The sequence below is a fragment of the Rothia mucilaginosa genome (assembly GCF_019334805.1).
GTDB classification, from domain to species: Bacteria; Actinomycetota; Actinomycetes; order Actinomycetales; family Micrococcaceae; genus Rothia; species Rothia mucilaginosa_C.
This window is the reverse complement of record NZ_CP079822.1, coordinates 461,371-1,384,116: the sequence shown is the minus strand read 5'-3', so window position 1 is coordinate 1,384,116 and position 922,746 is coordinate 461,371. Positions and strand designations below refer to the sequence as shown.

At 59.2% G+C, this 922,746-nt stretch carries 707 protein-coding genes, 20 tRNA genes, 10 rRNA genes, 1 other RNA gene, 3 pseudogenes and 7 riboswitches (2 of these 748 cut by a window edge); of the genes and pseudogenes, 422 read left to right on the top strand and 319 right to left on the bottom strand.

The window, feature by feature from the left end; genetic code table 11:
- On the bottom strand, positions 1–280 hold the 5' portion of the coding sequence (locus LPB405_RS05460) for a DUF4190 domain-containing protein (RefSeq protein ID WP_219100518.1). The gene continues 221 nt to the left of window position 1, outside the view; 280 of the gene's 501 nt are visible here — the first part of the coding sequence; it begins with the start codon at positions 278–280; its stop codon lies beyond the left edge, outside the window.
- Between the two features lie 208 nt (positions 281–488).
- A complete protein-coding gene (locus LPB405_RS05455; protein WP_219100516.1) occupies positions 489–836 on the bottom strand; it encodes a DUF4190 domain-containing protein in 348 nt (115 codons plus the stop codon).
- Between the two features lie 254 nt (positions 837–1,090).
- Here LPB405_RS05455 and LPB405_RS05450 point away from each other — a divergent pair.
- Positions 1,091–1,182: transfer RNA gene (locus tag LPB405_RS05450), tRNA-Ser, on the top strand.
- A 63-nt stretch (positions 1,183–1,245) separates the two neighbouring features.
- On the opposite strand, the gene LPB405_RS05445 is transcribed toward LPB405_RS05450, so the two are convergent.
- The 9 genes from LPB405_RS05445 to LPB405_RS05405 form a co-directional block, all read right to left on the bottom strand.
- The gene (locus tag LPB405_RS05445; protein WP_219100514.1) at positions 1,246–1,791 is read right to left on the bottom strand and encodes a SixA phosphatase family protein; all 546 of its coding nucleotides are present in this window, start codon (positions 1,789–1,791) and stop codon (positions 1,246–1,248) included.
- 150 nt (positions 1,792–1,941) lie between these two features.
- Complete coding sequence (locus LPB405_RS05440) at positions 1,942–2,694, bottom strand: winged helix-turn-helix domain-containing protein (RefSeq protein WP_219100512.1); 753 nt, start codon at positions 2,692–2,694, stop codon at positions 1,942–1,944.
- Positions 2,695–3,271: 577 nt separating this feature from the next.
- Positions 3,272–3,910, bottom strand: coding sequence for a uracil phosphoribosyltransferase (gene upp, locus LPB405_RS05435; protein WP_005507583.1), 639 nt, complete (start codon positions 3,908–3,910; stop codon positions 3,272–3,274).
- 185 nt (positions 3,911–4,095) lie between these two features.
- A tRNA-Ser gene (locus tag LPB405_RS05430) sits at positions 4,096–4,182 on the bottom strand.
- 155 nt (positions 4,183–4,337) lie between these two features.
- Complete coding sequence (locus tag LPB405_RS05425) at positions 4,338–4,958, bottom strand: TetR/AcrR family transcriptional regulator (RefSeq protein ID WP_219100510.1); 621 nt, start codon at positions 4,956–4,958, stop codon at positions 4,338–4,340.
- 80 nt (positions 4,959–5,038) lie between these two features.
- Positions 5,039–7,645: a YhgE/Pip domain-containing protein gene (locus tag LPB405_RS05420; protein WP_219100508.1), complete on the bottom strand. Its 2,607-nt coding sequence runs from the start codon at positions 7,643–7,645 to the stop codon at positions 5,039–5,041.
- Between the two features lie 2 nt (positions 7,646–7,647).
- Positions 7,648–8,367, bottom strand: a complete 720-nt coding sequence (locus LPB405_RS05415; protein ID WP_219100506.1) for a multidrug ABC transporter ATPase — start codon at positions 8,365–8,367, stop codon at positions 7,648–7,650.
- A 301-nt stretch (positions 8,368–8,668) separates the two neighbouring features.
- Entirely contained in the window at positions 8,669–9,196 is a 528-nt protein-coding gene (locus LPB405_RS05410; RefSeq protein WP_219100504.1) for a nucleoside deaminase, read from the bottom strand.
- Positions 9,197–9,237: 41 nt separating this feature from the next.
- Positions 9,238–11,424 carry a RecQ family ATP-dependent DNA helicase gene (locus tag LPB405_RS05405; RefSeq protein ID WP_219100502.1) on the bottom strand — a complete coding sequence of 729 codons (2,187 nt, stop codon included), beginning with the start codon at positions 11,422–11,424 and terminating at the stop codon, positions 9,238–9,240.
- Positions 11,425–11,761: 337 nt separating this feature from the next.
- Here LPB405_RS05405 and LPB405_RS05400 point away from each other — a divergent pair, with 337 nt between their 5' ends.
- Entirely contained in the window at positions 11,762–12,418 is a 657-nt protein-coding gene (locus LPB405_RS05400) for a DedA family protein (RefSeq protein ID WP_219100500.1), read from the top strand.
- 132 nt (positions 12,419–12,550) lie between these two features.
- Here LPB405_RS05400 and LPB405_RS05395 read toward each other — a convergent pair whose 3' ends face one another.
- From LPB405_RS05395 to LPB405_RS05350, 10 genes are all read right to left on the bottom strand, one after another.
- A complete protein-coding gene (locus LPB405_RS05395; RefSeq protein WP_219100498.1) occupies positions 12,551–13,162 on the bottom strand; it encodes a hypothetical protein in 612 nt (203 codons plus the stop codon).
- Positions 13,163–13,301: 139 nt separating this feature from the next.
- Complete coding sequence (locus LPB405_RS05390; RefSeq protein WP_049349912.1) at positions 13,302–13,961, bottom strand: hypothetical protein; 660 nt, start codon at positions 13,959–13,961, stop codon at positions 13,302–13,304.
- Between the two features lie 325 nt (positions 13,962–14,286).
- A complete protein-coding gene (locus tag LPB405_RS05385) occupies positions 14,287–15,090 on the bottom strand; it encodes a hypothetical protein (RefSeq protein WP_257604860.1) in 804 nt (267 codons plus the stop codon).
- 201 nt (positions 15,091–15,291) lie between these two features.
- Complete coding sequence (locus LPB405_RS05380) at positions 15,292–16,149, bottom strand: multidrug ABC transporter permease (RefSeq protein ID WP_257604859.1); 858 nt, start codon at positions 16,147–16,149, stop codon at positions 15,292–15,294.
- A gap of 88 nt (positions 16,150–16,237) precedes the next feature.
- Positions 16,238–17,917 carry an ABC transporter permease gene (locus LPB405_RS05375; protein ID WP_219100494.1) on the bottom strand — a complete coding sequence of 560 codons (1,680 nt, stop codon included), beginning with the start codon at positions 17,915–17,917 and terminating at the stop codon, positions 16,238–16,240.
- Between the two features lie 79 nt (positions 17,918–17,996).
- Entirely contained in the window at positions 17,997–18,590 is a 594-nt protein-coding gene (locus LPB405_RS05370; RefSeq protein ID WP_049349909.1) for a multidrug DMT transporter permease, read from the bottom strand.
- Positions 18,591–18,700: 110 nt separating this feature from the next.
- Positions 18,701–19,438 carry an organic solvent tolerance protein OstA gene (locus LPB405_RS05365; RefSeq protein ID WP_231917927.1) on the bottom strand — a complete coding sequence of 246 codons (738 nt, stop codon included), beginning with the start codon at positions 19,436–19,438 and terminating at the stop codon, positions 18,701–18,703.
- Positions 19,439–19,764: 326 nt separating this feature from the next.
- Positions 19,765–20,367, bottom strand: a complete 603-nt coding sequence (locus LPB405_RS05360) for an amino acid transporter (protein WP_257604857.1) — start codon at positions 20,365–20,367, stop codon at positions 19,765–19,767.
- A 1-nt stretch (position 20,368) separates the two neighbouring features.
- Positions 20,369–20,878 carry an asparaginase domain-containing protein gene (locus LPB405_RS05355; RefSeq protein ID WP_070832225.1) on the bottom strand — a complete coding sequence of 170 codons (510 nt, stop codon included), beginning with the start codon at positions 20,876–20,878 and terminating at the stop codon, positions 20,369–20,371.
- Positions 20,879–21,046: 168 nt separating this feature from the next.
- Positions 21,047–21,119, bottom strand: a tRNA-Lys gene (locus LPB405_RS05350).
- An 87-nt stretch (positions 21,120–21,206) separates the two neighbouring features.
- Here LPB405_RS05350 and LPB405_RS05345 point away from each other — a divergent pair.
- The 6 genes from LPB405_RS05345 to LPB405_RS05320 all read left to right on the top strand — a co-directional run bounded on the left by LPB405_RS05345 (position 21,207) and on the right by LPB405_RS05320 (position 28,541).
- Positions 21,207–21,995, top strand: a complete 789-nt coding sequence (locus LPB405_RS05345) for a histone acetyltransferase (RefSeq protein WP_257604856.1) — start codon at positions 21,207–21,209, stop codon at positions 21,993–21,995.
- A gap of 417 nt (positions 21,996–22,412) precedes the next feature.
- A complete protein-coding gene (locus LPB405_RS05340; RefSeq protein ID WP_005504391.1) occupies positions 22,413–23,030 on the top strand; it encodes a hypothetical protein in 618 nt (205 codons plus the stop codon).
- Positions 23,030–24,064 (top strand): inorganic phosphate transporter, encoded by a 1,035-nt coding sequence (locus LPB405_RS05335; RefSeq protein WP_219100490.1) that lies wholly within the window; start codon positions 23,030–23,032, stop codon positions 24,062–24,064. The genes LPB405_RS05340 and LPB405_RS05335 overlap by 1 nt, the downstream gene beginning before the upstream one ends.
- Positions 24,065–24,206: 142 nt before the next feature.
- Positions 24,207–25,295 (top strand): glycosyltransferase family 2 protein, encoded by a 1,089-nt coding sequence (locus LPB405_RS05330; protein WP_219100488.1) that lies wholly within the window; start codon positions 24,207–24,209, stop codon positions 25,293–25,295.
- Positions 25,296–25,298: 3 nt separating this feature from the next.
- The gene (locus tag LPB405_RS05325; RefSeq protein ID WP_219100486.1) at positions 25,299–27,074 is read left to right on the top strand and encodes a polysaccharide pyruvyl transferase family protein; all 1,776 of its coding nucleotides are present in this window, start codon (positions 25,299–25,301) and stop codon (positions 27,072–27,074) included.
- Positions 27,075–27,215: 141 nt separating this feature from the next.
- Positions 27,216–28,541 (top strand): FUSC family protein, encoded by a 1,326-nt coding sequence (locus LPB405_RS05320; RefSeq protein WP_219102052.1) that lies wholly within the window; start codon positions 27,216–27,218, stop codon positions 28,539–28,541.
- A gap of 91 nt (positions 28,542–28,632) precedes the next feature.
- Here the strand turns inward: LPB405_RS05320 and radA are convergent, their stop codons facing one another.
- Positions 28,633–30,081, bottom strand: a complete 1,449-nt coding sequence (radA, locus tag LPB405_RS05315; RefSeq protein ID WP_219100484.1) for a DNA repair protein RadA — start codon at positions 30,079–30,081, stop codon at positions 28,633–28,635.
- Positions 30,082–30,289: 208 nt separating this feature from the next.
- On the opposite strand from radA, the gene disA reads away from it, so the two are divergent.
- From disA to LPB405_RS05295, 4 genes are all read left to right on the top strand, one after another.
- On the top strand, positions 30,290–31,366 hold the full coding sequence (gene disA / locus LPB405_RS05310; protein WP_219100482.1) for a DNA integrity scanning diadenylate cyclase DisA: 1,077 nt from the start codon (positions 30,290–30,292) through the stop codon (positions 31,364–31,366).
- Between the two features lie 108 nt (positions 31,367–31,474).
- Positions 31,475–31,714: a hypothetical protein gene (locus LPB405_RS05305; protein ID WP_012902784.1), complete on the top strand. Its 240-nt coding sequence runs from the start codon at positions 31,475–31,477 to the stop codon at positions 31,712–31,714.
- A 163-nt stretch (positions 31,715–31,877) separates the two neighbouring features.
- Positions 31,878–32,333 (top strand): helix-turn-helix domain-containing protein, encoded by a 456-nt coding sequence (locus tag LPB405_RS05300; RefSeq protein ID WP_257604854.1) that lies wholly within the window; start codon positions 31,878–31,880, stop codon positions 32,331–32,333.
- Positions 32,333–33,193 carry an IS3 family transposase gene (locus tag LPB405_RS05295; protein WP_219100477.1) on the top strand — a complete coding sequence of 287 codons (861 nt, stop codon included), beginning with the start codon at positions 32,333–32,335 and terminating at the stop codon, positions 33,191–33,193. Before LPB405_RS05300 ends, LPB405_RS05295 begins: the two co-directional genes overlap by 1 nt.
- Positions 33,194–33,289: 96 nt before the next feature.
- Here the strand turns inward: LPB405_RS05295 and LPB405_RS05290 are convergent, their stop codons facing one another.
- Positions 33,290–34,087, bottom strand: a complete 798-nt coding sequence (locus LPB405_RS05290) for a hypothetical protein (RefSeq protein WP_219100475.1) — start codon at positions 34,085–34,087, stop codon at positions 33,290–33,292.
- 93 nt (positions 34,088–34,180) lie between these two features.
- On the opposite strand from LPB405_RS05290, the gene LPB405_RS05285 reads away from it, so the two are divergent.
- Positions 34,181–35,248, top strand: a complete 1,068-nt coding sequence (locus LPB405_RS05285; protein ID WP_065423848.1) for an A/G-specific adenine glycosylase — start codon at positions 34,181–34,183, stop codon at positions 35,246–35,248.
- A 134-nt stretch (positions 35,249–35,382) separates the two neighbouring features.
- On the opposite strand, the gene LPB405_RS05280 is transcribed toward LPB405_RS05285, so the two are convergent.
- The 11 genes from LPB405_RS05280 to folP form a co-directional block, all read right to left on the bottom strand.
- Positions 35,383–37,965, bottom strand: a complete 2,583-nt coding sequence (locus tag LPB405_RS05280) for an ATP-dependent Clp protease ATP-binding subunit (RefSeq protein ID WP_219100472.1) — start codon at positions 37,963–37,965, stop codon at positions 35,383–35,385.
- Positions 37,966–39,002: 1,037 nt separating this feature from the next.
- On the bottom strand, positions 39,003–39,356 hold the full coding sequence (locus LPB405_RS05275; RefSeq protein ID WP_012902780.1) for a histone-like nucleoid-structuring protein Lsr2: 354 nt from the start codon (positions 39,354–39,356) through the stop codon (positions 39,003–39,005).
- A gap of 678 nt (positions 39,357–40,034) precedes the next feature.
- On the bottom strand, positions 40,035–41,618 hold the full coding sequence (gene lysS, locus LPB405_RS05270; RefSeq protein WP_219100469.1) for a lysine--tRNA ligase: 1,584 nt from the start codon (positions 41,616–41,618) through the stop codon (positions 40,035–40,037).
- Positions 41,619–41,670: 52 nt separating this feature from the next.
- The gene (gene panC / locus LPB405_RS05265; protein ID WP_219100465.1) at positions 41,671–42,618 is read right to left on the bottom strand and encodes a pantoate--beta-alanine ligase; all 948 of its coding nucleotides are present in this window, start codon (positions 42,616–42,618) and stop codon (positions 41,671–41,673) included.
- Positions 42,615–43,577 carry a Rossmann-like and DUF2520 domain-containing protein gene (locus LPB405_RS05260; RefSeq protein WP_012902776.1) on the bottom strand — a complete coding sequence of 321 codons (963 nt, stop codon included), beginning with the start codon at positions 43,575–43,577 and terminating at the stop codon, positions 42,615–42,617. Before LPB405_RS05260 ends, panC begins: the two co-directional genes overlap by 4 nt.
- Positions 43,578–43,688: 111 nt before the next feature.
- Positions 43,689–45,557 (bottom strand): PH domain-containing protein, encoded by a 1,869-nt coding sequence (locus tag LPB405_RS05255; RefSeq protein WP_219100462.1) that lies wholly within the window; start codon positions 45,555–45,557, stop codon positions 43,689–43,691.
- Complete coding sequence (locus LPB405_RS05250; RefSeq protein WP_219100459.1) at positions 45,557–46,396, bottom strand: PH domain-containing protein; 840 nt, start codon at positions 46,394–46,396, stop codon at positions 45,557–45,559. Before LPB405_RS05250 ends, LPB405_RS05255 begins: the two co-directional genes overlap by 1 nt.
- Positions 46,383–46,901, bottom strand: a complete 519-nt coding sequence (locus LPB405_RS05245) for a DUF3180 domain-containing protein (RefSeq protein WP_219100456.1) — start codon at positions 46,899–46,901, stop codon at positions 46,383–46,385. The genes LPB405_RS05250 and LPB405_RS05245 overlap by 14 nt, the downstream gene beginning before the upstream one ends.
- A gap of 45 nt (positions 46,902–46,946) precedes the next feature.
- Positions 46,947–47,543 (bottom strand): 2-amino-4-hydroxy-6-hydroxymethyldihydropteridine diphosphokinase, encoded by a 597-nt coding sequence (gene folK, locus LPB405_RS05240; protein WP_219100453.1) that lies wholly within the window; start codon positions 47,541–47,543, stop codon positions 46,947–46,949.
- Positions 47,543–47,944 carry a dihydroneopterin aldolase gene (gene folB, locus LPB405_RS05235; protein ID WP_219100450.1) on the bottom strand — a complete coding sequence of 134 codons (402 nt, stop codon included), beginning with the start codon at positions 47,942–47,944 and terminating at the stop codon, positions 47,543–47,545. The genes folK and folB overlap by 1 nt, the downstream gene beginning before the upstream one ends.
- 54 nt (positions 47,945–47,998) lie before the next feature.
- Positions 47,999–48,958, bottom strand: a complete 960-nt coding sequence (gene folP / locus LPB405_RS05230; RefSeq protein ID WP_219100447.1) for a dihydropteroate synthase — start codon at positions 48,956–48,958, stop codon at positions 47,999–48,001.
- Between the two features lie 230 nt (positions 48,959–49,188).
- On the opposite strand from folP, the gene LPB405_RS05225 reads away from it, so the two are divergent.
- Entirely contained in the window at positions 49,189–49,395 is a 207-nt protein-coding gene (locus LPB405_RS05225) for a hypothetical protein (protein WP_070616019.1), read from the top strand.
- Between the two features lie 161 nt (positions 49,396–49,556).
- Here the strand turns inward: LPB405_RS05225 and LPB405_RS05220 are convergent, their stop codons facing one another.
- The 7 genes from LPB405_RS05220 to ppa all read right to left on the bottom strand — a co-directional run bounded on the left by LPB405_RS05220 (position 49,557) and on the right by ppa (position 56,958).
- Complete coding sequence (locus LPB405_RS05220; protein ID WP_219100444.1) at positions 49,557–50,522, bottom strand: Abi family protein; 966 nt, start codon at positions 50,520–50,522, stop codon at positions 49,557–49,559.
- A 453-nt stretch (positions 50,523–50,975) separates the two neighbouring features.
- Positions 50,976–51,560: a GTP cyclohydrolase I FolE gene (folE, locus tag LPB405_RS05215; RefSeq protein ID WP_005507626.1), complete on the bottom strand. Its 585-nt coding sequence runs from the start codon at positions 51,558–51,560 to the stop codon at positions 50,976–50,978.
- Positions 51,547–53,772, bottom strand: a complete 2,226-nt coding sequence (gene ftsH / locus LPB405_RS05210) for an ATP-dependent zinc metalloprotease FtsH (RefSeq protein ID WP_219100441.1) — start codon at positions 53,770–53,772, stop codon at positions 51,547–51,549. Before ftsH ends, folE begins: the two co-directional genes overlap by 14 nt.
- Before the next feature lie 294 nt (positions 53,773–54,066).
- A complete protein-coding gene (hpt, locus tag LPB405_RS05205) occupies positions 54,067–54,618 on the bottom strand; it encodes a hypoxanthine phosphoribosyltransferase (protein ID WP_005504342.1) in 552 nt (183 codons plus the stop codon).
- Positions 54,619–54,814: 196 nt separating this feature from the next.
- Complete coding sequence (gene tilS / locus LPB405_RS05200) at positions 54,815–55,948, bottom strand: tRNA lysidine(34) synthetase TilS (protein WP_219100439.1); 1,134 nt, start codon at positions 55,946–55,948, stop codon at positions 54,815–54,817.
- Positions 55,949–55,980: 32 nt separating this feature from the next.
- On the bottom strand, positions 55,981–56,205 hold the full coding sequence (locus LPB405_RS05195; protein WP_049344278.1) for a helix-turn-helix domain-containing protein: 225 nt from the start codon (positions 56,203–56,205) through the stop codon (positions 55,981–55,983).
- Between the two features lie 267 nt (positions 56,206–56,472).
- Positions 56,473–56,958, bottom strand: a complete 486-nt coding sequence (ppa, locus tag LPB405_RS05190) for an inorganic diphosphatase (RefSeq protein WP_005504328.1) — start codon at positions 56,956–56,958, stop codon at positions 56,473–56,475.
- Positions 56,959–57,287: 329 nt separating this feature from the next.
- Between ppa and dacB the strand changes: the two genes are divergently transcribed.
- From dacB to LPB405_RS05165, 5 genes are all read left to right on the top strand, one after another.
- On the top strand, positions 57,288–58,928 hold the full coding sequence (gene dacB, locus LPB405_RS05185) for a D-alanyl-D-alanine carboxypeptidase/D-alanyl-D-alanine endopeptidase (protein ID WP_219100437.1): 1,641 nt from the start codon (positions 57,288–57,290) through the stop codon (positions 58,926–58,928).
- A gap of 209 nt (positions 58,929–59,137) precedes the next feature.
- Positions 59,138–62,257, top strand: coding sequence for a DEAD/DEAH box helicase (locus tag LPB405_RS05180; RefSeq protein ID WP_219100435.1), 3,120 nt, complete (start codon positions 59,138–59,140; stop codon positions 62,255–62,257).
- A gap of 494 nt (positions 62,258–62,751) precedes the next feature.
- Positions 62,752–63,993 (top strand): MFS transporter, encoded by a 1,242-nt coding sequence (locus LPB405_RS05175; RefSeq protein WP_219100433.1) that lies wholly within the window; start codon positions 62,752–62,754, stop codon positions 63,991–63,993.
- 241 nt (positions 63,994–64,234) lie between these two features.
- Positions 64,235–64,855, top strand: a complete 621-nt coding sequence (locus LPB405_RS05170) for a recombinase RecJ (RefSeq protein ID WP_257604853.1) — start codon at positions 64,235–64,237, stop codon at positions 64,853–64,855.
- Between the two features lie 206 nt (positions 64,856–65,061).
- Positions 65,062–65,793 carry a metal-dependent transcriptional regulator gene (locus LPB405_RS05165; RefSeq protein WP_219100428.1) on the top strand — a complete coding sequence of 244 codons (732 nt, stop codon included), beginning with the start codon at positions 65,062–65,064 and terminating at the stop codon, positions 65,791–65,793.
- A 177-nt stretch (positions 65,794–65,970) separates the two neighbouring features.
- On the opposite strand, the gene LPB405_RS05160 is transcribed toward LPB405_RS05165, so the two are convergent.
- The 16 genes from LPB405_RS05160 to LPB405_RS05085 all read right to left on the bottom strand — a co-directional run bounded on the left by LPB405_RS05160 (position 65,971) and on the right by LPB405_RS05085 (position 88,942).
- On the bottom strand, positions 65,971–66,849 hold the full coding sequence (locus LPB405_RS05160; protein WP_219100426.1) for a metal ABC transporter permease: 879 nt from the start codon (positions 66,847–66,849) through the stop codon (positions 65,971–65,973).
- Positions 66,850–67,680: a metal ABC transporter ATP-binding protein gene (locus tag LPB405_RS05155; RefSeq protein WP_219100423.1), complete on the bottom strand. Its 831-nt coding sequence runs from the start codon at positions 67,678–67,680 to the stop codon at positions 66,850–66,852.
- Between the two features lie 186 nt (positions 67,681–67,866).
- Positions 67,867–68,829: a metal ABC transporter substrate-binding protein gene (locus LPB405_RS05150; RefSeq protein WP_219100421.1), complete on the bottom strand. Its 963-nt coding sequence runs from the start codon at positions 68,827–68,829 to the stop codon at positions 67,867–67,869.
- A 329-nt stretch (positions 68,830–69,158) separates the two neighbouring features.
- A complete protein-coding gene (locus tag LPB405_RS05145; RefSeq protein ID WP_219100419.1) occupies positions 69,159–69,959 on the bottom strand; it encodes an exodeoxyribonuclease III in 801 nt (266 codons plus the stop codon).
- 231 nt (positions 69,960–70,190) lie between these two features.
- Positions 70,191–70,994 carry an S-layer homology domain-containing protein gene (locus LPB405_RS05140; RefSeq protein WP_219100417.1) on the bottom strand — a complete coding sequence of 268 codons (804 nt, stop codon included), beginning with the start codon at positions 70,992–70,994 and terminating at the stop codon, positions 70,191–70,193.
- Between the two features lie 496 nt (positions 70,995–71,490).
- On the bottom strand, positions 71,491–72,819 hold the full coding sequence (locus LPB405_RS05135; RefSeq protein ID WP_219100416.1) for a glycoside hydrolase family 55 protein: 1,329 nt from the start codon (positions 72,817–72,819) through the stop codon (positions 71,491–71,493).
- Positions 72,820–73,247: 428 nt separating this feature from the next.
- The gene (locus LPB405_RS05130; RefSeq protein ID WP_070599353.1) at positions 73,248–74,594 is read right to left on the bottom strand and encodes a glycosyl hydrolase family 28-related protein; all 1,347 of its coding nucleotides are present in this window, start codon (positions 74,592–74,594) and stop codon (positions 73,248–73,250) included.
- Positions 74,595–75,183: 589 nt separating this feature from the next.
- Complete coding sequence (locus LPB405_RS05125) at positions 75,184–76,182, bottom strand: bile acid:sodium symporter family protein (RefSeq protein ID WP_219100414.1); 999 nt, start codon at positions 76,180–76,182, stop codon at positions 75,184–75,186.
- A 161-nt stretch (positions 76,183–76,343) separates the two neighbouring features.
- A complete protein-coding gene (locus LPB405_RS05120; RefSeq protein ID WP_219100412.1) occupies positions 76,344–77,936 on the bottom strand; it encodes a M48 family metallopeptidase in 1,593 nt (530 codons plus the stop codon).
- A 261-nt stretch (positions 77,937–78,197) separates the two neighbouring features.
- Positions 78,198–79,334, bottom strand: a complete 1,137-nt coding sequence (locus tag LPB405_RS05115) for an acetate/propionate family kinase (protein ID WP_219100410.1) — start codon at positions 79,332–79,334, stop codon at positions 78,198–78,200.
- A 274-nt stretch (positions 79,335–79,608) separates the two neighbouring features.
- Positions 79,609–82,461, bottom strand: a complete 2,853-nt coding sequence (locus LPB405_RS05110; protein ID WP_257604852.1) for a hypothetical protein — start codon at positions 82,459–82,461, stop codon at positions 79,609–79,611.
- Positions 82,462–82,854: 393 nt separating this feature from the next.
- Positions 82,855–84,135, bottom strand: a complete 1,281-nt coding sequence (locus LPB405_RS05105) for a Fic family protein (RefSeq protein ID WP_219100408.1) — start codon at positions 84,133–84,135, stop codon at positions 82,855–82,857.
- A 159-nt stretch (positions 84,136–84,294) separates the two neighbouring features.
- Positions 84,295–85,383 (bottom strand): diacylglycerol/lipid kinase family protein, encoded by a 1,089-nt coding sequence (locus tag LPB405_RS05100; protein ID WP_219100406.1) that lies wholly within the window; start codon positions 85,381–85,383, stop codon positions 84,295–84,297.
- Between the two features lie 77 nt (positions 85,384–85,460).
- On the bottom strand, positions 85,461–86,771 hold the full coding sequence (serS, locus tag LPB405_RS05095; protein ID WP_219100404.1) for a serine--tRNA ligase: 1,311 nt from the start codon (positions 86,769–86,771) through the stop codon (positions 85,461–85,463).
- A 124-nt stretch (positions 86,772–86,895) separates the two neighbouring features.
- Positions 86,896–87,843 carry a prephenate dehydratase gene (pheA, locus tag LPB405_RS05090; RefSeq protein WP_219100402.1) on the bottom strand — a complete coding sequence of 316 codons (948 nt, stop codon included), beginning with the start codon at positions 87,841–87,843 and terminating at the stop codon, positions 86,896–86,898.
- A gap of 211 nt (positions 87,844–88,054) precedes the next feature.
- Positions 88,055–88,942, bottom strand: coding sequence for a spermidine synthase (locus LPB405_RS05085; protein ID WP_257604851.1), 888 nt, complete (start codon positions 88,940–88,942; stop codon positions 88,055–88,057).
- A 168-nt stretch (positions 88,943–89,110) separates the two neighbouring features.
- Between LPB405_RS05085 and LPB405_RS05080 the strand changes: the two genes are divergently transcribed.
- Positions 89,111–89,734: a GNAT family N-acetyltransferase gene (locus LPB405_RS05080; protein ID WP_219100400.1), complete on the top strand. Its 624-nt coding sequence runs from the start codon at positions 89,111–89,113 to the stop codon at positions 89,732–89,734.
- A 240-nt stretch (positions 89,735–89,974) separates the two neighbouring features.
- Entirely contained in the window at positions 89,975–92,065 is a 2,091-nt protein-coding gene (gene pta / locus LPB405_RS05075; RefSeq protein ID WP_219100398.1) for a phosphate acetyltransferase, read from the top strand.
- A 206-nt stretch (positions 92,066–92,271) separates the two neighbouring features.
- Here pta and LPB405_RS05070 read toward each other — a convergent pair whose 3' ends face one another.
- Positions 92,272–92,709 (bottom strand): hypothetical protein, encoded by a 438-nt coding sequence (locus LPB405_RS05070; protein ID WP_219100396.1) that lies wholly within the window; start codon positions 92,707–92,709, stop codon positions 92,272–92,274.
- 419 nt (positions 92,710–93,128) lie between these two features.
- On the opposite strand from LPB405_RS05070, the gene LPB405_RS05065 reads away from it, so the two are divergent.
- Positions 93,129–94,118: an HNH endonuclease gene (locus LPB405_RS05065; RefSeq protein WP_246823621.1), complete on the top strand. Its 990-nt coding sequence runs from the start codon at positions 93,129–93,131 to the stop codon at positions 94,116–94,118.
- Positions 94,119–94,209: 91 nt separating this feature from the next.
- Here LPB405_RS05065 and dcm read toward each other — a convergent pair whose 3' ends face one another.
- On the bottom strand, positions 94,210–95,529 hold the full coding sequence (dcm, locus tag LPB405_RS05060) for a DNA (cytosine-5-)-methyltransferase (protein WP_049326782.1): 1,320 nt from the start codon (positions 95,527–95,529) through the stop codon (positions 94,210–94,212).
- A 193-nt stretch (positions 95,530–95,722) separates the two neighbouring features.
- Between dcm and LPB405_RS05055 the strand changes: the two genes are divergently transcribed.
- From LPB405_RS05055 to LPB405_RS05025, 7 genes are all read left to right on the top strand, one after another.
- A complete protein-coding gene (locus tag LPB405_RS05055) occupies positions 95,723–97,222 on the top strand; it encodes a Sau3AI family type II restriction endonuclease (protein WP_219100394.1) in 1,500 nt (499 codons plus the stop codon).
- 561 nt (positions 97,223–97,783) lie between these two features.
- Positions 97,784–98,494: a DUF6318 family protein gene (locus tag LPB405_RS05050; protein WP_219100392.1), complete on the top strand. Its 711-nt coding sequence runs from the start codon at positions 97,784–97,786 to the stop codon at positions 98,492–98,494.
- 272 nt (positions 98,495–98,766) lie between these two features.
- On the top strand, positions 98,767–99,663 hold the full coding sequence (locus LPB405_RS05045) for a peptide ABC transporter ATPase (protein WP_257604850.1): 897 nt from the start codon (positions 98,767–98,769) through the stop codon (positions 99,661–99,663).
- Between the two features lie 537 nt (positions 99,664–100,200).
- A complete protein-coding gene (locus LPB405_RS09150; protein WP_219100388.1) occupies positions 100,201–100,626 on the top strand; it encodes a metal-sensitive transcriptional regulator in 426 nt (141 codons plus the stop codon).
- 63 nt (positions 100,627–100,689) lie between these two features.
- Positions 100,690–100,905 (top strand): heavy-metal-associated domain-containing protein, encoded by a 216-nt coding sequence (locus LPB405_RS05035; RefSeq protein WP_044150011.1) that lies wholly within the window; start codon positions 100,690–100,692, stop codon positions 100,903–100,905.
- A gap of 29 nt (positions 100,906–100,934) precedes the next feature.
- Positions 100,935–101,321, top strand: a complete 387-nt coding sequence (locus LPB405_RS05030; protein WP_219100386.1) for a chorismate mutase — start codon at positions 100,935–100,937, stop codon at positions 101,319–101,321.
- Positions 101,322–101,486: 165 nt separating this feature from the next.
- Positions 101,487–103,997, top strand: coding sequence for a heavy metal translocating P-type ATPase (locus LPB405_RS05025; protein ID WP_219102049.1), 2,511 nt, complete (start codon positions 101,487–101,489; stop codon positions 103,995–103,997).
- Between the two features lie 296 nt (positions 103,998–104,293).
- Here LPB405_RS05025 and LPB405_RS05020 read toward each other — a convergent pair whose 3' ends face one another.
- The 3 genes from LPB405_RS05020 to LPB405_RS05010 form a co-directional block, all read right to left on the bottom strand.
- Positions 104,294–104,950 (bottom strand): NAD(P)H-dependent oxidoreductase, encoded by a 657-nt coding sequence (locus LPB405_RS05020; protein ID WP_060824179.1) that lies wholly within the window; start codon positions 104,948–104,950, stop codon positions 104,294–104,296.
- A gap of 125 nt (positions 104,951–105,075) precedes the next feature.
- Entirely contained in the window at positions 105,076–106,515 is a 1,440-nt protein-coding gene (locus LPB405_RS05015) for an MATE family efflux transporter (RefSeq protein WP_219100384.1), read from the bottom strand.
- An 86-nt stretch (positions 106,516–106,601) separates the two neighbouring features.
- Complete coding sequence (locus tag LPB405_RS05010; protein WP_005507918.1) at positions 106,602–106,994, bottom strand: RNA-binding S4 domain-containing protein; 393 nt, start codon at positions 106,992–106,994, stop codon at positions 106,602–106,604.
- A 356-nt stretch (positions 106,995–107,350) separates the two neighbouring features.
- Between LPB405_RS05010 and LPB405_RS05005 the strand changes: the two genes are divergently transcribed.
- On the top strand, positions 107,351–108,178 hold the full coding sequence (locus LPB405_RS05005) for a UDP pyrophosphate synthase (RefSeq protein WP_070593234.1): 828 nt from the start codon (positions 107,351–107,353) through the stop codon (positions 108,176–108,178).
- Positions 108,179–108,311: 133 nt separating this feature from the next.
- Here LPB405_RS05005 and LPB405_RS05000 read toward each other — a convergent pair whose 3' ends face one another.
- On the bottom strand, positions 108,312–109,493 hold the full coding sequence (locus LPB405_RS05000; RefSeq protein WP_219100382.1) for an ABC transporter permease: 1,182 nt from the start codon (positions 109,491–109,493) through the stop codon (positions 108,312–108,314).
- Between the two features lie 156 nt (positions 109,494–109,649).
- Between LPB405_RS05000 and LPB405_RS04995 the strand changes: the two genes are divergently transcribed.
- Together LPB405_RS04995 and LPB405_RS04990 are read left to right on the top strand one after the other, a co-directional pair.
- Positions 109,650–110,273 carry a TetR/AcrR family transcriptional regulator gene (locus LPB405_RS04995; protein ID WP_219100380.1) on the top strand — a complete coding sequence of 208 codons (624 nt, stop codon included), beginning with the start codon at positions 109,650–109,652 and terminating at the stop codon, positions 110,271–110,273.
- A 112-nt stretch (positions 110,274–110,385) separates the two neighbouring features.
- Entirely contained in the window at positions 110,386–111,495 is a 1,110-nt protein-coding gene (locus LPB405_RS04990) for a sucrase ferredoxin (protein WP_219100378.1), read from the top strand.
- Positions 111,496–111,677: 182 nt separating this feature from the next.
- Here the strand turns inward: LPB405_RS04990 and LPB405_RS04985 are convergent, their stop codons facing one another.
- The 3 genes from LPB405_RS04985 to LPB405_RS04975 all read right to left on the bottom strand — a co-directional run bounded on the left by LPB405_RS04985 (position 111,678) and on the right by LPB405_RS04975 (position 116,190).
- Positions 111,678–113,339 (bottom strand): NAD-dependent succinate-semialdehyde dehydrogenase, encoded by a 1,662-nt coding sequence (locus LPB405_RS04985; protein WP_219100376.1) that lies wholly within the window; start codon positions 113,337–113,339, stop codon positions 111,678–111,680.
- A 343-nt stretch (positions 113,340–113,682) separates the two neighbouring features.
- Positions 113,683–115,287, bottom strand: a complete 1,605-nt coding sequence (locus tag LPB405_RS04980) for a glycerophosphodiester phosphodiesterase (protein WP_044150004.1) — start codon at positions 115,285–115,287, stop codon at positions 113,683–113,685.
- Positions 115,288–115,677: 390 nt separating this feature from the next.
- Positions 115,678–116,190 carry a PTS sugar transporter subunit IIA gene (locus LPB405_RS04975; RefSeq protein ID WP_044150002.1) on the bottom strand — a complete coding sequence of 171 codons (513 nt, stop codon included), beginning with the start codon at positions 116,188–116,190 and terminating at the stop codon, positions 115,678–115,680.
- A gap of 339 nt (positions 116,191–116,529) precedes the next feature.
- On the opposite strand from LPB405_RS04975, the gene LPB405_RS04970 reads away from it, so the two are divergent.
- Positions 116,530–117,111 (top strand): arsenic metallochaperone ArsD family protein, encoded by a 582-nt coding sequence (locus tag LPB405_RS04970; protein ID WP_219100374.1) that lies wholly within the window; start codon positions 116,530–116,532, stop codon positions 117,109–117,111.
- 183 nt (positions 117,112–117,294) lie between these two features.
- Here the strand turns inward: LPB405_RS04970 and fbaA are convergent, their stop codons facing one another.
- Entirely contained in the window at positions 117,295–118,320 is a 1,026-nt protein-coding gene (gene fbaA, locus LPB405_RS04965; RefSeq protein ID WP_012902702.1) for a class II fructose-bisphosphate aldolase, read from the bottom strand.
- 263 nt (positions 118,321–118,583) lie between these two features.
- Here fbaA and LPB405_RS04960 point away from each other — a divergent pair, with 263 nt between their 5' ends.
- The 3 genes from LPB405_RS04960 (at position 118,584) to LPB405_RS04950 (ending at position 122,212) form a co-directional block, all read left to right on the top strand.
- Entirely contained in the window at positions 118,584–118,970 is a 387-nt protein-coding gene (locus tag LPB405_RS04960) for a hypothetical protein (protein WP_012902700.1), read from the top strand.
- 306 nt (positions 118,971–119,276) lie between these two features.
- Positions 119,277–120,878 (top strand): amino acid permease, encoded by a 1,602-nt coding sequence (locus LPB405_RS04955; protein WP_219100372.1) that lies wholly within the window; start codon positions 119,277–119,279, stop codon positions 120,876–120,878.
- A gap of 281 nt (positions 120,879–121,159) precedes the next feature.
- Positions 121,160–122,212: an ornithine cyclodeaminase gene (locus LPB405_RS04950; RefSeq protein ID WP_049326800.1), complete on the top strand. Its 1,053-nt coding sequence runs from the start codon at positions 121,160–121,162 to the stop codon at positions 122,210–122,212.
- Positions 122,213–122,401: 189 nt separating this feature from the next.
- On the opposite strand, the gene LPB405_RS04945 is transcribed toward LPB405_RS04950, so the two are convergent.
- The 5 genes from LPB405_RS04945 to LPB405_RS04925 all read right to left on the bottom strand — a co-directional run bounded on the left by LPB405_RS04945 (position 122,402) and on the right by LPB405_RS04925 (position 126,943).
- A complete protein-coding gene (locus LPB405_RS04945) occupies positions 122,402–123,217 on the bottom strand; it encodes a hypothetical protein (RefSeq protein ID WP_070819227.1) in 816 nt (271 codons plus the stop codon).
- A 265-nt stretch (positions 123,218–123,482) separates the two neighbouring features.
- Complete coding sequence (locus LPB405_RS04940) at positions 123,483–124,244, bottom strand: TrmH family RNA methyltransferase (protein ID WP_257604848.1); 762 nt, start codon at positions 124,242–124,244, stop codon at positions 123,483–123,485.
- 123 nt (positions 124,245–124,367) lie between these two features.
- Positions 124,368–124,949 carry an orotate phosphoribosyltransferase gene (pyrE, locus tag LPB405_RS04935; RefSeq protein WP_219100370.1) on the bottom strand — a complete coding sequence of 194 codons (582 nt, stop codon included), beginning with the start codon at positions 124,947–124,949 and terminating at the stop codon, positions 124,368–124,370.
- Between the two features lie 65 nt (positions 124,950–125,014).
- Positions 125,015–126,583, bottom strand: coding sequence for an anthranilate synthase component I family protein (locus tag LPB405_RS04930; protein WP_219100368.1), 1,569 nt, complete (start codon positions 126,581–126,583; stop codon positions 125,015–125,017).
- 27 nt (positions 126,584–126,610) lie between these two features.
- Entirely contained in the window at positions 126,611–126,943 is a 333-nt protein-coding gene (locus LPB405_RS04925) for a rhodanese-like domain-containing protein (RefSeq protein WP_049326803.1), read from the bottom strand.
- A gap of 308 nt (positions 126,944–127,251) precedes the next feature.
- Between LPB405_RS04925 and LPB405_RS04920 the strand changes: the two genes are divergently transcribed.
- The 5 genes from LPB405_RS04920 (at position 127,252) to LPB405_RS04900 (ending at position 133,714) form a co-directional block, all read left to right on the top strand.
- A complete protein-coding gene (locus tag LPB405_RS04920) occupies positions 127,252–128,712 on the top strand; it encodes a peptide MFS transporter (protein WP_219100366.1) in 1,461 nt (486 codons plus the stop codon).
- A 332-nt stretch (positions 128,713–129,044) separates the two neighbouring features.
- Positions 129,045–130,235: a Fic family protein gene (locus tag LPB405_RS04915; RefSeq protein ID WP_219100364.1), complete on the top strand. Its 1,191-nt coding sequence runs from the start codon at positions 129,045–129,047 to the stop codon at positions 130,233–130,235.
- A 247-nt stretch (positions 130,236–130,482) separates the two neighbouring features.
- A complete protein-coding gene (locus LPB405_RS04910; RefSeq protein ID WP_012902691.1) occupies positions 130,483–131,007 on the top strand; it encodes a DUF4242 domain-containing protein in 525 nt (174 codons plus the stop codon).
- 30 nt (positions 131,008–131,037) lie between these two features.
- On the top strand, positions 131,038–132,123 hold the full coding sequence (locus tag LPB405_RS04905) for an acyl-CoA dehydrogenase family protein (RefSeq protein WP_219100362.1): 1,086 nt from the start codon (positions 131,038–131,040) through the stop codon (positions 132,121–132,123).
- Between the two features lie 256 nt (positions 132,124–132,379).
- Positions 132,380–133,714: a uracil-xanthine permease family protein gene (locus LPB405_RS04900; RefSeq protein ID WP_219100358.1), complete on the top strand. Its 1,335-nt coding sequence runs from the start codon at positions 132,380–132,382 to the stop codon at positions 133,712–133,714.
- Between the two features lie 111 nt (positions 133,715–133,825).
- Here the strand turns inward: LPB405_RS04900 and LPB405_RS04895 are convergent, their stop codons facing one another.
- The 4 genes from LPB405_RS04895 to LPB405_RS04880 all read right to left on the bottom strand — a co-directional run bounded on the left by LPB405_RS04895 (position 133,826) and on the right by LPB405_RS04880 (position 138,018).
- Entirely contained in the window at positions 133,826–135,343 is a 1,518-nt protein-coding gene (locus LPB405_RS04895; protein WP_219100356.1) for an ATP-binding protein, read from the bottom strand.
- Positions 135,344–135,538: 195 nt separating this feature from the next.
- Positions 135,539–136,351 (bottom strand): HAD-IIB family hydrolase, encoded by an 813-nt coding sequence (locus LPB405_RS04890; RefSeq protein WP_219100354.1) that lies wholly within the window; start codon positions 136,349–136,351, stop codon positions 135,539–135,541.
- Between the two features lie 102 nt (positions 136,352–136,453).
- Positions 136,454–136,999 (bottom strand): YbhB/YbcL family Raf kinase inhibitor-like protein, encoded by a 546-nt coding sequence (locus LPB405_RS04885; protein WP_219100352.1) that lies wholly within the window; start codon positions 136,997–136,999, stop codon positions 136,454–136,456.
- An 83-nt stretch (positions 137,000–137,082) separates the two neighbouring features.
- Positions 137,083–138,018, bottom strand: a complete 936-nt coding sequence (locus LPB405_RS04880) for a carbohydrate kinase family protein (RefSeq protein WP_219100350.1) — start codon at positions 138,016–138,018, stop codon at positions 137,083–137,085.
- Between the two features lie 289 nt (positions 138,019–138,307).
- On the opposite strand from LPB405_RS04880, the gene LPB405_RS04875 reads away from it, so the two are divergent.
- A complete protein-coding gene (locus LPB405_RS04875) occupies positions 138,308–139,744 on the top strand; it encodes a glyceraldehyde-3-phosphate dehydrogenase (protein ID WP_049340110.1) in 1,437 nt (478 codons plus the stop codon).
- A gap of 147 nt (positions 139,745–139,891) precedes the next feature.
- On the opposite strand, the gene LPB405_RS04870 is transcribed toward LPB405_RS04875, so the two are convergent.
- The 4 genes from LPB405_RS04870 to LPB405_RS04855 all read right to left on the bottom strand — a co-directional run bounded on the left by LPB405_RS04870 (position 139,892) and on the right by LPB405_RS04855 (position 149,479).
- The gene (locus LPB405_RS04870) at positions 139,892–141,088 is read right to left on the bottom strand and encodes a putative glycoside hydrolase family 15 protein (protein WP_219100348.1); all 1,197 of its coding nucleotides are present in this window, start codon (positions 141,086–141,088) and stop codon (positions 139,892–139,894) included.
- Positions 141,078–142,793 (bottom strand): GT4 family glycosyltransferase PelF, encoded by a 1,716-nt coding sequence (gene pelF / locus LPB405_RS04865; RefSeq protein WP_219100346.1) that lies wholly within the window; start codon positions 142,791–142,793, stop codon positions 141,078–141,080. The genes LPB405_RS04870 and pelF overlap by 11 nt, the downstream gene beginning before the upstream one ends.
- Positions 142,794–142,826: 33 nt before the next feature.
- Entirely contained in the window at positions 142,827–144,182 is a 1,356-nt protein-coding gene (locus LPB405_RS04860) for a hypothetical protein (protein ID WP_219100344.1), read from the bottom strand.
- 407 nt (positions 144,183–144,589) lie between these two features.
- The gene (locus LPB405_RS04855) at positions 144,590–149,479 is read right to left on the bottom strand and encodes an NAD-glutamate dehydrogenase (RefSeq protein WP_219100342.1); all 4,890 of its coding nucleotides are present in this window, start codon (positions 149,477–149,479) and stop codon (positions 144,590–144,592) included.
- A gap of 240 nt (positions 149,480–149,719) precedes the next feature.
- Between LPB405_RS04855 and LPB405_RS04850 the strand changes: the two genes are divergently transcribed.
- Positions 149,720–150,634, top strand: coding sequence for a shikimate dehydrogenase (locus tag LPB405_RS04850; protein WP_219100340.1), 915 nt, complete (start codon positions 149,720–149,722; stop codon positions 150,632–150,634).
- An 82-nt stretch (positions 150,635–150,716) separates the two neighbouring features.
- Here the strand turns inward: LPB405_RS04850 and LPB405_RS04845 are convergent, their stop codons facing one another.
- The 6 genes from LPB405_RS04845 to LPB405_RS04820 all read right to left on the bottom strand — a co-directional run bounded on the left by LPB405_RS04845 (position 150,717) and on the right by LPB405_RS04820 (position 157,869).
- Positions 150,717–152,009, bottom strand: coding sequence for an MFS transporter (locus tag LPB405_RS04845; RefSeq protein ID WP_219100338.1), 1,293 nt, complete (start codon positions 152,007–152,009; stop codon positions 150,717–150,719).
- A 248-nt stretch (positions 152,010–152,257) separates the two neighbouring features.
- Positions 152,258–153,460 (bottom strand): hypothetical protein, encoded by a 1,203-nt coding sequence (locus tag LPB405_RS04840; RefSeq protein ID WP_257604846.1) that lies wholly within the window; start codon positions 153,458–153,460, stop codon positions 152,258–152,260.
- 152 nt (positions 153,461–153,612) lie between these two features.
- Positions 153,613–154,488, bottom strand: a complete 876-nt coding sequence (locus LPB405_RS04835) for a glycosyltransferase family 2 protein (protein WP_049352287.1) — start codon at positions 154,486–154,488, stop codon at positions 153,613–153,615.
- Between the two features lie 54 nt (positions 154,489–154,542).
- Positions 154,543–154,926, bottom strand: a complete 384-nt coding sequence (locus tag LPB405_RS04830; RefSeq protein WP_049345954.1) for a DUF2304 domain-containing protein — start codon at positions 154,924–154,926, stop codon at positions 154,543–154,545.
- A gap of 2 nt (positions 154,927–154,928) precedes the next feature.
- On the bottom strand, positions 154,929–155,672 hold the full coding sequence (locus LPB405_RS04825; protein WP_049345957.1) for a glycosyltransferase family 2 protein: 744 nt from the start codon (positions 155,670–155,672) through the stop codon (positions 154,929–154,931).
- A 196-nt stretch (positions 155,673–155,868) separates the two neighbouring features.
- The gene (locus tag LPB405_RS04820; protein ID WP_049345958.1) at positions 155,869–157,869 is read right to left on the bottom strand and encodes a DUF6541 family protein; all 2,001 of its coding nucleotides are present in this window, start codon (positions 157,867–157,869) and stop codon (positions 155,869–155,871) included.
- Positions 157,870–158,251: 382 nt separating this feature from the next.
- Between LPB405_RS04820 and LPB405_RS04815 the strand changes: the two genes are divergently transcribed.
- From LPB405_RS04815 to LPB405_RS04805, 3 genes are all read left to right on the top strand, one after another.
- Positions 158,252–158,794, top strand: coding sequence for a flavin reductase family protein (locus LPB405_RS04815; protein ID WP_049340082.1), 543 nt, complete (start codon positions 158,252–158,254; stop codon positions 158,792–158,794).
- A 131-nt stretch (positions 158,795–158,925) separates the two neighbouring features.
- Positions 158,926–160,155: an acetylornithine deacetylase gene (gene argE, locus LPB405_RS04810; protein WP_070643748.1), complete on the top strand. Its 1,230-nt coding sequence runs from the start codon at positions 158,926–158,928 to the stop codon at positions 160,153–160,155.
- Between the two features lie 482 nt (positions 160,156–160,637).
- The gene (locus tag LPB405_RS04805) at positions 160,638–161,645 is read left to right on the top strand and encodes an MIP/aquaporin family protein (RefSeq protein WP_070643752.1); all 1,008 of its coding nucleotides are present in this window, start codon (positions 160,638–160,640) and stop codon (positions 161,643–161,645) included.
- A 162-nt stretch (positions 161,646–161,807) separates the two neighbouring features.
- Here the strand turns inward: LPB405_RS04805 and LPB405_RS04800 are convergent, their stop codons facing one another.
- The 9 genes from LPB405_RS04800 to LPB405_RS04760 form a co-directional block, all read right to left on the bottom strand.
- On the bottom strand, positions 161,808–162,302 hold the full coding sequence (locus LPB405_RS04800; RefSeq protein ID WP_005504176.1) for a HEPN domain-containing protein: 495 nt from the start codon (positions 162,300–162,302) through the stop codon (positions 161,808–161,810).
- Positions 162,283–162,828: an ArsR family transcriptional regulator gene (locus LPB405_RS04795; RefSeq protein ID WP_049352282.1), complete on the bottom strand. Its 546-nt coding sequence runs from the start codon at positions 162,826–162,828 to the stop codon at positions 162,283–162,285. Before LPB405_RS04795 ends, LPB405_RS04800 begins: the two co-directional genes overlap by 20 nt.
- A gap of 113 nt (positions 162,829–162,941) precedes the next feature.
- Positions 162,942–163,583 (bottom strand): VanZ family protein, encoded by a 642-nt coding sequence (locus LPB405_RS04790; RefSeq protein WP_070643755.1) that lies wholly within the window; start codon positions 163,581–163,583, stop codon positions 162,942–162,944.
- 214 nt (positions 163,584–163,797) lie between these two features.
- Positions 163,798–164,250 (bottom strand): fluoride efflux transporter FluC, encoded by a 453-nt coding sequence (locus tag LPB405_RS04785; protein ID WP_005504159.1) that lies wholly within the window; start codon positions 164,248–164,250, stop codon positions 163,798–163,800.
- Complete coding sequence (locus LPB405_RS04780; RefSeq protein ID WP_239662311.1) at positions 164,250–164,654, bottom strand: fluoride efflux transporter FluC; 405 nt, start codon at positions 164,652–164,654, stop codon at positions 164,250–164,252. Before LPB405_RS04780 ends, LPB405_RS04785 begins: the two co-directional genes overlap by 1 nt.
- A 124-nt stretch (positions 164,655–164,778) precedes the next feature.
- The gene (locus LPB405_RS04775; protein WP_219100334.1) at positions 164,779–167,580 is read right to left on the bottom strand and encodes an MMPL family transporter; all 2,802 of its coding nucleotides are present in this window, start codon (positions 167,578–167,580) and stop codon (positions 164,779–164,781) included.
- A gap of 197 nt (positions 167,581–167,777) precedes the next feature.
- Positions 167,778–168,479, bottom strand: a complete 702-nt coding sequence (locus LPB405_RS04770) for a TetR/AcrR family transcriptional regulator (RefSeq protein ID WP_219100332.1) — start codon at positions 168,477–168,479, stop codon at positions 167,778–167,780.
- 301 nt (positions 168,480–168,780) lie between these two features.
- Positions 168,781–170,436, bottom strand: coding sequence for a sensor histidine kinase (locus tag LPB405_RS04765; RefSeq protein WP_257604845.1), 1,656 nt, complete (start codon positions 170,434–170,436; stop codon positions 168,781–168,783).
- Between the two features lie 93 nt (positions 170,437–170,529).
- Positions 170,530–171,273, bottom strand: coding sequence for a response regulator transcription factor (locus tag LPB405_RS04760; RefSeq protein ID WP_219100328.1), 744 nt, complete (start codon positions 171,271–171,273; stop codon positions 170,530–170,532).
- 253 nt (positions 171,274–171,526) lie between these two features.
- Between LPB405_RS04760 and LPB405_RS04755 the strand changes: the two genes are divergently transcribed.
- The 7 genes from LPB405_RS04755 to LPB405_RS04725 all read left to right on the top strand — a co-directional run bounded on the left by LPB405_RS04755 (position 171,527) and on the right by LPB405_RS04725 (position 177,474).
- On the top strand, positions 171,527–172,396 hold the full coding sequence (locus LPB405_RS04755) for a PRD domain-containing protein (RefSeq protein WP_219100326.1): 870 nt from the start codon (positions 171,527–171,529) through the stop codon (positions 172,394–172,396).
- 269 nt (positions 172,397–172,665) lie between these two features.
- On the top strand, positions 172,666–172,959 hold the full coding sequence (locus tag LPB405_RS04750) for a hypothetical protein (RefSeq protein ID WP_219100324.1): 294 nt from the start codon (positions 172,666–172,668) through the stop codon (positions 172,957–172,959).
- A gap of 178 nt (positions 172,960–173,137) precedes the next feature.
- On the top strand, positions 173,138–174,118 hold the full coding sequence (locus LPB405_RS04745) for a mannose/fructose/sorbose PTS transporter subunit IIA (RefSeq protein ID WP_219100322.1): 981 nt from the start codon (positions 173,138–173,140) through the stop codon (positions 174,116–174,118).
- The gene (locus LPB405_RS04740; RefSeq protein WP_049360185.1) at positions 174,115–174,984 is read left to right on the top strand and encodes a PTS mannose/fructose/sorbose transporter subunit IIC; all 870 of its coding nucleotides are present in this window, start codon (positions 174,115–174,117) and stop codon (positions 174,982–174,984) included. Before LPB405_RS04745 ends, LPB405_RS04740 begins: the two co-directional genes overlap by 4 nt.
- 11 nt (positions 174,985–174,995) lie before the next feature.
- Positions 174,996–175,850, top strand: coding sequence for a PTS system mannose/fructose/sorbose family transporter subunit IID (locus LPB405_RS04735; RefSeq protein ID WP_049352264.1), 855 nt, complete (start codon positions 174,996–174,998; stop codon positions 175,848–175,850).
- A 172-nt stretch (positions 175,851–176,022) separates the two neighbouring features.
- Positions 176,023–176,796 carry an HAD-IIB family hydrolase gene (locus LPB405_RS04730; RefSeq protein ID WP_044149982.1) on the top strand — a complete coding sequence of 258 codons (774 nt, stop codon included), beginning with the start codon at positions 176,023–176,025 and terminating at the stop codon, positions 176,794–176,796.
- A gap of 159 nt (positions 176,797–176,955) precedes the next feature.
- Positions 176,956–177,474, top strand: a complete 519-nt coding sequence (locus LPB405_RS04725) for a hypothetical protein (protein WP_193389915.1) — start codon at positions 176,956–176,958, stop codon at positions 177,472–177,474.
- Positions 177,475–177,648: 174 nt separating this feature from the next.
- On the opposite strand, the gene LPB405_RS04720 is transcribed toward LPB405_RS04725, so the two are convergent.
- The 4 genes from LPB405_RS04720 to LPB405_RS04705 form a co-directional block, all read right to left on the bottom strand.
- Positions 177,649–177,996: a hypothetical protein gene (locus LPB405_RS04720; RefSeq protein WP_049338642.1), complete on the bottom strand. Its 348-nt coding sequence runs from the start codon at positions 177,994–177,996 to the stop codon at positions 177,649–177,651.
- A gap of 11 nt (positions 177,997–178,007) precedes the next feature.
- On the bottom strand, positions 178,008–178,520 hold the full coding sequence (locus tag LPB405_RS04715) for a hypothetical protein (protein ID WP_049352259.1): 513 nt from the start codon (positions 178,518–178,520) through the stop codon (positions 178,008–178,010).
- 198 nt (positions 178,521–178,718) lie between these two features.
- Positions 178,719–180,461, bottom strand: coding sequence for a cation:proton antiporter (locus LPB405_RS04710; RefSeq protein ID WP_219100320.1), 1,743 nt, complete (start codon positions 180,459–180,461; stop codon positions 178,719–178,721).
- A gap of 249 nt (positions 180,462–180,710) precedes the next feature.
- On the bottom strand, positions 180,711–181,703 hold the full coding sequence (locus LPB405_RS04705) for a biotin synthase (protein WP_219100318.1): 993 nt from the start codon (positions 181,701–181,703) through the stop codon (positions 180,711–180,713).
- A 292-nt stretch (positions 181,704–181,995) separates the two neighbouring features.
- Here LPB405_RS04705 and LPB405_RS04700 point away from each other — a divergent pair, with 292 nt between their 5' ends.
- The 5 genes from LPB405_RS04700 to LPB405_RS04680 all read left to right on the top strand — a co-directional run bounded on the left by LPB405_RS04700 (position 181,996) and on the right by LPB405_RS04680 (position 186,492).
- Entirely contained in the window at positions 181,996–182,598 is a 603-nt protein-coding gene (locus LPB405_RS04700; protein ID WP_049338650.1) for a TetR/AcrR family transcriptional regulator, read from the top strand.
- A 265-nt stretch (positions 182,599–182,863) separates the two neighbouring features.
- The gene (locus LPB405_RS04695) at positions 182,864–184,261 is read left to right on the top strand and encodes a galactokinase (RefSeq protein WP_219100316.1); all 1,398 of its coding nucleotides are present in this window, start codon (positions 182,864–182,866) and stop codon (positions 184,259–184,261) included.
- 434 nt (positions 184,262–184,695) lie between these two features.
- Entirely contained in the window at positions 184,696–184,860 is a 165-nt protein-coding gene (locus tag LPB405_RS04690; RefSeq protein ID WP_005504128.1) for a hypothetical protein, read from the top strand.
- Between the two features lie 491 nt (positions 184,861–185,351).
- A complete protein-coding gene (locus LPB405_RS04685) occupies positions 185,352–185,672 on the top strand; it encodes a glutaredoxin domain-containing protein (RefSeq protein ID WP_049338656.1) in 321 nt (106 codons plus the stop codon).
- A 1-nt stretch (position 185,673) separates the two neighbouring features.
- Positions 185,674–186,492: a shikimate 5-dehydrogenase gene (locus LPB405_RS04680; RefSeq protein ID WP_049352252.1), complete on the top strand. Its 819-nt coding sequence runs from the start codon at positions 185,674–185,676 to the stop codon at positions 186,490–186,492.
- Positions 186,493–186,834: 342 nt separating this feature from the next.
- On the opposite strand, the gene LPB405_RS04675 is transcribed toward LPB405_RS04680, so the two are convergent.
- The 3 genes from LPB405_RS04675 to LPB405_RS04665 form a co-directional block, all read right to left on the bottom strand.
- A complete protein-coding gene (locus tag LPB405_RS04675) occupies positions 186,835–187,656 on the bottom strand; it encodes a rhomboid family intramembrane serine protease (protein ID WP_049338658.1) in 822 nt (273 codons plus the stop codon).
- A gap of 57 nt (positions 187,657–187,713) precedes the next feature.
- Positions 187,714–188,538 (bottom strand): rhomboid family intramembrane serine protease, encoded by an 825-nt coding sequence (locus LPB405_RS04670; RefSeq protein ID WP_219100314.1) that lies wholly within the window; start codon positions 188,536–188,538, stop codon positions 187,714–187,716.
- A gap of 158 nt (positions 188,539–188,696) precedes the next feature.
- Positions 188,697–189,224: a peptidylprolyl isomerase gene (locus LPB405_RS04665; RefSeq protein WP_219100311.1), complete on the bottom strand. Its 528-nt coding sequence runs from the start codon at positions 189,222–189,224 to the stop codon at positions 188,697–188,699.
- Between the two features lie 173 nt (positions 189,225–189,397).
- On the opposite strand from LPB405_RS04665, the gene LPB405_RS04660 reads away from it, so the two are divergent.
- Positions 189,398–189,733, top strand: coding sequence for a hypothetical protein (locus LPB405_RS04660; RefSeq protein ID WP_049345994.1), 336 nt, complete (start codon positions 189,398–189,400; stop codon positions 189,731–189,733).
- A 280-nt stretch (positions 189,734–190,013) separates the two neighbouring features.
- On the opposite strand, the gene rrf (LPB405_RS04655) is transcribed toward LPB405_RS04660, so the two are convergent.
- The 16 genes from rrf (LPB405_RS04655) to dnaA all read right to left on the bottom strand — a co-directional run bounded on the left by rrf (LPB405_RS04655) (position 190,014) and on the right by dnaA (position 206,407).
- A 5S ribosomal RNA gene (gene rrf, locus LPB405_RS04655) occupies positions 190,014–190,130 on the bottom strand.
- Between the two features lie 3 nt (positions 190,131–190,133).
- Positions 190,134–190,206: transfer RNA gene (locus LPB405_RS04650), tRNA-Ala, on the bottom strand.
- A gap of 102 nt (positions 190,207–190,308) precedes the next feature.
- Positions 190,309–191,538, bottom strand: a complete 1,230-nt coding sequence (locus LPB405_RS04645) for an acetamidase (RefSeq protein ID WP_257604843.1) — start codon at positions 191,536–191,538, stop codon at positions 190,309–190,311.
- A gap of 208 nt (positions 191,539–191,746) precedes the next feature.
- Positions 191,747–192,199 carry a DUF3349 domain-containing protein gene (locus LPB405_RS04640; protein WP_012902638.1) on the bottom strand — a complete coding sequence of 151 codons (453 nt, stop codon included), beginning with the start codon at positions 192,197–192,199 and terminating at the stop codon, positions 191,747–191,749.
- Positions 192,200–192,249: 50 nt separating this feature from the next.
- Complete coding sequence (locus LPB405_RS04635) at positions 192,250–192,543, bottom strand: hypothetical protein (RefSeq protein WP_044149971.1); 294 nt, start codon at positions 192,541–192,543, stop codon at positions 192,250–192,252.
- Positions 192,544–192,557: 14 nt separating this feature from the next.
- Positions 192,558–193,787, bottom strand: coding sequence for an inorganic phosphate transporter (locus LPB405_RS04630; protein ID WP_219100307.1), 1,230 nt, complete (start codon positions 193,785–193,787; stop codon positions 192,558–192,560).
- Positions 193,788–194,377: 590 nt separating this feature from the next.
- Positions 194,378–194,494 (bottom strand): 5S ribosomal RNA (gene rrf, locus LPB405_RS04625).
- A gap of 3 nt (positions 194,495–194,497) precedes the next feature.
- Positions 194,498–194,570 (bottom strand) — tRNA-Ala (locus tag LPB405_RS04620).
- A gap of 144 nt (positions 194,571–194,714) precedes the next feature.
- Positions 194,715–194,788, bottom strand: a tRNA-Ile gene (locus tag LPB405_RS04615).
- Positions 194,789–194,986: 198 nt separating this feature from the next.
- Entirely contained in the window at positions 194,987–195,583 is a 597-nt protein-coding gene (locus LPB405_RS04610; RefSeq protein WP_012902635.1) for a DUF3566 domain-containing protein, read from the bottom strand.
- The gene (gyrA, locus tag LPB405_RS04605) at positions 195,583–198,213 is read right to left on the bottom strand and encodes a DNA gyrase subunit A (protein WP_219100305.1); all 2,631 of its coding nucleotides are present in this window, start codon (positions 198,211–198,213) and stop codon (positions 195,583–195,585) included. Before gyrA ends, LPB405_RS04610 begins: the two co-directional genes overlap by 1 nt.
- 79 nt (positions 198,214–198,292) lie before the next feature.
- A complete protein-coding gene (gene gyrB / locus LPB405_RS04600; RefSeq protein WP_219100303.1) occupies positions 198,293–200,323 on the bottom strand; it encodes a DNA topoisomerase (ATP-hydrolyzing) subunit B in 2,031 nt (676 codons plus the stop codon).
- A 414-nt stretch (positions 200,324–200,737) separates the two neighbouring features.
- Complete coding sequence (locus LPB405_RS04595; protein WP_005504102.1) at positions 200,738–201,433, bottom strand: DUF721 domain-containing protein; 696 nt, start codon at positions 201,431–201,433, stop codon at positions 200,738–200,740.
- Positions 201,426–202,667 (bottom strand): DNA replication/repair protein RecF, encoded by a 1,242-nt coding sequence (gene recF, locus LPB405_RS04590; RefSeq protein WP_219100301.1) that lies wholly within the window; start codon positions 202,665–202,667, stop codon positions 201,426–201,428. The genes LPB405_RS04595 and recF overlap by 8 nt, the downstream gene beginning before the upstream one ends.
- 116 nt (positions 202,668–202,783) lie before the next feature.
- Positions 202,784–203,908 (bottom strand): DNA polymerase III subunit beta, encoded by a 1,125-nt coding sequence (dnaN, locus tag LPB405_RS04585; protein ID WP_049327445.1) that lies wholly within the window; start codon positions 203,906–203,908, stop codon positions 202,784–202,786.
- An 801-nt stretch (positions 203,909–204,709) separates the two neighbouring features.
- Positions 204,710–206,407 carry a chromosomal replication initiator protein DnaA gene (gene dnaA, locus LPB405_RS04580; protein WP_219100299.1) on the bottom strand — a complete coding sequence of 566 codons (1,698 nt, stop codon included), beginning with the start codon at positions 206,405–206,407 and terminating at the stop codon, positions 204,710–204,712.
- 569 nt (positions 206,408–206,976) lie between these two features.
- Between dnaA and rpmH the strand changes: the two genes are divergently transcribed.
- The 8 genes from rpmH to LPB405_RS04540 all read left to right on the top strand — a co-directional run bounded on the left by rpmH (position 206,977) and on the right by LPB405_RS04540 (position 213,273).
- Positions 206,977–207,114, top strand: coding sequence for a 50S ribosomal protein L34 (gene rpmH / locus LPB405_RS04575; protein ID WP_005504094.1), 138 nt, complete (start codon positions 206,977–206,979; stop codon positions 207,112–207,114).
- Positions 207,115–207,240: 126 nt separating this feature from the next.
- Entirely contained in the window at positions 207,241–207,606 is a 366-nt protein-coding gene (rnpA, locus tag LPB405_RS04570; RefSeq protein ID WP_049357545.1) for a ribonuclease P protein component, read from the top strand.
- The gene (gene yidD, locus LPB405_RS04565; RefSeq protein ID WP_070593514.1) at positions 207,603–208,076 is read left to right on the top strand and encodes a membrane protein insertion efficiency factor YidD; all 474 of its coding nucleotides are present in this window, start codon (positions 207,603–207,605) and stop codon (positions 208,074–208,076) included. The genes rnpA and yidD overlap by 4 nt, the downstream gene beginning before the upstream one ends.
- Positions 208,077–208,127: 51 nt before the next feature.
- Positions 208,128–209,117 (top strand): membrane protein insertase YidC, encoded by a 990-nt coding sequence (yidC, locus tag LPB405_RS04560; RefSeq protein WP_012904383.1) that lies wholly within the window; start codon positions 208,128–208,130, stop codon positions 209,115–209,117.
- 111 nt (positions 209,118–209,228) lie between these two features.
- Positions 209,229–209,795 (top strand): Jag family protein, encoded by a 567-nt coding sequence (locus LPB405_RS04555; protein WP_012904382.1) that lies wholly within the window; start codon positions 209,229–209,231, stop codon positions 209,793–209,795.
- A 1-nt stretch (position 209,796) separates the two neighbouring features.
- Complete coding sequence (rsmG, locus tag LPB405_RS04550; protein ID WP_012904381.1) at positions 209,797–210,438, top strand: 16S rRNA (guanine(527)-N(7))-methyltransferase RsmG; 642 nt, start codon at positions 209,797–209,799, stop codon at positions 210,436–210,438.
- A 457-nt stretch (positions 210,439–210,895) separates the two neighbouring features.
- The gene (locus LPB405_RS04545; protein ID WP_005504078.1) at positions 210,896–211,738 is read left to right on the top strand and encodes a ParA family protein; all 843 of its coding nucleotides are present in this window, start codon (positions 210,896–210,898) and stop codon (positions 211,736–211,738) included.
- Between the two features lie 236 nt (positions 211,739–211,974).
- Positions 211,975–213,273 carry a ParB/RepB/Spo0J family partition protein gene (locus tag LPB405_RS04540; protein ID WP_219100296.1) on the top strand — a complete coding sequence of 433 codons (1,299 nt, stop codon included), beginning with the start codon at positions 211,975–211,977 and terminating at the stop codon, positions 213,271–213,273.
- A gap of 112 nt (positions 213,274–213,385) precedes the next feature.
- Here LPB405_RS04540 and trxA read toward each other — a convergent pair whose 3' ends face one another.
- From trxA to LPB405_RS04515, 5 genes are all read right to left on the bottom strand, one after another.
- The gene (gene trxA / locus LPB405_RS04535) at positions 213,386–213,712 is read right to left on the bottom strand and encodes a thioredoxin (protein WP_005504074.1); all 327 of its coding nucleotides are present in this window, start codon (positions 213,710–213,712) and stop codon (positions 213,386–213,388) included.
- Positions 213,713–213,765: 53 nt separating this feature from the next.
- A complete protein-coding gene (trxB, locus tag LPB405_RS04530; protein WP_049341938.1) occupies positions 213,766–214,800 on the bottom strand; it encodes a thioredoxin-disulfide reductase in 1,035 nt (344 codons plus the stop codon).
- 246 nt (positions 214,801–215,046) lie between these two features.
- The gene (locus tag LPB405_RS04525; RefSeq protein WP_246822855.1) at positions 215,047–216,237 is read right to left on the bottom strand and encodes a serine/threonine protein kinase; all 1,191 of its coding nucleotides are present in this window, start codon (positions 216,235–216,237) and stop codon (positions 215,047–215,049) included.
- Between the two features lie 196 nt (positions 216,238–216,433).
- Positions 216,434–218,098, bottom strand: a complete 1,665-nt coding sequence (murJ, locus tag LPB405_RS04520; protein WP_219100294.1) for a murein biosynthesis integral membrane protein MurJ — start codon at positions 218,096–218,098, stop codon at positions 216,434–216,436.
- 65 nt (positions 218,099–218,163) lie between these two features.
- A complete protein-coding gene (locus tag LPB405_RS04515; RefSeq protein ID WP_005504058.1) occupies positions 218,164–218,667 on the bottom strand; it encodes an NUDIX hydrolase in 504 nt (167 codons plus the stop codon).
- Positions 218,668–218,793: 126 nt separating this feature from the next.
- On the opposite strand from LPB405_RS04515, the gene LPB405_RS04510 reads away from it, so the two are divergent.
- The 13 genes from LPB405_RS04510 to LPB405_RS04450 all read left to right on the top strand — a co-directional run bounded on the left by LPB405_RS04510 (position 218,794) and on the right by LPB405_RS04450 (position 235,039).
- Positions 218,794–220,218 carry a CCA tRNA nucleotidyltransferase gene (locus tag LPB405_RS04510; protein WP_219100292.1) on the top strand — a complete coding sequence of 475 codons (1,425 nt, stop codon included), beginning with the start codon at positions 218,794–218,796 and terminating at the stop codon, positions 220,216–220,218.
- 190 nt (positions 220,219–220,408) lie between these two features.
- Positions 220,409–220,714, top strand: coding sequence for a 30S ribosomal protein S6 (gene rpsF, locus LPB405_RS04505; protein WP_070687853.1), 306 nt, complete (start codon positions 220,409–220,411; stop codon positions 220,712–220,714).
- Between the two features lie 95 nt (positions 220,715–220,809).
- Positions 220,810–221,442 carry a single-stranded DNA-binding protein gene (locus LPB405_RS04500; RefSeq protein ID WP_005504055.1) on the top strand — a complete coding sequence of 211 codons (633 nt, stop codon included), beginning with the start codon at positions 220,810–220,812 and terminating at the stop codon, positions 221,440–221,442.
- A gap of 83 nt (positions 221,443–221,525) precedes the next feature.
- The gene (rpsR, locus tag LPB405_RS04495) at positions 221,526–221,762 is read left to right on the top strand and encodes a 30S ribosomal protein S18 (protein WP_004005948.1); all 237 of its coding nucleotides are present in this window, start codon (positions 221,526–221,528) and stop codon (positions 221,760–221,762) included.
- Positions 221,763–221,782: 20 nt separating this feature from the next.
- Entirely contained in the window at positions 221,783–222,235 is a 453-nt protein-coding gene (gene rplI, locus LPB405_RS04490) for a 50S ribosomal protein L9 (RefSeq protein ID WP_049341934.1), read from the top strand.
- 240 nt (positions 222,236–222,475) lie between these two features.
- Positions 222,476–222,781: a hypothetical protein gene (locus tag LPB405_RS04485; RefSeq protein ID WP_065423876.1), complete on the top strand. Its 306-nt coding sequence runs from the start codon at positions 222,476–222,478 to the stop codon at positions 222,779–222,781.
- 643 nt (positions 222,782–223,424) lie between these two features.
- The gene (locus tag LPB405_RS04480; protein WP_219100290.1) at positions 223,425–224,231 is read left to right on the top strand and encodes a class I SAM-dependent methyltransferase; all 807 of its coding nucleotides are present in this window, start codon (positions 223,425–223,427) and stop codon (positions 224,229–224,231) included.
- Positions 224,232–224,546: 315 nt separating this feature from the next.
- Positions 224,547–225,590, top strand: a complete 1,044-nt coding sequence (locus LPB405_RS04475) for a glycosyltransferase (RefSeq protein ID WP_257604842.1) — start codon at positions 224,547–224,549, stop codon at positions 225,588–225,590.
- Positions 225,591–225,695: 105 nt separating this feature from the next.
- Positions 225,696–227,054 carry a replicative DNA helicase gene (dnaB, locus tag LPB405_RS04470; RefSeq protein ID WP_219100286.1) on the top strand — a complete coding sequence of 453 codons (1,359 nt, stop codon included), beginning with the start codon at positions 225,696–225,698 and terminating at the stop codon, positions 227,052–227,054.
- Between the two features lie 804 nt (positions 227,055–227,858).
- Positions 227,859–229,386 (top strand): 16S ribosomal RNA (locus tag LPB405_RS04465).
- A 306-nt stretch (positions 229,387–229,692) separates the two neighbouring features.
- Positions 229,693–232,784: ribosomal RNA gene (locus LPB405_RS04460) — 23S ribosomal RNA — on the top strand.
- A 237-nt stretch (positions 232,785–233,021) separates the two neighbouring features.
- Positions 233,022–233,558 carry a GTPase gene (locus LPB405_RS04455; protein ID WP_231840270.1) on the top strand — a complete coding sequence of 179 codons (537 nt, stop codon included), beginning with the start codon at positions 233,022–233,024 and terminating at the stop codon, positions 233,556–233,558.
- 47 nt (positions 233,559–233,605) lie between these two features.
- On the top strand, positions 233,606–235,039 hold the full coding sequence (locus LPB405_RS04450) for a D-mannonate dehydratase (protein WP_219100284.1): 1,434 nt from the start codon (positions 233,606–233,608) through the stop codon (positions 235,037–235,039).
- A 22-nt stretch (positions 235,040–235,061) separates the two neighbouring features.
- On the opposite strand, the gene LPB405_RS04445 is transcribed toward LPB405_RS04450, so the two are convergent.
- Positions 235,062–235,694, bottom strand: coding sequence for a LysE/ArgO family amino acid transporter (locus LPB405_RS04445; RefSeq protein ID WP_219100282.1), 633 nt, complete (start codon positions 235,692–235,694; stop codon positions 235,062–235,064).
- Between the two features lie 208 nt (positions 235,695–235,902).
- On the opposite strand from LPB405_RS04445, the gene LPB405_RS04440 reads away from it, so the two are divergent.
- Positions 235,903–236,820, top strand: coding sequence for a LysR family transcriptional regulator ArgP (locus tag LPB405_RS04440; protein WP_219100280.1), 918 nt, complete (start codon positions 235,903–235,905; stop codon positions 236,818–236,820).
- A 199-nt stretch (positions 236,821–237,019) separates the two neighbouring features.
- Here LPB405_RS04440 and LPB405_RS04435 read toward each other — a convergent pair whose 3' ends face one another.
- Entirely contained in the window at positions 237,020–237,334 is a 315-nt protein-coding gene (locus LPB405_RS04435) for a cell division protein CrgA (RefSeq protein WP_005507388.1), read from the bottom strand.
- 158 nt (positions 237,335–237,492) lie between these two features.
- Between LPB405_RS04435 and LPB405_RS04430 the strand changes: the two genes are divergently transcribed.
- Genes LPB405_RS04430 through LPB405_RS04420 form a run of 3 tightly spaced genes read left to right on the top strand, consistent with a single transcriptional unit; the run spans position 237,493 to position 239,070 of the window.
- A complete protein-coding gene (locus tag LPB405_RS04430) occupies positions 237,493–238,242 on the top strand; it encodes a class E sortase (RefSeq protein WP_219100278.1) in 750 nt (249 codons plus the stop codon).
- A gap of 18 nt (positions 238,243–238,260) precedes the next feature.
- Positions 238,261–238,422 (top strand): hypothetical protein, encoded by a 162-nt coding sequence (locus tag LPB405_RS04425; protein ID WP_005507386.1) that lies wholly within the window; start codon positions 238,261–238,263, stop codon positions 238,420–238,422.
- A gap of 15 nt (positions 238,423–238,437) precedes the next feature.
- Positions 238,438–239,070 (top strand): aminodeoxychorismate/anthranilate synthase component II, encoded by a 633-nt coding sequence (locus LPB405_RS04420; RefSeq protein ID WP_219100276.1) that lies wholly within the window; start codon positions 238,438–238,440, stop codon positions 239,068–239,070.
- A 226-nt stretch (positions 239,071–239,296) separates the two neighbouring features.
- On the opposite strand, the gene pknB is transcribed toward LPB405_RS04420, so the two are convergent.
- The 14 genes from pknB to LPB405_RS04350 all read right to left on the bottom strand — a co-directional run bounded on the left by pknB (position 239,297) and on the right by LPB405_RS04350 (position 258,686).
- Positions 239,297–241,447, bottom strand: a complete 2,151-nt coding sequence (gene pknB / locus LPB405_RS04415) for a Stk1 family PASTA domain-containing Ser/Thr kinase (protein WP_219100274.1) — start codon at positions 241,445–241,447, stop codon at positions 239,297–239,299.
- Between the two features lie 47 nt (positions 241,448–241,494).
- Positions 241,495–243,252, bottom strand: coding sequence for a protein kinase domain-containing protein (locus LPB405_RS04410; RefSeq protein WP_049350264.1), 1,758 nt, complete (start codon positions 243,250–243,252; stop codon positions 241,495–241,497).
- Complete coding sequence (locus tag LPB405_RS04405) at positions 243,249–244,688, bottom strand: peptidoglycan D,D-transpeptidase FtsI family protein (RefSeq protein ID WP_219102021.1); 1,440 nt, start codon at positions 244,686–244,688, stop codon at positions 243,249–243,251. Before LPB405_RS04405 ends, LPB405_RS04410 begins: the two co-directional genes overlap by 4 nt.
- Positions 244,681–246,141, bottom strand: coding sequence for an FtsW/RodA/SpoVE family cell cycle protein (locus LPB405_RS04400; protein ID WP_005507381.1), 1,461 nt, complete (start codon positions 246,139–246,141; stop codon positions 244,681–244,683). The genes LPB405_RS04405 and LPB405_RS04400 overlap by 8 nt, the downstream gene beginning before the upstream one ends.
- Positions 246,134–247,897, bottom strand: a complete 1,764-nt coding sequence (locus tag LPB405_RS04395; protein ID WP_219102020.1) for a PP2C family protein-serine/threonine phosphatase — start codon at positions 247,895–247,897, stop codon at positions 246,134–246,136. The genes LPB405_RS04400 and LPB405_RS04395 overlap by 8 nt, the downstream gene beginning before the upstream one ends.
- A gap of 3 nt (positions 247,898–247,900) precedes the next feature.
- Positions 247,901–248,365 carry an FHA domain-containing protein FhaB/FipA gene (locus LPB405_RS04390; protein ID WP_005507379.1) on the bottom strand — a complete coding sequence of 155 codons (465 nt, stop codon included), beginning with the start codon at positions 248,363–248,365 and terminating at the stop codon, positions 247,901–247,903.
- Positions 248,365–249,231: an FhaA domain-containing protein gene (locus LPB405_RS04385; RefSeq protein ID WP_219102019.1), complete on the bottom strand. Its 867-nt coding sequence runs from the start codon at positions 249,229–249,231 to the stop codon at positions 248,365–248,367. Before LPB405_RS04385 ends, LPB405_RS04390 begins: the two co-directional genes overlap by 1 nt.
- Before the next feature lie 228 nt (positions 249,232–249,459).
- A tRNA-Leu gene (locus tag LPB405_RS04380) sits at positions 249,460–249,546 on the bottom strand.
- A gap of 155 nt (positions 249,547–249,701) precedes the next feature.
- Positions 249,702–250,028, bottom strand: coding sequence for a PLDc N-terminal domain-containing protein (locus LPB405_RS04375; RefSeq protein WP_257604983.1), 327 nt, complete (start codon positions 250,026–250,028; stop codon positions 249,702–249,704).
- A gap of 152 nt (positions 250,029–250,180) precedes the next feature.
- Positions 250,181–251,743, bottom strand: a complete 1,563-nt coding sequence (locus LPB405_RS04370; protein ID WP_219102018.1) for an alanine/glycine:cation symporter family protein — start codon at positions 251,741–251,743, stop codon at positions 250,181–250,183.
- A 356-nt stretch (positions 251,744–252,099) separates the two neighbouring features.
- Entirely contained in the window at positions 252,100–255,450 is a 3,351-nt protein-coding gene (lysX, locus tag LPB405_RS04365) for a bifunctional lysylphosphatidylglycerol synthetase/lysine--tRNA ligase LysX (RefSeq protein ID WP_219102017.1), read from the bottom strand.
- A gap of 51 nt (positions 255,451–255,501) precedes the next feature.
- The gene (gene nhaA / locus LPB405_RS04360; RefSeq protein WP_219102016.1) at positions 255,502–256,854 is read right to left on the bottom strand and encodes a Na+/H+ antiporter NhaA; all 1,353 of its coding nucleotides are present in this window, start codon (positions 256,852–256,854) and stop codon (positions 255,502–255,504) included.
- A 232-nt stretch (positions 256,855–257,086) separates the two neighbouring features.
- On the bottom strand, positions 257,087–257,611 hold the full coding sequence (locus tag LPB405_RS04355; protein WP_070686876.1) for a ferritin: 525 nt from the start codon (positions 257,609–257,611) through the stop codon (positions 257,087–257,089).
- Positions 257,612–258,134: 523 nt separating this feature from the next.
- Positions 258,135–258,686 (bottom strand): MarR family winged helix-turn-helix transcriptional regulator, encoded by a 552-nt coding sequence (locus LPB405_RS04350; RefSeq protein ID WP_219102015.1) that lies wholly within the window; start codon positions 258,684–258,686, stop codon positions 258,135–258,137.
- 1,529 nt (positions 258,687–260,215) lie between these two features.
- On the opposite strand from LPB405_RS04350, the gene LPB405_RS04345 reads away from it, so the two are divergent.
- Positions 260,216–260,839, top strand: a complete 624-nt coding sequence (locus LPB405_RS04345; RefSeq protein ID WP_044150883.1) for a superoxide dismutase — start codon at positions 260,216–260,218, stop codon at positions 260,837–260,839.
- A gap of 136 nt (positions 260,840–260,975) precedes the next feature.
- On the opposite strand, the gene LPB405_RS04340 is transcribed toward LPB405_RS04345, so the two are convergent.
- The 5 genes from LPB405_RS04340 to LPB405_RS04320 form a co-directional block, all read right to left on the bottom strand.
- On the bottom strand, positions 260,976–262,451 hold the full coding sequence (locus LPB405_RS04340) for an RNA-binding domain-containing protein (RefSeq protein ID WP_257604981.1): 1,476 nt from the start codon (positions 262,449–262,451) through the stop codon (positions 260,976–260,978).
- 251 nt (positions 262,452–262,702) lie between these two features.
- On the bottom strand, positions 262,703–264,433 hold the full coding sequence (locus tag LPB405_RS04335) for an ATP-binding cassette domain-containing protein (protein ID WP_219102014.1): 1,731 nt from the start codon (positions 264,431–264,433) through the stop codon (positions 262,703–262,705).
- Positions 264,434–264,981: 548 nt separating this feature from the next.
- Positions 264,982–265,794, bottom strand: coding sequence for an NUDIX hydrolase (locus tag LPB405_RS04330; RefSeq protein ID WP_219102013.1), 813 nt, complete (start codon positions 265,792–265,794; stop codon positions 264,982–264,984).
- 246 nt (positions 265,795–266,040) lie between these two features.
- Positions 266,041–266,361: a putative quinol monooxygenase gene (locus LPB405_RS04325; RefSeq protein WP_049333773.1), complete on the bottom strand. Its 321-nt coding sequence runs from the start codon at positions 266,359–266,361 to the stop codon at positions 266,041–266,043.
- A 137-nt stretch (positions 266,362–266,498) separates the two neighbouring features.
- The gene (locus LPB405_RS04320; RefSeq protein WP_219102012.1) at positions 266,499–267,077 is read right to left on the bottom strand and encodes a TetR/AcrR family transcriptional regulator; all 579 of its coding nucleotides are present in this window, start codon (positions 267,075–267,077) and stop codon (positions 266,499–266,501) included.
- Positions 267,078–267,287: 210 nt separating this feature from the next.
- On the opposite strand from LPB405_RS04320, the gene LPB405_RS04315 reads away from it, so the two are divergent.
- Positions 267,288–268,853, top strand: coding sequence for an MFS transporter (locus tag LPB405_RS04315; protein ID WP_049341972.1), 1,566 nt, complete (start codon positions 267,288–267,290; stop codon positions 268,851–268,853).
- 236 nt (positions 268,854–269,089) lie between these two features.
- Positions 269,090–270,412 carry a CoA-disulfide reductase gene (locus LPB405_RS04310; RefSeq protein ID WP_219102011.1) on the top strand — a complete coding sequence of 441 codons (1,323 nt, stop codon included), beginning with the start codon at positions 269,090–269,092 and terminating at the stop codon, positions 270,410–270,412.
- A 505-nt stretch (positions 270,413–270,917) separates the two neighbouring features.
- On the opposite strand, the gene LPB405_RS04305 is transcribed toward LPB405_RS04310, so the two are convergent.
- The 6 genes from LPB405_RS04305 to LPB405_RS04280 form a co-directional block, all read right to left on the bottom strand.
- A complete protein-coding gene (locus tag LPB405_RS04305) occupies positions 270,918–271,988 on the bottom strand; it encodes an alcohol dehydrogenase catalytic domain-containing protein (RefSeq protein ID WP_219102010.1) in 1,071 nt (356 codons plus the stop codon).
- Positions 271,989–272,302: 314 nt separating this feature from the next.
- Entirely contained in the window at positions 272,303–273,157 is an 855-nt protein-coding gene (locus LPB405_RS04300; protein ID WP_070677719.1) for an anchored repeat-type ABC transporter permease subunit, read from the bottom strand.
- On the bottom strand, positions 273,154–274,029 hold the full coding sequence (locus tag LPB405_RS04295) for a metal ABC transporter ATP-binding protein (RefSeq protein WP_219102009.1): 876 nt from the start codon (positions 274,027–274,029) through the stop codon (positions 273,154–273,156). Before LPB405_RS04295 ends, LPB405_RS04300 begins: the two co-directional genes overlap by 4 nt.
- Entirely contained in the window at positions 274,026–275,123 is a 1,098-nt protein-coding gene (locus LPB405_RS04290; RefSeq protein ID WP_219102008.1) for a TIGR03773 family transporter-associated surface protein, read from the bottom strand. The genes LPB405_RS04295 and LPB405_RS04290 overlap by 4 nt, the downstream gene beginning before the upstream one ends.
- 94 nt (positions 275,124–275,217) lie before the next feature.
- The gene (locus LPB405_RS04285; RefSeq protein WP_219102007.1) at positions 275,218–276,969 is read right to left on the bottom strand and encodes an anchored repeat ABC transporter, substrate-binding protein; all 1,752 of its coding nucleotides are present in this window, start codon (positions 276,967–276,969) and stop codon (positions 275,218–275,220) included.
- On the bottom strand, positions 276,956–279,307 hold the full coding sequence (locus tag LPB405_RS04280) for a TIGR03773 family transporter-associated surface protein (protein ID WP_219102006.1): 2,352 nt from the start codon (positions 279,305–279,307) through the stop codon (positions 276,956–276,958). The genes LPB405_RS04285 and LPB405_RS04280 overlap by 14 nt, the downstream gene beginning before the upstream one ends.
- A gap of 286 nt (positions 279,308–279,593) precedes the next feature.
- Between LPB405_RS04280 and LPB405_RS04275 the strand changes: the two genes are divergently transcribed.
- Complete coding sequence (locus LPB405_RS04275) at positions 279,594–282,602, top strand: choice-of-anchor M domain-containing protein (protein ID WP_219102005.1); 3,009 nt, start codon at positions 279,594–279,596, stop codon at positions 282,600–282,602.
- 96 nt (positions 282,603–282,698) lie between these two features.
- Here the strand turns inward: LPB405_RS04275 and LPB405_RS04270 are convergent, their stop codons facing one another.
- The 15 genes from LPB405_RS04270 to LPB405_RS04200 form a co-directional block, all read right to left on the bottom strand.
- Entirely contained in the window at positions 282,699–282,947 is a 249-nt protein-coding gene (locus tag LPB405_RS04270; protein WP_141744415.1) for a hypothetical protein, read from the bottom strand.
- A 337-nt stretch (positions 282,948–283,284) separates the two neighbouring features.
- Complete coding sequence (locus LPB405_RS04265) at positions 283,285–283,995, bottom strand: hypothetical protein (RefSeq protein WP_070505461.1); 711 nt, start codon at positions 283,993–283,995, stop codon at positions 283,285–283,287.
- A gap of 178 nt (positions 283,996–284,173) precedes the next feature.
- Positions 284,174–284,611, bottom strand: coding sequence for a hypothetical protein (locus tag LPB405_RS04260; RefSeq protein WP_141746594.1), 438 nt, complete (start codon positions 284,609–284,611; stop codon positions 284,174–284,176).
- Between the two features lie 261 nt (positions 284,612–284,872).
- Entirely contained in the window at positions 284,873–285,532 is a 660-nt protein-coding gene (locus LPB405_RS04255; RefSeq protein ID WP_070633892.1) for a hypothetical protein, read from the bottom strand.
- Between the two features lie 74 nt (positions 285,533–285,606).
- Entirely contained in the window at positions 285,607–286,296 is a 690-nt protein-coding gene (locus LPB405_RS04250; RefSeq protein WP_049347381.1) for a hypothetical protein, read from the bottom strand.
- Positions 286,297–286,386: 90 nt separating this feature from the next.
- Complete coding sequence (locus LPB405_RS04245) at positions 286,387–287,049, bottom strand: hypothetical protein (RefSeq protein ID WP_219102004.1); 663 nt, start codon at positions 287,047–287,049, stop codon at positions 286,387–286,389.
- Positions 287,050–287,218: 169 nt separating this feature from the next.
- Positions 287,219–287,878, bottom strand: a complete 660-nt coding sequence (locus LPB405_RS04240) for a hypothetical protein (protein WP_053089032.1) — start codon at positions 287,876–287,878, stop codon at positions 287,219–287,221.
- Positions 287,879–288,092: 214 nt separating this feature from the next.
- Complete coding sequence (locus tag LPB405_RS04235; protein ID WP_049347383.1) at positions 288,093–288,563, bottom strand: DUF4190 domain-containing protein; 471 nt, start codon at positions 288,561–288,563, stop codon at positions 288,093–288,095.
- Between the two features lie 312 nt (positions 288,564–288,875).
- Complete coding sequence (locus LPB405_RS04230; RefSeq protein WP_049345060.1) at positions 288,876–289,535, bottom strand: hypothetical protein; 660 nt, start codon at positions 289,533–289,535, stop codon at positions 288,876–288,878.
- Positions 289,536–289,612: 77 nt separating this feature from the next.
- Positions 289,613–290,272 carry a hypothetical protein gene (locus LPB405_RS04225; protein WP_049356143.1) on the bottom strand — a complete coding sequence of 220 codons (660 nt, stop codon included), beginning with the start codon at positions 290,270–290,272 and terminating at the stop codon, positions 289,613–289,615.
- 149 nt (positions 290,273–290,421) lie between these two features.
- A complete protein-coding gene (locus tag LPB405_RS04220; protein WP_257604980.1) occupies positions 290,422–291,198 on the bottom strand; it encodes a hypothetical protein in 777 nt (258 codons plus the stop codon).
- Positions 291,199–291,351: 153 nt separating this feature from the next.
- On the bottom strand, positions 291,352–291,882 hold the full coding sequence (locus LPB405_RS04215; RefSeq protein WP_219102002.1) for a hypothetical protein: 531 nt from the start codon (positions 291,880–291,882) through the stop codon (positions 291,352–291,354).
- 402 nt (positions 291,883–292,284) lie between these two features.
- On the bottom strand, positions 292,285–292,626 hold the full coding sequence (locus tag LPB405_RS04210; protein ID WP_219102001.1) for a hypothetical protein: 342 nt from the start codon (positions 292,624–292,626) through the stop codon (positions 292,285–292,287).
- A gap of 156 nt (positions 292,627–292,782) precedes the next feature.
- Positions 292,783–293,127, bottom strand: coding sequence for a hypothetical protein (locus tag LPB405_RS04205; RefSeq protein ID WP_219102000.1), 345 nt, complete (start codon positions 293,125–293,127; stop codon positions 292,783–292,785).
- A 44-nt stretch (positions 293,128–293,171) separates the two neighbouring features.
- A complete protein-coding gene (locus LPB405_RS04200; protein ID WP_257604979.1) occupies positions 293,172–293,930 on the bottom strand; it encodes an ECF transporter S component in 759 nt (252 codons plus the stop codon).
- Positions 293,931–294,212: 282 nt separating this feature from the next.
- Here LPB405_RS04200 and LPB405_RS04195 point away from each other — a divergent pair, with 282 nt between their 5' ends.
- The 4 genes from LPB405_RS04195 (at position 294,213) to LPB405_RS04180 (ending at position 297,028) form a co-directional block, all read left to right on the top strand.
- Complete coding sequence (locus tag LPB405_RS04195; protein ID WP_257604978.1) at positions 294,213–294,857, top strand: hypothetical protein; 645 nt, start codon at positions 294,213–294,215, stop codon at positions 294,855–294,857.
- A gap of 236 nt (positions 294,858–295,093) precedes the next feature.
- Positions 295,094–295,333 (top strand): transcriptional initiation protein Tat, encoded by a 240-nt coding sequence (locus tag LPB405_RS04190; protein ID WP_219101998.1) that lies wholly within the window; start codon positions 295,094–295,096, stop codon positions 295,331–295,333.
- A 127-nt stretch (positions 295,334–295,460) separates the two neighbouring features.
- Positions 295,461–296,183, top strand: a complete 723-nt coding sequence (locus LPB405_RS04185) for a DUF6318 family protein (protein ID WP_219101997.1) — start codon at positions 295,461–295,463, stop codon at positions 296,181–296,183.
- Between the two features lie 104 nt (positions 296,184–296,287).
- Complete coding sequence (locus tag LPB405_RS04180; protein ID WP_012904319.1) at positions 296,288–297,028, top strand: DUF6318 family protein; 741 nt, start codon at positions 296,288–296,290, stop codon at positions 297,026–297,028.
- 119 nt (positions 297,029–297,147) lie between these two features.
- On the opposite strand, the gene LPB405_RS04175 is transcribed toward LPB405_RS04180, so the two are convergent.
- The 3 genes from LPB405_RS04175 to LPB405_RS04165 all read right to left on the bottom strand — a co-directional run bounded on the left by LPB405_RS04175 (position 297,148) and on the right by LPB405_RS04165 (position 302,855).
- On the bottom strand, positions 297,148–299,130 hold the full coding sequence (locus tag LPB405_RS04175; protein WP_219101996.1) for a M13 family metallopeptidase: 1,983 nt from the start codon (positions 299,128–299,130) through the stop codon (positions 297,148–297,150).
- 343 nt (positions 299,131–299,473) lie between these two features.
- Complete coding sequence (gene metE / locus LPB405_RS04170; protein WP_219101995.1) at positions 299,474–301,801, bottom strand: 5-methyltetrahydropteroyltriglutamate--homocysteine S-methyltransferase; 2,328 nt, start codon at positions 301,799–301,801, stop codon at positions 299,474–299,476.
- A gap of 148 nt (positions 301,802–301,949) precedes the next feature.
- Positions 301,950–302,855, bottom strand: a complete 906-nt coding sequence (locus tag LPB405_RS04165; RefSeq protein WP_219101994.1) for a methylenetetrahydrofolate reductase — start codon at positions 302,853–302,855, stop codon at positions 301,950–301,952.
- Positions 302,856–302,972: 117 nt separating this feature from the next.
- Positions 302,973–303,089, bottom strand: a riboswitch (SAM riboswitch).
- 353 nt (positions 303,090–303,442) lie between these two features.
- Between LPB405_RS04165 and LPB405_RS04160 the strand changes: the two genes are divergently transcribed.
- The 4 genes from LPB405_RS04160 to LPB405_RS04145 all read left to right on the top strand — a co-directional run bounded on the left by LPB405_RS04160 (position 303,443) and on the right by LPB405_RS04145 (position 309,705).
- Positions 303,443–305,245, top strand: coding sequence for an ABC transporter ATP-binding protein (locus LPB405_RS04160; protein WP_219101993.1), 1,803 nt, complete (start codon positions 303,443–303,445; stop codon positions 305,243–305,245).
- Positions 305,238–306,992, top strand: coding sequence for an ABC transporter ATP-binding protein (locus tag LPB405_RS04155; protein ID WP_219101992.1), 1,755 nt, complete (start codon positions 305,238–305,240; stop codon positions 306,990–306,992). The genes LPB405_RS04160 and LPB405_RS04155 overlap by 8 nt, the downstream gene beginning before the upstream one ends.
- A gap of 36 nt (positions 306,993–307,028) precedes the next feature.
- Positions 307,029–308,030 (top strand): aldo/keto reductase, encoded by a 1,002-nt coding sequence (locus LPB405_RS04150; protein ID WP_012904313.1) that lies wholly within the window; start codon positions 307,029–307,031, stop codon positions 308,028–308,030.
- 232 nt (positions 308,031–308,262) lie between these two features.
- Positions 308,263–309,705, top strand: coding sequence for a sugar porter family MFS transporter (locus LPB405_RS04145; protein WP_219101991.1), 1,443 nt, complete (start codon positions 308,263–308,265; stop codon positions 309,703–309,705).
- An 84-nt stretch (positions 309,706–309,789) separates the two neighbouring features.
- Here the strand turns inward: LPB405_RS04145 and LPB405_RS04140 are convergent, their stop codons facing one another.
- The gene (locus tag LPB405_RS04140; RefSeq protein WP_005509047.1) at positions 309,790–310,071 is read right to left on the bottom strand and encodes a type II toxin-antitoxin system prevent-host-death family antitoxin; all 282 of its coding nucleotides are present in this window, start codon (positions 310,069–310,071) and stop codon (positions 309,790–309,792) included.
- On the opposite strand from LPB405_RS04140, the gene LPB405_RS09170 reads away from it, so the two are divergent.
- A complete protein-coding gene (locus LPB405_RS09170) occupies positions 310,054–310,269 on the top strand; it encodes a type II toxin-antitoxin system RelE family toxin (RefSeq protein WP_374021075.1) in 216 nt (71 codons plus the stop codon). The two genes, LPB405_RS04140 and LPB405_RS09170, sit on opposite strands and share 18 nt — an antisense overlap.
- Positions 310,270–310,488: 219 nt before the next feature.
- Positions 310,489–311,700, top strand: a complete 1,212-nt coding sequence (locus LPB405_RS04130; protein WP_219101990.1) for a cytochrome P450 — start codon at positions 310,489–310,491, stop codon at positions 311,698–311,700.
- Between the two features lie 188 nt (positions 311,701–311,888).
- Here the strand turns inward: LPB405_RS04130 and LPB405_RS09145 are convergent, their stop codons facing one another.
- Positions 311,889–312,785: a lytic transglycosylase domain-containing protein gene (locus LPB405_RS09145; protein ID WP_219101989.1), complete on the bottom strand. Its 897-nt coding sequence runs from the start codon at positions 312,783–312,785 to the stop codon at positions 311,889–311,891.
- 289 nt (positions 312,786–313,074) lie between these two features.
- The gene (locus LPB405_RS04120; RefSeq protein ID WP_219101988.1) at positions 313,075–315,975 is read right to left on the bottom strand and encodes a multicopper oxidase domain-containing protein; all 2,901 of its coding nucleotides are present in this window, start codon (positions 315,973–315,975) and stop codon (positions 313,075–313,077) included.
- A 339-nt stretch (positions 315,976–316,314) separates the two neighbouring features.
- Between LPB405_RS04120 and LPB405_RS04115 the strand changes: the two genes are divergently transcribed.
- Both LPB405_RS04115 and LPB405_RS04110 read left to right on the top strand, forming a co-directional pair.
- On the top strand, positions 316,315–317,703 hold the full coding sequence (locus tag LPB405_RS04115) for a glycosyltransferase 87 family protein (protein ID WP_219101987.1): 1,389 nt from the start codon (positions 316,315–316,317) through the stop codon (positions 317,701–317,703).
- Positions 317,700–319,181: a glycosyltransferase 87 family protein gene (locus LPB405_RS04110; protein ID WP_219101986.1), complete on the top strand. Its 1,482-nt coding sequence runs from the start codon at positions 317,700–317,702 to the stop codon at positions 319,179–319,181. The genes LPB405_RS04115 and LPB405_RS04110 overlap by 4 nt, the downstream gene beginning before the upstream one ends.
- A gap of 165 nt (positions 319,182–319,346) precedes the next feature.
- Here LPB405_RS04110 and LPB405_RS04105 read toward each other — a convergent pair whose 3' ends face one another.
- Positions 319,347–321,515 (bottom strand): hypothetical protein, encoded by a 2,169-nt coding sequence (locus LPB405_RS04105; protein WP_219101985.1) that lies wholly within the window; start codon positions 321,513–321,515, stop codon positions 319,347–319,349.
- 242 nt (positions 321,516–321,757) lie between these two features.
- Between LPB405_RS04105 and LPB405_RS04100 the strand changes: the two genes are divergently transcribed.
- The 3 genes from LPB405_RS04100 to LPB405_RS04090 all read left to right on the top strand — a co-directional run bounded on the left by LPB405_RS04100 (position 321,758) and on the right by LPB405_RS04090 (position 324,809).
- On the top strand, positions 321,758–322,738 hold the full coding sequence (locus LPB405_RS04100) for a CPBP family intramembrane glutamic endopeptidase (protein WP_219101984.1): 981 nt from the start codon (positions 321,758–321,760) through the stop codon (positions 322,736–322,738).
- Positions 322,739–322,882: 144 nt separating this feature from the next.
- A complete protein-coding gene (locus LPB405_RS04095; RefSeq protein ID WP_219101983.1) occupies positions 322,883–324,190 on the top strand; it encodes a M18 family aminopeptidase in 1,308 nt (435 codons plus the stop codon).
- A gap of 271 nt (positions 324,191–324,461) precedes the next feature.
- Complete coding sequence (locus tag LPB405_RS04090) at positions 324,462–324,809, top strand: hypothetical protein (RefSeq protein ID WP_219101982.1); 348 nt, start codon at positions 324,462–324,464, stop codon at positions 324,807–324,809.
- A gap of 79 nt (positions 324,810–324,888) precedes the next feature.
- Here the strand turns inward: LPB405_RS04090 and LPB405_RS04085 are convergent, their stop codons facing one another.
- Complete coding sequence (locus LPB405_RS04085) at positions 324,889–325,650, bottom strand: hypothetical protein (protein ID WP_219101981.1); 762 nt, start codon at positions 325,648–325,650, stop codon at positions 324,889–324,891.
- Positions 325,651–326,857: 1,207 nt separating this feature from the next.
- On the opposite strand from LPB405_RS04085, the gene LPB405_RS04080 reads away from it, so the two are divergent.
- Positions 326,858–327,523: a hypothetical protein gene (locus LPB405_RS04080; RefSeq protein ID WP_219101980.1), complete on the top strand. Its 666-nt coding sequence runs from the start codon at positions 326,858–326,860 to the stop codon at positions 327,521–327,523.
- Positions 327,524–327,627: 104 nt separating this feature from the next.
- Here the strand turns inward: LPB405_RS04080 and pdxT are convergent, their stop codons facing one another.
- On the bottom strand, positions 327,628–328,266 hold the full coding sequence (gene pdxT, locus LPB405_RS04075; RefSeq protein WP_049356106.1) for a pyridoxal 5'-phosphate synthase glutaminase subunit PdxT: 639 nt from the start codon (positions 328,264–328,266) through the stop codon (positions 327,628–327,630).
- A 115-nt stretch (positions 328,267–328,381) separates the two neighbouring features.
- On the bottom strand, positions 328,382–329,287 hold the full coding sequence (gene pdxS, locus LPB405_RS04070; RefSeq protein ID WP_049333865.1) for a pyridoxal 5'-phosphate synthase lyase subunit PdxS: 906 nt from the start codon (positions 329,285–329,287) through the stop codon (positions 328,382–328,384).
- 435 nt (positions 329,288–329,722) lie between these two features.
- Here pdxS and LPB405_RS04065 point away from each other — a divergent pair, with 435 nt between their 5' ends.
- Positions 329,723–331,363 (top strand): Na+/H+ antiporter, encoded by a 1,641-nt coding sequence (locus tag LPB405_RS04065; RefSeq protein WP_049356104.1) that lies wholly within the window; start codon positions 329,723–329,725, stop codon positions 331,361–331,363.
- Positions 331,364–331,574: 211 nt separating this feature from the next.
- Entirely contained in the window at positions 331,575–333,134 is a 1,560-nt protein-coding gene (locus tag LPB405_RS04060) for an MATE family efflux transporter (protein WP_219101979.1), read from the top strand.
- An 89-nt stretch (positions 333,135–333,223) separates the two neighbouring features.
- Here LPB405_RS04060 and nadE read toward each other — a convergent pair whose 3' ends face one another.
- A complete protein-coding gene (nadE, locus tag LPB405_RS04055) occupies positions 333,224–334,057 on the bottom strand; it encodes an ammonia-dependent NAD(+) synthetase (RefSeq protein ID WP_219101978.1) in 834 nt (277 codons plus the stop codon).
- Positions 334,058–334,345: 288 nt separating this feature from the next.
- On the opposite strand from nadE, the gene LPB405_RS04050 reads away from it, so the two are divergent.
- Entirely contained in the window at positions 334,346–334,648 is a 303-nt protein-coding gene (locus LPB405_RS04050) for a hypothetical protein (protein WP_060824030.1), read from the top strand.
- Positions 334,649–334,744: 96 nt separating this feature from the next.
- Here LPB405_RS04050 and LPB405_RS04045 read toward each other — a convergent pair whose 3' ends face one another.
- The 3 genes from LPB405_RS04045 to LPB405_RS04035 form a co-directional block, all read right to left on the bottom strand.
- Positions 334,745–338,785, bottom strand: coding sequence for a S8 family serine peptidase (locus LPB405_RS04045; protein ID WP_219101977.1), 4,041 nt, complete (start codon positions 338,783–338,785; stop codon positions 334,745–334,747).
- 415 nt (positions 338,786–339,200) lie between these two features.
- A complete protein-coding gene (locus LPB405_RS04040) occupies positions 339,201–343,187 on the bottom strand; it encodes a S8 family serine peptidase (RefSeq protein WP_219101976.1) in 3,987 nt (1,328 codons plus the stop codon).
- Positions 343,188–343,448: 261 nt separating this feature from the next.
- The gene (locus LPB405_RS04035; RefSeq protein ID WP_219102046.1) at positions 343,449–347,396 is read right to left on the bottom strand and encodes a S8 family serine peptidase; all 3,948 of its coding nucleotides are present in this window, start codon (positions 347,394–347,396) and stop codon (positions 343,449–343,451) included.
- Between the two features lie 401 nt (positions 347,397–347,797).
- On the opposite strand from LPB405_RS04035, the gene LPB405_RS04030 reads away from it, so the two are divergent.
- The 4 genes from LPB405_RS04030 (at position 347,798) to LPB405_RS04015 (ending at position 352,448) form a co-directional block, all read left to right on the top strand.
- Positions 347,798–348,964, top strand: coding sequence for a pyruvate ferredoxin oxidoreductase (locus LPB405_RS04030; RefSeq protein ID WP_219101975.1), 1,167 nt, complete (start codon positions 347,798–347,800; stop codon positions 348,962–348,964).
- 276 nt (positions 348,965–349,240) lie between these two features.
- Entirely contained in the window at positions 349,241–349,711 is a 471-nt protein-coding gene (locus tag LPB405_RS04025; protein WP_070634515.1) for a DUF4870 domain-containing protein, read from the top strand.
- Positions 349,712–349,946: 235 nt separating this feature from the next.
- Positions 349,947–351,239, top strand: coding sequence for an adenylosuccinate synthase (locus tag LPB405_RS04020; RefSeq protein ID WP_012904286.1), 1,293 nt, complete (start codon positions 349,947–349,949; stop codon positions 351,237–351,239).
- Between the two features lie 171 nt (positions 351,240–351,410).
- Positions 351,411–352,448: a magnesium and cobalt transport protein CorA gene (locus tag LPB405_RS04015; protein WP_219101974.1), complete on the top strand. Its 1,038-nt coding sequence runs from the start codon at positions 351,411–351,413 to the stop codon at positions 352,446–352,448.
- A 37-nt stretch (positions 352,449–352,485) separates the two neighbouring features.
- On the opposite strand, the gene LPB405_RS04010 is transcribed toward LPB405_RS04015, so the two are convergent.
- From LPB405_RS04010 to LPB405_RS04000, 3 genes are all read right to left on the bottom strand, one after another.
- The gene (locus LPB405_RS04010) at positions 352,486–353,169 is read right to left on the bottom strand and encodes an integrase (RefSeq protein ID WP_219101973.1); all 684 of its coding nucleotides are present in this window, start codon (positions 353,167–353,169) and stop codon (positions 352,486–352,488) included.
- Positions 353,170–353,425: 256 nt separating this feature from the next.
- Positions 353,426–354,478: a FecCD family ABC transporter permease gene (locus tag LPB405_RS04005; protein ID WP_219101972.1), complete on the bottom strand. Its 1,053-nt coding sequence runs from the start codon at positions 354,476–354,478 to the stop codon at positions 353,426–353,428.
- 25 nt (positions 354,479–354,503) lie between these two features.
- Positions 354,504–355,793 (bottom strand): FecCD family ABC transporter permease, encoded by a 1,290-nt coding sequence (locus tag LPB405_RS04000; RefSeq protein WP_219101971.1) that lies wholly within the window; start codon positions 355,791–355,793, stop codon positions 354,504–354,506.
- 123 nt (positions 355,794–355,916) lie between these two features.
- Here LPB405_RS04000 and LPB405_RS03995 point away from each other — a divergent pair, with 123 nt between their 5' ends.
- The gene (locus LPB405_RS03995) at positions 355,917–356,939 is read left to right on the top strand and encodes an ABC transporter substrate-binding protein (RefSeq protein WP_065423936.1); all 1,023 of its coding nucleotides are present in this window, start codon (positions 355,917–355,919) and stop codon (positions 356,937–356,939) included.
- Between the two features lie 266 nt (positions 356,940–357,205).
- Positions 357,206–358,105: a YwqG family protein gene (locus LPB405_RS03990; RefSeq protein WP_219101970.1), complete on the top strand. Its 900-nt coding sequence runs from the start codon at positions 357,206–357,208 to the stop codon at positions 358,103–358,105.
- A 94-nt stretch (positions 358,106–358,199) separates the two neighbouring features.
- Here the strand turns inward: LPB405_RS03990 and LPB405_RS03985 are convergent, their stop codons facing one another.
- Positions 358,200–359,801: an ATP-binding protein gene (locus tag LPB405_RS03985; RefSeq protein WP_219101969.1), complete on the bottom strand. Its 1,602-nt coding sequence runs from the start codon at positions 359,799–359,801 to the stop codon at positions 358,200–358,202.
- Between the two features lie 388 nt (positions 359,802–360,189).
- Here LPB405_RS03985 and LPB405_RS03980 point away from each other — a divergent pair, with 388 nt between their 5' ends.
- From LPB405_RS03980 to LPB405_RS03945, 8 genes are all read left to right on the top strand, one after another.
- Positions 360,190–361,650, top strand: coding sequence for an O-acetylhomoserine aminocarboxypropyltransferase/cysteine synthase family protein (locus LPB405_RS03980; protein ID WP_219101968.1), 1,461 nt, complete (start codon positions 360,190–360,192; stop codon positions 361,648–361,650).
- The gene (locus LPB405_RS03975; protein ID WP_012904274.1) at positions 361,650–362,156 is read left to right on the top strand and encodes a CoA-binding protein; all 507 of its coding nucleotides are present in this window, start codon (positions 361,650–361,652) and stop codon (positions 362,154–362,156) included. The genes LPB405_RS03980 and LPB405_RS03975 overlap by 1 nt, the downstream gene beginning before the upstream one ends.
- Positions 362,157–362,681: 525 nt before the next feature.
- Positions 362,682–363,833 (top strand): trans-sulfuration enzyme family protein, encoded by a 1,152-nt coding sequence (locus LPB405_RS03970; protein WP_049333904.1) that lies wholly within the window; start codon positions 362,682–362,684, stop codon positions 363,831–363,833.
- Between the two features lie 308 nt (positions 363,834–364,141).
- Positions 364,142–365,302 (top strand): trans-sulfuration enzyme family protein, encoded by a 1,161-nt coding sequence (locus LPB405_RS03965; protein ID WP_219101967.1) that lies wholly within the window; start codon positions 364,142–364,144, stop codon positions 365,300–365,302.
- 72 nt (positions 365,303–365,374) lie between these two features.
- Positions 365,375–366,220, top strand: a complete 846-nt coding sequence (locus tag LPB405_RS03960) for a transporter substrate-binding domain-containing protein (protein WP_219101966.1) — start codon at positions 365,375–365,377, stop codon at positions 366,218–366,220.
- 271 nt (positions 366,221–366,491) lie between these two features.
- Positions 366,492–367,310 carry a transporter substrate-binding domain-containing protein gene (locus LPB405_RS03955; RefSeq protein WP_219101965.1) on the top strand — a complete coding sequence of 273 codons (819 nt, stop codon included), beginning with the start codon at positions 366,492–366,494 and terminating at the stop codon, positions 367,308–367,310.
- 29 nt (positions 367,311–367,339) lie between these two features.
- On the top strand, positions 367,340–368,014 hold the full coding sequence (locus LPB405_RS03950) for an amino acid ABC transporter permease (RefSeq protein ID WP_012904266.1): 675 nt from the start codon (positions 367,340–367,342) through the stop codon (positions 368,012–368,014).
- A complete protein-coding gene (locus LPB405_RS03945) occupies positions 368,007–368,756 on the top strand; it encodes an amino acid ABC transporter ATP-binding protein (RefSeq protein ID WP_105361079.1) in 750 nt (249 codons plus the stop codon). Before LPB405_RS03950 ends, LPB405_RS03945 begins: the two co-directional genes overlap by 8 nt.
- Positions 368,757–368,856: 100 nt before the next feature.
- Here the strand turns inward: LPB405_RS03945 and LPB405_RS03940 are convergent, their stop codons facing one another.
- Positions 368,857–369,648: a trimeric intracellular cation channel family protein gene (locus tag LPB405_RS03940; protein WP_049340196.1), complete on the bottom strand. Its 792-nt coding sequence runs from the start codon at positions 369,646–369,648 to the stop codon at positions 368,857–368,859.
- A gap of 416 nt (positions 369,649–370,064) precedes the next feature.
- Here LPB405_RS03940 and LPB405_RS03935 point away from each other — a divergent pair, with 416 nt between their 5' ends.
- On the top strand, positions 370,065–370,709 hold the full coding sequence (locus tag LPB405_RS03935) for an L-alanine-DL-glutamate epimerase (protein WP_219101964.1): 645 nt from the start codon (positions 370,065–370,067) through the stop codon (positions 370,707–370,709).
- A gap of 150 nt (positions 370,710–370,859) precedes the next feature.
- On the opposite strand, the gene LPB405_RS03930 is transcribed toward LPB405_RS03935, so the two are convergent.
- The 3 genes from LPB405_RS03930 to LPB405_RS03920 form a co-directional block, all read right to left on the bottom strand.
- Positions 370,860–371,285 (bottom strand): GNAT family N-acetyltransferase, encoded by a 426-nt coding sequence (locus LPB405_RS03930; protein WP_257604975.1) that lies wholly within the window; start codon positions 371,283–371,285, stop codon positions 370,860–370,862.
- A 162-nt stretch (positions 371,286–371,447) separates the two neighbouring features.
- Entirely contained in the window at positions 371,448–371,978 is a 531-nt protein-coding gene (locus LPB405_RS03925; protein WP_049340203.1) for a carboxymuconolactone decarboxylase family protein, read from the bottom strand.
- Between the two features lie 3 nt (positions 371,979–371,981).
- The gene (locus LPB405_RS03920; RefSeq protein WP_049347064.1) at positions 371,982–372,563 is read right to left on the bottom strand and encodes a peroxiredoxin; all 582 of its coding nucleotides are present in this window, start codon (positions 372,561–372,563) and stop codon (positions 371,982–371,984) included.
- A gap of 226 nt (positions 372,564–372,789) precedes the next feature.
- Between LPB405_RS03920 and LPB405_RS03915 the strand changes: the two genes are divergently transcribed.
- Positions 372,790–373,422, top strand: a complete 633-nt coding sequence (locus LPB405_RS03915) for a GNAT family N-acetyltransferase (protein ID WP_219101962.1) — start codon at positions 372,790–372,792, stop codon at positions 373,420–373,422.
- Positions 373,423–373,458: 36 nt separating this feature from the next.
- Here the strand turns inward: LPB405_RS03915 and LPB405_RS03910 are convergent, their stop codons facing one another.
- Positions 373,459–373,776: an acylphosphatase gene (locus LPB405_RS03910; protein ID WP_049334014.1), complete on the bottom strand. Its 318-nt coding sequence runs from the start codon at positions 373,774–373,776 to the stop codon at positions 373,459–373,461.
- Positions 373,777–374,057: 281 nt separating this feature from the next.
- On the opposite strand from LPB405_RS03910, the gene LPB405_RS03905 reads away from it, so the two are divergent.
- Both LPB405_RS03905 and LPB405_RS03900 read left to right on the top strand, forming a co-directional pair.
- Positions 374,058–375,641, top strand: a complete 1,584-nt coding sequence (locus LPB405_RS03905; RefSeq protein ID WP_219101961.1) for a DHA2 family efflux MFS transporter permease subunit — start codon at positions 374,058–374,060, stop codon at positions 375,639–375,641.
- Between the two features lie 155 nt (positions 375,642–375,796).
- Positions 375,797–375,934, top strand: a pseudogene (locus LPB405_RS03900) (C4-dicarboxylate ABC transporter substrate-binding protein); the annotation flags it as partial.
- Positions 375,935–376,109: 175 nt separating this feature from the next.
- Here LPB405_RS03900 and LPB405_RS03895 read toward each other — a convergent pair.
- The 3 genes from LPB405_RS03895 to LPB405_RS03885 form a co-directional block, all read right to left on the bottom strand.
- The gene (locus tag LPB405_RS03895) at positions 376,110–376,718 is read right to left on the bottom strand and encodes a DUF1269 domain-containing protein (protein ID WP_219101960.1); all 609 of its coding nucleotides are present in this window, start codon (positions 376,716–376,718) and stop codon (positions 376,110–376,112) included.
- Positions 376,719–377,168: 450 nt separating this feature from the next.
- Entirely contained in the window at positions 377,169–377,861 is a 693-nt protein-coding gene (locus tag LPB405_RS03890; protein WP_044151027.1) for an SDR family oxidoreductase, read from the bottom strand.
- 397 nt (positions 377,862–378,258) lie between these two features.
- Entirely contained in the window at positions 378,259–379,110 is an 852-nt protein-coding gene (locus tag LPB405_RS03885; RefSeq protein ID WP_219101959.1) for a transcriptional initiation protein Tat, read from the bottom strand.
- A 232-nt stretch (positions 379,111–379,342) separates the two neighbouring features.
- Between LPB405_RS03885 and LPB405_RS03880 the strand changes: the two genes are divergently transcribed.
- Positions 379,343–380,431, top strand: a complete 1,089-nt coding sequence (locus tag LPB405_RS03880; RefSeq protein ID WP_219101958.1) for a C4-dicarboxylate ABC transporter substrate-binding protein — start codon at positions 379,343–379,345, stop codon at positions 380,429–380,431.
- Between the two features lie 144 nt (positions 380,432–380,575).
- Here the strand turns inward: LPB405_RS03880 and LPB405_RS03875 are convergent, their stop codons facing one another.
- The 4 genes from LPB405_RS03875 to LPB405_RS03860 all read right to left on the bottom strand — a co-directional run bounded on the left by LPB405_RS03875 (position 380,576) and on the right by LPB405_RS03860 (position 385,922).
- The gene (locus LPB405_RS03875) at positions 380,576–382,699 is read right to left on the bottom strand and encodes an AMP-binding protein (RefSeq protein WP_219101957.1); all 2,124 of its coding nucleotides are present in this window, start codon (positions 382,697–382,699) and stop codon (positions 380,576–380,578) included.
- A gap of 4 nt (positions 382,700–382,703) precedes the next feature.
- Positions 382,704–382,838: riboswitch (SAM riboswitch) on the bottom strand.
- A 276-nt stretch (positions 382,839–383,114) separates the two neighbouring features.
- A complete protein-coding gene (locus LPB405_RS03870; RefSeq protein ID WP_219101956.1) occupies positions 383,115–383,957 on the bottom strand; it encodes an ABC transporter permease in 843 nt (280 codons plus the stop codon).
- Complete coding sequence (locus LPB405_RS03865; protein ID WP_219101955.1) at positions 383,957–385,021, bottom strand: aliphatic sulfonate ABC transporter substrate-binding protein; 1,065 nt, start codon at positions 385,019–385,021, stop codon at positions 383,957–383,959. The genes LPB405_RS03870 and LPB405_RS03865 overlap by 1 nt, the downstream gene beginning before the upstream one ends.
- 64 nt (positions 385,022–385,085) lie before the next feature.
- The gene (locus LPB405_RS03860; RefSeq protein ID WP_219101954.1) at positions 385,086–385,922 is read right to left on the bottom strand and encodes an ABC transporter ATP-binding protein; all 837 of its coding nucleotides are present in this window, start codon (positions 385,920–385,922) and stop codon (positions 385,086–385,088) included.
- 4 nt (positions 385,923–385,926) lie between these two features.
- Positions 385,927–386,024: riboswitch (SAM riboswitch) on the bottom strand.
- 175 nt (positions 386,025–386,199) lie between these two features.
- Positions 386,200–386,308, top strand: a riboswitch (SAM riboswitch).
- A gap of 113 nt (positions 386,309–386,421) precedes the next feature.
- On the opposite strand from LPB405_RS03860, the gene LPB405_RS03855 reads away from it, so the two are divergent.
- Positions 386,422–387,849 (top strand): LLM class flavin-dependent oxidoreductase, encoded by a 1,428-nt coding sequence (locus tag LPB405_RS03855; protein WP_219101953.1) that lies wholly within the window; start codon positions 386,422–386,424, stop codon positions 387,847–387,849.
- A gap of 166 nt (positions 387,850–388,015) precedes the next feature.
- Positions 388,016–388,459, top strand: coding sequence for a YchJ family protein (locus tag LPB405_RS03850; RefSeq protein WP_219101952.1), 444 nt, complete (start codon positions 388,016–388,018; stop codon positions 388,457–388,459).
- 216 nt (positions 388,460–388,675) lie between these two features.
- Here the strand turns inward: LPB405_RS03850 and LPB405_RS03845 are convergent, their stop codons facing one another.
- From LPB405_RS03845 to LPB405_RS03835, 3 genes are all read right to left on the bottom strand, one after another.
- On the bottom strand, positions 388,676–389,359 hold the full coding sequence (locus tag LPB405_RS03845; protein WP_257604974.1) for a hypothetical protein: 684 nt from the start codon (positions 389,357–389,359) through the stop codon (positions 388,676–388,678).
- A 143-nt stretch (positions 389,360–389,502) separates the two neighbouring features.
- The gene (locus LPB405_RS03840; RefSeq protein ID WP_219101951.1) at positions 389,503–390,951 is read right to left on the bottom strand and encodes an NCS2 family permease; all 1,449 of its coding nucleotides are present in this window, start codon (positions 390,949–390,951) and stop codon (positions 389,503–389,505) included.
- A 346-nt stretch (positions 390,952–391,297) separates the two neighbouring features.
- On the bottom strand, positions 391,298–392,764 hold the full coding sequence (locus LPB405_RS03835) for an NCS2 family permease (RefSeq protein ID WP_219101950.1): 1,467 nt from the start codon (positions 392,762–392,764) through the stop codon (positions 391,298–391,300).
- 359 nt (positions 392,765–393,123) lie between these two features.
- Here LPB405_RS03835 and LPB405_RS09165 point away from each other — a divergent pair, with 359 nt between their 5' ends.
- The 6 genes from LPB405_RS09165 to LPB405_RS03805 all read left to right on the top strand — a co-directional run bounded on the left by LPB405_RS09165 (position 393,124) and on the right by LPB405_RS03805 (position 398,923).
- Positions 393,124–393,438 (top strand): lactococcin 972 family bacteriocin, encoded by a 315-nt coding sequence (locus tag LPB405_RS09165; RefSeq protein ID WP_080974196.1) that lies wholly within the window; start codon positions 393,124–393,126, stop codon positions 393,436–393,438.
- An 89-nt stretch (positions 393,439–393,527) separates the two neighbouring features.
- Complete coding sequence (locus tag LPB405_RS03825) at positions 393,528–395,498, top strand: hypothetical protein (protein WP_049327385.1); 1,971 nt, start codon at positions 393,528–393,530, stop codon at positions 395,496–395,498.
- Between the two features lie 6 nt (positions 395,499–395,504).
- Complete coding sequence (locus tag LPB405_RS03820; RefSeq protein ID WP_049327384.1) at positions 395,505–396,254, top strand: ABC transporter ATP-binding protein; 750 nt, start codon at positions 395,505–395,507, stop codon at positions 396,252–396,254.
- Between the two features lie 239 nt (positions 396,255–396,493).
- Positions 396,494–396,700 carry a hypothetical protein gene (locus LPB405_RS09055; RefSeq protein WP_257604973.1) on the top strand — a complete coding sequence of 69 codons (207 nt, stop codon included), beginning with the start codon at positions 396,494–396,496 and terminating at the stop codon, positions 396,698–396,700.
- Positions 396,701–396,878: 178 nt separating this feature from the next.
- Complete coding sequence (locus tag LPB405_RS03810) at positions 396,879–397,244, top strand: DUF2218 domain-containing protein (protein ID WP_049354443.1); 366 nt, start codon at positions 396,879–396,881, stop codon at positions 397,242–397,244.
- A gap of 275 nt (positions 397,245–397,519) precedes the next feature.
- Positions 397,520–398,923 carry an FAD-dependent oxidoreductase gene (locus LPB405_RS03805; RefSeq protein ID WP_219101948.1) on the top strand — a complete coding sequence of 468 codons (1,404 nt, stop codon included), beginning with the start codon at positions 397,520–397,522 and terminating at the stop codon, positions 398,921–398,923.
- Positions 398,924–399,284: 361 nt separating this feature from the next.
- On the opposite strand, the gene LPB405_RS03800 is transcribed toward LPB405_RS03805, so the two are convergent.
- Entirely contained in the window at positions 399,285–399,866 is a 582-nt protein-coding gene (locus LPB405_RS03800) for a hypothetical protein (RefSeq protein WP_219101947.1), read from the bottom strand.
- 917 nt (positions 399,867–400,783) lie between these two features.
- Here LPB405_RS03800 and LPB405_RS03795 point away from each other — a divergent pair.
- From LPB405_RS03795 to LPB405_RS03765, 7 genes are all read left to right on the top strand, one after another.
- Positions 400,784–400,856 (top strand) — tRNA-Glu (locus LPB405_RS03795).
- A gap of 68 nt (positions 400,857–400,924) precedes the next feature.
- Positions 400,925–400,998 (top strand) — tRNA-Asp (locus LPB405_RS03790).
- A gap of 73 nt (positions 400,999–401,071) precedes the next feature.
- Positions 401,072–401,144: transfer RNA gene (locus tag LPB405_RS03785), tRNA-Phe, on the top strand.
- Positions 401,145–401,327: 183 nt separating this feature from the next.
- Positions 401,328–402,272, top strand: coding sequence for an ABC transporter ATP-binding protein (locus LPB405_RS03780; RefSeq protein ID WP_219101946.1), 945 nt, complete (start codon positions 401,328–401,330; stop codon positions 402,270–402,272).
- Positions 402,269–403,048, top strand: coding sequence for an ABC transporter permease (locus LPB405_RS03775; protein WP_070675417.1), 780 nt, complete (start codon positions 402,269–402,271; stop codon positions 403,046–403,048). Before LPB405_RS03780 ends, LPB405_RS03775 begins: the two co-directional genes overlap by 4 nt.
- Before the next feature lie 3 nt (positions 403,049–403,051).
- The gene (locus tag LPB405_RS03770; protein ID WP_070675419.1) at positions 403,052–403,750 is read left to right on the top strand and encodes an ABC transporter permease; all 699 of its coding nucleotides are present in this window, start codon (positions 403,052–403,054) and stop codon (positions 403,748–403,750) included.
- A 5-nt stretch (positions 403,751–403,755) separates the two neighbouring features.
- On the top strand, positions 403,756–404,721 hold the full coding sequence (locus tag LPB405_RS03765) for an ABC transporter substrate-binding protein (protein ID WP_219102044.1): 966 nt from the start codon (positions 403,756–403,758) through the stop codon (positions 404,719–404,721).
- Between the two features lie 156 nt (positions 404,722–404,877).
- On the opposite strand, the gene LPB405_RS03760 is transcribed toward LPB405_RS03765, so the two are convergent.
- Complete coding sequence (locus tag LPB405_RS03760; protein ID WP_219101945.1) at positions 404,878–406,710, bottom strand: alpha,alpha-phosphotrehalase; 1,833 nt, start codon at positions 406,708–406,710, stop codon at positions 404,878–404,880.
- Between the two features lie 415 nt (positions 406,711–407,125).
- Between LPB405_RS03760 and ilvD the strand changes: the two genes are divergently transcribed.
- Both ilvD and LPB405_RS03750 read left to right on the top strand, forming a co-directional pair.
- Positions 407,126–408,970 carry a dihydroxy-acid dehydratase gene (ilvD, locus tag LPB405_RS03755; protein ID WP_219101944.1) on the top strand — a complete coding sequence of 615 codons (1,845 nt, stop codon included), beginning with the start codon at positions 407,126–407,128 and terminating at the stop codon, positions 408,968–408,970.
- 263 nt (positions 408,971–409,233) lie between these two features.
- On the top strand, positions 409,234–410,268 hold the full coding sequence (locus LPB405_RS03750) for a 2-oxoglutarate dehydrogenase (protein ID WP_219101943.1): 1,035 nt from the start codon (positions 409,234–409,236) through the stop codon (positions 410,266–410,268).
- A gap of 135 nt (positions 410,269–410,403) precedes the next feature.
- Here the strand turns inward: LPB405_RS03750 and LPB405_RS03745 are convergent, their stop codons facing one another.
- Positions 410,404–410,682: a putative quinol monooxygenase gene (locus LPB405_RS03745; RefSeq protein ID WP_049338252.1), complete on the bottom strand. Its 279-nt coding sequence runs from the start codon at positions 410,680–410,682 to the stop codon at positions 410,404–410,406.
- Between the two features lie 292 nt (positions 410,683–410,974).
- Between LPB405_RS03745 and LPB405_RS03740 the strand changes: the two genes are divergently transcribed.
- Positions 410,975–412,171: an RNase H family protein gene (locus LPB405_RS03740; RefSeq protein ID WP_219101942.1), complete on the top strand. Its 1,197-nt coding sequence runs from the start codon at positions 410,975–410,977 to the stop codon at positions 412,169–412,171.
- A 231-nt stretch (positions 412,172–412,402) separates the two neighbouring features.
- Positions 412,403–413,503, top strand: coding sequence for a YdcF family protein (locus tag LPB405_RS03735; protein ID WP_239661596.1), 1,101 nt, complete (start codon positions 412,403–412,405; stop codon positions 413,501–413,503).
- 181 nt (positions 413,504–413,684) lie between these two features.
- Here the strand turns inward: LPB405_RS03735 and cls are convergent, their stop codons facing one another.
- Positions 413,685–415,163, bottom strand: coding sequence for a cardiolipin synthase (gene cls / locus LPB405_RS03730; RefSeq protein ID WP_219101941.1), 1,479 nt, complete (start codon positions 415,161–415,163; stop codon positions 413,685–413,687).
- A 113-nt stretch (positions 415,164–415,276) separates the two neighbouring features.
- On the opposite strand from cls, the gene LPB405_RS03725 reads away from it, so the two are divergent.
- The 13 genes from LPB405_RS03725 (at position 415,277) to LPB405_RS03665 (ending at position 436,387) form a co-directional block, all read left to right on the top strand.
- The gene (locus LPB405_RS03725) at positions 415,277–415,948 is read left to right on the top strand and encodes a TetR/AcrR family transcriptional regulator (protein ID WP_236146160.1); all 672 of its coding nucleotides are present in this window, start codon (positions 415,277–415,279) and stop codon (positions 415,946–415,948) included.
- A gap of 131 nt (positions 415,949–416,079) precedes the next feature.
- Positions 416,080–417,822, top strand: coding sequence for an MDR family MFS transporter (locus LPB405_RS03720; RefSeq protein WP_219101940.1), 1,743 nt, complete (start codon positions 416,080–416,082; stop codon positions 417,820–417,822).
- Positions 417,823–418,010: 188 nt separating this feature from the next.
- Positions 418,011–418,466, top strand: a complete 456-nt coding sequence (locus tag LPB405_RS03715) for a helix-turn-helix domain-containing protein (protein ID WP_257604854.1) — start codon at positions 418,011–418,013, stop codon at positions 418,464–418,466.
- Complete coding sequence (locus LPB405_RS03710) at positions 418,466–419,326, top strand: IS3 family transposase (protein ID WP_219100477.1); 861 nt, start codon at positions 418,466–418,468, stop codon at positions 419,324–419,326. Before LPB405_RS03715 ends, LPB405_RS03710 begins: the two co-directional genes overlap by 1 nt.
- A 498-nt stretch (positions 419,327–419,824) precedes the next feature.
- Positions 419,825–420,820: an ABC transporter permease gene (locus LPB405_RS03705; RefSeq protein ID WP_005507218.1), complete on the top strand. Its 996-nt coding sequence runs from the start codon at positions 419,825–419,827 to the stop codon at positions 420,818–420,820.
- On the top strand, positions 420,817–421,809 hold the full coding sequence (locus tag LPB405_RS03700; protein ID WP_219101939.1) for an ABC transporter permease: 993 nt from the start codon (positions 420,817–420,819) through the stop codon (positions 421,807–421,809). The genes LPB405_RS03705 and LPB405_RS03700 overlap by 4 nt, the downstream gene beginning before the upstream one ends.
- Positions 421,809–423,902, top strand: coding sequence for an ABC transporter ATP-binding protein (locus tag LPB405_RS03695; RefSeq protein WP_049354458.1), 2,094 nt, complete (start codon positions 421,809–421,811; stop codon positions 423,900–423,902). The genes LPB405_RS03700 and LPB405_RS03695 overlap by 1 nt, the downstream gene beginning before the upstream one ends.
- A 429-nt stretch (positions 423,903–424,331) precedes the next feature.
- Positions 424,332–426,032, top strand: a complete 1,701-nt coding sequence (locus LPB405_RS03690) for an ABC transporter family substrate-binding protein (protein WP_219101938.1) — start codon at positions 424,332–424,334, stop codon at positions 426,030–426,032.
- 366 nt (positions 426,033–426,398) lie between these two features.
- Positions 426,399–428,132, top strand: a complete 1,734-nt coding sequence (locus tag LPB405_RS03685; protein WP_219101937.1) for an ABC transporter family substrate-binding protein — start codon at positions 426,399–426,401, stop codon at positions 428,130–428,132.
- A 409-nt stretch (positions 428,133–428,541) separates the two neighbouring features.
- A complete protein-coding gene (locus tag LPB405_RS03680) occupies positions 428,542–430,242 on the top strand; it encodes an ABC transporter family substrate-binding protein (RefSeq protein WP_219101936.1) in 1,701 nt (566 codons plus the stop codon).
- Positions 430,243–430,685: 443 nt separating this feature from the next.
- Positions 430,686–432,395, top strand: a complete 1,710-nt coding sequence (locus LPB405_RS03675; RefSeq protein ID WP_219101935.1) for an ABC transporter family substrate-binding protein — start codon at positions 430,686–430,688, stop codon at positions 432,393–432,395.
- Positions 432,396–432,727: 332 nt separating this feature from the next.
- A complete protein-coding gene (locus LPB405_RS03670) occupies positions 432,728–434,434 on the top strand; it encodes an ABC transporter family substrate-binding protein (protein ID WP_070691815.1) in 1,707 nt (568 codons plus the stop codon).
- A 249-nt stretch (positions 434,435–434,683) separates the two neighbouring features.
- The gene (locus tag LPB405_RS03665) at positions 434,684–436,387 is read left to right on the top strand and encodes an ABC transporter family substrate-binding protein (RefSeq protein WP_049361838.1); all 1,704 of its coding nucleotides are present in this window, start codon (positions 434,684–434,686) and stop codon (positions 436,385–436,387) included.
- Between the two features lie 168 nt (positions 436,388–436,555).
- Here the strand turns inward: LPB405_RS03665 and LPB405_RS03660 are convergent, their stop codons facing one another.
- The 7 genes from LPB405_RS03660 to LPB405_RS03630 form a co-directional block, all read right to left on the bottom strand.
- Entirely contained in the window at positions 436,556–437,584 is a 1,029-nt protein-coding gene (locus LPB405_RS03660; RefSeq protein WP_257604971.1) for a dihydrodipicolinate synthase, read from the bottom strand.
- A 212-nt stretch (positions 437,585–437,796) separates the two neighbouring features.
- Complete coding sequence (locus tag LPB405_RS03655) at positions 437,797–439,872, bottom strand: glucose PTS transporter subunit IIA (RefSeq protein WP_219101934.1); 2,076 nt, start codon at positions 439,870–439,872, stop codon at positions 437,797–437,799.
- Between the two features lie 579 nt (positions 439,873–440,451).
- On the bottom strand, positions 440,452–443,013 hold the full coding sequence (locus LPB405_RS03650) for an HAD-IC family P-type ATPase (protein ID WP_219101933.1): 2,562 nt from the start codon (positions 443,011–443,013) through the stop codon (positions 440,452–440,454).
- Between the two features lie 274 nt (positions 443,014–443,287).
- On the bottom strand, positions 443,288–444,058 hold the full coding sequence (locus LPB405_RS03645; protein WP_219101932.1) for a heme ABC transporter ATP-binding protein: 771 nt from the start codon (positions 444,056–444,058) through the stop codon (positions 443,288–443,290).
- Entirely contained in the window at positions 444,055–445,134 is a 1,080-nt protein-coding gene (locus LPB405_RS03640) for a FecCD family ABC transporter permease (protein WP_219101931.1), read from the bottom strand. The genes LPB405_RS03645 and LPB405_RS03640 overlap by 4 nt, the downstream gene beginning before the upstream one ends.
- Positions 445,134–446,297 carry a heme/hemin ABC transporter substrate-binding protein gene (locus LPB405_RS03635; protein ID WP_219101930.1) on the bottom strand — a complete coding sequence of 388 codons (1,164 nt, stop codon included), beginning with the start codon at positions 446,295–446,297 and terminating at the stop codon, positions 445,134–445,136. Before LPB405_RS03635 ends, LPB405_RS03640 begins: the two co-directional genes overlap by 1 nt.
- Positions 446,298–446,481: 184 nt before the next feature.
- Complete coding sequence (locus LPB405_RS03630) at positions 446,482–448,842, bottom strand: HtaA domain-containing protein (RefSeq protein ID WP_219101929.1); 2,361 nt, start codon at positions 448,840–448,842, stop codon at positions 446,482–446,484.
- Between the two features lie 235 nt (positions 448,843–449,077).
- Here LPB405_RS03630 and LPB405_RS03625 point away from each other — a divergent pair, with 235 nt between their 5' ends.
- Positions 449,078–449,740 (top strand): biliverdin-producing heme oxygenase, encoded by a 663-nt coding sequence (locus tag LPB405_RS03625; RefSeq protein ID WP_219101928.1) that lies wholly within the window; start codon positions 449,078–449,080, stop codon positions 449,738–449,740.
- Positions 449,741–449,863: 123 nt separating this feature from the next.
- Here the strand turns inward: LPB405_RS03625 and purL are convergent, their stop codons facing one another.
- From purL to LPB405_RS03590, 7 genes are all read right to left on the bottom strand, one after another.
- Positions 449,864–452,182, bottom strand: a complete 2,319-nt coding sequence (purL, locus tag LPB405_RS03620) for a phosphoribosylformylglycinamidine synthase subunit PurL (RefSeq protein WP_219101927.1) — start codon at positions 452,180–452,182, stop codon at positions 449,864–449,866.
- Between the two features lie 25 nt (positions 452,183–452,207).
- Positions 452,208–453,020 carry a phosphoribosylformylglycinamidine synthase subunit PurQ gene (gene purQ, locus LPB405_RS03615; RefSeq protein WP_005507195.1) on the bottom strand — a complete coding sequence of 271 codons (813 nt, stop codon included), beginning with the start codon at positions 453,018–453,020 and terminating at the stop codon, positions 452,208–452,210.
- A 5-nt stretch (positions 453,021–453,025) separates the two neighbouring features.
- Positions 453,026–453,277 carry a phosphoribosylformylglycinamidine synthase subunit PurS gene (gene purS / locus LPB405_RS03610; protein WP_005507194.1) on the bottom strand — a complete coding sequence of 84 codons (252 nt, stop codon included), beginning with the start codon at positions 453,275–453,277 and terminating at the stop codon, positions 453,026–453,028.
- 122 nt (positions 453,278–453,399) lie between these two features.
- Positions 453,400–454,350: a 3-methyladenine DNA glycosylase gene (locus tag LPB405_RS03605; protein WP_219101926.1), complete on the bottom strand. Its 951-nt coding sequence runs from the start codon at positions 454,348–454,350 to the stop codon at positions 453,400–453,402.
- A gap of 120 nt (positions 454,351–454,470) precedes the next feature.
- Positions 454,471–455,766: an aspartate kinase gene (locus LPB405_RS03600; protein ID WP_219101925.1), complete on the bottom strand. Its 1,296-nt coding sequence runs from the start codon at positions 455,764–455,766 to the stop codon at positions 454,471–454,473.
- A gap of 201 nt (positions 455,767–455,967) precedes the next feature.
- Complete coding sequence (gene recR, locus LPB405_RS03595; RefSeq protein ID WP_219101924.1) at positions 455,968–457,107, bottom strand: recombination mediator RecR; 1,140 nt, start codon at positions 457,105–457,107, stop codon at positions 455,968–455,970.
- 179 nt (positions 457,108–457,286) lie between these two features.
- On the bottom strand, positions 457,287–460,112 hold the full coding sequence (locus LPB405_RS03590) for a DNA polymerase III subunit gamma and tau (protein WP_219101923.1): 2,826 nt from the start codon (positions 460,110–460,112) through the stop codon (positions 457,287–457,289).
- Positions 460,113–460,341: 229 nt separating this feature from the next.
- Here LPB405_RS03590 and ffs point away from each other — a divergent pair.
- The 5 genes and pseudogenes from ffs to LPB405_RS03570 all read left to right on the top strand — a co-directional run bounded on the left by ffs (position 460,342) and on the right by LPB405_RS03570 (position 461,615).
- An RNA gene (gene ffs / locus LPB405_RS03585) (signal recognition particle sRNA small type) lies at positions 460,342–460,438 on the top strand.
- A 199-nt stretch (positions 460,439–460,637) separates the two neighbouring features.
- Positions 460,638–460,726 (top strand) — tRNA-Ser (locus LPB405_RS03580).
- Between the two features lie 118 nt (positions 460,727–460,844).
- Positions 460,845–460,964, top strand: a pseudogene (locus LPB405_RS09050) (type II toxin-antitoxin system VapB family antitoxin); the annotation flags it as partial.
- Positions 460,965–461,084: 120 nt separating this feature from the next.
- Positions 461,085–461,172, top strand: a tRNA-Ser gene (locus tag LPB405_RS03575).
- Between the two features lie 119 nt (positions 461,173–461,291).
- Positions 461,292–461,615, top strand: a complete 324-nt coding sequence (locus tag LPB405_RS03570) for a type II toxin-antitoxin system VapB family antitoxin (protein ID WP_219101922.1) — start codon at positions 461,292–461,294, stop codon at positions 461,613–461,615.
- Between the two features lie 143 nt (positions 461,616–461,758).
- Here LPB405_RS03570 and LPB405_RS03565 read toward each other — a convergent pair whose 3' ends face one another.
- Both LPB405_RS03565 and LPB405_RS03560 read right to left on the bottom strand, forming a co-directional pair.
- Positions 461,759–462,454 (bottom strand): TetR/AcrR family transcriptional regulator, encoded by a 696-nt coding sequence (locus tag LPB405_RS03565; RefSeq protein WP_005509262.1) that lies wholly within the window; start codon positions 462,452–462,454, stop codon positions 461,759–461,761.
- A gap of 109 nt (positions 462,455–462,563) precedes the next feature.
- Entirely contained in the window at positions 462,564–463,616 is a 1,053-nt protein-coding gene (locus tag LPB405_RS03560) for a hypothetical protein (protein WP_219101921.1), read from the bottom strand.
- 233 nt (positions 463,617–463,849) lie between these two features.
- Between LPB405_RS03560 and LPB405_RS03555 the strand changes: the two genes are divergently transcribed.
- The 6 genes from LPB405_RS03555 to LPB405_RS03530 all read left to right on the top strand — a co-directional run bounded on the left by LPB405_RS03555 (position 463,850) and on the right by LPB405_RS03530 (position 470,876).
- Positions 463,850–464,578, top strand: coding sequence for a queuosine precursor transporter (locus LPB405_RS03555; RefSeq protein ID WP_219101920.1), 729 nt, complete (start codon positions 463,850–463,852; stop codon positions 464,576–464,578).
- A gap of 107 nt (positions 464,579–464,685) precedes the next feature.
- Complete coding sequence (locus LPB405_RS03550) at positions 464,686–466,140, top strand: amino acid permease (protein ID WP_219101919.1); 1,455 nt, start codon at positions 464,686–464,688, stop codon at positions 466,138–466,140.
- 231 nt (positions 466,141–466,371) lie between these two features.
- Positions 466,372–467,877 carry an amino acid permease gene (locus tag LPB405_RS03545; protein ID WP_219101918.1) on the top strand — a complete coding sequence of 502 codons (1,506 nt, stop codon included), beginning with the start codon at positions 466,372–466,374 and terminating at the stop codon, positions 467,875–467,877.
- A gap of 362 nt (positions 467,878–468,239) precedes the next feature.
- Positions 468,240–468,752 carry an acyl-CoA thioesterase gene (locus LPB405_RS03540; protein ID WP_219101917.1) on the top strand — a complete coding sequence of 171 codons (513 nt, stop codon included), beginning with the start codon at positions 468,240–468,242 and terminating at the stop codon, positions 468,750–468,752.
- A 111-nt stretch (positions 468,753–468,863) separates the two neighbouring features.
- Positions 468,864–469,979 carry a phosphoglycerol transferase gene (locus LPB405_RS03535; RefSeq protein WP_219101916.1) on the top strand — a complete coding sequence of 372 codons (1,116 nt, stop codon included), beginning with the start codon at positions 468,864–468,866 and terminating at the stop codon, positions 469,977–469,979.
- Between the two features lie 189 nt (positions 469,980–470,168).
- Positions 470,169–470,876: a hypothetical protein gene (locus LPB405_RS03530; protein ID WP_219101915.1), complete on the top strand. Its 708-nt coding sequence runs from the start codon at positions 470,169–470,171 to the stop codon at positions 470,874–470,876.
- A gap of 120 nt (positions 470,877–470,996) precedes the next feature.
- On the opposite strand, the gene LPB405_RS03525 is transcribed toward LPB405_RS03530, so the two are convergent.
- From LPB405_RS03525 to LPB405_RS03505, 5 genes are all read right to left on the bottom strand, one after another.
- The gene (locus tag LPB405_RS03525; protein WP_005507177.1) at positions 470,997–471,506 is read right to left on the bottom strand and encodes an SRPBCC family protein; all 510 of its coding nucleotides are present in this window, start codon (positions 471,504–471,506) and stop codon (positions 470,997–470,999) included.
- Between the two features lie 32 nt (positions 471,507–471,538).
- Complete coding sequence (tgt, locus tag LPB405_RS03520; protein WP_044150805.1) at positions 471,539–472,849, bottom strand: tRNA guanosine(34) transglycosylase Tgt; 1,311 nt, start codon at positions 472,847–472,849, stop codon at positions 471,539–471,541.
- 184 nt (positions 472,850–473,033) lie between these two features.
- On the bottom strand, positions 473,034–473,972 hold the full coding sequence (locus LPB405_RS03515) for a Dyp-type peroxidase (protein WP_219101914.1): 939 nt from the start codon (positions 473,970–473,972) through the stop codon (positions 473,034–473,036).
- Positions 473,973–474,122: 150 nt separating this feature from the next.
- Complete coding sequence (locus LPB405_RS03510) at positions 474,123–475,385, bottom strand: glycoside hydrolase family 76 protein (protein ID WP_219101913.1); 1,263 nt, start codon at positions 475,383–475,385, stop codon at positions 474,123–474,125.
- Positions 475,386–475,548: 163 nt separating this feature from the next.
- On the bottom strand, positions 475,549–476,712 hold the full coding sequence (locus tag LPB405_RS03505) for a pseudouridine synthase (protein ID WP_219101912.1): 1,164 nt from the start codon (positions 476,710–476,712) through the stop codon (positions 475,549–475,551).
- A gap of 57 nt (positions 476,713–476,769) precedes the next feature.
- Here LPB405_RS03505 and LPB405_RS03500 point away from each other — a divergent pair, with 57 nt between their 5' ends.
- Positions 476,770–476,931: a hypothetical protein gene (locus LPB405_RS03500; RefSeq protein ID WP_219101911.1), complete on the top strand. Its 162-nt coding sequence runs from the start codon at positions 476,770–476,772 to the stop codon at positions 476,929–476,931.
- Between the two features lie 351 nt (positions 476,932–477,282).
- The gene (locus tag LPB405_RS03495) at positions 477,283–477,867 is read left to right on the top strand and encodes a TetR/AcrR family transcriptional regulator (protein ID WP_070691839.1); all 585 of its coding nucleotides are present in this window, start codon (positions 477,283–477,285) and stop codon (positions 477,865–477,867) included.
- Positions 477,868–478,151: 284 nt separating this feature from the next.
- On the opposite strand, the gene LPB405_RS03490 is transcribed toward LPB405_RS03495, so the two are convergent.
- Positions 478,152–483,647, bottom strand: a complete 5,496-nt coding sequence (locus LPB405_RS03490; RefSeq protein ID WP_219101910.1) for a DEAD/DEAH box helicase — start codon at positions 483,645–483,647, stop codon at positions 478,152–478,154.
- 148 nt (positions 483,648–483,795) lie between these two features.
- On the opposite strand from LPB405_RS03490, the gene LPB405_RS03485 reads away from it, so the two are divergent.
- Positions 483,796–484,383 (top strand): malonic semialdehyde reductase, encoded by a 588-nt coding sequence (locus LPB405_RS03485; protein WP_219101909.1) that lies wholly within the window; start codon positions 483,796–483,798, stop codon positions 484,381–484,383.
- Between the two features lie 151 nt (positions 484,384–484,534).
- Here LPB405_RS03485 and LPB405_RS03480 read toward each other — a convergent pair whose 3' ends face one another.
- From LPB405_RS03480 to LPB405_RS03460, 5 genes are all read right to left on the bottom strand, one after another.
- Positions 484,535–485,485 carry a DUF4232 domain-containing protein gene (locus tag LPB405_RS03480; RefSeq protein WP_012904175.1) on the bottom strand — a complete coding sequence of 317 codons (951 nt, stop codon included), beginning with the start codon at positions 485,483–485,485 and terminating at the stop codon, positions 484,535–484,537.
- Between the two features lie 2 nt (positions 485,486–485,487).
- Positions 485,488–485,808, bottom strand: a complete 321-nt coding sequence (locus LPB405_RS03475) for a 2Fe-2S iron-sulfur cluster-binding protein (RefSeq protein ID WP_005507166.1) — start codon at positions 485,806–485,808, stop codon at positions 485,488–485,490.
- Positions 485,809–486,101: 293 nt separating this feature from the next.
- Positions 486,102–487,367 (bottom strand): cell wall biosynthesis glycosyltransferase, encoded by a 1,266-nt coding sequence (locus LPB405_RS03470; RefSeq protein ID WP_219101908.1) that lies wholly within the window; start codon positions 487,365–487,367, stop codon positions 486,102–486,104.
- Positions 487,367–488,965, bottom strand: coding sequence for a DNA repair protein (locus LPB405_RS03465; RefSeq protein WP_219101907.1), 1,599 nt, complete (start codon positions 488,963–488,965; stop codon positions 487,367–487,369). The genes LPB405_RS03470 and LPB405_RS03465 overlap by 1 nt, the downstream gene beginning before the upstream one ends.
- Positions 488,966–489,341: 376 nt before the next feature.
- A tRNA-Arg gene (locus tag LPB405_RS03460) sits at positions 489,342–489,417 on the bottom strand.
- Positions 489,418–489,916: 499 nt separating this feature from the next.
- Between LPB405_RS03460 and LPB405_RS03455 the strand changes: the two genes are divergently transcribed.
- From LPB405_RS03455 to LPB405_RS03445, 3 genes are all read left to right on the top strand, one after another.
- Positions 489,917–491,767 carry a phosphoenolpyruvate carboxykinase (GTP) gene (locus LPB405_RS03455; RefSeq protein WP_219101906.1) on the top strand — a complete coding sequence of 617 codons (1,851 nt, stop codon included), beginning with the start codon at positions 489,917–489,919 and terminating at the stop codon, positions 491,765–491,767.
- A gap of 360 nt (positions 491,768–492,127) precedes the next feature.
- On the top strand, positions 492,128–492,598 hold the full coding sequence (locus tag LPB405_RS03450) for an RrF2 family transcriptional regulator (RefSeq protein ID WP_219101905.1): 471 nt from the start codon (positions 492,128–492,130) through the stop codon (positions 492,596–492,598).
- A gap of 644 nt (positions 492,599–493,242) precedes the next feature.
- A complete protein-coding gene (locus LPB405_RS03445) occupies positions 493,243–494,424 on the top strand; it encodes an FAD-binding oxidoreductase (RefSeq protein ID WP_219101904.1) in 1,182 nt (393 codons plus the stop codon).
- 155 nt (positions 494,425–494,579) lie between these two features.
- Here the strand turns inward: LPB405_RS03445 and LPB405_RS03440 are convergent, their stop codons facing one another.
- Positions 494,580–495,986 (bottom strand): phosphomannomutase/phosphoglucomutase, encoded by a 1,407-nt coding sequence (locus LPB405_RS03440; RefSeq protein ID WP_049340335.1) that lies wholly within the window; start codon positions 495,984–495,986, stop codon positions 494,580–494,582.
- A gap of 137 nt (positions 495,987–496,123) precedes the next feature.
- On the opposite strand from LPB405_RS03440, the gene manA reads away from it, so the two are divergent.
- The 3 genes from manA to LPB405_RS03425 all read left to right on the top strand — a co-directional run bounded on the left by manA (position 496,124) and on the right by LPB405_RS03425 (position 499,246).
- The gene (manA, locus tag LPB405_RS03435) at positions 496,124–497,311 is read left to right on the top strand and encodes a mannose-6-phosphate isomerase, class I (protein WP_219101903.1); all 1,188 of its coding nucleotides are present in this window, start codon (positions 496,124–496,126) and stop codon (positions 497,309–497,311) included.
- A gap of 299 nt (positions 497,312–497,610) precedes the next feature.
- Positions 497,611–497,880, top strand: a complete 270-nt coding sequence (locus LPB405_RS03430) for an ACT domain-containing protein (RefSeq protein ID WP_049340339.1) — start codon at positions 497,611–497,613, stop codon at positions 497,878–497,880.
- Positions 497,881–497,890: 10 nt separating this feature from the next.
- Positions 497,891–499,246 carry a PFL family protein gene (locus tag LPB405_RS03425; RefSeq protein ID WP_219101902.1) on the top strand — a complete coding sequence of 452 codons (1,356 nt, stop codon included), beginning with the start codon at positions 497,891–497,893 and terminating at the stop codon, positions 499,244–499,246.
- A gap of 126 nt (positions 499,247–499,372) precedes the next feature.
- On the opposite strand, the gene LPB405_RS03420 is transcribed toward LPB405_RS03425, so the two are convergent.
- Together LPB405_RS03420 and tmk are read right to left on the bottom strand one after the other, a co-directional pair.
- Positions 499,373–500,515, bottom strand: coding sequence for a DNA polymerase III subunit delta' (locus LPB405_RS03420; RefSeq protein ID WP_219101901.1), 1,143 nt, complete (start codon positions 500,513–500,515; stop codon positions 499,373–499,375).
- Positions 500,512–501,228: a dTMP kinase gene (tmk, locus tag LPB405_RS03415; protein ID WP_083313453.1), complete on the bottom strand. Its 717-nt coding sequence runs from the start codon at positions 501,226–501,228 to the stop codon at positions 500,512–500,514. The genes LPB405_RS03420 and tmk overlap by 4 nt, the downstream gene beginning before the upstream one ends.
- 159 nt (positions 501,229–501,387) lie before the next feature.
- Here tmk and LPB405_RS03410 point away from each other — a divergent pair, with 159 nt between their 5' ends.
- From LPB405_RS03410 to LPB405_RS03285, 26 genes are all read left to right on the top strand, one after another.
- Complete coding sequence (locus LPB405_RS03410; protein ID WP_219101900.1) at positions 501,388–502,590, top strand: trans-sulfuration enzyme family protein; 1,203 nt, start codon at positions 501,388–501,390, stop codon at positions 502,588–502,590.
- Positions 502,591–502,638: 48 nt separating this feature from the next.
- On the top strand, positions 502,639–502,956 hold the full coding sequence (locus LPB405_RS03405) for a DUF2516 family protein (protein WP_219101899.1): 318 nt from the start codon (positions 502,639–502,641) through the stop codon (positions 502,954–502,956).
- Between the two features lie 220 nt (positions 502,957–503,176).
- Positions 503,177–503,914: a phosphoglyceromutase gene (locus LPB405_RS03400; RefSeq protein WP_005507152.1), complete on the top strand. Its 738-nt coding sequence runs from the start codon at positions 503,177–503,179 to the stop codon at positions 503,912–503,914.
- A 167-nt stretch (positions 503,915–504,081) separates the two neighbouring features.
- Positions 504,082–505,224 carry a sensor histidine kinase gene (locus tag LPB405_RS03395; protein WP_257604970.1) on the top strand — a complete coding sequence of 381 codons (1,143 nt, stop codon included), beginning with the start codon at positions 504,082–504,084 and terminating at the stop codon, positions 505,222–505,224.
- 41 nt (positions 505,225–505,265) lie between these two features.
- A complete protein-coding gene (locus LPB405_RS03390; protein WP_005507150.1) occupies positions 505,266–505,949 on the top strand; it encodes a response regulator transcription factor in 684 nt (227 codons plus the stop codon).
- 15 nt (positions 505,950–505,964) lie between these two features.
- Entirely contained in the window at positions 505,965–506,708 is a 744-nt protein-coding gene (gene ispD / locus LPB405_RS03385; RefSeq protein WP_219101898.1) for a 2-C-methyl-D-erythritol 4-phosphate cytidylyltransferase, read from the top strand.
- An 89-nt stretch (positions 506,709–506,797) separates the two neighbouring features.
- Entirely contained in the window at positions 506,798–507,280 is a 483-nt protein-coding gene (gene ispF / locus LPB405_RS03380) for a 2-C-methyl-D-erythritol 2,4-cyclodiphosphate synthase (RefSeq protein WP_005509302.1), read from the top strand.
- 92 nt (positions 507,281–507,372) lie between these two features.
- A complete protein-coding gene (gene cysS / locus LPB405_RS03375; protein ID WP_044146129.1) occupies positions 507,373–508,791 on the top strand; it encodes a cysteine--tRNA ligase in 1,419 nt (472 codons plus the stop codon).
- Between the two features lie 95 nt (positions 508,792–508,886).
- Positions 508,887–509,873: a 23S rRNA (guanosine(2251)-2'-O)-methyltransferase RlmB gene (rlmB, locus tag LPB405_RS03370; RefSeq protein ID WP_005507146.1), complete on the top strand. Its 987-nt coding sequence runs from the start codon at positions 508,887–508,889 to the stop codon at positions 509,871–509,873.
- Positions 509,874–510,861: 988 nt separating this feature from the next.
- Positions 510,862–512,389 (top strand): 16S ribosomal RNA (locus LPB405_RS03365).
- A 306-nt stretch (positions 512,390–512,695) separates the two neighbouring features.
- Positions 512,696–515,786 (top strand): 23S ribosomal RNA (locus tag LPB405_RS03360).
- A 118-nt stretch (positions 515,787–515,904) separates the two neighbouring features.
- Positions 515,905–516,021, top strand: a 5S ribosomal RNA gene (gene rrf, locus LPB405_RS03355).
- 321 nt (positions 516,022–516,342) lie between these two features.
- A complete protein-coding gene (locus LPB405_RS03350; RefSeq protein ID WP_049360032.1) occupies positions 516,343–517,086 on the top strand; it encodes a DUF6891 domain-containing protein in 744 nt (247 codons plus the stop codon).
- Positions 517,087–517,511: 425 nt separating this feature from the next.
- Complete coding sequence (locus LPB405_RS03345; protein ID WP_049361984.1) at positions 517,512–518,390, top strand: DsbA family protein; 879 nt, start codon at positions 517,512–517,514, stop codon at positions 518,388–518,390.
- Positions 518,391–518,621: 231 nt separating this feature from the next.
- A tRNA-Thr gene (locus LPB405_RS03340) sits at positions 518,622–518,695 on the top strand.
- A 125-nt stretch (positions 518,696–518,820) separates the two neighbouring features.
- Complete coding sequence (locus LPB405_RS03335; protein ID WP_219101897.1) at positions 518,821–521,019, top strand: acyltransferase family protein; 2,199 nt, start codon at positions 518,821–518,823, stop codon at positions 521,017–521,019.
- A gap of 139 nt (positions 521,020–521,158) precedes the next feature.
- Positions 521,159–521,989 (top strand): ABC transporter ATP-binding protein, encoded by an 831-nt coding sequence (locus tag LPB405_RS03330; RefSeq protein ID WP_070634619.1) that lies wholly within the window; start codon positions 521,159–521,161, stop codon positions 521,987–521,989.
- Between the two features lie 158 nt (positions 521,990–522,147).
- Positions 522,148–522,960, top strand: a complete 813-nt coding sequence (locus LPB405_RS03325) for an SGNH/GDSL hydrolase family protein (RefSeq protein WP_219101896.1) — start codon at positions 522,148–522,150, stop codon at positions 522,958–522,960.
- Positions 522,961–523,785: 825 nt separating this feature from the next.
- Positions 523,786–524,022, top strand: a complete 237-nt coding sequence (gene rpmB, locus LPB405_RS03320; RefSeq protein ID WP_004005966.1) for a 50S ribosomal protein L28 — start codon at positions 523,786–523,788, stop codon at positions 524,020–524,022.
- Between the two features lie 3 nt (positions 524,023–524,025).
- Positions 524,026–524,196 (top strand): 50S ribosomal protein L33, encoded by a 171-nt coding sequence (gene rpmG, locus LPB405_RS03315; protein ID WP_004005967.1) that lies wholly within the window; start codon positions 524,026–524,028, stop codon positions 524,194–524,196.
- Between the two features lie 2 nt (positions 524,197–524,198).
- The gene (gene rpsN / locus LPB405_RS03310) at positions 524,199–524,504 is read left to right on the top strand and encodes a 30S ribosomal protein S14 (RefSeq protein ID WP_005506731.1); all 306 of its coding nucleotides are present in this window, start codon (positions 524,199–524,201) and stop codon (positions 524,502–524,504) included.
- Positions 524,505–524,596: 92 nt separating this feature from the next.
- Complete coding sequence (locus tag LPB405_RS03305) at positions 524,597–524,884, top strand: HU family DNA-binding protein (RefSeq protein ID WP_005506733.1); 288 nt, start codon at positions 524,597–524,599, stop codon at positions 524,882–524,884.
- A gap of 528 nt (positions 524,885–525,412) precedes the next feature.
- Entirely contained in the window at positions 525,413–526,210 is a 798-nt protein-coding gene (locus tag LPB405_RS03300; RefSeq protein WP_219101895.1) for a hypothetical protein, read from the top strand.
- A 215-nt stretch (positions 526,211–526,425) separates the two neighbouring features.
- On the top strand, positions 526,426–527,139 hold the full coding sequence (locus LPB405_RS03295; RefSeq protein WP_219101894.1) for a hypothetical protein: 714 nt from the start codon (positions 526,426–526,428) through the stop codon (positions 527,137–527,139).
- Positions 527,140–527,415: 276 nt separating this feature from the next.
- Positions 527,416–528,126, top strand: coding sequence for a transcriptional regulator (locus LPB405_RS03290; RefSeq protein WP_219101893.1), 711 nt, complete (start codon positions 527,416–527,418; stop codon positions 528,124–528,126).
- 241 nt (positions 528,127–528,367) lie between these two features.
- A complete protein-coding gene (locus LPB405_RS03285; protein WP_219101892.1) occupies positions 528,368–530,338 on the top strand; it encodes an NHL domain-containing thioredoxin family protein in 1,971 nt (656 codons plus the stop codon).
- A 279-nt stretch (positions 530,339–530,617) separates the two neighbouring features.
- Here LPB405_RS03285 and LPB405_RS03280 read toward each other — a convergent pair whose 3' ends face one another.
- Positions 530,618–531,595 carry a hypothetical protein gene (locus LPB405_RS03280; RefSeq protein ID WP_219101891.1) on the bottom strand — a complete coding sequence of 326 codons (978 nt, stop codon included), beginning with the start codon at positions 531,593–531,595 and terminating at the stop codon, positions 530,618–530,620.
- A 63-nt stretch (positions 531,596–531,658) separates the two neighbouring features.
- On the opposite strand from LPB405_RS03280, the gene LPB405_RS03275 reads away from it, so the two are divergent.
- Positions 531,659–532,360 carry a hypothetical protein gene (locus tag LPB405_RS03275; protein WP_219101890.1) on the top strand — a complete coding sequence of 234 codons (702 nt, stop codon included), beginning with the start codon at positions 531,659–531,661 and terminating at the stop codon, positions 532,358–532,360.
- Positions 532,361–532,488: 128 nt separating this feature from the next.
- On the opposite strand, the gene LPB405_RS03270 is transcribed toward LPB405_RS03275, so the two are convergent.
- From LPB405_RS03270 to LPB405_RS03235, 8 genes are all read right to left on the bottom strand, one after another.
- Positions 532,489–533,154, bottom strand: coding sequence for a class I SAM-dependent methyltransferase (locus LPB405_RS03270; RefSeq protein ID WP_219101889.1), 666 nt, complete (start codon positions 533,152–533,154; stop codon positions 532,489–532,491).
- A gap of 187 nt (positions 533,155–533,341) precedes the next feature.
- Complete coding sequence (locus LPB405_RS03265; protein WP_219101888.1) at positions 533,342–534,454, bottom strand: MauE/DoxX family redox-associated membrane protein; 1,113 nt, start codon at positions 534,452–534,454, stop codon at positions 533,342–533,344.
- Positions 534,455–534,721: 267 nt separating this feature from the next.
- Positions 534,722–535,777 (bottom strand): ThiF family adenylyltransferase, encoded by a 1,056-nt coding sequence (locus LPB405_RS03260; RefSeq protein ID WP_219101887.1) that lies wholly within the window; start codon positions 535,775–535,777, stop codon positions 534,722–534,724.
- On the bottom strand, positions 535,768–536,538 hold the full coding sequence (locus LPB405_RS03255) for a thiazole synthase (RefSeq protein WP_070593955.1): 771 nt from the start codon (positions 536,536–536,538) through the stop codon (positions 535,768–535,770). The genes LPB405_RS03260 and LPB405_RS03255 overlap by 10 nt, the downstream gene beginning before the upstream one ends.
- Positions 536,539–536,695: 157 nt before the next feature.
- On the bottom strand, positions 536,696–536,893 hold the full coding sequence (gene thiS / locus LPB405_RS03250) for a sulfur carrier protein ThiS (RefSeq protein WP_049328087.1): 198 nt from the start codon (positions 536,891–536,893) through the stop codon (positions 536,696–536,698).
- Positions 536,894–536,941: 48 nt separating this feature from the next.
- Positions 536,942–538,024: a glycine oxidase ThiO gene (gene thiO, locus LPB405_RS03245; protein WP_219101886.1), complete on the bottom strand. Its 1,083-nt coding sequence runs from the start codon at positions 538,022–538,024 to the stop codon at positions 536,942–536,944.
- Between the two features lie 2 nt (positions 538,025–538,026).
- Positions 538,027–538,647, bottom strand: coding sequence for a thiamine phosphate synthase (locus LPB405_RS03240; RefSeq protein WP_070644279.1), 621 nt, complete (start codon positions 538,645–538,647; stop codon positions 538,027–538,029).
- Between the two features lie 687 nt (positions 538,648–539,334).
- A tRNA-Gly gene (locus LPB405_RS03235) sits at positions 539,335–539,408 on the bottom strand.
- Positions 539,409–539,561: 153 nt separating this feature from the next.
- Between LPB405_RS03235 and dcd the strand changes: the two genes are divergently transcribed.
- Entirely contained in the window at positions 539,562–540,161 is a 600-nt protein-coding gene (dcd, locus tag LPB405_RS03230; RefSeq protein ID WP_219101885.1) for a dCTP deaminase, read from the top strand.
- A gap of 131 nt (positions 540,162–540,292) precedes the next feature.
- On the top strand, positions 540,293–541,624 hold the full coding sequence (locus LPB405_RS03225) for a septin family protein (protein ID WP_219101884.1): 1,332 nt from the start codon (positions 540,293–540,295) through the stop codon (positions 541,622–541,624).
- Between the two features lie 189 nt (positions 541,625–541,813).
- Here the strand turns inward: LPB405_RS03225 and LPB405_RS03220 are convergent, their stop codons facing one another.
- Positions 541,814–543,250: an MFS transporter gene (locus LPB405_RS03220; RefSeq protein ID WP_219101883.1), complete on the bottom strand. Its 1,437-nt coding sequence runs from the start codon at positions 543,248–543,250 to the stop codon at positions 541,814–541,816.
- Positions 543,251–543,410: 160 nt separating this feature from the next.
- Positions 543,411–543,644 (bottom strand): DUF4235 domain-containing protein, encoded by a 234-nt coding sequence (locus LPB405_RS03215; RefSeq protein ID WP_005506756.1) that lies wholly within the window; start codon positions 543,642–543,644, stop codon positions 543,411–543,413.
- Positions 543,645–543,910: 266 nt separating this feature from the next.
- Positions 543,911–544,011: riboswitch (TPP riboswitch) on the top strand.
- Positions 544,012–544,069: 58 nt separating this feature from the next.
- On the opposite strand from LPB405_RS03215, the gene LPB405_RS03210 reads away from it, so the two are divergent.
- From LPB405_RS03210 to LPB405_RS03200, 3 genes are all read left to right on the top strand, one after another.
- The gene (locus LPB405_RS03210; protein ID WP_219101882.1) at positions 544,070–544,699 is read left to right on the top strand and encodes an ECF transporter S component; all 630 of its coding nucleotides are present in this window, start codon (positions 544,070–544,072) and stop codon (positions 544,697–544,699) included.
- Positions 544,700–544,787: 88 nt separating this feature from the next.
- Positions 544,788–546,431, top strand: coding sequence for an ABC transporter ATP-binding protein (locus tag LPB405_RS03205; RefSeq protein ID WP_219101881.1), 1,644 nt, complete (start codon positions 544,788–544,790; stop codon positions 546,429–546,431).
- On the top strand, positions 546,428–547,225 hold the full coding sequence (locus tag LPB405_RS03200; RefSeq protein ID WP_219101880.1) for an energy-coupling factor transporter transmembrane component T family protein: 798 nt from the start codon (positions 546,428–546,430) through the stop codon (positions 547,223–547,225). The genes LPB405_RS03205 and LPB405_RS03200 overlap by 4 nt, the downstream gene beginning before the upstream one ends.
- 279 nt (positions 547,226–547,504) lie before the next feature.
- Here the strand turns inward: LPB405_RS03200 and LPB405_RS03195 are convergent, their stop codons facing one another.
- The 8 genes from LPB405_RS03195 to LPB405_RS03160 all read right to left on the bottom strand — a co-directional run bounded on the left by LPB405_RS03195 (position 547,505) and on the right by LPB405_RS03160 (position 559,350).
- Positions 547,505–548,407 (bottom strand): aminotransferase class IV, encoded by a 903-nt coding sequence (locus LPB405_RS03195; RefSeq protein ID WP_219101879.1) that lies wholly within the window; start codon positions 548,405–548,407, stop codon positions 547,505–547,507.
- Positions 548,408–548,580: 173 nt separating this feature from the next.
- The gene (locus tag LPB405_RS03190; RefSeq protein WP_374021076.1) at positions 548,581–549,939 is read right to left on the bottom strand and encodes a multidrug effflux MFS transporter; all 1,359 of its coding nucleotides are present in this window, start codon (positions 549,937–549,939) and stop codon (positions 548,581–548,583) included.
- 734 nt (positions 549,940–550,673) lie between these two features.
- Positions 550,674–551,342, bottom strand: coding sequence for a hypothetical protein (locus tag LPB405_RS03185; protein WP_219101877.1), 669 nt, complete (start codon positions 551,340–551,342; stop codon positions 550,674–550,676).
- Positions 551,339–551,818 (bottom strand): low molecular weight protein-tyrosine-phosphatase, encoded by a 480-nt coding sequence (locus LPB405_RS03180; RefSeq protein WP_257604968.1) that lies wholly within the window; start codon positions 551,816–551,818, stop codon positions 551,339–551,341. Before LPB405_RS03180 ends, LPB405_RS03185 begins: the two co-directional genes overlap by 4 nt.
- 92 nt (positions 551,819–551,910) lie before the next feature.
- Positions 551,911–553,599: a pentapeptide repeat-containing protein gene (locus LPB405_RS03175; RefSeq protein WP_219101875.1), complete on the bottom strand. Its 1,689-nt coding sequence runs from the start codon at positions 553,597–553,599 to the stop codon at positions 551,911–551,913.
- A 106-nt stretch (positions 553,600–553,705) separates the two neighbouring features.
- Complete coding sequence (locus LPB405_RS03170; protein ID WP_219101874.1) at positions 553,706–555,649, bottom strand: pentapeptide repeat-containing protein; 1,944 nt, start codon at positions 555,647–555,649, stop codon at positions 553,706–553,708.
- Between the two features lie 128 nt (positions 555,650–555,777).
- A complete protein-coding gene (locus tag LPB405_RS03165) occupies positions 555,778–557,376 on the bottom strand; it encodes a pentapeptide repeat-containing protein (RefSeq protein WP_219101873.1) in 1,599 nt (532 codons plus the stop codon).
- Positions 557,377–557,508: 132 nt separating this feature from the next.
- Positions 557,509–559,350, bottom strand: coding sequence for a pentapeptide repeat-containing protein (locus LPB405_RS03160; protein WP_257604967.1), 1,842 nt, complete (start codon positions 559,348–559,350; stop codon positions 557,509–557,511).
- A 30-nt stretch (positions 559,351–559,380) separates the two neighbouring features.
- On the opposite strand from LPB405_RS03160, the gene LPB405_RS03155 reads away from it, so the two are divergent.
- Together LPB405_RS03155 and LPB405_RS03150 are read left to right on the top strand one after the other, a co-directional pair.
- The gene (locus LPB405_RS03155; RefSeq protein WP_257604854.1) at positions 559,381–559,836 is read left to right on the top strand and encodes a helix-turn-helix domain-containing protein; all 456 of its coding nucleotides are present in this window, start codon (positions 559,381–559,383) and stop codon (positions 559,834–559,836) included.
- A complete protein-coding gene (locus LPB405_RS03150; RefSeq protein WP_219100477.1) occupies positions 559,836–560,696 on the top strand; it encodes an IS3 family transposase in 861 nt (286 codons plus the stop codon). The genes LPB405_RS03155 and LPB405_RS03150 overlap by 1 nt, the downstream gene beginning before the upstream one ends.
- A 72-nt stretch (positions 560,697–560,768) precedes the next feature.
- Here the strand turns inward: LPB405_RS03150 and LPB405_RS03145 are convergent, their stop codons facing one another.
- Positions 560,769–562,139 carry a hypothetical protein gene (locus tag LPB405_RS03145; protein ID WP_219101872.1) on the bottom strand — a complete coding sequence of 457 codons (1,371 nt, stop codon included), beginning with the start codon at positions 562,137–562,139 and terminating at the stop codon, positions 560,769–560,771.
- Positions 562,140–562,290: 151 nt separating this feature from the next.
- Between LPB405_RS03145 and LPB405_RS03140 the strand changes: the two genes are divergently transcribed.
- The 5 genes from LPB405_RS03140 (at position 562,291) to LPB405_RS03120 (ending at position 567,570) form a co-directional block, all read left to right on the top strand.
- Complete coding sequence (locus LPB405_RS03140; protein ID WP_219101871.1) at positions 562,291–562,647, top strand: hypothetical protein; 357 nt, start codon at positions 562,291–562,293, stop codon at positions 562,645–562,647.
- A gap of 707 nt (positions 562,648–563,354) precedes the next feature.
- Positions 563,355–565,187 (top strand): molecular chaperone DnaK, encoded by a 1,833-nt coding sequence (gene dnaK, locus LPB405_RS03135; protein WP_219101870.1) that lies wholly within the window; start codon positions 563,355–563,357, stop codon positions 565,185–565,187.
- Positions 565,188–565,189: 2 nt separating this feature from the next.
- Positions 565,190–565,768: a nucleotide exchange factor GrpE gene (locus tag LPB405_RS03130; RefSeq protein ID WP_219101869.1), complete on the top strand. Its 579-nt coding sequence runs from the start codon at positions 565,190–565,192 to the stop codon at positions 565,766–565,768.
- 299 nt (positions 565,769–566,067) lie between these two features.
- A complete protein-coding gene (locus LPB405_RS03125; RefSeq protein ID WP_049362015.1) occupies positions 566,068–567,060 on the top strand; it encodes a DnaJ domain-containing protein in 993 nt (330 codons plus the stop codon).
- A 3-nt stretch (positions 567,061–567,063) separates the two neighbouring features.
- Complete coding sequence (locus tag LPB405_RS03120) at positions 567,064–567,570, top strand: heat shock protein transcriptional repressor HspR (protein ID WP_049355825.1); 507 nt, start codon at positions 567,064–567,066, stop codon at positions 567,568–567,570.
- 224 nt (positions 567,571–567,794) lie between these two features.
- Here LPB405_RS03120 and trmB read toward each other — a convergent pair whose 3' ends face one another.
- Positions 567,795–568,601 (bottom strand): tRNA (guanosine(46)-N7)-methyltransferase TrmB, encoded by an 807-nt coding sequence (trmB, locus tag LPB405_RS03115; protein WP_005508988.1) that lies wholly within the window; start codon positions 568,599–568,601, stop codon positions 567,795–567,797.
- 496 nt (positions 568,602–569,097) lie between these two features.
- Between trmB and LPB405_RS03110 the strand changes: the two genes are divergently transcribed.
- Together LPB405_RS03110 and LPB405_RS03105 are read left to right on the top strand one after the other, a co-directional pair.
- Complete coding sequence (locus LPB405_RS03110; protein WP_049362017.1) at positions 569,098–570,576, top strand: amino acid permease; 1,479 nt, start codon at positions 569,098–569,100, stop codon at positions 570,574–570,576.
- Between the two features lie 460 nt (positions 570,577–571,036).
- On the top strand, positions 571,037–572,512 hold the full coding sequence (locus tag LPB405_RS03105; protein ID WP_049350024.1) for an amino acid permease: 1,476 nt from the start codon (positions 571,037–571,039) through the stop codon (positions 572,510–572,512).
- Between the two features lie 173 nt (positions 572,513–572,685).
- Here LPB405_RS03105 and LPB405_RS03100 read toward each other — a convergent pair whose 3' ends face one another.
- The gene (locus tag LPB405_RS03100; protein ID WP_219101868.1) at positions 572,686–574,278 is read right to left on the bottom strand and encodes a dehydrogenase; all 1,593 of its coding nucleotides are present in this window, start codon (positions 574,276–574,278) and stop codon (positions 572,686–572,688) included.
- 413 nt (positions 574,279–574,691) lie between these two features.
- Here LPB405_RS03100 and LPB405_RS03095 point away from each other — a divergent pair, with 413 nt between their 5' ends.
- Positions 574,692–577,187, top strand: coding sequence for a helix-hairpin-helix domain-containing protein (locus LPB405_RS03095; RefSeq protein WP_257604966.1), 2,496 nt, complete (start codon positions 574,692–574,694; stop codon positions 577,185–577,187).
- A 215-nt stretch (positions 577,188–577,402) separates the two neighbouring features.
- Here the strand turns inward: LPB405_RS03095 and LPB405_RS03090 are convergent, their stop codons facing one another.
- Together LPB405_RS03090 and LPB405_RS03085 are read right to left on the bottom strand one after the other, a co-directional pair.
- On the bottom strand, positions 577,403–578,239 hold the full coding sequence (locus LPB405_RS03090) for an aldo/keto reductase (RefSeq protein ID WP_219101866.1): 837 nt from the start codon (positions 578,237–578,239) through the stop codon (positions 577,403–577,405).
- A gap of 218 nt (positions 578,240–578,457) precedes the next feature.
- The gene (locus tag LPB405_RS03085) at positions 578,458–582,672 is read right to left on the bottom strand and encodes a DEAD/DEAH box helicase (RefSeq protein WP_219101865.1); all 4,215 of its coding nucleotides are present in this window, start codon (positions 582,670–582,672) and stop codon (positions 578,458–578,460) included.
- Between the two features lie 242 nt (positions 582,673–582,914).
- Positions 582,915–583,049: riboswitch (SAM riboswitch) on the top strand.
- A 35-nt stretch (positions 583,050–583,084) separates the two neighbouring features.
- Between LPB405_RS03085 and LPB405_RS03080 the strand changes: the two genes are divergently transcribed.
- The 3 genes from LPB405_RS03080 (at position 583,085) to LPB405_RS03070 (ending at position 586,367) form a co-directional block, all read left to right on the top strand.
- The gene (locus LPB405_RS03080; RefSeq protein WP_070634187.1) at positions 583,085–583,312 is read left to right on the top strand and encodes a nuclease PIN; all 228 of its coding nucleotides are present in this window, start codon (positions 583,085–583,087) and stop codon (positions 583,310–583,312) included.
- A gap of 10 nt (positions 583,313–583,322) precedes the next feature.
- Positions 583,323–583,757 (top strand): plasmid stabilization protein, encoded by a 435-nt coding sequence (locus tag LPB405_RS03075; RefSeq protein ID WP_049341485.1) that lies wholly within the window; start codon positions 583,323–583,325, stop codon positions 583,755–583,757.
- Positions 583,758–583,886: 129 nt separating this feature from the next.
- Entirely contained in the window at positions 583,887–586,367 is a 2,481-nt protein-coding gene (locus tag LPB405_RS03070; RefSeq protein WP_219101864.1) for a cell division protein PerM, read from the top strand.
- Here LPB405_RS03070 and LPB405_RS03065 read toward each other — a convergent pair.
- Positions 586,364–586,954, bottom strand: a complete 591-nt coding sequence (locus LPB405_RS03065; RefSeq protein ID WP_219101863.1) for a 4-hydroxyphenylpyruvate dioxygenase — start codon at positions 586,952–586,954, stop codon at positions 586,364–586,366. The two genes, LPB405_RS03070 and LPB405_RS03065, sit on opposite strands and share 4 nt — an antisense overlap.
- Positions 586,955–587,181: 227 nt before the next feature.
- On the opposite strand from LPB405_RS03065, the gene purN reads away from it, so the two are divergent.
- The 5 genes from purN (at position 587,182) to LPB405_RS03040 (ending at position 593,039) form a co-directional block, all read left to right on the top strand.
- Positions 587,182–587,763, top strand: coding sequence for a phosphoribosylglycinamide formyltransferase (gene purN / locus LPB405_RS03060; RefSeq protein ID WP_219102040.1), 582 nt, complete (start codon positions 587,182–587,184; stop codon positions 587,761–587,763).
- 211 nt (positions 587,764–587,974) lie between these two features.
- Positions 587,975–589,585, top strand: coding sequence for a bifunctional phosphoribosylaminoimidazolecarboxamide formyltransferase/IMP cyclohydrolase (gene purH / locus LPB405_RS03055; protein WP_012904095.1), 1,611 nt, complete (start codon positions 587,975–587,977; stop codon positions 589,583–589,585).
- Between the two features lie 268 nt (positions 589,586–589,853).
- Complete coding sequence (locus LPB405_RS03050; protein ID WP_070686202.1) at positions 589,854–590,435, top strand: TetR/AcrR family transcriptional regulator; 582 nt, start codon at positions 589,854–589,856, stop codon at positions 590,433–590,435.
- Between the two features lie 244 nt (positions 590,436–590,679).
- Positions 590,680–591,954 (top strand): serine hydroxymethyltransferase, encoded by a 1,275-nt coding sequence (gene glyA, locus LPB405_RS03045; RefSeq protein ID WP_219101862.1) that lies wholly within the window; start codon positions 590,680–590,682, stop codon positions 591,952–591,954.
- A 206-nt stretch (positions 591,955–592,160) separates the two neighbouring features.
- Positions 592,161–593,039, top strand: a complete 879-nt coding sequence (locus LPB405_RS03040) for a bifunctional methylenetetrahydrofolate dehydrogenase/methenyltetrahydrofolate cyclohydrolase (protein ID WP_005508973.1) — start codon at positions 592,161–592,163, stop codon at positions 593,037–593,039.
- A 122-nt stretch (positions 593,040–593,161) separates the two neighbouring features.
- Here the strand turns inward: LPB405_RS03040 and LPB405_RS03035 are convergent, their stop codons facing one another.
- The gene (locus tag LPB405_RS03035) at positions 593,162–593,995 is read right to left on the bottom strand and encodes a GntR family transcriptional regulator (protein ID WP_049327895.1); all 834 of its coding nucleotides are present in this window, start codon (positions 593,993–593,995) and stop codon (positions 593,162–593,164) included.
- An 80-nt stretch (positions 593,996–594,075) separates the two neighbouring features.
- Between LPB405_RS03035 and LPB405_RS03030 the strand changes: the two genes are divergently transcribed.
- The 3 genes from LPB405_RS03030 (at position 594,076) to LPB405_RS03020 (ending at position 596,732) form a co-directional block, all read left to right on the top strand.
- Positions 594,076–594,951, top strand: a complete 876-nt coding sequence (locus tag LPB405_RS03030; RefSeq protein ID WP_219101861.1) for an exodeoxyribonuclease III — start codon at positions 594,076–594,078, stop codon at positions 594,949–594,951.
- An 86-nt stretch (positions 594,952–595,037) separates the two neighbouring features.
- The gene (gene trpS / locus LPB405_RS03025) at positions 595,038–596,102 is read left to right on the top strand and encodes a tryptophan--tRNA ligase (RefSeq protein WP_044150743.1); all 1,065 of its coding nucleotides are present in this window, start codon (positions 595,038–595,040) and stop codon (positions 596,100–596,102) included.
- 51 nt (positions 596,103–596,153) lie between these two features.
- Positions 596,154–596,732 (top strand): 2'-5' RNA ligase family protein, encoded by a 579-nt coding sequence (locus LPB405_RS03020; protein ID WP_219101860.1) that lies wholly within the window; start codon positions 596,154–596,156, stop codon positions 596,730–596,732.
- 104 nt (positions 596,733–596,836) lie between these two features.
- On the opposite strand, the gene LPB405_RS03015 is transcribed toward LPB405_RS03020, so the two are convergent.
- A complete protein-coding gene (locus LPB405_RS03015) occupies positions 596,837–598,240 on the bottom strand; it encodes a hypothetical protein (RefSeq protein WP_257604965.1) in 1,404 nt (467 codons plus the stop codon).
- Between the two features lie 351 nt (positions 598,241–598,591).
- The gene (locus LPB405_RS03010; RefSeq protein WP_012904083.1) at positions 598,592–599,701 is read right to left on the bottom strand and encodes a mannose-1-phosphate guanylyltransferase; all 1,110 of its coding nucleotides are present in this window, start codon (positions 599,699–599,701) and stop codon (positions 598,592–598,594) included.
- 348 nt (positions 599,702–600,049) lie between these two features.
- On the opposite strand from LPB405_RS03010, the gene sdhC reads away from it, so the two are divergent.
- The 18 genes from sdhC (at position 600,050) to ilvA (ending at position 623,528) form a co-directional block, all read left to right on the top strand.
- A complete protein-coding gene (gene sdhC / locus LPB405_RS03005) occupies positions 600,050–600,508 on the top strand; it encodes a succinate dehydrogenase, cytochrome b556 subunit (RefSeq protein ID WP_005506819.1) in 459 nt (152 codons plus the stop codon).
- Between the two features lie 3 nt (positions 600,509–600,511).
- The gene (locus LPB405_RS03000) at positions 600,512–600,997 is read left to right on the top strand and encodes a succinate dehydrogenase hydrophobic membrane anchor subunit (protein ID WP_049327899.1); all 486 of its coding nucleotides are present in this window, start codon (positions 600,512–600,514) and stop codon (positions 600,995–600,997) included.
- Between the two features lie 51 nt (positions 600,998–601,048).
- Entirely contained in the window at positions 601,049–602,812 is a 1,764-nt protein-coding gene (sdhA, locus tag LPB405_RS02995) for a succinate dehydrogenase flavoprotein subunit (protein ID WP_070542594.1), read from the top strand.
- A gap of 1 nt (position 602,813) precedes the next feature.
- Positions 602,814–603,602, top strand: coding sequence for a succinate dehydrogenase iron-sulfur subunit (locus tag LPB405_RS02990; RefSeq protein WP_005506828.1), 789 nt, complete (start codon positions 602,814–602,816; stop codon positions 603,600–603,602).
- 242 nt (positions 603,603–603,844) lie between these two features.
- A complete protein-coding gene (locus LPB405_RS02985; RefSeq protein WP_219101858.1) occupies positions 603,845–605,095 on the top strand; it encodes an amidohydrolase in 1,251 nt (416 codons plus the stop codon).
- 248 nt (positions 605,096–605,343) lie between these two features.
- Positions 605,344–609,213: an ornithinee aminotransferase gene (locus LPB405_RS02980; protein WP_219101857.1), complete on the top strand. Its 3,870-nt coding sequence runs from the start codon at positions 605,344–605,346 to the stop codon at positions 609,211–609,213.
- 88 nt (positions 609,214–609,301) lie between these two features.
- Positions 609,302–610,048 (top strand): MazG family protein, encoded by a 747-nt coding sequence (locus LPB405_RS02975; RefSeq protein ID WP_005508957.1) that lies wholly within the window; start codon positions 609,302–609,304, stop codon positions 610,046–610,048.
- Between the two features lie 371 nt (positions 610,049–610,419).
- Complete coding sequence (gene eno, locus LPB405_RS02970; protein WP_049341512.1) at positions 610,420–611,700, top strand: phosphopyruvate hydratase; 1,281 nt, start codon at positions 610,420–610,422, stop codon at positions 611,698–611,700.
- Positions 611,701–611,923: 223 nt separating this feature from the next.
- Positions 611,924–612,568: a septum formation initiator family protein gene (locus LPB405_RS02965; protein WP_219101856.1), complete on the top strand. Its 645-nt coding sequence runs from the start codon at positions 611,924–611,926 to the stop codon at positions 612,566–612,568.
- 95 nt (positions 612,569–612,663) lie between these two features.
- Positions 612,664–613,263 carry a DUF501 domain-containing protein gene (locus LPB405_RS02960; protein ID WP_049341514.1) on the top strand — a complete coding sequence of 200 codons (600 nt, stop codon included), beginning with the start codon at positions 612,664–612,666 and terminating at the stop codon, positions 613,261–613,263.
- Between the two features lie 153 nt (positions 613,264–613,416).
- Positions 613,417–614,370: a Ppx/GppA phosphatase family protein gene (locus LPB405_RS02955; protein WP_219101855.1), complete on the top strand. Its 954-nt coding sequence runs from the start codon at positions 613,417–613,419 to the stop codon at positions 614,368–614,370.
- Positions 614,371–614,433: 63 nt separating this feature from the next.
- Positions 614,434–616,044 (top strand): S8 family peptidase, encoded by a 1,611-nt coding sequence (locus tag LPB405_RS02950; protein ID WP_219101854.1) that lies wholly within the window; start codon positions 614,434–614,436, stop codon positions 616,042–616,044.
- Positions 616,045–616,481: 437 nt separating this feature from the next.
- Complete coding sequence (locus tag LPB405_RS02945) at positions 616,482–617,867, top strand: NAD(P)/FAD-dependent oxidoreductase (protein WP_070594006.1); 1,386 nt, start codon at positions 616,482–616,484, stop codon at positions 617,865–617,867.
- 261 nt (positions 617,868–618,128) lie between these two features.
- A tRNA-Leu gene (locus tag LPB405_RS02940) sits at positions 618,129–618,202 on the top strand.
- A gap of 337 nt (positions 618,203–618,539) precedes the next feature.
- Positions 618,540–619,424, top strand: coding sequence for a Cof-type HAD-IIB family hydrolase (locus tag LPB405_RS02935; protein ID WP_219101853.1), 885 nt, complete (start codon positions 618,540–618,542; stop codon positions 619,422–619,424).
- A 197-nt stretch (positions 619,425–619,621) separates the two neighbouring features.
- On the top strand, positions 619,622–620,593 hold the full coding sequence (locus LPB405_RS02930) for a Bax inhibitor-1/YccA family protein (RefSeq protein ID WP_219102039.1): 972 nt from the start codon (positions 619,622–619,624) through the stop codon (positions 620,591–620,593).
- 170 nt (positions 620,594–620,763) lie between these two features.
- On the top strand, positions 620,764–622,041 hold the full coding sequence (locus LPB405_RS02925) for an AI-2E family transporter (RefSeq protein ID WP_219101852.1): 1,278 nt from the start codon (positions 620,764–620,766) through the stop codon (positions 622,039–622,041).
- Between the two features lie 233 nt (positions 622,042–622,274).
- Complete coding sequence (gene ilvA, locus LPB405_RS02920; RefSeq protein WP_060823853.1) at positions 622,275–623,528, top strand: threonine ammonia-lyase; 1,254 nt, start codon at positions 622,275–622,277, stop codon at positions 623,526–623,528.
- Positions 623,529–623,670: 142 nt separating this feature from the next.
- Here ilvA and greA read toward each other — a convergent pair whose 3' ends face one another.
- Positions 623,671–624,168, bottom strand: a complete 498-nt coding sequence (greA, locus tag LPB405_RS02915) for a transcription elongation factor GreA (protein WP_219101851.1) — start codon at positions 624,166–624,168, stop codon at positions 623,671–623,673.
- A 421-nt stretch (positions 624,169–624,589) separates the two neighbouring features.
- Here greA and mca point away from each other — a divergent pair, with 421 nt between their 5' ends.
- The 4 genes from mca to LPB405_RS02895 all read left to right on the top strand — a co-directional run bounded on the left by mca (position 624,590) and on the right by LPB405_RS02895 (position 627,932).
- Positions 624,590–625,561, top strand: a complete 972-nt coding sequence (mca, locus tag LPB405_RS02910; protein WP_219101850.1) for a mycothiol conjugate amidase Mca — start codon at positions 624,590–624,592, stop codon at positions 625,559–625,561.
- Positions 625,562–625,858: 297 nt separating this feature from the next.
- Entirely contained in the window at positions 625,859–626,668 is an 810-nt protein-coding gene (gene uppS, locus LPB405_RS02905) for a polyprenyl diphosphate synthase (protein ID WP_219101849.1), read from the top strand.
- Between the two features lie 89 nt (positions 626,669–626,757).
- Positions 626,758–627,285 (top strand): prepilin peptidase, encoded by a 528-nt coding sequence (locus LPB405_RS02900; RefSeq protein ID WP_219101848.1) that lies wholly within the window; start codon positions 626,758–626,760, stop codon positions 627,283–627,285.
- Between the two features lie 140 nt (positions 627,286–627,425).
- Positions 627,426–627,932, top strand: coding sequence for an NUDIX hydrolase (locus LPB405_RS02895; protein WP_005506863.1), 507 nt, complete (start codon positions 627,426–627,428; stop codon positions 627,930–627,932).
- A gap of 136 nt (positions 627,933–628,068) precedes the next feature.
- Here the strand turns inward: LPB405_RS02895 and LPB405_RS02890 are convergent, their stop codons facing one another.
- Positions 628,069–629,475: a class II fumarate hydratase gene (locus tag LPB405_RS02890; protein ID WP_049355884.1), complete on the bottom strand. Its 1,407-nt coding sequence runs from the start codon at positions 629,473–629,475 to the stop codon at positions 628,069–628,071.
- Positions 629,476–629,699: 224 nt separating this feature from the next.
- Positions 629,700–630,419 (bottom strand): carbonic anhydrase, encoded by a 720-nt coding sequence (locus LPB405_RS02885; protein ID WP_219101847.1) that lies wholly within the window; start codon positions 630,417–630,419, stop codon positions 629,700–629,702.
- 419 nt (positions 630,420–630,838) lie between these two features.
- Between LPB405_RS02885 and glpX the strand changes: the two genes are divergently transcribed.
- Entirely contained in the window at positions 630,839–631,846 is a 1,008-nt protein-coding gene (glpX, locus tag LPB405_RS02880; RefSeq protein ID WP_049327916.1) for a class II fructose-bisphosphatase, read from the top strand.
- A gap of 198 nt (positions 631,847–632,044) precedes the next feature.
- Here glpX and LPB405_RS02875 read toward each other — a convergent pair whose 3' ends face one another.
- From LPB405_RS02875 to LPB405_RS02865, 3 genes are all read right to left on the bottom strand, one after another.
- Complete coding sequence (locus tag LPB405_RS02875) at positions 632,045–633,046, bottom strand: lipid II:glycine glycyltransferase FemX (protein WP_049362316.1); 1,002 nt, start codon at positions 633,044–633,046, stop codon at positions 632,045–632,047.
- A gap of 19 nt (positions 633,047–633,065) precedes the next feature.
- Positions 633,066–633,704: a 5-(carboxyamino)imidazole ribonucleotide mutase gene (gene purE, locus LPB405_RS02870; RefSeq protein WP_005506874.1), complete on the bottom strand. Its 639-nt coding sequence runs from the start codon at positions 633,702–633,704 to the stop codon at positions 633,066–633,068.
- Between the two features lie 99 nt (positions 633,705–633,803).
- Positions 633,804–634,994, bottom strand: a complete 1,191-nt coding sequence (locus tag LPB405_RS02865) for a 5-(carboxyamino)imidazole ribonucleotide synthase (protein WP_219101846.1) — start codon at positions 634,992–634,994, stop codon at positions 633,804–633,806.
- Positions 634,995–635,357: 363 nt separating this feature from the next.
- Here LPB405_RS02865 and LPB405_RS02860 point away from each other — a divergent pair, with 363 nt between their 5' ends.
- Positions 635,358–635,975: a GtrA family protein gene (locus tag LPB405_RS02860; RefSeq protein ID WP_219101845.1), complete on the top strand. Its 618-nt coding sequence runs from the start codon at positions 635,358–635,360 to the stop codon at positions 635,973–635,975.
- 218 nt (positions 635,976–636,193) lie between these two features.
- On the opposite strand, the gene LPB405_RS02855 is transcribed toward LPB405_RS02860, so the two are convergent.
- Entirely contained in the window at positions 636,194–636,994 is an 801-nt protein-coding gene (locus LPB405_RS02855; RefSeq protein WP_219101844.1) for a TIGR03089 family protein, read from the bottom strand.
- Between the two features lie 669 nt (positions 636,995–637,663).
- Between LPB405_RS02855 and LPB405_RS02850 the strand changes: the two genes are divergently transcribed.
- From LPB405_RS02850 to LPB405_RS02840, 3 genes are all read left to right on the top strand, one after another.
- Positions 637,664–638,080 carry a WhiB family transcriptional regulator gene (locus LPB405_RS02850; protein ID WP_219101843.1) on the top strand — a complete coding sequence of 139 codons (417 nt, stop codon included), beginning with the start codon at positions 637,664–637,666 and terminating at the stop codon, positions 638,078–638,080.
- A gap of 20 nt (positions 638,081–638,100) precedes the next feature.
- Positions 638,101–638,322: a DUF3499 family protein gene (locus LPB405_RS02845; protein WP_049362309.1), complete on the top strand. Its 222-nt coding sequence runs from the start codon at positions 638,101–638,103 to the stop codon at positions 638,320–638,322.
- Positions 638,323–638,468: 146 nt separating this feature from the next.
- A complete protein-coding gene (locus LPB405_RS02840) occupies positions 638,469–639,803 on the top strand; it encodes a DUF1461 domain-containing protein (protein ID WP_219101842.1) in 1,335 nt (444 codons plus the stop codon).
- Between the two features lie 203 nt (positions 639,804–640,006).
- On the opposite strand, the gene LPB405_RS02835 is transcribed toward LPB405_RS02840, so the two are convergent.
- Complete coding sequence (locus tag LPB405_RS02835) at positions 640,007–641,653, bottom strand: dolichyl-phosphate-mannose--protein mannosyltransferase (protein WP_219101841.1); 1,647 nt, start codon at positions 641,651–641,653, stop codon at positions 640,007–640,009.
- Between the two features lie 197 nt (positions 641,654–641,850).
- On the opposite strand from LPB405_RS02835, the gene rsmI reads away from it, so the two are divergent.
- The 6 genes from rsmI (at position 641,851) to LPB405_RS02800 (ending at position 648,452) form a co-directional block, all read left to right on the top strand.
- A complete protein-coding gene (gene rsmI, locus LPB405_RS02830) occupies positions 641,851–642,816 on the top strand; it encodes a 16S rRNA (cytidine(1402)-2'-O)-methyltransferase (RefSeq protein ID WP_219101840.1) in 966 nt (321 codons plus the stop codon).
- Positions 642,817–642,882: 66 nt separating this feature from the next.
- A complete protein-coding gene (locus tag LPB405_RS02825; RefSeq protein ID WP_049350059.1) occupies positions 642,883–643,956 on the top strand; it encodes a TatD family hydrolase in 1,074 nt (357 codons plus the stop codon).
- A 476-nt stretch (positions 643,957–644,432) separates the two neighbouring features.
- Complete coding sequence (locus tag LPB405_RS02815; protein ID WP_219101839.1) at positions 644,433–645,254, top strand: glycosyltransferase family 25 protein; 822 nt, start codon at positions 644,433–644,435, stop codon at positions 645,252–645,254.
- A 385-nt stretch (positions 645,255–645,639) separates the two neighbouring features.
- Positions 645,640–646,461 carry a glycosyltransferase family 25 protein gene (locus LPB405_RS02810; protein WP_049346770.1) on the top strand — a complete coding sequence of 274 codons (822 nt, stop codon included), beginning with the start codon at positions 645,640–645,642 and terminating at the stop codon, positions 646,459–646,461.
- Positions 646,462–646,506: 45 nt separating this feature from the next.
- The gene (gene rsmA, locus LPB405_RS02805) at positions 646,507–647,379 is read left to right on the top strand and encodes a 16S rRNA (adenine(1518)-N(6)/adenine(1519)-N(6))-dimethyltransferase RsmA (protein ID WP_049355014.1); all 873 of its coding nucleotides are present in this window, start codon (positions 646,507–646,509) and stop codon (positions 647,377–647,379) included.
- A gap of 68 nt (positions 647,380–647,447) precedes the next feature.
- On the top strand, positions 647,448–648,452 hold the full coding sequence (locus tag LPB405_RS02800; RefSeq protein WP_219101838.1) for a GHMP family kinase ATP-binding protein: 1,005 nt from the start codon (positions 647,448–647,450) through the stop codon (positions 648,450–648,452).
- Positions 648,453–648,538: 86 nt separating this feature from the next.
- On the opposite strand, the gene LPB405_RS02795 is transcribed toward LPB405_RS02800, so the two are convergent.
- Complete coding sequence (locus LPB405_RS02795; protein ID WP_219101837.1) at positions 648,539–650,368, bottom strand: ABC-F family ATP-binding cassette domain-containing protein; 1,830 nt, start codon at positions 650,366–650,368, stop codon at positions 648,539–648,541.
- 235 nt (positions 650,369–650,603) lie between these two features.
- Between LPB405_RS02795 and LPB405_RS02790 the strand changes: the two genes are divergently transcribed.
- The 3 genes from LPB405_RS02790 (at position 650,604) to LPB405_RS02780 (ending at position 653,217) form a co-directional block, all read left to right on the top strand.
- Positions 650,604–650,674, top strand: a tRNA-Gln gene (locus LPB405_RS02790).
- 87 nt (positions 650,675–650,761) lie between these two features.
- On the top strand, positions 650,762–652,216 hold the full coding sequence (gene glmU, locus LPB405_RS02785; RefSeq protein WP_070667122.1) for a bifunctional UDP-N-acetylglucosamine diphosphorylase/glucosamine-1-phosphate N-acetyltransferase GlmU: 1,455 nt from the start codon (positions 650,762–650,764) through the stop codon (positions 652,214–652,216).
- 20 nt (positions 652,217–652,236) lie between these two features.
- The gene (locus LPB405_RS02780) at positions 652,237–653,217 is read left to right on the top strand and encodes a ribose-phosphate diphosphokinase (RefSeq protein ID WP_219101836.1); all 981 of its coding nucleotides are present in this window, start codon (positions 652,237–652,239) and stop codon (positions 653,215–653,217) included.
- 107 nt (positions 653,218–653,324) lie between these two features.
- On the opposite strand, the gene LPB405_RS02775 is transcribed toward LPB405_RS02780, so the two are convergent.
- A complete protein-coding gene (locus LPB405_RS02775; RefSeq protein ID WP_219101835.1) occupies positions 653,325–654,491 on the bottom strand; it encodes an arsenate reductase/protein-tyrosine-phosphatase family protein in 1,167 nt (388 codons plus the stop codon).
- Between the two features lie 322 nt (positions 654,492–654,813).
- On the opposite strand from LPB405_RS02775, the gene LPB405_RS02770 reads away from it, so the two are divergent.
- The 12 genes from LPB405_RS02770 to LPB405_RS02715 all read left to right on the top strand — a co-directional run bounded on the left by LPB405_RS02770 (position 654,814) and on the right by LPB405_RS02715 (position 669,552).
- Positions 654,814–656,631, top strand: a complete 1,818-nt coding sequence (locus LPB405_RS02770; RefSeq protein WP_219101834.1) for an ABC transporter ATP-binding protein — start codon at positions 654,814–654,816, stop codon at positions 656,629–656,631.
- A 104-nt stretch (positions 656,632–656,735) separates the two neighbouring features.
- Positions 656,736–657,656 (top strand): glycosyltransferase family 2 protein, encoded by a 921-nt coding sequence (locus tag LPB405_RS02765; protein WP_219101833.1) that lies wholly within the window; start codon positions 656,736–656,738, stop codon positions 657,654–657,656.
- A 224-nt stretch (positions 657,657–657,880) separates the two neighbouring features.
- Positions 657,881–658,879: a CgeB family protein gene (locus tag LPB405_RS02760; RefSeq protein ID WP_219101832.1), complete on the top strand. Its 999-nt coding sequence runs from the start codon at positions 657,881–657,883 to the stop codon at positions 658,877–658,879.
- Positions 658,870–659,436 carry an acyltransferase gene (locus LPB405_RS02755; RefSeq protein ID WP_012904026.1) on the top strand — a complete coding sequence of 189 codons (567 nt, stop codon included), beginning with the start codon at positions 658,870–658,872 and terminating at the stop codon, positions 659,434–659,436. The genes LPB405_RS02760 and LPB405_RS02755 overlap by 10 nt, the downstream gene beginning before the upstream one ends.
- A complete protein-coding gene (locus LPB405_RS02750) occupies positions 659,429–660,523 on the top strand; it encodes an RNA-binding protein (RefSeq protein WP_219101831.1) in 1,095 nt (364 codons plus the stop codon). Before LPB405_RS02755 ends, LPB405_RS02750 begins: the two co-directional genes overlap by 8 nt.
- On the top strand, positions 660,523–661,251 hold the full coding sequence (locus LPB405_RS02745) for an acylneuraminate cytidylyltransferase family protein (protein ID WP_219101830.1): 729 nt from the start codon (positions 660,523–660,525) through the stop codon (positions 661,249–661,251). Before LPB405_RS02750 ends, LPB405_RS02745 begins: the two co-directional genes overlap by 1 nt.
- An 89-nt stretch (positions 661,252–661,340) precedes the next feature.
- Positions 661,341–663,584 carry an N-acetylneuraminate synthase family protein gene (locus LPB405_RS02740; protein WP_219101829.1) on the top strand — a complete coding sequence of 748 codons (2,244 nt, stop codon included), beginning with the start codon at positions 661,341–661,343 and terminating at the stop codon, positions 663,582–663,584.
- Between the two features lie 17 nt (positions 663,585–663,601).
- Positions 663,602–664,729 (top strand): glycosyltransferase family 4 protein, encoded by a 1,128-nt coding sequence (locus LPB405_RS02735; protein WP_219101828.1) that lies wholly within the window; start codon positions 663,602–663,604, stop codon positions 664,727–664,729.
- Positions 664,726–666,054 carry an O-antigen ligase family protein gene (locus tag LPB405_RS02730; protein ID WP_219101827.1) on the top strand — a complete coding sequence of 443 codons (1,329 nt, stop codon included), beginning with the start codon at positions 664,726–664,728 and terminating at the stop codon, positions 666,052–666,054. The genes LPB405_RS02735 and LPB405_RS02730 overlap by 4 nt, the downstream gene beginning before the upstream one ends.
- Before the next feature lie 175 nt (positions 666,055–666,229).
- Positions 666,230–667,279, top strand: a complete 1,050-nt coding sequence (locus tag LPB405_RS02725) for a glycosyltransferase family 4 protein (RefSeq protein ID WP_219101826.1) — start codon at positions 666,230–666,232, stop codon at positions 667,277–667,279.
- Between the two features lie 65 nt (positions 667,280–667,344).
- Complete coding sequence (locus tag LPB405_RS02720) at positions 667,345–668,292, top strand: glycosyltransferase family 2 protein (RefSeq protein ID WP_219101825.1); 948 nt, start codon at positions 667,345–667,347, stop codon at positions 668,290–668,292.
- A gap of 12 nt (positions 668,293–668,304) precedes the next feature.
- Positions 668,305–669,552 carry a glycosyltransferase gene (locus tag LPB405_RS02715; RefSeq protein ID WP_219101824.1) on the top strand — a complete coding sequence of 416 codons (1,248 nt, stop codon included), beginning with the start codon at positions 668,305–668,307 and terminating at the stop codon, positions 669,550–669,552.
- Positions 669,553–669,637: 85 nt separating this feature from the next.
- Here the strand turns inward: LPB405_RS02715 and LPB405_RS02710 are convergent, their stop codons facing one another.
- The 4 genes from LPB405_RS02710 to rfbA all read right to left on the bottom strand — a co-directional run bounded on the left by LPB405_RS02710 (position 669,638) and on the right by rfbA (position 673,362).
- On the bottom strand, positions 669,638–669,946 hold the full coding sequence (locus tag LPB405_RS02710; RefSeq protein WP_005506945.1) for a PqqD family protein: 309 nt from the start codon (positions 669,944–669,946) through the stop codon (positions 669,638–669,640).
- Positions 669,943–670,818, bottom strand: a complete 876-nt coding sequence (locus LPB405_RS02705) for a nucleotidyltransferase family protein (protein WP_257604964.1) — start codon at positions 670,816–670,818, stop codon at positions 669,943–669,945. The genes LPB405_RS02710 and LPB405_RS02705 overlap by 4 nt, the downstream gene beginning before the upstream one ends.
- A 90-nt stretch (positions 670,819–670,908) precedes the next feature.
- Positions 670,909–672,393: a polysaccharide biosynthesis tyrosine autokinase gene (locus tag LPB405_RS02700; protein ID WP_219101823.1), complete on the bottom strand. Its 1,485-nt coding sequence runs from the start codon at positions 672,391–672,393 to the stop codon at positions 670,909–670,911.
- A gap of 108 nt (positions 672,394–672,501) precedes the next feature.
- Positions 672,502–673,362 carry a glucose-1-phosphate thymidylyltransferase RfbA gene (gene rfbA, locus LPB405_RS02695; protein WP_219101822.1) on the bottom strand — a complete coding sequence of 287 codons (861 nt, stop codon included), beginning with the start codon at positions 673,360–673,362 and terminating at the stop codon, positions 672,502–672,504.
- A 74-nt stretch (positions 673,363–673,436) separates the two neighbouring features.
- Between rfbA and rfbB the strand changes: the two genes are divergently transcribed.
- From rfbB to LPB405_RS02660, 7 genes are all read left to right on the top strand, one after another.
- Positions 673,437–674,435 (top strand): dTDP-glucose 4,6-dehydratase, encoded by a 999-nt coding sequence (rfbB, locus tag LPB405_RS02690; protein WP_044142793.1) that lies wholly within the window; start codon positions 673,437–673,439, stop codon positions 674,433–674,435.
- The gene (locus LPB405_RS02685; RefSeq protein ID WP_049350006.1) at positions 674,435–675,859 is read left to right on the top strand and encodes a sugar nucleotide-binding protein; all 1,425 of its coding nucleotides are present in this window, start codon (positions 674,435–674,437) and stop codon (positions 675,857–675,859) included. Before rfbB ends, LPB405_RS02685 begins: the two co-directional genes overlap by 1 nt.
- 244 nt (positions 675,860–676,103) lie before the next feature.
- Positions 676,104–676,763, top strand: coding sequence for a 50S ribosomal protein L25/general stress protein Ctc (locus LPB405_RS02680; RefSeq protein WP_012904012.1), 660 nt, complete (start codon positions 676,104–676,106; stop codon positions 676,761–676,763).
- 146 nt (positions 676,764–676,909) lie between these two features.
- On the top strand, positions 676,910–677,497 hold the full coding sequence (gene pth / locus LPB405_RS02675) for an aminoacyl-tRNA hydrolase (RefSeq protein WP_012904011.1): 588 nt from the start codon (positions 676,910–676,912) through the stop codon (positions 677,495–677,497).
- 204 nt (positions 677,498–677,701) lie between these two features.
- Complete coding sequence (locus tag LPB405_RS02670) at positions 677,702–679,000, top strand: cysteine desulfurase (RefSeq protein ID WP_219101821.1); 1,299 nt, start codon at positions 677,702–677,704, stop codon at positions 678,998–679,000.
- Positions 679,001–679,066: 66 nt separating this feature from the next.
- Positions 679,067–679,537, top strand: a complete 471-nt coding sequence (sufU, locus tag LPB405_RS02665) for a Fe-S cluster assembly sulfur transfer protein SufU (RefSeq protein WP_005506960.1) — start codon at positions 679,067–679,069, stop codon at positions 679,535–679,537.
- A gap of 526 nt (positions 679,538–680,063) precedes the next feature.
- On the top strand, positions 680,064–680,561 hold the full coding sequence (locus tag LPB405_RS02660; RefSeq protein ID WP_012904009.1) for an adenylyltransferase/cytidyltransferase family protein: 498 nt from the start codon (positions 680,064–680,066) through the stop codon (positions 680,559–680,561).
- Between the two features lie 145 nt (positions 680,562–680,706).
- On the opposite strand, the gene LPB405_RS02655 is transcribed toward LPB405_RS02660, so the two are convergent.
- From LPB405_RS02655 to LPB405_RS02600, 12 genes are all read right to left on the bottom strand, one after another.
- On the bottom strand, positions 680,707–681,204 hold the full coding sequence (locus LPB405_RS02655) for a DUF2505 domain-containing protein (RefSeq protein ID WP_012904008.1): 498 nt from the start codon (positions 681,202–681,204) through the stop codon (positions 680,707–680,709).
- Between the two features lie 249 nt (positions 681,205–681,453).
- On the bottom strand, positions 681,454–682,164 hold the full coding sequence (locus LPB405_RS02650) for a glycosyltransferase (protein WP_012904007.1): 711 nt from the start codon (positions 682,162–682,164) through the stop codon (positions 681,454–681,456).
- A gap of 277 nt (positions 682,165–682,441) precedes the next feature.
- Entirely contained in the window at positions 682,442–682,924 is a 483-nt protein-coding gene (pssD, locus tag LPB405_RS02645) for a PssD/Cps14F family polysaccharide biosynthesis glycosyltransferase (protein ID WP_012904005.1), read from the bottom strand.
- Positions 682,925–683,110: 186 nt separating this feature from the next.
- Complete coding sequence (locus LPB405_RS02640) at positions 683,111–684,343, bottom strand: Wzz/FepE/Etk N-terminal domain-containing protein (RefSeq protein ID WP_049341605.1); 1,233 nt, start codon at positions 684,341–684,343, stop codon at positions 683,111–683,113.
- Positions 684,344–684,410: 67 nt separating this feature from the next.
- Entirely contained in the window at positions 684,411–686,417 is a 2,007-nt protein-coding gene (locus tag LPB405_RS02635) for a lipopolysaccharide biosynthesis protein (RefSeq protein WP_070542643.1), read from the bottom strand.
- Entirely contained in the window at positions 686,414–687,703 is a 1,290-nt protein-coding gene (locus LPB405_RS02630; RefSeq protein ID WP_257604963.1) for an O-antigen ligase family protein, read from the bottom strand. Before LPB405_RS02630 ends, LPB405_RS02635 begins: the two co-directional genes overlap by 4 nt.
- Before the next feature lie 83 nt (positions 687,704–687,786).
- Entirely contained in the window at positions 687,787–688,737 is a 951-nt protein-coding gene (locus LPB405_RS02625) for a glycosyltransferase family 2 protein (RefSeq protein WP_012904001.1), read from the bottom strand.
- A gap of 11 nt (positions 688,738–688,748) precedes the next feature.
- Complete coding sequence (locus LPB405_RS02620) at positions 688,749–689,537, bottom strand: CDP-alcohol phosphatidyltransferase family protein (protein ID WP_219101819.1); 789 nt, start codon at positions 689,535–689,537, stop codon at positions 688,749–688,751.
- Positions 689,538–690,014: 477 nt separating this feature from the next.
- Positions 690,015–693,437 carry a fibrinogen-like YCDxxxxGGGW domain-containing protein gene (locus LPB405_RS02615; RefSeq protein ID WP_257604962.1) on the bottom strand — a complete coding sequence of 1,141 codons (3,423 nt, stop codon included), beginning with the start codon at positions 693,435–693,437 and terminating at the stop codon, positions 690,015–690,017.
- A 213-nt stretch (positions 693,438–693,650) separates the two neighbouring features.
- Complete coding sequence (locus LPB405_RS02610) at positions 693,651–694,523, bottom strand: hypothetical protein (RefSeq protein ID WP_219101817.1); 873 nt, start codon at positions 694,521–694,523, stop codon at positions 693,651–693,653.
- Positions 694,524–694,867: 344 nt separating this feature from the next.
- The gene (locus LPB405_RS02605; RefSeq protein WP_219101816.1) at positions 694,868–697,336 is read right to left on the bottom strand and encodes a fibrinogen-like YCDxxxxGGGW domain-containing protein; all 2,469 of its coding nucleotides are present in this window, start codon (positions 697,334–697,336) and stop codon (positions 694,868–694,870) included.
- 528 nt (positions 697,337–697,864) lie between these two features.
- Entirely contained in the window at positions 697,865–700,231 is a 2,367-nt protein-coding gene (locus LPB405_RS02600; protein ID WP_219101815.1) for a fibrinogen-like YCDxxxxGGGW domain-containing protein, read from the bottom strand.
- Between the two features lie 556 nt (positions 700,232–700,787).
- Between LPB405_RS02600 and mfd the strand changes: the two genes are divergently transcribed.
- Entirely contained in the window at positions 700,788–704,534 is a 3,747-nt protein-coding gene (gene mfd, locus LPB405_RS02595; protein WP_219101814.1) for a transcription-repair coupling factor, read from the top strand.
- A gap of 123 nt (positions 704,535–704,657) precedes the next feature.
- A complete protein-coding gene (locus LPB405_RS02590; protein WP_219101813.1) occupies positions 704,658–706,076 on the top strand; it encodes an NAD(P)H-quinone dehydrogenase in 1,419 nt (472 codons plus the stop codon).
- 159 nt (positions 706,077–706,235) lie between these two features.
- Here the strand turns inward: LPB405_RS02590 and LPB405_RS02585 are convergent.
- The 4 genes and pseudogenes from LPB405_RS02585 to LPB405_RS02570 form a co-directional block, all read right to left on the bottom strand.
- A pseudogene (locus LPB405_RS02585) lies at positions 706,236–707,637 on the bottom strand (MFS transporter).
- 388 nt (positions 707,638–708,025) lie between these two features.
- Positions 708,026–709,846 (bottom strand): acetyl/propionyl/methylcrotonyl-CoA carboxylase subunit alpha, encoded by a 1,821-nt coding sequence (locus tag LPB405_RS02580; protein WP_219101812.1) that lies wholly within the window; start codon positions 709,844–709,846, stop codon positions 708,026–708,028.
- 164 nt (positions 709,847–710,010) lie between these two features.
- Complete coding sequence (locus tag LPB405_RS02575; protein ID WP_219101811.1) at positions 710,011–710,706, bottom strand: Maf family protein; 696 nt, start codon at positions 710,704–710,706, stop codon at positions 710,011–710,013.
- A gap of 409 nt (positions 710,707–711,115) precedes the next feature.
- Entirely contained in the window at positions 711,116–712,525 is a 1,410-nt protein-coding gene (locus LPB405_RS02570; protein WP_044150697.1) for a dicarboxylate/amino acid:cation symporter, read from the bottom strand.
- Positions 712,526–712,966: 441 nt separating this feature from the next.
- Here LPB405_RS02570 and LPB405_RS02565 point away from each other — a divergent pair, with 441 nt between their 5' ends.
- Together LPB405_RS02565 and LPB405_RS02560 are read left to right on the top strand one after the other, a co-directional pair.
- Entirely contained in the window at positions 712,967–713,908 is a 942-nt protein-coding gene (locus LPB405_RS02565; protein WP_219101810.1) for a hypothetical protein, read from the top strand.
- A 134-nt stretch (positions 713,909–714,042) separates the two neighbouring features.
- The gene (locus LPB405_RS02560) at positions 714,043–715,335 is read left to right on the top strand and encodes a glutathionylspermidine synthase family protein (RefSeq protein WP_219101809.1); all 1,293 of its coding nucleotides are present in this window, start codon (positions 714,043–714,045) and stop codon (positions 715,333–715,335) included.
- Positions 715,336–715,491: 156 nt separating this feature from the next.
- Here LPB405_RS02560 and LPB405_RS02555 read toward each other — a convergent pair whose 3' ends face one another.
- From LPB405_RS02555 to LPB405_RS02530, 6 genes are all read right to left on the bottom strand, one after another.
- Positions 715,492–717,252 carry a DUF885 domain-containing protein gene (locus tag LPB405_RS02555; protein WP_219101808.1) on the bottom strand — a complete coding sequence of 587 codons (1,761 nt, stop codon included), beginning with the start codon at positions 717,250–717,252 and terminating at the stop codon, positions 715,492–715,494.
- 232 nt (positions 717,253–717,484) lie between these two features.
- Positions 717,485–719,956 carry a restriction endonuclease gene (locus tag LPB405_RS02550; protein ID WP_219101807.1) on the bottom strand — a complete coding sequence of 824 codons (2,472 nt, stop codon included), beginning with the start codon at positions 719,954–719,956 and terminating at the stop codon, positions 717,485–717,487.
- 477 nt (positions 719,957–720,433) lie between these two features.
- The gene (locus LPB405_RS02545) at positions 720,434–721,522 is read right to left on the bottom strand and encodes a restriction endonuclease (RefSeq protein ID WP_257604961.1); all 1,089 of its coding nucleotides are present in this window, start codon (positions 721,520–721,522) and stop codon (positions 720,434–720,436) included.
- Between the two features lie 298 nt (positions 721,523–721,820).
- On the bottom strand, positions 721,821–722,219 hold the full coding sequence (locus LPB405_RS02540) for an acyl-CoA carboxylase subunit epsilon (RefSeq protein WP_257604960.1): 399 nt from the start codon (positions 722,217–722,219) through the stop codon (positions 721,821–721,823).
- 66 nt (positions 722,220–722,285) lie between these two features.
- A complete protein-coding gene (locus LPB405_RS02535) occupies positions 722,286–723,887 on the bottom strand; it encodes an acyl-CoA carboxylase subunit beta (RefSeq protein WP_219101805.1) in 1,602 nt (533 codons plus the stop codon).
- Between the two features lie 316 nt (positions 723,888–724,203).
- Positions 724,204–724,485, bottom strand: coding sequence for a YciI family protein (locus LPB405_RS02530; protein ID WP_005508857.1), 282 nt, complete (start codon positions 724,483–724,485; stop codon positions 724,204–724,206).
- Positions 724,486–724,715: 230 nt separating this feature from the next.
- On the opposite strand from LPB405_RS02530, the gene LPB405_RS02525 reads away from it, so the two are divergent.
- From LPB405_RS02525 to gatB, 9 genes are all read left to right on the top strand, one after another.
- Positions 724,716–725,672: a biotin--[acetyl-CoA-carboxylase] ligase gene (locus tag LPB405_RS02525; protein WP_219101804.1), complete on the top strand. Its 957-nt coding sequence runs from the start codon at positions 724,716–724,718 to the stop codon at positions 725,670–725,672.
- A gap of 124 nt (positions 725,673–725,796) precedes the next feature.
- The gene (locus LPB405_RS02520) at positions 725,797–726,285 is read left to right on the top strand and encodes a hypothetical protein (protein WP_049349988.1); all 489 of its coding nucleotides are present in this window, start codon (positions 725,797–725,799) and stop codon (positions 726,283–726,285) included.
- Between the two features lie 292 nt (positions 726,286–726,577).
- Positions 726,578–727,729 carry an adenylate/guanylate cyclase domain-containing protein gene (locus tag LPB405_RS02515; protein WP_049355976.1) on the top strand — a complete coding sequence of 384 codons (1,152 nt, stop codon included), beginning with the start codon at positions 726,578–726,580 and terminating at the stop codon, positions 727,727–727,729.
- The gene (locus tag LPB405_RS02510) at positions 727,726–728,619 is read left to right on the top strand and encodes a PP2C family protein-serine/threonine phosphatase (protein ID WP_012903977.1); all 894 of its coding nucleotides are present in this window, start codon (positions 727,726–727,728) and stop codon (positions 728,617–728,619) included. The genes LPB405_RS02515 and LPB405_RS02510 overlap by 4 nt, the downstream gene beginning before the upstream one ends.
- A 223-nt stretch (positions 728,620–728,842) precedes the next feature.
- Positions 728,843–731,110: an NAD-dependent DNA ligase LigA gene (gene ligA / locus LPB405_RS02505; RefSeq protein WP_219101803.1), complete on the top strand. Its 2,268-nt coding sequence runs from the start codon at positions 728,843–728,845 to the stop codon at positions 731,108–731,110.
- 724 nt (positions 731,111–731,834) lie between these two features.
- Positions 731,835–732,593, top strand: coding sequence for a transglycosylase family protein (locus tag LPB405_RS02500; protein WP_219101802.1), 759 nt, complete (start codon positions 731,835–731,837; stop codon positions 732,591–732,593).
- 242 nt (positions 732,594–732,835) lie between these two features.
- On the top strand, positions 732,836–733,132 hold the full coding sequence (gatC, locus tag LPB405_RS02495; RefSeq protein WP_049332870.1) for an Asp-tRNA(Asn)/Glu-tRNA(Gln) amidotransferase subunit GatC: 297 nt from the start codon (positions 732,836–732,838) through the stop codon (positions 733,130–733,132).
- A 15-nt stretch (positions 733,133–733,147) separates the two neighbouring features.
- On the top strand, positions 733,148–734,752 hold the full coding sequence (gene gatA / locus LPB405_RS02490; RefSeq protein ID WP_219101801.1) for an Asp-tRNA(Asn)/Glu-tRNA(Gln) amidotransferase subunit GatA: 1,605 nt from the start codon (positions 733,148–733,150) through the stop codon (positions 734,750–734,752).
- Complete coding sequence (gene gatB, locus LPB405_RS02485) at positions 734,752–736,257, top strand: Asp-tRNA(Asn)/Glu-tRNA(Gln) amidotransferase subunit GatB (protein WP_219101800.1); 1,506 nt, start codon at positions 734,752–734,754, stop codon at positions 736,255–736,257. The genes gatA and gatB overlap by 1 nt, the downstream gene beginning before the upstream one ends.
- A 568-nt stretch (positions 736,258–736,825) precedes the next feature.
- Here the strand turns inward: gatB and LPB405_RS02480 are convergent.
- The 5 genes from LPB405_RS02480 to LPB405_RS02460 all read right to left on the bottom strand — a co-directional run bounded on the left by LPB405_RS02480 (position 736,826) and on the right by LPB405_RS02460 (position 743,238).
- Positions 736,826–739,003 carry a S9 family peptidase gene (locus tag LPB405_RS02480; RefSeq protein ID WP_219101799.1) on the bottom strand — a complete coding sequence of 726 codons (2,178 nt, stop codon included), beginning with the start codon at positions 739,001–739,003 and terminating at the stop codon, positions 736,826–736,828.
- Between the two features lie 228 nt (positions 739,004–739,231).
- Positions 739,232–740,452, bottom strand: a complete 1,221-nt coding sequence (rsgA, locus tag LPB405_RS02475; protein WP_219101798.1) for a ribosome small subunit-dependent GTPase A — start codon at positions 740,450–740,452, stop codon at positions 739,232–739,234.
- Positions 740,453–740,562: 110 nt separating this feature from the next.
- Positions 740,563–741,393, bottom strand: a complete 831-nt coding sequence (locus tag LPB405_RS02470; RefSeq protein ID WP_219101797.1) for an ABC transporter — start codon at positions 741,391–741,393, stop codon at positions 740,563–740,565.
- A 1-nt stretch (position 741,394) separates the two neighbouring features.
- Positions 741,395–742,255, bottom strand: a complete 861-nt coding sequence (locus LPB405_RS02465; protein WP_219101796.1) for an ABC transporter permease — start codon at positions 742,253–742,255, stop codon at positions 741,395–741,397.
- Positions 742,252–743,238 carry an ABC transporter ATP-binding protein gene (locus LPB405_RS02460; protein WP_219101795.1) on the bottom strand — a complete coding sequence of 329 codons (987 nt, stop codon included), beginning with the start codon at positions 743,236–743,238 and terminating at the stop codon, positions 742,252–742,254. Before LPB405_RS02460 ends, LPB405_RS02465 begins: the two co-directional genes overlap by 4 nt.
- A gap of 358 nt (positions 743,239–743,596) precedes the next feature.
- Positions 743,597–743,709: riboswitch (SAM riboswitch) on the top strand.
- A gap of 105 nt (positions 743,710–743,814) precedes the next feature.
- Here LPB405_RS02460 and LPB405_RS02455 point away from each other — a divergent pair.
- The 3 genes from LPB405_RS02455 to LPB405_RS02445 all read left to right on the top strand — a co-directional run bounded on the left by LPB405_RS02455 (position 743,815) and on the right by LPB405_RS02445 (position 747,385).
- The gene (locus LPB405_RS02455) at positions 743,815–745,161 is read left to right on the top strand and encodes a bifunctional o-acetylhomoserine/o-acetylserine sulfhydrylase (RefSeq protein ID WP_219101794.1); all 1,347 of its coding nucleotides are present in this window, start codon (positions 743,815–743,817) and stop codon (positions 745,159–745,161) included.
- Positions 745,162–745,351: 190 nt separating this feature from the next.
- Positions 745,352–746,680, top strand: a complete 1,329-nt coding sequence (gene metX, locus LPB405_RS02450; protein WP_219101793.1) for a homoserine O-acetyltransferase MetX — start codon at positions 745,352–745,354, stop codon at positions 746,678–746,680.
- Between the two features lie 354 nt (positions 746,681–747,034).
- Positions 747,035–747,385 carry a MerR family transcriptional regulator gene (locus LPB405_RS02445; protein WP_219101792.1) on the top strand — a complete coding sequence of 117 codons (351 nt, stop codon included), beginning with the start codon at positions 747,035–747,037 and terminating at the stop codon, positions 747,383–747,385.
- 138 nt (positions 747,386–747,523) lie between these two features.
- Here the strand turns inward: LPB405_RS02445 and LPB405_RS02440 are convergent, their stop codons facing one another.
- Entirely contained in the window at positions 747,524–748,339 is an 816-nt protein-coding gene (locus tag LPB405_RS02440; RefSeq protein ID WP_219101791.1) for a MerR family transcriptional regulator, read from the bottom strand.
- 94 nt (positions 748,340–748,433) lie between these two features.
- Between LPB405_RS02440 and LPB405_RS02435 the strand changes: the two genes are divergently transcribed.
- Positions 748,434–749,186, top strand: coding sequence for an alpha/beta hydrolase (locus tag LPB405_RS02435; protein ID WP_219101790.1), 753 nt, complete (start codon positions 748,434–748,436; stop codon positions 749,184–749,186).
- 369 nt (positions 749,187–749,555) lie between these two features.
- Here the strand turns inward: LPB405_RS02435 and LPB405_RS02430 are convergent, their stop codons facing one another.
- Positions 749,556–749,771 (bottom strand): RNA-binding S4 domain-containing protein, encoded by a 216-nt coding sequence (locus LPB405_RS02430; RefSeq protein ID WP_005508828.1) that lies wholly within the window; start codon positions 749,769–749,771, stop codon positions 749,556–749,558.
- A 231-nt stretch (positions 749,772–750,002) separates the two neighbouring features.
- Between LPB405_RS02430 and LPB405_RS02425 the strand changes: the two genes are divergently transcribed.
- From LPB405_RS02425 to LPB405_RS02380, 10 genes are all read left to right on the top strand, one after another.
- Positions 750,003–751,382: a glycine--tRNA ligase gene (locus LPB405_RS02425; RefSeq protein WP_005507052.1), complete on the top strand. Its 1,380-nt coding sequence runs from the start codon at positions 750,003–750,005 to the stop codon at positions 751,380–751,382.
- Positions 751,383–751,510: 128 nt separating this feature from the next.
- Complete coding sequence (locus LPB405_RS02420) at positions 751,511–752,488, top strand: GNAT family N-acetyltransferase (RefSeq protein WP_219101789.1); 978 nt, start codon at positions 751,511–751,513, stop codon at positions 752,486–752,488.
- 215 nt (positions 752,489–752,703) lie between these two features.
- A complete protein-coding gene (dusB, locus tag LPB405_RS02415) occupies positions 752,704–753,870 on the top strand; it encodes a tRNA dihydrouridine synthase DusB (protein WP_219101788.1) in 1,167 nt (388 codons plus the stop codon).
- A 137-nt stretch (positions 753,871–754,007) separates the two neighbouring features.
- Positions 754,008–756,071 (top strand): DNA primase, encoded by a 2,064-nt coding sequence (gene dnaG / locus LPB405_RS02410; RefSeq protein WP_219101787.1) that lies wholly within the window; start codon positions 754,008–754,010, stop codon positions 756,069–756,071.
- Positions 756,072–756,291: 220 nt separating this feature from the next.
- Positions 756,292–756,364 (top strand) — tRNA-Asn (locus LPB405_RS02405).
- A gap of 550 nt (positions 756,365–756,914) precedes the next feature.
- Positions 756,915–757,787: a phage holin family protein gene (locus tag LPB405_RS02400; RefSeq protein WP_219101786.1), complete on the top strand. Its 873-nt coding sequence runs from the start codon at positions 756,915–756,917 to the stop codon at positions 757,785–757,787.
- Between the two features lie 310 nt (positions 757,788–758,097).
- Complete coding sequence (locus tag LPB405_RS02395) at positions 758,098–759,303, top strand: glycosyltransferase (RefSeq protein ID WP_219101785.1); 1,206 nt, start codon at positions 758,098–758,100, stop codon at positions 759,301–759,303.
- 118 nt (positions 759,304–759,421) lie between these two features.
- Positions 759,422–759,495, top strand: a tRNA-Ile gene (locus LPB405_RS02390).
- A gap of 271 nt (positions 759,496–759,766) precedes the next feature.
- Positions 759,767–760,816, top strand: coding sequence for a hypothetical protein (locus LPB405_RS02385; RefSeq protein ID WP_219101784.1), 1,050 nt, complete (start codon positions 759,767–759,769; stop codon positions 760,814–760,816).
- A 10-nt stretch (positions 760,817–760,826) separates the two neighbouring features.
- Positions 760,827–762,968, top strand: a complete 2,142-nt coding sequence (locus LPB405_RS02380; protein ID WP_257604957.1) for a flagellar motor protein — start codon at positions 760,827–760,829, stop codon at positions 762,966–762,968.
- A 151-nt stretch (positions 762,969–763,119) separates the two neighbouring features.
- On the opposite strand, the gene LPB405_RS09040 is transcribed toward LPB405_RS02380, so the two are convergent.
- Positions 763,120–763,821 carry a M23 family metallopeptidase gene (locus LPB405_RS09040; RefSeq protein WP_257604956.1) on the bottom strand — a complete coding sequence of 234 codons (702 nt, stop codon included), beginning with the start codon at positions 763,819–763,821 and terminating at the stop codon, positions 763,120–763,122.
- A gap of 446 nt (positions 763,822–764,267) precedes the next feature.
- Here LPB405_RS09040 and rpsB point away from each other — a divergent pair, with 446 nt between their 5' ends.
- The 30 genes from rpsB to LPB405_RS02225 all read left to right on the top strand — a co-directional run bounded on the left by rpsB (position 764,268) and on the right by LPB405_RS02225 (position 800,677).
- Positions 764,268–765,065: a 30S ribosomal protein S2 gene (gene rpsB / locus LPB405_RS02370; RefSeq protein ID WP_005508818.1), complete on the top strand. Its 798-nt coding sequence runs from the start codon at positions 764,268–764,270 to the stop codon at positions 765,063–765,065.
- A 153-nt stretch (positions 765,066–765,218) separates the two neighbouring features.
- The gene (gene tsf, locus LPB405_RS02365) at positions 765,219–766,049 is read left to right on the top strand and encodes a translation elongation factor Ts (RefSeq protein WP_219101782.1); all 831 of its coding nucleotides are present in this window, start codon (positions 765,219–765,221) and stop codon (positions 766,047–766,049) included.
- A gap of 195 nt (positions 766,050–766,244) precedes the next feature.
- Positions 766,245–766,988 (top strand): UMP kinase, encoded by a 744-nt coding sequence (pyrH, locus tag LPB405_RS02360; protein ID WP_049345691.1) that lies wholly within the window; start codon positions 766,245–766,247, stop codon positions 766,986–766,988.
- 295 nt (positions 766,989–767,283) lie between these two features.
- The gene (gene frr, locus LPB405_RS02355) at positions 767,284–767,841 is read left to right on the top strand and encodes a ribosome recycling factor (protein ID WP_044150664.1); all 558 of its coding nucleotides are present in this window, start codon (positions 767,284–767,286) and stop codon (positions 767,839–767,841) included.
- A gap of 87 nt (positions 767,842–767,928) precedes the next feature.
- On the top strand, positions 767,929–768,756 hold the full coding sequence (locus LPB405_RS02350) for a phosphatidate cytidylyltransferase (RefSeq protein WP_246824075.1): 828 nt from the start codon (positions 767,929–767,931) through the stop codon (positions 768,754–768,756).
- Positions 768,757–768,946: 190 nt separating this feature from the next.
- A complete protein-coding gene (locus LPB405_RS02345; protein ID WP_012903944.1) occupies positions 768,947–769,534 on the top strand; it encodes a cell division protein DivIVA in 588 nt (195 codons plus the stop codon).
- Positions 769,535–769,658: 124 nt separating this feature from the next.
- Positions 769,659–770,984: a 1-deoxy-D-xylulose-5-phosphate reductoisomerase gene (gene dxr / locus LPB405_RS02340; RefSeq protein ID WP_219101781.1), complete on the top strand. Its 1,326-nt coding sequence runs from the start codon at positions 769,659–769,661 to the stop codon at positions 770,982–770,984.
- 551 nt (positions 770,985–771,535) lie between these two features.
- Positions 771,536–771,922, top strand: a complete 387-nt coding sequence (locus tag LPB405_RS02335) for a peptidase inhibitor family I36 protein (protein ID WP_219101780.1) — start codon at positions 771,536–771,538, stop codon at positions 771,920–771,922.
- A 1-nt stretch (position 771,923) separates the two neighbouring features.
- A complete protein-coding gene (locus LPB405_RS02330) occupies positions 771,924–772,760 on the top strand; it encodes a chromosome partitioning protein ParA (protein ID WP_219101779.1) in 837 nt (278 codons plus the stop codon).
- Between the two features lie 195 nt (positions 772,761–772,955).
- Positions 772,956–774,152 carry a secretion protein HlyD gene (locus LPB405_RS02325; RefSeq protein ID WP_219101778.1) on the top strand — a complete coding sequence of 399 codons (1,197 nt, stop codon included), beginning with the start codon at positions 772,956–772,958 and terminating at the stop codon, positions 774,150–774,152.
- A 9-nt stretch (positions 774,153–774,161) separates the two neighbouring features.
- Positions 774,162–776,210 (top strand): ABC transporter ATP-binding protein/permease, encoded by a 2,049-nt coding sequence (locus tag LPB405_RS02320; RefSeq protein ID WP_219101777.1) that lies wholly within the window; start codon positions 774,162–774,164, stop codon positions 776,208–776,210.
- A 407-nt stretch (positions 776,211–776,617) separates the two neighbouring features.
- Entirely contained in the window at positions 776,618–777,973 is a 1,356-nt protein-coding gene (locus LPB405_RS02315; protein ID WP_219101776.1) for a M50 family metallopeptidase, read from the top strand.
- Between the two features lie 139 nt (positions 777,974–778,112).
- Positions 778,113–779,255: a flavodoxin-dependent (E)-4-hydroxy-3-methylbut-2-enyl-diphosphate synthase gene (gene ispG / locus LPB405_RS02310; protein WP_044142245.1), complete on the top strand. Its 1,143-nt coding sequence runs from the start codon at positions 778,113–778,115 to the stop codon at positions 779,253–779,255.
- Between the two features lie 182 nt (positions 779,256–779,437).
- Complete coding sequence (locus tag LPB405_RS02305; RefSeq protein ID WP_257604955.1) at positions 779,438–780,691, top strand: GNAT family N-acetyltransferase; 1,254 nt, start codon at positions 779,438–779,440, stop codon at positions 780,689–780,691.
- A 111-nt stretch (positions 780,692–780,802) separates the two neighbouring features.
- Positions 780,803–782,635 (top strand): proline--tRNA ligase, encoded by a 1,833-nt coding sequence (locus LPB405_RS02300; protein WP_219101775.1) that lies wholly within the window; start codon positions 780,803–780,805, stop codon positions 782,633–782,635.
- A 100-nt stretch (positions 782,636–782,735) separates the two neighbouring features.
- The gene (gene rimP / locus LPB405_RS02295; RefSeq protein WP_219101774.1) at positions 782,736–783,407 is read left to right on the top strand and encodes a ribosome maturation factor RimP; all 672 of its coding nucleotides are present in this window, start codon (positions 782,736–782,738) and stop codon (positions 783,405–783,407) included.
- 109 nt (positions 783,408–783,516) lie between these two features.
- Positions 783,517–784,614, top strand: a complete 1,098-nt coding sequence (gene nusA, locus LPB405_RS02290; RefSeq protein WP_219101773.1) for a transcription termination factor NusA — start codon at positions 783,517–783,519, stop codon at positions 784,612–784,614.
- Positions 784,615–784,865: 251 nt separating this feature from the next.
- Entirely contained in the window at positions 784,866–785,207 is a 342-nt protein-coding gene (locus LPB405_RS02285; protein ID WP_005507088.1) for a YlxR family protein, read from the top strand.
- A gap of 219 nt (positions 785,208–785,426) precedes the next feature.
- Complete coding sequence (gene infB / locus LPB405_RS02280; protein WP_219101772.1) at positions 785,427–788,297, top strand: translation initiation factor IF-2; 2,871 nt, start codon at positions 785,427–785,429, stop codon at positions 788,295–788,297.
- A 172-nt stretch (positions 788,298–788,469) separates the two neighbouring features.
- Positions 788,470–788,910, top strand: coding sequence for a 30S ribosome-binding factor RbfA (gene rbfA, locus LPB405_RS02275; RefSeq protein WP_219101771.1), 441 nt, complete (start codon positions 788,470–788,472; stop codon positions 788,908–788,910).
- Positions 788,911–790,005, top strand: coding sequence for a tRNA pseudouridine(55) synthase TruB (gene truB, locus LPB405_RS02270; protein ID WP_219101770.1), 1,095 nt, complete (start codon positions 788,911–788,913; stop codon positions 790,003–790,005).
- Between the two features lie 209 nt (positions 790,006–790,214).
- Positions 790,215–790,967: a DUF4345 domain-containing protein gene (locus LPB405_RS02265; RefSeq protein ID WP_219101769.1), complete on the top strand. Its 753-nt coding sequence runs from the start codon at positions 790,215–790,217 to the stop codon at positions 790,965–790,967.
- 262 nt (positions 790,968–791,229) lie between these two features.
- On the top strand, positions 791,230–792,246 hold the full coding sequence (locus LPB405_RS02260) for a bifunctional riboflavin kinase/FAD synthetase (protein WP_219101768.1): 1,017 nt from the start codon (positions 791,230–791,232) through the stop codon (positions 792,244–792,246).
- A 263-nt stretch (positions 792,247–792,509) separates the two neighbouring features.
- Complete coding sequence (locus LPB405_RS02255; RefSeq protein ID WP_005507094.1) at positions 792,510–792,968, top strand: S-ribosylhomocysteine lyase; 459 nt, start codon at positions 792,510–792,512, stop codon at positions 792,966–792,968.
- Positions 792,968–793,861, top strand: a complete 894-nt coding sequence (mtnN, locus tag LPB405_RS02250; RefSeq protein ID WP_049341700.1) for a 5'-methylthioadenosine/S-adenosylhomocysteine nucleosidase — start codon at positions 792,968–792,970, stop codon at positions 793,859–793,861. Before LPB405_RS02255 ends, mtnN begins: the two co-directional genes overlap by 1 nt.
- A 159-nt stretch (positions 793,862–794,020) precedes the next feature.
- Entirely contained in the window at positions 794,021–794,359 is a 339-nt protein-coding gene (locus LPB405_RS02245; protein WP_219101767.1) for a hypothetical protein, read from the top strand.
- A gap of 252 nt (positions 794,360–794,611) precedes the next feature.
- Positions 794,612–796,018 (top strand): amino acid permease, encoded by a 1,407-nt coding sequence (locus LPB405_RS02240; protein ID WP_219101766.1) that lies wholly within the window; start codon positions 794,612–794,614, stop codon positions 796,016–796,018.
- A gap of 256 nt (positions 796,019–796,274) precedes the next feature.
- Positions 796,275–796,544 (top strand): 30S ribosomal protein S15, encoded by a 270-nt coding sequence (rpsO, locus tag LPB405_RS02235; protein WP_005507098.1) that lies wholly within the window; start codon positions 796,275–796,277, stop codon positions 796,542–796,544.
- A gap of 383 nt (positions 796,545–796,927) precedes the next feature.
- Entirely contained in the window at positions 796,928–799,147 is a 2,220-nt protein-coding gene (locus LPB405_RS02230; RefSeq protein WP_219101765.1) for a polyribonucleotide nucleotidyltransferase, read from the top strand.
- A 198-nt stretch (positions 799,148–799,345) separates the two neighbouring features.
- Positions 799,346–800,677, top strand: a complete 1,332-nt coding sequence (locus tag LPB405_RS02225) for a M16 family metallopeptidase (RefSeq protein ID WP_005507100.1) — start codon at positions 799,346–799,348, stop codon at positions 800,675–800,677.
- Between the two features lie 206 nt (positions 800,678–800,883).
- Here the strand turns inward: LPB405_RS02225 and LPB405_RS02220 are convergent, their stop codons facing one another.
- Positions 800,884–802,842: an acyltransferase family protein gene (locus LPB405_RS02220; RefSeq protein ID WP_049359402.1), complete on the bottom strand. Its 1,959-nt coding sequence runs from the start codon at positions 802,840–802,842 to the stop codon at positions 800,884–800,886.
- A gap of 253 nt (positions 802,843–803,095) precedes the next feature.
- Between LPB405_RS02220 and dapB the strand changes: the two genes are divergently transcribed.
- From dapB to LPB405_RS02165, 11 genes are all read left to right on the top strand, one after another.
- Positions 803,096–803,866: a 4-hydroxy-tetrahydrodipicolinate reductase gene (gene dapB / locus LPB405_RS02215; protein WP_219101764.1), complete on the top strand. Its 771-nt coding sequence runs from the start codon at positions 803,096–803,098 to the stop codon at positions 803,864–803,866.
- A gap of 9 nt (positions 803,867–803,875) precedes the next feature.
- A complete protein-coding gene (locus tag LPB405_RS02210) occupies positions 803,876–804,538 on the top strand; it encodes a tetratricopeptide repeat protein (RefSeq protein ID WP_219101763.1) in 663 nt (220 codons plus the stop codon).
- Between the two features lie 197 nt (positions 804,539–804,735).
- A complete protein-coding gene (gene dapA / locus LPB405_RS02205; protein WP_219101762.1) occupies positions 804,736–805,671 on the top strand; it encodes a 4-hydroxy-tetrahydrodipicolinate synthase in 936 nt (311 codons plus the stop codon).
- Between the two features lie 390 nt (positions 805,672–806,061).
- A complete protein-coding gene (locus tag LPB405_RS02200; protein WP_219101761.1) occupies positions 806,062–807,786 on the top strand; it encodes a ribonuclease J in 1,725 nt (574 codons plus the stop codon).
- A 256-nt stretch (positions 807,787–808,042) separates the two neighbouring features.
- The gene (locus LPB405_RS02195) at positions 808,043–811,240 is read left to right on the top strand and encodes an FtsK/SpoIIIE family DNA translocase (protein ID WP_219101760.1); all 3,198 of its coding nucleotides are present in this window, start codon (positions 808,043–808,045) and stop codon (positions 811,238–811,240) included.
- A gap of 212 nt (positions 811,241–811,452) precedes the next feature.
- Entirely contained in the window at positions 811,453–812,100 is a 648-nt protein-coding gene (gene pgsA / locus LPB405_RS02190) for a CDP-diacylglycerol--glycerol-3-phosphate 3-phosphatidyltransferase (RefSeq protein WP_049341715.1), read from the top strand.
- Positions 812,101–812,200: 100 nt separating this feature from the next.
- Positions 812,201–812,791 (top strand): CinA family protein, encoded by a 591-nt coding sequence (locus LPB405_RS02185; RefSeq protein ID WP_219101759.1) that lies wholly within the window; start codon positions 812,201–812,203, stop codon positions 812,789–812,791.
- A gap of 325 nt (positions 812,792–813,116) precedes the next feature.
- On the top strand, positions 813,117–813,524 hold the full coding sequence (locus tag LPB405_RS02180; protein ID WP_219101758.1) for a helix-turn-helix domain-containing protein: 408 nt from the start codon (positions 813,117–813,119) through the stop codon (positions 813,522–813,524).
- Between the two features lie 165 nt (positions 813,525–813,689).
- Complete coding sequence (locus tag LPB405_RS02175) at positions 813,690–813,911, top strand: DUF3046 domain-containing protein (RefSeq protein ID WP_005507110.1); 222 nt, start codon at positions 813,690–813,692, stop codon at positions 813,909–813,911.
- A 404-nt stretch (positions 813,912–814,315) separates the two neighbouring features.
- Positions 814,316–815,419 (top strand): recombinase RecA, encoded by a 1,104-nt coding sequence (recA, locus tag LPB405_RS02170; RefSeq protein WP_012903908.1) that lies wholly within the window; start codon positions 814,316–814,318, stop codon positions 815,417–815,419.
- Between the two features lie 245 nt (positions 815,420–815,664).
- Complete coding sequence (locus tag LPB405_RS02165) at positions 815,665–817,584, top strand: RecX family transcriptional regulator (protein WP_219101757.1); 1,920 nt, start codon at positions 815,665–815,667, stop codon at positions 817,582–817,584.
- A gap of 175 nt (positions 817,585–817,759) precedes the next feature.
- On the opposite strand, the gene LPB405_RS02160 is transcribed toward LPB405_RS02165, so the two are convergent.
- A complete protein-coding gene (locus LPB405_RS02160; protein ID WP_219101756.1) occupies positions 817,760–819,142 on the bottom strand; it encodes a hemin ABC transporter substrate-binding protein in 1,383 nt (460 codons plus the stop codon).
- Between the two features lie 35 nt (positions 819,143–819,177).
- Between LPB405_RS02160 and miaB the strand changes: the two genes are divergently transcribed.
- The 4 genes from miaB (at position 819,178) to dapF (ending at position 824,009) form a co-directional block, all read left to right on the top strand.
- Positions 819,178–820,692, top strand: a complete 1,515-nt coding sequence (gene miaB / locus LPB405_RS02155; RefSeq protein ID WP_219101755.1) for a tRNA (N6-isopentenyl adenosine(37)-C2)-methylthiotransferase MiaB — start codon at positions 819,178–819,180, stop codon at positions 820,690–820,692.
- An 84-nt stretch (positions 820,693–820,776) separates the two neighbouring features.
- Entirely contained in the window at positions 820,777–821,691 is a 915-nt protein-coding gene (gene miaA, locus LPB405_RS02150; RefSeq protein ID WP_374021074.1) for a tRNA (adenosine(37)-N6)-dimethylallyltransferase MiaA, read from the top strand.
- Between the two features lie 72 nt (positions 821,692–821,763).
- On the top strand, positions 821,764–822,912 hold the full coding sequence (locus LPB405_RS02145; RefSeq protein ID WP_219101753.1) for an acyltransferase family protein: 1,149 nt from the start codon (positions 821,764–821,766) through the stop codon (positions 822,910–822,912).
- A 161-nt stretch (positions 822,913–823,073) separates the two neighbouring features.
- Entirely contained in the window at positions 823,074–824,009 is a 936-nt protein-coding gene (dapF, locus tag LPB405_RS02140; RefSeq protein ID WP_005507117.1) for a diaminopimelate epimerase, read from the top strand.
- A 166-nt stretch (positions 824,010–824,175) separates the two neighbouring features.
- Here dapF and LPB405_RS02135 read toward each other — a convergent pair whose 3' ends face one another.
- Positions 824,176–824,799 carry a class I SAM-dependent methyltransferase gene (locus LPB405_RS02135; protein WP_219101752.1) on the bottom strand — a complete coding sequence of 208 codons (624 nt, stop codon included), beginning with the start codon at positions 824,797–824,799 and terminating at the stop codon, positions 824,176–824,178.
- 143 nt (positions 824,800–824,942) lie between these two features.
- Between LPB405_RS02135 and hflX the strand changes: the two genes are divergently transcribed.
- Positions 824,943–826,655 (top strand): GTPase HflX, encoded by a 1,713-nt coding sequence (gene hflX, locus LPB405_RS02130; protein WP_219101751.1) that lies wholly within the window; start codon positions 824,943–824,945, stop codon positions 826,653–826,655.
- Between the two features lie 6 nt (positions 826,656–826,661).
- Positions 826,662–828,734, top strand: coding sequence for an ATP-dependent DNA helicase (locus tag LPB405_RS02125; protein ID WP_257604954.1), 2,073 nt, complete (start codon positions 826,662–826,664; stop codon positions 828,732–828,734).
- 151 nt (positions 828,735–828,885) lie between these two features.
- Here LPB405_RS02125 and lexA read toward each other — a convergent pair whose 3' ends face one another.
- Positions 828,886–829,560: a transcriptional repressor LexA gene (gene lexA, locus LPB405_RS02120; RefSeq protein ID WP_070737306.1), complete on the bottom strand. Its 675-nt coding sequence runs from the start codon at positions 829,558–829,560 to the stop codon at positions 828,886–828,888.
- 799 nt (positions 829,561–830,359) lie between these two features.
- On the opposite strand from lexA, the gene LPB405_RS02115 reads away from it, so the two are divergent.
- The 3 genes from LPB405_RS02115 to LPB405_RS02105 all read left to right on the top strand — a co-directional run bounded on the left by LPB405_RS02115 (position 830,360) and on the right by LPB405_RS02105 (position 832,667).
- Positions 830,360–830,998 (top strand): LysM peptidoglycan-binding domain-containing protein, encoded by a 639-nt coding sequence (locus LPB405_RS02115; RefSeq protein ID WP_219101750.1) that lies wholly within the window; start codon positions 830,360–830,362, stop codon positions 830,996–830,998.
- A gap of 119 nt (positions 830,999–831,117) precedes the next feature.
- Entirely contained in the window at positions 831,118–831,885 is a 768-nt protein-coding gene (locus tag LPB405_RS02110; RefSeq protein ID WP_219101749.1) for an imidazole glycerol phosphate synthase, read from the top strand.
- A complete protein-coding gene (locus LPB405_RS02105; RefSeq protein ID WP_219101748.1) occupies positions 831,885–832,667 on the top strand; it encodes a HisA/HisF-related TIM barrel protein in 783 nt (260 codons plus the stop codon). Before LPB405_RS02110 ends, LPB405_RS02105 begins: the two co-directional genes overlap by 1 nt.
- A gap of 134 nt (positions 832,668–832,801) precedes the next feature.
- Here LPB405_RS02105 and LPB405_RS02100 read toward each other — a convergent pair whose 3' ends face one another.
- Positions 832,802–833,224, bottom strand: a complete 423-nt coding sequence (locus tag LPB405_RS02100; protein ID WP_070594146.1) for a DUF1844 domain-containing protein — start codon at positions 833,222–833,224, stop codon at positions 832,802–832,804.
- A 293-nt stretch (positions 833,225–833,517) separates the two neighbouring features.
- Here LPB405_RS02100 and infC point away from each other — a divergent pair, with 293 nt between their 5' ends.
- The 39 genes from infC to LPB405_RS01905 all read left to right on the top strand — a co-directional run bounded on the left by infC (position 833,518) and on the right by LPB405_RS01905 (position 881,958).
- Positions 833,518–834,219: a translation initiation factor IF-3 gene (gene infC, locus LPB405_RS02095; protein WP_005507875.1), complete on the top strand. Its 702-nt coding sequence runs from the start codon at positions 833,518–833,520 to the stop codon at positions 834,217–834,219.
- A gap of 197 nt (positions 834,220–834,416) precedes the next feature.
- Positions 834,417–834,611: a 50S ribosomal protein L35 gene (gene rpmI, locus LPB405_RS02090; protein WP_004006287.1), complete on the top strand. Its 195-nt coding sequence runs from the start codon at positions 834,417–834,419 to the stop codon at positions 834,609–834,611.
- A 114-nt stretch (positions 834,612–834,725) separates the two neighbouring features.
- Positions 834,726–835,106, top strand: a complete 381-nt coding sequence (gene rplT / locus LPB405_RS02085; RefSeq protein WP_005507127.1) for a 50S ribosomal protein L20 — start codon at positions 834,726–834,728, stop codon at positions 835,104–835,106.
- A gap of 117 nt (positions 835,107–835,223) precedes the next feature.
- The gene (locus tag LPB405_RS02080; RefSeq protein WP_219101747.1) at positions 835,224–836,225 is read left to right on the top strand and encodes a TrmH family RNA methyltransferase; all 1,002 of its coding nucleotides are present in this window, start codon (positions 835,224–835,226) and stop codon (positions 836,223–836,225) included.
- Positions 836,226–836,316: 91 nt separating this feature from the next.
- Positions 836,317–837,237 (top strand): cation diffusion facilitator family transporter, encoded by a 921-nt coding sequence (locus LPB405_RS02075; RefSeq protein ID WP_219101746.1) that lies wholly within the window; start codon positions 836,317–836,319, stop codon positions 837,235–837,237.
- Positions 837,238–837,255: 18 nt separating this feature from the next.
- Positions 837,256–838,071 (top strand): DUF421 domain-containing protein, encoded by an 816-nt coding sequence (locus LPB405_RS02070; RefSeq protein ID WP_219101745.1) that lies wholly within the window; start codon positions 837,256–837,258, stop codon positions 838,069–838,071.
- A gap of 16 nt (positions 838,072–838,087) precedes the next feature.
- Complete coding sequence (locus LPB405_RS02065) at positions 838,088–838,570, top strand: (deoxy)nucleoside triphosphate pyrophosphohydrolase (RefSeq protein ID WP_219101744.1); 483 nt, start codon at positions 838,088–838,090, stop codon at positions 838,568–838,570.
- 313 nt (positions 838,571–838,883) lie between these two features.
- Positions 838,884–839,405: an ABC transporter ATPase gene (locus tag LPB405_RS02060; RefSeq protein WP_219101743.1), complete on the top strand. Its 522-nt coding sequence runs from the start codon at positions 838,884–838,886 to the stop codon at positions 839,403–839,405.
- 236 nt (positions 839,406–839,641) lie between these two features.
- Positions 839,642–840,769, top strand: coding sequence for a phenylalanine--tRNA ligase subunit alpha (gene pheS / locus LPB405_RS02055; protein WP_219101742.1), 1,128 nt, complete (start codon positions 839,642–839,644; stop codon positions 840,767–840,769).
- Between the two features lie 3 nt (positions 840,770–840,772).
- Positions 840,773–843,343, top strand: coding sequence for a phenylalanine--tRNA ligase subunit beta (pheT, locus tag LPB405_RS02050; RefSeq protein WP_219101741.1), 2,571 nt, complete (start codon positions 840,773–840,775; stop codon positions 843,341–843,343).
- A gap of 192 nt (positions 843,344–843,535) precedes the next feature.
- The gene (locus LPB405_RS02045; RefSeq protein ID WP_219101740.1) at positions 843,536–844,333 is read left to right on the top strand and encodes a hypothetical protein; all 798 of its coding nucleotides are present in this window, start codon (positions 843,536–843,538) and stop codon (positions 844,331–844,333) included.
- A gap of 406 nt (positions 844,334–844,739) precedes the next feature.
- Positions 844,740–845,225, top strand: coding sequence for an arginine repressor (locus LPB405_RS02040; protein ID WP_049345349.1), 486 nt, complete (start codon positions 844,740–844,742; stop codon positions 845,223–845,225).
- Between the two features lie 153 nt (positions 845,226–845,378).
- Positions 845,379–846,983: an AMP-binding protein gene (locus LPB405_RS02035; RefSeq protein ID WP_219101739.1), complete on the top strand. Its 1,605-nt coding sequence runs from the start codon at positions 845,379–845,381 to the stop codon at positions 846,981–846,983.
- Positions 846,984–847,117: 134 nt separating this feature from the next.
- Positions 847,118–847,693 (top strand): adenine phosphoribosyltransferase, encoded by a 576-nt coding sequence (locus LPB405_RS02030; RefSeq protein ID WP_044150631.1) that lies wholly within the window; start codon positions 847,118–847,120, stop codon positions 847,691–847,693.
- A gap of 203 nt (positions 847,694–847,896) precedes the next feature.
- The gene (locus LPB405_RS02025; protein WP_219101738.1) at positions 847,897–850,191 is read left to right on the top strand and encodes a HelD family protein; all 2,295 of its coding nucleotides are present in this window, start codon (positions 847,897–847,899) and stop codon (positions 850,189–850,191) included.
- A 167-nt stretch (positions 850,192–850,358) separates the two neighbouring features.
- Entirely contained in the window at positions 850,359–851,663 is a 1,305-nt protein-coding gene (gene tyrS / locus LPB405_RS02020) for a tyrosine--tRNA ligase (RefSeq protein ID WP_219101737.1), read from the top strand.
- Positions 851,664–852,599: 936 nt separating this feature from the next.
- Positions 852,600–854,127 (top strand): 16S ribosomal RNA (locus LPB405_RS02015).
- Between the two features lie 306 nt (positions 854,128–854,433).
- A 23S ribosomal RNA gene (locus tag LPB405_RS02010) occupies positions 854,434–857,525 on the top strand.
- Positions 857,526–857,583: 58 nt separating this feature from the next.
- Positions 857,584–857,700, top strand: a 5S ribosomal RNA gene (gene rrf / locus LPB405_RS02005).
- A 256-nt stretch (positions 857,701–857,956) separates the two neighbouring features.
- Complete coding sequence (locus LPB405_RS02000; RefSeq protein WP_219101736.1) at positions 857,957–859,078, top strand: hypothetical protein; 1,122 nt, start codon at positions 857,957–857,959, stop codon at positions 859,076–859,078.
- Between the two features lie 188 nt (positions 859,079–859,266).
- Positions 859,267–860,304: an HAD-IIA family hydrolase gene (locus LPB405_RS01995; RefSeq protein ID WP_219101735.1), complete on the top strand. Its 1,038-nt coding sequence runs from the start codon at positions 859,267–859,269 to the stop codon at positions 860,302–860,304.
- Positions 860,297–860,464, top strand: a complete 168-nt coding sequence (locus LPB405_RS01990) for a GTPase (RefSeq protein ID WP_219101734.1) — start codon at positions 860,297–860,299, stop codon at positions 860,462–860,464. The genes LPB405_RS01995 and LPB405_RS01990 overlap by 8 nt, the downstream gene beginning before the upstream one ends.
- An 87-nt stretch (positions 860,465–860,551) precedes the next feature.
- Complete coding sequence (locus LPB405_RS01985) at positions 860,552–861,280, top strand: TlyA family RNA methyltransferase (protein WP_219101733.1); 729 nt, start codon at positions 860,552–860,554, stop codon at positions 861,278–861,280.
- Between the two features lie 289 nt (positions 861,281–861,569).
- Positions 861,570–862,607, top strand: a complete 1,038-nt coding sequence (locus LPB405_RS01980) for an NAD kinase (RefSeq protein ID WP_219101732.1) — start codon at positions 861,570–861,572, stop codon at positions 862,605–862,607.
- A gap of 19 nt (positions 862,608–862,626) precedes the next feature.
- Entirely contained in the window at positions 862,627–864,345 is a 1,719-nt protein-coding gene (gene recN, locus LPB405_RS01975; protein ID WP_219101731.1) for a DNA repair protein RecN, read from the top strand.
- A gap of 339 nt (positions 864,346–864,684) precedes the next feature.
- Positions 864,685–866,379: a CTP synthase gene (locus tag LPB405_RS01970; RefSeq protein WP_257604951.1), complete on the top strand. Its 1,695-nt coding sequence runs from the start codon at positions 864,685–864,687 to the stop codon at positions 866,377–866,379.
- Between the two features lie 144 nt (positions 866,380–866,523).
- A complete protein-coding gene (locus LPB405_RS01965) occupies positions 866,524–867,198 on the top strand; it encodes an NUDIX domain-containing protein (RefSeq protein WP_219101730.1) in 675 nt (224 codons plus the stop codon).
- 93 nt (positions 867,199–867,291) lie between these two features.
- Positions 867,292–868,638, top strand: a complete 1,347-nt coding sequence (locus LPB405_RS01960) for a tyrosine recombinase (protein ID WP_219101729.1) — start codon at positions 867,292–867,294, stop codon at positions 868,636–868,638.
- Between the two features lie 93 nt (positions 868,639–868,731).
- The gene (locus LPB405_RS01955; protein WP_005506637.1) at positions 868,732–869,592 is read left to right on the top strand and encodes a ParA family protein; all 861 of its coding nucleotides are present in this window, start codon (positions 868,732–868,734) and stop codon (positions 869,590–869,592) included.
- 206 nt (positions 869,593–869,798) lie between these two features.
- Positions 869,799–870,788, top strand: coding sequence for a segregation and condensation protein A (locus tag LPB405_RS01950; protein WP_219101728.1), 990 nt, complete (start codon positions 869,799–869,801; stop codon positions 870,786–870,788).
- Positions 870,781–871,794: an SMC-Scp complex subunit ScpB gene (gene scpB, locus LPB405_RS01945; RefSeq protein WP_219101727.1), complete on the top strand. Its 1,014-nt coding sequence runs from the start codon at positions 870,781–870,783 to the stop codon at positions 871,792–871,794. The genes LPB405_RS01950 and scpB overlap by 8 nt, the downstream gene beginning before the upstream one ends.
- Before the next feature lie 87 nt (positions 871,795–871,881).
- A complete protein-coding gene (locus tag LPB405_RS01940) occupies positions 871,882–873,042 on the top strand; it encodes a pseudouridine synthase (protein WP_219101726.1) in 1,161 nt (386 codons plus the stop codon).
- A gap of 18 nt (positions 873,043–873,060) precedes the next feature.
- A complete protein-coding gene (locus LPB405_RS01935) occupies positions 873,061–874,230 on the top strand; it encodes a prephenate dehydrogenase (RefSeq protein WP_219101725.1) in 1,170 nt (389 codons plus the stop codon).
- A 54-nt stretch (positions 874,231–874,284) separates the two neighbouring features.
- The gene (cmk, locus tag LPB405_RS01930) at positions 874,285–874,977 is read left to right on the top strand and encodes a (d)CMP kinase (RefSeq protein ID WP_070634468.1); all 693 of its coding nucleotides are present in this window, start codon (positions 874,285–874,287) and stop codon (positions 874,975–874,977) included.
- A gap of 112 nt (positions 874,978–875,089) precedes the next feature.
- Positions 875,090–876,670: a ribosome biogenesis GTPase Der gene (gene der, locus LPB405_RS01925; RefSeq protein WP_219101724.1), complete on the top strand. Its 1,581-nt coding sequence runs from the start codon at positions 875,090–875,092 to the stop codon at positions 876,668–876,670.
- A gap of 227 nt (positions 876,671–876,897) precedes the next feature.
- A tRNA-Pro gene (locus LPB405_RS01920) sits at positions 876,898–876,971 on the top strand.
- Positions 876,972–877,552: 581 nt separating this feature from the next.
- On the top strand, positions 877,553–879,190 hold the full coding sequence (locus tag LPB405_RS01915) for an L-lactate permease (RefSeq protein WP_219101723.1): 1,638 nt from the start codon (positions 877,553–877,555) through the stop codon (positions 879,188–879,190).
- A gap of 509 nt (positions 879,191–879,699) precedes the next feature.
- Positions 879,700–881,322: an L-lactate permease gene (locus LPB405_RS01910; RefSeq protein WP_219101722.1), complete on the top strand. Its 1,623-nt coding sequence runs from the start codon at positions 879,700–879,702 to the stop codon at positions 881,320–881,322.
- Positions 881,323–881,568: 246 nt separating this feature from the next.
- Positions 881,569–881,958: a DUF1304 domain-containing protein gene (locus tag LPB405_RS01905; RefSeq protein ID WP_219101721.1), complete on the top strand. Its 390-nt coding sequence runs from the start codon at positions 881,569–881,571 to the stop codon at positions 881,956–881,958.
- 136 nt (positions 881,959–882,094) lie between these two features.
- Here LPB405_RS01905 and LPB405_RS01900 read toward each other — a convergent pair whose 3' ends face one another.
- A complete protein-coding gene (locus LPB405_RS01900) occupies positions 882,095–882,883 on the bottom strand; it encodes a DNA-3-methyladenine glycosylase I (RefSeq protein ID WP_219101720.1) in 789 nt (262 codons plus the stop codon).
- A gap of 213 nt (positions 882,884–883,096) precedes the next feature.
- Positions 883,097–883,708, bottom strand: coding sequence for a methylated-DNA--[protein]-cysteine S-methyltransferase (locus LPB405_RS01895; protein WP_219101719.1), 612 nt, complete (start codon positions 883,706–883,708; stop codon positions 883,097–883,099).
- 313 nt (positions 883,709–884,021) lie between these two features.
- Between LPB405_RS01895 and LPB405_RS01890 the strand changes: the two genes are divergently transcribed.
- Positions 884,022–884,627, top strand: coding sequence for a hypothetical protein (locus LPB405_RS01890; RefSeq protein ID WP_219101718.1), 606 nt, complete (start codon positions 884,022–884,024; stop codon positions 884,625–884,627).
- A gap of 107 nt (positions 884,628–884,734) precedes the next feature.
- On the opposite strand, the gene LPB405_RS01885 is transcribed toward LPB405_RS01890, so the two are convergent.
- Entirely contained in the window at positions 884,735–885,049 is a 315-nt protein-coding gene (locus LPB405_RS01885) for an N-acyl-D-glutamate deacylase (RefSeq protein ID WP_257604950.1), read from the bottom strand.
- 350 nt (positions 885,050–885,399) lie between these two features.
- On the opposite strand from LPB405_RS01885, the gene LPB405_RS01880 reads away from it, so the two are divergent.
- The 7 genes from LPB405_RS01880 to grpE all read left to right on the top strand — a co-directional run bounded on the left by LPB405_RS01880 (position 885,400) and on the right by grpE (position 895,279).
- A complete protein-coding gene (locus tag LPB405_RS01880; RefSeq protein ID WP_219101716.1) occupies positions 885,400–887,580 on the top strand; it encodes a hypothetical protein in 2,181 nt (726 codons plus the stop codon).
- 97 nt (positions 887,581–887,677) lie between these two features.
- Entirely contained in the window at positions 887,678–888,301 is a 624-nt protein-coding gene (locus LPB405_RS01875; protein ID WP_219101715.1) for a hypothetical protein, read from the top strand.
- An 84-nt stretch (positions 888,302–888,385) separates the two neighbouring features.
- The gene (locus LPB405_RS01870; protein ID WP_219101714.1) at positions 888,386–889,948 is read left to right on the top strand and encodes an Hsp70 family protein; all 1,563 of its coding nucleotides are present in this window, start codon (positions 888,386–888,388) and stop codon (positions 889,946–889,948) included.
- A gap of 144 nt (positions 889,949–890,092) precedes the next feature.
- Positions 890,093–891,427 (top strand): J domain-containing protein, encoded by a 1,335-nt coding sequence (locus LPB405_RS01865; RefSeq protein WP_219101713.1) that lies wholly within the window; start codon positions 890,093–890,095, stop codon positions 891,425–891,427.
- 128 nt (positions 891,428–891,555) lie between these two features.
- On the top strand, positions 891,556–893,106 hold the full coding sequence (locus LPB405_RS01860) for an Hsp70 family protein (protein ID WP_049362819.1): 1,551 nt from the start codon (positions 891,556–891,558) through the stop codon (positions 893,104–893,106).
- Between the two features lie 54 nt (positions 893,107–893,160).
- Positions 893,161–894,411: a tetratricopeptide repeat protein gene (locus LPB405_RS01855; RefSeq protein WP_219101712.1), complete on the top strand. Its 1,251-nt coding sequence runs from the start codon at positions 893,161–893,163 to the stop codon at positions 894,409–894,411.
- A gap of 118 nt (positions 894,412–894,529) precedes the next feature.
- Positions 894,530–895,279 carry a nucleotide exchange factor GrpE gene (gene grpE / locus LPB405_RS01850; protein ID WP_219101711.1) on the top strand — a complete coding sequence of 250 codons (750 nt, stop codon included), beginning with the start codon at positions 894,530–894,532 and terminating at the stop codon, positions 895,277–895,279.
- Positions 895,280–895,705: 426 nt separating this feature from the next.
- On the opposite strand, the gene glpK is transcribed toward grpE, so the two are convergent.
- From glpK to LPB405_RS01835, 3 genes are all read right to left on the bottom strand, one after another.
- Positions 895,706–897,262, bottom strand: coding sequence for a glycerol kinase GlpK (gene glpK, locus LPB405_RS01845; RefSeq protein WP_219101710.1), 1,557 nt, complete (start codon positions 897,260–897,262; stop codon positions 895,706–895,708).
- Between the two features lie 44 nt (positions 897,263–897,306).
- Positions 897,307–898,104 (bottom strand): MIP/aquaporin family protein, encoded by a 798-nt coding sequence (locus LPB405_RS01840; RefSeq protein WP_219101709.1) that lies wholly within the window; start codon positions 898,102–898,104, stop codon positions 897,307–897,309.
- Between the two features lie 343 nt (positions 898,105–898,447).
- Entirely contained in the window at positions 898,448–900,193 is a 1,746-nt protein-coding gene (locus LPB405_RS01835) for a glycerol-3-phosphate dehydrogenase/oxidase (protein ID WP_219101708.1), read from the bottom strand.
- A 123-nt stretch (positions 900,194–900,316) separates the two neighbouring features.
- Here LPB405_RS01835 and LPB405_RS01830 point away from each other — a divergent pair, with 123 nt between their 5' ends.
- The 3 genes from LPB405_RS01830 to LPB405_RS01820 all read left to right on the top strand — a co-directional run bounded on the left by LPB405_RS01830 (position 900,317) and on the right by LPB405_RS01820 (position 903,742).
- Positions 900,317–901,264: a sugar-binding transcriptional regulator gene (locus tag LPB405_RS01830; RefSeq protein WP_219101707.1), complete on the top strand. Its 948-nt coding sequence runs from the start codon at positions 900,317–900,319 to the stop codon at positions 901,262–901,264.
- 307 nt (positions 901,265–901,571) lie between these two features.
- Positions 901,572–902,948 carry a 6-pyruvoyl tetrahydrobiopterin synthase gene (locus LPB405_RS01825; protein WP_219101706.1) on the top strand — a complete coding sequence of 459 codons (1,377 nt, stop codon included), beginning with the start codon at positions 901,572–901,574 and terminating at the stop codon, positions 902,946–902,948.
- 11 nt (positions 902,949–902,959) lie between these two features.
- A complete protein-coding gene (locus LPB405_RS01820; protein ID WP_219101705.1) occupies positions 902,960–903,742 on the top strand; it encodes a transcriptional initiation protein Tat in 783 nt (260 codons plus the stop codon).
- 182 nt (positions 903,743–903,924) lie between these two features.
- On the opposite strand, the gene LPB405_RS01815 is transcribed toward LPB405_RS01820, so the two are convergent.
- Positions 903,925–904,851: a LysR family transcriptional regulator gene (locus tag LPB405_RS01815; RefSeq protein ID WP_044150600.1), complete on the bottom strand. Its 927-nt coding sequence runs from the start codon at positions 904,849–904,851 to the stop codon at positions 903,925–903,927.
- 512 nt (positions 904,852–905,363) lie between these two features.
- On the opposite strand from LPB405_RS01815, the gene LPB405_RS01810 reads away from it, so the two are divergent.
- The 6 genes from LPB405_RS01810 (at position 905,364) to LPB405_RS01785 (ending at position 915,096) form a co-directional block, all read left to right on the top strand.
- Positions 905,364–908,855 carry a bifunctional proline dehydrogenase/L-glutamate gamma-semialdehyde dehydrogenase gene (locus LPB405_RS01810; protein WP_219101704.1) on the top strand — a complete coding sequence of 1,164 codons (3,492 nt, stop codon included), beginning with the start codon at positions 905,364–905,366 and terminating at the stop codon, positions 908,853–908,855.
- A 364-nt stretch (positions 908,856–909,219) separates the two neighbouring features.
- Complete coding sequence (gene gcvH / locus LPB405_RS01805) at positions 909,220–909,612, top strand: glycine cleavage system protein GcvH (RefSeq protein WP_219101703.1); 393 nt, start codon at positions 909,220–909,222, stop codon at positions 909,610–909,612.
- A 593-nt stretch (positions 909,613–910,205) separates the two neighbouring features.
- Complete coding sequence (ftsR, locus tag LPB405_RS01800; RefSeq protein ID WP_200963203.1) at positions 910,206–910,979, top strand: transcriptional regulator FtsR; 774 nt, start codon at positions 910,206–910,208, stop codon at positions 910,977–910,979.
- Between the two features lie 717 nt (positions 910,980–911,696).
- On the top strand, positions 911,697–912,344 hold the full coding sequence (locus LPB405_RS01795) for a MerR family transcriptional regulator (protein WP_219101702.1): 648 nt from the start codon (positions 911,697–911,699) through the stop codon (positions 912,342–912,344).
- Between the two features lie 191 nt (positions 912,345–912,535).
- Positions 912,536–913,348 carry a ParA family protein gene (locus tag LPB405_RS01790; protein WP_049345252.1) on the top strand — a complete coding sequence of 271 codons (813 nt, stop codon included), beginning with the start codon at positions 912,536–912,538 and terminating at the stop codon, positions 913,346–913,348.
- Between the two features lie 275 nt (positions 913,349–913,623).
- Positions 913,624–915,096, top strand: a complete 1,473-nt coding sequence (locus LPB405_RS01785) for a mycothione reductase (protein ID WP_049362847.1) — start codon at positions 913,624–913,626, stop codon at positions 915,094–915,096.
- 128 nt (positions 915,097–915,224) lie between these two features.
- Here LPB405_RS01785 and LPB405_RS01780 read toward each other — a convergent pair whose 3' ends face one another.
- Both LPB405_RS01780 and LPB405_RS01775 read right to left on the bottom strand, forming a co-directional pair.
- On the bottom strand, positions 915,225–917,387 hold the full coding sequence (locus LPB405_RS01780; protein WP_219101701.1) for an AMP-dependent synthetase/ligase: 2,163 nt from the start codon (positions 917,385–917,387) through the stop codon (positions 915,225–915,227).
- A gap of 150 nt (positions 917,388–917,537) precedes the next feature.
- Complete coding sequence (locus tag LPB405_RS01775) at positions 917,538–918,404, bottom strand: alpha/beta hydrolase (RefSeq protein ID WP_219101700.1); 867 nt, start codon at positions 918,402–918,404, stop codon at positions 917,538–917,540.
- Between the two features lie 214 nt (positions 918,405–918,618).
- On the opposite strand from LPB405_RS01775, the gene LPB405_RS01770 reads away from it, so the two are divergent.
- On the top strand, positions 918,619–919,368 hold the full coding sequence (locus LPB405_RS01770) for a lysophospholipid acyltransferase family protein (RefSeq protein ID WP_219101699.1): 750 nt from the start codon (positions 918,619–918,621) through the stop codon (positions 919,366–919,368).
- Positions 919,369–919,691: 323 nt separating this feature from the next.
- Complete coding sequence (locus LPB405_RS01765) at positions 919,692–921,056, top strand: class II 3-deoxy-7-phosphoheptulonate synthase (protein WP_060823683.1); 1,365 nt, start codon at positions 919,692–919,694, stop codon at positions 921,054–921,056.
- 166 nt (positions 921,057–921,222) lie between these two features.
- On the opposite strand, the gene LPB405_RS01760 is transcribed toward LPB405_RS01765, so the two are convergent.
- Positions 921,223–922,746, bottom strand: partial view of a serine/threonine protein kinase gene (locus LPB405_RS01760; RefSeq protein WP_257604949.1) — the 3' portion only. It continues 159 nt past the right edge of the window; only the last 1,524 of its 1,683 coding nucleotides appear in the window; the start codon falls outside the window, past its right edge; its stop codon occupies positions 921,223–921,225.

The following is a 922,746-nucleotide window of genomic DNA, read 5'->3' as shown; positions in this document are numbered from 1 at the left end:
TCAGCGAGGGCAGACCGAACAGCCACCAGCTAACAAAGAAGTTGCAGATCAGACCAATAATGCCGAGCACCATGGAGGTCTGACCAGCCTTCTCGCCAGCAAGCTGCTCGGGGGTCTTCTGAACAATGCCGACAGGCACCATCATAGGCTGACCGTACTGACCAGGCTGCTGGTACTGCTGCTGGTACTGCTGCTGACCGTTCTGAGCGTTCTGCTCGTTCAGGTTGCCGTATTCCGGGTTGTAGTCGTAGGAGTTAGAGTCCTGCGGGTTCTGAGACATGTGGTCCCTCTTTCGTGTGAATGGTGTGTATTGAACCTTACTCACCCTAACCTATCGCTGAGGTGGGCACAAACGAATTCGTCATTCGGGTACTTACGATGCATCTTGACGCAGAGGAAAGCCACTGAACGGGCATGCAAAAGCCCGCGTGCGCACGAGCGCTCGCGGGCTTCCTCAAATCATGAGGCTACTGCAGGTAGCTTCAATCTTACTGCTTTACAAAAATCTTCAATGCGACCAGCAAAATAATACTGACGACACCCAGAACAGTACCGGCAATAGCCATACCGCGGTTCTTCAACTCGGGATTATTCATAGCCAGGCGGCCGGTCGCAATAGCTACAGCACCAAGGATGAAACCGAGGACAAAGAAGCTCACAATACCGCTCACCAGAGAGACAATCGACAGGGTCTTTGCCTTCTTCGCCTGAACCTGCTGCTCAGGGGTCTGAACGGGCACACCGTAAGGAGCCTGCTGATTGAACTGGGGTGCCTGCTGGCTAAACTGGGGGTCCTGGTTGAACTGGGGCTGGGGGTTGTTGGGGTTTTCAGACATGATTTCTCATTTCGTTGAGTAAATAAGACAACTCTGGCAACGTTGCATGAAAAGATCACACGCCAGAGACGCCCTCTATTTATCGGTCGGACAGTAGCAGTCTATCGAAAATGTGTATGAGCCTCAAAGCCTACAACCCATAGTCCGCCCTATAGAGCAACACGAACTCAGAGATATCCCCCAAAGCATGGGCCGAATTGACCAAGCGCAAAACAGCCTATATTCTTATAGGGATGCGCTCACGAGCGCACCGTGGAGACGTGCCAGAGCGGCCGAATGGACTTCACTGCTAATGAAGGGTCGGGGTTAAACTCGACCGGGGGTTCAAATCCCCCCGTCTCCGCCACAAAAAGCCCCGTACCAGCTGGTACGGGGCTTTTACTTTACCTTTTTCATTCAGGCGCGAAGTCTAGAAGCTCTTGAAATCCACGAGGCGCGCATCCGCCCCATCAAGCAGAGCCCACTCCCCCGGCACCTCAAACACCGCAATAGAAGAGGGCGGGAAGCCGTAATACACATCCATCGACGCATTCGGGTCAGAATCAGGGCTCATCAAACGCTGCACAGCATCCTGCACACCGGGCAAATGCGACACCACCATCAGAGAATGAACATTCTCCGAAACGCTGTTAATGCGCGCAATAATGCGGGACGCAGACACCTCATACAGCCCCTCGTCCAGATGAGCAGTAGGCGCCTTCGCCCCCAAACCATCCGAAACCCAAGTCGTCGTCTGGCGAGTACGCAAAGCCGATGACGACATAATCTGCTCCGGAATATAACCGCGAGAAGCCAGCCAGGCGCCAGCGGCGGCAGCCTGCTCATGACCGCGCTTCGTCAGCGGGCGATCAAAATCATTCAGACCCCAATCAGCCTCCGCATGGCGCATAATAATCAGACGCTTGACCCCGCTGCGGTGCGAGCCAGATGCAGTGTTGGAAGAATTTTCAGCCATACCCCCATTCTATCTAGAGGGCGCCGGAACGTCCCGCACGCCGCCACCACACGCACACTAACGCCTATAGGCGGCACAAGTAAACCCCGGCGCACCGGCATCACGCCAGCACACCGGGGTGCACTCTGCAGAAACTAAATTCTGTACACGCTAGATCGAGTATTCCGGAGCAGCCCAGACAACAACCTCGGGGTGCTCAAAGAAGCGGTAACCCTGACCGCGCACCGTACGCACGGTACCCGACAAGCGGCCCAGCTTCGAACGCAGACGACGAATATGCACGTCAATCGTACGCTCATGCGGATGCTCGTCGCCCGAGCTCCACAGAGCCTTCAGCAGTTCCTCACGACCCACAGTGCGGGATGCGTTCTCCACCAGGTGCGCCAGCAGCTCGAACTCCTTGAAAGTCAGCATGAGCGGCTCACCATCCAGGAACACCTCGCGGCGAGCCAAGTCAATCAGCACACCCGAGGAGTGGCTATTCGTGTTCTCTGCCTCACGGACGGCATGCGCCTCCGGGTGCATGTACATTGCGGTCGGATCACCGAGCGCATTACGCACCACCTCAAGGTCGCTACCCTCAGCATTCACAGGAGCCAACGCCACAGCGGCGTACGACTCCGACTCGGGAGCCAGATGGTGTGCATAAGTACGCAAATCCTGAACGATACGCACCAGGGAGGTGCCGTTCGCCGCAGCAAGTTCCTCGTTCAAACCCACATAGAGCACGAAGCCGCGTGCCTCATTTTCCTGAGCCTGCTTATGGACAGAGTCACCGGCTGAGAAAGTCATCGGACGCAACGTGGCAGCCGGCGCAGCGGGACGCTGAGGCTGCACGACCTGACGCTTAGCAGCGCGGCCGCGCTGGGAGATGTGTACATATCCAGGTACAGCGCCTGACATGGTTCAACCTTCTCTCAAAGTCTGTGTACGGGATCCCAGTCGTACGTGGTGTGGGGTGCGCCGGAAGTGACGCCGAGTCAAACAGTCCCCAATACCTGTTCGAGCTTCAATCCTCTTACTTAATATTTCTCCTATTTGACGGATAAATCAAGCGGATTCAGCATAGTGGATTCATCTTTATGGGCGAGAGGAGTACAATGCCCCCTCTCATGTTTTAGGGTTTCAGGGACTGCCTGAAGCTTTCAGTATTTTTCCCTTATAAATATTCATAGCTTCTTTTATTTACTGGTTTCACCCTGTATTTTCATGTGAAGCTGTGAATATGCTCAATATATTTTAAGCCCCTCAAAGCACTATAGTGTTCCTCATCACATATTATCAAGGGTGTTTCATAAACCCACACAAGCGCCCAACAACACCATAAACGCCCAAGACAGCAGACCGTTAGACACACATCCCCCAACACCACACCATATGACCTGCACACGGCCTCCAGCAGACACAACAAAGCGCCCCCGCACATGCTTAAACATATGCAGAGGCGCCCCACTCACATCACGTGAATTACGCTGAAAAACTACTCAGCCAGACCGTACAGGCGGTCCCCAGCATCGCCCAGACCCGGAATAATGTACGCCTTCTCGTTCAGACGCTCATCACGAGCAGCCAGGAACAGGTCAACATTCTCCATACCCTCAATGCCCTTCTCCAGAGCAGCAATGCCCTCAGGAGCAGCAATCAGGCACACGCACGTCACAGACTCAGCGCCACGCTCACGCAGGAACTTAATGGCCTCAATCAGAGTGCCACCGGTAGCCAGCATCGGATCCAGCAGGTACACCTGACGACCAGTCAGGTCCTCCGGCAGACGCTCAGCATACGTCACAATATCCAGGGTCTCCTCATTACGAGCCATACCCAGGAAGCCCACCTCAGCGGTCGGAACCAGACGAGTCATACCCTCTAGCATGCCCAGACCAGCACGCAGAATCGGAACAACCAGCGGCTTAGGATCAGCAATACGAACACCGGTAGTAGTCGCCACCGGAGTCACAACCTCAACCTCTTCCACGCGGATCTCGCGAGTCGCCTCATAGGCAAGAAGGGTCACCAGCTCATCAACCAGCTGACGGAAAATCGGGGACGGAGTGTTCTTATCACGCAGAACACTAATCTTGTGAGAGACCAGCGGGTGGTCAAGAATCTTAATACGCATAATACGATTTTACCCACCCCCGAATCAGCAAACACCGGTAAAGCCCAGGAAGTGGCACACAACCTATAAAACGAGGCGAAGTACCCCCGCACAAACACCCACTAACGCACCCGCCAGCACCACCCCAGAACAATCCGGGCATGCAAAAACCCGCCGAGACGAATCTCGACGGGTTTTCGTTGGTGCGGTGGTGGAGGGATTTGAACCCCCGTTGGCTTTTACACCAAACATCATTTCGAGTGATGCACCTTCGGCCGCTCGGACACACCACCAACAGTGGAATACTATAGCACACCCCCAACAGGAGAGCAAGAAAAACCACGTGCGGCAGCCGGGTGTCGCCCTCTTCACGGCCCCTTTTCACCGTGCCCTTTTCGACACCCGACACCGAAGTCCCGGCTACGTCTACAGACCCCAACAGGCCCGCCTAATGACGGATATACCCATCTACAACCAGCATGACAGCACGCGTTGCATCCTCAGCATTGCGCTCCGCCTGATGCACTTCACGATCCATAGCAAACATGTAAATCGCGCCGAACATAGAGATCGCAATCGCACGAGGATTCTGAGCGGTATCAACCGTATAGCGGCGAGCCACAGCCTCCGTCATCTCCTCCAAAAAATCCAGAAGATTCAAACGGTTATCGCTCATCGCCTCGGTCCAACCATCCGCGCCCTTCCACGCCTCCGAAAGCCACAGCCGAGTAAAACCCGGACGGTCCTCAAGATACTGGAACGCGGCGCGAATAGCACTCCGCAACGCCTCACGCGGATCAGAATGAACCGACGCCGCGCGACGCGCATCGCTCAGCAGCAACTGCGTGCCGTACTGAACCAGCTGATCCACCATGGTCTTCTTAGAACCGAAGTTGTAATACACGGTTCCCTTAGAAACACCCGCCCGGGCAGCCACCTCTTCAACAGTGGCGTACTCAAGCCCCTTTTCGGTCATGATTTCCATAGCAGCGTTGAACAACTTCAACTGAGTTCTACCTGTACGGCCGGGACGACGACTTGAAGCTTCAGCGACTGGGCGCTGCAACATCAGCAGTCCTCCCTCCCTTTTTGCAGATATATCTCTATTTTATTAGACAGTTTTCCCCCGGTGCGACTAAACAGGGTTTGTTACACCGTAATCTCCGGAGCCAGCTTCTTCAGCGACCACGTACGATCACGACGCGTGCCAATGTAACCCAACATCAGACCAGCCAGACCCCACAGAGTCAAAACCAGCATGATGCCCCACAGGCTCGACTCATTAATGCCATACGCCAAACGACGCGTACCAGCCACCGCATAACCCATCGGGAAGAAATCATGCATCCAACGAATCGACTCAGGCAAAGTCTCATACGGCATCGTGCCGCCCGCAGTAATCAGCTGCAGAATCAGAATGACCAAAGCAACAAGCTTACCCGGCGCACCCAAAATCACCGTCAAACCATGAATGAAACCGGTAAAGACCAGAGCCACATAGCAGAGGAACAGCCACACCAGCCACGGATGAGCCATCTCAAAGCCCAAACCAAACTTAATCGCCGCGAACATCAGAGTCGCCTGAGCAATACCTACCAGTCCGAACGGCATCCAGCTACCGAGCATCACACGAATCGACGGAGCATGCGAAGCCAACGCACGGTTATTCATCACGCGCAGCGTCTGAACCAGCATCAGGCCACCAATCCACAGCGCCAAGCACATGAAGAACGGGCCCATGCCCTCACCATAGTTACGAGCCGACGCCAGCGACTCATGCGACAAAGTCACAGGGTTCGACATCGTATCCGCAACCTTCGCCTGTTCAGTCGGCGCAAGGCTCGGAACCTGCTTAGCGCCAGAAGCCAGACCGCTCTCCAACGACGAAGTGCCATCCTTCAACTCGGAAGCACCATCATTCAGCTGCGAAGAACCATCAGACAGCTTCGCCGTACCGTCAGAAAGCTGCGACGCACCATCCTTCAGCTTATCCGCGCCATCAGCCAGCTTCTGCTGACCCTCAACCGCAGACTGCTCCTTCTCCGCCAAAGTGCCGCTACCATCCTTCAGCTCGGCGGTACCGCTCTTCAAAGAACCAGTACCCTCCTTCAGCTCAGAAGCACCACCCGACAGAGTCGCAGAACCACTCGCAAGGCTCGAAGCACCCGAAGCGATCTTGGAATTACCATCAGCCAGGGTCGCCGAACCCGACGCCAACGAGGACGCGCCAGCATCCACACGAGCGGCACCATCAGCCACCGACGAAGCGCCCTTGGCAAGCGAAGACGCACCGGAATCCAGCGAATCCACGCCAGTCACCAAAGTCTGAATCTTCACCGCAGTCGACGACGAACCATCAGAAACACAATGGCTCGACTTCAACGCGCTCAGCTTCGACAGAGCATCAGCAGCGGCAGCATCACGAGTAGCCAGATGCGACTGCAGAGCCTTCTGATTCAGCTCAGCAACCTCATTCTTCGTCTCCTCAGAATCAACAGCAGCGACCAGCTGATCAGCCTGCTCCTGAGTCAACGTACCCGCCTCAACCAGCGGAGCCAACTGAGCGCGCATCTTCTGCGCAGTCGCAGACACCACAGTATTCGACAAGTCACGACCAAAATCGCCGCTACCAGCAGAAGTATCCGTCTCATGCAGGCGCATGCACATCGCGTTCAACTCGGCCGGCAACTCACGAATACCCGCCTGATCCATACCTTCACGCAACTGATGGATACCAGACGCCAAATCATTAGCACCCTTCGCCACCGAAGCCGAACCACTCTTCAAGCTCGCAGTACCCTCAGCCAGAGTCGCCGAACCATCCTTCAACTTCGACGCACCATCAGAAGCAGACGCCGCAGCCGAAGCCAAAGTCGACGAACCATCCTTCAAACTCGAAGCACCATCGGCAAGCTTCGCGGCACCAGAATCCAGCTTCGCCGCACCAGAATCCAAAGTCGACACACCATCAGCAAGCTTCGCGGCCCCCTCAGCCAACTGCTTCTGACCATCCAACAACTGCGACTGACCATCAGCCAGAGAGGAGGTACCATCCTTCAGCTTCACGGCACCATCATTCACCGTGGCGGTACCGTCCTTCAGCTGAGTGATAGCGTCCGCCAGCTTCACCGTACCGTTATTCACCTTCAACGCACCATCAGCAGCCTCATCCATCTTCGAATGAATCGTCGTGAAGCTAGCCAACAGCGAATTCGCCGTAGAATTACCGACCTTCTCAGCCACCGAATCACGCACCGCAGTGCCCGCCTTCGTGACAATATTCGTCAGCACATAGTTATTGGCATCATTCGTAATGACCTCAATACCCGCCGCACGCGGATCAATAGTGCCCGTCTTGCCGTCAGCATCAGGCTTAAACGAACCGGCACTCTGCAAATTACGCGAGAAATCCTTCGGAATCACCATCGCAAAGTCATAGGTGCCGTTCTCCACGCCTTCAACAGCCTCAGCGCGGGTCTGCACCTGACGCCAATCAAACGTGCCAGCGTCTAGGAGGTTCTTCTTCACGTCCGCACCGGTATTCACCTGCTGACCTTCAGAATCCGTCGCGCCCTCATCCTCAACCACGAGAGCACCCACAATGCCATTCACATTGCCGTAAGCATCCCAGTTACCGTACAGGTACAGGGCGCCGTACAGCAGCGGGATGCAAGACATAGCAAGAAGCACCAGAACCGGCAAAACACCGCTGGTCAGGCGCTTAAGCTCAACAAGAGCCACACGCAGAACAGTCATTCTTACTCCTTCTCAGCGTTTTCGCCATGTTCGGGGGATTTATTGGAGGGTTCAATCTCGCCCTCAACAAGAGCCGGTACGTTTTCCTCAGGGGCACGACCGACCACCGCACGCGCACCATGCCAGGACTCAGAAATATGCGGAACAACAGCCACCACAGTGCGCGGGTGGTCCTCATCCGCGGCAAGCTCCTCCAGATGAGGAAGCCACATATACGTGTGGTTCAGGTGACGGGAAGGAGTATCAAAAACCAGCAGGTCAGAGGGGCTATGCTTCGCCAAAGCGGCCATCAGCTCAATGTTCATCTCGCCGCTAATCTCATCCATCCACAAGCCGTCCAGCTCCTCCAGGCCGCGTTCAGCCAGCCAGCGGCTCGCGCGAGGACGACCAAAAATCGGCAGGTTATAGGACAGCATCTCCGAAACATAATCGTGCACGCGCATATGCTGCTCAGGAGCAGTCACATCGGGAGAGTCCACCACGCTGCTGAGAGCACGCAGACGCTTCATCGAAATAGGGCGAGGCTCATCATCGCCCTTACTCCAGCTAATCGTGCCGCCGGACAGGGGAAGGCGGCCAGTCAGCGCCAACGCAAGAGAGGTACGCTCCAGCTGGCTATCCGCCTGAACAATAATGACTTCGCCCTCGCCCACTGAGAAGGTGGTGCGGTCAAAAAGCGGAGTGTGGCGCCCTTTTGCCCAAATATTGTCAACGCTTAACACGGTTAAATCCCCTCAGAGAATGGACGGTTCGGGTGAGTTTCTGGGAGTCCTCCGCGGGCACCGCGCGGGGTGTTAAACGACAGGCGCGGGCAGGCGGAGGCTCCAATACCTATATATGGTAGACCCGATTGTGTGTGATGTAGTGGGCTTTTCTTGAAAAACAGGGGCCATTTTTGAAATTCTTGAAGTATTTTTCAAAGAAATGGGGTTTTTCGTACAAATAACGCGAAAAGCCACGCAGCCTCTGCGCGGCTTTCCACGTTATACAAAACAGTTCCTGAAGCGCCACCACGGGTGACGGTTAGGGGCGGCGTTCCTTAAAGAAGTCCATCATCAACTGCGCGCACTCATCGGCGCGCACCCCTGCATACACCTCGGGAGCCGGAGCAACCCTGCCGTCACGCAGCACATCGTAACGGCTGCCAGCAGCTCCCGTCTTCTCCTCCCAGGCGCCAAAAACCACCGTCGAAACGCGCGACGCCAGAATCGTGCCGGCACACATCAGGCACGGTTCAACCGTCACCACGAGCGTGCATCCATCCAGGCGCCACCGACCACGATGCGCCGCCGCCTGACGAATCGCGTTCACCTCCGCATGGGCGCTGGGGTCATGCTCCCGCTCGCGGGTATTGCCCGCCGAACCAATAATCACGCCCTGCTCGTCCACCACCACGGCACCAATAGGGATCTCGCCACGCTCACCTGCGGCGGCACCCTCGGCGAGGGCGCGCACCATCCACTCGCTGTGTTCGGGGCGAGCGGGAATATCGCTGAGCACAGCGGAAGAGCCGTCTGTGACCGTCAATTTTGAATATTCCGAATATGACATACAACCTCGTCAGGGGAATAAATAAACGTTAATGGGCGCGGCTAGTGGGTGGCAGCCAAAGAGAAAGGATACACCGCAGAAGCACCCGCCAGCCGTAGCTCACGCGCCACAGCCGTAAACGCCCACCGCGAATCCACCACATCAGACACCAGCAGAACAGGGCACCGATGCTCCCGCACATAGTCCAAAACTTCTGCAGGTACCCGGTACGAGCGCAGCACATCCGCACAACGGAACGCGCTATTGCCGCCAAAGAAACGCGGCTCCCCCACCAGAGACACCTGGCCTAAATCCACCAGGCGCCCCACCGACGCAAGACCCCTACCCAGAGACTGAGCCAAACGGGGACGCACCGGCGAAGGCAGAGTCAACACCGCCACCGGACGACCTGCCTCAGACCACTGCCAAGCGGCAAGCACCTTCACACAAGCGCGACCCAGCTCGGCAGGGACCTCAGAATCAACCGGCTCACCCAGCTCATTCGTCGCCAGAAGCTCACGCAGGCGAGTGCCGTACCCCATGTCGCTCAGACGCGCCAAAGCGTAACCGGGCTCGGCCTGCTCCTCCGGGCGGATACGACCGCGCGGTGCATCCGCGCCCATCAGCTGATCCAACCCGCTCGGCCACATACGGCGCGGTTGCAGGGGCACGCCCACCGTATTGAAGCTGCTCTGCGCCGCCTGCTGCACCTCAGCGGGAACTTCAACCGGGTACCAGGGACCCGCACACACATCGCAACGACCGCAAGCAGTCGCGGAAGCGTCATCAAGCTGCTGAGCCAGGAAAAGCATACGGCACTGGCTAGTGCGTTCATACTCGAGCATGGCGTTCTGCTCCACCACACGCGCCTGCGCCACCGCCGCGTAACGGGCACTATCGTACTGCCACGGCGAAGAGGTACGACGCCAATAGTTACCTTCCTTCACGGCGGCACCCTCAACGTCCAGCACCTTCAGCAGAAGCTCCAGGGTGGAGCGGCGCAACTGAACGCGCGCCTCCAACGCGGTAATGCTCAACCCCTCCGGGGACTGGGCGAGGGCATCCAGCACCGCCAGCGCCTGCTCCTCATTAGGCATGGAGGCGGTCGCAAAATACTCCCAAATGGCGCGGTCTTCACGACCGGGCAGGAGCAGAACATCAGCGTTGACGGCGCCTCGTCCGGCGCGACCAATCTGCTGGTAGTAGCTCACCGCAGACGACGGCGCGCCCAGGTGCACAACAAAACCCAAATCAGGCTTATCAAAACCCATACCGAGGGCACTCGTCGCCACAAGAGCCTTGACACGGTTTTCCTTGAGCGCCTGCTCCGCAACCAGGCGCTCATCGGGGTCGGTTTTACCCGTGTAGGCGAGCACCTCGTAGCCGCTGGCACGCAGAGCGTTTGCGGTATCTTCTGCAGCAGAGACAGTCAGCGTGTAGATAATGCCGGATCCGGGCAGGTCGTTCAGGTGCGTGAGTAGCCAGCCGATGCGTTGCGCCTCATTAGGCAGAGTGAGCACACCCAGGCGCAGGGACTCGCGGGAAAGCGGGCCGCGGATTACGTGCACGGGGGCGGTGTCAGTGCTGAGCTGTTCGGCGATATCGCGGCTCACACGGTCATTCGCGGTCGCGGTTGTCGCCAGCACCGGAACCCCTGCAGGCAGAGACTTAATGAGCAAGCCAATGCGTCGGTAATCGGGGCGGAAATCATGGCCCCAGTCAGAAATACAGTGCGCCTCATCAATAACAAGCAGGCCCAGGCGCGGCAGCAGGTACGGCAGCCACTGCTCGCGGAACGCCGGGTTATTCAGGCGTTCGGGGCCCACCAGCAGCACATCAAGCTCGTCAGCTTCGAGGCGGGTGCGGATCTCATCCCATTCGGTCACGTTCGCGGAGTTCACCATTGCAGCGCGCACTCCCGCGCGGGATGCCGCTTCAACCTGATCACGCATCAGGGAGAGCAGTGGGGAGACAATAAGCGCCGGACCCATACCGCGGGCACGCAACAGCAGGGAAGAAATGAAGTAGACCGCGGACTTACCCCAGCCGGTACGCTGCACCACCACAGTGCGGGCTCGGTCGGCGACGAGGGCGCGAATCGCCTCGTACTGGCCATCGTGGAACTCAGCATCAGCGACACCGGTGAGGCGGCGCAACACTTCGCGGGCTTCAGCGTGCAGAGGGTCAGCCTGCAGGGAATCGGTGCGCAGGGAGTCCGCGGGGCTGGAAGCTGACTGCTGGGGGTTCATGGTTCTCTCCAACGGTGGGTGGTTGGGGTCATCGCTACGCCGCGACGCGCCGTGCTCTCTTCCCATCATGTCACACCCCGTATCGCACGGCTCTGCTGTTGGTCATTTCTTGGGGAGGCGTGCGAGCGCCGCGTCACCTCGCATAGTTTCGCTGTGCGAGTGGGGAGATTTACGCCTCGCTCACCCGTGCATCCAGCGTAAATGCCGGTAGAATTGTGCCAGTAATACACAGCCTCCGCATAGTTTTGCACAACGTTCACCATAGGTATGCTTTCTATGCTGGTGTTACTCCGGCGCCGATCCGTGCGTGCGGTCCACTCACAGTTCAGGATTTTTCATGACTTTTCTTGCCACCGCTTTGGCGCATCTTCCGGTTGCGCTCTTGGGTCTCGACCTTGAGCAGTTCCTGCTCGATACCGGCCCCTGGGTTCTGGTTGTTTCGGCAATTATCGTATTTATTGAGTCCGGTGTTCTTTTCCCTGTTCTTCCGGGTGACTCCCTGATTTTTGCTCTGGGTATGCTGCATGAGCAGATGGGCCTGTCCCTGTGGGTTGCGTTCCCGGTCCTGGTGCTGGTTGCTATTGCTGGCGCTGAGGTTGGCTACCAGATTGGTGCCCGTTACGGCCGTAAGATCTTCAAGGATGACGCGAAGATTCTGAGCACCAAGAACCTGCACACTACCGAGGAGTTCTTCCAGAAGCGCGGTAGCTTGGCTCTGGTTCTGGGTCGTTTCGTGCCGATTGTCCGTACTTTTGTGTCTGTTGCGGCGGGTATTTCTTCGTACGACCGTAAGAAGTTCCACCTGTGGAATGTTGTTGGCGCGGTTGCGTGGATTGGTTCGATTGGTCTGGCGGGTGTGCTGCTGGGCGGTATCCCGTTCGTGCACAACAACATTGAGTACATTGCTGTGATTATTGTGGCGGTTTCTGTGGTGCCGGTCTTTATCGAGTACCTGCGTGGCCGTTCGAAGGCGAAGCAGGAATCTGCTGAGTAATATGTGAGCCCTTCTCGGCTGCTGAGCCGGGGAAGCGAAAGGGTGGGGATACCGTCTGGTATCCCCACCCTTTTGTGTTCTCTCAAGCCCGGTAGAGGTGACGTCCCGGAAGCCGGCGGCACCTCCGCGAGGTTACTTTATGCCCATGCGTCGAAGGTCCTCGTGAGCTTTGAAGTACTGCAAGACCTGCGGCTGAGCCAGAAGAACAATGATGGCAATATGCAAGACAACATCAAGTGCGGTCCTGCCTAGAGCCAGCACAAAGAAGACATTAGGATTTCCATAGTGGTATGCGCCTGCTAGCCCAATCACTTCTAGGACGGGTACACCAATCTGACTCAAAAGAGGAAGCAACAGCAAGCCCAATAGGTTAAGGACAAGGTATAGCGCACAGTCAACGATGACCAGTATGTGCGCCCAGCGGGCTCCTTGCCAGAGCTGCCAGATGACGAGCCCACCGATAGCGGTAAAGCCAATCCATGAAAGACCAGCGAATTCCACACCACGCCAGGCCATCACGTACAGGGATGATAGGGCGCCCAATACCATCACAGCAATTGCGCAGCCCATCGCCGCACGCAGAGCGACAGGCTGCGAAGGGACGTAAACGACTCCGTAGGAGCCCGGCATGCCGTACGAAGGAGCGGGTGCGCCCGGAACTGGAAAGTTCGGTGCTGCGGCATTAGGCTGAGGTGCCTGGGGTGCCAGCGTGCCCGCTGAGGTGCCGGAAGTATTGTTCAACATCGTTGTTCTTTCTTGTATGTGCCCCACGCTGATGCGTGAGCCGGTGATTGTTCAGGTGATTGTTCATCCCCCGGCAAGCTCGTATGAAACCTGTCGTAGAGAGGAGGAGCAGACGGGGTTGTACCCCAATCGGTTATGTTTAGCGCACACCCATGCGTCGCAGGTCTCCACGCATTTGGATATATCGCCCCACCTGCGGCTGGCAGAGAAGAACAATAAAGAAGATACGGATGATGAAATCAAAGGCGAGCTTCACATACATACCCTCAAGGGTCATAAACGGACCAAAAAACATAAACCTGAACGCTTGCGAATCATAGTCATTGCTCAGGAAGAATCGGGAAGAGCCAGCTACAACCAAAATATCCAGAAGCATACGCAGTGCGCCCTCGATAATAATCACCACTCGCGCCCACTCATAACCCTCATTGAGGTACCAGGCAGAGACTACTCCAAGGACAATGGGGAGAATCATCGTAAGCCCCATAGTTGCGCCTGCCAGTACATACGCAAACATAAACTCTAGACCCACAAGAGGCTGTAGGGGGTACGTAGCCAGAAGCAAGACCACGCAAATGCTTACCATCCAGATGGCAATGGGGCGCGACGGAAGATTGATAGCGCGCTGAGTACCCGGTGCCCCGTGCAAGGAGCGGGCATCTGCAGGAACCGGAAGCTGAGATGCCACCGCTACAGGTGCTGCGAAGTTTGGCGCAGGAAAGTTCGGTGCTGCGGCATTAGGCTGAACTGCCTGGGGTGCCAGCGTGCCCGCTGAGGTGCCGGAAGCGTTGTTAAACATCGTTGTTCTTTCTCTCGTATGCTCGCACTATGGTGCGCAAATCGGTGGTTGTTCCACTTTTTAGGTAGATTTACGCGAAACCTACCTAAAAGAGTTATTTGATGTAGTTAGCTGAGAGAATAATACTTTTTCAGTATAGGGTAAGCCCTTAGAGGGAAATAGGGCTTTTTATAGAAAGACTGGAACCTTTTAGGCAACTCAAAGGGTTTTACCAGCTAGAAGATTTCGATATTTAACGCAAAAGGGTGGGGATACCGTTTGGTATCCCCACCCTTTTCATGCTCTAAACCTTTTGGTGATAGTGGTGCCGTCTGGGGCAAACGCCCTAGTTGAGGCGGTTCCCACCCTCGTTGGAGTTAGCCTCATGTGCCGGCGGATTCTGACCAACCACCTGACTATGCGGCGTGCTGCCGGCAGTCGTGTACGCCCATACAGGGGGACGGGTCAGCAACACAATGTTCCGGATGTAGAGGATAGTAATAACAACACCAACCGCGGTACTCAAGAGAAGAGAAATCGCCAGGTCCATAGAGTCGTAGGACTGCAAATATTCCATCAACCAGGTGAGATAGCGGGAGTCCATCAAGAAATCTTGCGCAAACCAATACATACGGCTCAAGACCTCGTAGGCGCTACACACGAGGATAAGTATGTGCGCCCATCTGTGCCCTTCCCAGGTCTTCCAGAAGAGGAAAACCTGGATAAAAATGAAGATGAGAGGGAAGCCCAACGTGAAGAGAAGAGACAGCGCCCCCAAGCTGGAGGTTAGATTCTTAAGGAGTATGAACGTTTGAATATTCCTGAAAAGCAACAGAATAATGATGACGGTCATGCACCGCTTAGCGCTGCGCAGGGCCTTCGGGTGTGCCTGCCCCGCATACTCGGAGGCGACAGCGTAGCCGGCGGTCGCCTCCCGGTAGCCGGTGGTGGTTTGCTCGGAGGCGCTGGCGCCGGGTGCGCTGTCCCCCGCCGCATTACTCTCTGCAGTGCCGCTGGGGGCGGTGCTGGTGGGGGCGGCGTTACTCTCTGCCGTGCTGTTTTTAGCCTCGTCGGAGGGCAACAGCACACTGTACTCGGGAACCGTATACTCCGGGTCATTCAACGGTTGCTTCGGGGTACGTTCTGACATCGTCATTCCTTTCTCCCCAGGCACCCACCCCGCGCTACAGTGCACGGAGCGGGTGTTAAAGAGTCTTACCCCAAGGATATAAGGAGGCGCGCCACACCCCAGGAAGGCAGTACCCTTTCTCAGCGTATTCAGAGGTACCCGAGTCACCACGTACACCATTCCGAGAGCCAGCCTCGGAACTCCTGACGTTGTTGCGCCTTTCTACGTGCCCCATCCCGCACTACGGTGTGGCGGGCGAGGGTTGTTTTCCTTTGATGAGGTACGTTCTCCATCCTCGTCATCAGCGAAAAGCTCTCGAAGTTCCGCCGGCACCTGACCGGCAGCCTGTCTCGTCTCAGACATCATCTGCTGGTGTTCTAGTGCACGTGCCCCGCTAACGATTTGGGTGTACGTCCTAATAGGAGCACGAGTCAGTAGCACAATCATCAGGAGGTAAAGAACAAGGGTAAAAATGCCGCTCGCGACACGCCCCAGGCTGGACGCCGCAGCCGCTCTAGAGCTTAACTCCGAGAAATTATCCGCAAGAATAAGCACACCGCTAGCAGCCGCGAGAGCGCAGTAGATGATGGTAAGAATGCGCGCCCACTCGCGGCCATCCCAGATCTTCCAGAGAACAAAAATCGGGATGGCGGAGATGATGAGGGTAACCACCAAGGCAGAGAAGAGAACACTCACCACCATCTCAAAATCGATATACGACCAGCTTAGAATCGGCAGAAAGTTACTCAGGGGTCCCAGCACGATAATGGCGGCAGCGCACCACATGACGCTGCGCATAGCCTGCGGGCGCTTCGGAATTACCTGCTCGGAGGCGACAGGCGCGGTGTAGCCGGTAGTGGTTTGCTCGGGGATGCTGGCGTGCTCGGAGGCGCTGCCGCCGGGTGCGTTATCCTCCGCCGCGCTAGTGTCTGCGACATTACCGGAAATTACGTTGCTGGAGACGGCATCGCCCTCTGCCGTGCTATTTTCAGCCTCGTCGGAGGGTAGCAGCACGCTGTACTCGGGAACCGTGTACTCCGGATCGTTCAACGGCTGCTTTGGGGTACGTTCTGACATCATTGTTCCTTTCTTCTCTTCGCACCTGCCTCGCGCGCTGTAGCACGGGGCAGGTGGCAAAGAGTCTCCCCATGGGGAGGGGCTTCCCGCCCTAGTTGAGGCGGTAGCCTTCCTCGGTGTACACGGAAGTATCCTTGTAGCCGCGCTGTTCGTTGCGGGAGTTCTTCCGCGCATCCGTACGGCGGGCCCTCTTGTACTGCTGAGCGACCGCTTCTTCAGCCCGTCGGTTAGTTTCCTTTTCTTCCCTGCGGGTCTGTTCTTCTTCCAGATGAGTACGCGTTTCTGCATCCTGATGCGCAACAATCCAACCGTCACCGGCGTTCACCTGTTCGCGTGCTTCTATCCATGCCAACCTCGCGGTTGTCATAAACGACCTGGTGGGACGGCTAATGAGCAGCACAACTATCAGAAGGTAGAAAACCGTAAGAAAGGCTCCCATAATGTCACTGACCACAATGGAAACTACGTAGTCTCGGGGCCTTGAAGTCAACGATTCATCCGCCAGCCTGGAGAAATAATCAGCCGAGATGAAAGATTGCAAACTCATCACCCCGATAAAAACCACAAAAGCACTACCGAAGAGGGTGAGGAAGTACGCCCATCTACGGCCCTTCCACAGTCTGCGGAGAACAAAAATCGGTATGAGAGAGAAGATGAAGGTAGCAAATATGCCTGAAATGATGATGCCCGGCATATTTTCCATAACGCGGTCTGGGACCTCGTTATGGATAGATACATAGATACGTTGGATTGCGGACAGAATAATAATGGCTGTAGCGCACCACATGACGCCGCGCAGCGTCTTCGGGCGGGGCGGGAGCACCACCTGAGGGGCGGCAGGCGCGGTGGAGGCGGCGGTCGCCTCCGCACCCTCGTGCGCTTCCTGTTGGGGCTTAGCCGACCCGCCAGACGTGCCTCCGAAGTTAGGCTTTACACCCGTCTTCTGGGCGCGCTGAATCTGCTGTATCTCAGCCAGCAGGCGGTTCTTCTCCACCGGATCATTCGAGAGCGCATAATCGGCAGAAAGCTCACGCAACAGCTGCTCGGTAGAGTCCTTGACCGGGCCTTCTTCCTTCTCAAGCTGACGAAGAACATCCTCACGGGTCGGCTCTTCCTCATCATCCGCCATGCTGTCCTTGATGATCTGCATCTGCTCCCGAATCGCCGCGGGGCTCGGGACCACGCCCACAGCCGGGCGAGTCAGCAAAAACAGGAGAACGGCGCTACCCGCCGTAATCACCCCGACCAGAGCCTGCGACACCATAGACGAAGCAGCGGCAGGATGCGACACCGGATCCAGTGCGGTAAACGCAGGGAAAAGCACCTGAGCCAGACCAAAGACACCCGCAAAAGAGAGCACACCGCTCAAGGAACACAGCAGAAGGTACAGCATCAGCAGGCGGCGCGGATTAACGTACCCTGACTTGGTATAGTCCAGAACGAACCAGAGGAACGGCACCACCAAGACAGCGTCAGACAGAACCTTCGGCAGGGCATAGCTAAGGAACGAGCCGATGTTCACACTCTGGCCTGCGGTAACGATAATCTGGTACGCATCCAGGAGGAAATATACTAGAATGAGTATTATTGCGATGGAATACGCTTTACCGAGAATCGCCATTCCCCGGTCGAATTGCTGCTCCTTATCGCCGACTATGCCGAGGTTTCTTTTCGCCTCTTCAAACGCCGCCCGCTCATCATATGTGCGCTTAGCAGCGCCGGGGGTAGTCTGCGATGTGGATTCGTGCGCAGGTTCGGAAGTAGGGTGCACGAGTCATCCTAACTGTGGTTGGGTGAATAAAGTTATCGGTGAGCCGCAGGTCCGGGACCCGCAGCCAGAATCTGCAAGGCTAAATCAGGTAGTCCTCGCTGCGGCGCAGGCGCCAATCACGGCGCGCTTCCATGTACGAACGCGACTGACGCGACCACACCAACGCCAACGCGACCACACACACCAGCATGTACGGTGCAGCAATATATACCGGCGTGTACAGCGGGGAGGCGCTACTGAGCAGCAGCTCAACATCCTGGCTCGGCGCACCATTCAACGTACCCAGAAGAGCCGCGACTGCCAGCATAATCAGCAGGGATGCCAACACACCCAGCGCCAACGCCACCGACAGCACCAGCGCCGCCCAACGGTAACCACGCAGGTACGCCACAGTGCAGAAACCGTGCAACGTCACGTTACCGAAGGCGCTGACCAGCAAAAACATCACCGGATAGTACGCCTGCGCCTCCACCAGCGACTGGGCGCGCCAAGTCGAAAAATGCGACAGCTGCGTCGTCGCATACGTGACACCCGTGTACCCAATCAGCACCAGCCAACCCACGGCAATAGCGAGCAGAACCCAACCCGCCACAGACACGAGAGTGGGGGTGGCAGGCTTCGTAGGATGCGTGGTGTTCGGAGCGGATGGCGGAGAGGACTCGACGGCGGACATAGCTGAATCTTTCGAATGTCGGCTGATAGTGTGTGTGGAAGATGTATGAGCGAGTGTGTGGTGTGTGGGTGGCGGCGCGGCGTTCATCTACCGCGCCGCCTCAAAAAACTTTAGGCAGAAGTGGACGGGTCAACCGTCGCAGAAATACTTTCAGGTAGCAACGGAGAATCTGCCCGGTTCGCCATCGCAATTCGCAAGTTGTTGAAGCGGTAAATGGTCAGCAACGATAAACCGACCTCGCTCAACCAGACCAAGCCCAAGACAACAAGTATCAGCAGGGGGTCAAGCCCCATCGAAACCCCAGCCCAGTCGAGCATCAGCAGCAGGAACGTAATCGGTGAAAGCACCAGCCCCACCGCAACAAACCCAATCAGGGAGCAGATAGCCCAAACGCTATACACGGAGGCGTCCGCCGAATCACGCGGAGGGCGCATCAGCGGCCACATCTGAACCACCAGGTAAAGCGCCGCCACAAAACCAAAGCAAATCGCCAACGGCTGCGTGTACTGGGAGATAATGAGGCCTTCAACGATGCTCAAAATGCACAGAATAACGGCGCGGACCAGCAGGTTCTTCTTGAGCTTCTGTTTGCGTTCCTTCACCTCATCAGCGGTGTAGGTGCGCAGAAAAGCGGGCAGCTGCCCCTGCCCCGGGAACGGCGGTAGAGGACCCGTCGGGTGCGTACGCACCACAATCGGCGGGTTCGTACCATCCTGAATGATGACGGTAGAAGTAGCCGAAATAACCGGATGCGAGCCCGTCACCACAGGCGGCGCGTTCAGCGGAACGGACACCTCCGGCGTGGCAGGAGTCACGTGACGGATAGGCGCCTGAAAGCGGGTCTGCATACTGATATCTTCATCCGGGTGTTCTGCGGATGAAGCGGCATCTGTGTTCAGGTGTGTAGCGCCCATGAGTGGCCTCCTGGCAGGTGCGGGTCGTGTTTCTGTCTCTACCGTATCACGCGTACTTTAAGGGAATCTGAGCAGTGGCTGGGCATCGTTGAGAGCGTGTCACACCGCCACTTATCACCCCATCAACACCCCTCAGGCATCACCCGGCAGAGGCGCGGATGCGCGGGGATTCGCCCGCCCGTCGGTGTGCGTTAGCTCTGCTCCGCTACACGCGAAGCCTCCGCGTTCGGGTCCTCTGCATGCTGCTGTTCTGCGTTCCGCTATTCTTCCTCTTGCTTCTTCTGCGTCAGACGCAAGCTCCTACGAACCGCCAAACTATAGAACAGCGAGAACAGAACCTCCAACGCGAACGACGCCATGACCGTCAGCAGGCTCACCGTATAGAACACGCCCACACGGTCCAGCAGCGTCTGCGGGCCCTGCACCGTCACAAGCGCATAGGCAAAGAACGCCGTCATAATGGCCGCCGCGACCCCGGATGCCGCATTCGCCAGCAACACCAACTTCACCGAACGGTTCGCCCGGTAAATCATGGCAACCCACATGTGCATCACCAGGTAAACCAGCGGCACCGCACCAATCGGGAAAAGCGTGACGCGAATGAAGTAATAAACAGTAATCAGCGAGGGTACGACCAGCAGCAGCACACGCACCAGGTACAGATTCTTAGCCGGCAGCGGGTAATCACTGGTGACATTCCAGAACTCATCAGCCTGTTGCTCCAGCTCATCCATAGCCTGCAGCTGCATAAGCTGCGCCTGCGACATATGCTCCTGCGGCACAAGATCCGAGGAACCCGCCACCGGCGCAAGCTCAGCCGCAGAAACCGGTTCACCCCGCCGCATACGAGCGGAATCAGCCATCTTAGCCCTCAAAAATACCGCGAGAACGATCCTTACGCACGCTCTCAGCAGGGAAAATACGACCGCTCATGCTGATGTACACACCCGGCTCCAGCAGGTTCAGGGCGGCAATAGCGGCACCCAGGTTGAAACCGGCATCCGAACGAGCCATCACGGCGGGCTGCATCGCACCGGTCAGCACCACAACCTTATCGCCCAGGTCGGCGTGCTCCACCAGGTAGCGGGCAGTCTCCGGCATGGTGTCGGTACCGTGAGTGATGAGCACCTGGTCGTTGGTAACAGCGTTCAGCGCCTCGGTCAGCTCGGCACGATCCTCATCGGTCATGTCCAGGCTGTCCTTGCCAATCAGCGGGCGAATATCAAAACGGATATCGGTAATCACACGGTCCAGCAGATCCTTAGCGGCAGGCTCACCAATATCCATGGTGCCCGCCACCGAATAGAACTTATCGATCGTGCCGCCAGTGGCAAGAATCGTGATCTCTTCGGGGTTCTTAATGGTGACGCTCACGGGTTTCCTCATCTTTTCGGGTCAACGTACACAAATCAAAACTGCCAGGCGAACCCGGCAGGACACGCCCCACCACACGGGATAGGCACGAGGTAAGACCACGCGCATGAGGGTGAAGACGCAAAAACCCGCCGACCCCCGCAATGCGGGAGGCGACGGGTCGGCTAGTGCGCCCTGTGGGGCTCGAACCCACGACCTGCGGATTAAAAGTCCGTAGCTCTACCGACTGAGCTAAAGGCGCTCCTATCCACACAAAACTGAAAGTGTGCAGATAGAAATACTATACACTACCGGCTCCCAGCCAATGAACGGTACACTAGGAAATCCTATGTCTACACCCGCAATATCAACCGGCGCCTCCGGGCGCTCCCGACACCGCACCCACCACCGACCCGTCCTCTACTCCGCCGAGAAATTTGAACGCCACGAAGGCGGCATGGACCCCGCCGCACGCGAAGAGGCGGCGCACGCCTCCGCACGCATCCTGCTGATGCACGGACGCGGCACCGACGAGCAGATGACCGAACGGCTCGTCAGCTTCACCGACGACTACGGTATTGAGATGCTCGCCGAACTCTGGTCGCACGCGAGCGCCCACTCCCTACCGGGTGCGCTGTGGCGTATGTACTGGTTGAGGGATGTGGTGCATCGTTCACCCCGCGGGGTGAGCCGCGCTTTTGAGCTGGGCATGGCGGAGGACTACCGTTCGCACGTGGTGGCGGGTGTTCCCGACCCGCCGAGTGCCGACGAGGTGGTCCGCACGATTGATGAGATTCTGGCGGGCCTGTACACCGGCGATATGGATATTGCGATGGAACGTTGCGCGGCGTTTGCGCACGTGGTGGTGTTGGGTATTCGCACCGATTATGCGCGCTCTGCCGGGCAGGATGCTGCGGTTCCGGGTAGCCACGAGGTGAAGCGTGAGGCGGTGGAACGTCGTGCTCGTCTGCCGCGTCAGGCTCAGCAGATGGAGCAGATCGCGCACGATTTGGAGGCGGTCGCCGCCCAGCTGCGCGCCGTTGAGTCTGGTCAGCAGGCTAACGGGGCTTCGGAGGCTGATTCTGCGCAGGAAAAATCTGCACAGGAAAAAACACAGACCAACCTCGAAGCATTCTAGTCTTCTGCACCGTTTAGGCGCCTAAAAATGCGGGTTCGTGCCGCGAATTGGCACAGGTTCCACATTGGGCCGCAAAGGCGTGAAAAGCCTGTTTCCGATTGACTCTGCACCGGGTGCGGGTGGATAATAATTACAAGATGTCGGGTTGCTAATAGGTAGCCCCGGGCTCCAAATCTTTAGCCGCTTCGAGCGGCCTTCCGCCGAGAGGCGCTCCCAACCCGACATCCCTAAACGTTCCGGTGGGGGTCGAGAAATCGACCCCCACCGTTTTTTGTTTAAACCCCCATGCGTAACCGCGAACAGGGCGGCGCTATAACATTTACTGGTCGTTGCAGTGACGTTTGCAGGTCGGGCGCTCGTGAGATGCGCGCAGGCTATGCGCACCCGCAGCACCCAATACTGGTTAGACTGGGAACTATGCTGCACCGACTTTTCCCCCACGCCAACGAATCCCTCGCCTCCCTCGCTGAAATTTCAGCGCAGGTCGGTGAGGCGGCGGCATTGCTCTCTGAAATGGTCGGCTCCCCCGTCGCGGAGTACCCCGAACTCTTCGAACGCATGCTCACCCACGAGGCGGACTCCACGAACCTGCTGTTCCGCACCCTCACCGAGGTGCGCAGCTCCTTCTCCCCGCCGATTCCGCGTGAAGACCTGTACACGCTGGCACGCAAGCTCACCAACGCCGTTGAGAAGCTCACCAGCGCCGCACACGTGCTGTCCCTGCACAGCATTGACGGCTTCGCCACGCACATCACCTCGATTCTGGACATTATTCAGCGTCAGGCGGTGCTGACCGCCGCCGTCATCCCCAAACTTGCTGATATTCGCGGCCTCGACAACTACTGGATGGACATGCTGCGCATCTCCCGCCAGGCGCTGCGCACCGCCGAAGAATACGACGCGTACATTGCCGAACGCTACACCCCCGAACGGTACCGCCGCTACGCCACCTTCCTGGCGCAGCTGACCGCCGCCTCCAACGCTATGCGTGATGTGTCCGCCGAGATCGGCCGCATTATCGTTCAGGAATCCTAATGCTCCTGGGTCTTCTAGCCTGTTGTGCCTTCATTGCCGCGGTCTACGTGACCGGTGTGCACGACGCCTCAAACGCCGTCGCTGTTCCGGTGCGTACCCGCGCCCTCGGCGAGCGCTCCGCCCTGTACCTTGCCGCGCTCTTCAACGTGCTTGGTGTGGTCGGTGCGTTCCTGCTGCTCGGTGAGTATTCCGCCTCGTGGGTGAGTGCCCCGGAGGGTACCACCGGCCTGAACGGCATTGTTGCGGCACTACTGGTCTGCGCTATTTGGGGTGTGCTCACCTGGGTTTCGAGGATTCCGTCTTCCTCGACCCACGCGCTGGTGGGTGCCCTTGCCGGCGTGAGCTGGTGGACCCAAACAAGGATCGACAGCGCCGCTGAAGGCTTCGGTTCGCTCGCCTTCCTGCCGCATATTTTTGGGGCGACCCTGCTGCCGCTCTTCTACCTACCGCCGCTCATTTTTCTGCTGTCCTGGCTGATGGTGGTGCCGTTCTACCGGCTGGTGGTCGGCCACAACCCGCGCCTGGTGAATCAGCATGCCCGCGAGGTGCTGGCGGTGTCTGCCTCCGCGATTTCGCTGCTACACGGCCTGCAGACCGGCTACCTGTACCTGCTGCTGTGGGCGCTGCTGAGCGAACGCATCATAGACCCGGATTTGCTTCAATCCCTCACCCGAGGCGGGATGCTGCTGGGCACCATCATCATTGCCCTCAGCCTGGGCGCCGGTACGCTGACCGGTGGCCGCCGCATCGGCTACACCTTCGCCTACAAGATGGTGCGCCTGGACCCGTTCCGTGGTGCGGTCGCTCAGGGTACCACCGCTGTGGTGCAGGTAATCGGCTACTTCCTGCTGCAGGTGCCGTTCTCCTCCTCGCACCTGGCAACAGCATCGGCGCTCGGCGCGGGCGTAAACCAGCGTTTTAATGCGTTGAAGTCCAGGATTGTTCTGCAGATTCTTCTGGTGTGGCTGGTCACCATTCCGGCGTGCTTTGTGCTCGGTGTGCTGGCGATGGTGGCGCTACAGTCCATCAGCTAGTTTTTAGGGGCGGTGTATGCCTGTGTATGCATGCTGTTGCGGCGTGGACGGGCGGCGGGTTGAGTCTGAACAGTGCACACCCTCATAATGGGTTGAGTTCCTGGGCTGGCACGGGCCCATTCACCCTCGACTGATTGTGGTTATGTCTTCCCCTACCGTAGCTATTCTGGTCCGCACGAAGGGCCGCCCCCGCTTCTTGAGCCGCGCGCTGGAGAATATTGCGCAGCAGACCTTCACCGACTACACGGTCTGCGTGATTAACGACGGAGGCGACGAGCAGGCAACCCGCGCCGTCATTGAGGCTTCTTCGCTGGGTTCTAACGCGCAGGATTCCAGCCGTGTGCAGCTGCTGACCACCGCTGGCGGCAACATGGAGGCGGCGTCCAACGCCGGTTTGGCTGCGACCACCTCCGAGTACGTGGCGATTCACGATGACGACGACCTGTGGGCACCCAAGTTCCTGGAGCGCACCGTCGCGGCGCTGGAAGAGAGCGGCGCGCTCATGTGCACCACCCGCGTTGTGGAGCGGTACGAACGCGAGAACGCTGAGGGCGAGTTCGAGGTGTACGAGGAGCGTATTTTCCACGACGGCCTGCCCAGCATCGGTTTGCAATTCCTGTTCCGCACGAACCGTGCCGTGCCGATTGGTATTCTCTACCGCCGCAGCCTGCACGAGCTGGTCGGTTTCTACGACGAGTCCCTGCCGGTGGTCGGCGACTGGGAGTTCAACATGCGTGCCGCTTCCGTTGCGGATATTCTGCTGGTGGATGAGCCGCTGGCGTACTGGTCGCTGCGCCCCGACGCGGAGGGCGCCGAGGCGAATAGCGTGAAGCGTCAGGCTGAGCATGCCCGCTTCGATTCGATGGTGCGTGCCCGCGCTATCCGCGAGGATCTGCAGGCGGGTGCCCGACCGGGTGCGTACCTGTACCAGGCGCATTTGGCGGCTGACTTGGAGCGCCGCGTGATTGACGGGCACGATCTGACCCGTGAATCCCTGGACATTCTGCGCTCTATCGAGAGCCGCCTGGAGCGTATCGAGGCTCGTCAACAGGCTATTGAGTCCCGCCAGCAGAGCATTGAGGAGCGTCTGCGGGTTCTCAAGCACCTGCGCACTCCGGGCCGCGCGCTGCGTTCCTTGGCGAAGCGTTCCCTCAGCCAGCGTTCCCTGGTTCGTCGCGGTACTGAGGTTGAGTCGGCTGAGGCTGGTTCGGCAGATCAGAAGGGCACATAAGGCGTGACAGAGAACAATCATTCTTCTACAGCACTGCCCGTTACTGAAGCACCGCACTTTACTGAAGCACCGCGCGTGCTCGTCATTGGCGATATCGGCCAGCACACCTACCACGTGGGCGACGAAGCCATGACCATTGCGAGCGCGGAGGCGCTTTCCGAAGGCGGCGCGGCGGTCACCCTCATGACCCGCGATGTGGGCCATTCGGCGCGCTATATTGGCGCGGCGGTGAATCATGAGGCGGCACAGCATGAGGCAGGCGCGCCCTACGAGTACCTGCCGTTTTTCCTCTTCCCCTGGGCGCCGGCTGAGCGTGAGCTGACCCTCGCGGCGCTCGAGTGCATCCTGGCGCAGCTGCACGCCGACCGGGAACGCCCCTCCACCTCTGAGCTGGTAGCTCTGCCGCAGGTGCAGGCGCTGCCGGAGGTGTTACATCCCCTGGCGCAGACCGTTGAGCGCATGGTGGAATTCGCGGACGCTATCGCCGCCATGGACGCGGTCGTGGTCTCCGGCGGCGGCAACCTCAACTCCCGCTTCGGCTGGCTCCTCTACGAGCGTGCCTCGGTGGCTCTCGTCGCCGAGTACGCCGGTGTTCCCCTATTCGTGACCGGCCAGTCCTTGGGCCCGGTCCTCAACCCCGAGGATGCGCAGGTTCTGGAGCGCATGCTCCGCACCGCCCGTTCGGTGACGGTACGCGAAAGCTCCTCACTCGCCTGGTGCCGCGAACGGGATATTGACGCGCGCCTGAGCGTGGATGATGCCACCGACTACCCGGTGGCCTCCCCGGCACGCACCCTGCACTATGCGGAGGGTATTTCAGCAAGTCAGGCACTTAACGAGCTGCCGGAGCACTACGTCTGCGTGACCGTCAACGAATGTACCGACCAGCAGGCACAGCAGATTGCGCGTCTACTCGATGGCATGTGGCGCGAGCACGGCTACGCCCCCGTGTTCCTGAGCCATTTTGGCGACCCGCAGGACCCGACCAGCGGTGATATTCAGGCGCACCAGCGCATCGCCGAGCGGCTCAGTCCCTCCACCCCGGCGACCCTGCTACCGATTCTGCACGCCGACCAGAGCATCACCGTGCACCGGGCGGCGGCGTTCACCCTGACCAGCCGCTACCACCCGGCGGTATTCTCCGCCGCGGCGGGTATTCCCGTGCTCGCCCTCGTGCCGGACGCCTTCACGCAGATGCGCGTGGGCGGTGCCCTGCGTCAGTACGGGCTGGGCGAGTTCACCCTGCCGTTGGGTATGCTCGCCGGTGGTGTTCCCGAGCTGATGGTTGCCGCCGCCTTGCGGCACGCGGCGGTGGCATCGGATGCACGCCGTACCGAGCTGCTGGAGGCGCTACAAGCCGAGCGTGCCTACCTGCTGACGCAGATTCTTGCGCACGGTGAAGAAACTCGCGGCAATGCAGAAACTCTCGGCGGTTCAGAAGCCCCCGCGCCTTTCCCTGCCGCAGAGCAAACCTTGGCTCTCCCCGAGCCGCTTGGTGCAACCGTCCGCGCCGCACGCGATCTCTTTACCGAAACCTCCCTCACCGCGGGTTTCGAGTGGGCGATGTCTGACCGGGCACACTCCTGGGATGCTGAGCACCGCCGGCAGCTTGAATGTGCCCGCGCAATCGGCGGCGGGTACAGCGCGCGCGGTGTTCACGGGGCACACGGCGCCGAAGAAACGCATCCTGTCACCGTCGAGCCTGAGTCATCTTCTGAAGCGCCCGCCGAGACGAAGCCGGGCCTGCTGGCGAGGGTGGCGCGCCGCCTCCGCGGCTAGATTCGCGACTGAGCCCTTGAGCTAAAGTTTCCGCACGAAAAACCACCCAAGCCGAGGCGCTAAGCGGGGTACGGGGCGCGGGGTCTCTCACACTTCAACCCAACACTCCCCTACCCCCTTGTGCACCGCACCCGCGCCGGTATGATGGTGCCCATGGCACGATTCGCAGACATTCTACGCACTACTGAACAGAACACCCGACAGTTCGTCCGTGAGGGCGTTGAACGCGTCCGGGCTGACTTCTTTCAGTCTGTGCAGATTGTTGCGGCGTCTATGGGCGCTTGGCTTTTCGCTGAGCGCGTCCTGGGCCACCACGAGCCCATTTTCGCGCCGGTCGCTGCCCTCGTATCCCTGGGCTATGTGAGCGGCGCCAAGCATTCCCGCCGAATCCTTGAGGTCTCCTTCGGCGTGACCCTCGGCATTCTCATTGGCGACCTTCTGCTGATTCTGCTCGGTCACGGTACCTGGCAGGCGGCAGTGGTGCTTTTCTTGACCGTGATTATTGCCCGATTTATTGATAAGGGCATTATTTTTACGATTCAGCTCAGCTTCCAGGCCTGTTTCACGTTGCTGCTGCCCGTGCCTGATGACGCATTCACCCGCAGTTTCGACGGCATTGTCGGTGGCGCCTTTGCGTTCCTCGCCATGTACCTGATGCCGCGTGACCCGCGTAAGAACCCGCGTGAACGCGCCCAAGCTCTCATGGACGCGTTCGCGAAGGTTTTCCAGCTTTCCTCCGAGGCGATTCGCTACTACGACTACAACAAGGCGTACCAGAGCCTGCTCGATGCCCGCGCTCTGCAACCGCTGTATGATGCGTGCCGAGGCGACCTGATTACCGCGCAGGGTATGAGTGAGCTGTCCTGGAATAGCCGCAAGAGCAAGGGCGAGCTGGCGCGCATGTCGAAGACTCTTGCCGCGGTCGATTTGGCGATCCGTAACGACCGCGTGCTTAACCGCCGCATGGCGTCCACGATTCACCACGTGCAGCTACGCACTGCCGCGCAGATTTCACTCAGTGACGCGCTGACCGAGCTGTCGCTGGCGGCGCAGAGCCTCGGCCTGGGCATGTCTGCCCCGACCGAAAGCGAACGCGAACACTACATGATGGCAGCCCGCAAACGCATGGTTAAACTTGCAGGCACCCTCGAGCCGCGCACGATGGGTGTGGCAACCTTTGAGGGTGAGTCGCTGGTGCTGATGCTCCGCCTGATCGTGGTGGACTTTATGGAGGCAACCGGCATGTCTCACAAGGACGCCGTGGCGGTTCTGGTGCCCCTGGGCGAGGCGGTTACGCAGCATGCGCCGCGTACCTCGGCGATTCCGATTGTTGATACTGACATGGACGACTCGATGGTGGTTGACGATATGACCGATACCGCGGTCAACGCCCACCGCACGAATAAATTGAATACCCGTTCGATTAACATTATGTTGCACGAGAACGAGGAGGAAAGCCGCTCTTAGCGGTGTTTCTACAGAGGGGGCTCCCGGTGGTATTTACGCCAGCCGGGAGCCCCCCTCCTCCGCTATCTCTATGCTGTTGATGCGCGGGCGGCTACTTCTGCGGGAAGAGCAGCGCGAGCGCCTCACCCAGGGTGGTTACCTCACGCACGGTCACGCCCTCGGGCACGTCCCCCACGCCGGTCGGGGAGGCGGGCACCAGCACGTGCGTGAAGCCCAGGCGGCCCACCTCTGCAATGCGCTGGCGGATGCCCGGCACGGCGCGAACCTCACCCGCCAGGCCGACCTCGCCAAAGACCGCGAGCTTGCGCGGAAGCGGCTTATTCTGCGCCGCCGAGGCGAGCGCCATGACGCACGCCAGGTCGGCGGCGGGCTCAGCAATTTTCGCGCCGCCCACCGTGGAGACGTAGCAGTCGAGCTTGCCCACGTTCAGCCCGGCGCGGCGTTGCAGCACCGCCAATAGCATCTGAATACGCGCTGAATCCAGGCCCGAGACGGTGCGGCGCGGGGCGGGCGCCACCGCCTGGTCCAGCAGTGCCTGCACCTCCGCGAGCAGGGGGCGGCGCCCCTCCATCGTGACGGTCACGCAGGTGCCCGCCACCGGGTGCGGGGTACTCGAAACGAACATGCCGGAGGGGTCCAGCACCGGCGCGATACCGTCCTCGTGCATGTCGAAGCAGCCCACCTCATCGGTGGGTCCGAAGCGGTTCTTAATCGCGCGCAGCATGCGGATATTTGAGTGCTTATCGCCTTCAAACTGGCAGACCACGTCCACCAGGTGTTCGAGCAGGCGCGGGCCGGCGATGGTGCCTTCCTTGGTCACGTGGCCCACGAGCAGGGTGCACATATTGCGTTCCTTCGCGGCGGCAATCACGGAGGCGGCAACCTCACGCACCTGGGTCACGCCGCCGGCGCTACCCTCAACTTCCGCGGAGGCGAGGGTCTGCACGGAGTCAATGACCAGCAGGGAGGGGTTGATCTGCTCAATATGCGCCAGGGCGGTGCCGAGGTCGGTTTCGCTGGTCAGGTAGAGGGTGTCCGCGATGGCGCGGATGCGGTCGGCGCGGAGCTTGACCTGCGCGGCGGATTCCTCGCCGGTAATGTACAGGACCGGGCGCGGCGGCTGGGGTGCGCTATTCTGCGCCGGGTTATTCTGCACCCCCTTCTGCCTCGCAATTCCGGCGTTGCCGCGCGCGAAGGTGGCGGCAACATCCAGCAGCAGGGTGGACTTACCCACGCCGGGTTCGCCCGCCATGAGGATGACCGCGCCGGGTACGAGTCCGCCGCCGAGCACGCGGTCAAATTCGGGGTTTCCGGTGCTCATGTATGCGGCTACGCGCGAGTCGACTTCGGCGATGGGCTGGGCGGGTTTCTGTACGCTGGATGCGGCGCGGGTGCGCGCGCGGGTGCCCCCGGCGGCTTCTTCGACGGTGCCCCAGGTTTGGCATTCGCCGCAGCGGCCTACCCATTTGGCGGTGGTCCAGCCGCATTCGGTGCAGCGGTAGGCGGGGGCGGTTTTGGTGTTTTTCGTGCGCGCGGTCATGGGTCTATTTTAGGGTCTGGGGCAATATGGTGCGCGGTGTTTGGTCAGGGCGAAATGGGGTACCGCAGAACATATTTTTACTCTTAAATGCAGATAGTTTAGCCCTGCACACTCCCGTATAAATATCGAGAATATCCGTTCGTTTTTGAGGCACTTTAGCCCGCCGTTCCGCCCCTGACCTGGCTCAATAACCACCCTTGCGGGTACAATGTTTTTTGTGCAGATGAATTATAGTGACCTATTGCTTAAAACTATCGCCCGAATCGCCCCCGGCACCGAGCTCCGCGAGGGCCTGGAACGCATCATGCGTGGCCGTACGGGCGCACTCATCGTACTCGGATCCGACCGCACCGTATCCTCCCTGTCGTCGGGCGGTTTCAATATCGACACTGAGTTCTCGGCAACCCGCCTGCGCGAGCTGGCGAAGATGGACGGCGCTATCATCTGCGACCGCGACGCCACCCGCCTGTTGCACGCCGGCGTGCAGCTCATGCCAGACGCCTCCATTGAGACAAACGAGTCCGGCACCCGCCACCGCACCGCCGAACGCACCGCCATTCAGACCGGTTTCCCGGTGATTTCGGTGAGTGCCTCGATGTCCGTGATTTCGGTGTACGTTGACGGCACCCGCTACATGGTTGAGGACAGCCAGTATCTGATGGCTCGCGCAAACCAGGCGATTCAGACCCTTGAAAGCTATAAGAAGCGTCTGCGTTCGGTGCTCTCCAGCCTGTCTGCCCTGGAGATTGAGTCGAACGTTTCCCTGGCGGATGTGGCAATGACCCTTCAGCGTATGGAGATGGTGAACCGCATTATCCGCGAGGTCAGCCACTACGTGCTGGAGCTCGGCGTGCACGGCCGCCTCATTGCCCTGCAGCTGGAGGAGCTGCGCGCCCCCGAGATGACCGCTAGCGACCTGATTCTGCGCGACTACCTGCCCGAGGTGAACGACGAGCTGATTACCGCCGGCGTTGAGGCGCTTCAGAACCTGGATGATATGGACATCGTGGATCTGCGCGCGATTGCCCGCGCTGTTGGGTTTGGTGAGAACCCCGACCTGGAGCTTCCCCTGCAACCGCGCGGCTTCCGCCTGCTCGCCGGTATTCCAAGCATTCCGAACGCTATTTCTGAGCGTCTGGTGGAGCGCTTCGGCAGCCTGCAGGCTCTCATGGCGGCATCCCTTGAGGACCTGCGTGCCGTGGACGGTGTGGGTGAGGCTCGCGCCCGCACGGTGCGTGAGCAGCTCTCCCGCATGGCCGAGAGCAGCCTAGAAAAATACATCTAGAAGTACATCTACTCGGCGGCCTTTTCCTGCCTCACAAGAACCTTTTGCATTATGATGTAGTGACAGTGGAGGTTACCCTTCACACCTTGACACCCCAAGGAGGTCACAATGTCATACCCGCAAACCAAGTATCCGTCGGCTAAGCGCCCCGTCCCGTTCTTCGTATGGGCATCCCCCATTCTGTTCCTGATTTACCTGCCGCTACTGTGGTTCAAGGTCATCCCCAATTCCTTTGAGGTGACCGACCTGTCCACCCTGCTTTTGGCGGCACTACAGTGGACCGCATTCGGTAGCCTGCTCGGGTACCTGGGTGAGCGCCGCTTCGCCAAGCCTCGCGCCTCCAAATAGCGCCACGCAATAGACCTATACAAAAAGCCCCCGTGCCGGAGAATATCTGAACTGCCTCCCGTTTCTTGGACAACAAAAATGAAGTCCAGGAAATGGGAGGCTTTTCATGTCTATAAATCTGGGAATGAGGCATGATCGTTTGCTCCGGGAGCAAGCAGCGCAAATGTTCGAGAGAGGATTCGGCTATGGTCTGACCGCCAAGAAGCTTGGTATGTCTGCCGCGACTGTGAGAGAGTGGCAGAAAACGTACCGCGTCATCGGGAAGGACGGGCTTCTTGCCATGGGAGTAAAGCAGGCCAGATACGACTACGAGACCAAGGTCGCCGCAGCAAGGGCCGTGGTTGACGGTGGGATGAGTAAGCCTGAAGCAATGATGCGCTTCGGTATTGCAAGCGCTACACCGTTGAAGCAGTGGTGCAGGCTGTACCGTGAAGGCGGCGCGCAGGCGCTTAAGCCTAAGCCCAAGGGCAGGCCGAAGGGGTCGGTGCGGGCGGTGCCGCTAACGCGTGAGGAGGAACTTGCCGAGCGTGTGCGCAAGCTTGAGGCGCAGGTGGCGTACCTAAAAAAATCGATTGCCCTGAAGGCGCAGAGGCGCTCCCAAACCGGGACAAAGCCCTAGTGGTCGCTGAGCTTTCAGGGCACGGGCACAAGCTGTACGACCTCCTTGAGGTGGCTGGCCTTGCCAAATCGAGCTACTACTACGCGTTGGCTCATCCCCAGCAGCCAACCAGAGTGCAGCTACGTGCCAAGGTTGCCCAGATCTTTTCGCGTACCCCTAACGGGTGCGGTCACAGGCAGGTGGCCATGTGTCTGCGCGCTGAGGAAGGGGTGCGTATCGCCGATAAGACGGTTTTGAAGATGATGCGTCAGATGGGGTTGCGTTGCGGTATACGCCGCCAGAGGCCCTACCGCAGGTACAACTCTTACAAGGGGGACGTGGGGCAAAGTTTTGAGAACATCATCGGTCGCGACTTCACGGCGACCGGTCCTTGGCAGAAGTTGGGTACCGATGTTACCGAGTTTAAGCTTTCCTTCGGTAAGGCCTACCTGGCGCCGGTTTATGACTTTGCCAGCAAGGAGATTGTTGCTCACTCTATCTCGATGTGTCCCAATCTCGTCCAGCAACAAGAGATGCTTCAGGTACTCATGGAGGCCAAACCCGAGGGAGCTAAGCCGATTTTGCACTCGGATATGGGGTGGCAGTATCAGCACGAGACCTACATCAGTATGCTCGCTGAGAACGGTTTTATCCAGAGTATGTCGCGTAAAGGCAACTGCATTGATAATGGCGCCACCGAGCAAGTCTTTGGGCATCTTAAGGATGAGTTTTTCCGTGGGCAGGATTGGCTGACTTTTGAGAGTTTCAAAGCTGACCTTGACGCCTATATTACGCATTGGAACACAGCAAGGCGCCAGGTGAAGCTTAGGGGCCTGACCCCGGTGGAGTACCGGGATCAGGCCCTGTTGGAAGCTGTGTAAGGGTTACTATTTAATGCGTCCAAGTTTCGGGGCGCAGTTCAATCCAGCACGGGGGCTTTTGCGTGCCCATTCACGGGCGAAAACTATAGAAGTGAACTACTGAATCACAAAGTTCACCTGAGCCGAAGTCACACCATTCACCGTGGCAGTCGCCCAGTAAGATCCCTTCTGAGCGGTCGAAGCGGAGGAGCAACCCAGAACGTTGATCTTACGGTCCCACGCCAGGTCGGTTGCGCCCTCGGCACCTGCGGCTACCTCAGCCTTCTGAACGGCGGTCGCCGCGCACAGGCTACGGGTGTACACCTGAGCTGCACCGGAGGTAATGTTCAGGTCCACGCCGGTGTTCGCACCCTCGCCGCCCACAGCGCAGGGGGTCTTCGAGGAGTTCGTGTAGGTCACGTGGAAGGACACCTGCTCACCGGCTGCGAAGGTACGCTTCGCGGGGGTGACGGTCACCTTCAGGTCGTTCGCGGTGCACGCCGCAGCAACAGCCGCAGTGGTCACCGAGGGTGCCGGTGCGGGGGTAGTCGGGGTCGCCGCGGGGGTGGTTGCCGCAGGGGTTGCCGCGGCGGTGGTCACGCTTGCAGTGGGTGCCGCAGAAGCGGTCACCGAGGGGGTTGCCGAAGCAGTAGCCGACGCGGTTGCAGAGGCAGTCGCGCTAGCGGACGGGGTTGCCGAAGCAGTTTCGGAGGGGCGAGCGCTGAAGCTCTGGAAGGGCGCGCCGGAAGGCGTCGCGGTGGAGGCTACAGTGGCGTCCTTCTTGCCGTTAATCATGCCGACCATGGAGGTCACGCCAGCGACCAACAGCAGAATGACAGCGAGCAGAGCAATAACCGCCACGATGCGACGGCGGCGGTAGACTTCGGGAGGCAGAACGGGACCATTTTCAGACATACTCTTAAGGATACCGGGTTTAACCCTGAGAATCACAGTGAACTCTGTTCATGCAGTTTTGGGAATATATGCCCTGTGGCGTAGGCTTTTCGGATGACCTCAGAGCCCAACCGCACCGCACGCACACGCCCCGAACCGGCCCTGCCCGAAGGCACGAATACCGAGGCGCTCCACCGCCGAATCAACGGGTGGTTCCTCGACCAGGCACGCGATTTGCCGTGGCGTCGTGACGAGTGCACCCCCTGGGGCGTGATGGTCAGCGAGTTTATGCTGCAGCAGACCCCCGTCAAACGCGTTCTACCCGTGTGGGAGGAGTGGATGCGCCGCTGGCCCACCCCCGCCGACCTTGCCGCCGAGCCCGCCTCGGAGGCGGTGCGCGCCTGGGGCCGCCTGGGTTACCCGCGCCGCGCGCAGCGTCTGCACGGTGCCGCTGTGGCGATTGTGGAGCAGCACGGCGGTAAGGTTCCCGCCGACTACGAGGAGCTGCTGGCTCTGCCGGGCGTGGGTTCTTACACGGCGGCGGCGATTAGCGTGTTCGCGTTCGGTCTGCGCGCCACGGTCATTGATACGAATATCCGCCGCGTGCACGCCCGTGCGGTATCCGGTAAGGCGCTACCCTCGCGTTCGTTGACGGCGGCTGAGACTCGCCTGGCGGAGGCGCTCATGCCCGCCGATACCCCCACCTCCTGCCTGTGGAATGCGGCGACCATGGAGCTCGGTGCGCTGGTCTGCACGGCAAAGTCCCCGACCTGCGAACTGTGCCCGGTGGAGGATCTGTGCGCCTGGGTTGCGGCGGGCAAGCCGGAGGCGGACTACACCCCCAAGGGCCAGAGTTGGCACGGCACGGACCGCCAGGTGCGCGGTGCGGTCATGGCGGTGCTGCGTGCGGCACATGAGCCGGTGAATCGCGAGCTCATCCTGGGTGCGGGAGTAGGTGCGGGTGTAGCCTCGGCTGGCGATACGACCTCTTCACCCGTTGCAGCCTCTTCGCCAGACTTTACGTTCCCGGCTGATGCACCCGCCGCGGTGCATCGTCCACTGAAGGCGCTGTACGCCCTCTCCCCCGCCACCGAGCAGCTGCAGCGCTGCTACGCGGGGCTGCTGGCGGACTCTCTCGCCCGCGAAGTCACGCAGGGCGATAGTGTGCTCGTCTCGCTCTAGTACCCGCCGCAGAGGAGCTCCTGGAGCCTCCCAAAAGCATAGAAACGCCTGTGGGGCGGCACCGGATGATTCCGGTACCGCCCCACAGGCGTTTAGTGCGCTAAAGCCTAGCTACCTAGAGCTTATTCCAGAGCCTAGTCGTTGCCCTGACCCTCAGCGGCAGGTGCCTCAGCTGCGGGAGTCTCAGCGGGAGCCTCGGAAGACTCGCCCTCGTTCAGCTCCTGCACCGAATCCAGAGCCAGCTCCTTCATCGGCTGAGAAGAGAAGACGAACTTCGCGGAGTCGCCCTCACCCTCAACGTCCACGGTGATCTTCTCGCCGGGCTTGATGTCGCCGAAGAGGATCTTCTCAGACAGGGCGTCCTCAATGTTGCGCTGCATCTCGCGGCGCAGAGGACGAGCACCCATGGACGGGTCGTAACCCTTAGCCGCCATGAGAACCTTCGCAGCGTTGGTCAGCTCAATGGACATATCCTGCTCCGCCAGGCGCTTAGCCAGGCGGCCCACGAACAGGTCCACAATCTGCAGAATCTCAGACTCGGAGAGCTGCGGGAAGACAATGATGTCGTCCACACGGTTGAGGAACTCGGGGCGGAAGTGCTCCTTGAGGTTCTCCATCACGCGTGCCTGCATGCGCTCGTAGTCGGCTGCGGTGTCGTCCATCGCCTGGAAACCAACCGGGATGCGGCGGTTCACGTCACGCGAACCCAGGTTGGTGGTCATGATGATGACGGTGTTCTTGAAGTCCACCACGCGACCCTGCGAGTCGGTCAGTCGACCGTCTTCCAGGATCTGCAGCAGCGAGTTGAACAGGTCGGCATGAGCCTTCTCAACCTCGTCGAACAGGACCACGGAGAAGGGCTTGCGGCGGACCTTCTCGGTCAGCTGGCCGCCCTCATCGTAGCCAACGTAGCCGGGAGGCGCACCGAACAGACGGGAGACGGTGTGCTTCTCCTGGTACTCGGACATATCCAGGGTGATGAGCGAATCCTCATCGCCGAACAGGAACTCGGCAAGTGCCTTGGCAAGCTCGGTCTTACCCACACCGGTCGGGCCGGCGAAGATGAACGAACCACCGGGGCGGCGCGGGTCCTTCAGACCTGCGCGGGTACGGCGAATAGCGCGGGACAGCGCCGCAATAGCGTGATCCTGACCGATGACGCGCTTGTGGAGCTCCTGCTCCATGGTCAGCAGGCGGCTGGACTCTTCCTCGGTGATCTTGTAGACGGGAACACCGGTGGAAGCGGCCAGAACCTCAGAAATAACCTCGGGGGTCACGGTGCCGAATGCGTCGCCGCCTTCGCGCCATGCCTTCTCGGCTTCTTCCTTCTCAGCCAGGACCTTCTGCTCCTGATCACGCAGGCCTGCGGCCTTCTCGTAATCCTGGGAGTTGATGGCGTCTTCCTTCTGCTGGCGCAACTTGGCTGCCTTCTCGTCGAGCATCTTGATTTCCGGGGGTGCGGTCATGCGCTTGATGCGCAGACGTGCGCCCGCCTCGTCAATCAGGTCGACAGCCTTATCCGGCAGGAAGCGGTCAGAGATGTAGCGTGCCGCAAGGTTCACGGCAGTCTCAATGGCCTCGTCGGTAATGGTGACGCGGTGGTGCGCCTCGTACTTATCGCGCACACCCTTGAGGATTTGCACGGCAAGCTCCTGAGAGGGCTCCTCAACCTGAATCGGCTGGAAGCGGCGCTCCAGAGCGGCGTCCTTCTCAATGTGCTTGCGGTACTCGTCCAGGGTGGTTGCACCGATGGTCTGCAGTTCGCCTCGAGCCAGCATGGGCTTGAGGATGGAGGCAGCGTCAATCGCGCCCTCTGCGGCACCTGCACCAACGAGGGTGTGAATCTCGTCAATGAACAGGATGATGTCGCCGCGGGAGCGGATTTCCTTCAGGACCTTCTTCAGGCGCTCTTCGAAGTCACCGCGGTAGCGCGAACCTGCGACCAGGGAGCCCAGGTCCAGGGTGTACAGGTGCTTGTCCTTGAGGGTTTCGGGAACGTCACCGTGCACGATAGCCTGTGCCAGGCCCTCCACGACGGCGGTCTTACCGACGCCGGGCTCACCAATCAGCACGGGGTTGTTCTTAGTACGGCGGGAGAGGACCTGCATGACGCGTTCCATCTCCTTGTGGCGGCCGATGACCGGGTCCAGCTCGCCCTCACGCGCTGCTGCGGTGAGGTTGCGGCCGAACTGATCCAGGATGGTCGAACCCGCGGGAGTGCCTTCGCGAGAGTTACCTGCACCCACGCCGGCGGTTTCCTTATCGCCAGAGTTGTTACCGGGGTAGCCGGAAATCAGGTCCATAACAGCCTGGCGCACGGCAGCGGGCTCAGCGCCCAGCTTGACCAGCACCTGGTTTGCCACGCCCTCGTTTGCACGAACCATGCCCAGCAGGATGTGTTCGGTGCCGATGTAGCCGTGGTTCAGCTGAATAGCCTCGCGCATGGACAGTTCGAGAACCTTCTTCGCACGCGGGGTGAAGGGGATATGGCCGTTAGGCGCCTGGGGGCCGGGGCCGACGATGTCCTGAACCTGCTCACGTACTGCGTTCAGGGTAACGCCCAATGATTCCAGGGCGCGGGCACCGATGCCTTCGCCCTCGTGAATCAGACCGAGCAGAAGGTGTTCGGTACCGATATAGTTGTGGTTGAGCATGCGTGCCTCTTCCTGGGCAAGCACCACAACACGCCGAGCTCGATCGGTAAAGCGTTCAAACATTTACGCACTCCTTGCATTTTCCTATTGATACAAGAGTACGTTGAGCGCGGCTGAAAGGGCGGGCTGATGGGCGTCTGTTCGCCATCAAGAGAACAGATGAGCTGTTCGGGGCGTTTTAGGCGCGGTTTCGGGGCTTCTGGCGGGGTGCAGGGGTAGTTTTGAGGGGTCTAGCTCACGCAGGTGGGCCTACCCTACAGTCGGATGGGCGCTGCCGGTCGGTGCTGACTGCTTTTGCCGGGGCTGGCTGCTTTTGTCGGGGTTACCTGTGCAGAGTGTGCGCATATTGCCGTCGGATGCACCGCCGACAGGTGCTACGGGTGGGTTCTGAGGGACCGTGGTGCCGATACGAGGGTTTGCAGAAAAGGTGAACGCACAAGAATCCACATATACCAACACTCAAACCGCCTGTTTCCTGCACATGCATGAATATATTGCAGAAATTTTTAAAAATTTATATGTTTAAGTGAGAAATTTCAATAATTCGCAAAAAATATTTGCCGGACAACACGGTACTTATTTCCCGGATAATTCCCGCCTCATTTCGGTGCCCCATCAAGAGATAATCGTAAGTTCCGATAGCGCCACCGAAGATGCAGGGTCCCTAATTATTCGAAAATTTCAGTCAGTACATTCCAACCTCTTCAATAGAATACTCGACTCAACGACCGCATGAATATCACAGCGCATATCCCCCGCTTTGAAGAGATTAATGCACCATTACCTTTAGTGTTCCTGCCGATGCATGAAATCTAAATGGGGAGCCTGAACTCGACACCATATTGCGCATCCGATTCTCGGATCTTCCTCCTAATAATTCAGAAGTGGGCATTGGCAAAGGATCAATATGTTTTACATGTAAATAGTTAATTGGGGTAGGTGATATAAAAACACTCCACCCTCCGCAGATATGCAGCGCATATCAAGAAATACCGGAGCACAACTAAAGGCGGATGGTGAGAACACCATCCGCCTTTAGCGTCCGAAGAATTAGAGCCCTAAAGCACCAAACCCTCCGACAGCATGAATACTAAGAGCCTTTAACCCTGAGCCTTCATTGCTTCGTAGTATGCGTCCTGAACATCCTGGTGGATGCGGCCACGGTCAGAAACCTTGTGACCGTTAGCCTTAGCCCATTCGCGGATTGCTGCGGTCTCGGGGTTGCGCTTAACCGGAGCAGCGGTGCCACGGGGAGCACGGGTGCGCTGGGTAGCGGTGCCCTGCACGCGGCGGGACTTCGCTACGAAGGGGCGGATAGCGTCACGCAGGCGAGCTGCGTTTGCGGAGGACAGATCGATTTCGTAGTGAGCGCCGTCCAGGCCAAAACGGATAGTTTCGTCTGCGGGGCCGCCGTCGAGATCGTCTTCAAGGATGATGCGAACCTTCTGTGCCATTGAGGCACCTCCTCATCTGTTGCATATATCCTGTGGAGTAAACTCAAAAGCCTCTATCGGGATTGAGAAAATAATGTGCCGGATATATTTATGTACTAATTTTCTTTCATATAGTAACAGAACTGTATTAAAAATTCCGAAAATATTCTGAGCATTGAAACAATGCACCAATCACCCGCAGCGATATATCGCTTCTGTGCATCCCCGCTAAATCTGCACTCGCTACAAGAACATTAAAGTGAAGTTTAGAGTGCAAATACTTTGGATTCTTCCAGACAGCAGACACAGCCCCCAGAGACAAAGACACCTAATAATGCGCCCCGGCGTCCCCGACAATCTGAGCGCAATATAGCGCCCGCACGAGCCTGCACATTAGACCATTCACACCATACATTTCAGCCCTATTCAAAAGCGAAATTCTGCCACCTCTCAACCCCTCATTATTTTCTATGTAACGCGTTCATGCATAAGAGCAGAAACCCCCGCCAGAGTGAATAGAGCAGCATAAATCAGCACCAGAATAGAGTAAAAACGCCCCTGACCTGTGTAAATAAACAGAAACCCCACCCCAGAAGCTATACACCGTGCAAAAGAGTACACAGAAAACGGCGGGTACCGCAGATACAACCGTATCCGCGGCACCCGCCGCATTAACACCCTCACAGGTGAAGGGGAAGCTTAGGCCTCCGGCTTCATCAGGGGGAAGAGAATAGTCTCACGAATACCGGGCTGACGCACCACAGTACCCGGACGCTCCGGATCCTGATCGCCCGCCAGCAACATAATCAGACGGTCAATGCCCAGACCCAGGCCACCCATCGGGGGTGCACCGTGCTCCAGGGCGCGCAGGAAGTCCTCATCCAGCTCCATCGCCTCATCGTCACCGGCAGCAGCCAGCAGCGACTGGGCGGTCAGGCGCTCACGCTGAATGACCGGGTCAATCAGCTCGGAGAACGCGGTACCGCGCTCCATACCGCCAATAATCAGGTCCCACGCCTCAATCAGGGGCTCACCGGAACGGTGCGGACGAGCCAGCGGCTGAGCGCTCGGCGGGTAATCGTACACGAAGGTCGGGTTCACCAGGGTCGGCTCAACGATCTCACCGAAGAGCTCGGTCACCAGCTTCTCAGCGTCCCACTTCGGGTCGATGTCCACCTCGTGCTTCTCAGCAATTTCGCGCAGAACGGAAGCGTCAGTCTCGGGGGTGATCTCAACGCCCACAGCCTCGGACAGGCCCGGGTACACGCCAACCCACTTCCACTCACCAAACAGGTCAATGGTGCCGTTCTCAGTCTCAATACGCTCAGTGCCGACAGCCTTCGCGCAGCTCTGGATAATCTCCTTCATGCGCTCAGCCATCACGAACTGATCAGCATAGGTCTCGTAGCACTCCAGGGTGGTGAACTCGGGGCTGTGGGTCGAGTCCACGCCCTCGTTACGGAACACGCGACCAATCTCGTACACGCGGTCAATGCCACCAACCACTGCACGCTTGAGCGGCAGCTCAGTCGCAATACGCATGGTCATCGGCTGGTCAAAAGCGTTCAGGTGGGTACGGAACGGGCGAGCCGTCGCGCCACCGTGCACCAGCTGCAGAACGGGGGTCTCAACCTCAATGTAGCCGTGATCTTCCAGCACGCGGCGGACGGTGCGGGTAATCAGGGCGCGCTTCTTCACCAGCTCGCGAGCCTCCTCGCGAACCATCAGGTCCAGGTAGCGCTGGCGAACGCGGGTTTCCTCGTTCAGGTCCTTATGCAGAACCGGCATGGGGCGCAGCGCCTTCGACGCCATCTTCCAGTCGGTCACCATGATGGACAGCTCACCGCGGCGAGAAACAATCACGCGGCCGGTCACGAACACGTGGTCACCCAGGTCAACCAGGGACTTCCATTCAGCCAGGGACTCCTCGCCAACCTCAGCCAGCGACAGCATCGCCTGGATGCGCTTACCCTCGGTACCACCCTGCAGGGTCGCGAAGCACAGCTTACCGGTGTTACGGACGAACACCACGCGGCCGCCCACATGCACCACACGGTCAGTCTCGTCGCCAGCCTTCAGCTCCTCAGCAGCCAGCTTCGGATCGTACTCGGCGCGCAGATCCTCAATGTGGTTGGGCTCCACGCGGTTACCCTCAGAATCCAGCAGACCCACCGGGTATGCCTCGCGACCCGACTCAATCAGCTTCGCACGCTTCTCCAGGCGAATCTGCATCTGCTCGGACATATCAGCAATCGCCGGTGCGGCAGTGTGCTCAGTGCTCACAGTGATACCTATCTGTGTAGTGTGTTGGGGACTCTTCTAAACGAACGAACGCTTAGCGCAGGTCCATGTTGTCAATCAGGCGGGTCGGACCAACGAACGCAGCAACTAGTGCCAGGACTCGTTCCGACTCCTCAGTCGGCTCACCGAAAGTCATCGGGTCGACCAGTTCCAGGTAGTCAAGGCGTACACCCGGAGTGGAGTTGATACGCTCACGCGCACCGTCCAAATCAATCTCGTGGAAGCCACGGTTCAGCGAATTCTCACGCAGCATCGCCAGGGTGCGAGACAGCACCAGGGCAGACTCGCGCTCCTCATCCGACAGGTAGCTATTACGCGAAGACAGCGCCAGACCGTTATCGTCGCGAACGATCGACACAGGGCGCATGGTCACGTCGTGGTTGAAGTCGCGCACCATACGCTGGATCAGGATGTACTGCTGAGCGTCCTTCTGACCGAAGTACGCGTTCACCGGGTGGTTACCGGCTGCGGGGCGAATAATGTTGAAGAACTTATTGACCACGGTCAGCACGCCATCAAAGTGGCCCGGACGGGTCGCACCCTCAAACTTGGTGCCCAGCTCGCCGCTCGAAATGCGGATGAGCGGGTCGCCGTCGGGGTACATCTCTTCAACCTCGGGGGCAAAAATAATGTCAACACCGGCGGCACCGGCCAGGGCAGCGTCTGCCTCCAGGGTGCGCGGGTATGCTTCGTAATCCTCGCCGGGGCCAAACTGCAGCGGGTTCACGAAAATGGAGGCGACCACTACATCGTTCTGTTCAGCGGCGCGACGCAACAGGGTTGCGTGGCCGTCGTGCAGGGCGCCCATGGTGGGCACGTAGCCCAGGGATGCGTTCTTGTACTGAACTGCGGTGCCGTTCTGCTCCGCCTCCTGGCGGGCTGCTCGGTCCAGTTCCTCCTGCACTGCGGCAAGGGATTCGGTGATTGCCGTGCGGAAATCCGCAATGGTGGTCACGACTCGGGGCATCGAAGTCTCAGTCATGACGAGAACTCCTTGTTTTCGGGGGCTGAATCATCAATATCGCCGGGGTGGTTGCGGTCCGAAGACTCACCCAGCAGATTCTCAATTCGTCCCAGTTGTTCATCGTTTAACAAACCTCTATTATGCGCTCTTTTTGCGGTTGCGTGTGCCAGAGCGGCGTAAGAGTCTGTAATATCACCTGTTTTCTCATGCTCTGAGTACTCATTCAGAGCCTGAAGGTGAGCCTTCACGGTACCAGCATCTCCACGTGCCACGGGCCCGGTGAGAGCGCCCTCACCGCTGGCGAGCGCATTGTCCACGGCGGCTCGCACGAGCGGCCCCATGTAGCGTGCCGGGTCCTCAATACCGATGGAGGCGAGCATCTGCTGGGACTGACCCAGGATGGTCACGAGGTGGTTCGCGGCGTGCGCTAAAGCTGCGTGGTAGAGCGCCCGGTCAGCCTCGGCAACGTGCACGGGTTCGCCGCCCATTTCCACCACGAGTGCCTGAGCAATCGGGATGAACGGTGCGGGCCCGGTCACGGCGAAGCAGGTGCCGTTCAGGCGCTGCAGGTCCACGGACATGCCGGTAAAGGTCATGGCGGGGTGAATCGCCAAACCGATAGCGCCCAGCGCGGTCGCCGGTGCGAGAACCTCGGTGCCGTGACGGCCGGAGGTGTGCACCAGAATCTGACCGGCGGTAATACTTCCCGAAGACGCCAGGTAGGTGACAAGGCCCGGCAGCTCATCATCGGGAACCGCGAGAATCAGCAATTCGCTACGCTCAGCAATCTGCTCCACCGGCAGCAGCGGCACATCGGGAAGCAGCATCGCGGCGCGCTCCTGAGAAGCCTCAGAGACCGCGTGAACACCCACAATAGTGTGCTCGCAGGCGCGCAAAGCCGCACCGAGGACGGATCCGACCCTCCCGGCTGAAATAATTCCAATGCCCAAACGCGCAGGTTTTGAATGCTGTATCACGGCTTTAAGTATATTCTCCCTTTCACGCCGGCCCTGCCGCCGGTGTCACGAAGACGACCGACGGCAGGATGCGCTCTGCAGTTTATGTAGCTCACTCACGGACGAGCCGGCTTAGGGGCGCCCGCTCATCACCGGTACGCGGTAGTAGGGTTCAATACCCTCCAGGCGAACCGTCATCAACCACACCAAATCCTCGCAGACGCGCGGCGGCAGGTGCATCATGAGCGTGCGCACCGGGCCGGGCACCGTACCGAAATGCACGCTCGCGCATCCGAAGGCACGCTGCAGCGGGCCCTGACCTCGGCTCACGCTCAGCACACGGCTGACCGGAACAATCGACAGCGTGCGGATAAAGTAGCCGCCACGAATCAGTAGCAGGTCGCCCTGCGTATGCTCGCCGACGCTCGAACGTGCCGCATCAGAATCAATGCGGGTGCTCGCCTGCACCGAACCGGCAGTGTAACCGACCGTGGTCACGCCGTTACGCTTCCAGGTAAGCAGGTCCATCCAGCGCGCCGAAGAGGGCGTCACAATCATTGCCGGAACCTGCGGCTTCTGACTCTTCAGCGAACCGTTGGCGGTATCCAGCAGCACCTGCGCCTGCGCCTCATCCAGCGCGGGTAGGAGCAGACGCAACACCATCAGCGTCTCCTGTTTGTTGCCGACCGGCAGGGCAACGTTGCGGGTCACCAACTTCTGGTTGTCGTTCTTCTCAATACCAATACCGGCAATGGTCATCTTGACGCGGTACCAGCCGAACGCACGCCACAGGATGGACTGCTCCACGGCGAGCGCCTGAATACGCTCAACCATCACGTTCTGGGTGTGCGTGCCAGTGAAACCGTAGCGCAGGGTCACGCCGCCCTGACCGCTGGGGGTGATTTTGAAGTTCGCGGCACCGTCAAAACGTGTCCAGAGGGCAACCACATAACCGACCATGGGCGCGAACATACCGGGTAGCAACGCCATGAAAATCAGGAACGGGCTCTCGCCGTCCAGGATCGCGGCAATGACCGCGGCACCAACCATGAGAGCCACGGCGGGCACCAGCCACACCAGATGCTCCAGCATGATGGAGGCAATCAGACGCATATTCGAGATGCGGAAAATCGGCGGCTGCGAGGGGTCAGCCGCGACCGGCATCGGCATGCGAGCGCCGCGGCGGGATGCGCCGGGCTGCTGGATGCCCTGCTCGGGTGCAGGCTGCGAGTAGCCGCCCTGCTGAGGCGCCGCCTGCTGATGAGCGGGCTGGGCGCCGTCCTGCGCGGGCGCACCATAAGATGCCTCATAGGGCGCACCATAGGAGGCCTCGTACGGCTGATGCAACTGATCTGCATCCGGCATGCGCTCCGCCGAAATCTGCATGCTCTCGGGCAGCACGTCGACCGGGCGGCCCGCCGCCTCCGAACGCAACAGGTTGATGCTCGCCATCGCGGTACGGCGCAGAACCTCCGCCTTGCGGGCGGAAACGTACTTGATGTGCAGCGCCTCCGAAGAGCCGTCAGCCACCTCAAAACGAAGCTCCGACACACCCAGCAGGCGCGCCACCAGAGGACGCGAAATGTCCACGCTCTGCACGCTCTCCAGACGGATCGTGCGGTTCTTCTTGAACAGAAAACCGCTACGGCGGTGAATCGCCAAATCGTCCAGGCTATAGCGGGTAAACCACCAGTCAATCGAGCCAGCAACCAGAATCAGCACGAGCACGGCGAAGCCGATAAGCTGCGAGTACGTTGCGCTGAAGTAGCTACTGTTCTCATCGAATGCCTGCGTCAATCGCGCGCCCCACTCGTTCGGCGGGGTGGTCAGAATATTCAGGATAATGCTCTGGAAGAAACCAAACGCCAGCAGAATAATGAACCAGAGGTTCATGATGAACGTGCGGATATCGGCACGCCACCACTTCTGCTCCTGCGGCATCTGGGAGGCAGGAGGCTGCGGTGCCTGCGGCGCGGGGTTGACCGGATTCGGGGTACTCATTAGAGTGCCGCCATTCGCTCATCGGCGCGGCGCACCAGATCCGCGCGCAGCTCCTCCGCCGCATTCAGCGGAATACCAAACAGCACCATCGTGCCGGTGGTCGTACCCGCGGTGCGCACCGTCAGGCGGGCAACACCGCACATGCGCTCCAGCGGACCAGAATCCACATCAACATACTGGATGCGCCCGTACGGCATAGAGCTCATGGAACGGAACACGATACCGCGGCGAGCCATCAGGTGATTCGACTCCAGCGCGTAGCCGAGCGCACGAGTACGGCGCGGAGTGGTCAGAATCCACCACAGACCCCACAGACCAAACACCGCAATCACAGCCAGACCGACGATGCGTAGCGCCTCCGGACCGCCGAAGAACGCACCCGCACAATACAAGGCAACGCCCGCAAGAATCGGGAGCGCCAGGGCGGAAAGAGTGTGAACAAAACGAACCGTCAGGTAGCGGGAGGCGGCGGGTACCCACTGCGGCTCCGGCACGGGTTGCGCGGGAACCGGCTGGGAGCTTACCGGCTGAGAAGGTGCCGGCTGCGCGGGAACCGGCTGAGGCGCGTTCGGGTACGCGGCAGCGGGCGGAACCTGCTGACCGTACTGCGCTTGCTGTCCATACTGCGCCTGCTGGTCATACTGGCTCTGCTGTCCATACGGGGCACCAGGCTGACCGTAAGCCGCCTGCTGGTACTGCCCATACTGGTTCTGCCCGTACTGACCCTGCTGACCGGGCTGACCGGGCTGACTCTGCCCATACTGACCGTATTGGCCGTTCTGAGCGTCCTGCCCGTACCGACCATTTGGCGAATAACTATTCTGGTTAGGAGCCGACATAGGTTCCTCCCTCTCGCGGCTTTACAGCACCGGAAGAGGAGGCCGCATCCTCATCATCCTCCGGCGGAATACGACAACAATGCTGCGCCCACAGGCCAGCAATCAGCAGGGCAACACTGCCCACACAATTAACGAGAACCTCCCAAAAGACCACCGAAAAACCGCGCACAGACACCATCGCCAGGTGGTAGCCAAGAATCGCACCGCACCAGCCCGTCAACAGGGCACCGGTCATGATGGAGCCCTGCGCGTACGCTACCGCACGCGCCGCAAGAATCGGGCCCATATGCGGCGCCTTCTCACGCGTCTGAATACGACGATAACGAGCCACCTGCACACCCAGCCACACGGCTCCCGCCGCAACCAGCAGGCACACCGCGCCGAGCATCCACGAGAAATTCAGCTCACCAAAACCGGCGCCAATCATCACGGAATTCACCATAAGAGCGGCAGCGGCACCGCACACAGCCGCCACAATAATCGCCCGATAACTCAGGGGCTTCATGGTGTTTCCTTTCGGTAGGTTCTTCTACCTTCCAGAGTGCCACATTTAAGGCTGATCAGGTACCTGCATCTCACGCATATAGCTGATAGCGTCTTCATCCGCCTCAACCAGCGTGCGGGACAGTTCCGCAACGCTCACGACCTCGCGGCTCAGCGGCGCAGGAACCTCATCCGGCCGCTCCCCCGAAGGCTCCGCACGCCGGGTCACCGTCAGGTACGCCTGCGGGTCCATCTGCGCCCACGGCACCAGCACAAAAGCACGCTCCTGCGCCCGCGGATGCGGCAAAGTCAGCACCGGATCCTCAGAGATCACGCCGTCATAGTCAATCACGTCAATATCGAGGGTGCGCGGGCCCCAACGCACCAGGCGCTCACGGTGATGCGCCGCCTCCACCGCGTTACACAGCTTCAGCAGCTCGTAAGCGCCCAGGTCAGTGGTCACCTCAATGACCGCGTTCACGAAATCCGGCTGACCCGCCGGACCACCCACCGGGGCGGTACGGTACAGCCCGGAGGCGCGCACCAGCTGCACGCCACCGGCCACCAGGTCGGCGACGGCGCGCTCCAGGGTGTCTTCGCTTTCGCCCAGGTTCGAGCCCAACGCCAACACCGCGCGGTGCGCATACTTTGCCGTACCCGCCACTAGCGGCCACCCTCAGCGGCGCGTTCACGGAACACGCTCACCGCAACGTTACCGAACGGCAGCTCAATCGGCGCCTGCGGTTTCGACACGGTAATCTCCACCGCGTCCACCAGCTCAAACATGGCGAGGACACCCTCGGCAATGTTCACCGCAAGGGTCTCAATCAAATCCAGCGAACCGTTCGTAATGTGGCGGTGAATCAGGTCAACCACCAGCGCGTAGTTCGTGGTCTTCGTCAGGTCATCCGTAGCGGCTGCGGCGGAAAAATCGCTGTACAGGGTCGCGTCCACGACGAAGGGCTGGCCGTCGCGCTTCTCAAAATCGAGCACGCCGTGGTACCCCTTAGCGGTGATACCGGTGAGGGTGATGCGGTCGTGGCGTGCGTAGTCTGCCTGGGTCATTGGGGTCTCCTAGAAAGTATTTGGGGCGGGGGTTGGCGAGTAGCTAACGGGGCTCTAGCTGACAGAGCGCAACGCGGAGGCGACCGTCACCGCATCCACGCTGGCGGGTACGTCATGCACGCGCACAGCCCACACGCCGCGCGCCGCCACCAGTGCGGTTACCGCCGCTGAGGCTGCGGCACGGTGCTGAGCCGGGCGCGGCTCCGAGAGCGACTGCCACAGTTCGCGTTCCGCCTCACCCGCATCGGTTGCGGTGAAGCCGCTCGCGTTCAGGCGCTCAGCCAGTGCCATATCCGCCGCCGTGAGGGCGTTGGCGATAAAACGCTTGCGGGAACCGGCAATGAGCAGGCGGTGGCCCAGGCCCTGCAGCTCGTCAATGGCGGCGAGCAGCTCCCAGTCCTGCATGCCGCCCTTCGCGAAGCCCAGACCCGGATCAAGAATCAGGTTCTGCGGCAGCACACCGGCTGCAAGGAAACGCTCACGCAGATCGGTCAGCTCCTCCACGACCTCGGTGACCACGCCGCGCGGGTACTCCGCCAGGCTGTCCATGGTCTGGGAGGTGCCGCGCGCGTGCATGAGGATGTACGGCACCTGCAGCTCGGCGGCGGTTTCAATCATTTCATTGCTCACGTTCAGACCGGATATATCGTTGATGATGTGCGCACCGGCGGCGATGGCGGCGCGGGCGGTCTGCGGGTTCATGGTGTCAACGCTGATGGTGGTGCCCAGCTGCGCGACCGCCTCGATGACGGGCAGGATGCGGCGCTGCTCCTCCTCCACGCTGATGCGCACGGCACCGGGGCGGGTGGACTCGCCGCCAATGTCGATAATGGAGGCGCCCTCGGCAATCATGCGGGCGGCGTGGGCGATAGCGTCGGTGGCGGCGTAGTGCTGCCCGCCGTCGCTGAAGGAGTCGGGGGTGACGTTGAGGATGCCCATCACGAGGGTGCGTTCGGCGGCGAGCGCGTCGCAGGGCAGGAGGGCTACACGGGTGGTGTGTGTGGATTCAGTCATAAATTTATCGTACCGAATCTGCGGTGCGGTGGAGTTTGCCGCAGTGATTGACACAGTGATTGGGGTGGGGGTTGGGGTAGCTGTGGGGTCGATTCTGGGGACACGGCATGCAATACTTGCATTACAGATACTTATTTAAGGGTATGCTGGGAGGGCACGCATACCGTGCCGGGCGCGTTCCCGGTCGGCGGCGCGCACCCACACATACATACTCTAGGAAGTGACTCATTGTGAATATGAAGACTGGAGCTTGGATCCTCTCCCTGGTAGCTCTTGCCGCGCTGGTGACTATTGTGCTCGCTGAAGGTGTTCCTGCCGTGCGTTGGATTGCTTTCGGCACCGCGACCGGTTGCGGTTTCATTGCCGTGGGCTTGATCGTGACTCTTGCCCTGGGTTGGGATAATCCGAGCGAGGCGAAGGGTAGCTTGCAGCGTTAGCGGCGGGGCTCTTCTAGCTTCTGCGGTGCGGCATGATCGGCGCCGCCACGGCCGCAGAAGGTACCGGCTCAGAATACATTCTCGGAGCACTTTGGCGATGCGAAAAGGGGCGGAGGTTTTCACCTCCGCCCCTTTTAGTGTGTCTATAAGCTGTGAAGATTTTAGCTCCACAAACGGGTTTCTTCCCACCCTTGCGGTATACCCATAGCCCGCGATACATCAACCCCAGGAACGGAAATATCAGGACGTTCCTTCAGGATCTGCGTCAGAGATTCCGTATCCCCGATTCCGTCCTGGTCCATCAGATATTTGAGGAGGGTGAGCATGCCGAAGGTCTTACACATCTTATGGTTCTCTTCAGCCTGCGGCACACCAAATAGGTCAACAACCTCACGGATTTCAGGGCTCTCAACTCTTCCACCTCTCAACACACGCGGCAAGCGAGGCTCTGGGTGCAGCTTATTGTAGAACCTACTTTGATGCGCACAAATATTGCGCATTACCCGCAGCGAGTTAATCCAAGTTTCCAACTGAGGGTCAGTACACCCCAAGGCTTTCGCGATATCTCGTCGAATATTTGGCGGAGAGACCAAATACAGATTCTGTAGAGCCCCCAAATCTAGAACTTCCACCACTACCCACACAGGCAACTTCCCGCCGTATTGCTCACGGTGATGCTTCACGAATTCTTCCTCAGAAGTACGAATAAGTTGTTCGCTTTTTCTCGTGAATCTATTCCAAGCAGTGCGCCTTTTACTACCTTGAAGATCACACCGGGTTTCATCCTCGTATATGAGAGGGTCCACTTCCCCCAGTAAATTCCCTAGGCGGGACCGCAAATACACCTCAAACTGCGAGAAGTACGAAAACGCAATAGACCGAAGATTACGGTCATATTCATACAGGGCCACAATATCTTCAAAGACCGTTCCGGGCACGAAAGTATCCAAGCGCTGCCCGCTTCCCGACGACCGCCGAAACGAATAATAGTAACCACTCAGACGGTAGTAACTAACACGCTCAAGGACGTGAACGGCATGTTCCTGAGAACCTACGAGCATACCTCGCTGGCGCAAGATTCCAACCTGCTGTTCATATGTTTTAAATGGTTTTATGATTGAAGACATACACTATCCATCACTTGATATCGTTTCATCATCATAACTCTTTAATAATATCAATATAAGGATATTAAGGGTATAACTACACGGATGTAAGTCATCTCTGTCTTGTTAAGGTCATCGTTTAAAAACGATGACCGGCTCCAGACCCCTGATGGGCGGAACCGGCCGCGGTTATTTTCGCTCCTGATGAGGAGCGGAACAGTTATGCATTCATCAACAACGGTACGTGAAGAGCGCTGTACATAGCGTTAACAAAAAGAAGACCGGTCCTGTACTCCCGAAGGAGTGGTGCCGGTACTAGTGGTACTACTCTACAGCTGATGACGCCCTCTACGCAAGGGCTCTCGTCATACGACCCAACAAAAGCGGCTACACGACACAGGGGTATAGCGCAAGGGGGCAGGATTCCTTAGAATCCTGCCCCCTGGCGTATAGCTATATGCTCATTGCATGCGCTTAGCGCTGCGAGAAGATCAGGCTCATCGCCTCCGCACGGGTTGCGCCGTTCATCAGCGCACCGCGCACCGCGCTAGTCACGGTCTTCGCGCCCGGCTTACGCACACCGCGCATCGACATGCACATGTGCTCAGCCTCAATCACCACAATCGCACCGCGCGGGTTCAGGTGCTCCTCCAGAGCCTCCACCACCTGCGTGGTCAGACGCTCCTGCACCTGCGGGCGGCGAGCGTACAGATCCACCACGCGGGCGAGCTTGCTCAGGCCGGTCACCTTACCGTCCGGGCCCGGGATGTAACCCACATGCGCCACACCGTGGAACGGCACCAGGTGGTGCTCACAGGTCGAGTAGAACGGGATGTCCTTCACCAGCACCATCTCAGAGTGGGCGATGTCGAAGGTCGTACCCAGAATCTCGCCGGCATCCTGGTGCAGGCCCGAGAAGAACTCCGCGTAGGCGCGCGCCACACGCGCCGGGGTCTGCTGCAGACCGTCACGGTCCGGGTCCTCACCAATCGCGAGCAGAATCTCGCGGACGGCAGCCTCAATACGCGGCTGGTCGACGGCGTTCTTAGCCTCGCTCATTCTCTGCTCCATTCTGGTTCGGGGTGCCGTTCTCCGGGCGCTGCGCCGGAGGGGCGGGGTAGTTCGGGTACTGCTGGGTGGGCATTGCGACGGTCGGGTCGGCGTCCGGGTCGGTGAGGGGCACCTGAGGCGGCAACGGCTGCGTAGGTGCTACCGGAACCTGCTGCGCGGGTGCAGCCGGTGCTACAGGAGCGGTCGGCGCTACGGGAACAGTCGGTGCCTCGGCAGGTGCTTCCTCAGCCTTCTGCGCCTCCTGAGCCAGCTCGCTCGGTGCCTTCACCGGCGGAATGTCGGTGCGCTCGCGGGTCGGCTTGGAGTACCAGTACTCACGCTCGGGGCGCTTACGCACGTCCTTGAAGATTTCGGCAATCTCGTTCTCGAGCAGGGTTTCCTTCTCGAGCAGGGCGAACGCCAGGCGGTCCAGAATATCGCGGTTTTCCAGCAGAATCTGGAATGCCTCGTCGTGCGCCTGCTCCAGCAGGGCACGAATCTCAGCGTCGACCTTCGCCGCGGTTGCGTCGGAGTAGTTGCGTGCCGAAGCGCCGCCACCACCGAGGAACGGTTCGGTGTCTTCGCCGCCGAGCTTCACGGAACCAATCACGGCACTCATGCCGTAGTCGGTGACCATCTTGCGGGCGGTGTCGGTTGCCTTCTGAATGTCGTTAGACGCACCGGTGGACGGGTCGTGGAAGACGATCTCCTCAGCGGCACGGCCACCCATCGCGTACGCCATCTGGTCGAGCAGTTCGTGACGGGTCGTGGAGTACTTGTCGTCCTGCGGCATGACCATGGTGTAACCCAGGGCACGACCACGCGGAAGAATCGTAATCTTGGTGACCGGCGCGGAGTTACGCAGTGCCGCCGCGACCAGGGCGTGACCACCCTCGTGGTATGCGGTGACCTTACGCTCGTGCTCGTTCATGATGCGCGAGGAACGCTGCGGACCAGCCATGACGCGGTCAATCGCCTCGTCGATAGCGCGGTCATCAATCACGTTGCCGTTATCGCGGGCGGTCAGCAGAGCCGCCTCGTTCATGACGTTCGCCAGGTCAGCACCGGTGAAGCCGGGGGTACGCTTAGCGACCTGTGCCAGGTCAACGGTGTTAGCGATCGGCTTGCCTGCGGCGTGCACGCGCAGGATGTGTTCGCGGCCCTGCATGTCGGGGGCGTCCACACCAATCTGACGGTCAAAACGGCCGGGACGCAGCAGTGCCGGGTCCAGAACGTCGGGTCGGTTCGTTGCCGCAATGACGATGACGTTCGAGTTGCCGTCGAAGCCGTCCATCTCAACCAGCAGCTGGTTCAGGGTCTGCTCACGCTCGTCATTACCGCCGCCCATGCCGACGCCGCGGCGGCGGCCAACAGCGTCAATCTCGTCGACGAAGACGATGGCGGCGGGGTCGCTCTTCGCTTCCTTGAACAGGTCGCGCACGCGGGAGGCGCCCACACCCACGAACATTTCAACGAAGTCAGAGCCAGAAATCGAGTAGAACGGCACGCCAGCCTCGCCCGCCACAGCCTTGGCGAGCAGGGTCTTACCGGTGCCGGGAGGGCCGTACAGCAGAACACCCTTGGGGATCTTTGCACCCAGGCGGGTGAACTTTTCGGGTTCAGCCAGGAACTCGCGGACTTCTTCCAGTTCGGCGAGCGCCTCGTCCACGCCGGCGACGTCGCTGAAGCGAACCTCCGGCTTGTCCTTGGTGAACTTCTTCGCGCGGGACTTGGAGAAGCTCATGACGGAGGAGCCGCCTCCGACTCGTCCCATCAGGAACCAGAAGAGCACACCAAAGAGCAGAATCGGCAGCAGCAGGGACACCAGGGAGCCCAGGAAGCTGTGCTCAACGGGCTGGTCCGTGTAGCTTTCCAGCTCGGCGGATTCCATTGCCTTAGCAACTTCGTCGCCGCGGGGCTGCACGTAGTAGAAGCGCACCGACTTACCGTAGTTGTCGTTGCCCTTCTTGTAGTCGTCCTTAAGCTGCAGCTCGACGCGCTGGTCGCCGTCGTAGATCTTTGCGCTCTTGACCTGGTGGTCGTTGAGCAGCTGAAGACCCACGTTGGTGTCCACCTGACGCGAGGGCTGGGTGAAGAAGGAGGCCATGAGGAAAGCCAGCATGATTACGAGAGCTGCACCCGGCCAGAACCAGGGGCCGTTAATCAGCTTCTTCAGGAAGCCCTCCGAGCCTTTCTGCGGAGTATTGGGGTTTTGCGCCAATGCTTTGTCCTTACGTTGCGGCTGTGACCCGTTGGGGTGCGGCATGCCTGCCGGAACACCCAACGGTGCAACCTTAAATGTACCCTACCCCGGCGGGCGGCTAGGTACCGGGCTTCTCTATTTCACCTGCGGGCTAAAGGGTTGTAGCACTCGGCGGGGGTGAAAGTGCATCTTCTGCGGCGGGTACATCCGCCCCCGAGTACATCCACCGTCGGGTACAGCAACGCCCCGCTCCCCCACAAGCGTGAGGAGGCGGGGCGTCACCACCTACAGCATGGTTGCTGAGGTGAAGGCTTAGGAGTAAACGTGCGGGTGCAGGGTTGCGACGCAGTCCAGGTTGCGGTACTTCTCAGCGAAGTCCAGGCCGTAACCAACAACGAACTCGGGCTCGATGTCCCAGCCGACGTACTTGACCTCAACGTCAGCCTTGACAACCTTGGGCTTGCGCAACAGGGTGCAAATCTCAACGGAAGCTGCGCCGCGAGAAATCAGGTTCTGCTGCAGCCATGCCAGGGTCAGGCCGGAGTCAATGATGTCTTCAACGATCAGGACGTTGCGGCCCACCAGGTCGGTGTCCAGGTCCTTGAGGATACGCACAACGCCGGAGGACTTGGTGCCGGAACCGTACGAGGAAACAGCCATCCAGTCCATAGTGTAGTGGCCCTTGAGAGCGCGGGAAAGGTCAGCCATGATCATGATGGCGCCCTTGAGAACACCCACCAACAGCACGTCCTTACCGGCGTAGTCTTCGTCGATGCGCGCCGCCAGTTCGGCGACCTTCGCGTTAATCTCTTCCTTGCTGAAGAGAACGTTCTTAATATCGTCCTGCACGTCGATAGCCTGCACGATGTATTCCTTCGTATTCTTTTAGACGCTCTGCGCCTCCGCCGGGGGCCCCGGGTGAGGGGTTTCATGCCTTCCCACAGCGGACAATGTGGATGGTGTTCGCCTTAAGTATGGCTTAAAACGGCGCCGCGGCGCACCTCACCACGCAGATAGTGTGTGCTGAGGGGGCTCCGCGGGCACCTAGCTGGGCACCTAGTTAGGGTCGAGTTGGCACTAATACGAGCACGTCCAGGCGTTCACCGGTTGCTGGATGCACAATTTTGCGGCGGCGGTACGCGCTCACGTGACCGGGCATCTGAACGGGCCCAGCTACCGCGTATTCGGCGGTGAAAGAGTCCAGCGCCTGCAGTCGCTCGAAGCCGGGGTTCTCTCCTCCGGCGGCCTTGCAGGCGGTCGCAAGCACACGCAGACGAAGCGCCGGGTGCAGCGCCGCCACCTGCGCACGGTCCAGTAGCACGGCGTCTTCACATTCGATGCCGCGCACGGCGGTTCCGGCGGGTAGGAGCGCCTGCTTGTAGGCGGCATGTGCCTGCTCGTCGAGGTATTCGGCATCGGGGCCAGCTACGGAGGCGGTGCGCGCCAGGGAGCGGGCGACGTCCCCGCCGAGATGCTCCTCCAGGTAGGGCAGCACGCTGTGGCGGATGCGGGCACGCATGAGGGACTGGTCGGCGTTGGTCGGGTCAATCCAGGGGGTGAGGGTTTCGGCGTCGCAGATATTGAGCATGTCGGTGCGGCGCAGACCGAGGAAGGGGCGCAGGTAGGTGACGCCCTCTTCGACGCGCACCGGCGGCATACCGGCAAGGGAGCGTGTGCCGGAGCCGCGACTTAGGCCGAGCAGCACGGTTTCTGCCTGGTCGTCGAGGGTGTGGCCGAGCAGCACGGCGCGGGCGCCGGTGGCTTCAACAGCTTTCGTGAAGGCGGTGTAGCGGGCGGTGCGCGCCGCCATTTCGGGGCCCATGTTCCCGACGGGAACCTGCACTTTTTCGGTGATGACGGGGTGAAGCCCCAGGTCGGTGAGGGTCTGCGCGGTCTGCGCGGCGACCGCGGCGGAGTCTTCTTGTAGGTCGTGGTCGACGATGATGGCACCTACGCGCACGTCGCCGCGGCGGGCGAAGTGCGCGGCGATGGCCGCCAGCGCGAGGGAGTCGGGGCCGCCGCTGCAGGCGACCAAGAGCAGGGGCAGGTCGGCGGCGTCCGCGGTGGAGGCGGTGCGGGAGCGTCCGGTGGCTTTGATGCTTCCGGCGCCAAGGAGCTTTTCGAGGGCGGCGGCGAGGTGGCGGCGGGCAGTGCCGACGGCGGGGTGCAGGCGTCCTGCGCGTCCATTCTGCATGGTGGTTCCTTTATATAGGCGTGCGGGAGGGGTTAGGTGAGGGGGTTGGCAATAGTCAGCTCGATGCCGAGCTCTTGGGCGACCTTGAGGACCGCACCAATTGACGGGCCGGGTAGCCCACGCTCAATATCGCGGATTGTTTTATCGCTGAGCCCAACCATCCATGCCAACTCCATTTGGGTGATTTTTTCGTACTTGCGGACGGCGCGAACCTGGGCACCAAATTCCTGTGCGAACCCCGTTGCGTCGAATGCCATGGGGGTTTCCTCCTCACCGCTACAGAACCTCACGTTATACGAACTATTCTTCGTAATATGCCCATAATAGCACCTCGAGAAGCTCTCTGAGGCTATTTTCCGAAGAATAGTTCGGTTAAACACGCCTTTCCGGCACCCCCAAACACAGCCAAGGAGCACAACAAAAGGGGGCGTGCCCACCGCCTCCAGCACGCACGAAAACTCGCACGAACCAGACACGGGGAACACGCCCCCTACAAAACCGGGTGCACCTAACGGTGCGGCAGCTTAGTGACCCTCAGCTGCGAAACGGTCGATAGCCTCCTGGACCATCTTCTCAGCAGCAGCCAGGTCTTCCCAGCCCTCGCCCTTAACCCACTTGCCGGGCTCCAGGTCCTTGTAACGCTCGAAGAAGTGCTGAATCTCAGCCTTCAGCTGCTCGGGAACATCAGCCAGGGACTTGATGTGGTCGTAACGCTTGTCGGTGGGGACGCACAGAACCTTAGCGTCGCCGCCAGCCTCATCGGTCATGTTGAACACTGCGACCGGGCGGGATTCAACCAGCACGCCGGGAACAACGTCAACGTCCAGGATCAGCATTGCGTCCAGCGGGTCGCCGTCCTCACCCAGGGTGTTCTCGAAGTAGCCGTAAGCGGTGGGGTACTGCATGGAGGTGAACAGCACACGGTCCAGGCGCAGGCGGCCGGTCTCGTGGTCCACTTCGTACTTCACGCGGGAGCCGCGGGGAATTTCAATAGTGACGTCGAGTTCCATCGGAACCTTCTTTCTCGTGAGTTAGAGTCACTTTCGCGGCGACTTCGGCGCGCAAGGTGCGAAAGTTAGGTGTTGAACTCACCCATTGTAACCCGTTCACGCACACCGAAACCGTGTATTCGGCGCCAAAACCAGCGTAATTTACCACGCTCACACCACAGTTAACGTTCCGCCTAGTCCCGCGCCCGCCAGCACGCGCGCCAGCACACCCCGCCACCATGCCGGGCAGCCCAGATAGGGGTCGTGAGGGGCAGCAGAGCGCGGCATGAGCATCCCAGCACCGGCGCGTAAATTCGATAGGCACCCCATCCGCCCGCTATGCTCAAAAGATGCCTTCCAACAAGCACAACACCCAGACCACCACCCTCACCCGCCGCGCCGCCCTCACCCTCGGCGGCATGCTCCTCCTCACCGCCTGCGGATCCGCCGCAACCGAACAGAAACACCCCGAAGGTTCCGCAAGCCCCACCGGCAGTGCAACCGGCAGCCCCACCGGCACCGCCGAGGTGACCGCCTCCGCAACCCCGAGCGCCACCCCAACCCTCGCCCCCGCACTGCCCGAGGGCGAACAGGAGCAGCTGCGCAACGCCCTCACCGCGCTCTTCGCGGACGGCACCTACCCGCAGTACAGCCTGCTCGTCACCGGCATGGACGGCAACCTGCCCAGCATTAAGGCAACCACCGCGCCCGCCGACCTGTACGCCGCCAACGCCGACACCGCGCGCGTGCCCGCCTCCACTTTTAAGGTGCTGACCCTGTTCGCACTCAACCACTACGCGAACCTGCAGGCGCGCCTGCGCACCCGCGTCACCCGCGACTCCGCCGGACTGTACCTCATGGCAGGCGGCGACACCCTGCTCGGTGCGGGCGCTTCCAACCCGAAGCAGATTGTCGGACGCGCAGGCCTGACCACCCTCGCCGAGCTGACCGTGAAGGCGCTTCTTCAGGGCGAGAAGCCGACCGCGGCGCTGCCCGTCTACCTTGACGGCACCTTCTTCAGCGGCCCCGGCGTGAACCCCGGCTGGGATGCCGCCGATGTGGCGTCCGGCCAGATCACGCCCATTCACCCCATTGCGCTCGAATCGCACACGGTGCCGGGCAAGTCCACCGCAAGCAACCCGGTACGCCCGGATGATGCGGCGGTTGCCGCCCAGCAGGCGTTCGTGGATGCACTCAACACCGCCGGCAAGGAGTCCGGCATGAGCTTCACCCTCGCGGAGCGCCGCACCGCCCCCGCGGAAGCAGCCGAAATCGCCGCGGTCGAGTCGGCAACCCTGCTGGAGCAGGCACAGCACATGATGCTCGAATCCGACAACGCTCTCGCCGAGGTGCTCGGCCGTTGCGCCGCCGTTGCCGCAGGTAAGGAAGGCAGCGGCGAGGCGGCACAGCAGACCGTGCGCCAGGCGCTCGTGGATGCCGGCGTGAACATTGAAAACCTGGTGCAGGCGGACGTGTGCGGCATGTCCCTGACGGACCGCGTGACCGCCCGAACCCTCGTGCAGGTTGTGGCTCTGCTGAATGCTGATGAGCATGCGGAGCAGCTGATGAGCACGTTCCCGGTCGCGGGCGTGAGCGGCACCCTGTCCGGTCGTTTTGGTGCGGCGAACGCCGTGCACGCACGCACTTTTGTGCAGGCGAAGACCGGCACCTTGTACACGGTGTCTTCGCTGTGCGGTGTGGCGACCCGACCCGACGGCACCCGCCTGATTTTCGCGATTATTCTGAACGATCTGGGCGGTGCGGATGCGCTGCCCGCCGCGAAGGAACGCGTGGACGCGGCGGCGGCGGCGATTGCGAACCGTTCGACTGCGCCGAGTGCTTCTGCCAGCCCCTCTGCGGTAGCGCCGGCTGCTTCTGCACCCGCTTCGGATGGGGCAAGTGCCCCGGCTTCTGAGGCCGCCTCGGCACCCGCTTCGGAAGCGTCCGCGGCGGCAGTTTCTACTGCGGCTGCGGCGGATGCAGCCTCCTAACGTGTGCGCCCGGATAGCCCGAAAGCCCTCTAAATCATCCTGTACAGATTGATTTTCTGTAGTGTTTCACGTGAAACCTGAAAATCAACCTCTCGGGGCGAGGGGCTGCACGGGGTGCCAACAGGCTCCTCAACCGGGGCTCTCGCCCACTCCCAGCGGCGGGGTTTTATGCCCGCCTTGTTTCTCTCTCCTCCAGCAGAAAAGTCACCATGGACCTTACCTTCACCCTCGCTGATCTGACCGCCACCTCCGCATGCGAGCTGCGACTCTACACCGAGCTTCAGGAGCGTGCGCAGAAGCAGTCTGCCCACCCGACCCCCGAGAAGCTGGATCGCGCCCGCGAAGCGTACCGCGAGTGCCTGCGAGCGCTGACCGCCGGTGGAATGGTCGGCAGTGGAGTAGTCGGCAGTGAGCACGCGGGCGGCACAGCGCGCCCGGTGCCCCTGGTGGCGACCTCCGCGGCGGGGCTGACCTACACGGTGGAGCTCGACCGCCTCGACTGCCCGGCTGCGGACAGCACCGCCGAGAGCAATACCGCCCGGATCGTCTGCACCCCGCACCTGGGTGAGGCGGCGCATCGGGCACTGTTGCGCGGTGCCCTGGCGGCGCACCTGCTGACCGCTAGTGCAACCAAGAGCGCCACCGAAAGCGCCGAGAGCACCGAGAATGCCGCACGCCTCGACCTTCATCTGGAGCACGGCGCGAATGAGTACAGCGCGGGGTCCGAATCGGAACCCACTGAGTACGCTGAGCACCACTCCCCCGTTCCTCAACCTCACAGGGTTGATTCGGCGCGTATTCTTCCGCTGATTCGCCTGCAGGAGCAGCGCCTCCTCTCGCTCACCGAGGCACTGAACGAGGGCGTGGAACCGGCGGAACTTGCCGAGCGCATCCCGTATTTTCTGACCTGCGGCGAGTGCCCGGCGTGCCTGAACGCGGCGGCACCTCTTGCCCTCGCGACCGACGCCCCGGAGCTCGTCACCGAAGACGCCGTTGAAGACACTGCCGAAGATACCACCGAGAATCCTGAAACTGAGGAGCACCCGGTCATGTACAGGGTGCCCGCCGCGGTGGAGAACGACAGCGAACAGTACCGCCTGCAGTGCCTGCTGGATGCCCAGCTTGCCTCCCTGGAGGAGCACGCGGCGGAGCACGGCTGGGGTGCCGGTGAGCTTGAGGCGGCGATGCTGCTGTCCATGACGAATTATCACCGCCGCGAGCGTGCCCCGTTCTGGCGTGAGCACATTCGCCGCCTGGAGGACGGCCCGACGGCGTGGGTGGCGAGCCGCGATTACGCGTACCTTGATCGGGTGCAGGTGCTCTCGGTGGAGCATGCGCATGCTCTTCTGAACACCCCCGCAGACCTGGAGGCGCTTGCCGCCGCCATGAAGGAGCCCGCCGAGATTGAAGACGCCCCCGGCTGGTATCGTGTGCGCGGCGCGCAGGTGCGTCTGTTGCGTGCGCGAATTGAGGCTGACCCGAGCCTGGTGATTGCACCCTCTGACCGTGCGGTTTTTTGTACGTATGAGGCGGGGTTGAGCCCGCAGATTGCGCTGGACCGCATGGAGTCGCAGCTGAATTATTTCCGTGCGTCGAATCCGGGTGAGCGTGTGCCCGCCGAGTTGGCGGCGACCGGTTTCTTTGGCATGCGTGTGCTGGCTGTGGCGCAGGGTGGTTTCCGTGCCGGTTCCGAGGATTCTACGGACCCTGAAGAGACTGCCGCAGAGTCTACCGGCGAGTTCTTGGAGGTGCTTCTGCAGGAGCGCATCCGCGTGAAGGATGAGCCGCACCGCGCGCTGCCTTCGGGTATTGGTCCCGGTGATCCGGTGTCGACGGCGACGATTGAAGCGGCTCTGCAGTCTGATGTGCATGGGCTACTTTTCGGCGGTGCGCTAATGCCTAGCACCCTCATGCCTAGCGGCCCTATCACCGATGAAGATTCCGAGCCCTCTGATGCCCCCGCCTCCCCCAGCGCCCTACCGAGCGTGCTCGATGCGGCGGCTTCCCTGACGGGGGTGGAGAGCGCCTCCGCGGATTTGCTGTTCCGTCGCGCACCGCGCCTCAAGAAGAGCGCCTCGAACGCTAAAAATGCAGAAAATCTACCCCGTGAGGTTGATTTTCCCGCCTCTGACCTGCCTACGGTGGATGCCGTGCACGCGGCGGTTCGCGCTCTCGACCGCTCCTATGTGGCAGTTCAGGGCCCTCCCGGTGCGGGCAAGACCTTCCTCGCCTCGCATGTGATTGCGCGCCTGGTGGCGGAGGGCGCGAAAGTGGGCGTGGTGGCTCAGTCGCACGCGGTGATTGAGAATCTTATGTTGGCGTGCTGTGCCCGTGATGGTTTTGATGTTTCACGTGCGGTGCGTCTGCGCGGCAAGTCGGTGACCCCGGACGCCCCGTGGTCTGAGGTGTCTGATTCTGAGCTGGTGGAGCTGATTTCTGGTGCGGGCGGTCTGCTGTTTGGCGGCACGGTGTGGGATTACGTGAGTGAGCGTCGTGTGCCTGCCGGGTCGCTGGACGTGCTGGTGGTTGATGAGGCTGGCCAGTTCTCTCTGACGAATACGGTGGCGGCGGCTCGTGCGGCTCGTTCGGTGCTGCTGTTGGGCGATCCGCAGCAGTTGCCGCAGGTGTCGACGGGTGTGCACCCGTACCCGGTGGACGTTTCGGCGTTGGGTTGGTTGTCTGATGGTGCGGCGGCATTGGATCCTCGTTTTGGCTATTTCTTGGGTGAGTCGTGGCGTATGGATTCGGCGTTGTGTGAGCGGGTTTCGTGGCTGTCTTATGATGGCGCGTTGGCGAGCGCGGCGGCGACGGCTGGTCGTACTCTGCAGGGTATTGAGCCGGGTGTGGTGTCGTATCCGGTGGAGCATGCGGGCTGTTCGGTGCGTTCTGTGCAGGAGGCGCAGGCGGTGGTGGATTGCGTGCGTGAGTTGTTGGGTCGTGAGTGGGTTCCGGCGGCTGGCGCTGAGCCGCGCCCGTTGGCGGCTGAGGATTGCATTGTGGTGGCGGCGTATAACGCGCAGGTTGATTGTGTGCGTGAGGCGCTGATTGCCGCTGGACTGGCGGATTCTTCGGGTGCTGGCGTGCGCGTGGGCACGGTGGATAAGTTCCAGGGTCAGGAGGCTGCGGTGGTGTTGGTGTCGTTGGCGTCGTCGCGAGTTGATTCTGGGCGCGGTACCGGTTTTGTGCTCTCGCCGAATCGTTTGAATGTGGCGGTGTCGCGCGGTCAGTGGCGGGCGGTGTTGGTGCATTCGCCGTGGGTGGCGCGTTCGGTGCCGCAGGGTGTTAAGGAGGTGCTGGCTCTGTCGGGTTTCGCGGGCCTGGTGGAGTAGCGCCCCGCTGACTAGTACGTACTTGGGTAGCACCTGGAGCGCCTTTATTCTGCGCTCTTCTGCACTCCCCCGCCCGCTGCGTTGCGGGGGTCTTTGGCGTGCCCGGATTCGGGTTTAGCTGAGGTTTAGTCAGGGTTTAGCCGCTGAAGATTTAGCCAGGTGGAACCACCAAGAATGAATTGTAGTCATACTAACCCTAATGTCAATACTCAAAATGGGGAAAGTTTTTCAACTAGCCTTCACGCATATGATTCACGTCTCTTATAGAATCTAAAGTATCGCGCGACACACTTTTGTGCGGGGGGTGGCTCCCGATGAGCCGCTCCGTGCATCCTCAACCACCCATCATGACCGGCGTGCACAAGCAGAAACAGGCACATACAGGCAGACACAGCCGACTGTCAGGGTATTCACTCACACAATTGCGCACGACGAACTACAACACGGCGGATTGCACGCCGCGCGACACCCTAAACCCCATCGTGGAGGCCCCCATGAGTGTCAACACCGAGCTACTCAAGAATAAAGATTTTAGAAATACTCTTTTCGCCATTGGAGCCAACCAACTCTCAGACTCGATGAGCTATATCACCACGCCCATCATTATTTTGGCGCTGACCGGCTCCCCCGAAGCTGCGAGTATCACCCTCTTTGTCGCGGGTGTTCTCGCCACCTGCGCCGGAGCGGTATCTGGAACGTGGGTCGACAGAATCGGCCCCTCAAAGTGCCTGGCACTGTCCTGTATCGGCCAGTCACTGTCCTGGATAGCGATTCTTCTCTACCTCGTTTTCAACGTCACCAACATTTACGTTTTGGTGATCACGATTTCTCTCGCCGCCATCATTTCCACCTTCGACTATCCGAGTGAACAGTCCATCATCACCCGCGTAGTCCCCAAGGAACACCTGGGGTACGCCTCCGGTATGGGCGAGACGCGCGAGTCCACCGCCAACCTACTGGGCGGCCCGGTCGCCGGCATCATTATCGGCTTCTCGACCGTGCTCATGACCGCAGTTCACGCGGTCGTCAACCTGCTGGCATTCATCGTCGCGCCCAAGAGCTACGGCGCTAGTCGGCAGCCCGCAGAAGAGGAGGAGGGCGAGAAAACCAGCTTCTGGCAGGACTCAAAAGCCGGTTTCGAGTACATCCTGAAGAACAAGGTACTGGTGTCCATTGCGTTCGTTTCAACACTTGCGAACTTTGGAACGGTCGGTATTCCGCTCACCTTCATCTACTACTACACCCTGGAGGGCGCACACCCGCTCTTCATCGGTATTTTTGCGAGCGCCTTCGGTGTGGGCGTGTTGCTCGGCTCGTTCCTGGTCGGCCCGCTGACCGAGAAGTTTGCACTCGGCCCGCTCGGCATCACCTCCCTGGCTATCATGTCGGCCTGCTACCTGTTGCTACCGGTGGTTCATTCGATGCTGTGGGCGGTGTGCCTGCTGATTGTGCTGGCGGGTATTGTGCTTCCCTCCTTCAATTCGAGCATCATTGCGTACATCAACGCATCCACCCCGGAGCACATGATCGGTCGCGTGCACTCGGTGCAGGGCATCCCGAACATGGCGTTGACCCCGCTGGCTGTTCTGCTGGCAGGCTTCCTCATTGTTGATTGGGGTATTACGTACACGGCGCTGTTCTACGCGGTGTTCATTTTCCTGTCGCTGGTGGTGATGGTATTCCAGAAGCCGCTACGTCAGCTGCCGCATATCTCGCAGGTAACGAACGCACAGTAGTTCCGCGGTAGCCCCGTCTATCAACTCCACTCAACGCCCCCGAAAGCGAATAATTCAACGTGCACTTGCATGAAAATTATTTTCCTTTCGGGGGTGTTCTACGTCCTTTCAAGGATTTCTGCACACAGTGCATGCTCACGATAATTCCCCTTATCAATGCGCATTTTTAGGGGTTTAAATGTTGCCGGTATTACGGCGAACCTTACGCCGCTTGTTGAAGGTTTTACGGCATAATAGGAAGGTGTTCGTTCTAACCTTTATTCAACGTTCCGCACAGCACTCACTCACTGCACTGTCGGACGAACTCGCAAAGCTCAACCCGCGTGTTGCCTTCGCCCAGACATACCCTGACGAAATTCAGGGCGCCTTCGACCGCGCCAGCGACGCACTCCACGCGGCGCTCATTGCCGCGCGCGATAACGGCTTCTGGGTCGGCATCGGAATCGGCGAGCTCAACATCCCCCGATTCGCAGGCGCACTCGGCGCCGTCAGCACCACCGACTGCACCGGCGACGCCCTCGAATTCTCACGCCTCGCCGTCGAAGAAGCACAAGGAGGCGCACCCGTACGCTGCATCAGCGTCAGCGCCGACAACCGCCACCTCGCCGACCTCGCCGCAGGCTCCGCACGCCTGCTCTACCGCGTATGCGCCGACCGCACCGACGCCGAATGGCGCGTAGTAAACCTGCTCGTACCCGGCGTGCGCGGCCAACAGAAGGCCGCCGCAACCGCACTCGGCATCACCACCCAGGCGGTCAGCCGCACCCTCGTCCGCTCCCTCTGGCACGAGGAGCAGGCGGCACGCGGTGCGCTCATCGAACTGCTGACCCGTATTGACCGTTCGCGCCGCCGCACCACCTAACCGTCGCCGCGCATCCCTCATTCTTTCGCGTCTGCCAGCCTTTCGTACCTGCCAGCGCGGAACCGAACACCCCGATCCCGCCCGTGATGGTCGCCCCCTGCCAGGGGTGAACCGTCCGGGCGGGACGCTCTTTAAGCCTGGATTTTCACCGCTTCCGCAACCATCATCCCGGCGGGCAAAACCCGAGAAAAGGTAAACTTATCTTTATGCCCCTTTCAGAACTTTCCGTCAGCACCCAGAACTACCTCAAGGAAATCTGGAGCCTCGAAGAATGGACCAAAACCCCTGCCACCGCATCCGCCCTGGCAGAGCGCATGGGCCTGCGCATTTCTTCGGTATCTGACGGCCTCAAGCGCCTCGCCGCCGCCGACCTGATCGAGCATCAGCCCTACGGCGCTATTGAGCTCACTGAAACCGGCCGCTCCTACGCGCTGGCAATGATTCGCCGCCACCGCCTCATCGAGACGTTCCTCGTGGAGACTCTCGGCTACACATGGGACCGTGTGCACGACGAGGCGGAGGTTCTGGAGCACGCGGTATCCGACTTCATGGTGGACCGCATCGACACCCTGCTGGGGCACCCGCCCCGCGACCCGCACGGCGACCCGATCCCCGACTCTTCGGGGCACATTAGTTTTCCGCAGACCGTGCCGCTGAGCCAGTGCGAACCCGGCGAAACGGTCGTGCTCGAACGCATTAACGATGACGACCCGCGCCTGCTGCGCTACCTGCAGGGCCACGGTTTTGTGCCCGGTGTGCGCCTGCACATTGAGGAGGGAGCACCCTTCTCTGAGGCGGTGAACGTGAGCGTGGTTGGTGCCGGTTCCGGCAACCTGCACGAGACAGACGCGGCCGGTGCGGTGAAGCCCGGCGGCACGATTATTCCGTTGGGTGCGGAGGCGACCGCCTCCCTGTTCGTATCCCGCACGGTGCGTTAGGTACAGCGCGTTAGCGGCGGGCTTCTAGCCCGACAAGCCGGGCGAGCAGGCGCGACTAAACCTTCAGAAGATAGCAATAGGCGGAAAGCCCCACGGTGGGACTTTCCGCCTATTGCTGTATTCGGTGAGTGTATTCAGTGAGCTTACTTAGGAAGCTGACGGCTCAGCTACCGGGGTTCAGGCGCCGTCACGCTCTGTTGCCGTCACGCTGAGCCGGCGGGCACGCATCCTGCCCAGCAGACCGTAGCGCGGGGCGAACACGTACGCCAGGGCAAACAGTAGGCCCTGCGTGACGACCACGGCACCGCCGGGGGATACATCCGCGTGGTAGCTGGCGTACAGGCCGGTCAGCGTGCCCACCAGGGAGACTCCCACGCTCACCGCGAGCATCGGCACAAACCGGTCAGTGATCAGGCGTGCCGTGGAGCCGGGGATGACGAGCATCGCCACGACCAGCACCACGCCCACAATCTGCAGCGCCACCACCGAGGTCAGCGCCAGCATAATGAGCAGCAGCGCGCCGAGCAGACGCGGACGCAACCCCACCGCCTGCGCAAAGCCCGGGTCGAAGGCGTACAGCACGAAGTCGCGGCGTTTCACCAGCAGCACGGCGGCAACAATCACCGCGAGGATAGCGACCTGCCAGACGTCCGACCAGGACACACCCAGCACGTTACCGAAGAGAATATGGTTCAGGTCGGTATTCGACGGCGTGACCGAAATCAGCACCAGACCGAACGCGAACATGGTCGTAAACACGATGCCAATCGCGGCGTCCTCACGCACGCGGCCGCTGCGCCGCACCCCGCCGATGAGCGCCACTGCCAGGAGCGCGGCAATGACCGCACCCACCGCGAAGGGCGCACCGAAAATGTAGGCGAGCACCACGCCGGGTAGCACCGCGTGCGAGATCGCGTCGCCCATAAGCGACCAGCCGAGCAGCACGAGCCAGCAGGACAGCAGGGCGCAGACGGCGGCGGCAATGACGGTGACCACGAATGCGCGGAGCATGAAGGGCAGGGTCAGCGGCTCCACCAGAAAGTTGAGGATGTCCATTTAGTTCTTCCCTTCCGCAGAGCTGATCGTAGTAGTGCCGGAGGTAGCAGCGCCGGGGGCAGCGGTAGCGACCGACGCGCCGGCGTCCACTTCCATGCCGAAGGCACGCACCAGGTTCTCGGGGGCGAGCACCTTCTCCGGGGTGTCGTGCATCAGAATCTCGCCGCGCAGCAGTAGCGCCTCGTCGGCGAACTGGCGCAGGGTCGCCAAGTCGTGCGTGGAAACCAGCACGGTTGCGCCCTCGTCGCGCAGCTGTTTGATGACCTGCATGAGCATCGCCTCGCTGCGCTTGTCCACGCCGGCGAAGGGCTCATCCAGCAGCAGCAGCTGGGCACCCTGGGCGATAGCGCGTGCCACGAAGGCGCGCTTACGCTGACCGCCCGAGAGCGCCCCAATCTGACGGTCGGCAAGGTCGGTCAGTTCCACGCGGGCGAGCGCCTCATCCACGGCGGCACGGTCCGCGGCACGCAGGCGGCGGGTGATGCCGAGGTTGCGGTAGCGTCCCATGCTGACAACCTCACGCACGGAGATGGGGAAGGTCCAGTCGATTTCTTCGCTCTGCGGCACGTAGCTGACGAGTCCGGCGCGGTGATGCGCGTTCTTGCTGCGACCGCCACGGTGACCGCCGACGGGCTGCCCGTCGAGGGTGATGCTGCCGGCGTGCACGGGCACGACCCCCATGATGGCTTTGAAGAGGGTGGATTTGCCGGAGCCGTTCATGCCGATCAGGCCGCAGATACGCCCGGTGTCCAGGGTGAAGGATGCGCCGGTGAGGGCGCGGACTGGCCCGTAGTTCACGTGCACATTTTCGCAGCTGAGAAGAGTGCTCATTCCTTGTGTTCTTTCTGGTGGTCACCGTATGCGTGCGGCGGGTGTACTTGCTTGTGTGGTGGTGAGTGGGTGCTGTGTGAGCGAGTGTTAACGGCGTGGGAGGAGCGGAGCCGTGAAGGCGACCGCCCCTCCTATCCTATCGGGGGTTTGGGGTTTACCCGGGTTTATGCCGGGCTTATTCGGGGTTTAGGAGTTGCCCTTGAGGCCCGCCACGATGGTGCGTGCGTCGTAGCGGATCATGTCCAGGTAGGTGGGCACGGGGCCGTTCGCCTCGGAGAGCGAGTCCACGTAGAGCACGCCGCCGAATCGTGCGCCGGTGGCGTCGGCTACCTGGCGCATCGGGTTGTCAGAGACGGTGGATTCGCAGAACACGGCGGGCACCTGGTTCTGGCGCACGTAATCGATTGCGGAGGAAATCTGCGAGGGAGTCGCCTGCTGTTCGGAGTTGACCGCCCAAATGTACTTTTCCTTCAGGCCCGCGTCTGCCGCCAGGTAGGAGAAGGCGCCTTCGCAGGTGACGAGTGCGCGCTGGTTCTCGGGCAGAGTGGAGATTTCCTTGACGAGCTCGTCACGCACGTCCTGCAGCTGCTTCTTGTAGGCTTCGCCGCGGGACTTGTAGTCGGCGGCGTGGGCCGGGTCGAGGGCGCTAAATTCGCGAATCATCACGTCCACGTACTTCTGCACGTTGCTGGGGCTCATCCAGGCGTGGGGGTTGGGCTTACCCTCGTAGGCGTCCTCGGTAATGGAGATGGGCGTGACCCCCTCGGAGACGGTCACGTGCTTAGCGTGGGATTCTTCAACGAACTTCGCGAACCAGGATTCGAGGTTCAGGCCGTTGTCAAGCACCAGGTCGGCGGCGTGTGCCTTCTTCAGGTCGGAGGGGGTGGGCTCGTACTCGTGAATCTCTGCGCCGGGCTTGGTGAGGGATTCGACGTTCAGGTCGTCGCCTGCCACGTTGCGGGCGATGTCTGCGAGCACGGTGAAAGTGGTGAGCACGGTCTTCTTGCCACTACTGCTCTTAGCACCATCGGTGGTGCTAGCAGTGGTGCCGCAACCGGTGAGCACGAGTAGCAGGGTGAGTGCGAGGGCGGCGCAGAGCGCCTGGACGAGGCGGCGTGCGTTGCTGCCTGCGAGGGTGAAAGCGTTCATGAGGCATCCTTCATTGGAAGTCACGGGTTTGAGTATGTGGTTGATGTATGGGATTTGCCGCGCCGGGACGCTAGGGACACGGTTGTGTCTGCGCAGGCATCATAATGCGCTTTTGCCTGTCGTCCCGGGCGGAATTTAACAATAGTTCGTCTAGTCGAACTTTTCAACTAAGCTACACAGAAACCCCGAAATATCAACAGAAACACAGGGACAGACACACAAGGGCAGGCGCACAGGAACAGAAGCACCTGCAGATACAGCAAGGAGGCGAGGGACCCCTCCCCCGCCTCCTTGCTACACGCGGTTCTACGGCAAGCTATGCGCTCGGTCTAGTCGGCAATCTCAACCACGACCGGCGTGTGATCGCTTGCGCCTTCACCGGCGCGCTCGACCTTATCGATCCAGGCGCGTTCCACGCGTGCGGCGAGCGCGGGCGAGAACAGCTGGAAGTCAATACGCATGCCCTCGTCCTTGGTGAAGCGGCCCGCCTGGTAGTCCCAATAGGTGTACTCGCCCGGGGTGTGCGGGCGTACTACGTCCACCATGCCTTCTTCGAGCAGGGCGGCGAAGGCGCGGCGTTCAGGTTCGGACACGTGGGTCATTTCGTTGCGCAGGAAGAAGTCAATATCCCACACGTCGGTGTCTTCGGGGGCGACGTTCCAGTCACCGACCAGGGCGAGCTGCGCCTGCGGGTTGGCAGCCAGTTCGTTGTGCACGTTCTGGCGGAGCGCCTCCATCCAGCGGAGCTTGTAGTCCATGTGCGGGTCGGTCAGGCCGCGGCCATTGGGCACGTAGAGGCTCCAGATGCGCACGCCGCCGCAGGTCGCACCGATAGCGCGCGCCTCCAGCACCTCGGGTTCGCCGGGCTTGCCGAAGTGCGGCTGGTTATCGAAGCCGCGTTGCACATCTTCGAGGCCGACTCGGGAGGCGATTGCCACGCCATTCCACTGATTCAGGCCGAAGTGCGCAACCTCGTAGCCCATGAATTCGAAGAGGTCGAAGGGGAAGGTTTCGTCTTTGGTTTTGGTTTCTTGCAGGGCGAGCACGTCAACGTCGTGTTCGTCGAGCCAGTCTTCGACGCGGTTTTCGCGGGCGCGGATTGAGTTGATGTTCCAGGTGGCAATCTTCATGCCTTCTAGCTTAGCGGGTGCAGAGCAGGCGCCCTTCATTGCACGGAGGCGATGGCGCGGCGGGCACGGGCGCTCGCAACCTGCCAGAACAGCACAGCACCCGGAACAGAGCACCGCCCGCCTGCGCAACCCATTGGGTCGCACCGGCGGGCGGTGAATATATACGCTAGTCAGCGCTGAATCTAGTTAGAGCACTGAATATAGTCGATATTACTCCTAGTCAACGGCCTCCTAGTCAACGACGGGAGTGCCCACAACCTTCAGGCCCTTATCGCTGTACGCCTTGAGCATGTACAGGGCGTCAGAGAAGTACAGGGGGCTGGCGGGGTCCACCACGTCTACTGCGCCGTCACCGTCGCGATCGGCTTCGGGGTAGGCACCGAGCGTGCGGGCTGCCCAACGGTTTTCGGTCTTGAACTGCTCAACCTTCTTAGCTTCGGCACGTAGCGGGCGGCGAATCTGGCGCATGCGTGCGGCACCATCGGGGCTACCTGCGGCACGGTAGAGGAACGCGGCGAGGGTGTTGCGGGTGGCGTAGTCATCCGGGTGGAAGAGCCCATCATCCCAGCCGGAGGTGATGCCCGCGTCCGCCGCCCAAATGTACGCGGCGTAGTCGGGGTCGGTGGTTGCCACGTCCTTGTAGGGGGAGGTCTTGGGTAGGTTCTTGACGGTCGGGGATCCCGCCATGCGGTAGAGCATGCGTACGAGCTGGCCGCGGGTGACGGTTGCGGTGCTGTGGCGGCGGGTGACGGTGTATTCTTCGCTGTCGAGGTAGCCGTGGCAGACCGCCCACACGCCGGGGGTGGCGTTCATGGTGCCAACAAAGGTGGCGACGCATTCTAGGTATGCGGGGTCGTCCTTGGGCTGCTGTGCCTTGATGACGAGCTGCAGGTTCACTGCGGGTTCTGCGGCGGCAGGCTGTGCGCTCGCCGCGGAGGTGACGGGTACGGCACCGAGGGCAAGTGTGAGGGTGAGGGCAAGGGTGCGGCGTGCGCGGGGAGCGGGTGTGAGCGCTCGAGAAATAACCGGAAACATGGGTTGTCCTTATGTAATTGTGGTTGGGAACCGGCCGGAAGGAACCGATTTTTGGGTCGACCGTGGTGTCGCCAAATGGAGCGAATAGGAAAAGGGAGGAAAGCTTTCGTTGAGGAATAGTAAGAAGCGGCAATGAATAGGGGCTGACGTGCGACGATGCAGTTTTGGTGTGTGCCAATCGGTAATCGTCCCGCATGCTATTGCACGGCTATGGTGGTGCACAGTGAATGGACTGTTTTACACCGCCATAGAAAGTTTAAAGTACATATTGATATTTTATTCAATATTTAATTGAGACTTTTATCAACTAAAAATTAAACATTGTTCTAAACAACAAAGCAGCTACGAATGGTATGTATTCCATTCGCAGCTGCTTTGATTTTTAGCTGATATATCGCGGTATAACGCGCCCACTAGGGCACACGCCCCTGCATTACGATTCACAGGAAAGTCCCGAACCGGTTCGGGCGTGTCTAGTAGCGACCGTCAGCCTCTACTAGCCGCGCATCACGTTATAAGCTTCCTTGGTGAGCTGACCGGCGGGCGAGGTGGAGTGGCGCAGTTCCTCAACCTCAATAACCACATTCGCGCCGATTGCGCCGGTAACGTACACGCGGCGGCCGAGCATATTACCCTCACCGATGCGGTCGTCCTTGGCGGTGCCTTCGGTGATGCGCAGGTCGTAAATCTTGTTTTCAATGTAGAAGCCGTACAGGGAGGCGGGCTTCTCCGGGGGGTTGTAGGAGACAGGCGCGACCATGCGGGTACCGCGCGCATTGCGGCTGATGTACCAGTTGGCGGCCTCGTCAGCACCGGCGGCACCGCTGACGGTGCCAGCCCAGCTGGAGCCTTCCGCTTCGCATCCGATGAAGATGTTATGTGCCCATTCAACAAGCCAGCCGTGGCCCGCGTTGGAGCGTGCGGTGCAGCCGATGAACATGTTGCGTTCACCCTGCACGATCCAGCCTGCGCCGGCGTGGCGGGTGGCGGGCTCGTAGAGGGCGTTCTTGTTGCTGGTGCGGTGGTTGCTGTTGCTGGAGCAGTTTTCGAACTTCGCCTGCGCCGCGTACACCTCGACACCGGCGTAGGAGCCACCGCTGAGGTTCGCTTCGGCAACGTCTACGCCGCGCAGTTTGTTGTCTGCCGCGCCGGAGTTTTGGCCTTCGTTGGGGCGGCGGGGGTGACCGACGGGCTTGCCGAGCAGCAGGCCCTGGTTGAGGGTGCGGCGGATGGTCACATCATCAATTTTCATGCCCTGGTCGTCCAGGCCGAGCACGGCGACGCCGATGGCGGTGTCCCAGACTTCCACGCCTGCGATAACGGGCACGATGTCCGGCTCGTTGAGCATGTCGCCGGTCAGGTGGGTGTGGAAGATGACGCCGGCGACGTTGTTCAGCGGGGTGGTGTGCGCATCGAGCGGGTATCTGCTGATGGGGGTGTTTGCGGCGTTGGTGCGGATGTGCAGGTTGCGTACGCCCATGCGCATGGGCTTGTTGGCGTTGTAGTTGCCGTAGACGGGGGTGGTGTAGCTGCCGACGTGGAACACGCCGGTGTATTCGGTGTGGCCGTTGGCGGTGGTGGGGATGGCGCGGTCGGAGTGCGCGATGACGACGGTTGAGGAGCCGTAGCCGAAGATTTCGACGCGGTGCTTAATGTCGATGAAGGGGTAGGAGACGCGGTAGATGCCGCGGGGCAGTTCTACGGATCCGCCACCGCGTGCGGCGACGTCGTCGACTGCGCGCTGGATGGCTGCGGTGGAGTCTTTGGCACCGGTGGGGTCTGCGCCGTAGTTGATGGCGTTGATGCTCATGGGCGTATCGGGCATGAGGGGCTCAATTCTTTCGATGGGTACCGCGTTCGGTGCTGAAGGCGGCGCGGGTGAGTGAATTGAGTGAATACGGCTGTAAGTGAATACGGCAGCGGTGAATACGGTGCTGCGTGGGTGCAGTGTTGAGTTTGTGTGGTGCGGTGTGTTGGGCGCATTTCTGCGGATGTGTTGGCGTGTGCGGGCCTGTGCACCGGCAGACCTGCCTCCCTGCTCAAGGGTACCGCATTGGGCGTGTGGAGGCGATGACCGGGCACTGTGATGCCTGCTCCCCTACCCCGTTTTTCTACAGTTTTTCGGCTGTTTTTCTGCCATTTTATGGGCGGGTTAAACGCCGAGGGGCGGGGATTACTCCCCGCCCCTCGGACGTATGCGTTTTAAGATTTTGTGATCACGAGCCTCAGCTCGCAGAGCCTAACCCGTGAGGGTTAGCCCATGAACACGCCGTTGCCGCGCTTCTCCAGCTGCTTCGGCGCGAAAGTCGCGTGGCGAATATGATCCACCTCAATGAGCACGTTATCGCCCATAGCGCCGGTCACGTGAACACGGCGGCCGACCATGTTGTTCTCACCAATACGGTCATCCTTCGCGGACGCAGTCGTAATGTGCATATCGCGAATGTTGTTCTCAATGTAGAAACCGTACAGGGAAGCCTTCGCCCAGCTGTAAGGGTTGTGCGAACGAGGAGCCACGAAGCGGCTACCGCGTGCGTTACGGCCAATGTACCAGTTCGCCGCCTCGTCACCTCGAGCAGCGCCAGTAACAGCGTCCTGGAAGCTGGAAGACTCGCCCAGGCAACCAATGAACTGGTTGTTGCCCCACTCCACGAGCCAGCCGTGACCGGCGTTCTCCTGGGCGGTGCAGCCAATGAACATGTTACGGGTGCCCTGAATAAACCAGCCTGCACCCACGTGGCGGGTCTTCACCTCGTACAGGGCGTTCTTACCCTGGTTGCGCTTGTTGAACCAGCTGGTGGACGCCTCGAACTTGGACTGAGAAGTGTAAATCTCGATGCCCGCGTAGGTGCCGAAGCTCATGTTTGCGTCAGAAACGTCAATCATGGAGAACTTGTTATCTGCCGCACCGGGGGTGTCACCCTCACGGGGGCGCAGCGGGTGGCCGACGGGCTTACCGACCAGCAGGCCCTGGCGCAGGGTCTGGCGGATGCGGATCTTGTCAATCTTCATGCCCTGGTCGTCCAGGCCCAGGATCGCAACGCCAATGGCGGTGTCCCAGATTTCGATGTTGGACAGGGTGGGCACTGCGTCCGGCTCACCGGGGTTAGCGTCCGCAATGCGGGTGTGGAAGATGACGCCTGCAACGTTGTCGACGGGCTGGGTGTGCTTCTCCAGGAAAATCTGGTTGCTCTTAGAATCCAGCGGCAGGTTGTACTTGTTGGTGCGGATGAACAGGTCACGCACGCCCATACGCATGGGCTTGTTCTGGTTGGTGCCACCGCTCATGGGGGTGGTGTAGCTACCGGTGTGGAAAACGCCGGTGCATTCGTAGCTACCGTTCTTGGTGGAGGGAATACCCTTGTCGGTGAAAGCGACGATTCGGGTTGCCTGACCGTGGCCGAAGATCTCGACGCGGTGCTTCATTTCGATGAAGGGGTAGGAGACGCGGTACATGCCGCCGGGAATCTCCACGGAGCCGCCGCCCTGCGCAGCAACATCATCGATAGCCTTCTGGATAGCACTAGTGGAGTCTCGTACGCCGGTGGGGTCAGCGTTGTACTTGGAATCGCATACGTTCACGCTCATGATGGTAGCCATGGAGTGTCCTCTTTCTTGGCGGATACAGACAGCGATTAGCGCATAGATGGAATCTAAGCGCGTCATTAAGCTGAGTGTATCCAGTTGTGTTTGAGTGAATAAATGGTTTTGAGCTTCCTTCCGGTTGAGTGAGTGAGTCTCTTCCGGTGCGGGATGCGGGCGGGGAGTGAATCCGCTGCATCAATGCTCGTGGGCGGTGTGAGGGAGTGAATCTCAACCATTCCCACATGAGTCATAAATTCTTGCATACAGGATGCAAATCTGTCTAACCCATCGACAAAATATTCTAGGGCAAAATTGGGGCTTTTTCGCCGCTCAACACCCGATAGTGTTGATTGTCTCGCCGGTCACTTTGATGCAATAGAGTGCATATAACCCACAGAAAACCAACTGACCAGTACTAATACCACATTTTGCACACAAATGCACTAGTCAGAGAGTTTTTCGATGAATGCGCGCTATATCACTTCATAGACAGGTCATCCAGTCCCAAAGAACCCATTAAAACCCCTCATCAGAGGCTTATCTCACAGGCTCAGAGGCCCCCAATAGCACCCGCCGAGCACCCCGGCAGATAGGGTTCAAGCCCCTACTGAACTTCCTTCGCGGAGGCGGCACCCACCACATCCAGGCGCGCATAGCGGCCCGCAAGCCAGGTACAAATCATCAACTGAACCTGATGGAAAATCATGATCGGCAGCATCATCAGACCCAGCGAGCCCGCACCAAAAATAATGATTGCCATCGGCAGGCCAGCCGCCAGCGACTTCTTCGAACCGCAGAACTGAATCGTAATGCGGTCGGCACGGTTGAAGCCCAGGCGCTTAGCCAGCTGGTCGGTCAGCCACAGCATGAACACCACGATAATCGCCATGAGCACGACCAGCAGCACGATCTGCCACCACGCCACGCGCGTCCACACGCCCTGCACCACCGAGGCAGAGAACGCCGAATACACAATCATCATGACCGAGAACTTATCCAACCACTTGGTGGTCGGCTTCTTGGCGAACTCCCCCACCCAGCGGCGCGTCAGCTGGCCGAGCACGAACGGCAGAAACAGCTGAATGGCGATATCCAGGAAGACCGTTCCGGAGAACTCAATATGCCCCGTGTTCATCAGCAGCATGGCGAGCAGCGGGGTCGCCACCACACCCACAATCGAGGAGAGCGAGGCGCTCACAATCGCCGCCGCCACGTTACCGCCCGCAATCGAGGTGAACGCGATTGACGCCTGCACGGTCGAGGGCACAAAGGTTAAGAACAGAATGCCCATGTACAGCCCATCACCGAGCACAAGACGCAGCGGTGAGAGCGCCAAACCGACCAGGGGGAACAGCACGAACGTGCAGCTCAGAATCATCAGGTGCAGACGCCAGTGGGTCAGGCCGCGAATAGCCTCCGCGGTGGAGAGGCGAGCGCCGTACAGGTAGAACAGCAGGGCGACCGCGAACTTCGTTCCGGTGCTGAACCAGTCGGCGAAGTCGCCGCGCGCCGGCACAATAATTGCGAGGATAACCGCGCTAATGAGCATGGTCAGCAGCGGGTCGAGCTTGATGGAGCGAGGTGATGAAAGCATGGTTTCCATTCTATGACCGCGGCACGCGGCGGATGCAGTGACGGGCGCACCTTCTCACCTGAGGGTCGCGCACGAGGCAGTTAACGGCTGAACCCGCCGGGATGCATCGTGCATCCCGGCGGGTTCATCAAGGTTCTTGGGCCTAGGTTCTTGGGCCTACAGCTCAGGAACTACTTCTTATCATTATCGAAGCCGTAACCCTGACCGTACGAGCCGCCCTCAGAGGAGCTACCGTACTGGTTCGGGGTGGCAGAGTCAGTGCCGTACTGGCTACTGCCGTACTGGCCGTAACCGGGCTGAGTATTACCGGGCTGGGACTCGCCAAAGTTCGGCTGTGCGCCACCAAAATTAGGCTGAGGCGCACCCGGCTGACCGGGCGCCTGCGGGCCACCGGGAGCACCCGGTGCCGGCGCACCACCGGCGGCAGCGTACGCATCCCAACGCTGACCGTGGAAAGCACGAGCCTGCTCGGTGAGCCAGCCAGCGAACAGCGTAGAGTTAGCATCGAACGCGGGGCCGTTCTCAGGCTTGGGGTACACGTCCACGGTTTCCAGGGTGTAGTCAGCCCACGCGTCCTGGTGTTCACGCATGAACTCGGTGGACTGAATCGGGTCGGGCCACATGTGCACCGGCTCCGCCGCCGGGATCAGGACAGGAACGCGCGGTGCGGCGTCCTTGACCGGGTTCTCCGTCGGGCGCCAGAACAGGCGGCCGGGCTGGGTACGGTCACGCAGCGCGTGCGCACGCCAAGTGAGAACGGGGTGGCTCGCGATGAGGTTCACGTACCATACGGCAAGGCCTCGGTCAGTGACGGCACGGTCGGCAAGCTCATCGAAGTTAACCTGCTTGTTCAGGTACTTACCCGCCGCAAGCACCTTGACGGCGCCCTCAGCGCCCTCGGGGCAGAAGCGGTAGCCGAAGTTGTCGGCGGTGTACTCCTGCGAGCGGGACAACGCACTCGACAGCATCGGAATCTGGCCGAAGAGTGCCGTGAAAATTACACGGAAATAACCAACGTGACCTGCGGCGATGTGGCCTACCTCGTGACCGATAATGAAGCGCAACGCCTGCGGGTCGCGGGACTTACCACCGACTTCGAACAGATCAGAGTACAGACCGATGTAGCGACGGAAACCATGACCTGCCGCGAACGCGTTGATGGTGCCGTTACCGCTGATAACGTACGCATCCGGCACACGGCGCAGACCCGCAGCCTCAGCTGCTTCGGCAATCATCTGGTACGCCTCGGGGAACTGGGTCGGGGTGATGCGCACACCGTTCACACGCTGCTTAGCGTAGAAAATAGCACGCCCAATGAAGACAACAAGCGGACCCATAAGGAGGATGGCAACCACCTGGTAAATTGTCTCCTGCAGGCTTGCAGCGGTGCTACCCACATAAGGCGTGTGCATCGATTCTTCACCAGACCTGAAGAAGTAGCGCATCATCGAGCTGAACAGGTCAGCCATCGCCATGAACAGCACAATGTAGCCGACCGCAGTGACCGCGTAGGCGGCGACCAGCCACGGAATTTCGGAGGGGTGACGCAGTGCGTGCAGCACCTTCGGCGGCAGCATCGACTGGTAGGCGAAGAGCTTCGGCTGGGGCAGGGGGCTGACCGGCTTCTGGCGCTCGTCTTCGGGAAGCCAGCCGGCGGAGAGGTCCTGCGGGAGGGGGTCACCGGGGGCACGGAATGCCTGCTGGCCGGGCTGGGCGTTGAACTGCCCGCCGGGCTGCTGGTGGTTTTCAGGAGGTTGAGTCATGTCTCGTCCGCTTCGTATCGAGTGTTATCTGATTCCACTCTATCGTTTTTGGGCACTTACTAGTGAATGTGAATGCGCTTTTTCTCATAGAATGCCCATTCGCGACGCTACAGTGCGCCACTGTGCAGGGATTCGCAGTGCAGAGACTCAGAGGCGCACCGCCTTGCGGGCATAAGAAATCCGCCGCAGCACCCATACAGGACGGGGCGCTACGGCGGATAACTTTACGCTGAGCCGCCTACACGGCGGGGTGCGTGGGGCTTAGAGGCTCTTGACGAGTTCCTCGGTAGCCTCAGCGATAGCCTTCTCCTCGTTGGTGGGGATGACCAGCACCTTGATAGCGGAATCCTCGGTGGAAATCACGCGCGGCTCGGGGGAACGCTTAGCGTTCTCCTCCTCGTTGTACTTGATGCCCAGTGCGCCGAGGCGGTCCAGGACCAGCTTGCGGAAGTCGCCGGAGTTCTCACCGATACCTGCGGTGAAGATCAGTGCCTGCGCGCCGCCAACAACCAGGTTGTAGCCGCCAATGTACTTCATCAGGCGGTAGGAGGTCATGTCCAGTGCGAGCTGTGCACGCTCGTCACCGGACTGTGCAGCCTCAACGACCTTACGCATGTCGTTGGAGCCAGCCAGTGCGAGCAGGCCGGACTCCTTGTTCAGAATGGTGTCCAGGCGGGCACCGTCGATGCCCTCACGAACCAGAATAGTGGTCAGTGCCGAGGGGTCAATGTCGCCGGAGCGGGTACCCATAATCAGGCCAGCCAGCGGGGTGTAGCCCATGGAGGTGTCGACGGACTTGCCGCCCTTCACAGCGGTCACGGACGCACCGTTACCGAGGTGTGCGACGATACCGTTGAACTCGTCACGTGCAATGCCGAGCATGTCAGCTGCAACGTGGGAGACGTACTCGTGGCTGGTGCCGTGGAAGCCGTAGCGGCGGATGCTGTACTTGTCAGCCAGGTCGTAGGGGATTGCGTAGCGCCATGCTTCTTCGGGCATGGTGGAGTGGAACGCGGTGTCGAAGATAGCGACCTGCGGCAGGGAGGGCCACTTGTGCATTGCTGCGCGCATGCCCTGAACGTGTGCGGGGTTGTGCAGCGGTGCCAGCGGGGAGAGGTCGTCGATCTGCTGGACAACTTCCTCGGTCAGCAGGGTGGGGTGGGTGAACTTCTCTGCACCCTGCACCACGCGGTGGCCGACTGCCTGCAGCTCGCGGCCGTGCAGGACGGGCTCAAGCTTCTCGGACATGATGTCGAATGCGACTTCGTGGTTGGGCACGTCGGTGCCGATGTTTTCGACGAGGCCGGAGGTCAGCATCTGCTCTGCCTCGGGCAGGGAGGTGTCACGCACCTGGTACTTCAGGGAGGAAGAACCGGCGTTCACAACGAGAATAAGCATGAAAGTATCTTCTTTCGTAGTTTTCTTTTCTGCTCCATTCTCGCACTTTTCGAGCCTGCGTGCGAGACGGCCCCGACCGTGTTTTTAACGGGGGGTTTTTATCGCGGGCGGTATCAGGGCATTATCGGGGGCAGGAGGGGCGGGTGTGCACAGTGTGGCGCCGTACTCGTTCAGAAGTGCCACCGACGAATCGGTCCAGGCTATAGGTTTGGCCCTATAGATTCACATTTCGTCCTCGATAGTTCTTGGAGAAAAACGTAGTACTTGGGTCAGCTCACTCATCTAAATTCACCACTTCTTTGAAACGATCAAGGTTAGAGCGCGAGTGAAGGACAATCACAACCTGCTTGTCGCTGCCCTCGATAGCGCACGCCATCGATTCGAGCTCAGTGCGCTCCTCTGACGGAGTGAGACTCTTCAAGGTCTCATCAAGCAACACAAGCCGGGCAGCGCCGTCACGTAACACGGAACGCGCAAGCATGAGCCCGCTCGAATTCGATGCTTCAGATGCGAACGGATCGATATCTGGTACGATTACCACTTCGCCTTGGGGATACCGACGGTATAGAGCATCAAGCATGACGGACTTCCCCGCGCCAGTTGGTCCAATCAAGGCAACCATAGAACACCCAGAGTCAAGAACGCTCTCAAGCAGAGCCAGGTCAGCAGACCGCACGGGCGGATAAGAACGGTCGGCCCGGTACTCTTCAAGCATCCGAACACGCTCCGCAGTCAAGCTGACTACACCAACCTGTTGCAGCGTCTCCACCGTAGATTGGATGCCAGATGACAGAGTTACTGCAAAATATATTACGACCGCGGGAGCAACCACTGAGTTCGATCCTTCGACCATCAGTGCCAATACCACTGCAGAAACATTCAGTGACACCACAAGCGACTGAATCAGTCCCGTACGCAGTGCGTAGACGTTCGCCAACTGAATCGAGCTGCTGACGTATGCAGCCTCCGAATGAGCGTAGGCTTCTTCTCCAGCCCGACGCAGCCCTGCACTGACGGGCGCAGCGTGTAAGCCAGCCTGGGCACCAGCCACCCCGATGAAGTCACCTCGGCGATTGGCAGCCGTCGTCGAGGCAGGGAGAATCCACTTTGAACCCTGACGCATAGCAAGCATCGCTAGGGGTGCTACCGCCAACACAGCGATTATGAACAGCGGGGCGCCGGCCACTGCGCCTCCGATGAGCATAAAGGTCTGTAGAATGACCATAAATACCGAACCCAGGGCGCTAGGCACCGACATCTGAAGGTCGGAGAAGTCTTCACCCATCCGCCCCATGACCGCACCGCTTGTTCTAGGACTAGCGAATCGATCGAGCCTCCGTATAACCCGGTCGTGCAAATCGCTCAGCCTAGCGATGGGAGCCCAGTAGAGCGGACCAAAGAACATGACGGACCCAACAATTGCTGCCAGTGCGCAAGCAGCTGACACTCCAGCAACCTGAGCAGACAGCCCATCACTGTGAGCAATCGTCATTGCAAAAGCAACTTCGGATCCGCTCAAGAGTAGGGCGCCACACGTAATCCACACCAAATGCGGTCCAAACAACAACAGGGCCGATCGTCGGAATGTGGCACGCTTCGGCTCAGGGTCAGGAAGGTCCTGTCCCTCGCTCACATCCGTCGAACCAGCATCTGCCTCCTTAGCTGCCCCGGGGCTATGAGCCTGCAACTCAAGAGGGTCTACCCTCGCATCATTGCCGGGGGTGAAGGCACTCGGTACGTACTCCTCCGAGCTTGCCAGAAGTGTGCACGTTGGCACGCACTCTAAGATCCTCTCGGCAACCACTTCTCGTGCTACAGGATCAAGCGCTGCGAACGTATCGTCCAAAATTAGCCAGTCCGGTTTGTCTGCCAAAACGATAGCGACAGCAGCACGGTGTCTCTCTCCTGACGACAAGGTTGTTGCGTCTTGCCAGAACCGCCCGATCACATCCTCACTGAGCCCCATACCTAAAGCGAGGCTAGTGAACCGGGATACCTGATGTGGCGAAGCAGAAGCTCGCCACGCTGACAACACCGAATGGGACACTTCCGGGTTGCGTGGTACGAAAGCAGAATCGGGGGTGGTCACGGATGTGCGCAATGCTTCAGCGCGCTCAGACGTAGCGGCAAGCACCTCTCTAGAATTTGAAGGCTGCCCCACCCAGTCCTGCTGTTTAACCGTGCAATTTGGAGACGACTCGAGCTTGTCGAGCTCACGCATCATTGGCACAGCGAGCCGAATAACCCGATAGTTTACGATGTTGTTCTGCACCGCTGCGTACAGGTAGCGGGCTGCCAAAATAATTCCAACACCGAAATGAGCGGATGGCCAGAGCCACGCGCCGAGAACCGCAACCACAGCGAGCACCGCAGTTAGTGCTCCCCGTTCAAGGAATCCATTCAGGATCTGCAACGGGACTCGTCTGTGCAGAAGCTGCTCTTCGGTGTTTCGGATGCTAGCGACCTTGTCCAGGGCGGTACCCCAGCTGGGGATGCTTTGCCCTCGAGGCAGCGCGTTTGCTACACGCTGGATCCACTGCCGACGCTCTCCCTCTAGAGCGACGTACTGTTCCCATAGTCGGCCCACCAAGTTGATGAGACGGACGCTGACGAATACCAATCCAGTGATGAGCAACGCAGCGATGGCGCCGCTTGCACCATATAGCGCGAGCGAAGCCGCGAGAAAGGCAATAATCTGAACGGTTGAAACGGCGAAATCAACAACGAAGGCAAACTGGCTGATCTGTGCTGGGTATGTGAGAACATGTCCGTGAGCTTCCGGCGGATGGGATGACCTACCAAAGATGTCCCGGAAACGGCGGTATGTAAGCTGTCGAACCGCGATCGTGAGAATAAGCTCTTGGCGTTCCTTCACCCAGTACCCTAGGCTTTCAGCCAGGAAAGCGAAGATGAGTAACCAAATAGCACTGCCTGGGGTCCTCTCACCTGACGTTACCCGGCCGATACCTGCCGTAATCATCAGAGCCCCTGCAACATTCAGTAGGCCAGCGGTGAAGACGGTGAAGCTCGTGCTCGTTGGCGCGAATACCAAAGCAAGCCAGCGGATCCGTCTCGGCAGGTTCCGCGCTATCCTTTGATAGCGCACATACAAGTGCTCGATGGGCATGTCTCTCAGATGCAGGCTAGGAGCGCTCTGTGCTTCGCCCCGTCGCTTGTGATTGATTACTATTACGTTTCCAGTCATTCGGTATTCGAGTTCAGGTGTACGGCCTCGTTAAACCGCAAAATAGATATCCAGAATACTTTCTGGTGTTCTGAGTGGTGGAAGCACCCGGAAGCATTATGTCGCCTGACCCTAATGTAGCAGACATGGGATGAATCACACGGCGACTACAGGAGCCTTACACAATGGTGGCGTGAGCAGATGGATTACCACATACCGATACTTATGTCTGCAACCGGCCCGTTCCGCTACTGCAAAGATGGATTCCACGATTCTGCCAGTTATAGGCGGGATACATTCTGGTGCGGCCCCTCCCCTGTTTCTTATGCTCGTGGGCTATTCTTCGTCATCATCAACAGCAGGCAAGCCCAGCAGGGTGGTTCCCGCCTCGGTGAGCGACCAGCGCATCGTGCGGCCAGCCTTCACACCCTCAACAAACCCAAGCCCCTGCAGCAGCTTGAGCCTATCGCGCAGAGTCGGCGCCGTAACACCCAACACCTCCTGTAGCTCGCTTGAGGTGGGGGCGACTGGCGCACGGAAAATATTGGCTTGTCCCAACAGATGCAGAAGGTCAAGCAGGGAATCCACCTTCTTCTGATTTTTTGCTGTTTCGCCCCTCAGCCACTCATGGTTCTGATTCAACTCAGCAGTACGCTTATTCAGCGATACTAGCGCCTCGTAGCGGGTCGCCAACTCCTTTTCTAGGTATTCCTGTGCCTTCTCAATCAGTTCAAGGAAGGCATGCAGAAAAGTAGTTACTTCACCGTAGTTGAGGGGTTCTTCCGCCGTGCTAAACGCCTTGTAGTAGCGGCTCTTCTGAATGTTGAGCGTGCTCGGCAGGGTGAGGGTCGTCAGCCGGGTGAGTGTCTGCCCCAGGTGGGACACCAGTAGGTACCTGCCCAGGCGGCCGTTGCCGTCGTAGAAAGGATGCGTGTACTCCACCATGAAATGTGCGGCGATTGCGGAGAATAGCGCCGGAACGTTCGGGTTGAGGGCGTGGTTGAGTGCCGCCTGGACGTTGGCGGTGATGGTTGCTTCACTGTCGGGGGCGCGGTGAATTTCGCGGGTGTTGTCGTGGATAACCACGGGTTTGGTGCGGAATAGCGCCCCGTCTGGGCGGTCTTCTTCGGTGAGGTGCCCTTCGAGTAGCGTGTCGTAGAGGGTACGTACCTGCTCAACTGTGGAGGGTGGGCGGCCTGCCCCCAGGTCTTTGAGGAGGTTCACGAATTCGACGGCGCGCTTGGCGCGGGGGTCCTCACTGTCGCCGGAGGTAAGCGCCTCAGAGATGAGCTGGCGCGTGGTGTGCACACCTTCGATACGGTCGGACGCCACGATGCTGCGTACTGCCAGGTCGAGTAGGTAGCTTTGCATGGCGATGCTGGGCAGTTGGGAGCTCAGCTGTTCAATGTGCCGTTCACGGCGCATGATGCGTTCGAAGGATGCGAGCGCAGTGCGGTCTGCCAGGTAGAACAGGGGGTGCTCCCCTACCGTGAATTCGTTGAGGAGGTAGGTGGAGTGGCCGTTGCGGCGTGCCTGCAGTTCGGTTTGTGCGGCGGCTTTGCCGCGTTCATGGAAAATACTTTTAAGAGTTCGGTATCCGTGACCGGCAGCACTCATCCAGTCCTCCTATATAGTGAAAAAAACCGCGATTTTTTTCATTATCCTCCCGATTTTCAGGAAATAGTGAAAAAATCCGCGATTTCTTTCATAATTCAGGTCACAAACAGGTGATTAGGGTGCTAGACAGGATTCCGCCTTACACCTTCACTACGCCCGCTAAAGCACCTCGGGGTGGACCGCCACCTCCACGGCGGCAGGCAGCACGCGCGCACTAATACGGTACGCCGACGGTGCCGGGTCGCCATCCACCTCAACAGGCTGCGCACCATCCGGGAACTCCAACACCACCTCAGACCCCACCAGGTGGCGAATCACCGGCAGCTCAATACGCGGCGAACCCAGAATCGTGCGGCGCGTAACCTTAGCCATCAGCAGCCCCCACTCCACCAGGTCACGCGGCGACGCCACAATCACCTCAAGGTTGCCGTCATGCACATCCGTCATATCCGCCAGGCGAATACCACCCTGCAGGCGGCCACAATTCGCGATCAGCACCGACCGCATCGGCAGAGTACGGAACGGCGCACCATCCACACTAATACGCACCGGATGCGACCTGCCCAGCATATGCTTCATGCCGGACTGCACGTACGCAACCCACCCGAACTTCGCCTTAATGTCCTCGTTCGTGTCGTTCATGACGAGCGCGTCAAAGCCTGCACCACCCATCACAAAGAACGTGTGTTCGGTTTCTTCGCCGGGGGTGTTCGTCGTCGTCATCTCAATCGCATCAACAGCCTGACCCGCACCGTTCAGCGCAATATTCACGCACGCCGCCACGTCACTGACCGGAATATACAGGTTACGCGCCAGCAGGTTACCGGTACCCATCGGCAGAATACCCAGGCGCGGCTTATGCCCCTCATGATGCGCCAGCGCCGCCGCCACAGCACGCACCGTACCGTCACCACCGGCAGCAATGAGCAGGTCAACACCCTCAGCGATCAGCTCGCGGGCCGCCTCGGAGCCGGGCTCGTCCACGCGGGTGGTGCGCACCAGCGGCTGCGGGTGGCCGTTCGCCGCGAGGGTACGTTCCAGAATCTCGATAGCCGCCGCAGCGCCGGGCTTACTGGGGTTGTACACCACGCCCACGCGCTGCGCCTCACCGGTGGGCAGGGTCGGCAGAACACCGAAAGGCGCGCCCAGTTCGATAGCGCGTCGGCGCGCTTCACGGCGGGCACGAGTGACGGAGGCGGTCAGAGCCGCCGCCGCAGAAACACCAAGGAGTTTACGGTAAAGAGGCATAGTTCTTAGACTACCAGGATACGCAAAAACCCGCCCACCGTTTACGCGGTGAGCGGGTTTTTCAGCTGGTTGTGAGATTATTCAGCGGCTACTGCCGGGATAACCTCGGCACCACCCATGTACGGGCGGAGTGCTTCCGGAATACGTACAGAACCATCTGCCTGCTGGTGAGTCTCCAGGATGGCAACCACCCAGCGAGTCGTTGCCAGGGTGCCGTTCAGGGTCGCTACGGAGCGGGTGCGGCCCTTACGCACGTTGCCTGCCTCGTCCACGGTGTCCGGGGTGCGCTCGCGGATGTTCAGGCGGCGCGCCTGGTAGGTGGTGCAGTTCGAGGTGGAGGTCAGCTCGCGGTAGGTGCCCTGGGTGGGGACCCACGCCTCGCAGTCGAACTTGCGGGCTGCGGAAGTGCCCAGGTCGCCTGCGGCGGTGTCAATCACGCGGTATGCGAGGCCGCAGCGCTGCAGCATTTCCTCTTCAAGGGACAGCAGCTTCTCGTGCATCTCTTCTGCCTGCTCGACGGGGCAGTAGACGAACATTTCAGCCTTGTTGAACTGGTGCACGCGAATGATGCCGCGGGTGTCCTTACCTGCGGAGCCAGCCTCACGGCGGTAGCAGGAGGACCAGCCCAGGTACTTCTTCGCGCCCTTCTCGAAGTCGAGAATTTCGTCGGTGTGGTAGCCGGCGAGCGCCACCTCGGAGGTGCCGACCAGGTACAGGTCGTCGCGTTCGAGGCGGTAGATTTCGTCGTCGTGCTTGACGTTGAAGCCGGTGCCGTTCATGATTTCGGGGCGTACCAGGGTGGGGGTGGTCATCATGGTGAAGCCGTGCTCGGTTGCGAGGTCGAGCGCCATCCACATGAGTGCCTGCTCGAGGCGTGCTACCTGGCCCTTGAGGAAGTAGAAGCGTGCGCCGGAGACCTTTGCGCCGCGTGCCATGTCGATGCCGTCGACGAGTTCGCCGATTTCGAGGTGGTCGCGTGGTTCGAAGCCGTCAGCTGCGAAGTCGCGGGGGGTGCCGACTTCCTTGACGACTACGTAGTCGTCTTCGCCGCCGACGGGTACGCCGTCGATGATGAGGTTTTCGATGCTGCTGATCAGTTCCTCGTATTCGGCGGTTTTTGCTTCGGAGGCTGCCTTTGCTTCGTTGACGCGGGCTGCCAGTTCCTTGGCCTGTGCGACGAGGGCGGGCTTTTCTTCCTTGGGGGCCTTTGCGACGGTCTTGCCGAAGGCGTTCTGTTCGGCGCGCAGGGTCTCGTATTCGCCGATGAGTGCGCGGCGTGCGGTGTCGGCTTCGAGGATGCGGTCGACGTGGGTTTCGTCCTTGCCGCGTGCTCGCTGGGAGGCGCGGAAGACGTCGGGGTTTTCGCGGAGGAGGTTAATATCAATCACTGTTTTATCCTACCTAATCTTGCGGTGGGTTGTGGGCGGGGTTTGCGCTGGTGGGGCGCGGGTAGGTGCGGGGGTGGCTAGCGGCGGGCGGCTGGTGGTGCCGCCGGTGGTGCTAGTGGTGCCGCTAGTGGCGCTGCAGATGTGCGGGGCGGCCGTTGGGGAATAGCGACTCGACCCATTCGTGTGCGGCGTCGAAGGAGCCGTCGGAGTGGATGGCGTCGACTTCGGTGTTTTCGTGGTCGGCGCGCGGGTAGGAGCCGAGGAATTTCAGCGTCGGGGAGACGCGGTGCAGGCCGCGCAGGGCGTCGCGCATGCGTGCCTCGTAGATGTGGCCGTCGGCGTCGATGCTGAACGAGTAGGAGCCCATGCCTTCGCCGGTGGGGCGCGATTCGATGCGGGAGAGGTTCACGCCGCGTACCGCGAACTGTTCGAGCAGTTCGAGCAGGGCGCCGGCGCGGTTGGTGGGCAGCGGCACGGTCAGGGTGGTCTTGTCGGAACCGGTCGGTTCGGGGATGTCGGCGGTGCGGGAGAGTAGCACGAAGCGGGTCACGGCGTTCTTGTTGTCGCCGATGTTGTCCTGCAACACGTGCAGTTCCGGGTGATAGTTCAGCAGCGCCGGGGAGCAGATTGCCGCATCGTAGGTGCAGCCCTCTTCGAGCAGACCGACAGCCGCCGCCGCGGTGGAGGAGCCGGGCAGGTAGGCGGCGGTGGGCACGTTCTCCTGCGCCCAGCCGCGCACCTGCGCCCAGGCGTGCGAGTGGGTGGAGATGGTCTTAACGTCTTCGATGCTGATGGGCTTCGCGGCGACCAGCACGAAGCGGATCGGTACGAGCACCTCGCGGATAATGCGTACACCCTCGCTGGCTGCGATAGCGTCCAGGGTGGCGCTCACGCCGCCCTCCACAGAGTTTTCGATGGGCACCATGGCGGCGTCCACCTCGCCCGCGTTCAGGCGTGCGAGCGCGTCGGGCACGCTGGTGGCGGGGATGCGTTCGGCGTCGGATGCGCCGGGGACGCTCAGCAGGGCGGATTCGGTGAAGGTGCCGGAGGGGCCAAGGTAGGTGTATCGCATGCCACTATAGTAGCGTCTGCCGTGGAGGGGCCGCCGAATTCGGTGATAGGTTACGGTCTTTGGCGATAGTTAAAAGCCCCCACCAAAGTCACTAACCTATGGTCGAAAAACTTAAGTCATGGCTGAAGGACCTAAGTCATTACCGAAAAAACTTAGGTCATGACCAGAAAACCTGAGCCGCCCCCGAAAACCTATACCGCGGCTGAAACCGCTACCTCACGAACTGGCGAACCCGCGCGGTGTCCCAGTACTGGGCGGGCACGCCTCCACCCATGAGCTCACGGGCGATAGCGGCAGCCTGCATGGAACCAGCCTCCGGCAGGGGTGCGTGGGAGCCAGCAATAATGACGTTGCCGCGGCGGCGGCCCTTCAACATTGCCGAATCCGCCACAATGCACACGTACTCGAACACCTCAAGCAGGGCGGACGCCTCCGCGCGGGCACCGGTCAGCGCCGGCCCGTCGCCGCAGTTCAGGATGTACAGGCCACCGGGTGCCAGCGACTCGGCGACGGTGCGGGTGAACTCGACGGTGGTAAGCGCCTCGGGGGTGGTGTCCCCGGCAAACACGTCACGAATCAGCACGTCGCGGGATGCGGGCGCGAAGGTCGCGGTGACGGCACCCGCCTCGCCCACACGAATCTTCACGCGCGGCGCCTTGGGGATGTCGAACCAGGCGCGCACATACTCGGCGAGCTTGGCGTCCAGCTCAACGACCGTGTTGCGGCTCGTCGGGTACAGGTCGGCAAAATAGCGCGCCATGGAGCACGCGCCGCCGCCCAGGTGAGTGATGCGCAGCTTCGTAGCGTCCAGGTGCTCCTCCACGTGCGAGGAGACGACCGCCGCAATCCAGCGCATGTACTCAAAATCCAGCTGGCGGGGCTCACCCACAATCACGTGGGAAGACTGCACACCATTAATGAGTAGCAGCCAGCCGTCGGCGTGGTAGCCGTCGGGGACCAGCTCCGCCTCACCGGTAGAAATCGGGTACACGCCAGCGGCGGCACCCTGCACGGGGGTGTTCTCGGTATCGTCGATGCGGTTCTTCTGGGTTTTCTGCGCCTTCTGGGATTTCTTCGGTGCCCTGCTCTTTTTCGCCATACCCACTAGCCTAGCCGACGACCCGCCCCCCCCCGGTCAGCGCCGCACCTAATCGGGGGCGGGCCGCCCGACGGCGCTCGCATCCCGGGGTGCCGCTCCCGCACGCCCCTAGCGTACGCACCCGCGAAGGACCGCCTCCACAGGGGCTAGCTGAGTAGACTAGAACCCATGGGATTTGTATGTCAGGGCCGCTACGCGCTCGCACCGATTGAACCGACCGACGCCGAAAAATACGTCAACCTGCAGCTAGACTGCATGGAACAAACCTACGACCCGATCTACTTCGACACGCTCGGAGAAAGCTTCACCGCCCGCCACCGCGCCGAACGCAACGAATACCTCGAAGACTTCCACCGCCACCTCGCCTCCCCCACCGTGCGCGGCTTCTTCGCCTACGAGGTGCCCGGCTGGACCCCCGACGGTGGACTCTCCTGCGCCGTGGGCACCCAGATCGACTGGGAGAAGCCGGTCGGCATGGCACTCTCCCTGTGCGAGCCCTCCTCATGGGAACTCGAACGCGCCGACGACCTTCCCGAACTGCCCGCAGGCACCCGCAAACTCACGCATCTGTACACCCTCGACCACACGCACGGCACCGGGCTCGGGCAGGCGCTCTACGACTCCGTCATCTACCCGGACGAAAACTCCTACCTGTGGGTCATGGCAGAAAACGAACGAGCGGTCTCCTTCTACGAGCGCCTCGGCTACCGTAACGAAGGCGTGTACTTCCAAGCACGCGGCATCTGGGCCCCCGGACGCAGCGTCCGATACGCGCGCATCCTCAACCCCTAAGCTCACCCCCTAAACGGCACACCACACCAGGAGGCGACACGCAAAACATCCCCACCCCGCAACAGCCGCGCACCCGCCCACATGACGCAGCGCACCGCACACCCTGTTAGGCACCACCCCCACAACACCTTAAGATAGAAGATGACATATAAGCTCGACGCACCCGCGCACAGGAGCATATACACCCCTGCGCAACCGCGGGACCCAGCGCCGAACATCGCATAGAAGGACAGTAAAACAATGACCACTGGTCTTTACCTCTCCGCTATGTCCCAGAACTCGGGCAAGTCCCTCGTAGCCCTGGGCCTAGCAGACTCCCTCATCAAGCGCGCAGACCGCGTCGGCTTCTTCCGCCCCGTCTTCGACGGCGCAACCATCGCCGACGACCCCATGGCACGCCTCATCCGTGAACACTTCGGCCTGGCCGAAGAGCAGGTCGGCGGCGCAGTCTCCATGACCGACGCACTCGCACTCATCGCAGAAGGCGATACCGAAGAAATCTCCGCACGCGCAGTCTCCGCCTACGAAAAGGTCGCAGCAAACAGCGACGTCGTAATCGTCGACGGCGTCTACCTGCCCGCCAACGCGCTCTCAGTCGAATTCGACCTGAACGTCCAGATCGCACGTGACCTCGGCCTGCCCGTCGTCGCAATCGTCGGCGCACAAGAAGCAACCGTCGAAGAAGCAGTCACCGCAGTCGACGTGGCACGCACCGAACTGCTCGCATCCAAGGCAGACCTGCTCGCAATCATCGTCAGCCGTGCAGAACCCGAACTGCGCGACGAAATCGAGAACTCCGTCAAGCGCGGCGACGCAAACCTGCCCGTCTACGTGCTGCCCGAAATCCCCGAACTGAACGCACCCACCGTCGGTGAAGTTGCCGAAGCTCTCAAGCTCGACACCGAAGGCATCAAGGCAGAAGACCTCGGCCGCGACATCCACGGCATCAAGGTCGCAGCAATGAACGTCTCCAACTTCCTCAACCAGTTCGTCGACGGCGACTTCGTCATCGTCCCCGGCGACCGTGCAGACATCGTTGCAGCAACCCTCGCATCCGCACTGGCACCGACCTTCCCCGCGCCCTCCGGCGTGCTGCTCACCGGCGGCCTGGACGCACTGCCCGGCAAGAACACCGCAGTCGGCTCCCTCATCGACAACGCACCGTTCCCCGTGCTGTCCACCACCAAGGACACCTTCAAGTCTGCACGCGCAGTCTCCCGCGTGCGCGGCACCCTCGAAAGCGGCCACCAGCGCAAGCTCGCAGCCGCAATGGGCGGCTGGGACGAGTACGTCAACAAGGACGAACTGCTCGCACGCCTCGAAATTGAGCGCCCCGCATCCATGACCCCGCTGCGCTTCCTGCACAACCTCATCGAGACCGCACGCGCAAACCGCCGCTCCGTGGTCCTGCCCGAGGGTTACGACGTGCGTATCCTGCGTGCATCCGAAATCATTGCACGCCGCGACTTCTGCGACCTGATCCTGCTCGGCAACCCCGCCAAGATCGCAGAGATCTGCCGGGCCGAAGGTATCGAACTGCCCAGCACCATTCGTATCATCGACATCGAAAACAACGAGTACACCGAGGACTTCGCAGCAACCTACGCTGAGCTGCGTGCACACAAGGGCGTCACCATTGAGGCTGCTCGCGAGCGCATGACCGACCCCTCGTACTTCGGCACCATGCTCGTCTACAAGGGCATCGCCGACGGCATGGTTTCCGGTGCAGTGAACACCACCGCGAACACCATCCGCCCCTCGCTCGAGTTCATCAAGACCCGCCCCGGCACCAAGATCGTCTCCTCCGTCTTCCTGATGCTGATGGAAGACCGCGTTCTGGTCTACGGCGACTGCGCAGTGAACCCGAACCCCAACGCAGAGCAGCTCGCCGACATTGCGAAGGCATCCGCAGAGACTGCACGCCAGTTCGGCGTCACCCCCAAGGTTGCTATGCTGTCCTACTCGACCGGCACCTCCGGCGCTGGCGCAGACGTGGACGTTGTGCGTGAGGCAACCGAGCTCGTGCGCGCTTCGAACCCCGACTTCGCGGTCGAGGGCCCGATCCAGTACGACGCTGCTTCGAACATGTCCATTGCGTCGACCAAGCTGCCCGGTAGCGAGGTCGCTGGTCAGGCTACCGTGTTCGTCTTCCCCGACCTGAACACCGGTAACAACACCTACAAGGCTGTTCAGCAGTCTTCGGGTGCTGCCGCTGTGGGCCCGGTTCTGCAGGGTCTGCGTAAGCCCGTGAACGACCTGTCGCGCGGTACCACCGTTGAGGACATCATCAACACCGTTGCGATCACCGCAATTCAGGCACAGAGCCTGTAAGCCGGTTTTTGACCGCTGAATGAGGCCGCCCCGGCCACTGCACCCCCGTGTGGGTGCGGTGGACGGGGCGGTTTCTTGTGCTGTTTTTATTGCGCCGATTCTATGCGCCGAGAAGCCACATGTGTTTCGAAAAGCAACATATTACGTGGCTTCTCGAAACACATGTGGCTTCTCAAGGAGGGGTTTTGGTGCAGCTCCCCCCCCGGTTAGTCCTTGCGGGTGCGGTCAAGGCGCACATAGTTGATCACGCCAAGAACAGCCATACCCACGGCGACCAGCACCGGGTCGAGGGCGGGCGGGAAGAGCCAGGTGAGCCCCACCTCCACGGTGTAAGCGATGAGGCGGCAGACAAGGTAGGTGCACACCGCCACGAAGAGCGCGTAGGCGACGATGATGCCGACCGGGCGGGGCTCGTAGCCTTCTCGTCGGGCGCGTAGAGCGGCACCCAGGGCGTTACCCAGGTACAGGGCGAGGGCACCGACGACGACAGCCGCGGTGAGGGCACCGTCGAGGAGCGTACGCGGGGTCAGCGGTGCGGTGCCTACCTCCGAGAAGAGGTTGAGGATGCGCACCCCGGTGTAGGCGTAGCAGAAGATAGCTGCGGCGCGGATGGTGAGGGGTAGGTTGGTCCAGAAGGTTTTCATGCGGCCCCTTTCGAGGTGGAGGGCGGGCTTCTGTCTGAGTGTTACCCCAAGGATACCCAAGAATGCCGGAGTGTGATGCGAATCAATAGCATTGTGGCTGGTGAAAGTTGTGCATGCGGGTGCCGAACTTTGCACCGAATTTATGCGCCGAGAAGCCACATGTGTTTCGAAAAGCAACATGTTACGTGGCTTCTCGAAACACATGTGGCTTTTCGAGGAGAAGACGGGTAGAGAATTTTTGTAATTACAGGATTCCACCACCCCTACCCCGTGAGCCGGTGACCACCCAAGCAGCGGCAAACCGCCCGGGCTGCTAGGCTGCTGCTATGGACAACAACTCAACACCCTCACTGCCGGATCTCGTTCTCCCGTCCGTAGTGACGACCCTCAGCCTCCCCAGCAAGCATGCTTCAACTGACATGCGGCTCCCCCAGGCATGGCTCCTGCGCTCCGTTCCCGACGAAGAGAACCGCAGCGCCGCCAGCGGCAAAATCTACGATGACGCCCTGGAATTTCGTTACGTTTACGACTCGAGGGTGCCTAACGGACAAGACATCCGAGAGGGTGACTTCGTGCTGATTCGAGATAATTCGATTCTTCTTGGGAGCGCAGTTGTCCGCAAGATTGAGGTCACGGATGAGAATAAAATCCTGACTGTCTGCCCCCGATGCGGTAACAGCCGTATGATACTCAGGTCTGACGGAATGTGGCGATGCGACGGACGCTGCCTGCGTCCCGATGGTCTGAAACCCCTTCAACGGCTACACAAGAATCCACCCCAAGAAATAAAGAGGGTTCAGCGGTTCGTCGCCTACTACGGCGATACCTGGACTGAACTCATCGGTGCGTTGAACAAAGATTCTTTTGAAGGGCTTTGTGCACCAGGCAAATATAACCGGCAGAACAGCATTGTTGCCCTCGATACGGCTAAAGTCCTTGACTGGCTTGAAAGCCTGAATACTTCGGGCATTCACCTGCTTCCTCTGGGGGATGCTCACGGGGCACCCGTGAATCCTCGTGGCGGTTTTACGATGCGCACGGTCAGGGCTCGCAAAGGTCAGCCGCAGTTCCGCCAGCAGCTGTTGAACCGCTTCGGAAACATGTGTGCGTTTACGGGTGCTTGCCATACGGCGGCACTGGATGCGGCGCACCTGTACAGCTATGCACGCGAGGGTGAGCATCGCGTGGATGAGGGTCTGCTTCTACGCAAGGATCTGCATAGGCTTTTCGACAGCGAGCTGGTGGGTGTGAGTTCTTCGCGGACTCTTCTTCTGCACCCCGGTTTGGGAAATACGCAGTATCAGTCGTTGGCGGGTGCCCGCCTGAAGGTTGAGTTGCCTAACCGAGCTCTGGAGCTTCTGGATGAGCACCGCTCGGGTCTGAGCTGGCTTGATGAGGCGCTGGTTTAGCCCTGCTCTGGCTTAGGCTGCCGGGCGTGCAAAAGGAGGTGCGGTAGCTTTCGGGCTACTGCACCTCCTGTACGTTTTTACTGGCTGTGTCTTACTGGTTGTGTCGGCGGGCGATAGCCTTACCGATTTCGTGCGGGATACCCACCACGAGAGCGTTACCCATGCAGAAGGCACGGTTACCGTCACTCATGCCGGTGTCAGTCCAGCCGCGGGGGAAGCCCTGCAGCTGATCCAGCTCATCGGGCACAAGACGGCGGTACGCACCAGAATCGCCAATCACAACATGCTTGAAGCGGGAGGCTCCCGAGCCTCCTTCGCCGGTCAGGATGGTACGCGCCGGGCGGTCGAGCGGGTCAGGGAAAGACATTGAACCTTCGGTGTAGAAGTATTCAAAGCCGCTTGCCTTATTGATACGCTTTTCCTTCTTCGCACCCTTGAGGTACTCCCAAGAAGGCACCTTGTCAGGGGCAATAAAGAACTGTTCCGGCACCTCAGAGTCGGGAAGAACCACGTCACCGAGCGTCTTAAATTCGCCGCGGTAGTCGGGCTCTACCTTGCTGGTGAGCACGGTGCCGTTCTGCATGACACCGGCAATCTGGAAGGGCGAGGTCTTAGCGCCAATTCCGAAGTGTTCCGTCTCGTAGTAGGGGTCATCGGAGATGGTGAACTCATCGGCCTCATTGAGCTCTTCGAAGACGGAGAGAAGACCCTCAGATTCTGCAGTTTTGACCGGGAATGCTTCCGCCAAAACACCGGTGTGGGTGATTCGGCGCGACAAATCCCATTCGGGGGCGTTGTGTTCGGCGTAAATGTAGACGCGCTTACGCTTCTGCGGGTGGCCGTACTCTGCCGCGTTGATAACGCGCCATTCGACGCTGTAGCCGAGCGCGTAGAAGCAGGAGAGCATAATGGCGAAGTCGCGACCTCGCTGCTTAGCGGGCGACTTCAACAGGCGGTCAACGTTCTCCAGAACAACATATTTGGGGGTTTTAAGTTCGAGCGCGCGGTGAATATCCCACCAGAGCACGCCCTTCTTACCTTCAATGCCGTGCGACTGTGAAAGGGGCTTGGTGACCGAGTAATCCTGGCAGGGGAAGCCACCGCAGAGCAGGTCAGCGTCGGGAATTTCGTAGAGGCCCGCCTCCACGTCATCAAGTACGGCGTGGATGTCGCGGTTTTCGAGGTTTGCTTCTTCGCCGAAACGTTCCTGGTAGCAGCGTGCCGCAAACTGGCGGCCGACCGTTCCCGGGGGCTCCCACTGGTTCGCCCAGACAGTCGTGAAAGGGCCTGCGGAGGGCAAGGTCATGCCGTTGGCGTTATAGCCTTCAAATCCTAAGCGGAAGCCACCTACACCGGCGAAAAGCTCGATAACTCGGATAGGCTGGCTACTGCTGGTGGTTTTCTGATCCATGAGTCAGTAGTCCTTATAGTCCTCTGTAAATATATTCGAATACTAATACTATAACATAGAACAGCTATTCAGATCAAGTGGGTTACAGAAAATCCAGTGACGAGCCAAAGAGCGCAACTGCCGTATCTGACGTAGCATGAGAGCAAGAAACAGCACCGCCGCCACCCCTCTACTTCCGGAAGGAACACCGACCATGGGCCTTTTCGATTACGACAATACGAGCATTGATAGCATCCTCAAGTACACAGAGAAGCATCTCATCGGCCGCACACTCTATGACATCTTGGAAGAATTCCAGAACTCCGAGTACAAAACCTATGAAGATAAGAAAAAGGGCACTCCCTCAATGGTTGCCCGCAAGGAAATTAGTGAGTTCTCCAAGGGAATCTACGGCAACCTCACTGAAGAGGCTGGCTTCGGCATCAAACCTAATAGCTCCCCGGAACCAGACATTCCCGCCGCAAAGGTCGAAATCAAGACGACCCCTTACCGAGTGACCGCGAACGGCGCTATTTCCGCCAAAGAACGCCTAGTCCTCAGCATGTTTAATTTTCATGAGGAAAATCTAGACGATTTTTATCAGACGCACCTTTGGCATAAGTGCCAAAATATTTTGCTTCTGTTTTATAAATATCGAAAGAATCGCGATATTTTGAATAATATCACCGATAAATTTTTCCTTTTTGACTGGCCCGAAGAGGATATGCCGACCATTCTCGAGGACTATAAACGTATTACCCAGAAAGTCCTGGAGGGACGCGCGCACGAGCTTTCCGAATCTGACGGCATGTATCTTTCGACCTGCCGCAAGGGTGCCGGCAAAGACAAGGATCGCACTACCCAGCCCTATGGCCCTGAGCTGGCCAATAGGCGCGCCTGGTCACTCAAGAGTAGCTACATGACCACTCTCCTCCGCACCAAGGTTTTCAGCCAGGAGGAGCAGGAGAGTATCGCTCGCGCAGCACAAGACACTTCTAAGCCTTTTACTCAAATCATTGAAGAAAAGCTTCTGCAGTACCGGGGCCAGAGCGAGAAAGAACTCTGCAAGGAATTTGATGTTAACTTTAACGCCAAGGGCCGCAACAGCACTCTTGTAAGGAAAATTCTAGGCCTTTCCTCGGATATTGATAGTACTGCCGAATTTAAAAAGGCGAACATGAATATTCGCGCTATTCGTGTTGATAGAAACGGGCTCCCTAAAGAGGATTCTCCCTTTAAGAACTACCGTTTTATTGAACTAGCGAATGAAAAGGAATGGGAAGAGTCCCATATTTACACCGAGATTTTCTCAAGGAAATTCATGTTTGTTGTTTTCCGCGAGAATGAGACCGGTGATTTCTGCTTGGATCAGGTCAAATTCTGGGGTTTCCCTGATTCCCTCGAGCCTGAACTGGTGAGGGTATGGCAAGAGACGAAGGAAATCATTAATCAGGGCGTCAAACTGACGGTCAAGCCGAATGGCGAGGATGGTGTTAAGGTTTCCACTAACTTCCCGCAGAGTAAGGCGAACGAATACCTTTTTACGAAGGTTCACGCCTCCCAGACCTACTACGAAGTTAAGCCTGGCGAATTTGTCGGAAAAGGCAAGCTCAAGGACACCGACGAACTGCCCGACGGCAGCCGCATCACGAAGCACTCCTTCTGGCTACCCAAGAAATTCGTTCAGCAGATTCTGCGCGGTGAATGGGACTAATAACCGAATGTAATAACCGCAGCAGGCGGCCCCGGATACGGAAGTGTTCGGGGCCCCCTGCCTTTTAGACCGAGGTTTTCGATAGGTTAGTGCCTTCACCGTGGGTCTTTAACCCGCAGTGAAGACACTAACCTATCGACGAAAAAGCTAAGTCATAGCCCATAACCGGCTCTCACCTACCTGGCGCAGCCGAAGATTCGGTCATGGGTTACGGATTTGTGCCATAGGTTAGTGTCTTTGGTCGTAGTTAAAAACCATGGTCGAAGACACTAAACCATGGCACAAATTCTGCTGAGACGGCGCCTCCGCGGGCGCAGAGATATTTGATGCATAAAGCATTGAGAAGCCCGAATAATGACCAACGACCGTCATCATCCTCAAAAGAATGCAAACGACGGCAAACATGCGGTAGGGTGGTAACTGTAGCGTTCCACGGCGCATTGATGCGCTTGTTGGGCGCGCTACGGGGCTGTTTTTCTTCCGGCAGTCGACGCAACCTGTGAATAACGGCCCGACATGCACATATATCACACCGTCACCGACGATAGGAGCATACTTTCTATGGATTCGACCATCTTTAATCGCCGCACCCTGCTGGGTGGCGGCGCACTTGTGGGCCTGGGCGCCCTGCTTGCGGCGTGTGGTCAGCAGGCAAATAACGAGGCGGCAGCCACCGCATCTGCTGCCCCGACTGAAACGACCTCGGCTTCTGCTGCGGCGTCTGGGTCACCTTCGGCGAGCGCGACCCCGTCTACTGTCCGAGGCTACTCGGGTGGCTCAAAGGCACCCGATGGGGAGTACCGCCCTGCGGATAAGTACGGTCCGGCACAGAATGTACCGAAGCCTAACGTTCCGGAGGACGGCTACAACGAAAAGTCGTTGGAAGGCATGCGCAAGACGATGGATGCCTGGATTCAATGGGGAAACTACGGTATTCAGACAGGCGACTACACAAAGGCGCGAGAATTCACCTCACGTAATTTCACTTCCGAATTGGATGCCTACGAAAGTGTCGAAAACCTTTATAAGCGCGGCGGATGGGTCATCGACGGTATCGAGAAATTTACGGCAGATGGATCTCCTTGGTCTGAAGATGGGGAAACCTATTTCTGGAAAGCCTACCGTGGATGGAACCAGGAAATCCATGTTGAACCGAGTGGTAAATGGACTGCTTGGGATAACGATGATAAAACTAACGACACTTTCAAATTCGAGATGAAGCACAATGGGAAAAAATGGGAAATTATAAGCTGTGAAGAGGTTGATGATTAGTTATGCACAAAATAAATGAACGTATAGCTTATTGCGTCATTGGATTGCAATTTATATGTCTCTTGCCAGCACCTGCAGGTGCACATGTATCTACTAAAGAATGTTCATCTGGTAACGGCGCATCCGTATGCCAAGAATCTACAGTCGCGAAGAAAAGGACTGAAACCAATACAGGTAAAAGGGGCGGAGAAAGCATTCAGAATGACTCAGTTGTTCATCAGCCTGCGGAAGGAGCAGAACCTAGCACCTACGCCACTAAAGGCGCTAACGGCATGACCGTAATTCGTTCCAAGAGTGACTCTAACATCCTTGGCTGCGTAGGTAAGGGCGGAAAGATTGGAAACGTAAAACTCAACAATCTTATTGTTCGTGACGATGGGACCTACATTGATGGTGGCTTTGGCAAGTATAGCCGCACCTCAGAAACCTGTGTTCCCGAGGATACCCGCACCCTCACCAGTGCCGACAGCCCCGGCCCCACTGGCCCGACCTACGAAGAAGTCATGGAGGAAATCTTCCACGCAGCAGAATCCCTAGAGCCCGGTAAGCCGACCCTGCACCAGTCCTACAACAACCCCGCAGGCACTGGCAGGGCAGAAGATGACCCCAACGTCTACAAGGGCGACCAAATCAACTTCTATGTCGATGACGGCGGCCCCTACCGCCTGGAAGCAGACATGCTCGCCGGACACGTCGAAATTGAGCTCATGCCCTCCTCCTACGTCATCGAATACGGCAACGGAGATACCGCCACCAACTACACCGCGGGCAAACCGGTCACCACCTACCCTCGTGAACGTCCGCGTGAAACTGCAACGAGTTACGCCTACCAGCGGTCTGGTAACTTCCACGCGTACGCGACCGTGCACTACACGGCTCGTTTCCGCGTGGACGGCGGCCCGTGGCAGATGATGATGGTGACCCCGCAGGCGACCAGTGATCCTTTGCTGGTGCGTGTGTGGTGGGTTGATGTTGGACGCGTAGCCGGTGACTGCAGCTACGACGACACCAGGTGGGGTTGCAAGAACGACCCGACCATGGGTAAGCCGGACAACCCGAACCCCAGGTTGCGCAAGGCCGACATTCGTACCGGTCAGCGTTGGCACCTGAACGATAACGGCGACGGGGACACGGAGTATTCGCTGCACCGCGACTGGCCCGATATGTAAACCAGTTCTGACCCGACATATAAATAACCGCAGCAGGCGGCCCTGGATGCGTGTACATCCGGGACCGCCTGTTTTGGTATGCCGAAAAATCTGCTGAGGCGGCGCCTCCACGCGGGTGAAAATTCGCTCATGACTTAGCAATTTCAGCCATGACTTAGCGTCTTTGGCGATGGTTAAAACCCCAGCCCAAAGTCACTAACTCATTACCGAAAACACTAAACCATCACCGGGTCCCGCCCGCCTACCTGGCTCAGACGCAGATCCGGTGATGAGCTACGGATTTGTGCCATAGGTTAGTGTCTTTGGTCGTAGTTAAAAGCCATGGCAGAAGACACTAACCTATGGTCCAATTTCTGCGGGGAGGTACAGCTCCTTCATATCGAAAAGCCACATGTGTTTCGAGAAGCCACAATAATGGTGGCTTTTCGAAAGACATGTGGCTTCTCGGCGTAAAAAGCCTCGGTATGAAAAGCCGCACCGCGTAACAACCCGTAACACCCCCTTGCGGGATACCCCCCTAGGGTATATACTGGAGTCATGGAAACCACTAGCAACCAGTGCTGCCACAGCACATCCGACCAGGTCAGCACCGCATCCGACGCACCCGCCAAGGAACAGTCCGAGGCGCACACTGGCGCATGCTGCAGCGGCGAGGCGCCCGAAACCCAGTACGGTTACACCTCCAACAAAGAGGCGCACCTCAAGCGCCTGCGCCGCATCGAAGGGCAGGTTCGCGGCATCGCCCGCATGGTCGATGAAGACAAGTACTGCATCGACATCCTCACCCAGGTTGCCGCGGTCTCCAAGGCGCTCCACGCCGTCTCCCTGAACCTGCTCGAAGAGCACATCGGCCACTGCGTGACCGGCGCCGCCGTCGAATCCGAACGCACCGGCGACCCGACCATCGCAGAGGCCAAGGTCAAAGAGGCAACCGCCGCGATCTCGCGCCTCATGCGCAGCTAAACACGCTGCCCCTAAACACCGGGCGGACCCAAGTTTTCAACCCATTACCGAAAGGAAATCATCATGAGCACCACCACCGTTAAGGCAACCGGCCTGACCTGCAACCACTGCGCTATGAGCGTCAGCGAAGAGGTCAGCGAAGTTCCCGGCGTGACCGGCGTGACCGTGGACGTCGTCAAGGACGGCGTCTCCACCGTGACCATTGAGCACGAGGGCACCCTCAACACTCAGGCTGTCGCAGACGCCATCGTCGAGGCTGGCTTCACCCCCGCCGTCTAGCACGGCAGCCGGCTCGATTAGGAGTCATCATGGCTTACCCTCCGCAGTACATTGCGATGGTTGTTGGCGCGGTCCGCACCCTTGTCGGCGCCGAAAACATACACCTGCGCGACGCGATTGCCCGCGTTGCCAGGCAGATGAATCTGGATGCGGCGCTGGTCGATTCGTGGGTGAAGCAGAGCCCCGAATATACGGCGCGTGAAGATGCGTCCGGCGCCGCGCGACGTAGCGGCACGAGCGCGAATAAGCGTTCCGCCGAGCACGAGCAGGGCGTGAAGGCGCGCGAGAAGGCGAACGCTTCGCCGTTCCCGCGGGCTACCGTGAAACGTGCCTACGGTGTGTCTGATCGTGGCGCGAAGGTGACCGGTATTCGCCCGCATACGAGCAGGCCGGATGGGCTGCCCGGCGACCACTGAGCCGCCGTAGCTTTACTCTCGCCGCAGCTTTCACCCTCGCGCGCTCTCGACGCTGCACCCCTGATACTGCACCAAACACCGCCCGGGGCGGGGTCCTTCGGGGCCCCTCCCCCCGGCTTGGTGTGTACCTTTTTCTACCCTCCCGTTTTTGAGTTTTGAGGAAGTATTGTGTCTTCTACACAGCCTTCACTAACCACCCGTGAGCCCTCATTACAGAGTGAGCGCTCTCTTTTTAATCCTGCCGGAACGACCGCAAAATCAACGGAGTCAACCCGAATTATCCACGTGGACATTCAGGGCATGACCTGTGCATCCTGCGTGGGCCGCGTGGAGCGTAAGCTCCGCAAAATCCCCGGTGTTGACCCGGCGGTGAACCTGCCGCTGGAGTCCGCGCGCGTCATCGTACCCGAGGGCGTGAGCGACGAGCAGATTGTTGAGACCATCAACAACGCCGGCTACACGGCGCACCTTAAGAACGGGCCGCGTGCGGGCGCTGGAACGAACGCGAGCGCATCCGACGGCGGCGGTCAGCACACCACCCCGAGCATGAACGGCGGCTTCACTGACCGCATTATTTATGCGGCGATTTTGGGTGTGCCGATTTTCTTGATTTCGATGTTCCCGGCGTTCCAGTTCCCGAATTGGGGCTGGGTCGTGGCGATTCTGACCGCGCCGGTCGCGTTCTGGTGCGCCGCGCCGTTCCACCGCGCCGCGCTCATCAATGCCCGTCACGGCTCGTCCACGATGGATACGCTCGTGTCCCTCGGCGTGGTCGTGGCGTACTTCTACTCGCTGGCGCAGCTGCTCATGAACCCGGCACTGACGACGCACGTGCACCATGCGGGCGGCAGCTTCTGGTCGATGTTTACCGGCCACCACGCGCCGCTGTACTTCGATTCGGCGTCCATGGTGACGCTGTTCCTGCTGATTGGTCGCGCGATTGAGCACCGCACCCGCCACCGTTCCTCGGAGGCGCTGCGCACCCTGCTGAGCATGGGTGCAAAGGAGGCGACTCTGCTGCGCACCGATAAGCAGGGCGTGACCAAGCAGGTGCAGGTTCCGGTGGAGGATCTCATGCCGGACGACCTGTTCCTGGTGCGCCCGGGTGAGAAGATCGCCACGGACGGCGTGGTGGTCGAGGGTACCTCCGCGGTGGATGCGTCCCTGCTGACCGGCGAGTCTGTGCCGGTGGAGGTGCATCCGGGCGATACGGTCACGGGTGCCACGGTGAACACTTCGGGTTCGTTGACGGTGCGCGCCACCCGCGTGGGCGCCGAGACGACCCTGGCGAAGATGGGTGAGCTGGTGGCCAGCGCCCAGGAGACGAAGGCTCCTATTGCTCGCCTGGCGGACCGTGTTTCTGCGGTGTTTGTGCCGGTGATTTTGACGATTTCGGCGCTGACTCTGATCGGCTGGTGGCTGATTTCCGGTGACGGTGCGGCGGCGTTCAACGCGGCGGTGTCGGTGCTGGTGGTGGCGTGCCCGTGCGCCCTGGGCTTGGCGACTCCGACGGCTCTGCTGGCGGGTACGGGTCGCGGCTGGCAGTTGGGCATTTTGATTCGTAATGCGCAGGTGCTGGAGGCGACGAGCACGGTTGATCGTGTGGTTCTGGATAAGACCGGTACCGTGACGACTGGTGAGATGTCTGTGGCGTTCTACGGCACTTTTGACGACTATGAGTCGGCGGGTGACCTGGCCGGTATTTCGCCGGATTCCGCCGGTTCCAAGAACGAGCGTTCCCTGTCTGTTCTGCGTGATGCAGCCGCCGTGGAGGCGCTGAGCGAGCACCCGATTGCCCGCGCAATTGCCGGTTTTGCCCGCGAACAGGGCGTACTTGCTGAGGGTGCTTCGGCACCGAGCGTGAGCGACTTCGAGGGTGTTCCCGGAGGCGTGCGCGGCGTGCTGAGCGGCGCGGGTGAAGGTGCTGAGAGTGGCGCCTCCCAGCTGGTTGTGGTGGGTACTCCCGAGTACCTGCAGGCAGCCGGCGCGCAGCTGAGCGAGGCCCAGTTGGCCCTGCTGGATCAGGCTCGCCGGGCGGGTCTGACGACGGTGGTTGTCGCCCGCGGCGAGGCCCCGAATAACGAGGCCGCAGAAAACGCTCCCGCCCCGCAGCCGGTCGGCATGATTTCGGTTGCCGACACCCCCAAGCCGGAGGCTGCAGAGACCATGGCACAGCTGCGTGAGCTCGGCCTGGAGCCGATCCTGCTCACCGGTGACGCCCCGCAGGTTGCGCAGGCGGTCGCCTCGCAGGTCGGCATTTCGGCTGAGAACGTGTACGCCGGCGTGACCCCGGAGGGTAAGTCGCAGGTGGTTGAGAAGTTGCAGGCCGCCGGTCACCGCGTGGCGATGGTCGGCGACGGCGTGAATGACGCCCCGGCGCTGGCTCTTGCGGAGCTGGGCATTGCGATGGGTTCGGGCACGGACGTTGCCGCGGAGGCTGCCGATATTGTGCTGACCCGCTCGGATATTGCCTCGGTGGTCACGGCGCTACGCCTCTCCCGGGCTACGCTGCGCACCATCAAGTCGAACCTGTTCTGGGCGTTCGCCTACAATTCGGTGGCTGTTCCGATCGCCGTGGCGGGCCTGCTGAACCCGATGATTGCGGGTGCGGCAATGGCGTTTAGTTCGGTGTTTGTGGTGCTGAATTCTATGCGTCTGACGGCGTTTAGGAAGTAGCGCTCTGCCGTTGTACAGAATGAATTGCCGCGTGCGATTTCAAACCGCGCGATTTCAAACGAAAAATTCAAAAGCATATCTCGCCGTGCTTTTCGCACGGTAAAAGATATAAAGAAATGCACCGCCCGTGTAAAGGCGGTGCATTTCTTTATATTCAGTTTTCACGGGCGGCGGCTTGAGCGCCTAGCTTGAACACCAGGCGCGAACACCTGGCTCAAACGCCTCGCCCGAAAGCCCGAGCTCAACAGCACGAGCTCAGCAGCCCGGCAAAACCTCGCCGAGAACCGGGCAGAACCTTATGCCCAGGTCACCAGGTCCTCGATGGAGCGGCGGCTCTTCGGGGCAATCTCGCGGGCACGGTAACCGAAGGTCACAGCAACGGACACGCCGTACTCCTCCGGGTCGAACAGGCCGGCAGAGACGAGCAGCTCGTTCACTGCCTCGTAGTTCATACCCTCAATGGGGCAGGAGTCGATGCCGAGCATTGCGGCGCCGGTCATCATGTTGCCCAGGGCGATGTAGGTCTGCTTGGATGCCCAGTCGAAGAGCGCGCGGTCGCTTTCCAGGACCTTCATGTCGTTCTTCTGGAAGTTACCGTAGCGTTCGAGTGCGGCCTCCATCTGCTCCTCGGTGAGATTGCGGCTTTCGAGAGTGCGGCGCATCCACGGGGTGTCGTAGCGCAGACCCTTCTTCGCCAGCAGTACGACCAGGTGGCTTGCGTCGTCGAGGGCGCCCGCCATGCCCCAGGCGATCGGCTTGAGCTTTTCGCGCAGTTCGGGGTCCTGGATGACCAGGAACTTCCACGGTTCGGTACCGACGGAGCTGGGCGACAGGCGCGCAAATTCGAGGATTGCGGCGAAGTCTTCGTCGCTGATGCGGCGGTCGGGGTCGTAGGCGCGGGTTGCGCGGCGGCGGGCGAAAATTTCGAGAGCTTCTTCGCGGGTTACGGTCACGGTTTCATCCTTTACATGAGGGTTTCAATACCCTGTCATGCTACACCCGCGGAGGGTGCGGGCGGTCTAATTGTGAGCCATTACGCACAGAGCACGTATGTTCGAAGCAGTCAGGCTCGAAGGGTTTAGGCACCGGCTTTCATCCACACATCCGAGGAGGCGCGGCGACCAAAAATGACCGCACGGATTCCTTGGAAGTACAGAATATACGCCGCCCACAAGCCGCAATACCCGGCAAGCGCATCCATGGCACCGGCACCGACCGCCCAGTGCAGCCCAAGCATGACCGGCACGTACATGACGAGCATGATGAAGCAGCCGATTGCCAGGTATTTCACGTCCTGCGCGCCCATGAGGATGCCGTCCAGGGTGAACACGTAGGCGGCGATGGGCTGGCCGAGGGCAATGATGACGGTGGCGATGGTGAAGAGGAACGCCACCTGCGCGTCCTGAGTGAATAGCCAGGAGCCGAAGAAGCCGATGAGTGGGCAGATCAGGCCGGTGATCACGCCGTAGATGAGGCTCATGCGCAGCAGCCGGTTTTTCAGCTGGCGCACCTTCACGCGTTCGGATTCCACAGCCAGGTCACGTTCGCCGAGTTCCTTGCCGAGTAGCGCCTGGGCGGCGATGGCGAGGGAGTCCAGGGCGTAGAGGAAGAGGTTAAATACGCCCATGCCGAGCTGGTAGGCGGCGGTGTGTTCGGTGCCGAATCGTGCCACGACGAACACGGTCAGCAGGGAGGCAATGCGCATGGACAGGGTGCGCAGCATGAGCCAGGAGCCGAGGGACAGCACCGAACGCATGCCGGCAACGTCGGGTGCCCAGCGGACGGCGTGTTCGCGGGTGCCGCGCATCATGACCGTACCGAGCGCGGCAGCCATGCCCCACTGGGTGAGGGAGGTTCCGGTCGCCGAACCGGCGACGCCCCAGCCGACCGGGTAGATGAGCAGCCAGTTCAGCGCAATGTTCACGAGCGTGCCGACCGTGGCGACTTTGAGCGGGGTGACGGTGTCTTGCAGTCCGCGGAGCGTGCCGACCTGCGCGAGGATTATCATCATCGGCGGGATGCCCCAGAGCGAGTGGTGCAGGTAGTCGAGGGCGTAGCTCATGGTTTCGTCGGTCGCGCCGAGGCCGCGCAGCAGTGGGTCTGCGAAGGCGTATCCGGCGACCATGAGGAGCATGCCGAGGCCGAAGGCGACCCACACGCCGTCCACGCCGATCTGCCAGGCGCGGCGCAGGTTCTTCTCGCCGAAGGCGCGCGCCACGGCGGGCGTGACGGAGTAGGCGAGGAAGTTCATGAGGCCCACGACCGTGGTGACGAGCGTGGCGGCGATGCTCATGCCGGCGAGTTCCGCTTTGCCGAGTTGACCGATGAGGGCGGAATCGGTGAGCACGAAGATGGGTTCGGCGATGAGCGCGCCGAAGGCGGGTACGGCGAGCGCGAGGATGCGCCGGTTCAGCGAAGGCGCAGCGGTGTTCGCAGCGGTGTTGGCGCTGGCATTGGCACTGGGGCTCGCGGCGGTATTCTTCGCGGGCGCGTTGTTCGGGTGCTTCTGTGTGCTCATCCTTCTAGGCTACTCCCCGCCGCGGCGGCGGGTGCCTGCGCGCGGGGCGGGGTGCACTCTGCGAGATAGGCGCGCGAGATGCGCGGTTAGGCGCCTCGGCCGCGTAGTTCGTCGAGGGCGCGGCGTTCCTTCTTGGTGGGGCGGCCGCTGCCTCGTTCGCGTTTGGCGACCGGGGGCATGGAGAGGTAGGCGGGGCGCGGGCCGGAAAGGTCTTCGTAGCAGGTGACGGCGATGGGGGCGCCTACGCGTTTGACGAGGAGTTTTTCGACTTTGAAGACGCGTTCCCAGCCGGGGTAGCGCACGCGCACCACGTCGCCCTTCTTGAGTTTTTGGGAGGGTTTGGCGGGGGCGTCGTTGACGCGTACGTGGCCGCCTTTACATTCGTCGGCGGCGAGGGAGCGGGTTTTAAAGATGCGCACTGACCAGAGCCAGAGGTCGAGCCTGGCGCTGGTTAGTGCGTTGGTGTCTTCTGCGGTCATGTGTTCATTGTGGCGCGAGGCGGGCGGGGCACCAAATCAGGTGCGCCCGCCTGCGATTCCTACCCCTCCGCCGTTTTCACAGTGATTCCGCCGTATTTTTGCCGTGGTTTCGACAGGATTTCGGAGGGGTTCCATCATGGTTTCGTCGAGCCGCGCCGCAACCGGCACTGGACCCGCCCTGCGGCAGAAATTTTCTGCTGCACGCACCAGCCTATTGAACGCAAAACCGCATCTACTAGGGGTATTGTTAAGTCACCTTCTCAAGAAGTGTTCTCAAGGCCACATCGTTCGCGTGGTCTACGGGGGGGGTGTGGCCGCGACGCCACGGGCTCCCTGTAACAGATTGGATATACACCATGTCAGCTTTGAAAAAGCTCCTGGCGGCTACCCTCATCAGCACTATGCTGTCTTCTTGTTCCTTCGGTCCCACGCTGGAGAAGGATGAAAGCGCCCGCGCGATTTTCGACGTAGAAAATGATCGGGTGATCCTACCCCTGGACGCTTACAACACCGACGGCAAGGACGAATACTTCACCAAAGCCCTTGAGCTCGCCCGCAAAAAGTGCTTTGCCGAACACGGGCAGCACTACAAGATGTTTGTCCGCACCGAGGGATCCGGCAGGAACCTCGGCAGGACCTACGGAATCTGGAACGTTGAGCACGCCCAAAAATACGGCCTCCACGAGCGCGACGAATCGAATACGCTAGACCTGTCCTCCCCTGCACCCTCATCCGACCCTGGGAAAGATGTCAGCACCGAATGCTACCAGCGCGCCAGCGAAGAGATGGCAAAAATTGGAGAGATACCATTCGGCTCCGCCACGTATAGGCGTGTGGAGACCGACGTTCGAAACGCCGCTGGGGATAGACAGCTCAAAAAGTCCCTCGACGACGAATGGAAGCGATGCGTCAAGGATAAAGGCCTCACCCCCGATAGTGAGATGACCGTCAAGGAAGAAAAGAATATTCCTCAGAGCACCACCCCCTCAGAAGAGGAAATTCGAATCGCCGTCATCCAGGCGCAGTGCAATCAGGATGTAGGCCGTTCACAGAAGCTCTACGACCTGGAGGCGCAGTACCAGAAACCGCTCGTCGACAAGAACCAGGCAGCCCTGGAGAATGAGCTTAAAGAATTCAAGCGCCGGGACGAGCAGTTCAAGCAGTACGTCCTCGACAACCAATAACAGCGAATAACAGCCGGTTGGCCGACAGAAAAGGGTGTGTGCCGTGTTCAGTGAACACGGCACACACCCTTCTTACGTTGCACCGGCTATATTTTTACCGGCTACACTGCACCGGCGGTCTAACCCGCGGCGCTTATGCCTCCACCTTTGCGGGGCGGCGCTCCTTCAGCGCCCAGCCGATGACACCGGCGAGCAGACCGAAGGCAATCCAAGAGCCGAGCACCAGCCACTGGCCGCTCGTTGCAGCCTCCGGGAAGTACGCGATGGAACGCAGCAGGGTCGAGGAGGCACCCGGCACCATCATCTGACCGATAGCACCCCAGGCACCGGGCAGGAATACGCTCGGCATGCTTGCGCCGGAAATCGGGTTGCCAATGAACATGGTGACGACGGCACCCAGGCCCAGGCCTGCGGCGGGGACGAACAGGCTACCGAGGCCAATCATGAAGGATGCGGTGGCAAGGTAGGTGGCACCGAAAGCAGCCCACAGGGTTGCAAAGTCACCGGGGATGAAACCGAACCAGGTGCTCAGGATCAGGGTGGTGAGTGCGCCACCAATCACGGCGTAGAGGCTAGCGGTGGCGAAGCGACGCCAGGTGCCCTTGATGAGGGTCAGGGACAGTACACCGCCAAGGGTTCCGCCCATGACCAGGGGGAATGCGGCGATTGCGAGGCCGTTACCGGAGCTGTCGCTTTCGCTCAGGGGCACTACGGCGGTGGTCTTCACGGTCATGGCGGAGGCCTTTTCAGCTTCCGCCTTCATCTGCTCCAGCTGAGCGGCAGCCTGTGCGCCCTGCTCACCGCCGGCCTGCACCGCCTGGGTGAGGGCTTCGGTCTTAGCGGCGAGTGCCTGCTGCTGAATTTGTGCATTCAGCTGGGTGGCGACGCCGTTGAGCATCTGGGTTGCGGCGGCGTTGGCGGCGGGAGCGGTAAGAACTTCGGGGGCGGCGCCTTCGGTGAAGACGATAGCGCCGTAGGTTTCGCGCTGCTTGATTTGGTTTTCGGCGTCTTCGCGGGAGGTGGCCTGCTTCAGGTCGAAGGTTTCGATGCCGCGGTCTTTGAGGGATTGCTCAAATTGGCTGACGGTCACTTCAGGGCCGGTGATGGAGACGGGCAGGTTTTTCGCTTCCATGGTTTTGGTGGGCCATGTGAAGGCGAGGATAACAACCGCAACGATCAGGGATGCCAGCAGTGAGGTGCTGATGACCTTAATCCAGGAGGAGCGCTCGGGGGTTTCTGCCGGGGTCTTGGTGGTAGTGGGGTTGGTGGCGCTCACCGATTCTGCGGTGGGCGCGGTGGTGGGTTCGTTGCTCATGACAACCTCCAAACAAAATGTCTGTTTCGTTTACGGGATAGAACTCTACTCCCGTTTTTGACCGAGCGCAAACACAATAGCCATTTTGTTTACAAAGTCACAAAAAGAATTTCCATTGTGTTTGTAAGTTTTATGCCAACTCCCTAGACTGGAACCATGCCCCGACTAACAGAAGCCACCAAAGCCGCACGCCGAGCCCAAATCATCGAAGCAGCCATCGCCTGCTTTATCGAACGCGGCTACACCAACACCTCCATGAGCGACATCATCAAAGCCTCCGGGCTGTCCTCCGGATCCATCTACTCGCACTTCACCGGCAAAGAAGACATCCTCATCAGCGCCATCAACGAGCGACTCACCAGCATTAAGGCACTCTACGCCGCGCTCCCCGAAGGCGCCGGCCCCCAGGACATTCTCGAAACCATCTACACCAACCAGATGATTAACGAGAACTTCTCCGCCATGCTGCGCATCCGCCTTGAGTCGCTCCACGCACCCGAAATCGCCAGGGCAACCGCGGACACGATTCCTCTACTACAGAGCATCATCGCAAAGGCCCTCACCCCCTGGGCGGTCGAACAGCTGCGCGTTCTGCACGAAATCAACCCCGACCCGGCACAGCGCACCCCCAAGCAGGAGGCGCTCATCGCCGACTACGCCCGCGACCATGCAGACGCCTTCATGATGGTTTTCCAGGGGTACATGCTCCGCTCCTTCATCGGTAACACCGAAGAGAAGGACCGCCTCTACCGCGTCGCTTTGGCGCTTCTTCCTGAGTAGTTGACCGACCGATAGCCCCTAAAATCACCCTTAGGTGGTTGTTTTTTAGCATTTAGACCGCACAGGGGCAACATAAGGCATTCACATCCTGCAGGCGTAGAATCGAGGAACTATGACTGAATCCTGCACCCCCGCAACCCCCGAGCCGCGCGCCAGCGACCCCTCCGAGCTGAAGAATCTGCGTGCCGCACACGCGGACGAGCTCTCATCCCGCACGCGTGCCACGAGCATCCCGGCGGACTCCTGCTCCCTCTATGACGACGAGGCACTCGGCGGCACTGCCGGACGCGCCACCGCCTGGCTGGCGCTCGAACACGTGGGTCAGTGGGGCCGCGATGTACTGGATGGATCCGCCCTCGGTGAGGAACTCTCTGCCGCACTGGGCGAGGCAGTCTCGCAGGCGGGGCTGAAGTTCCTACTCATCCGCCAGGTGGGCAGGGAAGGGCGCGTACTGCACGGCGCGCCGGATGCATCCGGCAACCCGACTCACCGGGTACTCTACGCACTCTGCACCCCCGGTGAGGAGAAGCTCTACTCGTTCAGCGTGAGCAACCCCGAGCAGCTACTCAACCTGCCGCTAGACAACCCGCAGGAGTTGATTCAGGCGACCGGCGCGGAGCTCATGGACTCCCCCGCTATTCTCGTGTGCACCCACTCTAAGCGTGACCGTTGCTGCGCACTGCGCGGCCGACCCATTGCGGCGCACCTGGCGGATATCCTGCCGGGTAATGCGGTCTGGGAGTGCTCGCATACGGGCGGTCACCGCTTTGCCCCGGTCGGCATTGTGCTGCCCACCGGCTACACCTACGGTCGCCTCTCGGAGCCTTCGGCGCTGGCGGCGTACCTATCGCTGGCGGGCCGTGATATTCCGTCGCTGCACGGTCTGCGTGGTCGCAGCACGGATACCCCGGTGGAGCAGGCGGCGGAGGTTGCCGTGCGCCTTGAACTGGAGAAAAAGGGTGAAGAAGTAACCTCTGGAGGTTTGGTTTCACGTGAAACATCGGCAACGGAGGCACTGAGCGCACTCCGCGAGGCGGGCATTGAGCCCCCGGTAAATTTCTCCGAGCATCCCACCCTGGAGGCGACACTCACCACCCACACCGACGGACGCACCTGGGTCACCTTCTTCGAGCGGGTCACCCTTGAGCCGCGCCCCAACTCCTGCGGCAAGGGTCCCGCAGATGCTTTCAGCCGCGAGCTGCTCGCGCTGCGTCAGCTCTAGGTGGTGCCAGTTCTATGCGGCGCCAATTCTAGGTAGCGCCAGCTCTAGCACCCGCGCATGTGTAGACAGCACAAAGCCCCAGCGGGCACCTTCTCGGGTACCCGCCGGGGCTTCGCTGTATTCAGGGTTCACTGTATCCAGGGTTCAGCGTATTCAGGGTTCACCGTACCCGGCAAACAGGCTTACCCGGCGAACGGGTTCGGCGCGCCGATGTACTGCAGCTCGGTGTACTCCTCCAGACCCTCGGGGCCGCCCTCGCGACCCATGCCGGACTGCTTCACACCACCGAAGGGGGCTGCCGCATTCGAGATGACGCCGGAGTTGTAGCCGATCAGGCCGAACTCGAGTCCTGCCGCCATGCGCGTAAAGCGCGGGTGGTTGCTCGTGTACACGTACGCCGCCAGGCCGTACTCGGTGTCGTTGGCGAGCTTCAGGGCGGTGCGTTCACCCTCCTCACCGTAGCCGCCGAACGTGGCAATCGGGGCGACGGGGCCGAAAATTTCTTCACGCCACACGCGCATCGAATCGGTCACGCCGGTCAGCACGGTGGGGGTCACGAAGTTGCCCTTGTTCAGGTTCTTGGGCATGCCGCCGGTATCGCTCGGAACATTTTCTGCAAGCTCGGGAATGTACCCGCCGCAGGCGAGGAGCGCACCCTTACCCAGGGCATCTTCCACCATAAAAAGCATGGATTCAACCGCTGAAGGTTGAATTAGCGGTCCACAGTCGGTTCCATCAACGGTTCCGTCACCCACAACGGTCGCCTCCATGCGCTCCACGAAGGCGCGGGTGAACTCTTCGGCAATGTCCTCGTGCACAATGAATCGGTTAGCGGCGGTGCACGCCTCGCCCATGTTCCTCATCTTCGCCGCGTAGGCGCCCTCCACGGCGGCGGGGATGTCCGCGTCCTCAAAGACGATGAACGGTGCGTTGCCGCCCAGCTCCATGGAGGTGCGCAGAACGTTCTGCGAAGCCTGCGCGAGCAGGGTGCGGCCCACGGCGGTGGAGCCGGTGAACGAGACCTTCCGCAGGCGGTCATCAGCCATCAGCGCGGAGACAACCTCACCGGTGCGGGAGGTGGTCACCACGTTCAGCACGCCGTCCGGCAGGCCCGCCTCACGCATCAGGGACGCGAAGTACAGGGAGCTGAGCGGGGTCAGGGAGGCGGGCTTGAGTACCGCGGTGCAGCCCGCCGCGAGCGCCGGGGCGACCTTGCGTGCCGCCATGGCGAGCGGGAAGTTCCAGGGGGTGATGAGCAGGCAGGGGCCGACGGGGCGGCGTACGGTGGTGATCTGTAGCCCGGATTCGGGGGCGGTGGCGGTGCGGCCGAAGTTGCGGGCGGCTTCTTCGGCGTACCAGCGCAGGTAGTTCGCGGCGTAGGCAACCTCGCCGCGGGACTGGTCGAGGGGCTTGCCCATTTCGAGGGTCATGAGTCGGGCGATGACTTCGGTGCGCTGCGTCATGAGCGTGTAGGCGCGGTTGAGGATGTCGGCGCGTTCGCGGACGCTGGTTGCCACCCAGGAGGCGCGGGCGTCGCAGGCGGCGTCGAGTGCTTCGATACCCTGTTCGACGCTGGCGTCGGCGACGTGCGCGAGGATTTGGCCGCAGGAGGGGTTGTGCACGGGGAAGGAGCCGTTGTCGCCGGTGACCCAGGTGCCGCCGAGGAGCAGGTCGGTGGGCACGTAGAAGAAGGGGTAGGAGGGCCGCTCGTAGGGGTCGATGGGTTCGAGCTGCGGCATGTTGAAGCTGTGCATGTGCGGTTCGGTGCGGCCTCGCAGCTGGGCGGACTTCGCGGCGGGATTCTCTGCGGGCTTCTCGGTGGAGCTTTCGGGTGAGGTGGTCATGGCGTGCCTTTCGGGTTGGGGCGGCCGGTGCGGTCGACTCTGACGCTTTTAATTCTAGTCCCGAGTTGGTTCTCATTCCCGGGCACGCCGAAGGGGGCCGCATCCGCGTTGGATACGACCCCCTTCGGGTGGATTCCTCGGGTAGATTCTTCAGGTGGATTCTCACTCGGCGCGCGAGCGCCTAGCTAATAATCATGGGCCGAGAATTATGGAGCTAGGAATTATGGAAAGCGTTGCCCGGAAGGGATGCTCGGTGTTACATCCGCTCTGCCCGGTACCCGCGCCTTCACCGCTTAGCGGGCGGTGAGGCGGGCACCCAGGTGGACTAGGCCCACCGGTCCTCTCAAATCCAGGACTGACGTGCCTCGATTCGAGTCAGCTCCAGAGGACCGCCATCGTTGGTGCCGTGGAAGCGGCCGAAGTGTACGTACGGGCCGCGGTAGGCGCTGTGGTTGATGGGGCTGGAGTATTGGCCGTTGACCGTGTAGTAGAAGCTGTTCTTGTTCACCACAATCTTGCAGTTCAGTGCCTGGCCGGTGGTGACCTTCTGGCGCAGCTTCATGGTGTGCAGCACGCGCGGGCTGGTCTGCTTGGGTTCGAAGCAGAGAATCTGCGCTACGGAGTTGCCGCGGTAGTTGGGGCGGATGGCGAGCACGTAGGTGCCGTCTTCCTGGTTTGCGGCGAACTTCTTGCCGATGCCGAAGGGGCCGTCGTGTTCGCGACCGAAAGCGACGTAGCCGTAGTGGCCGTCCTGCTGCGGCAGTGCACCGGTCCACTTCATGGAGAAGTCGAGGGTGTACTTTTCGCGGGTGGTGTAGTTCGCCAGCGGGCCGAGCAGTACGGATTCGTCGTAGCGCTGGTTGTGCACGATGGCTACGCCGGTCAGGTCGGGCATGTCCGCTGCGACGGAGGGGTCGGCGGGCAGCATGCCGTGGGGACGCTTGCCGGTCTTGATCTTGACGCTGGAGTCGAAGGGGTCACCGATTACCCAGTAGGGGTCGGGGCACATGAAGCCCTTCACGCCCAGTGCCTTGTACTTTTCGTAGGCGGAGCGGCGGTGGATTTCCCAGACGATGACTGCCTTGCCGAGGCCGGTGAGGGCGCGTACGTTCTCTTCGCTCATGGAGCCCTGGGAAGCGCCGGTCGGCTTCTCGTAGTAGGGTACGCCGATGGCGTCCACGTTTTCGTGGCGTGCCATTGCGGAAATCTTATCGATGGGGTCGCCGCCGTCGAAGTAGCACCAGGTGGCACAGCCTGCGGAGTTGGCAAGCTTCAGGTAGCGGGAGGTGGGCTTGAAGCCGCCGCTGCCGTCACGGTACATCTTGATGACGGTGCGGCGCTGCAGGCCGCGTTCGGTGATGAACTTGACGAGGCCTGCCTGTGCGGGGCCGTCCTTCGCTTCGAGGAACAGTACGACCTTCTTGCCGCCGACGGAGGCATATTCGCCGCCTGCGGGTACGGCGTCAACGGCTGCGATGGCTTCTTCGAGGGTGGGGATGTTGTACAGGTCGGTCTTTTCGCCCAGGTTCTTGCGCATGTTGACCTTGTGCTGGCGCAGTTCGGCGAGGGTGTGGCCGCGCACGTCCATGGATGCGCCGGTGGTGCGCTTGATGTTGGTGTCGTGCATGCAGACGAACTGGCCGTCGCTGGTGGTGCGTACGGAAATTTCGACGGCGAGGGCGCCGCGGCGTACGGACTCTGCGTAGGCGTAGGCGGTGTGCTCGGGGCTGATGTTGCCGGCACCGCGGTGGGCGATGAAGAATTCATCGGTCTTGTAGAGCAGCTGATGTGCGGGGGAGCCGCTGTGTACTGCCGCGAGCTGTGCGCGGGTGTTGGCTGCGGCGTGGGCTTCGCCTGCCTGGAGCATGAGGGCGGCGGGCGCCAGAGTGGAGGCGCCAATGAAGCCGCGGCGGCTCAGATTCTTGGAGATCTTCGGGAATGCAGTCACCGTAGTGGTCCTTTTTTCGTTTATGAGTTGAGCGTAATGTGTGTGGTTGGTCATTGAAGTTTTGGTTTATAGCTGAGGGTCCGGATTCTCTCAACTCAAACTACAACTCTATGTAGGATAACGATTTTTTATCGGTGATTCACTGCGTTTACAGGAAAATAGGGTATTATGTGCGCCTCATTCTTACCCGCTGTGTAATGCGGGTGAATGTGTTCCTCCTTTTCCGCCGCTTTTAATAGCGGCATTTCATGCGGCGTTAAAAAATTTCTCGTGTAACGAAAAAAGCCGCGCCCACAGACCGATTGAGCCTGCAGGACGCGACCTTTTGCGTTAAGTATTTTCGCGGGTTTTCACCGCAGTTGAAGCTGAGCTATTTTTCGCTGGTTCAGCTTACTTCTTGGATGCCTGAGCGACGCGGTCACCGGCTGCGACGGGGCGACGAGACTCAGAGTCCTTGGAGATGTTGAACTTTGCGGTGTTGGTAATCATCACCATGGTTTCCTTGGAGGGGATGCGGCCCTCGATAGCTGCCCAGTCGACCTCGATAATGGGTGCGCCTGCCTCAACCTTGTCACCTACGTTAGCGAGCTTGGTGAAGCCGTCGCCGCCGAGCTCAACGGTGTCGATACCGATGTGGACCAGTACCTCACCGCCGTTTTCAGTGCGGAGCATGAATGCGTGCAGGGTGTCCTGAATCAGTGCAATGGTGCCTGCAACGGGTGCGACGATGGTGCCTGCGGTGGGGTTCACTGCGTAGCCGTCGCCCATAACGCCCTGAGAGAAAACGGGGTCGGAGACTTCGCTCAGCGGCAGGTACTCGCCGGTAGCAGGTGCGACGTAGACGTCTGCGGACGATGCTTCCTGTGCGGCAGCTTCCTTCTTCTTCTTGCCGAAACCGAACATGTATGCTCCTTCTGGTCGTGTTGCGCTATGAATAGCGTGTATTTGTAGCGCTGATGCGTCCGCGTCGGATGCGGGCGTCGTTGCCTTCTTGGTTTCACACCGGGCGGCGCCTGCCTGAATTGCAGGGTTCGCACACTCCGGTGCATATGCACTCAGAATACAACACCTAAACCCGTAGCTCACGAGCTGAGGGTCATTCGACTCGAATTCTGCAAATATTCCGCAAATCTGGAACTTCAACTCACACTTCTGCACTCTTGAGGTCGCGAGTACACTTAGTGAAGGACTGGCACCCCTCCCCCCGAGCCGGTGCCCATAAGAGAGAAAAGGCTGAAACTGATGACTGAAGCGGCTGAGACCGTTCTTGAAGTATTTATTCCGGGTCCCGGCGAGAACCCGGAGGATCCGCAGGATATGGAGCGTTCCATCTTCCTGGGTGCCGCGCAGGAGGCGCTGGATTCGGGCGTGGACATTGAGGTGTACTCCACCGACTCCTACCCTTCCGCATTTGAAGAGTGCGCACCCGTGGCGGAGCAGATTGAGATGAACGGCCGCGAGGTTCTGCCGCTCATGCTCGTCAACGGTGAGGTGAAGGTGTCCTTCTCCTACCCGACTGCCGAGCAGATTAAGCGATTCTCCCGCGCACACCTGGTCGCCCAGCCGAAGGCGAACGCGGCAGCGGCTGCGTGCGGCCCGTCCGGTTCCCCGGCGGCGTCGATGATCCCGAACCTGAGCGGCGAACCCGCCGGTTTCGCGGCAACCCTGGCGGGTAAGGCACCCCAGCCGGTCGGCGGCCCCGAAATCGGCAACCGCGTGAACCTCATGGGTGGCGACACTGGCGACGGTATCCCCACCTCCGGTTCGGTGGCTGTGAAGTCCGGCGGCTGCGGATGCGGTGGTTGCGGCTGCGGCGGCAAGTAAACCCGCCCCTGTCGGCAACGAGCGCCTGGCTCACCCGGTTCTAACTCGCCCGGTTCTAAAACTACATAAGCAAAGAGCGGTGCCCGCCTCCTCGTGATGAGGAAGCGGGCACCGCTTTCGCTTAACGAAGCTTAGGTTCACACCCGGCAGCACCTACGGGAGCTGCGGCGGGCGAACAGCACCTTACTTGATGGAGGTACCGACGGAACCGAGCTGCTGGCAAGCCTCGACCACGCGTGCGGCCATGCCTGCCTCTGCAGCTGCACCCCAAACGCGGGGGTCGTAGGTCTTCTTGTTGCCGACCTCGCCGTCAACCTTCAGCACACCGTCGTAGTTGCTGAACATGTGGCCAGCAACGGGGCGGGTGAATGCGTACTGGGTGTCGGTGTCGATGTTCATCTTGATAACACCGTAGGACACTGCGTCTGCAATCTCCTGCTCGGTGGAGCCGGAGCCACCGTGGAAGACCAGGTAGAAGGGCTTGTCGCCCTTGCCGTACTTAGCGCCGACCTCGGTCTGGATTTCCTTGAGCAGCTCGGGGCGCAGGTGAACGTTACCGGGCTTGTACACGCCGTGAACGTTACCGAAGGTCAGAGCAGCCATGTAGGTGCCCTTCTCGCCCAGGCCGATTGCCTCAACGGTCTTGATTGCGTCTGCAACGGTGGTGTACAGGGAGTCGTCGATAGCGCCTTCAACGCCGTCTTCCTCGCCACCAACGGCACCAATCTCAACCTCGAGAACGAGCTTTGCCTTGGAGGTACGCTCGATCAGCTCAGCAGCAATCTTCAGGTTCTCGTCCAGGTCGATTGCGGAGCCGTCCCACATGTGGGAGTTGAAGATGGGGTCTTCACCGCGAGCAACAGCCTTCTCGGACTCTGCCAGCAGGGGCAGGACGAAGCCTTCCAGCTTGTCCTTGGGGCAGTGGTCGGTGTGCAGTGCAATGTTCACGTCGTACTGCTTAGCAACTTCGCGTGCGTATGCTGCGAAGGCCAGGGAGCCAACGACCATGTCCTTCTTGGAAGCGCCGGACCAGTATGCTGCACCACCGGTGGATGCCTGGATGATGCCGTCCGAGCCAGCCTCTGCGAAGCCGCGGATTGCAGCATTCAGGGTCTGGGAGGAGGTCACGTTCACTGCGGGGTACGCGAAGCCCTTTTCCTTCGCGGTCTGCAGCATTTCTGCGTAAACTTCGGGGGTTGCAATAGCCATATGCTGACTCCTTGGATAGATGCGACCGGTTACCGATGCTGGGCCGGTTCACCATATTTTGTTGGCGCGCGAGACGCCTCCTACTCGCACTATTTTACCAAGATACGACTTATTTATCGTTAATTTTTTGTGGGTTTTTTTGGGTTTACTGCAGCGAAATTTCCGCGAATTACCGCGGTAAAGTAGAGGTGTTAATGACTTGATGTCTTCTGTGCGTGCAGGGCAGCGTACACATCACCCGGACGCGATGAAAGGAACCTCCCATGAGCAAGGCGAGCGCTAAAAATAATCCAAAACAGCTCGACGCGAAACGTGAGAAGCGTGCCCGCCAGGCGCAGCGTCGTGCTGAGCGTGAGCATCCGAATGCGGCGGCTATTGCCCCGGTGCGCGCCCAGTTGGATGAGATTCTGGAGCGTAAGAGTCGGCATGTTTTGGGGCATGGCGATATGGCGAAATCCCTTGAGTTGATGGAGAAAATGCGTGATGAGGGTGCGAGTGACCACGAGATTGATGTGGCGCTTGCGGAGGCGAAGCTCCCCTCGGTCGTGCAGGTGGGCCGTAAGTCGTTGATGCGTTGGCCGAGCTGGTGGTGGTTGAATCGTCGTGAGCGCGCGTTGCGGGCGAAGATTGACCGCCTGATGGAGGGCTAAGCCCCCGTTTTGAATAGGTTGTGAGAGCACCCCGTTGTGGGTGCTCTTGTGCTGTGCGGTGGTGGGGTAATTGATTTTTTGGACTCAGGGTTCAATTAATCTATTTCACAAAACAATGAAAACCACACAATACAACATGAACCAAATATATTCATAAGATATGCATTATATGTATATAAATTATTACGTGATGTGAGTTATATTTACCTAAATTACCGTGCTATAGTCGTTACAACCCGCAGACGTGTTCCCAACCACATTTCGTGTAGCACGTGCTTCAGACGTAACTATCCAAGGAGGCATAGCGTGAGCACCTCACCGAACAAGAACCCGCAGACTTCTGCAGCGGATCAATACACTAAGCCCCCCACAGACGACCCGTTCGCACACGAACAGGAAGGCTTCCACAAGGGGCTTGGCGCACGTCAGCTCCAGATGATCGCCATCGGTTCCGCTATCGGTACCGGCCTGTTCCTGGGCACCGGTAGCCGTCTGCAGGACGCGGGCCCCATGCTCGCCGTCATCTACGCCGTCATCGGCTTCTTCGGCTACCTGATCCTTCGAGCCCTCGGCGAGCTGATTCTTCACCGCCCCTCCTCGGGCTCCTTCGTCTCGTACACCCGCGAATTCTACGGCGAAAAGGCCGCATTCGTATCCGGATGGCTGTACTGGCTGAACTGGGCAATGACCGCCGTTGCAGACGCCACCGCTATCGCTATCTACATCAGCTGGTTCGGTCGATACAACCAGTTCTTCGCAGATATTCCCCAGTGGCTTAGCGCATTCATCGTCGTTATCGTCACCGTGGCTCTGAACCTCATCTCCGTGAAGATCTTCGGTGAGCTGGAATTCTGGTTCGCACTCATTAAGATCCTTGCCCTGCTGTCCTTCATGGCGGTAGGTATCTGGTACCTGGTCTTCGGTGAACCCATCAACGGCGTCACCCCCGGACTGAGCCTTATCGCAGCCAATGACGGCTTCTTCCCCAACGGCATTCTCCCCGCTCTGATTGTGGTTCAGGGCGTTGTGTTCGCCTACGCCGGTATTGAGCTGGTCGGCACCACCAGTGGTGAAACCAAGAACGTTGAGAAGGTTATCCCCCGCGCTATCAACACCGTGATCTGGCGTATTGCGATCTTCTACGTTGGTTCCGTGGTTCTGCTCTGCCTGCTCATGCCCTACACCGCATACAAGGACGCAGAGTCGCCGTTCGTGACCTTCTTCGACGCTATCGGCATTGATGGTACCGCACCGATTATGCAGCTGGTCGTTATTACCGCGGCTGCTTCCTCGCTGAACGCTGGCCTGTACTCCACCGGCCGTATCCTCCACTCGATGGGTGTTGCCGGTTCGGCACCGAAGTTCACCACCAAGGTGTCCCGCTCCGGTGTTCCGGTGGCAGGTATTCTGCTCACCGGTGTGATTGGCCTCTTCGGTGTTGTGCTGAACTTCTTCGTTCCCGAGCAGGCGTTCGAGGTCGTGCTGAACATCGCATCCGTGGGCACCATGGCTAGCTGGGCGGCTATCGCAATGTCGCACCAGAAGTACCTGAAGCTGGTCGGCGAGGGCAAGTACAAGCGCCCCAACTACCGTGCACCCGGCGGTCGTTTCAGCGACTGGGCTGTGATGGCCTTCCTGGCTATTGTGCTGGTGCTGATGGCTCTGGATTACCCGGTCGGCACCTACACCCTGGCATCGCTGCTGCTGGTTATCCCGCTGCTGATTATCGGCTGGTACACGGTTCGTGACCGCGTCAACGAGATTGCTCGCGTCCGTGAAGGCTACACCGGTTCCGTGCCTGTGATTGCTGCCCGCCCCGTGGTGAAGAAGCTCGTTTCGGAGCCTCGTACCCACATTGACCTGGATGATCTGGACATTGAGGACGAGGACAAGCCGAAGGGTAGCTAACCCGACCGGTTGCCTCCAATCCCGGTGATATCCCGGTGGCGGCGAATGAGGGGGTTCTAGACCCTAGCCGCTAGACCCTAGCCAATAGAGTCTGGAACCCCCTCCCTGCCCGTCTTTCCGTGTTCGCTTCCGTATTACATCCGTGTAATACATAAAGCAAAGTACATATTTACAGCATTTCTAATACGGTGTGTCCTGCAATATATTTTGAGATAATAGATATCCGCAGTGACCACCAGATGCACAAAGAAGTTTTGTGCAGATATTCAAAGGAGAAAATCATGACTGAACGTCCTAGCGCACACGCGGTGGAATTTGTTGACGTCGCCTCGATGGCGAAGTGGATTCAGAAGGACGGCGTAGGCAACATCATTGCCGGCATGGTCGACTTCCTCGAAGAAGACTTCAAGAAGTGGCAGAGCTTCGACAAAATCCCGCGCGTCGCCTCCCACACCCCCTTCGGTGTGATTGAGCTGATGCCCACCTCCGACAACATTACCTACTCCTTCAAGTACGTGAACGGCCACCCGTCGAACCCGGCGCGCGGCTTCCAGACCGTGACCGCGTTCGGTTTGCTCGCTGACGTGGATAACGGCTACCCCGTGTTCCTGGCTGAGATGACCCTGCTGACCGCGCTGCGTACCGCTGGCGTGTCCGCCATGGTTGCTAAGCACCTGGCACGCAAGGATTCGAAGAAGATGGCGATGATTGGTACCGGCTCTCAGTCTGAGTTCCAGGCGCTGGGTATGCGCGCGGTGCTCGGCATTGAGGACCTGTCCGTCTACGACATTGATCCGCACGCGATGGAGAAGTTCCGCCGCAACCTGGAGCCGCTGGGCTTCCGCATCCACCTGGCTAAGGACGTGGACGAGGCTGTTGAGGGTGCAGACATTATTACCACCTGCACCGCCGATAAGCAGCAGGCGAAGGTTCTGCTGGACCGCCAGGTAAAGCCCGGCGTGCACCTGAACGCTATTGGTGGCGACTGCCCCGGCAAGACTGAGCTGGAAAGCGAAATTCTGGACCGCTCCACCGTGTTCGTTGAGTTCCCGCCCCAGACCCGCATTGAGGGCGAAATTCAGCAGAAGGACCCGGACTTCCCCGTGGTGGAGTTCTGGAAGGTACTGACCGGCGAGGAGCCCGGCCGCGTCTCGGATGAGCAGATTACCCTGTTCGACTCGGTGGGCTTCGCAATTGCTGACTTCTCGGGTCTGCGTTATGCCCGTGCGGCTACGCAGGACACCGACCTGCAGCAGTTCATTGACCTGGTTGCTAGCCCGGATGATCCGAAGGATCTGTACTCGCTGGTGAACGTTAACGTTCCGGTGGGCTAAAGGGCTAAGTAACCTGACGCTGAGTGGCCTTGAGCTGGCGGGCCTGTAGGTGCGCCAGCATGGGCTGCGAGGTTGAGAGTGAATAAAGTGAGGGCCGGGGAGTGGTGACACTCCCCGGCTCCTTCTTGTGAAATTTGCTTGTGGGCATTCTGCGGCTGGTTCGCCCGTTCTGCCCTTCAGCGGGTGTGGCTACTGGTGGGTGGCGATAATTTCGCGCGCCTTCGCTATCTTCGCATCACGATCGGCCTTCAATTCATTCAGCAGCGCCTGATTCTTCTCAATCAAAGGTCCCTGATAGGACGCCTCAATATCACCCAGACGCTGAGCCAACCTCACCTTCTCACTACATTGAGCTTCAATGATTGCCAGGCGGATAACCTCCTCCAACACTTTGGGATCATCAGCATTCAGATTGGCCGTTTCTTTGCTCGTCCATTCACCGTCCCCGGTGCGAGGCGTCAACCCTTCCTGACGCTGGCAGTCCCACCAATCTGAGCGGGCTTTCTTCCATTCAGGGTCAGCCTGCGCACGCTGGTACGCTTCGCCACTGATACGACCGACGGGGCGGTACTTTTTCTCATCAGCCTCATCAAAATAGAGCATATCCAGTTCTTCCCGATGCTCTTCGCGGCAGCTGGCCCTGACGTCTTCAGGGATGCTCTCATAAATCCTTTCCTGCTCTTCTCTGACTTTGCTGGACGTAAAATGATTCGCCGCATGCTTCACGTTCCAGGAGCCGTACTGGGAGGCGTTGCCAGAAACCAAGCCGTTTTCTAGAATTTCAAAATCGTATCCCTTTTTCGCATAGCACTCTTTAAGAATCAACAAATACGCCCTATATGTTATATCTAGGGCCTGGTCACTCATGTCGTATTCATCGAGCGGAAGAGTAATGTAGTTATTTTCAAAATCCAGCTGGGCTTTGAGGCTAGTATCTTTAGGCGCAGCGGCGCAAGAACTTAAAGCTAAAGCAAAGCAGGCGAACAGAGCAGCAGATTTCTTCATTGTTACCGACTCCTTTCAGGGGAATGACGTCGCGGTCATTCATATGCACAACCCGCAACCATTGGCGAGCCGAAGCCAGGAAATCCATCGCATACCCTAAACCGAAATTGATAGTGCGATTCTCACATCTCCTGTGATTTGCGTTAACACTAACACGCCTAGATAATTTCATGCGTGGTTTAAGCCACCCAAACCACAACGAAAAAGGTTCCGACGCGCACACAACGCATCGGAACCTTTAAACACCTCATAAACAGCCACCGAACTACGACGGAATCTGGCCAAACACATGGCGGCGAACCCACGCATGCATCGCAATACCCGCAGCCGTCGCCGCATTCATCGAACGCGTTGACCCAAACTGCTCAATCGACAGAGTATCCCTAGCCGCCGCATGCAACTCCTCCGACAAACCCGGGCCCTCCTGACCAAAAACCAGCACACACCTCTTCGGCAGATCATACGTCTCCAGGGGCACCGAATCCGGAAAAATATCAATACCAATAATTTCCAGACCCTCAGCCTGCGCCCACGCCACAAAATCCTCAATCGTCGGATGATGACGCACATGCTGATAACGATCCGTCACCATCGCACCACGACGATTCCAACGGCGACGCCCAATAATATGGACCTCCTTCGCCAACATCGCATTCGCCGTGCGTACCACCGTGCCAATATTCAAATCATGCTGCCAATTCTCAATCGCCACATGAAAATCATGGCGGCGCGTATCCAGGTCAGCAATAATCGCGTCCATCGACCAGTAACGGTACTTATCCACCACGTTACGGCGGTCGCCCTCACGTAGCAGCTCCTCATCCCAATGGTCGCCCTCAGGCCACGGACCCTCCCACGGGCCCACACCCACCTCAAAACGGGCAGTACCCTGCTCAGTACCCTCAACAGCCTCAGCTACAGCCGCCTCCGCAGGCACAGCCTCAGCAGGTACAGCCTCAGCCGCATCACGATTCTCAACCATCACAACCACCTTCACGCCAACAACCAGCACCACTCCGGCGCCCACAGAGCCATCTTACAGACAAAAACCCGCACCACCAGCCACACACAGTAGCCAGCGGCACGGGTTCACCCGCCGCAACGGGAACGTCTTAAAAATTCACGAGGTCCTAGTCCAAGCCAGCAGAGACTAGTCCAGGCCCAGCTCATCCTTCGAGTACGCGTACAGGCACGGGACGCCCGCAACCTCTTCCACATGCTCCTTAGCGCCGGTCGCACGGTCAACAATCACAGCAACCGCCACAACCTCAGCGCCAGCCTTACGCAGTGCCTCAACAGCAGTCAGCGCCGAACCACCGGTCGTGGAGGTGTCCTCAACAGCAACCACGCGGCGACCCTCAACGCTCGGGCCCTCCACCTGACGGCCCATGCCGTAAGACTTCTGAGCCTTACGCACCACAAACGCGTCAATCGCACGGTCCTGATCACCAGCGGCACGCATAATCGCGGTACCCACCGGGTCAGCACCCATGGTCAGGCCGCCAGCAGCCTCAAACTCGATGCCGTTCTTATCCAGCAGGTCCAGCATGACCTGACCCACCAGGCGAGAAGCCTCGTGGTGCAGAGTGATGCGGCGCAGGTCAACGTAGTAGTCGGCTTCCTTGCCGGAGGCGAGGACCACGTGCCCGCGCACCACAGCCAGCTCAATAATTAGCTGGCGCAGGCGTTCACGGGCTTCTTCAATGGGGAGGTTTTCAGAAAGCTTAGTCATAGTTCCAGTGTAGCGGCTCACGTCCAGGCGGCGCAGGCTATTCCCTGTGCTATTCCAGCGCCAGGTTATTCCACCACGCGACCCACCGACGGCGGCAACGCGGCGCGCAGCTTCGTCAGCATCTCCTCATACTCGGCGGTCGGGTCGGAATCAGCCACGATAGCGCCACCGGCAGCAAGAGTCACCGTGCCATCATCGTGCGCCACGAGCGTGCGAATCACAATCGACAGGTTCGCCGAACCATCCGCCGACACAAAGCCCAAAGTACCCGAATACACGCCGCGAGCGCGACCCTCCAGACCCTCAATAATCTGCATGGTCGAGGGCTTCGGAGCACCAGTCATCGAACCGCCCGGGAAGCACGCCCGCGCGGCAGCCACCGCGGAAATTCCCTCGCGCAGGCGCGAGCTGACCGTAGACACCAGCTGATGCACCGTCGAATAGCTCTCCACGCCCATGAGCACCGGCACGCGCACGGACGCCGGGTCAGACACCGTGGACAGGTCATTACGCAGCAAATCCACAATCATAAGGTTCTCGGCGCGGGTCTTCTCATCGGTACGCAACCAGGCTGCGGCAGCCTCATCTTCTTCCGGGGTGGCACCGCGAGCAATCGTGCCCTTAATCGGTTTCGTCTGGGCATTACGCTGCTCATCCACACTCAAAAAACGCTCCGGCGAGGAAGAAAGCACCGAAAAATCACCGCACCGCAGATACGCCGCATACGGCGCCGCATTGTGGGCGCGCTGGCGGCGGTACAGCTCAAAGAAAAGCTCCGGGCTCGGATTCTGGATGCGCGCGTTCGTCTGCGCGGTCAGGCACACCTCGTAGCTGTTACCCTCGTAGATTTCGTGCTGACTAGCGCGAACGGCGTCCATGTAGGCTTCCGCGGCGGGTGCCGGGAAGAGCAGAGGCTCAGTAAGCTCGGGGGCATTGCCGGGATTATTTACGGGGGTATTTTTGGAGGCGCACTCCCCCGCCGCGCTCAGCAGCCGCTCCGCCGCCTCACACCACGGCTCATCCCCCACCAGCCAGCTACGCGCCGCACCACCAGGGCGGGCATGCTCATGCACCAGGTAACGGACCGTCGGCAACCACAGGGAATCCGGGGTCGGCGCCTCATACGCCGGCAGGTAACCCGGCACCGGGTGGCCGTGCTCCATGCCCATGGCGGCACGCGCCTCATAGCCGAAATAGCCCACGTAACCGCCACGCAAACCCGCGGGCAGACCGGTTGCCGCCGCGGTATCCGGGTGCACGCGCGGTGCGCAGGCGAGCGCCGCCTCCAACTGGGCGAAGGGATCTTCCCCGCCAGACTCAGCCGCCGCACGCGCCGAATCCACGCGCAGGGGCGACAGCTGCGCCGGGACCACACCCACATACGAGGCGACCGACATGGGCGACTCCTCGCGCGCCGAATCCAGCCAGAAGGAATACTCGGCACCACCGGCCAGCAGCGGGTACGCCTCCTCGCAGTTCACTGCGAAAGGAAGCGGGCGCACGACAAGCTCCCGCGTCTGCGCATCCCACGGGATGCTCTGCAGAATACTCGGCAGGGCATGCGGGGAGGCAGGAGCGGGAGCGTTCGGGGTAGAAAAAATACGGTCCGCGGAAGTTTCAGTCACGGACTCCATTGTATGGCGTGCAGGCGAACTGGCGGTTTAGTGAACGACTGCGGGTGCTTCGCCGTTCTCGCTGGTCATCGGCAGACCGGCAGCGAACCATGCGCTGGTGCCGCCCGCAATGTTGTGTGCGGCGTAGCCGTGCTCGCGCAGGAAGGTTGCCGCGCGGTTCGAACGGCCGCCGCCGTGGCAGATGACGTAGAAGTCTTCACCGGGTGCGGGCAGCTCAGCCAGACGCTCAGCGAGGGTGCCGAGGGTGATGTGCTTAGCGCCGGTCGCGTGGCCACCCTCCCACTCGTAGTCTTCACGCACGTCGATGATGGTTGCGCCTGCGGGAACGTCGCGGGGGTCAACCTGGGGTACAGCGGTCATGGGGTTCTCCTTTGAAATGATTAAAAATGAGCCGATCGGCACGACGGGGTGCCGGGTGGGCATAGTTGTGGTTCCACTCTATCGCGTTGGGGGTGTGGGGCGCATCTAGCCCGGTATTTGGGGGTTTGTGAGATTCGGAAGCGGTTCATACGAAAAAATCGAAATGGTTTTTCATGCACTACATATAAAGTAACCATCCGTAATACAAGCACATTCATGTATACATATGCACCCATAAGGGTATAGACTTAAATACATATTGCCCGGGTCACATAGAATTCCGGGCTCGACAGAAAAGATTTTCCACCATGTCTCACACCATCACAGGTGCCGAACCCAAGGAAACCAAGACCTTCTTCGGCCACCCGCGCATGCTCGCGAACCTGTTCACCGTAGAAATGTGGGAGCGCTTCTCCTTCTACGGCATGCAGGGCATCATGATCTACTACCTGTACTACACCGCCGACAAGGGCGGCCTGGGCCTCGACAAGGACCTCGCCACCGGCGTTATCGGCGCGTACGGTGCAGTCGTGTACCTCATGGCAATTCTTGGCGGCATCCTCGGTGACCGCCTCCTCGGCCCCGAGCGTACCCTCTTCTACTCCGCCATCGGCATCATGGCGGGTCACATCTCCCTCTCCCTCATCCCCGGCATTCCGGGTGTAGTGATTGGTCTGCTGCTGGTCGCTATCGGTTCCGGTGGTTTGAAGAGCAACGCCTCCGTGCTCGTCGGCTCCCTCTACGCAGATAACGACCACCGCCGCGACGCGGGCTTCACCATCTTCTACATCGGCGTGAACACCGGCGCACTGCTTGGCCCGATCCTGACCGGTTGGGGCTGGAGCACCGGCGGTTTCCACCTCGGATTTGGCCTGGCTGCTATCGGTATGGCTGCCGGCCTGATTCAGTACTCGCTGACCCGCAAGAACCTGCCCGCCTCCGTACACCACGTGGGCACCCCCTTCACCAGCGCTCAGAAGCGTAACTTCTTCCTGGCACTGGTCGGTATCGTGGTCGTTCTCGGTATCCTGCTGGCAACCGGCCTGATGACCGCAGACAACCTCAAGAACTGGGTCATGGGCTTCATCTTCATCGGCGCTATCGCCCTGTTCGCTCAGCTGCTGACCGCTAAGGACGTCACCGCGGATGAGCGTTCCCGCGTCACCGCATTCATTCCCCTGTGGATTGCAAACGCCGTGTTCTGGGCACTGTACCAGCAGCAGTTCACCGTCATGGCGGTGTACTCGGATGAGCGCCTCAACTGGAACATCCTGGGCATGGAACTGAGCCCGAACCTGGTCAACTCCATCAACCCAATCTTCATCATTATCTTCGGCATGATGTTCTCCGCCCTGTGGACCAAATGGGGTGAACGTCAGCCGGTGACCACCGTGAAGTTCTCCGCAGCGCTGATTATTATTGGCCTGGCGTTCTGGATCTTCCTCGCTCAGGCGGGCGTTCAGAGCGTGAACGTCGGCTGGATTGTGCTGATTCTATTCGTCTGCACCATCGCTGAACTGATTATTTCCCCGGTGGGCATTTCGCTGGCGACCAAGCTCGCACCGAAGGCGCACCGCGTGAACATGATGGCGCTGTACTTCACCTCCGTGGCAATGGGTACCGTGCTGTCGGGTTGGCTGGCTCAGTTCTACAGCATGGAAACTGAAGTTCCCTACTTCACCTGGATGGGTATTATCACCATCGCGACCGGTGTGCTGCTGTTCCTGGTGCACAAGCCGGTTCAGAAGATGATGCGCGGCGTGAAGTAGCCACAAAGTTGCTTATCTACACTGCCAACTCGCTGCTTCGGGCAGCGTGAGCGTGTAGATGTGAGGGCCCAGAATCCTTGAATTACCAAGGGTTCGGGGCCCTTACTATACGCCCTGGTACATGCTCCAGTGTATGCCCCGGTGTATGCTCCCGGCAGTCGGAGCCCCGGAATGTCGAGGGGGGTTCAGGAGGGGCGTTCGGAGCATGTTCCTTAATGAGACAATCCGCGCAGATTTTCTTATTAAGCGCCTTAATAAGAAAATTGAAGTGTATTGTCTTATTAAGACCCCTCAAGCACGACCAGCATTAACGACACCCAGGAGGAGGAACCATGCCCTCAGCCACCACCTGGCCCGCCCTCACATGGGAGCCGCAAACCCCCTTGGTTCACCGGGACGCCCTCGCCTCCCGACGCGCAACGCGCCGCAACTCCGGCACCTTCTCCAGCGCCGTACCCGCTTCCATTGCCGCACTCAACGTCGAACTCAGCCCCGCACTGCGAGCGCGCCTCCAGGAGAACGCCACCGCAATGACCCGCTTCGATGAGCGGCTCCACCACATCGGCGGCATCCCCTTCTCCGCGGTTCTTCTGCGTGGCGAATCCGCCTCCAGCTCGCAGATCGAAAACCTCACCGTTAGTGCCCGCAAGCTCTCACTGGCTGTCCTGGGTGCAAGCGGGTCGAAAGTTGGCGTTAACGCCGAGCTGGTGGCACGCAACGTTCACGCCATGCGTGCAGCCCTGAACACCGCAGAAAACATTAGCGTCGATAACATCCTCGCCATGCACCGTGAACTGACCCGCGGCCTGCAGCAAGACTCCGGTGTACTCCGCACCCAGTGGGTGTGGATTAAGGGCGATTCGCCGGTAACCGCCGACTATGTGGCGCCGCATCACGAGAGGGTTCCTGCCGCCCTCGAAGACCTTGTAGCCTTCATGAACCGCCGCGATATTGACCCCCTCGCGCAGGCGGCTATCGCGCACGCCCAATTTGAAACGATCCACCCCTTCACCGACGGCAACGGCCGAACCGGGCGCGCCCTCATCTCCGCGCTCCTGCTCGCCCGCGGGGTCACCCGCCACGTGATTCTGCCCGTCTCCTCCGGGCTGTTGCACGATACCGAAGGGTACATTCAGGCGCTCACCGACTACCGTGCAGGCGATGCCGAGCCCATCATCGAGCTCTTCATCAACGCCGCGCAGAAGGCAATCACCAACGCAGAAATCCTGGCGCAAGACATTGAAACCCTGCGTGATGAGGTGCTGTCCATTGCCCAGCGTAAAACCCCTCTCCTGCGTTCCCTCACCGACCTGTGCTGCACCGAGCCCGCCTTCACCGCACACATGGTGGAGGAGCACACGCAGGGGTCCCGAGCTAGTGTGTATCGCCTCCTCAACCGCATGGTGGAGTTGCAGATTCTGCGTGAAGAACGCGTCAAAATTCAGGGGCAAAAAGTGTGGACTGTCTCCGCCCTCAACCGCGCCCTCGATGACTTTGCGGCACGAGCAGGACGGCGCGGATAGATGCGCCATCGGGTTCGATAACCCGCGTAAAAATTCTGCGGCCGTAGGCGGGTTGCCGCGCGCGGAACTGTGACGATTTATGTCTCCGCGTGAACACACATGACGAAATACAGGGTCAAAAAGGACGCATTAAGCCACGAACAGAAATCTATTAGACAGTCTTCAACCACAGGTCTAAGGTGAATCCATAACGAGCCGGAAAACCCCTTCCGACACGACCCACCAACCCTTAGCCGAGGAGAAAAACATGGCACTTTATCTGGTAGAACTGACCCCCGCACAGCCGTCCAAGGACGAAGCAACCGCACTCATCGAGACCGTCAACTCGTCCCTGACCAACGGCGCCGAGCTCATCGAAACCCAGGTCTCCGCAGACCACAAGATCGTCTTCGTCATCGTCGAATCCGAGAACACCGCATTCGGCCCCGACCTCGCCGCAGCAATCGGTGAGCGCGCATCCGTCGCAGGCCCCGACGCAGTCCGCCTGGTCGGCGCAGAGCTCGAAGACATCAAGAAACTCAAGAAGGACGCAGACTACCTGGTTGAGTGGGACATCCCCGCAGAAATCACCATGGAACAGTACCTGACCCGCAAGAAGGCAAACGCCCCCAAGTACGCTGAAGTACCCGAGGTTTCCTTCCTGCGCACCTACGTTCGCGAAGACACCGCAAAGTGCCTCTGCTTCTACGACGCACCCGACGAAGAAGCTGTTGTGCGCGCCCGTAAGGCCGTCAGCACTCCCATCGACCGACTGTTCAAGCTGCACGCATAGACGCGATGCTCCCCGCTTAGGAGAAACCCCATGTCCGAGTTCACCCTCGAACCCCTCTACGACTACCCCCAGCGCGAGCAGGTGCTCGCACTCGCCCGAACCCACGCTAGCGCGGTTGACCGTGGCGAGCGTTCCCCCTTCGAGAACCTGCGCGAAATCGCTAAGGACGGCCTGATTACCCTGGGCCGTGACGGCGGCTCCCTGGTCCCCCAGGTTTCGGTAGCGTTCGACCTTGCCACCGAGGATGCCTCCACGGCGTTCTCCCTGTGGGCTCACCGCTCCACCATCGCGTTCTTTGACGCTGTGGGCCGCGAGCTGCCCGAGGGTCTGGCGGATGCAACCGTCAGCGGCACCACCGCGATGGCGGCAGCGTACAAGGAGGCTTCGGGCCTGGCACCGATCAAGGTGGAGGGCACTCTCGTTGAGGGCGGTCTGAAGCTGAACGGTTCCGTGTCGTGGGCGTCGAACCTGTACCCGGGCGGCGTGATTGTTCTTCCGGTGGCTGTGCAGAACGCCCCGGAGAGCCACCCGAACCGCTACATCGTGACGGTTCGCCAGAACGTTGAGGGTCTGAGCGTTGACTACCACCGCAACCTGTTGGCGCTGAACGGCACCGAGTCTGGCACTCTGAAGTTCGAGGACGTTTTCGTTCCGAGCGAGGACATTCTGAGCGACAATATTGAGGCGTTCCTGCACGATGTGACCGCGCCGTTCCTGCTGGTTCAGTCGTCGTTCTGCCTGGGTCTTGCCGCTGGCGCCCTGCAGGAGGCTGCTAAGCACCTGGACGTCTCTCAGGGCGTGTTCCGCCCGGAGTTCCCGCTGATTCTGACGGAGTACCAGAGCCTGCGTGAGGAACTGGTTCGCCTGGCGTCTGAGCCGGAGCGTGCTGAGCGTCGTGACCTGCTGAGCTTGCGTTTGGGTGTTTCGCACTTTGCAACCATTGCTACTCACTTTGAGCTGCAGGTTGTTGGAGGCGCCGGTTACGTGGCTACTTCCCCGACTGCTCGTCGCCTGCGTGAGGCGTCGTTCCTGCCGGTTCAGTCGCCGACCGAGGGTCACCTGCGTTATGAGCTGGCACGTTACGATCACTTGGATAACCTGCGTGACGCTCTCTAAGCTCATGAGCTGTGTGTAGCGAGTGTTTTTATTCGCTCTTTGCATCAATACCCCGTATATGCTTTAAACCGCATATACGGGGTATTGATGCATTTTGGGCTATATACGGGATACCGCGCCCACAATAAAAGAATATACGCCCCAATTAACGTATCCCTGCTCATATTTACAGCCGTTTAGCTGTGACCTACACCTGTATACGCGTAGAATTATGTGGAATTTTATACACCACCACATTCACCTCAGGAGCTCCCCTTTGAGCATCTCTAAACTTCTCGGCTTTGACTGGTCGGTTCACGGCGACGGCCGAAGCATTAAGCCCGGTTCCTTCGTCGCCCCGAACGAGCGCCTCGCCTGGCCAATTACTATCGGCATTGGCGCGCAGCACGTGGTTGCAATGTTCGGCGCAACCTTCCTCGTGCCGATTATTACCGGCTTCCCGCCGGCAACCACCCTGTTCTTCTCGGGTATCGGCACGGTCCTGTTCCTGCTGATTACCCGCGGTCGCGTCCCCTCCTACCTGGGTTCTTCGTTTGCGTTCATTGCGCCCCTGGCGGCTGCCATGAACTCGCACGGCCCCGCTGGTGCCCTCGGCGGTATCGTCATGGCGGGTATCGCGCTGTTCCTGGTCGGTCTGATTGTTCAGTTCGCTGGCACCGGCTGGCTGACCAAGCTCATGCCGCCGGTCGTCACCGGTTCGATTGTGGCGCTGATTGGTTTCAACCTGGCAAAGAGCGCTAAGGACAACTTCATGGTGGCACCGGTGACCGCACTGGTGACCCTGTGCTCCATCATCCTGATTTCGGTGCTCTTCAAGGGCATTATTGGTCGCCTGTCCATCCTGCTGGGTGTGGGCATCGGCTACATTACCGCTGTGATTCGCGGCGAGGTCGACTTCTCTAAGATTGATACGGCTGTGCAGACTCAGGGCATCATCGGTCTGCCGCACTTCCAGACCCCCGAGTTCCACTGGGAGCTCGCTGGCCTGTTCATCCCCGTGATTCTGGTGCTTGTGGCTGAAAACATTGGCCACGTGAAGTCTGTGGCTCAGATGAGCGGCGAAAACCTGGACGACTACTCCGGTCGCGCTCTCATGGCGGACGGCCTGGCAACCACCATCGCCGGTTTCGGTGGCGGTTCCGGTACTACCACCTACGCTGAGAACATCGGCGTGATGGCAGCGACCAAGGTGTACTCCACCGCAGCATACTGGGTGGCTGCTATCTTCGCGATTGCCCTGTCGCTCCTCCCGGGCTTCGGCGCGGCTATTGCGTCTGTTCCCGCGGGTGTTCTGGGTGGTGCCGCAACCGTTCTGTACGGCATGATCGGTATGCTCGGTGTGCGCATCTGGAGCGAGAGCCGCGTGAACTTCTCGAACCAGATCAACCTGACCACCGCCGCTGTGGCGCTGATTGTGGGTATTGCGGACTACACCTGGACCTTCGGCCAGATGACCTTCGCCGGTATTGCCCTGGGTACCGCTGCGACCCTGATTATCTTCCACCTGATGACCTTCATTGCGAAGTACACGAAGGCTGCTGGTGACCCGCTGGAGCCCTTCGACCCTGAGAAGAGCACTGAGGTGCACTAGGCGCCCGACCGCCCGCTGGAGTGATTCTCCTGAGGCGTAGGCTGTAAGAAAAGCGGCCCGGATGGATTGGTTTCCACCCGGGCCGCTTTTGCCTGTTAGCCCGATGTTCGATTAGGCCAACCGGTACACGGTGTTGCGGTTGCCTCGACCGCCTTCACGGGTAATAACTCCTTCTTGAAGGAGCTTCGTGAGGATGTACCGGACCTGGGGTTTCTGTAGCTCAGCAAAAGGCCCGGGAAGAGCAGCCATGATGTCCTCGATACCGGCGGGGTGGCGTAGCGAGCGCAGGGCGAGGAGCACCGCCTCCTGACGGCTACTGGGAACCGTAGGCACCGATTGGCGCGGGTCTACGTCCGACTTCTGCTGCGGTGAACCGACGTCGGCGGCATGAGCACCATCCAGAGGCTCCCTGCTGATAATCGCGGTAAAACGAATAACCCCGTCAATGAACTGGATGGGTTTCAGTCCTGCCTGACGCACCGCCTCCTGTGCCGTGTAGATGCCGCTACCCTCACCCTCGATGACTCGGTATCCGTCGTCGGGGGTTGTTACGTGCGTGCACACGTCATACAGGCGGTCGTTCACGCGGGAACGTTCCCCGTACTCTTGCAGGCGCTGGAGAGTGATTCCGTATAGACCGCCGGGGTTTTCTACAGAGATTCGGTCGGGGAAAATCCTGACGCGCACCTCCTCGGTATCCGCTTTAGGGTTGAGGCTGCGGTGCACGAGCGCATTCGACAGAATCTCGCGAAGGGCAATATCGGGCACTTCCTGCCCGTTGACGAGGTGCCCATTGGGCAGCTCGACGACCGGATGCGCCAGGTTCCGCTTGACCCATGCCAGGGTCTCTTCGAGCATGGCGGGGATGGGGCCGTCCGCCTCGAATTTGTCGAGGTTACGGGCTTTACCACTTGGGTCGATGACGACTCCGGTGACTTTGAGCGAGGGCCTGAACTCTTGAGGGTAGGCACCCAAGGCGTACAAGCCCGCAAGGGAAAGGTTGTCGGTTCCGAGGGCAATAATTCCCTTGCGGCGGAGCACTTCTTCATCGGAGCTTGTAGCAAGGCGGCGTGATTTAGCACGTATGTCTCGCAGATAGGCAGTTTTGAGGCCTTCATCTAGGTCAGCTAGGGAGGTGTATTCCACCGGCTCCTCATCGAATCCGGTGCGTGTCCGCTGAGCCACCATCAGGTCGGTTTCGTGGCGGCTCATTTCGTGGTCGCCATCGCCGGAACGCACGTACGCTATACCGCCAATGTAGGCGGGGCGTTCGTAGGGAGGCAGCGGAGGGATGGTGGCAACAAAGATTTTGGCGTCTTCGTAGAGGATGGTGCCGGATTCCATGGTGTTCGGCGGTTTAAGGCCCCTGCGGAGCTTGTTGCCGAGGGTTTTTTCTAGGTCTGCAGGGTCGTATACGCCTACAGGTGCAAAGTCATTATTCTCGTCGAGGCCGCAGATAATGATTCCGCCCGTGGAACTATTGGAGAAGCTACTCAGGGTTGCGTCTAGGCTTCCGGGGTAGCCTCCGTGGGCTTTTTTAACCTCAATAAACTGCGTATCACTGCCGTGAGTACGCAATAGTTTGATGGTTTCAGCAAGCCATTCGGGGGTCCATTCCACGTTGTTCATACAAAAAATTTTAGTCTAGACACAAATCAGACACAAAAATTTGAGTCTAGACATGAATTTTTATGTCTAGACTCAAATTTTTTATGTGTAGACATAAAAGTTTATGTCTAAGTTATGTCTGCGGAGGCTGACCCAGCCGCTAGCGCTGGATAGCTAGCACCGGAGGGCTCGTGCTGGATAGCTAGTGCTAGGCACCTAGGACCGTTCGGCGAGCATCGCCTCAATCGTCTGCGCCACACCGTCCTCGTGGAAGGACGGGCAGGTGCGCCCCACCTTCGCAATGAGTGCCGGCTGACCCGACGCCATGGCGAAGCCCTCCCCCGCCCAGCAAAGCATCTCAGCGTCATTCGGCATGTCACCAAACGCCATCACCTCGTGCGCCTCAATGCCGTGGCGTGCCGCGAACTTCTCCAAGATCCGCCCCTTATTCACAGTCTTAGAACCCATCTCAACGAGCGGTTCACCAACTACGCCGCGGGTCACCGACACCAGCGAACCCACCGCCTGATGCACGCGCGCCTGCAGAATATCCGGGTCCATGCCGGGCACACGGATCAGGTACTTAATGACCGGGGTTGAGCCAATTCGTTCCAGGGAATCAGCAATACTCGACTCAATAACGCGGGCGCCCTCAAGCACCTCACCGCCGTCGTGAGGCCCCTGAATATAGACGGTGTCTACGGTTTCCAGGGTGTAGGTGGCGTCGGGGAACATGGGCTCCAGCAGCTCGTGGGTGCGGGCAATCACCGCGGGATCTGCGCCGTTGATCTCTTCTACCTCGTTCGCGCCCAGGTGGTACACCACGGCACCGTTAGAGCAGATGGCGTAGGAGTCAAAGTCGGTCTGCTCGCGTAGGGGCGTGAGCCAGCGGCTCGGGCGGCCGGTAACGAAGACGATATCGATCCCGGCGGCGCGGGCAGCCTCAAGGGCGCGCAGGGTCCGCGGACGGAACCGGAAATCGTGCCCGATGAGGGTGCCATCCAGGTCGCTGGCGATGAGTTTAATCATGCAGTGTTTGCCTTCAGTGGTGGGGTGTATCGGTGCTGGGCAGGGTGCAGGGCTGGTTAGGGCGCGGGGCTCGTTAGACTGTGCCAGCGAGCCGGTGTGCCGCTATGCCGCCGGTTCCGCGTAGGTGACGGTCAGGAACGCGCGACCCAAACCGTGGCCGAGCAGGTTAAAGTTCACGACGGCGGGGCTGGCGTTCTCGTCAATGTCGAGCTTCTCCACGTCCACGGCGGTGACGCAGAAGATGTAGCGGTGCGGGCCGTGACCAGCCGGAGGGGCAGCCCCCAGGAAGCCCGCCACACCGGCGTCGTTGCGGTGCGTCAGGGCGCCGGCGGGTGCATCAGCGCCGGTGTCAATGCTGGTCACGTTGGCGGGAATATTGGAGACAGTCCAGTGCCAGAAGCCGCTGGGGACCGGCGCATCCGGGTCGAAGCAGGTCAGCACGAAGGACTTGGTGCCCTCGGGGAAGCCGTTCCAGGACAGCTGCGGGGAGCGGTCCTGACCGCCTGCCACGCCGAAGAGGGCGGAGCGCATCCATTCGGGTGCGGTGCCGCCGTCCTGAATGTCGGTGGAGGTCAGGGTGAATTCGGGCAGTTCGGGCAGGCCCGCGTAGGGTTCGCGGGGCAGGGGTGCGGTGCCGATGTTGGTCATGATGTTCCTCAATGGTGGGGTGCGGGTGGATATGGCGACGCCGGCGGACAGAGTGAGCTATCCGCCGGCGAGGCGTAGATTATTTAGCCGTTGAGTACGGCGTCGAGTTCTTCGCGGGTGGGCGGGTTAGCGCCCGCGCGGGAAACGGTGATGCCGGCTGCGGTTGCGGAGAAACGCAGCAGGTCGGCGATGTCTTCGGCGGTCAGTGCGGCGACCTTGGTGCGCGCCTCAGCGCCGGCGATACCGCGGTCGAGCAGACCCGCGATGAGTGCCGCCATGAGGGAGTCGCCGGCGCCGACGGTGTCCGCAACCTCAACGCGGTGTGCGGGCTGGCTGATGCCCTCGGGGTACTTCTTGCTGTAGGCGATGGGGCCGTCCTCGCCGCGGGTGATGACCATCAGCTCGGCGCCGAGGTCAAGCCATGCGCGTGCGGTGTCGTCGAGGGAGCGGTCGGGGTAGAGCCACTGCAGGTCCTCGTCAGATGCCTTGACGACGGTGGAGAGGGACACGAACTTTTCAGCCCAGGCGCGGCCCTCGTCGACGTTGTGGATGAGGGTGGGGCGGCAGTTCGGGTCGTAGCTGAGCAGGGCGCTGTCGCGGGCGGCTTCGAAGGCTGCGGCGACCACGTGCGCGCCGGGTTCGAGCATGGCGGCGATGGATCCGGTGTGGACTGCATCGGAGGTGCGTGCCAGTTCGGTGAGCTTCTCGGCGACGGATTCGAGGGACCAGGTGATGTCGAATTCGTACTCTGCCGCGCCGTCGGCACCGATGGTTGCCTGGGCGACGGAGGTGCGTTCAGCACTGTGTTCGAAGGGCAGGGTCACCTGGGATGCTTCCAGGTGTGCGTCAATGCTCTTGCCGTAGGCGTCGGGGCCGTAGTGGCCGACGAAGTTGGTGGGGTGGCCGAGGCGGCGTGCACCGACGGCTACGTTCATGGGCGATCCGCCGGGGTAGGCGCGGGTTTCTCCGTCGTGCTGGTGGACGACGTCTACGAGTGCTTCACCGATTACAGTCAACATGGTTTCAATTTTACCTATGTTTTCCCATGTCGTGGGGTGTGTTTTTGTGGGTATTTGAAGTGGTTTTACTTTTCCTTTTGAGGGCTTGTGTTGGCTTGCCGGGCGGGTGCAGGAACTGACTTTTACCTCTTCTGACTTTTAGCCTCAATATCGCTGATTTTGAGGCTCTAGAGGGGTTCGCACGGGTTAGACTTAAACCGACGCCGGGTCTTTAACGCCCGGCACGGTATTGACGCGACAGCACCGTCGCGCCTACCCTCCAACGACGAAGTTAGGAAGAAGGTCATACGTGACGACTGCAACCGCTACCTGGGTTAACCGTGAGGCTACCGCAGAGGAGCTGATCCCCCTCATCGGTAAGCTGCACCGCGAGAACGGTGTGGTGCTGAGCATTCACGGCCGTAGCCTGGTCAACAAGTCTGTCATTGAGCTGCTGAAGCTGCACGATTTCGTATCCCACATTGATGGTGCACCTCTGAACCCCGCACACACCCTGGAGCTGGTTCGCGCTCTGGCTGAGCTGAACCTGGGTGCATGCTCGATTAACATTGCTGCTCTGCACAAGGCTCACCGTGAGGCTGGCTCCCCCGAGCTGTCCATGTGGCTGCCCGAGCAGCTGGGTTCCTCCGTGAACCACCAGGGCGACCAGCCCAAGGAGCAGGACGTTGTGCTGTACGGCTTCGGTCGTATTGGTCGCCTGCTGGCTCGTATTCTGCTGGAGCGTTCCTCCTCGCCGCTGGGTTCTGGCCTGAACCTGCGCGCTGTTGTGGTGCGTAAGAATGGTGACAAGGACCTGGTCAAGCGTGCATCCCTGCTGGAGCGCGACTCGGTTCACGGCCCCTTCAAGGGCGTTATTGAGGTAGACGAAGAGAACAGCACCATCATCGCTAACGGTGTTCCGGTTCGCTTCATTTACTCCTCCGACCCGACCACCGTTGACTACACCGAGTACGGCATCAACGACGCTCTGCTGGTGGACAACACCGGCCGCTGGCGCGACGTTCCGGGCCTTGAGCAGCACCTGAACCGCCCCGGCATTTCTCGTGTTCTGCTGACCGCTCCCGGTAAGGGCGACATGAAGAACATCGTGTTCGGCGTGAACGACAACGTCATCACCGATGAGGACAAGATCCTCTCCGCAGCATCCTGCACCACCAACGCGATTACTCCGGCACTGAAGGTTCTGGATGACGCATACGGTGTTGAGCGCGGCCACGTTGAGACCGTTCACGCATTCACCAACGATCAGAACCTGATTGACAACTTCCACAAGGGTGACCGCCGCGGTCGCTCCGCTGTGCTGAACATGGTCATCACCGAGACCGGTGCTGCAAAGGCTGTTTCTAAGGCTCTGCCGCAGCTGGAAGGCAAGCTGACCGGTAACGCTATCCGCGTTCCCACCCCGGACGTCTCCATGGCAATCCTGAACGTGAAGCTGACCAAGCCCGCAGGTTCCGCTGAGGAGCTGAACGAGCTGTTCCGCCGCGAGTCCATCGACGGCGAGCTGCGCCGCCAGGTGGGCTACTCGGATTCCCCCGAGGCTGTTTCCACCGACTTCGTGGGTTCCCGCACCGCAGGTGTTGTGGACTCGCTGGCTACCGTGGTGACCGATGACTCCGCAATTGTCTACGTCTGGTACGACAACGAGTTCGGTTACTCCTGCCAGGTGATTCGCGTTCTGGAGCGTATGGGCGGCTACGACGTCCCCTCCTACCCTGCTAAGTAAGCTACCCCAGCTCATCTAGCACACATATAACAAACCCACCGGTACATATAGCCAATTGGTTATATTGCCGGTGGGTTTGTTTATGAGGTTATATACGCAAATAAGCGGTGCCGCACAGAGGCTCCGAAGAACTACGTGAGCGGTAAATTACGCCTTACGGCGGTACACCACACCCTGATGCGCCCGTAGCATGAAGCTCGAGGGCACCGGGCGGTTTGCCGCATCCACCAGATTAGAGGGAACCGTCACGGTCACATCCTTCGAGCCGGTGTTCAGAGCAGCCCAACCACGAGTAAAGGCACGAGTCTGAGCGGTCTTCTGAGCGATAATACCGCCGACCGGATCTCCCAGGTCGTAGGAGAGCTCCGGGGCGTGCGGGATCTCGTCGTAGGCGTCGTGGTGGGTTGCACTGATGCCGGTGAAGGCACCTCCACCGAACACCCAGAAGCCCGCCAAACCGTAGAGGAAATTCTCATCCGTGCCGGTAATCGGAGCCTTACGGTCGCTGAGCGGGGTGCGCAGAATCGTCACCTTCTTCTGCGAGGCGGCGCTACGGCCACCCAAACCCGCAAAAGTAGTACCCAGGTTCACGTCGCCCGCCGAGCCGTTCGCAATCTCGCGGCCCTGCATCACGGCGTAAGGCGAAGACAGGTAGTCGTTCGGACCCCAGCCGAGCCACACCTCCTCAAAGCCGCCACCGTAGGCGCTGTGACGCTCCCACTTGCCGTAACGCAGACGAGACTCAGCAATATTGGGCACCAGAATCTTGCCAATCTTATTCAGCTCAATACCGGCGTACGCAACCAGAAAATCCAGGTGCTCACGGATCTTCGTCATGGACTCCACGCCCTGGATGGGCAGGTCCAGACCGTAGTAATCGTTCTCCACATCGTTATCAGCCATGACCCCGTCAAAGGGTGAGTCGCGCATTTCGCGCACCACAGCGTCCACCCAGTGCCAACGATAGTCGGCGTTCCACACCTGCATCTGGAAGTGCTTGGGGTAGCCCTTCCACTCGATACGGTCACCGTTGAGGCGGTGGGCGAAGAAATCCTTACCGGAGTTCGCCATCGACTGCGCCAGCGGGTAAGAGACACCCGAAGAATAGATCGGGCCGGGCTCATAAGAGCGGGTGGAGGACAGGCACTTGTACGCCAGCACCACCATTTGAGGTGCACGCTTCTTCAGATAGCGTGCCGCGTCCAGTTCCCAGGGCTGCAGGATTGCGACAGAGTAGTTCTTGACCGCAAAATCGAGCTGCTGCTGGGTAATGGGCTTACCGCCGTAGCGGACCCAGGCACCAAATTTGCCGGGTCCGCCCAAGCGGGTGAGTTTATTCGCCATCGTACTCCGGGTCGAATTCGGGGGCGCGAGGGGGCAGCTTGCCCAGCTCGCGGTAGATCGTGTTGTAGCGGTCCATGACCAGTCGCAGCTGGAAGAAGCTGACGATACGGTCGTAGGCGTTCACACAGTAGCGTTCGTAGATGCTGGGCTCCTCCATGAGGGTGCGCAGCGCCGCCGCGAAGCCGTGAATATCGCCGGGGATGGTCAAGATACCGCAGTTACCGATTTCGTGGCCGTCGGGGGCGACCAGCACATCGTCGATGAGCTGGGACATACCGCCCACGTCGGTGCTGACCAGCGGGATGGACGCAGCCATCGCCTCGAGCGCCACAATCGGCTGACCCTCATTGTAGCTGGGCATAAGCAGCAGGTCGAAGCGGTCGAGCATCGCACGCACGTTCACGGTGCCGTGGAAGGTGATGTACTCGCCCATGTTGAGCTCTTCGATGGTGCGCAGGCACAGCTCGTAGTACTCGGGCAGGTGGTCCTTGGGACCGAGCACGTCCAGGTGGAAGTTCACCAGGCCCTGATCGCGCAGCACCGCGAGGGAGCGAATCAGGTCGGTCAGGCCCTTAATGGGCACCACGCGGGCGATGAACACGAAGCGCCACACGTGGCCGCGACCCTCAGCGAGGATGCGGGCACGCGCCGCCTGGCGGGCGTAGTAGGCTTCCGCCACGGACTCGATGAGCATACCGTTGGGCAGAATGATCGCGCGGTCCTTCTCGCCCTCGTTCATCTGGTCGATGGGCGTGCCAATACCGCGTGCCTCTTCCAGAGCCTTGGGGTACAGGTAGGTTGCCATGTCGGCGCTGGGGTAGCAGAAGCGTCCCATTTCGACGAACCAGACGGACCAGGCACGCTCGTCGAGGGTGACCGGGCCCAGGCCGGGGTGCTCACGCTCCTCGTTGAGGAAGGCGTAGTCGGTGGTGACGGGCTTCGCCATGTTGCGTTCGAGCTTGGTGTTCACGGTGTCGCGAATGTAGAGGTTGTGCTCGGTCAGCAAGAAGCTGGTGCCGTGGTCACGTGCGGCGGCGGCGGCGATGAGTGCCGCGTAGCCGGTGGTGTGGGCGTGGTAGACGCGGGCGTGCGGCATCCGCTCGTGCAGGATTGCAAAGAGGATGGAGACGAAGTCGCGCACCTTCCAGAAGAGCTCACCGAAGGGCACCTCGGAGAAGAAGCCCAGACCCGCAATCGCCTGCATGAACTCGCGGGTTCCGAAGAGGCCGAAGAGGTTGTAGCTGCGGGTTGCGGGGTTGATGCCCTCGTCGTAGAGCTTCCAGAGGGGGTTCACGTCGCCGGCGATGAGGGCGCTGAAGCCGTCCATGAGGCGGTTGGTGAGTGCCTGACGCTCCGCAAAGTTCATGCGCAGTGCGGAGGGATCGCAGGCTTCCGCGAAGGCCTCACGGTTGACTTCCAGGCTCAGGTACAGCACCTTGACCCACTTGACGTTCTCGGGCATGCCGTAGAGGTCTTCGTGGGGGGAGTTCTTATCCCAGGCGATGTGAATAATGCCGTAGGTCAGATCCGGGTTTTCGCAGACAATATCGTGCACCACCGCGGACACACCACCCTTGAGGTAGGGGTAGGTGGATTCCATGATGATGGCGACGTCAACGTCCGGGTATTCGGAGTCGCTGTAGTGGGGGCCGGGAGCCGGAAGCTGCAGCGGCGCGTAGTGGTTTCGGTACATCTGTTCAGTCATTGTCGTATGTATCTTTCGCGGACCGTGCGGTTCTTACCAGGCGAGGGCTCGACGCCAGAAGAGGGAGTACTCGGGGGCTGCCCACGCCTGACGGTAGACGCGGTAGCAGGCGAAGGCGAGCACAGCCTCGCCCACGATGATGGGCAGGTAGCCGGTCTCGTTGGGCAGAATCATGAAGGAGATGAAGAGCAGCACCAGGTGCGCCGCGGAGAGCAGCTGCACAGTGACGTACATGGTCATGTACTCAATCTGGTAGATCAGCAGTGCCACTGCAACGAAGAGGAACGCCACGACCAGGCCGGAGAGCGCCAGCGGGTAGGACTGCGGCAGGAAGATGAACATCAGGATGCCGGTAACGATAGCGCTGGCGATGTAAATCATCAGGGAGTTGCGGATAGCGTGGTTGGAGGTGCGCAGAGCCTTGGAGGACTCCTCCTGAACGCCTTTGTAGGGCAGGCGGTCGAAGATGGTCCACAGGTGCTGGATGCTTGCGTTGACGCGGTCTGCCTCCACCACGAAGAAGTAGTTGTAAGCGATAACGCAGGGAATCAGGCTCAGGTAGATTGCCACGACGTTGATCTCGCCGCCGGTAACCAGGAAGAGCATGTACTTATCAGCCCAGATGATGGAGCCGGTGAAGAAGCCGCGCAAGGCGTCGAGCGCAATGTCCTTAATCGGGATGCGTGCGAAGTGCAGCAGGTGCACCAGGTCCTTGCCGAGGCTCACCAGCAGGATGAGCGAACCAACCAGCGGCGGCAGGAACCAGATGACGGGGAAGAAGTACAGGGCAAGAGTGTAGCCAAGCCACGCGATAAACCAGATAATGCGGTTCTTCGCGAGGTTCGGGATGACCAGCAGCTGCGCGAACGCAATGTTGAGAACACCCAGGACAAAGAACGCACCAAATGCAGTCGGGCTCCAGTGAAGAACGAGGGCGACCGGAATTGCGAAGAGCAGCACCAGCGGCATGGTCATGAAGAAGAGATAGAGCCAGTTGCGGGTGAACGCGGTCAGGTCGGTAATGTCCTGGAACTGCGGCTCGGACATGCGTGCGCGTACGGCGCGTGCTTCGGCGCGCTTGAGCTGATGCTCAAGGGTTTCAGCGTGAATACGCAGGCCTTCGCGGGCGTCCGCAATCTTCTTGTGCTCCATCTGGATAGCACGGTACAGGGGCAGGCAGGCCGCCTGGCTGAGCCAAGGAACGGTAATGGATGCCGCAAGGATGACCTGAATCAGGGGTACACCATCGAGGTTGTACCGGTTAATGGTCGGGGTGACGATGGGGAAGACGGTGGTCAGCAGTGCGACCGGAGAGACGTAAAGCAGAAAGTTAATGAGGAGGCGCCATGCGCTGTTGCTTTTTTCCTCAGTACCGTGGTTGGTGGACAATCTTGCAGACTTTCAGTCAATAATCGTAAAGATTAGGGGCAGTGTGTTTTTGGTTGGTAGCACCGCCTCACGTGCCGCAGGGTGGGGATTCGTCATGACGATGGTGCCGGGTCCCTTTGGCATACAGTGAGCTTGCAGTGATGCCGCCGTGAATCAATATACGGCATACATCAACTAAAACCTTTGGTTTCCTTAACCCTCTACTTGATATTTGGCGGGATTTAGAACACATTTCCACACTACATTTAGTGTAAAAACGTATCGTTCCTTGTCAGAGGGGTTTTTCTGCATAGATTTTGCGGTATCCCTCCCCCTGTACAAACTCCCCCTGTGCAAAAGCATCCCGGCCCCTCCGATTGGAGAGAACCGGGATGCTTTATACAGCGACCCGTAAGGGTCTTAGCTGATTAGGATGCGCTCGAGAGAGTACGCAGTGCCACAGACACTACAGCCAGGCGCGGGTGACCGGATGCATCGGGAGCAGCTTCGCGGATCTCCTTCAGGACGCGGTCGATGTTGCCGACGCGGGTCGGGTGGCTCTCAATCCACTCAGCCAGTGCCTTCTGGGCGCCGTCAACAGTGGAGAAGTCGCCCTTGGCGCCCTCAGCCACGGACAGTGCCAGCTCTGCTGCGGTCTCGTAGAGGCTGCCGCGCAGTGCCTGACGTGCCAGGATCTCCCAGCGGTCGTTGCGGGGCAGGTCGGAGATGAGGCCGAGCAGCTCGTCCACGGTGAAGCGGTTGTAGGTTGCGAAGTAGACCGGTGCCAGCGAGGTTGCCTCGAAGTCGTGGTCGCGTGCCGCACGGATGACGTCCAGCAGGGCGTAGCCCTCGAAGCCGCGGATCCAGATGACGATGAGTTCCTCGGGCAGGCCCCATGCCTCGCCTGCGTCGCGCTTTGCACGAACACGGTCGCGGGAGGTGCCGGAGAGGTACTCGGGCAGGTTACGGCGCATCTCGACGACGGAGCCGAAGATCTCCAGCAGCTCAGAGATGCTGGTGCCAGCAACCACGCCACGCTCGGTGATGAACCAGCGGACAGCACGATCCAGAACGCGCTGGTTGTCGCGCAGAACGGTGAACCATGCATCCAGCGGGGTCTTCGGGGGCAGTTCGCGGTGCAGCTTAGCTGCGGTGCCCAGCTCGAAGAGCTCGCGAGCGACGATGAAGGCGCGTGCGACGGAATCGATACCGACGTTGAACTCCTCCATCACGCGGTATGCGAAGGTGATACCGCCGATGTTGACCAGCTCGTTAGCGACGCGGGTGCAGATGATTTCCTTACGCAGCGGGTGCGAGTCCAGGTGCTGACCGAAGCGCTCAACCAGTGCTGCCGGGAAGTAGCTGCGCAGAACGCCTTCCAGGTAGGGGTCGTCCGCGAAGTCGGTCTGCTCCAGTGCGTGGGTGAGGTAAATCTTCACGTACGCAGCCAGGACGGACAGCTCGGGGCGGGTCAGACGGTCGCCGGTGGTCTCCAGGCGTGCGTCCAGCTCCTCGTCGGTGGGCAGGAACTCGACGGCGCGGTTCAGACCGGCGTGTTCCTCCAGGTCGTGCATGAGGCGCTTGTACAGGTTGGTGCCCAGGAAGGAACCGTGGAACTCACCCTGCAGCAGAACGTTCTGCTCAACGTTGGTCTCGAGAACCTTGCCGCCCACCTCGTCCTGCAGGGACTCGATGAAGGAAGCACGCTCTTCAACGGGCAGTTCGCCGTGTGCCACGAGGCGGTCCACCAGGATCTTGATGTTGACCTCGCGGTCACTGGTTTCCACACCTGCGGAGTTGTCGATTGCGTCGGTGTTGAGGATGACACCGTTGCGTGCAGCCTCAATACGACCCAGCTGGGTGAAGCCGAGGTTACCGCCCTCGCCAACGATCTTGGCGCGCAGGTCCTTGCCGTCGACGCGCAGTGCGTCGTTAGCCTTGTCGCCCACCTGTGCGTGGGTCTCGGTGGAAGCCTTCACGTAGGTACCGATACCGCCGTTGTAAATCAGGTCGACCGGTGCCTTGAGGATGGCAGAAATCAGCTCGGTCGGTGCCAGCTCGGTGACGGACTCGTCCAGGCCCAGTACCTCGCGCACCTCGGGGGTGATCTCAATGGACTTCAGACCGCGAGAGTACACGCCACCACCGGCGGAAATCAGGTCGCGGTTGTAGTCCTGCCACGAGGAACGGGGCAGATCGTACAGGCGCTGACGCTCGTCGAAGGACACAGCCGCGTTGGGGTTCGGGTCCAGGAAGATGTCGCGGTGGTCGAATGCTGCGACCAGGCGGGTTGCCTTGGAACGGAGCAGACCGTTACCGAACACGTCACCGGACATGTCGCCAATGCCGACTGCGGTGAACTCCTCGGTCTGAGCGTCGTGACCGAGCTCAGCGAAGTGACGCTTGACGGACTCCCAAGCACCGCGTGCGGTGATGCCCATTGCCTTGTGGTCGTAACCGACGGAGCCGCCGGATGCGAAGGCGTCGCCCAGCCAGAAGCCGCGCTCCAGGCTGATTGCGTTTGCGGTGTCGGAGAATGCTGCAGTGCCCTTATCCGCTGCGACCACCAGGTAGTAGTCGTCAGCGTCGCGTGCTACAACACCCTCGGGGCGGACAACAGTCTCGGAGCCGTCAGCACCAACGGAGAGGTTGTCGGTGACGTCCAGCAGGGAGCCGATGAAGACCTTGTAGGACTCGCGGCCCTCGGTGATCCATGCGTCACGATCCACTGCGGGGTCGGGCAGCTGCTTGGGGTAGAAGCCACCCTTCGCGCCGGTGGGGATAATGACGGCGTTCTTCACCATCTGGGCCTTGACCAGGCCGAGCACCTCGGTGCGGAAGTCGTCACGGCGATCCGACCAGCGCAGGCCACCACGTGCAACGCTACCGAAGCGCAGGTGAACACCCTCAACGCGCGGGGAGTAGACGAAGATCTCGAACTTGGGGCGGGGCAGGGGTGCGAAGTCGATCTCCTGCGGCGCCACCTTGAATGCGAGTGCGGGGCGGTCAGCAAGGTATGCGTTGGTGCGCAGGATAGCGCGGATAACCTTGCCGAGGGAACGCAGGTAGCGGTCAGCGTCCAGGGTGGGGATCTGGTTCAGTTCCTCAACCAGGGCTGCTTCGATTTCGTCACGGCGTGCGTTACGCTGCTCATCGTTGAGACCGTTGTTCGGGTCGAAGCTGACCTCGAAGAACTCGACCAGGTGCTTGGTGATGGCCGGGTTAGCGAGCAGGGTGTTCGACATGAAGGACGGAGTGTAGCCCAGGCCCAGCTGAATCAGGTAGTGGTTCAGGGCACGGAACAGACGTACTTCCTGCCAGGTCAGGCCCTCAGCCAGGATCAGGCGGTCCAGGGTATCGGACTCGCGCTCACCGAGCAGGTAGGCGTTCAGGGCGTCCTCGTAAAGGGAAGCCACAGCGTTTGCATCCACGCCCTCGGGGAACTGAACCCCAAAGTCGTAGAGGTAGCCGTAGTCTTCGCCGTCCTCAGGCTTGAACTCGTAGGGCTTCTGATCAACAACGACCAGGCCCATATTCTGCATAACCGGCAGCAGCTCGGTGAGGGTGTGAGGTGCGGACAGGTAGGTCTTCAGTCGGGTGGTGTTGGCTTCGCCGGCTTCAACCTTGATTGCGGCGGGCTTCTGGCCCGAGAGAGATTCAAGAATCACGATATCCTCGATTGCTTGTTCTACTGTGTAATCGGCTCGGTAGGCTGCACTAGTCGCATCTGCCCAGGCTGATGCGAGTCGGCGGCCTGCCGCTCCGGGTTTCCATGCCTCAATAGCAGCTGCGGTTGCTTCCACCCAGGAGCGGGCGGCTTCTTGCAGTCGCTTTTCGAGAGCTTGATGATCCGTCTTCGGCACATCGTTGGGGTTGGTGAGTCGAATGCGGAAAAATAGACGCGCCAACGATGAGGAGGACAGGTACACCTCATGGTCGATGGCACTAAGATCAAATTCCTGTTGGAACACCCGCTGGATACGGGAGCACACGTTCGTGTTGTAGCGATCCCGAGGCAGGTACACCACGGCGGAAATAAACCGGTTGAACCGGTCGGCGCGCAGGAACAGGCGAGTCTTGCGGCGCTCCTCCAGGCCCATGATGCCGCCGAACGTATCAGTCAGATCATTAGCGGAAGCGTGCAGCAGCTCCAGGCGCGGGTAATCCTCCAAGGCACCCAGAAGCGCCTTGTCAGAGTAAGAACCGGGGTGGTAGCCGAGGCGGCGGCGTACCATCGCGATACGCTCACGCACCAGCGGAGTCTCAATAGCGGGCAGTGCGTACGACTGACGGGTGAACAGACCCAGAATGACGTACTCACCAATCACGCGGCCATTCAGGTCGAAGCGGCGCACACCAATGTAGTCCAGGTAGTCGTTCCGTGCGACGGTGGAGCGGGAATTCGCCTTCGTGATGTACAGGGGGCGCGGGAACAGGGCACGCTCCAGGGTCTCGCCCGAAAGGGGGATGCGGCTCTTACCCTCCGTAGTGCGCAGAATACCGAGCGCCGAACCGGGGCGGTCCACCAGGGAAATAGCGCCGGAGGTGCCATCCAGTACGCGCTCCTTAACGCCCATGAACACGAAGTTGCCGCGGGTCAGCCAGCGCAGGAAGTCCTGTGCCACCTCCACACGGGATGCAGGCTCCACACCGCGCGGGTTGGCGGCATAGGATTCCTCGCCATGACCCAGGGTTGCGCCGCGCAGGTCGTACATGGACTGCGCCAGGTCGAAAACGCGGGTGACCATGGCATCCAGGTCGGCGTGGCAGGCGCGAACGTCAGCGAGGACGCGTTCAACTTCCTTCTCGCAGCGGCGCTGCTCTTCCTCAGTGAGGTAGCGGGTCAGGCGAACCGCAATCCAGGATTCAATAGCGACAGTGGTACCCGCCGGGGCGTTCTCGCTGAGCTTCAGAGAGGGCACGCCAAGAGTGGCGGTATCGCCACTGGCAAGGTTGCCACGCATGCCGGTGCCGCGCAGGCTCAGAAGGGTACCGTCCGGGCCGCGTTCAGCGAGGAAGGTGGGGTGAAGAATGGTGACGAAACCACCAAAGTGCGTGGCAAGGCATGCGGTCAGGGAGCTGACGATGTGCGGCATGTCGTCGGTCGCGACGTACAGGGTGGTGTTGTACTCGTCGTTGCGTGCGGCAACGACAGGGGTCTTGGGCAGGCGGATTTGAGCTAGCGCACGGTGGGTGCGAGCCAAATCCTCTAACTCTGCCGGGGTGAACTCTTCACGCTCATCTTCGGGGCTGTTCAGGAAATACTGCTCGACCCATGCATCGGCGCCAGCGAAGTGTGCCATAGCCTTGTCAGTCATTGACAATCTATCCTCCGAATATCGGTATCACTTCACTGTGACGGTGTCTGTGTGGTCTCATGTGCGCGCCGTGGCGCGCGAGCACTTATACCAAGCTTATACCTTTGAGGTGTTTCTGTCAGACATATCGCTCTTGTGGGCGTAGAAATTATTTTTATCTTCTTCCCAACTCCAGCGCGCATTTGGTACGGGTTCAAGAAAGTAGGTGCATCTTGAGGGATGGACACGTACAGTGAAACTATGAGTTTGCGTACTGAATCTTTCCTGGTGGGTCTCATTGGTGACGGCATCACCTCCTCCCTGACCCCTCCCATGCATGAGGCGGAAGCGGACGCGCACGGGGTGCGCTACCTGTACCGCCCCGTCGACCTGGACGCCCTGAACCTGGATGGCGCCTCCGCCCCGGCGCTTCTGGATGCGGCGGCACTGCTCGGCTTTAACGCTTTCAACATCACGCACCCGTGCAAGCAGTCGGTCATGGAGCACCTGCACGAGCTTTCGGATGCGGCACGCGCCCTGGGTGCAGTCAATTGCGTAGTGATTGGTGAGGACGGCAGCTTCTACGGCGATAACACGGACTACTCCGGGTTCATTGCGGGGTTGAAGCGCGGCCTGCCGAAGGTGGCGGAGGATCCGGCGCGCCTGGAGCACGTGGTGCAGCTGGGTGCTGGCGGTGCCGGTAGCGCCACGGCGTACGCACTGTGCCGCCTGGGGGTGCGCCGCCTGAGTCTCTTTGAGCGTGACGCAGCGAAGGCGCAGGGGCTTGCGGAGCAGCTGGGTGGGCTCTTCCCCCAGACCCGAATCGAGGTACTAACCGAGGATGAGCGCCTCATTGAAGCTCTACTGGAAGCTCAGGGTTTGGTGAATGCGACCCCGGTGGGTATGCACGTGCATCCGGGTATGCCGTTGAGCGATTCGGCACTGGATGCCGGGGTGCTGCGCGAGGGCCTGTGGGTTGCGGATGTCATCTACCTGCCGCAACAGACGCAGCTGGTGCGCGCGGCGCGTGCCGCCGGGTGCGAGGTGCTGACGGGCGGCTATATGGCGGTGGGTCAAGCGGTGGATGCGTTCCGTCTCTTCACCGGGCTGGAACCGAATGCTGAGCGTATGGCGGCGCATTTTGAGGCGCTGATTGCGGCTCAGCAGGGAGATTAGAAAGTTAAACACAGGTGGGGTTGGATAGATATCTATCCAACCCCACCTGTATTTATTCTATATACAGAATATATTGTTCGGGTTATGCATCCAGCTCAGCCAGGGACTTCTTGTACCCTTCACGAGCCGTCAGCGCACCCAACGCCACGAGCACACACATGGCGACCGTGAACACGGCGGGCAGCACCGCGTTATGCAGGTCGGCACCGGCGAGGCTCGTCGCCACGGCGGGCGCCACGCCTCCAGAAATTGCGAAGCCAATCTGGGTACCCAGCGCCAGACCGGTCACGCGCACGCGGGTCGGGAACATCTCCGCGTAGAAGGCAGGCCACACGCCGTTCGCCATGGAGTACAGCGCACCGTGCATGAGCACGCCGTAGGCAAAGATACCCACCCAGTTACCCTCGGCAATCGCCCCGAGGTACGGGAACATCACCAGGGACGAAGCAACCGCACCGGTAATGAACACGGGCTTACGACCGATCCGGTCGGCAAGCATGGCGGCGAGCGGAATCGCAATCAGACCGAGGGTGTTGGAGGCGACCGGCACCAGCAGCATCGTGCTACGGTCAAGACCGTAACCCTTGGTGGCGAAAGACAGCGCGAAGGTCGTGAAGACCATGTTCACAGTGTTGACCATGGCGCACACGGCGATGGTGAGCACGGCGCGCTTGTGGTGCTTGAAGACCAGCATGAGCGGGGATCCGGTGAGCTTTTCGCGCTGCAGGTAGGCGGGCGGCTCGGAGAGGGTGCGGCGAATCAGCCAGGCGGTCACCACCACAAAGGCGGAGAGCCAGAAGGGTACGCGCCAGCCCCAGCTGAGCAGGTGCTCATCCGGCAGGGCGGCGAAGGGAATGAACACTGCGGTTGCCAGTAGCGAGCCGAACTGGGTGCCTTGCAGGGTCCAGCTGGTCGTGAAGGCGCGCTGATGCGCGTTGGCGTGCTCCAAGGAGATGGAGATGGAGCTTGCCTGCTCACCGGCGGCGGAGAGGCCCTGAATCATGCGGCAGATGACCAGCAGGGTGGGGGCGAGGATACCCGCCTCACTGTAGGTCGGCAGGCAACCGATTGCGAAGGTGGCAAAGCCCATCAGGAAGAGCGTGAGCATCAGGACGAATCGGCGGCCGTAGCGGTCACCGAGGGGTCCAACGATCATGGCGCCGAAGGGACGCACAACGTAGGCGACGCCCACAACCACCATGGACTTGAGGATGCCAATGGCGGCGGTGTCTTCAGGGAAGAAGATGCGGTTGAGCACGATTGCCGCGGCGGTGCCGTAGACGGCGAAGTCGTAGTATTCGAGGGCGGAGCCTATCCAGCTGGCGAGGGCGGCTCGTCGTGGTGATCGGGCGGGCGCGTCGGTGCGTCGGCTCATGGGTGGCTCCTTCGGTACTATACCCGTTGGGAGGGGCGGGGCCGCGGTGTGGGCGGCCCGTGCGGTTTGTCATTGTGTCCTTCCAGTGTAGGGAGCACCCCGCCTGTTTTCCATAGGGTTACCTAAGTTCCCAGGGTTTGAAGTAGTAATAGCGGGTGGACACCTCCAGCCCCCGTCAGTTCATGAGCAATAAAAAATGAGGGGTTGAGCATAACTACTCGTTTGCTCAACCCCTCATCATTTATTTATTAAATATTCTCCAGCTCAGCATTGCCGCTATTCGACACAGAACGCGCCTGCCACACCATCGCACCCAAATGTACTAGCAGGCCAAGAATCGGCCCCACATACAGGGCAAGAAGAGTGCGAGTCAGAAGAGGCAACGGCGACACAGCCACCACACAAGCAACTACAGCCGCCAGCACCCAACCAGCCACATACGACCGGTGCATATTCAACGCAATCACCAGCGACCCCGACAACACCAGAAGCGCCAGGAAAGCAGAAGCAAACACCAAAAGCGCAAGCACCGGAGAAGTCACCACATGGGCGTACGCTCCAACCTCTGAAGGCTTCGGCGGGTAAAGCAGACCAAACAGCCACGGGCCAAGCACATAAGCCGCCGCAGCGCCCACAAGACCCACGCCCAACAGCGCACCAGCAGGCTTCGCAAAAGCACGCAACGGATGGTTCTGTTGCTTCAAGAAAGCAGACACCGCCACGCCCTGAAAAGCCTGCAAAGGAATCATAATCGGCGAGCGCGTAATCGAAATCGCCAGAATCAGAACCGCCAAAATAACCTGCTGTAGCGGGTCGTTTGAATCGATGCTAACGTTCAGCAGAAGCGGCAAGCCCATCATAAGAACCGCGTTAGCAGTCGACGACCCCATCGACAGCGTGTAGTTATACAGCAGACGGCCCGAGGAAACATCCGCACGAGAGCTAAAAACTCGCCGAGCTTCTGGAAGCAGAAGCACCATCAGCAGCCACAGAAGTACCGGAGAAACCGTTGCGGCTTCAAGACCGATTAGATGTGCAGAGACCAGACCGACCGCGCAGATAGCTACGATACGCCAAATAGCGTCGAACCCCGACACACTCGCGAAGAGGTACCAGCTTTCCTGGCCAGCAGACGCACCGTAGAGAGTCATGTGCATGGCGTAGAGGGCCACACCAACACTCAGGAGCAGCACACCGCTAAACCCGCTCAAAGGAATCTGGGCAGGAGCCCACAGAGGGCTCGTCACTAAGGTCAACCCGCCCACAATAAGACCCACTAGAGCACCCACGGGTGCAATACGTGCACCAGTTTTACCGTCGCGGCGTGCAGTACCCACAGCGCGGGTAGCTTCCTGCTGGATACCTACCACCACACCGTAGAGGGCAAAAAGAAGCGACCAGAAGAGAAGGAACTCCGTCAGGCTTTCGCCCTCCAGAAACCGTTTCACCACAACGGTAATTCCTAGAGAAGATAGTGCAGCTAAACCGGACGATCCCAAAATTGCCATCGAATGACCACGAGTCATTTTCTTCGGCTGGGACTCTGCCGATGATTCCACGCTATCTCCGTTCTCTACTGGTCGCACCTATAGAATTGAAGTCTTTACTTTACGACGTGCTCGGCAAGGTTCTTAACACCCTGCCACTTCTTCGCCAGAGCCGCCTTCGGTAGCAGAGTCAGCGCGTGAGCACGCGAAGAGAAGCGAATACGAGCCACGCGGGCAGCCTTCGTCCAACCCAGGGCAGTCATCTCTTCAACCATGGTGTTGTAGTAGCGGCGCTCCTCCTCAAAGCGGGTACCCTCAAGGGCGCGCCAAGACGAGTCAGAACCACCGTGACGGCGGTACATGAACGCAATCTGCGGGTCGTAGTACAGGGAGCCGCCGCGCATCGTAATGTCGAGAATCAGCGCCATGTCCTGGATAACGTTCAGGCCCTCACGGAAGCCGGTGCCCACGATAGCGTCTTTACGCCAACCCAGGGACGGGAAGTAGAACCACGCGCCGCGCAGCAGGGAGGTAGCCAGCTCCTCACCCTGCAGAACAGCCTCACCCTTGGGACGGTAGAACGCCTTAGTCTGCTCCACCAGAGTGTTCGACAGGCCGTTGTTCTCATCAATCACGACCACGCCGGGCTGGAAAATGGACGCCTCGGGGTGCTTAGCCGCTGCATCCACGAGCCACTGCACGTAGTTGGGGAGCATGACGTCGTCAGCACCCATGACGGTGACCAGTTCGTTCTCCACGAAGGTCAGGCACTTGCGGTAGTTCGCGTTCGCACCCAGGTTGGTTTCATTACGCATGTAGGTGATGCGCTCGTCCTTCAGCGACTCGAACCAGCCAGGAATCGAGTCGTCCGGGTAGCCATCATCGACAACAATCAGGCGCCAGTCCGGGTTGGTCTGACCGACCACAGACAGTACAGCCTGCTTCATCATGGCGACGTCGCCGTAGTAGGGGAACAGAATATCAACGGTCATAAGGTATTACTCCAGGTCAAAGGGGTAAAAAATACTAAAAGAAAATTATGGTTCCTACTGCTCGCCCCGTGCAGAGGATTTACGGCCTAAGCCAGATGCACCCTCCGGCTGCTCCTGAAGCGCCTTCAAAATGGCGACTTCCTCAGCCAGGATACGGGTCTTCTCCGACAGGCGCGACAGCTCCAGGGTCAGGTGAATACTGACGCCCATGAGCAAAAGAATCGACAGCAGGAACAACAGGTTCACCGGCAGGGCAACACCCACAAAGTCCGCCACACCGTTTAGCAGACTCGGGAAAGCGCCCAGCACGATAATGACCGCGCCGATAATCAGCCACAGGGCGGCGTACCGCTCCTTCATGCGCTGGTGACGCACCTGCACAATCACAAAGGCACACACCAGTACGGACAGAATGAGGAAAAAAACACTCGCGCTCATGATTACTTCTCCTCGGGGCGGCGGCTCACCGAAATGCCGTAGGCAAACAGTGAACGAACCAGATAGACAGCAGACTTCAGCGGACCGGAGGAGGGGGTACCTCCCTGACGTTCACGCATATTCACCGGCACCTGACGCACCTTCAAGCCATTGTTAATAGCCATGGCGGTGATGTCGATTGTGTCGCCCAAATATTCGGCGGGCAGGTTGCGGCAGTAGAAGTCGATGCCGCGGCGGTTAGCAATCTTAAAGCCGCTGGTCACGTCCGTGAACGGGGTGCCCGCCGAGCGGGTGAACAGGAACGATAGCAGGCCCATCGCCCACTTGCGTGGACCTGACACCTCATAGTCGGCAGCCCCCTCCGCAAAGCGGGAACCAATTACAATATCGTAGTCCTTGATTGCCTCAATCAGCGTGGGGATACTTTCGGGGTGGTGCTGACCATCCGAATCCACCTGCATGGCGTAGTCGTAACCCATGCGCTGCGCGTACTTGTAGCCGGTGCGCATGGCGGCACCCACGCCCATGTTGTAGGGCAGGTCAATCACAAAAGCACCCGCCTCACGAGCCACAGCGGAGGTGTTGTCGGTGGAGCCGTCATTGACCACCACCAGGTCCACGAAGGGCACCGTCTCCTGCAGCTCAGTAATAGTGCCGGGCAGTGCTTCTTCCTCGTTCCAGGCGGGCATAATCACCAGCGTACGAGGATACGTGTGGGGGGTAAGAGGCGATGTGGGAGAACCCATAGGGCAGCTACCCCTCCTAACGAATGTGTCTTACCGTGCGTGTGAAAGCCGGCATGCCCTAGTAGACATACCGACTTTCATCATATCAGTGGTTCCGCAGTATCTCAGATTTAGCGCCAGAATGCAGACCACTGCACGAATTTCTGCAGATGCGTGCACCCCCGTAGGAGCGCTGAGGCACCGTTTAGTTATCGCATTAGTTATCGCACGCGCTAATACGGTACAGAGTCATCGGACCCGAGGAGTACACCGGAGTCAGAACATCCGTATCGATAGCAGCCACGAGGCCGTCGTAGTTTTTCTGGGCGTCCGGGCCGAAGTTCAGCTGGTTCTCCAGGTGAACGTACCAGTGGGCCTTGTACTCGTTCACTTCGCGGCACACCTCCGGGTTTGTACGAGCGTCCTTGAGGTTGTGCATAATCGCCGAGTACTTGGGTGAGGTCTCAAACTCGAAGTGGTATCCCGTCAGGTGACGATCCGCCAGCGCGTAAATATAGGCGCTACCGTCCCAGGGGTTATTCACGATCACATCGTCCTTCGGTACGATCTTCGGGATTTCATTAATGACGTTCATCTCGTCCTGATTCAACACCACCGAGGTCGGGGTCAGGCGGTATTCACGAGAGACCGCCTGGGTCGTCTCCTGCACCGAAGGAACACGCGAAGAAAGACCAGCAACTACCAGTACCAGGATCATCGCGACACCCATGCCGATGGTCGCAACCTTCAAGCGTGCCGGGCGTGGTGCTCGGCGCGCAACCCAGGTAAGCAGACCTTCTACGAAGCCACCCAAGCCGATACCAGCTAGGATCACTGAGGGGAATACCACCAGAGCCGCCAGGCGGAAGTGGTCGGTGTACCAGGGGCCCACCATCAGCAGGCGGAACTCACCGCGCGGCACCGAGGCGGATACAATCCACAGGTAACCAATCAGCCCCCAGCTGGCAATCAGCCACAGGTTACGGCGCTTGTACAGCAGGTACCCCACACCCCACAGAACCAGGAAACCCGCCAAGTAGGAGGGATTAAACTTATCACCCAGCTGATTACCATTCTCCAGGCCCAGGAAGAGGAACTGATAGAGGGCCTCACCCTCGGTCAGAATCGGCGACCAAGTATTACTTGCAAACTCAGCGGGACGTAATACACGCCAGGCCCCTACACAACCAGCCAGGAAAGCCAGTAGCAGGATGGAACCCACCCATTTCTGTCGAGCAATCAACTCATGCGAACGCAGGACCTGCGCCACACCAGCCAGTAGCAGGGGTACAGCAAAGGCTGCGGCAGAAACCACCGCATTCGGATGCACCAGCGCCAGACCCGCAAGACCCACCAGGGAGGCTAAACCCAGCGATAGGGATGCCGAATACTCGCGGCGTACCATCACCTGTACCAGGTACACCATGAGTGCCACAAATGAAGGTAGCAGGGCATAGCCCAGCAGGTTCGGGAAAAGCACACCCCAGCGCAGTAGCAGGCCCGGGAAAGCCGCAAAACCGCAAATCATCGCCGGAATAGCTAGGGCCTGCAGGCGGCGCAGCTTCGGGATGCTCAGGCTCAGCGCCACCAGCGAGCAGGGCCACAAAATGCCGGAAGCCAGTAGCACGGTCACAATGGTGGCGGTCGCAATACTCGTACCCGTGGTGCTATAAATCAGGGACACAAAATCGTGCCAACCCGCCGGGTAAAACGTCGGCTCCTGGTTCGCAGCAGCGACTGCTCCAAGGGTCAGGCTGGAGGCATCGCCGTGCTCCTGAATCCAGCGAATCGCATTCATATGGAAGGAATTATCCAGGCTCTGCGAGAACGCCTCCGGACCATACACCATGTCCTCGGTCATATGCGTCACCAGGAACCCGCCCAGCACCGCACCCATCACGGGCCAGGTCACCGGAACATCGTTACCCGGCCAAGCCGCAGAGGTCAGGGCAGGCCAGCGGCGGCCCACCAGCCACATGAGACCAGCAGCCACAGCCACCATCACGGCAGCGACCGGCACAAAAGAAATCAGGCTCCACGGAATGCCGGTCTTACCCAGCACAATCGCAGAGACAGCCACCAGGGCAAAAGTCAGCAGCGGCGCATAAAAAACACGCAGACGCACAGGAACACGCAACGCCCAGCCCATCGCATAGCCGGGACCAAAAGCCAACACGACCGCAAAAAGTAGCAGCGGAATAGTTGCCAACCAGCTCATTAACCCTCTTCTCCCCACAGTTCACGCACCGAAAAACCCCTCAAATACGGGGCGCGGTGCGCTTTCGCGTACCAAGCAAGGATACCCTAGAGCCCTCTTCACCCCCGCAAAACCCCCAGAAGAGAGAGGGATAGCACCTCAATCATGTGTTGCAGGGCGCTGGTTGGGCTGTCTGTGTGAAGCTCCCATATGACGAAGAATATGACGTAATATTTCACGCCCTACGTCATGAAAGGTGCACCTAAGAAACATAGGGCAATAAATAAGGTGTTCAGCACCCATTAGCTTTACTCTGAAACATATCTCCCCTTAACAAAGGGTCGCCCAACGCATACACATCTGGACGACCCCTCAAACGCAGCCGCAGAAGAAAGGGTCGATCATGACCGAAACCATTGCAGCACAGGCACCCATCGCCGACACCTCCGAGCAGTTCAAGCTCGCCTTCGGCCACCAGCCCGCCGGCGTTGCCATCATCACCGCCACCGACGAAAACGGCGAACCCGCAGGCTTCACCGCCTCCTCGCTGACCTCCGTCGCCGCAGAACCGCCCATCATCGCCTTCTCCCTCAAGGCAAACAGCGGCTCCGCAGCAAAGATCGCGGCTGCTTCCTCCTTCCTCGTGCACATGCTCGACGCTGAGAATGTCACCCTCGCGAAGAACTTCGCAACCCACGACTACCCCCGCTTTGAGGACCCCAGCACCTGGGAATTCGTCCACACCGGTGAGCCCCTCGTCCACGGCGTGCGCCGCGTACTGCGCGCAACCCCGCTCAGCCGCGTTGAGGCAGGCCCCGCACTCGTCTTCACCGCGCAGGTTGAAGAGTTCATCCGCAACGACTGCGAAGGCACCCCGCTGGTCTACCACTCGCGCAACTTCCACGCGCTGGGCGACCACTCCAACGTGAACAACTACAGCATCTAACCCCGCGCAGGGGTCACGGGGCGGTATTCGACGACCATGAGGCGACGAATGCCGCCCCGCGGCGTACCCTGAACATAACAGCGCACGCGGCACATGACAGCGCACAGCATTACATTGCAGAAGGAATAGTTATGACGGCTCAGACCACCCAGCCCGCTTCCCTCCCCTGGCTCGAAAAGCTCATCGCGATTCCCACCATCTCCGGCAGCTCCAACCTGGAACTCATTGAGCTCATCGAAGCCGAGTTCGCCCGCTACGGTTACAGCGGCGTGCGCACCTACAACGAGGACGGCACCCGCGCCAACCTGCTGGTCACCGTCCCCGCAGCGGACGGCACCACCCGCGGCGGTGTTATTCTCTCCGGCCACACGGACGTCGTGCCCGTCGCCGGTCAGGACTGGGACGCCGACCCGTTCACCCTGCGCGTGGAGGGTACCCGCGCCTACGGCCGCGGTGTCTGCGATATGAAGGGCTTCCTCGCAGTCGCCCTCTGGCTGCTGCCGCGCGTTGCCGAGGCGAAGCTGCGCACTCCCCTGCACTTCGCGTTCTCCTACGACGAGGAAATCGGCTGCGTCGGTGCACCCTCCCTCATCGAGGAGTTCGTGGCGCGCGACCTCGCCCCCGACTACGCGATTGTGGGTGAGCCCTCCAGCATGCGCATCATCGACGCGCACAAGGGCGCGCACCGCGGCCGCGTCACCTTCACCGGCGTGCCCAAGCACGGTTCCCTCGCCACCCACGGCGTGAACGCGGTTGCTGCCGCTGGCGAGTTCATCACCTTCTTCACCGATATGGCGGACCAGTGGGAAGAAGAAGGTCCCTACGACGAGTCGTTCATCATCCCCCACTCCACCGGTAGCGTGAACCTGGCAAACGGCGGCCTGCAGTACAACATCGTCGCCGAGCAGGCGGTCGTGGAGTACGATGTGCGCACCCTGCCGCAGGTGACTACCGAGTCCTTCGTGGAGCGCATTGACCGCGAGATTTCCGAGGTGATTCTGCCCGATCTGCAGGCACGCGCCGCACGCGCGGAGAAGCTGACCGGCGCGGAGCCCGGTAGCCTCACCTCCCGCGTGGGTGTGAAGCATGAACTGCTCGCCGCCGTGCCGGGTTTGGGTACCGAAGACGACGCACCCATCGTGCGCCTCGCCCACGAGTGGCTCGGCACCAACGACGCACCGCAGAAGGTCACCTACGGCACCGAAGCGGGCCAGTTCCAGCGCGCCGGCGTGCAGAGCATCATCTGCGGCCCCGGCGACATCGCGCAGGCGCACACGCCGAACGAGTGGATTGAGCTGGAACAGCTGAGCGAATGCGAGCGCTTCTTCGAGGCGATTCTCGGCTGGGCGAGCGCCAAGTAGCAGCCACATAGCAGCCGTGTAGCGGCGTAGAACCCAGACCACGGCGGTTCATAAGAGCCGCACGAAAATTACAGAAAATGCCCGGGTACCTCAAGAAGGTGCCCGGGCATTTTTGCGCTGATGGCGGGTGGTGTTGGCGGGGTTCAAGTGTTGGTTGAGCCATGGATTTAACGATCGGTTGAACTGTGGGTTTAAGTATGGGTTTATGGAATGAGTCCAAGGTGTGGACTATGCCTGTTTTTCCCCTCATCCACCACATTTATTTTTAAACGAAAAACCCGAAAAACCGCTTATGTCTAAGGGTGAAATAACACAAAAGTATTGTCTTCCAGGGGTATTCAAGGTTCCATAGATGCCAAAGGGTAAACACGCCACTCGGGCGGCATAACCCCACACAAAACCACACCTCCCTCACGCTCGGCACTGCACACCCGGTCGAACCCCGGTTCACCACCCGCAGTTCACTACCTGAAGGACACCCCGTGTACACCATCAGCCCCTACCTCGCCGAATTCCTCGGCACGCTCATCATGTGCACCATCGGCTGCGGCGTCATCGCCAACGTCGAACTCCGCCGCTCCAAAGGCCACGGCGACAACTTCTTCACCATCGCCTTCGGCTGGGGCTTCGCCGTCACCTTCGGCGTCTACGCCTCCCACGCCTACTCCGGCGGCCACCTAAACCCCGCCGTATCCATCGGACTGGCAGCCTACGGCGAATTCCCCTGGGAGAAGGTCCCCGGCTACATCATCGCCCAGGTCCTCGGCGCAATGGTCGGTGCCGGACTGGTCTACCTCAACTACCTGCCCCACTGGAAGGCAACCGCCGACAAGAAGATTAAGCTCGGCGTTTTCGGCACCGTCCCCGCTATTCACAACTACTTCACCAACGCCCTCTCCGAAATGATCGGCACGTTCATGCTGGTCTTCTCGGCACTGTACACCGGTGTGAACTTCAAGCCGTCCATCAGCGGCGGTGTGGAACTCTCTCTCAACCTCAACGACGTGCTCAAGCCCCTCGCCTTCGGCTTCATGGTCACCGTACTCGTGATCGGTCTGGGCGGTCAGACCGGCTACGCTCTGAACCCCGCCCGTGACTTCGGTCCGCGCCTCATGCACGCCCTGCTGCCCATCCACGATAAGGGCTCCTCGCGCTGGTTCTACGCGTGGGTTCCGATCTGCGGCCCGATTGCCGGCGGTTTCATGGGTGGCGCATTCTTCAAGCTCTACTACGAGGGTCAGGTCAGCCCGTGGCTGTTCGTCTCCAGCGCCCTGGCGATTGCGGTTCTGCTCTTCGCGTGGTGGGCTAATAGCCACCTGTACCGTGCACCCAGCTCCGAGGTTATCCCCGAGTTTGAGGATACCCACGCTACCGCGGCGGCACGCGCGGCAACCTACACGCCGACCGGCTCCATGCCGATTCTGCTCCCCGAAGAGGTGAAGGGCAACCGTAGCACCCGCGTCGTCAACCAGGTGATTGAGGACGACTAGTCTTCCCGCCCGAGAACTTCCCTGTCTAGGGTTTCATCTAAAAACGGCGAACCCCTCATTTTCATAACCTGCACAATATCGGTCAGGTTATGAAAATGAGGGGTTCGTTGCGTCTACCTCACGGAAGGAGGTTCATTCAGGGGTGCCGAAAAGAAATACAGTCTAGAAAGGTCCTAGCTTAGGAATAAAAAGAGTCATCTCCTGAACGATATACTCTGCATCTTCCAAAGCCTCTTCAGCTTCCTCCACAGCTATAGGCTCATAATCCAGACCAGGATACTCAACCTCGTGGCGAGTTCGACGCAAGCGAGAATACAGCTTACCCACCGCATCATGAGGGCCTCGCTGAGCACGCAAGGCATCACCCACCACGATATGACCTCCCCGAGTAGTTGGACGCAGACCCTGCACCGCCAAGGCGGCAGTCATGGCTAGTCTCGAAGCATCATAGAGGAGCGTATAGGCACCTTCCGAATCATCAACTACCAGACGATGCGCCGTCTTTAGATGCCGGCGAGCACGCAACAACAGGCCTTGAGCATGCTCACGATTTACAACGACCCGCTCCAGCTCGCCAGATTCAATCAGCTCAAGAATGCGTTCCCGGCCTACAGTCCAGGGACCCGGGGTTGGGGCATTAGGCTTCAGCGTGGACATCGTTTACCTCCAGCTGCCCAAAGAGAACCTCCATAGGACGCGACCGCACAGTCTGCACGAAGCCGTCCTGCGAGTTCCAAGCCTCAGGAGATAGCCGCTTCACGTTTACCTCATAGCCAAGCTTCTGCTCAGCATCATCGATAGCCTCATACAGCTTCTGCCGTGAAGGGGAGCCCACAACCAGCACATCAATATCATTCGGCACGTGCCCCGCCACCCCAGAACGACGGCTAGCCCACGAACCATAAATAGCAGCACCCTCAATATTGGAAACGCCCTGCAAAGTATCCCGGAGCACCGGAACGGGGCCATACGTTACCAGAATCAACTGACGCATCGCCTGGCCCACCGGATTATCAACCTTGGCTTGCACCATACGGGTCCTACCAACATTCTGGACAGCCACCAAACCGGACTGTTCCAGACGATTCACCTCTCGGGAAACAGTCGGCAACGATGCACGTGTCGCATCAGCAATCTGTGACACCGTGTATTGCTGCTCAGGGTGAGAGAACAGCAATGCCATCACTTCACCCTGCAGGTCACTACGCAAGATGGGAAGGAGGCTAGGAGCAGACGTTTTCATAACATGAATTATATCAATCATGTTATGAAAACATCTGCTAATTTGGAGGGGTACTAGGCCGCGGCGGTAGCCATTGCCAGCGCCCGGTCATGCTTAGCCGCGCGGCGCTTCTGAATCGCGCGCACCACCCAGATGCAGACCGCACCCAGGACCGCGCCAGCAGTATTATTCACAATGTCATCCACATCAAAGGTGCGGTAGGTGAAGCCCGCCAGACCCCAGTTGCCGGTCAGCTGGCTCAACTCAATGAAGCTCGACAGCGCGAAGCCACTCAGCGCCGTGGCGCGCAGACCCCAGCGCAGGCAGCCCGCAGTAAAGAAGCCCAAGGGGATGAACATGGCGACATTGAAGAAAAGCTGCGCATACACGGTCGTTGCGAAGCGGCGCAGACCCATACCGGCAGTCAAATCCCATGCCTGCTGCCAGCTCCAGCCCACATAGAAACGCGGGTAGTACAGCTCGGGGTTCGTGACGCTATTGGAAGAGCCAATCGGGGTCAGCGTCAGAGAAAGAATAGAAGCAAGGAACAGTGCAAAGGACGCAGTCAACAAGTACTGGCGGATGCTGTGCGCTCGACCGGTCTTCTTGGCACGCAGGCGCATACCAATAAATCCGATAATGGAGAGCGCGATAGTAAGCGCCGCAATCTCGATGGCGAAGGTGCCAATCATGTGTTTACTGAGCAGTTCCTGCATGCCGCGTGTTCCTTAGGTCGTGAGAGTGAGTTATATGAACCCCACCTATATATATGCCTGTTCTAACATATATTCCCGGTGGTATATAGCGGGTTACCGTTCATACCCGCCGCATATCGTTCACCACCAGTGTAAAAGACCGCTCTATGGCTCACCCTAGGCGAAACTGTGAAAAAGCTGTACATGCGCCCGCACACCACCACAGCCGGCGCCGTCAGTACAGAACATCCGGCGGGAACACCGGCGCAATATACCGACCAAACAGCAACACAAACAAGAGCGCACCCGCCAGAGCTGCCACCATCGCGCCCACAACCTGCACCAGCCACAGCATCAGGAACTTCACCATCTTGCCCTCAGAGCGGGCGGTCAGCGCCTCCACCATGGCGGTCGAAAACGTCGTAAACCCACCCAGCAGACCGGTCGTAATCACCGTGCACCAGAACGCCACCTGATCCGTGGCGTTATAGTGCACCCCCAGCGCGCGAGGATTAGACACCGGCATAATCAGCAGGCCGTACAGGAACGAGCCCACCAGGTTAATCACGAACACCGGGCTAATAATCGACGACTCCGTACGCAGGCGAGGCGACATCGCCTTATCCAAGAAGAAACGGGTCATCGCACCCAAACCGCCGCACAGGAAAACCATCAGAGCGAAAAACATTAGCGGCCCTCCTCAACATCACGGGCGGGCACCAAGCGGGACGCCACAAAACGACCCGTCAGCATGCCCGCCGCGGCGGCAACCAAACCACCCACCAGCAGCACCGCCACAGCCAGCATCATATATTGAGCATGCACCGTGTACGGCAGAAAAATCGTCTGCGCCAAAACCGCCGCAATCGACGAATACGTCGTATAGCCGCCCATCATGCCAGCACCAAAAAGCAGACGGAACGAATGAATCCGCTCCTCACCGTCACGGCGCGCGTAGGCGTTCCACACCATCGTCAGCAGGCCCAGCGTAAACGAACCCAGCAGGTTCGCCACCAGCACGCCGCCGGGAGTGTACACGCGGCACAGCGCACCCGTACCGCCTCCCAAAAAGACAAGAAAAGGGGCAGGCACACGGCTCAGAACGCCTCCTATCCATTGTCGGATACTCGCGCGGTTCCTCATCGCCGTACACCTGCCCTTTCGTCTCGTACTAGTCTTCAGAGTGCGCCGTAGCGCACAAACGCACACTAATACTTTACTCTGACCCGAGCTTGCTACCCGAGTCGGCAGCAGCAGACTCACGCTCGTGCTGAATATTCTCACTCAGTGCAGCACCCTCAACATCCATATTCGGAGTGAGGCGATCCAGCCACTTCGGCATCCACCACGCCTTATCGCCCAGCAGAGCCATAATCGCCGGGGTCAGCGTCATACGCACAATGAACGCATCCACAAGCACACCGAACGCCAAACCAAAGCCCATCGGGCGAATCATGGTCGAATCAGCAAAGATGAAGCCACCAAACACCGAAATCATGATGATCGCGGCAGCCACCACCACACGCACCGCATGGTTATAGCCGGTCACGATGGCGGTCGCCGCGTCCTTGCCGTGCACGTACGCTTCACGCATGCCAGTCACCAGGAACATCTGGTAATCCATAGCAAGACCAAAAAGAATACCGATGAGCAGGGTCGGCAAGAACGACAGCACCGGACCCGGGTGATCCACGCCGAAGAGGGAGCTCATGAAGCCCAGCTGGTAGATGGACACCACGGCACCGAAGCTCGCCAGCACCGAGAAGAGGAAGCCCACCGAGGCAACCAGCGGAACCAGAATCGAACGGAACACCAGAATCAGCACCAGGAAGGACAGGCCCATCACCACACCCAGGTACAGGGGCAGCTTCTGAGCGAGCACCTCGGAGACGTCAATATTGCCGCTGGTCTGACCCGCAATACCGAGAGACACCTCAGAGCCCTGAACCGGAACGGTCACGGCTCGCAGCTCGTGGACAAGCTCTTCAGTCTCCACGGAGCTTGCACTGTGGGCAGGAATCACCTGGAAAATCATGAGGGTACGATCATCAGTCATACCGCCGGGAACCACAGCCTGCACGTTCGCGCCGCCGCGTTCCTTGACTGCAGAGGCGATATCAATCTGCGCCTGCTGAGCCTGCTCCTCACTCATGTTCGCGGGGGTGTGCGCGACCGCGACCAGCGGGGCGCTCATACCCTCACCGAACTTGTCCTTGACCAGCGCGTACGACTTGTACGCGGCGCTATCGGAGGGGTAGTTCGAGGCGTCCGGCAGGCCCAGGCGCATCTGAGACATGGGGGCGGCAACCGCCAGCAGCGCCAGCGTACCGGCCACCAGAGTCAGTAGCGGACGCGCCAACACGAGGCGCAACCAACCGTTCGGCTTCTCGGTGCGTTCGGCATCCTGCACGCGGCGTTCCGCAATCTTCTGCGGGGTATCGATGGAAGCCCACAGCTTCTTAGACATAATCTTGGTACCCGCCAGGGACAGCACCGCCGGGGTGAGCGTCACCGCGATTAGGGCGGCAACAACCACGCAGAACGCGGCGGCATTACCCATCACGCCCAGGAAGGGAATACCGGTCACGTTCAGCGCCACGAGCGCAATAATCACGGTGCTCGCCGCAAAAATCACGGCGTTACCGCTCGTGCCGTTCGCCAGGGCAATCGCCTGGACCTTCGGCATGCCATCCAGCAGGTTCGTGCGGTAGCGGTTCAGAATGAACAGCGAGTAGTCGATACCGACCGCCAGGCCGAGCATCAGGCCCAGGGTGTAGGCGGTGGAGCTCATCTCCACGACGGAGGACAGGGAGAGCGTACCGAGCACACCCACCACCACGCCCACCAGAGACATCAGAATCGGCAGGCCGGCAGCCACGAGGGTGCCGAGCATGACCATGAGCACGATGAAGGCGATGACCATACCCGCAACCTCACCGGTGTGCGAGCCACCACCAATCGCGGATTCACTCAGGTTCGCGTCGAACTGTACGGTCGCCCCGTGCAAGTTCGCCGACTCAATGTCGGACATGACCTTCTGCAATTCGGCGGACGGCACCTCGTAAATCTTCTTCTTAAACGAGACAGTCGCAATCGCCGTGGACTGATCCTCAGAGACCATACGGTAGCCGGAGGTGAAGTCGTAGAGCTTCTGCTGACGCTCCAGCTGCTCACGCTGTGCCGGCAGGTCACTCTCGGTCTTCTGCAGCTGGTTGCGCTGCTCGTCCAGCTTCTTCTTGCCCTCAGCGAGCTCGTCCTTCTTCGAGGCAATTTCTGCGCGGCCCGCATCAACCTGCTTCTGGCTCTCAACGAGGGTATCGCCCTTCTGTTTGAGGGCATCCTGCTGCTCGGTCAGCTGCGCCTGCTGAGCGTCGAGCTGCTCAATCATGGCGGCGGGTGAGCCTGCCGCCTCCGCCTGGGCGTAGCCGTCCTTCAGCTGTTCCTGCGCGTCGTCCAGCTGCTTCTGTGCGGAGGTGAGCTGCTCCTGACCTGCACTAATCTGTGCCTGCGAGTCGTCGAGCTTCTTCTCGTTCTCGGCAATCTGCTTCATACCGTCCTCAAGCTGCGAGGTAGCGGCGTTCAGCTGCTTTTTGCCGTCTTCCATCTGGGAGGGGGCGGCGGTAATCTTTGCGTGCGCCTCGTCGAGCTGGGTTTTCGCCTCGGCAAGCTTGGAGGTGGTGGTGAACGGGTCGGTGACCGCATCCACGGAGGGCACCTCGCTGGGCAGTGCGCTCAGTGCGGAGGAGAATGCCTGCTTCTGCTCTTCGGTGAGGGCGGTGCCGTCACCGGTGGTGAGAATGATCTGGCCGGAGCCGCGGTTGGCGCTGGGGAAGCGTTGGGCGAGCTCGTCGGAGAGCTGCTGGGTCTGCGTTCCGGGCATGGTGAAGGTGTTACTGAGCTTGCCGTGGAACGCGGTGTAGGCACCCGCTACACCGGCAATGATGAGTGCCCAGATGAGGATGACAGTCCATGCGCGACGGGCGGCGGCTTCACCGATGCGGTAGAGCCATGTAGCCATGATTCAGTCCTTTGAAGTTGAGTGAGTGAAGAGTTTGGGTGTTGGGTGCGCGTGGTGTTTGCCCTGCCGTTTTACCCAATAGTTTTGCCCTACACTACGAACGCTACTGCCTGTTTTTGGGCAAAAAACACCCCGCCCCGGGCACCTGCAGATGAGGTGCCCGAAGCGAGAGTGTTTGAGCGTTAACGCTATGGGGCTTAGCTTGCGAATTCACCCTGGACCAGACGACCCAGGTAGTCGAGTGCTTCGAGTACGCACTGGCGCATTGCTTCAATGGCGAGTGCTTCGGGGTGGGTGCCTTCGGGGGCTTCCGCTGCGACCTTGACCGTCATTTCTTCGGCGCGGGTGAGGTAGTAGTAGACGCCTTCACCGATGGTTTCGGAGAGGTTGGAGGCGAAGACTGCCACGCGCAGGTAGGGCAGGTCGGGGTATGCCGCGAGGTACTGTTCGAGGAAGATGTCGTAGGTGCGCTCGAGGATGACGTGCGAGTATTCTTCGAACTTCGCGGGGCTGTCCATTTCGAGGGCGTAGAGCAGGTGTGCGAAGGGTGCGATGTACTCTTCGAGGGTGCTGCTCATGAAGACCTTGCGGGCGATGGAAAGCATTTCGGCTTCCATGCTTGCGTTTTCACCGGAGATGGTGAAGTCGCATTCTTCGAAGATGCGGTTGAAGTACTGGTTCATGCGGGTGACCAGTACGTCGTCTACGGAGGCGAAGTGGTTGAAGATGGTGCGGCGGGAGACGCCTGCGCGTTCTGCGAGCGCTTCCGCGTTGAGGGCGCCGTAGCCGCCCTCGAGGATGAGGGATTCTGCTGCCTCAACGATTGCGATGCGGTTCTCTGCCTTGCGGGCGGAACGCTTGTCCGTGATATTTGCGGGGGATTCAACAAGATTAGCCATGCTTTTTACAATACGCGTAATGTTTCACCGGGAGTAACTATTCGAGGGTTAGATTCACCACATATTTGCACTCAAGGCAATAAACTTGAAGTGCAGATTTAATGTTTACTCAACAAGCAATTAAGTGTTTTGGCACGTCAGGGCGCTATAACACCCCAAAAACGCGCACCAAGGGGCGGGGTATGCACAACACACCCCGCCCCCTCAAACACTTACCCAGGACACTCACCCAACTACCCGCCCAGTGAACCACCGGGCGAGCCGCCCAGCGAACCGCCCAGCAAGCCACCGAGTGAGCGCATTAGGCGCGCGCCGCCTCCAAAGGCAGACGCACCGTAAAGACCGTATGCCCAGGCTGACTCTGCACCTGAATCGAACCGCCGTGCGCCTGCACAATCGCCTGCACAATCGCCAGACCCAAACCGGTGGTTCCAACCGAACCGGAACGTGCCTTATCGGCGCGGGTAAAGCGGTCAAAAATCTTCGGCAAGAAGTCAGGGGCAATGCCCGGACCGTTATCGCTCACGGTCACTACAGCCTCGCGGCGCGCAGTATCCACGGCCAGACCCGCAGTCACGCGCGTACCTTCATCGGTGTGCTTGCGGGCATTCGAGAGCAGGTTCAAGATGACACGCTGAATCTGGGAGCGGTCGGCAACAACCTCAACCGGCTCGTCGGGCAGGTTCAGGTGCCATTCGTGGGTGCGCGCGGCAGCCTGCATGTCGGAGGTACATTCAAGCACCAGTTCGGTCAGATCGACGAGCTCAAATTTGGGTTCACGGCCTTCATCCAGGCGAGCGAGGGTCAGCAGGTCCTCCACGAGGCGTGACATGCGTTCGGTCTGCGAGTCGATACGCGCCAGGGAGGATTGACCGGATTCACTGAGCGGCTCGGTCCAGCGGAGCATGTCGGAATACCCCTTAATGGCGGCAAGGGGCGTGCGCAGCTCGTGGGAGGCGTCCGCAATAAAGGCGCGAATCTGGTGTTCGGTGCGTTCGCGCACCTCCAGGGCGGAGTTCACGTTATCGAGCAGCTGATTGAGGGCGTAGCCTACGGCACCGACTTCAGTGCGCGGGTCGGAATCTTTCGGATCCACGCGCACCGCCGAGGAGATGGTGTGCTCTTCCAGGTCCAGGTGCGCCACATCGGTTGCCACCGCGGAGACTCGCTCCAGGGGCTTCATGGTGCCGCGAATAATGTAGGAGCCCGCCACGCCGGCACCAACCATCACGGCGATGGAACCGAGGGCTACCACAATCACGAAGATGGTGAGGGTCTGCTGTACGTTGGCGAGCGGAATACCAACCACCTGGGCATCGGCGCTGCTATTAGCCTTCGGGGTGATTTTCACGAGGTACAGGCCGGATTCCAGCTTGACCTCTTGGACTTCTTCCCTAGTGGCATTCAGTGCCATGGTTCCGAGGGTTACCTGGTCGTTGGCGGAAAGGGTTTGTACGGTGCCCTCCTTGGTGAGCTTGCTGGCGATTTCTACGGCACCTTCGGATTCCACGCAGGTGATGATAGTTCCGGACGCCTGACCGGGCGCAAAGAGGGAGCTGCTCTTCTGCAGGTCGCTGCAGTCCACTTCTTCTCGCTTGCCGTCTCGGGAGGTCGGCTGCACTACGCGGTGGCTGGTTTCTTTGAGGTCGCTTTGTGCCTGCTGGTAGAGGGAGTTCTGCAGGGTCACGTAGGTGGACAGGCCAATGATGAGGCATGCAATGCCGAGGGCTGTCACGAGGATGGCGATAAGGCGCGAACGCAGATGGGGCACGTAGCCCAGTTCTTCGGGGGATGCTTCGGGGTTCCGCATGCTCTTCCAGGCGGCGCGTAGGCGCACGAAGAAGTTCCCCGGGGAGGGCGCGGCACCGTCTCGTGCGGGGGCACCCGCGCGCAGGGGGCGGGTTGCTTCGTTATCCGGGGAGGCGGGTTCACCGGGTGAGTAGGAGCCCACGAGCATCCTTTCTTTCTATATTCGAAATACAGAATATAACTGATATGGCGCGGTATAACCGGGTGTTATACCGCGCCATATGAAGAGCAGAGAATAAACTTAGACGGCGGGACGTAGCACGTAACCGGCACCGCGCACGGTGTGAATCATCGGTTCACGGCCCACGTCAATCTTCTTACGCAGGTACGAGATGTACAGCTCCACAATATTTGCCTGACCACCAAAATCGTAGTTCCAGACATTATCGAGAATCTGGCTCTTGGAGACCACGCGCTTCGCATTCTCCATGAGGTAGCGCAGCAGGTCGAACTGGGTTGCGGTGAGGTTAATCTGCTCGCCACCGCGGGTCACCTCGCGGGTGTCCTGATTCAGCACCAGATCACCGACGACCAGCTCAGCGTCGTCAATGGCGGCAACGCCGGAGCGCTGCACCAGGCGGTGCAGGCGAATCATGACTTCTTCCATGGAGAAGGGCTTGGTCACGTAGTCGTCCGCGCCGGCGGCAAGGCCCTCGATACGGTTATCGACCGAGTCCTTAGCGGTCAGGAAGAGGCAGGGAACTTCGGGGTAGAACTTACGGATACGGGAGAGCAACTCCAGGCCGTCGAAGCCGGGCATCATAATGTCCAGAACGAGCACGTCGGGGCGCCAATCGCGGGCAATCGCGAGCGCGGAGGGGCCGTCGCCTGCGGACTGCACCTCCCAGCCGATCATTTTCAGACCCATGCTGACGAGTTCTTTGAGCATTTCCTCGTCGTCAACGACAAGGGCGCGGATGGGGCTACCGTCCGGGTGCTCTAGCGTGGGAAGGTTCTTTGCGATTTCGGTTGCTTTGCTGCTCATGTGATTAAGAGTATCGCGATTTAGGGTTCACGGCGGGGCGGGAGCCGGTTTTCAGCCGCAAACTTATGGAATGCTTGCCCGCATCACAGCTGGAGCACAGCTTTACCCCGGATTTGCTCGTTAACCCTTCATGGCGGCTTCAAACTTTCGGTAGAATTTGTACTAGCTTAGGTAACGCTCAATCACCTTTGCGTATCTTTTGATTTTGCCGTTTCTGTTCCGGCGACCCAACACCCGTGAAGGAGGACGACGCATGCGCATTAGCCGTATTTATAACAATAATGTTGTCCTCACGGTAGATCATCACGGCAAGGAGTCCGTGATGATTGGTCGCGGCATTGCTTTTGGTAAGCGTAAGGGTCAGCTGGTTGACCCGTCTGCGGTGGAGCAGACCTTTGTGCCGGAGCAGGGCATGTCGGGTGAGCGTCTGAGTATGACCCTGTCTGAGATTCCGGCGGAGATTTTGTCGATTGCCACTCTTCTGGAGTCGAAGGTGCGCGCCGAGGGTGCGCTGGAGCTGTCGAACTCGTTTATTCTTCCGCTGGCTGATCACCTACACTATGCGGTGGTTCGTGCGCGTGATGGGGTGCGGGTGGAGTATCCGCTCGCCCCGGAGGTGACTGTTCTCTACCCGCGCGAGGTGGAGTACGGCCGTACGGTTTTGCAGATGGTTCGCGAGCGCCTGCAGGTTGAGCTGGATCCGAATGAGGCTATTCCTTTGGCGTTGCACCTGGTCAATGCGCAATTTGCGACGGCGGATATGTCTCAGGCATTCCGCATGACTGAGGTTTTCGCGCAGGTTTTTGAAATTATTGAGGCGAGCTACGAGCGGAAGATCGACCCGGATTCAATGAGTGCGGCACGTTTTGTGACGCATCTGCGGTACCTGTTTGTGCGGGCGAGCCGCGCCTCCGCGAATCGTGCGGAGGACGCTGATGAGGTGTCGCAGCCGAGTTTGTTGGCGGCTCTTCGTGCGGATGTACCGCGCGCCTACGCGTGTGCGCAGAAGGTTTTGCTGGTGCTGCAGATGCAGTTGAAGCATAGCCTCACTCGTGATGAGTTGACGTATTTGACGATTCATATTGCGCGTCTGGCGCGGGATATGTGGGGCATTAACGCGTAGCGCATGTTCGGCAGGAAGCGACCGGGAGGGTTCCCGGTCGCTTTTTCTATGCCGCGAAATCTGCGCCTCAGAATCCCGGTGAGGGGTTCGGATGGGGAATCGGGGAGTGAAGAATCTGGGAGTGAGGATTCTAGAGGGGTGATGCCGGGCGGAACGTAGCCCTTAAAGGTGAGTTGCTATTTATATATACAACCTGTCACTAAAATGCTGTTTTCCCGGGTTTTATTTCGCGCGTTAGCGCGTCGATTTAAATTTTTAAATGACGGTTCATGGCTGCACATTCCAGAAATACCATTCTGTGGACAGACCACAGACAAATGTGGGTTTTTTATAAATCCCACATTTTTAATCCGCACGCTCATTTTTCACCCAGTATTTTCTTTGTAAATCTTTTTCTCGCGCCTTCGCAATTCAAATATGCCGCATCAAGCGCCTCATCAACCCACCTGCACGATGCCAATACCCCCGATTTTTCACGAAAACTCGCAAAAATAACCCCTCACCCTACGCGCCGGCAAGCCTTTTTCGGTATTTTGTTTAAATTTTTTACGCCCCGGCAATAAATACGTGTTTTGACATCAAAAACCCATATTCCAACACTTGAAAAAATGTCACCAGCACCTAAAGTGTGCATGGCCAGAAAAAACCCACAAAACACACAATATACGTGTTACTATCTGAGAATTATGAGGCTCCTCACGGGGCCACTACACACTATGTCACGAACACGAGAGGACCACTATGGTCACTATCATTGTGGCGGCACACGGCGAGTCGGCTCCGGCTCTGCTGAATACCGCCGGCATGATCCTCGGTAACTTCGAAAACGTCCACCCGGTCACGTTCCTGCCGGGTCAGGGCCCCGAAGATCTCGTCGAAGAGTACACCCGCATCGTTGAGGCGTCCGAAGCAGAAGAAACCCTGCTGCTGGTCGACCTCTTCGGCGGTAGCCCCTACAACGCCGGTGCGCAGTTCGCAGCCACCCGCGAGGGCGTCGACGTCGTCTCCGGTGTCAACGTACCGATGCTTATTGAGGTCATCTCCGGCGCAGGCCGTAAGAACGCAACCCTCAAGTCCCTGGTCGCTAAGGCGCACAAGGCTGGCACTAAGGGTATTCGCTCCTTCCAGGAGGCGAACCAGCCCGCAGCCGCCAAGCCCGCCGAGGCGAAGCCCGCAGAGACCAAGGCGGTCGAGGTTCCGGCTGCTCAGCAGGTTCCCGGCGGCACCATGGACGCTATCTTCACCCGCATCGACTCCCGCCTGATTCACGGTCAGGTGGCAGGAACCTGGGTTCCGCATATCGCACCGCAGACCTTCATCGCGGCATCCGATAATGCGGCACACGATCAGCTGCGCAAGTCCCTGCTACTGCAGGTCGCGCCGACCAGTGTGAAGACCAACGTCCTGGACATCGCTAAGGCTGGTCGCGTGTACAACAACCCCAAGTACACCGGCATGAAGACCATGTTCGTCGTAGAATCCCCCGTTGACGTGGTGCGACTGCTCGACGAAGGCGTCAAGATCAACGAAGTGAACGTTGGTGGCGTCACCTTCAAGACCGGCATGGTTCAGCTCTCGGACGCAGTGTACGCCTCCGAGGAGCACCTGGAAGCCTACCGCGAACTCATTAAGCGCGGTGTGAAGCTGACGGTGCAGCAGCTGCCCAACCACTCCCCGGTTGATTTGGAAAAGATCCTCAAGCAGAAAGGCCTGGACGCATGAGCGCCCTGACGTTTATTCTCGTTGTTCTCGTGGCGTTCATTGCGGGCGTCGCATCCGTGGTGGACGAGCGTCAGTTCCACCGCCCCCTGGTCGCTTGTACCCTGATGGGTTTTGCGCTGGGTGACCCGACTACCGGCATTATGCTCGGTGGCGCACTGGAGCTCATCGCACTGGGCTGGATGAACGTCGGTGCGGCTATGGCTCCCGACTCGGCTCTGGCATCCACCATCTCCGCTGTTGTTGTGATTCAGGGTCACCAGGACATCACCACCGGTATTGCTATTGCTGTGCCGCTGGCTGCGGCAGGTCAGGTTCTGACCATTTTCGTTCGTACCATTACGGTGTTCTTCCAGCATCAGGCTGATAATTTCGCGAAGACCGCGAACTTCCGCGGTATTGAGTTGATGCACATTAGCGGTATGGCTCTGCAGGGTCTGCGCGTGGCTATCCCGACCGCTATTGTGGCGCTGATTAGCTCCGACGAGCTGACCCGCCTGCTGAACATGATTCCTGCCGAGGTGACCACCGGCCTGCGCATCGCCGGCGGCATGATCACCGTGGTCGGTTTCGCAATGGTCATCAACATGATGCGTTCGAAGGCCCTCATGCCCTTCTTCTTCCTCGGCTTCATCGCCGCCGCCGCTATCCCGGCAACCCAGTCGATTGTGCCGCTACCCGGCGGAAGCTCAAAGGACGTCCTCGTGGCACTGTCCACCCCGGCACAGTTCAACCTGGTTGCTATCGGCCTGGTCGGCGCCTGCCTGGGCCTGCTGTACACGCAGCTGAACCCGCTCTTCCATAAGAGCGAGGCACCCGCCGTAGCACCGGCAACCGCAGCAAACGACCTCGATAACGAGCTCGAGTAAGGAGCATCATCATGACTGAGAACAAGAACGTCGAGCTCGTTGAAGTTCCCGAGCTCACCCAGCGCGATAAGGTCGAAACCTACTTCCGTTCCACTTTCCTGCTCGGTTCGTTCAACTTTGAGCGTATGCAGTCCATCGGTTTCGCGGTTTCTATGATTCCGGCGATTAAGCGCTTCTACACCAAGAAAGAAGACCAGGCGGAGGCGCTGACCCGCCACCTGGAGTTCTTCAACACCCAGCCGTGGGTTGCATCCTCGATTATGGGCGTGACCGCTGCGATGGAGCGTGAGAAGGCAGCCGGTAAGGACATTGACGAAGCCGCCATCACCAACGTTAAGGTGGGCCTGATGGGCCCACTGGCCGGCGTGGGCGACCCGATTTTCTGGGGTACCGCACGTATCGTGCTGGCGGCTCTGGGCGCATCCCTGGCGGTGACCGGCAATATTCTGGGCCCGCTGCTGTTCTTCTTCGGCATGACCGCAATTCGTTGGGCAACCCGCTGGTACGGCTTCAAGTACGGCTACGAGAAGGGCACCCAGATTGTGACCGAGGCGGGCGGCAACACCCTGCAGAAGATTACTCAGGGCGCCTCCGTGATGGGCCTGTTCGTGATGGGTGCTCTGGTGTACCGCTGGACGAGCGTGAACATTCCGTTGCCACTGACTAGCTACACAAACCAGGCGGGCGAGACGGTAAATGTGACCGTCCAGTCCGTGCTGAACGATCTGCTGCCGGGCCTGGCCTCGCTGGGTCTGTGCTTCCTGTGCATGTGGCTTCTGAAGAAGAAGATTAACGCCATCTGGTTGATTTTCGCCCTCTTTGGCGTGGGCATCCTCGGTTCCTACCTGGGATTCCTGGCTCTCTAAAAATATGAGGAATGAGCCCTTTCACCCTTCAGTGAAGGCGTGAGATTCAGGGGCTATATCTCAAGTGGTGGGGGTGCGGTCGGTACACTTAAAAGTACCGGCGGCACCCCCGTTTTTTATGGGTTGCGGCGCACAATTCGCGGCAATGCAGCCCTCCCGCGAAGGAGTTTCTATGACCAAATTGATGGCTTTCGATCTTGACGGCACGATCCTGTTTAACCGTGCCGTGGAGCCTGCCACTGAGCAGGCGATTGCCCGCTGGCAGGCGGAGGGTAACCTGGCGGTCTCGTGCACGGGCAAGAGCATTTTTGCCACGCAACTGGCGTTGAACCCGACCGCCATCCGTTTTGATTACCACGTGCTGTACACGGGTGCGGTGATTACTGACCGGCAGTACCGGGTGATTTACCATCAGCCTCTTCCGGTGAGTGTTGTGCAGGCGTGCTACGAGCATTTCAGCACCGTGGACGGCGTGGCATTGTTCGCGACCACCCTGGATAACGATTACAGCCTCTGCGACCGGGTGGGTTCGTCGACGAATATTCTGCCGGAGTTCACTCCCCTGCCGGCTGATGACCTGCAGAACCATGAGTACGTGGGCGTACCCCTGTGGATTCCGGATGCGCAGGTCCGCGAGGCGGCGTACACCTGGATCCTGGAGCGTTTTGGTGATTCGGTGGACTGCCATAAGAACCAGGATTTCTTGGATATTGTGCCGCCCGCCTGCACGAAGGGCACCGGCCTGCAGCACCTGGTGGAGTACCTGCAGTCGGAGCATCCGGGTAGCTCCTATGAGGTGCATACGATTGGGGACTCGTGGAACGATATCGACATGCACCGCTACGCCGACCGTTCGGCGTCTTTCAGCTACTCCCCCGATGAGGTTAAGGCTGTCACCACCGATTGCGTGGATAAGGCGTACGAGTTTATTGAGGCTTCCCTGTAGAAGCTGCCGAGGCGGCGTTCAGGCGCGGCGAGCGCAGAGCGCCTGCCACCCGCTTCCGCGTACTCGCCGCTTCTCTCACGCGCACTCACCGCCTACTCCCCCGTTTCACGTGAAACGTCCGCTTTCCCGTTACTCCCCGTGTATCCCCGTGAGGTTTCTATGTGCCCCGCTCAACCCCCAAAGAACCAGCCCGGCAAGAATCAGTCCCAGAAGAACCAGTCCCAGAAGAACCAGCAGGCCGAGCCTGCTCAGTCCTACGACCCGTCCAGCTTCTCCGACACCTTCCGCGCTATGGCGCGTGAATCGCTCGTGAAGAACCAGAAGAGCCGCCCGGACTCCCCCATCGTCTCCATTTCCCCGGTGCTGATTGTTTTGGGCGCCATTGCGGCGGCGCTGTACGGGCTGTGGCAGAGCTGGGCGTGTCTCATCCCGCTGGTGCTGATTCTGGTGCTCATGTGGGTTCGCTACACGATGCAGCGTCAGGCGCTCAACGATTTTGCGGAGCTGGAGGCGGCACGCACCGCATGGAAAAAGACCCGCAACCGCCAGTACCTGGAGCTGATGGCGGCGCAGTCGACGCGCATCCTGGATGAGAATAAGGCGCTGACCAAGCAGGCTCGCGCGCACGTGCAAGAGTACGCGGATTTCGCGGCACAGAAGCTGGGCACTCAGCGCTAAAGACCCCGCTGCGCTCGCTCGCCCCTCCCAAAAAGTATTCGACGAGCGTTAGTCGAGGTGAGTGTTCAGGCACCCAAAAGACCGTAACCACTCCCCTGTACGGGGGGCGGTTACGGTCTTTTATTTACGTCAGATACCCTCTGCGGGGGTCTTTTACGTCTTAGGGGTTACACCCTAGTTGGTCTTCTGTGCGGGTGCTTCAGCAGGCTCTTCTGCGGCTTCCTCGACGGACTCCGCAGATCCTTCGTCTGCGCTGTCAGTAGCCGGAGCCTCGTCCAATCGCTGCACCACAGCGGGGCGGTCATCAAAGCCGCGGCGGGTGCCTCGGGCAGCCTTCGCCTCCATGGTGTACAGCTGCTCGCGATTCGTCAGCACCACCAGGGTCATGGCGTTCAGGCAGACACCCACAATGCACAGAATCCAGCCGATCAGCATGAACCGACCACCGGAAAGCACCGCGCCGGAAAGCATCAGGGCAACAGAAACCAGGTACGCCGGGGAAAGCAAAAACTTCGTATTCACTACCGACCTACCTAGCGTGCGTTGGAGCGGGGCTTGGGGGTACGACCCGAACGGGGACGCGAGGGCAGAACGCTCATACGGCCGGGGGCACGATCAACAATCGGCTGAGATTCGGTGGGCTCTTCCTCGCGGACCTCTGCAGTTTCAGCGGGCGCGGTCGCCTCAACGGTCTCAGCTGCCTCAGCGGGAGCTACTTCCTGATCAACCTGCGCCGCAGCATCGTGCTCAACTGCCTCATGCTCAGCGGCTTCTCGTTCTTCGCGGCGGTGCTCTGCGCGCTCGCGGATACGGTTCTCCACGGAGGATTCGAAACCGTCCAGGTTGGTCACCAGTGCGGGGGTCGGGTCACCCTTCGCCTTACCCACGGACAGCACAAAGGCGAGGACGTTCAGGCCCAACGCAAGGATGAGAAGGATCCAGCCGAGCCACAGGAGCCAGGGGTTGGAGGTTCCAATCAAGAGCGCGCCGCAAAAAATTACGCCGAGGGAGGTCAGGTACGCAGGCGAGAGAGTCTTGAAGTCCATGTCTACTTTCAATGTGTTCGTGAGTTTGAGAGAGCTAACGTACGTTCACTACGTTTCCTGTCTCATTTTAGGTGATAGTTGAGGCTTAATCTGCTTCTGCCCCTGTCTATCGCCTGTGAGCTAAAGACCAGATGGCTTATCTCGGTGGCGTAGGCAGGGGCAGAAACGTCACGTTCATGCGCGCAGTGCAGGTACCGGCTAGGACGTGGGGGTTACCTCGTTGGTGACCAGGGGCGAGGCGGGCGCGTTTTCCACCACGGGGATTGCGCGGGTGCTCAGGGTGCCCTGGTGCTTCTTCCAGAGGTTGTAGCGTTCCATGGCGACCGCGCCGGCGGTCATGGCAGGAAGAATGAACATGCCGGAGGAGCGGATGCTTTCTGCCTGCGCCAGGATGTCCAGCTTACGCACCACGCGGGTCACGTCGTGGGAGTCGTAGCGGTCCTGAGCAGAAATAACCTCGTTCTGCGCGGCGACGAGGGCGGCATCGCGCAGGCGCACGAAGTCGTTCCTCTTGTCCTTAAGCTTCTCCATGTGCTGCTTGTATTCTTCGGGCAGTGCCTCGCTGATTTCGTCTCGGCGGGTAATGGCGGAGCACATTTCCTTCACGCGAGCGTAGGTTTCCGGGTCGGTGGTTGCCTTCGCTTCAGCCTGCAGCGCCTCGAGGGCTGCGACCTGCGCAATCTTGAGCAGCTCGGGTACGGCGGTTTCTTCTTCATGGTTAGCCTGCACGCCAAGGACCTTCACGAGCAGGGGCAGGGTCAGGCCGGGCAGCACGAGGGTGAAGAAGAGTACGGAGAGCATCATGACGATGGCGTCCTGGCGTACCTGTTCGGTGCCGTTGACCACGGGGATGGACAGGGCAAGAATCAGGGTCACGAGGCCTCGCATGCCGGACCAGGTCATAACGATAACTTCAGCAAAGCTTTCGGGTGCACCCTCGTGGATGGGGTTCTTGCGTCCTGCCAGCCAGACGATGGTGAACCAGATGAGGCGCACCAGGATGGCGACCAGTGCGACCAGGGCACCGTCAGCGAAGAGGCTTGCGATACGGGAGGGGTCGGCGGTGGCGATGATACTACTTGCCTGCAGGCCGATGAGGCCGAAAGCGACACCGGTCATGAGCAGCTCAATAATCTGCCAGAAGGAGGTGGAGGAGAGGCGTTCTTCCGCTTCGAGTGCCGCCATGTATTTGGTGCTGGTGAACTGGATAGCGCCGATGACCACGGCAATAACGCCGGAGGCGTGCACGCTTTCAGCAGCGAGGTAGGCGCCGAAGGGGATCACGAGGGTCACGGCGTTGCTGGTGACCACGTCGTGGGCGCGCTGGCGAACGTAGCCGCCGAGCCATCCGAAGATATAACCAATAATGACCGCGAGGATCAAGCCGAGCACGAAGTCCTTGGCGACCGAGAGCGGCTCGATGTGGTGGCCGCTGGTCATGGAGTGGATTGCGGCGTGGAAGAGAACGATTGCGATAGCGTCGTTGAAGCTACCTTCGGTCTGCAGGGTGCCGATGAGGCGGCGGGGAATGCCGACGGGCTCAGCGACTGCTTCCACGGCGACGGGGTCGGGCGGGGAGACGGCGGCACCGACGGCAAGGGCGACGGCGATGGTCATGCCGGGGACCCACCACATGGCTGCGCTGGCAATTGCCAGGGCGGAGACGGTGGTGAGAAGGACCGAGTAGAGCAGTACGGATCTCCAGCGGCGGCGCAGGGTGCCCCAGGAGAATTTAACGCCGATGGCCCACAGTAGCGGCGGAAGGAAGATTGGCAGGATGATGTCACTGTCGATGGTGATGTCCGGTCGGTTGGGGATGAAGAGCGCGGCGGTGCCGAGCAGGGTCATCATGACCGGCCAGGGGAGGTTGAGTCGGTCACCGACGCTGACCATGAACACGGTCGCAATCAGGATGATGACAATAACGGAGAGGTAAAGCATTGGTCCGGTGTTGTTCCTTTCGCGCGGCTAGGGTTAGTCGGCTACGTCTTTCTACTCTACCGGAGGGTCTCATTCCGCTTTTTGGATATGGGGGTTCTGCACCGTTTATTGTGGTGTTGTTTACCTCTGAGCCTAATGCTTTATGTGGCATATAGAGTTTTCCCCTGAATATCCTTGCTTTTCAGCAGGTTATCCAGGGGAAAATTCTATATTTGGAATATATTGCTTGGGGTAGTTACCTCTAGCGGATTACTTAGAGCCGCATCCACCAGCACCGCAGCCGCAACCGCCAGCGGGAGCTTCCTCCACGACCGGTTCGGGCTCGTCGTGGCCGCCGCAGCAGCCACCCTTTTCTTCCGTCGGTTCGTCATGGCCACCACAGCAGCCACCCTTTTCTTCCTTCGGCTCGTCGTGGCCGCCGCAGCAACCGCCACCACCGTGGGAGTGGCCGTGAGCCTCAGCCGGAGCTTCAGCGGAGGAACCGCATCCGCCCGAGCCGCAACCGCAACCACCGGCGGAAGGTGCCGGCTCCTCGTGGCTACCGCAGCCACCCGAGCCACATCCGCAGCCGCCACCGTCAACCGAGCCGCAGGCGGAGCCGCGTGCATCGCGGTGACCCATGAGGTCCACACCGAGGTCGGAGAGGTAACGCAGGTAGCCTGCGAGGGCGTCGCGTCCACCGGTGCCGGAGATAACGATGCCACCGTGACGCAGTGCCTTGAGCACCTCGTTGACCATGGGCCACTGCTCAATGTCGTCGGTAATAGTGATGGCGCTGACCACGTGCATTGCGAGGGAGGTCAGCGAGCGCAGGGACTGTTCGTAGCCTTCGGGCAGGTGAATGACCTTGCCGGGTGCTGCCAGGCGCAGGATGGACAGCACGCGCATCAGCATCATGGGTACTGCATTTTCGGGTAGCAGTACGGTCACGCCGATTGCGGAGGACTCTGCAATACGTTCGATGGTTGCCGCGAGTTCTTCGGAGTCGATATCGCGGGAGATGTCCAGAACTTCGTAGGAGTCCACGGCGATGGAGCGGGTGCCCAGCGCATCGGCGAGCGCTTCATCTTCGGTGTGGATCGCAATCATGTTGCGGAATTCGTTGCGGCGCACAACGGAGGCTGCCTCGATAAGGGCGAAGTCCTGTCCTTCACCGTCCACGAGGAGGGTGTGGATTTCTTCGCGGTTGAGGCCTTCACCTGCGGTGGCGCGCTCGATTAGTTCAGAAAATGCATTGCTCATACCGAATATTAAACACCTGATTTCGGGGCGTGTGCCCGCGAGGTTTACCTGTCTTGGCGGTTTTGGGCGGTTTAAGACGTGATTTTATGCCGAGAGCGTGGGCGTCTGCCTTTTTCTGCGTGTACTGGAGGGTTTTCGGTGACAAAAGTGCTCGTGAAACGCGAAACGTTCGCTCTGAGTGAGTGAGAATCGACATTCATTTTTGAGGTTGTGCCGCGTATTTGCGCGATTTTTGTTTGCGGTGGGGTGCACCTTGCTCAATATGTAGAGTTGAACACCCTAAAATGAAAGGGTGGTACTTTCCCGTGAAAAGATTCTAGATACCGCCTACGAGGTCTTGGCGACCTACGGTTTGGCGGACCTTTCCATGCGCCGACTCGCTCAGGAGCTTCACGTGGCTCCCGGCGCCCTGTACTACCACGTGAAGAATAAGCAGCAGCTTCTCATTCTGTTGGCGGATTACATTCTGGCTCGTGCCCCGAAGTCGATGTCTGAGGAGGCTGAGCCGAATCCGGAGGCTATTCGTGCTTCGATGATTCGCCGCGGTGATCTTCTGTTCTCTCTGCTGTACCCGATTCGTGAGTGCCCTGAGGTGGTGCGTTTGAGTTTGGCTCTGCATCCTCGTGAGTTGAAGCCTGTGGTGGCGATGGCTCATGAGTTCCAGGCGCTTGGTTTGGGCCATGCGGAGGCGCTGCGTCGTGCTCGTTTGCTGACTCATATTGCGTTGAGCCTGGTGGAGGAGTATCAGACTCTGCCGCTGATTTCGCCGCAGGAGGCTGTGGCGAGCGGCGATGTTCCTCTAATTGAGAATGCGTTTAACCGTTACCGCCAGGATCTGCTTTCTGCCATTGACACGATGATGGTGGTGCAGGAGCCCTATACGCAGGATGCGTAATCGCTTGGCCCTTCTGTTGGTTTATTAGTTATGTATGTTGCCCCGTGCCCCCTTGTAGGGTGCGGGGCTTTTGCGTGCGTTGGCTTTTGGCTGCCCTGCCGCACGCTGATACCGGTGCGGTTTGGCGGCTGAGTCGATGTTCGCTGGTTTTCTGCTTTAGTCTAGAGGTGACACGTGCTTGCGCTGATGCCCGTTGGGTGTCGGGTGCAGGTGGGGTGTCGTTTACGTCCTAGCGCCCCTTTCGGGGCTTGATCAGAGGTGTTCCATGTCGATGACCGCTACCGCCCAGTGGGCGGCTCTTCCGGACCATAGCGCGGAGATTGCGCGTGTGCGTGAGGAGTTTATTACTGCGTATGGTTATGAGCCTGATGGTGTGTGGTCTGCGCCTGGGCGTCTGAATCTTTTGGGCGAGTACATTGATTTTTTGGGTGGCTCGTGTCTGCCGATGCCGTTGCCGTATCGCACGTATATTGCGGGTGCGTTGCGTCGTGATGGTGTGTTGCGTGCGGCTTCTTTGCAGATGCCCGGGGACGAGCGCACGGTTGTGATTCGCGATATTCAGCCGGGTCATTTGAAGGGCTGGTTCACCTATGTGGCAGGTGTTGCGTGGGCGATGAATCAGGAGGGCGGCAGGGATATTATGCTGCCCGATGAGTTTGGTGCTGATCTGCTAATTAATTCTCGTGTTCCGGTGGGTGGCGGTTTGTCGTCTTCGGCGGCTTTGGAGTGTTCGACGGCGTTGGCGTTGTTGGAGCTCTCGTGTCCGGTGCGTGATGAGTGCCCGCAGGCGGATGCTACCCCGGCTGATAGTGATGCGTTGCGTGCGCGTCTGGCTCAGGTGTGTATTACGGCTGAGAATAAGGTGGCTGGCGCGCAGACGGGTGGCCTGGATCAGACGGCGTCGTTGCGTTCGCATCCGGAGCAGGCTCTGGTGGTTGATTTCCGTGATTTTTCGATTGAGCCGGTTGCGGTGGATATTGCCCAGCATGGCTTGAGTTTTTTGGTGATTGATACGAACACTCCGCATGAGCTGACGGATGGCGGTTTTGCGGCTCGTCGTGCGGCGTCTGAGGCGTGCGCTGATGCTTTGGGTCTGCGTTTTTTGCGTGATGCCCTACCGGAGGATTTGTCGTGTGCGGGTATGGATGCGCGTGCGGCAAAGGCGTGGCGTGCTGATTTGGTGGATTCTTCGGTGAATCGTGCCTTGGATGCTCTGGAGGACGCGGGTCGTCCGTGTTCGTTCCCGCGTGGTTGGGTGCGTCATGCGTTCCACGATATGACTCTGGTGGGTCGTGCGAGCTATCTGTTGCAGCATGCTGATGAGTTGGGCTTTGCGGCGTTTGAGGAGGCGGGCCGTATTTTCACGGAGTCGTTTGTGTCGATGCGTGATGAGTTGCGTGTTTCTCGCCCTGAGATTGATGATGCGGTGCAGGTGTGCCTGGATCGGGGCGCGTTGGGTGCCCGTATTGTGGGTGGTGGTTTTGGTGGCGCGGTGATGGCGCTGATTCCGACCTCTCAGATGGAGGCTGCCGCGGATGCGGTGGCGACTGCGTATGCTGTGCGCGGCTATGCGGCGCCTCGTTTTTTGCCGATGGTTGCTGGTTTTGCGGCGTCTCATGATTGGGCAGCGGGCGCTACTCCTACGGATATTCCGGTGTTGTAGGGTTGGGCGATGAGGTCTGTCATAAATCGGCGGGGTGTCATAGGGGCGTTTTTTCGAGGTTTGAACAATATTCATAGCTGGAAGTTTCCTGCGAGTTTCTGCAAATTTCCTCCGCTCATCCCCTGTAATAACGCACTGATAAGCCATAATTTTTTGGTCGTTGGTCAAAAGTGGCGCCACGTTTTCTGAGGGTGGTTTTTCTTGCCTTCGCGGGTATGTACACTTATCGACGGACGCAATCCGTGAGCTGTAAAGTTTCGATGCGCATAGTCCGGCATATGGATAGCATCTGCACTTGGGTTCTACCGTCACATACAAACCCAGCTTGTAGGTTTCGTCCACCAAAGCATCACACTCCGATTTCGCCAGCACGGCGAATCACCCCTCACCACAAGTGAGGCTTTAGAGCGCGAAAGCGCAGAAAGGAGGCCCCCGTGGGCTTCGATATCAAGGGCACCGTTGAGCAGGGCCTCGACAAGGCTCAGGAAGTCATCAACGAAAAGGCTGGCAAGGAGGTCGTCACCGACGAGCACGTTGCCAAGGTTGAAGAGGTCGTGACCGAGAACGTCTCCAAGCTGACCGAGAAGTTCGGCAAGTAAGGCGATAGCCTCCTTAGGATTGGCGCCTTACCTCGCCTCCTCATGGGGTAGGGCGCCTTTCCCTGGGTTTGCATTACAGGCTTTCACTCAACGGCTTTCACTCAACATCTCTCTCAAATAATGGGGCGTTCTGCCCCGCCTGGGTTCTTTCATTCACCGACTCACTCGGCATATTGCTCAGCTTCGGTTACCGTCTGGTAGCCTGTTTTCACTCTTCTTTTACTCTTACTCAGCACAAGTGCTCGCGCTTTCTCGCGAACTGTATACGCCCCGCATCATTGGTCCGGCAACCTTGGTGTGGGGCGTATGCCGTTAAAGCGCCGCTGTAAAGACTTCTGGGCGAGTGCGCCGCGGACGTTCGCCCTATGAGGACCTCTCCCCTGCCCCTGTAACCTCAGGCTATGCTTGATATGTCAACTTATTGAGCTGCGCCCTCAGGTAGGTTTCAGTGCCTCCTGAAGACCGCGGAGCACCCCGTCTATGGAGGAACTATGTTTGAACGTCAGCAGTCCGATCAGCAGAAGGCACGCGAGGTCATGAAGGATGGTGGCGTCGTCATTTATTGGCGCCCCGGCTGCCCCTACTGCGAGGCTCTGGATTCTAAGCTGGGCGAGCTGGGCGACCACGCTACCTGGGTGAACATTTGGGAGGATCCGCAGGCTGAGGCGCATGTGAAGTCCCTCAACGACGGCAACGCGACCGTCCCCACCGTGGATACCGGCGACACCCACTTTGTGGTCGCTGACTTGGTGAGCCGCAACAAGGTGAAGAAGCTGATTGAGAACACCCTCAACTCTAGCGGCGAGGCTTAAGATGGCTCGCCCGGCACTGAACCGCGATACGACGGTCTGCATTTCCCTGTCTGGTCGCCCGTCGAATCACGGTATTAAGTTCCACAATTACCTGTACGAGAAGCACGGTCTGGATTACCTGTACAAGGCGATGACCACCACCGATATTGAGGGTGCTATCGCCGGCGTGCGTGCTCTAGGTATTCGTGGCTGCTCGGTGTCTATGCCGTTTAAGCAGGCTGTTATCCCGCTGATGGACGATATGGACCACTCGGCTGCGGTTATTGGTGCGGTGAACACGATTGTGAACACTGACGGCTTCTTGAAGGCGTACAACACGGATGTGATTGCGGTGGCTTCCCTGCTGCGTTCGCATAATGTGGATCCGTCTCTGCCGTTCCTGCTGCGCGGTTCGGGCGGTATGGCTGCGGCTGTGGCTGGCGCGTTCTTTGATGCGGGCTTCTCGCAGGGCATGATTATTGCCCGTAACGAGGAGACCGGTCGCGCGCTGGCTGAGCGTTACGAGTACGCCTGGGCGCCGGAGGTGGGCAACCTGCGAGCGCCGATTCTGGTGAACGTGACCCCGATTGGCATGGCTGGCGGTGAGGAGAGCGAGGAGCTGTCCTACTCGCAGGAGGCTATTGCTGAGGCGCAGGTGGTCTTTGACGTGGTGGCGATGCCCGTTGAGACTCCGCTGGTTCGTGCGGCTCGTGCGGCGGGTAAGGAAGTTATTCACGGTGGCGAGGTGATTGCTCTGCAGGCTGCTGAGCAGTTCCGCCTGTACACCGGTGTGGAGCTCACCCCCGAGGAGGTTGAGGAGGCGGAGGCTCAGGCGAACTAGGTTCGCGCCCGCTGCTTCTTCGCCCCGTGAGGGGCTCGATACGTGAAAGTGCCCGGAAGGTTGATCCTTCCGGGCACTTTTTGTTCTATCCGGCGCTTCGTGCCGAAATTTTTTGTAATTACACACATCCTGGTACTTAAGGTTTTCCACATCTGTGGAGAAATCTGGGGAAAACTCTTACACCCGTGTAATTCACTCTGTGTAATTCGGTCATTCTAGCCTGTATCCACAGGTTTTTAACATGTACTCACACTCGTGGAATTACACGAATGTAGTTATACACAATGTGGAAAACTGCTGTGGATAACCCGACTCCGAGGCGGATTTCCGCGGGTTTCAGGCTCAATAGCGGCCCTTGAACCGCCGCTGCAGGCCCTGTTGCGGCGGCTCCGAAGATTCAGATGACTCGGGCTTCTTCACGAACGGAATAATCAGCAGGGTCGCGAGCGCGCCACTGACAAGACCGCCAAAGTGTCCCGCGTGGGAAATATTCGGGTGGAAGAGGCTCTGCACAACATCAATACCCATGAGCAGAATAAAGAGGCGTGCGGTGTCCTTCTGCTTCCGAAGAAGCAGAAGGACGAAGAACGCGCCGTAGAGACCGTACACACCGCCTGACGCACCCACGGCACCCCGGTAGTAGGAGAAGAGGTACACGCTGCAGCCGGCACCCACGGTAGCCGCCATATATACGAAGAGGAACTTCCACCGCCCCATCATGCGCTCGAGGGACACACCGAAGATGAAGAGGTAAATCATGTTCCACACCAGGTGCATCGGATCAGTTTGCGAGTGCACAAACCCGTGCGTGATGAGGCGGTAGTACTCGCCGTGGTGAACACGGGGACCAGACATCATGCCGAGGTTGTGCACCCAACGGAATGGAATAATCTGTTGCAGACCGTACACCACGACGTTAATCAGAATGAGCGTGTACGTAATATGCCAGTGACGGGCGATGAAGGAACGCTTCGGGCTCGAGGCGCCTCCATTGAGGTCACGGTAGCAGTCGGGGCAGACCATGCCCACATCCAGCGCCACCTGGCATTCGCCGCAGACGGTGCGGTTGCAGCGCCCACACTGGGCGTAGCTAACGCGGTCGGGGTGGTTGACGCAGACCGTGGGGCTCTGCCCGTAGCCTGCGTAGTTGGGAAAGTTCTCCACTGACCCTCCAAGGGTTGTGTGCCGGATTTTCCGAAGATTTTTCACGTATTTTCAGGCTTAGTACCTGCCGTTTTGCCATTGCTGCGGGCTCTGCTGCTGAGGAGGCTCGGGCTTATCCACAAGCGGGACAAACAGCAGTGTCAACAGCACACCACCGACAAAACCACCCGCATGGCATGCGTGGGAGATATTCGACGGGGTCATAATGCTATAGATGATGTTCGGGGCAGTAATCATGACGAACACTCGTGCGGTGTCCTTCTGCTTCCTAATAATCAGTATGGCCAAGAACGAGCCCATGAGGCCGAATAGACCACCGGAGGCACCCACCACGCTCGTTCCAGGAGCCAGCACGTACACGCCGAAGGCTCCAAAGACGATAGAGCCCAGGTACACGAGGAGGAACTTCCAGCGCCCCATCATGCGTTCGAGGGACACACCGTAGATGAAGAGGTTAATCATGTTCCACACCAGGTGCATCGGGTCGTTCTGCATATGCAGAAAACCGTAGCTGATGATGCGGTAGTACTCGCCATGCTGGACGTAGGGCCACCAGATGTTGCCATGCCTAACCACCCATTCATTGGGAATGATCTGCTGCAGACCGTACATCGCGACGTTAATCAGAATGAGCGTGTACGTAATGTGCCAGTGGCGCGCCAGGAATGAGCCCTGTGCTTTCGAACCTTGCGCCTTCGAGCTGCCGCCCGTGAGGTCGCGGTAGCAGTCGGGGCAGACCATGCCCACATCCAGCGCTACCTGGCATTCGCCGCAGACGGTGCGGTTGCAGCGCTTGCACTGGGCGTAGCTAACGCGGTTGGGGTGGTTGACGCAGACGGTAGGGGTCTGCCCGTAGCCTGCGTAGTTGGGAAAGTTCTCCACTGAACCTCCAAGAGTTGTGTACCGGTTCGTCCGAAGGTGGTGTACGTGGGCATATAAGCGCAGGGGCCCACCGGAAGAATCCTGGCGGGCCCCTGAACTATACGTGTTTTCTCAACACCTTCAGCAGAATGCTCGTATGAGCCTTCTGATGGGGTTTATTAGAGCTTTTCGATGTCGATCGAGGAGATGACAACGTCCTTGACCGGGCGGTCCTGGAAGCCGGTCTCAACGCTCTCAATAGCGTCGACAACCTTCTTGGATGCCTCGTCGGTAACCTCACCGAAGATGGTGTGGCGGCCGTTCAGCCAGGGGGTCTCAACGGTGGTGATGAAGAACTGAGAACCGTTGGTGCCGGGGCCTGCGTTAGCCATTGCCAGCAGGTAGGGCTTGGAGAAGGAGAGCTCGGGGTGAATCTCGTCCTTGAACTGGTAGCCGGGGCCACCAACGCCCATACCCAGGGGGTCGCCACCCTGAATCATGAAGTCCTTGATGATTCGGTGGAACACGACGTCCTTGTACAGGGGGGTGTTCATGATTTCACCGGTGCGGGGGTGCTTCCACTGACGGGAGCCGTCAGCCAGGCCGATGAAGTTTTCAACAGTCAGCGGTGCGTGGTTGCCGAAGAGATCGACGACGATGTCACCGTAGTTAGTGTGGATAGTTGCCTTAGCAGTTGCATTAGTCATGGCTCTATTGTGGCACGGGGCGGCGCTCATTCGCCATCTAACATGTTTTTTCGCCCCGGGCGCACCGTTGGGCGGGCTTTTTGGGCGGGAATTGAATATCCTGAGAGGTGAACACTACGCGCGCGGCGGCGTTTTCTGGTCGCTGGCGCATTTCAACCGATGGAGGTCACCCCATGTTCTGCTGCAAGAAGCGCAAGGCACGCAAGGCTGCTAAGGCTCAGGCTGTTGTCTCTTCTCTGGCTGCTGTTGAGTCCGCGCTGGAAGGCAAGACCGCTGAGATGTTCGCTGAGAAGCTGACCGGCAACAAGAAGGCCCTGAAGAAGGCTCGTAAGGCTACCGCGAAGACCGTTCGCGCCGCTGAGAAGGAACTGGCTCGTATTGAGCGTAACGGCGGCAAGCGCCCCCGTAAGGGCCTGGCATTCCTGGGTCTGCTGGTTGCTCTGGGTGTTGCAGGCGCCGCAGCCTACAACGCAGCTCGTCCCGTGGAGGATCCCTGGAAGAACGCATAAGCGCTATTCCCCGCTTTTTCTTCTCTAAAGCGTTCTGAGATAGCTTTCTGAGGCGCCGCTAACGGCGTGAGAGAGCGCCCAATAAGAGACGATGAGAGAGATATAGCCGCCCGCTAGAGTTTTACTCTGGCAGGCGGCTATTTTTGTCTGATTTTGGGGATGGGGAGAGAGGAGGCACTGCAGATAGAGCGCTGAATCTCCCCGTGCATATACCCCTGGTATTTCCCGGACATACAAAGAACCCCATGTCTTTCGACATGGGGTTCTCGGTTCAAAAATAAACCGGCGATGACCTACTCTCCCACACCCACAAAAGTGCAGTACCATCGGCGCGAAGAGTCTTAGCTTCTGGGTTCGGAATGGAACCAGGCGTTTCCCTCTTGCTATAATCACCGGAAAGTGGAGGCGAGGGGACTCGAACCCCTAACCCTCTGCTTGCAAAGCAGATGCGCTACCAATTGCGCCACGCCCCCGCGGTGCTTTACTAGTCTATAACACCTTTTGCGGCTTTACCAAATCCTCAGGCGCATTTTTTGAGTTAGACCCGTCACACCATTGAGGGCTTTAGGGAGGTTTCAGGAAATAACCTCGCCCGGCACCGTCGCCTCACGCTTCGTCAGAGCCTGCAGGGGACCACTGACTTCCTGCAGATACTTACGAATCGCGGTGCGTTGCGCCTCCTTCGCGGATTCTTCCTTCGACTCAGGATCCGTGAAACCCAGCTTGAAGGCATCCCGCTGGCCTGCAGAAGGATATTCTTCACGAGCATTCCACACCAGCGAGAACGACGCCAAAGTATTCAGTTCCTTCTTCGTGGCAGCCTTCGAGAGCACATCAGCAACCGTTGCCACGCGCGAAGACTCGGCAACACTCACCGAAATCTTCGACTGCGCGCCCGAGGGCAGGCTCAGCGCCTTCTCCGGAGCCAACTGAATATTCAGGTGAATCTGCTGCACCCGCTCATTCTTCAAATCCAGCTCAGCCAGCGCACGGAAACGCTTCATCAGGGACTCATAGTTCTCATCAATCACCACGGCATTCAGGCGCAGCTCATCCGCCAGCAGCCCCACCTGCGCGTAGCTCACATGAGTTCCCAGCGCCGCGTTAGCGGTCAGCACCTTCAGCCACTGCTCTTCCTGCAGGGTTGCCGAGTCGTTCACGCGCAGCGGGCTCACCGGCGCATCCGTCACCGTATGAGCAATGTTCTGCGGGTCATTCGCCAAGTCCACACCACCGTAGGTGACGCTCAGCCGATGCAGCGAGCCGTAGACAGACAGGTTCGTCAGCGCTGTAGCAGCCGCCGCCAAATCGGCCTGCGCAGCCTCCGTGAGGGAGAAAGAACCCACCAGACGCAGATCCTGCTCACGACGCCCCTGACCCGCATAAACACGCCCCAGCGACTCAATCTTCAGGTAGCGGGTATCGATATTCTCGCGCACCAGACGCTCACGGCGCGCCAGCAACTTCTCGGTCGAAACCACCACCGCAGCGTCCTCACCCAGCACACCGGTTGCCGCAATCTGCGGCATCGCGGCAATCACCCCGGCGGCAGCAACCACGCCACCGGTCAGAAGCAGGGAACGGCGGGGCACCACGAGGCGGCGCATCTGCCCCACGATGGCCTCTTTAACGGCATCGACACGGGCAGAGGGGGTCTTAGCGGCAGAGTCCTCAGTGGCAGGGCCTTCAGCGATAGGACCCTCAGTGGCAACGGATGCCGCCCCAGAAGAGCCCTGAGAGGCTCCCCGGGTAGAAGTATCGGGAATGTGAGAGTTCTCGGGTTCCAAAGAAGGGGAAGAAGACACAGAATCTCCATGATGCAGGGCGAGCGCAAAGCCCACCAACGGTTTGAGGGGAGTGAAGTCCCTCTAGAATACCGCCCGCACCTATGCGCATGCCGGCAACCCGCGGCGCATCAATCGCAAAGGGCATAAAGAAAACCTATGGGGTGGACTCAGTCCACCCCATAGGTCACAAGCTTCATGAGAGCTCTCAACTCTCACCGCAGTCTATTTAGTCGTCCTGCGCAGCAGTAGCATTCGGAGCCGGGATATTAGCCGACTCAGCAGCCAATTCAGCAATACGAATCTCGCCGGTCGTCGGATCATCATAGGTCACGTACTCGGTACCGCCAGCCGTAGGCTCGGCGTCCTCATTCACGTGGTTCTCCGCAATCAGGAAGCCGTGCGCACCAAGAATCTTAGCGACGCGGTCAATATCCTGCGGAGTCGGAGTATGGTCCACCACTCGACGAATGTACTCGTTAATGCGCTGGTCACTCACGTACGCCTCACCACGGGCAGCACGAGACTGCATGAGCTGGCGAACAACTTCCTGCAGCTGCTCATCGGTCAGACGCATCTTCAAAATAGCCATCACTGCCGCGCGGTCCTGCACCGGAACATCCTTGGGATACCCGACGCTCAGCCAGTCGATTACTCGAGAGATCATGCTCTTATCAGGCATCGAGCCCCTCCTTCGAAGCAGTCATCATATGCAATTTAGTGTTCACGGGATTAGTGGCCTCCACCGGTTACGCCGAAGATATTCCAGCCGAAAGTGTGGTCGATAAAGTCCTTAGCGACCCAGAGAATACCGATGATTACGATTGCTACGATAATAGCAAAAATGCAGAACGCAGCAATCTTCGCCGCCGTTCCCGGAGGCTCAATTTCAACGAGCTTGCCGTCCGCGGTGTACTCGGTACGACCAGCCAGCATACGCAGACCCAGCGCATAGAGCGCCGGAAGGCCCGCGCCAAAGAACAAACCGGCAATCAGCACCGGAATAACCTTGTTCACAATGTCCATCAGATATTCCACGACTACGAACCTGCCTTCTCAGTAGCAAGGGTCTGGGCTTCTGCGGATGCCTCAGCGCTGGTGACTGCAGCGCCTTCCTTTTCATCCCAGTCGCCAGTCACGTTCGAAGCGTCAATGTTGTCCTTCTGGGAATGACGCCACATCAGGAAGCAGAAGATCACCAGCAGAGCGAACACGGTCATTTCGCCAACAAACTGGGTGCCGGTCAGAGCATTCAGGCCGTGACCAATCAACCAGGTCAGAGCACCCACAATCGCGGCAGCCGGCAGGGTAATCAGCCAAGCAACCACCATGCGGCCAGCAACAGACCAGCGAACCTCAGCACCCTTACGACCCAGGCCACTACCCAGAATCGAACCGGACGCCACGTGAGTGGTCGACAGAGCCATACCGAAGTGGGAGGAGGTCAGAATAATCGCAGCGGATGCACCGTCAGCAGCAACACCCTGCGGGGTGTCTACCTCAACGATGCCCTTACCGAGGGTGCGGATAATGCGCCAACCGCCCAGGTAAGTACCCAGAGCAATAGCAATAGCGCAGGAAGCCTTCACCCACAGGGGGATCGCGTCATCGTTGCTCAGAGTGCCCGAAGCAACCAGAGCCAGGAAGATCACGCCCATGGTCTTCTGCGCATCGTTGGTACCGTGCGCCAGAGACATCAGGGATGCGGTCGCAACCTGTCCCTTGTGGAAGCCGCCGTGCTTACGGTCGTCAGCCACCGGGGCAGCAATACGGTAGACCAGCCAAGTGCCGGTTGCCGCCACAATAGCCGCAATGACGGGGGAGAGGACCGCGGGAACAATAATCTTGGACAGAACGCCCATCCACTGCACGCCGTCAAAGCCGATCGCGACAATAGCCGAACCAATCAGGCCACCAAACAGAGCGTGCGATGAGGAGGAGGGAAGACCCAGAAGCCAGGTCAAAACATTCCAGAGGATGCCGCCAACCAGGCCGGTAAAGACGATAAGCATCAGCGCCGGGCCGTCTGTTGTTACATCGATACGATCCAGGTTCACGATGCCGCTACCAACCGAGCGTGCCACCTCAACAGAGAGGAACGCGCCGACGAGGTTCAGGGACGCAGACAGCGCCACGGCGGTCTTAGGCTTCAGCGCACCGGTGGCGATGGAGGTTGCCATCGCGTTGCCGGTGTCGTGGAAGCCATTCGTAAAGTCGAAGGCGAGCGCGGTCAGCACCACGATCACGAGAATAATGAGTTCTGTAGTCACAAGAAAATTATCTGTCGGTTTTCGCGAAATCTAAAGTATTCCGAATTAACACGAAATAACAGATAAACCCACGGCATTGAGCGGATTTTTATGAGGGTTTTACTATAGAGCCCATATTTCAGGGGAAACTCTCCCGATATTCCGCGGAAAAAAGGGTGCACCTATCGGAATGCTTAAGTTGGTTTATGTGGCTTATGCGAGAGTGCGGGGGAGAGGGGTGATTATATCCATCAAGAGGCTAAAGTGTGTTCACCAAGTGTTCACTTTCAGGAACCTCCCAGCTTTCTTTTTGTGACACACCTTTATTATTCAGACCTCATTTAGGTCACCGAGCTACCCACACGGGACACCCCTGTGGGTTTTACGGCGCGGGGCTTTCTGCGGAGCACATTCTCCACAGTAGGGGTTTCCTACAGCCGTGCACATTCGAATATCACGAAGAATTGAATCTATACCCGCGGCGCACGCAGCACATCAACTTCGCGAGGTATTCGCATCTATTCCCCCGCATCACATCAGCAGATACAACAACTTCGGCGAATACAACAAAAAACCCCGCATCTTTCGATACGGGGTCTTTCTCAAAAATAAACCGGCGATGACCTACTCTCCCACACCCACAAAAGTGCAGTACCATCGGCGCGAAGAGTCTTAGCTTCTGGGTTCGGAATGGAGCCAGGCGTTTCCCTCTTGCTATAATCACCGGAAAGTGGAGGCGAGGGGACTCGAACCCCTAACCCTCTGCTTGCAAAGCAGATGCGCTACCAATTGCGCCACGCCCCCGTCTCAGCGGAAACCACTGTTTAGTTATTTTTCCAAGCCTTCACGACCTCATTGCTCTGGTACTTTTTCAGAACCATCACAGTAACACACGAAAGAACAGCAAGAATCAATAATTTCTTCATTATTGCCTTTCATAGTGTGGAGTGGGCGTACCAAGAATCGAACTTGGGACCTCTTCGTTATCAGCGAAGCGCTCTAACCGTCTGAGCTATACGCCCTCCTTCTGCGGAATTTCTTCCGTAGAACGAGATATAACTATACAGGTGTTTGAAGGTAACACCAAATCGAAAAAGCATGTTCTGTATCACACTTTAATATTGGGGGTTCCCGAGCATACAGAGCGGGGCATGCAGAACGGGCGGCACCGCCTCCACCAGAGACAGAACCGCCCGCACACAAAGCTCAAAAGCTACAAACTAGGACTCATCACTCAGAGTCAAGGTCACGCCACCAACCAGCTTCGCAGCCAGGTTGTACAGAATCGCGCCAATCATACCCAGCAGAGTAAAGACCACAGTGTTGACCACAGCAAAAATAGTAGTCACCAAAGCAACCTGACCCAGCGAAATCATCTGCGAAATATCCACAGTGGTCGAACCGGTACCCAGCGAGCTAATCAGCTGGTTCACACCGGTAAACGCACCAGAAGCCTGCAGGAACAGCCAGAGAATCACCGAAGCCACGACGGTCACGATACCCAGGGCAATAGACAGCAGGAAGATCAGCTTAGCAACCGACCACGTATCAACCTTCTGAACCACCAGACGCGCACGACGAATCTTCGAACGCGGCGCCGGACGCACCAGCTGACGGCGCGAACCGGTCGGACGCTTAGCGTTTACAGGGCGCTTGCCGACAGGACGCTTAGCGGTACCGCCAGGACGAGCCTGGCCCGAACGCGCCTGAGCCGGGCGACGCGCGCCAGCCTTAGCCGCACCCGAAGACTTGGATGCGCCAGCCGACGCCGAACGCTGTGCCGACGCAGGAGAGGAGCTCGCGGGAGTGCTGCTCATTAGTTACCTCCAGTAGCGGTGAGATCGGCAGCTGCCGCTTCACCCTCGTTGTCCGTACCGGGCGCCTCAGAAGACTCCGAAGCCTCGGTGTTCTCAGTGGTTTCATCGTCGCTATCATCCAGCTGACGATCCTGGTTGCGCGCAACACCAATAATAGAATCGCCCTTACCGGGCTTTGCAAAGATAACACCCATAGTATCGCGTCCCTTCGCAGGAACCTCATTCACATTCGAGCGAACGACCTTACCGCTGGCCATAACCACCAGCACCTCGTCCTCTTCATCCACAATGAGGCCACCCACCAGGGCGCCACGATCCTCAACTAGCTTAGCAACCTTAATGCCGAAGCCGTTACGGCCCTGCACGCGGTACTCATCCACGCTCGTACGCTTCGCGTAACCACCCTCAGTGACCACGAAGACGAAGGAACCCTCAGTAACCACATTCGCAGAAATCAGCTCGTCGCCCTCACGGAACTTCATACCGGTCACACCGGAGGTCGAACGACCCATCGGGCGCAACGACGCATCATCAGCGTGGAAGCGTAGCGACATACCGTTACGCGACACCAGCAGAATATCGTCCTTATCCGAAACGGTGAACGCCGAAACAACCTCATCGCCCTCACGCAGGTTAATCGCAATCAGGCCGGCAGTACGGTTCGTATCGTAATCGCTCAGGCGGCTCTTCTTCACCATGCCGCCGCGAGTAGCAAGCACCAGGTACTCAGCATCCTCATAGCTCTTCAGCTCCATCACCTGAGCAATATGCTCACCGCCCTGGAACTCCAGCAGGTTCGCAATGTGCTGACCCTTCGCGTCACGACCGGCTTCCTGCAGCTCGTAACCCTTCGCACGGTACACGCGACCCAGGTTCGTGAAGAACAGAATCCAGCTGTGCGTAGTCGTCACAAAGAAGTGCTCCACCACGTCATCACCGCGCAGCGAGGCACCCTTAATGCCCTTACCGCCGCGGTGCTGGCTACGGTACTGATCACTGCGGGTGCGCTTAATGTAGCCGCCGCGAGTAATCGTAACCACGACCTCTTCCTCAGGGATGAGGTCTTCCATAGACATGTCGCCGTTGTAGCCGTACATAATCTGGGTGCGACGCTCATCGCCGTAGCGGTTCACAATCTCGCCCAGCTCCTCAGAGATAATCTCGCGCTGGCGAGTCTCCGACGCAATAATCGCGTTGTACTCGGCAATCATGCGCATCAGCTCATCGTGGCGATCCTGAATCTTCTGACGCTCCAGAGCAGCCAAACGACGCAGCTGCATGTTCAGAATTGCCTGCGCCTGAGCCTCATCAATCTGCAAGAACTCCATCAGGCCGCTACGCGCCTCATCAGCGGTGGGGGAGCGGCGAATCAGGGCAATAACCTCATCCAGAGCATCCAGAGCCTTCAGCAGGCCACGCAGGATGTGCGCCTCTTCCTCCGCCTGACGCAGACGGTAACGGGTACGACGAACGATAACGTCCATCTGGTGATCCACCCAGTGGCGCACAAACGCATCCAGGGACAGGGTACGCGGCACACCATCAACAATGGCGAGCATATTCGCGGAGAAATTCTCCTGCAGCTGGGTGTGCTTGTACAGGTTGTTCAGCACAACCTTCGGGGACGCATCACGCTTGAGCACAATCACCAGACGCTGACCGGTACGACCCGAAGTCTCATCGCGAAGATCCGCGATACCGGTAACCTTACCGTCCTTGATGAGCTCAGCAATCTTAATCGCCAGGTTATCCGGGTTCGCCTGGTACGGCAGCTCGGTGACCACCAAGCAGGTACGACCGTGGATTTCCTCCACGTTGACCACCGCGCGCATCGTGATAGAGCCGCGGCCGGTGCGGTACGCATCCTCAATGCCCTTGGTGCCCAGAATCTGCGCACCCGTCGGGAAGTCCGGGCCCTTAATGCGAGCCATCAGAGCGTTCAGCAGCTCCTCATTGGTGGCGTGCGGGTTCTTCAGGAACCATTCCACACCCTCAGCAACCTCACGCAGGTTGTGCGGCGGGATATTGGTCGCCATACCCACAGCAATACCCGAAGAACCGTTAACCAGCAGGTTCGGGATGCGCGCGGGTAGAACGGTCGGCTCCAGGGACTTGCCGTCGTAGTTGGGCTGGAAATCGACGGTGTCCTCATTGATGTCGCGCACCATCTCTAGGGCGATGGGAGCCATCTTGGTCTCGGTGTATCGAGGCGCTGCCGCACCGTCGTTACCGGGGGAGCCGAAGTTACCCTGGCCCAGCGCCAGCGGGTAACGCATGATCCAGCTCTGAATCAGACGCACCAGAGTGTCATAGATAGCGCTGTCGCCGTGGGGGTGGAACTGACCCATCACGTCGCCGACCACGCGGGCGCACTTATTGAAGGATCGGTCCGGGCGGTAGCCGCCATCGTACATTGCGTAGATCACGCGGCGGTGCACGGGCTTGAGGCCGTCACGCACATCCGGCAGGGCGCGGCCAATAATAACGGCCATTGCGTAGTCCAGGTAGGAACGCTGCATTTCAGTCTGCAGGTCCACCTGTTCAATGTGGCCGTGCTGGCCTACGCTTTCGGAACCACCATTGCTGACTACGTCAACTGCGGTGGTCTCATTCTGGTGTTCTTCGCTCATAACTTTCTCATTTGTTTATGCTTCATAGAGCTATATAGCCACTATGGTATATTCCCCACTAGGAATATATTCCTGCGAATTAGATATCAAGGAACCGAATGTCCTTTGCGTTCTGCTGGATAAACTCACGGCGAGCTTCAACGTCCTCGCCCATCAGAACAGAGAAGATCTGGTCAGCCGCCGCTGCGTCTTCCATCTTCACCTGTAGCAGGGTGCGGCGAGCCGGATCCATGGTGGTGTCCCACAGCTCGGTGTAGTCCATCTCGCCCAGCCCCTTGTAACGCTGAATACCGTTATCCTTGGGCAGGCGCAGGTTCTTCGTAGCACCACGAGCCAGAGCCTCATCACGCTCAGCGTCCGAGTACACATAATCGTGCGGAGCGTTCGACCACTTGATGCGGTACAACGGCGGCTGAGCCAGGTACACATAACCCGCCTCAATCAGCGGACGCATAAAGCGGAAGAGCAGAGTCAGTAGCAGAGTCGTAATATGCTGGCCATCGACGTCCGCATCCGCCATCAGAACGATCTTGTGGTAGCGTGCCTTCTCAATATCGAAGTCGTCACCAATGCCGGTACCGAAAGCGGTAATCATCGCCTGAATTTCAGCGTTGGACAGGGCACGGTCCAGGCGAGCGCGCTCAACGTTCAGGATCTTACCGCGCAGCGGCAGAATAGCCTGAGTGTTCGGGTCACGGCCCTGAACAGCCGAACCACCCGCGGAGTCACCCTCCACCAGGTAAATCTCAGAGATCGACGGATCCTTCGAGGAGCAGTCCTTGAGCTTACCGGGCATGGAGCTGGTCTCCAGCAGGCCCTTACGACGGGTCGTCTCGCGTGCCTTACGGGCTGCAATACGCGCCTGAGCGGCGGTGATAGCGCGGCGCACAATATCCTTCGCCACCGCGGGGTTACGACCGAACCAGTCACCGAGGTGATCGTTCACCTCACGCTGGGTGAAGGACTTAGCCTCCGAGTTACCCAGCTTGGTCTTGGTCTGACCCTCGAACTGCGGCTCAGAAATCTTAATCGAAATGACCGCGGTCAGGCCCTCACGCACGTCTTCACCGGTGAGGTTATCGTCCTTATCGCGCAACAGCTTGTTCTCACGCGCGTAACGGTTCACCAGCGAGGTCAGAGCGGCACGGAAACCCTCTTCGTGAGTACCGCCCTCGTGGGTGTTAATCGTGTTCGCGTACGAGTAGACGGACTCCTTGTAGGCGCCAGTCCACTGCATCGCCACTTCCAGGCTCATATTGCGCTCAGTGTCTTCGGCTTCAAAGGAGACAATCTCCTCGTTCACGATGGTCTTCGCGCCCGCGTTGAGGAAGTGTACGTAGTCGAACAGGCCGTTATCGTAACGGTAGGTGACAGTCGTGAAACCGTCAGCGTTCGCGCGCACGCGATTAAGGACGTTCTTCTCGCCCTCTTCGGTGACCTCGTCACCGACGAACTTCTCACGCTCATCGGTCAGGGTGATGGTCAGTCCCTTGTTCAGGAACGCCATCTGCTGGAAACGCGCACGCAGAGTCTCAAAGTCGAACTCGACGGTCTCGAAAATCTCCGGATCCGGGTAGAACGTCTGGATTGTACCGGTCTTATCGGAGGGCTCACCCTTGCGCAGGGGGCCATCCGGCACACCACCGTTAGAGAAGGAAATATGCCATGCGTAGCCCTGGCGGTGCACCTCGGTAATCACGCGGGTCGACAGCGCGTTCACCACGGAGATACCCACACCGTGCAGACCACCAGAAACAGAGTAGCCGCCGCCGCCAAACTTACCGCCAGCGTGCAACACGGTCATAACGACCTCAACGGTGGACTTATGCTCGGTGGGGTGCTCATCCACGGGAATACCGCGGCCGTCATCCTCTACGCGAACAGCACCATCAGCCTGGATGGTCACGTCAATCTTGGAGGCGTAGCCGGCGAGCGCTTCGTCGACCGAGTTATCTACGACCTCGTAGACCAGGTGGTGCAGACCGCGCTCAGTGGTCGAGCCAATGTACATGCCGGGGCGCTTGCGAACCGCTTCCAGACCTTCCAGCACGGTAATATCGGATGCACCGTATTCATGCTGCTGTTCAGATGCATTCTGTTCAGATGCCACGAGGCAGAACTCCTTGAGTAGATGATGCAACCGGCGAAGAAAAGTTACGGGTAGCCAAGAGCGGAGCCTAGAACGCCTCACAGAGGGCACAAGAACGTGCCTGTACAACCCGTGGTGCCGGTGGTGCCCATAGGTGGGCACACTTTACGCATTGTCTCTTTTATTTTACCGAGCAAGAGAGCTTAAAACCATCTACGGGCGTCATTTATTGAGCTTTTTGAAGGCTTATCACCCGCTCAAAAGCCCGCAAAGGCGGTTTAGCGTGGTTCAACCCCCTCATGAGGTAGGGGATACGGTTCACCGCTTCGTAGAGTTTGCCGGCGATTCTGAAGCTTTCATGAGGTGCAGAAAAGGGGCACGTTTTATACAACGCACCCCGAATCTTAGGTTTCTGCCGACCCTGACGCACCACACCTACCCGTAGGTGTCGCGCACGCCGCGCATACCGGTGGCACGCCGATAGCCTCGCTGGTTCCAGCGTCCGTTATTCGGGCCCAGTACGCGAACCTGAGCTACGACACCCTCACCCAGTTCGCGGCGGAAAAGCTCGATGAGGTGCCCGTGCATCAGGCGCAACTGAGTCGTCCAGGCGGTAGAGTCGCACTGGACTTCAACAATGGAGTTTTCGAAGCTGATCGGGCGGGTGTGTGCCGCAATTTCAGGACCCACTAGCTCGGCCCAGCGAGCCAGCACGCTAGAGACTGCCACGGGCTCTTTCCAGCCGCGAGAACGAATCAGAGCACTAACAATGCCGCCAAGGGGTTTGGGGTCACGAGAGCTCTCTCCGGGGCCGCTATAGCCACCCATGATGCGGGGGTCCCATCCCTGCGCTCGCCGTGATTTCTTTTTCGAGGCGACACCGGACATGACCGCACCAAAATCGCGCATGATTTTATTCGCAGAGAAGGCGTTCAGAGGTGCCTCGCCGCGTTCTTGAGCCGCCACTCGCATACGGGTCAGTAGGGCGGAGGGGGCGTCCACCTCATCACGGTAGAACTCACCCACGCCGTCAACCTCGCGCGGGTTTTGGGGCTCCGCAAACTGCGGTTCCGCGAATTCATCGAATGTTTCACGTGAAACATGGTTTTGAGGGTGAATGGGGTTACTCATCGCCGTCACCCTCCGCGAGCGCAGAAACGGTCGAATTCGGCTGCCCCGCAGAGTCAGTGACAGGACCAGCGGCAGGCTGCACATACTCGGCGCGCCCCGCCGTCACCGACACCAGGCGGTAGTCGCCCAGCTCCTCCGGAATATCGCTGAGCACCGCGCAGGTAATCAGCACCTGCTCCGCATCGGCAACCATCGCGCCCAGGCGGTGGCGGCGCGCAGAATCAAGCTCCGCAAACACATCATCAAGAATCAGAATCGGCGAAGACCCCACCGAGGAGTCATCCTCAACATGCACAAACCAGGAGGCCAACTTCAGCGCCAAAGCAAAAGACCAGCTCTCGCCGTGCGAGGCAAAATGCTTCACCGGCATGCCACCGAGCAGCAGGGTAATATCCTCACGATGCGGACCCACCAGGGTCACGCCACGCTCAATCTCATCGCGTCGACGCTCCGTAAAACCACGCATCAAAGCCTCCTTGAGGTCCTCAACGCGCATCAGCGCCGCATGCTCGATCGAGCGCTCGCCCATGCTCGAAAAAACAGTCGACTCATAGTTGAAACCGACCTCTTTAGAGCCGTCCGTCAGCCCCGCGTAGGCGCGGCGAAGCTGCGGCAAAAAACGCTGCAACAGACGAAAACGCGCAGAAAGCAGCTGAGCGCCCAGAGTCGACAGCTGCTCATCCCATACCGAGAGCGTGCTCAAAGCGTTCTCGTCCCGCGCGTTACGCTGCATGGATTTCAGCAGCGAATTACGCTGCCGCAAAATCCGCTCATACTCGCTACGGTACCCGGAAACCACCGGACGCAAAGAGCTTGCCAAATCGTCCACAAAACGACGACGACCCGCCGGGTCTCCCTTCACCAATTGAAGGTCCTCCGGGGAGAACAGCACCGTACGGGCAATACCCAGCGCCTCTTTGGCACGCACCGGCGCGGCACGATTAATGCGCACCCGATTGCTCTGCCCCGGAGCAATCTCAAACTCGGTCACCGTCTGCTGCGAACCGCGCACCGTACGGGTGCGAATATAGGCGCGCGAAGCACCCGCCCGAACCAGCGGCCCGTCATGGCTCACACGGTGCGAAGAGAGCGACGCCGCATAGTCAATCGCCTCAACAATATTGGTTTTCCCCACACCATTCGAGCCAAGAAACACCGTAACTCCCGCCGAAAGAGGCAGGCTCAGCAGAGCGTAGGTGCGGTAATCCAACAACGAAATATGGTCGATATACACCGGAAGCTCCTTTCGTGCAGTTCGGTTGGGGATGGGTACGGGAGGGCAGAAAGCACAGCCCCGCGGGCTTCCTTGGGCAGAACCTTGGGAGGCGCGCGGGGCGGCAAACACTGAAACTAGTTCGACGGCAGGCGAACCGGCATCAGCAGGTAACGGTAGTTGCGGTCATCCTCAGCCAGAGGCTCATCCTGACCGGAAATTACGGCAGGCTTCGGCGCATCGGTGAAGGAGAAACGAACGAACTCAGTACCGAAAACCTTCAAACCATCCGAGAGGTAGGCGGGGTTGTACGCAACGGTGATGTCATCACCGGACAGGTGAGCCTGCAGAGTCTCGGAAGCCTGAGCCTCATCACCGCGGCCGGCATCAATAGCAACCGAACCCTGAGTGAACTTCAGACGCAGGGGAGTGTTGCGCTCCGCCACGAGGGAGATACGGCGAGCAGCCTCGGCCAGGTCGGAGGTGCGAACCACCGCGTGAATCGGGGTCTGCTCGGGGAACAGCGCACGGATGTTGGGGTAGTCGCCGTCCATCAGAACGCTGGTGGTGCGGCGGGTACCCGCTGCGAAGCCGATCAGCTCGCCCGCTGCGGGCAGGGCGATAGACAAATCGCCGGAACCGGAGAGGGTGCTACCGACCTCAGAGACGGTCTTAGCCTTCAGTAGCACAGCCGCCTGAACGTCAGGGTTGGTCGGGTTCCACTTGATTTCGCGCATTGCCAGGCGGTAGCGGTCGGTGGCGAGCAGGGTCATGGTGTCGCCATTGATTTCTACGCGGATACCGGTCAGCAGCGGCAGGGTCTCATCCTTGGATACCGCAATCTGAACCTGCTTGACGGCTTCAGCGAATTCGGCGCCGTCCACGGTACCGGAAATTTCGGGAAGCTCGGGAAGCTCGGGGTAGTCCACGACCGGCATACCAGCCAGCTGGAAATTAGCGGAACGGCAGTGAATACGGATCACGGACTCATCTGCGGTGAACTCGACAGGTGCGTTCGGCAGGGAGCGGCAAATCTCTGCCAGGATCTTGCCGGGAACCAGGCAAACGCCTTCTGCTTCGACATCGGCTGCAATGACCTGACGGGCGCTGGTCTCGTGATCGAAGCTTGCGATGCTGACCTCACCTGCGGAGGCGGTAATCAGCAGACCGTTGAGTACGGGGGAAGTGGGACGCAGCGGAAGTGAGCGTGCCGTCCAGCCGACTGCTTCGGCAAGGACATCGCGTTCAACGGTGAATTTCATCGAGAAGGCGCCTTTCACGGAATTAGAGAGTAGTTTTTGGGCGCACGTAAAGCTTATGGGCGAAAGAGCCGGAAATACCGCGTGCTCTGATGCGCAGTGAATCTTCCGCGCGCGCGTCTATCCATCCTACCGGATTTTGTAATTACACAGAGACTCGAAAGTCGATCCCGCAGCGAAAAATCGGGTGAGATGAGGCATGCAGAGCCGCTGTATTTTTGTAATTACAAAGATAGGCGGAAGGTGTAGTAAATCCAGTCGAAAACAGGTTCGAATTAGGTAATGGTTCGATGTTGGTTTCTTCTTCAAACCCAACCTTCACATCCAACCTAAGAGATAGCGTGCAGCCATCGATCCAAATCCGCGAAAATCTACGTTTTCAGTAGGGGCGCACAGAAAAACCTGAAGCGGCTCGGTCGGTTGAGCAGAGCTACTTGTTATGGGGAGGATTTTTTCTTTAAGTACAGTAGTATTGTTAACGCTTGTGGAAACGGTGGAAAACCCCTTCCTTGCCTGCAATGACGCGGAAGTAGCCTGTGGACATTAAGTGGAAGAATCCACTCAGTGCTGAGGATGCATTGTGCATGGATATTTATACATTTCCTCAATTCCACACCTTTTGAATATTCATGCACTTAACGTCCACATGAACGCATGAGTTAAAGCACAGCTTATCCACACCCCGAAAATCCAGCGTTGAGAGTCGCTAAAGTCCTTGAATCCAGCGTGAAGCCCCCGCCCCAAAGCCTATAAAACACCTAGTCGAGGCATAAAATAAGCTACGGGACAGGAATAAAAGCGCATCTAGCCAGCGGCGCGCTGCTCCTGGCGTATCAAATTCGTCAGCTCAGTCACCTGATTGAAAATCGTCTGACGCTCCGCCATCTGCGCGCTCACCTTACGCACCGCGTGCATCACCGTCGTATGGTCGCGGCCGCCCAAATCGTTGCCAATACGCGGCAGGGACATCTCGGTCAGCTCACGCAGAAGATACATCGCCACCTGACGCGCATTCGTGAGCGTACGGGTGCGAGACTTCGACTGCATATCCTCAATGGACACATCAAAATACTTCGCCACCGTCGCCAAAACCAGCGCCGACGTAATCTCCGCACCACCGGTATCAGAGAGCAAATCCTTCAGATAGGTCTCAGCCTCAGCCAGGGTAATGGGCTCCGGCGGCTTCTTCATCGAGGCGGCAGCGCTCGCACGAATCAGAGCGCCCTCCAACTCGCGAATGTTAGCCGTGACATGGGAAGCAATGTACTCCATGACGTCATCGCGCACCGGCAAAATCTCGTTCTGAGCCTTCTTCCGCAGAATCGCGATACGAGTCTCCAGCTCCGGAGGTTGCACATCCACGTTCAGGCCCGAGCCGAAACGCGAACGCATACGCTCAGCGAAACCGGTCAGCTGCTTCGGCGGCAAATCAGAGGTAATCACGATCTGCTTCTGGTGGTTGTATAGGGCGTTGAACGTATGGAAGAACTCCTCCATCGTTGCTTCTTTACCCGCCAAAAACTGGATATCGTCAATCAGAAGAACGTCAACATTGCGGTAAATCTGCTTGAACGACGAACCCTCATCGTCACGAATCGAGTTAATGAAGTCATTCGTGAACTCTTCAGAATTCACGTAGCGCACCCGCAAATTCGGGTACAGATACTTGGTGTAGTGGCCGATCGCGTGCAGCAGGTGGGTCTTACCCAGACCCGAACCGCCGTAGATGAACAGCGGGTTGTAGACAATGCCGGGCTGCTCCGCCACCGCGAAAGCGCTCGCGTGCGCAAAGCGGTTGGACTGACCGATCACGAAGGTGTCGAAGGTGTAGTTCGGGTTCAATCGGGCAGAGCTATCCCAAGTCGGCGCGTTTTCCGGGTCTTCATGCGGATGCACCTGCTGGGCCTCCGGTACCGCCGGGGCGTCCGGAACGAAAGTGGGTGCCGGGTACTCGCGAGGCGCCGGCGCACCCGCAACAGGAGCCGCCGACTGCTGCGCGGAGGGGAATCCGGCACGTTCCGCCTCCAAAGCCTGCAGGGAGGGACGAGTGACCTGCTCATCGGCGGGCACTTCGTAATGGTCAGGGCCCGGATGCGGCTCGGTGTAGTACTCAAAAGCGCGCGAACCGGCGGGCGCCTCAGGATGTGCAGAAGCCATCGCTACCGAAGGAACGGGCTGGTGCTCGACAGGCACCTCACGCTCACTATGGAAAACGTCCTGACTTGCAGGTTCAACCGGAATCATCGACTCATTCACATCGAAAAGCGCGGTAGTCGACGGGCCAAATGCCTCGTGCAGAGCCGTACGGAACGAAGCGCTAATCTGCTCCTCAAAGACCGCACGGGTGAGCTTATTCGGCACCTCAATGATGAGGCGAGAAGAACCCATCAATCCCTGAGGCTGCGCAAGATTCACGAAACCGCGCTGACGTGCCGTCACCGCCGGATCGGCGGCAAGAATGGAGAGCAGATGCGCCCAGCGCGCCTGAAGGGAGTCGGTCATGGAATTCTTTACTTTCACTCGATGTGAAGCGGTGGTGCAGTAAAGAAATCATGCCGGAAACCACCGCGAGGTCATTAAGATTCTACCCGCTTAATACACAGGGGGAGAAAGTTATCCACAAGAGTTTTCCACACGGTGGAAAACTTGTAATTACAGGGGTGGATAAGCGGTGGATTTAAGTGTATAACAGGCCTTCTTCCCTGATATTTAGCGGAAAACTCCAAAAGCTCAAGGATGTGGATAACTCACCGATAGTAGGGGGTTTGGGTGGGATATGCACCGTAGTGGATACCGTACTGCTGTAAATATCCCCAGGCTTACACTCCAAGAGCACGTAGTGTCTCCACAGCCTGTATACCCGCCGCAATCACCGCCTCCACACCACAAACGAGCCCGGAATCACGCGGAAAAAAGCGTCAAGAACTTGATTTACGCCCTCCACTCTTCTAAAGTTGTGCTGTTGTGTGTGCACCGCCTACTGCGAATAGTCGCGGTACCTCCGTGCACCAAGAAGCGTACGGTTCCGATACCCGCGAGGGCACGAACCGCAAAAATCAAGGAGACAAAGTATGAGCAAGCGTACTTTCCAGCCGAACAACCGCCGTCGCGCTAAGAAGCACGGCTTCCGTCTGCGTATGCGTACCCGTGCAGGCCGCGCGATTCTGTCGAGCCGCCGCGGTAAGGGCCGCGCAAAGCTCTCGGCCTAATCACGGCATATAGTTCGCCCGCCGATGCACACGCATCGGCGGGCGAACTATCATTAAGCGTGAAATACACGCGGAGGTCAGCTCGCCACATGAGCCGAATCTCCCACACTACGTAAAGGGGAACACGTGCTGCCTCAACGGCACCGTATGCGCACCAGCGCTGAATTCTCCCACGCCTTCCGTTCCGGCATCCGTACAGGACGTCGGAACATCGTTGTATCTACGGCGAAAAATCCTGGAAAAACAACCCAGGTAGGTTTCATTGTGTCGAAGGCGGTGGGCAACGCAGTCACACGCAATCTGGTCAAGCGCCGGTTGCGTGAACTTGCCGCGCTCACCTGCGCCGCGCATCCGGAAGGCTACGCCATTGCTGTGCGAGCGCTTCCCGCCTCCGCGAGCGCCAGCTGGGATCAGTTGCGCCGCGACTACGAATCGGCACTCGAGACCGCGTTCGCTAAGTTCGACCTGCCTCAGAGCAAGGAGAAGCCGTGAGTCGTTCCCAGCGTGACCGCTGTGAAGAACGCTTCCACGCGCATCACAGCGGCACCTATAGCGCATCTGCCGAGACTCTGGGCCCCGACGAGCTGCTGGCACTAGCACCTAACGAATTCGTAAGGCCTGAAACTTTCCTGCAGGCTCTCTACGTTTTACCGCAGAACCTGCTGATCGTGTGCATGAAGGCCTACCGCAAGGTCGTCTCCCCCCTCTACGGGGATGTGTGCCGCTACTACCCGACCTGCTCAGCCTACGCTCTGGAGGCGCTAACCACCCACGGTGCGATGGGCGGGCTTTCCCTGACGGTGCGCCGTATTCTGCGGTGTGTTCCCTGGGCGACCGGAGGTATCGACCCAGTCCCGGAGGGGAAGCGTACTTTCGCTCCCGGAGCAGAACCGAAAATTATTCTGCTCAACCACCCCCATCTTTACACCCCTCACACCGGTGGTGACGCCCGCCCTGAGTAGGCGGCGCCTCCCACACAATGACTTAGCCGAGTCCTTAAGGAGTATTCCCGCGTGAATATTTTTGATTTGATTCTTTGGCCGTTTAAATGGATCGTCTCCGTGGTCCTGTGGCTGTTCCACACTCTTTTCACTTCGCTGGGTATGGACCCGGCGTCCGGCCTGACTTGGGTTCTGTGCATTATCTTCCTGACCCTGGTGATGCGTACCCTGACCATCCCGCTGTTCGTCAAGCAGATTAAGGCGATGCGCGGTATGACCGCAATGCAGGGCGATATGGCGAAGCTGCAGGAGAAGTACAAGGGTAAGAAGGACCAGCTCTCCCGCCAGGCCATGGCCCAGGAACAGATGGAAATGTACCGTAAGCACGGTACGAACCCCTTCGCCTCCTGCCTGCCGATTCTGGCTCAGATGCCGATCTTCTTCGGTCTGTACCAGGTGCTGATGAGCGTGCCCACCGCAGCGCAGAATAACCAGGGCGTGCTCATGCTGCCGGCTGAGCTAGTGCATCAGTTCAACGACTCCCAGATTTTCGGTGCTCAGCTCTTCGCGACCATGATGCACCCGGGGGCTGGCGACGCCACCGCGACCGTTGTTCAGGCGGTCATCATGATTGTTCTGATGAGCGCCACCCAGTTCTACATCCAGAAGCAGCTGAGCGTGAAGAACATGTCGGAGGCTGCTCTGAACTCCCCGATGTTCCGTCAGCAGCAGATGATTATGTACATCTTCCCGATCATCTTCGCTGTTTCCGGTATCAACTTCCCCCTTGGTGTGCTGTACTACTGGACCGTCTCGAACCTCTGGTCGCTGGGTCAGCAGTGGTGGGTTATCCGCAACAACCCGACCCCCGGTTCCCAGGCCGAGCGTGAGCTGAACGCCCGCCGTGCGGCGAAGGGCCTGCCCCCGGTGGGTAAGACCCGCGAGCAGCACGAGAAGGACCTGCAGGAGGCGCGTGAGCGTGCCGCAGCCGGTCAGCGCCAGCAGCCGGTGAGTAAGAAGCGCCAGAAGCAGCAGCGCAATAAGCAGAACGGAAAGAAGTAGTTTTCTTCCGTGATTCGGGCCGGGTTCTCGCCACGTGTGGCGCGGGCCCGGCGCCGTGTATGAGATACTTTTTACCCCTAGGACACCCCTCCGAACACCCCGAGGATTATTGTGACTGAAGCTATGGAATATGAGGACGAGCAGCTCGTTGAGGAGCAGCTGGTAGAGGAGCCCTTTGAGGGCGAAGAAGACGATTTTGAGGACATCGACGAGGAAGGCGATATCGCCGCTGACTACCTCGAAGAACTCCTCGATATTGTCGATATGGACGGCGACATTGATATTGAGGTGCGCAATAACCGCATCTACCTGTCGGTCGTTAATGACGATGACGACAATGAGGAACTGCGCCACCTGGTTGGCCGCCACGGTGAGGTTCTGGAGGCTCTGCAGGAGCTGGTGCGCCTCTCCGTCCTGGCTGGTAACGGCACCCGTTCCCGCCTGATTCTGGACATCGCTGGCTACCGTGCTGAGCGTCGTGAGCAGCTGGAGAAGATCGCTGCTGACGCGATTGAGAAGGTGCGCACTACCGGTCGCGATGAGCACATGAAGCCGCTGAGCCCGTACGAGCGTAAGGTCGTGCACGATGTGGTGGCTGCTGCTGGCTTGTACAGCGAATCTGAGGGTGAGGGCCCTCGCCGTCACGTGGTGATTTCTCTTCCCGAGGTAGGAGCCTAGTATGGAGACTTCGATGGTTGCTCTCAACGAGAGCGAGCGTGCCGCAGCGGAGGCTGTGTTCGGTGAGCGTCTGCCTCTGGCGGAGCGCTACGTGCAGCACCTGGCGACGACCGGTATTGAGCGTGGTCTGATTGGCCCGCGTGAGGTGCCGCGCCTGTGGGCTCGCCACGTGCTGAACTGTGCCGTTGTGCAGGAGTACATTGCGCCGAACGCGTCGGTGGCTGATGTTGGCTCTGGTGCCGGTCTGCCTGGTCTGTGCCTGGCGATTGCCCGCCCGGATTTGAAGCTGACCCTGATTGAGCCTCTGGAGCGCCGCGTCATTTGGCTGAATGAGGTTGTTGAGGATTTGGGCCTGGAGAACGTGACCGTGCTGCGCTCGCGTGCTGAGCAGGCTGTGGGTGCTGTTGAGGCTGATGTGGTGACTGCGCGTGCTGTGTCCGCTCTGGTGGGCCTACTGGACATCACTCTGCCGATTCTGCGCGGCACCGGTGAGCTGCTGGCTCTGAAGGGTCGTAGTGCCGCGGAGGAGATTACTAAGGCGAAGAAGAAGCTGAACCGTTACGGTGCGCGTGAGACCGAGATTCTCACCGCCGGCGGCGATCTGCTGGAAGAGCCGACGACGGTGGTTCGAGTTCGCCTCTAAAGGTTTCGTCCTGAATGGGCGGTACCGCCTGAGCTAGTGAATATGCATAGCTTACGCGGTACCGCCCATTTTTTGTACGCTGGCTTGCCGGGTGTGCGTGGCAATTGCATCCGTAGAGTACATAGAATGACCTCTCGCGTGGAGTATTAACCTGATGCCGGGTACCCTTAAGGAAGGATTGAAACCTTAGACTCTTCTACATCAAAGCCTGATGGTTCAGTAAGGGGTACCGAGCCCTTCAGGGCCATTCGGGCAGCACCAATGTTTCACGTGAAACATTGCAGACTTCATCACCTCGCGGAGTATGTTTCACGTGAAACATGTCGGGAATGAGTAGTGGCAGGGGAGTAGGGGAGTAGACCCGCCTCGCGCACAAATACCGCAGAGTATTGCCACGCGCGAGGCACCAGACGAAGCATCACCGTAGACACACCACCCGGAATATGGAAGGCACCCGATGACTCCTCAAGCTCAGAAATCTGTTGCAGATTTACTCCCCAAGCCTGTGCATACGCGTGTCTTCACCGTGTCGAACCAGAAGGGTGGCGTGGGTAAAACCAGTACCGCCGTGAACCTCGCAGCCGCGCTCGCGGAGGCTGGACTGAACGTCCTGGTTATCGATAACGACCCGCAGGGTAACGCCTCGACCGCACTGGGCATTGAGCACGGCGTGGATGTTCCCAGCGTCTACAACGTCCTGATTGAGGATAAGCCGCTTTCTGAAATTGTTCAGGAATGCCCCGATATGCCCGGCCTGTTCTGTGCCCCCGCCAATATCGACCTTGCAGGCGCGGAGATTGAACTGGTCTCCCTGGTGGCACGCGAGACTCGCCTCAAGAATGCCCTAATGGATTACACCGAATGGCGCGAGAAGCAGGGTATGGAGCGCCTAGACTATGTCTTCATCGACTGCCCGCCGAGCCTCGGCCTGCTGACTGTCAATGCCTTCGTTGCGGCAGAAGAGATTCTGATTCCGATCCAGTGCGAGTACTACGCTCTGGAAGGTCTGAGCCAGCTGCTGAAGAATATTCAGATGATTCAGAAGCACCTGAACTCCAAGCTGCGCATCAGTACAATCCTGCTGACCATGTACGATGCTCGTACCAACCTGGCATTCCAGGTGGCAGAGGAGGTGCGCGAGCACTTCCCGGAGGAGACTCTGGGGGTCAAGATTCCTCGTTCAGTTCGTATCTCTGAAGCTCCCAGCTATCAGCAGACCGTCATCACCTACGATTCTTCGTCGACTGGCGCTCGCGCCTACCGCGAGGCGGCACAGGAACTCTCGCGCCGATCCGCATAATCTAAATCTTTTGAAATGAGCCCTTTTGGATTGTCTATTGATGATTCAAAAGGGCTCATTTCATGCGGTATTTTCTGAGTGAAACCTAAGAAAACATCCTTAGTGAATTAATTATCAGGAATAATTCGGATGATGTGCCGTGCGGTTTTTACTCCTGCTTTCGAGTGCTTATTTCGTTTACACTAGATAAAGAAGAAAAAATGAGCGGGCTCGTCCGGGAGTCCTAAGGAGTAACGATGGCTGAAAAGCGACGCGGCTTGGGTCGTGGCCTGGGGGCACTGATCCCTCAGAGTACGAAGAATTCTGGTAATGCTGAGGCGAAGGCAGTCGAAAAGACTGCTGCAGTAAAGACTGCACCCAAGAAGGTGTCTACTCCGATTGAAGAGCCGATGACTGACGGTCTCTTTGAAATGGCTCACGAGGCTAAGCCGGAGAAGCAGCGCAAGAGCGCTAAAGCTGAGTCTGTAGAAGCTAAGCCTGCTGAAGCTGCACCCGCTCAGGAAAAGCCTGTTGAAGCTCAGAAGGTAGAGGAGAAGGTCGAAGCTTCCACCCCCTCGCAGGATGTTTCACGTGAAACATCGAAGAAGAAATCCCGCGTGGACATGGGTGCGGCACTGCGCAATACCACCCTGACTCGCCGCCCGGTGGACTTCTTCTTTGGTGAAGATGTCTCCACCCCGCAGTCCGCTTCCGAAGAGCAGGGTGGCCTGGTTCCGGTTCCCGGCGCCCAGTTTGCTGAGCTGAACGTTCGCGATATCCACCCGAACCGCAAGCAGCCCCGAACCGACTTTGATGAGCAGGACATGGAAGAGCTCATCCACTCGGTACGTGAGATTGGCGTTCTGCAGCCGATCGTCGTGCGTCCCTCGCGCGAAAACGGCGCCGAAAAGTATGAACTGGTCATGGGTGAGCGCCGCTGGCGTGCAACCCAGGCGGCTGGCCTGAGCACCATCCCGGCGATTATTCGTGAGACCGAAGATGGCGATCTTCTCCGTGATGCCCTGCTGGAGAACCTGCACCGCAGTCAGCTGAACCCCATTGAAGAGGCGGCGGCGTACCAGCAGCTCATGGAGGAGTTCGATACTACTCAGGAGCAGTTGGCTAAGCGCATTGGTCGTTCTCGCCCCCAGATTTCGAATACGATTCGTCTGCTGAAGTTGCCGGCTCTGGTGCAGCGTCGCGTTGCGGCGGGTATTCTCTCCGCTGGTCACGCTCGTGCCCTGCTGGCTCTGACGGACCAGGCTCAGATTGAGACTCTCGCACAGAAGATTGTGAATGAGGGCCTGTCGGTTCGTGCGACCGAGGAGTTGGTGAACCACGCATCCGGCGCTGCGGAGGTGAAGGAGCGCAAGACTCCTCAGCCTCAGAAGCACCGTGAGCGCCTGGATTATATTGCGGAGGCTTTTGCTGACAAGCTCGATACTTCGGTGAAGATTTCGCTGGGTGCTCGCAAGGGTAAGATGACCATCGAATTTGCGAATGTTGAGGATCTGAACCGTATCATCCGCGTTTTGGATTCTGATTTCTCGGGCTAAATTTTCGCGTAAAACAATATTTAGCAACTGAAATCAGTTGTATATACAAAAAACCCTCGGTGATGTTTCACGTGAAACATCACCGAGGGTTTTTCTTTAGCTTCTCGAAAGATTAGCCCAGGTGCTCGGAGAACTCAGCCAGCAGAGCGGGCTTCGTCTTAGCGCCTACGGTCTTCTTGACGACCTCGCCACCCTTGAAAAGGTAGATGGCGGGAATAGAGGTAATGCCGTACTTCATAGCGGTATCGCCATTCGCCTCAACATCCACCTTGACCACGTCGACCTGACCGGCGTACTCGCCAGCGATCTCGTCAATCACGGGGCCAACCATGCGGCAGGGGCCGCACCATTCAGCCCAGAAGTCCACGATAACGGGCTTGTCGTTCTTCAGAACCAGTTCGTCAAAAGTGGCATCAGTTGCCTGCTGTGCACTGCTCATGGAGTGCTCCTTTCTGACACGGGGTGGATTCCCCAGCGAGTAATACGAATAGTTTAGAGGTTTTCGAGGTAGTGCTGCGCGTCCAGAGCGGCAACAGCACCGGAACCGGCAGCAATAATTGCCTGGCGGTAGGTCGGGTCAATCACGTCACCGGCAGCAAAAACGCCGGGAACGGAAGTCTTCGAAGAACGACCCTGAACCGCGATGGTGTGGTTCTCGGTAATCTCCAGCTGGTCACGTACCAGTTCCACGCGAGGATCGGAGCCAATAGCGATGAACAGACCCTGAACAGCCAGCTGGCGCTCAGAACCGTCCTTGGTGTTGGTCAGGGTGATCGACTCGAGGTTGCTCTCGCCGTGAACGGCGGTGACAGCCGAGTCCCAGACAACCTCAATCTTCGGGTTGTTGAACACGCGGGTCTGCATGATTTCCGAAGCACGGAAAGAATCGCGGCGGTGCACCAGGTACACCTTGGATGCGAAGGTCGTCAGGAACAGTGCCTCCTCCAGCGCGGAGTCGCCACCGCCGACCACTGCGATTTCCTTGTCCTTGAAGAAGAAGCCATCGCAGGTTGCGCACCAGGAGACGCCGTAACCGGAGAGTCGGTCTTCGCCCTCGATGTTGAGCTTACGGACCTGAGAACCGGTGGTCATGATGACGGTCTTTGCCAGGTGAACGGCGCCGTCAGCGGTGTAGACCTTCTTCACGTCGCCGGTGAGTTCAACCTTCTCTACGTCCTGGTAGCGGATGTCAGTGCCGAAACGCTCAGCCTGCTGACCGATGTTCTCCATCAGCTCGGGGCCCTGGATGCCCTGAATGAATCCGGGGAAGTTCTCGACCTCGGTGGTGTTCATGAGGGAGCCGCCGGGCGCCAGGGAGCTGGCGAAGAGGACAGGCTTCAACTCGGCGCGTGCCGCGTAGATTGCCGCGGTGTAACCAGCGGGGCCGGAGCCCACAATAATGACGTTGTGGACGGTTGCGTCGGCCTCAACCTCGGCTGCCGGTGCCGCCTTGGTGGCGGGTGCGGAAGCGAGGTTCAGATTGCCCAGGGCGGAGCCTCCGAAGAGGCCTCCCAGATTCTCAGTCATCAGATATATCTTTCCGTTGTAGGTCTTTCGTTCTGCCCCTATAACAGGGCTTTATCCTCGATTATTCCATTTTTGGGGGACCCTTATCCAGATACTCCGCGCACTGTGAATCTTTGAGTAGCCACCCTGCCATAAAGAGTCATAAATAGACATCAAAAAGGGCGGGGCTTCCGAACTGTTGAGTTCAGAAGCCCCGCCCTTGTGTCTGGGGCGTGAGCGCACTGTCGGCGTCGCGTTATGGGTTGATTAGTCCACCTTGATTTCGTTGATGCGCAGACCGTAATTCCACGTTCCAATCGGCAGGGAGAGGCGGGGCAGCTCGTTGACCACGATGATCACGTAGGCACCCTTTTCCGCGCTCTGCTTGGAGGTGTCCAGGGTGACGACTGCATCCTTGCCTTCGAAGGTGCCCTTGCCGACCTCAACCGCACCGTCCAGGGATGCAGAGCTGTTGGTGTAGACGGTGAAGGAGCCGCCGGTGCCGGTGTTCTGCTGGATGGTCAGCTTGGAGACGACGGTGGGGGTCTGCAACTTCAGTGCCAGGCCGAATTCCTTGATGGTGCCGGCGTAGTTGGCGGTGCCGAAGCCGTAGCTGATCCATGCGGTGTTGGCGTTACCGTCGGTCAGGTTCGGGATGAGGGTGTCCATGTCGTTCATGAACGTGGGGTTCGAGGGCACGAAGCGAGCCACGGACGCGATCTTCGCCGGTGCGTTCGATGCCTTAGCGGTCGGGGATGCCGATGCGCTGGCGTTTGCCGCAGCCGATTCGGAGGCGGACATAGAGGACTTGGGGGTGTGCGGTGCGGCTGCCTGGTTGGAGCCGATTGCGCCCAGGGAGGTGAGGATACCGCCTGCGACGATGACGAGCAGCAGGACTGCTGCCAGGGCGACGGCCCAGGTGCCGCGGCTGCCGTCTTCTTCGTCTTCGTCATCCTCGTAGATGCTGGTGGGTTCGGAGTACGCGGTGACGGCTGCGCTGTCGGATGCGTTCCAGTTCTTGGCAGCGGTGATGCTCTCCTGGTTGGCGCTGGAAGCAGAGACCTTCTCGTAGGTGTTGGGGGAGCTGCCGCTTTCGGAGTCGCCGAAGATTTCGGTGCCCAGCGCGTCTTCTGCGTTGGAGAGTGCGTGGTTTTCGACCAGCAGGGTGTCCAGCAGGGTGTCGGGGCGGGTGTGGGAGGTGACGAGGTAGCGGCTACCTTCGGGGGTGATGCCCAGGTCGAGAATCTGGATGTTGCCGCGTGCGTTGGTTGCGAGCGCGCGGGAGTTTGCTTCCAGCAGTGCGCTGCGGCTGGGCGATGCGACGACGACCGAGACCTTACGGTTGAGAATCTGGTCGGTGCCTTCAAGCACCATGTCGGATTCTGCCGTAATGATGATGTGTGCGGTGATCTCGTAGCGGCCTCCGAGGACCGATCCGACCGGAATCTGTTGCGACAACGTGTTCTCCCGAGGTGGTTTCATAGTGCCTGCCGTGTGGCGGGCCCTGACTATTAGATTCTACCCGGCATTGAAGGATGCTGGGGCTGAGTGATAGTTTGTGGCGTCCGGGTGGTTGCCTGTGTCCTCTGCGGGCCCCGGCGTGGGGTGAGGTGGGTGCACGGGCAGCTACCCGGGTTGGGCGTTGTGTGCTGCTTTAGCGGCGGGCAAAACGCTCAAGTTTGGAGGTGAGGGGCGCCAGTAGTGCGTTGGCTTCCTTGACGCGGAAGATTTGTATACCGGCGAGGTATGCCAGGCCCATGACGGTGCCGCATACGGCGAGGGTGATGATTGCGGTGAGCTTGGAGGCCCAGGCGAATCCGTCGAGCTGGTAGCCGCCGAGCAGCCAGAGCGCGATGGCTGCGATTCCGCCGGCGAAGAGGGATGCGAGGGTGGTGCGGGCGTAGGTGCTGACGATGCCGCGCTGGCCGTAGTAGCCGAGGCGGCGGCGGACCATGTGGTGGCTGATGAACATGATTAGGATGTTGTGCACCGGGTAGATGAAGGCGAGCATGTACACGGTGTACTGTGCGTCGAGCAGGGATGCTGCGAAGCTCATGATGACCATGATGATGGCGGAGTACACCTGGATGCGGAAGGGGGTGCGTGCGTCTTCGCGGGCGTAGAGCACGCGGCTGTAGAGGTAGTTGATGGTGAGGGTGGGGGTGCCGAGCGCGGTGATGACGATGAGCTTGGCGATGATGGTTGCTGCGATGGGGTCGCCGCCGCTGAAGAGTACAGCGACGGGGCCTGCGAGTACCATGAGTGCGACCATGCAGAAGACGGTGGCTACGGCTGCGTTGCGCAGGCCGTGGGAGAGCGCGTAGATGACGCTGTCGCTGTCGTCGGCGATGGCGGAGGCGCTCATGCGGTTGAAGAGCACGGTGGCGATGGAGATGCCGATGACGCCGTGTGGGAGCATGTACAGCATGGAGGCGTAGTTGAGTGCCTGCAGGCCGGGGATTTGGATGCCGAGGGCGGCGTAGTGTTCGCGCTGACCGACGATGCCTGCGGCGACCTTGGTCATGTAGAGGAATGCGAGGTTGGAGATGATGCCGGAGGCGAGGGTCCAGGCGGCGAGCTTGGAAGCTGCGCGCAGGCCGATGCCTCGCCACGCGAAGTCGGGCTTGAGGCGCAGGCCGAGCTTGCGTAGGGGGATGAACAGGACGAGCGCCTGCATGATGACGCCGAAGGTGGAGGAGCCTGCGAGCACGAGGGTCTGTGCGTTGGTCCAGTTGTCTACGGTGTGAATCGGGTTGGGGTTGGGGGTTTGTGCGCCGAAGAGGAAGATGAACAGGATCAGCGACAGGATGGTGATGACGTTGTTGAGTACGGGCGACCACATGTAGGCGCCGAATGCGTCTTTGGCGTTGAGGACCTGTCCGATGACGGTGTAGAGGCCGTAGAAGAAGATTTGGGGTAGGCACCAGAGGGAGAAGATGAAGCCGAGCTGTCGTTGTTCGGGGCTCCATCCTGAGCCCATGATGCTGATGATGGGCCAGGCGCAGGCGACGGTTATGAGGGTGATGAGGCCGATTGCGGTGACGGTGAGGGTGACGAGTTTGGAGATGTATCGTGCGCCGCCGTCTTGTGCTTTGGCTGCCTTGATGATTTGCGGTACGAGGACTGCGTTGAATACGCCGCCTGCTACGAGGACGTAGATGAGGTTGGGTAGGGTATTGGCGGTTTCGAAGACGTCGCCGACGGTTGAGAGTGAGCCGATGGCTACGGTGAGCAGGATGGTCTTGACGAATCCGAGGATGCGCGAGACGAGGGTGCCTGCTGCCATGATTGCGCTTGAGCGGGCGTCGTTACGTGCCACGTAGGTCTTCTCCTGTGTCGGCGGGTGATTGCTTCTTTTAGTTTTGGGGGCTCTTTGGTGGGTGTTTAGAGCTGGGTGGTGATGTATTCGCGCGCGCTACGGGCTATGTGTTGCTCGTTGGCGAATGAGAGGCGGGTGGGGAGCTCTTCGAGGGGGACCCAGGCGACATCGATTGCTTCGTGGTCGGGGTCGTTGTCGATGCTGAGTTCGCCGCCGGTTGCTGCGAAGAGGTAGTGGTGCACAGTTTTGTGGATGCGCGTGCCGTTGGAGGTGAACCAGTAGGCGATGGTGCCGAGGGAGGCTACGGGGTAGCCGGTGATTCCGGTTTCTTCACTGATTTCGCGTTGTGCGGCTTCGACGGTGGTTTCGCCGTGTTCGATGTGGCCTTTGGGTAGGCACCATTCGCGTTGTCCGTTGCGGTTGATGCGGGCGATGATGGCTACGGGTAACTGTTCGGGTCGGTCGAAGTCGATGATGAGTCCGCCTGCGGAGACTTCTTCGGGGGCGGGTACCGCTCGCGCGGGCGCGGTGAAGCGCGTTTTGGGGGCGCGGGGTACGGGAATGCTCATGGTTCTACCTTAACCGATAGGCTGAGGTTTTTGTGCCTCGGTTTGGGGTGAGATAGCTGTCTTTGGTGGGGTGTTGTGGGTGTGGGGTGGGCGCATGGGTGGTTTTTCTGGCACGATTAAAGGATTATGTCGCTGATTATTGATGTTGTGTCGAAGTACCCGGATGCCGCCGAGCTGGGAGAACTGTACCGTGCGGCGGGTTTTGAGCTGTACTTGGTGGGCGGTATTGTCCGCGACAATCTGCTGGATGACGGCGGCCATTTCACCGATTTTGATTTGACGACGGATGCTACTCCGGAGCAGAGCGAGCAGATTCTGCGTGGGTGGGGTGAGCATACGTGGGATATCGGTAAGGAGTACGGCACGATTAGTGCGCGTAAGAATGGCGTGGTGTATGAGGTGACCACGTACCGTGCTGAGGTGTATGTTTCGGATTCGCGTAAGCCGACGGTTGAGTTCGGCACGGATTTGAGCGCCGATTTGGTGCGTCGTGATTTCACGATTAATGCGATGGCGGCGGCTTTGCCCAGTGGTGAGGTTGTCGACTTGTTTGGTGGCGTTGAGGATTTGCGTGCGGGTGTTTTGCGTACTCCGCGCTCGCCGGAGGAGTCTTTTTCTGAGGATCCGCTGCGTATGATGCGGGCGGCTCGTTTTGCTGCGCGTTTTAATCTTGAGGTTGCCCCGGAGGTTTTCGAGGCGATGCGTGAGATGGCTGGCCGTATTGAGATTATTTCGGCTGAGCGTGTGCGTGATGAGTTGGTGAAGCTGATTGAGGCTGATTATCCGCGGGTGGGTTTGAACCTGCTGGTGGATACGGGTCTGGCGGATTATGTATTGCCGGAGCTTCCTGCGTTGCGTATGGAGATGGATCCTGCGCATCACCATAAGGATGTGTATGCGCATTCGTTGAAGGTGATGGAGCAGGCGATGGAGAAGGAGACGGACGAGGACGGTCCGTGCCCGGCTCCTGATTTTATTCTGCGTTTTGCGGCGTTGATGCACGATATTGGTAAGCCGAAGACTCGTAAGTTTGAGAAGGACGGCTCTGTCTCGTTCCTGCACCATGAGGTGGTGGGCGCGAAGATGGTGAAGAAGCGTATGCGTGCGTTGCGTTTTGATAATGACACGATTAAGGCTGTGGCTCGTCTGGTGGAGCTGCATATGCGGTTCTATGGTTACCGCGAGTCGGGTTGGACTGATTCTGCGGTGCGCCGTTATGTGCGTGATGCGGGGGATCAGTTGGAGCGTCTGCATCGTGTGTCGCGTTCTGATGTGACGACTCGTAATCGTCGTCTGTCGCGCTCGCTGGCTGAGGCGTATGACGATTTGGAGCGTCGTATTGCTGAGTTGGCTGCGCAGGAGGAGCTGGATGCGATTCGTCCGGACCTGGATGGCGGTCAGATTATGCAGATTCTTGGTATTGCGCCGGGCCCGGTGGTGGGTGAGGCGTATAAGTTCTTGTTGAATTTGCGTCTGGATGAGGGTTCGCTTCCTGAGGAGGAGGCGAAGGCTCGTCTGCTGCAGTGGTGGGAGCAGCGTCAGCAGGCGTAGCTTCTGCGGTTTTTGGTACCGCATCGCATGGTTGAGGTCACGCGGTGCGGTACTGTTCTATCTGCTTTTTCTCGTGTATTGTTAAGAAATCTATGCGTGTTCCCCGCCCGGTGTGTTTCACGTGTAGGGCACAATGAATCTCCTGCTATGGAAATCCCATAGCCGTTTAGCCCAAAGGAGGGGTTTAATCATGCGTGCATATGAACTGATGGTTATCCTCAGCCCCGAGGTTGAGGACCGTGCGGTTGAGCCGTCGCTGTCCAAGTTCCTCGAGATCGTGACCAACGAGGGTGGTTCCATCGACAACGTCGATATCTGGGGCCGTCGTCGCCTGGCATACGAGATCCAGAAGAAGTCTGAGGGTATCTACGCAGTGGTGAACTTCACCTCTACCCCCGAGACCGCAGCTGAGCTCGATCGTGTTCTGAACCTGAACGAGTCCGTCATGCGTACCAAGATCATCCGCCCGGAGGATCAGAAGATCTCCAGCAAGTAGTTGTTTCTTTCCGGTCGGCTGACCCCCTAAAAATGTCAGGGGGTTGCGCTGTACTGGATTCAACATACTTGTAACTCTTATCGAGGAGGCATCAAATGGCAGGCGATACCGTTATTACCGTTATTGGTAATCTGACTGGCGATCCGGAGCTTCGTTACACCCCTGCGGGTGCGGCGGTTGCTAATTTCACGATCGCATCGACTCCGCGTACTTTTAACCGCCAGACGAACCAGTGGGAGGATGGGGAGACCCTGTTCCTGCGTGCGTCGGTGTGGCGTGGTTACGCTGAGAATGTTGCAGAGACCCTGAAGAAGGGTACTCAGGTTATCGCGCAGGGCCGTCTGAAGTCTCGCTCGTACGAGACCAAGGAAGGCGAGCGTCGTACTTCGTTCGAGCTTGAGGTCGAGGAGATCGGCCCGACTCTGCGTTTTGCTACTGCTCAGGTGACTCGCGCACAGCGTTCTGCCGGAGGTAATAACTTCGGTGGCGGTGCGCAGGGTGGCTTTGGCGGTGGCGCTGGGTACAACGCTGCTGCTCAGGGCGGTTTCTCCGCTCCTCAGCAGAACAATTTTGCTGCTGCTCAGGGTAATGGTTACTCTGGCCAGTCTGGCTACTCCGCTCCGGCTGCTCCGGCGGCCCCCGCAGCTCCTGCTGCTGATCCGTGGAGTTCTCAGTCTGGTGGTAACTATGACTGGGGTAGCGGCGCCGACGACGAACCTCCGTTCTAAGCCGGTTTCGTTTTCCGAATAGTAATTTATCAATCCATCCCGCGGTTATCCGCCGCGGGCTCCCAACTCTAAGGAGCACCACGATGGCTAAGGCTGAAATCCGTAAGCCCAAACCCAAGCAGAACCCCCTCAAGGCTGCTGACGTCACCGTTATCGACTACAAGGACGTCGCACTTCTGCGCAAGTTCATCTCCGACCGCGGCAAGATCCGCGCTCGCCGCGTGACTGGCGTGACCGTTCAGGAGCAGCGCAAGATCGCTCAGGCTATTAAGAACGCCCGCGAAGTTGCACTGCTGCCCTACTCCGGCGCTGGCCGCTAAAGAGAAGGAGAGACAGTAACATGGCTAAGATCATTCTGACTCAGGAAGTTTCCGGCCTCGGTGCAGCTGGCGATGTTGTCACCGTTAAGGACGGTTACGCACGTAACTACCTGCTGCCCCGCGGCTTCGCCGTGACTTGGACCCAGGGTGGCGAGAAGCAGGTTGAGTCCATCCGTGCCGCTCGTGCGGCTCGTGCTAAGGCTTCTCTGGAAGAGGCTCAGGCAATTGCTGCGGCCCTGGCTGCTAAGCCGGTTGTCGTTGCACACAAGGCTGGCGCTGACGGCCGCCTGTTCGGTACCGTCAAGGCTGAGGCTATTGCTGAGGCTATTGAGGCTGCTGGCATTGGCTCCGTTGACAAGCGCACCATCCACCTGGGTTCCGCTATCAAGCGCACCGGTGAGTACAAGGTGACTGTCCGCCTGCACCCTGACGTTGTTGCTAACGTTGTCCTGGACGTCGTTGCTGCTGCGTAAGTAGGTTTTTAGATATTTGACGCTGGTGCTTTGATGCTGCGGCGTTGAGTGTCGGACGGGGTGTCCCTCTTCGTGAGGGGCACCCCGTTTGTTGTACCCATAGCTGTGCCCGCTCCTGTACATGTTTCACGTGAAACATTATTTTTGGAGCCTGAGAATATGTGTTGTGCTACAGAAGGATTGGTGGTCAGAGCGGTTGCGACTGCGAAGTACACCAATTGACCCCGTAGACTGGTAGACATGGCTCGATCTTTTTCACGTTTATCTTCTAGTGCGCAGCTTCTGTCCACGGGTGTGGTGTTGGAGTGCGTCAATTTGCTGCTGTGCGCTCTAGCGGTTATCCCATTTGCGGACGCGAATGTTGCTACTGCTCTTCTGCTTCTTTTGCTGGTAGTTGGCGGCCTTGCATCCAGTGTTGCGCTGGTGTGCGCGCTGGTGGGTCTGGTGAAGTTCCGTCAGTACCGCGTGACCAATATTTGCTTGGCGGTTATTTCTGTAGTGGCTAACCCGTTGGTGCTGCTGGGTCTGTATATGGCGGCTTATTAGCCCGGTTTAGAGTCCGCAAACTGCACAATATCAAAGCTCTCAGGGTTCTGTTGGTTTTCTCCCAGCTTGTTTCCAGCGAAATTCAATCCTCCCATAAGGTTGGGGGTGTTTACTATAAGTGTTGGTTCGAGAGGACTGCGATGTGAATGTGTGTGTTTCGTGTAGCGGGGTCGCCCGCTAGCGAAAGAAGGATGGCAAGGCAAAAGCGCCTTGCCTTTCTTCTTTTAATGCGACGTGTAGTTTCCGCGTGAAATCCGGGGCGCTACCCCCGATTTTGAAGAAAAATCTATTCCCAGCTTTCTTACAGCTTTAACCTACAGGGAATAAAGGTTTACGCGTAATACTTTATATAGATGGTTCGAGAGGGCCATCAGAAAGTTGGACTTTCCTTGCGGAAGTGGCTCTGATTTTCGTATGTATGTGTGTGTGATGAGACTGGGGTTGGATCGAGAGGTCCAGCTCCAGTTTCTGTTTAATCTCTAGGGTGTGCAGCAAGGGTGGCTGTAGTGGTGTTGCGGCATGCTGTAATAAAGGGCAACCATACTTCTATATAACGTCATATTTCCTTTCTCGGGGTGGCGGGTCTAGAATTGGGAAAGATAAATTTTGCATATTAAATACAAGTATTGAGGAGTTGTCTTCCGTGTCTAAGACCCCTTCCGTTCCCGGTACCGACCGCCCCGCTGAAAAGGCGGCAGGTCACTGGCTTCTGGCTCAGCTGGGCAAGAAGGTTCTGCGCCCCGGCGGCCGCGAGACCACCAACTGGCTGTTGGCTCGCGCTCTGGGTGGCGACATTGACGTCGTGGAGTTTGCGCCGGGCCTGGGTATTACCGCCCTGGAGATTGTGAAGCATTCCCCCAAGAGCTACACCGGTGTGGATCTTGATCCCAAGGCTGCTGAAATCGTGACCGAGCGTATCGGTGCATCGACTAAGCCGAACTACCGTGTGGTGAACGCTAGCGCCCAGGAGACCGGTCTGCCCTCGGAAAGCTACGATGCCGTGGTGGGCGAGGCGATGCTGACCATGCAGACCGATAAGCACAAGCTGGAGATTATGCGTGAGGCGGCTCGTCTGCTGCGTCCGGGCGGCTACTACGCTATTCACGAGATGTCGCTGGTTCCCGATTATCTGCGCCCCGAGCTGAAGGAAGAGATCCAGAAGGATTTGGCGCGCACTATCCGTGTGAACGCCCGCCCGTTGACTGTTGCCGAGTGGACTGCTCTGGCGGAAGAGGCTGGCTTTGAGGTGCTGGATGTGTACCAGACCGATATGGCTCTGCTGGAGCCGAAGCGTCTGCTGGCTGATGAGGGTCCCGCTGGCGTTGCGAAGATTGCGTTCAATCTGGCGCGTAAGCCGCAGATTCGTGAGCGTGTGCTGGGTATGCGCGGTGTGTTCCGCCGCCACGCGGACCACATTGGCGCTATCGGTCTGATTCTGCGTAAGAAGTAAGACAGAGTCACACCGCAAAGCTTATACAGCGAAACGGAGCCCCAGTATTCCCCTCTATCCGAGGGAATACTGGGGCTCCGTTTTACACTGAGGTGTATGAGCCGCGGTGTATGAGCCGCAGAATCGGCTCAGTCACGTGTGCGCCTGCCGGAGAATGTTATGAGCCGTATTCTTTTCTCGCCTGAAAGCTTCAATATGGGTGAAACCACGCGCTGTATCGAGATAGCGCGTGCAGCTCAGGAGCGAGGCCATACGGTCTTATTCCACGTGTATTCCCCTAAATACCTGGGACTGCTGGAAAACGCGGGGTTGCCCGTGCATCTTCGCGAACCGATTATGAGCGATGCTGAGGCTGAGCAGATTATGGCGCTGGATCAGGGCAGGGGAGTGCGGCATCCTTTCACGACCGATATGGTGCGTCGGCGGGTCACCGCTGAGCTCGCGGCTATCCGTGACTTTAGCGCGGATGCTGTGGTGATTGGTTCTAACCTAACGATGCTACTGTCTGCGCGTATTGCGGGTGTCCCTATTTTCTATGCGCGCCCGTACGCTTATTCGTCGACGTATTTTTCGAAGAAGCCTGCAGCCAGCGAGCTCGCGGCGCCGGGATGGTTGCGGGCTGTGGCGCGGGTGTTTTCGTATAAGCCGGCTTCTTTTACGCGTGTGGCGCGTGAGCATGGGCTCACGCTTCCTCGCCGTACCGTCGATATGCTCAGCGCCGATGTGAACCTTATCTGCTCTCTGTTTACGCAGCTACGCGGGGACTCATTGGTAGAGCCCGACGTTAGTGTGGGTCCTATCTATTACCGCGCGCCCGGTGAGCTACCGCAGATTGTTCTCGAACCGAGAGAGCGGCCACTGGTCTACGTGGGAATGGGTTCCTCAGGGTCTGCAGATATTTTGGCGCAGGTGCTACGGCAGCTGTCAGCTGCTCCGGTGGATGTGCTGGTCGGCGGCGGGGTGCCGCTGCCGGACGCAGAAACCAGCCTACTGGGCGATAACATCCACTTTGCGGGGACCGTTCCGGCTCATCTGCTTGCCGGTCATATTGACGCCTCGATGACCCACGGCGGTGAGGGAACGGTGCAGACGGCGTGCCTGGCGGGTGTACCGTTTGCCGGTATTGCGATGCAGGCGGAGCAAAGCTGGAATATTGAGGAGTGCGTGCGCTACGGTAACGCCCTGCGTTTTACGAAGAATGATGTGCGCCGCGGCAATGTGCGCGATATTCTGGGCCGTCTGCTCAGAGATGAGGGCATGCGCGCTAGGGCGCGGCAGCTGGGTGAGGCAATGCGCACCATGGATGGGGCGGCGCTCGCCGTTGAGAAGATTGAGGATTATCTGCGCGCTGCCCATTAGGCGTGTATATGTTTCGCGTGTGCCTTCGTGAGAAACTAGCATAGGAGTTCTACAGAAATTGTTTCTGGAACGTCGTAGATATCGGATTGAAACGCGAGGATAAGCATGTCTGAAACTGCCATTGATTATGGTTCCCGCACTATGCCTCATGATGATGTGGCTGAGCAGTCGGTGCTCGGTGGCATGCTGCTGTCAAAGGACGCTATTGCGGATGTGGTTGAGAGCCTGCGTGCGTCTGATTTCTATAAGCCGGCGCACGAGACGATTTATGAGGCGATTCTTTCTCTTTACGGTCACGGTAGCCCTGCGGATGCGATTACGGTTGCTGATGAGCTGAAGAAGCGCGGCGAGCTGACTCGTGTGGGCGGCGCGGCCTATATTCATACGCTGATTGCGTCGGTTCCGACTGCTGCTAACGCTCAGTATTACGCTGAGATTGTTAAGGAGCACGCGATTATGCGCCGCCTGATTGAGGCGGGTACGAAGATCGCTCAGCTGGGTTACGCCAATGAGACTGAGGTCGATACTTTGGTGGATCAGGCGCAGGCTGAGATTTATGCGGTGACTGATGGTAACGCGAAGGAAGATTATGTGTCTTTCTCTGAGGCGTTGGAGGAGACCATCAATGAGATTGATGCGAACTCGAACCGCCCCGATGGCGTGTACGGTGTGCCGACTGACTTTATTGAGTTTGATGAGCTGACCGGTGGTCTGCACGGTGGCCAGATGATTGTTATTGCGGCTCGTCCGGGTGTGGGTAAGTCGACTTTGGCTCTTGATATTGCTCGTTCTGCGTCTATTCATCATCAGATGACGACTGTGTTTTTCTCGCTGGAGATGAGTCGTACTGAGTTGGCGATGCGTATTCTCTCTGCGGAGGGCAAGATTTCGATGGGTCGTCTGAAGAAGGGCGACCTGGATACTGAGGGTTGGACGAACTTGGCGACTCTGCAGGGTCGTATTGATTCTGCGCCTCTCTTTATTGATGATTCGCCGAATATGACTCTGATGGAGATTCGCGCGAAGTGCCGTCGCCTCAAGCAGCGTAATGATTTGAAGCTTGTGGTGCTGGACTACCTGCAGCTGATGAGTTCGGGTAAGAAGGTTGAGTCGCGTCAGCAGGAGGTTTCGGAGTTTTCTCGTAGCCTGAAGCTGTTGGCTAAGGAGCTGGATGTTCCGGTGATTGCGCTGTCGCAGTTGAACCGTGGTTCGGAGCAACGTACTGATAAGCGTCCGATGGTTTCGGATCTGCGTGAGTCGGGTTCTATTGAGCAGGATGCGGATATGGTGATTCTGCTGCATCGTGAGGATATGTATAACCCGGATAGTGAACGCGTGGGTGAGGCGGACATGATTATTGCTAAGCACCGTGGTGGTCCGACTCGTACTATCCCGTTGGCGTTTAGCGGTAAGTATTCGCGCTTCAACAATATGGCGAATGAGGCGCCTCCCCAGTATGTATAGATATGGGCGCCCAAATGTAGGGATAGGAATAGTGCAGGGTTCGGAATCAAGCACAGGGCATAGTAAATAGGGGCTGCTGAGGGAGCTCTAGAGGGCATTCTGCGAGGGTTTGAGTGGTTTCTTCTGTGGTTATGAGGTTTTTTGGAAGTTTTTTAAAGATTTTCTAGCGCCCATAAAACGCCCTGACTAGGCACTTTGGTGTTTGTGAGGGTGTTTGAGACCCTTTCAAGGCCCCACTTGTGGTCTACTTCACCCATTTTCGGGTTGCAGGGCTGTTTGGTGGTCTGTATAGTTGTATGAGTCGCCGCGGCGAGGAGGAAAAAACGAAGAACTTCTTCGGTGTTTCTCCTAGTCAGAAGCGGTTGAACGACTTTCAATTGTATAGTGTTTTGGTTTCTTGCTTAGAAGAATCTCAGGTTGCCTGTTGGTGATGGTGGAGGAGTTTAGGGAAGAAACATTGTGGTGTGAATCACGGAAAACGGATTTGCATGGCAAACAAGACGCTGGTATAGTTGATTGAGTTGCCGCGGGAACGCGGTAACAATGAAAATAACATGAATGACCGTTCAATGGTAAGACTTCTCGAAAGAGTAAGTTGAGGTGTTGAATCGGTGTGTTGCTTGAGAACTCAATAGTGTGCTTTGTTCAATAAAATCACCGAATATGGTGATGGAAACTGAAACTAATACCAAATATTTATTTATTTGATAATCATCAAATGGTTTCAAATTTAGTCAGCTTGAGTCACGCACCCCCGTGTGTGATTCGCTGTTTGAGATCAGATTATCAAGCTTTTCTATTTTTTCAACGGAGAGTTTGATTCTGGCTCAGGACGAACGCTGGCGGCGTGCTTAACACATGCAAGTCGAACGATGAAGCCTAGCTTGCTAGGTGGATTAGTGGCGAACGGGTGAGTAATACGTGAGTAACCTACCTTTAACTCTGGGATAAGCCCGGGAAACTGGGTCTAATACCGGATACGACCAATCTCCGCATGGGGTGTTGGTGGAAAGCGTTATGTAGTGGTTATAGATGGGCTCACGGCCTATCAGCTTGTTGGTGAGGTAACGGCTCACCAAGGCGACGACGGGTAGCCGGCCTGAGAGGGTGACCGGCCACACTGGGACTGAGACACGGCCCAGACTCCTACGGGAGGCAGCAGTGGGGAATATTGCACAATGGGCGCAAGCCTGATGCAGCGACGCCGCGTGAGGGATGACGGCCTTCGGGTTGTAAACCTCTGTTAGCAGGGAAGAAGAGAGATTGACGGTACCTGCAGAGAAAGCGCCGGCTAACTACGTGCCAGCAGCCGCGGTAATACGTAGGGCGCGAGCGTTGTCCGGAATTATTGGGCGTAAAGAGCTTGTAGGCGGTTTGTCGCGTCTGCTGTGAAAGGCCGGGGCTTAACTCCGTGTATTGCAGTGGGTACGGGCAGACTAGAGTGCAGTAGGGGAGACTGGAATTCCTGGTGTAGCGGTGGAATGCGCAGATATCAGGAGGAACACCGATGGCGAAGGCAGGTCTCTGGGCTGTAACTGACGCTGAGAAGCGAAAGCATGGGGAGCGAACAGGATTAGATACCCTGGTAGTCCATGCCGTAAACGTTGGGCACTAGGTGTGGGGGACATTCCACGTTTTCCGCGCCGTAGCTAACGCATTAAGTGCCCCGCCTGGGGAGTACGGCCGCAAGGCTAAAACTCAAAGAAATTGACGGGGGCCCGCACAAGCGGCGGAGCATGCGGATTAATTCGATGCAACGCGAAGAACCTTACCAAGGCTTGACATATACTGGACCGCATCAGAGATGGTGTTTCCCTTCGGGGCTGGTATACAGGTGGTGCATGGTTGTCGTCAGCTCGTGTCGTGAGATGTTGGGTTAAGTCCCGCAACGAGCGCAACCCTCGTTCTATGTTGCCAGCACGTTATGGTGGGGACTCATAGGAGACTGCCGGGGTCAACTCGGAGGAAGGTGGGGATGACGTCAAATCATCATGCCCCTTATGTCTTGGGCTTCACGCATGCTACAATGGCCGGTACAGAGGGTTGCGATACTGTGAGGTGGAGCTAATCCCTAAAAGCCGGTCTCAGTTCGGATTGGGGTCTGCAACTCGACCCCATGAAGTCGGAGTCGCTAGTAATCGCAGATCAGCAACGCTGCGGTGAATACGTTCCCGGGCCTTGTACACACCGCCCGTCAAGTCACGAAAGTTGGTAACACCCAAAGCCGGTGGCCTAACCTTTTTGGAGGGAGCCGTCTAAGGTGGGATTGGCGATTGGGACTAAGTCGTAACAAGGTAGCCGTACCGGAAGGTGCGGCTGGATCACCTCCTTTCTAAGGAGCACATTTAGTTGGCCATGCTACCCGCGAGTGTCGGGTGGGTGGTTTTGCTCATGGGTGGAATGTTGGTTTTGGGTTGGATGAGGCGCATTGTTGGGTTTTGGGGTAACACGTGTGTGTTGTTCCTTTGTTTGCCTGGCATGGTGATGATGCAAGTGTTTTTGTTTGTGTTGTTGTTGTGTTGTGGGTTGTTGTTTGAGAACTATATAGTGGACGCGAGCATCTTCTGGAATTTGCGTTGAATCAATGCTTTGGTGTTGGTTTGATTGTTGATTTTAGATTCTTATTTTTCTTGATTGTGTGTAAGTTATTAAGGGCACACGGTGGATGCCTTGGCATTAAGAGCCGATGAAGGACGTGTGAATCTGCGATAAGCCTCGGGGAGCCGATAACTGGGCTGTGATCCGAGGATTTCCGAATGGGGAAACCTGGCTCATCTTCATGGTGAGTTACCGCCAGCTGAATGTATAGGCTGGTTGGGGGGAACGCGGGGAAGTGAAACATCTCAGTACCCGCAGGAAGAGAAAATAAAGTAATGATTCTGTGAGTAGTGGCGAGCGAAAGCGGAAGAGACTAAACCTGTGGTGTGTGATAGCGGTTAGGCGTTGCATCATGGGGGTTGTGGGAGTCACAGTGGCAGTTCTAACTGGCTGCCGGCATGATGTTCAGGATGGTAGGTGAACGACTTGGAATGGTCGGCCGTAGAGGGTGAGAGTCCCGTAATCGAAATTGTTCTGTCCGTGGTGTGGCCACCCGAGTAGCACGGGGCTCGTGGAATCTCGTGTGAATCTGCCAGGACCACCTGGTAAGTCTAAATACTTCTTAGTGACCGATAGTGAATCAGTACCGTGAGGGAATGGTGAAAAGTACCCCGGGAGGGGAGTGAAATAGTACCTGAAACCGTGTGCTTACAAGCCGTTGGAGCCTTTTGGGGTGACAGCGTGCCTTTTGAAGAATGAGCCTGCGAGTTAGTGTTATGTCGCGAGGTTAACCCGTGTGGGGTATCCGTAGCGAAAGCGAGTCTGAATAGGGCGTTTGAGTGGCATGACCTAGACCCGAAGCGGAGTGATCTATCCATGGCCAGGTTGAAGCGACGGTAAGACGTCGTGGAGGACCGAACCCACTTCAGTTGAAAATGGAGGGGATGAGCTGTGGATAGGGGTGAAAGGCCAATCAAACTCTGTGATAGCTGGTTCTCCCCGAAATGCATTTAGGTGCAGCGTTACGTGTTTCTTGCCGGAGGTAGAGCTACTGGATGGCCGATGGGCCTTCACGGGTTACTGACGTCAGCTAAACTCCGAATGCCGGTAAGTGAGAGCGTAGCAGTGAGACAGTGGGGGATAAGCTTCATTGTCGAGAGGGAAACAGCCCAGACCACCAACTAAGGCCCCTAAGCGTGTGCTAAGTGGGAAAGGATGTGGAGTTGCTTAGACAACCAGGAGGTTGGCTTAGAAGCAGCCATCCTTGAAAGAGTGCGTAACAGCTCACTGGTCAAGTGATTCTGCGCCGATAATGTAGCGGGGCTCAAGTACACCGCCGAAGTTGTGGCAATGACCCTTTGGGGTTGTTGGGTAGGGGAGCGTCGTGTGGCCGGTGAAGCTGCGGTGTAAACCAGTGGTGGAGGCTATGCGAGTGAGAATGCAGGCATGAGTAGCGAAAGATGAGTGAGAAACTCATCCGCCGGATGATCAAGGGTTCCAGGGTCAAGTTAATCTGCCCTGGGTTAGTCGGGGCCTAAGGCGAGGCCGACAGGCGTAGTCGATGGATAACGGGTTGATATTCCCGTACCGGTGAAAAACCGCCCATACTGATATTGTGATGCTAACCATGCGAAGCATGATGTGCAGGCTTTTGTTTGTGTGTTGTGTGGGTTGTGGGACCCGATCTTTGGAGGTAAACGTGTTAACAGGTGTGACGCAGGAAGGTAGCCAAGCCACGCGATGGTTGTCGTGGTCTAAGCGTGTAGGGTTGTCGGTTGTTAAATGCGCCGGCTGTGTGCCTGAGACGTGATGGGACCCCGTTTTTGGGGGATTTGGTGATCCTATGCTGCCGAGAAAAGCATCGGCGTGAGGTTTTAGCCGCCCGTACCCTAAACCGACACAGGTGATCAGGTAGAGAATACTAAGGCGATCGAGAGAATCATGGTTAAGGAACTCGGCAAAATGCCCCCGTAACTTCGGGAGAAGGGGGACCTTGAGCGTGATGGGCATTTGCTGCCTGGAGCGTGTATGGGTCGCAGAGACCAGGGGGAAGCGACTGTTTATCAAAAACACAGGTCCGTGCGAAGTCGTAAGACGATGTATACGGACTGACTCCTGCCCGGTGCTGGAAGGTTAAGAGGATTGGTTAGCCTTTTTTGGGCGAAGCTGAGAATTTAAGCCCCAGTAAACGGCGGTGGTAACTATAACCATCCTAAGGTAGCGAAATTCCTTGTCGGGTAAGTTCCGACCTGCACGAATGGAGTAACGACTTCCCTACTGTCTCAACCATGAACTCGGCGAAATTGCAGTACGAGTAAAGATGCTCGTTTCGCGCAGCAGGACGGAAAGACCCCGTGACCTTTACTATAGTTTGGTATTGGTGTTTGGTTTGGCTTGTGTAGGATAGGTGGGAGACTGTGAAGCATGGACGCTAGTTTGTGTGGAGTCGTTGTTGAAATACCACTCTGGTCAATCTGGATGTCTAACTTCGGGCCATGATCTGGTTCAGGGACAGTGCCTGATGGGTAGTTTAACTGGGGCGGTTGCCTCCTAAAGTGTAACGGAGGCGCCCAAAGGTTCCCTCAGCCTGGTTGGCAATCAGGTGTTGAGTGTAAGTGCACAAGGGAGCTTGACTGTGAGACTGGCAGGTCGAGCAGGGACGAAAGTCGGGACTAGTGATCCGGCGGTACGTTGTGGAACGGCCGTCGCTCAACGGATAAAAGGTACCTCGGGGATAACAGGCTGATCTTGCCCAAGAGTCCATATCGACGGCATGGTTTGGCACCTCGATGTCGGCTCGTCGCATCCTGGGGCTGGAGTCGGTCCCAAGGGTTGGGCTGTTCGCCCATTAAAGCGGTACGCGAGCTGGGTTCAGAACGTCGTGAGACAGTTCGGTCCCTATCCGCTGCGCGCGTTGGAAATTTGAGAAAGGCTGTCCTTAGTACGAGAGGACCGGGACGGACGAACCTCTGGTATGTCAGTTGTACCGCCAGGTGCATGGCTGATTGGCTACGTTCGGGAGGGATAACCGCTGAAAGCATCTAAGCGGGAAGCCTGTTTCGAGATGAGATTTCCTGGCACTTTTGGTGTGTGAGGCTCCTTATAGATGATGAGGTTGATAGGCCGGGTATGGAAGCGGGGACTGAAGACTCGTGGAGTTGACTGGTACTAATAGGCCGAAGGCTTACTTTTTCGAGATGTTTGTTGTTTGCGTTCACTGTATGGTTTTTGGATAACAATCCAATAGGCAATAAAAAGAGCCCGCTTGCGCGGGCTCTTTTGCTTTAACAGCTAAAGTTAGAAAGGGGGCAGACCCGCATGGGTCTGCCCCCTTTTTTTGTACCCTCAGACCCTTGTCTATGGCTCTGACTACAAGGAAGAATGCTCTTCACAGACACACTGGGATAGAGTAGAACCATGCACTACCCCATGTTTTCCCACGCACCAGAGCCCGTCGATCAGCAGCACCAACACAACGGTGAAGAACGAACGGCAGCCCTCTACGTAGAGAGCACACTGGAGCCTCACGAAACCTGGGCGGCACTGACCGAATACATTCACCTCTGGTGGCCCAGGCAGCTCCTACAGAGCGAGGAAAGCCATATCGACCTCTCCACTGAGCTACTGCTCGAAGAGACCGCAGCCGGGGATATCATTCCTGTCGCACGCATTATCCAATGCGAGAACGAAGACGTCCTCACCATCGCACCCTACCCGGGTACACACTTGGGACGCCTCCTGGGAGTAGCTGAAGAATCAGAAGAAAGCCTGAGCTTCATCCTGGATGCCCTGGCACCGGAGACCGCAGAAGGACCGTTATCCCTGCTCGAAATCAGTAGCGGCACCTACACTGGTCGTGAAGACGAGGAACTGGGCATCTACGCTGAACAGGAAGCAGCAGCAGCCCTACTTATGGGTGCCTACAGTCGTTTCATTGGAACTGAACTCCAGCGAGAAGAGCTATAGGGGCCTTCGGATAAAAGAGGTTCTCAACCCCTGTAGAGTGGTATGTCATGAGCACACAGGACCAGAACACCCCGCAGCAGAAGGACGCACGCCCTCGCTGGGCGCGCCTTCACAAGAAGACCCCTGCATCGGGAGAAGAACCCCTGCACTATAGCAAGGCTGACATGCTAAAGCAGAGCAATATCTGGTTCCGTAAACAGGGCGTGCCCCTCATTATTCCTGCCCGTCAACGTGCTCTCGATGCGTTCCCACGCTCCGTGCCGTGGATCCTGTGGGCTGGCATCATGCATATCTGCTATATCTTCCTGCGCGACATTCTCCTCTTCGTCGTAGAGGACGTGAAGGGTTCCCTACCGAACTACATCAAAGCTCTCACAAGCGATAGCGCCCTCAGCAACGAAGTACTCCCAGTGCTCGTACTCGGCGGGATTTTCCTCGTTATGCCGATTATCTCCGGTGCGTTCATCGCTCTTGCTCACATGCTGATGGTCCGTACCCCGCAGTGGGTTCAAATCACCACGGGTATTCTTACCCTACTTTTTGCCGGAATGCTCTTCACCACCGGCGTCTTCGAAGCAAGCACCCTTGAAGGCATAGACTTCGTCTATGACGGCGGACAGGTCTTCCCCCTGATTGTTATCGGAATCTACCTCGCCATCTTCTTGGGCGTAGATACCGTACTCGGCTGGTCCCTCAAGCACGCCATCCACCAGCTCGCATCCCTGTCGCCCATGATCGCGAAAGTACTGCCCGTACTCATGGTGTCCGTACTCTTTATCTTCGTGAACGCAGACCTCTGGAAGCTCGCCAACGGACTCAGCTTCCCGCGGACCTGGGCGGTTCTGGGCCTCATGGGGCTACTCGCCGTGTTCGTGGTCGTCACGACCTCCCTAGAGCGCACAGCACGCCTTCTAGGACGCAACAGAGGCGACGACATCGCAAGGTTTAGCGAGAGCGACTACGAGCATGCCGCAGCCCTCGAAGGTGGAATATGGAACACCGCCCAAGACTGGGTCGAAGAGAAGAAAATCCTCGAACACCGACCCCTCAAAACCGCGCCCTGGGGCAACCTCATTATCATCCCCATGATTGGGCAGATTATTCAGGCGACCCTCTTCATGATGCTCGTCTTCGGATTCTTCATGGGCTTCTCGTCCATCGCCATTAGCGATACCACCATTGAATCGTGGATGACCGTCAAACCCGAACACCTCAAAATCCTCGGCGTAGACACCAACATCAACGCCGTGGTCATCAAGGTGTCCATGATCGTTGCCGTGTTCTCCGGACTCAGCTTTGTCGCAACCACCAGTAGCGACGAAAAATACGCCCGAAGCTTCCTCAAGCCCATGATTGCGCGAATTAAGCACATCCTGGTTATTCGCGATATCTACCTGGGCCTGCTTACCATGCCCAAGAACGAAGTACTCATACCCCTCAGCGAGGAGGAGAGAGTGCAAAAAGAGCCTGACAAGGCGTAAAGAGGTTAGGTAGGGGTAGAAGCTAGTGGGTCGACAGGTTCACTGTCAGCAGGTTGAATACCAGATACACCATGAGTAGGGCCACCGCCGCATCAAGTACACGCCAGGCCTCCGGGCGGGCAAAGAGCGGACGTAAAATTCGTGAGCCGTAGCCAATCATGAGGAACCACAGCACGCTACCGCAGCAGCATCCCAGGTAATACCACCAGCGGCCGGGATCGCCCTGCGTATTAGCCAGAGAACCGAGGAAAATCGTTGTGTCCAACCATGCCAGCGGGTTGAGGTAGGTGACCGCCGCCGTGGTCAGCAGGGCCGCCTTCAGCGACTGAGAATCACCATCCGCTTCATCAACCACGATGGAGTGCGGAGTAAACACGCGGCGGCCAGACTCAAAACCAAACCACGCCAAAAACGCCGCACCCACGTAGCGGAACACCTCAATAAACCACGGCGCCGCATCCAACAGGGCACCCAGACCCACAACGCCCAAACCAATCATCAGAGCATCCGACAGAATGCAGAAAATAATAATCGGGGTAATATGCCGACCCAAAATACCCTGACGCAGCACAAAAGTTCCCTGGGCGCCAATAGCCGCCACCAAAGAAATCGTGGTGGTAGCACCCAGAAACAGCAGGGAGAGGGATGCGGACATCGTGAAACTTTCTCTGTTGATCAAACGGGGTATGAACCCGCGTACGCAGTGGTGGGTAGCGGCTCTCTTACTACCAGCTTGCCAGGCAAAAGCTCGCGACGCAGGGATAAAGCCTGCGTTAGCTGAAGTGTGAAGTGCCAGAGACGAGAATACGGGAAAAAGGACCCTAAATCTATCTAAATATTTTCACACTGCGTAAGATATTCTTATGACACGTTTCAGTACCGACCAGCTCACCACCTTCGCCACCGTCATTGAATACGGCACCTTCGACGCGGCAGCAGATATCCTGCGAGTGAGCCCCTCCGCCATCTCCCAGCGCATCAAAGCCATGGAACAGATTGCCGGAAAAGTCCTGGTACGCCGAAGCAACCCCGTCACCCCCACCGACGCCGGACAAAGCGTACTGCGCATCGCCCGACAAAGCGAATTCCTGCAGCAAGAAATGGAACGCGAACTCATGGGCGCCGGCGGCTTCCAGAGCGTCTCCGTTGCCGTCAACGCCGACTCACTCGCTACCTGGTTCCTCGACGCCGTAGGAATCCTCAGCCGCGAAGACAGCATCTTCTGTGACCTGCGACGAGAAGGCGAATTCCACTCCTCCGCTATGCTCCGATCCGGAGAAGTCATGGCAGTCATCACCTCCAAACCCGAAAAAATCCCCGGCTGCTCCGTCGAAACCCTCGGTGTGGCACGCTACTGGTGCGTTGCCACCCCCGACTTCGTGCAGCGGTACCTGCCCGGCTGGCCCAAGACCATGAGTCGCGAAGAGCTCAATCGTGCCCCCGTTGTCGAATATGACCGTAAAGACTTTGTGCAGGATATAGCACGAGCCCTCATTGAAAAAGAGGTAGGTCTGGAGGCTGAAGAAACCTTCATCCAAAGCCCCACCATCTACATCCCCTCATCCCCGGACTATGCGCGTGCCGTCAGCTCCGGTATTGCCTGGGGCCTCATTCCTGAGGCGCAATGCGCCGAAGAACTCGAAAGTGGGCACCTCGTGAAGCTCGCCGCAACCCCCGTAGAATTCCCCCTCTACTGGCAGCGGTGGAACATCAACTCACCCGTTATGGAGACCGTAACCCGCCGCGTCCACGAAGCGGCACGAGGCGACCTGATCTACTAAAGGATCCCTTGGTTCATGAGGCTGAACTTAATCCAAAATAATAAAAATATAAGTCTGACTAGACTATATGTTTATATAAGAATATGAGAACCGGGTAATAAACTCTCTCAATACCCCACCACGCATACAGAGGCGGCCGCCCCACACGGGACGGCCGCCTCTCTATAAGCTCTAACGCCTAAGTCTTAACGTCTAAACTCTAACGCCAGCGAGTCATCATCAGCATGCTCACCATCATGGCGCCCACACCAACACTCACATTCCACATACCCAAATCAGGAATCGGGAACAGGCCCTGCGTAATGTAGAAAACAATAATCCACAGAATGCCCACCGCCAACAGCGAGAACATAATCACGCGGTACCACAACGGAGTCTGCTCCTTCAGCTGCGTGCCGCTCTCCATCTCACGAGCAATCTCACGCAGACGCAGCTCGCTCGCATCCTCCACCTCAGACTTAGCAGACTTCTGAGACTTCTTCTTGGACGATGCCTTAGCCGAGTTGGTCGACATACTTCCTCCGCTTATTGTTGTATGGGTAACCTAAAAATTATGTTCACACCTATCTTTGCAGACTTACGGGATGATTTCACCTTCTCTATGCGTTGAAAGATAAGGAACGCCACCCGGCGCCCAAGAACATACACAACCCAAAGGACAAAGGAGAACGCATGAGTCAAGGAACGGCACCCACCGCAGAGCGCCGGCCCCGCACCGTGCTGCACTGGATCATCCAGATTACAGGCGAACTCCTTATCACCATCGGCCTGCTGCTACTGCTCTTCGTCGCATGGCAGCTCTGGTGGACCAACATCGACGCCGACCGCACCCAATCCCAAGCCGTCAGCACCCTCGTCCAGGAATTCGACTCCAACCCCGCCGAACCCCTCCCCGACTGGGACCCCAACACCCCGCCCGCCGGTCTGAGCGAACCCGGCCACGGTGAAGTCTTCGGCGTCGTCTACATCCCCAAGTTCGGATCCGACTACCAGCGCCCCGCCACCCAGGGCACCAGCTCCGACGTGCTCGACTCCCTCGGACTCGGTCACTACGAAGGAAGCGCCATGCCCGGACAGGTCGGCAACTTCTCCCTCGCAGGCCACCGCCAAACCCGAGGTAAAGTCCTCAACGACATCGACCTGCTCACCGAAGGCGACCACATCTACGTGCGCACCAAAGACGGCTACTACACTTACACCGTCTACAGCCACGAAATCGTGCAACCCGACCAGGTAGAAGTCATCGAACCCGTCCCCGGACAGCCCGGCGTAGCACCCACCGAGCGCCTCCTGACGCTCACCACCTGCCACCCGCGCTACGGCGACACCGAACGATACATTGTCCACGCCCGCCTCGAATCCTGGCGGCCCGCAGCAGCCGGAGCGCCCGCAGAAATTGCCGCCTCCGTCGCAAAATCCTAAATCTGAGAGGAAAAGTAGATGTACGCATGGATTTTCCGTCACCTCCCCGGGCCCCTGTGGGTTCGCATCATCATCGCCATCGTGCTGATACTCGCCGTAGTCTACCTGCTCATGGAATTCGTCTTCCCCCACTTCGCAGAGTACGGCCCCTTCAACCTGAACGTCACCATCAACCATTAGCGCTAAGGACGTGCCATGACCCGCATCCTTGTCATCGACAACTACGACAGCTTCGTCTTCACCCTCGTCGGCTACATCCAGCAGCTCGGCGCTGAAACCACCGTCATCCGTAACGACGAATACGACCTCGACACCGTCATTAAGCTCGCCGAAGAACACGACGGCGTGCTCGTTTCCCCGGGCCCCGGCGCCCCCGCAGAAGCAGGCGTCATCATCGACACCATCCGCTGGGCAGCCGAAGCGAAGAAGCCTCTACTGGGCGTATGCCTCGGCCACCAGGCCATCGCGGAGGCATTCGGCGGCACCGTTACCCACGCCCCCGAACTCATGCACGGCAAGACCTCCCGCCTCGTGCACGAGAACGTCTCCGTCTTCAAGGACGTGCCCTGCCCCTTCACCGCGACCCGCTACCACTCCCTGGCAGTCGTACCCGAAACCATGCCCGAGGTCCTGGAAACCACCTCCACCACCGACAACGGCATCATTATGGGTCTGCGCCACCGCGAAGCCCCCATGCACGGCGTGCAGTTCCACCCCGAATCGGTCCTGACGGAAAGCGGATACCTCATGCTCGGCAACTGGCTCGAAGAAACCGGCCTGCAGGGAGCCGCAGAGCGCGCTAAGAGCCTCTCACCCCTCATGGCTTAGTAACCTTTAGCCTTAGACGCCCTCAACGGCTTATATCGCCTCCAGAAGCCCCGTAGCAGACACGCTATAGGGAAACTGGAGGCGATAACTCTACCCCCGCACACTTCCTAACCGGAACCCAGGTACACAAAACCTAGGTATACGAAACCTCAGGTACACAAAAAGGGGCGGCACCCCACACCATTTGGTGTGGAGCGCCGCCCCTTTTGCTAGCCGCTAGAACCCCTTAGCGGGCGTTAGCGTTATTAGCGTTGTTCGCATTGGCGTTCGCGTTAGTACCCTGAAGCGTACGGGTACCCGCAGTAGTGGACGCAGCCGGTGCCGGAGTAGCCGTAGCGGTAGAACGCTGCTGGTTATTCGCTGCCGCAGGCTGAGTAGCCGCAGTAGTCGGCTGGGTAGCGGTAGAACGCTGCTGGTTATTGGTCGCAGCAGAATTCTGATTACCAGTCGTTGCAGCAGAGTTCTGGTTACCGGTTGCTGCCGCAGGCTGAGTAGCCGCAGTAGTCGGCGCGGTCGTCTGAGTCGGAGTAGCAGCCACACGGATCGTCACAGTGCTGTTCTGAGCCACCAGAGTACCCGCTGCAGAGCTCTGCGAAAGCACAGTGCCCGCAGGACGCTCGTTAGTCTGAACGGTCTCAATGTTGGTGTTCAGCAGAACATCCTGAGCGGTCAGAGCAGCAATCGCCTGATCCTTGGTCAGACCCACCAGCGAGGGGACCTTCACCTTACCGGAGGACAGGACGATGTTCACGGTGCTACCAGCCTCAACGGTCTGAACGCCCTTATCATCGGTCGAGCCCTTCTCCGGGGAAAGCTCCACAACCATACCCGCAGGAACCGAAGCGCTCTCCACAGTGGAGACGCGGCCATCCACCAGACCAAGATCCTTCAGAGCGTTACGGACATACGCCTCACTCTGACCCTGCAGGTTATCCGGCAACTTGACCTTCTCCGGACCGCTAGAAACAGTCACGGTCACAGTCGAACCCTTATTAACCTTTGAACCGACACCCGGCTCGACGCTGATAACGTCACCCTTCTTGATGTTGTCCGAGTAGCCCTGACGGTACTCCACCACGAAGCCTCGGTTACGCAGCTGGTTATCGGCATCATCGCGGGAAACATTCACCACAGCCGGAACCTGAACCTGCGGAACCTCATTGAGCTTGTTCTGGTAGTACAGCACCGAGCCGACACTGAAAACCAGCAGAGCAGCAATCAGAGTACCCACGAGGAAACGAACCCACGCACGCTTACGCGGCGAAGACTCATCGTACTCCGCGTACTCCTCATCGTCGTACAGTTCCTCATCGTCTTCGTACTCGAAGAAGCCGTTGAGGCCGCCGTCCTCCACCGAAGCCTCAGTAATCGAGGTGGTGTACGGAGCGTAATCCTCACCCAAGGAAGCGGTAGTCGCCGAAGGTACAAACGCAGTAGTCATCGCTGCATCCTGAACTACGGTCTCTTCACCCGGGCGAACAACCGACACCAAAGCCTGAGCGAACTCAGCAGCACTCTGATAACGCTCATCCGGGTTCTTCGCCAGACCCTTCAGAATCACAGCATCCAGACCAGCAGGAACCTCAAGCGGGGTGAACTTGCTCGGAGGCTCAGGAGCGTCAGAGAGGTGCTTAGCCGCCAGGTCAACATTCGACTCAGCGTCAAACGGAGAACGACCAGCAATCATCTCGTAAATCACGCACGCAGCAGAGTACAGGTCACTACGGGCGTCAACATCCTTGCCGCTCACCTGCTCCGGGGACATGTAGCGTGCGCTACCCATCACCACGTTAGCCTTGGTCAGCGCCTCGCCAGCTTCCTCAATGGCACGGGAAATACCGAAATCCATGACCTTAATCTGGCCCGGCTGACCCTTAGCGATGTCCTCGCTGGTACGCTCCAGCACCATAATATTCGCCGGCTTAATGTCGCGGTGAATAATGCCCATCGAGTGGCTGTACTGCAAAGCGCCCAGAAGCTGCTCGGAGTAACCTAAAGCATCACGGACCGGCAGGTGGCCGCCACGAGACAGAATGGAACGCAGAGTATGACCCTCCACGTACTCCATCACAATATAAGGAATAGCGGTGCTATCTTCCGAAGAAGACTCCTCACCATCCTTCGAGGGGTTATATGAGCCGGTGTCATAGACAGCAACAATCGCAGGATTGTTCAGAGACGCAACAGCCTCCGCCTCACGCTTAAAGCGTGCGCGGAACGTAGCGTCCTGGGCCTGCTCCGGGCGCAGAATCTTAAGCGCAACCTTGCGGCCGAGGCGAGTATCCTCAGCAGCATAAACGGTTGCCATTGCACCGGTACCGATTACCTCGAGTACCTTGTAACGGTTATCAACCGTGTCGGGAACCGACAGGTCCATAAGTTCTCCTGGATTACTAAGACTAAAACTAAATCAAAATGTAGGGGCTAACGCGCCGACGCAGAAGCGGAAGCAGAAGCCGACGCAGACGGTGCAGCAGAAGCGCTCGCACTCGAACCCCTACCCGAACTGGAAGAGGCCACATACATGTCTACATTACTACCAACCGTGACCTTGGTGCCAGATGAGGGGGTAGTACGAAGCACCGTACCGGGGGCCGCAGTGTCCGAATTCTCATAATGCAGAGAAACATTCACACCCAGAGCGGCAACAGCCTTCGACGCCTCATCAACATTCTTACCCTCAAGGTTCGACGGCAAAGTCACCGACTTCGGACCGGTTGAATAGCGAACAGTCACGCTATTACCCTGCTCCAAAGTACCCGTCGGAGAAACCGAAATCACCGTGTTCTCCGGCTGAGTCGACTCAACACCCTCAGTCTTGGGGGACAGGCCAAGGTTCTTCAGCTCGTTCACCGCATCCTGCAGCTCGCGACCCTCGTAGTTAATCGCGTTGACGGTCACCTTCTGCTTAGCGGCACGGGCAGAAGCAGACTCAGTCGGCTCCACCGTAGAAACGGTACCCGTGTTCGTCGGAACAGCAGACGAAGAAGCGCTCGGAACCGGATCAGTCGAACCGCCACCATTATTGGAGGAAAGAACCGTCCAAATACCGCCAGCAATCAGCACGATTGCCAGAAGCAGAGCAACCCACATCCACACGTTCGGGCCACGCTTCGCTGCAGGAGCAGGAGTAGACTTCACGCGGCCCGAAGCCGGACGCATCGTCTGCGCACCCGTACGAGGAATAGGCGCCGTCGTCGGCTCCGGCGAGAAACGACCACCAGAACCAAAACGCGGAGTAGCAGAAGCACTAATCGGCTCAGCCGCAACATCCATAGCGGTCATCGCGACAGTACCGTCGTCAGCATTCTCCTCAGCCAAGAACTGCGCCAGCGGAGGAACAGCCTTCACCGCTGCCTTCAGATCGCGGCGACGAATCGCATCCACCGCAGAAGCCAGAGCGGTCGCATCCTTAGGACGCTGAGCCGGGTCCTTCGCCAACAAGCACATGATGAGCGCACGAGCAGGAGCCGGGATGGTCTCCGGAAGCGGCGGCGGCGGATCATTCACCTGAGCCAAAGCAATCGCAATCTGCGACTCACCCGTAAACGGACGACGACCCACCAAGCACTCATAACCAATAATGCCCAACGAGTACATATCCGAAGACGCGGTAGCCGCCTGACCGGTTGCCTGTTCCGGCGCCAAATACTGGGCAGTGCCCATCACCTGGCCGGTAGCCGTCAACGGCACCTGGTTAGCCAGACGAGCAATACCGAAATCGGTCACCTTCACACGGTCATCCGGAGTGATGATCAGGTTACCCGGCTTCACGTCACGATGCACCAGACCCTGCGAATGAGCCGCAGCCAACGCGCGAGCGGTCTGAGCAATGAAGTTCAGAATACGATCGGGCGGCAAGGTAGTCTCGTGCTCGATAATGCTCGAGAGCGGATTACCCGGCACCAGCTCCATGACCAGGTACGCGGAGTTGTCCTCCTCGCCGTAGTCGAAAACGTTCGCTACGCCGGGGTGGTTCAACAGCGCCGTATTACGGGCCTCAGCGCGGAAACGCTCCAAGAAGCCCGGGTCACCGGTGTACTCCTCCTTGAGGATCTTGACCGCAACGATGCGCCCAAGCACCTTGTCGCGAGCTTTCCACACCTCGCCCATACCGCCAATCGCGATACGTTCGGTTAGGGTGTAGCGCCCGCCCAAAGTGATATCAGCCGCAGGCCTCACTTGTTCAACACCGCCTCAAAGAGTTGCTTACTAGTACTGGTTGCCAACTGGGCACCGGTCGCCACGTCAATATCCTCATAAACCACAGCAATCGCAATCTGAGGATCATCAGCCGGCGCGAAACCGGTAAACCAAGAATTATTCAAACCTGCCGTGGTCTCCGCGGTACCGGTCTTACCCGCCACCTTCACACCGGAGACACCAGCATTACGTGCAATACCATTATCAACCGCATTCACCATCCACTGCTTCACCTGGTTAGCAATTTCAGGGCTAGTGGACGTACGCAGCTTCTCAGGAGAGAACTCCTGCAAAGTGCTCAGGTTGCTGGTCTTCACCGAACGAATCAGGTTCGGCTTCATCTGCACGCCGCCATTTGCAATCGCTGCAGAAGTCATCGCCACCTGCAGCGGAGTGGTCTTCACGTCGTACTGACCAATCGCCGACTGGGCCAGCTGGCTCTGCGTCAGATTCGACGGGAAAGACGACTTAGAAACCGTCAACGGAATCTTCAAATCCTGGCCGTAACCAAAATTCTCAGCGGTCTTCGCGATACGCTCCTGACCCAAATCCATCGCAATCTGCGCAAACGGCGTATTACAGGACTGAGCCAAAGCCCACTCAATCGTCACCTGAGTGCGGGTCGAACACTGACTGCCCGTATAGTTCGGCAGGCTGATGTTCGTGCCCGGCAGCGGCAACTGCGCGGGGTTCGCAATGACCGAAGATGCGTTGTACTTGCCGGACTCCAGCGCCGCCACCGCATCAATAATCTTGAAGGTCGAACCCGGCGAATAGGTGTTACCCGCAATCGCACGGTTAAACAGGGGGCTGTCCTCATCAGAAGTCAGAGCCTGGTAATTTGCCAACACCGAAGAGCTCGTATGAGACGACAGAAGATTCGGATCATAGGACGGCGAAGAAGCCATCGCCAGAATCTCACCAGTCTTCGGGTTCAACGCCACCACAGCACCCTTACGGCCCTGCAACGCGTTATAGGCAATATCCTGAAGCTTCGAATTAATCGTCAGCTCCACGCTAGCGCCCTGCGCAGAAGAACCACTGAACAGCTGCGCCACACGGTCGTAGAACTGGCTATCGCTCGTGCCGGCAAGCTCCTTATCCATAGCAGCTTCCAAACCGGTCGCGCCATAAATCGTGGAGAAATAACCGGTCAGAGCCGCATACTTAAGCGGGTGGTTATACACACGCTGGTAGTTGTACTCATCATCAGACTTCACCGACGAAGCAATCTCCGTACCATCAACCACAATCGAACCACGTGCCGAACCGTAATTGTCGTAGAGCGCTCGAGAATTCCACTGATTATTCATCAGCGTCTTCGAATCGAAGAACTGAATATAGCTGAGGGTACCCATCAGCAGGACAAACACGCACGCGGCAGACATCCACATGCGGCGAATAGCCCTATCCATTCTTCTCACCTCCAGAATCCTTAGCCGTAATACGCGCCAGAACGCTAGTAGCACCCTCCGGCTCGTAGCTAGTGTCCGCATGGTCAATACCCTGCGGAGCATCATAACCAGCCACCAGGTGAGGTGCGCGGGCACTATGAGAAATCGACAGCCACAGCGCCACAATAATCCAGTTAGCCACCAACGAGGAGCCACCGGCAGACATGAAAGGAGTCGTCAGACCAGTCAGCGGAATCAAGCGAGTCACGCCACCAATCACCACGAACAGCTGCAGAACCATGACCGTAGACAGGCCAGCAGCCAGCAGCTTACCGAAACCATCACGAGTACCCAACGCCGCACGGTAACCGCGCGAAACCAGGAGCATGAACATCATCAGGATCGCGCCCAGACCAACCAGGCCCAGCTCCTCACCCAACGAGGAAATAATCATGTCCGAGTTAGCGTACGGGACGAGGTTCGCGCGGCCCTGACCCCAACCGCGGCCAAAAAGACCGCCATAAGCCAGGCCGAAAACGCCCTGCAGAATCTGACCCGAACCGCCAGGAGACGCCTGGTAAATCTCCGGATCAAAAGCATGCACCCACGCATAAATACGGGCGTGCACGTGCGAGACATAGTGGTACGCGAAATAGCCACCCACAGCCATACCGATACCCGCAACCACCAGCCACGAAATACGACCGGTCGACAGGTACAGCATCGCCATGAACAGACCAAAGAACATGATTGCCGAACCAAGGTCCTTCTGGAACACCAGAACACCCAGGCTCACAATCCACGCCAAGAACACCGGCGCCAAATCACGCAGACGCGGCAGATTAATCGGACCAATACGGCGGCCAGCCACCAGAATCAGGTCACGGTGCGTCGCCAAATAGCCGGCGAAGAAAATCGCCAAAGTAATCTTCGCGACCTCACCCGGCTGGAACGTGCGGTTACCGATATGAATCCAAATACGAGCACCATTAAGCTCCATACCCAGACCCGGAACCAGCGGCATGATGAGCAGAATCATCGACAACACCAGCGAGGTGTACGTGACCTTACGTAGCAGACGGTAATCCCTGAGCACGAACACGATAATCGCGCACAGCACCATAGACACGCCGGTCCACATCAGCTGACCATCACCCACCGGCGCCGCAATCTGCGGGTCCAGACGATAAATCATGGTCAAACCAATACCGTTCAGCGCCACCACCAGCGGCAGAATAAACGGATCAGCATAACGTGCGCGGAACTGCATGACTAGGTGAATCAGAAGAGCACCGGCACCCAGCACCACCGTGCACGGCAACCACTGGCTCTTCGACGTATCAAAAGCATGCTCCGGATCAATCAGATACATGCCGAACGAGCTGATACCCACCGCCAAAACCAGCAGGAAAAGCTCCGTGAAACGGCGTGCACGAGGCGCATCCGACTCACGACGGAACGAGAACTTAGCCATTATTCTCACCGCCTACCGCAGCAGGAGCCTCCGAAGAAGCCTGCTCAGGAGCCGGGGATGCCGAATCAGAGCCCGGTGCTTCAGAGCTCGGAGCCTCACTGGGTGCCGCAGAGCTCGGGGAAGCGGAAGCGGAAGCCGAGGCAGACGCTGCAGCCTGCTCAGCCTTCTCACGCGTCTGATCCGCCTGAGTCTTCAAACGAGACACAATCTGATGCGCATCATCCAGGTCCTTCGCCGTAATCGCATTACGCAACAAAGAACGAGTATGATCGTTCAGCTCACTCGTAGAAATATCGGTATTCTCCACCACGTGAGAAAGACGAATCGGGCCCAAGGCATGCGGAATACCGTTGTACACCGCAACCGTGCCATCACTCTCACCCACGTAGTAGCTACGCTCCACATAGCGCAGACCGGTCCACGCACCCAGCGTCAAAACAGCCGCAACCAGCAGAGCAATGAACAGGCGAATCGACCAAGCCCGCGGACGCGAACGCTCCACAGTATCCTCAGCGATCAGCTCCTCCAACTCAGCCGGCAGAGCCGCCTCATCAGACTCAACCTTCAACGGCACACGCTGAGCCACCGTCGCGCGGTGCTCCAGGGTACGCGAAGTCACCGCCGGAATCATGCCGGTCTCAGTAGCCACCGAAGCGGCACCAACCAGCTGATGCGGGCGGGAACCCAACTCGCTACGCAAAATCGCAGCGTTCGTAAGAGCCGCATCCACGGCGTTATCGTACGTACCGATATGGTGACGCACCGCCCCAGAACCGCTATGCAACAGGGTTCCAGAGAAGTCACGAGCACGACGGAAACGGCGCAACGACCGACGACGAGACTCCTCAGAGTCCTCATCATGGTGCGCACCCAAAATAGCCTCAGCAGCCTCAGCCGTGGCAGCAACCTCGGGAAGCTTCTGAGTATTCGTGCTGACCTCCTGCTCCGCCACAATCGAATCAGGCAGAGCAGACTCAGGCAGGCTCGAAGGACCCACTGGCTCATCCACCGGCAGAACCTCACGGTCAATCACCTGCAGGGACACAACCGTCACGTTATCCGGAGCGCCACGCTCCAACGTCATCGCAATCAGAGTGTCAGCAATCTCAGACAGGTCATCGGTAGAACGCATCACCTGCTCAATCTCCGCCAGGGACACCACAGCATCCAAACCGTCCGAAGAGAGCACCCAGCGCTCGCCGGGAACAGCGTCCAGAGTCTTCAACTCCAGCTCGGGGGAGGCGTCAACATCACCCAGAACGCGCATAATCACGTTCTTATGCGGGTGGTTCTCCGCCTCCTGCGGGGTAATACGACCCTCATTGAGCAGACGCTGCACAAACGTATGGTCAGTAGAAATCTGCTCAAACTCACCATCAGCGCCCGGGCGCAGACGATACGCACGCGAGTCACCAATATGGGCGAACTCAATGCAATCACCATCAATCAGCAGGGCAGTACAGGTCGTACCCATACCCGCCAACTGCGGATCATTCGCCGCCAGCTCATTAATAATCAGATTCGCACTCTGAATCTCATCAGCCAGATAAACGCTACCGGTACCATCCTCAAAGTCAGGGTGGTCAAGCGGAGTCAGATTCAGAACCGTCGTAGCCGACGCGACATCGCCGCCCACGTGACCGCCCATGCCGTCAGCAACGACAGCAAGGAAACGACCACCGTAGCCGGAGTCATCATTTTTCGAGCGTTTCAGACCCGTATCAGAGCGGGCCTCAAAACGAAAAGCAATCTTCATACACTAGCCCCTCAACTGCATGGTGGTACCGCCAACGCGGAAATCATCACCGGGCTCAATCGGGGTCGCACGAGTCAGACGCTCGCCATTGACGAACGTACCATTAGTAGAATTCAAATCCTCCAGGAACCAACGGGAACCCTGAGGGAACAGACGCGCATGACGGCCCGAGGCGTAATCATCCTGCAGGGACACCTCAATGTCATTAGCGCGGCCAATAGTAATCGGGTGATCACCCAGCTGCATCATCGCGCCAGCCTGCGCACCCGCAGTAATCACAAGCTGCGAAGGGCGAGTCGGCGGAGGCGCAATATGGGTAGCCTCCGGAACAGCATCAACCGGCGCCGCACGATAGTTCTTACCCAAACCAAGGTCACGGCGAGCAGCCGAAACCACCAGGAAAACAAAGAACCAGATGAGCGCCAGAAAAGCGTAACGAAGGATAGTAACAGTCAGTTCGGACGCCATTAACGGGCACCTCCGGTCGAACTATGGAAAATGATGCGGGTATTACCCATGCGAAGCAGCGAACCGTTCGCCAGCACCACGGGCGCACGCAAAGGCACCCCATTAATCAGCGTGCCATTAGTAGAACCCATATCGGAGGCGACCACCGCACCACCCTGCATCGAAAGCTGCAGGTGACGGCGAGAAACGCCCTTATCATCCAGACGAAAATCAGCATCAGAACCGCGGCCCAACACAAACGGCAGACGATCCACCGGGTGCATGCGACCCTCAATCTCCAAGAAGAAACGGGGAGCACCCGCCGCAGGGGACGGTACCGGCATGTTCAGGCGAGGTGCCGGAGCCTGCTGAGGCGCAGGCTGAACGGGCGGAGCCGGCTGAGCTGCAGGCTTCGTAATGCGGGTCGGCAAAGAAGACTCACGCGGCGGACGCACCGGCGCATAGTTAGTAGCACCGCGCAGAGACGACGGGGACGCCGGAGCCTCCGGCACAGAGAACGGCTCGAAGGTCGCAACAACCTCAAACTCGCCCTCAGAGAGAGAATCAAGAACGTTGAACGTCACGCGAACCGCACCGATCAGGGTGTAACCCTGCGCGCGGGCGTGTGAAATCGCCAAATCGCACAGCTCAACAGCGAACGGGTTGCCCCACTCGCGCACGCGAGGGAAATCAACCGGTGCAAAACGGAGAGTATAGACATTAGGAGCCATAGTGCGGCCACTGCCGTCCACATAGGACTCGTCATCCATCATGATGCGGACGCGGTTAGCGACATCCGCCTTCGCAAAGGTGCCGAAGCCCTTGGAAAGGCCGACAGTGCGACCGATGCCTTGCTCCAGCTTGCCCAGCTTGTCGAAAAACTTCATGCCGCCTCCTTCTCAACGACCATTCCGAGCAACAGACCGCGCAAACGGTCTTTATCCGAAAGGCTCAGTTTAACGAGCGTGTCTGTGCGTTTGCTGTGTGCCCTGTGAATGAACACACCCGATTCTATTTTAGGTGATGCACTCGCCATCGCTCTGGAACCCCGTCATTTAGCGGGGAATTGGTTATGGATATGAAAAAATCCCCGGTTCTTTCGAACCGGGGATCGTTGGTGCGCGAGGGGGGAGTTGAACCCCCACGCCCTCACGGGCACACGGACCTGAACCGTGCGCGTCTGCCTATTCCGCCACTCGCGCATGTGTCTTACGGTGTATCACCGCAGGCAACACATAAAACTATACGGACTGCATGCGGTGCTGTCCAATTGAGAGAGTGTGACCTTCGTTACTTGCCTTGCTGTTTGCTTTGTTACTTGGAGGTGGTGGAGGGATCAGAAAGAGCCTCCGAGACACTATGAGGCGCTATCGGACACTCCACCGGAAGCCGCCGCACCGGATGCAGTCGCACTGGATGCAGTCGCACTGGAAGCAGTCGCGGAACCCCGCACCATACGCTCGTGTTCAGCACGTTCCCGGTCAATACGTTCCAAACGCGCACGCAACAACCACGTCACCGGACCCACATACGGTAGGCACAACACCAGCAGAAGCCACTTCAACTTCTGCACCTCAGAAAAATACGGATTCCGATGAATGGTCACCAAGCACAGTAGCGCCAGCGCAATACCAGCCAGAAAAACGACCGTGACCACCAGCTCCAGTACAGCATTCCAATTCATGAGCCCTCCTAATATCCTTCCTAAGCATACAGACCCCACAAGAACATACAGGCTGCAGGAACCCCCTCACAGACGCCCCCGGCACATAAAAGGGCCCGCCCCACACACAGCAGGACGGACCCCTCCACAAAAGCCTATACAAGGCTTAGAAACTAGCGGCTAACCTTCTTAGCTTTCTTTGCAGCACGACGCTCAGCAGCCTTCGCATCATACTCAGCCCAGAACTCACGGGTGGTCACCGCATCGGTACCATCCCACGCCGCAAGATTCTTCAACTCAGGCATATCCGAAGCCTTGAAAATCGGCTCCAAACCAGCCTTACGCTGAGCCTCATAGTTCTTCAACACCGCAACAACCTGCGGAGTCATCAACAGAACCGCCGTCAAGTTCACAATCACCATGCCGGCATTCAACATATCCGCGGTAGTCCACACCAGATCCAGCGAAGAAATCGCGCCGAAGAACACGAACACCAGAACCAGCGCACGGAAAATAGTCATCGGCAGCTTATGCTCAGTCACGAAACGCATATTCGACTCGCCGTAGTAGTAGTTACCAATCACAGTCGAGAACGCAAACATGAAAATAGCGATAGTCAGGAAGTGAACCGCCCAGTCACCCAGCTGCATAGCCAGCGCCGACTGAGTCAGCGACGCACCGCGCGAACGATCACCATAGGTCGGATTCGACAGCAGAACAATAAACGCGGTCACAGTACACGCCATCATCGTGTCAAAGTAAACACCCAGAGTCTGCACGTAACCCTGCTTAGCCGGGTGAGAAATAGTAGCGGTCGCACCAGCGTTCGGAGCAGTACCCATACCCGCCTCGTTAGTCAGCAGGCCACGCTTCATACCCCAAATCACGGCGCCCATCGCGCCACCGGTCACAAACTCCTTAATACCGAAAGCACCCTGGAAAATCATCAGCAGCATATTCGGAACCTCAGAGATGTTCAGCAGAACAACCAGCAGGCCCAGCAGCAGATACAGCACCGCCATAATCGGTACCAGCCACTCAGTCACCGAAGAAATCGCGCGAATACCACCGAAAATAATAGCCGCAGTCAGCGCCACCATAATCAGACCAATAGTGATGCGGAAGCCCATCGAGTTAGTACCCGAAACATCAATGTTGAACGAGTTCGCCGCAGCATCCACCACAGCATTCGTCTGAACCGCCACAAACACAAACGCATAAGTGACCACAATGAACGCCACGAAGATGTAACCCATCCACGGAGCATTCAGACCGCGCTTCATGTAGTACGCCGGACCACCAATGTAAGAATCCTTACCGCGCTCCTTGTACAGCTGACCCAGAAGGGACTCCGCGAAAGCAGAAGCTGCACCAACAGCAGCAATAACCCACATCCAGAACACAGCACCCGGGCCGCCCATAGCAATAGCCAAAGCAACACCCGCAACAGTACCGGTACCCACACGAGAAGCAGCCGAAACAGTAAACGCACGGAACGAAGAAATACTCTTCTTACCGTCAGCCTCACGAGCAACCGGGTCACCCAGGACGCGGATCATTTCCTTAATGGAACGCCACTGCACACCGCGAGTGCGGATCGTAATGTACAGACCAGCCGCAATCAGAGCGTAGTAGAGGAAATTACTCCACATCCAGTTCTGCACGGCATCCACGGAGGAAGTCAGTTCCGCAGTCTGCGTATTAATGTCCCCGATGATATTCAGAAGAAAATCCACTCGGCACTCCAATCTTGAAAGCAAAAAGCCCGCACGCTCAAATCCGAAAGACGGACAACGTGTGGGCTACATTGCTGGGTGGCGCGGACTCAAAGCCGCGTAACGGAGGGGTATATGCTCCGTATAATTAGTCACCCCATTGTGTCGGGAGCAACCCCCGCTAGGCAACTTAAAAAGGAGTGCAATCCAAAATGTAACGAATATTTAATATACGAGCAGAGTAAATATAGACTCCCGTACGGGGTCCACCAACACTAGCGGGGCGGGCGCGAAAAGCCCGGCGCAAGGCATAAAACCTCGCACCGGGCTTAGCAAATAAACGGGGGTTCGCAAATAAACGAGGGTTCTGGCCGGGGCTATGAACGCTCAGGCTTCACAAACGGGAACGACAAAACCCCACGAATCTGCGTCTGAGCCAACAGCATCACCAAACGGTCCACACCCAGACCCAAACCACCCGTCGGCGGCATACCCGTCTCCAAGGCGTACAGGAAATCCTCATCCACCTCCATCGCCTCCAGATCACCCGAAGCCGCCTTCAACGACTGCTCCGTCAGACGCTCACGCTGCACCAGCGGATCCGCCAACTCGGAATACGCACAGCCCATCTCCATGCCGTTAATCACCAAATCCCAACGCTCCGCCAAACCCGGAACACTACGATGCGGCGCCGCAAGCGGACTCGTCTCCGCAGAGAAATCCGTATAGAACGTCGGCTCCACCGTATGCGCCTCAACCAGCTCACCATACAGCTCCTCAACGATGGCGCCCGGACCCATACCCTCATGAACACGCACACCGTGCTGCTGCGCCAGAACCAGCAGCTCCTCAAAATCCGTCTGCACATCCACGCGGCGACCCAGCGCCTCCGACAGGGCATCACACACCGACACCACACGCCACGGACCCGACACATCAGATACCGTGCGCTCACTCGACGCCTTATGACCCAGCGGCAAAGACACCGAACCAAACACCGCCTGCGCAGCATCCTTAATCAGACGCTCCGTCAACTCTCGCATCTGCACATAATCCGCATACGGACGATACGCCTCAAGCACCGTAAACTCCGGATTATGGGTCGCATCAGCACCCTCATTACGGAAATCACGACCCAGCTCATACACCGGACCGCTACCACCCACCACCAGACGCTTCAGGTACAGCTCCGGCGCAATACGCAGCGTCAAATCCTCACCATAGGCGTTGATATACGTGCGGAACGGACGCGCGCTCGCGCCACCATGCACCGTATGCAGAATCGGGGTCTCCACCTCAAGGAAACCCTCCGCATCCAGTCGGGCACGCAACGCCTTAATCACCGCGGTGCGCAAACGCAGATTCCGCATCTGATCCGGATGCACCAACAGGTCCGTGGAACGGCGACGCAGACGCGCCTCCGGGTCGGTAAAGGAGTCGAAGGGGATGGGGTGCAGACTCTTCGACGCCATGGACCAGGTGGATGCAATCAGCGATGGGGTGCCATTGCGGCTCGCCCCGTAGCTACCCTGCACGGTGATGATATCGCCAGTATCCAGGTTGCGGGAGGCGAGGTTCAGCAGGCGTTCACCCACCAGGTTGCGCTCCATGACGACCTGCAGGGTTATGCCACCTTCAATAAGGGTCACAAAAAGGACCCCACCGTGGTTGCGAAGCGCGCGAATACGGCCCGAAACTATAAATTCCGAATCTGGAATATTTGCGGAAGAGAATATACGCAGAGCATCCTTGATACCCAGCACAGAGGCGCCATTACTGCCCTTCTCACCACCCAGCGGATACGGCTCCATACCCGCCGCACGCAGCGCCTCCAGATGGCGCAGACGATGCTGAGTCTGATCGCTACGCGACACCTCAGGAAGCTCATCCACGGCAGCAAGCTGCATCTGCTGAAGAGCCTCCAACTCATCAGCAGAAAGACGCTGCTCCTGATCCTGCAAACGGCGCGCCGACAGGTTCGGCAAGAAACCCTCCGCCATACCCGCAGCAAACACAACATTCGCCATCGCCAACGTCGGCTCCGTCGCCAAAAAACGAGGAACCCACAGTGGGGCAAACTTCAGATTGAAACGGTACAGACGGCGCAATTGCAGAAAACGATCCAGCACACCCAAAGAGCGGGAAGCAAAACGGTTCCACGCCGACGCACCCACCTGATCAGCAGCCTCAAAAATATGGCCGAACATCGCAAAATTCAGCGACACCCGACGCACACCCAAAGACGCCGCCTGCTCCATCAGCGACGCCACCATAAACTCCACCACACCATTAGGCGCATCGGGGGAGCGGCGCATAACATCCAACGACAGGCCGGTAGGACCCCACGGGACGAACGACAGCAGAGCCACCATCCGGCCTGACTCATCATGAGTCGAAACCAGCAGCGAGGAAGAATCCGCCGGATCATTCACACGATTCAGAGCCATCGAAAAACCGCGCTCCACACGCCCATGACGCCACGCAGAAATATTCTCCGCAACCTGCTGGCGCTGCTGCTCATCCAGCTCTGAAAAACGGCGCATCTGCACCGTGTACCCGCCGCGGCGCACACGCTGAACCGCCTGACGCACCGGCAGCATCGACGTGTCATTGAGCGTGAAACGGTCCGCCTCAAGAACCGCCTCCTCACCCATCTGAATAATCGACAAGCCCGCACGGTTATAGGCGCGAGCACCCGCCTCACTCACGCTCAGAGCCGCAGGAACCCAACCGTAACTACGCGCCTGCAGCATCCACTGCTCAATCGCGGCATCCCACGAATCAGGGTCACCCACCGGGTCGCTCGACGCCAAACACACCGAACCCACCGAGCGGTACGTAATCGCCGCCCTCTGATCGGGAGAGAAAATAACCTGCTTATCGCGGCGCGTCGCAAAATAGGAGAGCGAATCATTGGCACCGTACTGCTGCAGCAGGGCGCGAATCTTCAGCTCCTTCTCACCGGTCCACGCATCCGGGGCACGGTAACCGCGCGCCAACAGGTACAGCGCCGCAACCAGCGAGGCACCGTAACCAAACGAAGCCAAGAAAGCCACCACATCAGCAGCCCAAACACCAGGATGCGTACGCTCAATACCCATGCCGTGCATGAGTAGCTCCCACGGGGTGATGAAACGCAACGGCTCCCACACACCAATGTGGCAGAGGTACCAGAGCACCAGGGTAGTCAGCAGGATACCGCCAACAGCCGTCAATGCCGCACCCACCCACGAGAGGCGACCAATGCGTGCCGGGAACGCCGAACGAATCGAGAAAAGGAACGGCACCAGCACACACGCAAACACGATGGAGAGAGTATCGACCGTCGAGGAGAAAATACGGTCCTTCGGCATGATTCCCGCCGGGAACGCCAGCGTGAAAGCGCTATGGGTCGCGATCAGCGCGCCGAGCACCTGAAAAACAATCGCCGCAATGAGGGCAGCGCGCTTGCGCACAATCAGCCCGGACACCATCACAATCATCGTGATGGCGCTGGGCAGAGTATGCGTGGAGGGAATATTCAGCAGGTCCGCAATGACTTCCCACCAGGTGAAGCCACGGCCGTGCCGCAGAGGAGAGATAATCCACGCGAACGTGGTCAGAAGCGCGGCAAAAGAATACACCCCGATGACCACGCGTGCTGATGTCTCTGCATACCTAGAGGGAGGCGCAGACGCCTGCCCTGCTCGTGCTGTACGGCGACGTGAGGTAGTGCGGTGAGACATCATTATTAGCGAGGAATCGGGGTGTAGAGAAGGTATTGGACCTAAAGAATCTGGCTAGGCTTCAGCCTTTGGGTCACGGTAGGTGTCTTCGAAGACGTCGGGGATGCCGTTGTCGTCAGCATCCACGCTTTCCTTCTCAGCCAGCGCACGGTAGTGCTTGTTTCGGCGAGACAGGATAGACGCACCCACAATGGCAGCCAGAACAGAGCCGACGAGAATCGCAATCTTTGCGTCCTCGGTGTGCGCCGAGCCGTGCGGGAAGGACAGCTCAGCCACCAGCAGGGACACGGTGAAACCGATACCACTGGTTGCAGCCAGACCGACCACGTCAATCCAGGCGATATCCGGGTCGAGGTTAGCGTTCTTGAAGCGGGTGACGAGCCAGGTGGTACCAAAAATACCGATGGTCTTACCGGCAACCAGCCCAACCATAATGCCGACCGCCACGGAGTCGGTGAGGGCGCGTCCGAGGCCTTCAAAACCGCCCACAGCCACACCCGCGCTGAAGAACGCGAAAATCGGCACGCAGATGCCGGTAGAGAGGGGGCGGAAGCGGTGCTCCAGCACCTCCGCAAGACCGTGTTCAGCCTGCGCCGCCTCAGAGCGAGCGGACATCTTCACGGGCACTAGGAAGCCCAGAACCACACCAGAAATGGTGGCGTGAATACCGGACTCAAGGAAGAGCGCCCAGGTGATAATACCCAGGGGCAGAAGCAGCAACCAGGCAGCCAGCGGCTTCAGGTGCAGCATGGTCTCACCGCGGTAGGCGATGAACGCGAAAAGGGCGAGGGGGATGAGTGCAAAGAGCAGGTACTCGCCGTGGAAGTTATTGGTGTAGAAAATCGCGATAATGCAGATTGCAATCAGGTCGTCGACCACAGCCAGGGTCAGCAGGAAGACACGCATCGCCGAGGGGAGGAAAGTGCCCACTGCGGCGAGAACAGACACCGCAAACGCAATATCGGTTGCGGTGGGGATAGCCCAACCGCGCAGAGCGGTGGGGCTGGTGAAGTTCAGAGCCGTGTAGATAATTGCGGGCACCGCAACGCCGCCGAAAGCAGCCGCAATCGGCACAATAGCGGTGGACGGCGACTTGAGGTCACCGATCACGAATTCTTTCTTCAGCTCCAGACCGGTGAGGAAGAAGAAAACGACGAGCAGACCGTCTGCCGCCCAGGTACCGACGCTCATCTGTAGGTGGTTGAAGCCGGGGATAACCGGGCCGACCACGGTGTCTCGCAGACCAAAGTAGAGGGTGGAGGCGGGGGTGTTGGCGAGTACTACTGCCAGTACCGTTGCGATCAGAAGCACGGTACCGCCGACTGATTCTGCACGCAGAATATCGGCTACGCGGCGTGAGTTGCTATACGAGCCGCGGCTGAGGGTATCTGGGTTGGTGTGAGTCATTCTCTCCTCTTTCTGCCGCGGTATTCTGCGGCATCTAAGGCTTTTAAGTTTACTCCGCACTGTATGAGTATTCGAGTACCCGCTGGCGGCTTTTAACTCCTGGACGGTGCGTTGCAATGGTTTTTCGTGGTTTATATGCATAAACGTTCCGCCCTCGCCGCGTGGTGCGGTGAGGGCGGAACGTTTTAATATTCTGCGTGGTCGACTAGGTGCCTAGCCGGCAAGCGAAAGATTAGGAACCAGCGATTGCGGGTGCGCCGGATTCCTGACCGTGGTCGTGTGCCAGCTCGCGTGCAACGTAGTTCTCCAGGTCGAAGAGGTTGCCGTTTGCGCGCTTCACGATGGTCACCAGGGTCTCCATGGTGGCAACTTCCTCAACCTGCTCCTTCAGGAACCAGAGGATGAACTGCTCGCCCAGTGCGTAGTTCTCAGCGCGTGCTGCGGAGAACAGAGCCTCGATCTGACCGGTGACAACCTTCTCCTGAGCCAGGGACATGTCAACGATTTCCTGAACGTTCTCGAAGTCGTTCTTGACGGCGGGAACAGCGGGAATCTCGACCTTGTGGCCGCGGTCCAGCTTGTACTGAACCATCATGAGTGCGTGCTCGCGCTCTTCGAGGGACTGCTGGTAGAAGAACTTAGCCAGCTGGGGCAGGTCCTCACCGTCGAGCCAGATAGCCATGGACAGGTACTGGTGGGATGCAGCGAACTCGTGGCCAATCTGCTCGTTCAGAAGGTCGTAGAAAGACTTAGACATATGGTTTCTCCTTATATGGTGGTTGCTTTTGGGTGCCGGATGGCGCGGTGCAACCTGTTGATATTTATCGTAAGGGGTGGGGTGCGTCCTGTACAGAGAGAAAAGGCTAATCGGTGGGGTAGATGAGGTACCCCTGACATATTGTCACCACAACCCTTAGTGTGGATACCCTGAATACTTTCTTTGGATTGAGTGGTATTGCGTGTGTTCCCTTGAGATTTCGCGGTTGAGGGAGGCACTGGATACCTCAATCTCCCACACACTTACACGAGGTGGCTTGTGCTCGACTGCCGTTCATCCGGCGTTCCTGAGTGGTCCTCGAGCTGTAAAAATTTTTTTAAAATTCTTTGCATGTGGCGATGGCTGGGGGTACTTGAGGCAGTTTTGGGGTTCACGTATGCCGTAGCGCTCGCGGCCGCAAGAGGCTGTTTATAAGAAAGTCTATTAAAGAGATAAGGCACGTTTCCGGTGGGGAATGTGCCTTATCTCTGATTCTCTCAACTCTCACCAAGGGTGGAGGAGGTTATTGTGCGGGGTATTCTCCGCGCTGGAGTGCATCAATGGAGATGACGTTTGAGGGTGTGTTGCCCAGGACTGCCTCGCCGATTTCTGCGAGGTGCTCAACCTGCTCGGTCGTGAGGTGGTCGAAAATCTGGCGGCGTACTTCGTTCACGTGGCCGGGTGCGACCTCCTGAACCTTCTGCTCGCCTGCGGGGAGCAGGTGACAGATGCTGACTCGGCGGTCTTCGGCGCTGAGGGAACGGCGGACGTATCCATCCTTCTCCAAACGCGCTACGACTCGTGAGAGGCGTGCGGGAAGAGTGTTCGTAGTGATTGCCAGCTCGGTCATGGTCAGGGAATGATCCTTGGACTCGGAAAGCATTGCAAGCACCATGTATTCAACGAAGCTGATGCCAGCCTCGGTTTGTAGCTGATTCTCTAGCTTGCGGGTGAGGCTGAAGATGATGGAGCTGATAAAGAGCCAGCCTTCTCTCTCTTGCGGGGAGAGCCACTGGGTGGATTCGCTGTGCGAGGCATTCTCCGGCTGCTGCGCAGACGTGGTTGGTATGGACACGAGATTGGTTCCTCTTTTATCGGATATGGAGCTCTCTTAAATAAAGAGAGAAGTGGCGTGTTGGCACCCATTGTAGCGAAAGGTCTGACTAGGTGACTCAAAATTGGTACGGTCAAGTAATGGTTGACACTTTGGTGCTAATTTTTTGAGGGGTGCTAGGGGTATCTTTTTGCACGCGGTGACTGCAAATACCCAAGGTAAGCAAGTGATATACGGCATATTTAAAAAGATTTCTGGTACAAGTATAGACGAGACCATACCAAGAAGCACCTCCGTGCATAATGCCAACTTCCGCGGAATATCAAGGTTTTTTAGGTGGTGGAAGAAAATTCTCGGGCCGGCAAAGAGTGTTCCGAGGTCGAAAAATAACGAAACGGTAACAAAAATTTTAAAAAAATCTCGGTTTTGGCTTTGCAACCGTAATGAAACCGTGTACACTAATTACATAACGGGGTCGAAGGAAGCCTCCGAGGCGAGACCGGAAGCTCGCTTCGATAGGTTCGACTCTCTATTTATCGGTGATTGTCGTCGGTGTACGAGTAACTCGTATTTCTACCGACGGATGTGCGGTGCGGGTGCAGTTCGTGGTTGGGCTGCATTCCGTACCGTATCTTTTTAACTCAAATTTCTATCAACTCACTCTAAGAGCATCCAATGATCGGGTGCTCTTTTTCTTTGCTCTCGTATTGGTACCGGTAAGAGCGCCGTACGGGCCCGGGGGGGGGGCGGGGGAGTGAGGAGGTGCAAACACCTGCGCTGTGTGGTTGCATGGTGCAGCTACACAGTGCGGCTGCACGGTGAGGTTGCGCGGTGAGGTCGTGTTGCGTGGCTGCGCTGTGGGACTGCGGTATTGTTGCGCCGTATCGTGTCGGGAGTGTTATCCACAGGGGTTATCCACAGTGTGGAGAACTTACACGCATGTGATTTGGTGGAGCGGAGTCGAGGCTCGCCACGGATGCAATTTAAGGGCTCTGCAGAAAAATTCTTGTAATTACAGGCTTTCGCAGCCGTTAAAACCGAGGGTCAGTTCTTAAACAGAAGAGCTTTTCACCTTTAAATCCGCGGAACCTCAAAGTTTCCACACCTGTGGATAACCCTGTGCACTTAATCCACCGCCGCCGGCGTAAAGAGGCGTGTAAGACCGCTCGACACCCCTGTTGGCGTCCAAAATTTTGGCTAGTAGAAGGAAAAATGCCTCGAATGAGAGCGAAAATTCTGCAGTTTATCCCCCGCACATCCCCAAAATCGGCTGTTATCCACAGCAGTTATCCACAGTGTGGAGAACTTACAGCACTGTTATTCACATGAGTGCATACCCTGTTATTTCAAGGCAGAAGAGGGTACCGAGCCTGAAAAGCCTGTTGATACACAGGGTTATCCACAGATGTAGGGAAAAGCTCCCGCCTAAAATCCACAGGCTCGAGCGGGTTGGTGCGCACATGTGACGCTCCCCAATTCATGAAAGGTAAAGTAAACGCTACGCTGGTAATCTTTAATACGAGCCAAGTTTTCTAATGAAAGGCATCATCATGGCTGAAAAGTACACTCTCCCCGAGCTTCCCTACGACTACGCGGCGCTCGAGCCCCACATCTCCGCAAAGATCATGGAGCTGCACCACGACAAGCACCACGCAGCATACGTTGCAGGTGCTAACGCAGCTCTTGAGCAGCTCGAAGAGGCACGCGAGAACGGTGCGTACGGCAACGTCTCCAAGCTCTCCAAGGACCTGGCGTTCAACCTGGGTGGCCACACCAACCACTCGATTTTCTGGAACAACCTGTCCCCCGAGGGCGGCGACAAGCCCACCGGCGAGCTGGCAGCAGCAATTGACGAGTTCTTCGGCTCCTTCGACAAGTTCCGCGAGCACTTCACCAACGTTGCACTGACCATTCAGGGCTCCGGCTGGGCAATCCTCGCGTGGGACACCGTTGGCAAGCGCCTCATCATCGAGCAGCTTTACGATCAGCAGGGCAACATCTCCGTTGCACTGATCCCCGTTCTGCAGCTGGACATGTGGGAGCACGCATTCTACCTGGACTACCAGAACGTTAAGGGCGACTACGTCAAGGCATTCTGGAACATTGTGAACTGGGCTGACGTTCAGGCTCGCTTTGAGCGCGCAGTGTCCCAGACCAAGGGCCTGGTCCTCTAATCTAGGTTTTCGTCAGCGCGGTGAAGTGACCGCGGTGAGATAACTGAAACGGGTGCCCGGCGCCTCCATATTCGGAGGTGCCGGGCACCCGTTCGTTTATCCCTGAACTGCGCGGTGCGACAGAGAGAGTAAGACTCTAGGCTGCTACCATACGGTATACCGAGCCGCGGCGTCCCGAACGCGCTTTTTGCTCCACCAAACCTCGTTGGATTAGCTTGGGCAACGCGTACCGCACCTGCCGTGCAGTCAACTGGGTGCTTTCCACAATGTCAGCGACCGTAGCTGGTCCGCGGGTCAAAGCAACGTACACCTGGGATTCCGTGGGGGACAAATTTTCTGGTATCTCAGCATGCTGAGGAGCAGAGGATACCCCCATTGTGTTAGTAGGTTGCGTGTCATCGGCAGAGCGGTAGATGATGACGCGCACCTGTATACCCTCGTCGATAATATGTGCCTTACGCAGTCCAGCATCAACCAGGGCCTGTTGCGCAGCGAGGATACCGCCGCCTTCGCCTTCGATAAGTCGATGACCGTCACTGAGACGAACATTCTGGCAGATAGCGTATAACGCCTCGTTTACAGCCGCGGGACGATGTACAACACCTACCTGACTGGGCAAAATACCCCAAAAACCGCCGGGGCTGATGATTTCAATACGCCCGCGTTTGATAAAGATCTGTATAAATTTCCCTGAAGCATCTTGTTCGTAACTACGGTGGACGAGTGCGTTGGCTACAAATTCTCGGAGAGCTACCGGAGGGATTTCTGGCTGATCGATGAGCCCAGCACCATTAGGAGCAGTTACGGTGCGGTTCTTAATGTTGCGCATAAGCCATGCAAGGGTATCTTCAAGCATGGCGGGAATAGGACCTTCGCTTCGAAAACGGTCATCATTACGGGTTGTTCCGCTTGTAGACACTACGCCAATAACGCTCGCCCCGGAATAAAACTGCTGAGGGTAGTCACCTAGAGCGCACAACCCAGCCAAGGTTAAATGATTATCTGCCGCTAGTACATTGCGTTTATACAAAATTTCTTGGTCAGAGCTCTGACGCAAACGGGCCGAGGAGAGACGTACCTGGCGCAGGAAGTCCTGGGTGTAGGACTTGTCTAAATCATCAATGGACGTATGAGCGATGCTTTGCAGGTCATTGTGCGGTTTGTGACGTTGGGCGTACATCAGACTTAGGGCGTAACTGTCCATCGGATAATCACCATCCCCCAGCCGTTGATACGCTACATTGCCTTTGAAACAGGGACGTTCCTGAACCGGCAACCCTGGAACAGACACAATAAGTAGCTGATGGTCGTCCAGAACCATGTCACTGGTTTCTACTGCAATTTTTGGTTTGAGATTCTGCGCAGCATCAATAATTTTTGCTCGTAAGTCTTCGACGTCGTAGACACCTACTGGAGTGAAATCTTGGGATTCATCCACGCCGCATATGATGGTGCCTCCGTCTGGACGATTAGCAAAGCTACAGATAGTTTCAGCAATGGAGGAAGGGTAACCCATGTGGGCTGACTTAACTTCCACAGTCAGGCTGTCCCTGCCTAGAAGTCGTAGCTCATTGAGTGTTTGTGTTAGTTCTTCAGGCGTATACATGTACATATTGTAATTCCTGGAGTGACATTTTGGACCTAATCGTGGAATGTTAGTTACAAATAAGGGTGATTTTTGTGATAAAGATGTAACTATTGGCGATAATTTGTCATGTCAATAGGAGGCGGCCTGCGAACTTGGGTGAATTATGTGGCTGTTGCTATGGCGGGTGCCCGGCGCCTCCATATTCGGAGGTGCCGGGCACCCGTTCATTAAGCCCCGTGCAGTACCCGCGGGGTTCGGAGTGTTTGGCGGGAACCCTAGAGTGCCAGCGTGCGGTCAATGCGGATGCGGCGGCAGAAATCCTCATCATGGCTCACCACGATGAGCGCGCCAGTATAGGCTTCGAGCGCCTGCACCAACCAATCCACCGACGAAATATCGAGGTTATTCGTCGGCTCATCCAGCATGAGCAGCTGCGGCACCGGATCCGCCAAAAGAACCTGCGCCACCGCTGCACGGAAACGCTCACCACCGGAGAGCTCACCGGTCTTATGGTGCACGCTCTCACGACGGAAAAGTAGCCGCGCCAGCTGATCACGAAGATGCTGTTCGCTCACCCCGGGGTTAGCCCGCTGCACGCTCTGCAGAAGAGTCAGCTCCGGGTCGAGGGTAATGCGCTGCGGAATATACGCCCCCTCGATGCAATAGTCGACGCGGTAGGCGGGCTGCACGGGGGAGAGGTAGTCCGCATCGCCTGCGTGGGCGATAGCGTTCAAAAGGGTGGTCTTGCCGCTACCGTTTGCGCCGGTAATACGCAGGTGCTCGGGGCCGCTGAGAATCAGATGTTCGGGGTGCTCCGCCGGGGTTCCCTGCTGACTCTCGCTATTCGCCTCGGCGGGTGAAAAATGCAGAGAATCAACCTTGGTAGGTTGCTGAACAGTAAATGTTTCACGTGAAACCTGGCTGGAATCAACCCTGCTCAGCTCCAGCACCTTACGTCCCGCGGGTAGGGGCCGCTGGCTCAGCTCGGCATAGATTTTCTCCTGGATGCGCACCTGATCCTGAGCGTTCTGATACGCCTCTTGAGCCTCCTCCTGCTTGCCCACGCGCAGAACTCGAAGCTTCGCCGCCGCCTGCCGTGAGGCATCCTTGGCGAGGGCAAGAATCGTGTCAGGCTGATCATCCTTCCACACGCGGGACATGTTCTTCGAGATAATCTCCTGAGCCTGCACCCACTCACGCTGTGCCGAACGCACCTCATTCTTCGCCTCGGTCACGCGACGCTGAGCTGCCTGCTGTTCGGTCTCCAGCGCCTGCCGGTAGGTGCTGTAGTTGCTCTCGAAGATGCGTAGATGAGCCAGTCCCTGACGGTCCGCGTGAAGCTCCGCAATCACGTTCACACGCTCCAGCAGGTCGCGGTCGTGACTAATAATCAGCGCCGGGCAGGGCAGTGCCTCCAGCGCGGTGAAGAGCTGCGCCTTCGCCACGGAGTCCAGGTTATTTGTTGGCTCATCCAACAGAATGAACTCGGGGTCAGAAACCATGAGTGAGGCAAGTGCCGCAATGACCGCCTCGCCACCGGAGAAGCTGCGCATATCGCGAGTAAAGAGAGCTCGGATAGCCTCCGGATTATCACGATCAACCAGGGTTGCTGGGGTAAACCCGTAGGTTGCCAAAGTAGCTAGGGTACGCTCCTCAACGTCCCAATTATCCCCGATGACCTCGTAGAGTTCGGGGGAGTACTCACCGGATTCTACCGCCTGCAGCGCCCGCAGAGTCTCAGAGATACCGCAGAGCTCGGCGAGGGTCTGCTCCCGACCCAGGCCCAAATCCTGGGGTAGATACGCCATGCGCTCCGGGACCGCCAAAGAGCCAGAATCCGGGGTTAAATCACCCAAAATCAACCTCATGAGGGTTGTTTTTCCGCAACCGTTGTCGCCAATGAGTCCGGTCAGAGGCGCCGAAAATACTGCCGATAGATCCGCAAAAAGCGGAGGTTGGGTCGGATGCGCATACGAAATATGATCGAGTGTAATGTGACGTGACATGGGCCGAGTTCCTTCGAGTAGGTGCTCGGATTCCTGCCAGCGCACATGAAGGCGTGAAGGCATGAAAAAACCCGAGCGTAACGGTAGATGTACCTGTGCCCGGGTGCGTGCGCGCTGATGGAGACACGCAGAAAAATGGACGTGCGCAGGGGAATATGTCTGCGCAAATAGCTGCGTGAGCGCGCGAAAAAATTATGTGAGGTCCGGGCTTATGCTCGGTGGGTCATTTCTTTGATGCCTCCTAGATTCCGAAGAACACCCCGGTCGCGCCTTGGGTGGCTTCGGTTCAACAATGCGATCAGCTCTGTAGGTTATCCCCGCGGCGGGGCAACACGGATAGAGAGCTGATGAATCCAGCATAGAACTATGTGAGCGGCGGGTCAAGTACCCTCCTATAAAACCTTCTAATAAGCACTGATACTCCCTAGAGAGCACTAGAGGGCACTAGAGAACACAAAAAGAGAAGCGACACCATTCGGTGCCGCCCCTCCTTTTAAGCATTAAATCTGCGCGCGTAAAACGCGGCTCATGCCCGAAAATAAAAGCTATTACGCCTCGTGGCGCTCACGGTACATACCCAGCGGGCCCGCATCCGCGTACGCCTGAGCGTCGTTGTAACGGTACAGGCGCGGCGGGCGGTGACGGGTGCCCTCCACGCGGCGGCCGGTGTCAATAATTGACTTCGACGCCGCAATCTGGCGGCGGAAGTTCGCCGGATCCAGGGTACGACCCAGAATCGCCTCGTACACCTCACGCAGCTGCGCCAGGGTGAACTCCTCACCCAAGAAAGAGTGCGCAATACGCGAGTACTCGACCTTGTTCTGCAGACGGTAGAGCGCGTACTCAATGATTTCGTTGTGGTCGAATGCCAGCTCGGGCAGTTCATCCACCGGGAACCAGCGGATGTTCTCGTGCACGCGAGTGTTCGCAACCTCGGTGGCGGGAATCGATGCCCAGTACACCACGGACACCACGCGCTCGTGATCGGCGGCGGGGGTGGGAACCGGGGCGCCGCTCAGGCGGGCGGCGCGTGCCTCGGGGGCGCGCAGAACGTCGCCGAACGCGTAGAGCTGCTCCAGGTAGCCGGGCTCCAGGTTGGTGGCACGCTTCAGGGTCGAAGCGGCAGCCTCTTCCAGAGAAAGATTCGGGTTGAGCGGACCGCCAGGAAGCGCCCACTGGCCCTTATAGGGCTCGCGGAGGCGGCGAACCAGCGGCAGCCACAGGGTCGGGTGGGTCTCGTTCTCCTTGGGGCGCAGGGCCAGAATAACGGTTGAAACGGCGAGGGATACAGAGGTGTGGTCCACGTCGTTGTGCTCTTCAACGGCGACTGCGCCGGGAAGAGGCTCAGATGCGATGCTCATTCAGGCCTCCTGTGCGAATGGGTATCGATAGGTGTGCATACTCTACCCATTTTAAGGGGTTAATAGGGTAAAAATGCACGCAAGGCACCCGCCGACCCGAAAACCGGTACCCTCCGCGTCGTGTCAAGGGAAAAAAGTTCAGGTGTGGCGCACGCGAAAGTGTCCCTCCGCGCTGTCCATAAGAACAGCGCGGAGGGACACTCGAGGGTCTAATTATGCAGTTTAGATGCTGAGTTGGGGTGCAGACTAGTCGATCTGCAGCTCGCCCATTGCTTCCCAGTCGTCGCCGTCAATCAGACGAGAAATAATCTTCGGGGTTGCGGTCAGCAGCGGACGCATGTCCTTCATAGCCTGCTGGAAGTGGTCAGAGTTCACGTGCGGGCCAGCTGCGTCGTCGTTGAAAGCCTCGAGCAGAACGAACTCGTTCGGGTCCTCAACGCTGCGGGACCACTCGAAGAACTTGTTGCCTTCCTCGGCGCGGGTTGCCTCGGTGAAAGCGCGGGTCTTCTCGATCCACTGGTCAGCGTATTCGGGCTTGACAGGGAACTTTACGGCAATAAAAATCATGGGAACTCCTTGGTTGAAGAGCGGGTACGTACCCTCCCAGTTTAAGGTCTGGGGGCTTGCCGGTGCTGGAGAATACGGTGTGAGGCGGCGGTTTTAGCTTGTGGCTTTAACCGCTGTGTCGGGTGGCTTGTGCGGTTTTAATGAGCCGCCGCTTTGAGAACCTGCAGGGCGCGTTCCAGCGCCGCGCGGTCGGACTTGAGCATGTCTGCGGTCTGCGGGTTGGTGGCACCACCCCCGAAGGCCGCGTTGTAGTACATGCCGTCACCCAGAAGCAGTACGGCGCGGGCAATCTGCTCGTCACCAATCTCCGCGAGGACGAGCGCGTGCCAGCCGTCCTGCACGCGTGCCATGGTCTGTTGGGCAAGTTCGTTATTGCTCTGCGCCAGGCGACTCAGGGCGATCAGGGAACGGTCGAACGGCGAATTATCGGGCGTGGAGGAATTGATGTAGTAGGCGCTTGCCCCCTCGGGTGCCTGCTCCATTGCTGCGAAGTCCTCTTCAGCCAGGGCGAGGGTGCGTTCTGCGAGCGCCTCAAGCAGTGCCTTCTTGGAGGAGAAGTGGTAGAGCAGCCCGCCCTTGGAAACCTTGGCGGCGGTGGCGACGGCGTCGAGGGTCGCGGCGCGTTCTCCCGAGCGAATCAGCAGGTCGACGTAGGTGTCGAGGATGTGTTCGCGGGGGTTGGTGGCGCGTTGTTTTCGGTGGTTGGGGGTGGTCATGTGTACCAGTCTAACCGCTTGAAACTATACCGTCCAGTTGGTATAGTTAATCTTCGTTTGTGGACCCTCCCGGATCCCTTAAAACCTCCGGGCAAGCCCCAAAACCTCACCAAAAGACTTACTAAAAGACCTGGCCCAAAAGACAGGCCGAGCTGATGCCGCCGCGTCCGCCGCATCAGCCGACACCTTATAGACGCACGAAAACAACCCATGACGAATCACAATCCGCACACCACGGCTCTGCCCATTCACGCCCCCGACCAGAAGACCAAGCGCTGGGCGGCACTCGGTGTGCTCATGCTCCCGGTGCTCCTGGTCTCCATCGACAACACAGTGCTTGCCTTCGCGGTGCCCGCAATCGCTAAGGCGCTGAGCCCCTCCTCCGCGGAGCAGCTGTGGATCGTTGACTCCTACTCCCTGGTGCTCTCCGCCCTGCTCGTGCCCATGGGCGCTATCGGTGACCGCATCGGTCGCCGCAAGCTGCTGCTCATCGGTTCGACCGGCTTCGCGGCAATCTCTGCGCTCGCGGCATTCGCGCCCTCCGCGCTGATGCTCGTGGTTGCCCGCGCCCTGCTTGGCATTTTTGGCGCCATGCTCATGCCGGCAACCCTGTCGATTATTCGCAATATCTTTGTGGATGCGACCGAGCGCCGCATCGCTATTGCCGTGTGGGCTTCGGGCTTCTCGGCGGGTGCGGCGCTGGGCCCGATTGTGGGTGGTTTCCTGCTGGAGCACTTCGACTGGGGTTCGGTGTTCCTGCTCGCTGTGCCGATTCTGATTCCTCTGCTGATTCTCGCCCCGATTATGGTTCCCGAGTCGAAGGACCCGAACCCCAGCCCGGTGGATCCGCTGAGCATCCTGCTGATTATGACCGGCATGACCGGCATTACCTTCGGTCTGACTCACACCTCCGAAACCGGGTTCGATGCGGTGGCTATCAGCACCATCCTTGCCGGCCTGTGCTTCATTGTCCTGTTCGTGCTGCGTCAGCTCAACCGCGAGAAGAACGATATTCAGCCCATGCTGGATGTGCGCCTCTTCCGCAACACCGTGTTCACCGGCGCGATTACCGCAAACCTCATCTCCATGATGGTGGACGTTGGCTTCATCTACTTCGCCTCCCAGCACCTGCAGTTGGTCTCCGGTCTGCCGCCCATGTACGCCGGTATGCTGCTGATTCCCGGTACCCTGGCGATCATTATCGCCGGTCTGGTGATTGCGCGCGTGGCGGTGCACTTCCACCCGGCGCAGGTGGTGTCTTTCGGTCTGGCGCTCCACGCTGCCGCGTTCGCGGTGCTCGCCTTCCTGGGTGCGCACAACGACTTGGTGATTATCCTGATCTTCATTGTGCTCGGTACCGGCATCGGTATTGCGCAGACCATTTCGAACGACCTGATGCTCTCCAGCGTGCCGCCGCGTAAGGCTGGTGCGGCATCCGCGATCTCGGAGACCTCCTACGAGACAGGTACGGTGCTCGGCACCGTCATCATTGGTGGCATGCTCACCGCCGTCTACCGCGCAAATGTGGTTGTACCCGACGGCCTGGATGAGACTCTCGCCGACCACGCCCACGAAACCCTCGGCGGTGCCGTGACGGTCGCAAGCCAGGTGGGTGGCGAGCAGGCGAACCAGCTGCTCTCCTCCGCATTCGCTGCCTTCGACTCCGGCGTGGTGCTGAGCTCCGCATTCAGCGCCGTGCTCATGGGTGTTATGGCCGTCATTAGCTACTTCATGATCCGCAAGGCACCGCGCGAAATGAAGCCCGCAGAACACTAACCTGCCGCGCTAACCCAGCGCACTAATTCGGGTACGTAAGCCCCGCCTCCTGACGCTACCGTAGCATCGGGAGGCGGGGCTTATTCTTACGCACCCACCTGCGCGTATAAAGGTTCAGCACAGGTACCGGTGGTACGGTAAAAACAGCGGGCTCGCGCCCGAAAAGACGTCCTGAAAAGACGCGATGAAAAGACCGAGGAACCAGCGGCTCCACACACTCAAGGAGGAACGCCACCATGGGACTCAAAGACTGGATAGCACCCTTTATTACGCTACTCATCGGTGCCAGCACCATCTTCATCTCCTACAAAAACTACCAGGCGCAGGCGGCGGCAAAACCCTCCGAATTGGCGCGACTGGAACTGTGGAGCAAGCTCCTCACCGAAGCCGGCTTGGACATCAGTGCGCTACCCGACCCCGAAAAGCTCACCTCCGACCAGCGTGTCGTCCTCGAAAACTATCGGGTCTTCCTCAAGCGTGCGTCCCTCGAATCGAAGCTGCGTAAAGTTGGTATCGACAGCAACCGCATCTTCAGCCTGCTCATGAAGCGTGCGCACTCTTCCGTGAAGCCCACGCCCATCCCCATTGGCGACTCGGTGTTCTACTACCGCCTGATTCTGCGCGGCCTGCTGTACATTTGGGTGCCGCTCGCCGTGGTGTTCATCGGTGTGCCCATCGTCGTGGTCACCATCGCCTACCTGATTGGCCTGTTCCCGAACCACCGCGGCAATCTGCCTGACTTTGCGCTCTCCCCGCTTGCCGTGGTGCTCCTGATTGTTGGCGCGATTGCGGTGGGTTCCCTCGTGTACCTGCAGAACCGCATTATCTCCGCCATTATCGCGAACAACGTGTACTTTTACTTCTGGGATATTTACGGCTCTAAGAAGGGCGCCCGCGATTCCAAGGACGCCTACAGCGAGCGCCTGGCGGCTAAAACCTACGCCGACCAGCTGTTCCTCGGCCAGCAGGAGTTCGCCCAGCAATTCCGCGAGAACATGTACATGGCGGGTATTCAGGAGATTGACGAGTACCCACGCGTGCTCAGCGATAGCGTGATGCTGCCACACAACTACCGCGTGGTGAAGACTCGCGAGGCGGAGGACCCGGAGGACCGAATCGACCGCTTCGTGAACTGGGTGCGCTCCAAGATCGGGTTTGAGCGGCTGGAACCGCGCATCATCTACACGCTCGAACATAAGGACGCGCACAAGGATGCGAAGAAGGAAGCGCACGGTGAACCTGTAGCTACCGAGCAGCCTGTTTCTGGGCAGAGTGTTTCTGAGCAGCCTGCAGAGGCTCAGGATGCGCAGAAGGCCGCGGAAGTACCCGCCTCAGAAGAGCCCATCGTTGCGGAGGTGCCCGTTGAAGCACCTGCCGAGGATCCGGCTGATGCACCCACCGAACCCGTCACCGGAGGTGCTACCGACTCTTCTGCCGCAGCTGGGGCAGACGACCCCACGGAGGCGTTCACCCGCATCCCAGAAGATGCCGTCGACCATGAGAGCGCCGGTGAAAAGAACGCCGGTGAGAAACCCAGTACTGAGAAGCCTAAAAACTAAATAGCCCGCCCTGAGCACAGAAAATCTGGGCATGAGAAGAGGGTCGCAGCCTACGAATCGCCATTGAATCGTAAGCGTGCGACCCTTTTCCTTTCCCTTCAAGGAGGAGCAGAATCGGAGGTACCGCCCGACCAAGAAGAGCCAAATGATGCGCCCCTCCACCAGTAGAGGTTGCCTGGCAGAAGAACCCGCCGAAGCAGGTTGGCAGAGCGCCCGGCAGAGGGTGCATCACGCTTGAGGAACCGCCCCAGAGCCCACCGGAGAGGGGGCTGAGGGAACAGAAAACCCCGAGCTGGCGCATCTCTACATCTTCAGATTTCTTACATCATCAGAAAATAACTACATCTCGGGGTAGGGGAGGACGATTCGCGCTCCGGGTGGGACCTACCCTCTCCCACCCGGAGGCGAATCGTGGGGATGTTCGCAGTGTCATGAAGACATCCCACCGAAACCTCTAACGAATGTTCGGGGTTTCAGTATGAGCGGTATATGAGCCTACCGCAGTCTATGCCGCAACCTCGGGGTTGCGGGAGATAACAACCTTCACCACGTTGTGCTCAGCAGCGTGGGTGAACAGGTCGTAGGCTTCCTCGAACTGGTCGAAGGTGAAACGGTGGGTTGCCATAGCCTTAGCGTTCAGGCGACCCGAGCGGACCATGTTCAGCAGGTTACCGACGGTGTTGCAGTTGACCAGACCCATGTTGATGCGAACGTTAGAGATCCACATGGTGTTCAGGGGCAACTCAACGGGCTTGCCGTGCACGCCAGCGTTAGCGATATTGCCGTAGGGGCGAACAATCTTGGTGCAGGTCTCGAAGGTCTGCGGAACACCCACAGCCTCAATTGCCACGTCCACGCCCAGGCCGTCGGGGGAGAGAGCCTTAATCTTCTCGATGAAGTCCGGGTCGCCCGCGTTGACCTTATCGGTTGCGCCCAGCTCCAGCGCCTTGTTCATGCGGTTCTCGTCGAAGTCGATGGTGATGACGCGGCCGGCACCGCAGAGGTTAGCGGTCATAATCGCACCCAGACCCACGGGGCCCGCACCCACGACAGCGACGGTGTCGCCGGGCTTAGTGTTGCCGTTCAGAATACCGATCTCGAAGCCGGTGGGCAGTGCGTCGGTGAGGAAGAGGACGTCCTCATCGGTCAGGCCCTCCGGAACCAGGTGAACCGAGGTCTCTGCGTAGGGAACACGCACGTACTCTGCCTGGGTGCCGTCAATCATGTAACCGAAAATCCAGCCGACACCACCAACGGTCTGGCAGTGCGAAGGCTGGTTCGCCTTACAGTAGGAGCACTTACCGCAGCTGGTCACGGCGGGGATGATGATGCGGTCGCCGACCTTCAAGTCAGTCACCGCGGAGCCAACCTCGGTAATGGTACCGACAGCCTCGTGGCCGAGGATGCGTCCGTGGTCCACCTCGGGGCAGTCACCCTTCAGGATGTGCAGGTCAGTACCGCAAATGGTGGTGGTGTCGACACGGGCAATAACGTCCGTGGGCTCAAGAATGGTGGGGTTCGGGACTTCCTCCCAGGCGCCCTTCTGGTCGGGGCCGTGGTATACATATGCCTTCATGATGACTCCTTCTTTGAAGCTCTAATGAGGGTGCAGTGACTGCTTTATCACTACATGTATCAACCCATAAGAAATATTTGATAGGTTGTATTTTCATTAAACCCGACGTGTTGAATTATGCGCTTTTATTACGCGGAGTGTATCTTTTGGTTCTTTAAACATGAACATGATTCACTTTGGGTATTTAAGACCTGTAAAAAACGCACGAGGCGCACCCCCAAAACAGGGATGCGCCTCGTGCGTTTACTCGTGCGTTTAGCCGAGAAAAGTTGGGTTGAGTCGAGGTTGAGCTGGGCTTAGCTCTTCAACTGGATTTAGCTCTTCAGCTGGGCACGCGCTCGCGAACGAACCGCCGTCACCGCCCACACCAGCACAAAAGCCGCCACCATCGACAGCACAATCGTGCCACCAGTCGGTAGGTTAAACGCCCACGACAGGTACAGGCCAACAATCGAGCAGATACCGCCAAACACCGGCGAGAACACCATCATCGACCCCAGACGGCGGCACGCCAGGCGGGCTGCCGACGCCGGAATCACCAGAAGCGCCAGCACCAGCACATTACCGAGCGTCTGCAGACCCAGCACCACAGAAATGGTCACCAGAACGTACAGCACAATGTCCAGGGCAAGCACCGGCAGGCCCATCGCGCGGGCGCTCTCGCGGTCCAGGCTGACCGTCACAATCTGCCGGTGGAACAGCCACAGCACCAGCAGAATCACGGCGCCCATAATCGCGGCGTTGGTGATGTCCTCATTCGAAACACCCACAATCGAGCCGAACAAGAAATCCTGCACCGACCCCGAATAGCCCGGTGCCAAAGAAATAATCACAATACCCAACGCAAAAGAGGCGGCGAAGAAAATACCGATGACCGAATCCTCGCGCAACCGCTGATTCTGACTAAAAATAGCCACCAGAATAGCCGTCACCACGCCCGCGGTCAGGCCGCCCACCATCAGGTTGCCGCCCAGCACGAACGCCACCGCAAGGCCCGGGAACACCGAGTGCGCCACCGCATCGCCAATGAAGACCATGCCGCGCATCAGCACGTGGCAGCCCACCACGCCCGTCACCACCGACGCGAGTAGCACAGCCGCCAGGGCGCGCGGAAGGAAGGCCAGGGACGGGTTGAACAGGTCGGCAAGAAAATCGATAGGAGTAATCAACGGGCACCCCCGGTAGAAGCAACAGTATCAGCGGGGGCAGAATCAGAAGCGCAGGAATCCGGCAGTTCGTGGCCGTACTCATCCAACGCACCACCGGCACAGGTGAAGCCCGTGCGGGCGTGGCCCTGCGCCTCCTCAATATCGTGACCGTGCAACCACGTGTGCAGCTGCTCCAGGCTAAAGGAGTCCGCCGGACCATCCAGATGAATATTGCCGCGCACACCGCACAGACGCGAGCAGGACTCGCGCGCCGCCAACATGTCGTGCGTAGACATCAGAATCGTGATGCCCTCGTCCGCTAGCTCGCGGTACAGGCGGGTCAGAGTGGTCTGGGTGGGCGCATCCACGCCCGTGAACGGCTCGTCCAGCAGCAGCAGGGAGGGGCCGGCCGCCAGGGCGCGCGCAAGTAGCACTCGCTGGCGCTGACCGCCGGAGAGCTCTGCGATAGAGGCATCCTGCAGGTGCAGGACATCGGTGCGTTCCATCGCCGAAAAGACCTGCACCCAATCTTTCTTCGCCGGGCGGCGGAAGAACCCAATCTCGCGCACGCGACCGGTCATCACCGTATCCTTGACGGTCAGCGGAAAATCCCACTGGAATTGGTGCTTCTGCGGCACGTAACCGATGTGCGCACGCGCCGCGCGGGGCGATTCACCCAGCACCCGAACCTGCCCGGAGGCGGGGCGAATCAGACCCAAAATAGTGCGCAGCAGCGTGGTCTTACCGGCACCATTAGCACCAATCAGACCCGTAAACTCGCCGCGCTCCAGGGTCAGGGACAAATCTTTGAGGATGGAACGGCGCGCGTAGCCCGCGTACAGGTTCGAAATCTCTAGAACAGGTTCAGTACCCGCTGTTACCGACGCGCTCACGAACGGTCACCGCGCACTTCGTCCAGTGCCTCACGCTGAGCGGAGGAACGGCGGCGACGGGAGGCGATGAACGCGCCCACGCCCACCACGACCACGATGCCAGCGACAATAGGACTCCAGGAAATCGTGAACTCAGCACGGAAACCGCTCTGGTCACTCGCTGCGGCGGCAGAAGAAGAACCGGATGCCTGTGCACCAGACGCCTGGGTACCGGCAGCCTGAGAAGCAGAGGTAGACGAAGCATCGGAGGAAGCAGAAGAAGCCGAACCCGAGGAACCGCGGGCCTGCGCCTCCATCGCGTACAGGGTATCGGCGCTCGCAGAATCACCCACCGCAAACTTCAGGTAGCGGGTATCAGACACGGTCGAACCGTCAGACAGCTCAGCGCTCGCGGTAACCTTCAGCAGGTACTCGCCCGGGGCGGTGAACACCCAGTTCGCGTGGGTGTGAGTGTTCTTCTCCACCCACAGCTTCTGCGGCTCACTCTTGGTCGAGGACCACAGCACCTGCGGTGCCGAGAAGTTGCCGTTCTCCAGGTACAGGCTGAACGTGCCGGGGCCGCTCACCTGCTCCAGGGTCAGGTTCACGCCGCGGTTCAGCTTGGACACCAGCTGCGGATCCTGAGTGTTCCAACCCGGCCAGATTACGCCCTTAGTTTCGGTCTGCGGAATCACGTACACCTTAGAGCCGGCGGGCGCACCCACGAAGGAGTAGCGCGGGTCGTTCGGCACCTCCAGGATGGCCTTATCGCTGCCGCGGTAGATGACCTCGTCCAGGCTGCGCCAGACGGGGGTTTCGCCGTGGTCGTCGTGGAGCATGAGCTCAAACTTGCCGTTGTTGAAACGAGGACCCATATCCACGTGACCGGCAGAAATTTCGGTGCGGCCGGATGCGACCGGCTGCTCCGCCGACAGGGTCTGGGTGAGGGCGCGCTCGCCGCGGCTGAGGTTGCTGTCGCTCGGCTGAGCGGAGGCGCTCTCGGCAGTTGTCGGGGTGGTTTCCGCGTGTGCCACGCCCAGGGGTGCGAGCATGAGGCTAGCGCCCAGAGCCAGGGCGGACAGGCTACGAGAAGAGCGGGTGGTTGAGTTCATCATGAGGACTTCCTTGAATCATGACCTAGGTGGTGTGTGAAAGATTATCTATATGCTGGTACGGCTATATGAGCTTGTGGGTAGCTTAAAAACCAGGTTACGAGGAGTTGGCGTCCGAGCAACTAGCACCCGAAGAATCGCCGCCAGAGCCATTGCCAGAGCACAGTGCAATCGTGTGAGCATTCGCCAACATCATCTGCGCGTAGTGAGGAGCCTGCGCATCCAGGGTGTCCGAATAGAGCACCCCAGTACGCACCTGAGCCTCCCGAGCAAGCTCCGTGAGAACCGGTGAACGCATCGCCGTGGACTTGTCCAGATAAATCGCTGGAACCTTCAAATCCTCGACCGTGCGACGCAGGCGCTGACGCTGCTGAATACTCGGTTCGCCGCTGGCACTGGCGCTCACAAAACCGGCAATGTGCAACCCGTAGGTGCTCGCCAGGTAGCGGTAGCCGTCGTGCGTGGTGACCAGGTTGCGTGCCGACTCCGGCAGGCCTCCGTACACCTGACGCAGCTGAGCGTCCAGGGCATCAAGCTCCTTCATGACCTGCTCGGTGCGGGTCGCGTACTCGCTCGCACCCTCCGGGTCGGCGGAGGTGAGTGCGTCACGGATGACCTGCACGCTCGCCTTCGCGTTCGGCACCGAATGCCAAATGTGCGGGTCAATCTCGCCGTGCACGTGCTTGCCCAGAACGGCCTGCGCCAGCAGGTACACCTGACCGCGATGCTCCGAAGCACCCGAACGCAGGAAACGGTAGCTGCCGCCGGCGGGCACCTCCTGCAGGGTGCGGGAGGGGACCGCCACCACGGTGCGGTTCAGTTCGTACTCTACGGCGCCCTGGGAGGAATCCGCGCGAAGCACGAGCCTGCCGTCGCCGGTACGTGCCGTAATATCGGCGTGACCTGCAGAAAGAACCTTGATCTCGGCGGCAGAAATGTTCTGTTCCTTCGCCAGACGGTCCACCAGCTCCTGCGGGTCACGACCGACCGCGCAGTACAGGGTGCCGCGCGAAGAACGCACCGACTCCGGCGCATTGACCGCGGTGGCGCTCAGCTCGATGGCGTACTCGCCGGCATCACTAAACGCCCACGACAGGTGCGTATGCGCCTGCAACGGAAGCTCCAGCGAACCCATATCGCCGGTACGGATTGCGGTGTCCCCCTCACGGGTGAGGTTCACGCCGCGCGCATGCGAATCGCACAGCATCTCCACCGCGCCGAAGGTCTGCGTAATGAACGCCGCCAACTGTGCATTCGACGAATCGGTAGAGGTGCGCGCCCGCACGCTCTGCACCTCAAAGCGCATTCCCGCATCCGAAGAATCGGCGGGGGCGGACTCGTTTTGCCCGCCCTCTTCAACACGCAAACCCAGCCAGATGGAGTCCAGGGAGGCATCCTCAACAATGGCTTCGAGCTTGCCGCCGTACTGCTCAATCTTCTCCGCAACCGCCACGGACACAACGCCTGCGGGCAGGTTCGCCTCAACCATTTTGCTGAGCTTACGCTGCTCCAGCAGCAGACCGTTCGTCAGGGCGCAGCGGGCGTAGGCGACATCGCGGATATCGCGCAGGCTCGGCTCATACGAGTGCGGGTCAGCACCGGCAGGCACCAGGGAGTGCACGCTGGCGCGCTCTCCTGCAATCTGCTGCGCCAAGTCCGCCAGGATCGGGGTCGTGGCGACCACGCGCATCCGGTCGGAGGAAGCGTTCACGGTGCTGGCGCATCCGCTCAGTGCGAAGGCACCAGCCCCCACCCCCGCACCCACCGCAATGCGGGAGGCGAGGGTGAGGGCGGTACGCCGACTATATGCTTGCGCGCGGTTTTCGGTATGCCCGCTATGCGGTGCCACCGCTGCGGCCCTTTCGGCGTGCCGAACGCAGAATCATGGCACCGAGTGCCAGCGCCAGAATGGAGGTGCTGACCATGAACGGGTCGATGACCACACCGGTGTTCGGCAGCTTACCCGCCGCAGCTGCCTTCTGTGCGTTGGCGAGTTCCTGGCTGGTCAGGGCACAATCCTCACCGGAGGCGGTCTTACCGACGATGCGCACCTTGGATCCGTCGGGCTTGGTGACGATGCCGGTGGCTTCGTCGACGGTGCCGTTGACGGGGTTCTTTGCGGTGCTCTTCTCGCCGCCGTTGTTGGCGCCGTTAGCGCTGTTAGCGTTGCCGCCGTCCTGCTTGGTGCCTGCCGCGCCCTGCGCGTTATCGCTTGCCGGGGCGTTATCGGGGTTGCCGACGGTGAAGTGCAGAACCGATTCGCTGCTGACCTGCTGACCGTTCTTCAGGCGTGCAGTCCAGCCGATGGTCACGGTGTAGCGACCCTCAGCGGTGAACACCCAGTTGCTGTGCTGGTGGGTGTTTGCGGGCACCTGGAAGGAGCCGCCGCTACGCGAATCGAAGACCTTCTGACCTGCGGAACCGAAGTTACCGGAGAGGAAGGTGGACATGGTGCCGGGGCCCTCAAAACCGTTGAGGCTCATGGTGACGGGGCCGTCGAGCTGCTTGAGCAGTTCGGGGTCCTGGGTGCTCCAGCCGAGCCAGGGCACGCCCTGCTGCTGGGTTGCACCGATCATGTGCACGGGGGTGCCCGCCGGGGCGATGTTCTCCATGCCTGCGGGCAGGTTGATCTTCGCGGCGTCATTGAGTACGAACTCGAGGGCGCCGGGGGAGACGTGGCGGGCGGGGCTGGTGCGGTCGTCCTTCACGCTGCTGGTGAGGTTGCCGCCGTTGAGGATCGGGCCTACGTCAAAGTGGCCGTGGGTGACTTCTTCACGGCCGCTGTGCTCGGCAGTGTTGACAACAGCGAGGGTGGGGATGCTGGTCGGTGCCTGGGCTGCCTGGTTGCTCTGCTTGTTGTCCTTCTGAGCGTCCTTAGAGTCCTTAGAGCCCTTGGCATCTTCGGCGGGAACCTCGGTGGCGATGCACTGCTGGTTCAGGCTGCCGGGCAGACCGGAGGACAGCACACCGTTGCCGGTAATGCCGCCGCCGTTGCTGGGGGCGCTAATGTTCTGGGCGTTGGAGCCCTTCACACTGGATCCCTTCGCGCTGGTGGCGTTGCTGTCCTTGTTTTCACCCTTGTCAGAGCCGTTATTGGTGTTGTCGGTGCCGCTGATAGCGGTTACACCGGATCCGCCCTGGGATGCCTGCTCACCATTTGCCGCCGCCTTCGCGCCGTTCGGGTCGGTCACCTGCGCGGCGTTCTGACCGTTCACGGATCCATCCACGCGGCGAATACCGGTGGATGCGCTCGCCTCAGCAGATGCACTCGCCTCGGCACTTGCGGAGGTAGATGCACTGGGGCTGCTGGTGGCGCTCTCGGTAGCGGTGGAGGTCGCCTCGGGGGTTTCGGTCGCTTCCTTCGTTGCCTCGCTGGTTGCTTCCTTCGCGGCGTTCTGCGCGTTCAGGAGCTTGAAGCCGTCCTCGGCGTTGGTGCCCACGGCGATGGTGTAGGTCGCCTCGGAGCTGACCGGGGTGCCATCCGCAAGGGTTGCGGTGGCGCGGAAGGTCAGCTGGTAGATGCCCTTGCGGGTGAACGCCCAGCTGAGGTGCTCGTGGCCGCCCGCGGTGATGGTGTGCGGTGCGAGCTGGTCGTTGGTGCTGAAGACGCGCGGGTTGTCGCGACCGGATTCGGTGAAGACTTCGGCGCGGCCGCCTTCGGGTACGCTGCTGCGCACGAGTTCAAGGTTGATGGTGTTGTCCTTGAGCGCGCCGGGGCGGATTCCTTCCGCACCGAGGCCGGGGTAGAGCAGGCCGCGGGTGCGGGTGGAGGGAATGTAGAAGATGTCGGTGCCTTCGGGGGCAATGTAGTCGTAGCCTGCTACGACGTTGGTGTGTGCGTCCTCGACGTCGGGCAGGTGGAAGACGGTGCGGGCGGGGTTGAATCGTCCCTGCTGGCCGGGGCCGGTGTCTGCGAGGGTGCCGAGGGTGAACTGGTTGCCGTCGAGGAATGCGTTGAGCATTTCGGTGTGTACGCCCGCGATGACGTAGTCGCCTTCGTAGTTGACGTAGCTGCGCGACTCGGTACCTGCCTGGGCACCGGTCTGGTTTTCCTGCGCCTGATTTTCCTGTGCCTGTGCGGCGGTGAAGGTGCCGACCTGGGGGAGGGCGAGGGGTGCCCCGAGTGCGAGGGTGCATCCGAGGGTGGTTGCGCTGAGTAGGCTCAGGGGTTTGGTGCGTCCTTGCATGGTGGCTCCTTGGATGACTGCTCGTTGGCTGGCGCGTTGCCCGGTGCTTTCGGGGTTTGCCCGGTACTGGGTCCGGTGTTAGATCCGGCGACCTGTTGCCGGTTTCTCCCTTGCGTCCGGGGTGTGCTCTGCCGTGTTTTTCTCTTTGTGGATGTGTATGGTGTGCGTTTTTGGGCGCGCCTCTGCGCACACGTATTTCTGAGAATCACTATACTCACTTAGGTTCTAAATGACAATTATTTGCAAAAGAGCTACCCTAGGAAATAGAAAAATGAGAAAGGTTGTCATGAACTCTCAGAAGCAGACCCAACGACGGGTCACCACACACACACCCGCACTCTTCATCCCCGGCGGCAAGCCCGCCCTCCGCCGCGCAGCCGCATTCCTCTCCGCCGCAGCGTTGCTCGCGCTCGCCGGCGCTGCCCCCTCCCTGCCCGCCGCAGCAGGCCCCGACGACGGCAAAATCGTCACCACCAAGGGCCACGTTGACGCCCCCAAGGCATACTGGGACGAGCAGAACGGCACCTTCGTCCTCATGAACGAGGCGAACCCCTACAAGACCGGCGCAGACACCTACGAACTGGACAAGACCGTCAACTGGGTTGGCAAGGGCTACAGCACCAGGGACGGCAAGTCGCAGTACACCATGACTCTGGGCACCTCCCCCTCCCTGGCGTTCCTCGGCGAACCGGGTCAGACCCTCTACATGGCACCGCACCTGACCTACGGCAACCAGGACCCTATCTGGGCTGGTCTGGGCGCATCCACGAAGGTGCCCACCGAGCGTTTCCGTGACGGCGTGTTCGCTACCGACATTCTCTCCGTTGAGGGCCCCGGCCGTATGGAGCTCTTCCGCTACAACCCGGACGACGCCCCCGCCGACGTGTACCGCATGCTCTCCAGCAGCTCCACCGGCTGGCACTCCTGGCTGCTCGACAAGGGTAGCCACACCCACAACACCACGACCTTCACCCGCCCCGGCCGCTACGTGGTCACCTACCGCACCGTGGCACGCTCCACCGACGGCCGCATCATCAGCTCCAAGCCGTCGAAGCTGGTCTGGCAGGTTGGCGGCATGCAGCCCGTGCTCGGTGACGGCACCCCCACCGCCGTGCCCACCGTCGACCGCTACAACGCGGCACCCGTCGGTGACCTGGACGCCGCAAAGTACATGCTGTCCGTGGCACCGCACCGCCTGGACGCCGACCCGGCTAAGAACAAGGATGCCGACGACAAGCTCAGCGACATCACCTTCACCGCCGCGAACAAGAACCTCAAGGGCACCCTGACCCTGTACAACAACGGCTACTTCCTGACCGACCTGCCGGTCGTGAACGGTACCGCCACCTGGTCTGAAATGCTCGGTAGCGAGGGCTCCCAGCTGCAGGCGGTCTTCACCCCCGACACCTCCGACGAGAATAGCGCGGAGGCGTCCCGCTGGATCTCGCACAAGCTCACCTACGAACCCGGTAAGGCTGAGAGCGTGTACAGCGACGACGGTAACGGTTCCTGGCCCGAAGAAATCCCGGATCATGCGAACACCGTACTCAGCACCCAGCAGTACACGCCGACCAGCATGGACTACGACGTGACCGTCACCCCAAACGGCAACGGCTTCAGCACCGTTGAGGTCCGCTTCAAGGACCCGAAGGTGCGCGGCTTCATGCGTGGCGGCTTCTACGCCCAGGATGACCCGGTCTACCCGTACCTCGACCTGGAAGGCTCCGTCGAGGATGGTGTGGCGCGCTTTACCTTCCGTGACGAGTCGTTCTACAAGGGCACGGCTCTGCGCGTGAAGATGCTGACCCACCCGGATATGAACGCTTCCGCCTCCACCACTGAGGTTGCGGCGAACTACGAGCCGGGCACCAAGTACACCGCGCACGGTGCGCTGGCTCCCGATAGCGCACCCATTAGCGATGCGCCGAAGCCTGCTCCGGTGGATCCGTCGCCGAGCGCTGAGCCTACCGTCGCGCCCTCTGCCGAGCCTTCTGCTGAGCCGAGCGAGGCTCCCTCCGAGGCTCCGACCGCTGAGCCCAGCACCGTTCCGTCGGTGTCCCCCAGCGAGGTTCCGACCGTGCCTGCGGTGCCGACCGCCTCCGCAGAGCCGAGCGTACCTGCTCCGGCACCCTCCACTCCGGCACCGACGACTCCGGCGCCCGCGAACCCGACCCCGAGCGCACCTGCTCCGACTAGCCCGGCGCCGTCTGCGCAGCCGTCCACCCCCGGAACCCCCGGTAACCAGTGCGTGCCCGGCCAGATTGACGGTCGCACCAAGATCTCGCACGGCCACCTGGACATTCAGGCGACCCTGAAGGACCGCCAGCTGTCCGTGGGTCTGCGTGACGACAGCGGCATCATTGACGCTGATTCGACCGTGCGCCCGCTCGATTCGGTCGTGTGGACTGTCAGCGAGAACGCCCGCCGTGTTCGCACCGAACGTATGGCTGACGAGAAGCTGAACTTCATGGGCCCGGTCGGCACCGCCTTCTACGGCCTGCCGCAGACCCAGCAGAGCGGCCTGCCCTGGCCCGGCTACAACACGCAGGACATTGACTACTCGCAGCTGCGCGGCCCCGTGCGCCTGCACGTGGTGCCGAAGGTCATGCCTGAGGGTGCACGCTTCGGCATGTTCACTGAGTCGCTGAATGGTGCGGATGTGCTGCTGGACTCGACGACCGGCAAGACCACGATCGACATTGATTACGCGACGCACGCACACGCGAACTGGGTGTTCTCTGAGCCCGGCCAGTACATGTTTGACGTGCACTATTCCGCGACTCTGGCTGATGGTACTGAGGTGAACAGCCCGGTGCAGCAACTTGCGGTTGCTGTGGGTAAGAAGGCGTCGGATGCGTGCTCGTTTGAGACTGCCGTGCCGAAGGACCCGAACGCGGCTGCGGACGACTTTAGTGGCGTGCGCCGTGTGGATTCGGCAACCCCGGGCGGTACCGCTGGTGCTAACCAGCCCGGCTCCGCACAGTCTGGTACCGCACAGTCTGGTCAGTCCGGTCAGACTGGTGCTTCTGGTGCCGCTGGTGGCGTGAACGCTCAGGGCTCCTCTGACGGTTCGGCTGATGGTTCTGCTGGCGGCGTGTACCCGGGCGGTGTCTCCGGCGGTGGTACCGGTGGCGGCTCCCTGGGTCAGTCTGGTGTGTCTGCTTCGTCTGGTGGCGCTCAGCAGGGCGGCCTGGCGCGTACTGGTTTTGGTGCGGTGTCTGTGGCTGTGGGCGGCGCACTGGTGCTCGGTGCCGGCACTGTGATGGTGCTGCGTTCCCGCCGCCGCGCTTCTTAGCGCTCGCCGCGTGAGGACACGCTGATACGATAAAGCCCCCGCGGCTGAGAGAATGACTCTCGGCCGCGGGGGCTTTGTTTTTAATTTATGAGGTTGTTATTCTTTGATTTCTTCAAAGCGGGTCGTAGTAAAATCCCGCTCTTTATTAGTTGAACGATTCGACACATGGAATAGGTATTTTTTGCCAGGCTTGACGCTCTCAACATACTCGGGAATCTTGCGACCTTCCGGAGGAGTAATCATTGTGAGCGTGCCGCACTCTTCCGTCTCAAAAAGACCTTTGGGTCTAATATCATTCATGCCGCTTACTGTTCCTCCGCGCGGTACCGAATATGCCTTAGTCACGGTACAGGTTGCGGTAATGCCATCACTGTCATCACGTAAATGTTGAGGAACAACAAAAACATGTATACAGCAAGCATTATCAAAAGGGTCAACCCTATTATTTGGCGGCGAGCATAATTAATTTCCATCGGCTCCCCTATTTATAACTTAGTGGAAAAAGGTAATCTCATTAAATGTCCCACTTCTTTAAATCAATCTTATTAAAAATTCCCTGTGCTTCCTTTTTCTTATCTTGGCGTCGATTAATCTCGTACCTAATAATAATGTAGGGGATAGAAGCAATGGACAGCACCAAAATAATTCCCCAGAAGATACTAAAGATGGTATCTAGCATGTTTTACTCCGCCTCCTGAACAGCGGCATTGGAAGAGGAATCCTCGTCTTCCTCCTCGGGAATGGTGATACCCACGGTGATGTACTTCTTCACCGACCACCCATTCATCGCTACCGAGGCAGCAAAGAACAGCGCAGGCAGCAACTCCAGACGAACCAGCGAATAGCCCACATACCCGAGCGCAATACACCCAGCCAAACCAGCCACGCCAATACACACGGCACGCAGGGTACGGTACCCCTCAGATCCCTCCTCAAAGCGGGTGCCCTGCAGGTAGAAGAGGCCCTCACGCACAACACGCAGGAACCCAGGGGCCAGGAAAAGCGCAACCGCCAGAGCCACCGGATCATAGCCTGCAGTCATGAAACTGGTCAGAGGAACCACGAGGCACAGAACCGTGAAAATAGCCGCCGACACAACGCCCACACGGGTTGAGCGCCTATTCATCTGCTCCATGCGCAGCAGGTCAGGAATCTCATCATTAGGCTCGATGCGGTAGATGAGGAAGGCGACGATGATTAGCCCGCCAACCATGTACCAGGAAGCAAAGTTCGTCTCAGGGGTCCACGGAGCCGGGTCCCCCTGGAGTACACCGAAAGCCGTCAGAACCGTCAGAACAATCAAGCCCACCGCGTTGATGGAGTAAACGAAAATAAAGAAGCGGTGGAAGAGGCCTCCGGTCGCTTTATAGCCAATATTTTCAGCGTTAATCATATCTATGTAAGCAAGATTCAGAGGGCTTAAAACGAAGAACAGCGCACCCCAAGGCCATACCCCAATAACGGCCATCACTAGAGATGCAAGAGCTATGAAGCTAAAGCAGAACCACAGGAAGATTAGCCATAGGATTCTGAAGGTTTCAGAGATAGCGTTCATGCTATTTCCCTTTCAACTATTTGGACTCTGCCGCGGCGCGGTCGAGGATGCGCTGCAGGTGTTCCGGGATCTGTCGGTACTCCCCAGCCTCGGGGGAACCAATCTCATACGTGCGGGCATAACAGATGACCTTAATCAGAGCGTCCATGTCCTCGTAATCACCGAACTCTACGAAGAGCTCAGGGATGTACTTGGGTGGCCAAACGCCGTAGCGCTCGCGGAAGAGAATCATGTGGTAGATGTAGGTTGCGTCAAAGAAGACGGGGCTGAAACCCAGACGGTAGCGTCCCATCTGGCTACTGCTGATGAGTAGGTGTCCGCCTTTGCCGTTGACCTGCATGTGTATTTTGGTGATGCTGCTGTAGTCGAACTCGCGGGTTTTGAATCGCCAGTTCCGCCATTTCACGGAGGTTGCATTCTGCTGGATGTAGAAAGAGTGAACATGGATGGACATAAACCAGAAATGCATTCCAACTATGTTTGTAAATATGTAGGCTGGAATGTAGTCAACAAGGCTCTCTGCTCTGAAAAGTAGAGGACACAGAAGACAAACAACCACTGTACAAGCGTCCAAAATTAACACAGCCAGCAGCGGCTTTTTCTGCCGCTGTCCCAGAGGAATATAGCCTTTGGGGCGGTTGAGTCCTATGGAGCCGTTGGTGACGGTTTCGGCAAGGAATTTCCTGAGCATGGGGTGTCCTAGTGTGGTGGTTGGTTACATGTAGACGTCGGCGAGGCCGGTGACTTTCTCTTTTTCCCTGAAGTACGGGACTGTATCAGGGCCACTATCTAGAGCATCCACCCGAGCAATATCACTCGGATTATTCATATCAGGCCAGCGGTCATTATCAATCCTGAACCGCACAATCGCCATTAGACGATAATTCTTGTGAATAATCGGGCAGAAGGCGGCAATTAGTTTTCCGGATTTACTGTAGAAAGACACAAGATCCTGGTCGTCTGTAGAGGTTGCCTCATAGTATTCAATGCCGTCAATAGCGTTGAAGGGATAGACGGTCGTGCGTGCTGACCACATGCGCTGCTCAATACCTTCAGGGGAGATCTTCACATAGGCAACATGCACATACCAGGCATACATCATGAATCCGATTGACAGAAATATCCCAAGGAGTTCATAAAAGGCACCTGGAGACCCCTCGTCTATAAGATGAGCAAAGAGATAGAGGCACGGAAATCCAGGAGTAAATATTGTCAGGAGAGCCTCTGCCTGATTGACTCGCCGGATGTACGCGCCTTGGCGGCGGCGCTCCATATCCTTCCAGCGCTGAATCTCGTAATTGATGATGATGTAGAGCGTCCCGGTTACCGAGATGAAGGCCATAACGCCCCATATGATGATGAGGAAAATACGCATGGTTGGTTCTCGTTTCGTGTGGTTGGTGAATAGGGTTCGGCGTTTGGGTCTATCGTATCGGCTGCCGTGCGGCGCTACATCTTGATATCCGCTAGGCCGGTGATTTTGTTGCGTCTTCTGTACAGCTTCCTGAACAGGGGTCGGGTCCACTCGAGGTTATCCCATGTATCAACCCACGCCAGATCTTGCGGGTTCCGCATATCGGGCCAGCGGTCGAACTCGAGCCTGAACCGTACGATTGCCAGCAGCCGGTGGTTCCTTCCAACGGGGTCTAGCTTGGCGATTTGCTTGCCTTTCTTGGTGTAGAAGGTGGCGCTGTCGGTCGCTTCCCCATCCCAATCCTCCGCCTCCGTCTTACCCTGGAAGTAGAAAACCTGGTCGATAGCCCTAATCGGGTAGGGGGTCACGGTAGCGAACGGTGAGAGTTTCTGTTCCACAGTGTCGGGCGTGATTTTCGTGTACACCAGGTGAACGTGCAGAAGGTGGTAGAGGAAGACCAGCAGCAGGATGAACATCAGGAGGTTGAAGAGGATGCCGAGCTCTGCCTGCGTGTAGAGGTAGAACGCGAAGAAACCTGCCGGGAGTGTGGGCGTGAGGAGGCTTATGAGTGCTTCACGGCGGGGCACGCGCGTAATGTAGATGCCTTCGTCGCGTAGCTGCATGTCCTGGCGCAGGTGCCTATTATGCAGGATAACGACAATGATGGCGCCGATGATTGATGCGAGGGTGCAGGTGCCCCAGAGTAGAAGGAAAAAGGTGTGCATGATGCCGTTCTCCTCTTTCGCGGTGTTGGTGGTGTTCGTGCCGGTTGCGGCTCTTCGGATGCAGGGGGTAGCCGGCGCTTATTGGGAGGGTTACATGTAGACGTCGGCAAGGCCAGTAACCTTCCCCAAATTTTCAAAGTAGCGCATCGTCTTCCCGGCACAATCCAAACGGTCCACCTGCGCCACATCATCCGGGTTGTCCATGTCAGGCCAACGTTCGTTCTCAATCCTGAACCGTACAATCGCCAGAAGTCGGTAATTTTTATGAGGCATCGGGCTAAACAGGGCAATCTGGGTGCCTGACTTGGCGTAGAACCCCACCATGTCATCGTCTTCATAATTCGATGCCTTGTAGAACACGACGCGGTTGATCGCGTTGAAGGGGTAGCGGGTCGGGTTGGAGAACCAGATACGTTGCTCGATGCCCTCGGCGGAGGTCTTCACGTAGGCGACATGCACATAGCGCAAGTATGCGGCAAATGGTACTGATACTAACAAGGCCGTTATGTCAATCGTTATCCTTGCTGATTCAGGGTCAAAAAATATATGACCTGCAAACATAAGGCACGGAAAAACGGGGGTAAATATCGTCATGAGAGCTTTGAGCCGCGTAACCCGTCGGATATAAATACCCTCACGTAGCCGTTGCTTATCTTTCCAGCGCTGCACCTCGTAATTGATGATGACGTAAAACGTCGCAACTGTTGTGAACGTAGCAAAGATACCCCAGAAGATAATCAGGAAAGTGCGCATGGCGGGTTCTCGTTTCGTGTGGTTGGTGAATAGGAAGGGTATGCACCCCACCCAAATTAGGCGGCGGTGCCTACGTGCTGAGGATACCAGCGCATGAGCCCCGAAAGCCCCGGGGTAGCGCGGGGGTGAGCCGCGCATCCCCGGGAGCTTTCAGCCCGCAAACCGGGGGCTACATATCGACGTCAGCAAGACCCGAAATCTCTTGATTATTCATGAAATACGGAATGACTTCATAACGGTTATCCAGCTGGTTCACCTTATCCACGTCAGCCGGATTATCCAGGTCAGGCCAGCGACCATACTCAATCCTGAACCGAGTAATGACCAAGAGATAGTACTCATCATAATTCGGGTTCAACGGGTTAATACGTGCACGCGACTTAGTGAGAAACCACATCCGGCTTGGGGTATCTTCATCCTTGGACTCGCTATAAACAACGCTATCAATCGCGCCGATGGGGCAGATCCTCGACCCGCGAACGGGGGTGTGCATATTAATACCCTCAGAAGAAATCTTCATGTACGTGGCGTTGACGTGCCACAGGTAGAACAAGAGGAAAGCAGTCATGAAGATGTAAATACCCTCTGCATAGGGGTTAGTCTCGGGGCCATTGAGCGACAAAAAATAGCGGATAATCGGGAAGCCCGGGATAAAGACAATAACGTACACCAGTAGCGCTCGCAGACGACTAATGTAGATGCCTTCACGCTTCTTCTTCTCGTCGCGGCGTCGATTGATGATGTAAGCGGCAAGGGTGAGAATCGTGAAAATAGTTGTGATGATGGAGCATACGCCCCAAAAGGTAATAGCAGATTCTTGAGACATCATTTTAGCTATTCGCTCCTTCGGTCGGGTTGGAGTCGGTGGTGGTAGTGGAGTGCGCATCAAGGATGCGCTGCAGGTGTTCCGGGGCATACTCGCCGTCAGATGCTGAAGCACCCACGGGAGATACGGTTGAGGGGCACTCGCAGGCACGGCGACTGCCGCGTGAACGAACGCCCCTCCATCAGTGACGGCTAATCATGGAACCAAATAAGCCGGTTTACTTATCCATCTCGTAGACCCAGCCGCCAGCGTTGCAGTAACGCTTACCATCCTTCTCAATGATGTAGTAGCCGGGCTCGTGGTTCTCGCACTTCTGGATAACCTCACGGGCCTCTCGGTTAGACTTCTCAAGGTTCGCGGCACGAATCTGGAAGAAAGCAAACGTAGCGATGTACGCCACCAGAACCAGCGCAAGAGCGGTAATCGCCATGCCCTTACCCTTGCCGGTGCCATTCTTGACCATGATCAGAGCAATCACCGCGAAAATAATGGTCGGGATGGTCAGGAACGAACCGATCACAAAAATGCCGGTCAGGGCGGAAATAATGCCCAAGACCAGCGCGGTTACTGCCGCCCACTTCTTCTTCGGAGCCTCGACGGGTGCGCCGTATGCAGGCTGTACGGCGGGTGCTTGCTGGGTGAACTGCGGCTGCTGCGGTGCAGCCGGCTGCGGGGTGTTTTCAGACATGAAAGTCCTCATTTCGTATGTGGTTGGTGAATATCCGGAAGCGCACCACTTGCAGGTGGCGTACATTTCCCAAGGATACTCTATGTGCTTGAAAGCTCTGACAAGTGGAAATGTCGAGCACTTTGATGGTCTATGGGTTAGGTGGCTAAAAAGTTAACTCGGTGCAAGGCTTGGGTGAAGACTGGGCGACCATTCACCGGCGGGTGGGATTGGACCCGTATCCGCCCGAGTTTCTTGGCTGACCCTGGTGTACGCAGAAAGCCCCTCGGCTGAGAGGTAATCTCTCAGCCCAGGGGCTTTCTCTATGCGGTGCTACATGTCGACGTCGGCAAGACCGGAGACCTTCTCCAAATCCCTGAAATAAGAAATTGTCATACCCCTCTTATCAAGCGCGTCCACCTGCGCCACATCACCCGGATTATCCATATCAGGCCAACGCTCGTTCTCAATCCTAAACCGCACAATCGCCAAGATTCGATAGTTATTGTGGGTGGTCGGACCGAAGGCAGCAATCTGTTTACCTGACCGGGTATAGAAGCCCACCATATCCTGGTCTTCAACATCCACAGTCTCGTAATAGGTAACGCTATCAATCGCACCTATCGGGTAGACCGTTGGGTTAGCTGACCAGACACGCTGCTCGATACCTTCGGGAGAAAGCTTCACATAAGCGACATGCACATAACGCAAGAAAGAAATGAACATAGCCGATAGTAATAAGGCCGCTATTTCAGTCGCTATATCTAATGATTTAGGACCGTATATGTGACCTACAAACATAAGGCACGGAAAGGCGGGAGTAAATATCATCAAGAGAGCTTCAGCCTGATTAACTCGTCGAATATAAATACCCTCGCGCCGCCGCTTTTTATCTTTCCAACGTTGCACCTCGTAATTGATGATGACGTAAAACGTCGCAACTGTAGTGAATACAGCGAAGACACCCCAGAAGATAATCAGGAAAGTGCGCATGGTGGTGGTTTCTCGTTTCGTGTGGTTGGTGAATAGAGTTCGGTGTTTAGGGCTATCGTATCGGCTGTCGCGCGGTGCTACATATCAACGTCGGCGAGGCCGGTGACTTTCTCTTTTCCCCTGAAGTACGGGACTGTATCAGGGCCACTATCTAGAGCATCCACCCGAGCAATATCACTCGGATTATCCATATCAGGCCAACGCTCGTTCTCAATCCTGAACCGCACAATCGCCATTAGACGATAATTCTTGTGAATAATCGGGCAGAAGGCGGCAATGAGTTTTCCGGATTTACTGTAGAAAGACACAAGATCCTGGTCATCTGTAGAGGTTGCTTCGTAGTATTCAATGCCGTCAATAGCGTTGAAGGGATAGACGGTCGTGCGTGCTGACCACATACGCTGCTCAATACCTTCAGGGGAAATCTTCACGTAGGCAACGTGTACGTACCAGGCATACATCATGAGCCCAATTGACCCAAGTAATGCAATTGATTCATAGAAGATACCCGCAGAACCCTCGTCAACAAGATGAAGGTAAAGAAAAAGGCACGGGAACCCAGGGGTAAATATTGTTAGAAGAGCCTCGGCCTGATTAACCCGTCGGATATACGCGCCTTGGCGGCGGCGCTCCATATCCTTCCATCGCTGAATCTCATAGTTGATAATGATATAGAGCGTCCCGGTTACCGAGATGAAGGCCATAATGCCCCAGATAATAATCAGGAAAATGCGCATGACGGGTTCTCGTTTCGTGTGGTTGGTGAATATCCGGAAGCGCACCACCCGCAGGTGGCGTACCTTCCCCCAAGGATACCCCGGTGTGCGAATCGTCCTAGACCGTGCGCTTGGCGCACAAGGCTCCTCAACTCGCGGGGTTCCACGGTTTAGCTTGCTGTAGGTTCTGCCTCCGGGTCCTCCTCATCTTCCTTCTCGGGGATAGCAACACCCACGGTCAGGTACCTCTTCACCAGCAGGTACGAGGCGATCACCGGCACCACGTACACCAGCGACAACCCACTACCGGACTGCACAACATCCACGGCAAGACGGGCCGCCGCCAAACATCCGCCCAAACCCACCAGGGCTACGCAGAAGCCACGCAACACGCCATACCCGGCAGTGCCCTCCTCAAAGGTCGCCGCCCACAGCTTGAACAGGGTGCGGCGCACAAAAATCAGGAAAACCGGCACCAGGCACAGCACCACTGAAACACCCACAGGCTCATAACCGGCAGCAGCGAACGAAACCACCGGAATAACCAGGCAGAAGAGCACCATCAGGGCGCTCACACCCAGCACCACGGTGCGCACATACCGGTTGATGCGCTCCATACGGTGCAGGTTAGGGATCTCCTCGCTCGGCTGCGCGGCATTGTAGAAGAACAGCAGCAGAACCAGCGCGGACACCACCACATACCAGGGCGCGAAATTGATACCGTCCACCTGCGGGGTGGAGGCAACCGGCGGGACACCCGCCAGGGAGAGAGCAGCGAGCAGAACAATCGCGGCAACGCAGAACGTGCCCACCGTCAGCAGAAAGTAATGGTACGCGCCGCCGTTCTTTGCATCCTGCACACCGTGCTCACGCGTGCCGTCAATCATCACGACGGAAAACAGCATCGTGGAGATGGATAGGATGCTCCACGCGTACTCGCCCGTCATGACGGGGACAAACGATAGAAGAATGGATATAGAAAAAAGAATCCACAGGAATATTCGCCGCAGTGTTGGTGAGGACGCGATGGCCCCTTCAAAAAAGCCGATGATAAAGTCGCCGATATCTTCCATGGTGGATTCCTTTCTGCGGAGGTGGGGTTATTCTTTGATCTCTTCAAAGCGGAGGACGCTGAAGTCGTATTCATCGTTACGGGTATCGAAGGACTTGTACGCCCTGTATTTCTTGCCCGTCTCAAAGTTCTGGAGGTATTTGCGAATGGGTATACCATCAGGGGATTTGCTCGATGTGATGATTCCGCACTCTTCCGTTTCGAATTCACCGGAGGTCCAATAGGGGTCCTCGTGCTCAATGATTTCGACGGAGGTGACAGTGCAGATAGCGGATTCATTGCCCGGGTTGTAGTTGGTCATGAAATGTATGGACGCGAAGAACCCTAGCATGACTGCTATGGTTATGATGGCGCCGCGTGCATCCCATACATCTTTTGCTATGTCGCGAAGATATTCTTTGAAGTCGACTTTATTCTTCTTTTTCTTGGTGTATCTCTTTTTGTTGGTTTTCTTTATAGCCCCAGTTTCGGTAATGTAATTTGCCTCTGGGTAACTCTTTTTCTTCGAGATGTTCCTTTTCTTTGAAACGTTCTTTTTCCTCGGGGAGTTCTTTTTCACTACTCTTCACCTTCTTTCTGGGCTGCAGGTTGTTATTCTGTGATGTCTTCAAAGCGGGTCGTCTCAAAAACTGTGCTCATGGTGTGTACGTCCTTGTGTGGTGGTTGGTGAATCGTGCTCGCTACGGCGAGGTGGCGGGCACACCCTTAGCCTATCGCACGGTATCTGACCAGAAGGTTAACTGGGTGCAAGGCTAAGATGAAGACTCGGCAACCATTCATCAGAGGGCCAAGAACCGTGCGTAACCACCCGATTTTCTGAGCTGCTTTGGGGGAGCATGCCCCTGCATCGTTGAAGACGCGGACAAAGCGAAATAGGCCGCAGATGCCGTATAGAGAGCCTCGGGTGGTGCGAGTCTTCGACTCGCACCACCCGAGGCTCTATTTTTAGCTCATGAGCTGGTTATTCTTTGATTTCTTCAAAGCGGGTTGTCTCAAAATCCCGTTCCTTTTTTGTGGACGAATTTAATACATGGAATAGGTATTTTTTGCCAGGCTGAGCTGTTGCAACATACTCAGGAATCTTCCGACCTTCCGGAGAGGTAATCATCGTGAGAGTGCCGCATTCTTCTGTTTCGAAGACGCCCACCGGAGCATTATCATTCAACTCTCCAATCGTGCCGCCTCGAGGCCTGGTGTATGCCTTCGTTACGGTGCAAGTAGCAGTGATACCATCACTGTCATCTCGTAATTCATATGGAAAGCGTACGAGGACATAAATGATAATTGCTACGATGCTTGTCATGATTATGATACTGCTTGGGCGCCTATCACCGAAGAACTCCTCTAGGAATCCTTTTATAAAATCTTTTATGCAGTCTATGATAAACATATTGAAACACTCACCTTAGAAGTGGTCGCAGGCCAGATGAATCTATATTCAATCTGCCTCTTGGAATCATTATTCTTTGATTTCTTCAAAGCGGGTCATATCAAAATCTCTATCTTTCCTATTTGAACGATTAGACACATGGAACAGGTACTTTTTCCCGGGCTGCGCGGTCTTAACATATGCAGGAATCTTCCATCCCTCGGGTGCTTCGTACATCGTGAGCGTGCCACACTCCTCAGTCTCAAAGACCCCCTTCAAACCAATGTCAGTCATGCCGCCCAGGTCCGTTCCGCGACGCTCCTGCGTGTACGCCTTAGTTACGGTGCAGGTAGCGGTGAAACCGTCACTGTCATCACGTAGATTTATGGGAATAATAAAAAAGATATATCCAACGCACATCGTCAGAAAAAGCATTGTTATTCTTTCTGACCATTTGTTATGAGATTCCATCACTCACCTCATTTCTCATGAGAATTCGGGGCCTTCTTTGCCTCACGCGCCCGCTGACGCTCCAGCCTACGCGCCTCATTACGGGCAACCCTACGGCGGCGCTTCTGACGCTCACTCTTCGTCTGCCCAACAACGTACTTCGTCTCACACAAGTCATAGAACTGGGCATAAATGTCCTGCGAGGAGCCATACATCCCCACTACACTCATCACATCCATGCCGTCCTCCTCAGCCCAGCGCCCGTGATCGTCACGGTACAGCACCTGCGCCATAAGGATGGTTGCATCAAACTGGTACGGGTCGAAGCTGCAAGTACGCTTACCCATCTCAGTGCTACCAATGCGCAAGAAGCCGTTCTTGCTGTTGTTTTCCACATGGGCGAACGTAATCGAGGGGTAGGTGAAAGCGCGTTCCTTCCACCGCCAATTACGCCACCGCACACAATCCTCACGCAGCTCGAGGTAGAAGGCGTAGCAGTGGTTTAGAGGGATGGCCCCCAGCAGGCCTATACCTAAAACACCAATCAGAAGAGCGGCAATCGCTTCAGTACGCTGAGACGCATATTCGGGAGCGGTCAGAAGACTATAAGAAGCTATGAATGCTGGCCATGCAACAAACCCGAGGATAGTTACAAACCAGAAGAAGATATATGCCAGGATGGGCCTCTTCTGCCTCTTGTTTAGGGTGGGTTTGCCGAGCTTAATACGGTAGCCCGGTATCAGGGCGACAATAAGTCCCCAAAGGGTTCCGGTTTCAGCAGCGTTCATAGTATGTACGTCCTTGTGCGGTGGTTGGTGAATCGCGCCCGCCCCAGTGGTGGCGGGCACGTTCTTAGCCTATCGCACCCTATCTGGACGGGAGGTTAACTCGACGCAATGCTCGGGTGAAGACTCGGCAACCACTTCGCAGATAGCCCGAATCCGTGCCTAACCACCCGATTTCCTCGGCTACTCTGAGAACGAACCCGCACCCTCCGCGCTGTTGCCGGAAGGCTGCGGGTCACCGATAAACAGAAAGGTTAGTGAACGGCCATGATAATTACCTACACCATGACTGCCGTATGGGGCGTACTATGCCTTGGGCTGATGTACAAAATCTGCCGCTCCGTTATCGCCCATGAAATGAGCCGCCACCACGACAAGAAGCTACGCGCCGAAAACATATACATCATCCGAGGCAAGCTTCGCATCATCATTCTGGCCAGCTTTGTAGCTCTCATATTTCCTACCGGAATGTTCCTAATGCACCTACTCGGCGACATGGGATTCCACCTTTTCTACGACATCGCAGCGTTCTGCGCCATGTGCATCGCTATCTGCTTCTTCTACGGACCCGTTGAGGATTACACCGAAATCTCGCCGGAAGGAATCGAAAGGGGCGAATCATTTCTAGATACGGTCTTCTACCCGCTCAACGCAATCGACGCAGTCTCATACAGCCAGGCCTCTGATAGCGACGAGTCAGACAGCGTTACTTTTAAAACAAAATCAGGCAAGACAATTACGAATTTCAGCCCCGGCGATGACGGTTACTACCTCCTCGCAATGACCCGATTCAAGATGGAAAACGACCGCTGGCCAGACATGAACAACCCCGAAGAAGCCGCCCAGGTTAAGGCGTGGATGAACTGGAACTCCACCATCCCGCACATTAAGGACAAGGAAATCACCGGCCTCGCCGAAGTGGACATGTAGCCCGCGATTCAGCCCGTATTTAGCGCGCGCACGGCGTGCTTCTCAACCAATATTTCCGTAATTTTTCTGCCGGAAAAACGTGGACTAGCCCGCATGGTTTAAGCCTCAACTAGAAGGTGTACTCTGCACGTAAAAACATTAACGTTGAGGCTTACAATAAGAAATGGTCGATGCACAGCCGCACGCCGTGCACGCACCTGTCACTTCACAGAAACACCGACCCCGAAAGGCACATCATGGCCACCAAGAAGCCCGCACGCCTCACCCGCCGCGCAGCACTCGCCGCCGCAGGCGCAGGCGCAGCAACCGCCCTCGGCGCACTGCTCACCCCCGCACAGGCAACCACCTACCGCCCGACCGTGCGCCGCACCCTCCACAACGGCTACTACTCCAACCGTTACGGCCGCCGCGGCCGCGTTGTCATCAGCGACTACTACGGCAGCTCCTACAGCCACTACTACTATTACGGCGGCTAAAGAATCCCAAGCCACAAAACATATACTGGAAGACGGCGCTACATTCGTGTAGTGCCGTCTTCCCGTTAGATGCCCCAGGCATCACCCGCACCACGGTGCGGAACCACACCACAGATAGAGAGAAAAAATGAAGAACGTAACCCGCCGATCCGCACTCGGCCTGTTTGCCGCTGCCGGTGGCGCAACCCTCCTGGCTGCATGCGGTTCGCAGTCCCAGGCTTCCAGTGGCTCTGCATCTGCATCCGGTAGCGCATCTACCTCGAACGCCGAAGTTAACAACGCACGCGCCGATTACTCCGGCGTTGCAGTCCTGGACGGTTACACCTCCAAGCCTGCTGACTACCAGCTGGCAACCCGCACCGAGCCGTCCAAGAACGTGCCCGTGCCGACCAAGCCCGCCGTCGCTAATGAGAACAGCGTAGAGGGCCTGTACCAGTCCATCGCCTTCTTCGGTGCAGCCATGGAATACTACATGCGCACCGGCAAGACCGAGCCGCTGCGTGAAAGCGCTATGGACAAGAGCGAAATCAAGTCAATGCTCGAGCCGGAAGACGGCACTCTTGGCGAAAAGCTGGTCAAGGGCGAAGTTTGGATGCACGACCCGACTGTCACCATCACTATGCTTACCGCACAGCCCACCCGTGACGGTAAGGCATACACCTGGAATACCCGCTTCACCGTGACCCGTGGTGAATTCATGGCATCCAAGGATAAGGTTCTGGAGGTTCCTGAAAGCGGTCGTGAGAACGTCGTCGAGCGTACCCTGCGCGGTGTTTACGAGAACGGTGCATGGAAGCTGACTGGCATGAAGTCTGAATCTGAGGCTTCTGCATCGGCTTCTGCTTCCTAAAATTCAGCAGCCTAGAAGTGTATAGCTTCTACACCTAAAAGGCGCCCGCCCCGTGGCTTGAAAACCACGAGGCGGGCGCTACCACCGTAGATAGAGAGAACCCAATGAAGAACGTAACCCGCCGATCCGCACTCGGTATGGTTGTAGCCGCCGGTGGTGCAACCCTCCTCGCCGCATGTGGCGCGCAGCCCCAGGCAACCAGTGGCTCTGCTTCTGCATCCGGCAGCGCGTCTGCTTCTGCGTCGGCATCTAAGAGCGTACGTAGCGACTACTCCGGCGTGGCAGTCCTGGAGGGCTACACCTCCAAGCCCGCTGACTACCAGCCCGGAACCCGCACCGAGCCCTCTAAGAACGCTCCCGTGCCCGTGAAGCCCGCCGTTGCTAACGAGAACAGCGTCGAGGGTCTGTACCAGTCCATCGCGTTCTTCGGTGCAGCCATTGAGTACTACATGCGCACCGGCAAGACCGAGCCGCTGCGTGAATGTGCACTCGATAACTCTGAGCTGAAGAACTTCCTCGAACCTGACGCACGTTCCCTGGGCGCTGGTCTGCAGCAGGGCAAGATTTGGATGCAGGACCCGGCTGTCACCATCACCATGCTTACCCCGCAGCCTGAGCGTGATGGCGATACCTACAACTGGGATATTCGCCTGACCATGGACCCCGGCGAGTTCATTGCAAGCAAGGAACGCGTGCAGGAGGCCCCCTCTGAATCGGAACGTAAGGATGAGGTGAAGCGTACCCTGCACGGTGTGTACGAGAACGGCGCGTGGAAGCTGACCGGTATGCGTAATTCTTCTTCCTCTTCTTCTGCATTGGCTACCGCTTCGGCTTCTGCTTCCTAAAAGCTTCAGCCTAGAAGCGCATAGCTTCTACATCTAAAAGGCGCCCGCCCCGTGGAATAAACCCACGAGGCGGGCGCCTTTCTTATATACGCAATAAAGCATATACCCTTATCGGGATGCTACCAGATGCGCACGCGCTCCTCCGGAGCCAGGTACAGTGCATCGCCCTCAGAGACATCAAACGCCTCATAGAACTCATCAATATTGCGCACCACACCGTTCACACGGAACTCATCCGGCGAATGCGGATCCACAGAAATCATCACCTCAGCATGCTGCGGGCGGGACTTCGTGCACCAGCCGCGAGCATTCGAGAAGAAGAAACGCTGAATACCGGTCATGCCGTCAATCACCGGTGCGTCATCCAGCGACTCAATGCCCTGCTTCTTCAGCGCCAGGCGGTACGCCTTCAATGCAATCGACATGCCAGCCAGGTCGCCAATGTTCTCACCCAGAGTCAGCTCACCATTCACGTGGAACTTCGGGTCCAGACCCACCGGAACGTACGCGTTGTACTGCTCCACCAGCGCTGCGGTACGCTCCTTGAACTTCGCGTAATCCTCCTCGGTCCACCAGCTCTCCAGCTTGCCGTCGCCGTCATAGCGGGAACCCTGATCGTCAAAACCGTGACCAATCTCGTGGCCAATAATCATGCCGATATTGCCGTAGTTCGCCGCATCGTCAGCATCCGGGTTGAAGTACGGCGGCTGCAGAATCGCTGCCGGGAACACAATCTCATTCGCCGGCGGCATGTAGTACGCGTTCACGGTCTGCGGAGTCATCAGCCACTCCGACTTATCCACCGGCTGACCCTTACGGGCAATCAGCCAGTCAGCATCAAACGCACCAGTACGGCGCAGGTTCTCAAACAGGTCACCGGGCACCAGCTCCAGTGCGGAGAAGTCACGCCACTTATCGGGGTAACCGATCTTGGTGACGAACTTCGACAGCTTCTCCAGCGCCTTCTCGCGGGTTGCCTCAGTCATCCAGTCCAGCGACTCAATAGACTCGCGGTACGCCTCAAGGAGGTTGCCGACCAGAACCAGCATCTTCTCCTTGTGCGAAGGCGGGAAGTGCACAGCCACGTACTCCTGGCCAATCTCCTCACCCAGAGCCTTCTCGACAGCGCCCACGCCGCGCTTCCAGCGCTCACGAATCTGCTGGGTACCGGAGAGGGTCTTGCCGTAGAAGTTGAAGCTTTCCTGAACCAGTTCGTCGTACATGAACGGCGCACGTGAACGCAGAACAGTCCACACAGCCCACAGCTTCCAGCTCATCAGCGGGATGGAGGTGAACAGCTTAGCCGCACCCTCAAAGAAGGACGGCTGAGCCACAATAACCTGACCCAGGGTCTCCGGGTCGGCACCGAGCGCCAGCAGCCACTGGGAGAACGGGAAGCCGGGGAACTTCTCCTCCAGCTCGGTCGCCTGGTACGGGTTGTAGGTCGCCTCGGCGTCGCGGTTCTCCACAACGTTCCAGTGCAGGCGAGCCAGCTCAGACTCGTGAGTGAACACCAGCTGAGCCGCCTGCTCCGGGGTCAGGCCGAAGCCCTCAGCCAGACCGGTCAGCTCAAACATGCGGGCAATATGCTCAACGTACGCCGCGCATGCAGCCTCGTGCTTCTCTTCACGGTAGTAGGATTCATCCGGCAGACCCAGACCCGACTGGTACAGGAAGAACGTGTAGTTCTTCGGGTCCTTCGGGTCGTTGCTGGTGTACCAGGCGAACAGCTGCGGCAGACCCGCACGAGACAGCAGCGCCAGGGTCACAGCCAGGTGGGAGGGGGTTGCCGAGTTCAGAATCGGGGCGATTTCCTTCAGCAGCGGCTCCAGGCCGTCCGCCTCAATCTTCTCAACATCCATGAAGGAGTTGTAGAGTGCGCCAATACGGGACTCCGGCTGCTCCTTCGCAATCTTCTCCACCAGCTCACGCACGTGCTTCTCTGCGTTATCGCGGAGGGTGTACAGGCCGCCGTCCTTGGGGCGGTCCGCCGGGATTTCGTGGGTAGCAAGCCACTTACCGTTGACGTGGCGGAAGAAATCGTCGCCCGGCTTGACGGTTTCATCCACCCATTCTTTAGTGATTCCAGAGTTAGTAGTCATGGTTCCATTCTAGGTTCTTAACGTAAGAAGCCACACGATTACCGACAAGCCACCATATGGTGACTCACCGGTACCAGACGCTTCTCAGGGGCATTTTGCCGCTCCTCAGCGGGCTACGCGGGTGGCAGAGAAAGCGGTAGCCCCTCCAAGGATGCAGAAAACCCGCCCGCACGGTGCAGAAGAAAAACCGTACGGGCGGGCCTGTTATCTATCCCCAAAAGCTCGGCATACAGTCGGTACGCATACCGGCACGAAGCCGAACAGCCGCCACCTGCCGCAGGTTACCGCGAGCAAACCATCATCCGGTCAACCCGCAGCAGGCAGCGGAACCAATAGGCGCCTCCTAGAGGGACGCGCGGATCGCCTTGGTGGCATCCACCAGGTGACGCAGAGACTGCTTGGTCTCCTCGTAATCACGAGTCTTCAGGCCACAGTCGGGGTTCACCCACAGGTCAGCAATGGTGCCGTAACCAATCGCAGCCTTCAGCAGGGACTCAATCTCCTCCTGAGAAGGAACACGCGGGGAGTGGATGTCCCACACGCCCGGGCCCAGACCGGAAACGAAGCTCTCCGGAATGTCAGCCAGCAGCTCCATGTGCGAGCGGGCGGCCTCGATGCTGGTCACGTCAGCGTTCAGAGCGTTAATCGAGTCGATAATCTCGTTGAACTCCGAGTAGCACAGGTGGGTGTGAATCTGAGTGGAATCCTTCACGCCGCTGGTTGCCAGGCGGAAGGAGTTCACCGACCAGTCCAGGTACTGCGGCTGCTCATCGCGGCGCAGGGGCAGCAGCTCACGCAGAGCCGGCTCGTCCACCTGAATGATGCGGATGCCCGCCTGCTCCAGGTCAGCAATTTCGTCGGCAAGAGCCAGAGCCACCTGGTTAGCGGTCTCGCGGCGCGGCTGGTCGTCACGCACGAAGGACCACGCCAGAATCGTCACCGGGCCGGTGAGCATGCCCTTGACCGGCTTGTCGCTCAGCGACTGTGCGTGGGAGCTCCACGGAACGGTGAATGCCTCACCGCGCAGGCCCTCACCGTGACGCTTCACGTCACCGAACAGGATCGAGGGGCGGGTGCAACGCGAACCGTAGGACTGAACCCAGCCGTGGCGGGTGGTTGCGAAGCCGTCGAAGTTCTCAGCGAAGTACTGAACCATGTCGTTACGCTCAGCCTCACCGTGAACCAGCACGTCCAGGCCCAGCTCCTCCTGCAGCTTGATGACCGAGGCAATCTCGTCACGCAGGAAGCCGTTCAGCTCCTCAGCGGAAATCTTGCCCGCACGAGCCTCCGCACGGTGGCGGCGAATCTCAGCGGTCTGCGGGAAAGAACCAATGGTGGTGGTCGGCAGCTTCGGCAGGTTCAGGTCAGCCTGAGCCGCGCGGCGAACATCAATGGTCGGGCGGTCGAAGTCCTCGGGAGCCACAGCTGCGGCGCGGGCACGAATCTCTTCGTTGTGCTTGCGCGGGTCAGCGGCGAAGCGAGCCAGCGCCTCATCAGCAGCCTTCAGCTCCGGCTCAACAGCAGCCTCACCCTCAGCCAGGCCGCGAGCCAGCAGAGCAATCTCAGCGACCTTCTGGTCAGCGAATGCCAGGCCGTCCACGGGAACCTCGGCGGGGTCTTCCAGCTCCAGGTCGTGCGGCACGTGCTGCAGGGAGGTCGAAGAGGAAACCGACACGGCACCCTCGAATGCGCCGGGCAGCGCCTCCAGAGTCTTCAGTGCCGCGCGAACATCGGCACGCCACACGTTACGGCCGTTCACAACACCGGCAACCAGGTGCACGCCAGCGGCAGAAACAGACTCCAACTCAGCCTTCGAGTACACGCCGTGCACCAGGTCAAGGTGCAGAGCCTCAATGCCGGTACCCAGCAGTGCCGGCAGGTTCTCACGCAGGGAACCGTAGGGGCTGGTCACCAGAATCTGCGGGCGCTTCTCGCCGGCAGCCAGGGTGCGGTAGGTGCGCTCGGCAAGTTCAGCGACCTTCGCGTTGTCGGCACGGTCCACGGTCAGGCCCGGCTCATCCAGCTGAACCCACTCAACACCGCGCTCAGCCAGCTGCTCCAGCACCTGAGCGTATGCGGCAACGAACTCGTCCAGACGGTCGACGGGGGAGAAGTCCTCAGCGGAACCCTGCTCAGCCTTAGCGCCCAGCAGCAGGGTCAGCGGGCCAACAATCTGCGGGCGGACCTTCACGCCAGCCTGCTTTGCGACCTCGAGCTGCTCGTCAATAGCCTCAAGGTTCAGCTTAATCTCGGTGCCGGCACCGATCTCGGGCACCAGGTAGTGGTAGTTGGTGTCGAACCACTTAGTCATCTCCAGCGGAGGCAGGGTCTCGGTACCGCGCGCCAGTGCGAAGTAGCCGGGCAGATCCAGCAGGCCGCGGCCGTCCTTAGCCTCAGCCAGACGTTCGGGAACCAGGGTGAACAGGCGAACCACGTCGAGCACCTGGTCGTAGTAGGAGAAGGTTGCCGGAATCGAGTAGTTATCAGCCTTCAGGCCCGCAGCGGTCACGCGCTCGAAGTAGGTGCGCTGCACGTCAGCGGCGGTGTCCTGCAGCTCCTGCAGGGTTGCCTTGCCCTTCCAGAAAGCCTCCTGAGCCTTCTTCAGCTCGCGGAAGCGGCCCACGCGGGGGTAGCCAACAATGGTGGCGGCGGGGAATGCGGTGTTCGACATAATAATTTTTTCCTTTACTGGGGATAGAACTGGGAGAATCAGCGGGCCCTGCCGGCCCCGTCGATGGGGCCGAGATCCGCGGGATGCTCCCGGGGTACTTTGGGGGAAACTTAGGTGGCGCATCCGCGCCGGGTGGAGGGGGTCGCGTTTAGGCGAATTCCAGCTCGCTCAGGGGCTGGGAGAAACGGTTGCTGTATCGGGGCAGGTCCAGCTGGTCCAGAACGTCCAGAACCGCCGCATGCTCGTTGAAGGTGAAGAAGTGCAGACCCGGTGCGCCCGCATCCATCACGGCGCGGCACTGGTTCAACGCGTACTCAACACCGATGCGGTGCAGCTCAGCGTCACTGGTTGCTGTCTCTAGGGCGTAGGCGAGGTCCGTCGGGACTTCCATGCCCGCCATCTGGCAGAGGTTCTGCAGGCGCTTCAGCGAGGTCACCGGCATGATGCCCGGAATAATCGGAATGTCCACGCCCGCCAGGCGTGCCGAATCGACCAGGGCGCTGTAGCGCTCATCCTCAAAGAACACCTGAGTGATCGCGAAATCCGCGCCGGCACGCTGCTTGGACAGCAGAATCTCAATGTCCTGCAGCAGGGATGCGGACTCGGGGTGCTTCTGCGGGTACGCCGCCACACCAATCGACACCTTGCCAGCAGCCAGGTGAGCGAAATCTTCACGCTCCACGCGGCGAATGAGCTCTACCAGGTAGCGGGCGAAAGGAAGTTCAGAAACCTGACCCTCCTGAATGTCACCGCGAAGAGCCAGGAAGCCGCGCACGCCCAGACCCAGAATCAGGCGGACCGCACGCTCCAGCTCGTGCACCGAATGGCCCGCACAAATCAGGTGAGCCAGCGGGGTGAGGGAGGTTTCATGCACCAGGTGGTCGAGCAGCGCCAAGGTCTTCTGGCGGCGCTTCGCGTCACCGGCGTAGGTGACCGACACGTAGTCGGGGTTGGTGCCCTCAAGCTCCGCAATCGTGTGCAGTAGCGACTCGCAGCTCGCGTGTGAGCGCGGAGGGAACAGCTCAAAAGAAAGAGCCGGGTGAACTGTCGTCATAACCATCCTTCGTGTTCACCCGATAGATACGCACCGGCAGGGTGCGTGAATTCTTCTGCGGGATGCGCTGTACCGGTTTGCTGGTACGGCTCATCGTGGGGTGCCGAAGGGTATTCTTCTCTATCGGTTCTGGCGGGAGCACCTTGTCCGCACCCTGCACCGTGACGGTGGGGGATACTGGCGAGGTTGCTGCGACGTCGACGAGCCAGATCTCTCGGTCGCTCTTGATAGATAACGCCTTCACTCTACCCACCGCCTCCGAGGGTGTGCAAGATGTGCGGCGGTTGATGTCCTAATATTTCTGGACATGACATTGAGGCGAAATATGAACTTAATATGACTGACTATGACGAAGGGGGCTGGGGGTATTGCGGGTAGAGGCGTCGGCTGGCTCTTGGGTGCCCGGCACTATCGCAGATATACCTGCTTAATATTCGTAGACACGCGCGAATATGTGTGTTTTATCTTTCAGTGAGAGGTAGGGTAACTAATAACTAATGAGGTACCGGTAGTGTTTCGATGTCCGCTCATCGAGGAGTTTCAGGGCTCAAAGATGAGTTCAATACGACTTTGTGAGCGTGGTGAGAATGAAAAATCTATTTTCCTCTATACTCTGGTCCTTCCGCCTAGCCTGGAAAACCTGTCCCGCGACCCTGGTGAGCACCGCCCTATCGCTAGCCGTCATCGCCTGCATTCCTGTGAGCCAGTCCCTGCTGATCGGTAATACAGTATCAGCCTTGAGTGGTTCATATGGTGGCGCAGCATGGATTTATATTATTGCTCTTGCTCTTGTCGTCGGAATTAATATCATTGCTCAACGCTGGGTAAGAAGTAACATGCTTATCCTCAAATCAAAGATGAACTATCGGGTTCACTGCATGTTAAATACCAGGTTATCTACATTTCCGTTATCTGATATAGGTAGCACAAAATCACAGGAAGATATACGTGCTGCTAGAGAGGCAATATCGAAACAGGAATTGCAGGTTCACACCATGTCAGTTATGACACTGGTGAGTTCCTTTGCGATGGTTTTTCTCCTCTGTTTTAATATTGCGAACGTCAGCATTGTGGCAGCAATTTTTGCGGCGCTGTGTTCACTACCTCTATCTATTGCAATGGTAATCCTCGCTAAACGTGATTACGCAATATACACCCTAATGTACGAGGACTATCGGGTAGAGAACTACTATCTAGACAATCTGATGGCTCAAAGTCGCGCCCAAGAACTTCACCTCATGAGAGCCTCCCAATTTTTCTCGCAACGCGTAGCGTCCTGGCGACGCCGGGCAGCCGGTAGGGAATTGAGCCTTGAAAGTGTTAGAGGAATCATCTCCATAGTTGCAGGGCTACTCTGCTCTGTCTTACTTTTTGCGTCCCTGTACTTCCTTGTGGATTCAGGCGCCGATATATCGTATGTGGCCGGATCGCTGATTGGAATCATTGCCTGTGTTGCCGCGACCCAAGAGGTGGGATATTCATTTGGTCAGATTATTAATGGAGCATTATCTGTTCAGCAATTCCGAAGGGTGTGCGACTCTGATACTTACGAGCATGCTTCTGAGATAAAAACTTCTAACCCTAACCATGAAAATATTTCAAAAATTATATGCAAAGATGTATCCGTTCAGTATGAGGGCGCGTCGTCTTTTGCGCTTAAAGATATTAATCTTGAGCTGATGAATAATCAAATGATTGCAGTAGTTGGTGCCTCGGGCGCGGGAAAAACAACACTAATAAATGCAATTCTTGGAATTACACCAATTGCCCAGGGGAGCATAACGTATAAGGGTGCTTCTTCTGAGAGTAAATACAACATGTTGGCAAATGTTGGTTTGGTGAGTCAAGACTACGGCCGTTATGAACTGACTGTGCGTGAAAATCTTCTTCTGGGTTTGCCGCAGGAGGCGGTTGAGCGTCTTGATGATGCTGATTTGTGGTCGGCTTTGTCGGTGGCTTGTGCTGATGATTTTGTGCGTGGTCTTGAGGGTGGTTTGGATGCTCAGTTGGGTGAGTCGTTTGGTGGTGTTGGTCTTTCGGGTGGTCAGTGGCAGCGTTTGGCGTTGGCGCGTGTGGTTCTTCGGGATGCGCCGGTGTGGGTTTTGGATGAGCCGACCAGTGCTGTGGATGCTGAGACTGAGGAGGAGATTTTTGCTCGGTTGAAGGTGGCTGCTGTGGGGCGTTTGGTGGTGTTGGTGTCTCATCGTGCGTGGACGTTGCGTGGTGTTGATTCTGTGGTGGTGTTGGATGGTGGGTGTGTGGTGGAGCAAGGAACCTACCGGGAGCTACTGAAGGCAGAGGGAAAGTTTATGGAAATTTTCAAAAATCAGATCTCTGAAGATTCTGCAGGGCGCAAAACTTCTACTGAAAGGGGCTATAAAGATGCGTAAGATTATGGCTAATACTGTTTGGTCCGTGGTTTATGCTTTCAGAAATCACCCCGTATGGACCGTCTCCTATCTAGCGTCTGTTGTGTGCCTATCGCTATTCCCCGCTTTGCAGATGGAGGCTGTCACTAGGCTTGTTGAGCATTTGGGTCAGAGCCAGGATGAGGTGCTCCCACTAGCTCTGGGGGTTAGTTTTGTGCTGGCAGGATACATTGCCCTGGGACAAGCATCAGACTCTCTGCGTATGATTCTAAATTCTCGAATGTCAAGTACAGGTATTCAGAATGTATCTTCTCGTTTGGCGACTTGTTCTTCTCAGGAAATCGCGAGTGGTGATTATGCTCGCTCATCAAGGGCAGCTCATGATGCTGTGACAGGGGGGAGCCTGGGGTCTCAAGTTTCTACTATGGGTGCTCTGATATTCATTATTTTTTCAACGGGAGCCCTTAGTTATTCCGTAGGAAAGATCAATGTATATGCTTCACTCTGCATGCTTGCAGGCATGATTCCTGTTGCCTTGATGTCACATCTCTATTCGAGTAAAAATGCTGAGGCAATGGAAAAAATATATTCATATAGCTACAACGCATGGCATAGCACTAACCAGATTGCACAAATAACTACTGCTCGTGAGCTTGCAATTCTTAACGCTCGTTCATTCTTTGCGCATCGCGCTAATCAAGAACGGAAAAAATCTGGTGAGGAGGAAATTGGCCTAGCTCGTTACATCCTCAGAATACATACAATTGTTGGTTTTATAAGCGCTGCATTGCTAGCTTTAGCCCTTATTCTTCTAGCCACCTCGTCGCCGCCTCCCGGTGTTCTTGCTGGAGCTGTTATAGGTATTACCTCGGCTATAGTCTCGCTTGGCTCGATGGGAAGCGACCTTAGCTCGATGGCAGCGGGGTCAAACGCCATTGATATATATCGAAAGTTTATTTCTAGCGCACAGCCCGGGCAGAAAAATCCGATTGCCGATATCTACCCTGAAATCTCCAGCGTTTCCATCAGGAATCTTGCTATCCAGTATCCAAAAGCTGATTCTTTAGCTCTTAAAAACATCAATCTCACTTTTGGTCCCGGGCAGATGATTGGTATTGTCGGGCCCAGTGGATCAGGAAAGACAACCCTAGTAAATGCACTTATGGGTATGCTGAAGCCCTCCAGTGGAGACATTCTCATTGGAGGTAAGTCGGTACAGGACATATCGCCTGATGATTTATTGGCAAATGTGGGTGTGGTGAGTCAAGACTACGGCCGTTATGAACTGACTGTGCGTGAAAATCTTCTTCTGGGTTTGTCGCAGGAGGCGGTTGAGCGTCTTGGTGATGCTGATTTGTGGTCGGCTTTGTCGGTGGCTTGTGCTGATGATTTTGTGCGTGGTCTTGAGGGTGGTTTGGATGCTCAGTTGGGTGAGTCGTTTGGTGGTGTTGGTCTTTCGGGTGGTCAGTGGCAGCGTTTGGCGTTGGCGCGTGTGGTTCTTCGGGATGCGCCGGTGTGGGTTTTGGATGAGCCGACCAGTGCTGTGGATGCTGAGACTGAGGAGGAGATTTTTGCTCGGTTGAAGGTGGCTGCTGTGGGGCGTTTGGTGGTGTTGGTGTCTCATCGTGCGTGGACGTTGCGTGGTGTTGATTCTGTGGTGGTGTTGGATGGTGGGTGTGTTGTGGAGCAAGGAACCTACCAAGACCTAACGACCGACCCTACATCACGCTTCAGGAAGCTCTTCGCCTCCCAACTGGAAGGGAAATAACCTCGCAACATACCCACACAACGTAGAGTTAAAAGCATGGAACGTATTGAATCTCCCGTCTACCGCAGGCTCGGCAACTCCGGCCTCGTCGTACCCAGCGTCGGCATCGGCTGCAACAACCTCGGCCGCCCCGGCACCCCCACCCGCACCCAAGAAGGCACCAACGAAGTCATCGCCGCCGCAGTCGACGCCGGCATCAGCTTCTTCGACATCGCCGACCTCTACGGCGCCGAACCCGGCCTCTCAGAAACCATGTTCGGCACCGCCCTCACCCAGCTCGGCCTCGACCGCGACGAACTGACCATCGTCACCAAATTCGGTCTGCCCGTCGGTGACCTCAACGGCAACGACCGCAACGCCCGCGGATCCCGCCGCTACATCATGCGCGCCGTCGAAGGGTCCCTCCGCCGCCTCGGCACCGACTACATCGACCTGTACTTCTACCACAGCCCCGACCCGAACACCCCCATCGAAGAAACCCTCAGCGCCCTCGACCAGCTCGTACGCGACGGTAAGGTCCGCTACCTGGGCCACTCCAACTTCTCCGGCTGGCAGCTCGCCCACGCCGAACATTGCGCCCGCGAACTCGGCACCGAACGGTTCATCGTCGCTGAAAACCACTACAACCTGCTCGACCGCCGCGCAGAACTCGAAATCCTGCCCGCCGCACGACACTTCGGCATGGGTGTGCTGCCGTACTTCCCGCTCGCTAACGGCCTGCTGACCGGCAAGTACCGCCGCGACAACATTCCCGCCGGTTCGCGCCTGTCCCACTCCAAGAAGAACGTGCTCGACGCCGCCAACTGGGACCAGCTCGAAGCCTTCCACAGCTTCTGCACCGAGCGCGGCATCACCGAGGTGCAGGCGGCGTTCTCCTGGCTCGCGCAGCAGTCGCCGGTCACCTCCGTCATTGCCGGTGCGACCAGCGCCGGACAGGTACGCGCCAACGCGCAGGCAGCCTGCCTGCGCTTTGACGCTGAGGACCTCGCCGCCCTGGACGCTATCTTCCCGGCACCCGAGAAGATCGCGCTGTTCTAAACGTCTAAACGCGGGCTCCCTCTCAAAGGGGCGCTCAGACGGTCGCACCAGGCGGCCGTAAAATATGCTGAAAAATGTCCGCGGTGAGAAATAAATATCACCCGCCGAACGTTTTCGCTAGGATTAGGTGAGGTGCGTCTAACCTGACGCACCTCACCTACCCCACTGACAGGGCTGAAGAACCACCAATGTCGGTGTAATCTCACCTACCCCCTCGGCATCAAAGGACACCATGAGCGCACAGAGCACCGCCTCCACCCTGCCCCCGCTGGGCACCGGGAAGCACAGCCGATACCTCGGCATCATTGCACTCATCGCCACCTTCGGCGGTCTGCTCTTCGGCTACGACACCGGAGTGATTAACGGCGCGCTCGAACCCATGAGCCGCGAACTCGGCATGGACTCCACCGCCCAAGGCTGGGTCACCGGATCCCTCGCCTTCGCGGCGGCTATTGGCGCGCTCACCTGCGGTCGCATCTCCGACCGGTACGGCCGCCGAACCACCATCATTGGGCTGTCCACCATCTTCTTCTTCGGCGCCCTGACCTGCGTCTTCGCACCCAACGTCGCCGTGCTCATCACCGGACGAACCCTGCTCGGCCTGGCGGTCGGTGGCGCCTCCGCCGTGGTACCCGTATTCCTTGCAGAGCTCGCACCCTACGAAATTCGAGGCTCCCTCTCCGGCCGCAACGAACTCATGGTCGTGGGCGGTCAGCTTGCCGCGTTCATCGTGAACGCCCTCATCGGCAACCTGTGGGGCGAACACGACGGCGTGTGGCGCTGGATGTTCGCCATCTGCACCCTGCCCGCCATCGGCCTGTTCGTCGGCATGCTGCGTGTGCCCGAATCGCCGCGCTGGCTGCTGCGCGTCGGCAAGCGTGAGCAGGCGCTGGAGGTTATGAAGCGCATCCGCTCCACCGAGCGTGCCGAGGCTGAGATTGCCGACATTGAACGCACCCTGCAGGTGGAGGCGACCGCCCAGAACACCGCGGCGGCTAAGGACAGTGCGGGCGTGCGCGGCTGGTTCATGCGCATCCTGCTCGTCGGTATTCTGGTCGGCGCAGGTCAGCAGCTGACCGGCATCAACTCGATCATGTACTACGGCATTAAGGTGCTCAAGGAAGCCGGTTTCAGCGAATCCGCGGCGCTCATTGCGAACATTGCACCGGGCACGATTGCGGTGCTCGGCTCCATCCTGTCGCTGCGTCTGATGGAGCGTGTACCGCGCCGCGTCATGGTCATTACCGGCTATAGTTCGACCGCGTTTTTCCACGTGCTGATTGCGGGCGCATCCATGCTGCTGCCCGCCGATAACGCGGCGCGCCCCTGGATTCTGCTGGTGCTCATCGTCTGCTTTGTGGGCGCGATGCAGACCTGCCTGAACGTGTCGACGTGGGTGATTATGAGCGAGCTGTTCCCGCTGCGTGTGCGTGCGGCGGGTATGGGCATTTCGGCGTTTAGCGGCTGGATGATGAACGGTATGCTGTCGCTGGCGTTCCCCGTGATTCTGGGTGCGGTCGGTCTGACCGGCTCCTTCATCGGCTTTGCCGTGGTGAACGTGATTATTGCGCTGCTGATGTTCCGCAACCTGCCGGAGACTCGCGGCGTGAGCCTGGAACAGGTGGAGCGCGGCGTGATGGACGGTAGCATCTACCCCTCCGCACGCGGGCGCTAAACCCGGCGGTTTTTCAGGTACGCATGAGGCGGGCGGCACCTCCCCGGTGGAGGCGCCGCCTGCCTTGCTCTATGCGTTGAAAGACTAGTCTGCAGGGTTCTCTGCGAGGAACTCGTCGAGGCCGATGCGGTAGCCGTCATCTTCGGCGCGCGCCTTGCGCAGAGCCTCAATGTCGAGGAGCTCTTCGTACTCTTCCAGCAGCTTCAAATCTTCGTAGGAGATGAGCGCGGCAACAGTCTTACCGTTGCGGCTGATGAGGGGACGTTCGCCGGAGAACACGGCTTCGTTGACTTTGGTTCCGAGGTTGTCGCGGAGTTCTTTAAGAGTCGTGACATTGGAACGAGTCCGGTGAGTGGTGACAGTCATGACTGGTTCCTTTCTGGGGTTTGTCCGTTAGCTCCGAGGATAGTTCTTGTGCAGGTTCCATTCAAGAAGCTACAGGGTGAAGAAGGGTACAGGGCACGAGTAGGGAATTACCGCATTCTGTACACCATTGATAACGGGGCGGTTGTTGTTGAAGTTTTCCGAGTCGGTCATCGGCGAGAAGTCTATCGCGGCCTATAGAGTGAGTCAGCGTGATGGGTTGTAGTGCTGCCCCGACCGCGCTGTTCGTTGAATGAGAAGCAAGGAACCCCTACCCTGCGCCACCACCCCTTAAGTGATACGGTCGAAGAACAAGTAATGGATTCACGTGCTGAAATGCACGCCCGACCCTGCCCCACGCGCATCGCCCGGACGCCCGCATCCAGCACGCCACAACTCTATAACGAACACGGGTGAACAATGACTGAGAACGTACACAACGACTGGGACCTCCGAAGCGAAGAGGTCCAGAAGGACCAGGTAGCTGCCTACGACGCAATGCGCCGCCGTTGCCCCGTCGCCCACGACGAATTCATGGGCTACTCCGTCTTCAAAAACGCCGACGTACAGCACGTACTCGACCACCCCGAAATCTACTCCAACGTCGTCTCCACCCGCCACATCGCCGTCCCCAACGGTATGGACGCACCCGAACACACTACCTTCCGCGCCGTCAACGACAAGTACTTCACCCCCGAACGCCTCGAAAAGTTTGCACCCGTCATCCGTGACGCCGTGAAGACCCTCATCGCAGAACTGCCCCGTGGCGAAGAAGTAGACGTCATGCAGGGCTTCGGCCAGGCCTACGCAATGCGCGTACAGAACGCCTTCATGGGCTGGCCCGCATGCCTCGAGCAGCCCCTCACCGAATGGATCGAAAAGAACCGCGTCGCCACCCTGCGCCGTGACCGCGAAGAAATCGCGAAGGTCGCCCTCGAATTCGACGGCTACATCCGCCAGCTGCTCGACGAACGCCGCGAGGACGCCGCAGCAGGCAACCCCAAGGACATTACCGCCGAACTGCTTACCGACACCGTGCAGCTGCCCGGCGAAGAGCCCCGCACCATGACCGACGAAGAAATCGTCAGCCTCATCCGCAACTGGACCGTGGGCGAGCTGTCCACCGTCTCCGCAACCGTGGGCGTATTCGTCAACTTCCTGGCACGCAACCGCGCCGAGCAGGACCGCCTGCGCGCCTCCCTCGCCGACGGCAACGCACTCGACGACCGTAGCGAAATCGCCCTCGCCGTCGAAGAAATCATGCGACTCGAAGACACCCTCGTCACCAACCGCCGCATCACCACTCAGGACACCGAACTCGGCGGCCGCACCCTGCCCGCTGGCTCCCGCGTGACCATCAACTGGGCAAGCGCCAACCGCGACGAGGACGCCTTCGAAGACGCCCTCACCTACAACCCGCACCGCGACCAGTCCCGCAACCTCGTGTACGGCGACGGCATCCACGTCTGCCCCGGCGCGCCCCTGGCACGCCTGGAACTGCGCATCCTGCTCGAGGAGCTGCTGCGCGGCACCGAGTCCATCGAGATCGCGGACGAGAGCGAGAAGCCCGCAACCGTGAACGCCGTGTACCCGGTCTCCGGCTACTCGGTCGTGCGCGCCATCTTCAACTAGGCACGATCCAGCCATAAAAAGTGCGAGGCGCCGAACCCCGAGAATGGGGGTCGGCGCCTCGCGCTGTTAAGAGTAAATATAAGAGTGAATAGTAGGGTAGTGGTGGTCGGTATCAGCCGCTCACTATAGATAAAAAGGAATATTCCCAGGCGGCTATATAGCCTAGTGGGCTACCTAGAAAGCCGAATCTAGCGGCCGGAACTCGTCGCCGAAGGCTTCACCGAAGAACCCGCAGAACCGCTCGCAGATGCACGAGCCGAAGCACTCGCAGAAGCCGAAGCAGACGCCTCCGCCGCAGCCGATGCCGACTCCTCCGGGGACAGAGCTGTACCATCTGGATGAACACCAGCCATCGCCGGAGTCACACCATTCACGAAGCTCAACTTCGCCTGCTTGAACTGGTAATCGGGGGAGCAAGTCAGCTTGTACTTCGAATTCGCCAGCTCGCGAATTGTCTTCACATAATTCTGAGTCTCCTCGTACGGGGGAACACCGCCGTACTTCTCCACAGAACCCGGACCCGCGTTATAACCGGCAAGAACCACATCCTGCAGCTCATCCTCATTGGAGGCGTACTTCGCTAAACGAGTACGCAACTCAGCCAAGTAGCGCGCCTGCGCCGCAATCGCATCGTGCGGGTTCAGAACGTTACCGCCATTGCCGAAGCTGTAGTGGCCGCCGCTCCACGCATCATCAGTGAACTGTGCAATACCCTTAGCGCCCTGGTGAGACACAAGGCCCACACGCCAGTGGCTCTCAGTCTCAATCTGCGCCGCCAGCACGCCCGGACGGAAACCCGCCACCTTAGAGCCCTCCTCAAAATCGGAGCGGAGAGCCGCCGGAACATACGAAAGCTCCGTCATACCGCAATAGTCGTCATAGGTGGCTGCCAGGCCGGCAACACCGCCACCCAGAAGAACCGCAGAGGCAATAATCTGCCAATGCGCAAGTGCCCCGGCGAGAAAGCGAAGCGGGAAAGCTTTACGCTGCCGAGGAGAAGTCTGTGCGTCCGCCGAAGCGGGGGTGTGGTTGTTGGCGCCCGTAGCGCTGCGCTCGGAAGAGGCGCTCGAAGTGCTATCTGCCATTCCTATAGACTAGCGCACCATGCCCGCTCCTGGCTAAGAAAAGTTCGCCCATGAGGCTAAAAGCATAGTTCGCCGATGCGCGTGCAGGCTCCTGCCGGGGCGTGTGCAGGGGCTCTGGGCTGGCTCTGTATCGGCTCTGTAGGAGCCTGTGCGGGGCAGAAAGGCGGCACAGCAAGACAGCGCAGAAAGACCCCGCCCGGCGCATCCATTCACAGGATGCACCGGGCGGGGTCTACCTCTCACGGGGCGCTAGAAGCGCCTAGCGTGAGGGTTTAGCGGGTAGCCACTACTAGCGATCAGTGACCACGATCTTGCCGGCGGCGCCGCGCTCCATCTCCGCGAAGGAATGGTTCACGAACGTGTAAGTGCCAGACTCCAAGAACTGCATCTCCACGAAGCCGCCCTGAGCGGGCGCCAAATCGAGTGCCTGGCTGTGGCCGTCACGGCTGCCGAACGCATCCGCGCCGCGGCGCATCAGGTAGCCGCCCTCCTTGTAGACGGTGTCGAATTGCGAACCGACCACGTGGAAGCTCGTGCCGTGGTTCGGGCCCGCAGCCATCACCCAAACACGGATACGCTCGCCCTTCTTCACCTGCAGCGGCTTCGCCTTGTACTGGGTTGCGTGGCCGTTGAACATGGTCAGCGTGGGGGTGCCTGCCGCGATCAGATCCGGCGAGTTCTCCGCCAGCTTGTTACCGTCGGAGGCGGTCTTGCCGGTGTCGTGCAGGTACGCCTCGCCCTGAACCATCACGTACTCATGATCGACCGGGTCAAGGTCCGCCGGGTCAATGATGACCGCGCCGTACATGCCCTGGGTCATGTGCAGGCTCAGCGGGGCGGTGCCGCAGTGGTACAGCCAGATACCGGCACCCTTCGCCTCAAAACGGTAGACGAGACGCTCACCGGGGGCGATGGTCTTCATCGTGTTATCGGGGGACACCATGCCCGCGTGGAAGTCCAGCGAGTGGCCCATCGTGCCGTTATTGATGAGTGTAATTTCAAAAATATCGCCGACCTTGCCGCGCAGAATCGGTGCCATGTTCTGCCCGTTGAACGTCCACATGTGAACGGTCACGCCGGGCGCCACCTCGCGGTCGACTTCCTCAACTTCCAGGGTGACCTTGCGGACGGTCTTGCCGTTCACCTGCGTGGCGGTGTTCGGTGCCGGGATGTTCGGGTCGCGGTACTTGTAGCCGCTGCCGGGCGCTGCGGACATGTCAATCCTGCTGTTTGCAACGGTCATGAGGGTCGGGGTGCTACCCGACGCGGCGTGGTTGTGGCCGCCCGTAGAACCGTGGTTGTGGCCGCCCTGCGCCACCTGGTTTGCGGAGGCGCCGGTCGCCTTCACCTTGAACACCATGCCCAGGGAGCGGTGACCCGCCACGGAGCAGTAGCCTTCCTGGTCGGCGGTAATGACGCCGGCGTCAACGGTTTTCGTTTCGCCGGGGTTGATGGTGCCGGTGGTTGCGCCGTTGTCGAAGGTCAGGTCGTGGGTCATGCCCTCGTCGTCGTTGGTGACCTCGACGACCAGGCGGTTACCGGCGGGCACCTCCACCTCTGCGGGGGTAAAACGGTAGTTGCTGGTCGCCTTCACCTGCACGGTGGTGGTCTGACCGGTCGCTGCCACGGAACCTGCCGAGGAGAACGACGGCAGGTTCAACGCGGACGGGTTCACGGCGAAGCCCAGCAGGAACGCCATGGCAACCGCCAACGCCGCCTGGAAGCTCTGCTTGGCGTGCGGGACGGGCTCCGGGGTCAGCGCCTCCTGGTTGAAGGCGGGCTTCTCGCCGCGGGCGCGTGCCGCCATCATTTCCTTGCGGGTGTTCACGGACGCCTTCACGCCGCGCACCATGAGCGGAATGAACGCCATGAGCGCCAACGCACCCACGATAGCGACGGCAATCTTAATGGACTGGCCCACCATGGAGCTGGGCATCATGAAGATAAGCAGCGCCAGGTTCACGGCGGTTACGCGTGCCGCCGCGAAACGGCTGAACTCCTTGTTGGAGGCGCGAACCACCGCAGGGCCGCCACCCATGCGCTGCGGCAGCAGGTAGCTCATTGCGCCGAGCAACAGCTGCAGCAGGAAGCCGACCACGAAGACGGGGGTCACGGCGCGCATGTCCAGCTGTGCGAACGGGGTGGTTGCCACCATGTACGCGGTCGCTGCTACACCAACAATCAGCCAGAGGAAGCCCATACCCACGCTCATGGGCGGGTACTCGTTCGGGCGCTTGGTTTGCAGGGTACGCACCATCACCCAGGCGACAATCAGCAGGGCAACCAGGTAGACGACCAGACCCGCAGCAGCGAGCGGGCGCGTCCCCATAGCCGCGCCGATAACGGTCAACGCCAGGCCGCCGCACATGAGGTACAGGGCGCGCAGGCTGTGAGTGAGCGCCTTATCGACCATCTTCGTGCGCAGCATGGTCGGCCAGAACGTCACCAGCGTACCCACCGCGGTAATACCGACGAAGCCGAGCACGTTCACCGCCTCGTGCGCCAGCAGGAACTGCGAATGCAGGGTGCCGGAGAGGTTCGGGTAGGCAATCATGGCGCCAAACGCCGCGCCGAGGGGCAGCAACAGCGCCGCAACAATGTAGAAGCGAATGGTCACACCGAACCGCGACGGCAGAGCCTGACGCACCTGCTTCAGCAGGTAGATGCCGTGCCAGGCGACCATAGAACCGACAATGAGGGCGCCCACCACCGTGGCGGCGTAGAGGCCGGGCACGCTCAGCTGACCGACCATGCCGATCATGAGCACGAGAATACCGGCGTTCAGAATGAAGATTCGGCGCACCTGGGTTCCGCGGTGCTCGTCAGGAATCTTGATTTTCATGAGCGCTTCGGTGAAGTGCTGCGACCAAATCAGGATCGAGTTCGTAATCAGGCCGAGGGTGACAATGTGCACCATCAGCCAGCCGCTATTCGGGATAAACCTGTGCAGCAGAAGTACGCCGACAAGGGTAAACATCCAGTGGGAGACGGGCTTGGAGGCGCGACGATGCCACGTACCGCGACCGGATGCGCGGCGTGCAATCTCTTCGGGGGTGAGGTTCGCGCCGGGCACATCAGCCGGGCGCGCGCCAATGCTCAGGCCGGAGGAGCCGCCTCCGGAGACGTTTACGCCTGCGGGCTTGCCGCTCGTGTTCTCACCTTCGGGTGGGGTGCCGAGATGTTCACTCACGTGATCACTGCTTTCACTGCTGGTTGTTCGTGGACGTCGGTGTGCGGGGCACCGTCAGCCCCTGCGTTGGGGCGGGTGCCAATAAGCCCATTATATTGCCCGGTTAGTACCAATTTTGAAGACATGACGTGCATATGAAGGCGGCTTGTAGTGTGATAGTTCTGCTTGTGCACCCGATTGCGTACCCGAGCGAATCTGCCCCTGTGAATCTGCCCCTGGGATTCTTCTCCCCGATGCACCCTTCACAGGTGCGCGCGATAAACTATTAGGATTCCAAAATCAGATGCCCGCCCACCCCTCGCGCGCATCCGCCGGCACCAAGGTAAGGACAAGCACCTCGTGACAAGGACTGACTCCACCACCCCCATCTGGGGAAAAATCGCTATTGTGGCACTCATCCTCATTGTTGGCGGTGGATACGTCATCAAAATGCTCACCAACCCCTTCTCCGGTATGGACTTCTCCATCTACCGTCTGGGTGCGATGACCATTTTCGATAACGAGGGCTTTACCCAGGACCTGTACTCCCCGACCCTGAACGATCACGGCGTCATCAAGCCGCCGTTCACGTACCCGCCGTTCGCGGCGATGCTGTTCTTGCCGTTTGCTTTTATTCCGCTGGAAGTCGGCAAGGTCATTATGGTGGTCGGTTCGGCTGTGGTGGCGTGGTGGATTTCCACGATCATTTACAACTATGTGAATGCGCGCGGTCGCGAACTGCCCCTGCAGCAGTACTTTGGTCGTGCGGGCACGATTGCGGTGCTGACTATTCTGGTGGTTTCGGCGGGGCCGTGGCAGCGCACCCTGGACCTGATTCAGATTAACCCGTTCATTACGGCGCTGATTCTTGCCGATTTTGTGCGCCCGGCGACCCGCGTGCCGCGCGGCGTGCTGATTGGTATTGCGGGCGGCGTGAAGCTGACCCCGCTCGTGTTTGGTCTGATTCTGCTGGTCCGCCGCGACTGGAAGGGCATCGCGACCCTGGGTGCAACGTTCTTCGGCACCATTGCGCTGGGTTTCATTCTGATGCCTAAGGACGCGCCGGAGTTCTGGTTCTCTGCGCTGACGAACCCCTCCCGTGTGGGTGGACTGAACTTTGTGGATAACGTCTCGATTCAGGGTTGGCTGCTGCACTTTGGTCTCTCTGAGAGCGCCGCGAAGCCCGTCTACTACGCCCTGGCGCTGGTCACGATTGTGCTGACTGCCGCACTGCTGTACCAGCTGGAACGCCGCGGTGCCGCGCTGGCGCAGGTGGCGGTGACCGCCTCCCTGATGGTGGCGCTGTCGCCGATTAGCTGGTCGCACCACAACGTGCTGCTGCCCCTGCTGGCTGCCGTGTTCATCATGGATGCGTTCCCCACCTATTTTGCGGTTCAGCCGGCGTGGCTGCGGGTGACAGCGACCGTGTTCGCGGTGGTTGCGGTGTTGGGCCTGTACCTGTCGCCGATTAGGATTGCGTCCTGGTTCCACGGTAGCGCTGATGGTTTGGAGCAGCTGGCCCCGGGCGCGTTGGCGGTTTCGGCTATTCCCGCGTTCTGCCTGTGGGTGACGATGACGCTCTGGTCGGTTGCCGCCCTGAGCGCGCCGGTGCGTGGCGCGAAGGTTGAGCCCGTGCAGTACGGTTCCGTGCGTAGCGACGCGCCTCTGGGCTGGTGGGGCGCCCGTGCACTGGTGACCGAGAGCGCCGAGTCTGTGCGCGCCGCCGCTTCCCGTGAGGCAACCGCGTGAGCCACGACAAGAATCGTGAGAAGAACGCCGAGGCGGTAGCGCCTATAATCCCATGGGCTTCGGCTGGCTCTACTGCTGAACCTGCACCGGTTGCAGAACCGGCTGCTGAAAGCGCTGTAGAAAGCGCGGAGCCTGCCGCAGAGCCCACAAAACCTGCGCGTCCAGGTTTCTTTGACCGCATCCCCGGTATGCGCAGCGGTGCTCTCTGGGCGCACCTGCTGTTCATCCTGGTTGCCCTCTACGCCTTCGACTACGTGACGCACGCGGCGGCTGACGATATTTACGTGTACCGCCTGGGTGCTGTCTCCCTGGCGGATGGCCCGGACGGCTACCAGCTGTACACTTTCCGCACGCGCGGCCTGCCGTTCACCTACCCGCCGTTTGCGGCGCTGCTCTTCTACCCGCTCGCGTTCCTCACCGAGCCGCAGAGCATGCTGCTGATTACCGCCATTATTTGCGCGCTCTGCTACTGGTGCGCGTACCTGCTGTACTCCTACGCCCGTAGCCGCTCGTGGCGTCTGCCGTTGCAGAAGCACCTGGGCCATTGGGGTATGGTGTCGCTGATTGCGGCGCTGATTTGGATGTGCGGCCCGTGGCGTTTGACCACGCATTTTGGGCAGATTAACGCCATCATTCTGATGCTGATTCTCGCCGATTTTATGCGCCCGGCAACCCGCGTTCCGCGCGGTGTGCTGCTGGGTATTGCGGCGGGTATTAAGCTGACCCCGCTCGCGTTCGGTCTGCTGCTGCTCATGCGTAAGGACTGGAAGGGCATTGCGACCCTGGGCGCGAGCTTCGCCGCGACCGTGGGTATCGGCTTCCTGGTGATCCGGGAGGAGTCGCTGACGTTCTGGTTCCACGCGGTGCGTGACACTTCGCGTGTGGGCTGGTTCAGCTACTTCGATAACGTGTCGATTATGGGTACACTGACCCACGCGGGCCTGCAGCATCACCTGACGGCTACCGCCCTGTCGGTGGTGCAGGTGGCGTTGACCCTGCTGATTGTGCTGGTTACGGCGGTTCTGCTGGTTCCGCTGATTCGTGCCCGCGCGCTCATGGCGCAGCTGGCGCTGACCGCGTTCATGATGCTGCAGATTTCGCCGATTAGCTGGTCGCACCACAACACCTGGTACCCGCTGATGCTCGCCGCCGTGGTCATGGAAATCTTCCCGCTCATGTACCAGCGGGTCAGCTCCTTTGTTTTCACGCTGGCTGTTATCTTGGCGACTGCGGCGCTGGTGGGTATGTACATTTCACCGTTCTGGATTGTGTTGGCGTTCTCCCCGCACTTCAACGCGGATCAGATTCTGATGGTGCCCGAAGGCTCCCTGGGCCTGATGGCTGGCACCATGCCGTACCAGCTGATGTACCTGTTTATCCTGGTGACGTTCTTTGTGTACCTGGCGAATCGTCAGCTGGTGGAACGTACGGCACACGCCGCGGGCGCCGAACTGGCGGAGGCGAAGTACTCCCGCTAAAGAAACCGCCCGCTCATGGTTGCTGCCCGCTTGCGGCGGCGGGCGCCTCCAGCAGGGCGTAAACCCCGCCGGACATAACCGCTGAGCATAAAAGTATCCCCCGCACCCATCACGGGCGCGGGGGATACTTTTATACCCAGCCTGCTGACCTAGTTAGCCAAGCTACTAGTTAGTGCCGATGCTCCAGGTAATAGCGGAGTCGGTACGAACCTGCAGGTAGCTCTTGTTGCTCTGAACCCACTGTATGTTGCTCTTCACGGTCGGGATGGTCGAGGAGAAGAACGGGTCGTTCTTGGTCGCGTTCAGAACGGTGAAGCCGCGGGTGGTCGGGCCGCTGGTCTGGAACTCCATGGTTGCCTCGGTGCCTTCGTAGGTGAAAGCGTAGTAGTTCATGGTGCTCTGGAACTTCTCACCCTTCTTGTAGTGGGGTGCGGAGTCTGCATCGTAGACGCGGATGGTCCACTCGCCCTTACCGGTCAGATCCAGCTTGCGGGTGGGGGTGGAGTGGCTGCTCGCGTCAATCCACGCGGTGCCCTTGATCTCCTTGCCGTCGCGGCTGGAGTCGAGAACGCTCACACCCGAGGTGATGTTGCCCTTATCGTCACGGCTGGTGATGAAAGCGTTAACCACACCGTCTGCGGGCTTGAACTCGTAGTAGAGCAGGCCTGCGGACACATCGCCCTTGATCTTCTCAATGTCGATGGTGTCCTTGTTGTCGGCGACGGTCTTCTTGTATTCCTTGAACTCGCCCTCGGGCATCTTCGCTTCAGCAGCAGCGATGGGTGCTGCGGAAGAAGCGGAAGTACCGGCCGCCGCGCTCTCGGATGCGGGAGCTGCGGAAGAAGCCTCAGACGAAGCCGCCGCGGAGGATGCCTCAGCGGAAGTAGCCGCCGCGCTCGATGCCGCCGCAGAATTGGAGGTGGGGTTCGAGCTACCGCGCGGAATCAGCATGACAATCGCCAGGATGATGACAATCAGCAGAGCCAACGCACCACCGATAACACCCCACAGCTTGGTGCCGGAGAGCAGGCCCTTCTTCTCGGAGCCGTCCTCGCCATTGCCCTGGTTGCCGGGCTCGGTCATGTAAGGGTTGCTGAGCGCCACGGTTGCCTGGTCCTGATCAGACACCTGACCCTGGTAGGGCTGCTGAGCGTTGTACGGCTGACCCTGGTAGGGGTTGCCCTGGTACTGACCGCCCTGAGCGTTCTGACCCTGGAAACCCTGGTCCTGGTAGTTGCCACCCTGGAAGTTCTGGCCCTGGAAACCATCAGCCTGGTTCGGCTGGAAACCGTTCGGTGCCTGACCCGCCGGGATGAACTGTGCGTTCTGGCCGCCCTGCGCGTTCTGGCCGGGCTGCATGTTCTGACCGGGCTGTTCCGAGAGGTTCACGGTACGCTCGGACAGGTTGACGGTGCGCTCAGTCTCGGGGGTGTGGAACTCAACGAGCGGGGAGCTCTCAATAGTGTGGGGCGCCTCAGCAGCGGGTGCCTCAGCCGCGGGAGCCTCAACGATGGGCTCAGATACCGGTTCAGCTGCCGCCGGTGCCTCGGGGGCAACCTCGGCGACGGGCTCAACAACAACGGGCTCTGCAACAGGTTCGGAAACGACCGGCTCAGAAGCGGCGGGCTCGGAAACAGCGGGCTTGGATAGCGCGGGCTCAGCAACCGGAGCCTCAACAACGTGCGCCTCAACGGGCTGCTCGGAAGCAGCCTGCTCAGCAACAACAGGCTCGACAACCGGCGCTACGGGAGCCTCAGCAGCGGGCTCTGCATCTGCAGGCTCTTCAACTGCGGAAGACTGGGATGCGAGAACCTGCTCGGGCAGAGCGGTGCCGGTCAGCGGAACCTGAGTCAGGTGACGCATCGGCTTGGGCTCGGAGGACTCCTCAGCGGACTCAGCCTGGGACGCCTCAACGTGGGGCGCCTCTACCTGCTGTGCCTCAACGTGGGATGCCTCAGCCTGGGGTGCTGCCGCCTCCGGAACCTCGACGACCTGCTCACCTTCGAGCTCAGCGGCGAGCTGCTCCAGGTCAACGTCCTCAACGGTCAGCGGTGCTGCAGCTTCGGCGGGCTGCTCAGCCTCAACAGCGGGCTCAGCAACTACAGGCTCAGTAACCTGCTCAGCGGGAGCCGCCTCGGCAGCGGGCTCCTCGGGAATCAGCGGCTCAATAGTAGCCTCTTCAACCTGAATGGGTTCGGGCTCGGGCTCTTCGACCCACAGCTGCCAGCCTTCAGGAACGGGACCCCACGCGGGGTCGGGGCGCCACGTAGGAGTGGGGGCCCATCCAGCAGGAGGAGCGGGCCAGTTGGGCGGCGGATTGAAGACGAGTGCCATAAGAAAGCAGCCTTTCTGGTGCTGAAAAAACACCCCGGAAGAGCGGTCATCAGCGACTATGTATATGAGCGTATTATCGCTACAAATTATGGCATAGGTTCAGAAAATGAACCCCGTGAATGGTAGGTTTTTAGCCTTATTCACGGCTTTTTCAATGGTTTTGGAACATTCCGTATCAATCGGCACTTGAAGGTTTCCGTATGCCCGGTCACCATCGACCCCGCGGAGGCTAGGATTAAAGAATGAACACTACACCGCCTCCCGCACCCCCGCAGGTAGCCGCCGGAACCCCCGCTGCTCCTGCGCCTGTTGCAGGTCTTGCCTACCACCGTCTCTCTCACGCCGACCCGAAATCCCGCTGGTTCTCACCCCTGCTGGAAGGTCTGCTCGGTGTCGCCGTATTTATTGGCCTTAACCTGATCATTTCAGTTGCCCTGGCTGCGACGATTATGGGTTCGGGACTTTCCCTCCAGGATGTAGCTACGAACCGCGCCGTCATTATGGAACACCCGGCGCTGTTCGCGCTGACGTTCCTTTCCCTTATCGCGATTGTGCCTTCGCTCTTTCTGGCACGCCTGGTCGTGGGTCCGAAGCCCTGGGGTCTGATCCATTCGGTGGCGGGTCGTCTGCGCCGCTCGCTACTGCTTCCGTACCTGGGTTTGAGCTTCGCTGTCTACGGCATCTACTACGCCGTGATGCTGGCGTTGAGCGGTGAGAGCCTGCCCGAATACCGCTATTTTCAACCTCCACAGGTTGAATTTCGGGTTTATGTGGCGATGATGCTGCTCCTAGTGCCCGTGCAGTGCTACGCCGAAGAGCTCGCCTACCGCGGCTTCATGATGCAGATGCTGGGCCGCTGGCTCCGCACCCCCTGGCTGCCGATTGTGCTGCCCGCCGTGCTGTTCATGCTCTCCCACGCCTACGACCCCTGGGGTCAGAGCACGATTCTCGCGATGGGTATTTACGCGGGTTTCCTCTGCTGGTACACCGGCGGTCTGGAAGCCTCCATCAGCCTGCACGTGGCAAATAACGTGATTCTGATGCTGCTGTCCATGGTGGCTGGTCTGGATCCGTTCGCCTCCGAGGGCGTGACCCCCATGGATGCGCTGCAGGGCATCGCGCTGGAAGGTGTGTACGTGGTGCTCGCCTGCCTGATCTTCAACGCGCGCGCTCGCCGCGGTGAGGTTTCACGTGAAACACAACCGCTCAAGGTTGATAAATAGTCTATTTGGCGGGTTGCTCTACCCCAGCTACCCCAGCCCGCCCACCCCGCTCCATGCGAGCCTCACCAGGGCTATTACTCCACGCCGCGTGGACTACCAGCCCCGGTCACCCCGTCAACACCCAAGAAAAGGTAGGGTTAAACCATGACTGTTGATGCTGTAAAAAATATTGAAGACCTCGCCGCATTCGTGGTGGAGTCGCCGGTCTCTTACCTCGCCGCGCGCACGGTAGCGCGCCGCCTGCAAGCAGCAGGCTTCACCGAGCTTGTAGAGACCGAAGCATGGGACCCGCAGATCGCAACCGGCCGCCACTTCGTCGTCCGCGACGGTGCGATTATCGCCTGGGCTGGCGGCGCGAAGGCGCAGAAGGCAAGCGGCTACCGCGTGCTGGGTGCGCACACCGACTCGCCCTCCCTGAAGGTCAAGCCCTCCTCCTCCATCACCACGAAGGGCTGGCACCAGATTGCCGTGGAGAACTACGGTGGTGCACTGCTGAACTCCTTCCTGGACCGCGAGCTGTGCGTGGCGGGCCGCCTCACCGTCCTTGAGGGCGGGGAGTTGAAGGACCGCCTGGTGCGCACCGGCCCGATTGCGCGCATCCCGCAGCTGGCGCCGCACCTGGACCACAAGCGTAACGAACTGGTGCTGGACAAGCAGTTCAACATGTACCCCGTGTGGGGCGTGGATCCGGCGGAGAATGATGTGCTCGGCTACATGGCGAAGCACGTGATTGACGGCGAGCCGGTCGACCCGCAGAGCATTGTGGGTTACGACCTGCTGTTCGCTGATTCGCAGCCGCCGCGCCGTTTTGGTGCCGATCAGGAGCTGTTCGCTTCCGGTCGCCTGGATAATCTATCCTCGGTGCACGCTGGTTTGACCGCCCTGGAGCGTTACGTTGCCGATAACGCGGATGAGCACGCTACCGAGACTGTGATGCTTGCGGCGTTTGACCATGAGGAGCTTGGTTCGGAGTCGCGTAGTGGTGCGGCGGGCCCGTTCCTGGAGGATATTTTGGTGCGCCTGTCCGCTGCGCGCGGTGAGAGCACAGAGGAGTACCGCCGTTCGGTGGCGGCGTCGTTCTGCCTGTCGGCTGACGCCGGTCACCTGGTGCACCCGAACTATCAGGGTCACCACGACCCGACCGTGCAGCCGCTGCCCGGTGGTGGTCCGTTGCTGAAGATTAACGCGAACCAGCGTTACGCGACGGATTCGGTGGGTGCTGGCGTGTTTGCGGCGGCGTGTGCGAAGGCTGGTGTGCCGTATCAGGAGTTCGTGTCGAATAACAATATGCCGTGTGGTTCGACGATTGGCCCGATTACGGCGACCCGTCTGGGTATGCGCACCGTGGATGTGGGCATTGGTCTGCTGTCGATGCATTCGATGCGCGAGATGTGCCATGTGGACGATATGGCGTACATGACGCGCGCGGTGGAAGGCTTCTTCCGCCTCTAAATTGAACCCCGCTGATGTATGAGTAGCTGGGGTGTGGGCGCCGGGAACCTAAGGTTCCCGGCGCCCATATCTTTTAAAAAAATTTTTCAAAATTTTTCGGGGGGGGGAGTGTTTACCTCTTGAATAGGGTTCATGTTTGCCGTAAAGTAACCCACAATACGTTATACACGTGTTGCACACTACTTGTTTTTGAGAAGTTTTCACCAATGATGGTGCGCCATCAGCTCGTAACCGGCGTAGCGAGCGAACCCCAACGTGAAAGGCGGTTCCCATGTTCTTCTATATTTCTGTGTTCCTGCTAGTGGTTTTGGTCATTGTGGGTCAGCTGAAAAAAGCACCACCAAGGTTGCTAAACAACCCCAGCTATCAGAAGGAGAGGGAGCAGGTGCGAAAGCACCGGCGCATCCTGGATGTGCTCGGCGTGGGTTTTGCTCTTGCCCTGATGATTATTCAGTGGGGTGGCCCCCTGACGACGCTTGCCTTTCGGGCGTGCGTTATTTGGTTGATTCCCAGCCAGCTGTATAGGCTCTGGCAGAAGTTCAATGTGCCGCGTGGGGTACTCTTCGCGTGTGCTGTCGCGCTAATCATTATTGAGTTTGGGTTGGCGCTCCTACCCTAACCTGCACCCTATAACAGTTGTGGCGGTGACCGAACAACGGTCACCGCCACAACTATTTTTAAGATGAGACAGACTCAGATTAGACAGGGTTGTCGGGGCTGGGCAGGGTTACCACCTCAGACCAACGAGTATCCTTAGCGGCCGCACGGTTCGCGTCGCTCTTCTGCTTCACATCGGCTGGCGCCTGCTGCGCACACAACTCAAAAGCAACAATGTAGTTCTCAGGGTAGTTTGCCGCGAGCAGCTCCTGGCGGGTCGGGAAGTACTCCTTACCCTCTCGAATATCGACATAGTTGCTTGCCTTGTAGGGGTCGGCGCTCTGGATGTCAGCGCGCGGGCCGGAGGCTACCTTTCCGCTTGCCACGTTATTGTCATCGATAGCGCGCACCCACGCTGCGGCGTAGGCGTGATCAGCCTTGTTCTTCTCGTACAGCGCCAGGCACTCGGCTCCTGCTGATTCAGCTTCGGCGCGGGTGGGGAAGTTCGCCTGGTTGCGCACAACATGCCGCGCGGAGACGTAGGAGGGGAGTGCTGTTCCACGGTCGGCGCTGATGGCTTCCTGCTGCTTGAGGGTTTCAGCTTTCGTGGCTTCGTCAGGTTCAAGGCAGGGGGTGGAGGTCTTCTTCGCCGCGGAAGAGGAGGCGGACCCGGTGGCGCTTGAAGCTGACGGGGAGGAAGCCGCGGTCGTGCTCGAGGGCGCGGGAGTGTTTGATGCCGTGCTGGTGGAGCTACCGCAGGAGGCAAGAAGCAGGGGGAGAATCGCCAGTGCGGCACTGCGTCGTAGACCGCCGGAATGGAACGAAAGAGAACGGAACGAAAGAAAAACAGGGGTTTGGGTCATGGGACCACCTCACAGGAGGGATGGAACGATATATTGCGTCTAAACATACCCAAATATTTGATACATGGTCAATGGAAAATGTCACCTTATTTTAAAACCAACACTCTAGACGCAAGATGCGCAACCCAGTAGTCTTAAGGTTCTGACCTGCTTAAACATGAGGTAGACGGGGTAAGAGTGCGGAGGCTTTGCGGGTCGCCTACCTATCCCAGTATTGGCTTTGAGACTTAGTGGATAAGAAAAACAACATTGAGGCTATGTATTCAGTGTTGCGCTACTAGTGTTTTATGCTCTTGAAAGGAAATGACATCATGAATTCTACATATAAGATGTTCGCCGTAAATGAGAAAATAATTTTGTATATCTTGTTTCTCATTGTATTGCAATTTTTCTATATTTTCCCAACTAGCCTGTATACAGAGTTCAATGGATTTGTCTCGCCATGTGATGGGTGGCAAGGTAGCTATTTCGACTACATACCCTTCTTTGTGGTGGGAGTTGTATTAGCTAGCTTGTGGCAGATTTTTAGTATATGGCTGGGTGTAAAGCTTCGCATAGGCATTTTTTGGATCGCCTCACTGTACTTAGTTTTTAAAATGTATGGGACTTATGAAATTTTAAAAGGCAATATCTTAAGTTCATGTAAAGTCCCTACAGAATATATGCATGGAATATTGTGGCCATATGATCTACAGGCATTCATTCTCTGGGGTCCCGATATTATCTCATGCATTATTTTTATAGCAGTTTTTATTGCATGCTCTAAGCGTAGCTACTGGATACCAACCCTCGCAGCTATAGCCGCATTCGTTACGCAGTGCGTCCTCTCGGTGCTGCTCTGGGAATACGTTAGGGGACTTATCTACTATCTCCTGTAGAAGCTTTGAGTCGTCGAGATGCATGCCCTTACGAAGTTCGAGGTTGCATAAAGGGCGCCCTGACCGTGACCCTCCGGGTATGTTGGCTTCTGCTGATTATCTGGCAAATAACAATATCTGATGCAGGTGTTTCGGTGTCGTGTTTGCTCCAAGAGTCCGACAGGCTCCGTGTTTACGCAAGTCAAAACGCTGAACAAGCTTGTTTGCCGATTTTCTTTCGAGATGTTGGATTTTAAAAAATAAACATAATTTTCTCTTGACCATGTATCAAAACTGCCCGTATAGTGAGGGTCAATTCGGTATGTTCCAGCCCACAATGAGGTGACATCATGACCCTGAATTCTAGGACCCCCAACCCCCGCTATAACGCACTGCGATACGGTGCCGCTCTCTCAATTCTGCCCCTGTTCCTTGCCGCCTGCGGTGGTGTGAACACCGCGGCAAGCAGCACCTCCTCGCCCTCCACGGCGAGCGCCTCAGCAACGGCAAGCACCACGCCCACCGTCAGCTGCTCCTCATACTCCGCCGAAGCTGTCGCATCAGCAGAAGCCGCCAAGCCCGTCCCGCGCACCGATGAACAATACCCCGCGTACATCCAATACCGGAACATCCTCGCAGACGGCGCCCACATCATTGAGCCCAGCGAAATCGACAGCAACTGCCACGCCGCACTCAAAGCAGGGCGGAGCACCCTCCCCGAATACGTTCAAAGCATCGATGCCTACAACGCCCGCCCCAGCGTCGGAGTCACCGACCCCTTCGCCGGTAGCGAGTATCGAGACATCAAGAACCGCAACGAATTCATCCCCCACCGCGCCGACCTAGAAGAAGCCGCCTACCCCGAGATGATTATCCGTCTCTACGAAAAGTGGTACGAGGCAGCCCCCGCAGACATCAAGACGCTCAGCGACGGCAACCGTGCACGATTCCTCGCCACGAGCGCCTACCAGCAGTGGAAGACCCAGCCCCAAACCCCCAGCAGCGCCCGCCCATAAACCCACTCACGCATAAGCCCACGCAAAAAGAGTTGTGGCGGTGACCGAACAACGGTCACCGCCACAACTCTTTAACAGGTCTACAACGGGCCTCGGGGGAGGGGCTACTTGCCCTTCACCTCGCGTGCCAGAGCCAGCAGTTCCTCATGCACCGTCGTATCGCCCGTAACCTCCGGGTGGAAAGAAATACCAATCAGGTTGCCCGAACGCACACCCACAATCTTCCCCTCATGACGAGCCGTCACCTGCACACCCTCACCAGTGCCAGTTACAATCGGCGCACGAATAAACGCCGTATCAATAACCACCTCATCACCGGCAGGGGTCAGCCACGGCAGGCGCACCTCCGCAGAATCAACCTGCGAACCAAACGCGTTACGACCCACCGAAACATCCAAAACACCCAGCGACTGCTGACCCGGTGCCGGATCATCAATACGCTCCGACAACATAATCAGGCCAGCACACGTACCCAGAGTCGGCATGCCCGAAGAAATCGCCTCAATCAGCGGCTCACGCACACCAAAAATACGGGTCAAACGGTCAATCGTTGACGACTCACCGCCCGGCAAAACCAGCGCATCCAGACCCTCAAGCTGCTCACCGGTACGCACCCAACGCACCTGCGCACCCAGCGACTCCAGCATCTCCGCATGCTCACTCACGCCGCCCTGCAACGCCAAAACACCAACCGTCAAACCCTCACCCGGCAAAACACCGGTAGGCTGAACCTTCTCAACCATCACCGCTCCCTTCACAAAACAACAAACACAACAAACGCAAGGAGGGTGGGACCCGCCTCAGCGAACCCCACCCCCTCATCAAACACTCACCCCGAATACGGGGTGCGCGCACGAATTACCAGCCGCGCTCCGCCAGGCGGTGCGGTGCCGGAATGTCAGCAACGTTAATGCCGACCATAGCCTCACCCAGGCCGCGAGAAGCCTCAGCAACCTTCTCCGGGTCATTGTAGAAAGCAGTAGCCTTCACAATAGCCTTCGCACGAGCAACCGGGTCGCCCGACTTGAAGATACCGGAACCAACGAACACGCCGTCAGCGCCCAGCTGCATCATCATCGCGGCGTCAGCGGGGGTAGCCACGCCACCAGCAGTGAACATCACGACGGGCAGCTTACCGGTCTGAGCAACCTCAAGAACCAGCTCGTACGGTGCAGCCAGTTCCTTAGCCTTCACGTACAGCTCGTCGGGCATGGTGTTGTACAGGCCCTGCAGCTCAGCAATCTGACGCTTAATGGTGCGGATGTGCTTGGTCGCCTCAGAGACGTCACCGGTGCCAGCCTCGCCCTTCGAACGGATCATAGCGGCACCCTCGGTGATGCGGCGCAGAGCCTCACCCAGGTTGGTAGCACCACACACGAAAGGCACCTTGAACTGGTGCTTGTCAATGTGGTTCACGTAGTCAGCGGGGGAGAGAACCTCGGACTCGTCAATGTAGTCGACCTTCAGGGTCTCCAGGATCTGAGCCTCAACGAAGTGGCCGATGCGTGCCTTCGCCATGACCGGAATCGAAACAGCATCAATGATGCCCTCAATCATGTCCGGGTCAGACATACGAGCCACGCCGCCCTGCGCACGAATATCCGCGGGAACGCGCTCGAGAGCCATGACGGCAACAGCGCCAGCATCTTCAGCGATCTTAGCCTGTTCGGGGGTGACGACGTCCATGATGACGCCGCCCTTGAGCATGTCGGCCAGGCCGCGCTTAACAAGCGGGCTGCCGGTTACGGTGTTGTTATCAGTCATGACCTTATCTTCTCACGTTCTGAGTGTTCGCGCGCACTCACAGGGGCGGATTTTCTGTTCTCTGACACAGTACGACCCCAAGTTCACGTCAGAACGACACAAAACGTCATGAAAAGCGGTTAGAGTAGGGCGGTTCATGGGCTGAGCAGGCCCGGCTGAGCAGACCCGCCGGATGCACGCAGGTCGCCTCCCATAAACTCACATCCCGAGCGGCCATAAGGCAAGGTTTTGCTCAGGGTAAACATCCACCCACCCGCACTGAACAACGGTAAAATACAGAAGCTACGCCCGCACTCGTCCCCACGCGGAAGCCTCACGGCCCAGGGAACGAGCAAAACATTTTGGGCACCCTGGCACCCGCACACTCGCGGACATCAGCCGTCTATCAGACGCACACCATGAACCAGCCGCCACATCCAAAAGGAACACACCAAATTGCTTGAAGTCATCATTGCCCTATCGCTGGCAATTCTTCTGGGTAATATCCTCGCCCATAAAATACGGATAACCCCCGCCATTCTGCTCATTTTCCTGGGGCTTGTGCTGGCGCTCATCCCCGTTCACGCCATGCACGAGGTGCGCGAGGTCGGGCTGCCACCGCACGTGATTCTCGAAATCTTCCTGCCCGTGATGCTGTTCTGGGAGACCCGAAACACCTCCTGGCGTGAGGCGCGCGCTCGTCTGCGCGGCATTCTGCTCTCGGGCACGGTGCTCGTAATTTTCACGGCGTTCGTTATCGCCTGGGTGCTTCACACATTTATGGGCGTCTACCTGTGGCATGTGGCGCTGATTATCGGTGTGGCGCTCGCCCCCACCGATGCTGTGGCCGTGGCAACGCTCAACGGCAAACTCCCCAAATCTTCCATCACCACCCTTAAAGCGGAAGCACTCATTAACGACGGCACCACCCTAGTTCTTTTCGCACTCGCCCTGCAGCTTGCGGGTGGTCATGAACTTACCCTGGGGACTGCATCCGGAATGTTCTTCTTCTCGTTCCTGATTGGAACTCTCGTTGGCCTGGCCGTCGGATGGGGTGTAGATAAGCTGCGTGCGCACATCGGCAACCCCATGAACTTCAGCGTGTTCATGTTTACCGTGCCGTTTATTGCTTTCTTCCTGGCTGAAGAGATCGAGCCTTTTGAGGGCATGAAAGGTTCCGGAGTGGTGGCTGTGGTGGTCGCCGCTTTCTACCTGACCTATCGCGGACCGGATACCATCAAACCCCAAAACCGTTTCTACGGTCTGCCCATCTGGTCGTTTGTCTCCTATGTCATGAACGGTGCGCTCTTCGTGCTCGTGGGTGTTCAGCTGCCCAGCGCCACAGCGCCTGTGGATGATGTTCTTCGTGAATACAACTATGCGTGGGCTTTGACGTTCGCCGTGATTGTGGTGGCATGGCTTGTTTCCATTGCGGCGCGTTTTATTTTCCTGCACGTCTCGATCGGTATTATTCGTGCCCTTGACCGTTCAGAAAAGCAGAAGCAGCTGCGCACAACTTTCCGTGGCCGTGTAGTGAGTACCTTTGCGGGACTGCGCGGCGGTGTTTCCCTCGCGGTGGCTCTCTCCGTGCCGACTGATGTTCCCGCGCGTGACTTTATTATCTTTGTTGTTGCGGGCGTGGTTCTGCTGTCGATGGTGGTTCAGGGGATGCTCCTGCCGCTCGTTATTAGGTGGGCGAAAATTCCGGTTGATACCACCGAAGAAGATGAGATTAATGAAGCAATCCGCACGATCATTGCCGAGTCCTTCGACTCTGTGGCTGAGATCGGCCAGGAAATTGGTGCACCACAGTGGATTATCGACCGCATTGCCGACGAACAGATGTACAACGCGAGTATACACCGCAACCTGCACGCCGTTCGTAAAGACGGTGCGAATGCGCCGGAAGAAGCCCGCCGCATTATTGAAGCGGGCGACCTTGAGAAAGAGCTGCGCCTGCGGCATTTGGAGAAGCAACGCAGCGTGCTCAAGCGCCTGCGTAATGAGCGCATAATCGACACGAATGTGCTCCACGCGATTCAGGAAATCCTGGATATTGAGGAGGTTCGCGTGCTTGGTCCGGTTGAGCTCGAATAGCTCACACTCCTACATGCGATACGTATGAGGCGAGGCGTCCCACCCCGAAGAGCGGGGGAGGGGCGCCTCGTCACTTTTATGTCTAAACCTCTAGACCCACCACTACCTGGAGACGGTACAATACACTAGCCCGTTTTTCGCGCGGATCGTGCTTTTTGCCGCGTCATTCACCGCGCACCGGGCACAACACAGACCAGAACCACAGGAATCTATGACACCTCAGCAGACTGAAAACACCGCACCCGAAAACGGTGCCTCTGAAAACACCGCACCCAACAACGGTGCACCCGCCGCAGGACACGGCCCGCACGGCCCTCAGGGTCCCCACGGTCCGCATGGCGCAAGCGAAGACCCGCAGAACATCTACCTGCTCAAAGACGCCCCCATCCTCAAGGCGCTCCTCTCCCTCGGCGTGCCCATGGCACTGGGCCTCGCCATCACCAGCATCTACAACGTGGTGAACTCCTACTTCGTCGGCCACTACGGCAGCGTTGAAGAGCTCGCCGCCACCGGCTACGGCGTGCCCGTCTTCGGCGTCATCATGGCAATTGCGGGCCTGTTCGGTCTGGGCGCCTCCACCCTCGCCTCCCGCAAGCTCGGTGAGGGCCAGCCCGCCCACGAAATCCACCGCGTCACCTCCTTCGCGCTCTACTCGGCACTCGGTGTAGGCGTTATCGCCGCCATTATCGGCTTCATCCTTGCCGACCCGATTACCGGCATCATGGGCGCCTCCGGCGGCTCCTACGAGCCGACCCGCATCTACGTGCACCTCATGTTCCTCGGAGCGCCCCTCGCCATTGGCATGTTCACCCTCGAGCAGCTGGTCCGATCCGAAGGCTACGCCAAGCAGTCCATGTACGGCATTATTGTCGGCACCGTCGTCACCTGCATCTTCGACGTGCTGTTCATCGCCATCATGGGCATGGGTATTGCCGGTTCCGGCTGGGCGATGCTACTGGCCAACGGTGCGTCCATGCTGTACTACCTGCTGTTCCTGATGCGTCAGAGCGAGAACTTCTCCGCGAACATCCGCGACTTCTCCCTCGACCCCGCCATCATTAAGCCCGTGGTTGCAGTCGGTGCCGCTGAGCTCATTCAGAGCCTGAACCTGATCTTCGCCGCCCTGCTGCTGAACAACCTCGCCGCCTCCTACGGTGACGACACCGTGGCGGCGTTCGGCCTGGCAATGCGCCTGAACATGGTGCCCGAAATGCTGTGTATGGGCCTGTGCATGGGCGGTATCCCGCTGTACGCCTACGCGTACGGTGCCCGCAACGGCGCCCGCGTGAAGCAGGCGCTACGCACCGCAACGATCCTGTCGGTTATTACCTCCGCGGCCATCACCATTCCGGTGCTGATTTTCCGCCGCGAACTGCTCGCCGTGGTTGGCGATGAGCGTCTGGTCTCCACCGGTGAAGAGGTCATGGTCGCGCTGATGCTCGCCGCCGTGTTCAACGCGGTCAGCATCGTGTTTGTGTCCTGGTTCCAGGCGGCCGGTAAGGGCGGCCCGGCAATGCTGATGACCCTCGGCATTGCGCTGCTGTTCTTCCCCGCCGTGTACTTCGGCAACATGTGGTTCGGCTTTAAGGGCCTGACCTGGGCGTTCCCCTTCACCCAGGTGCTCGCCTGCGCGTTGGGCCTGGTGCTGTTCCTCGCCACGGGTGGCGCGAAGGTACCGCCCGCTGAAGCTGAGGTTGAGGCTGAAGGTTCTGAGGATTCGGACGTTCAGGCTGCCCAGGTTTCTGGCGCACAGCCCGAACAGAAGGCATAGTCCTCGGTCTGCAAAAGCATAGTAAAAGCCCCGAACTCCCACCAAGGGATTTCGGGGCTTTTACGTTAGTTCATTTGCCGGTTGAGGCGCTAGTTCTTCCACCACGAATCAAAAATCGTCACCGGGGTAGTGCGCTTGTGGCGGCTACGCAGGTAAATCTGCTCCAGCTTCTCCGCCGCAGCCTCGTCGATTTCCTTACCCTCCAGGTAGTCGTCAATCTGCGGGTACGTCAGACCCAGCTCATCCTCATCGGTACGGCCGGGCACGCCGTCCAGCAGGTCAGCAGTCGGCGGCTTAGCCCACAGACGCTCAGACGCACCCAAAACACGCAGCAACAGCTGGTTCTGGCGCTTATTCAGGCCGTACAGCGGCAGCAGGTCCGCGCCGCCATCACCGAACTTCGTGAAGAAGCCGGTAATGGACTCCGCCGCGTGGTCGGTGCCGACCACCAGGTAGCCGGGGTCGCCAGCAATCGCGTACTGGGCAATCATGCGGGCGCGCGCCTTCACATTACCCTTGTTGAAGTCGCTGATCTGCTCGCCGGTCGCGGCAGTGTAGGCGCTGTCGAAACCGTCCACGGCTTCGGCAATGTTGAAGGTCAGGGAGCGGGTGGGCTGGATGAAACGTAGCGCCTCCTGCGCGTCCTCTTCGTCGTGCTGCACACGGTAGGGCAGGCGCACCGCCACGAACTCGGTGGTGCGGCCACGCTCGTTGAGGCGGTCCACCGCCAGCTGGCAGAGGCGACCCGCCAGGGTGGAGTCGATGCCGCCGCTGATGCCCAGTACCAGGCCGCGGCTTCCGGTGGCTTCCAGGTAGTCGCAGATGAACTGGATGCGGCGCTCCACTTCTTCGCGTGCCTGCTCTTCGGTCATGTTGGGCTTGACGCCCATTTCACGGATGATCTGTGCCTGTAATTCACGCATGACTTAAGTGTACGCTCCACCTTATAGCCCGTGCGGTGAACCGCCGAGGGAGGCGAGGTAGTGTTCCACACGGTGCGTTCAGCGCGGCGTACGCGGTGGGTTCAGTATCGTTTCAGCCCTGAAAATACACAGCATACTCACCGGTAAAAACCCTGTGCGACAACCCGTGCGGCTGTTAGCATGAACATACGGTTCAAATACCGTTCAAAACAGCCGGTGATGAGGGAAAACACCCACACACCCGCTACGCCACAGAACACGTCAACCAAGGACGGTGAAGACAGCACCATGGCAAAAACAAAAACTGAACTCTACGACGAGCTCGTAGACATCGAAACCAGCCTCGAAAACCACCCGCTCACCTCGGGGAAAATAGCGGAGGCGAACATCATCGTCGAGCAGATGAAGGAGCAGGGCGCCACCCCGGAAGAAATCGATGAGGCGCTTACCGGGCAGGGGCTGCCCTCCCTCGTGGAGATAGGTAAGAGTACCTTGCTGCAGTCTTTTAGCCTCTGGAAGCTCAGTCACCGCAAGTCCAAGGTGGAAGCCGCCATTGAGAAAATCAACCGTAAAGAAGCCCGCCAGCGCTAACTAGCCCGCCTCGGGCAGGGTGAGGCAAGCAAATACCCCCGGCAGATGCGTACAGCATCCACCGGGGGTATTTAGCGCTCAAATATAACGCTCCGATTAGCGGTTATTCAGCACACGCACGTTATAGCGGTGCAAGAACGCCGCCATCGCGCCACGCTCAATCGGCTGAACCGGACGGAACGAACCATCAGCCCAACCCGTCGTAATACGCTGCTCAGCCAACCACGAAATCTCACGGTAGAACTGGCTACCGGCCGACACGTCACTAAACGGCGAAGCCACCGGAGCAGAATACGCCGGCGAACCCGCAAAACGGTAGAAGAACGCCGCCATAGCGTCACGGTTCACCGCAGCATTCGGGCGGAACGTACCATCCGACCAGCCAGTCGTAATACCGCGGGCACGCATCCACTCAATCTCCTTGTAGAACGGGTGATCACGCGGCACATCCTTAAAGCTCGGGGTGCTCGGCGCGGTGAACTGCGGCGAACCCGCCATACGGTAGAAGAACGCCGCCATCGCGCCGCGCTCCACCGAACCGTTCGGGCGGAACGTGCCGTCAGGGTAGCCGGTCGTAATACGACGCTGAGCCAGCCAGTTAATGTCATTCACGAACGGGTAATCCGCCGGAACATCCGTAAAGTGCGCGCTCGCGGCGGTAGCCTCAGAATTCGACGAGACACGCAGAACCTGCGCACGCTCACCCGCAGCACCGTTCGTACCGGACAGGTCACCGGTCGCATTGTGCATGTGCAGGAACAGCGCAGAAACGTTCTTCGCGTCGCCGTTACGGTGCGCCACCAGCTGAGTCTCCGGTGCGTCCACGAACAGGTTCGGCACGCCCGCCGAATCGCCACTGAACCACAGCTTCGGTGCCGCATAGTTGAACACCACCGAATCAGTCGTATCAACCACAGTCGTAGCGGAGAACGCGCTCGAAGTGGTCACCGAGTACGAAATCTCAGTGGACTCGGCGTCCGGGTCCAGACCCAGAACGCTCAGCGGAACAGTCATCACCAGAGTGTTCGAATCCATGATGTTGGTGTCCGTATCACCCCAGGTGCCGTTCAGCGGATACAGGGCGTTCTCAATGGCCTGCCACTTGCCGTTGCTGCGCTTAGAAACCTTCACCAGCGGGTAATCCAGGCCCTTCTCACGCACCGTCTGCAGGCGGTAGTCGCTCGTGCCGTCCTTGTCGGTGTCAACGAACACGTAGTAGGTGCCGCGCGGGGTCACCTCCTGCCAGTTACCCCAGGTGGAAATACCGAAGGACAGGCTCGCCTCGGAGGTGTCCGCACCGGCAGCCTTCAACGCCGCCACGTTCGAGGCGGCACCCACGTACTGCAGGTCCATGCGGGAATCCGAACCCACACCCAGCTTCGCGGTCGGGATGCGCGGGCTCGAAGCGCCCAGCTCAAAAGCACCCAGCAGGGAGCGGTAACCGCCCTGATCCACCGCGGTACCCTGCAGGGTCAGGGTCTGCTCGGTCGCGCCGGAACCCTCCGCATCGAAGGCGATATCGGAGCCAGCCACACGCATCGCGGAGACAGGCTTCGGTGCCACATGCAGCGGCATGCGCAGGGTCTTCACCGCAGCCGAGGAATCAGTATCGGTCAGGATCAGGCGGCCCGAAGCGCTCGCAATGTACTGGCGGGCACCCGAAATGGTCACCGCACCGGTCGAGTAGTTCACCGAATCCTGGTTCGGGTACATGGACGGGTCGCGGGTCTTCTCCAGCTTCGACGGGTCAATGCGCACCGTCACGGTGAACGTTGCCTTCTGACCGGCACCCACAGACACGGACTGCGGGTAGGAGAACTCCACACCCGGGATGCTCGTGCTGCCCTCATAGTTCAGGGTGTAGGTGTGTGCCACCGAGTCGGTGTTCTCAACGCTCACGCGGTGCTGCAGGGTCTGCACACCGGCGTTCGGGGTGTACTCGAGCACGCCGAACGTGTCCGAAACCTGTTCGGGGCGTGCCGCGTTGAACAGCATGACGCGGTCAGCCACCGCTGCACGCGTGTTGATGCGGCCGGTACCCACACGGTCCACCGCGTAGGGGTTGCCCCAGGCGTCCTGCATGTGGTGGTCGGCAGTGTTCATGATGACGGTCTTAAGCATGCGCGGACCGTACTCCGGGTGCGCCTGCATGATCAGCGCCGCAACACCGGCAACAAAGGGCGTGGACATGGACGTACCGGTCTTCACGCTCGAACCGGTACCGCTACCAACCTCGATGGAGGAAATGTTCGTGCCCGGTGCCGCAACATCTGGCTTGGTGATGCCGTGCGAACCGTGCAGACCACGCGCGGTGGAGGTGTTCGCCTGATCCAGCTTGCCGTTGGGCACGCGAATCGAGTCGCGCAGGTTCTCGCCGAGCTGCAGGGTCAGCTCACCCGAATCAATCTGCGCGGAAAGGCGCTCCACCTGGCTCTTTGCCAGGCGCACGCCCGGAATACCGGAGTTACCGCCGATAGCGGTGTCACCGACCTCAGTGTTCGAGGTGAGCACCACGCCGGTCGCACCCGCCGCCTGCAGGTTGTCGAAGCGCACCTTCGAACCGCAGGGGGATGCCCCGTCAGCGTCCGCCCAGTCGATGAGAGCCCACTTGCCCTTCAGTGCTGCAGCTTCCTCTTCGGTGAATGCCTCGCAGGCGTAGCGGTTGCGGGAGGCGGCACGCACCACGGTGCCGCGTAGCTGCTCCTCGGTCGCCTTCGAGTAGTCGAAGTTCACCGAGTAGTCGCCGTAGGTGTCCGCCTCGTTCGCGGGGGCGAGAATCTTCACGCGGTCCACCAGCTGGGTCGAGCCGATGGAGTTCGCCACGGTCAGGCCGTAGGCGCTGGTGCCGGGGCCGCCCGAGTTGGAGTAGGTGTCGCCCACGGCGTTGTAGTTGTTGGCGTTACCCGCCGCAACCACGGAGAGGATGCCCTCACGGTAGAGGGAGCCGACCGCGTAGTTCACGGTCTCATCGAACACGCCGAACTCGTTGCCGAGCGACAGGTTCGCGATGTCGGCGCGGTCGGAGAAGTCGCCGTCATCGTTGGGGTCGAGCACGCGGTCCAGGCCCTTGGGGACGAACGCGGTGGTGCCCTTACAACCGAAGATGCGCAGGCCAATCAGCTGGGCGTCCGGCGCGGAGCCGGGGCCGATCTTCATGTCCTTGAGCTGCTCTTCGGTGAGCTTGGAGTAGTCGCCGTGGAAGGTGCTGCCGTCCGCGTTCACGCCGTAACCTGCCGCTGTACCCGCCACGTGGCTACCGTGGCCGCCGCAGTCGAGCGGGTTGTTATCCGGGTGGGGCGTGGAGGTTTCCTTCTTACCGGAGTTGTAGTCGTCACCGACCAGGTCGTAGCCGCCAAGGAACTTCTTCGGATCGTAGGTGCCCTCGGGAATCGTGTCGGATGCCTTCGCCTTTTCGAAGGCTTCCTTGGTGCCGGGGCCGCCCAAATCGGCGTGGGTGTAGTCGATACCGGTGTCGAGCACGACAATCTTCACGCCCTTGCCGGTGTAGCCGGTGGAGGCGGGGTTCGCCGGGCTCTTCGCCCACACGGAGAGCGTGTCGGTATCGATGAGGGTGCCGCTGTTCTGCGGTGCCATGTCCTCAATGATGCTGATGCGTTCCACATCGTCGCGGTTTGCGAGCGCACGAATCTGCTCGACGTTACCGTAGAGCGCCACGCCGCGCATCGTGTTGTGGGTGGTGTACAGGACCTGCGCGCCGGATTCCTTCGCCGCGGAGGCGCCCTGCTGCTGCACGCTGGCGCGGATTGCCTGCACCTGTGCTTGCGCGTTGACGGGTGCCTGTGCGCGGGAGCGGACCGCGTCCGGCTGGGTCTGGGCGTACGCGCCCTGACCCTTAAAGCGGACGAACACGGCGCGTTCGCCGGTGGCGCCGTCCAGGCTGGGGGAGAGGACTTCGTTGTTGTTCTCGCCGGTGCCGGTGTCATGGCGGGGTGCGTCCCGGTCTGCGCCGCGTACTACGCCCGGTGCCGCGTAGGCGGCGGTACCGAACGGCAGAGCGGTCAGCCCGAGGGTGAGCCCCAGGGTGAGTGCGCCGCAGCTACGTGCCAGCTGCTTGAGGCGACCCGGCTGTGTGTGCCGGGCTGCTCGCGCGGGGGTAGCTTCAGGGAAGGTTGCCACTGAATGCTCCTTGATTCTTTTATTGATGGGTGTGTTTATTAGCGGTTTCTTCACTGTGGGTTCTGCGCGGAGGGTTCTGCGACGCGGGTTCCGCACCGAGAGTGCTACGGTGCGTCTGCGCTGCGTCTGCAGTATGTCTACAGTGTGTCTGCGGTGCGCCTCCGGCGTGTCCATATGGCGTGTCCATGCGGCGTGAACGTCAAGGTTCATGCCGCCTGGTGAAGAAACCTTCATTCATTGTCTCAACGATTCTTTATATAACCTAGTCAGACTCGTATTACGGAACATTACGCGTAAATAGAAAGCACCCGGCCACAAAAAAGGGAGCCGCACCGCCGCAGATAAACTGCAACGGTACGGCTCCCTCGATAGAACCTTGAGGTAAGCACCTACAGCGGTAGAACCTTACGAAACCTTAGATTTCAGGGCTTTCCTTCAGCACACCCGTGCTGTAGCGGTACACGAACGCCGCCATAGCGTCGCGGTGCACCGGCTCCACGGGGCGGAACGAACCATCGGGCCAACCGGTGGTCACGCCCTGCTCAGCCAGCCACGAAATCTCGCGGTAGAACTGCTTGTCGGTCGGAACGTCCGTGAAACGAGCCTGCGCGGGGGCAGTGTACTCGGGCGAACCTGCGTAACGGTAGAAGAACGCAGCCATCGCGTCACGGTTCACCGAACCCTCCGGACGGTAGGTGCCATCGGGCCAGCCGGTCGTGATGCCCTGAGCCTTCATCCACTCAATCTCCTTGTAGTAGGGGTGGTTGAGCGGAACATCCGAGAAGCTCGGGGTGGACGGTGCGGTGTACTGCGGCGAGCCGCTCATGCGGTAGAAGTACGCAGCCATGGTTGCGCGGTCCATGTTGTTCAGCGGGCGGAAGGTGCCGTCCTGGTAGCCGCGGTCAATCTGACGGGCAGCAATCCACGTGATTTCACGGTAGAACTGGTTATCCGCCGGAACGTCGGTGAAACGTGCATCGTGGATGGTACGAGCCACCTTCACGACCTGCGCACGGTCGCCAGCGGCAACACCGTTAGCGGTCTTACGGCCGCTCAGGTCACCGGTCGCGTTATGCATGTGCAGGAACAGAGCCTGACGCTCCTTGTTGTTGTTCTTGCGGTGAACGGTCAGCTGACCGCCGTCACGATCCACGAACAGGCCGGGTACGCCCGACTCCTCACCGGTGAACCAAACACCGGGCTTGAAGGGGGAGTACTCGATAGCCGAGGTGGTGTCCACGTAGGAGTTACCCTCGTTGTACCAGGTGTCGGTCTGCACCGTGTACTTGATGCTCTGAGCCTTCTCAGCGGTCAGGCCCAGGTCCTTCAGCGGTACACCCAGAATCATAGTGTTGGTGTCCATGATGTTGGTGTCGGTGTCGCCCCAGGCGCTGTTGAGCGGGTAGCGAGCCACCACGGTGGATGCGTTACCGGAGATGGACCAGACCTTCACCAGCGGGTAGTCCAGACCCTTCTCGCGGGTTACTTCCAGAACGTAATCTGCGGTGGAGTCGTTGTTCGTATCGATCTGCACCTGTACCTGACGGCCCCAGTGCATGCTGTCCCAGGTGCCCCAGGTCGAAATACCGAAGAACAGAGAACCATCGTTCGGGTTCTTACCGGCAGCCTTCAACGCCGGAGCGTCCGAGGCGGCACCCACATACTGCAGGTCAACAGACTGGTTCGACGGCAGCTTCAGCTGACCGGACGGAATGCGGTCACTGACCGCACCCAGCTCAAACGCACCCAGCAGCGAACGGTAACCGCCCTGGTTCAGGGTCGTACCGCGCAGAGTCACCGTGGACTCCTTATCTGCAGTGCCTTTGTAGTCAATACGGGACGCATCAACACGCATCGCCGAAACAGGCTTCGGCGCCACATGAATCGACTGGCGGATCGCTTCGCGGCCATTCTCAGAGAAAATCAGGCGACCAGAAGCGCTCGCAATGTACTGGCGCTTACCAGCAGCCAGAGTCTTACCGTTCGTCCAGTCCTGAGCAACCTGGTCGGCGCTCATCGCCGGGTCCATGGTCTTCTCCAGCTTGGACGGGTCAATACGCACGGTCACGGTCACGTTCTTACGCTCACCGGCACCCACGCTCACCTGCTGCGGGTAGGAGTACTCCACACCCGGGATGGTCGTGCTTGCCTCGTAGCTCAGAGTGTAGGTGTGAGCCTGCGAATCGGTGTTGTCCAGCACGATTTCACGCTGAACAGTCTGAATACCCGAATCGGGGGTGTACTCCAGCACACCAAACGCGGTTGAAACACGCTCGGGGGTCTTCGCATCGTACGCGATAACCTTCGCGTCCACGGCGGCGCGAGCATTCACCATGCCCGTACCCACACGATCCACCGCGTACTGCGCACCCTGCTCATTCTTGATCGGGGTGGACGCGCCGTTCATCAGCGCAGCCTTAATCATCTGCGGGTTGTAATCCTGATGCGCCTGCATCACCAGAGCGGCAATACCGGTCACATGCGGGGTCGCCATGGAGGTACCGGTGAAGGAAACACCCTTATTACCCATGCCCACAGCGGCAGAGACAATCTCAGTACCCGGCGCCGCAAGGTCAGGCTTAATGAAGCCATCAGAACCGTGCTGACCGCGAGCACTCGAAGAATTCAGGTCAAAAGCGTGCGAGTGGGAGCTACGACCTGAAGCCTTGTAGTCCAGGTTCATCTCAACGGTCACCGGACCGGCTGCCAGAGCCTTCTCCAGGTCCTTCGTCGAAGAAGCAGTCAGACGCAGACCCGGAATGGTCGCATTACCACCAATGCCGATGGTGTAGCGCTCAGCCTTACCGGCCATCACCACACCAACACCGCCGGCAGCCTGAACGTTATCGAAACGCACCTTCGAACCGCACGGGAACGTCAAATCGTCCTGATCCCACTCGAAGTAAACCCACTTACCCTTCAAAGCCTTCGCCTCTTCAGCGGTGAAAGCCTCGCAAGCGTAACGGTTACGCTTCGGTGCGGCAACAACCTCACCGCGCAGCTGATCAGCGGACGCCTTCGAATAATCGAAGTTCACCGAGTAATCACCCTGCAACCACTCCAAACCAGTCTTCGTGGTCGCGCGGACACGGTCAATCGGCTGAGTGGAGCCGTAGGCGTTCGCCACCGACAGCGCCGCAGCCGCATTCGCGGGGCTACCCGAATCGGAGTAGGTGTCACCCACACCGTTGTAGTTATTGGCGTTACCGGCAGCGGCCACAGTGAACACACCCTGGCGCGCCATCGTATTAATCATGTACGACTCAGGGTCGTCAGCCGGGGCAAACTCGCCACCGAGCGACAGGTTCACAATGTCGGCGCGGTCAGAGAAATCACCGTCACCATTCGGGTCCATCACGGTATCAAGCGCCTTCATCACAACACTCGAATTGCCGTAGCAACCGAACACGCGAATCGCCAAAATCTGAGCATCAGGAGCAGTACCGGGGCCAATAGACATGCCCTTCAGCTGCTCCTCCGTCAGGTTCTTGTAATCGCCACGGTAAGTCGTACCGTTCGCCGTCACACCGTAACCGGCGGCAGTACCCGCCACGTGCGTGCCGTGACCGCCAGAACCGAAACCATCCGGGCGGCAATCCAGCGGGTTATTATCCGGCTGCGGAGTCGACTTCTCAGCCACCGACGCATTGTAGTCATCACCGACCAGGTCAATGCCGCCAATGAACTTATTACGATCAATCAGACCCGAATCAGCGGACGGAAGCTCCGTCATCGCCTTAGCCTTCAGGTACGAATCCACCGTACCGGGGCCACCAAAATCAGCGTGCGTATAGTCAACACCGGAGTCAACGATCGCAATCTTCACGCCCTTACCCGTGTACCCCGTATTCTCACGAGTCCACGTGGCAAGAGTCTTCGTATCAATCTCGCTACCGGAGTTCATGCGCTCCTTCGCGATAATCGGCGAAATACGCTCCACATCCGGGCGCTCCGCCAACGCACGAATCTGCGCAGCATCACCAGTAATCGCCGCACCACGCATCGCATTATGCGTGGTGTACATCAGCTTAGAACCAGAAGCGGCCGCCACAGACTGAGCCTGCGACTGCACCTGAGCTGCAATAGCCTGCACCTGCGCCTGACGGTTCGCCGGCGCCTCCTTACGTGCCAGAACAGCCGCGGACTGGGTCTGCTCATACGCACCCTTGCCCTTGAACTGAACATACACGGTGATCTGGCCTTCAGCCTTCTGCAGACCCGGGCTGATACGCGAAGCAGCGTTACCGGACGCGCTCGCAGTGTTTCCTTCGACCTGCTGGGGGCTCTGAGCGTGAGCTACAGAGAAAGTGGCGGGAACGCCGAGAGTCAGGGCAAGAGCCGCACTCAAACCGGTCGCACCGACAGCCTTCATTCTGCGGCGTGGCGCATGAGGCGTTGTCATGGAATCCTCCTTCGGATTTTCTATTTTTCGATGGTGCTGTGTGCTCTGTGGTTGTATATCGGTGATGTGCGGAGGCGGCCCCACCGGAAGACGACGAGTGAGTGCATCCGCCGGTGAAACCGCCACCAAAACTTGAGAGGTCCCGGGACTTTAAGCCCCGGAGCCTGCCGGTTCCGGGTGCCCCTCCCACCCCCTACATGGGGTGGGAGGGGGCAGGAGGCGGGAGGGGACCCGAACTGTTCGCTAACGGTTCACTACCGTCTAGCGGCCGGTCTGGTTAGCAACCTTCTCGGTGTAGCGGTAGATGAACGCCGCCATTGCGTCGCGGGCAATGGGAGTCACCGGGCGGTAGGTTCCGTCCGGCCAGCCGGTGCTGATGCCCTTCGAAGCCAGCCACGTGATTTCACGGTAGAACTGGTTATCGGTGGAAACATCGCTGAAGTGGCTGGTTGCGGGCAGGTCCACGTGCGGGGAACCCGCTGCACGGTAGAAGAACGCAGCCATGGCGTCACGGTTCACCGGTGCGGAGGGGCGGAACGTGCCGTCCGAGTAGCCGGTGGTGATGCCCTGAGCCTTCATCCACTCAATCTCCTTGTAGAAGGGGTGCGTGGTGGGCACGTCCTTGAAGCTCGGAGTGGAGGGGGCAGTGAACTGCGGGGAACCCTGCATGCGGTAGAAGAACGCCGCCATTGCGCCACGTTCCACGGACTCCAGCGGGCGGTAGGTGCCGTCCGGGTAGCCGGTGGTGATGCGACGCTGAGCCAGCCAAGAAATTTCGGTGTAGAACTGGTCGCCGCTCTTCACATCGGTGAAGCGGGACGGAGTAATGTACTCGGTCTGCTGCTCCTTGATGCTCAGCACCTCGGCGCGGTTGCCCTTGGCGCCGTTGGTGCCGGAGAGGTCGCCGGTACCGTTGTGCAGGTGCAGCAGCAGCGCCTTGGCGGGTGCGCCGGATTCACCGAGCGCGGGGATCGCGTCAGCGGAGCGGTGCGCCATCAGGGTGGTGGTGGAGGCATCCGGGTGCAGGCCAGCCACGGCGGAGGAGTCGCCGCTGAACCACAGCTTGGGGCTGAAGGGGCGGTACTTGATCCAGCCGGTTTCGCTGACGTTACCCCACTCGTACTGGGTGGTTGCGCTAACTCGGTACTGGATGTCCGGGTTGTTTGCACTGGTCAGGCCCAGGTCCTTGAGGGGTGCACCCATGATGAGGGTGTTGGTGTCCATCATGTTGGTGTCCACATCACCCCAGGCGCCGTTGAGCGGGTAGTAGGCGAGCTCAACGAGGTTGCCGTTCTTGTAGCCGTAGAGGCGAACCAGCGGGTAGTCCAGGCCCTTAGCTCGGTCGGTGACCAGCTTGTAGTCGGCACGGTTGTTACCGTCGGTGTCGATTTCTACGGTGAAGGTGTTCTCGTAGGAGACAACATCCCAGTTCGCCCAGGTGGAGATACCGAAGCGCAGGGTGCCGTCATCGGCGTTGCCGCCGGCAGCCTTCAGCGTGGGCGCATCCGAGGAAGCACCAACGTACTGCAGGTTCGCCTTAACGTTGCTGTTCAGCGACAGCGAGGTGGGAGCCACACGGTCCACGCTCGCACCGTACTCGAAAGCACCGAGCAGGGAGCGGTAGCCGCCCTGGTTGACCTCGGTGCCGCGCAGCGAAATCTGGGACTTGGTCCAGCCGGTGTCTGCCTTCTGTGCCTCGTCGCTAGAGGGCTTCTGGGTGAAGGTGACGGTGTCTTCGGCAGCGTGCATGGTGCTCACGGGCTTGGGTGCCACGTGGATGGGCAGGCGCAGTGCCTTGGTGCCGTCTTCAGTGAGGACGAGTCGGCCGGATGCGCTCGCAATGTACTGACGGTACTGTGGGGGTACAGTTTCGTTGCCGGTGTAGTAGTCAGTTGCGTTCTGGGTTACGTCCATTGCCGGGTCACGGGTCTTCTCCAGCTTGGCCGGGTCGATGCGCACGCTCAGTTCGAACTTCTTGGTCTCACCGGGTGCGAGGGTGACCGAGGAGGGGAAGGAATATTCCACACCGGGAATATTAGTGCTTTCAGCGTAGGACAGAGCGTAGGTGTGCGCCACAGAGTCGGTGTTCTCAACCGTCACCTCGCGGGTGAGGGTCTGAACGCCAGCATCCGGTGCGTACTCAAGCACGCCGAAGCTCAGGGACACGGTACCGCTCTTGTCAGCGTTGTAGACGAGGGACTTCGACTGCACGGCAGCGAGGGTGTCGACTCGTCCAGCACCCACGCGATCCACCGCGTATGCGGCACCGGATTCGGTGCGCACATCGTGGGTGGCGGTGTTCATGAGGGCGGACTTGACCTGTGCGGGGGTGTAGGTCGGGTGGCTCTGCATGACCAGGGCGGCGGAGCCGGTCACGTAGGGTGCCGCCATGGAGGTGCCGCTGAAGGTCACGGAGTTGTTACCGGTCGCCACCGCCGCGGAGGTGATGTACGAGCCGGGTGCCGCAATGTCGGGCTTGGTGTAGCCGTAGCTGCCGTGGAAGCCGCGGGCACTCATGGGGTTCAGCTGATCCAGCTTGTCGGTGTCCACGCGCAGGGAGGACTTCAGGTCGTTGCCGAGGCGCACGGTCAGGGGCTTGCCTGCCGCTTCTGCTGCGGTGATCTGTGCGCGCAGGTCCTTAGCGGCGGATGCTGCCAGGCGGAAACCGGGCAGGGTGTCGTTACCGGCAATACCCAGGCCGGGCTCTTCGTCATGGCCTGCAAGCAGTACGCCCTTGGCGCCTGCCGCCTCCAGGTTGTCGAAGCGCACCTTGGAGCCGCAGGTGAGGTCACCGTTAGCTTCAGCCCAGTCGATGAGCACCCACTTGCCCTTTACAGCTGCCGCTTCAGTAGCGCTGAGGGCGTTGCAGGCGTAGCGGTTGTTCTCGGAGATTGCGGTGACTTCACCGGTGAATTCCTTGCTACCTGCCTGTGCCCAGGGGTAGGAGACGCTGTAGTCGCCGCGTACCTTGCGGGTGGTGCCGGTGGCGGGGTCGGTCAGCTCTGCCGCATCGACGGCGCGGGTGGAGCCGTAGGCGTTAGCTACGGTGATTGCGCTGGCTGCGGTGGCGGGGTGACCGGAGTTGGAGTAGGTGTCGCCGCGCAGGCTGTAGTCGTTGGCGTTACCCGCGGAGATGACGGAGAGCACGCCGGCGCGGGTGAGTGCGTCAACGGCGTAGGCTTCGGGGTCGTCCTGCGGGGAGAATTCGCCACCGAGGGACATGTTGACCACGTTCGCGCGGTCGGAGAAGTCGCCGTCACCGTTGGGGTCGAGGGTGCGGTCGAGTGCCTCAATGACGACGTTGGTGCTGCCGCTGCAGCCGAAGACGCGGAAGGCGTAGATTTCAGCGTCGGGGGCGACACCGGGGCCGATCTTCATGGTCTTGAGCTGCTCTGCGGTGAGCTTGCTGTAGTCGCCGGTGAAGGTCGAGCCGTCGGCGTTCACGCCGTAGCCTGCCGCGGTGCCTGCCACGTGGGTGCCGTGGCCGCCGGTGGTGCAGTCGAGCGGGTTGCCGTCGGGGGTTGCGGTGTTGGTGCCGTCGTAGGCGTCACCAACGAGGTCGTAGCCGCCAGCAACCTTGGTGCGGTTGATGAGGCCGGAGTCTGCGGAGGGCAACTCGGTGAGCTTGGATGCCTTCTCGTAGTCTTCGAGCTTGCCGCTACCACCGAAGTCGGTGTGGGTGTAGTCGATGCCGGAGTCGATGACGGCGATCTTCACGCCCTTGCCGGTGTATCCGCCCGCGCCGGCGGGGTTGGTGGTGCCGGTCCAGGTGGCGAGGGAGCCTGCGTCAATAGCGGCGCCCGCGTTCTGGCGGTACTTGGGCAGGATGGGCGAGATTTTCTCTACGTCGGAGCGGTTGGCGAGTGCCTTGATGGACTCTGCGTCACCGCGCACTGCCACGCCGCGTACTGCGTTGTGGGTGGTGTAGAGGACCTGCGCGCCGGACTGGCTGCTGACCTGCTGTGCCTGGCTCTGCACCTGGGAGGCGATTGCCTGCACCTGTGAGCTGGTGTTGACGGGTGCCTGCACGCCGGCGCGTACGCCTGCGGGCTGGGTCTGTTCAAAGGCGCCCTTACCCTTGAAGCGGACGAAGGCGGTGACGGTGCCGCTGGCGTTCTTCATGCTTTCGCTGAGTACCTGCTTGACGGCGTCGGGGTCTTCCGCGGCGTGGGCGGTGGTGCCCAGGGCTGCGAGGGGGCTCAGTGCCATGCTGAGGGTGAGTAGCCCGCTGCCGATTCGGCGTCGATGCGACCGGCCGCGGGGGTTTGGGGAGGCGGTGTGTTTCACGGTGCTCCTTTGCTTGGCTCCCACAGTGTTGGGGGAGGCTTGTGTTTTTCTTGTGGGTTCCAGCTGAACCTGAACACACTAGATGTGAACTAGGATACACCCCAAAGTGGCTTGTGAAGCGTTTATTACTCCTAAATGCATCAAATTGTGGACATATTCGTCAGCACTGTCTTTCATGTGGTTCATTTGCATCCGATTCTGCGGTGCCAGCTCTGTCGGGGGCTTTTTCTCAGCTTTTATCAGGTAGGTTTCAAGGGACTGCCCAGCGCACACTGATACGGTGGTGCCACTAGCAGTATGTCTGGTAAGCGAAGGAGACGACCATGGCAGACCGACTCACTGAAAAGAAGGAAGCTGCAAAGAAGGATGAGGCGTACCAGCCCCTCTGGGACACCGACCAGTCCATCCCGGAATACATGACGCTACTCATGGACCAGCAGCCGTCGACAACAGAAGACGCCACGCTACACCAAGAATCCGGCAGCGAAGATGAAGAGCTAGAGCACCCCGACCCTAATTATGAATACGTCTACCCGGGTGCCCCTAAGCGCTACGACTCTGCGCGGGAGGACTCCGACGGCGCCGACGAACTAGACAGTGACGAGCTGAGCGCCGACGAACCGGAAGAGACTTCCAAAGAAGCTCACGAATCCCGCAAGGACGACGAGGCGAACCACCCGGTAGCGCTCGCCTCCACTGAGCCCGCACCCTCTCCTGGTGCGCAAACTGAGGTAATAGGGGCTGCCCACGCCTACGGCGAGTATGTTCGGTTGGAGTCCCTCGGCCTGAGCCCGGGCGCTATTCTGCCGGTCATCCCCGACCCGCTCTTCGGCACCCCCGACTCAAAACTCATCGAAATGCGCCTGCTCGACCGCTCCCAGGATGAGTCCGCACCCATGCAGGCGTGCGCTGCCCACCTGAACCCGGTCAAGAATGAGGAGAACCCCACCTCGCGGGCGGCAATGATCCAGCCGGTAGGCTACGTTCCCATCAATAATCCGTTGGCTGGCACCAACATTGAAGAGATCGAGAGTCAGCGCACCTTCTGGAAGACCGTGCTTATTGTCCTACTGATACTGAACCCGTTTGTGCTGGTTCCTTTGGTGAGCATGTTCGATGCTAGTGCCGCCATGTCGATGCTGTTCTTCTTCATCATTATCGGTCTGGGCTCATTTTTAGTGGTGCCGATCCTGTGGATTGTGGGTATTGTTCAGGCGGTGAAGCATAAGAACCGGCTGAGGGAACTCATCCAGAAAACAAAGACGACACATGCCGAGTTCTGGTACTACCTGGTGTACAACCGCCTGCCGGACGGCTACACAGGCGTCAATGGCTTCACGAAGGAAGAAGAGGATTCTTTCTCGGTGTACGAGTTTCTGAAAAAGCAAGAACACGCAAAGCTACACGAGGCCGCCGCACAGCGCGAGGCTGCCGCACTACATAAGCCCGCCGCGCATCCTGCGCTCGCTGATGAAGAGAAACAGGACTAACCTCGGCCAGCCCACACCGTATAACGACCTGCCCCTCCACGCACGTACCACCGCGTGGAGGGGCAGAGGCGTCTTTTTTGTGTCATATTCGGGTTTCTTCGTCTGTTGTCCGGCGAGGGTTAATATTCCATTTACCTTGCCTTGATAGGGTGAAACCATCACGAGCGTTGCGACCGAGCAGAGCGAGGCGGGCACCCTCCGAGAACGGTGAGTTAGCCTGCCGCCGCACCTCAAGATTAGCTGTATCCACTCATCGATAGATTAAGGAAAAGAAAGATGTCCCAGAACCCGAACCCTGAACAGTACAACCAGTACTCCCAGCAGGCACCCTCCTACTCGCAGGCGCCGGGTCAGCAGCCCAACGGTTACGTAGTCTCCTCCAAGGACGACCAGAACATGGCGATGCTCGCGCACCTGGCTTCTGCAATTCTGTCTCTGCTGTCCTTCGCATCCGCAAGTATTCTCGCGCCGCTGGTCATGTGGTTCATCTACAAGGACAAGCCCGGTTACGGTTTCACTAAGGAAGCATCCCGCCGCGCGTTCAACTTCAACTTCTCCCTGTGGGTCATCAGCATGGCTTCCTGGCTGCTGATTATTCTGACCTTCGGCATCCTGGGCATCATCCTGTGGGTTGTCCCGATGGTCGTGGCTATCCTAATGGTTATCTTCCACAGCCTCGCTGCTATGGCCGCAAACCGCGGTGAGCAGTACACCTACCCGATGACCTTCATCGAGATCATCAAGTAGTCTTCATCAGCTCATACCGGTAGCGCCCCCGTCCGAATATCGGATGGGGGCGTCGCCGTGCCCGGTGAAGCTCACCGGCACCGTATCCGGCACGCCTATCGCCCCGTCACACGGGACTTAAAGGGGCGGGCACGGTATCATTAGAAGAGGTATGCCTACCCGGATCATGAGGCGGTAGGTCGCCGCCGCGCCGTGAAATCCGGTGCGTATCTTCAAGGCTTTCAAGGAGCACAAAATGTCAGCTGTCGTGATTGTGGGCGCCCAGTGGGGCGATGAGGGTAAGGGTAAGGCAACCGACCTGCTCGGCCCCCGCGTAGACTACGTGGTCAAGCCCAACGGCGGTAACAACGCCGGTCACACCGTGGTGGTGAACGGCCAGAAGTTTGAGCTGAAGCTGCTGCCCGCGGGTATTCTGAGCGATAACGCCGTCCCCGTGATTGGTAACGGCGTGGTTGTTAACCCCGAGGCTCTTTTCGCTGAGATTGACGGCCTTGAGGCCCGCGGCGCTGACACCTCCCGCCTGAAGATTTCCGCTAACGCACACCTGGTCGCACCCTACCACCAGACCATGGACAAGGTGACCGAGCGTTTCCTCGGCAAGCGCGCTATCGGCACCACCGGCCGCGGTATCGGCCCGACCTACATGGATAAGGTTGGCCGCCTCGGCATCCGTGTTCAGGACATCCTGGACGAGTCGATCCTGCGTCAGAAGGTTGAAGGCGCACTGCGCCAGAAGAACGAACTGCTGGTGAAGGTCTACAACCGCCGCCACGTTGAGGTTGACGAGATCGTCGAGTACTTCATGTCTTACGCTGAGCGTCTGAAGCCGATGATTGTGGACACCACCCAGCTGCTGAACAAGGCACTGGACGAGGGTAAGACCCTGCTGATGGAGGGCGGCCAGGCAACCTTCCTGGACGTTGACCACGGCACCTACCCGTTCGTGACCTCCTCCAACCCGACTTCCGGCGGTGCGTGCGTCGGTTCGGGTGTGGGCCCGACCCGCATCTCCCGCGTAATCGGTATTCAGAAGGCGTACACCACCCGCGTGGGTGCTGGCCCCTTCCCGACCGAGCTGTTCGATGAGATGGGCGAGTTCCTGCGCACCACCGGCGGCGAGTTCGGCGTGAACACCGGCCGCCCGCGTCGTTGCGGCTGGTACGACGCCGTGCTGGCGCGTCAGGCTGTGCGCATCAACGGCTTCACCGACCTGTTCATCACCAAGCTGGACGTTCTGACCGGCCTGGATAAGATCCCGGTCTGCGTGGCTTACGACGTTGACGGTGTGCGCCACGACGAGATGCCGATGACTCAGACTGAATTCCACCACGCTAAGCCGATTTTCGAGTACTACGACGGCTGGACCGAGAACATTTCGGATGCGAAGAGCCTGGACGAGCTGCCCGAAAACGCCCGCAAGTACGTGCTGAAGCTGGAAGAGATTTCTGGCTGCCGTATCTCCGCGATTGGTGTGGGCCCGGACCGTGACCAGACCATTGTGGTTCGCGACCTCATCAACGAAGACTAAGCGCAATAGCTCAACACGTGAAAGCCCCCGGAGGGTGCCTTACAGGTGCCTTCCGCGGGCTTTTCGTATGCCGGGTGCATGCGCGGTGCACATGACCGGGCGGGGCGCGTGCCGTATGCTGGAAAGAGCGCCTTGCACACGTGGCGCCAAAGCGTTCAGAGGAGTACAACGATGACCTACATTACCGGAGCCATCTACCCCAGCGGAGACCGCATCCGCGTAGGCACACCCGAAGAAGAAACCCTCAACGCCTACCAGCAGCCCAACACCGCCGTAGCCATCGGATACGCCAACACCGGCATCCACGAACTGCACAGGCTACAAGAAACCTTCAACCTGCACGAACTCGCCATCGAAGACGCCGGACGAGGCCACCAGCGCGCCAAACTAGAACGATACGGCGACTCCCTCTTCACCGTCATCCGCCCCGCCATCTACCTCGACAAAGAAGAAGAAGTGCGTCTGAGCGAACTGCACCTCTTCACCGGCCCCCGCTACACCCTCGCACTCGTCCGCGACGAACAACGCAGTGACCGCAACATCAACGACCAGTTCAACCTACTCTACGCCACCCCCGACGCATCCCCCGCCCGACTGCTGCACCGCATCCTCGACAGCACCGTCGACGGGTACGCACCCGTGCTCGACGGACTCGAAAACGACAACGACGAAATCGAAGACATCCTCTTCTCTCCCAGCGAGCGGCAAGAGGCCAACTCGCTCGCCCAGCGCATCTACGAACTGCTCAACCAGGTCATCGACTTCCAGCGTGCCTGCCGACCCCTCGAATCCATGATCGGCCGAATCATCGAAGGCATACGCACCGGCGCACTCGACCCCTCACCCTACCCGGGCGTATCCGAAGAAGAAAAGAACGAAGAAGCGGTCGAGCTCGCCCGGCAATTCCGCAACGTGCTTGACCACGTGGTGCACACAAAAGAACGCCTCGAGGACCTTCGCAGCTCCCTAGAAAACGCCCTGCGAGTGCACGACACCCTGCTCGGCCAGCAGCAGAACGACGACACCAAGAAAATCTCCGCCTACGCGGCGCTGCTCATGGTGCCCACCATCGTTGGCTCCGTGTACGGTATGAACTTTGAGGTCATGCCCGAACTCAAATGGGAGTTCGGCTACCCCGCCGCGCTGCTACTCATGGTGGGTTCCTGCCTGCTTCTCTACTGGTTCTTCAAGAAGAACAAATGGCTCTGATATGCGCGTATGCCGTATAAGGCATACACGATATACCTTATGCGGCGCGGTCGTACTGGGCACGCATTGCGCGGCGGCAATCACGACGCTCACGCTTGAACTTCTTACACACGGCCTCCGAATCGGCAAACATGTAGAAGTCCTCCGGCTCAGCCGACAGACCCAAAGTCGACAGCTCAACCAGCGACAGCATCGCGTAGAACATCTCGCGGCGCAGCTCAAAATTGCAGGCACCCGGAGCGGACTCCACCGCAAACACGCCGCCGGTGCACTCCAGCGCGCGCATCGCCCAGTGCTGAGTCCACAGGTCACCATTGACCGGGCTCACGCCCAGACGAGTCAACGCCAGGCCGGTGCCCTGCACACGCTCAAAGCGCAGGCACATCTCCAGGTCCTTCTCCAGGGGGAACACGAACAGCAGAGCGTTCTGCGCCGCCGCACGCAGCTCAGCCAGGTTCGCCTCGTAACCGGAAGCGCCCTGAGTCAGGTGACGCATCACGCGGCCCATAGTCGAGGACGCCGGCGCGGTGCGGAAGCACGAACCGTCAGCCACCAGCTGCTCCAGAACGCCGCGGAGCTCATCCACGTTGAAACGCTCCATACGAACGATGGTGCCCGCCTGCATCAGCAGGTTGAACTCTGCATCACGGCACAGCTGCTCATCGGCGGTGCAGGAAATCTCTGCGTTTGCGTACTGGCTCTCGTGAGTGGTGTTGTCCATGACCGTTCCTTCCGTAGATGCTGAATCTCAACCTAGCGGCAACACCGCAGGAGACGGCGTGCCCGGTCGGAAGGATCGTCCCTTCCAACACCTACACTCTATGAGCGACCCCTGACACGATAAGCAGTTTTTAATCTACCCCGGGGTAAAACTGGGAAAATTCTGAAAAATTCTGAAACCACCCGTGAAATACAGAAAACCGGGCGCCCCCACAGTGGGGAACACCCGGTCACTCATACGGAATAAGACGGCGCAACTAGCGCTGACGGTACAGCAACCACAGCATGTACACGCCACCCAACGCGCCCGTCACCAGACCCACCGGAATCTGGAACGGCGCCAACGCACGAGCCGACACAAAATCAGCCAGCACCAAAATCCCCGAACCCAACAGCGCCGAATGCCACATCGCCGTACCCGGAGTGTTCCACAGGCGGCGCGCGATCTGCGGGGCAACCAGCGCCAAGAAACCAATCGGACCCGCAACAGAAATCGCCACAGCCACCAGAAGCACGGCAGCCGCCACCAGCAGGTTCACGGTCTTCTTCACCGGCAGGCCCAAACCCGCCGCCAAGTCATCGCCGAGCTCCAGGGTGCGCAGTCGGCGCGTCAACAACAGAACCAGTGGAATAGCCACCAGCAGCAGTACCGCCTGAACCGACATCTGGTTCCACGACAGAGCATTCAGCGAACCGTGCTGCCAGGTCTTCGCCGCCTCCGCCTTCTCCAAATCACCGCGCGTAATCAGGTAATCATTCACGGAACTGAGCATCGCACTCACCGCAATACCAATCAGCACCATCTTCTGACCCATCGTCGCGCCACCGCGCGCACCCGCCAGAAGCATCACCACAGCCGCCGTCGCAAAACCGCCAATAATAGCGCCCAAGCCCATACCCACACCGGTAGAACTCAACGACCCAATCAGCACCACCGACAGGGCACCGGTCGCCGAACCCACCGTGAAACCGATAATATCCGGCGAACCCAAAGCATTACGCGAAACCGACTGAAAAATAGCGCCCGACAAGCCCAAAGCCGCACCCACCACCACGGCGGCAAGCATACGCGGCAGACGCTGATTCAACACCAGCTGACGCTCAATCTCCGTGCCCTCACCCTGAAAAATCAGGCGAAACACCTGATCAGGGCTCATCTGATAACTACCAAACACCAGGGAGGCGGCCGCCGCCGCCACAAGCACCGCCACCACCAGCAGGGTACGCGGAATAGGGGTGCGGTAACGCCCAGGGATACGCACAGACCCGGCAACAGCAGACCCGGCTACAGAACGAGACACAACGCTCACAATAAAACCTCTCAGAAACCGGGGCCTACAAACCAGATACGCCAGATGAGCTAGACGAACCAGTCGAACCAGACGAACCACCCACAACAGGGCGGTGAGCACGATGCGGACCGTGCTCCGACACGTTAGGCGGGCCCGCCTCGTCGTGCGCCTGCGCCTTCTCACCCATGCGGCCCTTCTTCGCACCGCGCGCACCCGTACTCAACCGCAGCACCAGAACCATCAGCACTGGGGCACCAATAAAGGCGGTCACAATACCCACCTCAAGCTCACTCGGCATCACCAGAACGCGACCCAGAATATCGGAGGCAAGTACCAACACCGGGCCGTACACCAGCGACAGCGGCAGCACGCGCGCAATGTCGGAACCCACCAGCAGACGCACCACATGCGGCACGACCAGGCCCACAAAACCAATCGGGCCCGCAATCGCAGTCGCCGCACCACACAGCGCCATGATCGCAATAATCGTCGCGCCACGCACCATTGTCACCGGTACACCCAGGCCAGCTGCCGCATCCTCGCCGAGTGCCAGGGCACGCAGAGGACCGATCAGCATGAAAGAGAGCACCAAACCCAATGCCACAAAGGGCAGCGCAGACAGCACCTGCTCAAAGGTGCGGTTCTCCAGCGAACCCACCACCCAGAAACGGTGCGAATCAAAAGCCTTCGAATTAAACATTGTGATAATGCCGGTAATCGTGCCCAGGCAGGCGTTCACCGCCACACCCGTCAGCACCAGACGCGCCGTCGAATCCAGGTTCGGTTTAGAATCCACCAGGCCCATGACGAACACCAGCGCCGCCGCCAGACCCGAACCCAGTAGAGCCAGCCACAGCTGAACGAACGGGGACGACACCCCAAAAACGCCCACACCGACCACCACGGAGGCGGCGGCACCCGAGTTCACACCCAGCAGACCCGGCTCAGCCAGCGGGTTACGGCTCAACGCCTGCATGAGCACACCCGACACCGCCAACGCGGCACCCACCAGCAACGCCGCGGCGGTACGCGGGGCACGCTTCGCCCAAATCAGCTTCGACTCGATGGTGTTCGCCTCCGGGTGGAGGAAACCGTCAATCGAGCGGTCCAGGGTGAACAGGCGCGAACCCACCGTAAACGACAGGGCGCAAAGCAGCACTAGCAGAACGCCGCCAATAATGAGCGCAACCGCCAGACGCGAGATAGACTTGCCACCCTGACCGCCAGAGGAGGCGCCAGATACGGCGTCCGAAGAAGCGGAGAGGGCACGAATTTTCGCCAGGGAGGCAGCGCTGACGGTGGGTCCGGAAGAGGGGGAGGTCTGTGGTGTCATAGGCTTTGGAGGTGGTGGGGGAGCGGTGTGCTCCCGTGCGGACGGAGGATGCTTAACGTATCAATAGATAAGTATTAAGTATCGCATATGCATATATGAGGTTATCCTAATAATATGGCAAATATGACGAACAAGATCACCCGCCGCTCCTTCGGCGCACTCGCACTCGGTTCCTTCAGTGCCCTCGCCCTGGCGGCTTGCGGCTCCTCCAACACTTCCGGCTCTTCCTCCTCCGCGTCTGCTTCTGCGACCGGTAAGAAGGTGGCACCCTCCGCCCTGCCCTCCGGCATGGGCACCACCACCGTTGACGGCGAATTCCCCCGCACCGTCAAGCACTTCCGCGGTGAAACCACCATCAAATCCGCACCCTCCAAGGTCGTGATTCTCTCCACCGGTCAGCTCGACGGCGTGCTCTCCCTGGGCGTCGTGCCGGTCGGCGCAGCAACCGCCGGTGACGCCGACCTGGTCCCCACCTACCTGAAGACTAAGTTCTCCGATAAGTCCGCAGAGCTCGACAAGATTGCTAAGGTCGGCAAGCGCACCGACCCCGACCTGGAAGCCATCGCAAACCTCAAACCCGACCTGATCCTCATCAACAACACCAACAAGAAGGATGAGGTGTACGAGTCCCTCGCCAAGATCGCCCCGACCGTGGTCACCGAGGGCACCGGCATCAACTGGAAGCAGGACTTCCTGCTGATTGCCGCTGCGCTGGGCACCACCGAGAAGGCTGAGAAGCTCATGGAGGAGTACAACACCAAGGCAAAGTCGGTCGGCCAGAAGGCCGGCACCGAGAAGACCTTCTCCTTCCTGTACGCTTCCGCTGACCGCACCCGCATCTTCGCGAAGTCCTCGTTCGTGGGCTCCATCTGCGTGGATGCATCCCTGGCACGCCCCGCGGCTGCGCAGGTTGAGAAGACCTCCGTGGACCTGAGCGCCGAGCAGCTCGACCAGGCTGACGCAGACTACCTGTTCTACGGCGTGCAGGGTGGCGACGAGTCCAAGCTGACCAAGGAAGCCCTGTGGAGCACCCTCAAGGCTGTCACCGAGAAGCACGCACACAGCGTGGATCCCGACATGTTCTTCCTGAACGCTGGCCCGGCTGCTGCGCTCGGTGTTCTGGAGACCATCGAGAAGGCGCTCTAAGCCTTTCTCGTCTCGTGTAGAGATTCGTTTTCGCTGGAAGCCCCGCATCTGTATCTTTCACGTCCTGCGCGTGAGGGTGAGGAGGCGGGGCTTTCTGCACGCTCTGCACCAGCGTTTCTGCCTGCCGGATGCACTCGTGACCGAAACCGGTGCGCGCCTGCCCGAAATAGGGTCTAATGGGGGTAGAAGGCGCCGCGGTACCGTTGCCTCGCGCCTTCACACCGAACCTTTCACACCGATTAATTCACCGACGAAACGAGCACATCATGCCGATGAATAACCCCTCCGAAGAGACCCTGGCGCAGGCACGCCGCGTCATCGACGCGCTCAACGAGCGTGGCGCGCGTAAGCAGGCGATTCGCCTGAAGGTCAGCAGCCCGGACGCGCCGCTGCCGCAGACCGCATCCAAGTTTGGCGGCCGCCCGTACCTGCCCGCGGGCGAGTCTGCACCGACTAATGAGAAGGGTGAGCCGCTGGGCATGATTGCGCAGATTAACTGCGCCGACCTGCCCGAAAACGACATCTACCCGGCGACCGGCATGCTGCAGTTCTGGATCGACCCGAACGACGAAGAGTGCATGTGGGGTTACGACTACGAGAACCCGCTCTCGCAGAAGAACCACCGCGTTATCTACTACGAGACGCTGGGCGAGCCGAACCCGGATGCGCCGTACCCGACCGTGAACTGGGATGACTACGGTTGGCCCTTCGGACGTGACGGTAAGGGCACCGCCGAGGAGGTTGTCGAGTACGCGCTCGCCTTCGAGACCTGGGAGCAGGGCTTCCTGGATGGCGGCTTCGAAATCTACGACCAGTTCGCTGACGCCTGGGACGAGATGTACCCGGACCAGAAGCTGCCCGAGGAACCGAACGCACGCGGTGACGCCTCCTACAACCTGCTGGAGCCCTTCGAATCGGAGGAGAGGGATTACTCGCATATCGGCGGCTACCCCTCGTTCGTGCAGGAGGACCCGCGCGATGAGTTCGAGGAGCTGCGCGGCCACACGGTGAACCTGCTGACCATTGAGTCGGAGTGGGGTGAGGACGCCGAGGAGGGCGTGTACGTGATGTGGGGTGACGCTGGTGCGGCGAACTGGCTCATTACCCCGGAGGCGCTTGCCGCCCGCGACTTCTCACAGGTCGTCTTTGAATGGGCCTGCGGCTAAACGTGGTTTTGGCTGAATAGTCGAAGGGGGAGGGAAATAGAGAATAACCGCTCTATTTCCCTCCCCTTTTTTGTGTACCTTTTATCGGGCACGTCTAAGCAGCGCGATACTTACGGTTCTTACTACGCGGCGGAGCCGTAGGAACAATCAGCTTCGCCTCCACAAGACGGCGCAGATCATTCGTAATGGAGGTACGTGAAGCACCCCGACCCCAATGCTCTTGGATATACGCCGTGGAAACAGCCTCGCCCTGTGCACGCAGGCCGCGCACAATACCAGCCTGGCGTTCGCTGAGGCCGTCAAGCGACGCATCGGCGCCTGCCGGTTCGACGGTGTCGGCTGAATGTTTGCCCGCGGCATGGGTTGCTTGCTGAGTCTTATCCTCATGCGCGGTCTTCTGTTCCGTAGAAGACGCATCCTGCGGGGGCTGTATCAGAGTGACCTGCACATAGAGTAGACGGTCAGCAAACTGGGGAGCGGGCAGACCCGCATCCTTCAGCGCGCGCAGAACCGTGGGAATACCGGAAGCCCTATTCTCTGCAATCAAACGCCCCGTACCCGGATCGGGCAGATCAGTCAGAATGCTTGCCAAGTAGCTGTTGCGGGTTGAAGAAACACCGGGCTGACCGAAATCTCGGATAGTCACAGCACCGTAGATACCGCCCGGGCTACGCACCACCAGGCGGTTGGTGTAGAGCTCAACCTGCACCTGCGAGCCGCGCGCACCCGGCGAGTAGTCGCGGTGCATGAGGGCGTTGACCAGGAGCTCGCGGATAGCCTCCAGCGGATACTCGTAGCGCTCAACCCGCCCGATACCGCTGCTGTTGAGGCCCTCCATCGTGGACGTTTTGCGCATATTGCGAACTAAAACGCCCATAGCTTCATCCAACATGGAGGGGATAGGGCCGGTACAGCTGTGATTGTCCAGGAAGCGTCGACCGTCCTCAGTAACCTCACCAAGCTCTTCACCGGGAAGAACAACAACGCTCATCATCAGCTGCGGGAAGAACGCCTGCGGGTATGAGCCCATGGCGAGAAGCGCTCCAAGAGTGGGTACTTCTCGGCCCTCAGAATCGATGCGTAGAATGCGTGCCTGCAGAAGAACCTCACGGTCAGAAAGCGCCGCAAAAACACGAGGCTGCTCCTCGCGCAGGCGAGCGACATAGGCACTCACAAGGGTGGGGGAGAGGTCTTTGAAGCTTGCCTCACTAATCAGCTCCTCGTCATAACGGGGCTGACTGCGGTTCTCTAGGAGACGGTCAATCTCGTACTTGGTGAGGCGAATATCGGCCTCGCCGACGCGCTGGTAGGAGCCGTTATACATGCCGTGTGCTTCGATGTAGTAGGGCTTCTGCGTCGGGTCGCCGGGGAGCACATCGATGCGCACGATACGGTGTTGCTCGTCTGCCGCCTCAATCTGAATATCTACCGGGGGTCGAGGCGTGATCTTGGAACGGATTGCCTCAACGGATGCGTCGTGGACTGCCTGTGCGTTGAAACCTTCAACTGGCTGTAGACCTTCTGCCGGGTCGGTGAGGCCAAGAAGAATGGTGCCACCGTCTCCATTGGCGAAGGCACTAACGGTTTCAAGAACGGACTTGGGGAACCCGCCAGCTGCAGCTTTGACTTCTACTCGCCCGTTTTCAGCCTGGCTACGGCGTAGGTTTTTGATGAGTTCGGCGGTGTTTGTTTCCATGCATGCTCCCGATGGCTACTTCTTGGTGAACGTCATAGCAACGTCATAACAACATCATAACAATTTCTGTCATGATGTTGTTATGATCCTGCGATGATGTTGTTATGATGCGATATTTTTGGTGTGCATTGAATTTTGAAAACCCCGGAATTACAGGATAAAACCGGGTATTTCTATCGGCACTGATTGGGCGCGCATCATAACAGTCGTCATAACAACTTCTGCTATGACGGTTGTTATGACGGCTGATATGATACCCCGTCATAATCCGCAATAAACGACATATAGGTACCCGCACTTGGTGCGCCCCGCCGCCGGTGGCACAGTATAAAGTCGAGCCACTATCGACTCCCCGCACACAGGCGGGCAGATACACAGGAGCAAACCAATGGCTGAACACACTTTCGGCTTCCGCACCCGCGCACTACACGCGGGCGGCACCCCCGACGCCGAGCACGGTGCCCGCGCGGTCCCTATCTACCAGACTTCCTCATTCGTCTTCAAAGACGCTGACGACGCCGCGAACCTCTTCTCCCTGCAGAAGTACGGCAACATCTACTCGCGCCTGTCCAACCCCACCGTCGCCGCGCTGGAGGAGCGCATCGCCTCCCTCGAAGGCGGCATCGGCGCGGTAGCGACCGCCTCCGGCATGGCTGCCGAGTTCATCACCTTCGCGGCTCTGTGCCAGCAGGGCGACCACATTGTTGCTTCTTCGCAGCTGTACGGCGGCACCGTCACCCAGCTGGACGTGTCCCTGCGCCGCTTCGGCATTGAAACCACCTTCGTGCCCGGCACCGACCCCGCCGACTACAAGGCGGCACTGACCGAGAACACCAAGGCAATCTACACCGAGATCGTGGCGAACCCCTCCGGTGAGGTTGCCGACCTGGAAGGCCTCGCAGAGGTCGCCCACGAGGCGGGCATCCCCCTGGTCGTGGACGCAACCCTGTCCACCCCCTACCTGATCCGCCCCATCGAGCACGGCGCGGACATCGTCATTCACTCGGTCACCAAGTTCCTGGGCGGTCACGGCACCACCCTCGGCGGTATCGTCGTCGAGTCCGGTCGTTTCAACTGGGGTAACGGCAACTTCCCGTCCATGACCGAGCCGGTTCCCTCCTACAATGGCGTGTCCTGGTGGGGTAACTTCGGTGAGTTCGGTTTCCTGACTAAGCTGCGTTCTGAGCAGCTGCGTGACTTCGGTCCGTCGCTGAGCCCGCAGTCCGCGTTCAACCTGCTGCAGGGTGTTGAGACCCTGCCGCAGCGTATGGATGCGCACCTGGCGAACGCTAAGCAGGTTGTAAATTGGCTGGTTGAGGATCAGCGTATCGCCTACGTGAACTACGCTGGCCTGCCCGACCACCCGCACCACGAGCGTGCGAAGAAGCTGCTGCCGCTGGGTGTCGGTTCCGTGTTCTCCTTCGGTGTGAAGGGCACCGAGAAGGCGTCCGGCCGCTTGGTCGGTGGCGAGTTCATCGGTGCCCTGCAGCTGGCAAGCCACCTGGCGAACATCGGTGACGCCCGCACCCTGGTGCTGCACCCGGGTTCGACCACGCACCAGCAGCTGACCGCTGAGCAGCTGGCCGCTGGCGGTGTTGGCGAGGACCTGATCCGCATTTCGGTGGGTCTGGAAGACGTTGAAGACATCATTTGGGACCTGGACCAGGCGCTGACCTACGCGACCGGTCTGAACCACGCCGGTGAGCGTGTGGGCGAGTCCAGCGCAGACAAGATTGTGGAGGCTGAGGAGGCGGTTGCCGCCGCTAAGGCCGCCGAGGACGCTGCCGCCGCTGAGGCTGCTGCTGGCGCATCCTGCTCCCTGCCTACTACCACTCAGGAGGAAAAGTAATGACTGAGAAGCGTACCTGGGTGGGTCCTTCCGCCCCTGAGCGTCTGAACATTCTGCGTAACACCCGCACGATCGCGATTGTGGGTATGAGCGATAAGATTTCGCGTGCTTCGTACTTCGTGGCGACGTACCTGCAGTCGGCTTCGCCGTACAAGCTGTACTTTGTGAACCCGATTCTGGCTGCGAAGGGCAAGCTTGTGCTGGGTCAGCCGGTGTACCCGTCGCTGCAGGACCTGCCGGAGGTCCCGGATCTGGTGGAGATTTTCCGCCGTAATGAGGACCTGCCGGGCGTGGTTCAGGAGGCTGTGGATCTGGGTGCGAAGACCGTGTGGATGCAGCTGGGCTCCTGGAATGAGGAGGCTGCCGCGATTGGTGAGGCTGCCGGCCTGAACGTGGTGATGGATAAGTGCGTGAAGATTGAGCACGCGCGTTTCCACGGTGGCCTGCACCTGGCTGGTTTCAACACGGGCGTGATTTCTTCGAAGCGTCAGGTGCTGTCGAAGTAAGCAGCCTGTGCTGTTGAGCCGCTGCGGCTTGTAATTACAAAAAATTAGGCGCTTGTGAGCGTTTGAACTTGTGAGTGTTTGAAAGAGGGGGGCGTACCCGGGGTGATTCCCGGGTGCGCCCCTCTTATGTGCCCGATGTGTCGGGGGAGGGAGGCTTCTCTGCAAGCGGTATCGCCCCTTGTGGGGGAGCGGTTCAGCTTGAAGGTAAACCTACCCTTACGCTTTCGCGCCGTAAGCCGGTATCCTAGATGGAAGCCCGGGGGCCGGTACTCAGCACACACGTGTACCGACCGCCGGGCCTTTTCACATCGAAAGCAGGTACCGCGCCGCGCCTCATTGAACGTCCCGCGGCGCGAGAATTATGACGAAATATATTGTCATGAATACGACATATAACGGCAAATTTCAGTCATAAAAAGTCACTCGGTCATATACCCGAATAAACTAGCCAGTATCCTCGGCGAAGCCTAAGCTGGCAGTGTATTTATCCCCCGCATTTTATGCCCAACCTTAGCCGAGGACAGCATGACCGGATTCACGACGAAGGCAATTCACACCACGGACCGCGACAACCCGTACGGCTCCATCCTGCCTCCGATCTACACGACCACCACCTACGCCCAGCCCTGTGACGGCACCGAAGGCCCCTACGACTACCAGCGCGGCGGCAACCCCACCCGCGCGGCCCTCGAAACCACGCTTGCAACCCTCGAAGGCGCCAAGCACGCCTTCGCCTACCCCTCCGGAATGGGCGCCACCGCAGCCGCCCTCGGAATCCTCAAGGAAGGTGAGACCCTGCTGCTGGGTATGCCCTCCTACGGCGGTACTTACCGCTTCGCGACCATCGAGTTGCCCGCCCGCGGTGTCAAGACCCGCTTCATCGGCGACTTCACGGCCCTCACCGACGAGGACTTCGCAGATAATGTGACCATGGTGTTCCTGGAGAGCCCCTCCAACCCGCTACTGCGCGTGAGCGACATCGCCGCCATCGCCGAAATCGCCCACCGCAACGGCGCAATCGTGGTCGTCGACAACACCTTCATGACCCCGCTGCTGCAGAAGCCCCTCGACCTGGGCGCGGACATCAGCGTGCAGTCCGCCACCAAGTACCTGGGCGGCCACGCCGACCTACTCGGAGGTGTCGCCGCAACCAACGATGACGCGCTCGCCGAGCGCCTCTGGCACCTGCAGATGATCACCGGCGCAATGCTTTCGCCCACCGACTCCTACCGCCTGCTGCAGGAGGTCAAGACCCTCAAGCTGCGCCTGACCCAGCAGCAGAAGAACACCATCGAGGTCATCAACTACCTGGAGGCGCACCCCGCCGTGAAGCGCGTGCTCTACGCGGGTTCGCACAGCGAGTACGAGGCGCAGGTGCACGCCCGCCAGGCGAACGGCCTGGGCGCGCTCATCTCCATGGAGCTGGTGGACGGCGCCGATCTGCCCGCCTTCCTCGAAGCCCTGAAGATTTTCAGCCACGCGGTGAGCCTGGGCGGCATCGAGTCGCTCGTGGTTCGCCCCGCGCTCATGGTGCAGGCCGCCTACACGCAGGCGCACCGCGACGAATACGGCGTGAGCGACAACCTCATCCGCCTGGCCATCGGCATCGAGGAGATTGAGGACATTATCGAGGATTTGGAGCGCGGCCTGACCGCAGCCCTGGCGCATCAGGCATAGTCCCTGAACATGAGGCACCGCACGACCGTATCGCGTGATTCGAGGTGCCCTAAATACGCGGTGTAATGTCACCCATAATAATTACTCAAAATACCCGGATTAATATATTTCTTTCACCGTAAAAGAATGTTTTAATGCGGGTATTTTGTGCGCCCCCAACGCATTTTTATATGACGTTGCGTGAACATATTAACCCCCGTGAAGTTTAGTTAGAACGGCATAAAAAATGCGGGTAGGGTAAATCCCGGATACACGACGAATACCAGCTACACCCGCGTTCGGGGTAGCCCGAACGGAAGAGAACCACCATGAGCCAGCAGAACCAGCTCGAACCGACCGGTTTCACGACCCGCACCATCCACGCCGTGCACGATGCCCGCTACGATGCGTCCGTGCCGCCGGTCTACCTGGCGAGCACCTTCGGTACCGCCGGCGAGGACACCACCTACATGTACCAGCGTGGCGCAAACCCCACCCGCGATAACCTGCAGGCGACCCTCGCCGCCCTCGAGGGTGCGGAGCACGCCTACGCGTACCCCTCCGGCATGGCGGCAACCGCGGCGGCTCTTGGCGTTCTGGAGGCGGGCGACACCCTGCTGCTGGGCATGCCGACCTACGGCGGCACCTACCGCTTCGCGACCACCGAGCTGACTAAACGCGCTGTGAAGACCCGCTTCATCAGCGACTTCACGACCCTGAGCGATGAGGACTTCACCCCGGACGTGAAGGTCGTCTTCCTTGAGACCCCCACGAACCCTACCTTGCAGGTCACCGACATTGCAGCCATTGCGGAGCTGGCGCACCGCCACGGGGTGTTGCTCATCGTAGATAACACCTTTATGACTCCGTACCTGCAGCGCCCCCTGGAGCTTGGCGCGGACATCACCGTGCAGTCGGCCACTAAGTTCCTTGCCGGTCATGCGGATCTACTCGCCGGCGTTGCGGCCACGAACGACCCCGACCTGGCCATTCTGCTGCACCGCGGTCAGCTCGTCAGCGGCGCGCTGTTGCCCCCGATTGACTCCTACCGCCTGCTGCAGGACGTGAAAACCCTGGCTCTGCGCCTGGAGCGCCAGCAGCAGAATGCCCGCGAGCTCATCGAGTTCCTCTCCGAGCGTCCCGAGGTCGAGAAGATTTTCTACGCCGGCAACTCCTCCGAGGAACAGGCGGAGGTGCAGTCCCGCCAGGCCCGCGGCATCGGCTCCGTCTTTTCGCTGCTGCTCAAGGACGGCGGCGACGCGCAGGCCTTTGCCCGCGCCCTGCCCATTTTCGTGAACGCCGTGAGCCTGGGCGGTATCGAATCGCTCGTGAGCCTGCCCGCGCACACCACGCACGGCGCCTACGCCCAGGAGCACCGCGACGAGTTCGGCGTGGATGACCGCCTCGTGCGCCTGGCAATCGGCATTGAGGATGTTCAGGACCTCATCGCGGCCCTGGAGATTGGCCTGAAGGCCGCCTTCGCCGGCTAGGTTCGTGCCGCCGGTCCATACCGCAGATTTCAACTTTTGCACCACACATCAACGTAGATTAAGGAACCAAGAATGACCGTTCTCAACACCTCCACCGTGCTGAACCGACGCTCCCTGCTGCTGGGCGCTGCCCTTGCCGGAACCACCGGCCTGCTCGCCGCCTGCTCCGGTGGAAACGGCTCCAGCGCAGGCTCCGCACAGAGCTCCTCCAACCTGCTGGAGTCCATCAAGTCCGCGGGCAAAATCCGCATCGGCGTGGAGGGTACCTACCGCCCCTACACCTACCACGACGCCTCCGGTAAGCTCGCCGGCTTCGAGTACGACATCGCCGAGACCCTCGCCAAGGACCTGGGCGTGACCGCCGAGTACATCGAAACCCCCTGGGACTCGCTTATCGCCGGCGTGGACGCGGGCCGCTACGACATCGTGCTCAACAACGTGGCACCCACCGAGGAGCGCAAGAAGAAGTACGACTTCTCCGTGCCCTACGCACACTCCCGTGCCCGCGTGGGTGTGAAGAAAGACTCGAGCCTGAAGAACGCCTCCGAGATTTCCGGCCACAGCGCCGCCCAGAGTGCCACCAGCAACTACCGCAAGCTCGTGGAAGAACGCGGCGCCACCATCATCGAGGTCACCGGCTTCGACGAGGCCATCGAGCAGGTGCTCACCGGCCGCGCCGAGCTGACCGCCAACGACTCCGTCTCGTTCGCCGAGTACTTCAAGGAGCACCCGGACGCCAACCTGCGCCTGCTGGAGGGTGAGGTCGGCCCCGGCACCAACGTCGCCGTTCTGCTGCCCAAGAACCAGACCGCACTGAAGGATGCGATTGACGCCTCCATCAAGAAGCACCTGGGCAACGGCGACTTCAAGGCCATCTTCGAGAAGCACGTGGGCGAGGACCTGAGCCCCGCCTCCTAAGCTTCTCGGAACAGCCTTCTTGGAGGCTCGGAAAAGCCTAGCTTTCCAGGACTTCCGACGCTGCGTCGTGGTTGATGTCTCAGCCGCTTTTCCCATATTGATGAGAGAATATGACGGAATATTATGTTGAATTCTCTCGGGTTGGGAATAGCTGTAGGATAGCCAGCGTTGCACCCGCAGAGAGAGGCACACCGCATGATGCCCCCGGGTTACCGCAGGGTGACAACCCGCAACTAGAAGAGCATCAACCACCACACGAAAGAAGAACAACATGTCCGCAATGATTAACCGCCGCACCGTCCTCGCAGGCACCGCCTTCACCGGCCTGGCTGCACTGCTCGCAGCGTGCGGTTCGTCCAGCAGCAGCACCGCACCCAGCACTAACAAGCTGGAGGCTATCAAGTCTGCTGGCAAGATTCGTGTGGGCCTGGAGGGTACCTACCGCCCCTTCTCCTTCCACGAGTCCAACGGCACCCTGGTCGGCTTCGAGAAGGAAATCGCCGACCTGATTGCCAAGGACCTGGGCGTGACCGCCGAGTTCGTCGAGACCCCCTGGGATTCGCTGATTGCCGGTGTGGACGCTGACCGCTACGACATTGTCATTAACAACGTCTCCGCAACCGATGAGCGTAAGCAGAAGTACGACTTCTCCGTACCCTACCTGTACTCCGAGCCGAAGGTTGCTGTGAAGAAGGATTCTTCCCTGCAGAACGTGAGCGAGATTTCCGGCCACTCCTCGGCGCAGTCTGAGACTTCGAACTTCCGCAAGATGGTGGAGGCGAAGGGCGCCTCGATCGTGGTTGTTTCCGGTTTCGATGAGGCTATCGAGCAGGTCCTCTCGGGCCGTGCAGAGATGACCGCGAACGACTCCGTGTCCTTCGCTGAGTACTTCAAGGAGCACCCGGACGCTAACCTGCGCCTGCTCTCCGGTGACCTGGGTACCGGCAGCAACTCCTCCATCCTGATGGCTAAGGGCCAGGACGCCCTGCGCAACGCTATCGACGAGTCGCTGAGGAAGCACCTGCAGAACGGTGACATCAAGGCGATTTACGAGAAGTACGTGGGCGAAGACCTCTCCCCGAAGAACTAATACTTTCTATAAGGAGCTGAGTTCCGTTCATGGAACGCTACCTGAATCTTTGGGCTGAGTCCCTGCCTCAGCTGCTGGGCTCGACCCTGGCAGTGACTATCCCGCTGTCGCTGATTTCGTTCGCGGTGGCGCTGCTGGTCGGCATTGTGTCTGCTGGCGCGCGTACGAGCCGTTTTGCGCCGGTGAACTGGCTGGCGTGGGTGTACATTTGGGTTTTCCGTGGCACCCCGCTGCTGGTTCAGCTGTTCATCGTCTTCTACGGCCTGCCAAAGGTCGGTATCGCACTGGACGTATGGAGTGCCGCGATCATCACGATGAGCCTGCACACCGGCGCGTACGTGGCGGAAACCTTCCGCTCCGCGGTGGCGGCTATTCCCCGTGGCCAGTTTGAGGCGGCGGCAACCCTGAACTTCACCCGCATGCAGACCCTGCGCCACGTGGTGATTCCGCAGGCGGTGCGCATCGCGCTGCCGAACCTGGGCAACAACTTTATTGACCTGATTAAGGGCACTTCGCTGGTGTCGGTTATTTCGATGGTTGACCTGTTCCAGACCGGTAAGCAGATCGCGTCGCGTACCTTCGAGCCGCTGGCAATGTACTCCGAAGTCGCCATTATTTACCTGGTGATTTTCACTCTGCTGACCGCCGCGCAGTCGGCGCTGGAGAAGTACAGCAACCGTTACGTGAGGAGCAACAATGCTTAGCGTTGATTCCCTGTCGAAGAGCTTCGGCGAGACGCAGGTGCTCAAGAACATCAGCCTGGACATCCCCGACGGTGAGACCACGGTGATTCTGGGCCCCTCCGGTAGCGGCAAGTCGACCCTGCTGCGCTGCCTGAACCTGCTGGAAACCCCGCAGTCCGGCACGCTCACCATTGATGACGCGCAGGTGGATTACAGTCAGAAGCTCACCGACGCGCAGGTGCGTGATATTCGCTCCCGCTCGGCGATGGTGTTCCAGCAGTTCAACCTGTTCCCGAACTACACGGCGCTGAAGAACGTGGCGCTCGCCCCGACCCTCAACGGCACCCTGGACGCCAAGCAGGCTGAGGAGCGCGCCCGCGAGCTGCTCGCCAAGGTGGGTCTAGCCGATAAGACCGGCTCCTACCCGGAGTCGCTCTCGGGCGGTCAGCAGCAGCGCGTGGCGATTGCCCGCGCCCTGGCGCTGGAACCCTCCTACCTGCTCTTTGATGAGCCGACGAGTGCGCTGGATCCCGAGCTGGAGGCGGAGGTTATTCGCGTGCTCATGCAGCTGGCGAAGGAGGGGCGCTCCCTGGTCATCGTGACGCACAATATGGCGTTCGCGAAGAAGGTTGCGGACCGTATCGTGTTCCTGGAGAACGGTACCCTGCGCTATAACGGCGAGCCGAATGGCTTCTTCGCCTCGGACGATGAGCGTATCCGCAAGTTCCTGACCGTGTACGACAGCACCGAGTACACGATTTAGCCGTACTGTACATAGTAAATATGGGCTGGTTTCTGCCCGTCAGATAAGCATCTGACTAGCGGAAACCAGCCCATATTCTATATTTAGCATATATTGGCTCTTACTCTGAAAGCCCCTTAGAGCGGCGGTACTCCTCCAGCTGCTCAGCGTTAATAACCTCAAGCTGCTCAGTGAGCGGCTCACCGGGCGACCAGCCCTCATTAGCGACGGTGCGGTCCTCCTGCTTACCAAAATTGAAGAGGCGCGGGCGAGGCACACGAAGCTCAGCCGGAGTGGTCGGCAGCTGCCAATTCTTCATATGGGAGAGCACACCCAGCACCAAACACAGCAGAATGGACAGACCCATCGCCAGGTTCGGGCGGTGGAATAGGCCGGTCACGAGGGCGGTCTCAGCGGCACCCACAAACGCCACAGTAGCGTACAGGGAGTTACCACCAAAGATTGCCGGAATACGGTTGACCATGATGTCACGGATAACGCCGCCACCGACCGCGGTGGTCACACCCAGTGCGATAGCGGGCAGCCAGTGCAGACCCAGGTTCAGGGACTTGATGGTGCCGGTTGCCGCCCACGCGCCCATACCGATGAAGTCAATGATGAGCATGGTTCGGGTCGCCCACCGGGCACTCAAATCGATGCTGTACGCCAGAATCGAGGAGCCGATAGCACCCACCCAGTAGCCGCCGTCGGTGAGCGCCACGGGCAGGCCCGAGTTTAGTAGCACGTCACGAATCATGCCGCCGCCCATACCGCAGGCGACCGCGAGTAGCAGGAAGCCCACGATATCGAATCGGAAGGCGCGCGCCACAGCACCGCCGAGCAGGCCGTTAGCGACAACGGCGGCAATGTCGACGATGCGGAATACCTGATCGGGGTCAAAGAACTCGTGCATGGGCGTTCTCCTGCGTACGTGATGCGTGTGCTGCGGGTGCCGGTAGGGGGAGGCGCGCGCAACGGGGGGGTCGGGTGACGACGTTATCACCGCATCCGGCTCTGTCTGCCTGTGCGCGTACCTGAATTGGCACCGATTTATTGTAGACCCGCCGCCGCTCCTGCTCCTAGTTGAAAAGTGCTCATGACGAGCTCTGAGATGGAATCAAGAAGCTTGTGGGCGCGCTAAAAGGTGGGCGTAGAATGAGTGAATCTCCCACCCCCAATGCTGTCAGGATTGTTTTTGCGCTTGGCGCCACATGGTGTGCCATTGCTGGCACGGCGCTGTCGGCGCTCATGGTGTGGTTGCCATCGCGTAGCCGGAACGCTCGCTAAGCTGGGACTAGACGAAATCTGCGTAAGGTGAAAGGAGCCGCTGTGGCGGTATCTCGCGGCGAAGTTTTCGGGGTCCTGCAGGGGATTGTACCCCGTCTGGAGGAGGCGCTTCCCGGCTGGTCGGTGCGCCCCAACATCACGGGTACCGGCGCGGTGGGGCTCTACCTGGACGGCCCCGCAATCTACCGGGACGGCGAGCCTCTGGCCGGCGTGAACGTCAAGGGTGAGCCGGTCATTCGGCACCTGTGCGGTACGATTCAGACCGCCGACCGCGGCCTGCCGCAGGAGCTCGGGCAGGTGCGCTACCAGTACATCCTGGGCGTGAGCGTGGCGGAGCACGAGAGCGAGTATCCCGAACTGGCCGACCTGGCGAGCGTGGGGGAGCCGAGCTGGGTTCCTGCGCTGAGGGCCCTGGAGGCGCTGGTGGAGTCCGATGGCCGCGAGGCGTTGTTCATCAGCCGCGGCGGGTACGTGCCGGGTCGCCGCGTCCTGGGTAAGCGCCGCGTGGCGCTACGCCGCGAGTTCTTCCCCGGTAAGCCCTGGCTGGGTTTGGGCACGATTGATTGGTGCGCGGGCGTGCGCTCGACCCCGGTGTACGCCGAGGATTTGGCGGCTCTGGTGGCCGCGGCGACGCGCCTGGCGAACGGCTGGGACGCCGCCCTGCGAGCGGACTCGTCGACCAGCTGAAACAAAAGCAGCTAAAACAAAGCGGCACATCCGACCCGTGATGGGGTGGATGCGCCGCTTCTGTGTGTGCTCTAACGCTGAGTGGGTTTAGCCCAGTGCCTCAGCCAGTTTGAACGAGTTGAGCCGTATCAAGCCGCATGCGATATTGCCTTATCGATAGCATGCAAGAGTGATGCATCCTGCGGCCTCTACGGGGGCGTAACCGTAGCGTTTGTAGAGCGCAATGGCGTGTTCACTAGCAGCGTCGGTAGTAATGAGTCGCTGTCGAATGTCTTCTCGGTCAAAGTCATCAATGGCACGCTTTAGAAGCGCAGAACCAATGCCCTGACGCTGGGCGTGCGGATGTACCAGAAGGTCCTGAATGTAGGCGATAGATTGACCGTCTCCGACGGCGCGTACTAGCCCGATGAGCCGTCCCGTTCCTTCAGGCGTTGTCTCTCGTGCGGTGTAGAGATAGCGTGAGCCTTCCAGCATCGGGATGAGGCGTTCGGGCGTTTTGGTATAGGCGCTCCACCCGACAGAGTCGTAGAGCTCGGTAAGTTCTTCCACGCTGGGAAGGGGGCTGGTGGAGTCCAAAATACAGTACCGCATACAGGCATTGTATAGCGCCAAATCGGGGGAGCTAGGAAGCTGCCGCCCAACACGTTGCAGGGCTTGATGTGCACATAAAAGCGGCGCATCCGACCCCGTGATGGGGTGGATGCGCCGCTTTTGTGTAAGCTCTAACGCTTAGTGGGTTTAGCCCAGTGCCTCAGCCAGCTGAATGCCCTGTGCCACGCCACCGAGGGTTGCAGCAATACGGATCAGGTCGTTGACCTGCTCCTTGGTTGCGCCCTCTTCACGCACGGTGTGCTCGTGAGCCTCAACGCAGTGGGAGCAGCCGTTGACTGCGGACACTGCCAGCGCGAACATTTCGAAGTCCATCTTCTCAATGCCGCCGTTCTTACCGATAATCTGCATGCGCAGGTTTGCACGCTGGTCATCGTATGCACCGTGCAGGAAGCCACGGGTGCGGTAGAAGATGTTGTTCATGCCCATGATGGTCGCAGCACCCAGAGCAGCCTCGTAAGCGGTGTCGCTCAGGTGCTCCTTAGCCTCTGCAGCAATCTCAACAACAACAGAGTCAACCTTGGTTGCTGCTGCGGTTGCGAGGATTGCGCCCCAGAGCTGCTGCTCGGTCAGGGAGGTGATGCGGGGCAGGGAGGACAGGTTGAGGTTCATGTCCTTCGCGTAGGAAGGCAGAGCCGAACGCAGGTTATCGATGCTCATGGATTACTTCATCTCCTTGAATGCGTCGATGGTCGCTGCACCCTTCTGCCAGTTGCATGCGCACAGCTCGTCGGACTGCAGTGCGTCCAGCTGGCGGAGCACCTCGTCGGTGTTACGGCCGACGGAATCAGCGGTAATGGAGACCGACTGGATGGTGTTGTGGGGGTCGATGATGAAGGTTGCACGGTCTGCAACGCCGTCCTTGTTCAGGACGCCCAGTGCGCTGACCAGCTCACGCTTGAGGTCGGATGCCATGACGATGGGCAGGTCCAGGAGCTCTTCGTGGGAGCGGCGCCATGCGTAGTGGGTGTACTCGTTGTCAACGGAAACACCGATTACCTGGGTGTCGCGCGCCTCGAACTCGTCAGCGAGCTTGCCGAATGCTGCAATCTCGGTGGGGCAAACGAAGGTGAAGTCCTTCGGCCAGAAGAAGACGACGCGCCAGGTGCCTTCGTCCAGACCCTCGGAGGAGACGGTGGTGAAGTAGTCTTCGGGCTTGGTTGCTTCGATGTCAGCCAGCTTACCGGGGACAACGCCGGTGAGCTCGTATGCGGGGAACTGGTCGCCGATGGTCAGAACTGCCATGGTGTTCTTCTTTCTATTTCGTGCCGCGCTGATTCGTTGCGCGGCGCTTGTTCTAAGTGGTGCCCAATGGGCGGGCTCGATGACTATTTTATTATGAATAATTCATAATAATCAAGTGATGACGGGTGAAAATGCGAGTATTAAGTCGTGATTTGCGTCACTGAATATTCTGGGATGTTCACAAAAGCTTTTCCGACGCACAAACCCGAGGGTTTAAGCTCGAACCATGACCCCCGAACACAGCGACTTTTCTGAGCACAGCGAACACGTAGAGCCCAACCAGCCCGAACTCATTACCGAACGCCTCACCCTGCGCCACCTGCGCGAGGCGGATATCCCCGACATCGTGGAATCCTGCCGCGACGAAGAAACCCTCCGCTACACCCGCATTCCCTTGAACTACACGCGCGCTGACGCCGAGGACTACCTGCTCACCACCATCCGACAGATTGCCGCCGGGCAGATTCAGCGTTGGGCGATTGACGCCTCCGGCGTGTTTGCCGGAACCATTGAATTGCGCTTGGCTGACGGTACCCCCGAAAGCCCCGGAACTCGCGCCGAACTGGGCTATTACGCAGCTCCGAAGGCGCGCGGAAAGGGCTATATGACCGAGGCGCTGCGAGCCGTCCTCGGCTACGCTTTCGACCCGCTTGGCTTGGGTCTTGAGAGTGTGCGCTGGACCGCCCTGGCGGGTAACGAGCCCTCGGAACGGGTGGCGGTTAAGGCGGGTTTCACCGGCATCTACGACGATATTGACCCGAGCTCCGGCCGCCCCGACGAGAACGGCCACCCGGTGCAGCATCGGGTGCGCCGCGCCGATATGACCCGCGCCCAGTTCGCGGCGCTCTGGTCTGACTAGCTCTGGGCTAGCTAAACCGCGCTACTTTAGTCCGCGCTACCTGATGCCGAAGCCGCGGAACGAGCCGGACGGCTCCTCCCACTCGACGAGCACCTCATCCACGCGGCCCGCGGTGTCGCCGCCGCGCAGAATATCTACCAGGCGAGCGCAGGAGACGGCGGTACCTTCCGCAACGACTTTCACGCGCCCGTCGTCGAGGTTTTCGGCGTAGCCGGTCAGCCCCATGGGCTTGGCGGTTCCGGCGCACCACCAGCGGAAGCCCACGCCCTGCACTTTGCCGCTGACGAAAGCGACGAGGCGGATTTCGGCGGGTTCTGCCGGGGTGCGGTCGGTGAAGAAATCAAAGAAACCCATGGGTCCTCCCGTGGTCGTCTCGTTGAGGGTGGTTTGATGGGGGTGAGCGCCGGTTGCGGCGCCCGGATTAGCTTTATAGCTTCAGTCTAGTGGGTTCAGAGTGCTTCGGGGTGGCATCAGGGCGCCTGTTGCCTGGTTGCCTCGCGCACGCGTCGTGAACAGCTGAATTAGGGTAGAGCAACCGGAGCCGTGCCCACAAGGGGAGTAAGATGGGGTGATATTTATTAGCGGCAACGCTGAACACGCAGACTGTACCCGCAACGCTCATCCACTGGAGGATCATGAGTTCCCGCCCCAAGAAAGCGCCTCTCGTCGGTAACCCGGCGAAGGCACCGTACAAGCCCTGGCCTGCTCTCTGGTCCCTGGTTGTTGGCTTCTTCATGATTCTGGTGGACGGCAATATTGTCACCATCGCCCTGCCACACATGCTGCAGGATTTGGATGCGTCGCTGTCGGCGGGCATGTGGGTGACGAGCGCCTACCTGCTGGCGTATGCGGTGCCGCTGCTCATTACCGGCCGTATGGGTGACCGCTTCGGTCAGAAGAACCTATACATGATCGGTATGGCTATTTTTACGCTTGCTTCCTTGTGGTGTGGTCTGGCACCGAACGTTGAATCGCTGATTACTGCCCGCGTGGTGCAGGGCCTGGGTGCGTCGCTGATGACCCCGCAGACCATGTCTCTGATTACGCTGATGTTCCCGCCGAATGCGCGCGGTGTTGCGATGAGTATTTGGGGTGCGACGGCGGGTGTCGCCTCGCTGGTTGGCCCGATTCTGGGCGGCGTGCTCGTGGATGCCCTGAATTGGAGCTGGATTTTCTTCGTGAACATTCCGGTGGGTTTGGTCGGTCTGTTCTTGGCGTGGCGTAACGTGCCGGTGTTTGAGCAGAAGAAGCACAGCTTCGACTGGCTGGGCGTGGTCCTGTCGGCGGTCGGCCTGTTCCTGCTGGTCTTCGGCATTCAGGAAGGCTCCACCTACGACTGGGGCACCATCACTGACTCGTTCATGGGCACCGGTGTTCCGGTGAGCGTGTGGGGCCTGATTATTGCCGGCATTCTGGTGCTGGGCCTGTTCATCGGGTGGCAAGCGATTAACCCGCGTGAGCCGCTGGTTCCGCTGAGCCTTTTCAGTGACCGTAACTTCTCCGTGTCGAATGTGGCTATTTCCGCTATGGGTGTGGTTGCTATCAGTATGGCGTTCCCGCTGACCCTGTACCTGCAGCAGGTGGAGGGCCTGGACCCGACCCAGGCTGCGCTGATGACCGCCCCAATGGCGTTGTTCTCGGGCGCGTTGGCGCCGGTGGTGGGTGCGCGTCTGAACCGTAACGACCCGAAGTGGATTGCGGTAATTGGCTTTACGCTGCTGGTTGTTGGTTTTGCCCTGCTCCGCCCGACGATGGTTGCGGAAGGCAACCTGTGGCTGATGGTTGGCCCGATGATTATTCTGGGCGCGGCGAACGCCTGCATTTGGGGTCCGCTGTCGGTGTCTGCGACCCGTAACCTGCCGCCGCAGCGTGCCGGTGCCGGTTCGGGCGTGTATAACGAGACTCGTCAGATGGCGTCGGTGCTCGGTTCGGCTGCGATTACGACGATTATGGCTTCTGCGATTACCTCGCACCTGTCCGCATTGGGCCCGGCTGCCGCAGCGGGCGGTAGCTCTCACGGCGGTGCTGCTGGAGGCGTGCTTCCGCAGGTCCTGCGTGAACCCTACGCGGCGGCAATGGCTGATTCCATGATGCTACCCCTGGTTGCCGCGGCGGTGGGCGCGGTCGTGTGCCTGTTCTACGCCTCCAAGAAGACCTCCGAGGCAAAAGCCGCCGCACAGAACGCTGAGGCAGAGCCTGAGTCAGAAAACACTAAATAGAAGGCTTATCAGAGCGCTTTTACGGCATAAGCGGTGCATAACCTGAGATATGGTGCTATACCGGAGAAAATCTATATGCACTCTGTGTATGATGAAGCGGGTTATTGTTGCCCTGAGGTGTTGAAACCTCGTGAGAGCGCAATAACCCGCTGTAGAAGGACATCTTCGTGGAGATGGATTACATGCCCGGTCTGCTCGCTAGCGAGGATGAGCTGGACCGTATCACCGAATCCTTCGCCCAGCTTCCCCTCCGCAACCCGAACGGCACCACCGGCATCAACATCCACCTGGAGAAAGAGAGATGGCTAAAATCCCCACCTTGAGTTTGGTATTTTTGCCATTGTCTTCCTTGATTTGTTCAAGATCTTGAGCCAAAATCCTCACTTCCTCTTTCTAAAATCTAGTTTTTAAAAAAATAGGCTATCTACCAGAAGTAGATAGCCTATTTTTTATGAGATGCTTGGGTGCTTACGCTTTCAATTTGTCAAACTTTGCTTTGACATTCGCCTTGAATTCTTCAAGCTTAGCCTTGCGTTCGGCTTTACGTTCAGCCTTCATCTGTGCACGCGCCTGGTTGTAGAGGTCTTCTTGGACTTGCAGAGCTGCTTCGATTTCGGCTACGACGGTTGCTACATCCCAACGCACGATTTGGGTGTCGTACTTGGTGAAGTAAGCATCGATGACTGCTTCGTTGTCTTCTTGCACCAAGGCAACAACGGCTGTTTCACCGTTAGTCAATTTTTGAGAAACAACGTCAATCAGGCCAGCTTCTGCCGTATCAACGGTAGCACCAGCAACCAAACCATTGAGGCTACCAATACCATAACCAAACAAGACGCCGATAGGACCACCCAAAAGCCCGATAACTGCACCGAGCAAGCCACCTTTTAGGGTTGCATTCGTCGTTGAATCTTCAAAATCATAGCGTTCTTTTTCAACGATATGACCGTTTTCATTTTTGACCAGGGCGATTTGAGCAACCTTGGTCGTCTGAGTTTGGCGGAAAGCCTTCAAATCTGCAAAGGACTGATAAGCTTCGCTTTCGGTGTTAAAGACTGAAATTACTAGGTTTTCCATAGTTGGTACCTCGTTCCTAAAGACTATATATACATTGTAATACAGTTCTCTTTTTTTGGGAACTACTTTTTGCGACAATTTACCTCGGCGGCAGCCGATAGGCTGAGCCCGAAAGCAAAGGGGCCCGGCATCCAATATGGATGCCGGGCCCCTGGTGTTTTAAATTCGCTGTCTTAGCGGCTCATGCCCCTTAGCGGGTAATGGTCGCCGAAGCAGTCAGACCAGAAATGTCCTGGTAAGCTACGCCTCGGCGGGCTCGTCCGGGGTTTTGTCGGCGAAGAGATCGAAGAATCCCACGGGAACCTCTTGCAGTTGCTCTAAAAATACATGGTACTTTAGGATACTGAGCGATGCGGCACCAACCTTGCGTGAGAGAAAAACACGCCCCAAACCCGTGAAGAGGCTCGGGACGCGTCCGCACTCAGCCGGGGCGGGTGCATCCGGCAAACCCTAGCGCAGCTTATTGCTGTTAGGCGCCGATGCGAGAGCCTGAGCTATCGGGGTGGGCCCGCCAATAAACGGGAGCGCCTTCCCAACCGTGGACGGGTCCTCAAGAACCGCCGCCAGCACCTGGGCAACGGTGGCCCGCGGAGTATTAGATTCGGCGCCGGGCGTGTGGGCGGGCTCAATCCCCAGAGTAATGCCGCCTGCCTCCTCAAGGGTGAGCGTCCCCGGCCCCAGAATCGTGTAATCCAGCCCCGAGCCGCGCAGGTGCTCATCGGCGATCGTCTTCGACTCGGCGTAGGCGTAAAAACTGTCATCAGGGTCGATGCCGTGCCCGGAACCCGCGCCCAGGTACGATACCATCACGTACCGTTTAATACCGGCCAGCCGCGCCGCATCCATCGACCGGATCGCAGCGTCACGGTCAATCGCATAGGTGCGTTCGGGGCCACCTACACCGCCCGCACCCGCGGACCACACCAGCACTTCTGTATGTAAATCCTTGAAGAGCTTCGCCATCTCCTCGGTGCTCAACGCGGTAATGTCAGCGACCACAGGGTTCGCCCCGCGCGTGACAATATCCTCTGACTGCTCCGGCCTGCGAATAAGCGCATTGACCGCATGCCCGCGCTCCACCAGCAGCGGCTCGGCCAGAAGAGCAACCTTGCCGTGCCCGCCAATGATCGTAACGTTAGCCATCGTATCCTCCTGTATGTTGAAAAATACTTGTATATCCAGAATAGGCTTGCTGTGCCGCAACGTCTATGGTTTTTCTTATGCTTCCCGAGAACGACAGATACCCGCATTCCCTGTGCTGATGCGCTCAAACAGCACCGCATGATGAGAATTCTCGTGCGGGGCTCAAGACGGCGTTATGATGAAGTGCTAGGTTTTTATTGCCCGGCGGCACCGATGACGTGAACGACAAGCCGAACTACCTGAGCGTCATGAACTATTGCTACCAGCTGAGGGTCTGGTTCCCGCGAAGGACTAGCCTCTAGCAGCTACCGGCGGTGCCCGATAGTCCAAGCCTTAAACACGGCGAGGGGCCCGGCATCCAGTATGGATGCCGGGCCCCTCTCTGCTTGCTGTGGCGTTAGCGGCTGATGGTTGCCGAAGCGCGCAAACCAGCCAGGTCCTGGAAGGTGTACTCGCCACCCTCGGTCAGCTGCATTGCGACGTTACCGCTGGTGATCTGAGCGGTGGTGGTCAGGGTGTAGCTGGAGGTCACCTCGGTGAAGTACACCGGAACCAGCGAAGCCAGCACCTGTGCGTAGCTCACGCCGTCCTTCGCGGTGGCTTCCAGGTAGTCGGAGGTGCGGATGTCCAGTACGCCGGTCCAGACGTTGTCCTCGATGGTCGGCTCGTAGAACTTCGCAGTGTATGCGATGCCGTTGAACGCCGCCACGGCGGGGTTGTTGGTCTTTGCGCCGCCCGCACTCTTGGCGAGTGCCGGGATCTCAACGTCGTTCTCGGTGTCCCACAGCAGCGGGTCGGTGACGTCCGCGGCGGTGGGGAAAGTGAACTCGAAGGTCACCTGCAGGTGCGCCTGAGGGTACAGCCAGGAGCTACCCTGGAACTCGCCCTTGGAGTTGATGGGCGCGGAAATCCACAGGCCCGCGCCACCGTACAGGCCGGCGCCGACGCTACCTCCGGGGGTGAAGGTGCCGCCGCCGCGGCTCTGCGGGGTGGTGGAGGTTGCGGTGATGTTGGGAACCTGCACGGTGTAGGAGTCCAGACCGTAGCGGGTATCAAAGTCGTTGGAGGGGTTCGAGTTGAACGCCTGGGTGAAGACACCGAACTTCAGGGTCGGGGTTTCCTGCGCGTCGGTGGATGCCGCGTAGGCGGGTACCGCTGCGGCGGTTGCGATAACGGGGGCGCTCCAGACGGCACCCTTGACGAGGGAGCGGCGGTTCAGGTTGCGCGCGGTATTAGGGGAAGAAGTCATGGGATCTCTCTTGTCATTAAGAATGTGGTGATGCGTGTGATTTGAATTACTGATACTCTAATGTAATTCAGCTCATCTTCAAAATTATCTCAACTATTACCTCAATGTATGAACATTACGGCACCCAGCTCACCTAGCGCGTGAAACGGGAGCATCATGGAAACCGTGGAGAACGTCCTCCCGGCAAGCTCCACCGAAACACCACCGGTCACCACACACTAAGGAACACAACATGGCATTTCTGAAGAGCGCACGCGTCACGCTTGCCTCCCTCGCAGTGCTCTGCCTGGGCACCATCGCAGCCCCCGCGGCAAACGCCTACAGCCCCGACATCGACGGCGATGGCATCCCCAACACCTGGGAACTGAAGGGCTACGACGCCGACGGCGACGGCAAGATCGACGTCGACTTCCCCGCACTGGGCGCCGACCCCAACCACAAGGACATCTTCGTCGAGATGGACTACATGGCGGGCCTGCTGCCCAGCGAAGACGAACTGGACCGCATCACCAAGATCTACGCCGACCTGCCCCTGCGCAACCCCGACGGCACCACCGGTGTGAACATTCACCTGGACGCAGGTAGCGCTCGCAGCGCCAAGTACAACCTCGGCGGCGGCAACGAAATCAGCTACCAGGCACTGGACAGCGAATTCAAGGCGCTCCACCGCATCAAGGCAACCGAAGGTAAGTTCAACCCCGCCCGCGAAGGCACCTTCCACTACATGATCTGGGGCGACTACTACGACAACAGCTACTCCTCCGGTATCGCTAACTTCGGCGGTCGTAACTTTATGGTCACCGTCGGCCCGCACTTCTGGGGCACGGCAAGCAGCGACATCCGCGTGGCAGTGTTCGTGCACGAGCTCGGCCACAACCTCGCACTGAGCCACGGCGGCTGGGACGAAATCAACTACAAGCCCAACTACTACAGCGTCATGAACTACCAGTACACCCTCACCGGCGTGCCCATGGCTGACGGTAGCCGCTACTTCGGCTACTCCACCGCCGAATACCGCATGCTCAACGAGGCGAAGCTGTACGAGGCGCGCGGCTTCGGTCCCCGCGCGGCTGGCTTCCTGTACAAGGGCAAGCCCGCCAACCAGCCGATTGACTTCAACGGCAACGGCAAGATCGACACCGAGCCGGTGTCCGTGGACCTCAACGGTGACGGCATGATCACGAACCTGGGCGCGGCAAACGATGTGAAGATGATCCGCTTCCAGGCGACCGAGCACCCCGAGAAGAACAAGGGCCCCGAGCACATTGAACCGAGCGGCATTACCGCCGAACACGCTCGTTCGCTGGGCCTGATTAAGTAGGCTGACTGGACGGCACACCGCCGATAAATACCCTTGTCTGCTCAATGAAACAGTAAGGTGCGGATACCGAATCATCATTCGGTATCCGCACCTTTACTCTATGCAGCTTTCAGCTCAGCACAGTGCTCAGCTCAGCAACAGAGCCTAGACAGCCTCGACCACGCGGCCGGTATCCACCAGCACCTGCGCGATGTGGCTCAGAGCCTCCTCATTCTGCAGCGAAGAAACATCGCCCAAAGAACGGCCCTGGTACAGCTCACCGAGCAGACGGCGAGTAATCTTACCCGAACGAGTCTTCGGGATATCGGCAACCGCCACAACATCCTTCGGCTTAGCAATCGGGCCAATGTGCTCACGCACGTGCGCGGTCAGCGCCGCCTTCAGCTCATCCTCAGTCAGGTCCTTGCCCTCATCGGTGAGCGTCACGTAGGCGACCGCCTGGTGACCGGTCAGGTCATCCTCCACGGGGCAGACACCAGCCTCAACCACAGCCGGGTGAGTCACCAGAGCCGACTCAATCTCAATCGTGGACAGGCGGTGACCCGAAATGTTAATCACGTCATCAATACGGCCGAGGATGTACACGTTACCCTCTTCGTCTTCCTTCGCGCCGTCGCCAGCGAGGAACCAACCGCGCTCGCCGTAGTGACGCCAATAGGAATCCAGGTAACGCTGCGGGTTCTGCCACACGGTACGAGCCATCGACGGGCCAATCTTGTCGACCACGATGAAGCCCTGCTTACCGGGTTCGACCGGGTCGCCGTGCTCGTCCACCACGCGGGTGGACACGCCGGGAACGGCGCGGGTAGCGCAACCGGGCAGGGGAGTGCAGTGCGGGGTGCCCTCCGGGTAGGTGCCCTCGGGCGCGAATGCGGGGTCGTGCGGGCGCGGGGAGCACACGGTCGAACCGGTTTCAGACTGCCACCAGGTGTCGATGAACGCCGCGGTGCCGCCGCCCACGTGCTGACGCAGCCAACGCCACGCCTCCGGGTTGATGGATTCGCCCACCGAACCGAGCAGACGCACGGTCGAGAAGTCGTACTTGCCGGGCTCCGGGCCGTTCGGGAACGCACCCATGAGCGAACGAATCAGGGTCGGCGCGGTGTAGTAGTTGGTCACGCCGTAGCGTTCGATGACCTCAAAGTGGCGGCCGTAGTGCGGGGTGTTCGGGGTACCCTCGTAAATCACCTCGGAGACACCGTTAACCAGCGGACCGTAAATTTCGTAGGTGTGAGCGGTCACCCAGGCGAGGTCGGCGGTGCACCAGTGAACGGTGGACTCCACCTTCTGCGGGTCGTTGACCGCGGACAGCTCGTCGGGGCGCAGCACGCCGTTCTCGTCCACGTAATCCGGCAGCAGATTGTACAGCAGCGCGTGAGTGTACGCGGTCTGCACCAGGTAACCTGCCATGGTGTGCACCAGGCCCTTGGGCTTACCGGTCGTGCCGGAGGTGTAAATAATGAACAGCGGATCCTCGGCGTCGTGCAGTTCGTAGGCGTGGGTGTCCGGCTGATCGTCGACCAGGTTGTGGTACCAGACGTCGCGGCCCTCAGTCCACGGCACAGCCGCGTGCGCAACCGGGTCGGAGGCGCTGGTGCGGTCCACCACGATCACGTGCTCAATGTTGTTCTCACCGGAGCATGCCTCATCGGCGTTCACCTTCACGGGAACAACCTTGCCGCGGCGGTTCTGGCCGTCGGTGGTGATGAGGACCTTCGCGCCGGTGTCTTCCACACGGAACTTCAGCGCCTCAGCGGAGAAGCCACCGAAGACGAGGGAGTGAATTGCGCCAATACGCGCGCAGGCGAGGGTGAAAATAATGGTTTCGGGGATGACGGGCAGGTAGATGACCACGCGGTCACCCTTGCGCACGCCCAGGGACAGCAGACCGTTCGCTGCCTTCGCGATGCGGCGCTGCAGCTCGGCGTAGGTGATAGCCTCACGGTCGCCGGGTTCACCCTCAAAGTAGAGAGCGACCTTATCGCCGCGGCCCGCCTCCACATGGCGGTCTACGCAGTTGTAGGCGACGTTGAGTTTACCGCCCTCGAACCACTTAATTTCGGGGATGCTGAACTGTTCGATGCCGTCCTCATCGAAGCCGAGGGACTTCGGCTTCTCGAAGCGGTGCGCGGTGTGCCAGGGCTCAGCCCAGGTGAGGCGCTGCGCCTGCTTCTCCCAGAACGCGACGCGTGCCTCGTCAGATTCGTGGGCGGGGTTCGGGGTGGGGTTCAGCGGGTCGGTGAACGAGTAGGGGGTGGGCAGTCCCATTATTCTCCCATCGGTTGCTGGCATTAGCACCCTTGCTCGCCGTGCCGCTGTCTGTGTGACCGTGGGGTCTGTGTGTGCGTTGGCGAGGGGGTTGCTGCGACGTCATTGAGCCAGGTCTCTCGGTCGCTCTGGATGGTTTGCCTTCTTAGTAAAGCGCGCTCCGGGCTCGGACGCAAAGGGGACCGTCATATTCGGCATGCTGCGTATCGGTTCGTAATATTCCGACATATTTAAAGACCCCGCCCCGCGCTCACTGCTGTGGGGCGCGGGGCGGGATTCATCATCATCATTCAGTAGGCGACAGGTTTCCCCGCCGACTTCTTTCTCCGACGCGTAGTGATGATTAGCTCACCTTCCGGGAGCAACCACGCGGCGGACATCTCTCCTAAAACTCAGCGCGTGCTGAGCGTTGTGTCTAGTTGCTGGGGTACTTCGCTTTCACCCAGCGTTCGAATACGCCCACCAGCGCGTCGGTAATCTTACCGAGCACCGCCAGCGCCACAATAGCCAGCAGCAGGCGGTCGGTACGGCCGTTGTTCTGCGAGTCGGTCAGCAGGTAACCCAGACCCATGGACGCACCCAGTAGCTCAGCGGCGACCAGGAACAGCCACGCCTGAGCCAGCGCCAGACGCAGACCTGAAACCACCGACGGCAGAACCGCAGGAAGCTGAACCGTGGTGAACAGGCGCAGACCCTTCAGACCGAAGGCGCGTGCCGCCTCCACGAGCTTCGGGTCGACGTGCGCCAGAGCCGCAGAAACCGTGGTGTACACCGGGAAGAACGCACCAATAGCAACCAGGGTCACCTTGGAATTCTCACCAATACCGATCCACAGCAGAAGCAGCGGAACCCACGCCAGGGACGGCACCGCGCGCAGTGCACCAATGGTCGGCGCGGCAATCAGACGCACCGGCGCAGACAAACCAATCAGCGCACCCAGCACCAGGCCGAGCACGGCACCAATACCGAAACCAATCAGCACACGCTGAGTAGAAATCGCCACGTGGCGGCCCAACTCACCGCGCTGCGCCAGCTCAACACCGGCGCTGACCACACGGTCGGGGGAGGGTAGCTGAACCTGGGTGAACACGCCGTTCGTGCTCAGGATGTACCAGAGGGCAATCAGCGCCAGGGGAAGAATCAGGCCCAGGTACTGCTTACCGGCGAACGGGTTCGACGGCAGCTTTACGGAAGAGGCACGCTTCTCGGCACGCTCAGCGCGAGCGCCGGAGGCGGCGGTAACCGTTGGGGCGGTCATTACTTCTCAACCACCTTTGCGATCTTCTCGACGGCTGCGCTGTTAGCCTTCTTCGCGAACTGGTCGTCCACAATGCTGTTCAGTGCCTTGTCCACGTCGGACTGGGAGGGAACGTCACCGGACTCGACCAGAATCGGGCCGACACCCTTCAGAACCTCAACCTGCTTAGCGCCCGGAACCGGGTCAATATCCAGGTGGGTGCGCTCCATGACGACCTGGGCGGTCTCGTGCTTAATGCCGGACTCCTCCTCGACGATCTTCACTGCCTCTTCGGGGTTCTTCTTAGCCCAGGCGCGAGCGTACTCGTACACGTCCACGACGGTCTGTGCGGCGGTCGGGTTGGACTGAATGAACTTCTCGGTTGCGTTCAGGAAGCCGTAGGTGTTGAAGTTCAGGTTACGGTAGAAGAGCACGTCGCCGCTTTCCACCTCGGCGGCAGCCATGATCGGGTCCAGGCCGCTCCACGCGTTGACCTGACCGTTATCCAGGGCGGTGCGGCCATCAGCGTGCTGCAGGTTCTGAATGGTCAGATCCGACGCAGAAATACCCTCCTGCTTGAGCGCCTGCAGCAGCAGGAAGTACGGGTCGGTACCCTTGGTCACGGCAACGGTCTTACCCTTCAGGTCCGCAACCTTGGTGATGCCCGAATCCTTGCGGGTCACCAGAGCCGACCACTCCGGCTGCGAGTACAGGCTAATGACCTTGATGGGGGAGCCATTAGCGCGTGCCAGCAGCGCCGCCGAACCGGCGGTCGAGCCAACATCAATATTGCCGCTACGCAGCGCCTCATTCGCCTTGTTCGAACCAGCCGACTTGACCCACTCAACCTTCTTACCCTCCGCGGCGAGGGCGGTCTCAAGCCAACCCTTCTTGCGGATAATCAGGGACAGCGGGTTGTAGGTCGCGTAGTCAATGGTCACGGTGTTCTGATTGCCACCACCGGCAGCACCGGAGGCGTTAGCGGAACCGGAACCTTCACCGGCGCAGGCGCTGAGCAGAGTAGCAAAAGTGGCGGCTGCGGCAAGGGACTTGAGGGCGGTACGACGAGACGGGGAATAAGTCATGATGAAATCTTTTCGCTTCTGAAGATGATGATGTGATGTGTAGAAAATGCGTTTCGTGACGGCTTTAGGCGTTATCTTCCACGCCGAGCTCAGCCAACAGTTCGCTACGCAGCGCCGTGATCTCTGCATCGGCGCGGTCACGCGGGTGAGAGCGGTCAACGGTCACAATGCGCTGGATGGTGGCGGGCGCCTCCGGGGTGTCCTTACCGAGGACAATAACCCGGTCAGAGAGGTACAGCGCCTCTTCCACATCGTGGGTGACCAGCAGAATCGTGGTCGGGTCTTGACGGTGCACGTCCAACAGCAAATCCTGCATGTTGATGCGGGTCAGCGCGTCCAGAGCACCGAAGGGCTCGTCGAGCAGCAGCACGCCGGGGTTGCGTGCGAGCGCTCGCGCCAGGGACACGCGCTGAGCCATACCGCCTGAAATTTCCTTGGGACGGTGGGTTGCGTATTCGCCCAGGCCGACCAGGTCGAGCAGGCGCGCTACGGATGCTGCGCCTTCAGATTTTTTGGTGCCCTGCGGCAGTCCGAGCGCCACGTTGTCGGCGACGGTGCGCCAGGGGAGCAGGCGCGGTTCCTGAAAGCCGATAGCTACGCGGGGGTCGAGGCCGGTCACTGCCTTCTCGCCGATACGCACGGTACCTGCGGTGATGCGGTTCAGTCCTGCTGCTGCACGCAGGAGGGTGGATTTACCGCATCCGGAGGAGCCGATGACGGAGATAATCTCGCCGGGGGCTGCGGTGAAGGAGACTCCGCGAAGAACTTCGTGGATTCCGCCGGGCACGGGGAAAGATTGCCCGACGTCTTCAAAGCTCAGGGGGACTGCGGCGGTGGATACGGCGTGTCGGCCGGTGTTTTCACTGGTGGGTACGTCAGTTACTGCGCTGTTGAGTGTCATGTCACTTCCATCGGTCCTGGCGTTAGCACCGGGAGGCGGAAGAATCCGTGCCGGTTGCTGCGACGTCGTGGAGCCAGGTCTCTCAGTCGCTCTGGATGGTTTGCTCCTTCAACCCTATGGGCTGTGCCACGCCTCAATCAACCCAGTGGGCGCGTGTGAATTTCTATGACTCTTTATTTCGCATTTGTCACGAAATATTTCGGTTCTACGTCACAAAAAGATTTTTTCGTCACAAACGTGACCTCCCTCCCGCGCGCCCCGTACACTCAAACAACGAGATCATGAGTCCCGGCGCTAAGCTCTGGCTAGCCGGGCGGCAACCCTCTCCCGTAGCGGGGTGCCCCAGATGATGATCTGGCCTCAACGGAATGAGGCAAGTACGGCGCGAACGCGCCACCTGCACGAAGGCCACCACCGAACGCAGAAGGCATCAGGAGGCGGCGCGCGGGGTGCAGGGTCCAAACCCGATCGTCCCCGATCATTCGCGAAAGGAAAATCGATGGCTGAGCAGAAGAAGCGCATCGTAGTTAACGCATTCGAGATGACCTGCATTGGTCACCAGAGCTTCGACCTCTGGCGTCACCCGAGTTCCCGTGCAACCGAGTACAACACCATCAAGTACTGGACTGACCTGGCTAAGACCCTTGAGCGAGGCCTGTTTGACGCCGTGTTCATCGCTGACGTGGTCGGCGTCTACGACGTGTACAAGAACTCTGCCGCTCCCGCCATTGAGGGTGCCGCTCAGGTTCCTGTGAATGACCCCGCAACCCAGATTTCTGCAATGGCTGCAGTGACCGAGCACCTCGGCTTCGGCGTGACTGCTGCCGCTACTTTCGAGCAGCCCTACACCCTGGCTCGCCGCTACGCCTCCCTCGACCACCTGACCGAGGGCCGCGTCGGCTTCAACGTTGTGACTTCTTACCTGCCGTCGGCTGCTGAGAACCAGGGTCTGCCCACCCAGATCCCGCACGACGAGCGCTACGACATCGCTGACGAGTTCCTGGACGTCTGCTACAAGCTGTGGGAAGGCTCCTGGGAAGACGGCGCAGTCATCAAGGACCGCGAGCGCGGCATCTACGCTGACCCCTCCAAGGTCCACCCGATTGGCCACAAGGGCAAGTACTTCTCCGTGCCCGGCATCTCCCTGACCGAGCCGAGCCCGCAGCGCACCCCCGTGATCTTCCAGGCTGGCGCATCCAGCCGTGGCCAGCAGTTCTCCGGTAAGCACGCTGAGGCTGTGTTCATCAGCGCCCTGCGCCCGGACCTGACCCGCGTTGTGACCGACCGTATTCGTGCCGCTGCAGAGGAGCAGGGCCGTAGCCGCGACGACGTGAAGATCCTTGCAATGCTTTCGATCATCGTGGATGAGACCGAGGAGAAGGCAAAGGCAAAGTACGAGGACTACAAGAAGTACATCAACCTCGACTCTGCACAGACCATTCTCGGCGGCTGGTCCGGCGTTGACCTGTCCCAGTTCGACGAGGACGAGGTCCTGAACTACGTGCAGACCGAGTCGATTCAGTCCTTCCTGACCCCCTTCACCCTGCAGGCGAAGGACAAGAAGTGGACCCGCAAGGCCATCGCTGAGCACGTCACCCTCGGCGGCATGGGCGAGGTCATTGTTGGTGACCCGGTTCAGGTTGCTGACGAGCTGGAGCGTTGGATCGACGAGGGCGGCCTGGACGGCATCAACCTGGCGTACCACGTCACCCCGGGTTCCTTCGAGGACTTCATCGAGTACGTTGTTCCCGAGCTGCAGAAGCGCGGCCGCTACCGCACCGAGTACGAGGGCAACACCCTGCGTGAGAACATCTTCGGTAAGGGCCACACCAAGGTTGCTGACAGCCACCCGGCTGCTAAGTACCGCGGCGCATACGTGGGCAAGCCTTCGGCTGCTGACACCCCGGCTCGCGCGATTGCCGAATAAGCGTTGCCGCTGATGCGTACCGTGTAGGTTCGCTCAAACTTAACGATTGAAAATAAGAACGCCCGTTCTACTGGAGGATTTGTATCCTCGGCGGAGCGGGCGTTTCTTTGCGCTGTGCTTTTGATGCAGGCTTTCTTGATGCGGCGCGTTCTTTATACTGGTTGGCATGACTGAACTGAACCAGGTTGAACTTAACCATGATGACCGATGCCCCTGCTCGAGCGGCGAGGTGTACGGCGCCTGCTGCGGCAGGTTCCTGGGCGAGTTTGCCGCCTCCGGCATGCTGACTGCTCCCGCGCCGGAGCAGCTGATGCGCTCGCGTTTTACCGCGTTTGCGACTGGGGATGCGGCGTACCTGCTGGCGAGCTGGCATCCGAGTACACGCCCGCCCGCTTTGGATCTGGAGGATGATATCCGCTGGTATCGTCTGGATATTCTGGCTTCTTCGGGTGGTCCGTTTGATGCGTCCGGTACGGTGGAGTTCGTTGCGTATTACCGTTCGGTGCCGGGCGTTCCTGCGGAGCAGCGGGTGAAGGGCAGCATGCATGAGCTGTCGCGCTTTGAGAAGGTGGGCGGCGCCTGGTTCTATGTGGATGGTGACGTCCGCTAAATCTCGTAACTTTCCCTGCCTCTCATACGTGCAGAGTGTGGGCATAGAAGAAATGGCAGAATCATTCCGAAACCGGAACGATTCTGCCATTTCTTGTTTTGGTTAGCTTCTGTCTTTTAGAAGATTTTCAAAGTCAATCTGAAATATCAGCCAGACCAAGCCATGAGGCGCGTTCTGCCCCAATAGCAGGAATCAAAATAGGTGATGCAGTCATGACTAAGACGCTTCCTTGAAAACAGAATCTTGAAGAATACGCTCTGCCTCAGCGGTGCTTCGCGAATCCCCCAAATCTAGAAGATCTACCGCCACGTGCAGGGGAAGAATATGGGGCGGCTCATCGCATTCACGCAAGATGACGTTCGCTGAATCCGCGGAAGCTGGAAGCAGATTGTAGAGAAAAATGATGTTCTCTAAATCCTGGCTTGAAACGTATGCATCCACCATTGAGCCGTACACCTGCGAAATATCGCTACTAATGCCGGTAAGGGAGAGTGCAGGGTCTTCCAAAATTGCCGGAATCTCAGCGGGAGGAGCCTGAAGATGATGTACCTTCAAGCCGCGGCGGGCTCGGTATCGCTCAACAGACCCTGGGCCCTGTTCCTGAATTGCTGAGGCGCGTTCTTTTGCCCTGCGGCGTTCCTCAGTAGATAAAACAGACGACTGCCCGTCACAGTAGCGAGCCAAAGCGTTGAATGCATCGAAGGAAATAGGGCGGCCAGCATTACTGCGGTGCGCTGCGGGGAGAGCGTCGACAACCCAGCGGCTTCCCAATTTACGCCCCTGGAGCATTCCGCGTTCTAAGCGGGCGCGCACGCTTCGCTCTGAAACCTGAGCTTCTTGGGCATACTCTTGAACGGACATCATGGCAGAATCATACCGGAAACGGAATGATTCTGCCATGAAATTGCGCCCGCATCCAGGCACGATAAGGAACGTACATGAGCGAACCAGATACACAAAAGGCAGGTCCTTCGGCAGCTTGAAAACTTACGTTCTCAGCCGCCTCAGGAACCTGCCCTCAGCAAATATGTAGACTGTTGGACTTAGCTAGTCCAGCCGTTAATGATGCCCATACCGAAGTAGATCACGAACACCGCGGACACCAGGTACATCAGCCAGTGCACGTCCTTGCCGCGGCCCTGCACCAGACGAATAAAGGTGTACGCCACGAAGCCGGCACCAATACCGTTCGCAATCGAGTACGACAGCGGCATGAAAATGATGGTCAAGAACGCCGGAATACCCAGACCCCAGTCGGTCCAGTCAATGTTCACGGCCTGGCGGATCATCAGGAAGCCGACCACGACCAGCGCCGGAGCAACCGCCTCAAAGGGAACGATGGTGACCAGCGGCGAGATGAAAATTGCCAGCAGGAACAGCACACCGGTCACAATGTTCGCAAAGCCGGTGCGTGCACCCGCACCGATACCGGTAGCGGACTCCACGAAAATCTGGTTCGCCGAACCGGACGCGCCACCACCGATAACGGAGCCGAAAGCGTCCACGAGCAGGACCTTGTCAATGTCCTCAACCTTGCCGTCCTTCATGGTGCCTGCCTCAGTGGCAAGACCCACTGAAACGCCCATCGCGTCGAAGAACACGGACAGCAGAATGGTGAACACCAGCAGCGAGGCAGCCAGCGGACCGATGTGGGCGAATGCGCCGAACAGGTCAGCGGAACCGATGAGGGAGAAGTTCGGGGTGGTTAACTCCATGTCCGCTAGGGAAGGCACGTTCAGGGACCAGCCGGTTGCCGCCTTCGTCACGGAACCGGAGGGGACAACCGCCTCCAGAATCAGGGACAGTGCGGTGGAGGCGAGCACGCCCCACAGAATCGCGCCCTTCACGTTACGGATAAACAGGGCGATGGTGAAGAACAGACCGAAGAGGAAGACGAGAGTGGGCCAGCCGAGCAGGTGACCGCCCGCGCCGAGGGTCACCGGAACGGTGGAGCCGGCAGCGTCAGGCATACGGCGGATAATGCCGGAGTCGACCAGACCGATAAAGGAAATGAAGAAGCCGATACCGACCACAATCGCGGTCTTGAGCGACTCGGGGACCGCCTCAAACACCGCGGTACGGAAGCCGGTGAGCACCAGAACGGTCATGATCAGACCGGCAAGAACGACCAGGCCCATGATGTCTGCCCAGGTCAGGTTCGGGGTGGTGGCAATGGTGGAGGCGAGCAGCGCATTCACGCCCAGGCCAGCCGCCATGGCGAAGGGCTGCCTGGCGATAACACCCATGAGGATGGTCATCACGCCAGCAACCAGCGCGGTCACAGCCGCGACAGGTGCGATACCGAGGGTACGTTCGGATGCGTCCTTGCCGAGGCCGATGATGAGGGGGTTCAGCACCACGATGTAGCTCATGGCGAAGAATGCGGCGAGGCCGCCGCGGAATTCTGCGGCGATGGAGGAGCCGCGTTCGGAAATCTTGAAGTAGCGGTCAAGTGCGCTGGTGGGCGCTGCCGCCTTCTGGGGTTCAGACATGTGAGGATCCGTTGATGTTGTTCGGTGTGTACTGTTGCGCCGCCGGTTTCGCGGGTAAAGCTCGCAGGTAAATTTCACGGGCTAGGCTCGCGGGTAAGTCTCGGGTTGGGCGCCACGATGGTTCAACCATTGTAGGCGCCGCCTCCTAGCTTGTGCCGTTGAAACGCGTTGTGTGCGGCGGTTCAGTCGGTGATGTGGTGTTTCCCCGACCCCTGCAACCCAGAATTGGGTAGTTGGGGTAGAGGGAAGAATAGCGCAGGGCGGGGTACCGGCACCCCGAAGGTGCCGATACCCCGCCCTGATGGCGCCCGCGCCTCCACGTGGGAGGGTGAGGCACCCGATGTATTTAGTGCATCCAGCCGGTAATCAGGCCGTTAGCGAAGAAGATGAGGAACACTGCGGAAACCACGTACATGAGCCAGTGCACGTCCTTGCTGCGGCCCTGCACCAGGCGGATGAAGACGTAGGACAGGAAGCCTGCGCCGATACCGTCCGCGATGGAGTAGGACAGGGGCATGAAGATGATGGTCATGAACGCGGGGATACCCAGACCCCAGTCGTTCCAGTCGATGTTCACTGCCTGGCGGATCATTAGGAAGCCAACGAACACCATTGCGGGTGCAACAGCTTCGAAGGGCACGATGGTGACCAGCGGGGTCAGGAAGATAGCGACGAGGAACAGCGCGCCGGTGACGATGTTTGCGAAGCCGGTGCGTGCGCCCGCGCCGATACCGGTTGCGGACTCCACGAAGATCTGGCTTGCGGAGGAGGAGGTGCCACCGCCGGCTACGGAGCCGAGGGCGTCCACGAGCAGGACCTTGTCGACGTTCTCGATCTGGCCGTCCTTGATGGTGCCTGCTTCGGTTGCGAGACCGACGGAGGTGCCCATTGCGTCGAAGAACGCGGAGATGAGGATGGTGAAGATCAGCAGAACTGCTGCCATGCCGCCGAGGGTGCCGAAGGCACCGAACAGGTCAGCGGAGCCGAACAGGGAGAAGTTGGGCAGCTTGCTGGTGTTGGAGTCCCAGACGGGGACGTTCAGGGACCAGCCGGTGGGGGACTTAACCGAGCTGCCGGAGGGCACGACCTTCTCCAGGATGATGGAGAGGGCGGTGGAGGCGAGCACACCGTAGAGGATTGCACCCTTCACGTTGCGAATGAACAGCGCAATGGTGAGGAACAGGCCGAAGAGGAAGACCAGGGTGGGCCAGCCGAGCAGGTGGCCGCTGACGCCGAAGGAGACGGGCACGGTGGTGCCGGCTGCGTCGGGCATGCGGCGGATGATACCTGCGTTGACGAGGCCGATGAAGGCAATGAAGAAGCCGATACCGACGACGATTGCGACCTTGAGCGATTCGGGAACCGCGTTGAACACTGCGGTGCGGAAGCCGGTCAGCACGAGGATGGTCATCAGCACACCAGCCCATACGACGAGGCCCATGATGGCGGGCCAGGTCAGTCCGGGGGTGGAGGCGATGGTGGTTGCCAGCAGTGCGTTCACGCCGAGGCCTGCCGCCATGGCGAAGGGCTGCTTGGCGACGACGCCCATGAGGATGGTCATGACGCCTGCGACCAGTGCGGTCATTGCTGCGACCTGCGGTACACCGAGGGCGTTGCCGGATGCGTCCTTGCCGAGGCCGATGATGAGGGGGTTCAGCACGACGATGTAGCTCATCGCGAAGAAGGTGGCGAGGCCGCCGCGGAATTCGGCGGCGATGGTGGAGCCTCGCTCAGTGATTTTGAAGTAACGGTCCAGTGCGCCCTTGGCTTCTGCCTTGGGGTTCTGGGGAGCCGCGGTGTTCTCAGAAGACATTCGTGAAAATCCGTAGATACTCATAGTCGGGGCGGGGTTCGGGGTTCCGATCCCGCATAAAAAAGTGCCACTTCCCGGTGTGTTGGGGAGGTGACACTGTTGTACCGAAATATTCTACGGTTAAAGTTTCTCTAAGCGTTAATCCAGGAAATTCCCAGCTTTCGTTCAGGAAGCCTGATTAAGGCAGGGTAAAAACTCTAAAATCCGCTGACTAGTAAAAAAATATATGTTTTAAATCTAAATATTCTGAAAAACTATATTATTTTCTTCACTGTAGTGCTAGTATTGTTACCACACACAGGACGGAAGAGCAAAATATATTTCCTGCAAAGGGGAAAGTTCTACCGAAAGGTAAGACTATGAAAGTCATGAAATCACTCGCTGTGCTCGCCATGTCGGGGGCACTCGCAACTGGTGTTGGGGCAGCCGCCCTGGCCGGTACTCAGAAGCCGCATGAGGGCGGCGATTGGAATTATGGGGTTGAGTGGGTCGGTAACCGTGCCTTCTCTGATTATCACCATAACGATCGTTGTCATGGTTCTACTGTTACTACTGTGGTCGGGACTGTCCGCTCCGTAGATACTCGTGCTGGTGAAACTTCTCGGGCATCGAAATGGACCTGGGGAAATTTGTTCTTGTACCATCACCCTTCCTATCACTACCGTGTCTGCTAAACCTGTAGGCACATAAACGGATACGTGGGCGGGCGCTGTAAAAGCGTCCGCCCACTGTACAAAATTACGTCAGTTACCGGAGTTCAACGATGAAAAATGCTCTGAGAGTGTGCGCAGTATTGTGCACGGTTCTGACCTTTCTGCTGGGTAGCGCCCTCATCTCTGTCCTGGAGACGCAGGCTCCTCTGGGTACCAATGCGCAGGCACAGCTTTCTCTCCGTGCTTCGCAACAGTCTAAGTCTGAGCTGATTCAGAACTTTGATACTCTGGTGGATCGCTACGCTGCCGATGGTGCCCAGCTACTCAAGGTGGTCGCCGACCCCGAAGATTTCTGGCACGGAAAATCCGTCTACGTGTTTGGGGCGAATTCACTGAGCTCTGACGGTGAAACTATTGATTGGTTCGACCCGGATAAGCACGGGAAAAAATATCCGTCACGAGCACTTGGGGATTCTTCGCTTGACGGCCAATACGCGCTAGCGGGTAGCCAAGAATTTGTGCGTGCTTTTGAAAACCTTGCCCGTGAACAAGGCATGGATGTTAAAGTTACCTCCGTTAACCCAGTGCGTGTTGTCTACGGGGCAGTTACTTCTTCGGGCTCTCTGACGAGCCTTATCTGCCTCGCTGTGCTCTTCTGTACCGCAATCATGGGGTGGTTGTCGGTCCGTTCGCGAACTCAGAATATTCTGCTTCTGAACGGATACTCCCCGCAGCGTCTGCAGCGAAGGGATGTACAAGACCTCCTGCTCCTGGCGTTACCTCCTGCAGTGGTAACAGCATTGTGCATGGGATGCGTAGAGGGGTTCGTGTACGGCGTGGCGCATCTTCCTCAACTGATGGGGGTTACGGCACTGATCTTTGCCGTGTTTACCGTTCTCATGCTGGTTGCTCTCCTGCTTATCAACCTCATGACTTGGCCGAGTATTACTGCTGTGGGACGTAGGGAACCGGCGTATCGACGTTTTACAGTTCCGAGTGCAATCGCTAAGTATGCTGTGGTGGTTTTAGTGGCGTGCACTATTCCGGGTCTGGTCTCAAGCGCTCAAGTGAGTTTGGGTAGGAGTGATTCGGCGGCTGGCTGGTCTCTTCTTTCTGACCAGTACACCTTACGGGTGAACGTGCCTGAAGCGACGATACGGGATGAACAGGCGCTCGCCTCCTACGACCAGGCTACAGTGCGTGCTTTAGGTTCTCTTGAATCACGGAACGGTGTCCTCTTGTCCTATGCGTTGGAAAACGTTAAGGGTTTGGAGGGTAGCGGATACGATGGTGCTCTTATGGTGAACCGCGCCTATGTGGACCTTCTTCAGCAACGTCTTGGCTTGTCGTTCAAGAACGTTGAGGATAGCAACTTCCCTGGATCTCAGTCTTTGCGTGCAGAGTATTCTTTCCACCAGAAAGACCGGGAGGATCGCGGATTTACTCTGCTCACTGTGGAGGATAAAACCAACTCGTCGGGGGTAAAGGTGCCTGCTTTGAGCTCTCAGGATTCACGGCTTCTGAACTATAAAAAGCCTGTTCTTGTGGTAACCGAATCGGCGACGCAGAATCTACAACCTTCCTTTATTTCTGCGGCCTTGACTACCGGTAACGTCATGGTCTCTCAGCCTGCGTCTGTACGGGCTGCCTACAACGCTGAGGAAATTGGGCAGACCCTACTTTCTGTGGACCGCGCGGGAGAGGAACACCTTTACATCGCGCAGCTGGAACGTAACCAGTATGTTGCGCATCTAGTGGGCCTAGCAATTCTCTGTGCGGCACTCATTATTGGCACAGCAATTAATACGTACATTACCCTTGCGGCTCGTGCTCGTAATGATTTTGTTTTACGTACTGCTGGTCTGCCTCTCAGAACAATTTTTAGTGGGTACCTTCTGAAGGAAGCCTGCATTGTGTGCCTTTGCTCTGCTGCTGGGTTGGTACTTCTTCTGGTGCAGGGAGCAGAGTACGCCTTTTCAGCGATGGCGGCACCGCTGTTGTACGGCACTATTCTGGCGTTGGTGCTGAGACTGAGTTTTAGCCGTATCTTCACCGCGACGGTTCACCGTCGTCACGTATAGGAGTGAATGATGAGGAATACTGTTTATCCCTCTGGCAATGTGGAACATCCTGAGGTAACTATCGCCTCCCGCGACATTGTGGTGTATGCGCAGGGGCAGCCCATTCTCCAGAGTCCTCACTTTGAGGCATATGCGGGGGAAGTGACTGGCATTGTGGGTCCGAGCGGATGCGGTAAAACGACGCTTTTGAATGTGTTGGGTCTGCTGATGCCGCCTCATGAGGGTGAGGTTGTTATTGGGGGTCGGCATATGGAACGTGCTCGTGAGAAGGAGCGTCTTGCGTTCTGGGCTGATGAAGCTTCCTTCGTTTTTCAGGATTACGGAATTATTGAGGAATGGAGCGTTATCGAGAATATTCTGCTTGATCGTAAGACCTTTGGTCGTGCTCGTATTACGGATGAGAGCCGCGAGCTTTTGAACGTCATTGGTCTTGAAGGGAAGGAACGTACTTCGGCTGCCCTGCTGAGTGGTGGTGAGAAGCAGAGGGTGGGTATCGCTCGGGCAATCCACAAGGGTGTGCGCTACATTTTTGCGGATGAGCCGACGGCAAGTCTTGATGCTGAGAACCGGGCATTGGTTGTGGAGCTGTTGAGCTCTGCTGCTCGGCGTGGAGCCACAGTTATCGTGGCGACTCATGATGCAGATATGATGACCGCCTGCGATAGGCTATGCCGTCTTGAAGCCCCTACCAGAATTCCCGATTCGGGATTAGTGGATGTAAATGTAAATTCTCATCGGAAGGAGAATAAATCATGACGACAAGGAGCCCCCTAGCTCGTGACGAGTATGATCGTGTGCCGGAAAATTCAGGAGGCGACACCCCTCGAAAAAACGGATTGCGGCACCTGCCGCGAAAAGTGGTGGGCGTTCTAGTATCTTGCGTGGTGTTTGTTGGCGCTCTTCTGGGCCTGTACTGGGGCGGGGCTTTTGAGCCATGGCTGAATGAGTATTCGACCACTACACCAGCTTGTGCAACAGCTTCTTCACCGGAGGATGTGCAGCAAGCTCTTGCGCGGACTGAAGAGCTTAATGCTATTCGTTCGGCTGCGAAGAATGTTGAGTTCTCCCAGACTCTTCTGTGTGATGGGCAGAAGGCTGTTTTGACGATTACGTACACTGACCGGTCGGATTTTAAGCGTTTGAATGATGCGGTGACTTCGGCACATTTGGGTGCTGCTGCTGAGATTAAGCTCAAGAGGTAGGTGCGTAAAGAACGGTTGTTTATCGCCCCTGCGCGAACAACGATGACATATTAGGTTAGCGAACCCTAAGTACCTGCTATATTCGAGGTGAAACAAAGTGTCGCCGGATGCCAGGTTCTGTGTGGTGAGCCTTTTTCGGCATAGATGAGAATTCGGCATAGATGAGAAGGAACCCACCGTGACTGAAACTCCCCAGGAAAACACCGCTGAGAATTACCCCGCCGCAGAATCCCTGCCGGTACGCCAGCGCGCCGTCGTAGCAACCGACCGCCCCGCCCGATACATTAAGCAGCTCGGCTCGCACATGGGTCGCAAGCTTGGCACCGCAGAACTGCCCGACGGTCTGCGCCTCACCTTCAACCGCGACGGCATTTTCCGCGGCTACGGTGACCTGCGCGAAGCCGACGGTGCACTCATCATGGAGGTACGCGCCGAAAGCGACGAGTTGGCTGCTGGTCTGGCGGATGTGCTGGATCGCCACCTGGTCCGCTTCGGTGAGCGTGACGAACTGGTCGTAACCTTCGAGGCGGTACCCGCCTCCTAGTCCCTGCTTTCTAGTCTTCGTTACCCTGCCTCGCCCTCCTGCACCTCGGAGGGTGGGGCAGTTCTATGCTCGCTGCGCGCGGAGGCACCCGGAGCGGGATGTGCCGCGCCGCCCGGATTAGGTGACAGAAAATTGTCCTATTTAGTGGGCGAAGACATATAAGCCCCCGAACACCCGTCAATCCCCGGTAAAATAGGCAGGAAGTGAACACTAAGCTCACCGCCTGTTCGCGCCGCACCGGGCGCCGGACGGTGAACTTCGAAAGGAAGATTTTCGTGTCTGAAGCAGCACGCCCCCTGCGCGTCGCCGTTATTGGTGCAGGTCCCGCCGGTATTTACACCGCCGACATCCTCACCAAGTCTGAAGAGGTCCGCACCGGCGCCGTTGAGGTCGCCATCGACATCTTCGACCGCTACCCCGCCCCCTTCGGCCTGATCCGCTACGGTGTGGCACCGGATCACCCCCGTATTAAGGGCATCATCACCGCACTGCACAAGGTCCTGGACCGCGGTGACATCCGTTTCTTCGGCAACGTCGAATACGGCAAGGACCTGACCCTCGCCGACCTGCGCGAACACTACGACGCCATCATCTTCGCAACCGGCGCGATTTTCGATGCACCCCTGAACATTAAGGGCATCGACCTGGACGGCTCCTACGGCGCAGCAGACTTCGTCTCCTGGTACGACGGCCACCCCGACTACCCCCGCACCTGGCCGCTCGAAGCTGAGCAGGTTGCAGTGCTCGGTAACGGCAACGTCGCCCTGGACGTCTCCCGCATCCTCTCCAAGCACGCTGACGACCTGCTCGTCACCGAAATCCCCGACAACGTCTACCAGGGCCTGAAGGCTTCCCCCGTGACCGACGTGCACGTCTTCGGTCGCCGCGGCCCCGCACAGATGAAGTTCACCCCGCTCGAGCTGCGCGAACTCGCACACTCCCGCGACGTGGACATCGTCCTGTACGAAGAGGACTTCCAGTTCGACGAGGCTTCCGAGGAAGCAATGGAGAAGAACGCCCAGACCAAGGTCATGATGAAGACCCTGCGCGGCTGGCTGGAAGACCAGAAGAACAACGAGCAGACCGCATCCCGCCGCCTGCACCTGCACTTCCTGCAGTCCCCGCACGAAATCCTCGGCGAAGACGGCAAGGTCGTGGGCCTGCGCATGGAACGCAACAAGCTCGACGGCAACGGCGGCATCATCGGCACCGGCGAGTACGTGGACTACCCCGTACAGGCCGTCTACCGTGCAATCGGCTACTTCGGTTCCGAACTGCCCGAAATCGGTTACGACGACAAGCGCGGCGTCATCACCAACGTTGAGGGTCGCGTCGTGGACGAGAACGGCGAGGTCGTTCCCGGCCTGTACGCATCCGGTTGGATTAAGCGCGGCCCCGTCGGCCTGATTGGCTCCACCAAGTCGGACGCACTCGAAACCATCACCCACCTGCTCGAGGACCGCGAGAACCTCTACACCGCAACCGAGCCGGACGCAGAGGCATTCAGCGCATACCTGGACTCCAAGGGTATCAAGTACACCACCTGGGAAGGCTGGCACCGCCTGGACGATCACGAGAAGGCACTGGGCGCAGCATCTAAGGATGCAGCCGGTGAGCCTCGCGCCCGCGTGAAGGTTGTGGATCGCGACGAGATGATTAACATCTCCCGCGGTGAGTAATCCTTACGTGTAGTACGTAGAGCATAGAAATCGACCCCGTACCGTGAGCCGGTGCGGGGTCGATTTTTGTCTATATATAAGGAAGCGGGGGAGGGGAGCGTCAGGGAGGAAGCCCGAGAAGCGCTCGTCCGGAGGAGCGGCCGAAAGAGCGGTTAAAGAAACCCACCCCGCACCATGAGGTTATGCGGGGTGGGTTGGGTAGGTGCCGAAGACACTCGAGGACATACCCTCCGGCTACCCGGACGCGCAGCGAGCCCATGCAGTGACTCTACGTGCGGCGCATCCCTTAACGGGGTCTAGAAAGCTAAAGAAACACCAAGATTAGCTCTCTAAACAAGCGCATAGCCGTACGGTGTGTAGACTATGCACACTTTTTGAGGACGTCCTCAATGCCCAAAATGGCCTTGAGTACGGTTTCAGTCTCAGTACCCAGCTTCTTGCGGACTTCACCAGAAATGACGGCCTTCACGATGTTCTTGAAGGTCTTCCACTGCTTGAAGGCGTTAACGAGTGCCTTAATAAGCTTGTAAATGGCGATGCCCAGCTGAATGACAAACTTTGCAATACTGACAACGCAGGCAATAACACCAACGGGGGAGAGCGCTGCGTGGGCGCGTCCATCAGACTTGCGGACAGCGGCCTTGGCGCTTGCAATCTGACGGCCTGCGTCAGTGCCCTGGACGGTGGTCAGGTTGCCCAGTGCGCTCTCAATGCCGCTATTAACGCGGTTGGAGGATCCAGGCTTCGCATACTTCAAACGGGCAGGCACCTGCTCGAGGCGGCGCAGAATCAGCTTGAGCTGCTGGTCGGCAGTCATTGCCTTCTGCGGGTGTGCCATCTGCTGTGCCTGCGCTGCGGGTGCAACTGCACAGCCGAGAGCGACGGTTGCGGTGCCTACGCCAAGCGCACGGAATGCCGTGCGACGGTTCATCGTTGCGGACACTGGATCCCCCTTCGGATCTCTATTCGGTTTATCGGTGCCGTAATGTGCGGTGACTTTACGTCTGGGGCTCCGGAAGTGGCCCCGTGCTGCAAGGTCCGGAAGTGACCTCACGCCCTCTATAGTACGGTGCTCAAAGAGGGGGCTTCAAGCCAGTTCAGGGGGTATTTTCAGCTGGCTTTCATCTCTCCTTGTCAATCGCTAGAGGTTTATCAAATCTTTATATTTCTGTGTTGTCATAATTCGATATTTACTTGCACAAAGAGAAAAATACGCATCTGACAAGCCGTTTTATTGTATTCCCGGGAGTGAATATTTTCATTTTGGTGCATCTTGACGGGTAGTTGCTTTGCACGGCACATTTTTTGGGCTCCCCCCCCCGGGGGGGGGTGAAGCTGGGCTGTGCCTGCTGGGTGGTGCTTGCTTGTGCACCTTATATAGGCGCTGTAGAAATTACTGAAAATTTTTGGAGATATTTTGCGCGCGTTTAGGCTGCCGTGAGGTGAGTGAGAGGGGGTGGCGGATTTTTGGAACTCTTGCGAAGGGCTGTTCAAGGACCTTCGGACTCTCTTCGGGCATCTTCGGAACAAAATTTTGGAAGATTCTGAAGAAAATCTGTGGAAATCAGAGTGGAAAATAGGGCTTCCTCGAAGCCTCTGCGGGCACCCAAAAGCTGCTCAAGCCCCTCCAAAAGCCCCTGATGTGGGGTGTTGTGAAGAAATTTTAAAATTTTTTGAAGTTTTTCTGAATCATCATTGACAAGCTTAAACGCATATGTGCCAGGCAATAAATGGTCGAAAATGGGGGTCAAAATCGGGCAAAATCGAACAAAACGGTTTGCGCGCCTCCGCAAACCTGTCATAGACTAGTGGAGGTTCGAACGACGGGATGAAGAAAACTGAACCTGTTCGATCGACTAGGCCCCCATCGTCTAGCGGCCTAGGACGCCGCCCTTTCACGGCGGTAGCACGGGTTCAAATCCCGTTGGGGGTACTTGCAAATTTCACGATTTGCAAAGCCAAGTTTGATGATATAGAATTTATTTCTGTTGATTCCAACAAGGCCCCGTAGCGCAGTTGGTTAGCGCGCCGCCCTGTCACGGCGGAGGTCGCGGGTTCAAGTCCCGTCGGGGTCGCTCTGGCCGCGTAAGTTCAGATGATTATTCATCCGAAGACGCGGTCATTGCGTATCTAAAAGTAAATACGCAAGGCTCTGTAGCTCAGTTGGTAGAGCGTACGACTGAAAATCGTAAGGTCACCGGATCGACGCCGGTCGGAGCCACGAAATCCGCCTCCAGGCTTCTACAGTGGGGCGGGTTTTGTTTTTAAAAAACTTTTAGGGCTGCAGGTACTGCAACCCGTCGAAAAGGCGGCATCTTGGGAATAAAACCCCGCGGTGCCGCCTTTTTGTATGTAGTATATGTAGGCACAATGCCACGCTCCCTCTAGAAAGCATCCCGTACCCATGACCGCTCAGAATCCCAGCGCACAGCCTCCCAATGCACAGCCTCCGGAGCGCTCACCCCAAATTCCTTGGGCAAAAAATACTGCTGCCAGCGCTCAGGCGGGCGGAATCCGCTTCGAGAACATCACCAAGAGCTACCCGAGCCGAACCGGTGAACCCACCACGGTGCTGCAGAACCTGAACCTGCACATTCCCGCCGGTCAGATTACCGTGTTTGTCGGCCCCTCCGGATGCGGTAAAACCACTAGTCTGCGCATGATTAATCGCATGGTGGAGCCCAATAGCGGCACCATCACCATTGACGGCGTGAACGTGTACGAGAAGAACCCCTACGAGCTGCGCCGCGGCATTGGCTACGTGATGCAGCAGGGCGGGCTCATGCCGCACCGCACCGTCGCGCAGAATATTGCCACCGTGCCGCGCCTGCTCGGTGCCTCCCGCATGCAGGCGCAGACGCGTGCCCTCGAACTGCTCGACGTGGTCGGTCTGGATTCTTCGTACGCCAAGCGGTACCCCTCCCAGCTTTCGGGCGGTCAGGTGCAGCGCGTTGGTGTGGCGCGTGCTCTCGCCGCCGATGCGCCCGTCCTGCTGATGGACGAGCCGTTCTCCGCGGTGGATCCGGTGGTGCGTACCGACCTGCAGAAAGAGCTGTTGCGCCTGCAGGGTCGACTCGCCAAGACGATTGTGTTCGTCACCCACGACATTGATGAGGCGCTTCTGCTCGGCGATACAATCGCCGTCTTCGCAGAGGGCGGTCGCCTCGCACAGTTCGGTACTCCCGAAGAGATTCTCTACAGCCCCGCCGATGATTTTGTGCGCTCCTTCGTGAGCCGCTCCGTTGCCGGTCTGCTGGATGAGCAGACGGTGCGCCAGGCGCGCGCACGCCGACTTGCCGCCTCCCGAAAAGCGCAGAACGGTGCGGTAGAAGGCGAGAAAAGCGAATGAGTCTTCTAGAAAATATTGTGCTCGCGGCACCACCTCTCGCCGCGCAGCCCCTAGTGGTATCACCCCTCGCCGCAAGCGACATGCACTGGGAATGGGTAGCCACCAATAGTCAGCGCATCCTAGAGCTGACCCTCAGCCACCTCTACCAGGGCGTCGTACCCGTCGCGATTGGCGCTCTCGTCGCGCTGCCGGTCGCCTACTACGCGAGCCGTCGCCGTGACCGCGGTTCCGAACGCCGCATCGGTGCACGAACCCTCATGCAGCTCTCCTCGCTGCTCTACACCATCCCCTCCATCGCACTGTTCGTGCTGATGCCGCTCATTCTGGGAACCTCCATTATTTCCCCGCTGAACGTGCTCGTCGCCCTGAGCGTCTACTCCTTCTCGCTCATGGTGCGCTCCGGTGTGGATGCCTTCGACTCCGTACCCGATAGCGTGCACGAATCTGCACGCGCCCTCGGATACACGCCCCGACAGGCGCTGATGGAGCTCTACCTGCCCCTTGCTACACCCGTCATTATGTCGGGAATCCGTGTGGCAACCGTGGCAAATATTGCGATGGTGTCCGTGGGTGCCCTCATCGGTGTGCCCTCGCTCGGTACGCTTTTCACCGATGGACTCGCGCGCAATATCCCTTCGGAGATCCTGGCTGGCGTAATCCTTAGCCTGCTGCTGGCACTGGTCCTCGACCTGCTCCTTATCCTTCTGACGAGGGCACTTACGCCCTGGCAGGCGGCTACGGTTACGAACCGCCACAGCCCCGAAAGGAAGGCATAACCCGTGAACGTCATAGAACGAACCTTCGCCTACCTCATGGACGGCTCCAATTGGCAGGGAAGCGGCGGAATCCTCGTGCGTCTGCTCGAACACCTGAGCGTCACCGCCCTCGCCACCGCCTGCGCGGCACTCATCGTCGTGCCCCTCGGCCTCTGGGCTGGGCACCACCGCCCGGGTTACGGCACCAACCGCGGCCGTAGCAACCTGCTCATGAGCGCCGTAGCCGCCACCCGCGCGCTACCCGCGCTCGGTCTGCTCACCATCCTGGCGCTCTGGCTGGGCGTCTCAACCCTGCCCGCCCTCATCGTGCTCATTATTATTGCGGCGGCACCCCTGCTCGCCGGAGTTCTTGAAGGCCTCGCCGCCGTGCCGGAAGACCTCGTGGACGCAGCCCGCGCCCAAGGCCTGACCGAATGGCAGATTCTGACCCGCCTCGAAATCCCGCTCGCCGCCAACATGATGCTCGGCGGGCTCCGCTCCGCACTCGTGCAGGTCATTGCAACCGCGACTATCGTCGCCTATCTGAGCGGCGGAACCCTCGGCAGGTACCTCTTCGACGGGCTCGCCGTGCGCGACTACCCGCGCATGCTCGTCGCAACCCTGCTCGTAGCGCTTCTCGCTTTCGCCGTGGATGCGCTCATGGGCCTTGTGCAGCGTGCGCTCACCCCCGCGGGGCTCACCATCAACCGGAAGAAGGCATGAACCCGATGAATCAGACGCATCAAACCTTCACGCGCCCTACCGTATCTCGTCGCACTGCCCTAACCGCCGCCGGAGCGCTCGGCATGGCGGGTATTCTCAGCGCCTGCGGGCTCAGCGGCGATAAAGTCTTCAGCGGTGAACACGAAGGAATCATCGTCGGCTCAGCGGCCTTCGCCGAATCCCAAATCCTTGCCGAAATCTACGCCGGAGCTCTCGCCCGGGCGGGATTCAACGCCCGAACCCAGCTGAGCATCGGTGCCCGCGAAGCGTACCTGGGGGCACTCGCCTCCGGTGCGGTGGACGTTATCCCGGACTACTCCGGAAACCTGCTGCTCTACCTGGACCCGAAGGCTACAGCTAGCACTGCACAGGAGATTTTGCAGGCGCTACCCGCCGCCCTCGGCACCCTCACGACCGGCACCTCCGGAACTGAAATTCGCGCCCTCAACGCCTCCGAGGCGGAGGATAAGGACTCGCTCGTCGTTACCGCGCAGACCGCCCAGAAATACGGTCTGCGAAGCCTTGAAGACCTCGCCTCCCACTGTACGAATCTGAAGCTCGGCGCCGCCCCGGAGTTTGCCGAGCGCGCCTACGGCATCCCGGGTCTGAAAGAGAAGTACGGATGCGTTCCCGCCGAGTTCGTACCCCTCTCGGACGGCGGTGGCGCGCTGACCGTCAAGGCCCTGCTCGATGACACCGTGCAGGTGGTTGACCTCTACTCGACCACGCCCGCAATTGAGCAGAATCAGCTGGTGGTGCTGGAGGATCCGAAGAATATGATTCTGGCTCAGCAGGTGTTGCCCATTATCAATACGTCGCGAGTTCCCGACTCTGCGGCGGAGGTTTTGAACCGTGTCTCGGCGAAGCTGACCACCGCCGATCTGCGTACCCTCAACGACCGTGTTTCGGGTACCTCTAAGCAGGAGCCCGCGCAGGCGGCGGCTACCTGGCTGAATGAGCACGGCTTCTAAGAGTCAGCCTGAAATTCCGTATAAATTCCTCTATAGGAATGTCTATAAACAAAACCGACCTGGGAATATTCTAGAAATAGAATATTGCCAGGTCGGTTTATATTGCCCATCTCCCACACGTCTCCCACAGGTTAGGGGAGGGGCATGTAGTAGCTTTTAGCCCTCAATCAGCAGCGCCAGAGCCTCGTAGGGGCGCAGGCTCAGCGTCACCGTCTCAGCCGAATCAGATACAGCAGAATCCGCCGCAGCAGAATCGACCGCAGAATTCTTGTAATTACACACCAGCACGCGACCGGAACGAACGAACTCAGCCGGAACCTCAACCTCGGTCGGCTCACCGTAGAAGTTCGTCAGCACCAGCAGGCACTGTGCCGGGCTACCGTCCTCAGAGCCAGCCTCAGCGGGCAGCTCACGCAGGTACGCAAACACTCGCTCGTGATCCAGTGCGTAGGGCGCGTACGAACCCACAGAGATGACCGGGTACTGCTTACGCAGGGCAATCAGGTTGCGGTAGTAGGGCAGAATCACGCCGTCGCGTTCCTCATCCTCCACCGAAATACCGGCACCGGTCGCCGCATCACGCACCGGGGCGGGAGTCAGCCACGGCGAGGTGGAACCGAACCCTGCGGTCGCCGGATCTGCGGTCCACTGCATCGGTACACGCGAATTATCGCGAGCCTTCGATGCCACAATCTCCAGAGCCTGCTGCTCGCTCAGACCGCGCTCACGCAGCATCGCGTAGGCGTTGTGCGCCTCCACATCCACGTACTGCTCGATCGAGGAGTAGACCGGGTCAATCATGCCGATTTCCTCGCCCTGGTACACGTACGGGGTGCCGCGCAGCAGGTGAATCACGGTCGCCAGCATGGTCGCTGACTCGGCACGGTAACGCTCAACGTCACCAAAACGGTTCAGTGCGCGCGGCTGATCGTGGTTATTCCAGAACAGTGCATTCCAGCCGCCGCCGGCCTGCATGCCCAGCGCCCAATCGTTCAGAATCTGCTTCAGCTCGGCAAAACGGAACGGCACCTTTGACCACTTCTCGCCGTTCTCGTAGTCCACCTTCAGGTGGTGGAAGCTGAACACCATATCCAGCTCGTGGTGTGCCGGGTTGGAGTAGCCCACGCAGTTTTCGATGCTGGTTGAGGACATTTCGCCCACGGTCACGGTGTCATCATGCTGACCGAAGGAGGCGCGGTTCAGCTGCTGAATGCGGGTGTGCACAATCGGGGTGTCGGTGTATTGTGCCTTGTCTACGGTGCCTTCGGGGGCGTCGAGTAGCTCTTCACCCTTACCGATGACGTTAATGACGTCGAAGCGGAAACCGCGCACGCCCTTCTCGTACCAGAAGTTCACTACCTTAAACAGTTCGTCGCGCACAGTCGGGTTGTACCAGTTCACGTCTGCCTGGGTGCGGTCGTACAGGTGCATATAGAACAGGGGAGTGCCGTGCTCATCCGTGTACTCGCCAAAGCGGGACCAGCAGGAACCGCCGAACTTTGACTCCCAGTTGGTCGGTTCGCGTAGCTGACCATCCTCGGTGTACTTGCCGGGGCGAATGTAGAAGTAGTCCCAGTACTCGCGCTCACCGGCGAGCGCACGCTGGAACCACTCGTGCTCGGTCGAAATATGGTTGAGGACCATGTCGAACATGACGCCCACACCGTGCTCGGCGAGGGCGGCAATCATCTCTTCGACGTCTTCCATGGTGCCCAGGTCGGGGTTGATGGCGTAGTAGTCGGAGATGTCGTAGCCGTTGTCGTTCTGCGGGGAGGCGAAGAACGGGTTGAACCACACCATGTCCACGCCCAGGGAGGCAATGTAGGGCACCTTCTCGATGACGCCGCGCAGGTCGCCGTAGGCGCCACCGGCCGAAGAGTAGAAGGACTTGGGATACACCTGGTAGATGACGGAGGACGCGAAATCCTTACCGCCTGCCGGGCTGGTTGCTGGCGTGAGGGTGAGCGATGCGGTGGGTGCCTGTGTCATAGAAACCTTCTGAAATGTAAGCAGGGTTCAGCGTGTATAAAAGCGTGTATAAATCAGTGTGTTGGAAATGAACCGCACCGGTGCTACGTGTGGTGCTACGTATGCGCAGCGAGGCCCGTACGCGGCAGGCACGGCAGCCCGCCGCCTCCCGGTGCGTTCGCCGACTGAATATCGACGCCCGCAACCTGGGCTCATTCCAGATTAGGGGGCATAATGGGGTGATGTCCCCCATCTACCCCAAAGGGGGCAATTCTGCCGCAGATCCGGCACAACCCCCGTGGCCTCAACCCTCCCACCGATAGGCGGTTGCAGGCTCGTGCGCGTTTCGATGCATGAAACCAAAGTGACCCTGAGCTGAAGAGCGTTGGACGCCGCGCGTAAAATCAGTACTTGCATCACTACGGAAGGTAAAACAATGCCAGAACTGCGTTCACGTACTTCAACTCACGGCCGTAACATGGCTGGTGCCCGCGCCCTGTGGCGTGCCACCGGCATGGGCGATGATGATTTCGGCAAGCCCATTATTGCTATCGCGAACTCTTTCACCCAGTTCGTGCCCGGCCACGTGCACCTGAAGGATATGGGTGAGCTGGTCGCCGGCGCGATTCGTGAGGCTGGCGGCGTCGCCAAGGAATTTAACACCATCGCTGTTGATGACGGTATCGCGATGGGTCACGACGGTATGCTCTACTCGCTGCCTTCCCGCGATTTGATTGCTGACTCGGTCGAGTACATGGTCAACGCGCACCGTGCCGACGCGCTGGTCTGCATTTCTAACTGTGACAAGATCACCCCCGGTATGCTTCTGGCGGCTATGCGCCTGAACATCCCCACTATCTTTGTGTCCGGTGGCCCCATGGAGTCCGGCGAGGGCATTGAGGGCATTGTTGAGCACCGCCTCGACCTGGTGGACGCCATGGTGATGGCTGTTGATGATAGCGTCAGCGACGCTGCGCTCGCCCAGATTGAGAAGAATGCGTGCCCGACCTGCGGTTCGTGCGCGGGTATGTTCACCGCGAACTCCATGAACTGCCTGAATGAGGCGATTGGTCTGGCGCTGCCCGGTAACGGCACCACCCTGGCTACTCAGGTTGCTCGTAAGGAGTTGTTCCTGGATGCTGGCCGCCGCATCGTTGAGCTGGCTAAGCGCTACTACGAGCAGGATGACGAGTCGGTTCTGCCCCGCTCCATTGCGACCAAGGAGGCGTTCGAGAACGCTATGGCGCTGGATGTGGCGATGGGCGGTTCGACCAACACCGTGCTGCACACCCTGGCGATTGCCCATGAGGCGGGCGCTGACTTCACCCTGCAGGATATTGACCGCATTTCGCGTCAGGTTCCCTGCCTGGCGAAGGTCGCCCCGAACTCCACCAAGTACCACATTGAGCACGTGCACCGTGCCGGTGGTATCCCCGCCCTGCTGGGTGAGCTGAACCGTGCCGGCCTGCTGCACAAGAACGTTCATTCTGTTCACGCTGACTCGCTGGACGAGTGGCTGGACGAGTGGGATATCCGCAGCGGCAAGGCGAGCGAGAAGGCGAAGGAACTGTTCCTCGCGGCTCCCGGCGGCGTGCGCACCACTCAGGCGTTCTCCACCGCGAACAAGTACGAGTCCCACGAGACTGACGCTGAGAACGGCTGCATCCGCTCCGTGGAGCACGCGTACACCAAGGACGGCGGTCTGGCGGTCCTGTACGGCAACATTGCTCAGAACGGCGCGATCATCAAGTCTGCTGGTATTGATGAGGAGCTGTTCCACTTCAAGGGTCGCGCCTTTGTGGTCGAGTCGCAGGACGAGGCTGTGCACGAGATCCTGTCGAAGAACGTGAAGGAAGGCGACATTGTCGTCATCCAGTACGAGGGTCCGAAGGGTGGCCCCGGCATGCAGGAAATGCTGTACCCGACCTCCTACCTGAAGGGTCTGGGCCTCGGCAAGAAGTGCGCGCTGATTACTGACGGTCGTTTCTCCGGTGGTACGTCCGGTATTTCGATTGGTCACGTTTCCCCGGAGGCGGCCGCTGGCGGTGCGATCGGCCTAGTGCAGACCGGTGACGAGATTGAGATTGACGTGAACAACCGCATCCTGCGTGTGAACGTTTCGGACGAGGAGCTGGCTGCTCGCCGCGAGGCGAAGGGCGCTGCACCGTGGCGTCCGACGAAGCCGCGTGAGCGTCAGGTGTCGAACGCCCTGAAGGTGTACGGTATGCTGGCTGCTTCGGCTGATAAGGGTGGCGTGCGCATCCTGCCCGAGGACGCATAAGCCCCTCACGTATCGTGTGAGAATTTAATATTTGCCCCGATGGGCTGGCGCCCCGTTCCGCGGTTTTTCTGCGGGCGGGGCGCTGTTCTTTGTCTGCGTCTTTGTCCGTGTCTTTGTCTGCCGTCGTGGGATACCCGGTGCGGCGTATTGCCTTGTCAGTTGCGGTGCAGTAGGGTGTAAGAAGGTATTTAGGTACCCGCTTCACCGACTCAGCACAACCACTCAAACACAACGCAATTCGCAACCCTCACGAGGACGCACTCATGATTACCCTGCCCGCACGCGCACAGCGTGCCTTTACTCGTCGTGCCCTGACGGCTCTTGCCTGCATTGGCGCGCTCGCTTTGAGCTCTTGCTCTGCTCAGCCGCATGCTGATGATTCTGAAACCGCCCCGATGAAGGTCGCGACTTCCTCGGCGGCCGTTGATGCGAAGACCCTGTTTAAATCGGCGGACGGCTCCTGGAAGCCGAATACTGTGCAGATTTCTGCCGGTCTGGATGCGCCGGCAACTTTTGATGCTGTAGCAACCCCGACCGATGAGCCGAGCACGGACGCTGAGTACGAGGCGGCATACGCTTCCGCGAGCGGCTCCGCGAACATTATTGATGCGGGTACCCGCTGCGGTGTGACGAGTCTGCTGGGTGGTTCTGCCGGTATTTACGTGTATGACGGTTCGGATTGTGCGAAGGCTCAGGAGGCGGTGCGTCTCTTCAACAGCCGCAAGAACCAGGATGGTTCGGCGAGTGTTGAGTGGTATCAGTGCGCCACGAAGGTGCAGGGCCGCGACTACATTACGGGTGCCTGCTTCACGCAGGGTGGTAGCGTTGAGAAGCCTCGCCTGGCGTTGATTCCGGCGCAGACCCGCATGCTGTCGGGTACGCTGACTTTCGCTGAAGCGTACGGCGGCGGTACTTTCGGTCAGGGCGATTCGGCGAAGACTGTTGAGGCGCTGCGTTTCACCAGCCCGGACTCTAAGGTCGCGTGCTCGGTGACCCCGTCGGGTGTGGATTGCCAGGCGCTGGTGGGTGTGACCCTGGAGGGTTGGGATGCCGCCTCCGGTAAGGCGCAGCAGCGCGTGCACATGGTGCAGGGTCAGGCTCCTGCGGTGAGCCTGGTCGGTCAGACCGCCACCCCGGAGCCGGTGAATACCGAGGGTATTACTGCGCTGCCTGCCGGTCAGGTGGTGACTGCGTACGGTTACACCTGCAAGTCGGTAAATAGCGGTAAGGTGCATTGCGTGAGCGCGACGAATGGTTTCACGCTTGATTCGGTGGAGGTTGGCGTAGAACGCCGATAAACCTGGCGAGCATGAAGGCGCGCCGCGAGTAGCCGCGCTCGCTTCCAAGGCTGGTATGCCTCCATGGCTGACATACGAAGGTGCCCGGCACCCCTCACATAGGGGGTGCCGGGCACTTTCGGTATTTAACGTCGTTTAGCGGAAGTTGACGATGCGAACGTCCAGCTCGGAGGAGAGCAGCGGCTCCCATGCGGCGACAGCCTTCTGGAAGTGCTCGGCGCCCATGTGCTTTTCGAGTAGTTCCTGGGATTCCCAACGCTCGATGAATGCGAAGTCGGTGTCGGAGACGGCACCGAAGTCGTAGCTGACGTTGCCTTCGTCCTGGCGGCTTGCGGTCACGAGCGGTTCGATGGTCTTGAGGAATTCTTCGACGTGCTCGGGCTTGACGGATACTCCGGCGTAAACACCAATCATGGGGCTCTCCTTATGGGGTGGGCGGCGTGAGGCCGCATCGTATATGACTCTTTAACCGTACACCTTCACCCCGCGGCGGGGAGGTGTGCGCGGGGGTTTCTCGCGCTGTGTTCTGTGCTGGGTTTTGTGTTGTGCCGGCGTGTGAGAGGAGTTGCGGTTATTCCATTCGCTCACCGTAAAAAAGGCGTTTTATATTTGCGTGCCCCTTTCTTTTCGACCTATAAAAGAATGAGGATGATACACCGCATGAATGGAAGGAGACGCGGTATGGCACGCATGGGGGGTGACACTCATGGGATTTTCACCGGCGCATATCAAACGATGCACCCTGACCTGGGAGGCGCCCGACTATAGCGCTTCGTACCCTGCCGGGTACACGGATCAGGGTGTTGCTGTGATTGCGGTGGCTCAGGAGCATCGTACGGCGCAGGGTTTTTGCTATTCAGCCTTGTCGACGGTGGTTTTTATTTCTAAGCAGGACGGCACCCGCACGGTGGTGAATGAGGAGCCGATGCTTTTCACTCACGTTCATTCCCTGATGGAGTGCTGCGATGAGGTGCATCCTTGCCTGCTGGGTCGTGCCGTGCTTTCGGCGTGGGATGTGGTTCCTGAGCAGTACCGTCAGAACCTGGTGACGATTGCTGCTGACCGTAAGAATTTGAAGCAGCTTTTCCGTGATTGCGACCAGTTGAAGGGGATTATGGAGTACCGCGCCTTTGAGAAGGTGCTGGACCCGTACGATAACCATTCTTTGGGTGAAGTGCATGTGAAGCTTGCTGGCACGCCCGCGTATGAGCGGATGCAGGCTGAGGTGTGTGCGGCACGTACCGCTGTGGATGAGATGGTGGAGGAGGCACTGACCCCTCGTCCGCTGGATCAGCTGCAGGACTATAGCGTTTTCACGGATTGTTCGTTCCGTTCGACTCACAATAAGAAGTATCAGCGTGGCGGCCGTATGGGTATCGCCGGCGTGAGTGAGGACGGCTTCTATTTTCATGCCCACTATGATGGCGTGAACATTATGACCGGTGAGCTGTCTGCAATGTTGGCGGCTTATACGGTGTTCCATAGCGGTTCGCGCCGCCTGATTATTCATACGGATTCTTTGGGTGCGTTGACGTTTGTGTTGCGTTTGGCGCATAGCCGTTGGGCTTTTGAAGCCTGGGTTTCTGAGGGCATTCAGGATGAGCGTGTTGTGGCTCAGATGCGTGCTTTGACGGAGGCTATCCGCGAGAAGCGTGTGCTGGTGAAGCATGTTCCGGGCCATACGGGCCACGGTTTGCAGGAGAGTAGCGACTCTGTGTCGAAGATGCATCGCCATTTTCCGGGGCAGATTGTGGATAAGCGTCATCAGAGCGAGTTTAATCAGCGTTGCGAGTCGATTATTACTGCTTTGTCGGGTTGTGCGAAGGCTGTTCGCCTGCTTGCGCCGGAGTGGTTGCAGATTAAACCTTCTTCAATCCACACGGGAAACCGTTTATGGCGCTAAACTAGTCCAGGGTAGAAATGAACGCGCGATGCATTCGCCGCATACGAAAGTATGCGATGTCGGAGGTGTCGCGTGTTTCTTTTTGCCCTTTTGCCTTTTCTGCATGCGCTTGTGTGCGGCGGGCCTGCAGCGATAGATGTACAGCGGTGGGGATAGAATTGTGTGAAGAATTTTTTTGATTCTCCCGATTTTTAGCGGGCGCACACTTTACTTATTTTTGGGATCCAATTTATGCAGTTTCTTCCTCCTCCCGGTTCTTCTCTATATATCCCGCTGGTGGTGCTGTATGCGCTGACGGCGCTTTCGCCGGTGCTTTTTATCTGCCTCTACCTGCGGGAACGCCGTAGCGTGTTTGTCGGCTGGCTACTGATTGTGACCGTGGGGTTGCTGGGTACGAGCCTGGGCGCAATGGCGGTTGTGTCAGAGAACCAGATTTTGCTGGTGCTGGCGCTCCTCATTGTTATCATTCCGGTGATTCTTTCGCTTTTTACGCCTCTGGGTTTGACCGGTCTGTTCCTTTATAGCGGTGTGCGCCTTATTGCTCGTGAGGGTTTTTCGCTCACTAATTCTTTGGCATTGGCTGCCGGTGTCGCTCTTATTGTGGGGCCGTTCTTTGTTCCCGGTTCGGTGGAGAATGTTCCGTTTGGCGGCGTGTGGGGCACTATTTATTTCTATTTTTCGCTGGTGCTGACCTATTTCACTATCTACGCGGTGGGCTTTACTGTGGCGGCAGCGTTGAACCTGGTAAATTTCCGCCAGCAGGCTGACTATGTGGTGGTGCTTGGTTCGGGTCTTATTGGTGACCAGGTGACTCCGCTGTTGGCGGGTCGTATCGATCGCGGCATTGAAATTTACCGTAAGAACCCCGGCTCGAAGCTGATTATGTCTGGCGGTCAGGGCGCGGATGAGGAGGTGCCCGAGGGCGTGGCGATGACTCGCTACGCTGTATCCCGTGGTATTCCCGAGGCGGACATTATTGTGGAGGACCGCGCGGTGAACACCCGCGAGAACCTGCTCTTCTCTTACGCCTTGATGCCGGAGGTTGCCGAGGGTAAAACCCCGAAAGTTGCTGTGGTAACAACCAGCTACCACCTGTTCCGTGCGTTGCTGTTGGCACGTTCGCTGGGTCTGGAATGCTGGGGTGCGGGGGCTCGTACGAAGCTGTATTTTGCGGTGAATGCTTTTATCCGTGAGTTTATTGGGTATTTGAGTATTACTCGCCGTCGCCACATCATCACTTTGAGCCTGTGCACGGTTCTCTACATTGCAGTGGCGCTCTTCGTGTGGTATTTGTACTCCGCCGATTTGAAGGGCCCGGGCGAACCGATGTAGCATCCAGCTGCGGCTCTAGCCGGTAGCCCCGTCCTAATGTATAGCGCTGCTCTAGCATGTGGCCCGGCGCATCCCAGCGATGGTGCATACAAAAGCTCCCCTGAGTATTGATTTAATCGAACTCAGGGGGAGCTTTTATCTCGTGCGCTTTAGCGGGTAAAGCTAGTGGGTCAAAAATGGTTTAGAGGAGCGATGACCACAGTCGGCAGAGGTTCTCCGTCATCTTGATGCGGCGCGGGCGCTCCGCCCACTGGGTGTACAGCAGCTCGGTGCAGACCTGCTCGTATTCGGCGCATACTTCATCCAGCATCGCCACCATTTTGCGGTCAATGACGAACGTTGACACTTCCATGTTCAGCGAGAAGGAACGCGGGTCCATATTGGACGAGCCAATGAACGCGATTTCGTCGTCGACCATCATGAACTTGGAGTGCAGCACGGTCGGGCTGGGGTACTGCAGAATACGCACACCCGCCTGCAACAGCTGCTCGTAGTAGGAACGCTGCGCCATGTTCGGCAGGAACTGGTCGCCCTTCTCGCACACAATCACGGTGGTTTCAATACCGGAGTATGCGGCGTTCGTGAGTGCCTGCAGTAGGGTCTCTTCGGGCACGAAGTAGGGTGAGCAGATGGTGATACGCCGCTCAGCATTGTAGATCAAGTAGTTGATGAGGCGCAGGTTGTTTTCGGTTTCAAAACCGGGGCCGGAGGGAACAACCTGGGCGCGCATCCCATCCTCGTGGTAGGGGATGGTGGTGTTAATTTCTGCCAGGATCAGCTGGTTCGTTTCGGAGTACCAGTCGGAGACAAAGACAGCGTTGAGCTCTTCAACAATCGGGCCGGTGCAGGAGAAGGTCAGATCCTTCCACTCCAGGCCCTTCTTGATGTTTTCGGGCATGTCGTAGGAGCGGTGAATAGCGTTCTGCGAGCCGGAGAACGCGACGCGGCCGTCCACGACGAGGACCTTGCGGTGGTTACGCAGGTCGGGGCGCTGCCACTTGAGCTTCCACGGCTTGAGGGGCAGCATGAGGCGCCACTGCATACCCGACTCGTTGAGCATTTTCACGAGCATCTTATAGGACGGGTATTTGCGGGAGCCGATATGGTCGATGAGTACGCGCACCTGCACACCGCGTTTGTGGGCGGCGAAGAGGGCGTCCCAGAGGACTGCGCTCGCCTCGTCGTAGGCGGTGATGTAGAACTCGAAGTGCACGTATTCGGTGGCGCGGTCGACTTCTTCCGCCATGGCGACCATTGCCTCGTGGTTGTCGGTGTGGAGGGTGAACTGGTTGCCGCCGACCAGGGGCAACGAGCCGAGGGTGTAGTTGAGCTGGCTGGCTGCCTTTGCGGGGTCGGAGAGGTCGTCGGTGCGGGTGAGGAAGGGCTTGTTCTCGCTGACTTCGCGGATTATGTCGTTCATGGCGTGTTGGCGTGCGCGGCGGTAGGCGGGCAGGCGCGAGGAGCCGAAGACGAGGAATGCGATGAACCCTACGAAGGGGATGAAGAAGATGGCCATGAGCCAGCCCAGTGCAACCACGGGTTTGCGGTTGTAGGGGAGCCAACAGAGGGCTGCGAGTCGGATGAGGATATCGGCGATGCCGAGTGCGAGGCGTAGCCAGTCTGGCAGGAAATCGAGATAGGCGGGGGCAAACAAGTTCATCCCTCTATTATGCCGATGTTTTGTGTGGGGCTGGAGCTTAGCTGGCTATGCTGTGGGCCTTAACGCCAAAAATGCACTTGAGCATTGTGTGCAGTGATGAAATAATTGCAGTTATGCAGAAAAAGGAACAGAGCCTTCGCGAACGCCGCCGCGAACAAACCTGGACGGCAATCCACGAAGCAGCCCTCAAACGCGTCCGCGAACACGGGATGCGCGGAACCACCGTTGAAGAAATCGCCCAGGAGGCGGGCGTCTCCCCGCGTACCTTCTTCAACTACTTCCCCTCTAAAGAGGATGCCGTCCTGGGTCTGCGCGAACCGGTGGTCAGCGAGGAAATCCTCGAGACAGACCGTGCCCACGAGGATGACAACACGATCATTCGTGTAACCCACCTTCTCTGGGAGGTCATTTTCCAGAGCTTCCACTACGCCAAGGGCAAGGACCCCCGAGCTCCCTATCAGGAGTTCCCCGAGTCCGCGAAACGAATGAAGATGCACTACATGAAGTGCGAACAGGTGCTCACCGAGTACCTGAACACCATCGACTGGGTGGCTTTTGATGCTGCTGGTCGCCGCGGCCCCTTCCCGCGCCGAAACCCGGCTGACCCGCTGACCGATCACTTCCGCGAGCGATCGCGCGCAAAGGTCCAGCTTGCCTCCGCGGTGCTTCGTCAGCTGGAGTTTGCCCGCAATCTGGAGGACAAAGAGGATATCGCCCGCGGTATTCGCCAGACGGTGAAGACCTTCCAGTTCCTGCTTTTTGAGCAGAGTCGACCTGCAATCTAGCGGCGGTTTACTACTGCAAACGGCAAAGCCCGCCGGAAACCGAATCGGAGGCCCCGAATCGAGGCAACCGAATCCAGAGCCCGGCGGACACTCACAACAGACATATATAGAACGTAACTAAGGATTAAACGATGAGTACAGAGGAAAAGAATCTACCTCAGCCGCCAGCCGGTGAGGCTAAGCAGGAAAGTAAAAACCGCATCCGCGCCATGTTCCTGGGCCTGGTCATTGTGATGCTCATGTCCTCGCTGAACCAGACGATTCTGGCGCCGTCGCTGCCCACGATTGTGGGTGAGCTTCACGGCGTGGAGCACATGAGCTGGGTGATTACTATTTTCATCCTGCTTTCGACGATTACGATGCCGGTCTACGGCAAGCTTTCTGACCAGTTTGGACGCAAGCCCTTCCTGATTTTTGCGATTGTCTCTTTCATGGCGGGTTCGATTGTTGGCGCGCTTGCGCAGAGCATGAACTGGCTGATTTTTGCTCGTGGCCTGCAGGGTCTGGGTGGCGGTGGCCTGATGATTCTTTCTCAGGCGGTGATTGCTGATGTGATTCCTCCGCGCGATCGAGGCCGCTACATGGGTATTATCGGTGGCGTTTTCGCGTTCTCGTCGGTGGCTGGTCCGCTGATTGGCGGCTGGATTACTGAGGGTCCGGGTTGGCGTTGGGCGTTCTGGCTGAACCTGCCGCTGGCTATTCTGTCGATTCTTGCGGTAATTTTCTTGCTGCCGCACCGCCCGTTCCGTGAGCGTGAGAAGCACAGCATCGACTACCTTGGTTCGCTGATTCTGATGGCGGGTACGAGTGCGCTCGTGCTTGCCACAATTTGGGGTGGCAACCAGTACGAATGGTCCTCGCCGCAGATTATTGGTCTGCTGATTTTCTCGGTGGTTGCTGCGCTGGTGTTTATCCCGGTGGAGAACCGTGCGGCTGAGCCGATTATGCCCATGTACCTGTTCAAGAACCGTAACTTCCTGCTGACTCTGGGTGCTTCGCTGGCGCTGGGTGTGGCAATGTTCGGTGCGGTGGAGTATATCCCGACTTATCTGCAGATGGCGCTGGGTGTGAGCGCTACGGTGGCTGGTCTGCTGATGATCCCGATGATGGGTGTCATGCTGGTGGTGTCGATTGTGACGGGTCGCGTGGTGTCGAAGACCGGTCGCTATAAGCGTTATGTGACGAGCGGTACCGCGATTGTGGCGCTGGGCCTGTTCCTGTTGTCGACCGTGACTATTGAGACTCCGACCTGGCTGTTCTGTATATACCTTGCGGTGATGGGTGCCGGTCTGGGTATGTCTATGCAGTTCTTGACTCTGATTGTTCAGAATGCGTTCCCGGTGAGCGTGGTTGGTACCGCGACGGCGTCGAATAACTTCTTCCGTCAGGTGGGTGCTACTGTGGGTGCCTCGCTGGTGGGTGGTCTGTTCACCTCGCGTCTGACCTCGCTGATTTCTGAGCGTATGCCGCAGCAGGCGCTGCAGTCTTCGGGTAGCCATGCGTCTTCGTCTCTGACTCCTGAGCTGGTGGCGTCTTTGCCGGAGCCGGTGCACGGCATCATTGTGAATGCGTATAACGATGCTCTGATTCCGCTGTTCCTGTACTTGGTGCCGCTGGGCCTGGTGTCTACGCTGCTTCTGTTCTTCATTCGTGAGGATGCGCTGGCGACGACCCTGGAGACTGAGCCGGCTGTTGATATTGCCCGTGCGGCGACCGGTGCGATTCCGGTGATTACTCCGGAGATGGCGGCTAAGGATGCTGAGGCTCTGAAGAGCATGCACGCCTCTGCTCGTGCTCGTATTGATGAGTCGTTGAGCTCGGAGGCTTCGCCTGAGGCGGGTTCTTCGGAGGATGGCGGCTCCTCGCGTTCTTAGAATGAGGGATAACGAAAAGGTGCGCGCCGGAGGCGTTGCCTTCCTATATAAGCGGCGCCCCGGTGCGAGTCGTGAACTGCCTCCCGTTTCTTGGACAACAAAAATGAAGTCCAGGAAATGGGAGGCTTTTCATGTCTATAAATCTGGGAATGAGGCATGATCGTTTGCTCCGGGAGCAAGCAGCGCAAATGTTCGAGAGAGGATTCGGCTATGGTCTGACCGCCAAGAAGCTTGGTATGTCTGCCGCGACTGTGAGAGAGTGGCAGAAAACGTACCGCGTCATCGGGAAGGACGGGCTTCTTGCCATGGGAGTAAAGCAGGCCAGATACGACTACGAGACCAAGGTCGCCGCAGCAAGGGCCGTGGTTGACGGTGGGATGAGTAAGCCTGAAGCAATGATGCGCTTCGGTATTGCAAGCGCTACACCGTTGAAGCAGTGGTGCAGGCTGTACCGTGAAGGCGGCGCGCAGGCGCTTAAGCCTAAGCCCAAGGGCAGGCCGAAGGGGTCGGTGCGGGCGGTGCCGCTAACGCGTGAGGAGGAACTTGCCGAGCGTGTGCGCAAGCTTGAGGCGCAGGTGGCGTACCTAAAAAAATCGATTGCCCTGAAGGCGCAGAGGCGCTCCCAAACCGGGACAAAGCCCTAGTGGTCGCTGAGCTTTCAGGGCACGGGCACAAGCTGTACGACCTCCTTGAGGTGGCTGGCCTTGCCAAATCGAGCTACTACTACGCGTTGGCTCATCCCCAGCAGCCAACCAGAGTGCAGCTACGTGCCAAGGTTGCCCAGATCTTTTCGCGTACCCCTAACGGGTGCGGTCACAGGCAGGTGGCCATGTGTCTGCGCGCTGAGGAAGGGGTGCGTATCGCCGATAAGACGGTTTTGAAGATGATGCGTCAGATGGGGTTGCGTTGCGGTATACGCCGCCAGAGGCCCTACCGCAGGTACAACTCTTACAAGGGGGACGTGGGGCAAAGTTTTGAGAACATCATCGGTCGCGACTTCACGGCGACCGGTCCTTGGCAGAAGTTGGGTACCGATGTTACCGAGTTTAAGCTTTCCTTCGGTAAGGCCTACCTGGCGCCGGTTTATGACTTTGCCAGCAAGGAGATTGTTGCTCACTCTATCTCGATGTGTCCCAATCTCGTCCAGCAACAAGAGATGCTTCAGGTACTCATGGAGGCCAAACCCGAGGGAGCTAAGCCGATTTTGCACTCGGATATGGGGTGGCAGTATCAGCACGAGACCTACATCAGTATGCTCGCTGAGAACGGTTTTATCCAGAGTATGTCGCGTAAAGGCAACTGCATTGATAATGGCGCCACCGAGCAAGTCTTTGGGCATCTTAAGGATGAGTTTTTCCGTGGGCAGGATTGGCTGACTTTTGAGAGTTTCAAAGCTGACCTTGACGCCTATATTACGCATTGGAACACAGCAAGGCGCCAGGTGAAGCTTAGGGGCCTGACCCCGGTGGAGTACCGGGATCAGGCCCTGTTGGAAGCTGTGTAAGGGTTACTATTTAATGCGTCCAAGTTTCGGGGCGCAGTTCATCGTGTGCTCGTGCCGGGGCGCCGTTTTTGGCTGAGTTGCCTTAAATAGCGCGCTTAAGAGGTGTGCCTTAGTGCTTGGTTTAGGGGTTGGAAGTGTTGGTTTAGTCCCTTAAATAGTGGGTTTACGTGGTGTTTTGCCCCATTAAAGCGCTTATCGAAAAGGTTATTACGTCCCTATGTCGAGAGAATTGTTTCCGATGTAAAATTTTCGTAAAAATTGTTAATCCGCCCCTTTTCCCCGGTATTCCGGGGCATTTTTTTACCCAGCTCCCTTTTAGCTTGCATACAGGCTGTTCTAAGGGGTGAAAGTGCCCAATGTGGGTTTGGTGGAAGTGTTACAGGCTATATAAGATAAAGTACATATGCTCCTAGTGACAGTCATCACGAAGCAGTGCGCTAGGACAGCATGACACACATGCCTTAACACCGACATCTACACAAGGAGGGGAACCGTCCCATGTTTAGGTACATCCTCCAGCGATCGCTGACGTACCTCGTCATGGTCTTTATTACGACCACGATGGGTTACTTTGCAGCGGTTACTGCCCTGAAGCCTGCCCTCTTGGAGCAGGAAAAGGTTCCGAAGCCTAGCCCCGAGCAGGTGAACCGTAACTTCGCATCCCTGGGTCTCGATCCCGAAATGAACCCCTGGGACCGCTACGTTCAGTGGCTGACCAATGTGGTCACCAAGTTCGATTGGGGCCGTAGCCCCAACGGCGCGTACATTAACCAGGAATTTGGCCAGCGCGTGTGGGTTTCTACCCGCCTGCTGCTGGTGGCTACCATTCTCTCGATTGTGATTGGTATTGCCCTGGGTGTGTACTCGGCAGCTCGCCAGTACAAGTTCTCTGACCGTGTTATCACCGGTTACTCCTACCTGGTCTACATCATCCCCGCTCCCGTTGCTTACTTCGTGGTGCAGCAGGGCGCGACCACTATCAACAACATCGCCGTTGCTAATGGTGGAGAGAAGATTTTCTATGTGACCGGTATTTCGACTCCGGGTCTGACCGGATTCTGGGAAATCACCATGGATATGGCGGCGCACTACGTCGTGCCGACCTTCTGTATGACCATCTTCGGTTGGGCTGGTTACCAGATTGCACAGCGTCAGTACCTGCTCGATAACGTGAACGCTGACTTCGTGCGTACCGCTCGTGCTAAGGGCTTGACCCGTAACCAGGCGATTACTCGCCACGCACTGCGCGTCTCCTTCATCCCCGTGGCACAGTCCATCGCGTACCAGATTCCGATGATTTTTGCGGGTGCATTCTTCGCCGAGACCGTCTTTGCATGGCCCGGTATCGGTAAGTGGTCGATTGACTCCATTTCCGCGCAGGACGTGAACGCTGCGACCGTGACCCTCGCGTACGGTTCTGCACTGTTCGCTGTCGGTGCGATCATCGCTGATATCGCTACCACCATCGTCGACCCCCGAGTGAGGATCTCATGAGTCAGGTAACTGCAACTTCCTCCGTACCGGTGGTACAGGAGAACGGTGACTTCAAGGTCATCAACAAGAGCGTTATTATTCTGCGCCGCTTCCTGCGTAACAAGGCTGCAGTCTTCGGTCTGTGCGTGTTCATCGGCATGGGTCTGTTCGGTAAGTACCTGACCAAGTACAAGCCCAACGACATTGACTACATGGCGCTGGGTGAAGGCCCCTCGGCCGAGCACTGGTTCGGTACCACCATCGCGGGTAATGACGTGTTCGCCATGATGTCTGAGGCCGTCTGGACCTCTCTCCAGATTGGTGTGGTCGTCGGTTTGGCCACTGTGTTCATCTCCGCAGTTTACGGTTGTGTGATGGCGTACTTCGGTGGCTGGATTGACAAGATTATGCTGTTCATCCTCGAGACCCTGATCATGGTTCCCTCGCTGCTGATTCTGGCAATTCTGATTAACGGTCAGGTTGGTAAGCAGATTCAGAAGAGCGTCCCCACCTGGGTTCTGCTCTCCGCTGTGCTGATTGCCTTCGGCTGGATGGGTAACGCCCGTGTTATTCGTGCAATGGCGCAGTCCCTCATCAACCGCGACTTCGTGAAGGCTGCACGCTACATGGGTGTGCACCCCTTCAAGATTGTGATGCGCCACCTGGTTCCGAACATTGGCTCCCTGCTGGTTCTGAGCTTCACCAGCGGCATCATGGGCGCTGTGCTCTCTGAGGTCGCTTACTCCTTCATCGGCATCGGTATTAAGTACCCCAACTACTCGCTGGGCTCGCTGATTTCGGATGCTTCGCAGCAGATTAACACCCTGCCGCACATGTTCTGGTTCCCGGTTCTGTTCTTCTTCCTGCTGGTTGGTCCGCTGGCCCTCATGAACGACGGTCTGCGTGACGCATTCGACCCGACTTCGATGTCGGTCGGTAAGATCAAGAAGTCCAAGAAGAACGAGAAGGCAGAGGCACCCGCTGCCGCTGCAAAGGAGGCGAAGAACTAATGAGTACCTCTCCCGTTCTGAGCGTTAAGGACCTCAACGTCCGCTTCAACACTGAGAATGGCGTCGTGCACGCTGTTCGCGGTGTGAACTTTGACCTGTACCCCGGTAAGACCCTGGGTATTGTGGGTGAGTCCGGTTCCGGTAAGTCCGTTGCTTCCATGGCGATCATGGGCCTGCACCCGACCACCGCTGACATCACCGGTTCGGTTAAGTACAACGGCACCGAGCTGCTGGGTCTGAGCGATAAGGAAATGTGCGCATACCGCGGCAAGGAAATCTCTATGATTTTCCAGGATCCGCTGTCCTCGCTGACCCCCGTGTACACCATTGGTGACCAGATTGCTGAGGTGCTCAAGGTCCACAACAAGGGCATGAGCAAGCAGGCTATCAAGGACCGTTCCATCGAACTGATGCGTATGGTGGGTATTCCTTCGCCGGCTGACCGCCTGCGTTCCTTCCCGCACGAGTTCTCCGGTGGTATGCGTCAGCGCATCATGATCGCTATGGCGATTGCGAATGACCCCCGCGTGCTCATCGCCGATGAGCCCACCACCGCACTGGATGTGACCATTCAGGCGCAGGTGTTGGAGGTTATGCAGAAGGCCCAGGAAGAGACCGGCGCAGCGACCATCATGATTACCCACGACCTCGGTGTTGTGGCTGGTATGGCTGACGACATTCTGGTGATGTACGCCGGTAAGCCGGTGGAGATTGCGAAGGCAGAAGACCTGTACAAGCATCCCTCCCACCCGTACACCATCGGTCTGCTGGGTGCGGTCCCGCGTGTGGACCGTTCCGAGAAGGTCTCCCTGGTTCCGATTGAGGGTACCCCTCCGAACCTGATTAACCCGGTGACCGCGTGCTCCTTCCGCCCGCGTTGCCCCATCGCTAAGAGCGGTGGCCAGTGCTGCCAGGACTCCAACGGCGAGCCCGATCTGCAGCTGCTGGAAGGCGTTGGCGAGGGCCACTACTCCTCCTGCACCATCTCTCAGGAGCTGGTCGGTAAGACCGCAGACGAGCTGTACCCGGTTCCGGAACCCCCGGTATCGAAGTACGACGGTATTCCGCGTGAGGAGCGTGCCCCCGTCCTGGAGGTCCGCAACGTCAAGAAGCACTTCCCGCTCATGAAGGGTGCGCTGATTAAGCGCCGCGTGGGCACTGTGAAGGCTGTGAACGGCCTGTCCTTCGATATTCGTGAGGGCGAGTGCTTCTCCATCGTGGGTGAGTCCGGTTGTGGTAAGACCACCACCCTGCTGGAAATCATGGAGTTCAACAAGAACACCGACGGTGAGATTCTGATTAACGGAACCTCCACCAAGGACGGCAAGTCCGCAGGTGAGATTCTTGAGCTGCGTAAGAACCAGCAGATGGTGTTCCAGGACCCCACCGGTGCTTTGGATCCGCGCTTCACCGTTTACGAGGTGCTTGCTGAGCCCCTGGAAAACCAGGGCATGAACAAGGCAGACATCAAGAAGCGCGTCATCGAGCTGATGCACATTGTGGGTCTGCAGCCTGACCACGTGAACCGCTTCCCGAACCAGTTCTCTGGTGGTCAGCGTCAGCGTATCGGTATTGCTCGTGCGCTTGCCGTGAACCCCAAGCTCGTGGTTCTGGATGAGCCGGTGTCCGCACTGGACGTGTCCGTCCAGGCTGGTGTGATCAACCTGCTGGAGGAGCTGCGTGCAAACCTGGGCCTGAGCTACCTGATGGTTGCTCACGACCTCGCGGTGATTCGCCACGCATCCGACCGCGTTGCAGTGATGTACCTGGGTCGTATTGTTGAGATTGGTGACGTCGACCAGGTGTTCGACAACCCGATTCACCCGTACACCCGTGCACTGCTCTCGGCGATTCCGGTTCCGGATCCCGAGGTTGAGGCAAAGCGCCACCGCATTATGCTTGAGGGCGACCTGCCCACTCCGGTGAACGCGCCTAAGGGTTGTGGCTTCTCGAGCCGTTGCCCGGTCTTCAAGCTGCTGCCTGAGGACAAGAAGCGTCGTTGCCTGGAGGAGATGCCGGAGCTGACCCCCGTTGAGGGTGAGGATCACGGTTATGCTTGCTACTACCCTGAGGCTGAGGCCGCTACGGTGTAGCTCTAGAGTCGGCTGAATAAGTCGCATGTGTGCCGAGGGGCGAATATTCGTTGAATATTCGCCCCTCGGGTTTTTTATGCCCGGTATCGGTGGGCTGTACGTTGTTCGAGATTGTCACCTAGTGAGACGGTGCGAGCCGCAGAATGTGGCGCTAGGCACTGAAACCACCAAGAAAACAGGAAAAACTGCACTGACTAGGCGTAACCTTTCTCACCATTCAAGATATGAATATTTATGGAAGAGCTTTCCTGCTGGCAGTAAGCCATAATTAAGCCTGTGGGTGCGCCGCTAGGGGCGTACCTCAAGGAACACATTCATAGACCGGCACTAATTCATCGCTCACCGCACCCTATTGCGGCGCATGAGCAGGGAATCCTTGACGCTTTCCTGCAGGATTATTGAGGGTCAAACGTATAAGAGGACACTCTCATGGAGAAGAATTTCATCCTGAACCGTCGTACCGTTCTCGGTGGCGCTGCAGCACTGGGTACCGTGGGCGTACTGGCTGCGTGCGGCTCGTCCAAGGACTCCAAGGCAACCACCAAGGGTGCAACCGTGGGCACCGATGCCAAGGAGCTTTATGACCTTGGTGAGGCAGCTGTATCTGAGCTGAAGGATGGCGGCACTCTGCGCCTGGCTATTCCCGGTATTGGTCCGGACTTCAACCTTTTCAGCGCGGACGGCAACTCCCTGTACACCCAGACTGCTATGAGCCCCGTGGCTTACGCAGGCCTGTGGCAGGGTGACCCCATGGGTAAGCGCACTCTGGCTCCCGATTTCGCGAAGAGCTTCGATGTTTCCGAAGAAAACGGTCTGCCCGTTGTCTCCATTGAGCTGAACCCCCAGGCTAAGTTCAACGACGGTACCCCCATCGACTACAAGGCTCTGCAGGCTACCTGGGAGGTCCTCAAGAGCACCGATGGCGGCTACAAGATTGGTACCAGCGGCATCTACAGCAGCATTGCTTCCGTGGAGCGCGACGGTGATGACTTCAAGGTGAAGGTAACTTTCTCCGCACCTTACTACCCGCTGGATACCCTCTTCGCTGGCATTATGCACCCGGCTCTGCTGGACAAGGAACTCTTCAACACTGGTTTCGTTGACAAGCCGCACCCCGAGTACTGGGTTGGCCCCTTCACCATTGCTGAAGGTGGCTGGAACTCCACCGAGAAGACCCTGACCCTGACCCGCAATGAGAAGTGGTGGGGCGAGAAGCCCGTTCTGGAGCGCATCGTCTTCCGTCAGATGGATACCGCTGCTGAGCGCGCGGCATTCAAGAACGATGAGCTTGACGCGATTGGCGCTACCACCGCTTCTGCATACAAGGAGCTCAAGGAAGTTGCTAACACCGAGATTCGTCGCGGTGCTCGCCTCTTCGCCGGCGGTCTGACCATGAACCCCGCCCGCATGCAGGATGTTGCTCTGCGTCGCGCTGTGGTTGTTGGTCTGAACCGTGAGGCTCTCGCTAAGGTTCGTTTCCAGGGTCTGGATTACGAAGAGAAGCTCCCCAACTCGGTTATTCATATGCCCTTCACCGAGTACTACCAGGACGACTACCCGACCCCGAACAACGATGCTACTGCAGCATCCAAGATTCTGGAAGAGGCAGGCTACACCAAGAACGGTGAGTTCTACGAGAAGGACGGCAAGCAGGCTGCCTTCAAGTTCTCCATCTTCGGTGAGGACCCCACTGCCAAGGCTGTCGGTCAGACCCTGGTTCAGCAGCTGAAGTCCGTAGGTATTAATGCTGAGCTCGACTCCCGTGCTGTTAGCGAGTTTAACAAGACCATGGCATCCAAGGATTACGACGCAACCTCCTCCGGTTTCGCTCCGACCTCCCCGGATGCTACCGAGGCTACCGAGCAGTTCTACATGCGCCGTAAGCCTGAGGAAGCTGGTTCCGATGAGATCAATGAGATGATCGCAAAGATGAAGCTCATTGCTGACGACAAGGAACGCAACCAGGCTTGCAATGAGATCGAGAAGAAGCACCTGGCTGAGTTCGCAGTGCTGATTCCGCTCATGAACGGCCCCGAGTACAAGTTCGTGAAGAAGGGTCTGCGCAACTACGGCGTGTCCCTCTTCCAGGGCACCGGCATTCACTGGGAGAAGGTTGGTTGGGCTAAGTAAGTCCTCATCCCTTCACCTCCTAGGTGAATAGCCTAGAGCTATTGAAAGTGTCCACCCGGATTATCCGGGTGGACACTTTTTGCATTTCTGGAGGGGGCTTTGGGTGCTTTTGTGTACCTATGTGGGGGAGTGATGGTATAGCTATCCGGCAAAATCCGAAAAATTCGCGCAAAAACAGGATATTCATAGTATGAATATCCAAAAGACACGATAAATATTAAGAAATATTGTAAAAATGCTTGGTTTTCGATCCTGGGGCGCGCTACAGTGGAGTCATACAAAGTTATGCAGTGCTCTGCATAAATAATCAACACTTCGGGGATACGGGATACACCCGCCCACGCAAGACAGAAGGAAACCACTCCCATGACCGCCCACACCGCATACACCGCGAGTAGCCACGAAGCGACCAAGAACAGCTTCAGCCGCCGCGCCCTCATTGGCGGCACCGCGGCTCTGGGAGCTGTAGGTCTGCTCAGCGCCTGCGGCAACGGCAGCGCAAGCTCTGAAAAGACCAAGGCCGCCGGCGCCGGTGCCAATATCGAAGACCTCTACAACATCAACGCCCAGGACGTGAACAGCCTGAAGAAGGGCGGCACCCTGCGCCTGCCCGCCGGATCCATCGGTCCGAACTTCAACTTCTACACCCAGAGCGGTAACACCAGCGATAACGTCAACGTTATGAGCACCATCAGCCAGGCTGGCATGTGGAACCTCGACTTTGATGGCACTTACAAGCTGAACACCGACTTTGCTGTCTCCTTCGAGCACAGCAAGAAGGGCGACAAGGTTCAGGTTGCCGTCAAGCTCAACCCCAAGGCTGTCTTCAACGATGGCACCCCCATCACCTACAAGGCGCTCCAGTCCACCTGGAACATCTTCAAGAGCCTGGATAATGGCTACAACATTGTCACCAGCGGCATCTACGAATTCGTTGAATCTGTAGAAAAGGGCGAAGATGACTACAGTGCAATCGTCACTTTCTCCAAGCCCTTCTATCCGCTGCAGAGCCTCTTCTCCGAGATTCTGCACCCCGCCCTGGAGGATGTCGAGCTCTTCAACAACGGCTTCGTGGATGCACCCCACCCCGAGTACTGGGCTGGCCCCTTTACCCTGGCGGATAAGGGCTGGGACTCCACCGCGAAGACCTTCAGTGTCGTGCCCAACGACAAGTGGTGGGGTGCCAAGCCCCTGCTGGACAAGATTATCTTTACCCAGATGGAGTCCAGCGCTGCACGTGCCGCGTTCAAGAATGACGAAATTGACGCTATCGGTGCAAGCACCTCCTCCACCTATGCCGAGGTGAAGAACATTGCGGGTACCGAACTGCGTAAGGGCACCCGCCTCTACGCCGGTGGCCTGGATATCAATCCCCGCCGCGTCAAGGATGCTGCCCTGCGTAAGGCAATCTTCGTTGGCACCAACCGTGAAGCACTCGCGAAGATTCAGTTCCAGGGTCTGCCCTACGAGGAAACCATCCCCGGTTCGATGATTCACATGCCCTTCTCGCCCTACTACCAGGATTCTTACCCGACCCCGAATAACAGTGTTTCGGAGGCGCAGAAGATTCTGGAGGCCGCCGGCTACACCAAGAACGGCGACTACTACGAGAAGTATGGCGTAAAGGCTGGCTGCGCCGTTGTGGTCTTCGGTGATGACCCGACCACCAAGGGTAAGGCTCAGACCTTCACTCAGCAGATGAAGGATATCGGTATCGAGATCCGGATTGATCAGCACGCCGATAGTGAGTTCGCCACCATTCTGGGCAACTGGGACTACGATATTTCCTTCAGCGGCTACTCGGTCTCTAGCCCGGATGCAACCGCGGGTACCAAGCAGTTCTACTACTCCGAGAACAATGATGGTATCGGTAGCAAGGAAATTGACGCCCTCATTGATGCCATGACTCTCATGGAAGACGACAAGGAACGTAACCTTGCCTGCAACGAGATTGAGAAGAAGCACATGGCTGAGTTCGCCTTCCTGGGTACCATTACGAATGGTCCTGACTTCGTGATGGTTAAGAAGACCCTGGCTAACTACGGCCCGAGTCTTTACAAGTCGACCGACTGGACTGCTGTGGGCTGGATGAACTCCTAAAAGACGCCTGTCTCGTGAGCGGGTCGAATGTGTATGTGCACATTCGGCCCGCTTTGCTGTGCCCGCTGGCTATTTCTGGAGGTGGGGGAGGGGGCACTGCGTGAAGGGTGGTGGGGTTGTGCCGACATGGATTTAGGTTCGGTGTCTTAGGGTCGGGCGTAATAATTAAGAAATATTTATCGTGTTGCACACTTGTAGTGATGTGTGTGGTGTACACTACTAAAAATATTAAATGTGGCTTAGAACATAGCTTTAGGTCACATTATTTTGCATGGCTTGACCTGCCCGCCCATCACCGCAGATGGCAGACGCTCCTATAGGCGGAAACCCCGCCTCCAGAGCATGCGAGCCACCCACTCTACACTGCAAACACTGCATCAACGCAGTCCACACCCACAAGGAGCCCGTCATGAGCCCCCACCCCATCCCCTCCCTCTCCGGATTCAACCCGATCATGAGCCGCCGCGTACTGTTCGGTGGCGCAACCGCCGTCGCTGCTGCCGGCGTACTGAGCGCTTGTGGCTCATCCTCCTCCAAGACCGAGCACAAGGCAAGCGAAACCCCGTTCTACGAAATCAACGAGCAGGATCCCTCGAAGCTCAAGCAGGGCGGTACCCTGAACCTGAACACCTACTCCCTGGGCCCGGACTTCAACCGCTTCTCCCAGAACGGCTCCAGCGTCTCCGTCTCCGAAACCATGGGCATTATCGCCGGTGCCGGCATCTGGCGCAGCACCTTCAAGGGTGAAGACGAGCTCGACCCCAACTACTGCCTCGGCTTCGAAGCTAAGGAGGTAGACGGCAAGATCACCGCCGAGGTTCGCCTGAACCCCAAGGCAGCCTTCAATGACGGCACCCCCATCGACATCGATGCACTCAAGGCAACCTGGCAGATCCAGCGTGACCCCGAGGGTGAATACAAGATTGCCGCAGCAGGTATCTACGAGTTCATCGAAAGCGTTGAAGCTATCGATGGCGACCGCTACCACGCACGCGTTGTCTTCAAGACCGCACACAACCCCGTCAAGGGTCTGCTCTTCACTGGAATCCTGCACCCGGCAATGCTTGACGTAAACCTCTTCAATGAAGGTTTCGTGGACAACCCCCACCCCGAGCTCGGTTGCGGCCCCTTCACCCTGGCACCCAACGGCTGGAACTCCTCCGAGAAGACCTTCACCGCTGTGCCCAACGACAAGTGGTGGGGTGACAAGCCCAAGCTGGACCGCATCGTCGTGCGTGAAATGGCAGACGCTGCAGCTCGCGCCGCCTATAAGAACGGCGAACTGGACGTCGTGGAATCACGTACCCTCAGCGCCTACAACGAGATGAAGGACGTCGCGAACTCCGAAATCCGCCGCGGTCGCCGCCTCTTCGCCGGCGGCATGAACCTGAACGCACAGCATATCACTGATGCTGCCGTGCGTAAGGCAATCTTCCTGGGTATCGACCGTGGTGCTCTGGCAAAGATCCGCTTCCAGGGTCTGCCCTACGAAGAAGAAGTTCCCGGCTCGATGCTTCTGCTGAGTTCCTCCCAGTACTACCGTGACAACTACCCGGCACGTAACCCGGAGGAAGCACGCAAGGTCCTGGAGAAGGCAGGCTACACCAAGTCTGGCGACTTCTACGCGAAGGACGGCAAGACCATCACCCTGAAGCTGACCACCTTCGGTGATGACGCCACCACCAAGGGCCAGGCACAGACCTTCATTCAGAGCATGAAGGAAATCGGCATTAACTTTGAGCTCGATTCGCGTGCGCAGTCCGAATTCTCGAAGGTTGTTGGTAACCGAGAGTACGACGTGAGCATTTCGGGCTTCGGCGTGACCTCCGAGCCGACCAGCGCTGCCGAGTACTTCTACCACTCCAAGAACTGGAACGGCGTCGGCACCCCCGAAATTGACGCTATGGTCGACGAGATGGTCACCATCCTCGACGATGCCAAGCGCGCCGAGAAGTGCAACGAGATTGAGAAGAAGCACATGAGCGAGGTTTGCCTCTTCATCCCGTTCCTCAATGGTCCGGACTTCAAGGCATGCCGCCCGAAGCTCGCTAACTACGGTGCGTTCCTCTTCAAGACCACCGATTGGTCTTCGGTCGGCTGGATGGCATAAGCCGCAGTTTTAAGCTCCCCGCCCCTATGCGTTTTCGCAGTGTCGTATGGGGGTGGGGAGCTTTTTCTTTTGGAAGGTGCAGGGCGCTTTGGCTACCCATCGATGTGCTTTTAACCTGTAACGATTCTCAGTCCATTGGCGGTGACGCGCTCGCACGCCAATGCGACATAATATTTTATTTTTTAGTTTTTATGCACAGGTTTCGCGAAATCATGCGGACTGAGGGTGCCATATATGCCATTTTTATACACTGTACGGTTCTTATAAGGAGTGGAGTGTGGCCTGCGCCGCTTCTTTTGGGGGTATACTGTGTTTCAATCACGAAAAATGTGGGGGCTCTCACAAGGGTTGTCGGCAGGGGCTTCGTTGCCACTGGATAAGTTGGTGCACAACACCGTGCGCCACGCGATACGCACCCGAGCCCTCCGGCATGAGGAGAACACATGACTCATCTACGTATTAACCGCCGTACCCTGCTGACCGGCACCGTTGCCCTGGGCACCGTCGGCCTGCTTGCTGCCTGCGGCGGCGGCTCGGACAAGAAGATTAACGGCAAGGCTGCTTCGAGCACCGAGGAAATCGTCAAGAACCTCCAAATCAATAAGCAGGACCGCTCCTCCCTCAAGCAGGGTGGTGAGTTCCGTGCTAGCGTCTCCGCAATCGGCCCGAACTTCAACATTCTGACCCAGAGCGGCTACACCACCGAGAACCTCACCGCGTTCGGTGGCCCCTGCAACATCCCCTCCGCTATCGGTTTCACCTCCCTGAGCCCCGCTGGCGAATACAGCCTCAATGATGACTACGTCTCTGATTACAAGGCTGAGACCGTCGACGGCGTGCAGACCATTACCTTCAAGCTCAACTCTAAGGCTGTCTTCAACGACGGCACCCCCGTTGACATTGAGGCAATCCGCGCCGCATGGACCGTCTACCGCAATCCTGAGGACGGCTACAACGTTACCCCCGCTCCCTTCTGGCAGCAGGTAGCATCCATCGACCCTGTGGACGGCGACAAGACCCGCGTCAAGATCGTCATGTCCAAGCCCCTGTACCCCGCCGAAACCCTCGGCCTGCTCGGTGTGCACCCCGCACTGACCGACAAGGAGCTCTTCAACAACGGCTTCGTGAACAAGCCCATGGATCAGTACTGGTCCGGCCCCTTCAAGATCGGCGAGTGGAACTCTTCGGCTAAGACCCTCACCCTCGTACCCAACGACAAGTGGTGGGGCGAGAAGCCGCTGCTGGACCGCATCATCTGGCGCGAAATGGGCGACGAGGCAGAGCGCGCAGCGTTCAAGAACGGCGAGCTGGACAGCATCGGCTTTGCTGGCCTGGCAACCTACAACGCTGTCAAGGGTCAGCCCGGTGTTCAGATTCGCTCCGGCCAGAGCGTTGGCGTGATTAACCTGCAGTTCAACCCGACCCGCGTGACCGACACCGCCCTGCGCCGTGCAGTCTTCGCCGCGGTTGACCGCTCCCAGCTGGCTAAGGTCAAGTTCGGCCAGATCAACTGGGAAGAGCCTCTGACCGGCTCCATGATCGCTATGCCCTTCCAGAAGGGCTACCAGGACGCTATGCCCACCAACCCCGGCCCCGAGGCTGCGGCAAAGATCCTGGAAGCAGCGGGCTACTCCAAGTCCGGCGACTACTACGCCAAGGACGGCAAGACCGCTGGCTTCTCCATCACCTACTTCGGTTCGGATGCAACCTCCCTGGCTCAGTTCCAGAACCTTGAGCAGCAGCTCAAGGCAGCAGGTATTAAGCTCGAGCAGGACAACCAGCCGCAGTCCCAGTTCAACTCCGTGATGGGCTCCAAGCAGTACGACTGCGCCTTCTCCGGTTGGGGTATTGGTGCTGACCCCGCAGACAGTGTTCAGTACTTCTACACCAGCGAAATCAACGAGGGTGTGGGCGATCCTGAACTGGATAAGTTCATCGCGTCCATCTACGAGAAGGAATCTCACGATGAGCAGCTGAAGATGGCTGCTGAGGCTGAGAAGCAGCACATGGAGAAGGTTGCTATTTACTTCCCCTACGGCAACGGCCCCAGCTATGCAGCTGTGAAGGAGAAGCTGGCTAACTACGGTCCTTCCCTCTTCGCAACCAGCTACTCCGACCCCAAGCGCTGGGTCAATGTGGGTTGGCAGAACTAAAACCACAGGTTAATTTTCTGGATTCTTATTCGGTAGTTTCTGAATTTTCGGAGGCGCCGGTATAGGGCCCCGGAAGGGTGAAGTCCCGCGGTATTCCGCCTCAGAGGCGGGGTACTGCGGGACTTTTCTGTGTTTTTGACGGGTGGTTCTGTAACGGGGTGGTTTCGGGAATTAAGTGAAATATTTTCCCTGAAACGGTGAACTGGGTCATAGTGCGTGGGAAATGTGTGTATACTATTGCCAATGCAAAATGTGTGTGCTGTCACAAAGGTGTGCGGGTTGTGTTCCCCCGCGTACAGCAAAGCAGCATCCCACCTAACTGAGGAAAACTAATGACCACTTTCACTCTCAACCGTCGTACCCTGCTCACCGGCACCGTCGCCCTGGGCACCGTCGGCCTGCTCGCAGCCTGCGGCGGCAACTCCTCCAAGAACGAAACCAGCGCTCTCTCCGCCGGCGACGACCTGTCCAAGGCAGTCTCCTACAACGAGAAGGACCGCTCCGCCCTCAAGGACGGCGGCGAGTTGCGACTGAGCGCAGACGGCATTGGCCCGAACTTCAACATCCTCAACACCAACGGCTACACCGCCGGTAACCTGAATATTCAGGCGGCAATCAACTCCGCCTTCACCGGCGGCTTCTACGCTGACTTCCGCGGCGAGTCGCACATGAACCAGGACTACGTCACCGAGTACAAGGCGCAGACCGTTGATGGCGTGCAGACCGTGACCTTCAAGATCAACCCCAAGGCAGCCTTCAACGACGGTACCCCCATCGACGTGAACGCCGTCAAGAGCTACCAGACCATCTACACCGCCGCGGCATCCGGTTCGGACTACCAGATCACCCCCTCGCCCATCTGGGAGCAGGTCGCAAGCGTCGAGGCTGTGGACGGCGATACCCGCCACGTGAAGGTCACCATGTCCAAGCCCTGGTACCCCATCGAAGGCAGCTTCACCTCCTTCCTGCACCCGGCATTCGTCGAACCCAAGTTCTTCAACGACGGCCTGAACGACAAGCCCCTCGACCAGTACTGGGCAGGCCCCTTCAAGGTCGGCGAGTGGAACTCCTCCTCCAAGGTGCTCACCGTCGTCCGCAACGAGAAGTGGTGGGGCACCAAGCCCGCTCTTGAGCGCATCACCTGGCGTGAAATGAGCTCCCAGGCAGAGCAGGCAGCTTACAAGAACGGCGAAATCGACTATGTGGACGCCAGCACCCTCAGCTCCTACAACGAGCTCTCCGGCGTGGCAAACACCGACATTCGCAAGGGTAGCGCTCTCAGCGTGGGCAACTACGAAATCAACCCCGAAAAGGTGCCCCTGCCCGTCCGCCGCGCATTCGTTGCAGCCCTGAACCGTGAGCAGCTGCAGAAGCTGCGCTACGAGAAGCTCGGCTGGAAGGAAACCCTGCCCGGCTCCATGTGCATGCTGCCCATGCAGGAAGGCTACCAGGACAACTACCCGACCAAGCTCGGCAAGGACGTCGCTACCAAGATCCTTGAGGACGCAGGCTACACCAAGTCCGGTGACTACTACACCAAGGACGGCGCTAAGGTCTCCTACCCGGTCATCACCTTCGGTAGCGACCCGGTTGTCAGCTCCACCGCGCAGTTCCTCGTTCAGCAGATGAAGGAAATCGGCGTTGAACTGACCATCGAGAACCACGGTGCCTCTGAAATGTCGAGCATCATCTCCTCGAAGAACTTCGCGATTAAGACCGGTGGCTACGGCATCACCACCTCCCCGGTGGATGCGGCGAACTACTTCTACATCTCCGAGACCAACAACGGTCACGGTAAGGATCTGGACTCGCTGGCAGCAACCATGATGTCCACCGAGGACCCGAAGGAACAGCTCAAGATCATGAACGAGCTGGAGAAGCGCCACCTGGACGAGGTCGCCATCTACGTGCCCACCCACAACGGCCCGAACTTCAAGGCGTGCCGTAAGGGCCTGGCGAACTACGGCCCCATGCTCTTCGGCCTGCCCTACTACAACCCGAACGTATGGATCAACGTCGGTTGGGAGAAGCAAAACTAAGCGTTGAGCACCGCTCACACACTCCATAAGGGGTAAAAGCGCTACAGCGGCGTGTTACAAAAGGATTAAAACCTTCTGTAGCACGCCGCTTTCCCGTTCCTAAGAGAGTCGCACGGATATACTTAAAACAAATGTGGGCATTCTGCCCGCAACCCCGGCAGAGACTGTCCTCCCGCCGGGTTGGAGTGTGGGTTACGCACCGTTCGCGTACCGCCTCCACAACACTGCGAATACTCTAGGAGAAATTCCATGAAGAGCATGTCTGTCTCTCGCCGTACCCTCCTGACCGGCACCGTTGCCCTCGGCACCGTTGGTCTACTGGCTGCCTGCGGCAGCTCGAAGGAAAAGGTTGGCGGTAGCGCCGCTAACAACGCTGAAGATATTCTGAAGAACCTTCAGGTCAACAAGCAGGACCGTTCCTCCCTCAAGCAGGGTGGCACCCTGACCCTCGCGGCTACCGCCCTGGGCCCCAACTTCAACCTGCAGACCCAGAGCGGCTACACCTCCAGCAACCTGGACGCTCTGGCACCCTGCAACATTCCCGCCGTGATGGGCTTCTACACCATGAGCCCCGAAGGCGAAGGTACCCTCAACCCCGAGTTCTGCACCGAGCACAAGACCGAGACCGTCAATGGCGTGCAGACCGCGACCTTCAAGATCAACCCCAAGGCTGCCTTCAACGACGGCACTCCCATGGACGTGAACGCTGTTCGCGCCATGTGGAAGGTCTACAGCGCAGTCACCGACAACCCCTACCACATCACCGATAACACCATGTGGCAGCAGGTTGAAAGCATCGAGGCTGTGGACGGCGACAACTTCCACGTCAAGGTCACCATGAAGGCTCCGTACTACCCCTCCGAGGGTCTGTGCGCCTTCGCAATCCACCCCGCACTGGAAGACGTCAACCTCTTCAACGAAGGCTTCGTTGACAAGCCCCTCGATCAGTACTGGGCAGGTCCCTTCAAGATTGGCGAGTGGAACTCCTCCCAGAAGGTGCTCACCCTGGTCAAGAACGACAAGTGGTGGGGCGAGAAGCCGGTGCTGGACCGCATCATCTGGCGTCAGATGGACTCCGAAGCAATCCGTGCAAGCTTCAAGAACGGCGAACTGGACGCCTTCACCTTCGTTGGCGCAACCAGCTACAACGCTGTGAAGGGCCAGGCAGGCACCGAGATTCGCCAGAGCCAGAACACCAACGTCAACATCATTCAGCTGAACCCCAAGCGCATCGAGGACCTGGCACTGCGCCGCGCAATCCTCGCTTCTGTGGACCGCGAGCAGATCGCTAAGGCATACTTCTCGCAGCTCGGCTGGACCGAGCCGCTGCCCGGCTCCATCATTGCGATGCCGTTCCAGAAGGGCTACCAGAACAACTACGCTGGTGACACCGGTGCACAGGCAGCTGGCAAGATTCTGGAGGCCGCAGGCTACTCCAAGTCCGGCGACTACTACGCTAAGAACGGCAAGGTTGCTGGCTTCGCCCTGACCTCCTTCGGTTCCGAGGCTGTCTACCAGGCGGTCTACCAGATTCTGGAGCAGCAGCTGAAGTCCGCAGGTATCCGCCTGAGCGCTGACAACCAGCCGCAGTCGAACTCCAACTCCGTGCTCGGCCAGAAGAGCTACGAAGCAATCTTCACCGGTTGGGGTGTTCTGCCCGACCTGGCTTCCTCGGCACCCTACTTCTTCACCACCGAGGTGTTCGGAGTCGGTGACCCCGAAGTTGATAAGCTCATCGAGAAGCTGCAGAACACCGAGAAGGAAGACGAGCGCATCAAGATCGCTAACGAGTCGGAGAAGCTCTACTACGAGAAGGTCGCAGTGTACCTGCCCTACGCAAACGGCCCGATGTACGCCGCTGTCAAGGCTAAGGTTGCGAACTACGGTCCGTCCCTGTTCAAGCAGAGCTACACCAGCGCTGACTACTGGGTCAACGTTGGCTGGCAGGAGTAGTACCGCTTACGGTAACGCTCTAGCCGTCCTGTAGGACTCGAAATCCCGGGTACTCTCACGAGAGAGTGCCCGGGATTTTTCTGTCCCGCTTGTTCTGCGTCCTTTAGCTGGATACATTAGCGGGATATGTAATTACAAAAACTAGGGGAGCGCCACTCTAACTGGCTGCTACCACTCGCCCAGGTACAGGGCGCGCTCCTGCAGATACCTCAACATCTTCGGGTTCTGCCTCAGGTAGAAGATGCGGTAAATGCCGCCTCCAGCGACGATGAAAGCCAGCGGGAAACCCAAAATCACGAGCACACGGCTCATATTGGCGGACAGATCAAAAGGATCACCGCTGGTTGCCACCAGCATAATCCAGAGAGAATAGCCCACGCAGGCGAACACGGTGCCCCACATGCCGCGCACGAGCCAACTCACCAGCGCCACCGCAATAACCCACGCCAGCGCCAACGTGAACTGGTGCCGCTCCGCCTGAGCCCATGGGAGCGCCCCCACGTAAATAATTGCGGGGATGCCCAGGTACCCGGGGATATTCAGCGAGGCAAGAATGTTCACACAAAAATAGCCCAAGAAAATAGCGCTCAACGACGAGGATAGGAACAGGTGCAGAGGAATCATGCCGTCGCCGCTATAGGCTGCGGTCGGGCCCGCGTACACGGTTTCAAACATGAGGGTCAGCGGAGTCATCATGTACTCGATCCAGACGACCAGCGCAAAAGCACCGAACATGCCCAGAGCCTGCATCAGAGCAATCAGCCGTGAACGGGCATCCCGAGGAATCGTGAAGCTCTGACCCTTAGCCTTGACCCCGCAGAGATGAACAACGGCCACCATTGCCGCGATGCACAGCACCCAGCGCACGAGGGCCCCCGGCAGCTCAGGAAGGCCGCCGTAAGCCCCCGTAGCGGGGTCACCCCAGGCTCCGGGGAGCAGAGTAACGGGGTGGGTGCCTTCGGGGAGGCTGGTGGAGGAAGCAAGCCGGTGCGGTTCGTAGATAACCCACCACAGAAGGCAGGCTGGAATCAGCGCGGAGAGCTTACGCAGCAGAACCGGGAACGGCGCAGACTCATAGACGAGCGCCTCAAGATTGAGCCGGCGCATCAGCCGCCGAACAGGAGAAAGAGCGCGTAGCTCTTTTTGCTGCTCTTCCCACACTCCGGTATCCCATGTCCTAGTATCAGAAGACATCATCGTACTCCCTATCACGTGAGAACTTCCTTGTTGAGCTTATTATCACATTAGCAGAAATACCCCCCCGGCCAGTGCCTAAGCCCAGCAAACCCCTGCCCAGCAAACCCGGCCCAAAGACTCAGCACATCAGGAAGCAGGGCATAAGGGAAAGGGAGTATAAGGAAAGGGACCCCGCCACGATGGCGGGGCCCCTTAGAGCCTCAGAAAGCGAACTACTTAGTGGTCACCTTCAGGACAGTGCTCAGGTTCTGGTGAGCAACGCCCGGCAGACCCTTAACCTCAGCGAACTTGCGGGTGTTGGTGACAATCACCGGGGTAATCAGCGGGTAACCCGCCTCCTTGATGACCTCAGGATCGAACTCAATCAGAGCGTCGCCAGCAGCAACAACATCGCCCTTAGCAACCTTCACGCTGAAGCCCTTACCGTCCAGGTTCACGGTATCCAGACCAACGTGAATCAGCAGCTCAATGCCGTTCTCCAGCTTCAGACCCACAGCGTGGCCCGAGGGGTAGGTTGCAGCAACCTTACCGGCTGCGGGAGCAACAACAGTGGTACCGGTCGGCTCAATCGCCACACCCTCGCCCAGCTTGCCTGCAGCGAAAATCGGGTCCGGAACATCAGACAGAGCAACAGCAGTACCCTCAATCGGAGCGTGCAGCTCAATGACCTCACCAGCGGAAGCAGCGGGTGCAGCAGCGGCGGTCGCAGTAGCGGCAGCAGCCGGAGCAGCCTTAGCGGCAACAGCCTCAGCCTTAGGAGCGGCCTCAGCATCCTCAGCCTTACGCTCCGCAGCGTGCCTTACAGCGTCAGCCTTCGACTCGTAACCGAAAATCAGAACACCGGTCATAGCGCCGAAGAACGCAATAGCCAGACCAATCACGTACAGGTGGGAAGGCTGCATAGCCGGAATCGACAGCAGCGAAGTGAACGCGAACGCGTGGGACTTAACACCCAGGAAGGAAATGGTAGCGCCACCAATAACAGCGGGAACCAGAATAAGCGGGAGTACACGGTTGAAACGAGGCAGCACCACACCGTACAGGGAAGGCTCAGAAATACCACCGAGCAGACCGGACATCGACGCACCAACAGCGGTCTGACGCAGCTCGCGGTCGTGCTTAGCCTTGATAGCAACACCGGTCACCAGACCGAACACGGCGAAGTTGTACGCACCCATCGGGGACTGAATGAAGTCGGTGCCCATGGTCTGCAGGTTGTTAATCATGACAGCGTTCAGCGGCCAGTGCAGACCCAGCGGAACCATGAACAGGTACAGGCCAGCAATCAGAGCACCAACCAGAGCCGGAGCCTGGTCGTTAACCATCTTCAGGAAGTCAGAAATCGACATAGCCACACCGATACCGATGGGGCCCACCAGGAACGCAGTCAGCGGAACCAGAATCATCACCGAAAGCATCGGCACGAACACCATCTGCAGCATCGAAGGAATAACCTTCTTCAGGAAGCGCTCCAGCGGAGCCAGCAGAGCAACAGCCAGCAGCGGCGGGAAGACCTGACCGGTGTAGCTGAACGCGTACAGCGGCAGATCCAGACCGAAGAACGGTACATTCAGAATCTTGGTGGCGGGGTCAGCCAGGTCAGTCAGAGCGGTGAAGGTACCGGTCATCAGTGCAGCGGGGATAGCCGCACCAACCCACATGTTCGCACCCAGACGCTTAGCGGCGGTAGCACCCAGCATGATGGGCATGAAGTTCAGAACCGACAGCGAAGCAGCCTTCAGGATGTACCAGAAAGCAAACTGCTGCATCCACTGGTTGTTCAGAGCGGTGGCGGCTTTCTCATCAGCCAGGCGAGCACCGTTAATGATGTCAATGTTCACGCTCTGACCGGTCAAGTCGGTGTACTGGCCGAAGAAGCCCAGCTGCTGCAGGAATACGATCAGGGTCAGAATCATTGAGGTACCCAGAAGCGCCCACAGCAGCGGACGGAAGGAGTCAGACAGAACGTCGAAGACGTTGTTGATCCAGTTGGTCTTCTTGCCCTCAGCCTCAACCTTGGTGTCGCCCTCAGCGTGGCCAGACATAGAAGGCAGAGCGTTGATTTCGTTGTACACAGCCTCAACGCGGTCACCCAGAACCACCTGAGTCTGGCCGGACTGCTCAATCACGGTGAGCACGCCGGGCAGGGACTTAATCTTCTCGTTCTGCACTGCATCATTCGACACAGGAGTAACACGAAGGCGGGTCGCACAGTGAGTAATGTGCGCGATGTTCTCGGGGCCACCCAGGCCGTCAAGAATCTTCTCGCCAAGTTCGCGGTTATTCACGATACTTCCTTAGATATGCGGTCAATGTCTATACGGTTGTTGCCGGAGGCTGTGCCTACCTGACGTTGCGGTAGCCGAAAAAGCCCCGGAAAACACGTCCAGAAAACACAAAAGACCCGAGTCTCTCGACCACCGGAAGCACTACACTCGTGCCCACTATGGAGCTTCGGTACAGCAAATAGAGGGGATTCTCGGCAGGTACATGCTGCCGTCCCATACGGTGTTGAGTAACTCAGGTCTTGCCTGCCAAACCAGTAACAACCCTGAAGAAGGTTTCCCTTCTCAAATAGTTCCCTGTAACTCTAAGGGTTTTCCCAGGTTAAGAGCAAGGTGGGAACAGGAGGCTATCAGAAGCTGTTAAAAGTTTCACTCAAGTGGTAGCTGAGACACGCTCTCGGCGCTGCTTGCGGGAGCTTCCCGGCAGGACTCCGGCAGGGCTCCTGCAGGTCCCAGTACACCCTCACACGCCCTGAAACACCCCGACACGCACCGGACGGGGCGCCTTCGACGACGCAAAAGGGCCCCGCATCTACAGGATACGGGGCCCACACGCTACCGAAGCAGCTACCCTCCGACTAACTACTTCTTAGCCGGGAAGAAATTCAGCGGAGCAACCTCCAGCTCAGGGTAATGACGCTTCTGCCAGCGGCGGTTACGATGCGCATTCACCTCAATCAGCGCGGCACCCAGAGCACCGGCACCCAGAGCCGTCCACAGCAGGTGCGGAAGCACCGTAACGAACTGGTGGTACTCCACCAGAACCGGCACGAACAGCGCCGCGAAGAACACCGCCAGCAACGCACCAAAGAGCAGAATGCGAGCACGGTTGAACGGACGAGCCACCGCAGCCAAGTTCCACAGACCCATCATCACCAGGGTAATGAACGAAGCCGTCTGAATCTGACGGATATCCTCAATACCCATACCACGAGCCGTGAACGTCACCGCCAACAGCATCGCAACCACGATAATCGAGTTCGGAACCGTGTAATTCAGCACGCGGCGCAAGAAGCCCGGCACGTAACGGCGCGAATTCGGCAACAGGGTCAACGCGAAGGACGACGCACCCACAATCAAGAAGTCAGCAGTCGAGTACTGACGCGGCAAGAACGGGAAGGTCAAACCAAAAAGACTGAACAGAACACCCAGAAGAATCGCGAAACCAGTCTTCGTCAAGAACAGGTTCGCCACCATCTCAATGTTCGTAATGACCTGACGGCCCTGCTCCAACGCAGCCGGCAGAGACGAGAACTTACCGTCCAGAAGAACCAGACGAGAAACAGCCTTCGTCGCCGGAGCAGCGTTACCCATCGCAATACCCAAGCTTGCATGCTTAAGCGCCAGAGCGTCATTAATGCCGTCACCGGTCATCGCCACCACATGGCCGCGCTCCTTCAGAGCAATCACCATGTTCTTCTTCTGCTCGGGCGACACACGACCGAAAATATTGTGAGTAGCCGCAGCCTCAGCAAGCTCCGGACCGTCCTCAGGCAGAGTCGAAGCATCAACCGCACCCGCAGACGTATCCATGCCCGCAGTCTTCGCAGCCGCAGCCACGGTGAACGGGTTATCACCCGAGAAGACCTTCAAAGTCACGCCCTGACGGTGGAAATACTCCACAATCTGAGGCGCATCCGCACGCACATTCTCACGGAAAATCACGAACAGAACCGGGGCAGCATCGGACGGGATCTTCTGAATCGGCTCATCCTTCTCATTGCGAACCACCGCAGAAGCATGCGCCAAAACCATCGTGCGCAGACCCAGCGCCGCCAGCTCAGCGGCACGCTCACGCTCGGCGGTACCCTTGGCGAGAAGCGCCTCCGGAGCGCCCAGAAGCCACGCACCCGAATCCTTAAACTCAATCGCGCTAAAACGCAGAGCCGAGGAGAACGGCACAATACCGCTCACCGACGCCGAGGAGTTATCCGGGAAACCACCGGTCAGAGCCGCAGCGGTCGGGTTCGCGTTCTCATCGTGACCAAACCACGCCAGCGCCTCATCCCAGCCGGCAGGCAGAGAAGCACGCCAAGAAGCGTGCTCGGCAGAGTCAGCATCCGGGCCCTCAGCCTCAGCAACGGTGTCCAGCGGGCGCACCGAATCAAAAATCACGCCACCCTCAGTCAGGGTGCCAGTCTTATCGAAGCAGACCACATCCACACGAGCCAGAACCTCAACCGCAGGCTGCTCCTGCACCAGGATGTTGTGCTTACGACCCAGCGCCACAGCCGCCGCCGCAAACGCCAGGGTAGTCATCAGCGCCAGACCCTGCGGAATCATCGAAGCAACCGAGGACACCACAGCAATAGAAACCTGCTCCCACAGGTGGTTCTGCTGCACGGTCTCCAAGCCGCCAGCCGCCTGAATCTGACCCCACGACACCACAGGAATAATGACCGCAAGGCCCACCGTAATCCAGCGGACCACACGGTTCAGCGCATCACGCAGCTCAGACTGAATACGCGAGAACTGGCGCGCCTCATCAGAAATCTTGCTTGCACGAGAATTCGCACCCACATGAGACAGCAGGACGCGGCCGGTACCACCCAGCACACTCGACGCCGACAGCACCATATCGCCGGGGCGCTTAGCAATCGGGTCGTTCTCACCGGTCAGCAGAGACTCATCCAGCTCCAAAGAATCGGAGGTGAGCACAATAGCGTCCGCAGGAACCTGATCGCCGCGCTTGAGGATGACAACGTCGCCCTCAACCAGCTGCTCCATCGGAACCTCAACGCTCTTACCGTCACGTACGGCAGTAGCGGGGGAGCGATCCAGCAGGGAGATGCGGTCCAGCTCAAGCTTCGCCTTGTACTCCTGCACAAAACCAATCACCACGTTAGCAATCACGGCTCCCAGGAAGAGCAAATCAGCCCAACGCTGGTACATAATCACCACAGCGCCACAGGCACCCAACACAAAGTTGAAGACCGTGAACAGGTGCGCACGCATAATGCTCCACAGCGTGCGAGAAGACTTATTGTTCTGGGTATTGACCCTACCCTCAGCAGTCAGGCGAGCAACATCATCGCTGCTCAAACCGTGCTGGGCAATATCGAAAGATCCGCTATGCGGTGTTTCAGAATATTCGGGAATGTAGCCGGCAACGGCAGACGTCGCCGTTTTCTGCTGAGGATCCATGCAGGGGTCTCTTTCTCGAATGGATGGAATGCTGAACTGAATAGAGTTCAGTATTGCGGACACTACCTTTCAGTGTATCCGTGTAGAAGGGGATAAAGATAATCTCCGCCCTGGAATGAGCTGATATTTCAGTCATTCCAGAACGGAGATTTAATATATGCGAATACTGGTATATTTTGAGGTAGAAAGTGTATGCGGGACAGTTCGCTAACGCCCCATAGAATCAGCGCGCTAGCAGAGTTAGCGCACCAGCAGAGTTAGCGTGCTGGCAGAATCAGCGCTCGGGCAGAATCAACAAACGATTCGTCACCGGATGCCTCAACACCTCAATCGGATGCTGATACACCTCAGACAACAACTCCGCCGAACACACCTGCTCAGGGGCTCCCGAAGCAACCACCTCGCCACCACGCAACAACACCATACGGTCAGAATACGCAGCCGCCACATCCAGATCATGAAGCACCGTCAACACCGCAGCACCCTCAGCAGCCAACTCACGGCTCACCCGCAACGTCTGTTCCTGATGCGTAATGTCCAGCGCCGCAGTCGGCTCATCCAAAAGAATCAGCGGAGTCTGCTGAGCAAACACACGCGCCAAATGCGCACGACCACTCTCACCACCGGACAGAGTCGTAATATCGCGATCCGACAAATGAGTCACCGACGTACGCTCCATCATCGAAGCAACCACGGCGTCATCCTCTTCAGCGCGCTCCGTACCCTTCCACGGGGTACGGCCCATCTGAACCACCTCGTGCACCGTATACGAAAACGCCACATTCAACTTCTGCAGCAGCATCGCACGCTGACGCGCCATCTGACGGGCATGAATCGAACCCAGAGGGGCGCCATCCAGCAGAATCTCGCCGCTACTGGGCGCAATATCACCAGCAATCACACCCAACAGAGTCGACTTACCGGCACCATTGGGGCCAATCAGCGAAACAACCTCGCCCGAAGAAACTGACAGGGACACATCATTCAAAATCTGACGCCCACCAGCGTTAAAACACACACCGGACAGGCTCAACAACTCACTCACGAAGCACCTCCGCCCTGACCCAGGGAACGACGCAACAACACGAAGAACGTCGGGCCGCCCACCAAAGCCGTAAAAATACCAATCGGCAAATCAGCAAAAGGTACCAGCGTACGCGCACCCAAATCAGACAGCGCAATCAACAGGGCGCCACCCAACGCCGAAGCCGGCAACAACACACGATTCGACGGACCCAAAATCATGCGTAACAGGTGAGGAATAATCAGACCAATAAACGCAATAATGCCCGCATACGCCACCGCAGCACCCGTCAACAAAGCCGTCGCCGCAATAGACACCGCACGCAGACGCTCCACGTTCACGCCCGAATGCTGCGCCGCACGCTCACCCAACGCCAGAACATCCAGCGAAGAAGCCATCACAAAACACGCCACCAAGCCGATCAGAATAACCGGCCACACGCTCGCCACAGCCTTCCATGTGGAACCGTTCAGCGAACCCATCTGCCAGAACACAATCTGATCGCGGCTCGTCGTATCAGCAATAAACATGAGGAACGCAATAATCGCATTCGCCACCGCGGTCACCGCAATACCCGTCAAAATCATCGACAGGACCTTCGCACGACCCGAAGAACGCGACAGGAAATACACCAGCGCAGTAGCCGCCAACGCACCCACAAACGCGAATGCAGGAGTCGTGAAAATACCGAAGAACTGCAGGTTCAACACAATCGACAAACACGCGCCAACCGCCGCACCCGAGGAAACACCAATCACGCCCGGCTCAGCCAACGGGTTACCAAACACCGACTGCATCACCGCACCGGAAGTACCCAAAGCGGCACCCACCAGCACGCCCAACAGCACACGCGGGAAACGGATATTCCACAGAGTGCTATCCGCCAGCTGCATCGCCGGGTTCTCCGGCGCAAGACCCAGGCGGCGGCCCACAGAAGCAATCACCTGATCAGTCGGGATATAGTACTGACCCAAACCCGCAGACAGCACCATCACAACGCACAGTGCCACCGCCAAAAACGTAAACGTCAGACCGGCACGACGCCGACGCGAAGCACGATAATCCCGCGCACCCGCCGCACTTTTCACGGCAGCCACTACTGGCCCCCCGCAGGAGTGGAGTACGCAGCCTTAGCCAGCGACAAAAGCACCGCCGGAGTATTCGGGCCATAGGACAGAATCTGGCCGTCACCCATATCGATAATGCGCTTATTCTTACCGGCAGTCGTCTCACCCACACCCGGGCGAGCCAAGAAACCATCCAAACCGCCGGTGGACTTAATGCCGCCGCTCATGGTCAGAATGACATCCGGGTTCAGCTTCACCAGCGCTTCACTGGTCGCCGGAATAATATTCGTCGCGTTCTGCTCAGACGCCACATCCTTGCCGCCAATAGCCTGAATCAAATCGTCAGCGCCCGAACCCTTGCCGAGCACGAAGAACACGCCAGCAGTACCGCGCACGTACAGGAACGCGAACGACACCTGCTGCTCACCCTTCGGGGCAACATCCTTGAGCACCTGCAGAGCGTAATCAAGGTCCTTCTGCACGCGGGCAGCAACCTGCTCGCCCGCCTCCGGAACACCAAGTGCCTGCGCAACAGCCTTGAGCTGCGGAATGATCTTATCCATACGACGCTCATGATCGAAGACCACCACGGTCACACCCGCAGCGCGCAACTGATCCACAATCTCAATCGGGCCGTTGCTCTTATCCCACAGCACCAGGTCCGGGGAAGTCGCCAGAATCGCCTCAGCGTTCAGATCGTGACCGTTCTGAGTCACCAGCGGCAGATGAGCCAGCGACTGCTCAGTCGAGGAGGTGACACGACCGACCAGGCGACCGCCCAGACCCAGCGCAATCATCTGCTGAGCCAGAGTGCCGTACAGGTCCAGTGCCAGCACACGGTCAGCGGACTTAACGGTCACCTCGGTGCCGTTGAAATCCTTGAAGGTCACCGGGAAAGCCGGAGTGGGGGTATCGACCATCGGCTGAATTTCGGGGGTATCCGCGGCGCTATTGGGGCCGCGCAGAGCCTTCTGATCAGGGGCAATAGAAGAACGCAACTGATCGGCAAGGTTCTCCAAAACGGTGCGGGTGCTCTGCTCATCCACCACAGCCTGCGAAGTGCTTGAAGAAGAGGCCGGGTTCTGAGTACCCACACCGCAAGAGCTCAGCAGAAACGCGGAAGTGATGGAGAACGCCGCATACTTCATTGCATCGCGGCGGTTCAGGGCAGAAGAAGGAAGGGAAGAAAACATCGTCGTCTCACAGAAAAAAGGGAGTTAAGAAAAACTGGGGTAGGCGTCGGGGTAAAACCTGGCACCTGAAGCGGGGGTGCAGTGAAAATCTGCACCCCCGCACGGACCGTGTCGGCTCACCGGTGAACCTCGTGATTGAGTCTCACAGGCGAGCCGACAGTGTGGGCATCCTCGTGAGGTGCCGTTATGCCTTCTTGCGGCGGCGAGTGTACACGACGGTACCCGCACCGGCTGCAACAGCGATGAAACCTGCAACCAGGGTGCCCTCAACACCGGACGCACCGGTGGAAGCCAAAGGCTTGCCGGTGACCGGGTCGCAACCCTCACCCTCGTAGACGGTCTCGGACACGGTCTTGGTGGTGGTCTTCGCGCCGTTAATCGTCGCGGAGAAGCTCAGCGGAGCCATGTCCTTACCGGCGTCGTAGAAGCCAGCGAACGCCTTCGCGCCCTCAGCGGTCAGGGTGGTTGCCGCACCGTTGACGCTCACAGCGTCAGCGGAGCTCTGCAGACCCGAAAGATCCACCTTCAGCAGTGCCACCTCACCATAGTTAGTTGCCTTGCCGGAGGGGTCATTGCTGTTCATGGTTGCGTAGAGAGTACCGGAATTGCCGTTAATCTCAAGGCGCGGGTTCGCAATGGTGGTGTCCAGAATGCCGTGGTGACCGGTGAAACGAACCGAACCGCTGAAGGAGATGGAACCCTTACCGCCCTTGAAGGTGCCGGTACCGTTAGACCAGTTGAACGCATCCGAAGAGTAGGAGGTGCCGTCCAGCTCCCAGCTACCGTTCGCGATGCCGCCGCGCACGTAGTTGCGGAAGGAATCACGCACGCCCCAGCCAAGGTTTGCGCTCTTAATGGTGCCGTCGGATGCGCCCTGCTCCTGCACCTCGCGGGTGCGGGTGACGGGTACGCAGACCGGCTGTGCCGGGTTGTTGCTGACAGAACCGTTCGAGGAGGAACCGCCGTTAGAAACGCTGCCGGAGGTGCCTGCCGAACCATTAGAACCGGAGCCGTTAGCGCCGGAGTTACCGGAGGAGTTCGAGGAGCTGTTATCGGAGGAGCCGTTCTCAGAACCCTTGTTATCGGAGGACTTGCTCTCAGAGACGCGGGGAACCTCAACGGTGTTCTCCGCGGTCTGCTCGCTGAGCTTTACGGAGAAGCTCAGCGGTGCCATGGCGTTGTCGGCACCGCGGTACTGGCCCGCGAAGAGCACCTCGGAGCCTTCAGCGGTGAGCGCGACTGCCGCGTTCTGCGCCGAGAAAACGCCGTCCTTCACGCTCGCGGAGGAGAGGTCCACCTCAGCAATAGCCAGACCGGTCTTAGAAACGGACTTGCCGTCGCGAGTCAGCGCGTCAACATCAGCGACCAGGGTGCCCTTGCCGTTGACGACGACCAGGCGCATGTTCTTGATGGTGCTCTTGAGCTGACCGTTGTGGCCGGTGAACTCTGCGGTACCCGCAAAGTTGATCTGACCGGTCTTGGTCTCGGGGTTGTACACGCCGGATGCCTGAGTGTACTTGAAGCCGCCAGCCGCGGTCTTCTCCATGCCCTCAACGTTCACGGAGCCGTGCGCGAAGCCGGTCAGGTACTTCAGGAAGGACTCGCGGATATTCCAGCTGAGGGTGCCGGACTCGACGACGTTGCCGGTGACTTTTTCTTCACGCTTGGGTTCGGTGGTTGCGGCGGGGGAGGAGGGTGCCGCGGAGGTGGGAGCTGCGCTCGGTGCTGCAGAAGTGGGCTCGGCGGGCTTGGGTGCCGCGGTGGTCGGCGCGGAGGAAGGCTCGGCGCTGGGCTCCGCGGTCGGCGCTGCAGTCGGCTCGGCGCTGGGTTCAGTGCTGGGCTCAGGGCTCGGCGCGGGTGCTTCCTTAGTCACGATGGTTGCGGAGAAGCCGAGCGCATCCAGCTCCTGACCAGCCTTGTAGAAGCCGGCGAAGGCGCCGGTCGCCTCTTCAGAGAGCTTGACGCGGGTGCCGTTTTCCTCGTCAACGCTGGGCAGAGTGATGGTGTTACCCTCAACCTTCAGACCGGAGGCGTTGAAAGTACCGATGGTCATGTTCTTGGTTTCGACCAGGTCGTTCGGGGTGGTGTTGCCGTTGTAGGGGCGCGACTGAACGTTGGCGCGCACGGTGCCCACGCCGTCCTTAATGGTGACGGAGAGGTCGGAAATGATGACTTCCAGCAGGCCGTGGTGTGCGGTGTAGTGGATCGAGGAGCCGGTGAAGGTGACGGAGTATTCGCCGTTGGCTACGGTGCCTTCGGCGGAGGTGAAGTGGTAGGAGCCGTCTTCATTGGTGGTGACGCCGGTCAGTTTCTGGGAGCCCTGGGAGAAGGGGCCGTTGATGTAGGAGCGGAAGGACTTCTTCAGGCCCCAGTTGACGGTGACGTCCTGCAGGCTCTGCTCTGAGGCTGCGGTTACCTCACCGGCGCTGATGTGGGAGTTGGTTTCAGCTGCGAAGGCTGCGGGTACGCCGGCGACGCCGCTGAGGCCGATGGTTGCCGAAGCCAAGAACGCCCAGGTGCGCTTGGTGAGAGAGGGGGTAGACATTCGGTGTCTCCTTGAATTAGTGATTGTGGTGTTCGTATCAAGTCTAGACCTATTAGCCTATGTTTGTGTAACTTAATGCCTAGGGTGACTTGTGCATGAGGTATACCTTAGCAAAAGTTTTTGAAAACTATTGCCAAAATCGGTTTTTGGTGACAATATGTCATTGTCAGGTTTTAGTGACATCGTGTCACTAAAACATTTATTGTTCACCCACAACCCACTTTAGGAACTCACAATGACCGTGACCGCCCCCGAAACCACCCAGGAACGCTTCTCCGCACGCCTGAAGGAAAGCACCAAGCACGTCCACGACAACGCCGAACACTCCACCTTCATGGAAGACCTCATGGGCGGAGCCCTCAACACCGAGGCATACCTGCGCCTCATCAACCAGTACGTGCACATCTACGAAGCACTCGAAGCGGTCTCCGCACACTACCGCGCAGAACCCAACCCCATCACCGACCCCTTCACCCACCCCGGCCTCGACCGCGCAGAATACATCCGCGCAGACATCCGCGCACTCGGTCAGGACGGCGACATCGACGCGCCCCTGCCCGCAACCGCAGAGTACGTAGAGCGCATCCGCGCCACCGTCAACTCCCCCGAACGCTACCTGGCCCACCACTACCTGCGCTACCTTGGCGACCTCTCCGGCGGCCAGGCAGTCGCAGCGCTCGTCACCCGCCACTACGGCATCCCCGCCGAAGCGCTGAGCATGTACCGCTTCACCGAACTGCCCAAGCCCAAGGTCTTCAAGGACGGCTACCGCGAACTGCTCGACAACGCACCCCTGACCGACGAACAGCGTGAAGCCCTCATCGAAGAATGCATCGAAGGCTTCCGCATCAACGCCTCCCTGTTCGCGCAGCTGGGCCGCAAGGTCGCCGAGGCATAAACACCGAACGCCTCAACGCTCAAGGCACAAGTTCGCGGGCACAAGCCTGCGGGCATAACAAAAGGGGCGGATGCTTTCACAAGCATCCGCCCCTTTCGGCGTTAGTTTCAAACTAGTCGAAGACTAGCCCTTCGCAACCTCACCGAAGTAAGAAGCGAGAGTACCCTCGTGAGCTGCACGCAGCTCATCCAGGTCAATGGAAACCTCATCCTGGAAGTCCAGAGCGTTCGACGCAGCATCCACCACACCAATACGTGCGAAGGGGAACTGGCGAGCGGTGCACATATCCTTGAAGCGCACCTCCTCAGAACGCGGAACCGAAACCACAACGCGGCCCAGGGACTCCGAGAACAGCAGGGTGAACAGGTCCACACCGTCACGCTCAGCAACCTCACCCAGACCAATGCGGGCACCGGTGTTGAAACGCAGGCAAGCCTCCGACAGAGCCGCAGCCAGACCACCAGCAGACACGTCGTGCGCGGCATCAATCATGCCGTCACGAGACATGTTCACCAGCATGTCACCCAGCTGACGCTCCAGAGCCAGATCAACCTTCGGCGGCTGACCGCCCAGGTGACCCTTGAAACGAGCCCATTCGGAGCCGTCCAGCTCATCACGGGTAGTACCCAGCAGGTAGATAGCCTGACCGTCATGCTCAGGAGCCCAACCCGAAGGGGTGCGGCGGGTGACGTCATCCATCACGCCCATCATCGCCACCACGGGGGTCGGGTTAATAGCCTTACCACCGGTCTGGTTGTACAGGGACACGTTACCGCCGGTCACCGGAACACCCAGCTCCATGCAGCCATCAGCCAGGCCGCGAACAGCCTCAGCAAACTGCCACATGACGTCCGGGTCCTCGGGAGAACCGAAGTTCAGGCAGTCAGACACAGCCACGGGGCGTGCACCGACGGTCGCAACGTTACGGTACGCTTCAGCCAAGGACGCGCGAGCACCCTCGTACGGATCCAAGTAGGTGAAACGCGGGGAGGCGTCGGTCGCCAGAGCAACACCGAGGTTGGTGTTCTCGTCCACGCGCACCACACCGCCGTCGTCCGGCATGGACAGGGCGGTGTTGCCCTGAACGTAGCGGTCGTACTGGTTGGTGATCCAGGACTTGGAGCACATGTTCGGGGACGCCATGAACGCCTTGATTGCCTCGCCCAGCTCCTTACCGCGCGGGCGGGAATCGTCGGCAGCCGAACCGGTGAAGTGGTTAGCCTGGACGTCATCCTGCCACTCGGGGCGTGCGTAAGGACGCTCGTAGGTCGGGCCGTCGTGCGCGACGGTGCGGGGGTCAACATCCACGATGACCTCGCCGTCCCACTCGATGACCAGGCGGCCAGAGTTGGTGACCTCACCGAGGAAGGAGTACTCCACGCCCCACTTGTTCATGATCGCTTCGAAGCGCTCCACGTTCTCGGGGGAGACAACAGCCATCATGCGTTCCTGAGACTCAGACATCAGAATCTCGCCCGGGGTCAGGGTGGGGTCACGCAGCAGAACCTTGGTCAGGTCGACGTGCATGCCGCCCTCACCGTTAGAAGCCAGCTCGCTGGTTGCGCAAGAAATACCCGCAGCACCCAGGTCCTGAATACCCTCAACCACGGAGCCCTTGAACAGCTCCAGGCAGCACTCAATCAGAACCTTCTCAGCGAAGGGGTCGCCCACCTGAACGGCAGGACGCTTCGAGGGCTTGGTGTCATCGAAAGACTCGGACGCCAGCACCGACGCACCGCCGATGCCGTCGCCACCGGTGCGTGCACCGAACAGAACAACCTTGTTGCCCACGCCCGATGCGTTCGCCAGGCGGATGTCCTCGTGACGCATAATGCCCACAGCCAGTGCGTTGACCAGCGGGTTTGCCTGGTAGCAGGAATCGAACTCAACCTCGCCGCCGATGTTCGGCAGGCCCAGGGAGTTACCGTAACCACCAATACCGGCAACCACGCCGCCAATAACGCGGGCGGTGTCCGGGTGATTAATCGCGCCGAAACGCAGCGGATCCATCACAGCAATCGGGCGTGCACCCATGGAAATAATGTCACGCACAATACCGCCCACACCGGTCGCAGCACCCTGGTAGGGCTCCACGTACGAGGGGTGGTTGTGGGACTCAATCTTGAAGGTAACAGCCCAGCCGTCACCAATATCGGTCACACCGGCGTTCTCACCGATACCGACCATCAGGTCCTTCTTCATCTCATCGGTGACCTTCGCACCGAACTGCTTCAGATGAACCTTAGAAGACTTGTAGGAGCAGTGCTCGGACCACATGACCGAGTACATTGCCAGCTCAGCCGCGGTAGGACGGCGACCAAGAATCTCCTTAATATCCTCGAACTCGTTCTCCTTCAGACCCAGTTCAGCCCAGGGGAGTTCGGTGTCCGGGGTTGCCGCCGCGTGCTCGACGGTGTCGAGGTTAAACTGCTTTTCGCTCATAACTTCTTAGAATCCTTGTCGTGCGTTAGCGGGCGTTAATCAGGTTGGCAAGAACGGAGGTGAACACGCCGAGACCATCGGCGCCACCGCGCAGAGAAACCTCACCAAAACCGGAAGAGGAAGGACCGAAGCCGGGCTCCACAGCGTGCTCCGGGTGCGGCATCAGACCGACCACGTTACCGCGCTCATTGCTGATACCAGCAATGTCATTACGGGAACCGTTCGGGTTGAAACCAACGTAGCGGAACACCACGCGACCCTCAGCCTCCAGCGCCTCCAGAGTCTTCGGGTCAGCAACATACTGACCGTCCTGGTTCTTAAGAGGGACAACAATCTCCTGGCCAGCAGCGTAATCGCTCGTCCAGGAGGTGGAGTTATTCTCAATGCGCAGAACCTGGTCACGGCAAATGAACTTGCGGTGATCGTTCTTAATCATCGAACCGGGCAGCAGGTGAGACTCAGTCAGAATCTGGAAACCATTGCAAATACCCAGAACAGGCAGGGGAGCGGAACCGGAGGTACCAGCAGCGTTAGCGGCATCAATCACCGAACGCATCACGGGAGCCTTCGCAGCAATAGCGCCAGCACGCAGGTAGTCACCGTAGGAGAAACCGCCAGGAATAATGACGGCATCAACGTTCTTCAAATCAGCGTCGTCGTGCCACAGCTCAACGACGGTACCGCCAGCCAGACGGACAGCACGCGCAGCGTCACGGTCATCCAGGGTGCCGGGGAAAGTCACCACGCCAACGCGTGCGTCAGCGAAAGCGGGGTTCGGGGAGTAGCTAGAGAAGTCGCCAACCAGGGGGACTTCAGTGGGTGCGAGGGACTCTGCCATAGGTATTAGTCCTCCAGAACCGAAACGTTCACAACGTCTTCGATGACGGGGTTCGAGAGCAACTCTTCAGCAGCCTTGCGGGCAGCTGCGAGGTGCTCCTCGGTTGCCTCACCCTCGACGGTCAGCTCGAAGCGCTTACCCTGGCGAACATCAACGAAGGAATCAACGCCGATACGGGGCAGCTCGTGAGAAATAGCCTTACCCTGCGGGTCAAGAATTTCGGGCTTGAGCATAACATCAACAACAATACGGGCCATGTGTGGGCACTCCTTGGGTGCGTGGGTTCTGTATGAGCCGTATCTCATCTTACCGTACTAACGACCGTAACGGGGGTATGCGTTCGGTTGGTGGATACCCTAAGAGGCTCGAATCACGTCTTTTACGCCTCGAGGGGCGGAAGATAGCGCTCGCACACCGCAAGCAGGCGCTCACGTAGCCCAATGGAACGCTCCGACAGCTCACGCTGAATGCGTACGTATTCAGCCTTGCCCTCGGTCGTCTCCACCGGAATCGGCTCGTACCCCCAGTCGCGAATATCGTAGGGGGCGGCGCGCATGTCCAGCTCGCGCGCATCCCACGCCAGGTCGAAACAATCCATGACCAGGGTTGAATCAACCAGAGGTAGCAGCTTGTACGCCCACTTGTACACGTCCATATTCGCGTGCAGGCACGCGGGCTGTTCCAGGACGCGCTGCGTCTCGCGGGTCGGCTGCAGCTCGTTCAACGGTGCCGCCTGCGGCATGAAGAAACGGAACGCATCAAAGTGCGAGCAGCGGATGCGGTGCTCCTCCACCACGCGGTCCGTGCCCTCCGCACCCAGGCGCAGCTGTAGGTAGTCGTGGCGAATATTGTTCTCCACCGACTTGTACGCCATCGCCCACTCGTGCATGCCGAAGCAACCGAACTGGCCCTTCTTTGCGGCCGTGTTACGCAGGATCTCGTGGGTGAAGGCGAGGGCGGTGGCGCGGCGCTCCACGAAGTCGGTGACGTCCACGGTGACGGCGGAGGCGGCATTCACCTGGGCGCGCGCCACCTGCAGGGAGCAACCAGCCTCAAGGAGTTCCTGCTCGGTTGCGGGCCGGTAAAAACGCCAGGAGGCGCGCTCGGGCGCATCCAGCAGGATGATGCCGGCTCCGGGGTGCCAGCGCTTAAACTGGCCGGGCTTGAGCGTGTAGTAGGTGAAGAGGAAGTCTTCCACAGGGTGCACTTCGTGGCGGGCGCGACGCTGCGCAAACGGATCGGCGTAGCGGCCGGCACGCGCCTCATGTGCTGCCTCTGCGGCACGCCATTGACGGGCATCCATCACCTGGGAAAAAACAACACTACTCATGCTTCTAGGGTAGAGCACCCGCACACCCACAAATACACCAACAGAAAAAGGGGAGGGGCGGCGCCGGATCAAACCAGCACCGCCCCTCCCGAAGCGTACAGCCCACAAACGAGCTAAACCCTAGCGGCCAGTACCACCGTAAACAGTAGCCTCACCCTCTGCATCCAGACCGAACGCAGTGTGCACCGCGCGAACAGCCTCATCCAGCTTGCTCAGCTCAGTAATCACCGAAATACGAATCTCAGAAGTCGAAATCATGTCAATGTTCACGCCAGCGTTAGACAGGGCCTCAAAGAAAGTGAACGAAACACCCGTGTTAGTCTTCATGCCCGCGCCAACCAGCGACAGCTTACCAACCGACTCGTTGTAAATAACCTCCTGGAAACCCAACTCAGCCTGCGCAGCCTCCAGCGCCTTCAGCGCGGTGGGGCCCTGATCCTGATCCAGGGTGAAGGAAATATCGGTCACGCCGGGGCGGTCAGTCGGCACGTTCTGAACAATCATGTCCAGGTTAACCTTCGCCTCATTAATCAGACCGAACACCTTAGCTGCCGAACCGGGAACATCCGGAACACCAACAACAGTAATCTTTGCGCGGGTGCGATCATGCGCGACACCAGAAATCAGGGGCTGCTCCAAGGGAATCTCCTTCAGATGGGTGGGGGTCAGTTCCGCGGACTCCTCCGGAACCACAATAGTGCCTTCAAGGTTAGAGAACGAAGAACGCACGTGAAGCTTCAAATTAAAACGACGAGCATACTCAACACTGCGCAGGTGCAGAATCTTCGCACCGTTCGCCGCCATCTCCAGCATCTCCTCGCTGGTGATGGTATCCAGCTTGTGCGCGGTCGGCACGATGCGCGGGTCGGCGGTGAACACGCCGTCCACATCCGAGTAAATCTCGCACACATCAGCGTTCAGAGCAGCAGCCAGAGCAACAGCAGTCGTATCAGAACCGCCGCGGCCCAGAGTCGTAATATCGCCACTCTGACGGTTCATACCCTGGAAACCGGCCACAATCGCGATATTTCCGGCCTCGACGGACTCACGGATACGCTCCGGGTTGACCTCCACCAGACGTGCAGAACCGTGCACGCCGTCGGTAATCATGCCAGCCTGAGAACCAGTGAAAGACTGGGCCTTAGCACCCAGGTCGTTAATAGCCATCGACAGGATGGCAGTTGAAATGCGTTCACCGGCGGTCAGCAGCATGTCCAGCTCACGGGAAGGAGTGACATTGCTGGTGACCTCTGCGGCAAGGTCGAGCAGCTCATCGGTGGTGTCACCCATAGCGGACACCACGACGACCACATCGTTACCTGCCTTCTGAGTGTCCACGACGCGGCGGGCAACGCGCTTTACGCCCTCCGCATCAGCTACGGAGGAACCGCCGAACTTTTGGACGATCAGGCTCATTGATATCTCCAGGTCAGTTACTTGTGTGCTACCGGCAGACGCCGGCTCCTCATTTATAGTAGACGGCGTTCAGTGCAAGCGGCTAACTGTGCACCCGTATGTATTGCCCCGTGAAATATTACGTAGTGTTACATGGTGGCGATGCAGGGTATGGAGGCGAAGGCGCAGAGGCGGGCACAGCAAGCCTGAGAGGGCCAGTTTTTAGGTCCACGGGTTCACATAAGTGACACCCGGCAGTGGCGGAACATCCGGCTTCGGGGTGCGCAACGGGGCGTTCTGAATCGAGCGGATCTTCTCCTCATAATCGGGGGTGCGGAACACTTCGGGAGCATCTTCCGACTGCTCGGACGCGGGCGCTTCAGCGGATGCTTCTGCGGGGTCGGAGGTGGCGCTCGCCGGAGCCTCCTCAGCGGAGTCTTCGCCCAGGTCAGGGGTGGATTCTGCGGCGGTTTCAGTGCCCGAAGATTCGGTTATAGAATCAGCACCAGCGTGAGATTCCTCGGCATCCTGTAGAACCTGCTCAATCAGCTGCTCATCCACCGTGCCCTGCACGCCCTCAGGCGCCTCCGGGCGGGAACCGGCAGAATCCTCAGAATCCAGGTCGTCGAACATGCTCGAATTCCAGCGGCGACGGGTCTGCTTCGCCTCCTGAGCCTGAACCTGAGCCGCCTGCTCACGCTCCTGTTCCTCCTCGCGGTTCACGCGCTCAAAATCCTCGGCGGCAGTATGCGCCGCCGCAGTGCCCTCGCTAATGACGCGGCGGCCCTCCAACGCGCGGCCCAGGGTAATCTCGTCCGCGTACTCCAGATCGCCACCGACCGGAAGACCCGACGCCAGACGCGATAGACGCACACCCAGCGGCACGAGCATACGCGAGAGGTAGGTTGCGGTCGCCTCACCCTCAAGGTTCGGGTCCATCGCCAGAATAATCTCTTGGATGCGCTCATCCGCCAGGCGGGACACCAGCTCACGAATACGTAGCTGTTCCGGGCCCACACCCGCCAGCGGGTTAATGGCGCCGCCGAGTACGTGGTAGCGCCCGGTAAAGGAACGGGTGCGCTCAATCGCCACCACGTCCTTCGACTCCTCGACCACACAAAGCACAGACGGGTCGCGGCGCTCATCACGACAGATCGTGCATAGCTTCGTCTCGGAGACGTTACCGCACTCCTCGCAGAAGCTGACGCTGGTCTTCACCGTGGAAATGGCGTTGGCTAGGCGCGCCATATCGGCAGCATCCGCATTCAGAATGTGAAAAGCGATGCGCTGAGCCGACTTGGGGCCCACACCCGGCAGGCGGCCGAGCTCGTCAATGAGGTTTTGAACTGCTCCCTCGTACATGGCTTCTCCTTCAGATGCGGTGCGTTGTGCTGGTGCGTTGGTGCGCTGTTCTTGGGCGACGTTATGAGTATGCACCTAACCCCTGACAGTTTAGGGGCGTTTCGCGTAGCGAGTATGCGGCTGGAATGAGTGCGCCCGCCATCGGTGCGATGGCGGGCGCGGCACCTAAGACCCCGTAATTAGGGCTGGTGCAGGGGGCGTTCGTCAATGACGGTGCCACCAATAATTTTTTCGATAGCGCGCAGACCGATGAAGGTGCTGTTTTCGACCTTCTCATCATCCTCAGAGACGTAGTCCTCATCGGACGCGGCGCGTGCCGGGTGAGCCGGTGCCGCCGGTGCGCTAGGAGTCGGCGCGTTAGGAATCGGTGTGGCAGGTGCGTTAGAAGTCTGCGCTGCGGGCTTCTCATCGCTTGCCGGAGCAGTATCAGCCGCAGCCGCCTGCGGTGCCTCTGCCAACGGGCCTGCCGCCGCGAGGGGCCCCGCGGGGGCAACCGGAGCAGCGAGCGGGCCAGCCGGTGCTACAGGCTCAGCGGGGATTGCGGCCGCAGCGGGTGCCTCAACCGGTTCAGCGTAGGCGGGCTCATCCTCAAAAGGGGGCTCCTCCTCATACGGAGGTTCCTCCGCGTGAGGAGGCTCCTGTGCGAACGGGGGCTCCTGTGCACGCTGGGGTTCAGCAGCGCTCTCCTGCTGCGGAACTCCACTACCGGAGGCCGCAAAGGAATCACACTCACCAAAACCACCCGCCGGAGCAGTCGGAACCTGCTGAGCTACCGGAGCAACCGGGGGCTCAGGCGCAAGCGGGCCAGCCGGGGCTTCCTGAACCGGTGCCTGCACTGCCGCCTGGGCAGCCTGCTGAGGTGCCTCCTCGGGGGCGCTCTGCGGAATCGGGGCAACCTCCCACGCACCCAGGGGCGCATCCACGCTCGTAGACTCGGGGGTGTTTGCGCCGGTCAGCGGCTGACCGTGGCGACGCCACGCATCCTCACCGCCGCGCGGACCATCAGCCAGAGGCGCCGGCTGAGCGGGCTGCGGGGGAGTCTGCTGAACGGGCTGCTGAGGCACCTGCGGGGCAACAGTCGCAGGAACTGCAGGCTGCGCTGTGGTCGCACTGGGCGCTGCGGGCTGAGCAGCAGGCTGAGCTGCGGGCTTGACCTGCTCACCGGGCTTCGCCACCTGAGCGTGAATGGTCACCTGACGGCGCAGAAACTCACTCACGCGGGCGGTCAGCTCGGGCACAAAGCCCTTGACCGCGCGCAAAGTCGCAATGTCGGCGCTCACGTACAGGGTTGCGCCGTCCATGCGGGCGGGGCGAACCTTCATCAGCTGCTCCGCCGCACCGGGAACGCTCATTCGGTTAAGAATGGCGCGCCAATTACCCTGAACCGCCGCCAGGGGATCGTTCGGGTCAAGCTTCAGAGGCGCGGAGGGGGCACCCGCCGCAGCGGCATCAGCTACAGAAGAAGCGGGGGTATCCGGTGTCGCCGGGGCGTTACCCGCTAGGGGAGCACCAGCCGCAGGTGCGGACTCCTGCGCGGTCGGTGCCAGAGGTGCAGCACTAAGGGGCGCACCTGCCAGCGGGGGAGCACCCGCGCTAGCCTGCTGAGAGCCGCCCCGCTGAGGGGCTACCTGCTGCGCGGGCTGAGCTGCCTCCTGAACCGGGGCGCTAGGAGCCTGTGCACTAGGTACCTGAGCTTCAGTAACCGGAGTCTTAGGTGCCTGGGTCTTAGGCATTAGACCAGCCGCCGCCATACCCGCCGCACGAGCCGCAGACATGCCGCCCTGCGCCGGGGCAGAACCAGCGGAACCCGAGGAACCAGCAGTACCAGAAGCCACGCGGCGCTCCAAAACCTGCAGGCGAGAAGCCAACGCCGCAACCTCAGCGCCACCGGCAGAACCCTCCGCCGCAGGCAGAAGCAGACGAGCACACAGCAACTCCAGCTGAAGCTGCGGATTCGCCGCACCCGTCATACCATTCAGAGTCTCATTGACCGTACCCGCAGCAACCGTCAGCTCACGCTCACCCAGAGCCTGAGCCTGCTGGCCCAGGCGCTCCAACTGATCCTGCGGAACACCCTGCAAAATCTGGCCGGCAGCCTGCGGAACAGCCTTCACCACAATCAAATCACGCAGACGCTCCAGCAGATCCTCCACAAAACGGCGAGGATCCTGACCGGTCGCCACCACACGCGACACCGCGCCAAAGAGAGTCGGCGCATCCTTCGCACCCAACGCCTCAATGACCTCATCCAGAAGCTGCGCGTGGGTATAACCCAGCAGCGCCACCGCACGGTCATACTCAATACCGCTCTGCGAAGACGCACCAGCCATCAGCTGATCAAGAATCGACAGCGAATCACGCACCGAACCGCCGCCAGCACGAATCACCAGCTGCAGCACACCCGGCTCCACAGCCACCTGCTCCTGATCGCACAGGCCCTGCAGGAACGGCAGAAGAACCTCCGGCGGAACCAGACGGAACGGGTAATGGTGAGTGCGCGAACGAATCGTACCCAGCACCTTATTCGGCTCAGTCGTCGCGAAGATAAACTTCACGTGCTCCGGCGGCTCCTCCACAATCTTCAGCAGCGCATTGAAACCCTCACGGGTCACCATATGCGCCTCATCAATAATGAAGATCTTGTAACGGTCACGCACCGGCGCCAAAGTAGCGCGCTCACGCAAATCACGGGCATGATCCACACCGCCGTGGCTCGCCGCGTCCATCTCAATCACGTCAAGGGAACCGCCACCATCACGCGAGAGCTCACGGCACGAATCGCACACACCACACGGAGTAGGAGTCGGACCCTGCGCACAGTTCAAACAACGCGCCAAAATACGCGCCGACGTGGTCTTACCGCAACCACGCGGACCCGAAAACAGGTACGCGTGATTCACACGGTTCTTCTCCAAAGCGACCATAAGAGGTTCGGTCACGTGCTCCTGCCCGATAACCTCAGCAAAGGTCTCGGGGCGATAACGACGATAAAGGGCAGTGCTCACGGCAACCTCTTCAACTCGGGGGTGCGGATAGGACAATCCCTACCATTTTAGACGCTTTACCCCTCAGCCCGAGTGGCCGACAGTCACCGGCGAACACGTCACCGCACCACCGCCACCGTGACACCTACTATGGACACTCACCCGGGCGCTCACCCGGGCGGCATGTACGCCCACAGAAATACCGCGAACACACCGAATTCCCAAGAACCCAAAAATCCGGTACACTGGTTCTTGCCTCTTACGTGGCGTTATCTTGGAAAACTCCCCCAGGACCGGAAGGTAGCAAGGGTATTCGAGCTATGGCGGGTGCGTAGGAGGTTTTTTCATGCCCAAAAACGGGTACCTGGATAGTTCACACCCGTCATATGCACTGCGTGCCCGCTCCGCTGGCGCTCCGCCCAAAAACAGGGGCACAAGCATCCATAAATGTGCTTTCTGTTACTTTTCCCATTCAGGGCTTGCGTGCTTAGCAAAAGCGTAGTAAGGTTTTATTTGTTGCCTACGCAATGCGTAGAAAACATAGCTGGAGGATTCGCCTAGCGGCCTATGGCGCACGCCTGGAACGCGTGTTGGGTTAACAGCCCTCGGGGGTTCAAATCCCCCATCCTCCGCCACCGATCCCCGGTCTTAGATTCTAAGACCGGGGATTTTTTATACCCCTTGGTACTATTTCTTCAGAACCCCACGGTTACACGTGCCGCCGAGGCGCCCCATACCTGAGAAAGCACCACCATGATTTTCAAAAAAGTAGGCGATAGTCGCCCCTACCCCCAGCACGGCATGACCCACGCCGACTGGGGAGGAATCCCGCCGCAGCGGGTACGCCTCGACACCCTTATCACCACCCAAAAACAGGGGCACAAGCATCCATAAATGTGCTTTCTGTTATTTTTATTGCTCAGGGCTTGCATGCTTAGCAAAAGCGTAGTAAGGTTTTATTTGTTGCCTACGCAATGCGTAGAAAACATAGCTGGAGGATTCGCCTAGCGGCCTATGGCGCACGCCTGGAACGCGTGTTGGGTTAACACCCTCGGAGGTTCAAATCCTCCATCCTCCGCCACCGATCCCCGGTCTTAGAATCTAAGACCGGGGATTTTTTATACCCCTTGGTACTATTTCTTCAGAACCCCACGGTTCCGGGCGCCATCGGAGCGCCCCATACCTGCAGAAAGCACCACCATGATCTTCAAAAAAGTAGGCGATAGTCGCCCCTACCCCCAGCACGGCATGACCCATGCCGACTGGGGAGGAATCCCGCCGCAGCGGGTACGCCTCGACACCCTCATCACCACCCAAAAAACCCTCAACCTCGAGACCCTACTCGCCGAAGACTCCACCTTCTACGGCGACCTCTTCCCTCACGTCGTCAAATGGGGAGGCGAACTCTACCTCGAAGACGGCGTGCACCGCGCACTGCGTAACGCCCTGCACCGCCGCGCCGTCATGTATGCGCGCGTACTGGACCTGGACTCCATCTCCCCGGCGCTGCTGCCCGGCGCGTAAAAACCTACTCGCGTAAAAACCTAACCGCGTAAACGCCTACCCGAATACAGAAAATGCCGCGGACCGATGCAAAGAAGCATCAGGTCCGCGGCATTTTTGTGACGTATAACTGAGCTACGTTCCGCTACGCAGAGATACCACGCTTAGGACGCAACCTTCAGGCCCGCCTCCTGCACCGGGGATTGCTCCGGCAGGGACTCCTCGGAATCCAGGCGAACCGGGTTGCCCTCGGCGTCAAAACGCGCGCCCAGGCCCATCTGAATAAAACGGATAGTATTCAGAATCTGGCGCTCACGGGTTTCCTCATCCGGTGCGTCCTCGGCGCGACCGGCGCTTGAGGAGAGGGAGCCGTGCACGAGCATCGCCAGTTCGCGAATGTCGTTCTTCGGAATGTAGTTCTCGGCAATGGCGGCAGAAAGAATATGCGCGAGCACCATCTGCAGCTCGTGAACGTGCTTGCCGAGCTTCGCGTAGGACTCGGGGGAGAGCATGGAGCGCATCGCAGGGCCCGGAGGCAGGTGGCGGCGCGCCAGGTCGTTGATTTGCAAGCGAATGTAGACCGCGAGCTGGTCAATCGGGTTTTCGATGCCCTCCAGGCCGACGCGCAGCTCGTTGAGGAAGCGTTCGGTCTCGTCCAGGGCGTAGGCGACCAGCAGTTCGCCCATGTCGGCGAAGTAGTTGTAGACCGCGGTGCGGCCGATTCCGGCGTTCTTGGCGACGTCGGTCATGGTCAGGCCGGAGAGGCCGCGGTTGTAGAGGATCTCGCCGAAGGAGTTGAGGATGGCGCGCTTGGTGTTTTCGCGCTGGGCGGCGTTGGTTGCTGCAGAAATACGAGGCATAGTGACACTCTACCCCAAATCGTCAGCAAATGACGAATTTATCGAATGTGTCACCAAGAAATTTGCCCAATCCATGCGAATTTTCACAAATATGACAGAACGACCGGCACTACAAGAAGCCCAAACGCGTAGCAGCCGCCAAATCAGCACCCACCAACGACGCAATCGGATACCCCGTATGGCCACGCCCCGGAGTCACCTGCAACAAAGTCCGCGCACCCAAACCCTCGTAGAACGCACTACCCTCCTGCACCGCAATCCGCGCCGACCAACTCCCCTCAGAACTCGTCGCCATACGCCGACGAGCCGACGGCGAACGACCATCCAGCACACCCACATGCCAGCTCATCAACAGATGCGCATGCGAAGAAGGATTCAGCGCAGCCCGCTCACGCACCCGAGCCGGCACGCCGTCAGTACCGCCGCCACCGATAAAGGTGGCGCCACCTCCACGAATCCACTCAATATCGTGTGACAGCAGCTCGTAGCTGAGGAACTCGGCGCCACCCGAATAGCCCGCAAGCCAGATACGGCTCGTATCCACCCCGTACGCCAGGGCAATTTCCTCAATGAGGGCGCGAACCATCCTGCCGTTCGAGCGGGCACGAACCCACCAGTTATAGGTCAGCGGAGGCGCATAAGAATCACCATCGGCCAGACGCGGCTCCCGCAGGCTACCCGGCGACAGCACCGGCACCGACAGCATATTGAACTCAGCTGCCACCTGCGCCAACTCGGCACGCAACGGGGAGTCTCGGCGCAACAGGCGGCTACCCACACGGGAGAGGTGGTCGCCATCAAAATAGAACAGCACACCGGGCGCAGACTCAGACTCGAACAGAAGGTTCAGGTTATCGACCCGATAGTAGATATTGCGCCCGCGATGCGTAAACGACCGGTAGCCGAGCAGCTCAGACGAAGCCAGAAACATCGGCTCCAGCAGGGAAAGACCGGTGCGCACAGCCTGCGCCGCATAGGCAAAAAGCGGATACAGACGCGGAATATGCGCGCTCAGCCGCCGCTGGTTACGGTGCCGCCGCCTCCGCACCTGCTGTGAAGAACCCCGTACCGACCGCCGAAGCGAGGCGCGTAGCGCACGCCCCGCCCCCAGCAGGGATACCACCTGCTCAGTGCGGTGAATTCCGTGGCCCAGATTCTTCATACATTTATTGTAAATGTGCGGTCAGGAAGGCTGGCGGGGTGGTCATGAGCGTCCACACTCTTGAACGAAGCCCACAAACCTGCCGCCGGCACGGCATATAGGTACTATTAGATAGGCTCGGGTGGCAGACGAGCCGGTGACCCCTGCCCTGCATTGCAGGTTCACCACCACGCGTGAGGGCTCGTACCTTGCGTGAAGAAACACATCGCATGAAGAAAGACTTGGGGAAAGTAATGGCTAAACCCGTTAGCGAATCTAAGGCTCAGACGAGCACCGTTACGGTGCCCTGGGCTGGTCGCCGCGGCTACTTTGATCTGCTGCTGGGCGCATCCTGCGTCATCCTGATCATTTCGAATATTGGTGCAACCAAGGGCGTGGAGTTCGGCCCGCTGCCCTTCGAGCTGCCCCTCATTGGTAACACCATCGTCACCGACGGTGGTTTCTTCCTCTTCCCGCTCGCCTACGTTATTGGCGACCTTCTTTCTGAGGTGTACGGCTTTAAGCGTGCCCGCCGCGCGATTGTGGCGTCCTTTGCCGCGGCTGCTTTTGCCGCCCTGTGCTTTCTGCTGATTGTGCACCTGCCCGCTGCGAGCTTCTACAAAGGCCAGGAATCGTTCGAGCAGGTTCTCGGCCCGGTCTGGCAGATTTTTACGGGCTCCCTGCTCGGTTACCTCTTCGGTCAGACCCTGAACGCCTGGGTCATGGTGGCAATGAAGAAGGCAAGCAAGGGCCGTTTCCTGTGGCTGCGTATGATCGTCTCCACCCTGGTCGGTGAGCTGCTCGATACCGTTATCTTCTGCTCCATTGCGGCACCGGTGCTCGGCATCGACACCGTGGAAGCATTCATCAACTACGTACTGATTGGCTATATCTATAAGTGCCTGGTCGAGGTGATCCTCATGCCGATCAGCTACCCGATTATTGGTTGGTTCAAGCGTCACGAACTCGAGTACGTGGCATAAGCTAACCTCCTGACAGCTGATGTGCAGAGCCGCCCGGCCTAACGACCGGGCGGCATTGCCATTTCAGCTTTATTCAATACACAGCATGTCTAAGAAAGAGATACGTTATGTCTAAACTGCAGGGGAACACCCCCGAGCAGTCGGAGAAGAACGACTCGTTGAATCGTTCCCTCTCCCACGGCCAGTTGACCATGATTGCGATGGGCTTGGCGCTGGGTACGGGCCTGTTCCTGGGCTCCTCCTCCGCCATTAAAATTGCGGGCCCCGGCGCAATCCTCTCTTACGCTATTGGTTCGATGATTGCGGCAACCATTGCTGCGTGCGCGGGCGAAATGTCCGTGCGTCACCCCGTCCAGGGCGGTTTCGGCACCATTGCGAGCCGATACCTGAACCCCTTTAGCGGCTACCTGACTCGCTGGGCGTATTGGGCGTGCACCGTGCCGCTGGCTGGCGCTGAGCTGGTGGCGGTTGGCCACTACATGGCGTACTGGTTCCCGGACGTTCCCCTGGCTGTGTTCGTCGCCCTCTTCGGCGCAATTATTCTGGTGCTGAACCTGGTGAGCGTGAAGTCCTTCGGCGCCCTGGAGTTCATGCTCTCTTCGATTAAGGTTTCTGCCGTCATCGTGTTCATGGTGATTGGTGTACTGCTGGTGTTCGTGGGCCTGCCCGGTCACGCCGCGGCGGGTACCGCAAACCTCGTGAACGACGGTGGCTTCCTGCCCAACGGCCCGGCATCCATCTGGATTTCGATGGCTGTTGTCATGTTCTCCTTCGGCGGTGTGGAAATGATTTCTCTCTCCGCAGCGGAGGCGAAAGACCCGGCACGCTCGGTGGCAACCAGCGTGAAGGCAATGATTTGGCGCCTGTCCACCTTCTACGTGGTGTCCATGGCAATTATTCTGTGCCTGGTGCCCTGGCAGACCGCCGCACAGAACTCGGAGCTGACCGAGTCGCCGTTCGTGCTCGTCTTCTCTGAACTGGGTATCCCCTTCGCGGCGGACATCATGAACTTCGTGGTGCTCGTTGCTGCGCTCTCTGGCGCTAACGCCTCCCTGTACGCGGCAACTCGCCTGCTGCACGCCCTGGGCTCTGACCGTATGGCTCCCGCAGTGGCTGCACGCACCTCCTCGCGCGGCGTGCCGGTCGTGGCTCTGCTCATCTCCTTCACCGGCGTTGTCGTGGCAACCGTGATGGCTGTTGCCAAGATTGGCGACATCTTTGCGCTGCTCATGGCGCTGGTGACCCTGTGCATCCTGGTTGTGTGGGTCATGATTCTGCTGACCTACCAGGCGTACAAGAAGGACCAGAAGGACGCCTCCTCCTTCACTGTTCTGGGTGGCCGCGTCACCGCAGGCCTGGCTCTGGCGGGTGTTCTGGCGACCCTGGCGGCAATGTTCATGCTGCCCGGCTCGGGTGTTCAGGAATCCATCATGGTCGGCATCGTCTTCTTCGTGCTGATTTCTATTGGCTACGCCATCTCCTCGAAGGCTCAGGGCGGTTATGAGCGCCCCGACCTGGACGCTATGCACGCCGACGAGGATACCAGCGCGGCACAGCACTAAATAGCGTGAAAGCCTCGCGAGGCTAAAACATAAAAGGCACCGGATGGGGGAGCACCCCCGTTCGTTGCCTTTCGCTTGTGTGCTCTAGACGGTGCCGTTCTGAGCGATGTGAGTGTGCCCGTAGAATAGTTAACTATTCGTACCCGTCAACGAGGCTAGAAGCCGCAGAAGCCGGGTGCGAGCACACATTGCACATCACGCCCCTAAGGCGTACTGACGGAAGGCACCTTCGTGTCCCACAACGACGATACCCGCAGCCACGCTGCAGCGGGGACCGCCGGATCGCGCACCCTGAAGCGTTCGCTGTCCCACGGACAGATGACCATGATTGTGATGGGTTCTGCGCTCGGTACGGGCCTCTTCTTGGGTTCGGGCACCGCCATTGCGATGGCTGGTCCTGCGGTCATTCTCACCTACGCTATTGGTTCTGCGCTCGCTTCGGTGATTGGCGCGGCAACCGGTGAAATGGCGGTTCGCTACCCTGTCCGTGGCGGTTTCGGTACTATTGCTACCCGCTACTTGGGCCCCTTCGCGGGCTTTTTGACTCGCATTGCCTACTGGACTGCGACTGTTCTGATTGCCGGTGTTGAGCTGGTATCGGTGGCAACCTACCTGAATTATTGGTGGCCGCAGTTGCCTCTGTGGGTTGGTATTGCTGTGTTTGGTGTGGCGCTGATTGTGCTGAACCTGACGAGCGTGAAGTCTTTCGGCATGCTGGAGTTCTTCCTGTCTTCGATTAAGGTCATTTCGATTGTTGCCTTCCTGCTGGTGGGCCTGTGCCTGGTTTTCTTCGGCCTGCCCGGTCACGCCGCGGTGGGTACCGCAAACCTCTTCAACGACGGCGGTTTCATGCCTAACGGCCCTCAGTCGGTGTGGCTGTCGCTGGCTGTTGTGATGTTCTCCTTCGGCGGTATTGAGATGATTTCGATCTCTGCTGCGGAGGCGAAGGACCCCTCCCGTTCGGTGCGTTCCTCGGCGAAGGCGATGATGATTCGCCTGGCGACCTTCTACGTGCTGGCAGTTCTGATTGTTGTGGCTATTATTCCGTGGCGTTCGGCGTCGGGCCTGGGCGATGCGGTGGAAGCTTCCCCGTTCGTTCTGGTCTTTGAGCAGCTGGGTGTGCACGGTGTGGCGCACTTCGTGAACTTTGTGGTGCTGATTGCGGCGCTGTCGAGCGCGAACGCGAACCTGTACGCGGGTGCGCGTCTGATGCACTCGCTGGCGGTTGACGGTATGGCGCCTATCCAGCTGGCTCAGGTGAACCGTGCCGGCGTTCCGGCGCGTGCGGTATGGCTATCAACCAGCGGTATGGTGATTGCTATTCTGCTGGCTCTGTACAGCCCGAAGGAAGCGTTCCTCTCCATGATTTTTGTGATTATGGTGTGCGCGCTGACCGTGTGGGTTCTGATTCTTTTCGCGTACATCGTGTACAAGCGTGTTGAGCCGGCGACCGATGGTTTCCGCCTGTGGGGTGGCCAGTTCACCGCAGCGGTGGGCGTTCTGCTGCTCTTCGCGGTGTGGGTTGCGCTCTTCATGGTGCGCGGTTCCATGGTTCCGGCAATTGTGGGCGTGGGCTACTTTGTGGTGCTGAGCCTGCTGTACTTCGCCCGTATTCGCCACACTCACATGATTGATGAGCAGACCTTCGTGGAGGCTCAGAAGGCAACCGGTGAGTATGACGCTATGCAGTACGACGCCGACCATGCTCTGGAGACCGCGGCGAAGCTGGGTCGTTAGGAACTGCGGTTCTGCGCTCTGGGAGCTTTGTTCCCTGAGGCCTTGATCAGGGTAGTCCGCGGCTAGCGCGAGTAATAAACGAAAAATACGGAAACTTTTCGGAATTCCTCGTAATAAACCCGTAAAAATACCGTGGACTCTCAGAGCGGGTCTATGATAGACAGTGAACCGTATGATCTTGTATGCGTTCAAATGTCTGTGTGTTGGATGAGGCTCGAAAGCATCGTAGCTTTCGAGCCTCATCGCTTTAACTGCCAAATATATTTCTAGCACCCGAATCATGATTAACTGATTCGTTTGTTCTATCTTGCGGATTCGTGCGAATAGCCCCCTCAAAGCGGCGGGGGAGTAGAGTTAAAACCATGCAAAGCCACGAAAACACCCCCGAAAAGAACTCCACCTCCGAGGCTGGCACCACCGACGAACTGCTGGTGCACGTACCCGCACGCTGGGGCGATATGGATGCCTACGGGCACGTCAACAACGTTGCCATCCTCTCGGTCATGGAAGAAGCCCGCGTGGCGCTCTTTGGCCCGCCGCCCTCCTCCGGGCAGAAGCCCACCGTGGCACCGCAGCCTCCGATTCCGCTTTTCGACCTGGTTGCCGAGGGCGTGCAGGCGCTCATTGCCGAGCACGGCATCCGCTACCTGGCTCAGCTGCCCTACACCGGTGAGCCCGTGCCGGTGCGCCTGAGCGTGGAGAAGGTCAGCGCCGCATCCGTGCGTATTGGCTACTCAATTCTCTCCCCGGTGGACGGCCGTGAATGCGTGCGTGCTTTTACCGTGCTGGCGTTCTGGGACTCCATTGCGGGGCGACTGACTCGACTGACCCCCGAGCAGCGTGAACTATTGAGCTCCTACCTGCCGCAGAAGTAGGGGTAGATACCGGCGCTCCGCTGTAATAAACCGGTCTTGAACGGGGTCAAGCGTATGCTTTAAATACCTTCTGCAAAGGGTGCAAAAGGTTCATTCCCGGGAGAGATAACAATGTCGTTCCACCACACTCAGGCAGACCCCGCCGGCTGGGGTCGCCGCACGATGCGCGCCACCGGATGCGCCGCCGCCCTGCTTCTTGCCCTGACCGGTTGCTTTGGCGGTTCTAAGAGCGAAAACTCTTCGTCGACCCCAAGCCCCTCCAGCACGGCTAACCACTCGCAGTACCCGCTTCCTTCCTCCACCGCGTCCCCGACGAAGAAGACCGAGCCGACCGTCACCGAGACTCAGGCACCCGCCCCCAGCGAGAGCGCCGAGGCGAAGGCGTCCGAGTCCTCCGCACCCGCTGAAGCGAAGGGAGCCCCCGTCGCGGCAGCGACCCCCACCGGTGACACTCCCCGCGCGCCCGAAAAGGTGGAGGCTGAGCGCGCCTCCGCCGGCGAGCGCTGCGGACACATCGGACGCAAGGGCTACCTGAAGACCGGCGCGGAAATCATGGTGCTGCGCGGTACCGTGGACTGCGCCCACGCCCTGGACGTGCTGACCGAGTACATCACCACCCCGCGTGCCGACGACAACCTGACCCAGCACCAGGTGGCGAAGGTTCAGGATGCCACCTGCTACTGGAACCCGCAGTACGCGATGGCTGAGAACCGTCGCGAGGATCGCGGCGCCCCCGAATGCACTATTGGCGATGATGTCGCCTTCGTGGCTCGCCTGCAGAATCCGGACGCTCCCGACATTCCGTTCCTCATGGATCCTGCCCGGTACGACTCCGGTGCCGGCTACTACCGTTTCAAGAGCTACGATGAGCGCACCCTCTGCGAGTTGAACCCCGCTGAGTCGACTCTGACCTGTGAGCGTCGTCTGGGCGGTCAGCTCACCGATGGTAACGGCGCGGTGGGTCGTACCTTCTCGGCACCGGTGCGCATCACCCGCATGAATTTTGCTACGGGTGCCTACGATGAGCACGTGGAGGATGTCGCCCCCGCGACCCTGCATGCCGAGAGCACGACTGCGAACACGCTCATGTTGCGCCCGAATAATGTGACGACATTCCCTGCAGCTTCCGGCAAGCAGATCACCTGCTACGGCGAGCCGGAGGATGGCATGATGACCTGCCAGGACGGCGGAACCTACTCGGTTCCGATTGGTGGCGGTCAGCTCTAAAACGGAGCGCGCGGGCATACTGGTTCGTCGATAGCTCAGGAGGGGCTCCCCGCAATACCGGGGAGCCCCTCCTGCTGTGTTCTTAGGGGGACTACCCTGCGGGCTCCTAAGATGCCGTATAGCTAGCTCACAGGTAGCGTCTTTAGAATACTGGTTAGGAACCCGAACCGATGACGCAGAAAGGTCACCATGCATCCGGCACAGAAGCACTCTACCCAGACTTCTTCTACTACGCTCCGCACCGCTAAGCGCTACAGCCCCGTAGCGCTCGGTGCCACGCTGCTGCTGGCGCTGTCGGCATGCTCCGGAGGCGCTACCACCGCCTCTCCGAGCGCTACCGTAGTCCCTAGCCCCAGCGCTACGAGCGCGAAAGCAACCGCCAGCCCCACCCGCACCGCAACGGTCACTGAAAGTACCCCGACTGCCGGTACCGTGTACGCCCCCACCGCGGCGGCTACCGTGAGCCCCGGAACCATCACCACCGCAAGCCCCACGGCGACCGCGCAGGCGAGCGCGGCGTCGAGCCCTTCCGCATCGGCTAAGGCGAATACTTCGGCGAGTGCAGTGGCGAAGGCGTCGAGCACCGCGAGCCTGTCCAGCTCGGATGTTCAGTCTGCGGGCGGTAGCTGCGGCAGCATGGATGCTACCGGCTACCTGAAGCATAATGCGACCGTGCAGGTAGCCTCTGGCGCGGTGGATTGCCTGTTTGCGCGTGAGCTGATCCGCCAGTTTGTGGTGCAGAACCCCGCCGAGGTGACCGATAAGGCGAATGGTGAGCGTACCGTTATGTCGGCGCGCTGCTACTGGAAGCCGGGTGACGGCGCGGATCGTGCGACCCCCGAGTGCGTGTCCCCGGATGGTGGTAGCACCGTCATTACCGTGAAGCTGACCAACTAGCCTGCGGCTCAACCTCGGCAAAGTTTTAGGCAGTAAACACAAGCGCCGCGTTGACGACTGATTCGTCAACGCGGCGCTTTCGTGTCTCGAAGCTATCTCAGGTAGCTGGCGCGGCGGGTTTTAGAGCTCCCCGCGTGCGCGGGCGGCGAGCACGTCATCCAGGCGGGCGAAGGTCGAACGCCAGGTGGTGCGCACCTCCTCGTGGACCGAGGCGGGCATGGGACCAATCTCAATGACGATGCGGGTACCGGAACCCACGCCGTCGGCGGTAATCACGGTTTCGGGGAAGAAACGGTGACGCTGGTACACCAGCACGCTACCGGGGTTGCCCAGATGGTCGGGCAGCTGCTCGGCGTATTCGAGCTCCTTGAACGGTTCAATGCTCAAAAAGCGGCTCTGCAGAATGCAGGACACCGAGGGGTCAACCTCGTTAATCATGGACAGGCGCTGCATGCCGCCGACGACGGGCTCCACGACAACGTCGGTGGGGCGCACGTGCCAGCCGGCGGGGCCGTACCAGCGGACCAGCAGTTCGGGGTCCAGATAGGCGCCGAAGACGTCCTCGACCGGGGCTGCGATCTCGTGGTCGAAGACGAGAAGCTCCTCATCGGGAACATGAGTGATGCTCATAGGGTTCTCCTTAAACGGGTTGAAGAGCGGGTTTAGGGCTTCTTGCCGGAGTAGTAGTTGCCGAGGAACTCGTCACGGTACTCAAAGTAGGTGCCGTCCTTGATGGCTTCGCGGGCGTCGTCCACCATGCGCACGATGAAACGCTCATTGTGGATGGAGGCGAGGGTCGCCGCCAGGCGCTCGTCCGCCTTGAAGAGGTGACGCAGGTAGGCGCGGGTGTAGTGGGTGCAGGTGTAGCAGTCGCAGCCCTCGTAGATGGGCGAGAAGTCCGCCTTGAAGCGCGCGTTGGTGATGTTGTAGCGGCCGGTGGGGGAGTAGACGGCGGCGTTGCGTGCCACGCGGGTGGGGGAGACGCAGTCGAAGGTGTCTACACCGTTTTCGATGCCGACGAAGATGTCGTCGGGTTCGGAGATGCCGAGCAGGTGGCGGGGCTTGGATTCGGGCAGCTCTTCGGCGCACCAGCGCACGATGGTGCCGAGGTTTTCCTTCTCAAGCGCGCCACCGATGCCGAAGCCGTCGAAGGGCATGGAGCCGAGGTCCTGGCATGCCTTGCGGCGCAGGTCCTCGTACTGTGCACCCTGAATGACGCCGAACAGCGCCTGGTAGGGCTTGCCCACGCGCTCTGCGGTCAGGCGCTGGTGCTCAGCGATGCAGCGCAGCGCCCACAGGCGGGTGCGTTCGAGCGCCTCCTCCTGGTAGCCGCGGGAGTTGTAGAGGGTGGTCAGCTCGTCGAAGGCGAACATGACGTCCGCACCAATCTGGTGCTGAACCTGCATGGACACCTCGGGGGTGAAGCGGTGGATCGAGCCGTCAATATGTGACTTGAAGTTCACGCCGTCGTCGTCAATGTGAGCGAGGCGTTCCTTGCCCTTCGCTACGTCGTCGTCACCGAGGGGGCGGCCGTCGGCGCCCTTAGCGTCCGCGACGGTACCCATGTCGATAACCTTCTTGAAGCCGGAGCCCAGGCTCATGACCTGGAAGCCGCCGGAGTCGGTGAAGGTCGGGCCGTCCCAGTTCATGAAGGCGCCCAGGCCGCCTGCCGCGTCGAGGATTTCGGGGCCGGGCTGCAGGTACAGGTGGTAGGCGTTGGAGAGCAGAGCCTGAGCGCCGAGCTCCTTCATGGATTCGGGCAGGACCGCCTTGACGGTTGCCTTGGTGCCCACGGGGGTGAAGGCGGGGGTCTGGATCTGTCCGTGCGGGGTGGTGATGACACCGGTGCGTCCGCGGAACTGTCCGCCGTTGGCTTCTACACGTTCAGCGCTGGGGGAGGCGGTGTCCGCCAGGCGGCTGGTGATGGTGAAGCCAAAGTCCTCGGTGGGGAAAGAGTTATCTAGAACGCTCATTCTTCTCTCGATTGTTTGCTTTCCGTCTGAATGTCTACACCCTAGCCTACCGGAAAACCCCGCCTCTCTTGCCGGAGGCGGGGTTTGCGCGGGTACCGTCAGGCTAGGGTACAGCCAGGCTGAGGTACAGGCAGACTAGGGTACAGGCAGGGTGGCTGGGTTTAGCTCGCCCTAGCCGGTGAAGTTAGCCGGCGAAGTCGCCGAGCATGTCCACAGTCGGCACGAAGAAGAGGGTGCCGGTCACCGCAGTGCTGAAATCCAGCAGACGGTCGTAGTTGGCGCCATCCACTCCCATGAACATGTTCATGAGCATCTTCTGAACGGTCGAGAAGGTGCTGGCGTAGCAGATGAAGTAGGTGCCCAGCTCGTTGTTGCCCACGGTGCCGAAGGGCATGTTGTCGCGAATAACCTTGAAGTCGTCACCGATATTGGCGATAGCGGAGTGCGAGTTGGCGGGCTTCTCGTCCTCGCTCATCTCGATGTCGTCGTGCTTGGAACGGCCAATGACCTTCTCCTGCTCGGAGACGGGCAGGGCGTTCCACGCGGTCATGTCGTGGATGTACTTCTGCACGAACTGGTAGCTGCCGCCCCTGTACATGGGATCGCTGTCACCGATGATACCGAAGTATTCACGTGCCGCGGGGGTCTGCGGGTTTTCGGTGCCGTCCACAAAACCGATGATGGAGCGGCCGTCCCAGTAGCGGAAGCCGTGCACCTCATCCAGTACCTCGGCAATATCGCGCAGAGCCGCGGTAATAGCGGACGCCATATCGTAGGCGACGGACGGCTGAGTCGCGCGGATGTGGAAGTGCAGATCGCCGGGAGTGGACACCGCGGTGTGCTTATGGCCCCTAATCTCCTCGAACTCCACGAGCTCCTGCGGCAGCGGCTTGGGCAGATCCAGGGTCAGCCACGCGCTGTGGCTGATACCCAGCACAATGCTGGCGTTCTCGGGCGAGTAGCGGTTCGCGGCGGTGTGGTTGAGGTTAATGACGAGCCCGCAGAGGTTCTGGAACCCCTCAATGAGCGCATCCTGGCTGAGGCCTTCCTTGAACTTCCACACCATGAAAATGGTGTTAGCGTTCGGGCTGGCAGTGACCTGTTGTGATTCTGAAGCAAGCATAAAATTCACCGTACGCCCGTGTGTACGCCCCCGCAATGAATCTAGCCCTAACCTTCTGCGCTACTGGGAGAATGCGCCGATGCGAGAACGCACCGCAGGGAGAAGATTAGGGCTGGGGATAAAGAACAGCAGGGTTTTAGAAACTGTGCCTTAGAAGCCGTGGGAGGCGAGGTGACGCGCATGTGCCAGACGCGCCGCCGTCTCAAAAATAGTCCACGCCTGCACCTGAGTGGACAGCTCCACCGGTGCACCGGGCTTCACAACCTTGCTCATCGGCTCGGTGAACCGCGGGGAGAACTGCACGAGCGCCTTACCGCGAATCTCATTCGGGTCAATGCCGTACTCGTTCATCGGCAGGTTGGGGTCGAACTCGCGGCGACCCTCCCACAGGGCGCGTGCGGTCGAGTACACCAGGTTCGAGGCGAGCGCTCGCGCCTCATCGCTGAGCAGCGGCGAGGATGCCGCCATGCCCAGGTAGCGCACGAGAATGCCGGTGAACAGGCCGCCGTCGCCGTCGCCGTGCGAGATGAGGATGCGGCGGCGCGCACCGGAGAGGAACTCCACCTCTTCGGTCATGTGCTTGACGATGCCGACGATGAGGCGCTCGGCGCGTTCTGCGGGGTCCACCTCGCAGGGCACGCCGGATGCAGCCAAACTCAGCAGGGCGCCCAGAGCGGTTCCCTGGTTGTAGGTGAATTCGCCGCGTTCGTATTCGTACTCGTTGCCGCGTACATTCACGCCGTCAATATAGAGCGAACGTTCTGCATCCCAGAGGGTTTCGTTCATCCAGTCCATGAGCGCGGCGGCAGTCTTCGGGTCGCCCGCCCGCACATACGCCAGAGCAGTCGGCGCGGTCGCCGCAGCATTCACAAAATCACGCTTGGACTTGCGCCAACTCATGCCACCCACCGGGGAGAAACCCTTCGCCAACTGCTCGAAAAGAGCCGCGCCAGCATCCTGGGCGGCGACATCATTCGCGCCGGTCAGCTCAATGCAGAAGGAGTTCATGCGGCCCACCGCGAGGGTCAGCCATGCCATATCGTCAAAGTAGTCGTTCGCGAAGCGGCCGTAATTACGCACGTTAATGCCGCGCAACAGCGCGCGGGCACGGTGCAGCTCCTCCTGGGCGGCAGTAATATCGCCCTCGCGCAGGTGACGCTGACCGGCATCAATCACACAGTCCAGCAGGTGCGCCTGCCACCAGTAGTGCCAAGCGTTCAGACGCTGGCTCAGCGGGCGCGGGTCGGGCACTTGCACCGAACCGATGAGGGCGCCGGGAACACCGAGGATGCGGTGCACGAAGGTGTCGGTGACGCTGTCGGCTGCGGTAGCGGCGTGCGAGGAGGTGCGCTGGGCGTACTCGCTAATCGACTCCAGAGACTGCTCGTTGTGGGAAGACGGCTGGGATTTCATGGACCCTCTGTAGTTGCGGTGAAGTATTACGTCTGAAATTATCCCACCTTTTACCCTCTGAGCGCCCGGATGCTGTGGGCGGGCTCTCGGGTGTGATCCCTTTTCGAGAGCCCGCCGAGAAGATGCACCGCGGGGAACGAGGTGAACGCCACTCAAAAACGGGTTAGGCGGCGGCAGCCAGCGAACGCCCGCTGTACAGGTCCACCTGTTCGCCGGTGATGGGGTGCTCAAAGTGCAGGCTGTACGCCAGCAGCTGCAGCGGGTACTCGGGACGGTCTGGGGCGTCGGGTAGCACCTGCGGGTAGAGCACATCGCCCAGAATGGGGGAGCCCAAAAGGTTCAGGTGCGCCCGTAGCTGGTGGGTCTTGCCGGTGTGAGGCGCCAAATCATAGAGCGTCCATTCTCGTTTTTCGTTCAGTGTAGGCTCGGCACGCCACCCCTCAACAGCCTGCGCACTCGGGGTGAAAGTCCGCAGAATCTTTACGGTCGTCAGCGTATTCGGTTCCACGCCCTGCGCCGCGCACTGCTCCTCCGAAAGTTGCTGAACCTGCAGCTGATCACGAATCTTCTGAATATGCGAACGCACCTGCAGGCCCTCCTCGCTCAACGCCTGCTCGGCGGCGGTAGCATCGGCGGGAACCGGCGCCACGGCGCGGTAGGTCTTCGACACCTGACGGTGCTGAAACATCATCTGGAAGGGGCGGCGCGCCTCCACGGTCTTAGCGAAGAGCAGCACGCCCGCGGTCGGGCGATCGAGGCGGTGAATCGGAATCAGCAGCGGGTTGTCCTCGCGCACCCGCAGCTTGGTCAGCGCGGTCTGCGCAATATAGGCACCGCGCGGGGTGGTCGGCAGAAAATGCGGCTTATCAATCGCCAGCACGTGTTCATCCTCGTAGAGCACCGGCATATCGGAGGGTAGCTGCGGCTCATCGGCAAGCTCACGGAAATACCAGATGCGCTCACCCGGCATATAGGGGCTATCGCCGGTCAGGATCGTGCCGTCGTCCAGACGCACCTCACCGGTATTAAAGCGGGCGTGAATAATCTGCGGGTCGTTCGGGTAGAAGCGCGCAATCAGGTAATCCGCAATGGTTGCCGGAGCCGTATTGTTCGGTGCGGTGTTGCTCGGGGTGAGATCGGCGGGGAGCTCCTCCATGAGCGGCAGGATCAACTGAATCGGGTCGATACCGTTCTTCTGAGCCAGCGGAGGGGTCAGCAGACGGTGATGCGTGCGGCGTGCAGGCTTTGCCTGATAGGCGAGCTGTATTCCCTGCTGTGTATCGGGGCGTGCGATAGGCTGCGGGCGTGCGGTGTTCTGTGCGGGCATGGCTCTACTCTACCGCCTGGGCGGGGTAGGTTCGGAGGCAAGCTGGAGGCGTACTGAGTGAGTTGGGCTGAGCTGCATGCAGGCGGAAATATTACCGTGGGTTTGGGTGTGGGGTTGTGGAAATCAGATTTGTCTGACACTCATGAATGTTTGTGTGAACGTGTGGTTGAGAAAACGAAAACTTCACAAATTTTTGAAATTATTGGATATTTAATTTAAAAAAACTGCATTAATTTTACAAAAAACAGCGTTTAAGTGCGGTATTTTCGAAAATGCTGTCAAATCATAAATCAATAACCCTCAATTTAGCCCCTTTGATTTTTCTAAGTATAAAAGATGTAAAGCAATTAAAGACATGCTAACCTGGGCACCCTACGTCATAAACGCCTTAATAAAGGCTGAAAGTAGCCTTAAAGCGGTACGATTAAGACACAGAAGTTCGATATTTCGAACGAAGGGGTCGAAATGGGACAGAAACAGCGCAAGGATGCAGAGGTTAAAGGAACACCCCCAAATACAGCGGTGCAATCGGACAATTCCAAAGCACCGGAAAATGCGATAGGAGAGGTTATGGAACATTCACAAAAGAATGCGGAGCCTCGCACCGGTGCCCTGCGCATGGAACCGCACGAACGCGAAGAGCAAATTCTGAAAATTGCTGCAGAACATTTCACTCGTCGCGGCGTGCTCGGTGCCTCCATGAGCGCTATCGCCCGCGATGCAGGCATTACCCGCGCCCTGCTCTACCACTACTTTCCCGGCAAGGACTCCCTGGCGGCAGCCGTCACCCGACGCGAAGCCAACGCAGTCCTTGAGGCTCTTGGCGAGCACCACGAAAACCCCGAAGAGGCGTTGCGCAATGCGCTACGCACGTACTTCCTCGTTGTAGCCGGCGTTCCCACCCCCGGTGGGGAGGACTTCCCGAACAACCCTACCGACTACCTCGAATGGATGCTTGAACGCACCGGCATGCCGATTAATGACCGCACCCGCGTCATCCTCGGAGGCTGGTTGCAGCTCGTCGACTACTTCGCCATGCACGTCGTGCAGCTCAACCCCCGCGATCAGCGCACCGTTCGCTCCCGCGGGCTCGGGCTCGAAGAAGCTATCGACCTGTGCCTGGGTGCCGTGGACACCCTCACCGGCGGCTACTAGCCGCCTCAAGAAGTGACAGGTCTACACAGGACTTCCCGCTCCGATGTTTGGTTATGTGCTCCACGGCAAAGATGACGTGGACATCCGGGCGGTTATTCCTCCGCTACGCCGCTTGCGACGTGGTGGACTCCGGGAACACCACCCGGTTCGTGAGTAGGGAAACATAATGCCCCGTACCCCCTTCAATGAGGGTGCGGGGCATTGTGATGCTCAAGTTGAGGTTGAAGAAAATAGTTTTATTCTGAGGCTAAGCTTGAGGCTCGGGCTAAATGGAACGGCGCAGTCTAAATGGAGCGGCGTAGCGATAAGCCGCGAACCGTCGCGTAGAACCCCTGCGCCTGCAGCGCCGTACGCAGCGCCTCCACCGGATGCTCTACAACCTCGCCGCCGGATGCGCCCAATGTGGATGTGCTCACCGTGTGGGTGCCCAAAAGCTCCACATCGTTGACCTTCTCCACCGAAATCTTCTCCGCGCCACCGGTGGACACCAGGCGCGCCAGGGCGGGGGCCGCCGCCTCCAGAAGTACCGGGTCGGTAGTGAAAGCCAACAGGGTCTTCGCGCCACGCTCCACATAGAGCACCGGTGCGCCGTCCACCAGCACCACGCAGGCACCCGCCTTGCGTGCCGGACGGTGCTTCACGGTGCCCTCGCCCTCGTGCGCAAAGGAGGGAATCGCGGGCCAGCTCAGCGCCGCACCGTACGGGTTCGCCGGGTCGGTCGCCGCCAACAGGGTCACCGTGAACGTGCCGTACACCCGCTCCGTATCGGTACGCTGCGGGGTGTAGGCACTCGCACCAAAACCCTGTGTCGCGCCAAAACCCTGTGGACCTGCGGGAACACTGAGGCTATCGGCGGTAGAACGCAGCAGGTCCACCGTCGCGGGGGCGGCAAACTGCGCCGCGCCCAAACCCTCAATAAAGTAGCCGCGACGCACCAGCGCACGATCCTCAGCCGCCGAATAAATCCGGTACAGCTGCGAGAATCCGCCGGTAGAATCCTCCACCTGCAGGCACCCGCGAGTCAGCACACCGTAGCGGTCCAGCAGCAGGTCGGCGCGTGCGAGTGCCGCAACCGTCGCCTCCACAGGCTCCTGCAGTAGCGTGTCCACGCGTGAGAAGCGGCCGCTATCCTGCGGGGCAACGGCGGGGGCGGTCGTATGGAACCCGCCGCGCAGGGAACGCAGACCACGCCCGGTGGCAGGCGCAGAGTAGCCGCTGGAACTATAGCTATCAGCGCCGTAACCGCCGGCCAAGCCGTTACCCATGGAGGCGCGCGCCGCCGCAATACGACCCGCACCGCGGCGACCCACTCGCGACAGGCGCGCAGGGGTTGCCGGAGTCGGATGCGCACTGCGCACGCCCGCAAGCATCGCCCGAACTGGCGCGAAACTATCGTTCGTCACCGCACCAGCCCACACCAGGCGCCACAGCGCCGCCGAAATCTCCGCCGTATCCGGGAAAGTCACCACCTGACCGGCTGGTGCCGCCGCGCTCATCAGCTGCGCCACCCGCTCACGTAGCGCCGGCACGAACAGGCCGCCGTGAGCCAGCGCCTCATAGATGGCGTGCTCCAGCGTGCCCGGAGCCTGCAGTGCCTCCCAAGGCTCCGGGTTCTCCGCGCGCAACAGCTGCTCCGGGTAGTCCTCACCCAGGGTCAGCGAGGAACTCTCGCTCAAGTGCAGGCGAATCCAGCCGTCAGACTTCTGCGCGCTACCGCCGCCGAGCTGCCCGGCGCCGGTGAAGAACACCCTGCCGCTTGCCATCAGCTCGTCCAGCATGTGCGGCTGGTAGCCGGGCACGCGTGCCGGAAGAATCAGCGTCTCCAGCGCGGAAGCCGGTACGCGCACACCCGCCAGCTGGTCGATGGTGGTGAGCAGATCCTCCGTGGCGGAGGCGGAATCTTGTCCCGTATGTTCTGCGCCGTGCTCAGCTAACGGGTTGGGTGCCGCTGTGCTGAGGGGTGCCACCCTCTCACCTACCACCGTGGCGGTGCGGCGGGAGGGCATGAACGCACCGTAGGCGCTCGCCTCCGGCAGGGTCTGAGCAACCCGCACAGATAAAGAACGAACGTTCTGCCACAAAGGTAGAAAAATGCCATAGACCTGCGCCGATACCGGCTCAATCTCCTCACGCAACGCCGCCAGAGAACGGGCACGAATCGTGCGCAAAACCTGCGCATCCACCCACTCAACACCAGCCGCCTCGGAGGCACGCAACACCTCGGGCAGGAACTCGCCGGAGCTCAGGCGGCGCTGCTGCTGAAGACGCTGCAACACCGGAGTCAGTACGCCCACACCCACCGGGGTCAGGCGCGAAAAATGCTCCGCCGCCTGCTGCGCCGTGAAGGGAATATGGGTGCGGGCAAAACGGGAGACCAGATCCTCGAGCGGTTCGGCCACCGGCTCCAGGAAGGCGAGCGGTAGCGCCGCGGCGGGCATAATGCCCAGGCCGTCGCGCAGGCGCGCGGCATCCTCAACCACCGCATAGTACAGCTGCGGCTCGGCGGAACCATCGGCAGCTCCCATGAACGAGAACGCGCGGCGCGAGCGCACCAGCTCCTCCGCCAGGGCACGCGCCTGATCCGTGCTGGCGTGCGCACTGTACTCCTCGCCGTAATCTTCGGAATCTTCATGCTCAATGCCGGGTGCCGCCGCCTGCAAGCTGTCAGCCCGCAAACGCAGGCTCAATTCCTGCGCGCTCAACGGACCCAGCTGACGCAAAAGATCCGCCACGCCCTCCACACCGCAGGCGCGGTAACGCTCACCCGTGCGCTGCAGACGCTGCTGAGTCTGCACCAGAACCGCCGGATCCAGCAGGTCGCGCAGACCGCTTGAACCCAGCAACTCCGCCAGCAGAGCCGGATCCAGCGACAGTGCGGCGGCGCGGCGCTCGGCGGCGGGCGCATCCGCGTCGTAGAGGTGCTCGGCCACGTACTCGAAGAGCAGGGTGCGGGCGAAGGGCGAGGGAGCCTCGGTCTCCACCTCCATCAGGGCAATACCGCGAGACTCCAGAGCGCGGTGCACCTGTAGCAGCGCCGGCAGATTGTACACGTCCTGCAGGCACTCGCGCGCCGTCTCCAAAAGCACCGGAAAATCAGGGTACTTACGCGCCACATCCAGCAGCTGCGCGGCGCGCTGACGCTGCTGCCACAGCGGGGTGCGCTTACCCGGATCACGGCGCGGCAACAGCAGGGCACGCGCCGCATTCTCACGGAACCGAGACGCAAAAAGCGCCGAATCGCCCACGCGTTCGGTGACGATGCCCTCCAGCTCTTCGGGATCGAAGAGGAAGAGGTCGGCCCCGGGCGGCACGTCCTCCATCGCGGGCAGACGCAGGATGATGCCGTCGTCAGCCGCCATGACCGAGGCGTCCACGCCGTAGCGCTCGATAATGCGGGTGCGCACCGCGAGGGCCCAGGGGGCGTGCACCGAGTAGCCCAGGGGCGAGTGGAGAATCAGCCGCCAATCGCCCAGCTCGTCGCGGTGACGTTCCACGATGAGGCGCCGGTCGGAGGGAACGGCACCCGTGGATTCGCGCTGCTCGCGCAGGTAGGCCAGCAGATTGTCCACGGCCCAACGGTCCAGGCCGAGCTGTTCGAGCTGCTGGCGGGCGGCGGCGCTATCGGTGGCATCCAGGCTGGAGAGGGCGCGCGTGAACGCACCCGTCTGCACGCCCAGTGCGTAGGGGCGGCCCATGCGGTCGCCGTGCCAGAAGGGCAGGCGCGCGGGCTGACCGGGTGCGGGGGAGACCCGCACCGCGTCGTGCGTAATTTCTTCAATGCGCCAGCTACTCGCCCCGAGGGTGATGACCTCGCCGGCGCGGGATTCGTACACCATTTCTTCGTCGAGCTCACCCACACGCTTGGGGCCGCGCTCCTCATCGCCACTGACCAGATAGACGGGGAAGAGCCCGCGGTCGGGAATCGTGCCGCCGCTGGTGACGGCGAGGCGCTGAGCCCCGGGGCGGCCCTCGATACTGCCGGAGGGCGCCTGCTCGGTGGGGGTTCGATCCCAGAGGATGCGCGGGCGCAGCTCGGCGAACTCGTCGGAGGGGTAGCGGCCGGCGAGCATTTCGAGCGTGGCGTCGAAGAGGGCGCGGGGCAGCTCGGAGTAGGGGGCGCTGCGGCGCAGGGCCTCGTACCAGGAGTCAACGCTGATGGGCCCGAGGGTGCAGGCGGCCACGGTCTGCTGGGCGAGTACGTCCAGGGGGTTGGTGGGGATGGCAAGCGGCTCGAGGGTTCCGCTGCGCATACCCGCGAGGGTCACGGTCGCCCCGAGGAGGTCGCCGCGGTGCTTGGGGTAGAAGACACCGCGCGAAATATCGCCCACGCGGTGGCCGGCGCGGCCCACGCGCTGCAGGGCGGAGGCGACGGAGGGAGGTGCGGCCACCTGGATTACGAGGTCCACGTGGCCCATGTCGATGCCCAGCTCCAGGGAGCTGGTGGCGACCACGCAGCGCAGGGTTCCGCCCTTGAGTGCCTCCTCGATGAGGGTGCGCTGTTCCTTGGATACGGAGCCGTGGTGCGCGCGGGCGAGCGGCGGCACCTCGGCGATGTCGCAGATGCCTGCCGCGTAGTCTTCGGGGCTGATGCCCTGCTTTGCGAGCACGCGGCGTAGGTGAATATCGTTGAGTGCCGCGGTGAGCTTTTCCGCTAGTCCACGCGAGTTAACGAAAACAATCGTAGAACGGTTGTTCTCAATATGGTCGACGATGCGCTCCTGCACACGCGGCCAGATGGAAGGCTCCGGGCGCTCGCTATCGGCGGTTTCACGGAGTGATTCTTCCGGGATGGTGAGCGTATTTTTGGGCGCGGTGTTACCGTCAGCCTGAGTCGGGTACGCTTGGTCGGCTTCCTGCCCGGGGAATACGCCAATGGCATCTTCCAGCGTGTAGGGCGCGCTTGCCGGGGTATTCGCTGCGCTGGGGGCAGGCTGTGCCGCGCCCTGCGCCGAGCCGGCAGAAGTTGAGCCCCCGCCGCCCGGCACCTCCGAGGGCGCATATTCTGATGGGGCGTAGAGCCCCTGCCCGTAGTCGTTGGCGCCTCCGAGCGCCGCCATATTGGGTACGGGCACGCTCAGACGCAGGTCCCATTCTTTGGCGACCGGGCGGCTCATGATGGTCACCGGCTGAATGCCGCCGAGGAACCGGGCGACCGCCTCCGGGTTTTCGACGGTTGCGGAGAGACCAATGCGCTGCGCGGGCTTTTCGAGGAGCGCGTCAAGGCGTTCAAGGGAGACCGCCAGGTGCGCGCCGCGTTTGGTGGCGGCGAGGTTGTGAATCTCGTCCACGATCACGGTGGTCACGCCCGCGAGGGTGTTGCGGGCGGCGCTGGTGAGCATGAGGTAGAGGGATTCGGGGGTGGTGATGAGAATGTCGGGCGGGTTGCTGATGAGCTGGCGGCGTTCGCGTGCGGGGGTGTCGCCGCTACGCACGCCCACGCTGATGCTCGGTTCACCCGTGTTGTTTCCGCTTAGGCGGGTGATTCCGATCAATGGTGCGCGCAGGTTGCGTTCGACGTCGGCGCCGAGCGCTTTGAGGGGCGAGATGTAGAGGATGCGCGTGCCGCCTGCGGTTCCGGCTTCGTGTTCGCGGTGCAGGGCGTCGAGTGCCCAGAGGAAGGCGGCGAGGGTTTTGCCGGAGCCGGTGGGGGCGATGATGAGGGTGTTGTTGCCGTTGCGGATGCTCTCCCAGGCGCCTTCTTGGGCGGCGGTGGGTGCGCTGAAGGTGGCACGGAACCAGTCGCGTACGGGGGTGGAGAAATGGGAGAGTGCGTCGGTCATGTATCTATTATGGGCGGGGTTTATGGTGTGCGCCTCTTGAATTGTTGGGAGCTGGGGGAGGAAGATGTGCTTGACAGGGTTTCTATAGAGCATGTAATATTTTCCCTGTAAAGTAATCGACTGGGAGAACACCCAAAGGAGCCTCACCATGACCCGCCTGAACGAAGAACAGCTCATCAACCTCTTCCACGAGCCGCGCACCGTCTCCTCCTTTACCGAGGAACCCGTTACTGACGAGCAGCTACGCCGCATCCAGGAGCTGACCTTCTACGGCCCCACCGCCTTCAACAGCCAGCCCCTGCGCATCACCTGGGTCAAGAGCCCCGAGGCACGCGAGCGCCTCGTCGCGCACCTGGCAGACGGCAACAAGGCAAAGACTCAGGCGGCACCGGTGACCGCAATCCTCTCCGCAGACGCGAACTGGGTAGAGCACGCTGACACCTTCAATCCCAACGCTGCCGGCTTCATCAAGGGCTACTACACCACCGAGGAGCTTGCCACCCCCGCCGCTGAGCTGAGCGCTCACCTGCAGGCAGGCTACTTCATCACCGCAATCCGTGCCCTCGGCCTGGACGCTGGCCCCATGACCGGCGCAGACTTCGCCGGCATCAAGAAGGAATTCTTCGCGGATAACGCAGAGATCCCCTTCCTCGTCGTCAACATCGGTCACGGCGAGGCTCCCGCATACCCGCGCGGTGCACGCTTCAGCCACGACGAGGTCGCTCGCTCCCTCTAAGAGCGTGCGGCTACCGCATAGCTCAAGCTAAACCCTAGGTTTATAGACAGTTCAAGGGCGGTTCCCCATCGAGGGGAACCGCCCTTGAACTATATGCGAACTATATGCGCACACAACGTGCCAGAGATGTTGTCACATCTGCAACGCCGCGTTAGCGGGCACCAAATTGACCCACCGACAGCTGCGGAACAGACGAGGAACATGCGGTCGTATCCAGCGGAACAATCACGCCACCGGAACCGGAGGGAAGACCCACCAGGAAGCCCTGAACCGGGCGGCTGCCGCAATCGTCACCGAAGCGTGCCGGGTACACCGAACGCAGCACCGCGGTGGTGCTATCGCCGGGGTTGAGGGTCACACCCGCAGGGTTCATGTACTCGTCGGAGGTGGAAGCCTCACGACCAACCCAGGTTCCCGAAGGACCCGCATGGACCACGCGCGGGTAGCCGCGCAGGGTGCAGGGGGAGTTCGAGGAGTTCTGGAAGTACAGGGTGTAGTTTCGGGCGCCGGGGGAGCCTTCTCCAATAGCAACCGAAACGTTCAGGTCATCCAAATCGCACTGGCCGGGACCCTCAACGTTGTTGTTGGAGGAGTTAGAGGACTTCTCCGAAGAGCTCGAGGAATTCGAGGAGTTGGAAGAATTCGACGAGTTCGAGGAACCGGAGGAGTTCGAAGAGTTGCCCGAAGAGCGAGAACCCGACTGCGAAGACGAGTCTGAACTCTTCTGGGAGTCCTGCTGAGAATCAGAGTCGTCCGACTTGTTCTGCTCGGAACCCTCGTGGGAGGACTCAGAGGAATGAGAGTCAGAGCTCTGCTTCGACTCGTGAGTCTCGGTGTGGGAGGAAGACTCGGAGTGCTCAGAGGAAGACTCGTGGTGTTCCGCGTCGGGGGAGTTCACCACGGTAATGGAGCCCGGGCTCACCGAAGGGGTAGCCCCGTCGGAGGCTACTCGAATCGTGCCGGGCTTGACCGAAGCCGAAGCGCTCGGCTGTGCCGAGGTGCCTTCAGCTTCCTGACCGGCCTGGGACGCGCCGCATCCACTGAGCGCTAGCACGCAACAGAGGAGGGTGGTTGATGCGAGTACCTGAGCCGATTTAAACATGATTACATCGCCGCCTGCATTTGGATTTCTGCTCCGTCCATACCGGGGGCGTACTCGACCTGGCAGCACAGGCGAGAGTACTCGTTGGCGACATCGTCGACCATGTCGAGCAGGTCCTGCTCAGCTTCGGTGCGCTCACCGGAAGCCTCGAAGTGCTCGGGGTCGATGAAGCCGTGGCAGGTAGCGCAGGATGCGTTACCACCGCAGGTTGCGAGGACCGGCACGCCGTTAGCCTGGAGGGCTTCCAGGAGGGTGTGGTGGTCTTCCCACTGAATGTCGTAGTTTACGCCTGCTTCGTCAGTGACCTTAATCGTTACGCCCATGCGTTCTCCTTCTTCTGTAGTGATGCGTTTCTATTGTAGAGGTAGGGGCTGTTATTCACCGTACTTTGTGGTGTATCCCCAACCCTACCGTCACGCATATCACGGGAACGCATATTAATTTTTATGCTGAATAGCATGTCTGTATTGCCCCCAGTCTACCCCGTATTGCCCTGACAACGCGGGATATAGGCGCATATAAATACTGCCCCCAGATGCAAAGACATGCTGGGGGCAGTATAAAGAACCGGCACGCGGGCGCGCTTCAACGGCTATGCTTCAACTGTGACGAAGAGCTACTCGGATTCCTTCTCCGCCGTCTTCTCCGCGCTCTTCTCGGCATCCTGCTTTTCAGCGTTGCGGTGATCGGCATTCTGGATGCTTCCTCCGGGGCCGCGCACAATACCGCGCACGCTATCGCGCGGATCGGCGTAGCGCAGGTCGATACCGAAGGTATTGCGGATCTGGCGTGCCGAGTTCAGGTGCCAACGCTGCGAATCCGAGGGGGTCACGGAGGTGACCGCCTTCTGACCCGGAGCCAGCTTCTCGTGGCGAATATCGTAGTGCTTACCGCCCATGGTGATGGTGAAGCCGTGCTCCTGCAACAGCTGCACGAACGCATCCACATCGTGCGGGATCTTGCGGCCGCGCTGCCTCTTCGTGCCGCTCATCCTCGGCTGCGACTCGAAGGGGTTACGGCTGGGCGCGGTGCCGCGACTAATACGAATGACCTGCTGGTCGGAGTGCGAGAACTCCACCTGGTAGCCGTTGAGTGAGTACACGGTGCGGCTACTGCCGGGAATCGGGCGGCGGTCCTCAGCTTCATCAAGGATGCGGGCAATGTACTCGCCGGTCAGTCCGAGCGACTTGAGCTGAGCCTGAGCCTCGGGGGAGAGCTGGTAGCCTCCGGCGAGAGCCTGCAGCGGGCGTAGCGCGAGCACTTCGGCGGTCAGGGGGTTGAGCACCACCTGGTAGCCTTCCTCTTCATGCGTGTAGAGGGTGACTTCGCGGCCGTAGCGGTTCTCTTGCGCGCTTTCTTGAACCACGGTGCTTGCGGGGGATTCGATAATGTCCAGTAGCAGCTCGTAGGTTAGCCCGTGGCGCATCATGTAATCCATCACGCCGGGGAGCACACCGTAGATGCGGCGGCGCGGCGGCACGTCGCCGTAGAATTCCTTCTCGATGCGCGCGGCAATACGCTGGTTCTCCAGCGGCACCTCGGTCAGCGGAATGAGGCGCTGGTTGGAGGGGCGAATCTTGGCGCGTGCGGCGGCGGGCTTGGGTGCCTGACGGTACGCGTCCACGAGTGCCTGCTGCTGCTGCACGAATTCCTGGGCAATGAGCGGCAGGAGGGTGAAGTAGAGCTCTGCCGCTTCGGGCTTGAGCGCGCCGTTCTCATCGAGCAGGGAGGCGCCGTCCTTGGAGAGCAAATCCCAGGGCTTATCGTATGCAGTGTTCTCTTCGGAGCCCTGCTCATCGCGGTAACTATAGGCGGCGAGGGAGGCAAGCTCCTGCAGGCGAACGTACACCTCAAGAGGAACGGTAATCTGCTTAGCGGACATTATTTCTCCTCCTCGGTGGTGTTTTCTGCCTGGGCTACTTGATGTTCTGCCTGCTTCGCCAGGGTATTACTGAGCTCTTCCAGCTGTGCCTTGCGCAGGGCTTCGGCGTGCAGAACGTGGAAGTCCGGGGTCTTCGCCAGGGCCAGAACGGTCCGCTCATCGGGCGAAATCGCAATTTCCAGACCCTGCGCCGCGTAGATGCGGGTCCAGCCTTCAGCCATGCGCACGCTCTCGGGGTTGCTCAGCGCCTGAAGCATCAGATCGAAGACGAAGGGCGGGTTCTTCTTCAAGAAGGTGCGGGCGCGCTCGCTGAATTCGAGTTCCAGGGCGTTGAGCGAGTTGTATTCGCCGTACGCCAAGGATACCTGTGCCGCTTCGTTGTATTCGGCGTCGTATTCGTCAATGACGGTAATGACTTCGGCGGAGGCGGTGTTGACGTCCACACGGTAGTCGTCGTGGGTGAAGCGAATCGTCCAGTCGTTGAGGCGTTCTGCCGCGCCTTCACGCAGGATGGTGCGCACGAGCTCTTCGCTGATATTTTCGCGTTCGAGGCGGGCACGCAGGCTCGGGCGCAGGCGGTAGCTGCGTTCGCGATCCTCTTCGCTGACACCGCGAGGGGCGGTCGGTTCGGCGGCTACCGGCTGAGTGGCGGGCTTCGGCGCACTCGGCTTCGGGGCACTCGTCTTTGGGGTAGTGGGCGCGCTCGGTAGGGACTGGCTGAGCGCGGGCAGCTCTTCAGCAGGTGCCTGCTCGCTAGCTACTGCCGTATGAGTAGCTTCCGCGGCTTCTTCGGCGGCCTGCTGCCGGGCACGCAGACCCTCCAGGTACTCATCGATGCGCGGCGGGCGGTAGGTCAGCGTGGACTTGCGGAACATACCGGGGGAGGGTGCACCGGGAGTCGGCACTGCAGGCTTGGGTGCTACAGATGTAGGAGCTGCGGGCTTCGGCGCCGCCGGCTTGGGTGCCGCGGGGGTAACCGTGGCGGGGGTCGGTACAGGAACCGTCTTTTCTGCAGTTGCCTCTGCGGGCGCTTCCACAGATGCTTCTTCCGGCGCGCTGGGAGCCGGGCTGGGAGTCGGGGCGGGTGCCTGTGCCGCGCGGGCGGCAAAGAGCGCGGGGGAAGGCGCGAGCTTCGGGGCTGCAGGCTTGGGAGTGGCGGCTGCGCTCACCGCGGCGTCCTCAGTAACTACACCCTCGTTGGCCTCTGCAACGGGAGCCTCAGCCGTGGAGTCTGCGGTAGCTTCGGTTGCCTGCAGGTCGTTCTGTTCCTCTTCAAGAGGCTTAGTGTCGCTGGGCTCCTCATCGCCGCGGCGTAGGGCGGCAACGAGTTCCTGGCGGGAAGTATAAGGAATGATTTCCTCGGGCGAGTCGATATATCGGGGGAAATTCTCGTAGAGAATCTTCGCCGCGGCCTCAAAGAGCTTCTCCGTGGTGGTGTTGGCGGCGGGTGCGCAGGGGCAGAGAAGCTCCTGGCGCTGCGCGTCATAGAGGGACCAGTGGGCGCATCGTTCGGTGGGCGGGAAGTAATCGAGTGTTCCCAGATCGGCTATATCGATGAGTGCACCTATCAGGGACTGCGGAATGGATAGCTGTGCCATAGTGCTCCTTCGCGTTGTCTGCTCTCCAACCTATGCGTGGAGGGTCTTCTTTCCATCCTATGCGTTTTTTGGCGGGTGTGCCCCGGGGCACGTCATCTGGGCGCGTAAATCTGTGGATTCACAGGTTGAAACGCACTTTTGCAACAGCTGTTGGGTGCGGATGAGGCGGTTGAAGCGTCTTTGCTACACCTCTATACAGGCGTCTCCTATATGGGCATCTCCATGCACTGTGGCTTCTGCGCGCCGCGCCGCCTGTCGTGAGCGCGGTGGTTTGCGTTGTATCCGGCGCTTGCGGCGAGGTACTTTCGGCGGGGCACTTTCCGGGCGTATTTCTGGAGACACAAAAAATCCCCGGTTCCGAAGAACCGGGGATCGGTGGTGCGCCCGAAGGGATTCGAACCCCCAACCTTCTGATCCGTAGTCAGATGCTCTATCCGTTGAGCTACAGGCGCATGTTCCTCGCTTCGGATTTCTTCAACCCGTCGCGGCAACAGGTACTACTATACGGATGTCCCCGAGGGGGCGCAAGCCGAAAAACTCGAAATTAGCCTAAAACCGCCTCCGAAAGACCCTTTAATGCCCCGTTTTGCCGCATAATTCCGGGGGTTTCGCGCTCGCAAAAATTTTTTAAAATATTTTTGTTCCACCCCAAAACCTACCTCGAGGACACCCAGAACACCCTCCTCGACCCTGCCGAATTACCTCAAAATCCTCCAAAAAATCTTTCCGCGCCAAAAGAATGTGATGCGCAGAACTTAAGAAATGGTGTCATAGAAAGCTCTGCAGACCATTAATGCGTTATTCTGTAAGCATCACGAGGAAGTGGAGACTGTCCAAGCGTGCATATTCACATTTGTTTGCACGCTTGTAGTGTTTAACTGCTTCTTTGTTACCGCAGACCTAACCGGATCAACGTAGTATCCGGGCCACCGAATGAAGGGGAAAACGTCAATGGCTGACACCTCAACTCGTACTCTCTCTGCCGAACTCGAAAAGGAGCTGCAGAGCGCACCCACCACCCACCAGGGTCTTCTGGAATGGGTTCGCGAGGTTGCGGCACTGACCCAGCCCGCACACATCTACTGGGTCGATGGCTCCCAGGAAGAATATGACCGCCTGGCACAGGAACTGGTTGACGCCGGTACCTTCGTTCGCCTCAGCGATCACGAATTCCCGAACTCTTACGCAGCTTTCTCCGATCCCGACGACGTTGCACGTGTCGAGGAGCGCACCTTCATCTGCTCCGAGACTGAAGAAGGCGCAGGCCCGACCAACAACTGGCGCGACCCCGTCGAAATGAAGCAGACCCTGACCGGTCTGTTCGAGGGCTCCATGCGCGGTCGTACCCTGTACGTCATTCCCTTCGTCATGGGCTCCCTGAAGGCTAAGAACCCCAAGATTGCTGTTGAGCTCAGCGACTCCGCATACGTTGTCTGCTCCATGCGCATCATGGCAACCATTGGTAAGGACGTTCTTGCCAAGCTGAACGAGACCAACGGCTTCTTCGTCAAGGCTCTGCACTCTGTTGGTGCACCCCTGGAGCCCGGTCAGGAAGATGTTCCCTGGCCTTGCAACCCCGAGAAGTACATCGTCCAGTTCCCCGAGACCCGCGAAATCTGGTCCTTCGGCTCCGGCTACGGCGGTAACGCACTGCTCGGTAAGAAGTGCTACGCACTGCGTATCGCATCCGTTATCGGTCGCGATGAGGGCTGGATGGCAGAGCACATGCTCATCCTGAAGGTCACCAACCCCGAGGGCAAGGTTCGCTACATCTCCGCAGCGTTCCCTTCCGCATGTGGCAAGACCAACTTCGCAATGATGGAACCCACCATTGACGGCTGGAAGGCTGAGATGGTCGGCGACGACATCGCATGGATCGAGTTCGATGAGAACCACCAGGCACGCGTGGTCAACCCCGAGGCTGGCCTGTTCGGCGTGGCACCGGGCACCGGTTACTCCACCAACCCGAACGCTATGAAGGCTATCGCCAAGGGCAACACCATCTTCACCAACGTTGCACTGACCGACGACGGCTCCGTCTGGTGGGAGGGTAAGACCGATGAGGCTCCCGAGCACCTGATTGACTGGACCGGTCAGGACTGGACCCCCGAGTCCGGCCGCCCGGCAGCTCACCCGAACTCCCGCTTCTGCACCCCCGCATCCCAGGTCGACATGCTCGCTCCCGAGTACTACGATCCCGAGGGTGTGCCGCTGAGCGCTATCGTTCTGGGCGGTCGCCGTAAGACCACCATCCCGCTGGTTTCCGAGTCCGAGAGCTGGGAGCAGGGCGTCTTCCGCGCAGTTACCCTCTCCTCCGAGACCACCGCGGCTGCTAAGGGCGCTGTCGGCGTGATTCGCCGCGACCCGATGGCAATGCTGCCCTTCATCGGCTACAACGCTGGTGACTACTTCAAGCACTGGCTGGATCTGGGCAAGAAGCACGGTACCGAGAACATGCCGAAGGTCTACTACGTCAACTGGTTCCGCCGCACCCCCGATGGCGGCTTCGCATGGCCCGGCTTCGGCGAGAACTCTCGCGTTGTGAAGTGGATCTTCGACCGCCTCGACGGCAAGGCTGGTGGCCAGGAGACCTTCCTGGGCACCGTTCCCACCAAGGAAGACCTGGATCTGACCGGTCTGGAAATCTCCGAGGAAGAACTGAAGGCTGCTCTGGCTGTCTCGAAGGAAGAATGGGCTGCTGAGCTGCCCGGCATCGACGAGTGGCTTGAGAAGTTCGGCGACAAGTTGCCTGTTGAGGTTCGCGAACAGCGCGACGCTCTGGCTAAGGCCCTGGAGGACTAAGACACTCCAGCTAATACCTAAGGTTTAGCGCCTTGAAGGGGCGGAATCTCGCCGTGAGGTTCCGCCCCTTCCTCCTGTTCGGGGAAAAATTGAATCCCCGTCAGCTGGGGGAATGATAAGTTTTCTCGCAAAGGTGTGAATGTAAGGCTATGCAGTCCACTTGCTCTTGAGAGATACTTTAAAATTCCTGCCGGGGTGGTTGGGGCACAGAAGTGGCTGATCATAATTTCTTGCCTCTCTTGCTACCCCTATACAATTCCAATGTAAGATTTTGAGCGCTCTGTGCCTTGGCTGGTTCGGAGCATTTGTTGCCGTCGATGTAGAAGCGGCGGTATCACGAGAAAGATAGAAGGAGTATCCATGCGTTTGACAGCATTCTCGGATGTCTCGCTCCGCGTTCTGATGCTCCTGTCTGCACTGGAGCCCGGTCAGAAGCTTTCTACCCAGAAGATTGCTGAGGGAGTGGATACCCCCTACAACCATGTGGCGAAGGCTGTGGCCTTCCTCGTGAACATGGGTTATTTGGATTCGACCCGCGGTCGTTCCGGCGGCGTTATGCTCTCGGATGCGGGCCGCTCTGCGACCGTCGGCACTGTTCTTCGTGCTACTGAGGGTGATATTCCCATGATTGAGTGCGAGGATGAGAATGGCCACTGTCCGTTGGATAAGTTCTGCCGCCTGCGCAATGTTTTGGCGAAGGCTCGTGAGGCGTTCTACGCATCGGTTGATTCGGTCGTCATTAGCGAGCTGACCGCTGGTGCGCGCCCTGTTGGTCCGGTATTTGTGGAGCTAGGCTTCGCGCCTCCGGAGAATGCGCTGACTGTGCGCTAAGCCTGCACGTTAAAGGAATACGTGGTACCTGTGGAGCTTTCCGGTGGGAGGCTCCATAGAGTTTTTAACACGAAGTTTAGGGCGTTTCTGCGGTTGATGCGGGGGCTGCTGGGCGGTTCACGCGGGGGTCTCTCGGCTTTCTTGTAGGGGTTTCTTGCAGGGTTTTCGAGGGGAGTGGGGAGTATTTTGTCGCTGCTTGCGTGACTGCTGGAACCTGCGTGAGTCCTAAATTTGTGCAGTAAATGCAGAATATTGCAAATTTGCTTTTCAAATGCAGAAAATGTGACCATATTCATTTTTGCACCACACTGCATACTTTCCTAGGTAAATATATTTTCACTTCGGTATTTTTATACATGTTTCCAGGCTGGTCACCCGCCGATTGTAGAAGTGCGGCTGAAAATATATAGTGTGACGCGCAACTCTATCTTTGAGTCAGGGTGAACCATAAGTCGCATCCACAGTGCCAAATAACCCTCAGAGCATGACCTGCACACAGCGCAAGCACCCCGCAAAATGCTACGGTAAGGGTGCTTTATAAACACTTCGTCACCAACTGAGCTGTCCGAGTGAACGCCCCAGCATCACACATATCAAGGGCATCATCACAACGACCAGGTGACCACACAGGAAGAAGGCAAGACATGCTCTCCGAGAAGTCCCGCCCCATTATTGAGGCAACGCTGCCCATCATTGCTGAGCGCATCAACGACATCACCCCCGACTTCTACCGTCGAATGTTCGCCGCTCGCCCCGACCTGATGGACGGCATGTTCTCCCGCTCCTCTCAGCTCGAAGGCACCCAGCCCCGCGCACTTGCAGGCTCCATCGCTGTGTTCGCTTCCTACATCGTTGAGCACCCGGACTCCTACCCCGACGAAGTCCTCTCCCGCGTTGCTCACAAGCACGCCTCCCTGGGCCTGAAGGAAGAAGAGTACCCCACCGTCTACAAGTACCTCTTCGAGGCAATCGCCGCTAACCTCGGCGATCTGGCAACCCCCGAAATCGTTGAGGCATGGACCGAGGTCTACTGGCTCATGGGCAACGCCCTCATCAAGCTGGAGAAGGGCCTGTACGCATCCCAGGCAAACGATGTCATGTTCGCACCCTTCAAGGTCGTTGACCGTAAGGAGACCGGCGAGAACGTCGTCGTGCTGACCTTCGAGCCCGCCGATGAGACCCCCATGACCGAGTCCAAGGGCGGCCAGTACATCTCCATCGTCGTTCCCGCACGTGACGGTCTGCGCCAGGCACGCCAGTACACCCTGCTGCCCAGCGAAAAGAACCAGCGCCGCATCGGTGTGAAGCTCGACCCCAACGGCGAGATGACCTCCATCCTGCACGAACTGAAGATCGGCGACGTCGTCGAGATCTCTAACCCCTACGGTGACCTGACTCTGGAAGGCTTTGGCGACCCTGAGGCGCCCCTGTACCTCTTCTCCGCAGGTATTGGCACCACCCCCATGCTCAGCTTCCTCTCCGAGCTGGTTGAGAAGGGCTCCGAGCGCCCCGTGACCGTGGTCCACGCAGACCGCCGCCTGGACACCTGGCCCCTGCGCGAAGAGCTCACCGAGCTCGTCGGCAAGCTGCCCAACGCACGCCTCGTCTCCTTCATCGAGGGCGAAGGCGGCGACTTCACCGGTCGCGTCGACGTCTCCAAGCTGGATGTTCCCGCCAACGCTAACGTCTACCTCTGTGGCCCGCTGCCCTTCATGCAGGGCGTACGCTCCGCACTGGTGGAGGCAGGCGTTCCCGGCAAGAACATCAACTACGAAATCTTCGGCCCGGACCAGTGGATGCTCCACGACCAGGCACGCGAGGCGTAAAAACCCCGTAAGCCGGCTCGTCCGCTAGGTTTCTTAAACCCGGCTAGGTTCTTCCTCTTAGACAGAAGAACCTAGCCGGGTTTTTAGAACTCAAGATAAAAATCCCGCCCCGCAGACGAATCTGCGAGGCGGGATTTTTAGTAGCTAGCTAGTGCTTAGCCCTGGCGAACCAGAGCCAGAACCTCGTCGCGGACGCGCTCCATAGTCGCAACATCCGGTGCCTCAAGGTTCAGGCGCAGGAAAGGCTCGGTGTTCGAAGGACGCAGGTTAACCCACCAACCCTCTTCGGTGTTGGTGAAGGTGGTGCCGTCGGAGTCCTCAACAACCACGGGAGCGTTAGCGTAGTGTGCACGAACGCGGTCCACAGCGGCAGCCTTGTCTTCGATCTCGGAGTTAATCTCGCCGGAGGCAACGTACGGGGAGTACTTTGCGCTAATCTCGGAGAGGGGCTGGTCGCCGCCACCCAGAGCAGCCAGCACGTGCATTGCAGCGAGCATACCGGTGTCTGCGTTGAAGAAGTCCTTGAAGTAGTAGTGAGCGGAGTGCTCGCCACCGAACACGCCGTTCTCCTTGGCCATAACAGCCTTGATGAAGGAGTGGCCCACGCGGGTCTTCACTGCGCGGCCGCCCAGCTTCTCAACCAGCTCGGGAACAGCCTTCGAGGTGATCAGGTTGTAGATGATGACGGGCTCTTCGTTACCCTCAGCCTTTGCACGAGCAATCTCGCGCTCAGCAACCAGAGCGGTCACAGCCGAAGGAGTGACGGGCTCACCCTTCTCATCGATGACGAAGCAGCGGTCAGCGTCGCCGTCGAATGCCAGACCAATGTCAGCACCGTGCTCAACAACAGCCTTCTGCAGGTCAACCAGGTTAGCCGGCTCCAGCGGGTTAGCCGGGTGGTTCGGGAAGGTACCGTCCAGCTCGAAGTACAGGGGAACGATTTCCAGGGGCAGACCCGGCAGGATGGTGTCGCCCAGAACAGCGGGAGTGGTCATACCACCCATGCCGTTACCAGCGTCAACAACAACCTTCAGGGGGCGGATGGAAGACAGGTCAACCAGCTTGCGCAGGTACTCTGCGTAGGGCTTGAGGATGTCCTTCTCAGAAACGGTGCCGACCTTCTCAACCGAAGGAATCTCGCCCGAATCCAGGTACTTCTGAGCCAGGTCACGGATGTCGAACAGACCGGACTCGGAAGACAGCGGAACAGCGCCAGCCTTAGCCATCTTCATGCCGTTGTACTCTGCGGGGTTGTGGCTAGCGGTGAAGGTAACACCGGCAGCGTTCTCAACGCCACATGCGAAGTACAGAACGTCAGTGGAGATCAGACCGATCTTCTCAACATTTGCACCGCGAGCGGTTGCACCCTGGGCGAATGCATCCATGAATTCGGGGGAGGAGGGGCGCATGTCGCCGCCGACCAGGATAGTCTGGCCCTCCAGGCCCAGAACGTCTACGAAAGCCGCGCCAGTAGCGCGAACAGTCTCTGCGGTAATGGTTTCGCCGACGATGCCACGCACGTCGTACGCTTTGAATGAGTCATGTAGATTAATAGTAGTCACGCCTTTTATTTTAGCGGTAAAGAAGTGCAAGTAGCCTCTATAATGGGCAGGTAAAACCTTATAAATTCCGCTGAATGTATGGGTTTTTTATCACGTCACTTACTCCAGACAACTCACGTCGAGAGGTATTTCCCCCCATGGGTGAGATTTTTTCCCTAAAAAACCAGATTCAGAATTATGCGTGGGGTTCCCGCGAAATTCTCGGACGCATGCGTGGCGTGCCCGTACCCACCGAGCAGCCCGAGGCTGAGGTGTGGGTTGGTGCGCATCCGGCTGCTCCCTCCCGCGCAACCGTTGACGGCACCGAGTCCCCGCTCAACGAACTGATTCAGGCTGAGCCCTCCCGTTTCCTGCGCCCGGACCGTACCTCCGACTGGTTCCCTTTCCTCTTTAAGATCCTTGCGATTGATGCACCCCTGTCGATTCAGGTGCACCCCACCCCCGAGCAGGCTATTGCTGGCTTCGAGGACGAGCAGGCACGCGGCATCGCGATTGACGCGCCGCACCGCAACTACAAGGACCGCTACTCCAAGCCCGAAACCGTCATTGCGCTGACCCCGATGCGTGTGCTCACCGGTGTGCGCACCTCCGCGCAGCTGGCAGAACTGGCGAGGGCATTCAAAGCTGACTGGCTGGCAGAGCGCGTGGAGCTTACCCCCAAGCAGCTGTTGACCGAGATTATTCGCATGCCCGAAGACGCTGCCGCAACCGCTGTTGAACAGCTCATCGAGGTGGCAGCACAGCTGACCGGCTCCGAAAACGCGCTCATTGCTGACGCCGCTGAGCTCGTACAGATTGTTGCCGGCAAGTACCCCGGCGACCGCGGCCTGCTCGTCGCATTCGTCATGAACCTGGTGCACCTGGCACCCGGCGAATCCGCATTCACCCCCGACGGCCAGGTGCACGCCTACGTCTCCGGTACCGCCATTGAGCTGATGAACCCCTCCGATAACGTGATGCGCGCGGGTCTGACCGCAAAGCACATCGACACCGAAGAGCTCATCAAGGTTCTCGGCGAAAGCCAGGACGCCCCCGTGATTCAGCAACCCACCCCCGATAACGCACCCGTGGGCACCTATGTCATGTGGGATGAGCGCATGAGCGTAACCCGCATCCGCGTTGAAGAGGGCAAGCCGCAGGAATACACCTTTGAGGGTATTAGTGCCGCACTGAGCGTATCCGGTGAAATCACCATTCACGCGGCAGACGGCAACGGCACCGAAGAGTTCGTGCTGGGCGCCACCGAGTCGGTACTGCACGTGGGTGAGCCCTCCGAGGCAACCTTGAGCGGTAATGGCGAGCTGTACATTGCTTCTTATGTTTAGGAAATAATCCTCGATAACTAAAACTTCTAGACAGTTATAATCTAGCCAGATATAAGGAGTGTCGAAAGATACATCAAGACTGGCACATAATAAAGAATCCACGTTCTTCCCTGTATTTATTCAGACCGGGAAGGCGTGGATTTTTTATGCCCCGAATATGGGATGCAGGGGATATTTTTGTGTCTACCCTGCACAGTGTGTTCTGAGTAACCTATAATTGGTCTTATAAATATGCGTATACCTGTGCCTTTATGCACCTCTTCCTCAGGTACGCAGCCCCAAACTGCTAGGAGAACACTGTGAAGATCATCCTCACCGTCACAGGCATCGACCACGAAGGCATCATCGCCGCCGTGACCGCAACCCTCGCCGAGCGTAAGGTCAACGTCCTCGACGTCTCCCAGACCATCATGGGCGAATACTTCACCATGATCATGCACTGCTCCTTCGACGAAGCGCAGCAGAACCTCATCGACCTGCAGGAAGCCATGATTGGTGTTGAGCACGAACAGAAGGTGCAGATTCGCATCCAGGCAGAATCCATCTTCAAGGCAATGCACGCCATCTAAGGCTCCACTTATGCGCAACACCAACATTCTAGAAACCATTCGAATGATCGAGGAGCAGAAGCTCGACATTCGCACCGTCACCATGGGCATCTCCCTGCTCGACTGCGCCGACTCCGACGGTGAAGTAGCCCGCCGCAAAATCTACGACAAGATCACCAGCCGCGCCGCAAACCTCGTCAGCGTCTGCGAAGGTATCGAAGCTGAGCTCGGCATCCCAATCGTCAACAAGCGCATCGCCGTCACCCCTATCGCGCTGGTGGCAGGCGCCTCCAACGATGAGGACTACGTAGAGTTCGCTCGCACCCTCGACGCGGCAGCTAAGGCAGTCGGCGTGAACTTCGTCGGCGGCTTCAGTGCCCTCGTCGACAAGGGCATGACCCCCGCCGACGAGAAGCTGATTCGCTCCATCCCGCGAGCGCTCGCAGAAACCGACGTGGTCTGCTCCTCCGTAGACATCGGATCCTCCCGAGCCGGCATTAACATGAGCGCAGTCAAGCTCATGGGCGAGACCATCCGCGCCACCGCAGACCTGACCGCGGATGCACACGGCTTCGGCTGCGCCAAGCTCGTCGTCTTCGCGAACGCCGTCAGCGACAACCCCTTCATGGCGGGCGCATTCCACGGTGTTCAGGAGGCAGACACCACCATCTCCGTGGGTGTCTCCGGCCCCGGCGTGGTACACCGCGCCCTGCAGAAGGTCCGCGGCGAATCCTTCGACACCTGCGCCGAAGAAATCAAGAAGGCAGCCTTCAAGATTACCCGCGTCGGTCAGCTGGTTGGTACCCTCGCCTCCGAGCGTCTGGGCGTACCCTTCAACATTATTGACCTCTCCCTGGCACCCACCGCAGAGATTGGCGACTCGGTCGCGCACATCCTCGAAGAAATGGGTCTGGAAACCGTCGGTACCCACGGCACCGTTGCGGCACTTGCGCTGCTCAACGATGCGGTGAAGAAGGGCGGCCTCATGGCGTGCTCGAATGTCGGTGGCCTCTCCGGCTCCTTCATTCCGATCTCTGAGGATATCGGCATGATTGAATCCGCAGCCGCCGGACACATCACCCTGGACAAGCTCGAAGCGATGACTGCCATCTGTTCCGTCGGTCTGGACATGGTCGCGGTTCCCGGCGACACCCCCGCCGCGACCCTCGCCGCAATGATTGCCGACGAGGCAGCAATCGGCGTGATGAACCACAAGACCACCGCGGTTCGCGTCATCCCGGCGGTCGGCCTGGGCGTAGGCGACATGGTCGAATTTGGTGGCCTGCTCGGTCGCGCACCCGTCATGCCCACCCACACCCCTAGCGCGGAGGCGTTCATCGCCCGTTGCGGTCGTATTCCGTCGCCGGTTCACGGTTTCCGCAACTAAGCTCGATTCCGCAACTAAGCTCTAGGGGCGCTGAGAATGAATAGAAAAGGGGAGGCGCCGAAGATTATCTCTTCGGTGCCTCCCCTTTGTGCTGTACCCCTTTGTGCTGTATAAGCTACCAAGAAGCTACTGATACACGAAACGGCTCATCAACGCCTCAAGCGCCAGACGCGCATTCGCGTTCGTCCGCAGGCGGCGCAGAGTCAGCTCGACCGCCTGCACATCCTCCAGCAGCTGCTGGGCGGAACGGCGGGTGCAGAACGCCTCCAGGAGCTCACGCAAATGCTCATTGACCAGCGGAGCCTGAGCCGACAGTGCCACCGTCAACGCATCACGCAGAACCGTCTGAACCTGCGCCACGGAACGCAGCAGCGTATCGGATGAAACGCGCTTAGCGCGGCGCTTCTGCTGCTCCTCCAAGCGGCGAACCTGCGCTCGTAGAGACGGCGAAACACGCTCACCCTCGCGAATACCCAGCAGTGCCAGAAGCTCCTGGCGTTCCTGCTCATCCTTGAGAGCGGCGACAGCCTGTGCGTCCTGGTCGGCAAGGTCGGTGAGCTTCTCGGCTGCGTTGAAAGCCGAAGAAATAGAACGAACATTCAGAATCAGGGAGGTAATCAGCTCCCGACGAGCCATCGCCTGCTCATCGGTCGCCAGACGGTACCCCTCCTGCGCATCACCCAGAGCCAGACGCGCCGCACGCTGCGCCAAAGGATCAGCCACACCGTGCGCCAGTAGGTACTCGTGCACCTGCGCATCGGTGGGAACCGGCAACTGCACCGGGCGGCACCGCGAACGAATCGTCACCAGCACATCGGTGGGGGAGGGCGCCGTCAACAACCAAATCGTATGCGGCGGCGGCTCCTCAATCGCCTTCAACAACACATTGGAGGTGCGCTCCGGCATGCGCTCGGTGTCCTCCACCAGAATCACGCGCCAGCGACCCACGGTCGGGCGGTCCTGAGCCTTCATGACCAGCTCGCGCGCCTCGTCAATGCTGATGTGCGTCGCCTCGGTACTAAAGTGCGTAAAATCTGCGTGCGAACCGTTCATGACGGTCACGCAGCCCTTGCACTGGCCACATCCGCGGTTCTGCGGGTCGGGCTGCTCGCACAGCAGCGCGGCAGCGAAAATTTTTGCCGCCTCACGGTGAGGTGCACCGGTCGCACCTGTGAAAAGCCAAGCGTGCGTGGGGCGGTCAGCGGCGGCATCCGTGCGCAGCTGCTGGAGCTTATCGGCAGGAATCAGCAGGGTATCCCAGAGGCTCATGAGTCCTCCTTGCCGGTGCGGACCAGCTCGCGGGCGGCGAGCAGAGGCTCAATCACCTCGAGCACACGCGCGTGCACCTGCTCAATCGTGCCCACACCATCAATGATGCGGTGCGAACCGTTAGCGTCCTCGCGGGCAATCTGCTCGAACGCACCGTGAATACGTGCCTTGAACGCGGCGCCTTCAGCCTCAATACGGTCGACGGTGCCGCGCTGGTCCATGCGCTCCTGCTCGGCGCTCAGCGGCACACTCAGCAATAGGGTCGCGTCAGGAACCAGGTCGGCGGTGGCCCAGCGGCTCAAATCGACGATGGTTTCAATACCCAGGTCACGGCCTACGCCCTGGTACGCGGCAGAAGAATCAATATAGCGGTCGCTCAGCACGATGGCGCCCTCAGCGAGCGCGGGGCGAATCAGTTGGGAGGCGTGAGCCGCGCGGGACGCCGCAAAAATCAGCGCCTCGGTGCGGTCATCAATGGTGCCCTGACCTGCTTCCAGGACGAGGGCGCGAAGCTTCTCACCAATCTCGGTGCCGCCGGGTTCGCGGGTGGTGATGACACGGTATCCGCGGGCGCTGAGCGCTTCATTCAGCAGGGCGAGCTGGGTGGTTTTGCCGGCGCCGTCGCCTCCTTCGACCACGATAAAAAGCCCGCGGCGACCGGTCGGGTCAGCGGGAAGATTCTGTGCATCGGGGGTGTAGCTGAGAGTATCCATCACCCTTAAGGGTACCGGGTCTCTTAGCAGCACCGGTGCGGTTTTGGTGATACCTCCGCGTGGGGTTGAGCGCGCATAAAGGTAAAAAACATGTAAATCCTGTGTGCTATCACTCGTACGGACGTGCGTTCTATGCCAGGGTGTGCCAGGCTTAAAGACATGAGTGCAGATAACCACGACATGAATTACTCCGCAGAGACCTTCGTCGTCTCTGGCGGCCGCCCGGCACACGAGCATGATGCGCCGGTGAACCCTCCGATCGTTCTTTCTTCCACCTACCGCGGTGTGGACGCCGTCAATATTGAGCAGGACCGCGTGTACGCCCGCTTCTCGAACCCCACCTGGGAGGGCATGGAAGAGGTTGTGGCAAAGCTGGAGAACGCTACCCAGCCCGGTCTGCTGTTCCCCTCCGGTATGGCTGCTGTCGCTGCTGTCATCGACTTGGTGCCGGTTGGTTCCATCGTTCTGATTCCTAAGCACGCATACATGGCGTCGGTGACCCTGTGCAAGGATTTGGAACGCCGCGGCATCATTGAGCTTGTTCGCGTGGACATTGAAGACACCGAGAGCGTTATCGCCGCTATGGAGGATGCCGCATCCCGCACCGGCGTGACCCCGGAGAACGTGAACTACTCGGAGCCGAAGGTCCTGGCGTGGCTGGAGAGCCCCACGAACCCGATGCTTGAGGTTGCTGACCTGCCTGCCCTGCTTTCTGCTGCTCGCCGCTTGGGCATTGTGACCGCGGTGGATAACACCTTCGCAACCCCGATTCTGCAGCGTCCCCTGGATCTGGGTGCAGACGTAGTGGTTCACTCCGCTACGAAGTTCCTTGCGGGCCACTCAGATGTGCTGCTGGGTATGGCTCTGACCTCGAACGAGGAGCTGTACAAGGCGATGCTGCACCACCGCATCACCAATGGTGCAATCCCCGGCCCGGTGGAGGCGTGGCTCGGCCTGCGCGGTCTGCGCACCCTGGCGCTGCGCGTGGAGCGTGCGGTGCAGAACGCACAGGTGCTTGCAGAGCGTCTGAGCGAGCACCCCTTCGTGGCTGAGGTGCGTTACCCGGGCCTGGAGAGCCATCGCGGTCATGAGATTGCGAAGAAGCAGATGGACGGTTTCGGTGCGATTCTGTGCGTCACTCTTGATACGGACGCCGCGGGTGCCCGTAACGTCGTGGAGGCACTGAAGCTGTGGACCCCGGCAACCTCCCTGGGCGGCGTGGAGTCTCTGGTGGAGCGTCGTCGTCGCCACGGTAACGAGCCGGATTCGATTCCGGAGTCTCTGCTGCGCCTGTCGGTGGGTATTGAGAACGTAGATGACCTTTACAATGACTTGGTTGAGGCCTTTAAGGTCGTCCGCTAAGCGCTTTGCTAGGGTTGTCTAGAGAAGCTGCTGATTCTAAGGAATACTATGTCTCCTATTCTGCTGGTCTGGTATGTGACCACTTTTGTTGATACGCTGCTGGCTATTGCCGGTGCTGCGGTTGGTGTGCTGGCTTTTGTGCGTGCGTGGATGTCTCCGGCGAACGCGTACGATTTTGCCGGTAAGCGCCCGAAGAACACGTGGCTGGCTTTGACCGGCGGTTCTGCTGCGGTGTCGTTGTTTAGCGTTTTTGCTGCGCTGACTGGCGGCGGTAATACTGTGCTGATTCTTCAGCTGGTGGCTGCTGTGATTAGCTGCGTGTTCCTGGCCGGTGTGTGGCCTTCGGTTGGTCGCCGCCGTTTCTAGCGTTAGCTTGTGCGCTCGCTTTGTGCGATAGATGGTGAAGCCTCGTGCGCTGCCTGACGGGTTTGTCCTGCTCGGGTGGTGTGCGGGGCTTTGCCCTTTTCTGGCGGGGTTTTTGAGCCTTTCGTTCTGGTAATAAAGACCCTTATAAATTTTTGGGAGAATGCATATTTTCTAGGCCTTGAGGCATGACAAACCGGCGGGTAAATGAAAAAATAGAGGTATGACTTACAAACTAGTACTCCTGCGCCACGGCCAGTCCGAGTGGAATGAAAAGAACCTGTTCACCGGTTGGGTGGACGTTAACCTGACCGATAAGGGCCGCGCTGAGGCTAAGCGCGGCGGCGAGCTGCTGGCAGAGCGCAACATCCTCCCCGATGTTGTTCACACCTCCCTGCAGCGTCGCGCAATCAACACCGCAAACCTTGCACTGGATGCAGCAGACCGCCTGTGGATTCCCGTCAAGCGCACCTGGCGCCTGAACGAGCGTCACTACGGTGCTCTGCAGGGTAAGAACAAGTCCGAGATTCGCGAGGAATACGGCGACGAGAAGTTCATGACTTGGCGTCGTTCCTACGACGTCCCGCCGCCCCCGCTGGATGACAACGACCCCTACTCGCAGGCACACGACCCCCGCTACGCGGATGTTGAGAACGCTCCTCGCACCGAGTGCCTGAAGGACGTTCTGGGTCGTATGCTTCCCTACTGGGAGTCGGATATCAAGCCCGACCTCGCTGCAGGCAAGACCGTTCTGGTTGCTGCACACGGTAACTCTCTGCGTTCGCTGGTCAAGCACCTCGAGGGTATTTCCGATGAGGACATTGCTGGCCTGAACATCCCCACCGGTATTCCGCTGTACTACGAGCTGGATGAGAACTTCCAGCCCGTCAAGCCCGGCGAGTACCTGGACCCCGAGGCTGCTAAGGACGCTATCGCTGCCGTAGCAAACCAGGGTAAGTAATACCTCCGGCAGGGTTTCGCCCCTGTCACTGTGATGAGCCGTCCACCGTTGAGGTGGGCGGCTCATTGCGTTCTCTGCAGGGTTTCTGCACGGGTGGCCTGCTTGAGAAGAGGGGCGTTCGCCTGAGTGCCGGGTATCGGCCACATTTATACTTATGGGGTACCCGAATGGAAGGGAAGTACATGGATGCCGGTCTGATCGCCTTTATTGCGGGCATGATAGGTCTGCTGGTGGGCGTCCTGAGCATGAACGCGGTGGCGCGTAGTGAGCGGGAGCAGGAGCGTAGCTTGGTGTCAGCGCCGGCGCTGCGTGATGGTGCTGCTCAGGTGCTTGCTGTGATTGGTCGCGCCTATCTGGTGATTGATGAGGTGGGCGGCGTGGTTCAGGCTTCTCCGGGTGCGTATGCGATGGGCCTGGTGCGCGGTCATACGGTGGCCTCTGATGAGTTGGCGGATATGATTCGCACGGTGCGTCATCGCGGTATTTTTGCGGAGCGTACTTTTGAGATTGACCGCGGTGAGGGTGAGGCGCTGGTCTTGGACGTGCGTGTTGCTTCGCTGGGGGATGAGTACATTCTGGTGCTCGCTGATGACCGCACTGAAATTTCTCGTGTGCAGCGTATGCGTAATGATTTTGTGGCGAATGTGTCGCATGAGTTGAAGACTCCGGTGGGTGCGGTGAGTCTGTTGGCTGAGGCTATTGAGCAGGCGAGTGATGACCCGGAGGCGATTGAGTATTTTGTGGGTCGTCTGCATAAGGAGACTCGCCGCCTGTCTGCGCTGGTGCGTGACATTATTGAGCTTTCGCGTCTGCAGTCGACTGATGTGATTGCGCGTGGTGGTCCGGTGTCGGTGCCTTCTTTGGTGGCTGATGCGGTGGACCGTTCGCATATTGTGGCGGAGGAGAAGGACATTCAGATTTCTACCCGCATCGAGGAGGTCCCCGAGGTGTACGGTGATGCCGAGCTGCTCGGTATTGCTGTGCAGAACGTGGTGGAGAACGCGGTGCGTTATTCGCCGGAGCATACGAAGGTGGATATTTGGGTGCACCGTGTAGCTGATCAGCTGCTGGTTGAGGTTGCTGATCAGGGCGTGGGTATTCCGGAGGACGAGCAGAAGCGTATTTTTGAGCGTTTTTACCGGGTTGATCCGGCTCGTTCGCGTCAGACGGGCGGCACTGGTTTGGGCTTGAGTATTGTGAAGCATGTGATGACTCAGCACGGTGGTAGCGTGACGGTTCGGTCGATGCCGCAGGAGGGTTCGACGTTTACGTTGGCGTTGCCGCTGAATGAGCCTCCGGTCGCAGTGTAGTGTTAGCGGTATAGGTTTTATGGAATCGAAGGAAGTTATTGATGTCTAAAATTCTGATTGTTGAGGACGAAGAGGCCCTCTCGGATCCCCTTGCGTTTTTGCTGGGTCGTGAGGGTTTCCAGACGATTGTTGTAGATAACGGTCTGGATGCTCTGCCGGTGTTTGACCGCGAGGGCGCGGATCTGGTGCTGCTGGATGTGATGCTTCCGGGCATGTCCGGTATGGAGGTGTGCCGTAAGCTGCGTGAGGTGTCTTCGGTCCCGATTATCATGTTGACCGCTAAGGACTCTGAGCTGGATAAGGTGCTGGGTCTGGAGCTGGGCGCTGATGACTATGTGACGAAGCCGTATTCTGCGCGTGAGCTGATTGCTCGTATCCGCGCGGTGTTGCGTCGTCGTTCGGCGGAGACTGATTCTGCTACTGAGTCGGTGCTGCAGGGCGGCCCGGTGCGTATGGATATTGACCGCCATGTGGTGACGGTTAATGGTGAAGAGATTTCTATGCCGCTGAAGGAGTTTGAGCTCCTGGAGATTCTGTTGCGCAATGTGGGTCGTGTGATGACTCGTGGCCAGCTGATTGAGCGCGTGTGGGGCGCCGACTATGTGGGTGATACGAAGACCCTGGACGTGCATATTAAGCGTCTGCGTTCGAAGATTGAGCCGGATTCTTCTGCCCCGCAGTATGTGGTGACGGTTCGCGGCTTGGGCTATAAGTTCGAGGCGTAGGCGGGCTTGAGATTGATGACTTCTGCTTCTGCGGCGAATACTGCTGTGATTGTTTTGGCGGCTGGTTCGGGTACTCGCCTGGGTGAGCCGATTCCGAAGGCCGCTGTGCGTGTGCACGGTCGTACTTTGCTGGATTATGCGTTGGAGGGTGCGCTCGCTTCGGGTGTTGCTGAGCATGTGGTGGTGACTGTTCCTGCTGATTGTTCGGCGAGTTGCCCGGAGCTTTTGGAGGATGCCCGCCGTGCCGGTGCGTTGATTACAGCCGGTGGTGATACTCGTACTGCTTCGGTGGTTGCGGCGTTGGATGCTCTGAAGGATGCGCAGGTTCCGGTGGATTATGTGCTGATTCATGATTGTGCTCGTGCTTTTACTCCGCCGCAGGTGTATCACCGTGTGCTTGAGGGGCTGGGTTCTGAGAGCCCGCAGGGTGTTGTGCGTGCGGTGATTCCTGTGTTGCCGGTGGTGGATACGGTGAAGACCGTGGATTCTGCTGGTTTGGTGACGGGTACTCCTTCGCGTGCGCAGATGCGTGCGGTGCAGACTCCTCAGGGTTTTGAGGTGGCTGCTCTGTTGGCGGCGCATGAGCGTAGCCGTTCCCTGCCTGCTGAGGAGGCTGAGCTGCTCACTGATGATGCGATGGCGATGGAGGCGGCGGGCGAGCCGGTGTTGACGGTTGCCGGTGATGCGGATGCGTTTAAGGTGACGACTCCGATGGATTTGCGGGTTGCTCGCGCGCTGTTTGGTGATTCTGCTGCCTAACCCTGCCGCCTAACGCCTCTTGTACCTGCCTCTGTAGTGGGGCGGGCACTGCTGCTGAGAAGATTTTCGATCGATTGAAGGGTCCTGTGATGACTGTTATTCCTCGTGTTGGTACCGGTGTTGATGTCCATGCTTTTGGTGAGGAGGGCACTCCTCTGTATATTGCTGGTCTGCATTGGCCGGGTGAGCGTGGTTTGAGCGGCCATTCTGATGGTGATGTGGTGGCTCATGCTGCCGCGGATGCTCTTTTTGCCGCCTCCGGCACGGGGGATTTGGGCTCTAATTTCGGTGTGGACCGCCCGGACATGAAGGGCGCTTCTGGCGTTCGTATTCTTTCTGAGGCTGCGGCGATTGTGCGTGCTGCTGGTTTTGAGATTGGTAATGTGAGCGTTCAGCTGGTGGGTAACCGCCCGAAGTTCTCTCCGCGCCGTGATGAGGCGAACCGTGTGCTGAGCGAGGCGGCGGGTGCCCCGGTGACGGTGATTGCGACGACTACTGATGGTTTGGGTTTGACGGGCCGCGGCGAGGGTGTGGCTGCTATTGCGACGGCGCTGGTGTATCCGCGTTCGTAGGTGTTTGGTTGCTTCGAGCCATTCTGTAACCTATCGCCGATTACCGCCCCGGTGTCCGAACCGACCCCGTAGAAACCCCGTAGAATGAGAGTGTGACTATGCGTTTTTATGATTCAGCTTCCGCGACTATTCGCGAGTTTGAGCCCGTCGTGCCCGGTGAGGCGCGTATCTATTATTGTGGTGCTACGGTGCAGGGTGAACCGCATCTGGGCCACATCCGTTCGGCGTTGGTTTTTGACCAGTTGAGCCGTTGGATGCGTTACCGCGGTTTGAAGGTGACGACGGTCCGCAATGTCACTGATATTGATGACAAGATTTTGGCGAAGTCTGCTGATTCTATGGAGCCCGGTTTTGAGGGTGAGTTCCCGAATGAGCAGTGGTGGGCGCTCGCGTACCGTTTTGAGAAGGTTTTTGCTCAGGCGTATGCGGCGCTGGGTATTGATCCGCCGACGTATGAGCCGCGCGCGACCGGTCATATTCCGGAGATGTTTGCTCTGATTCAGCGTCTGATTGATCGTGGCCACGCGTATCCTGCGCTGGATGATTCTGGTGACGTGTATTTTGATGTGCGTTCGTGGGATAAGTATGGTGCGCTGACGAATCAGAGCGTTGAGGATATGCAGGATTCTGCGGATGCTGATCCGCGCGGTAAGCGTGACCCTCGCGATTTTGCCCTGTGGAAGGGTTATAAGGAGGGCGAGCCGCTGACTGCTTCGTGGGAGTCTCCGTGGGGTCGTGGCCGTCCGGGCTGGCATCTGGAGTGCTCGGCGATGGCTGGTAAGTATTTGGGTTCGCGTTTTGATATTCACGGTGGCGGTTTGGATTTGCGTTTCCCGCACCATGAGAATGAGCTGGCGCAGTCGACTGCTGCCGGTGATGATTTCGCGAACTTCTGGATGCATAACGGCATGGTCACCTATGAGGGTGAGAAGATGTCGAAGTCTATCGGTAATACGATTTCGCCGGCGCAGATGCTGCAGATGGCTCGTCCGCTGGTGGTTCGCTATTACCTGGGTAGTGCGCATTACCGTTCGATTCTTGATTACCGTCCGTCGTCTCTGCAGGAGGCGGCAACCGCTATTGAGCGTGTTGAGGCGTTCCTTGCTGCAACTCAGGATGTGCTGAAGCCGGGTCGTGAGGTTCCGGAGGCTTTTGCTGAGGCTATGGATGATGACGTGAATATTCCACGTGCTTTGGCGGTTCTGCATGAGCAGACTCGTGCGGGTAATGCGGCGCTTGCTGCTGGTGAGGATGCTTCGGAGGCGGCTAACGCTGTGATGGCTATGGCTGAGGTTCTGGGCCTGGCGCAGCTGATGAGTTTTAATGCTGAGGGTACTTCAGGTGCTGAGCATGAGGCTCTGGATGCGCTGATTCAGGCTGTGTTGGCGGAGCGTGCTGATGCTCGTGCTCAGAAGGATTGGGCGAAGGCTGATGCGATGCGTGATCTGTTGGCGTCTGCTGGTGTGCAGGTGAAGGATGGCGCGAATGGTTCGAGCTGGAGCGTTGGCTAGAGGGTGATGTGCCCCGCGTTTGTGCGTAAGGCTTAGGTCGCGCGGGTTTCTCTCGCGTAGACTCGTATTCATTACTTTGACGAAGGAAGAGAAGAATGGCTAAGGCAGGTTCGCGCCCGGGCGCTACCAGCAAGAAGAAGGGTGCTACTAAGGGCACTGGTGGTCACGGTCGTAAGGCGCTTGAGGGTAAGGGCCCTACTCCGAAGGCTGAGGACCGCGTTTATCACAAGGCGTATAAGATGAAGCGCGCGGCGGAGCGTCGTGCTGCTACCGGTACGAACCGTAAGTTCCAGACTCGTCTGGGCGGTAAGCGTGCTAGCGATGAGCTGGTGACTGGTCGTAATGCGGTGCTTGAGGCTCTGCGTACTGAGATTCCCTCGAAGCACTTGTACATCATGAGCCGTGTTGAGGTTGATGACCGCGTTCGCGAGATCATGACTATTGCGAATAAGCGCAATATTCCGATGCTGGAGATTCCGCGTAGCGAGCTGGATCGTTTGACTGATGGTTCTGTGCATCAGGGTGTTGCGATGCAGATTCCTCCGTACAAGTACCCGGATGCGACTGACCTGGTGCTGGATACTATGGAGCGTTGGCACTCGGGTAAGCTGTCGACTCCGCCGCTGTTTGTTGCGCTGGACGGTATTACTGATCCGCGTAACCTGGGTGCGATTATTCGTAGCGTGTCCGCGTTTAGCGGTGATGGCGTGATTATTCCTGAGCGTCGTTCGGCTGCGGTGACCGCGGGTGCGTGGAAGACTAGTGCTGGTGCGGCTGCTCGTATTCCTGTTGCGATGGCGACTAATCTGACTCGCGTGATTCAGCAGGCTAAGGAGCAGGGTATTTTCGTGATTGGTCTGGATGGCGGTGGCGATATTGAGCTGCCGGCTCTGGAGCTTGCGAATGAGCCGCTGTGCGTGGTGGTTGGTTCTGAGGGTAAGGGTCTGTCCCGCCTGGTGACTGAGAACTGCGATCAGATTGTGTCGATTCCGATTGATTCTGCGATGGAGTCTTTGAACGCGGCGATGGCTGTGGGTATTACTCTGTACGATGTTTCTCGTCGTCGCGCTTCCGCGAACTAAAGTTTTGAAGCTAGCGAGCTACAGCCTGTAGCTCTGTAGTTTGAATAAGGAGGGCGCCCCCGTGAGGGGTGCCCTCCTTTTCTGTGCTCTTCTGCGCTCTCCCCATATGTAGGTGCTCATATATAGGGAGGTGCAGAACGGGGGAGTGCAGCGGTACAGAAATACGGCGGTATGAAATACAGAGATGGGGGAGGGGCGGAGCCCCTCTTCCCATCTTTTCTTCCCGTCTTCTCTTCCTATCTTCTTGATGCTGAGGGGCTCTTCTGCCCTTCTATATGGGCTCTATAGGGAGCTTCTGCAGGTTTTCGAGGTCTTTTGAAGGTTTTTAAACTTTTTTTGAAGAACTTTCGGGAGGCTTATCCTGCGTTGACTAGGGGTTTTGCTGTTCTGTTTAGGTCAGGATGAACCTAAACCCCCGTATTTGTGCTCTACTTCACCCATTTTCGGGTTGCAGGGCTGTTTGGTGGTCTGTATAGTTGTATGAGTCGCCGCGGCGAGGAGGAAAAAACGAAGAACTTCTTCGGTGTTTCTCCTAGTCAGAAGCGGTTGAACGACTTTCAATTGTATAGTGTTTTGGTTTCTTGCTTAGAAGAATCTCAGGTTGCCTGTTGGTGATGGTGGAGGAGTTTAGGGAAGAAACATTGTGGTGTGAATCACGGAAAACGGATTTGCATGGCAAACAAGACGCTGGTATAGTTGATTGAGTTGCCGCGGGAACGCGGTAACAATGAAAATAACATGAATGACCGTTCAATGGTAAGACTTCTCGAAAGAGTAAGTTGAGGTGTTGAATCGGTGTGTTGCTTGAGAACTCAATAGTGTGCTTTGTTCAATAAAATCACCGAATATGGTGATGGAAACTGAAACTAATACCAAATATTTATTTATTTGATAATCATCAAATGGTTTCAAATTTAGTCAGCTTGAGTCACGCACCCCCGTGTGTGATTCGCTGTTTGAGATCAGATTATCAAGCTTTTCTATTTTTTCAACGGAGAGTTTGATTCTGGCTCAGGACGAACGCTGGCGGCGTGCTTAACACATGCAAGTCGAACGATGAAGCCTAGCTTGCTAGGTGGATTAGTGGCGAACGGGTGAGTAATACGTGAGTAACCTACCTTTAACTCTGGGATAAGCCCGGGAAACTGGGTCTAATACCGGATACGACCAATCTCCGCATGGGGTGTTGGTGGAAAGCGTTATGTAGTGGTTATAGATGGGCTCACGGCCTATCAGCTTGTTGGTGAGGTAACGGCTCACCAAGGCGACGACGGGTAGCCGGCCTGAGAGGGTGACCGGCCACACTGGGACTGAGACACGGCCCAGACTCCTACGGGAGGCAGCAGTGGGGAATATTGCACAATGGGCGCAAGCCTGATGCAGCGACGCCGCGTGAGGGATGACGGCCTTCGGGTTGTAAACCTCTGTTAGCAGGGAAGAAGAGAGATTGACGGTACCTGCAGAGAAAGCGCCGGCTAACTACGTGCCAGCAGCCGCGGTAATACGTAGGGCGCGAGCGTTGTCCGGAATTATTGGGCGTAAAGAGCTTGTAGGCGGTTTGTCGCGTCTGCTGTGAAAGGCCGGGGCTTAACTCCGTGTATTGCAGTGGGTACGGGCAGACTAGAGTGCAGTAGGGGAGACTGGAATTCCTGGTGTAGCGGTGGAATGCGCAGATATCAGGAGGAACACCGATGGCGAAGGCAGGTCTCTGGGCTGTAACTGACGCTGAGAAGCGAAAGCATGGGGAGCGAACAGGATTAGATACCCTGGTAGTCCATGCCGTAAACGTTGGGCACTAGGTGTGGGGGACATTCCACGTTTTCCGCGCCGTAGCTAACGCATTAAGTGCCCCGCCTGGGGAGTACGGCCGCAAGGCTAAAACTCAAAGAAATTGACGGGGGCCCGCACAAGCGGCGGAGCATGCGGATTAATTCGATGCAACGCGAAGAACCTTACCAAGGCTTGACATATACTGGACCGCATCAGAGATGGTGTTTCCCTTCGGGGCTGGTATACAGGTGGTGCATGGTTGTCGTCAGCTCGTGTCGTGAGATGTTGGGTTAAGTCCCGCAACGAGCGCAACCCTCGTTCTATGTTGCCAGCACGTTATGGTGGGGACTCATAGGAGACTGCCGGGGTCAACTCGGAGGAAGGTGGGGATGACGTCAAATCATCATGCCCCTTATGTCTTGGGCTTCACGCATGCTACAATGGCCGGTACAGAGGGTTGCGATACTGTGAGGTGGAGCTAATCCCTAAAAGCCGGTCTCAGTTCGGATTGGGGTCTGCAACTCGACCCCATGAAGTCGGAGTCGCTAGTAATCGCAGATCAGCAACGCTGCGGTGAATACGTTCCCGGGCCTTGTACACACCGCCCGTCAAGTCACGAAAGTTGGTAACACCCAAAGCCGGTGGCCTAACCTTTTTGGAGGGAGCCGTCTAAGGTGGGATTGGCGATTGGGACTAAGTCGTAACAAGGTAGCCGTACCGGAAGGTGCGGCTGGATCACCTCCTTTCTAAGGAGCACATTTAGTTGGCCATGCTACCCGCGAGTGTCGGGTGGGTGGTTTTGCTCATGGGTGGAATGTTGGTTTTGGGTTGGATGAGGCGCATTGTTGGGTTTTGGGGTAACACGTGTGTGTTGTTCCTTTGTTTGCCTGGCATGGTGATGATGCAAGTGTTTTTGTTTGTGTTGTTGTTGTGTTGTGGGTTGTTGTTTGAGAACTATATAGTGGACGCGAGCATCTTCTGGAATTTGCGTTGAATCAATGCTTTGGTGTTGGTTTGATTGTTGATTTTAGATTCTTATTTTTCTTGATTGTGTGTAAGTTATTAAGGGCACACGGTGGATGCCTTGGCATTAAGAGCCGATGAAGGACGTGTGAATCTGCGATAAGCCTCGGGGAGCCGATAACTGGGCTGTGATCCGAGGATTTCCGAATGGGGAAACCTGGCTCATCTTCATGGTGAGTTACCGCCAGCTGAATGTATAGGCTGGTTGGGGGGAACGCGGGGAAGTGAAACATCTCAGTACCCGCAGGAAGAGAAAATAAAGTAATGATTCTGTGAGTAGTGGCGAGCGAAAGCGGAAGAGACTAAACCTGTGGTGTGTGATAGCGGTTAGGCGTTGCATCATGGGGGTTGTGGGAGTCACAGTGGCAGTTCTAACTGGCTGCCGGCATGATGTTCAGGATGGTAGGTGAACGACTTGGAATGGTCGGCCGTAGAGGGTGAGAGTCCCGTAATCGAAATTGTTCTGTCCGTGGTGTGGCCACCCGAGTAGCACGGGGCTCGTGGAATCTCGTGTGAATCTGCCAGGACCACCTGGTAAGTCTAAATACTTCTTAGTGACCGATAGTGAATCAGTACCGTGAGGGAATGGTGAAAAGTACCCCGGGAGGGGAGTGAAATAGTACCTGAAACCGTGTGCTTACAAGCCGTTGGAGCCTTTTGGGGTGACAGCGTGCCTTTTGAAGAATGAGCCTGCGAGTTAGTGTTATGTCGCGAGGTTAACCCGTGTGGGGTATCCGTAGCGAAAGCGAGTCTGAATAGGGCGTTTGAGTGGCATGACCTAGACCCGAAGCGGAGTGATCTATCCATGGCCAGGTTGAAGCGACGGTAAGACGTCGTGGAGGACCGAACCCACTTCAGTTGAAAATGGAGGGGATGAGCTGTGGATAGGGGTGAAAGGCCAATCAAACTCTGTGATAGCTGGTTCTCCCCGAAATGCATTTAGGTGCAGCGTTACGTGTTTCTTGCCGGAGGTAGAGCTACTGGATGGCCGATGGGCCTTCACGGGTTACTGACGTCAGCTAAACTCCGAATGCCGGTAAGTGAGAGCGTAGCAGTGAGACAGTGGGGGATAAGCTTCATTGTCGAGAGGGAAACAGCCCAGACCACCAACTAAGGCCCCTAAGCGTGTGCTAAGTGGGAAAGGATGTGGAGTTGCTTAGACAACCAGGAGGTTGGCTTAGAAGCAGCCATCCTTGAAAGAGTGCGTAACAGCTCACTGGTCAAGTGATTCTGCGCCGATAATGTAGCGGGGCTCAAGTACACCGCCGAAGTTGTGGCAATGACCCTTTGGGGTTGTTGGGTAGGGGAGCGTCGTGTGGCCGGTGAAGCTGCGGTGTAAACCAGTGGTGGAGGCTATGCGAGTGAGAATGCAGGCATGAGTAGCGAAAGATGAGTGAGAAACTCATCCGCCGGATGATCAAGGGTTCCAGGGTCAAGTTAATCTGCCCTGGGTTAGTCGGGGCCTAAGGCGAGGCCGACAGGCGTAGTCGATGGATAACGGGTTGATATTCCCGTACCGGTGAAAAACCGCCCATACTGATATTGTGATGCTAACCATGCGAAGCATGATGTGCAGGCTTTTGTTTGTGTGTTGTGTGGGTTGTGGGACCCGATCTTTGGAGGTAAACGTGTTAACAGGTGTGACGCAGGAAGGTAGCCAAGCCACGCGATGGTTGTCGTGGTCTAAGCGTGTAGGGTTGTCGGTTGTTAAATGCGCCGGCTGTGTGCCTGAGACGTGATGGGACCCCGTTTTTGGGGGATTTGGTGATCCTATGCTGCCGAGAAAAGCATCGGCGTGAGGTTTTAGCCGCCCGTACCCTAAACCGACACAGGTGATCAGGTAGAGAATACTAAGGCGATCGAGAGAATCATGGTTAAGGAACTCGGCAAAATGCCCCCGTAACTTCGGGAGAAGGGGGACCTTGAGCGTGATGGGCATTTGCTGCCTGGAGCGTGTATGGGTCGCAGAGACCAGGGGGAAGCGACTGTTTATCAAAAACACAGGTCCGTGCGAAGTCGTAAGACGATGTATACGGACTGACTCCTGCCCGGTGCTGGAAGGTTAAGAGGATTGGTTAGCCTTTTTTGGGCGAAGCTGAGAATTTAAGCCCCAGTAAACGGCGGTGGTAACTATAACCATCCTAAGGTAGCGAAATTCCTTGTCGGGTAAGTTCCGACCTGCACGAATGGAGTAACGACTTCCCTACTGTCTCAACCATGAACTCGGCGAAATTGCAGTACGAGTAAAGATGCTCGTTTCGCGCAGCAGGACGGAAAGACCCCGTGACCTTTACTATAGTTTGGTATTGGTGTTTGGTTTGGCTTGTGTAGGATAGGTGGGAGACTGTGAAGCATGGACGCTAGTTTGTGTGGAGTCGTTGTTGAAATACCACTCTGGTCAATCTGGATGTCTAACTTCGGGCCATGATCTGGTTCAGGGACAGTGCCTGATGGGTAGTTTAACTGGGGCGGTTGCCTCCTAAAGTGTAACGGAGGCGCCCAAAGGTTCCCTCAGCCTGGTTGGCAATCAGGTGTTGAGTGTAAGTGCACAAGGGAGCTTGACTGTGAGACTGGCAGGTCGAGCAGGGACGAAAGTCGGGACTAGTGATCCGGCGGTACGTTGTGGAACGGCCGTCGCTCAACGGATAAAAGGTACCTCGGGGATAACAGGCTGATCTTGCCCAAGAGTCCATATCGACGGCATGGTTTGGCACCTCGATGTCGGCTCGTCGCATCCTGGGGCTGGAGTCGGTCCCAAGGGTTGGGCTGTTCGCCCATTAAAGCGGTACGCGAGCTGGGTTCAGAACGTCGTGAGACAGTTCGGTCCCTATCCGCTGCGCGCGTTGGAAATTTGAGAAAGGCTGTCCTTAGTACGAGAGGACCGGGACGGACGAACCTCTGGTATGTCAGTTGTACCGCCAGGTGCATGGCTGATTGGCTACGTTCGGGAGGGATAACCGCTGAAAGCATCTAAGCGGGAAGCCTGTTTCGAGATGAGATTTCCTGGCACTTTGGTGTGTGAGGCTCCTTATAGATGATGAGGTTGATAGGCCGGGTATGGAAGCGGGGACTGAAGACTCGTGGAGTTGACTGGTACTAATAGGCCGAAGGCTTACTTTTTCGAGATGTTTGTTGTTTGCGTTCACTGTATGGTTTTTGGATAATAACCCTGGGCTTCCTTCGGGAAGTTGAGGCTTTTTATTCGGAAATTTTGAATAACGAAGTTATTCGCTAGATTTTCCGTGGTTATAGCAAGAGGGAAACGCCTGGTTCCATTCCGAACCCAGAAGCTAAGACTCTTTGCGCCGATGGTACTGCACTTTTGTGGGTGTGGGAGAGTAGGTCGCCGCGGGTTTTTTATTCAAGAGGGGAAGACCTTATAGGTCTTCCCCTCTTTTTGTGTACCCAAAAACTCTTAGAATGAAAACTCCTGGACGAAAGAAACCTAACTCATCAGAGATGCAGAGGTTTAGAGACTCAGCTGAGAAGCAGAGGAACAGGGGACGCAACCTAGACAGCCTGCCAGCCTTGATGCAGGGGCGACGAGATGGGGAGTTCACAGATCCGCCTGAATGACGAAGCAGAGGGCACGGTGGAGAAACTCTTGGTACCTTAACAACAAGAGCAATCCACATCTCTACCCGAGCGAATAGAGAACACGCAAAGGAGCATCATCATGGCTGATGAGAAGAGCATCTACGAACGCTGGAGCGAAGAACGCCTCGACCCGCCCTTCCCCAAAGAATGGGGGCTGGATGAAGAAGACGAAGCCGAGTTGCTCTGGCCCATCTGGCCCCTGCTGTTCATGGGTGAATCTGATACTGAGCAGTACGTAGAAACCATTACCGATTATGTGATGGACGTACTCGGTCTGGAATACGATGGGGAGAACGAAGACAGCAAGCTCTGGGAGAAGCGCGTAGAGGACTACGTGGAAGAGCTCATCAAGCGTCGTCGTGCCTTTGCTGCTGAGCTGGGCATTACCCCCGAAATGCAGAAGAACTCCAACCTCAACCGTGCCTTCGCAGCGCTGGAAGAAGAAGGAGTCATTGCACGACAGAACTTCACCTGCTGCGGTACCTGCGCATCCGCAGAAATCTGGGACGAAATGGATGATAGCCGTGATTGGAAGGGATACATCTACTTCCATGAGCAGGACACTGAAAGCCTCGCTGAGAGCGGCGGAACCTACATCGGTTTCGGTTCCTTCCTCGCTTACCCCAGGGACGAAGAAAAATGGAATACCCTGAGCGATGCGCAGAAGGAAGAGATTAGGGCCCTTCACGAGAAGCTCTCCGCACAGTTGCTGCGAGAGACGGTTATTCCCGTACTGGAGAAGCACGGCCTGAGCGTGAAGTGGAATGGTAACTACAACACCCGCCCCTTCATTGGGGGAGTGGAAGTCTACAACATTCCCTAACGGCTGGTGAGCTGAACCGGGTGGGTGCCTCGGCGTAGCTTGTGGCAGGGGAGGAACCTCCCAGAGCTACGAAAGTTTACGAGGAAAATAAGCTGAGAGCGTGAGAATAGACATCACAGTATCTCAGTCAGAGTATTAACTAGCCGATAAGGCACCCATTCGGTAGGCTAGACGGGTAGCGCGGTACATCCACACTAGAGAAAAGACAGAACCTATCCACATGATAGGAACTGCTCGACATACCTTTCAGTTGCTATACGTAGCAGGAAGCTGAGCTTTAGAACGCCCGGCAGAGATCAGAAGGCGCCGAGCTCAGACGAGCACTGGCACTCTGAACCTCTGCCCTGATGGGTGCGTACTCCATAAGGAGTAGGCTAGAAGAAGTGGACGAACCGCCACCCATATTCCCAACCAAAGGAGCAGGCATGTCGACCGACGCCCGCGAAAAAGCCCGCCAGATTGCGGCCCAGCAGGCCAAGAAGAGCCCCAGCCAGGCAAGCCGCCGCTGGCTCCAGTTCGGCGTACTCGCCGTGGTCCTCATCATCGTAGGTATCATCGGCTTCGTCGTAGTCAACGGCAACAAGAACACCAAGGTAGCAGAAAGCGGCCCGGTGCCCTCCAGCGCCAACGAATACGGTGGCATTGTGCTGACCAAGGACGGCATCGTCCAGAACTCCTCCACCCAGGAGAACCGCGACTTCAAGCAGCTCGCAACCTCGACCTCCTCCGTGACCCCCATGGTCAACGGAACCGCAGCAGCAGTCAACACCATGCCCCCGGGCGTGCAGACCGCTGAAGAGGCATCCAAGAACGGCCAGCCCGTACGCGTGACCATCTTCCAGGACTACAACTGCGTGCACTGTGCAGAGTTTGAGAAGAAGTACGGTGAGGAAATCCAGAAGCTCGTCGAAGACGGCACCATCACCCTGGAAATCCGTAACCTGACCTTCCTGGACCGTTCCTCGCCCACCGCATACTCCGCACGTAACGCGGCAGCAGCATACTCCGTGGCAAACCAGGTCAGCACCCACGACTTCCTGAACTACCAGCGTGAGATCTTCACCCACCAGGGCAGCGGCGACATGAACAACCAGCAGATCGCCGACATTGCTTCGAAGTACCACGCCTCCATCGGCTCCGATATGAACGATGGCAAGTGGCGCCCCTTCGTGGACGTGGTCAACGCTGAATCCGCAAAGAACGGTATTAAGGGTACCCCCACCGTCTTCGTTGATGGTGACCAGTACACCAGCAACGACTTCAGCACCTTCCTGAAGGAAAAGATCGAAGCTAAGAAGAAGTAACCGCTTCGATACAGGAAAACCCGGTAACCTCCACGCGAGGCTACCGGGTTTTTCCATACACGGTGATGAGTACGAGGGGTGGGTGAGCAGCATACAGAGGTGGTGCTCATAAGGGGTAAAACGAAGGAAACGAACATACTATCACCCCATAATTTAGAAGTATTCTCAACCAAACCCTAAAAGAACAACTAAGCAGACTCAACCAAGAGAATAAGGTACACTGGACAGGTTGCCTCCTTAGCTCAGTTGGCCAGAGCATCTGTCTTGTAAACAGAGGGTCACCGGTTCGAATCCGGTAGGGGGCTCAGAAAAATCCTGGTTCGCACCAGCCTCATAGCAGAGGTGCGGATCAGGATTTTATTGTACGAGTGTCCTGTAGTGTCTAAGGGACCCGCACTAGCACATCGACATCCATCCTGAGGAACCGAGAATGTCTGAAACCTCCGGAACCCCGCAGGCTCCCGCCTCGCAGGGAACCTACACCACCGCCCCGCGCAGCATCAAAGCACGCGAAGCCAGCGACTACCCCCTCGAAGAGTTCATCGAATCGCGAGGATTCCGCCCTGAAATTCAGGGCCTGCGAGCCTTCGCCGTGCTCCTCGTGGTGCTCTATCATGTCTGGGTCGGCAAAGTCTCCGGCGGCGTGGACGTCTTCCTCTTCATCTCCGCCTTCCTGCTCTCGCTCTCCTTCATGCGCAAGATCAACGAAGGCAAACCCCTCAATCTCTTCAGCTACTGGATGCACGTCTTCCAGCGACTGCTACCCGTAGCCACCGTGGTTATCGCGGGTACCACCATTGCGTCCTTCTTCGTGCTCGCGCCCAGTCGCTGGTCGCAAACCGTAACCGACGCAAGGAGCTCCCTGTTCTACTTCCAGAACTGGAACCTCGCGTTCAGCTCCGTAGACTACTACGCCCAAAACGCCTCCGTGAAGTCACCCTTCCAGCACTTCTGGTCGCTCTCCATCCAGGGACAGATCTTCATCATCTGGCCCCTGCTCTTCGCCGCAGTAGCCTACGTCGTGCACCGATTCCGCGGGAACCTCTTCACCACCGCGGTATTCATCTTCAACACGGTGTTCGTCGCATCCCTGACCTTCTCCATCGTCGAAACCGACACCAACCAGGGATTCGCCTACTTCGACACCCGCACCCGCCTGTGGGAATTTGCCATCGGCACCCTGCTGGCAATGCTCACCCTCAAGTGGAAGGCACCCGAAAAGGCTCGAGTGGTTATGGGCTGGGTCGGTATCATCGGTCTGGTCACCTGTGGCGCAATCCTGCCCGTTGAACGAGCATTCCCCGGCTACCTGGCGCTCTGGCCCGTGATCTCCGGTGCGCTCGTCATCATGGCAGGCCGCACCAACAGCCGCTGGGGCATCGATCGACTGCTGGTCTCCGCACCCCTGCAGAACCTCGGCAACATCTCCTACGCCCTGTACCTGGTGCACTGGCCCATCCTCATCCTCTACAGCAGCGCCGTCGGTACCTCCCGCGTGAACTTCATCGAAGGTGCTGTCATCATCCTTACCTCCATCGGCCTGGCATGGTTGCTCATCCGCTTCGTCGAGAAGCCGCTGCGCTACCGCAAGGACCCCTTCGTACCCTGGCTCATGATGAAGATGCGCTTCAAGACCATCTTCTCGGTCAAGACCTGGGCAGACCAGCTCGCCTTCATCCTCGCGATCTTCCTGGTCGCAGGTGTACCCCTGGTAGCCGCACAGGCATGGGTAGGCTACCGCAACACCCAGTCCGAGCAGAACGCCGAACTGCAGGTACAGACCGCCAGCGAAAACTACCCCGGCGCCCGCGCTATCGGCGGCGCCCAGCAGGGACTCATTGACAACCCCATCCCCTCCGGTGGTGACGTCAAAACCCAGTTCGACGGACTGAGCGACCCCTGCGTTGGCAGCTTCGCGCCCTCCGACCCGGCACTCGCCAAGTACTGCAGCCTGCAGAAGTACGGACCCGAGGACGCACCGCTGACCGTGGTCATCGGTAACTCCCACGCCGAACAGGCGCTGAGCATCTTCAAGCCCATCGCAGAACAGACCAAAACCAACCTGCAGACCTACCTGCTCGGTGGCTGCCAGTACCCGGTCCGCGCCGTCAACGCCAGCAACGAATGCTCGGAATTCAACACCAAGATGACCGAGGAAATTCTCAAGCGTAAGCCGCAGACCGTGGTGCTCATCGCCACCGTTGCCCAGGCACGCTCGAACGACGAACGAGTCGACCCGAGCCTCGATGAGACGGTCCGCCGCCTCACCGAAGCAGGAGTCCAGGTCATTGGCCTGCGCGATAACCCGCGCTTCGAGTACAACATCTACGAATGCGCTCAGAAGGCCGGCGCCGACAAGAGCTCCTGCGCACGACCCGCAAGCGACAAGTACGCCGCAGAAAACCCTGCAAAGGAAATCTTCGACAAGTACCGCAACCAGGGTGCCGTCATGGTGGACCTGAAGGACGTGTACTGCCCGGACGGCATGTGCAGCCCCGTGGTTGGAAACATCTACGTCTACATCGATGACAACCATGTCTCCAAGACCTACAGCCGCACCATGGCTCAGGAAGTCTTCCAGCGTGCAGCGGAAGGCGGCTGGCTCGTCAACGGAAAAGTGAACTTCTAAAGTTCGCCGATATAGCGGATCCCCCGTGCTGTTCTACAGAAGTGTGAACGGTTCGGGGGATTCGCTATATTCTGACCCGAAATTAGGATAGGCTAAGTTAGGAGGCTCCCGGGAAAAGCCTTAGAGAAGAAAGGACGCCATGAAAGAAATCACCGAACGCACCCTCAAAGTAGAGAACGTCAGCCTCGGCTACGGCGAAACCACCATCGTCAAAGACCTCTCCCTCGAATTCCCGAAGGGCAAAGTTACCGCCATCATCGGCCCCAACGGCTGCGGTAAATCCACCCTGCTACGCGGTGTCTCCCGACTACTCAAGCCGCTCAACGGCGACTTCACCCTCGACGGCAAACCCACCCACGAATACTCCATGAAGGGCTTCGCCCGCATGGTTGGGCTCATGCCCCAGCATCCCATCGCCCCCGAAGGAATTACCGTAGCCGACCTCGTCTCCCGAGGACGCTACCCCTACCAGGGACTCTTCAAACGCAATAGCGCCGAAGATGATGAGGCGGTCGCCTGGGCACTAGAAGCCACCGACACCATGTCCCTCGCCGAACGACAGGTCACCGAACTCTCTGGCGGCCAACGTCAGCGCGTCTGGATTGCCATGGCGCTCGCCCAAGAAACCGACATCCTACTGCTGGACGAGCCGACCACGTACCTCGACCTGGCACACCAGGTGGAGCTACTCGACCTACTCTCGGACCTCAACGAGCAACGCGGCACCACCATGATCATGGTGCTGCACGAACTGAACCTAGCTGCCCGAGTCGCCGATTACCTCGTCGCTATGAAGGACGGCTCCATCGTCGCTCAAGGCGAAGCACACGAAGTGCTCACTCGCGAGAACCTGCACACCATCTTTAGCCTGAAGGCCGAGGTCGCGGACCCGTTTAACGACGGCAGTGTAGTGGTGGTACCCCATCCCCGGAGTGTGTCCACCGTTGCCGGTTCAGCTGTCGCATCCTAAGAAACCCCTGCTCATATCTGATGAAGCGCCCATAACAGTGGGATACTGGAAGGCAGGACGCACCGAAAGCTAAGCGAAGAAGCCGGTACACCGCGCGGGTGTGCCGGCTTCTTCCACAGAAGGGTCATTCTCTATAGAGGCCCGGAAAGAAGAACACAATGACGACCCCGCTCCTAGACCCCAACGGCAAGCTCAACGGTGAATCAGTACGCTACGTGGCAATCGGCGACTCCTTCACCGAAGGCGTGGGCGACGTTGACCGCCGCCGCCCCAACAGCTTGCGCGGCTGGGCAGACCGCGTTGCCGAAGGCCTCGGTGCAGTAGACCCGCAGGCGCAGTACGCAAACCTCGCCATCCGCGGCCGCCTGCTCATTCCCATTCTCGAAGAGCAGCTGCCGGCAGCCCTGGAGCTGAAGCCCAACCTCGTCACCTTCTACGGCGGCGGCAACGACATCATGCGACCCAACGTGGATATTGACCAGCTCATGACCCACGTAGACGAAGCCTTCGCCACCCTGCGCGGCGAAGGAATCGAAGTGCTTACCGTAACCGGCCTGGATGTACAGGGCCAGGGCCCCTTCGCCCGTACCCGCGGCCGTACCGCCACCTACAACGAGCTACTGCGCGGTATCGCCGAAGACCACGGCGTGCACATTATCGACTACTGGCGCTGGAACGACTTCCTCGACTGGCGTCTGTGGGCTGACGATCGCCTGCACATGAACGACCTCGGCCACGAACGCTTCGCATCCCGAGTGCTGGCGCAGCTCGGCCTGCCCGGTGTGGTCACCGAATCGGTACTGCCCCCGGAGGTGCAGCTGACCGCCCGCGAGAAGATCGAGCAGGAGGCACGCTGGATCCGCGAGTTTGCCCTGCCGTGGATCGGTCGCCGCCTGAAGGGCACGAGCTCCGGGGACGGTGTGACCCCCAAGTACCCGGACTGGGTTCCTGCGGCAAGCCTTAAAAACTAACGCCCTTAAGAACTAATGCTCAGGGGGGCGCGTTACGGCGTAAAACTGTAGGCCGGGGGAGCGCCCTGTGCTGTATCTGTACCGTATTTGTGCCCGCATCTACGCCGTAACTGGAACGGTAAATCCGCCGTTACCCGTACCGTTGCAAACCCGTAAACCGCCCTTTAAAACCGGGGCGGAAGCGTTAAAACGAGAGTTAAAAGCTCTTTAAACGCGTATTTAAGCCCGTTTAACAGCCCTGCGCACACCGCAAGAATCGGTGGCGCGGGGCTGTTTAAGGCTTAAATCCGGCTTAAGCTGTTAATCTCACAACATGAATTTCACTAGTGTAATTTATCCCCGGTCACATAGAGAACATCCGTTCTTAAAAAGGCGTATTAACGCCTGACTAGGGGCGTTAAAGAATCCCTTAAAAACATCTGGACTTGCAAAAACACCCATTTTTGGTAGAATGGGTAGGTATGTTTGCCGCCCGGCGGCAGGCGTGCATCCGCGAATCGAGCGCCTCGCTTAAATGGGGCGCAATCAGCTCAGAACACCGAGATTCCGCGGATTTTTAAGGCAAAATCCGGCGTGCAGGCTTGCACGAACCCCCGTATTTACCTAGAATTTAACGCTGTTCGTAGTGGTGGAAACGCCTCTCGACACTAATAAGCTTCACCGTTTTTCCCGCGGCGGGGATCGATGCGTGGCCTCTCACCCACGTGACGATCTCAAACACTCTAGCCCGGCGAATAACCCGGTGCTTCTACATTGGTGGCGGGACGCTCACGAGTAACATCGACTGCGTACCGTCATAAAAGTCAATCAATAAAGGAGTGAAACATGGCAGCAGTCTGCCAGGTGACCGGAGCTGTTCCCGGCTTTGGACACAGCATTTCGCACTCGCATCGCCGCAACAAGCGTCGATTCGACCCGAACGTTCAGAAGAAGACCTACTGGGTTCCTTCGCTGCGTCGTAAGGTAACCCTGAACGTGTCCGCTAAGGGCATCAAGGTTATCGATGCTCGTGGCATCGATGCCGTTGTTGCAGAAATCATCGCACGCGGGGAGAAGATCTAGTAAATGGCATCCAAGGCTAAGGACCTCCGTCCTATCATCAAGCTCAAGTCCACTGCTGGCACCGGTTACACCTACGTGACCCGTAAGAACCGCCGCAACAACCCCGACCGTATGGTGCTGAAGAAGTACGACCCCGTCGTTCGCAAGCACGTTGACTTCCGAGAGGAGCGCTAAGAATGGCTAAGAAGTCCAAGATCGCTCGCAACGAGCAGCGCAAGGTCATCGTCGCTCGCTACAACGAGAAGCGTATCGCGCTGAAGAAGACCCTGATCGACGAGAACGCTACCCCCGAGGAGCGCGAAGCAGCACGCGTGGCACTGCAGAAGCTGCCCCGCAACGCTTCCCCCGTTCGCGTGCGTAACCGCGACCAGATCGACGGCCGCCCCCGCGGTACCTTCCAGAAGTTCGGTATCTCCCGCGTGCGCTTCCGCGAGATGGCACACCGCGGCGAGCTGCCCGGTATCACCAAGTCCAGCTGGTAAATCTGGTATTTTAGTTCCTAAACGGTTTTCCGTCGTCACCGACGGTCACTCGCTTTAGACTCAAACCTTAAGTCTCTGGAAGGGGCACCCTAATGGCTAAGAACCGTACCGAACTCGTTGCAGAGGTTGCAGAGAAGTCTGGCAAGAGCCAGGCAACCGTGAATGCAGTCCTCGACGCAGTGTTCCAGGTTTTCGAGTCTTCCGTCTCCAAGGGCGAGAAGATCACCATCCCCGGTTGGATGGCAATCGAGCGCACCGACCGTGCAGCTCGTACCGGCCGTAACCCGCAGACCGGCGAAACCATCCAGATTCCCGCCGGTCACGGCGTGAAGCTGACCGCAGGCTCCAAGCTGAAGGCAGCAGTCGCTAAGAAGAAGTAATTCTTGAGACTTTGAATCTGATAAAAGACCCTCACCTTTATGGTGGGGGTCTTTTATTATGTTCGAATGCTTATCCCCTTGGTCTATGGATGTACGTGGTGGGGAAGATGGCGAGGCGGGGGCTGGGGCGGTGCACGTAGTGAGGAGAGTGCGCGAGGTTGGTCTTCAGGACCTTAACCTTCAACTCGAGCTATAAAACACAGAAAGTAGCCCGGTTTCATAGGAGAAGCTATGATGTGCCACAGAAAAATAAAGAAAATTTATACATGTGAGTAGAAAGCTATGCATAAGCTGAGCGAAAAACCGCGAATATGAAACCCTGCTGGGAAAAATACTTATACATTGCCGCCCGAACACAGCTTAAACACAGCAAACTAAAGCTCAATCTTAGACTCACACCCTAAGCTGGAGTCACCGGCGAAGGAAAAGCCACACACTATACGCAACGGCTCCACCCTCCCAACCGGGAAAACAACCATACAAACCCCGGACGATTGACCTTCCGGGACTCACTAGGAGAACCACCTCATGGCACGCCATGCTCAGCGTACTTCCGCACCGCCCACCAACCACCGCCTCCGCACCGGCGCAGCCGCACTGTCCATCGCGGCAATCGCAGCACTGGGCCTGAGCGCCTGCGGTGCACAGAACACCTCCAACCCGGCACCCACCGCAACCGCAACCGCCAAGGCATCCTCCACCGCTGACGCAGCGGTCAACGCAGGCAACGGCAAGGTCACCGTCAAGGCAAGCGACGCAGCCTCCCCGAGCGCCACCGCAAGCAGCTCCCAGGGTACCGTCACCGTCACCGAAGACGGCGTGACCGTCAACGGCGCCGACGGTACCGGCGTCACCGCAGACGCTAGCGGCAACGCAACCGTCAACGGCGGCACCGCAGCTAACGGTTCGGCATCCAACAACTCCGGCTCCTCCGCAAAGGTCGACGAGAAGGCCGGCGAGACCACCGCCAAGAGCGGCTCGAATGGCTCCAGCACCGTGACCGTCGACAGCGGAACCGTCAGCGCAGCCAACGGCTACACCCTCATCGAAATCAAGACCGACGGCGGCTGGTCCTACCACACCCCCAACGGTGACATCGTTGATGTGGAAGCTGACGGCTCTTGGGAACGCGTCGGTCCCAGCGGCAACGTAGAGGTGAATGCAGACGGCTCCTGGGAGCTCGTCGGAACCTCCGGTGTTGTCGAAGTGAAGGCTGATGGCTCCTGGGATCGGACCGGTCATGGCGACTTCCAGGTACCTGCCGTACCCGTCAAGCCCGCCGGTGCTGGCGCTGACCCCGTCAAGCCCGTCACCCCCCGCCGCTAAGAAGCTGGCTGACGAGCCGAGCGAAAACATGGGGCTATCCCACTCGCTAGAATGCGGATAAACGCCCACGCGCCCGGATAATCACACCCAAACTCGATAGAATTAACGCGGTTGGTTACACCGATAATCGTTATGGAATCCCACAAGGATCCTGCGCACGACGCGAATACGTCGCCAACTAGCCGCACCATACTCAACAACCACAAGGAGAAACAATGGCAATCGCCCCCGCAATGAAGAAGACCACCGCTGTTCTGTCTATCGCTTTCGCAGGCGCACTGGGCCTGAGCGCATGCGGCTCCCAGTCCTCTTCCACCACCACTACCGCGACTGCATCCGCATCCGCTTCGGCAACTGCGTCCGCAAGCGCATCGGCTAAGGCATCCTCTGCGGCAACCACCTCGGCAGCTTCCGCTTCCGCTACTGCAGACGTGAAGGTTGACAAGGACGGCAACGTCACCGTCAAGGCTAACGACGGCGAAGGCAACTCCGCAGACGTGAAGGTCGGCGCAGACGGCAAGGCATCCGTAGACGCTAAGGACTCCGAGGGTAACTCCTCCAAGGTAGAGTCCGACGAAAAGGGCACCAAGGCTGAGTCCAAGGACTCCGAGGGTAACTCCTCCTCCACCGTTGAGGGCGACGTTATCGTTTCCGAGGACGGCGGCTGGTCCATTCAGGGTGACGAAGGTCAGGTAGCTGTACAGGCTGACGGCTCCTGGAGCCGCCAGGACGCAAACGGCCAGGTCGCAGTCAAGGCTGACGGCTCCTGGAGCATCCAGGCTAACAGCGGCCTGCAGGCAACCGTGGACGCATCCGGTGAAGTGACCTCCATCGTTGGCGGCGAGAAGGCAGACCTGAAGGCTCCGGCAGTTCCCGCAAAGCCCGCACAGGCTAAGGTCGCCCCCGTCAAGCCCGCACAGCCCAAGTAAGCTGTAAAGAGCTAACAGCGGCTTGTGGCGCTCGTAGAGCGTGACAGTCCGTGACTTATGAAGACGCCCCGTGCGCATCCGATAGTGATGCGTGCGGGGCCGTTTTGCGTCTTCAAGTTGCGCTGAACTCCTAGGGAAAATAGGAAGCTTCGCATAACTGTTGTTAGGATTAGGGAGGCGCTCAGAATCTAGCTCTCACTCAACTCTCACTCAACAAACAACCACACTATAGGTCTCCCCGGCATAGCACGGGGATCTACCAGAAAAGAGAACACAGTGAAGAAGTCTATGGCTGTTCTGTCCCTGAGCCTCGCCGCAACCTTCGGTCTTGCAGCCTGCGGCGGCAACTCCGGCACCAACTCTAACTCCTCCGCATCGGCAAGCGCATCTGCTTCTGCAACCGCAGGTAGCTCGAGCGCCTCCTCCAGCGCGTCTGCCTCGGCGAGCGCATCGGCTACCGCTTCCGCAACCGCAGGTAGCTCGAGCGCCTCCGCTAAGGAATCCGAAAGCCAGAAGAGTGGACTGTCGGGTGCTTCCGCCATGCCTACGGACCCCACCGATAGCAACTACGGTCCGCAGCTATACGCGCATTACAAGGAAGCCGTCGAAGAGGCTAAGAAAGACCGCTCCGCCAAGAAGACTACGAACACTGAAGGTAACGTGTACACTGCCTCTGACGGAAGCATCGCTGTTGTCGAAGCTAAGAACGGTAACTACATCAGCATTGAGAATGACGGTAGTTGGGTACGTGTGACCCCTGAAGGTGAGGTTGCCGCCGTGACTGATAAGGGCGGCTGGGTTGCCGTCAAGCCTAACGGTGAAGTAATTAGCGTTGATGAGAATGGTGCGGCTTCCATTATGAACGTTAAGACCTCGGAGGTTTCGGGCGACTACCAGTCCCTGGAGCTGCCCAAGCCCCCGGCTCCTGTGGGAGACCTGCCTGCCCCGAAGAATCCCGTTAAGCCGACCAGCATGGCTACGAGCTAAACGTATCCACCACTTAGCTGGCGACTAGCTAGACCTGTTTGCCCCGTGCGCTTCCGACCGTGATGCGTGCGGGGCGCTTTTATATACCCACACGCCACCCGCAATGTGACTTAATATGACAGGTCGTTAAGCCCCCAAGTCACAAAGCTCAACTCCCAGCGAACCACCCACCCCACGCTGGCATAATGGGGACAGCAAACCAACGCGCCCACACACGGCGCACCCAACAGGAGAGAAAACCATGAGCGAGAACACCACCCGCAGCGTACGCGTGCGCGCCAGCGAACTCGAAGGCCGAGCCTGGCTCAACACCGGCGACAAAAACCTCACCCTGCAGGATCTTCGCGGCAAAATCGTTATTCTCGACTTCTGGACCCTCTGCTGCATCAACTGCCTGCACGTCCTCGACGAACTACGCCCCCTCGAAGAAGAATTCTCCGACGTACTCGTCACCGTCGGCGTACACAGCCCCAAATTCGAGCACGAAGCCGACCCCGTAGCGCTCGCCGCAGCCGTCGACCGCTACCACATCACCCACCCCGTACTCGACGACCCCGAACTGACCACCTGGCAGGCATACACCGCCCGCGCATGGCCCACCCTCGTCGTCGTCGACCCCGAAGGCTACATCGTCGCCCACCTCTCCGGCGAAGGCCACGTACAGGGCCTCACCTCCCTCGTACGCGAACTCGTCGCAGAACACGAAGCGAAGGGCACCCTACACCGCGGCGACGGCCCCTACGTACCCCGCCCCAAGGCAGCCGGCACCTACGCCTTCCCCGGCAAAGCCATCGAACTGCCCGCCGAATTCGGCCCCGCAAACCTCTTCGGCAACCGCGAACGTACCTACCTCGTCGCAGACAGCGCACGCCACCGCATCCTGCAGGTAGCAGCCGACCTCAACACCGTCATCAACACCTACGGTGGCGGCGATGACCCCATCAACCACCCCGTCAAGGGCCACGTTGACGGCACCGGCACCGAAGCACGCTTCAACGAACCCGCCGGCCTCGCCCTCGTACCCGAAAACCTGCGCGAACAGCTCGGCTACGACGTGCTCGTCGCCGACACCGTCAACCACCGCCTGCGCTCCCTCAACCTGCGCACCGGCGAAGTGCGCACCCTCGCAGGCAACGGCGTGCAGCGCGTCATCGACGGCGACAACGCCATCACCGGCGACCCCAACCACATCCCCGCCGGCGTACCCGCCACCGACATTGCGCTCTCCTCGCCCTGGGACGCCGTCTACTCCCGCGAAGCCGGCCAGTTCATCATCGCCATGGCAGGTACCCACCAGCTCTTCGGCTACGAACCCGTCACCGGCGCCGTCAGCATCTTCGCAGGCTCCGGCGTTGAAGGCCTCGCCGACGGCCCCGCCGCCGACGCCTGGTTCGCCCAGCCCTCCGGCATCATCGAAGCACGCGACGGCAGCCTCTGGGTCGCATGCTCCGAAACCAGCGGCCTGCGCCACATCACCTTCACCGACAACGGCGTACAGGTCACCTCCGCCGTCGGCAAGGGCCTGTTCGACTTCGGCTTCGTCGACGGCGACTCCGACACCGCCCGCATGCAGCACCCCCTCGGCCTGACCGAGCTGCCCGACGGATCCATCGCAGTCGCCGACACCTACAACGGCGCCATCCGCCGCTGGGACCCCGCAACCGGCACCCTCGGCACCCTCGAACGCGGCCTCGACGAACCCTCCGACCTGCTCGTCGAAGAAGCACCCGGCGAAGAACCGCGCCTCATCATCGTCGAAACCAACGCCCACCAGCTCGTGCGCGCCTCCATCCCCGCCAAGGCACAGCACGTCGACGAAGGCGCCATCACCACCGCACGCCCCTCCACCAAGCTCACCGGCGGCACCCTCGAATTCACCTCACGATTCACCGTGCCCACCGGCCAGAAGCTCGACACCCGCTGGGGCGACCCCACCCAGCTGAAGATCTCATCCACCCCCGAGAACTTCATCCTGGAAGGCGCCGGCACCTCCACCGGACTGACCCGCACCCTCGTACTCAACCCCGAAATCACCGAGGCAGTCCTGCACATCACCGCTCGCGCCGCCGCCTGCGACGGCACCCCCGACGGTGACATCCCCGAGCACGCAGCATGCCACCTCTACCAGCAGGACTGGGGTATTCCCGTCGTCGTGACCGGTGACGAAGCAGACGAAAGCGAACTCGTCCTGGACCTTCGCGGTATCAACTAGGGATCTATAAAAGAATCAAGGGTCAGTATTATCCTCGCTCCTACAGGGGCACCCGTCCTCGCTTCGCTCGGACACCCTGATGTCGCTACGGATAATACTGACCCTTTTCTGCTGTGCCGCCCTGATACCGCTACGGATAGCGCCGGTTCCCTTTGTGCTTTTTAGGATTGTGGGACTCGAAAGGGCCGGGTCATCCTCGCTCCTACAGGGGAACCCGCCCTCGCTTCGCTCGGGCACCCTGATGTCGCTTCAGAGCATACTGGCTCTCGTCGTTCGTTCTTAGAAGGAGACTCGGACCGCCTTCGCATCCGCCTCCACCGACGCCTTCAACGTAAACGGAATCTCCTTCTGCACCTGCGAACGCGCACCCGTATACAAATCCAACTGGGTAAACGACACCTTCGCCGTACCCGACATCGGCTTCAACGACCACACACCCGCCGAACTCACACTCACCTGCGGATCCGCAACCTTCACCACAGACCACTTCACCTCAGAATCCACACGACCCGTAAACGCATACTCAAAAGGGCATCCACCAGGATAAAGAGTGCTCTGCTGCGTACACTTCTTCAAATGGTCCTGCACCTGCTCCTTCACCGATGACAACGCGTTATCACTCGGCTTCAACTCCATACGCACCGCATGATTCGCATCCTGCGCCGTCACCACCTCATTCACCTTCTGCGCCGTATACACCGTCGAATCATACGACACCGCATACACACCCGGATAAAACACCGGGAACGACGCCGCACCCTTATCCACCGCAACCTTACGGTTATTAATCGTCGCAGCCTCCACACCCTGAATATTCACCTTCACCGACGGCAAAGACGCCTCATCAATAGCCCACTTATCAAAAAAGCCCCAATGCGTGCCCGAACGGTGCAAACGAAAATCCGTATGCTGCTGCGAACCACCCAACGTATAAGAAGCACGCACCGTCGCATGCTCACCATCGGCGCTAGTCTCCACCACCTCATACGACACTTCGCCCAACGAAGACACCGAACGCCTCAAAGCATCCCCATCCAGCAAAGATGCGTCACCCTCAGGAATCTGCGCACCCAACAAACCACGCGCATACGAACCATTACCCGTACGCAACGCATGAAAATACTCCCGCACCTGACCCGTCGGGCCATACACCAGCTTATTCGTCATAACCAGCGCCGCAGCAGCCACAGAAACCGCCACCACAACACCGACCATCCACATTGCCAGGACCCGCTCCACGGGAGAAAAATTACGCATAGAACCAGAGTAACGCAGGTAGTCCGCTAGGTTTCACGCACCGCACACACTAAAGTTGTGTATATGGCAGAACGCGCTCACGAAGTCCCCGCCAAATACGGCGAAGTCAACGAACTATTCCACCCCCGCATGCGATCCTACGGCAGGCGCATCGAAGCGGCACTCCCCGGCACCATCGTGCTCCTCGCCGCGCTCGCCTTCATCCTCTACAAGCGACCCGCACTGCCGTACACCATCCTCGTACTGCTCATCGGCGCCATCGCCGGTGTCAACCTCTACTCAGTCCTCAAACCCACCATCATCGTCATCACCAAAACCCACGTGCTCCGCGCACGCACCTTCGGCTGGTTCGCCGTACCCCTCGAAAACATCGACCACACCATCTTCGTCGAAAAGCTCTACCCCAAAAAAGCCTACGGTCAGAAACTCAAAACCGTCGCCGGCCGCCTACGCTACCGCAGCTTCCCCGCCATGTGGGCCGTCGACAAAGACGGCAAACAGCTCATGCGCATCGACGGCCGCGTATGGGACGGCAAAACTATGCGAGAAGTCTCCTCCAAACTCTCCGCCCAGACCACCATCTACAAGCAGATCAACGTGGTCAACATGGACAAAGAACACAAGGGACTCATCACCTTCAACGAACTGCACCCCGGCTGGCGCTCCAGCCTCATGACCGCGCTCGCCGTCATCATCGTGGCAATCCTCTTCGCGGCCTCCTTCATGCCCGAAGAACTCGCCCGCACCATCTACCTCATCCACTAGAACACCCACTCTTCACCGGTGCTTCATCTGGATGCGCAAAGGCCCGGCACCCACCCCACACGGGGCAGGCGCCGGGCCTTTTGCACGCCTAGCTCAAGGCGCATTGCGGGCGAGCTTGAGAAGCGAACCTAGCTCGCCGGGCGCGACAGAACCGCCACCAAAAACTCCGAAGAACCCTCAACAAACGGGTGCAACTGCCACGAAGAGTACGTGTTATCCACATTCAGGCCAACCTCGCGGGCATCAGCGAGGAACTGGTCAAACGCATAATCGCGGCCCGGACCCGAACCATAACCAACCACCGCACGGCCACCAGGAGCCAACACGCGACGGAAATTCTCAACCACCGGCTTACGAGTCGAACGAGCCAAGAAACCCATCACATTACCCGCACACACCAGCAGCTCAAAACCATTCTCCGCCGTAGCGTCACCCTCAATGCCCAGCACCTCCGGCAAATCCACCAAATCAGCAGTAATCCACGTAGCCTCCGGGCAGACGCGGCGCGCCTCCTCAATCAGCTCAGGATCAATATCAACACCCGTCACACGGTGACCCAACGCGTGCAGCTGCTTACCCACACGACCAGGGCCAGAACCCGCATCAAGAATCTTCGCGCCACGAGACGCCAACGCATTCACTAGGCGAGACTCACCCGCCATATCATTACCCTCAGCCTCCATCGCCTTAAAACGGTCAATGTACCACTGTGAGTGATTCGGGTTGCTTTCCTTGCGGATCAGCCACAGGGACTTCTCACGCTCACCCGGAGCGTTGAAACTCATCATTGCCATAAAAACTCCTTTGATAGGGTTGAGGACGCGCCAGCCGCCACCCGGCGAGGTGACCGCGGCGTATAAGCGGTGTGTGCGCTACGTACTAGCATAGCCCCACCCGGCGTCTGCCGGTAAGGGCAGTAAGAGCCGGACGGGGCTACGGGAGGGGAACGGACGCTACAGAGGCTAAACGATAGGGACGCGTTTAGAGGTGATCGCCGTCAGTATTCGACGTACCCTCAGCAATCGCCTGACGCATCTGCTCCGCACGCTCCTCCTCAGCCAAACGAGCAGCCTCAGCGAACTGCGCCTCAATATCGGCAAGCAACGCCTCAACCTGCTCCTTACCAGCCACCGGGCCACCAGCAATCAGACCATCAGCACCCAAAACCACAGCCAACGGTACACCATTACCAAAATTCGCGCGCGCACCAGCATCACGGTCAATCAACGGAGTCAAACCCTCCGGCAACGTACCCGCATTACGCGAGGTCTGCAACGAATCCAGGCTCGAATACACCGGATGCAACGCCACCTGCGGCAGACGCTCCTGCCACGAAGACATCGTCTTCAAAAACTTCACACAACCAGCACACGTCGCCGACACAAACACCAGCATACGCGCCTGATTCTTAGCCAACGCACGCAAATTCGTGTGACGACCATTCTCCAGGTACAGCGCCGCATGAGGAATCGGCATACGAACATACAGCTCCTCGCCGTTCTCGTCATACACCGGCTCCGGCAAAATCACCTCAGCCTGCGGCTCCGGCTGCGCAAGAGCATCACCGCGGCGAACAGCCTCCAACGTCACAGCAATCAGCACAGTGCCAATAATCCAAGTCCAGCCGCTATTACCCAGACCCAGCAGAGTCGACACAACACCCGTGCCGCCCTTCAACGCGCTCGCATGCGCACCAGCCGCCGCCAACAGCAGCGCAATATTACGGACCAGCGTGTAACGGCTTACCGGCGCAGTTGACTCGGAACCGAAACAATTACAACTTCCGGTACGACCCGTCGCCAACGCGCGCGCAATCACCACCGTATAGAACAGCATCAGAATCAACGCCAAACCCGAAGCAATCACAACAGGCAAACGCACCGGCGACAACAACAGCACCGCCGCCAAAACAATCTCGAACCACGGCAGGATCAGCGACACCAGACGGGTCGGCGCAATCTTCTCCAAACCAAGATTCTGAATACCGGTCACGGTGCTCTGCGGGTCCTTCGCCTTAGCAATACCGCTAATCAACAAAGTCAACGCAACAAGTGCCGTACACAAAACAAGCGGCACAGTAGAGACGGTGAGCATAAAACTCCTAGAGTGAGTGTGTGAAAAGAGGATGCGGCAGCGGCAGTTTTTAGGCAGAACAAACCGCGCGACGTGCCGCCGTGTTATACACGATTTTACGCCCTGCACAGGGGGAAATGTCTCTACGGGTTAAGCTCTACGAGTTAAGCGGAAAGCGGTATGCGCCCTCGTTCCTGCAGGGAACCCGCCCTCGCTTCGCTTCGGGCACCCTGATGTCACTACGGACGATACTGCTTTCCTTACACCGGGTCATGGCACTTGGGCGCGCTAGATAGCCGTCAGGCGCACCCCGTACTCGCCCGCCAGCTCCGCGTACGCCTGTACAAAGCGCTGCGCTCGCGCACCCGAGGCGCAGAAAACGCCCACGCGCTGATCACGCACCGACTCAAACAGACTCAGCAGCTCCGCGGGCACGTCGGTTGCCGGCAACAACGACCCCTCAGCGTCACTCAGCTGCGATAGCGGCACATGCAACGAGCCCTCATGCTTCACCGACTCCTCACGCTCAGGCGCCTCACGCACATCCAGCAGAACCTGCGGGACCTCATGCGCCGACAAATCCACCGGCACCACACGCGCCGGATCCGGCACCGCCCCAAACGACGTACACGTACCCGATAGGGCATCATAGGTCAGCAGAGTGCCCGCCGCCGTCGGCAGACCACTCACATACTTGAGCACCTCCGTCGCCATCAGCGAGCCAACCACAGCCGTCGTCGCGCCCAACACTCCGGCAAGCGCACACGACTCCACCGTCTGCGGAATCGTCGGAAAAATATCACGCAAATGCGCGCCATCCGGCTCAAAAAGACTCACCGAACCGCCAAAACGCAAAACCGTGCCCCACACCAGCGGCAGACCCGCAACCTGCGCGGCATCCGCAATCAGATACTTCGACGCAAACGTATCTGTACAATCCACCACACAATCCGGTGCCGACGCGGCGAAAAGATCCAAAATCCAGGACGCATCCACATGCCGGATTGTCGTCTCAACCGTCAACGACGGGCACAACTCCAGAGCACGGCGCGCCGCTACCTCCGCCTTCGGCTCACCCACATCAGACACCCCAAAAAGCGGCTGACGCTGAATATTCGACAGCTCCACCGAATCAGAATCCACAATATGCAGATACCCTACGCCAGCCGCCGCCAACGCCTGCACCACCGGACAGCCCAAACCGCCAGCACCAATCACGAGCACACGCGCCGCCGCGACCGCGTCCTGATCAAAGCCGGGGAGGCGACGTTGACGGTCCGTGCGCTCGCGATCCAGACGCGCATGCTTCGGATTCACCGGGGTAGGGGAAAGGTTTACATCCACGAGACAAAACCCTCCGACGGCGACGATGCTTTCGCGTGCTCACGCACCGGAATACGGCCAGCCTCACGCGCCAACGCGCCCGCCTGCACCGCAAACTTCATCGCCTGAGCCATTGCTACCGGATCCTCAGCACGATTCACCGCCGACGCCAACAACACCGCATCACAGCCCAGCTCCATCGCCAGGGCGGCGTCCGAAGCGGTACCCACGCCGGCATCCAGAACCACCGGAACCTGCGCGCGGGACGCAATCAGCTCAATATTGTGCGGGTTCAAAATGCCCAGACCGGTACCAATCGGCGCACCCAACGGCATGACCGCGGCAACGCCCGCATCCTCCAGACGGGCGGCAGCCACCGGGTCGTCAGAGGTGTACGCGAGCACCGTGAAATCCTCAGCCACCAGCTGCTCGCAAGCGGTCAGCAGCTCCACGGTGTCCGGCAGCAGGGTGTCTTCGTCGTGGATAATCTCAACCTTCACCCAGGAAGTGCCCAGCGCCTCACGGGCGAGCATCGCGGTCATCACCGCATCAGCTGCGGTGCGGCACCCTGCGGTATTGGGCAGCGGCGCAATATTGAGCTTCTGCAGAAGCGGAAAAATGGGGGTGCCTGCGGCGTGACGGCGCATGGCAACGGTCGTCATTTCGGTGCCGGAGGCGATGAGCGCCTGCTCGAGCAGGTCCATGCTGGTTGCGCCTCCGGAGCCCATGATGAGGCGGGATGTGAAGGCGCGGTCGCCGATGGTGAGCGGTGTGAGGCTCATGGTGTTCTCCTCTGTGGGAACGTCTAGATAACGGGGTTTGCTGGTTGGTGCGGGGCGCTACGGTGCGCCCAGTTTAGGGAACAAAAACCGAGAATATCTGTTCTTTTTTGCCGGTGGGTATGAGCCGGCGGGAATCTCGCAGGTTCAGGCTGGAGGATTAGCCACCCTGAACGGCGGTGAGGGCATCCACCCTATCGCCCTCGTTCAGCGGCACATCCAGCCACGTGGAACGCGGCACGATACTGCGGTTGAGCGCCACAGCCACACCATTTTCGGTACCAAACTGGTCCATGACAAGGTCAAATACGGTGCGGGCATTCGTGGTTAGCGGCTCGCCGTTGTAGGTGATAATCATGCGAAATCCTTTCGTGAAGGTGCCGGGTGCACCCGGCGGGGAATGTGTTTAGTGGGTGAATCGTGCCGGGTCGCACGCCTGCATGATGGGCGGAATCTCAGCCCCGCAGGCAACCTCCGCACCGACCTTGCCGGCGAGCGCGGCAAGCAGAATACCGTGGCGGAAATAGCCCGTGGACACGAGCTGGCGGGTGCCGTCGGCACGGGTGCGGTGCCCAAAGATGGGCAGGTCGTCCGGGGTGCCGGGGCGGGCGCCGACGTTCGCCTCCAGAAGCTCGCACTCTTCAACGGCGGGCACCAGGCGGATTGCGTCACGTAGCAACTGGTGTACGCCGTCAATGGCGGGTAGTGTGCGCTGGTCTTCACGGCTGGTAGCACCGATGCACAGCTCCCCGTCGGGGCGGGGGATGAGGTAGACGGGGCGGGAGTTCACGTAGCCGCGCACCACATGCTTGAGGATGGGTCGCGGGGCGCGCAGACGCAGAATGTCTCCGTAGACGGGGCGTAGCGGGTAGTCCCCGTGCAGTGTTGCCCCTAGTCCAGTGCAGATAATGTCGCCCGCATCCGGGTCGGTGACCCGTTCGGTGCTGAAGGTGACGCCACGGCGGGTGAGCGCGTCTTTGAGGGCGCGCCTCATGAGCCGCGGGTGCAGCTGATGGTCGCTGGGGATGCTCACGGCGCCGGCAATACGCGGTGCCAGGAGCGGTTCGAGGGCGCGTGCCTGCGTGGGGGTGACGGGGTCTGCGGGGCGGTTCATATCCCGGTAGTAGGCGCGGGTGCGTTGCAGGTGCTCGGCGTCGGCACGGTCGGCTGCGATGATGAGCGTGCCGGTGGTGTCGTAGCCGGTGGGCAGGTCGGTGGCGCGGCTGAGCCTCTCCATGAGGGAGGGGTATGCGTCGGCGCTGGCGGTCATGAGCGGGAAGAGCGCGTCCTGCTGGAATTGCACTTCTGCGATGGGTGCGAGCATACCGCCGGCGTAGTGGCTGGCGGCGGGGTAGAGCGCCGTGCCGTCGTCGGCGGTGCCGTAGTCGCTGGTTTCGGCGTCGATGAGGTGCACGCTTTCGCCGCGTTCGGTGAGCTCAAAAGCGGTGGTGAGGCCAATGATTCCGCCGCCAATAATCGTGATGGTCATGGCTATGCCTGCAACGCGGGGTTGTCGACGAAGGCGCGGACCATGGCGATTCCGGCAACTCCGGTGGTGCGGATGGCGGGGCAGTCTTCGGGGGTGATGTCGCCGATAGCTACGGTGGGCACGGCGGACAGTTCGGCAAGTTCGCGGAGCCCATCAATGCCGAGGGGCGGGCGGTTGGACTGCTTGGTGGGGCTGGGACGGAACGGCCCGGTGCCAATGTAGTCGATTAGGTGCGCGATCTTGTTGGACTCTTCAACGAGCTGCCGGGTGCCGGTGGTCAGGCCGATGATCGCGTCGGCGCCGAGGAGGGCGCGGGCGTCGGCTACGGGCAGGTCGTCTTGACCGATGTGCACACCGTCAACGCGCACGCCGCGGGCACGCAACGCGAGGGCGACATCAACACGGTCGTCGATGAGGAGGGTCTGGTGCGGCTGGATGATGCCGGCGATAGCCTCGGTGAGCTGGTAGAGCTCGCGCGCGCTGATGGGTTTGGACCTGACTTGGATGCAGGTGGCGTGTTTGGCTGCCCGGACGGTTTCGAGGGGGTTGTCGCCTGTGACGAGGTAGAGGTTCAGGTCGAGGGGGCGTGCGGGGGTGGTGTAGGGGTGCGTTTCGCGGGTCATGCGGGTCTACGATTCGTCGTCGAGTAGATGTTTTGAGAAAATCTCTCATTGAATTTCTGTGGTTAGGTTAGCACAGCTGTGTAGTGAGTTGAACATTCGTCAAGATTTTGAGGCGTCTTGCGGGGTGCGTTCCTCGATTGTGCAGGGGATGGGCCGGCACGCTATACACTTCCTTCGCTCCTACAGGGGCACCCGCCCTCGCAGAGCTCGGGCACCCTGATGTCGCTTCAGGAAGGTATAGCTGTGCTGTGCGCGCGCATGGTTGTGCTGAAACCTTCTTGCCGCGAGCCCGCAGGTAGGCGCTCTGACCTCCCAAACTGAACCACCGCAATGCCTTGAACTCAACATTCATTCCCGGCGAGCTGTCTGCGGTACCTAACCCCAGTATTCCTTCCCCGCCTCCGCGCACACTCTTCCCAAACCGAGCGCCCGCGGTTCGTTCCCAGCCGCGCAGCCGCACCCACTACTCCACCTGCCCGGAGAAGGGGAGAGAGTTAGTAGGGGAGAGGCCGGTATGTTCCGTCGCGACATCAGGGTGTCCGACGCGGAGCGAGGACGGGTTCCCTGCAGGAGCAAGGAGCATACCGCCTCGACCCGTCCAACCCAAGCGGCATCCTAAACTCTTGGCCCAACCACCGCATCCAACCTAAAAAATAAAGCCCCAAACCGATAAAGGTCCGGGGCTTTTGGAGCGGCTGACGGGAATCGAACCCGCGTATCAGGCTTGGGAAGCGTGCGCTCTACCATTGAGCTACAGCCGCATCCTTTTCAGTGTATCGCGTCTGCTTGCCGGGCGTGAAATGTGTTGCGGCTGTTTGTGTGCGGGGTGGCGGGGTTGAAATGTGATGTAGGCCTGTGTGCTGGGGCTGGTGGATGCCTGCACGTGGGTGGTGTTTGCCAGGTATCCTTTAAGCGTGCTTATTTCAGATCGCGATATTCGTCAAGAGATTGCTGATGGGCGCATCGTTCTTGAACCGTTCGATGAGTCGATGATTCAGCCTGCAAGTGTGGACGTGAGGATTGATCGTTTCTTCCGTCTGTTCGATAACCATAAGTACCCGCATATTGATCCTTCTCAGCCGCAGGAGGATTTGACGCGCTTGGTGGAGGTGGCTCCTGATGAGCCGTTTATTCTGCATCCGGGTGAGTTTGTGTTGGGTTCTACGTATGAGAAGGTGACTCTTCCTGATGATGTGGCTGCCCGTTTGGAGGGTAAGTCGTCGTTGGGTCGTCTGGGTTTGTTGACTCACTCTACGGCTGGTTTTATTGATCCTGGTTTTTCTGGGCATGTGACGCTTGAGTTGTCGAATATGGCGACTTTGCCGATTATGTTGTGGCCGGGTTCTAAGGTTGGTCAGTTGTGTTTCTTCCGTTTGAGTAGCCCGACTGAGCATCCGTATGGTTCTGGTGCGTATGGTAACCGTTACCAGGGTCAGCGTGGCCCGACTGCTTCGCGTAGTTATTTGAATTTTCATCAGACGATGATTCCTGCGGATGGTTCTGTGGAGTCTTAGTCTTTCCCGCTTTGGGGTGCGGGCGTGCAGGCTGTGTGTTTGTGCGCCCGCGTTGGGCGGTTTTTTCGCCTGTTGTGCTCGTGCGTTCACTCGCGTGCGGGTTTTTATCTCTCACTCTCTAAGGATTTTTGATGAATCTGAAGCCTGTTGTTCTGCGTGTTGCTGGCGCGGAAGTTTCTTTGTATCTGATTGATATGTCGGACTCTTTTGTGGAGCGTTTTAAGAAGGCGTGGGAGCCTCTTGCTCCGGAGTTTTTTGATACTCCTGATGAGGCGTATGCTTCGTTGTCTCGTTTTGATCAGGTGATGCTGGTGCATGCGCCGACTGATGAGTCGGTGATGGATTTGGCGAATCCGCTGATGGGTTCGTTTGATAAGGTTTCGACGCTGCGTGTGGCTGATGACGATTCGGGTATGCAGGATCTGACGAGCCGTATTACGTTGGCGATGATTGAGCAGCTGGTTGGTCGCGGTGTGATGCTGCATGCGGCTGTTATTGGTGACCCTGAGTCGAAGCGCGCTGTTGCGCTGGTGGGTGTTTCTGGTAGCGGTAAGACGACTGCGTCGCGTTTCTTGGGTTCGAAGTTTGCGTACCTGACTGATGAGACTGCGATTATTTCGGATGAGGGTGTTGTGTCGCCGTATCCGAAGCCGTTGTCTGTGATTGTTGACCCGAATGCGCCGAAGGATCAGCAGAACCCGGTGGACCTGGGCCTGAACGTGGTTGATCGTGATGACCTCAGCTATGAGCTGTCGCGTATTGTGTTCATTTCTCGTGATGAGTCGGCTTCGGAGCCGTATTTTGAGCGTGTTCCGCTGCACGAGGCTCTGGTGTTCTTGAGTGAGCAGAGCTCGGGCCTGGCGCGTCACCCTGAGGGTGTTGTGTCGCTGGCTAAGCTGGTGGAGCGTTGCGGCGGCGTGTGGCGCCTGGTGTACTCGGAGATTGAGGATACCCTGCCGCTGGTTCAGGATCTGCTGAATGGTGGTGAGCTGCCGAATGCTGATGAGGTTGAGAAGCTGGAGAAGTACACGGCTGAGGATCACCTGCCGGGTGTGTTCTTGAACGGTACGATTGCGGTTTCTCGTATGCCGGGTACTTCTGGTGTGCGTGTGGGTGAGGACGGCCCGTTCTTGCTGCTGTGCGACACTGAGCTGAATGAGCTGTCTGATTTTGCGGCTGAGTGCTGGCTGCAGGCTGAGGGCGACATTTCGTACGATGACCTGTATGCGCGTTTGGCTGAGATCTTTGAGGGTCTGCCTGCGGAGGCGTATGACGAGAATCTGAGCGCTATGGCGGCTGGTTCGATGCTGTGGGTCCGTGTGATTGATGATCCGCTGATTGATGACGCGACTTGGGCGCAGATGACCAGCGATGAGGTTTTGGATGAGGAGGAGGAGCAGATTGCGCTGGATTCCTCTGAGGACGCTGTTTCTGATGATGAGGATGACGTGGTGGAGGACTAGCCACTGCGGCTCTCTGAGGCGGCTCTCAGGCACAGCTCGCTGAGCTTCGTTTGATAGGCACTGCTTAAGCACGAAGGAGGGGCGGGTAGAAGATAATCTTCTACCCGCCCCTCCCTGTATGTTTGCAAGGTCGTGTTTGCGGGGTTGCGGCGTTTGCGGGGTTTGCAGGACGCTTAGCCCCGTGACGCCTTACCGGGCAGCCTTGTCGCGGCGCTTCTGTTCACGCTTCTGCTCGCGGCGAGCCGCACGCACACGCAGCGGACCGGGCGCCTTCACCGGCAGCAGCAGGAGCAGACCCGCCACCACAACGATCAGAATACCGAGCACACCCCAAATCTGCGCGCCCATGATGCTCACGCACAGACCGAACAGCATCGGCGCCAGGAAGCTGGTGGCACGACCGGTGGTCGAGTACAGGCCGAACAGCTCACCCTCAGTGCCGGGGTCCGCCAGACGCGCCAGGAAGGTGCGGGACGCCGACTGTGCCGGGCCCACGAACAGGCACAACAGCAGGGCGCATACCCAGAACACGCCCGGTTCGGGGAAGAACATCAGCGGGGTAGCCGCCAAAATAATGCCGACCAGCGAGATAACAATAATCGCCTTCGGGCCCAGGTAGTCATCCAGGTAGCCGCCCAGGATCGCGCCAGCCGCGGCGACAGCGCTACCGGCAATACCGAACAGAATCACCTCGGAGGTGCTGAAACCGAACGTGCCCGCCGCGAGAATACCGCCGAACGTAAAAATACCGGACAGACCATCACGGAACACTGCCGAAGCGATCAGGAACCACAGGGTCTGCGGGGAGGTCATCTTCAGGCGACGAATCGTGCGCCACAGCGCCTTGTAGGAGGCGAGCAGACCGCCCTGACGAGCCGGGGAGAGACGCTCCATACCGAGCTCCAGGAAACGCAGCTCGCGGGTGGGCAGCACCTCCGGCAGGAAGCGCTCGCGGGTGCGCATACGCACCAGCAGCGGCACGCAGAAGATGAGGCACCATGCGGCGGCGAACAGCGCGACCGCACGGATATTCAGGGCGTTATCGGTGGTCAGGCCGAGCACCTCGGGGGTAAGCACAAAACCCCACAGCACCACAGCCAGCGCCAGGATGCCGCCAATGTAGCCGGCAGCCCATCCAGCGCCCGAAATCTTACCGATATTGTCCGGGTTAGAGATGCGCGGCAGCACGGCGTTATAGTTCACGTACGCGAACTCGCTGAACACGCTCGCTGCAGAAATCAGGGCGACACCCAGCCACAGGTACTGCGGGGTGGGAGCCACGAAGAAGCACGCCGCCATCGAAGCGACCAGCAGTAGCGTGTTCACGCCGAGCCAGAAGATGCCGCGGCCAGACTTGTCGTTACGCTGACCGGTCACCGGCGCCAGAATCGCAATGAGGAACCCTGCAATGGTCAGACCCAGAGACAGCGCCGAGGAGGTCTCTTCGGGAGTGCCGAAATAGCTACTGGTCAGGTACACGGTGAAGATGAAGGTCATCATAATCGAGTCGAAGCTCGACGAACCAACATCCCACATGACCCAGGACGCGACCGAACGGCGGCTGTTCGCGTGGTCAACGACCCTACGCGGAGCCTTCGTCTTAGGGCGAGGAGAAGAAATAGTCATAGTTGTGCTTTCGGATGCCGAGGTGGCGCTTCAGCGTAGCGGCGGCGTGAAACCTGCTGAAGTAGAGCGGGCGTGCTGAAGAGGGAACACCAGGCGGTACGTACCGAGTGGAGATACGTACCGCCTAGTTCATGAACTTTCGCGCGGAAGGCGCAAAGCCTTAGTTGAAGAAACGACGCTGCAGGCGAGCAATACCGAAGCTCACCACAGCACCCACGACGGAGGTCAGAACGGTCCAGAGGATGACCTGACGCAGGGTGTCTTCAGACTCGTGGGAAATGGCGGGAGGCTGGTTACCGGTAGCCTTGGTCCAGGCTGCGCCCAGGCCCTTACCAACCAGGGCAGCTGCGCCCATGTTGATACCCGCAATAGCAAGCTTAGCGACGGGGTTCATGTGTATCTCCTTAGCTGTATACGATGCGGCGTCCTGCCCGTGAACCCCTTCGGGGTTGGGTGAGAAAAGAGCGCCACTCCCTAGCGTATAGGGTTTAAGGCGTTCGTGCCGCCTTGGAACCTCTCCGTCCCAAAATTGTACACCGTGCAATTCTGTAATGTGGGCAGAAGAACGAAACAAAAAGCGGCAAATTGGCACGAACAGCCAGACACGCCTACAATCGAACCTGGGTTCCCACCCGCACCACAACGGTACGGACAAGGAACCCCAAACGACAGGGGAGCGCCACCGAGGCGCTGAGAGTGCTAAGCAGACCCTCGAACCTGATCCGGTTAGTACCGGCGTAGGGAGTCGATTTTCTTCTCAATGCCCTCGTCCGTTAAGAGGGCGAGGACATTCCCCTTCCAACGACGGAAGGACCACCAATGTCACAGAACGTAACCCCCGCCTCCCAAGCATCTACCCAGGCAGAGAAGAAGCCGAACCTGCGCTGGCGAGTCAATGAAATCGTCATCGCCGCAGTGATCGCTGTAGCTTGCGCCGTTATCTTCTGGATCTGGGATATCGCAGTTGGCCCCGCCACCAAAGCCGCACTCGTAGCAGCACCCGAATTCCGCCCCATCGTTGCCGGCGCATGGCTGCTCGGCGGCACCCTTGGCGGCCTGCTCATCCGCAAGCCCGGCGCGGCACTCTTCGGCGAAATCGTCGCAGCATTCATCTCCGTACTCTTCACCGGCGGCGCGTGGAGCGGCGAAATCCTGATCGCGGGCTTCTTCCAGGGCGTCGGCGCTGAAATCGCCTTCGCGATCTTCCGCTACCGCCGCTGGAACGCAACTATCGCTATCTTCGCCGGTGCGCTCAGCGGCCTGTTCATGGGCGTTAACGAAATCTTCATCTACTACCCCGACATGGAACCGGTCAAGGCAATCATCTACGTAGCATGCGCCGTCATCTCCGGTGCAGTCATCGCAGGCTTCCTGGCGTGGATTCTCGTGCAGAACCTCGCCAAGACCGGTGTGCTCTCCTCGCTGGCATCCGGCAAGACCCGCCGCTAACCACCAGCAACTAGCCACCAACTAGTCACTCACCACGAGTCACCACTCGGCACACTACAGCAGCCACACAAAAGGCTAAGGAAGCATCATGGAAGCAACACCGCGCGGGGCGCGCATCGAGCTCAACAACTTCAGCTGGCACCACCCCGGACGCCCAGAACCCGTCATCAGCGGACTCAACCTCACCATCAACCCCGGTGAAAAAGTCCTGCTACTGGGCACCTCCGGCGCCGGCAAATCGACGCTCCTGCACGCCATCGCCGGTGTGCTCCACGATGACGACGGCGAATCCGCCGGCGGCACCATCACCATCAACGGGCAAGCACCCGCCGAAGCACGCGGCACCGCCGGCATGATGCAGCAGGACCCTGAATCCTCCATCGTCATGGCAACCGTCGGCAACGACGTAGCCTTCGGCCCCGAAAACCTGCGCGTACCCCGCGAAGAAATCTGGGGCCGCGTCACCGAAGCCCTCACCGCAGTAGGGCTCAACAACCTACCCCTCGACCACCCCAGCAGCGCGCTGTCCGGCGGGCAGAAGCAGCGCCTCGGACTGGCGGGCATCCTCTCGATGCACCCCGGCGCCATGATCCTCGACGAACCCACCGCCAACCTCGACCCCTCCGGCGTGCGGGAAGTACGCGACAGCATCCTCTCCGCCGCGGAGGCGACCGGCGCGACCCTGCTCGTCGTAGAACACCGCGTGAGCATCTGGGCGCCGCACATGGACCGCATTATCGTGCTCGGTGAAGGCGGCACCATCACCCACGACGGTGCACCCGACACCGTACTCACCGAAGCCCGCCAAGAACTCATCGACGCGGGCGTGTGGGTACCCAACTACGTGCCGCGCGCACCGCAGAACGGTGATATTGCGGGCGGCGACGTTGCGGGCAATAGCGAGCACGGCGAAGCGCTACTGCGCGCCGAAAACCTCAGCATCACCCGCGCACAACCCACCCCCAAACAACGACGCGCCCGCCGCCGCACCATCAAACGCCTCGGCGACACCCCCGCACCCGCACCCATCGACCTGCCCGTACTGCGCGGCGGCATCAACCTCACCCTGCGCGCCGGCGAACACCTCAGCGTGCTCGGCCCCAACGGCGCCGGCAAATCAACCCTCGCGCTCACCCTCGCAGGGCTACTCACCGCCCCCGACGGCACCCTCGCCGCCACCGACGCGCTCCGTAATTACGACGGTGGCAACCACAGCGGCGGCAAGTCCGAAAACCGCGCCCACTGGGACGTGCCCACCTGGACCCCCGCCCAAATGCTCAGCCGCATTGGCTACGTCTTCCAAGAACCCGAATACCAATTCATCCGCGGAACCGTACGCGAAGAACTCGAACTCGGCCCCCGCCGACTCGCCGCACTCACCCGCGAACCCCTCAACGAGGCAGAACTCACCGAACGCACCAATACGCTCGCCCACCACCTACGCCTCAACCACCTACTCGACGCCAACCCCTTCACCCTCTCCGGCGGCGAAAAACGACGACTCTCCGTAGCCTCCGCACTCGCCACCGCACCCAAAATCCTCATCCTCGACGAACCCACCTTCGGCCAAGACGCACGAACCTGGGCAGAACTCGTCGACCTCATCCGCGAACTACTCGCAGGCGGCACCGCCGTCATCTCCATCACCCACGACGAAGACTACACCGCCGCACTCGGCGGTAACCACATCACCCTACCCGCCCTCACCACCCCCGGAAAGGAGAACGCATGAACACCGACTTCTTCGGCACCATCGACCGAACCAGCTACTTCAGCAACCTCAACGCCGGCGTAAAACTCATCGTCTCCTTCACCCTCATCATCGCCGCACTCATCGTGCGCGACCCCCTCACCTCCGGAATCCTCTTCGCCCTCGAACTGCTCGGATTCATCCTCGTCGGATTCCGACCCGTCAACGTCCTCGCCCGCTTCTGGCCCATCCTCATCGCCGTCATCACCACCGGCTGGTCCGTCGCGATGCTCAGCGCCAAAAGCGGCACCACCATCCTCGACCTCGGCTTCAACAGCATCACCACCGACTCCGCCGCCGTCGGCGCAGCCATGATGATCCGCTCCCTCGCCATGGTCCTACCCACCCTCGCGTTCGTGCTCACCACCGACCCGACCGACCTTGGCGACTCCCTCGCACAAACCTTCAAACTGCCCTCCCGGTTCGTGCTCGCAACCGTCGCCGCCCTACGCTTGGTCGGCATTCTCTTCGCTGAATGGAACGCTCTCGGCCAGGCACGACGCGCCCGCGGACTCGGCGCAGGACAATCCCTCATTGGGCGTGCACAAACCTTCGGCGGGCAAAGCTTCGCCCTGCTGGTACAGGCTATCCGCCGCGGCTCCCGCCTCGCCATCACCATGGAGGCGCGTGGCTTCGGTGCGGGTGAACGCACCTGGGCTCGTGTGCCCTCCTATTCGCCGCGTGATGTGCACGTGAGCATTGCTGCCGCCGTCATTATCGCTGTTGCGTACGGTGTATCTATTGCGGCGGGTACGATCCAGTTCCTCTGGGGCTAGTCCGTTCCGTTTCTGGTTCCGCTTGGGAGGCGGTATTCGCCCTCGTTCCTACAGGGAGGCGGGGTGCCGCATGTTTCCTCCGCGCCTAGCCCCACTTGGGACATGAGTAGGGAGGTGCCCGTACTCTTCCTTCGCTCCTACAGGGGCACCCGCCCTCGCAGAGCTCGGGCACCCTGATGTCGCTTCAGGAAGGTACAGGCACCTCCGCGCTCAGTCTGCAGACAGCACAAAGGGACGGCATCATCCTCGCTCGGATAATGCCGTCCCTTTTGTATGCGTTTAGCTCTGCTGCGCCAGGTAGTTCAACAGCGTTGCGGTCAGCTCCGGGTCATGCGCCAGCGCCGTACCGTTCAGGTGAGTCACCGGCGCAATCAGACGCACCGACGACGCCAACCACACGCCGTCCGACTCAAACAGGTCCTGCGGGTAGAGCGGTCCGAAGCCCAGTTCCCAGCCGGCCTGGCGTGCCGCCTCGAACACCGCGCTCTGCGTGGTGCCGGGCAGGATGCCGTGGCTCGGCTCAGGCGTGTACAGCATCTTCTTGCCGTCCTCAATCTTCGCAACCAGCACCGAAGAAGTGGCGCCCTCAAGCACGCGACGCTCGTCGGTGATGAAGATAGCGTCATCCGCGCCGCGCTCCTGAACGTACCGCAGGACCGCCATGTTCACCGCGTAGGAGAGGGTCTTCGCACCCGCCAGAAGCCACGGGTAGGCGCTGTTGTCCATCGGCTCGTGGCCGCGCGGCAGCAGCATCGCCTTCACGCCCTCGGTGCGGCGCTTCACGATCGAGGCGGGCACCGGCGACGCCATAATCAGCGTGTACGGGCCCGGCTGCATGGAAGTCACCGCCTGGGTGGGGCCGCGCGAAATAATGATCTTCACGATGTGCTCTTCGCCCAGCGCAGTCTCGGCACCGGCGGTCGCCTCACGCATGAGGCGCTCCACCGCCGAACGCAGAATCTCCGGTTCCGGGTCGGGTAGGTCCAGCATGCGCGCCGACGACTCGAGGCGGGACAGGTGCATGCCGAGCTTACGCACGCGACGGTTGACGGACAGCATGGTCTCGAAGACGCCGTCGCCGCGGGTGAAGCCCTGATCATCAACGCTGATGAGGGGCACGGACGGGTCAACGAAGATGCCCTGCGGGTTCTGCTCGTTCAGAAGAATTACGGTACTAGACATAGTTTTATTGTACGTTCGCATCCCTAACCGGCGAGGGAAGATACGCAGAAGGGACGGTGTTATCCACGCTCCTACAGGGGCACCCGTCCTCGCTTCGCTTCGGACACCCTGATGTCGCTTACGGATAACACCGCCCCTCCTGGGCATGCGTACAGATATGTACTTGTGAACGGCTAGTGGCCCGCCGCCGGGGCGCCCTGACCTTCACCAGCGCCGTGGCTCTCGCCGTCAGCCGAGTAGTCCGAATCCTTACGCGGCGTAGTCCACAGCACCAGCGCCGTCAGGACCGCGAAACCAAAAATGGAGAAGCCCATCGGCAGGTACTCATGCTCACCGGCAAACGAGACCAGCGGCGCCGCCAACGCACCCAGCAGAGCCTGAATCGTACCCATCACCGCCGAAGCACTACCCGCCATGTGGCGCGCCTCGTTCAACGCCAACGCCGAAGCATTACCAAAGATTAGGCCGCACGAGCTGGTCAGCAGGAATAGTAGAATCAGGGTCGGCACCAGCGAAATACCGACAAGGAAGCTAACCACCAGCAGCGAAGACACCACCAGCAGGCTCACCACGCCAACATTCACAATGCGGCGCTGCGCCACACGACCCACCAGCTTCGTCGCAATCGCACTGAACAGCACAATACCGATCGAGTTCACACCGAACACGATCGTGAACTCAGTCTCGGACAAGCCCAGAATCTTCTGCAACACAAACGTCGAACCGGAAATGTACGAGAACAGCGCACCAAACGCGAAGCACATCGTCAGCATGAAACCCAAGTAGCGGCGAATCTTGAAGACCTTCGGCAACTCCGAGTACACGCTCAGGGCGGTACCCTGGTAGCGTTCCTCCACCGGCAGGGTCTCCTTAATCACGAAGATCACGCCGAGCATCATGATCGCGGTAATCACGCCCAGCACATGGAAAATATCGCGCCAGCTACCCCACGACAGCACCCAGCCACCAAACAGCGGCGCAAGCACCGGCGCGAAGCCGTTAATCATCATCATGACGCCCATGAGCTTAGCGGTCGCCAGACCCTCAGTCGTATCAGCCACGATAGAACGCGCCAGCACCGCACCAATCGAACCGGTGAAGCCCATCATGAAACGCGCAAAAATCAGCAGCTCAATATTCGGCGCGAAACCACACGCCACCGTCGCAATAAAACAAACCACCGCACCGATCAGCAGCGGCTTGCGGCGGCCCGTCTTATCCGACAGGGGACCCACGACCAGCTGGCCGAGCGCCATACCCACCATGAACCCGCTCAACGTCAGGGATGCGTTCGTGCTGGTGGTGTTCAGGTTCTCAGCGACTGCGGGCAGCGCCGCCAGGTACATGTCCGTAGCCAGCGGCGCGATAGCGGTCAGCAGCGCCAGAACAACAATGAAAAGGGGCGATAGCCCGAATGAGGTCTTAGTCGACTTCGAAGACATCTGTCTGTGGTTTTTCTTTCTGTGTGATGCGCGTGCAACGGCGCCTGCGGCTCTACAAGACGTGGATGCGGTAGTACCGCCCCTGGGGATGAGCTTGCGCAGGCTGGAAGCACAACTTTTTCACGGTAGCAGAATCGGGGGTGGCTTCGTAAGTTAAATGTTTGATATTTTTTTGAGCTGGGTTGGGAGGGCTCCGCTTGGTTGGTCTGGAAAGCGGCGCTCGCCTTCGCTTCTACAGGGGAGGGCTTGGGGGAAGGTGCGTAGAAGGGACGGCGATCGCCTGCGCAGGCACAGCAAAGGGACGGTGTTATCCACGCTCCTACAGGGGCACCCGTCCTCGCTTCGCTTCGGACACCCTGATGTCGCTTACGGATAACACCGCCCCTTAGCGGCTTGGCTTAGCCTGCCGCTCAGTCCCCCAGCGCCGAAGAAATATTTGAGAAATATTCTTGAGAAGCATTGCTCGGGGCGACCGCATAACTTACGTTGGTCATACCACGCGATACGACCGGAGGGACAATCTCAGATGCGCAATCACTATTACAAATATTTGCTATGCATCCTGTTGCTTATAGCTTGTGTCTTGCTCGTAATCTTTGCTGTGCTTTCTAACAACAACCCGGGTAACGAAAAAGACGGTACGACCTCCACGCACGCGCCGAGCAATACCTCAACCTACTGGGATAAAGACCGCATGGAATCCGCTAGCCCGGCTCCTATGCCTGAATAAAACAGCGCCTCAATAAAACTGCCTCTGAATAGCCGTAGGGCCCAATGCTTCGAGATACACGAAGCATTGGGTCCTACTGTCTTGTAGGCGGCTACTACTGTGCCGCGCTGTCGTAGATGAAGTCCACGGTCGCGTAGTCCTCCGGGATTTCGGCGAGCAGCGCCTCCTCCTGCTCCGCCCAGCGTTCCCAGTGCGGGCGGAACGCGTCACCGTCACGAGCCAGGGCGCGCTCGCGGCGCACCTCGTCCGGGGCGGTGGCGAGAATACGCACCTCGCAGGCGCCCGCAATCGCGCCGACACCCTCACAGATGATGACCTGCGTAGCCGCCGGGTCGACGGTGCGCACCTCACCGGGGGCGCCCGCCTCCCAATCCCACGGGGTGTAGGTTCCGGCAATACCTTCGGTCAGCTGCACGGATAGCGCGTCCCACGCCTCCACGCCGTCGAAGAGGCCGTCCCAGCCGGGGTAGAAGTCGTCCAGGTGCAGCACGTGCACGCTGTGCCCGGCGGCGGTGAGCTCCTGCTCAAGCTGCGCGGCGAGGCTGGTTTTGCCGGTGCCGCTACGGCCGTCAATGCCGATAATCAGCGGAATCTGCGCGAAGTCGGCAAGGAACTGCGCACGGAATTCGGTGAATTCGGCGGTGTCCATGTCGAAATCATTGCCGATGCCGTGCTCCAGACGCAGCATGTCTTTGCAGAGCTCCAGAATTTCGGTGGTGCCGGTGACGCGGCGGTTCTGGTTCAGGGGGATACGCTGACTCACTGTGCGTCGCCTTCCTGCTTGAGGTGGTTGATGAGGCCGCGTGCGGCGGCGTCAATAAGGTCGGTAGTGTACACGAAGTCGCGTTCGCTACCGTACCAGGGGTCGTAGATGCCGAGCTGGTCCAGGTGGGTGGTGGTGACCTTCGGGTCGAAGCTACGCATCATGCGGATCTTGGCTTTGTCCTCGTCGTTGCGGGCGAGGGCTTTGAGGCGCAGGTAGTGGGGCGCGTCCATGGCGAGGATGAGGTCGTTGCGGTCGAAGTCCTCGACGGTGAAGACGCTGGCGCGGTGCGCGGACGGGTCGATACCGCGGGTGGCGAGTTGCGCGGCGGCGCGCGGGTCGATGCGGTTGCCTTCTTCTTCGTTGCTGATGCCGCTGGAGGTGACGGTGACGGGCACGCCAGCTTCTTGGGCGTGCTGGCGAATGAGGTATTCGCCGACGGGGGAGCGGCAGATGTTGCCGGTGCAGACAGTCATGATTCGGTACATGGTTCTAGTGTATCGGTGGGGTAGAGGGTGTGGCACAGCCCCGCTGCATCAGAGGATACAGGCGGGGCTGTGCTGGTGGGCTACTCCTGGCGATGGGAGGAGCGGTAAATTCTGCAGCATGTGATACTCATATGGCTGTACTCCTGGGTTTGTTCATCCCATGAACCTGGGTCAAAAACTACGGTCCCGAAGGGGATACTGACGGTTTTATCCCCGAGCGTTGCACTACCAAGTTCAATAGGTTTGCTTCCGGAACGAATAGAGAAGTTGCTCTCTGTCCAATTGACTTGGTCAGAGAATCGGGCAGCGCTGGAGTCATATACAAATATGGGCGCAGACTTTTCGAAATATGAGCCCCGGAGGGTCATTTCTCCGCTGAAGGTTGCATCCTGGAAGTATATGTATCTGCTGAAAGTTGTCCCCTCGAAGCGTGTACCTCCATTGAAGGTCGTGCCTATAAAGTATGCATCTCCGGTGAAGGTCGCGCGCGCAAAGTATACGTATGAGTCTCTGTTGAAGGTCGTGCGCGTAAAATATGCATTTCTGTCGAAGGTTGCGTTCCGGAAACGTGCCTCTCCGGTGAAGGTTGCCGTCCAGAAGTTCGCGTCTCCGCTGAAATCCGCGTCCAAGAAGTCTGCGAATCTGTTGAAGACCGCGTCTGAGAAATCTGCCGTTCTGCTGAAGGCTACGTCTACGAAGTATGCACGTTCGTTGAAGATCGTATATCTAAAATCTGTGTTTCCTGTAAAGATTGCGCCCGTGAAGTCTGCGTTTTCGGTGAATTTTGCGAATATGAAGTTCGTGTTTCTGTAGAATCGGGCAGAGCTGAATTGACCTTGTTCAATGGTGAGGTTGTTCAGGGGATAGAAAATGGGTGCTCGGCTAAAGTCGAACTTGAAGCCGCTCCATGCGCCGGATTTAACAGTTACCTTCTTGCTCTCATCTACACTGACAGTGCTGCTACGTTTGCTCATTTCCTCGAAAATGGCTCGGCGTACGTCCTGTTCTTCGTAGAACTTTACATAGTCTGTGGTGATGTCTTTAGGTTTTTCATATTCATCAGAATCTTCGAAACGCTTAAGTAGAACCTGGAGCAGTGAAGACTCTTCTTCACTGAGCTTCTCGGATTCTGATTTCTGGAGCTTTTCTAGTTCTTTGCGGGCTTCGTATTCTTCAATTTTTTCTGCAAGCGGGAAGGGAGAACGAATGTAGGAGCAGAGGTTATTGATAATAATCTGCCCCTCTTCCCTCTGCTTGTCTTTGGCGAGGCTATCGTCTGCAAGCCATTCATCAGCCAAACCCACAAGGGTATAGATACCGCCCAGGCGGACAGATGCTTTCTCATTAGCTAGTTGCTCGACAGCCTTGGTGTAGCGGCTACGTCGTTCCGCATACACCTGGCGGGTATGGTCGTTCTCGTTTTTCTCTTTTTCCTGGTTATTCTTTCGGTGAGTTTCACCAAGAGTAATGACACCTAGAAGACCACCGGTGGTGTAGAGAAGAGCCTGGCGAAGAGCTGAGCCATCATCATCTTTCGCAAAACCTGAGTTAACCGCGATAGGCAGGAAGAAAGCTGCGGCTCCGCCCAAGACCGCGATTGCTCCAAGCCAGCAGTAGAACAGGGGCACTTTCTGCTTGATCTTACTGAGATGCGCATAGAGCAAGAAACCGGCAACTATACCAGCGCATATAAGGAGTAACCGCCAGGCTTCGGCTGGATTGAGGAACATATGTTTAACTCTCCTATCTTCTCTGAGAGGAATGGTCACCTTTCAGCATAGTGCAAAGTGGCCTGCAATGAGTCACCCTTGAGCAGATGTGAAGACCCCGCCGATGCAGGGCCGGCGGGGCTAAATGTTTAAAAGATTGAGATAGCTATTTTATTTTCTTCAAAGTTTCAAAGGAATCATTAAATGTTGAAGCTGGTTCACTGATATCTTTATATCTCTTCTGTTCTTCATCCCAAGAATTTGGAGAGTCTGGGTTGAATATTCGAGCACCTAGAGGTAGATATCGAATTTCGCTCTTGACTTTTTTACTGGATTCATCTTTTGTCGTATAAAAAATTACACCCAAAGGATTCATCATTGGAGCAAATGGGAGATTTGAATCCCAGGTGTAATATATAGAATCTCGAAATAGTGCATTCGTAAAGTCTGTCTTGCGTGTTTTGGGGAATATCGTTTCCGCTAAATATATATTTTCTTTAAATATTGCTTTGGTGAATTTTGTAAAGTAGCCAAGTCTTGTATTTACAAGATCTAGATTACCTTCAAAAACTGCTGATTCGAAAGAGGAGGAAGAGTGAAATTTTGCCCCTCGAAATGTTGTGATTTCTCCCATGAACTCGACGCCATTAAATGATACGTCAGAATATGGGTATAGATAAAAATTCTCGCTGAATTTAGTACCCACAAAATAAGCATCCTTAAACGTTGACCCCGAAAACCACGCCCCTATTTTAAAATGGCATCTAGAAAATTCAATCTCCGATTCGGCATGCATGCCTCTAAAATTTGCAGTTGACTCGAAAATTGCCCCATTAAATCTAGATATTTCCTTAAATCTTACACCTTTGAAATTGAAGGTTTTCGAGAAATCTTGGTGCGTGAATCGGGCATTGGAGAAGTTTGTTTCTTGGTTAAATATTGAACCTGAAACATTAAATTTATTTGCAAACACTGTTTCTTTGAAAATTACAGGATGGGAAAAGAAGCTTCTTGAGAGGTCGAGTGGGTAGAAGAAAAAAGCCTTCGAAAAATCGTAGGTAAATTTTGACCAAGGGCCTTCTAGTGGAATTTCTTCATTCTCTTCATTTATAGTGTATCCGCTATTTAGTCTGAGTTTAATTTCATGCAGAATTGCTTGGCGGGTATCTTTCTCTTCATGAAATTCTAATTTATGCTTTGTGAAATTTTCTCTGCCGTATTCCTCTATTTCTTTTTCTGTAGGAGAATCCTTATCGAGGATATGATGTGAATCTGCAAGGCTAAAAGGCGCGCGAATGTATGAACAAAGGTTATTGATAATAATCTGCCCTTCCTTGCGTCGGTCGGTATCCTCTTTGATGCTCTTATCCGCGAGCCATTCATCGACGAGGCCTACAAGGGTATAGATACCGCCGAGACGAACGACCGCATTCTTGTTAGCTAGTTGTTCTACAGCCGTGGTGTAGCGACTACGACGCTCTGCGTGAATCTGCCGAGTGCGCTCTCGGTAGCTTCTGTAAGCTTCTTGCTTTATATTCTTTTTAAATTGTCTCTTTTGCTCTTGATACTTGTCCGTATCGAGCTTTAGAGCCGTCTCATCATTTTGGTTTTTTTGGTGAGTTTTAATTAGTGTAAACACTGCAATAATACCACCCGTTGAAGCAAGTAGAGCGGTAGTGATTTTGTCAGTGTCTCCGATGAACTTAAATATGTTAAGGATTAAAGGCAGGAAAAATGCAGTTGCTGCCCCGCAGGCGATTATTGAAACAAAGAGCTGAATGGGGTGGATTTTGAAGAAGAAAATAATTAATTCTTTAGATTTGTAAGCGCTTACTACTTTATAGGCAGCGAAAACCACTGAAATCAGCACAGTAATAAGCCTAGTCAAGTCAATTATTGGTTGTGCAACATTGAGAACAGTAAAAAAATAATGATTAATTAGGCATGAAATTAAAATTGCCGTTAGTGCCCAATCTCCCCAGGTCATCCTAAATACAATTCGCAGTAAGGCATCCACTGTATCGATTTTTGGATTTTTGTTTGAATCGAGGGGGAAGCCTGAGTCTGCTGAATGAGACTGAGGTCCTGGTGAACCATCGTTCGATGACATAGGAATCTCCTATCTTCTCTGAGAGGAATGGGCACCTTTTAGTTTAGTGTAAAACTGTCTGACCTGCGCTTCTACTGGACATAAACGAAGGCCCCACCACACATTCAATGTGGCGGGGCCTCTGTCTACTACTGCGCGGGCTCACTCAGGCGCGTGTATTCCTTCTGCCGTTCATCCCAAGAAGACGGATCGAAGAGCACCGTACCGACCGGGATACGGTACCCTACACCGTTCAGCCTGGCTGTACCCAGCGGAATAGGCAGGCTGTCCTCGTACACCGCGAAGTTATGCGCCTCCTGACCAGTAGACTCCGAACCGGCAGACAACGCAGCGAACCGAGTCCGGCGCATCTCGCCCGAGTCAGCATCCTCAACAGCGAAGACCGGCGGGCTCTTCACGAAAGACACATCGCAGAAATCAGCAGTCTGCGCAAAGGACGCGCCATAGAACTCCGCGCCTGCCTCAAAGGCTGCATCACGGAACCCAGCGAGCCCCTCAAATGTAGCCCGGCTAAAGTGCGCATCCCCGTAGAAGGTTGCCGCGTTAAACCCGGCATGCCCCTCAAAGACCGCCTCACGGAACTCCGCAACTCCCGCAAAATCCGTCCTGAAGAAGCTTGCATTACCGCCAAAAGACGACCTAAAGAACCCAGCGTTCCCTTCAAAGGAAGCACCGCTAAAGCCCGCATCCGCCGCAAACGTCGTGTCGCGGAAGTCAGCGTGCCCTCCAAAAGAAGCCTCGCGGAAGTCTGCATTAGCGTTGAATGCCACCCAGCGGAAGAATGCATCACCAGCAAAGCGCGCGTTACTAAAGTCCGCCGTTCCCAGGAAAGTTACGTCGCTAAAACGCGCATCCTGGTCAAAGACCGCCCGGGTAAAGTTCGCATCGCCCACAAAAGCTACCCCGCTGAAATCTGAACCGTTGCAGAACCTCGCCGCAGAGAAATTGGCGTTCTCAATCGTCAGACCGTCGAGAGGGTAGAAGACGACCGCCCGGCTGAAATCGAACTCAAAGCCGCTCCACGCGCCGGGAACAACAGCCACCTCGCCCTTCTCATTTTCAGCAAGGGTGCTGCTACGCTTACTCATCTCAACGAAGACGCTGCGGCGAACATCCTGCTCACCACGAAAAGCCGCCAGATCCGTAGCGAAATCACCCGCATAGTTAGCGGGCGGCGTATCGGATTCAAAAGCTTCTGCCTTGAACGCCCGCGAGAACGGCGAACGAACATAAGCGCAGAGGGCATTGACGATGACCTGCCCCTCCTTCTGCCGCGCCTCAACGCTGAGCTGCTCGTCAGCGAGCCACTCATCCACCAGACCCGCAAGAGTGCTGATGGCGCTCGCACGGACTGCCGGATTCGGATACGCCAGATGCTCAACTGCCTTGCTGTAACGGGTACGGCGCTCGGCATGCACCCGCTGGGGGTGTTTCAGCTTTTTCTGGGCGTTCATGCGGTGGAACTCCCCAAGAAAGAGAACACCCAGCAGGGTGCCGGTGATGAAGAAAATGAACGGCTGAACCTCAAAATGGGTGATGCCAGGATCAAAGATGAAAGGCATAAAACCCGCCGTGACAATGCCCAAGAGCGCGATAGCCCAAACCCAGGTGCGGAAGCTAGACAGCTTCCCCTTGAGATTGCCGAACTGCGCGGCAAGCGGGAAAAGCAGAATGACGACTGCGCAAGCTATCAGCCAAGCCCACGCGGTGCTGGGTGCCAGATGCATGTGGTTCTCCTGTCATCGTTGAAAGGGCCGGGTCATACTCAGCATAGTGTAAAAGTGGCTGGGCTTGGGCTGTCACTGGTCACAAGCAAAGACCCCGCCAGCGCCGGATGCACGGGCGGGGCCTTCCGGATATTACTGCGCAGGCTCACTGACGCGCGTGTACTCCTGCTGCTCTTCGTCCCAGGAATCCGGGTCGTACAGCACCGCACCGACAGGGAGAACGAACGTTCTATTAAGAAGCTCCGTCTCGCCGCAGCTGAAGCCGTGCGGGCTCTCCGGGCGCGCCTCAAACAGGTAATCCTGCGGATCCGCCTGCGCCGAGAACCGCGCCCTCTGTAGCCGCCTCTCCAAAGCCTCAAAGGACGGCTTAACATACATGAAGCTAGTCTGCCTGAAATCCGCACCATGACCGAACGTCGCATCCGCGAAGTAGGCGCCCTCAAAGTTCGCCCCGTTGAAGCTCACCGCCCGCGCGAACGTCGCCTTGTAGAAGCCGACATGCGCCGTGAACGTCGCCTTACTAAAGTCGGCATCCTGCGCGAAGGTCGCGTTACCGAAGTTCGCTCCCTGCGGGAAGTCCATCTCATAGCGCGTCCTCGGAAGCGCAATAAAAGACGCCCGGCTGAACGTGGCGTCGCCGTCGAACCGCGCCCCACCAAAATCCTCGTACTGCGTGAAGGACGCCCCGCTAAAGTCCGCCGCGCTCGCAAAGCGTACGTTGCTGAACATTGCGGACTGCTTGGTGACTACACCGGCAAAGCGCGCGACCCCGCCGAACAGCGACTTGGAGAACACCGCGGGACGGTTGAAGACCGACGCGGCGAAGTGCGCTTCATCGTGGAACGTGGAGGCGGTGAATACTGCCTTTCCGTCGAAGGTGACCGCCGCGAAGCTGGCTATGCCTGCGGTGTTCAAACGCGAAAAGTTGGCGTCGGACTCGAAAGCGGATACCGCGAAGTCAGCCGCAGCCGAGAAGACCGCGTCTGAGAAGTCGGCCTCGCCGGTGAAGGTTACGGTTGCGAAGCTTGCCGCGTCTGCAAAGCGCGCCCCGCTGAACCCTGCCGCGCCCGTGAAGTGTGCGGCGCTGAAACCTACCCAGTCGTTGAAGTTCGCGCCATGGAAGGATGCGTCGGCCGTGAACTGCGCCGCCGAGAAGCTGGTGTCACCGTGGAAGGTTGAACCAGAGAAATCCGCTTGTCCGTAGAAGGTTGCGGAAGCGAAATCGGCGTTCTGAAAGTACAGTTGCCGTAGCGGATAGAAGATGGGTGCGCCGCCAAAGTCGAAGCGCAGATCAGCCCACATGGGCGATATTGGCGGCACCGTGCGCTGGTCTTCCCCGTTGCCAGTCTTGTTGCTCTCGGCGACGGCGGCGAGGCGGCGGCTGAACTCCATGAAGACGGTGCGGCGTACCAGCTGCTCTTCGCGTAGTGCCTCCTGATCGCGCGTAAAGTCGCCTTCGTACCCTTCGGGGGCGTTGTCTGATTCTAGAACTTGCCGTTTCTGTGCGAGGGGGTAGGGCGTGCGGATGCACCCGGTCAGCGCGTCGATAATGGTCTGGGCTTCTTCGCGGCGCACCTGCTCGGGGAAGGATGTGTCGGTGAGCCATTCGTCTGCGAGGTTTGCGAGCGTGTACACCCCGCCGAGGCGTACGGCGGGCTGGTGCCCGTCGAGGAATTGTTCGAGAGCGTGCGTGTAGCGTTCGTGCCGCCCGGCCTGTAGGTTGTGTGCCGGGGTGTTTTTGCGGTGCCGTAGCGCGGTTAAGAGTTTGTTGAGGTTCATGGCGGTCTGCCCTTCCTGCTCCGGTGCTGGCTTATAACCAGCATAGGGGAGGACCCCACTCTTGTGGGCTTGCGCAGTGGGCAAAAGGAGAAGCCCCGCCTGCACGATATGAACTGCCTCCCGTTTCTTGGACAACAAAAATGAAGTCCAGGAAATGGGAGGCTTTTCATGTCTATAAATCTGGGAATGAGGCATGATCGTTTGCTCCGGGAGCAAGCAGCGCAAATGTTCGAGAGAGGATTCGGCTATGGTCTGACCGCCAAGAAGCTTGGTATGTCTGCCGCGACTGTGAGAGAGTGGCAGAAAACGTACCGCGTCATCGGGAAGGACGGGCTTCTTGCCATGGGAGTAAAGCAGGCCAGATACGACTACGAGACCAAGGTCGCCGCAGCAAGGGCCGTGGTTGACGGTGGGATGAGTAAGCCTGAAGCAATGATGCGCTTCGGTATTGCAAGCGCTACACCGTTGAAGCAGTGGTGCAGGCTGTACCGTGAAGGCGGCGCGCAGGCGCTTAAGCCTAAGCCCAAGGGCAGGCCGAAGGGGTCGGTGCGGGCGGTGCCGCTAACGCGTGAGGAGGAACTTGCCGAGCGTGTGCGCAAGCTTGAGGCGCAGGTGGCGTACCTAAAAAAATCGATTGCCCTGAAGGCGCAGAGGCGCTCCCAAACCGGGACAAAGCCCTAGTGGTCGCTGAGCTTTCAGGGCACGGGCACAAGCTGTACGACCTCCTTGAGGTGGCTGGCCTTGCCAAATCGAGCTACTACTACGCGTTGGCTCATCCCCAGCAGCCAACCAGAGTGCAGCTACGTGCCAAGGTTGCCCAGATCTTTTCGCGTACCCCTAACGGGTGCGGTCACAGGCAGGTGGCCATGTGTCTGCGCGCTGAGGAAGGGGTGCGTATCGCCGATAAGACGGTTTTGAAGATGATGCGTCAGATGGGGTTGCGTTGCGGTATACGCCGCCAGAGGCCCTACCGCAGGTACAACTCTTACAAGGGGGACGTGGGGCAAAGTTTTGAGAACATCATCGGTCGCGACTTCACGGCGACCGGTCCTTGGCAGAAGTTGGGTACCGATGTTACCGAGTTTAAGCTTTCCTTCGGTAAGGCCTACCTGGCGCCGGTTTATGACTTTGCCAGCAAGGAGATTGTTGCTCACTCTATCTCGATGTGTCCCAATCTCGTCCAGCAACAAGAGATGCTTCAGGTACTCATGGAGGCCAAACCCGAGGGAGCTAAGCCGATTTTGCACTCGGATATGGGGTGGCAGTATCAGCACGAGACCTACATCAGTATGCTCGCTGAGAACGGTTTTATCCAGAGTATGTCGCGTAAAGGCAACTGCATTGATAATGGCGCCACCGAGCAAGTCTTTGGGCATCTTAAGGATGAGTTTTTCCGTGGGCAGGATTGGCTGACTTTTGAGAGTTTCAAAGCTGACCTTGACGCCTATATTACGCATTGGAACACAGCAAGGCGCCAGGTGAAGCTTAGGGGCCTGACCCCGGTGGAGTACCGGGATCAGGCCCTGTTGGAAGCTGTGTAAGGGTTACTATTTAATGCGTCCAAGTTTCGGGGCGCAGTTCAGATACGTGCAGGCGGGGCTTACTCTATATCGTCATGGAATATTTCTGATAGTTAGCTTTGTCCTAGGCTGCATTGATTCATAAAAATCCAATGGAGCTAAGTACGTACATTTTCCAGTGGTGACATCATAATGATGTTTATCATTGTTGAATTTTTCAACATGGTACCCAGTAGGAATTTTAAGTTGAGATTCTGTAAGGTTATTTAATCGAATGTTTCCATTATCTAATTTTTTCCCATATGCGCGATACTGATAATCGTATGTGGGAGTGAATACATGGACTGAATCCGGCTTTGCCTCAGTGAGTATTCCAAAAGTAATGGAGCTCTTTTCCTTAATGTCATTCGAGAAAACGCATGAGTAATCTGTTTCTACTGACCCCAGAGTGTCTCCGGGGCTCGTTACCATATCGCTAAAACCTTTTGCTATATTTGGAATAAGCGTGGAACCAATCGATGATATTAAAAATGCAGAGAATAGAGCCAGTATTAAGGCGGTTATATTTTCTTTGAGGGTCCTTGAATGTATTTCTGCTGTGCGTTTGAGTGCATATTTCTTATTCAAGATATTTCTTAGAGAGACACAGCAGAGGGTGAATGAAATAAATAATGTGGTTAATAAAAATATAATTATTTCTTTGTGTGAAAGAATTTTTAATATTTGATAGTTTATGAGGGCGCAGAAAGAAGTGAGGGCTGATGAAACAGAGATTATCATAAAGTAGATACATTCCACTTCCCTTTTTATATTTTCTTTTCTACCTCTGAGGATTATTTTTTCAGCACCGTTGACACATTGGGGGAGAAGGAAATATGGGATGAATGATATGTATCCTATTAATAGCAGGGAGAAAGCCATTGTCAGCCAAATATATTTGCTTTCCGTAAATTGAATTGCTGTAATTTGAATTGCAGTACTTAGATTACCTTTTGTTACCTGTGTGTTATGGAGTAACCCAAATATAAATACTATAGATGCTGCTAAAGGTAGAAGTGGAAGTATTAGCTTGATGTGGGAGGCGATAGTTGACCGTGTGGATCTTTCTTTTGATGATAATATTGTTCTCTTGGCTTTTTTACGTCGTTTATTTTTGAAAATTTCTTCGATGATTGTGATGATTGAAGTTGCAGTACTGGCGTTGACTATAAAAGAAAAGACAAGGAAAATGGGTAGTACAATTTTGGCGTCAGGGTCGTTGAAAAATTCTTTGAGAAATGTTGGAGTTGTCCTGTAAGTGTGTCGATCGTATAGGGCAGTGGAAAGTGTGTCGACTCCGAGGACAAAGAGTGCTACCGCAAAGATGGCAAAGGTAGGAATAAGTGTAAACATTATATAGTGTAAGGACTTTTCTGCTCCAGTGTAGGTCTTACCTTTTCGGTCGCTGGCTACTTTGTGTAACATAATAGAAATTCTTTTGATGATTTTAAAAATCGTAGCAATCGCAATGCATAAAATAAAAATCATGGCAAATGCAATGTAAAAAATAAAAATCGTAGCAATCGCAGTGTAAAAAATAAAAATCGTAGCGACTGTAAGGAAAAGAATAAAAATTGTGGCGGTTGCAATTATAAAACTAGTAGTAGAAATATTTACAATGTATTTAAAATGCCATAATAGTATGGCGCTCAATATTATGATGATTAATGCAAATATTTTTGCAAGCGGTTTTTTTGTGTTATTTTTGAAAATTGTGCCAAGTGCTATTGGGTCATCTGAAAAGAAATTATATAAATTTGTCTTTTTTTCATTGAGTGGGGGCGTGCTGGTAGTAACTTCGGCGATTGTTGAAGCGGAGGTGGTATTCTCCGCTACCTGTGGGGTTTTGGGTTCTTTGCTGGAATCCAAGTTGATGTTCCCCCAGCATATGGACCAGCTGGAGGCGTTGGGCCGTTATTCGTCGGCATCGTAATTTCCTATCTACTTTGAGAGGATATGGTCGTAACCAGCATACGGCAGGCAGGTAGCCTCAAGCCACAGGTGAAGGTTGAAGAATTGCGGGTCGGACAAGCGGAGATACCTCTATAGAGTGAGCGATGGAGCTTGCGCGCAGGTTCTCTATATATAAGAGGGGTGAACCTCTGGTGTTCACTGCGCCTCTGGCAACGCTGCCAGAGGCCTAGCTTCCTGGTCCAAAAGTCGCACTGCACCTCCTATATAAGGAGTCTCGCGACCCTTCTCACACCCCAATTTTTGGGTTTTCCACTCCTTTTTTAAAAATTTTTAAAAATTTTTTCGCCCCGCGCGCCCGGCACCGTCTGCTGTGCGCTGAATCGCCGCGCCGCACCCTCGCACCGCCTAAAAACCCCGGAATTCCGCGGCAAAACCGCTCATTCACGCCTCGCCGCCGCCCCGATTTTCCCCGTAAAACACTGCCCCAGAACCCTAAAAAACCCGCCCCTCACACAGTCTCGCGAAAAAAAGTTGAGTAAAGTTCGCTCAAGTCTATTGACAGACCCTCCGAGAGGGTGCATACTTGAGTACATGAGGCTCAAGGGAGCCGCGCAGACCACTCCACACGGAGCGGCACGCGCAGCACCAACCGCCTCCAAAACTTTCAAACTAACCCGCCTCGCATTAGAAGAAGCGGGGCACTGATCACAAGGAGTGAATAAACATATGGCACGTGCAGTAGGTATTGACCTCGGTACCACCAACTCGGTCGTAGCAGCACTGGAAGGTGGCGACCCGGTCGTCATCGCTAACGCAGAGGGCACCCGCACCACCCCCTCCGTCGTCGCATTCTCCAAGGACGGCGAGGTTCTGGTCGGTAGCGTTGCAAAGCGTCAGGCAGTGACCAACGTTGACCGCACCATCTCCTCCGTCAAGCGCCACATGGGCACTGACTGGACCACCGAGATTGACGGCAAGAAGTACACCCCGCAGGAAATCTCCGCTCGTATCCTCATGAAGCTGAAGGGCGACGCAGAGGCATTCCTGAACGACACCGTCACCGACGCTGTCATCACCGTCCCGGCATACTTCAACGACGCTGAGCGTCAGGCAACCAAGGAAGCCGGCGAGATTGCAGGCTTGAACGTCCTGCGTATCGTCAACGAGCCCACCGCCGCAGCACTCGCATACGGCCTGGACAAGGGCAAGGAAGACGAACTCATCCTGGTCTTCGACCTCGGTGGCGGTACCTTCGACGTCTCCCTGCTGGAAGTCGGCAAGGACGACGACGGCTTCTCCACCATTCAGGTTCGCGCAACCAGCGGTGACAACCGCCTCGGTGGTGACGACTGGGACCAGCGCATCGTTGAGTGGCTGCTCGCACAGGTGAAGGCAAACACCGGCGCAGACCTGTCCAAGGACAAGATTGCTCTGCAGCGTCTGCAGGAGGCAGCTGAGCAGGCTAAGAAGGAGCTGTCCAGCGCTTCCAGCACCAACATCTCCCTGCAGTACCTGTCCGTGACCCCCGAGGGCCCCATCCACCTGGATGAGAAGCTGACCCGCGCAAAGTTCGAGGAACTGACCCGCGACCTGCTCGAGCGCACCAAGAAGCCCGTGCTCGACGTCATCAAGGAAGCTGGCGTGTCCATCTCCGAGATTTCTGAGGTCATCCTGGTCGGTGGCTCCACCCGTATGCCCGCTGTTGCTGAGCTCGTCAAGGAGCTCACCGGCCGCGAGCCCAACAAGGGTGTGAACCCCGACGAGGTTGTGGCAATGGGTGCAGCCCTGCAGGCAGGTGTGCTGAAGGGCGACCGTAAGGACGTTCTGCTGATCGACGTCACCCCCCTCTCCCTCGGTATCGAGACCAAGGGCGGCGTGATGACCAAGCTGATCGAGCGCAACACCGCAATCCCGACCAAGCGTTCCGAGACCTTCACCACCGCAGAGGACAACCAGCCCTCCGTGACCATTCAGGTCTTCCAGGGTGAGCGTGAGTTCACTCGCGACAACAAGAACCTGGGTACCTTCGAGCTGACCGGCATCGCCCCCGCACCCCGCGGCGTGCCCCAGATTGAGGTCACCTTCGACATCGACGCAAACGGCATCGTCCACGTCTCCGCAAAGGACAAGGGCACCGGTGTTGAGCAGTCCATGACCATCACCGGCGGTACCTCCCTCTCCAAGGACGACATCGACCGCATGGTCAAGGATGCAGAGGCACACGCAGAGCAGGACAAGGCACGCCGCGAGGCTGCTGACACCCGCAACGCAGCTGAGTCCGTCGCATACTCCGTCGAGAAGCTCCTGAAGGAGAACGGCGACAAGCTGCCCGAGGACGTCAAGACCGAGGTCCAGGGCGATGTTGACGAGCTGAAGAAGGCACTCGAGGGCGACGACGACGCAGCAGTGAAGTCCGCATTCGAGAAGCTGCAGGCTTCCCAGTCCAAGCTGGGTGAGGCACTCTACGCAGCAGCACAGGCTGAGGCATCCGAGTCCAAGCCCGCCGCTGATGAGGACGTTGTCGACGCCGAGGTTATCGACGAAGACGAGAAGAAGTAATCATGGCTGAGCAGGAAAACATCACCCCCGACCCGCTGGAGGAGGCATTCAACGCCCCCGCAGCGGAAGGCCACCCCGAAGCTGAATCGGTCGAAACTGCCGAAGACGCTGCGGAAGCCGTCGAGGCTGAGCTCCAGGACGCCGTAGAAGCAGAATCTGCGGATGCGGCACTCGCCGCAGAGCGCCTGGACTCCCTGCTTCGCCTGCAGGCAGAGTTCACCAACTACAAGAACCGCACCGCCCGCGAAAAGGAGCAGCTGCGAAACTTCGTAATCGGTGACCTGGTCGGCGCACTGCTGCCGGTGCTCGACGACATCGACGCCGCACGCAAGCACGGCGACCTGCAGGAAGGCCCCTTCGCCTCCATCGCTACCAAGCTCGAAGAGCTGCTCGGCAAGCAGGGCGTGGAGCGCTTCGGTGAAGTAGGCGACGCCTTCGACCCGAACATCCACGAAGCAGTGCTCCAGCAGCCCACCGACGAGGTGGCTGAGGATCATGTCTCCATGGTTCTGCGTTACGGCTACCGCGTCAACGACCGCGTGGTTCGTACCGCTCAGGTGGCTGTGGCTGTCGCACCGTAAGGTGACCGGCTAGGCATTGGCTGAATAACTAACGACGGGCGGGTGCTCTCCCTGGTGGGGGAGTGCCCGCCCTGTTGTTTGCCGGGGCTGCTTTACCCGGTGTGTTGGTGCGGGTTTTGGCTCGTAGAAGCGGCGGTCAAGAGGCTTGTAGGGGCGCAATTTTTTGGGCTCAGCCCTTTCAAAATTGAGTCAAGTAGACTAAACTTTTATATAGAGCATTAAGACAAGCACGCGGTGCCCCTGCAAGCCGTCCCGTAACCGAGGAGGGCGGCGCATCACCGCAGAAGGAGAATCACAACATGGCAAGTGAAAACTGGCTAACCGACGACTTTTATAAGGCACTGGGTGTCAGCGAAGACGCAAGCGAAAGCGACATCAAGAAGGCGTACCGCAAGCTCTCCCGCAAGTACCACCCGGACCTGAACCCCGGCGACGCCGCAGCAGAGAAGAAGTTCAAGGAAATCTCGGAAGCATACGACGTGCTCTCCGATAAGAAGCAGCGCGAAGAGTACGACCAGATTCGCCGCTACGGTGCCGCAGGCATGGGCGGATTCGGAGGCGGCGGCTTCGGCGGTGGCAGCTACACCGGCTACCCCGGCGCGGACGCATTCGGCGGCTTCAGCAACGGCGGCGCAGGCATCAACATTGACGACCTGCTCGGCGGCCTCTTCGGCGGTAGCGCAGGCGGCTCCCGACGCTCCGCAGGCTTCACCAGCGCCGACTTCGGCGGCATGGGCGGTGGCGGTTTCGGCGGCGCACAGCACGCAGCCCCCGAAGAGAGTACCACCAGCACCCGCATCAGCCTCGCCCAGGCATACACCGGCGCGACCGTGACCGTGTTCCTGCCGGACGGCTCCCACACCGAGGCACGCATCCCTGCAGGCATTAAGGACGGCCAGAAGGTGCGACTGCGCGGCAAGGGTCTGCATGGCGGCGATCTGAAGGTCACCGTGCGCGTCTCCGATGACTCCGTGTACTCGCGCGAGGGCAACAACCTGATTCTGCGCGCACCCGTCACCCTCGCCGAGGCCGTCGACGGCGCAGTGATTGAGGTGCCCCTGCCGGACGCATCCACCGTGAAGCTGCGCCTGGCGCCCGGCCAGGTCGGCCGCCGACTGCGCGCTAAGGGCCGCGGCTTCAAGGCTAAGGGCGGCGACGGCGACCTGCTGGTCATCCCGGAGATTGTACTGCCCACCGAGCTGAGCGCAGAGGCACAGGAAGCGTTCGATAAGTTCGTAAAACTGGCACCGCAGGAGAACCCGCGTAAGGATCTGTTGAAGAAGGCGAAGTAAACCATGGCATCTCGAGAATCATCATCTAAGTCCCGTAGCGGTAAGCCGTTGCACAGCGTGGACCTGCCGGTTTTCGTGATTTCTGTGGCGGCTGAGCTGGCGGGTATGCACCCGCAGACCCTGCGCCAGTACGACCGCATCGGCCTGGTCCAGCCTTCGCGTGCGCCCGGTAAGGCGCGCCGCTATTCGCAGCGTGACGTGAACCGTCTGCAGCAGATTCAGCAGCTCTCGCAGGAGGGCGTCTCCCTGGAGGGTATTCGCCGCATTATTGAGCTGGAGTCCCTCGTGGAGGAGCAGCAGGAGCAGATTGCGGCGCTCCAGCGTCAGGTTGAGGACGCGAAGGTGAAGCTGGGCTTGGCGGAGCGCGTGTTCGCCGCCGGTACCAGTGGCGACGTGGTGCATATTGCTCGCGGTACCCGCCCGGCGCCTCGTCAGCGTTCTTCGGCTGTGGTGCTGTACCGTCAGCGTCACCAGCCGGCTACAGCGGATGATACGAAGCCGCAGCGCTAAACCGGCTAAACACGCTACACTGGGAGAAACGGTTCGGCTGTTCTAGCTCATCTGCGCTAGTCAGCCGCCCATATAGGCTTGTGCGTCTTTGTGTATACGCCGCGAGGGAGGGTAGACCCCCGCCCCGCATGCACTTGGACCCACACACAAGGAGGTGAGGCTCCCCGAATGACCGGGGAGCCTCACCTGCTTAACGTATAAGTCGCGTACTAACGCAGTCCCGCTTACTTGCGGCGGTAGGTCAGATCGTGCGCGCGGCGGCCCGCCTCCTGAGCCTTACGCTCAAAGCTGGTAAGGGTACGACCCTCCCAACGCGGAGCCCAACCACCCAGCGGATCCTCCTCGGTCGCACCGGCGCCAGGATTCACGTTCTCAAAGTCGGGGTGCGCCTCCAGAACCTCACGCATGACCAGGGCGTACTCCTCCCAGTCAGTCGCCAGACGCCAAATGCCGCCGGGCTTAAGCACGCGCGCAACCTTATCAGCGAACGCCGGGGACACCAGGCGGCGCTTGTGGTGGCGGGACTTGTGCCAGGGGTCCGGGAAGAACACCCACAGCTCATCCACGGAGTTCTCCTCAAGCATGTTGTCGAGCAGTTCGGGTGCGTTCGCCTGAGCCACACGCACGTTCTCCACGCCGGCGTTGCCCATCTTCAGCAGCAGGTCCGCGATGCCGGGGGTGTACACCTCAACGGCGAGGAAGTTCGCCTCGGGCACCTCAGCTGCGCGGTGCACGATTGCCTCGCCCAGACCGGAACCGATCTCGACAACCTGGTACGCCTCGCGGCCGTAAATCTTGACCGGGTCGAAGGTCGCCTCGGGCGCGACGGAGGTGTCGGTGCGCAGGCGCGGAATGTCCAGCACGTGGGTGGGGGAGTAGGTGTCCCACGCCTTCTGGCGGCGCGCGGTGAGGCGGTCGCCGCGGCGGACGAAGGAGTAGGGCTGGCGGAAGAATTCCTCGGGAACCGGCTTCTTGGCCTTTTCTTCGGTGGATTCGGGTGCCTGGCTAGGCTGCGTGTTCTCAGTAGACATACCTAAAAGAATAGCGTAGCACCGCTGTACAGTGCGGTTTCGTGGCGTGCGGGGCTGGCGTGACGCTGAACTAGCCGGGAGCATGCCGGTCTGAGAAACACAGAAATTTAGCGTGCAGAGAAGGGGCGCGATCTAAGGGCGGTGCGGGGCGTGTTCCGGGTGGAGGCTGAGAGATGCTGCAAACTCGCCCCGTCTCAATCGTCCCGTCTCAAAAATCTGGTGATGTTGTATTCCTTGTACTTGTGTGGGTATGAGGGGGTAAAATTTGAAATTATGCATTCTCTGCATAACCCTTTATTGGCGATGCAAGAAATCGGAAGCCCCGCGAAATCGGAGCCCACAAGCCCAAGTCCACCGCGCAAGCTATGGACGCGGGAATTTCTCCTCCATACACGCCGCTAAGGATTATGCACGAATACCAACCACCCGGACTCGCCCCCGAGTGAAATTTAGGGCGAATCGACGCAGGAAAGAGAAATACGTGACACAGCAGCCAATGCAGCACAACTCCGTCACCGGCCTGGACTCCGAAGCTGAGCACTCTAAGCTTCAGCGCGGACTAAGCTACCGACACATCCAGCTGATCGCTATTGGCGGCGCCATCGGCACCGGCCTTTTCCTCGGCTCGGCAAAGACCATCGCCCTGACCGGCCCCTCTATCGTCTTTGTTTACGCCATTATCGGTAGCGTCATCTACTTTGTTCTGCGCGCCATGGGCGAGATTCTGCTCTCCAACCCCAAGTACAAGTCCTTCACTGACTTCATCACCGACATCCTCGGTCTGCGCGCCGGCTTCTTCGTCGGCTGGTCGTACTGGTTCTTCTGGGTCGTCACAGGTATCGCGGATGTCATCGCTATTACCGGCTACATCAAATACTGGTGGCCGGAAATCCCAGCCTTCATCCCGGCGCTGACCGTTATCGTGGCTCTGCTGCTGCTGAACCTGCCCTCGGTGAAGAACTTCGGTGAAATCGAATTCTGGTTCGCAGTCATTAAAATCGTCGCGATTGTCGCCCTCATTATTGTTGGTGCGCTCATGGTTGCCTTTAGCTTCACCGCGCCCGACGGTACCGTCGCCTCCGTGGCAAATCTCTGGGATCGCCCCGGCCCCTCCGGTAGCGGTATCTTTACCCAGGGCCTGACGGGCTTCCTGGGTGCCTTCCAGATTGCGCTCTTCGCCTTCGTGGGTGCTGAGCTGGTCGGTACCGCCGTGGCGGAAACCGAACACCCCGAACGCACTCTGCCCAAGGCAATTAATGCGGTACCCTTCCGCATTGGCCTCTTCTACGCCCTGCCGCTGCTGACCATCCTCGCTGTCACCCCCTGGGACAAGTTGGATAAGTCCATGAGCCCCTTCGTGGGTATGTTCTCCCTGGCGGGCATTGCTGTTGCCGCCTCGCTGGTGAACTTTGTGGTGCTGACCTCCGCGGCGTCCTCGGCGAACTCCGGTATTTTCTCGACCTCCCGCATGGTCTACGGTCTGGCACACGACGGTGCCGCACCCTCCGCACTGGGTAAGCTCACCAAGAATGGTGTGCCCGCCAACGCCCTGTACCTGACCACCGTGATGCTGCTGTTCAGCCTGGTCATGCTGTACGCCGGTAGCGGCATCATGGAGGCGTTCACCGTGGTGACCTCCGTGGCGTCGATGATGGGTATCTTCACCTGGAGCATGATCCTGATTGCGTACCTGGTCTACCGTAAGAAGTTCCCCGAACGCCACGAGGCATCCGCATACAAGATGCCCTGGGGTATTGGCATGAGCTGGTTTGGTCTGGTCTTCTTCGCCGTCATGGTCTACGCCCTGAGCCTGTACCCGGACACCGCAATCGGTCTGGCGCTGACCCCCATCTGGTTCATTGCTCTGGCTATTGGCTACGAGATTCTGACCCGCCGCCACGCGGCGAAGCGTGCTCGTGTGCTGGCTGCTGGCAATGTTGTTGACAAGGCTGCTGACAAGGCTGGTCAGAAGTAGTTTCTGTTCTTTCTGCGGCGTTTATGTAGTGTTTCTGCGGCGCTGTGTGTAAGCCCCGTTTCTGCATTCTTTTAGGATGCGGAGGCGGGGCTTTCGCGTGCCCTCGTGCTTGCCTGTTTACGTTCCGGGCGGCATTTTTTACACCGCTTGATATGACGTAAATAATAGAAACAGGTCACATTTTTGCCGTAAATCCTGTTTTCTTGCCCTTAACACCTGTAGAATAACTATCCAAGTAGCTGTGAGAGCTCTCAGAAAAACTCCGCGTCAATCGATAGCGTGACACTTTCGAGCACCGCGCGGTATCTGATAGAGCTCTAGCCTCGCCCCGAAATCCGGGGACGCCCCGCAAGCTAATGGCCGCATATTCATACAGTGACCGTGCCTGCTGCGATCTAGCGATTCTTATTCCAGTAACGGCACATGCGGTACGGGGTACAACCGCTGAAAAGAGGACGTCGTGACTGAACAGAACAACGTCAGCCTGAATCCTAAAGCTCCCGAGCAGGGAGAGCGACTACACCGCGGTCTAAGCAACCGCCACATCCAGCTCATCGCCATCGGCGGTGCCATCGGCACCGGCCTGTTCATGGGCTCCGGTCGCGCCATCTCCCTGGCGGGCCCCTCCGTGATTTTCGTGTATATGCTCATCGGCGCCGTCATCTTCCTGGTGCTGCGAGCTATGGGCGAGATTCTGCTCTCCAACCTGAGGTACAAGTCCTTCTCCGACTTCACCACCGACCTCGTCGGCCCCATGGCCGGGTTCTTCCTCGGCTGGTCCTACTGGTTCATGTGGGTGGTCACCGCCGTCGCGGACATCATCGCAATTGTTGGCTACCTGCGTCTGTGGTGGCCCGACCTGCAAGCCTGGATCCCGGCGCTCGTCGTCATCGGCGTTCTGCTGACCCTGAACCTGGTGTCCGTGAAGAACTTCGGCGAAATCGAATTCTGGTTCTCCATGATTAAGATTGTCGCCATCGTCGCCCTGATTATCGTTGGTGGCGGCATGGTCGCTATCGGCTTCACCTCACCCAGTGGCGCGCAGGCGTCCGTCGCCAACCTCTGGAACGACGGCGGTATGTTCCCCAACCACCTGATTGGCTTCCTCGGCGCGTTCCAGATTGCCGTCTTCGCGTTCATGGGCTCCGAGCTTGTCGGTACCACCGCCGCAGAAACCCAGGACCCCGAAAAGACCCTGCCCAGGGCAATCAACGCCGTGCCGGTACGTATTATGGTCTTCTACGTGGGTGCGCTCGTCACCATCCTGATGGTTACCCCCTGGCGCCTCGTCAGCCCCGATAAGAGCCCCTTCGTCGCCATGTTCACCCTGGCGGGCCTGGGCATCGCCGCGCACATCATCAACTTTGTGGTGATTACCAGCGCAACCTCCTCGGCGAACTCCGGTATCTTCTCCACCTCGCGCATGGCATTCGGCCTGGCGCGCGAGCGCAGCGCCCCGCAGTTCCTGGGCAAGATCTCTAAGAACGGTGTGCCGCGTAACGCGCTGTTCCTCTCCGCCGTGATGCTGCTGTCCTCCATCGTGCTGCTCTACGCGGGTGACTCAATCTCTAGCGCGTTCAACCTGGTCACCACCGTGGCTGCGGTACTCGTGATTTTTGCGTGGGCGATGATTATGGTCAGCTACCTGATGTACCGCAAGAAGTTCCCGTCACGTCACGAGAAGTCGAAGTTCCGTCTGCCCGGCGGCCGTTTCTCCGCGTGGCTGTCGCTGGTGTTCTTCGCCTTCACCATCGGTGTGCTGGCCATGGATGAAGAAACCCTCAGGGGTCTGCTCGCGATGCCCGTCTGGTTCGCGATTCTGGGTATTGGTTGGTTCTTCAAGCGCCGTGCGGATGCACGCCGCCACGAAGCAATCTCTACCCGCACCGCGCAGATTGCGATTGTGGAGGCATCCGAGATTTTCTCGGCACGCTAAACACCCACGCTAAGCAACCCACGCTAAGCCACATCGGCTATCGGTACCGGCTACTAGTACACCGGCTACCGGTGCATGCGTAAAGCCCGCGTCACCTGCTCCTCTCAGGGAGCGGGGGACGCGGGCTTTCGCTGTCTCTAAGGACGAACCCGAGAGGCGCGCGGAGTGTGCGCTTAGACGGACGCCGTCTCAGCCTCTTCAGCGAGCGGGTCGTTGTCATCATCGGTGCGGTAGAAATCCCAGCGTTCACAACCGCAACCGGAACGCATCGCCTCAATGACGGCGGCAGCAGCCTCCAGTGGGTCGAGCGCGTGCAGGTTCCACAGAGCATGCACCGGCACCGGGCGCCTCCAACCGTGTTCCTGCAGAAACTCCGGGTCGAAGGCGGGTAGCGCCTCCGCGGTAGGTTCGAGCTCGCAGAGGAAGCCTGTGGGGGAGCGGAAGACCGTCACCACGGGGGTCGGGTCGGCGTCCTCCAGGGATGCGCCGTCGAAGAAGTAGTAGGTACTCAGGCGGCGGTTCCAGGCAAGCTGCGCGAGGCGTTCGCCGAAGACTTCCACCGTCTGCTCCCACCGAGTGCGGTGGTACGCCGCGAGGTCGGTGTGGGCGGTCTGCACCACGCCGATGCCCTGCTCGGTGAGTTCGCGGGCGCTCAGACGCGCGGGCTCTGCGGGTTCCGCGGGCTCTGTCGGCTCCGCGGGAGCGTCCGCAGGGGAGTTGTCCGAAGTATCCAGCTCTGCTAGTTCTGCTTCGGTCAGCTCAGCGCTAGCCAGCTCAGCGTCGAGGCGCTCAAGCTCCTCCGCGGCACTTGCCTCAGCAGCGCTCGCCTTAGCGGCAGCCTCGTTTGCTTCGTCCCTGGTCCACAGGCGCAGCTCGCGGGCAATCTGCGTGCGTCCGCGATGCAGGGTCGCCTGCCAGGAGCCGAACTTGGCGCGTACCGCGCCCAGGGGCGGCACCTGCTCGATGAGCGTGGGAATGGTAGACCAGTAGCCGTAGTTCAGTGCCGTCGGTTCGCGGTCGTAGCGGGCACAATAGCTCAAAAAGAGGCTCAGGGTCTTCGGAGCAAAATCCTCGGGTACCGAGGCGGCGTCAATGTACCACTCGTTTTCGAGTGCCTCCGCCGGGTAGATGCCGGTGCGGAGCATGCCCAAGGACCAGTCGCCGTCGCCGAGGTAGTCGTTTACCGTCTGCGCCGGGGCAGGCCACGCGGATTCGCCCTCCATGCTGGCGGCGAGCAGGGTGTACAGGCTACCGCCCTCGGTGCCGATTTCTTCCAAGCCGCGCAGTCGGATGTCCTCGAGGGTCTGCGCGTAGGCTTCTTCCTCCAGCTGGGAGTAAGGGTGTGCGGCAAGGTACTTGAGCGTTGCGCCAATCTTCGCCAGGACGGTGGCGATATCTTCGTTGTTGAAGTGGCGCGCCTCCAGTGCGGGCGGCAGGTCGTGGATAATATCGCAATCAAGAATCAGCGCCGCGTACTCGGGCTCCGGAGGCAGATCGTAGGCTTCCGCGAAAACGTACCAGAGGCCGCAGGCGAGCACCGTGTAGCTCGGGGCCTCTGCCGTGACCGGACCAAACTGCCAGATACCGGAGCTCAGCGCATAGTTCAGGTACTTCTTGTTGATGTGCGGGTACAGAAAGTTGAGGCGGCGGAGAACCTGGGTAGGGGTGAACCCCAGCGCGGCGAGTTCGGCGATGAGTTCCGCGTACTCGTCGTGAAAATCTAAGTAGCCCTCCGGCGCGTTTGATAGCGCGGCTTGTTCGCGCATGGGTCCCTCTTTCATCTGCGGGATGTGGCGGCACCATGTCGTACCGTGCCGCCGAAACCCTGAACGTGTGCACGCAGACAAGGGCGTTTGCGTGGTGTGAGGCCACCCCTTATCTGCATGAATAAGCGATATTTTTTCAAAAAATATGCTCTTTTATCTAAATTTATCGCTGAAACTAAGCACTATTCAAATACGTGAACCCCTAACACGGTTTCTTACGAAAAGATGACAACGTTTAGCGCACCCGCAGGGCAAAATGTGCGTAAAGACTCGTAAATCTGCACCAGAAGATACGGTGGAAAAATACGCTTACCCGCACCCGCACAGGCGAGCAAAATACGCCCCGCGCTGACTCTTATCCCAGCATTACCGGTCAACCCATGAGCCGCGGCGAAATATGCGAAACTGGAAGGATGAGCGAACACCCCCTCCCGAGCAGTATCCGCCCGCGCGCGGATCGAGCTGCAGACCCCGCGCCCAGCAGCGCCGCACACCGCGAAAAACACGAAACCGGCGGCGCAGGTGAGCCGCCCGCCGAGCACCTCATCAACGCGCTCGCCGTAGAAACCGGCATTGCGCCGCACCGCATCCGCGCAGCCGTGGCGCTACTCGACGCCGACAACTCCGTGCCCTTCATCGCGCGTTACCGCAAAGAAGCGACGGGCGCGCTCATCGACACCCAGCTGCGCACCATCCAGTCGCGCCTGGGTCAGCTCCGCGCCCTCGAGGAGCGCCGCGCCCGCGTGCTCGAGGCGCTCACCGCGCGCGCCGACGAAGGACTCATCGACCCGCTCACCCTGCTGCAACTGCGTTCCTCGCTCATGAACGCCGCCACCGTCGCAGACGTGAACGCCCTCTACGCCCCCTACCGCAGCGAGCGCGTAACCCGCGCGCAGCTGGCCCGCGCTGCCGGGCTCGACTCCCTCGTCGAGGACCTGCTGGAGGTGCCCCTCGCCGACGCGCACGCCATCGCCGCCGCCTACATCACCACCGATGAGGAGATTGCGGAGGCCCGCGCGGAGGGGGATGAGACGCTGCCCATCCGCACGGCCGAGGAGGCCCTCGAGGGCGCCCGCGCAATCCTGATCGACCGCGCCCTCACCGACCCTGTGCTCGGCGAGAAACTCTTGACCCGCCTGCGCGAGCAGGGCGTCATCGAATCCCGCGTCATTGCCGGGCACGAAAGTGACGGCGCGAAGTTCTCGGACTATTTCGCCTTCTCGGACCGTATTCGCTCCATCCCGCCGCACCGCGTGCTGGCGCTGCACCGTGCTAAGGACGCCGGCGTGGTGCGCCTCAAGGTGGACGTGGCACCCGCCCCCGCGCCGCTCAGCCGCCTGCGCGGTGCCGCCCGCGTCGAGGCCGAGGCCGCAGCCGAAAACTACGAGAACGTACGTTCTGCATACGAGCGTGAGGTGGCTGCCGCGCTGCGCATCCCCGTGCAGGTGCTCAACACCGTCGACGACGAGGACCGCGTGCTCGGCTGGCTCGCCGCCACCGTGCGCACCGCCTGGCGCAGCCACCTGCGCCCGCGCCTGGCCGAGCGCATCCGCCACCGCCTGCTCGATACCGCCGCGCAGAACGCGACCGAGGTGTTTGCCTCCAACCTGCGCGATATTCTGCTCGCCGCACCCGCCGGTCACAAAACCACCCTCGGCCTGGATCCGGGTCTGCGCCACGGCGTGAAATACGCCGTGGTTGACGGCACCGGTGAGCCGCTGCGCGTGGGCACCGTCTACCCGCACGCCCCGCGCAACCAGTGGGCAGAAGCACTGCGCGAGCTTGCCGTCGCCTGCCGCGAGCACGGCGTGGAACTTATCGCCATCGGTAACGGCACCGCAAGCCGCGAAACCGACAAGCTCGCCAGCGAACTCATTCGCGCCCTGCGCGAGGAGGGCGTGGAAGCACCCCAGAAGGTGACCGTTTCGGAGGCGGGCGCCTCCGTCTACTCCGCCTCGGCCCTGGCCGCCGCTGAGCTGCCCGACTACGACGTAACCGTGCGCGGCGCCGTCTCCATCGCGCGCCGCCTGCAGGACCCGCTCGCCGAGCTCGTCAAAATCGACCCGCAGTCCATCGGCGTGGGCCAGTACCAGCACGACGTGCCGCCGGCCGCCCTGCGCCGGGCCCTCAACGACACCGTCGAAGACTGCGTGAACGCCGTGGGCGTGAACCTCAACAGCGCTTCCGTGCAGCTGCTCGCGCACGTGGCGGGCGTGGGCACCGCGACCGCCGAACGCATCGTCGCCTACCGCACCGAGCACGGCCCCTTTGCGAACCGCCGGCAGCTGCTAAACGTGCCGCGGCTGGGTGAGAAGACCTTCCGCCAGGCGGCGGGCTTCATTCGTATTCGTGGCGGCGAGGAGTCTCTGGATGCCTCCGCGGTGCACCCGGAGGCCTACCCGCTCGCGCGCCGCATTATTGCCGACGCGCAGGCCCGCAACGGCGCCCACTGGGTAGCTGGCGCTCTGGGTACCTCGGACGGCAGCGACCCGCTGGCCGGGCTGAACCCCGCCGACTACGTGCAGGAGGGCGGACAGGACGGCGCGGAGGAGGGAACCGCCGGCGTGTACACGGTGCAGGACATCTTCACCGAGCTGCGCCGCCCCGGCCTGGACCCGCGCGGTAGCTTCCGCACCGCACGCTTCTCCGAATCCGTCTCGCGTTTTGAGGATGTGCGCCCCGGCATGGTGCTCGAGGGCACCGTATCGAACGTGGCGGCATTCGGCGCGTTCGTGGATATCGGCGTGCATCAGGACGGCCTTGTGCACATCTCGCAGATGAGCCGCGGTTTCGTGGCGAACCCGCACGACATTGTGCGTAGCGGCGACATTGTGCGGGTGCGCGTGGTGGAGGTCGACCCGGCCCGCCGCCGCATCTCCCTCTCGCTGCTGGTGGAGGACGAGAGCTAGCCGGCGAAAACTGGCGGGCGGGAGTTAGTTACGAAGCGCCCGCCAGGATAGCTGATGGTTTGCCGAACAATCCAAGAACGAGCGTTCGTCAAAACCAGTCGTCGAAAGCCCGAAAAGCCGCGTAGCCAGGGCACGCAAAAGCCCCGACAAGCACTATCCGTGCCTGTCGGGGCTTTATGTAGGTGAGGTTCGAGCCGCTAGGCCCAGACGACATCCTAGAAGTCGATGTTCGCCGGGTCAGCGCCAATACGACCCTCGGGGGTGGAAAGCGCATCCACAGCCGCGATGTCCTCAGCGGTCAGCTTCACGTTCACCGACGCCAGGTTCTCCTCAATACGAGAGGGGGTCGCGGACTTCGGGATAGCCACGGTGCCCTTAGCCAGGTGCCACGCCAGCACGACCTGCGCGGGGGTTGCGCCGTGGTGCTCCGCAATCTCAGCCAGCACGGGGTTCTGCAGCAGATCGCTACCGTTGCCCAGCGGGCTCCATGCCTCGGTCACGATGCCGTACTCGGCGTGAACAGCGCGCAGCGCCTCCTGCGAGAAGTAAGGGTGCAGCTCAACCTGGTGGATGACCGGAACCACGCCGGTCTCCTCGATAATCTCGCGCAACTGCTCCTCGGGGAAGTTCGAAACACCAATCGAACGGACCTTACCCTGCTTCTGCAGCTCAATCAGCGCACGCCAAGAATCCAGGTACAGACCCTGCTGCGGCTTAGCCCAGTGAATCAGGTACAGGTCAACGTAGTCGGTACCCAGCTTCTCCAGGGAAGCCTCGAATGCCTCGAAAGCGCTCTCGTAACCCTGGTCAGAGTTCCACAGCTTGGTGGTGAGGAAGATATCTTCGCGAGGCACGTCAGAGTTAGCGATAGCGCGGCCCACGCCCGCCTCGTTGCCGTAGATAGCGGCGGTGTCGATGTGGCGGTAGCCGGTCTCCAGGGCGGTGCCCACAATCTTCTCGGCGACCTCGTCCTCAATCTGCCATACGCCGTAGCCCAGCTGCGGAATGGATCGGCCGTCGTTGAACTTTACATTGGGTACGTTGTAGCTCATGATGCTCCTTTTGAATCTGTGGGGAGGCGGCGCCTCCGTAAGTAGTCGTACCAGGTTACGCCTCAGAGCCCCCGTTGAGAAGGGCCACAGCAGAATCGGGCGTGAATCTAGCCCGAGGCGTAACCAAGTAACGAAAAATGACGGGCGTCAGGCATATCAGCAGACCCGAAGTCTACCGCTCAGTCTGGAAGGCGGCTACCGCTCAGATTGGAGGGCGGCTATCGCTCGATAGCCGGCGCAAAGAGCTCACGCACATCCTCAGCCGTCACCGCTGCGGAGGCGAACTCGCCCTCACCGACCACCGCATCGAAGAGCGCGGCCTTCGACTCCTTGAGCTGCATGACCTTCTCCTCAATGGTGCCCTCGGCGACCAGACGGTAGACGTGCACCTCCTTGTCCTGGCCGATGCGGTGAATACGGTCCACCGCCTGCTGCTCGGCGGCGGGGTTCCACCACGGATCCATGATGAACACGTGGTCCGCCTCGGTCAGGTTCAGGCCGAAACCGCCAGCCTTGAGCGAAATGAGGAACACCGGCTCCTGCCCGCTCGTGAACGCCTCGATGACCTCGGAACGGTTGCGGGTCGAACCGTCCAGGTACAGGTGCCCGATGCCCTCCTCCGCCAGGCGCGCCGAAATGCTCTTGAGGTAGCCGGTGAACTGGCTGAACACCAGCACGCGGTGGCCCTTCTTGAGCAGGTCGGGTAGTTGCTGCACCAGGTAGTCGCGCTTGACCGACGACACCCCGGCATAGGCTTCCGGGTCAATCAGCGCGGCATCAAGTGCCAGACGGCGCAGCAGGGTCAGCGACTGGAAGATCGTGAACCGGTTCTTGTCCATATCCTCCAGCAGACCCAGCACCTTCTGGCGTTCACGCTGCAGATGCGTGTCATAGATGCGGCGGTGACCGGGAGCCAGCGGCAGGTTCACGCGCGTATCGTTCTTCGCCGGAAGCTCCGCCGCCACCAGCTCCTTGGTGCGGCGCAGCATGAGCGGGCGGATGCGCCGGCGCAGACGAGCAGCCGTCGCCGCGGCGTGCGCCGGGTCCTCACCGGACTCCGCCGGGCGAGCGTACAGGTCACGGAACGCGCGGGCGGAAGGGAACAGACCATCCGCCACAATCGCCAGCAGCGCCCACAGCTCCATGAGGTTGTTCTCAATGGGTGTGCCGGTTATCGCGATCTTGGTGCGGGCGGGCATCGCGCGGGCGATGGACCAGGCGCGGGTGCCGGTGTTTTTGACGAATTGCGCCTCGTCCAGCAGGAGCGCACCCCAGCCTTCAGGGGTGGAGAGTTCACCCGTGGATTCGTCAACGGTGCGGCCCAGCGTGCGGGCGTAGCCGGTGTATGCATCCTCATCCATGCGCAGCAGCGTGTAGCTGGTCAGTACCAGGTGCGCTCCTGCGATGCGCTCAGCCAGCGGGGTCTTACCGGCGGTAGTTTCGGTAATGGTCACGACCTTCGCCTCGGGCAGGAAACGTGCCGCCTCCGCCGCCCAATTGGTGATGACGGAGGTCGGCGCAACCACGAGGAAAGGCGCGAACGGCTCGACGCTCTCACCGCGCCCGGTGGTACGTTCGGAGGCAGCACGATGCTCCTCAATCGCGTGGGCGAGCAGAGCGAGAGCCTGCACGGTCTTACCCAGACCCATATCGTCGGCGAGAATACCGCCCAGACGCTGCTCGTACAGGAACGACAACCATTGGAAACCCTCCACCTGGTAGGGGCGTAGGGTCGCCTGCAGACCGGCGGGTACCGGGCGCTGAGCAATCACCCGACGGGAAGCCTTCTGCGGCGCGGGGGAACCATGAGCACCCTTGTCAGAGGTCTTTTCAGTACCTTTTTCGGTGCTCTCTTCGGCATCCTCCAGGCCCTCAACCAGCTCCAGCAGCGAACGCACCTGAGCGTCCCACCGCGCGGTCGTATGCACGCTCGCCGCCAGCGACTCCAGCTCAGAGAACAGACCCGCCTGGTGACGGTTAATGCGCAGCTCACCACCCGCATCGTCGAGTTCGCGAGCCTCCGCGATGAGGGTGCGCAAGGTCTTAAACTCGGGTCGACGCAGCGAAAAATAGGTGCCGTTACCGAGCAGAATACGGTCCGCCCCGCGATCTAGCGCCTCAAAAATCTGCGCGAACGGCACGGTCCAATTATTGACCTTCACCGCAATACCCAGACCGAACCAGTCACGAGAATTGCCCTCGCTCACGGTGACTTCAATGAGCGCGTCGGTCGCCTTCACGAACTGCGGCGGAGTACCGTTAAAACGCATCTGAACAGCGGAAACACGGCGAAGCTTCGGCAGAATCGCGCTGAGCAACTCGCGGGTCTCCCAGCCTTCGATGCGGCGCTCCTCCAGCCCGGAAAGCGCCGGATGAGCGGCAAGAATCGCGCGCACCGAACGCAGTACGCGCGCCTCAAAACGCTCATCGCGAACCTCACCGCCCTCTTCGCCGGGGTAGCCGAAAACGGGCAGGGAGTACACATCGGAGCCGGTCGCAGGATTCTGGATGCGCGCCTCCTCTGCGCTCGCCTCATCAGTGCTGTCCTCCTCCACACTGTCCTCCGCGAAGGGGTTCAGCGGGTACTCCCAATGCCAGCTCAGCTGCGCGTCGTGGCGCACCTGCTCGTCAAAGCTGATGTCAAGTACCAGATGCGGCGGCTTCACGCGCGGCAGCGCCAGCGCCGGATCGGGGGTCAGCGAAGGAATGGAGCGGCTGAGCGCGGGCAGGTATTCCTTTTGGAACGTGGCGCGTTCCGCGGCGGGAATGTGCACGGTTCCGGCGCTAATGAGCGATTCGGAGGCGGCGTCGAGCGGCTCAACCAGGGGGATGAGCGCCAGCTCCACGCCCTCGGGCAGTTCGGGTACGGCGGGGGAGTAGCGCACCCGTTCACCCTGTCCTCGTTCGCCCTGCGCCGGGTTGAGGGTCGGGGCAGAGGGCTCGGCAGGTACCTCCCGTGCGTCCTTTGGGGCAGTCTTGTGCACGAAAGATTCGCGGCCCACTTCATCCAGCGCGCCGGGGCGCGCGGTCTTCCAGTGCACCGCCTTGGCCGCCTGTTCGTACTCCTGCTGAGCGAGCCCGCCCAGGGCAAAGAAGCCGGTGCGCGGGGTGCCGATGGGGTGGCAGTGCGCGGCGGGTAGCCAGAGCTGGCGCAGCAATTCGCCTTCGCGTCCTTCCCAGCTGAGCGCGGCTTGAAGTTGCAGCCCGGCGCCTTCCGCGTGTTTCTCTTCGCAGGCGGCGGCGTGCAGGCGCACCTGTGCGGGGCTCAGCACGGCGTAGTTCACCTCGCGACCGTTGACGAGCAGAGGCAGGCCAATATCCTCCGCGCGGGCGAGTACATCCCAGAGCAGAGTGGAGGCAGAAGCGCTAATCGAAATCCAGTCGCGGTGCGAGGAATACATGTTCTGCCAGGGGCGGGCAATCGAGTAGAGTTCGGCGAAAAATCGTTCGTGTTCGGGGTAGATTTCGTGCCGCCCGACGGGGCCGCCCACGCTGGAAGCGAAGGTTTCCCAGCTGAGTCCGCCCTTGATCCAGCGCCCGGTTTTGGACGCCATGAGCGGGCGGGCGAGCAGGTTAATGCTGGGGGTTGCCCCGGGCATATTGCGGCCGCGCGCGTAGGATCCGGAGACGCTTAGCGAGAAATCCAGGGCGCCGCTCACGCGCATCGAATCAATGCCCGCAAGGTCCTGACGTGCGGAAAGAACGGAGGAGAGGTCGCGCCGCCAGGCAGAAATTTTGGAGGCGGCACCATCGAGCGCTGTGGGGTCGAGCGCAGTGGGGGAAGAGCCTAGCTTGTTGAGCGCAAGGCTTCCCTGGGGGTTTTCGGGCTCGGCAGTCTCCGCATCGGGCGCGGGCAGTTTTGCCGCGGTGGTGAGTGCACCGGAGGCGCGTAGTGCCGCGAGCGGGTCGGCGGCTTTCTTCGCCTCCGCAATGTCCGCGCTCTTTGAATCTGCGGATCCCTTTGCAGCGGATCCTTTTGCGTCTGTCGCACCCTTCGCTGCGGTAGCCTTCGCTGCGGCACCGGGTACGCCGACCGGTCCGGGGTGTTCGCTGAGTGCCTTTTTCGCTACGGAGGCGCGGTCGAGCGCGGTGAGCATGAGCGCTACGGCGTGCTTGCAGTCGGTGAGCACAGGGCAGGTGCAGCGGGCGGTGAAGGTTGCGGAGCCGCTGACGGCGGGGAAGAAGCGAATGGTCACTTCGTAGGGGATGATGGTGCTTCCGTTGACGAGCCCGGTGAGGGTGCTATTGTCTTCGTCGTAGCTGTATCGGATGACTTCGCGGTTGCGCTGGTAGGCGACACCGCGCTGGTAGGTGCGGTGCCCGGCCTGGCGAATGATCTGCGGTACGGTGATGGGAATTTCGGGGAAGGGGTTGTTGGCGCTCACCAGCTCATTATCGCGTATCGTACCGGTTTGCGCCTTGTCGCCGGTCATGTGCTGGCGGCTGTCGGGCTGGTTGCCGAGCCGACTATTTGGCGGTGGCTTAGGGTGTATTTCGTATTTGTGGTGGGGGAGTTTTTAGTGCATAAAAACACCGGTATTCACATAAGATATTCCGCGCAGTATCAAAAATTGCCGCCGTCTAAAACACTCTCACAAGCCAAAACGCCAATAATCTAAATCTCTTTCAGAAAACGCTTTACTTAACTTGAGAAAATGCTGTAAGCTAAACCCAGCTTCAAGAGTTTCGACTGATAAGCTCCGACTATGGTCGAACGCCAACCCCATGTTCACGGGTGGCTCGGATGACGAAGCGGTTTGTATTCACCACCGGAATAACCGGTGGTAATTGGTACAGACAAGAGCAACGCGAAAGGATCGCGCCACTCACGGCGCAGGTTGTCACATGTACAACGGCTCTGCAACCAAAGCAGCAATCTCTCTGAACCCCTCCCGCTCCTACCAGGAAAGCCTGCGTGCCGCAGCTGTCCCCGCGCGAGGCGGATACACCGCAGTCAGCATTGACGATTACTCCCGCATTTCTTCTAAGCGCGACGAGTTCCTGAACTTCCTTCTTCTGCCCAACCCCGAGGGCATCCCCGCTATTGAGTACGCCGGTCTGCGCGTAGCGTAGCATTAGGGGTATGAATTTCTCCGGTATGCTCCTGGACTCCGACGTTCTTGCGGAGATCCGTAAGGCGGATCCTGACCCCGCCGTGGTCGCTTTTCTGCGCCGCCGCTCGTTCCGACACATGTACATTTCTGTGCTGAGTATTGGTGAGCTGAAGGGCCTGTACCCCTACCCGGAAACTGATCGTTGGATTACCGAACTTCTTGAGCGCTTTGGCGACCACGTTATTAATGTGGATGCGCGCGTGAGCCTCGAGTGGGCTGGCCGTCAGGCGCCGCGTGGCGTGCATGCCGTGGGTCGTGACGATGCCGGTCCGTTGCCTACCGCCGCCCTGGAGGGTCTGATGGCGGCGAGCGCGAGTGCCTATGATTTGGAGCTGATTTCTTCTAAGGCGCAGGTGTACCGTGCCTGGGGCGTTCAGGCTTCCAACCCGTGGACTGAGGATTAAAACTTTGCCGGATGCGCCTCCTCGCGTGCGTCCCTGTATGAATCCCTGTGTGAATAGTTGTGAGAACCCGCTTTCGAGTGTTAATCGGAGGCGGGTTTCGTCGTTAATTCGTGGCATGATTGAAGGACGATGAAAAGCACCTCACCTATCTCTCGTTATTCCATGCCCATGCCTCTGTGGCTTCAGGGTGTTGTTGAGCTAATTGTTACTGCCCTGTTCTCTGCTGTTGCAGTGTTTGCGGCGATGTCTGCCGTGTGGGCGACCAAGGGCTTTGGCGACATGGAGTTCTCCTCCGTGGCCGCCATGTCGGCGCATCTGTGGCTTCTGATTCACGGTGTTCCCCTGGATCTTGCGGCTGCTTTTGGTGCTTCTGCCGGCACGATGACGCTGGTGCCGCTGGGTTTGAGTATTCTGCCGCTGCTGCTCTGTTATCGTTCGGGTCGTCGCCTGGCGCGCGCCTCGTATGAGGGTGAGTTTTTGATTCCGGTGCTGTCCGGTTCGGTGACCTATGCGCTGATTAGTTCGGCGATGTACGGTTGGGCGAGCCCGCATCCGCAGCCTCTTCAGGCGTTGAATGCTGCCCTGGTGCCTTTGGGTATTGTGGTGGCTGGTCTGATGTGGGGTGGCTACCGTGAGGCGCGTTCGCTCTCGCGCATGGTGGGTGTTGATACTGCGGAGCAGATTTCGCAGATGAGTCAGTATTCGCGTTGGGCGGGCTCGTATGCCTGGGCGGTGGTGCGTGCTGCGGTGGTTGCTTTTGTGGCGCTGATTGGTCTGGGTGCGGTGCTTTTGGGTATCGGTATTTTGGCGGGTTGGTCGCAGATTGTTGCCACCTATCAGGAGCTGCACGCGGGCGCTGTGGGTGATACCGCGGTGACTCTGCTGCAGTTGGGTTTCTTGCCGAACCTGGTGATTTATGCGATTGCGTGGTCGACCGGCGCCGGTTTCTCCTTTGGCGCGGGTACCTCGGTTGGTTTGACCAGTAGCGATGTTGGTACTTTGCCGATGCTTCCGATTCTGGGTGCTGTGCCCGAGTCGATGGGCACGGCCGGTCTGTTGGGTCTGCTGGTGCCGCTGGGTGCCGGTGCGATTGCTGGCTGGTGGTTCTTGCGTGAGGGCGAGGATCACCTGGACGAGTGGGTTGCTCTGAAGGTTCCGTTCCGACCGCTGTCTGCGCTGATTTCTGCCGTGGTGCTGGGCGTGATGACCGGTATTCTGACGTCGTTTGGTGCCCTGTGGCTGGGCTGGATTTCGTATGGTTCTCTGGGTATTGGTCGTTTTACGGAGGTTGGGGCTGAGCCGCTGACTTTTGCGGCGCATACCGCATTGACGGTGGGTGCCGGCGTGACGTTTGGTATGTTGCTGAGCCGCGCCCTGGTGCCGGATAGCAGCCGTGAGCTGCCTCGTTTTGCGGATGAGCGCCCGAACCTGGGTGAGCGTCTGATGAGTTTTACTGCCTCGATCCGTGAGCGTTTTGCGCAGAGCCGCGAGCGTTTTGCACAGCGTCGTGAGGAGCGTGCCCAGGAACGGGCAGAGCGTGCGGAGCGTGAGGCTGAGGAAGCCGCAGCACGTGAAGCTCAGGAAGCTGCAGAGCGTGAGGCCGCTGAGCGTGAAGCTGAGGAAGCGGCACGCGCGCAGGATTCCGAGAACGTTGTTGAGGCCGAGCAGTCCGTGGCGTCTGAGCAGTCTGTTGTGTCTGAGGTGGCGACCGGTCATGTCCCGGTGCATCCGCAGGAGCCTGTGGTTGCTGTCCCCGTGGAGGCGACCGAGCAGCTGGCGCAGCGTGCGGCGGCGGACGCTTTCGCTGAGATTGTTGCAGAGCGCGAAGTGTCGGTTGAAGAGCCTGCAGTAGCGGAACCCGCTGTGGACGCTGCTCAGGAGCCGGCTTCCGAAGAGGCTGTTGCTGAAGAGAGCCCCGCTGAGCAGTACGAGCCGATTGAGGCCGTTCAGCAGGTCGATTACCTGCACTCCACCTCCGTACAGGTTGAGGTTGTTGCCGAGCCTGCCTCCAACGAGCGCGCTACGTACGAACACGCTGCGTATGAGCCCGCCCTGTACGCTCATGACCCCTCCGATGAGGAGACCCGCGAGCTGATTCAGGAGCCCGTCTACGAGGCTGCTGAACCTGTGGAGCGTGAGCGCGCTGTCGATGAGTCCGCAGAACAGGCACCGCGCTCGAAGGGCCGCGCGAGCCGCATCATGGCGTACTTCGGTTTTGGCCTTGAACAGCCTGCCGCAGTGCAGGGTGACTCAGGGCAGGGTGACGCAGTGCAGGATAGCTCAGCCGATGCCGCCCGCACTGAATCTGCCACGCAGGATTCCGCGCAGAGCCGTGCCAGCGACCGCGCGCATGAGCGTGAGCAGAAGCGCGAAGCGAAGCGGGCGGCTAAGGCGGCACGCAAGAAGCAGAAGAAGGATTCAGAGCGCGACTTTGTGGACCGCGAGCTGGATGTCCTCTCCGCTGATCAGGCGATGAAGCGCATCTTTGAGGTTCGTAGCCAGACCGGTGTGCTTCCGCTGGTGACCGATGAGGCCTCTACCGTGGAGCTGCCCCCGCTGGATGTCAGCTCCTCGAAGCCCCATGGTTCTAGCGCGCGCACGAAGAACTAACGCGCGGAAGAAGAGCTAGAGCTGGATGCGCCGGTGAGCTTGTCCATCGTGCCCTGGAACTTCTGGTCGCAGGTGTACATGTCGGTCTGAGTCAGCGCGGCGGCGCGGCACTCACGGTACTCCTGCGCGCCGGGCATGAAGGCAAGACCGATGCCGCCGAGCAGGGTCATGGCGCCGTAGATAATGCTGACGCCCGCGGCAATGTAGAAGAACCAGGGGCCGCGGTAGACTGCGGTGCGCACGATCGCAATAATGCTCAGGGTGATGCCGGCGAGCGCGAAGAGGAAGAGCGCCAGGAAAAGCGGCATCGTGGAGAGCACGAAGGAAGACGCTGCAAAAATGACCAGTGCGGCAACGATCAGCATGAGCGAGGTGCGAATATTCGCTTTCTGCTGTTCGATGGGGTCGATGGGCTTGCGCGGCTTCTTACTCTGAGGTCCTCGAGGCTGCGACATCATGTGCTGCGGTGCCTGCTGCGGCGCTCGCGGCGGAACCTGCTGGTTCTGCGGTGCACCGTTGTTCGGGGTGGGCTGCTGCGGCGTGTTATTCGGGTTGTTCTTCGGAGTGTTCTGCGGGGGAGTAGACATACCTATAAGGGTACCGCCCCGCCTGCCCGCGACCTATTGAGTATGCAACCTATTGAGCTCGCGACCTGTTGAGTTTGCGCCCGGCGAACCCCGGCTAACCCTGGCGAGGATTTCTCCCGCCGGGGTTTCTTTGTGCTCGCCTTTGGGCTTTGGGTCTGTTGTGAACCTCGTACCCCTTTGGATAAGGGTGTGAGACGGGTTATACTAGTCGGGTGCGAATTGTGGTTATGGTATCCGGCTCCGGAACGAATCTTCAGTCCATCCTCGACGCCGTAGCGGCGGGCGAGCTTCCCCTCGAAATTGCGGCAGTGGGCGCCGACAAGCCCTGTCTGGGTATTGAACGTGCCCAGGCGGCGGGTGTACCCACTTTCCTGGTGCAGCCCGGCGACTACGCCGACCGCCTCTCCTGGAACCGCGCGCTGGAAGAAAAGATTGCTTCCTACGACCCCGATTACATTGTGTTCGCTGGCTTCATGCGCATTGTTGACGCGCAGCTGGTCGAGCGTTTCAGCAACCGCATTATTAACACCCACCCGGCCCTGCTGCCCTCCTTCCCGGGTGCGCACGGCGTGCGTGACGCCCTGGCGCACGGTGTGAAGATTACCGGCCTGACCGTCCACTTTGTGGATGCGGGCGTTGACACCGGCCCCATCCTCGCCCAGGCGGCAGTGCCCGTTCTGGATGACGACACCGAAGAGACCCTGCACGAACGCATTAAGGTGCAGGAGCGCCGCCTGCTCGTGCAGACCATCGCATCCCTGGCTGAATCTCACGGCGCTGCATCTGACGGCGCTGCATCCGACAGCTAATTCCGCCCACTAGATTTTTGCGGCGGAATGAGCCGAGCTCACACCCCGCCGCCCACACACGTTCCGTTGTGGCACCCGAGTACCCCTGAGGGGAAGGTGCACAGCGGCGGGGAATACCCCCACACATGCCCTGTCTATCCGGGCAGGCTACGTCCATCCACCAGCTGTGCCGCCGAGAACCGGCGTGCACGTCTAAAGCATCGGAGTATTTGTGTCTCTCATTGAGCTCGATCGCGTGCCCCTGCGCCGCGCCCTCATTTCCGTCTACGACAAGACCGGTCTGGAGGAGTTCGCCCGCGGCCTGCACGAGGCTGGCGTCGCGCTGGTCTCCACCGGCTCCACCGCATCCACCATCGCGGCAGCAGGCGTACCCGTCACCGAGGTCACCGAAGTTACCGGTTTCCCCGAGTGCCTCGAAGGGCGCGTGAAGACCCTGCACCCGCGCATCCACGCCGGTATTCTGGCGGACCGCCGCAAGCAGGAGCACATCGACACCCTCGAAGAGCTGGATGTTGAGGCATTCGACCTGGTGGTTGTGAACCTGTACCCCTTCGTTGAGACCGTTGCTTCCGGTGCCGATCAGGACGCCATCATCGAGAAGATCGACATTGGTGGCCCCTCCATGGTTCGCGCTGCCGCGAAGAACCACGACGCCGTCGCTATTGTTGTGGACCCCGCCGACTACGCGCGCACCGTTGAGGCCGCTAAGAACGGTGGCTTCTCCCTGGATGAGCGCCGCCGCCTTGCTGCCGGCGCATTCGCCCACACCGCCGCGTACGATACCGCTGTGGCTACCTGGACCGCATCCCAGTTCCTGCAGGATGAGGACGCTAACTTCTGGCCCCCGTACGCTGGCCTGGGCTTCGAGCGCAGCGAGACCCTGCGTTACGGCGAGAACCCGCACCAGCGTGCCGCCCTGTACGTTGACCCCGCCGCTGCCCCCGGCATTGCTCAGGCGGAGCAGCTGCACGGTAAGGCGATGAGCTACAACAACTACGTTGATGCTGATGCCGCTCTGCGTGCCGCTTACGACTTCGACGAGCCGGCTGTTGCCGTTATCAAGCACAACAACCCCTGCGGTATTGCTGTGGCAACCCCCGGCGCGGCTGACCCGATTGCGGACGCTCACGCGAAGGCGCACGCTTGCGACCCGCTGTCCGCATACGGTGGCGTGATTGCCGCTAACCGCCCGGTGACCGCCGCTATGGCTCAGACCGTCAAGGGCATCTTCACCGAGGTGATCGTGGCTCCCGGCTTCGAGCCCGAGGCGCTGGAGATCCTGCGTGAGAAGAAGAACCTGCGCCTGCTGGTTCTGCCCGAGAACTTTGCCCGCGAGGCTATCGAGTACCGCCCCATTTCCGGTGGCGCACTCTTCCAGGAGGCTGACCGCCTACAGGCTGAGGGTGACGACCCGAAGAACTGGACCCTGGTTGCCGGTGAGCCGGCTGACGAGGCAACCCTGCGTGACCTCGAGTTCGCGTGGCGTGCACTGCGTTCGCCCAAGTCCAACGCTATTCTGCTTGCCGATAACGGTGCCGCCGTGGGCATCGGCATGGGCCAGGTGAACCGCGTGGATTCCTGCAAGCTTTCGGTGGAGCGCGCGAACACTCTCGGCGGTGAAGGTAACGAGCGTGCCCGCGGTGCGGTTGCCGCATCCGACGCGTTCTTCCCCTTCGCTGACGGCCTGCAGGTGCTGCTGGACGCCGGCGTGCGTGCCGTCGTGCACCCGGGCGGTTCGATCCGCGACGAGGAAGTTATCGAGGCGGCTAAGGCTGCTGGCGTGACCATGTACCTGACCGGTACCCGCCACTTCTTCCACTAAACATGTGTAGCGGGCTCAGCGCGCGCTGAGCTACCTGCTGTGAGCGGGGTATTTCCGGGTGAACCTTTTGGTGAGCCTGGGATGCCCCGCTTTTTCATGCTCTCCACCCGAGGCATCTGCGTTGGGGTATTCGCGGTGGGGCATCCGTATTGTGGGCAGTCGTATTTATAGAATTTTTGCTCTATTTTGCGCCGGATTTGCGCATGAGGGCGCGTCAACGGCAACCAGGATGCGCACGGATTGGCTAAAAATTCGCTAGGATTAGGTTGTGCCTAAAGTCAGCGAAGAATACAAAAAGAACAGGCGTTCTCAGATTGTAGAGACCGCCCGCGAATGCTTCATCAAGCACGGTTATCAGAAGGCTTCGATGAGCGAGATTATTGCGGCCACTGGCCTGTCTGCTGGAGCGATTTATAACCACTTCTCCTCCAAGGATGAGATTATCCTGGCGGCAGCCCGCATGGACATGGCGCCCTTCGACCGCATCCGCGCCGAACAGCCCTGGGACTACGTGTTCGGGTGCCTGAAGGTGCTGGACACCCCCAAGATTCGCCGTCACCTGCTCGTCACCTGGGGCGAGGCTGTGGCAATGCCGCAGCTGGCGACCGTGGTGTCTGAACAGCTGAGCTACCTGCGCGATCAGTCCCTGGAACGCTACCGCGCCTGGGGTGCCGCTGAGCTGGACTTCACCGAAGAAGAGCTTGAAGAGTGGCTGACCGTTATCGGTGCCGCGGTGCTGTCGGTGCTGACCGGTTACGTGGTGCAGACCCAGCTGGTGGCTGGCGGTAAGAAGGAGAGCGCTCGCGAGGCGTACCTGGAGTATGCTTCCGCTATCCTGCGTCAGGCGTAGGGTTTGTAGACCCGCGTAGCTACCGCCGATAAGCCTAAAGGCCGGTTTATATGCCCTGCGGTGGCGGTGTAAAACTTCATCGTGATGCTTTGTAAAGCATGTTTTCCTTCTCGAAGGAAAGCGGGCTTTACGGTATTATGAGGTGTAGCTCATATTTTTTCATTCAGGGTTTTCAGCCGCAGACACTGCCGCAGCCCCGATGATGAGCGACCGAAGATAATGCAAAAACACTCCCAGGAGCGTAATGTCCGAGCAGAAGATCCTCGAGATGCCCCTCGCCGACCTTGACCCCGAAGTTGCAGAAGCCATTGAGCTGGAGCGCAAGCGCCAGCAGAACACCCTCGAGATGATTGCATCCGAGAACTTCGTCCCCCGTGCCGTCCTCGAAAGCCAGGGCTCGGTGCTGACCAACAAGTACGCTGAGGGTTACCCCGGCCGCCGCTACTACGGCGGCTGCGAATTCGTTGACATCGTTGAGTCCCTCGCTATTTCCCGCGTGAAGGAACTCTTCGGTGCTGAGCACGCCAACGTTCAGCCTCACTCCGGTGCGCAGGCGAACAACGCCGTCATGCACGCACTGCTGAACCCCGGCGACACCATCATGGGTCTGTCCCTGGCACACGGTGGCCACCTGACCCACGGCATGAAGCTGAACGTCTCCGGCAAGCTGTACCACGTTGTGGCGTACGGCGTGGACGAGTCCGGCCGTGTTGACATGGAGCAGGTGCGTGAACTGGCTCTGGCTGAGCGTCCCAAGCTGATTATTGCCGGCTGGTCCGCGTACCCCCGTCAGCTGGACTTCGCCGCGTTCCGAGCGATTGCTGACGAAATCGGTGCGTACCTGTGGGTGGACATGGCTCACTTCGCGGGCCTGGTGGCTGCGGGTCTGCACCCGAACCCCGTCCCGCACGCACACGTGGTCTCCTCCACCGTGCACAAGACCCTGGGCGGCCCCCGCTCCGGCTTCATCCTCTGCACCGAGGAACTGAAGAAGAAGATTGACTCCGCAGTGTTCCCCGGCCAGCAGGGCGGCCCGCTCATGCACGTGATCGCTGCGAAGGCTACCGCGTTCAAGGTCGCCGCATCTGACGCGTTCAAGGACCGTCAGAAGCGCACCGTTGAGGGCGCACAGATCCTGGCGAACCGCCTGCTGCAGCAGGACATGAAGGACGCCGGCGTGTCGATCGCATCCGGCGGTACTGACGTTCACCTGGTGCTTGTTGACCTGCGCGACCACGCCCTCAACGGTAAGGAAGCAGAGGATCTGCTGCACGCCGCTGGCATTACCGTCAACCGTAACGCCGTGCCGAACGACCCGCGCCCGCCGATGGTGACCTCCGGTCTGCGTATCGGTACCCCCGCTCTGGCGACCCGCGGCTTCGATGCTGAGGGCTTCACCGAGGTAGCCGACATTATTGCTTCCGTACTGCTGCCGAACCCGGACATCGCTGCGCTGCGTGCCCGCGTTGAGGCACTGTGCGCCAAGTACCCCCTCTACCAGGGCAGCGAGAACTGGTAGACCCATGAATGACCCCGTTCGCTCAGCATCCCTTCGTGGGTGCTGAGCGGGCGGGGTTATTTCGCCCTCTTACTTTTTGCCGCTCTACCCACTACATCCGTTGAGGGACGTAGCGGGGGAGTGGCGCCTCTAGGCACACACCCTAGAACTCAACACACAGACCATTCGTTTCGGCGAACCCGCCGCAATCTATGGAAGGAAAAACAATGCCCCAGATTCTAGACGGTAACGCAACCGCCGCAGCCATCAAGGAAGAGCTGAAGGAACGCGTCGAGGCGCTCAAGGCTAAGGGTATTACCCCCGGCCTGGGTACCGTGCTGGTCGGTGACGACCCCGCATCCCGCTCGTACGTGGGCGCTAAGCACCGCGACTGCGCAGAGATCGGTATTAACTCCATCCGTGTGGACCTGCCCGGTGACATCACTCAGGAAGAGCTCGACGCAGAGATCGACAAGCTGAACAACGACCCGGCGTGCACCAGCTACATTGTGCAGTTGCCCCTGCCCAAGCACCTGGACACCAACCGCGTGCTGGAGCGCATCGCCCCCGAGAAGGACGCTGACGGCCTGCACCCGACCAACCTCGGCAAGCTCGTGCTGAACGTTTCTGAGCCGCTGGATTCCCCGCTGCCCTGCACCCCCAACGGTGTCATTGAGCTGGTGAAGCGCCACGGCATCGACTGGAACGGCAAGAACGTTGTGGTGCTCGGCCGCGGCATTACCGTGGGCCGCCCGCTGGGTCTGCTGCTGACCCGCCGCGAGGTGAACGCGACCGCAACCCTGGCGCACACCGGTACCGAGAACCTGGACGAGGTACTGCGCGAGGCTGACGTCATTGTTGCCGCTGTGGGTGTTCCGCACGTGCTGAAGGCTCACCAGGTCAAGGACGGCGCAATCCTGCTGGACGTTGGTGTTTCCCGTGCTGAGGACCCGGAGACCGGCAAGAAGAAGCTATTCGGCGACGTCTCCCCGGAGGCTGCGCAGAAGGCGTCCTGGGTTTCCCCGAACCCCGGCGGTGTGGGCCCGATGACCCGCGCGGAGCTGCTGGTGAACGTGGTTGAGACTGCGGAGCGTCAGGCGGCGTAAGGCCCGCAGCATTTTAGAGCTGAAATATTTCAGAGCTGATAACTCAAAAGGGCGGTGCCCCGGTAGAACAATCTACCGGGGCACCGCCCTTCACACTGTCATCACAAGAGAAAAGGCAGGTGCTAGAGAATCATCTCGTAGAAGTAGGCATCGGCAAGGTACAAGGTCTCTGCGTACTCTACGGGGCTACCTTCTTCGGTGTAGCCGGTCGCGCAGACCTTGAACGCCGCCTCGCCCACGGGAACCTGCTGGTTGAACGCCTCGGCGTCGGCGTCGGTGAAGAGCGCCGCGCTGGTGCGTACGCGGGCGTGCTTAATGGCGTTGGGGGTGTCGGCAAGCTGGTCTAGCGAGCTCATCGCACCGGACATCTCCGCCATCATGGCGTCCAGGATGCTACTTGCGGCGGCCTTGACAAAGTAGGAACGCTCAAAGCCGATGACTTCGTGGTCGGCAAGACGCAGGCGGCGCACGAACAGCACCTGCTCGCCCACCGGCACGGATAGGTGGGTGGAGATCTCTTCGGTGGCGTCCACCCAGCGGGTCGCAATCATGCGGGTGGAGCCCTCAAAACCGCGGCGGCGCATATCGTCAACGAAGGTGTCCACGCGCGGAATGTAGGTGGCGTCGCTACGCTCGGCAACGTAGGTGCCGGAGCCCTGCACGTTGTAGAGCAGGCCGCGTTCAATCAGAACCTTCAGGGCGCTACGAACCGTCTGGCGGCTCACCCCAAAGTTCTGCTGAATCATGCGTTCGGTGGGCAGCTTATCGCCGGGCTTGCCGGGAATAATGTAGCGCTGCTCAATGTAGTGGATGACCTGCTCGTACTTCGGGCCGGGAATCGGGGGTAGCTCGTAGCGGCTCTCAGCGTTGTGAGCGGTACTTTCGGATGCGGTGGTGCCCGCAGAATGTGAGGGGGCACCGTGGTCGGTGGTCTGTGAGGAGTGTGAATTCATCACCCAATAGTTTACCGTTCAGCCAGAGAAAAAACGCGCACGAGTGAAAATTTCTCTTCCTTCAAACTGGCATAATTAAGACTATGCATTTTTCTAACACCCCTGCACCGCGCCCGAGCGGTCTGCTTCGCGTGGCGAGCGTGAATGTGAACGGTATCCGAGCCGCCTACAAGAAGGATATGGCGGCGTGGTTGGCGAGCCGTGACATCGACATTCTCTGCCTGCAGGAGGTGCGCGCCCCCGACGCTATCGTGCGTGAGCTGCTGGACGAATCCCAGTGGCATATTCTGCACGCGGAGGCTGCCGCGAAGGGCCGCGCCGGTGTACTGGTGGCGACCCGCCACACCCCGAACTCGGCCGGTGAAGTCCTGGAGAATCAGCCGGTGGCGACCCGCTCGAATATTGGCGAAGAGTACTTTGACGATTCGGGCCGCTGGGTTGAGGCGGACTACGTTCTGCCCAACGGTAAGACCCTGACCGTGGTCAGCGCCTACGTTCACTCCGGTGAGGTCGGCACCCAGAAGCAGGACGATAAGTACCGCTTCCTGGAGCGCATGCTGGTGCGCATGCCTGAACTGGCAAAGCACTCGGACCACGTGCTCATCGTGGGCGATTTGAACGTGGGCCACACCGAGCTGGACATTAAGAACTGGAAGGCTAACCAGAAGCGTGCCGGCTTCCTGCCGGAGGAACGCGCCTACTTTGACCGCTTCTTCGGCGATATCGGCTACCGCGATGTGGCTCGTGAGCTGGCGGGTCAGGTGCCCGGCCCCTACACCTGGTGGTCTTACCGCGGTAAGGCGTTCGATAATGACGCAGGCTGGCGTATCGACTACCACATGGCGACCCCGGCGCTCGCCGAAAGCGCCGTGGAAGCGGTCGTGGACCGCGCGGCAAGCTACGATGAGCGTTTCAGCGATCACGCGCCGCTCGTGGTTGACTACCGCATCGGTGAGTAAGACGCGGACCCACCTACAGATAAGTTTTTGAAGATGTGCTGCACCGTCCGCAGCACCGCACAGGAAGAACTGCACAGGAAATAACTATGGCAGACGAAAAGAAGCAGGATAAGTCCCTCATCCCTAACGCCTCTCAGCAGAAGGCACGTATCTACTCGGGTGCGCAGCCGTCGGCTGATTCGATGCACCTGGGTAACTACATTGGTGCTGTGAACAACTGGGTGGCGTTGCAGGACGACCCGAATAACGAATGTCTGTTCTTTATCCCGGATATGCACGCCATCACCGTTCCTCAGAACCCCGAGGAGCTGCGTGAGCGTACCCGCCTGACCGCGGCACAGTACATCGCCTCCGGCATTGACCCGACCCGCACCCCGCTGTTCGTGCAGTCGCACGTGCCCGAGCACGCCCAGCTGGCGTGGGTTCTGAACTGCTTCACCGGCTTCGGTGAGGCCTCCCGTATGACCCAGTTCAAGGACAAGTCCCAGAAGCAGGGTGCCGAGAACGCCTCCGTAGGTCTGTTCACCTACCCGATTCTGATGGCTGCCGACATCCTGCTCTACCAGGTGGACGGCGTGCCCGTGGGCGAGGACCAGCGTCAGCACCTGGAGCTGACCCGTAACCTGGCTCAGCGTTTCAACTCCCGTTTCGGTGAGACCTTCGTGGTGCCCGAGCCGGTGATTCTGAAGGAAACCGCTAAGATTTACGACCTGCAGGACCCGACCTCGAAGATGTCCAAGTCTGCAGCCACCGACAAGGGCTTGATCAAGCTTCTGGACACCCCCAAGGCAACCCAGAAGAAGATTAAGTCCGCCGTGACCGATGACGGCTCCGTCATCGCCTACGACCGTGAGGCTAAGCCTGGCGTCTCCAACCTGCTCTCCATCTACTCGGCAATGACCGGCGAGAGCATCGACGAGATTGTGGCACGCTACGAAGGTAAGATGTATGGCCACCTGAAGGTTGACCTTGCCGATATCGTGGTGGAGCGCCTCACCCCGGTGCGTGAGCGTACCCTCGAGCTGATGGACGACCCCGCCGAGCTGGACCGCCTGCTGGCTGTGGGCGCATCCGCTGCGCGTGAGATCGCTACGGTCACCATTGAGAACGTGTACAAGAAGGTTGGCTTCCTGCCTGCCGCCGCAATCTAGCGCGCTGTTCAGCCTGCCCGGCTGAGGCGCCGCATTACCTGCACGATTGAGATGACAGCACAAGAGAACTCTTCGAGCCCCACGACGGCTCCTGTATCCCCGACCCTGAAACCCGGTCGCCGCTACCTGAGCGTTATTGCGCATGTGAGCGGTGAGAATGTTCAGCGCCTGGAAGAGTGGAAGCGCACGGTAGTTGGCGGTGCTGCGGCACCGATTAGCACGCACGTGACCGTGTACCTGACGGAGCTGACAGAATCGCTGCTGGCTGCGGTGCAGTCCCCGCAGTTCCGCGAGGCGCTGGACGCACCGCGTTTTGAGGCGCGCTGGGGTTCGGTGCATTCCTTCCGCCCGGTGACCGAGGTGGAGTACCTGAACCTGGAGGCGGGCAAGACCGAGTTTGAGCAGATTCACCAGAAGCTGGTTGAACTGTTCGGCGCCGGTGCGGCATCCTTCCCGTACGTGCCGCACGTGACCCTGGGCCACGGGCTCACGGAGGAGCAGGTGGCGAATGCCCATGAGGTGTTTGATGCTCTGCCCGCCGAGCAACGCACCTTCACCGTGGATCACCTGCATTACTACTCCTACGACGGGCAGAACTGGGAAGAGATTGGGGTTCTGCCGCTGCGTTAGTGGCTGGCGCATAAACCCTGCATACATAAAGAGAGATGCGACCGATAGGTTATCGGTCGCATCTCTCTTTATGCTTTCGCTCGGTTTATCTCAGCGCGAGAGCCCTAGTGGGAGTGGCCCTCATGAGCCTCGCCGGACTCGTGCGCGTCAGCCGAAGCCGAGGAGGAAGCAGTGCCGTGTGCCTCAGAGCCGTGAGCCTCAGCCTCAACCGGTGCAGCGTTCGAGGAGGAGACACCCAGAATCTCGTTCGGGGTCTTCGGAAGCTCCACGCTCATCAGCTCCTTCGGAGCTGCCGGGTTCGACAGGGACACCGCAATGAGCTTCTTGGTCGCCGGGTCGGTCACGTAGGCGGTCTTACCGTCCACCCACAGCGCCGGACGCTCATCCTGCCACGTCTCAGACTCGGTCCACGCCTCCATTAGCTGTACGGATCCCAGCTCGGCACCGGTCGCCGGATCGAAGATGCGCAGCTTACCGTCGGTGGTCAGTAGCAGCGCCTCACCCTGGGGGCCGCGAGCCAGCGAACGGAAGGTGTAGCTCACGCCAGAGGGCAGGGAGTAGACGGTGCGGGTTGCCGCGACAGTGTCGATGATGGAGAACTTCTCGGGGCGCTCCAGCTTAGCGTCCTTATCGGTCTTGTAGTCCGCCAGAACGTACTGGGAATCAGCCTTACCAGCCTGGTTACCGGAACGCGAGTACGGGTCCTCGGGGTTGGTAATCTTGGTGAACTTACCGTCCTTGTAGACCAGCGCGCCGTCGGTGCAACCGATGGAGAACGCGCCGTCCTTGGCGATAGCTTCACCGTGAACACCGGGGCATGCGGGGCTCTCGAGAACGGTCTTACCCTGCGCATCCACAACAGCGGCACCGGTGCGGGTCTTCGAATCGCCAACCGCTACCAGGTACTGGTCGTTGGGCAGCGGGATTGCGAAGCCGTGGTGCGGCTGCGGCAGGGTGACGGTGGTGGTCTCCAGGGAGGATGCGGTGCGCTTGTCGTGGGTCAGCTTCGCCGGGTCGTACACGGCGAAGGAGCCGGTGCCGTCAGCGAATGCCGCGACCTTGCCGTTGTCCTTGATGACGTGACCGGTGTGGTCAGCTGCAAGAGACAGCGAAGACAGAGACGGGGCGGTGGTGTAGTAGTGCGAGTGGTCGCCGTGCGCTACGGACCATACGCCGGTGTCCAGGAAGGTGTAGCTGTTACCGTCTGCAACGACGAGGTGGCGGTTATCGCCAGCGTCGGAGAGGCGCAGGAAGCCTTCCTTGGGGATGTTTGCGAGCAACTTCATGTCCTTGGCGTCGTAGACGAGCACGCCGCCGTCGTAGGTGATGGCGACGCGGCTTGCCGCGCCCTTGCCTTCGGTGATAGGGGCGGGGGTTGCGCTCGCGGAGGTGGAGGCGCTGGGGCTGGTCTGGGCGTTCTGGGTGGTCTGGGAGCCGCATGCGGTCAGGGCGAGTGCGGCTACTGCGCCGAGTGCGCCGGCACGGGTGAGGAAAAACTTACGGGTCATGTGCATGTACCAAGATTAACATGAGAATGGTTCTCTATAGAAGCTACTCCTTGGCTCGTATCAGAGTCTGGAAGTGCAGTCTGCGTCGGGCCTGCAAGGCGTCCTGCGCTCTTCTCATCTGAGTGGGAATCCCTCAACCGGCCCCACTAGGCAAAAGTCTTGAATCCACCCGCGAAATGACCCAATGACCCATCAGAGCATAATCATCGGGGCATAAGAAAACCGGCTCCCTTCTGAAAAGAAGAGAACCGGTTTCTAGAGGTATCTTGTGCTCGAGCAGGATTCAAGCACTCGCGCGGGGCTAACTACTCAGGGCTAACTGCGCGGGGCTACCTACTCAGAGCCAAAAATTTAGAGGAGGTTGTTCAGGCCTCGCGCCTTGACCTCACCCACTGCATCCTTGACAGCCTGTGCCTTGGAGCGCGGAGCGACCAACAGGGCGTCGGGGGTGTCCACCACAACGATATCGTCGAGGCCAAGGATAGAGATCTTGCGGTCGGTATTCGCGACAATAATGCCGGAACAACCGTGGTTGATAACGTTATCCTTCTCGCCGAGAATGGTCAGCTCTTCGCCGCTCTTCTCGGTGTTCAGGCGTGCCACAGCGTCGAAGTCTCCCACATCGTCCCAGCTGAAGGAACCGGGAACCATTGCAACGTCGCCCGCTGCCGCAGCGGGCTCAGCCACAGCGTAGTCGATAGCGGTCTTGGGCAGGGTCTCCCAGACGCGGTCCATAACAGCCTCACGCTCGGGGGTGTCCCAAGCGTTAGCAATTTCCATGATGCCCGCGTACAGCTCGGGCTCGTTCGCCTCGAGGTGCTTGAGCATCAGAGCCGCCGGTGCCACGAACATGCCTGCGTTCCAGGTGTACTCACCGGAGTCCAGGTACTTCTGTGCGGTAGCGGCATCGGGCTTCTCCACGAAGGTGTCCACAGCCTGAGCGTTGGGGGCGTCCTCAATACCCAGGGACTCGCTGGCGTGGATGTAGCCAAACGCGCTGGAGGGCTCGGTGGGGGTAATACCGATGGTGACAATCTTGCCGGTTGCCGCGGTGATGACAGCTTCGGTCACCACACGGTGGAATTCATCCACGGGGCTGATCACGTGGTCAGCTGCGAAGGAGCCAATGATGGCGTCCGGTTCGCGGCGGTGGATGATAGCGCAAGCCAGGCCGATAGCTGCAGCCGAATCCTTGGGGGAGGGCTCCAGTACCAGGTCAGCGGCACGCAGTTCAGGAATCTGCTGGGTGACCGCATTGGCGTGCGAAGTACCGGTAACCACCATGACGGAACCGTTGCTGAGATCGATGAGACGGTCGTAGGTGTCACGCAACAAGGAATTGCCCGACGAGGTGAGGTCGAGCAGGAACTTCGGGGCGTGCGCGCGGGATAGAGGCCACAAACGCGAGCCAACACCGCCGGCGGGAATAAGCGGGCGGAATCGAGTGAGTGCAGTATTCATCGCTTCAAGAATAGCGGGTCAATTTGTCATATATCGAATTCTTTTAGGTTTTAACCAAAAAGTGTCAGATGGCTCTCATTTAGGCGATGTTTGAGGTTAGGTTAAGGTAAGTCCCGCACAAACACAGGGAAGTAGGCGATATCGCAATAAAAACATGCTCTAATTCCCTTTTAGAACCTGTAAAAAAACCCTAAACAGGGTGTCAGTAAGCTGTGAATTTACCTGATATCTTGGAAGTAACAGACGAACAAAAAGCAGTCGGTGAGCACACAGCTGTGCCTGGAAGCTGGAGCCTAAAAATGCGGTACCAGAACCCAGACGCTCGCCGTCGCAGCAGGAGGTTATTCAGTGTTGAATGGTTCTAAAGGAACCCTCTACCGCGGCCGCTGGGGCATGTGGTCCTGGGTTGCTCATCGCATTACCGGTATCGCGATTTTCTTCTTCCTTCTTGTACACATCCTGGATACTGCCGTCGTGCGTATCTCCCCGGAGGCCTACAATGGCGTACTGAGCCTGTACAAGAACCCCATCATGGGTCTGGGTGAGACCGCGCTTGTCGCCGCCATCGTCTACCACGCGTTCAACGGTATTCGCATTATCCTCATTGACTTCTGGGGTAAGGCAACCAACTCGCACGTGGAGCACATTCAGGCGAAGAACAAGGACGGCAACGTCGAAATCAGCCAGAAGGCAACCTACACGCACATCAAGATTCTCTGGGTTGTGCTTTTCCTCTGGGCAATCACCGTTGCTGGCTTCGCCGCACGTCACCTGCCGATCGTTTTCTCGCACATGGGAGGTCACTAAACTATGGCTACTCCGCTTAAGCCCCGCACCTATGTACCCCGTCTGCGTGACAACCGCATCGACGGTGTGAAGTACAACCGCTCCTCCTCCAAGCGCAACAACTTTGAGATGTTCGCTTGGCTGGGTATGCGCCTGTCCGGCGTCGTACTCGTCGTGCTGATTTTCGGTCACCTGTTCTCCAACCTCATGGTCGGCGACGGCATCCACGCCATCGACTTCGGCTTCGTGGGCGGCAAGTGGGCGAACCCCTTCTGGCAGGTCTGGGATCTGCTGCTGCTCTGGCTGGCTATGCTGCACGGTGCTAACGGTATCCGCGTCATCATCGATGACTACGCAGAGAAGGACCGCCTGCGCGCTTGGTTGAAGATCATCCTCTTCGCAGCATGCGCATTCGTCCTGCTCATTGGTACCCTCACCATCTTCGCGTTCGACCCCTGCCCCTCCGGCGCAGCGGCTGAACTGCTCCCCAGCTTCTGCTCGGCACGCTAACGGCGACGTATCCGAGACAAACGAAAACATCTAAAACACAGAAAGAACATCATGCAGGTACATAAGTACGATGTAGTGATCGTCGGTGCCGGTGGCGCAGGTATGCGTGCCGCCATTGAGGCCGGCCAGCGAGTTCGCACCGCGGTACTGACCAAGCTATACCCCACCCGCTCCCACACCGGTGCGGCACAGGGTGGCATGTGCGCCGCTCTGGCTAACGTTGAAGAGGACAACTGGGAGTGGCACACCTTTGACACCGTCAAGGGTGGCGACTACCTGGTCGACCAGGACGCAGCAGAAATCATGGCTAAGGAAGCTATTGACGCTGTGCTCGACCTGGAAAAGATGGGTCTTCCCTTCAACCGAACCCCCGAAGGCCGCATTGACCAGCGCCGCTTCGGCGGTCACACCCGTGACCACGGTAAGGCTGCTGTGCGCCGCGCGTGCTACGCAGCTGACCGTACCGGCCACATGATTCTGCAGACCCTCTACCAGAACTGCGTTCGCCACAATGTGGAGTTCTACAACGAGTTCTACGTTCTCGACCTGATCCTGGTCAAGGACGAAGAGGGCAAGCCCCGCCCCGCAGGCGTCGTCTCCTACGACCTGGCAACCGGCGAGGTCCACGTCTTCCAGGCTAAGTCCGTGATTTTCGCATCCGGCGGTTGTGGCAAGATCTTCAAGACCACCTCCAACGCACACACCCTCACCGGTGACGGCATGGCTATCGCACTGCGTGCAGGCCTGCCCCTGGAGGACATGGAATTCGTTCAGTTCCACCCGACCGGCCTGGCTGGCCTGGGCATTCTCGTCACCGAGGGTGCTCGTGGTGAAGGCGGTATTCTCCGTAACGCTGACGGTGAGCGCTTCATGGAGCGCTACGCACCCACCATTAAGGACCTCGCACCCCGCGATATCGTGGCACGTGCAATGGCAAACGAGGTGCGCGAAGGCCGCGGCTGCGGTCCCCACAAGGACTACGTGCTGCTGGACCTGACCCACCTGGAGCCCTCGCACATCGACGAGAAGCTGCCGGACATCACCGAGTTCGCTCGTACCTACCTGGCAGTGGAACCGCACCACCAGCCCATCCCGGTGTTCCCCACCGCGCACTACGCAATGGGCGGTATCCCCACCAACAACGAGACCGAGGTCTACCACAACAGCGAAGAGACCATCCCCGGCCTCTACGCAGCTGGTGAGGTTGCTTGTGTGTCCGTCCACGGTGCAAACCGTCTGGGCACCAACTCCCTGCTGGACATCAACGTGTTCGGTAAGCGTGCAGGCCGCAAGGCAGCAGAGTACGCAGCATCCGCTGAGTTCGTACCGGTTCCGGACGACGCAGCAGATCGCGTTCTCAACATGCTCAACGGCATCCTCGAAGGCAAGGGCACCGAGAAGGTCGGCGCTATCCGCGCAGACCTGCAGAAGGCTATGGAAGCTGACATGCAGGTGTTCCGTACCGACGAGACCATCCGCGCAGCACTGGCAACCATCGCTGAATTGGAAGAGCGTTACAAGAACATCTCCATCCAGGACAAGGGCAAGCGCTTCAACCTCGACCTGCTTGAGGCTGTTGAGCTTGGCTTCCTGATTGAGCTGGCAAAGGTCATGTCCGTTGGCGCGCTGCACCGTAAGGAATCCCGTGGTGGTCACTACCGCGAGGACTTCCCCAAGCGTGACGATGTCAACTTCATGAAGCACTCGATGGTCTACCTCGACCCCGAATCCGAGTTTGAGGGTGTCAAGGGCCTGCGATTCGAAACCAAGCCCGTTGTCTACACCCGCTACGAGCCGAAGGAGCGTAAGTACTAAAATGGCTGAAAACGAACTCCCCGAACCGGAATCCGTCAAGCTGTTTGAGGGTATGACCGGCGGCGACTCCGACTCCATCCCCACGTACGATGTGGTCATCAAGATTCGTCGCTACAACCCGGAAGTTTCCTCCGAGGCGTACTGGGATGAATTCCCGCTGACCATGTACCGCACCGACCGCGTGCTGGATGCTCTGCACAAGATCAAGTGGGAAGTAGACGGCTCCGTCTCCTTCCGCCGCTCCTGCGCACACGGCATCTGTGGCTCGGACGCAATGCGCATCAACGGCCGTAACCGCCTGGCTTGCAAGACCCTGCTGAAGGACCTTGACCTGTCCAAGCCGATTACCGTTGAGCCCATCAAGGGTCTGCCCTGCGAAAAGGACCTCATCGTTGACATGGAGCCCTTCTTCCAGGCATACCGCGAAATCATGCCGTTCTTCATCAACGATTCGAACGAGCCTGAGCGTGAGCGCCTGCAGACCATTGAGGACCGTGCACGTTTCGATGACACCACCAAGTGCATCCTCTGTGCAGCATGTACCTCGTCCTGCCCGGTCTTCTGGACCGACGGTCAGTACTTCGGCCCCTCCGCTATCGTGAACGCACACCGCTTCATCTTCGACTCGCGCGATGATGCAGGCGACCTGCGTCTGGAGATCCTCAACGACAAGGAAGGCGTATGGCGTTGCCGTACCACCTTCAACTGCACCGAGGCTTGCCCCCGTGGCATCCAGATCACCAAGGCTATTGCCGAGGTGAAGCAGGCAATCCTGAGCCGCTCGCTCTAATCTGAACACGCGGTATCAGCTGATACAGCATTGACGATTCAAGCCGTCACCCGCACCGGGTGGCGGCTTGAATTGTTTGACAGAAAAGGGCTGAGGGAAATGATGGGGCAGAGCATTTTCGGGGGCTCGGGCGCGCACAAAAACTCTTCACAATCTGTCATAAAGTCATAGATATTCTCGAGGGCTGTCAGAAAGAGGGAACGGGTAGGTAAACCCCGGCGAGCGGCGTTATTCTACTGTGTATGGTTTTTGCTAATTCTCGCTACGATTTGTCCACCCCCGTCTTCGATGACTGGGTGGAGCGCATGATGGGTACCCTCGTGCAGTTCCGCCGCGAAGTGCACGCCAACCCGGAACTTTCCTTCCGCGAGATCGCAACCACTGAGCGTCTCATGAACCGACTGCGAGAAGCCGGCATGAACCCCGTCGCCTGCGAAGGCACCGGCTGCTACGTCGATATCGGAAGCGGTCCCTTCGCCGTGGCTCTGCGTGCCGATATTGATGCTCTGCCCATTGTTGAGCAGACAGACCTGCCCTACGCCTCCACCGTGCCCGGTGTGATGCACGCCTGCGGCCATGATATTCACCAGACCGTCATGCTCGGTGTAGCTCTGGCACTGCACGAGCTGAACGAGAAGACCCCGCTGGGCCGTAGCGTCCGCATTCTTTTCCAGCCCGCTGAGGAGCAGCTGCCCGGCGGTGCGGTGCAGATGATTTCGCAGGGTCTGCTCAAGGATATTCCGCGTGCTTTCGCTCTGCACTGTGACCCGAAGGTGGACCTGGGCCAGATCGGTACCCGCATCGGTGCGATTACCAGCGCCTCGGATACCGTGAAAATTCATCTGAGCGGTCACGGCGGCCACACTTCTCGCCCGCATCTGACTGAGGACCTCATCTATGCGATGAGCCAGATTGCTGTGCAGGTTCCCGCCGTGCTGACCCGCCGCACCGACGTGCGTTCGGGCGTGCTGGTCGCCTGGGGCCAGGTCAGTGCTGGTGTTGCTCCCAACGCTATTCCCGCCGAGGGCTACCTGGCGGGTACCATGCGTTGCCTGGATGTTGAGGTTTGGCGTCAGGCAGGCAACATGCTGGATGAAGTCATCGAGCAGGTTGCCGTACCCTTCGGCGTGACCGCGCGTGTGGAGCACATCCGCGGAGTGCCCCCGGTCGTGAACACCGACCTGGAAACCACCATGCTGGAGAACGCGGCTCGCGCCGAACTGGGCGAAGACTCCATTGTGCTGGTTGAGCAGTCCATGGGCGGCGAAGACTTCGCGTGGATGCTGCAGGAAGTTCCCGGCTCCATGTTCCGCCTGGGCACCCGTGCCCCCGGCGACCCCACCTACGATCTGCACCAGGGCGATTACGCCCCGAGCGAGCAGGCAATCGGCATTGGTGTGCGCGTCATGGCGGCAACTGCCCTGCGCGCCGTCCGTTTTGAGCTGGCGAAGGCTGCGAAGGCGGCGAACCCCATCCGCGATGAGGCACGCTAAAGAGCTTCTCGAAAGCTTATAAGTCAGGCTTGAAAGTACGACTATATAGCCGCATCAAGCCTTGAAAACTGTACAAGTTTCACCCCGTTACCTCTCACCGAGTAGCGGGGTGAAACTCTATGCACACGATAGAATTAAAAGGATTATGAGGACATCTGCGTCATGTTCCCGACTCCGTGCCCACACACCTGCGGGGGTTGAAGGAGATGGCGCACCATCACACGGCGCACGCCGGAGGAGGACACCCAATGAGCTTCTTTGGAATCGGCAAGAAGAAGTTGGATGAACAGTCGCGCGAAGAACAGAGCGCCGAAACCGCTAAGGCTCAGAAAGAACAGGCAAGCGAAGACGCTCCTAAGAGCGCGCGACTGAGCGAAAAGATTATGGAACAGCAGCAGTGGGAGGACTCCCTGCGCCGCTTCGTGAAGTCTGAAAGCGCACGCCACCAGAACCACGACGAAGAGCAGAATGAAGAGCACCGCGCTGTTGAGGATCTCAAGCGTGCCCTCCTGCACGGCGATGAGAAGGTTGAAGAATCTTCCGCTGCTGAGGAGCTGACCGAGGAACAGGCGGAGGAGCAGGAGCGTCGTAGCCTGCTGGCTGCGCTTGGTGCTTTCCCCCAGGGATCTGAGGAACCTGTTGAGGTTGAACAGGTAGCTGAGGACCAGGACGTTGAAGAAGATGAAGCCCCGGTTGCTGAGGCTGCTCAGCCCGCAACGCCTGCGTTCCTGCGCGATGACGAAGAGACTGAAGCTGAGGACGCATCTATCGAGGCGCAGGAGCCTAAGGACGTCGCAGCGGATGCACGTTCCCAGTTTGAAGAGCACCTGCGTGCTCTGCGTGCCCAGAATACCGAAGATACTGCCGCTGAGGATGCTGAGGTCGCTGAGGCTGTTGAGGAGACTGCAGACGAGGCAGAGGGTGGCGAAGAGCATGAGGCTGTCGACGCTGTTGTAGAAGCTACCGAGAACAACTCCGAGAACGCTCATTCTGTATCTGAGGCTGAATCCGCAGATGCTGAGGACTCCCTGACTGTGGAAGACATGAAGGCTGCCGGTACCGGCGCCGCTGTCACCGAGGCTCAGAACGCCGGTTTGGATGATTTGGCTGCCGCCTACGCTGCTCGACTGGGCATCACCCTCGACAGCGAAGAGGAGACTTTCGGCGAGATCGCTTCCGATGAGGTAATCGCTGAAGAAGCTACTGCTGATGAGGTAGCTGCTGAGGTAGCAGACTCCGCTGAAGCTACCGAAGATGCCGAGGCTACTGAGCCTACCGAGGTTTCCGATACCGAAGCACCCGAAATTTTTGAGGCCGCTGAAGCTGAAGAAACCGTTGACCTCACCGCTGTTGTAGCAGAAGCCGCTGAGCCTGCTGCCGCTGTTGAGGAAGAGCCGATTGAGGCTGTCGTTGAGGCGCCCGAGCTGCTGGCATCTGAACTTACTGAGGAAGAAAGCGCGGTCTCTGATGAGACCGAACTGCTCTCCGCTGTATCCGTTGAGGAGAAGCGCGAAGTGTCCGTCTCTGAGTCGCTCGAGGCTGAGGACTTCGACGCTGAAGAGGAGAACACCGCAGAGCTGATTTTCGATGCTTCCGCCGCGGAAGAGCCTGCTACGGAAGAAAATGCTGTCGAAGAAAGCGCTGAGGTCGAAGCCGAAGAGGAGACCCCCGCACCGGTAGCAACCGCTACCGAGGTTGAGGACTCTGAAGTTGAGAACCTCGTGGCTGAAGGCACTGCTTCTGAGGAAGACGAGCCCGCCAAGAGCGCCTCTGTAGCTCCTGCGCTTGCCGCTGTTGCTGCCCCCGTAGCTGCTGCAGCTGCCGTTGCCTCCGCCGCAAAGGCTGAAAAGGCTGAGGAGAAGACCGAAAAGGGCACCTCGCAGGGCATCGCGCTGACCGCAGAGGGCATCGATAAGAAGGAAGCAGAGAAGCACGAGTCTGCCGCTTGTGAAGAATCCGCTGAGGCACCCGTTGCTGAGCTGAAGGAAACTGCGCAGAAGCTCAGCGAAGACGAAGCTGAACTGGTTGCCGAATCCATCATCCTGAGCGAGCCCGTTGAGGGTGCGGCAACCCTGCCCGCTCTCCCCGAGCAGCGCGCTCTCCACGGCCTCACGGAGCTCATGCGAACCCGCGGTTCGGGCACCATGAGCCTGGAACTGCGCCAGGTTGATGAGGATATGCACTACCGTCTGCTGCACCGCGGCCGTGAGGTTGAAACCGGCATTGTCGTGCCCGGCGTTGACTGGTTCGCACCCGTTGCGGCACTGTACACCGAGGCTCAGCAGGCCGGCGCAACCTGGAACCGTGCGGCTGTCTCTTTGAAGCCGCGCCTGGGTGACGGTCTGGAGGTTCACGCATCCTACCTGGGAGCTGTGGACGGTCAGACTACCGGTGAGAGCTTCCTGCTGGGAGGCTCCGCTGTTGAGGCTAAGCCCGTTGCGACCGCTGAGGCCGCTGAGGCTACCTCGCAGGATGAGTCTCAGGAAGCCGCTGTTCAGAGCGTTGACTCGGTTGAGGCTGAACGTGAAGCTATTGAGCATGAGCTTGAGGCGGAACTCGCCGAGAAGCAGGCTGCGAACGAGGCTGCGGCTACTGCCGAAGCCGCTGAAGAGCCTGTAGTTGAGAGCGCTGAAGAGGGTACCTCTTCGGGTCTGCTGGCCGCTACGGGTCTTGCCGCTGCCGGTACCGCTGTGGCTGGTTCTGCTGCTGCCGCGCAGGAGAAGGAAGACGTCGAAGAGGCTGTTGAAGCTTCTGACGAGCCTGCTCAGAATGAGTTCGCGCCGGTTGAAGCTGAGTTCGAGCACGACTACGAGAATGACCCTGTCTTCGGTGTAGCTACCGTAGAGCCCGAAACTGAGCAGGCTGAAGAGCTCACCGCTGAAGCATCTGAGGCTTCCGAGACCCCTGCCCAGGCCTCTGATGAATCTGGCGAAGATATGGAAGCCGCCCTGGCTGCCATCGTTGCCAACGCTCAGAAGAAGCTGGACACTGAGGAAGCACCCGCTGAGGACGTTCCGGCCGTCGAGGACCAGAAGGCAACCGCCCCCGTGGTTGCAGAGTCCTTCACCCTGGATCGTACCCAGCCCGTTGAAGATGCTGCAGAAGAGCCGGCCGCAGAGCAGACCGAAGAGCCCGCCCTGCCCGCGTTCCTGGAGGATTCTGAACTGCTGCCCGAGCCCGAGGCCTCTGCTGCTTCCACTGAAGCGCACGCTGAGGAACCTGCCCTCGAAGACGTTGAGCCTGCCGCTGAGAGTGCATCTGTGGCTCCCGGCCTGGCTGGTGCTCTTGCCGCAGCTGCCGCAGTGGGCACCGCCGGCGCCGCTGCGAAGGCTACCGAGGCAAAGGCATCTGAGGCAAAGGCGTCCGCTGCGAAGGCTACCGGCGCTCAGGAAAAGCCCACTGAGAAGGCTGCTGAGCTCAAGACCGTTGAGGTGACCCCCGCAGCCAAGATTGCTGAGGCTCCCGCAGTAGAGACGGCACCCGCTGCGGCGACCACCCCGGTTGCCCTGCCGGAGAGCACCCCGGCAGGTATCTCCTCCAGCATCTCGGCATCCGCGCTGAGCGAGCTCAACCAGCTGCCCACCATCGTGGCTGAGCCGGACACCCCCTCCGCCGCGGTGCAGAGCCCGCTGGTTCCCTCGGAGACTCAGCTGGCAGCCGGTAACCTGGTTCTGACCGAGGCTCAGGTCGCTCAGCGTCTGGCGCCGGTCGTCGAGCACCTCTTCGGCGAGAACGGCACCGCAAAGGACGCCACTACCGTGCTGATTCGTGTACGCGCCCTCGGTTCCTACTACGACGCCCTGACCCACGTGCGCCGCAACGGCTTCTGGGAGCAGGTCCGTACCTTCGAGCTGATTCCCGAAACCCTGCTGGACATTCCGGCGCTGAAGACCGACTCGTACAGCGAGGGCGAGGGCTCGCCGCTGGCTATGAGCCTGACCTTCACCCCGGGCGTGCCGGTTCAGGCGGCATTCGATTATGCGAATGAGCAGGCGTTTGTCACCTACCCGCGTCCGTTGGATGCTGAGCGTTACGTTGAGGAGCTGCGTATGTTCCCGCGTTTGGGTTCGAAGATCCCGGCTCATATGACGAGCGCGCTTTCGCACTGGAACCTCTAAAACCTTGTAAGGTGTGCCGCGCCAGCTCCCCGTGTGGGGGTCGGCGCGGCGCGCTATGTTTGTCATTTTTTCGATGAGGAAGATTGTTATGACTGATACCCCTAATACTCCTGAGGCTTCTGCGGCGCAGAACGTTCAGGACACTGCCGCCCGCGCGGCTGAAGCCTTCGGCACCCTGGTGGAAACCATGGCGCTGCTGCGCGCACCGGGCGGTTGCCCGTGGGATGCTGAGCAGACTCACGCCTCCCTAATCCGCTACCTGGTGGAGGAAGCCTACGAGGTTGTCGAGGCGGTAGAAACCGGCGGCGAGCCGAATATGCCGCTGCTGCGTGAGGAGCTGGGCGACGTGCTGCTACAGGTGGTGTTCCACTCTGATATTGCTGCGGCAAACCCGCAGGGCTTCGACATCGTGCAGGTGGTTGAGGGCCTTGTGCAGAAGCTTCGTTCGCGCCACCCCGATGTGTTTGCGGCTGAGTCTGAGGGCTCTTCGGAGGCGCCCCGCACCGCGGCTGAGCAACAGGCGGCGTGGGATGCGTTGAAGAAGAAGGAGAAGAGCGACCGCGGCGCACTGGACGGTATTCCGCCGCATCTGCCGGCGCTCGCTATGGCTGAGAAGACTGCTGTGAAGGCACGTAAGGCGGGTATTATCTTGCCGCCGGAGCCTACGAGCATGGAGGACGACCTGCGCTATATGCACACTGAGGAGGAGTTCGGCGAGCTGCTCTTTGCATTGGTGAGCCGTGCACAGCGTAACGGCCTGGATGCTGAGCGCGCCCTGCGTTCGTACACTCGCCGCTATATTGCTCAGCACACGCATGATGAGCCGAGCTATTAGACACGCTGGTTGAGTTCTTCTGTGAGGCGCTTTGAAACCTAGTCTCTGAGGGAATAAGAGGTTTCAAAGCGCCTTCCGTTTGTTTGGGGTCGTGTTGGATGGCCGTGAGGATGCTCGTGGCGTATACCCCGGCGTTTGGGCTCATGTTGTGCTTTGGGCGGGTACCCACACCCTCACAATGTGGGGGAGTGTGGGTCTTGTTCCGCTTTGTAGCGCCTGACTAAGGGTTATTGAGACCTTCAATAAGGCGATAAAAAAGCGGTGGCAACTAGTGTGTTTGTGTGGGAGTTTTGCTAGAATTTAGGGGACGCGACTTGTCCACTACCGGGTGAGCCGTTCACATCCTTGACATCTCATAAGGAGAACAATTCATGGCTGTTATTACCGCAGTTCACGCACGCCAGATCCTGGATTCCCGTGGCAACCCGACCGTTGAGGTTGAGGTTCTGCTCGAAGACGGTGCTTTCGCACGCGCAGCTGTGCCCTCGGGCGCATCCACCGGTGAGTGGGAAGCTGTTGAGCGCCGCGACGGCGACAAGTCCGTATACCTGGGCAAGGGCGTTCTGGGTGCAGTGAAGTCTGTTATCGAAGAAATCGCTGAAGAGGTCATCGGCATTGAGGCTTCCGACCAGCGCGCTGTTGACGCAGCCATGATTGCTCTGGATGCAACCAACAACAAGGGCAAGCTGGGTGCAAACGCAATCCTGGGTGTCTCCCTGGCTGTTGCTAAGGCTGCTGCTGAGTCCGCTGACCTGCCCCTGTACAAGTACCTCGGCGGCCCGAACGCTCACGTTCTGCCCGTCCCCATGATGAACATCCTCAACGGTGGTTCTCACGCAGACTCCAACGTTGACATTCAGGAGTTCATGATTGCTCCCATCGGCTTCGACAACTACTCTGACGCTCTGCGCGCAGGTGTTGAGGTTTACCACTCCCTGAAGTCCGTGCTGCACGACCGCGGCCTGGCAACCGGCCTGGGCGACGAGGGTGGCTTCGCACCCAACCTGGAGTCCAACGCAGCTGCACTGGACCTGATCGTTGAGGCAATCGAGAAGGCTGGCTACAAGCCGGGCGAGCAGGTTGCACTGGCACTGGACGTTGCATCCTCCGAGTTCTACAACGACGGCGCATACGAGTTCGAGGGCCAGAAGAAGTCCGCAGCTGAGATGAGCGCATACTACGCTGACCTCGTTGCAAAGTACCCCCTGGTTTCCATCGAGGACCCGCTGGACGAGAACGACTGGGAGGGCTACAAGACCCTGACCGAGCAGATCGGTGACAAGGTCCAGATCGTTGGCGACGACCTGTTCGTGACCAACCCCGAGCGCCTGGCTCGCGGTATCGAAGAGGGCGCAGCTAACGCTCTGCTCGTGAAGGTGAACCAGATCGGTTCGCTGACCGAGACCCTCGACGCAATGGAGCTGGCACAGCGCCACGAGTACCGTTGCATGGTTTCTCACCGTTCCGGTGAGACCGAGGACGTCACCATCGCTGACCTGGCTGTTGCAACCAACGCTGGCCAGATCAAGACCGGTGCTCCCGCACGTTCCGAGCGCGTTGCTAAGTACAACCAGCTGCTGCGCATTGAGGAAGAGCTGGGCGATGCAGCTGTTTACGCTGGCAAGTCCGCATTCCCCCGCTTCAAGGCATAAGTTACTGAAGCATTCGACCGCGTGAGCGGTTAGACGTCAAGGAGGCGGTGCTACCCCGTAGGGGAGTGGCACCGCCTCCTTCTCTGTGCGCGATCTATCAGCTCAGGTATGCCGTGGCAGGGTAGAATGTATCGCTTGCAACATAGAGCTGGGGAAGCCCTCCGAACCCGGTAGAATATGAAGGAAGCGTTTAGCGGTACAGAACGGAACGAAGGATAGAGCAATGAGCCAGCGAGCAAACCAGCAGACCCGGTCGCACTCTAAGAGTTCCACCGAATCCGCTCAGGGCACTGCCTCTTCCAATGCGTCGCGTGGCGCCGCGAAGGAAGCTCGCACCTCCTTGTTGAAGAAGGCAAGTGCTCTTTTCTTTGGCGTGGGTTTGAGCGAGCGTCACCCTGAGCGTGAACGTCAGGCGCAGGCTCGCCGTGAGGAGCGTGCCCGCCGCCGCGCCGCAGCCCAGCAGGGCCGTGAAGAGGGCGGATACGACGCCCCCGTGGCGGCTCATATGTTCTCCGGCCGTAGCTTCCTGACCGCTGTTGTGGTGGGCGTGATTGCGCTCGGTACCGCATACCCGGTGGTCACCTACTTTGACCAGGACCGGGAAATCAAGCAGATTAACGCGCACATTTCTCAGCTGCAGCAGGAGAACGCCCAGCTGAAGGCGGAGCAGACCTGGTGGAACGACGACAACTACGTTCGTCAGCAGGCACGTAGCCGCCTCTACTATGTGAACCCCGGCGATACCCCCTACGTGGTCACCGGCATTACCGAGGACTCCACGAAGGCTGACGGTACTTCTGCGAATGCGAAGAACGCCCCCGAGGACGCCTGGACCACGAAAATCTGGGATTCTCTCGAAAAGAACTAGCCCCAGCCACCGGCAGGAACTCTGCCCTGGCAAGTACCCGGCAAGCACCCGGCATAAGCGGACGAGGCGACCCCTCGCTCCAGAAACTTAGGATTATGAGCACCGAAAATACCATTGAAGAGCTGAAGGCACGCACTCCCGGCGGCTTCGGCGTAACTGTTGAAACCCTGACCCCCACCGAGCAGGACATCCGTGTTCTCTCCGCGCAGCTGGGCCGTAAGGTCCGCGACGTGATCGAGATTCCGGCACGCTGCGTGTGCGGTAACCCGCTCGTGGCTGCTACCGCACCGCGCCTGAGCAACGGCACCCCTTTCCCGACCGTGTTCTACCTGGCGCATCCGGTGATTACCGCTGCGGCTTCCCGCCTGGAGGCGGGCGGCCTGATGTACGAGATGACCGACTCGCTCGCTGAGGACGCCGACCTGGCGGCACAGTACGCTGCCGCACACGAGAACTACCTGGCTGAGCGTGAGCGCATCCGCCTGATCAGCGGCACCGAAGAGGTCCCGGAGATTGACGGTATCTCTGCCGGCGGTATGCCGACCCGCGTGAAGTGCCTGCACGCTGTTATCGGCCACACTCTGTCGGTGGGTCGCGGCGTGAACCCGATGGGTGACCGCGGCCTGGACGCTATCGCCGAGTGGTGGACCCCCGAGGTCTGCTCCTGCGACCCCGCGTGGCGTGAAGAAGCCTAAATATTGATTCTGGTGCGCCCGCATCGTCTTGAAGGACGGTGCGGGCGCATAATAGATAGAAGAAAGAGCGCCGAAAAGCGAAAATTTTTCGCCTACGGCGCTCGCGTTGCCTTTTGGCACTGATTGGTATTGAAGACCTGAAAGGAACCCACCGTGCGCGTTGGAGCGATTGACTGCGGTACGAACTCTATTCGCCTGCTGATTGCCGATTCCACTACTGAGGTGGTGGACGGGGTCGAGAAGACCGTCCTGAAGGACGTGGTGCGTGAGATGCGCATTGTGCGTCTGGGTCAGGGCGTGGACGCGACCGGCTGGCTGGCGCAGGAGGCGCTGGACCGCACCTTCGCTGCGGCGCGTGAGTATGCGCAGCTGCTGAAGGAGCACGGCGCTGATTCGGTGCGTTTCGTGGCGACCAGTGCGACTCGCGATGCGGGTAACCGTCAGGTGTTTGTGGATGGTATCCGCGACATCCTGGGCATTGAGCCCGAGGTCATTAGCGGGGACGAGGAAGCCGCGCTGTCCTTCGCGGGTGCGGTGCGCGCTGTCGGTTACGGTGATGGCGATACCCTGGTGTTCGACCTGGGTGGCGGTTCGACTGAGTTCGTGCTCGGTGACGAGTCGGGTGTGAAGGCTTCCCGCAGCGTCAATATTGGTTGTGTGCGTCTGACTGAGCGTCACATGATGAGCGCCCCGGCGACCGAGTCGCAGATTGCTCGCGTTGAGGCTGATACTGACGAGGCTCTCGACGTGGCGCGTAAGACGGTGCCCCTGCAGGATGCACGCCGCGTGGTGGCTGTGGCTGGTACCGCGACCACTGTGGCTGCCGCTGCGCTGGGTCTGGACCGCTACGATTCTGAGGCTATTAACGCTCAGAGCTTCTCGGTGGAGACCGTTCAGAAGACTGCCCGCTGGTTGGCTTCGCTGAGCCGTGCCGAGCGTGAGGAGCTCGGCTACATGCACCCCGGCCGGGTGGATGTGATTGGTGCTGGCGCGACGATTTACGCCCGCATCCTGACCCGTCTGAATGAGATGACTGATGGTGCCGTGGATTCGGTGACCGTCAGCGAGCACGACATTCTGGACGGTATCGCTCTGTCCCAGCTGTAGGCTTGAGCGCTCGCGCCGTGAACCGATGGTGGTTCACGGCGCGGCTCAGCTTGAGGAGTTTTAATGGTTCGTTCTGAGCGTCGGCGAGGTATGCCCCTGACCGGCTGGTCTTTTGCGCCGTCTTTCGCCTGTGCGTCTCGTGTATTTGGTGTGCGCGCCTCGGTTGGTTCTGACCGAGGCGCTACTCGACGCATCCGTAAAGGTGCAGCTTTGGGTGCCAGTGCCGCGTTGACTCTTCTGCCGTTGTGGACTCCGCTGGCGCCTACCGCTTGGGCGACGGACCCGACCCCTTCTGCTTCCCCGAGCCCGAAGCGGGAGGTGACGGCGACTCCTTCGCCGTCGGCTACTGCGGTGCCGAAGACTTCTGCGACTCCGAGTAAGGGCACATCGACCACGAATGGTGATGATGTTCGTCAGCGTGAGTATTGGCTGAAGGAGTACGGTATTACGTCCTTGTGGTCGCAGGCTACGGGTAAGGGCGTGACGGTTGCTGTGATTGATACGGGCGTGGATGGTACTCACCCGGATCTTGAGGGTAATGTTCTGCGTGGTTATGACGCCTCGGGTGTGGGCAGCGAGGACGGCTGGAAGGGCCTGGGTGCTGAGCCGATGCACGGCACGGAGGTCGCTTCTCTGATTGCCGGTCACGGCCACGATACGCAGGGCTATTCTGCGATTGCGGGTCAGCCGGGTAAGCCGACCGGCGTGATTGGTGTGGCTCCCGAGGCGAAGATTCTGCCGATTTCGCTGAATATGGGTACGACCGGTGGTAAGAGTATTGATGAGCAGATCCCTGCGGCGGTGCGTTACGCGGTCGACCACGGGGCTCAGATTATTAACATGTCGATTGGCTCGAATAAGACGAGCTGGCCGCAGAGCTGGGATGAGGCGTTTGCCTATGCGGAGCAGAAGGGCGTGCTGATTGTTGCGGCTGCGGGTAACCGCGGTAGCGGCTTGACGCAGGTTGGTGCTCCGGCGACGATTCCTGGGGTGTTGACGGTTGGTGGTATTAACCGGAATAAGCAGGTTTCTGAGGGGTCGTCTACTCAGGGTATTTCGATTGCTGTGGTTGCTCCGAGTACGGATATGATTGCGGCTGCTCCGGGTAATGGTTACATGCTGTGGTCGGGTTCTTCGGCTGCTGCTCCGTTGGTGACGGGTGTTGCGGCGTTGTTGAAGCAGAAGTATCCGAAGGAGTCGGCGGCTCAGTTGGCTCAGCGTTTGATTGCTTCGGCTGATGATGCTGGTGCGACGGGCCGTGACCCTTTGTATGGCTACGGTATTTTCAATCCGCAGGATGCGATGGCTTTGGCGTCGCCTGCGGTGACGGCTAATCCGTTGGGTTCGATTTCTGAGTGGATTGCGGTGCACCGTAAGCAGCAGGTGAGTGAGCCGACTCCGAGTGATGCTGCGCCGGTTCATGAGGAGGGTGAGAGCATCGTGAAGGCGGCTGCGCCGGATGCGCGTCGCCCTCCGGAGGATCGTGGCTGGTTGCCGCCGGTGATTTTGGCGGCGCTGACGTTGTGGCTGACGATTATTACGGCTGGTTCGGTGCATCGTTTGCACAGGCTGCATGTGAGTGCGGGTGAGGCTGCGCGGATGGCTCGTGCGGCGGCGCATCATCCGGGTTCTCAGCGGGGTTCTCGCGGGGGAACTCGCCGGACCTCTCGTTAACGCTGTTTGATGACGTTTTTCTGTTCGCCCGGGGCTGACTTTTGAGTTAGTCCCGGGCTTTGTTGTTTGGGGCTGGCTCTCGACGGAGGAACGCCCCAATAAACGAAAATATCGAACATACCGCGCAAAAAACGGAAAGGGTAATTTTGACTGTAACCCGCGTCACGAGATGAACCCTGTTCATATCTTCAAAACTTTTAACTTAGGGTCAGCTCAAAGGGATCATAAGTGCGAAATTACCTAAACAAAGGCGTAAAATAAAAGACAACAGGTATGTGATAGACAGGCTCGTGCTGCTAGCCACTTCGCGTTGCGCAAGGACTTCCAGAGCGGGCCGCTTTGTTCGTCAGGGGAGCTTTCGGAACGAGCCGAAAGTTGCACATATCAACCTACCGGGGCTACCGAACCTCGGTACCTAAAGACTAGGAAGTAACAAAATGGCATTCACTAAGGTGGCACAGGACCGTCCTCGCGTCCTGATCGTCGGTGGCGGCTACGTCGGCTTCACCGTTGCTAAGAAGATTCAGAAGGCTATCAAGGAGACCGGTGGCGTCGTCACCATCGTTGAGCCGAACCCCTACATGACTTACCAGCCCTTCCTCCCCGAGGTTGCAGCAGGTTCCATGGAAGGCCGTAACGCAACTGTGCCGCTGCGCCAGCACCTGCGCGACACCGAGCTGATTCCCGGCCGCGTTGTCTCCATCGACCACGCAAACCGCACCGCTGTTGTTGAGCCCACCGACAACGGTGAGCCCTTCGAGCTGAAGTACGACGAGATTGTTCTCGGCGCAGGCGCTGTAACCCGTGCATTCCCGATTCCGGGCCTGGCAGAGGTTGCTATCGGTCTGAAGACCATTGAAGAGGCAGTCTCTGTTCGTAACTGGGTTCTGGACCGCATCGAGGTCGCATCCATGCTGTCCGATGCTGAAGCACGTCGTCGTGCCCTGACCTTCGTCGTTGTTGGTGGTGGCTTCGCTGGCGTTGAGACCATCTCCGAGCTCGAAGACATGGCACGCGTTGCTGTTGAGCGCAACGAGCGTCTTTCCGTTTCTGACCTGCACTTCGTCATGATTGAGGCTGCACCGCGCATCATGCCCGAGGTTCCCGCAGACCGTGCAGAGAAGGTCGTTGCAGAGCTGCGTGCGCGCGGCATCGAAATCCTGCTGAACACCTCCCTCTCCGACGCAACCGACGGCAACCTGCAGCTGATCAACATGGCTGACAAGTCCCCCGCAGGCGAGATCAAGACCGACACCCTGATCTGGACCGCAGGTGTGGCAGCATCCCCGATGCTGAAGAACACCGACTTCCCGATCGACGAGCGTGGCCGCGTTCGCGTGAGCGCAGACCTGCGCGTCACCGGCGATGACGGCGTGGTTGAGGGTGCATGGGCTGCAGGCGACAACGCAGCTGTTCCGGACCTCTCCGGCGGCGGCGTGGGTGGCTTCTGCGTTCCCAACGCTCAGCACGCTTCCCGCCAGGCTGTCGTTCTGGCTAAGAACCTGCTGGCTGCTCGCCGCGGCGAGCCCCTGACCGACTACTACCACGAGACCATCGGTGTTGTGGCAGGTCTGGGCCTGTGGAAGGGCGTTGCAAACTTCAAGGGCAAGACCATTGGCGGCCCGCTGGCATGGATCATGCACCGCGGCTACCACGGCTCTGCAATCCCCACCACCGAGCGTACCGTTCGCGTTATGACCACCTGGGCACTGAACCAGATCTTCGGCCGCGACACCTCCTCGATTCGCCACCAGCGCTCCCCGCGCCTGGCATTCCAGGAAGCAACCGGTACTGCACCGGCACGCCAGAAGGCAAAGCTCTAAAATAGCCTGACTTAGGGGTATGCTCCCTGAGATAGCGCACTTGAGATAAAGCAAAGGGCGGTGTGGAAGACTTCGGTCTTCTGCACCGCCCGTTTTTGTGTCCGGATGCTCGCCAGCTGCCCGGCTTAGTCGCCCACCTGTGCTTTTGCGTGGTGATTGCTGTGGCTGAGCGTGGGGAACCGTTTGAAATGTGTTTCTGCTTAGGTTCGGGTGCGTTTTCGTGGAATAATAGGTGTTTGTGCCCCGAACTATGCGGGGTGCGCCCCCATAGTCCAATTGGCAGAGACAGAGGACTTAAAATCCTTGTGTTCTGGGTTCGAGTCCCAGTGGGGGCACTGCGTTGAGAGGCAATATAGAGCCGATAGGCATATATAAGTGAGCGGCGGCTCTTCCCGTGGGGGAGGGGTCGCCGCTCGCGTGTTTGAAGGTTTACATGTCTGGGTTTTTTTGGGGGGGGGGTAAAAGACGATGCCCCCGACCAGTTCGGTTGCCATGGGGATGCCCACCTGCTCGAAGGAAGCGATGGTACCCGCGGGCTCCACGCTCAAAAACGCCCGCATACCGTCTTCCGGAGCTTAAAAACGTGAGACCCTATAGAGAGACACAGCCGCAGACGCACCCCGCCTGAATGGGGTAGCACTGAACGGGGTAGCAGAGTCAGAAAGGCACAGCATGCAGACTAAACCCTCCATCATTGCCGTCGATATGGATGGCACCTTCCTCACCGACTCCAAAACTTTCGACACCGAACGTTTCTCGCGCATCCTATCGCGCCTGCAGGCGCAGGGAATTCACTTTGTTGTGGCGAGCGGAAACACCTATGCCAAGCTGCAGGACTATATGCGCGGCTTTGAGGGGCGAGGTCTTACCTATATTGCTGAAAACGGTGCATACCTTGCTGATGAGAGCGGTCAGCTTGCCGTGCATCCCTTTGAGGAAGAGGACGTGCCGCGCATCATTGAAGTAGTCCAGGGGCTGGACCACATCGGTCTGCTGGTCTGCACCACCGAAGGTATCTACCTGCCCAAGGACCGCTGTGACCAGATTGTGCACATGATTCGCGACTATTTTGAAGACACCGGCCAGGAGCTTCCTGAAACCCTCACCCTGGAGGATTTTGCGGCGTTCTTCTTCCCCGGCTCGGTCATGGTTGACTCTATTGAAGATTTTGAGGGTGCGCCCATTAAGTTCCCGCTGCTGACTCCGCCGAGGCAGACGCGGCAGCTGAGCGTCTACCTGCGTGAGGCTCTTCCGCAGACCGTCACCCCGATGGTGAGTGGCTTCGGTGCCATCGACCTGGTGCGTACCGGTGTTAACAAGGCGACCGGTCTGAAAGACCTATGCGAGCATCTGGACGCTGATCCGGCGGGTATCCTTGCCTTCGGTGACGGTGAGAACGACATGGAGATGCTCCGCTACGCGGGCTGGGGTGTTGCCATGTCTAACGCCCCGGAGGTTGTGCGAAATGCTGCTGATGAGGTGATTGGCTCGAACGAGGAGCAGGCAGTACTGGAGTATCTGGAGCAACTCCTGGATCGTTTGGAAGCTTCGCAATAGAGGCTTCACAAAGAGGCGCGCAGAAGCGTTTGCGTGCGTGGCGGTGTGGGCCTGGGTGAACCTCAGGTAAACACCGCCCTGAAATATTCTGGCAAGGTTGATAGAAGCGTTTGCTGGTAACGAACAGCGCCCGTGAGCGCAGAATCTATCCGATAGAATTAACAGAATTAGTTTTGTCCCCGTTTAAGGAGAGCATGATGGCGGGAAACCCGCTTCTGAATTCAATGGCGAAGAATGTCACTCAGGGTGACTCTCGTTTCGGTCGCTTTGGTGCACAGCCTCAGCAGACCAACCAGCAGGCACAGTACGGCCAGCAGCAGACCTACGGTCAGTACGGTCAGCAATCGTACGGCCAGTACGGTCAGCAGCAGTATGACCAGCAGGGCTACGGTCAGAACACCTACGGCCAGCCCCAGTACGGTCAGCAGGCACAGTACGGCCAGCCGTACGGTGAGGCTGACTACGGCGTAGCAGCCCCCACCTACTCGGAGCCCATCCCCGCCGGTGAGCGTCTGACCATGAACGATGTCATGGTTAAGACCGGCATCAACCTGGGCCTGGTCGCTGTCGGTGCCGCTGTTGCATGGTACATGCCGGTGCTGCTGTTCCTGGGCATGGTGGGCGGTCTGGTCCTGGGTCTGGTGAACTCCTTCAAGAAGAAGGTTTCCCCGGTCCTGGTCATGACCTACGCGCTCATGGAAGGTATGCTGCTCGGTGGCCTGTCCGCTGTTGTGGACATGCGCTACCCCGGCGTGGCAATTCAGGCTGTTCTGGCAACCCTCGCGGTTGCAGGTACTACCCTGGCTCTGTTCGCGAACGGTAAGTTGCGTGCAACCCCCAAGCTCAACAAGATCTTCATGATCGGCGCTATTGGCTACCTGGCGTACGGTTTCATCTCGATCCTGGGTGCGGGTATCTTCGGTTCCTCGCTGAACAGCTTCTCGATCGGTGGTATCCCGCTGGGCCTGGTTGTTGGTCTGTTCGCTGTTGCGCTGGCAACCTACTCGCTGCTGCTGGACTTCACCACCACCTCCGAAGCTGTGGAGGCTGGCCTGCCCGAGCGTGAGTCCTGGCGCCTTGCATTCGGCCTGACCGCTTCTCTGGTCTGGCTGTACGTTGAGATCCTGCGTGTTCTCATGTACCTGGCAAGCATCTTTAGAAACGACTAAAGCTCATGATGAGGCGGCGGTACCGTGATGGTGCCGCCGCCTTTGCCGCTTTACTTCCCCGATGTATCGAGGCGCAGGGGAGGAGCATAACACCATCACCATGTACCGCCTCCGCTGGGGTAGCCGAGCTGCCCCGCGCGGGGCAACACCGATAACGATTTGGAGACACCGTGAAAATTACACCTGTTGCAGAAGAACATGTAGCCGAGGAGGAGCGCGGCTACCGGGTGCCTTTTGCTATGGAAGTTGCCGGTGCTTGGGCGTGGCGCATCATTATGATTGCCGGTGCCGGTTGGATCCTTTGGAAGGGTCTGGGGCACGTCTCCCTGCTGGTTATTTCTCTTCTGGTGGCTTTGCTGCTGGCGGCTCTGTTGAGCCCCGCCGTGATGCTTCTGCGTAAGAAGGGCGTTCGTGCCGGTGGGGCGGCGGCTATTGCCGAAATCGGTATGATTCTGGTGCTCGCCGGTATTATTTCGTTGACCGGTCAGCAGATTGTGCGTGGTTTTGTGTCCATGGCGGATAAGGCGATGCAGGGCTACCAGCAGCTGATTGGTTGGCTGAAGGACCTCGGCTACGAGTTCGGTGCCGACCAGCTGAACCAGCTGCTGGATCAGATGGAGAGTGCTGCAACCAATAACCCCAGCTCCGTGTTGCACGGTGTGTCTCAGGTGGGTTCTACTGCGGCTGAGGTTGCGACCGGTACCCTGCTGACCCTGTTTACCCTGGTCTTCTTCCTGATGGAGGGCGAGCGTATCTGGCTGTTCGTCACTCGCCTCTTCCCGAAGGACGCGCGTGCCACAGTCAACGGTGCGGGTCGCGCGGGTTGGAAGTCCCTGGGTGCGTACGTGCGCGTTCAGATTCTGGTGGCGGCTATTGACGCTATCGGCATCGGTATTGGTGCCGCAATCCTGGGTGTGCCCCTGGCGATTCCGCTGGGCGTGCTGGTGTTCCTGGGTTCCTTTATCCCGGTGATTGGTGCGCTGTTCTCCGGTGCTGTGGCTGTGCTGCTGGCGCTGGTTGCTCTGGGCCCGGTGCAGGCGCTGATTATGCTCGGTATTGTTCTGCTGGTTCAGCAGCTCGAATCCAACATTCTGCAGCCGCTCATTATGGGTAAGGCTGTCTCCCTGCACCCGCTGGCTGTTATTTTCTCGGTGGCTGGTGGCTCCATGATTTTTGGTGCGGTGGGTGCGCTGTTCGCTGTGCCGACTTTGGCTGTGGTCAACTCGGTGGTGCGTTACTTGGCTAATCGCGGTTGGGAACACGATCCCGGCTTGCGCGATGAGGAGTTCCTCTTCCCGCACGAGGTGGCTCGCCGCGAGCAGGCTGAGGAGAAGGCCCTGGAACGGCAGGAGAGCGTCAAGAAGCTGGCCTCCCGAGTGCCGCGCCATCAGAAGGCTGAGGAGCCTGAGAATCGGGATCCCGAGGTTTCGGACTCCTCCGAAGACTAGGGGCCCGCATCGAGCGGGAGGTTTTGGCGTAGGGCACCCCGCCATCCTCGATAACGCACCGCTAACTCGTCCCGGCGATACCGCCGGCCGCGATGCCGTCTACGGCGGTGTCTCGCTAGGGGGCTACTCGCGACCGAGTAGCCCCCTTCACTGTACCCATCCTCTAAAATGGGATGAGCAATACATCACCGCCCCGCGCCCGCGGGGCAACGCACCATCAGAATGGAAACCTCGTGAGCGTAAATCTCGACTCCCTGCCCGTGACCATCACCGACATTGAACGCGCCGCAGAGCTGCTCGAAGGCGTTATTGAACGCACCCCCGTCGCTCATTCGCGTGCGCTGAGCCAGCGCCTCGGGTCCGAGGTTTTCTTCAAGTGTGAGAACCTGCAGCGTGCCGGTTCTTTCAAGGTGCGCGGTGCGTACGTGCGTATGGCGAAGCTTTCCGAGGAGGAGAAGAAGCGCGGCGTCGTGGCGGCGAGCGCGGGTAACCACGCGCAGGGTGTGGCGCTGGCGGCTGACCGTCTGGGCATTAAGGCTCGTATTTACATGCCGCTGGGTGCGGCACTGCCGAAGATTACTGCAACCCGTGATCACGGTGCTGAGGTTGAACTGTACGGTGTGACCGTGGATGAGGCTCTGGCGGAGGCGAAGCGCTACGCCGAAGAGACCGGCGCGGTGTTCGTGCACCCCTTCGACAATGAAGATATTATTGCCGGTCAGGGCACTATCGGTCTGGAGATTCTGGAGCAGGTTCCGGACGTTGACACCGTGATTGTGGGTGTTGGCGGCGGCGGTCTGCTGGCCGGTCTGTCCGCTGCTATCCGCGCGAAGGAGCAGAAGCTCGGCAAGAAGATCAAGATTATCGGTGTTCAGGCGGAGCACGCGGCGGCGTACCCGCTGTCCCTTGCCGCGGATGCTCTGGTGCCGCTGAAGAAGGTTTCTACCATCGCTGACGGTATTGCGGTGGGCCGCCCCGGCCAGATGCCTTTCTCCATCATCAAGGAGCTGGTGGACGATGTGGCGACCGTGAGCGAAGACGATATCGCTCGCGCCCTGATCTTCCTGATGGAACGTAACAAGCTTGTGGTGGAGCCTGCCGGTTCGGTGCCCGTGGCGGCGCTGATGAACGGCAAGCTGAAGGAAGAGTACGGCGACCTGGGTACGGTCGTGTGCGTGCTCTCCGGCGGCAATATTGACCCGATGCTGATGCTGAAGGTGATTCAGCGCGGTCTGTCTGCGGCTGGCCGCTACATGACCGTGAAGATGATGCTTTCTGACCGTCCGGGTGAGCTGGCGACCATCTCCCGCATCATCTCCGAGAATGACGCGAACGTGACCGGTGTGGATCACACCCGCGTGGGTGGTTCGCTCTCTATGGGTGACGTGTCGATTACGATTGACATGGAGACCAAGGGCGTGGAGCATTGCCGCCAGGTGATTGCCGCCCTGGAGGATGCGGGTTTCAAGCCCATCATCGTCTACTAAGCCGATATATTTATGAGCCGACGAGCTGTATAGTTGCGCTTGAGCTTTATCGGCAGAACGTAATTCAATAGACAAAAACAGTGCGGGGTGCTGACCTTTTCGGTTCAGCACCCCGCACTGTTGCTATACGCTTGAGTCTCTCTTAGCCCTGGTAGGGGGTTACGGAGACAATCTTGGCGCTCAGTTCCTTACCGTTCGGAGCGGTGTAGGAAACCTCGTCACCCTGCTTAGCACCCATGATTGCTGCGCCGAGGGGGGACTTCTCCGAGAAGACCTTCAGGTCGCTACCTGCAGGCAGAGTGTCCTCAATCTCGCGGGAACCAAGCAGGAACTTCAGGTGGCGGCCCGCAACCTCGGCCTCAATGACCATGCCCAGGGCCACAACGCCGTCGTCGACGGGTGCCTCACCAATCTGCGCGGTTTCCAGCAGGTGCTTGAGCTGCTTGATGCGCGCCTCGTTCTTAGCCTGCTCGTCACGTGCAGCGTGGTAGCCGCCGTTCTCGCGGAGGTCACCCTCATCGCGTGCCTGCGCGATGCGGTCAACAATTTCCTGGCGGTACGGGCCGGAGAGGTACTCCAGCTCCTGGGTGAGGCGGTCGAAGGCGTCCTGAGTGAGCCATGCACCGGTGTTTTCAGCCATGCGTGTCCTTTGCTTATGCGCCGGCTTAGCCGGTGCGAAACGAATAAACCCGCTACCGCGTGCCGCGTTCAAAGCGCGACGGAGGCCGGTAACGGAATGAATCAACAGACCTATTCTAGAGCACCGGAGGATTTTCGGCTGTTATGCCGGTCGTATCTTCCCCTCTGAACGCATCTTCCTCGGTACGCACGCCGGTAGCTGAACACTCCGCCAGCATCAGCCTGCTTTATACCCGTGAATCTGCTGATATGACGGCATGTTTCACGATGTCACACGGCGTCATCTGCGCTAGTACACCGGCGCTATCCTTGGGTATCATACGAGAAGCTACAACCGTAAAATTTCTGCCGCGTAGCGCTCGCATTCGCGATTCACAGACACATCATCCGCACCCCTGGCGCATCACCTAAAGGAGACCACCGTGAGCGAAGCCATTGAACAGCTGAAGGCAAACCTGCCGACTCACCCTCCCGTGGACTCCCTCAAACCGCTGGATGAGGACTACACCGGCCTGCGCATCCTCGCGGTGCACGCACACCCGGACGACGAGTCCTCCAAGGGCGCCGGTACCGCTTCGGCGTATATTGCCCGTGGTGCCCGCTTCATGGTGGCGACGATGACCGGCGGCGAGCGCGGTGACATCCTGAATGAGGAGATTGCTAATAGTCCGCGTGCGCACCGTGACCTGCCCGGTCTGCGCCGCGCTGAGATGGCGGCTGCCCGCGAGATCATGGGTATTGAGCACCGATGGATTGGCTTCTTCGACTCCGGTCTGCCGGAGGGTGACCCCATGCCGCCTCTGCCCTTCGGTAGCTTCGGCACCATACCCCTGGACCGTGCCGCCGCGCCGCTCGTGCGTCTGGTGCGTGAGTACCGCCCGCACATCATCATCACCTATGACGAGATTGGCGGTTACCCGCACCCCGACCACATCATGACCCACAAGGTTGCCGTGGAGGCATTCGAGAAGGCGGGCGACCCCGAGGCGTACGTGGGTGAGGGCGAGCCCTGGACCCCGCTGAAGCTCTACTACGACCGCGCGTTCAACCCCGAACGCACCCTCGCCCTGCACGAGCACCTGCTTGATACGCACGGTGAGAGCCTGCTGAGCGGCTGGATTGAGAACATCGCGCACCGCGCAACGTCGGGGGAGGCGCCTCGCCACGAGACTACGACCCGCATCCTGGTTCACGAGCACTTTGAGCAGCGCGATCAGGCTCTGCTGGCACACGCCTCGCAGGTGGACCCGAACGGCGTGTTCTTCGCTGTTCCCAGCGAAAAGCTGAAGGATATTTGGCCCTGGGAGGATTACACGCTGGCTGCCTCTCACACGGAGGTTCAGCTGCCCGAATCTAGCCTGGATGAGGGCCTGAGCGACTACTACGTTATCTAGCCTCTACATTATCTAGAGTGGGGCGCCGCATCGCCCCGCGTTACAACGATGCCCTTCACCCGCGATACGAGTCGTGGGTGAAGGGCATCATCCATTCTTAGGCACGCGATGTGTGCAGCCCCTGTATGCAACCTCGCCTGCCGCTACCAGCCGCCACAAATTTTGAGCCGATTCTCAGCCCATCCGTGATGCCGATTGCCGCGAAGGTACGGCGCGGCGGCGTAGAATAAGAGCTCGGGCTCTTTCGTGATGAGCCCGCTGAATTATCTGCCACGACAGCCGAATGAGGTATGAGCTATGAGCGCCAACGCCCTGCCCGTGATTACTGTGCACGGCCACGCCAGCAACCCCGGCACTGTCACTGAGCCTACCGTCTATGAGCAGGCTCTGGCGCGCTCGCTGAGCCCCGAATCCCTGCCGGCACATATTGGAATGCTGGTGGACGGTAACCGCCGCTGGGCGGCTCAGCGCGGCTTGAGCACCCGTGAGGGCCACGCCGCCGGTGCGGAGCGAATTATTGATTTTCTGGCGTGGTGTACTGAGCTGTCGATTCCGCAGGTGAGCCTGTACATGCTCTCCACTGAGAACCTGAAGCGCCCCGAGAAGGAACTGACCGGTCTGATCGCTGTGATTGATGCGTTCCTGGTGCGTCTGGTGGATTCCGCCTGCGGTCCGGTGCGCGCTATCGGCAATATTGACCTGATTCCTCGCCAGCTGCACGAGCGCCTGGACTGGGCGATTGAGCAAACGGCGCACCTGCCCGGCGTTCGCGTGAACATTGCGGTCGGCTACGGCGGTCGCCAGGAGATTGTGGACGCGGTTCGTTCGGTTCTGCGTGAGGCCGCCGCTGAGGGTGCCTCCTTGGAGTCGCTTGCTGAACAGCTGAGCGTTGAGGATATTTCTTCGCACCTGTACACCGCAGATATGCCCGACCCGGACCTGCTGATTCGCACTTCGGGCGAGCAGCGCCTGTCCGGTTTCATGACCTGGCAGAGCGCGTATTCTGAGTTTTATTTTTGCCGTGCCCTGTGGCCGGATTTCACGCGCGTTGATTTTTTGCGTGCCCTGCGGGATTACGCGAACCGTTCCCGCCGCTTCGGTTCCTAGAAAATGATGCTCTAGCGCCTATGTAGTCTAGTGCCGCTGGCTAGTAGTTTCCGGTAGTACAGCCTCCAGCAATACAGAATGGACGTTCTATGCCCGCTGAGCTTTCCCGCCTCTACAACGCAGGCGGCGCCTCCGTTATTGCCGCTCTGGTTCTCGGCAGCTACCTGCTGTATTTTCTGTGGTGCGCCCTGCGGCTGTGGCGTATTGACGTGCGGGAGCACCGTCTGCCGCACCGCATCCTGATTCCTCTGGCTATTGCCACCTATACGGCTCTGCCGGTGTCTTTGCTTTTTGCCGGTCGCCCCGCCGATATTTGGCGTGTGATTGGTGCCGGTCTGGTGCTGTGGTTCTGCTACGGGCTTCTGCGTATTCTGTCGTTCGGGGCGCTGGGCCGCGGGGATGTGAAGCTTGCCGGTATTCTGGGCGGCGTGCTCGGGTACCTGTCCTGGGCGAACCTGGGGTGGGCGTCGCTGGTGACGTTCCTTGCCGGTGGTCTGGTGTCTTTGGCTCTGGTGCTGTTTACGAAGGCGCGCGGTAGCACCCGCATTGCCTTCGGCCCGTTTATGCTTCTGGGTGCGCTGGTGGCGTTGGCTGCCCCGGCGTATTCTCTGTGGTAGATTCCGAAGTGGGGTGACCGTCCGGCTACGTGGCGGGCTCGTTCTTCGTATGGTTCATTCTCCGTGCGGCTCGTGGCTGTTTGCTCTCTCTAGCACCTATTCCCCGGCAGAATTGCCGGGGCTTTTGAAAGGTTGATGTTATGCCTACTCCTCCCTATATCCGTAAGCTGCGTGAGCGGATTGGTTCGGATTACCTGTGGCTGTCCGGTGCGACGGCTGTGGTGTACCGTGAGCAGGATTCTAAGGTGCTGCTGGTGCGCCGTAGCGATAACGGGGCGTGGACCCCGATTACGGGCATTGTGGACCCGGGGGAGAGCCCCGCACTGACCTGCCTGCGTGAGGCGCAGGAGGAGGCGAACGTGCAGATTGAGGTGCTGGAGTTGGCGCAGGTGAAGGCTGACCCGCCGATGCAGTTCGGTAATGGTGACCGCTGCCAGTTCTTGGATCATACGTTCTTGTGTCGCTGGGTTTCTGGTGAGGCGAAGGTGAACGATGAGGAGTCTTCGCAGGTGCGTTGGGTGGATGTGTCTGACCCGGCGGAGCGTGCGTTGCTTTCGGAGCGGATGCTGGACCGTATTGATGCGGCGCTGAACTATGACGGTCACTGCCGTTTTGGTTTGGAGTCGGTGCCGCCGGAAGAGTACTAGACCGGCTGCTGGGACTGAGTAAAAGCCGCTGATTGAGGCGTGTAGATACAGAAGGAGGGGCGCCCGCCGTCATGGCGAGTCGCCCCTCCTTCTATGGTTAAGCCGCGAACCTCAGGCGAGGTTCAAGCGAGTGAGATTAGAAGTTGCCCAGCATCTTGGTGACGTCCAGAGCCGCATCCAGCTGCTCCTCAGTCACTTCGCCGCGCTCCACATAACCCAGAGCCACAACTGCCTCACGGACAGTCACCTTGTGAGCCACCGAGTACTTAGCAATCTTCGCAGCAGCTTCGTAACCAATCAGCTTGTTCAGCGGGGTCACGGTCGACGGCGAAGCCTCAGCCAGGAAGCGGCAACGGTCAACATTAGCGGTCAGACCGTCAATCATCTTCTCCGCCGAAACGCGAGAAACGTTAGCGAGCAGGCGAATCGACTGCAACAGGTTAGCAGCCATCACCGGGATACCCACGTTCAGCTCAAACGCGCCGTTAGTGGAAGACAGAGCAATGGTTGCGTCGTTACCGATAACCTGAGCGGCGACCATGATGGTAGCCTCACAAATCACGGGGTTGACCTTACCGGGCATAATCGAGGAGCCGGGCTGCAGATCGGGGATGTGCAGCTCGCCCAGGCCGGTGTTCGGGCCCGAACCCATCCAGCGGATGTCGTTGCTGATCTTCATCAGGCCGTATGCCAGGGTGCGCAGCTGACCGGAAACCTCAATCAGGCCGTCACGGTTAGCCTGAGCCTCGAAGTGGTTACGAGCCTCGGTCAGGGGCAGGCCGGTCTCCTCAGCGAGCAGCTCAATCACACGAGCGGAGAAGCCGTCCGGGGTGTTAATGCCGGTACCCACGGCAGTACCGCCCAGGGGAACCTCAGCCACGCGGGGCAGGGAAGCGTTCACACGCTCAATGCCGTAACGCACGGTTGCGGCGTAGCCGGAGAACTCCTGGCCCAGGGTGATGGGGGTTGCGTCCATCAGGTGGGTACGGCCCGACTTCACAACGTCCTTGAACTCTGCAGACTTGCGCTCCAGGGACTCAGCGAGCACCTCGAGAGCGGGAATCAGGTCCTTCACCAGAGCCTCGGTCACAGCAACGTGCACGGAGGTGGGGAAGACGTCGTTGGAGGACTGGGATGCGTTCACGTGGTCATTGGGGTGAACCTCAATACCCTTAGACTCCAGGGAACGGGATGCCAGGGTTGCCAGAACCTCGTTCGTGTTCATGTTCGAGGAGGTACCGGAACCGGTCTGGAAAACGTCAATGGGGAAGTGGGCGTCGTACTTACCGGTTGCTACCAGATCCGCTGCGTCGCGGATAGCCTGGGCGCGCTCAGCGTCGAGCACCTTGAGTTCCTCATTGGCGGTCGCGGCTGCCTTCTTCACGAGGGCAAGCGCACGAATATGGGCGGATTCGAGGGTCTGACCCGAAATCGGGAAGTTCTCGACTGCGCGCTGGGTCTGTGCACGGTAGAGTGCATCAGCCGGAACGCGAACTTCGCCCATGGTGTCATGTTCAATGCGGTATTCAATGTTTTCAGCCATATCTCTAGGATAGGCGTTCAAAGTGGCTTACGTCGCCTCGAAAAGGTGTCAAAAGAGGAAAAACGCTCATAAATTTTGAGGCGTGAGAAGGCACGTAAAAACCCCGCCCCGGTAGATGTGCGAACACGCTACCGTGGCGGGGGTATCCCATAGAAAAATCTGTTGTTAAGTGCGAGCATGTGGGTTCTCGCGCTAAGGCTCGTAATGAGCGGAGAAGAGGAAACCTAGTCCAGGTTCTCGGCAACCACAACGCGCGGGGGAGTCTTCACGACCACCGGAAGCGTCTGAGTCGGCGGGTTCTGCGCGTCGTTCTTCTCCTCCGGCAGGGTGAGGTCCTGCGAACTGAACACCAGCTCAGCCTTACCCTCCTTCAGGTGGTAGAAGACACCAATCACGGCGACCTTACCCTCAACCACCGCATCCGAAATGATGTGGGACTGCTCAATAATGCGGATAGCAGTCTGGCGGGTGTGCTCACGCACCATGTCGTTGACGACCGGGTTCTCCGGCAGTTTCGGGGACATTGCCGAAGGCAGGATGTGCTGCACCAGGTTACGGACGAAGCCGTGCGGCATCTCACCGGATTCCAGAGCATTGCTAGCGGCAGTCACAGCACCGCAGGAGTCGTGGCCGAGAACCATCACGATGGGGGTCTCAAACTCCTCGACTGCGTACTCCAGCGAACCGAGAGCCGCGTTCTCCAGCACGTGGCCGGCGGTACGCACCACGAACGCATCACCCAGACCCAGATCGAAAATAATCTCCGCCGCAAGGCGGGAGTCGCCGCAGCCAAAGATTGAAGCAAAGGGAAACTGGCCGGCGGCTAGGTCGGTACGGCGAATCGTGTCCTGGTTGGGGTGCTCGTTGCTGCCCTCAATAAAACGACGGTTGCCGTCTCGAAGGCGCTTCCACGCCTCAGCGGGAGTCGGTTGAATACCAGCCATGTGATGCTCCTTAGCGGACAGATACAGATAACGCGTGCCGCCAGAGGCAACGAATCTGCGAACGGGTATGCGGAAGCTTCAGGCGCTCGCGCTGAAGCTGAGTTTCTTGCCGGAAGCTTCCCGGTGAAAAGAACCTACCTCAAATATGCCTTAAAAATGCGAAAAATAGCTAGTATGGCGCGCCTTCACACCCCCAATCTTGATGCCCAATGACGCAAAAACAATGCAAAGGGAGACGCAGCCCTCACCAAGTTGCCGCATCTGCTCACCTTAAAGTCAACACGCACGCAAACTCGTTCAGAACAAGAAAAACGAAGCGCCCGCGCGCTATCCTGAAAGGAGCACTACTGCGTCGGCGACTTCGTGCTGGAAAGAACCAGCCAGCCGACGGTGTATTCAGAAATCTCGAAGGTGAGTCTATGACTACGAACAACAACCACGGCGATCGCAACCTCGCAATGGAACTGGTCCGCGCGACTGAGGCAGCAGCAATTGCTGCAGGCCCCTGGGTCGGCGCAGGCGAAAAGAATCTCGCAGATGGTGCAGCCGTAGACGCAATGCGCTACCGCCTCTCCACCGTCAACTTCAACGGCACCGTTGTCATCGGTGAAGGCGAGAAGGACAAGGCTCCCATGCTGTACAACGGCGAGAACGTCGGCGACGGCTCCGGTCCCTCCCTCGACGTGGCGGTTGACCCCATCGACGGTACCCGCTTGACCGCACTCGGCATGGACAATGCCCTCTCCGTGATTGCTGTGGCAGACGGCGGCACCATGTTCGACCCCTCCGCAGTGTTCTACATGGAGAAGCTGGTCACCGGCCCCGAAGCCGCAGAGTTCGTCGACCTGCGCCTGCCCGTCAAGCAGAACCTGCACCTGGTCGCTAAGGCTAAGGGCAAGAAGGTCAGCGAGCTGACCGTATGCGTGCTGGACCGCCCCCGCCACGCCAAGCTGATCCAGGAGATTCGCGAGGCCGGCGCCCGTACCCGCATCATCCTCGACGGTGACGTCGCCGGCGCTATCGCAGCCTGCCGCGAAAACACCGGCGTGGACCTCATGCTCGGCACCGGCGGCACCCCCGAAGGTGTTGTCGCAGCATGCGCTATCAAGGCAACCGGTGGCGTCATCCAGGGCCGCCTGGCACCGACCGACGAGGCAGAACGTGAAAAGGCACTGGAAGCCGGCCACGACCTCGACCGTGTGCTGACCACCAACGACCTGGTCACCAGCGACAACTGCTTCTTCGCCGCAACCGGTATCACCGACGGCAAGCTGCTGCGCGGCGTGCGCTACAGCAAGAACGTTGTGACCACCCAGTCGCTGGTTATGCGTTCCTCCTCGGGTACCGTGCGTACCGTCGAGGCAGAGCACCGCCTCTCCCGCCTGCGCGAGATTCTCTCGCACACCAAGAGCCCCGAAGAGCAGTAATCTTCGAAGCGCAGTAATCCTCGAAGGGCAGTAATCTTCGCCCCCGCAAGGGCTGAGGAGCCGCGCTAAGACTCCTCAAACATTGCACATACATACACAGGGAGCCGCCCCCACCGAAGAACTCGGTGAGGGCGGCTCCCTCATGTATTTAGCTTTTAGTTCTCAGGATACGCCCCAGTAAGGACGAGCCTGAACCCGTTAGCGAGAGCGGAAAGACTGAACCTTCGCCTTCGCCTTCGACACAGCATCACGAACTGCCGGACGAGCCTTGTACGCCAGCGTGTAGGCGCGGTAACCCAACGAGGTTACCGGAACATCCCAGGTACCCGGGTACTCCACCGACTCGCCGCCGAAGGACTTCTTGAACTTCGTGAAACCAGCCCACTCGTGATCCGGCTGATCCTCCGGCGCAATACCGAAGAGGTCAACGTACTTCAGACCCTTACGCTTAGCGTCCAGGATAAAGTTCGTCACCACCACAACACCTGCACTAAGGTTGCGGTGCTCAAAAGAAGCCGCAGCGTGCGCGTAGGTGCGGGTGTCATCCGAATCGTACACAAACGCCGCCGCGATCGGGGTGCTCTCACCGTTCTCATCGGTCAGCTTCGCAATGTACAGGGACGCCGCACCGGCGGGCATCAGCACGCGAGCAACCTGCATCAGGTACTCATCCTGCTGACGGTTAAAACCGTTACGGTCCGCGGTTTCCTCGAGGAAGCCGAAGAGAATCGTCATATCCGAGGGATTGGTCGAAACCTCAACGGTCACGCCCTTTTTGTGGAGATTACGATGACGATTACGGTAACTGGGGATCATTCCCTTGAGGATTTCGTCCTCAGAGCCCGAAAGATCAATAATCTGAGTGTGCGAAGGCTGCACCTGGCGAGGAGCCAGAACCGCGCCGCGACGAGCCAGGAAAGTAGCCGCATCCTGATCGCCCCAAATAGCGGATTCAGTGGGTTCAATGCGCACAAACAGGCAACGAAGCTTCGCAGCCTCTTCCTTCAATGACGCGAGAGCCTCATCAAAAGCCACAGCGCTGGAGGCGACCGGTCCGTACGGGCTGTACAGGTAGCGGCCGGTAGCGCCGCCCTCAACGGTTGCAAGGTACGACCAGCCGTTACCGCTCTTACGGATTACGGTGTGACCATTAGATTCCTGAAAACGTGCCCAAATATCGGACTGAAGAATATTGCTCATACTTCTAGTGTATCCGAGCTTAGGGAACGTAAGCCTGGGGCTCCGACGAGGCCTCGGGAGCAGAAGCGGGGCGGGGGGCGGAGGAGCTCTCCTCCGCCTCGCGCTCGGCCGCTGCCTTAGCCTTCGCCTCGGCAACTCGGGTGCGCAGAGCGGCTCCCTTGTCCATCGCGGTCTGGCGCAGATCCTGAGAGAACTGACGCAAATCAGCGTGAACCTGCTGAGCAAACGCATCGGTACCCGAACCCAGAATACGCAGAGCCAGCAGACCCGCATTGCGAGCACCGTTAATGGAGACGGTAGCTACCGGAACACCGGCGGGCATCTGAACAATCGACAGCAGCGAGTCCATGCCCTCGAGGTTCTTCAGACGCACCGGAACACCAATCACAGGCAGAGCGGTGACGGAAGCGAGCATACCGGGCAGGTGAGCGGCGCCGCCGGCGCCAGCAATAATCACGCGAATACCGCGGCTGTGAGCCTTCTTGCCGTACTCAATCATGTCCTCGGGCATGCGGTGTGCAGAAACAACATCAGCCTCGTAAGGGATGCCGAACTCGTCCAGAACCTCGGCTGCGGCCTCCATGACCGACCAGTCCGAATCCGAACCCATCACAATGCCAACAATGGGCTGGGAAGAATTATAGGGAGACTGAGACATAATCCTCATATCCTTTCAGGATGCGGTGGCGAACCACCATCAATAGGGTGCGTCGGATACGCAGGATACTCTCACCCCACGCACCGGCTAAAAATAGGGCTACAGGGGGCGGCCGTCACGCAAAATGGAGGCGGCATTCGCGGCGCTATGGCGCAACGCCTCAAGCTCAGCCACCGTGCCGGTAATGTTCACGTGACCAATCTTGCGGCCCGGGCGGGTTTCCTTGCCGTAGAAGTGAATCTTCGCGCGCGGTTCAGCTGAAAGCGCCAGCGGGTAGACGCCGAAAATGTCTTCGTTCTCGCCGCCCAGGTAGTTCTTCATCACGGCAACGCCCTCCAGCACGGAAGTGTCACCCAACGGCAAATCCAGTACAGCACGCAGGTGCTGCTCGAACTGGCTGGTCACCGAGCCGTCCTGAGTCCAGTGGCCGGTATTGTGCGGGCGCATTGCCAGCTCATTGATGTAGAAGCCGGCGGGAGAGCCCGGCACCTCGAAAAGCTCGGCAGCCATCACACCGGTGACACCCAGCTCGGAAGCAATAGTCACGGCGGCGGAGGCTGCAGCCTCAGCGATCTCGGGGTCCAGGTTCTGCGCGGGGGCAATAACCTCGTCGCAGATAGAGTTCACCTGGATGGTCTCAACGACCGGCCAGGGGCGCACTTCGCCGCTTTCACGGCGAGCCACCAGCGCGGAGAGTTCACGGGTGAAGGGCACCTTCTCCTCGGCAAGCAGGGCGGAGAAATCGGTGCGGGAAGGCAACTGCTCGAACCACGCAGCACTGCGCTCGCGAGCCTCCTCGGGGGAATCCAGAACGAGTACGCCCTTGCCGTCGTAGCCGCCGCGCGGGGTCTTCAGAACCACGGGCCAGCCAATCTCATCACCGAAAGCAAGCAGCTCATCCAGAGTAGAAACCTGAGCCCAGCGCGGGTTCGGCAGGCCGAGGCGCTCAATAGCGGCGCGCATCAGGAGCTTATCCTGGGCGTACTGCAGAGCCTCCGGGCGGGGTTGCACATTTACGCCCTCTGCCATGAGGGTGCGCAAAAATTCGGTGGGCACATGCTCATGGTCGAAAGTGATGACATCCTTGCCGCGAGCAAATTCGCGGAGGGTGTCCAAATCCTTGTAGTCCCCGACGGGGGCGGTACGTACCGCTGCCACGGCGCCGACGGTGGGCGCCTCCGCGAGAATCTGCAGGTTGAGGCCAAGGTTAGTTGCTGCGGGAGCCATCATGCGGGCCAGCTGGCCGCCGCCGATGACACCAATTACGGGTCCAGTCACAGGGTAAGTCACATCACCTAAGTGTACCGGGTTCGGAGTGCTTATGGGAGCAAGACCACATGAAGGTCGCAGAATGGGTTCAACTGGGCTTCAGAGCCCAATATTTGGGCGTGAATACCGGAAGAAATCGTAAAAACCTGCCTTCTGCGCGGTCAGGCAGAGACGAAACTATCAGCGCATGATGAAAAGAGTCACCCGGTAGCTGAGAGGTCTATGGAAAAACTCCCAAAGGGACAAACAACGTACCGGGACTGTACTAACATATAAGAGCTTGTAAAAGAGACCGAAGCGCCACGCAGTGACAACGTAACCAACGCTCACCGTCGCAGCATCGGCACCTTTTTCTCCGATAAAACCCCGCTAGATAGGCCCCGCATGAGCGCACAGACGAAACCGACCATTACCGAACGCCTGAAATCCCTCTGGGACAGCTACGGTATTGAGGTTCTCAAATTCGGTACCGTGGGCGGCGCCGCCTTCATCGTGAACTCTGTGACGGTGTGGGTGCTGATGATGACCATCATGTCGGAGTCCCACACCAAGGCGAAGGTCGTTGCAAGTATTGTTGCAACCATCTTCTCCTGGCTCATGAACCGCCTGTGGACCTTCCGCGACTCCCGCTCCGAGAACTGGAAGCGCGAAGCCATCGAGTTCGGTCTGGTGAACCTGCTGGGCATTCTCGTTGAGGCCGGCTGCGTGGCATTCAGCACCTACGTGCTGAACCTGCGCACCCCCGAGGCATCCTTCATCTCCGGTACGATCATTGGTACTATTCTGGGCACCATTCTTCGCTACTTCCTCTACCGCTTCTGGGTGTACGGTTCGCACCGCCAGAAGGTTGAAGACGGCGAAGGCACCGATCATGAAGAGCTCGGCCGCATGTTTGATGAAGCCGCCGCAATTCTCGACGGCGAAGAGCCTGCATTGCGTCAGGTAACCTCTGAGGCGGCTGCACCCGAGGCACAGTCGAAGCCCGGATCTCAGAACTCCTAAGCTCCTCAGGTTGTAGAAACAGCATAGTTAGAACGTGATATAACGATTCATCCCCCGATACGAACGGTATCGGGGGATGAATCATTTAAAGCCCTATATGTTTATTGGCGCTGCGCTTGTTGGCGCTTGTTTGTTGGTGTTCCGTGCGGTCGTTAGCCTTCCATACGATTTTTCGGGCAACAGGGGAGGGGCGCCACCGGAGCCGCAGGGCTGAGAAGCTATGCGCGGGGAATCTCCACCGCACGCTCAGAAGCCATCAAGGATGCCAGCTGCTCATCCTGCCAGTCCACGCTCGGGTCAGCCACAAACACCGCATGGCCCGAAGTCAAAATAGCTAGCACCTCCAGCAAGGTGCTCAGGGTCGCCTCCGAGGCGTCAAAACCGTAGTCGGGGCTCAACTCCAGCGCGAGTGCACGCTGCCCCGAAGGGAGCGTATAGCCCGCAGTGCGATAGGTCTGCGCCTGCGTAAGAACCTGCTCGTAGGCTTCCGCATAGCTGAAACCCTCAATGATTTCTGCCGAATCGTTCGGAAGCAGGCCCGAGTACTGGTCACCAAAGCTACGCACCAGAGCACAATAATCGAGCACCTCCTCGGCGTGGGGAGCCAGCGCCTGCAGATCGCCGGTATAGGAAAGCGCCAGTGGTGCACGCTCAACCGCCAGAAGGTACGCGGGGTCATTCGTGTAGCCCGCCTCCTGCTCCGTGCAGACCGCGGCAACCAGCGGCTCATCCTGCTGCAGGAGGGCACCCACGCGCAGCGCCGCCAGACCCAGAACAATGGTGCGCCAGTGCAGCGGAGCCTGCAAATCAAAACCTTCATTGGGCGCCAGCTCGCACTCTTCAACCAGCAGGTTTGCGCTCTTGTCTACCCAGTTCATGAGAACCCTGCCAGAGAGCTCAATGCGCTCGCCTGCCGCCGAATACCAGATCAGGGCGGGGGTCTGCTGAGTGCTGAGTTTCTCGAAGAAGCGGTTCAGAGTTGCGGGCATGGATGCGCCGGTGGGGGAGAGAGTAACCATGGGTTTCACTCTACCGTACCTTGCTCTACCGCACGTGGGAAGGGCGGTCAGGGAGACTGCGCTCGACGCTAAAAAATACAGAGGTAAAGTAAAAGCGCCTAAGAGTGTCTTAAAAAAACCTAATGACTCAAAATGTTTGATAGTCCTAATGCCTCATTTTGGAATATGGCATAAATATAAATTGGAAATGTAAATGCTTCGCAATGCCTCGAAAAAATATTCAGAAACCGCATGGGAAAAGATAAGTTTTTCTTATCTAATTATTGGGTTCTTTCCCCTGTGTCCGAGGTGGGGTGGGTGGGGTGGTCGTCATGAGCCCTTATTATTTGCGGTCAAGATGCGGAATTTGCAAGCGGTGGAAACCATGCCTTGAGTAGGGGAAATCTGAGGTTGCCCTTAGGTGTGAGCGAGGGTAAGTAGCGTGCGCAAAAATATATAAAGGTCAAATTTACATTAAATATGACGTCTCTAACACATACATCTAAATATTGTTTTAGTCTAGTTTGACGAAACGGCGTGTCGCACGTCTAATAGATATATAAGCGTGTTTGCTCTGGAAGGGACCGTAGAGGCCACAGCAAACCATGCCACACCATACACACTAAGATTCCGTCCACGACGGATCCGCAGACTCATTAAGCTCACAATGAGAACACGGAAGGAAAACCCATGGGCTCCTACATTGCATCGGACCGCTCCATCGCGTCCGCGCGCGCATCAGGCGCTCAGCACCGTAGCATGAATCCCACTCAATCCCTCGAAACAGCCGCCGACGCCTTTCTCGCAGACGCAGAACGAAACATGCCTGCTTGCACCGACGTATGGACCGCAGCGGCAGGGCTCTACGGAACCGAAGGCGAAGACGGAGAACTCGCCTGGCAAGCTGAAGCACTCTGCGCCCAGACCGACCCCGAAGCCTTCTTCCCCGAAAAGGGCGGCTCCACCCGAGACGCCAAAAGGGTGTGCGGTGTATGCCCCGTGCGTGAAGAGTGTCTACAATATGCAATGGACAATGACGAGCGCTTCGGAATCTGGGGCGGGCTGTCAGAACGTGAACGCCGCCGACTGCGCAAGCAGGCGAGCTAAGCCAGGAAGGTACCATCTACATGCAGACCGCACGACTGTGCTCCCGCCAGACCTGCCAGCGAGAGGCGACTGTTACTCTCCACTACTCCTACGCAGACTCCACGGCACTTATCGACGCACTCTCTGAATTTCGCGAACCCCACGCCTACGACCTCTGCGACCATCACGCTGCACGGCTGACGGCACCCCAGGGTTGGCGAGTGGTCTACAAGGTACCCGTTCAGGACACCACCGAATCCTAGAATTCAAAACCAAGATTTAAACACCCGAATGCAAAGAACCTTCCGCTAATTCATGCGGAAGGTTCTTTGCGTATGAGAAACTGGCAGATAGTACAGACACCCGCAACTCACTCAAACACCATTCACTCGAAAAGAACGCGAGATCCATGAGCAAAGAAACACACCGAGGAATGTGGGGCGCACTGCGCCCGGCCATCCGCCGCACCAGCACCGAAGAACTACTCCACGCCCGACGCACCGAAACTAAAACCAGCGAACCGGCACCGCACACCGGCGCATTTGGCCGCATCGCAGCAGACGTACCCACCGTCGCCGAAGAACCCGACCTGCCTACCGGCTCTGTACCCGTCGTCCCCGCACGCAGCAAACTCCGTGAACAGGGCGTCGGTACCCGTGTGCGCACCCGCACCAACGTCTCCACCGGCTTCGTGCCCCTCGTGCGCGACTCGCAGAGCACCCCCAAAAACCCGACGCTCAGCGACCTCAACCGCGAAACCATGCAGAGGGCAGCCGAAGCAGAAGCAGCTGCAGCAGCAGAAGCCGAAAATGCGGCTGAAGCAGAAACCGTCGCTACCGCGGAGGCGGCAAGCGCCTCCACCACCGGACGCAAGTACCGCACCGAAACCACTCGCACCGGTCACACCCACGCGGTCGCAGACCCCAACGCGCCGCTGTCTTCCCTGGCAGCCTCGCCCGAAGCTGCAGAACGCGCCGCAGCCCGCGAAGACGCCGTGGAAGACACCCCGCGATTCCTCAAGCTCCGCGCAACCCTCATCGCGCTCACCGTACCGCTGACCGTACTCATGATCGCGATCCGCGCTGTAGCCTCCGCGCCCTTCCTCTGGCTCGAATACCACCGCCCCGGATTCCCCGAAGACAGCTACGGCTACTACCTCGTCGAGAGGATGCGCCTGGGCTCCTACGGCGTGGACTACATCAACAACTTCGCGCCGCGCGAATACCTCGCCCGCGTCACCACCGGCGCAGACAATACCCTCGCCTTCACCGGAGCAGAAGTGAACCACATGCACGACGTGAAGTGGGTACTGCTCATCGCCACCGTAGCCGTTGCCGCGCTCTTCCTGCTGACGCTCTTTAGCAGCATCTCCCTGCGCGAGCGCGCCCCCGGAACCATCCGCCGCAGCCTCTTCTGTGGCGCATGGATTACCCTGGGACTCATTGCGGTGCTCGGCGTTGTGGGCGTCTTCGGTTGGGAATGGCTGTTTACCACCTTCCACCAGGTGTTCTTCCCGCAGGGCAACTGGGAGTTCTCCGTACGAAGCTCCCTAATCCGCCTCTACCCGCCGCAATTCTGGATCGACGCGGCAATCGCCGTAGCGGTCCTCGTAGCAGCGCAGATTACGCTCCTGCTCGTGACCACCTGGCCCACCAAATACCGCAAGCTCAAGGCAGAACGCCGCCGCCAGGAACGCCAGGAACTGCGCGTCAAGCTCGCCTCCGCACGCGTCAGCGACAACTAACACACGCGTCGGCGACAACTAAAATTATCAGCCACTTCACCGCGCGAACCAGCGCGGAAAGGGCACGCAAAGGGGGGCTGGGCTCTACCACACGGTAGACCCCAGCCCCCTTCGCTATACCCAAGCTCGCATCGCTCGCGCCTCAACCCAGATCTAAAACCAGGTCTAAACCCCAGCCTAGATCCCGATCCTAAAAACTGAGCCTAAATCCAGGACTTAAACCACATGTGCGAATACCACTGCTCATACGGAATCACCTGAGCAGTCCACAGCGGCATAAAGTACGCGCTCAACACCAGCACACCCACCAGGTAAATCGCCACCAGCGTCACGCCCAAACGGGCACGCAACACCGAACCGCGAGCACCCGACAGCGCCAGACCCAAAACACCCGCCAATAGCAGGATCAGGAACGGCTCAAAGGACAGAGCGTAGAAGTAGAACATCGTGCGATTCGGGTACATAAACCACGGGAAATAGCCCGCACCGAACACAACCAGCAGCGCACCAAAACGCCAATCACGCTTCAGCACCAAAACCAGAAGCGCCACAATAATCGCCGGAATAAAAGCCCACCAAATCGCCGGGTTGCCGATATTCAAAATAGCCTCGGAACAGGACTTCACGGTACAACCCGAAGAACCCAACTTCGGCGACTCATAGTAGTACGAGGTCGGGCGACCCAAAATCAGCCACTGCCACGCCTGCGAAGAATACGTATGCGGGCTACTCAAACCAGAATGGAACTTAAACGCCGAGACATGGTACTCCCACAAGGAACGCAAATCCTCAGGAAGCCACATGACACCCTTGCCCGGGTTCTCAACCGCCCAGCGGCGGAAATACGCATTCGACGACTGGAACCAGCCCGCCCAGGTGCTCAGATATACCAGCAGACCCACACCAATCATCTGGAAGAACGCGGGGATGCCGTCACGCACCAGCGCCGTCAAACCCCACTTGTTCAGACCCACAATACGGCGAGCATTAATATCCCAGAACACCGTCAGCAGACCCATAGCCGCAATGAAGAACAACGAATTCCACTTCACGCCCACCGCGGCACCGGCACACACACCGGCCGCGAAACGCCACAGGCGCAGACCCATGCTCGGGCCCCACGGCATCGGCGGAAGCACACCGCTATTCTGGCGTGCCGCCTCCGCAATATTGCGCGCCAACACGCGCCGCGCCTGAATACGGTCAAGCACCAGACACACAAAAGTCGCCAAAATCCAGAACATCTGGAAAATATCCAGCAGAGCCAGGCGAGACTCCACCAGCATCAGGCCATCCACCGCAGCCAGCAGAGCCGCAATAGTCGCCACCGTCATCGAACGGAACAGCAGCCAGCCAGCATACGCAATCAACGCCACCGACAGGGTGCCAATCACCGCAGCAGAAACACGCCAACCAAAGGGATTATTATCACCAAAAATCGCCATGCCCGCTGCGATCATCCACTTACCCAACGGCGGATGCACCACATACTCCGGCGAATCCGTCAACAGACCCGACGGGTGACCCGCCGCAAAGGACGCATTAGCGTCCTTCGACCAGCTCAACTCGTAGCCATAATGCACATACGAGTAGGCATCCTTGGCGTAGTAGGTCTCATCAAAAACAATGGCGTTCGGATGCGCCAAATTATAAAAACGCAGAATACCGGCAACCAGCACAATCAGTGCGGGCGCCAGCCAACCCCAACGCGGGGCACGAATATAGGCAACAGCGAGCGCATCCAGCAGCGAATCGAGGCTGTAACGACCACGTTCAGACGAAGAACGGGCCGAATCAGCCTGACCAGCTGGAGCGGCAGATGCGGGAGAAAGTAGCTTAGGTATCTTCACCCCATCAATCCTAAAGGGTCAGAACGCACGATGCACCATTTCAGCCCGTGAACAGCATATATGACGCGCTCGGAGCCCCACCCGCACTAGCTACTTCTATCGGCGGGCTCACCCGGCAATCCCACCCGACAGCGGACAGAGTGCGGGCGTTACACTTAGTGGGTACACGAAGACCAGACACAGACACGAGGCCTGCCATGACCGCACCCGCAGAATACACCGAAGAAACCGCCGACCCCTCAGAAATCACCGCCCCCTCAGAAACGGTCGAGGCACCCGAGATTGACACTGCTGACGCTGCTGACACCGCCGTTACCTCCGAAGAAGGCGGCGTGCTCATCCTCGGCGGCACCCCCATCGGCAACCTCGCCGACGCCTCCGACCGACTGCGCTCAGCCCTCGCCACCGCAGACCTCATCGCCGTCGAAGACACCCGCAAGCTACGAACCCTAGCCTCCGGGCTTGGTGTGCGCACCCGCGGCCGCATCATCGTCAACCACGACCACAACGAAGCTGAACGCAGCGAAACCATCGTACAAGCGGTACAGGACGGTCAGCGTGTGCTGCTGCTCTCGGATGCGGGCATGCCCACCATCTCCGACCCCGGCTACGTTGCTGCTGCAGCCGTCGCGGAAGCCGACCTGCCCGTCACCGTGGTGCCCGGCCCCTCCGCAGCGTTGACTGCGCTCGCGCTCTCCGGCCTGCCCACCGGACGATTCACCTTCGAAGGTTTCCTCGCCCGCAAGGGCTCCGAGCGCACCCGCCGCCTCGCATCGCTGGCGGGGGAGGAGCGCACCATGATCTTCTACGAATCCCCGCACCGCACCGCCGCAACCCTGGCAGACTTCGTGCAGACTTTCGGCGCCGACCGCCGCGGAACGGTCAGCCGTGAGCTAACTAAGCTTCACGAAGAGGTTCGACGCGGTACCCTGGCAGAGCTTGCCGAATGGGCTGAGTCTGAACGCGTCCGCGGCGAAATCGTCATTATTGTTGAAGGCGCACAAGCCCCCGAAACCCCCGAAGCGCAGGATGTCGTGCAGCTGGTCCTCGACCGTGTAGCGGGCGGCGAGCGCCTCAAGAGCGCCTGCGCCGCGGTTGCCGCTGAGACCGGCACCTCCAAGCGCGACCTGTATGAGGCGGCACTGGCTGCCCGCTCCGAATAGCCCAGAATCACCGCGCAATTTTACCCCCTAAGTTTTACCCCGCTGTTTTATCCCGAGGATTTATCAATGTGTCAGAGCTATCCCGGTCCTGAAATCACCCAGGAGTACCTGAACTCCCTCGCCGCCCTGGCGAACTACACCCTGCCCACCCCCGCGGCACTTCAGGCAACCGCCCTGCCTAACGGCTGGACGCCTGTCCCCGGTGAAGTCCCCGCACCCTATAAGGCGGAACTCTACACCGGCATCAGCGACGCCGAAGGGGGAGAAGGCACCCGCCGTCGCTCCACCACCGGCGAGAACGGCCGCAGCCGTAACCTGGTCTTCCCGCCCGCCCCCGAGCCGCTGCCGTACCCCATCGTGGATAACCACACCCACATGGACCTGCTCGACGGCGAAGTGGAAATCAGCGCCCGCGATGCACTCGACGCCGGCGAAAAGCTCGGCATCGCCGGCATTGTGCAGGTCGGATACGATATCCCCTCCTCCCTGTACGCGGTCGCCGCCGCGCAGGCTGATGAGCGTGTCCTCGCCGCCATTGCGATTCACCCCAATACCGCCCCCGAGCTGGCTACAGCCGGTCAGCTGGAGGCGGCGCTAGCCACCCTCGACGAGCTCGCCACCGCCGACCGTGTACGCGCTATTGGTGAGACCGGCCTGGACTATTTCCGCACCGGCGAGGAGGGTAAGGAAGCACAGCACTACAGCTTCCGCGAGCATATTCGCATTGCGAAGAAGCACAACCTGGCGTTGCAGATTCATGACCGTGACGCGCACGAGGATGTTGTGCGCATCCTGGATGAAGAGGGCGCACCGGAACGTACCGTGTTCCACTGTTACTCGGGCGGCCCGGAGCTTGCCGAAATCTGCAATGAGCGCGGCTGGTACATGAGCTTTGCCGGCACGGTGACTTTCAAGAATTCGAAGGGTATTCAGGAGTCGTTGGAGATGGCTCGTCCGGAGCTGATTCTGGCTGAGACGGATGCGCCGTTCTTGACTCCGCATCCGTTCCGTGGCCGCCCGAATGCGTCCTACATGACGAACTACACGGTGCGGTTCATGGCGGCTCACCGCGGCGAGGAGCTGGAGGCGCTCTGCCGCCGTATTCGTGAGAATTCGGAGCGCGTTTACGGTCAGTGGTAGGCGCGTACAGCCTGTAGCGGAGAGCTACTCTGGATCGCCTGCGTATTGCCTTGGCTCCAAAGATGCGTTTGGCGAATGCAAAGAACGCCCTGGACGCCACCATTGATGAGGTGAAGCAGCGTCTGGGCAAGGCGAAATAAGTAAGCCTCTTTGAGAAAGCCTTTCTTTGTCATATATGTATGGCGGGGAGAGGCTTTTTTGTAGCTATTTTCAGCTCTAGTGCGTGAGGTAGCATGTAACGTGCGAGACATAACAGGGGGCCGTACGCCAATTGTTGGGTACTATCATTCAATTGAATGATAGTGTATTTTTATACATACGATTCATCACTCACTGACTGGGCGACTTGTTATCGTGCGCGCATATTTTCTGCGCGCTTTGCGTTTGTCGTTGCCAAGTCAATACTCGGCACTCATGCGTGGCTTCTGTCGTTTCAGATAAAGACTGTATGGGCGTGCCACAGCAAAGGGAAAACCATGGCAAAAATCCTGAAATACGTTCTGGGACTGGACGACGCGAACCGTTTTGATTCTTTCTTCTCGGTGGGGGCACCCGCTCAAGATTTTCAGCGTTATTCTGCGGTGGATAACCGCGATGATCACGTCACTGATGCGCAATTCGATAGCAAGCAGTTCTTGGCTCGTTACGGTAAAGAGCCGAGGCCTGCCGAGAAGGGTTGCGCTTTGAGCCACTACCACATGTGGAAGGACTTCCTCGCTTCAGATGCCGACTGGGCTTTGTTTGCTGAGGACGATGTCCTCATTTCCCCTGACCTGCAACCTGTAGTGGAGAGGATTATTGAAAAGTATCCTCACGTGCAGATGGTTAACCTGGGCGATATCTACGCTTCTGAAGCTGGCAAGCTCACCCCGCAGGTTGATTATCCCCGTCTTTCGTTGCTTTCTCCTTTTGTGTACGGCAAGTACCGTATGGGTAATGCCTATGGTTCAAAGCCTCTGTATGGTGCTGCCCTGTATCTTCTTTCGCGTTCTGGGGCTGAACGACTCGTGGAATGTTATGGAGAGACGGTTCCTGGCGTTGTTGCCGATGATTATTCCCTCTATCGAGAATGGGGGGTAGACGTATATTTGGTGCAACCCGGTCTATGCGGTTGGGAAGGTACTAGCCTCATTCAAACTTCTGGCGTTCGTCACTTGGAAAGCCTCAAGAGCACGCAGCATGGCACTGGTTTTCTCGATCGGTTGCGCATCGCCCTGGCGCCGAAGAAGCGTATTGCGAACGCGAAGAATATTCTGGAAGCCACCATTGATGATGTGAAGCAGCGCCTGGGACGATAACCCAGAGACGGATTGGGCTACTGTCATCACATAAAAATCTAAATATGTGGGTCTTCTGCCTGTCCAGTATCCCCTCCCTATTGTGTATATCCGGTAGGGAGGGGATTTTTGCTGTGCACCAGTACGACGCGTGCCACATCGCGTTTTAACCTGAGGAGACCTGAGATTGGCGCATGGTGAATGATAGAATTCTTTTTACGTTGCACTGCGGTGTGCGTATTTATCACACGCTCAATATTTCAGACTCCCTGCCGTTTACGCACTGATTTTTAAGATTGATGAACCCCTCTGTTGTGCAGGTGGTCTGAAGTTCTGAAAACTCATCATTAACCGACGCGATCTTCTACTGCTTAGGTCTTCTGGATGAGCTATTGAAGGGAAAAACATGGCAAAGATTCTGAAGTATGTTCTGGGCCTGGATGGCGCGAACCGTTTTGACTCGTTCTATTCGGTGGGCGCACCCGCGCAGGATTTTGTCCGTTATTCTGCGGTGGATAACCGCGATAATCACGTCACTGATGAAGAATTTGACGTTGAGTTTTTCCGTAGCCGCTGGCATCGCGACCCGAGCCCCGCGGAGAAGGGTTGCATGCTTAGCCACGTGAAGATGTGGCGTGACTTTGTTGCGAGCGACGCCGACTGGGCACTGATTGCTGAAGACGACATTCTTCTTTCTCCGGATGCTGAGGCGGTGGTGAACGCAATCATCACGAAGTACCCGCAGGTGCAGCTGGTGAACCTCAGCGATTCTTTTGCGAATGATGCCGGCAAGCTGAACCCGCAGGTGGAATACATCCGCCTGTCTCTGCTGTCTCCTTTTGTACACGGTAAGTACCGTATGGGTAAGCCGTACGGTACTTGGCCCCTGATTTGCACCGGTCTGTACCTGATTTCCCGTTCGGGTGCTGAGCTGTTGCTCAAGCAATTTGAGGATAAGGTACCGGGCACCGTAGCTGATGATTACAAGCTGTACCAGCAGTGGGGTGTGGATGTGCGTTTTGTGCAGCCTGGCCTGTGCGGCTGGGAAGGCAGCAGCGTCATTTTGGAATCCGGTAAGCGTCATCTGGATAAGGTGAATAGTCTCCAGCACGGTACTGGTCCGCTGGATCGAGTGCGTATCGCTTTGGCACCGAAGAAGCGTATTACAAATGCTAAGAACGCTCTGGAAGCCACTGTTGATGAGGTAAAGCAGCGTTTCTCGCGGTAACCTAAACTGTAACCTCCCCACCATCCACCTATGTGAAGGAATGCTGTGAACGATCTGCCCCTGCTCGGCCCTGCTGAGATTCGTGAGCTTGCCGAGATGCTCGGTATTCGTCCTACGAAGACTCTTGGGCAGAACTTTGTGATTGACCCTAATACGATTCGTCGTATTGTCAACGCGGCAGAGATTTCACCGGAGGAGACGGTGCTGGAGGTCGGCCCGGGCCTGGGTTCGTTGACCCTCGGCATCCTGGACGCTGCGAAGGATATGGTGGCGGTGGAGATTGACCCGCCCCTGGCTCAGCAGCTTCCGCACACGATTGAGAAGTTCCGCCCTGAGAAGGCGGGCGATATTGACGTGGTGCTCATGGACGCCCTGAAGGTCACCGAGCTGCCTCGCACTCCGGATGCTCTGGTGGCGAACCTGCCCTATAACGTGGCGGTTCCGGTGCTTCTGCACCTGTTTGCGCAGTTCCCGAGCATTCGTCACGCCCTGGTGATGGTTCAGGACGAGGTCGCCGACCGTCTTTCGGCGACCCCGGGTTCAAAGATTTACGGTGTGCCCTCGGTGAAGGCTAATTGGTATGCCGAGGTGTATAAGGCGGGCGTGATTGGCAAGAACGTGTTCTGGCCTGCGCCGAAGATTAACTCGGGCCTGGTGGGTTTCCGTATGCGCGAGGAGCCTCTCTCTACCGTTGACCGTGACCTGGTGTTCACGATTGTGGATGCCGCTTTCGCTCAGCGCCGTAAGACTCTGCGCGCTGCGTTGAGTTCCTGGGCGGGTTCGGGTGCGCGTGCGGAGCAGATTCTGGTGGCTGCCGGTATCGCTCCGACGGAACGCGGTGAGAAGCTAGATATTCACGGCTTTATCCGCATTGCGGAGGCTTCGCTGACTATTCCGGCTGAGCCTGTAGCGGAGTAGCTTCTTTCCGCTCTGAATTTTTCACTGACGTTCTCACGCGAGTTCCCGCGCGAAAGGTGTATGCGCTGATGAGTACCCAGGTCGCTATTTCGGTTGATGCTCCCGGTAAGGTCAATCTGTACCTCGCTGTGGGGGACGTCCGCCCGGACGGCTACCACCCGCTGACTACGCTTTTTGCGGCGGTCTCTCTGACGGAGACCATTACGGTCTCTGAGGGGCAGACGCCGGGGCTGAGCCTGAGCATGGACATTATGCCCGGCTCCCTGGTGGAGCAGCAGATGCAGGCGGGGCAGTTCGACCCAGCCGATGTGCCGATGGATGAGCGGAACCTCGTGTACCGTGCCGCGGAGCTAATCCTTGCGGAGCACGGTATTGGCTCTGTCCCGGCGCTACACCTGCATATTGCGAAGGCTGTGCCCGTGGCTGGCGGTATGGCGGGCGGTTCAGCGGACGCGGCTGCCGCCCTCATTGCTACGGACCGCTACCTGCACGCAACCGGCCGCACCGGTGCGCTCCTGACCCAGACGGATTATGAACGTCTTGCCGCGCAACTGGGCGCCGATATTCCCTTTAGCGTGCGTGCCGCGCTCGGGCAGACCCTCGCACTGGGGCAGGGGACCGGTACCGAGCTGCAGAATATTGCGGCGCCTCGGGAACCTCTGCACCTGGTGATTGTTGCCGCGCAGTTTGGCCTCTCCACCCCCAGCGTATTCAAGCAGCTGGACGCGGGCCGCGCCTCGGGGCTGTACCCTGCCTCAGGCAAGCTGGTGGAACCCGTAGAGCTTCTGAGCACCCTGAATTCTTATGATGGTTCGGAGGCGGCGCTCGCCTCCTTGGCACCGCTGCTACGTAACGACCTGCAGGCTCCCGCGCTTTCGTGCGCCCCGCAGCTGGAACAGACCCTGAACCTGCGCGAGAGTGAGGGCGTGTACGCCTCCCTGGTGTCCGGTTCCGGTCCGACGGTGCTTCTGCTGGTTTCTTCGCAGGCTCGGGCGGAGGCTCTTGCCTCCACTCTTCGCGCTGCGGGCAACCACGCTGTGAGCGCGGTTAGTGCGATTCTGAATCACCCTTAGTTGCCGCTGTAGCTGAGCGCTGAATATATGAAGAATGCCGGTTCTAGATTGAATCTAGAACCGGCATTCTTCTATGTCTATAGACCTTAGCCTAGTAGCTCGGAGAGTTCGAGCCAGCGCATTTCTAACTCGTCAATCTCGTCCTGAAGCGTCTGCTGCTGCTCGCCGAGTGCCGCCAAACCGGCGTAATCCGAGGCGTCGTGCGCGCTCATCTGCTCGGAGAGCTTCTCCTGCTCTGCAGCGAGCTTGGCGAGGCGGCGCTCAATCGCGCCGGATTCCTTCTGCGCCGCACGCAGCTCGGCACCGGAGACCTTAGGGGTGTCCGGTTCAGCAGAAGCCTGCGCCGAGGAGGCTGCACGCGCCTGCGCGCTACCGGCGGCAGAACCACCAGCACCGGCCGCAGAGAGCGCCAAATACTCGTCCACACCGCCGGGTAGATGACGGAACGAACCGTCAATCACGGCGTACTGCTGATCGGTGACACGTTCCATGAGGTAACGGTCGTGGCTGACCACCAGCAGGGTACCCGGCCAGGTGTCCAGCAGATCCTCCATCGCGGCGAGCATATCGGTGTCCAGGTCGTTGGACGGCTCGTCGAGAATCAGCACGTTCGGCTCGTCCAGCAGAATCAGCATGAGCTGAAGGCGACGCTTCTGACCACCCGAAAGGTCCTTGACCGGTGTAGACAGCTGCGCACTCGTAAAGCCCAGACGCTCCAGCATCTGCGAGGGGGACAGCTCCTTGCCGTCTGCAATGTAGCTGCGCTTCTTGCGGCCAATCACATCCGAGACGCGGTCGTTAGCGACCTCGTTGAGCTCGTCGAGCTGCTGGGTCAGGGTCGCGATCTTCACGGTCTTACCGTGCTTGACGCGGCCCTCGGTCGGCTTCAGATCACCGGTGACCAAGGAGAGCAGAGTCGATTTACCCGCACCGTTCACGCCCAGGATTCCGGTGCGCTCGCCGGGAGCAATACGCCAGGTGACCTTCTTCAGCACCGGGCGCTTGCCGCCGGGCATCGAGGGGTCGTCGTAGGTGACCGAGACGTTTTCGAGGTCTACCACGTCCTTGCCGAGGCGGGAGACCGCCATCTTCTTCAGCTCCACCGTGTCACGCACCGGAGGAACGTCCGCAATGAGGGCGTTCGCGGCATCAATGCGGAACTTCGGCTTGGAGGTACGCGCGGGCGCACCGCGGCGCAGCCAAGCGAGCTCCTTACGCATCAGGTTCTGGCGCTTCGCCTCAGCTGCGGCTGCCTGGCGGTCACGTTCCACGCGCTGCAGGATGTACGCCGCGTAACCACCCTCGAAGGGCTCGACGATGCGGTCGTGCACCTCCCAGGTGTCGGTGCAGATTTCGTCGAGGAACCAGCGGTCGTGGGTGACGACCATGAGGCCGCCGGCGTTCTTCGACCAGCGGGACTTCAGATGGTTGGCGAGCCAGGTGATGGCCTCGACGTCCAAGTGGTTGGTGGGCTCGTCGAGCATGAGCACGTCCCACTCCTGCGCGAGCAGGGAGGCGAGCGCTACGCGGCGGCGCTGACCACCAGAAAGAGAAGAAACCGGCGCGTCCCAGGGCAGGTCGGAAACCAAACCGGAGATAACGTCGCGGATGCGCGCCTGGGACGCCCACTCATATTCGGGGGTGTCGCCCACAATTGCGTAGCCGACCGTGTGGTCGTCGTCGAGTACATCGGACTGGTCGAGGTAGCCGATGCGGGTGCCGCCGCGCACGGTGACGCGGCCGGAGTCTGGTTCGAGCCGACCGGCAAGGATCTTCATGAGGGTGGACTTGCCGTCGCCGTTGCGACCGACAATGCCTATGCGGTCGCCTTCGTTCAGGCCGACCGTGATGCCTTCAAAGATGGTTCGGGTAGGGAATTCGAGGTGCAGCGATTCGCCGCCAAGTAGATGTGCCACGCCTTCTAGGGTACAGGGTGAGTGTTCAGTTCAAGTAGCGCTCCAAGCTTTGATGAGGGGCTACTTGGCGGTGCTGAGAAAAGCTGTGGGGATTGCGGGGCGCGCGGCTAAGTTGAGCACAGATATTTGATAAACTGAGGAAAGCATTTCCTGCATTGCGCTGTTCTGTGCCCAAAATGGCGGTCAATGACGATGAGGACCCGCTAGCGGGGGCTTGTCGTGAATGTAAGGATAATCCGCCATGGTGTAATGGCAGCACAGCGGCCTTTGGAGCCGTTTGTCTAGGTTCGAGTCCTAGTGGCGGAGCGTAAGCACTCAACGGCACCGTTGATAGAGAGTTAGCGGTCTGCGCTCACTCCTCACTCTTACAACCTCGTCTAAGGAGTCTTCCCAGTGAACACTGAACTGGCACCCTCTGCAGTGATCGTTCTCGCTGCAGGCGCTGGTACGCGCATGAAGTCCGCTACCCCCAAGGTCATGCACGGCATCGGTGGTCGATCCATGGTTGAGCACGCTGTCGCTGCTGCACGCGATTTGAACCCTGAGCGCCTTGCTGTTGTGGTGCGCCACCAGCGCGATAAGGTTGCTGAGCATGTGCTTGCGTTTGACCCTGAGGTAACCATTGTTGATCAGGATGAGATTCCGGGTACTGGTCGCGCGGTTGAGGTCGGTCTGAATGCCTTGGATGCGCAGGCAACCGTCTCCGGCACCGTTCTGGTGACCTACGGCGATGTTCCTCTGCTGCGCCCCGAGACTCTGCGCGAACTGATTGCCTTCCACGAGGAAGACAAGAACTCCGTAACTGTCCTGACCACCCACATTGATGAGCCCGGCTCCTACGGCCGTATCGTGCGTAACCAGGCTGGCGAGGTGACCGCCATTGTTGAGGCGAAGGACGCTTCCCCCGAAGAACTCGAAATCACCGAGATCAACTCCGGTATTTACGCTTTTGATGCTGCAGTCCTGCGTGAGGCGCTGCTTGAGGTGACCACCAACAACGCTCAGGGCGAGAAGTACATTACCGACGTTCTGTCCATCGCTCGTTCGAAGGGCCACCGCACCTCCGCTCTGGCTATTGAGGACCGTTGGGAAGTTGAGGGCGCTAACGATCGCGTGCAGCTGGCTCAGCTGGGTCGTATGCTCAACAACCGCATCCTTGAGGCGCACATGCGTAACGGCGTGACTATTGTTGATCCGCAGAACACCTGGATTGACGTTACCGTCACCATTGAAAACGACGTAACCTTGCTGCCGGGCACTCAGCTGCACGGTTCCACCACCGTCGCTACCGGTGCCACCATTGGCCCGGACACCACCCTGACTGACATGACCGTTGAGGCTGACGCTACCATCATCCGCGCGCACGGTTACGGCGCTGTCATTGGTGAGGGCGCAACTGTTGGTCCCTTCGCATACCTGCGCCCCGGTACCACCCTGGGCAAGGACGCTAAGCTTGGCACCTTCTGCGAGGCTAAGAACTCGCAGATTGGCGATGGCGCAAAGATCCCGCACCTGTCCTATGTTGGTGACGCCACCATCGGTGAGGGCGCGAACATTGGTGCAGGCTCTATTTTCGCGAACTATAACGGTCTGGTGAAGAACCGCTCCGTTATTGGCGCGCACGCCCGTATGGGCTCCGCAGGCATTTATGTTGCACCTGTTACCGTCGGTGACGGTGCCTACTCCGGCGCGGGCGCGCTGATCCGTAAGGATGTTCCTGCGGGCGCCCTCGCCTACTCTGAGACTTCCCAGCGCACCATCGAGGGCTGGGTCCTGAAGAACCGCGCTGGTACCGAACCCGCCGAAGCCGCCAAGGCTGCTGGCGCTCAGGAACCGGCAGAATCCTAATTCGAGGAAAGAACAACACCATGAGTAGCGAGATTACCAACCCCGGTGAGCGCAAGCTTGTAGTGGTCTCCGGTCGAGCACACCCCAAGCTTGCCGAGGAGATCGCACAGGCTCTTGACCACGACCTGCTGCCCACCTCCGCATACACCTTCGCCAATGGCGAGACCTACGTCCGTTTTGAGGAGTCGGTGCGCGGTGCGGACGCTTTCGTGATTCAGTCGCACCCGGCACCCATCAACGAATGGCTCATGGAGCAGCTCATTATGATTGATGCACTCAAGCGTGCATCTGCTCGCTCTATTACCGTGGTGTCTCCTTTCTACCCCTATGCTCGTCAGGACAAGAAGCACAAGGGCCGTGAGCCTATCTCGGCACGTCTGATCTCGGACCTGTACAAGACTGCTGGTGCTGACCGCCTGATGTGCGTGGACCTGCACACTTCGCAGATTCAGGGTTTCTTCGACGGTCCGCTGGATCACCTGTTCGCAATTCCGGTGCTGGCTAAGCACATCCGTGAGCGCGTTGAGGATCTGTCGAACGTGACCGTGGTTTCTCCGGATACCGGTCGTGTGCGTGTGGCTGAGCACTGGGCTGATTTGCTGGACGGCGCACCCCTGGCGTTCGTGCACAAGACCCGCGACATCAACGTCCCCAACCAGGCTGTTTCTAAGACTGTCGTGGGTGACATCGAGGGCCGTACCTGCGTGCTGATTGACGACATGATTGACACCGGCGGCACCATTGCTGGCGCTGTGAAGGTTCTCATGGATAAGGGCGCGAAGGAAGTTATCATCGCGGCAACCCACCCGGTTCTCTCCGATCCCGCCGTTGAGCGTCTGTCCGAGTGCGGTGCGGTCGAGGTCGTGGTGACCAACACCCTGCCCGTCCCGGAGGAAAAGCGCTTCGAGAACCTGACCGTTCTCTCCATCGCGCCCCTCATCGCTCGCGCTATTCGCGAGGTCTTTGACGAGGGCTCCGTGACCGAGATTTTCGATCACTAGGGCTTGAATAGGCTGTAGAAAATCCCCCGCTACCACGGTTGTGGTAGCGGGGGATTTTCTACATTTCTGAGGGGGGCAGACCCCTGCAGATTCTGTATTGCGGAGATTTAGCGGTGGGCTCGCGCCAGCCACGGCAGAATCACGCGTAGCGACTCTTCAACCTCGTCTACGGCCTTCTTCGCGGCGGCCGGGCCTCGACGGTAGGGGTCCTCGAGCTTATCGCTCGCGAGGGGAGTGCCACCGTAGGAGTAGAGATAGGAGAGCGGCTCGGCACGGCGCGCTTCCTCACGAAGGCGAGCAGCCTGCTTGAGCAGCACGATCTTGGAGTGGTACTGGGGCCACTCGCGCACGATCCAGTCGGCGTGCACCTTCTCCGCGACCAGGATGATGGTCGCGTTCTTAATGATCTCCTCGGTCAGCTGACGGGAGGCGAAACCCTCGGGGTTGTAGCCACGCTCGATGAGCTCGTTGGCGATGAGCTCGTACACGCCCTGACCGACCAGCGCGCCGGTACCGGCGCTGGCGAAGGTCCATTTATCCCCCAGGCCGTACTCGGCAGCCAGGTGCTTGGAAATGACTTCGCCGGAGGCACTACGGGCGATGTTGCCGGTGCACACGAAGAGCGCCTGGAAGGGGCCGTCGGTGTCGTGTGCGCCGCTGCGGGTGAAGGTACCGGGGGAGAGCTTGAACAGCGGGGTGCGTTCGCGTTCACCCCGCGGGGCGCTTGCGGTCTCCTCACGTGCCGCGGGGGCTGCCGGAGAAGGCTCTTCTGCGGTGTCGGCCAGAACACCCGAAGCGACAGTGGGTGTGTGGTGTTCCTCGACGTGAACGGAGCGTGAGGAAGAGTCCTCTGCAGACGGTTCGTCCAGGGGGAGTATATCAGCGGCGGTACCCGAGGTTTCGGTGAGGTTCAGCGGCTGCGCATCAATGGTGACGGTGCCGTCCTCAGAGATTTCTTCGGCGCGGGAAGGCTCGGATGCTTTGGGAAGGGGCGTCTGGGCGGCGACCTCGGCGGGGGAGTGAGCTTCATACTCGCCCATGACTTCGCGGAGCGAACCCGAAGGGACCATGGAGCGCTGGGCGGCCCCGCGGCGGTTCTTGCCTGCCAGATCGGGGTTGTTCTGGATCAGCGAGCGGACCCCTTCCGCGATGGAGGGGGCGGATGCCGGCGCAGTGGTCGCGGTGGTTTCGGGGGCCTTGGAGGAGTCGGTGATCTCCTCTGCGGAGCCCCGGGTGTACTTGTCCTTCAAGGACTTGATGTTGAAGATGCCCATCAAAAGCCTTTTCTCTTGACGTACCCAACGGTGAACAGGGAAGCCGGAAGTGTCGGGTGAAGTTGAACGAATAGTATCTATCATACCGAGTTGCTTGACTCTTCAAAGGTCTCTGAATCTCGGGTGTGGCGAATACCCTACGGTCTCGTCCAACGCATCTTTATCGTAGGTCGCTCTGAAAGCTTCAACCTGGGGACGTGATGATGACCTAAAGTACAAACTTTATGTCGAAAGGGTTTAGAGGTCACATGCTAGAATTGGCGTGAAATGCTGGGCTTCTTCTCACTCGGAAGCCAGTGCAAACACTCACCAACGAGGACCAATGAAGAGTATTTACACTAAGCTTCGCTTGCTTTTCCCGGGACGAAGCTTTACGCTGCTTGTCTTTAACCTGATCGGTCTGTTCCTCCTATCTTTGATGGAAATGATCGGTGTTGCAGCCATCCTTCCCATTGTGAATATTGCGATGGGTGCGGAACTTACCGGTTACCTGGCTGTACTTTCCGATATCTTCGGCAACCCTCAGCGTTCTGAATTGGTGGTCTACCTGGGTATCGTTCTGGTGCTCGCCTTTGTTATTAAGGGTGTTGCTGCGCTCCTCTTTAAGCGCTGGAGCCTGAAATTTACCGGTTACCAGCAGTTGGCGACGTCGACGACAATCCTCAATCATTACATGAAGGATAGCTACTTCAACCACAAGAAGTCTCAGCCTGAAGAAACCGCATACCTGATTAGCACCTACGTGGTGTTTGCATACCGCGGTTTTGTGGGATCGATTATTAACTTTGTGGGCGATTTCCTGTCTATCATCGTGTTGCTCATCATGATTCTTTGCGTCATGCCGGTTCCGGCGCTGATCGCTTTCGCATACTTCGGCATCACCATTGCTGTCATGCAGTTCTTCTTGCGCCGCGGTAACGCGAAGTATGGTGAGATAACGGCACGTGCGGGCCGGGACGCTTTGCGCTTCCTCCTGGATGACATCAGGGGCTTCCGTGAAATTCGTATTACGAATGCACACAAGGCTGCTATCGAGCAGTACCGCGAGCCCGCAGTACGAAGTGTTAAAAGCGATGTTAACCTCTCGTTCCTGAATGACTTCCCCAAGTACTCCCTTGAAATTATTTTTATCGTGGGTATCGCTGGTCTGCTGGCTCTGGTGACCTCGACTCAGGGTGCTGATGGTCTTCCTTCCCTCATGCTTTTTGCAACCGCCTGTATCCGCATCCTTCCGAACGCTACCCGTATGATTGCTTCCCTGGGCGGTATTCGCGCGAACGAGTTCGCTAGTGAAGAGGTTGCTAAGGTCATCCGATCGATGAGCCCGGAAGAGCAGCGCCTGCAGATGGTTGAATTCAAGGATGAAATTGATCCGGCAACCATCATCAACTCGAGTATTGAGCCCGTGGATGTTCAGATTGATAACCTGGTTTACCGTTACCCGGATGGTGATAAGGATGTTCTCAAGGACATTCAGCTGGATGTGCCGGCTGGTACCTCGGTTGCTTTCGTTGGTGGTTCCGGCTCGGGTAAGACTACCCTGGTTGACCTAATCCTTGGTCTGTTGACCCCGACGAGCGGCACGATTTCTAGTCAGGGTAAGGACATCCATACTGACCTGCATTCCTGGTACCAGAAGATTGGTTATGTCCCTCAGGATCCCTACCTGGGCAGCGGTACTCTGCGTGAGGCTATTGCTTTCGGTATCCCCGACAAGCACATTGATGACGATCGTGTACGCTACTGCCTTGAGCTGGCAGAGTTGATGCCCGTTGTCGAGACTCTGGAAGACGGCATCAACACTTCGATTGGTGAGAACGGTAACCGCCTCTCCGGTGGTCAGCGTCAGCGTGTGGGTATTGCGCGTGCGATGTACCGCAACCCGAGCCTGCTGGTCATGGATGAGGCAACCAGTGCACTGGATAATGAGACTGAGCACAAGATCACTCAGACCATTAACCGTATCTCCAAGGAGATTACCGTGATTATCGTGGCTCACCGTCTTTCCACGGTGCGCAACGTTGACCAGCTGGTGTACCTCTCTCAGGGCCGCATCGCTAATAAGGGAACTTTCAAGGAAGTTCAGGCGGCCAACGAAGAATTCGCGAACCTCGTTCGCCTGGGCCAGCTGCCCGATTAATTGAAACTATGGGGGTGATCGTATGCAGCAGTTAAGTACGGTCGCCCCCATCTTTAGCCTTCTATAGCTTGTGATTTTCAGGCGCCTCACTCAAAGGACATATTGTGACTCATACTCCCCGCGTATCTGCGGTTATCCCGTTTTACGGCGAGCCGGAACCGGTTCTTGCCATCATTGACACCCTCCGCGCGCAGAAGGGGATTGACCCCTCCGATGTCGAGATCGTCGTTTCGGACGACGTCTCGCCCGTTCCCTTCCCCGAGGTTGAGGGCGTGACCGTCGTGCGCCGTGCCGTCAACGGCGGCTTCGGTAAGGCCGTGAACTCCGGCGTAGCCGCCGCAACCGGCGAGTGGGTGTTCATCCTCAACAGCGACCTGGAGCTGGATGACACCTTCATCTCCCGCATGCTCGCCGCAACCGAGGCACACGGCCAGGTTCTGGCCAGCCCGCAGGTCATCGGCCACGACGGCCAGCAGCAGTGGGTGGCCCGCAAGTTCCCCACCGCCGGACACATCGCCTGGGAATGGTTCACCCCGCTGGCTCGCTTCAAGCCGACTAACTGGTGGCACCGCGGCGTTGGACACGACGTTGAGGCCTGCACCGGAACCTCCGACGCGAAGGTCGACTGGGTTGTGGGTGCCTGCATGGTTGTGCCTCGCGCCGTGTTCAACCGCCTCGGCGGCATGGACGAGCGCTTCTACATGAACAGCGAAGAGGTGGACTTCCAGTACCGCCTTTCGCAGGCCGGCGTGGACCGCTACCTGATCCCCTCGGTGACCGTTACCCACGAGGGCGGCGGATCTTCGCCCTCGGAGCGTCGCATCCAGTGGCTGACCACCGCACGCTTCATCTACGCCGACAAGTGGGGCTGGGAAAAGAAGCTGTCCGTAGCCCTACGTGCGACCAGCTACGCGAACTTCCTCGTGAACTCTGTGCGTGCGCTGCGCAATAAGGACGTAGACGCTCGTGGCTTCCTCGCCACCGAACTGGAGCGCATCGCCAAGGCCGAGCGCCGCGAAAACTAGCTGTAGCGTCCGCACCCCGAACGGAACGCCCCATGGCTAAACGTTGGAGGTGACACACTGCGTAAGCATGTGTCATCTTCTGCTTTCGTTGTAAAATTTTAGTAGGTATGTTTGAGCGCGAACTCTGCTTGAAACGTGCCTCTCTGCTTCACTCCAACACATAGCACCGCACGGTTTTGCCCTGCGGGTTCGTATAGCAAACGCCGACAGGATTCAATCCTCATATGACTCAGCCCAAACTTCTACTGCTCTCGCCCGCATTCCACGGGTACTGGAAGGCAATTCAGGCATCCCTGGAAGTGCACGGATACGAAGTGCGCACCCACATCTACGATGCCCCGGGTACTCTGCCCGAGCGCATCCTCAACAAGCTCGCCCACGAGCTGCCCGAGAAGTACCGCCCTGAAAGCTTCGCGGCTCAGGCAACCCGTAAGGCTATCGATGCTTTCAACGAGTTCCGTCCCGACATTGTGCTGGTCATTAAGGGCGATATGCTCTCCCGCGAATGGTGGGATCTGCTGGAAACTTCCGGTGTTCGTTACGGCACCTGGCTGTACGACGAAATGCGCCGTATGAGCTACACCGAAGAGGACCTGCACCACCTGGGCGCGCTGGCAAGCTACAGCCCGCTGGATGCGCAGCACCTGCGTGAACAGGGATTCGAGGTGCTCGACATGCCGAACGCCTACGACACCCACTGCCCGATTGTTCCTGTCCGCGAGGACTCCATTAACTTTGTGGGCGCCAAGTACCCCAACCGTGAGGAGACCCTGCAGGCGCTGGTCGCAGCTGGCCTGCCGGTGCGTGCCTACGGTCGTGCCTGGTCGCGCCACCCCTACGACATTCTGCGCACCAAGCAGTTCAAAGACTCCGGCGTGCCCGCAGGTCGCGATGTTGACCGCTCCGAGGCGTACGGCATTATGGCGTCCTCCCCGGCAACGCTGAACATCCACAATAACCAGGATGGTTTCACCATGCGCACCTTTGAGGCTCCCGGCGTGGGCGCTCTGCAGGTGATTGACCGCGCTGACGTGGATCGCTACTACATTCCTGGCGAAGAGGTTCTGGTCTACGAGAGCATTGATGAGCTCATCGAGATTTGTACCCGCATTTTCCGTGAGCCGAAGTGGGCTCGTCAGATTCGTGAAGCCGGTCAGAAGCGTACTTTGGCCGAGCACACTTTTGATCAGCGTGTAAAGATTTTGGAGCAGCTATGGGCCTAAACCTTTCTAAGATTGTGACCAAGATGCCGAGTGTGCGTTGGCACATGGCAGACCTGCTGGGTAAGACCTTGTACTCGCGAGCGTTCGGCTCTTTCGGCTCGGGCACTGTTCTTGTTCGTCCCCTGCGCATGGTCGGTGTAGAGAACATCTACCTTGGCGACCAGATTGCAATCTACGAGGATGCGTGGATTGCTTCTGAAGCTGGCGGTATTCTGCGTATTGGTTCCGGTACCTACGTTGGTCACCGTAGCCATATTCACGCTCTATCGAATGTGACTATTGGTAAGGACTGTGTCTTTGCCGATAATGTGATGGTTAATTCTGGCGAGCACCCTCTGGACTCTCTGCACGATGTGCAGCCCGGTGGTGACATCGTGATTGGTGATCGCGTTTTCCTCGGTCAGAATGTGTCTGTGCTCGGTGGTGTCACTATCGGAGACGGCGCTGTGATTGGTGCTGGAGCTGTGGTCACCCGCGATATTCCGGCTAATGCCGTGGCTGTGGGTATCCCGGCTACCGTTATTCGAGTCCGTTCAGGGGAGAAACAGGATGCTTAAGTACCCTCTGGATTTGGACGCCTGGCAGGCATGGCAGAGGCGTCAAAAGAAGCTGAAGTGGGCTAAATACAAGCTGAATTCGCTTCTTGACTCCGCACGTTCTCGGACCGTTGCGGAGGAACCCGTACGCGGTCTTCTGTACACTCGCGGTGCTAAGCCTCAAGTGCTGATCGTTATGGATTCGTTCTCTCCCACGAACCGCAACGCAATCTTGGAGCCTCTCAAGCATCTGGACGCTATCGATGTTGCCCTGTGGGTTCCTGAGGACGCTAGCGAGTACCTGGACGGACAGTACGCCAGCGCGCGTTACTCTCGTAAGGACTGGTCTGAGCAGGAAATCTCGGGCGACGAACTGATGAGCCTCCTGCCGGATGTTCGTATTGTTCTTTCTGCCGCACAGTTCCTTGGACGCGGTGCAGCAGCCTATGAGTTCTCTCGCGCTATCGGCGCTGAGTACTGGATGGTTCAGCACGGTCTGCTGGTGCCTCAGGCGCCGCCGCTACCGGTCGGATGTACCCTGCTGGCTTTCAGCGAAGCTGATGCGGAATTCTGGGCATCGGGTCGCCGCGATGTGACCACCCACGCGGTGGGTTCGCAGCTACTCTACCTGGCGGCTCAGAAGGCAGCAGGTGCTGAGGCGCAGAAGCAGAACAACCTGGAACCGATCTTCCTGGGACAGATGCACGGCGCCGAGCTGCCGCGAGCATCCTTCGCTTTCGCCGCGCACTCCTTCCTGAAGAAGTACGGCGGTATCTACCGCCCGCACCCGAGCGAGAAGGACAAGCTGTCGGTACTGACCCACAAGCTGTGGGAGAAGGAAGGCATCCGCATCGATCGTTCCGGAACCCCTCTGAACGAGGTACCGAACCCCGTCGTGTCGATTTTCTCCACCGGTGTGCTGGAGGCGGCTATCCGCGGCATCCCGGCCTGGGTATACCACCCGGCACCGCCGGCATGGCTTGTGGAATTCTGGGACCGCTACGGCATGAACCGGTGGGGGAGCGAACCCACCCCCGCCCCGGTTCAGCCCGAGAAGGAACCGGCACGCCGCATCGCTGAACTAATGATTGAAACTTTGGAGGCATAATGCGTATTCTCTGCGTCATTCCCGTACGCGGCGGCTCGAAGGGCATTCCGCGTAAGAACCTGCGCCCCATCGCGGGTAAGCCGCTGGTCGCATGGACCATCGAGCAGGCCCTGGCCGCGAAGGAAGAGCTTGCCGGTGAGCACGAGCTGCGCGTTGTCGTCTCCACCGATGATGCCGAGCTGGCCGATATCGCCCGCGAGTACGGTGCCGAGGTGCCGTTCATTCGCCCGGCCCACCTGGCGGAGGACACCACCGCAACCGAGCCGGTCGTCGAGCACGCCATCGAGTTCTACACCGAGAACGGCTGGGCACCCGAAGCCGTCATGCTGCTGCAGGCAACCAGCCCCGTGCGTCTGCCCGGAACCCTGGCACGCGCGGTCCGCCAGTTCGTCGAGAACGACAAGGACTCCATGGTCGGCGTGATCCCGATCGGTCCGTTCATTTGGACCTGGCACGCTGACGGTGAGCCCACCGCGGCCTTCGAGATTATGCACCGTCCGCGCCGTCAGGAGCTGACTAAGGAAACCTTCCGCTACCGCGAGAACGGCTCCATGTACATCACGAAGACTCCTGTGTACACTGAGCACCACAACCGCCTGGCCGGCTACTCTGGCGGTACCATTGACTTGTTCATGCTCAACGAGGTTGAGGGCGTCGACATCGACGCGCCGATTGACTTCTCCGTGGCGGAACATCAGCTCACTCAGATTCTGAACGAGAGCAAGTAACCCTCGTCCTGGCGACATTCTCGTCGCCGTCCCGGATTGACCGGCACTCAGTCATTCAATAGAACACTCAAACGAAAAGGTTCAAACCTATGATTATTGAACGTAATATCGCCCCGTATGTGGTCTTCGCTGAAGACCCGATTCTCAACGCTCTGCAGAAGATTTCTGCTAACGGCCAGCGCATCATCTTCTTGGTGAACGAGTCTGGTATCCTGCGCGGTTCGCTCTCTGACGGCGACTTCCGCCGCTGGCTGATTGCCAACCCGACCGCGTCCCTGGAGACCAGCGCCCTGGATGCCGCTAACACCAACCCGCAGACCGCTCCGGCAGATGCCGACCCCGAGACCCTGCGCGCATACTTTGCCAAGGGCATCAACCACGTTCCGCTGACCGACGAGCGCGGCCACCTCGTGGCGCTCGCCATGGACGAGCAGGACGTCCTGCGCATCGGTAAGCACACCATCAGCGAGGACTCCCCGGCCTTCATCATCGCCGAGATCGGCAACAACCACCAGGGTAGCGTTGATTTCGCTAAGGAACTGGTGGACCTGGCCGTTGAGTCCGGTGCCGACGCCGTGAAGTTCCAGCTGCGTGACATGGACGCCCTCTACCGTCAGCGCGGTGCCGCCACCGCGGGCGAGGACCTGGGCGTGCAGTACACCCTGGACCTGCTCTCCCGCTTCTCCCTGAGCGTGGACCAGATGTACGAGGTCTTCGACCACGTCAAGCAGCACAACATGGATATCATGTGCACCCCCTGGGATGCCCCCTCGGTGCAGGCACTGGTCGACTACGGTATTCAGGGCATGAAGATTGCTTCTGCCGACCTGACCAACCACGAGCTGCTGCGCGACGTCGCATCCCGCGGTCTGCCCATGCTGGTTTCTACCGGTATGAGCCGCGAGGAAGAGATTCGCGAGTCCGTGGCCCTGCTGCGTAACGCCGGCGCATCCTACGCCCTGCTGCAGTGCCAGTCGGCCTACCCCGCACCCTTCAAGGACGTGAACCTGGCCTACATGGACCGCCTGGCCGAGATTGGCCAGTGCCTGGTCGGTTACTCGGGCCACGAGCGTGGCTACCACGTGCCGATTGCCGCCGTTGCTCGCGGTGCAAAGATCATCGAGAAGCACTTCACCACCGACAAGACCCTCGAGGGTAACGACCACACCGTCTCTCTGCTGCCCGAGGAATTCAAGGCCATGGTCCAGCAGATTCGCGAGGTTGAGGCAGCTATCGGTTCTGCCGCTCCCCGCGAGGTGTCCACCGGTGAGCTGATGAACCGCGTGAACCTGGCCAAGTCCCTGGTCGCTACCCGCCACATCGCTAAGGGCGAGGTCGTGACCGAGGCTGACGTGGCCGTGAAGTCCCCCGGCCGCGGCCTGCAGCCGAACCACCTGCCGCAGCTGGTCGGCCGTACCATGCAGCGCGACGTTGAAGAAGGCTCGTTCTTCTTCGAGGGCGACCTGAAGGATGACCTGGTCACCCGCCGCGACTTCAAGTTCGATCGCCCCTGGGGTCTGCCCGTCCGCTACCACGACTACAAGCCGCTGATTGAAGAGGCTAAGCCGGACTTCCTGGAGTTCCACTTCTCCTACAAGGACCTGGACATCAACATCGACGATGTCTTCGACTCCAAGCTGGACATGGGCTTCACCACCCACCTGCCCGACCTCTTCGCCGGCGACTTCCTCGTGGACCTCGCCTCGAAGGACCCCGAGGTGTGGGAACGCTCCATCGCCGAGGTGCAGCGCACCATCGACATCACCCGTGATCTGACCCGCTACTTCACCGTGGACGAGGACCCGATCATGGTTGTGACCATGGGTGGCTTCACCAAGGACAAGCACATCCCCGTCTCCGAGCGTGCCGAAAAGTACGAGCGTATCGGCGAGGCCCTGAAGCACCTGGACGCATCCGGCGTGCGCCTGGCCGCTCAGACCCTGCCCCCGTACCCCTGGCTGATGGGTGGTCAGCAGTACCACAACCTGTTCCTGGATCCGAAGGACACCGCGGAGTTCTCGCGTGCTTACGACACCGCGCTCTGCCTGGACATCTCCCACACCATGCTGGCTTCTAACTTCCTGAACATTCCGCTGTCGGAGGCTGTCGAGCAGCTGGCACCGCTGTCGATTCACCTGCACCTGGTGGACGGCGTCGGCGTTGACGGTGAGGGCGTTCAGGTTGGCGAAGGTGACGTGGACTGGGCCGCGCTGGGCAAACAGCTGCGTGAGCTGGCCCCGAAGGCATCCTTCATTCCCGAAATCTGGCAGGGCCACATCAACAACGGTGAAGGCTTCTTCACCGCCCTGGACCGCCTCGAGAAGTGGCTGTAGAAAGTAGACACTCACTCATGAATTCAAACGGAGTTCCCACGGCCCTGTGGGTCGTTCCGGTTCCCGATTTTGGTGGAGTAGCTCGGCACGTTGTCGATATGGCACGTGCCGGGCTCCCCGGCTTTAACCTGGTGGTTCTCGCACCCGAGGGTAAGCTGACCGAGCGTCTTGAGGAACTGGGCGTCACCGTCGTGAAGGCCGAGTTCGGCCCCAATTACGGTTTTAAGACTTCCTATGCTTCTTTGAAGAAGGCTATTGAGCAGCTTCGCCCGGAGATTGTGCACAGCCACCTTGCGTATGCGGATGTTGTGGCTGCTGCCGTGGTGAATGCCCTGCGCATCCGTAGCGTTATCAAGCGCGGCACCTGCGTGCCGAAGCTTCTGACCACTGAGCACGGCATCGCGGGCAACGATTCGGTGTACCACGGTAGCTCCTGGCGTTCGAAGCTCATGGAGACCGTGCACCGCGTGCGCCTGTGGGGCACCAACCGCGCGATTGCCGTGTCCCGCTCGACCGCCGACCAGATGCGCTCCAAGTGGGGTGCTCGCGGCGTGGAGCTGGTGTACAACGGCGTGGACATCCCCGAAGTGCACGCGGCTGTTGAGCAGCAGCGTGTACCCGCTGAGGGTGGTCCGCGTATTCTTTCGCTGTCTCGTCTGTCTCCCGAGAAGGGCATTGACGTGTTGCTGGACGCCTTCGCGCGCCTGCGCGAGGAGTACCCGCAGGCTCACCTCGAGATTGCGGGCTCTGGCAATCTGGGGGAGGAGCTGAAAGCCCACGCTAAGCGTCTGAACCTGGGCGATTCGGTGACCTTTAGCGGCTTCGTTAACCCCATTGAGGCGATGGGCCGTAGCGATATGATCGTTCAGCTTTCGGTGTGGGAGAACTGCTCCTACACCCTGTTGGATGCAAAGGCAGCCGGGCTGAAGACCGTGGCAACCGCCGTGGGCGGTAACCCGGAGATTCTGAACGCCGACGAACTGGTGGATCGTCAGAGCCCCAAGCTTACCGAAGAGGTTCTGCAGGCGATGCGCCGGCAGCTACAGAAGGGCGATAAGGAGCCTTTCACCTGGATTTCGAACGAGCAGATGGCTGCTCAAACGGTTGATATTTACGCACGTGTACTTCGAGGAGGCCGACGATGAGCCAGACTTCGCAGGTTTACGCGCACTTGAATGAGCCCGCTGAGAAACCCGAGGTTTCGCGCTTCTCTGAAACCGTGTCCCGCGGTAGCGAATACGTGCGTCGCCAGAGCGGTCAGATTCGCATGCCTGAATTCATCATGGCGTTTCTTCTGCTGTTTGGTGACGCTGTGCCGGGTGTTGGTCTGCCCTTTAACCAGATAGTTATTATCGTTTTGGCGGCATACGGTTTGACCCGTAAGCCGACTTTTGACGTGAGTCATTTTTCGGGCCTACGCGCCATCATGTTTATTGCAATGGGTTACCTCGCGCTCGTTTCAATTAATGGTGTTCACTCCGAGGACGCATCGGATTGGACGCGTCGTTTGCTTCGTCTTGTAGCGGCAACGGTATTGATCTGGACTATCGCCGCTGGGCGTCTGCATATCCGTTCTATTGTTCTTGGATACTCGACGGCGATTCTTTTCAACGCTGTAGGGTATTTTGCGGGTTTTGCCCCGTCAACTGGTTATGTTGGTTATCTGACCGGTTGGTTGGGTGACAAGAACTTCTCGGGTCTGGTGTATTGCCTCTTCGGTTTGCTCATCTTGAGCTTTGCCCGTAACAAAATTGAAGTTATCGGCGCTATTGTTGTTTTCTCCGGTCTGCTATGGGCTACAGGTTCTCGTACCTCGATTGCGGCGTATGCAGCGGGTCTGATTTGGATTGTTATCGCGCACCGTCTGAAGACTTTTGGGCGTATCGCCTTGGGCGTGGCCCTGTACTGGCTCATTGATATTTTGACCAGTGACTACGCACACTCCGGTGCCTTCGCAGATCGCGCCGGTACCGATGCGCTTCGTTCACTGATTGACCAGGCATCTGAGATTAAGGTTCAGGCGTCTGGCTTCTTCGGCCAGGGTTTGGGCGAGGCATACGTTTATCTGGCACATACTGGTTCGAAGACCTGGTTTTTCCATAACTCGTACTGGTCTGCTCTGGTTGAGGGCGGTTGGCCATGGATGATTCTGGTTGTCGCTATCACTTTGCTCATTATCGTGAACGTGTTTAGCGGCAAGAAGACTCTGCCGGCTAAGTTCTACGTTGTGCAGGGTGCCGGTATCGCCATCATGATTTGTGCTTCTCGTCTGGGTGAGGTGTTCTACACTTGGCCGTGGGCTATTGCCTGTGGTTTGGCTCTGCGCGTGTTGTTGATTGAACGCGAACAGCGTTTAGGCACCGGCCACGATGAGGCAAGTATCGAAGGCTTTGATGAGCGAATTGAGGTTCGTGATGCTGAAGAAGCCGATAACCACGTGCTAGCGACCCAGAACATCCATAAGGCGTAGAGGATATCCATATTGTGTCGTCTGCCTCGGCAGGTAGTTTCTCTAAGTCTCCAGCATAGCGTGCTACATATTTGGTGAAACGCTTATTGGAGCGCCTTGTTTTGGCGTATCTGGGGAGTACTAATGATTCCCTAGAAGAACTATTCCCCTCCTCATTTGCTCTAGGAGTAGAACGTTGAAGAAAGAACTGTACATCGCTACTAATAACGGTGATATTGGCGGCGGCGAGGTCATGCTCCTGAACGTGGCCCGCGCGGCCCGGAGCCTTGGCTATAAGGTCACCATCGTCGGTCCCTCCGAGCCCAATCAGCTCGTAGAAGCCGCTGCGGATGAGGGCTTCGCCCGCGTCGTGCTTCCGGCGAAAAACCGAGCCCAGTACATGCTGGCCCTGCGCGCTTGGCACGCCCACAATAAGGACGTTCTGCTCTGGTGTAATGGGCTGGTCCCTGCGACCGCTACTGGTGGTCGTAAGAACCGCATCGTGCATCTGCACCAGTTTGCTACCGGTATCAACGCTAAGCTGGTACCTTTCGCCCGGCGTAACGCTTTGGTTACGCTGGTCCCCAGCCGCTATGTGGCGCGTGCCTGCCCTGGCAGTGAGGTTTTTGCAAACTGGGTCAGCGGCGTTTCTACCGAGCTTGATCACCGTGTGGGGGAGCGCCGAATCCGCGTCGGGTTCCTGGGGCGTCTAACCCCTGCTAAGGGTATTCCTACTTTGTGTGAGGCGTTGAGCATCCTTAATAAGGACGAAATCATCTACGACTTCATTATTGGCGGTGAGCCTGTCTTCGCTTCTGAGGAGGGCCGTGCTGAAGTCGAAACTGCTCTGGCTCGTGTTGCACCGTTCAGCACCCGTCTGGGCTGGACCACTCCTGACCGCCTGTTCTCTAACATTGACATGCTGGTTGTCCCCTCGGCGGGTGCTGAAGAGTCCTTCGGTCTTGTGGTCGCTGAAGCAATGAGTGCGCGCATCCCTGTCGTTATCAGCGACGCTGCACCCTTGATGGAGGTCGTGGGCGGCAATGGCTCCTACCCCTACATTGTTCCTGTGAATCAGCCTCAGGCACTTGCTCAGGCGATTGAGAAGCTGGGCCAGGAAATCCGTGAAGAGAGTGAAGAGTTGGCAGAACGTACCTCCGAGCTGTTCTGGCGCTGGCAGGAGAACTACTCGCCTGAGGCTGGCCAGGTCCGTGTCGGTGAGATTCTGGAACGTTTTATCCGCTAAGGTGCTTCTAAACCTATAGATCATTCCCAGCGGATATCCTCTCGCTCAAACCCCGAAGGAAAATTATGACGACTACCCATCGCTACAAGGCTGCGGTTATCATCCCCTCTCGCGGTGGTGCAGATATTCTGCACTACCCGCTGGATGCGCTTGCCGCCCAGACGGAGAAGGACTTCCAGGTTATCGTGGTCCTCGACGGCGACATTGATAACAGCGAAGCTGTGCTTGACCGCTACATTGCAGAAGGCAAGCTGAACCTGACCAAGATTGTTTTTGAGGAGAACCGCGGTCGCGTGGCAGCGCTGAACGCTGGCCACCGTGCCGCTGATGCGGATATCCTCATCCGTTGCGATGACGATCTTGAGCCTGCTACCGACTATGTCGAGGCGCAGATTCGCCTGCACCGTGATTATGACGGCGTGATTGGTACCCTGAAGAACGTGTACCCGGACACTCCCTATTCTCGTGTGTACGGTAACTTCCGCGATGCTCGATTCAAAGAAGGTGCCCTCAGCGTAGCTGAAGAAGGCCGTTGGCTGTACTGGAATGGTAACTCTTCTATCTCTGCGGAGTATTTTGACCGTACTGGCGGATACGATCCTGCGTACCGTCTCTACGGGTGGGAAGACGTAGATATGGGCAAAATGGTCCATGACGCTGGTGGCCGCATCATCATCTCTGATGAGGTTGAGGTCAAGCACTACGCTGAGGCTACCACCACTGCAGTGCGTGCCCTGCGTGCCCTGCACTCGGGCTCTGCCCGCACCATCTTCGTGCGTAAGCATGGTGAGGATGCACACCCCGCCCCGAACCCGACGGGCGCGTGGGGTTTGCTGGTCAAGACCCTCGCTCGTTTCACCACCGAGAAGACCATTAAGGCTCTCGGCGATGCGAGCGATAAGATTCTGCTGAAGCTGCCCACTAAGGTTGCTGAGAAGCTTGTGGCGCTACAGGTTGAGGCTGCATCCTACGCCGGTATTCGCTACCCTGAGCGCGCTCAGAAAGTTTTCTAGGAGGAAAAAGACATGTCACTCACTCAGCTCTTGACCTCCGCTCCGTTCACCGGGCCGAAGAATCCTGACGCGGTGCTTGCTGATATCCCGAAGAGCCTCAAGAAGCTTGGCCGCCTGGCGCGCCGTTACGTGCCGCTGATCAAGCCTGAGGCGACTGAAGAGATTGCAATTGCCCACGACTATCTGACTCAGCGCGGCGGCGCGGAGCGTGTCGTTCTGGCGATGCACCGTGCGTTCCCTGATGCACCGATTTACACGACTTTGTACGACCCAGAGGGTACCTTCCCTGAGTTCAAGGACGCGAAGATCATTACCAGCCCGCTGAATAAGATTGGTTACCTGCGTCGTAACCATCGTATGGCGTTGCCGATTTTGCCGATTGCTTCTTCTTTCCTGAAGGTGCCGGCTGAACGCGCTGTGGTGTCGACGACCGGTTGGGCGCACGGCTTTAACTTCGCTGGCCGTAAGTTCATTTACTGCCATTCGCCGGCGCGTTGGCTGTACTTGAGCGATCAGTACCTGGGTGAGAAGAGCACCGGCCCCGTGCCGCTGCTGCTGAAGACTCTGCGTCCTGCACTGATGCTGTGGGATCACTGGGCGGCTCACCGTTCGGCGGTGTACGTAGCGAATGCGAGCGTGATTAAGAAGCGCATCGAGAACGTGTACGGCAAGAAGGACGTTCCGATTTTCTTCCCGCCGCACTCGGTAGATACCACCGCACCGGTTGAGCCTATTCCGGGTCTGGAAGAGTTCACCGAATCGGATGATTACTTCCTGATTGTTTCTCGCCTGCTGCCCTACAAGAATGTTGATAAGGCTATTGAGGCGTGTAATGAGCTGGGTAAGAAGCTGCTGGTGATTGGTCGCGGCCCGGAGAAGGAACGCCTGGAGGCCCTTGCGGGCCCGACTATTCGTATCGCTTCGGGTGTCTCTGACGCGCAGCTTCGTTACGCGTACCGTCACTGCTTGGCACTGCTGGCTATCTCCTATGAGGACTTCGGTATTACTCCGCTGGAGGCGGGCGCTAGCGGCAAGGCCGTGATCGCCTACCGTGCGGGTGGCTTCCTGGATACCATTCAGGAAGGCAAAACCGGCATGTTCATCAATCAGCCGACCGTGGAGCAGCTGGTGGAGGCTCTCAAGGCTTTCAACCCGGATGACTGGGATGCTGATTATATCCGTGAGCACGTTGACGGTTTCTCGGAGGCTCGTTTCATCAGCCGTCTGAAGATGTACGTGCAGGCTCTGCCCGAAGACTAAAAGAGCTAAGACGGCTCATAGAAGAAGGCGGGGCGGTAGAACTATAGTTTCTACCGCCCCGCCTTCTTTGTGTCTTCTGAGAGCCTTAGCGGGCTTCTAGGAGCCCCTTGGAGAGCAGCTCGGGAATAAAACCCTCAATCTGCGGCCCCATGGTCTCTATGGGCTGTTCATACATTTCGCAGAGTACGTCGATAGCGTCCTGTAGAGACATTGGGTCTTCAAAAATACTCCAAATAATGGAGGCTGAATCCTGAAGAACAGACAGCTCACCGTTGGCAAGATTCGCGAGATAAGTTGCCGTGGGGGAGTACTTAGCAAACTCTTCAGAATGAACGTACGCGATGTTCTCGGGGATACCGTAGACGGTCTGACGGGAATCTACCGGATTGCTCATTTTGTCACCTTGATTCCGAAGCGTTCAAAGAACTTGGCACGCACCTCGGCACGCGTGGGGGTACGGCCAAGCTGCATGGCCAGGTGGTCCTTATTGACGAAGAAGATATTCTTCAGGGTGCGTAGCTTATCGCGCAGGGTGGTTGCCGACCGAAGCCGACCAATCCACTGAACGTAGTGGGGGACATCCTGCGAAACGGAAAGCCACAGCAGATAGTCGCGATCGCCTCGGTACTGCTCAAGCCCGCCCATGGCCGCGCTGTAGGCCAGGTTTGAATCGAGCTCGTTGGCACGTTCCTTAAGCCGCTGCCAGTCTGCGTAGGACATGCGGTTCACCAGATAGTTGATATCCGCGCTGTAACGGGACGCAGCGCGGGCACGGTGTAGCACCACAATAAGGCGCGCATCCAGGTCTGAGGGGACCGTACAGGGCCGGTGAGCGATGAATCGGGTACGGTGGGCTGCCCACACACGGTCAAAGGTCTTCTCGTAGTCACCGTGGCGGCCGAGGCCGGGGAAGAATCGATGAATATCGGTCAGGCCCCATGAAGCGTGGTAGAGCGTCATCGCGTGCTCGAACACGGAGCCCGTCTCAAAGTGGGCCTGGATACGCCAGCCATCCGCCAGGAGAATCTGCACAAAGCGGTCCACCTGCGATGGACGGACCAACAGGTCAGCGTCGGAGCTGTACCTACCCTTGCGGTAAATTTCCTGCGAGAACGCATAGCCCTTGATATGCAGAACGTCGATGGAATGCTTATCGGCTATGTGCTGGAAGTAGGCGTGCGCAAGCCGAATCCGTGCCGCGAGCGGAGTGGTGAGCGGCTCCGGGGTATTGGTGGAGTGAGTGGTCACAATAACCTTTCGGTGCACCGGTCTATACCAAATAAGTATACGGCGGGAGGGACAGAAACACTGCCCTTCCCGCCGTATGTTGCTCCCCGTGGGGAGAGGCTCGAAAGGTTATGCCTTGGGGGCCGAGGACTTCGACTTCGAGGACTTCTTATCGCCGTCCTTACCGTAGCCGTAGTAGGTTGCGTAGCCCACGTAGGTGCTTGCGTAACCGAAGCCGTAGTAGGAGTTACCCAGGCCCTTACGGGGTGCACGGTTCAGAACAAGACCGAAGAGGTTTGCGTTGACCTTCTTCAGGATGCTGGAAGCCTCGGTCATCTGCTCGCGGTGGCTACGGCCAATCGAACCGACCAGAATCACGCCGTCCACAGAGTTGGAAAGCAGTGATGCATCGGTCACGGGCAGCAGCGGCGGAACGTCGACCACCACGATGAACTCTTCGGAGAGTTCCTTGATGAGCTGGCGCATCTTATCCGAGCCCAGAAGTTCAGAGGGGTTCGGGGGGATGCGGCCCGCGGGAAGCACGAAAAGGTTCGAATCGCCCAGCTGGTGCACGGCGTTTGCAATCTCCACCTGACCGGCCAGAACCTGGGTCAGACCGACCTTGGCGTCGAGCTTCAGCTTCTTAGCCACAGTCGGGCGGCGGAGGTCGGCGTCAATGAGGATGACGGGCGAACCAGCGTCGGCCAGGGAGCGAGCCAGCGAGAGCGACACGGTCGACTTACCTTCACCGGGCACAGCGGAGGTGACGATGAAGGAGCGCGGGGGAGTATCAACATTCACGAAGCGCAGGTTGGTACGCAGCTGACGAATCGATTCCTGAGCGATGTGGTCGTCGGTGTCACCGTTCACGATGTTCTCTTCGTTCAGGTCCTCACTGACGGGCAGCACACCCAGGATGCTTGCGCCGGTTGCCTTGGTGGCGTCGTCACGGGTGCGGATGCGCTGATCCAGTGCGCGGCGCAGGAAGATGGCGGCGTACACCACGACCAGGCCGACAACGGCACCAACCAGAGTGTTCTGCTGGTAGTTCGGGGAAACCAACGGCGGGTTGACGCTTGCGTTATTCAACGGAATCACGCGGACGGTATTGCTGTTTGCAGGGGGGGTTGCCGCAGCGTTGCTATCGCCGTTAACCAGGGCCTGAGCGTTACCGGGGTTCTGCTCAATTTCCTTGATGTAGTCAGCGGTAGCCTGCAGAGCGCTGTTGGCGAGCAGCTGTGCGTTCTTCGGGGAAGAAGCCTGGGCACTCACGGTAATCAGCGCAGCATTGTCACCTGCAGTTGCGGTGAGGCTTGCACGAATCTGACCGGTAGTCAGGGAGAGCTCAGGGTTGTTCTGCTTAATCTTCTGTGCCACAGCCTCAGAGGAGACGATCGCTGCGTAGGAACGTGCGCGTTCCTTAGCCGCGGAGGAGCCAGAGAGAACATCCACCGTACCGGACTCGCCCACGGTCACGTAGCCCGAGGACGAGGCGGCGTACACCTTCGGCTGCAGGGATGCATAGCCGAAGCCCGCCGCGGCACCAACGATGATGCCAATAATCAGCAACCAGAGGTTAGCCCTCGTGGTGCGGAAGAATTCCAAAATGGTCATAGTAGTGAGAATACTCCAGAAAGTTTGAGTTAGTGTGTGCCCGTGACGTGGAGTGCTGCCGCGGGCGGTGAAGGGATACGGTATATCCCCTGGGTTGCGGTGTGAGGCTTAGCGGAGCAGGCCGAGCAGATAGCTACCGTAACCACTCTTGGTAAGCGGGGTAGCAATCTCGCGGAGCTGCTCGTCGGAAAGCCAACCGTGACGCCACGCAATTTCCTCCGGGCAACCAACTGACAGGCCCTGACGGCTCTGAACAGTGCGGATGAAGTTAGTGGCATCAGCGAGTGAATCAAAGGTTCCGGTATCGAGCCACGCGGTACCGCGAGGCAGAACCTCAACCTTCAGTTTACCCTGTTCCAGGTAGACGCGGTTGAGGTCAGTGATTTCCAACTCACCGCGCGGAGAAGGCTTAATCTGACGTGCATACTCTACAACCTTGGAGTCGTAGAAGTACAGACCCGGAATAGCGTAGTCGCTCTTGGGGTTCTCGGGCTTCTCTTCGATGGACAGTGCGTTGAAGTTCTCGTCGAACTCCACCACGCCGTAGGCGCGAGGATCAGCAACCCGGTAAGCGAAGACGGTTGCGCCGTCCTTCTGCTCGTAGGTGGCAAGCTGAGTACCCAGGCCGGGACCGTAGAAGATATTGTCACCGAGCACGAGCGCTACAGGGTCATTGCCAATAAAGTCGGCACCCAGAATAAATGCCTGTGCCAGGCCGTCCGGGGAAGGCTGCACCTTGTATTCGAGATTAATACCGAAACGGGAACCGTCACCGAGCAGTCGCTGGAACTGCTCCTGGTCGGCAGGAGTGGTAATAATCAAAATATCGCGGATACCCGCCAGCATGAGAGTGGACAGCGGGTAGTAAATCATCGGCTTGTCATAGACCGGAGTGAGCTGCTTGCTAATGCCCTGAGTGATAGGGTGCAAACGGCTTCCGGTACCGCCGGCAAGAATAATTCCCTTCATAACTTCTTATTGTGTCATGTTTATCTCTTTGTTGAGGCATAAAAATCACTGTTTAGCCAGGTAAAATCTACCGTATGGCTCACATTCTTGTTACCGGCGGCGCCGGTTTTATTGGTTCGAACTTTGTTCACCACCTCATCGATAACACTGATCACACTATTACTGTGCTGGATAAGATGACCTATGCCGCAAATGCTGCGTCTTTGGAGGGTCTTCCCGAATCCCGCTTCAAGCTCGTCGTAGGCGACATTGCCGACCGCGAGCTGGCTGACGAGCTGGTCGGCAAGGCAGACGCTGTCGTTCACTACGCAGCGGAATCGCACAACGACAACTCCCTGTCCAACCCCGAACCGTTCATTCACACTAACCTCATCGGTACTTTCAGCCTTCTGGAAGCAGTCCGTAAGCACGGCACTCGCTACCACCACATCTCCACCGACGAGGTCTTCGGTGACCTCGAGCTGGACGATCCGGCAAAGTTTACCGAAACCACCCCCTACAACCCCTCTTCCCCTTACTCCTCCACTAAGGCAGGCTCCGATCTGCTCGTGCGCGCATGGGTCCGCTCTTTCGGTATTGAAGCAACCATCTCTAACTGCTCCAACAACTACGGCCCCTACCAGCACATCGAGAAGTTCATCCCCCGCCAGATCACTAACATCCTCTCGGGCCTGACCCCGAAGCTGTATGGCGAGGGCCTGAACGTTCGTGACTGGATTCACGCATCCGACCACTCTTCTGCTGTGCTGCGCATCCTGGAGCAGGGCAAGATTGGCGAAACTTACCTCATCGGTGCAGACGGCGAAGAGAACAACATCACCGTTCTGCGCACCATCCTGCGCCTGATGGGCAAGGATGAGAACGACTTCGAGCACGTGGTTGACCGTCCCGGTCACGACCTGCGCTACGCAATCGACGGTAGCCGCCTGCGTGCAGAGCTCGGCTGGGAGCCGAAGTTCACCGACTTCGAGTCCGGTCTTGCCGACACCATTAAGTGGTACACCGACAACCGCGGCTGGTGGGAGCCCCTGAAGGCTGAGGTTGAGGCTAAGTACGCAAAGGCTGGCCAGTAATGACCAAGGAATTGAAGGTTACTGAAACCGAGATTCCGGGTCTGCTCATTATTGACCTGCCGGTTCACGGCGATAACCGCGGCTGGTTCAAGGAAAACTGGCAGCGCGAGAAGATGCTCGCCGCCGGTCTGCCCGACTTCAACCCCGTCCAGAACAACATCTCGTTCAACGCTTCGGTAGGTACCACTCGCGGTATCCACGCCGAGCCGTGGGATAAGTACGTTTCTGTTGCGACCGGCCGTATCTTTGGTGCGTGGGTTGACCTGCGTGCGGGCGAGTCCTTCGGCAAGGTCGTCACTGTGGAGCTGGGCCCGGACACCGCAATCTTCGTGCCCCGCGGCGTGGGTAACTCCTTCCAGACCCTGGAAGAGAACACCGCCTACACCTACCTGGTGAACGACCACTGGTCGGCGGACGCAGTATCCGGCTACAGCTTCCTGAACCTTGCCGATGAGACCGTCGCAATCGACTGGCCCATCGACCTGGCGAAGGCAGAGCTCTCCGAGAAGGACCGTAACCACCCGCGTCTGAACGAGATCAAGCCCCTGGAAGCCGACCCGATCCTGATCATTGGCGCGGGCGGTCAGCTCGGCACCGAGCTGGTTCGCCAGCTCACCGAGCAGAACGTACCCTTCCTGGCTGTGGATCGCGACCGCCTCGACCTGGGCAAGCCCGAGCAGTGGCGCGACGCATTCCGTTGGCGTTCCTTCCGCGCGGTCATCAACGCTGCAGCGTACACCGCAGTGGATCAGGCTGAAACCCCCGAGGGTCGCTGCGACGCCTGGGCAGCTAATGCCCTAGGCGTGAGCGCTCTTGCCTCCATCTGTGAAGAAGCTAACCTGCCGCTGGTTCACGTATCCACCGACTACGTCTTTGACGGCTCCTTGCCCCTGGGCGAGGAATACCCGGAGGATTACCCCCTGGCACCGCTGAGCGTCTACGGCGCGTCCAAGGCTGCCGGTGAGGTTGCCGCTGCCGCATGGCGTAAGCACTACACCCTGCGCACCAGCTGGGTTGTTGGCGCCGGCAAGAACTTCGTTGGCACCATGGCATCCCTGGCTGAGCGCGGTATCGACCCGTCCGTGGTCGCCGACCAGTGGGGCCGCCCGACCTTCACCCAGGACCTGGCAGCTGCTGCTCTGCACCTGCTCTTCTCCGGCGCTGAATACGGCACCTACAACGTGTCGAACACCGGTGAAGTCATCAACTGGGCACAGTTCGCTCGTGCGGTGTACGAGGGCACCGGCCACGACCCGGCACGAGTCAGCGACACCACCACCGAGGAATACTTCGCCAACGCTGAGCTCTTCGCTCACCGTCCGACGAACTCGGCAATGGACCTGTCCAAGCTGATTGCTGCAGGCTTCACCCCGCGCGATCACCGCGAGGCGCTTGCCGCCTACTTGGCAGAAATGGGCTCCTAATCCTCTAAGGAATTGGCTCTATATCTGCTGACAACAGCATAAAAGGCGTGAAAAGCGCCATATCACAGGTTCCCGGCCCTTGAAGAAGAGCCGGGAACCTGTACAATATTGTCTTGGCCAAGGCGGTGGAATACACGAAACGTGTAGGTCCGTAACTGACGGTGGCTGGTTGGAAAGAGATTTCTGGCGCCAGTCCCTATTCCACTTGGCGCATAACTTCTAACCAAGAAAGGGTGGACAACTCATGTCAGATACCATCAAAATTTCAGCTACCGTACGTAGCGACTTCGGCAAGGGCTACGCGCGCCGCATCCGCATGGCAGGCGACATCCCCGCCGTCATCTACGGCCACGGCGAAGAGCCCAAGCACGTAGTACTCCCCGGCCACGCAACCACCCTGGCTGCCCGCGTCCCCAATGCTATCCTCGACCTCGACATCGAAGGTGAATCACACCTCGCAATGATCAAGGACATCCAGCGTCACGCAATCCGCCCTGAACTGCAGCACATCGACCTGCTGACCGTTAAGCGCGGCGAGCGCGTTGAGATTGAGGTTCCTGTACACGTTGAAGGCGAGCCTGCTGTTGGCGCCGTTGCTAACCAGGAAGAAACCGTTCTTCTGGTTGAAGCTGACGCACTGAAGGCACCCGAAGCTTTGACCGTGAGCATCGAAGGCCGCGAAGCTGGCGCTCACGTTCTGGCATCAGACGTTGAACTGCCCTCAGGCGTAACCCTGGTTGCAGACGCTGAACTGCTGATCGTTAACGTTTCTGAGCCCGAGGAACTCGACGTTCCCGAGCCCGGTGAAGAAGGCGAAAACGCACCCGAGGGTGACATCGTTGAAGCTTCCGAGGAATCAGATCAGGCTGGCGAAGCTCACGACTCAGATAACTCAAAGCACTAGACCGCGCCCTGCGCCTAGCGCAACAATGATTTGTGGATGGCCCGCCGCTACCTCTCTTCTGAGGTGGTAGCGGGCCATACTCATAGAATGGTGTAGTCCATGAATTTTCTAAAAACCTTTTACAGCGCCGTGGAAAGGGCGAAGATATGTCTGATGCGTGGCTCATTGTTGGTCTGGGGAACCCGGGCCCGGAGTACGAGAAAACCCGCCATAACATCGGCCAGATGGTGGTTGATGAACTGGCGCGTGAAGTAGGCGGTGGCTTCAAGAAGCACGGACGCGCGCGCGCCCAGGTGCTGGAAGGACGTTTGGGTATAGGCGGACCCAAGGTAGTGCTGGCCAAGCCCCTGACCTATATGAACACCTCGGGCGGCCCGGTATCGGCTCTAGCCCAGTTCTACGATATTAACCCCGACCGTATCATCGCGGTGCACGATGAACTGGATATCCCCTTCGACACCATTAAGCTCAAGATTGGTGGGGGAGAGGGCGGCCATAACGGTCTGCGCGATATCACCAAAGCGCTGGGCACCAAGGACTACTACCGTGTTCGCACCGGCATCGGTCGTCCTCCCGGACGCATGGACACCGCAGACTTCGTGCTCAAGCCCTTCAGTAGCACTGAAGCGAAGGACCTGCCCTTCCTCATCTCAAACGCAGCGGATGCAACCATGATGCTCGTAAAGGAAGGCCTGCTGGCAACCCAGCAGCGCTACCACGGCGCAGGTTCCTAGCCGTATGACCCGTGCCGGGTAAACACTGAACTGGGTCAACACTGAACTGGGGTAATGCATGATGCGGGCCGATGTGTGAACTAGGCTCTACCTAACTATGCAAGAGCCCGGTGAGGGAATAAGCTAGAAAAGAATGACGTTATACGCTCCACGACGGGAAAATACCCGACCCGTGGAGCGTATAAGCGAGAGAAGAAGGTACCCGTGGCTGAATACTCCACCCCCGCCAACACCCCGCTGAGCGACGAGATCGTACGCCAGCTTCGCCAGGACTTCCCGATCCTCAACACTGAGGTCAACGGGCATCCCTTGGTCTACCTGGATTCGGGGGCGACCAGTCAGAAACCGCTTCAGGTGCTCGACGCTGAACGTAACTTCTACCTGCACGCTAACTCTGCTGTACACCGTGGCGCACACACCCTCGCGGTTGAGGCAACCGACCTGTTCGAGGACGCGCGCATCACCGTTGCGAACTTCGTTGGCGCCACTGATGAAGAGCTCGTGTGGACCTCCAACGCAACCGAGGCGCTGAACCTGATTGCCTACTCCATTGGTAACGCCTCGCAGGGTATCGGCGGTCCCGCCGCCGAGCGTTTTGCGCTGGGTCCCGGCGATGAAATCGTCACCACCGAGATTGAGCACCACGCGAACCTCATCCCCTGGCAGATCCTTGCTCAGCGTACCGGCGCGATCCTGCGCCACATCCCCTCCACCGAGGACGGTCAGCTCGACTACGCTGCTGCCGAGGGCATCATCAACGAGAAGACCCGCATCGTGGCGTTTACCCACGTCTCGAACGTGACCGGCGCGATTACCGATGTGCCCCGCATGGTCGCCATGGCACGCAAGTACGGTGCGCTCGTTGTGCTGGACGCCTGCCAGTCCGTACCGCACATGCCCGTAGACTTCCACGCCCTGGACGTCGACTTTGCGGCGTTCTCCGGCCACAAGATGCTGGCACCCACCGGTATCGGTGCTCTCTACGGCCGTGCTGAACTGCTCGAAGCTCTGCCGCCCTTCCTGACCGGTGGCTCCATGATTACCCGCGTGGGTCTGCAGGATGCCGAGTACATGCCCGCCCCCATCAAGTTTGAGGCAGGTACCCAGCGCGTCTCGCAGGCAGTCGCCTTCGCCGCCGCCGTGCGTTACCTGCAGCACCTGGGCATGGAGAACGTTGAGGCATGGGAGCACGAACTGGGCGCTCGCCTGGTTGAGGGTGTTCAGAAGATTGAGGGCGTGCGCCTGCTCGGCCCCGCCGACCCCTCCAAGCGTGCCGGCCTGGTAGCCCTCGCCATTGAGGGTGTGCACCCGCACGACGTGGGCCAGCTGCTCGACACCCAGGGTATCGCTGTGCGCGTGGGCCACCACTGCGCCCAGCCGCTACACCGCTGCGCCGGTGTGACCGCCTCGACCCGTGCATCCACCTACATCTACAACACCACCGAAGATGTGGACGCTTTCCTGAAGGCACTTGCCGAGGTGCGCCCCTACTTCGGGTTCTAAACGTAGACGCGTTAGAAGCTAACGCCTCAATTTTTCAGACAGACCAACTGACGGAAGAAGAACACCGTGTCTCTTGAATCCCTGTACCAGGAAATCATTCTGGAGCATTCCAAGCAGCGTAGCGGCGAGCACCTCGTAGAGGTACCCGCCGGCCACGCAAGCGCCGATAACCACCAGTACAACCCCACCTGCGGTGACGAAATCAACCTGCGCGTGGTGCTCTCTGACGAGCTGAAGGATGGCGAGAAGACCATCGAGTCGATCTCTTGGGAAGGCGACGGTTGCTCCATTTCGATGGCTGCCGCTTCCGTGCTCTCTGAAATGGCTCCCGGCATGACCACCTCCGAGCTGCAGAGCCACGTGGATGCGTTCCGCGAGATGCTGCGTTCGCGCGGTAAGGTGACTCTGGACGAAGAGGAGTACGGCGATATGGCGGCTTTCTCCGGCGTTTCGAAGTTCATGGCGCGCGTGAAGTGCGCAATGCTCTCGTGGGTTGCTGTTGAAGAAGCCACTAAGGAAGCGGCAGCCAAGAACTAACTCTTCGCTGAGAATGTAGTGGAAACGGCGGGGGAGTAGCTAGTATTTGAACGCCAATCGAAAATACCGAATGGAACCATCGACAATATATTGCATTTATGTGTAATATTTTTTGATGAACTTTTAGCGGTAAGCACCGAACGAGACCCGAGCTGAGAATCTACCCCCTGCCCTTTCTTGATATAAGTTTTCTTTGATTTAAATCAATAGGATGAAAATATGAGGCGGATACTACACCGTATCCGCCTCATATTTATATCTTTTCCTTTTTCCTTCAAAAAGGTGACTGGTAAAATAAAAGGACGAAGGGCGCCCAACCAGCACCCTCGAGAAACTCTTTTCGGACCCGCACGTTCTAAGGCAACAGCGCGAAGAAATAGGGCAATATAAGAAAATATTTTCTCAATATTGCACATTCTTCGTTTCATCTCATGCTCTCACCCTAGACCGCGGATACGTTTCTCACCCTCCGGTACTTCAACCACACCGGAATAACCATCGCCGCTACCAACCACAAGGAAGCCCTATGATTATTGGCTACGCCGCAGGCGCCTACGACCTTTTCCACTACGGCCACCTCGAGATTCTCCGCAAGGCTAAGGAAAACTGCGACTACCTCATTGCCGGCGTCGTGCACGATGACGTTCTGGAAGTGACCAAGGGTCGTCGCCCCGTCATCCCCATCGAAGAGCGTGCCGCCATCGTCAGCCACATCGACTACGTGGACGAAGTGCACGTTGAAACCAACCCCGACAAGCTCGAAACCTGGAAGCAGAAGCCCTTCAACGTCTTCTTCAAGGGCGACGACTGGAAGGGCACCGAAAAGGGCAATGCCCTGGAAGCACGCTTCGCAGAGGTCGGCGTGGAAGTACACTACTTCCCCTACACCGAGCACACCTCCAGCACCAAGCTGCGCAAGGTCGTTGACCTACTCGAAGCAGAGCACGACCTGCGCGTAGAGATGCGCCGCTTTGCTGAGCTGCTTGGCGAACGCGAATACTCCGAGGCGACCGTCGCCTCCTAACGCTCCTACCCCTTCATAGGTGCGTTAGAGCTCATAAGACTCATAAAGACACAAAGAGGATCCCCGCCGTAAGTACTTACGGCGGGGATTCTCTGCATATTGGCGGTATATCAGCTACACCTCAAAGGTGAGCGTCTCATAAGCTTTAGCGCTGTGCCAGCCACTTCTCAGCGGAGGAGCCCAGAACCTTCAGCACGCGGCCAACCTGCGGCTCAGCAGCGGCTGCAATCTTCTTGCCCACCAGCGGGATGGAGCAGGAGACTTCACCGTTGACGTCCAGGCGGGTCTGCTCGCCCTCGGGGGTCAGCTTCTGAGTAGCCTGAGCGGACACGGGCACGCCGTTGACCTTGACCTCGGTAGAAACGGTGCGGGATCCGTCAGCAGCCGGTGCGCTTACGGTGTCCATCTGGGTCATAGCAACGCCGTTGCCGACGAACTTACGAGCGATGTCCGGCACGCGCTCAGCGGGTACGGTACGCTCGGTGGTTGCGGTGAACTCGGCGGAGGTGTCACCGGAAACGGAGAAGCTACCGAACTCCACGCCAACCTCGGAGCATACGAAGCGTGCGAAATCCTCGCTAGAGAACGCCTCGATAACCTGCTCAACGCTTGCGTTGATAACGGTCGATTCCTGAACTGCCATAATTGTTCCTTTCGTAGTGCGCGAAAACCCCGCGCATTATCCCTTCTAAGGATACGGTGCGCGGGGTTTCGCAACCAATGTAAAGACGCGAATCCACCTGAGAATATGCCGTGAACAAGGGAAAACATCCACAGCCTCTCACAGGGTGGTTGGAGGATTCGCATGCCGGTCTAAAAATGTGGGAAGCGCCCGGCCGGGCACCTCCCACACCGCATCACGAGGATGCTGAGCTTAGAAAGCAAGAAAACCTTAGGCGCTGGGAGCCATCGCGTCGATGCGAGCCATCTCAGCCTTACCCGCACGGTGCGCGCGAGCAGCCTGCTTCAGGCGGCCCCAGAAGGAATCCTTACGGTGGGTCTTGCCGGCGAGCAGGTCCTGCAGTTCCTCACCCAGCTGAGCTGCGGAAATCTCCGGGGTGGAGACGTAAGGCTCAGCGGTGCGGAACAGGGAGGGGTTCGCCAGGGCAAGATCGAGCTTAGCGAAGAGATCTTCGCGGCTCTCAACGACAACAGCGTGGCCGCGCTTCTCCATCAGAGCGGTGAAGGGGACCTGGTGGTTGTCAACGACCTCATTGAACTCTGCGCGGCGCGGAACAGCCAGGGGCAGAGCGCCGGTGCGGCGTGCATCCTGGATGGAGCCGGGGCCGCCCTGAACCAGTACTACGCGTGCGGTTGCGTAGTAGTCCAGCAGCTCGGAGGCGGGAAGAAGCTTAAGGTTGTCTGCGTGCTTAATGGGCGCAGTGTGGCCATGCTGCACGAGGCAGGTGACCTCGGGGTGAGCCTCAAGATAAGCCTCAACCCAACGCAAGAGACGATCAAAAGTGTGAACGTCGGTGCCGAGGGACACCACCAAATCGTACGTCTTAGTAGGAATACGAACGGGCGCGACGGCAGGGGTAAATACGGGCAGGTCGAACTTGGAAGTATCAACGCTGACGTGGGGGAAGTCCTGAATAGACATAGCCTATTCCTCTCTATGTATTTATCGGTAGTAACCCCGTATACCTGACGCAAAAATCCGGAGGGCATCATTGGTATACGCGGCGGCGTCGTGCCGGAGAAAATGGTGAGTAATCTCCGCATACGCTTCTCTGGCGAGTGGTTAGTTCGCTTGGATGGTGAGTCCACAGTGGAGCGCACGACTTATGCGTATCTGTATGTATTAATAAATACTATACCCTGAAAATAACGCCCTCAGCACACGCGAGGACGCTATTTTCAGGATAAATTCATCACTCTTAGAAAATGGGATGAATCACACGAGAATCAGGGAAATTCTCCTGCTGTTCCTCGCTCTGAACAATAATTCGATCAGCAAAGGTGTACAGCATCTTACCGGTCATCGTCGGCAGAGTCGGGCGGTCAAAACACTCAATATAAAGAGTCTTTACGCCAAAAAGTTTAGCCGCAACAAAGAAAGGAACAGCAACACCCGCACCCGCAGAAACAACCGCATCCGGACGTTCCTTCGGAAAAATACGAAATGCCAAGAACAGATTACGAATAGCGTTCTTAATATTTCGAGTGGTCGGGTAATAAGCCCAATAGGTCTTCTCATCAGCCAGAGAAGATTCCACATCGGGCTGTTTAAAGCTAACCCACACGCGGTCATAATTCTGCCACGCAGCAGAAGTAGCCGTCAGATGCTTCAAGTGCCCGCCACTGCTAGAAACCAGCAGAAGCTTCTTCTTCGGTGCCTGAGAGGAAATTGCCTCAGTCATAGTGTTCTCCTAAAGCCCCAATACAAGAGAAAAGTAAGAAGAGAAGATAAGGGTGAGCTGACGGGTTCGGCAACGCCTGCATCAACAGATTCGCCTCAGCAGGTGTCACCGCACCCTACGCTCAAGGACGAAGGACGAACCCGCACAGAAGCGAGGCATCCATCAACAGAACCCGATTACTCGCAATTACTCGCGGTCCAGGAACACAGCCAAAGCGTTCACGCCCTCAAGCTGATCCAGCTGAGCGAAGAGCTCACGAACCTGCTGCAGAGAAGTAGCCGCAGTCACCGGAACCAGAGCAACGCCGCCAGCCTGAACGAAACGCAGCTGAGTCGACAGGGGAGTAGCGGTGCTCAGGCTAATCACCAGAGGAGTCTCGCTCTTCTCAACCAGCGACTCGGGAGTGTGGCGGGTCAGCGCGTCACGGACCGAAGCGTAATCGGTGAAACGTGCGTACTCGGTGGGCAGAACACGCTGCAGCATCTGGTATAGGTGCTCAACACCGCGGTCAGTACCGGGCAGAATCACAATGCCGGAAGCGCCAGCGCTCTTCACGTCGCCGTCGGGAGCACCAATGGTGCGCAGCAGCATGAACGCGTCATTCGCCTCAGAAGTGGAACCCAGCTCGTGAACCGGGATACCAGCATCTTCCAGACGATCAGCGTAACCAACGTGACGCATAGTGCGGTCACGACCGTACGCCAGCACAGCACCAATCAGCAGACCGGCAACAGCACCAACAATACCCATCTTCACCGGGCCAAGAGCCGAGGAAGAAGAAGGAACCTGAGCCTCGCTCATCACGCGACCACCGGTGGTGGAAGTCAGCTGAATCTGAGCGCGACGGTCCTGCAACTGAGAGAGCAGACCCGCACGGTTGTTATCACCCTCGAGGGCCGAAATCTGCTCATCAATCTGGTGCAGAGCAGAATCAACGCTGCTCTTCAGCGACTCGGAACGAACCTGCAGGTATGCGTTCGCCATAGCGTTAGCGTAACGTGCAGCCTCCGTACCGTTGGGGCGGGTCACCTCAATATCCAGAACAGCAGTCTGGGAGGTGCCGGTCACCTTGACGGAGTTCATGAGGCGGCTGGTCAGCTGAGCCTCAGAGAGGGTATCGCCATTAGCAATCAGAGACTTTGCCGCGTTCTGTGCAACCTCGCGAGAGGATGCAACGCGAGACTCGGTCGCAATATCCACCTTCGCGGAGTTAGCGCTACCGGTACCGGCGGGATCAACCACCAGCGGGTAAACAACCAGCGAAGCCTTAGAAGTGTACTTGCTATTGGTCATGTAGCCGTAGACGGCACCCGCCACAGCGAAAACCACAACCGACAGCAGAATCAGCAGACGGTGTCGGAAAATGCGACGTACCTGGTTGCCAAGGGTAACCGAGGAGGTATGAGAGGTGTTATCCATGAGGACATCCTAGAGGAAGAGAAACGGACACTAAATATCGGAGAAAAACGTAGAGGAAGCTGAAGGCTTAAGACTTCGCGCGGCGGGCGGAAAGGAAACGCTCAATACCGAGAGCCTTACGGAAGCGGTACAGCACCGCGCCGTACACCGGCACCAGTAGCACCACGTACACGATGACGCCCAGCACGCTCTGACCCAAGAAAGCCAAAGACGCCAGAGCGCACACCGTCGGAACAGCCGCACCCAAGAAGAGTGAAGGAGCCATCTCACGGGCCGAAGCACGAATACCGACGAGGCGGAACACCTGGTAGCTCGCAAGGAAGGTATCAATCAGCAGAGCAGAAGCCCAAGCCGTCACCGCACCGTACAGGCCCCAGACCGGAACCAAGGTGAAGTTCAAAGTCACAGCCACCACCAGCGAGGAGAGCTTGTTCAACAGCTGCCAGCGACTCTTACCGCTCATCAGCAGAACAGACTGCACGCCACCGGCACTCATTGACAGCATCGCCGCCGGGCAGATCACCCAGAGAATACCGGCGCCAGCCTCAAAGCCCTTACCGAAGAAGCCCAAAAGAGTCGGACCAAAGAACGCCAGGGAGAGGTAGAACGGCCAAGACAACGCAGTCAGCACGCGAGTGGTCGAAAGGAAAATATCTCGAGCACGATCGAGCTGACGAGTAGCCAACGCTGCGCTGATCGACGGGCCGGTCACCACGCGGCCGGTGTGTTCAATCATGGTGCCCACACGAACACAACGGTTCACAGCACCATAGATACCACCGGCAGCGGCACCCAAGAACGCCGTCACCACCAGCACGTCAATCCACTCCAGGATGGTTTCCACAATGGTAGCGACACCGCGTGCAGAGCTGAAACCCCAGAACGAACGGAACGTCTCAGGCGGAGAATCCTCAGAAGAAAGAACCTCCACATGCTCCTCGGAAGGGAACGCCCGCTCCAAAAGCCACAGGGCAACCACCGCAGTAATCGCCACCGGGATGGTCCAGGCGTACACCAAATCCATGAGCTGACCCGAGAACAGAACAACCAAACCCACCGCCGCAAAACGCAGAGTGGGAAGCAGAACATTCTGCAGGAGCGTAAAGGTCACCACACGATGCAGGCCACGCAGAGCGCCGAAGAACACCGTCATCAGCGCCGCTATCAGCACGAAAGCCGAACTGACACGCATCGCCGCCTGATACTGGGGAGCCATCGGCACAATCTCGGTGTAGATGTACACACCCGCCACCAGAAGCACCGAAGTCACCAGCGAAGGAATCAGACCGTAACGGATCAGCTGCGGAAGCACACCGTAACGACCCAGCGCACGCTGAGCACTCATCGTACGAACCAAGCCCGTATCCGCGCCGAAAGTCACCAGCGAAATCGCAATCGCGAACAACGCCATCAGACGGAAAAACTCGCCCGAACCCTCAGCACCAATACCGTTCGACACCACCATCGTGGTCACGAACGCGATACCCGCGCCGTACATCACGCACAGAGAAGCAAGAGAGCCGCTCTTTGCCAGGCTGGGCTGCTTAGCCTTTCCGGGAGCTTTCTTAACCGGCACGCTCTTCGCGGATGCGCTATCTGCCTGAGCACCTGACGCGGAAGGCTTAGCCTTCTCATTCGGAGTCTTTTCTTCCTGCGCCTTTTCTACAGACTCAGCAGTAGCCGAGGCAACCCGCCGGGAACCGGACAGATGAGCACCCACTACAGCGGTAGCGTTTGCCGCTGAGGAACCAGCAGTCGAAGTACCTGACTCCGAAGAACCCGCCTCCAAAGAATCGGGCAGTAACTCTTCGGAAGCAAAGCCTCGAGCCGGAGGCACAATCGACAGCGCCGTGGTCGCAGGAAAACGACCGGAACGGATATCGTCCACCGTCGGAGCAAACTCATCGGTAGAAGACTCTGCCTGCGAGTCAGCCTGCTCCACTACAGGATCCACGTACTCGCCGCTCTCACGCAGGCGTGCACGGCGGCTAGGGTGACCGCCCGTCGAGTAGGCATCATCGAAAGCTGAAACCGCAGTGGTCTCTAAACCACGAGGGGACTGATTCTTCGTCATAGCCCCTCACCATCCCGAATGGAACGAATACACGCCATCGACGCGAGCATCAGAATGGTCATCTGAGCAATATCGAAGCTGTAGAAAATAAAGACGACGCAGCACGCGACCGGCACGCTATGCAGCCAGTACCCGGAGGTGGTCTTCACTCGTGCGCCGCCTGCTACAGTGCACACCATGAAGAGCGCGAACAGCGCCAGACCCACGAAGCCGAAGCAGAACATCAGAGTCCACAGGTACCCCTGGGTACCCATTGACACGCCAATGCTCGGTTCCATACGCGGAGTGCCGTAACCAATAATCGGGGACTCCAAGGTCGCCTTCCAGGTGGCGCGGTAGAGCGCCGCACGGCCACCGGTGGAGTCAGAGTAGTCCTGACGACCCAGAATGTTATCCACGGTGCCCGACGCAAAGAGCGCCACAACCACAGCCGTAATCGCCGCAACACCCGTACCCACAGCACGCCAATTAGCCGCAAGGAACTGACGCAACAGTACGTACGCTGCGCTGATACCTAGACCAATGAACATGCCGCGGTTACTGGTCGCAATCGCAGGCACAGTAGAAAGCGCCATACCAATCAGCAACGCAATACGCAGCCAGATGGAATGCAGGCGAAGCAAGCACGCCAGCATCACCGGGGTGAGCAGAGTGTACGCCAGACCCCAACTATTCGCGTAGGGGAACGGCGCGGAGGGGCGAATATACGCCTCGGGAGCACCCCAAGGACGCTGAACCTCAGCCAGGGGAGGAAGCATGTAGTCGCGCACCAGCGGGTTCTGCATAAAACCAGAAGGCATGATGAAGCTCATCGGAGTACGCAGGCGGAACTCGGGGAAGAGAACACCACCGTACCCCAGAACAATCAGGGTCACCCACAGAGTCGCCAGACCGCCCAGCAGCCTATTGATGCTAATAGAGGCTCGCGCGTTGTAGTAGTACAGGGCGTAAATGCCGGCACTGAGAATATTTACAAAGCGTAGACCCCAACCAATAATGTCGGTCGAACGGGTCAGCGCAAGCGCCGCAACAACAACCCACACGCAGAATGCGCCCCACACCCACAGAGAACCGGGCACGCGCACATTACCTCGAATAATGAGGTAAAAAAGCATGATCGCTGCCAGTACCAGCGGTGCAATCTGAAGCACGCCCAAAGCCCACAGCGCTGGGAAGCCGTACAGCAACGCCAGCAGAGGCCAAGCGGGGAGCTTCTTCTGCGCCGTAGATACCGGACGGTTGCGCGCGCGGGCACGCAGAATACTGCTGGGCGGAGTACTATCCAATCCAGCAGAATCCTTCAGCGCCACAGGCGAAGTGCCCGGAGGGGAAAGAACGGAAGAGGAAACCATGTCTGTGCGATACCTGGTTAGAGACCTCGACCGGTCTTCTGGACGAGATCAAGAAGAGTAGCGGGCTTAATAACGCCGGTGGACACCACATACGCCGCCCACGCACGAAGCTGCTTGGGGTCGCGGCGCAGAGCGGCGCGAGCGTACGCGCGCGCCTCCTTGTTGTTACCCAGAGATGCCTGAGCGTAGGCAATCTGACCGGCAATACGTGCCAGGCCCTTGGGATCCTGCTCGAATTCAGGGAACTTACGCAGAATGTAGCTCAGACCGTCAACCATGGACTGCCACTTGCCGGAGAAGAAGGAGGGGCGGTCCCAGAGCACCAGAATCAGCGGTTCGGGCACGCTCAGTACATCGCCGTGGCGGGTTGCACGCAGCAGCAGGTCGTAGTCTTCACCGTAGGCGGCGGGCAGTTCCTCATCGACCAGGCCGATGCGGGCGGGCTTACCGTCAACGCCGAGCAGATCCTCGCGAGAGTACAGCATGGCGGAGGGGTGAATTTCGGTAATGCGCGAACGCAGGAAGTCAGCGAAGGTTGCGCGCTCGGGCGCCAGGCGCACGATATCCTGACCACCGGAGCGGACGGTAATACCCGAAGAGATAGCGGTTGCTTCGGGGTTTTCGCGCCAGAGAGCGACCTGCTGGGTGAGCTTGGAAGGCATCCAGTAGTCGTCATCATCGCAGAAGCCAATCATCTCGCCGCTGGAGGCGATGATGCCGCTGTTGCGGCCGCCAGCCAGACCGCCGGAGCGGGTGTTGGAGACAATCTTCAGGGCACGGTTTTCGCCGACCTCAATGTCCTCGAGGCGGTCGGGCTCAACGCGGTCAAAGACAACAACAACTTCAACGAAACCGCGGTAGCTCTGCTCAAGGATGGAGCGGACAGCCACGCGCAGCAGTTCGGGGCGCTTGCCGTTGGTTGCGATAACGGCGGAAACAGCAGGGGTGCGAGAGGTGAAGTGCATCATTGGGATTCTCCTTACTCAGCGGGGGTCGCGAGGCTAACGTACTTGCGACGCATGGACAGCAGGACGGTTGCGGCATTAGCCAGCAGAAGCAGTGCGTAGACGATGACGAATACGGGGCCGAAGCCAACGAAAATGTAAATCCAGCAGAGGGTGCCAGCGTCCATGTGCAGGTTGATGAAGGAGCGCAGGGGACCACCGGTCGGGGGAGCAGCGGTCTTGCGGTTGTTGCGTAGCTGCTCAGCCAGAATCTGGCTCATGAAGTGACCTGCGGTCAGCGCGGTGAAAATCATGGGCATCGCAATGATCCAGCCGTTGAACGCGTTGGAACCGGTAAAGGAGTAGTGCGCAGGGTACAGCAGGAAGGAGAGCAGAGTTGCCATGTGCACGGAGGGCACACGGATGGAGTCGACCACGTGGTCGAGCCACTCACCGGCGGGGGAGGACGCGCCGGTCACGCGAGCAACCTGGCCGTCAGCGGAGTCCAGACCGTAACCGAGCGCGAAAAGCAGGGCAACGCAGATACCTACACCAACGCTGGGCGGGCAGGTAATCAGAACGATGATGCCTGCCGCGGAACATGCAGCGGAAATTGCGGTGACGCCGTTGGGGGTGATGCCCAGCGCAACAGCTGCCGCAGCGAAGTAGCGTGCTACTCGGCGGTTGACCCAGCGGGTGTAGGCGGGAACGCCAATGCCGGGCTTCTGCGCTGCTTCAAGAGAGCGCAGGGTGTGAGAAAACTTCGCAGAAAATCCCGATGCGGGCGCGGAGTTCGGGGCGTGAGGTGCCTCAGAGGTGGACATGCACATTCCTTTTTAATCGGTGAGAGGAGTGAAGGAGAGTGAATTACTCCCTTTCGGGGTGGTTGCGAGAAAGTCCGGAAGTCTCGCACGCGAAAAAAGAGGTGGTTGGTCCCTTTTTTCACGTACACCACTATATAGATATTTTACAACGAGATGAAGTGCAACAGGGGGCGTGTGGTCAGGGTCAACAATTGTGTCGTAAAAACTCTCTGACAATGCGCTTTGGTGCAGATTTGCGGGATCCTTCGGGTAGGCTTGGTGTGCTGTTAGAGGGGGTTATCGGCGCTTTGTTCTCGTGAATTGTGGATTTAGAAAACATTTCTGAACATTGTGCAGAGAGGCGCATGACAGAAGCACAAATAATGGGAATAAATGATGCAAAAAACACGGAAAAGTGGGGAATATACGCAAATGGGGTTTGATTTCCTGAATCATTCAGAAAATCAAACCCCATTTAGCGAGATTGTCTAGAAGGTATTAGTTCCTTCGGGACTGCATCGGAACGCGGGTTCCGACTCCGTTATTGACGATGCGTCGCTCGCCCGGGCCGGCTGCCGCGTTGTTCGCGTTGTCGACCACGGGCTGCTCAGCCTCGTGTGCGGCGGGAGCATCCGCCTCCTTGTCGCCTTCCTTCTCGGCGGGCTGCTCAGCAACCGGTGCCTTGGAGGTAGCCTGCAAATCGAAGCTCACATTCGGGCGAACGTTACGTCGGCTAATGCCCGGGTGAACCTCAACAGCGATGAGGTTCTCACCAGCCTTCAGCTGAGAAGCCGGAACGGTGAAGGTCACCGGAGTCTTCTGAGCCGTAGCGGTATCAATCGAGCTCGATGCAATCGCGCTATTCCACAGCTTTCCACGGGTGTCGAAGTTGGAACGACCAACCTCTTTACCGTTGACACCCACCGCAATAGCGTCATCCGCGTAGGTGGTCAGCACCAGATCGCGGCTCGCCTGCTCACGAGTGAGCTGGATGGTGGTGTAGGCGTAGATATTGGGGCGGGTACGCACAAGCGGAACATTAACGGAGGTGTTAAGGTTACCGGAGCCGACACCAATCGGGGTCTTGCCGGTCTGCCATGCTTCCTGCGCGATATCTTCCAGGCTGAAGTGGAAGTTGTACTTCCAACCGTACTTACGGTTGGGAGCCTTGCTGGAGACCATGTACTTCCACTCGGACGCGTAGGGCAGAACAATCTGGTCCTTAGCGGCCTCGTCCTTCTGATCGTCCTTAGGAGTTTCTTCCTTCGGATCGGCAGGCTTCGGGTTCTCTTCCTTCGGTACCTCAGTAGTCGCTTCTGCACTCGGGGTAGCGCTTGCCGAAGCACTGGGGTCAGCGCTCGCGGTCGGGTCAGCACTTGCCGTGGGGTCTGCAGTAGCAGTCGGGTCAGCGGTAGGCGTTGCGGTCGCGGTCTCCGTGGGGGTAGGAGTCGGTCGCACCGGAGCTACCTGGACCGGAGTGGACGCAGAGTAGTTATCCGAGCTATCCACAGCGCGCACAAAGTAACGTGCGTTATCGGTGTGGTCAATCTCGAACTTCGTACCCGAAGTGCTAGCAATGACGCGGTCATCACGCAGAATCTGGTAGCGGACACTACCGGTATCCTGTACAGCATCCCAGGTCAGAACGTCCTTATCGTCCTTCAGCTCAACCTTCAGGTTCTGCGGGGTAGGCGGAGGAGCCACATCGCGGGCCTCAAAGCGCGCAAAACCGACGGTATCCTGAGTACCGTGAACACCCAGCGAACGGTGAATATCGCCGCCAACCCACAGGGTGCCCTTCGAATCCACGAAAGACTCCCAGATACCGAATCCGTGGTCACCCTTAATAGCAGGGGAGAACTCCGGCAGCATCTTACCGCTGTCCTTATCGAAAGCAGCAACCAGCTTGACCGAGTGAATCACGCTCGAACCGCCCACGGGGGTCCGCTTGTTACGCGAATCCTGGTAGAGGAAGTCGCCGCAGTGGCAGGCGCCGTAGATGGTGTTACCGTGCAGGTGCAGATCCTGGAAGTCTCCACCATCGCGGGTAATCGCGGTGTAGGTGGGGGTCAAGGACGCCTTATCGTAACGAGAGATGAGGTGCTCGGTACCGCCCACCCAGACGCCGGTACCGGCATCCTGGACGTCGAACTGGAAACCCCAAATTTTGGTTTCATTACGCAGGTCAGAGACATTAGCGCCAGCAGGAATCTCAGACTGCTGGTACGCCCACGGGCTGCCCTTCTGCATATGCTGAGTAATATCAGCCACGCGGTAGGCAAGGCCACCGTTGAGCCAGGTGAAGTAACCGGCTACGTAAACATGAGAGTTATCAGCGGAGGCGCTAATACCGTTGACAGTACCGTTGAACACCTGGCGCCAGTTACGGTCTATACTCACAATACCGGGCACACCGTTAGAAGGCTCGCCCAACTTAAAACGGGCAATATTGCGCGAATACGCCTCACCCGCCTTTTCACTTTCATAAATGTGGGTAAAGGTGCCGCCAATATACACGTAGTCACCCTGACGGTGAATGGTCTTCACTGTCATGACCTCGGTACGAATGCGATCTTCGACTTTAACCTGGGCCCATTCAGGGGCAACTTCACCGGTTGTGGCGTCAACAACGACGAAGCTCTCATGCTTCTCACCGTTAACAAGCTTGAAGTTACCGCCAACAGCCAAACGGTTATTCGGCAGAGCCTCAACAGCCTTCACCTGACCGTCAACAGTCAGCTTAAAATCGCGGCGCAACTCGCCGGTCACCGGGTCAAAAGCAGCAATATTAGATTGCGCAACACGCTCACCGGTAGAGGACTCAAGGTACTCGAAGTCGCCACCAATAAACACGCTGGAGGTGCCGTTACCGTGATCGACCTCGGTAATGGCCTCAACGTAGGTGTTCATTTCGCCGGTTTTACCGGAGGCGGTCCTGGCGCTGGTTCGCCAGCGCCAATCCGCCGAACGGCTATTGGGCAGGGCACGACGAGCGCTCGCCGGGGTACCGGAATCCGGGATAGCGCCCAGGTTCAAATCATTCTGGGTCAGCTTCGGGCGCAGGAACATCTGGGTGTAACCGAAAGAGGCCTCACCGTTGCTTTCCTTACCGTAGATGTAGGAGTTCCGCGCATCGGTGATTGCCGGCTCAGAGCCATCCTGCGAAATGGGAGAGTTTGCACCGTAACGGAAACCCATACGGTAATCCTGGGACGCCAACTCATCAAACATCAAAGTCTTGAAGCCGTTGTTCTGTCCACGCAGAATGTGGTCTTCCCACGTGCCATCAGGCCAGTCCCTGCGGCCATTTTCATTGTAGGAAGAGAACTTGTCAGGGTTCGTGACGATCGCATTAGACCAGACAGCGTTCGAACGCAGAGCCCAGGTCCACTCGGAGGTCTGACGGCGGTCAACCGTCGCCTCCTGCCACTTGGTGCCCGAGGTGTTCAGCGCGCGACGGAAACGGTAACCATCGGGCAACTGATCGGGGCGGGTGCCGTTGAGCAACTGCGAAATGGTGGTACCCGAAAGCTGAATCGGGGTCTTCGCGGCGGGCAGGGAGCTCAGAGCTTTGCCCTGTTCAAGAGTCAAACCGGATGACGCGGGTGCGGCATCGCTGTAGAGTTGAGAAGCGTCACCCTGACCCTCGTAGTTCTCGGTCCAGCCGTCGCGGCCCTCGCCAATCTTGACCCAGCCACCACCATCAGTTTCCTGATCGCAGTAGAACTGTGTCGGCTGGCTCATCGCGGGAGTGTACAGCCAGTAGGCGCCGCTCTTTGCCTCGGGGTTAGCCTGCTTGGCTTCCCAGCAGCTAGCGGCAGCACGCTCGGAGGTCGTGCCATTGTAGAAAGCAGAGTCCCTTTTTTCCGCCGTCTGTTCGACAGCGGTACTCGGCGTAATAGCGGGGATAGCTACGGGCAAAGCCAAAGCCGTAGCAATGCTCAAGCAAAGAGTTGAGCGAGTTATAGCAGAACGTGAAAAGCCAGAGCCCGTCATGCCAAGGTGGGCTTTCATAATATCTCCAAATGAATGCCAAGAAATGTTATCGAGTGCGCATCAACATTAATGCGCTATGGATGATAATGCGCGGGTTCCAGCGAATCATAGCTGGAAACCGGCATCTTTAATTAGACCCTAACAATCAGGATTGTTCGGGAAATCATGGGTCGCAATCTTCCACTGACCATCGACCTGAACGAGGGTGTAAATATTGAGTGAACGCTTCGGAGAATTGTCATCCTTAACGGGCTGATTATTCTCGTCATAGATCTTCACAGAGGAAGAATCCATGCATACTTCCAGCATGCGCGCGGGCTGACCCTTGTACTGGGTTTCAGTCATACGGGGAGTGCCCACGACAGTGGAAGAACCTTCATAGTGCCAGCCAGCCAGTGCGTACTCGGAAGCCTGCACGGCAAACTCAGCGGCAGCGGAATCAACAGCCACGGCCTCGATGGAGCGAATCGTCTCATTATCGAGAACAGCGCGGGCCCGCTCAACGTTCTGTTGCTCAGCCTCTTCGTCGCTGGTCGGATCAGCGGCACGCTCAGGCGAAGCCTCAGCAGAGGGGGCTGCCTTCACCTTGGTCAGAATGGTCTCAAAAGAGTTAACCAGTTCGGTAGTCTTCTTAACTTCTTCAGCGTCAACAGGTACGGAAGAAGCGTTCCTCATCTCTTCAGCGCCAGTGTAAATCTCTTCAAGCTTCTGGCCGTCAGAAGAGGTCGCCTCACTCTTTGCCCCATCCTTTGCCTCAGCCGAAGCCCCAGAGGAAGCATTGGCGGATGCTTCTGCGGTGCCCTGCTCAGAAACCTGGGGGGAAGCGCTCGAAGACTTGTTTGAGGAAGCATGCGCCGACGCGGAAACGCTCGCGGACGCAGAAGCAGGCGAAGAGCTATCGGAGCTCGGGTTTTCAGTAGCGCAAGCGCTCAGGACCAGGGTGGATACCGCAACGGTACCCAAGGTGCCCAGAAGGCGGGACCGGGAGGGGTACTTGAAGAACACTGACATGGAAGCCTCTTTAGTGGTTGGAGTGAGAATGACTATATTCCGGAAGATAATACCTCGCACGAAGGTAAGGCACCTAAAGGCTAACACGCAAAGCTGGGAAAATACTTAGACCCGCAAAAATAACGTTTTTATAAATGATGAGAATAAGCCCTAACTAATGCTCTATTTTGACTCGATTAGAAGGTAAGTATATATCTCTGCATGAAAAAACCTTCATGTAAATGAATGAAATAGATTCACTATGTGCAAAAAAATCCCGGGCTGGTTTAAAACCAGCCCGGGAGAATAGGGCGAACATCACTAAAATTATTTGTCATAAAAGTGAATATCGCCCTGATGAGGGGTTATGCCGCCTGAGCAGCCTCGGTACTTGCCGAATAGTTATCCGCAGTATCTACCGCACGCACATAGTAGCGGGCGCCGTCGCGGTGATCCACCGAATAGCTCGTGCCCGTAACCGTCGCAATAGGACGATCATCGCGCAGAACCTGATACTTCACCCTATGCTCGGAAATACCCGACCAGGTCAGCTGATCCTTGGAGCCGTTCGTCGTAACCTTCAGGTTGCTCGGGGGAGCCGGAGGAGTCACATCGCGAGGTGCATAACGTGCGAAACCAACGGTCTGCTGCACGCCGTTAGCACCCAGCGACTTACGGATATCGCCACCAACCCACAGAGTGCCGGTGGAATCCACGAAGGACTCCCACACACCGTAGCCATACGCGCCGTTCATAATCGGTGCGAACTCCGGCAGCATCTTACCGCTGTCCTTATCGAAAGCCGCTACCAGGCGAATGGTCTGAGCATTGGTCGCGTTCTCCCACTCCGAATAGACCGTGTCTGCGCCCTGGAAGAGGAAATCGCCGCAGTGGCACGCACCGTAAATGGTGTTGCCGCTCAGATGCAGATCCTGGAAATCGCCGCCCTCACGAGTAATCGCGCTATCGGTGCGGCGCATCGAGCTCTTCTCGTAACGGCTAATCATATGCTCGGTGCCACCCACCCAGACAGAGGAGCCAGCGTCCTGAACATCGAACTGGAAGCCCCACATCTTGCGCTCGTTTTTCAGATCCCAGGTTCGGGCACTCTTGGGGGTGTACGAAGGACGGTGGTTCCAAGCCAGCGGGTTCGTGCTATTACCTTGCATATGAGCGAGACGGAACGCCTCCTGATTATTCAGCTGAGTGAAGTAGCCAGCAACGTACACATCGGCGTTGCCCTCGGAAGCGCTCACACCGTTGACCGTGCCGTTAAAGACCGGACGCCAGTTCCAATCCACCTCGCCGTTGCTCAACTTAATGCGAGCCAGGTTTCTCGCATACGCGTAGGTGGGGGAAGTCTGGCCCTTCAGATGAGTGAAGGAACCGCCAATGTACAGGTAACCGTCACGCACGTGCAGGGTCTTAATCTGTACCGGCAGGGAAGTGATGCGGCTGACCACGCGGATATCCCAATCCTTAGCCACCTGACCGGTCTGCGGATCCAGAAGCACGAAACCGTTGTAGTACTCGCCGTTCACCTGATCGAAGGAGCCGCCCACAGCCAACAGGCCGTTCGGCAGAGCCTCAACCGACTTCACCTGACCGTTAATCTTCGGGCGGAAGGAACGGCGCAGCTCGCCGGTACCCACCTCGTAACCAGCCAAGAAAGCCTGCTCAACCTTCTCACCGCTTGCCGACTCAACGTACGCGAAATCGCCACCGGTAAAGACAGCGCCACCGACCTCGGTGATAGCCTCAACCTGGGTGTTCATCTCACCCTTCTTGCCGGTACCGGTCTCAGTGCTGGTACGCCACTTCCACTTCTCGGAGTAGCTATTGGGTAGTGCGCGGCGGTTACTTGCAGCAGCACCCTGCGGGCCATAAGCATGCAGACCCTTAGCCACCAAATCGTTCTGAGTCACCTTCGGGCGCAAGAACATCTGAGTAAATACCAGGGGAGTGGTCGAATCATCCGCCGGGCGGTAAATATACGCCGAAGGACGGTTCATCAGGTAGGTCTCGGTCCACCATGTAATCTTGGCGTTGCGACCGTAGGTGAAGCCCAACTTGTAGCCCTGCGATGCCTTCTCTTCGAAGTTCAGGGAACGGAAATCATCAGAATCATGGGTGAAGATGTTACCAGCCACCTGACCACGGTTGGCGTAGTCATAACGGTTACTGTACTGCCAGGTGTTTTTGACCGAAATATTTGACCAGAACATCTTTGAACGCAAAGTCCAAGTCCATTCGGTACTGGAATCACGGTGAGCCTTAAAATCCTGCCAGGTAGTGCCCTCAACGTTCATCGCGCGATGGAAACGCACGCCATCGGGCAAATCCTGCGGACGGGTACCGTTCAGTAGCGCGTTCACGGTCACGCCGGAGAGCTGCACCGCATCAAAGCCGGTCGGGTTCTTATACAGCTGATCGGCATTACCGCGACCGTAGTAGTTCTCAGTCCAGCTCTCACGACCGCGGCCAATCATAACCCAGCCGCCGCCATCAGTTTCCTGATCGCAATAGAACTGCTCAGGAGCACTCATCGCAGGGGTGTACAGCCAGTACGCGCCGCTCTTGCCACGCGGATTATTCTGCTTAACCTCCCAGCAGCTCGCAGCCGCGCGCTCGCTCGACGAACCGTCATAGTAGCGTGCATCAGCAGCCTGCGCGCCCGAAGCAATCGGACCCAAAGAAGCCGCAACCATCGCAAAAGAAGCAGCCGCCGCGCCCAAAGCGCGGGAACCAGAACGAGAAGCTACGCGAGAGCCCTCAAAAGCGGAGGAACCAACGCCCTGTGAGCGCCCTCCACGCGTGAACGGAAGAAAATTCATTTGTCTCTCCTAGAGACCTCAACCGGCACACAGCAGAAAACTGCAATTCACACAGCAACACCCACCCCACACAAGGCACAGCATAGTTACCAGGCATCGGGGTAAGGGGGAAGCGTTATGAACTGCGCTAACAGCGAGTCTGTAGCCGGAATCAGTGAGTGTAGTTATCGGAAATTGAATGAATACGCCCCACCCCTCACGCACGAAGCCAACAATGGCACCGTACCCGTACGAAGCGGAACGCTAAAAATCTGTGAAGTTTCCTCTGTCGTACCAACAGCGAAGAAACACCACAGACCAAGATTCAGCCCATCATCGGAAAGGACGGAAGCAACCCATCCGACGCAATGAATCCCAACCCATCATAGCCGCCACAGAGGCGAAGAGATAGCAAACTGGGAAAACCGGACCGAACCAAAACTATAGAGGGCATACACCCCGGGTGCACCGCCGCCTGACCCGGACCCCGCAAACCCTGCAGAGCCCGAACCAGGCGGCGGCTCAAAGAAACTAGATCAACAATCTGACCTAAGCCTGAGCAGCTCCCGTGGAAGCCGAGAAATTCTCAGACGCATCGATAGAACGCACATAGTAGCGAGCGCCATCAGTATGCTCAACCTCGTAGCTGGTGCCCGAGACCGTAGCAATCACACGGTCATCACGCAGCACCTGGTAGCGAGCACCGCTCTCACGAACACCAGACCAAGACAGCTTATCGGTCGAGCCATCACGCTGAACCGACAGGTTCGACGGAGTCGACGGGGCGGTCACATCGCGAGGAGCAAAACGAGCAAAACCGACAGTGCGCTGCTCACCATTAGCACCCAGTGAACGGTTGATGTCGCCACCAACCCACAGGTTGCCGCGAGAATCCACGAAGGACTCCCAGACACCGTAGCCGCTAGCACCCTTCAGAACCGGGCTGAACTCGCCAACAACCTCGCCACTGTCCTTATCGAACGCTGCGACCAGGCGCATACGGTGAACCGCCTTCGACTCCTTCCAATACGTGTGGTAGCCGGTGGAACCCTCGAAGAGGACATCACCGCAGTGGCACGCACCGTAAATGGTGTTACCGCTCAGGTGCAGATCCTGCCAGTCGCCACCGTACTTAGAAATCGCGGTGGAGATACGGCCGTAACCGTTCTTCGAGTAGTTCGCAATCAGGTGGTCAGCACCAGCAGTCCACACAGTCGAGCCGGCATCCTGAACATCGAACTGGAACGCGTACACAATACGGTCAGTAATGTTCAGCTTCAGCGACGGCTCCCACTCCCACTTAATGTTCGAAGCGTTAGAACCATTCAGCGCAGCCAGACGGAACGCACGCTGGTTATTCAGCTCAGTGAAGTAACCCGCAGCGTGAACAGTGGAATTATCGGAGGCAGCAGTAATGCCGTTGACCGTACCGTTGAAGTTCGGGCGCCAATTCCAATCCACCGCACCGTTCGAAAGATTAATACGAGCGGCACCACGAGAGTAAGCGTACGCCTTAGAAGTATTGCCCTTCACATGGGTGAAGTTACCGCCAATGTAGAGGTAACCATCCTGAACCAGCAGGGTCTTCACCTGGGCGGCATCGCCACTGCGGCGCTGAACCTGAACATCCCACGTGCGGTCAATCTGACCGGTGGTCGCGTCCAGAATGACAAAGTGGTTAACCTTCTCGCCATTCACCTCGGTAAATTCGCCACCAACCGCCAGGCGGTTATTCGGCAGAGCCTCAAGAGCCTTAATCTGACCGTTGAAAGTCGGACGGAAAGAGCGAACCAGTTCGCCCGAATCCACGTTGTAGCCAGCCAGGTACGACTGGTCCACGCGCTCGCCGCCAGCCGACTCCACATACTTGAAGTCGCCACCGGTGAAGACGGTGTCGCCCACCTGAGTAATAGCCTGAACGTAGGTGTTCATCTCGTTCTTCTTGCCGGTGCCAGTCTGCTCACTGGTGCGCCAACGAACGGGCATCGTGTAGCTATTCGGCAGAGCACGACGGTTGCTAGCGGCAGAGCCAGAACCAATCTGCGAGAAGTTCAAGTCACGCTGAGTCAGCTTCGGACGCAGGAACACCTGAGTGAAGGGGATGGAGTAACCAGCGGAACCGCGCTTCTTATAAATATAAGAATCGGCACTATCATTGCCGAAGTTCACCAGCGAACCGTACGCAAAACCAATCTGGTAGCCCTGGTTCGGGTTCGCGAAGAAACGAACCGAGCTGGTGGTAATACCCGGAGCCATTTCCGAGGGGGAACCGCCCATACGCGCAGTGCGGTTAATGCCGGCACCGGTGAACTTCACGGTGCCCCAACGCTGACCGTAGCTCATCGCCCAGGTCCACTGCTCAGTCTGAGGACGCTGAACATAAACGTTCTGCCACTGGGTGCCCCTTGCGTTGTGGGCACGGTGCAGGCGCATGCCATCGGGAAGGTCCTGAGGCTTAATGCCGTTCAACAGGGCATCGACAGTGTTTGCGGGAAGCTGGACCGGAGTAAAAGCGGAAGGGCCGGTGGGGTTCTGGTGCAGCTGATTCGGGTCGCCGGTGCCATTGTAAGACTCGGTCCAACCCTCACGGCCGCGACCAATCATGACCCAACCGCCGCCATCAGTTTCCTGATCGCAGTAGAACTGCGCCGGGCCACTCATCTGCGGGGTGTACAGCCAATAAGTGCCAGAAGAGGCAGAAGGATTAACCTGCTTGACCTCGTAGCAAGAGGCAGCCGCCTTATCGCTACTGGAACCATCATGGGTACCGGTAGCAGCCGAAGCGGGAGTAGTAGGAGTAAGCGGTGCCGCAGTGAAAGCAGTACCAAAAGCGAGTGCGAAAGCACCCCACTTCTTAGCAGACCATGAACGGGCATGGGGCTTTTCAGCGGGATTGTTCGTGTATGTGGTTGTCATTTGTGTCTTTCTGATGCGACGTTCCGGAAGAAACATCGAAAGAAACGGTGAATTATTGCACTAGAAAAGCCGCAGTAAATACTGAAAACCTGAGGTTGGTTGGAAGAGGTAATCAGAATCCGGAAGGGGATATACTGTGTGGTTTTTCTGTAAGTGTTAATGATTAGGGTACAGGATTAAGCTGTGAAAATAATGGTGCACAAAGTGCAAAGATGTCTGTGGATGTGTGATTTGCGCCCCATGTGATGAACGTTGTGGCACAGGAACAGACACGGAAGAAAACCATACTCAAATATCACCCACGAAAGCGACAACCGAGTGCAAAAAGGAATATATTCCATCACAGAGAATACAAGAGAAAAATGCCAGAAAAAGCGGACAAGTCCTACAATGGAAAAGCCGCAAAAAAAACACCCCAAAACGCACAAAAAGCACCATGAAATAAAGGCAAATTCACTCGGACGCCCCAAACCGGCACCGCCCAATACCGACTATCCATAGCAGCCCTCCACCAGCCAAACCGCCGGAACCGAGGACAGCAGATTCAGGAGAACCCGTGAGCACCACCCGAAAAGCTACTGCACAGCCCCTCGAGGCACCCCTGCACCCCCTCCTGAACACCCTCAACCAACTCAGCAGCTGGGCCGCGATCCGCACCGCAGCCTCCGCACAGCCCGCTGAACGTAGCGCACGCACCCTCATCGGCGCCGTCGCCGGAACCCACGCCGCGCTCATTGCAGACATCTCCACCGCAGTACGCGATACCACCGCTGAAGCGCTCAGCCTCATCATCGCCCCCACCGACCGCCAAGCAGAAGACCTCGCCGCAGCCCTGCGCTCCTACCTGCCCGCCGCCGACATCGCGCTCTTCCCCGCCTGGGAAACCCTGCCCCACGAACGCCTCTCACCGCGCTCCGACACCGTAGGCCGCCGCCTGCAGGTACTGCGCGCCATGACCGGGGATGCGGCTAAACGCCCCCAGGTTGTTATCGCACCCGTACGCGCCGTCATCCAGCCCATCGTCACCGGCATCGAAAAGCTCGAACCCGTGCACCTGGTCCGCGGCGAAGAATACCCCTTCAAAGATGTGGTGCGTGGCCTCAACGACGCCGCATACTCCCGCGTAGACCTGGTCGCCAAGCGCGGCGAATACGCCGTACGAGGCGGCATCATCGACGTCTTCCCGCCCACCGCAAACACCCCCGTACGCCTCGAATTCTTCGGCGACGAACTCGACGAAATGCGCCACTTCTCCGTCGCCGACCAGCGCACACTCAGCGGGGGAGAAGAGCTCACTGAACTCACTCTGCTGCCCTGCCGCGAACTGCTCATCACCCCCGAGGTCATGAGCCGCGCCGCCCGCCTGAAAGCCGACTACCCGGCAGCCGCAGCCATGCTCGAAAAGATTGCCGGCGGAATCTACGTCGAAGGCATGGAATCACTCACCCCGCTACTCATCGAATCCATGAACACCCTCACCGAGCTGTTGCCAGCAGGATCCATGATCATTAACGTCGAACCCGAGCGCGTGCGCGCCCGCGCCGAAGACCTCGTCGCCACCAACGAAGAATTCCTCGCCGCAGCATGGGACACCTCTGCAGAAGCCGACGCAGTAGCACCCATCGACCTCGGCCAGCTCCGCATGAGCGACAGTGGATTCCGCACCATCGACCAAACCACCGCACAGGCACTCGAAGCCAAGCTCAGCTGGTGGGAAATCACCGAACTCGTCACCGACGCAGACCTACTCGAAGACGCCGCCGGGGCGCTCCAGAACCAGGGCATCGCCGACGCCATCGAAGACGGAATCGACACCTACACCGTCAACGCCACCCCCGCAACCGCATTCAACGGTTCCGTCGAACGCATGCTCAGCCAGGTCGGCGACCTCATCCGTCAACAGTGGACCGTCCTCGCCCTCACCAACGGCCGCGGCTCCACTGACCGACTCATCGACCTCTTCCACTCCGGCGAAGGGGCACCCGCCGTACCCGCAGCCCGCCGAACCAGCCTCGAAGCCGACCCCGCTGGCAAACTCGAACACGGCATCGTCGAGGTGTGCGAGGCGCCCGCCTCCGCAGGCTTCCTCGTTGAGGAGGCGAAGCTCGCCGTCTTCACCGAAGCCGAACTACTCGGCCGCCGCGGAACCTACGCACCCCGAGGCGCCGCAGGACAGAAATTCAAGACGCGCCGCCGCCGCAACGCCGTCGACCCGCTCGCGCTGAATCCCGGTGACTACGTGGTGCACGAACGCCATGGCATCGGCAGGTTCGTCGAGATGACCTCCCGCCCGGTTGCTGGTGCATCCCCGGTCAACGGCGTGCAGCCCATGAAGGAATACCTTGTCATCGAGTACGCCCCCGCCAAGCGCGGTGGCGCGCCCGACCGCCTCTTCGTACCCTCCGACCAGCTGGATTTGATCTCCAACTACGTGGGGGGCGAGAACCCGAGCCTGTCCAAGATGGGCGGTAGTGACTGGGCTAAGACCAAGTCCCGCGCTCGCAAGGCAGTCAAGGAAATCGCCGCCGACCTGGTGAAACTCTACTCGGCACGCCAGGCCTCGCGTGGTCACGCCTTCGCCGCAGACACCCCCTGGCAGCGAGAGCTGGAAGAGTCCTTCCCCTACAACGAGACTCCCGACCAGCTCACCGCCATCCACGAGGTAAAGGAGGACATGGAGAAAGAAATCCCCATGGACCGTCTCATCTCCGGCGACGTGGGCTTCGGCAAAACCGAGGTCGCCGTACGTGCCGCGTTTAAGGCGGTACAGGACGGCAAGCAGGTTGCCGTGCTCGTACCCACGACCCTGCTCGCCCAGCAGCACTACGAGACGTTCAGTGAGCGCTTCTCGGGCTTCCCCGTGAAGATTCGCGTGCTTTCCCGCTTCCAGAAAGCGAAAGAAACCCGCCAGATTACCGAAGAAATCGCATCCGGTGCGGTGGACGTGGTAATCGGTACGCACCGCATTCTCTCGGACAGCGTGGTGTTTAAGGACCTGGGCCTGGTCATCATTGACGAGGAGCAGCGTTTCGGCGTGGAGCACAAGGAAAAGCTCAAGCAGATGCGCACCAACGTGGACGTGCTCGCCATGAGTGCAACCCCCATTCCGCGCACCCTGGAAATGTCGCTCACCGGTATTCGAGAGACCTCCACCCTTGCCACCGCGCCGGAGGAACGCCACCCCGTGCTGACTTTCGTGGGACCGCGAACCGACAGCCAGATTACTGCCGCAATTCGCCGCGAGCTCATGCGTGAAGGACAGGTGTTCTTCGTACACAACCGCGTGGCTGATATCGATGATGTTGCCGCGGAAATCGGCAAGCTCGTGCCGGAGGCGCGCATCGCCACCGCCCACGGCCGCATGAGTGAATCGCGCCTGGAGCAGATTATTGTGGACTTCTGGGAGCGCCGCTTTGACGTGCTGGTCTGCACCACCATCGTGGAGACCGGCCTGGATATTTCGAACGCGAACACCCTCATTGTTGATCACGCCCAGAACTACGGTCTGAGCCAGCTGCATCAGCTGCGTGGACGTGTGGGTCGTGGCCGCGAGCGCGCCTACGCCTACTTCCTGTACCCGGTGGATAAGACCCTCGGCGAGATTGCGCACGAGCGTCTGAAGGCTGTGGCGACCCATAACGAGCTGGGTGCGGGCCTGCAGCTGGCCATGAAGGACCTGGAGATTCGCGGTGCCGGCAACCTGCTCGGCGGCGAACAGTCCGGTCATATTGCCGGCGTTGGTTTTGACCTGTACCTGCGCCTGGTCGGTGAGGCCGTGGCGAACTACCGCGGCGAGAAGGAAGAGCGAGAGGTCGAAACGAAGATTGACCTGCCCGTCAATGCGCATATTCCGCACACCTACATTGATTCTGAGCGTCTGCGCTTGCAGGCGTATCGCCAGATTGCTGCCGCCGATACCGAAGAGAAGATCGCGGAGGCACGCGAGGAGCTGGTCGACCGTTACGGCGAACTGCCGGAGACGGTAGAGAACCTGCTTGCCGTGGCGACGGTGCGTATGCACGCCCGTGCCGCCGGTATTCACGAGCTGGTGGTGTTGGGTCCGAAGGTGCGCGTGGTGACCGCTACGCCGCTGCCGGAGTCCCGCCAGATGCGTCTGAAGCGCGTGTACCCGGGTTCCACGCACGCCCAGCCGAAGGGTATGGACACCTGGCTGACGCTGGTGCCGCGCCCGAAGACCATGCCTGTTGGCGGCAAGGACCTGGTGGACGGCGCGATGCTGCAGTGGGCTGAGAAGTTCATCAACTCGATTTACGCCGAGAAACCGCAGGCTCTCGAAGAGTAGGGGAGCGCCCCGTCTAACCGGCATGCCCCAAGCAAATGCTCGCCGTGCAGGTTGCCACAATATGGCACATCTGCACGGCGAGTGCGTTTGCCCCGTAGCGGCGGCATAGCTCACAATTAAGGCATGACTTCAAAGGTGAACTATGCATCTCAGCGAATTGTAATTATTGGTGGTGGCCCCGGCGGTTACGAGGCAGCGATGGTGGCTGCCGCATCCAACGCGGACGTGACTCTGATTGAGCGCAATGCCATTGGTGGCTCCGCCGTTCTGACCGACGTTGTGCCCTCTAAGACCCTAATCGCTACGGCGGATATGATGACCCGCTTCTCCGAGGCGGGTAGCTTGGGCATTGAGAACACGAAGGGCAAGGCGCCTCAGCTGCGTGTTGATATGGACCGCGTGAACCGCCGAGTCCGCGACCTGGCTCAACAGCAGTCTGCCGACATCAAGCGTGCCCTGGCTTCTGCTGGTGTGAAGATTATTCACGGTACCGGTAAGCTCCTGGACCGCCACACCGTTCAGGTGACTGATGAGGCTGGTCTGATCTACCCCCTGCAGGCGGACTTTGTGCTGCTGTCGGTGGGTACGCATCCGCGTGAAATGGCGACCGGTATGCCTGACGGCGAGCGCATTCTGACCTGGACTCAGCTGTACAACCTCTCCGAGGTTCCCGAGGAACTGATTGTGATTGGTTCGGGTGTGACCGGTGCCGAGTTCGCGTCGGCGTATAACGGTCTGGGTTCGAAGGTGACGCTGGTGTCTTCGCGTGACCGCGTGCTTCCCGGTGAGGACGAGGACGCAGCCCGCGTGCTGGAGGACGTCTTTGAACGTCGCGGCGTGCGAGTGATGCCGCGTTCCCGTGCGGCTGCTGTTGAGCGTACTGAGGACGGCTCCGGCGTTATCGTGACTCTGTCGGATGGTCGTAAGGTTTCTGGCACTCACTGCCTGGTGGCTATTGGTTCGATTCCGAACACTGAGGATTTGGGCTTGGAAGCTGCCGGTGTGGAGCAGACCCCGAGCGGCCATATTAAGGTGGACGGCGTGTCCCGTACGAGCGTGAACAGTATTTACGCCGCCGGTGACTGCACGGGTGTGTACCCGCTGGCTTCCGTGGCTGCGATGCAGGGCCGTATCGCTATGGCGCACATCCTCGGTGATGCGGTGCGCCCGCTGCGTACCGATAAGGTTGCCGCGAACATCTTCACCTCCCCGGAAATTGCGACCGTGGGTGTGAGCGAGAAGGACCTCGCCGAGGGAGCCTACCGCGGTGACGCGGTGACCCTGCAGTTGAGCACCAACCCGCGCGCGAAGATGATGGCGATGCGCGACGGCTTCGTGAAGATTTTTGCTCGCCGTCACTCCGGCACCGTCATTGGTGGCGTGGTGGTCGGTCAGCGTGCTTCCGAGCTGATTTACCCCATTGCCCTGGCGGTGGAGAAGAAGCTCGCGGTGGATGACCTGGCGGATACTTTCACGGTCTACCCCTCGCTCTCTGGCTCTATTGCTGAGGCGGCACGCAAGCTGCACACTCGCGGCCTGTAGCCGGCGCATAGATACCCTGGGCTTGTAGAGAGCCGCTATCTCAGAAGCTCACAGAATCTCTGAAACGCACAAAAGCGGTGGGGGTCACTTCCTGAGTTCCTAAGAATCAGGAGGTGACCCCCACCGCTTTGCCGTAGAGACGCTTAGCGCCGCGAAGCTTTACTTCGTGGTGCTGACGGCGTTCATGTCCACGTCACGGGTTTCGTGAGTGAGCAGAATGAAGACAACGCTCAGAATCGATGCGAATGCCAGGTAGCCGCCCACTGCAGCCACACCGTAAGTGGAGTTCAACCAAACAGCCACGAACGGGGTCAGTGCCGCGCCGAGGATGGATGCCACGTTGTAGGCGATACCGCTGGCGGTGTAACGCACGTTGGTGGGGTACAGCTCCGGCAGGTATGCGGACATGGAGCCGAAAGACAGACCCATCAGACACATACCGATAAAGATGAAGAGGGTAACTACAGCGGCGTTTGCGTTCGCACCGGTACCAACAACGGAGGGGGAGATGAACAGACCCGAAGGACAGACCGAAGACAGCCATCGCGATGGTGGTCCACAGCTGCTGGGTGCGGCGGCCGTACTTGTCAGCCAGCCAACCCGAGATCGGAATGAAGATTGCGAAGCCAATAATGGAGATCAGCTGAATGATCAGGAACTCGCGGTAGGGGATAGCCAGGCCGCCCTTATCCGCCTTGCCGATACCGTAGGAGAGAACCCACGCGGTCATCAGGTAGAACAGCACGTAGCATGCCACCATGATGAAGGTACCCTGAATCATGGGCCACCAAGCGACCTTGAACGCCTCAACGAGCGGGGTCTTAACCTTCTCGTTGTTAGCAGCAGCCTTGGCGAAGACGGGGGTCTCCTCCAGCTTGAAACGCACGTACAGGCCGACAGCAACCATCACGATGGACAGCAGGAACGGAATACGCCAACCCCAAATGAGGAAGGGGTGATCAAGGTTCTTGCCGTCGGTTGCGGAGTTGAAGGAAATCCAGCTGGTCAGCAGCAGCATGAAGCCGTTCGCAAGCACGAAGCCGATGGGTGCACCCAGCTGAGGCCACATGGCGGCGCGGGCGCGCTTGCCGTCCTCAGCATATTCGCTGGCGAGCAGTGCCGCACCGGACCATTCGCCGCCCAGACCCAGGCCCTGGCAGAAACGCATAATGGTCAGCATGGCCGGTGCCCACAGACCAATCTGGTGGTAGGTGGGCAGCAGGCCGATGATGAAGGTCGCCAGACCCATGGTCAGTAGCGCACCAACGAGGGTTGCTTTACGACCGATCTTGTCGCCGAAGTGACCGAAGATTACGGAACCGAGGGGGCGGGCAATGAAGGCGACGCCGAAGGTCGCGAAGGAAGCCAGAAGCTCGGTGGTTGCGTCCTTCGCGGGGAAGAACAGCACAGGGAACACCGCCACTGCTGCGGTGGCGTAAATGTAGAAATCGTAGAACTCGATGGTGGTACCAACGAGCGAGGCGAGAATAACTCGACTGCGAGGAGTCGTATTCTTCACCGATGCAGCAGACACTTTCGTGTCGGGTGCAGAGGTGCTCATAAGGAAAACTCCCGAAATGGTGAACTGTGTGTACAGGTGGAGCCGGGGCGTCCGTTACCGGTCAGCGCGTGAGGCGGGTGTGCCGTAGGCGCGTATCGGGTGCCGTGACCGCACCGGGTGGGTGCGGTGGGCGTAGGAATCTGAAAGGCTCCTCTAAAGTGCAACATTATAACTCTGTTCAGAAAAACCCAAACAAATACAGCCACTATCTGGACGCGAACACAAGGGTTAGCGGCGTAAATCCCACCTAAACAGGCAAGAGCGGACATAGAAAATCCCCCGGAAAGATACGAGACATGACCTCATACCCCTCCGGGGGATTCGTATAGCCTATAGCGCTCGCAGTCGCGAGACCTCAGTATCGAGATATCAGTATCGAGGTGAAGCGTTACTTAATGGTCGCCAGCACCGCACCGGAGGTGACGGTATCGCCGGCCTTAGCCGACAGGCCCGAAACCTTACCCGCCTTGTGCGCGGTAATGGGCTGCTCCATCTTCATCGCCTCCAGCACCAGAATCAGGTCGCCCTCAGCGACGGTGTCGCCGTCAGATGCGGCAACCTTCACGATGGTGCCCTGCATGGGGCTGGTCAGCTCGTCGCCGCCACCCTTTGCCGCGCTACGTGCCGAACGGGACTTGCGGGTTTTGGCGGCGGGCTTAGCGGCAGGCTTAGCACCACCGCCCAGATCGGGCAGGGACACCTCCATACGCTTGCCGTTAACCTCAACGACCACGGTGGTGCGCTCGTCCTCATCGGAGCCCACGCTACCGGGGGCACCGGAGTACATGGGGATGGTGTTGTTGAACTCGGTCTCAATCCAGCGGGTGTGCACCTTGAACTCGCCGCCCTCAGCCGGTGCGAATGCGGGGTCGTCCAGCACGACGCGGTGGAACGGGACGACGGTGGGCATGCCCTCAATGGTCAGCTCAGCCAGGGCACGGCGGGCACGCTGCAGAGCCTGCTCACGATCTGCGCCGGTAACAATGAGCTTAGCCAGCATGGAGTCGAAGTTGCCGCCGATAACGTCGCCAGCCACGAAGCCAGAATCCCAGCGAACACCGGGGCCGGTGGGCACGGTCAGCTTCTCGATGGTGCCGGGGGCGGGCATGAAGGAACGGCCCGCATCTTCACCGTTAATACGGAACTCGAAGGAGTGACCACGCAGAACCGGGTCCTTCTCCTCAATCTTCTCGCCGCGGGCAATACGGAACTGCTCACGAACCAGGTCCAGACCGGAAATCTCCTCGGAGACGGGGTGCTCCACCTGCAGACGAGTGTTGACCTCAAGGAAGGAAATGGTGCCGTCGGTGCCGACCAGGAACTCACAGGTGCCGGCACCCTGGTAGCCAGCCTCGCGCAGAATCGCGCGGGACGCCTCATACAGGCGCTCGTTCTGCTCATCGCTCAGGTAGGGGGCAGGTGCCTCCTCAATGAGCTTCTGGTTGCGACGCTGCAGGGAGCAGTCACGGGTGGAAACCACCACAACGTTGCCATGCGCATCCGCCAGGCACTGGGTCTCAACATGGCGGGGCGAATCCAGGAAGCGCTCGATGAAGCACTCACCGCGACCGAACGCCGCGGTAGCCTCACGAACAGCGGACTCGTACATCTCAACAATGCTCTCGCGGTCGCGCGCCACCTTAATGCCGCGGCCACCGCCACCAAATGCGGCCTTCACCGCAATGGGCAGACCGTGCTCATCCGCGAAGGCAACAACCTCATCGGCGGACTTGACCGGGTCCTTGGTGCCGGGCACCAGGGGAGCGCCCACCTTCTGCGCGATGTGGCGTGCCGCCACCTTATCGCCCAGCTGGGTAATGGACTCGGGGGAGGGGCCAATCCAGGTCAGACCCGCGTCGATGCACTTCTGAGCGAACTGCGCGTTCTCAGAGAGGAAACCGTAGCCGGGGTGCACAGCGTCAGCACCGGAGCGGATAGCAATCTCAATGAGCTTGTCCATCACCAGGTAGGACTGTGCCGCGGTGGCACCGCCGAGAGCGTAGGCTTCATCGGCGAGCTTTACGTGCTGGGCGTCGCGGTCGGGGTCAGCGTAGACGGCGACGGTCTGCAGACCCTCATCGCGGGCTGCGCGAATCACGCGGACAGCAATTTCACCGCGGTTAGCGATCAGAATCTTGCTGACCGGGCCGGTGTGACGGCCGGGGACTGCAGTAAATTTCTTGGCGGCTTCTGCCTGGTGCTGAGTCACTTAAAGCTCTCCTTTAATCTCCTGCTCCAAGGATACATCGGCAGGATTGGCGAATATAACGCGCATCATACTGTTCTATCTTATCGATTGGTGTTCAACAATGTGTATTTCAGGGCGCGCTTTGAGACAGATTTATGCTGTGGGTTTATGCGGTGGGTGTGGTTCTAATTCTCTTCCTCAGGCGGTAGCCACAACTCGGTCACCGCAACCTCGCGGCGGCGCAGCATATCGCGCAGCGCGTGGATGGACAGGCCCACCACCGTGTGGAACTCACCCTCAATACCGCGAATAAACGCCGAACCGTAGCCATCCAGGGTAAAGGAACCGGCTACCCAGAGCGGCTCACCGGTAGCAATATACGCCTCAATCTCTTCGGGGCTGAGCTCATCAAAGTGGACGGTAGCGCTACGTAGCTCAGAAACAGCGGGCAGCTCGGCACCCGGCTCAATGCCGCGCAAATCCACGAGCGCGTGACCGGTATGCAACACACCGTAATTGCCGCTCATCGCGCTGATGCGCTCGCGCGCCGCCTCGGCGGTGTGAGGCTTGCCGTAGGCAACACCCTCAAACTCGAAGACCGAATCGCATCCCAGAACCAGCGCATCGCGCACACCCTCGGCGGCAAGTTCAGCGGCAACTGCCTGCGCCTTCAACTGCGCCAGCAGGGAGGCGGTTTCAGCCGGGGTGAGTCCCGCACGTCCCTGCGCTCGCGCCTGTTCGTTGGCGGTAGCGAGCGCGGCGTCCTCATCTACGGAGGAGACGCGCACCGTGAACGCGATGCGGGAGTCCTCCAGGAGCTTGCGGCGAGCCGGGGAGGCGGAGGCAAGAATCAGTCGGGTCGATGAAGCGCTGGTAGTCATGGGTTCTATTTTAGAGCGTTGCCGGTGAGTTTTACTCTCGGGTGCAGATTGAGAATCACTAGATGGAACCCTCCGCCGGTGCGTCAGCGTTGAACACGGGTCCTTGGCCTAATCTGGGGGGCGTAACCTGGGGGCGGAGCATCGAGCTCGAAAGGCATAAAACCGGCGGGCATAAAAAAGAGCGTGTCCCATCCCCCTCAACCACGTAGGAGATGGAACACGCCGTTCAAAATCATAACTCTTCTCAAGAATTAAAGAAAAGAAGAATCAATCGTGACGTTTTTATGACGTTTGACAAATATACTTCGCCCATGCTGGGGGCATGGGGGGGAGAGAGAGAAGCTGCACGGCGCTAAGCAGTACCGCCTAGCGCCGTGTGCGTGAGCCTTCGCCAGATTAGCTTGCCAGATTAGCGGCGTGCCGTCTCCTCCACCTCGTGCAGACGCTGCGCCTCACCGGCGATGCGCTCATCGTAGAATTCCTGAGCCACGAAGCCGCCCTCCGAACGGGGAGCGTTGTAAAGCTCCTCATCCAGGATGCCCTCGCGGCGAGCCACAATCGCGGGAACCAGAGCTTGACCGGCAACGTTCAGGGCGGTACGACCCATGTCCACGATCGGGTCAATCGCCAGGAGCAGACCCACACCGTCCAGCGGCAGACCCAGAGTGGAAAGGGTCAGGGTCAGCATCACGATAGCGCCGGTCGTACCGGCAGTCGCTGCCGAACCGAGCACGGACACCATCACAATCAGCAGGTACTGGGTGAAGTCCAGCTGAATACCGTAGAACTGAGCTACAAAGATTGCGGCAAGAGCCGGGTAAACCGAAGCGCAGCCGTCCATCTTAGTGGTTGCACCCAGCGGAACGGCAAAGGACGCGTAGGCGCGGGGAACACCCAGGTTACGTTCTGCAACGGTCTGGGTCATCGGCATCGAACCCATCGAAGAGCGGGACACGAAGCCCAGCTGGAGCGCCGGCCACACGCCAGAGAAGTACTGGCGGACCGACAGACCATTCGCGCGAACAATAATCGGGTAGACCACGAGGAAGACCAGCAGCAGGCCAATGTAGAGCGCGATGACGAACGCGACCAGCGAACCCATCGACGCCCAACCGTAGGCGAACACTGCCTTAGCGATTAGACCCACGGTACCCAGCGGTGCCAGGCGAATAATCCACCACAGAATCTTCTGAATAATCGCCAGAGCGCTCTTGACTACGTCAATGAACGGCTTGGCTGCCTCACCGACCTTCAGCGCGGCAATACCGACTGCGCCGGAAATGACCAGGATCTGCAGCACGTTGAAGGATGCCGAGGCGGTGATACCGGAATCACCGGACTTAGCGCTGACGCCCAGACCCAGGAAATTCACCGGAATCAGACCGGTCAGGAACGCGGTCCACGAACCGGTCGAGCCGGTGTACGCTTTGCCCTGCACCTGCGCGCCCACGCCCGGCTGAACGATCAGGCCCATCGCAATACCAATGAGCACCGCGAAGAACGCGGTAATCGCAAACCAGATGAGCGTGTTAACCGCCAGACGCGCCGCATTAGTCACCTGCGACAGGTTAGAGATGGAGGCGACCACGGCGGTGAAAATCAGCGGAACAACAGCCGCCTTCAGCAGGGTGACGTAGGAGGAGCCGATGGTATCCAAGGTCACCATGAGCCAGTTGGGGTTGCTCTTCGCGTCCCCGCCCAGTGCGAGGGCGAGCGCGCCGAGAACAATACCCAGAATGAGGGAGGCAATGATTTGGTTGCCAAAAGAAGTAGCCCACTTGGGCAGACGTGAACGAGATGATGCATGCGGTGTAGACATGTGGCATACTCTAAAACTTTTGCGCGCTCCGGCGCGAGTTTGTGTGAAGAAGTGTTTCAATCCGGTGCAGTGTAGGGGATGTGTGACGAACCGTGACCATCCTGTGGCATCTTTCGGCTGTACATCCCGCAGTCTAACCAGCAACGCAGCCCAACCCAGCTGCCCAACCAGCAACGCCGCCAGTTGCCCCCCCACATAGGCGGTTAAATTGGCTGATAGTTAATTAGGAATCGCCGCAAAAGCAAACAGAAAGGAAACAACTGCGCAACATGCGGGGAAGCTTGCTGAGATTTTGCCGTCAGCTAATAATCCGAAAGCTAGAGCTTGATATGCTGGAATCACACCGATAGTCCGGCGAAAGTCGCCGGATGATGCTGTACCCACTCAGCTTCATGTACGCGTTGAGCGTTACGCCACGCACCACCTTTCAAGGAGAGATGCATGAGTTCTGCTCCCCAATACCCCGGCGGAACCACCACCCCTAACGGCCCGAAGAAGCCCCGCAATCGCATGGAAGCGGTTGCAGATTTCGCTACCCGCGCCGCACAGACCTCAGCCCAGCAGACCCTGAACCTGGGTGCGACCCGCCCCGGCATCGCCAAGATGATTGCCGTAGCGGGCGCTGGCGTGCTGCTGGTTGGCGGTGGCATCTTCGCCTACAACTCCATGCACCAGGAAGAGAACGCGTTCCTGTCGCAGGGCGAAGAGTACGCCCGCGTCTGCCAGGACGCGAAGACCGGCCTGCGCGTGGAAGATAGCGAATGTGAGAAGGCAGGCGTTCAGGAGCCGACCGACTCGTCCAGCAGCGACTCCTCCAGTAACGGCTCGTCGAGCTCCTCGGGTTCCTCCAGCTCCTCGGGCTCTTCTGGGTCGTCGGGCACTTCTGGCTCGACCACCACCCACAACACGTCGAATGCGTTCCTCTGGTACTACCTGGGCCGCCAAAGTGCCGCTAATTCTTCCGGATCCCACTACATTCCTCCTGTAGGGTCCAAGCTTTCCGGAGGCAGCACCACCCGCCCCAGCAACGGCACCGTCTACAGCGGCGTGTCCTCCAAGGGCGGCGGCTTCGAGGACTCCTACCGCACCGCGAAGAAGTCCTCCACCGTTTCCTCCGGCAAGGTGACCAGCACCAATAACTCCGGAAAGACCTCCTCTGTGCGTAATAAGACCACCGGCTCGGTCTCCAGCGGTAAGCAGGGCACCAGCAATAGCGGTAGCACCGGCTCCTACAGCAAGTCGAACACCTCCAAGTCCGGCTCCAAGTCGGGTTCGTCCTCGAAGTCCGGTTCTTCGTCCAAGTCTGGCTCTTCCTCGAAGTCCGGCAGCAAGGGCGGTTTCGGTGGCGGCTCGAAGTCCGGCGGCGGTACCTCCGGCGGCTAAGCCATAAGCCATCACACTGAATGCGGGCAGGGACTGAACGGTCCCGCCCGCATTTTCCTCACTAGAACAACCAAACCCGCGGTGACGTAACAACACCGCTTTCCAATCACTACTTCGAAGGAGCCTAGCCCCTCATGCGCCGCGAAGAATTTCCCGTCGGCCGACCCGACTGGGAGAACGTCATCGTTGAGGAAGGCCTCACCTACAGCGTGGACGGCCCCCACGACACCGACCACTATTGGAACGAATACGCCGCCTACATTTTCAGCCCGCAAGAAATGGACTCTGTGCGCGCCCAGGCGGAAGAAATGCACCGCATGTGCCTGGAAACCGTCGAGTACATTGCCTCCGGCGCGTTCGGCACCCTCGGGCTGCCCCAGGCGGCGTTCAACCTCGCGGTTGAATCCTGGAACCGCCGCGACGCCGACTTCTACGGCCGCTTCGACTTCATCTACTCCGGTGTGCCCGGCGACCCCATGAAGCTGCTCGAATACAACGCCGACACCCCCACCGGTATCGTGGAGGCGGCAGTCAGCCAGAAAACCTGGGCGAAAGACCAGCGCCTCGATACCCGCGGCTACGCCCACTGGGGTGAAATCGGCGAAGCCTTCACCAACCGTTGGCGCCACATCTTCGCAGCCGAAATTGCCGCCGGCGTGCAGCCCGTACTGCACCTGGCGCACGTGAGCCCCGAGATTGACGAGAACAACGAGGACTACAACAACCTCTGGCTCATCGCCTACGCGGCGCAGCAGGCGGGCATCAAAACCCACATGATGCCCATCGACGAAGTCATCTTCAACGAGGACACCAAGAGCTGGGAGGACGCACAAGGCCGCGCCATCACCAACCTCTTCAAGCTCTACCCCTGGGAAGACCTGGTCACCGACAGCGAAGCAGGCTACGACAAGCTCCTCTTCGCCTACCACGGCGCCATGGACCGCTGGATCGAGCCTGCGTGGAAGATGTTCCTCTCCAATAAGCTGCTGCTCGCCGCGCTCTGGGATAAGTACCCCGGCCACCCGAACCTAGTACCCACCTACGCGGGGCACCGCGGCGGCATGCGCAACTGGGTCCGCAAGCCCCTCTTCGGACGTGAAGGCGACGGCGTAGAAATCTACGCGCCCGACTACGATGTCTTCATCAAGCCCGAAGACGACGACTTCTTCGCTAACGCCCCCGAAAGCGAATTCATCTACCAGGAGTACATTCCGGCACCGCGCTACGAAGGCATTATCAACCCGGTCAGCCACCCCATCCTCGGCGTGTGGGTGGTCGACGGACGCACCGTAGGCGTGGGCATCCGCGAATCGAACGGCGCGCTCACCGACTACTGGTGCCGCTTCGCCCCGCATCTGGTGGATCTGAACGACTCCACCGGCATGGGATTCGGCACCACCGACCCCGGCACCGCAAACTTCGGATAGCCCGGAATCCCGATAGATAAACCTCGCACGAAAAGACGAAGCCCCCGCCTCAGCCATAAAGCTAAAGCGGGGGCTTCGTCTATAGAGTTCCTAATCTCAAGGCTCTAGTTCAGAGACTCCAGAAATCCACTCGACGAGGAGCGAGCAGACTAGAGGCTACTCGTCATCGTCCTCATCGTCGTCATCCTCAGTATCCAGAGGGAGCATCATCTCATCGGTCAGAGCGCGGCGCAGAGTATCCAGACCCACCGAACCGAGCAGAAGCGCACGCGTGTGGAATGCACGCATGTCATCGCCGCGGCGCACAGCTTGATCGCGCAGCTCCAGCCAGAGGCGCTCGCCAATCTTGTAGCTCGGCGCCTGACCCGGCCAACCCAGGTAACGCAGGAACTCGAAACGCAGGTGACCCTCGGACTCGTCCAGGTTCAGCTTCAAGAACTCATAACCCAGCTCAGAAGTCCAGATGGTGCCCGGCTCAACACCCAACTGCTCAGCCCACTCATCCGGAATCGGCATCTCGCAGTGAACACCAATATCGAAGACCACGCGGGCGGCGCGCATACGCTGAGCGTTCAGCATGCCCATGCGGTCACCCGGATCCTTCAGGTAGCCCAGTTCCTCCATGAGGCGCTCGGCGTACAGCGCCCAGCCTTCACCGTGACCGGAAACCCACAGCATGTTCGTACGCCACGAGTTCATGGTGCCTTTCAGCGCCGTAGCAATAGCAATCTGCAGGTGGTGGCCCGGAACGCCCTCGTGGTACACGGTGGAGGTTTCACGCCAGGTAGTGAACGTGTCCTCACCCTCGGGAACCGACCACCACATGCGGCCCGGACGCGAGAAATCGGGGGAGGGGCCGGTGTAGTAAATACCGCCCTCATTCGTCGGCGCGATGCAACACTCGATACGGCGCATGGGGCCGCCAATCTCAAAGTGGCTACCCGCCAGGTTCTCCACGGCGGCGTCGGCGAGCTTCTGCATCCATGCCTTCAGCTCATCGGTGCCGTGCAGCTGACGCGCCGGATCCTCATCGAGCAGCTGCTTCGCGCGCTCAATGCTTGCGCCCGGCTCAATCTCCTCGGCAACCTCACGCTGACGAGCGATAATGCTCTCCAGTTCCTTCACGCCCCAGGCGTAGGTCTCGTCCAGGTCAATGGTGGTGCCCAGGAACGAACGGGAGTGCAGGCTGTACGCCTTACGGCCCACAGCGTCGCGGGAGGGAGCGACCGGCTGCAGCTTCTCCACCAGGTAGCTGTTGAGGCGGCGGTAGCCTTCCTTCGCAGCCTCGGCACCGGCGGCAGCCTCATCCTTCAGAGCGGGGACAGCCTCGGCGACCTCAGCCGCCAAATCATCAAAGAAACCACCGGGAGCGTAGTACGCGGCGGTCTGCTCAATGACAATATCCACCTGGCGGCGCGGGGCAACCTTACCCTCTTCACGAGCCGCCTCAAGAGTCTGGATGTATCCCTCCAGTGCCTCGGTGACGCGGTGCATACGCCCAACAATATGCTCCCAATCCTGCTGGGTGTTGCGCTTCATCAGGTCGAAGACCGAGCGCACTTCCTGCGGGACGGACGCAATATTGTTCAGCTGCCAGCCGCCAAAACCAGCCTTGTACTGCTTGCGGTACAGGCTCAGACGCTCCTGCAGAGCATCCAGGGTGACCAGGTCAACGTCATCAATAGGCAGGACGTTATCGACCTTCTTCAAAGTCTTCTTCGCAAGGCGCGCAAAAGCCTTCTCGCCGGCGGGCGAGTAATCGGGGTACAGGGTCTCTACGCCCTTACGACCAAGCTCGGTTGCATGGACGGGGTTCAGGTCGAGGACCTTTTCAAAGTATTCGTTAGCAATCTGATCGACGTCGGTCAGCGAGCGCTTCAATCGGTAGATGCTGGGAAGTTCCTGGTAAGTGCTCATGTTCATATCCTAACGCAGGGGTGTGCCTCCAACCACGATTTTCGGTGATTTAGCTCGCTTAAACCGGCAATATTACGGGCTGAGCGGCACCGAACACGACGAAAAGGGCTCACCTGTGGACAACTCACCGGGGCGCAGGCGCGAAAATGCCCCGGCTTTCTCCCACCTGAACGTGCAGGAGAGAGAAAACCGGGGCATACCCAAGATGGGCTAAAAGCTGCTAGCTGGTGACTTAGCCGGCGAAGTATTCACCGTTCAGCTCCAGCAGACCGTTTGCGCTCTCGACCACGCCGAGGCGGTGCGCAATGAGGCGGTCCTGCAGCTCATCGCCGGACACCAAATCCACCAGAATGTTCGGGTACTTGGTCGAGCAGCGGATGAACTCGTCGTACGCCTCATCGCTGAACGCCGCGTTCGTGATGAAGGTGCCGAGCTGACCGCCGCGGGCGTGAATCGCCAGGAAGAACGCGGTAATATCCTGCGGCTGAACGCTCGCGGACAGCACACCGTTCGCTACCGGGCGCAGAGTACGCACGTAGAATGCGCGTTCTTTTTCACCGGTGGCGGGAGTTGCCACACCATCTACGCCCTGAGCCTCCAGAGCCTCCACCGTGTAGCCGCGCATCAGGAACAGATCGAAACCAATGCTGCGGAAACGCTCCTCAGACACCTGAGCCAGCGCCGGAGCCAGCGCCTCGCGGCGGAAGACCTGACGGTAACGCTTCAGAGCCTCACGCACCTGCGCGGCAGCCACCTGCAGCGCGGTCGAGGACTCAGCAGCCGAAACAGCCGGAGCGGAAACAACCGGCTGGGCAGGAGCCGCGGCGGGTGTAGAAACAGCGGGTGCAGAAACAGTAGGAACGGACACAGTAGACTGGGTGGTAGCCGGAGCAACCGCCGCCGGAACCTCAGCGGGCGCCTGGGTAGTAACCGCCTGGGTAGTAGTTGCCACCGGCGAACCAGCCGGACGCGCCAACAACGCCGGAGAAGCACCCGGCACCGGAGCCAACGGCTCACGCGCACCCTCACGAGCCGCCAGGCGAGCCTGACGCTCCGCCGCGCGCGCCTCCTTAGCAGCCTGAAGAGCCTCCTCACGAGCCTGCAGCTCAGCCGCAATATCCTGAGGCAGCTTGTGCTTGAGCGACTGCGGCGGCAGCGGCGCCATGCGGGCGGTCACCGCCTCCGGAGCACCCTCCGGGAAACGCTTGAGCAGCTCCTTACCCGCCTCGCTCAGCTCGTAACGCTCCGGGTTCTTGCGGGAAGTACGACCGGTACCCTCACGCAGAGCATTCAGGTAGCGCTCGCCCTTCAGCACGTGCATCGCCACCGAATAGCGGTTACGCAGACGCGGGGTCAGCTTATAACGGTGCGGAGCAATCTCACCCTGCAGGTACGGGATATCCAGGGCGAGCTTCAACTCATCGTAGATGTCGTAGTAGGAGATACGCGGGTTCTCCTCCACGAGCTTCAGAATCGGGTGCAACAGCTGATGCGGGTACGGCAGAGCGTCCACCGCCGCGGGATCCAGCAGAGCCGAAGCCACCAGCTTCTGAACGCTCGGCTCAACCATCTGCGCCAAAGCCGGTGCAAACGCAGGACCCAGCGAGTAGACGGTCTCACGCTCGGACAGGTAGTGGTGGGCGATCAGCACATCGTAGAGGTAATCCTGCGCGTCAATCTGCACAAAATAGGGGTTCGAGGTCGCCTGCTGGATGCGCTCGTCGCGGTCAAAGACCTGCTCCAGGCTCGGAAGGCTCAGCTCCACATCGGCGCCGTGGTCGTTGAGAGTATCGAGCAGAAGAACGCCCATATGGGTCAGCAGAGCATCGGTTGCGGCAATATCCTCAGCGGTAATCGAGGTGCCCTCATCCTTAACCAGCGCCAGCACGGAGCTCAGCTCGCTTGCGGGCACGCCAGTCTCCTCGTGGCGTGCCACCAGCTCCTTCGCAGACGGGGACAGCGAGTACAGCGTCAGCGGCGAATCCGTGTGCTCGTGAATGGTCTTGGTGCGCAGGTAGCCCTCACGGGTCAGCAGGCTCAACGCCTGAGCAATCACCGGCTCCACGATGCGCTGCTCCAGATACGACAGACCGTACCAACCCTGCACGAAACCGCACTCACGCAGCACCAGCTCGCGAATCTTCACGGGCGCCGCCGCAGGGTAGGACGGGGTAACGCTCAGGACAATGGGCAGAAGCTCACGCACCGTAATGTGCGAGAGCAGAACCGGGTAGAACTGCTTCAGATAGTGCAGGTACACGCCGCTCTGCAGAGGCAGAACCGGCAGAAGAGCCTGCGCCTGCTGTTCCTTCGGGGTACCCAAAAGCTCACGGCCAGCCTCGCTGAGGGTGTAGTGCAGGTTGCCCGGATGCAACTGGCTGAGGGACACCTCAAGATAATCAGCATTGACCAGCGCCGCAATCAGCTTATTGAGTGCCTCACGGAAGAGGACATTGTCACCGACCGCAATGAAACGCTGAGTCATGTTGAAACCCAGGTCCACGCCAACCGGGGTGTACATATCGGGGAAGAAAACCTTCTCGCCACGATCCTGCGCGCGCTCAAAATGGCGGAGCAGAGAGAAAGCCGCCGCAATGCTGAGAGTGCGTGCTTCCTCGGGTAGAGCCTCCCACGAGGTTTCCTGCTGCAAAGAGTGCAATTCGGAATGATCGATATGGAGCATTGTTTTATTCACAAAAGCCACGCCGGGCTCCTTATCTAGTGTTATTTATCGTGCAGGCGTTCTTCATAAAGTGCAGTCATGCGAACGGGAAAATAATCACGAAAGTGAGCGGCACCATCTTTATTTTTGGGCCGGCACTTTGAAATCCCGCAGTGAAGAGAAGCGAAGAGAAGCAGGGTAGGTAGTTTTTTCTCAACCCGTCCCGCTTACGCACCGTCTTCAACGACGAACACTTCAGAAAAGAACGCTATAAATTGGGGTGAAGTGTCTAGACCGTCACGGGTATATTCACTTCGTGAAATAATGCGAAGAATATATAACGCATTACCTTCATTATTGTATCGGCTGGTTCGAGAAATAACCTAGATTTCTAAAACCAGCCGATATGTGAAAAATATCCTCAAGGAAAAGTGAAAATACATTAAGTGAAATGACGTGGGAAATGCATGAAGGCCAGAGATATTCGGAGAGAAATAACTCGCCCCAGAAACACCCCGGCTACTCCAAGCCGCGGGCAAAATACTCCTCGTCAATGCGGTAACCGCACTCGCCCTCACCATCAAGAACACCCACACGGTGACGAATCATCAGCTCCACCAACTGGTGTCGATCAACCAGCGCAATATTGCGAGCGCCGGGCAAACCCTGCAAATACTCGGGAACCGGATGCGCAAAAGCACCGCAGGTCACCAAAACACCCTGCAGGCCGCCGTGCAGAAGCACTGCACCGGCAAGCTTCTGAATCTCGTTGGGGGTGACCTTCATAGTTCCGCAATAATGCTTCACCTGAATATAAATCGGCGCGAAATCCAGGCCATCAGAATAGCGGGCAATAACGTCAACACCCTTATCATCAGCACCGCCGGTTACCTCGGTGTTAAAACCAAGAGCCGTAAAAATATCGGCAACAATCTGCTCAAAATATTCTGGCGTCACCGCGTGAATATGCTGAATCAAATCCTGCGTAAAATGCTCCGCGAACTCAGCCTGAGCGTGAATCACCGGCGAATCGCTGGCACGCAAAATAATATCCAGAGGCGACTGACCGGCGGGCCAGGACCCCGCAGCCTCCGCAGAATTCAAAGCATGTGCAAGGTGCTCCGCACCGGTTGCCGGGTAGGCGGGCGCTTTGTCCGCAGCGTCAGTGGAGGGCGAGAAAGCCTCCAACTCGGTGGTGCTATCGCTATTGGAAGCGCCAAAAATGAGGCGATGCTCCTCCTGCGCATTCTCCAGTAGCGCGTTCGCCTGCTTCTTCAGCTTCTTCACGCTTTTTGCCGTCAAACTCTGAGAGCACAACGCCTGCACCTGCTTCACCACACGCGGCGGCACCGAACCGTGCAGATGCGGGGTGCAGGTCAGCTCGGCGCCCAGGGGAGTGAGCAGGTACTTCCTCTTCTCCCACGGGGTCAAACGAGGCATCAACTGGGCATAACGAAGTGCCACCAAGATTTTCAAGGTGGTACGCACAGCCACCGCAAAATCGGTGGATTCAAGAGCCGGTAGGTTCTTCTTCGACCCCAATGCCTTAGTCTGTTGCCGCAACTGCTCGCTAACATAGGCGGCGGTGCGGGGCACAGTCTTCGACAAGCGCCGTAGCGTCGGCAACAGAAGCGTGATATAGACATCCGGTGGGGGCCTATGGTTTTTATTCAGCATCTTTGCCATGGTCCCTGCCAATTTACTAACACTATTGTGATGGTATATACATCGTAGCATCAGGGCGTATCATCATCGCTTTATCGTTTCTAATATGACAAAATCGCAAGAACCAGCGCATTAGATGTTCAATAGCGCAATATAAATCTTAAATTTGGGGCAAAACAATATATTCCCGTCACACCGGCTGGCGTGACGGGAATATAAGAAGCATAGTTAGCAGCCCGCATTACATGGGGCGAGCGCGCCTCCACGAACCGGGACCGGGACGCAACGAAACACCCAGGCGCTGACCGCGGTTCAGGATGCGTGAAGCGGCACCCACCAGCAAGTTCTGCTCCTGCTTTGCGGCGCTCGCCTGCATCATCGCAACCACAGCGGTGAGGGCGGCAATCTCCTCCGGAGTGGGGGAGCCCTTAACCACCTTCAGTAGAGGCTCCTGCTCAGCGTCAGTATCTACCGAAGGCTGAGCAGAATCCTTCGGCGGGGCGCTGGATGCGGTATCCGCGTGCGCAGAAGAATGTGCGGAGCTACGCTCAAGCTGCTCGGCGCTCTCAGTAGCCTCCGAACTATCCTTCTTTTTACCGAATGAGAAATAACTCAGCGGGTTGTAGCCGGCCAAAGGCACGCCTCCTTAGAAAACCTAAAATCCTGGGAATGCCCGCGCCACAAATGGTGCGGGCACAAGGGAAGCCTACAGCGGGATGTTGCCGTGCTTCTTTGCCGGGGTAGACGCACGCTTATCGTGCAGGGCACGCAACGAGGAAATAATACGCACGCGAGTCTCGCTCGGGGCAATAACCTCGTCAATGTACCCCAACTCGGCAGCCTGGTACGGGTTCAGCAGCTCTTCCTCATACTTGGCGATCAGCTCAGCGCGGCGAGCCTCAACATCGCCACCCTCAGCCGCCAGAGCAGCCAACTCACGACGGTACAGAATATTCACCGCACCCTGAGCACCCATCACACCAATCTGAGCGGTGGGCCATGCCAGGTTAATATCGGCACCCAGCTTCTTCGAACCCATCACAATGTACGCACCGCCGTACGCCTTACGGGTAATGACGGTAACCAGCGGAACGGTCGCCTCCGCATAAGCGTAGAGTAGCTTAGCGCCGCGGCGAATAATGCCGTTGAACTCCTGATCGGTACCGGGCAAGAAGCCGGGAACATCCACAAAAGTCAGAATCGGAATGTTGAACGCATCGCAATGGCGCACAAAACGGGCAGCCTTCTCGGATGCAGAAATGTCCAGGCAGCCGGCGAACTGCATCGGCTGGTTCGCCACAATACCGACCGTGCGGCCCTCAACGCGGGCGTAACCAATCATCACGTTCGGGGCGTACAGCGCCTGCATCTCCAGGAAGTGGCCGTCATCGACCACGGACTCAATGACCGCGCGCATGTCATAAGGCTGGTTTGCCGAATCCGGGATGAGAGTATCCAAATCCAAATCGTCTACGGTTACCACGGGCTCCTGGTCATGCTCCAGGGGCAGGGACTCTGCAAGGTTATTCGAGGGCAGGAACTCGAGGAGCTCACGCACAAAGTCGAAAGCGTCTTCCTCGTCCTCAGCCAGGTAGGTGCTGGTACCGGTCACCGAGTTGTGCTGACGCGCACCACCGAGGGTCTCCATGTCCACATCCTCACCGGTCACGGTCTTAATGACGTCCGGGCCGGTAATGAACATGTGCGAGGTCTTATCCACCATGATGATGTAGTCAGTCAGAGCGGGGGAGTAAGCGGCACCGCCAGCGCAGGGGCCCATAATGACAGAAATCTGCGGAACCACACCGGAGGCGCGCACGTTCATGCGGAAAATATCGGCAAACATCGCCAGGGAAGCCACGCCCTCCTGAATACGGGCGCCACCACCATCGTTAATGCCGATAACCGGGCAGCCGTTCTTCAGAGCGAACTTCTGCACCTTCACAATCTTCTCGCCGTTCACCTGCGAGAGAGAACCACCGTAAACGGTGAAGTCCTGCGAATACACGGCAACCAGGCGACCGTCCACGGTGCCGTAACCGGAGACCAAACCGTCACCCAGAGGCTTCTTCGCCTCCATGCCGAATGCGGTGGTGCGGTGGCGGGCGAGGGCGTCAAACTCTACGAAAGAACCCTCGTCCAGAAGCATGTCGATGCGCTCGCGGGCGGTGTTCTTGCCGCGTGCGTGCTGCTTCTCAATAGCTGCCTCACCGCTGGGCGCGAAGCTGCGCTCTCGACGTGCATAAAAATCAGCGAGCTTACCGGCGGTGGTGCTCAAGTCAAAATCCTGCTGGAGGTTCTCGGACATTATTCCTCGTTCCTGCTCCACCCGATTGTCGGGAGCCAGTGGTTGCGGTGATGGTTGTTCAGAAGGCCCCGAAGAGCACTCTTGAACAATGTGCATATCCCTCAACTATAGTGCGAACTAGGGCACATATGCCAGGTGAGAAGCCAGAATATCAACACTAGATACACTTTTATGCACCCAGCACCCAAGAAGGTGCATACAGTGAACGAAAAGCGCGAAAGAACCGCTCAAAAGAGCACAGAAAACCCCCTTCCGCCTCGGCAATCCTTGCCTGCGGAAGGGGGTCTACGTTCAAGCTTTCAACGTGAAATGACGCTTAGATGGTGCCCAGGACCGGGTTCCACTCGGTGACGGTGTGAGACAGAACCGCGCCACCAATGTTCATCGGGTCGTTAGCCACAATCTTCTCGGCAGCCTCAGCGGAGTCAACCTTTGCAATCAGCAGAGCGCCGGCGGGGGTCTCGCCATCCAGCAGGGGACCGGAAACAATCAGGTTGCCCGCCTCAATCTGCGAACCAAGGTACTCGCGGTGAGCCGGACGGTACTTCGCCTGCTCCTCGGGAGCTGCGTAAACGTAAGTAATTGCGTAATAAGCCATAGCGGTCTTCTTTCGAGCAGGGCGGAGGAACCTCCGCAGCCGGTCGGTGCTTGATGCACCCTCACTGTCTAATGTACCGTCTCGGGTGCCGGTGGGCATCACCGGCGGCAAGAAATTGGTATGGTGAGAAATCAGTGCGACTCGGTAGAAACCGGCAGATTACGGCGGCAGGTTGATAGCGGGTCTGCGAATTGCAGGACTGATTGAGGTAGGACAGAAAGGTGCAGGCTATGGCTGAAAACATGCATAACGAGAGTGATCATTCGGTTTTGGATGCGCCGCGCATCCGCACCGTGGCGCTGGACGCGGGCTACTCCAGCGTAAACCTCTACGATGAAGTCGACTCCACCACCACCCGCGCCCGCGAGCTACTTATGGACGGCACGGACCCCGAACGCGAACAGCTCGGTGAGCTCTCCGTCTACGCCAGCCTCTACCAAAGCGCCGGACGCGGCCGCCTCGCCCGAGCCTGGACTGCCCCTCCCGGAGCCTGCCTCGCCGTGAGTATCGTGGTGCGCCCGCACGCCTCCGCAGACCCGCTCGCCCGAGAACTCCCCGAAGGCAGCTACCACTGGATGACCCTCATCGCCGGGCTCAGCGTGGTCGATATTTGGCGCAGCTACGGCGTGGATGCCGCCCTCAAATGGCCCAACGACGTCATCGCGCAGGGCGCTAAGGGGTGCGGAATTCTCGCCCAGCTCGTTCCCGAAAGCGGCTCCACCGAGGGGCAGCGCAGCATCATTGTGGGCATCGGCCAGAACACGAACATGTCCGCCGAACAGCTGCCCGTACCCACTGCCACCAGCCTGAGCCTGTGCACCGGGCAGGTCATCGACTCCTCCGAGGTGCTCGCCCGACTGCTCGGCATCTTCGCCCGCCGCTACCGCGCCTTCGTGCGCGCCGGTGGTGACCCCGAACGCCCCGACCCCCTCAACCCCGACCCCCTCAACCCACAGAGCATCAGCCTGCTCGACCAGGCACGCGCCTCCACCGCAACCCTCGGAGCCAGCGTGCGCATGAGCCTGCCCGACGGAAGCACCGTAGATGGCATTGCCGAAGACCTCGATGCGCAGGGGCGCATCCTCATTCGCCGCGAGGACGGAACCATAGAGCCCTACGCGGTGGGCGATATTGAGCATCTTCGCCCCGCCAACGGTAGCTACGGAGATTTTCAGCAGGCACACTAGAACCAACCTATAAAGTTTCTGCCCATAAAATTTTGCCCGGCACAGCAACACTGAATACGCCCGCACCACCTCAAACCGGCGCCTCTAATCCGGTACACACCCACCAGCACAGCTAAGGAACACCATGCGCCTGCGCGGAAAACTCAACCCCGGTGAGCATGTCATCATCGCCACCCGACAGCACTACGGTGCTCTACTGCCCGCGCTCGCCTACCTGCTGGTTGCTATCGCCGCCTCAACCTTTGCCTCCACGGCACGGTCCTCACCGATTCTGTGGACTCTCGGCACGATGTGTGCGGTGGGTGCCCTGCTTGGTGCTGTGCGTACTGCCTGGCGGTGGGTTACTACCTACTACCTGCTGACCACCCATCGGCTCGTAGTGCGCCGCGGTGTGATGACCCGTAGCGGAGACGAATCCCTCTACCTGGATTCCATGGGCGAGCGCTGGGCAAAACAGCGTGGCCCGGGCGCTTGGTTGGGCTACGGTTCGGTGTACGTGGTATGCCGCGGGGTGCACCACCGCCTGACCTACGTGCCCGACCCCAAGCGTTTCGAAAAAGAAATTAAATCCGCTCGACGCGACTACTACGCCCTGCGTTCCCGCTACATTTAGCCCTCTCTGGGGTGCCTCCTCCCACTACAAGGAGGGCGGACCGGTTGGCTCAGAGCCTAACCCGGCACCTAAAATCAGCCGAAAAAATGCGGATTAGAGTATTCTTAAATGTGAATTACTCCACTAAAATATCTTTGGGTGTGGAGGCTTTGACGCCCAAAACACCGCAGTGGAGGGTATATTAACAAGGCGCTATACAGTGAAGCAGTGCACAGTCGACGCACGGCACACACCAGTGCATCCGCACGGCAGAACAGATGATCCGGCAGATATGAAAGGAGCGGCAGCGGCAATGAGCACGGCAGACCATCATGAACCTGCACACTCTCCGCAGGGCACCGGTGCCACCATGGGCCCCGAAACCCAAATGCTGAACCTCAAAATTCTGCAGAACCTCGCCCAGAACAATATCTACCGCGACGAGGAATCCAAGGCAGGGATTCGAGCCCTCGAAAAGTCGCTCCTGGGACAGGGTCGCCGCTACACCCCCGTAGAAGCTGCAGAGTGCGCCGGACTTCCCCTCGAAACCGCCCAGCGTATCTGGCACAATGTGGGCTTCCCGACAATCCCCAACCACTCGCCCTACTTCACTGAAACAGACGTGCAGATGCTCGCCGACCTGCAGAAGTTGGACGCAGAAGGCGACATTCGTATGGAATATGTGGCATCCCTCGTGCGCGCTGAAGGTCAACTGACCGACCGTACCGTCGCCTGGCAGATTGAGGCGCTCGTGCACAACATTATGGTCACCGAAAACCTCAGCGATAATGATGCCCGCCGCAAGCTCCTCAAAGACTTCCCGCGTTACCTCGAGGTTCTCGAGCGTCTGGCGCTCTACGCATACCGTCGCCAGATGTACGCCGGAATCCTGCGCCTGGGATTGCGCGAAAACAACGTGACCACCTCCGGACTTTCCCGCCTGCCCCTGGTGCGAGGCGTAGGGTTCGTTGACCTGGTTTCCTATACCTCCCTGGTGCGTAACCTGGACGCCGCGGCTCTTTCTCAGCTCATCAACCACTTTGAGCAGAGCTGCCTGGACGTCATCGCACCCCTGGGCGGTCGCATTATCAAGACCCTCGGTGACGAAGTCTTCTTCCTCACCGAAACCCCGGACACTATCGCAGAAATTAGCCTGCAGCTCTCCGAAAAGATCGGCGCCGACCCGCAGCTACCGGAAGCCCGCGTCGCCTTCATTTGGGGCGAGGTTCTGGCTAACCGCGGCGACGTGTACGGCTCCAGCGTGAACCTGGCTGCGCGCCTGGTCTCCCTCGCTGAACCGGGTACCGTGCTGACCGATAATGAGACAGCAAACACGCTCCGACAGGTGGGAAATCGCTATACTCTCACCTCTCAAGGGACGCGAAACGTTAGAAGCTTTGGTAACGTAGACCCCGTGGCGGTGACTCGTCGCGCGAACTACACAATGGAGATAGACCTCTCATGACTGAACTGAAACTACGTACCGGTGGTGCAACGCACCGCGGCGCACATCGAGAAAATAACGAAGATTCGATGGTCGTCGCCGGTTCCCTTTGCGTGGTCGCGGACGGCATGGGAGGCCACGAAGCCGGCGAAGTAGCATCGCGTCTGTGCGTGCGTCAGCTTGCCTACTCGCCCTTCTTCACCATGCCCGGTGGCCGTAGCGAAGAGGAGCAGCAGGCCTACGCTGAACGCCTCGCCGCCATTGACGAATCCGACCCCGCCAAGCGCCGTCGCCGCGCAAACACCCTGCTTAACAATGAAATCGTGGGCACCCTGAACCGCCTGCACGATATCCTTGGCGAAACCAACGAAGAAATTAAGCAGGCGCTCTCCCGCGCCGGCGGCACGACCGTCACCGGCGCCTGGCTGACCAGCATCGGTGACCGTAACCTGTGGGTTATTTTCAACGTGGGTGACTCCCGAACCTACCGCCTGCTGCGTGAGGACGAGGGTATTCACCACTCCGCCATGGAGAAGCTGCCCGGCGCTGAAGGGGCCGCCTCGCTGGAGCAGGTCACCACTGACCACTCCGAGGTGCAGTACCTGGTTGACGAGGGTCAGATTACCGCCCTGGAGGCGCTGACCCACCCGCGCCGCAACGTGATTACCCGCGCGCTGGGTACCGGCAACTACTGGGAACCGGACTTCTGGGTTCTGCCCGCCCGCGCCGGTGACCGCCTGATGCTCTGCTCCGATGGTCTTTCCGGTGAGCTTTCGCACGAATACATGGCACGCGTACTCACCTCGATCCGCCACCCGCAGGACGCCGCTGACGTGCTCCAGCACGAGGCGCTGCGTTCCGGCGGTCGCGACAACATTACCGTGATTGTTGCCGACGCTGTCGAAGCCTAAACTTCATACCTTGTGATTCACCCCCGTTTCCTTCGGGTGCTCGATTGAGCGCCTGCAGGAGGCGGGGGTGAACTGTATCCGCGCACAGAAACTAAGGAAGCGCAATCCGGTAAGTGGCTACGGCACGCTTGCCTCATCGTTTGCCTCATCGTTCGCGCTCGCGGAACCTGCCAATATGACGAGCGATAGGGGAGAGGCGGAGCAAAAACGCTAGACTGGACGGGTGACTGAGAACAACACCACCCAGCAGACTGCCCCCGCCGAGACTCGAGCAGAGAGCCCCGCAGAAAACGCCGCAGAAAACACTGCGGAGATTACCGATGCCCTGCGCGCCGAATACGCGGAGCTGACCGATAAGATTCGCGCCGCCCGCCGCGCCTACTACAACGAGGACGCACCGTTCCTCTCCGACGCCGAGTACGATGCTCTCTACCGCCGCCTCGAAATCATCGAGGCCGAGCACCCGCTCATCATCGCCAACGACTCGCCCACCCAGGAGGTCGGCGGCGAAGCCATTGAAGCCTTCGCGCCCGTCACCCACCTGGAACGCATGTACTCCCTCGAGGACGTCTTCTCCTTCGAGGAGCTGCGCGCCTGGCTGACCAAGACCGAGGAGAGCGTCCGCAACCTTACCGGCGCCGCCCCGCGCTGGCTCACCGAGCTGAAGATCGACGGCCTGGCCGTGAACCTGCTTTACCGCAACGGCACCCTCGTGCGCGCGGCAACCCGCGGTGACGGCACCACCGGCGAGGACGTCACCCACAACGTGCGCACCATCGCCAGCATCCCGCAGCAGCTGAGCGGCGAGGGCCACCCCGAAGAAATCGAGATTCGCGGCGAGGTGTTCATCTCCTCCGCTGACTTCGAGAAGCTCAATGAGTCCATGATTGCCGCCGGCAAGAACCCCTTCGCGAACCCGCGTAACGCCGCGGCAGGTTCGCTGCGCCAGAAGGATGCGGCGGTGACTGCCTCCCGACCGCTGAGCATGTACGTGCACGGCATCGGCTCGCGTACCGGCCTGGAGATTGCCACCCAGTTTGAGACCTACGACCTGCTCGCCTCATGGGGCCTGCCCGTGAGCCCCTACAGTGAGCTGACCGATTCGGTCGAGGGCATCTTCGACTTCATCAACCGCTACGGCGAGCAACGCCACTCCCTCGTGCACGAGATTGACGGCATCGTCATCAAGGTCAACGATTTCGCAACCCAGGCGCAGCTGGGCTACACCTCTCGCGTGCCGCGCTGGGCCGTGGCGTACAAGTACCCGCCCGAAGAGGTGAACACCAAGCTGCTGGACATCCGCGTGGACGTGGGACGCACCGGCCGCGTGACCCCCTACGGCGTCATGGAGCCCGTATTCGTCTCGGGCTCGACCGTGGAGCGGGCCACCCTGCACAACCAGGACGTGGTCAAGGCTAAGGGCGTGCTCATCGGCGACACCGTGGTGCTGCGCAAGGCAGGCGACGTGATCCCCGAGATTGTCGCCCCCGTGGTCGCCCTGCGCGACGGCACCGAACGTGAGTTCGTCATGCCCAGCGAGTGCCCCTCCTGCGGTTCGCCGCTGGCCCCCGGCAAGGAGGGCGACGTGGACCTGCGCTGCACGAACCCCCGCTCCTGCCCGGCGCAGCTGACCGAGCGCGTGTACTACGCGGCAAGCCGCGGTGCCTTCGACATTGAGGCGCTGGGCTTCGAGGCCGCCAAGGCGCTCACCAGCCCCGCAACCCCGGACACCCCTCCGCTGACCACCGAGGCGCACCTCTTCGACCTGACCCCCGAGGACCTGCGCGAGGTGACCATCGAGCGTGAGAAGAAGGTCAAGGGCGTGGGCACCGGAAAGATGGAGCGCGTGCCCTACTTCTACACCAAGCCGACCAAGGCGCGCCCCGAGCCGAAGCCCACGAAGAATACGCTGAACCTCTTCGCCGAGCTGGAGAAGGCTAAGCAGCAGCCGCTGTGGCGCGTGCTGGTTGCCCTCTCTATTCGCCACGTGGGCCCGACTGCCGCCCGTGCGCTTGCGACCGAGTTCGGTGCGATGCAGGCGATCCGCGAGGCAGATCGCGAGCGTCTGGCCTCGGTGGACGGCGTGGGCCCCACCATTGCGGACTCGATTATCGAGTGGTTCGCTGAGGATTGGCACGCCGAGATCGTGGACTCCTGGGCCGCTGCCGGCGTGCGCATGGAGGACAGCCGCGACGAATCGGTGGAGCGCACCCTGGAGGGTCTGACCGTGGTCGTGACCGGCACCCTGAACGGCTACACCCGCGACGGGGCAAAGGAAGCGATTATTTCTCGAGGCGGCAAGGCCTCCGGCTCGGTCTCGAAGAAGACCCACTTTGTGGTGGCCGGCGCGAACGCCGGCTCGAAGCTGGATAAGGCCGAGGCCCTGGGCCTGCGGGTGCTGGATGAGGAAGGCTTCACCGCCCTGCTCGAGGGCGGTCCGGAGGCGCTTGAGGCCGGCTCCGGCAGTGCCCCCGGAGAGTCGGAGGCGTAAGCCGTCGAGGTATTCCCCTGTCTCCGCGGGGCGCGGTACTGTGGGTCGCGGGGTATTGAGGTATGTATATACGCCATTCGGGCCCCGAAGAGTGTTCTTCGGGGCCCGAATACCAAAATTTGGCACTTGTAATTACCACAGTTTCTGGGGGTTGGAGAGCTTAAAACACTCCGAGAGCGTAGAAATATTTAAAATTTTTTTACACGCTGTTCGAATCCCCTATTGGGGTGGTGCGGGCATCCGTTAAAGGAGGCGGAGGGCGGGGGAGCGCATCCGGCTAAACCCCCTAGAAAACCCCGGAATACCGGGGAAAACGGGTCGAAAACCCCGGGATTCAATCGGGGGGTTAACGTTTCCTGCACTCTTTACCTTAAAGAACCCTGGGAGAAGTCAGGACGTTCGCTGTGAACCTAAAACGGGGTTGGAAACCGTCACAACCTCGGCTATCTTGGAGACCAGAAAGATTCTCGTCAGGGAATCGCTTATGTGGTTTCAAGCTTGGAATGCTTGAAACGATGCCCGGTTCTACCGCACGTCCCCACCGAGGAAGTGCCACCGGATTCCGCGCACTAGCGCAGAATCGCTCACGGTGACATGAAATCGGTGGAGAGCCGCTCACATGGTAGAGCCAGAAAATGAGTAACCTACTTCGTTATCAAAGGGTGAGCGGCGCCGCGCCAGAGTTCCGGGGACGGAACGAGCGGGGACGGCCCCAAGGAGCATTATGAAGAACACTTCCATTCGTCGTACCGCAGCAGCTCTCGCCATCGGTGGCGTTGCAGCAGCTACCATGTCGATGCCCGCTGCAAACGCAGTAGACGGTGCTACCTGGGACGCACTGGCACAGTGCGAGTCCGGTGGTAACTGGTCCATCAACACCGGTAACGGCTTCTACGGCGGTCTGCAGTTCACCCAGCAGTCCTGGAACGGCGTCGGCATGTCCGGCTCCCCCGCGAACGCTACCCGTGCACAGCAGATCGAGGCAGGCGAGCGTCTGCTCGCTATCCAGGGCTGGGGCGCATGGCCCGCATGCTCCGCTAAGCTTGGCCTCTACGGCAAGACCGGCGCAGCTCCCACCTACACCGAGCCCACCACCACCGTGGCTGCACAGTCGCAGACCCAGCAGACCTACACCGCTCCCGCGGCACAGGCTGCACCCGCAGCTCCTGCAGCTCAGGCTGCACCCGCAGCAGCACCCGCTGCACCGGCAGCTCCCGCAGCAGTTGAGGCTCCCGCAGCTCCTGCAGCAGCACCGGCAGTTGAGGCACCCGCCGCTGCTGCACCCGCAGCACAGGCACCTGTCGTGGCAACCCCCAAGGTTGCCGCAGGCACCTACACCGTGGTTCCCGGTGACTCCCTCTCGCTGATCGCTGCAAAGCTCGGCGTTGCAGGTGGCTACCAGGCAATCGCCGCTGCGAACACCGACATCATCTACAACGTTGACCTGATCTTCCCCGGCCAGGTTCTGAACATCCCCGCATAAGGTTTACCCCTGAAGCGGTCGTTCTGACGCTGTACCACAACGCCCCGCCCTTCACCGAAGGAGCGGGGCGTTGTGCGTTAACCTCCGGTAGCGGAGCCGAACGTACCCGGTGAAGGCCGTCGCCGCACACCCTCTCGGGCGGTATCCCGACCGATAGGTAGGCAGAACGCCTCCCGAAGAGACGAGAAACCCAACCTCCACTACACTAGAGAAGAAACAAAAAACAAAACTACGGGAGAACCATGTCTGCCATCACCTTTGAACAGGTCAAGCACCTGGCATCGCTGGCACTCATTGAGATGACCGATGAAGAACTCACCGCGATGGCGTCTGAACTCGACATCATCGTCGCATCCGTTGAGACCATGTCGCAGAAAGCAACTGCCGACATCCCCGCGACCAGCCACCCGATCCCCCTCGAGAACGTCTTCCGCGAAGACGTACCCGTCCCGACCCTCACCCAGGAAGAGGCGCTCTCCGGCGCCCCCGACGCACAGGACGGCAAGTTCCGCGTGCCGGCAATCCTCGACGAAGACTAAGAGGAGACACACCAAGTGAACGAACTGATTCAGCTCACCGCCGCCGAAGCCGCCGCCAAGCTGGCCGCCGGTGAGATTACCTCCGTCGAACTCACCCAGGCGCACCTGGACCGCATCGCAGCCACCGACGGTGCACCCCTGAGCGACAATCGAGCAGACGGCAAGAACGGCCTCAATGCCTTCCTGCACATCAACGCTGAAGAAGCACTCGCCACCGCGGCAGCAGTGGATGCAGACCGCGCGGCGGGCAAGGAACTGCCCCCGCTGGCCGGCGTGCCCATCGCCGTCAAGGACCTCATCGTCACCAAGGGCCAGCCCACCACCGCAGCATCCCGCATGCTCGAAGGCTGGATGAGCCCCTACGACGGCACCGTCACCCGCAAGGTCCGCGAAGCACGCATGCCGATCCTCGGCAAGACCAACCTCGACGAATTCGCAATGGGCTCCTCCAACGAGCACTCCGCGTTCGGCGTGGTCCGCAACCCCTGGGCACTCGACTGCGCCCCCGGCGGCTCCGGCGGCGGCTCCGCAGCAGCCGTTACCGCATTCCAGGCGCCCCTGGCCCTGGGTACCGACACCGGTGGCTCCATCCGCCAGCCCGCAGCGCTGACCGGTAGCGTCGGCGTCAAGCCCACCTACGGCTCCGTCTCCCGATACGGCGTCATCGCCATGGCTTCCTCTCTCGACCAGGTCGGTCCCGTCGCACGCACCGTGCTCGACACCGCCATGCTGCACGAGGCCATCGCAGGCCACGACCCGCTCGACTCCACCTCCCTGCCCGATACGCCCGGCAACTTCGCCGAAGAAGCCAAGGCAGGCGCAGAAGCAGCCCGCAAGGGTGACCTCTCCGGCCTGCGCGTCGGCGTCATCAAGGAGCTCGGCGGCGGCGGCGGCGAAGGCTTCGAGGCCGGCGTGCTCGCGCGCTTCCGCGAATCCGTCGAGGCTCTGCGAGCCGCGGGTGCCGAGATCGTTGAGGTCTCCCTGCCCTCCGTCACCGAGGCAATCAGCGCCTACTACATGATCATGTCCTCCGAGGTCTCCTCCAACCTGGCACGCTACGACGGCGTGCGCTACGGCCTGCGCGTCGTGCCCGAGGACGGCCCCGTCACCATCGAGCGAGTCATGGCCGCCACCCGCGCCGCCGGCTTCGGCCACGAGGTGAAGCGCCGTATCATCCTCGGCACCTACGCACTGTCCGCAGGTAACTACGACGCCTACTACGGCGCCGCACTGCGCGTGCGCACCCTCATCCAGCGCGACTACGCCGCCGCCTTCGAAAAGTGCGACGTGCTGATCTCCCCGACCGCGCCCTCCACCGCGTTCAAGCTCGGTGAGAAGACCGAAGGCGACCCCATGGCCATGTACCTGGGCGACGTCGCAACCGTGCCCGTCAACCTGGCGGGCGTCCCGGCGCTCTCCCTGCCCGGCGGCCTCTCCGAGGAGAACAACCTGCCCGTCGGCATCCAGTTCACCGCACCCGCCCGCGAGGATGCACGCCTCTACCGCGTCGGTGCAGCCCTGGAAGAACTGCTGACCGCAAAGTGGGGCGCACCGCTCTACAAGAGCCTGCCCGACACCGAAACCCTGATCCGCGACTTTGACTTTGGGGGAACCAAGTAATGAGTGAAGAAGTCCTCAGCTTCGAAGAAGCCATCGAGAAGTACGACCCCGTCCTCGGCTTCGAGGTGCACGTCGAGCTGAACACCAACACCAAGATGTTCGACTCCGCACCCAACGAGTTCGGCGATACGCCCAACACCAACATCACCCCCGTCTCGCTCGGCCTGCCCGGCGCGCTGCCCGTGGTGAACAAGACCGCCGTCGAGTCCGCCATCAAGCTCGGCCTGGCGCTGGGCTGCGATATCGCGGATAAGTCCTACTTCGCCCGTAAGAACTACTTCTACCCGGACTCGCCGAAGAACTTCCAGACCTCCCAGGCCGACGGCCCCATCGCCGAAAACGGCTCCCTGGACGTCGAGCTCGACGACGGCACCATCTTCACCGTCGAAATTGAGCGCGCCCACATGGAGGAGGACGCAGGTAAGCTCACCCACGTCGGCGGCGCCGACGGCCGCATCCAGGGTGCAACCTTCTCCCTGGTCGACTACAACCGTGCCGGCGTGCCGCTCATCGAAATCGTGACCCGACCCATCGTAGGTGCCGGCGAGCGAGCACCCGAGCTGGCCCGCGCCTACGTTGCCGCCATCCGCGACATCGTGCGCTCCCTCGGCATCTCCGACGCCCGCATGGAACGCGGTAACGTCCGCTGCGACGCCAACGTCTCCCTCATGCCCAAGGGCGCAGAGAAGTTCGGCACCCGCTCCGAAACCAAGAACGTGAACTCCCTGCGCTCGGTTGAACGCGCCGTCCGCTACGAGATTCGCCGCCACGCCGCAATCCTCGAGCGCGGCGAGAAAGTCACCCAGGAGACCCGCCACTGGCACGAAGACACCCGCGAAACCTCCTCGGGTCGCCCCAAGTCCGACGCCGACGACTACCGCTACTTCCCGGAGCCGGATCTGGTCCCGGTCGTCACCAACAGCGAGTGGATTGAGCGTCTGCGCGCCGAGCTACCCGAACCGCCGGCAGAGCGCCGCCGCCGCCTCAAGAACGAATGGGGCTACTCCGATGAAGAGTTCCGCGACGTTGTGAACGCAGGCGCACTCGACGTCATCGAAGAGACCGTCGCCGCAGGCTCAACCGCAGCAGCAGCCCGCAAATGGTGGATGGGTGAAATCGCCCGCCGCGCAAAGCAGGCTGAGGTTGAGCTCACCGCCCTCGGCGTGGAGCCCGCAACCGTGGTCGCCCTCGAAGCGCTCATCTCCGAAGGCAAGATCAACGACAAGATCGCCCGCCAGGTGTTCGAGTTCGTCCTCGCCGGTGAAGGCACCCCCGCCGAAATCGTTGAGGCACGCGGCCTCGCCGTGGTCTCCGACGACGGCGCGCTCACCGCAGCCGTTCAGGAAGCGCTGGCAGCAATGCCCGACGTCGCCGACAAGATCCGTGCCGGCAAGGTTCAGGCTGCTGGCGCTATCGTCGGTCAGGTCATGAAGGCTACCCGCGGCCAGGCTGACGCCGCCCGCGTGCGTGAGCTGATCCTGGCTGAGTGCGGCGTGGAAGGCTAAGCTTTTCTGCTGACCCGGCTCTAACGAAAGAGGCGCTGTCTCCCGAGGTGGGAGGCGGCGCCTCTTTCGTTATCTCCGTTCTGCTTGGCTTTGCACGTTAGCTCCGCTTGGAAAGGCGGGTATCGTCCTCGTTCCTACAGGGGCACCCGCCCTCGCTTCGCTTCGGGCACCCTGATGTCACGTTCGGACGATACCGCCTTTCCGCGCTGGGGTACTGTGCGGGGGCGGCAGCGTTTTCCGGTTGGGTGCTCGGGTGACCGCTCAGCGAGCCGCTCTCGGCCCCACGGTTGGAGCGTGCCGGTGCACCTTCCGGAAGCGACATCAGGGTACCCTCTCGGGTGCTCTCCGCAGCGAAGCAAGGAGAGAGCGGAGCGCCCGAGAGGGTGGGTTCCCCTGTAGGAGCGTAGGAAGGTGCGCACCGGCCGCATCCTTAGGTAAGGGGAGAGGAACGAGGACGAACGCCGTCCCTCGAGTAGAGAGCAACGTACTTAAACGAAGAACGCTCCGTCCGTATCACTCAGATACAGACGGAGCGTTCTATTTAATGTGAGGTTGGCGTGTCTACAGCCTACTCAGTGACGCCCAGGTTGGTCAGCAGGAACGCGTAATCCCACGCAATCTCACGCCAACGCGTATATCGGCCCGAACCGCCACCGTGACCGCCCGACATGTCAATCTTCAGCAGCGGCACCGGCGACGACGGATCAATCTGCTCACGCAGCGCCGCAACCCACTTCGCCGGCTCCACGTAGAGCACGCGGGTGTCGTGCAGGCTCGTCACCGCAGCAATCGCCGGGTAGCGGACCGGGCGGATGTTCTCGTACGGGGTGTACGACTTCATGTAGGCGTAGACCTCGGGGTCCTCAATCGGGTTACCCCACTCTTCCCACTCCATCGCAGACAGCGGCAGCTCCGGGTCGAGGATGGTGGTCAGCGCATCCACGAACGGTACGGCAGCCAGGCAGGCGGCGTACTTCTCGGGGGCGAGGTTCAGCACGGCGCCCATGAGCAGGCCGCCGGCGCTACCACCGTAGCAGCCGATACGCGCCTCATCAGCCCACGGCTTTGCCGCAATGTAGCTGGTGACGTCCACGAAGTCGGTGAAGGTGTTCTTCTTCGCGAGCTTCTTGCCGTTCTGGTACCAGGAGCGGCCCATCTCGCCGCCGCCACGAATATGCGCAATGACGTAGATGACGCCGCGGTCCAGGATCGACAGCATCGGGATGGAGAACATCGGGTCCATGGACGACTCGTACGAGCCGTAACCGTACTGGATGACCGGGTGCGGCTTGCTCATGTCCAGGTCGGCGCGGTGAATCACCGAGATCGGGATGAGCGTACCGTCCGCCGCAGGTGCCCAGTCGCGGTAGGCGCGGTAGTCCTCGCGGTTGTAGCCGCCCAGCACCGGGGTTTCACGGCGCAGCAGCAGTGTCTGCGACATGGGGAAGTAGTCGTAGACGCGGCGCGGAGTCAGGTACGAGGTGTAGGCGATGCGCAGCACGGGGGAGTAGTTCTCGGCGCGCAGCACGGAGGCGGTGTACAGTTCCTCGTCGAAGCCGGCAGGTTCCATGAAGGTCACGCCGGCCGGGCGGCGGCGGCGCCACTGGATGGGTAGCTGCTCACGCGGTGCGAGGAAGATGCGGGTGGTCGTGTCCGCGCGGGCGGTAACAACCAGGTGCGTTGCGGTGAAGGTGAAGCCTTCCAGGCGCACGTGTTCGCTGTGACGGATGACCGGCACCCAACGCTGCGCGTACTCTTCGAGGCTTTCGCCCTCGCGCGGCATGTCGGCAAGCACCAGCTCGGAGTTCAGCGCATTGTAGTCGTGCTGAATCAGCAGGTGCTGCTCGCCGGCAATGTTGAGCGGCTCGGCATAGTATTCGATGCCCGCGCTCTTGGGGATGAGCAGGGTCGGCTCGCCCTTGGGTTCGCGGGTGGGGATGAGGCGCACTTCCGTGTATTCGGAGTTGGAGCTGGTAATAACCACGGAGGAACGGTCGGAGCTCATGGCGGCGCCGAGCCACATGGTGTTGTCGGGCTCTTCGTAGATGAGGTGGTCTTCGGTGCCCTGTCCGACGTCGTGCACGTACACGCGCCAGGGGCGCCAGGAGTCGTCGGGGACCATGTAGACGAGCTGCTCGGCGTGGTTGATGAAGAAGGAGCCCGCCGCAATGTTGGGGATGGTGTCTTCGAGGAAGGAGCCGGTTTCCATGTTGAGGAAGCGCTGCTCGTAGCGTTCGTCGCCCTTCTCGTCCACGGAGATGCTCAGCAGCTTGCCGTTACGTGCAGGCTGGAAGCTGCCGAGGGAGAAGAACTCCATGTCCTTTGCGTATTCGTTGCAGTCGAGGATGACGACTTCACCTTCGAGTACTTCGCCGGGGGTGACGGTCGGCGGGGTGTAGCGCACCACCTCGTCACCCTCGTGCAGGGCGGGGTAGCGGTAGAAGACGGGGTACTGGCCGCCGGGCACCATGCGGCTGTAGTACCACCAGTCACCGATACGGTTCGGGACGGTCAGATCCGACAGCAGGGTGCGGTCCTTGATTTCGTTGAAGATGGATTCGCGGAGGGGCTGCTGGTCTGCGGTGACAGCTTCGGTGTATTCGGCTTCTGCCTTGAGGTAGTTGAGGACCTCTTCGCTTTCCTTGTCGCGGAGCCATTCGTAGGGGTCGATGAAGACGTCGCCGTGGTGTTCGCGGCGGTGCTCGACCTTCTTCGGTACGGGCGGGGTGAGGTTCTGTTCAGCCATGCTGCCACCTCTTTCATTGAGTTATGGGTTTGTGAATGGTGTGTGCCGTCTGCGCCCGCGTTCCTGCGCCGCCGGGTGGCGGGGAGGATGCGCGGGGGAGTGTGGGCACGCCTAGTTCTAGTGTATCGAAGAGTGAGGCAGGCTACTATATTGCGGCATGTGCGGGGCTGCCCGGCTCAGCCTGTGGAAGCCCCGCGGTAGCCTCGCCGGGGCGTGCGCGTTTATCGGCTAGTTGGCGCGTCCCTTAATGGACATGAGCGTGCGGCGGCCCGCCTTGTTCGCCTTCGTGAAGGCGCGGTTACTCTGCCGGTACTCGCGCTCCTGAGAACGCAGGCGCAGGCGCGCGGATTCCGCCATCATCCTGCGGTAGCGATCGAAGCGCTCGGGGTCGAGGGAACCGTCGGCGAGCGCCTGCTGCACCGCGCATCCCGGTTCGGAGCCGTGGGAGCAGTCGCTGTACCGGCAGGCGGCGGCGTAGCTGGAGACGTCGTCGAAGGTTTCGTCAATCGCGGCGCTATCGCTCGTGGCGGCGAGGGCTCGCACGCCCGGAGTGTCAATCAGTACCGTGCCAGATGATGATTTTGCGTTGGTCGAGCCTCCTTCGCTTGAGCCTGTCACACCGGGCAGAACAATCATTTGGCGGCTGGTGGTGGTGTGCCGCCCCTTGCCGTCGGCATCGCGAACCGCGGAGGTCGCCTGCACCTGGTTCTCTGCGGCGTCTTCGCGGGGGTCGGCTCCGGGGTTCAGCAGGGCGTTGACGAGGGTAGATTTGCCGGCGCCGCTGCGGCCCAGGAACGCGGCGGTACGCCCGGCGACAAGCTCCGCAACTGGGGCGGGGTCGTAGCCGTTATCCGTGCAGACGGTGAGTACCGCATCCACGCTGCCCGCGAGGGATTCCTCGTAGCCGGCGAGCTGTTCAGCCGTCACCAGGTCGCCCTTGGTGAGAATCAGCGCGACCTGCACCCCGGAGGCGTGCGCCAGGGCGGTGTAGCGTTCGATTCGCCCGATGGACGGCTCGGGAAAGCAGGGCTCAACAATGCAGAGCATATCCACGTTGGCGGCGACGGGCTGATCTGCGGATTCGCGGGTGGCGCTGGGGCGGGTGAGGTAGCTTCGGCGGGGCAGAATCGCGAGGGGTTTATGCTCCGCGGGCTGGCTATCGCTACCGGTCCCGGGGATGGGCTGGGCGAGCACCCAGTCGCCCACGACGGGGTACTCTTCTTCACCGTAGTCATTTTCGACCGGACGCAGGGGAGCGGAAAGCTTCACGAGTTCGCCCCGCTCGCAGGTCAGTAGCTCGCAGCGGGTGCGGTGCACGGCGCTGACGCGGGCGAGGGTGAAATCATCAAGGGTACCCCCGATGGTGAACGCGGCGCGGATTGCCGAGCCCTGCCAGGAGGGGTCGAAGCCGAGGGTCTCTAAGGTGTATGAGGCGGAAGTATCGGTCACAGGAATAGCCTTTCAAGGTTGTGGCGCCCGGTTGGTTGCGGAGCCCGGATAGCGCGCCGGGGGGGGGAAGTGGGCGCTTAAAAGGTTCGTTCTTTTTCAGGTTTCACCGTTTACAACAGCGAGGCGCGGGCGCCGGCACGGATGCGGCGGGCGGCAAGGACCGTCAGCCCCAACCCGATAGCGGCGTAGAGTACTGCCAGGGCTGTGTCTGCCGCCAGGAGCGCGAAGAAATTCGGGGTAGTGCTGCTCGCAATACTGCCAGAGGTATCTAAAGCCTGCACCAGCCGGGAGCCGGGAACCCAGGAACATACCCAGGCAAGCCACGCCGGATAGGTACTCACCGGCACAATCACGCCCGCGCTCACTGGCAGAATAATCGACAGAAAATTCGACCCCGTGTACGGATCCGACAGGTACAGACCGAGCCCGGCGGCAAAAATGCCCAGGCAGACCCCGCCCAGAACCGCAACCGGCATCAGCGCAATGGCTCCAATCAGAAGCCCCGAAGCCGCCCCGGTAGAGGGTGCCGTGAGGGACAGTAACCACACGATGCCCACATTGCTCAGACCCGTCACGGATGCCAGCAACGCGGGTACCGCCGCCGCACCGAGCCAGTAGCCAGCATCCACCGGGCGAGCCGTACACACGTACTCGAAGACGCCAATCCACCGGTCGGTGGCAACGCGCGCGACAATACCGGCTGCCACGGAGCTGAGGGTGGCAATCAGAGCAGACGCGCAGCCGATGCGTACTGTATCGTTCGCGGCAAGATCAGCGCCCAGAAGCACCGTGAAAAGCACGTTAAGACCGGGTACGAGAACCAGGGTCGTGATGGCCGTTCCGAGGGTTGCGAAGGTAATAGAAGATGACCAGCCAATAGAGGCGGTCGACAGAGCCCGACGCGCCACGCTAGGCAGAGCGGCAGAAGAGAGAATACGCACGCTACATCGCCCCCAGGGTGCCGCGACGACGGGCGGAGGCGAGAGCCTTCCGAGCAAAGAGGAACGCGCACAACGCCCAGATGAAGCTCACGACCAGGGTCTGAATTACGGGCAGGAGTGCATCCGTCGGGGTAGTGATGGCGGTACGCCCAAGTAGGAGGTGAACCGGCGCCTGCAGGGGAATGAGCACGCCCGCGGCATCCAGCCAGGCGGGCGCTTCAATGGTCGTGAAGAGAACCCCGGAAAGAATAAAAACCGGCACGAGGAGCAGCTCCTCGTAGGCGATAGCGTTCGGCGTCGCCACGAAGAACACCGCAATCATGAACGTGACCGACAGGCAGGCAAGCCATAGCAGAGGAACGCCCAGAATGTAGCGCGGCCAGAGCGCAGAAAAGTCGGTGACCTGCGGGTTAAGCGTCACAAGAGCCCAAAACGCCCACGACAGAGGTAGAGCCGCCAAACCCACAATGGAGGCGCTCGAAACGATAGCCGCCAGCACCCGCACCGGAGAAATCGACCCCGAACACAGGTACACGAGGGTCCCGCGGAAACGCTCAAAATTGATGATGCCCGCAGACACGATGCAGACCGACCACATGCCCACAATGCCCGCGCGGGTCCACGCGAGGGTCGGGTCAACGGAGTGACCCGCGGAGCTCTGCGCCGCCGCATGCACCGCAAGAGCCTGAATAATAACCGACCCGAGTACCGTACTGATGAGCAGCTGAATGAAGTAGGGGACCGTCAGGAACTGGCGCAGGCTAAAGCCCATGAGTCGCAGTTGGCGGGCGCACTCCTGCCACAGGTCGTACCGTCGACCCTGCCGCTGGAACTCTTCCGAGCGTTGCGTCTGAGCGTTCATCGCTTGAGCCCCTCCGCCATTGCCAGGTATGCCTCTTCCAGAGTCGCCGGGCGCGTGTACGGCTCGGTCCGCGCCCCGATGCGTGCGGCGGCAAGCCCCTCCGCCAGGACGCGGTGCGCCGCGCCCGCCTCGAAGGTGGCGCGCTCGCCGTGCCAGTAGAGAGTGAGTTCCCAGCCGGAACCGCGCGGGGCAAAAAGTACCGCCGCCTGATTGCCGAGGAATCCGCGCAGCGTATCAAGACCCTTGGTTGCGTTGGCGTCAACCTGAACCACGGTCGTGGCGGCAATGCCGGCGTGTGCGGCAACATCCTCGAGGCTACCGCTCACAGCGACGGAGCCGGCACCCAAAACGGTGATGGTGTGCGCCAGATCCTCAATTTCGCCCAGCAGGTGGCTCGTCAGCAAAATGGCGGCACCGTCTTCTGCCAGAGAACGGATCAGGGCACGCACGGTCATAGCGATATCGGGGTCGAGCCCGTTCGTTGGCTCATCCAGCAGGAGCAGAGCGGGGGAGCCGAGCGTAGCGCGGGCAATGTGCAGGCGCTGCTTCATACCGCGGGAGAACTCCTGAACGGGGCGCGCCGCCGCATCGGTGAGTTCCACGCGGGCTAGGGCGTGGTCCACCTCGCGCCGCCGGCTCCGCCCGGAAACCCCCGCAATATTGGCGAAGAACAGCAGGTTGTCGCGGGCGCTGGCGCGCGGGTAGAAGCCGTTATCCCCGCCCAGCGCGAGACCCACGTGACGGCGCGCCCGCTGCGGGTGGGCGATGGCGTCAATACCGTTCACGGTGAGGCTACCGCTGGTGGGAGTAAGCAGGGTTGAGCACATCTGCACGGTCGTCGTTTTGCCCGCACCGTTGGGACCGAGGAGGGCGTGGATCTCGCCGGAGCTAACGTGAAGTGACACCCGGTCGACTGCGGTAAAGGTATTTTCACCTTTGCCAAAGACACGGCTGAGTTGTGCGGCGTCAAGAACAAGAGACATATAGGTAACCTTCGGGTATGACCCTCTGGCTCCTATACCGGAGGGATACTGTGCAGGGTAAACGGTGTAGTGAACAAACGGTGTAGTGAACCGCGCCCTGCGTGAGTGTATGTGTAGTCCCAGTGTACCGAAAAGAACATGTAAAAGTGATGAGGGTTACTATGTGGGTGGTGGGGGCGCCTCCGCATCTCGATTGCCTCGCCCTCGGATTGCCCAGGCATCGTCACTAACGTTTTGTTGCAGGCGGTTTTTTGTTACGGGCGTTAAAAAACGTCATCTTTGCAATGAAATGTCTTAAAGTGCCGTGCACCCACAAAATCCTTGACCCCGCCCCGTGCCCTATGACACCCTAATGACAGGTCAAGAGCGCCAGCGACAAGCCCCAGCTAGCTGGCCGGCAACCCTCCTCCGCGGTGGGGTGCCCTGGGTGAAGACCGGGCGGCACGCAAAAGCGTGACGCAAGCGCGGGACCGATGTGACCGAATCCGGTACATCAATCGTGACAGGATTATTCGACGACGATTCCTGTACCGCTCGGCATGCGGCCCCCTAACTATCCCCTTAGGAGAGCCACGCATGAGCAACAACACTACCGTCCCGACTCCCGCCAACCCCGCCGGTTGGAAGTTCGAAACCCGCCAGATCCACGCAGGTCAGGCGCCGGATGCCGCAACGGGAGCTCGGGCACTACCTATCTACCAGACCACCTCTTTCGTCTTTGAAAGCGCCGAGCAGGCAGCGAACCGCTTCGCCCTCGCCGAGCTAGGCCCCATTTACACCCGCCTCAACAACCCCACCCAGGAAGTTATCGAAAACCGTATCGCCTCCCTGGAAGGCGGCGTTGGTGCGCTGTTGCTGGCATCCGGCCAGGCAGCTATCACCTACGCAATTCTGAACATCGCCGGTGCGGGCGACCACATCGTTGCTTCGCCTTCCGTGTACGGAGGTACCTACAACCTGCTCAAGTACACCCTCGCCGACCTCGGCATCGAAACCACCTTCGTTGAGGACCCGGATAACCTGGACGAATGGCGCGCCGCGGTTCGCCCCAACACCAAGCTGTTCTACGGCGAGTCCGTGCCCAACCCCCGCAACGACGTGCTCGACATTGAGCCTATCGCAGCAATTGCGCACGAAAACGGTGTACCCCTGATCGTGGACAACACCGTACCCACCCCCTACCTGCTGCGCCCCATCGAGCACGGCGCGGACGTGGTCGTCCACTCCGCAACCAAGTACCTGGGTGGCCACGGCACCTCCATCGGTGGCGTAATCGTTGACTCCGGTAACTTCGACTACGGTGCAGACCCCGAGAAGTTCCCCAAGTTCAACCAGCCCGCCCCCGGCTACCACGGCCTGGTTTACGCCCGCGACCTGGGCAAGGACTCCGCATTCGGCGCGAACCTCTCCTACATCCTGAAGGCGCGCGTCTCCCTGCTGCGTGACACCGGCGCCGCCATCTCCCCGACCAACGCCTTCAACATCGGCATCGGTCTGGAAACCCTCTCCCTGCGCATCGAACGCCACATTGAGAACGCCACCAAGGTCGCCCACTGGCTCGAAGCAAACCCGCAGGTCGAGAAGGTCATCTGGGCTGGCGTGGAATCCTCCCCCTGGTACGAGCGTGCGCAGAAGTACCTGCCCAAGGGCCCCGGCGCGGTGCTCGGCTTCACCCTCAAGGACGCAACCCTGGAGCAGACCCGCAACTTCGTTGACGCACTGAAGCTGCACTCCAACGTGGCGAACATCGGTGACGTGCGCTCGCTCGTGATTCACCCCGCCTCCACCACCCACGCTCAGCTTTCCACTGAGGAGCTGGAGAAGATTGGTGTGTACCCGAACTTCGTCCGCCTGGCAGTCGGTATCGAGAACATTGACGATATTCTCGCCGACCTGCAGCTGGGCTTCGACACCCTCTCCTAAACGGTGATGCAACCCGCAGGTGGACCGGTAAGCTACGGCTTCTCGGTCCACCTGCGGATTCCCCATTACGGAGCATTTTGTCACTGCGCGGCACTGATGCCGCCCAACCCGTTACTCCTTATTACCCACAGACAAGTACCCCGCTCACACCCGGCACCATCTCGCCGGCCAACCCAGTGAAGGGAACCCCATGACTACCCAGAGCACTAGCCAGCCCGGTACCTCCCAGCCCGGCACTATCAACCTGCCTGTCACCGCACCCATCCCCGTGGCGGGCACTCAGCGCGAGCACCCCGAAGCGCAAGGCTACCTGCGTCAGCTGAACATTGGCGACCTGGAGCTCGAATCCGGCGTGACCCTGCCGCAGGTCACCATCGGCTACGAAACCTGGGGTACCCTCAACGAGGCTGGCGATAATGCCATCCTGATTCTGCATGCGCTCACCGGTGACACGCATGTCTCCCGCGGCGTACCGACCCCCGACATGCCCGCCCCGCTGATTCGCGCTATCGAATCGGACGGCTGGTGGGAAGGCATCGTGGGCCCCGGGTCGGTCGTGGACACCAACCGCTACTTCGTGATTGCCCCCAATATTTTGGGCGGCTGCTACGGCTCCACCGGCCCGGCAAGCATCATCCCCGAGGGCTACCCGGGCGCCGGTGAGCACTGGGGCTCCCGCTTCCCGCAGGTGAGCATCCGCGACTCTGTGCGCGCTGAGGCGCGCCTGGCGCGTGCCCTGGGCGTGACCAGCTTCCGCTACGTGATTGGTGGTTCCCTCGGCGGCGCTCGCGCCCTGGAGTGGGCGGTAACCAACCCCGAGCTGGTGCGCGGATGCGCGGTGATTGCCTCCGGTCCTTCGGCGACGGCGGAGCAGATTTCGTGGGCTCACACCCAGAACATTGCGATTCGTTCGGATGCTAACTTCGCCGGCGGCGACTACTATTCCGGTCCCGCGCCGGTAAACGGTCTTGCCCTGGCACGCCGTATCGCGCACACCACCTACCGCAGCCCTGCCGAGCTGGAGCACCGCTTCGGCCGCGAAGAGGACCGTGGCGAAAGCACCGTGGGCGGCTCGCTGGGTGAGCCGCGTGGCCGCTACGCCATCGAAAGCTACCTGGACCACCACGGCGCCAAGCTGGTTGAGCGCTTTGACCCGAACAGCTACCTTGCCGTGAATGAGGCACTGATTTCGCACGATGTGGCGCGTGGCCGCGGCACCCTGGCGCAGGCGCTGGCGCACACCGATTGTGAGTGGACGATTGCGGCGGTGAACACGGACCGTCTGTTCTTCGCGCATGAGTCGCACCGTCTGGCGGAGGCGCTGCCCACCCCGGTGCCCGTGGATATTATCGAGTCGAACCACGGCCATGACGGCTTCTTGATTGAGGCGAAGCAGGTGGAGAAGATTCTGGCGCGCGCCCTGGGTGTTGAAGATGAATCTGCTACCCCGAGCGAGGCGCAGCGTGAGCGTGAGGCGCTGGACTCGATGACTCGTCTGTACGGCGCTGTTACTCGCTAACTCAACCGGCGCCCGGGTCCGTTACGCGCATCCCGCTGAATGTTGTTTTATCCATACAGTTGGTGTGGGATTGTGAGGGAATGGCTGGGTATTCTCAGCTGTCCTTCCGCCCACCGAGAATTAACCTTCACCCTCAGGGTTATGTAACAGAATGCCGGGTGTTCGCATGATGTGAGCACCGGCATTTCTTTGCATCCGCATGAAGAGTATCGTGCCAGGTCAGGGAATATTTTCCGGTTTTTTAGGTGCTTTTGAAACCGCCGCGAGATACTGCGGAAGTAGCCTTCTGTTGCGCTGGAAGGTAAAGGTTCTCGGTTTGCTTTAGACCCGCTCTAACCCCATAGCATTAAAGCTGTGGTAAGTATTCAAGAGGTAGCGGAGCAGTTGGGGGTGAGCACCCACGCCCTGCGGTACTACGAGAAAGAGGGGCTCATCGCGGTGCCCCGTGATGCTCACGGAACTCGCGTTTTTGACGAGGAGTCCATCTCCTCGGCACGGTTTATTGCTACCTGCCGTCAGGCCGGCATGAGTCTTGCCGACATTCGTACAATCTTGGACAATCCGGATGATCACGCCCTCTCCGTTGAAGTGATGGAACGTGCCCGCCGAAAGATTGAAAACGAGATTGCGGGGTTGCAACAGAACCTTGAGCACCTGGATCGCCGTATTCAGGAGCACCGCCGTCACCTCGACGGCACCCGCTAGATAGCCATCTAGTTTTCATGCACACACAGCATGTAACGCCCGGTAATCCCAATGTAGGGAATACCGGGCGTATTTTTGTGCTCAGCTTTCACACTCAGCTACTCACCCCTAGTTACTGGGTATTTTCAGCCCAAAGATTTAACCCCAGGTAGCTTCCTCGGGGTTGGCACCGTGCGCACGAGCATTCTCGTAGATGACATCCCGCAACCATTCTGCAAGCCCAGGCGCAAGCTTCTCGTAGTGCGCCTTAAAGCGGGCATCCTCAACATAGCCGCGCGCCAGAATCGCGTGCTTGGCGGGGGTGACCTCAAAGAAGAACAGGGAGGCGCGGTGCCGCTCGGCGAGCGCGTTCGCCTTCTCGCTGCCCGGCTGCACGCCGCGGTTGAATGCCTCGACGAGGGCGCGTTCCACCTCCTCAACCTGCTGTTTACCGTTCTGCCAGTCGGCACGGTCCATTGACGCAGTACGGCGCTGGTACTCGGCCCAGTCGTCAGTTTTTCCGTAACGCTCCTGCGCTTCCTGTTGGTGGGCGAGGCTGAATCCCTCGCCCATAATTTCTGCTTTCTCAGCAGCGCTGAGCTGCTCATTCTTAGGTGCCATAGCGTCCTCCAAAAGATGTTCGATGGTTTCAAGCATGCGCCCGTACGCGACGATTTTGCGTTGAAGCATATCCCGCTGAGCGAGTAGATGCTCGGTGCTGTTCGCTTCGTCCTGCAGTATTTTGTGAATGGCATCAAGGCTCATGCCGGTGGCGCGGTATCCCATGATGACGGTGATTCGTTCAAGGTCTGTATCGGTGTAGTACCGGTACCCGTTGAACTCATCATGTGCCGGGTTGAGTAAGCCCCGCTGCTCCCAGTGGTGAAGCGTGCGGACTGTGAGCCCATGCAATGATGCCGCTTCTCCCACGGTGTATTCGTGCTGCCCGTCAGGTGGTGTTATGTTCGCGTCCATGGTTTCACTCTAAAACCTCACGTTAGGTGAGGGTCAAGCTAGCGGCGGAACCTGCGGTGCAGGTTTGTGGGGGAGTCCTCGCTAAGATGGGTTCATGAGCGAAAACAAATACGTCGTCGAATACACCCGCCCCGAGAACGAACGTGCAGGCACCCACCTGGTGCTCATGCTGCACGGCTACGGCTCCCAGGAGCACGATTTGCTGTCTCTGGCGGCGCACCTTCCGCAGGAGGGCTTCACCTACGCCTCCATGCGTGCACCGCAGCCGGTTGGCACCCAGTTCTCCGCGGACTCGACCGGCGCCTACATTGCCGCAGATGCTATCGGCTACCAGTGGTACCCGCTGAACCAGCAGCTCGAATCTGACCAGCGCGCCATCGAGCAGGCCAGCGACTACGTGCTGGAGTGGGTACGCGCGAACCGTGAACCGTACGCTTCGGTGACCCTGCTGGGCTTCTCGCAGGGTATGGGTATCGCAACTTCGATGGTGCGTCACGCCCCCGGCGAGTTCGCCGCTGTGGTGGGTCTGTCCGGCTATGCGGTAGATTCTGATTCGCCGTACTTCAAGGACGAGGAGCTGAAGAAGACCGAACTGCCGGTGTTCTTTGGCCGCGACCAGGAAGACCCCGTCATCCCGCAGCAGATGGTGAACTACACCTACGACTGGATCCGCAAGTACACTGACGGCATTAAGGTTCTGTACGCCGGTGCGGGTCACGGCGTGAGCGCCATGGAGATTCGCCATGTGGGCGAGTTCCTGGAGGTGAAGGTGCAGGGTAAGGAGCCGCGTATTCGTGCGCAGAAGGTTGCGGAGGCGACCGGCACCGCGGAAGGCGCTGACGCCTAAAACGGCTACATGTAAAGCCCTCGGGTCTGATGACTCGGGGGCTTTACTGTAGTTCTGCTTCCGCGTGGGATGCACGGTTCCGCTTGGAAAGGCGGTTATCGTCCTCGTTCCTACAGGGCACCCGCCCTCGCTTCGCTTCGGGCACCCTGATGTCACGTTCGGACGATACCGCCTTTTCGCGCTGGAGTTAGCAGGCCTGCCTGTAGAGCTGTGCGGGCGCGGCCGCGTTTTCCGGATGCGCCCTCAGGGTGTCAGCCCGGACGCTCTCCGCAGCGAAGCGAGGAGGGGCGGAGCGTCCGGGTGACGGGTGCCCCTGCGTAGGCGCGGAGGAAATATGTGGCGCCCCGCCCCTGCTTAGTGAGGGGAGTGTTAGTCCTCGTGCGCAACCTTCACGGTCACGCCGTTGAAGGTCACGGTGTCGCCGGGGTGCAGCTGCTTGCCGCGTGCTTCCTCAATGTCGCCGTTGACCTTTACCAGGCCGTGCTGAATGACCTCGCGTGCCTGCGCGCCGTCCTCTACGAGGTTGGCGAGCTTGAGGAACTGGCCGAGGCGGATCATGTCGTCGCGAATAAAAATTTCTTCCATGCCTTCTAGTTTATCCCGCTGGGTGCATCCTGGTTTCCAGAGATTTGGGGGAGTGGCGAGGGGCAAGAGCATACCCAGGGGTGGGGTGGTGATGGTACCCTAGTGTCTTGCATCAAAAAGTGTGCATATTGCGCCGATGAGCGCGAATATGGGCGCCCCGTTCTGGGCGGCGTCCCTTATGAACCCGAACTCACGCACGTCACAGCCGGTGGCGGGGCAGAAGGAGTAACTATGGCTGAAAAGTCCACCCTCGATAACGTTATTGCGCTCGCGAAGCGCCGCGGCTTTGTTTTCCAGGCCGGTGAAATTTACGGCGGTTCCCGCTCCGCATGGGACTACGGCCCCCTCGGTGCAGAGCTGAAGGAAAACATCCGTCAGCAGTGGTGGCAGCGTTTCGTCCGCTCCCGTGCGGACATGGTTGGCCTGGACTCCTCTGTTATTCTGCCTCGTGCGGTGTGGGAGGCATCCGGTCACGTGGCGACCTTCACCGACCCGCTGGTTGAGTGCCTGTCGTGCCACAAGCGTCTGCGTCAGGATCACCTGCTGGAGAACTTTGAGGCGAAGAAGGGCCGCGCGGCTGAGGGTATGGAGGAGATTGCTTGCCCGAACTGTGGTACTCGTGGTGAGTGGACTGAGCCGCAGAACTTCTCCGGTCTGATGAAGACTTACCTGGGCCCGGTTGATAATGAGGAGGGTCTACACTTCCTGCGCCCCGAGACCGCTCAGGGTATTTTCGTGAACTTCAACAATGTGGTCACTGCTTCTCGTAAGCGCCCGCCGTTCGGTATTGGCCAGATTGGTAAGTCGTTCCGTAACGAGATCACTCCCGGTAACTTCATTTTCCGTACTCGTGAGTTCGAGCAGATGGAAATCGAGTACTTCGTGCACCCGGATGACGCTGATAAGTACTTCAACGAGTGGGTTGAGGACTGCTGGAACTGGTTCGTTGACCTGGGTATTAACCCGGATAACATGCGCCGCTTCGACGTTCCTAAGGAGGAGCGTGCACACTACTCGGCTGGCACTATTGACGTTGAGTACCGCTTCGGCTTCCAGGGTTCCGAGTGGGGTGAGCTGATGGGCGTTGCGAACCGTACCGATTACGACCTGGGCGTGCACAATGAGCACTCTAACGCGAAGCTTGAGTACTTCGACCAGGCAACCGGCGAACGTTACGTGCCGTACGTGATTGAGCCGTCCTTCGGCCTGACCCGCTCCATGATGGCGTTCCTGGTTGACGCATACGTCGAGGATGAGGCGCCGAACACTAAGGGTGGCGTGGACAAGCGCGTCGTGCTGAAGCTTGACCCGCGCCTGGCACCGGTGAAGGCTGCTGTTCTGCCGCTGTCGAAGAAGGCTGAGCTGTCTGAGCCGGCAACTAAGCTGGCGAATGAGCTGCGTGGCCTGTGGAACGTGGACTACGACGAGGCGGGCGCTATTGGCCGCCGTTACCGCCGCCAGGATGAGATTGGTACCCCGTTCTGCATCACCGTGGACTTTGACACTCTTGAGGACCAGGCTGTGACCATCCGCGAGCGTGACACCATGAACCAGGAGCGTGTGGCTCTGGATCAGGTGAAGTCTTACCTGGCTGCACGCCTGGCAGGCTAAAAATAATTCATAACATGGTCGGCGGGTAGCCTCTTAGAGCGAAAGAGGCTACCCGCCGTCGTGTATTTGGGCTACCCTGGTTAGACTGATTGGCACGTTTGACGCGAGCGAAGGAAAGGTGCACGGATATGGCTGAACGCCTCAGCGAAAAATTTGAGATTCGCCCTTGGCAGGAGGGTGATGACCTTGCCCTGCTTGAGATATGGAACTCTGCCCGCAATGAGGTTGAGGAGCGCCAGCGTGGCCTTTTCGGCCCGGATACGGATGCGCCGTTTAGCCGCACCCTGGTGGTGACTGCTTCGGGTGTGCCGGTGGCTGCGGGTACTGTGGTGGCTTCGATGCTGCATCCGACGCGTCTATGGTCCTACATTGAGGTGGCAGCTGATCACCGCCGTCAGGGTATTGGTACTGCCCTGCTGGATGCGTTGCGTGAGATTGCGGCGGCGCACGGTCAGACCACTGCTTTGCGTGTGAAGCTGTCGCCGTTTAGTGACGGTGAGGAGTTTGCGCAGGCTGCTGGTATGAAGCTGATTCAGCGTTCCCGTATGGTGCGTGTGGAGCCGGGTGCGATTCCTCCGGTGTCTTTGCGTGAGGATGCTGACGGCAACGAGACTCAGGCGATTGAGGATTTGGCGACCGGTTCGGTGGAGCTGACGGCCGCGCTGTGGGAGTTCTACCGCCGCTCCCACGATTGGGATGTTCCCGCTGAGGTGGGCCTGGGCACCGTGAACCGCTACTTCCTCTCGGATGAGGTGCGTGCCTTTGGTGCCGTGGTGCTTCGTGACCATATTCGTGAGGCGGCTGCAGAGGGTAAGAAGGGCCCGATTGTGGCGTTTGCGGTGAGCTACCACCCCTTCGAGACTGACCCGGAGGCGGCGCTGGTGAATGAGAACACCGCCACCGAACTGCTGCTGGGCTACGACTTCGATAATGAGGGCGCCGTGGAGGCGATTATGCAGGTGCTGTCCCTGCTGAGTGCTAAGTACCCGGTGCTGGTTGAGGTTGATGACTCTATGGAGGCGCTGGTTCAGGTGACCGACGTGCTGCTGCGCGCCGGTACTGCTTCGGTGGAGGGCGATCCGACCTATATTTACGTGACCGAGTAGGTTACTAGGTAGATTCACGGTACCGAGCCTGCTGGCTGACGCTTGCCAAAAGGGGCGGGGGAGCGGAATGCTTCCCCGCCCCTTTGGTGTACCTGCGCCTCCTTGCGGTTGCTGAGCCTGCGCCGTGCCGCTGTGCCGTGCCGCTGTGCTGTGCCCGCTGTACCCCCTCAGCTGAGTCCGGTTCTCGATTTGCCCCCGTATGCCACAATATAGGGGTGAATTCTGAAGCACCCCGTCTTACCCTTCCGCCCCTGAAACTGGGCAAACTGACCGTTGATACTCCCGTGGTTCTCGCCCCGATGGCCGGCGTGACCAATAAGGCTTTCCGCCGCCTCTGCAGTGAATATGGCGGTGGCCTGTACGTGACCGAAATGGTGACTGCGCGCGCCCTGGTGGAGCGTAAGCCCGAGTCCATGCGCATTATTGAGCATGACCCGGACGAGAAGATCCGCTCCATCCAGATTTACGGTGTGGACGCGGTCAACGTCGGTAAGGCTGTGCGCATGGTCGTTGAAGAGGACCGCGCTGACCACATTGACTTGAACTTTGGCTGCCCGGCTCCTAAGGTGACTCGCCGCGGTGGCGGTGCCGCCCTGCCCTGGAAGACTGACCTGTTCACGGCGATTGTGCAGACCGCGGTGAAGGAGGCGTCCCGCAACGATATTCCGTTGACCATTAAGATGCGTAAGGGCATCGACGATGAGCACATCACGTTCTTGGAGTCCGCCAAGATTGCTCGTGATGCTGGCGTGGCCGCGATTGCCCTGCACGGTCGTACTGCGGCGCAGCATTATTCGGGTAAGGCTGACTGGGATTCGATTGCGCAGCTGCGCGAGCTGATTCCGGATGTGCCGATCCTGGGTAATGGCGATATTTTCTCCGCTGAGGATGCGGTGCGCATGGTTGAGCAGACCGGCGTGGACGGCGTCGTGATTGGTCGCGGCTGCCAGGGTCGCCCGTGGCTGTTTGGTGACCTGCAGAATGCGTTTGAGGGTTCGTCGGAGCGTATCCGCCCGACCCTGACTGAGGTATCGGACATGATTTACCGCCACGCAGAACTGCTGGTGGAAACCTTCGGCGATGAGACTCGAGGCCTGCGTGAGATCCGCAAGCACGTGGCGTGGTACTTCAAGGGCTACCCGGTTGGCGGTGAGCTGCGCGCGAAGATGGCTCAGGTGCCCGACCTGGCGACCTTCCGTGAGCTGATTGCTCAGCTGGACCACTCGATTGGTTACCCGGGTGCCGCCGTGGAGGGTTCGCGCGGTCGCGCCGGCAGCCCCAAGCAGCCGCACCTGCCCGATGGCTGGCTGGATTCGCGTATCCTGGGGGATGCTGAGCGTCTGGGCCTGGTGGAGGCCGAGCTGGATATTTCCGGCGGCTAAACACCGTTACTTGTGTGCCGCGGCGTGCTGTTTGCGCGTCGCGGCGCATCCTTTTTGCGAGCCTGTTCGCGCGCTATTTCCCGCTCCTGCACCGCCTGCAGGCGCTACCTGTTGACCCCCACCGTAGAATTGAGTTTATGGCTGGATTAATCCGCAAAGAAGACATTGACGAAGTCCGCGCCCGTACCGATATCCGCGAAATCATTGAAGGCTACGTGAGCCTCAAAAGCGCCGGTATAGGCACCTTCAAGGGGCTGTGCCCGTTCCACGACGAGCGCACGCCCTCCTTCAATGTGCGCCCGCAGGTCGGCTCGTACCACTGCTTCGGCTGCGGTGAATCCGGTGACGTGTACTCCTTCGTCATGGCGATGGAGCACACCAGCTTCGTTGAGACGGTGGAGCGTCTTGCCGCGCGCATCGGCTACACCCTGCACTATGAGGGCGGTAAGCCCGGCGACCGCTATGAGGCGGGTATGCGCCGCCGCCTGCTCGACGCGCACAAGATGGCCGCCGAATTCTTTGAACGCAACCTTTACTCGCCGGACGCGCAGGAGGCGCAGCGCTTCCTCGGCGCCCGAGGCTTCGACCCCGCCGCAACCCGCAAGTTCGGTGTCGGCTACGCCCTGCGAGGCTGGGACCATCTGCTCAAGCACCTTCGCTCCCAGGGCTTCACCGATGAGGAGCTGAAGGCGACCGGCATGTTCTCGGAGGGTAACCGCGGCCTGTACGACCGCTTCCGCGGCCGCATCATCTGGCCGATCCGCACCATCGCCGGTGAAACCATCGGTTTCGGTGCCCGCCGCCTCTTCGACGACGACCAGGGCCCCAAATACCTGAACACCCCCGAGACTCAGCTGTACAAAAAATCCCAGGTGCTCTACGGCATCGACCTGGCAAAACGCGATATGACCAAGAATAAGCAGGTCGTCATCGTGGAAGGCTACACGGACGTCATGGCGGCACACCTCGCCGGCATCACCACCGCCGTTGCCACCTGCGGTACCGCGTTCGGTCCCGGCCACATCAAGATGGTTCGCCGCATGATCACCGACGACGGCTCCGGCGGCGAAATCATCTTCACCTTCGACGGCGACGCCGCAGGCCAGAAAGCCGCCATGGCTGCCTTCCAGGAGGATCAGCGCTTCGTCGCGCAGACCTTCGTTGCGGTTGCTGAGAACGGCATGGACCCCTGCGACCTGCGTCTGCACAAGGGTGACGCCGCCGTGCGCTCGCTGATTGCTTCGCGCCGCCCGCTCTTCGAGTTCGCAATTGATTCGACCCTCGCCAAGTACGATTTGGCGACCCTTGAGGGCCGCGTGCTGGCGATGCGCGCTATCGCCCCGATTATTGCCGGCATCAAGGACCGCGACCTGCGCCCGGCCTACATGCGTAAGGTGTCCGGTCAGCTCGGTCTGGAGCTGGACGAGATTCAGCGTGCCGTGGCGTACGCGCAGAATCACCCGAAGCTTTCTCGCTCCCAGCAGGCGGAGGCTACCGCCGCCGCGCCGCGTTACGAGCGTCTGAACGAAGGGCCGCAGGGCCAGCCCGGTATGGCACATACCGACGCGCCCTACGACCCCGCCTACGATGCCCCGCCTCCCGAGGATTACGCCGCGCCCAGCGCCTACGCCGGACAGAATGCCGCCGCGCATCCGCCGAGCAGCATTCAGCCCGCCGCACCCCAGCCGGAGGCGACCGCCCCCGCCGTCGAGGAGTTCCTCACCCCCGACCCGCGCGACCCGGTCGCCCGCCTCGAAAAGGCGGCGCTCGAGATTGCCCTGCAGCACCCCGAGCTCATCAGCGTGGAACAGTGGCGTAACCTCGCCACCGTGCAGTTCCGCTACCGCACCCACCGCGAGGTGGCCGCCGGCATTATTCATGCCGCAACCGTCATGGCGCCCACCCCCGGTATCGAGTGGATTAACTGCGTGCGCTCCGGCGCCGTGGAGGGCGTGCACCCCGCCATCGCGGAGCTCGCCGTCTCACCGCTACCGGTCAGCAGCGCCGAGCACCTGCCCAACTTCGTCACCGGCGCGCTCAATGCCCTCTTCGAACAGCAGATCGCCCGCCAAAAATCCGACCTGATGATGCGCCTAGAGCAGCTCAGCGCCAACCCCGACGACGAAGAGTTCGAAGCGGTACAGCGTCAGCTCCTCGAACTGGAAATGCGCCGCCGACAGCTCAACGCACAGCGCGGCTAAGCACGGTTCTTCTGCTTGCGCCCAGGCAACCTGCCGAATGTCCTGTGTTCTGCAGGTTGCCGGGGGGCACCACCCAAACTAACCACACGGCCCAACCACCCAGCCCAACCGCTCAACCCAAAGAGTGATGCAATTCACGGCATTTCAAGTTGCGGAGCCCAAACAGTCCCGGTATAGTTATTACTCGTTGCAAGGGAAACCAGCAACGAAAACAAAATAATCCCCCGTAGCTCAATTGGCAGAGCATTCGACTGTTAATCGAAGGGTTACTGGTTCGAGTCCAGTCGGGGGAGCGCATAAAGCAAGAACCCTCAAGGCTCCGCCTTGAGGGTTCTTGCTTTATCTGTTCCTCTGGCTCGAACCAGTAACCACTCCGCCATACGCAGGCGCTGGGGCGCTCCCTTCAGGCCCTCGGGCTTACGCCCTCGGCGGGGTAACGGTTTTTACTTCCTCGCGCGCTCGGAAAAACCGTCACCCCGCTGTGTCGAGTCCAGAGCAACAGAGATTTGCGGGAAGGGATAAAGGCGCTTCACCCCGCAAAAATGTGAAGCCTAACGCGCAGAAAAGTTCCCCACCCACACACGCCACTCACCCACTCGGCACGCAGCGGGGGAGCGGCCCACCGGCATCCTCTTGCGCCTACTCCAGAGCAAATCCACAGGCGCAACCCAACCCAGAAAGCTACGCCAGCAGCTCAACACAGCCTCCAGAAAGTCGAAAATACCTGAAGAGATAGCGCAAACCCCCGCTCAAACGGTCACGCGGAGGTATCATAAGGGGCTAAACTATAGGAGGTGGAGTGCGAAAAAGAAGCCTCCAAAAACACGTCACGGAGAGGTGGTCATGACCACTACTACTAATCCCAAGGCACCCAAGGGTTTCTTTGCTGGCATCAGCGGGATTAAGTCCGGCGTCGCGAACATCATCGACGCTGGCAAAACCTTCAAGACCCTCGGACCCAGCCAGATCAAGGACGAAATCCAGATCGCAAAGCACGAGCTGAAGACCAAGGGCATCGCCGTTGGTAAGGGCGCAGCCTTCTTCGGCGTCGCAGCAGTCTTCGGTCTGTTCCTGATCATTGCGCTGGTCGCCGCAGCAATCCTCGGCCTCGGCACCGTCATGCCCTACTGGGCATCCGCGCTGGTCTTCGCCCTCATCTTCCTCATCGTCCTGGCAATCTGCGCCCTGGTCGGTCTGAAGAAGGTCAAGGCACAGCTGCCGTTCAAGCCCGAATCCGCAATCTTCGGTCTGCTCTTCGACCTCGGCGTACTCAAGGAAGGTACCGCCATGTCCGCTGAGCGCCTGAAGAAGGAACAGGCAGAGCGTGCAGAGCAGAAGGCTAAGGAAGCTGAAGAAGCAGCAGAACGCGCACGTCAGGAAGCTGAAGAGCGCAAGGCACGCGGCGAGGAAGAGCCCAAGCCGCCGACCTTCGAAGAGCTCAAGCAGCGCACCGCAGAACGCCGCCAGCACCTGGCAGCCCTGCGCGACGACCTGCAGTCCTACACCGGCGACGTTCAGAACAACACCCAGCAGGCTCTGGACGCTCTCAAGGCAGTGCCCTCCGAGGTTGCCGCAAGTGCAGCAGCTACCGGCCGCGGCCTGGCAGAGAACGTGCGCAAGCCCGAGGTTCTGCAGGCACGCTGGAAGTCCTTCGCAGCACTGGGCGCATCCATTGCAACCGTCCTGCACTTCCTGAACCGCCTGGTTCGCCGCTAAATACTGTTCGCCGCTAAAACCGGCGCAGGTTTAACGCCAAGCGTCCAAACGCCCCGATACTCGTATCGGGGCGTTTGTGCGTCTACAGGCAGGTTGCTGGCTCCTGCCCCGGCGGGAGGTTTGGAGGTAACTCCCAGCCAAAACCCGCCCTCCACGAGTCGGAGAAGGACGCAGCTCACAGGTAGAATAGACAAATGCTGTACGTACCGGATCCACCCGGTGCACGCGGCAGACAGAGGTAGAGCGGCGCACCGTCGCACCCGAAACCCCAAAGTCACCGACACACTACACCCCGATGAGGAGCCCCGTCATGGAACAGGCAAAGACGATTCTGATTGGCGCAGAAACCTACCCGCCGGACATTAACGGTGCAGCACAATTCGGTCACCGCCTCGCCACCTCCATGCTCAAGCGCGGCCACTCCGTACACGTAGTTGCTGCCAGCCCCATCCCCGGCCCCAGCTACCGCACCGAAGTAGAGGGCGGCATCGTGGAGCACCGCCTGCGCTCGCACCTGCCCCCGACCCACGAGACGAACCGCATCTGCATCCCCTGGGAGATCTGGTCCGAGGTCGGCACAATCCTTGACGAGGTCCGCCCGGACGTGGTGCACGTGCAGTGCCACTACGTTATTGGTCGCGCCCTGATTTTCCAGGCGAAGCGCCGCGGTATCCGTGTGATTGCAACCAACCACTTCATGCCTGCGAACCTGGACCCGTTCCTGCCCTTCCCCTCCGTAGTGAAGCGCGTGATTGAGAAGGCAACCTGGAAGGACATGCGTTTCTGCTTCTCCAAGACTGCGGTCGTTACCACCCCCACCCAGATTGGTGCGGATGCGATGCGCGAACTGGGCAATTTTGATCGCCCGGTCATGCCCGTTTCTAACGGTATTGAGATCAGTGACTACGAGCTGGCTGAGGGTGCTGACGCCGGCAAGGTTCCCGGTGAGCTGCGTATCGCCTTCGTGGGCCGCCTGGCTGAAGAGAAGAACGTGGACGTGCTCATCGAGGCGCTCTCCCTGCTGCCGGATACTCTCGAGCACGTGGTGCTGGATATCGCCGGTGGCGGCGAGCTGCGTGAAGCACTCGAGCAGAAGGCACACGATTGCGGCGTGTCCGACCGCGTGATTTTCCGCGGCTTCGTTCCGGAGGAGCATCTGCCCGAGGTGTACCAGATGGCTGATGTGTTCTGCCAGCCCGGTACCGCCGAACTGCAGTCCCTGGTTTCCCTGGAGGCGATGAGCGCCTCCACCCCCGTGGTGCTCGCGAACGCGCTGGCTCTGCCGCACCTGGTGGAGGACGGTGTGAACGGCTACCTCTTCGAACCCAATAACGCTCAGGATTTGGCGAAGAAGCTGGAGGCTGTGCTCTCCCTGCCCGCCGCTGAGCGTGAGCAGATGGGCCGCGAGTCCCGCCGCATCGTGGGCTTCCACAGTGCTGAGAACACCTGGCGCACCTTCGAGGAACTGTACGTGAGTGACGCTCCGTACCAGCGTTACCTGGATTCGCGCCGCTAAGCTTCTCTAGACACTGGGCGGTGGACTTGGGTAGTAGAGCGTTTTTCGTTCTCAGTCGCCGTTCAGGTACTCTAGAGGATGGTGCTGGCGCCCATTGCGCGCCGTCACTGCACCGGATGGGGAGTTAGCTCAGCCGGTTAGAGCAGGGGACTCATAATCCCTTGGTCGCGGGTTCGAGCCCCGCACTCCCTACGGCCCCGCCCGTCGACTTCACCCACTTGTCGGCGGGCGGGGCTTTTTCGCGCCCTTTTTCGCGCTCTTTTGTCGTACTCTCAGGGGGCCTATTTTCGTGCATGGAATGCATCAACGGTGATGAAAATGAGTAAATGACGAACGAAGACGCATCATAGCGTTCAATACTGTAGGGTTGAAGAGTCTTGTCACGAAAGACAGTGTGATGCCGCCGGTAGATGCCGATTCTGCCGGTAGGTGTTGCTTCCACACACCATACGAGAGGATCTCAATGTCGGAGAACACTCCCAACAACCCGTCGCAGGGTGCCGCCGGGGGCTACGGCTACGATGCTGGCGCGCGTCCCGCACAGGATGCTTCGCTGCCTGCTCAGCCGAGCCAGCCTGTGCAGCCGAGCCAGCAGGGTAATGCTGCTCAGCCTGCCGCACCGGCAGCACCTCAGCAACCCGTCCAGCCGCAGCAGGCACCCCAGCCCACTCCTGCGAGCGCTCATGCACAGCCGAATGCTGAGGCTCAGGCAGCCCCCGCACAGCCCGGTCAGCCTGCCGCCGCACCCCAGCCCGGTACTGCTCAGCCTGGGGCCGCGCAGCCCGGTCAGCCCGGCCAGGCAACCTATGCGCCGAGCGCACCGCATCCGGCGGTGAAGGCACTGGGTGCTACCTGGAACGCGTTCCTGGACGTTTTCTCCAGCAACCCGGCGACCGCGCACGCCCGCATCTCTTCCGCAGGTGTGTGGGGTTGGATTGTTCCCACGACTCTGCAGGCGCTGGCGGGCGCGTTCTTCTTCAGCCGGCTGGTAATTCTGGCGGCGGTTGTCATGATGTCCATGTTGGGATACATGTTTGGTGGCCGAAGTGGTGCCGCCTACGGTGGTGCCTACGCCGCACAGGCTGTGCCGACCGGACGCATGATTCTGGCGTACGTACTGATGGCTCTTGCCATCTTCGGTGTGCAGGTTCTGCGCGGTGTGCAGCTGCAGCTGACCGCGCGTATCGGTAAGGCACCGGCCTCCTTCACCGCTAGCATGCACGCCGTGTCGGTGTCTTCCCTGGCGCTGATTCCTTCGTTCCTGGTGCTGAACCTGCTCGTGTTCTTCCTGACCCTCACCCGTAGCGGTGGTGGTGCGTTCTTCCTGAGCATGCTCATGGTCCTGGTGCTTGCATTCGCCGTGTTCTCGGGCGAGGCTCTCACCTACCTGGGTCTGAACCGTCTGGGCCGCTTCGCGAAGTCCCCGATTATCATGCACGCGGCGCTGAGCACCGCATGGGTTCTGGCATCCATGGTCGTCTACTACGTGGCGATTCGCCTGATGGGAGCCTAGCATGCACGCGATGACTCACACCCCGGGTGCGCCGGCTCGTCAGCGCTGGATGTTCCTGGCGGTTCTGCTGACCATTGCCGCCCTGATTCTGAGCGCCTGCGGTGCAAAGATTGATACTCAGCTTGGCCTTGAGAGTGCCGAGAAGGGTACCCGCACCATGCAGGTTTCCTTCAACATGAAGGACAACAAGGACAAGATTAAGGGCGGCGTTGAAGCCCTTGATGCATCCGTGCGTAAGCACCTTCCTAAGGGGCTGGAATACGGTGGTATCCAGTCTGAGGGTGACAAGGCGCGTGCAACCTTCACCATTCCCTTCTCCTCTGTGGATGAGTACCGTACCAAGGTTGCTTCTATCCTGCAGGCTGCTGGTTCCAAGACCGAGCCTACTGTCACTATTCTCAATACCGAGCAGGGCCTGGTGCAGGGTATTCAGGTGAAGGAAAACTTCAGCTCGAAGGAGCTGCTGGAATGGCTCCCCGAAGCTCTTGTTATTGATGGCGTGATTGAATCCTCCAACAAGAACAGTGTGTTCAACAGCAGCGGCAGCGAAACCACCGTGAAGTTTGGCGAGAAGGAAGTGAAGAACTCCGGCGGCTCCACCATCTCCGCGAAGGACGTGCAGGACCGTGGCTTCAAGGTGATGGTTCTTGAGCTTCAGGAAAAGGATGGTGGCTACTCTGCTACTGCCTCCTTCGTAGCGAAGGACATCATGAACTCGGAGACCGCCGCTGCGGTTGACGCATACCTGAATCAGGTCAAGCCTGAGGGCTCCGAGCTGAAGAAGGGTCTGACGTCTTCCCAGGCAACCTATATGGCTCCCTCTGCTTCTACCAGCGCGGCAAAGGAAGAAGTGGGTCGTACCCTGACCTTTAGCGCTTCCTCCCTGGACGACCTGAACACTAAGCTGAAGAAGCTGCTGGGTGCGGGTACCACCAATCTGAGCTACACCCGAGAAGTCAAGGAAGAGTCGAAGACCTTCTACGTGCGCAAGACCATGAAGGGCGTACTGGACTGCTCGCTGCTGTGCTCTCCGGAAGGCAACGGTCTGGAAGTTATCCTGAAGGACAGCTCCGATCACAGCTACCAGGTTGATAACACCGGTAACTCTGGCTCTTCCTCTTCGAAGAGCGTCCTTCACCTGAACCGTTACCTTTCGCAGCAGGTGACCATGAAGGGCGTGAAGGTGGCTACCTCCCTGGGCCTGGACGGTTCCATTGAGGCACGTTTCCTCTACTCCTTCCCGAGCTCTGACGTAGCTGGCGCAGAAGAGGCTCTGAAGAACGCTTTTGCCGGTGGTAGCAATGACGAGACCGAGGTTCGTCAGGACGGCGATGCCACCATCGTGAGCGTGAAGGTTCGCGGTAAGGACGAAGCCGAGTTCAACCAGCGACTGAACGAGTACCTGCCCGAATCGAAGGTGACCGTCACCCGCCCCGGTGGCTACCACCCCTTCGGCTCCGACTACACTCTGAAGCCGGATATTAAGCTCGCTCAGAAGCTGGGTAACTACTACCGTGTTCCTTACGAGCTCACTTTCAAGGCACCGACCTTCTCCTCGCTGGACCAGCAGAAAGTGAACACCCTCAACTACGATTTGGCGCGTGCCGGTGTGCAGTTCACCGTTAATGGTGGTGAGCTGAGCATCAAGAGTGAGAACGGTGTGTTTAGCGGTAACGCCTTGACTGTTCCGGTGTCCGGTCTGAGCATGACCGATGTAATTGTGGATGCAATCATCGTGGGTCTGCTGCTGCTCATCCTGGTTCTGCTCTTCGTCTTCCGCAAGAAGATCGCGGCGGCTCGTGCGAAGGGCCGTGAGCGTCGTGCCGCTTCGGCTGCTGCACTGGGTGCAGCTGCGGGTGTTGCAACCGGTTACGGTGCAACCCAGGCTGATGCACAGAACGGCTACCCGGCTCAGAATGGTTACCCGGCACAGGGCGGTTACACTGCTCAGCCCGGTTACCCCGCACAGAACAACGCCTACACTGTCGGTGATGATTCGCCGACTCAGGTGTTCACCCCGCAGCAGGGCTTGAACTACGGTGAGACTGAACCGACCAAGGCAATGCCGGCCTATATCCCTCCGACTGAGCAACCGGTTCAGCCCACTCAGCCGAACCAGTTCGGTGCTGTTGACGGTGACGTCCTCCAGTAAGTAGCTACCTCTAGCGCCTACGCTAGTGAGCACAACTTAGACTGGCTCCTGCGGCCCGTTGCCTCCTTTCCCGGAGGTGACGGGCCACAGCTGTATCTGCTTCTGCCCATGCTCGGCGCCAGTACCCGAGCCTAATATCCAGTACCCGCGCCTAATATCCGCCCGGCACTGGAAGCAAAATGCTCGGCTCCTTCGACCCCAGCAGGCTCATGGGATTGATGTACTCGGCGGTCTTGCCGCTACCGTCCCCGCGGGCGCCTCCCTGTCGTACACCCCAGTACAAGCACGCGGTGGAGCATCGCCGGTAGGGGCGCTCGCCGGTGCCGCCCGCCGTGACTGCGACGGTTCCGATGACCTCGCCGGCTGCAACGGTGGTGCCGACCGGGAGTGCTTCGTCCATGGGCTCGAAGGTGCTGCGCCGCCCATCCGGATGCGCAAGGACCAGTACTTTGCGGTTGACGACCGTGCCGCTGAAAACCACTTTTCCCGGTGCCGGTGCGTAGACGCGCCGGTCGTTCTCGGGCACGGCAAGGTCCACGCCGCGGTGCCCGGCGCTCCAGCGTTGGGTGGGCTTCTCAAAGGGGCGGATTACCTGCGGTCTGGATTCGGCGGTGGGGGAGCGGTAGCGTAGTTGGCTCGCGGCGAGCTCAACGGTGCCGGGAACTTGTGCGCTGTTGGGAACGTGCGCACTTGAGGTGGCACCCTCTGCGAAACCTGCCCCGTCTGTAGAACTGATCCAGCTCGAATAACCCTGACTACCCGCGTAGCCCTGCCCACCCGCACTCGCAAGTGCACCCAGTAGGCAGCACACCACCAGGATTGTGTGCCGTAGCGTTCCCTCTAATGTCTTCATGTTCTGCTTCATCTTCTGAGCACATCACGAATCGCCCCGCCCCGCAGCGCCTCACGAAAAATTGTGGATAACCCCGCTGTTTGCGCCTTAAAATCCTTTATCCACAGTGCCCCTGCACACACCCGCACCGCCCGCGCAGGTTTTAACCCCAACCCGGCGGATTAATCGCGGAATATACGGTACAATGTCGTATTGCAGTGTGCCTGCGCGGGTATTCTCCCTCTTCAAGGGATTCCGCACAGTACCACTGACGACGCGCGGCGTGAGCGGCATCCTCACATGGGGAGCCGATAAGGGACCTTCGGTCCACCCATACGGGGTGGTTAGGGCCTGAGCTGAACGGGTAACCGTGAACGCTAACCGCCGCCAGGAAAAACTGATAACTACTATGCGCGCGTTGGGCTAGCCCGAATGGGAGGTCCGCGCGGCACCACAAAGGAGACGACATGCCCGTCGTAACTATGCGTGAAATGCTGGACTCCGGCGTTCACTTCGGTCACCAGACCCGCCGTTGGAACCCCAAGATGAAGCGTTTCATCCTGACCGAGCGCAACGGCATCTACATCATCGACCTGCAGCAGTCCCTCGCCTTCATCGACAAGGCATACGAGGCTGTTAAGTCGACCGTCGCACACGGTGGCAACATCCTGTTCGTGGGTACCAAGAAGCAGGCTCAGGAAGTTATCGCTGAGCAGGCAACCCGCGTGAACATGCCCTACGTGAACCACCGCTGGCTCGGTGGTATGCTGACCAACTTCAGCACCATCTCCAAGAGCATCGAGCGCATGAAGGAACTCGAGCAGATTGACTTCGACGATGTAGCAGGTTCTCGCTACACCAAGAAGGAACTGCTCCTCATGCGTCGCGAGTTCGAGAAGCTCGAGAAGACCCTCGGCGGTATCCGTAACCTGTCCAAGGTTCCCTCCCTCCTGTGGGTTGTTGACACCAAGAAGGAGCACCTGGCAGTTAACGAGGCTCAGAAGCTGGGCATCCCCGTTGTTGCTATCCTCGACACCAACTGCGACCCCGACGAGGTTGCTTTCCCGATCCCCGGTAACGACGACGCTATCCGCTCCGTCAACCTGCTCACCCGCGTGATTGCTGACGCAGTGGCAGCCGGCCTGATCGAGCGCAACGCTAAGAAGAACGGCAAGGCTGAAGCAGCTGAGGAGCCCATGGCAGCTTGGGAGCGCGAGCTCCTGGAGCAGCACGAGGCTGCACAGGCTGAAGAGGCAGCTAAGTAAGCTTTCTTAGCCCACTAAGCTTTATGCTTTGTGGCCCCCGCCTGCGGGGACCACGTTCGGACGGCGCCCGCCCTGACCTGGGCGCGGCGCCGTCCGCCATTTGTACCACCGGGATGTCATCCCGATTTATTACAGCAACACAAGGAGTTCACAATGGCGAACTACACCGCAGCAGACATCAAGGCACTGCGCGAGAAGACCGGCGCAGGTATGCTCGACGTCAAGAAGGCTCTGGACGAGGCTAACGGCGACCAGCAGAAGGCTGCCGAGATCATCCGCGTTAAGGGTCTGAAGGGCATCACCAAGCGCGAGGGTCGCGCAACCGCTGAGGGCCTGGTGGCTGCACGCGTTGAGAACGGCGTTGGCTACATGGTTGAGGTCAACTCCGAGACCGACTTCGTGGCAAAGTCCGACCCCTTCATCGCTTTCGGCCAGAACGTGCTCGAGGCTGCTATTGCTGCTAACGCTTCCACCCTGGAAGAGCTGCAGGCTGCATCCTACGAGGGCAAGACCGTTGAGGAGCTGACCACCGACGCTGGTGCACTGCTCGGCGAGAAGATCGTTGTCCGCCGCGTTGCACGCGTTGAGGGCGAGAACGTTGCAGTTTACCTGCACAAGACCTCCAAGGACCTGCCGGCACAGGTTGGCGTTCTGCTGGCTGTCTCCGGTGAGAACACCGACGAGATCGCACACGACGTTGCAGTGCACATTGCTGCAATGAGCCCCAAGTACCTGGATTCCGAGTCCATCCCCGCAGACCAGATTGAGACCGAGAAGCGCGTTGCTCGCGAGACCGCAATCGCTGAGGGCAAGCCCGAGAAGATTCTGGACAAGATCGTTGAGGGTCGCCTGAAGGGCTTCTTCAAGGAGAACACCCTGCTCGATCAGGACTTCGCGAAGGACTCCAAGAAGTCTGTCGCACAGGTTCTGTCCGAGGCTGGCGCAACCGCTACCGCATTCGCACGTTTCCGCGTGGGCGCATAAGGACTCGCTGCAGTTCTGCCCTCCCGTATTGCGGGTTCCCGGTAAGGGAAATCGTATGAGGTTGGGATTATAGCCTGAAGCCGGGTAGTCACCACTGGTGGCTACCCGGCTTTGCTGTATCCTTGATAAGGACTAGGCGGCAGGAGTCCGCCCCGATCACCTATAACAACCCCTAGGTAAGCCACTGGAGGAACCATGACTGAAGCGAATCCCCGCCCGATGCACCGTGACGAAACCGGCCGCCGCCGCGTTTTGCTCAAGCTTTCCGGTGAGGTTTTTGGTGGCGGCGAAGTCGGTATTTCTACCGAGGTCGTGCGCAGCATCGCTAAGCAGATCGCCGCAACCGTTGGCGAAGTTGAGACCTCCATCGTGATTGGTGGCGGCAACTTCTTCCGCGGTGCTGAACTCTCTCAGGCGGGTATGGACCGCTCCCGTGCAGACTACATGGGTATGCTCGGCACCGTGATGAACTCCCTGGCTCTGCAGGACTTCCTGGAGCAGGAGGGTATTGACACCCGCGTTCAGTCCGCTATCACCATGCCGCAGGTTGCTGAGACTTACATTCCTCGCCGCGCGATCCGCCACATGCAGAAGGACCGCGTCGTGATCTTCGGTGCTGGTGCGGGTCTGCCCTACTTCTCCACCGACACTGTGGCTGCTCAGCGCGCCCTGGAAATCCATGCAGACGAGGTTCTGGTCGCTAAGAACGGCGTGGACGGCATCTACACTGCTGACCCGAACAAGGACCCCAACGCTGAGCGCCTGTACAACCTCACCTACGATGAGGCGATGCAGCGTAACATCCGCGTGCTGGATCAGACCGCGTTCTCCCTGTGCCGCGACAACAACGTGACCATGCGCGTGTTCGGCATGCAGGGTGACGGTAACGTGACCCGCGCAATCCTGGGCGAGAAGATGGGTACCCTCGTTACTCGCTAACCCCTAAATTTTTAGGGCGGGGCGTGCGGAACGCCCCCTCACACTGTGACCGTGCCTGATGGTGCGGACTTATTCTGGACGGTACCGCGCGGGTAAGCGCTAAAACTCGCTTATGCCCGCCGGTACCGTCTAGACTTATATCAAACAAGACGTTCTGCCTCTTTCCCGCCGACTTCGCGTTATTCGTTAGGTTTTCGCCTCGGATGCGCCGCGAACCGGTGAGAAATCATGAGGGCTGAGCGTGCGCCCACCGACAATTCTGGCACCCCAGAATTCCGACAAAGGAGATCCTTTCGTGATCGAAGAAATCCTTGCCGAAGCCGGCGAGAAGATGGAAAAGACCATCGAAGCAACCAAGACTGAGTTCGCTAAGGTTCGTACCGGTCGTGTGAACCCCGCAATCTTCAGCGGCCTGACCGCAGAGTACTACGGTGCACCGACCCCGCTGCAGCAGCTGGTGTCCTTCAACGTTGAGGACGCACGTACCGTCAAGATCGTTCCCTTCGACGTGACCGCACTGGCAGCTATCGAGAAGGCTCTGCGTGACTCCGACCTGGGTGTTAACCCCAGCAACGACGGTGCAGCTATCCGCGTTGTCATGCCCGAAATGACCGCTGAGCGCCGTAAGGAATACACCAAGCTCGTCAACCACAAGGCTGAAGAGGCTCGTATCTCCATCCGTAACGTTCGCCGCCACGCTAAGACCGCTATTGACAAGCTGGTCAAGGACAGCGAAATCGGTGAAGACGAAGGCGCACGTGCTGAGAAGGAACTGGACGCACAGACCAAGAAGCACATCGACCAGGTCGACGCACTGTACAAGCACAAGGAAGCTGAACTGCTCGAGGTCTAAACCCTAATGAGTACACGCAAAGAAGCGAAAGAAGAGAGAGGCACGCCGCCTGCTCCACAGCCGAGCCCGCAGACCGCTGCAACGCCGGTGAAGTCGCGCAGCGCCAAAGCTGGCCGTAACCTGCCCGCCGCCATTAGTGTGGGCGTCGGTTTCGGCGTGCTATTGGTGCTGGGCCTGATTTACCAGCCGATTTTTGTGGCGCTTGCAGCTGCCGCGGCTGGCCTGGGCGCCTGGGAAATTGGGCACGTGCTCAATACCCGCCGCGGCTACGGCATCCCGGAATACCTGCTGGGTGCCCTGTCTGGCGCGATTGTGGTGGTGTCTTTCCTGTTCGGTTTTACCGGGCTGGGCATCGCCCTGGCGGTGAGCCTGCTGGCGCTGCTGCTCTCTTCTGCTCTCGTGCGTGCTGACCGTCAGGTCTCACTGGGTAAGTCTTTGAGCGGTAGCGCCCTGGCTCTGCTGTGGGTGCCGCTGATGCTGGGCATTGCCATGGTCTACTTCCAGACGGACCACGGCGAGCGCGGCATCCTCATGATTCTGCTGATGGCCATCTGCAATGACACGTTCGGCTTTATTGCCGGCGTGAATTGGGGTAAGCACCCGATGGCGCCGAAGATTTCCCCGAAGAAAAGCTGGGAGGGCCTGGCTGGTTCCTTCGTCGGTTCGGCGGTTGTTGGTGCTATCGCCTTGGCGGTCATGGGTTCGCCCTGGTATTGGGCTATTCCGCTGGCGGCGGTCATGGTGGTCGCGTCGACTGCCGGTGACCTGGTCGAGTCCGTGTTCAAGCGCCGTATGGGTGTGAAGGACATGTCGAATATCCTGCCCGGTCACGGCGGCATGATGGATCGCCTGGACTCGATTCTTTTCGCTGCGGCGGCTGGCTGCCTGATTTTCCGGTTTATTATGCCGCTCTAAAGCCTGAAGCTTTTATCGCTTATGGAGGCGGGGCGTTTCTTCCCACGAGTGGGGGGAGGAGCGCCCCGCCTTTGCTGTATCCGTTGATGAGGGGTGTAAAAGGCTATATCTAAGACGCCGCCCGCCCACCTTGCACCAGGTAGCCTGCGCATTGGTATTCTTAAAGTTCAATCGTCGAGAGGAGCCCACCTTGGCAAGCACCACCCACGGAGGCGGATTTGCCCGTGCAGCAGAAACCGAACCCGGCTACAAGCGCAGTGAAGTAGACCGCCTGTTCACCCGCCTCGCCGAGGACTACGAGAAGCTCAGCGGAGCCGCCGAGCTACCCGAAGACCTCTACACCTCCCGACGAATCCGCCAGGTCGTCTTCCGCGAAGAACCCGGCGGCTACCAGCTGGATGTGGTCGACCGCGCCCTCGAAAAGATTGAGGAACGCTTCGCCAAGCTCGAACGCAGCCGCTACATTGAGGCGTACGGCCTGGACAACTGGGAACGCTCCCTCGTAGAGACCGGCGAGCTACTCGCAGGCCGCCTGGAACGCCCCGCCGGTGAGCGTTTCCGCCGCCCCAGCAAGCGCCGCCACATGGGCTACTTCGTTGGCGACGTGGACGCCATCTGCGACCGCGTGTACGCCCAGCTCAACAGCGAAGAGCCGCTGGACCCCTCCGTGGTGCGCCACGCAAAGTTCCGCCCCGCCTCGGGCACCGTCAGCTACGAGGAATCCCAGGTGGATGCTTTCCTGGACCGCTGCATTGAGCTGCTGCAGGATCTGCTCTAAAACGTATGCGTTGAATCCCCCGCCCCGTATGACAGGGTGGGGGATTCTTCTGCGCTGGGGCCTTCTAAGCTGGGGCGAGGCTACACGTCCGGATACACGCGCGAGCTCATGAGACACTAGAACCATGAAGTTTGGATCCTCAGCACGTGTCGGCGGCAGCCGCGACCGCCTCACCGACGCCCTCACAGAACTCACCCGCGCACCGCAGCGCATCACCCTCCTCGGCTCAACCGGCTCCATCGGCACCCAAGCCATGGAAGTCATCGACCACCTCGCCGCGCTCAAAGGCACCAGCGCCTCCGCCGACGACGCACCGCTGAAGGTCGTCGCCCTCTCCGCAGGCTCCCGATCCCTCGAACTACTCGCACGCCAGGCCGTACACGTGCGCGCCGAACTGGTCGCCACCAGCGGCACCGCAGACGACGCGCAGCGCCTCCGCGAACTCATCGAAGCGGCAGCCTCCGAAGCAGGCGCCACCGGCTACACCCCGCAGATCGCCCACGGCGCCGAAGCATCCGTGCAGGCGGCAGCACACCCGGCAGACACCGTCCTGAACGGCATCACCGGCTCCATCGGCCTGGAACCGACCCTCACCGCCCTCAACAGCGGCTACCGCGTGGCACTGGCCAACAAGGAATCCCTCATCGCAGGCGGCCCGCTCGTACGCGCCGCCGTCGACGCATCCCCCCTGAACACCCCCATGGTGCCCGTCGACTCCGAACACTCCGCCCTCGCGCAGGCGCTCGCCTCCGGAACCGACGCAGAAATCGACCGACTCATCCTCACCGCATCGGGCGGCCCGTTCCGCGGCTACAAGCGCGAACAGCTGCACGACGTGACCCCCGCGCAGGCGCTCGCACACCCCACCTGGGACATGGGCCTGGTCGTCACCACCAACTCGGCAACCATGGTCAACAAGGCACTCGAAGTGCTTGAAGCACACCACCTGTTCGGCGTGGACCTGGACCGTATTGACGTGGCAGTTCACCCGCAGTCGATCGTGCATTCCATGGTGCAGTTCGTGGACGGCTCGACCATTGCGCAGGCGTCCCCGCCGAGCATGGTTCTGCCCATCGCGCTGGGTCTGACCTGGCCGCACCGCATCCCCGGTGCTGTGCCTGCTTGTGACTGGTCGAAGGCGGCATCCTGGACTTTTGAGCCGCTGGACGAGGAAGCATTCCCCGCAGTGCGCATGATCAAGGCCGCCGGTAAGGTCGGCGGCACGCACCCGGCAGTGTTCAACGCCGCCAACGAGGAAGCCGTGGCCGCATTCCATGCGGGCGCGATTCGCTTTACCGACATTGTCGATTCGGTCGCACGCGTGCTGGAGGAGCACACCGGCAGCGCTGAGGCTGTCTCTGACGCTGATTTGACGCTGGAGGCTGTGCTGAACGCGGAGCGTTGGGCTCGCGTTCGCGCGAATGAGCTGCTGGGTATGACCGGCAACTAACCGGTTCTGGGGGAGGCACCCGCATTTCTAGGGGATGCGGCCGGTGCAGAAGGGGCGGTGTTCGTCTTCGCCTCGCTGGTGGGGATGGCACGCCGCATGTTTCCTCCGCGCCTACGCAGGGGCACCCGTCACCCGGACGCTCCGCTTTCTCCTTGCTTCGCGGCGGAGAGCGTCCGTGTGACACCCTGAGGGCGCTTCCGGAAAACACGGCGCGCCACCTCGGGTAGCCTAGCGTGCGTGGAGGGGCGGTGTCGTCCGAAAGTGACATCGGGGTGCCCGAAGCGAAGCGAGGGCGGGTGCCCCTGTAGGAACGAGGACGGACACCGCCCCTCCACCCCGTATCCCGATAGAAAAACATACCGGTGTGCCTTTCCATAACTGATAAGACGTCGCCTTTAGTTCCGAATAAAATTACCCTTATGAGAAAAAAGCTATTGACTTGGGTGCTTAAAACTATCTATAATCCAAGAACAGTGTTCAGTAAGTTGTTATTGCTGAAGTTCTGTATTTTCGAATTTCCATACTAAATGGATTATCTAACAAGGAGGACTATGATGTCTCTGAAGAAGGTTTTGGCAAGTGCTGCTGTGCTTGCCGCGAGTGCTGGTAGCATCGTTACTGTTGCCCCGGCAGCTCAGGCTACTGACTATCCGGGGGTTTGGAATTGCCCTGAAAGCCATGTCTGCATCTGGGAGCATTCCGATTTCCGTGGTGTCAAGGACACTATTAGCGGTTACTACTCGTACGCCAATGTTTCTGCGTATATGCATGACCGCGGTTCCTCATGGATGAACGCAAATAAATACCGTGGTGAATGGCTCGGTGAATGGTCTGGCAGGCGTCTGGTACGTGGTTCTTACCTTCCTCCTAAGCATCGCGGTACCGACTTGACCCACGACAACTTCAACGATCGTGTTGACTTCGTTATGTGGGGATAGAATGAAAAAGCTATGGGCCCCCGGCGTTATCCTCTCTGTCGGATTTCTTCTTGCGGGTTGCACTGGGGGCACTAGCTCAACGCAAGCAACTCCGTCTTCAGATGCTCAACAAAATATTTCTGCTGCTGCCAGTGTTGACACACAGGCTACTGAAAAAGTGGATTCCATGATTTCCACTTCTGATAATGTTGAGCGCGCTTATCAGCGTCTTGCATCAGAATGTATGGTATCCAAGGGTTACCCTGACAGGAAGACCTATTACATGGTTGAAACGTTTCCTGTGAGGAGCTTGCTTTCTCCGCAGCCTCTAAGTGTGGAATATGCTAGAAATTCTGGCTATCCCAGCCCTACCCCTCCGTCTCGTTATGCTTCTTTGGAAGGCTCGATAAACATGACAGAGCAAGAAGAAAAAGCATATTACGGAGATAACGGAAAGGGCGGCTGTCTAGAAGAAGCTGAGCTGAAACTATATGGCTCTGAAACTTTAGCAGGGACGCAGGGAGAAGTTACCAAAAAACTGCTGCCCTACATTCGTGCTTCTGTATCTGACGGAGCATACTCGTCGCTGGACGATGAATGGGCACGTTGTATGGCTGAGCGTGGGTACACCTATTCAAGTTCAGATATTGCATATGACGCTGTTCGGGGAACACCCGCTGCACAGCAAACTGCGATTGATGATGCAACGTGTCGCGAAAAGATTAACTTCGAGGAAAAAACTGGGCAGGTACTAGACGCCTATATGACCACGTTCCTCGAAAAGGAGCAGGGTCTCATCGAACAGGTGACCACCGCCAAGAAAACTGCTGAAGAGAACGCCCGAAAGATTCTGAGCTAACCCTCCGGACTAATCAGACCGGACTAACCAGAACAGGCGTACAGAGTAGCCACGGAGGCTGCACCTCGTCACAGCGTATTGTGCCCGGCACGTATCCCCGTGCCGGGCACAAACTAACCCCACACGGCATTGCCGCCTAAGCCCAAACGGCACAGACAATAGCGTTCCCGTACGCGCACCCAAAGAAGGGACACCATGAGCGCCACCCCCACCCGCCAGAAGAAAACCCTCTGGCTCTACGGCATTATCGCCCTGCTCCTCATCATCACCGTCGGCACGCTCATCAGCGCCCAAAACATCAAAACCACCGCCCAAAAAGACGCGGAAGCGGCACCCCCGGACCCCTCCACCATCACCGCCACGGTCACCCGCGAGAAACTGCGCACCACCGTGCCCCTGACCTGCACCGCGAACTACGCCACCTCAACCCCGCTACGCTACAGCGGCGAAGGACAGTACACCGCAATCACCATCAAACACGGTGACACCGTCGGCAACGGCACCCTCATCGCAGAAGTCAACGGTGAACCTCTCATCACCCTCACCGGCGGCTTCGCGCTCTACCGCGACCTCAAACTCGACGACAGCGGCCCCGACGCCGCACTCCTCAACGAGGCACTGACCGCCATGGGACGTCAGGGCCCGCAGCCCGCGCGCATCACCGAAGACACCTACGAGGCTCTCAACAACCTCCTCGACAGCCTCGGCTACGCGCACGTCAAGACTGACCAGCCCATTCCCGCCCGCTACTTCCTCGTCATCAACCGTGCCGGAGTTGTCACCGGCAACCCCCGTGCAACCGGCGCTATCGCAGACGGTCCCGTAGCCACCATCGCAGAAGGTAGCAAGACCCTCAGCTGCACCGGAACCACCGGTAGGCTCACCCCCGAAGCCCGTAGCGGTCAGAAGGTAACCGTGCCCTCCCTCGGTGATACTGAGTACGTAGCAACCCTCGGATACAGGAACACCACCGAAGCCGCCGGTGCCGCAGGCAACAGCCAGGCTGGCCGTAGCACCCAGCCCAATGGCGCAGAAGGCGCGGCTGGCTCCAACCTCAAGGGCGCAGCCGGTGCGGCAGGAAGCACCGAAGGGGAACGCATCCTCACCCTCAACGTAGGGGATAAGGCGGACAGCCTCCGAGGCGCCGTCAACGCGGAACTCACCCTCGAAGAAACCCCCGAAGCGCACCTGGTCGTGCCCTCATCGGCGCTCTACACCCGTGACGGACAGACCCGAGTCATCGTACTCGGCCCCGAAAGCTCCAACGGATCGAAGGCACGTGAAGAACGCGAGGTAACCGTTACCGTCATCAGCAACGCCAACGGCAAGAACGCCGTCACCGGTGACCTGCACGAAGGCGACAGCGTCAAAATTATGCGCGAGAAAAAGTAGGGAGTAGCCATGACTGACTCCCGCGCCGCTCACGCGCACCCACCAGCCTATAGCGTCGATATTCAGGGAGTGTCCCAGCACTTTATGCAGGGTGACACTCGAATTGACGTGCTCAAAAATATTGACCTGAAAGTCCGCTACGGAGAAGTCGTCGCCATCCTGGGGCCGTCCGGTAGCGGCAAATCAACCCTGCTGAACATCCTCGGTCTGCTCAGCACGCCCGCCTCCGGAAGCTACCTGCTGGACGGTACAGACACCGCAACCTTTAACGCGGCACAGCGAGCTGAAGCGCGCCTGGACAGCATCGGTTTTGTCTTCCAGGCGTTCCACCTCATCGAACATAAGAACGTGTACCGCAACGTTGAGCTACCGCTTATTTACCGTGGTGTTCCCAAAGCGGAACGGGCGCAACGTGTTGAAGATACTCTCGCCCTGCTGGGGTTGAGCCACCGCACGGATGCACCCATCACCACTCTCTCCGGGGGTGAAAAGCAGCGTGTGGCTATTGCTCGTGCGCTCATTGGTGAACCGGCCTTGCTGCTCTGTGACGAGCCGACCGGCTCGCTGGATGAAGAACTCACCCGTGAAGTGATTGACCTGCTCCGTGAATGTACAGGGGAGCAGCAAAGCACGATTGTGATTACCCACGACCCGCTCGTGGCGGAGCACTGCGACCGGGTGCTACGTATGCACGAGGGGCAGCTCATCGAGCAGAAGACACCGCGACACGAAGAAACGACCGTTCGCGCGTCTCTGCATCAGCCTGGCTTTGCTGAGGAACAAGCATCTAAGCCGCAGGGCAGTGGTCGTGCACCCTGGGCGCTAGCCTCCCTCAAAGAAGCCTGGGACGCTACCGTTCACCGGGTGAGGCGCAATATCTTCACCATGCTTGGCGTGGTGCTGGGTATCGCTTCGCTCGTGCTGACCGTTGGTCTGACCGCCACCATTTCTGGGCAGCTGGCTGACAGCTTCGACATTTTTAGGGCTAAGCACCTGACGGTAAGCTCGACCCGAACCGAACCCATGAGCCGGGCTGAACTATTGAGCCTGGCGGCAAGTGAGAACTACCGGCGTGTTAGCCAACTGAACGGAGTGACCGGTACCGCGCTGGTGGATCAGCTGTATGAATCCGCCGATGTTCAGCGCGGCCCAGACAATTTTGGCGAGCGCGGCGCTAACGTGACGGCTGCCGTCCTTGCGGCAACCCCCAGCATCTTTAGCGTGCAGGGTCACGAGCTGGTGTGGGGTCGTACCTTCGATGAGGGGCACGTGGAGCGGAACGATAAGGTTGTGGTGCTCAGCGAAAGCGTGATGCGCCAGCTCGCGCTGCCCTATAGCCCCGGAGTTACGGTCTATATTCGCGATGAGCCGTACACCGTTATCGGTGTGGTGCGGGAGAATCCCTCGCTGACTCTGTCGTACGGTTCGGTCTACCTGCCTCTGGGCGCGAAGCCTGGTGCCGATGTTGAAGAAGCACAGCCCGCTGCCGGTGGCGGTGCCGTTGCGGCGCAGACCGGTAAGCGTTCCACTCAGATTGTGGTGAGTACTGTTGCCGGTGCCGCAAACCAGATTGCGGAGGAAGCACCGTACGCGCTCTCGCCGGAACGTCCCGCCCTGTATAGCGTGAGTGTGCCGCCGGAGCCGAAGACCCTTCGTGAGGCTGTCGACCAGCAGCAACGCACCATGCTTCTTGCGATGAGCGTTATTACCCTCGTGATTGGTGCGATGGGCATTATGAATACGTTCTTGGTTGCGGTGATGGAGCGTCGCCGTGAGGTTGGTTTGCGTCTGGCTATTGGTATGCGCCCTTCGGGTATTCTGCTGCAGTTCTCGGCGGAGGCGTTGCTGACCGGCATCCTGGGCGCTGTGGCTGGTATTGTGCTGGCGGTTAACGGCATCTCGATTGTGTCTTTGATGAACCGTTGGACGCCGATTATTAGTGCCGACACTATTCTGCTGGGTCTGGGCGCTGGTGCGCTGGTTGGTGTGTTGGCTGGTCTGTACCCGGCGGCGAAGGCTTCGCGTATTGATCCGGCACAGACCCTGGCGGCAGGCTAGTCGTTGAGGAAGGCGTGAAGGGGCTGGTGTTCGTCCTGGCTTCGCTGGTTGGGATGGCGCACCGTATGTTTCCTCCGCGCCTACGCAGGGGCACCCGTCACCCGGACGCTCCGCCCTCTCCTCGCTCCGCATCGGAGAGCGTCCGTGTGACACCCTGAGGGCGCATCCGGAAAACACGGCGCGCCACCTCCGGTTGCCTAGCGTACGTGTGGAGGGGCGGTGTCGTCCGAACGTGACATCAGGGTGCCCGAAGCGAAGCGAGGGCGGGTGCCCCTGTAGGAACGAGGACGAACACCGCCCCTCTTACCGTTCCCATCCAGCCCCTCCAGAAAGCGGGGGAGGGCGCCTTCACAGGCTAAGCGAGTATCCTAGAAGCTTCGTATCCCCGAACCGAAACGAGAAAAAGCGTGGAAATCCTGCTGTACGCTGTGGGCATTATCCTCATGGCAATCGCTATTGCCGTCTCGATTGCCCTGCACGAGGTGGGGCATCTGGTGCCCGCGAAGCTATTTAATGTGCGCGTCCCGCAGTACATGATTGGCTTCGGTAAGACCGTGTTCTCTTTCCGCCGCGGCGAGACTGAGTACGGTTTCAAGGCGATCCCGTTGGGCGGCTACATTTCGATGATTGGCATGTACCCGCCGAGCCCTGCTGAGGTAAAGGAGCACCATGAGGAGGGCCATTCGGGCAGTACCAGCCCGTTTGCGTCCCTGGCTGAGGAGGCGCGCGCAGCGGATGCTGAGCGTCTGCAGCCCGGCGACGAGGACCGCCTGTTCTATAAGTTGCCGGTGCTCAAGCGCATGGTGATTATGTTGGGCGGCCCAACCATGAACCTGCTGATTGGTGTGGTGTGTACTGCTGTGCTGATTTGTGGTTTTGGTACGGCGCAGGTGACGAATAAGGTGTCAACGGTGTCTGAGTGCGTGCCAAGTGTGAGCGTGACCCATGATTCGATTAGCTATGGCGAGTGTACGGATAAGTCCACCCCGTCGCCAGCGAAGGCAGCGGGCGTGCAGGTGGGTGACCGCGTGGTGGCGGTGAACGGTACCCAGACTGGTTCGTGGGAGGCTGTGTCTTCGGCGATTCGTGCGGCGGGTTCTCATCCGAGCACTTTGACGGTGGAGCGTAATGGTCAGCGTCTGGATTTGTCGGTGACTCCGGTTGAGATGATCCGCCCGGTTTCTGATGGTAAGGGCCAGTATGCGCGTGCCGCGGACGGTTCGATTGCGACGACTCGCGGCGGTTTTGTGGGCATTTCCCCGTCGAGTGAGTTGGTGCCCGGTTCTATTACTGAAGTGCCTGCGATGGTGGGTGATACGCTCTCTCGTGTGGGGTCGTCGATGCTTTCGCTGCCGCAGCGTGTGTGGGAGTTGACGGTGACTCTGGTGACCGGTGGTGAGCGTAGTGCCGAGTCGCCGGTGTCTGTGGTGGGTGTGAGCCGTATTGCCGGTGAGGTGACGGCTACTGACCGTATTGATGTGAAGGCGAAGGCTGCGATGTTGGTCTCGCTGGTGGCGAATATGAATCTGATGCTTTTCGCGTTCAACCTGATTCCGCTGTTGCCGCTGGATGGTGGTCACGTGTTGGGTGCGCTCTGGGAGGGTGTGCGTCGCTTCTTTGCGCGTCTGACTGGGCATAAGGATCCGGGACCGTTTGATCCGGTGAAGTTGTTGCCGTTGACGTATGTGGTGGCGGGCGCGTTTATTGTGATGTCTGTCATTCTGATTGTGGCGGATATTGTTAAGCCCATCACCCTGTTTTAGTGTGTTGTTGCACGCGGTAAGGGTACCCGTATTAGTGCTTTCTTTCGCGTCAGTGGCACAATAAAAAGTTGAACGAAGGATGCGTCGTACGTCCTTCATAACCCATGTATGGAGGAAAACCTTGTCGGTCAGCCTTGGTATGCCGAAGCCCGCTCCCGCGGTTCTGTCCCCGCGTCGTAAGACTCGCCAGTTTAAGGTGGGTTCTGTCGGTGTTGGTTCTGAATCTCCGATTTCGGTGCAGTCGATGACGACCACTAAGACCCACGACATTGGTGCGACTCTGCAGCAGATTGCTGAGTTGACCGCTGCCGGTTGCGATATTGTGCGTGTGGCGTGCCCGACCGATAAGGATGCGGAGGCTCTGCCCATTATTGCGAAGCAGTCCCGTATTCCGGTGATTGCTGATATTCACTTCCAGCCGAAGTACGTGTATGCGGCTATTCAGGCTGGTTGCGGTGCTGTGCGTGTGAACCCGGGTAATATCCGTAAGTTCGACGACCAGGTGAAGGAAATCGCTCAGATGGCTTCGGACCACGGCGTTTCTCTGCGTATTGGTGTGAATGCTGGTTCGCTTGATAAGCGTCTGCTGGAGAAGTACGGTAAGGCTACTCCGGAGGCTCTGGTTGAGTCTGCTGTGTGGGAGGCTTCGCTCTTTGAGGAGCACGGTTTCCGTGATTTCAAGATTTCTGTGAAGCACAACGACCCTGTGGTGATGGTGGAGGCGTACCGTCAGCTGGCTGAGCGCGGTGACTGGCCCCTGCACCTGGGTGTGACTGAGGCTGGTCCGGCGTTCCAGGGCACTATTAAGAGCTCGGTGGCGTTCGGTACTCTGCTGTCTCAGGGTATTGGCGATACTATTCGCGTGTCGCTGTCTGCTCCTCCGGTTGAGGAGGTGAAGGTGGGCACCAAGATCCTGGAGTCGCTGAACCTTCGCCCCCGCAAGCTGGATATCGTTTCTTGCCCGTCGTGTGGTCGTGCGCAGGTGAACGTGTGGGAGCTTGCTGAGAACGTGACTAAGGGCCTGGAGCACATGAAGGTTCCGCTGCGTGTTGCCGTGATGGGTTGCGTGGTGAACGGTCCGGGTGAGGCTCGTGAGGCTGACCTGGGTGTTGCGTCCGGTAACGGTAAGGGCCAGATTTTTGTGAAGGGTGAGGTCATTAAGACTGTGCCTGAGGATCAGATCGTTGAGACTCTGATTGAAGAGGCGACCCGTATTGCGGCTGAGATGGAGGCTTCGGGCGAGTATGTTCCCGAGGGTTCCCCGGCTGTTTCGGTGAGCTAGTTAGCTTTTGTGCGCGGAGGCGCCCTGGTGAGGGCGCCTCCGCGCTTTTCCGGTTATGGTGGTGGCGGGCTTGGTGCTTGCCGCTGCCGGTTGTGGCCGCATGATTCGGCTACCTTTCGGGGTCACATGTCCCCGTATCTTCACTTAATTTTTGTCGCTCATTCTCTATCACTCAACAGGTCATGTTCACTCTTTTTTCTCGCCGCCGTAAGGCTAATCGTGCCCGGCGTGCTGCTGTTTCGTCTGCTGCTGTTTCGTCTGCTGCTGTTTCGTCGATGGATTCTTCCCCTATGCCTGATCGCGTGAAGGAACACGTTTTTGCTCTGGATGCTCGGTGGTGCGATGAGCTGGAGGAGGTCCTGTTCAGTGACCCGGTCCCGAATCTGTACTCCATTGAGCATTATTTGGCCTGCCCTCTTCCGGTGAGGTCCCCACGTATTCCGCTGCACTACTATCAGGGTTTTGTGGGTTGTGAGCGTGACGGGCAGTTGTGCTGTGTGCTTTTGTTGGGTTCGAATGTGGTGCCGGTGCGATTGTGCGGTGCTGCGGTCGAACATGATGTTGCCGAACGTGTAGAAACCTCTGATGCCACCACCCTGGACGCTACGGCGCTGGATGCTACGGCGCTCGCGCATCGTGACGCGCTGGCTCAGCTGCTACTGCAGGTGGGTTCTCGCCTGGATTCCATGTTTGGTGAGAGCGCCTTCGTGATGCCCCTGTGGACGCGCATGCAGGAGCTGTGTGAGCAGACTCGCGGCGGTAAGAGCCCGCTGTTGCAGATGCTGCAGCCGAGCCTGGGTGACGGTTGTGATCACCGTGCGCGGGTTCTGTCGGAGCGCCCCAATCAGCCGCTGCTGTATCTGCCGCCGGAGAAGGACCTCGCCCGCTTCTACGCCGTGGAGCTTCCTGAGCTGCCGGTGCACCTGCCAGAGCCCATCAAACCCAGGCCCCTCAAGCCGGGGCAGAGCCCCGTCGGGGCTGTCCAACTCAGCGGTGAGGCTGCCGGGTATGCGCGCCTTGCCACCTTCGCGGACCTGGGGGAGCTTCTGCCCGCAGCCGCCGCCATGTTCACCGAGGAGGTCGGCTTCGACCCGGTTGCCCGCTACGGTGACGGCTACGCGGCGCGCCTGCGCACGCTCATTGCCGGTCAGCGTTGCGCCATTGTCACCGATGTGAACGGTCGCGTTATCTTCAAGGCGGATGCGGGCATCGTGAACCTGGATGCCGCGCAGGTGCAGGGCGTGTGGCTGCACCCGGACTACCGCGGCTACGGGCTGGCTAAGCCGTTCTTTGCCGCCGCCGCGCAGATTCTGCAGCGCCGCTACCCGCATTTGAGCCTGTACGTGAACGACTACAACGCCCGCGCTCTTGCCATGTACCGGGGGACCGGTTGGGAGCAGATTGGGCAGTTCTCGACCATCATTTTTGAGCGCTAAACACGCCGAACCCTAAAACGCTATAAAATTAAAGACGACTGTGCCTATTTACGGCTCACCCGGTGAGCCTCGGGCACCCTACCTAAACCTATCGACCTTTCAAGGAGAATCGTGGTACTTCGCCTTTCCAACCTCTTCGTGCGCACTCTGCGCGAGGACCCCGTAGACGCTGAGGTCGCCAGCCACAAGCTGCTGGTCCGCGCCGGTTACATCCGCCGCGCAGCCCCCGGCGTGTACACCTGGTTGCCCCTGGGCCTGAAGGTACTGCGCAAGGTCGAGAACATCATCCGCGAAGAGATGGACGCCATTGGTGCGCAGGAAGTTCACTTCCCCGCACTGCTGCCCCGCGAGCCTTACGAGGCAACCAACCGCTGGGATGAGTACGGCGATAACCTTTTCCGCCTCAAGGACCGCAAGGGTGCAGACATGCTGCTTGCACCCACCCACGAGGAAATGTTCACCCTGCTGGTGAAGGACCTGTACTCCTCCTACAAGGATTTGCCGGTTTACCTGTACCAGATTCAGACCAAGTACCGCGATGAGGCGCGCCCCCGCGCGGGTCTGCTACGCGGCCGCGAGTTCGTCATGAAGGACTCCTACTCCTTCAACATTGACGATGAGGGCCTGAACGAGGCGTACATGGCTCACCGTGCCGCCTACCAGCGCATCTTCGAGCGTCTGGGTCTGGAGATTGTCATTGTGACCGCACAGTCCGGCGCGATGGGTGGCTCCCGCAGTGAAGAGTTCCTGCACCCGACCCCCATCGGTGAGGACACCTTCGTGCGTTCCGCGGGCGGCTACGCGGCAAACGTTGAGGCCGTCACCACCGTGGTTCCCGAGGAAATCGAAATCACCGAGGACACTCCGGCGGCAATCGTTCTGGACACCCCCGACTCCGCCACCATTGAGACCCTGGTGGAGCGCATGAACGAACTGCACTCCGAGGTCACCGGCGGCACCCTGGAGGCTTCGCAGACCCTCAAGTGCTTCGTGGGCACCGTCATCACCCCCTCCGGCGAGCGTAAGGTCTTCGCCGTGGGCGTTCCCGGCGACCGTGCCGTGGACCTGGGCCGCGTTGAGGTTAACATCGGTGCCCTGCTGGGCATCGGCGGCGAGGTTGAGGTCGAGGCAGCCAGCGAAGAGGACCTGAAGGCATACCCGCAGCTGGTCAAGGGCTACATTGGCCCCGGCCTGAGCCTGGATGCGCCCCTGCTCGGCGCACACACCGAGGACGAGGACGCGGTGGCTTCCGCAACCGGCATTCCCTTCTTCGTTGACCCCCGCGTGGTGCGCGGTACCCGCTGGGTGACCGGCGCAAACGAAGAGGGCAAGCACGTGGCGAACCTGGTCTTCGGCCGCGACTTCACCGCCGACGGCGTCATTGAGGCGTGCGAGGTGCGCGAAGGCGACCCGGCACCGGACGGCTCCGGCGAACTGGTGGCAGCCCGCGGCATCGAGATGGGCCACATCTTCGCCCTGGGCCGCAAGTACGCTGAGGCACTGGGTCTGAAGGTTCTGGATCAGAACGGCAAGCTGCAGACCGTGACCATGGGCTCCTACGGCGTGGGCGTGACCCGCGCACTGGCTGCTATCGCCGAGGGCAACCACGACGAGAAGGGCCTGATTTGGCCGCGTAACCTGGCACCGGCAGACGTGCACATTGTCATCACCGGCAAGGACGCAGCATCCCACGAGTACGCTGAAGAGCTCAGCGCATCCCTGGAATCCGCCGGCCTGCAGGTCATGCTGGATGACCGCCCGAAGACCAGCCCCGGCGTGAAGTTCGGCGACGCCGAGCTGCTGGGTGTGCCCACCATCCTGGTGATTGGTCGCGGCTTCAAGGACGGCGTGCTGGAGCTGAAGGACCGCCGCAGCGGTGAGGCTCGCGAGGTGTCCGTCGAGAACGCGGTGGCTGAGGTCATCGCTGAGGTGCGCGGCGCCTAAGGCACGCCACTAGCCCGCAAAGACGTAAAACCGTCGTCCCCTGCCCCGCCTCCTAAGAGGTGGGGCAGGGCAAGCGGCGGAAGAATGAAAGAAGAGAACTATGGCATATAAGCCGAAGCGTTCTGGCTCTAAGAAGAGCGCCCCGAATGCGCGCGCTCGCCGTGCCGCATCCCGCGTGGCGAATGGTGTGAACACTCCCCGCACTCGCGCTGAGAGCGAGCCCGTGGTGGAGGCACCGGTGCGCGTGGGTACCCGCGCGATCCGTGAGGAAGAGGTTGCCGAGGCGATTGCCCCGGTTATCTCCGAGTTCTCGCTGGTGCTGGAAGGTCTGAAGATTTCGGGCCCGGCGGCGAACCGTACCGTGAAGATTACGGTGGACTACACCGCTGAGCGTACCGATTCGCTGTCGCTGGATTCCCTCGCGGAGATTTCCGGTGCGATTTCGAGCGCCCTGGACCGTGCGGATGAAAACGACGAGTTCTTCCCCTACGAGCTGGAGGTGTCCTCGCCGGGTGCTACCCGTGCCTTGACCGAGCGCCGCCACTGGGAGCGTGCCCGCACCCGTCTGATCGCGGTCACCGCACCCGACGGCACCGAGTATCTGGCACGTCTGCACGAGGTGCAGGATGACGGCCCGGTGCTGGCTCGTAAGAAGAACACGAAGAAGGGCCAGAAGGAGTCGTACCACGAGCCGAGCTTGCTCCCGTGGGAAAATATTGCTTCTGCTCACGTCGAGATTGACTTCAATTCGCCTGCTGAGCCGGTAGAATAGAGTTATTAAAGCTTCAGGCACGGGGTGCTCCGTGCCAGGTATATACCGTTCGGGAGCCGGGGCGCACTAAGCGTCCCGGCGCCGTGCTAACTGGGAAAGGCTGAAAAGCGTGGAGGATATTAAAACTATTGACCTGGGCGCACTGCGCGCATTGGCGAAGCAGCGCTCTCTCGTCATGGAGGAGCTCTTCACCCTGGTTGAGAACGCCCTGCTGCTCGCGTACATGAAGCAGCCCGGCGCTATTAAGGGCTCTCGTGCCGTCATCGACCACACCACCGGCGAGTTCGTCATTCTGGCTCCTGAGCTTGATGAGGATAACCAGAAGATTGACGAGTTCGACGATACCCCGAACAACTTTGGCCGTATCGCTGCCGCAACCGTACGTCAGGTGCTCTCGCAGCGTCTGCGTGACGCTGAGGACGCATCCGTTCTGGGCGAGTTCAAGGACCGTGAGGGCACCCTGGTGTCCGGCGTGATTCAGCAGGGCAACAACCCGCGTATGGTTCAGGTTGACCTGGGCACCGTTGAAGCTGTTCTGCCCAGCAACGAGCAGGTTCCGGGCGAGAAGTACCCGCACGGTACCCGCCTGCGCGCCTACCTGGTTGAGGCTCGCCGCGGCCCCAAGGGCCCCTCGATTGTGGTTTCTCGTTCGCACCCGAACCTGGTTCTGCGCCTGTTCGAGCACGAGGTTCCCGAAATCTCTGAGGGCCTGGTTTCCATTAACTCCATCGCACGTGAAGCTGGCCACCGCTCCAAGATTGCTGTGTCCGCGAAGAACCCGACCATCAACGCTAAGGGCGCCTGCATCGGCGATATGGGCGCCCGCGTGCGCGCCGTGGCTGCCGAGCTGAACGACGAGAAGATTGACATTGTCGACTACTCGACCGATCCGGCAACCTTCATCGCTGCGGCGCTGTCCCCGGCTAAGGTCACCGAGGTCATTATCGCGAACCCGCGTGAGTACTCCGCTCGTGCCGTGGTTCCGGACGACCAGCTGTCCCTGGCTATCGGCCGTGAGGGTCAGAATGCGCGTCTGGCAGCGAAGCTGACCGGCTGGCGTATCGATATTCTCTCCGAGTCCAAGTACGCTCAGGTTCGTGCCGAGGAAGAGGTTGCGGCTCGCGTGGCTCGTAGCCTGGCTGAAGAAGCTTCCGCTGAGAAGGCAATTGAAGAAGCAACAGAAGAGTCCGCACAGGACGCTGAATAAGCATTAGCCCCGGTGAGGGGCGTATCCCGCGGCATATCCTTTTGATGCAGGCGCAAGAGATCGGGCAGGTACGTGCCCGGTGTTCTTGCGCCTGCGTCACAGTTTTGCCCATGATTCTTAAAAACGGGATACACTATTAAGATGTGCCGGTGTGTAACCGGGCGCTTTAACGCGCCCTCGCATACACCGGATGGAGCATCACGAATGTACTGCGAACGCGGTTCTACACACGTTAGAGAGGGGAGAGGACCATGAGCGATCACGACCTCACCGCAACCTCCGAAGCGTTTGAAGGACCGGTCCGCACCTGCATCGGATGCCGTGCCCGCGATGAACAGCGCAACCTGCTGCGCATCGCCCGCACACCCGTCACGTCTGCTACCGAGCAGGCGGACACCCCGCCCTATCAGCCCGATACGGCGGGAACTATGCCCGGACGAGGCGCTTGGATCCATCCGAGCGAAAAGTGCGTAGCCGCTCTGCAGAAAAAGAACGGTCTGGCGCGCGCCTTCAAAAAAGCGGTCCCTGCAGCCCAGCTGCAGGCGTGTTGCGAGCAGATTCGAGCCGTTATTGCGGACTCGACCCCCTCGTAGACGCTTTTCGGGTATATGCCCTCTGTAAGTCAACGAGTTTGACGACTTCTTATCTGAAAGCGAGTCAGAAAACTGATGGATATCTAATGAGTGCCGCGAAATGAGTACCCTTTCGTGCTCACCCACCGGCAATTTCACGAATTGGCGCGCCTTCGGGCGTGCACCCCGTAAACATTAGTGTCCGCACCATTCCCGGTGCGGACCGGGAATGGAGAAAATTTGGCTCAGCCTCGAGTACACGAGTTTGCTAAAGAAGTAGGCGTACCTTCCAAGGAAGTTATTGCCAAGCTTAAGGATATGGGCGAGTTCGTTAAGAGCTCCTCTTCCACCCTGAACCCCATGGTTCTGAAGAAGCTGCGCGCGGAATTCCCCGCCGCAGCCGCTAAGCCTGCCGCAAAGGCAGCACCCGCAAAGGCCGCACCCGCGGAGTCGGCAGCTAAGCCGGCACCCAAGCCCGCAGCGGCTAAGCCCGCCGCTAAGCCTGCGGCAACCCCCAAGCCCGCAGCGGCAAAGCCTGCCGCTAAGCCGGCACCCAAGCCTGCAGCTAAGCCCGCAGCAGCTGAGAGCGCAGCTCCCAAGCCTGCAGCAGCTAAGCCCGCCGCAAAGCCGGCAGCAGCACCCAAGCCCGGCGGCCCCCGCCCGGGTAACAACCCCTTCGCATCCCAGCAGGGCATGGCACGCCCCGAGGCTGCACCGAAGCCGGCAGCTCCCAAGCCTGCCGCTCCGAAGCCCGGCCCCAAGCCCGGTCCTCGCCCCGGTAACAACCCCTTCGCATCCCAGCAGGGTATGAAGCGTAACGGCGGCGACTCCCAGCGTTCCGGCGGTCCCCGTCCGGCACGTAACGGTCGTCCCGGTGGCAACGGTGGCGCACGCCCCGGCGGTAACGGCGGTCCCCGCCCCGCAGGTGGCGCCCGTCCCGGTGGTAACGGTGGCCCCCGTCCGGCAGCTGGCGCACGTCCCGGTGCACCCCGTCCGGCTGGCGGCGGCGGCGCACGCCCGAACCCCTCGATGATGCCCAAGGTTTCCAACGTTGGTGGCGGCGCGTCCGGTTCCAACAACGGCGGCGGTAACGGTGGCGGCGGCGCACGTCGCGGCGGCGGTTCCGGCGGCGGCTTCAACCGCGGTCCGGGTCGTCCCGGCCCCGGCGGTCGCGGCAACGCACAGGGTGCATTCGGTCGCGGCGGTTCCAAGCGTAAGGGCCGCAAGTCCAAGGCAGCTCGCCGCCATGAGCAGGAGCAGCTGAACGCACCGGCACCCGGTGGCGTGGTTGTTCCTCGCGGCGACGGCTCGACCGAGATTCGTCTGCGCCGCGGCGCGTCCATCATGGACTTCGCTGAGAAGATTGGCGCAAACCCGGCATCGCTGATTACGGTTCTCTTCCACCTGGGTGAGATGGCTACCCAGACTCAGTCCCTGGACGAGGAGACCTTCGAGCTGCTGGGTGCCGAACTGGGTTACGTCATCAAGATTGTTTCCCCGGAGGATGAGGAGCGCGAGCTGCTCGAGTCCTTCGACATCGACCTCGAAGCCGAAGCAGAAGCTGAGGGCGATGACGTTCTGGAGGTTCGTCCCCCGGTCGTTACCGTCATGGGTCACGTTGACCACGGTAAGACCCGCCTGCTGGACGCTATCCGTAACACCAACGTTATTGAGGGTGAGGCCGGCGGCATTACCCAGCACATTGGTGCATACCAGGTCCACACCACCGTTGAGGGTGAAGACCGCGCGATTACCTTCATCGATACCCCCGGTCACGAGGCGTTCACCGCTATGCGTGCCCGTGGTGCGAAGGTCACCGACGTGGCAATCCTCGTGGTCGCAGCGGATGACGGCGTTATGCCCCAGACCGTTGAGGCACTGAACCACGCACAGGCAGCTAACGTGCCGATCGTGGTTGCTGTGAACAAGATCGATAAGGAAGGCGCGTCCCCGGACAAGATCCGTGGCCAGCTCACCGAGTACGGTCTGATCCCCGAAGAGTACGGTGGCGACACCATGTTCGTGGACGTCTCCGCTCGCAACGGCACCAACATCGACGAGCTGCTTGAAGCTGTCACCCTGACCGCTGACGTGCTCGAACTGACCGCTAACCCGAACAAGGAAGCACGCGGCGTTGCTATTGAAGCAAACCTGGACAAGGGCCGCGGTGCGGTTTCCACCGTCCTGGTTCAGTCCGGTACCCTGCGCGTCGGTGACGCTATCGTTGCCGGTGTTGCTCACGGTCGCGTTCGTGCAATGTTCGATGAGAACGGTCAGGCTGTGAAGGAAGCTGGCCCGTCCCGCCCCGTTCAGGTGCTGGGTCTGTCCACCGTTCCTCGTGCAGGCGACACCTTCCTCTCCACCGAGGAAGAGCGCACCGCTCGTCAGATCGCTGAGAAGCGTGAGGCTGCTGATCGTAACGCTCAGCTGGCTAAGCGTCGTAAGCGCGTGACCCTCGAGTCCTTCGATGCCGCTGTGGCTGAGGGCAAGATGGACACCCTGAACCTGATTATTAAGGGTGACGTCTCCGGTGCTGTGGAAGCACTGGAAGAGTCCCTGATGAAGATCGACGCCGGTGGCGACGAGGTTCAGCTGCGCGTCATCCACCGCGGTGTGGGTGCTATTACCCAGAACGACGTGAACCTGGCTACCGTGGACAACGCGGTCATCATCGGCTTCAACGTCCGCCCGGCAGAGCGCGTTGCCGAACTTGCCGACCGCGAAGGCGTCGAGATGAAGTTCTACTCGGTCATCTACCGTGCGATTGAGGAAATTGAGCAGGCCGTCAAGGGTATGCTCAAGCCCGAGTACGAGGAAGTGGAGCTCGGCTCCGCAGAGATCCGCGAGGTCTTCCGCTCCTCCAAGTGGGGCAACATCGCAGGTTCGATCGTCAAGAACGGCATCATCAAGCGCAACGCCAAGGCACGCCTGGTGCGCGACGGTTCCGTGGTGGCAGACAACCTCACCATCGAGTCGCTGCGTCGTTTCAAGGACGACGCTACCGAGGTTCGCGAAGGTTTCGAGTGTGGTATTGGCCTCGGCTCCTTCAACGACATCAAGGAAGGCGACATTATCGAGACTTGGGAGATGCGCGAAAAGCCGCGCGTCTAAGACTCACACGCTGATGCGCCCGTCACCCGCTAGTGTTCCCGTACCCGCAGGCTTCTAAAACTGGAGCCTGCGGGGCGGGCGCTGGCGGGGCGGGCGCTTCCGCATTACCTGGAACGCCTCCGTAACACCCCGAGTGTTCGCGGAAGCACCACGAGATTTCAAGGAGAAACACATGGCTGATGCAGCCCGCGCGGCACGACTTGCCGACCGCATCAAGGTAATTGTGGCGAAGGCGCTGGAGCGTCGTGTTAAGGACCCCCGCCTCGGTTTTGTGACCATTACCGATGCCCGCGTGACCAACGACCTGCAGCACGCAACCCTGTACTACACCGTGTTCGGCTCCGAAGAGGACGCCGCAAACACCAAGAAGGCGCTGGAATCCGCAAAGGGTATTCTGCGCTCCGAGGTGGGTAAGAACATTACTGCCCGCCTGACCCCCACCCTGACTTTCGTCGCTGACGAGGTTCCCGAGAACGCCTTCCACATTGAGGCGCTTCTGCGTGAGACTCGCGAGCGCGACGCCGCCCTGGCTGCTGCAGCTGAGGGTGCCGAGTACGCCGGCGACGCCGACCCCTACAAGAAGGATGAGCCTGCCGAGGGTGAGGACGCCTAAGTGGCGAAGAAGCAACCTCAGGGCCCGTCCGGCCTGATGGTCATTGATAAGCCCGCCGGGATGAGCAGCCACGACGCAGTCTCTCAGATGCGTCGTATTGCTGGCACCCGGCGGGTTGGTCACGCCGGTACGCTGGATCCCGCCGCGACCGGCGTGCTGATTTTGGGCATCAATAAGGCGACGAAGCTGCTGACCTACCTGGTCGGTCAGGATAAAACCTATGACGCGACGATTCGTCTGGGCATTGAGACGCTGACCGAGGACGCCGAGGGTGAGCACACTGCCGCGCATCCGGACGGCGTTGAGGCGCTGACCGGTATGGACGCTGAGCAGATGCGTGCGCGCATCCTGGAGGCTGTGGCGCAGCTGAGCGGCGATATCCTGCAGGTTCCTTCTGCGGTGTCTGCTATCAAGATCAACGGTGTTCGCTCGTATGCGCGTGTGCGTAGCGGTGAGCAGGTTGAGTTGGCGGCGCGTCCGGTGACGATTAGCGAGTTCACGGTGCATTCTGTGACTGCCGGTTTTGCCGAGTACGTGATTGAGGACCCCGAGAACGAGGGCGAGCACGCGGCAACCTCGGTTCCCGTGATTGACTGCGACGTGACGGTTTCGTGCTCTTCGGGCACCTACATTCGTGCCCTGGCGCGTGATCTGGGCAAGATTCTGGGCACCGGTGGCCACCTGACGGCTCTTCGCCGTACCCGTGTGGGTGCGGTGGTGCTTGAGGATGCCGCCGATTTGGCGCAGTTGAAGCAGCGCCGTGAAGAGTCAGCAAAGCTGGAAGATTTGCCGTTGCTGCCCCTGGAGGAGGCGGCACGCCGCATCTTTGGTGCGCGTGAGCTCTCCGCTGCGGAGGCGAGCGATATTTCTTACGGGCGCCGTATTAGCCCCAGTGGTGACGGCTCCGTGGTGAAGCGTTCCGTGCACGCGAGCGCGGATGAGTCCGGCGCGGTGCAGCATGCCAGCGTTGAGGGTATTGTGGCGGGCTTCGCCCCGGATGGTACCCTGGTAGCCCTGTTGGAGAATAAGAAGCAGCGCGGGAAGGTGCAGGCCGCCCCGGTGCTGGTTTTTGAGGCGAATCGTTCCTTCAATTAGGTGTTGAAGGCTTATGATGGGCGAAGAGGGTTCGGTGTTTGCGCCTGCTCAAACCTGATTTGCCTAAACCTATCTGATTCAGCGCCCTGTTGAAGGAGCGCCTTGTTGAATGTGCGCCCCTATTCATTCAATGCGCTAACGTATATACAACCCCTGAACACACATGACTACTCGTGCGGGTGCCGCCCGGCCCTGCTGAAGGAGAGAAGATGAGCGAGAACCAGAGCTCTGCTAAGAAGGCGAGTGAGCCTCGTACCGCGCCGGTACCCCGCGTGGAGTCTGCACAGGCTGAAGCTACCGTAACCGGGGCTGCTGCGACCGGAGCTGCTGCTCAGAGCGGTGCCGCGAAGGCTGCCGGTGCTAAGACTGCTGAGCCTATTTCTGCGGCGAAGGCACCTGCGGGTGTTCGCGTAGCCGCACCGGCGTCCGGCGATAAGGCGTCGCAGAAGGCAGATAAGAAGGCTGAGAAGAAGGCAACCCGCGAGGCGTTTGCCCGCCCCAAGAGCATTGAGGAGGCGGCTAAGCCTCAGAACCGTGCGGCGTTCCGTGCGGCGGTGGCGCTGTACGGTCTGTTCATGATTGCGTACGGTGTGTGGCAGGTTTTGGGCGGTATCCGTGTGATTCCGGATGCGCCTCAGGATTTCGCGAATGCCTCGGTGCAGTCGAACTACGTGTTCTTCGCGGCAGCCTATGTGGGTGTGGGTCTGTCCTTCGTGTTCATTGCCCTGAAGTTCAAGTGGGTGAACATGCTCGTGTTCTCCTGCCTGGTGGTTTTCCTGGGTGGCGTGGGTCGTATCCTGTCGTGGGCGTTCTTCGGTACCCCGCACTGGTCGCTGATTGTGCTGATGGTGACTGAGCTTGTGATTCCTCCGTGTCTGCTGGTGTGGTACGGCTGGATTAACAAGTCCAATAAGATTCGCGAGGAGATGCTGAAGGCTTCTCGTAACCAGGCTCGTAAGTAGTCGTAATGCCCGGGAAGGTTCCTGCCGCACGGTGGGGTGCCTGCCCGGGCTTTCTTCTGGGCGGGTGCTGCGCATGGATTTTCCAGGTGCGGAGGCTGCACAGTTGCGTGCCAGATACCCCGCCGCATCCGCAAAGGTAGGGGAGGGGGCACCGCCTGCGAGGGGCGCCGTTCCATTCCCTGTTGATTCCCGTTTTGAATTCTGCATCCTGCCGCCTGTGGTCTAGGATGGATAGGTACATTTATCTTTTTCAGGAGAGCCCGTGACCCTCTACACCGCTTTGAGCGAGGTCCCCGCCGGCTACGGCCCCTCGGTCGTGACCATCGGCAATTTTGACGGCGTGCACCGTGGACATGCCCGCGTGATTTCGCGCGTGGTCTCCCTTGCTGAAGAGCACGGTTTGAGCTCTATCGCGGTCTCTTTTGACCCGCACCCGATGCAGGTGCACCGTCCCGAGGCGACCCACCACGACATTATGGGTCAGGGCTCGCGCCGCTACTTCATGTGCCTGCTGGGTCTGAACGACTACCTGCTGCTGAACTACAACCTGCAGTTCGCTTCGCAGACCCCCGAAGAGTTCGTGAAGTCCACCTTCGTGGATGCGCTGAACGCGCGTTTCGTGGTCATCGGTGACGACGTGCGCTTTGGAAAGAACAACTCCGGCGACCTGAACACCATGCGTGAGCTGGGGGAGAAGTACGGGTTTGAGGTGGTTGTCGTTGAGGACCTGATGGTGGATGAGAACACCCGCTGCTCCTCGACCCGCATCCGCCAGCTGCTGCTGGACGGCGATATGCCCGCCGCAACCGAGCTGCTGGGCCGCCACCACATGATGGCTGGTGAGGTTGTACACGGTCTGGCGCGCGGCCGCGAGTTGGGCTTCCCGACCGCGAACCTTGAGCTTGAGGCGCGCGGCCTGATTCCCGCCGACGGTGTGTACGCCGGCTGGCTCGTGGACGAGTCCGGTAACCGTCACCCCTCCGCTATTTCGGTGGGTACGAACCCGACCTTTGACGGTATTGAGCACCGCCAGGTTGAGGCGCACGTGATTGACCGCCCGGAAGAGCGCGTGGAGGATTTCAACCTGTACGGTCAGCATGTGCTGATTGAGTTCGTGAAGCGTCTGCGCCCCATGGTGGCGTACACCGGTGTTGAGGCGCTGATTGAGCAGATTAACGATGACGTGGTGCAGACCCGCGAGGTGCTGGCTGAGGACGCTAAAAGTTACTGCCCGCCGGAGTGCCCGGTGCAGGCGGAAGTGAAGCATCCCCACTTCTAAGAGCGACATCCTGCGCTCATAGCTTTTGCCTTTAACGGCTTTGTAGCCCCTGCGGTAAGATTTTCGGATCTGCCGCCGGGGCTTTTGCGTACCCGACCGGATGCGCAAAAGCGGGCACCTTCTTCGCACCTGACCGCCCGCGCCTTCCGACGAAACCTCGTGCCCCGCACGCCTTGACGTTCTGCGCTGCACGCCTTGACGTTCTGCGCCTCCCGTGAGGCACCCCTGTTTTAGTCGTCCCCGTTTTAAGAGAAGATAGAGTCATGGAAAAAATGAACGTCGAATCCTTCAACCTCGACCACCGCGCCGTGGCGGCACCCTACGTGCGTATCGCGGACCGCAAGGTTCTGCCCGGTGGCGACACCCTCATCAAGTACGATATCCGCTTCACTCAGCCGAACACCGCGCACCTGGAAATGCCGACTGTGCACTCCATCGAGCACCTGAGCGCCGAGCACATGCGCAACCACACCGACCGTCTGATTGACTTCTCCCCGATGGGCTGCCAGACCGGTTTCTACGCGCTGACCCTGGGCCTGGAGCCCGAGGAGTTCTTCCCCATCCTGGAAGCAACCCTCAACGATATCCTCAACGCGACCGAGGTTCCGGCAGCGAACGAGGTGCAGTGCGGTTGGGGTGCCAACCACACCCTCGAAGGCGCGCAGGCTGCGGCTCGCGAGTTCCTCGCGGCACGCGATGAGTGGGCTCAGGTGATGGCGTAATGAGCGCACAGATCCCTGACGCTTTCGCATCCGCCTTCAACCCGGTGGACTTTGACCCGAACGCTTTCGACCCGGCTGAGGCGTTCAACAGCATGTTTGAGCTGATGGACGGCATGTCCAACGCCATCATTATTCAGGTGGCAATGGATGAGGAACTCGCACCTTTCCTGAAGGTGACCGAGGAGCTGCAGCCGTCCTTCACCGAGGGGGCGGCGGTATTCCATCCGCGTTACCTGCAGGTGGGTGAGGACCAGGTTCCGCTGCTGCTGGTTCGCTCCAAGATCGGTCTGGTGAACGCGGCGAGCGCCGTCACCGAGGCGATCAGCTACTCCTCGAACTGCCTGGGCGTCATTAGCGCAGGTACCGCCGGCGGTTTGGCTCGCGGCATTAACGTGGGCGACGTGCTGATTGGCGAGAACTACACCTACACTGACGCCGACGCGACCGCCTTCGGTTACGCGCGCGGCCAGGTTCCGGGCATGCCCGAAAGCTACGACGGCCAGGCGGACGAGTGGCAGGATGCTCTGGAGCATGCGCTCGCCGCACTTGAGCCGGTGCGTGAGCAGGCTGAGAGCGTGTGGGAGGTGCGCCGCGGCCAGATGCTGGCGGGTAACTCCTTCGTAACCGCCCACAACGTGAAGGACACCCGCGAGGCGTTCGAGGGCGCCATCAGCACCGATATGGAGACCACCGCTATTGCGCAGGTCTGCCACAACTACGAGATTCCGTTTATCGGAGTGCGTTGCGTGTCTGATCTGTGCGGCCCGGAGGCTGACCAGGACTTCCACCTCTCCGTGGACGTGGTGGCTCCTCGTTCGGCTCGTTACGCGCTGCAGCTGGCCGCTGAGCTGTGGACCGAGGCGCAGCTGGAGGCGCTGGAGCTGGCTCTCTAAAGTTCTAGAGCATGCGGCACGATGTGAGCTCGCATGCGGCAAGTGCCGGGGCGTGAACCTGAATGGTTTGCGCCCCGGTTTTTCTGTACCCGGCCCGCGAGACATGCAGAAATATTAATCGCGGTGAATATACATTCTGTGTGTTGTGGAGTACTATGAATGTGGAAACTAATCGCTCTCACAGAGGAGTACGTCGTGAAGGTCTGTCCGACTCTCGCCTCCGTCACCGGTCTGCTCGGTGGCTACAAGGTTGCATCTAGCACCGGCATCCGCCCGCTCGGTGGCGCTGTCCTGGCACTGTGCGGTGCCGTGGCTTACAAGAATTGGAAGCGTAAGGCTGGCGCAGGCCGTGCCACCTTCCTCACCGCTCTCTACCTCGGCGCGTTCGGCGCCGCTCATCCGCTCGCCAAGAAGCTTGGCGCGTGGCCTGCAGTCTACACTGTGACTGCTGCAACCGCTCTGTGCTCTATCGTCATTGGACGTAAGCGACAGAAGTAATCTTTGACGAAAAGACGGCGGAAAGGCAACGTTGCCTTCCCGCCGTCTTTTGCGTTCCCACCCACCGTACCGGTTGGGTAGGGATGCGACGGGGCGACGCGCGAAGGCAACGCCTTCTACGCATCGCCCCATTACTCGATGGGGAGTGAATCAACCGGTACCGCTCTCAGTCACCTGCTGAGCTGCGGCACCGCTCGATAAGTTTCCCCGCCACCGGCGGGTACACCCCACGAGGTAAAGGAAAAGAAGAAGATGAATACCACTCCGGACTCATCCCCGGTACAGCAGGGCGTAGCTGAGGCTACCTCCGAGAGCCCGCAGCTAGCGCGTGGACTCTCCCTGCGTCACATCATGTTCATCGCCCTCGGCTCCGCCATTGGTACGGGCCTGTTCTACGGCTCTGCATCCGCCATTCAGCTGGCGGGCCCCTCCGTGCTGCTTGCCTACGTTATTGGCGGCGCGGCAGTGTTCATGGTGATGCGCGCAATGGGCGAACTCGCCCTGGCGCACCCGGTCTCCGGAGCGTTCTCCGAATACGCGACCCGCTACCTTGGACGCTGGGCTGGTTTTGTGACCGGCTGGACCTACGCCCTGGAAATGGCACTGGTCGCCATCGCGGACGTCACCGCCTTTGCCGTGTACATGAAGTTCTGGTTCCCGAACAGCCCCTCCTGGATTTGGATTGTTTCGGTCCTGCTGATTCTGCTCGCTATTAACCTGGCGAAGGTCAAGGCGTTTGGTGAGACCGAATTCTGGTTCACGCTCGTGAAGGTCAGCGCCATTATCGCCATGATCGTTGGCGGCGTGATTCTGCTCTTCGTGGGCGTGCAGGCACACGACTCCGTAGCGCCCTCGGTTACGAACCTCTGGGCTCTTGAAGGCGGCTTCTTCGCGAACGGATTTACCGGCTTCCTCGCCTGCTTTACCGTGGTGATGTTTGCCTTCGGCGGTATCGAGAACATCGGTATTGCCGCCGGTGAGGCGAAGGACCCGCGCACCTCAATTCCCAAGGCGATTCGCACGGTGCCGTTCCGCATCCTCATCTTCTACATTCTGACCCTGTCGGTCATCATGTCCCTGTACCCCTGGTACTCGGTGACGAAGGCGAACTCGCCGTTCGTGCAGATTTTTGAAGGTCTGGGCATTCCGGCTGCCGCTTCGATTCTGAACGTGGTCATCATTACCGCCGCAATCTCTGCGCTGAATGCGGACGTGTACGGTGCCGGCCGCATGATGTACGGCCTGGCGAAGCAGAACCTCGCTCCCGCATCCTTTGCGAAGGTCACGAAGAACGGTGCGCCCTGGATGACCACCCTCATCATGGTGCTGGTCATGGCGGTCGGCGTGATCGTGAACGTGCTCTTCGAGAACGCGTTCGAGGTGGTCGCCTCCCTGGCAACCTTCGCGACCGTATTCGTGTGGGTCATGATTCTGCTGGCGCACATCGCGTTCAAACGCAGCGGTGCCGATACCGAGGCGCAGCCGGTGCGCCAGCCCCTGTGGCTGAGCTACCTGGCGTTGGTGTTCATGATCTTTATCGTGGTGCTCTTCGGTTGCTTCGCCGATACCCAGCTGGCGCTGGTGATGGGCGCAATCTGGTGCCTGTTCCTGCTGGGCTACTACCGCCTCGTGGTGGTCCGCGCTCGCGCTGAAGCGTAAACACCGAATAAACGTAGAGCCCGGTGCAAGAGCCCGGGGTGAGAACTATACTGTGAAGCCCGGCGACCGGTAGTGTGATGAGCTACCTGTCGCCGGGCTTCTGCTCACCCTTCCACGAAAGCGCCCCGGTAGCGTAGAATGGGAAGAACGCGTCTGCAGTCCGCAGTAGACGACGTGTATTACAGGGCGTAAGCCCACCACCCGGCGGCAACCGTCCGTACGGGACGTATGCGGTACTAACTCTAGGAGTTAAAAAGTGGCACTGGATCCCGCTGTCAAGCAGGCAATCATCAAGGAATACGCAACCCACGAGGGCGACACCGGTTCGCCCGAGGTTCAGATTGCAGTTCTGTCTCGTCGTATCGCCGACCTGACCGAGCACCTGAAGTTCCACAAGCACGATCACCACTCCCGTCGTGGCCTGATGATCCTCGTTGGTCGTCGCCGCAACATGCTCGGCTACCTGAAGAGCGTCGACATCGAGCGTTACCGTTCGCTGATTGAGCGCCTGGGTCTGCGCCGATAAAACAGGAGCGTCTTGACGCTTTTGTGGTGATTAATCGCCTTTAGGCGGTGTGTGCGGACGTGCTGTCAGCACTACCATGCCTCCATCACGGAGGCGGGTAGCGCCAGCGCGTCCGTACTGCCGCGTTGAGGGGCGCATCTTCCGCTGGCTAGATTCCCCTGGAACTCAAAGCTAGGCAACGTGAGAAGATGCCGTCCCACCTGAAAGAAAAAACACGGGCCGTACCGGCACACACGCCGCGGTCCTCGGTAGCGAATTACGGAACAACACCACCCCACAACCTCCCCGATAAAAGTCGGGCATAAGTAGGGGAGAGGTGCCGTGGTTTCCTATCGAAGGCCGACTCGTGCGCCGCACGGCCTACCAAGAAGAAAGAAGGAACCGTGGAAGGTCCCGAAATCAAGTTTGCCGAAGTCGAAATCGACAACGGCATTCACGGTAAGCGCCACGTGCGCTTTGAAACCGGCCGCCTTGCAAAGCAGGCAGCTGGCTCCGTCCTCGTCACCATCGATGACGAGACCACCCTGCTCTCCGCAACCGCAATCGGCAAGTCTCCCCGTGAGGGCTTCGACTTCTTCCCGCTGACCGTGGACGTGGAAGAGCGCATGTACGCAGGCGGCAAGATCCCCGCATCGTACTTCCGCCGCGAAGGCCGCCCCAGCACCGAGGCAATCCTGGCAGCCCGCCTGATTGACCGCCCGCTGCGCCCCGCCTTCACCAAGGGCATCCGCAACGAAGTTCAGGTCGTTGTGACCGTCCTGACCTACGAGCCGGACGAAATCTACAACACCTTCGCAATCAACGCTGCATCCGCATCGACCTCCCTGTCCGGTGCGCCGTTCAACGGCCCCATCGGTGGCGTGCGCATGGCACTGATCGACGGCCAGTGGGTCTGCTTCCCCAAGTACTCCCAGCTGGAAAACGCTGTGTTCGACATGGCTGTTGCCGGTCGTATCGTCACCAAGGCTGACGGTACCGAAGACGTCGCCATCATGATGGTTGAGGCAGAAGCAACCGACAACTCCTGGAAGCTCATCAAGGAAGACGGCCAGACCGCCCCCACCGAAGAGATCGTCGCAGAGGGTCTGGAAGCTGCTAAGCCCTTCATCGCAGCACTGTGCAAGGCACAGGCTGACCTGGTGGCTCGCGCAGGCAAGCCCGCCCTGGAACTGCCCTTCTTCGGTGGCCACGGCGAGGACGTCGACGCAGCAGTTGAGGCATTCGCAGCAGACCGCCTGGCAGAGGTGTACTCCATCGCTGGCAAGCAGGAACGCGAAGCAGCAGCAGCCGAGCTGCAGGAAGAGCTCAAGGAGGCTCTGACCGGCGAAGGTAAGGAATTCGAAGAGCGTTCCAACGAGGTCGACGTGGCATTCGCCGCCCTGACCAAGCACATTGTGCGCCAGCGCATCCTCACCGATCAGGTGCGCATCGACGGCCGCGGCCTGACCGACATCCGTCAGCTCACCGCCGAGGTTGAAATCCTGCCCCGCGTGCACGGCTCCTCCCTCTTCGAGCGTGGCGAGACCCAGATCATGGGTATCACCACCCTGAACATGCTCAAGATGGAGCAGCAGCTGGACTCCCTGCACCCGGTCAAGTCCAAGCGCTACATCCACCACTACAACTTCCCGCCGTACTCCACCGGTGAGACCGGCCGCGTGGGTTCGCCCAAGCGCCGCGAAATCGGCCACGGTGCACTCGCAGAGCGCGCAATCACCCCGGTGCTGCCCTCCCGCGAAGAGTTCCCCTACGCAATCCGTCAGGTCTCTGAGGCTCTGGGCTCCAACGGCTCGACCTCCATGGGTTCGGTCTGCGCATCGACCCTGTCCCTGCTGAACGCCGGTGTGCCGCTGCGCGCACCCGTTGCAGGTATCGCAATGGGCCTGGTCTCTGACGAGGTTGACGGCGAGACCCGCTACGCAGCCCTGACCGACATCCTCGGCGCGGAAGACGCACTGGGCGATATGGACTTCAAGGTTGCAGGTACCTCTGAGTTCGTGACCGCTATCCAGCTGGACACCAAGCTCGACGGTATCCCCGCATCCGTGCTCGCTGGCGCGCTGACCCAGGCACGTGAGGCTCGCCTGCACATCCTCGAGGTGCTCGTCAGCGCGATTGACGCACCGGATGAGATGAGCGAGTTCGCACCGCGCATTATTTCCGTGAAGATCCCGGTTGCCAAGATCGGTGAGGTTATCGGCCCCAAGGGTAAGATGATCAACCAGATCCAGGAAGACACCGGCGCAGACATCTCCATTGAGGACGACGGCACCGTGTACATCGGTGCAGCTGACGGCCCCTCCGCCGAGGCTGCCCGTGCGGCAGTGAACGCTATCGCTAACCCGCAGGTTCCCGAGGTGGGCGAACGCTACCTGGGTACCGTGGTGAAGGTGACCGACTTCGGTGCGTTCATCTCGCTGACCCCCGGTAAGGACGGCCTGCTACACATCTCCGAGATGCGTAAGCTCAACGGCGGCAAGCGCGTTGTTGACGCTGAGGACGTTGTCTCCGTGGGCCAGAAGGTCCAGGTGGAGATCACCAAGATTGATGACCGCGGCAAGCTCTCGCTGGCACCGGTCGTTGAGGGTGGCGACGACGAGTAGTCGTAACCCCCGCTAAGTGATGAGGGGCGTTCGGCGCACCCGGTGCGGTTCATTCCCCGCCGGATGCACCGGGCGCCCCTTCGCTGTGATTGCCCGCATCTTTTGACGCTCACCCGCCCCACCAACTGTGGACTGCCTATAGGTAATGGGGCGGGAGAGCTTACCTTCAGACGTACCTGTTGAAAGGTTCTTCACTCTATGTCTATTTCCCTGCCCGTCGAGCTTGAGGCGATTGCCGAAGAGCTCAACTACGAGCACGGCCGCCTCATCTACGAGGGTGTGGGCGGTAACGAGGTGCGCCGCTCCATCCTGCCCGGTGGCGTACGCGTGATTACCGAAAAAATGCCCGGTACCCGCGGCGTATCCATCGGGTTCTGGGTGGGAGTCGGCTCCCGCGACGAAGCCCCCGGCATGCTCGGCTCCACCCATTTCCTGGAGCACCTGCTGTTCAAGGGCACCGGCACCCGCACCGCCCTGGACATCGCATCCTCCTTCGACGCGGTGGGCGGCGAATCCAACGCCCTGACTGCTAAGGAGCACACCTGCTACTACGCGCGTGTGCTCGACGATGACGCACCCATGGCGGTGGACGTCATCACCGACATGGTCACCAACGCCCTGCTGGACCCGGCTCACCTGGAACAGGAACGCGGCGTGATCCTCGAAGAGATCGCCATGGACCAGGACGACCCGACCGACGTTGCCTTCGAGAACTTCGTGGAGCAGCTCATGGGAGAGAACCCGCTGGGCCGCCCCATCGGCGGTACCCCGCAGGAGATTACCGAGGTGCCGCGTGACGCCGTGTGGGAGCACTACAAGCGCTACTACACCCCGGACCGCCTGGTCATTTCTGCCGCTGGTTCGCTGGAGCACAGCACCATGGTCCGCCTCGTATTGGAGGCGCTGACCCGCTACGGCTGGAACCTGCAGGAGGGCGTGGCACCGGCACCGCGTCGTGTACGCACCGACAGCGGCATTGTTCCGCTGAGCGAGCTGCGTGAGGTGGAGAAGGGCTTCGAACAGACCAACATTGTGATGGGCTGCCCGAGCATTATCGCCGGTGACGACCGCCGCTACGCGATGAGCGTGCTGACCAGCGCATTCGGTGCGGGCATGTCCTCGCGCCTGTTCCAGGAGATTCGTGAGAAGCGCGGCCTGGCCTACAGCACGTTCGCGTTTTCCGGTGCGTACTCGGATGCCGGCTACTTCGGCATGTACGCGGGCTGCCTGCCCGCTAAGACCGAGCAGGTGCGTGAGGTCATGGGCTACGAGTTCGATAAGCTCGCCACCGCCGGTATTACTGAGGAGGAGCTGACGAAGGTCCGCGGCCAGCTGGCTGGCTCTACCGTGCTCGGTAGCGAGGATTCGGGTTCGCGCATGTCCCGCCTGGGTCGCGCCGAGCTGGACTCTGGACTGTTCACCAGCACCGATGAGCTGCTGGAGAAGATTCGCGCGGTCTCCCTGGAGGAGGTTCGCGACCTGGCGGCGTACCTGGGGCAGCAGCAGATGATTACCACCATCGTGCGCTAACCCCTGAACATCCCTAACGTACAACGCTGGTAAGGCATAGAATGCCCGTTCCCACACCCCACCAAAGCGGGGGAGGGAACGGGCATTTTGTGTGCATCGGTATCTACGAAGAGATACTTCCAAGAAGTGCTTCCGAGTGTTCTGCCGCCCATGCTCTTGACGCTCAGCATGAGCGGCAGAACCGAAAAAGCTACCGCTGAGAGCTACTACTTCTGTGCCTTGGCAATAGCTTCCATCAGCACCTGGGCGTAGAGCTCCTGACCAGCAACCTCAGGGTGAACACCGTCAGAGGCCAGCAGACCACTCTGAGTCTGCAGAGCCTGGCGGATCGTAGAGTTCCAATCCGCAATGATCACACGATCAGAATGCTGAGCCGCAAACTCACGAATCTTACCGTTCGAGTAGTCAATCCAGGTCAGGTTGCGCGGGCCGTAACCGGTGACCAGCACCAGCTTAGAATCGGCGGGCATAGCCGCCAGAACCTCGTCGAGCTGACCATCCAGAATGGTCGAGTTCGCGGTCACCGACAGCACGAAGGTTTTACGAATCTGGCCGTTGGAACCCATAGACTTAATAATCGGCAGGGCCTTAGCAATGGTTCGTCCCTCAGCCGCATCGATAGATGCCTCGGGCATCTTGTCGTACAGCTCGGGGGATACCGCCACCACAATGGAGTCACCCACAATGGTCACCTGCGAGGAGTTCACCGAACCGGTTGCAGCCTTCGAATCGGAAGGGCTAGCAGAGGCAGAAGCCTTCGCATCCTTACCCGTAGCAGAAGCGCTCGGGCTTGCCGATGCGCTCGCAGCCTGCGCCTCCTGACGAGCCTTCAGGCGTTCAGCGGCGGCACGCTTGCCGTCCTCAACGGACTGCTGGGCGGTAGTCATCGCCGGAGCGGTGTGCACCGCCAGGCCGGTCGAAGCAGCAGCCACAACAACGGCAAGAGCCACCGAAACCGGCAGGAGCCTAGTGCGTGAAGACTGGAAAGCCGCCACCACACGGTTAGCGCTACCGCGGAAACCGTAGCGGCGAATCGGGGTCTCAACCCAGCGGTACGACATCTCCGCAATCGCGAAGGTCGCCACCAAAACGCCCACATTTACCAGCGGGGAGCGGTCCGCACCCATCAGGTAGTGCATGACCACGGCGAGCGGCCAGTGCCACAGGTACAGGCCGTAGGAACGTTCGCCCACCCAGCGCAGGGGCGCGAAGTTCAGCAGGCGGCGCAGCATCTCGGAGGCACCAGCGAGCATGTCGGGCAGCATACCCTGAATCACGCCCAGCGCCAGCAGGGAGGCGCCGAACAGACCCCAGGGAATCGCGCCGGGTGCCGACTCGGGAACCAGAATTGCGTAGGGAATCAGCGCGAACAGGGACAGCCAGCTAATCATGACGCGGGCGAACGCGACCAGGCCGAAGGGCTGAGCCACACGGTACAGCACGGACTGCTGCAGCGGCGGGTACAGCGACCAGGGGCGCGCGAACGCCAGCAGGGCGCCGAGCAGCAGGCCGTACAGGTGCGTGTCGGTACCGTAGTAGACGCGGCTAATGGGTGCGCCAGACATCAGAAGAGCGGTGGCGGTGCTCAGCGACGCAATAATACCCAGCACCATGACCACGCTAAAACGACGCCAGCGGCGGCGCAGCAACAGACCAGCCGCAACAATCAGCAGCGGCCACACCACGTAGAACTGTTCTTCCACCGCCAGGGACCAGAAGTTCGTGAAGAGCTCCGGGGAGGTCTGCGTGAAGTAGTCGTTACCGGCAAAAATAGAAATCCAGTTGGACGAGAAGGTCGCCGCACCAGCGAGCTGACGGCCCAGGTTCACCTGAATATCGCCGCCAATGAGCAGGCTGACCGGTCCCATGACCAGAATCAGCAGGGTAATGGCGGGAAGCAGACGGCGGGCACGTCGGATCCAGAAATTGCCCAGGGCAATTTTGCCGGTGAGAGCACCTTCACGCAGAAGCAGGGAGGTAATCAGGAAACCGGAGATGACGAAGAAAATATCCACGCCAATCATGCCGCCGGGTAGTACGGTGGGCCAGAAATGGTACACCATCACGAGGAGCACGGCGATTGCTCGCAGACCGTCCAGACCCGGCAGAATATATCGCCGGTTAGCCTCATCTGGACGCACGGAGGAGGTAAAGAGGGACTTCATACTGTCAAGGCACTCCGTAGGATGGAAATTATAGAAATACTTCCTAATTATATGGTTGCTAACTTTAGATAGCGTATTAAACGGCTTGTATGACGGTTAGATTACTTCGCTTTTTATGCCGCTGAGGTTCCGCGGGGTATCTCACCCCGTGTGTGCGATGGCGTGAACTGCGCCCACACGGGGGATAATAGAGGCTGTACGTCACAGCGTCTACCCCATTGTCGGGGTGCTCATAAGTTACGGAGGAGAGAAGATGGCCCACGAGGACGACGAAAAAATCTGGAAGGTAGCGGTGCTCGGTGCCGCGGGCCGTATGGGTTCTGAGGCGGTGCGCGCCGTCAACACCTCCGCAGACATGGACCTGGTGGCGGCACTGGGCCGCGGCGACGACCTGCAGGAGCTGGTCGATGCCGGCGCAGAGATTGTTATTGACCTGACCGTTCCCGATTCCAGCGAGGCGAATGTGCGCTTCGCGGTGGAGCACGGTATGCACGCGGTGGTTGGTACGACCGGTTGGACCCCCGAGCGCCTGGACTCCCTGCGCGAGCTGCTGGTAGAGCACCCCGAGGTGGGTGTGCTCATCGCCCCGAACTTTGCGATTGGTTCGATTCTCGCCACCGAGTTCGCGGCGAAGGCGGCACGCTACTTCGAATCGGTAGAAATTATTGAGATTCACCACCCGAATAAGGTAGATGCCCCCTCCGGTACCGCTGTGCACACCGCCCGCAAGGTAGCCGCCGCCCGCGCGGAGGCTGGCGTGGGTGCAAGCCCGGACGCCACCACCTCCGATCCTTTGGGTTCGCGCGGCGCCGTAATCGACGATATTCACGTGCACGCGGTGCGTCTGCGCGGCATGGTGGCGCACCAGGAGATTCTGCTGGGCGATCCCGGTCAGCAGCTCGTGATTCGTCACGATTCCTTTGACCGTGCCTCCTTCATGCCCGGTGTTCTGCTGGGTGTGCGTGAGGTGGCGGCGCATCCGGGTTTGAGCGTGGGCTTGGATGCCTACATGGATTTGTCGTAGGGGAGCGTTATGTCTGAACAGACTTCACCTGAGAATGCGCAGGCATCTTCTGAGGCTCGTAGCCCCTGGTGGACTTCGCTGCGTCTGTGGACTGTCTGCGCCTGCGTGCTGATGGTGCTGACCGTGCTGATTCTGCCGCTGCCTTTGGCGGCGCGTGCCTCTATTTTGGGTGTGCTGATTTTTAGCGCTGTCTTCGTGACGGTGGATGCAGGCGGCTGGGGTAAGACTTTCGCGGCGCTGACCTGCGCGCTGCTGACCCTGTACCTGGTGCATATTGCGCAGCAGGGCTTCGTGATGCTGACGTCCGGTTCTGTGGCTGGCATGGTGCTCGGCGCGGGTATGATTCTGCTGCCGATTCTGGGTGCCTGGGCGCTGGTGCGTGAGGTGCTTTTCGGTGCTCGTATTCAGCGTATGGCCCAGGAGCTGGCGGCGTCAGGCGAACTGGCGGAGGATACCCTGCCGCGCACCCCCTCCGGTCGTGTGGATCGTGAGGCGGCAGTGGTGGAGTTTGAGAGCTTCGCGGCGGCGGTTGAGCAGGAGCCGAATAGCTGGAAGGCGTGGTTCAACCTGGCGTGCATGTACGATGCGGGCGGCGAGCGTAAGCGTGCTCGTGCGGCGATGCGCAACGCGTGGGCGTTGCGTTCGGGCGGTCAGGCGAAGGGTATGCGTTAGGCGCAAGCGCTGCGCTCCATCCTCAGTCCCGCATTTATTTTCGGTGTGGGGTTGATGGATAGTACCGAGGATATGTGCCCGGTTTCATAGGCTCTCGCGGAAGTACCGCGGGTTTGAAAGAGTCCGAATAGTAGAACACGCATGAAAACTTATGCGTCCTGTAGCAAAAATCTGCATTTCGGGCGTACTCTGGACATATGTCTGAGAACCTTTCGAACCCCGGTACTTTTGTTGAACCTGTCTTCGGTCGCCTCCTGACCGCAATGGTGACCCCCTTCGCGAAGGACGGTTCCGTTGATGAAAAGCAGGTCGCAGACCTGGCGAACTACCTTGTGGAGAACGGTCACGATGGTCTGGTAGTCTGCGGTACCACCGGCGAATACTCCACCATGACCGATGACGAGAACGAGCGCGTCTTCCAGATTGTGAAGGATACCGTTGGCTCTCGCGCGAAGATTATTGCCGGTGTTGGTTCGAACGACACCGCGCACACCATTGAGCTGGCGCACCGTGCCGAAAAGGTTGGCGTGGACGGCCTGCTGGTCGTGACCCCCTACTACAACAAGCCGACTCAGCCGGGTATCTACGCCCATTTTGCGACCGTTGCTCAAGCAACTGAGACCCCCGTCATGCTTTACGATATTCCGGGTCGTGCGGGCATCCCCATCGCACCCGAAACCTACCGTCGCCTTGCAGAAATTGATAGTATTGTAGCGGTGAAAGACGCCAAGGCAGACTTCGGTGCCGCAACTGAAGTCATGGCAACCACCGACCTGCACTACTACAGCGGCGACGACGGACTGACCCTTCCCTGGATGGCAATGGGCGCCGTCGGCCTCGTCTCGGTGACCGCACATGTGGCACCCGCACTCTTCCGTGCCCTGATTGATGCTGTCGTTGCACAGGACCTGGTGGAGGCTCAGCGTCTTCACCTGGAACTAACTCCGATTGTCCGAGCAACCATGGGCCGCGCCCCCGGTTGCGTTGCTGCCAAGGAAATTCTCTCCTGGCAGGGTGTGCTGGATGAGCCCGTCGTTCGCCTGCCGCACGTACTCTCCGAACCGGAGGTTGCCCAGGCTATGCGAGTTGACCTGCTCTCCTCGAGCATCGCTCACACCCTGAAGAACTCCTAAACTTTGACGCCTACCCGACGCACGCAATAGTGCGGGGAGCGTATATATAGAGGACTTCGGCTACCGTCACACCCCATTTTTGGGGCACATGATGTAGCCAACGGATGCGGACTCCACACCTAGCAATGGGTGAGGGGTCCGCTCTGGCGTATTGCCGCGGTTTACCGTCGATGATTCGGCCCACCACTCAGACAGGGGCCCAGCTTAGGTAGAGGCACCCGCGCAGTACGCCCCCAATACTTTTGAATACTTTCGGTGATTTGGACGCACCGGCAGCACCCCACCTCCTCGGCATATGAGAGCCGAACCGGCGGGAGCGCATGCGGTACGAAGCGTCGCCTACGAATCACAGACATCACAAGAAAACATAGAAGAAAGAGGAGACACACGATGAGCGTCTTTGAAGCGAATCTTCCCCTCCCTCCCCGCCTGAAGAAGGACACCCTGCGCGTGGTGCCCCTGGGCGGCCTGGGCGAAGTCGGTCGTAACATGACCGTGTACGAAATCAACGGCAAGCTACTGATTGTTGACTGCGGCGTGCTCTTCCCCGAAGAGTCCCAGCCCGGCGTGGACCTGATCCTGCCCGACTTCAGCTACATTGTCGACCGTCTGGACGACGTGGTCGCCATGGTTCTGACCCACGGCCACGAGGACCACATCGGCGCGGTTCCCTACCTGCTGCGCCGCCGCCCCGATATCCCCCTGGTCGGTTCCGAACTGACCCTGGCACTGGTTGAGGCGAAGCTCGCCGAGCACCGCATCAAGCCCTACACCCTCGCGGTGAAGGAGCACCAGGTGGAGCGTTTCGGCCCGTTCGAGTGCGAGTTCGTTGCTGTGAACCACTCGATTCCGGATGCGCTGGCTGTCTACATCCGCACCAAGGCGGGCAAGGTTCTGCACACCGGTGACTTCAAGATGGACCAGCTGCCGCTGGATGGCCGCCTGACCGACCTGCGCCACTTCGCCCGCCTGGGCGAGGAGGGCGTGGACCTGTTCCTGCCGGACTCCACCAACGCTGAGGTTCCCGGCTTCACCCCGACCGAGAAGAACATCGGTCCGGTGCTGTCGAACGTTTTCCGTGACGCAAGCGGCCGCATCATTGTGGCGTCCTTCTCCTCCCACGTTCACCGCGTGCAGCAGGTTCTGGACGCAGCCGCTGAGCGTGGCCGCAAGGTCGTGCTCGTGGGCCGCTCCATGGTGCGTAACATGACCATTGCTGAGAAGCTGGGCTACCTGAAGGTTCCCGCGAACGTGCTGGTGGACCTGAAGAAGGTTGACGACTATCGCCCCGACCAGATCGTGATGATGTGCACCGGTTCGCAGGGCGAGCCGATGGCGGCACTGTCGCGCATGGCGAACGGTGACCACAAGATTCAGATTGAGCCCGGCGATACCGTGGTGCTTGCATCCTCGCTGATTCCCGGTAACGAGACCAGCGTCTTCCGCATCATTAACGCCCTCATGAAGCTGGGCGCTAACGTGGTGCACAAGGGCAACGCGAAGGTTCACGTTTCCGGTCACGCTGCCGCCGGTGAGCTGCTGTACTGCTACAACATTCTTAAGCCGAAGAACGTTATGCCGGTTCACGGCGAGGTTCGCCACCTGATTGCCAGCGGTGACCTGGCGATGGAGACCGGCGTTCCGAAGAAGAACGTGCTGCTCTGCGAGTCCGGCACCGTCGTGGACCTGCGCGATGGCGTGGCGTCCGTGGTGGGCGAGGTTCCCTGCGAGTACCTGTACGTTGACGGCCGCTCCGTCGGTGAGGTCACCGAGAGCGACCTGAAGGACCGCCGCATCCTGGGTGAAGAGGGCTTCGTATCTATCGTGACCGTCATTGACCGCGCAACTAAGCGCGTGGTGACCGGCCCGGATATTCACGCTCGCGGTATCGCTGAGGACGACTCGGTCTTTGACGAGATCGTTCCGAAGATTACCGCCGCTCTGGAGGATGCTCTGCACCGCGCACCCGAGAAGGTGCACACCGTGCAGCAGCTGCAGCAGATTGTGCGCCGCACCATCGGTGCCTGGATTTCTCGCCGTCTGCGCCGCAAGCCCATGATTGTTCCCGTGGTTGTTGAGAACACCTCGAAGGCCGCGAAGGCTGCGAAGAACTAACATTCTGCGCGAGGCTAAATGCCTGTCATAGCGAAAGGCGGGGTCGATACATTGGTGTCGGCCCCGCCTGCCGTGTATCTGCGGAACGTATGGGTGAAAGCTGCGTGAAAGCTAGGCGAAAGCGAACGCAGTAGGGGAGAAGCGCCTCATCAGCGCCCTATCAATGCCCTCATAGGCACAGGGCGGGGCGCACTTTTTAGCTCACTGATAACGAAAGAATCGGTACATTAACGGGAAGGTTGATACCCTAAAAGGTATGGCTCCACGGACCACGAAGGGTCGTAACACGACCTCTACTAAAGCAAACACTAAGAAGACCACCCGCAAGCGCACCACCTCCCGAGGCGGTGCCCAGCGCGGTGCCAACGCGGCGAACCCTGTAGCGGGCGCTATCTCCTCCGTCTGGCTGAGCATCGCTCACGCTATCGGTGGGCTCTTCCGCTCCATTGGCGCGGTGCGCACCGACCTTGCGCCCGAAGACCGCCGTGACGGTGGCGCGCTCACCATCCTGCTGTTCGGCATGATTAGCGCCGGAGTGGAGTGGTACAACTGGCGTGCCCACACCTCCCTCGGTTTGTTGCGCGCGCCCCTGGACGCCTGGCACACCATGCTGGGTGGTATTTTCGGTCAGGGCGCCCTGTTGATTCCGGTGTTCTGCCTCATCATGGCGTGGTGTGTTTTCCGTGGGCCCGACCTGATTAAACGTAATAACCGCGTGGCGGTGGGGTCCTTCATCATGCTGATGGCGGCATCCCTGTTCTTTGCACGCCATGCGGGTCACCCGACGTTCGCGGATGGTTTTGACGCCGTCTGGGCTGGCGGTGGCGTGGCCGGCGTGCTGCTGGGCACCCCCATTGTGCGGGTGAGCGGCGGTATTGCGTTCGTTGAGATTCTGATCCACCTGCTTCTGGGTATTGCCGGTCTGATGGTTCTGACGAACACTCCGATTCGTCAGGTGGTGCCGCGTACTTTGCACCTGGTTGGTTTGGCTCTGGGGGAGAAGCCGAACGGCACGACTCGAACCTCCGCGAAGGATAGCCCTTCGGATGCGACTCAGACCGTGGACCTGAACGCTGAGGAGCACGACCGCAGCTACCTGTACGGTGACGATGAGAAGCCGGCGCGCTCGGCTCAGAAGTCTGGTGGCCTGTTCGCTCGTCTGCGCGGCTGGTTGGGCATTGCTCCCGCTGCGTCGACCGATTCTTCCCTGGACGAGTATGCCGGTGATGAAGCATTCGTGAGTGCCGTGGTGGATGAGACTCACCCGGAGACCACGCAGATGCCGGTACAGCCAGAGGACCCTGCACAGGATTCTGCGCAGGGATCCGCTCAGCAGACGCGCCCGGCGGCTAAGCCGAACCGTCTGTCCCGTCTGCCCGGTCGCCTCAACCAGGCGCCGGCCGCGCAGGGTGCGTCCGCCCAGGGCACTTATGCGCAGAACGGTGCGTATTCGAGCAGCCCTGACCTCTTCGACGTTGAGGCGTCGGATGCGCCCGCTGCCCGCCTGGATCAGGTGCAGCGTGCCGCCGTGGCGAACGGCCGCGTGAACCGTATTCCTGGCGAGGAGCCTCTCTTTGATGTTGAGGCATATGACGGCTTCGGCGCTTCTGAGGAAGCTGCACCGCAGACGAAGCCTCACCAAGTGGTGAACCCTGCGCAGTCTGCCGCTCCGGCTTCCGCATCCCAGGCTCCTGCCGCACCCGCGGCTCAGCCTCCGATTCCGACCCGCATGCACTCGCCCGGCGCGCACCCGAAGAACGCGGCTCCCGCGGCTTCGCGAGCGCCCGAGGCTGGCGCATCCCGCCCGCTGCAGAACAATACTCAGATGGCGACCACCGAGCAGGCGCGCGGCGAGCAGGTTGTGCAATCCTCCCGCGGCGCGTACGTGCTGCCTTCTGAGGAGATGCTGGTTTCTGGCCCGCCCGCTAAGGAATCCTCCGAGGTCAACGAGCACGTGGTTGAGGCTCTGACGAACGTGCTGGAGCAGTTCAAGGTGGATGCGCAGGTCACCGGCTTCTCGCGCGGCCCGACCGTGACCCGTTACGAGATTGAGCTGGGTCCCGCCACGAAGGTGGAGCGTGTGACCGCGCTGAGCAAGAACATTGCGTACGCTGTGGCGAGCCCGGATGTTCGTATTCTGTCCCCGATTCCGGGTAAGTCCGCGATCGGTATTGAGATTCCGAATACGGACCGTGAGACCGTTGCCCTGGGTGACGTGCTGCGTTCCCCGCAGGCTCACGCGAACCACCACCCGATGGTCATGGGTGTGGGTAAGGACGTTGAGGGCGGTTTCGTGCTGGCGAACCTCGCGAAGATGCCGCATATGCTGGTCGCTGGTGCGACCGGTGCCGGTAAGTCTTCGTTCGTGAACTCGATGATTACCTCGATTCTGATGCGCGCAACCCCCGACCAGGTGCGCCTGGTGATGGTTGACCCGAAGCGTGTGGAGCTGACCGCCTATGAGGGTATTCCGCACCTGATTACGCCCATCATTACGAACCCGAAGAAGGCCGCTGAGGCCCTGCAGTGGGTAGTTCGTGAGATGGACGCCCGCTACGATGACCTCGCCCACTACGGCTACAAGCACGTGGACGACTTCAACAAGGCGGTGCGTGAGGGTAAGATTCAGCCCGATCCCGGTAGCAAGCGCACGGTGCATGAGTACCCGTACCTGCTGGTGATTGTTGACGAGCTCGCCGACCTGATGATGGTCGCTCCGCGCGATGTGGAAGAGGCGATTGTTCGTATTACCCAGCTGGCGCGTGCGGCGGGTATTCACCTGGTGCTGGCGACCCAGCGTCCTTCGGTGGATGTGGTGACCGGTCTGATTAAGGCGAACGTTCCGTCCCGTATGGCGTTTGCGACCTCCTCGGTTACTGACTCTCGCGTGGTGCTGGATCAGCCCGGCGCGGAGAAGCTGATCGGTCAGGGCGATGCGCTCTTCCTGCCGATGGGTGCCTCGAAGCCGATGCGTGTTCAGGGCGCGTGGGTGTCTGAGTCTGAGATTCACGCCGTGGTTGAGCACGTGAAGAAGCAGGCGCCGACCATCTACCGTGAGGACGTGATGGTCTCTGCCGCGAAGAAGCAGATTGATGAGGAAATCGGTGATGACCTCGATGATCTGCTGCAGGCGGCGGAGATTGTGATTACGACCCAGTTCGGTTCGACCTCGATGCTGCAGCGTAAGTTGCGCATGGGCTTCGCGAAGGCTGGCCGCATCATGGACCTGCTGGAGTCGCAGGGCGTGGTGGGCCCCTCGGAGGGTTCGAAGGCACGTGAGGTGCTCATCCGCCCGGATGACCTGCAGGCGACCCTGGCGCGTATTCGCGGTGAGGAGCCTCCGGCTGCCGACCCGTACGCGAACGCGGTGGACCCGGGTGAGCCGGCCACCGACTATTTCGACGAGCCCGATGATGAGGGTTCGGAGGACGCCTGGCAGCTGACCGGTCGCTAGTGCCTCAGCGCTCTGCCCGCCCAGCTGACCCGCCCAACTAACCCACTCAGCCGAGTGAGCGCGCGACATGCACCCCGCATCGTCCCTGTGATGTCTGCTACGGCACACGTATAATGGACGGTACGGGGTGTTTGCGTACCCCCGATACGTTTAGGTGTCGGTGCGTACGCGGTCTCTCACCGTCGAAAGCCATCTACCCGTAAGGAGCCGTTATGAGTGAAGCTCGCAATTCCGCACCCGCAGGTGCGGTCAGCACAGCGAAACCTTCGAACTGGAATGTGCCGAATGTGTTGACGGTTCTGCGTATTATTGCGGTTCCTTTCTTTATCGTTGCCCTGGTTGCGGGCGGTACTTTTGGTGCCGCTGATCCAACGCACCGCTGGCTCGCATGGATTATTTTCATTCTTGCCATGCTCACGGACTGGGCGGACGGCTACTTGGCGCGCTCGCGTAATCTGATTACGAGCTTCGGTAAGATTGCTGACCCGATTGCCGATAAGTTCCTCACCGGCGCGGCGTTTATTGTGCTGTCGGCGCTGGGCGAGCTGTGGTGGTGGGTCACGATTGTGATTCTGCTACGTGAGTGGGGCATTACGATCATGCGCCTGTTCGTCATTAAGTACGGTGTGATGGCCGCTAGTAAGGGCGGCAAGATTAAGACCGTGCTGCAGACGGTGGCGCTGGTGCTGATGCTTCTGCCGCTGGGTCAGCTGGGTCTTGGCTGGCTGATTCCTGGTTGGGTTCTGATGGGCGCGGTCACCGCGATTACCGTGTGGACCGGCCTGGTGTATGTGCGTGATGCGTATATTTTGCGTCGTAACTGGTTGCAGGCTCAGGCCTCCCAGGGCGGCGGTAACTAGAGGCGAGGGGAGTGGCGTGTGCTGCTCCCCTTCGCTGTACCTGCGGTGCGTTGTACGCCGCGTGAGGTTTTGGGCGGCGGTGCGCCGCTGAAAGGAGAGAATGATGGTTCCCCTCGTACTTGAAGATGCTCTGTCCCTTGAGCTTTCTTCCGCTGAGGTTTTCTCCGGCACCCCGGAGGCAGCGGCGCTGTTACTGCGTGATGCGGTGCAGTTGCGCGCCGCCCAGGAGGGCCCGGTGCAGGTGGCGACGGCTGAGTCGCTGACCGGCGGGGACGTGGGCGGCGCGATTTGTACGGTGCCGGGTGCATCCGCGTATTACCGCGGCGGCGTGATTTCCTATGCCTACGAGGTGAAGGCGCAGGTGCTGGGAGTGGATGCTCAGCTGCTGGCGCGTGAGGGTGCGGTGCATCCTGCGGTGGCGGTGCAGATGGCTGTTGGTGCGGCGCGTGTGTGCGGTGCCGATTATGCGGTGTCGACTACGGGTGTTGCCGGTCCTGATCCTGCGGATGGCCAGCCGGTGGGCACGGTCTATATTGGCGTGTGTTCCCCGTCCGGTTCTGAGGTGTTTGAGCGGCACTATTCGGGGGACCGGGCGCAGATTCGTGCGGCGGCGAGCGCGGATGCGATTGCCCTGCTGGCGCGTGCGGTGCGCGGCGGTGCCGGTGGGGTTCTGCAGAACGAGCTGGGGTAGCGTGTGGTGGGCTGAACTGGGTTGGGCTGTGTGGCGGTTGGGCTGTGCTGTGCGGTGCATAGAACGGCTGTGTAGTCGTCTGTGCAGCGCCAACCTGAGAAAAGTGCCTACCTGAGAGAAATTTTTACGGTTCAAATATATTCACAGGGTTCTTTCAGTTCCAAGGGAATAAAGGCATAGGTTTGCCTGTTTGAATAGATACAAGCCGTAAGAAGAGAACAAAAATGGCGGGGCTCCTAGCTCACGCTCCAAAAATCAGTTAGGCTTAACTATGTACAGTCCCGCGCGTCGGGAATACCTACTCAGGAAAGTGATATAGAAGCTCATGGCTAAGCAGCGCGTATCGATTAATGGCATTACTAAGTGGAAGGAAATCGAGGAGACCCCCCGACAGGCCGCCCCGGTCGTTGAGGAAGCTAAGGTTATTCCCCTGCGACAGGCAATCGGTGAGGTTCTTCGCGATGTCCGCCAGCGTCAGGGTCGCACCCTGCGCGAGGTTTCCCAGCGTGCCCGTGTTTCCCTCGGTTACCTGAGCGAAGTTGAGCGCGGCCAGAAGGAAGCTTCCTCCGAACTGCTGGCATGGATTTGCCAGGCTCTGGACACTCCGATGTCCCAGATGTTGCGTGAGGTTGCCGACCGTATGGCGGTTCTCGAGGGTGTTCAGATTCCGGATACTGTTCCGGCTGAAATGTCTGAGCAGTACAAGAGCGATTACTACATTCTCTCGAAGTAACGCGAGGCGGCACATGCCGCGCTAAACGTGAAGCGATGCCGTGCATCCCCGTAAGGTGGGTGTGCGGCATCGCTTATTCTCGGTTTATCCTGGGCTTGTTCTCGGGCGATGCGGGCGATGTGACGAATTATGAAGCAAACTAGCGGTGAAACGGAAGGAGCGCTTGTGAAGCTGAGCGAATTTTGGGCGTGCATGGAGTATGAGTTCGGTGCCGGGTATGCTCCGGTGCTGGCGCGTGACTTGGTGCTGGGGTCGTTGGGTCATGTGACCGCTGCGGAGGCGCTGGATCAGGGCGTTAACCCGAAGGATGTGTGGCTTGCGATCTGTGAGGAGCAGGAGATTCCGCAGGAGCGCCGCCTGGGTCCCGATAAGGAGCCGTTGCGTTAGGTAGTGAGCCTGGCGTGTTCTAGCGTATGGGCGGTGCCTACCGTTTATTTCCTGGCATTTGTTCGAGTGCTGACGCCTGCGAGGGAGGTATTTTCGAATAATTAGCCGAGAATCCGGGGTTTTTCGAAAATATATGCCGAAACCCTATCCGATTTATTCGAAACTGGGTCGTAATTTTGTTCGACTCATGCTAGACTTTTCCACATCAGGAATTTTTCGGAAAAATCTTCAAAGTTTTCCACAGATTTTAAAAAATGGCCTTATCCTGTCAGGCTGTGACCCTAGAGTAGTCTCAGAAGGAACCGGTAGGCCAAAACCTTCAAGGTCTCGATTACGAGTCCCACCGATTCCGAAGAAACATTACTCCCGTCAACCACTGACAACACAAAGAACGAGGTACTACCGTGGCTAAGAACACCAAGTCTCAGAGCGTAGCTCGCGTTCCCGAAGAGGGTCGCGCCAAGGCACTTGAAGCCGTGATGGCACAGATCGACAAGAACTACGGCAAGGGTGCAGTCATGCGCCTGGGTGATAAGGAAATCACCAAGACCGAGGTTATCTCCACCGGAGCTATCGCTCTGGATGCCGCTCTGGGTATTGGTGGTCTGCCCCGCGGCCGCGTCATCGAGATTTACGGTCCCGAGTCCTCCGGTAAGACCACCGTTGCACTGCACGCTGTAGCGAACGTTCAGAAGGCAGGCGGCGTGGCAGCGTTCATCGATGCCGAGCACGCGCTGGACCCGATTTACGCGGCTAAGCTGGGCGTGGACATCGACCAGCTGCTGGTCTCTCAGCCCGACACCGGCGAGCAGGCACTGGAAATCATGGACATGCTGGTTGGTTCCGGTGCCGTTGATATCGTGGTTGTCGACTCCGTTGCAGCACTGGTACCCCGCGCCGAAATTGAAGGCGACATGGGTGACTCCCACGTGGGTCTGCAGGCTCGCCTCATGAGCCAGGCTCTGCGTAAGATTACCGGTCGCCTCTCCGCAACCGGCACCACCGCAATCTTCATCAACCAGCTGCGTGAGAAGATTGGTGTCTTCTTCGGCTCTCCCGAAACCACCACCGGTGGTAAGGCGCTGAAGTTCTACGCTTCGGTCCGTATCGACATCCGCCGCATTGAGACCCTCAAGGACGGCGCTAACCCGATCGGTAACCGCACCCGCGCCAAGATTGTGAAGAACAAGATGGCTCCGCCCTTCAAGCAGGCTGAGTTCGACATCCTCTACGGTGAGGGTATCTCCGTTGAGGGTGGCATCCTGGACCTGGCGGTGGAGAACGACATCGTCAAGAAGTCCGGCGCATGGTTCACCTACGACGGTGAGCAGCTGGGCCAGGGCCGCGAGAACGTTCGTAAGCTGCTCAAGGACAACCCCGAGCTCACCGAGGAACTGCAGTACAAGGTTCTGGTGAAGCTGGGCATCATTGAGGAAGAAGCTGACGAGCAGGTAGCTGCTGAGTCTGAGGGTAACGACCCGCTGGACGAGCTGGCTGAGGAGTTCTAAACCGGCCCGCGTAGCTTCTTGCTAACGCCACGACTGATTGCCGTGTGCTGTGCATTCCGCACGGTGCACGGCAATCTGTCGTTAACGGGGGGCGCCTTAAATGGAGTGCCAGCGGGCGCCGGGACAACGCCTCGTTACAATGGGGGAGCGCCGTATAGCCCGGCGCACGGGTCATTAGGCAACCCAACTCATCAAGCGAGCCAACATATCAAGCGAGCCAACACAGGGGAGAGGAGGAACTGAACATGACGGAACAGAACGGTCATGAAGAGCGCGAGCCAAACAGCGTGCGTGACGGCGATGCCGGTTTTGCGGCGCTGGACGCGACCGAACCGCACTTCGGTTCCTCAGCTCTGCAGGGTTCAGCCTTCGAGAGCTCTGACTTCTCTGCGTCTGTTTCCTTTGAACCTGTTGCCCCTCCGGTTGAGGTAGGCGGCTTCGAGGCGCTCAGTTTTGAGGCGCCTGCCGCCCTGGCGGAGCCCACCCTCAGCTGGGAGACACAGCAGGATACCTCTGCTGTTCTGGAGCCCGTGCCTCCTATGTCGCAGGCAGTTGAGCCCCCGTACCCGGAGATGCCTCCGAGTCTTGAAGAGCCCCCATATCTGGACGAGCCTCCCTACCCTGAAGCAGAGTACGCGGGGGAATATTGGGTACCCTCGGACGAAGCGGCACCCCCAGAAGCGATAGCGGAGCAGCGTGGGGGCCAAGAATCCTCACCCCAAGAAACCAAGCCGAAAGCGCGGCAGGCTGAAAAGCCCGCGCCTCAGAAGAAGTCAGCGCCTAAGAAGAAGTCAGCGGCCAGAGAAAACGTACCCAAAAAGTGGGCACGGAACAGGGCTGCGGATTCGGTAGCCGCTGAGGAGTTCCCGGACTGGCACCCCGCCGCGCACGGCTTTGTTGAAGAAAGCATTGCCCGCGATAACGGCGGCGACTACGCTGGGGAGTTCCGCGTACCCGAGCTGCCCCTGCAGGTTGTGCCCGCCAATTTTGAAGGTGGCAGCTCTGAGGAAGACGGCGAATCGCCGCGCCGCAGCCTGCTCGTTGACCCGAACCTACCCGCCGTCTCCATTGACGAAGCGCCCGCTCGTGCCTTCACCCCCGGCGGCGCCGAGCCGCGCCCTATGGCGGCGGGGCGCATGAGTCGAGCCGGTGCCGCCTCCATCGGATCGGGTCTCACCGCCGAAGAGAAGGAAGAAATCGAGAGGCAAGCCGCTCAGCGGGATAAGCAAAATAAACGCAAGTCTTCACGTGCCTCCAAGAACACCGACTATAAGCGTGGGTTCCGCCGCATGAGCGCGGCGCAACAAGAGAAAATGCGGAGCCGTTCGCCCTACGCGCCCGCTTTCGGGGCTCGAAGTGACGACGAGGAAACCCGCAAGAGTCCTGCAGGCCGCGGCTCGGGGAGCCGCCTATTCAGGGAGGGAAGTAGCTTGAACGAAGAACTCACCCCCGCCGAAGAAGCGCTTATCCGCGGTATTGCCGAGGAGGAGGCGCAGGGCGTCGGTACCGGAAAGCGCCGTGCCGCTTCGGCGGGTTCTTCAAAGGGCGGTTCTCGAGCTCGGGGTTCCCAACCGGGCGGCTCTCAGGTGGGACATGCTTCCTCGCGGTCGGAAAGCAACGTGCCTTCCTGGAAGCAGAAGGTGCGTGCCGCCCGAGCCGCGGAAGAAACAGACCCCTACACGCGTGCTAAAACCATCGTGTACAACCAGCTGGCGTACTCGGCAAAAACCCGAGGTCAGCTGCGGAAGAAGCTGCAGGCAGAAGGCTTCGAGGCGGAGCTCATTGAGCCGCTGCTCGATAAATTTGAGGCGGCAAAACTCATTGACGATGCCGAATACGCCCAAACGTTCGTGGCGCAGAAGAGCCGCACCAAGAAGCTCTCCCGCGCCGCGCTACGCCGTGAGCTCGCTGAACGCGGGGTGCGCGGTGAAGAGGCGGAGAACGCCCTGGCTCAGCGCACCGACGAGCAGGAACGCGAGGACGCCGCCAAGCTGGTGCGTAAGAAGCTGCGCCGGGGCATGAATCTGAGCGACCGCGCTGAAAAGGATAGGGTGACCCGTCGACTGCTGGGGATGCTGGCTCGCCGCGGGTACTCCTCCTCGGTGTCGATGTCGGTGATTCATGAAGAACTTGCCGCCTACGGTGCGGAGGACGAGCTCTGGTAGAGGGCGAATAAAAGCGGTCCGCACGCACGGATAGATCCATGCCGGGGTGACTGTAAAAATAGGCACTATAAAGGGTGAGCCCGCTACAGACACACTCTGTGGCGGGTTCACCCTTACGCTTTTGAGCTTTATCAAACGCCTTGTCGAAGGCTATATCCGCTGTTTACTCTGCTGCTTATTCAGCGGCACCCAGACGGTTCGCGAATTCGGCGAGGGTTGCATCCTGAGAGCCGGCAATCTCCAGCAGCAGGCGCATCAGCTGCGCACCCTCACGGCTAATACGAGGCAACAGATCGGAACGCGCCGAAGAAGAGTACAGCTCCAACAGGGCGCACACGGTCACCGCCGTGCACACCGCCAAATCCTCCGCCAGGTGCTCATCCAGCGGGGCGTCCTCGAACAGTGCAGAGTACAGCGCCGGCAGCGCCTTCTTGCGGTCCACCCGGTAGCGCGGGTACTCCGGTGAGGAGGGGAAGCCCAGCATCGCCTCAACGAACGGGAAGCCGCGGTGGTGCAGGCAGGTGCCCTCCGCATCGACCATGCGCACCTGCGCGCCGTCTGCCGAACCGATTAGCACGTTCTGCGGCGAAAAATCGCCCGAAGAGAGCATATATACCCTGCCGCGGTTGAGCTTGAACTGCTCGGGTACCGGCGGACGCTTGGTAAAGAAAGGCTGCAGAACGCGGTGGAAACGGAAGGACAGCTCCTCAACGGCGGCGGGAAGAACGGGTGCGTCCCCATGTTCGGCAGAGCTGGAATCCGGGCTGGCAGCATCGTGCTCGGGGGTGCGCGCCTCATCAGCCACACCGTACAGCTTCTTCAAACCGCGCTCAGCCAAACCCGGCGAGGCAATAGCGCCCGGGAACTGTGCCTTGCGGTCGGCACGCGCCAGGTTCAGGCGGTAATCCTCCACCGTCTCACCCATAATGCCGCTGGCGGCAAGGGAACGGTACGCCTCAATGTAGTAGTTCAGCGCATCCAGCGCCTGCTGTTCGGTGCCTTCCAGTAGGGCGTGGGCGACCGAATACTGCTCGCCCTCAACGGTTCCGGCGCTCACATCTTCCAGCGCCAGCACGCGCAGCTCAGGATCCGCGCCGTAGAGCTGCGGGAACAGACCCGGAACCTGCCGGTTCAGCGCCTCCAAACCGTAGCGCTCACGCAGGTACCCGAAACCGCCCGCGTTCACCGTCGAATCCTTACGGCGGTAACGCTTCACAATAATCGAGGTCGGCAAAGACTGTGTAGACTCGAAAGACTGTGCAGACTCGGCGGCAGGCTCATACACGACACGCACCACAACGGAACGCATGCCGGTGCCCAGAATCTGCACGCGCTCAACCGCACGGGCAGCTACCTGCTCCAAAGAATGCGCCCAGCTGAGCAGCTGCATCAGGGTCTGACGCATCGAGGCAGAATCAGCGCTCGCCTGAGGCGGCACGGGAGAGTAGGCGGCAATCGCCTCCTCAATGAGGGTGCTCAGAAGCTCCCCGTCAGGGGCGGGGGCGGAAGAATCGTTCGGTGACAGAGCCGGAAAGTTACTACTAAGGGAAACCTGCATAGAGCCATTATCCCCCATCGGATACCCTATAGGGCATGACTTCGACCCTCAGCGATTCCGCCCAGACCCCCGAAACCAGCCCCCGCACCTACGAAGTGCGCACTTTCGGCTGCCAGATGAACGTGCACGACTCCGAACGAATGTCCGGCCTGCTGGAGGCTAACGGCTACGTTCGCGCTGAGGAAGGCACCCAGCCCGACCTGGTGGTTTTTAACACCTGTGCGGTCCGCGAAAACGCATCCAACCGACTCTACGGTCACCTCGGCCAGCTCGCACCGGTCAAGCGCAGCCACAAGGGCATGCAGATCGCTGTGGGCGGCTGCCTGGCGCAGAAGGACCAGGACGCCATCATTGAGAAGGCGCCCTGGGTTGACGTCGTGTTCGGTACCCACAACATTGGTTCCCTGCCGGCGTTGCTGGAGCGTGCCCGCCACAACCACGAGGCGCAGGCAGAACTGCTCGAATCCCTCGAAGTTTTCCCCTCCACCCTGCCCACTAAGCGTGACCACGTGTACTCCGGCTGGGTGTCCATCTCCGTGGGCTGTAACAACACCTGCACCTTCTGCATCGTGCCGTCCCTGCGCGGTAAGGAGAAGGACCGCCGCCCCGGCGACATCCTCGCCGAGGTTCAGGCGCTGGTCGATGACGGCGCTATTGAGGTGACCCTGCTCGGCCAGAACGTGAACTCCTACGGCGTGGAGTTCGGCGACCGACAGGCGTTCTCCAAGCTGCTGCGCGCCTGCGGTGAGATTGAAGGCCTGGAACGTGTGCGCTTCACCTCCCCGCACCCGGCAATGTTCACCGACGACGTGATTGACGCAATGGCGGAAACTCCGAACGTCATGCCCGTGCTGCACATGCCGCTGCAGTCCGGCTCCGACAAGGTGCTCAAGGATATGCGCCGCTCCTACCGCTCCAAGAAGTTCCTGAACATTCTGGACAAGGTGCGCGAGCGCATCCCGAACGCCGTGATTACCACCGACATCATTGTGGGCTTCCCCGGCGAGACTGAAGAGGACTTCCAGGACACCCTGAAGGTTGTGGAGCAGGCTCGTTTCTCCTCCGCGTTCACCTTCCAGTACTCGATCCGCCCCGGCACCCCCGCGGCGACCATGGAGAACCAGATCCCGAAGGAGGTCGTGCAGGAACGCTACGAGCGTCTGATTGCCCTGCAGGACCGCATCGCCGGTGAGGAGAACCGCAAGCAGCTCGGTAAGACCGTTGAGCTGATGGTCGTTGCGGAGGCAGGTCGTAAGGCTGACCAGACTCACCGCCTCTCCGGTCGCGGCCCGGACCAGCGCCTCGTGCATTTCTCGGTACCCGAGGGTTGCGAGACTCCCCGCCCCGGCGACATGGTCACCGTGCCGATTACCGAGGCTGGTTCCTTCCACCTGATTTCTGACCCGACCGCCGAGCAGTATCAGCTGCGCCGCACCCGTGCCGGTGACGCGTGGGACCGCTCCCAGGCTGACTCTTGCGGTACCGGCACCACCCAGGTGCCCGGTGGGCCGGTGGGTCTGGGCATGCCGACCATCGGTCTGCGCCCCTAAAACCTATAACGAATCATGCGCTCTGTTCTTCGGGCTCTTGCCGCCACCGCAAGTGGGGGTGGGGGAACCGGTAGAATGGGGCGCATGACTATCTCCGAAACCCTGCCCGTTATCGCTATTGTGGGCCCGACCGGCACCGGTAAGAGCGCGCTCGCCATTGAGCTGGCTCTGCGTCTGAACGGTGAGTGCATTAACGCTGATTCTATGCAGTTCTACCGGGGCATGGATATCGGCACCGCAAAAATCACGGCGGAGGAGATGCGCGGTGTTCCGCACCACCTGCTGGACATCATGGACGTGCGGGACGAGGCCTCCGTAGCGGAGTTTCAGGAGCGCAGCCGCGAGCTGATCGAGCGGATTCGCGCCCGCGGCCGCTACCCGATTCTGGTGGGTGGTTCCGGTCTGTATGTGCGTGCCGTCCTGGATAAGTTGGAGTTTCCCGGCACGGATGCGCGGGTGCGTGAGCGCCTGGAGGAGCAGGCGCGTACCGAGGGTATTGGTGTTCTACACGCCCGCCTGGCGGAGGTCGACCCGGAGTCGGCTGCGCGGGTGAAGGATGAGCGCCGCATTATTCGAGCCCTGGAGGTATTCGAGGTGACGGGCCGCCCGTTCTCGGCGTTCATGCCGGTGCGCGAGTACGTGACCGAGAGTATTCAGATTGGTTTGGATATGGACCGTGCCCTGCTGCACGAGCGTCTGCACCGCCGCGTGGAGCTGATGCACGAGCAGGGTCTGCTCGATGAGGTTCGCGCCCTGAACGAGCAGGGGCTACAGGAAGGTAAGACCGCCTCCCGCGCGATTGGTTACGCGCAGTTCGCTCGCGCTCTTGAGGATGCGGACTACAGCGTGGAGCAGGCGATTGAGGATACGACCATTGCGACCCGCCAGTTTGCGCGCCGCCAGCTGACCTGGTTCCGCGCGGATCCGCGCGTGCACTGGCTGGATGCGCTCTCACCCACCCTTGCAGATGAGGCGTTGGCTACAATTTTGCAAAAATAAGCAAATGGACGTACTAAAGCTGGGAAATTGAGGTTACTCTAGGGACATATTGAACTCAATTATAGAGGAAATATGTCACTCACATCACATACGAAAAATTCTGCCACTCTGTCTGCGGCAGAATCCACTCCGCGTTCCCTCTACGATGCCATTCTGGGCGGAACGAATTCACTGAACTTTCTTCGCCTCTCATTGGCCTCGTTAGTTATCGTGGCCCATGCTGCCCCTCTTGTCGGTTTTAACGCTGGAATTCTCGGAATTCCTGTTCCCGAACATATCGGCACTTTGGGTGAATGGGCTGTGAACATGTTCTTTTGCATCTCAGGATTCCTGATTGCTCATAGCGCGCAACGGGGTACTATCTCCGGCTATGTTAAGCGTCGTGCCCTAAGAATTTTCCCCGGCTACTGGGTATCTATCCTGTTTGTTGTCTTCCTGTGTGCACCGATTGCTGTAGCCACCGGACACACGGCAGAGCCCTATTCACTGAAAGGTGCAGGCGGATACATCGCGCGCAATTTTGACCTTTTCAATCTGCAATACCCCCTTTTTGGTGGTCCCATTGGCATCCCTTTCACCCACGCATGGAATGGGTCAGCTTGGACCCTGGGTTTTGAATTCCTCGCCTACCTAGCACTTATCCCGATTTTCTACATTGGGTTTATTCGTAAGAACGCAAAATGGTTGGTTCCTGTCATCTATGCTGGGCTATTTTTCGGGCACCAGATTTTTGAACTGATGGGGCGTGAACCTAATCGTTTTGTAGAGCATATTCTTCGCCTGCATCCTTACTTTTTCGCAGGTGTCATTCTCTACATGTGGGGTAAGCGTATTCGCTATAACGCTACTGTGGCTATTGCGGTCACGATTCTAGGATTTGCTCTGCAATGGTTTGCACCTGGTATTGCCCAGTACATGCACCTGCCCGTGGCTTACGGAATCCTGGCTCTCAGCGCTGCGATTAAGACCGACCTGTGCCGACATAACGATATTTCTTACGGCGTGTACATCTATGCATTCCCGGTGCAGATTCTGTTGACAATTTTCGGTAGTGCATCGCTGGGCTGGGTTCTGAACGCCATCATCACTTTTGCTATCACCGTTGGTCTGGCGTGGCTGTCTTGGCTGTATGTTGAGAAACCTGCGTTGGCTTTGAAGGATCGCAAGCTTCTGCGCATTCGTCGCGATCGTCCCACAGACACCGTAGCGGCATCTTCATAAACCGGTAAAGTATCCCGCCTATTTCTGCGGCTTTCGGTAATCTTGACGAACTCATCAAGTGAACCGGGAGCCGCAGAAGTATTTCCGAGGAAGAATGCCTGGTTCACCATCTGGCGCGGTAAAATCATAAACGGACAGGTCACCAACCTTAAGGACAGCATATGAGCGAGAACCCTTCCATCTGGGGCGAGCTGGCAGGCCTGACCCTCACCAAGGGTCACGGCACCGGTAACGACTTCATCTTTCTGACGGACGAGAACGCAGAAATTGCCCTCACCCCCGAGCTGGTAGCCCGCGCCTGCGACCGACACTTCGGCATTGGTGCGGACGGCTTCATTCGTGCTGCCCGTAGCACTGCCTCCCGCGCGGGTCAGAAGCTGCTCGAGGAGCACCCGGACGCTGTCTGGTTCATGGACTACCGCAACGGTGACGGCTCTATCGCTGAAATGTGCGGCAACGGTGTGCGTGCGTTCGTGGAGTACCTGCGCACTGAGGGCCTGATTGAACTTGAGGTGGGCGAGACCGTCAAGATTGGTACCCGTGCGGGCGTGAAGACCGTGGCGCGCACCGAAGAGGGCTACGCGATTGACATGGGTCCGTGGAGCTTCATTCACGGTGACGCTGCCCGCGAGGGTGGCGAGGACTGCCTGGTGTCTGCTCGCGGCCTGAAGACTCCGCGCGCTGGCCTGTCCATTTCGATGGGTAACCCGCACACCGTGGTGATGCTCGGCTCCGACGGTAAGCTGGACGGTCTGGACCTGCACAGCCTGCCTCAGGTGAACCCCGCCCCGGTCAACGGTACGAACGTTGAGTTTGTGGTGCCGGTCGACCTGGATGTTGAGAGCGGCGCGCATGTGGGCGCTATCCGTATGCGCGTGCACGAACGCGGCGTGGGCGAGACCCTGTCCTGCGGTACCGGCGCGTGTGCGGCGGCTGCGGCGACCCGTTTCTGGGGCGGCGAGGAAGCACCGGATGAGTGGCTGGTGCATGTGCCCGGCGGTACCCTCGCGGTGACTTTCGTGCTGGGCCCGGACGACCTGGAGCATGTTGTTCTGGCTGGTCCGGCGCAGATGGTTGCGACCGTCGTGCTGCGATAGCCTGCTGGGATAGAGCAGTCTTAGAACAGAGGTTTTATCGACAAAAGCGGCGGGTGTTTTCTGACAACACGTTCAGAAAACACCCGCCGCTTTTATGTTTTAGCAATGAGCGCCGGAGGATTTAGCGCCAGAAGTTTTAGCGCTAGAGGATTTAACACCAGAGGTTTTAGTCCTCGTAGCGGTGCACCCGCAGAATACGGAAGCCCTTCGAGGTCGCATAGCGCGACACCTCAAACTCGCCGGGGTGCAGATCCTCAAGCTGCGCGTCCATCCACTTCTGCAAAGAATCGGAGCCCAGATTCTTCTGAACCACCAGGTAGGCGTCACCGCCGGGCGCCAGGCGCGGCAGCCAGGTCAGCAGGATTTCGTGCAGAACCTCCTTGCCCACGCGAATCGGCGGGTTTGACCAGATGGTGTCAAAACGCAGTTGGGGGTCAACCGATTCGGGGGTTCCCACGGTGACGTTGGACAGGCCGAGAGCGGCGGCATTGCGTTCGGTCAGGCTAATGGAGCGGGAGTTCACGTCCACCGCGTGCACCTGCGCCTGCGGTGCGAGCATCGCCAAAGTCAGGGTGATGGGGCCCCAACCGCAGCCGATGTCGAGCATGCGTGTACCCTGCGGGTCGGGTGCTTCCTGCAGCAAAATAGCGGTGCCCTTATCAATACCGGAGGGGCTGAAAATGCCGTTAGCTGTGGTGACGGTGACCTTGCGGCCGGCAAGCTCCACCTGCACGGGACGGGGCTTGAATTCGGTCTCGGGGGTTTCAGAGAAATAATGCTGCTCGCTCATGCTATCCAGTGTACCGGTAGGGCAAGAACCCGCCGCACACGGGCAGTGTATGCGCGGGGCGGGTCGGCAGCTTGCACGCCCTGAGCGCACAGGCGACCGAACCCCCTACCTGATGCGGGCAACGGCGGTAGAATTAGAGTCGTATGAATTCTAAGAACACCCCCGTATCTGATACCGAAAAGCTGCCCAGCGATGAGCAGCTACGCCGCACCGTAGACCGCGTTCTGGGTCGCTCCCAGGCCGCCGCCTCCGTCACGACGTATGACGCCACCGGTACCGCGCATCACAGCGATAATTCTTCCAGCACTCACGGCAACAATAGCCGCCGTGTGCTGGATACTCGCGCGCGTGAAATTTCTGACGTTCAGCGCGAGCATTCCGAATATGACGGTGACCAGGAAGATCTCGCTGAGCGCCGCGCACTGCGCCGTATCGCGAACCTCTCCACCGAACTTGAAGACGTCACCGAGGTCGAGTACCGCCAGCTGCGCCTGGAGCGCGTGGTGCTGGCTGGTTTGTGGACTGAAGGCACCGTAGAGGACGCAGAGAACTCTCTGCGTGAGCTCGCGGCACTGGCTGAAACCGCAGGTTCCGAGGTTCTGGACGGCCTGGTTCAGCGCCGCCTCAAGCCGGACCCCGGCACCTTCCTCGGCTCCGGTAAGGCACTGGAACTCAAGGACATTGTGGAGGCGACCGGCGCCGACACCGTCATCGTCGACTCCGAACTGGCTCCCTCTCAGCGTCGTGCCCTCGAAGACATCGTGAAGGTCAAGGTCATTGACCGCACCGCCCTGATTCTCGACATTTTCGCTCAGCACGCTAAGTCCCGCGAGGGTAAGGCACAGGTTGAGCTGGCTCAGCTGGAGTACATGCTGCCGCGTCTGCGTGGTTGGGGTGCGTCCCTGTCCCGTCAGGCGGGTGGCCGTGCCGCAGCCGGTGAGGGTATCGGTTCGCGTGGTCCCGGTGAAACCAAGATTGAGATGGACCGCCGCCGCCTGCGCGCTCGCATGGCGAAGCTTAAGCGTGAGATTGCTGCGATGGCGCCGGCGCGTGAGACGAAGCGTCTGAACCGTCGCCGTAACCGTGTGCCTTCGGTTGCTATTGCCGGGTACACGAACGCGGGTAAGTCCTCCCTGCTGAACCGTCTGACCGATGCCGGCGTGCTCGTGGAGAACGCCCTGTTTGCGACTCTGGACCCGACCGTCCGTAAGGCTCAGACCCCGGACGGTATCGGCTACACCCTCTCTGACACGGTGGGTTTCGTGCGTTCGTTGCCGACCCAGCTGGTGGAGGCGTTCCGCTCCACCCTGGAAGAGGTCGCTGACGCTGACGTCATCCTGCACGTGGTGGATGCTTCGCACCCGGATCCGGAGGGGCAGATTCGTGCTGTCCGCGAGGTCATTGCGGAGGTTGACGCCCGCCATATCCCCGAGATTATTGTGCTGAATAAGGCGGATGCCGCCGACCCGTTCGTGCTGGAGCGTATGCGCCAGCGCGAGCCGGAGCACGTGATTGTTTCGGCGCGTACCGGTGAGGGTATTGAGGAGCTGAAGCAGAAGATTGCGGACACCATTCCGCGCCCCTCCATTGAGGTGAAGCTGCTGATTCCGTACTCGCACGGTGAGATTATTTCGCGCCTGCACGAGTGGGACGCCGAAATTAAGAGCACCGATTTCGTATCGGACGGCACGTTCGTGGTGGCTCTGGTCCGTGAGGATGTCGCCTCCGAACTGTCCGAGTATGTGCTGGAAGGCGACCTGCTGGAGGTCCTGGAAGAGGAACTTGCGGAGGCGCACGCCCTGGCTGAAGCGACCGCATCTGACTCCGAGCAGCCCTCTAACTCTGAGGCTCTCTAAGGGCGGATGAGCGTGACCGAGAGCATCAACGCGCCCAAAAACGCCCCGGGAACTGTGCCCGGATCGGCGACCGACGGCACCCGATTCACCGGACAGGAGCTTGAGAGCCTGCCCGGTGCGAAGGATGCCTTGACCCTGCTGGATGAGGCGGTTGCCGCCACTGGCGGTCAGAATCGTGCCGGTCAGCGCACCATGGCGGCGCATGTGGCGCAGGCTCTTGAACTGCAGCGTCACCTGCTGGTCCAGGCGGGTACCGGTACCGGTAAGTCCCTGGGCTACCTGGTTCCTGCCCTGGCGCGGGTGGGGGAGTCGGACCAGCCGATTGTGGTTGCGACGGCGACCCTCGCCCTGCAGGCGCAGATTGTGAACCGCGATATTCCGCGTCTTCTACAAGCGCTGGAGCCTCGCCCGGAGTCGCAGGCGCAGGTGGCTCTGCTCAAGGGCCGCAATAACTACCTCTGCCTGCACAAGCTGGAGGGCGGCTACCCGGAAGACGAGCCGGATGCTCTCTTTGACATGCCTTCTTCGACCTCCCGCGTGGGTGAGGAAGTGGTGCGCCTGCGCGAGTGGGCTGACCGCACGGAGACTGGCGACCGTGACGAGTTGAAGCCCGGCGTCTCTGACCGCGCCTGGGCTCAGGTGTCGGTCAGTGCCGCCGAGTGTCTGGGCCGCCGCTGCCCGCTGGTGGAAGAGTGCTTTAGCGAGATGGCGCGTAGCCGTGCCGCTGAGGCTGACATTGTCATCACGAACCACGCCCTGCTGGCGATTAACGCTTTTGAAGGCATGAAGGTTCTGCCCGAACATGAGACGGTCATTATTGATGAGGCTCATGAGCTGGTGGACCGCGTGACCGGTGCCGTGTCTGGTTCTTTGACGGTTGCGATGGTTCGCCGTGCGGCACGTAGCGTGAAGAAGCATTCGAAGGCTGATTCCGGCGCACTGGAAATGGCAGCCGGCACCCTGGAGACCGCTTTCGAGGGTCTTGCCGAGGGCCTGCTGAAGGGCCTGGGCGGTCGCCTTTTGACCGCTATTTCTGCGGTCAACGATGCCGCCCGCACCGCCCTCTCCGATATAAAACCGGACGGTCAGGACGTTGACGCCGGCCTGCAGATGGCGCGCTCGCGTGTCTCTGAGGTGCACGATATGAGTAGCCGCATTCTGGAGGCTTCGGGCGAGCAGGACGTTCTGTGGATTTCTCGTCAGGGCGGCTGGGAGAACGGTCGCTATGTGGCTGCTTCCGACACCGACCCGGCGACCCTGAATATCGCCCCGTTGAGCGTTGGCCTGCAGCTGCGTGACGGCCTGTTCGCTGACCGCACCGTAATTTTGACGAGTGCAACCCTGACGGTGGGTGACTCTTTTGATGTTGCAGCCGCTGCCCTGGGACTGCAAGGGGAGGGTGCGCCGCGCTGGACGAGTATCGACGTGGGTTCACCTTTCGACTACCGCAAGCAGGGCATCATGTACGTTGCCGGGGATTTGAAGCCTCCGGGATTTGGTGTGCACGAGGGGCAACTGGAGCGTCTGCGTGAACTGTGCGAAGCATCCGAGGGTGGTGCCCTGGGCCTGTTCTCCTCGAAACGTGCCGCCGAGCGTGCCGCCGAATACATGCGTGAGCATAGCGACCTGAACATCCTGTTGCAGGGCGAGTCTTCGCTCAAGGCACTGGTAGAGGAGTTCAGCGAGGACGTCGACTCCTGCCTGTTTGGCACGATGAGCCTGTGGCAGGGCGTGGACGTTCCGGGCGACTCGTGCCGCCTGGTGGTGATGGACCGCATTCCGTTCCCGCGCCCGGATGACCCGATTGCGCAGGCTCGTACGGAGGCGGTGAACCGTCACCGCGGTAACGGCTTTATGGCGGTTTCTGCTCACCACGCGGCGATTCGTATGGCGCAGGGCGCGGGTCGCCTGATCCGTTCGGTGTCTGACCGCGGCGTGGTGGCTGTGCTGGATTCGCGTGTGGCGACTAAACGCTACGGCGGTTTCTTGATGAAGGCGATGCCGCCGATGTGGTCAACGCAGAATAAGGCCGCGGTGACCGGCGCGCTGGCTCGTCTTTCGGCGAGTATTGAGCGTTAGCTCGGGCGGGATCCAGTCCTGGCAGCGCCGCACCTTCCGCTTTGGAAATATAAAAATCACCCCGGTGATACGTGAACGTTCACGTATCACCGGGGTGATTTCTATATAGAGCTAAAAGCCTCGCTGCTATGTCTTTTAGATGCTGTGCTGTCTAGAGACTACGCAGCACGGAGACGACCTTACCCATGACGGTTGCGCGGTCGCCCATAATCGGCTCGTAGTTGGAGTTGCGCGGCATGAGCCAGGTGTGGCCGTCGACCTGACGGAACACCTTCACGGTTGCTTCATCGTCAAGCAGAGCAGCAACGATATCGCCATTGTCAGCGGTGTGCTGCTCGCGGACAACCACCCAGTCGCCGTCGCAAATTGCGGCGTCAATCATGGAATCGCCCTTGACCTTGAGCATGAAAAGCTTGCCGCTACCGACCAGCTGGCGGGGCAGGGCGAGCACATCCTCCACGGACTGCTCGGCGGTGATGGGACCGCCCGCCGCAATTCGTCCAACCAGGGGAACGGGTACGAGGTCCTCATCGCCGACTTCGAAGTTCGGCAGCTCGGGCAGGGACGAGGAGGAGCTACCGTGCATGCCGACGCCGTTCTCATCCAGCACCTCAATGGCGCGGGGGAGCTTGGGATCGCGGCGAATGTAGCCCATGGTCTCGAGACGACCGAGCTGGTGAGTGACCGAGGACAGGGACGCAAGACCCACCATGTCACCAATCTGGCGCATGGACGGCGGGTAACCCTTTTGTTCAATCTCGGTGCGGATCGCGTCAAGAATCTTCTGCTGGCGCGCGGTCAGCGCCGGACGGGGTGCTGTTGCCATTTCTTTTCCTTCGGTCTGTACTCCGGCCTCTGTATTCCGGTCGGGGCACGGATGGGTGCTTCACACGTTTTCCGATGGTGTCCTAAAAATTTTTTTGGTTCTGCCGAAATGGGTCTTATCTCGTCAGGGGGTGGAGGAATTCTATCCGTGCCGGAGCGATACCGGAGCGATACACAGGCAACGAGTATGCACCTCCGCCCTATAAAACTCAGTCAGCAGCACCTGCACTCGATACAGAACCAAGCTGTAACGGGTACAGAAACCTGCTGTGAGTAGGACTCATCAGGAGCGTGTGGAACGTCTCTTGACACCAGTGTAGAACACTACACCGAAAAACTCAAACAAATATTCTAGATTTTTTCTTCGAAACTCGAAGAAATTTTTAGTACATCTCTGCTAGACTTTAGAACAAGAGTTCGTATATACTCTTGAATCTCTCCTGAAATTCAGGATTTACGGGTGGATGTTCGAAAAATGTTCGAAGATTCGACCCGGAGTCTTCCGGGAGACGAGAGTGAATGAGTGTTCGAATGTATTCGAATCCTCTGTCTCTCTCTTCGCATGATCTACCTCGGATGCTCTAGACGCATCTGGCGAAGGGAGAGCGCAGGGGATGGGGTGCCCAAATCAGCCCGGTGCATCCGACGCTCTGACCTAACTAGAGAATAGCTACCCAATAGTTATCGCCTAACAATCACCACTCCATAGTTATCACTCAACTAGGACCTCCGAGCGGGTATCGCTCGGCATTGCTAGACCCGCGGGGCAACCCCGGGCGAGCTGAGAGAAAGGAACCACAATGACTACTGCAGCACCTATTGCTTCTCACGGCACTTCTGCACACCTTCCGGCAGGTTTGGTGGTACTTCACCCCGCCCGCACAGCGTCCGCCAGCACCGTGTCCGCCAGCACCGTGCAGGGGCGTTCTCGTGTGCCTGCGTCTTCGCAGTCTGTTCGCTCTTCTCGTGCGGCTCATGCACCCCGTCCCGCGCAGGAGGCTCAGCCCGCTCACGCTCCCGCCGTTTCTACCCCTGTTGTTTCTACTCAGGCATCTTCTGCGGCTCAGGCGCCTAGTGCGAAGAGTGTTCTTCTGGCTAAGGGTGGCGAGCTTCTGCGCGCGGTTCCCTCTTCTATTCGTCGTCTTGGTACTCCGCGCGGTTTCTTGAAGGGTCTGCCTCTGCTGACTTTGGCGGCACTGATTGTGCTCGGCGCTATTAGCTTCTTTGGTCCGGCGGCTTCTGCCTCCGTGGAGAACGCTTCGGTGACTCGAACCGTCGTCGTGGTCAAGCACGGAGAGACCCTGTGGGATATTGCTCAGGCGGTGGATCCGCACGGTGACACCCGTGATACTGTGGTTCGTATTATGGAGTTGAACTCGTTGACCAGCACCTCTGTTGATGCCGGTCAGCGTCTGGAAATCCCTCAGACTCAGCGCTAAGCATGGACCCGCGTGTGGTTGGCTTTTGCATGAGGTTGATGTCTTGACTCCGAATCCGCTATCTCTCAAGCTAGAGCGCTTGAGCCGAATTCTTGAGCCTATGAAATAGGAGCGCACCGATGCCTGTTCCCGTTGAATCCGCACCCGTCGAAACTGAATCTGTACAGAATGCTCAGACTGCTCGTCCTGTGGTTGCCGTTTTGGGGGAACCCGGAACTCGTGGCGCCCTGGTGAAGCTTCTTCAGGATGCGGGGGCGGAGGTCATCGTGACCGCTGTGCCCGATCAGCTGCGTGAGGCTGACGGCATGGTGGTTACCGGCGGTGCGAGCTCTCTTGAGGCGTATGAAGACCTGAAAGCTAAGGACGCTGAGCGTGTGATTGGTCGCCGTGTTGCTGGTGGTCGTCCGGTGTTGGTTGCCGGTGCAGCGTTGAGTTGCCTCTTCGATTCGGTTACGGTGGAGCATCCGCAGATGGGGCAGGTTCAGGTTCAGTGTATGGGGGAGTGGCCCGGTGAGAGCGTGGAGCTTTCTACCCGCGAGGTAACTCCCGGTGTTGCTACTTTGCGCCCGTCCGCCGATAGTGCGCTGCTCAAAGATCTTGAAGGCGAGGCTCACTTCAAATCTGAGCACGGCGTTTTTGAGTGGGCTTTTGATCAGAGTATTGAATATATTGCCCCTCCGGCGGTGACTTGGACTGTCACCGAGCCCGCCTATATCGCGGCGGTTGAGAACGGCCCGCTGACGGCGGTGCAGTTCTGCCCTGTGGGCTCTGGTGAACTGGGCGCAGAGTTTATGCGCCGCTGGGTTGCGTCCCTGGCGGTGACCGGTCGCCTGTCTTCTGAGTCTCTGTCTTCTGGCGACTCCGCTACTGCTGCGGGAGGTAACTAATGTCTGCACCCGTTCTTGAACTTCTGCCCGCTGTTGATATTTCTGAAGGCTACGCGGTGCGCCCGGTGGGCGGCACCCTGTCCGGTGGTGAGCAGCGCCTCGACCCTGTTGAGGCGGCTCTGACCTGGGTGAAGGCTGGTGCTCGCTGGATTCACCTGGTTGACCTTGATTTGGCATTTGGTCGCGGCACGAATACTGAGGTTCTGGCTGAGGTGGTTGCCGCCGTCCGTGCCGAGAGCGCCCGGAGCTCTGCCCCGGTTCGTATTCAGGTTAGTGGCGGCGTGCGTAATGCTGAGAGCCTGGAGCGTGCCCTGAGCCTGAACCCGGATCGCGTGAACGTGACCAGTGCGGCTCTGGCGGATTCTTCCTGGCTTGAAAGTGCCCTGGCTCGCTATGCCGATTCTGATCTTCTGGCTCTTGGCCTCGATGCCCGCTATAACCCTGAGCGGGGCTGGGTGACGGTGGCTCGCGGTACCGACTGGTCGGGCCCTGACCTGGCGGAGGCGCTGGCGTGGCTGGAGAATGCGGGCGTGCGCCGCTATATCGTTACGGATGTGAGCAAGGACGGTTCCCTGGCGGGCCCCGGTGCGGAGCTGCTGGATGAGGTGCTGGCTCAGACTGCTTGTCGGGTGGTGGCGTCCGGTGGTGTGGCGTCGCTGGCTGATCTTGTGAAGCTGCGTTCTATGGTGCCTTCTGGTTTGGAGGGCGTAGTGCTTGGTAAGGCGCTGTATGTGGGTAACTTTAGTTTTGAGCAGGCTCTTGCGGCCGCTGGCTCCCGCTAAAGCTACCGGTTCGCACTAGTCCGCTTATCTAGCCCGCGTCGATTTTTTATCCTCATAGGCTTTATATGTGACGAAGCCCCGTCTTCCTCAGTACGAGGGAGGCGGGGCTTCGCTGTGAATAGACCGGGTACGGTTTAGTAGACCGGGCCGGTGAGCTTTTCGCCGGGGCCCTTGCCGGGCTCGTCCGGGAAGGGGGATGCTTCGCGGAAGGCGAGCTGCAGGGTGCGCAGGCCGTCGCGCAGGGGTGCTGCGTGCTGGGAGCCGATTTCGGGTGCTGCGGCGGTGACGAGGCCTGCCAGTGCGGTGATGAGCTTGCGTGCTTCGTCGAGGTCCTTGAGGTCGTCGGCGTTTTCTTCGGCTGCGAGGCCGCACTTGACGGCTGCGGCGCTCATCATGTGGATGGCTGCGGAGCTGATGATTTCGATGGCGGGTACGTCTGCGATGTCGCGCAGCTGTTCGTTGACGGCTTCGACCTGCTCTTCGGTGAGTTCGGTGTGGCCGTGTACGGGGGTTTCTTCTTCCGCGGTGAAGCGGAAACTCGTGTTTTCAGTGCTCATAGTCCTAGAATCTCATATTTCGTTTGTTTCGGTAAATGCGTCCTTAAGAGTGGGCGCTTCTGTGGACTTTCTGGGGGGAGTCCCCGCAATTTTTATGGTGTTTTGCGTCTATTTCCTTGCGTCTATCGGGGATTCTGCGGTATGGTTGTAGGCAGTTTGCAAGTGGAGCATGTCTCCCACCCGGTTGACCGCCGCAGGCGTTAGTTTGCGAGTTTTGAGGTGAACGGGTTCGTCCGCCGCTTTCGGCGTACGCTGGTTTGTGCCTCCGCTTGTGTAACTGCGGGGGCTTTTTAGTGCCCGCAACGGATAGTATTCACGGGGAAACCCACAGAGCACAGGAGCTAGTCATTAGCGAACCACGCATTAACGATCGTATCCGCGTTCCCGAGGTCCGTCTTGTCGGTCCCGGTGGCGAGCAGGTAGGCGTTGTCCCTCTGAAGGACGCTCTGCGTCTGGCTGAGGACGCCGAACTCGACCTGGTCGAGGTTGCCCCGAACGCGAAGCCGCCCGTGTGCAAGCTCATGGATTACGGTAAGTACAAGTACGAAGCCGCAATCAAGGCTCGTGAATCCCGCAAGAAGCAGGCTAATGCCGTTCTGAAGGAGATCCGTTTCCGCCTGAAGATTGATACCCACGACTACGAAACCAAGGTTGGACACGCTCGTCGTTTCCTTTCCGGTGGTGACAAGGTCAAGGCAATGATTCAGTTCCGTGGTCGTGAGCAGCAGCGCCCCGAGATGGGTGTGCGTCTGCTGGAGCGTCTGGCGGCTGAGCTGGCTGAGGTGAGCACCGTTGAGTCTCGCCCCCGTCAGGATGGCCGCAACATGGTGATGGTTCTGGCTCCGCTTCGCGGTAAGGCAGAGGCTCGCCGTGAGCAGGGCGCCGGCGGTCGCAAGGGTCGCGAGCGTATTGACACGACCAAGGCGAAGCCCGTAACTAATTCTCTGGCAGACGCTATGCCTGCCGAGTTGAAGGCACAGGCTTCCGCCGAGTAGGGAACCGGGTCGTCACTTTAGGATGGGCACGCGCCTCCACCGTTGGGTGGGTGTTGCGGGTTCACCCGGTGCCGGTTCCGAGGCACCTCGTCAGGGGTGCCTCACCTTTGGTCCTTGGGGCTGATGCGTGTATCGCTCAACCCCACTAAGCTACCCCGCCGTTGTGGCGGGGGATGAATGTAAGGAGAACGGCAGCTATGCCGAAGCAGAAGACCCACTCTGGTGCTAAGAAGCGCTTCAAGCTCACCGGTAGCGGCAAGGTTAAGCGCCAGCAGGCGAACCGTCGCCACTACCTGGAGCACAAGTCCTCTCGTCTGACCCGTCGTCTGGCTTCTGACCAGATCGTTACCGGCGGCCAGGCAAAGGTTGTCAAGAAGATGCTGGGTAAGTAAGCAACGCTTACTCTCTGCACCTGGCGCACCGATAGTGGTGCGCACTGATTAAAGACTCGCTCCTGTTCAGCGTGATATGTGAGCTGTTCAGGACATAAGACGAAGGAGACACACGTGGCACGTGTGAAGCGCGCGGTTAACGCGCACAAGAAGCGCCGTACTATTCTCGATCGTGCATCCGGCTACCGCGGTCAGCGTTCTCGCCTGTACCGTAAGGCTAAGGAGCAGGTCACTCACTCGCTGGTTTACAGCTACGACCACCGTCGTAAGAAGAAGGGTGACTTCCGTCGCCTGTGGATTCAGCGTATCAACGCTGCTTCCCGCGCACAGGGCCTGACCTACAACCGCTTCATCCAGGGTCTGAAGGCTGCTGGTGTTGAGGTTGACCGCCGTATGCTGGCTGAGCTGGCTGTTAACGAGCCCGCTGCCTTCAACGCACTGGTTGAGATTGCTAAGAACAACCTGCCCGAGGACACCTCGGCTCCCAAGGCTTAATGAGCCTAGGTTGTGTTCTTGCCTCGAAGATCTAGGTTCGGGGTAGGATGCTTAAGCGTCGTGAGCGGCCGTCTGCACTTTTGAGTGTGGGCGGCCGCTTTCTGCGTATCCGAGGTTGTGCGTGTGGCTGTTCTGCGTTTTGGGGTGTGCCTTTGCCTGTACCCTTTAAGAGTGAACTTTTTTGAACGTATTAGTACCCCCGTTGTGATGTCCAATCCGCAGGCAGATCGTGTGCGCGATATTGCGAAGCTGCGTACCCGCGCCGCCCGCACGAAGAAGGGCCAGTTCCTGGTGGAAGGCCCGCAGGCTGTGCGTGAGGCGTTGAAGGCGCATTTGCAGAAGCCGATTCTGGATGCTGTCTACGTTACGGAGGCGGCTTTTGACCGTCATGAGGATATTGCTGAGCTACTGGAGCAGGTGTACGGCACCCCCACCCCGGAGGAAGGCCGCCGCGTCTTTATGCGTGTGGTGACCGATGAGGTGCTGGAGGCGATGGCTGATTCGGTGAGCCCGCAGGGTATTATTGCGGTTTCCTTCATGGTGGATGCGTCGTTCTCGCTGCTGTGGGGTGAGGGCGCGTTGAATCCGAAGCTGATTGCTGTGCTGTCTCGTGTGCAGGATCCGGGTAATGCGGGCACTATTCTTCGTGTGGCTGATGCGGCTGGTGCCGACCTGGTGATTACGACTAAGGGTTCGGTGGATTTGTATAACCCGAAGACGGTGCGTTCTACCGCTGGTTCGCTGTTCCATGTGCCGATTATTCAGGGCGTGCAGCTGGAGGATTTCGCGGAGGATGTGAAGTCTCAGGGTACTGCTGTGTTGGCTGCTGACGGCTATGGTGCGGTGAATCTGCAGGAGCTGAGTGAGTACACGGCGGCTCGTCGTGCCGGTGTGGAGGCGAGCGCCCCGTCCGGCGTGAAGGGTAATTTTGATCTTTCTCAGCCGACCATGTGGCTTTTCGGGAATGAGGCTCAGGGCCTGAACGCTGAGGAGAAGGCTGCCGCTACGATGCGTGTGGCTGTTCCTGTCTATGGTTCGGCTGAGTCTTTGAATGTGGGTACGGCTGCTGCTGTGTGTCTGTATGCTTCGGCGATGGCTCAGCGCGGCGTTTCTCGCTAGGTTTTGGGCGGTTCGCGGCTGTGGCACAGCGGTGGGCTGCTTTAGCCTTATAGGTTTTTGAGTTTTAGGTTAGGGCTGAGAAAGGGAAATTATGTCTGCTCCTTCTGGTCATTCGGGTTCGGGCGCGATTATTGCGGCGCTGGGTGCGAACCTGGGTATTGCGGTGCTGAAGTTTTTGGCTTTTGCGCTGACTCGTTCTTCGTCGATGCTGGCGGAGGCTATTCACTCGGTGGCTGATTCGGGTAATCAGCTTCTGCTTCTTCTGGGCGGTCGCGCTTCGCAGAAGCAGGCTGATGAGGAACACCCGTTTGGTTATGGCCGTAACCGCTATATTTACGCGTTTATTGTGTCGATTATTATCTTTGCCCTGGGTGGCTTGTTCGCTCTGTATGAGGGTTACGAGAAGCTGCATGATCCGCACGGTATTACTGAGTGGCAGTGGGTTCCGGTGGCTGTTCTGGTGGGTTCGATTCTGCTGGAGGGTAACTCGTTCCGCGTGGCGGTGAAGGAGTCGCGTGGGCTGAAGGGCAAGCAGAGCTGGATGCGTTTCTTGCGTACTTCGAAGAACCCGGAGCTTCCGGTGCTTCTGTTGGAGGATGCGGGTGCGTTGCTGGGTCTGATTTTTGCGCTCTTTGGCGTGGGCATGACCCTGTTGACCGGTAATGGCCTGTGGGATGCGTTTGGCACCCTGGCTATTGGTGTGCTGCTGGTCTTTATTGCTGTGTTCCTTGCGGTGGAGATGAAGTCGCTGATTTTGGGTGAGGCTGCTTCTCCTGAGGATTTGGCGAAGATTCGTGCGGCGATCGAGGATGGCGATAGCGAGCGCATTATCCACATTAAGACTGTGCACCTGGGTCCTGAGGAGATTCTGGTGGCGGCGAAGATTCGCATTCATGATGCTGACACTGGTCGTTCGGTAGCTGATGAGATTGATGCGGCTGAGGTACGTATTCGTGAGGCTGTTCCTGCGGCACGCATCATTTATTTGGAGCCGGATATTTTCCGGGCTTAGTTCTAGGGGATTTTTGTTATGACCGTTGAGACGGTTGTTGATGGTTTGCTGAAGATTTTCTTCGGCCTGATCATCATTTTGGTGTACCTGCGCCTGACTCACCGTTCTCAGGCGGGGCACCAGACCCCGATTGATACCATCGGTAACTTTGTCATCGGTGGTTTGATTGGTGGCGTGTTGTACAGCGAGCAGATTAGCTTGTTCTACTTCCTCGTCTACCTGGTGTTTACGCTGTGCATGATTCAGCTGCTAAACATGGCGACCTCGAAGATTCGTTTTCTGCATATGGCGGTGCGTGAGCAGCGCGTGCCGGTCATTACGGATGGCGATATCGATATTAAGAGTTTCCAGCAGACAGATGTGGTTCTTGACCCGATGCGCCTGATTGCTGACCTGCGTGCGCAGGGTATTTACGATCTGGAAGAGATTGAGTTTGCTCAGATTGAGCCGAACGGTGCGCTGAGTGTGATCCGTAAGGGTGACGGTGTGCCGAACTTTGCTCTGATTGTGAAGGGTAGCTTGGTCACTCGCGATATCGCGGATGCGCACAAGACCGAGGATTGGGTGTACCTGCAATTGCGTGCGGCTGAGGTCGAACTTGAGGATGTCTTCCTCATGGAGTTCAAGAACGGTAACCGCCTTCTGATCCTGCTGAATGACGGCACTAATATTCGCCGTGAGGTGGCGGAAGCCTCGAATATGAATGATGAGGAAGAAGAGTGGCAGGAAGGCGTGGAGGAAGCTCCTGAGCCAGAGGATACTGAGGATGCTGAGAAGGAAGTAGCGGAGCACGCTGCTGAGGATGCGCATCCGATGAAGGATTCTAAAGCGTAGAAGAAGGTAGAGAAAGATGAGTGAATTGTCGCCCTCGTTTGAGGTTCAGGTGGTTGGCGCCGCCGTGGTTGATTCTTTGGAGGCTCCGACCCGTATGCTGGTGGCTCAGCGTTCTGAGCCGCAGACTGTTGCCGGTATGTGGGAGTTCCCGGGCGGTAAGGTCGAGTCGGGGGAGAGTTGCGAGCAGGCGCTGGTGCGTGAGCTGAAGGAGGAGCTGGGCGTGCAGGCGCGTTTGGGTGCTGAGGTGCCCGGCGCGTACCCGCAGGGCTGGCGTCTGAGCGAGCGTCTGGCGATGCGCGTGTTCTTCGCGGAGATTCTTTCGGGTACTCCGGATACTTTGGAAGATCACAGCGCGCTGCGGTGGATGCCGCTGCCGAAGTCTAAGGATGACGCACAGGCGTACGATGATTTGCTGGGTTTGCCGTGGATTCCGGCGGATTTGCCGATTGTTGTGGCTCTTCTGCAGCAGCTGCAGGACACTGGCACTGGTGAGGCGTAGACCCAAGGTATGACCTAATGCTCTGCGCTAGTTCGTTGCGAGGCTAATTCGCCGTTGTGTGACACATTCGCGGCGGTAACAGGATAAATTTTCTCTATCTTTTGTGACACTGTTTGAAGGCGGGATTCCCTGTGGGGAGTCCCGCCTTTATTCATATTTTGAGGGGGATTTATGCGCCGTGTAATCCTGACTTGTGTGTTTGTTGGGGAGGGGACTTTGTCACATATGGGTTCGACACGGATACATACTTTGGAAACCAATCGGTAGGCGGGTAGTATTGAGGGAGAAATCACATACGTATTGGGAGACAATGATGACTGCTCAACCCCCGTTTGATCCGGGTGCCTACCGCTCCGACGCGGTTCCCTCGGACACTCAAGCTATTTATATTCAGGAAGGCGGCGCTGAGCCGCGCGGAATTCTGTTCCACTCGCCGACCAAGCACCCGAAGATTCTGCGTCTGCAGGAGATTATGATTGTCTCCGCGCTGCTCTGCTTGATCCACGGTGTTATTTCCTCGTTCGCGCCGGATAACCTGTCCCCGCTGAAGGGTCTGCCGGAGTTCGGTGTTGCAGGCGGTATCGGCCTGCTGGTTGTTTCTGCGGTTGTGTACATTTGGGTGTACTTCACGATTCAGAAGGGCAAGCGTCTGGGCCTGACTGTCGGTCTGATTTTTGCAATTCTGGGTGCGTTCGTGGCGATTCTGTCTCTGATTGGTAATGTCATTGACGCTCAGCGCTACGGCTTCGTGCCCCTGTACGCGGCATGGCTCATTGCGAACGTGCTGTGGATTCGTGCTTCTTTCGACCCGGCTGTGAAGCAGGCTCTGAAGTAGAAGTACCCTCTTCAACCCTGTTGTTGAAAAGATATACTCTAGAACGCCCGGATGGACTATCCGGGCGTTCTGCTGTTTACGCTTCCTTCTCTGGTCTAAAATGGATAGGATATGCGCCCGTCGCCATCCCCCTGTTCCGCACCCTGTGCGGGCAGCAGGGGAGAGCAGACGGTGCTGCCTAAGGTGTATAACGAGCCAGCCGGCATAGTGCCGGTGGTATGCAGAGAAGAGTGACAATGACCGATTCCGTGCAGGAACACGAGGGTCTTAACGGCCCGGCTCAGGTTCTCGCCCGCATTGCGCAGGTTCTGGAGGAGAACCCCGAGAACGGTTTGGACGCTATCCGTGAGGCTTTTGAGGCTGAGCGTGAGCGCGCCCGCCAGGAGATTCGCGAGAAGGCTAAGGACTTTGACAGCCTCAAGGAGGTGCGCCTGAGCTTCTTCGGTGAGAAGGGCATCATGAGCATCGCTAACCGCCAGATGCGTGATCTTCAGAACCAGCACAAGGGCCCGGTGGGTAAGCTGATGGGTCAGGCTCGTGCAGCCCTGACTGAGGCTATTGAGGCTCGTACCGCCAAGCTGGAGGCTGAGCGTGAGGCTCGCATCCTGGCTGAGGAGGCTGTGGACGTTTCCGCTGCGTCGCCTCGCCGTTCCCTGGGCGGCCGCCACCCGATTGCTCTGATGCAGGAGCGCCTGACTGATATCTTCGTTGGTATGGGCTGGGAGGTTGCTGACGGCCCCGAGCTGGAGTCTGAGTGGTACAACTTTGACGCTCTGAACATTAAGCCGGATCACCCGGCACGCGAAATGCAGGACACTTTCTACGTTGAGCCGAAGAACGCTCACCTGCTGCTGCGCACCCACACGTCGCCGGTGCAGATGCGCTCGCTGCTTTCTCGCGAGCTGCCGCTGTACATTGTGTGCCCGGGTCAGGTGTACCGTACCGATGAGCTGGATGCGACCCACACCCCGGTCTTCCACCAGATCGAGGGTCTTGCCGTGGATAAGGGCCTGACTATGGCTGATCTGAAGGGCACCCTGGAGTACATGGCACGCGCCATGTTCGGTGAGGACGCTAAGATTCGCCTGCGCCCGAACTTCTTCCCGTTCACTGAGCCTTCCGCTGAGCTGGATTTGTGGCACCCGAACGCTAAGGGCGGCCCGCAGTGGATTGAGTGGGGTGGCTGCGGCATGGTGAACCCCAACGTTTTGCGTGCTGCGGGTATTGATCCTGAGGAGTACTCGGGCTTCGCTTTCGGTATGGGTATTGAACGTACCCTCATGTTCCGTAACAACGTCGCTGACATGCATGACATGGTTGAAGGCGACATCCGTTTCTCTGAGCAGTTCGGGATGGAGATCTAAATTATGCGTGTACCCCTGTCATGGCTGCGCGAGTTCGTGCCTGTAGCTGAGGATGCTTCGGCTGAAGATTTGATGGCAACCCTGGTGAAGGTTGGCCTGGAAGAAGAAGACGTTCACCGCCCCTCTGATGAGCTGTCCGGACCAATTGTGGTTGGCCAGGTGCTCTCTATGGAGCCGGAGACCCACTCGAACGGCAAGACCGTGAACTGGTGCCAGGTGCGTGTGGTTCCGGAGGGCCAGGAGCAGACTCTGACCGGTAAGGGCATTGAGCCTTCCGGCGTTCAGGGCATTATTTGTGGTGCCCACAACTTCAAACCCGGCGACAAGGTTGTTGTGACCCTGCCCGGCGCTGTTCTGCCCGGTGGTTTCGCGATTACTGCCCGTAAGACTTACGGTCACAAGTCGGCTGGCATGATTGCTTCGACTCGTGAGCTGGGTATTGGCGATGATCACGGCGGCATCCTGGTGCTTTCGACCCTGGGCCTGGACCCGGAGCTTGGCACCGATGCGATGGAGCTGCTGGGTCTGTACGATCAGGCTGCCGAGGTGAACGTGACCCCGGACCGCGGTTACGCGTTCTCTCTGCGCGGTATCGCTCGCGAGTGGTGCCACGCTACCGGTTCTTCCTTTGAGGATTTTGTGCTGGCGTACGGCGAGCGCGCCCCGGAGGCGAACGAGTCCGGTCACCCGGTTTCTCTGCGTGATGACGCTCCGATTCACGGTAACCCCGCATGCACTCGTTTCGTGATGCGTGAGGTGTCGGACGTGAAGGCGGATGCGCCGGTTCCGACCTGGATGTCTTCGCGTCTGCGTCTGGCGGGTGTGCGCTCGCTGTCGCTGCCGGTGGATATTTCGAACTACGTGATGCTGGAGACCGGTCAGCCGCTGCACTTCTACGATGCTGACAAGGTTCAGGGTGAGATTGTGGTGCGTCGCGCCGCTGCTGGCGAGAAGCTGGTGACCCTGGATGGTGTTGAGCGTACTCTGCACCCCGAGGATATCGTCATTGCTGATGATTCCGGCGTGATTGGTCTTGCCGGTGTGATGGGCGGCGCCTCGACTGAGGTGACTGACTCGACCACCCGCATTCTGGTGGAGTCTGCTCGTTTTGATGAGGTGTCGGTGGCTCGTACTGCTCGCCGCCACAAGCTGATTTCTGAGTCCTCGAAGCGTTTTGAGCGTGGCGTGGATCCGCAGATTCAGGCTGCGGCTGCTCAGCGTGCGGTTGAGCTGCTGGTTGAGCTGGCTGGTGCTCAGGTTGAGCCGGGTGTTACTGATGTGTCGCTCGGCTATGAGCCGGTCGTGATTGATCTGCCTGCTGACTACACTGCTGGTCGTATTGGCGTGGATTACTCGCCGGAGCAGATTGAGTCCTGCCTGCGTGAGATTGGTTGCTCTGTGGAGCGTACCGAGTCTGGTTACGCGGTGACTGTCCCGTCGTGGCGTACTGACCTGCGTGCGAAGGAGGACCTGACTGAGGAAATCGCACGTATTGACGGTTACGAGAACATCCCCTCGACTCTGCCGGTGGCTCCTGCGGGTCACGGTTACACTCCGGAGCAGGCGGGTAAGCGTCGTGCGCTGAATGCGTTGGCGGCTTCGGGTCTGACTGAGGTTTTCGCGTACCCCTTCGTGTCGGCTGATGCGAACAACCTGTGGTCGGCTCCGTGGGTGAGCACCCCTGAGAACCCGGTGACTGAGGTTCCTTCGGTTCGCCTGGAGAACCCGATTTCTTCGGCTGAGGGCTGGATGCGCCGTTCGCTGCTGCCGGGCCTGGTTGAGGTTCTGAAGCGTAACCTGTCTCGCGGTTTCAAGAACCTGGCTATTTTTGAGGCGGGTCACGTGTTCATCCCGGGTGAGCAGCTGGGTTCGGAGTCTATTCCGCCGCTGGGTGCTCGTCCTTCGGATGAGGTTCTGGCTGATTTGAACGCCGGTATTCCGCATCAGCCCACTTTCATTGCTGGCCTGTTCGCAGGTACTGAGCATGAAGTGATGCCCGGCGCTACTCCGCGCGCTTTCGATTGGCGTGACGCTCTGGACGCTGTGCGTCTGGTTGCTGACGCTGTTTCGGCTGAGATTCAGGTGCGTAACGGTGTGCACACTGCGTTCCACCCGGGCCGTGTGGCTGAGGTTCTGAACGCTGCCGGTGAGCGTGTTGGTTTTGCTGGTGAGCTGCACCCGAAGCTGCTGCAGGAGCTGAACCTGCCTGAGCGCACCTGCGCGTTTGAGCTGGATTTCTCGGCGCTGTTTGCTGGTCGTGTTGAGGCGCGTCAGGCTACTCCGGTGCTGACTTTCCCGGCTGCTACTCAGGATGTGGCGCTTCTGGTGGACCGCGATCTGCCTGCTTCTGAGGTGGAGCGTGTTCTGCGTGAGGGCGCTGGTGAGCTGCTGGAGGACATCCGCGTCTTTGATGATTACCGCGGTGTCGGTATTGATGAGTCGAAGAAGTCTTTGGCGTTTGCCCTGCGTTTCCGCGCGCCGGGTCGTACGCTGACTGCTGATGAGGCGTCGGCTGCTCGTGAGGCTGCTGTGGCTGCGACTGTTGAGCAGCTGGGTGCGGAACCGCGTGTCTAACCGGGTCTAACCCTATGGCGTAACGCTTAGTGCTGACGGGGTGGGAGTTGTTGGCTCCCACCCCGTAGCTTTTGGCGTTGCGTGGTGGGTTTACCTGTTGAGTTGGTTTTTGAAGCGTTGATAAGCGCTTTCATTGGTGAACTCATGTGGTTATGGGTACCCTAGAAGATAGATGAAGTGAGGGAGAGAGTAATGGCTAATCGAGAGAACTCGCGCGAACAGGATGAGCTGTCGCAGTCTACTGAGGTCGAAGAAACCTACTTTGAGGATTCCCAGTACGATGATTCTCAGTACGATGACTCTGAGTATGAAGATTCTGAGTATGAGGAGTACGACGAGTACGAGGATTACGACGATGAGGAAGAGAACTCCTCCCTTTTCGCGATGAGTGAGGAAGAGCTGGATGACCGTCCGGGCGTGAACTGGCTGTCGGTTCTTTCTGCTGTCGTTGCGGTTATTCTTTCCATTATTTTGGCTGTTGTGGGTGTTCGTGCTTTTGCGTCGGTGAATAATAACGCTGAGTATGCTGGCAAGAGCTGGGTTGTTCAGGGCACTTATCAGGATTTGACTCCTGACCTGATTACGAAGGGTAATGTGGCTCGTTATAAGGGCAACCTGCCGGCTGATGACGCGCTGAACGGTAAGACGTATGTGTCGAACCTGAAGGATAAGTATCAAGTGACTTCGGGTGCTCCGATTGAGTTCCGTGGTTCGCAGACTGGTGACGTTCCTTCGGAGTTCCCGCGTGAGGTAGACGGCCTGTTGGTGGAGAAGAACGGTAGCCTTGAGGTTGTGTATACCGCTGAGAAGGGCACGCTGAAGCCTGTGACTGAGGCAAGCGTAAATGCTGAGCGTTTTGCCGGTATCGCAAGTATTGTTGGTGCGGTGCTGGTGCTTCTGCTGGGTATGGGTTTTGCTGTGTGGCTGAACCGCCGTTCGCGCGATGTCGAGTATGAGGACCTGGATGGTCTGGTGGAGGATGAGCGCTAGGCGTTTCTGAATCTTGCGGATTGACCGGTTGACGTTTTGTTGAGGGAGCCTGGGAGCCTGTTTCTGGCGCACATGATGTTGCTGGAGGCGGGCTCCTTTTTCGCGCTCGCCTACCGGAGGTCTCTTGACCGGCGCAGCGCACCAGTCCACAATGTTCTTGCACGCTATGCATTCATTGCGAGGTTATGCGCCCGAATGTGTAGATACACGCTACATTCGCGGCATTTTGCGTGACAGTTGGTGAGATAAACCCTGAAATTTCCCCCATATCTTGGAATAATCCATATTTGGTGCGCATATTTATGTGCATATGTATTATCTTGGGTAGTAAAGAATGTTGCGCTGCGCCACCGTTGGGCAGCTCCGTTCTGAATTCGTGATTGGCACCGTAGGAAGAAGAGATATTATGCCTTTCCCCTCGACCAAGATCGCGCGTCAGGCACGCATCGTTGAATTGCTGCAGACCCGACGTGTCCGCTCCCAGGCTGAACTGGCGCAGTACCTGGCCGATGATGGTATGAAGGTTACTCAGGCGACCCTTTCCCGTGATCTTGTTGAAATTGGCGCTGAGCGCATCCGTGATGAAGGCGCCGGCTTGATTTATGCTGTGCCGAATTACCCTGCTCGTCGTGGCGGCGGTACTGCACCTGATGCCCGTATGATTTCCCTGTTTAAGGAACTGCTGATTACCGCTGAGGGTTCGGCAAATATTACGGTTCTGCGTACTCCTCCGGGTGCTGCGCAGTTCTTGGCGTCGTCTATTGATCAGGGCGGTCTTGAAGCGATTATGGGCACTATTGCCGGTGACGATACGGTAATAGTGATTACTCGTGACCCCAATGGTGGGGCTGCGCTTGCCGAGAGCTTCTTGGATTGGTCTGCTGCTCAGTAGTAGCTGGGGCGTATCTTGCGCTGTTCTTCTGATATTTCGGGGGGAGCGGTTGAAGGTACGCCCTTCTGCTGTCTTCGGGTTCTTTGCCGGGCTTCTAGCTCGTCTTCTCCTTTTCTAGATATACCGATTTTTCTGTGGTGAGAGTTTTCTATCATGTCTGAAATACACGATTCAGCGAACAATATTGCCTACCTTTTGGCTGAGGCTGCTTCTGGTTCGGGGGCTAAGACAGCTTTGGCGATTCCGGCTTCTGAATCTGCTGATATGCGGGTGGTGAGCTACGCGCAGTTGGCGTCTGCGGCCGCGCAGGTTCAGCGTCATTTGGCGGCGCTCGGTGTTGAGCGTGGTGACCGTGTGGCGTTGTCTATGCCGAATGTGGCGTTGATGCCTGCACTGTATTACGGCATTGTGGCTGCGGGTGCGATTTGTGTTCCGTTGAATCCGCTGTTGTCGGGTGCTGAGCTGGAGTATCATCTGCGCGATAGCGGGGCGAAGGTGCTTTTTGCGTTTGCGGGTACTCGTCTGGCGTCGGAGGCATCCTCGACGGTGCTGGTGAAGAACGGTTCGGTTCGTTGCGAGATTTTCACCGGGGGAGAGGGCTCGCCGGTGGCTCCTTTTGACGTGCCTGCCGATAGCGCGCTGTCGGCTACTGATTCGTCGGATGCTGTTCTGGAGCCTGTCCCGGTGGCGGCGAGCGACCCGGCGATTATTCTGTACACTTCGGGTACGACGGGCAAACCGAAGGGTGCGACGCTGACCCACGCGAATATCCTCTCGAATGCTCGTAGCTGCGTGAGCGTTTTTGGTTTTACCGCTGAGGACGTCATTTTTGGTGGCCTTCCGCTGTTCCACGCGTTTGGTCAGACGGTGTCGATGAACGCGGCGTTTGCGGCGTCGGCTACGGTGGCTTTGCTGCCGCGTTTTACCCCTGATGGTGCGCTGAATCTGATTGAGAGTGCTGGGGTGTCGGTGTTGGCTGCGGTCCCGAGCATGTATGTGTCGTTAGCGGCGGCGCTGGAGGCTGAGCCTGAGCGTACGCGCTCGCTGCGTGGTCGCATCCGTTTCGGCATTTCGGGTGGTTCGCCGTTGCCTGCGCCGGTGCATTCTGCGTTGAAAACGCTGATTGAGTGCCCGGTGTATGAGGGCTACGGTTTGAGTGAGACGTCGCCGGTGGTTTCGTTTAATCAGGCGGAGTTTGGCATGGTGCTCGGTTCGGTGGGTCGTGTGCTGCCGGGTGTGCAGGTGCAGGTCCGTTGCCCGCAAGGTTCCGAGTGCGCGCCGGGTGTGAGCGGTCAGCTGTGGGTGCGCGGTGAGAACGTAATGGCTGGCTACTGGAATAATCCGGCGGCTACTGCTGAGGTTTTTGACGGCGAATGGTTTGCGACCGGCGATGTTGCTCGTGTTGATGAGCAGGGCAATATTTTTATTGTGGATCGTATTAAAGACATGGTTCTGCGTAACGGCTATTCGGTGTATCCGCGTGAGATTGAGGATGTTCTCTATACCCATGAGCATGTGCAGTCGGTAGCGGTATTGGGTGTGCCGGATGAGCGCGTGGGCGAGGAGGTTGTCGCCGTGGTGATGCCGCGTCCGGGTGCTGATGAGGGTGTGTTGCATGCGGAGTTGAATGCGTTGGCGCGTACTCGTTTGGCGGCGTATAAGTATCCTCGCCGCTACGTGATGGTGGAGAGCATGCCGCTGGGGCCGACCGGCAAGATTCTTAAGCGTGACTTGCGGGTTGTGATTCAGAGAGGCTAATCCCGGCAGATGGTTCTTGTCGCTCATCTGAGGACAAGCGCGGGTGAAGAGGGTAGAATTTTGTAGGCGGCTTCTACCGCGTTATTGTTCCCGGGTAATTTTTCCGGGGCTATCCCCTTCACGAAAGAGAGAGCATGAGCGTTCCCGCTTCTGAGGCTTCGCGAACCCCTATTGAGCAGTTGATTCCGACTGCTTGCGCTACGATTCCGAATTACCCGCATGAGGGTATCCTCTTTTACGATGTGACCACTCTCTTCGCTGATGCTGAGGTGTTCAAGGCGTGCATTGATGAGCTGGCTGCTCGTTTTGATGGTCAGTTTGATGTGGTGGCTGGTGTTGAGGCTCGCGGTTTCTTGCTGGCTTCTGCGCTCGCGTACGCTACGGGCACTGGCATTATGACGGTTCGTAAGGCGGGTAAGCTTCCGCGTGAGACGTACCGTGAGGAGTATGCGCTGGAGTACGGTAGCGCCGCGATCGAGATTCACTGTAGTGATTTCGCGCCGGGCACCCGTGTTCTTCTGCTGGATGATCTGCTGGCGACTGGCGGTACTCTGGTGGCTGCCGCGAAGTTGGTGGAGCGCGCGAACCTGAAGGTTGCCGGCGTTGGTGCTCTTCTGGAGCTGGAGGGCCTGGGCGGTCGTGAGGCGCTGGACGGTTACCGTCTTGAGACGCTGAGCTTGGTCTCTGAGTACCCGCTGCCGTCGAAGTAGTTTTATAGAGTTTGAGGCGTACCGTCCTTTGGGCGTGTGCAGCTGATATTGATGAGGGGTGCCCCGCCGGTTGAGCCGGTGGGGCACTTTTCTGTGGGGGTAATATTTCGGCGCTACGGAGCCTGTCCTGTAAAATAGTGACCCGTATTTTTGGGTGCCTGTCGCACCCTGTCTTTGAGACACCATAGGTTTAAGGAGCTTACGTGTCATCTGAATCTTTGCCCCAGCAGTCTGCTGATTCTTCGGCGGCTGAGAAGCTGTTTGCTGAGCAGATGGCTGCGGAGCGTGAGTATGTTGCTCGCGTATATGCCCGTCTGGATGAGCTCCGTGAGGAGACGGCTGAGAAGCTGGCTGCTGTGCGTAAGAATCAGGCGGTGGGCGGTCATCAGAACCGTTCGGAGCGTGACTCTTTTGCTACTCACTATGAAGATCGTTTGGCGCAGCTGAATGCTGTGGATTCTCGTCTGACCTTTGGTCGTTTGGATATGGACCGTGAGGGCACTGATGCGGTGCGCTATATCGGTCGTATTGGTATTACGGATAGCAATCAGCAGCGTCTGCTGATGGACTGGCGTGCCCCGGAGGCGGGTACGTTCTATCAGGCGACTGCTTTCCACCCCATGGGTGTGCGCCGCCGCCGTCACCTGATGCTTGAGGGCCGCACTGTCGTAAATATTGAGGATGAGGTCTTTGATACTCAGATGCTGCAGGATGAGGACACCCTCCACGGTGAGGGTGCTCTGCTGGCGGCGTTGAACAAGAAGCGTACCGGCCGCATGGGCGATATTGTGGCGACGATTCAGGCTGAGCAGGATGCGATTATCCGCTCGGAGCTGCCGGGTGTGCGTGTTGTGCAGGGTGGTCCGGGTACCGGTAAGACTGCTGTGGCGCTGCATCGTGCGGCGTACCTGCTGTACACGAACCGTGAGCGCCTGTCGAAGGCTGGCGTGCTGGTGGTTGGCCCCTCGAATTCGTTCATGTGGTACATCGAGCGTGTGCTTCCGTCGCTGGGTGAGACCGGCGTGGTGATGTCTTCGTTGGCGACCCTGTATCCGGGTCTGCGTGCTGTGCCTGAGAAGGACCGCGCGGTTGCCGCGTTGAAGGGCGATTTGCGCATGGTGAAGGTTATTAAGTGTGCGGTGGCGGATCGTCAGAAGGTGCCGGCTCAGGTTCAGCGTCTGAATGTTGAGGGTACTGATGTTGAGCTGACTCCGGAGATGGTTCGTTCGGCTCGTTCTCGTGCTCGTTCGACGGGCAAGCCGCATAATGAGGCTCGTGAGACGTTCGTGAAGATTCTGTTGAAGGAGCTGACTGCGAAGCTGGATGATCAGCTGAACCGTGCGGCGGGTCGTGTGGTGGAGCGTCCGTATCTGCAGGATGATGTGCGTGCCTCGATGGATGTGCGCCGTGCCTTGAATCTGGCGTGGATGCCGCTGTCGCCTGAGACTCTGTTGCGCTCGCTGTTTTCGAAGCCGCACTATCTGGAGTCTGCGACTCGTGAGCTGTCGAAGGCTGAGCGTGAGCTGTTGGCTCGCCCGGCGGATGCCCCTTTCACGGAGGCTGATGTTCCTCTGTTGGATGAGGCTGCTGAGCTTTTGGGTGATTTTTCGAAGGTGACCGGTGCGGCTGCTGCGGCTCGTGCTGCGGCGGAGCATCGCGCGAACCTTGAGAACGCTGCGAAGGCGCTGGAGAATGTTCACCAGTCGCTGGAGGATATTGGCGCTGATGGCGTGATTACTCCTGAGCAGATTGCGATGATGAATGAGGTTCGTGGCGAGCGTATGACCGCTGCGGCTGCGGCGTCGGCTGATCGTACGTGGGCGTATGGCCATATTGTGGTGGATGAGGCTCAGGAGCTCTCGCCCATGCAGTGGCGTCTGCTGATGCGTCGTTGCCCGATGAAGTCGTTCACGATTGTGGGCGATATTGCTCAGGCTTCTTCTGCTGCGGCTGCTTCCTCGTGGTCGCAGGCGTTGGAGCCGTTTGTGGGTGAGCGCTTCACTCTGGAGGAGCTGACGATTAATTACCGTACTCCGGCGCAGATTGCTGAGGCGGCGGTGTCGGTTGCGCAGGCTGCTGGCTATGAGGTGTCTGCGCCTCGTGCGGTGCGTGAGGGTCGTTGGGCTCCGCTGGTTCATGAGGTTGCCTCCGAGTCTGTCGTGGAGCAGACCGTGTCTGTGGTCAGCGAGGAGGTCGCTCATTCGGGTGGCGCTCTGATTGGTGTGGTGTGCCCGCCGAGTCTGTATGTTCAGACGGCTCAGGCTGTGGCTCGTGCTCATGCTGATCGTACGGGTACCGCGCAGACTGCGTTGGAGAATCAGGTGCTGGTTCTGACTCCGTGGGAGGCGAAGGGCCTTGAGTTTGATGTTGTGGTGATTGTTGAGCCGCAGCAGCTGATTGATGATGCTGATGGTGCTGTGGGTGATTTGTACGTGTCGATGACTCGTCCGACTCAGCGCCTGCACATGGTGGGTTCGCGGATGCCCGCGGGCCTGTAAGCCTTGTGGCTTGTGTAGCCTCTATCTGTTATTTCTTTGAGCCGGTGCCGCACCGGTTTGGGCGCTCGCTTGGGTTTTTCTGAGCGTTTGGGCTGGTGCGGTGCTAGGCTTGTTACATATTTTGTTCGAGCGCCTTCGGGCGTTGTTACCTTGTGAATGGGAGAAGCATGTCTGCCGAGATCCTCAACGCGCAGCATAATGACGATACCTTCGAGAATATTTGGCAGGAGCTGAAGTGGCGCGGCCTGGTGCACGTGAGCACTGATGAGGCTGCTCTGGAGAAGGCGCTGAGCGAGGAGAGCCTGACTTTCTATACGGGTTATGATCCGACTGCGGCTTCTTTGCACCTGGGTCACCTGGTGCAGCTGCTGGTGATGCGTCGTCTGCAGCTGGCTGGTCACAAGCCGCTGGGTCTGGTGGGCGGTTTCACTGGTTTGATTGGTGATCCGCGTCAGACTTCTGAGCGTGTGCTGAACTCTCCTGAGGTTGTTGCTGAGTGGGTTAAGTCTCTGCGTGCTCAGATTGAGCGTTTCCTCTCTTTCGAGGGTGAGAACGCTGCTCGTATGGTGAATAACCTGGACTGGAGCGGTCAGATGTCTGCTCTGCAGTTGCTGCGCGATGTTGGTAAGCATTTCCGCGTGGGCACCATGGTGAAGAAGGAGATTGTTGCGAAGCGCCTGAACTCTGATGAGGGCATTTCGTACACCGAGTTCTCGTACCAGATTCTGCAGGGCCTGGACTTCTTGGAGCTGAACCGTCGTTTCGGTTGTACTCTGCAGACCGGTGGTTCTGATCAGTGGGGTAACCTGACGAGCGGTACTGAGCTGATTCGTAAGGTGGAGGGTAAGAGCGTTCACGCTATTGGTACTCCGCTGATTACTAACTCTGATGGCACTAAGTTCGGTAAGAGCGAGGGTAACGCTATTTGGTTGAACCCGCAGATGTGCTCGCCGTACGCGTTCTACCAGTTCTGGCTGAACACCGCGGATGCGGATGTGCTGGATCGCCTGAAGGTCTTCACCTTCCTGACCCGCGCTGAGATTGCCGAGTTCGCCGAGAAGGTTGAGAAGGAGCCGTTTAAGCGTGAGGCTCAGAAGACTCTGGCGTACCTGGTGACTTCGCTGGTGCACGGCACCGAGGCTACTGATCAGGCTGTTGCTGCTTCGGAGGCTCTGTTCGGTAAGGGCGATTTCGCTGCTCTGGATGAGGCTACCCTGGAGTCTGTGGTTGCTGAGCTTCCTTCGGCTAAGCTACCCGAGGACCGCCTGGACATGATTTCTGTTCTGACTGAGCTGGGCTTTGCGAAGTCTAACTCTGAGGCTCGTCGCATTCTGAAGGAGGGCGGCGCTTCGGTGAACGGCGTGAAGGTTCAGGGCGAGGACGCAGCGATTTCTAAGAATGATCTGCTGCACGGTCGTTTTGCGATGGTTCGCCGTGGCAAGAAGAACCAGGGCGCTGTAGAGCTGATTTAGTCTTCTCGATACATATAGATGGGGAGGGGTTCTTCTCTGCTGAGTGTTTAGTGCTGAGTGTTCGGTACTGAATGTTCGGTGGGGGAGTGCCCCTCCTTTTCTGTTCCCTATATACACAGAGCCCCTCCGTCAGGAGGGGCTCTTCTTGTATCGTTCTGCTGCCCTCTGTCTCTGGGGTTTCTTGGTTTGTCTTTGTTGGCGAGGGCTTTGGGCGCCTTTCGACCCTGTTTTGGGGCTCCAGCGAGGGGAATTCGCAGATTTTTGAGGTTTCTAGAAGTTTTTTGAAGATTTTTTACCACCCATAAAACGCACTGACTAGGCATTTTGATGTTTGTGAGGGTGTTTGAGACCCTTTCAAGGCCCCACTTGTGGTTCACTTCACCCTATTTCGGGTTGCAGGGCTGTTTGGTGGTCTGTATAGTTGTATGAGTCGCCGCGGCGAGGAGGAAAAAACGAAGAGTTTTCTTCGGTGTTTCTCCTAGTCGGAAGCGGTTGAATATCTTTCAATTGTATAGTGTTTTGGTTTCTTGCTTAGAAGAATCTCAGGTTGCCTGTTGGTGATGGTGGAGGAGTTTAGGGAAGAAACATTGTGGTGTGAATCACGGAAAACGGATTTGCATGGCAAACAAGACGCTGGTATAGTTGATTGAGTTGTCGCGGGAACGCGGTAACAATGAAAATAACATGAATGACCGTTCAACGGTAAGGCTTCCTTCGAATGAAGGGGTTGAGGTGTTGAATCGGTGTGTTGCTTGAGAACTCAATAGTGTGCTTTGTTCAATAAAATCACCGAATGGTGATGGAAACTGAAACTAATACCAAATATTTATTGATATTTGATAATCATCAAATGGTTTCAAATTTAGTCAGCTTGAGTCACGCACCCCCGTGTGTGATTCGCTGTTTGAGATCAGATTATCAAGCTTTTCTATTTTTTCAACGGAGAGTTTGATTCTGGCTCAGGACGAACGCTGGCGGCGTGCTTAACACATGCAAGTCGAACGATGAAGCCTAGCTTGCTAGGTGGATTAGTGGCGAACGGGTGAGTAATACGTGAGTAACCTACCTTTAACTCTGGGATAAGCCCGGGAAACTGGGTCTAATACCGGATACGACCAATCTCCGCATGGGGTGTTGGTGGAAAGCGTTATGTAGTGGTTATAGATGGGCTCACGGCCTATCAGCTTGTTGGTGAGGTAACGGCTCACCAAGGCGACGACGGGTAGCCGGCCTGAGAGGGTGACCGGCCACACTGGGACTGAGACACGGCCCAGACTCCTACGGGAGGCAGCAGTGGGGAATATTGCACAATGGGCGCAAGCCTGATGCAGCGACGCCGCGTGAGGGATGACGGCCTTCGGGTTGTAAACCTCTGTTAGCAGGGAAGAAGAGAGATTGACGGTACCTGCAGAGAAAGCGCCGGCTAACTACGTGCCAGCAGCCGCGGTAATACGTAGGGCGCGAGCGTTGTCCGGAATTATTGGGCGTAAAGAGCTTGTAGGCGGTTTGTCGCGTCTGCTGTGAAAGGCCGGGGCTTAACTCCGTGTATTGCAGTGGGTACGGGCAGACTAGAGTGCAGTAGGGGAGACTGGAATTCCTGGTGTAGCGGTGGAATGCGCAGATATCAGGAGGAACACCGATGGCGAAGGCAGGTCTCTGGGCTGTAACTGACGCTGAGAAGCGAAAGCATGGGGAGCGAACAGGATTAGATACCCTGGTAGTCCATGCCGTAAACGTTGGGCACTAGGTGTGGGGGACATTCCACGTTTTCCGCGCCGTAGCTAACGCATTAAGTGCCCCGCCTGGGGAGTACGGCCGCAAGGCTAAAACTCAAAGAAATTGACGGGGGCCCGCACAAGCGGCGGAGCATGCGGATTAATTCGATGCAACGCGAAGAACCTTACCAAGGCTTGACATATACTGGACCGCATCAGAGATGGTGTTTCCCTTCGGGGCTGGTATACAGGTGGTGCATGGTTGTCGTCAGCTCGTGTCGTGAGATGTTGGGTTAAGTCCCGCAACGAGCGCAACCCTCGTTCTATGTTGCCAGCACGTTATGGTGGGGACTCATAGGAGACTGCCGGGGTCAACTCGGAGGAAGGTGGGGATGACGTCAAATCATCATGCCCCTTATGTCTTGGGCTTCACGCATGCTACAATGGCCGGTACAGAGGGTTGCGATACTGTGAGGTGGAGCTAATCCCTAAAAGCCGGTCTCAGTTCGGATTGGGGTCTGCAACTCGACCCCATGAAGTCGGAGTCGCTAGTAATCGCAGATCAGCAACGCTGCGGTGAATACGTTCCCGGGCCTTGTACACACCGCCCGTCAAGTCACGAAAGTTGGTAACACCCAAAGCCGGTGGCCTAACCTTTTTGGAGGGAGCCGTCTAAGGTGGGATTGGCGATTGGGACTAAGTCGTAACAAGGTAGCCGTACCGGAAGGTGCGGCTGGATCACCTCCTTTCTAAGGAGCACATTTAGTTGGCCATGCTACCCGCGAGTGTCGGGTGGGTGGTTTTGCTCATGGGTGGAATGTTGGTTTTGGGTTGGATGAGGCGCATTGTTGGGTTTTGGGGTAACACGTGTGTGTTGTTCCTTTGTTTGCCTGGCATGGTGATGATGCAAGTGTTTTTGTTTGTGTTGTTGTTGTGTTGTGGGTTGTTGTTTGAGAACTATATAGTGGACGCGAGCATCTTCTGGAATTTGCGTTGAATCAATGCTTTGGTGTTGGTTTGATTGTTGATTTTAGATTCTTATTTTTCTTGATTGTGTGTAAGTTATTAAGGGCACACGGTGGATGCCTTGGCATTAAGAGCCGATGAAGGACGTGTGAATCTGCGATAAGCCTCGGGGAGCCGATAACTGGGCTGTGATCCGAGGATTTCCGAATGGGGAAACCTGGCTCATCTTCATGGTGAGTTACCGCCAGCTGAATGTATAGGCTGGTTGGGGGGAACGCGGGGAAGTGAAACATCTCAGTACCCGCAGGAAGAGAAAATAAAGTAATGATTCTGTGAGTAGTGGCGAGCGAAAGCGGAAGAGACTAAACCTGTGGTGTGTGATAGCGGTTAGGCGTTGCATCATGGGGGTTGTGGGAGTCACAGTGGCAGTTCTAACTGGCTGCCGGCATGATGTTCAGGATGGTAGGTGAACGACTTGGAATGGTCGGCCGTAGAGGGTGAGAGTCCCGTAATCGAAATTGTTCTGTCCGTGGTGTGGCCACCCGAGTAGCACGGGGCTCGTGGAATCTCGTGTGAATCTGCCAGGACCACCTGGTAAGTCTAAATACTTCTTAGTGACCGATAGTGAATCAGTACCGTGAGGGAATGGTGAAAAGTACCCCGGGAGGGGAGTGAAATAGTACCTGAAACCGTGTGCTTACAAGCCGTTGGAGCCTTTTGGGGTGACAGCGTGCCTTTTGAAGAATGAGCCTGCGAGTTAGTGTTATGTCGCGAGGTTAACCCGTGTGGGGTATCCGTAGCGAAAGCGAGTCTGAATAGGGCGTTTGAGTGGCATGACCTAGACCCGAAGCGGAGTGATCTATCCATGGCCAGGTTGAAGCGACGGTAAGACGTCGTGGAGGACCGAACCCACTTCAGTTGAAAATGGAGGGGATGAGCTGTGGATAGGGGTGAAAGGCCAATCAAACTCTGTGATAGCTGGTTCTCCCCGAAATGCATTTAGGTGCAGCGTTACGTGTTTCTTGCCGGAGGTAGAGCTACTGGATGGCCGATGGGCCTTCACGGGTTACTGACGTCAGCTAAACTCCGAATGCCGGTAAGTGAGAGCGTAGCAGTGAGACAGTGGGGGATAAGCTTCATTGTCGAGAGGGAAACAGCCCAGACCACCAACTAAGGCCCCTAAGCGTGTGCTAAGTGGGAAAGGATGTGGAGTTGCTTAGACAACCAGGAGGTTGGCTTAGAAGCAGCCATCCTTGAAAGAGTGCGTAACAGCTCACTGGTCAAGTGATTCTGCGCCGATAATGTAGCGGGGCTCAAGTACACCGCCGAAGTTGTGGCAATGACCCTTTGGGGTTGTTGGGTAGGGGAGCGTCGTGTGGCCGGTGAAGCTGCGGTGTAAACCAGTGGTGGAGGCTATGCGAGTGAGAATGCAGGCATGAGTAGCGAAAGATGAGTGAGAAACTCATCCGCCGGATGATCAAGGGTTCCAGGGTCAAGTTAATCTGCCCTGGGTTAGTCGGGGCCTAAGGCGAGGCCGACAGGCGTAGTCGATGGATAACGGGTTGATATTCCCGTACCGGTGAAAAACCGCCCATACTGATATTGTGATGCTAACCATGCGAAGCATGATGTGCAGGCTTTTGTTTGTGTGTTGTGTGGGTTGTGGGACCCGATCTTTGGAGGTAAACGTGTTAACAGGTGTGACGCAGGAAGGTAGCCAAGCCACGCGATGGTTGTCGTGGTCTAAGCGTGTAGGGTTGTCGGTTGTTAAATGCGCCGGCTGTGTGCCTGAGACGTGATGGGACCCCGTTTTTGGGGGATTTGGTGATCCTATGCTGCCGAGAAAAGCATCGGCGTGAGGTTTTAGCCGCCCGTACCCTAAACCGACACAGGTGATCAGGTAGAGAATACTAAGGCGATCGAGAGAATCATGGTTAAGGAACTCGGCAAAATGCCCCCGTAACTTCGGGAGAAGGGGGACCTTGAGCGTGATGGGCATTTGCTGCCTGGAGCGTGTATGGGTCGCAGAGACCAGGGGGAAGCGACTGTTTATCAAAAACACAGGTCCGTGCGAAGTCGTAAGACGATGTATACGGACTGACTCCTGCCCGGTGCTGGAAGGTTAAGAGGATTGGTTAGCCTTTTTTGGGCGAAGCTGAGAATTTAAGCCCCAGTAAACGGCGGTGGTAACTATAACCATCCTAAGGTAGCGAAATTCCTTGTCGGGTAAGTTCCGACCTGCACGAATGGAGTAACGACTTCCCTACTGTCTCAACCATGAACTCGGCGAAATTGCAGTACGAGTAAAGATGCTCGTTTCGCGCAGCAGGACGGAAAGACCCCGTGACCTTTACTATAGTTTGGTATTGGTGTTTGGTTTGGCTTGTGTAGGATAGGTGGGAGACTGTGAAGCATGGACGCTAGTTTGTGTGGAGTCGTTGTTGAAATACCACTCTGGTCAATCTGGATGTCTAACTTCGGGCCATGATCTGGTTCAGGGACAGTGCCTGATGGGTAGTTTAACTGGGGCGGTTGCCTCCTAAAGTGTAACGGAGGCGCCCAAAGGTTCCCTCAGCCTGGTTGGCAATCAGGTGTTGAGTGTAAGTGCACAAGGGAGCTTGACTGTGAGACTGGCAGGTCGAGCAGGGACGAAAGTCGGGACTAGTGATCCGGCGGTACGTTGTGGAACGGCCGTCGCTCAACGGATAAAAGGTACCTCGGGGATAACAGGCTGATCTTGCCCAAGAGTCCATATCGACGGCATGGTTTGGCACCTCGATGTCGGCTCGTCGCATCCTGGGGCTGGAGTCGGTCCCAAGGGTTGGGCTGTTCGCCCATTAAAGCGGTACGCGAGCTGGGTTCAGAACGTCGTGAGACAGTTCGGTCCCTATCCGCTGCGCGCGTTGGAAATTTGAGAAAGGCTGTCCTTAGTACGAGAGGACCGGGACGGACGAACCTCTGGTATGTCAGTTGTACCGCCAGGTGCATGGCTGATTGGCTACGTTCGGGAGGGATAACCGCTGAAAGCATCTAAGCGGGAAGCCTGTTTCGAGATGAGATTTCCTGGCACTTTTGGTGTGTGAGGCTCCTTATAGATGATGAGGTTGATAGGCCGGGTATGGAAGCGGGGACTGAAGACTCGTGGAGTTGACTGGTACTAATAGGCCGAAGGCTTACTTTTTCGAGATGTTTGTTGTTTGCGTTCACTGTATGGTTTTTGGATAACAATCCCGTAGGTTTGCGGTGATTATAGCAAGAGGGAAACGCCTGGTTCCATTCCGAACCCAGAAGCTAAGACTCTTTGCGCCGATGGTACTGCACTTTTGTGGGTGTGGGAGAGTAGGTTATTGCCGCTTTATTATTCAATAGCCCCGGCTTCGCCGGGGCTATTTTTGTTTGGGGAGGTCGTTAGGCCTCCCCATTTGTCTTTAACATCCCATCAGTACGGGTGCACGGAAGGTGCTCTCTATACTAGAATGGTATGGCTTATGTTTAGGCATTAGCGGGTGTATCTAAGCACCCCTCATAGAGTTGATGCCTCAGGCAGCGGTTCGTCCGAATCGACTGCATACCCTACCCGCCCACACTGGCGGATACCTCCCAAGGAGATTCATGTCTGAGACCCCCCGTCACGAGTCTAACGGCTCCGGCCCCCGCCAGCACCGCAAGAACAGCGGAGGAAAGGACTTCCGCTCCAAGAAGGGCGGCAAGAACTTTGGCGGCAAGGGCGGTTTCAAGCGTAACGACCGCGGAGGCAAGAAGTTCGACGGCCGTCGCTCCGACTCCCGATCCAAGGCACCTCGCTCCAACGGTCCCGAGGCAGAAGCACCTCGCGAAGAAGTACGCAGCATCGGTGGCCGTGCAGGCTATCGCCCCGCAAAGCCCAAGGCGCCGGAAATTGACGATGACATCACCGGTCGCGAGCTGGACGGCGCGACCTTCCGTCAGCTGCGCGCCCTGGAACCTCGCAACGCAGAAACCGTCGCAAAGCACCTCGCCATGGCTGGTCGCTACCTCGACATCGACCCCGAATTCGCGCTGGAACACGCCGTTGCTGCATCCCGCAGCGCAGGCCGTATCGCCGCAGTACGCGAAGCCGTTGGCGTCGCCGCATACGTGGCAGAAGACTTCGAACTGGCACTGCGTGAACTGCGCACCCACCGCCGTATTAGCGGCTCCGTAGACCACCTGGCACTGCTGGTGGACTGCGAACGCGCGCTCGGCCGTCTGCCCAAGGCAATGGAAATGATTGCAGAATTCAAGAAAGAAGAACTGCCTGCTAACGTGCGCGTAGAGCTCGCCATCGTTGAATCCGGCATCCTCAGTGATCAGGGCAAGAAGTCTGAAGCTGTCGTAGCGCTGCAGATTCCTCAGCTGAACCCCAAGCGTGCCTTTGAGTACAGCCCCCGCCTGTTCAGCGCATACTCCGACGCGCTGGCTAACGCAGGCCGTAACCAGGAAGCAGAACGCTGGGCACGCCTCGCCTTTATGGCAGAAGCAGCACTGGGCCAGGGCAACTTCGCAGAACCCGAAATCTTCGACATGTTCGGTGAAGCAGGCCTCTTCGAACAGGAAGAGAAGTCTGTAGAACTCGCTGAGACTGCAGAAGAAGCTGAAGAGACCGCAGAAGCTTCCGCTGAAGAGGAAGCAAACGAAGCTCAGGAAGAAGCAACTGAGGACGAGAAGACCGAAGCTCCCAAGACTGAAGAAGCAGAAGAAACCTCCGCAGAATAAGACTGCAGAGAATCTAAGAATTCTAAATACGTGACCTAAGTGTCAGCGTGAAACCGCTGGACGCCACACCCAAGCAGGGGAGAGCGTTCAGCGGTTTTCTATATAATCGCCCGAAGGCACCAACGCTAGAGTGTCTAACAGGTACGATTAATAGCGACAACCGCCAGAGCCCCCGAGAGGAACACTCTATGACCACGAACGCACTCCTATCCCGCTACGATGCCCTCCTCTCCGATCTAGACGGCGTGGTCTACGCGGGTCCCTTCGCCATCGAAGGGGCACCCGAAGCGCTCAACCGCGCCGAAGAAGAACTCAACGTACCGGTCATCTTCGTCACCAACAACGCATCGCGCTCCGTAGAATCCGTAGCAGAGCACCTGCGTGAACTGGGCGTGCACACCCGAGCAGAACGAGTCGTCAGCTCCGCACAGGCAGGTGCCGCACTGCTCGCACAGCATGTACCCGCAGGCTCCAAGGTACTCATCACCGGCACCGAAGCACTTGCCGACTGCGTTCGTGCAGTAGGCCTCGAAACCGTCCGCAAGGAAGAAGAAGGCCCCGTAGCCGTCATTCAGGGATTCGACCCCAAGATCGGCTGGGAAGACCTCGCGGAAGCCGCCTACACCCTCGCAAACCCCGACATCCTCTGGATTGCAACCAACACCGACCAGAGCATCCCCAAGGAACGAGGCCAGGCACCCGGTAACGGCACCCTCGTAGCAGCCGTGGCAAGCGCAACCCGCCGCACCCCGCTCGTCGCGGGCAAGCCCGAAGCGCCCATCTTCCACACCGCAGCGCAGGCTGTAAACTCCAGCCGCCCCGTCATCGTGGGCGACCGCCTGGACACCGATATTCTCGGCGCCAACAACGCAAAGATGGACGGCGCCCTCGTCCTCACCGGCGTACAGACCTACCAGGATGTCATCGAGGCCGTGCCGAACCAGCGTCCGACCTATATTCTGCGCACCCTCGAGGACTTCTTCGCACCCTACCCCGACATTGAGGTGCTCTACGAAGGGTACGAAGTCATCGCAACCGGCCCCACCTGGCAGGCACGAGTTCGCGGTGAAAACCTCAGCCTGACCGGCCCCGAGATTGAAGATGTCGAAGCATTCGCGGGCAGCGAGAGCGAAGCCGAAGCATGGCGTGTAGCCTGCGCGGCATGGTGGGCAGCAAACCCCGAACAGGGTGCACGCCCCAACATCCAGGGGATTCCCGGTGCCTAAAGAACCGGAGACTAACAACACGGCAGAGGAAAACGCTGAGCTTGACGCAGAATTCGAGCGTCAGCTGGCGGCGACCCTCGCCATGGACCCCGTAGAGCGCGTCAAGCGCCTCGAAACGATGAGTGAGCAGCTGGAGAAGGACCTCGAAAACCTCTCCTAGTTCGCGGCGGTGAACCCTCAGAACAGCAATGCTCTGAGGAGCACTAGATAACCCGTCACCAGACGAGAGAAAGAAGACAAGGACACTGTGCGCCTCGATAAATACCTGGTCGAAGCCGGATTCGTGAGCTCCCGAACCCTCGCCGCAAAACTCATTGCGGCAGGAGACGTGCAAGTCAACGGCAAGGTTGCACGCAAAGCGTCCATGCTCGTGGGACCGGAGGATACCCTCTACGTGTGCCAGAGCGAGCTGACCGAATACGTCAGTCGCGCAGGCCATAAGCTCGCCGGTGCCCTCGACGCGTTCCCCGAGATCAAGGTGGAAGGCAAGCGCTGCCTGGACGCGGGAGCATCCACCGGAGGCTTTACCGACGTGCTACTTCGTCGAGGAGCCGCCCACGTAGCCGCCGTTGACGTAGGACACGGGCAGCTCGTGGACACGCTACGCGAAGAACCGCGAGTTGGCGTGTACGAAGGACTCAACGTTCGCTACATGACGCCCGAAGACATTGGTGGGCAGGTCGAGCTGACGGTTTCTGACCTCTCGTTCATCTCGCTGACCCTGGTCATGGAGGCTCTAGCGAACGCAACCGAAACCGGCGGCGACCTGGTGCTCATGGTCAAGCCGCAGTTCGAGGTCGGCAAACACCGCATTGGACGCGGGGGAGTGGTGCACGAAGAATCCGCCCGCCGTGAAGCAGTGGAAAAAGTCCAGGCGTCTGCGGTAAGCCACGGATTGCGCGTGATGGGTATGGAACCCAGCCCACTCCCCGGACAGGACGGCAACGTAGAGTACTTCCTATGGTGCAAAAAATAAATACGGTGTCGAAAGTAAATATAGTGCCGAAAATAAATAGTGCTAAGGCAGTCTGAGAAAAACCGCTCGGTAACGCAGGACGCGTTGAGGGGTGAGGCTTTCTCAGGCTGCCGCGCTATTCAGGGGCATTTTAGTCGGGGGTATTTTTCACAGGTATTTTGAGAGACCCCAGCTGCACGCTATTCGAAATAATTTTCTAAAAATATGGTGCTTTAGAAAATCTTCGAGAACATATTCGGTATGATAGGTGTAGATACACCATCTCAACACCCGATGGGAGAGAGTCGTTATGGCAGAACACGAAAGCCACGCACCGCAGGAAGCAACCGCACAGGTAGCTGCTGCGGGTGCGCGTCATGGTTCCGAACGCCATGAGTCTGATCGTTATGGTTCCGAAGACTCGGTGGAGCAACGCCACCGTAAGATTCTCGTCTTCGCCCACGTGGGGCGTAAAGAAGCACGAGATGCTGCCCGACAGGCGTGCACCCAGCTCTATGAAGCGGGACTCGCGCCCGTCATGACTCGCTCCGATCTGGAGACCCTGAGCGAAAACTGGGACGAGCCCGTCCCCGTGCAGGTCGTCCACGAATCCGTGGCGCTTATCGATATTGAGCTCGGCGTGGTGCTCGGTGGTGACGGTTCGATTCTTCGTGCCGCCGAAATGGTGCGCCGAACCAGCGTTCCGCTCATCGGTGTAAACCTGGGACACGTCGGCTTCCTTGCAGAATCCGAAGAGAGCGACCTGACCGAAACCGTTCGCTGCATCGTCAACAACGAATACACCGTTGAAGAACGCATGGCAATCGACGTGGAAGTCTGGAACGATGGTAAGCGAGTGCACAGCGACTGGGCGCTGAATGAAGCCAGCGTCGAAAAGGGCAACCGCGAAAAAATGATTGAAGTCATTATCGAGGTGGACTGCCGCCCGCTCAGCAGCTTCGGTTGCGACGGCGTGGTTATGGGAACCCCCACCGGCTCAACCGCCTACGCTTTCTCCGGTGGCGGCCCGGTCGTCTGGCCCGAAGTTGAAGCCATTCTCATGGTGCCGCTCTCGGCTCACGCGCTCTTCGCACGCCCGCTGGTAGCAGCGCCGACCTCCACCCTGGCGGTAGAAATGATGCCCGGAAACGGCGCCTCCGGCGTGCTCTGGTGCGATGGCCGCCGAACCGTAGAGCTGGACCCCGGCTCCCGCATTGAGGTGCGACGCTCCGAAAAGTCGGTGCTGCTCGCCCGTATTCACCCGGCTCCCTTCTCAGAGCGACTGGTGCGTAAATTTGAGCTTCCGATCCGTGGCTGGCGCGGCCCGCAGGACACCGAGAAGCACTAAAGAAAAGGAATGAACGTTCGTGATTGAGGAAATCCATATTCGAGACCTCGGCATCATCACCGATGCGAGGCTCCCCCTCGAACCCGGATTCTCCGTGCTGACCGGCGAAACCGGCGCAGGTAAAACCATGGTCGTCACCGCCCTCGGCATGCTCCTGGGCGCCCGATCCGACGCATCCAGCGTGCGCAACGGAGCCAAGAGCGCTCTCGCCGAAGCCGTGATTCGCCTGCCCCATGGGCACCGCGCCCTCGAGCTTGCCGAAGAAGCCGGCGGCACCGCCGAAGACATCGACGAACAGACCTCCGAGCTACTTCTGGCACGCACCGTCAACGCCTCGGGACGCTCCCGCGCGCACGTTGGCGGTTGCTCCGCACCCATCGGAACCCTGTCTCAGATTGGTCAGACTCTTGTTGCAGTCCACGGCCAGTCCGATCAGCTGCGCCTCAAATCAGCGGCAGAGCAGCGCCACTCCCTCGACCTGTACGCCGGTGAAGAACTCGCCAACCTGCTTGAGAAGTACCGCGAAAACTACGAGCGATACCGCGCCGCTGCCGCAGAGCTGAAGGAAGTACGCGAAAACTCGCGCGCACGCGCCCTCGAAGCGCAGACCCTGCAGGGTGCCCTCGAAGAAATCAGTGCCGTCAACCCGCAGGTCGGGGAAGAAGAAGAGCTCAAAGCCGAAATGGTGAAGCTCATGAACGTTGAAGCGCTGCGCATTGCCTCGGCAACCACCTCCGCAGCGCTCAGCGGTAGTGAATACTCTACCGGTGACGAGCAGAGCGTCATGAGCCTGCTCGACGCAAGCCGCTCCGCGCTACAGGCGCAGGCAGACGCTGACGAAGAGCTTGCATCCCTCGCCGCGCGCGTCAACGAACTGCTGATTCTTGCCACCGATATCTCCTCGGATTTGTCCTCCTACATGGCCTCCCTGGACGTTGAAGGTCCCGAACGCCTGGCGCAGGTGCAGACTCGCCGCGCCCAGCTGGCGACCCTCACCCGCAAGTACGGTGCCGATATTGCCGAGGTTCTCGAATGGGCCGAAGAATCCCGTGCACGCCTCGAGACCCTGGTGGACGACCCGCAGCGACAGGAAACCCTGGAAACCGAGCTGGTACAGCTACGCAAGGTACTCGGCGCCCAGGCAGAAGAGCTGACCGCCCTACGCCGTGCCGCCGCGCAGAAACTGGCGGATGCCGTCAGCGAGGAGCTCACTGCTCTTGCCATGCCGAACGCCTCCCTGGTTGTGGAGGTCGCCGAAGCTGAAAAGTTCTCGGTGCACGGCCGAGATACCGTGACCTTCATGCTGGCGCCGCACCGAACCGCCGTGCCGCGCCCGCTCGGTAAGGGCGCCTCCGGCGGTGAGCTCTCCCGCGTGATGCTCGCCCTGGAGGTAGTGCTCGCCGAAGTGGACCCCGTACCCACCTTCATCTTCGATGAGGTGGACTCCGGCGTGGGCGGTAAGGCAGCTATTGAAATCGGTCGCCGTCTTGCCATGCTCGCCCGACACGTGCAGGTTCTGGTGGTTACCCACCTGCCGCAGGTTGCCGCCTTCGCGGACCAGCACATCCTCGTGCTGAAAAACGATGACGCGTCCCTCTCGAAGGTCAAGGTACTTTCCGAGGAGGAACGCGTGGTGGAACTGGCGCGAATGCTCTCCGGACACGATCAATCAGAATCGGCACGAGAGCACGCCCGAGAGCTGCTGGCTGCCGGTCGAGAAGTGCCGCAGGGGCGCTGAAACTGACGGCAAACCTGCCGGGAAAAGCATCGGGAAAGTACTGGCAAAAGCGCCGAAAGGTAGCATCTTTCGCACTAAAGACCATCAAAGGGACTGAAGCGTGCGAGCGTGCCTCAGAAGTTGCCAGTACAGCCCGTGCCGGTGACCAACAGCGGCGCATGGAGCCCAGAGGATGTGAGATACTCTGAGAATGCTCCTACACCTGCTTCTACACGGCGCGGCGGGAATAATAAATCCCCGGCTCCGTTTACAGTGGTGATAAGGACAAATAGGGGAGGGAAAGCCGCCTGAGAGAATCATCTCGCGGCAAAACCCTCTGCTTGGATAGCAGACAAGAAAATGGTAGGCTTGAATTCCGTGGTGAATGAAAAAAATAACACTCTAAACGCGTCCTCTAACGACAAGGTAACCCGCCAGATTTTCGTAACCGGCGGCGTTGCATCTTCTCTCGGTAAGGGCCTGTCGGCCTCTTCCCTCGGTCAGCTTCTTCGCGCACGTGGCCTCTCTGTGACCATGCAGAAGTTCGACCCCTACCTGAACGTCGACCCCGGTACGATGAACCCCTTCCAGCACGGTGAAGTCTTTGTCACCGACGACGGTGCTGAAACCGACCTCGACATCGGACACTACGAGCGCTTCCTGGACGAAAACCTCGACCAGTCCGCTAACGTGACCACCGGCCAGGTCTACTCCTCCGTCATCGCAAAGGAACGCCGCGGCGAATACCTCGGCGACACCGTCCAGGTCATCCCTCACATTACCGACGAAATCAAGGCCCGCATGCGTCACGCAGCGGAAATTGACAACGCACCCGACATCATCATCACTGAAATCGGTGGTACTGTCGGCGATATCGAGTCCCTGCCCTTTATGGAAGCAGCACGCCAGGTACGCCGCGATGTTGGCCGCAAGAACGTCTTCTTCCTGCACGTCTCCCTGGTGCCCTTCATCGGCCCCTCCGGCGAGCTCAAGACCAAGCCGACCCAGCACTCCGTCGCAGCACTGCGCGGCCTGGGCATCCAGCCTGACGGTCTGATTCTGCGCTGTGAGCGTGAGGTCCCCGTATCGCACCGTACCAAGATCGGTAACGCATGCGACGTGGACAGCGACGCAGTCATCTCCTGCGCCGACGCACCCAGCATCTACGACATCCCCAAGACCCTGCACAGCCAGAAGCTTGACGACTACATCCTCGACTACTTCGGCATTGAGGCACCCGCACCGGACTTCACCCAGTGGGACCGCCTGCTCGACGCAGTGCACCGCCCCGCAGCAGAGGTCAACGTTGCCCTGGTCGGTAAGTACATCGACCTGCCCGACGCATACCTGTCCGTCTCCGAGGCTCTGCGTGCCGGCGGCTTCGCAAACAACGTGAAGGTCAACATCAAGTGGGTTGCAGCCGACCTGTGCGCAACCGACGAAGATGCAGACCACCAGCTGCGCAACATGGACGCAATCCTCGTGCCCGGCGGTTTCGGCATCCGCGGCCTGGACGGCAAGATCGGCGCCCTCAAGTACGCACGCGAGCACAAGATCCCGACCCTGGGCATCTGCCTCGGCCTGCAGTCCATGGTCATCGAGTACGCACGCAACGTACTGGGTCTGGCTGAAGCATCCTCCACTGAGTTCGATCCGGAAACCTCCGTACCGGTCATCGCAACCATCGAAGAGCAGAAGCAGTTCGTCGAAGGTGCAGGCGACCTGGGCGGCACCATGCGCCTGGGCCTGTACAAGGCAAACCTCGTTCCCGGCTCTCAGGTTGCTAAGGCATACGGCGCAACCGAGGTTGCAGAGCGTCACCGCCACCGCTACGAGGTGAACAACGAGTACCGCGAGCAGCTTGAAGAAGCAGGCCTGCGCATCTCCGGTACCTCCCCGGACTCCTCGCTGGTCGAGTACGTGGAACTGCCCGCAGAGGCACACCCCTACTACGTGGCAACTCAGGCACACCCCGAGTACCGCTCGCGTCCGACCCGCCCGCACCCGCTCTTCTCCGGTCTGATTAAGGCTGCTCTGGAGCGTCGCGGCGCCTAACATCTAGGCACGAACGTTCAGCATCCTGCTCACCCCCGCAGGGGTGAGCGGGATGCTTTCGTTTAAACCTGAATGTGCCTTATTCCGTGCCCGTACCTGACGCGCCAAACGTAGCGGGGCTAAGAAGCCGCCTACAATGAAAGAATGAGCAACAACCAGCAGATTATTGATGCACCCTCCGAACGCACCATCCGCACCCGCACCGTGAAGTACAGCGGCTACGTGATCGAAACGACCGTTGAAGAGTACGAACTCAACGAAAACACCGTGCTGACCCGCGACGTCGTGGAAATGCCCGGCGCCGTCGCCGTGGCGGTCCTCAACGACAACAACGAACTGCTGATGCTAAACCAGTACCGCCACCCGGTGCGCATGAACCTTTGGGAAGTACCCGCTGGACTGCTCGACATCGATGGTGAAGACCCTCTGGTCGCCGCGCAGCGCGAACTCGCCGAAGAGGCAGACCTGCAGGCAGAAACCTGGAACGCACTGACCGACTACTTCAGCAGCCCCGGCGCAACCAGCGAAGCAGGCCGCGTCTACCTGGCGCGTAACCTCTCGGAACTGCCCGCCGAAGAACGTAGCGAACGCACCGATGAAGAAGCAGAAATGACCTACCGCTGGGTGCCCCTCACCGAGGCAGTACAGCTGGTGCTGGGCGGAAAGGTTCATAACGCGCTCGCTATCCAGGCGGTACTCGCCACCTACGCGGCTGCGCAGAACAACTTTGAAGGCCTGCGCCCCGCCGAGGGTGGCTGGGAGTTCCACCCCTACATGGGACAGCGCCGCGAAAAGCCGGAGAACTTCCGCAACCACTAAGAACGGAACAGGGGGGCGGGGGAGTAGCCTCGCCTACGGCAAGCCCAAATATCAAGAGGCCCAAACATCAACAGAACCGACAGAGGAGATAGCGTGAAGCAGGCTGAAAGCACGGTGAGCAAGGCGCCCCGCGGCGCGGGTCTGCTCGGCGTAACCTCTTCTGCCGGTTCCTCCGTGCTGGGTTCTTCTGCTCTGGATTCTTCTAGCCTGGGTGCTTCCCACCAGGAGGCACAGACCCCGCTCCAGAAAGCCGTTGACCAGTACCTCATCCACCTGCGCGTGGAACGAGGAAGCAGCGAACACACCATTGCCTCCTACGCGCGCGATTTGCGACGATACAGCACCTACATGGCGACCCTCGGCGTCATCGACCCCGAACGCATCACCACCGCGCAGGTGCGTTCCTTCATGCGGGAACTCGCCGCCCCTACCGTGCCCCTTGCTGGATTCGTTGCCGGATTCGAAGCGGGGGAGAAGAACAACCAGAACGCGCAGGAAGCTCAGGAAGCGCAGGAAGAAGCCGCGGAATCGCTGGCGCTGATGATCGCCTCTGAGTCGGGGCGAGGTACTGGAAACGGGCGCGCTGGAAAAGGTCGTGCTGGGAAAAGTCGTGTCGGGCAGCCGGAGACAGCTGGGGTGCCAGAAAAAGAAACGCCAACCGCTGAAGGGGCGCCGAGCCTGCCCCTGCCCTTGGGTCCGAACTCCATCGCCCGCACCATGGCGGCAGTCCGCGGAGCACATGCCTTCTGGGTCTCCGCGCTCATCGTGCCCACCGACCCGGCGGCACCGGTCACCCCGCCCAAGAACCTTAAGCGCCTACCCAAAGCAGTTAGCGTAGAAGACATCCAGCGGCTACTCGCTGTACCCGACCGCGAAACCGCCACCGGGCTCCGCAACCGAGCCATACTCGAATTCCTCTACGCCACCGGCGCGCGCGTGAGCGAAATGCTCAACGCCGATATCGACGACGTGCACTTCGAGGGAGCTCTCACCGATGAAGACGGCAACCAGATCACCCTGCCCGGCTACGTTCGACTCTTCGGCAAGGGAAATAAAGAACGACTCGTACCCATCGGTAGCTACGCCCAAAAAGCAATCCAAGACTACCTGGTGCGTGCCCGCCCCTCCTTCGTAGCGCACGGTAAAGGCACCGCCGCGCTCTTCGTCAACGGACGAGGCGGCAGACTCGGACGCCAAGGCGCCTGGCTCATCCTCAAAGAAGCCGCCGAAGCCGCCGGGCTCAGCTCCGACTTCTCACCGCACTCCATGCGCCACAGCTTCGCAACGCACCTGCTGCAGGGCGGCGCCGATATTCGCGTGGTGCAAGAACTGCTCGGGCACGCCTCCATCACCACCACTCAGGTGTACACCAAGGTCACGCCCGAGGGGCTCATGGAGGTGTACCGCATGGCGCATCCGCGTGCCCACGAACGGGGATAAACCCCGTCAATCCGCGGAACAGCCGCTCTTGAGGTAACCTTATAGACAACGCTTAAACTTTAAAACTTCGAATTCATTGATGAAGGTGAACCATTGACTGAAGCTCAGGCTCAAGAACTCGGCCCCACCGGTCGACCCCTGCGCGTATACCCCGACCCGGCTCCGCTGAGCAGCCACGGTCCCGCCCGCATTATCTCTATGGTGAATCAGAAGGGCGGCGTGGGTAAGACCACCTCCACCATTAACCTGGGCGCGGCACTGGCAGAATGCGGCCGTAAGGTGCTGTTGGTCGACTTCGACCCGCAGGGTGCTCTCTCCGCCGGTTTCGGTGCGAACCCGCACGAACTGGACCTGACCGTCTACAACGTCATGATGGACCGCAAGGTCGATATCAAGGACGTCATCCTGCCTACCGGTGTGGAGAACATCGACCTGCTGCCCGCCAATATTGACCTCTCCGCAGCTGAAGTTCAGCTGGTCAACGAAGTGGCTCGCGAGCAGGTTCTCGCCTCGGCACTGCGCAAGGTCCGTGACGAATACGACGTCATCCTCATCGATTGCCAGCCTTCCCTGGGCCTGCTGACCGTCAACGCACTGACCGCCTCCGAAGGCGTCATTATTCCGCTGATTTGTGAGTTCTTCGCACTGCGCGCCGTCGCGCTGCTGGTCGACTCCATCGAGAAGGTTCAGGATCGTCTGAACCCCGACCTCGAAATCTCCGGCGTACTTGCCACCATGTTCGATGCGCGCACCATCCACTCCAAGGAAGTTCTGGCACGCATCGTGGACGCATTCGGCGACAAGGTCTTCGACACCGTCATCAAGCGCACCGTGAAGTTCCCGGACGCATCGGTGTCTGCTGAGCCGATTCTCAGCTACGCCTCCAGCCACCCCGGCGCGGAAGCATACCGCCAGGTGGCGCGCGAACTGATCTACAAGGGCGGCGCACGCTAAAGCCCCCACACCTATACGCCCTCTGCTGAGGCGACTCTCACCCTTGAGTCGCACCGGCAGAGGGCGTATAATTGTGTGGATTCTAAAGACCCCGCACACTGCTTACGCCGAAAAAGTAGGCGAAGTAAAAGCCGCATCTGAGACGGCACCAACACAGCCGGACCAGCACAGCCGGGGAGAATAAACCTAAGGAGAATAGGTCGTTTATGACCACGAACGTCGCTGCCGTGAGGGTACCGACACCGAACGCAGACACCGCCGCGAACGCCCGGACTGAGGGCCGCGGCCTGCAGAACCCGGGTTTCACCCTCACCCTCAGTAATTTTGAGGGTCCCTTTGATCTTCTACTGACCCTGATTTCGCGCAGCAAACTCGACATTACCGAGGTGGCGCTCGCAGAGGTCACCGACGAGTTCCTCGCATACCTGCACGCCCTCTACGCTGAAGGCACAGAACGTGCACTCGACGAAGCCAGCGAATTTCTGGTCACCGCCGCAACCCTGCTGGAACTCAAAACCGCACGCCTGCTCCCGCAGCATCGTGAACCCCTCGAAGAGGACGTTGCACTGCTGGAGGCACGCGACCTGCTCTTTGCCCGTCTGCTGCAATACCGTGCCTACCGCGAAGTCGCCGATATTTTTGCTGAACGCTGGGCGCAAGAAGCACAGCGTTTTCCCCGTGCGGTAGCCCTCGAAGAACGATTCGCCCAGGCACTACCCGAGCTGGTCTTTACCGGAGGTGCCGAAGAGTTTGCCCGCATCGCCGCAGCAGCGCTGAGCCGAACCCCCAAAGAGCCCGAACCGGAACCCGAAGAAATCGTTGAAGAACTCAACGAGCACCTACACGTTCCGCTAACCACCATCGCGGCTGAAGAACACTACATTCTGCACAGCCTGCTCGATACCGCGGCGCGGGAACTGAGCTTTGCCGAACTGGTTCAAGGATCCGGCGAACTAGAAATCGCGGTGGTTCGTTTTCTCGCCCTGCTTGAGCTCTACAAAGAAGGCGCCCTGCACGTAGAACAGGACGCACCGCTTGGAGCCATTCGGGTACGTGCGAGCGCGAGCGCTGCACAGTTCGTGATTCGCGAAGCAACAGACACTCAGGATGCGCACGAAATCGGTGAAGCGTCTGAATCACCCGAAGTGAACGAATCTGAAGCTAACACGGAACCGGTAGAGGAGGATTATGAGTAGTCACGGCTCACGCTTTGACCGTGAATTCACCCCTGATGACCTTGCCATCGTGAACATGGGCTACTGGGATCCGAACGCGGATGAGGATTCGGAACAGGCTGACTCGGCGCCGGTAGAGGTAGCAGAGACGGTAGAGACTGAGAGCTCAAAGCCTGCTGAGGCGGACGCTGAACCGGCTGAGCACGAGGTAGCCGCCGCTCCTCTGGATGAGGTTCCCGAAGAAGCTGAGGAGGCTGAAGCCGCTGAAACGGTAGAGGACTCCGATGGTTCCGACATTTCCGACAGCTCCGAGGAATCGCAGGAACCTGCGCCCCACGCAGAGAAGAAAACTGCGAAGATTCCGGTGGGAGGCCCCTCCACCGCACCCAGTGTGGCGGTCGATGCCGAAGCCGAATTCTCCAAGGTCGAGGCAATCCCCGGCGGCGTCAAAAGCGCCATCGAAGCGATCCTCGCCGTTGCCGAAGCGCCCGTGGGCGTCAAAGAACTCTCCGCCGCGCTCATCGTCAGCGAACGAGCTGTTGAGCACGCGCTCGACCAGCTGTACCGAGAGTACAACGGCGAAGAAAGCGGCTACGGAGAAGACGAAAACCGGGTGGCGCCCGAACCGCGCGGATTCCAGCTGCGGAACATCGCAGGAGGCTGGAAGCTCTACGCCCGCGACGACTTCGCCCCCTGGGTGGCACGCTTCGTGACCCGCTCCAAGAGCGCAACCCTCAGCAAGCCCGCCTACGAGACGCTCGCCGTGATTGCTTACCAGCAGCCGGTGACCAGGGCGAGGGTAGCCTCCATCCGTGGCGTAAACGCGGACGCGGCAATCCGTCAGCTACTGCAACGGCAGCTGATTCGTGAAGCAGGGCGAGAATCCGGAAGCGGCGCGACCCTCTACGAAACCACGGAGCTACTGCTGGCGAAGCTCGGGCTGAACTCCCTGGAGGAGCTGCCGGCGCTTGCGCCCTTCCTGCCCGATGATACGGAAGCCGCAGTGCTTGCCGAGGGCAACGACTAAGACAAAGACAACGAATCAATAAGACGAACGAACGTTCGGGAAATTCCTGAAACGTTCGCACTATACGACAGAAAAGAGAAGAACACCATGGCATATGGAAACTCCTCCCGCGGCGGCCGCTCTGCATCCGGTCGCCCCCAGAACTCTCGCGGTGGCCGTCCCGGCGCCGGTCGTCCCGGTCAGGGAGGTAAGCTCGGCGCTAAGGGCGCATCCGCACGCGGCGGTCGTCCCGGCGCACCGAAGAGCGGCGCAGGCAAGGGCGGCGCAAAGGGCTTCGGCGAGAAGAAATTCGGTGACAAGAAATTTGGCGAGAAGAAGTTCGGCGCAGGCCGCGCAGGCTCCGGCCGAGGCCGCGGCACCGAACTGCCCAAGCGCGAACGCCGCGCACCGGGCCGCCCCTACCGCTCCGGCGAAGCCTTCGCAAACGAGCGCGGCGAATACCGCGTCAGCAACTACGCTGGCCCGCACCGCCCCCGCCGCCCCCGCAACGCCCCGGTAGACCACTACGAGTTCTACGACCACGACGGCGTGCGCCTGCAGAAGCTGCTGGCTCAGGCCGGTGTGGCATCCCGCCGCGTCTGCGAAGAAATGATTACCGAAGGTCGCGTCACCGTCAACGGTGAAGTCGTGACCGAGCTGGGTGTGCGCGTGGACCCCTCCAAGGTGACCGTGCAGGTGGACGGCATGACCGTTCAGACCAACGACAAGCTCGTCTACATGGCATTCAACAAGCCCGCCGGCGTGGTCTCCACCATGGAAGACCCCGAAGGTCGCCCCTGCATCTCCGACTTCCTGCGTTCCTCCATGAGCGAGCGCGTGTTCCACGTGGGCCGCCTGGACGTTGAAACCGAGGGTCTGCTGCTGCTGACCAACGACGGTGAACTGGCGAACCGCCTCACCCACCCCTCCTACGAGGTGCCCAAGACCTACCTGGTGCAGGTTCCCGGCCCGATGGAGCCCGGCGTCGGCGCAGCCATGAAGAAGGGCATCCGCCTGGAAGACGGCGTGACCCGCGTGGACGAGTTCAAGCTGGTGGACTCCACCCCCGGCCACGTGCTCGTTGAGGTGACCATCCACTCCGGTAAGAACCGCATCGTGCGCCGTCTCTTCGACGCTGTCGGCTACCCGGTTGAGCGCCTGGTCCGCGTCGAGATGGGCCCGATCCGTATTGGTTCGCAGAAGCAGGGCACCGTCCGTAACCTCTCCAAGGTCGAGATCGGTCACCTGCTCGCTTCGGTGGACATGTAATAACGCTAAGGAGTTGTCATGAGCTCGCCCGCTGAGCTTTCCGCATCTGAGCTGCCCATGGACTCAACGCTGACCGGGCCGGTACTCATTATCGGTTCGGGTCTGCTGGGTGCCTCGATTGGTCTGGGGTTGCGTGCGGCAGGATGCGAGGACGTGTACGTCCAAGATATTTCACCCACCGCCGAGGCTGTGGCGCAGGATATCGGTGCCGGTACAAGCTTCTCCACCCTGTCGGAGGAGGAGCGCGCCGCCTTCGCCCCGCAGCTGGTGGTGGTGGCTGCGCCTCCGGATAGTGCCGGTGCCGTGTGCGCTCACGCGTTGAATACTTATGCGCCTCGGCCGGAGGCGGGCTACCCCGGCGCCGTGGTGACGGATGTTGCCTCGGTGAAGGTGCAGCCGCTGGCTGATGTGCTTGCCTCGGGTGCGGATGCGTCCCGTTACGTGGGTTCGCATCCGATGGCTGGGCGTGAGAAGTCGGGCCCGGTGGCTGCTCGCGGTGAGTTGTTCCAGGCGCGTCCGTGGATTATCTGCGAGCACGATTCGGTTCGCCCCGAGTGTGTGCGTCTGGTGCGTTCTGTGGCGGTGGAGCTGGGCGCGATTGTGACTTCTTTGAGCGTTGAGGAGCACGATCAGACGGTTGCCCTGATTTCTCATGTGCCGCAGGCGATGAGTTCGCTTCTGGCGTCGCGTCTGCAGGACACTCCGCTGTATGCGCTGTCCCTGGCGGGTCAGGGTTTGCGCGATACGGTGCGTATTGCGGCTTCGGACCCGACGCTGTGGGTGCAGATTTTTGCGGCGAACGCAGACCCGATTGTGAAGACCCTCTACGGGGTCCGTGATGACCTGAACCGCCTCATCGCAACGCTGGAGAACCCGACGGCATCCGGCGCTCGCCTGGATTTGGCGCAGCTGATGAGCGAAGGCAACGCGGGCGTTAGCCGCATTCCGGGTAAGCACGGTACGGCACCCGCCGCGTTCGCAAAGATGACGGTGCTGGTGGACGACACCCCCGGCACGCTGGCTCGTTTGCTTGCCGAGATTGGCGAGCTGGGCGCGAACCTTGAAGATTTGCGTCTGGAGCACTCGACGGGTGCCCCGGTGGGTATGGCTGAAATCTCGGTCAATCCGTCTATTCATGAGGTGCTAGTCCGCGATTTGTCGGCTCGCGGTTGGCGTGTTGTGAAGTAGAGTTAAAGCTGTATTTTCCGGCATAAAGTTTGAGACGAATTTGAAGGAGTGCTGATGCACGAGAACCCTAAACTGACGATTGCTATTGACGGTCCCTCCGGTTCCGGTAAGTCGTCTGTGTCTAAGGAAGTTGCACGCCACTTTGGTCTGGCGTACCTGGACACCGGTGCAATGTATCGTGCCGCAACCTACCGTGTGCTGGAACTTGGCATTGACCTGAACGACGCTGAGGCGATCGCGAAGGCTGTCGAGGAGATGCCCCTGGTGTTCGGTACGAACATTAAGGAAGAAGAGATTCTGATGGGTTCGACCGATATCCGTGAGGAGATTCGTAGCGAGCGCATTTCTTCGGCCGTTTCTGCTGTGGCTTCGGTTCCGGCGGTTCGTGAGCACCTGATTGGACTGCAGCGTTGGATGATTGACCACGCTATCAACGGCATGGTCGCTGAGGGCCGCGACATTACCACCGTGGTTGCTCCCGATGCTGATGCGCGCATCCTGCTGACTGCTTCTGAGGAGGTGCGCATGGCGCGCCGCGGCCTGGAGAACTCTGAGAAGTCGGGTGCTTCGGGTGATTTGAGCAAGCAGATTGCTGAGCGTGATGCGAAGGACTCTAAGGTCAATAACTTTATGGAAGCTGCCGAGGGCGTGACCCTGGTGGACAGCTCGGATCTTGATTTTAATGCGACGGTCTCTGCAGTGATTAACGCTGTGAATGACCAGTTGAAGGCGAAGCGCGCGGGTTAGGCCCCGCCGAAACGCTGGGGGAGTGGTGCATCCGCTCCCGATAAGACGTTGAGCCGCGCTCGCGTGCTGACCTGCGGGTTGGGCGCGGGGGCGGGTAGAGAAAGGAATGCGCATGGCTGAGGACGCTATCCGCGACGATTACGAAGAGAAGTACCTGGGTGGTGGCGAGGACGACGTTACCGAGCGCCTCGCTGAGATTGATGATGAGACCGCTGACCAGCGTGCTCAGGCTCTGCTTGAGGGCCTTGAGGATTACGACCTGGATGAAGAGGACCGCGCCCTGCTGGGCGCCTGGGGCTTCGACATTGAGGAAGAGGAAGAGCAGCTCGCTGATCCGGTAGTGGCGATTGTTGGCCGCCCGAACGTGGGTAAGTCGACCATCATTAACCGTATTCTGGGCCGCCGTGAAGCGGTGGTTGAGGATAAGCCGGGTGTGACTCGTGACCGCGTGTCTTATAAGGCTGAGTGGCTGGGTAAGAGCTTCACCCTGGTTGATACCGGTGGTTGGGAGTCTGACGCCCGCGGTATTGATGCTCAGGTTGCTGAGCAGGCTGAGATTGCTGTGGAGCAGGCCGATGTTGTGGTCCTGGTGGTGGACGCCCGCGTGGGTGTGACCGCTTCGGATGAGCAGATTGTGCGTATGCTGCGCCGCGTGAAGAAGCCGATCATTCTGATTGCTAACAAGATTGACGACGCCCACCTGGAGCCGGAGATTTATAACCTCTGGTCGCTGGGTATGGGTCAGCCGTTCCCGGTGTCGGGTCTGCACGGCCGCGGCCTGGCGGATGCTCTGGACGAGATCCTTGAGGTCATGCCGGAGCACTCGCAGTTCGCTCAGCCGGAGGCGCTGGGTGGCCCGCGTCGTGTGGCTCTGGTGGGTCGCCCGAACGTGGGTAAGTCCTCGCTGCTGAACAAGCTGGCTGGTTCTGAGCGTGCCGTGGTGAACGACCTGGCTGGTACGACTCGTGACCCGATTGACGAGATTATTGAGCTGGGCGGCTACCCTTGGCGTTTCGTGGATACGGCGGGTATTCGCCGTCGCCAGCACATGGCTAAGGGCGCGGAGTTCTACTCTTCGCTGCGTACTCAGACTGCTCTGGAGCGTTCTGAGGTTGCCGTGGTGCTGCTGGACGTTTCCGAGCCGATTTCTGAGCAGGATGTGCGTATCGTGCAGACTGTGATTGATTCGGGCCGTGCAATGGTCCTGGCATTCAACAAGTGGGATACCCTCGATGAGGACCGCCGCTACATGCTCGAGCGTGAGATTGAGCGCGACCTGGCGCACGTGCAGTGGGCTCCTCGCGTGAACATCTCGGCGAAGACCGGCTGGCATAAGGACAAGCTGGTGCCTGCCCTGGAGCACTCGCTGGAGTCGTGGGATTCGCGTATTCCGACCGGTCGCCTGAACGCGTTCCTGGGCGAGATTGTGGCCGCGCATCCGCACCCGCTGCGTGGCGGTAAGCAGCCGCGTATTCTCTTCGGTACTCAGGTGTCTTCGCGTCCGCCGAAGTTCGTGCTGTTTACTACCGGCTTCTTGGATCCGGGTTACCGCCGCTTCATTACGCGTCGTCTGCGTGAGACCTTTGATTTCACGGGTACTCCGATTGAGATTTCGATGCGTGTGCGTGAGCGCCGCTCCCTGGGTGAGCGTCAGAGCGCGAAGGCTAGGAAGGGTAAGGGCGGCCGCCGCTAGTGGCGGGGGTCTGCCCGATGCCGTGTTGCTGGGCTGGTCTCTCGCTAGGTTTGGCCCCCACGCGCTGGATTCTGTGCAGAAAATCTGCGAGGAAAATCCGTGAGGAAAAGATTTTTAAGATTTTTTCTAAAAATAGGGATTCTGGCTTGCGCGGGGGTTAAAAGCCCGGTATAGTTATTCGAGTGTTCAGGGGAAACCTTGAAAACACAATATCGTGAATAACGAATCGGGTTGTGGCGCAGCTTGGTAGCGCACTTGACTGGGGGTCAAGGGGTCGCAGGTTCAAATCCTGTCAACCCGACAGATAAAGCTCCGGAAGGTTTTTCCTTCCGGAGCTTTTTTGTATGCCGTTTAGGGGTTCGCGGGGTTTGATAGTTTGAGCGGTTTGTAATCAGGATATGCTCTGTGTGTACTGCCGAAAGCGCCGGGGTGCTGTTTCTTCCTTGAAATAGCGGGGGAGGGGGCTGGATGAGCCCTCAACCCGGGGTGGGCTTTAGGTTAGGTTGCAATTATGAGCTTGAATCTAAATGTTGGAATATGCCCGATTTTGTGGGTGTTAAGTGGTACATTGGGTACACAAGGAATTGCGTTTTTGGGATTAAGGATTCATTGTCCTGACCCTGAAATTCCCTTGACAAATCAAGGAATATTTAGGTTTTTGTGACAAAAACGCCGTTTCAACACGCTAAATTTCATAGCCGCAAAACCAACACGAACCCAAGTGAAGGCATATATCCCAAGGGATAGCGTCCTTAACGCATCAAACAGCTAGGTGCACGCACCTACAACACACGGCACACACGCCGCCACAAGCGTCACTGGGAAGGTTTTACGGCACAACTCGATCCCGCCCCCGTGGGCTGGAAAGGAACACAGTACATCATGTGGCAGCAAGTCTACGACCCGCTGAACTCGAGCGCACTCTCCGCACTCGTGGCAGCAGTCCCGATTATTTTCTTCCTTCTGGGCCTCACCGTCCTGAAGCTCAGCGGTATTAAATCTGCCGTTATCTCCCTCGTCATTGCACTGGTCATCGGTTGCGCTATCTTCGGTATGCCCATCACCGCCGGTGCAGGCTCCATCCTCTACGGCTTCCTCTCGGGCATGTGGCCCATCGGCTGGATCGTGCTCATGGCTGTGTGGCTCTACCGCATTTCCGTGCGTTCTGGCGGCTTTGAAATCGTCCGCTCCTCCATCTCCTCCATCTCTACCGACCAGCGCGTCCAGATGCTGCTGATCGCATTCTGCTTCGGTGGCTTCCTTGAAGGCGCTGCAGGCTTCGGTATCCCGATTGCTATCTGTGCTGCACTGCTCGTGTCCCTGGGCTTCAACCCGCTCAAGGCCGCAATGTTCGCGCTGATCGCTAACGTGAGCTCCGGTGCATACGGCGCTATCGGTATCCCCGTGACCACCGCAGCAACCCGCGGTGGCGTGGACCTGCACGCACTGTCCATCGAAATGGTCCTGGTTCTCCAGATTATGGCGGCTCTCATCCCCGTACTGCTCGTTGCTATTCAGGACGGCATCCGCGGTATCCGCGAGGTCGGTCTGGTAGCCCTGATGGTTGGTGTCATCTACTCCGGCGGCCAGTCCGTTCTGCTCGCAACCCTGGGTAACCCCGAGCTCGTCGACATCATCCCGCCGCTGCTGTCCCTGGTGGCGCTGGCACTGGTCATGCAGAAGTGGCAGCCCAAGCACATCTTCCGCGAGCCCACCGCTCCCTCCCTGGAAGAAGTTCAGGCTCAGCAGAGCACCAAGCACACCGGTGGCGAAATCCTCAAGGCATGGAGCCCCTTCGTCTACCTGTCCGTCGTGATTCTGCTCTGGTCCACCGCTCTGAAGCCCGTCTTCGCTGCTAAGGGTGCGCTCGGCTTCACTAACATTACCTTCCCTGTTCCGTGGCTACACCAGAGCATCCAGCAGGCAGCACCGATCGTTGCAACCCCCAAGCCTATTGACGTGACCTACACCTGGAACATTGTGGGTGCATCCGGTACCGCAATTCTGGTGGCTGCCATCATCACCATCCTGACCTCCAAGATTAGCTGGGGTGAGGCTATCGAGGAGCTCGGCGCAACCTGGAAGCAGCTGCAGACCCCGATCCTCATGATCTGCCTGGTCATGTCCGTTGCTAACGTCATGAACTACGCGGGTATGATTACCTCCATCGCACTGGCTGTTGCCGCTGTGGGTGCTATCTTCCCGCTGCTGTCCCCGATCATCGGTTGGATTGGCGTGTTCGTGACCGGCTCCGTGGTGAACAACAACATCCTCTTCGCTGGCCTGCAGGCTACCACCGCACAGCAGATTGGCGTCAGCCAGACCCTGCTGGTTGCATCTAACACCGCCGGTGGTGTGATGGCGAAGATCGTTTCCCCGCAGTCCATCGCAATTGCAGCTGCTGCTGTGAACAGCGCCGGCGAGGAATCGAAGATTACCTCCATGGCGATCAAGTACAGTGCAGCTCTGCTGGCTGTCACCTGTGTTTGGGTTTATGTCCTGTCTCTGGTCGGCCTCTAAACAGCGTGAGAACCAGATGCGTGTAACCTACCTTCTCTGAAGGTAAGGTGCCCGCGACACGGTCTGTATCAAGCCCCCTTCTACTTCGGTAGGAGGGGGCTTTCGCATTTCTGTATTTGTGCGCTGGGGAGGAGGTTCGCGGCTAAGGAGCGCAATTATGCACATAAGTTTCATTTGTGCACACTTAAGGTCACCCTATCCTGAAGTCTCGAGGAAGACCTGTTAGCTTAGACAGATAAAGTCAAGAGCACCTAGTGAGAGGGAAAGGTTCCGCTCACCGCCGCCGCGCCCCGGTATATGGCCCCGGTATATGGCCTCGGCATATCGCCACGTCATACAACCAAACGCCCGGCAGCTCAAGACCATCACGCTTCACCGATGGACCCATCCACGACGCAAGGACCGGGGCCATCGGTTTTTATGCGGCCTAATGCTTCCATACAGCACAGGAGCCGTATCGGAAGAAGCAACCGCAACAAACGCACAGACCGAAAGGAACACCCGCCCCAATGTGGCAGCAAACCTACGACCCGCTAAACGCGCCGGTGCTCTCCGCACTGGTCGCAGCAGTACCCATCATCCTCTTCCTGCTGGGCCTGACCGTCCTGAAACTCAGCGGCCTCAAGTCAGCACTGCTGACCCTCGGCACCACCCTCATCATCGGCTGTGCCGTCTTCGGCCTGCCCATCACCGCAGGTGCCGGCTCCATCCTCTCCGGCTTCCTCTCGGGCGCATGGCCCATCGGCTGGATCGTACTCATGGCGGTGTGGCTTTACCGCATCGCCGTGCGTGCCGGTAACTTCGACATCGTGCGCGCCTCCGTCTCCTCTATCTCGAACGACCAGCGCATCCAGGTGTTGCTGATTGCCTTCTGCTTCGGCGGCTTCATCGAAGGCGCGGCAGGCTTCGGTATCCCCATTGCTATCTCTGCGGCGCTGCTGGTATCCCTGGGCTTCAACCCCCTCAAGGCATCCATGCTGGCGCTGGTCGCCAACGCCGCGTCCGGCGCATACGGTGCTATCGGTATCCCCGTGACCACCGCAGCTAAGGTCGGCGGCCTGGACACCGCACACCTGTCCGCAGGCATGGTACCGGTACTGCAGATCTTCGTCGCCTTCGTGCCGCTGCTGATGGTCGCAATCCAGGACGGTATGCGCGGCATCCGCGAAGTCGGTCTCGTAGCGCTCATGACCGGCGTAATCTTCTCCGGCGGTCAGGCAGCTATCCTGATACTGCTCGGCTCGCCCGAACTGGTCGACATCATCCCGCCGCTGCTGTCCCTGGTAGCGCTGGCACTCGTCATGCGTTCCTGGCAGCCCAAGCACATTTACCGTGAACCTACCGCTCCCAGCCTCGAAGAAGTTCAGGCGCAGCAGGGCGTCAAGCACACCGGCGCTGAGATTGTTAAGGCGTGGAGCCCCTTCATCTTCCTCTCCGCAACCATCCTGCTCTGGTCCACCGCGCTCAAGCCCGTGTTCGCAACCACCGGTCCGCTTGGTGCCGCAACCCTGGCGTTCCCCATCCCCGGCATTCACGAAGCCATCACCACCGGTGCCGGCAAGACCGTGACCGCGATGTTCTCCTGGAACACCCTGGGCGCATCCGGCACCGCAATTCTGGTGGCGGCACTCATCACCATCCTGACCTCGAAGATCAGCTGGGGCGAAGCCTTTGAAGAACTCGGCGGTACCTGGAACCAGCTGAAGATGCCGATCCTCATGATCTGCCTGGTCATGTCCGTCGCAAACGTCATGAACTATGCCGGTATGACCACCTCCATCGCTCTGGCGCTCGCGGCAGCCGGCCCGGTCTTCCCTCTGCTGTCCCCGATCATCGGTTGGATTGGCGTGTTCGTGACCGGCTCCGTGACGAACGCTAACGTGCTCTTCGCGGGTCTGCAGTCCACCACCGCAGCCCAGATTGCTGTTGACCCGACCCTGCTCGTTGCTGCAAACACCGCCGGTGGCGTGATGGGCAAGATCGTCTCCCCGCAGTCCATCGCGATTGCGGCGGCGGCTGTGAACAGTGCCGGCGAGGAATCGAAGATTACCTCCATGTCCATTAAGTACAGCGCTATTCTGCTGGGCCTGGTCTGCGTCTGGTCCTTTGCTCTCTCACTCATGATGGGCTAAAGGCCAATACCGGATTCGGCGTAACCCCGCGTAAGAAACCCCTCGATGAGAACCCTGCAATTTTCTCTGCAGACGACGAATCGAGGGGTTCTACGCATATTCAGGGAAGTTCCGATAAGCCCGGAAGAAGCGTAGAATTACTTCTTGTGCTTGCTCCTGCATGATTCTGAACATCACCACAGGTTGTGCTCCAGAATAAAGAACGGGCAGGTGCCTCATAGAACACCTACTGCTTAAGGAGAAATAATGCAGGCACTCGCAACGGTCACCACCGTTTTTGCCTTCGTAGCAATCGCTATTCACGTGTACATCTGGATCATCGAATCCTTCCTCTGGACTAAGCCCAAGGGCCGCGAAACCTTCGGCATGACCGAAGAATTCGCCGAATCCACCAAGGAGATGGCAGCAAACCAGGGCCTGTACAACCTGATGCTCGCCTGGATTGCCGCAACCGGTCTACTTGCCTTCTGGTTCGGCTCCCCGCAGGTCGGCGTGGCACTCATGTTCGCAGGCCTGGGCTCTATGGCAATCGCAGGTATCTACCTGTTCCTCACCTCCCCGGCAAAGCGCAAGCCCGCGCTAATCCAGCTGACCCCGCCGCTGCTGGCGCTGATTTTCCTCTTCGTGATGATCTAACCCTGTGACGATCTAATTCAGAGCGGAACATCTCAACGTATAGAAGCCGCGTGCTTACTTCTACGAAGTGGCGCGCGGCTTTTCTATGCTCTTGGGTGCGAGCACGCCGAGCGAGGGGAGCTTAGGGCGAGGGGTCTTAGGTAAAGAGCCCCGAACAGCCGCGCCGATGCGAACCCACCAGGTGAGCGTCCACCATGCCGACCGCACACATGAGCGCATACGCGGTCACCGGGCCCAGGAATACCCCGCCCAGAGCTTTAAAAGACTTGGCGAGGAGCGCGGACTCGGGCGTATCGGTAGGAATATCCTGCAGGGTATGCGGCGCGATAGTATTGCTCGGCGCGAAAGACCACAGCCACGCGGGCAAGCCAGCCGGTACGCGTGTTCCGTCGCTGAGGGTGCGCTCGCGCATCCGTTCCAGATCCTCGAAGCTCAGGGTGCGAACCCGACGGCGGCGAGTGTCTGCCGCCTCGCTGCTATCCTCTTTGGCCGGGGTAGAAGAGGGCGCGATAAGGGGAAGACGAATATCCTCCGTGGAGGCGTCACGGGGCGTTGCGGCAAGCTCGCGCATCCGCAGGGTCAGCCGTGCATTGGAGATGACCGCGCGAATCTTCCGCTCGTTACGGATAATGTCTTCGTTCTGGAGGAGTCTCGCAACATCCTGGTCGGTGAACGCAGCCACGCGTTCGGGATCGAAGCCTTCAAAAGCGTGACGAAATGCCTCGCGGCGGGCAAGAATCGTTCGCCAAGAGAGTCCCACCTGAAAAGCCTCGAGGCTCAGGGCTTCGAAGAGTCCCCGCTCATCGGTGACGGGCATGCCCCATTCGGTGTCGTAGTAGTCGCGCAGAAGCTCATCGGTCACCCACGTGGGGTAGTTCGGGGTGTTTTCGAGGGGCTTGGCGGGAATGTTAGGTTGCGAGGTCACGGTTTCTCCTCTCTGAGATTGCTGAGCCGATCCGAGTGTTTCGGAATCATGTTCTACTTAAACAGTAGCTCTTCTATGATTGAGTCGCAACTATATTCGATTTTGTGTCGTGTTGCAGAGCATCGAAACCGAAAACAGGTACGAAAAAGGGCGGGATACGCATCCGATGCATACCCTATCCCGTCATGAGCTTCGAAGACTAGCCGGCAGGCGCTAGAAGAGCCGCGCCTCCCGCACCTCTTCCGGCTCCTCCAAATCAAGGAGGAATTGTTTACGCTCAACACCGCCGGCATAACCGGTGAGGCTTCCATCGGCACCAATAACGCGGTGACAAGGAATCATAATGGAAATTTTGTTACGGCCAACCGCCTGACCCACCGCCTGCGCGGGGGCACCGGGGCCGACCGCTCGCGAAATATCACCGTAGGTCGTGGTGTACCCAGCAGGAACAGTCTTCAGATGCTCCCATACAATCAGCTGAAAATCGGTGCCTTCAGGGTCTAACGGCAATGTAAAAGAAGTGCGCTTGCGCTCAAAGTACTCAGAGAGCTCTACCTCAGCACGCGACAGCAGCTGCGCCGCAGCATACTCATCGGCTGGCTCTTCACCTTCTGCAGCGCCGTGCTCCCGCAGGTAGGCTCCGGGATTCTCGATGAGTCCACCGAGCTCATGGGGGAGCGGAAAATGTGCCTGATCCTCGTACCAGATGCCAACAATCGCGTTCGCGCGGGCGGCGATATAGAGCACGCCGACGGGGCTCGAGTAGCGAGTGTACCAGCGCGTGAGCGCTTCCGGCGGCTGCGGCGAATCGGTCGCTTTGGTCATGCTCTTCCTCGTAGGCTCGTGGGTGTGTACTGCCGATGGTGCAAAGGGCAAATACCCCTTTCAACCATCATAGGGGAGGGGTGCCTCCGTACCGTACCTGTAGCGGGTTTTGTCTATAACTGACCGGTATATATGAGATGTATGCACCGCTGTTGAAACATCTCAAGACGCCCCGTCAATTTTGCCTGAGCCCCAAGAGCTGGCATTCTGTGAAGTACACACCGATACACCGCAATTCAATACTCCGGCTTCTCCACCCCGCAGCGGGTAGGGGATGGCCTGTGTTTCTCGTACCCCAACGATGGGTTCAACGATGACTGAAATTGCAAGGAGAAACATGGAAGATCTGAAAGACATCCGCCGGCAACTCAAAGAAAACCCGGAGAGCCGAGAGCTTAATAACCGTTACGCGCAGGCGTGCCTCGACATCGCGAAAGAATATACCGTTACGTCCCAGGGACATATCTTTATTTGCTCGCCCTCAGATTTAGAAGCCGTACGGTACGTCATGGCCAAGATCCCTAACGCTTCGCTTCTAGACGGCGAAACCTTAGAGGAATACAAACGTCTGAAGAGAGCCGTCACCCAAGCCCGTATGAATAGAGGCAGGCCCGGTAGCATGATGGGCATTTACTATGCCCTCATCCTTTTTATAGTGATGCCTATAATGGCGGTACCAATCCTTGCGCTGTGGGAACTCACCGCGGGGAGCACCTCAGACCACACCCGGGACCCGAGAGCCCTCATTTACCTGATTCCTGTCGCTCTCATTACCGCTGCGCTCCTCTGGGTTGGGTGGCTTGTTGAGCGAATCCCCGGCTGGAAATATAACGCTCTGATCGTCGAAGAGAACAAAAGACTAGAACTAGCCAGAGCCGAAGCTGAAGCGCAGCGGAGCACTGACTCAAACCAGAAATAATCTTGAGTGTAGGGTCGGACTCTGAACCGCGATTTTAATGCAAACGTGCCGCCTCACCGGTACCGGTGAGGCGGCACATTTATGCTGTCTAGGGGATGGCAGGCACGCTACTTAGCAGCTGCTCCGTTGGGATTGCCCTCCGTGTGGTGAAGGTGCGGCAGGTGGGTCGAGTGCAGGTCGTGACCGAGCACATCGTGTGCGTCCGGGTCCTCGCTCGGGAGCACGTGCGAGTACTTGGAGTAGTAGCGGTACAGCGCGTAGGCGCCAATCACAGTCAGTACGATAGCAACGCCCAGAGCCCACGGTACAGCTGCGGGAGAATACATGACAGAGAAGAGCACCAACAGCCAGGAGAGAGCAGCTGCAAGAACCGAAACGTTCATAGCAATAATTGCAAGCTTGCGGCGACGGACATCAACCATAATCGGTGCGGGAAACCCGCTCCCTCCTTCCAACGGAGCCTCTCTCCGTTCTCACGACCACCGGAAGGTGCCAGATGCATAACCAACCGCCATCTTCGGCGACCAGAATAGAATCAATAAGCCTATATATCTATGATACGGCGCTTGAAGTGGACATCAAAGGCAAACAAACGCTGTTAGACCAACCCCACACAACATGTGAATAACTGTCTCAGCAGAGGAGTAGATGACGATACAGGTCACTCGGTGAAGATGACCTGTGGCATGATTAAGACACTGAACACAACCACACCCATACGACATATGATGATGCCAGCGACGGTACCGTCATAATGAGGAGAGCCATCGAGATGACGACTTTCACCGGCGATTGGGGGAGCGCTGAGCGCGTTTCTGCTTACTTCCGTGACCGATACCGTGCCCACGATCAATGCGGAACCCTTGAACTTAACAACCCGCACGCTGCCAAGAACGCTTACGCGGCTCTTTTCCTGGGACTGAACGACTCAGCAGGGCAACCGACGAACGCCTCTCTCGCCGTGGAGGCGCTACACCTGAGCGCCTCCGAATGCCGGACCGTAGACTTGGGGTTTGATTTTTCCCCCTTCTACTCGGTACCTCCTCTGAACCCTCCCGTATGTCACCTGGTGATGGGAGCAGACTTTGGTCCTGTCAATCAGAAGTACGCGCTATCCAGCCTGTACGGAACACCTCGACTGTACCTGGTAACCGGTGACGCACCGGATAAGAACCCCCAGGGGTTCTACGCCAAGCTCGCCCTTTTTGCTTCGAAACTGCGCGCCGCCGAAACTTGGAACCGTACTAAGGTGTACGTGCTGGCCTCCCACTTTACCGGGGTAGCCAATGAGAAGCTGGGGCCCGGCTACGAATCATTCACCACCTATTCTGTGCCGATGAAGGGCGCGCCCGGCACCGCTAAGGGGCAGCGTGAAGAGATCGTTAACCTCAGCCTGCACAGCTCGTTCAAGCCCCGCGTCTTCTGGAAGGATCACTCGGCTTTTCCCGCAGATGGCCGCGGTAAAACCCCCTGCATTGAAGGCAACGAGCTCATCAAATCCACCCCGGAAATCGGTTCCTCTCTGAGCGCTGAGGAAATCGCTGAGGTATTTGGGAATAAGAGCACCCTGAATGTCTATATCTACCGCATTAGTGTTCCGCAGATTTTGGGTATGGGACCTCACGTCTGGGGTGCATCGCACATGCTGTGGATTTTGACGAACCACCTGCGTGAAACGGAGTATTTCCCCTTCGGCGAAGAACTGCTGCAGGACATTCAGTCGGTTGAAGCGCTCTACCAAATGACCTACCAGATGTCTGCAGGAAGCCACGCTCTTACCACTTGGCAGACGAACCGTATTCAGGCGGCAGAAGAATATCCCCAGGTCGAAGAGCTACCGATTGATGTGGATGTCGTCCAAGGAATTATTTGGGATTTCGAACTAGCAACCCGCGTGGCAATCGAGTTCGAGGCATACGGCGAAATAGCGTACCGAACCTCAACCTTCTCGAAGGACCCGAACGCCCAATGGTACGAGGCCACCCGCAACCCCAATATTCAGGTAGACATCAAAAACGCGGCTGAGGACGAAGCATCCGCTTCCGAGAACATGGAACAGGAGATGAACTCACAGCAGATGGTCCAGGAACTGGCTGAAGGAGCCGAATGCACCGTTGTATTTGGCGTGTACCCCGGTCTGGTGGATTACCGTCGCGGCCCGAAGGACAGCCGCTGGACGAACTGCCAGCCTCTGCGTACCGTCGCCCTCATGGCGCCTGAGGAACGCTCCTTCCGTGTTGACCAGATGAATAAGGCACTCTACGAGAGTGACGAAGCTTTGGAAATGCGAATTCGGCACATGCTCCTGCCCGGTGAGGAGGGGGTAACCCCTGACCATCACCTCGTGCTTGTTTACGGGCAGGTGCCTGATATCCAGCGGGACGAAGCCCTCAACAGCCTGTTGACGCAACTTAGCGCGTACAACCCGAAGGTTATCATTCTTGAGACCGGCGCGCTGGACTACGACGAACGATACGAGCAGACCCCCTGCTCGACCGCAACCTACCGCACCGACGGCAAGCTCTACGAGCAGCCAATCCCTCTCTCGGAGTATTACCGTCGATGCGTAGAATGCGAACCCGGCGCGCCCTACGATGTATCGCATCCGGCAAAATTCCAGAGCGGTACGTTCGACCATGAGGTCGCTGAGCAGACCGAGAACCTCGCCTTCACCATTCATTACGAATGGGGACTGCCGGTGACGGTACTCCGCGTGGGCTACGCATTGCCCTACCTCTACAAGACGGAAGGCACCATGCTTATTTCTCAGGCAGTCCTTCGCCGCCTGGAAGAGCAGCTACCTACTCCCATCTTCGGCTCGCGTGAACGTGAAGTCATTGACGCAATGGTGCTCGACCAGTACCGAGCATTTGAAGAAAAGATGGAAACCGACCCGGATGCACGTGACGCTCTGACGAAGGCCCGCCGCGGGGTACTACCCTGGGGCGCGTAACCGTTTGCCAGCCGTACCGTTTGCCAGTCGTAGAGCCCGGCACACTAGCCGGGCTCTACGGGAGCCCTTACAGGAAGGCTCGCAGGAAGGAAGAACAATGAACGTTGACAACAAGAAGAAGCAGCCTCGCCGTGGCGTGGGTGCCACGCTGGCCATTACTCTAGCCTGCCTGCTGACCGGATGCGGAAACATCTGGGGGTACACACACCCCGATGGTAGCGGCGGAGGATTCGTAGAGAACCTATTCCGGGGCATCCAGCTCAGCTCCTCGAGCACCCCCAAGAAGGGGAAAATCCCTGCCGATGCATACCCCGGAGCAGGGGAGAAGCGCATCCCCTCCGGTGCTGTTGAGCTGCTTTCTTCAACGACCCGTAACGGGCTGACCGCTCCGATTTTCCGCTCTCCGACAGGCAATATTATTTGCCAGAATATCGACGGAAAATTTGGGTGTGGAATCGTGAACTACTACGACGATAAGCCCTACGGAGTAGCAGCCGATGGCGAGCCCCTCTGGTGGATCGATTTCACCGCAGAAGAAGCACGCCTGACCTCTCACGAAACCCCTGAAACCTTTACCCAGACTGACGCTGTGCTGCTGTATAACACCAGCGTGTACAGCGGGAACATTGTCTGTGGCGCGACGGAAAAGGGCGTGACCTGCTGGGACTACACAACTGGTCACGGTGCGTTCATGAATAGGGACTCATATACGACCTTCTAAACCTATACGGAGCCAACCTATACGGAGCCTCAGAGATGCGGCGTTCCGTGAAAAACACTACTCGACGAGGGATGGAGAAAAACGATGGGAATTGCCATCGGAATTGACCTGGGCACAACCAACTCCGCTGCTGCTGTGGTGGATCCCACCGGCGTGCCGCGGATTGTGCGAAACCGCGATGGGGCAAATACGACCCCCTCTGTAGTCCTGCTGCAGGACTACGGTGCTGGTGACGAGCCCCTGATTGGCGTTCAAGCAAAGCAACACGCAAGCCGTGTTGGTTCAGATGTCGCTCAGCACGTTAAGCGGTATATGGGCGAGTCCAGCTGGCGTTTCGACTCGGCTACGGGTTCCAGCTACACCTCGGAGGAAATCTCCGCAATGATTCTGCGTCGTTTGAAAGAAGACGTCGAGATGCAGATGAATGTCCCCGTCACGGACGCGGTAATCACCGTGCCTGCATACTTTGACGATGCACGCCGCCTAGCGACCCGCCACGCCGGCGAAATTGCTGGGCTCAACGTGCTGGGCGTGCTGAACGAGCCCACGGCTGCGGCGCTCGCCTACGGTGTCTCTACCAGGGGTAACACCCACGAGACTGTCCTGGTGTACGATCTGGGCGGCGGCACCTTTGACGTGACCATCCTGAACGTTTCAGGCGGTGATTTCACGGTTCTGGCGACGGACGGTGACCGCCGACTGGGCGGTTATGACTTCGACAGCGAACTGCAGCTCATGATTGATGAGCGGGTCCGTTCACAGGGAGGCCCCAGCTGCCTCGACGACCTGAACACTCTTAACGTGGTGCGTGAGCAGGCGGAACAGGTGAAGAAGACCCTGTCTTCGGCACCAACTGCTACCGTGCAGATTGTTGCCGGGAACGCCTCGTACCGCGTCACTATTGAACGAGCTGAGTTTGAACGACGCATTGAGCGTCTTCTGCGCCGTACGCGTGACCTGGTCATCGACACTCTGGAATCAGCGCGTCTGAACTGGTCAGATATCTCCCGGGTGCTTCTGGTCGGTGGATCTACCCGTGTTCCTGCCGTGCGCGCAATGCTCAAGACCCTGAGCGGAAAAGAACCTGACACGAGCATCAACCCCGATGAAGCTGTGGCCCTCGGAGCCGCGGTACAGGCGGCACTTCTGGCGCCGGAAAGCCAGGAGACCGTCGGATACCTCGGCGGACGCTCAGCAGTCGAAGGCTACATCGGTGCTCCGGTGCGTGTGCAGGACGTGACAAGTCAGGGACTGGGTGTGCTGGTGTTGGATGAAGACGATAAGGAAGAATTCAACAGCATTATCATTCCCCGTAATACTCCCTTGCCTGCGAGTGAGACGACAACCGTAAAGACTGTGTGCGATTACCAGAGCGAGGTTGAAATCCGTGTCACTCAAGGTGATGACAAGGATCCGGATTTTGTCACTCTCGTAGGTGAAGCAACCCTTCGCATGCCGCCTTATCCCAAGGGCGCACCGCTATCCATCACCTACAGCTACGATCGTGATCAGATTATCCAAGCGGAGGTGAAGGACTTGACCTCCGGCATTCTTCTGGGCACGTTCAGCATCGAGCGAGTGTCCAATTTGAAGGAAGCTCAGGTGGAGGAATCGAAGAAACGCATTGGGGGCATGACCATCATGTAGGTGACGGGTAGCCACATACCTGTCGGGGCGGAAGAACAACCCTATAGCTTGAGGCTCGGTACCGGGCCTCAAGCACCCCTACATAAACCGTCCGTAAAACGTCTACGAAGACCGACGAGAAAGCGATGAGGACTAGCTATCGTCATGCAGAATTACTACGAAATCCTGGAGATTGAACCGAACGCAACCGAAGCACAGGTGCGTGAGGCAATCGTTCAGAAGCGTCGTTCTGCCCGGGCACGCGCGAATCACCCGAACGCAGAAAAGCGTCACGAGAGCGAACGACTGATGCAGCTGATTGCTGAGGCAGAGAAGCATCTGCTGGATCAGCAGTCTCGTGCGGCCTACGACGCGAATCTTCAGAGCTCCCCGGCAGCTTCCGCCGGTGGAAGTGCAGGGGCTGAACAAACTGTACCTGTTCAGCCGAATGAGGACCTGCAACGGCAGACCCTTGATGCTCAGCAACAGGCCGAGCAGATGCGGCGTGAGATGGAACGTTTGCGGCAGGAGATGCGCCGCAAGGAGCAAGAGCACGAGCGGGAGCTAGAGCGTTTGCGTCAGCGTGTGCCTGACGCGCCGGATGCGCCGCATCCTTCGGCGACGACGCCTCCGACTCAAGCTGTTCCTAACCAGCCTCCGGTTGCCCCTACTGCACCTGAGCCTTCTCAGCAGCGTCAGAAGCCTGAAAAGCCGAAGAAGCGTAAGGCGCCTCGAAAGAAGCAGAGGCCGAAGAAAGAAGCTCCGGCTCAACGTACCCCCGCTCCGAACGAGCCCTGGAGGATCCCGTACCGCATCCTTCCTCAGCTCGAGAGGCGGGACTCGGACCCCCAGCAGCTGGAAGCAGCACAGGCGATAGTGCAGCAGGCCGGGGCGGGGCATACCCGAGAGGCGATACGTGAAGCGCGTGAAGAGTACAAGTCCGGTCGCCGTGACGCGGCGATCGTTCAGGCGTACGCATGGGCTCTGCTGTACGACGTCTATCGTTGCACGTACGGCGGTTTTGCCGGGCCCAACCCGTACGCTGCATCGCGCTCGCCGCTGGGCCTGCTGGTGAGTTCCGCCCAGGTTCGTTTAGCCCAGTTGCGTTTGTCCCAGCTGAAGAGGTTGCCTCTGAACGGTTTTGCTGAACTTGAGCAGGCTGTTCAGGAGATTCGTGGAGCTGTAGCTGCCGCCCGACGACGCAGAAGCCGCCTGACCCTCATGGGGGCTATGGTCACTCTTTTCCTTGCGAATTACCTTTTCCTTCCGCAGCTTGTGGAGCTACTTGGTTTGAGCGCAATTCCGGCTGACATCGCGGTATCTGTGTGGATCAAGGACCTTGTACAGGTCATCTTGTTCCCGTACGTATTCATGGCGGCGGCCTTCCCCGCCCGATGGGCTGATGACCGGTCCTTCGTGAAGCGTGCGAAGAAGAACTCTCCGTTGGCGCCTCCTGTGCCGTGGTGGTACGGGCTGAAACGAGCCGAACCGTTGACGTAGCCCTGAAACGGTATTGCGACGCCGTAGCGCGGACGCCGGCTATCGCAGACATAACCAGAAACGCTAACTCACATATACATCTGCGGTATTTTGCCGCAGCAAGCATACGACTAGAAAGAGAATGACTTATGGGTATTTCAATTGGTATTGACCTGGGAACCACGAACTCTGCAGTTTCGGTGGTTCGTCCTACGGGTGTGCCTGAGGTGCTTCGCAACAAAGAAGGCGACACCGTCACCCCCTCCGTGGTGCTTTTCCAGTCCTTCGGCGGCGCGGATGAGCCTCTGGTTGGCGAGCAGGCGAAGCGCCAGGCAGCAGCGTTCCCCGAGGACATTGTCCAGTACGTCAAGCGTTTTATTGGCGACCCGACCTGGCGTTTTGATGCTTCTTCGGGTACCCAGTACACCGCTGAGGAAGTTTCTGCAATTATCCTGAAGCGTCTGAAGGAAGACGCTGAGCTTGCCCTGGGCGAAGAGGTAACCGACGCCGTCATCACCGTGCCCGCTTATTTTGATGATGCACGTCGTACCGCTACCGCCCACGCGGGTCAGATTGCTGGCCTGAATGTTTTGCGTGTGCTGAACGAGCCGACCGCTGCAGCCCTGTCGTACGGTGTGGAAGCTGACGCCAACGGCACCGTGCTGGTGTACGACCTGGGCGGTGGCACTTTTGACGTCACTATTTTGAAGATTAGCGGCACCGAATTTGAGGTTCTGGCTACTGACGGTGACCGTAACCTGGGTGGTTTCGATTTCGATAACGCCCTGATGGAGTACCTGAATAAGCGTCTGATGGAGCAGGGCGCTCCGGACGCGCTGGAAGACCCGTCCCTCACCGCTGCGCTGCGTGAGAAGGCTGAGTTTGCGAAGAAGGCGCTGTCGACTGTTCCGAAGACGAATGTGCAGTTCTCTGCTGAGGGCCAGCACTACCGTGTGCCGCTGACTCGTGAGGAGTTTGAGGAGTGCACGGTCAGCCTGCTGAACCGTACCCAGGAGGTTCTCGAGGACGTTCTGAGCGCGGCGAAGCTGACCTGGGCTGATATCGATAAGGTGCTGCTGGTGGGCGGCTCGACTCGCATGCCTGCGGTTCGAACCCTGGTGGAGAGTATCTCCGGTAAGACCCCTGAGCTCGATATCAACCCTGATGAGGCGGTCGCTCTCGGCGCTGCAGTTCAGGCAACCCTGGCTGGCGACGTGGAGGTCAGCACGGAGCAGGTTGGCTCCAAGGCTACCGTGGAGGGCTTCCTGGGCGGTAGCGTCAAGATTAGCGACGTGACCAGCCAGGCGCTGGGCATTATCCTCTACAACGCCGACGGTTCGACTTTTAACCATGTGGTGATTCCGCGTAACACCAAGGTTCCCTGCACCCACGAACAGAACACCCGAACCCTGCTCGACGGCCAGAACGCCCTGGACATTAAGGTCACTCAGGGCGAGGAACGCGACCCCGAGCTGGTGACCGTTGTTGGTACCGGTGAGCTTTCCCTGCCCGCCTACCCGAAGGGTGCGCCGCTGAAGGTCATCTACGCCTACGACGTGGACCAGACGGTTCGTGTTGAGGTGATTGACCTGACCGCGAATGCTTCTCTCGGCTCTTTCAATATTGAGCGTGTGGCTAACCTGCGACCCGAAGAAGTGCAGGAGGCGCAGCGCAAGATCGGCGGCATGGAGGTGAACTAGCCTCCCGCTACCCATTACCACCGGTGATGAAACACCGGTGAGATATGAGCACCTATGACTACTGAGAATTTTTATGAGGTTCTCGGCCTTCCACAAAACGCGACGGCTGAGGACGTGGAGAAAGCGTTGCGTGAGCAACGCAAACGGTACCGCCTCCTGACCAGCCACCCTGAACGCGCCAAGGCGCGTGAGGGTGAGGACCGCCTGGAGTTGCTTGACCGGGTTGAGCAGACTCTGCTGAATCCTTCTGCCCGTGCCTCTTATGATGAGTCGCTGAAGCGTCGAGGACCCGCACCCCGACCTTCTGCGGAGTATCGTTCTACGAGCGGAGATTCTAAAGAGGAACGTCTGCGCGCTGACATGCGCTATGCCTGGGAAAACGAGAACTGGAACTCTCTGGTAAAGTTCGCGCAGGCAATGCACAGGATTCGTCCCGACGACGTTGAAGCGTGGGAGAAACTGGCAGCGGCATACCTGTGGGGCGATTGGGACTATAACCGTCGCCGAGATGTCATGCACGCTATCTCGCAGGCACGCCGTTACGGTTCGGAACATGAGGAATTCCTCCTCATGATGGAGCGTAGCCTGGCTCAACGCGACGGAGACTACGAGCGCGTCATGGGGATCAACCGTCAGCTGATGGCTCTGAAACCGGAGGACACCGACTATATCAGCGACTTCATCATCAGTCGTTGGAATGTGGGACAGCACGCTGAAGCTTTGCAGGATGCGGATAACGCACTTGCCGCGTACCCCGATAACCCGCAGATGTTACGTCTGCACGCCATCATCCATATGGAGGAGGCAGACTCCCACGGCGTTATCTACAACGGGGTAACCATCATCAACTCGAAAGAGCAGGTGAAGGCGATTCGTTCGAGCCTGTCAAAGGTCCGGGACGCGTATCTGCTTCCCTACGATTTGCTGCTAAAGTACCGGAACATTGAAGAGAACATGCGTTTTGCCCGCCGCCGTCCCTTTACCTTCGGAAGGCTGGTGCGCTTTGTGGTTACGTTCTTTGCAGGGTCTCTGGTCCTGAGCGTCATCTGGGCGCTCCTGCAGGGGGCGATCCGCTCTTCAAACCAGGCTGCTTACGACACGATCAACGGATACATGACGCTGGTGACGTTCATCCTTCTTCCTCTCTTTGCTTTCTACACAGCCTTCCCGCCCTATTGGAAGACCAACCAGAGGGCTTTAACGGGGCAGGGGTATGACCCCACTCGAGCTGCAACGGGAATTCTGGGCGTCATCCTGATGATTTTCGGTATCTTCATCCGAAGCTTGAGCAGGCTGGGCCGCTAAGGAAAGCCGTCAAAGAACACAGGGGAGAGCGCCTATCTTCCTCATACTCCCGCTCTGTCAGCCGTAGCGGTTTCAGAGCGGGAGCACCCCACAATCATTGATAACTTTGAAAGGAGATGTGACCGTGTCAACGTATGATCCTCAGGACGCTGTCGTCCCTGAGCCTGAACTGTGGCCGGTTGGCGGCGAGGCTAAAGAACAGCCCCCGCACGAGGAAACGCATGAGGGGATGACAGCCACCGCTAAAGAGGAAACGCCTCAGCCTGCCTCACCTTTTGTGACTGAAGACTTTGAGGTGCGCGTCCTGGAGCAGCTCACCGAGCTCAACCAACGTTTTGCGCAGCGCATCGCCGAGGACGGCGCTAAGAACCAGCTTATTCGTTCTGTACAGGCAAGCCTGCAGGAACGTGACGAACGAGCATCCGGAGAGGCGTACCGTTCCCTCTTCCGCGATGTGCTCAACGCCCTGGACCGTCTGCTGAATCAGGACGCGAGTGCATCGCTGAGCGAGTCTGTTGCCGACGAGATCGTCAGTATTTTTGAGATTCGCGGACTGCAGCGCATCGACGCGGTGGGTAAGTTCGACCCGGCGATCCACGAGGTTTCGGGTGTGGTTCCTTCTGCGCCCGATTACCCTGCCGGTACTGTGGTATCGGTGGAGCGGGAAGGGTATATTCTGGGTGACCGGACTTTGCGTCCCGCTCGTGTGATTGTGGCGAGGGATATGCCGAATCGTCAGCCTGCCGCCTCTACTGGAGCGGCTACTAACCGCCCTCAGGATGCGGCTGAGAGCGGTACCGGAGGTAGCGGCGAGGACGACCGCACCATCCCGCTTCCGACGGTGCCGAACAGCCCCTCCGGTGTGTAGTTTTTGACGCGAGTAAACAGTTTGTGCCTGACCACGAAGGTCAGGCACAAACTGTTTAACCCTTATATAAGCCCGTCCGCCGCAGTTCTTCAGGAACCACGGCGGACGGTGATAGGAGCGTAAATAAGTATCAGCGCGAACCGTCGACTCCTGTCAGGACAGCGCATGAATATGTCGCGTACGCGTCCTGTGCGGTACTGACACCTCACGAACAACACCGCGCCAGGTGACCGGCGGAAGATACCGAATTTACAAAAACCAACGGTACCCCAGCACTAATTTTTGTAGAAATTACGCCGCAATAAACGTTGAATTGAGCGTCATAAAACAGCGAAAAGCCCCGGCTACCTCAACCCCACAGCGGGGGAGAAGCAGCCGAGGCTTCGTTAGTATGCTGGCCGTGCCGTTAGGCAACGGGTGCTGCGATTAGGAGGTCTGAACGTCCTCGTCAACCCACTCGAGGGTGCGGGAGACAGCCTTCTTCCACAGGCGGTACTGGCGGTCGACCTCTGCGGGCTCCATGGAGGGCAGCCAGCGCTTGTCCTCAGCCCAGTTGTCCACAACGTCCTGCTCGCCGCTCCAGAAACCAACAGCGATACCTGCAGCGTATGCTGCGCCCAGAGCGGTGGTCTCAACAACCTTCGGGCGGATTACGGGAACGCCGAGGATGTCAGCCTGGAACTGCATGAGGAACTCGTTGGCGGTCATGCCGCCGTCCACGCGCAACTCGGAGAGCTCAACACCGGAGTCAGCGTTCATTGCGTCCAGAACCTCGCGGGTCTGGAATGCGGTTGCTTCCAGCGCCGCACGCACGATGTGTGCACGGTTCACGTAGCGGGTCAGACCAACGATGACGCCGCGAGCGTCGGAACGCCAGTGAGGTGCGAACAGGCCGGAGAACGCGGGAACAACGTAGCAGCCACCGGAGTCCTTGACGGAGGTAGCCAGTTCCTCAGACTCTGCAGCGTTCTCGATCATGCGCAGGTTGTCGCGCAGCCACTGGATCAGGGAGCCGCTCATTGCGACCGAGCCTTCCAGAGCGTAGACGGGAGCTGCGTCGCCAATCTTGTACGCGACGGTGGTCAGCAGACCGTTGTCGGAGAAGACGGGCTCGTTGCCGGTGTTCATGAGCATGAAGTTACCGGTACCGTAGGTGTTCTTCGCCATGCCCTTCTCGAAGCAAGCCTGACCGAAGGTTGCAGCCTGCTGGTCGCCCAGAATACCCGCGATGGGGGTGCCGCTGAGCAGACCGGTGGGGCGACCGAAGCCGTACACCTCGGAGGAGGACTTGATCTCGGGCAGCATGCTCATGGGGATGCCCATGTCTGCAGCAATCTGCGGATCCCACTCGAGGGTGCGGATGTTCATCAGCAGGGTGCGGGATGCGTTGGTCACGTCGGTGACGTGAACGCCACCGTCAACACCACCGGTCAGGTTCCAGACCAGCCAGGTGTCGGTGTTGCCGAAGAGCAGGTCGCCGCGTTCTGCGCGCTCGCGTGCGCCTTCAACGTTGTCCAGGATCCACTTGATCTTGGGGCCGGAGAAGTAGGTGGAGAGGTTCAGGCCGACGATGTCGTGGTACTTGCCGACGCCCTCTTCGCCTGCGAGCTCTTCAACGATTTCCTGGGTGCGGGTGTCCTGCCAGACGATTGCGTTGTAGACGGGCTCACCGGTGTTCTTGTCCCACACGACGGTGGTTTCGCGCTGGTTGGTGATGCCGACTGCAGCGATTTCGTGGTGGTTGACTTCGCCGTTTGTCATAGCCATTGCTACGACCTTACGGACGTTCTGCCAAATCTCGGTTGCGTTGTGCTCGACCCAGCCTGCCTTGGGGAAGATCTGCTCGTGCTCGAGCTGACCGTGCGCTACGTTCTCGCCTGCCTTGTTGAACAGGATCGCGCGGGAGCTGGTGGTGCCCTGGTCGATGGAGAGGATGTACTTGCGCTCGACGTTGAGGGTTGCGGAGTGCAGAGAAGTCGTCATTGATTTTTCCTTAGAACAAAAGAACGGGGGGGTATTAGAGAGGTTTAGAGGGGCAGAACTGCCGGAACGATCAGGCCTGCGAGGATAGCGCCGATGATTGGGCCAACAACCGGAACCCATGCGTAAGACCAGTTGGAGCCGGTCTTACCGGGGATGGGCAGGAAGGTGTAGGCGATACGGGGGCCGAGGTCACGTGCGGGGTTGATAGCGCAACCGGTTGCGCCACCGAGGTTCATACTGATGGATACAACGACCAGGGCAACAGCCAGGGGGCCGAGCTCGCTGGGGGTCTTACCGGATGCGATGATCCAGCCAATCAGGACGAAGGTACCGATAATCTCGGTGATGACGTTCCAGCCGTAGGACTTGATGGCGGGGCCGGTTGCGAAGATGCCGAGGCGGTCGCCCGGGTCCTCATCGAAGTGCTTCTTGTAGGTGAGGTACGCTCCGGTTGCGCCGGCCATTGCGCCGAGCATCTGAGCGACGATGTACAGGGCAATGTTGCCGGGGGTTGCGGGAACGCCGGTTGCCAGGTCCTTGCCTGCGGTTGCCAGGCCAACGGTCACAGCGGGGTTCATGTGCGCACCGGAATGGAAGGAGAAGTACACGGCGGTGAACACTGCCAGACCCCATCCGAAGGAGATAACACCCCAGCCTGCGTCCTTAGCGTAGGACTTCTTGAGGGTCACTGCGGCACATACGCCGGCACCGAGCAGAATCATGATGAAGGTACCGAAGAACTCGGAAAGTACAAAACCAAGAGTGGTGGGGGCACCGGATGCATCCACGAGAGCGGAAGAGCCGGCTGCAAGTACAGTTCCTGCGGAAGTAAGAAGAGACATTGTTGCTCCTTGAAGACGAAGCGTCTGGAAGGCAAGCGAACCTTTGCTTGCGTATTCCCGTGCATCCTCACCGCACGGGCGGATCGGGGCACAACGCTGTGCTGAAATGTGTAGCGGTTGCTACGAAAAGTTGATGGATGTTCCTGGATGAGAAGCAGATCGTACCAGTGGGTTAACCCTGTATTTAGCTCGCTGCTTCTTATGCAGGGGATTATCGTAAACGGTTATTTAACCTCTCGTCCACCCCTCACCGAAAATATGAGATAATCCATGCTCGGTGAGGGGTGAACGGTCGGTTCGTACCGGATAACCGGTCACGAAAGGTGCGTGGAATCTCTACGGATTAGAGCTTCACACGGGGTGCCACGGGGGTGACAGCCTCAATCTTTGCCGATGCCTCAGTGTCGGTGGAGGTGGACTCCGCCTCGCGGATAGCCTGCACGCGTGCGGCGTAGAGGTCGAGTTCTTCCTTGACCTTCTTGTCGTCCCAGCCGAGCTCGGAGCGCAGAATCTCAAGGATTTCATCGGCGGCAGCCAGGCCGCGGTCGCGCTGCTCGAGGTCGAGGCGTACGCGGCGGACCAGTACATCCTCCAGGTGCAGGGCACCTTCGTAGCGGACAGCGAAGACGACATCTGCACGCAGGAACTGGGGTGCCTTAGCCAGGGGAGCACCGAGGGAGGGGTCAGCGTCGATGAGAGCGCCGAGGTCCTCAATCTGCGATCCGTAACGCTCGAGCAGGTGGGTGATACGGTCCTCATCCCAGCCGTAACGCTCTGCGTAGCGTGCACGGTTAGCAGCGATTGCGTGGTAGCCGTCAGCACCGACCAGGCCGATGGTTGCGGTCACGGAGGGGTTCTGCTTAGCCTGCTCGCCCAGTGCGAAGTCCACAGCGTCGGCAGCCATCACACGGTAGGTGGTGAGCTTGCCGCCTGCGATTGCGCTCATGCCGGGTGCAACCTCGGTCACGGTGTGCTCGCGGGAAACCTTGGTGGATGCTGCGCCGTCCTTGACCTTGGGCTGCAGCAGCGGGCGCAGACCGGTGTAGGTGCCGATGATGTCTTCGCGGGTCAGCGGGTTAGCGAGCAGCTTGTTAGCCTGCATCAGGACGTAGTCGATGTCCTTGCTGGTTGCGACGGGGCGCTCGCGGTCCTCGGTGTAGGGGGTGTCGGTGGTGCCGATGATCCAGTAACGCTGCCAGGGGATGATGAAGAGAACGGACTTCTCGGTCTTGGTGAAGATACCGCTGGTTGCGTTGATGCGGTCGCGGGGAACCACAATGTGGATACCCTTGGATGCGAGCACCTCCAGGCCGCCCTCGGGGTTGGCCAGGGACTCGGACTCTTCGGTCCACACGCCGGTTGCGTTGATGATGTGCTTTGCGCGCACGTTCAGGCGCTCGCCGGTCTCCAGGTCTGCCAGCTCTGCGCCGATGACGCGGCCGGATGCGTCCTTGGTGAAGCCGACAACCTGGGTGCGGGATGCAGCCAGTGCGCCGTAGCCTGCAGCGGTGCGGACGACGTCGATCACGAGGCGTGCGTCGTCAACGCGTGCATCGTAGAACTGGATTGCGCCGCTGAATGCGGAGTCCTTGATGTCGGGGAAGACGGTCTTGGTGCCGGTCTTGGTGAAGTGACGCTGGGAGGGGACGCCCTTGTTGCCGCGGGAACCGAGGAATGCGAGGGTGTCGTACATGCCGATGCCGATTGCGGAGTATGCGCGCTCGATGACGGGCATCTTCAGGGGCCACAGGAAGGGCTGTGCGTGCACCAGATGGGGTGCGATCTTGTTCAGCAGCAGGCCGCGCTCGGTCAGTGCTTCGGTCACGAGCTTGAAGTCGAGGTTGTAGAGGTAGCGCAGGCCGCCGTGAACGAGCTTGGAGGACCATGCGCTGGTGCCTGCAGCCCAGTCGCCTGCTTCGACGATACCGGTGCGCAGACCGCGGGTTGCTGCGTCGAGGGCAATGCCTGCACCGGTGATGCCGCCGCCGACGACCAAGATGTCGAGTTCTTCGTTGACCATGCTCTTGAGCGCCTTGGCGCGGGACTCGGCGGTCAGCTGAGACTGCTGTGCAATGTGCTGGGAGCTCATGTACTGCTCTTTCCTGTATTGCCGCTTGTGCGGCGTGGGGGTTTCATCTTGCATTTAGTAAAACCCAATGGTGAAATAATAACCAAGCAGTATGAACGGATTTTCACTGGGGGTCTGTGGCAGATGAACGAACGCGCTAACCATACCTATGAGGCAGCGCAGCTGTACTACATCCACAACATGACGATGGATGCTATCGCGGCTCGTCTGGGAGTCTCCCGCGCCACTGTATCGCGCCTCCTTAAAAGTGCTCGTGAAAGCGGCATGGTGCAGATCCGTCTAGATGATTCCTTCCGCGCCCGTAGCGAGCTTGAGCGCCGCATCGGTGAGCGCTATAAGGTGCGCGTTACCCTCGTGAATGTCCGTTCGGATGCCACCCCGATTGCTCGTATGAGCCAGGTGTCTCGCACCGCGGCGGCGCTACTTGATTCCCTGATTGACAATGGAACAAGCCTGGGTGTGGCGTGGGGTTCAACCATGACTGAGATTTCTCGTCATCTGCCGCGCCGCCCTCTGAAGGGTGTGACTGTCGTGCAGATGAATGGTGCCGGTAATGCGCACCATTCGGGTATTCCGTACCTGGGCTCTCTGCTGGGGCAGCTGGTGAATGCTTATGATGCGCAGGCGATTCACTTCCCGGTTCCCGCGTTCTTTGACTACGCGGAGACGAAGACTGCCATGTGGCGTGAGCGTAGCGTGCAGAGGAATCTGCATGCCCAGCAGAATGTTGACCTCGCTATTTTTGGTGTGGGTGCTTTTGGCGGACCTATTCCTTCTCACGTGTATTCGGGTGGTTATTTTGAGGTGCAGGAGCAGCGTCAGTTGCGTGAGTTGGGTGTGGTGGGGGATATGTGCACGATTCTTCTGCGTGAGGACGGCTCGTGGGCTGATCTTGAGTTGAATAAGCGTGCGTCCGGTCCGACTCCGAAGGAGCTGGCTCGTATTCCGCGCCGTATTTGCGTTGCGTCCGGTACTCACCGTGTGCGTGCTTTGCGTGGTGCGTTGCGTACGGGTGCGATTACCGATTTGGTTCTTGATGATGCGCTGGCAAAGGCGCTCATGGAGAAGTAGCTGAAATAATTGCCGCGGGCATGAGGTCCGCGGGCATGAGGTTAGCGGGCATGAGGTCCGTGGTTATGGGTTAAAGGGCGCCTTGAATCTGGAAGGGTGAATCTGAAAGGGTAGTGCTGAGGGCTTTCTGGGTGAAGCTCTCTGGATGAAGCTCTCAAGCGCCGCCTGAAGGATGTTTCAAGGTGCCCTTTAGTGTCGTCAAAAACTGCTTTCTGACCCTACAATGTGAAACGTTTGCGCATGTGAAAGCGCATATTAGTGCACTCCTTTGAAGGTGTGCGCCACTCACCGTTAGAAAGAACCAACCATGACCCCCACCTATAACGCCCAGGCGAATCCGCACCTGGGCGCACCCGGCATTACCACGATGCACGGTGATGCCCAGTCTTCCGACGCTACTCCTCTTGCCGGCCCCGGAGCAGGCAATTGGAAGATTACCGGCACGAAGCTCGGCGGCGCCTGCCCGACGATTCTTGCCGGACGCGACGGCTTCATTCAGGTGCTCTGCACCCAGGTCTTCGCCCACGGCGAGTTCATCACCCCGAAGCTCTCTATCCTTGATCCGCATACCGGTCGTGAACTTTCGCACCTGGACATTCCGAAGGGTGCACTGCTCGGTGGCGTGTACGCCTACCTTGACGCGCAGGACCGCATGGTTCTGGTGGATGGTTCGCAGTGTCTGTTGAAGCTGGGGCACTCGAGCGACGGTCGCACTATTCGCGTGGAGGATCGCATCGACCTGAGCCGCATGCTGGCCCAGAGCGCCAACGACGCTGTGGTTGGTCTGGTGCCCGACTGGTCCGGTCGCATTTGGGTTGCGACGAAGAACGGCTACATCGCGGTGATTGATTCTGCCCGCGGCACGATTCGCTCGATGCGTCTGAACAAGGCGTCGATTGCAGGCGAGCGTATTGACAACTCGATTTCGGCGTGCCCGCAGGGTGTGAGCGTAGTGACCTCCCACGCTATTTATATGCTGAACGCTACCGCAACCGGTGCGCCCACCCTCAAGTGGTGGCATGCGTACGATCGAGGTAGCGCCCGCAAGCCCGGTAAGCTCGCGTGGGGTTCGGGTGCCTCCCCGACGTTCTTTGGCCCGAACGGTTCGGATTACGTGATGCTGACCGATAACTCTGATATTCAGGAGTCGGTCATTGTGTACCGCACCGATAACGGTGCGAAGGTCGGTAGCGCCGGCCTGTTTACTGCCGGTACCTCTGGCACTGAGAATTCTATGATCGGTGTGGGTAACACGATGGTCGGTGCAAGCACCTACGGCTACCCTTACCCGAAGTACCCGGAGGGTGCCGGCCCGTCGGTTCCTGCGAATGCGCTTTTTGCTCCCGGTATGGAGCGTTGGGATATTACCGACCGCGGTCTGCGTAAGATTTGGGACCGTAAGGATGTGTACTCTTCGGCTGTTCCTCGCTATTCCGCTGCTGACGGCCTGATTTATACCTGTGAGCGTCGCCGCGGCCCGGCTGGTTTGGCGAATGGTGCTTACGCGTGGGCTGTCGCGCTAGACATGGAAACCGGTAAGACGATGCACGAGCAGCGCCTGCCTCAGCATGTGAGCCTGCTGCTTGGCGGTGGTGACACCCTGCAGATGGTGGGCACGATTGACCGTTACGGCACCTGGTGGCAGGGCACAATTAGCGGCGTGTACCGTATCGCGAAGGCTTAGAGGAGTAGAAAATGACTAAGAATAATCTGATGAACGCTTCTCGCCGTACCGCGTTGAAGGTTGCGGGCGCTTCGGCTGCCCTGGTGGCTGGCGGCGTGAGCGCTGCGGAGGCGGCAACTCGTTCGGGCGGTAAGCGCGCTCGCGTGACCCCGGTGACCCAGCGTCCTGGCGGACAGCGCGGCGGTGGACAGCACGGTGGCGCGGCGAGTTCTGCGCTGGTGCAGGTTCCGATGCGCTATAACGAGTCATGCATCCGCCTGGAGTTGAAGGTTGCTAACGGTGTGCAGGCTGTGTCTATGCAGAGCCAGCCTGCGCGTACTGTTGCTTTCCGGAATCTGCCGACTCGCCTGAGCATTATTAATGAAGGTAATTCGACGCTGCCGGTGGGTACTCGCCTGATGGTGCGTGCTCGCGCGCAGGATCCGAAGACCGGTTTGTTGTTGAATCCCGCGGTGACTCTTCGTGTCACCTCGGGGCAGGCGGTGCTGCCTTCGGGTAGCCTGGGTGCTTCGGCTTTGGTGGCTCCTGTGGATGCTCTGAATCTTGATGCGGTGCGCCGTAGCGAGCAGACCGGTCAAGCTGGTGCCGGTAGCGAGAATGTTCTGGAGTTGCGCACTGCTATTCCTCGCGGTCACCGCTTGGATGTTCAGCTGAATTACCAGGTGGCTTCGGGTGTTGCCGGTTCTGCATTGAAGCAGGTTCATGTGAGCGCTGTGCTGGATATGGCGGCGGCTGGTTTGTCGTCTTCGTTCTACGAGGTGCAGAGCTCGGCTGTGGTTGCTTCGCTGAACTAGTAGTTGAGCCGACCCTGTGAGGGATGGGCTCGGCGGGGAAACGACTCCACTGCCTGTGCTTTTATACCTCTATATATAGGCGCCTGTTCAAAAAGGCATAGTGAAAGGTCGGGGTCGTTCGTTGGAACGGCCCCGACCTTTGCATTGTCTAGTCTGCCGGCATGGGTGGCAGCTGGTTTTTCTTATGCGGTTTCGGTCTTTTCATGCTCGCCGAATGCTACCTTGACCGCGTGGTGCAGTGCTTCGCGCACCATGGCGATGGCGGGGTTGGCGGCGGACTCTCGGCGTACGGCGGTAAAGATTTTGCGGCAGGGCTTGCCGGGCAGCTCCACGATGCGTAGCCCCTCGGTGGTGGATAGGGAGGAGAGGATGAAGCCGGGCACGATGGTGACGGCGAATCCTGCTTTGACGAGGTTGGAGTTCGTAATCATGTCATTGGCGCTATAGCGGATGACCGGCTCGAATCCTGCGGTGCGGCACTGGTTGAGCGCCCAGCTGCGGGAGGTGTTCTGTTCCATTTCGAGAACCCAGGGCAGTGCGTGCGCTTCCTCAATCGAGGTGATGGTGGAGGTGCTGGGCACGATGAGGCTGAGCGGGTCTTCGGTGAGTAGCTCGGAATGCAGTTCGGGGTATTCGGGGATGTGATGGTGCGGGTAGGCTTCGGAGAGCACCATGTCGTATTCGCGGCTTCGGGTGAGTGAGGTGCCGGTTTCGGGGTCGATTTGCAGTACTTGCAGCGTGAGTGAGGGTGCGTGTTCGGCAAGGTAGCTGAGGGTTTCCGGTAGCAGTGCGAAGGCCGCGGACTGGAAGATGGCGAGGCGGACCATGCCTGCGGGTTCGCCGGTGAGGTTGGCGACGGAGGTTTGCATGCGGTCGAGTTCGCGCAGGATGCTGCGGGCGCTGTCGACGATGATGAGTCCGGCGCTGGTGAGCTGTACGCGCCTGCCGATGCGCTGCAGAAGCGGGGTGCCGGTTTCTTTTTCGAGGGTGGCAATCTGCTGGGAGACGGCGGAGGGGGTGAGGCTGAGCGCTTCTGCGGCAGCGATGACGGTGCCGCGTTCTTGGATTTCGAGGAGCATTTGCATACGTCGGATGTCGTAGATGGACATATTTTCCTCCCTGGTGCACTCGGCATTGCGCTGGCTGTGGTTGCCACCGTATTCCATGGTGCGTCTCTCATCGTGGACTCTTGTATATGGTACCGCGCGGGCTTCCGGCCGGCTCTTTTTGAGACGTCTGAAGTGGGGTGCCGACATGTTGGCTTGTGTAGCGAGTATTTTCGCGCTGAATGTGATGATTCTTGGGGTTGAAGATGCTTTTGGGACTGGTTTTGAAGTGTTCGTCTGTTACGAAGTGGGTTCGATATTTGCGCTCTGAAAGTGCTAGCCTGAGAGAGATGGATAGCGATGCCGCTACAAACTTCACCTTGTCTCTTCGAACAGGAGGTTCGGAGGGGGCGCGGGGTGAAAACCTCACCGCACAATCATTAAGAAAATCTAAATGAATTTTGGAAAAAACATTCAGTTTTTCTAATGAGGTATTTATTACCCTTTTGTGGTGAAATAGAGACATCGCCAAACGTGGTGTGCACCGCACACAGTAAGATAGTTAGGAGTCAAGGATGACCCATCCTTTCGCATCTGAGCACTACCAGAAGATGGCTCTGGAAGCTCGTCAGCTTGTTCGTCAGTGGGTAAACGAGTCCCAGTCGATCAAGCCCACCTTCGCGGCTGAGCAGCTCGCCGGTGTTCTGAAGGACCCCAATGGTCTTCCCTTCACCGTCGGCTTTGTTGATGGCGTTATTCGCCCCGAGGACGACAACGTCTCCGGCCGCAACCTTTCCCGCATTTCCGGCCTGGCACCTTCCTTCCTGCCCTGGTACATGAAGTCCGCTGTTGGCTTCGGTGGCAAGCTGGCTGGTAAGGTCGCATGGCCCACCGTTCCCGTTGCACGCCGCGTGCTGCGCGAGATGGTCGGTCACCTGATCGTCGACGCTTCCGAGGAGAAGCTGGGCGACGCAATTGCAGAGCTGACCAAGACCGGTAACCGCCTGAACGTCAACCTGCTCGGTGAGGCAGTTCTGGGTGACAAGGAAGCAGAGCACCGCCTGGCTGAGACCAAGCGCCTGCTGGCACGCGACGACGTTGACTACGTCTCCATTAAGGTGTCCGCAGTTTCCGGCCCCCACCAGCACTGGGCATTCGACGAGGTCGTTGAGACCGCTGTTCGCCGCCTGACCCCGCTGTACGAGCTGGCTGCATCCACCTCCCCCAAGAAGTTCATCAACCTGGACATGGAGGAGTACAAGGACCTGGACCTCACCATTGAGGTGTTCACCAAGATCCTGGACCAGCCCCACCTGAAGGACCTGGAAGCCGGTATCGTGCTCCAGGCATACCTGCCCGACACCCTGGCTGCAATGCAGCACCTGCAGGAATGGTCCGCAAAGCGCGTTGCTGCTGGCGGCGCAGGCATCAAGGTCCGCCTGGTTAAGGGTGCAAACCTCTCCATGGAAATCGTGGAAGCTGTTATGCACGGCTGGCCGCTGACCACCTGGGACACCAAGCAGGCTTCTGACACCAACTACAAGCGTGTTCTGGACTACGCACTGCGCCCCGAGCACACCAAGAACGTTCGCCTCGGTATTGCAGGTCACAACCTCTTCGACGTAGCATTCGCACTGCTGCTGTCCGAGGACCGCGGCGTCAAGGACGGCGTCGAGTTCGAGATGCTGATCGGTATGGCTGAGCAGCAGGCAGAGATCATCCGCCGCCGCGTTGGCCACCTGCTGCTGTACGTGCCCGTCGTGAACCCCAAGGAATTCGACGTTGCAATCGCATACCTGATCCGTCGTCTCGAGGAGAACGCTTCCTCCGAGAACTTCATGTCCGGTATCTTCGACCTGGCAACCGATGAGTCCATCTTCAAGCGCGAAGAGGACCGCTTCATGCGTGCACTGAACTCCGTCACCGACGAGGTTCCCGCACCCAAGCGCACCCAGAACCGTCTGACCGAGAACGAGGACAACGTCTTCGTACCGGCAGGTCGCTTCGAGAACACCCCCGACACCGACCCCGCACTGGCCGGTAACCGTGAGTGGGGCCGCGCAATCCTCGAGCGCTCCAAGACCACCAAGCTGGGCATCGAAACCCTCAAGGCTAACGAGCTGACCAGCGAGGCTGAGGCTGAGAAGCTGATCAAGGAAGCCGAAGAAGCAGGCAAGGCATGGGGCAAGCTCTCCGGCCACGAGCGTGCAGAGATTCTGCGCAAGGTCGGTAAGGCTATCGCACTGCGCCGCGGTGACCTGCTGGAGGTTATGGCAGCTGAGGCTGGCAAGACCCTGGAGCAGGGTGACACCGAGGTCTCCGAGGCAATCGACTTCGCATACTACTACGCAATGCTGGCTGAGGACCTCGAGAAGATCGACGGCGCAAAGCACAAGTCTGTTGACCTGACCCTGGTTGTTCCCCCGTGGAACTTCCCGACCGCTATCCCCGCCGGTGGTGTTCTGGCTGGTCTGGCTGCAGGTTCTGCTGTCATCTTCAAGCCCGCAACCATCACCGCTCGCACCGGTGCCCTGATCGCAGAGATCATGTGGGATGCAGGCGTTCCCAAGGAAGTTCTGAAGCTCGTCAAGGTTGTTGACCGCGCTGCAGGCAAGTTGCTCATCTCGCACCCCGAGGTTGACCGCCTGATCCTGACCGGTGGCTACGAGACCGCTGAGCTCTTCCGCTCCTGGCGTGATGACCTGCCCCTGTTCGGTGAGACCTCGGGTAAGAACTCCATCATCGTCACCCCGAACGCTGACATCGACCTCGCCGTCAAGGACGTCGTCTACTCGGCATTCGGCCACGCAGGTCAGAAGTGCTCCGCTGGTTCGACCGTTATCCTGGTTGGCTCCGTGGCACAGTCCGAGCGTTTCCGCCGCCAGCTGATCGACTCCGTCAGCTCTCTGCACGTGGCACACCCGCAGGACATTGAGTCCGAGATGGGCCCCGTTGTTCAGAAGCCGGAAGAGAAGCTGCTGCGCGGTCTGACCACCCTCGGCCCGGGCGAGCGCTGGCTCATTCAGCCCAAGGAACTGGACGAGACCGGTCGCCTGTGGAGCCCCGGTGTTCGCGAAGGCGTCAAGCCCGGTTCCGAGTACCACATGACCGAGTACTTCGGCCCCATCCTGGGCATCATGACCGCTGAGACCCTGGAAGAGGCAATCGAGCTGCAGAACGCACCCGATTACGGCCTGACCGCAGGTCTGCACTCGCTGGATGCTGACGAGCTCGAGCTGTGGCTCTCCAAGGTCCAGGCAGGTAACCTGTACGTCAACCGTGCAATTACCGGTGCAATCGTTCAGCGTCAGCCCTTCGGTGGTTGGAAGAAGTCCACCGTTGGCTCCGGTACCAAGGCTGGTGGCCCCAGCTACCTGATCGCTCTGTCCGATTGGGAGCCGGCACAGGCAACCGCAACCGCTGTCACCCAGTCGGTGACCGTCCGCGAGACCCTGGCTACCATCGAGCAATCCGAGCTGGGCAAGCGCGAGGACTTCGAGTTCATCAAGCGCGGTGTCTCCTCTGACGCACACGCTTGGGACACCGAGTTCGGCTTCGGCCACGATCCCTCGAAGCTGGGCGTGGAGCGCAACATCCTGCGCTACGTACCCACCCAGGTTCTGGTTCGTGCAGACGAGTCCGCATCCGCAGCAGAGACCCTGCGCGTTGTGCTCGCCGGTCTGGCAGCTAACGCACCGGTCGCTCTGTCCGTCGGTAAGGACCTGCCGGTCGACGTCCGTGGCGTCCTCGAGAACAAGGGCATCAAGTACGAAGTCAAGTCGGACGCTCAGTTCCGCGAGTACCTGGCTTCGAACGCTAAGACCCCGGTTCGCGCACTGGCTGGCACCCCGCTGGAAGGCACCCGTATCCGCTACATCGGTAACGACGTGAAGTCCATCTACTCGGCACTGGGTGGTCGCCCGGATGTTGCAGTGTACTTCGCACCCGTCACCGAGGCTGGCCGTATCGAGATGCTGCCCTTCCTCCGCGAGCAGGCTGTTTCGATTACCGCACACCGTTTCGGTAACCCGAACCGCTTCTCCGAGCGCGTCATTTCTTCCCGCTAAGACGCTGTGAGAGTTTAGCTCTCTAGTCTGAGGCTCAGGGCCCTGCACCTTCATGGTGTGGGGTCCTGAGCCTTTTGCGTTTCTGCTGGGCTCTTATCGGGGGAGTGATAGGCCTGTATGGAGCCGTGTGCGAAAGTGATGAATAGAGGGGCGTCTAGAAGTCGATACGGTGTGGATGGTTAGATGCACGAATAAGAAGAGGAAAAATAGTGTCGTAGAAGTGGTACGGGGGTGTTTGGGCGTGCCCCGCGTTACTTCTTATGTGATAATTGGTGTAGGACGTTTCGCTATCCCACACGCGGAACGACACCGTGCGCGGGACGGTCCGCGCTACGCAAAATCACACTGAAAGGACACCGCTGCTATGAGCAACGTTCCCGCAGAACTCTCGTACACTTCTGAGCACGAGTGGGTTTCCGCTCTCACCGCCGAGGGCACCGTACGTGTTGGTATTACTGACCACGCTCAGGATGCACTGGGTGACGTCGTCTACGTCGACCTTCCCTCTGTCGGCGACTCTGTAGCTGCTGAGGATAGCTTCGGTGAGATCGAGTCCACCAAGTCTGTCTCTGATCTTTTCGCTCCTATTGCGGGCGAGATTGTTGCAGCGAACGAGGCTCTGGAAGACGATCCCGCACTGGTTAACTCTGACCCCTACGGCGAGGGCTGGATCATTGAGATTCGCCCCGAGAATGCTGACGACCTGGCTAACCTGCTGGATGCAGAGGCATACAAGGCTGAGCTGGACAAGCTCTAAGTCGATAGACTCTATAACTCTGGCGTCCCTCATCTTAAGAGGTACGTACTGATAAAACGGCGAGACCGATTGGTCTCGCCGTTTTTCATTTAAAGTGCACACAAACGCAAATAAATGGACGCATTTAAGGTTCATCTTGAGGGTCTCTGAAGCTGCCTGAGGGGCTTGAAAGATGGCTAAACCCCTAGTGGGGGCCTCTTTCAAGTTAAATGTGATGAAAACTTCAACTATCGCGAGAAGATAAAATTTTCCCCGTAAAACAGTCCAATATGAGACACACATGCTCGAAGTATTGGAATTTTGCTAAAATTGGTACTGTCTCTATTGGATAGTGTCTGGTTGTGTGGTTATTTTTTGGTTCAAAAAGCCCCTGAGAAGGGCGAACTGAATAGCAAAATGCCTTGTGAGGCTATAAGATTGTCTCGAAGGTTTGCGGTTTATCATTTCGTGATAAACAACTAAACTTATCTATCACACTCTCAACACTAAGCAAAGATGTTCGGCACGAAGCGAGACCCCGACTGGGGAACGAGCCACTCACTCAAATTTCGGCTCGTATCGACATCAGCTGAACAAGTACCCGAAAGACATAGATGACCTCACGCATCGATGAGAACCTCACTAACGCTGAGGTTCAACTAGAGGACGTGGAGAACGGCGACTCTGACCGTAACCCGCGTGACGTTAAGAGCCGGACCATTGGTCAGGTTCTTAGCCAGCTTGACCTGGAGTTCCCCGGAATTAGTGCATCCAAGATCCGCTTCCTGGAGGAGCGCGGTCTCGTGCACCCCAGCCGTACCGAAACCGGTTACCGCAAGTACTCCCAGACGGATATTGAGCGCCTGCGCTACATCCTCACCATGCAGCGCGACCACTACATGCCGCTCAAGGTAATCCGTCAGCACCTGGAGGACATGGAAGCCGGTCGCGTACTGAACTCCATGCCTGCCACCGTAAGCGAAGACGTGCTAGACACCGTCCTTGGCCCGAACGAGCAGGAAGGTCGCACCTACACTCTCCGCGAGCTGGCAGAATACGCTAACACCACCCCCGAACTGATTCGCGAGCTGATTGACTTTGGACTGCTCGAAGACGGTTCGGATGTGGAGTACACCGATTACGATGTGCTGATTGCCCGCGTTAGTGCAGAACTGACCCAGCACGGCATTCAGCCTCGTCACCTGCGCGCATTCAAGTCAGCGGCAGACCGCGAAATTTCCCTCGTGGAAATTGCGGTGGCTCCGCTGGCATCACGCCGCGACGCAGCCTCTCAGGCTCAGGCACAGGAACGAGCCGACAAGATCCGCAAGTTGTGCTTGCAGCTGCACGCAACTCTGGTCGAATCGGCGATGCCTACCTACGAGTAGGCGCACGAAGACGCAGACTACCGGACAGTCTGCTGCTCGTAAACCCTCAGCGGTTCTACCACACCCCAAACGGGGATTTCCCTCGGGAAACACCACTGACCATGGTGATTCCCTCTATAGTCCCTACCCCTTACCAACGGGTAGCGGCCTCTAGACTTGGACGAAGCCGACGCTGGCACGCTCGGAATTTCTACCCCTTCGTCCAACACGAAGAGCTTTCTCACCAGGGGGCTCCCGGCCTGCCAAGGCTGTTCACTCAACTCAGCTGTAAATGCGTACGGACTGCTCCGTACGCATTTACTTTTTAAACTCCCCTGTGGGATGGATACCCAGAAAAAGCGAGGAGAATAGCGGGGGAGGAGCACCCCCCACAGGGCGTTAAAGAGGTACGAATGAATCTGAAAAGATCATTCGCTTCGGTGGGTTCAATTTTAAGTAGAGCCCTCTATCAGTTAAAATAGATTGAACAACCGCGCCTATCGCGCATCGGTCGCACTATCGAATCGTGTTCTACGAACCGAATAGTCGAGCCAATGTGTAGTATTGAAAACCGCGTAGCTAACCTCGCAGAGGGAAGCCACGCGAATCATAGATGCAGATTCTAAGGCCTAGCCCTAGAATCTCACCCCGAAAATCGGGGCTACACCGGAACGAAGTCGACCACATTTGATAGGGCGCGGTGAATCGCATTAAACGGGTTAACGAAAAGGAGGGACCATGCTAGAGCAGCAGGCAGCCGAAAATGCAGGCGAGGCCGCAGGCACCCATGAGGCACCCCAGGGCTTCGACCAGCCCCTGGATGGCTTCGACACCCTCTTCCCCGTAGCGCCGCCTCCGCGCGGTGAACAAGGCGTACTCTTCACCGACCCGGTCTCTGTCGTCGAGGAAAACCTCGGCTACCGTGGCGCCGTCGCCTGCAAGGCAGCAGGCATCACCTACCGTCAGCTCGACTACTGGGCACGCACCGACCTGGTTGTACCCACCGTGCGTAGCGCCTCCGGCTCCGGTACCCAGCGCCTCTACAGCTTCCGCGATGTGCTCGTGCTTAAGATTGTGAAGCGACTGCTCGACACCGGCGTGTCCCTGCAGCAGATTCGCACCTCCATCGAGCATCTGCGTACCCGCGGCATTGACGACCTCGCGAACATCACCCTGATGAGTGACGGTACCACCGTCTACGAATGCACCTCCCCGAGCGAGGTTATCGACCTGGTTCAGGCTGGTCAGGGCGTCTTCGGTATCGCGATTGGCCGCGTCTGGCGCGAAATCGAAATGAACCTCAACGGTCAGCCCGGCGAAGAAATGCACGAAAACTTCGAAGGCGACGAACTTGCCGCCCGCCGTGCCCGCCGCGCACAGGCATAAAACACAAAACGTGAATCAGCCCGCGCTCACTACCTATCGGGTAGCGAGCGCGGGCTGAAGCTTTAAATGCGAGGGAATATTCAATGCTCACTTGAGAAAAAACTCAAGATACACCCCTGTCAGACCCGGAAGAAAAGCGAAGATTCGCTAAAATAAAGGGGCATTACACCTCACTCAAAAAAGGGACCTGCATGCCCCGCATCGTCAGTATCAGCAGTCTCAAAGGTGGCGTTGGCAAAACGTCCATCACTTTGGGGCTCGCCTCCGCGGCATTACACAGCGGACTCTCCACACTCGTTATTGACCTCGACCCCCACGGCGACGCCAGCACCGGCCTGGCAGTGGATGAAACCATCCCCGACGTCGCCTCTCTAATCGCTAGCTCCAATGAACGTGCCTTCGCTGAAGAAGCTGGTAGCTCCTCCTGGAATGCCCTCGTCGGCAAGCCCACCCTGCTGACCAATAACCCCGTGACCACCGGTAGCGTGAAGGTGGCGCGCGGTTCGGCTCGTTCCACCCTCGTGGACCGGCAGGAAGCGGCACCGTTCATCCGCCGATTCAAGCGCATGGTGGAGGCGGCAGCGGACGCCTACGACGTCATCCTGATTGACTGCCCGCCGTTCCTCGGAACCCTGTCTTCGATGGGCTGGGCGGTTAGCGAGCGCATCCTTTCGGTCGCAGAGCCTTCCCTTTTCTCCGTGGCGGGCACCGAACGAACCCTGCGCGCCATCGTGCGCTTTCAGCAGGAAAGCGGCATCAGCATTGACGGTGCGGGAGTAGTTATCAACAAGATGCGCCCCAACGACAGCGAACACCGCTACCGACGCGACGAAATGCGCTCCCTTTTCGGCGATCTTGTCGCAGAGCCGGTGCTCGCTGAAAGCCCCGTGCTGCAACGCGCCCAGGGTGCGGCGTACCCGATTCATTTTTGGCCCGACGAAGAATCGGTTGATCCCGCCATTGACTTCACCCGTCTGCTGGCTGGGCTTATGGCAGACATCTAATCGCTGACCTCTTAGCGCAGACATATACGCGTCACTAATCCGCGGGCTCGAATAGTTCTCAACGCTTGAGTGCGTCTTCTCAAAGAACCGCTGTGTTCTCAGCGCTGTGGTTCTTTGGGACGGCGCACCTTTCGCATATCCGTCAACATTGACACCAGATAGTGGGAATAGCCGGTAGCCTCCACGCGTTATAGTGGCAGTAACAGAAATAACCCCGCTATCGAGGGGCATGCTGGGAACGAGCCCAGCCTCAACACCAACAACGAGAGGACCACATGAGCATCGAGAACGTAGAACGCATTGACGGCGTAGCACAATACGACCTCATCGTCATCGGCTCCGGATCCGGCAACACCCTCATCGGCCCCGAATGGGACGACAAGAAGGTCGCCCTCATCGACGGCGGCATCTTCGGCGGCACCTGCCTGAACGTTGGCTGCATCCCCACCAAGATGTACGTCTACCCGGCGACTATTGCGCAGAAGACCCGCGAGGTCAAGCACCTGGGTGTCGACGCACATGTAGACGCCGTGCACTGGGCACAGATTCGTGACCGCATCTTTGCCTCTCGCATTGACCAGATTGTTGAAGGCGGCCGCGAATGGCGTGCCGGTCTGCCCAACGTCGACTTCTACGACCAGTACGCGCGCTTCGTCGGCTCCCACACCGTCGAGCTGACCGACGGCACCCGACTGCAGAGCCGCCAGATTGTCGTTGCGGCAGGTTCGCGCGCCGTGCTGCCTCCCGTACCCGGTATCGACTCCTCCAAGGTCTACACCAACGACAACGTCATGCGCATGGATGAGCTGCCCGCCCGCATGGTCGTCATTGGCGGCGGTGTGATTGCGGCAGAATTCTCCCACGTTTTCTCCGCATTCGGCACCGAAGTAACCCAGCTGAACCGCTCCTCCCGCCTGCTGCGCGGTGTGGACGAAGAGGTTGTGGCACGTTTCGAAGAAGCCGCAAGCAAGCAGTGGAACATTGTCAAGAATGCGTCCCTCTCCGAAATCCGTGAGAACGCCGACGGCAGCGTGACCGTTGTAGCAAAGCACACCACTGAGAACGGTGAAGAACTGCTCGAAATCCCGGCAGACGCTGTGCTCGTAGCGACCGGGCGCCGCCCCAACACCGACACTCTCAACGCGAAGAACTACTTCGACGTGCAGGACGGCGGCCAGCTCAGCGTCGATAAGTACCAGCGTGTGCTCTACAACGGCGCACCCGTATCCGGCGTCTACGCCCTCGGCGACGTGTCCAGCCGCTACCAGCTCAAGCACGTGGCAAACCACGAGGCCCGCGTTGTGCAGCACAACCTCAGCCACCCCGAGGATCTGCGTGCCAGCGACCACCGCTACGTACCGGCTGCCGTCTTCAGCAACCCACAGATTGCCGTGGTCGGCATGACCGAAGAGCAGGCACGCCAGGCAGCTGAACGTGAAGGCTTTGAGATCACCGTCAAGGCACAGAACTTTGGCGACACCGCCTACGGCTGGGCAATGGAAGACAAGATCGGCCTGTGCAAGCTGATTGCCCGCAAGGACAACGGCGAGCTGCTCGGTGCGCACCTGGTCGGTGAAGAATCCTCCGTGCTCATCCAGCCGCTACTGCAGGCAATGAGCTTCGGCATGGACGCGCGCACCCTCGCACGCGGCCAGTACTGGATCCACCCGGCACTGACCGAAGTCGTTGAGAACGCGCTGCTCGGTCTGGAATTCGACGAGCCCGCAAACGAAGAATCCGCCAGCTAGCGGCGGCTAGATAACGCCCGGAAGCCTAGGTTTCTAGCAAGCATAGGCTTCTAGCGGACAAACACAGAGGAGGGGGTCGTACCTAAGTGGTACGACCCCCTCCTCTCGTTATTGGTGGCCAGAGCCGGTTATGCCGTGTCGCTGTCAGACTTCTGAGGGCTCTGCTCTGCAACAGTCTTCTTCTCATCCTGCACGGGCTTCTCAGCCGGAGCATTAGCGGAAGACTCCTCAGCCTTTTTCGCCTCTTCAGCCTCCTCTTCCTGAGGCTTCTGCATCATCTCGGCGGTCTGCTCACGCAGCTCCTCAAATTTCTCAGCCGCCTGCTCACGCAGCTCGGCAAGACGCTCCGCCTGGTGGTCCGCGTACTCGTGCAGACGCTCTGCCGCCTGCTCACGCAGTTCAGCGAACTTCTCAGACTGCTCCGCCGCGTACTCCTGCAGGCGAGCCAAAGAATCCGACGTGCTATCGGAAACCTTGCCGTACATCTCATCCACGTAGGAGGAGAAGTCCTGCAGAATCTTCGCGCGGCGCAACTTCTGCGAAGGAGTCAGATAGCCGTCCGCCTCGGTCAGATCGCGGTTCATAATGCGGAACTCGCGAATACCCTCAGCGCGGGAAACCAACTGGTTCGCCTCGTCCACGAGCTTCTGAACTGCAGCACGAACCGCCGGGTGAACAGCAGCCTCCGGGATGGAGAGCGAACGCGGCAGACCCAAGTGCTCCAACTGCTCGGGCAGGGTATCCGGATCCAGGGTCACCAGAGCCGCAACGAACGGCTTCTCATCGCCTACCAGCATCGCCTGAGAAACCAGGGGAGAGGTACGAAGATGAGTCTCCGCAATACCCGGAATCACGTTCTTACCGCCGGCGGTGACAATGATTTCCTTCTTGCGGCCCACAATCTTCAGGTAGCCGCGCTCATCGAAATGAGCCAGGTCACCGGTACGGAACCAGCCGTCCTCAGTGAACGCCTGAGCGTCCTCTTCGGGGTTCTTGTAGTAGCTGCTAATCACGCCCACGCCACGAACCAGAAGCTCGCCGTCCTCAGCAATATAGCCTTCGGAACCGGGGATGAGCGGGCCAATCATGCCAATCTGGTACGGGTTGATGCGGCCAGCCGCAATCGGGGCGCAGGTCTCGGTCAGGCCGTAACCCTCAACCACCTGCACACCCACCGCGTGGAAGAAGTGCGCCAGGCGCTCGCCGAGGGGACCGCCGCCGGAGACCGCGTAGCGCAGCTCGCCGCCCAGAGCCGCACGCAGCTTCGAGTAGACCAGCTTGTCGTAGAGAGCGTACTGCGCCGCCAGCTTCAGCGGGACACGGCCCTCAACCTTCGCCTGTGACCAGCGCACCGCAATATCGGTGGAACGCTCAAAGAGCGACTTATTGAACTTGCCGCCCTTAGCCGCCTTCGCCATGGCGCCCTCGTACACCTTCTCAAAGACGCGGGGCACCACCAGCAGCATGGTCGGCTTGAAGCTATCCAAGTCAGCAGCCAGGTTCTTAATATTGGGGGAGTGACCGATGACCAGACCGGCATCCAGTGCCAGCACCTGAATCAGACGCGCCAGAACGTGCGCCAGCGGCAAGAAAAGAATGGAGGAGTTGCGGGAGTTCGCAATCTCGGGTTCGACCATTTTGGTGTTGACACTCAGGTTTAGGAAGTGGCCGTGAGTCAGCGCGCAACCCTTGGGGCGGCCGGTCGTGCCGGAGGTATACACAATGGTCGCGATGTCATCACAGCCGGCAGCGGAACGTACCTGCTCCAGCTGCTCATCGCTCACCTCGGACGCGCGAGCGCTGAGGGCATCAAGGTCGCCGTTCTCAATGACCCAGCGGTGCTTCAACTGCATGGGTTCCTCAGTCGTGGAGGCGAACTCCTCAGCCTCAGCCACACGATTCAGGAGCTTCTCATCCTCGACAAAGATAGCGACAGCCTCAGAATGGGACAGTGCCCACGCCGCCTGGGCGGCAGCGTTCGTCTCATACACCGGCACGGAGACAGCGCCGGCATACCAAATCGCGAAGTCAATGACAGTCCACTCAAAACGGGTGCGGCTCATAATGCCCACACGGTCACCCGGGCGGATACCCGCGGCAATCATGCCCTTAGCCAGGTCGGTCACCATCTGGTGGAACTGCTGGGCGCGAACCGGCTGCCAGTTACCCGGAGACATCTGACGGCGGTACAGCACCGGATTGGAGCTATCGGCACGATGGCGCTCAACAATGCTTGTCAGATTCAGTGAGGGGTCGACAATAACCTCAGCGGGAGTGGAGAAGACTTTCATAATGCGCCTTTCAAATCAGGGCGTGGACCCGTGGCGAATCCGGTACCGAGGGGTGCCCTCGATGGCCCAAGGAGCCGTAATATCTATCTGTTGTTCTACTCGCTACGGCGGGTGATGCTTGCGCCAGTTGTAGCGAGCGGAGCCGCAGAATTAGTGGTTTAGGGATGCGACAAAATCTTGGATGGTGGAGAGCAGATACTCTGCGTCATAGTCCAGGGTTGCCACATGGTAGCTGCGGGTCAGCCACCTAAATTCTACAGGAACTGAACAATGTTCGAGAAAATATCTATGGGAGCTATCCGACACAGTATGATCGCCCAGTGAACGCAAATACAGCACCGGCGACTTCAACTGAGGAATCAGAGCACGAGTCTCAGCGCCCAAAAGATGCAGCTGATACACCGCCGCCGTCGGAACGATAGAATACGCGCCCTCACTCACGCCCGGAACCGCAATATCGGAACCAATCGCCTTGAGCACCGGCAGAACCTTCGAGACCTTACCTGCGTGGCGCATCATCGGGTTCACATCCACCATATAGGGGTTAATCAGCACCGTGCCTACCACCGGCAGACGAGCCGATAGATGAGCCGCCACCGTGCCACCCATCGACATGCCAATGACCACCACCTGCAGACCCTGATCAGCCAGGCGACGGTACCCCTGCTCGGCAGAAGCCAGCCACTGCTGGTACGTGCTATTACGCAAATCCTGCCAACGGGTCGCGTGACCCGTCAGAACAGGCATCTCCACCGCATAGCCGAGCTCCATAAAATGCTGAGCCAACGGGCGCATGCTATGCGGTGAACCCGTAAACCCGTGCACCAGCAAAATACCCACAGAATGCTGCGCCGGGTCAGGACTAAAAGAAACGGGGGAGTGATCGAACGCTTCCTGGTCGCCCTCGAGGCGACGCGCCAGGGAGTCCTTAACATTTTGGGTTGCTAGAAGCCTGCGCTCGCGAGCCTTGCGGCGCATCCGCTTGAGCGGCTCCAACGAGTTATCAAAAATGCTCATGGTCCTCCTTCGCCAACCTGCGAGAATATGAACGCAGGTGCAGGCTCTATAACGCACCCTGACCGGCTATCGCAGATACAGCACCGGTGCTGGTATATCGCTTCAAATGCACCGATACACCGGTGCACAGAAAAATCGTTCTCTTTCTTTCATTATCTCGCTACGCTCCAGACAAGATAGAATTGACCCGGGAATATTCAGAGAGGAGACCCCAATGCCTAACACCGCCCTCTATTCAACGCTCAAGATTCTTGGCTCCCCCCTGCTGCAGGGACTGTACCACCATGACGTGGTGGGCCTTGAGAATCTGCCCGAGGGTCCCTACATTGTCGCAAGCAACCACCTGGCGTTCTGTGACTCCATTTTCATTCCTCTCGCCATGCCTCGCACCGTGAACTTCCTCGCCAAGATCGACTACTTCACCACCCCCGGCGTGAAGGGCCGGGCCATGGCGGCGTTCTTCCGTGGTGTTGGCCAGCTTCCCATGGACCGCTCCGGCGGCCAGAAGAGCCAGGAATCCCTCAATGCTGGTGCGCAGGTCCTCAAGGACGGCGGCGTTATTGGCATCTACCCCGAGGGCACCCGCAGCCCCGACGGACGCGGCTACCGCCCCAAGGTTGGCGTCGCCCGCCTCGCCCTAGAAACCCGCGTACCCGTAGTGCCCGTCGGCCAGATCGGTACCGACCTGATCCAGCCCTCCGGCTCGAACCGCGTCCGCCTGCGCCACGACGGCAAGCCCATTCAGGTGCGCACCATCATCGGCAAGCCCCTCAACTTCGAGGAATACACCGACGGCTCAGACATGAGCCACCGCGTTCAGCGCGAGATTGCCGACCGTATCGGCTCCGAGATTCGTGCCCTGAGCGGCCAGGAATACGTGGACGTGTACGCCGACCGCGTCAAGAAGCTCATGGCTGATAAGAACATGAGCGCTGACGAAGCTATCGCGCACCTGCAGCACTAGACCTGCAGTACTAGACATTGAGACAGTACCCCAAACGGGTGCGCACATACGCCAGAGGGCGGGATGCGGTACGCGCCGCATCCCGCCCTTTCGTATGCCGTTCTGCAACGGCACTTATCAACCCGCTTATCGCCGATACCGGGTGGCGCTATCTAAACATGTGAGATGTACCTGACCTCGGGGTTAGGCGTTGAAGCAAGCAAGAGTACAATTAGGTCTATTCAGCCTGAAAAATCGTAAGCTGGCACGCCATACACGGTGCGCCGAGCACCCGAAACGGGGCTGAATCAGAAAACGCACAAGACCATCCCGATGGAGTGAAGATGAGCAATCAAAACCTCAGCACCTCGCAGGCCCCCGACCACGGCCTGGACACCTGGCGCCAGCTGCACATTGACCAGCAGCCCACCTGGAGCGAGCACGAAGATTTTGAGAGCACCATCGCCGAGCTGAACTCGGTACCGCCGCTCGTCTTCGCCGGTGAGGTCGACGCCATGCGCCAGGCACTCGGTGAGGTTGCTGAAGGTCGCGCATTCCTGCTGCAGGGCGGCGACTGTGCAGAAACCTTCGCGGGTGCAACCGCCGACAAGATCTCCGGCCGCGTCAAGACCATCCTGCAGATGTCTGCAGTGCTCACCTACGGCGCCTCCATGCCCGTGGTGAAGATGGGCCGCATGGCGGGTCAGTTCTCCAAGCCCCGTTCCGCAGACATGGAAACCCGCGGCGACGTCACCCTGCCCTCCTTCCGCGGCGAGACCGTCAACGGTTTCGACTTCACCCCCGAAGCCCGCGTACACGACCCCAAGCGCATGCTGCGCGGCTACCACACCAGCGCATCCACCCTGAACTTGGTGCGTGCCTTCACCAAGGGCGGCTTCGCAGACCTGCGCGCCGTGCACCAGTGGAACCGCGGCTTCACCTCCAACCCCGCGCACGAGCGCTACGAGGAGACCGCCAGCGAAATCGGCCGCGCCCTCAAGTTCATGGAAGCCTGCGGCGTTAACTTCGAAGCGCTCAAGACCACCGACCTGTACGTCGGCCACGAGGCGCTCGTGCTGGACTACGAGCGTGCCCTCACCCGCATCGACTCGCGCACCCAGCTGCCCTACGACACCTCCGCGCACTTCCTGTGGATTGGCGAGCGCACCCGCGGCGTCGACGATGCACACGTGGACTTCCTCTCCAAGGTCCGTAACCCCATCGGCGTGAAGCTGGGCCCCAGCACCACCGCAGAGGACGCGCTCGCCCTGATTGATAAGCTCGACCCGAACCGCGAGCCCGGCCGCCTGACCTTCATCACCCGCATGGGTGCGAAGAACATCCGCGAGAAGCTGCCCGCAATCGTTGAGGGCGTTCAGGCTGAAGGCGCGAAGGTCGTCTGGGTTACCGACCCGATGCACGGCAACACCATCTCCGTGCCCTCCGGCTACAAGACCCGCCGCTTTGACGATGTGCTCGACGAGGTTCGCGGCTTCTTCGAGGTGCACGAGGCACTGGGCTCGTTCCCCGGCGGTATCCACGTGGAGATGACCGGCGACGACGTGACCGAATGCCTGGGCGGCTCCGATGCTATCGACGAGGCAGCACTGGCTGACCGCTACGAGTCCCTGTGCGATCCGCGTCTGAACCACTCGCAGTCCCTGGAAATCGCGTTCCTGGTCTCCGAGTACCTCAAGAACCGCGCATAAAACGTTCATGCGCCTCGCCGTACTAGTCGGTGAGAAATAGCAGAAAAACAATGCCCGGGTCTTCACTCACGATGAATGAAGACCCGGGCATTACGTTTAACCTGCGCACCACACAGACGAGGACAGAGTGCACAGACGAGGACAGAGTGCTCGAGGGGGAACACTACTAGAAGGTCAGGAACGCCTCAATATTGCGCCACCACTGCGACTGCACCAGTGAGGTCGCAAGCCACCAACCGGTAAAGCTCGAACCCATGCCCAGCAGAATCAGCGCCAGAGCCCAACTGCCCACCGCCATACCCGAGGGCGGGGTCCTAAACTGCTTGGCGGGCAGACGAGGATCCTTCTTCGAAGACTGAGCGGAATCATCAGAAATACCCGTAGACTCCTCAGCCTCAGAAGCGCTCGCCGCCACCTTAGCCTTTGAACGGCGCGAACCCGAGGGGCTCAACGAACGTTCCGCCTGAATCGGGGCGTACTCGCCGTTAGCTGAGATGAACTCCTGCTCTGTTTGTGGACCAATACCGACGGACTGAGTCTGCGGGCTCTTCGCGCCCGCACGACGGTCAAGGAAAGAACCCAAACCGCGCTTAGCGGACTTCTTGCCCTTCTCCGGCTCGCCCTCAGAATCCTCGTCATAGGGAGCGGAACTTACCAGCGGTGGAATGCCCTGGCGGTTCAGCACGGAGTCCTCAGCGTCCACGTCGGCAAGGTGCACGCCCTGCCCCGCAGCCGAGGCATCGTAGACGAGGCTATCGGGGGAGTACACATCGTACGCCAGCAGATCGCGGGCATCGCTAAAAGCACTAATCGGGGTGTTACGCACCATCTGCGCGGCACCGCTACGCTCCGCAATATCGGCAACAGCCTCCCAGAGGGGAAGCTCCGGCTCCGGGCACGAGGGGGCACGCCAGGCGCGCTCGGACTCACCCAACGATTCAGAAATCTCCAGCAGAGCCGTAAACAGCTCGGTCGCATCCTCCGGGCGGGCATGAGGCTGCTTGCGGGTACACCACGAAATCAGCCCCGCAATATCGCGGTCCGCACCCGGCGCCACATCGGTCAGCGCGGGCATCTCAATGTTGGCGTTGTGGTAGAGCACCTGCTGGTCATTCTCCAGACCCACAAAGGGCAGACGACCTGAAAGCATACGGTACATCATCACGCCGAGCGCAAAAATATCGGCTTGCGCGCCGACCTTCACCTTCGGGTCCAGGACCTCCGGCGCAACGTAGGCGGGGGTACCCATGGGGGCGCCCGCATCCACCTGATCATCACGGCGGGAAAGACCGAAGTCCGTGAGCTTCACCTGACCGTTAGCGTCGAGAAGAATATTGCCCGGCTTAATATCGCCGTGCAGGTAGCGGTTCGCGTGCACCTCCGAGAGCGCCTCCACCACCGGAATGAGGATATCCAGAGCCTCACCCAGGGACAGTGCATTACGCACACGCAACAGCTGACTCAGGGTGCAGCCGTGCACATACTCCAAGACGATGTACATGACCATCTTGCCCGAAAAATATTCGGTACCCGAAGAGATCACGCCCACCGTATGCCCGCCGCCACCCACCTGGCGCATCGAACGCTCTTCACGGTGGAACTTCTGGCGGTTCGCCGCATCCTCAGCCAGAGCGGGGGAGAGGACCTTGAGCGCGACCGGGTTATTCGACCACAGGTCCAGCGCATAATA

What these genes read in the sequence shown, in the direction of transcription:
- LPB405_RS05455 (WP_219100516.1), bottom strand. Translation starts at nt 836, where the DNA reads ATGTCTGAAAACCCCAACAACCCCCAGCCCCAGTTCAACCAGGACCCC.
- LPB405_RS05445 (WP_219100514.1), bottom strand. Translation starts at nt 1,791, where the DNA reads ATGGCTGAAAATTCTTCCAACACTGCATCTGGCTCGCACCGCAGCGGG.
- LPB405_RS05440 (WP_219100512.1), bottom strand. Translation starts at nt 2,694, where the DNA reads ATGTCAGGCGCTGTACCTGGATATGTACACATCTCCCAGCGCGGCCGC.
- upp (WP_005507583.1), bottom strand. Translation starts at nt 3,910, where the DNA reads ATGCGTATTAAGATTCTTGACCACCCGCTGGTCTCTCACAAGATTAGT.
- LPB405_RS05425 (WP_219100510.1), bottom strand. Translation starts at nt 4,958, where the DNA reads ATGTTGCAGCGCCCAGTCGCTGAAGCTTCAAGTCGTCGTCCCGGCCGT.
- LPB405_RS05420 (WP_219100508.1), bottom strand. Translation starts at nt 7,645, where the DNA reads ATGACTGTTCTGCGTGTGGCTCTTGTTGAGCTTAAGCGCCTGACCAGC.
- LPB405_RS05410 (WP_219100504.1), bottom strand. Translation starts at nt 9,196, where the DNA reads ATGTCATATTCGGAATATTCAAAATTGACGGTCACAGACGGCTCTTCC.
- LPB405_RS05405 (WP_219100502.1), bottom strand. Translation starts at nt 11,424, where the DNA reads ATGAACCCCCAGCAGTCAGCTTCCAGCCCCGCGGACTCCCTGCGCACC.
- LPB405_RS05400 (WP_219100500.1), top strand. Translation starts at nt 11,762, where the DNA reads ATGACTTTTCTTGCCACCGCTTTGGCGCATCTTCCGGTTGCGCTCTTG.
- LPB405_RS05395 (WP_219100498.1), bottom strand. Translation starts at nt 13,162, where the DNA reads ATGTTGAACAATACTTCCGGCACCTCAGCGGGCACGCTGGCACCCCAG.
- LPB405_RS05390 (WP_049349912.1), bottom strand. Translation starts at nt 13,961, where the DNA reads ATGTTTAACAACGCTTCCGGCACCTCAGCGGGCACGCTGGCACCCCAG.
- LPB405_RS05385 (WP_257604860.1), bottom strand. Translation starts at nt 15,090, where the DNA reads ATGTCAGAACGTACCCCGAAGCAACCGTTGAATGACCCGGAGTATACG.
- LPB405_RS05380 (WP_257604859.1), bottom strand. Translation starts at nt 16,149, where the DNA reads ATGATGTCAGAACGTACCCCAAAGCAGCCGTTGAACGATCCGGAGTAC.
- LPB405_RS05370 (WP_049349909.1), bottom strand. Translation starts at nt 18,590, where the DNA reads ATGTCCGCCGTCGAGTCCTCTCCGCCATCCGCTCCGAACACCACGCAT.
- LPB405_RS05365 (WP_231917927.1), bottom strand. Translation starts at nt 19,438, where the DNA reads ATGCAGACCCGCTTTCAGGCGCCTATCCGTCACGTGACTCCTGCCACG.
- LPB405_RS05360 (WP_257604857.1), bottom strand. Translation starts at nt 20,367, where the DNA reads ATGGCTGATTCCGCTCGTATGCGGCGGGGTGAACCGGTTTCTGCGGCT.
- LPB405_RS05345 (WP_257604856.1), top strand. Translation starts at nt 21,207, where the DNA reads ATGTCTACACCCGCAATATCAACCGGCGCCTCCGGGCGCTCCCGACAC.
- LPB405_RS05340 (WP_005504391.1), top strand. Translation starts at nt 22,413, where the DNA reads ATGCTGCACCGACTTTTCCCCCACGCCAACGAATCCCTCGCCTCCCTC.
- LPB405_RS05335 (WP_219100490.1), top strand. Translation starts at nt 23,030, where the DNA reads ATGCTCCTGGGTCTTCTAGCCTGTTGTGCCTTCATTGCCGCGGTCTAC.
- LPB405_RS05330 (WP_219100488.1), top strand. Translation starts at nt 24,207, where the DNA reads ATGTCTTCCCCTACCGTAGCTATTCTGGTCCGCACGAAGGGCCGCCCC.
- LPB405_RS05320 (WP_219102052.1), top strand. Translation starts at nt 27,216, where the DNA reads ATGATGGTGCCCATGGCACGATTCGCAGACATTCTACGCACTACTGAA.
- radA (WP_219100484.1), bottom strand. Translation starts at nt 30,081, where the DNA reads ATGACCGCGCGCACGAAAAACACCAAAACCGCCCCCGCCTACCGCTGC.
- disA (WP_219100482.1), top strand. Translation starts at nt 30,290, where the DNA reads ATGTTTTTTGTGCAGATGAATTATAGTGACCTATTGCTTAAAACTATC.
- LPB405_RS05305 (WP_012902784.1), top strand. Translation starts at nt 31,475, where the DNA reads ATGTCATACCCGCAAACCAAGTATCCGTCGGCTAAGCGCCCCGTCCCG.
- LPB405_RS05300 (WP_257604854.1), top strand. Translation starts at nt 31,878, where the DNA reads ATGTTCGAGAGAGGATTCGGCTATGGTCTGACCGCCAAGAAGCTTGGT.
- LPB405_RS05290 (WP_219100475.1), bottom strand. Translation starts at nt 34,087, where the DNA reads ATGTCTGAAAATGGTCCCGTTCTGCCTCCCGAAGTCTACCGCCGCCGT.
- LPB405_RS05285 (WP_065423848.1), top strand. Translation starts at nt 34,181, where the DNA reads ATGACCTCAGAGCCCAACCGCACCGCACGCACACGCCCCGAACCGGCC.
- LPB405_RS05280 (WP_219100472.1), bottom strand. Translation starts at nt 37,965, where the DNA reads ATGTTTGAACGCTTTACCGATCGAGCTCGGCGTGTTGTGGTGCTTGCC.
- LPB405_RS05275 (WP_012902780.1), bottom strand. Translation starts at nt 39,356, where the DNA reads ATGGCACAGAAGGTTCGCATCATCCTTGAAGACGATCTCGACGGCGGC.
- panC (WP_219100465.1), bottom strand. Translation starts at nt 42,618, where the DNA reads ATGACTGAGACTTCGATGCCCCGAGTCGTGACCACCATTGCGGATTTC.
- LPB405_RS05255 (WP_219100462.1), bottom strand. Translation starts at nt 45,557, where the DNA reads ATGAGTACCCCGAATCCGGTCAACCCCGCGCCGCAGGCACCGCAGCCT.
- LPB405_RS05250 (WP_219100459.1), bottom strand. Translation starts at nt 46,396, where the DNA reads ATGTCGGCTCCTAACCAGAATAGTTATTCGCCAAATGGTCGGTACGGG.
- LPB405_RS05245 (WP_219100456.1), bottom strand. Translation starts at nt 46,901, where the DNA reads ATGAAGCCCCTGAGTTATCGGGCGATTATTGTGGCGGCTGTGTGCGGT.
- folB (WP_219100450.1), bottom strand. Translation starts at nt 47,944, where the DNA reads ATGACCCAGGCAGACTACGCACGCCACGACCGCATCACCCTCACCGGT.
- folP (WP_219100447.1), bottom strand. Translation starts at nt 48,958, where the DNA reads ATGACTGAATCCACACACACCACCCGTGTAGCCCTCCTGCCCTGCGAC.
- LPB405_RS05220 (WP_219100444.1), bottom strand. Translation starts at nt 50,522, where the DNA reads ATGTCTTCAATCATAAAACCATTTAAAACATATGAACAGCAGGTTGGA.
- folE (WP_005507626.1), bottom strand. Translation starts at nt 51,560, where the DNA reads ATGAGCGAGGCTAAGAACGCCGTCGACCAGCCGCGTATTGAGGCTGCC.
- tilS (WP_219100439.1), bottom strand. Translation starts at nt 55,948, where the DNA reads ATGCAGAATGGACGCGCAGGACGCCTGCACCCCGCCGTCGGCACTGCC.
- LPB405_RS05195 (WP_049344278.1), bottom strand. Translation starts at nt 56,205, where the DNA reads ATGGCATTCGACGCAACGGGGTTCGCACAGGAATTTGGTGCCCAGGTT.
- ppa (WP_005504328.1), bottom strand. Translation starts at nt 56,958, where the DNA reads ATGGAACTCGACGTCACTATTGAAATTCCCCGCGGCTCCCGCGTGAAG.
- dacB (WP_219100437.1), top strand. Translation starts at nt 57,288, where the DNA reads ATGCCTTCCAACAAGCACAACACCCAGACCACCACCCTCACCCGCCGC.
- LPB405_RS05180 (WP_219100435.1), top strand. Translation starts at nt 59,138, where the DNA reads ATGGACCTTACCTTCACCCTCGCTGATCTGACCGCCACCTCCGCATGC.
- LPB405_RS05175 (WP_219100433.1), top strand. Translation starts at nt 62,752, where the DNA reads ATGAGTGTCAACACCGAGCTACTCAAGAATAAAGATTTTAGAAATACT.
- LPB405_RS05165 (WP_219100428.1), top strand. Translation starts at nt 65,062, where the DNA reads ATGCCCCTTTCAGAACTTTCCGTCAGCACCCAGAACTACCTCAAGGAA.
- LPB405_RS05160 (WP_219100426.1), bottom strand. Translation starts at nt 66,849, where the DNA reads ATGGACATCCTCAACTTTCTGGTGGAGCCGCTGACCCTGCCCTTCATG.
- LPB405_RS05155 (WP_219100423.1), bottom strand. Translation starts at nt 67,680, where the DNA reads ATGAGCACTCTTCTCAGCTGCGAAAATGTGCACGTGAACTACGGGCCA.
- LPB405_RS05150 (WP_219100421.1), bottom strand. Translation starts at nt 68,829, where the DNA reads ATGAACGCTTTCACCCTCGCAGGCAGCAACGCACGCCGCCTCGTCCAG.
- LPB405_RS05145 (WP_219100419.1), bottom strand. Translation starts at nt 69,959, where the DNA reads ATGAAGATTGCCACCTGGAACATCAACTCAATCCGCGCCCGCGAAAAC.
- LPB405_RS05140 (WP_219100417.1), bottom strand. Translation starts at nt 70,994, where the DNA reads ATGTTTCCGGTTATTTCTCGAGCGCTCACACCCGCTCCCCGCGCACGC.
- LPB405_RS05135 (WP_219100416.1), bottom strand. Translation starts at nt 72,819, where the DNA reads ATGCCCGATACGCCCATGAGCATCAACGCCATCAACTACGGCGCAGAC.
- LPB405_RS05130 (WP_070599353.1), bottom strand. Translation starts at nt 74,594, where the DNA reads ATGGCTACCATCATGAGCGTGAACGTATGCGATTCCAAGTACAACGCT.
- LPB405_RS05125 (WP_219100414.1), bottom strand. Translation starts at nt 76,182, where the DNA reads ATGGAAACCATGCTTTCATCACCTCGCTCCATCAAGCTCGACCCGCTG.
- LPB405_RS05120 (WP_219100412.1), bottom strand. Translation starts at nt 77,936, where the DNA reads ATGACTCAACCTCCTGAAAACCACCAGCAGCCCGGCGGGCAGTTCAAC.
- LPB405_RS05115 (WP_219100410.1), bottom strand. Translation starts at nt 79,334, where the DNA reads ATGCTTATTCTCGTTGTGAACGCCGGTTCTTCCTCCCTGAAGTACCAG.
- LPB405_RS05110 (WP_257604852.1), bottom strand. Translation starts at nt 82,461, where the DNA reads ATGCCCATCGAGCACTTGTATGTGCGCTATCAAAGGATAGCGCGGAAC.
- LPB405_RS05105 (WP_219100408.1), bottom strand. Translation starts at nt 84,135, where the DNA reads ATGAGTGCTGCCGGTCACGGATACCGAACTCTTAAAAGTATTTTCCAT.
- LPB405_RS05100 (WP_219100406.1), bottom strand. Translation starts at nt 85,383, where the DNA reads ATGCCTCTTTACCGTAAACTCCTTGGTGTTTCTGCGGCGGCGGCTCTG.
- pheA (WP_219100402.1), bottom strand. Translation starts at nt 87,843, where the DNA reads ATGCGATACACCTACCTTGGCCCCTCCGGCACCTTCACCGAATCCGCC.
- LPB405_RS05085 (WP_257604851.1), bottom strand. Translation starts at nt 88,942, where the DNA reads ATGGCGAAAAAGAGCAGGGCACCGAAGAAATCCCAGAAGGCGCAGAAA.
- LPB405_RS05080 (WP_219100400.1), top strand. Translation starts at nt 89,111, where the DNA reads ATGGGATTTGTATGTCAGGGCCGCTACGCGCTCGCACCGATTGAACCG.
- pta (WP_219100398.1), top strand. Translation starts at nt 89,975, where the DNA reads ATGACCACTGGTCTTTACCTCTCCGCTATGTCCCAGAACTCGGGCAAG.
- LPB405_RS05070 (WP_219100396.1), bottom strand. Translation starts at nt 92,709, where the DNA reads ATGAAAACCTTCTGGACCAACCTACCCCTCACCATCCGCGCCGCAGCT.
- LPB405_RS05065 (WP_246823621.1), top strand. Translation starts at nt 93,129, where the DNA reads ATGCGGCTCCCCCAGGCATGGCTCCTGCGCTCCGTTCCCGACGAAGAG.
- dcm (WP_049326782.1), bottom strand. Translation starts at nt 95,529, where the DNA reads ATGGATCAGAAAACCACCAGCAGTAGCCAGCCTATCCGAGTTATCGAG.
- LPB405_RS05055 (WP_219100394.1), top strand. Translation starts at nt 95,723, where the DNA reads ATGGGCCTTTTCGATTACGACAATACGAGCATTGATAGCATCCTCAAG.
- LPB405_RS05050 (WP_219100392.1), top strand. Translation starts at nt 97,784, where the DNA reads ATGGATTCGACCATCTTTAATCGCCGCACCCTGCTGGGTGGCGGCGCA.
- LPB405_RS05045 (WP_257604850.1), top strand. Translation starts at nt 98,767, where the DNA reads ATGACCGTAATTCGTTCCAAGAGTGACTCTAACATCCTTGGCTGCGTA.
- LPB405_RS09150 (WP_219100388.1), top strand. Translation starts at nt 100,201, where the DNA reads ATGGAAACCACTAGCAACCAGTGCTGCCACAGCACATCCGACCAGGTC.
- LPB405_RS05035 (WP_044150011.1), top strand. Translation starts at nt 100,690, where the DNA reads ATGAGCACCACCACCGTTAAGGCAACCGGCCTGACCTGCAACCACTGC.
- LPB405_RS05030 (WP_219100386.1), top strand. Translation starts at nt 100,935, where the DNA reads ATGGCTTACCCTCCGCAGTACATTGCGATGGTTGTTGGCGCGGTCCGC.
- LPB405_RS05015 (WP_219100384.1), bottom strand. Translation starts at nt 106,515, where the DNA reads ATGAGCACACAGAAGCACCCGAACAACGCGCCCGCGAAGAATACCGCC.
- LPB405_RS05010 (WP_005507918.1), bottom strand. Translation starts at nt 106,994, where the DNA reads ATGACCGCAGAAGACACCAACGCACTAACCAGCGCCAGGCTCGACCTC.
- LPB405_RS05005 (WP_070593234.1), top strand. Translation starts at nt 107,351, where the DNA reads ATGTCAGCTTTGAAAAAGCTCCTGGCGGCTACCCTCATCAGCACTATG.
- LPB405_RS05000 (WP_219100382.1), bottom strand. Translation starts at nt 109,493, where the DNA reads ATGAGCAACGAACCCACCACCGCGCCCACCGCAGAATCGGTGAGCGCC.
- LPB405_RS04995 (WP_219100380.1), top strand. Translation starts at nt 109,650, where the DNA reads ATGCCCCGACTAACAGAAGCCACCAAAGCCGCACGCCGAGCCCAAATC.
- LPB405_RS04990 (WP_219100378.1), top strand. Translation starts at nt 110,386, where the DNA reads ATGACTGAATCCTGCACCCCCGCAACCCCCGAGCCGCGCGCCAGCGAC.
- LPB405_RS04985 (WP_219100376.1), bottom strand. Translation starts at nt 113,339, where the DNA reads ATGACCACCTCACCCGAAAGCTCCACCGAGAAGCCCGCAGAGAATCCC.
- LPB405_RS04975 (WP_044150002.1), bottom strand. Translation starts at nt 116,190, where the DNA reads ATGTTCGGTTTCGGCAAGAAGAAGAAGGAAGCTGCCGCACAGGAAGCA.
- LPB405_RS04970 (WP_219100374.1), top strand. Translation starts at nt 116,530, where the DNA reads ATGACTGAAGCGGCTGAGACCGTTCTTGAAGTATTTATTCCGGGTCCC.
- fbaA (WP_012902702.1), bottom strand. Translation starts at nt 118,320, where the DNA reads ATGGCTATTGCAACCCCCGAAGTTTACGCAGAAATGCTGCAGACCGCG.
- LPB405_RS04960 (WP_012902700.1), top strand. Translation starts at nt 118,584, where the DNA reads ATGAGCAAGGCGAGCGCTAAAAATAATCCAAAACAGCTCGACGCGAAA.
- LPB405_RS04950 (WP_049326800.1), top strand. Translation starts at nt 121,160, where the DNA reads ATGACTGAACGTCCTAGCGCACACGCGGTGGAATTTGTTGACGTCGCC.
- LPB405_RS04945 (WP_070819227.1), bottom strand. Translation starts at nt 123,217, where the DNA reads ATGAAGAAATCTGCTGCTCTGTTCGCCTGCTTTGCTTTAGCTTTAAGT.
- pyrE (WP_219100370.1), bottom strand. Translation starts at nt 124,949, where the DNA reads ATGACTAAGCTTTCTGAAAACCTCCCCATTGAAGAAGCCCGTGAACGC.
- LPB405_RS04930 (WP_219100368.1), bottom strand. Translation starts at nt 126,583, where the DNA reads ATGGAGTCCGTGACTGAAACTTCCGCGGACCGTATTTTTTCTACCCCG.
- LPB405_RS04925 (WP_049326803.1), bottom strand. Translation starts at nt 126,943, where the DNA reads ATGACCGCTGTACCCCAGGTTGACCCCCGCGACGTTCCCGCAGGCGCA.
- LPB405_RS04920 (WP_219100366.1), top strand. Translation starts at nt 127,252, where the DNA reads ATGTCTCACACCATCACAGGTGCCGAACCCAAGGAAACCAAGACCTTC.
- LPB405_RS04915 (WP_219100364.1), top strand. Translation starts at nt 129,045, where the DNA reads ATGCCCTCAGCCACCACCTGGCCCGCCCTCACATGGGAGCCGCAAACC.
- LPB405_RS04910 (WP_012902691.1), top strand. Translation starts at nt 130,483, where the DNA reads ATGGCACTTTATCTGGTAGAACTGACCCCCGCACAGCCGTCCAAGGAC.
- LPB405_RS04905 (WP_219100362.1), top strand. Translation starts at nt 131,038, where the DNA reads ATGTCCGAGTTCACCCTCGAACCCCTCTACGACTACCCCCAGCGCGAG.
- LPB405_RS04895 (WP_219100356.1), bottom strand. Translation starts at nt 135,343, where the DNA reads ATGAACAACGTGGAATGGACCCCCGAATGGCTTGCTGAAACCATCAAA.
- LPB405_RS04890 (WP_219100354.1), bottom strand. Translation starts at nt 136,351, where the DNA reads ATGATTAAACTCATCGCCAGCGACCTGGATGGCACCCTCATCGGGCAC.
- LPB405_RS04885 (WP_219100352.1), bottom strand. Translation starts at nt 136,999, where the DNA reads ATGACCAACATCGGCACCGCACCCCTGCCCCGCGAACCCTACGCGGGC.
- LPB405_RS04880 (WP_219100350.1), bottom strand. Translation starts at nt 138,018, where the DNA reads ATGTTGACTGTAATCGGTGAAGCACTCGTAGACGTCGTCCACCAGCAC.
- LPB405_RS04870 (WP_219100348.1), bottom strand. Translation starts at nt 141,088, where the DNA reads ATGGCGAATAAACTCACCCGCTTGGGCGGACCCGGCAAATTTGGTGCC.
- pelF (WP_219100346.1), bottom strand. Translation starts at nt 142,793, where the DNA reads ATGACTGAACAGATGTACCGAAACCACTACGCGCCGCTGCAGCTTCCG.
- LPB405_RS04855 (WP_219100342.1), bottom strand. Translation starts at nt 149,479, where the DNA reads ATGACTGACAAGGCTATGGCACACTTCGCTGGCGCCGATGCATGGGTC.
- LPB405_RS04850 (WP_219100340.1), top strand. Translation starts at nt 149,720, where the DNA reads ATGAGTTTGCGTACTGAATCTTTCCTGGTGGGTCTCATTGGTGACGGC.
- LPB405_RS04845 (WP_219100338.1), bottom strand. Translation starts at nt 152,009, where the DNA reads ATGAGCCGACGCACCGACGCGCCCGCCCGATCACCACGACGAGCCGCC.
- LPB405_RS04835 (WP_049352287.1), bottom strand. Translation starts at nt 154,488, where the DNA reads ATGACCGTTGATATTCTGTTCCCCTACTACGGCGACGTCGCCATGATG.
- LPB405_RS04830 (WP_049345954.1), bottom strand. Translation starts at nt 154,926, where the DNA reads ATGAGCGCGAGTGTTTTTTTCCTCATTCTGTCCGTACTGGTGTGTGCC.
- LPB405_RS04825 (WP_049345957.1), bottom strand. Translation starts at nt 155,672, where the DNA reads ATGGGTTCTCCCACATCGCCTCTTACCCCCCACACGTATCCTCGTACG.
- LPB405_RS04820 (WP_049345958.1), bottom strand. Translation starts at nt 157,869, where the DNA reads ATGAGCTGGTTGGCAACTATTCCGCTGCTACTTTTTGCGGTCGTGTTG.
- LPB405_RS04815 (WP_049340082.1), top strand. Translation starts at nt 158,252, where the DNA reads ATGACCGAAACCATTGCAGCACAGGCACCCATCGCCGACACCTCCGAG.
- argE (WP_070643748.1), top strand. Translation starts at nt 158,926, where the DNA reads ATGACGGCTCAGACCACCCAGCCCGCTTCCCTCCCCTGGCTCGAAAAG.
- LPB405_RS04800 (WP_005504176.1), bottom strand. Translation starts at nt 162,302, where the DNA reads ATGTCCACGCTGAAGCCTAATGCCCCAACCCCGGGTCCCTGGACTGTA.
- LPB405_RS04795 (WP_049352282.1), bottom strand. Translation starts at nt 162,828, where the DNA reads ATGGCATTGCTGTTCTCTCACCCTGAGCAGCAATACACGGTGTCACAG.
- LPB405_RS04790 (WP_070643755.1), bottom strand. Translation starts at nt 163,583, where the DNA reads ATGCAGGAACTGCTCAGTAAACACATGATTGGCACCTTCGCCATCGAG.
- LPB405_RS04785 (WP_005504159.1), bottom strand. Translation starts at nt 164,250, where the DNA reads ATGTTTTTCGCTCTGATGGTTTTCCTGTGCGGCGGTTTGGGTGCGATG.
- LPB405_RS04775 (WP_219100334.1), bottom strand. Translation starts at nt 167,580, where the DNA reads ATGGCTACATGGCTCTACCGCATCGGTGAAGCCGCCGCCCGTCGCGCA.
- LPB405_RS04770 (WP_219100332.1), bottom strand. Translation starts at nt 168,479, where the DNA reads ATGGCTAATCTTGTTGAATCCCCCGCAAATATCACGGACAAGCGTTCC.
- LPB405_RS04765 (WP_257604845.1), bottom strand. Translation starts at nt 170,436, where the DNA reads ATGCTCGTGGGCTCCTACTCACCCGGTGAACCCGCCTCCCCGGATAAC.
- LPB405_RS04760 (WP_219100328.1), bottom strand. Translation starts at nt 171,273, where the DNA reads ATGAGCAGCAAAGCAACCGAAATCGCAAAGAACCTTCCCACGCTAGAG.
- LPB405_RS04755 (WP_219100326.1), top strand. Translation starts at nt 171,527, where the DNA reads ATGCGCATTAGCCGTATTTATAACAATAATGTTGTCCTCACGGTAGAT.
- LPB405_RS04750 (WP_219100324.1), top strand. Translation starts at nt 172,666, where the DNA reads ATGGCTGCACATTCCAGAAATACCATTCTGTGGACAGACCACAGACAA.
- LPB405_RS04745 (WP_219100322.1), top strand. Translation starts at nt 173,138, where the DNA reads ATGGTCACTATCATTGTGGCGGCACACGGCGAGTCGGCTCCGGCTCTG.
- LPB405_RS04740 (WP_049360185.1), top strand. Translation starts at nt 174,115, where the DNA reads ATGAGCGCCCTGACGTTTATTCTCGTTGTTCTCGTGGCGTTCATTGCG.
- LPB405_RS04735 (WP_049352264.1), top strand. Translation starts at nt 174,996, where the DNA reads ATGACTGAGAACAAGAACGTCGAGCTCGTTGAAGTTCCCGAGCTCACC.
- LPB405_RS04730 (WP_044149982.1), top strand. Translation starts at nt 176,023, where the DNA reads ATGACCAAATTGATGGCTTTCGATCTTGACGGCACGATCCTGTTTAAC.
- LPB405_RS04725 (WP_193389915.1), top strand. Translation starts at nt 176,956, where the DNA reads ATGTGCCCCGCTCAACCCCCAAAGAACCAGCCCGGCAAGAATCAGTCC.
- LPB405_RS04715 (WP_049352259.1), bottom strand. Translation starts at nt 178,520, where the DNA reads ATGGACTTCAAGACTCTCTCGCCTGCGTACCTGACCTCCCTCGGCGTA.
- LPB405_RS04710 (WP_219100320.1), bottom strand. Translation starts at nt 180,461, where the DNA reads ATGCTTTACCTCTCCGTTATTGTCATCATCCTGATTGCGACCGTGTTC.
- LPB405_RS04705 (WP_219100318.1), bottom strand. Translation starts at nt 181,703, where the DNA reads ATGAGCAATGCATTTTCTGAACTAATCGAGCGCGCCACCGCAGGTGAA.
- LPB405_RS04695 (WP_219100316.1), top strand. Translation starts at nt 182,864, where the DNA reads ATGTCGATGACCGCTACCGCCCAGTGGGCGGCTCTTCCGGACCATAGC.
- LPB405_RS04685 (WP_049338656.1), top strand. Translation starts at nt 185,352, where the DNA reads ATGTTTGAACGTCAGCAGTCCGATCAGCAGAAGGCACGCGAGGTCATG.
- LPB405_RS04680 (WP_049352252.1), top strand. Translation starts at nt 185,674, where the DNA reads ATGGCTCGCCCGGCACTGAACCGCGATACGACGGTCTGCATTTCCCTG.
- LPB405_RS04665 (WP_219100311.1), bottom strand. Translation starts at nt 189,224, where the DNA reads ATGACTAATGCAACTGCTAAGGCAACTATCCACACTAACTACGGTGAC.
- LPB405_RS04660 (WP_049345994.1), top strand. Translation starts at nt 189,398, where the DNA reads ATGTTCTGCTGCAAGAAGCGCAAGGCACGCAAGGCTGCTAAGGCTCAG.
- LPB405_RS04640 (WP_012902638.1), bottom strand. Translation starts at nt 192,199, where the DNA reads ATGCCTGATAAGAGCATGATCTCTCGAGTAATCGACTGGCTGAGCGTC.
- LPB405_RS04635 (WP_044149971.1), bottom strand. Translation starts at nt 192,543, where the DNA reads ATGGACATTGTGAACAAGGTTATTCCGGTGCTGATTGCCGGTTTGTTC.
- LPB405_RS04610 (WP_012902635.1), bottom strand. Translation starts at nt 195,583, where the DNA reads ATGAGCAGCACTCCCGCGAGCTCCTCTCCTGCGTCGGCACAGCGTTCG.
- gyrA (WP_219100305.1), bottom strand. Translation starts at nt 198,213, where the DNA reads ATGAGCGAAGAACACCAGAATGAGACCACCGCAGTTGACGTAGTCAGC.
- LPB405_RS04595 (WP_005504102.1), bottom strand. Translation starts at nt 201,433, where the DNA reads ATGAGTAACCCCATTCACCCTCAAAACCATGTTTCACGTGAAACATTC.
- dnaN (WP_049327445.1), bottom strand. Translation starts at nt 203,908, where the DNA reads ATGAAATTCACCGTTGAACGCGATGTCCTTGCCGAAGCAGTCGGCTGG.
- dnaA (WP_219100299.1), bottom strand. Translation starts at nt 206,407, where the DNA reads ATGACCGACTCCCTTCAGGCGCGCTGGGCGCATCTGCTCTCCATTCTT.
- rpmH (WP_005504094.1), top strand. Translation starts at nt 206,977, where the DNA reads ATGAGCAAGCGTACTTTCCAGCCGAACAACCGCCGTCGCGCTAAGAAG.
- rsmG (WP_012904381.1), top strand. Translation starts at nt 209,797, where the DNA reads ATGGAGACTTCGATGGTTGCTCTCAACGAGAGCGAGCGTGCCGCAGCG.
- LPB405_RS04545 (WP_005504078.1), top strand. Translation starts at nt 210,896, where the DNA reads ATGACTCCTCAAGCTCAGAAATCTGTTGCAGATTTACTCCCCAAGCCT.
- LPB405_RS04540 (WP_219100296.1), top strand. Translation starts at nt 211,975, where the DNA reads ATGGCTGAAAAGCGACGCGGCTTGGGTCGTGGCCTGGGGGCACTGATC.
- trxA (WP_005504074.1), bottom strand. Translation starts at nt 213,712, where the DNA reads ATGAGCAGTGCACAGCAGGCAACTGATGCCACTTTTGACGAACTGGTT.
- trxB (WP_049341938.1), bottom strand. Translation starts at nt 214,800, where the DNA reads ATGACTGAGAATCTGGGAGGCCTCTTCGGAGGCTCCGCCCTGGGCAAT.
- LPB405_RS04515 (WP_005504058.1), bottom strand. Translation starts at nt 218,667, where the DNA reads ATGAGCATTCCCGTACCCCGCGCCCCCAAAACGCGCTTCACCGCGCCC.
- LPB405_RS04510 (WP_219100292.1), top strand. Translation starts at nt 218,794, where the DNA reads ATGTCGCTGATTATTGATGTTGTGTCGAAGTACCCGGATGCCGCCGAG.
- rpsF (WP_070687853.1), top strand. Translation starts at nt 220,409, where the DNA reads ATGCGTGCATATGAACTGATGGTTATCCTCAGCCCCGAGGTTGAGGAC.
- LPB405_RS04500 (WP_005504055.1), top strand. Translation starts at nt 220,810, where the DNA reads ATGGCAGGCGATACCGTTATTACCGTTATTGGTAATCTGACTGGCGAT.
- rpsR (WP_004005948.1), top strand. Translation starts at nt 221,526, where the DNA reads ATGGCTAAGGCTGAAATCCGTAAGCCCAAACCCAAGCAGAACCCCCTC.
- rplI (WP_049341934.1), top strand. Translation starts at nt 221,783, where the DNA reads ATGGCTAAGATCATTCTGACTCAGGAAGTTTCCGGCCTCGGTGCAGCT.
- LPB405_RS04485 (WP_065423876.1), top strand. Translation starts at nt 222,476, where the DNA reads ATGGCTCGATCTTTTTCACGTTTATCTTCTAGTGCGCAGCTTCTGTCC.
- dnaB (WP_219100286.1), top strand. Translation starts at nt 225,696, where the DNA reads ATGTCTGAAACTGCCATTGATTATGGTTCCCGCACTATGCCTCATGAT.
- LPB405_RS04455 (WP_231840270.1), top strand. Translation starts at nt 233,022, where the DNA reads ATGTTTTCCCACGCACCAGAGCCCGTCGATCAGCAGCACCAACACAAC.
- LPB405_RS04450 (WP_219100284.1), top strand. Translation starts at nt 233,606, where the DNA reads ATGAGCACACAGGACCAGAACACCCCGCAGCAGAAGGACGCACGCCCT.
- LPB405_RS04445 (WP_219100282.1), bottom strand. Translation starts at nt 235,694, where the DNA reads ATGTCCGCATCCCTCTCCCTGCTGTTTCTGGGTGCTACCACCACGATT.
- LPB405_RS04440 (WP_219100280.1), top strand. Translation starts at nt 235,903, where the DNA reads ATGACACGTTTCAGTACCGACCAGCTCACCACCTTCGCCACCGTCATT.
- LPB405_RS04435 (WP_005507388.1), bottom strand. Translation starts at nt 237,334, where the DNA reads ATGTCGACCAACTCGGCTAAGGCATCGTCCAAGAAGAAGTCTCAGAAG.
- LPB405_RS04430 (WP_219100278.1), top strand. Translation starts at nt 237,493, where the DNA reads ATGAGTCAAGGAACGGCACCCACCGCAGAGCGCCGGCCCCGCACCGTG.
- LPB405_RS04425 (WP_005507386.1), top strand. Translation starts at nt 238,261, where the DNA reads ATGTACGCATGGATTTTCCGTCACCTCCCCGGGCCCCTGTGGGTTCGC.
- LPB405_RS04420 (WP_219100276.1), top strand. Translation starts at nt 238,438, where the DNA reads ATGACCCGCATCCTTGTCATCGACAACTACGACAGCTTCGTCTTCACC.
- pknB (WP_219100274.1), bottom strand. Translation starts at nt 241,447, where the DNA reads ATGGACCTGTCGGTTCCCGACACGGTTGATAACCGTTACAAGGTACTC.
- LPB405_RS04405 (WP_219102021.1), bottom strand. Translation starts at nt 244,688, where the DNA reads ATGGATAGGGCTATTCGCCGCATGTGGATGTCTGCCGCGTGCGTGTTT.
- LPB405_RS04400 (WP_005507381.1), bottom strand. Translation starts at nt 246,141, where the DNA reads ATGGCTAAGTTCTCGTTCCGTCGTGAGTCGGATGCGCCTCGTGCACGC.
- LPB405_RS04395 (WP_219102020.1), bottom strand. Translation starts at nt 247,897, where the DNA reads ATGAAGATTGCTTTTCGTTTTGAGGCCCGCTCTGATACGGGTCTGAAA.
- LPB405_RS04390 (WP_005507379.1), bottom strand. Translation starts at nt 248,365, where the DNA reads ATGGCGTCCGAACTGACTGTTACTATCCTTCGTTACGCTTTTCTGGCG.
- LPB405_RS04385 (WP_219102019.1), bottom strand. Translation starts at nt 249,231, where the DNA reads ATGAAGTTTTTCGACAAGCTGGGCAAGCTGGAGCAAGGCATCGGTCGC.
- LPB405_RS04375 (WP_257604983.1), bottom strand. Translation starts at nt 250,028, where the DNA reads ATGAATTGGAATGCTGTACTGGAGCTGGTGGTCACGGTCGTTTTTCTG.
- lysX (WP_219102017.1), bottom strand. Translation starts at nt 255,450, where the DNA reads ATGATGTCTCACCGCACTACCTCACGTCGCCGTACAGCACGAGCAGGG.
- nhaA (WP_219102016.1), bottom strand. Translation starts at nt 256,854, where the DNA reads ATGACTCACACCAACCCAGATACCCTCAGCCGCGGCTCGTATAGCAAC.
- LPB405_RS04355 (WP_070686876.1), bottom strand. Translation starts at nt 257,611, where the DNA reads ATGTCTAAGTCTTTCTACGACCTTCTGAACGAGCAGATTGGCCACGAG.
- LPB405_RS04345 (WP_044150883.1), top strand. Translation starts at nt 260,216, where the DNA reads ATGGCTGAAAAGTACACTCTCCCCGAGCTTCCCTACGACTACGCGGCG.
- LPB405_RS04340 (WP_257604981.1), bottom strand. Translation starts at nt 262,451, where the DNA reads ATGTACATGTATACGCCTGAAGAACTAACACAAACACTCAATGAGCTA.
- LPB405_RS04335 (WP_219102014.1), bottom strand. Translation starts at nt 264,433, where the DNA reads ATGTCACGTCACATTACACTCGATCATATTTCGTATGCGCATCCGACC.
- LPB405_RS04330 (WP_219102013.1), bottom strand. Translation starts at nt 265,794, where the DNA reads ATGAGCATCGCATCTGAGCCTCTTCCCGGCGCAGTCGCCGTTGAAGAG.
- LPB405_RS04325 (WP_049333773.1), bottom strand. Translation starts at nt 266,361, where the DNA reads ATGATTTTTATTGCCGTAAAGTTCCCTGTCAAGCCCGAATACGCTGAC.
- LPB405_RS04320 (WP_219102012.1), bottom strand. Translation starts at nt 267,077, where the DNA reads ATGACCACCCCCAACCACCGAAAACAACGCGCCACCAACCCCCGCGAA.
- LPB405_RS04315 (WP_049341972.1), top strand. Translation starts at nt 267,288, where the DNA reads ATGACGAATCACAATCCGCACACCACGGCTCTGCCCATTCACGCCCCC.
- LPB405_RS04310 (WP_219102011.1), top strand. Translation starts at nt 269,090, where the DNA reads ATGGGACTCAAAGACTGGATAGCACCCTTTATTACGCTACTCATCGGT.
- LPB405_RS04305 (WP_219102010.1), bottom strand. Translation starts at nt 271,988, where the DNA reads ATGAAGGCATATGTATACCACGGCCCCGACCAGAAGGGCGCCTGGGAG.
- LPB405_RS04290 (WP_219102008.1), bottom strand. Translation starts at nt 275,123, where the DNA reads ATGATGAACTCAACCACCCGCTCTTCTCGTAGCCTGTCCGCCCTGGCT.
- LPB405_RS04280 (WP_219102006.1), bottom strand. Translation starts at nt 279,307, where the DNA reads ATGCAAGGACGCACCAAACCCCTGAGCCTACTCAGCGCAACCACCCTC.
- LPB405_RS04275 (WP_219102005.1), top strand. Translation starts at nt 279,594, where the DNA reads ATGAACTCTCAGAAGCAGACCCAACGACGGGTCACCACACACACACCC.
- LPB405_RS04265 (WP_070505461.1), bottom strand. Translation starts at nt 283,995, where the DNA reads ATGATTAACGCTGAAAATATTGGCTATAAAGCGACCGGAGGCCTCTTC.
- LPB405_RS04260 (WP_141746594.1), bottom strand. Translation starts at nt 284,611, where the DNA reads ATGTCCATCCATGTTCACTCTTTCTACATCCAGCAGAATGCAACCTCC.
- LPB405_RS04255 (WP_070633892.1), bottom strand. Translation starts at nt 285,532, where the DNA reads ATGCGTATTTTCCTCATCATCATATGGGGCGTTATGGCCTTCATCTCG.
- LPB405_RS04250 (WP_049347381.1), bottom strand. Translation starts at nt 286,296, where the DNA reads ATGCACACCTTTTTCCTTCTACTCTGGGGCACCTGCACCCTCGCATCA.
- LPB405_RS04245 (WP_219102004.1), bottom strand. Translation starts at nt 287,049, where the DNA reads ATGCGCACTTTCCTGATTATCTTCTGGGGTATCTTTGCTACGTTCACA.
- LPB405_RS04240 (WP_053089032.1), bottom strand. Translation starts at nt 287,878, where the DNA reads ATGATGTCTCAAGAATCTGCTATTACCTTTTGGGGCGTATGCTCCATC.
- LPB405_RS04235 (WP_049347383.1), bottom strand. Translation starts at nt 288,563, where the DNA reads ATGTCTGAAAACACCCCGCAGCCGGCTGCACCGCAGCAGCCGCAGTTC.
- LPB405_RS04230 (WP_049345060.1), bottom strand. Translation starts at nt 289,535, where the DNA reads ATGCGCACTTTCCTGATTATCTTCTGGGGTGTCTTCGCTGTATTCACT.
- LPB405_RS04225 (WP_049356143.1), bottom strand. Translation starts at nt 290,272, where the DNA reads ATGCGCATTTTCCTGATTATTATCTGGGGCATTATGGCCTTCATCTCG.
- LPB405_RS04220 (WP_257604980.1), bottom strand. Translation starts at nt 291,198, where the DNA reads ATGACGGGCGAGTACGCGTGGAGCATCCTATCCATCTCCACGATGCTG.
- LPB405_RS04210 (WP_219102001.1), bottom strand. Translation starts at nt 292,626, where the DNA reads ATGACAAGCATCGTAGCAATTATCATTTATGTCCTCGTACGCTTTCCA.
- LPB405_RS04205 (WP_219102000.1), bottom strand. Translation starts at nt 293,127, where the DNA reads ATGCTTTTTCTGACGATGTGCGTTGGATATATCTTTTTTATTATTCCC.
- LPB405_RS04200 (WP_257604979.1), bottom strand. Translation starts at nt 293,930, where the DNA reads ATGAACGCTGCTGAAACCGGAACCCTTTGGGGACTTATTGTCGCCCTG.
- LPB405_RS04195 (WP_257604978.1), top strand. Translation starts at nt 294,213, where the DNA reads ATGACTGCCGTATGGGGCGTACTATGCCTTGGGCTGATGTACAAAATC.
- LPB405_RS04190 (WP_219101998.1), top strand. Translation starts at nt 295,094, where the DNA reads ATGGCCACCAAGAAGCCCGCACGCCTCACCCGCCGCGCAGCACTCGCC.
- LPB405_RS04185 (WP_219101997.1), top strand. Translation starts at nt 295,461, where the DNA reads ATGAAGAACGTAACCCGCCGATCCGCACTCGGCCTGTTTGCCGCTGCC.
- LPB405_RS04180 (WP_012904319.1), top strand. Translation starts at nt 296,288, where the DNA reads ATGAAGAACGTAACCCGCCGATCCGCACTCGGTATGGTTGTAGCCGCC.
- LPB405_RS04175 (WP_219101996.1), bottom strand. Translation starts at nt 299,130, where the DNA reads ATGACTACTAACTCTGGAATCACTAAAGAATGGGTGGATGAAACCGTC.
- metE (WP_219101995.1), bottom strand. Translation starts at nt 301,801, where the DNA reads ATGTCGAACACCGCATTCCCCGCCGCCACCATTGTTGGCTACCCCCGC.
- LPB405_RS04165 (WP_219101994.1), bottom strand. Translation starts at nt 302,855, where the DNA reads ATGACGACAGTTCACCCGGCTCTTTCTTTTGAGCTGTTCCCTCCGCGC.
- LPB405_RS04160 (WP_219101993.1), top strand. Translation starts at nt 303,443, where the DNA reads ATGAAAAATCTATTTTCCTCTATACTCTGGTCCTTCCGCCTAGCCTGG.
- LPB405_RS04155 (WP_219101992.1), top strand. Translation starts at nt 305,238, where the DNA reads ATGCGTAAGATTATGGCTAATACTGTTTGGTCCGTGGTTTATGCTTTC.
- LPB405_RS04150 (WP_012904313.1), top strand. Translation starts at nt 307,029, where the DNA reads ATGGAACGTATTGAATCTCCCGTCTACCGCAGGCTCGGCAACTCCGGC.
- LPB405_RS04145 (WP_219101991.1), top strand. Translation starts at nt 308,263, where the DNA reads ATGAGCGCACAGAGCACCGCCTCCACCCTGCCCCCGCTGGGCACCGGG.
- LPB405_RS04140 (WP_005509047.1), bottom strand. Translation starts at nt 310,071, where the DNA reads ATGACTGTCACCACTCACCGGACTCGTTCCAATGTCACGACTCTTAAA.
- LPB405_RS04130 (WP_219101990.1), top strand. Translation starts at nt 310,489, where the DNA reads ATGACTGAGAACGTACACAACGACTGGGACCTCCGAAGCGAAGAGGTC.
- LPB405_RS09145 (WP_219101989.1), bottom strand. Translation starts at nt 312,785, where the DNA reads ATGGCAGATAGCACTTCGAGCGCCTCTTCCGAGCGCAGCGCTACGGGC.
- LPB405_RS04105 (WP_219101985.1), bottom strand. Translation starts at nt 321,515, where the DNA reads ATGGCACTCGTCTTCAATCCGCCGCCCAACTGGCCCGCTCCTCCTGCT.
- LPB405_RS04100 (WP_219101984.1), top strand. Translation starts at nt 321,758, where the DNA reads ATGAACACTACACCGCCTCCCGCACCCCCGCAGGTAGCCGCCGGAACC.
- LPB405_RS04095 (WP_219101983.1), top strand. Translation starts at nt 322,883, where the DNA reads ATGACTGTTGATGCTGTAAAAAATATTGAAGACCTCGCCGCATTCGTG.
- LPB405_RS04090 (WP_219101982.1), top strand. Translation starts at nt 324,462, where the DNA reads ATGTTCTTCTATATTTCTGTGTTCCTGCTAGTGGTTTTGGTCATTGTG.
- LPB405_RS04085 (WP_219101981.1), bottom strand. Translation starts at nt 325,650, where the DNA reads ATGACCCAAACCCCTGTTTTTCTTTCGTTCCGTTCTCTTTCGTTCCAT.
- LPB405_RS04080 (WP_219101980.1), top strand. Translation starts at nt 326,858, where the DNA reads ATGACCCTGAATTCTAGGACCCCCAACCCCCGCTATAACGCACTGCGA.
- pdxT (WP_049356106.1), bottom strand. Translation starts at nt 328,266, where the DNA reads ATGGTTGAGAAGGTTCAGCCTACCGGTGTTTTGCCGGGTGAGGGTTTG.
- pdxS (WP_049333865.1), bottom strand. Translation starts at nt 329,287, where the DNA reads ATGACTGATAACAACACCGTAACCGGCAGCCCGCTTGTTAAGCGCGGC.
- LPB405_RS04060 (WP_219101979.1), top strand. Translation starts at nt 331,575, where the DNA reads ATGACACCTCAGCAGACTGAAAACACCGCACCCGAAAACGGTGCCTCT.
- nadE (WP_219101978.1), bottom strand. Translation starts at nt 334,057, where the DNA reads ATGCGTGAATTACAGGCACAGATCATCCGTGAAATGGGCGTCAAGCCC.
- LPB405_RS04050 (WP_060824030.1), top strand. Translation starts at nt 334,346, where the DNA reads ATGGCAAAAACAAAAACTGAACTCTACGACGAGCTCGTAGACATCGAA.
- LPB405_RS04040 (WP_219101976.1), bottom strand. Translation starts at nt 343,187, where the DNA reads ATGACAACGCCTCATGCGCCACGCCGCAGAATGAAGGCTGTCGGTGCG.
- LPB405_RS04035 (WP_219102046.1), bottom strand. Translation starts at nt 347,396, where the DNA reads ATGGCACTGAGCCCCCTCGCAGCCCTGGGCACCACCGCCCACGCCGCG.
- LPB405_RS04030 (WP_219101975.1), top strand. Translation starts at nt 347,798, where the DNA reads ATGGCAGACCGACTCACTGAAAAGAAGGAAGCTGCAAAGAAGGATGAG.
- LPB405_RS04025 (WP_070634515.1), top strand. Translation starts at nt 349,241, where the DNA reads ATGTCCCAGAACCCGAACCCTGAACAGTACAACCAGTACTCCCAGCAG.
- LPB405_RS04020 (WP_012904286.1), top strand. Translation starts at nt 349,947, where the DNA reads ATGTCAGCTGTCGTGATTGTGGGCGCCCAGTGGGGCGATGAGGGTAAG.
- LPB405_RS04015 (WP_219101974.1), top strand. Translation starts at nt 351,411, where the DNA reads ATGACCTACATTACCGGAGCCATCTACCCCAGCGGAGACCGCATCCGC.
- LPB405_RS04010 (WP_219101973.1), bottom strand. Translation starts at nt 353,169, where the DNA reads ATGGACAACACCACTCACGAGAGCCAGTACGCAAACGCAGAGATTTCC.
- LPB405_RS04000 (WP_219101971.1), bottom strand. Translation starts at nt 355,793, where the DNA reads ATGACACCACAGACCTCCCCCTCTTCCGGACCCACCGTCAGCGCTGCC.
- LPB405_RS03995 (WP_065423936.1), top strand. Translation starts at nt 355,917, where the DNA reads ATGACGAACAAGATCACCCGCCGCTCCTTCGGCGCACTCGCACTCGGT.
- LPB405_RS03990 (WP_219101970.1), top strand. Translation starts at nt 357,206, where the DNA reads ATGCCGATGAATAACCCCTCCGAAGAGACCCTGGCGCAGGCACGCCGC.
- LPB405_RS03985 (WP_219101969.1), bottom strand. Translation starts at nt 359,801, where the DNA reads ATGGAAACAAACACCGCCGAACTCATCAAAAACCTACGCCGTAGCCAG.
- LPB405_RS03980 (WP_219101968.1), top strand. Translation starts at nt 360,190, where the DNA reads ATGGCTGAACACACTTTCGGCTTCCGCACCCGCGCACTACACGCGGGC.
- LPB405_RS03975 (WP_012904274.1), top strand. Translation starts at nt 361,650, where the DNA reads ATGACTGAGAAGCGTACCTGGGTGGGTCCTTCCGCCCCTGAGCGTCTG.
- LPB405_RS03970 (WP_049333904.1), top strand. Translation starts at nt 362,682, where the DNA reads ATGACCGGATTCACGACGAAGGCAATTCACACCACGGACCGCGACAAC.
- LPB405_RS03965 (WP_219101967.1), top strand. Translation starts at nt 364,142, where the DNA reads ATGAGCCAGCAGAACCAGCTCGAACCGACCGGTTTCACGACCCGCACC.
- LPB405_RS03960 (WP_219101966.1), top strand. Translation starts at nt 365,375, where the DNA reads ATGACCGTTCTCAACACCTCCACCGTGCTGAACCGACGCTCCCTGCTG.
- LPB405_RS03955 (WP_219101965.1), top strand. Translation starts at nt 366,492, where the DNA reads ATGTCCGCAATGATTAACCGCCGCACCGTCCTCGCAGGCACCGCCTTC.
- LPB405_RS03950 (WP_012904266.1), top strand. Translation starts at nt 367,340, where the DNA reads ATGGAACGCTACCTGAATCTTTGGGCTGAGTCCCTGCCTCAGCTGCTG.
- LPB405_RS03945 (WP_105361079.1), top strand. Translation starts at nt 368,007, where the DNA reads ATGCTTAGCGTTGATTCCCTGTCGAAGAGCTTCGGCGAGACGCAGGTG.
- LPB405_RS03940 (WP_049340196.1), bottom strand. Translation starts at nt 369,648, where the DNA reads ATGCACGAGTTCTTTGACCCCGATCAGGTATTCCGCATCGTCGACATT.
- LPB405_RS03925 (WP_049340203.1), bottom strand. Translation starts at nt 371,978, where the DNA reads ATGAGCATCGATAACCTGCGTTCGGCTCTGCCTTCCTACGCGAAGGAC.
- LPB405_RS03920 (WP_049347064.1), bottom strand. Translation starts at nt 372,563, where the DNA reads ATGGCAGTTCTGACCATCGGCGACCAGTTCCCCGCATACGAGCTCACC.
- LPB405_RS03915 (WP_219101962.1), top strand. Translation starts at nt 372,790, where the DNA reads ATGACCCCCGAACACAGCGACTTTTCTGAGCACAGCGAACACGTAGAG.
- LPB405_RS03910 (WP_049334014.1), bottom strand. Translation starts at nt 373,776, where the DNA reads ATGGGTTTCTTTGATTTCTTCACCGACCGCACCCCGGCAGAACCCGCC.
- LPB405_RS03905 (WP_219101961.1), top strand. Translation starts at nt 374,058, where the DNA reads ATGAGTTCCCGCCCCAAGAAAGCGCCTCTCGTCGGTAACCCGGCGAAG.
- LPB405_RS03895 (WP_219101960.1), bottom strand. Translation starts at nt 376,718, where the DNA reads ATGGAAAACCTAGTAATTTCAGTCTTTAACACCGAAAGCGAAGCTTAT.
- LPB405_RS03890 (WP_044151027.1), bottom strand. Translation starts at nt 377,861, where the DNA reads ATGGCTAACGTTACGATCATTGGCGGGCACGGCAAGGTTGCTCTTCTG.
- LPB405_RS03885 (WP_219101959.1), bottom strand. Translation starts at nt 379,110, where the DNA reads ATGACTTCTTCCCCTAATACCGCGCGCAACCTGAACCGCCGCTCCCTC.
- LPB405_RS03880 (WP_219101958.1), top strand. Translation starts at nt 379,343, where the DNA reads ATGGCATTTCTGAAGAGCGCACGCGTCACGCTTGCCTCCCTCGCAGTG.
- LPB405_RS03875 (WP_219101957.1), bottom strand. Translation starts at nt 382,699, where the DNA reads ATGGGACTGCCCACCCCCTACTCGTTCACCGACCCGCTGAACCCCACC.
- LPB405_RS03870 (WP_219101956.1), bottom strand. Translation starts at nt 383,957, where the DNA reads ATGACCGCCCCAACGGTTACCGCCGCCTCCGGCGCTCGCGCTGAGCGT.
- LPB405_RS03865 (WP_219101955.1), bottom strand. Translation starts at nt 385,021, where the DNA reads ATGACTTATTCCCCGTCTCGTCGTACCGCCCTCAAGTCCCTTGCCGCA.
- LPB405_RS03860 (WP_219101954.1), bottom strand. Translation starts at nt 385,922, where the DNA reads ATGACACTCAACAGCGCAGTAACTGACGTACCCACCAGTGAAAACACC.
- LPB405_RS03855 (WP_219101953.1), top strand. Translation starts at nt 386,422, where the DNA reads ATGGCTGAGCAGAAGAAGCGCATCGTAGTTAACGCATTCGAGATGACC.
- LPB405_RS03850 (WP_219101952.1), top strand. Translation starts at nt 388,016, where the DNA reads ATGACTGAACTGAACCAGGTTGAACTTAACCATGATGACCGATGCCCC.
- LPB405_RS03845 (WP_257604974.1), bottom strand. Translation starts at nt 389,359, where the DNA reads ATGGCAGAATCATTCCGTTTCCGGTATGATTCTGCCATGATGTCCGTT.
- LPB405_RS03840 (WP_219101951.1), bottom strand. Translation starts at nt 390,951, where the DNA reads ATGTCTGAACCCCAGAAGGCGGCAGCGCCCACCAGCGCACTTGACCGC.
- LPB405_RS03835 (WP_219101950.1), bottom strand. Translation starts at nt 392,764, where the DNA reads ATGTCTTCTGAGAACACCGCGGCTCCCCAGAACCCCAAGGCAGAAGCC.
- LPB405_RS09165 (WP_080974196.1), top strand. Translation starts at nt 393,124, where the DNA reads ATGAAAGTCATGAAATCACTCGCTGTGCTCGCCATGTCGGGGGCACTC.
- LPB405_RS03825 (WP_049327385.1), top strand. Translation starts at nt 393,528, where the DNA reads ATGAAAAATGCTCTGAGAGTGTGCGCAGTATTGTGCACGGTTCTGACC.
- LPB405_RS03820 (WP_049327384.1), top strand. Translation starts at nt 395,505, where the DNA reads ATGATGAGGAATACTGTTTATCCCTCTGGCAATGTGGAACATCCTGAG.
- LPB405_RS03780 (WP_219101946.1), top strand. Translation starts at nt 401,328, where the DNA reads ATGACCGCTCAGAATCCCAGCGCACAGCCTCCCAATGCACAGCCTCCG.
- LPB405_RS03775 (WP_070675417.1), top strand. Translation starts at nt 402,269, where the DNA reads ATGAGTCTTCTAGAAAATATTGTGCTCGCGGCACCACCTCTCGCCGCG.
- LPB405_RS03765 (WP_219102044.1), top strand. Translation starts at nt 403,756, where the DNA reads ATGAATCAGACGCATCAAACCTTCACGCGCCCTACCGTATCTCGTCGC.
- LPB405_RS03760 (WP_219101945.1), bottom strand. Translation starts at nt 406,710, where the DNA reads ATGACACAGGCACCCACCGCATCGCTCACCCTCACGCCAGCAACCAGC.
- ilvD (WP_219101944.1), top strand. Translation starts at nt 407,126, where the DNA reads ATGCCAGAACTGCGTTCACGTACTTCAACTCACGGCCGTAACATGGCT.
- LPB405_RS03750 (WP_219101943.1), top strand. Translation starts at nt 409,234, where the DNA reads ATGATTACCCTGCCCGCACGCGCACAGCGTGCCTTTACTCGTCGTGCC.
- LPB405_RS03745 (WP_049338252.1), bottom strand. Translation starts at nt 410,682, where the DNA reads ATGATTGGTGTTTACGCCGGAGTATCCGTCAAGCCCGAGCACGTCGAA.
- LPB405_RS03740 (WP_219101942.1), top strand. Translation starts at nt 410,975, where the DNA reads ATGGGATTTTCACCGGCGCATATCAAACGATGCACCCTGACCTGGGAG.
- LPB405_RS03735 (WP_239661596.1), top strand. Translation starts at nt 412,403, where the DNA reads ATGCAGTTTCTTCCTCCTCCCGGTTCTTCTCTATATATCCCGCTGGTG.
- cls (WP_219101941.1), bottom strand. Translation starts at nt 415,163, where the DNA reads ATGAACTTGTTTGCCCCCGCCTATCTCGATTTCCTGCCAGACTGGCTA.
- LPB405_RS03725 (WP_236146160.1), top strand. Translation starts at nt 415,277, where the DNA reads ATGCAGAAAAAGGAACAGAGCCTTCGCGAACGCCGCCGCGAACAAACC.
- LPB405_RS03720 (WP_219101940.1), top strand. Translation starts at nt 416,080, where the DNA reads ATGAGTACAGAGGAAAAGAATCTACCTCAGCCGCCAGCCGGTGAGGCT.
- LPB405_RS03715 (WP_257604854.1), top strand. Translation starts at nt 418,011, where the DNA reads ATGTTCGAGAGAGGATTCGGCTATGGTCTGACCGCCAAGAAGCTTGGT.
- LPB405_RS03705 (WP_005507218.1), top strand. Translation starts at nt 419,825, where the DNA reads ATGTTTAGGTACATCCTCCAGCGATCGCTGACGTACCTCGTCATGGTC.
- LPB405_RS03700 (WP_219101939.1), top strand. Translation starts at nt 420,817, where the DNA reads ATGAGTCAGGTAACTGCAACTTCCTCCGTACCGGTGGTACAGGAGAAC.
- LPB405_RS03695 (WP_049354458.1), top strand. Translation starts at nt 421,809, where the DNA reads ATGAGTACCTCTCCCGTTCTGAGCGTTAAGGACCTCAACGTCCGCTTC.
- LPB405_RS03690 (WP_219101938.1), top strand. Translation starts at nt 424,332, where the DNA reads ATGGAGAAGAATTTCATCCTGAACCGTCGTACCGTTCTCGGTGGCGCT.
- LPB405_RS03685 (WP_219101937.1), top strand. Translation starts at nt 426,399, where the DNA reads ATGACCGCCCACACCGCATACACCGCGAGTAGCCACGAAGCGACCAAG.
- LPB405_RS03680 (WP_219101936.1), top strand. Translation starts at nt 428,542, where the DNA reads ATGAGCCCCCACCCCATCCCCTCCCTCTCCGGATTCAACCCGATCATG.
- LPB405_RS03675 (WP_219101935.1), top strand. Translation starts at nt 430,686, where the DNA reads ATGACTCATCTACGTATTAACCGCCGTACCCTGCTGACCGGCACCGTT.
- LPB405_RS03670 (WP_070691815.1), top strand. Translation starts at nt 432,728, where the DNA reads ATGACCACTTTCACTCTCAACCGTCGTACCCTGCTCACCGGCACCGTC.
- LPB405_RS03665 (WP_049361838.1), top strand. Translation starts at nt 434,684, where the DNA reads ATGAAGAGCATGTCTGTCTCTCGCCGTACCCTCCTGACCGGCACCGTT.
- LPB405_RS03660 (WP_257604971.1), bottom strand. Translation starts at nt 437,584, where the DNA reads ATGATGTCTTCTGATACTAGGACATGGGATACCGGAGTGTGGGAAGAG.
- LPB405_RS03650 (WP_219101933.1), bottom strand. Translation starts at nt 443,013, where the DNA reads ATGGATCCTCAGCAGAAAACGGCGACGTCTGCCGTTGCCGGCTACATT.
- LPB405_RS03635 (WP_219101930.1), bottom strand. Translation starts at nt 446,297, where the DNA reads ATGTTTTCTTCCCTTCCTTCTTCTGCCCTGAACCGCCGCGATGCAATG.
- LPB405_RS03630 (WP_219101929.1), bottom strand. Translation starts at nt 448,842, where the DNA reads ATGTCTACCCCCTCTCTCACCAAGCGCACCTGGGCGTTCTTGGCTTCG.
- LPB405_RS03625 (WP_219101928.1), top strand. Translation starts at nt 449,078, where the DNA reads ATGACCGTGACCGCCCCCGAAACCACCCAGGAACGCTTCTCCGCACGC.
- purL (WP_219101927.1), bottom strand. Translation starts at nt 452,182, where the DNA reads ATGAGCGAAAAGCAGTTTAACCTCGACACCGTCGAGCACGCGGCGGCA.
- purQ (WP_005507195.1), bottom strand. Translation starts at nt 453,020, where the DNA reads ATGGCAGAGTCCCTCGCACCCACTGAAGTCCCCCTGGTTGGCGACTTC.
- purS (WP_005507194.1), bottom strand. Translation starts at nt 453,277, where the DNA reads ATGGCCCGTATTGTTGTTGATGTTATGCTCAAGCCCGAAATTCTTGAC.
- LPB405_RS03605 (WP_219101926.1), bottom strand. Translation starts at nt 454,350, where the DNA reads ATGAGTAGTGTTGTTTTTTCCCAGGTGATGGATGCCCGTCAATGGCGT.
- LPB405_RS03600 (WP_219101925.1), bottom strand. Translation starts at nt 455,766, where the DNA reads ATGAGCCTGATCGTCCAAAAGTTCGGCGGTTCCTCCGTAGCTGATGCG.
- recR (WP_219101924.1), bottom strand. Translation starts at nt 457,107, where the DNA reads ATGTACGAGGGAGCAGTTCAAAACCTCATTGACGAGCTCGGCCGCCTG.
- LPB405_RS03570 (WP_219101922.1), top strand. Translation starts at nt 461,292, where the DNA reads ATGATCTTCAAAAAAGTAGGCGATAGTCGCCCCTACCCCCAGCACGGC.
- LPB405_RS03565 (WP_005509262.1), bottom strand. Translation starts at nt 462,454, where the DNA reads ATGCCTCGTATTTCTGCAGCAACCAACGCCGCCCAGCGCGAAAACACC.
- LPB405_RS03560 (WP_219101921.1), bottom strand. Translation starts at nt 463,616, where the DNA reads ATGAAGAATCTGGGCCACGGAATTCACCGCACTGAGCAGGTGGTATCC.
- LPB405_RS03555 (WP_219101920.1), top strand. Translation starts at nt 463,850, where the DNA reads ATGGCTAAACCCGTTAGCGAATCTAAGGCTCAGACGAGCACCGTTACG.
- LPB405_RS03550 (WP_219101919.1), top strand. Translation starts at nt 464,686, where the DNA reads ATGTCTAAACTGCAGGGGAACACCCCCGAGCAGTCGGAGAAGAACGAC.
- LPB405_RS03540 (WP_219101917.1), top strand. Translation starts at nt 468,240, where the DNA reads ATGCAAAGCCACGAAAACACCCCCGAAAAGAACTCCACCTCCGAGGCT.
- LPB405_RS03535 (WP_219101916.1), top strand. Translation starts at nt 468,864, where the DNA reads ATGTCGTTCCACCACACTCAGGCAGACCCCGCCGGCTGGGGTCGCCGC.
- LPB405_RS03530 (WP_219101915.1), top strand. Translation starts at nt 470,169, where the DNA reads ATGCATCCGGCACAGAAGCACTCTACCCAGACTTCTTCTACTACGCTC.
- LPB405_RS03525 (WP_005507177.1), bottom strand. Translation starts at nt 471,506, where the DNA reads ATGAGCATCACTCATGTTCCCGATGAGGAGCTTCTCGTCTTCGACCAC.
- tgt (WP_044150805.1), bottom strand. Translation starts at nt 472,849, where the DNA reads ATGAGCGTTCTAGATAACTCTTTCCCCACCGAGGACTTTGGCTTCACC.
- LPB405_RS03515 (WP_219101914.1), bottom strand. Translation starts at nt 473,972, where the DNA reads ATGCTTGCTTCAGAATCACAACAGGTCACTGCCAGCCCGAACGCTAAC.
- LPB405_RS03510 (WP_219101913.1), bottom strand. Translation starts at nt 475,385, where the DNA reads ATGAAATCCCAGCCGTCTTCCCACAACGAGCAGTCTCTGGAGTCGATT.
- LPB405_RS03505 (WP_219101912.1), bottom strand. Translation starts at nt 476,712, where the DNA reads ATGCCCGCACAGAACACCGCACGCCCGCAGCCTATCGCACGCCCCGAT.
- LPB405_RS03495 (WP_070691839.1), top strand. Translation starts at nt 477,283, where the DNA reads ATGGAACATTCACAAAAGAATGCGGAGCCTCGCACCGGTGCCCTGCGC.
- LPB405_RS03490 (WP_219101910.1), bottom strand. Translation starts at nt 483,647, where the DNA reads ATGACCGACGCACTCTCCCATTTCTCCACCCCCGTACGCGACTGGTTC.
- LPB405_RS03485 (WP_219101909.1), top strand. Translation starts at nt 483,796, where the DNA reads ATGACCCGCCTGAACGAAGAACAGCTCATCAACCTCTTCCACGAGCCG.
- LPB405_RS03480 (WP_012904175.1), bottom strand. Translation starts at nt 485,485, where the DNA reads ATGTTTAAATCGGCTCAGGTACTCGCATCAACCACCCTCCTCTGTTGC.
- LPB405_RS03475 (WP_005507166.1), bottom strand. Translation starts at nt 485,808, where the DNA reads ATGGGCGTAACGATTAAGGTCACTGACGAAGCAGGCGTAAACTACGAC.
- LPB405_RS03470 (WP_219101908.1), bottom strand. Translation starts at nt 487,367, where the DNA reads ATGTCCGCTAAGCAGATTACCGTTCCTCTTGAGGTGTACGTTCGCCTG.
- LPB405_RS03465 (WP_219101907.1), bottom strand. Translation starts at nt 488,965, where the DNA reads ATGGCACAGCTATCCATTCCGCAGTCCCTGATAGGTGCACTCATCGAT.
- LPB405_RS03455 (WP_219101906.1), top strand. Translation starts at nt 489,917, where the DNA reads ATGGCTGACACCTCAACTCGTACTCTCTCTGCCGAACTCGAAAAGGAG.
- LPB405_RS03450 (WP_219101905.1), top strand. Translation starts at nt 492,128, where the DNA reads ATGCGTTTGACAGCATTCTCGGATGTCTCGCTCCGCGTTCTGATGCTC.
- LPB405_RS03445 (WP_219101904.1), top strand. Translation starts at nt 493,243, where the DNA reads ATGCTCTCCGAGAAGTCCCGCCCCATTATTGAGGCAACGCTGCCCATC.
- manA (WP_219101903.1), top strand. Translation starts at nt 496,124, where the DNA reads ATGGGTGAGATTTTTTCCCTAAAAAACCAGATTCAGAATTATGCGTGG.
- LPB405_RS03425 (WP_219101902.1), top strand. Translation starts at nt 497,891, where the DNA reads ATGCGCAACACCAACATTCTAGAAACCATTCGAATGATCGAGGAGCAG.
- LPB405_RS03420 (WP_219101901.1), bottom strand. Translation starts at nt 500,515, where the DNA reads ATGAGCCTCTGGGATACCCTGCTGATTCCTGCCGATAAGCTCCAGCAG.
- tmk (WP_083313453.1), bottom strand. Translation starts at nt 501,228, where the DNA reads ATGGATACTCTCAGCTACACCCCCGATGCACAGAATCTTCCCGCTGAC.
- LPB405_RS03410 (WP_219101900.1), top strand. Translation starts at nt 501,388, where the DNA reads ATGAGTGCAGATAACCACGACATGAATTACTCCGCAGAGACCTTCGTC.
- LPB405_RS03405 (WP_219101899.1), top strand. Translation starts at nt 502,639, where the DNA reads ATGTCTCCTATTCTGCTGGTCTGGTATGTGACCACTTTTGTTGATACG.
- LPB405_RS03400 (WP_005507152.1), top strand. Translation starts at nt 503,177, where the DNA reads ATGACTTACAAACTAGTACTCCTGCGCCACGGCCAGTCCGAGTGGAAT.
- LPB405_RS03395 (WP_257604970.1), top strand. Translation starts at nt 504,082, where the DNA reads ATGGAAGGGAAGTACATGGATGCCGGTCTGATCGCCTTTATTGCGGGC.
- LPB405_RS03390 (WP_005507150.1), top strand. Translation starts at nt 505,266, where the DNA reads ATGTCTAAAATTCTGATTGTTGAGGACGAAGAGGCCCTCTCGGATCCC.
- ispD (WP_219101898.1), top strand. Translation starts at nt 505,965, where the DNA reads ATGACTTCTGCTTCTGCGGCGAATACTGCTGTGATTGTTTTGGCGGCT.
- ispF (WP_005509302.1), top strand. Translation starts at nt 506,798, where the DNA reads ATGACTGTTATTCCTCGTGTTGGTACCGGTGTTGATGTCCATGCTTTT.
- rlmB (WP_005507146.1), top strand. Translation starts at nt 508,887, where the DNA reads ATGGCTAAGGCAGGTTCGCGCCCGGGCGCTACCAGCAAGAAGAAGGGT.
- LPB405_RS03350 (WP_049360032.1), top strand. Translation starts at nt 516,343, where the DNA reads ATGGCTGATGAGAAGAGCATCTACGAACGCTGGAGCGAAGAACGCCTC.
- LPB405_RS03345 (WP_049361984.1), top strand. Translation starts at nt 517,512, where the DNA reads ATGTCGACCGACGCCCGCGAAAAAGCCCGCCAGATTGCGGCCCAGCAG.
- LPB405_RS03335 (WP_219101897.1), top strand. Translation starts at nt 518,821, where the DNA reads ATGTCTGAAACCTCCGGAACCCCGCAGGCTCCCGCCTCGCAGGGAACC.
- LPB405_RS03330 (WP_070634619.1), top strand. Translation starts at nt 521,159, where the DNA reads ATGAAAGAAATCACCGAACGCACCCTCAAAGTAGAGAACGTCAGCCTC.
- LPB405_RS03325 (WP_219101896.1), top strand. Translation starts at nt 522,148, where the DNA reads ATGACGACCCCGCTCCTAGACCCCAACGGCAAGCTCAACGGTGAATCA.
- rpmB (WP_004005966.1), top strand. Translation starts at nt 523,786, where the DNA reads ATGGCAGCAGTCTGCCAGGTGACCGGAGCTGTTCCCGGCTTTGGACAC.
- rpmG (WP_004005967.1), top strand. Translation starts at nt 524,026, where the DNA reads ATGGCATCCAAGGCTAAGGACCTCCGTCCTATCATCAAGCTCAAGTCC.
- rpsN (WP_005506731.1), top strand. Translation starts at nt 524,199, where the DNA reads ATGGCTAAGAAGTCCAAGATCGCTCGCAACGAGCAGCGCAAGGTCATC.
- LPB405_RS03305 (WP_005506733.1), top strand. Translation starts at nt 524,597, where the DNA reads ATGGCTAAGAACCGTACCGAACTCGTTGCAGAGGTTGCAGAGAAGTCT.
- LPB405_RS03300 (WP_219101895.1), top strand. Translation starts at nt 525,413, where the DNA reads ATGGCACGCCATGCTCAGCGTACTTCCGCACCGCCCACCAACCACCGC.
- LPB405_RS03295 (WP_219101894.1), top strand. Translation starts at nt 526,426, where the DNA reads ATGGCAATCGCCCCCGCAATGAAGAAGACCACCGCTGTTCTGTCTATC.
- LPB405_RS03285 (WP_219101892.1), top strand. Translation starts at nt 528,368, where the DNA reads ATGAGCGAGAACACCACCCGCAGCGTACGCGTGCGCGCCAGCGAACTC.
- LPB405_RS03280 (WP_219101891.1), bottom strand. Translation starts at nt 531,595, where the DNA reads ATGCGTAATTTTTCTCCCGTGGAGCGGGTCCTGGCAATGTGGATGGTC.
- LPB405_RS03275 (WP_219101890.1), top strand. Translation starts at nt 531,659, where the DNA reads ATGGCAGAACGCGCTCACGAAGTCCCCGCCAAATACGGCGAAGTCAAC.
- LPB405_RS03270 (WP_219101889.1), bottom strand. Translation starts at nt 533,154, where the DNA reads ATGGCAATGATGAGTTTCAACGCTCCGGGTGAGCGTGAGAAGTCCCTG.
- LPB405_RS03265 (WP_219101888.1), bottom strand. Translation starts at nt 534,454, where the DNA reads ATGCTCACCGTCTCTACTGTGCCGCTTGTTTTGTGTACGGCACTTGTT.
- LPB405_RS03255 (WP_070593955.1), bottom strand. Translation starts at nt 536,538, where the DNA reads ATGAGCCTCACACCGCTCACCATCGGCGACCGCGCCTTCACATCCCGC.
- thiS (WP_049328087.1), bottom strand. Translation starts at nt 536,893, where the DNA reads ATGATTATCACCTACAACGGCGAGCCGCTAACCACGAATGCCCGCACC.
- thiO (WP_219101886.1), bottom strand. Translation starts at nt 538,024, where the DNA reads ATGACCATCACGATTATTGGCGGCGGAATCATTGGCCTCACCACCGCT.
- LPB405_RS03240 (WP_070644279.1), bottom strand. Translation starts at nt 538,647, where the DNA reads ATGACCCGCGAAACGCACCCCTACACCACCCCCGCACGCCCCCTCGAC.
- LPB405_RS03225 (WP_219101884.1), top strand. Translation starts at nt 540,293, where the DNA reads ATGAATCTGAAGCCTGTTGTTCTGCGTGTTGCTGGCGCGGAAGTTTCT.
- LPB405_RS03220 (WP_219101883.1), bottom strand. Translation starts at nt 543,250, where the DNA reads ATGACTATTTCTTCTCCTCGCCCTAAGACGAAGGCTCCGCGTAGGGTC.
- LPB405_RS03215 (WP_005506756.1), bottom strand. Translation starts at nt 543,644, where the DNA reads ATGAACCCCGTCGCTAAGCTTGCTATTGCGGGTATCAACATGGGCGCA.
- LPB405_RS03210 (WP_219101882.1), top strand. Translation starts at nt 544,070, where the DNA reads ATGTCACAGAACGTAACCCCCGCCTCCCAAGCATCTACCCAGGCAGAG.
- LPB405_RS03205 (WP_219101881.1), top strand. Translation starts at nt 544,788, where the DNA reads ATGGAAGCAACACCGCGCGGGGCGCGCATCGAGCTCAACAACTTCAGC.
- LPB405_RS03200 (WP_219101880.1), top strand. Translation starts at nt 546,428, where the DNA reads ATGAACACCGACTTCTTCGGCACCATCGACCGAACCAGCTACTTCAGC.
- LPB405_RS03195 (WP_219101879.1), bottom strand. Translation starts at nt 548,407, where the DNA reads ATGTCTAGTACCGTAATTCTTCTGAACGAGCAGAACCCGCAGGGCATC.
- LPB405_RS03180 (WP_257604968.1), bottom strand. Translation starts at nt 551,818, where the DNA reads ATGACTGTCTGCACCGGCAACATCTGCCGCTCCCCCGTCGGCGAATAC.
- LPB405_RS03170 (WP_219101874.1), bottom strand. Translation starts at nt 555,649, where the DNA reads ATGTCATCGAACGATGGTTCACCAGGACCTCAGTCTCATTCAGCAGAC.
- LPB405_RS03165 (WP_219101873.1), bottom strand. Translation starts at nt 557,376, where the DNA reads ATGCATCTGGCACCCAGCACCGCGTGGGCTTGGCTGATAGCTTGCGCA.
- LPB405_RS03160 (WP_257604967.1), bottom strand. Translation starts at nt 559,350, where the DNA reads ATGCCTCATTCCCAGATTTATAGACATGAAAAGCCTCCCATTTCCTGG.
- LPB405_RS03155 (WP_257604854.1), top strand. Translation starts at nt 559,381, where the DNA reads ATGTTCGAGAGAGGATTCGGCTATGGTCTGACCGCCAAGAAGCTTGGT.
- LPB405_RS03145 (WP_219101872.1), bottom strand. Translation starts at nt 562,139, where the DNA reads ATGTTACACAAAGTAGCCAGCGACCGAAAAGGTAAGACCTACACTGGA.
- dnaK (WP_219101870.1), top strand. Translation starts at nt 563,355, where the DNA reads ATGGCACGTGCAGTAGGTATTGACCTCGGTACCACCAACTCGGTCGTA.
- LPB405_RS03130 (WP_219101869.1), top strand. Translation starts at nt 565,190, where the DNA reads ATGGCTGAGCAGGAAAACATCACCCCCGACCCGCTGGAGGAGGCATTC.
- LPB405_RS03125 (WP_049362015.1), top strand. Translation starts at nt 566,068, where the DNA reads ATGGCAAGTGAAAACTGGCTAACCGACGACTTTTATAAGGCACTGGGT.
- LPB405_RS03120 (WP_049355825.1), top strand. Translation starts at nt 567,064, where the DNA reads ATGGCATCTCGAGAATCATCATCTAAGTCCCGTAGCGGTAAGCCGTTG.
- trmB (WP_005508988.1), bottom strand. Translation starts at nt 568,601, where the DNA reads ATGTCTACTGAGAACACGCAGCCTAGCCAGGCACCCGAATCCACCGAA.
- LPB405_RS03110 (WP_049362017.1), top strand. Translation starts at nt 569,098, where the DNA reads ATGCAGCACAACTCCGTCACCGGCCTGGACTCCGAAGCTGAGCACTCT.
- LPB405_RS03100 (WP_219101868.1), bottom strand. Translation starts at nt 574,278, where the DNA reads ATGCGCGAACAAGCCGCGCTATCAAACGCGCCGGAGGGCTACTTAGAT.
- LPB405_RS03095 (WP_257604966.1), top strand. Translation starts at nt 574,692, where the DNA reads ATGAGCGAACACCCCCTCCCGAGCAGTATCCGCCCGCGCGCGGATCGA.
- LPB405_RS03090 (WP_219101866.1), bottom strand. Translation starts at nt 578,239, where the DNA reads ATGAGCTACAACGTACCCAATGTAAAGTTCAACGACGGCCGATCCATT.
- LPB405_RS03085 (WP_219101865.1), bottom strand. Translation starts at nt 582,672, where the DNA reads ATGACCGGCGACAAGGCGCAAACCGGTACGATACGCGATAATGAGCTG.
- LPB405_RS03080 (WP_070634187.1), top strand. Translation starts at nt 583,085, where the DNA reads ATGTACAACGGCTCTGCAACCAAAGCAGCAATCTCTCTGAACCCCTCC.
- LPB405_RS03075 (WP_049341485.1), top strand. Translation starts at nt 583,323, where the DNA reads ATGAATTTCTCCGGTATGCTCCTGGACTCCGACGTTCTTGCGGAGATC.
- LPB405_RS03070 (WP_219101864.1), top strand. Translation starts at nt 583,887, where the DNA reads ATGAAAAGCACCTCACCTATCTCTCGTTATTCCATGCCCATGCCTCTG.
- LPB405_RS03065 (WP_219101863.1), bottom strand. Translation starts at nt 586,954, where the DNA reads ATGTCTACTCCCCCGCAGAACACTCCGAAGAACAACCCGAATAACACG.
- purN (WP_219102040.1), top strand. Translation starts at nt 587,182, where the DNA reads ATGGTATCCGGCTCCGGAACGAATCTTCAGTCCATCCTCGACGCCGTA.
- glyA (WP_219101862.1), top strand. Translation starts at nt 590,680, where the DNA reads ATGTCCGAGCAGAAGATCCTCGAGATGCCCCTCGCCGACCTTGACCCC.
- LPB405_RS03040 (WP_005508973.1), top strand. Translation starts at nt 592,161, where the DNA reads ATGCCCCAGATTCTAGACGGTAACGCAACCGCCGCAGCCATCAAGGAA.
- LPB405_RS03030 (WP_219101861.1), top strand. Translation starts at nt 594,076, where the DNA reads ATGCATTTTTCTAACACCCCTGCACCGCGCCCGAGCGGTCTGCTTCGC.
- trpS (WP_044150743.1), top strand. Translation starts at nt 595,038, where the DNA reads ATGGCAGACGAAAAGAAGCAGGATAAGTCCCTCATCCCTAACGCCTCT.
- LPB405_RS03020 (WP_219101860.1), top strand. Translation starts at nt 596,154, where the DNA reads ATGACAGCACAAGAGAACTCTTCGAGCCCCACGACGGCTCCTGTATCC.
- LPB405_RS03015 (WP_257604965.1), bottom strand. Translation starts at nt 598,240, where the DNA reads ATGACCCGTAAGTTTTTCCTCACCCGTGCCGGCGCACTCGGCGCAGTA.
- LPB405_RS03010 (WP_012904083.1), bottom strand. Translation starts at nt 599,701, where the DNA reads ATGAATACTGCACTCACTCGATTCCGCCCGCTTATTCCCGCCGGCGGT.
- LPB405_RS03000 (WP_049327899.1), top strand. Translation starts at nt 600,512, where the DNA reads ATGGCTACTCCGCTTAAGCCCCGCACCTATGTACCCCGTCTGCGTGAC.
- sdhA (WP_070542594.1), top strand. Translation starts at nt 601,049, where the DNA reads ATGCAGGTACATAAGTACGATGTAGTGATCGTCGGTGCCGGTGGCGCA.
- LPB405_RS02990 (WP_005506828.1), top strand. Translation starts at nt 602,814, where the DNA reads ATGGCTGAAAACGAACTCCCCGAACCGGAATCCGTCAAGCTGTTTGAG.
- LPB405_RS02985 (WP_219101858.1), top strand. Translation starts at nt 603,845, where the DNA reads ATGGTTTTTGCTAATTCTCGCTACGATTTGTCCACCCCCGTCTTCGAT.
- LPB405_RS02980 (WP_219101857.1), top strand. Translation starts at nt 605,344, where the DNA reads ATGAGCTTCTTTGGAATCGGCAAGAAGAAGTTGGATGAACAGTCGCGC.
- LPB405_RS02975 (WP_005508957.1), top strand. Translation starts at nt 609,302, where the DNA reads ATGACTGATACCCCTAATACTCCTGAGGCTTCTGCGGCGCAGAACGTT.
- eno (WP_049341512.1), top strand. Translation starts at nt 610,420, where the DNA reads ATGGCTGTTATTACCGCAGTTCACGCACGCCAGATCCTGGATTCCCGT.
- LPB405_RS02965 (WP_219101856.1), top strand. Translation starts at nt 611,924, where the DNA reads ATGAGCCAGCGAGCAAACCAGCAGACCCGGTCGCACTCTAAGAGTTCC.
- LPB405_RS02960 (WP_049341514.1), top strand. Translation starts at nt 612,664, where the DNA reads ATGAGCACCGAAAATACCATTGAAGAGCTGAAGGCACGCACTCCCGGC.
- LPB405_RS02950 (WP_219101854.1), top strand. Translation starts at nt 614,434, where the DNA reads ATGGTTCGTTCTGAGCGTCGGCGAGGTATGCCCCTGACCGGCTGGTCT.
- LPB405_RS02945 (WP_070594006.1), top strand. Translation starts at nt 616,482, where the DNA reads ATGGCATTCACTAAGGTGGCACAGGACCGTCCTCGCGTCCTGATCGTC.
- LPB405_RS02935 (WP_219101853.1), top strand. Translation starts at nt 618,540, where the DNA reads ATGCAGACTAAACCCTCCATCATTGCCGTCGATATGGATGGCACCTTC.
- LPB405_RS02930 (WP_219102039.1), top strand. Translation starts at nt 619,622, where the DNA reads ATGGCGGGAAACCCGCTTCTGAATTCAATGGCGAAGAATGTCACTCAG.
- greA (WP_219101851.1), bottom strand. Translation starts at nt 624,168, where the DNA reads ATGGCTGAAAACACCGGTGCATGGCTCACTCAGGACGCCTTCGACCGC.
- uppS (WP_219101849.1), top strand. Translation starts at nt 625,859, where the DNA reads ATGAGCGCCAACGCCCTGCCCGTGATTACTGTGCACGGCCACGCCAGC.
- LPB405_RS02900 (WP_219101848.1), top strand. Translation starts at nt 626,758, where the DNA reads ATGCCCGCTGAGCTTTCCCGCCTCTACAACGCAGGCGGCGCCTCCGTT.
- LPB405_RS02895 (WP_005506863.1), top strand. Translation starts at nt 627,426, where the DNA reads ATGCCTACTCCTCCCTATATCCGTAAGCTGCGTGAGCGGATTGGTTCG.
- LPB405_RS02890 (WP_049355884.1), bottom strand. Translation starts at nt 629,475, where the DNA reads ATGGCTGAAAACATTGAATACCGCATTGAACATGACACCATGGGCGAA.
- LPB405_RS02885 (WP_219101847.1), bottom strand. Translation starts at nt 630,419, where the DNA reads ATGGCTGGTATTCAACCGACTCCCGCTGAGGCGTGGAAGCGCCTTCGA.
- glpX (WP_049327916.1), top strand. Translation starts at nt 630,839, where the DNA reads ATGACTACGAACAACAACCACGGCGATCGCAACCTCGCAATGGAACTG.
- LPB405_RS02875 (WP_049362316.1), bottom strand. Translation starts at nt 633,046, where the DNA reads ATGAGCAATATTCTTCAGTCCGATATTTGGGCACGTTTTCAGGAATCT.
- purE (WP_005506874.1), bottom strand. Translation starts at nt 633,704, where the DNA reads ATGTCTCAGTCTCCCTATAATTCTTCCCAGCCCATTGTTGGCATTGTG.
- LPB405_RS02860 (WP_219101845.1), top strand. Translation starts at nt 635,358, where the DNA reads ATGAGCGCACAGACGAAACCGACCATTACCGAACGCCTGAAATCCCTC.
- LPB405_RS02855 (WP_219101844.1), bottom strand. Translation starts at nt 636,994, where the DNA reads ATGGTTACTCTCTCCCCCACCGGCGCATCCATGCCCGCAACTCTGAAC.
- LPB405_RS02850 (WP_219101843.1), top strand. Translation starts at nt 637,664, where the DNA reads ATGGGCTCCTACATTGCATCGGACCGCTCCATCGCGTCCGCGCGCGCA.
- LPB405_RS02845 (WP_049362309.1), top strand. Translation starts at nt 638,101, where the DNA reads ATGCAGACCGCACGACTGTGCTCCCGCCAGACCTGCCAGCGAGAGGCG.
- LPB405_RS02840 (WP_219101842.1), top strand. Translation starts at nt 638,469, where the DNA reads ATGAGCAAAGAAACACACCGAGGAATGTGGGGCGCACTGCGCCCGGCC.
- rsmI (WP_219101840.1), top strand. Translation starts at nt 641,851, where the DNA reads ATGACCGCACCCGCAGAATACACCGAAGAAACCGCCGACCCCTCAGAA.
- LPB405_RS02825 (WP_049350059.1), top strand. Translation starts at nt 642,883, where the DNA reads ATGTGTCAGAGCTATCCCGGTCCTGAAATCACCCAGGAGTACCTGAAC.
- LPB405_RS02815 (WP_219101839.1), top strand. Translation starts at nt 644,433, where the DNA reads ATGGCAAAAATCCTGAAATACGTTCTGGGACTGGACGACGCGAACCGT.
- LPB405_RS02810 (WP_049346770.1), top strand. Translation starts at nt 645,640, where the DNA reads ATGGCAAAGATTCTGAAGTATGTTCTGGGCCTGGATGGCGCGAACCGT.
- LPB405_RS02800 (WP_219101838.1), top strand. Translation starts at nt 647,448, where the DNA reads ATGAGTACCCAGGTCGCTATTTCGGTTGATGCTCCCGGTAAGGTCAAT.
- LPB405_RS02780 (WP_219101836.1), top strand. Translation starts at nt 652,237, where the DNA reads ATGAGTAGCGAGATTACCAACCCCGGTGAGCGCAAGCTTGTAGTGGTC.
- LPB405_RS02775 (WP_219101835.1), bottom strand. Translation starts at nt 654,491, where the DNA reads ATGGGCATCTTCAACATCAAGTCCTTGAAGGACAAGTACACCCGGGGC.
- LPB405_RS02770 (WP_219101834.1), top strand. Translation starts at nt 654,814, where the DNA reads ATGAAGAGTATTTACACTAAGCTTCGCTTGCTTTTCCCGGGACGAAGC.
- LPB405_RS02760 (WP_219101832.1), top strand. Translation starts at nt 657,881, where the DNA reads ATGACTCAGCCCAAACTTCTACTGCTCTCGCCCGCATTCCACGGGTAC.
- LPB405_RS02755 (WP_012904026.1), top strand. Translation starts at nt 658,870, where the DNA reads ATGGGCCTAAACCTTTCTAAGATTGTGACCAAGATGCCGAGTGTGCGT.
- LPB405_RS02750 (WP_219101831.1), top strand. Translation starts at nt 659,429, where the DNA reads ATGCTTAAGTACCCTCTGGATTTGGACGCCTGGCAGGCATGGCAGAGG.
- LPB405_RS02745 (WP_219101830.1), top strand. Translation starts at nt 660,523, where the DNA reads ATGCGTATTCTCTGCGTCATTCCCGTACGCGGCGGCTCGAAGGGCATT.
- LPB405_RS02740 (WP_219101829.1), top strand. Translation starts at nt 661,341, where the DNA reads ATGATTATTGAACGTAATATCGCCCCGTATGTGGTCTTCGCTGAAGAC.
- LPB405_RS02735 (WP_219101828.1), top strand. Translation starts at nt 663,602, where the DNA reads ATGAATTCAAACGGAGTTCCCACGGCCCTGTGGGTCGTTCCGGTTCCC.
- LPB405_RS02730 (WP_219101827.1), top strand. Translation starts at nt 664,726, where the DNA reads ATGAGCCAGACTTCGCAGGTTTACGCGCACTTGAATGAGCCCGCTGAG.
- LPB405_RS02720 (WP_219101825.1), top strand. Translation starts at nt 667,345, where the DNA reads ATGACGACTACCCATCGCTACAAGGCTGCGGTTATCATCCCCTCTCGC.
- LPB405_RS02715 (WP_219101824.1), top strand. Translation starts at nt 668,305, where the DNA reads ATGTCACTCACTCAGCTCTTGACCTCCGCTCCGTTCACCGGGCCGAAG.
- LPB405_RS02710 (WP_005506945.1), bottom strand. Translation starts at nt 669,946, where the DNA reads ATGAGCAATCCGGTAGATTCCCGTCAGACCGTCTACGGTATCCCCGAG.
- LPB405_RS02700 (WP_219101823.1), bottom strand. Translation starts at nt 672,393, where the DNA reads ATGACCATTTTGGAATTCTTCCGCACCACGAGGGCTAACCTCTGGTTG.
- rfbA (WP_219101822.1), bottom strand. Translation starts at nt 673,362, where the DNA reads ATGAAGGGAATTATTCTTGCCGGCGGTACCGGAAGCCGTTTGCACCCT.
- rfbB (WP_044142793.1), top strand. Translation starts at nt 673,437, where the DNA reads ATGGCTCACATTCTTGTTACCGGCGGCGCCGGTTTTATTGGTTCGAAC.
- LPB405_RS02685 (WP_049350006.1), top strand. Translation starts at nt 674,435, where the DNA reads ATGACCAAGGAATTGAAGGTTACTGAAACCGAGATTCCGGGTCTGCTC.
- LPB405_RS02680 (WP_012904012.1), top strand. Translation starts at nt 676,104, where the DNA reads ATGTCAGATACCATCAAAATTTCAGCTACCGTACGTAGCGACTTCGGC.
- pth (WP_012904011.1), top strand. Translation starts at nt 676,910, where the DNA reads ATGTCTGATGCGTGGCTCATTGTTGGTCTGGGGAACCCGGGCCCGGAG.
- LPB405_RS02660 (WP_012904009.1), top strand. Translation starts at nt 680,064, where the DNA reads ATGATTATTGGCTACGCCGCAGGCGCCTACGACCTTTTCCACTACGGC.
- LPB405_RS02655 (WP_012904008.1), bottom strand. Translation starts at nt 681,204, where the DNA reads ATGGCAGTTCAGGAATCGACCGTTATCAACGCAAGCGTTGAGCAGGTT.
- LPB405_RS02650 (WP_012904007.1), bottom strand. Translation starts at nt 682,164, where the DNA reads ATGTCTATTCAGGACTTCCCCCACGTCAGCGTTGATACTTCCAAGTTC.
- pssD (WP_012904005.1), bottom strand. Translation starts at nt 682,924, where the DNA reads ATGACTGAGGCAATTTCCTCTCAGGCACCGAAGAAGAAGCTTCTGCTG.
- LPB405_RS02640 (WP_049341605.1), bottom strand. Translation starts at nt 684,343, where the DNA reads ATGGATAACACCTCTCATACCTCCTCGGTTACCCTTGGCAACCAGGTA.
- LPB405_RS02635 (WP_070542643.1), bottom strand. Translation starts at nt 686,417, where the DNA reads ATGACGAAGAATCAGTCCCCTCGTGGTTTAGAGACCACTGCGGTTTCA.
- LPB405_RS02625 (WP_012904001.1), bottom strand. Translation starts at nt 688,737, where the DNA reads ATGATGCACTTCACCTCTCGCACCCCTGCTGTTTCCGCCGTTATCGCA.
- LPB405_RS02620 (WP_219101819.1), bottom strand. Translation starts at nt 689,537, where the DNA reads ATGTCCACCTCTGAGGCACCTCACGCCCCGAACTCCGCGCCCGCATCG.
- LPB405_RS02610 (WP_219101817.1), bottom strand. Translation starts at nt 694,523, where the DNA reads ATGTCAGTGTTCTTCAAGTACCCCTCCCGGTCCCGCCTTCTGGGCACC.
- LPB405_RS02605 (WP_219101816.1), bottom strand. Translation starts at nt 697,336, where the DNA reads ATGAATTTTCTTCCGTTCACGCGTGGAGGGCGCTCACAGGGCGTTGGT.
- LPB405_RS02600 (WP_219101815.1), bottom strand. Translation starts at nt 700,231, where the DNA reads ATGACAACCACATACACGAACAATCCCGCTGAAAAGCCCCATGCCCGT.
- LPB405_RS02590 (WP_219101813.1), top strand. Translation starts at nt 704,658, where the DNA reads ATGACTTCAAAGGTGAACTATGCATCTCAGCGAATTGTAATTATTGGT.
- LPB405_RS02575 (WP_219101811.1), bottom strand. Translation starts at nt 710,706, where the DNA reads ATGACTACCAGCGCTTCATCGACCCGACTGATTCTTGCCTCCGCCTCC.
- LPB405_RS02570 (WP_044150697.1), bottom strand. Translation starts at nt 712,525, where the DNA reads ATGTCTACACCGCATGCATCATCTCGTTCACGTCTGCCCAAGTGGGCT.
- LPB405_RS02565 (WP_219101810.1), top strand. Translation starts at nt 712,967, where the DNA reads ATGAGTTCTGCTCCCCAATACCCCGGCGGAACCACCACCCCTAACGGC.
- LPB405_RS02560 (WP_219101809.1), top strand. Translation starts at nt 714,043, where the DNA reads ATGCGCCGCGAAGAATTTCCCGTCGGCCGACCCGACTGGGAGAACGTC.
- LPB405_RS02555 (WP_219101808.1), bottom strand. Translation starts at nt 717,252, where the DNA reads ATGAGCACTTACCAGGAACTTCCCAGCATCTACCGATTGAAGCGCTCG.
- LPB405_RS02535 (WP_219101805.1), bottom strand. Translation starts at nt 723,887, where the DNA reads ATGTCCGAGAACCTCCAGCAGGATTTTGACTTGAGCACCACCGCCGGT.
- LPB405_RS02530 (WP_005508857.1), bottom strand. Translation starts at nt 724,485, where the DNA reads ATGGCTTATTACGCAATTACTTACGTTTACGCAGCTCCCGAGGAGCAG.
- LPB405_RS02525 (WP_219101804.1), top strand. Translation starts at nt 724,716, where the DNA reads ATGGCTGAAAACATGCATAACGAGAGTGATCATTCGGTTTTGGATGCG.
- LPB405_RS02520 (WP_049349988.1), top strand. Translation starts at nt 725,797, where the DNA reads ATGCGCCTGCGCGGAAAACTCAACCCCGGTGAGCATGTCATCATCGCC.
- LPB405_RS02515 (WP_049355976.1), top strand. Translation starts at nt 726,578, where the DNA reads ATGAGCACGGCAGACCATCATGAACCTGCACACTCTCCGCAGGGCACC.
- LPB405_RS02510 (WP_012903977.1), top strand. Translation starts at nt 727,726, where the DNA reads ATGACTGAACTGAAACTACGTACCGGTGGTGCAACGCACCGCGGCGCA.
- LPB405_RS02500 (WP_219101802.1), top strand. Translation starts at nt 731,835, where the DNA reads ATGAAGAACACTTCCATTCGTCGTACCGCAGCAGCTCTCGCCATCGGT.
- gatC (WP_049332870.1), top strand. Translation starts at nt 732,836, where the DNA reads ATGTCTGCCATCACCTTTGAACAGGTCAAGCACCTGGCATCGCTGGCA.
- gatB (WP_219101800.1), top strand. Translation starts at nt 734,752, where the DNA reads ATGAGTGAAGAAGTCCTCAGCTTCGAAGAAGCCATCGAGAAGTACGAC.
- LPB405_RS02480 (WP_219101799.1), bottom strand. Translation starts at nt 739,003, where the DNA reads ATGGCTGAACAGAACCTCACCCCGCCCGTACCGAAGAAGGTCGAGCAC.
- LPB405_RS02465 (WP_219101796.1), bottom strand. Translation starts at nt 742,255, where the DNA reads ATGAACGCTCAGACGCAACGCTCGGAAGAGTTCCAGCGGCAGGGTCGA.
- LPB405_RS02460 (WP_219101795.1), bottom strand. Translation starts at nt 743,238, where the DNA reads ATGTCTCTTGTTCTTGACGCCGCACAACTCAGCCGTGTCTTTGGCAAA.
- LPB405_RS02455 (WP_219101794.1), top strand. Translation starts at nt 743,815, where the DNA reads ATGAGCAACAACACTACCGTCCCGACTCCCGCCAACCCCGCCGGTTGG.
- metX (WP_219101793.1), top strand. Translation starts at nt 745,352, where the DNA reads ATGACTACCCAGAGCACTAGCCAGCCCGGTACCTCCCAGCCCGGCACT.
- LPB405_RS02440 (WP_219101791.1), bottom strand. Translation starts at nt 748,339, where the DNA reads ATGGACGCGAACATAACACCACCTGACGGGCAGCACGAATACACCGTG.
- LPB405_RS02435 (WP_219101790.1), top strand. Translation starts at nt 748,434, where the DNA reads ATGAGCGAAAACAAATACGTCGTCGAATACACCCGCCCCGAGAACGAA.
- LPB405_RS02430 (WP_005508828.1), bottom strand. Translation starts at nt 749,771, where the DNA reads ATGGAAGAAATTTTTATTCGCGACGACATGATCCGCCTCGGCCAGTTC.
- LPB405_RS02425 (WP_005507052.1), top strand. Translation starts at nt 750,003, where the DNA reads ATGGCTGAAAAGTCCACCCTCGATAACGTTATTGCGCTCGCGAAGCGC.
- LPB405_RS02420 (WP_219101789.1), top strand. Translation starts at nt 751,511, where the DNA reads ATGGCTGAACGCCTCAGCGAAAAATTTGAGATTCGCCCTTGGCAGGAG.
- dnaG (WP_219101787.1), top strand. Translation starts at nt 754,008, where the DNA reads ATGGCTGGATTAATCCGCAAAGAAGACATTGACGAAGTCCGCGCCCGT.
- LPB405_RS02400 (WP_219101786.1), top strand. Translation starts at nt 756,915, where the DNA reads ATGACCACTACTACTAATCCCAAGGCACCCAAGGGTTTCTTTGCTGGC.
- LPB405_RS02395 (WP_219101785.1), top strand. Translation starts at nt 758,098, where the DNA reads ATGGAACAGGCAAAGACGATTCTGATTGGCGCAGAAACCTACCCGCCG.
- LPB405_RS02385 (WP_219101784.1), top strand. Translation starts at nt 759,767, where the DNA reads ATGTCGGAGAACACTCCCAACAACCCGTCGCAGGGTGCCGCCGGGGGC.
- LPB405_RS02380 (WP_257604957.1), top strand. Translation starts at nt 760,827, where the DNA reads ATGACTCACACCCCGGGTGCGCCGGCTCGTCAGCGCTGGATGTTCCTG.
- LPB405_RS09040 (WP_257604956.1), bottom strand. Translation starts at nt 763,821, where the DNA reads ATGAAGACATTAGAGGGAACGCTACGGCACACAATCCTGGTGGTGTGC.
- rpsB (WP_005508818.1), top strand. Translation starts at nt 764,268, where the DNA reads ATGCCCGTCGTAACTATGCGTGAAATGCTGGACTCCGGCGTTCACTTC.
- tsf (WP_219101782.1), top strand. Translation starts at nt 765,219, where the DNA reads ATGGCGAACTACACCGCAGCAGACATCAAGGCACTGCGCGAGAAGACC.
- pyrH (WP_049345691.1), top strand. Translation starts at nt 766,245, where the DNA reads ATGACTGAAGCGAATCCCCGCCCGATGCACCGTGACGAAACCGGCCGC.
- dxr (WP_219101781.1), top strand. Translation starts at nt 769,659, where the DNA reads ATGAAGTTTGGATCCTCAGCACGTGTCGGCGGCAGCCGCGACCGCCTC.
- LPB405_RS02335 (WP_219101780.1), top strand. Translation starts at nt 771,536, where the DNA reads ATGATGTCTCTGAAGAAGGTTTTGGCAAGTGCTGCTGTGCTTGCCGCG.
- LPB405_RS02330 (WP_219101779.1), top strand. Translation starts at nt 771,924, where the DNA reads ATGAAAAAGCTATGGGCCCCCGGCGTTATCCTCTCTGTCGGATTTCTT.
- LPB405_RS02325 (WP_219101778.1), top strand. Translation starts at nt 772,956, where the DNA reads ATGAGCGCCACCCCCACCCGCCAGAAGAAAACCCTCTGGCTCTACGGC.
- LPB405_RS02320 (WP_219101777.1), top strand. Translation starts at nt 774,162, where the DNA reads ATGACTGACTCCCGCGCCGCTCACGCGCACCCACCAGCCTATAGCGTC.
- ispG (WP_044142245.1), top strand. Translation starts at nt 778,113, where the DNA reads ATGCCGAAGCCCGCTCCCGCGGTTCTGTCCCCGCGTCGTAAGACTCGC.
- LPB405_RS02305 (WP_257604955.1), top strand. Translation starts at nt 779,438, where the DNA reads ATGTTCACTCTTTTTTCTCGCCGCCGTAAGGCTAATCGTGCCCGGCGT.
- rimP (WP_219101774.1), top strand. Translation starts at nt 782,736, where the DNA reads ATGGCATATAAGCCGAAGCGTTCTGGCTCTAAGAAGAGCGCCCCGAAT.
- LPB405_RS02285 (WP_005507088.1), top strand. Translation starts at nt 784,866, where the DNA reads ATGAGCGATCACGACCTCACCGCAACCTCCGAAGCGTTTGAAGGACCG.
- rbfA (WP_219101771.1), top strand. Translation starts at nt 788,470, where the DNA reads ATGGCTGATGCAGCCCGCGCGGCACGACTTGCCGACCGCATCAAGGTA.
- LPB405_RS02265 (WP_219101769.1), top strand. Translation starts at nt 790,215, where the DNA reads ATGAGCGAGAACCAGAGCTCTGCTAAGAAGGCGAGTGAGCCTCGTACC.
- LPB405_RS02255 (WP_005507094.1), top strand. Translation starts at nt 792,510, where the DNA reads ATGGAAAAAATGAACGTCGAATCCTTCAACCTCGACCACCGCGCCGTG.
- mtnN (WP_049341700.1), top strand. Translation starts at nt 792,968, where the DNA reads ATGAGCGCACAGATCCCTGACGCTTTCGCATCCGCCTTCAACCCGGTG.
- LPB405_RS02245 (WP_219101767.1), top strand. Translation starts at nt 794,021, where the DNA reads ATGTGGAAACTAATCGCTCTCACAGAGGAGTACGTCGTGAAGGTCTGT.
- LPB405_RS02240 (WP_219101766.1), top strand. Translation starts at nt 794,612, where the DNA reads ATGAATACCACTCCGGACTCATCCCCGGTACAGCAGGGCGTAGCTGAG.
- LPB405_RS02225 (WP_005507100.1), top strand. Translation starts at nt 799,346, where the DNA reads ATGTCTATTTCCCTGCCCGTCGAGCTTGAGGCGATTGCCGAAGAGCTC.
- LPB405_RS02220 (WP_049359402.1), bottom strand. Translation starts at nt 802,842, where the DNA reads ATGAAGTCCCTCTTTACCTCCTCCGTGCGTCCAGATGAGGCTAACCGG.
- dapB (WP_219101764.1), top strand. Translation starts at nt 803,096, where the DNA reads ATGGCCCACGAGGACGACGAAAAAATCTGGAAGGTAGCGGTGCTCGGT.
- LPB405_RS02210 (WP_219101763.1), top strand. Translation starts at nt 803,876, where the DNA reads ATGTCTGAACAGACTTCACCTGAGAATGCGCAGGCATCTTCTGAGGCT.
- dapA (WP_219101762.1), top strand. Translation starts at nt 804,736, where the DNA reads ATGTCTGAGAACCTTTCGAACCCCGGTACTTTTGTTGAACCTGTCTTC.
- LPB405_RS02200 (WP_219101761.1), top strand. Translation starts at nt 806,062, where the DNA reads ATGAGCGTCTTTGAAGCGAATCTTCCCCTCCCTCCCCGCCTGAAGAAG.
- LPB405_RS02195 (WP_219101760.1), top strand. Translation starts at nt 808,043, where the DNA reads ATGGCTCCACGGACCACGAAGGGTCGTAACACGACCTCTACTAAAGCA.
- pgsA (WP_049341715.1), top strand. Translation starts at nt 811,453, where the DNA reads ATGAGTGAAGCTCGCAATTCCGCACCCGCAGGTGCGGTCAGCACAGCG.
- LPB405_RS02185 (WP_219101759.1), top strand. Translation starts at nt 812,201, where the DNA reads ATGATGGTTCCCCTCGTACTTGAAGATGCTCTGTCCCTTGAGCTTTCT.
- LPB405_RS02180 (WP_219101758.1), top strand. Translation starts at nt 813,117, where the DNA reads ATGGCTAAGCAGCGCGTATCGATTAATGGCATTACTAAGTGGAAGGAA.
- LPB405_RS02165 (WP_219101757.1), top strand. Translation starts at nt 815,665, where the DNA reads ATGACGGAACAGAACGGTCATGAAGAGCGCGAGCCAAACAGCGTGCGT.
- LPB405_RS02160 (WP_219101756.1), bottom strand. Translation starts at nt 819,142, where the DNA reads ATGCAGGTTTCCCTTAGTAGTAACTTTCCGGCTCTGTCACCGAACGAT.
- miaB (WP_219101755.1), top strand. Translation starts at nt 819,178, where the DNA reads ATGACTTCGACCCTCAGCGATTCCGCCCAGACCCCCGAAACCAGCCCC.
- miaA (WP_374021074.1), top strand. Translation starts at nt 820,777, where the DNA reads ATGACTATCTCCGAAACCCTGCCCGTTATCGCTATTGTGGGCCCGACC.
- LPB405_RS02145 (WP_219101753.1), top strand. Translation starts at nt 821,764, where the DNA reads ATGTCACTCACATCACATACGAAAAATTCTGCCACTCTGTCTGCGGCA.
- dapF (WP_005507117.1), top strand. Translation starts at nt 823,074, where the DNA reads ATGAGCGAGAACCCTTCCATCTGGGGCGAGCTGGCAGGCCTGACCCTC.
- LPB405_RS02135 (WP_219101752.1), bottom strand. Translation starts at nt 824,799, where the DNA reads ATGAGCGAGCAGCATTATTTCTCTGAAACCCCCGAGACCGAATTCAAG.
- hflX (WP_219101751.1), top strand. Translation starts at nt 824,943, where the DNA reads ATGAATTCTAAGAACACCCCCGTATCTGATACCGAAAAGCTGCCCAGC.
- LPB405_RS02125 (WP_257604954.1), top strand. Translation starts at nt 826,662, where the DNA reads ATGAGCGTGACCGAGAGCATCAACGCGCCCAAAAACGCCCCGGGAACT.
- lexA (WP_070737306.1), bottom strand. Translation starts at nt 829,560, where the DNA reads ATGGCAACAGCACCCCGTCCGGCGCTGACCGCGCGCCAGCAGAAGATT.
- LPB405_RS02115 (WP_219101750.1), top strand. Translation starts at nt 830,360, where the DNA reads ATGACTACTGCAGCACCTATTGCTTCTCACGGCACTTCTGCACACCTT.
- LPB405_RS02110 (WP_219101749.1), top strand. Translation starts at nt 831,118, where the DNA reads ATGCCTGTTCCCGTTGAATCCGCACCCGTCGAAACTGAATCTGTACAG.
- LPB405_RS02105 (WP_219101748.1), top strand. Translation starts at nt 831,885, where the DNA reads ATGTCTGCACCCGTTCTTGAACTTCTGCCCGCTGTTGATATTTCTGAA.
- LPB405_RS02100 (WP_070594146.1), bottom strand. Translation starts at nt 833,224, where the DNA reads ATGAGCACTGAAAACACGAGTTTCCGCTTCACCGCGGAAGAAGAAACC.
- rpmI (WP_004006287.1), top strand. Translation starts at nt 834,417, where the DNA reads ATGCCGAAGCAGAAGACCCACTCTGGTGCTAAGAAGCGCTTCAAGCTC.
- LPB405_RS02075 (WP_219101746.1), top strand. Translation starts at nt 836,317, where the DNA reads ATGTCTGCTCCTTCTGGTCATTCGGGTTCGGGCGCGATTATTGCGGCG.
- LPB405_RS02070 (WP_219101745.1), top strand. Translation starts at nt 837,256, where the DNA reads ATGACCGTTGAGACGGTTGTTGATGGTTTGCTGAAGATTTTCTTCGGC.
- LPB405_RS02065 (WP_219101744.1), top strand. Translation starts at nt 838,088, where the DNA reads ATGAGTGAATTGTCGCCCTCGTTTGAGGTTCAGGTGGTTGGCGCCGCC.
- LPB405_RS02060 (WP_219101743.1), top strand. Translation starts at nt 838,884, where the DNA reads ATGACTGCTCAACCCCCGTTTGATCCGGGTGCCTACCGCTCCGACGCG.
- pheS (WP_219101742.1), top strand. Translation starts at nt 839,642, where the DNA reads ATGACCGATTCCGTGCAGGAACACGAGGGTCTTAACGGCCCGGCTCAG.
- pheT (WP_219101741.1), top strand. Translation starts at nt 840,773, where the DNA reads ATGCGTGTACCCCTGTCATGGCTGCGCGAGTTCGTGCCTGTAGCTGAG.
- LPB405_RS02045 (WP_219101740.1), top strand. Translation starts at nt 843,536, where the DNA reads ATGGCTAATCGAGAGAACTCGCGCGAACAGGATGAGCTGTCGCAGTCT.
- LPB405_RS02040 (WP_049345349.1), top strand. Translation starts at nt 844,740, where the DNA reads ATGCCTTTCCCCTCGACCAAGATCGCGCGTCAGGCACGCATCGTTGAA.
- LPB405_RS02035 (WP_219101739.1), top strand. Translation starts at nt 845,379, where the DNA reads ATGTCTGAAATACACGATTCAGCGAACAATATTGCCTACCTTTTGGCT.
- LPB405_RS02030 (WP_044150631.1), top strand. Translation starts at nt 847,118, where the DNA reads ATGAGCGTTCCCGCTTCTGAGGCTTCGCGAACCCCTATTGAGCAGTTG.
- tyrS (WP_219101737.1), top strand. Translation starts at nt 850,359, where the DNA reads ATGTCTGCCGAGATCCTCAACGCGCAGCATAATGACGATACCTTCGAG.
- LPB405_RS02000 (WP_219101736.1), top strand. Translation starts at nt 857,957, where the DNA reads ATGTCTGAGACCCCCCGTCACGAGTCTAACGGCTCCGGCCCCCGCCAG.
- LPB405_RS01995 (WP_219101735.1), top strand. Translation starts at nt 859,267, where the DNA reads ATGACCACGAACGCACTCCTATCCCGCTACGATGCCCTCCTCTCCGAT.
- LPB405_RS01980 (WP_219101732.1), top strand. Translation starts at nt 861,570, where the DNA reads ATGGCAGAACACGAAAGCCACGCACCGCAGGAAGCAACCGCACAGGTA.
- LPB405_RS01970 (WP_257604951.1), top strand. Translation starts at nt 864,685, where the DNA reads ATGGTAGGCTTGAATTCCGTGGTGAATGAAAAAAATAACACTCTAAAC.
- LPB405_RS01965 (WP_219101730.1), top strand. Translation starts at nt 866,524, where the DNA reads ATGAGCAACAACCAGCAGATTATTGATGCACCCTCCGAACGCACCATC.
- LPB405_RS01950 (WP_219101728.1), top strand. Translation starts at nt 869,799, where the DNA reads ATGACCACGAACGTCGCTGCCGTGAGGGTACCGACACCGAACGCAGAC.
- scpB (WP_219101727.1), top strand. Translation starts at nt 870,781, where the DNA reads ATGAGTAGTCACGGCTCACGCTTTGACCGTGAATTCACCCCTGATGAC.
- LPB405_RS01940 (WP_219101726.1), top strand. Translation starts at nt 871,882, where the DNA reads ATGGCATATGGAAACTCCTCCCGCGGCGGCCGCTCTGCATCCGGTCGC.
- LPB405_RS01935 (WP_219101725.1), top strand. Translation starts at nt 873,061, where the DNA reads ATGAGCTCGCCCGCTGAGCTTTCCGCATCTGAGCTGCCCATGGACTCA.
- cmk (WP_070634468.1), top strand. Translation starts at nt 874,285, where the DNA reads ATGCACGAGAACCCTAAACTGACGATTGCTATTGACGGTCCCTCCGGT.
- der (WP_219101724.1), top strand. Translation starts at nt 875,090, where the DNA reads ATGGCTGAGGACGCTATCCGCGACGATTACGAAGAGAAGTACCTGGGT.
- LPB405_RS01915 (WP_219101723.1), top strand. Translation starts at nt 877,553, where the DNA reads ATGTGGCAGCAAGTCTACGACCCGCTGAACTCGAGCGCACTCTCCGCA.
- LPB405_RS01910 (WP_219101722.1), top strand. Translation starts at nt 879,700, where the DNA reads ATGTGGCAGCAAACCTACGACCCGCTAAACGCGCCGGTGCTCTCCGCA.
- LPB405_RS01905 (WP_219101721.1), top strand. Translation starts at nt 881,569, where the DNA reads ATGCAGGCACTCGCAACGGTCACCACCGTTTTTGCCTTCGTAGCAATC.
- LPB405_RS01895 (WP_219101719.1), bottom strand. Translation starts at nt 883,708, where the DNA reads ATGACCAAAGCGACCGATTCGCCGCAGCCGCCGGAAGCGCTCACGCGC.
- LPB405_RS01890 (WP_219101718.1), top strand. Translation starts at nt 884,022, where the DNA reads ATGACTGAAATTGCAAGGAGAAACATGGAAGATCTGAAAGACATCCGC.
- LPB405_RS01885 (WP_257604950.1), bottom strand. Translation starts at nt 885,049, where the DNA reads ATGGTTGATGTCCGTCGCCGCAAGCTTGCAATTATTGCTATGAACGTT.
- LPB405_RS01880 (WP_219101716.1), top strand. Translation starts at nt 885,400, where the DNA reads ATGACGACTTTCACCGGCGATTGGGGGAGCGCTGAGCGCGTTTCTGCT.
- LPB405_RS01875 (WP_219101715.1), top strand. Translation starts at nt 887,678, where the DNA reads ATGAACGTTGACAACAAGAAGAAGCAGCCTCGCCGTGGCGTGGGTGCC.
- LPB405_RS01870 (WP_219101714.1), top strand. Translation starts at nt 888,386, where the DNA reads ATGGGAATTGCCATCGGAATTGACCTGGGCACAACCAACTCCGCTGCT.
- LPB405_RS01865 (WP_219101713.1), top strand. Translation starts at nt 890,093, where the DNA reads ATGCAGAATTACTACGAAATCCTGGAGATTGAACCGAACGCAACCGAA.
- LPB405_RS01860 (WP_049362819.1), top strand. Translation starts at nt 891,556, where the DNA reads ATGGGTATTTCAATTGGTATTGACCTGGGAACCACGAACTCTGCAGTT.
- LPB405_RS01855 (WP_219101712.1), top strand. Translation starts at nt 893,161, where the DNA reads ATGACTACTGAGAATTTTTATGAGGTTCTCGGCCTTCCACAAAACGCG.
- glpK (WP_219101710.1), bottom strand. Translation starts at nt 897,262, where the DNA reads ATGACGACTTCTCTGCACTCCGCAACCCTCAACGTCGAGCGCAAGTAC.
- LPB405_RS01840 (WP_219101709.1), bottom strand. Translation starts at nt 898,104, where the DNA reads ATGTCTCTTCTTACTTCCGCAGGAACTGTACTTGCAGCCGGCTCTTCC.
- LPB405_RS01835 (WP_219101708.1), bottom strand. Translation starts at nt 900,193, where the DNA reads ATGAGCTCCCAGCACATTGCACAGCAGTCTCAGCTGACCGCCGAGTCC.
- LPB405_RS01830 (WP_219101707.1), top strand. Translation starts at nt 900,317, where the DNA reads ATGAACGAACGCGCTAACCATACCTATGAGGCAGCGCAGCTGTACTAC.
- LPB405_RS01825 (WP_219101706.1), top strand. Translation starts at nt 901,572, where the DNA reads ATGACCCCCACCTATAACGCCCAGGCGAATCCGCACCTGGGCGCACCC.
- LPB405_RS01820 (WP_219101705.1), top strand. Translation starts at nt 902,960, where the DNA reads ATGACTAAGAATAATCTGATGAACGCTTCTCGCCGTACCGCGTTGAAG.
- LPB405_RS01815 (WP_044150600.1), bottom strand. Translation starts at nt 904,851, where the DNA reads ATGTCCATCTACGACATCCGACGTATGCAAATGCTCCTCGAAATCCAA.
- LPB405_RS01810 (WP_219101704.1), top strand. Translation starts at nt 905,364, where the DNA reads ATGACCCATCCTTTCGCATCTGAGCACTACCAGAAGATGGCTCTGGAA.
- gcvH (WP_219101703.1), top strand. Translation starts at nt 909,220, where the DNA reads ATGAGCAACGTTCCCGCAGAACTCTCGTACACTTCTGAGCACGAGTGG.
- ftsR (WP_200963203.1), top strand. Translation starts at nt 910,206, where the DNA reads ATGACCTCACGCATCGATGAGAACCTCACTAACGCTGAGGTTCAACTA.
- LPB405_RS01795 (WP_219101702.1), top strand. Translation starts at nt 911,697, where the DNA reads ATGCTAGAGCAGCAGGCAGCCGAAAATGCAGGCGAGGCCGCAGGCACC.
- LPB405_RS01790 (WP_049345252.1), top strand. Translation starts at nt 912,536, where the DNA reads ATGCCCCGCATCGTCAGTATCAGCAGTCTCAAAGGTGGCGTTGGCAAA.
- LPB405_RS01785 (WP_049362847.1), top strand. Translation starts at nt 913,624, where the DNA reads ATGAGCATCGAGAACGTAGAACGCATTGACGGCGTAGCACAATACGAC.
- LPB405_RS01780 (WP_219101701.1), bottom strand. Translation starts at nt 917,387, where the DNA reads ATGAAAGTCTTCTCCACTCCCGCTGAGGTTATTGTCGACCCCTCACTG.
- LPB405_RS01775 (WP_219101700.1), bottom strand. Translation starts at nt 918,404, where the DNA reads ATGAGCATTTTTGATAACTCGTTGGAGCCGCTCAAGCGGATGCGCCGC.
- LPB405_RS01770 (WP_219101699.1), top strand. Translation starts at nt 918,619, where the DNA reads ATGCCTAACACCGCCCTCTATTCAACGCTCAAGATTCTTGGCTCCCCC.
- LPB405_RS01765 (WP_060823683.1), top strand. Translation starts at nt 919,692, where the DNA reads ATGAGCAATCAAAACCTCAGCACCTCGCAGGCCCCCGACCACGGCCTG.